Here is a 922746-nt window from a genome sequence, read left to right on the forward strand (position 1 = left end):
GCCGACCCGACGGACCATGTTCCGGGGCAAAGAAGTCTTCAACCGAACCTACGACTCGCCAGGTGGCTCCGGTGACATTCCCCACTTCACTAGCCTCCCGCAGGTCGTCACCGAACAGCACATGCTGGACGCACTCGACGAAGCCGGGATCGAGATCCACTGGGAAGCGGCTGTCGAGACCGTCGACTCCTCACCCGACGGCGTCACCGTCGAGACGAGTGACGGCCGGACCTGGGAGACCGAGTACCTGATCGGTGCCGACGGCGGTGGCTCCACTGTCCGCAAGGAGATCGGCGCGGAGTTCTCCGGCGAACAGTCCGAGAACGCGTTCATCATCGCAGACATCCGTGACGATCAGGTCGACGAGGACTTCGAGGGGTTAGAGCGTCTGTTCCACTACGACGCACCCGAAGCCGACGGCCGGAACGTCCTGCTGGTTCCCTTCACCGGCGGCTGGCGGCTGGACATCCAGTGTTACGACGACGACGATCCCGAGGAGATGGCCAGCGAGGAGACCATGCGTGAGTTCGTCCGTGACATCATGGGCGAGGAATACACCGACAAACTCGAGTGGATCTCGAGTTACTTCTTCCTGCAGGTCCAGGCCGACACGTTCGTCGACGAGCACCGTCGCGTCCTGCTGGCCGGCGAGGCCGCCCACCTGCTCGCACCCTTCGGTGCCCGTGGCATGAACTCCGGCGTCCCGGACGCCGACGAGGCCGCCTCGGCCATCGCCGTCGCGCTCGACGCCCGCACCGAGGCCGTCGCTCACGACGAAGTCGAACTGTTCGCCGCACGTCGCGAGAAAGCCGCCGAGTTCAACATCGGTGCCGCCGGCCAGGCCCTCGAGTACCTGCAGGGTGAGGACCCGGTCACCGTCCTGCGCAAGGAAGTCGCCGCCGAACTCGCCGACAGCTTCGAGGCCGCCGGCGAGTGGCTCGACGACGCTCCGTACGGCCCCCACGAGGCCCCACCGATCGTCTCGAGCGGCAACTACTGACCCCCGAATCGCATCGCGCGCTCGCGTTCACTTTCGGTTTCTCTACGCCGTCCCATCGGCAAGCGCCACCACCGTTCGACCGCGCCACAGGATTCACTCGAGCCGTCGGACTCGAGATCGGGTGTCCCAACCCCGGTAGCCGTCGAGGTGGTCGTCCGCCCACTTCCTGTCTTTCCACGTGCTCGGACGATCGATACTTACGACTGTCCGGTCCGTCGATCGGCAACCCGGGTCGCACGTGGTGGAAGAAGGGAGAATCGGTTCGGTCTTGTCGGCCGAATCCGACCCGGTCAGTGCAGGTCGAGTCGCTTGCCGACCCAGTGGTCGCGCGCGGCGAGCACGAGTTCCGATTCGTTCTCGAAGTCCGTATTCTCGGCGACGAACTCGTCCCACTCGCCCTGGCCGACGTACTCGAGGTCCGCGCCGCTGGCGGCGTCGGAGGGGCTGGCGGCGACCAGTTCGTCGAACGACTCGAAGTCGGTCGTCTCGGCGACGAACTCGTCGTCGAATACCTCCGTGACGGGGACGTCCTCGTCGACGTCGAAGACGTCCTCGGCGTCCGGTAGCGAGTCGGCGTCTGCTGCAGCAGCCTCTAGATCGGTCCCGTGTACCATACTGGTAGACTGTGACGCGACCCTGTTAAATCATTCTGTTGGTCCCTCCGCGCTGGAATTTCGCCTTCCCATCGCCCGTCTCCTCGGCGGCTCTCTGTCCCGTCGAGACACTGCCGTCCCAAATCGTGATTATCCTCGCCGCCGATGGACCGCTCGAAGACATGACCAATCGATACGAGTCCGACCGACCCGACCGATCCCGGTGCAAGCTTCACGTCCGACGACAGTCGTACCACGGTCCGAGAAGACGTCGCCTGATGCAGGACGGGTGCGGTCGGTCCAGAGGTGAATCGCGGTGACCAACGCCGCCTACCTCGTAGTCGGCGGTGCCAGCGGACTCGGCAAGGCGACGGCGGAGGCGCTCGCCAGTCGAGGCGCGAACGTCGTCGTCTCCGACCTCGGGACGTCCGTCTCGGGGGAGGGCGCGGACTCGAGCGTCGCTCGCGAGGCCGCCGCCGACATCGACGCTGCAGTCGACGGTACCTCCGTCGTCGCACATGCCGGTGACGCCGCCGACGCCGCCGACGCCGAGGAGGCAGTCGAGACGACACTCGAGTCGTTCGGTCGACTCGACGGGGTCGCCAACTTCGCCGGCATCCTCCGGGACGGCATGTGCTGGAATCTCACCGAGGACGACTGGGATGCCGTGATTGATAGCCACCTGCGGAGCAACTTCACGCTCCTCCGTGCGGCCGTCCGCCACTGGCGAGCGGTCGACGACGGCTCTGCCGGAGGGGATGAGGACGACGGTGCCAGCGATGCCCACGGCCGCGACCGGTCGTACCTCGCGGTCAGTTCTCGCGGCGCGCTCGGGAACGTCGGCCAGCTGGCATACGCGAGCGCCAACGCCGGCATCCTGGGGTTCGTCCGATCGGCCTCGACGGAACTCCACCGGCAGGGCGTTCGCGTCAACGCACTGGTCCCGAACGGCTTCACCCGGATGACCGCCTCGATTCCCGAGGAACACCGCCCGTACACTCGCGAGGAGAAACCGCCCGAAGCCGTCGCTCCTGCTGCCGTCTCCCTGCTCACAGCGGCCGACGACGTCACCGGCGTCACGCTGACCGCAGCGGGCGACGAGATCGGCGTTCTCTCGGACCCGCGGCAGGTCCGGACCGGCGTCCGCGAGGACGGCTGGACTGTCGACGCCATCGACGAGACGCTCGAGTCGGTCGCCGACGGCTACGCCCTCACCCGAACCGAACGGTTCCTCTAACGAGTATCGGAACGTCCCACGTGAGTGCCGTCTCCAGTACACTTATTGTGGTATTCGACGACTAGGCACGTATGAGCCAGGAGGTCGAAGAGCGGCTAGAACTGAGTTCGGACACCGAGCAGTTACTCGAGGAGACGGACCTGCGGCCGCTGTGGGAGGTCGAAAAGAGCATGGGCAACGTCTACGACGACGTCCAGCCCCAGCTCTGGCAGTGGGAGGAGATCCAGCGGGCGATCGACAGCATCGAGCAGGACGTTCCGATCGAGGATCTGCCGCCGGGCTTCCAGCGTCGGGTGGCGGTGCCGATCAACGTCGGGATGGAAAACGCCATCTCGAACACGATCTACCTCGGCGTGCAGACGGTCTCGCCCGGCGAGACCGCGCCGTCGCATCGCCACGGGGCCAACGCCTTGCGGTTCACGATCGACGGTCACGAGGAGATGAAGACGGTCGTGGCCGGCGAGGAGTTCCCGATGCGCAACAACGACCTGATCACCACCCCGCAGTGGGAGTGGCACGACCACGTCAACGACTCCGACGAGACCGCCGCCTGGTTAGACGTGCTGGACCTGCCGCTGGTGCTCGACTCGCTCAACGCCACCAACGTCTTCGAGAACCACGAACTCGAGCGCCAGCCGGTGACCAAAACGCAGGGCTACTGGGACTCCCAGTACGGGCAGGCCCGCCCGGCCGGTGAGAGCGACGATGGCTCCATTCCGGGTCCGTTCGAGGGCAACTGCGCGCCCACCCCACCGTACCGTTTCGGCTGGCAGGAGACCCTCGAGACGCTCCACCAGCGGGCTGACAACGACGATCCGGATCCGTACGACGGCTACAGCATGGCCTACGTCAACCCGAACACTGGGGAGCCGCCGCTGTTCCCGACGATGTCGTTCCGCGCGCAACTCCTGCAGGAGCCCACCGACGCCCACTTCCACAACGCCACGGAGGTCTTCTTCGTCATCGAAGGCGAGGGCGCGACCCACGTCGACGGCGAGGCACTCGAGTGGGGGCAGTGGGACATCTTCGTGGTGCCGCCGGACACGCCACACCACCACGAGCCAGACGACGAGGCAATCTTGCTGGGGATAACCGACCGGCCGGTGTTCGAGGCGTTCAACTTCTACGCCGAGGCCGACGCCAGCGAGTAACCAGACGGGCTGGAAGGCCTCTACGTTCTCGACGCGGTACGCTACCTGTGGGTTCGAGCACCGGCAGCGTCGGTGTGTCAACAGTACGCTTATCACGTCGAACCAGCTAGTAGCCTGCATGGCCGAGTTCGAGAACCCGTACGCCGAGTACGACCCGTTCGTTCGTGCGCACTTCGACTGCCTCGAGTGCGGCGGTAAACTCTGGGAGTACGCCATTCAGGAACAGATGTTCTGTGAGGACTGTCGCGCGACGTTCCCCACGGGACAGATCCACGAAACGTTCGTCGAGTCGGAAGCGGCCTGACGCTGGCCTCCGAGACGCGGCCGGTTATCGGGAGCCGGCGTAGCGGTAGCTCCAGTCTGCTGGATCCTCGCGACCGAGAGAGGATGATTTATGTGTCGTCGCGGGAGTGTGGTGGGTATGCGACTCGCCAGATTCAACGACGACCGACTGGGACTCGTAACCGAAGACGGCGTCGTCGACGTCACCGACGACCTCGGACTCGAGACGAACGACCCGCTGAAGGAGTACGCCCGCAAGGACCTCGACGCCAGCGAGTACGCGGACGACGACCCGGACTACGATCTCGAGGAGGTCACCCTTGAGTCGCCCGTCCGCCGTCCGGGCAAGGTCATCGCCGCGCCGCTGAACTACGAGAACCACGTCGAGGAGGCCATCGCCGACAAGGACATCGTTACCGAAGACTGGTTCACCATCGAGGACAAGGGTTACTTCCTCAAGGCCCCCTCGAGCGTCGCCGGCCCCGAAGACGGGATCACGCTCCCGTTCAACGACCGCCGCGTCGACCACGAGATCGAACTCGCCTTCGTCATGGGCGAGGACGTCAAGGACATCGAGGCCGAGGACGTCTGGGACGCCATCCTGGGCTATACGATCCTGCTCGACGTCTCCGTTCGGGGCAACCAGGACCGCTCGAACCGCAAGTCCTACGACACCTTCACCATCGTCGGCCCGTGGGTCACCACCAGCGACGAGATCGACGACCCCCACGACCTCGAGATGGAACTGCAGCTCAACGGCGAGACCAAACAGCAACAGAACACCGGCGGCATGATCTACAGCTGTGCCGACGTCGTCGAGTACGCCTCGATCGGTGCGACGATCGAAGCCGGCGACGTCATCACGACCGGGACCCCCGAGGGCGTCAGCCCGCTGACCGACGGCGACACGATCGAAGCCGAGATCGAGCAGGTCGGCGAGATGACCGTCGAAGTCACCGAGCGCGACGTCGCCTTCGCAGACGTCGACGTCGAGAAGAGCCAGCAGGGCGAGTAACGCGGATCGCTCTCGACGGTACGAAACTGCGTTTTTTGGCGCTCGATCGCTTCCGAGGAGCTACGGCCCTCAGCGACGACGATCGTCGAGTACGGCGTGAAAAGCGGTGAGTGGTTCCCTACTCGTCGGCGGACTCGAGGGTCACCAGCGCATCGAGTGCCACCGCGCCGTCGGACTGGGCGAGAAGCGGGTTGACCTCGAGTTCGGCGATTTCGTCACGCTCTGCGAGCAGGTCGCCGACGGTGACGATGGCCTCGGCGACTGCCTCGCGGTCCACGGCGGGGGAGCCGCGGTAGCCGTCGAACAGCGGCGACGACTCGAGGTCGTCGATCATCGCCAGCGCCTCGGCGGTCGAGATGGGTGCGAGGCGGTGGCTGGTGTCCTGGAGGACCTCGACGGCGACGCCGCCCAGGCCGACCAGTACGGTCGGGCCGAACGAGGGGTCACGGGTCCCGCCGACGATCACCTCGAGTCCCGCGTCGATGTCGACGCCGGCCTCGACGAGGACGGACGTCTCGATGTTCTGGTCGGCTGCGGTCTCGAGAATGGTTTCGGCCGCATCGCGAACTGCGTCGGCGTCAGTGAGACCCACGGCGACGCCAGCGCCGTCGCCCCACTCGCTCTTGTGCTGGACGGCAGGCGAGGCAACTTTGACGACGACGGGGGAGCCGATCGATTCGGCTGCTTCGACGGCCGCCTCGGCCGAATCGACCAGTTCGTTCTCCGGGGAGGCGAGGCCGTGCTCGGCGAGCAGCGCCTTCGCGTCGGCTTCCGTCAGTGCGCCGCGACCCGCTTCACGTGCGGCCTCGATCGGGTCGCCGCTCATCGGCTCACCTCCGTCTCCTCGGCGGCCGTTCTCGGTTTCCGATTTCGCCTGGCGTACTGGACGAGTCCGCCGACGGCGTCGGCTGCCCGCTCCGGCGTCCGGAACGTCGGGACGCCGAGGGCCTCGAGTTCGGCGACTTCCTCCTCGAGGACCTCGTTGGGGCCGGCGGTGCCGAAGACGATCGGCACCTCGAGGTCCTCGACGACGGTCTCGACGGCGTCGGTCGGGTAGCCGAGTGCGGCCTCGTACAGTTCGTAGACGAGGACGACGTCGACGTTCTCGTCCTCGGCGACGGCCGTGACGACGTCGCCGAATTCGGGCATCGGGCGGCCGGTGTCGACCGGGTTGTCCGAGAACGTAATTCCGGGGAGGATCTCCTCGACGACCTCCTGGGTTTCCGGGGTCAGGTCGGGGAGGGTCGCCCCGAGGGCCTGCAGCCGGTCGGCGATGGCGATTCCCGGCCCGGCCTGAGCGGTGACGACGCCGACGTTCGGCCCATCGGGTTCGGGACAGTCGGCGAGGGCGTTCCCGGCGTCGAGCAGTTCCTGACTCGAGCCGACCGTGGGGACGCCGTACTGGGCGAAGCCGGCCTCGTAGAGTTCGTACGAGCCAGTCAGTGCGCCCGTGTGGGACTCGGCGAACTCGCCGACGTCGTGTTCGCCGACGTTGTAGGCGACGATCGGCGTGTCGACGGCCTCGCAGGTCTCGAGCAGGCTACGGGCGTCGTCGCTCCCTTCGACGTGGAGGACGATCGCGTCGGTCGCCTCGTCGCCGTCGAAGTACTCGATGGCCTCCTCGAAGCCGACGGTGGCCCGGTTGCCGAGTCCGACCATCGCGGAGACGCCCCGGTCTTCGTTCTCCGAGCGGAACGCGAGCGCGTAGGCGAGCCCGCCGCTCTGGGCGACGATAGCGACGTTGCCGGCCGGGACGTGCTCGACGTCGGTGGCGAACGTCGCGTGAAGGTCCGAGCCGGGGACGAGGAAGCCGCTCGTGTTCGGCCCGAGCACTGAGACGTCGCCTTCGAGTGCGGTTTCGACGATCCGGTCTTGCAGCTGCTGTCCCTCAGGGCCGGCCTCGGCGAAACCACCGGCGAAGATGACCGCACCGCCGATACCGGCCTCGGCACACTCGTCGATCACGTCCGGAACGATCGGCGCCGGAACGCAACACAGCGCGAGATCGACTGGGCCGTCGATTTCGGTGACCGAGGAGACGAACTCCCGGTCCATCACGGTTCCCTCCGCCGAGGGATTGACCGGATAGACGGGGCCGTCGAACCTGATCGCGTTCTGCATGGCCTCGTACCCGATCTTCCCCGGCGTCTTCGACGCCCCAACGACGGCTATGCCGCTGGGATCGAACAGACTCTTCGCTGGCATTGCATCGGTGTTTACGGAACAGCGTGATAGGGTTTTCCAAACGTCCGTGTTGGCTGTCCCATCGACGACGCACTCGAGGCCGACCTCGAGTCGCGGATCGACCGCCGATCAGGGCTTGCCGACGAACTCGACGAACGACTCGAGCTTGTCGCTCGCACCCGAGGTCACCGACGAGCCGTGGAAGACCAGTCCCGTCTCGAATTCGTACTCGAGTACCGATGCGAGTGATTCGTCGGCCGCGGCGAGGTCTTCGGAGTAGAACGCCGTCGGGAGGACGAAGTACCCTTCCGGCAGGCCGCGTGCGTCGGAGCCGAAGACGGCGTCTCCCAGCACGGCGACGTCGGCGTCTTCGTCGATCAGGACGTGATGTTCGGGCGTGTGACCCGGTGTCGCGACCGCGGTGAACGGCTCGAGGGCGTCGCCGTCACCGAAGGACTCGTCGACGAGGTCGTCGTCGACGTCGCAGCCTTCCGGGGCGTACACCGCGACGTCGTAGCGGTCGACGACGGCCTCGAGTCCGCCGACGTGATCGACGTCGCCGTGGGTGAGGATGACGCGTTCGGGGTCGACGCCGACGTCGCCTATCTCGTCGAACAGCGTCTCGGTCGTGTCCGGCAGGCCGGTGTCGACGAGCGTCTCCGGGCCGGTTCCGGTGAACAGAAACGCCCGGTAACGTGCCTCGTCGTCCGTCAGCGTCAGGTCGTACACGTCTGGCAGGATCTCCGTGGCCATACGCGTGGATACTCGCGTGCACCGCCTTATAGCGTGGGGAGGTGTGGCAGGGTTGCCGGCAGCGGGGAGCGGACGAAACGGACGAGAGGGTGGTGGGCCGATCCGGGACCGGTCAGCCGTAGACGAGCCGGAGTTCGACGTCGTCGACGGCCTCGAGCAGCGGTTCGTGGAGTTCGTCCTCGATACGCTCTCTGGTCACGCGATTTGCGGCACCGGCGATCGTGAGTGCGGCGACCGGTCGACCGTCCCTGATGACGGGAGTCGCGATGGCGTGGAGTCCACGCAGATCCTCCTGGAAGTTCATCGCGTATCCACGCTCTCTGGTGGCCTCGAGGTCGTCGAACAGCTCGTCGCGGTCGGTGATCGTGTGTTCGGTCCGCGCGGGCAAGCCGTGGCGGTCGATGATCTCTTCGACCTCGTCTTCGGGGAGGTGGGCGAGGATGGCCTTTCCCGCGGAGTTTGCGTGCAGCGGGACCCACGTCCCGATCGTTCCGTCGAACGAGAACGATTCGTTCCGCGGGACACCGTAGATGAACATCCCGAGGCCGTTCTCGTGGACGATGAGCCACGTCGCCTCGTCGATTTCCTCGGCGAGTCGGTCGACCCGTTCTTTCGCTGCGTGGTAGACGTCGTACTGGTTACGGACGTCGACGCCGGTGCTGAAAAACTGCAATCCGAGACGGTAGGTCCCACACTCGTTGACCACGTAGCGGTTACGCTCGAGGCTGACGAGGTGCTTGTGAACCGTACTCTTTGCCAACCCCAGTTCGTCGGCTAACTCGGTCACGCCAGCTCCGCCCGTCTCACGAAGGGCTTCGACGATAGCGAACAGCGTTCCGTTCGATTTGATCGTTCGTCCATCGGCCTGGCGTCCAACCATGGTCAATACGAACGGCTGTAACTTACATAATCGTTACTACCCAGTTGCGTGGTTCACTCGCGTTCGACCACCGGGTAATTCGCTCCTGTGAAACAATGGTCCGACGTCGACCGTCCGAAACTGCACTCGTCCGTCGACGACGGCCCTCGAACTGGACCCTCCTCTCTGCCGTATTCGTATCCCGCATCCGCCTCACGCGCTCGTGAATTTACACGTGTATGTCCGTAATTTTGATGAAGAATTCGGGGCGGGACGCGTCCGTTCCGTTTCCTGTGGGCGAACCCTCTGCAGGGGCACAGGAACTCACTCGCTGGCGGTCTCGAGTGCCGCGCGTAGCTCGTCGGGGATCGGCGTGCTCGAGTCGCCGTCGACGGGGACGCACACCCGAAACTCGGTGCCGGTGAACACGACCTCGCCGTCGTGGGTGCCGGTGTACTCGAGTCGGACGCTCGAGTTGCCGACGTCGGTGGTGAGTTCGATCTCGACGTCGTCTCCCCCGTGGACCTGACTCTCGAAGTCGAAGTCCATCGAGACGAGCGGCAGACCGATCCCTTCCTCGTCGACGAGTTTCCAGAACGGCCAGTCGATCGACTGCATGAACATATCGGAGGTCTCGTGAATCGCGTCGATCATCCGGGGATAGTGAGCGATGCCAAAAGGATCGGTGTCCGAGAACCGCACAGTCCACGTTCGGGTAAAGCTCATACGGCCCACAGTCGCCGGGCAAGTGATATAAGCGTACTCCAACCTCCTGTGGCACGGGAGAGACGGTCGAACTCGGCCAAGTGGCCCCACTGCAATCAACGCTCGCGTGAGGGTATTTCTCTGTTCGATCGACCGATCTGAGGCCGATTCGAACGAATCTCTATACCTCGTCGAACACATTGCATAACAGTATATTATATTGATGGTTCGTGGAAATGGTCCCTCAGAGTGAGTCGTACCTGTACCGAATGATTCCGTACCTTGCCCCATATTCGGGGTATTTTGCGGGATTTGCCCTGTCTGACCGCACGCCTGCACGATTGGACTGCCGCCGGTCGAGAGCTGGCCTCAAATGACCGATAGCGCCCGACGTTCGCCCGAAGGACCACGAACTGCCATCGAGGTTGCTGAAACGCGCCTACTACTATAGTTCTGATATTTTTATCGAATGATATTCTTTCCGACAAGATGTCCTCGTCGTCGTTCGATCCCGCCTCACCGCGGTCACAGAGGATAGACTCGAGAATTTATATACGAACGTGCGGCCAACGGGGCTATGTCGCAACGACGACCACCAAGTCGCAGATCGTTCCTCGTCGGCGCCCTCGCGTCGAGCGTCATCGTCCCCACGGCTGTACGTGCACGGTCACCACCCCGAACGATCGACTTCTCGGCCGAACCCTCGAGAGACGATTCGGAGTCCGACGATCCCGACGACGCTGACGGGGACGAAGACTGTCGAGACGACGACCGCCAGCGAGTCGAACTGTTCGTCGCCGTCGTCGACCGAATCGTCGACGGTGAACACGTCGTCTTGCTCCTCGAGGACGGTGGCGAGCTCGTCGACCAGCACGTCGAGCCCGTCGGGTCGTTCGAGGCGGTCGCCGAGAGCGATATCCTCTTCGTCGCACTCGAGGACGACGCCCTCCTCGCGTACCAACACCTCGAGGAACGACCGGCGATACGGTGACGGACTCGAGGGTCTTTGCCGAACACTGTTCGGGCCATGCCCAGTTCGAAGAAACGATGGTTCGATTCGAACGGACAATCATGAACGAATTTATGTATCAGTCGGCCGTTGCCGTGCGTATGCGACTGGAAGACAAGACGGTGGTCATCACGGGTGCGGCATCGGGGATCGGACGCGAAACGGCACGCCGATGCGCCGAGGAGGACGCCCACGTCGTCGTGACGGACGTCGACACTGCCGGCGGCGAGGACGCCGTCGCCGAACTCGAGGAGATCGGGGCCGAAGCGACGTTTTACGAACTCGACGTCACCGACAGCGACCGTGTCCACGAGGTCGTCGACGAGGTCGCCGACACGATCGGTCTCGACGTGATGGTCAACAACGCCGGCACCGGACATCCCGGGGACAGTCTCGAGGACATCGACGACGGCGTTCGGGACTTCGTGATCGACATCAACGTCAACGGCGTCTGGAACGGCTGCCACGCTGCCTTGCCCCACATGAAAGAACAGGGTCACGGCTCGATCGTCAACGTCGGCTCGCTGGCAAGCATCCTCGGGCTTCCCAAGCAAGCCGCCTACTCGACGACGAAGGCAGCCGTCCTCAACCTCACCCGGACGATCGCCGCCGAAGCCGGCCCCTACGGTGTCCGTGCCAACGCCGTCTGTCCCGGCTTTACGGAAACCCAGATGCTAGAGCAGTACCTCGAGACCCAGGGTGACCCGGAGGCGGCTCGAGAGGCGATGGCCGAGCAGTACCCGCTCAAGCGGCTGGGTGAACCCGAGGAGATCGCCAACTCGATCCTGTTTCTCGCGAGCGACGAATCGTCGTTCGTCAGCGGGCACGGCCTCGTCGTCGACGGCGGGTTCTCGACCTGCTGACACCGACGACTCTCTGGGCGAGCAGTGGTCTCACAGGTCGGATCGAAACCGGTTTTTTGCCTCGGATCGTTTCACCAGAGTAACCAGTCCACAACTCCCCGTGACCTATGACCCTCACTCCAGCACTCGTCGACGTCGGTTCCACCCTCGAGGGGACGTCCGGCGTCGTCCAGTACCTCCTCGTCTTCGTCTTCGCGATGATCCCGTTGATCGAGCCGTTCATCGTGATCCCCGTGGCCATCGGCCTCGGTCTCGACCCCGTTGCGACCGGCCTCGCCGCCTTCGGAGGCAGCGTCACTGCGGTCACGCTCATCGTCCTCGCCCACGAGCGCGTAGTAACCTGGTGGATGCGTCGACGTGCCAGCCCGGACGACGGCGCCGACTCGAGCGCACGGTACGATCGCGCCCGTCGGCTCTGGGACCGGTACGGCAACGCCGGTCTCGCGTTCGCCGGCCCACTTCTCGCCGGCTTGCACCTCACGGCGCTCGTCGGCGCAGTCGTCGGTCGTGACACCCGCATACTGCTCGGCTGGCTCACGATCGGTCTCGGCGCCTGGACGGGCGCCATCGTCGCCGCTTCGGTGTTCGGACTCTCGTTGCTCGGGCTCGCGTGACCGACCCGTGGACCGGTCGCCGATCACTCCTCCTGACGGATTGCGACGCTCGCGAGCTGGTCACCCGCCGTCACCGTCGCCTCCCGTGTCAGCGCGTAGAGGACGCCACTGCGGTCGGCGACGGCCTCCTGTACCGGCTCGTACGTCTGTGGATCGTAGATCGTGCCGAGATCGGTCCCTTCGTCGAGTTCCTCGCCCACCTCGAGAGCCGGATTCGGACGGAACAACCCCGATCCGGTCGCCGTAACCTGACCCAGGTGATTCCGGGCGGCCGTCGGCGACCGATCCGGAACGTCGCCGGGCAGCATCTCGAGGTAGCGACAGACCGCGAGCAGGCCGTCGACACCGAGTTCGACGGCATCCTCGAGAATCTGTTTGTTGTGGGCGAGTTCGGGCGTGATCGCGGGAACGCCGTTCTCGGCGGCGGCGACCCGAAGTTTGCCCGCGAAGCCGCGGCGGTGCCACTTCTCGGAGGCGTCGTCGTCTGCGGGTTCGGCGACCAGCAGGCCGGTACCGAACCCTCGCGCGAGCCGTCGCGATCGCTCGTCGCCCTCGCGGTAGACGACGTGCGGGAGCATGTTCGGACTACCAGTGTGGAGGTCGACGACCGCGTCGGCGTCGGCGACGTACTCCCAGAGTCGCGCAGCCATCCGCTGGTGGAGCGTCCCCTCCTCGTCCCCGGGCCACACGCGGTTCATGTTCGGGTGGACGCTGTCGATCACCTCGGGCGTCGTGTAGGAGACGCGATCGAACGTCAGTGGATTCGCGACGGGAACGGCGACGATCGTTCCGGCGAGGTCCTCGAGCGGCAGTCGGTCGTGGAACCGTCGAAGCGTCTCCGTGCCGTTGATCTCGCGGCCGTGCTGGGCGGCCTGCACGTAGAGCGTCGGTCCATCTTCGGACCCGCGGTAGGTGTGGACCGTCGTCGAGATGGTCAGCCCGGAGGGCAACGTCTCGAGGGTCACGGTCTCGGCCGTGTGCGTTCCGGCGGTCATAGTGGGCCGTACTTCCGCTGGCGGTATGTAGCTGCGGGACGGTTGCAGGACACTCGAGACGGCATCCGAGCCGTGATCACGCCCGTTCGTGGAGACACCGTGACCAGACCACCATCGTTTTCACCTGGCGCGCCGTCGGCGGGGATATGGGAGACGTTACTGCGACACTCCACACGAATAGAGGAGACATCGAGGTCGAACTGTACGACGAGCGCGCACCGCGCACGGTCGACAACTTCGTCGGCCTCGCCACCGGCGGCAAGACCTGGACGGACCCCGAGACGGGCGAAGAAATCGAGGGCGAGCCGCTGTACGACGACGTGGCGTTCCACCGCGTCATCGAGGACTTCATGATCCAGGGTGGCGACCCGACCGAGACCGGCCGTGGCGGCCCCGGCTACCAGTTCGACGACGAGTTCCACGACGACCTGCGCCACGACGACGAGGGTATCCTGAGCATGGCCAACTCCGGGCCGGACACCAACGGCTCGCAGTTCTTCATCACGCTCGGCCCCCAGCCCCACCTCGACGGCCGCCACTCCGTCTTCGGAAAAGTCACCGACGGGATGGACGTCGTCCACGAAATCGGCAGCGTCGACACCGACCCCAACGACCGCCCGCGCGAGGACGTCGTCCTCGAGTCGGTGTCGGTGAACTACGACTGATCACCGGTTCGAACTGGAACGATACCGTATCGATTCGGCCGGGCTGGATCGACTGTACCGATCGACCGGACTCGAACCGATATCGTTTTTGTCTACTCGAGCGCACTGACCGCCACGTTGTCCACCCCACGATCCCACCGACGGACCTATCTCTCACTCCCAGCCTCGAGTCTCGGTATCGCCGTCGCCGGCTGTCTCGACCGCTCGGCGGACGAGGTACCTGAACGGACTTCCACCGACGCCGACGACGATCGACAATCGGACGCAACCTTGCACACGAGTCTGGGCGACGTCGCGGTCGAGCTATATGCCGACCGTGCCCCGCGTACGGTCGACAATTTCGTCGGCCTCGCTACCGGTGACCGGACGTGGACCCACCCCGAGACTGGCGAAGAGATGGCGGGGAAACCGCTGTACGCCGACGTCCTCGTTCACCGCGTCGTCGAGGGGTTCGTGATCCAGACCGGCGATCCAACCGGCACCGGTCGTGGCGGCCCCGGCTACCAGTTCCACGACGAGTTCCACGACGACCTGCGCCACGACGACGAGGGTATCCTGAGCATGGCCAACTCCGGGCCGGACACCAACGGCTCGCAGTTTTTCATCACGCTCGCCCCGACGCCTAACCTCGACGGTCGCTACTCCGTCTTCGGAAAAGTCACCGACGGGATGGACGTCGTCCACGAAATCGGTGCCGTCGACACCGACGAGACGGATCGACCGCTCGAGGACGTCTTCCTCGAATCGGTGTCCGTCCACGGCGACTGAGTGTCCAGTCGCCGCGACGGGGCCGGTGGGAGGGTTGTGCCTCGAGCCGATCGCCCACGCCAGAATCGGGGACGGGTCTTTAGGCCGCTCGACGGTGTACCCGACCCATGACCTTCACGGCAGCCGACGTCCCCGACCAGACCGGTCGAACGATCGTCGTCACGGGCGCAAACAGCGGCATCGGCCTCGAGGCGACGCGCGAACTCACACGTAACGGCGCGACGGTCGTCATGGCCTGCCGGAGCCCCGAGCGGGGTGACGACGCTGCAGCCGACGTTCGCCGAGACGTCCCCGACGCCGACCTCCGGATCGAGCACTGTGACCTTGGGGACCTCGAGTCGGTTCGTGCGTTTGCCGACCGTATCGACGAGCCGATCGACGTGCTGGTCAACAACGCCGGGACGATGGCGATCCCGCGCTCGGAGACCGTCGACGGGTTCGAGACCCAGTTCGGGGTCAACCACCTCGGTCACTTCGCGCTCACGGGACTCCTCCTCGAGACCCTGCTCACAGGAACCGACGACGGCCCGGCGGCGCGAGTCGTGACGGTCTCGAGCGGCGTCCACGAACGCGGCGAGATCGACTTCGACGATCTGTACGGTGAGCAGTCGTACGATCCATGGAGCGCCTACGCCCAGTCGAAACTCGCGAACGTACTGTTCGCCTACGAACTCGAGCGGCGGTTCCGGACGGCCGACGCGAACGCGAAGAGTCTCGCCGTCCACCCGGGATACGCCGACACGGAACTCCAGTTTCGCGGTCCCAGGGAGGCGGGGTCCCATCTCGGATTACTCGTTCGCCGGGTCATGAACGCGGTGCTCGCCCAGTCACCCGAGCAGGGTGCGCTGGCGACCCTGTACGCCGCCACCGCACCGGAGGCAGAAGGCGGCGGATACTACGGCCCCGGCGGACTCGCCTCGATGCGTGGCTCGCCCGACCGGCAGGCGTCGTCGGACCTGTCCTACGACCGCGACCTCGCACGGCGGCTCTGGCGGGTGTCACGCGAGGAAACCGGCGTGTCCTACGACCTCCCGCGCCCTGCCCCGACCGTCGAGTCGTCGTAACAGCTGGCGGCCGTATCTGTCGGGACCGCAACTCGAAAGACCGCCGGCCCGAACCGTCGCCCAATGAGCGACGACGGCATCCAGCGAGCCAGCGACGTCGGCTCGAGCGACGCACCCCCGGTCGAGGAGAAGCCCTACAAGATCGTCTTCGAGGCCAACCGCTGTTTCGGTGCGGGCAAGTGCGCCGAGGTCAGCGACAACTGGATCATGTCCCTCGAGTCCGGCATCGCCAGACCCCGCTCGTTCTTCGTCGGTGAAGACGACCTCGAGCACAACGTCCGTGCCGCAGCGGTCTGTCCGGCGAAGAAAGACGATGGCTGCATCCACGTGATCGACCGACGAACCGACGAGGAGGTCGCGCCCGACCCGCACGGTGATGGTACGCTGAGCGTCGACTGGTAAGGACGCTCGTGGACTTTTCTCCCGCCTGATTGGATCGAACAACTGGCCGCGGGAACGGACGCGAACATCGAAACGCACATTCCCTATGGGAGATACCCGTCGACTGCTTCTGTGCGAGGGTAGCCAAGCCAGGCCAACGGCGGTGGGCTTACCACGCCGGGACCTTTTGCTGCGTTCTGCTCACTGACTCGCGGGTTTCACCCGCTCGTCTACGCGCGGCGAAGCCGCGCTATCGTTCGCGTCACTGGCAAAATCTCCACCAAAAGCCATCGTCACCCCCTCCGGGGGTTCCTCGGCCCGCGATCTCACGCCGTTCGATCGCGGTACTCGACCGCGGGAACGGACGCGAACATCGAAACGCACATTCCCTATGGGAGATAACCGTCGACTGCTTCTGTGCGAGGGTAGCCAAGCCAGGCCAACGGCGGTGGGCTTAAGACCCGCTCCCGTAGGGGTCCTTGGGTTCGAATCCCAACCCTCGCATTGCTGCTGCGAGCAATCCACCAGCGGCTGCTGCCCATTCCAGAACCGCATCACGGTTGGCGTAGAACTCGAAGTCGGAATCGTCGAACTGTCGCTCCGTCTTCGAAGTTTTAGTTCGATTCAGTACTTATATTGGTCACTCGAGCGGACGGCACCCGAGACTCGAGTCACTCCGATACCGATGGCGGCCCTGCCTCAACTGGTTAGTTTCCTAACGTTCTTAACTGATGATTACGAATAGAACAAACGCGCACGAAAGTGCGCAGAGCCGGAGTGGCCAGTTTCAATGAACTACTCCGGCTCAACGACCTGCCCCCGCGAAGCGGGAGCAATCCATCATTGACACTGGCGAAATAAAGACCTGCCGACGTTTCGCCGACCCGGCCACACCTGTGGCTGGCACGCTCGCTGGATTGGCTGCTGCTGCGTCGGGGCCTGAACACGACACGCATGGTCTCGAGACTCACCATCCACTCTGACTGTGGCACCGACATACGAATCGTACCGACCGACGACCCGCCGGTCTGTCCGGACTGCACGACTGCGTTCAGGCTGTCGCTCGTCGACCGTTCCACCACTGACTCCAGCACACATGCACCCGGCACTCGCAACGGCAGTGTCTCGTATCGCGGCCCGTGAAAACCGCGTCCCGACGGCCCTGCCACCGCTGTACGAGGCCGTCGACCCCGAGGCGCTGTCCACGCTGCTCGAGTCGCCCGCGCCGGTCACCGTCTGTCTCGAGTACGAGGGCTACCGGATCGTCATCGGCCCCGATCCCCACGAGGTGGCGGTGATCGACGAGGATCGCTGACGGGTCGCCGATCACCGACCCGTCACCACCGGTGGCGGTCCACGCCTGAACTGGTGCGTGAAACCGAGCGCGGGTGGCCGATTTTCACTCCTCAGTCGACGCCTGGAACGGTCTTACGATCCGGTTTCGACAATCGAACCGTCGACCTCGGCATCGACCGAGACGTCCACGGACCGACCGGTGACGTCGCCGTCGACCACTGGCCCGTCCTCGAGGATCACGTCACCCGCCGCGACGAGGTCGCCGTCGACCTCGGCACCCCCTCGAAGGAGCACGTTCCGGCCGGCCTCGAGGTCGCCGTCGACTGCCGTGCCGGAGAAGAGGACGACGTGTCCACCCGCGATGACGTCGCCGTCGAGTTCGGCGTCGTCTTCGAGGAGGACGTGACCCTCGACGTTGACCAGTCCGTCGACCTCGACACGCTGCTCGAGTCGGGCGTGTCCCAGCGCGTCGACGTTCCCGTCGACCGCGGAACCGCGTTCGAGGACGACCGATCCCTCGGCCGTGATTCCACCGTCCATGTCGACGCCCGCGGGAACCACGACGTCGTCGGCCGTCTCGAGGTCCCCGTCGCCATCCCTGGTGACGGTCGCGTTTTCGCGGTCGTCGATCGGCCACGTCTCCTCGAGGTCGTCGGCCGTCTGTGCACTCCCGGCGGACCCAAAAATGGCGAGTGTCGCAGCCGCACTTGTCACCTGCAGAACTCGCCGACGCGAGGGGGCTCGTCCCATCGGGTACAGCGCCATCGGGAGACCGGATAACACATTCTCAATTTCACGGAGAAGATAGTCGAATCTGACAGGTGTATGGTCGGCATACTGGTGCCGTACGGATCGTGAACTGCCGTCGGGCGAGCACCGACCGTCGTGTGAGTCGACGAGGCGAGCAGGTTCGGCGGCAGCGGGGGCGGCGTCACCACTCGAGCGGTGCTGTGGCTGACTCGTCACGGTCTGCGATGACCGGGAGAAACTCGAGGCTGTGCCGAGAGGGGTCACTCGTCGGTATCGGCGGTCGAACTGGCGGTCGAGTTCGAACCGGGATCGACTGCGATCGCCCGCGCAGCCGTCGCCTTGAACGAGGCGGTGATCGGTCGTCCGGCCTCGAGTGCCAGTCGGTCCGCACTCGTCTTCGTCACGAGTGCCTGAATCGTCCGTTCCTCGGTAAGGTCGACCGTCACCCTCGTGATTGCAGTGCCGGAGTCGAGCCTCGAGACGGTGCCGGAAAACTGGTTCCGGAGGCTCGTGCCGTCTGCACGAGGTGTGTCTTCGGGATCGGTCAGGACGACTGCGTCGGAGCGGACGGCCACCTGGACGGTGGTCGCGCCCTCGGGTGCGAGTGCACGGATCGGGCCGACGTCGGTGTCGACGGTCACGAGTTCGCCGGTTCGCTCGGTGACGGTTCCCGGGAAGACGGATTTCGTGGCCCGTGCGACGCCGTCGAGTTCGGCCTCGTGGCGGTCGAACTGGCGGCGCAACTCGTCTGCGGTCGCAGTCAGCGTGGTGCCGCCGCCACCGCTGCCGCCGCGCTGGCGCTCGGTGATCGATCCGACCGCGGATTCGATCTCGACGACACGGTTCTGGAGGCGGGCGTACGAGCGGCCGAGTGCCTCGGCTGCCCCGTGCATCGACCCGTGCTCGTCGATGGCCTCGAGCATCTCGATGTCGCGCCGATCGATCGTGATCCCGTCGACCGCGAGTTTCGTGCTGTAATCCCGTTCGATCGTCATTTCGTGACCCTCGAGAACGTCGCCGGCTGCGTTTCCCGTTCGATGGTCAGTATATCAGTTCGCCTGCGATAAATTTCCGGGTACGTTCGTCCGCGGGATTCTCGAAGACGGTGTCGGTCGCCCCAATCTCGATGATCTCGTTCCCGAGGAGCACCGCGACCCGATCTGCGATCCGTTCGGCCTGGTGCATGTCGTGAGTCGCGATCGCCACACCGATGCCACGGCGTTTGGCCTCGAGCACGGCGTCTTCGATGACCGCCGTGTTCCGCGGATCGAGGTCCGACGTCGGTTCGTCGAGCAGCAGGACCTCCGGGTCGTACGCCAGCGCACGGGCGAACGCGACGCGCTGGGCCTCACCGCCGGAGAGCGACGAGGCACTCTGGTCGGCCTTCTCGCTCAACCCGACCGTCGCGAGGGCGTCGATCGCGTCGCCGGTCCCGTTCCGTCTGGCGACCAGACTCGAGAGTTCGTAGCGGAGTCGGTCGGCCCACGATTTGCGAATTCGGAGTCCGTACTCGACGTTCCGGCGGACGCTCGCGTCGAACAGGCTCGCCTCCTGGAACACCATGCCAATCTGTCGGCGGTACGCGAGGCGCTGGCGCTCGGAGACCTGCCAGACGTCTTCGCCCTCGTACCGAACGGTTCCCTCGTCGGGCGCGTCGAAGAGGGCGAGCAACCGGAGAAGCGTGGACTTCCCCACCCCGGAGGGACCGATAATTCCGAGCACCTCGCCCGGTTCGACCGACAGCGAGACGCCGTCGAAGACCGGGTCGGAACCGTAGGCGTGCTGGACGTCGGTCGCCTCGAGGGTCATCCGTATCGACCTCCGCCGCCGTTGCCGAGTCGGACGACGATCGCGTTGACGATCAGGACGAGGACGACGAGGATCGTCCCGAGGATCATCGCCGTCTCGAACCGGCCCTGACGGGCCTCGAGCTGGATCGCGGTGGTGAGGGTTCGCGTCACGGAGGTGCCGTCCGCGCTCGCGATGTTGCCGCCGACGATGAGGACGGAGCCGACCTCGCTGATCGCCCGTCCGAAGCCAGCGAGGACGGCCGTCGCGATGCCGTAGCGGGCCTCCTTGATCGTCACGAGCGCGACGTCGGTTCTCGTGCCGCCCATCGCGAAGGCCGCGTCGCGGACGTTCTGTTCGACGCTACTCACCGCGGCGAGGCTCACGCCCGTGATGACCGGTGCAGCGAGGACGAACTGGGACATGATCATCGCCTCCGTGGTAAAGACGAGGTCCCACGAGCCGAGTGGCCCCTCGTTCGAGACCGTAAAGAGGACGAGCAGTCCGACGACGACGCTCGGGAATCCCATCCCCGTGTTGATGATCGAGGTCACGAGCGTCTTCCCGTGGAAGTCGGTGAAGCCGACGAGGAGGGCGACCGGGATGCTAACCAGCGTACTCAACACGACGGCCGTGATGCTCACGTACAGCGAGACGACGATGATACTCCGGATGTAGTTCCACTCGAAGGGGAACTCTGCGAGCAGTACCGGGAGCGTCGGTGACTCGAGTGGCATTGGAGTGGTCGTTCTGGCGGAGCGAGATGCGTGTCAGGTCGTGATGCTGGCGTGGCAGTCGGTCAATCGTCGCTTTCGCCACCGGTCCAGTCCTCGGGGACGTACTGGGCGAAGTTCGGGTCCTCCGAGAGGGCTTCGGGGAAGAACAGTTGCTCTCCCTCGACGGTGTACTCTTCGATTATCCGCTGACCCTCGAGACTCGTGAGGAAGCCGATGTAGGCCATCGCGAGGTCGTAGTTGACGTGCTCGTGGACGTCGGGGTTGATCGCGAAGATTCCGTACGGATTCGAGAGGATCTCTGGACCGTCCTCGACCGGTCCCTCGACGTGGATCTCGAGGTCGGTCTCGGTGATCATCGAGAGGTAGGTTCCACGGTCTGAGAGCGTGTATCCGCCGGACTGACCGGTCTGGGTGATGACTTCGCCCATCCCCTGCCCGGCTTCCTGGTACCACTCGCCGAAGTCGTCGGCACCGAGGCCGGCTTCGTCCCAGATCTCGCGTTCCTGGGTGTGGGTCCCCGAGTTGTCCCCGCGCGAAACGAACGTGGATTCGGATTCGGCGATCGCCTGGAACGCCTCGATAGCGTCGTCTCCACCGCCGATTCCGGCGGGGTCGTCGGCATCGCCGATGATGACGAAGTCGTTGAACATGAGGTCGCGACGGTTGATCGCGTACCCCTCCTCCATGAACTCGTCTTCCTGAGAACGGGCGTGTACCATCACGACGTCCGAATCGCCACTCCGTCCGGTTTCGATCGCTGCGCCGGTCCCCTGCGAGACGGTGTCGACGGTAACGCCGAATCGATCCTGGAACGGCGCGTTGAGTTCGTCGAGCAGGCCTGTATCGTACGTACTCGTCGTCGTCGTGAGCGTCAGCGTCTCACCGCTGATCTCCGGTGCGTCATCGTCTCCTTCGGCAGCCGTACAGCCTGCCAGTCCGGCGGCAGCCACACCGCCGACCGCGGCGACGAACTGCCTTCGTTGTATCGTCATGGATACTACGTTAGAACCGACGGTAAAATAGCTTGCGACACCAACGTAACCAGATAATGTTTCGATTCCGGGGTAAACAGCCGAAATCGACCGCTGCGTAATGTGGCCGGGTTACGCCTGTCACTCGAGTTCGACAACCAACGTCGCCGACTCCCTGCTGGTCGTGCCTCCCCCACAGTCTTCGACGTGGTGTCCTCGTTGTCGCCGTGCGATTCGAACTCCCCCACTGGCCCGGCAGTTGGAAAGCGGCGGTGGGGACAGAGGCTACCTCACCGTTGTTCGTTCACCAGTGTGATGACGGAAACAATCGTCCGGGTCGGGTGGTGGCTGCTAATTTCGTAACAGATGTCGTATGTGTACGGTTTCAGCATAGAACTGGCCGTTCCGTTGCGAAAAGCCTAACAAAGAAAACTCCGTTTAGCGCTATCATGGAATTGGATGACACGGATAAAGGGATTCTCTACCTTCTCCAGCGGGATGCGAGGCGGCTCACGACACAGGAGATGGCGACGAACGTCGGCGTCTCAGCGAGCACGGTTCGCAATCGAATCGACCGACTCGAGAAGGAAGGGATCATCCGGGGGTATCACCCCGACATCGACTACGACAACGCGGGATTGCAGCTGTACGTCGAGATCATCTGCAGCGCCCCGAATCCGAAGCGCGAGGCGATGGTCAAGGAAGCACGCGACGTCGCGGGGGTCGTCGCCCTTCGAGAAGTCTTAAACGGCAAGGAGAACGTCCAGATCGACGCCGTCGGAACCGAGTCTGACGACGTCGCCCGCATCACCGACGAACTCTGTGACATCGGACTCGAGGTCGTCAACACGAAGATCATCAAGGAGACCTACACCCAGCCGTTCAATCACTTCGGCCAGCACCTCGTGGAGGATGCGACCGTTGAACAGTGACTCGAACGCCTCGTCGGACATCTTCGAGCACGACCCGGCGTCGAACACCTACTACACGACACTCGAGTGGACGACCCACGATCCGAGCGTGGCCGTCGTCGAACTCATCGCACGTCTGCTCGACGCCGATCCCACCGACCTCGAGCCGCTGGCTTGGTCGATCGATCCGTCGGCGCTCGACGCGATCCTCCAGGGCCAGCAGGAGGGACCGTCAACCACGCCGTGTACGGTCGATTTCTCCTACCTCGGCCATCGGATTACGGTCTCGAGCGACGGCCGTGTCGAGGTCGAACCGCCGGACGATGTCGAGGTCGGTAATCGACCCACGAATTCCAGCGAGACCAACAGCGCGGACCTCGATCGGGAGGAGCCTGCTGCCAGCGAGGAGTCTACTGTAACGGATGAGAACGGCGACGAGGACCTCCCTCGTCCCGACTGAACGGGGAACGACGGCGTTCAGTACCGGATCAGAGCGCCGATCGACTCGAGTGACTCGTCGCCAACACCGTGGGTGAGGCGGGGTCGAGCCGGCCGATTCCGGAGTCGCCGAAAGCTCCAGGCAGGTGTGAGAGTCGAAGACGAGAGCCCGTCTTTTCGTCTGTCAGGGCGCGCCACGCTAGAGCGTGACTCGCTCCCCGTCGTCCGGCACGCGAACGTCGTCTACTGCAGCCCGCAGTGTCTGGCGGGACAGCAGACAGTGGTTGATCGCTTCCATGTGCACGACGACGACCGTGGCGTCGGTGGCGTCACGGACGGCGGCGACGTCGTCGACGCCCATCGTGATGGGCTCTCCGGCGGTGAATCGGGCTTCACCGCCGTTCAGAACGACCAGGTCGGGCTCGAAGTCCTCGAGGGTTCGTTCGACGCCGTCGTACCAGACAGTATCGCCAGCGAGGTATACCGTCCGGTCTGCCTCGAAGACGAACCCGGACACGGGGCTCATTTTCTCGGCCCAGTCGTCGTGACCGTGGCGACCCGGGGTCCGGTGGATCGTGACGTCGTCGAACGAGGCGGAGTCGTCGACGGGTCGTACGTCGCTGAACCCGTCCTCGGTAAACACGTCTGCGTCGGCGGGTTGACAGAACAGCGGAACGTCGGCCTCGAGGTCACGCATCGCGGCGTCGTCGAAGTGGTCGACGTGCCGGTGGGTGACCACCACGGCGTCGTGAGACAGGTCCACGTCGGGCATCGGAACGAGTGGGTTTGGTCGGTCGTTCGGCGTCTGCTCGATCGGTGGGAGGTCGCCAGGAGATGCGAACAACGGATCGACGAGGAACGTCGTTTCGCCGATCGCTACGAGGACGGTGGCGTTCCGGACGAGACGGACGCTGACGGCTGACTGAGTCGACATGCGAATATCGTTGTGGCGACGGCGAGATGAGCGTTTACATCAGTCACCCGGGTCGTTCGCGCTACCGTCCGGACGAAGAGTGCCCTCCTCGCGGCCGTCACTCACGGCCGGCAACCGAACGTGAACGTCGGCCGGTTACCGGAGTCGGGCTCGCGAGTCCGTCACCCGCTCACGGCCGGTAACCGGATCGTAAACGCCGATCCCTCGCCGGGTTCTGAGTCGACCCGGATCTCGCCGCCGTGACGCTCGAGGATGCGCTGGCTGAGCGCCAGTCCGATCCCCGTGCCGGCGTACTGCTCACGGCTGTGAAGGCGTTCGAACACCTCGAAGATGCGTTCCTGGTCGGCCTCGTCGATCCCGATTCCGTTGTCGCAGACGGTGATCTCCCACATCGCCGTGCACTCGTCGTACGCCGACTCGAGGTGGACCCGCGGGGGGTCCGGGTCGGCGCGGTTGTAGGTGATCGCGTTGGTAACGAGGTTCTGGAAGACCCGTCGAAGCTGGGCCGGATCGCCCATGACCTCGGGCAGGTCGTCCCGGGTAACCGTCGCGTCGTGGTCGTCGATCCTGACCTGCAGGTCCGCGAGGACGTCGTCGACGATGTCGTCGAGGTCCACCGGTTCGAGCGGCTGGCCCTGGGTGTCGACCCGGGAGTACGCGAGCAGCCCGTCGATCATCGCACGCATGCGGTCGGCACCGTCAACGGCGAACGCGAGGAACTCCGCGGCGTCATCGTCCAGCTGGTCTCCGTACCGTGACTCGAGCAACGTGAGGTAACTCGAGACCATCCTGAGTGGCTCCTGCAGGTCGTGAGAGGCGGCGTACGCGAACTGCTCGAGGCGGCGGTTGGACTCGGCGAGCCGGCGTTCGCGCTCGACCTGTTCGGTGACGTCCTGAGCGATGGTCATCCCGCCGAAGACGTCGGGGTGCGTGTCGACGTCGTCACTCGGCTCGCCGCCGATGTCGTCTCCGTGGCCGTCACGCTGGCCACCAGCCGGCTGTGCGACGCCGTCCGGCACGCTCTCTGGCACGTCGTCGTCGTTGGGGGTGTCCTGGGCCGTCAACGGGACGATGCGGATCACCCACTCGCGACCGGCGTACTCGCCCTCGACGACCTGCGTCTCGCCACGGAGCGTATCGGCGAAGGCGGACTCGAGCGTCGGTCCCATCTCGCCGTCCCAGACGTCGCCGACGTACTCACCTTCGACCTCCGCGGCGGAGATCGGGAGGTCCTCGAACCCACGGCCCGCGGCGAGCGTGTACCGTCGGTCGGCGTCGAACATGGTCACGATGCCGTTGGGAAAGTTCTCCGCGAGCGTCCGGTACCGCTGCTCTGACTTGCGGAGTTCGCGCTCGCGCTCGCGCCGGTCGCTGACGTCCCGGTCCGATACGATGATCGAGACGACGTCGCCGTCGTCGTCGGTCACTGGCCGAAACACGCCCTCGAGCGTGTAGCCCGTCCCGTCGGGCCGGATCAGGTCGGCCTGAAAGTCGACGTATTCGCCGGCGGCCGCGCGTTCGGTCCACTCTCTGACGTCCTCCCGAACGTCTCGGCCGCGGCCCCACCAGGGCGTCTCCCAGAACGGTTCCCCGACGACGTCCACCAGATCGGCGTCGACGTACTCCATCGCGGTCTGGTTGATGTCGACGACGGTGCCGTCGGGCTCGAGCAGGCCCACGAGGATGTTCGGGTCCTCGAAGATGGCTTCGAATCGCCGCTGGGTCTGGGTGGTCTCGATGGCCGACGCCAGCAGGTTGGCGACGTTCTGGACGAAGGTGGCGTCGTGCTCGGAGAAGGCCCCCGGCTCGGTCGCGTGAACACCGAGGACGCCCCACGGATCCTCGACGGAACCGATGACGGCGCTGACGCCGCTCGCGACGCCGTGGTCGGTCAGCAGGTCCGGCCCCGAAAAGCGCGACTCCTGCTCGAGGTCGTCGACGACGACCGGCGCTTCCCGCAGGAGGGTGAAGCCAGCCTGTGAGTCCCGGTCGGTGGGGACGGTCGCCGAACCCACGAGCCCGTCACGCCAGCCGACGCCGCTTCGCAGTCGAAGCGTCTCGCCGTCGGGCTGGTGCTCGAGCACTTTGGCGTACTGACACTCGAGTATCTCGGCGACGCGGGCGACGGTGTCGGCGAACAGCGCGTCGAGGTCGTCGGACTCGAGGGCCTGCTGGCCCAGCGCAGCGACGGCGTTTTGCTGGCGACGGCTGACGCTCGCCGCGGCGGCCTTCCCTTCCTGTTCACCAGGGGACATTCAGCAACCCTATCGCCGGCACGGCCAAAAGGGATTCCATAAACTGTCAATCATTTTGACCCAGCGGTGTCCCCGGTCACTCGAGGTCGGCCGCGTCCTCGAGTGTGTCCTCCTCGAAGGCGCCTTCGTACTGGGCGAGCGTGTCGGTGTAGCCCTCGACGGCGCGCTCGTAGGTCGCACGCAGGTCCTCGATCGGGGTCTCGCTGGCGTCGATCCGGAGGTCGGCGTAGAGCGGATCGAGAACGTGCGATTCGGTACTCGCGACGACGACGGCGGCGCTCTGGATCGGCAGTTCCTCGCGTTTGTCGCCGCCGACGCGATGGCCGGCGGCGAGAGCATCGAGCAATCGTTTCGCGAGCGGTTCGGTCTCGGGCTCGAGGTCGGGGTCGACGCTCCGGGGACCCGTCCACGGATCTGTCGTCTCGTGAACTGCCGAGCCGGCGTAGGCGTCGGCGGTCGCCTCGAGGACGTCCGGCCCGGTGAGCATGTTGCCCGCGACAGTGAGGTGGTCGTACTCCTCGTGGCCGAACCACTCGACGCACTCGGACCCGGAGAAGGCGAAGGTTCCCTCGGCGTCGACGCCGTGGAGCTGGCGCTGGGGTGCGCCCTCGTCGGCGTTGAGCAGAGCCTCGAGCGCGTCGGAAACGGCGACCCCGTCCGCGAGGTACTGGAGGCCCTTGCGGCCGAGTTCGACGTTGACGAGGCTCTGTGTCGCGACCGCGCCGTGGTCGTCGACGAACGGACAGAGCGTGCCGACGGCGGGCAGTCGGGTGGTTACGGCCACGCCGTATCGGTGGTGGTCCTCACCGTCGTCGTTCTCGTAGGCCTCGTGAACGCAGATGCTGAACGTCATCGTTCGACGACACGACGTGGGGAAAGAAAAGGTTCGGGTCGCGGGCTGTTGTCCGTTCTCGACGCTCGAGTCCCCTGTCGTGACCAGGTGTCCTGACGCACCCGTAGTTCCACGCAGTGGCGCTCTCGAGGGTATCTCGGTCGCGTTTTGACGACTGTCGAGGGCACACCTCGAGGCCTCGTCAAAACGAGGTGAACAGTGTCTGACGTAAGAACTATACTGGCAGCGACAGTGGGTACGGGCGATGGGACTCATGAGCAGAATCATCGGCGGGACCCAGTCCCGGTCTGCCGATGATTACGTCGAACTGGATCTCAACGACGTCTCGGCGGGGGCGACGGAGGCGACGATGCAGGTACACATCGCCGAAGTCAACGGCCAGGCCGACGCGATCGACATCAAGGAAGCCGTCTACGACGGCGACATCGTCGTCGCGGATATCACCCGCCTCCGTACCGAAGACAGCACCGTCGAATACATCGTCGACGAACTCCGACAGGTCGCCCAGGAAGTCGACGGCGACATCGTCCGGAAAGGCGACGACCAGATGATTATCACGCCGACTGGCGTCCGCGTCAGCCGCGAGAAGCTGGGCCAGCACTGAGCCGACCGTCCTCTCGACCCGTTCGTCTCACTTCGTTTCCGACGCCGATTTCTCACGATGGCTCTCTCGTCGGACGCGTCTCCTCTTCATCCTCGAGACGCTGCCAGAGCGACCGACTCACCAGTGGCCTGCCGACGGCAGAGCCGCCTGCGAATTTTCATCCCGCGGGAATTCCAGTCCGGGTTATGGCGAATCGGTGCGTAGGGTGGGATATGACAGGCTTTCGTGCAACCGTCGTCGTGGACGAACCCACCGGCTGCCCGGTCGCGAGCGTCTCGGAAACGACCGACGAACCGATCGATGGCGTCAACCGAACGCGTTCCCGAACCGACGGGGGGATGGTCGTCGAGGAGTTCAGCGCCGACGCAAGCGCCGACGTCGACCGATGTGACATAGAGCGCCCGGACGACCTCGAATTCACGCCGATGCAGTCGTTCGACTCCGAGACGGTGTACCGGTTCGAACGCGATGCGGACGACAACTGCGCCTGCGAGGTCGTCGAAGATCTCGGGACGCCGATCACGTCCGTGCGCGCCCAGGGCGGCTCGTTGCTCCTCTCCTTTCACACCGCCGATCTCGAGGCGATCTCGGAGATCGTCGCTGCCCTGCGCGACCGGTTCGACGGCGTCGTCGTCGAGGAACTCGGCCAGTCCGCTGACGACTCGAGCGATCCCGTCGTCGTCGACCGAGACGTGCTCACCGACCGCCAGCGCGAAATCGTCGAGACGGCCCACGAACTGGGATACTTCAGCTACCCGAAGGGTGCCAATGCAACCGACGTCGCCGAGGAACTCGGGATCGCACGCTCGACGTTCACCGAACACCTCGCGGCCGCACAGACGAAGCTGATGGACGCCGTCCTCGAGAGCTGAGGTTCCCCGCCGGGTAGCGGTGACCGATCTGTCGGCATCTGTTGCTGTTCCTTCCCGAAACGCCCGAGACGGGCGTGCTCGGCCGCCACGTCGTACATCGTCGTTCGTGACAGTTCTGAAACGGAAGCGATCTCGCCGGTGACGTCACGGACTGTAGTGGGATGGGCGACCAAACGGCAATACTTTTCCATAGGCCGGGAAAATCCACACAGTATGGCAGACGACCTCAATAAAGGGCTGGAGGGTGTCTTAGTTGCAGAGTCAGCACTCAGCTCGATCGACGGCGACGCCGGTCGACTGATCTACCGCGGCTACTCGATCGAGGACCTCGCCGAAGGCGCGAGCTACGAGGAAGTCGTCTACCTCCTCTGGCACGGCCGCCTCCCAACCGCCGACGAACTCGAGGAGTTCACGGCGGCGATCAACGAGGAACGGGAGGTCAGCGAGGACGTCCTCGCGACGATGGAGCGACTCGCCGCAGCCGACGAGGAACCGATGGCTGCCCTCCGAACCGCCGTCTCGATGTTCTCGGCGAGCGAACCCGAGACCGACGCCGACCCCGAGGACCTCGAGGCCGCTCTTCGGAAGGGTCGACGCATCACCGCAAAGATCCCGACCGCGCTCGCGGCGTACGAGCGCTACCGCCTCGACGAAGACCCCGTCGACCCGCACCCGGACCTCGGACTCGCGGCGAACTTCCTCTACATGCTCTCCGGTGAGGAGCCAGACGACGTCGCCGCCGAGACGTTCGACCAGGCGCTCATCCTGCACGCCGACCATGGCCTGAACGCCTCGACCTTTACGTCGATGGTCATCGGCTCGACGATGGCCGACATCTACGGCGCGGTCACCGGCGGCGTCGCCGCCCTCTCCGGGCCGCTTCACGGCGGTGCGAACCAGGACGTCATGGAGGTTCTCTTCGAAATCGACGAGAGCGGCAAAGACCCCCTCGAGTGGGTCGAACAGGCAACTGACGAGGGTCGACGCATCCCCGGATTCGGCCACCGCGTCTACAACGTCAAGGACCCCCGTGCGAAGATCCTGCAGGCCCGCAGCGAGGAACTCGCCGAGACCGGCGACGACAAGTGGTACGACATCACCACCACGATCGAAGCGTACCTCACCGAGGAGAAAGGCCTCGTCGAGAAGGGAATCGCCCCGAACGTCGACTTCTACTCCGGGTCGGTCTACTACCAGCTCGGCATTCCGATCGACATGTACACGCCCATCTTCGCGATGAGCCGCGTCGGTGGCTGGGTCGGACACGTCCTCGAGTACCAGGAGGACAACCGCCTCATCCGCCCGCGCGCTCGCTACACCGGCTCGGACGACGAGGAACTCGTCCCGATCGACGAACGGTAAGCAGGCGCGTCAGCGTCCCCACTTTTAGGCCCGCTCACTCACTCAGTTCGCGCAGTAGCGCCGAGATCCCGATCAGCGACAGCAAGACGACCACGAGGTTGAACGCCGCCTGAGCGATCGGCTGGTGTCTCGAGTCGATCCAGAGGTCGATCGCGTCGGTCACGCTCCCGTAGAACTGGATCACGGCGACGACCACGAGCAACGAACAGATCGCGAGCGCGCCCCAGGCGAGGAGGCGACGGACGTCGTCGACGTTCGGCCCGAGTCGCGAGTCGGTGCTGGCCGGCGACCCGGGGGCAGTACCGTCAGTCGGTGGCTGAGCACCCGCGTCGGCTGGCTGGTGACGGTCGGCGTCCGGTTCGATCGGTGAGTCGGCGCTGTGTGGGTCGGTCATGGATCTGGGGCGGTTGGTTTGTTGGTGCACTCGAGTGGCGTCTCAGGGCGTTCGGCGATTGGGCTCCGGTCGTTTTCGTCGCCGGCTGGCCGCGCCGACGAGTGCGAGGCCCACTGCGACGGCCACGGCAGCGCCGAGTGGGCCGAAGCCGGGTGTGCCGTCGCCTGCTTCTTCGGCGACGTCGTCGCGAACCGGTCCGCTGTCGTCTGCGGGGACCGTCTCCACGCCGTCGGTTTCCTCGAAGTCGGTGGCGTCGAGACCACGCTCGTCGGCGTCGCTCGCGTTCTCGACGACTGACTCGGGCCGGAGGTCGGCACCCGCTCGCTCGGTGGCGACGATCGAGCCGTCGCGCCAGAGGATGGCGTCGAGGTGGTACCGGTACTCGTCGGGGACCTCGAGGTCGGTCGTCGGCGCGACCGTCTCACCGGGGTCGACGTCCTCGACGGGGACGGTCTCGCGGTCGGCGACGATGTTCGAGTCGGCCTGCCGGGCTTTCACCTCGAGTTCGAGGTCGCCTGCGGCGTCCTCGCCGCCGTTGGTCAGGTAACTGGCGACCTCGAGGTGGGCGGTCTGGCCGTCGGCCGACTGGATCGTGTACTCGAGTGCGGGGACGTCAGCGAGCGCGTAGCCCTCGTCACCGAAGCGGTGGAAGTCGAGACTCGAGTCGGCGTACGTCGGGGGTAGCGAGTCCATTCCGGAGACCCGGTAGCTCGTCGCGTCGGTCCGCGTGCCGTCGACGTAGACGAGCGTCTCGATCTCGTGGCTCCCGTCTCGTGGCACGTCGATCGTGCTGGTGACGACTTCCTCGGCACCGTCGTCGATCGGGTCGACGCCGATGGTGGTGGTGTCTTCGACCAGTCCGGTGTCGCCGTTGGTCGCACGGTGGACGAGCGTCGCGTTCTCAGTGTGACCAGCGCGGGCCTCGAGGTGCGTGTCGACGACCAGCGTGGCCGTCTCGCCGGAGACCTCGTCGGCCGCGAGGGTGGTCTCGAGGACGGATGGCGCGACCTCCCGCGGGGCATCCGGTTCGTCGGGGTTGGTGATGGCCCCGCCGAGGAGGAGGGTCGACAGGGTCGCGACCACGACCACGAGGGCGGCGATCGCGAGGAGGGACTCCCGATTCATGAACTGTCGTCTCGAGTGATACGATAAGTGTCTTGTGCTGTCAACGAACGAATATTTCGGCCCGGTTTCGACCGCCACTCGAGGCGGATGACGACCGGCGGACACCCGTCTGACGCGACAGTTACCCCGCTTCCGTCTGGCGATTTCACTTTCACCCCGGAGGGATTGGTTTTATGGTCTCGGCGTTCCCTCCTCCAACTGCACGTCACACGCCGTGCATCCTGTATTCCCTGTCGTGCTGACCCGTGCCCGGTGATCGTCACGGCAGCACGTTCCCTGTCCGGATCGTCACGAGAGCGATCGGTGGCACTCGTCGTACGATCACCGATAGTAGAGACCGGCCGGCCCGGTGATACTTAAAAAAGCAACTCTTCCGGTGATTGGACTCTCCGTGGCCGATCGGGTGACAGCGAGTACTCCCTCGGGGCGGCGCTGCATTCTCCTGATTTTCCTGTTGTTGCGACCGCTCCCCTCCGTCGCCACTGATACCGGATAGCGTTACACTTATGTAGAAGGACAAACAACGAATCGGCTGACTATGAGCCAGCGAATGCAGCAGGGACAGCCGATGATCGTCATGAGCGAGGACGCCCAGCGCGTCAAAGACAAAGACGCCCAGGACTACAACATTAGCGCCGCTCGAGCGGTCGCCGAAGCCGTCCGTTCGACGCTCGGCCCGAAAGGAATGGACAAGATGCTCGTCGACTCGCTGGGATCGGTAACGGTCACCAACGACGGCGTGACCATCCTCAAAGAGATGGACATCGACAATCCGACGGCCGAGATGATCATCGAGGTCGCCGAAACGCAGGAGGACGAAGCCGGTGACGGGACCACGACGGCCGTCGCGGTCACGGGTGAACTCCTCAAGAACGCAGAGGACCTCCTGGAGCAGGACATCCATCCGACGGCGATCATCAAGGGCTTCCACCTCGCCGCCGAACAGGCCCGCGAGGAGATCGACGACATCGCCACGGAGATCGACACCGAGGACGAGGACCTCCTGCGCAAGACCGCCGAAACCTCGATGACCGGCAAGGGAGCCGAGGTCAACAAAGAACACCTCTCTCAGTTGATCGTCGACGCCGTCGGTGCCGTCACCGTCGAAGACGAAGACGGCGGTAACGTCGTCGACCTCGAGTTCCTGAACATCGAGACCCAGACCGGTTCGGGCGTCGGCGAGTCCGACCTGCTCGAGGGTGGCATCGTCGACAAGGACCCCGTCCACGACGACATGCCCACCGAGGCCGAAGACGCCGACATCCTGCTGTTGAACTCCCCGATCGAGGTCGAAGAGACCGACATCGACACCGAGGTCTCCGTCACCGACCCCGATCAGCTCCAGCAGTTCTTAGACCGCGAAGAACAGCAGCTTCGCGAGAAGGTCGACCAGATCGTCGACCTCGATGCCGACGTCGTCTTCTGCCAGAAGGGCATCGACGACCTCGCCCAGCACTACCTCGCAAAGGAGGGCATCCTCGCCGTCCGGCGCGCCAAGAAGTCCGACCTCGAGTTCCTGCAGGAGGTCGTCGGCGCGTCCATCGTCTCCGATCTCAAGAGTGCGACCGAAGACGACCTCGGCCACGGTGACGTCACCCGCGACGACGAGGACGAACTGTTCTACGTCGAGGGCGAGGAAGCCCACGGCGTCACGCTCTTGCTCTGTGGCTCGACCGACCACGTCGTCGACGAACTCGAGCGCGGCGTTCAGGACGCCCTCGACGTCGTCGCCCAGACTGTCGCCGACGGCCGCGTCCTCGCCGGTGGCGGTGCGATCGAGGTCGAACTCGCCTCGCGCCTCCGTGACTACGCCGACTCCGTCTCCGGTCGCGAACAGCTCGCCGTCGAGGCCTTCGCCGACTCGCTCGAGCTCGTCCCGCGCGTGCTCGCCGAGAACGCCGGTCTCGACTCCATCGACACGCTCGTCGACCTGCGCGCTGCCCACGACGACGGCGACGTCCGCGCTGGCCTGAACGTCTTTACCGGCGACGTCGAGGACACCTTCGACGCCGGCGTCGTCGAGCCCGCTCACGCCAAAGAACAGGCCGTTTCCTCCGCTGCCGAGGCCGCGAACCTCGTCCTCAAGATCGACGACATCATCTCCGCTGGCGACCTCTCCACCGACAAAGGCGATGACGAAGAGATGCCCGATGCCGGCGGCATGGGCGGCGGCATGGGAGGCATGGGCGGCGGCATGGGCGGCATGGGCGGCGGCATGGGCGGCATGATGTGAAACTGAATTTTGCTCTGTAGGCGCGGCTCCGCCGCACCCTCGGCAAAATTCAGTACAAGAGCACTCCTCCTTCCGCTCCGGTCCCTTCGGGATCTCCCCATCAGTCGTCGGCCCGAGCGCGGGGCGCTCGGTGAACGGCGTCGGTCACGGACCACTTCGTTCCCCGTTCACCATTCGCGGGTCTCACTCGCACCGCTCGTTCCGAACTGCGCTCCACTCGGGCTCTTCGAACCGCTCACTCGCCGAGATTTGACCCGAGGTTCGTCTCGATTGTGAGAATCGTCGTTTGATTGCCCTGGTTGCTACAGCACGTTCTCGTACTCGAGAGTCCCCTCGAAGGCTCGCTCGAGAATCGTCTCGAGATCGCCGACGTCGGTGTCGCGCGGATTGCCGATCAGCGAGCCGTCGCGCATGGCCTGGGCTGCGAGGCCCTCGATCGCGTCGGGGTCGGCGTCGACGTCCTCGAGCGTCCGGGGGATATCGACGTCGTCGCACAGTCGTCGGACGGCGCGGACGGCCCTGTACCCCTCTCGGCGGGCAGGCTCGGTCGAATCGACGGCTTCGCCGAGTGCCTCGGCGACGTCGACCAGTTCCTCGGGGACCACTGGGAGGTTGTACTCCATCACGTACGGCAGCAAGACGGCGTTGGCGAGGCCGTGAGGGACGTGGAACTGTGCACCGACCTGGTGGGACAGTGCGTGGACGGCACCGAGTCCTGCGCCGTTGAACGCCATGCCCGCCTGGTTGCTGGCTTTTGCCATCGCGGTTAGCGCCTCGCGGTCCGTCCCGCGGCGACCGACGGCACGGGGGAGGAAGGCACCGATCTTCTCGATCGAGTCGAGCGCGAGCGCAGAGGTCTGGCTCTGCCGGTGGACGGAGACGTACGCCTCGATCGCGTGGGTGAGCGCGTCCATTCCGGTCGCCGCCGCGATGGGGACGGGGACGCTCTCGGTCAGTTCGGGGTCGACGATTGCCGCATCCGGGAGGAGGGCCTGATCGCCGATCGACCGCTTGACCCCCTCTGCTTCGTCGCGGATGACGCTCCACGTCGTCGCTTCGCTTCCGGTCCCCGACGTCGTCGGAAGGATCACGAGCGGTGGCGTATCGTTCGGAAGCTGGCCGAGACCCGCGTACTCGAGGATCGATCCGTCGGTTGTCGTCATCGCCGCCGCGGCTTTGGCCGTGTCGATCGACGACCCGCCACCGACAGCGACGATCCCGTCGGCGTCGACGGCGCCGTATCGATCGGCCGCGGTTGCGACGACGCTCGCGGTCGGATCCGGAACCGTCCCGTCGAACAGTTCGTAAGCCACGCCAGCCGCCTCGAGCGAGTCCGTTATCGGATCGAGGACGCCCGCATCTTTGACGCCGTCGTCCGTGACGACGAGCACCGTCGAGCACTCGAGGTCGTCGACGACGCTCCCTGCCGTTCGTGCCGTTCCCCAGCCGAAGACGTTCCGTGGTGGGACGAACCACCGTTCTAGTGTCGATGTCATCGCTATCTCTCGGGCGCGTCAGTGTACCCGTTACTGTCAATTCTCCGTACATCGGTAATAATATTCGGATTTTGAACACCAGTATTAGTATATAGGCTAGAATTGATTTCCAACGTTTACTATTCCATGTCGCGCATTTCGATCGGTCGTCGACGCCACGGGTGCCAACGTCTTCTACGCCACTCGCCCGTAGCTGCTCGAGTGTCATCGTCGAACGCGCGATTAGACGCCGCGAGACGGTTCTCGAGTGGTTGCACCGTCGTCCGGTGCCGAGTCGTCGGAAATGTGACAGGGGGGCAACCTTTGTGTCCCGCCGTCGTACGCCGGCTATGGCCTACCAGACGACACTCGGCTGGTCGCTGTTCTCATCGGGCATCGTCACGTTGATTCTGAAGGTCCTCCCCGGCGACTCGCTGTGGTGGGGGCTGTTGTTACTCGCACTCGGATTGCTCGTCCTTTACGTGCGGTGACCGACGCGTCGACCGGCCCCGTCGCAGTTCGCACTCCCCTGTGGGCGTGATCGCAGTCCTTCGGACGACGATCCTCGGGAGAGCGTTCAGCTCCTGCAGAATCAGGCGTCTTCGCCAACTTCGAGTTCGAACTGTTCGTTCTCCGTGACGGCGTTGAGGACGACGCTGGTGTTCGAGGCTTTGATGTCGGGATCGGTGAGCAACTGTTTGATCTGGTCGTTCATACCGTCCGTATCTTTGAACTTGCCGATGGCGATGACGTCGTAGTCGCCGGTCACCTCGTAGACGGAGGTCATCTGACGGTGGTCGCGAAGGCTGTCGGTGATGTCGGGAAGGGCGTTCCCTTCGACCTGGAGCTGGATCACGGCGGTGACGTCGTAGCCGACGGCGTCGTAATCGATTTTTGGCGTGTAGCCCTCGATAACGCCCTCTTCTTCGAGGTCAGAGAGGTGGTTCGAGACGGTGGTCACGGAGACGTCGAGCTCTTCGGCGAGGCTGCGCAAACTCGCGCGGCCATCGCCCAGAAGTGCATTTACTAGTTTCGCATCGAGATTTTCGTACGTCATCAGCTTGATCCTCTCACTCAGGGCATTAGAAATTTACGAATATACAATTTCGATCGGGCAGGAGAAGATTTGCTTGGAGCAGTAGTGTTTTAGTAGGGGGGATGCTTGGATACGACGACGAGAAAGATGACAAGCGGAAAGCTTACTGCAGCCGAACGGGCTGTACTCGAGGAGATCGAAGCTAACGACGTCGACTTCCTTCGACTTCAGTTTACGGACATTCTTGGAACGGTGAAGAACGTCTCCGTCCCGGCCCGGCAGGCCGAGAAGGCCTTCACCGAGGGGATCTACTTCGACGGCTCCTCGATCGAGGGCTTCGTCCGCATTCAGGAATCTGACATGCGTCTGGTTCCGGACCCAGATACCTTCGCGATTCTCCCCTGGCGGCAGAAAGAAGACAGCGCCGCCGCTCGTCTCATCTGCGACGTCTACGACACGTCCTCCGGCGAGCCGTTCGAGGGCGACCCACGCCGCGTTCTCCGGAACGCGATCGACCGTGCCGAGGAGATGGGCTATCAGGTCAACGCCGCACCAGAGCCAGAGTTCTTCCTCTTCGAAGAGGACGAGGAGGGCCGCGCAACGACGAAGACCAACGACGCCGGCGGTTACTTCGACCTCGCGCCAAAGGACCTCGCACAGGACGTCCGACGTGACATCATCTACGGTCTCGAGGACATGGGCTTCGAGATCGAAGCCAGCCACCACGAGGTCGCCGAGGGACAACACGAGATCAATTTCGAGTACGACGACGCGCTCGCGACGGCCGACAACGTCGCGACGTTCCGGACGGTCGTTCGCGCCATCGCCGCCCAGCACGACCTCCACGCGACGTTCATGCCCAAACCCATCGCAAAGGTCGCTGGCTCGGGGATGCACACGCACATCTCGCTGTTCACCGAGCACGGCGAGAACGCGTTCCACGACGAGGACGACGAGTTCAACCTGAGCGAGGAGGCCCACGCGTTCACAGCCGGCATTCTCGAGCACGCCCCCGCGATCACGGCGGTCGCGAACCCCACCGTGAACAGCTACAAGCGCCTCGTCCCCGGCTACGAAGCACCGGTCTACATCGCCTGGTCCGACCGCAACCGGTCCGTGCTCGTCCGCAAGCCGGCCGCGCGCGTTCCGGCTGCCTCGCGTATCGAACTGCGCTCGCCGGATCCCTCGTGTAACCCTTACCTCACCCTCGCCGTCATGATCCACGCCGGTCTCGACGGCATCGAACAGGACCTCGAGTGTCCCGACCCGGTCCGAGAGAACATCTACGAGTTCGACGAGGAAACTCGCGACGAGTACGGTATCGAGACGCTACCCAGCAACCTCGGTGAGGCCATCGAGGCACTCGAAGCGGACGAGGCCGTCTACGACGCCCTCGGCGAGCACGTCGCACCCAAGTTCGTCGAAGCGAAGAAACAGGAGTTCGAGGAGTACCTGATCGACGTCTCCGAGTGGGAACTCGACCGGTATCTGGAAACCTTCTAGGACTGCATCGTCGGCGATTTTCGAGCTGTGTTCCGTCGGACCTGTGTCTCGAGGAGTCGGTCTGACCGCGCGATCGGGTTGTAACTGGTCGGAAAACGACTGGAAAGGGAACGAGAGGAGAATCGACGGAACTGCTGGCACACGGGACCCAGCCGGGTACGGCGGGGTCCGACGAGGGTCGGTTTCCGTGTCGCTGTGGGAGTGAGTGTGACGGAACTGCAGGTGCGTATCCGGCGAGGACCGATCAGGAGCGCCGTTCGCCGATCGCGTCCAGCAGGCGCCGCGGTGCCTGCATCGCAGACAGTCCCGCGCCGAACAGCACCATCAGGACGTAGACGCCCAGCGTGGAGGTCCAGACGACGAACATCGCGAGGATCGCCCAGATGCCGTCGAGATAGTAGAACGCCCCCAGCGCGAGCACCGTCCCGTACAGCAAGACGACGTACGGCCCCCAGCCGCGGGCGTGGCCACGCCGGATCTTGCGGCGAACGTAGCGTTTCAGGTCCCCCTCGAGGGAGTCACGCTGGACAGTCCGGCTCTCGACGGAATCTTCGAACTCGTCGACGCGGTCGCGCAGTCGCTCGATCTCCTCGCGGAGCGCTTCGGGGTCGTCGGCGCGATCCCGGGTCCGAGCGCTCGAGCGCGTGGCGCCACCTGCGGCGTCGGTCCCGGCCGCGTGGACGTCCCCGACGTCGACGTCGTGTCCGTCGTCGCCACCGCCTGCGCCGCCGGTTTCGCCGTCGCTACCGTCGACGCCGTCGTCGCCGCTCGAGCGGTCCTCCGGCGCTCCCTCGTCGGCACCCGTTTCGTCGTCGGTCATCGCTTCTGTTCAGACCTGTCGAGCGCCGGGACTTTGTAGCTGCCGATCCCGTTCACGGTCGGCGAGGACGACGTTGCAGACGGCCCCAAGCAGGAGGACGATGGCACCGACGTAGAGCCAGATCATGACGAGGAAGACGCCGCCGAGGGCACCGTAGACGGCGTTCTCGGTTGCGATCGCGGCGTAGATGGAGAACGTCCGACTCAGGGCGAACCAGCCGACGGCAGCGATGATCGTCCCCGGCAATGCCTCCACGATCCCGACGTCTGCATCGGGAAAGATCACGTACAGCGGGAGGAAGGTTACGAGCAGCCCCACGACGAGGAACGCCGGGCCAAACCAGCCGAGGTCGATCACCGGGAGAAATCGAATGACGACCTCGACCGTGCCGACGATCGCCAGTCCCAGCGCGATTGCGAGGAAGACGACCGTCGCGTCCCAGAACGTCTTCAGGAACGACTTCGATCCGGCCGTTCCGTACAGCTGGGAGAACGCCCGGTCGAGCCCTCGCAGGACGCGACTCGAGCCCCACAGCAGGCCGAGTGCGCCGGCGACGGTCGCGCTCTGTCGGCCGGACTCGTCGAGGACGGTCTCGGTGAGCAACTCCCGTGCGGGTTCGGTGAGCACGTCCGTCGCGGCCGCGGTGAGCCGATTCGCCAGCGGTTCGCCGCCGATGGAGGCGGCGATACCGAGTGCGAGCAACATGAGCGGAACGAGCGAGATGAAGCCGTAGAAGGCGACGCCAGCGGCCAGCAGCGTGAGCTGTTGCTCACGGGCGATCGTCGCCACCCGGATGGCGAACCTGAGAACGCGTCTGAACTGGGACACGGCTACGGGAGACTACCACGCGACGCCACAAAACAACAATTCACCGCGAGTGAACGGTTCTCGCCCTGCTCGTTCGTCCGTCGGTGACGTCCACAGCTCACTCGAGATTCGCCTCGGTTGCCGCGTAAATCTCGCCGACGGTGGCGTCGGTCTTGAACGTCGTCCCGCCGTAGTGGGCTCGAGCGGCCTCGAACCCGGCCGCACGGAGGTCCGCGAGGAAGTCGTCCATCGCGTTGGCAGGGAGCCCCCAGTTCTTGCAGAGCTTGTGCTGGTCGTAGTGGGTGGGGCGGTCGAGTTCGGTCACGAGTTCGTCACAGAGTTCGCGCGCAGCGTCGGCGGTACCGAACTCGTCTGGGATTTCCGCACGCACGTCCGCGACGAACTCCCGATCACGGATCGGCCCGAGCCAGATCGGCCCCGCGGTGAGCACGCGCTCGCCGTCACAGTGAGGACAGCGCTCGAGCGGGTCGGCGACCAGCCCGGGATCGGCCTCGCGGTAGAGGCAGTCCTCGCAGTGATACAGGTGGCCGAGTTCGTCGATCGCCGCGTCTGCGGCCGTCGCCTTCCGGTCTAACTCGAGGTAGGTCCGGACGTAGTGACTGGTCGCGTGGGTCAGTAGTGGGGTGGCGCCGACGTCGAACCGGGCGGCGCTGCGGGCGAGCGCCGACAGCAGGATCCGGACGCCCATCTCGGTGTGGTAGTCAGTGTTTCGCGGCACTGCGGAGTACGATCGGACGCCGCTCTGGAAGTGCGCCCCACACAGTGGCGCGGTGTCCGTCGCGGTGACACAGACCAGGTCCCGGCACTTCGCGAACGCGGCGTCTGCGAAGGGCATCGGCGTGCCGTACGGATCGAGGTCGATCACGTCGAACGGGCGCTCGTGCATCACCGCGTTGGCGTTTCGGCGCTCGACCGTCGCCTCGAGCCCGTTGCGCTCGAGATTCGCCCGGGCGAGGGCGACGGCGTCGTCGCTGACGTCGGTGCAGGTGACGTCCCAGCCGTCTGCGGCGGCCCGGACCCCGCGGATTCCGCTCGCGGTCATCGCGTCGAGGTACGACCCGGCGCGTGGCTCGCGCTCGCGGAAGGCTCGCAACGTGGCGATCGTCAGGTCCCGATTCAGCTCCTGTCGGGGGTTGTAGAAGACCGACTCCTCGACGCCCTCGGTCTGCTCCCCGGGGACCTCGAGCTCGAGTCCGCCCTCGGTGACGCGCATACCACCTCTGGGCGGGGCCGGGCGAAAAACGGTGTGGTCTCGGGCGATGGGGCCGTTCGAGGTTGGCGCTCGGGTGTGTCGAACGACACCCAAATCGATTTTACAGTCCGGGCGAGAGACTCGAGCGTGACCGACGAGAACCCCGTCGAGCGCTGGCAGGCTCGCCTCGAGGAGGAAGGTGAGCTGACGCCGACGATCGTCGAGCAGATCGCTCGCGTCCACGGCGACCGCGGGGTTCGCGCTATCGAAGCCGTCGGCGAGGGTCGGGTCAAGGCCTATCGCGATTTCACGATCGTCGTCGGCTACGAGGACGAGTACATCGTCGAGGGCGAGGGCTGTACCTGCAAGGACAGCGAGTACAACATCGACCCTGACGATCCGACCGATCGCTGCTGGCACGTGCTCGCGGTGGCGATCGCGCGCCGCGTGGGCCACGTCGATTACCACGACATGTGGTATTCAGAGGTCCGGGAACTGCTGTAGCGCGCCGGCTGTTCGTTACTCGAGAGTCCGCTCCCGTATCGAAACGCCGCGGTTGTCCGGATCCGGGACAGGAACCGATTAGTTGCTGACTCGAGCGGCATCTGCAGCCGCCGTCGATCCAGCGTCCGAATTCCCACCCTGCTCGTCGGATTCGAGGGCGTCCCGAACCCGATCGATCGTCTCCGTGATCACGTCGACGTCGTCGGGGTGAGTCCCGTAGACGATCCGGTCGACGTGCGGGGCGACCTGTCGGGAGAGCCCGGTCAGTCGCTCGACGTCTGCCTCGGGGGCCGACACCTGGACCGACAGCGACGGCTCGAGGCCCTCGAGTTCGGTGGCGAACCCGCGGGCGAGCGACTCGACCCAGTAGGTGGTCTCGTAGCCGATCGAACACAGCGGGACGAGGAACTCGTCGACGTGTTGGGCCAGCGCCTGTGGGTCGAGGCCAGCGCGCTCGCGGAGGTGGTTCGGATACGGGTCCGGGTACAGCGTCGCGGTCAGTCGCCCGTCGACGCGGGCGGCGGCGTCCGCGACGAACGAGGTGACGACGTCGGTGCGCCAGTCGGTCCAGTCGTCGTGGTCGCTCGCGCCGAACTGCTGGCGACAGCGTCCACAGCGGCAGAACCCGTCACCGGGGAACCCCAGCGTGGTGAGTCGCACGTCGCCGACGCGGCCAACCTGCTCGAGGCGCTCGAGCACCCCGTCCCGGTAGTCGGAATCGGTCGGGCAGACGGTCGCCCAGTGGTGGCCCTCGGTCGCGGGAACGGCTCGAACGCCGTCGGCCGTCACGGCTGCTCGATCGGGACGGTCGCGAACGGCGGCCGTATCGCCCCAGCAGGCCACCGAGTTGATCGCATCGGGCAACGGCTCCCGTCGGGTGCCGTCGACGCCCTCGGCGAGGTAGTACGTCGCGTCGGCGAGGTCCGCTCGAGCGAGGGCCGCGTCGTCGGTCAGTATTCCGAACATACCGGGAGGTGGGCCCTCGTCAGTCATAAATGATCGTGATCAACGAAAACTCTGGCAGCCACCCAGTTCGCCGTGATGTGGTTTTGGATGTGGGCACGTCAGGCCGACCAGAGCATGAGGACGCTCAGGCCGACGAGGACGGCCATCGTTCCGACGAGGATCGTCGCCACCTGCCGCGTGGAGGGCTCTCGGTCTTCGGGACGGCCGTGGCGGATGTGCTGGATGCCGACGGCAGCGAAGGCGACGCCGGCTCCGACGGTCAGGAGCGCGTACATCGACAGGTCGGCGCTCTGGACGAGTCCCGAAATCGCCATGTAGGCCCCGAGGAAGACGAACCCGAGCGAGAACAGGTCCCACCAGCCGACCGTTCGACCGGCCACGCTCACCCGTTCTCGAAGACCAGCGATCACGAACGCGAGTCCGCCGAGCAGCAGCGTCAGTCCGGCAACGGCGGACGCAACGGTCGTGGGGGTAACCGCGACCTGCTCGAGCGACCATCCCTCGAGGCCCACCCACAGCACCCCGGCAAAGACGACGAGGAGGACGATCCCGACCCCGAGACTCGCCCGCTGTTCGAACTCGGACATAGACGTACTGTCACTCCCGGACCAGATAAACGTGGGCGACTCGGCGCACGTTCGCGCTCGAGTCTGCGTCAGGGCGTCCGCACGACGGCGACGTCAGGTCCCGGTTCGACGCGAACCACCTGATCGGCCGCGCCGGCGTAGAACTCTCCGAGTGTGGCCGGTACTGCCTCGCCGACGACGTTCACGACCGTATCCGCGGCCTCGAGGACGCCACCGTCGTTGTCGTAGGTCGTCTCCCGGGCGGCCTGTTCGCCGAACGCGTGGATCTCGCCTGCGATGTTTCCGATCACCAGAAGTCGGCGGTCACGTCGGCGATCGATCCGCTCGTTGACGTCGCCCAGCGACCGGCTTCGGACGTCGAAGACGTTCTCGTCGTCTCGCCACGTGTCGAAGAGGTCGATGACGAACAGGTCGTCCCGGTCGAACGCCCGGCGGAGGTCAACGTCTCGGTCGCGGCAGGTACGCTCGAGCGTCCGCCGGTCGAGACTCTCGGTCAGCGAGAGGGAGACGGCGTACTCGTTTGCGAGCGCGCTGGCGACGAGCGAGGCGACCACGTCGTCGACGTCCGGGCCGGGCGTTCCGGAGGCGACCTCGACCACGCCACGACAGCCCTCCGGGATTCCGCCAGCCGCGTCGATCCCCCGAACGCCTGCCGGCACTTTCGGCCCGTTCCCGAACCGGTTTCGACGGGCGTCGGTCGCCACCTCGAGGGCGTGATCGACTTCGCCGATCATGTCCGTCTGGCGGGAGCGCATCGCCTCGATCTCGTCGATCGCGTCGTCGATTTGCTCGGCGGAGTCTGCGGTCTCGTCACACCGATGGGCCACGCGTTCGCTCGCCTTCGCCCCCTCGCTCGTGGCCCCGGAGACCTCCTCGAGTCCCGTCGCGACGTCGTCGACGGCCCCGGAGACGGTCTCGAGTTCGGCTTCGGCGTCCCCGGCGCGCTCGGCACCGGTTTCGGCGACTTCGACGGCTGACTCGAGGCGTTCGGTGAGCGTTTCGGTGGCTGCGGTGATCTCGGAGACGACGCCTTCGACCTCGCTGGCGCGCTCCTGGGACTGGTTGGCCAGCGATTTGACTTCGTTGGCGACGACACCGAATCCCGCGCCGTCCTCGCCGGCCTGTGCGGCCTGTATCGAGGCGTTGAGCGCGAGCAGGTTCGTCTCGTCGGCGATCCCCGAGATGACGTCGACGATCTCGTCGATGCGCTCGACGCTCTCGGCCAGTCGATCGACGTCCGTCGCGACCGTCTCGACGATCTCCACGACGTCGTCCATCGCCGCCGCAGCGTCGGTCGACGCCTGGGTACCCGCCTCGACGGCGTCGGCTGCCCGCTCGCTTCGGTTGGCCATCTCCGAGGCACTCGAGGCGACCTCCTCGATCGTCGCGCTCAGGTCTGAGACGTCCTCGGCGACGGCGATCATACTCTCGACCTGTACGGTCGCGAGGTCGTTGATCGCCTCGAGTTCGTCGTCGACCGTCTCGGAGGTCTGGTGGACCACGCCGATGGCCCCCTGTGCGGTCGCGAGCACGTCGTCGTCGGGTTCGAATCCGCCCTCGTCGCGTGCGGCCGTCGACTCGACTCCGCCCGCCGATTCGAAGTGGGACATGACCGAGTGATCCCCCGCTCGCGTCAAAAGGTTTGATTTGAATATAATTAAGGAACAGATACATACCAGTGTCCTAGTATTCGATTAGCGCTACTAGGATACTGGACAGCCGTCGGGTACGTTCCAGCCCCGGTCGTGGGTCGCGTCACCGAACCAGCAGATGGCTGTCACCCTCGCTCTCTCCGGGAATCGGTCGCGTTGGCACTCGAGCGTCGTGTCGCCTGTCCCGCGAAAACCGAATCGTGGTCGTAGCTGGCAGTCAGTCCGAGACGCAGATGTCGACGAAGTTCCGGAGGATCTGCAACCCGGTCTCGCCGCTTTTTTCGGGGTGAAACTGGGTGCCGAAGACGGTGCCGTCCTCGTTGGCGACGATGGCGGGGAACTCCCGTTCGTAGTCCGTACTCGCCACCGTCGCGTCTTCGTCGTCAGGGACCGCGTAGTAGGAGTGGACGAAGTAGGCGTATTCACCCTCGACGCCGTCGACGAGCGGGTGGTCGTGCTCAACTTCGAGTTCGTTCCAGCCCATGTGGGGGACCTTCTGCCCCTCCGAGAACCGCACGTTGGTGCCTGGAATCAGGTCGAGGCCCTCGACGGCCGCGTCGCCGTCGGTCGCGCCTTCCTCGCTCGTCGTCAACAGCATCTGCATGCCGAGACAGATGCCAAAGAGCGGCTGGTCGCGCTCGGCGACGGCGAGCAGGTCCTCGCGGATCGGATCGGCGTTTTCGACGCCCTCGCGGAACGCGCCCACGCCCGGGAGGACGACGCCGTCTGCCGCCTCGAACGCGTCGGGATCGTCCGTAATCTCGACGGCCGCGCCCGCGCGCTCGAGACCCCGGGTAACGCTCCGGAGGTTCCCGAGGCCGTAGTCGACGACGACGACCGAGGCCCGCGCCTCCCCGGCTGACTGCTCGAGATCGGCGGTCTGGGTGCTCATACCGGATCTGGGGTGGGCGCGCTAAAGTGCGTTGCTGTTCGCGCAAGCCGTCGTCGGCCCACTGTTGGTCACTCTACGGGAGTTGCGTCCGCTCTCGAGACCCCGAACCGTTGAAGGGTGAGCCCACGAACACCACCGTATGGAACTGACTGGGACGATTCTACGGGGTCGAGAGTTCGAACCGGTCGAGGGGCGGGTGATCGTCGGCGAGGACGGCCGCATCGAGGCCGTCGAGGAGGCGGCGGTACACAGTGCCGACCTGATCTGTCCAGCGTTCGTCAACGCTCACACGCACGTCGGCGACTCGATCGCCAAGGAAGCCGGCCGGGGGCTCACGCTCGAGGAGCTCGTCGCCCCGCCGGACGGACTGAAACACCGGTTGCTCCGCGCGGCCGACCGCGAGGAACTCGTCGCCGCCGTTCGCCGATCGCTGTCGTTCATGCAACGCGGTGGGACCGCAGCCTGTCTGGACTTCCGCGAGGGTGACGTGGAGGGCGTCGAGATGCTCCGGGACGCGGGTGACGGACTCGAGATCGACGCCCTCGCGTTCGCCCGCGGCTCGGTCGACGCCATGCACGCGGGCGACGGATTCGGTGCCAGCGGAGCCAACGACGCGGACTTCGACCGCGAGCGGCGAGCAACTCGCGAGGCAGGCAAGCCTTTCGGCATCCACGCGGGCGAAGTCGATTCGAGCGACATCAACCCCGCGCTGGACCTCGACCCGGACTTTCTCGTCCACGTCGTCCACCCGGAATCGGTCCACCTCGATCGGATCGCCGACAGCGAGGTACCGATCGTGGTCTGTCCGCGCTCGAATCTCGTCACCGGCGTCGGCCTCTCGCCGTACGAGGACCTGTCCGAGCGGACGACGCTGGCGCTCGGCACGGACAACGTGATGCTCAACTCGCCGTCGATGTTCCGCGAGATGGCGTTTCTCTCGAAACTCTCCGACCTGTCGGACGACGAAATCCTCAGGATGGCGACCGTCAACGGGGCCGACCTCGCCAACCTCGAGTACGGGCTAATCGAGCCGGGTCGGGAGGCACGGTTGCTCGTCCTCGACGGCGACTCGGACAATCTCAGCGGCGTGCGAGACCCGGTGCGTGCCGTCGTCCGACGGGCGAGCGTCGACGACGTCCGTAACGTCGTCTTCCCGTCTGCGTGATCGGATCGCCCCGATCTACCGACTGGTGACGAAGCTGTACGATGCTGCGTAAAAACGCTTATGGCTGCTCCCGTGTTATGTGCTATCGCACGACTATGTACGACCAGCTCCTCGCCCCCACGGACGGTTCCCCGGAGGTCGAACAGGCACTCGAGTACGCCGTCGACCTCGCGCGGGAACACGACGCCACCATCCGCGGGCTCTACGTCGTCAACGCGGCCGGCTACGTCGGCCTGCCGATGGAGACCGCCTGGGACGGCGTCAGCGACGTTCTCAGGGGGGACGGGGAACGAGCCCTTCGGCGACTCGAGGAGATCGTTCCGTCGGATATCCCGGTCGAGACGGTCGTTCGCGAGGGTTCTCCCAGTCGCGCGATCGTCGAGGAAGCCGAGACCAGCGACTGCGACCTCGTCGTCATGGGAACACACGGTCGTGGCGGCATCGATCGCCTCCTGCTGGGCAGCATCACCGAGTGCGTCGTCAGGCGCGCGCCGGTTCCCGTCCTGACGATTCAGGTCGACCGTGACGGCGTCGAGGACCGGCCGGAGCCGACCTCCCGGGTCACCCTCGAGTGATCGTCTGGTCCGTATCCGCGTGAGCGATCAGACCGGTCGGAGGTGTTCGCAGTCGCCAGCCGAGACCGTCGTTCGGCCCTCGTCGGTTCGCACCACGAGCGCGCCGGTGTCGGTGACGTCGACCGCCTCGCCCTCGAGCGTGCCGCCCGGTCGATCGACGCGGACGCGCTGACCGAGGGTCAGGGCGAGGTCCCGCCACGCGGGGACGACCGTCTCGAGGTCGCTCCGGAGGCTCTCGAACTCCTCGAGCAGCCGCTGGACGAACACGCGACGGTCCACATCGTTTGCTTCCTCGCTGACGCTCGTCGACCCCTCGGGAAGGTCCTCGGCCTCGAGGTTCGCGTTGACGCCGATCCCGACGACGAGCCACTCGACGCGGTCTGTCTCGCCTTCCATCTCCGTGAGGATGCCCGAGAGCTTCCGGTAGTCGCCGTCCTCGCCGACGGGGACCACCACGTCGTTGGGCCACTTGATCCGGGCGTCGACGCCGGCCTCGCGAGCCGTGCGAGCCGTGGCGACCGACGCCGCGAGCGTGTACAGCGGCGCCTCTGCGGGCGGAATCGTCGGCCTGCAGACGACGCTCATCCAGACGCCACCCGACGGCGAAGACCACTCGCGCTCGAGTCGTCCGCGGCCGCCGACCTGCTCGTCTGCGAGGACGACGACGTCCGCCGCGCCCTCGGTCGCCAGTTCGCGCCCGCGATCGTTCGTCGAGCCGATCGAGTCGTGGTACTCGACCTCGAAGGGTGCCTCGAGGCCGAACTCGACCGTGGGCCCGTTGTAGGGGCCGACGGCCGTCAGTTCGTAGCCGTCGGCTTTTCCTTCGATCTCGAAGCCATCCGCTCGCAGCGCGTCGACGTGTTTCCAGACTGCCGCCCGGGAGATCTCGAGGCGCTCGGCCAGTTCCGGTCCCGATACCGGGCCGTCGGCGATCGCCTCGATGATGGCGCGTCGCGTCTCGTTCATGCCACTCGATGGGAGTCGAGACCATTTCAATCGGGCGGGTGTGTCGGTATCGGTCGCGGTGCCGGGGCTCTACGGGCCCGCCAGCGGTGGCCGAACACCACCCGCACTCGCCACCCCAACACTGTTGTCGCTCTCGAGGATACGGCACCTGTGACCGACGAACATCAGGACGGCCACGAACACCCACTCGAGGCCGAGTACCTGTCTCCGACGGACGCCACCGTGGTCGAAATCGCCGAGGACGAGTCTGGCGAGGGATCGATTCGGGTCGACCTCATCGTCCCGTGTCCAACCTGTAGCGAACCGGTGCGGGCAATCGCGCAGGTCGAGGCGGCCGTCGACGCCGACATCGACCTTCCGATCGAGGACGTCGAAGATCTCTACGACTGATTCGTCTCCGCGAGAGGAATCAGGTGAAATCAGCAGCGATCAGTCGCGCAGTTCGCGAAGCTTCTCGCGACCGGGCTCGATCAGTTCGTCGAGGTGGGCCGCGAGCGTGCTCTTTGCGTCTGCGGGGTGCAGTTCACCCGACTCGAGGTCTGCGGCCAGCGACTCGTAGTCGTCGTAGGTGAGGTCGCCGCCGTACTTCTCGGGGCGTTCGACGACGACTTCCTCGAAGCGGGGGAAGACGTGGTACTCGAACAGTTCGAGGACGGGGTTCTCGAGGTCGCCTTCCGGATCGCGCGTCGGCGGGCAAAACGCCGAGTTGACCTTCTCTTCGATTTCGTCGGTCGAGTCCTCCATCGAGATAGTGACGCCTGCGCTCGAGGACATCTTGCCCTCGCCGGAGGTGAGGTCGGCGACGATCGGCGTATGCAGGCAGGGACGGGCCTCGTAGCCGAGGTCGGGGACCTCCTCGCGGTGGAGCATGTGGACCTTTCGCTGGTCCATTCCGCCGACGGCGAGATCCAGGTCGAGGTACTCGATGTCCAGTGCCTGCATCAGCGGGTAGACGAGGTGGCTGACCTTCGCCGTCTCGTCACCGGCCAGTTCCGCCATCGCACGCTGGGCACGATTCATCGTCGTCGAGAGCTCGAGTTTGTGGAGGTCGAGCGTGTAGTCTTCGTCGAGCTGAAACTCCGAGCCGTAGACGAACTCCGTGGACTCTTCCTCGAGGCCGTAGGCGATGAACTGGGCTTTCATCCGTTCTGCGGTCTCTCGGATCTCTTCGAAGCTACCCTTGCCGTTGAGGTAGGCGTGGACGTCCGCAAGCAGGACGACGACCTCCATCCCGGCTTCCTGCAGGTCGATGAGTTTGTTCGCCGTCAGCAGGTGGCCGATGTGGAGCACGCCGGATGGCTCGTAGCCGACGTAGGCCCGTTTTCCCTCGGGATCGGCTGTCAGGTCGCGCACCTCAGATTCGGTAACGACCTCCTCGGCGTTTCGCGTTATCAGGTCGTAGGTATCCATGCTATCTGAGCGGAATCAGCGGACGGATTTATGCCTTTGTGAACGACGGTAGTGTACCGTACGGTCACACGTCGGTCAGTTTGGTGGCTCTACACCGAACGATCGCCGCCTGTCTCTCGAGACGCTCGTTGAACGCGTTCTGACGCAGTACCGTCCACCCGACCGATTGGACTGGTGCCCACTGGATCGTTCGAACCCGGACCGGGGCGTCGGCGTGGTTGTCGTCACCTCCGCGGGACGAATACTGAGAATGTCCTGCACGGTTTCGAGAGCCGAACCAGAATACCGATTATAATACAACATGGGATACGATGTATGAAACGACCCGTTATTCGACGGCAGTTTTTACAGGTTGCTGGAGGAAGTCTCGCGATCGGCCTCGCTGGCTGTCTCGAGGATGAAGCGGAGACGACTGACGACGAATCGGGAGACGAAGACGACGACCACGACCACGACCACGATCACGACCACGACGATGACGACGAGAACGGCGAGGAGCCGGGATCGGACGGACTCCTCTACGCGTTCTCCCCCGACGAGATTGCCGTCGTGGATCCCGACTCCGGGGAGATTGTCGACGAAATCACCGACGGGATCGACGGTGCCGACTGGAGCGATCCGCAGCTCACTCACGACTACGGGAAGCTCTTCGTCGGCGAGAACTCACTCGACCAGCTCCTCGTGATCGACACCGCATCCCGCGAGGTGATCGACGAGGTCGACGTCGGCCCCGGTGTCACGCACATCTACCACCCGACCGACGACGAAATCTGGGCCCACGCCGACGACGAGGGCGCGTTCTACGTCGTCGACGTCGACTCACACGACGTCCGCGAGGTCGTCCAGTCGGGTCTCGAGGACGAGGGCCACGGCAAATTGCTCTACCACGAGGACATGGACGGCGTCGGCTACGCGACGAACGTCAACGACCCCGGCGTCCCGGTGATCGACCTCGAGAATTACGAACGGTCGGACTTCCTCGAGTTCGCCGACGAGGACGATCAGGGAACCCACTACAAGGCCTACAGCCCGTCCAACGGGCTCGCGTACGTCGAGTTCGGCGACGAGACGGTCGTTGTCGATCCATCCGAAGACGAGGTCGTCGACACGCTCTCGTTCTCCGGCGGGATGTACCTCACACCCGACGAAACGCTCATGGGTGTCCTCGACGGGGATACGATCCGATTCCTCGACGTTACCGACGAGGAGAACGAGGAAGTCGGGACGGTCGAGGTCGACGGTGGCCCCGACGCGCTCCGATACCACGACGGTGAGGACGGAATCTACGCGTTTACGGCGAACACGATGGACGATCAGGGTGCGGTGATCGACCTCGAGTCGTTCGAGGTCGTCGAAACGATCACGGTCGGCGACATCGAGCGCCCGGAAGACGCCCACCACCTCCACCGGTCGGGTGTCGCAGGCGGTGGCTACTTCCTCACCCCGGCCGAAGCAGACGGCTATCTGACGGTCGTCGACATGGAGACATTCGACGTCGTGACAGTCGAGGTCGCAGACGGCGTCGACACGGTCCAGTACGTCGGCGACTCGGGCGTCGGCTACACCGGTCGTATCCGCTAAGCAATGAGACAGCGCAACTCGAGCAGTTCGGACGGTCGGAACGATCGGTCGAGCGCTGCTCGAGTCGCATCTCGCTCGCTGGTCGCCTGTCTGCTGGTCCTGCTGGTCCTCGCGACAGTGACGATGCCGGCCGCCGGTCACGCCTACCTCAGCGAGACCGACCCCGGAAACGGTGAACAGGTTGATGAACTCCCCGAGGAGGTCGTTCTCTCGTTTTCGGGCGACGGTGTGCAGGTCGCAGACATCGAGATACTCGACCCCGACGGCGAGGTAATCGCTGACGACCCCGAAATCGACCCGGACGACACCCAGATCGTGCGAGTTCCGGTCGAAGACGGTGCCGACGCCGAGGGAATGTACACCGTCGAATGGGAGGTGCTGGCTGACGACGGCCACACGACGAGCGGGTCGTTCTTCTTCAGCGTGGGCGACGAACCACTCGACCGTGATGCCGTCCTCGAGGCGTACGAAGAGGACGAAACCGACGACGACCTCTCGGCCGCCGAAGCCGGGGCGAAGGGTCTCGTGTTGATCGCACTCGTTGGCCTCCTCGGTGCACCCATCGCGGCCGGTCTCGCTGTCTACCCGGCTGCTGGTCGCAGGGCTGGCGCAACCGATGGTCGATCCGGAGTGTCGAGTGCGTACGCCGTCGTCGATCGACGCCTCGCCACTCTGCTCACCGGGTTTATCGCACTCCTGTTCGTGGGCGTCCTCGCACTTGGCTTCGCCCGCGTCGCAGGCATCGACGGAGCGCCACTCGAGGCCCTCGGGTCCTATCTCGAGACGCCACTTGGGCAGGCGTGGCTGGTGCAACTCGGTGCAGTGGTGGCGGTCGCCGCGCTCTCCGCTGTGGCCCATCGAAACCTGTGTTCGCGGCGGACGTGGCTCGGTGGGACGGTTCTGGGTGCGCTCGTCGTGACCGGAACGATCAGCTGGACGAGCCACTCGGCGACTGCGATCGATCGGCTCCAGGGTTTCGTGGTCGACTTCGGACACATCGCTGGCGCTGGACTCTGGGTCGGCGGCCTGATCGTCCTCGCGGTCGTACTCACACCGCTCCTCGAGACGGTCGAGCCGGCCGAGCGACGCTCACTCGCCGCTGCCGTGATCCGCCGATACTCACTTGTCGCCCTCGCCGGCGTCACCCTCGCCGGCGCGACCGGTCTCGCACTCGCCGCCTGGCACGTCCCCTCGCTTTCGGCCCTCTTCGAGACGCTGTACGGCCTCTCGCTCTCGGTGAAGACGCTGGCGGTGTTGCTGGCGCTCGGATTCGGCGGATTTACCCGGTTCGTCCTCCTGCGACGGCTCGAGGCAGACTCGCCGTCGCCAGGCGGACTTCTGCGGCGACTCACGGATCGAGGTCGAACCGTTCGCGAGGACGGTGGCGAATCCACTGACGCGGGGACGACCGCGCTCGTCACCCGAACGGTCAGACTCGAAGTTGCCGTCCTCGTCTTCGTGCTCCTCCTCTCGGGACTGCTGACCTCGGCACCGACAGCCGCGGTCGCCGGTGATGACGACGGGATCTCCACCGCGACGATCGAACGCGAGGCCGGAGACGACCTCTCCCTCCACCTCGAGGCGTTGCCCGCCAAGTCGGACGACGACGATCGACTCCACCTCGAGGCCACCGAACCCGTCGTCTTCGAGGTGACCTTCACTGATGCAGGGTCGGGAGACGGTGCGGAGGATGGTGGCGATCCACTCGAGTCGGAACAACCGGTTCGATTGCTCGCCACGAGTGCCGACGGCGAGACGACCTTCGACGTGGAACTCGAGGAGACAGACGACGGATCGTACGCGACGGTTCAGACGTTCACCGACGAGGGTGACTGGGAACTCCGGTTCACGGGCGGTCCGGATGGGGCGTTCGTGAGCGAGTGGGTCGACGTGTCTGTTGGCCCTGACGGTGCGGACGGTCACGATCACTCTGACCACGACCACGCTGATAACGACCACTCGGACCACGAACACGATCATGAAAGCGGCGAGCACGACCACGCCACCGACGAGCACGACGAGCACGCGCTGAGCGATGGCGATGACGCCGCTTCGCCGTTTACCGTCGCGCTTCAGTTCGGTGCCGTTTCGGTCGCCGTCCTCGGCACGCTCGCTGTAACCGTCGAATCGATTCGACTCAGAGACCGGCGTCCGTGAGCGTGATGTGGAGATCGAACCTGTTTCTGTCTGCTCGGTCGTCTGGCGAACGAACCGCCGATTTCGCTCGAGAAAACGCGAATACTTAGTACGGTGGTGTGCAACAGCAACCGACATGGGATTCGACGAGATGGACGTCGACACGATCTGGATGGACGGGGAGTTCGTCGACTGGGACGACGCCCAGGTGCACGTGCTCACCCACGGACTCCACTACGGGACCGGTGTCTTCGAGGGTGCACGCTGTTACGACACCGAGCGTGGCCCTGCACTCTTCCGCTGGGAGGAACACCTCGAGCGACTCTACCAGTCTGCAAAGCCATACGAGATGGACATCGACTTTTCGATGGACGAGTTGACCGAGGCGACGAAAGAACTCATCACCCGGCAGGAACTTCCCTCCTGTTACATCCGCCCGATCGCCTTCTACGGTTACAACTCACTCGGTGTGAGCCCGCAGGATTGCCCCACCCGCGTCGCCATCGCCGTCTGGCCGTGGGGTGCTTACCTCGGTGAGGAGGCCCTCGAGAACGGCATCGACGTGATGATCTCCTCGTGGCGCAAGCACGCCTCGAGTCAGGTGCCGACGAACGCGAAGACGACGGGGCTGTACGTCAACAGCCTCCTCGCGGGCGAGGAGGCCCGACGGAACGGCTACGCCGAGGCGATCGTCCTCAACAAGGAGGGGAACGTCGCCGAAGGGCCCGGCGAGAACGTCTTCCTCGTGCGCGACGGCGAGATCTACACACCCGGGCTCTCGGAGTCCATCCTCGACGGTATCACCCGCGACACCGTCATCGAACTCGCCGAAGATCTGGGCTACACCGTCCACGACGACGTCTCGATCTCGCGTGGCGAACTCAACACGGCCGACGAACTCTTCTTCACCGGCTCTGCAGCCGAAGTCACGCCGATCCGGAAGGTCGACAACGTCGTCATCGGCGACGGCTCCCGCGGGCCGGTCACCGAGGACATCCAGTCGACGTTCTTCGACGTCGTCGAGCGCAAGACCGACGAGTACGACGAGTGGTTCGAGTACGTCGACGTCTAGAGGCGGCTGTCTACGCGCGTTCGCGTTCGTTCTCCTGTTTCTGGCGGTCCGTCAACCGAATGCGTCGAGGATTCGAACCGCCCACAGCCCGACTCCGTCCGTTTCGAGTGGTGTCGTCCCGGGCGAACAGGCTCGAGTCGAATCATCCCGACGCCGGGGCTGAACCGCCATTGCAGGCGAGATTGAATTATTGCGCCGATCGCCGATCGCCGATCAGTCGTCGTTCGCCTCCGAGCCGGAGGCGTCTCGAGCGTCCCGTGAGTCCGATCCACGCCCTCCGCTCCCCGATCCGCTGGTCGCCGCCTCGTCGATCACGTCGATCGGGACACCACCCTCGAGACCGCGACGGTCGGCGTCGCCGAACCCGGCGCTCAGGACGCGCGTGAGTGCGTCTTCGACGTCCTCGTCGATGTCCTCGAATCGGTCGGGGTGGACCTCGATGACGAACCCGGTCGTGATGTTCGGCGACGTCGGTAAGAAGAGGACCTCGCGGCCGTCGTCGGTCGTCTTGCCGGTCTTGAACGCCGTCATCCGGAGGCCGTCCCAGACCTCGAGTTTGACGGGTTTCTGGAGGGATTCCTGTTCGCCGAAGGCGGTTTCGGCGGCCATCTTCGAGGCGTTGTAGACCACGCGCATCACGGGGACCCGGTTGGCGACGTTGTCGACGATGCGTTCGGCCAGCCCGCCGACGGTCGTCCGCATGAGGTAGCCTACCGAGAGCGTGAGGATGATGAAGACTGTCAGGGTGACGACGACGCGGACGAACTGGGCGAGCTGCGTCCGCGTCTGCTGGGCCTGCTCGCTGCCACCCGGGACGAGCGGCTCGAGATCAGCAGGTGAGAGGATAAGACCGGGCGTGACGCCAGCCACGAGTCCGTAGAGCCAGTAGATCACGTAGAGCGTGATGAGGATGGGGCCGAGAACGATGAGGCCGCTGGCGAAGTCCCGTTTCCACGAGGCCATGTACGGGGAGTCTCACCAGTGGGTAATGAGCCCTTCCCTTCGGTCGTCGCCGGTATCACCGGCGAGCGGGCGCGACCTGACGTGTCGACTGCGCGGTCAAACCACCGAAGGTTAAGACGTGCCGGTTCGTCGCGCCGATCATGGCAGTACTCGAGACGATCGTCGTCGCGTTCTGGGCGATGTTGCCCGCCTACGTGCCGAACAACGCCGCGGTGCTGGCCGGTGGCGGACGACCGATCGACGGCGGCCGAGAGTGGGGTGGCCGTCGCGTCCTCGGCGACGGGAAAACCTGGCGAGGGACTGCCGGGGGGATTCTCGCCGGTCTCGCGCTCGCGGCCGTTCTCACGGTACTGGCCCCCGAGGTGAGCTCTGCGATCGGTATCGACGTCCCGGCGTTTACCGCTCCGGCGGCGATCGGGCTTGCGGCCGGGGCGATGCTGGGTGACATCCTCGCGTCGTTCCTCAAGCGCCGGACCGGCCGCCAGCGCGGGGCGATGTTCCCCGGCGTCGATCAACTCGATTTCGTCGTCGTCTCGCTCCCACTGACGGCACTGTTCGCGACCGAGTGGTTCCTCGAGTGGTTCACCTGGGACGTCATCCTCGTCGTCGTCGTGCTGACGCCGATCCTGCACGTGACGACGAACGTGATCGCGTACAAACTCGGCCTGAAGAACGAACCCTGGTAACGGCCGCGTCGAGGACCCTACTCCTCCGGAACGTCCCCTACCCATTCCGGACGGACGTCTTCGGCGGTTTCTCTGGCCTCGTACTCGAGCGTCGTCGTCCAGGCGTCTCGCTCGAGAAGGTACTCGCCCCACGTCTCGGCGTCGGTCCGCTCGAGAGTGACGTTTGCGTAGTGGAGTCGACCGCCCTCGCCGACGTGTACTTCGCCGCCAGCGTTGGAGACGTACATCGCCTCCCGGTTGGTGTCTTCGCTGTCGATCGCCGTCCATCCAGTCTGTGGTTCGTGTATCTCGACCGGTTCACCGTCGACGACCGTCGAGTTCGTTTCCTCGAACGCGATCATCCGGAGCTGTGAGCCCACGAGGCGATCCGGGAAGACGTAGCTGGACGGTCCATCGTTTGCCGAATCGACGTCTGCAGGGGGCCTCGTGATCGCTGCGTACTCGCCCTCGAGTTCCCGGACCACCTGGTCGTCGGACTCCTCCAGAGCGTCGTCGAGTCGCTGGGCGCTGCTGGTGGTGATCTTCGTGTATCGCTCGCCATCACCGGCCCAGTAATGGTCGTACTCGACGTCCTCGAACGCGATGACGGCTCGCTGTTCGCCAGCGTCGGCGTCGACGATCGTTTCGCGAGCGAAGAAGTGCTCGCCGTCGACGAGTACCCGTTCGGAGGCCGTGAACGACCCCTCGAGTTCGCCCGCCGTTGCTGGCGACGATGCGCTCTCAGCAGCCGGTGTGACGATCATCGCCGCCCCGACTCCGAGGGCGACCAGCGCGACGGCGATTCCAGCGATCACGAACCTGCGACCCATACGATGACCTAAGATAACAGCGGCATAAAAATTACTATACGTTGACTAAAAGACGACAGTCTTCGCTCACTCGAGGGCCGTCCGCAAGTCTGCCTCGAGCCGCTCGTAGACCCCGTGGGCGGCCTCGAGGTCGACTGGTGGGCTGATCATGCTGAAGAAGCCGTGTATCATGCCCGGGTAGTGGTGGCTGGTGACGGGGACGCCCGCGTTCTCGAGGCGGTCGGCGTACGCAGCGCCATCGTCGCGCAGCGGGTCGAAGCCGGCCGTGACGACGGTCGCTGGCGGGAGGTCAGCGAGGTCGTGGGCGCGCCGGGGCATCGCGTAGACGTTCCCTTCGTCGACGTCGTGGGCGAAGTAGTGGTCGCGGAACCAGGCCACGTCCTCGGCGGTGAGGAAGTAGCCGTCGTCGTTTTCCTCGTAGGCGGGCGTCTCGGTGACGTCGCCGGTGCCGGGATAGACGAGCACCTGATAGGCGATCGATGGGCCGCCGCGATCTCGTGCCAGCAGTGTCGTCCCCGCAGCGAGTGCGGCGCCGGCGCTGTCGCCGGCCAGCGCGATCCGGTCGGGGTCGCCGCCGAACGCCGGGGCCGATCCGGCGGCCCACTCGAGGGCAGCGTAGCAGTCGAGCAGTCCCTCCGGGAAGGGGTGTTCGGGCGCGAGGCCGTAGTCGACGCTGGCGACGGGGTAGCCGGTCGTGTCGGCCAGCTTGCGACAGACGTGGTCGTGGGTCTCGATGCTGCCGACGACCCAGCCGCCGCCGTGGAAGTAGAGGACGAACGGTCGGTCCTCGTCGTCGCCACCGTCGTCCTCAGCAGCCGGGTCGTAGATCCGGATCGTGACCTCGCCACTCGCTCCGTCGATCGTTCGGTCCTCGACGGACGCCACCTCGACGTCGGGGTCACCGCCTGCACGCATTCGTTCGAACTGCGCTCGAGCCTCCTGTGGCGACACCTCGTCGAACGAGGGAACGTCCAGCGACTCGTACAGCTCGAGAAATCGCTGTAGGTCAGGGTGGGGTTCCTCAGCACGTGGTAGTGTCATCAGGTAACACAGAGTGTGGCAACAAGTTAACTGATCCGGCGGTTGCGGCGTCAGCCGCTCCGGTTCCCGTGTAAACCCAGCGCCGTCACTCGAGTCGCGCGAGCCGGTTGAGCGCGTACACCGTCCGCAAGATATCGACGCTCTTGCCCCGGTCGAAGACCAGTTCGTCCGTCTCGAGGACGTGCTCCAGGGTATCGCGGGAGGCGTGTTCCGGTGCGGCGGCGATCCCGGTCTCTGTGTCGGCGACCCACTCCATCACCCGAAGGTCGCTCTTGGAGTCGCCCATCACGAGCGCGAACGGTTCGGCCACGTCGAGCACGTCGAACGCGCGCTCGACGCCGACGACCTTGTTCAGCTCGAGGCTACCGATTTCGGCCGCGTCCGCCTCGTAGTAGGCCACGTCGATTCGATCCAGCACGTCGGCGAGTTCGTCGGGGAGGTCGTCGTCGACTTCGGGATAGGCGCGCTCGCTCTCGAGGACGGCCCTGATCTCCGGATCCTGATCGGCGTAGAACGCCCGCGCCCACGCCGTGACCGAGTCGGGGTCCGACTCGAGATCGAGGGCCGAGCCGACGGCGTCTGCGAGCAGGTCGATCAGGTAGACCAGTGCCTCGTCGATGATCTCCCGGGCCTGCGAGGAGCCGGTCTCGTAGTTGGGCTTCATCGTGACGTTGAACTCGTTGCCCTGCAGGTGGCAGCCGCGACGGAGATCCTCCGGCGCGTCGGGGAGGACGCGCGAGCGGACGTCGTCGAAGACCGTCCGGATCTCCTCGTCTAGGTCCTCGAAGAGCAACTGTTTGGTCTGGGCGCCGTGGCCCGGCGTAAACACGCCCGTGCCGGCCTCGTAGACGATCGAGAAGTTCCCCGAGTGGACGATCTCGCTGCCCAGCCCCTGGATTGCAAAGCCCTTGACGTTCTCCAGAGTCTGGCCGGTGCAGATGACGATCGGAACGCCTGCCTCGTGGAACTCCGTCAGCATGTGCAGCGTCTCTCGGGGAATCTCGTTGTCCGTCCCACCCGCCGAACGTAACGTCTCGTCGACGTCGAGCACGAGGACGTTCACCGCCCGGCCGTACTTCGCCTCGAGGTCGAGCGCGGTAAAGGCCTGATCTCGGGTCGCACGAGCGGCGATTTCGGCGAACGTCTCGCCGGCGGCGAAGTCGGCCCGGATCTCGTCCTTGCGGGCCTCGAGTTCGTCGGTCGCGTCCTGCCAGTGTTCCAGGGCGACCCGGGAGTCGACCGGTGGGAAAACGTCGACGAACTCCTGGAACTCGCGCACGGTTTTGGCGTCGTACTCGTCGTAGAGCCGATAGACGAGGTCGTATCGTTCCATGTCCCTATCCGGACGGGCGAGTCGCATAATCGTTTTCCGTCTTCTCGTCTGCGTTCGGGACGTCGTCGCCCGGACGTCCTGTCCGGATAGCACCACCGTCCGTCCGGCAGACGCGACAACTCTTTAAAAAGGGCACACGAACCGCCCGCACATGAAGAACGTGGACGACCTCATCGAGAGCGCAGCCGAGCTCGCTGCCCGCGGCCTCTCGAAGGGCGAGATTGCCGACGAACTGAACGTCTCCCGCGAGACGGCGAGCTGGCTCGTCGAACGAAGCGGTGCGACGGCCCAGCCGAACGACCAGTCTGCCACGGACGCCGACACGGCGTCGATCGGCGGTCCACAGGACATCCACGTCGACTGGTCGGCCATCGGCCGGGACAGCAAACGGATGCGCTACATCGCAGCCGCGATGGCCGATCTGCTCGCGAAACACGGCGAGGACGTCGACCTCACCGTCGGTATCGAGAAAGCCGGCGGTCCCGTCGCGACGCTCGTCGCGCGCGAACTCGAGACCGACCTCGCAACCTACACGCCCGCGAAACACCAGTGGGAAGAAGGCGACATCGAGGACCTGGGTGGGACGTTTAGCCGCAACTTCGCCGGCATCCGCGATCGCGAGTGCTACGTCGTCGACGACACGATCACCAGCGGAACGACCATGCGCGAGACGATCGAAGCCATCCGCGCCGACGGCGGCGACCCCCTCGCCTGCGTCGTTCTCGCGGACAAACAGGGCGTCGACGAGATCGAGGGCGTGCCGGTCTACTCGCTCTTGCAGGTCATCAGCGTCGGTAAAGCCGATTAACCGGTCCCGGTGACCACCCGATAGCCGGCGAATCCGCAGTTGAGCCGGGTCGAAACAGTTGCCACCACGCCGCGGCGATCGGCCGCGGTCAGTAATGCTTCCTTTCAGGACAGGTTTCCGGACATTGCTGTCCCCCGGTTTCGCTCGCTCGGTTCTTCGATCTGACCTGAACGCTCTCGTGACGATCGACGGTGCCTATTCCGTCGGATAGAGGGGGACAGATAAGCCGGGACTGTGGAATCGTTTCGGTTGATATGTCCCGCATTCTCTTGACTCCCGGCGTGTCCCACCTGCATGGCGATGGACGACAAGATCACACGCAGACGGATGATCGCAACGAGTGGCGTCGTCGGCGCGGTCGCGCTGGCTGGCTGCCCTGACGATCCGGAAGAAGACGACGACGTCGAGGAGGACCCGGCCGAGCCTGACGACGACCCGGCTGAACCCGACGACGATCCGATGGATGACGACGTTGACGACGACGTCGACGACGACGTTGACGACGACGTCGACGACGACGACGAGGAAGAGGACGACGTTGACGACGACGTCGATGATGACGAAGAAGACGACGATCCGATGGACGATGACGAAGATGACGACGTCGATGACGACGAAGACGACGATCCGATGGATGACGACGAAGACGATGACGAAGACGATGACGAAGACGACGAAGACGACGAGGTGTAGGCACCGACCGGATCGTCAGTCACCTCGTTTCGCCCACTGACCGCACTCGAGGCGTCGCTCGTGCGAGGATGGGGACGGGCTTCGGTGGGATGAGCCACGCGTACTCGAAGGCTATCGAGTCACGTGGTCCTCGAGTCACTGTTTTGGTCGGGTATCCTCGCCCGACGTTTTCGTCGACGAGCCGTCGGTGTGCCCTGCTCCACCCCCTCGGATCACTTGCGCGACTCGTTTTCGGACCGTCGGTGATGGCTCACTGATGGGGCAGTGATAGGTCGGTGAACACGTCGGCTGGCGAACGGCCTCGAGAACCCGCCGTCGCCCGCGAGGCTGATCCGCCGGTAATCGCGGTCGACGCCGGTCCGAAAAAGTCGCGGTCGAACGGCGCTAGCCGTGGATGCCCATCGCTTCGATCTGTTCCTGGTACCGGTTCCGAATCGTGACCTCGGTCACCTGTGCGACGTCAGCGACCTCTCGCTGGGTTTTCTTCTCGTTGCACAGCAGCGACGCGGCGTAGATCGCGGCCGCGGCGTATCCGGTCGGCGACTTGCCCGAGAGCAGTCCTTCCTCGGCCGTCTTCTCGATGATCTCGTTGGCCTTGGTCTGGACCTCCTCGGAAAGTTCGAGTTCAGAACAGAAGCGCGGGACGTATTTCTTCGGGTCGACGGGGCGCATCTCGAGGCCGAGTTCCTGTGAGATGTACCGATACGTGCGACCGATTTCTTTGCGTTCGACGCGTGAGACTTCCGAAATTTCTTCGAGGCTGCGCGGGATACCCTCCTTTCGACAGGCGGCATACAGCGCAGACGTGGCGACGCCTTCGATCGACCGGCCACGGATGAGGTCCTCTTTGAGTGCACGTCGGTAGATGACCGACGCGACCTCCCGAACCGACCGCGGGACCCCCAGCGCCGACGCCATCCGGTCGATCTCGGAGAGGGCGAACTGCAGGTTCCGTTCGCCGGCGTCTTTCGTCCGGATGCGCTCTTGCCACTTGCGCAGGCGATGCATCTGGCTGCGCTTCTTCGAGGAGATCGATCGACCGTAGGCGTCTTTGTCCTTCCAGTCGATCGTGGTCGTCAGCCCCTTGTCGTGCATCGTCTGGGTCGTCGGTGCACCAACCCGGGACTTCTCCTGGCGTTCCTGGTGGTTGAACGCCCGCCACTCCGGACCGGGGTCGATCTTCTCTTCCTCCACGACGAGCCCACAGTCTTCGCAGATGAGCTCACCCCGGTCGGAGTCCTTGACGAGATTCTCCGATTCACACTCGGGACAGGCACGTACCCCTTCCTGATCCTCGGACTCGTCCATCTCACGCGCTCGCTCCCGCTGACGGGTGGACCGTGTCATCGCACTTTTATAGTAGTATCACCATCGTACATAAACCCTTTGGAACAGTTTTCGACGATTACCTGTTATTCGCCGAAATCGAGTGCTGTGGGCGCTCAGGTGCGAGGTTTACGATGAGAAACCGGAAAGACTTTATCCGGAACTGGCGGATCTGCGCACCGAATGCCGGTCATCGAGTGTGACGTCGACGACGCTCGCAAACGCCTCGAGGACGCCGGTGTGACGGTCGACTCCGGACACACCGACCACGAACGCTGGCGAGCGTCCCACGGCGACGCGACGGCGGTGGCGTACGACGACAAGGTCGTCATCCAGGGGCAAAATCCCCGCGATCTCGAGGCACTGCTCCGCGAGGGCGGCGGCCGCGCCCACGTCTACTTCGACGGCGCGGCCCGCGGTAATCCCGGTCCTGCGGCGATCGGCTGGGTGATCGTCACGGGCAACGGCATCGTCGCCGAGGGGAGCGAACGGATCGGCCGCGCGACGAACAATCAGGCCGAGTACGAGGCGCTGATCGCCGCCCTCGAGGCCGCTCGCGACTACGGCTACGACGAACTCCACGTCCGTGGGGACTCCGAACTGATCGTCAAGCAGGTCCACGGCGAGTACAACACGAACAATCCGACGCTGCGAGAGAAACGGGTGACCGTCCACGAACTTCTGCGGGCGTTCGACGAGTGGACGCTCGAGCACGTTCCACGCGACGTCAACGAGCACGCCGACGAACTGGCCAACAAAGCGCTCGATCGCTCCTGAGCGGCCCCCACGACGGTCTGAGGGTTCGACACGGCGGCTGCTCAGACCGTCGATTCCGTTTCTGATCGGACACCACCTGCGGACCGACAGCCCGAAATCCGTTCGGTGACGACGCTTACATAGCAAATGACCGACCGGGAGCACCCTGCGGATCGACCGACACCGAACCGATCGGCGGGCGAGTCCGATTCTGACTCCAGCCTCGAGGGAGTGGATACGGGAGGCGAAGCGACTTCCGAGGGGACGGGGACCGACGAGGAAACGAGCGCGGGCCGGACGGATGCGGGAGCCGAGACGCTTCCCGCCGACGTCGTCGACGACGTCGAGCGACTGACGCGCCTCGAGCGGTCGACCCGCGACGACCACGAGGCTGCCCAGTACGCCGAGCGCGTCGACGACCTGCTATCGGCGCACGGATTCACGGCCCGTATTCGCGAGGACGACGGTGGCGACGTCCTCGTCTGTCACCCCGACTCGTGGCTCGCCGATGGCGTCGTCCACCCGGGTCGGATCGACGACGTCTCTCGAGCGGTCGAGATTCCGCTCGAGGGAACCGAGGATCCGGACGACTGGACGACCGTCGACACACACAACCGGGACCTCGCGAGCGCGGTTCGGGAAGCCCACGGCGACGTTCACGGTGCCAACGCAGCGGCGCTCGCGGATTTCGTCTCGAATCATTACGCGAAGGAGATCGAGTCGCTTTCGGGGCCGGAACTTCGCGAGTTCCGGGAGGAATACTTCGTCAGAAACGCGTGGCCGTCTGACCGCCAGCGATCCGCGATCGACGAGTCGATTCGACTCGTTTTCGAGGTGGCAGACGTGCCTGTGCCCGAGTACGACCGCTAGTGCAGTCGTTCAGTAACTCTCGTCGACGATCTCTCGGATCTCGTCGGCGCGGTCGTCGCCGGTAACGACCTTCGAGAGGGTCCAGCGGACGCCGTCGAGAACGGCCTCGTAGCCGTCGTCGGTCAGGGCGTACTGGTTGGTCCGCTTGTCGAGTTCGCTCTTTTCGACCAGACCGAGGTCGACGAGCTCGTCGAGGTTCGGGTAGAGACGACCGTGGTTTACTTCGGTCCCGTAGTACTCCTCGAGTTCGCGTTTGATCGCCAGCCCGTACATGGGCTCTTTCGCGAGGATCGTGAGGATGTTTGTCTGGAACGCGGTGAGTTCACGCGCAATGCTCTGTTCGCCGGTAATTGATTGTGCCTCTGACATGCGTTTGTAAATGTCACCAGACTATTTAAGACTTGCCAACTATTCGATCTGATGCCGATTAGATGCCGTCTAACCGACTGCGGCGGTGCCGGACGAGCCGCATTGTGGGGGTTCGTCTGTCGGCTGTCTGGCAGCCGTCAATTGACTGTTGAGAAGTGATTACGAAAGTACTTTTTGATCCACTGTGGATTTTCGGAGTATGGTTAACCTCTGGGAAGACCTGGAAACCGGACCGAACGCACCCGAAGAAATCTACGCGGTCGTCGAGTGTCTCAAGGGGGAGCGAAACAAGTACGAGTACGACAAGGATATCCCGGGCGTCGTCCTTGACCGCGTCCTCCACTCGAACGTTCACTACCCGTCTGACTACGGCTTCATCCCGCAGTCCTACTACGACGACGAGGACCCCTTCGACGTGCTCGTCCTCGTCGAAGACCAGACGTTCCCCGGCTGTGTCATCGAAGCCCGCCCCGTCGCGCTCATGAAGATGGACGACGACGGCGAACAGGACGACAAGGTCATCGCCGTCCCAAGCGAGGACCCCCGGTTCGACCACATCGAGGACCTCGAGGACATCACCCAGCAGACCCGTGACGAGATCGACGAGTTCTTCGCGACCTACAAGAACCTGGAGGAAGGCAAAGAGGTCGAGACGCTGGGCTGGGAGGACAGGCAGGCCGCCTACGACGCGATCGAGCACGCACAGGACCTCTACGAGGAACACTTCGGCTAGATTTCCGACGCACCGTTTTCCCGCTGATACGCACCGGTTATCCGACGGTGGCGATCGATGCATTATGAGCATGGGTAATTTTATTGGTGTGTCAGTCGTAGCCGTACTCGTTATGGCAGCGACTGATTCGTCACCCCACGAGGCGGCCCAGGCCGACGACCTCCCCGAGTCCGGGGTCGGTATGGATCACCCGACGGCCGTCCCGACGAACTTCGATCCGACGGCGAACGGCTGCCGGCGCGATTGACCGCTCGAGGTCACGGCGTGCTGTCCGCTGGTCCCGGATTCGACCTGCAGACTCTCGGCAAACGTTCTCAGGACACTGTCTCGAAACGAACCTTCTTGTATCCGGTCGGTCTACGACCGCTATGGGTCTGTTCGATCGATTGCGGGGTGACGGCGACCCCCGGGTTGCATTTATCGGAGTCGACGGTGTGCCGTTCAGTCTCCTCTCGGAGCACGAAGCGCAGTTCCCGAACTTCGCAGCGATCGCCGAGGAGGGAAGCGCCGGCGAAATCTCGAGTATCGTGCCGCCGGAATCGAGCGCGTGCTGGCCCGCTCTCACTACGGGGTCGAACCCCGGTGAAACCGGCGTCTACGGTTTTCAGGACCGCGAAGTCGGGACCTACGACACCTACGTCCCGATGGGTAACGAGGTCCAGGCCGACCGCATCTGGGACCGCGTCCAGGAGGCCGGCCGCCGGGCTACCGTGATGAACGTTCCCGTCACCTTTCCGCCCCAGCGGAACGTCCAGCGGATGGTCTCGGGCTTTCTCTCTCCCGGCCTCGAGAAGGCGGCCTATCCCGACGACCTCCGGGAGTACCTCGAGGGCCTCGACTACCGGATCGACGTCAACCCGAAGCTGGGTCACGAGGAGGACAAAGCCGACTTCATCGAGGACGCTCACGCGACGCTGGACGCCCGGTTCGAGGCCTTCGAACACTACATCGCGGAAGACGACTGGGATCTGTTCTTCGGCGTCTTCATGACGACCGACCGGGTCAACCACTTCCTCTTCGAGGACTACGAGCGCGACGGCGAGTACAAAGCGGAGTTCCTCGAGTTCTACCAGAAGGTCGACGACTACATCGGCCGTCTGCGCGAGGCTATGGCCGACGACGTCACCATGGTCGTCGCCTCCGACCACGGCTTTACGAGCCTCGACTACGAGGTCCACTTCAACGAGTGGCTCCGCGAGGAAGGCTGGCTCTCCTTTTCGACCGACGACCCCTCGGAACTCGGCGACATCAGCGACGACACCACGGCCTACTCGTTCATCCCCGGTCGGTTCTACCTCAACCTCGAGGGACGCGAACCCCGTGGGTCGGTCCCCGAGGAGGAGTACGACGACGTTCGCGACGAACTCGCCGACGCCCTCCTCGACCTCGAGGGCCCGGACGGCAGGCAGGTAGTCGACCGCGTCGTGCCCAAGGAGGAGGCGTTCCGCGGTGACCACGACGACATCGCGCCGGACCTCGTGGCGATCCCTGCGAAGGGCTTTGACCTCAAGTCCGGGTTCAAAGCCGACTCAGACGTCTTCACGAGCGGTCCGCGAAACGGCATGCACAGCTTCGACGACACGTCCCTGTACGTCGACCGCCCGGACGTTACGATCGACGACGCCGACCTCTTCGACATCGCCCCGACGATCCTCGACCTGATGGACCTCGAGTACAGTCGCAGTGAGTTCGACGGCGCGAGTCTGGTCTAGATCGGCACTCGTCCACCGCCCGGACGTCGAATCCGCGGTCGTTTTCCGACCGGGCGCGAACCTGCGTCCATGAAGGAGATTATCCACGCCCGCGGCCACGAGCACGTCAGCGCCGAGCACGCGAGCACGTTCGAGGTGACGACCGACGACTACCTCACGCCCGCCGGCGACTGCATCCTCGCGATCGAGGCCGATCGAGCGCCCGCGGACTTCGATCCCGAGTTCGTCGACGCCTGCCGAGACGCCGACGCCACGATCACGGTCACCGTCGAGGCCGACGGCTACTCGGATTCGGTCACGGGCCGGGGCGACCCCGACCTCGAGTTCACGAACGACCGCAGCGCCGTCGGGCGGACGAGCGAGTACGTCGACGACCGCACGATCGTGCTCGAGGCCGACCACGCCGCCGAAGGGTTCGATCGCGACCTCGTCGACGCGCTGGCCGACGGTGCCGGGGCGACGATCACGCTCGAGGTGACAGAAACCGACGCGTGAGTGACAGGAGCGGCCGAAACCATGATGTTCTGAAATTTGAAATCCAGTAGTATGTCCCAACGGGTGAGGTGCCCTCACTGTTCGGAACGGGTGTACATCGATATCGAACGCAAGGTCCTTCGGACGCGAAAGAAGATCGGCTCGCTGACGGACGGCTACGACCGATCTGCGGTCTGTCCTGACTGTAACGAGAAGTTCGCCTGCAAGATCGACGATCCGATCGGCGGTAGCTGGTAGGACCGACTCGACTGTGGGGAGTGGAGTCGACGGAACGTGGATTCGAACTCGACTTCGGTGACGATCGACACTCACGGACTCGGATTTCGACACCAGCGAGTCGTCCGGCTGTCGACGTCTCGAGTCGCCAGTCGAGTTCCCGGTCTGATCGACGGCCTCGGGCCGTCCCGAGTGGCGATGGCGTTACGGGGAAAGAGTCAATCCGTTCGCCACCCGGAACTGGAATATGAGCGACGATCCGGAGCCGACGGTCAACATCAGCGGCGGTACCGACGGCGGCGGCGTCGTGGCCACCTTCGATCCGGCGACCGCCGACAGCCGGGCCGAGCGCGTGGTCGATCGCCTCGGTGGACTGTACTGGCAGAAGACATACGGCGGGCAGGACGCCTTCACCTGTCTTGTCCGAACGATCCTGAGCCAGAACACGAGCGACGTCGCCAGCCAGCCCGCCCACGACGCGCTGCTCGAGCGCTACGAACCGTCGGCCGAGAGCGACGCGGACCTCGCAACTGCGCTCGCCGACGCCGAGCAATCGGTTCTCGCGGGGACGATCAGCGCCGCGGGTCTGTACAACCAGAAGTCACGGGTCCTGATCGCGACCGCCGAGTGGGTACTCGAGTCATTCGGCACCGCAGCGGCCTTCGACGCGTTCGTCAAAGACGAGGACCCCGAGACCGTCCGGGAGACGCTGCTCGAGGTCACCGGCGTCGGTCCCAAGACGGCCGACTGCGTGTTGCTGTTCGCTGGCGGCCGTGGCGGCGTCTTTCCCGTCGACACCCACGTCCACCGGATTTACAGGCGGCTGGGCGTCGCGCCGCCGGACGCCGATCACGAGGAAGTTCGGGCCATCCTCGAGCGCGAGGTCCCCGCAGCGAAGTGCGGATTCGGCCACACGGCGACGATCCAGTTCGGCCGCGAGTACTGCTCTGCGAGAACCCCGGCATGCCTCGAGGATCCCGACGCCTGCCCGATGGGCGACCGCTGTGACCAGGTCGGCGTCTTTCCCGACTCGAGTGAGGTCGTCGATCCGGCCGACGCCCCAGATTGAGCCAGTGGCTTCGTCGATGCGAACATCCGTCCGATCGTGACGACCACGACTCGAGACGCGACGGACGTTTCACTGTCTTTATCAAAAATCAGTTTAGCTACTGCAACGATGGCTGCATTCACGGACGCCGACCGGGACGCCGTCTACCGAACCATCTTCACCCGCCGGGACATCCGGCGCTTTCGCGACGACCCGATCCCCGAAGACGCTCTCGAGCGGATTCTCGAGGCGGCACACCACGCCCCGAGCGTGGGCTTCTCCCAGCCGTGGGATCTGCTGGTCGTCCGACGCGAGGAGACGAAAGCTGCCGTCGCAGAGGTCGCAGACCGGGCCATCGCGGCCGCCCGCGAGGCCTACGACGACCCCGACCGGGCTGCCTTCGACGACCTTAAACTCGAGGGTATCCGCGAGTCGCCGGTGAACGTCTGCGTGACCTGCGATCCGACGCGTGGCGCGCCCCACGTGCTCGGCCGAAGTTCGATGCGCCGGACGGACGTCTACTCGACCTGTCTCGCGGTCCAGAACCTCTGGCTCGCCGCCCGCGCCGAGGGCATCGGCGTTGGCTGGGTGAGTTTTCTGTATCCCTACGAACTGCAGGAACTGCTCGAGATTCCGCCCCACGTGAAACCGATCGCGTACCTCTGTCTGGGCTACCCCGAGGATGGGTTTCCCGCCGAGCCGGTGCTCCAGCAGGAGGGGTGGCGCGAGCGACTCGACCTCGAGGCGCTGGTCCACGAGGAACGGTGGGACGGCGAAACGACGCCGGCCGAGTAACGACTCACAGCAGGTCAGTCGGCCTGTAGAAACAGCGACTCACAGAGGGCGTCTTCGCCTTCTTCCTCGAGCAGTCGACGCTGTCGCTCGGCCCCGCTCTCACGCTCGTAGACCTCGCGGATCCCGTCGATTCCCAGCCGGTCACACTCGCGTGCGACGACGTCGCCGAGGTCGACGGTGCCCTCGAGGTCGCGGGCGATGAAGGAGGCGTCGTGGCCGTGGCGAATGGCCCGCCACTTGTTCTCGTCGAGCAGTTCCCGGCGCTGCTCGTCGGCGTGGCCGGTCGCGCCGTCGTCGTACTCCGCTGCGAGCCACTCGACGAGCGCGTGAGTGTACTCGACGAACGCGAAGACGACGTCGGGGTCGGCCTGTCCGTCTGGCGCGCGGATCTCGACGGTCCCGTGGGCGGTGTGCGGACGGACGTCGAACCAGAGTTCGCCCCGGTCGTCGATCGACCCGGTCTCGACCATCGTCCGTTCGAACCGATCGAAAGCCTCGAAGTCCTCGAAGTACGTCGGGATGCCGGTGTTTGGCAGTCCCTCGAAGAGCTTCGCGCGGGCAGACTCGAGGCCGGTGTCGAAGCCGTTCCAGAACGGCGAGTTCGCCGAGAGTGCGAGCATCACCGGCATGTACCAGCGCAACTCGTTTGCGATCCAGACGGCCTTGTCGGCGTCGTCGACGCCGACGTGGACGTGGACTCCGGCGGTCGTGTTCCGGTGCTGGGGGTACTGTATGCGGTCGAGTTGTGACTGGTACCGCGGTTTCTCGGCGTGCTCGAGTTCGCGCCACTTCGCGAGCGGGTGCAGACCCGCCGCCGCGATGCGATAGCCGTGGGCTTCCGCGTGGTCGATCAGCGCCTGGCGAACTGCACACATCGAGTCGCGGGCCTCGTCGAGGGCTTCGATCAGCGGCGTCTGGGTCTCGATCACGAATTTGAACAGTTCGTGATCGAGTCGCCCCTCGAGGAGTTCCGGCGGGTCGTGTTCGTAGACGAGTTCGTCCGTGCCGCTGGTCGGACGGCCGGCCTCGTCGACGACGAAGAATTCCTCTTCGATCCCCAGCGTGCCCATGCGCGTAAACGAATCCCGGGACCCGCGTTCCATCGTGGAGTGCTTTCGTCGCCGGCCCTATATACGGTTTGGAGTCGGAGAAGTGGCCGCCTTATTCGCGAAGCGCGTCCTCGCGCTCGGTCGCCTCGAGCGTCTCGGTCTCGAGATCCGTGGCGACGACGGCGGGCTTGTATGCGCCGCCCTCGAAGAGGTCGTGGTCGCTGACCGACGACTCGACGTAGCGGATGAACGCCCGGCGCTCGGGCGGCAGTTCGCCGTAGATAATCTCTTCCTCGACGAGGTCGTAGACCGGAATACGTGGCGTCAGGAGCGTGTTCTCGCCGACGACGCTGTTCTCGCCGACGACGAAGCCGCTCGTGACGCGACAGCCGGCACCCAGCGAGACGCCGTCCTCGAGGATGACGGGTGCGTTCTCGACGGGCTCTAAGACGCCGCCGATCAGCGTGTTCGCGCCGATCTTGACGTTCTCGCCGATCTGGGCGCAGGAGCCGATCGTGTCACAGGAGTCGACGAGCGTGCCGTCGCCGACGTAGGCCCCGATGTTCACGAAACTCGGGCTCATCATGATGCAGTCTTTCCCGAGGTAGGCCCCGCGTCGGATCGCCGTCCCGTTCGGCGTGTTTCGGGTGCCGCGCGCACCGAGGTCCTCGGTCTCGCGCAGTGGCAGGACGTCGTAGTGGTCGACGCCGCCGTAGCCGAACGGCTGGTTCTCCCGGAGGCCGAAGTTGAGCAGAATGCCCTGCTTGACCCACTCGTTGGCTTCCCACTCGCCGTCGCGCTTCTCGGCGGCCCGAACCTCGCCCGCCTCGAGCGCTTCGAGGAAGGCCTCGAGCGTGTCTATGGCGTCCGATCCGGCCGACTGGGCGTCGATTTCGCCGGCCTGCTTGCGGTCCCACAGCTCGGTTACGTCTGACTGGAGCGTACTCATGCGTCGATCACGTCCGCGAAGTCGTACCAGCCTGCCTTTGCTCCTGCGATCCAGACCGCCGCGTCGACCGCGCCCGCGGCGAAGACGCCGCGATCCTCGGCGCGGTGGGTGAGCCGAACCTCCTCGTGGTTGCCGGCGATGAGGATCTCGTGTTCGCCCGTGACGTCGCCGGCGCGCAGGACGTGGATGCCGATCTCGTCCTCCTCGCGCGGGTCGAAGCCCTCGCGGCCGTGCTTGCGTCCGGAAAACTCGCCGTGGGCTTCGATCTCTTCGAGCAGTCGGTTGGCGGTCCCGCTCGGGGCGTCGCGCTTTGCGTTGTGGTGGGTCTCGACGACCTCGACGTCGTAGCCCGGGAGGCTCCGGACGGCCTCGCCGACGACGTTGACCAGCGCCTGCACCCCGCGGGCGAAGTTGGGGGCGTGTAACACCGGGATTTCGTCGCTCAGCGACTCGAGGGCGTCGCGCTGGTCGTCGTCGAACCCGGTCGTCCCGGTGACGAAGGCGACGCCAGCCGCGGCACAGGCGCGGGCGTACTCGAGGGCCGACCCGGGGCCGGTGAAGTCGACCACGACGTCGGGTTCGTGGTCGGTGACGAGCGCGTCGAACTCGGCGGCTGGCTCGAGGCCGACACCCTCGACGGTCGCGCCGTCGGGGTCGCGGTTGACCGCGAATGCGGTCGTACAGTCGTCGTGATCGGCGACGGCCGCGAGTACCTCACGGCCCATCCGGCCCGTCGCGCCGGTGACGCCGATCCGTACCGTCATCGATCACCCTCCGCCGCGTCGAGGACCGGCCGTTCTTCCGCGAGGTCTTCGAGGATGCGCTCCATCTCGCCGACGTGTTCCTCGGAGAGTCGCGTCAGGGGCGAGCGCAGGCGGGCAGGACCGTAGCCGCGGATCTCCATCGCCTCCTTGACCGGGATTGGGTTGGTCTCGACGAATAGGTGGCGAAACAGCGGCCCGAGTTCGTGGTGGAGGTCTCGAGCGCGGTCGTAGTCGCCGTCGAGGGCCGCACCGACCATCGCACAGGTGCGTTCGGGTTCGACGTTCGCGGCGACGCTGATCGTCCCCGTCGCGCCGACGGAGATGGCCGGCACCGTCAGGGCGTCGTCACCGGAGAGGACCGCGAAGTCCTCGTCGACCGTTCGCTCGGCGATCTCGCCGATCTGGCCGAGGTCCCCGCTGGCGGCCTTGTAGCCCGTGATATTCTCGTGGCTGGCCAGTTCGACGGCCGTGTCCGGCTCGACGTTCTGCCCCGTCCGCGAGGGCACGTTGTAGACGATCTGTGGCAGGTCGACCGCGTCCGCGATCGTCCGGAAGTGCTCGACCAGCCCGCGCTGTTCGGGCTTGTTGTAGTACGGCGAAATCAGGAGCAGGCCGTCGGCACCGGCCGCTGCGGCGCGCTCTGAAAGCTCGAGCGCCTCGCGGGTGTTGTTCGAGCCGGTGCCGGCGATGACGGGGACGTCGTCGACGGCCTCGATGACGGCCTCGACGACGCGGACGTGTTCGTCGTGGGACAGCGTCGCCGATTCGCCGGTCGAGCCGACGGGGACGAGCCCGTCGACGCCGGCGGCCTCGAGGCGCTGGGCGTCTTCCTGCAGGGTGTCGAAGTCGATACGGTCGTCGTCGTCGAAGGGCGTGCACATCGCAGGGAACACGCCGGTGAAGTCGATTGCTGTCATTGGTCTGGTAGCGTTGGTGTCGTGTCTGTCGTGTGTATCGTCGCTGTCGTGAGCCGTGGTGTGGTGATCGGTCGATTCGACGAATCGACGATCACCAGATCTCGTCTTCGATCGTCTGTCGACGATCGGTGTGTAGTCTTCGATCGATCGTGGTGGACCGAACCGCGCCCGGGACGGGGGTGCCACTCCCGCCGCGAGCGCTCTCACGCACGTTTACGTTTCGGAAAACGGGGAGCGACGCCGCTCACGCCGGGATCGGCGGTCGAACCGACGGTCGGTCGAGCGACGTGCATCGTTACCCGAGATACGTCTCCGGGGCAACTTAGCCGTTGTGACTTCTCTCGGTCGTGTAGGCCACTGGCACGCTCGAGTCGGTCGTCCCCGACCCGTGATCGGCGTCGGCCTCCGCTTCGACTGTGGTTGGCGTCGCTCTCATCCCCGAGCGTGAGCAGCGTCGGCCTACGCCTCGAGGTCCACCCGCTCTCCGAGGGCTGGCGCACTCGCGTCGAATCCCTCGGCACGGAGTTCCTCGGCGAACGTCTCACAGCGGTCGCCGTGGACGACGAGAACCCGACTGTCCCTGTACGAATCGAGGAAGGCGAGCAGGCCCTCGCGGTCTGCGTGTGCAGAGAAGTCGTACTGTTCGACCTGCGCGCTGACGGGCATCACGCGACCGTCGATCTCTGCGCTGCCGGTCTCGAGTAAGTCCCGGCCGGGTGTGCCCTCGACCTGGTAGCCAGTCATGGCGATCTTGTTCGCCGGGTGCGAGCGAATCGCGGGCACGTAGGTCATCGCCGGCCCGCCGTGGAGCATGCCGCTCGTGGTGACGATGACGGTGTTTTGTTCGGCGATCCGCTTTCGTTGCCCATCCCGGCCGTCGACGAACCGGGCGTTGCCTTTCCCGCGGCGCAACTCGGCTGCGTCGCGCAGGAACGGCCGGTTCTGCTCCCGGAGGAACAACTCGGTGACGCGCTGGCCCATCCCGTCGACGTAGCACTCGAGGTCGTGACGGGCACAGAGACAGAGCACCTCCTGAGTGCGGCCGATGGCGAACGCGGGGACGACGACGGTGCCGCCCTCCCAGATGGTCGTCTGGAGACTCTCGACGAACGCCCGTTCGATCTCTGCGCGCGGAGGGCGTGTCGTGTCCGCGTACGTACTCTCGGTGATGACGACGTCGGCGTCCGGGCGCGCCGTGGTTCCGGCGACCAGCCGCTGGTCCTCGGTGTGGTAGTCGCCCGTATAGAGCAGTCGAGTATCATCGCCGGCTATCAGGACGTGGGCGCTTCCGGGGACGTGCCCCGCATCGTAGAAGGTAACCTCGAAGCCGGCGGCCTCGAACGGCTCGTCGTAGCCGTGGGTTCGGGATACTTGCGTCAACCGCGCGAGTTCGGTCTCGGTGAACGGACAGTCGTAGGTCCCGCCGTGCAGCTCGAGGGTGTCTCTGGCGAGCACCATCGCGAGGTCGTAGGTCGGTGGCGTCCAGTGGACTTCCGGACGGGCGTCACCCGAGAGCAGCGCGGGCACCGTCCCGACGTGGTCGAGGTGGCCGTGGCTCACGACGACGGCCTCGGGGTCGACGTCGCCGATCGGGAACGACGGCGGGTTCCCCGAGTCCATCCCGAAATCGATCAACAATCGATCGTCGATCAGGATCGCACTCCGACCGATCTCGCGAGCACCGCCCAGGAACTCGACCTCCATGTCCCGCACCTCATACTCGAGCGGTTTCCCTCCGTCGATCCTGCTGGTCTCTGTCCCGACCGCGTCGCCGCCCGTCCGTCGTGGTCACCGATCGCGGTCGCGCTCTCGCTGTCCGTCGAGATCCTCGAGCGACCGCGCGGCGGGTTCCGGGTGGGAGTGGCCGGTCGCGTCCTCGTCCCCCGAGAGCACCCGCTCGAGTTCTCGCTCGAACTCCGCATCGGTCAGTTCGCCCTCGACGTACTGTTCCTGCAACGCAGCTTTCGGGTCGCTTTCGTCTGCAGGCTGCTCACTGCCGCCCCTCTCGTTCCGGTAGCGTTCCTGCGGTGTCCCGGAACTGCCCCGCATGACGGTGTACAGACCGATTCCAGCGAGGACGAACAGGGCGAGTATCACCAGCGTCACGAGCGCCGAGATGGCCGCACCGACGAGCCAGAGGACCAGTCCGACCACTGTCACGACGATCGAGAGGGCGACGAACGCGAGTAAAAGTGCACCGAGTCCCTTGAGCGCGAGGATCCCGAGTCGGCCCATACGATACTTTCGACCACCGGGCACAAAAACATCACGCGACTGTCACTCGAGTTGATCGGTTCGTCGTCTCGCCGCGTCCGGTCAGGACCCGTTCGACTGTGTGCTGGTCCCGCCGGACTCGGCTCGGCGCGTCAGTCCGATGAGGTAGACGTCGACCAGACAGACCACCAGAACCGCGAGCGGGACGGCGACGTCGACGTAGTCGACGGCCTCGAACTGCAACGCCGTCACGAAAAACGGCTCGCCGGGCTCGAGTGCACCCGGCAGCGTCCGTGCGCTCAGGAACGCCAGCGCCAGACCATAGAGCACGAACCACGCGCCGCCACGCATCCACCGGCCGAGGTAACAGTGGCCGAGGCCAGCGACGAACACCGTGAGCGGGTACGCCGGCCAGAGCGGGCGACTCGAGTCAGGCATCGTCGTCGACGACGTCGGCGAACGGGATCCGTGTTGCCCGTTCCAGTCGGCTGAGCGGTGATCGACTCATCGGCCTGGAGTCGGTCTTCGACCGTTCGTCGGCGCGGCCGCCCGAGCGCTCGAGCGTCGTGATCGCCTCACGCGCCCGTTCGACGTGCCGCCTGACGGTCGCCGTGTGGGTATCGTCGCGCGGTTTCGAACTCGAGGACGCCTTCGCGTCCCGTTCGACCGCGGCCTCCTCGGGACGACCCGAGAGGACGAGCGCGGCGACGTCGCCGACTGCGTCGCTGGGGGATGGATGGGCAGCGATCGCACCGAGGAGCGACCGTCCGTATCGCTCGAGGGCTTCCCGGGCGTCTTCGGTCGCGCCAGCGGCCGTCGCACCGAGTTCGCTCGCCGTCCCTGCAAGCACGGCGTCGGGCGTACGCGAGTCGGTCGCGTCATCACGTGCGTCCGCAGACTGGACGTGAAACGCGGTCGCGAGCGCCGTCGAGCCTCGGGTGAGAACCTGGTACATGGACGCAGTTCGGCGACTCGAGTCGGTCAGCCCGCCGATCTGGGTGTACGCGGCCGCGTGGAGGTAGTCACTGGCCAGCACGGCCGCGTCGCGGTCGGTCGGTCGACCGTATCGTTCGTCGGCGAGGAGGTCGGCCCTGATCTCGACGTAGCCCTCGAAACAGCCGACGGCGGTGACGAGGTCGGTCGTCGGGTCCGCGGTCGGACTGTCGACCTCCTCGGGGTCGGGGGTGTCGGTTGCGGAGGCACAATCCCCGGCGTCCAGACTCACCTCTCGTGCGACCTGGCAGAGTACCACCGCGAGAGATCGGTCGGGTCTCGGGAGGGCGTCGGTGACGATGTCGCGGACGGCGGGTGACAGGCTGGCAACGGGGTAGTCGGCGGCAGTTCGGTCGAACGTCGGCGTAGGTTCGCTCATGGCAGATTCGAGTGTGGGGACCGGGTCGTGGCGATTCGGGCGCGTCGGCCGCTGGCTCGGGCCGACGCGTCGCCGACGAGCGTCGTCGTCTGACTACTTGGTCAGGTAACCCTAAAAGGAATTTCGTTTCCGGACATTGTCACTATCTTCGTGACGAGACGGACACGAACCACCCGTCCCACGCGCCCGGGTGACAGCCAGTCACTGCTGATACTGTCGAATACCGAACCGCTCGTACCCGCCGTAGGCGACCTCGAGCGAGCCGATCCACCAGTTCCAGCGGTCCGCCGGGGTGCCGTCGGGTGCGTCGGCGAGTTCCGAGAGGACGAACGCGGTCGTCAGCGGCGTCCCGGTGTCGGATTCGTACTGCCCGGAGTCGGCGAGGTCGATTGCTTGTCGAACGACAACCCGTGACTCGGCGCTCGTGCCGCCGAACTCCTGACGGAGGCGAACCTCGAGTCGCTCGGGGTCGATGAACACGAGCGACCGTAGCGCGGGAGTGTACTTGACTCTACGGTGCAAATCACCGATCGCGGTCGGCTCGAACCAGTCGGTGGGAAACGATGTTCTTTTGAGCGGGCACCGTCTTCCGTCGGTCATGGCAAGTTTCACTGTCGTCGTCGGCGACCCCGACTCCGGGTCGTCTTACCAGCTCGAGGCTGACGGACAGGACGCTAACCGCTTCATGGGCAAATCGATCGGCGAGGAAGTCGACGGCGCTGCCGTCGGCCTCGACGGCTACACACTCGAGATCACCGGCGGCTCCGACGACGCCGGCCGACCGCTCAACCCCGACGTCGCAGGATCGAGCCTGACGGAGGTCCTGATGGAAGGTCGCCAGGTCGGATACAAGCCCGAACGCTCCGGTGAGCGCCGCCGCATCACCGTTCGCGGCAGCGAAATCTCCGACGCCGTGGCTCAGATCAACGCCTCGGTCGCCGACGCAGGCAGCGCGTCCATCGAGGACCTGCTGGGCGGCGGTGACGACGGCGAAGACGCAGACGAGTAATCGACCGGTTTTCGACTCCACCCCTTCCACGCTCCCCTGACAATGGCTGACAGAGTCTCCAGTGACCATCCTTCGGTACGGACCGTCAGAGCCACGTGTGCCGGGACCGCGACCGGCGTCCGCCTCGAGTTACCGGCGGACGATCGGGACGCGTTCTCGCTCGAGGAGGTGGTTCGGGTCGTCCTCGACGGTGAGGAGCGATTCGCCCGCGTCGAGCGTGCGCTCACGGACGACCACTATCTGGTTCGCGGGGTGTTCGCCACACCCGACGGTGCGCGCGGCTCCGGCGATCCCGACCTGCTGGCCGACTGGGTCGACGACCACGACGTTCGCGTTGGCGGCTCTGTGCTCGTCGACGTCGTCGAACCGGAGTTTCTCTACGGACTCCGCGAGCCGGGAGCGACCGCCTACTACGACGCCCACGAACCGCCGAGTTCGGGACTACAGGACATCGCACGCGGACTCGAGGACGGATCCTGACCGAGAAGGTGTAAAAATCGGGAGGGACCACTGCGAATCGCACACCGCGCTCGCGTGGGCTACTCGTACTGTTCTAAGAACGCATAGAGGAGTAGCCCGAAGGAGAGGTGCTGCAACATCGTCGTTTCGACCGTTTCCCTGACGGCCTCGCGGTCGTCGATCGAGTACTCCTTCGTTCGAACTTTCGCGTGCATCGAGAGCACGTCCTCGTCCTCGAGGTCGTGGAGACACGGGTAGACCGTCCCCGGGCTCAGTCGTGCGTCGAAGAGCCGCTCGAGGTCCGTCAGGAGCTGATCGCCGTGGGCCTCCTCGTGCATCGCGATGAGCACGAGGAGAACCTCCTCGAGATTGCCCTTCACCAGTGCGTCCTCGAACGCCACCTGCTCGACCGGGAGTGCGTCGGTGACGAACCCGAGCAGTCGCTCGAGGTCGCGGTCGACGTCTTCGACCGATCGGTGTTGCCGACCGAGCGTGGCGTCCTGTGATTCCGACGTGTGGTCCGTCCTCACCGCCCTCGAGAGCTCCTCGAGGACGGACTCGGGTTCGATCGTGTCATCACGCATTGCCGATCACTGTTGGGGGTTCCGCGAGTGGCCCCCACCCTCCGCCGGCGCCCCGCCGACGGCTCCGTTTTCCGTGGCCCACTCACGACTACTCGAACGCTGGCGCTACCACGTAATAAACGACAGGGAGGCTACCGACTCGAAAAATAAAAAATCAACCCAGTGGGACACTCGGAATAACGGACAGGTCACGTCACGAACTGATCCGTCGCGTCGACCGCTGGTGCGAACGCGACCGACGGCCTTTTTCCACCGGGAAGGCAAGCAGATGCAATGACTGCCACCAGCGAGGCGCGTGCTGAGTTTCTGGCGGGCGAGCGACCGGACGACGTCGCGCTCTTTCTCGCGTCGTCGTACGTCTCTGACGACCGGCTCGAATCGTTCGGCGACGCAGTCGATGGGGGCGTCGTGATCGTCGTCGACGGAGAGCGTGGTCGAAACGCCTTCCAGGCAGCGACTGGCGTCGACGCGATGACGTTCGCTCAGACGGCGATGGGGACCGACGGCGAGGTAGCCGCGGATCTGGCCGGCGGGACGTGTCCAGCGGCGTCGACCGACGGCGACGACGACCACGACGTGGCGTTCGTCTTCGCGTTCGCCGAAGCACAGAACGAGGACGTCGGCGGGATCTACGCCGAGGGTGACGTGATTCACGCGTACGCGAGATGTGAATGCGGAACCGCTTACTCCGACCGGTGGAACGCGTCGACGGGCGACCGGCAGGACGCCGACTGAACGCTCCTCCGAGTTGGCAAGTATTTTCGCAAGACCGACCGTACCGGCCCGTATGACTGATCGCTACGACGTCGTCGTCGTCGGTGTGGGGGGGATGGGAACTGCGACCGTCGCCGCACTCGCAGACAGCGGCGTCGACGTCCTCGGACTCGAGCGACGGGACGTTCCACCGGTCACCACGGCGTCCGTAACCGGCCGGACCGCCCCGTTCGTCGCCGACGAGTCCGTTCCCGGCCCGCTGCTCGAGGCGGCGCTGACTCGTTGGGACGCACTCGAGGCCGACCACGACCGGCGATTGCTGTGGCGAACGGGAGCCGTCGCCGCCGGCCCGGACGCAGAATCAGCGATCGCGACGGACGGCGATGACAGCCACGAGGTCGATGTGGAAGAGCGCTATCCGGCCGTAGACCTCCCGGAAGCCTACGAGGCTTCTTCGGTCCCGGTCGGTGGGGTCCTCGATGCCGGAGAGTGCCTGCTGGCCAGCATTACCCGCGCGCTGGGTGCCGGCGCGACGATCCGGGCCCGCGAGCGCGTCGTCGACTGGCGATCGACCGACGACGGCGTCCGCGTCGAGACCGACCACGGCGCGTACGCAGCCGACGCGCTCGTCGTCACCGCTGGCCCGTGGACGGCCGGCCTCATCGACGATCTCGAGGACATCGTCGTGCCGGAGCGATACGTGTTCGCGCAGTTTCACCCGTCGACACCGGAGACGTTTACCCCCGACCAGTTCCCTGTATTCGACATTCGGGCGGACGACGACCAGTACGTCCTCGCGCCCGCTCATCGCGTTCCCGGCCTCGTCGTCGGAAGCCCTCGACCTGCGAATCGAACGGGGCCGCGGGCGACGGACCCGGTCGATCGCGATCCGACGCAGGCCGACGAACGCCGCCTCCGCGACGCCGTCGACCGGTACGTCCCCGACGGACTCGGCCCGACGCTCGGCCTCGAGACCCGGCTCGCCAGCACGACTCCCGACGGCCACCCCGTCGTCGACACGCTCCCCGACCAGCCGAACGTGGCCGTCGCCGCCGGCTTCGACCGGCGAACGTTCGTCCTCGCGAGCGTCGTCGGCGACGCACTCGCCGACCTCGCGATCGACGGCGAGACCGACTACGACCTCGAGCAGTTCTCGCTCGCTCGCTTCTGAGCTGTGTCGTGCAATCGCGTCTCCTCACCGACGTCACGATCACCGTCCGCGAGCACGTACTGGTCGCCGTTGGGACCGGAGACGTGGACCGAACCCACGCCCATCCCGACGGTAGTGAGTGGTCTGAGGTCTGAGACGGTCGCTCGAGCGGGTACGCTCGGTCGAATTGGGTCAGTTGGTTAGCTCAACCGAATGCTTTTATTGAATGGTCTGGTAGTGTTGGATGAAATGGGGGCCACGAAGGCAGAACCTTCCGGGGGAGTGGATCCATCGGTTCCGACGCCCGACGAACCGGGCGATAGAACGGGCGCGGATCCGACGCTGACCGAGGACGAACTCTTCGAGATGCTCTCGAATCAGCGCCGCCGGTACATCCTCCAGGAACTGATTCGACGTGGTGAATCGATCGAAATCGGGGAACTCTCACAGGAGATCGCCGCACACGAAGACGGACTCGCAGTCGAGGACGTGACGAGCAGCGATCGAAAGCGAGTCTACACCGCATTACACCAGTCACACCTCCCGAAGATGGACAACGCTGGCGTCGTCGACTTCGACCGGGACCGGGGGACCGTCGAACCGACGCCCACACTCGAGGACGTCGAAATCTACATGGACGTGGTCCGGGGCCGTGACGTCCCCTGGAGCGATTACTACCTCGGCCTGACCGGTATCGCCGCTCTCGTTCTCGCTCTCTCGGCGCTGGGCCTCGGTCCGTTTGGGGCGATCTCTGCGTACGCGTGGGGGATCTTCGTCGTGGTCTCGTTCGGCGTCTCTGCACTCGCCCACCGGTACTACGCCCGCCGAAACAGACTCGGTATCCGGAAAACACCACGGAGCGCCGACGTCGCCGCACGGAACGGGTGAACGTCCGATTCGGGGCCTCGCCTACAGGTCCGCGAGAATCTCGTCGGCGAACTCCTCGAGTGCACCGGCCCGGTCGTCGCCCTCGAGGCTGACGATGACGTGATCGAGCCCGATCGCGTCGAGACGGTGGAAATACTCGCGGAACCACTCTGCACCCGCGTGGTAGCCGAGGTGCAGCGGTTCCGGCTCGGCCGTCGGATCGTCCGCGAGGCCGACACGAACGGCGATAGCGAACGGTTTCTCGCCGGCGTCAGCCCGCCAGTCGCCGATGTAGGACTCGAGGGTCCGGTCGGGGAGGTGGTAGAACAGCCAGCCGTCGCCGTGGTCGGCGATCCACTCGGTGGTCTGGCGGGAGTGGCCGGTCGGCAACAGCGGAATCGACTCTTCGACGGGCGAGGGGACGACGTCGAGGTCGCCCTCCAGCGTGCCCCACTGCCCCTCGAGTTCGGGGTAGTCCTCGCGCCAGACCGTCCGAAGCGTCTCGACAGCCTCCCTGAAGAGGCGGCTACGCTCGTCACGGTCGACGCCGAACGCGGGGTACTCGGGGTCGCGGTCGCCGGAGGCGATCCCCATCACGAGCCGACCCCCGGAGAGCCGGTCGACGGTCGCGGCGGACTTGGCGACGTGGAGTGGGTGGCGGAGCGTGAGCACGACGCTCGAGGTACCGAGTGCGATCTCGTCGGTGTGGGCGGCGACGTGGGAGAGCCACGGCCAGGTATCGAAGGTCTGGCCGGCGTCGCCGAATTTGGGCCAGTAGGTCGGGACGTCGCGGGCCCAGAGGGCGTCGTAGCCGAGCGATTCGGCGAGCGCGGCGAGCTCGAGTTCGGCCGCGACGTCGGGCGTCGACTCCCGCGTCCCGGTCAGGGGAAAGCCGGTTCCGACGGTCATCCCATCTCCGTCGAACAGTCGCCGGTAGCCGGCGTTCTCGTGTCCGGAAGGCATTCGCTCGAGTTATCGGGCGAATCCACAAGACGCTGTCCGTTCGTCCTCAGAGTGACCGAATCAGGACGTAGGCAACAGCGATGGCGATCAGCGATGCAGCTGTCAGGATCACGTCGAACGCCCACCTGAGGACCCAGTCGCGTGCCCTGGTTCCGGGGGGCCGGACCCCGATTCGATTCGTCACGTCGCGGGCGGCCACGACCACGACGAGGACGGCGAACCCGAAGAGGATCGGCCACACGTCGATTCCGAGGTGTCGCTGGACGACTGCCAGTGGCGCCACGCCGATCAGGACGGGGGTCGCGAACACGCGAAGTACCGGACCGACGGCTCGAGCCCGTGGTCGGGGAGTGGATCCCGGCGTGAGTTCCGGCACGGAGACGCCGGCTGTCCGGAAGGCGTCGGCGACCTCACGCAGTCTGACTCGCGGGACGACGATCGCCTCCGGGTTCGTGAGGTTCAGCGACCGATACTCGAGCTGGCAGACGACGTGGGTGGGGAGGGTAACGAACGCGACGGTGTCGACTCTCTCGAGGTCGACCTCGACCTCGTCAGCGCCCGTAATCGCGGCGAACTGGCTGGTTTCGGGGTCGTCGAACTCGGACGTAAGCCGGAGCGTCCCGGATCGAGGATCGAGTCGGTAGCTCGCGTATTTGAATCCCGGGCTGGAGAACCAGATCACCAGCCACAGACACGCACAGACGACGACGTAGGCGATCGCTGCACGTGAACCGACGACCGGCGTTGCGGCGAGGACGACGATGGGGACGACCACGAAGAGGGTGACCCACGCCCAGGTACCCATTCCGAGGAGGAAACACCCCAGTCGATGTGGCAGTCGACCGAGGCCGTCGAGGCGGCTGTCCCACTCGACTGTTCGCTCGAGCCCGACCGGTCTGCCGTCGGCTGGCATCTGTACGCCGTATGCTGGGCCAGGAGTAATGGGCTTTTTCGTCAGCACTCGAGATCGGGTGAGAAAACGTGGTAATCCGGCCGTGGAGGACGGTCAGTCCACGATCAGTCGTCTGCGGGCGTCGCGCCGGCACCGCCCTCTTCGGCCTGGGCTTTGGTCCAGGCGAGTTTGCCGCCGGCGGCGAGGATGTCGCGTTCGCGCGCGGAGGCGTCGAGCGTAGCGGTGTACTCGTCGTCGCCGTTGACGCGGATGGTGAACTCTTCCTGGCCGGAGGTGACGGCCTCGTGGACGTCGTCGACGATCTCGACCTCGTCGCCCTGGTCGATATCCGCGTAGGTGTCCTCGTCGATCGTCAGCGGGACGATACCGAAGTTGAACAGGTTCGCGCGGTGGATTCGCGCGAAGCTCTGGGCGAGGACGGCCTCGACGCCGAGGTACATCGGACACATCGCGGCGTGCTCGCGCGAAGAGCCCTGGCCGTAGTTCTCGCCGGCGAGCAGGACGCCGCCGTCGGCCGCCTGTGCGCGCTCGGCGAAGGTGTCGTCGACCCGGGAGAGGGTAAACTCTGAGAGCTTCTCGATGTTCGACCGGTACATCAGGATGTCCTGGGTCGCGGGGATGATGTGGTCGGTCGTGATGTTGTCTTCCATCTTGAGGAGGACCTCTCCTTCGACGTCCGAATCGAGGTCCTCACGAAGCGGGACGTCCCCGATGTTCGGCCCCTTGACCAGTTCGTCGTCGACGGCCTCGTCGGGTGTGATGAGGTCGACCTTCGAGGCGTCGTACTCGTCTGGAAGTTCGATACCGGGGTCTTCGAGGTCCTCGAGTTCGTCGGCCAGGTCCCGTGGGTCGACGATTTCGCCGGTGATCGCTGCGGCGGCGGCGACCTCGGGGCTGCAGAGGTAGACGTTGTCGTCTTCGATGCCCGAGCGACCCTCGAAGTTGCGGTTGAAGGTGCGCAGCGAGACCGAGTCAGAAGCGGGAACGTGGCCGATGCCGATACAGGCCCCACAGGTCGCCTCCGAGAAGTTAACGCCCGCGGCCATCATCTCGGCGACCCAGCCCTCGCGGGCGAGGATCTCCGAAGCCTGCTTGGAGCCGGGGGCGACGATCATCTCGGTCGTCGGGTTCACTTCGCGACCCTCGAGCATCTTCGCGGCCGGCAGGATGTCCTCGTAGGCACCGTTCGTACAGGAGCCGACGATGACCTGGTCGACGTCTTCGCCTGCAACCTCGCGGACGGGGACGACGTTGTCGGGCATCGACGGCTGTGCGATCAGCGGTTCGAGGTCGGAGAGGTCGACGACGATCTGGTCGTCGTATTCGGCGTCGTCGTCGGGCTGGAGTTCGACGTACTCCTCTTGGCGGCCGACCCGTTCGAGGTAGTCTTCGGTCTGCTCGTCGGTCGGGAAGATCGAGGAGGTCGCACCGAGTTCCGTCCCCATGTTGGTGATCGTCATCCGCTCGGGCGCGGTGAGGCTCTCGACGCCCGGACCGGTGTACTCGAGGATCTTTCCGACGCCGCCTTTCACGGAGAGACGGCGGAGCATCTCGAGGATGACGTCTTTCGCGGTGGCCCACTCGGGGAGTTCCCCCTCGAGGCGGACTTCGACGATCTCGGGCATCTCGATGTAGTAGGGGGCACCGCCCATGGCGACGGTGACGTCGATCCCGCCGGCACCGATGGCGAGCTGGCCGAGGCCGCCGGGGGTCGGCGTGTGAGAGTCAGAGCCAAGCAGCGTCTTGCCGGGCGCGGCGAAGTTCTCGCGATGGACGTTGTGACAGATGCCGTTGCCCGGCCGGGAGAAGTACGCGCCGTAGGTGCCGGCGGCAGAACGGAGGAAGCGGTGGTCGTCGGTGTTTTTGAAGTCGAATTGATAAGTCTGGTGATCACAGTACTGAGCGGCGATTTCGGTCTGGACCTCGTCCAGCCCCATCGCCTCGAACTGGAGCCAGACCATCGTGCCGGTGGTGTCCTGAGTCAGTACCTGGTCGATTTCGATCCCGATCTCCTCGCCGGTCTCGAGGTCACCGTCGACGAGGTGATCCTCGAGGATCTTCTCCGTGATCGTCTGTCCCATAGCACACGAAACTGGGTCGTCAGTCCTGATAAAACCAGCGCGTGCTCTCGAATGTTATTAATTCAGGTCATCGTACCGGTCGACGCCGAACTCCCCCGTAGATGGCCTGAACCGGTTCTTTCCACCCTGTCGAAAATCGCCTTCTTCAGGAGAGCTGTATTAAAGATTAGTAGCGGACGCGGGGCGGTGCCACCCAAACGATACGCTTTTTTCGGTGCCGTTGCGAGACGCGGTATGTTCCGTTCCGGGGCGTTCGTCGCCGAGTTCGTCTCGCCAGCGACAGACGAGCAGGTTCAGCCCAACGGCGTCGACCTCACCCTCGACGTCGTCTTCGAACAGCTCGAGCCGGGGCGTATCCGGCGCGACGGGAAGGAGATCGGCGACCGGGTCGCCCGCCCGCTCGAGGAACTCGAAGAGAAGTTCCCGGACACCTACTACCTGCCGAAGGGGGTCTACGTCGCTCGCTACGGCGAGCAGATCCAGATTCCCGACGGGCACGTCGGGTTCGTCTACCCGCGATCGTCGCTGATGCGCAACTCCTGTATGCTCAACACGGCCGTCTGGGACGCCGGCTACGAGGGTCGCGGCGAGGGCCTGTTGCAGGTCCACCACGACATCGAGATCGAACGCGGTGCCCGGATCGCCCAACTGGTGTTCGCCGAGGCGAATCACGAGGACGTCTACGACGGGAGCTATCAGGGCGAGAACCTCGAGTGACACGGCTGGAAACGCCCCGTCCCGGATCGCGTATCGTTTTCCCACTCGAGCCCCAACCATCGATCCATGATGGCGACCACCCACGTTTTCGTTGCGCTGGCCGTGGTCGCACCGGTCGCCTCCGCCGTTCCCGAGTTCGCTCCGGCGCTGGCCGCCGGTGCCGTCCTCGGCGGCCTCGCTCCCGACCTCGACCTCATCTTCGAGCATCGACGCACCTTCCACTTCCCGTTACTCGGCGGGGTCGCCACCGGAGCGGTGCTTCCAGCGGCTGCGATCGTTCCCTCGAGTCTCACCGTCGGCATCGCTGCGTTCGTCGCCGCCGGCTGGCTCCACGCCGCGAGCGACGCACTCGGCGGGGGCCCGGAGATGGACCCGTGGACCAGCCCGAGCGACCGTGCGGTGTATGACCACGTGCGCGGACAGTGGATTAGCCCGCGACGGTGGATCCGCTACGACGGGGCTCCGGAAGACGCTGCGCTCGCGGTCTCGCTCGCCGTTCCCGCACTGCTGGTCTTCGACGGGTGGGTGACGACGCTCGTCGTCGCTGGCATCGTCGTCTCCCTCGGGTACGCACTGGTTCGCCGCCGCGTGGTCGCCTGGCTTCCCGACTGGCTCGAATAGACCGCTCGTATTGATAGCCGCACTTGCATATGCCAGCCCGGAGTCGCAACGCTGATACTGCCGCCCTCCACAGTTCGACTATGGTCGACGAGTTCATCGCACGGACGTCTCACCTCATCTTCGCCGCAATCTGGGCGGGGAGCGTCTTCTACGTCGCGTTCGTGGTCCTGCCACTCGCCCGCGACGGTGCGTTCAACTCCACGAAACCACTCGAGGGCATCTCCGGGAAACTGAAGACGATCTCTCGGGCGAGTGCGGTCGTGCTGTTCGTCACCGGCGGCCACCTCGCCGGGACCGGCTACACCGCCGAGGGGCTGATCCAGACGCGAAACGGCCAGCTCGTCATCGCGATGCTCGTCCTCTGGCTGGTGCTGGCCGCACTCGTCGAGGTCGGTGCCAAGCGCTTCGAATCGGGGCTCAACGGCAAGAAGCTTCGCGAACCCGCCAGTGACGCGCTCGGACTGTTCCGCGCCGCAGCGATCGTCGCCATCCTCCTGCTCGTCGTTTCCGGCGCGATCACGTCGGGATTCGCGGCCAGCCTGTAGCGAACTCGTAACTCACCTGTCGATTACCTCAAGCACTGGCCTCTCTTCGACGAGAGCCGTACGTTCTTACGAAAGATACTTAGCCGGTTACTGTAAGGTATGCCACGATGCTCAGGCGGAACGACCTGGCGCTGTCGCTGTTCGTAGTCGGTGCGGCCGCCGCCGCAGGCTACGCTCTCCGGTCTCGATCGTCTCGGGCGCGCGAGGACCGGGACCGCACGACGGCCGACGTCGGCGCGCGGATCGTCGATCGAACCGAAGTTCCCGACGGAGCGATGGTCGTCGACGCAGCCTCGAGACGGCTCGCAGAGATCCCCGGCGCGCGTCGGGCAATCGTCCGTGCCGTTCGCAACGACGCTCGAGACGAGTGGGAACACGTGACGTTAACGCGCGACGGCGCGTGGTCGGTCGTCGACGCCGTCCGGGACTCGTTGCCATACTACGACGGCGACGCCGACGAGATGAACGGGGTCTTCGTCCGGTACGGCGACCGGATCATCGTCCTCGACGCCATCGGCTGGGCGCGACTCGAGCGTCCAGTCTCCTGACGTCTCGTTTTCTGCTCCTGGCTCCAGTTCTGTGGTTCCCAGCTCACGTGGCCGTATCCGTGTCTGTGGTCGTTCCCGTATCGGTAACCCTGGCGGTCTACAGAATCCAAACGCTTGAATCCTCGCGGTCACTTGATCGACCAATGACCGATCTCGAGGAGTCGCCGGCGGTGCGCCGGCTCGACGACTGGAACCTGCCGCGACTCGAGTCGCTGGCCGAGGAGTACGACACGCCGCTGTACGTGATCGACCTCGATCGCGTGAAGGCGAACTACACCCGTTTTGCGGCCGCGTTCCCCGACGCCGAGGTGATGTACGCGGCGAAGGCACACACCGGGAAGGCCGTTCTCGAGGCCGTTCTCGAGGCTGGCGGCGAGATCGAGTGTGCCGCGTGGGGCGAGCTCCAGCGCTCGATCGACGCGGGTGCGGACCCGAACGAACTGCAGTATACGGCCGTCAACCCGCCGGATCACGACCTCGATTACGCGGTCGACCTCGCCGACGAGGCACCGGGGCTGACGATCACGATCGGCGCGACCGACACGCTCGACCGGCTGGCCGAACGGGGCTACGACGGTCGAATCGCCATCCGGATCAACCCCGGTATCGGCACGGGCCACCACGAGAAGGTCGCCACGGGTGCCGACGCGAAGTTCGGCATCCCCTACGAGCAGGTTCCCGAGGTGGCCGACCGCGTCCGCGAGGAGTTCGACCTCGTCGGTCTGCACGCCCACGCCGGCAGCGGCGTCCTCACCGATGGACTCGAGGAACACTGCCGGGCGATCGAACGCGTCGGCGAGATGGCCCGCCGCGTCGGCGACGCGGACCTCGAGTTCGTCGACGTCGGCGGCGGCTACGGCGTTCCCTACCGCGAGGACGAAGCGCCACTCGACCTCGAGAAGACCTCGGAGATGGTCCGTGAGGCCGTTGGCGACCTCGAGGCGACACTCAAACTCGAGCCCGGCCGGTACGTCGTCGCCGATGCGGGGCTCATCCTCACCGAGGTGAACACGATCAAGGAAGCTCCCGACGCGACCGTCGTCGGTGTCGACGCCAGCCTCGCGACGCTCATCCGCCCGGCGATGTTCGGCTCCTACCACCCCATGCTGAACGTCACCGCGCCCGATCGCGAGTCGATCGAGGCGACCGTCGGCGGGCCGGTCTGTACCAGCGCCGACGTCTTCGCCCACGACCGCCCGCTCGCTCGCCCGGAGCGTTGCGACATCGTCGCGATCGGCAACGCCGGCTCCTACGGCTACGAACTCGCGAGCCAGTTCCACTCCCAGCCCCGGCCCGCCGAGGTCGCCCTCGAGGACGGCGAGGATCGCGTCGTCCGTCGGCGAGAGACGCTCGAGGACGTCACACGCGTCGAACAGTAAGCGTTCCGTGACGTTCTGTTCCCGTCACTCGCCAGCCCAGTCGGGGGTTCGATCGATTCGTCGCCGCTCGAGATGGCGAATTTCGGTACTGATCTCGTCGAAGTGTCTGACGACGTCACCCATCGTCACGATGGCGACGATAGAGAGGCCGTCGACGACCACGAGTTTCTTGACGCCTTCCGTTTCCATCCGAGCGATGGTTTCCCTGATCGTTCGCGAATCGTCGATCGTCACGAGCGGATGACTGGCGACTGCTCGAGTCGAGATTGCTGTGAGCGGGTCGCCGGTACTGTAGGCAGCGCCGATCACGTCAGTCTCGGTGACGATCCCGGACGGGTTCCCGTCGTCGGTGACGACGACGCTCCCGACCCGGTTTTTCAGCATCGCCGCTGTGACCGTCTCGAGCGTCGTCTCCGCGTCGCAGGTCCCCACGTCAGTCGTCATGACGTCTGCCACACGAAGTCCCATGACACACACTCACACTCGGCGCTCCTCAATCCATCGGCTATGTGAAACGATGAGGTGAGACATTCCGGGAATTTGCCACGCCGTCACCGATCACTGCTGGGTCGACCACTTGTCAGAACGACGGACGCGACCGCGTTCGATCTCCCGGATATCCGCACTCACGTCGCCCCATCGGCGGATCAGGTCGTAGGTCGTCACGATGCCGACCACCTCGAGATCATCCACGACGACGAGTTTCTTGATGTTCTCCGATCGCATCCGGTCGATCGCCGTTCCGATCGGCTGTCCGGGGTCGACCGTCACCAGCGGATGACTCGCCACCCGGTGGGTCGGTATCTCGGCGAGCGGCCGCCCGGTATGGTAGGCCGCGTGGATGAGATCCGACTCGGTGACGATCCCGTAGGGATTGCCGTCGTTCGTTACGACGACGCTCCCGACGTCTCGCCCGAGCATTCGCTCGGCGACGGTCTCGAGCGTCGTCTCTCCGTCGCAGGTCACTACGTCCTCGACCATGACGTCTCTGACTCGACTGCCCATGGCCTCGAATGACCGTCACCGCTACTGAACCTATCGCCCGCTCGAGACGACCGTGGCGGGAACCCGGGGCGCTTATCCTGTGGTGGTGGGTAGATGCTGGCATCGACCAGCGGTCTGCTGGTGCTGACCGACACCACCCATGTCCTTCGACGTCGACTCCTTCCACGCCGAGGCCGTCTCGACTCCGTCCCACGAGGACGTCTCAGCAATGCGTTCACTGCTCTGTGAGACGCTTCGGGACCACGGTCTCGAGCCAGAGGTCGACGACCTTGGGAACGTGCTGGCGAGCAAGGATGGGGCAGACGACGGTCCACACCTCGTCCTGAACACTCACATCGACACGGTCGCACCGCACGTCCCCTACGAACGCGACGGCGACGTCGTCCGTGGACGCGGTGCCTGTGACGCCAAGGGTCCACTCGCCGCCTTGCTCGCGGCATTTTTGCGGGTCGACCCCACGGCCGGCACGCTGACGCTCGCGATCACACCCGACGAGGAGACGCTGATGACCGGGGCGGCCGGACTTCAGGAGCGACTCTCCGCCGATGGTTTCGTCGTGGGCGAACCCACCGATCTCGACGTCTGCATCGCCGCCCGCGGTCAGTGTGAAGGGACGATCACGATCACCGGCGAGAGCGGCCACGCCGCGAGCGTCCCTGCCGAGCGAAACGCCGTTTTCGGCCTCTCGAGCGTTCTCGAGACGCTCCGCCGCTACGACGCCGAAGCCGGTCCGGGCGCAGACGACGTCCTCGGCGCACCGAAGCTGACGGCGACGATGCTCGAGGCCGGTGAGGCTCCCAACCGCGTGCCCGACGCGTGCCGGCTCACGTTCGACCGTCGTAGCGTCCCGCCGGAGACGAGCGAGTCGTTCCGCGACGACCTCGAGGCGTTTCTCGAGGAGTGTGTTCCCGACGCGCTCTCGCTCTCGGTCGACCTCATCCGACCCGATACGCCGTTCCCGCCAGCGTTCGTGACCGACCCGGACGCCGACCTGGTCCAGACCCTGCAGGAGGCAAGCGGCGGCGAGGTGCGACCGTTCGGCGCGGCGACGGAGGCCGGGTTCTTCGCCGTCGACGCACCGACGGCCGTCTTCGGACCCGGCGTGCTGGCCGACGACGAGGGCGGAGTCGCCCACGCCGAACGCGAGTACGTCCACCTCTCGGACGTCGAGGCCGCTGCGGACGCACTCGAGGCGACGCTCCGGGCAGTCTGTGGCTGACGACTCGAGAACTGGTCGGCCCCCGTTCGCAGTACGTTCGAACCGACGCAACGGCTTTGCGAGCCGTCGACGTACGACCGGCAGATGCTTCCGCCCGGCCACCTCGGCGTCGCGTACCTGCTGTACTCGCTGTACGCACACGTCAGGTTTCGTCGGCCGCCGCGACAGGAACCGGTGCTGGCGGTCGTCGTCGGCTCCCAGTTCGCGGACCTGATCGACAAGCCACTCTGGTTGCTCGGCGTCTTCCCGACTGGCCGCGACCTCGGACACTCGTTGCTGTTCGCAGTCGTCTTGCTCGCGGCCGTCTACCTCGTCGCGTTCGCACTCGAGCGCGTCGAGACGGCGACCGCGTTCGCTATCGCCCACCTCTCTCACCTCGCTGCTGACCTCCCGCCCAGGTTCGCACTCGGCTATCCGTTCGGAACCGAGTTCCTGCTCTGGCCGCTCGTTCCCCACCACACGTTCGGCTACAACGAGCGGCTGTTCGACCCACCCGCTTTCGTCGAGACAGTCGTGACGCCGTTGACCGACCCCGTGACCTTTCTGGCCGTCGAGTTCGTTCTCTTCGGGCTCGCGGTCGGACTGTGGCTTTTCGACGGTCGCCCCGGCCTCGAGTACGTCCGCAATCTATCCCGTCGATGATGGTTCTGCCCACGTTCGTCTGTCGCGACGGTAGTTGATCCTGTGTCGGACAACTGGTCGCGTGGCATACATTTACTACTATGTGTATCTCTATCACGTGTCATGGGTTCGACGACGCCCGACTGGAACCAACGCGGCGACGCAGACGCAACGTACGCGGACGGCACGCCCAACCACGGTGCCCCTCGAGTGCGGGGTGAACCATGACCGACGCTGAGACACTCTCGAGTGAGGACCTCGCCGTTTCGGTCAGCGACGACGACCTCGTCGTCCGGGCGACGATCGATCGGCCGGACCGGCGAAACGCGCTGAACGACGGCGTCATCCGGGGGCTTTCCGACGTGCTCGAGGCGGCCGACGCGGGGCCGACCCGCGTGGTCGTGATCCGCGGGGCCGGTGGCACGTTCTGTTCCGGCGGCGACCTTCAGGAGTTCCCGATCGGTCAGGGTACCCAGGCCTATCGCGAGAATTTCGGTGCGCTCTCGGGGCTGATCGAGCGCCTCCAGCGGACGAGTGCGCTCACCGTCGCCGCCGTCGAGGGACACTGTCTCGCGGGCGGGCTGGGACTGGCGACGGCCTGTGAGTTCGTCCTCGCGAGCGACGATGCGAGCTTCGGGACGCCGGAGGTCGACGTCGGCCTCTTTCCAGCGCAGGCGATGGCACCGATCACCCGCGCGGCGACGGAGAAAGCCGCGCTGAAACTGCTGTTCACCGGCGAGCACGTCGACGCCGCCGAGGCTCGAGAGATGGGGCTCGTCACCGACGTCGTCGCTGCCGAGGCGTTCGAGGCCGACCTCGAGTCGCTGGTCGACACTCTCGCAGCGAACAGCCCGGTCCTGATCGAGATGGGCAAGGAGGCCTACTACGAGCAACGGGACATGGACGTCGCTAGCGCCCTCGCGTACCTCAAGGAGGTCATCGCCATGATCGCGATGAGCGAGGACACCGAGGAGGGGATCGACGCCTTCCTGACCGATCGCGAGCCCGACTGGCGGGGGCGCTAGTATGACTGGAACCACCGACTTCTACGCCCGGCAGGCCTCGACGAAGGGCAACGACCCCGAGACGGTCGTCGTTTCGGCGGCGCTGACCGGCGCGCTGACGACCCGCGAGCAGTGTCCGGCCATTCCCTATACGCCCACGGAGATCGCCGAAGAAGCCGCCGCGGCGCGCGAGGCCGGCGCTGCCGTCGCCCACATCCACGCCCGCACCGCCGAGGGCGCACCGACGTTCGACGTCGACACCTACCAGGAAATTCACGACGCGGTTCGCGATCGGACCGACATCGTACTCAACTTCTCGACGGGAGCGATCGACGTCCCACTCGAGGACCGCCTCGAGTACGTCCAGTCGGTCGGCCCCGAGGTCGCCGCGCTCAACATGGGCTCGATGAACTACGCGAAGTACTCCGACTCCCGCGAGGACTACGTCTTCGACATGATCTTCGAGAACCCATTCTCGGAGATCCGCGACCTGCTCGCGGGGATGAACGAGGCCGGCGTGACGCCCGAACTCGAGTGTTTCGACACGGGTCACGTCGGGAACACTCGACCCCTGCTGAAGGAAGGGGTTCTCGAGCGACCGTTCCACGTGAGCCTGATCATGGGCGTTCTCGGCGGGATTCCCGCCACGGTCGAGAATCTGGTCCACCAGGTCCGTCAGTTGCCCGACGACTCCACCTGGCAGGTCATCGGCATCAGTCAGGACCAGTGGCCACTGGCCTCCGCCGCGGCTGCGATGGGGGGCAACGTCCGCGTCGGCCTCGAGGACAACTTCTACCGGCCGAACGGCGAGATGGCCGAGAGCAACGCCGAGCTCGTCGAAGACGCCGTCGAGCTGGTTCGCACCGTCGGCCGCGAACCCGCAACGCCCGACGAGGCCCGCGAGATTCTGGGGGTCGAACGATGAGCCTCCCGGAGACGCCGCCCTCGATGGAGCTGTTCGCCCCGGACCTGCTCGCCGGCGAGACGGCGCTCGTGACCGGTGGCGGCACCGGCATCGGGAAGGAACTCGCGCTGGCGTACGCCGACCACGGCGCGAACGTCGCCATCGCCAGCCGCTCGATGGACCACCTCGAGCCCGTCGCCGAGGCGATCGAAGACCGCGGCGTCGAGGCCTGCGCGACGACCGTCGACGTGCGCGACCGCGACGACGTCGAAGCGATGCTCGAGACCGTCCTCGCGGAGGTCGGAGACGTCTCGATCCTCGTCAACAACGCTGGGGCGAATTTCCTCTGCCCGGCCGAGGAGCTGTCGGCCAACGGCTGGCGTTCGGTCGTCGGAACCATCCTCGATGGGACCGCAAACTGCACGTTCACCGTCGGCGAGCACCTGATCGACCGCGGCGGCGGCGCTATCGTCTCGATGGGCGCGACCAACTCCGTCCGCGGCGCGCCCTACCACGCCCACTCGGGCGCGGGGAAAGCGGGCGTCCACAACCTGATGCAGACCGTCGCTGCCGAGTGGGCCCGCCACGGTGTTCGCGCGAACACGGTCGCGCCGGGCGTGATCCGCACCGAAGGCGTCATGGACGTGATGGGCGAGACCGTCGCCGAGCAGGTGATCGACGAGGATCTGGCAGCCGACCGCCTCGGGACGCCCGCCGACTGCGTGCCCGTGACGCTCTTCCTCTCGAGTCCCGCCGCGGCCTACGTCACGGGCGCCTACTACGCGGTCGACGGCGGCCAGCTACTGGCGCCGACGCCGATGTGACCCGTGCTCGAGTCCGCGGCCATCCACAGTTAACTCCCCGGCACCGAAACGTCCGGCCATGACACTCGAAACCGAGACGGTGATCGTCACCGGCGCGAGCCGCGGACTCGGCGCATCGATGGCGAAACGGTTCGCCCGCGAGGGGGCGTCCGTCGTGGTGACTGCCCGCAGCGAGTCGGAACTCGAGGCGGTCGCGGCCGAGGCCGACGGCGAGACGCTCGTTGCACCGGCCGACGTCACCGACGAGGCTGCTGTCCGCGCCGCCGTCGAGACGGCGGTCGACGAGTACGGCGCGGTGACCGGCCTCGTGAACAACGCCGGCATCGGGCTGTTGAATCTCTACAGCGAGCAGCGCGTGCTTCACGACGTCGATCCTGACGACTTCCGCACGATCCTCGATGTCAACGTCACCGGTGTCTTCCTGTTCTCGAAGTACGTCGTCCCACACATGATCGACGCTGGCCGTGGCAACGTCGTCAACATCTCGTCGGGGCTCGGTCGCCGCGCGGCGGCGAAGTGGGGCCCGTACGTCGCCTCGAAGTGGGCCCTCGAGGGGATGACCCGGACTCAGGCGGCCGAACTCGAGGCGTATGGGATCTCCGTCAACGCACTCGATCCCGGCGGCCGCGTGGCGACGGCCTTCTGGGACCATCTACCGGAGGACGAACGCGAGGGCGTCCTCGAGCCCGACGTGATGAACGACGCTGCCACGCGGCTGCTCGCACAGGGACCCGACGGGATTACCGGCAAGTCGATGGCCGCCGACGAGTGGGAGCAGCGACTTGGCTGACTGGTTCGACCTGCTCGAAAACTGCCACACCCGGCGATCAGAACAGTACCGTCCCGTGGTACCGATCCCGCTCCGTCCGCCGTTTCGTCCGTAGCGTCCGAAGCCGCGCTGCCAGCTGGTCACGCAGGTCACCGGCCGGCAGGAGTTCGTCGACCTGCATCTGTGCGGCCTGTGCCCGCACGTCGATGTGTTTGTCGTACTCCGCGCGCATGCTCTCCTCGAAGGCCTCGCGCGACTCAAGGTCCATCTCCTCGAGCTGTTCTGCGAACAGTGCGTTGACGGCCGCGTCGGGACCCATGACGGCGATCTCGGCACTCGGCAGGGCGAGGGTAGCGTCGGGGTCGAACGAGGGGCCGGCCATGGCGTAGATGCCCGCACCGTAGGCCTTGCGGGTGACGACACAGAGTTTCGGCACCTGGGCGTTCGACGTCGCGTAGATGAACTTCCGCCCTTTCTGGAGGACGCCCTCGCGTTCGACCTGCGATCCGACCATGAAACCGGGCGTGTCACAGAGGTAGATCAGCGGAATGCCGAAGGCGTCACAGGTCCAGACGAAGCCGGCTCCCTTCTCGGCGGAGTCGGGGAAGATCGCCCCGCTTTTCGCTGCGGGCTGGTTGGCAACGATTCCCACCGGTCGCCCCTCGATCCGCCCGAATCCGGTGACGAGTTCGGGGGCGAAGTCGGGCTTGAGTTCGAACCACGAGTCGGCGTCTACGAGTCGGTCGATCACCTCGAGGACGTCGTAGCTCTCGTTCGGTTTCTCGGGGATGACGGCGTCGAGCCCCATCGGGTTCGCCGCGGGGGTGTCGGGGTCACGCGTCGGTACCGGCCCGTCGTGGCGCTGTGGGAGATAGGTCAGCAGGTCGCGGACGGCGTCGGCGGCCGCGCGCTCGTCGGGCACGACGAGGTCCGCGCTTCCCGACTGTGTGGCGTGGACCTGTGGCCCGCCCAGTTCCTGCATCGTCGCCTGCTCACCCGTGACGGCCTCGACGACCCGCGGACTCGCGATCGCCATCCCGCTGATCTCCTCGACCATGATCAGGTAGTCACAGAACACCGGCGTGTACGCCGATCCCGCGATGTCTGGACCGTAGAGGACGCCAATCTGGGGAACCTGGCCCGAGTGGATACACTGGTTGTAGAACATTCGGCCGCCGCGGTAGCGATCCATGTGGGTGTCGCCCGGGTCGCGTTCGTCGAGGTTCAGCCGCGCACCGGTCGAGTCGATCAACCGGAGGATCGGCGCGCCGACCTCGACCGCTCGTTCGGCCAGCCGGATCTCCTTCTCGACGCCCATCTGGCCGAGCGACCCCGCCTTGACGGTGTAGTCGTTCGCCGCGAAGAAGACCGTCCGGCCGTGGATCGTCCCGACGCCGGTGATCATCCCGTCGGCCGGCAGGTCACCGGCGTCGTGACGGGCGAACGTGCCGTCTTCGTACTCGATATCGTCGAAGATCAACTCGAGGCGGTCCCGGACGAACAGCTTTCCGAGGTCGGCGATCTTCTCGTGTCCGCGTTCGGGTCCGCCGGCGAGGATCGCCTCGATCTCTTCGCGGAGCCGCCGCTCGCGGTCGGTGATCACTGGATCGTCCCCGCCCTCGCCAGCGGTGACGACCGGTTCCTCCTCGCCGTCGACGACCAGTTCGACCGCGCCGCCGAGGTGGGCCGAGAGCGCACTGGCTATCGCACGCGCAGTCTCCTCGTCGGGCGTGGCGTCGACGCGAATCTTCATCGGGATCGCCTCCCTCGTGTCGGTCGATCGATCATAGTAAGACTATTGTTACCAGCTATCAAAGAAATTTGGTCTCGAGTACCGGTTAAACTCCGTTTTCGTTCTTGCCCGTGGGAAACTGTAACGTCACTGCACGATTATTGATGACGGTACGCATGGACTACACCGAGACCGACGAACACCAACTGATCCGCGACAGCGTCCGCGAGATTGCAGCAGACTACGACTGGGCCTACTGGAAAGACTGCATCGAGGAGAACGAGTTCCCCGAGGCGTACTGGGCCGACCTCGCACGCGACGGCTGGCTTGGCGTCACCATCCCCGAAGAGTACGGTGGTGCCGGACTGGGCATGCTCGAGATGTCGATGGTGATCGAGGAACTCTCTCGTGGCGGCGGGCAGGGTGGGATCATCTTCGTGCTCACGCCCGTCTTCGGCGGGATCAGCATCCAGCGCCACGGAACCGACGAACAGAAAGAGGAGTACCTGCCTGCGATCGCCGACGGCGAGATGCGCTTCTGTATGGGCCTGACCGAAGCGGGGGCCGGAACGAACACGCTCAACATCGACACGACGGCCGAACGTGAGTGTCAGGAGTTCGTCATCTCGGGCCAGAAGATGTGGATCAGCGGCGTCGAGAACGCCGACGAGATGCTATTGATCGCGCGAACGTCGGAACTCGATCCGGACAATCCGACCCACGGCGTCTCGATGTTCCTCGTTCCAGAGCCCGCCGAACAGGACGGCATCTCCCTGACGCCGCTGGACGTCGAGGTGCCGTGGTTCGAGACCCAGTACCAGGTGGACATCGACGGGCTGCGGGTCCACGAAGACCGCATTCTGGGCGCAGAAGACGGCGGCCTCTACCTCCTGTGGGACACCCTGAACACCGAGCGGATCGCTGGCGCGGCGAGCGCCATCGGCGGCGGCCTGCGAGCGATCGACCTCGCCGTCGACTACGCCAACGAACGCTCGGTCTTCGGCCAGCAGATCGGCGGCCACCAGGCGATCCAGCACCCGCTCGCCGACGCTTACGCCGAATTACTCTGTGCCCGCGAGATGACCTACAAGGCCGCCTCGAAGTGGGACCAGGGCGAAGACGCCGGCACGGAGGCCAACGTCGCCAAACTCCGCTCGAGTGAGGCCGCGACGAAAGCCGCCGACCGGGCCGTCCAGACCCACGGCGGCAACGGCTTCTCGGCCGACTACGAGGTCTACGACATCTGGCAGAATTCGCGGCTGTTACAGACCGTCCCGATCACCAACGAGATGGTCAGGAACTTCCTCGCCGAACACACGCTCGGACTCCCGCGATCGTACTAGGCTGGGCCACGCTGTCGTGGTCACCCGAACGACTCTGTCTTCTCGGCAACGGTCGTCTTGTATAGTATCACTTGGCTTGGTTGAAATGCTTACTGGTTGATAGGTTTCGGCGACCGTGGTGAATGCAGAGCGCGAATGTGGCACCAATCTCAGTAAAATATGAGCCAGAGAACGGTGGTCGGAATCTAACAAGCACAGTGCCGGGCACAGATGTCCGAGATCGACCTTAGTAGCAAGTGTATCGGATGATTAAATAACAGCTGGTGGGGATGGTCCATCGCAAGATGTACAGCAAGGTCGAGAAGGCATTGTTTGGCCGGTTTGGCCTCGCTAGCGACTATCTGACGCAGATCATCACACACGCGTTCCTCGTTGTCGGAATCGTCGCTTTCCAATGGAGTGTGTTCGAGATCCTCCTAATCTATGTGCTCGAAATCGCAGTCATTAACGTTTTGTTCACCTTCGCAGCGCTGTTTGCCGCCCAACCAATCGACGGCCGTGACGCGGAGAAATGGAAGCGGGAACCGAACCCTATCCGGACGATTCCACTTCTCCCGCCGGTGTACAGACGAAACGTTGGAGTGGTGGTGAAACAGTTCCTCGCGTCGTTGTTCTACCTGTCGATCATCGGCATAGCAGTTGTCGACTTTATAGAGCAAAGCGTTCTCTCGTTGCTTTCCTCGTCGGCTGGTCTCGCAGTACTCGCTATCTGCATCACACAAACAGCACGCGTCTGGCAACAATTCTTTGCCGGTCAGTCGTATCGAGAACGATCGCCAGCTGAGGCAATCAAAGCCGCTCAAAAACCGTTGGGAGAGGCTTTGTTTCTGCTATTGCTCGTGATTGTACCGATTACGGTTGCTCTAGGAATAACTGCAATCGCAGTAGCTGGAGATGGAGGTGAAATCGAACTCGGTGCTGTTGAGACTGGGGCCGTACTGCTGCTGTATGTCATTCCTATCGGCGTAGTCAGAGTATGGTTGCAAGACGCTAAGCTAACGATTATAGACTGACGAAAAGACCATCGCAACCGCGTACAGAGCAGTTTTAGTTATGGTGTTGCACCTATCCTCTGAGTGGGGCATGCCACTCTTGACAGAAGCTGGGTAGTTCACACGAGGCGTGCTGAACTCACAGCGCAAATGTTGCATAGTGCTTTTTGAACTGTATGAGAACTACCACAGTACAATGCCCTCCAAAACGGTATTCGACTCGAACTGGAGTTCGAACATTTTTGAGAAGCCAAAAGGGTGGCCGTATAATGCCGTACTCTTGTTTGCGGCAGCCCTTTCTTTCTTCTTGATGTACACTAGAGAAACAGGGGCTTGGATGACTCTTGGATTTATTTTCATCGTCTTTGCTATTGGTGAATCGATTCCGTCGGAGCGAACATCGCTCGCAGGAGCCATTCGGGTCGGCGGACTTGGACTTGTCGTCCTTGTTGCTGTTATAATCGACTTTGGACTCAAGTAGTACCTTGACAATCAATGCACTCGAGCCGTTCCCGGGTCGATACTGCTGTCGGCTGTCATACCGTTGGTGACACGGCTGCGGTCGGGATCGGTTCGCATCCGCTGGAGGTCCGTCGAACCGGGCGCGATCGGCCCCACCAAAACGTTGTTTACCACACATGAACAAGACCGGGATATGCCCCTGAGTCCGGACCGTCGACTCCAGCTCCGGATCGCATGTGCGCTCGCGCTCGTGATCGGAGTCAACGCGGTCGTTCTGTCAGTGCTCGCCTGGGGTGTCCACCGCGGGCTCTCCGCGAGCGGCCACGCGATACAATTCGATCTCGGGCTCCCAGCTACTGTCGGAGCGGTCCTACTCGGCGCGATCGGTCTCGTGGCTGTCCAGGCACGATACGGGTCGAAGAGAGTCGTCGCGGATCTCGAGACGGAGCCGATCGAGGGTGACGGCCCACGGGATGTCGGCGCGCGAGTTAGACGGCTGGCAAAACAGGCCGACGTTCCGGTGCCACCTGTGGCCGTCGCCGACCGTGACGAGCCGAACTGCCTGACCATCGGTACCCAACGCTCGCCGACGGTCGTCATCACCACGGGATCGCTCAAGCAACTGGACGACGACGAACTCGACGCCGTACTAGCCCACGAGATTGCGCACCTTGCCAACCGTGATCTGACCGTCGTGAGCGCTGTCGCCGCGATCGTCGCTATCGGTGATCGCTTGCTCGAGCGTGAGCGCACGCTTCGGGAATTTCTCGTATCGATTATTGTCGTCGCATTCTACGCTATCGCCGCGTTCTGGATCATCCTCCTGCTGGCAGCACCGTTTCTCGTGATCGCAACGCTGTTCATCTTCGTGAGTGCCGTCGCAAGGCTGTTACTGGCGGTGAACGCGATTACGATCGGGCTCTTCGCTAAGACGCGCGAGCACGCCGCTGATCGCGGTGCGAGCGAACTGACCGGCGACCCGGCCGCGCTTGCGAGTGCCCTCGAGACCCTCTCCGGGGATGATCGACCAAACCGAGACGCGCGCCTGGACGCGAGCGCAACGCTCGGCATCGTTCCGCAGTCCCTGTCGGTCGATAGATCGGACGATGGCGACGAGGAGGGCTGGTTCGACCGCTGGTTCGTGAGCCAGTTCAGCGCGTTGCGGGAGAATATCTCGAACTACTCGGCCAACGAGGAGGACTCCGCGACTCCAGAGTGGCGTGATCAGGAGTCCACAACCGCGGAGTGGCGCGAGCCCGATTACAGTGCCGACGACGAACCGAAGTCCTGGATCGTCGAACCGTTCGTAGAGAGCCTCGTTTCCCCAGTCCGGAATCGCGTTCGACGGCTGCTTTCGTGGCGACCCGCGACACATCCCACGACCGAGGCGCGGATCGAACAGTTGCAGACGCTCGAGTGGCGGCGACGGAACTGACCACCTGGGTCGCAGTGCTGTCGGTCGGCTGTGGTGTGGTTTTCAGCGTCGTGAAGCGTCTCGTCCGACAGCGGCGGGCGTTCATGACTGGTTACGACAGCCGACCGAAAAATAGGCAGCCCTACCTGCCGGTTTACCGCTCATAGGGGAGCGTCACGGTCAATCCACCGTTCTGCAGCCAGCCCCTGGCAACTCCGATAGGGATCACATATGCTAATAATACGATAGTCTGTGACTCTATACCGTCTACTGCAAACGCAGCAGTCACCAGTACGAAGGTAACAGGTACAAATACGAACAAGACTATAACGAGGAGTTCGTGAATTGGCCAAAGGCCGACTTTGATCGCTTCTGCTGGCGACCGGTTTTGATATGCCTGATCGGCAAGGAACTGTTGCCAGACACGCGATATTTGAGTGATACAAATGGCGAGTATCGCAAGGCCAACTGTTGGCGAAATCAGCGAGGGTATACTCTGGTTTGTGAGTTGGACTACAGCATGCATAAACGGGAGAATATAGACAAATCCAAAGGGCATGTATTTTAGAAAGATTCCAACATTTCGATCATACACCGGTGGAAAAAATGGAATTAGCCGAATTGGGGTCGGTTCTCTCTGCCATTTATCGCCGTCATGGCCTTCTATCGGTTGTGCCGCAAACAGCGCTACGGTTACGAACAGGACGTGAATGACTGCGATCTCGATTAGATAGAGGAGTACTATTTCACCAACTTCCCAATTAAAAAATAGAATTCCAATAACAAGGAAGAGGTGCGTGATGATTGGAGAAAGATACTCTCGAGAGACTCCAAGTTCATCGGAAATCGTCTCATCAACTCTTTTGGACATCTCCTGAATAAGATATAATCGACTCTCCCTATATGTGCTACTGTATATATGGCGCGAATGTGGCACCAGGTCTGCCTCGGTCTGTAAAGAGATGATCGGTCAGTACAGAAGTCACACTTATCACTGGGAGGATGATATATTTGCTTAATGTCCATTCCTGAGTCTGTGCAGTCACTTGCTGACGACGATCTTCGTTCGAGTGCTCTGAGGGGGTTGTTGATAGCGTTCGCTCTCACCCCAATCCTATTGCTCCCCAGTAATGTTCGAGAAATCACCTCGCCAGAAGCGACTGTGATGGCTCTCGGGCTTGGTGTATTGCTTGGAGTCCTACTGAGCTACATTACGGATAATATGCTCCAGCAGAACGATGGGGCAAATTCTACTGTAGCAGGCCTTCTCCTTGCATTGGTCGGTGGGCTACTTGTCTTTATTGCTGGTATTGGTATTTACGCACTCGGATTAGGAGAAGCGAGTGTTGTCGTCCACTTTGCCTTGGCATTCATCTGGAGTATGGCACTTACATCAGCAATTCGGCATCTCGGCATGACGGGCACACCCACTAAATAGAACTCCTCTCATCGATTTTGCTGATCAATACGCACGTGGTGTGTGCGGATGGTTCCTCGCTATTGGTGTGAAACAAACGACATCGTCGTGCTGCACTCACCCTCTGAGTCTGTCACGCCGTTTCTGACAGGAATCGGATAGTTCGTTCAGTGTGTGCTGGACTCACAGCGCGAATGTGGCACGGACTGAGGAGCGATCAACGTGGAAGATCGAACGGCCAGTACAGAGGCTTCATCTGACACTATGCTGTTGTTATATCGATTCGATTATCTTTGACTGCAGAACAATCTCAATCCGAGCAAGCACAAATGAAAGTACGATGGTCGCAGGTCCAGTTATATACAGGAAACCGATTAGTGGGTCGCCTGGACCAGGATCCGCCTCCGCTCGAAACCACAACCAGATGCCACAAGCGCAGACGATTACCGGCGTTACAGTCCGATATTCGATCAGCAACAACGCGGGTACTGCACCTACTACAAAAAACACAGCCAACGGTATGAACCAGACCCATACCGGCTCAAAGAGCTGGTAGGCCTGATTCTGTGCGTACCAGCCAAGTCCGGCTGCGGTAAGTGTCCCAGCTACAACTGATAACATAATAGCGGCCGTATTGAGTGTCCTCATATTCGGCACCTCAATCATTTCTGATGAATGTAGTCTGATAATGAATGATGATACATCTACCGATACCGTTGCAAAAACCTAGCTCCAGAGTGGGTCACACTGCTACCGATTGCTAAACTCTCTGTCAAGATTGGGGTTGGACTCGCGCTCTGTATTCAGCAGTCAACTCTTATCATATGCTGAGGGGATCAACAGACTCTAACAACTGAACGGGTTCGCATACCGATCACACAGCAGTCATGCGATTGGGTGCGCACTGATCGGTCAGTGGCTTCTATAGCTCCTCGCCACTCGACTGCAATGGCTCCTCGAGTCGGTCTTCGACGTCTGCTTCGAGGACGTACCGCTGGACTTTCTGGGTGGCACTGCGGGGGAGTTCGTCGACGACGAACACCCGCCGCGGGTGGGCGTAGGTCGCGACGCGCTCGAGAGCGAACGAGCGGATTTCGTCTTCGGCTACGTCGGTGTCCGCTTCGGGGACGACGAACGCGACGGGGGCTTCGCCTTTCACGTCGTGTGGTGCGGCGACGACGGCTGCTTCGGCCACGTCGGGGTGTTCGTAGAGGACGTCCTCGACTTCGGCCGGGTAGACGTTGTTCCCGCCGGTGATGATCATGTCGTCGGCGCGGTCGACGATCCAGAAGTAGCCGTCCTCGTCGATGCGGGCGACGTCTTCGGTGTAGAACCAGCCCTCGTCGTCGAATACCTGCTCGGTTTTGCCCGGCCGGTCGTGGTAGCCCTCGAAGACCATCGGGCCGCGGATCGCCAGTTCGCCGGTGACGGCTTCGTCGTCGTCGAAGTCGATCTCTGGGTCGGGGAACGGATCGATGTCTTCGGGTGCGATCTTCGTCTCGCGCGTCGCAGTATCGACGAGTTTGAGTTCGACTCCCGGCAGCGGCGGACCGACGCAGCCTGCTTCCTTTCGGACGCCGTTGAACGGTTCGACCGTTCCGGCCGGCCCCGTCTCGGTCATCCCCCACCCCTCGACGACGGGAACGTTCCAGGCGTCTTCGATCTGCCGGCGAACCTCCTCTGCCAGCGGTGCGGCTGCACAGATGACGTTCCTGAGCGAGGAGAGGTCGTACTCCCCGGGATTCTCGCGGTACTCGCGGAACATCATCGTGTACAGCGCCGGCACCCCGGCGAACATCGTGATCTCGTGTTCGTCGATCGCCGTCAGCATGTTCACCGGATCGGGCTCCGGCTGGAGGACCATCGTCCCGCCGCGATAGGTGAAGATCCCGAGCAACGCGTTCAGCGCGTAGATGTGGAACATCGGCAACACGAGCAGGATCGAGTCGTCGGCGTCGATGGCCAGCCCACCTTTCCCGTAACTCTCGAGGGTCGTCAGGACGTTTCGGTGACTGAGCAGGACTCCCTTCGGCCGGCCGGTCGTCCCACTCGTGTATGGCTGGATGCAGACGTCGTCGGGATCACGTTCGATCGGCTCGAACTCGTCGTCGGCGTCCATCGTCGCGTGCGAGTAGTTGACGATTCCCGCTTCCTCGTCGGCGACACCGGGCAGGAACAACGTTTCGACGTCCGCGGCTGCCGCCAGCTCCTTCGCCTCGTCGGCCAGGAACGCCGAAGCGATCATCGTCTCGATGCCAGCGTCTTCGATGACGTACGCGAGCGTCTCAGGGTCCATCCGCAGATTCAGCGGCGTCGATACCGCCCCGGCCTTGATGATGCCAAAGTGGGCAGGCGGAAACTGCGTCGTGTTCGGGACGAAGAGTCCGACCCGGTCGCCGGGAGCTACACCGTGGTCGACCAGTACGTTCGCGACGCTGTTAGCCTCCTCCTCGAGTTCCCTGAACGACTGCTCGCTCCCCATGAAGGAAAACGCCGTCTTGTCTTCGTACCTGTCTGCCGCCATCGCCGGGAGCGTCCCCATGTGCGCCAGTTGCTCCCCGTGGTGATATTCCATGGTACGATCACGCGTACCACACTATCTGTATTAAATCACCGGATCGTTCACACGATCCGTTCGTTCGTGGCGCTCGAGTCGCTGTCTCCGACGAACGTCACCGTTCTCGGGTCCGTCCGCACCGGCGGCACCTGAACGTCTTCATCTCGCCGCCGACTTCGACCCAGAGCAACTCGTAGTCGTGCGGACAGATCCGCTGACGAACGCGACTGGCAACACTTGTCATGGCTAGTCGACGCTTCTTGCCTGTCGTACTTACGTGTTCTTCTAAGATGGTTCTGAAGACAGTGGGTCAATATTACTTCTATAAGGTGGTTGAATGAGTGTTCGAAACCTATTTCTCTGAACGATCGTGAAGATTCCACGAGTTCAGAGCAGGACGACCCGACGTCACTCGAGGTCGTCGATCAGGTCGTCGGCGACGCCGGTGTAGGTCGCGGGGGTGAGCGCGTGGAGTTCCTCGCGAACGCCCTCGTCGACGTCGAGGTCATCGAACAGGTCGCGGAAGTCCTCGAGGGTGACCTCGCGGCCGCGGGTAAGCGCTTTGACCTGTTCGTAAGCGTCTTCCTGACCCTCACGGCGAAGGATCGTCTGGACGGCTTCGCCGAGGATCGCCGGGGTGTCGTCCAGATCGTCGCGCATGACCTGCTCGTTCGGTACGACCTTCGAGAGGCCGGCAGCGGTCTTGTTGTAGCCGATCAGGCAGTGAGCGAAGGCCCCGCCGATGTTACGCTTGACGGTCGAATCGGAGAGGTCCCGCTGGAGGCGAGAGGTGGTGACGTAGTCGGCGAGGAACGTCAGGTCCGAGTTCGCCTTCGAGAGGTTCCCCTCGCTGTTCTCGAAGTCGATCGGGTTGACCTTGTGTGGCATCGTCGACGAGCCGGTCTCGCCGGCGACGGCCTCTTGCCCGAGGTAGCGGTCGGAGACGTAGAGCCACATGTCCAGATCGAGGTCGAGCAGGACGTCGTTGGCCCCGCGGAGGGCGTCGAACAGCGTCGCGAGATCGTCACACGGGTTGACCTGTGTCGTCAGCGGCTCGAATCCCAGCGCGAGGTCGTCCTCAATGAACGACCGGGCAAACGCCTGCCAGTCGACGTCCGGGTAGGCCGCGTGGTGGGCCGCGTACGTGCCCGAGGCCCCGCCGAGTTTCCCCCGGAGCCCGTCGGTCGCCCGTCGAATGCGGCCGATCGCCGTTCCCAGCCGGCCGGCGTAGACGGCCATCTCCTTGCCGAACGTGGTCGGCGTCGCTGGCTGACCGTGGGTACGCGCGAGCATCGAAAGGTCGCGGTACTCCCGTGCCATCCCGCCGAGCGTGTCGGCGAGCCCGTGCAGTTCCGGCAGGAGCACGTCCTCGACGGCGTCCCGAACGAGCAGGCGGTGGGCGAGGTTGTTCACGTCCTCGCTCGTCAGTCCGAAGTGGATCCACGCCGAGGCGTCGCTGTTCGCCGGCAGATTGTGCCGAATGTAGTACTCGACGGCTTTCACGTCGTGGTTGGTCGCCTCGAACCCGGCGTGGCCTTCCGTCTCGAGTTTCTTGATCAGGCGGGCGTCTTCCTCGGCAAAGCTCCGGTAGAGCCCCCGAAGCTGGTCGCGTTCGTCCACGTCGATCTCGAGTGGCGTCACCTCGAGGTCGGCGAGCGCGAGGAGGTACTCGACTTCGACGCGGACGCGGGCGCGCATGAGCGCGGCCTCGCTCGCGTACGGAGATAGCGGGGCCGTCCGGCCACTGTATCGACCGTCGAGCGGTGACACGGCGTACAGCGCGTTGGTATCGGTCATCGTGCGGCGGTTTCGGATACAGCGCCAAAGGAATGTCGAAACCCGCCGGTGTCGAACCCACGAGCGTGCATATTGGGGGCGGTGGGGCCGAATATACTCTCTGGACGATGCACGATCGTGGATAACTTCGCCGAAGAGACCGCAACCACTTTGCCCTTCGCGGATGGGCCTACGCGTATGACCACGATCGCCGGGATGGCCGGCAACCGCGGGCGTAACCTGTTGAACGTCGCCGACCGTGCACCTGGTGGTGCCGAAATCGGCGTCATCCTCACGAATAGCCCCAACGCGCCGGTGCTCGAGGCAGCGGCCGACCGGGGGATTCCGACCGAGGTCGTCCCACTCGAAGACAGGACGAGCCGCCGCGAACACGAGGAGGCTGTGCTCGAGGCGCTTGCCGACTACGAGTTCGACCTCGTCTGCCTCGACGGCTACATGCGCATCCTCTCTGACACCTTCCTCGAGAGCGCGCCGACGACGCTCAACGTTCATCCCTCGTTGCTCCCCGCGTTCCCCGGCATGGACGCCTGGGGCGACGCCCTCGAGGCAGGCGTCTCCGTCACCGGCTGTACGGTCCACGTTGTCACCGACGCGACCGACGACGAGGGCCACGTACTCGAAGAGGAAGTCGACATGGGGCCGATCGTCACCCAGGAACCGATCCCGATCTACGAGAGCGACGACCGTGAGACGCTAAAAGAGCGCGTCCTCTACGAGGGTGAGTTCCGCGCGTACCCGCGCGCCGTCAAGTGGTTTGCCGAGGGTTCCGTGGACGTCGACCTCGAGGCGGGCGAGGTGTCGGTCGAGAACGACGTCGCGAGCACGGACGCGGACGACCACGTCGGACTGCCAGCGCGGCGGCTGGTTTCGGACGACCGCCTCGACACACTCCGCTACGGGGAGAACCCGCATCAGGACGCCGCGGTGTACGCCGACTACACCTGCGACGAGGCCAGCGTGGTCCACGCGGACCAGCTCAACGAGGGTGCGAAGGCGCTGTCGTACAACAACTACAACGACGCCGACGGCGCGCTCAACCTGATCAAGGAGTTCGACGAGCCCGCCGCCGCGGTGATCAAGCACACCAACCCCGCAGGCTGTGCGACCGCCGACTCGCTCGCCGAAGCCTACGAGAAGGCCCTCTCGACGGATCCGATGAGCGCCTTCGGCGGCATCGTCTCGCTCAACCGCGAGTGCGACGCCGAGACAGCCGAGTTGATCACCGACTCGTTCAAGGAAGTCGTCGTCGCGCCCGGGTATACGGAGGAGGCGCTCGAGGTGCTCTTCGAGAAGGACAATCTCCGCGTGCTCGATGTTGGACCACTCGGTGAATCCACGGAGCGCTTCACCGAGAAACCCATCGTCGGCGGGCGTCTCGTCCAGGAACGAGACGACCAGTCGATCTCCATCGACGACCTCGAGGTCGTCACCGAACGCGAGCCGACCGACGAGCAACTCGAGTCGATGGTTTTCGCCTGGCAGACGCTCAAACACGTCAAGTCCAACGGTATCCTCTTTGCGAACGGGACCGAGACGGTCGGCATCGGGATGGGGCAGGTCTCCCGCGTCGACGCGGTTCGGCTCGCGGCGATGAAGGCCGACGAGCACGCCGAGAGGAAAGACGCCGAGGGTGCCGTGATGGCCTCCGACGCGTTCTTCCCGTTCCCAGATGGGATCGAAGAGGCCGCAAAAGCAGGCATCGAGGCGGTCGTCCAGCCCGGCGGGTCGGTCAACGACGACGACGTGATCGCGGCCGCAGACGAGCACGGGATGGCGATGGCGTTTACGGGACAGCGGAGTTTCAGGCACGACTGAATCGCCGTTCTCCGATCAGTGACCGGCCTCGGTCGGTCGCGCGAGCCCGACCTGTCGGCAGGTCCAGCTGGTGATTCTCGCGGCGACGACAGCTGCAACGACTGCCAGCACGTACCCGACGAGGCCGAAGATCAGGACGTAGAACGCCTGAACCAGTTTGAACCCGGCCGGGGAACCCGTCTCGACGACGAACCACAGCAGGTCTGCGAGCGCGACGACCAGTGGGGTCATCGCGATCACGGCCGCTCTCGCGGCGACTCGAGAGCGGTGCACTGGTGCGGTCCGGTACAGGAGCCCGACGACGATCCCGGCGACGAACGGGCCACCGAGGCTGATCGAGTCGTCGGGAGAGAGAACACCGTGGAGAGTCAGCGGGAGGGCCACGATGCCCGCGACGAGGGCGTACCGCCAACCGGGGTCGTCGAGGTACATCCGGAACGTCTTCGCGAATCCCATAGTCGTCCTACAGGTGGTCCAATAATAAGGTCATCGAATCTACAGGTCGGCCCTGGTCCGCCAACTGGCACGACTCAAAGACGCCTTTCACCTTGGGAAGGTGACTTTTAGTTTCCATCCGAATTCTCCGGTATGGATCGACGACAGTTCCTCGCTGGCACGGCCGTCGTGGCCGCCGTCACCGCCGGCTGTACGACTCGAGCACAGAACGACGAACCGGACGCGATGGGCACCGTTCGCGGTGCAGCACCGGAAGACCCGGCCGAGCGGGAGATCGAGGTCAGCGCTCGCGGCGAGGTGGAAACGGAACCCGATCGGGCCACGCTCTCGGTCAGCGTCGAGGCCACGGGTGACAGCGCGGACGCGGTCGAATCCGACCTCGCCGAGCAGGCTGCAGCCCTCCGGGACGCCTTCGACGACCTCGAGATCCCCGACGACGACGTCGAGTCCGGGCGGTACGACGTCCGCCCGGAGCGAAACGGTACCGGTTACCGTGGTCGCCACCAGTTTCGGCTCACGCTTCGGGACCCCGACCGGGTTGGCGACGTGATCGACACCATCACCGCGGCCGGCGCCGACGACGTCGGCCGGATCAACTTCGGTCTCACCGACCAAACGCGCGCGGCACTCCGTGATAGCGCCCTCGAGGAAGCGCTCGAGAACGCAGACGCCGAGGCTCGTTCGATCGCGGCCGATCGAAACGTGACGATCACGGGGACGAAGGCCGTCTCGACCAGGAACGTCGACGTCGTTCCCGTTCGGGCCGAATACGACGCCGCAACGGCGGAGGTCGCAGATGACGCCGACGCGTCGCCGCGGACGGAGATCGACTCCGGCCCGGTCACCGTCACCGCGTCCGTCGACGTCGTCTACGGATTCGAGTGACTCGCTCGAGTACCAGCCTACTCCCGGGCCTGCACGGTGGTGTCGCTCTCCCTGTCGTGGGTCCCTCGCGTTCGCCGACGACGGCGTCGACCGCGCAGTAACGCTCGCCGTGAGTTCTCTCGGACAGTAGAGGAAGTTTCTGCAGCAACCTTACACCGTCGGACGAAGGAGGAGATACTCGCCGTTCTCAACAGTAATGTGAATGTCGTCGTAAACGAATTTGACCGTCCCCTCCTGTTGTGACGCACACAGCTCATCCAGCAACTCCGGGTCTATCGTCCAGTACAACGGGGTCAACTCGCACGGGTCACACCCTTCAGTGAACTGACAGCCTGGATCGCCGCCCTGTTCACGGGTTCGTCCGCCTGGATTTCGTATTCGACCGTGAGATGATCGTCTCGAGCCGTTGGGTCCATTACCGTGTTCAGTAGCTGCGGTCAGGTAAACCCCGAGTTTGAAAGAGCAGTGACTCGTTGGATGATCAGCTGTCGGTACCGTGGCACCTTCCGATACGCAGGCGACGGCTCCCCCTGGGGAGCGCGGTCGTTCTGCGACGGATTCGTCGTGCGAGTGGGCGTGTGCTGACCGACAGTGGCCACTCTCGCTCGAGTCACTCCATCGACAGTGGGAGGCTCTGCCGTCGATGACCAGAACGACCTGATCGCACGAATCGTTTCCTCGATAGGCAAACGGGCGAGACAGTCACGCCGATGGCACGTGTATGACGATCGTCACCGAAGGCCGGTAAACACGCGTATGGCGTGGACTCTACGGTGACGACTGGTCGGCGTCGGAGGGATGGCACTTGCGCGGACCACCCCGAACTTCGACTCCAAAAATCGCCGGGCGACGGTGTCCTCCAACCGGAATCACACCTACATCCACATTGCTGGCCCGAACCCGCGAACGAGAACTACTGGAGAGAGGTGCTGAAACGTGTGTAAACGCCACTACAAGGTTCGAATACGAATCGGCTTGGAGAGAAGTCCGCCCTCCCCGATTTGAACGGGGGACAAGTCGATCTACAGTCGACTGCTCTACCAGTCTGAGCTAAGGGCGGTCATTGAATTGTAGCCGCCGTAGGTGACATAAGGGTTGTTATTCTCGACGGCAACCGACTGTCGTGAATGGAAGAATGATTGATATAGGATGCCCGTTAACACAGTAGTATCGAGGCCATGAGTAAGGTCACGTTCCGGGCCGACGACGAACTCGTCGACGCCCTCGAGGAACTCGACGTCTCCAAGAGCGAAGCGCTCAGGGAGGCACTTCGATCGTACCTCGAGCGATCGCCCGAGGCGGAGAATCCAGCGCCGTCGCCCTCGACTGACGGGGACGCCGACGCGTCGTCGACCTCGTCGCTCGACGACCTCGTGCGAGAACGCGTCGACGAGCTGGTCGCAGCCCGCCTCGACGACCACGCCTTCGAGGCGACTCCGGGTGCGTACGCGTCAGACGGACGTGACGTCAACGTGACCATCTCACTCGAGGGAAGTGCCCTCGAGGTGACCGATGGCCCACGCGGGCGCGAATCAGAGCGTGGTCAGGCCGGCCGGGTCAACGTGAGACAGCCACGCTCGCAAGAGGATGCTGTCAGACGAGGCAGAGCCGAACCAGACGCAGACGTCGGTGCCCGCGGCTCTGACACCCAGTGTGGTCAGTGTGGAGAGATGGTCGACGGTGACCACGTCTACTGCCCGAACTGCGGTGAGAAACGAACTCGGCGGTTGTTCTGTGACTGTGGCGACGAGCTTCGGTCGGACTGGTCGTTCTGTCCCGGCTGCGGTCGTCGGACACCGGCGGCGGACGTCCTCGAGCGCGAGCGTCCGTGACAGCGATTTGAAGTGTCGTAAGACACTGACCGTCCTGACCGACGATAGTTTTATTACCCATGACAGTATTGCCCTTACTTGCGTAAGACGATCGTCTTACAGATCCGGAGAATCCCGGAAAACGGCCGCGACAGGCCGTTTACTTCTGTAAGACATGCTGCGTCTGACAGGGGCGCGCCGTCTTACCCAACGGGGAATACAAACCATGGAGCGTGTGACACTTCGCATTCCGAAGCAGCAGATCGAGGAGGTCGAACAGCTCGTCGACTCGGGCGAATTTCCGAACCGAAGCGAGGCGATTCGGTCGGCCGTCCGTGAGATGATCAACGAACAGTACGACGGACAGACCGAACAGTCCGGCGCCAAGCGCAACTGGGCGAGGGTCTAACGATGCAGGATATCGTTCAGGACGCCCTCGAAAACGCCGAACAGGAAGCCCGGGAGATGGACGTCGACATGGACGGTGACGAGTTCGGCGATCCGCGGATCGTCATCGTCGGTGCCGGCGGTGCCGGGAACAACACGATCAATCGACTGTACAACATCGGCGTCGACGGCGCCGACACCGTGGCGATCAACACGGACAAACAGCACCTCAAGATGATCGAGGCCGACACGAAGATTCTCGTCGGCAAGTCGCTCACCAACGGGCTCGGTGCCGGTGGCGACCCCTCGATGGGTGAGCGTGCAACCGAGATGGCCCAGAGCACGATCAAGGAGGTCCTCGGCGACGCAGACCTCGTGTTCGTCACCGCGGGCATGGGTGGTGGGACCGGCACGGGTTCCGCCCCCGTCGTCTCGAAGATCGCCAAAGAACAGGGTGCGATCGTCGTCGGCATGGTCTCGACGCCGTTCAACGTCGAGCGCGCACGGACAGTGAAAGCCGAGGAAGGACTCGAGAAGCTGCGCGAGCAGGCTGACTCGATCATCGTCCTCGATAACAACCGACTGCTCGATTACGTCCCGAACCTCCCGATCGGCAAGGCGTTCTCGGTGATGGACCAGATCATCGCCGAGACCGTCAAGGGCATCTCGGAGACGATCACCCAGCCCTCGCTGATCAACCTGGACTACGCGGACATGTCCACGATCATGAACCAGGGTGGCGTCGCCGTGATGCTCGTCGGGGAGACCCAGGACAAGAACAAGACCGACGAGGTCGTCAAGGACGCGATGAACCACCCGCTGTTGGACGTCGACTACCGCGGTGCCTCGGGTGGACTCGTCCACATCACCGGCGGTCCCGACCTCACACTCAAAGAGGCCGAAGGTATCGCCGATAACATCACCGAGCGCCTCGAGGCCTCGGCGAACGTCATCTGGGGTGCCCGGATTCAGGAGAACTACAAGGGCAAGGTTCGGGTCATGGCGATCATGACCGGCGTCCAGAGCGCCCAGGTCCTCGGTCCGACGACCCAGAAACAGGCTGACCGCTCTCGCGCCAGCATCGAAGGGGTCGATAATGCCGACTTCGACGCGAGCAACAACGTCAAGGGGCCGAGTTTCGGCGCCCAGAGCGACGGCGGCCGGAACGAACTCGAGAAAGAAAACGGCGTGGACGTCATCCGCTAGGCCCTCGCTGACCCGCAGTTTCTGCCCTCCACTCTCGCTTCGTTTTCTCGTTCGCTTTCGACACTTGCAACCGGTCAGACGTGTCTCTCGAGTGGTTTTGTTCGCCTCCCGTATGACACGAGATCACCGTGCGTCTTCGTTCTCGATGGTTCCGTCGGACGTCGTTGGCCGATCCCGGTGGTGTCGGGCGTTCGACCACACGGTAGGAGTCTCGGTAATACCGGCTCGTTCGCCACGACCCGGTCGTAATACGTCAGGCTGTCGCCACACGGCCGATCTGACCGTCCTCGATTCGTGCGGTTATGCTGTCGGCGGACGTCTCCGGCGAGTCACCGATCGACGATAACGTTCCTCACGCGAGTGACTCGAGCAGCGAACACTTCCGACAGACCTCCCGCGTGGTCGTCGAGCCGCACTCGGCGCACTCGCGCAGGTCGGTGCTGTCCTCGCCGTCGCCGCCGTATCGATCTGCGGCGATACCCGCGAGTTCCTCGTAGCCCGAGAGGATCGAGTGACGGGTTCCGGGGTGGTTCTCCTCGAGTCGGTAGAGCAGTTGCTGGATCTCGCCGCGGTAGGCCTCGCTGGCGTGGGGGCACTCGGTGATGTGAGCGGGGAGGTCCTCGAGGTGGGCGTACAGCGCGACCTCTTTCTCCGGGACGTCTCGCAGGGGTTTCGCGCGCGGAACGAACGACTCCTGTTCGCTCCGTTCGGAGAGCGGGCCGAGGCTGGCGTCGAAGTGTTTGGCGACCTGTGCGACGTCGCCCTCGAGGAAGTTCATCAGCGCCGTCTGGGCCTCGTCGTCGAGATTGTGTCCGGTCAACAGGAGGTCGGCCTCGAGCTCGTCGGCGTGGCGCTCCAGCAGGTCGCGTCGGAAGACTCCACAGTAGGCACAGGCAGCCATGTTCTCGGGGTCGTCCTCGACGACGTCGTCCATCCGGATACCGAACTCCTCCTCGTAGCTGACGAGTTCGTGGCGGATCTCGAGGTCGGCGGCGAGTTCGACGCAGGCGTCGACGGATTCGTCACGGTAGCCCTCGATGCCCTCGTGGATCGTCAGTCCGACGAGTTCGATGCGGGGGTCCTCGGCGAACGTATCGTGGAGGATCTTGGTGAGGACGACGCTGTCTTTGCCACCCGAGAGGCCGATCACCCAGGTCAGTGGCTCTTCCGGCGTCGCCGCCCGCGAGACGAGGTCGTCGCGACGAACTCGGCGGCGAACCCGCTTTTCGACGGACTCGAGGAAGTGACTCTCACAGAGGTGGGCCCCCGAGTAGGCCGCGTGCATGATCGCGTCCCCGTCACAGCGGTTACACTCCATCGACGGACGGTTGTCGACGGTCGCCCATCACGGTTTCGCCTCCGTCTATCCGGTAACCGGACAACGCCGTTCGCCCCCGTGCTCGACCTACGATGCGAACCCGACGATATATCTGGCTCGCGATAATACACTGGCCAATGGTATCTCTTGACAATGTCGAGTACGCCGTCGACGACGGGGTAGCCAGCATCGCGCTCGACCGTCCCGAGACGCTCAACGCGCTCGATGCTGCACTCCTCGCGGAACTCGAGGAGGCGATCGAACGCGCCGAGCAGACCGACGAGGTCAGGGTCGTCGTACTGGGTGGAAACGGACGGGCGTTCTCCTCGGGGTACGACATCGGCGACGCCGAAGTCGACCGTTCGACAGACGAACGCATCCTCGACCAGCGAACCCACCTCGAGGCGATCTTCTCCGCTCGAGTCCCGGTCATCGCGGCGGTCGACGGTCCCGCGCTCGCTGGCGGATGTAACCTCGCGATCTGCTGTGATCTCACCGTCGCGACAGAGACGGCCGAGTTCGGCTATCCGGACATGCACTTCGGTGAACCACCGCCGAAGTTCGTCCTCCCGTTCGTCACGAACTCGCTGAAAGACGCCCGGGAACTGCTCTACACCGGGAAGATAGTCGACGCCACCACTGCCTCGGAGATGGGGCTTGTCAACCGGGTCGTCTCCGATGGCCAGTTGGACGCAGCCATCGACGAGGAAGTCGACCACATCAAGAAGACACCGGGTACAGCCGTCACGATCGCGAAGGACATGATTAACGGCGTCCAGGAATCACAGGGGTTCAGACGGTACGGCCGCGTCGACGAGTACGTCGGTGCGCTCACGATGGAGTCGTCGGCTGCACGGCAGTTCCGAGAGATCCGGGACGAAGAGGGGCTGCAGGCCGCCCTCGAGTGGGTTCACGAGAGTGACAAACCCTGATCGGCCCCACGTCAGCGACTGTTTCCGGTTCAGGCGGGGACCCTGGCTCGTTCCTCGACGACCACTGCGCCCTCCTCGAGCGACTCGAGTAGCAGGTCCACGTATCGATCGCGACCGGTAGAGGAGAACAGCTCGTGGCCGCCGTTATAGAGGACGACGTGTTCGGCGGGAACCCGTTCGCCGATGGGACGGTGATCGATCAACGGATCCCGAAGCGAGCAGAAGACGACGGCGTCGTGGTCGATCGTCAGCAGACGCTGCTGGGCGTCGCGGGTCTCGCGGACGAACGTCGGAGAGACCCACTGCGGCTGGGTCGCCAGTTGATGGGCGGTCGCTTTCTGTCCGACGACGGTCTCGTCCCAGTCGCCGACCGGCAAGCAGGGGAACGTGGTTGGAATCTTCGAGACGGCCTCGAGTGCCGGCTCGAAAAACCGGTCGCCGTATCCCCAGAACGGACTCAGGTAGACGTGATTCTCGGCGCCGTCGAGCGCCTGACCGACGAGTGCGCCCGCGCTGTGTCCCAGTAGCTGGTAGCCCTCGAGGTCGGGGACGTACTCGGCGACGGGCTCGAGCCAGTCGGCTCTGAAGTCGGCGATGTTGGTGGGGAGTTCGAAGGCGTGAACCCGATAGTCGGCCTCGGTCAGCCGTCCGATGAGCCAGCTGACGTTCTCGTGGGTCCAGCGGTTGCCCCAGCCCATGACGAAGACGAGGTCCTCGTCGCCGTCCTCGTTGAAGATCCGGTGTCGCATAGGTGACCGTTCACCGGGAACGAATAAAAAGCTGCACGTTTGACAGGATTTGCGCCGGGAGCTGCCAAGCGGTGAACGCACACCGACTCACCAGGTGTTTGTAAACACCTTTCGTCGGTCACGGCTGAATCCGGATATGCTCGAGGCAGTTCGGTCGCGGCTCTACCGGCTAGGTTTCAACCTCTTTCCGGCGTACCGGGGAACTGGCGGACGGGTGACCTACATCGCTCCCGACTGGAGCGAGGCCCGTGTCAAACTTCCCCACAGCTGGCGGACGCGAAACGGGCTGGGGACGACCTTCGGCGGGAGCATGTACGGCGCGGTCGATCCGTTCTACGTGGTGATGCTGAGCAAGCGCCTCGGCGACGCGTTCGTCGTCTGGGACAAGGAAGCCGAGATCCGGTTCAAGCGGCCTGGTCGTGATACCCTCTACGCTCGGTTTACAGTGACCGACGCGGAACTCGAGGCGATCCGGACCGAACTCGCGACAGACGGCGTCGATTCCGTGGACCGTCACTACACGGTCGACCTCGTCGACGAGGAGGGGACGGTTCACGCGACCGTCCGGAAGACGGTCTACGTGACGACTGATCGGTCGAAAGGGGCCTGACGGACCGCGTCGTTCGACGGACGGTCCGTACGCGACGGTGGCAATCGATCTGAGAATCCGTTTTCGACCGGAGTGACGGTTGTGGCCGTCCTCGTCGTGATCGTGGGTGCAAGAGCGATGGCCGGCAGTCCTCTCCATACACCAACTCTCGCGATATCAATTTGCCCGTCGCGGTGAGATCGCCAACCGAGAAACCGTTTTGCGACTCGAGCCCAGAGTTTCTCCCGATGAACGGCTTTCCGCGTGACGAGGCGGTCGACCGACTCGAACAACTCGTTGACACGGTCGAGAGCGAGCGCATGCCGGTTCCGATCCGGGAAGTATGGGCCGTCGGTGACGTCGCGCTCGGTCTGGACCCCGTCGACCGGCTGGACGTCTACCTGACGAAGGACATCCTGGTGCGCGACGACAGCGACTCGTCGGGTGACGACGGGGGCGGTCCACACCAGCAGTTCCGGGAGTCCCACGGCGTCGGCGGCGTCGGCAAGTCGGTCCGTGCTGACTGGGCCAAGGAGTATCCCGAGTACCTGCGAGCCAACGCGAACGGCCACGCGGCCCCCGAGAAGTGTCTGGCGGCCCACCTGCTCTCGGGCGACGAACCGATCCACCTCGAGGTGTGTAATGCCTCCTTCGAGGACAACGTCACCCAGCGGCTGCGTGGGGCGAAACTGCGCGAGGACTACACGCAGTTGCTCGATCCACGCGGGGTGTGCCTCTGGGTCGACGGTACCCGGAGCGACGAGGCCTTCCGCAAGTTGCGGGAGAGCGAACTGGCGCTGCCGACGCTCTCGAGCGCCCTCGAGATGCTGGGGCTCGAGGCAGAGCAAGCGACGGTCGCGGCCAGGAAGGTTCACGCCTGGCGCGAGGAGCAGGAGGGAGCGACGGTTCGCGGAGACGTGGTTTGAGTCCGTCTCGAGTGAGACGAAGTCCGGGTTGGCGCTGTAAGTGGTGGTGTGGAGTCGGAACTATGGGACACGAGCCACAGTCACGAAGAACGGAACGGTTTCTTCGCGCCTGTACGCGCGCGAAGCCATCTGGTCGATCACGTCACGACCCATTTTGCGCCACTCCCGGCGCAGGTCGTCGTAGCCACCTTCTGTCAACTCGCCGGCGAGCATCGTCTCCCGGTCGTCGGCCAGCCCCGTACCCAGCGCTTTCCGGCGGGCGGCCTCGAGTGCGGCGTCGCTGTAGGGGGGTTCGACCGTCCGGACGTGATCGTATCGGCGAGTCTCGAGAACCTCGAGTCCGGCCTCCTCGAACGCCTCGCGGGCGTCGGCTCCGAGTGCGACGTCGGTGTCGACGCCGTCGATGTAGGCCGACCGGGCACGTTTCTCGAGTCTGCCCTCCGCGTCGACGCTCGAGTCGACGTCGACGGCCGCGTTGTTGGGTTCGACGGCGGCGACGAGGTCGTTCGAGACGCGGGCGAATTCGACAGCGGCCGCGGCGGGTTCGGGCAGGTTGATCAGCAACGCCTGACAAACCACGAGGTCGACCGCGTCGTCGTGGAGGGGCAACTGGAACGCATCGCCCGCGACGACGGGGACCTGCTCGCGAGCGACCGACAGCAGGTCGGGGTCGGCGTCACAGCCGATCACCTCGCCGGCGCACTCCGCGTCGAGTACGCGACTCAACTCGCCGGTTCCACAGCCCACGTCGAGAACTCGCTCGCGCGAGTCGAGAGCCAGCGGCTCGAGGGCCGCCCGGGAGTCGGCCCACATCCCCTCACGGGTGCGCTCGAGGTAGGATTCGGAGAACGTCCGCACGCGCTTTCGTTACGGTTCAGCCCTAAAAACGGGGTCGATTCGATATCGACCGGGGCGATGGGGGGTGGCTTTCGCGACGCTACTGCCTGCGTGCGTCGACGATCATCACTGGGACGGTGACGTTTCTGACGGTACGTTCGGCGACGCTTCCCAGCAGCACTCGCTGGACGCCGCTCCGACCGGCCGACCCCATCACGACGGCGTCGACGCCTTCGGACTCGACGTAGCTGTGTATCTGTCGATGTGGCTGGCCGGTCTGGATGGCTTCGACGACCTCGAGTTCGTCTGGAGCGCGTTCGGAGACCGTCTCGACTGCCTCCGCCGCCCGGTTCTGAAGTTCGGTCATCTCGTCGAGGTGTCCTTCCTTGATGCGCTGGACCTGTTCTGTTCCGAGACTCAGGTCGATGGCGTCGATGTCGACGACGTAGAGTGCGTGGAGTCGTGCGTCGTGTCGTCTGGCGAGATCGACACCGTGGGTGATCGCGTTTTCAGCGACGGCGCTTCCGTCGGTCGGGATGAGGACGTCGTCGTACATGGTCAGTCGTCAGCGGGGGTTCCGCCGTCAGTTGCAACGTCCTCTGCTGACTGGAGTTTCTCCATCGGCTCTGGGGAGTGACACTGCCGGACGAGTCGCTTTACGTCCTCCGGGGGGTCGTCGGTGAACTGCGAGACGACGATGATCGTCACCATGACCGCAGGGACCCCGACGAGCGACGACGACGTCGCGGGAACGATGGTCGCAAACGTCGGGAAGATGGCCTCACCGGAGAGTGCCCCCACGTACTGGGGCAGGACCTCGTTGACGATCGAGCCAAAGCCGAAGAAGAGCCCGACCACCATACCGGCGATGGCCCCTTCGCGGGTGGCGTCTTCCCACCAGAGGCCGAGGAAGAACACCGGGAACAACACGGTACCGGCCAGCGCGAACGACATTCCGACGACCTCGGCGATCAGCGCGGGTGGGTTCAGAGCGAGGTAGGTGACGATCGCACCGAGCACGAGTATCGTCGATCGGCCGACGATCAGCTGCTCGCGCTGGGTCGCATCCTCCTTGTAGAGATTCGTGTAGATGTCGTGTGCAGCAGCCGACGACGCCGAAATGAACAGACCGGCGGTTGTCGCCAGTCCAGCCGCGATCGCACCCGCTGCGACGATGCCGACGAGCCACTCGGGCAAGTTTGCGAGGTAGGCCGTCAGCACGACGAGCGTGTCGGATTCGGTGCCGGTCATCTCGGTGTACTCACCGACGTTGTCCTGATACAGCAGGGAGCCGAATGCCGCGTAGGCCGCGGTTCCGAGGAACAGAAGCAGGGTGAAGAACAGTCCCCAGACGGTTGCCCAGCGGGCGTTGCGCTCGTTATCTGCGGTGTAAAAGCGCACGAGGACGTGTGGAAGCCCGCAGGTACCCGCGATCAGGCTGACACAGAGTGCGATCCAGTGGTAGTAGGTTGCGTTGGCGAACGGCTCGGTATACTGGCGTTCGATCTCGGCCATCGCGGTCGCCTGGTTTCCGTACTCGACGAACGGCAGGACGGTCGACCAGCCCTGCGTCCAGCCGGTCGCGTAGAGGCCGAGCAGGAACGCCGAGATGAGGATGACGTACTGCAACGCCATGTTCTTCGTCGCCCCCAGCATCCCCGAGAGGGCGACGTAGCCGATGGTGATGGCCATCAACAGGATAACGCCGACCTCGTAGGAGACGCCGAAGATGTACTGGGCCATCAGCCCGAGGCCGTTCCCCTGTGCGATGATGTAGACGAACGCGATCAACAGGGTCGTCGAGGCAGCGAGCGCCCGGCCCAGGTCAGAGTAGTAGCGATCACCGACGAAGTCGGGGGCCGTGTACTTCCCGAACCGACGGAACTGCGCGGCCAGGAAGATGAGCAGGATGAAGTATCCCGTCGTCCAGCCGACGACGTACGCCAGCCCGAAGTATCCGAGTAGCGCGACCGTCGACGCGACACCGAGGTAGGCGGCGACACTCATCCAGTTTGCCGCGATCGCCATCCCGTTTTCGACCGCGCCGATCGACCGGCCGGCGACCCACATCTCGTCGACCGCTGCCACACGGAAGAACCAGCCGACGCCCAGGAACACCGCCAGCATAGCGACGAGCGTCACCGCCGGAAAGAGCTTGAAACCGCCGTCGAAGAGGTCCGAAGCGACCTCGAGTGCGAACGGCTCGATCACGCTTGCTCACCGCCATCCGCGGCGACGGTTTGCCCGGTGTCTCCTTTGACGTCGGTCGAGTGGTCGACGCCGTATCTCGTGTCGAGCACGTCTCGACGCCAGGCGTACAGTGCCGAGAGGAGCAAGGCACCGATCGGAGAGCCCAGCGCTGTCAGGAAGTAGTGAAGCTGGAATCCGAGGACGTAGGTGTTTGTCATCACCTCGGGAGCGACCGCCGTTGCGGTAACGGGACCGAAGGTAAACACCACCCACACTGCGAATAGCCCCCAGATAACCTTGAGATGGTCCCGCATGAACGGCGTTGCGGGTTTGAACATGTGGATCTTCTCGTCGAGGTAGTCGACTTCGTTCGGTCCGCCGTCGGTTTCGATCCGGCCTGACTCGGTCGGTTGCTCGCCCGGTTTTTCATCGTCCATACTACCGACCACCCACCGGATCAGTGGCGACAGCTGAGCCGCCACAGACATTCTTCGCCAGCCGTGTGGCGGTCACGCTTGCCAACCCCCCACCAACAGTTATAAGATCAAGCATATCTACTCTACCGGAATCGCGCACGATTCGCATACAGACCACAGTAGATTTATCATGATAGATAAGCGCTCCTGTTTCCTATTATTCGTTACAAACCGATGGCATGCTCGGGGGTGATGTTAGCTGTTCACACGTATACTCGAAAATAGTAATTTTTCCACAATGACTCGTGGCAGTTACTATGTTTGAGACTCTCGCACAGACTCGAAAAATCACCATATATTTGACTGTTTTCAGCAGCACCACCGAAGCTATTCGACCACGTTCCGTCCCACCAGAAAATTGATAGCTGGTCTCGACGAACTGGTAACTGCTATGAAACGACTGGCGCTGTTCGTGACTGTACTCGTCATCGTCGCTGCGATCGTGACCTACGTGCTTGGATCCTCGAGTGACCCCGGGGAGTCCGTAGATCCGATCGAGGTCGGCGAGAACTAACCCACCGTAACTACCGTCTGAACTGGACCGGAGTATAGACAGATCGTTCACCCGCAAACGGGTCAGCTCGGTCACCCCTTTCAGTTCCGCAGTTCTCGCCCACCACGTTCGCTCCGAATCACGTCCGTGTTGCTGCTCGAGCGACGCTCGAGTCGACGTCGACGGCCCAGTTCGAGAACTCGCTCGCGCGAGTCGAGAGCCAGCGGCTCGAGGGCCGCCCGGGAGTCGGCCCACGCCCCCTCACGGGTGCGCTCGAGGGAAGATTCAGAGACCGTCCGGACGCTGAGCGCGTACGGGTCGGCCGTAACAACGGGTTCTGGCTCGTCCAGACAGTGCATTTGATATTGCGTTAATTGGTTTATCGGCCGTGGGCGGCTACACCTGACGACTCTCGGCGAACTAGTCGAAGCTCTGGTCACCGGTCGAAGTGATGGCTGCCCGCCGACGGCACCGCTGTCAACCGATCGAGTTTCGGCTCGAGAAGTCGTGGCTGGCCGGACTGAAACCGAAGAAAACCGAAAACGGACGACTTGAGTTTGCTCCCTACTCTTCGCGCAGTTCTTTGACCTTCTCGATGTTCCAGGCGAACCCGCGTCCGTCCTCGGTGGGGGTCTCGAGTGCGAACGGCAGGTCACGCAGGTCTGGGTGGTTGACGATCGCACGCATCCCGTCCTCGCCGATGTAGCCCTCGCCGATGTGGGCGTGTTCGTCCTTGTGGGTGCCGACGTCGTGTTTCGAGTCGTTGAGGTGGATGTACTCGAGGTACTCGAGGCTGACTTCCTCGTCGAAGCGCTCGACGGTCTCGTCGACGGCTTCGGGCGTCGTGAGGTCGTTGCCCGCGACGAGCGTGTGAGCGGTGTCGATACAGATGCCGATATCGGTCTCCGTGCGCTCGATGATCCCGGCGAGTTCCGAGAATTCGCCGCCGAGTTTGGTGCCGCTGCCGGCGTCGGATTCGATGAGCAACTGGACGCCCTCGGGAACGTCGAGGTCGTCGATCACGCCCGCGGCGTTGTCCAGTCCGCCTTCGACGCCAGCGCCGGTATGGGCCCCGAGGTGGGTGTTGACGTACGGGACGCCGAGTCGTTCGGCAGCGTCGAGTTCGGCCTGCAGCGACGAGATCGACTTCTCGCGCAGGTCTTCCTTCGGGGTACAGAGGTTGACGAGATAGGCCGAGTGAATCACCCACGGCCCTTCGAGCAGTTCGTCGGATTCCTCTCGGAAACCCGCTGCAGCCTCGTCACTAATTTCTGGTTCGGCCCAGACCTGCGGCGAGGTCGTGAAAATCTGCCCGCAGTTGCCGCCGAAGGCGAGCTGGCGATGAACTGCGTTGCGAACGTCGTCGTACGGCGGCGTCTCCTCGTCCGAAGAGACCCGCGAGCCGGAAATCGAAACGTGTGCGCCGACTTTCATGGCTTCCCGTCAGTACCGGGTCGTGATAGGTACTTCGGACCCGTCCGCTGGCCTGCCGCTTCGAGTCTCCTCTCGGAGGCGACTACTGCTCGCTCGCCTCGAGTACCTCGCGCTCGCGAATCCACGCGTCTGCTCCGTACTTGCGCTCGGCAAGGTCGCCCGCGGCCTCGAGTTCGGCTGCGTCCCAGTCGCCCTCGTCGGCGTCGCACCACTCCCCGAGCGCTTCGGCGAGCGTCTCGACTGCCTCCTCGCGATCGATCCCAGCCTGCTCGCGGATACTCGTCACCCGGTCGGTGAACGTCGCAGGCTCGAGGTCGGCGTCGAAGACCCCGACGTGGTGTCCGGGCTCGAGGTCGTAGCTGATCGAGCCGTGCTGGATCACGACGTCGCGCTGGCGGTACTGGGCGTTGCCGCTTACCTTCCCCGCATCGTCACCGCCCGCGGGCGCGACCACGTCGTGGGCCGGGTTGATGTCTCGAAGGTAGCAAGAGGGCTGGTGGATCGAAGGCTGTTCGCTGCCTGCGAAGTCGGCGTCGACGCCCATCCGCTGGAGTCCCTCGAGAATTGGCTCACAGAAGAGCGCGTAGCAGTCCATGAGGTCGCCGGGGACTTCGTCTGCGGGAGCGACGATCGTATAGGAAATGTCGGCGTGTCGGTCGTGGTAGATCCCACCGCCACCGGTCTGGCGACGGGTGACGTCGATCCCCTCGCGCTCGCAGTAGTCCCAGTCGACCGAATCGGCTTCCTGTCGGTAGCCCAGCGAGAGCGTGCTCGGTTCCCACGAGTAGACGCGGACGGTCCGGAGTCCGTCCTCGAGCGCCGTCGTCGCGGCGACCTCCTCGAGTGCCATCTGGGTTGGCCCGTCGCGAATGCCGTCCCTGATCAGTCGCCACTCCCGATCGGCGAGTTCGGTCATGTCCGATGAGTGATCGCCCAGCGGCAAAGCGGTTGCGTCCCGGATGGGACGTGGAGGGTTGGGAGAGCTGATCGGATGGGAAATTCCGGTCGAGACCCGAGAGTTGGTGGCGCTCAGTTGGTCGTGATGACCTCGATCACGTCGCGCGCCTCGACCTCGTAATCCTTGCCGAGTTGTCGGTTGCTCCGGCAGTCGATCGCGTGGAGGAACCCGTCGCCGATGTCCGAGTGGAGGCTGTAGGCGAAGTCTTCTGCGGTCGAATTCGGCGGGATCAGGTAGCAGTCGGGGAGTACCTCGCCGCGTTCGTTGCCCAGTCCGTTCGCACCGCCGGGGAAGACGGGGACGACGCCCAGCACGTCGAACAGCGCGGTCTCGAGAGCCGCCTGAACACCGGTCGCGCCGTATTCGCCGAGGAACTCTCGGATCTGTTCGAGTCCCTGTTCTTGCTCGTCGGAGACGTCGCCGACGATTTCGAAGTCGTCGTCGCCGGGGCGGTAGTCGACGACACCGGCCTTGTCCGCCGACTTGAGTGCCTTCTCTGCGTGAGCGCTGCAGGGGACGATCGTCAGATGCTCGTAGTCGGGATCGGTCGTGATCTCCTCGTAGTTTTCCTGGGCCTCGGGGGTGTCCATCTTGTTCGCCGCGATCACCATCGGCTTGGTTTCCTTGCGGATCTCCCGTGCCAGCTCGAGTCTGTCCTCGTCGTCCCACTCGGAAGGGTCGAAACCAACGTCGGTCCGGCGGATGAGGAGTTTGATCTCGTCTTCGTTCGTCTTGAACGCGCTCATCTGCTCGGCGAGTTCTTCCTCGATCTTGTCGTCCTCGGTCGTATAGCCCGACTCGTAGCGCTCGATGCCCTTCTCGAGGATGCCGAGGTACCACTGGTCGAGTTCTTCCTCCAGGAACGCGATGTCGTCTCGCGGGTCGTGCCCGTCGGTGGCCTCGCCCTCGAGGTCGGTTTTGCCGGAGAAGTCGACGACGTGGACGAGGACGTCGGTCTCGTTCAGGTCGGTCAGGAACTGGTTGCCAAGTCCCGCGCCCTCGTGAGCGCCGGGGATGAGGCCGGCGACGTCGACGAGTTTCGTCGGGACGAAGCGAGTGCCGTGGTCGCAGTAGCCCACGTTCGGGGTACACTCTTCGTCGAATTCGGGGGCTGCACATTCGACGCGGACGTAGGCCTCACCGACGCTCGGGTCGATGGTCGTGAACGGGTACGCGCCCTCGGGCACGTCGTTCATCGTCGCGGCGTTGAAGAACGAGGACTTGCCGACGGAGGGTTTGCCGACGAGTCCGATCCGGTAGCTCTTGCTCATTGCTTCTCGCAGGGCCGGCCCAACTAAACTGGTTTTGTTCCATCGACGCCGTGTCACGGGGATGCGTATCACGTCGATCGACCCTCCTCGAATTCGATGGCTACCGGGCTGTAACCCGGGGCTACTACCCATCGATTATACCCCCACCGCCGTCGTACCAGCCCCATGGCGACGATCGAACTCGCCGACCTCACGAAACGGTACGGCGACACCGTCGCGAACGACGAGGTCAGCTTCGCGGTCGACCGCGGCGAAATCTTCGGCTACCTCGGGCCCAACGGCGCGGGCAAGACCACCACGATTCGACTCCTGCTCGGCCTCATCAGACCCACGTCCGGAACCGCCAGCATTCTGGGTGCCGATATCCGTGATCGACGGGCGCTGACGCAGGCCAAGGCCAACCTCGGATACCTGCCCGACTCGCTCGGGTTCGACGAGCGACTGACCGGCAACCAGGCGCTCGATCACTTCGCGCGGATGCGCGGCGACGAGCGCCGCGAGGAACTCCTCGAGTTATTCCACCCGCCGCTCGATCGCCGGATCGAGGACTACTCTCACGGGAACAAGCGAATGCTGGGGATCGTTCAAGCGTTTATGCACGACCCGGATCTGGTCATCATGGACGAACCAACCTCCGGGCTCGACCCGCTCAAACAGGATCGCCTCTACGCCTTCCTCGAGGACGAGCGGGACGCTGGCACCACGATTTTCTTCTCGTCGCACATTCTGAGCGAAGTCCAGCGTATCTGCGACCGGGTCGGCATCATCCGCGAGGGCGAACTCGTCGCTCTCGAGGACGTAGCGTCCCTGCTCGACCGAAGCGGGAAGGAAGTCCGGGTGCACTTCGCGAGCCCGGTCGACGACGATCGGTTCGTCACGCCGGAGATGATCGACGTCGAGGTCGTCGACGCCAGCGTCCAGTTCACTTACACCGGCGAGATCAGGCCACTGCTCGAGCACCTCGTCCAGTTCGACGTCAACGACGTCCACATCGGGGATCCGCAACTCGAGACGATCTTCAAGCACTACTACGCGGGCGCGGCCGACGAAGAGGTGACTGGCGACGAGACTGGGATGACCGGCGACGACGCCACTGGAACGGGAGAACCAGCGGGTGGCACCACTCCTGCGAGCGGCGACGGCCACCGCAGCGGTGAGCAGTCGATGCCGGCCGACGGGGACGACCAGTCGATGCCGGCCGATACGGACGACTCCTCGAGTGATCCGTGATGGCCACGACCGCACTCTTGCGCCTCGAGTCCCGGGGATATTTCCGGAGTTCGCTCGTCCTCGTGGCGCTCTTTGCGATCGTCGGCGTCTTCCTGTTCGCCGCGTTCCCGGGGTTCGCAGACGAGGCCGAACTCATCGAGGAGGCGTTCCCGCCGTTTCTGGCCGGGCTACTCGGGTTCGAGGCGCTGCACACGATCGAGGGGTTCGTCTCGGGTTACGTCTACCCGTTGCTCTGGATCGTGTTCGCGGGGATCTACGTCGCCTACCTCAGCGCCGGGACGGTCGTGCGGGACGTTCGTGAGCGCCGGATGGACCTCACCCTCTCGTATCCCATCTCTCGGGAATCGGTGGTCCTCCAGAAGGTGGCGGCTCTCTGGGTCCCGCTCGTCGTGTTGAACGTGGGGCTGATCGCCGTCGTCTTCGCCGGCGTGACCGTCCTCGGGGAGTCGATCGATCCCGTCGCACTCGCGATGGTTCACCTGCTGTCGATCCCCTACCTGCTGGTCTGTGCCGGCATCGGCATCGTGCTCTCGGTGACCCTCGACCGGATCGAGACGGCGCAGGTGAGCGCACTCGGCCTCGTCTTCGTCCTCTGGCTGGTCGAAGGGCTCTCCGAGATGGACCCAGATTACGAGTGGCTCGGCGTCGTCGCCCCCAGCCGGTACTACGACCCGTCGGCCATTCTCGTCCACGGAGAGTACGCCTACGCCGACGCCGGGATCCTCCTGATCGCCTTCCTCGCTCTCCTCGCCGTCGCGATCGTGATCTTCACGCGGAGGGATCTCTGATGAGCGCGACGGCGATCCTCCGCCTCGAGTCCAGGAAGCGGGTTCGGGGTTCGGTCGCGCTCGTGGTCGCACTCGGCCTGCTCGCGGCGATGTACTTCTCGATCTTCCCCAGTTTCGAAGACGAGGTCGACGACGTGATGGAGGCGTTCCCGGAGTACTTCTTCGACATATTTGGCATCGAGGCGTTGCACACGATCGAGGGGTTCATCGCCGCCGAGATCTACTCGTTCTTCTGGATCGTCCTCGTCGGAATCTACTTCGCGTACATCGGGGCCGGGCTGATCGCGACCGACATCGACGAGCGACGGATGGACCTCACCCTCTCGTACCCGATCTCTCGCGAGTCGGTCATCCTCCAGAAGGTGGCAGCGCTCTGGGTCCCGCTGGTCGTGCTCAACGTCGCGGTTCCCGCCGTGGTCTACGTGGGTGCGCTCGCGATCGGCGAGTCGTTCGACCCCGTCGCGCTCGCGATGGTCCACCTGCTGTCGATCCCCTACCTGCTGGTCTGTGGCGCCATCGGCCTCCTCCTCTCGGTGGTCGCTCCACGAGTCCGGACGGCACGCGCGGCCGCGATCGTCCTCGTGTTCGTCCTGTGGTTGATCGACGGCGTCTCGCGGCTCGACGACGATTACGAGTGGATCGGCGTCGTCACCCCGAGCCGGTACTACGACGAAACGGCGATCCTCGTCCGCGAGGAGTACGCCTACGGCGACGCCGGAGTCCTCCTGATCGTCTTCCTCGTCTTGCTCGCCGTCGCCGTCCTGACGTTCTCCCGCCGGGACCTCTAGGCCGAGCAGTTTCTCGAGCACTGACCAGTCACTGGCGGCGACCAAAGGCCCGGGGTCTATCCAGACTGGCCGTGTGGAACGGGTATGCCACCGGATCGACGAACCGTACTCGAGGTCGCCGGCGGAACACTCTCGACAGCGACTCTTGCTAGCCTCGGATCGTCAATCGTCGCAGCACAGGACGACGAGCTCGAACAACCGGACGACGACGGGAACGACGGGGACGACGGAGACGACGGCCCCGATGACGGGGACAGCGACGACCCTGTCGACGAAGACGCCCTTCCCGACTACAGCCGCTGGCTCGTCCTCGAGGACGGCGCTCTCGAGTTCACCGCGATCGACTGGGACGCCGTCGGCGAGGACGTCCGGGCCGAACTCGAGGCGGCCGAGGGGGTCGAGGACGACCCGGACGTTCCGTCGGAGTACGAGGCCGACCCGATGGTCGTCCTCCCCTCGGAGGGGCTGTACTCGTCGTACCTCCTCGTCACCCTCTCGCTCGGTCAGTACGGGCTCGGGCGGCTGCTCGAGCCGGAGGCCTTCGAGACGACGGTCGAGGACCTCGTGGTAGTCAACGACGTGACCGTCGCCGCCGGCGAGGTCGACGCCGACGAGATCGACGGTCAGCTCACCGCCGACCCCGACAACGGCTTCGCCACGCAGTTCGAGCAGACCGACGAGATCGACGGTGCCGACGTCTACGCGCCGGTCGAGACCGAGGACGTTCCGGAGCAGGTCGCGATCGCCGTCGACGACGAGACCATCGTGATCGCCGACCGCGAGGCAGACGACGACCCGGTCGCGACGCTCGAGACGGTCCTCGAGGCTGAAGCCGGCGATGGTGACCGTGCGGCCGACGAGGCCGACGTCGCGTGGCTACTCGAGGCCGCCGGCGACGGGGACGCGGTCGTCGGTGCCTACGGTGAGCCGACCACGGGTGACGACGGACTCGTCGGCCCCGAGTTCGAGGCGCTGGCCGACGCCGAGGGAATCGTCGTCTCGACCACTCCCGAGGACGAGGAGGCCGCCACCGGCACCCTCGCGGCCATCCTCCCGGACCCCGACGAGGACCCACTCCTGGACAGCCTCGGTATCTCGGCCGACGAACGCTCGTTCTCGCTCGAAGACGGCAACGTGACGGTCTCGGCGCGGTGGGAAGAACTCGAGGAGCTGTAGCTCTCGTTGCTGACGATCGACGTAAATCGCCGGTCAGCGCTCTCGACGCTCGCGGTCGGCGAGGATCGTCGCCGCGACTCGCTCCCCGGAGCTAACTGCCCCCTCCATGAAACCGGACCACTCGAGTGCCGTCTCAGAGCCAGCCCCGAGGACGACCACCTCGAGGGCGGTGTCGGACAACTCCCTCGCCGCCGTGAGTCCGGCGAGTCCCGCACCGACGACGCCGACGTCGTAGCGCTCGATCGTTCGAGAATCCGGCATATCCGGTCACTGACCCACCGCGAAAATAGCGTTTGGTGTTGCGATTCCCGGATCTGGTCGGGTCGAGCCCTGTCTGGCCAGCGTACGCTCTCGCTGACCGTCGCTCACGTCGTTCGCGAAGAGACCAAAAGTCCTCGGTCAGGAAGCTACGGCAAGGAGAACTCGATCGCCGCACCCTGGCCGAAGCCGACACACTCGGTCGCGATCCCGCGCTCGACGCCGCGGCGGTTCATCTCGTGGACCAGCGTCACCGGCAGGCGCGCACCCGAACAGCCAAGCGGGTGTCCGATCGCGATTGCGCCACCGTTGACGTTCAACTGATCGTCCGGAATTCCGAGTTCACGCTGGGAGTAGATCGTCTGGCTCGCGAACGCCTCGTTGATCTCGAAGAGGCCGTAGTCGTCGATCGTCCGGCCTGCGCGCTCGAGCAGGCCCTCGGTGGCCGGGACCGGCCCGACGCCCATGATCGTCGGATCGACGCCCGCGACGTAGCTGGTGCCGACCTCCGCGAGGATCTCGAGTCCGTTTTCCTCTGCGTAGGCGCGGCTCGTCAGCAGGACGCCGGCGGCACCGTCGGCGATCTGGGAGGCGTTGCCCGCGGTGACGGTTCCGCCCTCCTTGAACACGGGTGGGAGGTCGGCGAGTTTCTCGGCGGTCGTCCCCGGCCGGATGCCCTCGTCCTCGTCGTGCACGCCGTCGTCAGTCTCGAGAGGGACGATCTCGTCGTCGAAGCGGCCTTCCTCCGTGGCTTCGACCGCCCGTTGCTGGCTGCGCGCGCCGTACTCGTCTTGCTCCTCGCGGCTGACGTCGTACTCTTCGGCGACCTTCTCGGCGGTCATCCCCATCATCAGGTTGCGCATGCCGTACTCCTCGTCGAGTTTCGGGTGCATCTCGCCGCTTTCGGCGGCACCCATCTTCACCCGGCTCATGCTCTCGACGCCGCCTGCAAAGACGACCTGCTGGCGACCAGCGGCGATCGAGTCGGCGGCACCGATAATCGCCTGCGCGGAGGAAGCACACTGGCGATCGACCGTCGTCGCGGGCACGCTCTCGCCGAGTTCCGAGAAGAGGGCAATCTGACGGGCAATGTTCGTTCGCTGTTCGCCTCGCTGCTGGGCACAGCCCCACATCAGGTCGTCGACGTCGTCGGGATCGACACCCGTCTCCTCGAGCATGGCGTTTACCAGCGGAATCGAGAGGTCTTCGCTCCGGATATCAGCGAGTGCGCCGTCCTCGCGTCCCTGTGCGGTTCGTACTGCGCTCACGATGACCGGTGTCGTGTCGGACATGAACGATCATTACCTACCGTCTATCAAATAGGTACGTACTCCGGAAACATGGCACAGGCTCCCTCGTCCTTTCGCAACTGCTCGAGGGCCCGAAACTGGACGATTTGCCTCGAGCCGTGGTGGACCGCCGATTCCGTCCACGAACGACTCCCGTCGGCCATCGGTCGACTGTGGGGCGTGTGCACGCACTGGTGGGGCCTGCCCGAATACGTGTGTTTTATAACCGTCACCGGCCAACGGCGTCGTACGACTATGCCGAACTCTAACGGCCCACGTCAGGGAACCCGGAACAAACTCGCGAACAAGCCTCGAGAGCGCGGTACGTCCCCGCCACAGCGCGCGATTCAGGAGTACGAGGAGGGCGAGACCGTCCACCTCAAGATCGACCCGAGCGTGCAGGACGGTCGCTTCCACCCGCGTTTCGACGGCCTCACCGGCGAAGTCGTCGGCAAGCAAGGGAAGGCCTTCAAGGTCCGCATCAACGACGGCGGCAAGGAGAAGACGGTAATCGTCACTGCCGCCCACCTGCGCGCACAGGACCGATCCGAAGACCGCGTCTAGCATGACGATCTTCAAGGAGATCGTCGACGAGGAGTACCTCACCGTCTCGGAGGCGAAAGAGCTCCTCGCCGACATCGAGGCCGAACGCGCACTGGACGAAGAGCGCGAACTGCGCTACGAACTCGCCCGTGCGATCGAGCACGTCAATCGATTCGCCGTCCTCGATCCCGAGGACGCGCAGGCGCTCGCCAACGACCTGCAGGAACTCGAGAAGGTCGACGAGCCGACGGCCTACAAGATCGCGAACCTCCTGCCGCGCAACCGGGACGAACTCCGCTCGGTGTTCGCCCAGCAGCGATACTCGCTGTCCGGGGACGAACTCGACGAGATCCTCAACCTCGTTGCCCAGTACGCCTGACGACGGGTTCTCCCGACGCTCGCGTCTCCGTGGTTCTCACAGACTGACGGTCGGACTCGATCAGCGAGCCGCCGCGGTCGCGACACGAAAACGGAACCGTGTTTGGGCGTTCTGACTCCGAGCCGACTCTTTAAGTACGACGTAGTCGTATCTTCGAACAATGAGTGATACGGATGGCGACGACGCGAGCGTCCGCCGTGCAGTCGTACTGGATTACCTCGCCCACGGACTCTCCGACGACGCCCGCCCGCAATACGAGAAGTCCCCCGCAGGCTACGCGCTCGACGTCGAGGATTTCACGCTCTACGAGGTCGCCTTCGACGAGGACGAGCGTCTGACCATCGGCAGCGAAGTGGTCGTCTCACCACCCGGGGAACGCGACGTCGTCCTCGAGTCCCAGGAGGTCGAGTACGAGGACCTCTCCTCGGGTGCCCAGTCGGAACTCGAGTACGTCGTGGCGGACCTCGTCGAGGAGTACGAAGAGCGCTTCGTCGACTTCTACAACGAGGCTCAGCCGATCACTCTCCGGCTCCACCAGCTCAACCTCCTGCCGGGGATCGGCACCAAGCTTCGCGACGGCATCCTCGACGAGCGCAAGCGGGCCCCCTTCGAGAGTTTCGACGAACTGTCCGAACGCGTCTCCGGCCTCCACGACCCCGACGAGATCATCGTCGAGCGCATCCTCGAGGAACTGCGCGACGACGACCTCAAGTACCACACGTTCGTCGGCCGGCACGGCGACCAGTAGTCTTCCCGACCGCCCCGGTCCCGTCGGTCTGCTGCGGTGCTGTCCGTTCCAGCCACGTCGTTTTCCCACCTCGACTGGCCTCGCTCTCCAAACGGTCTGGTCACCAGTCGTACCAGACCGTCAGCGGATGCGATCGCACACAGCGAACCTGTATTCGACGGATTCGCGATGTCGTCCTCGGCCGGTCACTACCGTCGAGGAACTCGGTCTCGAGAGCGACGACGGTAGCCGAGTACGGGAGTCCGGCCGGGACCGTGCTGGCGCAGATCGGACACGAGAGCGTCGTCGGTCCACCGTCTGTCCCTCGGTCTGCCGGCTCGTCGCGAGTGGGACGTTCCATACCCGGTGAGGGGACGACAGGGTAAAAGGCAGCCACACTAACAGTGACAAATCGAACCTGCTGGGACGGCCCGGGGCGCTCGAGGACACGCGAGGCGGTGCGTTTACACCGCCCCCGCCCGAACGGCGGCCAATGAGAGATCCCGACGCGCTGATCGCCCGGGCGGGTGTCCGTGGTGACCCCGACCGCGACCAGCACTTTCTCGTCGACGACCGCGTTCTCGATCGCCTCCCGACCTACCTCGAGAGCGAGGCGCCACGCGCCTCGGACGACGTGAGCGGGGAGTCCCCGCGAGCCGAGGAACTCGACGCCGACACCACGCACCTCCTCGAGATCGGCGGCGGAACGGGTGCGCTGACCGATCGGTTGCTCGCCGTCGCAGACGAAGTCACGGTGATCGAACGCGACCCGACGCTGGCGGCGTTCCTCGAGCGAGAGTTCAGCGCGGAAATCGATGCGGGCAGGCTGACGGTGATCGAGGGGGATGCCCTCGAAGTCGAGTTGCCGGACTTTACCGCGTCGGTCTCGAACCTGCCCTACGGCGTCTCGAGTGAGATCGCGTTTCGGCTCTTCCCCGAGGGAAAACCACTCGTGTTGATGTTCCAGCAGGAGTTCGCCGAGCGGATGGTCGCCGAGCCGGGAACCGGCGAGTATGGACGGTTGTCGGTCTCGAGCCAGCACTACGCCGACGTGGAACTGGTCGAGTCGATCCCGAAGGAAGCCTTCTCGCCACCGCCGGCGGTCCAGAGTGCGGTGATCCGTGCCGTCCCTCGAGACCCGGACTACGAGGTCGACGACGAGGCTTTGTTCTTGCGGTTCGTGAAGGCGCTTTTCACCCAGCGTCGCAAGACCATCCGGAACGCGATCCGGAACACGGCCCACATCTCGGGACTCGAGACGCCCGACGCGGTGGTCGAGGCGGCCGACGAGGAGCTCCTGAGCGCACGAGCGGGTGCGCTCTCACCTGCGGACTTCGCGGCGCTCTCCCAGCTCGCCCTCGAGGTGGGCGGGCCGGATCTCGAGGAGTGAAACTGGGGCTACAACGCTCTGTAGGGTAGTTTTCCCAGTAGAACAGGTTGCAGGGAGAGACTACCACCGGAGTTTCGAGGTGAGTATACCCGAGTGACCGCAGCGACCGAGGGTTGGAACGTCGAATCCTCGATTCGAGAACCGTGCCAGATCATACAAGGTAATCCTGGCTCTAGCAAATAGTATGGCACCACGCCGTGATCAAGTGGATAGACGGTGGTTACTGGGAACGATCGGAACCGGCGCAACGCTCGCTGTCGCTGGCTGTCTCGACGGAAACGGTGAGGAGGTCGCGGAACCGGACGACCCTGAGCCGGAACCTGACGACGACGGTGGCGACCCGGAGGCCGGGGACGACGTGGAAGAACTTTCCCTCGACGAGCCAGCCGACTTCCCGACGGACGATGACGAGGGCGAGTGCGCGGTCTGTAACATGCACTCGGTGGATTACCCGGACTGGAACGCCCAGGTCGTCCACGAGGACGGCCACCGCGAGTACTTCTGTTCGAAGGGCTGTCTAGTCGCGTACTACTACGCGCCGACAGCGTTCAGCGGCGAGGACGCCGACGAGGAGATCGTGGGTGTGTGGGCGACGAGTTTCGAGAGTGGCGAACTCATCGACGCCACGGAGGGATACTTCGTCTACGAACAGGACCGTGACCGCCACGACTACCCGATGCCGAGAGGAAGCCCACCCGCGTTCGAAAGCCGAGAGGAGGCCATCGCCTACGTCGAGGAGTACGACGAACTCTCGGAAGATGACCTGTTTACTCTCGAGGACGTCGACGAAGAGATCGCGATGTTCTACCGGGAGCCGGTGCTCGAGGACGCACTCGAGAGCTGATACTGGCCCCTCTTTTGTGGCCGCCATCGAGACGGTCAGGACGGTGCTACCAACCTCGACCAGCCGCGTTTTCGACCGGTATCGATCGACGAATACTCAACGCTGGGTGAGTGACTGCCCCGGGAACAGTGATCGACGTGACCGGGATTCTCGCGGGACTGGACTGGCTCTCGACGGTCGTCGAGACGACCGAGTTGCGCCTCCTCGTGACTGTCGGGGCTGTCGGTCTGTTGCTCGCTGCACTCCTTGGCCATCGCCGCCTGAACGCGTGGGTCGGCGGTCGAACGCGACCGGTGTACGGCGACATCGTTGCAGTAACGACGCTCGTCGGTTCGTGCATCGTCGCCTTTGCCGTCGCTGTCGGCGTCTGGGGACTGACCGAGACGATCTATAGTGTCTACGCCGACGACCTCGAGCTCGGCGAGGACGTCGTCGCCCGCGCTGTGGTCTCGTTCGTCCTCGTGATCACCACCGTCATTTTTACGCGGCTTCTCTGGCGGCTCTTCGAGGAACTGCTGGGGTCGGCGTCGGCCGTGACCGACCACCAGCGCGAGATCACGCGCCGGATGACTCAGGTCGTCGTCTGGTCGCTTTCGCTCGTCGTCATCCTCGGCATCTGGGTCGACGACCTCGGCGGCCTGCTGGTCGGGGCCGGCTTCCTCGGGATCGTCCTCGGGATGGCTGCCAGACAGACTCTCGGGACGATCCTCGCCGGCTTCGTCCTCATGTTCTCCCGTCCGTTCGAGATCGGCGACTGGATCGAACTCGAGGGAAACCAGGGCGTCGTCACCGACATCTCGATCGTCAACACGCGCATCCAGACGTTCGACGGCGAGTACGTCGTGATCCCCAACGACGTGATCTCCTCGAGCATGGTGACCAACCGGTCGAAACGGGGCCGACTCCGCGTCGAGATCGACGTCGGCGTCGACTACGAGACCGACCTCGAGCGTGCCTCGGAACTGGCCGAAGCCGTCGTCGCTGACCTCGAGTACGCGATCTCCGGACCGTCACCACAGGTGGTCACCAGGGCGTTCGGCGAGTCGGCGGTGATCCTCGGGGTACGATTCTGGATCGACAACCCGAGCGCGAGACGCCGCTGGGAGGCCCGGACGGCAGCGATCAACGCGATCAAACGCGAGTTCGAAGCGGCCGGAATCACGATCCCGTTCCCCCAGCAGGAACTCTCGAGTCGAGACGGGACGGGTGTCTCACTGGCTGGCGGCGATACCGCTACTGATAGGGGCCCCGGGGACCAACGGTACGACGATTCGCGGGGGCGACGAGTCAATCGACGCGAGGAGGTCGGCTCCGACTCCAGTTTCGAGTCCGAGTACGGTCCGTCGCCATCGACCGACGACTCGTAACCTCGCCCTCGCCACCCGATATACGCGCGCTACGCAGACTACCACGATGAAACTCAGTGACCGACGCGACATCGAGACCGACGTCTACCAGCCAGCCGAAGACTCGCGATTGCTCGCCGACGCCGTCTGCGACCGTCTCGAGGCCGACACGGACGACCTCGTCCTCGAGGTCGGCACCGGGTCCGGGTACGTCGCAGGGAGAATCGCCGACGAGACCCCGGCGCGCGTGATCGCCTCGGACTTGAATCCACACGCCGTCCGACAGGCGCGAGGCGACGGCGTCGAGACGGTCCGGGCCGATCTCGTTTCGCCGTTCGCCGACGACGCCTTCGCCGCCGTCGCGTTCAATCCGCCGTACCTGCCGACCGATCCCGAAAACGAGTGGGACGACTGGATGGAACGCGCTCTCTCGGGTGGTGAAGACGGCCGAGCAGTCATCGACCCGTTTCTCGAGGCCGTTCCACGGGTGCTCGCTCCGGACGGAGCCGTCTACCTGCTCGTGAGCAGCCTCACCGGGGTCGACGAGGTGGTCGAACGCGCGGGCGAAGCTGGGTTCAGCGCTGGCGCGGTCGCCGACCACTCGTTCCCGTTCGAGACGCTGACCGTCCTCGAGCTATTCCGGTAAGCGACCGTTCGGCGGTAGTGTCCGGGTTTTGCCCGAGTGCGGGAAACGAATTCGGCGAGGACGCCACGTCGTTCCGGTCTGCCACACAGTTGCATGGGTAGGGAACAGGGGGTAATCCATCTGTGGCGACCCTCCACGTATGAAATTGGCACACGTCACACTCCTCGAGGACTTCGGGAACCGTTCCGTGTTGATCCACGGCGTCATGGTGGTCGCGTTCGTGAATGCGGTCATGGCGGGACTGTTCATCAGCGGCCAGCTGGGAATCGTCTCGTTCGTCGCATTGCTCAACTTCACCGCTGGTCTGTGGGTGGCACACACGATCCACTCGCTTGGCAACTCGATCAGCGACGACGGATACACCGGCGTGATCAACGAACTGTTCGCCACCGACGCTCTTTCCGGCGATGGGATCGACACTGGCCGGTTCGGGCGATTGCTCACGCTCGTCGCAGCGGTGACTGCAATCTCGTTGCTTACCTCCGCACAGGTGCTCACCGGATCGATCTTCTCCGTTGCAGTCGTAGCCATCGGTGCAATCGCGGTGGTGACGGCAATCGTCGGATTCCTCATCGCTCTCGGAAGCAGCTACGACGACGCCGAACGACGGCGAGTTGCGAGCGTCGATCCGTACGACCCGGGTGACGACGATCCGGACGTGGCGACCGAGACCTGAACGCGAGTCGAGACTCGAGTTCGGCTCCCGGTCGTCGGCTACTGAACGCTCAGGTGTCGAGCTATAGTAGCCACTGCACGTCAGTGCACACCTGCTCGCCAGACGAATCGGTGATCAGTGTGTGAATCGGTGCAGTTGTTACTATAGCCACGTGTGATCGTGAGAGGTGGGCGTCGAGTGGTGCGTTCGAAACGGTTGTCGGGGCGATTTGCTCACTGTTCACCTGATTCGTCGGCCGCCTCAGCCTCGTCGCGCGAGAGGCGGGTTCGGATCGCGAGCACGACGAGCACCGCTCCGATGATGCGCACTGCGGTAACGAACCCGTCGCGCCACTCGACAGTCTCTGGGTCTTCGTAGGCAAGTTCAGTGCCGAAGGCGAGGTACTGCCGGGGAAAGGCGGCGACGATCGCACCGACGGCACCCACCAGCGTCATCAACCCCGAGTAGGGCCGTCCGCCGACGAGACTCACCAGTGCGTACCCGACGCCCTCCGCTCGCATCGCGGGGACGATCCACGGTTTCGCCGACGCCTCCTCGGGCTCTTCGAGCGCGACGGACTCGAAGGCCTCGAGGATCGGTTCGGGAGCCAGTGCGATCGCCAGTCCGAGTGGACCGAAGAGGAGTCGTGACATACGTCAACGTATCAGCTCGAGTGACCTAACGGTGTCGCAAATTCTCACACGTTCGTGAACAGTTTTCACTCACCGCTGGCAGTCGATCCACGACGGTCGTAATCGACTGCCGGTAGCGCATTGCCGGTCCGTGCGAATTACTCTCGGGCATTTCACGGGATGGAAAATATTAAGCGTCGGTATAGCCTAGCCGGGCGTACGATGACTGAGTACGTTTCGACCACACCCGGGTGTTTCCCGCTCCCGGACTGGGCGAAAGACGACCTCTCGGACCTCAAGGGCCACCAGAAACACGACCTCATCAGCGGCGACGAGGGCGAGGAGATCACGGGCGTCTACGACGAGGCGCGCGCCGAAGTGATCGACTCCCAGCTCGAGGCTGGCCTCGACCGCGTCGTCGAGGGACAGCTCCGCTGGGACGACATGATCGCGCACCCGCTCGCGGTCCACGACGCCGTCGAGACTCGCGGGATCGTCCGCTACTACGACAACAACAACTTCTACCGCGAGCCCGTCGTTCAGGGCGACCTCGAGGCCTCCGGCGACGTCGCAGGCGAACTCGAGTCGGCAGCCGAGCAGGTCGAGGCGGGACTGCAGGCCGTCCTCCCCGGTCCGTACTCGCTGGCCGACCTCGCGACCGACGAACACTACGGTGACGAGGCGGAGTTCCTCGCGGCCATCGCCGACTTCCTCGCGGGCGAGGTCGAGGCGTTCCCCGGTGTCGAGACGCTGTTCCTGCTCGAGCCGTCGCTCGTCGAGTCGTCGCCGGAAGACGGCCTCGACGAACGCGCGAGCGAGGCTATCGACGCTGTCGCGAGCGCGACCGACGCTGACGTGGTCGTCCAGCCCTACTGGGGCGCACTCGAGGAGAAGGTGTACGCCCATCTGCTCGACGCCGACGTCGACGCCGTCGGCTTCGACTTCGTCGCCGAACAGGACCAGAACCTGTACAACGCACAGGAGTACGGCGCTCCCGACCAGATTTCACTCGGGCTCGCCGACGGCCAGAACACGCTGGTCGAGGACCCCGAGGCGATCCGGGACCGCGTCGACTGGGTGACAGAGAAGCTCCCCGCCGCGGAGTTCGAGACCGTCTACCTGACGACGAACACGGAGACGTTCTACCTGCCCTACGCCAAACACGAGGAGAAACTCGCCGCCCTTGCAGAGGCCGCGGAACTCGCAGAGGTGAAAGTCGCATGAGCGAAAACGAGAACCGAGACCAGTTCCGACCCGAGGACCACGAGAACGACAACTTCATCCTGACGACCGTCGTCGGGAGCTACCCCAAGCCCAAGTGGCTGAACCGCGCGAAGGAACTCTACGAAGACCCCGACCACGGCTTCGACGAGGACGACTATCAAGAAGCTACAGACGACGCGTCCCGTCTGATCACGCAAGAACACGAGCGTGCAGGACTGGACGTCGTCGTCGACGGCGAGATGCGCCGGAACGAGATGGTCGAGTTCTTCGCCCACCGCATCGAGGGCTACGAGTTCAACGGCCCCGTCAAGGTCTGGGGACACAACTACTTCGACAAGCCCTCCGTAGTGTCGGAAGTCGAGTACGACGAGAACTGGCTCGTCGACGAGTACGAATTCACCGCCGCGGCGACCGACCGTCCCGTCAAGGTCCCGATCACCGGCCCCTACACGCTCGCCAGCTGGTCGTTCAACGAGGCCTACGAGGACGACGCGGAACTCGCCTACGCGCTCGCCGACCTCGTCAACGAAGAGATCGAGAAACTCGTCGACGCTGGCGCCCGCTACATCCAGATCGACGAACCCGCGCTCGCGACCACGCCCGACGACCACGCCATCGTCGGCGAGTGTCTCGAGCACATCGTCGACGACATCCCCGAAGACGTCCGCATCGGCCTGCACGTCTGTTACGGCGATTACTCCCGCATCTACCCCGAAATACTGGAGTTCCCCGTCGACGAGTTCGACCTCGAACTCGCCAACGGCGACTACGATCAGCTCGACGTGTTCAAAGACCCCGAGTTCACCGCGGACCTCGCGCTCGGCGTCACCGACGTCCACGTCGCCGAGGTCGAATCGGTCGAACAGATCGAGCGCAACATCCAGAAGGGTCTCGAGGTCGTCCCGCCAGAACAACTCGTTGTCTCCCCTGACTGCGGCGTGAAGCTGCTTCCGCGTGAGGTCGCCTACGGCAAGATGGCGAACATGGTCGAGGCCGCCCGCAACGTCGAGGCGAAACTCGACGCCGGCGAGATCGACGTCGAGCGCGCGAGCGCGCCCGCCGACGACTGATACCGACGCCGTTTCTATCTCGTTTTCGAACTGCGCCACCCCAACGCGGGCACCGCCAGCGCCAACGACTAACTGCGTCCCCGTGGACCGTCCGTCCATGACACTCGAGGTGGGCGTACTCGGCTATCGGTTCATGGGACGAGCGCACGCGAACGCCTTCGCGCGGCTCCCGATGTTCTTCCCGGACGTACCCGAGGTCGAACCCTCGGTGCTGATCGGCCGGGACGAGACGGCACTCGAGGAGGCGGCGGATCGATTCGGATTCCAGTCGACGGCGACCGACTGGCAGTCGGTGATCGACGAGGTCGACGTCTTCTACAACCTCGGGCCGAACCACCTCCACGCCGACCCCTCGATCGCCGCCCTCGAGGCCGGCACACCCGTCTTCTGTGAAAAACCGCTCGCGCCGACGCTCGAGGCGGCCGAGGAGATGGCCGAGGCGGCGGAGGCGGCCGCCGACGACGTGCCCGCTGGCTGTGCCTTCAACTACCGGTTCGTGCCGGCGATCCAGTACGCGAAGGCGCTGCTCGAGGCCGGCGAACTGGGGGAGATCCACCACGTTCGCGGCCGGTACCTCCAGGACTGGCTCGTCGATCCCGAAGCCCCGTGGTCGTGGCGCACCGATGCGAAACTGGCCGGCTCGGGGGCGCTCGGCGACCTCGGTTCGCACACGGTCGACCTCTGCCGATACCTCGTCGGCTCGCCGGACCTCGCCGGTGAGATCGACCGCGTCAGTGGTCATCTGCAGACGTTCGTCGAGGAACGACCAGTCGAAAACGGAAACGGCGACGATCCCGAAACCCGCACTGTCACCGTCGACGACGCCTATTCGGCCCAGCTCGAGTTTGCAAACGGCGCGATGGGAACCGTCGAAGCCTCCCGCTTCGCGACTGGGCACAAGAACGATCACACGATCGAGGTCCACGGCTCGGCGGGTAGTCTGCGCTTCTCCCTCGAGCGGCTGAACGAACTCGAGGTGCTCCGTGATGGGGGCCGGGGCTACGAGACGGTGCTCGTCACCGACGAGGACGATCCCTACGTCGACCACTGGTGGCCACCGGGGCACGTGCTGGGCTGGGAACACACCTTCGTCCACGAAAACTACGAGTTCCTCCGGGCCGTCGCTGACGGCGACTCGTTCCACCCGAACTTCGGAGACGGGCTCGCGGCCCAGCGGGTGCTCGCGGCGATCGAGGAGAGCGACGAGCGCGGCGAGTGGGTGTCGGTCGACTGACCCGGATCCCCTCAGTTCGGTCCCGAGTCCGGTTTCGACTCCGACTCGACCCTCGTGAGGGTGTGTATTTCGTCGTATCGAAACCCCCTCCCGTCGGCTCCTTCACCGTCAAGTTCGAGGTGACCCGGTTCGACCGCGGTGACCTCGGCCGTCAGCTCGGGGTCGTCGGAACCAGTCCGCTCGAGTTCCGTCACTCGTACCAGATCGCCGACCTCGACGTGTTCTCGGACGAGTCGAGACGCCTGCTGCTGGTCGGCATCTGTCGGAATCGTCAGTTCGGTCATCGTCCGAAGTGAGAACAGCGACCGGGGTAAGCGGTCACGCGTCAGGTGACGGGTGCTTTTCACTGGCTCGCCGGCCGCGATAGTCGACGGCGCTTTGCCAGCCGGCGGCGCGAACGACGACGCGGGCACATCGAACGAACGCTCGCTCGAGCGCTCTCAGCCGGGACGGGGTTCCACAAGCGGTTCGAACGGCCGGCTGTACCGACGTCTCGGTCAAACTGTGCGACGGTTCGTGGTTAGGCCGTCACCGGCCGACGGCAGCCCGTCTCACTCGAGTTCCTCGACGTCGACCGTCCCGTCCGCGTCGACGGTGACCTGCAGGTCGTCGTAGACGAACGTGACGGATCCGGACCGGGGGCCGCGCCGGGTCGGGGCGAAGAGCGTTTCGAGAGCGTCGGTGTCGATCACGTCGTGGAGGGGTGGCTCGAGGGCGACTGGATCCACATTTTTGTGGGTGGCGACGGCCTCGACGACGGTCGCCGTGACCGATTTCGGCGGTGCGTCGGGGTCCGTCGGGGAGGACCGTGTCATGGTGTCCATCTACCGGTCGTAGCGAGGGAAGACGCATAAACGACCGGGAACGTTCAGTTGCGAAACACCAGATAATAACTCTCTACGTGGCTGGCGTCCAGCAGGTCAGGCGGCGAGTCACGTCACGGGTCGTCGCCCGAGCCGGTGGCGGTATTCCTGTCGAAGTGCTCGCACGGACTCGAGAACTCCCGCCTGAGCATGCGCGACCGCTCGATCTCGAGTCCGAACGAGTCGAGTCGACCGGTGGCCGTCTCGAGGCCCCTGACCGTCGTACAGACCAGTTCGACGTGGAGGTTCTGAGTCCCCGTCAGCAGTTCGCGGACGGTCACGACGCCGTCGACTTCGATGGCTTTCTCGGCGAGTGCCTGTCGGTCTGCGATCGGTGCGGTACAGACGAGCAGCACGTGGTGGGGAACGCCCGCGCGCTCGTAGTCGATCTGTGGCTGGTAGTCCTCGAGTATGCCGTCGTCCCGGAGCCGCTGTAACCGGTTGCTCACGGTGCTCGAGGAGACGCCGATCCGGTCGGCAAGGTCCTCGTGTGTGAGGTCTGCCGGCATTTCCTTCTGGAGGACGAAGAGGAGGTGTTGATCGGTCTCGTCGAGGTGCATGGATACCTGTCTGTGTTCGGGAAGTTGATTCTCCCCCCAAATTTATTCAATATGTGATATATTATTGACGCTTACGGTGTGTCCGGAACAGTCCCCTCTGTGTCACCTGCTCTCCGGACCTCGAGTGAGCGACCATCGCTTTCCAACGATCGACCGCCGGTTCGTCCGGGCGCGGTGATCGTTCAGGGCGGAGACGATGTCGTCTGTCCACCACAGGTACTGCGAATCGACGGACCGAGTTCGACGAAGGGAACGTTTTTGCCGCCCCGCTTCGACGGGGGCCACATGAGCGATTTCGACCTCGACCTGCGGACGGCCGAGGAACACATCGAGGAAGACCTCGAGATCGAGGGGAGCATCGTTCTCGACGTCCTCGACGGCACGACGGCCGACGACGAGTGGCTCGAGACCCTCTCGAACGGGAACGTCCTCGTCCTTTGCGTCGAAGGCGAGGTGAACGAACTGGCCTCCGGGTTCGCTCGTGACGTCAGAGAAGCCGGCGGCAATCTCGTACACTTCCGCGGTTTTCTCGTCGTCACGCCGCCGGGCGTCGACGTGAACACCGATCGATTGTAGTCCCGACTCCGGCCGAAAACGCGAGTGCGGGCAGGTCACCTCCTCAGCTCGAGGCCTCGAGTTCGCCGTAGTCGAACGCCTCACCCCTCTCAGAGAGGGTCTCGAGTTCGTCTTGCTCCTCACGAAGCGTCTCCTCGAGGGTGTCTGCGGCGTCGTCCATCCCTAGCTGGTCGGCCATCGGGATCAGGTTCCCGTAAGTGGCAATCTCGTAGTGTTCTGCTTTCTGTCCTGCGGCGATGTTGAACCGCTCGATCGCCTCGTCGCTGGGGTCCTGATCCATGAACTCCTCGTGGGCCTCGATCATTCCCTCGATAACGGGGTCCTCTGTGGCCTCGGCCTCGGCGTCGAGATGTTCGAACACCTGCTCGATGCGGTCGACGTGCGTCTGGGTCTCTTCGCGGTGTTCGGCGAACCCGCTCGTAAGCTCCTCGCTCGAGGACGTTTGCTCGAGCTCTTCGAGGGCGTCGAGGAGCCGCTGTTCGGTGTAATAGGCGTGGCTCAGGCCGGATACGAAGAGGTCTTCGGTGGTGTCGATAGGCATGGGCGATCCACCTGGTCGGACAGCGGTGTCGTCGAAAAGTCGCTGGCTTGCGAGAGGCAGGCGTCTCGAGCGACGGCGAGAGCGAGTCGCTACCGATCGATTCAAATCCTGAACGTCAGGACGTGCCCGTCCGGATCTCTGACGACGACCTGTTCGTCGTCGACCCGATCAACCTGGCTGACGTCGTCGCTCACCGCCTCGAGGGCTGCGGTCGGTTCGCTGGTCTCGAACCCGAGGTCGACGTGAACGCCGCCGCGAGCGTCCGCGATACCGAGGTGGGGTTCCCAGAGTTCCAGCGCCATCGGCCCGTTCATCCGGACTCGCGTGCGGTCGTCGCCGGCGTCGACCGTCTCGAACCCGAGTGCCGCGTAAAACGCCTCCGACCGGTCGAGGTCCTCGACCTCGAGGACGACCTCGAAGATTCCGTCGATTCCCGGTCCCGCGACGTCCTGCTGGCCGAGTTCGACGCAGTTTCCGTCCGGGTCGTAGAGGTACAGCGACCTCGCGGGCCCGAACTGGGCCTCCTCGAGCTCGTAGCCCTGATCCTCGAGTCGGTCCCACCACTCGTCGTATTCGGCCCCGGGGATCGAGAAGGCGTAGTGGGTGTGGAGCCCGCCGCGCGGTACGTCAGTCGGTCGACGCAGGACGAGGTCGGTCTCGCCGGCCCCGAAGACGAGTTCGGCGTCTCGATCCGCGATCGGCGACAGTTCGAGCGTCTCCTCGTAGAACGAGCGGGCACGGTCGAGGTACTTGACCTCGAGTGCGAGCCAGGCGAGGCGGCTGAGCATACCCTTGCGTACACCCGACGGGGCCAAAGAACCGTCGCTGGAACTCGAACGGCGGACTCGGGATCGAGGTCCACGCGTGATAGCCAGCATACGTGGGAGGGACGTTTATGCGGCTCACGGAGGTACTACCGCTATGACCCTTCGCGTCGACGAGCGTGCGACCGATTTCGAGGAGATCGACCGGTACGATCACGGCGTCGGCTGGATCGCCCATCCCGGCGAGCGCATGGAGCGGGCGAGCCACGCCATCGTCGTCGATGGCGACGTATGGGTGATCGATCCCGTCGACGCCGACGGTCTCGACGACCTCTTTGCCGAGTTCGGCGAGGTCGCTGGCGTCGTCGTCCTCCTCGACCGACACACGCGAGATGCAGCCGCGATCGCGAACCGTCACGACGTGGCGGTCTCCCTCCCCCGGCACTTTACCGGCGTGACGAGTGACCTCGGCGCTCGCGTCGTCCGATTCGAAGACGAACTCGCCGAGACTGGAATTCAGGCCCACACCGTGGTCGACAACCGGTTCTGGCAGGAGGTGGCGCTCTACGACAGTCGAGACGGGACGCTGGTCGTCCCGGAGTCCGTCGGGACGGCCGCGTACTTTCGTGCTGACGACGAGGAACTCGGTGTCCACCCGATGCGACGGGCCGTTCCGCCGCGGCGCCGACTCGGTCGATTCGCCCCCAGACGCGTGCTCGTCGGGCACGGCGAGGGCGTCACCGAGGACGCGACCGCGGCCCTGCAGGACGCACTCTCGGGGGCTCGTCGACGCGCACCACGGGTGTACGCGCAGGCGGCTCGAGCCTTCCTCCCGTTTTGACCCGCCCGAATTGCCGATTCGACGCCGATCTTGCCCCTCCTCGAGGGGGATACTCGCAAGTGATACAGCTAACTCCCGTGAGCCCCTACAAGTCCACGTGGTCTACATCACGCGGGCGCTCGTCGAGGTACTCTGTAATCTCGCGAGCGACGCCGAACCGAACCAGGTGACGACCGGCGTGTCGGTCTCACCCGCGCGGTACCTCGAGGGGGCGTGGGACCTCCCGCCGGAGACGCCGGTCTTTACGGACTTTTACTTCCCGACCGACCGGAACTCTGTCAACGCGGTTTTCGGCGTCGACCTGGCGACGCCGGCGCGGTCGGCAGAGGGCCGCTTCGTCTCTCATCCGACGGGCGAGCTTCAGGTGACGAAACGGGACGACCTCTCCCAGGTGATCTTCGTCGCGGTCCCGCCGTGGACTTCCGACGGGGCGTCGTTCGCGGCGTTCGATCGGTTCGGCTCGCGACGCGAGCTCGAGATCGTCGACGCGGCACCGCCGGAGCTGTCGCCGTCGGGTGACGATGGCTGATGAGTGCGCCGGAGACCGGGAACACTCGAGGAGCGACGGCGGGGAAAAAACGGCGAGGTCGATCAGTTTCCTGACGGCGTCGGGAAGCCGCCGTCGATGATCCGGTCGACGATCCCGCGGCTCGGTCGCTCGTCCTGTTCCTCGTCGTCTCGAGTCGGGAAGTTCGGGACGTGTGGCACGCGGATCGACCTCCGGTCGCCGCTCGGAACTCGCGGTTGAAAACGGCTGGGGCGACGAGTGCCGGCGTTCGAGCTCGGTCCCGTTCGACGCCCGTCACAGTCGCTCGATCACTCGAGGTAGCCGAGACTGCGCAACTGGTCTGTGATCTCCTCGAACTCGGCTTCGGTGAGTTCGCCGCGTTTCTGGTGCTGGATGACGATGCTGCGCAGGAGAAAGCGTACCAGGTCGCTCGTACTCTGGAAGCTCGTCCCTTCGATGGTCTCGTCGACGCGCTCGGCGAGTTCCTTCGGGATGGAGACCGTCGTGTACTCGGTCATACCGGATGGTCCGTCGCCAGCGCCTAATGCGTACCGACGCGGGGCCGACGGCCTTCGTAGCGATTTTGCCGGATGAGCCAGAATCGGGTGCCATGGGAGTTCGGCCACCCTCGAACGGAGACGACGACGAACCGAAGAGCGTCGAGTTCGGCATCGCAGCCGTCGACGCCCGCCTCCGGGACTCGGATCTCTCGTTTCCGGCGACGAGAGACGACGTCGCGGCGGAGCTCGGCCACGAACGCATCCCCTACGACGTCCACGGCAACGACGTGGCGTTAGGCGAAATGCTCGACGAAGTCGACGCCCGCGAGTTTCGCTCCCGGCAGGAACTGCTCAACGAACTTCACGAACCGTTCGAGACCTACCGTCAGGAGCACTCCGGTGGCGTCTTTCAGCAGGTTCGATCGATGCTTCCGTTCTAGCGGCTATACGGGTTCTTTTCCGATCAGTCGTCGTCGTTGCCCTGCCGTGCCTCCCGGGTAATCTGCTCGAGCCGCCGACGCTGTTCCCGGTGGAGGGTGACGAGCATGTCCGAGAGGACGCCGAACATCAACAACTGGACCCCGAGCAGGATCGCCGCCGCGGAGACGAGCGCGAGGATCTCGTGGCCAGCACCGTACTGGATCCACCGCCACAGCACGTAACTCGCGATCACTCCACCGGCGAGGATGCCAGCGACGCCGAGGCTCCCGAAGTAAAACAGCGGGTTGTTGGTCTTGGCGAGCGAGTAGAGCGCGAGGATGATCGTGCCGCCGTCTTTGATCGGGTGGAGGTTGGTCTCTGATTCCTCCGGGCGAGCGCTGTAACTGACCGGGACGACCGTCGTGTCGACGCCGTGTTTGACGCACTCGACGGCGAGTTCGGTCTCGATCGTGAAGCCATCTGAGTCGAGTGCGAGTCGCTCGAACGACTCGACGGTAAAGGCCCGGTAGCCAGAGAGAATGTCGTCGTAATCGGCGCCGTGGATGAACCGGAACGCCCGGTTGATCATTCGGTTGCCAAAGCCGTTCAGCGCCTTCATCGCGTCGTCGTCCATGTCGGCAAAGCGGTTGCCGATGACGTGTTCGTAGCCGTGGGCCAGCGGCTCGAGCATCGTCTCGGCATCTTCGGGGTCGTAGGTCCCGTCGCCGTCGAGCATCAACACGTACGGGACGTCGACGTACCGCATCGCCTCTCTGACGGCCTGTCCCTTCCCGTCGCCGGACTGGACGAACACTTCGGCCCCACGGTCGCGGGCAATCTCTCTGGTGTCGTCCTCGGAACCGCCGTCGACGACGAGGACGTTCGTGTATCCCTCGTCGTGAAAGCCGTCGATCACGTCCCCGATCGTGGCCGCCTCCTCGAGCGTCGGGATGAGGATACAGACGTCCTCGGCCGAAATATCGCGCGTCTCGTCGGTCATCGCGACGACCCTGCCGTCGTCGCATCGTCGATCCGCGCGGACCGCGTCGTTCTCCATCGAGAAAGAATACCCGGCTACGAGCGCAAAAGGCTACTGGTTAGCCGGTCTTGCGGTTCCGTCCCTGTTCCTGTACACGTGACTGTTTCCGCACCCGCGCCCAGTCACCAGGTTAGCCCCTCGTAGACCTCGAGTGCGTCGGGATCGACGTCGATCCGGCGGCCGTCGACGACGACCTGCCGAGCCATCCCCTCGAACGAGAGGTCGTCGAACTCGGACCAGCCGGTCGCGACGACGGCTCCGTCGGCGTCTGCGAGAGCGTCTTTAGCCGAGTCGGCGTACTCGATCTCGAGATCCGGGTACGTCTCCCGGACGTTGTCGATCGCCACGGGATCGTAAGCGACCGGCGTCGCGCCGCCGTCGAGCAGGTGGTCGATCACGTCGAGCGCTCGGGACTTCCGGATGTCGTCGGTACCCGGTTTGAACGAGAGGCCGAGGACGGCAACCCGGGCACCCTCGAGGGCGACGTGGTCGGCGAGCAGATCGACGAGCCGACGCGGCTGGTCGTCGTTGACAGACACGACGGCGTCGAGCAGTTCGGGGTCGTAGCCCTGCTTGCGGGCACCCGCCCGGAGCGCGTCGACGTCTTTGGGGAAACAGGAGCCACCCCAGCCGAGTCCCGAGCGCATGAACTGTTCGGAGATCCGGTCGTCGAGCCCGACGGCCTCGAGCACCTCGTAGGCGTCCGCGCCGTACTCCCTGGCGACGTTGCCGAGTTCGTTCACCAGCGACACCTTCGCCGCGAGGAAGGCGTTGTTGGCGTACTTGATGAGTTCGGCCTCGCGAACGTCGGTCTCGACGAGGGCGGTTTCCTCGCGTTCGAGGATGGGGCCGTAGAGGTCACGGAGCGTCCCAGCAGCCTCGTCGCTCGTCGCCCCGATCACGACCTTGTCCGGCTCGAGGAAGTCCGAGACGGCAGTCCCCATCCGCAGGAACTCGGGATTCATCGCCAGCTCGAGGCCCTCCCCAACTGCACGACCGGACGCGGACTCGAGGATCGGGCCGACGACCTCCTCCGTCGTTCCGGGGAGGACGGTGCTCTTGACGACGACGAGGTGGTCGTCGTCTCTTTCGGCAAGGGCTTCGCCGAGTGACTGCGTCCCGGCGCGCATGGCGTCCAGCTCGAGGCTGCCGTCCTCGGCGCTGGGGGTAGGGAGACAGAGGAACGTGAGGTCGGTGTCGCAGACGGCGTCGTAGTCGGTCGTCGCCCGGAGCCGGCCACCGGCGTGGTCGGCAATCCGCTCGGGGAGGCCGGGTTCGTGGATGGGTGCCTCGCCGGCGTTTACCGTGTCGACGATCTCGGGATCGATCTCGACGTTGACCACTTCGTGGCCGAGATCCGCGAGACAGGCCGCGATCGTCGTCCCGACGTAGCCGCTCCCGACGATAGAGACGTGCATACCGCTCGAGACGAACGGCGGGGATTTGTCGGTTGTGGGTTTCGCTGGTCGCGTGGCTCCACTCACGCATCGACTCGCAGTCGCTCGCACCCACTGGACGACCGTACCGTCGCTCGAGCACAACACGTTTCCCCCGCGCTCTCGAGCACTCGTGTATGTCCGCGAGTGACTCATCGTCGGCCGACGACGAGTCCGAGACGACAGCCGAGCACGAGGGTCCGTACGACCGGTACGTCGACCGGGTACTCGACCTGCTCAGTTTCTTTTGACCGTCGCCGTCGGACTCGTTCCGTCGCGTCCCCCATCCCTCGCGTCAGGGCCACAGCCCCCGCGAGTCGTGGGCCTCGGCGATGCGGGAGAGTGCGACCGCGTACGCGCCGTCACGCCAGGTCACGTCTCGATCCTCGACTTCCTCCCGAAGCGCGTTCCAGGCCGTCACCATCTCGGTCTCGAGTTCCTCGTGAACGCGCTCCAGGCTCCACTTGCGGCGACTGATGTCCTGAAGCCACTCGAAGTAACTGACGGTGACGCCACCGGCGTTGGCGAGGATGTCCGGCAGGACCTCGATGCCGCGCTCTTCGAGGATTGCGTCGGCGGCGAACGTGACCGGACCGTTCGCACCCTCGACGACGAGGTCGGCCCTGATCGCGTCGGCGTTGTCCGCCGTGATGACGTTCCCGACGGCCGCCGGAACGAGAACGTCCACGTCGAGTTCCAGCAACTCGTCGTTCGAGATGCGGTTTAGCTCCGGGTGCTCCTCGGCGAAGGCGGTGACGGCCTCCGGTTCTTCGTCGTGGGCCGGAATGTCGTCGACCGGGAGGCCGTCCGGGTCGTAGACACCACCGTTGACGTCGCTCGTGGCCACGACCGTCGCACCCCACTCGTCGAGTCGTCGGGCGGCGTTGGCCCCGACGCTCCCGAAGCCCTGGACCGCGACTGTCGTGTCTTCGAGTGGCCGGTCGTAGTACTGGCAGGTTTCGCGGGTCACGATGGCGACGCTCCGTCCTGGTGCGCCCTCGCGGCCGTAGGAGCCGCCGACGACCGGCGGTTTGCCGGTGACGACACCCGGGATGGTCTCGCCTTCCTGCATGCTGTAGGCGTCCATGATCCAGGCCATCGCCTGCGAGTCGGTGCCCATGTCCGGGGCAGGAATGTCCTTCGTCGGGCCAATTACCTCCCTGATCTCCTGTGTGAACCGGCGTGTAAGTCGTTCTCTCTCGTCTTCACTCAGGTCCTTCGGGTCGACGACGATCCCTCCTTTCGCGCCGCCGAAGGGGAGGTCCATCACGGCACACTTCCAGGTCATCCACATCGCGAGACCGACGCACTCGTCCCGGTCGACCCCGGGGTGAAACCGGAGTCCACCCTTGTACGGGCCACGGACGCTGTCGTGCTGGGCGCGATACCCCGTGAAAACGTCCACCGAGCCGTCGTCACGCTCGAGCGGAACGGTCACCTCCGTCACCGTCGCCGGGTGTGCGAGGCGGTCGCGAAATCGCGGTTCGACGTCGAGCAACGCGGCCGCCCGGTCGAGTTGGCGGCGGGCCGTCTCGAGGGCGGTTTCGGGTTCAACGCTCCCGTCCGGAGTCCCACGTGACGCGCCGCTTTCCTCGGGTGTCGAGTCTGATGGTTCCATCGTATCTAGCACGACGGTTGGCAGGCTAAAACCAGTTCGGCCGGCCGACCTCGCCGTGGGCCGCGTGCAGTGGCTCACTCGTGTGCTCGCGTCGGCGGCAGCGTGCAGTGGCTCACTCGGCCGAGGGCGTGACCTGTCGAAGTTCGATCTGGAAGACGCTTCCCGCCGGTTCGTTGTCGTGGACGGACACCGTCCCGTCGTACTGGGAGACGATCGTGTCGACCAGATAGAGTCCGATTCCGGTCCCGGGGCTCGCGAGTCCCTTTTCCTCTTTTCCGAAGATGGCTTCCTTCCGACTGTCGGGAATCCCCGGTCCGTTGTCGGCGATGGTGACCGTCACCGTCGACCCCGATTCCCGATCGGATCCCCCCTCGTCGTCACCGAACGACCCGGTCGTCGACACGGAGACCTCAACTTCCGGTTCCGCGCTGTCGTTGTGCTCGACGGCGTTGACCAGCACGTTGTCGAATACCGACTCGAGCATCCCATCGGCCGCCACGACGACGTCGGGGACCGCTTCGAGGCTGATCGACGCCTCGGGGTACTTCGAACGCAGGGAGTCGACCGACGATTCGAGGACGGGAGCCAGCGGGACCGCGTCGGTCTCGTCGGTTCCCTCGAGGAGCGTCTCCGTCAGTTCCCGGGCGGTCTTCGTCAATTCGATAGCTTCGTCGATCGCGCTCACCGCCTCCTCGAGATGGGGTTCGGCGGACTCGTCGACGTGGCCCTCGAGCATCTCGGCGCGACCGCGGGCGACCTGCATGTCGTTGCGAACGTCGTGACGGACCACCTGGTTGAGCAACTCGAGGGTGTCACGCTGGCGTTTCACGTCGGTCACGTTTCGTGAGTACCCGAGGACGGCCTTTTCGGTCGTCCCGGCGATCTCGAAGGGGATCTTCGTCGTCTCGAGAACGTGTGTGACGCCCTCGACGTCGGTGAACTCCTCTTCGACGTGGATCCGTTCCCCGGAGTCGATCACCCGTCGGTCGTCCGCCCGGAACTGCGCTGCCTCCGCGGGGGAAGGCAGGAGTTCCTCGTCGGTCTTGCCCTCGACCTGGTCACGCGGCTGCCCGTAGAGTTCGCTGACCGTCTGGTTCGCGAGGACGTACTCGCCGCTGCGTCGCTTCGCGTAGATCATCTCGGGCACGAGGTCGATCACCTGCCGGAGTTGCGTCCGCGCGCGGTCGAGTTCCCGCTCGCGGTCTTTTCGCTCGGTCACGTCTCGAGTCGTGACGAGGATTCCCGCGACCGCGTCGTCCTCGCGGCAGTTTCTGACGTTCGACTCGACCCAGCGCCAGTCGGACTCACAGTTCCGACACCGGAACCGGTATTCGACGGTGTCGGTGGCGTCGGGCTCGTCGAGGATTCCCTCGAGCGTCGATTCGACCTGGCTGACGTCCTCCGGATGGACGTGCTCGAAGAGCGATGCGCCGACGAGGTCGTCGACCTCGCACCCGAGCACTCGCTGGGTCCCCGGGCTGGCGTACTCGACGATCTCACCGTCGAGGACGGTGATCGCGTCGGTCACGTTCTCGACGAAGGCCTTCCGCCGCTCGAGCTCGCGCTCTCGCTGCCGACGCTCGGTGACGTCCCGGGCGAGCGCGATGAACTGCGCCGTGCCCTCGTACTCGATCTTGCTTACCCACACCTCGACGGGGAACGTCGACCCGTCTGCCCGACGGTGTTTCCCGTCGAGTTTGAGGACCGAATCGAGCGGCGCGTCGGTCCAGAGCGATTCGAGGTCGTCGGGGTCGATTCCGACCTCGAACTCCTCGACGGTCATCGACTCGAGAGTCTCCCGATCGTAGCCGAGACTCTCCCGGAGCGTCCGGTTCGTCTCGAGGACGTTCCCCTCGCGGTCGTGGACCACGACCGCGTCCGGCGACCGGTCGAAGAGAAAGCGGAGCCGTTCGGTGGTCGCTGCAAGCTCTGCTTTCGCCTGCTCGCGTTCGGTAACGTCCTGGACGATTCCGTCGACGTAGAGGTCGTCTTCGTCGTCGACGCGCTGGATCGCCGTGACCGAACCGAAGAAAGCGTCACCCGCCAGCGTCTCGAGTTCGACGATCGCGTTCTCGACTCGTCCCTGCGCGGCCAGGTCCTCGACGATCGCCTCCCAGCGCCCGGGATCGCGACACAGCTCCCCGAGTTCGCGCTCGCAGATCGTCGCGGTCGAATCGGCGTCGAACATCTCGACCACTGCGGGGTTGACCTCCCGGAACCGACCGCTCTCGGCGGTGATTCGGAACACGCCGACCGGGACGTTGTCGACGATCTCCTCGTAGCGCTCCAGCCGCCGCTCGTACCGCCGACGGTCGAGTTCGTGACCGATCCAGCGAGCGAGGGCCTGAACGGTCGATCGCTGGGCCTCGAGCACCAGTTCGTCCCGCGACTCCGGGCCCGCGAAACAGACCGTGCCGGTGACCGTTCCGCCGACGACGATTCGTGCGCCGATGTAACAGCGATAGCCGAACCGATTGGTTGCCGGGTCTCCGGCCCACGTCTCGTCGGTCTCGGTGTCGTCGACGACGATCGGCTCGTCTCGTTCGATCGTCCGCCGGCAGAACGTCTCCTCGAGCGGGTCGACCTGTCCCTCTTCGAGCGACGGATCGCCCGTCGCGGCGACGATCTCCTGTGTACCCGCCTCCTCGTCGATTTCGGTCACGTATCCGACGGGAAACTCGAGGTGCTCGGTCCCGATCTCGAGCAGTCGCTCGAGCTTTTCGCGGGTGGACCGGGTCGCGTCGCTCATCGACTCGTGTAGCGCAGAGAGCGTGTCCGCCGAACGCTCGAGCTGGTCTTCGACCCGTCGGCGGTCGGTAACGTCTCGCTGGATGGCGACGAACCCCTCGATCTCGCCGTCGTCGCTGCTACCGCCAGCCTCGCTGTCGACGATCGGCGCGACGAGCTGGTGTGCGTGGTACAGCGTCCCGTCACGGCGGGCGTTGACGATCTCTTCTTCCCACATCTCCCCCTCGAGGATCGCGTTCCACATTCGCTCGTAGTACGCCCGACCCTGTTCGCCCGACTTGAGGATCCGCGGCGTTCGACCGATCGCCTCGGCAGCCGAATAGCCCGTCAACTCCTCGAACGCCGGATTCACGTACTCGATAGTTCCCTCCCGGTCGGTCACGACGACCGCGTCGGCCGCGTGCTCGAGTGCTCGCTGGGACCGCTCGAGAGCCCGCACCCGGCGACGGGTTCCTGAAGCCGTGACCGCTCGCTCGAGTCGGTGAGCGAGTCGGTCACCGGGCTCGAGGTCCGAAAGCCGGAGGCAGTCGGTCGCCCCCGCGCCGAACGCCATCTCGAGCGTCGGTTCGTCGAAGGACTCGGCGACGATCACCACCGGAACGGAGCGCGTTCGTTCCTCGACCCCCTCGAGGAATCCATCGACAGCGTCGACGCCCTCGCGGGAACAGACGACACAGTCGTACGACGCCGTCTCGAGGATCTCGAGTGCACGCCCAGCAGTATCGGCCGTCGAGACGACGAACGAACCGGCCGTCGCTGGTTCCTCGAGCGCGTCGGTGACAGCCCCGCGGGCCCGTCCATCAGCGACGACGAGTGCGTCGATGGAACTCATTCACGGTACACGTCTTTGCCTTTCGATATATGAGACTGTCGGTGAACTACCCCATTCGCTCACCGCTGACGCGGTTCGCTCCTTGAGGGTAGCGTGAGACCGGAGGTCTCACGGACCATGCGAACGGGCGCTTCGCGCCCGTGAACAGATGGGGCTTCCTGTTTCCACGACGTTGTCAGACTACGTCTGACAGCCCGTGAGATGTAATCTCACGAACGCGCTTTGCAGATACGGACGTATCCACAGGGAGCGCAGTCTCCACAGGCGTTCGAAAATCGCTGCGCGATTTTCGTAGCCCATCAGAACCGACAGGTTCTGAGGACGTTGCTTCGGAGTGACCCACTCCTACTTCTTCGAGACCGCGAGAAAGGATGTTCCACGCCGTCGCAAAATCGCACGCGATTTTGCTGCCCGTCAGACGTAGTCTGACGACCGCATTCGCGTCCCTGTCCGCCTCGAACGCGCACGAAGGACACGAGTGTTCACGAACCCACAGCGGTTTGTCCGTCTTGACACCGCAGGACGCACACTCCTTCGTCGTATCTTTCGGATCAACCGCGACGAAGTGCGTTCCTTCGTGCCCGCACTTGTATTCGAGCATCCGGAGGAACGTCCCCCACGCCGCGCCTGCTCGGTTCCGTGAGTTACCGGGGAGTTCGACCAGCCCCTTCGCGTCCAAATCCTCAACGGCCACCAAGTCGTACTCGGTGGCGTAGTAGTTCGACAACTTGTGAAGGAAGTCGCGCCGCTTTCGCTTGAGATCGGCGTGTCGCTCGGCCACAACTCGGCACTGTTCCTCCCAATTCGCAGAGCCGTGTTCCTTCCGTGAGAGATCGCGCTGGGCGCGTTCGAGGCGTTCGCGCTCGGCGCTGAAGTCAGGACTCTCGATGGCGTACCCATCGGTGTCGTGGGCGTACTTGAGAATCCCCACGTCGATACCAACCACCTTCTCGGGCGTCTCTGGTTTTTCAGGTGTGTTTTCCCCAACGTCGATGCCGAACGTGGCGTACCACTCGCCCGTGGGTTCCTGCTTGACCGTGACCTGTTTGATGGTCGCACTCTCGGGGATGTCTCGGTGGAGGTGGATCGGGATTTCACCGATCTTGCTCAACCACAGGACAGGCCGACCACTCGTATTCTTGAGTTTGAAGCCGGACTGATTGTAGGTGAACGAACGGTACTCTCGGGGCGGCTTCCACTTGAGCATCCCCACGGCGCGTCCGTTCTCCTTCTGCGCTTTGAGCGTGGAGAGGTTGTCGTAGACGCGCTTGACGACCATCTGGAGAACTTTCGAGTGAACGTCCCCGAGGTCGTCCCACCACGATTTGAGGTCGGGGAGCTGCCCCTGCACCTCGTAGCGGGTGGGAATGTCGTCTGCGTCGTTGAGTTTGTAGAGGACGTGGTTGGAGAGTTGCCTACAGGTATCGACATGGTGCAGAAGCGTCTCGGTGAGGACTTCCGGTGGGTCGAGTCGATACCTGTAGTTGTACTGCATCTATGACTCTCGTTCTTCGATAAGTTCGTCCAATTTCTCTTGAACGAACGAGGAGAGATTCAGGTGGTTCTGCTGAATCCACTCCCTACTGCGCTACTCAGTCGCTTCGCTCCCTGCGTTGCTCCTTGAGGAAGGGGACTTAGCGCCTAATTCCAGTTAAAATCGCTCGGCGGAAATCAGCGACTCTCGTGTCACCACACAGCGCCTGTATTGTGGATACCCCTGACACGATATCGAAACGGTTTCTCGACTCCCGTTATCGGTCGGTGACGATCGACTGGACGTGTCCGACGACGCCAGATTTGCGTTCGACTCGCGGACCGTCTGGATCGTCTTCGTACACCGTCGCGACTTCGCCGACGAGAGGCTCCTGATCCGTCGATTCAACGTCCTGATCTCCCTGAACGATCTCTACGGTGACTCCCTGTCGGAGTTCTTCGGCGGTTGGACGGTCGATTGACATCGGTCGATCTCCACGCTGTACGGCGAAAGTGTCCGTGCCTGCAAACGCGCACGACCGTGGGGATGACCGTGACACCGTCCGATCGCCCTCGAACCACCCCGCACGATCGTGCTCACCGATCACATGGAACCGATCGAAATATCCATGCTTGTGGAATCGTGGATACCAGTATGAACCGCGCGGAGAAGGCTGCCCTTCAGCTACGTGCCGTCGACGTCTTGCGGATGCGCAAGGAGACCCGGACCTACGACGAACTCGCCGCCGAGACCGGCCTCCCCGCCGGCGACCTCAACCGCTACGTCAACGGGCACGTTCTCCCCGGTACCGACCGCGCCCGGGAAATCGTCGAGGACCTCGGTCGATCGGCCCTGACCGACGAACTCGAGGCGCGCATCCGGGTCGACGAGGAGGGCTACGTCGACACGACGGGCACCGTCTTCGACCAGCCGCTGCTCGACCTCGCCGCACCCGTCGTCGCGAACGCTTTCGACTTCGAGCGTCCCGACGTGGTGTTGACCGCGGCGACCGACGGGATCACCGTCGCCGCCGCGCTCGCGAGCTACTACGGTACCCGCTGTGTCTTCGCGAAAAAACGCAAGGAGACCGCCGTCGAGGAGTTCATCGAAGCCCGTGAGCGCCTCGAGTCGGGCATTCAGCTCACCTACTACCTGCCGACGTCTGCGATCGACCCCGGCTCGACGGTGCTCGTCGTCGACGACCTGATCCGGTCGGGCGAGACCCAGGAACTCCTCCTCGACATCGTCGAGGCTGCCGACGCCGAGGTCGGCGGCGTCTTCGCGCTCATTTCGGCCGGCGACGACGGCATCGAACGCGCACGCGATCGGACCAACGCGCCGGTCGGTGCGCTCGTCACGATCTGAATCGGCGGTGGGCTTGCCTCCGACATTTTCGACGATCGACGACATCCGGTTCAGAACGAACGATCATTGACGATCTTCTGCAGACCGTTCCAGTTTTCAAACGATCGTCCGTTCTCCGCTGCTGTGGCCGCGTTGTTACACTTGAACCTCCAATCCGATCGCTGTTGTTCCAATCGAGACGCACCGCCTGCCGTCGAAAATCGTGGTACTGGGTAGCAAATTATTAATCATTAGGTTTATGGTGGTCGCCCTGTTCCGTTGGGATACGCCATGACGAAGACAGTCATCCTCGGCGTGATCGGATCCGACGCCCACGTCGTCGGGATCACGATCCTGGAACGCGCGTTCGAGGCAGCCGGATTCGACGTCGTCAACCTCGGGGTCCAGACCTCCCAGCAGGATTTCGCCGACGCCGCGATCGACCACGACGCCGAGGCAGTACTCGTCTCGTCACTCTACGGCCACGCAAAACAGGACTGTGAGGGCTTCCACGAACTCCTCCTCGAGGAGGGGCTCGAGGACGTCACCACCTACATCGGTGGGAACCTCGCGGTCGGCCAGGACGACTTCGAGGAGACCCGACGTTTCTTCCGTAACCTCGGTTTCGACCGGGTCTTCGACTCCGAGACCGACCCCGAAGAGGCCATCGAGGCCCTCCAGGCCGACCTCGACATGCGCTCGAGCGAGGACGAACGCGAGCGCAAGACGATCGAGGCCTGACGGGAACTGCTGTTTTCGATACGGTCACTGTCGACGGTGAGAGCCACAGCGGTTGCTCTCTGCCGACCAACGACCGACTGGAGATACGACTCTCAGCGGTGCTCGAGAGGCTCCTGAGAAGGGACAGCCGACCGATTCCGGCGTTATCGAACGATCGTCACCGGCACCGGCGACCGACGGGCGACCGTTTCCGCGACGCTTCCGAGGAGAATTCGACTCGCGCCAGTTCGGCCGTGACTCCCGATCGCAACGTGGTCGACGTCGTGGTCTGCGGCGTAGTCGACGATCGACCGTGAGACGCTCCCGATCACCTGTTCGGTCTCGAGGTCACAGTCCATCGTTGCCGCCGTCTCGGTTGCGTCCTCGAGCACCTGCTCGGCGAGGTCTTCGTGGTGTTTTCTGATCTGGTCGTAGTTGGCCATCGTGCCGCCCTCGATCCCTGTTGCGCCGTAGAAGTCCCCCGGATCGACCACGTGCAACGCCGTGATCTGTGCCTCGGGATACTCCCGGCAGGCGAACTCGATGGCTTTGGTAGACTGCTCTGAATCGTCGACCGGGACGAGTACGTGTGATGTCATAGACTCGGCTACGGCACTCCGGGAGTTAAGTCCACGCCAAATCGCGAGTCGCTGAAAAGTGTCCGCGTGATCGCTCGAGCGAGTGCTGGACCGTTACTTCGCGCCGCCTTTGCCGCCGTTGTTCGACGGACGGACCTTTTCTGCGCCTTTGCCGCGGGTGCGCAGGCCACGGTTGTCCTTCCCGGCGTTGGTCAGGCCGCGGAACGCGCGGTTGGTCTGGGCGTCGTCACAGATCCAGTTCAGGTCGTCGTCGTTCTGGATCGCCGGGTGGTTCGGATCCACGAGGATCACTTCGAACCACTTCTGGCTACCGTCTTCACCGACCCAGTAGCTGTTGAGCACCTCGAGGTTCGGGTACTTGCGGGCGACGCGCTCTTCGCCGATGCGCTGGATGTTCTTGCGTCGACCGATGCGGTTGACGCCCTGACGCTTGGTTCGGCGACCGGCCGTGAACCGCTCTTTGCGCGCCGTCCCTTTTCGAACGGCGACGCGAGCGACGACGATGCCCTGTTTGGCCTTGTAGCCGAGTTCACGGGCCTTGTCGAGGCGCGTCGGACGATCGATGCGCTCGATGGCACCCTGTTTGCGCCACTCCTGTTTGCGCTGCCACTGCAGTTCCGCGAGCTTGCCGTCGCCTGGGTTCTTCCAGGCATCCTTGATGTGTGAGTAGAAGCTCTTTGCCATAGCTATCTCCCGCGGGCGTTTCGTGGTTCAATCCCACTCTGGGATCACATCCCGACCTGTGGCGGCTCGTGCCGAACCCGAACAGGTGCCCGCTGGCGCCCGCGACCCAGCGAGTCTACACTGCAGTACCCAGGTCTCGAGTAAAAGCCCTTCGAAGGCCATCTGTATGCGCCACTGTGACACTCCTCTCGGGGCTGTATCGGTCTTCAAGCTCCTGCGGCTCCGAACGAGACGGGTGGGAACTCTCGCTCTCACCGACCGTCAGCACTCTCCCGAGCACGACAGCCGTGTGGTTCGGAAACGAACGGAGAGTGAGTACTGCACCTCGAGCGAACGGTGTGTGGCCCATTCGGCTGGAACGATAGTCACCTCGGTGAATACCGTCACCGACGAGCCTCGCTCGGACTCGCTCACCGACACTCCGCGAGGAGCTGAACACTGTCGCCAGCGGCGCGGATCCACGCGTCGGTCTGATCGTTCACTGCCATTCCACATCGGCACCAGTTGTTAAGATAGGGGGTGGAGATAATAATCTTGATTATGTTCTGGTGGATTGGTGGCATCACTGTGTCGACGATGCCAGTTGAAGTTGTGCCACTCGAGGACGGATATCGGTCCGGAACACGTCGTATCTCGTTCCTCCGTGACCCGGGCGTGGATGGGAAAGCGACCCACACCGTCTTTCCGACTCGGCTGGCCGATCGAACGGGTGAGCAGATCGCCGAAGACCACTGGTTCCGTGCCACGACGGTCTCGTGCTGGCACGGCAACGATCGAGGGGAGTGGGCGGCACTTGCGTCGTCCCGGGCCAGACGCCGCTCTCTCGTCGATAGATTGGTCGACACCGATGATGAAGGCGGATTCTGACGCCCTCGTCACGATCGTCGGCGGCGGTGTCCACGGCGTTCACCTGGCGGTTCGACTCCTGCAGGCAGAGCTCCTCGAACCCGCCGAATTACGTATCGTCGACCCATCTGGGCTCCTCGAGTCGTTCCGCCAGAAATGTCGGCAGTGTGGAATGAACGAGTTCAGATCACCGTTCGTCCATCACGTTGGCACCGATCCGTTTTCGCTCAGGGATTTCGCTCAGGCACGGGGGCGCGAGGACGAACTCCGTTCGACGAGGATCGGCGCAGAACGACCGACGGCGTCGCTGTTCTTCGATCACGCGGAGTGGATCTGCGATCGACTCTCCCTGGAGTCGATCCACGTCGATGCTCGAGTCACCGATATCGTCGATCACCGCCACTCCGTCGAAATCGAAACGACGCAAGGTTGCTTTTCCACCCGCTGGTGTCTGCTCGCGATCGGACACGGCGGGTCGTTTACTTACCCGGAATGGGCGACAGAACTGGCCTCGACAGAGCCGGTGGCTCACGTCTGGGAGCCGTCGTTCGATCCCGACGCGATCGGTGAGACGGCCTCTATCGGCATCGTCGGTGGTGGTATCACCGCTGTACAGCTTGCGACGACACTCGCTCGATTTCCTGGACGGGACGTCGTTCTATTCGCCAGAAGTCCGTTTCGCGTGGAGACCCTCGAGGCGAGTACCGACTGGATGCATTTCTCGGGTGTTACGGAGAACCTTCACGCCCACCCGCCGGCATCGCGTGCTCGCGAAGAAGTAATCACCGAGGCTCGATACGACGGCACCGTGCCACCGTACGTGTTTCGGCGACTGCAGCGAGGGCTCGAACGTGAACGGATCCAACTCGAACGATCCGAGATCGAAACCGCGACCGAAGCCGGTGGAACGGTCGTCGTCACCTGTCGCGACGACACCACGCTCTGTCTGGACAAACTGGTCTGTGCCACGGGGTTCGGATCTCCGTACGACGGCGAGCTGTTTCGTCACTTGCGCCGAGCATCGACGCTACAAACGGGCTATCGCGGAGCTCCTGTTCTCGACGATGATACGCTCCGGTGGATACGTCAGGACGGAACGCCATCGCCAATCGCGGTCTCGGGCGTCGCCGCACAGCACGTTCTCGGCCCGTTCGCACGGAACGTCATCGGTGCCAGACGAGCGGGGGAGTTGATCGTCGAGTTCCTCGAGTCGGCGGTCGAAGCGTAGTCCACGGCCGGTCGACCGGCTGCTTTCTCGACTGGCGCGAGACGATCGAGCGCGATGAACGGCGGCTGTCAGTCGCTCGTTCCACTGTCGAGAGCCCACCGCTCCGAATTCTATATCGCCACATATCGTTTATTTTTGCTCTGCCACGCACTGCAGGTGATGATTCCGTCGGGTATCGAAGCGCGACAACCGAGAATTCGCCGGCGGAACGCGATCACTGGACCAGCGGACCGGCCGCTGGGTCCACGGGCCAGAACGTGTTAGGCGACCTATTCGAGTGTCGCGAGGGTTTCGAACTGTTCGTCTTCGATCGCCCCAGCGACGGTCTCTGTTTCCAGGTCGTCGGTTTCGACGCGGGGGTATTTGCGTGTGAAGTAGCCCACGATGTTTCGCACGTCACGACGCAAGAACTCCCCAGCGTTCTCGTGGTCGGTCGGGACTGCCTGGGGCCAGTCGAAGATCGTGACCCCACCCTCGTCGACGAAGACGTTGTACTCACTCATGTCCGCGTGGACATACCCGAGTTCGTACGCCCGCGCGAGTTCCGAGAGCAAGAGCTCGAGGACGCCCCGGACCTGCTGGTCTTCGAACTTCGCCCGCGAGAGCTCGACACCGTCCATCTTCTCCATGACGATGGCGTGGCGGTTCTGGTCGATCGGGCGAGGGACCGATACCTCGGGGTACAGCGTCTCGAGGATGTCGTGTTCGCGTTCGGCGGCCTTTCGGGCGGTGTACATCCAGGAGACGTGGTCCCGGTCGGCCGTGTAATCACGTTCTTTGTGGACCTCCCGGAAGTTCGTATATCCCTCGCGGTGGTACTTCAGCGCGATGGGCTTGTAGGAGCGAACCTCGTAGACGTCGCTCTCTTTCCCGACGCCCAGCGGCGAGCCGAATTCGCTGATCGTGTCGCGCTGGACCAGCGCTCGCAGCGCGAGCAGGTCGTACCCCTCGAACTGGAGGGTATACCCCTCGTACTGGATGGTCTTTTTCTCGATCAACCCGCGTTTCAGACACCGCTCGAGGCGGTAGTCGACCTCCTCTTCGGTGAGGCCGGTGAACTTCGGGAGTTTCTCGCGCTGGACCCACTCCGAGAACCGCATCCCCTGTTCGACGCCCGACAGGAGGTAGAAGTCCTCGTCGTCGAGTTCCGGCAGTAATCCGGCGACGTTCCGCACCATGGGGGGTCTACCCGTCGGGGACGTAAAAACGTCCTGACGGCGAGACGGGTTGGACGAGGTGGTACTCAACGCAACTCCAGACGACCTCCACAGGTGAATAAACCACATGGTGCAATACAGAATCACGGCCCCTGATGTTCCCCACTTCGCCATCTAGTTCGAGTTGGACGAGGATATCCACCAGCCGCCAGCAGTTGTATAGGACACAGGCGAACGCGAAATTGACGTACCGGAACCGGTGGTCGTGCGACTGTGTCTCTGCGAGGAACGTCTTCAGCTTCTTGAACCCGTTTTCGATATCCCAGCGGCGCTCATACCGGACCAGTACCCGCCCGATCTGGTGCTTCATCTCCCGTTCGTCAGCGGGATCGACGTCTACCCACGGCAGGTTCGTTTCGAAGGGTACCGTCGGCGCTTCGACTCGTGCCGGCTCGTCGATCTCCTCCTCGTCCGCTACTTCATCGAGAAGATTGCTCAACGGCGAGTCGGCGTCACGATCCGCCGAGAGCGGTGTTGTATCGCCGATGTCCTCGAAGTCTTCGATGAGTTCCTGGCGAATCGTCACGTCCGTGCCGTCATCGGCCTCATCTTCGCGTTCCCACTCGCGCCTCGGGAGGGAGACCGCCATCCGTTCTAGTTTAACAGGTCGGGGTATCCAGAGACGCCAAGCTAGAATCGTCAGTAACTAGGAATGTGAGAATCCGGTGGGAAGTGTGTACAAACCACCGGATTCAGTAGTTGTGAACCGAATTCAAAGAGCGTTTCCATCCGATGAGTTGCGCGAGCGTGCTCGCGCAACGAATCTTATCCAGCGAGAGCGGAAACTCGACGTCGTCGCGTTGTTTTACACGCTCTCCCTCGGCTTTGCCGCTGGTTCTGATCGATCCATTCAGGCGTTTCTCGAACGCTACGTCGAGATGGCTGACTGCGACGAACTCTCGTATGCGACGTTTCACGGCTGGTTCAAACCAGGGTTCGTCGCACTCCTTCGAGAGATTCTCGATGAGGCCATCGAGAATCTCGACACCGGCCAAACCGAGCTGAGCGGACGTCTCGAACGATTTCGAGACGTCCTCATCGTCGACGCGACGATCATCTCGCTCTACCAAGACGCCAAAGATGTCTACGCACTCGATGATGACCGAGCCGGGGCGAAACTCCATCTCACCGAATCGCTCTCAACGGGACTTCCAACGCGATTTCGGACGACCGACGCGAGCACCCATGAACGGAGCCAGCTACCCACCGGCGAGTGGGTAGCTGGCGCCCTCATTCTGTTCGATCTCGGCTACTACGATTTCTGGCTGTTCGACCGCATTGACGCCAATGATGGCTGGTTCGTCTCTCGCGTCAAAGAAAACGCAGACTTCGAAATCGTCGAAGAACTCCGGACGTGGCGAGGGAACAGCATTCCGCTAGAAGGCCAGTCGCTGCAGGCCGTCCTCGACGACCTGAAGCGACAGGAAATTGACGTACAGATCACGCTCTCGTTCGACCGCAAACGAGGGTCGGGCGCCAGCGCGACCCGAACCTTCCGATTAGTCGGCGTTCGCAACGATGACAGCGGCGAGTATCATCTGTACCTGACGAATCTGGAGAGAGACGACTACCGCGCGCCCGATATCGCACAGCTCTATCGGGCGCGCTGGGAGATCGAACTGCTGTTCAAAGAACTCAAATCACGGTTCGGTCTGGACGAGATCAACACGACCGACGCCTACATCATCGAGGCGCTGATCATCATGGCAGCACTCTCGCTGCTGATGAGCCGGGTTATCGTCGACGAACTCCAGAAACTGGACGCAAAGCAGCGAGACTGCGCCGACGACGCCGCGGCGTCGTCGACGCGGCTTCCTCGACGACGATGTTCACACGCTGTCGAACGCCACGCTCATCTGATCCAGTTGTACCTGATGTTGGATCTGGGGTACGAGCTACCGGATCTCGATTCGTTGTTGCTGTGGTCGTCACGAGATCCAAATCCACACCGTCCGAGGTTACGTGAACAGGTGGAGTCAGGCGAGTTCTGGTAACGAACTCGCCTGACGAGACGGGCTGGATCGCCCAGGCTGGTCAGCGACGGCTCTGGAACGGCGGCGCACTCACGACTGCGAGTGCGCCGCCTTCGACGGGAGACATGACCAAGAACCGGCTGGTTTGCTTGAGCAGCAGCTATCTCGGTATGATTGCGGTGAGACTCGACGCATTTTCGGCGTGATCACCGTCTCAGTTAGTCGCTAAGCTAGAACGGATGGGGAGACCGCCTTCCGCGTCGGTCCATCATCGCTTCGTGTATAATCCCCAGAATATACCAGCAACCCTGCTCCTTTTTCTTGTACCGAGCTGAAATATTGATGACGGGGTCGGGAACCACTCATACGGTTTACTGGAAGTCATTTCCGGCGCACCCACGACCCGGTCGGCGGGTGCGCCGGTAAATCGTTACAGTAAACCGTATAAATCCCATCTGCTTGCCAATGGTAAGCTACATAATTCCTCTCTGCATGTGTCTGTAATAGATGGGATTTCGCCGCCCTCGGAAATCCAACTCTGATTCAGGAAATTCATCATCTCGCTCATCAGCGTCTCCATCGTCGAAGCCGTCGACAACGGCTCGTCGATCCAACCGCAACGCCACCCGCACTACAACCGACTCACAGTCATCTGCTGCTCGGCGAAGCCGGTCTGGTGCCGAGACCGATAGCGAGTACGCCGGCCGAATCTGGCTCTCAGCCGACGACTGCGAAGCGGTACTCGGCCACTCGGTACCCACAGTGTCTCTCAGGCGAACGCTCGAGCAGGTAGTAAACACCGAAGGTCGTGAGACAGTCGAACAGTGGGCCGACGAAGGGATGCCAGTCGAGATAATGGGTGATTCTGAGAAGATGGCTGCGTTCCGAACGCGGCAAGCGCAGTCTCCTGAAGCAGTCCCAACTGATATCGAACGGCAGAACGAGCTGTCAAAACACCGAAACAGATACACTCACCTGGATGATGACCAGTCTGGAGAGACAGCCGTTCCCGACCCTGTTCGCCGAGTTCTCTCCACACCTGGCCAGTCGCTGGATACGGCGGTCCAGTCGGACTTGGCCGAGCGTCTGGGTGACCGTTTCGACGACGTCACGATTCATACCGGCCCGGAAGCGGCGAGAGCCTGCGAGTCGGTCGACGCTCGAGCGTTCACCGTGGGCTCGCACGTCGTGTTCAATCACGGCGAGTTCGATCCGGACAGCGCCACAGGCAAGTACCTGCTTGCCCACGAACTGGTGCATACTCGCCAGCAGACAGACGGGCGCGTCACTCGGTTGCCAGCCGACAACCAACTCGAGGTGCGAGATTCCTCGAGTGCGTACGAGCGTGAGGCGGACGAGTTTGCCAGTGAGGCGCTCCGATCGGATGCTGGCGTGGGGTCGCTCACGCCGAGCCAAGCAGCCCTGTCCGTCCAGCGGATGCACAAACACGAACTCCTCGAGGTCCTCGACGACGAACTCGAGGAGGACCTGCCCGAGGAGTTCGAGGACGGCCTGCCGGAGGAGGTCCTCGAAAAGCTGCCGGAGGCGCTGCGTGAGGGGTATGAAAACGGCCATCCAGCGTTTACGCGGGCCTACGAGCGAACGTTCGACAACGCGACGTTTCCTGAGCTGACGAGGGAAGCGGTCCGGAACAACGAACGATACGGCGGTGAAGGGTCGGCCCACTGGACCTGGGAAGAGATCCAGAACTCACTCCTGTTCAATGACCGCGAGGGAATCGAGAACCTCAGCGAGCGCGAGCAGCGAACACTGGCGCTGTTCATGAACGAGTCCGATGAGATTGCCGCCCAGTTCGGTGAAGCGATCGAGCGTCACTGGCAGGGCCTCTCCGGTGGTGAGTACCTGGCCGCCTCGATGGAGAACGCGACTGCCGGGGCGATAGTAGACATTTCGACGGGCCAACCATTCGTTTCGACGGCAGCCGGTGTGTTCTCCGGACCGATCCGAGCGCAAGTGGAGTACCAGGTGGACAAGCGCCTGCCGAAGGACTACGATGAGTATAACAAGATTGAACTTATCAATGACACGTTCAGATCGATCACAGAAGATGGTGTGAGTTATACTCGAGGCAAGGAAGAAGAACACGGACTAGAAGCCAACGAAACATCGTTTGACGATTCCGAGTTCGGAGAGGAAATGCAGGCAGAACACATCGATAGGTTGAACAACGAGGCGTCTCTGCTGAATCGCGAACAGATCGAAGAAAATCTCGAAGAACTCAGTATGATAACTAGTGAGGGATGGGTTGAGATGAGGCAGGATCAAAGAGAAGAGTACCTCAAAACGTTACAACAGACGGGCCTTATGTCACGTGTATTAGTGGGCACGATGGCGTCAGTCGATCCAGACACAATTGACGACATCAGTGTGACAGACTACGCCAAAACGGGTGCGTCCAGTGCCGGCGTGACGGGAACGACATCAACTGGAAGCAAAGCCAGTGCAGACGCGATTGAATCGAATTCCATCGATCTGTCCGCAAGTGTAACCACTGGCCTGACTAAAGGGGGATTGAAAGGTGTTGCTACGGTTTTGACAAAGCTCGGTCTGGAAGAGTCTGGGACGAGAGGGCAACTCACAGCAGTTGGTGACGCCCTCGAAGACCGCCTCGCCAAACGCGTCAAAGGAATACGTAGGGAGCGAGCGAGCGAGCTTGATTCCTCGCAAGAGTATGACGAACTGGTCCATGCGCTCTTACACGTATTAGATGAGGAGGGCCTATTGGAGGAACATTATCATGGGTAACGTACCACCGTCCCGAATGGAAGCAGATGTTGTCGGGCTGGATAGCCCAGGGGTAGCTATCCAGGTGATCGATCACCGGGATTATACCCATCACCTGTTGTTCGACTGGGATGGTGAATTCATCGGTCACGTTCAAGACCGATTTGCAGAGGAGGTCCAAACTGATCCTGAACCTGCGAAAATCCTTGATCGCGTTCGATTCCGCGCACGCAACGTCGGGCATCACGAGACTGACGCAAAACTTCTCAGCCCCATCTTTGACTGGGTCGTTCTCGAAGAAGCCATCGATGTCCTCGAGCATCTAGACCTGTCAGCCATCATGGGTCACTTCATGGACTTTCTCGAAGCAATTCGAGATCCTCCCGTTGATAACGTGGAATTCACCGCCTTGTACCTCCATCTGGATGACGCAAACGAGGAACTGATTGATCAGTCCGATCCCGTGACGTTCTATTTCGAGGATCAGGATCTTGTTCACACACCGGTTAGCCTCGAGCGTGAGCCCGACGTGTACGTGACAATTTCAACCCTCAAACGGCCATTCGCCTGTGATCACACCTTCCGGGATCTTATCCTCCACCAGCTCAAGTGCCAGATTCGAGATCTCTACTACAGACAGGGTGGTCAGCCTCCTGAACAGTATCAGGTTGACGGGGTCGGTATTCACGACACTGGAATCACACCATTTAAATGCCAATCAATATAACGCAATGAAGACTAAAATTATTGGAATTAGAGATAGTATTGTCGGGGTGAAAGTCATTGATCCCCGCGGAAACCCACATTTAGTCGAAATTGATGTCGATGACGAAAAAAAGGAGGACTTGCATGCGCAAGAATCGTACCCATATAACGAGTCCGAACGAACGGATCGAGAGGAACAGATTATGAACCAAGTCCGGGCTCGGGCACGATTTGAGGCGCATAGAAATACGGAGTACGACATCCTTCACTCTGGATGGGATCCAGCCCAACTTCGACGTGGAATCGACGCTCTCGAGAATATGTCGCTCAACGAGTTCGACGAGGCCTTCCGGGAATACTACCATGCACTCATCAATCCTGAGCGTACCAAAGACGAGTACGGCATTACCGAAGGGACGGTCGAGTTCCCCGGTGAGCCAGAGGTCGTGTTGATCATGAAGGGATTCTGTATCAATGACGACAACGAGGTCGTGAGCATCCTGCCCGACATGTACGTTTACTACTCAAACGAGCACGCAGAGAAGAACTATACTACCGGGACACCTGCAAGCTGCTCGGACGACACGACACAGATCACTCCGATGCTCCCACCATTCAAACTCCCCGACGATTTCATCTATCCGGAGGACTTCCGTGGGTTCATGATACACAATCTGATATGCCAGATTCGAGATGTCTATTGGAATATGGGGGAAGATCCGCCTGCGGCATACGACATCGACGGGTTCGGCAAAGGAACCGGGAATTTCGACTACGAGGAATACAACTACTGACTGACACAGTATCGTCCACCAACTTAAATGGCAAATTCTATATTTCTACTACAGATAGGGTGGCCGACTTTCTGAATAGTACTAGGCCGACAAGGTTGGTATTCACGATACCGAACTCGTCCCATTCGGAAGTCAAGCACAATAGAACCATGCAAGCAGAAATCATCGGAATTGAGGATGGTATCGTTGGTGTCAGAGTAGTTGACCCACGTGGAAACACTCATCTGGTTGAAATAGATTTTGATGAGCAAGACACGATTGATCTTCATGCCCAGGAGGCGTATCCTCTAGAGGCGTCTGATCAAACTGAGGACGTACAACGGATTATGGACCAAGTGCTTGCTCGCGCCCGATTCGAGGCCCACACACAAACGGAGTACGACATCCTCCGTTCGGGGTGGGACCCGACCCAGTTACGCCGGGGCATCGACGCCCTCAAGCGTATTTCAGACGACGAATTCGACGATCTCTTCTACGAGTATTACACGGCGTTGCACGATCCGACGCGCCTCAAAGACGAGTATGATATCGGTCCAGACACTGCCGAAGTCGAGGGGAACCCCCGGATCGCACTCGTGATCAAGAGCTTCTGTATCGACGATCAAAATGAGATTGTGAACGATTTACCCCTGTTCGTCTTCTACTCGAGCGAACAGGCCGACAAAAATTATACGGCTGGTCCGGATCCCGACTGTCCCAGTGGTACTACTGAAATCCCGTCGATGCTCCCGCCGTTCAAAGACGCACCAGAAGACTTCGTCTATCCAGAGGACTTCAGAGGCCTGATGATCAATAATCTCATCTGCCAAATTAGAGACGTTTATCGCAATATGGGTGAGCGTCCGCCGAAGCAGTACGATATCGACGGCTTCGGAAAGCCCCACGGGAACTTTGATCGGTGATACTAATTGTAGTATTCATCGGATGAATGAAAAGTACACGAACCACGTGTTATTCGACCGGGATGGGGAACTCATTGGTCACGTACACGAACGATTCACAGAAGCAACCCAAACTGATCCAGAACCTGCCCGAATCCTCAAACGGGTGCAGTTTCGGGCACGAAACGAGGCTCATCGCCAGACTGAAGCCGATCTTCTCCTCCCCATCCTCGACTGGACCGTCATTGAAGACACCATCGGCGTACTCGAATCGTTCGATGTTCCACAGATTATGGAACACTTCGAGGACTTTTACGAAGCAATTCAGGATCCACCCGTCGAAAACGTTGCCTATACTGCACTGTTCCTCTTCCTGAACGATGGTCGTGATGAACTTGTTAGACAATCTGATCCAGTAACGTTCTATCACGAAAACGATAACCTCACTCATACTGAGTTTTCTTTCGAGCGCGATCCCGACGCTTATGTTACAATCCCGCCGCTCGAGGAGATCTTTGCCCTTGATAAGCGGTTTCGGGACCTTATTGTCCACCAGCTTAAATGTAGAATAAGAGACCTCCACTACATGCAAGGGCGTCAGCCTCCAGAGAAGTATCGGGTCGACGGGTTAGGGGTCAACGATTCTAAAATTGTTCCCTTCAACGAACAAGCAAAGTAGATTTATGAAGGCAGAAATCATCGGCACCGAAGATGGCATTATTGGTGTAAAAGTTATCGATCCACGTGGAAATCAACATCTCGTTGAGATTGACGTTGAGGACGAGGATTCTAAAGATCTCCACGCCCAAGAATCGTATCCGCTCGACGCATCGAAGCGAACCAAAGAACAGGAACGTCTCATGAATCAAGTTGCAGCTCGAGCTAGGTTCGAAGCCCATACTCAGACGGAATATGAGATCCTTCGGGACGGCTGGGACCCTCGACAACTACGACGGGGGATTGACGCTCTCGAGAACATGCCAGCGGAGGAGTTTGATGAAGCGTTCCGTGAGTATTACCACGCACTCATCAATCCGGAAAAAACCAAGGAAGAGTACGACATTACTAAATACTCAGTCGAATTTCCTGGTGAGCCCCAGGTCTCGCTGATTATGAAAGGATTTTGTATTGATGAGTCGAACAAAGTTGTGAATGTTCTTTCTGATTTCTGTATTTACTACTCAAATGAGAATGCAGAGATGAATTATACGACAGGAACATTTGCAAGTTGTTCGGATAATTTGACACAAATAACGCCAATGATTCCACCATTCAAACAACCTCCTGATGTTGATGATTTCGTCTATCCTGAGGATTTCCGAGGGTTCATGATCCATAACCTCATATGCCAAATTAGGGACATTTATCTGAATATGGGTGAGGACCCACCAGACCAGTACAATATTCAAGGGTTTGGGAAGGGGACCGGTAATTTCGATTATGACCAATATCTACCATGGGAATGACTGAAAATCGTTCTGACGAGTGCTTCGATATTCAGTTGAGGAATAGAAGATGATGTGACATACGAATGGAAGCAGACGTTATCGGACTGGATAGCGTAGGGGTAGCTATCCAGGTGATCGATCACCGGGATTATACCCGTCACTTGCTGTTCGACTGGGGCGGTGAACTCATCGGTCACGTTCACGAACGGTTTTCAGAATCGAGTCAAACTGACCCAGAACCCTCCCGGATTCTCAAACGCGTGCAGTTCCGTGCTAGAAACGAAGCACATCGACAGACTAATGCTGGTCTCCTTCTGCCCGTTTTCGACTGGCAAGTCATCGAAGATACCATTGCGATCCTTGAATCATTTGATATTCAACAAATCATGGAGCAGTTCGGAGACTTTTACGATGCCATTCAATCCCCACCTGTGGATGACCTCGCTTTCACTGCACTCTTTCTTTCACTAAACGACAAGCGTGACGCGATCGTTAATCGGTCGGATCCGCTATCCTTCTACTTTGAGGACGAAACCCTCCTGCACACTCATTTCCGTTACGAGGAGGAGCCCGATGCCTACCTGACGATTCCACCGTTCGAAAGGCCGATAGCCTGCGATAAAGGGTTCAGAGATATATTGGTTCATCACCTCAAATGTCGTATAAGAGATCTCCACTACATGCAAGGGCTTCAGCCTCCATCAGAATATCAGGTCAAGGGACTTGGAATCAATAAACAAAAAATCGTCCCGTATAATGATCAAGCACTATAGAACCATGAAAGCAGAAATCATTGGAATCAGAAATGGAATTATTGGTGTGAAAGTAGTTGACCCACGGGGTAATTTGCATCTTGTAGAAATTGATATTGAAGAAAAGGGGACTAATCATACTCACGCCCAAGAATCCTACCCTTTAGATCCGAAAAACCAAACTGAAGAACAACAGAGCATAATGAACCAAGTTGAAGCCCGCGCCAGATTCGAGGCGCACACACAGACAAGTTACGATATACTACTCTCTGACTGGGACCCACGACAGTTGCGGCGTGGGATTGATGCCTTGGAGAAGATGCCACTCGACCAGTTCGACGATGCCTTTCGGGAGTATTATCATGCATTGATCAATCCAGAGCGAACTAAACAGGAATATGGAATAACCGAAGGCGCAGTTGAATTTGAGGGGGAACCTCGGATCGCACTGGTGATGAAAGGTTTCTGTATCAACGATAAAAACGAGGTCGTTGATGTCCTACCGGATATGTATATTTATTATTCGAAAGAGGACATCGAGGAGACGTACACGACTGGAACACCGGCAAGTTGTTCGGAGGATACGACACAGGTAACTCCGATGGTACCTCCGTTCGTAGAAGTGCCCGAGGATTTCGTTTACCCAGAGGATTTCCGGGGCTTCCTCATCAACAATCTTATCTGCCAGATTAGAGACATATACCGGAATATGGGTGAAACGCCGCCCAAACAGTACGACATCGAAGGATACGGCAAACCAAAAGGGAACTTCGATCGTGACGAGTACTAACGCGAGTCGAGACGCACGACACTCTCCTCAGCACAACTTCGAGTGGGTCGTTCTCGACGAGGCCATCGATGTCCTCAAAATTTTCCAAGTGTTTGATAGAATAGCGTAATTCACTGACTCGTCGAACTGCGAAATAGTCATCAAACTGGTGAGGAGTCACCGTTCAACCTATGCATTAGAACACATTTTCGGAACCCGTCACGGCCTCCCTGCCAGAGAATCAGAACAGCAAGACCGTTCCCCTCGGGCAACGGGCGGGCTCGGGAGGTCACTGCGCCGTCGACCAGAAATGCGGTCACCGGGTCCGTATCGAGAGTGTGTGGTAACCGACCCCAACCGACATAGCTACCGACGGCGTACGCACAGTCCCATGAACGACTCGGATGCAGAATCACACGAACGGACGACGATCACCACCGGCCGCAACTTCGAACAGGAGTTCCGCCTCGACGCGAGCGACGCCGGCTCGTTCCTGATCGAACTCGGCGAACAGCTCCGTGACGGCGACGAACTGACGATCGAAACCGACGAGTGGGAACTCCCCTTCGCCTTCGGCGATCCCGTCGAACTCGAGATCGAGTTCGAGGGCGTCGGCGAACCGACCCTCGAGATCGAACTCGAACTTCCGGGACGGACCGACGAGACCGCACCCGAGGTTCGCTAGTCGCCGATGGAAGTAACCGTCTACGGCCCGCTGCGCAGCGCCACCGGCGACAAACAGGTTCGGGTCGCGTTCGAGGGCAGGACGGTCCACGAGGCACTCGAGGCGCTCGTCGAGGCCTACCCGCGTGCCGAACAGTATCTGTACCGGCACGACGGCACGCTCGCCTCGAGCGTTCGAATCTCGATAGCTGGAGAGCGCGTCGACCTCGACGACCCGTGTCCGGCCGACGCCGAGGTCACCGTCCATCCGGCGGTTCAGGGCGGGTAGTTCAGAGTTCGTACTGCTCGCGAACCAGATGGTCGATTCCACACTCCTCGAGTCGGTCCATCGGGGCGAGCATCGTAAGCTGGACGACACCCGGGAGGCGACCGATTTCGACGCCGCCGGTGAACGTACAGCGGGTGCGGACCTCCCCTTCGCTCATCTCGAGCAGGTCGCCGGCCCGGTCGAACGCGTTCTGAGTGGCGTCGTTGACCGTCGCACCCGAGCCGATCACCTGGATCGGCCCCATATCGGTCTCGACGTCGACGCCGTACTCCTCGCCGAGGGCCTGCCCGCGCTCGCGGTCGTCCTCGCTGTAGGGTTCGGCGATGTGTGGGAGGTCTTCTTCGTTCGGCAAGAGGAGCGGTCCGTCGAGTTCGAGGCCCTCGATCACCTCGACGTCGAATTCGGTGATCCCGCTGACGTCGGTCGTATGCAATGCGAGTTCGCCGTCGCCCTGGTTCGCGTGCAGGTCACCGACGTAGATCCCGCCGCCGTCGACTTTCACGGGACAGACGAGGATGGCTCCCTCGCGGACGGCGTTGATGTCCATGTGGCCGTCGGTCCGGGCCTCGAGTTCGGACTCGTCCTCGAGTCCCCAGTCGTGGTCGGCACCGACGAGGAACTGGCCGAAGTCGCCGGCGTTGTGCGAGTCGGGGAGTTCGACCGGCGGCGTGGTTCCGATGTTGCCGACGAACGGCCGGAGGTGCCCGAGCGTTCCCGGCATCTCCGATGGAGCATAGAGGAGGATCGGGTGCTGTCGGGAGTTCTCCGGGAGAGCCATCGCCTCGTCTGCCCGTTCGGCGAGGTCCGCGGCGGCGTCCTCCTCGAGCGTGATCCCGACCTCGTAGTCGTCGTCGAACGCGGTGGTAATCCCGTACTCGAAGCCGAACGACGACGCGTTTTCGCCGCACTCGACACAGCGGATCGCCTTCTCGCCAGTCCCCTCGACGACCGTCTCGGGCCACTCGGTCCCACAGCCCGGACAGCGATGGTCGACGAACGGATCGTCGCCGAAGGCCCCCTCGCGTTCTTCCATCGACCCCGTGGCCGTCGCGACGCTCGTTACCTCGATGTCCGTGATCCTGATAGCGATCGCGTCACCGACTTCGGCACCTTCGACGGCGATCGGCTTCGTTACCTCGTGGCCACCGCGAAACGACGGCGTGATCATCGGCCCCCAGCACGCAGGCGGCGTATGCGTCCGGACGGTCCCGCCGTCTGCGACCGTTCCCGCCCACTCCTGGTCCGGTCCGACCAGTCCGAGCGTGTACGCAGCGACCTCGAGTTCGGTTTCGATCTGTTGAGACATACCTGCCTGCGCATTCGCTCGAGTGGTCGATAAACGTTAACACGTGCCACTTCGAGTGACTGTCCGGGTGCTCTCCGGATTCGACGACAGAATACCGACGAGAGACAGGTGACGAAGTTCGCTGGTCAGCGATTCTTCCACGTCAGCCGGTCGACGTACGCGCCAATCCGATCGTTGACGCTCGAGAGCCACGCGCCGGGGGAGACAACCCGCAGTTCGCGTTCGTCGACTTCGATGCGGTCCTCGCCAAAGGGGTCACGTTCGGCGTGGTCCTCGTCTTCCCGGCCGGCGCTGGCGACGTCGACCGTCGTCGACATCGAGCAGCGGCCGCAGGCTTCTCGCTGTCGTTCCATACCAGACGTACGGTGCGGACGGTGCTAAACGCTTGGGTCACGAGTATCGGTTCGTTGTGGACCGGATGATCTGTCAGCCCGGCCTGCCGACGAATTTTTATCCGGTCCGTGGGTTCGTCCCGTCATGGACGAACGGGCCGAGCGAGACGGGGGGTCGTTGCAGTCGGGAGCCGACGAGCCAGGCAGTCCCGAGACCCGACGTGAGGACGACGCCCTCGAGGGCCACGAACTCCCGCGGGAGGTTCGCGAGGCGGTCCCCGACTGGGAGGACCCGTATCTCGACCGGGTGAGCGCCCGACTCATGCACAGCTACGACCTCGAGAAGGACGTCCGCGTCGGGAGCGAGCAGTTCGACCTCTACGGGGAACTCCGCGTCGAGAGCAGCAAACACCTCTTCCATCCGTCGGTGACCTACGCGAACCACCACATGCGTGAGTTCCTGTACGCAGACCGTCGTGCGGGCATCTCCGTCGCCGACGTCGAGCGACTCGTCGACCTCGGACACGAACTCGCCGACGAGCGCGTCGAGGCCAGCGACCAACACCGGGCGACCGAGTTTACGTTCGTGCTCGTCGTCCCGGAACTTCCCGAGGAGGTGCGGACGTTCGTCGACGGCTTCACCGACCGAACCCTGCTGAAGTACGGCTTCCACGGCCACTACGAGATCCACTGCTGTGTCGTCGCTCCGGACGAGGAGGCAGTCGTCTCGAGCGCCCGGACTGAGATCGGCGGAGCATTCGCTCTCTGGGATCCCCTCGAAGAGCCACGGGGCGGTATTCTCGGGCGACTCTCCGGACTCTTCTCGCGATAGGTGACTGCTGGCGCACTCGACGTGGTCGACTGCGTCTCGAACGGAGCGCGGTGACGGCTCGTCGGCGCACTCGACGGTCGGGGCCGAATGGCCGAACTGACGGATCGTGATACCTCTCTGGGTACGCTGACGCAAAAAATCGGTTTTCGAAACCGGATCGGCGATGGGATCAGTCGTCGTCGGAGCCTACCGCCGGTTCCTCGGGCGAGATGAGGCTCTCGCGAGCCTCCGAGAGGTTGTCGTAGGCCATCTTGATGATCGACAGTGCGAGGAAGATCAGCACGAACGCCAGCAGCATCCGGAGTCCGCTCGAGATGACCCCTATCGCTCCGAATTCAGCCCGCCAGGCGGGGTCGAGCAACTGCCGCTGCAGGTTCTCGACGAAAGCCAGCCAGAGCAGCCCACAGACGGTGATGACGGCCATAATGACGACCGGCACACCAGTTGTCAGGAGCTGCTTGGTGTCTTTCCAGTTGGCGAGCCAGACGGTCGCCGTCAGCAGGGCGAGCGCGGCGAGCAACTGGTTGGCACCGCCGAACAGCGGCCAGAGCTCTTCCCACTGTCCGCTCGAGACGAGCAGGAAGGCGGCGACGGTCGCGACGCCGGTGTTGACGTACTTGTTCGCGGCGACGTTTTCGACGTCGGTCTCCGGGGTGCCGACGAGTTCTTCCATCATGTACCGGCCGAGTCGGAGGCCGGTGTCGAGGCTCGTCAGCAGGAAGCTGACGAACACGAGCGCCATGAACACTTCACCGGTGAGCATCGGGATCCCGAAGCTCGTGAGGATGAGTCCGCCACCCTCGGCGAAGTTCGGAAGGGCAGCGCCGATGCCGCCGACGCCGGCGTCAGTGACGGCGATGACGGAGACAGCGGCGAGTGCGGTTGCGGCGAGCAGTCCCTCACCGAGCATCCCACCGTAGCCGATCATGCGGGCGTCGCTTTCGCGGTTCAGCTGTTTCGCCGTCGTCCCCGAGGAGACCAGCGAGTGGAAGCCACTGATCGTCCCGCAGGCGATGGTGATGAAAAGCAGCGGGAACAGCGGCATCGCGACGTCCACGAGGTCGCCGCCGAAGAACCCGGTGTAGGCGGGCAATTGAATCGTCAGCGCCTCGGCACCGGTCGTCCCGTCGGGGGCCTGGGCCGTCCCGAGGAACGTTCCGACGATGACCGCGAGCAGCGTCCCGCCGACCCCCGTGTAGAGGAGGAACGACGAGAGGTAGTCACGCGGCTGGAGCAACACCCAGACCGGCAAGATTGCGGCCAGGAACGCGTACACTAGCGCGACGATGATCCACATCGCGGTGTTCGCCCCGAACAGCCCGGAACCAGGCACCCACGCACCGTCGCCGCCGAGCAAGATAATCGCTTCGTCGGCGAAGCCACTCGGTTCGAACAGTGCGATCGGGAACTGAAGACCGACCCAGACGCTGGCGAAGACACCAGCGACGAAGACCCCCGTTCCGGCGATAAACGGCAGGTTCAGCTGGTACAGCCAGACGCCGAAGACGAACGCGAGCGCGATGTAGATGATGCTCGCGGTCGCCGCCTGTGGATAGGCGTCGAGGATAATGGCGACCAGCAGCGAGAACACCGCCACCACGAGGATGATGACGAGGAACGCGAACCAGAGGAACATGTTCTTCCCCCGCTCGCCGATGTACTCGCCGATGATGTACCCGATCGACTTGCCCTCGTGACGCACGCTCGAGGACAGCGACATGAAGTCGTGAACGGCACCCATCAGCGGGTTGCCGATGGCGACCCACAGCACAGCCGGGAGCCATCCCCAGATGAGCGCCGCCGTGATCGGGCCGGCAATCGGCGCACCGCCTGCGATGCTCGAGAAGTGGTGCCCGAGCAACACCGGTTTCTTTGCCGGTACGTATTCTTGACCGTCCTGATACTTGTGAGCCGGTGTCTCTCGCGAGTCGTCGAGTTCGACGAACCGTGAGAGGTACCGCCCGTACGCGACGTAGCCGACGCTGAACAGCACCAGCACCGTCGCAACGATCCAGATTACCCCTGTCATAAGTACCCAAGCGATGATTGGAGCAATGTACTATAAATCATGTGGGACGCGAACCGTAGCCTCAGTTATACGTCTGCACGAACGCGTTTGCGGCTGTCTACTAGAAAGCTTATGTCGATGAGTACGGCTCGATTTCGAGCTGGCCTGCTACCGATGCCAGTCGATCCGTCCGAATCTCTTCGACCTGCGTTTCGATCGTCGCGACGACTGGCGGCGCGAGTTCCGTTCTCGCGGTCTCGAGCCGCTCCTGCTCGGTTTCCACGCGTGACCGAAGGTACTCGCCACCCCGGCCTGCGTCGTCGGAATCTGGTTCGGGCGTGAGCCGGTTTGCGACCAGCCCTCGGACACCGAGGCCCTGTTCTTCGAGACGGTCGATCGCGCGCCCGGTCTCACGAATCGACAGCGAGTCGGGGTTGAACACGAGGTAAAACGCCGCCTCATCCCGGAGCCGGCGACCCGCGTCTTCGAAGAACTCCTTGCGTTCTTGCAGGTGCGCGATCACGGGGTCGCCTTCGAGCACGCGCCGCGGTTCTCGTCCGCCGATCGCGGCTTTTTCGTAGAGGTCGATGCTCTTGCGGCGTTTCATCATGAGCCGGTCGATCCACCCCTCGAGGAACTCGGGCAACGAGAGGAGCCTGAGTGTCCCACCCGTCGGCGAGGTGTCGAAGACGACGCGATCGTACCCCTCACTCGAGCGCATGACGTCGACGAACCGGTCGAAGAGCGCGGCCTCGTAAGCACCGGGAGTCCCGTGGGCCATCTCGATCTGGCGGTCGACCGCGTTGACCATCGCCGCTGAAACCTGGTCGGAGAGCTTGCGCTTTACGTCCTGGAGGTGTCGAGTGACCTCCTCGTCGGGATCGATCTCCATCGCCGAGAGGGTCTCGACGGCGTCGACCGGTCGCGGGTCGTCCCCGAACGACTGATCGAAGAGGTCGCCGACCGAGTGCGCCGGATCCGTCGAGACGAGCAGCGTCTCGAGTCCCGCATCGGCACAGCGATAGGCGTACGCCGAGGAGACCGTCGTCTTGCCGACTCCGCCTTTGCCGCCGAAGAAGACGAATCGATCGCTATCCATCGCCATCAGAAGTGATACTGGTGGCCCTTTCGTTCGACCAGCGTGGACCGGTCCCAGAGTCGGCGCTCCCAGGCTTCGAACTCGTCTTCGAGGTAGGGCAACAGTTCGGCCGTGTAGTACGAGACCGGCGAGGGGACGCCGAAGGCGTCCGGGAAACAGGCGAGCATGAACTCGTCTTCCAGATCCTCGGCTTCGGCTTCGATCTTCTCGTAGGCCGGGTGCGAAATCATCCCGTGATAGAGGCCAGCCAGCCACTCCTCGAGTGCGGCCTGGTAGGTAGCGATTCGGTCGGCGAGGCTCATTCGTCTAGGGTCGTCGGTCCGGCGAGCAAAAATGTATCGGGACCGTCGGTCGACCGACGACAGACCGCGCTCGCCTACCGATCCGGGAACGCGGCACCGACGTTCCCGACGTCCTCGTACTCGAGTGCCACGTGTCCGGCTTCTCCGAGGTCGACTTCGAAGCTGTCGCCTTCCTCGAAGGCTCCATCGACGCGGTCGTCGAGGGGGAACTCCTCGTGGCCGTCGCTCCAGACCTGGACCTCGACAGCCGAGGACGGAATCTCGTCACCACCGACGTGTTCGACGGTGCCGTCGTCGTACTCGAGGTCGACCCCCGGCGACGCCCGTGTCCAGCCAACCCGTACCTCGTCGTCACCCCAGACGACCGCAACGCTCGAGCCGACGTCGACGGCCTCGAGGGTGACCGTCACCTGCCCGTCGATCGTTGCTTCCTCGTCTGCAAACTGCACCTCGGCCGGCGCGTCCTCGACCAGCAGTTCGTAGACGTCGGCGGGCTGTGATCCCTCGACCTCGAGGGTTATAGAGAGCGAATCGGCGGCGTAGTCGTAGTCGAACTCGACGGTCCCTGGTGGATCGATCGCGTGGCGGCCGATCGAGTCGTCGTGGCTCGAGCCGTCCCAGCCGACGAGGACCTCGTCACCGGGTGCGACGTCCTCGAGGGTCGCCTCGACGCCGGGCTCGAGCATTTCGCCGGTCCAGGGTTCCTCGACGGCGACCGGGTCGGGTGTGAGACGCTCGCCGGTGTCCTCGTCGAACTCCCCGAACGGGCTCTCGTCGTAGACCGCCAGTGAGACTCGATCCCCGTCGAGTGGGAACTCGTCGTCGTACTCGACGGACAACGTGCCCTCGTCGTGGTCGTAGTCGAACGCGAACTGGAACCGATGGAGGATCGACGTGCCGCTCCCGCTCGAACCCATTTCGTGGTCGTGGCGGAGCATGAGGGATGTGTTCGGTTCGACGTCGTCCATCCGGAGGACGATCGTGTCACCTTCCTCGATCGTCCCCTGGCCGTCGGCCCAGACGTCCCGGTCGTACTCCTCGTCGTTGACCTCGAGTTCGAGGTCCTCGGCGGGGGTCGGGTCGCCACGACCGACCTCGAGTTCGACGACGTCGGCGTCGGGGTCGATCTCCCGGTCGGCCACCCGGAGCGAACCTGGACTGTCGTGCTCTGTGGCTGCGCGTTCGGCCTCGAGGTCGCGTTCGACCGTCATCGTGACGGTGCGGCCATCGACGTCGGCAGACGGCTCCTCACGGGTTGGCATGTAGGCGAAGTCGCCTTCGATCTGCTCGACGAGTTCGTCGGTGACGGCGGCTTCGTCGGCGAATGTGACGGCGTAGGTCACCTCGATCGTATCGGGGTCGAGAACCGTTTCGGTCGTGACGAGAGACTCGAGTTCGGGTTCCTCTTCGTCGGGCCACATCAGCGGAAGCGTGCCCTCACCAGCGAGGTGGACCCTGAGGCTGTCGGCGTCGTCGTACCTCTGGTACAGGGTGGCGACCTCGTCGTTGCCCTCGAGCAGTCGATTTCCGTCGCCGGCGGCTGCCTCGAGGACCGCCTCGAGCGTGGATTCGTCGTCGGCGATTGCGACGGCGTCGCCGACGTCCGCAGCGACGACCGTCTCGTCGCCATGCTCGTTTTCGACCTCGTATCGCTCGTAGGTGAGACCGTCCTCGTGCTCGACGGTCTCGCCGTCGTCGATCGGCAGGTCGCCGACGACGATCCGGAGCGGTCGCTCGTGGGCGGGGTGGTCGTCGTCTTCGTCTTCGACGATACGCGTGACCGTCGCGACGACGGAGACGTCCTCAGGTTCGGCGTCGAACGGCGCGACGTTCACCCACCGTTCGTGTGGGTGGTCTGCAGTCTGGAGGGCCTCGTGGTCTTCGACGGCGACGACCAGACCGTCGCCATCGACAGTCGCCGGGAGCCAGTCGACGATCGTTTCGGGTGTTGGGGCCTCGAGGGTCGCCGGATCGTCACCGTCTTCTGCGACTGCGCTCGCGGTAGCGCCGAGACTGAGGGCAGTCGTCGCGGCGATGCCGCCGAGAACCGTTCTGCGGGTCGTATCCGTCGCTGGGGTGGAGTGCGGTTTGTGGGGACCGTCCATAGCACCCGGGTATTGATACTCTTCCAACAAGTAGGTTGTTATTACAGTCAGCCGTGACGACACTATCGGCGGCGAACCTTTTCCCGGTCCGGTTCCTTCGTTCGCGCATGCACGATTCGATTCCCGTGACCGTCCTCTCTGGGAGCCTCGGCGCGGGGAAGACGACGCTGCTCAACCACCTCTTGCGGAACGCGGGCGAGCGGGATCTGGCGGTGCTCGTCAACGACATGGGGACGGTGAACGTCGACGCCGAACTCGTCGCCGAGGGATCCGATCTCGACGTCGAGGGTGGCGTCGCAGAACTCTCGAACGGTTGCATCTGCTGTGAACTGCAAGACGACCTCGAGACGGCGGTGGTTCGCCTCGCCCGGAACCGGGAGTTCGACCACCTGATCGTCGAGTCCTCGGGCATCTCCGAGCCGGGACCGGTCGCCAGGCTGTTCACGACCGCCTCGCGCGTGGCCGCACGGTACGAGATCGACGCCCTCGTGACCGTCCTCGATACCCGGTTCTTCCTCGACGCGTTCGCCGGCGAGGAGGTCCCAGCGCGCCGCGGTGTGGGTGCCGACGGTGCGGCCGACGACGAAACGAGGCCCCTCACGGACCTTCTGATCGAGCAACTCGAGGTGGCGAACGTCGTCCTCCTGAACAAGACGGACCTCTGTACCGACGACGAACTCGAGGAAGCCGAAGCGCTCGTGCGGGGGCTCCAGCCGGATGCCGAGACGATCCGGACGGAGTTCAGCACCGTCGATCCCGATCGGCTGCTGGGAATCGACCGATTCGATCCGGATCGGATCGGCGAGCTGGCGGGGTGGCAACAGGCACTCGCCGACGACGAACGTGACGACGGTGTTGAGGACGAAGGTCACGGCCACGAGCACAGTGATCACGGCCACGAGCACAGTGATCACGACCACGATCACGACCACGATCACGACCACGACCACGATCACGACCACGATCACGACCACGACCACCGCCACCCCGACGAGGTCTACGGCGTCGACTCGATCGTTCTCCGGGAACGTCGCCCGTTCCACCCCGAACGGTTCGCCGAGTTCCTTCGCGCGCTCCCCGAGGGAATCGTCCGCTCGAAAGGTACTGCCTGGATCGCCGGCAGCGACGCCAGAGTCGACCTCTCGCAGGCCGGCCCCTCGATCCGCGCGACCGTCAGGGGCCCGTGGATCGCCAGCCTCCCGGAAGTGGACCAGGACCTCTACCGGTCGAACCGACCGAATCTCGAGTGGCACGACGACCACGGCGATCGGCAGACGGAACTGGTCTTCATCGGCACCGACGTCGACGACGACTGCCTCGCCGCCGACCTCGAGTCCTGTCTGGTCACCGACGAGGAGTGGGACGACGCCACCGCCCTCGAGAATCCGTTCCCGACCGAGCAGGGTGAGGAAGTCGTCCTCCGCGAGCCCTGAGAACGGCCCTGTCGGTCCGATCGAAGCTGTCTACCTGCTCTGAAGCTTGGCACGTCGACGGAGAACCAGCGTCACTCGAACTCGGTTTCGAGTTCGTCGAGCGCCCGCTCGAGTTCGCCCCGGCGTTTCCAGGCGGCGATCCGGTCGCCGAACGGTAACGGGGCCGCGAGCGAGACGGTAGAGCGCATCGTGACGACGGTGCCGGCCCGGCCCTGCTCGACGTCGATCCACGTCTCCATGTGCGAGAACGGGCCGTGGTCACCCTCCTGGGTGTAGTAGATCGTCCCGTCGTGGTCTTCGAACCGGAGTGGTAACTCGAGGCCGGGGCCGGAGGCGACGACGACGGTCGCGTCCTCCTGGTCGTCGATACTGACGACGGTAAAGCTCCCCTCGGCCTCGACGATGGTCGCGGGCTCGAGCCACGCCCGGACGTCAGCTGCCGAGGCCTGAATCGCCCGGGAACGCGTCACCTCTCGCATGGGAGTTCCTTCGGCTGGACCGACAAAAAGCCGCTGGCACGACGGTGATCGGTTCGTGGCAGCTGTCACGACCGACCGCGTCGACGTATCCACAGAAACGGCTAAGTGACCGACACCCACGTATTCGAGCATGACTGATCCGGATGGGGATCGCAAGGAAGGGTTCAGGGAGGGGATGGAGTCCTCCGAGGGAGACCCGCGCGTGGTGGTGCTGATCAACGCCGTGTTGTCGGTGCTGTTCGCCTGGCTGCTGGTCTGGGGTGGCGAACTCGTCGGATTCGTCGAATTCTCCGTTACGAACGTCGCGCTCGTCGCGGTCGGGCTGTTCGTGTTTACCTTCGTCGCCTCGAAACCCTGAGCAGGCCTGCGGTCGACCCCGACGCCGTCTCTCGATCGATCGGAGACGACCGCGAGGCGACAAGTACTCGAGTGGCGACCTGTTTTGGTCGGCCAATGCAGACGCGGTCGCTGGCCGGCGTTCGACCCACCCGTCCCGAACTCGCGGTGTTCGTCGCGGGGATCACGAGCATGGGTCTCGAGATTCTCGCCGTTCGGGTCGTCGCCCCGCAGTTCGGGAACCACATCTACACCGTCGGGGGAATCCTGACGGTCTTCCTCCTCGCACTCAGCCTCGGCTACTGGCAGGGCGGGAGACGCGCGGCGAACGCGACCACTCGCGAGATGAGCTGGATCATGCTCGCTACCGCGGTCTACGTGGCGATGGTGATCTACGCGAGTGACCTGTTGCTCACCTACACGTCGACGCTCGCGCTCCCGCCCAGATACGCCTCCCTTCCGGCAGTCATCTTGCTGTTCGGCCCGCCAACCTACCTCCTCGGGTTCATCAGCCCGTACGCCGCCGAACTCTCCCAGAAGCAGGGGACCGGCGAGGCCTCCGGCCACGTCTACGCCCTCGGGACGATCGGCAGCATCGTCGGCTCGGCGGCGACCACCTTCGTCCTCATCCCGTCGTTGACCGTCGACTCGATCGGCCTGCTCTTCGGAGTCGCCCTCGTCGTCACGGCGATCGCCCTCGAGGCCCCCTCGATCCCCCGGTCGTCGACTATCGCGAGCGTCCTCGTCGTCCTCTTGCTGGTCGGTGCGGCGGGGGCGGCCCCGGTCGACCTCGACTACCGCGGCGAGGTCGTCTACGAGACCCAGACGCCCTACCAGCAACTCGAGATCATCGATCACGACAGCGAGCGGACGATGTACCTGGATGGCGCGCGACACAGCGCGATGGACCTCGAGGACCCCGACAGACACGTCTTCACCTACACGAGATACTTCCACCTGCCGATGCTCGTCGCCGACGATCACGAGGACGTCGACCGCGTCCTCTTCGTCGGCGGCGGTGGCTACACCGGCCCGCAGGACTTCGCCGACCGCTACGATGCCGACGTCGACATCGTCGAGATCGATCCCGAGGTGACCGCCGCCGCCGAGGACTACTTCGGCCTCGAGACCGATCGCGACGACATCACAGTCTACGAGGAAGACGCCCGCCAGTACCTCCAGCGCACCGACCAGACCTACGACGTGATCGTCCTCGACGCCTACAAGCTCGATCAGGTTCCTTTCCACCTGACGACCGTCGAGTTCGTGGAACTCACGTCCGAGCGACTCGCCGCCGACGGCGTCTTGCACGCGAACGTCATCGCCGCCCCGAGCGGCCCCGCCGCCGAGTTCTACGAGGCCCAGCACCGAACAGTCGAGGAGGTCTTCGACGACACCTACAGTTTCCGCACCTCGGACTCGAGCGCCGTACAGAACATCCAGCTGGTCGCCACCAACCAGCCCACGGACCTCTCCGACGAGGATCTCGCCCAGCGCAACGTCGACCGGGACCTCGGCGTCGAACTCGATGACGCACTCGAGAATCGAATGGCCAATCCCGACCACGGTCCGGGTGGCGACGCGGCCGACGCCCCGGTGCTGACCGACGACCGTGGTGAGGTCGACAGCCTGCTCGATCCGATGCTCGGCCAGCGCTACGTTATCGAAGAAACCGACGTCGAGAGCGAACCGCTCGAGGAAGCTCCCGCCGAACCTGCACCTGCTGACTGATCGCTCACGTCCCGGATTCTCCGGCCCGCAAGCGTTCCTCACCGGTACACGTTCTGGTAGCGCTCGCGATACCGGTGGAGGGCGAGCCGAGCGCGTCGTCTCGAGGAAAAGCCGAATCCAACTGCGAGACAGGCCTCTCGGGGACACTCCCAGCGGAACGTCTCCGAGTCGGGATCGCGTGTGACGGGAACGTCAGCGTCACAGCGCGGGCACTGCCATCCCCAGCGGCGGTCGGCGACTGGATCACGAGCCATCGTCGGTAGTCGATCCAGTGTCGGGACGCCTGCCCCGTAACGCTTCGAGTGTACACGTGGATGCTTCAGGTGCGACCTCGAGCGGTCGCTACGGAACGAACGGCCGAACGAAGGTGAGTCGTCAGTCTGACTTGCTTCCGGTCACGACCACCGGGCGGTCGGAACTGAGGATGACCGACTGAGTGACGCTGCCGAAGACGGCCTTGCCGACCGGCGAGCGCTTCCGGCCGCCGAGGACGATCGAGTCGACGTCGTACTCCTCGGCTTCGTCGATGATGTCCGATTCGGTGTCGCCGCTGTCTTCCAGTACGTGGACGTCGACGCCGGCCTCCTCCAGGCGTTCGCTCGCCCGTCGAACCGACGAGATCCGCGAGGCGGACTTGAACTGCTCGAACTCTTTGGGGAGGTCCTCGCTGTCCTCGGTGAAGACGAACAGCAGGTACGCTTCGACGTCTTCGCTCGCGTTCGGGAGCGAGGTGATGTAGTCGGCCTGTGCCAGCGCACGATCTTCGTTGGTGTCGACCGGTGCGAGAACGCGGTACATACCACCACGTTCGAACGACTGACTAATAAAGTCGACTCTCAATTCCCGTGGCGCCGGGGACACAACGACTATGGCTCCGCCCCCCGTATCCCTGACCGATGGACGACGAGTCGGTCTCTCGCGGCTCGCTGCTCGGACTCGCTGGGCTTGCGAGTCTGTGCTGTGTCGGTCCCGGCGCGGCAGCGCTGACTGGCAGCGCTGCGGCTGGCGGACTCCTCCTCGGGCTCAGCCAGGCACTCGTAATCGGCCTGACGCTCCTCACGGTCGGTCTCGTCGTCAGGTGGCGACTGGGCTGTTCGCAGTGCTCTTCCTGATCGCCGACCCGGGGTCGAATCGACTGCTCATGCGGATTCCTGTACCGATGTCCCGGCGCGACCGCCGTCCGGGTCGCGGTTGCGCCGGAACTGACGGACAGTAAACCGTATCAGTGGGTGTCGTCACGCTCGCGAAGCGTTTTCCGTCTGATCTTTCCGGTCGTCGTCGTCGGCAGTTCGTCGACGAACTCGACGTACTGAGGATACTCGTACTCGGCGAGACGGTCGCGCACGAGGTCGCGTATCTCCTCGCGGAGGGTATCGGGCTCGTAGTCGTCACCTGCAGGCTGGACGAACGCCTTGATCGCCTCGCCGCGAGTCTCGTCGGGGACGCCGACGACGCCGGCCTGTTCGGCCGCCGGGTGCTGGAGAATGGCTTCCTCGACTTCCATCGGTCCGACGCGGTAGCCACTCGTGAGAATCACGTCGTCGGCCCGCGAGACGAACCACAGGTAGCCGTCGGCGTCGCGCTCGACGAGGTCGCCCGTGCGAAACCACCTCTCGTCGGTCTGCTTTGCGGCCGTCTTCTCGGGCAGTCCCCAGTACTCGTCGAAGAACACCCGGCGGTCACCCGGCCTGACGGCGAGTTCGCCGACCTCGCCGGTCTCGACGTCCTCGAGCGTCTCGGGGTCGAGCACCCGAACGTCGTAGCCCGGGAGCGGCCGGCCCATACTCCCCGGGCGCGTCTCGAACCAGGTGTCGGAGTTGCCGACGACGAGGTTGAGTTCCGTCTGACCGTAGAAGTCGTTGATCGCCACCTCAGCGAAGGTCTCTGCGACCCACTCGACGACCTCCGAGGTAAGCGGTTCACCGGCCGAGGCGAACGTCTCGAGTGCGAGGTCGTACTCGGCTTCGGGGTCGTCGACGCCCATCAGCATCCGGAGTGCAGTCGGCGGCATGAACGCCTTCGTCACGCCATGACGTTCCATCAACTCGTAGACGTCGTCGGGATCGAACCCCTCTCGAGGCCAGCCGACGACGGTGCAGCCGTGGTGCCAGGCGGCAAAGAGCGTGCCACCGAGGGCAGCCCCCCAGGCCCAGTCGGCGGGCGTCCACAGGGTCGCCTCGCCCTCCGCGAGGCCCTGATCGAAGTAGTTGAACGCCGCGGCGGCCCGCCCGAGCCAGAGTGCGTGGCTGTGCAGGACGCCCTTCGGCGGCCCCGTCGACCCACTCGTGTACATGATCGCCGATGGTGTTTCGGGGGTCGCGTCGTGGACGTCGAATCCGGGCTCGTGACGCGAGACGAGGTCAGCGAAGGCGTGGGTGGTCGCACCGTCCTGTTCATCGCCCGCCCCCGCGACCGACTCGCTATTCCCGAGTTCGATCACGTGCTCGAGCGCCGGACACTCCGAACGGACAGCATCGACTGTCTCGCGTACGCTCGGGTCGACGACGACCGCTGTCGCCTCGCTATCTGCGAGTCGGTACTGGATAGCGTCCCGGCCGAACAGCCGTGTCAGCGGCACGGAGACGGCCCCGACCTTCCAGTTCGCGAGGTGAGTGATCGGGTTCTGGGGTTTCTGTGGAACGACGACGCCGACGCGGTCGCCCGGTTCGACGCCGAGCTCGGCAAGCGCCGCCGCGAGTCGGTCTGATCGATCGTCGAGGTCGTCGAAGGAGTAAGTCTCGAGGCCGTCGGGGCCCTCGTACCGGAGCGCGGTCCGGCTCGTGTCCTCGTGTTTCCGCAGGAAGTCGACTGCCGGGTTGAACGACTCGGGGAGGTCCCACGCGAACGCCTCGCGGGCCTGCTCGTAGTCGTCGAACGCCGGCATGACGGTCCAGTTCATAGCGGGGAGGTTCTTCCGGCGGGTGGGTGATTCTTTCGGGTTCGGCGTGGGCCGTGAGAACGTCGTTCCTGCGTGGACGCAGTCAGTCTCCGGGACCAGTAGAACGTGCCAGCCCTCCAGCCAACGGGAGGACGGGAAAGCTGTTAGGCGCGCCCATTATGTCGCCCGCGGGCCTGTAACTGGCAATGATCGAAACCGACGTCGCCGTCGTCGGCGGCGGAATCGGGGGTCTCACCACTGCACACGAACTCGCCGAACGCGGCTTCGACGTGACCGTCCTCGAGGCGACCGATCGGTTCGGCGGCAAGGCCGGGTCGGTGCCGGCGACGATCGAAGCACCGTCGGAACCTTCGTCCGAGTTACCGGCGGATCGACCACCGCTCCACGGCGAACACGGCTTTCGCTTTTTCCCCGCCTTCTACCGACACGTGACCGATACGATGGCGCGAATCCCCGACGGCGGGGGTACCGTCGCCGACAACCTCGTCGAGACCGAGGCCACGTTGATCGCGAACGTCGACGGACCAGCACAGATCGCCGAAACCCGGACGCCCGAGACACTCCAGGACTGGCTCGAGGCGCTGCGCCCGGCGTTCGCCGAGGACCTTCCCCCGGCGGACGTCCGATTCCTGCTGGAACGATTACTGTACCTGCTGACCGCCTGCGAGACCCGCCGCGAGGAGGAACTCGACGACGTCTCCTGGTGGACGTTCATCGACGCCGAGAACCGCTCGCCGGAGTTTCGCGATCGGCTCGCCTACGCCACGCAGGCGCTGGTCGCACTTCGCCCGCAGGCTGGCAGCGCCCGGACGATCGGCACGATCTACCTCCAGTTGCTCTTCGGGCAACTCGATCCAACCCGGCCGACCGAGCGAATCCTGAACGCACCGACCAGCGTCGCCTGGATCGACCCCTGGGTAGAGTACCTCGAGGGGCTGGGTGTCGACTGCCGGGCGAACGCGCCCGCGCGTCGGCTCGAGTTCGACGGCCGCCGGATCACCGCAGTCGAACTGGTCGACGGCGAGACTGTCGTCGCGAGCGAGTTCGTCCTCGCGGTGCCCGTCGAGGTCGCCCCCGCGTTCGTCACGCCCGACCTGGCCCGCGTGGCTCCGGAACTGGACCGGATCGAGCGCCTCGAGACGGCCTGGATGAACGGGATCCAGTTCTATCTCGCCGAAGACGTCGAACTGACGCGGGGCCACCAGGTGTACGCCGACTCGCCGTGGGCGTTGACCTCGATCTCTCAGCGCCAGTTCTGGCGCGACGACGAGTACGACGTGCGTCGTCGTGGCCCCGACGCGGTCGAGGGCGTCCTCTCGGTGATCGCCTCCGACTGGGAGACGCCGGGAACCCTGCACGGAAAACCGGCCAGAGAGTGCACTCGAGAGGAGATCGCGACCGACATCTGGGCCCAGCTGAAAGCGCACCTGAACGCGACCTCGCCGACGCTGTCGGACGACCTGCTCGTCGACTGGTTCCTCGACCCGGCGATCGTCGAAACCGACGCGGGCGTCGCAAACCAGTCGCCGCTGCTGATCAACACCGTCGGCTCGCTCCGGAACCGACCGCCGGCGGACATCGCTATCCCGAACCTCACGCTCGCGGCCGACTACGTGCGGACGGACACCGATCTCGCGTCGATGGAGTCGGCCAACGAAGCCGGTCGTCGGGCGGCGAACGCCATCCTCGAGCGCCGGGGGTTCGGACGCGGGGCCGGAACCGACGTGGGAACCACAGCGAGGGCGCAGATCTGGGCCCTCGAGGAACCGGCCCCGTTCGAACCGTTCAAGCGGCAGGATCGGATTCAGTATCGGCTCGGGCTCCCGCATCCCGCCGAGGTCACCCAGTCAGTCCGGGTGCTCGCCGGGCGGCTCAGTGGACGAGCTTGAGTGATCTCTTCGAACGGAACTGAGAGAACGGCTCTGTTGAAACCCTTGATTGATGATGCATTTCAGCAGTTCTGCTGAATTGAGAGCGCGAATGTCGTACGAGATCTGACTTGATTTGCGATGACCGTGATCGCTCGATGCAAGGAACGTATGATCATCCCATTCGTCAACACTCTACCGGCGCGACGTTCTCCATCGGCGGTTCGCCATCAGGAATTCCGAGGGCAAACACGTACGCTCTCGCCTCCTCCGTCTCGCTGGGATTGAACGAATTGACGACATCTCCGTCGTCAAGGAGTGACTCACCCGCTGTGTATGTACGAGACACGCAATCTCGCTCGAAAATCACTTCGAGTTCTCCCTCAACAATGTTGAGAATAAGTGGCCCCGGGTGGGTGTGCCACCCCCCTGTGCCTCCCGGCTCCCAGCGAGCTTCGAGGAACATGGTGGTGGAGGCATCGTCCAACTCAACCACGATGGGTTCATCAACTTCGTGATAGCTGGCCTCGAGCGTCGCGGTCACGTCGTCCGGGAAGGGTGCGTGTGCTGCAAGCAGTTCGGTCTCGAATCCCTCGGGTTCATCGACGTTGTCGCTTTCTTCGACATCGTTACTGTCAGCGGCGTCTTCTTCGTCTACAGCGGCGGTCGTAGCGGTACCCATACCGAGCGCGCCCGCTGCGACAGCGCTGGCTTTCAGCACTGTTCTGCGTAACACATCGTCGATTGGTTCATTGTCGGAAGTCATAGGAGCACTCTTGTTTGTATCGCTTTCCGCGAACCGAACTACGAGAAACGAGTACAGATAGCTATTCACTGCCAGTTCAGCAGTCGTCGATTGCACTGCAACAGCATACACCTGATCATCGCCTGCACGGTCGTCAGAGACTGCAGAAATTGCAGAAGATAGCCATCTAACTTTCCGCATAGTAGCGGTTCTCGTTGGGACGGTGAAAAGATGCAAACATCAGAAATACGGAAAGTCACGTGTCCGAAGTGTGGAGAATTCAGTAACGTTTCAGTCACCGAAGCGGACGTGGAACTAATAACCAGCCCGTACAGACGTGCGTTCGGCGACTACACGAAAATCGAATGCCTGGGCGGGCACATCTTCTGGGTCTACTACTGTTAACTGAACGCGTTTGCTATTAGTCGTTCAGTTTGCAGGTACACGTGGCTGATTCAGCATAGATCAGTCGGAAGAAACGAAGGTCTTTTGCTACATATCCTCTGGATGTTGCACGACCATTCTGCCAGCTACTGGATAGGTCGAGCGAAGCGTGCTGAGTAGATAGCGCAAGTCGGTCACTGGCAGTTTGTCCCTCCCCCTAGATCAGGATCGCTACAAGCAGCGTCTTTTCCCGACACAGGGACGAAGCGACAACCGATGGAAGTCCCAGAGGTAAATGCGGCTGTGGCATTCGGATTACTGACGATGGTTTCGTGGGGTATCTGGATCGTCGTGGGGAACGCTGCGTCAGAGTCCATCGACCCGGCGACGGCTGCTGCGATATCGTATCTCGTCGCAGCCATCCTCGCAGTCGGGTACGTTTTCGTGTCAGGTGCCTCACTGGCCATCACGCCACGAGGCGGGGCGCTCGCTGGCGTGGCTGGAATGTTCGCCGGTATTGGCTTCGTCTCGATGTACATCGGCCTCTCACGTGGCTCGACGACGGTCGTCTCGACGCTCGGTGCCATGTATTTCGTCGTCGCAGCGTTCATCGGAATGGCTGTGCTTGGAGACGAAATTACCGTAACGAGAGTCGCAGGGCTCCTGCTCGCGGGCGTCGGTATCATCCTCGTCGCTCGATAACCGAGCCGTTCACTCCAACTATAGTAACAATTGCAACGATTCACACTGATCGCCGATCCGTCTGGTGATCAGGTGTGCACTGACTTGCAGTCGCTACGATAGCTGACCAATAGAAACTCGAGACCGCTCCCCTGCCGTCACTCGCTCGAGCCGCCGGGGGTCCACTCGCCGTCGAACTCCTCGTGGAGGTACGGTTTGGCGTTCTCACCGGCGTAGGTGGCGACGCGGTGGCCGTCGCCCTCGAGGTGGTACTTGTAGGTGGTCAGCCCCTCGAGGCCGACGGGGCCGCGGGCGTGGATCTTGCCGGTGGAGATGCCCACCTCGGCGCCGAGGCCGTAGCGGAAGCCGTCCGCGAAGCGCGTCGAGGCGTTGTGGAAGACGCTCGCGGAATCGAGGCTGCGCATGAACCGGCCGGCGCGTCCGTCGTCCTCGGTGACGATCGACTCGGTGTGTTTCGAGCCGTAGGTGGTGATGTGCTCGAGTGCGGCCTCGAGCGAGTCGACGACTTTGATCGAGAGCTCGAGGTCGCCGTACTCGGTCGCCCAGTCTTCGTCGGTCGCAGCGCCGACGTCGACGACATCGCGGACGCGGTCGTCGCCGCGGAGGTCGACGCCTGCCTCCTCGTACTGAGCGACCATCTCGGGGAGGAAGTCGGCGGCGACGTCTTCGTGGACGAGCAGCGTCTCGACGGCGTTACAGACTGCGGGGTACTGCACCTTCGCGTCGAAGGCGATCTCGGTGGCCATCTCGAGGTCGGCGGCGTCGTCGACGTAGACGTGACAGATCCCTTCGGTGTGCCCGAGCACGGGAATCGAGGTGTTGTCCTGGATGTACTGGACGAACTCCGAGCTTCCGCGGGGCATCAACAGGTCGATCTGTTCGTCCATCTCGAGCAACGCCTGAACGTCCTCGCGGGCTTCGATCAGCTGGGCCCAGCCGTCGGGCAGGTCGGCGGTGGCCTCCTCGATGATCTCGTAGAGCACGCGGTTCGAGTGGCTGGCCTCGCTGCCACCCTTCAGGATGACGGCGTTACCGGACTTCAGGCTGAGCGCGGCGATCTGGACCAGCGCGTCGGGGCGGGATTCGAAGACCGTCCCGACGACGCCGATCGGCACGGCGACCCTGTACAGTTCGAGGTCCTCGTCGAGGCGTCGCGACTCGAGGGTCTTCCCGAGGGGGTCGTCCTGCTCGGCGACGCTGCGGACCATCTCGCTGATGTCCTCGAGTTTCGACGGCGAGAGCTTCAGCCGGTCGACCAGCGCCTGACTGTACTCGCCTTCTGCGAGCAGTTTCTCGCCTGCCCCGACGTCCTTTTCGTTGGCCGTGAGGATCTCGTCGTGGCGCTCGTCGATCGCGTCGGCGATCGCCTGCAGGCCCGCTCGCCGCTGCTCGTCAGAGAGCTGGGCGAGCTCGAGGGCTGCGTCCTGTGCCTCCTGTACTTTGGCTGCTGCGTTTTCAGTCATGGATGACACCGTTGATAGGAACGAATACTGTGCCCACTGGCTTGGCACCAGCGATTTTCTCGAGCACGTCGGGTTCGGTCGAGCGGGCGATGATCGCCGGGATGCCGTGTTCGCTGACCTCGCGTGCACCGCTGACTTTCGTCTGGATGCCGCCGAAGACCGTCGTCGAACTCTCGTCGATGATCTCCTCGACGGCGTCGTAGTTTCGCCCGACGGCCTCGATCAACTCGGCGTCGGGGTCGCGTTCGGGGTTGCCGGTGTAGACCCCGTCGACGTCGGTCAGCGTCACGAGCAGGTCGACGTCGACGCCGATGGCGACCGACGCCGAGAGCATGTCGTTGTCGCCGATCCGGATCTCCGTGGTCGCCACCGCGTCGTTCTCGTTGACGATCGGGACGATACCCCACTCGAGCAGCGTCTCGATCGTGTTCCGGACGTTCGTAAAGCGCTCGGGGTTCTCGAGGTCGTGCTGGGTGAGCAGGAGCTGGGCGATCTTGCGGTCGTAGCGGTCGAAACTCTCGGTGTAGCGCTGCATCAGGTAGCTCTGGCCGACCGTCGACAGCGCCTGTGATTCCTCGACGGTATCGCTGTCGTAGCCGACCCGACCGATGCCAGCACCCACCGCACCCGAGGAGACGAGGATCACGTCCTTGTCCTGTGCGTGGAGGTCGGCGATGTCGTCGACCAGCTTGTCGAGTTTCTCGTCGTCTAGGTTCGACTCGGCGTCAGTCAGCGAGTTCGTCCCGGCCTTGACGACGACGCGGTCGGCGTCGGCGGCGAGCGCGCGGGTCTGTTCGACCTCCTCGGGGTCGACGCCGTTTTTCACCGATTCCTGCCAGTCGGTATCGTTACTCATCGTCCCCCGCGAGTTCTCTCGAGCGTCGTTCGGCCGCGAGGACGGCGTCGGTGACGGCCTCGTCGGCGGTGCTGTCCCACAGGACTTCCATCCCCTCGATGGTCGTCCCGTTCGGCGAGCAGACGGCGTCGATCAGGTCGTCGATCGACCGCTCCGATCGCAGGACGGTCTCGGCGGCACCCTTGAACGTCTGGGCGGCCAGCGTTCGGGCCTCCTCGGGCTCGAGGCCGCGCTCGACGCCGGCGTCTTGCATCGCCCCGAGCAAGTAGAAGACGAACGCCGGGCCGCTGCCATTGACTGCCGTCGCGATGTCCATCTGGGATTCGTCGACGGCGACGAACTCGCCGACGTCGTCGAGTAGCTCCTCGACCACGGCGGGGATCTCCTCGCCAGTCACCGCAGCGGCCATATTCTGTGTCGCGGCCGCCAGATTCGGCATGACGCGGACCACGCTCGCCTCGGTCTGCGGCTCGAGCCGGTCCGTCCGGACCCCGGCCGCGATCGAGACGAGGGTTTGCTCCGGCGAGAGATCGATCTCCTCGAGCACGACGTCGACGATGTCGGGTTTGACCGCCAGTACGACGACGTCGGCCGCGGCGGCGACGCCGGTGTCGTCGGTCGTCTCGTCGACGAACTCGGCGACGGCCTCGCGGGCGTCCGGATCGAGGTCACACGCCGTCAGCGTGTACCCGTCTGCCTTCGAGAGCCCCTCGAGCAGGGCACCGCCCATGTTTCCACAGCCGATGACGCTCACGTGAATCATCCTTGGTACAAGCAAGGTGGGCAGGCAGACATACACCTTTGGCTTTTCGTCCGGAGCTCGAGGGCGGTCGTAATTGGGTGGGTTGGAAGCGAGTGGTATGTGGACATCACCAATATTCACCCAAGAGAACGGCGCTGTGAAAACTACGATACAGTAACAGTTTGACTGTGGTTAAATTGAATCTTAGTATGGGTCGATACAGGCCAGAAAAAGGTTGATAAATTTATTACCCCCTCGAATCGTAAGAGTGATCAGATGGGTATACAGCGATTGTGGACTCAAATTGGGGACTGGCTCCGAAACCGCTCACGTGTCACGTTTTCTGTTGTGACATCCTCCGCGCCGTGAACGGCGCGGCTTCCCGGCATGGGAATACCAGCTACGTTTCGCTGTTGCTGGCAGAGGGTTCCGACCCGTGGAAAGTCGAGAGAGTCATCTGCGAGGGTTCCTCGCTCGTCTCTCGGTGTCGTTCGAAAGACGCGTCGCGTCTTTCGTGATCACGAGACGGCTCCGCCGTCTCGAACGAGGTCGTGGCGCTGTCACAGGCGCTCCCATCCCGTGAGATGTCATCGCCCGCCGGTTTCAGCGGCAGGCTCTCACCCCACGGGTCATGGCGGCCAGCGATGTTGACCGCCGCGTTGATGTCTGCGTGGTACTCCGATACCCAACACTCGTCGTTCTGGCACCGGAACACGTCACCGTTCCGGTGCCCGACGTGACCGCACTCGTGACACGTCTGACTCGTGTACTCTGGTCGGACGTATTCGACCGGAAGCCCTGCCTCTCGTGCCTTGTCATCGATGCGCTGTTGAAGCCGAGCGAACGCCCATGCGTGGAGTCGTCGGTTCATCCACTCACCGTAATCGAGGTCTTCACGGATGTCCGAAAGATCTTCCAGCACAAGCACTGGCTTCTCGAATCGACAAGCATACTCGACAGCACGTCGAGACGCCTTCTCGATGATGTCTGTGAGTGCGTTCTGGTAGTGGTCGAATCGCTCGTCTATCCGCCACTGTGAGGCGTCACGCTCTTGGAGTCGCTTGAGCGTCGTGAACATCTCTTTGCGAAGGTGACGAGCGCGACCACCGTTGATTTGTCGCTTGTCTCGTTGTCCGAGTCCGAGTTCGAGCGCGCGTTCCGAGAACGCGTCCAGTCTGTCATCGTCTACGCCTCCAGTCGCGGTTGGTGCGTCCGTACTTGGGGGTTCGATTGGACATACTCGCCTTGATTTCTATTCTAACACGGGCACCATAATTCTTTCCGTGCTAACTATATTCTGTAAGAACATATGGAAGTGATACGTGGTTGGAGAGATGGAGAATTACCACTTCTAACCGAGGAATAATTGGAATGCGATGAATATGTACACCGACGCCGGAGACCACTTGCGCGCGGAGTTCGAGCGGATCGGCGCGGTTCTCGAGTAATCAGTATTAGTTCAGTCAGTTCAGCAGTGAGTTCACACTGCCGAGCAGGGAGTCGTCACCGAAGTATTTCGAGTCGAGATCGGAGAGATACGCCCCGTCCTCATCAGGAGCATGGTAGTCTGGGTAGAAGTCGACCTCCTCGTAGGCGAGCGCAGCGGCAATATGGCCCAGACCCAGGATCTGATACTCCTCGGGCGGCATAACGCCCATCCGAACGAAGCAATCCCGAATCTGACACGCCAGGTCGAACGACAATCCGTGCTGGAACTGCTCCAGCGTGCCGGGATCGACCGGTGGTTCCTCGAATCGAGCGTCGGGTTCCCTGTCGGGTTCGATGGCCGTTGTGACCTGTTCGATGCCGTCGTGGTCGAGATACGCCATGTGCAGTTCAGAGGTTGTATCCACGTAGAATCCCTCGGCCAACTCCGCCAGTTCGTCCTCGTTGGACTGTGCGAACAACTCCGTCGAAAAGCCGGACCAGGTCTCGAGGCCATCGTCTGTTAGTCCAGCTAGTGATGTCCCTTTCGGTGACTGTTGATCCAGGTCGAGTCCAAACTCGGTGGCCAGTTCTCGAGCGTCATCCGCGAGATCGGTCTCGAGGGGATCGAGCCCGAGGTAGACGTGCTTGCGATAGAGGTGGTAGTCTTCGTCCTGGGAATCCGACGGTGGATGGAGAACGCGCTCGGTGTCCTCGTCGTGGTGGCTTTTCAGTTGCTGGTAGAGATCGCCGAAGTGGTCCTCGAATTCCTCGAGGTCCATCGAGTCGATCGCTGAACGAACCGCCTGCAGGTGGACGGGATTTTTCCACTTCGGGGTGACTGTGTCGTAGCCACGATTCAGGAACACGTAGTACTGGGCGTAGCGGCGGGCCTGTTTGCCGTGTTCGCTTTCTTCTCGAGTGCGCTTTTCAGGGTTTTGTGAATAAGCTTCGGAATCGTGAGCGTAAACCTCACCATCGATTTTGCGCATCTCCATTCTGTGCTTGTTGCCAGCGTTATCAACGACGTGAAGACCGATATTTTCGTCATTCTCTCCTGTGATTTCTGCTTTCATAATTTAAGCTAGACCATCGAAGTTATCGCCCCACTCATCATCCTCGTCACGGCCACCGAGCCAGCCCGGTAGACGGTCGCGCAAGGCACCAGCCTTCTCATGGACGCGACCAGATGCCATTTGCTCGGCAGTCTGACCGATGGCAGGGCTGGTATCAAGCATCCCTTTGGTGGCAGCTCCAGCTAATGCCGCACCGGCGATCGCACCAAATGGGCCTGCCAGTCCTAACGCGGCAATCCCCCCGCCAGTCGCCAACCCGGCCCCACTCGAGAGGACGTCCTTTCCAGCCTCGGAGACCATCTGTCGTTTGGTCGAGGCGGGCCGGATCTGTTCGGAGACGTACTTGCCGAGTTCGGACACCTGCTCCTCGAGATTTTCGACACGCTCTTCGACCGAGCCCTCGGTGCCACCCATCTGGGCGTAACTGTCAGCTTCGGCCTCCTGAGCGGTTTTCTGTGCCTCGTGGTTGAACTTCACGAAACTCGCTGCAGTACTGCCGATATCGGCGATGGCCCCCGTAAACCGCTGGACGTGGATTTCGGTGTCGGCCATCTCGCCCTCGAGTTGCTGGCCGGGTTCGGAGACGACCGCTCGCACTGAATCGGGGACGCTGGCCTCGCCTGCGGGTTCGTGGTCACGGTGGGCGGCTTTGTTCCGGTGCAGCGAGGCTTCGGTTTGCTGTTCGATATCGTGTGGGACTTCAGCCGGCCGGGTCTGCTGGCGCTCACGGAAGGCGGCCATCTCGCTGGGCGTGCCCATCGCGTTGGTGGGCATCCCCTCGGCAGCCCACTGACGCGTATCGGCGTGGCCGTACTCTTTGGCCGTGCGCTGTAACGTTGCTCGCTGGGTCTCGGTCGGCTCGAGACTCGCGCCTTCTCGGGATATCACGGATATGAGTGTGGCGTTAGTCGGTTGTTGTCTCTCGATATCTGTCATATCCTGTCAGTGAGTTATGCTGTGGCGAGCAGTCGACCGTTGTCGGGATCGGTGAAGTCGGGAATCGATGGCCGTTGTGGCCTGTTCTTGGCTAATATAACCGAAATATTTTATGTGTCTCTGTAGGGAGAATCAAGCGTTTGGGTGAACGCGCCGTGTCTCTCCTTCGTGTTCGTACGCGTTCTCAGGCGTCTGTTCTTCGTACCACGTGCTAATTTCTGCATCCGGATCGAAGTACTCGTCGTAGAAGTCGTAATGGGAATACCACGTCGAAGCATCGTGGCGTCCGTGACCCAAGATTCGGAACTGTTCCGGTGGGGCAATCCCCATTGCAAGGTAGCAATCCCGGACCTGACAGACCAGGTTTCGGACGAGCTGGGTTTTTAGATCGACGAACGAGTCAGGTTCATACGCGAAAATCTCGATACGGGCGTCAGGCTCGCGCTCGAGATCGGGCTGTGTGCCCCATTGAGTGTGATACTGTCCGAGTGCATCGTCCCAATGGACGTGCACACCCGAGACAGCTTCGACGAGTGCCCCGTCTCGGATGTTCGGCATCGACTCGAGGTCGACACCGGCAGCGTCAGCGATTGCCTCAGCATCCAGTTCGTCAATAGTTGCTCCTGCAACTTCGTCCTCAAGTAGGTCGACGACGTGGGGGTCAGTCAGTATATCTGCGTAGGCGCTAGCCGTCTCTGAGTCCATTCCGAGGTAGATGTCCTGTTGATAGACTGCCTCCTCGGGTGTGACCCCCTCAGGCATCCTGATCGATGACTCGGCATCGGTATAGATACTTCGCAGGTGGTGGTAGAGCTCACCGAAGAACGAATTGGCGACATCCGCCGAGAGGGGCGTTAACGCTACGGCCGCCTGGGCAATTTGGTCCGGGTTCTTTGTCGGCTCGAGCGTGTCGTAGCCGCGTTTGCGGTATACCCAGTAGCGGGCAAACCGGCGAGCCTGATTGACGTGCTCGTTGCCCGCTTCGGTACGGTCGTCGGGATCATCTGGATAACCGTCTTGTTGATGGCCGGTTATCTCACCACCGTGAGTCATCTCAATAAGATGTTCGACACCACCATTATCTCGTAGGTTAACACCGACAACCCCGTTTCCTTCTCCAGTGACAACAGCCTTCATGACTAAACATTACCTCCCTGAGCGTGTCCCTCCAAATCCGTTCCAGTGGCAGCTTTAGCGGCTTTGACGGCCTCATCCTTGATTTTGGAAGCCCATTGGCTCGGTGAGTCTGCGAGGATACTTTCCCACTCTTCTGAAATTCCGATATCCTGAAGGCTGTCTGGGTTAGCGACCTTATTTTCGGCAGTGGTTTTCGCTTGGTTCGCTGCCTGGGTTACGACGTCCTGGCTGTTGTCAAGAACTTCGCCAGCAGCACCCGCGGTCACTATTTTGAGTCCGGTTTTGACCACGACTTCGGCCCAATCCTCTTGATCCATCTCACGGGCGCCTCTTCCGATATTCCCGAATATTTCGGACGTTTTCTCTACGAGCGTCCCTAGTGGGCCGAATCCGTCCTTGACGTACTCTTTAAACGCCTCGTTGTCTGCCTCAACTGCTCCATCTTCAGCTTCTTGGAGAAGATCGGCAAACTCCTCAGGAGTCTCGTCTTTTGCCGACCGCTGTATGTGCACGTCAGTTCCCAGCCGATTGACGACTAGCGGCTCCTCACCGGAGAGCGCCTGCTCGGCCGCCGCGTCGGCCTCGCGCTCGAGTTGGGGATCAGGGTCAATCTCGAGATCAGCGCCCTCCTGGGGCATCATCGAAATCGGCGCGCCACCGTTCTGTTGTTTGACGTGGGCGAGTTCGTGCGCGAGCAAGTGCTGACCCTCAGGACTTTCGGGATCGTACTCGCCGGAATTAAACACGATATCGTTCCCGCAGGTAAACGCCTTCGCGTCGATGGCCTCAGCAGCTTTCGCTGCAGTGCCGCCCGTGTGAATGCGCACGTCCGAGAAATCGGCGTCCATCCGCTCCTCGAGGGCGCGTTGGACGGGCTGATCCAGCGGTTGGCCACCGTTGCTCAGCACGTCCAGGACCTTGCCGGGCACCTCGTCGATGGTCGTGTCGGTTCCCTCGAGCGAGCGCTGGATCTGACCCTCGTCACGACCGAATAGTCGTGGAACCGCCGAATCAGCGAGATCCACGGCGGCAGCGGAGTTATCGAACGTCGCTGCCTCGAGGTGGGTCTCCACCCGGGCATGCTCGAGGGCGGCCGCCGCCAGGGGTTTGGGGCTTCCATCCCGGACAGCAGCCGACGAAGACGTCGTGTCGGCTGTCTGTGCCTGTGACGTGTCGCTCGTCTCGTCGTCCGAGTCCGCGTTCCGGGAGCGTTTCCAGTTTGTCATCTCCCTTCCCTCCGGGAGCAAATGGTGTGTCCACGCGTGGGAGTTCGATTGGGCATGCTTGTCTTACTATTTCTTCTAACACGAGCACCATAATTCTTTTCCAAATGAATGTCTTCTATAATCCTACAATGGAGTCTAGACGTGCTGGAAGAACTGTGAAATTATCCACCCTGGATGGAGCCTAAGAGGGGAAGTGAATATGTACACTGACGCTGGGGACCACTTGCGCGCAGAGTTCAACCGGATCTGCGCGATTCTCGAGCAATCTGCTCTGTTGAAGAGCGATCTAATCAGCTGATATCACGGGTTAGAAGGGTGAAGTCGAGGAAATCGAGGTTGGTATGGAAATCGACATCCTCGACTTCGTTGAGCAGTGTCGAGACCTAGCTAAACAAGCGTTGGGGAAGCACGCGGGCGAGCCCGCCGTTGGCGGGCTCGCCCGCTGGGTACACGTCGTTTTGCACTGTTTTCGGCTCGAAGAGGGCCATAGCTACCGTGAAACGCCGAACCGGCTGAAGTACATGTCTGAGGTTCGTGACGTACTTGACCTCGATCAGGACGAGCTGCCGGATTACAGCACGATTTGCAAGTCGTTCGATCGGCTGAAAATGTGGGTGTGGCGGGCGTTGCTGCGCGTTTCAGCGCAGCAACACCCACAGTCTGGGCACGTCGCTCTCGACAGTACGTTCTTTGATCGACGCGCTGCTTCATCGTACTACCGTCAGAGATCCGGGAACAGCGTCCAGACACTGAAAGTGACCACATTAACCGATGTAGAGTCTCTCGCAGTTCTTGACGTCCATATTTCGGACCGGTGGAAGCATGATACGAAGACAGGGCCGCAGGTCGTCCGCCGAAACGCGGACGACCTGCTTTCCGTGGCGGCTGACAAAGCCTTCCACAACTGGCACACCAAATACGAGTTCTACGCACTCGGTGTCGAACCACTGATCTTACAGCGTGGATCGAGATCACTCACGACAGGGAATAATACGCTCATCCGGACAAAAGGCTACGCTCAGCGCTGGATGGCGGAAACTTCGTACTCGACGACGAAGCGCTCGCTCGGCGATGCCGTGCGAGCGCTGGGCCGGTATCGACAGTACCGTGAAATTGTTCTCATGTTCGCGATCATCAACATAGAAAAGCTCTGTGAACCGCTCTAACCATCATTCAGCAGCTATTCAACAAAGCAGAATATTCATGAATATAGTCGCGCTTGTCACAGTAATCGTCGTCGTGTTTAGTTTGTCTCAGTGTGCCAGCGGGCAAAGGCTTGCAACCACGAATCAGCTGTTGCTGGATTGACGTGGCTGGACGAATTAGAAAACCAAGACGTTCGGCTTTTTACCTCTCTATAAACACGTTCGGTGGTGTTTCGATCACCGTGTCGTTCGCACCGAAACTCGAGAGCGCGGCGGTGGAGTGCTGCGTTCAACCACGCGGCCGAATCGACGAGAAAGAGTGCGCCTTCGGCGTCGTATTTCTCCATGAGTTCCGCAAGAAACATTTCGGTGGCAGCGGTTGTTCGGGCCGAATACAACCGAATGTGCAGAAATCGGTTCGTTGCAGTATCGACCGCTGCGTACAGCCAGTACTGCTGCCCATCGATCCAGATCACTGTCTCATCGAGTGCGACCGTGGCTGGTTCAGCACCCTCAACCGGGGCAAGATCAGCTTTGTGAACCCAGTCGTGGACGGCTTTTCGACTCCGTTCGACACCGGACTTCTCGAGTTCTCGAACTGTATTCGAAAGCGATAGTCCGCCCAGATGGAGTCGAACACCGAGCGTTATCAGCTCACGCGGTGTCCGCTCTCGCTGCACAAACTCCACGTCGACCAATCCACTAGATCCCCTGGGGCGGGCAGTTTCAGGCATAGGCACCGAACACAGCCACCGTCTCACCTCTTCATACCCAAACTAAACACCGCCGCTGGCACAATGAGGCAAACTAAACACGACGGAACGCACCATCTACGACCACAATAGATTTTAGTACTTCAAAACGTTCTATTGCATATAGCGTCTATGTCATCGTCTGATTCCAGAGCAACCAAGGTAGAGCGAGTTGCTGAAAAATATAATCTAAATTCGATAGGACAGGATTTAGCTGAGCAGTGGACTCGGGACAAAAATAGAAAGAGTCTCAGGGATCTTGAGGATTATTTCAACAAGAAGGTCCTTCAAGCTTCGTTAGAAACTGTCGATTATGAAGTGCTCGATGGTGAGTTGGATAATCTTTTCCGATTGCTAACAGGCGATGTGAGTAGCGGTACCCGAGTATCAGTTGAACGAAAGCTCGAGAAGGAAGGTGTTGACGTCGAGGGGTTACGAAAAGACTTCGTCACCTATCAGGCGATCAGAACCCATCTGATGTCAACCGAGAACGTAGAATACGAACGGGATACTCGGAATCAAGTCGAGAAGACTCGTGAACGGTTAAACCGCCTACAGGGTCGGACGAAAACTGTATCTGAAACGGAACTGGATCAATTACGGAACAGTGGCAATGTAGAGATTGGTGATTTTTCAGTATTTGTAGAATCCTACGTCTACTGTGACGACTGCAAAACCAGGATCTCCATTAACGATTTTCTGTCGCAAAAGTCCTGCGAATGCGATACCGACGATTTGATGTCCCAGTCATAACAACACTAAATCTGTGATGACCTGACTTCGTTTACTCTCTGTAAATACACATGGGCGTGACTGCTTTCTCGGTGGAATGTCACTGCTGAGAGCTGTTTCACTCCACTCACTGCTCCACCGAATCACTAAACCGAGGCGACGTACTGTGAAGAATTCTGTCGTTTAAGCCGTCACGTTATAATGACCGTGACTGTACTCCCGGAGAATCGGACGGTGACGAACCGATTTACCGGACTCAGGAGGACAGCAAGACACTATACCCCCACGTTGTATGCTAATTTAGCAAGGCCATCTCTGTTCGTCACTACAAAACACCATATTTGACCACTATTTTCTAATTTAATGATTTGTGTCGATCCTAGCCCCTCTCTAGGTGCGCTAATGTTTTACTTTTGGTGAAAAGTCTTTAGACACGGCGATGTGGGGCTGTTAATAGCATTTCAGGGATTTTATTACTGAAAACCGATTGTCTCGTGCTTCAGTTGACTACCGGGTATGAGCGTGCAGTGTTGAATCAGGATAATTGTCTGCTCCCAAGGATAACGGGATTAGGTTACAGCGAATAGCCCTTGAAAATCGGATTGTGGGCCCCCGCACCGCTACTCTTCAGCGAGACATGGTAGGATGGAGGCCCACCATGACGCAAAGTGCAGTGCTGGCGGGAGTCTGCGAAACCATGATCTTATTGTCCAAGCCGTGTTTAGTCCCCCGCCGTGTGAGTTATAGACTGGTAGGGGAATAAACGTTCTGGGTAAACGAAACGACCGATACCGACAAACTTCATCTATAATTCATTTAAACACCCAAAAGTTGGTTTTGCAGGTCACAGGTAGGGCAGGTTCACTGGACGCTGGCGAATCCCACACCTATTTGATGATTCATCGACTTTCAGTAGGTATGTCACTCGAGGACGACACCCGAGATCGACTCGCTGATTCACTGTACGACGCGTTGCAGACGGGCGAGCCGATCGACCGACTCTCGGACGCTCACGACCTGACCATCGAGGATGCCTACGCGGTACAGTCTGCGTTCGTCGACCGCCGTATCGCCGACGGCGCGACCGTCGAGGGACACAAGATCGGGCTCACGAGCGATGGTATCCAGGAGCAACTGGGCGTCTCAGAACCCGACTTCGGGCGTCTCCTCGATACGATGTACGTCGACGGACGTTCGATCCCCGCCGCCGACCTCATCGCCCCGCGCGTCGAACCCGAGATCGGGTTCGTCCTCGCGGACGACCTCGAGCCGCCGGTCACCGCCTTCGACGTGCTGTCGGCGACCGAATTCGTGCTGCCCGTGCTCGAGGTCATCGACAGCCGAATCCGCGACTGGGACATCGGAATCGAGGATACGATCGCCGACAACGCCTCCTCGGCACTGTACCTCACCGGCGAGACGCGCTGTGACCCCGACGGACTCGACCTCTCGCTCGAGGGCGTGAAACTGTACCGCAACGGCGACCTGGCGGCCTCTGGCGTCGGAGCGGCAGTACTCGAGAATCCTGCCAACGCCGTTGCCTGGCTCGCGAACACGCTCGAGGAGGTCGGTGGCTCGCTCGAGGCAGGTCACCTCGTACTCAGCGGTTCCCTGACCCCGGCGGTCGACGTGGAACCGGGCGACTCGATCACGGCGGAGTTTACGTCGATCGGATCGCTCGTTGGGTACATCGACTGACGTCATCCCGCTCGCTTATCGAGCAGGGAGTGCTAGTGCACGGCTGAGGGAACCAACAAAAGCCTCGGGCCACCGCGCCCGAGGTTGTTTACACCATGTAAGTGGTGGTTGCTCTTCACTCGGCGCGCAGTTCGATATCGCCGATCGAACCGAATTTGACGTGGTAGACGTCACCCGGTTCGATGTCGATGGCCGCGTTGATGCCGCCGGTCATGACCAGCTCGCCGGCCTCGAGCCGGTCGTCACGGTCCTCGAGTCGGTTCGCCAGCCAGGCGACGGCCCGTGCGGGGTGGCCCATGATGTCGGCCCCGACGCCGGTCTCTTCGACCTCGCCGTTGACCGAGATGACGACGCTCTCCATCGCCAGGTCGACGTCGGTCACGTCGCGCAGGGATTCACCGACGAAGACGCGACCGGCGGAGGTCTGATCGGCGATGACGTCCTGTGCGGAGGGAATCGTCCAGCCCTGGAACCGGCTCTCGAGGATTTCGACGACCGGGACGACGGCGCGGGTCGCCGCGAGGACGTCCGTCGGCGAGACCGGCGGCTCGAGGTCTTCGCCGAGGATGAGACCGATTTCGGCCTCGAGTCGGGGGGCGATCAGCTCCTCGGTCGGAATCATCGGCCCCTCGAGGACCGTGTCGTCGGGGACGTAGCCGAAGATCGGTTCGTCGATGCCGAGCTGTTCTTGCTTGGCCTCGCTGACGAGACCGAGTTTGTGGCCGGCGATCGCGCCGTCGTCGCCGAGGAGTCGATCGACGACGCCGGCCTGTACGTCGTAGGCATCGGCGGTGGTCAGTTCCTCCTCGTCAGATATCGGCGGCACGGGATCGGAGTTGACCTGTGCGTTGTACAGCGTTTCGGCGAATTCGTCCAGTGTATCCTCTGGGAGGCTCATCCGTGTCCCGTGATTGGTGAGCACTCATATAATGCTACCGTCTTCCACGGGTTAAATCGTCGCACGCTAGCCGCCAGATATAGTAGCCGCTGAACGTCAGTGCACCCGATCGCCCGACAGCTGTGCGATCGGTGTGTAGTCCGTTTCAGTTGTTACTATAGCACCGGCCCAGCGCCGTGCCGTGTGGCACAGAAGGGGTGTGGTCCGAGAACTTGGCCCGAACGGTGCGGCGTGTTGGAAGCGGAGACGAACGGGACGTCGCACGCGGGTGAGGAGCTGCTACACTATCCCACACATGCGAATTGATAGCGAGGAGTGGCTCACCAACGCGGAAACTCACTCAAGCAGATGGAGCAGGTTGTCGGTGTGAATCCCTTCGTGAGTGCCGTCGTCAACGTCCATCACTTCGACAGTGAGGATGTCCTTATCGATGCTGGTTCAATCGCGACAAGGTCCGAACCGATTGTCCGTCACGTAGACGAGCCATTGAATAAGAAATCGTAGGCGACATCATAGTCGTTCATCTCGTTGCCAAGGTCGAAGACCGTATGGACGACTACTTTTACTACGACGACGTCGCGGACGCAGAACGAAGTGCCGATTAGATCGTGGGTGAGACCGTTGATGATGAGTTCTCCGTAGAGGTAGCCGGTACACTTGGCGATCCGACTGAGGATGCCTCGAGGTCGCCGAGGATCACAACGCCGACTACGTCCTGATTAGCGGGCAAAAGTGGATGCCGATCGGCTAAACGCTACTTGACAGCGTAACCCAGTCGGAAAACTGCTCGTAGGGTCGATAAGTTGTGGAGGTGACAGAATCCGGCTGAAGGAACAACCCGCGTTCACAGCGTGGAACCCAGGAGATTTATTGTATGCTGTGAAAATCGCTCAGTATGAACGTACTCCACACCGCTATCTGGGTATCGGACATCGAGGACACGCTCGAGTTCTACGTCGACACGCTCGGCCTCGAGAAGACCAACGAGTTCGTGAGTGGCGACGGTGCAACCAACGTCTACGTCGCCGGCGACGACGACGCCGAGTTACAGTTCAAGTACGACCCCGACCGCGAGGTTCCCGAACCGGCCGGCATCGACCACATCGCGCTGACGGTCGACGACACCGACGCGATGGTCGAACGCCTCGTCGAGGAGACCGACTGCACCCTCGAGCGCGGGCCCCTCGACTCGGAAGGAGCCAGCGCCCGCGTCGCGTTCCTTGAGGGCCCCGACGGGTACGGGCTCGAACTCGTCGAACCGTTCGAGTGAGTACACACCGAGTTCTTCGTCTCCAGTGCCCGGCTCGAGTCCCGTCTCTCGAGCTGGTCGATTAGAGCCTGCAGACGTGGCTGAAAGCACTCTCCAGCGAGCCGAGTCGTGAGACGGAACAGGGCGACCGAGCAGGGCGAGCGCGAGGTCGGGTGAGCCGAACCGAGAGGTGACTCGACACGAGTGTGGCACGCGAGAGAAGTGCGAGTGGAATCCGGCGTCGGGATTTCGGGAGTGTAGTCCGGAGTGGTAGTGTCAGGAATGCTGTGGTCCGATTGTCGTCGATCAGTCGTCGGCTTCCGAGTCGGCGGTCGCGGCCTCGTCCTCGGCCATCCGGGCGGCGACGTCGGTGATCATGTCTTCCTGCCCGCCGACGACGCCCATCTCGCCGAGTTCGACCAGGATCTCGCGCGGGTCGAGGTCGAACTGCTCGCCGACCCGGCGGGTGTGACGCAGGAACGACGAGTAGACGCCGGCGTAGCCGAGCACGAGCGAATCGTTGTCGAGTTCGGGCATGGTGTCCTCGGTCAACATCGGCAGGAGGACGTCTTCAGCGGCGTCCATCACGCCGAAGAAATCGGGCGAGACGTCGTAGCCGGCCTTCTCGAGGACGCCGACGAGCACTTCCATCTGGGCGTTGCCGGAGCCGGCACCCAGTCCGCGCAGACAGCCGTCGACGGTCGTCGCGCCGGCCTCGATGCCCGCGAGGGTGTTGCCGATGCCCAGACCGAGGTTGTTGTGGGCGTGGAAGCCGACGTCGATCGAGAGCTCTTCCGACAGGAGGCCCACGCGCTCGCGAACGTCCTGTGGGAGCATCGCACCCGCCGAGTCCATGACGTAGACGGCCTCTGCGCCGTAGTCTTCCATGAGCTTCGCCTGCTCTAAGACGGTCTCCGGCGAGGCCATGTGCGAGAGCATCAGCAGGCCGTTGGCCTCGAGGCCGCGTTCTTCGACGAACTCGAAGTGTTCGGCGGAGACGTCGGCCTCGGTGACGTGGGTGGCGATGCGGCACATGTCGGCACCCTTCTCGACGGCGAGGTCGAGTTCCTCGACGGTGCCGATGCCGGGCAACAGGAGCACGGAGAGTCTGGTGTCGGTGAGTTCCGGGACGACGGCGTCGAGGTACGCCTCGGTGTCGGCGGCGGCGAAGCCGTAGTTGATCGAGGAACCGCCCATGCCGTCGCCGTGGGAGACTTCGACGACGTCCATGTTCGCCTCGTCGAGCGCGCTGGCGACGTCGGCCATCTGTTCGGGGGTGAACTGGTGGTCGACGGCATGCATGCCGTCGCGCAGGGTCATGTCGATCAGGCGCACATCGCTGTCAGTCATCGCGCTCACCTCCGACGGGTGTGGCGGTGAGCCCGTGGGCCTCGACGCGCTCTGCGGCGCCCAGGGCGGCGCTGGTCATGATGTCCAGATTCCCTGCGTACGGCGGCAGGTGCTGGCCCTCGCCTTCGACCTCGAGCATAGTCGTGATGACGATGGAGTCGCCCAGCTCGAACCCCACGTCGGATTCGTCCTTGACGACCGGCTCGAGGGTGACGTCGTAGCCGGGGACGTAGGTCTGGATCTCGGCTTCCATCTCGGCGACGGAGTCACGAACCGCATCGACGTCCGTGGTGTCGGGGACTGTGGTGTAGACGGTGTTGCGCATCAGGATCGGTGGTTCGGCGGGGTTGAGGACGATGATCGCCTTGGCCTCGTCGGCGCCGCCGACCTGCTCGAGGCCGGCGGCGGTGGTCTGGGTGAACTCGTCGATGTTCTGGCGGGTGCCGGGGCCGGCGCTTTCGGAAGAGATGGTCGAGATCATCTCGGCGTACTCGACGTCGGCGACGCGGTCGACCGCGTGGACGAGCGGGATCGTCGCCTGGCCGCCGCAGGTGACCATGTTGATGTTGTCTTCGGTGCCGATCACGTCCTCGGCGTTGACCGCCGGGACGGTGTAGGGGCCGACCGCGGCGGGCGTGAGATCGATCGCGAACAGTCCGAGGTCCTCGTAGACCGGTGCCTGCTGTGCGTGGACACCTGCGGTCGTCGCCTCGAAGACGACGTCGAACTCGTCTGCGTGTTCACGGACGCTGTCGATACCCTCCGTGCCGACGTCGATACCTTCGTCGACGGCCGCCTGCAGGCCGTCTGATTCCTCGACGGGGAAGATCCCGATCATCCGCTGCAGGGTGATCGTCTCACTTCTATCGAGAATCTTATACATGAGGTCGGTCCCGATGTTGCCAGGACCCACTATCGCTGCATCAAGCGGCATACGGCCAACTAATCGGCGCACCACTATTTAACACTGTTGGAGAGAGTTGTATGGAATGACAGCGCTGACTTCGTTCCACATGATCAAGGACGAACCTAACCAAAACGGCTAGATAGAGCAACAGATGCAGTACACTCAAACATCACCCAGTTCGGGGTGGACTGCCATCTGTAGACCCCCATACAGGTTTAATCAATCAAAACGAACTACTGGGAGATTTATCATAGCGCGCCGGCAAGAGCCCTTGTAATCACCCACCCTATAAAGACGCCCCAGATGGCGAGGATCCCACCTAAGACACTCGGTACGGGTATCGGAAGATCGAACCACGTAAAGATGACTCCTATGATCAAACCGACGATAAATGCCTGAATCGCGTCCATACCGAGCGTAAACGCCTCTACGATCTCAGTTATCGCCCCCGGGAACAGCAACGCTTCTAGACTGAAGGCGGCTAAAATGGGTTCCATACTGATCACCCCTCCTCCGGTGGCTTCCGGAATTTCACCTGATTTCGGTACACACCTACGATGATCATACCGATGAACACGCCGGTGATAGCCAGATTACCCCCGACGACGTTTGGAACCGGGATCGGAAGCTACATCGCGCCGAATATCGCCCCGATGACGAGTCCGAGGACGAGCGATCGCCACTCGGTCGTTCCCAGATGGATGTGCTGGATGTCGTCCGTGTTGGCTTTTTCACTCATTAGAACGCCCAGTAATGACTGTAATCGTGCTTAGAGCATATAAGTGTGGTGTTGCAAAGAACCCTATTATCTAACTACGGCAGTGAAACTGTGAGGGGTCTGTTAAGCTGATTCAGGATTTAAAAACGAGACTACAGCTTGAAGTAGAATCGATGGCTCGGTAGGCCACCATGCTTGCTGAAGACAAGGAGGACGCACCCACTGTGGGCATACTTGCAGTAGAACGAACACAACTGGATCTCAGATTGCTTCCAAGAAAACCGTGTTCGTTCAAACAACCTAGTGGCGTCCCAAGCCTGAACTGATGGGTGAAACCGTTGTGTGGCCGGTTTCACCCATCAGTCGACGCTTGGGACGGCACTAGCCCAGAAGGATCTATACATCAGTTCACTTTCCGATCTTCCACCACTCTCAACGCGCTCAAACACGCTATCCGGGCGATCTCTGAGATCAGCTAATGTACGACGCACGAACCTATCGAATATAGCGGTTCACTGAGCTGTACAACCCGAATTTGGGAGTCCCTCCCCATTGGGAATCGATGTGGTACCACTGCTGGGTACGTCAATAGTAGCTTGCAGCGATCTCTATTGTGGCTCGTCGGTCTACACCATTTCCAGAATGGCGCTCAACTAACACTATGGCTCACACCGAAGCAGTGCCAGCAGGTCTAAACAGAGTGGGGGACGATCGATTCGGTCCAAGAAACCGTCAACACTACGTGATCGACGACGTGAAGAGGCTCATAACCGGCATCGTTGCACTGGCTGGGAACCACGGGTGGATTCTGTTCCGCGTCCAAAGTTCAATTGCAATCGAGGAAAGGACAATGACGGGGCTTTCGAACCTAAATTTAACCGGGATATAGTGCTCCTCTCCCGATCAGAAATACGTGAATCCGGGTTTTCAGAACAGGTAGTCGCGCGATTCTCGCTGGACCGAGGTCCACTTGACTTCGGTGAATTCGTCGATGATCCAGTCGCCGTTGTACCGGCCGACGCCAGAGGCTTTCACCCCGCCAAAGGGGACGTGTGGTTCGGCGTTAACCGGCTGATCGTTGACGTGCATCATGCCGACGTCGATTTCGTCGGCGACGTCTCGAGCGCGTCCCCGATCACCGGCGTGGACCGAGCCGGCCAGCCCGTACTCGGTGTCGTTGGCGATCTCGATAGCCTCTTCCTCGCTGCTGAACGGAATAACGGGGGCAACGGGACCGAAGTGTTCGTTGCAGGCAGCAGCCATCTCGTTCGTGACGTCTGAAAGCACCGTCGGTTCGACGAACAGGCTGTCCTCGAGGCCGATAGGATCGACGATCTCACCACCGGTCTCGAGGGTCGCGCCCTGGTTGGTGGTCTCCTCGATGTAGTCGATTATCTCGTTGCGCTGTTCCTCGTTGATGATAGGCCCGATGACAGTCGCTTCGTCTCGTGGGTCGCCGATCGGCAACTCGGTTGCGCGTTCAGTGAGGCGATCAACATACTCGTCGTAGACCGACTCGTGAACGAGGTGGCGGTTGATCGAGATACAGACCTGACCCTGGTTCCAGAACGAGCCGAACGTCCCGGCAGCAACGGCGTCGTCGATATCGGCATCCTCGAGGACGACGTGTGGATTGTTCCCGCCCAGCTCGAGGGCCGGAAACGCGAAGTGGTCGATGGCGTTGGCTCCGACCTGTCGACCGGCACCGGTCGAGCCAGTAAACGCGATGACGTCTCCGTCAGGGTGCGAAGCAACCCGATCGCCCGTCGTGGTCCCGTGGCCGGGGACGACGTTGAGCACACCGTCAGGGAGGCCGGCTTCCTCGAACAGGCGACCGAGCAAGAGCCCACCGGAGATTGGTGTCTCGGTTGGCGGCTTGAGCACGACGGAATTGCCGAGGACGATTGCTGGTGCGACTGCACGAATCGCAAGTTTCAACGGGACGTTCCACGGCGAGATGACGCCGACGACACCCTTGGGATCCCGCTGGATGATGTTCTCCTTTCCGGGGATCTTCGATTGATTGTGTCGGCCGGCGACACGGAACGCGAAGGAAGCGGCATCGTAGGTGAACGTAACCGAGCCGCCGTGTTCGATGTCTTGCTTCGAGGGGGCGCTACCGCCTTCGACCGCCAGGATCTCTCGAATCTCTGCTTCGTACTCTTCGAGCAGCTCGGCGACTCGGCGGACGACAGACGCCCGTTCGTCCGGCGTCGCTTCCGCCCATTCTTCTTGGGCAGTGACAGCGGCTTCGTAGGCCTCGTCGACGTCGTCGGGTGTCGCGATGGGAATCTGAGTGATCACCTCGCGCGTGGCGGGGTTCTCGACGTCAGCGCGGTCGCGTTTGGGAGCGGTCCGCCACTCGCCGTTGATATACATCGTGTCCCAGTCACTGGTGATGGAAATGCTCTTCCCAGTAGTAGCTTGTTTACTCATGCATAGTCAAAATGAAGACCAGGGATATTTATCCTTGTGGTATCCACCTGCAAATGAAGAAGACAGATCGTAGATTGTGGCGGCTATCAGTGATCTGTTCAATATAAAATTTCCAGTGAGATCTCGTGGGCCGTGCTCTTGACTTCGTTGATGATCTCGTCTTTCAATTCGTTGTTTTCGAACCTGCTTGACGACGCTGAGATACTTACTGCACCGAGTATCTCGTTTTCGGGCCGGACTGGTGCGGCCACACAACAAAGTCCTTCCGTCCTCTCCTCATCATCAACAGCATACCCTTGAGATTTAATTTTCTCCAGTTCCTGATAGAGGTCTGTCTTATTGGTAATCGTATTTTCTGTTGCTTCGGGCAACCCTTTTCTATCGATGATTTCGTCCACGTAGTGCCTTGGAAGGTGTGCCAGGATTGCTTTCCCGAGTGCAATATTGTGGAGAGGCAACCGAGACCCGATTCTCGTATCAAGGTTCACCGCATATTCTCCACGAGATTGGTATAGATATACACACTCCCCGTTCTCTTCAACACCTAAATTAGATAACATTCCTGTACCATCAGCCAGTTGGTTAACCTTAGAACGGCCAAACTGGTAGAGCGGACAATCGATAATTGCTTCACCACCGATCGTCAAGAACTTGAATGAAAGTCGGTACTCGTGCTTCTCTTTTTTCACGTACCCATGTTTTTGTAGCGTAGTGAGGTGGTTATGGATGGCCCCCTTCGTCATATCGACATCACTTTCTAATTCGTGTATGCGAGCACCATCGAGTTCCCGAAGTCGATCGATGAGATTCAACGATTTTTCCGTCGTACCTACTGGGTTATTTGCGTCCTTCATCATGTTCTTTTACCTAGGTTGGCCATTTCCACTCGAATATTAAAATAGGGTGGTGAGAATAATCCAGCGATGCTACACACGAGGTCGGGCTCCGATCATGCTGAAGTGATCCAGTTATTCTGGCGGTTCCTGCTCAGGCCGAGTTCGAATTGGATACGCGTCGTGTTCACTCCAGTCCGTTTCATCGGTGGGGACGAAGTCGTACTGACGACGAGCATGCGATCCTGCTTTGCCGCCCCACCAGACGAATCCATCGGAGCCGTCTTCCGGAGTCCACGTGATTGGTTCCCACTCTGGGTCGAAGATCAGATAGCCACCACTGAATACCTCGACTTTGTTTCCACCCGGAGTAACGTAATACATGAAGTGAGCCTGGCTGATTCCATGGCGTGCTGGCCCACCGACGATTTCGATGTTTCGTTCCTTCAGCAGATCTGCAGTCCGCTCGAGTTCTCCAGCCTGACCACCGTCCATGTAGTAAGCGACGTGATCAATTTTATCGAGTGCATTGCCATCTTCCGGTGGCGTTACGAACGCGATCTCGTGGACGAGCGGCGAAACACTGAGCCATGCAGCGAGCTGTTCTCCATCTGGTCCAAGTCCTTCCTCTCGAAGGTTGAAATCGAGGACATCCTGGAACCACTGAGCACACTCGGACGCGTTACTCAGGTTGAAATTGACGTGGTCAATCCGCCGATAGCCAGCTCCCTGTTCTGGTTTCCTCGTTGGTTGATTTTTCAGCCGTGAACGGTTTTCTTCTGGAACTGTGTCGAATGCACGAGCAACATCGTAGACGAGTTCCATATACTCGGGTGAAGCACCAGGATAGTCGAACCGAAGCGTATTGCCGATTCCCGGCTTTTCAGAGTCGACGAACTCCGCGTCGTAACCAGATTCTTCGATTCGTTCTTGGTACGATTCCAGATCGTCTTCGTCACTCACTTTCCAGGCGACATTTTTGCAGCCCCACTCATCTCCTTCGTGCAAAACGAGGGTAAAGTCCTGCCAGTCTCCATACGCAGCCAGGTAGTAGGAATCTCCCTCTTCGTGCCGAAGGTACATACCAGCAGTTTCCAGCCAGTGTTCGAGAGATGCTTCGATATCTGGGCTATACAGTTCGACGTGCGCTAGGGTATGGACACCCATATCTGGAGTATGATGACAGCACCAGTTAAAATTATCTTTACATATCATACAATACCTGTCTGGTGAAAAACAACGGTATTATTTCTCAGGTACACGCGAGCGCGAAGGACAGATAAGGCGAATTGCCGAACACAGTGATGTCGACTCCACAAGCAGTGCCACACTCCGGCGTTTCCAAGCATGAGACTGAACATCTCGAGGCTGCTTCCTGAACGTGGAAACAAGACGAGGGGATAGCTGTTGCCAATCCAGTCTACTGTCGATTTTCACACATAGCTACTACTCCCACTTCATTTTGGAAACGTATGGTGACTCTCCACTCAAATATGTGGAAAAGATAACTTCATTTACCAGTGCTAAACATCTTTCATGCTTTCCAGACGGTCTGGATCGAGGTTCCAGCTTACGTTAGTGTTCTATACCCTCAAATGAGCCTCGATCGAATATAGTGTGGCAAAACATGCCAATGCCGGTTTGGGAACCGGTTGAACGCTGATACCTACGTTTGAGGCTGGGTTGTTGCGTGATGTTATCATATTCAGCGTTCAGCAGCTCGGGTTCGAATAGCTACTTGAAGAAGAAAATCGCAATCCAGTGGTGTCTCTCACGACACAACAACAGAGATCAGGTTCGCAAACCTTTCCATCACAACACTAACTTTGTTATTGCCGGAAATCCGGTTTGACCATGTAGAACTGCGGGGAATAACAGCAATAGTCTTGTTATGGAAGGGGCATAGATTCAATTTCTGGTCGATCTCACTGTGAAACCGACCGACCCTGGTATGCAGAGGGAACGGCAATGATAATTCCAGATACTACGCAACTGTTACATTGCTTTCGAGAGGAGCTACCAAACCTAAGGTTTAATTGGTGAGAATTTGATTCTCAAGTATGGAAGAAAGTGACCCACCCCGGACAATACATGCGGTCGAAAAAGCGTCAGAAATCATTCGAACGCTTGCTAGGGAGGGTACTATGGGTGTCACTGACCTCTCGTCAGAACTCGACATCTCAAAGGGGACCATTCATACCCATCTGGCCACGCTGGTTCAGGAAGGATATATTGTCAAACAAGAGAATGAGTATGCGCTCAGTCTACGTTTTCTGGGGTTAGCTGAACACGTGAAAGACCGCCTCGAGATCTACGATATGGTCCAGGAAGAAATCGACGCGCTCGCTGAAAAAACATCTGAGCGCGCCCAATATGCAGTGATGGAGTCGAATAAAACGGTCTTTGTCTACCGGGCAGAGGGAGAAAACGCGGTAAGAGCCTCAGTTGGTATCGGGGAGTATGAATACCCACATTGCACCGCGGTTGGAAAGGCGATGCTCGCCTATTTACCCAATCACAGACTCGAATCCGTGATAGAAGAACACGGGCTCCCAAGGCGAACGGAGAATACAATATCGAATGCAACCGACCTCAAGAATGAGCTTGACACAGTCCGCGAACGAGAATTCGCGATCGATAACGAAGAACGAGCGAGGGGAATTCGATGTATCGCGACTCCGTTACGTGATGATGTGGGTCGTCTTCTGGGTGGAATTAGTATCTCCGGACCTGCTCGTCGGCTTACTGATGAACGGATTGAAAACGATCTGAAAGACGACTTGCTACGATCAGCTAACGTGATTGAGGTCAATTCCGGGCTAGATACCTGAGTCAGGTAATCCATTGCCGAACCGCCTCGAGACGGTTGGTACGTCACACAATCCTGCCGATCACCGCCAGCCGTCGGTGTCGTCGGACTATTGGAGCACAGGGTGTATCGACGGTGGTATGCTCAACGACTGATTCGAGACAGCTGACCGTCCAGTTCCTACCGGCAAACGGCTCGAAGGAGTTGGACCTCTGATGGATCTGATGGGATTCACTCGAGAGAGTTGAGCAGAGCAAATCGACAGCAGTTCGGTGGTGTTTGATCTGATCAAACAGAAACCTCTGTAACACAGCGAATTAATCACTCGGATCAGTCCCTATCCATCAATCAAAGCTTACAATTTTACTGAAATCAATATTGTATACATTAATATAATAGTGGAATTTACTCAGGCTAAACCCAGGGAACGTCTCGGTAATCGCCGCTTGGAAGCTAAGGTTGCTGTGAGGGGGTCTACGATCAATGACTCCGTTTTGTTCTACGCACGCTGCGTGGGGCCGAGAATGGGGCCCTTCCACCCTTTTACTACGACATCCTGACCCCATGGGTCCCAGGGGTAGGTCTTCGCGGGCGTCAGTTGCATCACAGACTACTGATGGGGGCACGATGGTCGCTTCGTCGCTTCTCATTTCCCACGGAGGGTTCCTCGTCTGTTGGGGTCGTTGACTTTCGCGTTTCACGCCTGAACTGCCGCGTCAAACAGACTACGCTCGTCCGGTTCGACTCATCAGTCGAGCCGCGGGATATTATTCACACGCCTACGACAGGAGTGCCAGATTCAGGTGCTCTCTGCCGCCGGTACTGGTTCGGACCCATCGGCTGCGTCTCCAAGTTGCAACTGTCGTTCGCCTATTATTCTGGCTTACAGTTTTGAGATCGATATCCGGCCTTTTGAAAGGGCGACGTTCTATTGGATCCCCATCTATCGCTAAACCCCACCGATAAATATATATGGACTGTCGCACTACGATGGATTGGTTACGCATGGCAGAGTTTCCACTGCTCGTACGGTTCAGGACTGATGACTATCCGACACTCGTGCCTGTCGACTCCGAGGACACAGTAGCGGAAGCAGCTAACAAAATTACTCGTGTCGTCGACAGCAGGGCCCACATCGATCACGATCGGTCGTTCGACGTAATTCATAACGGCAAAGTCGTCGAAGATTCGAAGATAGTCGGTGAAACCTTCGATCCGACGGCGTATATCGAAATCCAATACGAGGGCGAGGATATTCCAGATGGGTTCGGTGAATCTCACCCTGCATGGAATGATCAGAGCATGCTTGAGAAGCACCCCGAACACCTAAAACCAGAATAACATGTCGACAGAAAATCGAAGCAACACTGGCGAGGCAAAGCACATCCTCTGCGATGATCACGATCTATGGGCCGACGAAATCAGGTTTTTCGACGTCGGTGGGGACAAAATAATGGTATGGCGGGATAAAGAGGCTGACCTCCATGCATACACGGCAATGTGTCCCCACCAGAACCGCGATCTGGAAGAAACCGGCGAACGAGAGTCCTTTTGTGGAGTTCACGACGATGATAAGGTCATGACGTGTGCTGCTCATAGCTGGGAATTTGATTTAGAAACAGGTGAGGGACTCAACCCTAGCGGCCCGGAGTTAGAGGAGTACGAAATAGGTATCGAGGACGAGCAAATATACGTGGTCATGGAGGATGATGGAGAATGACTAAAGTAGGTCCTGTCCTTCGGAATAACGAAGAAACGAAGGCTATCGTCGAGGGAATAAAGAAAGACACTGATGGGGAAGTCGAGGTCATTGACCGGCGTGCGTATATCAGAGTCGAATCTGAGGATCACTGCGTAATAACACAGGACACACTCGACGAACTGCTCGGTGTTGGTGCGGTAGAGGTCCCTGGTGGCATTGAAGAAAAACTGTCTTCGTTCAAAGGCTACATAAAGCCTCAATCGGACAAGGTTGAGTTCGTAAGTGACGTTGCCGATACAAAAATTGACTAATTGAGGAGATTCCAATGAGTGATAGCGAATACCCGATGAAAGAACAGACGTACCGAACCTACTCGACGTGGGAAGAGCGTCGAGTTCCTACTACCTACGACATTGCCCACCAGAAAACGAACTTCGATATTGGTGAAAACTACGCAGGAGAAGTTCCTCGCCTGGCTGTATCGTCCGACGAAGCTCTCCCCCAGTGGTACAAAAAATACCGTGAAGGAAGCGTCATCAAAGGGGATATCGACGATCTAGAGTCGTGGCGAGACCCCCGTGAGATGACCTATGAGAAGTACAACGAGTTGATGGACGAGCGCGAGGTGGGAATCGAAACGCTGTACGAACAGGCGGAGGTGCTTGAACGTGGGACCGAACGTGAGGACGATCCGTGGTTGGAATTCCAGCTGAACGGATTTCTTCCACTACGATATCCTGCTCACGGGTTGCAGATGCTGGCATCGTACCTGACCATGGCAGCTCCATCGTCAACCATCAGCACAGCAATGTGTTTGCAGGCAACAGACGAAATCCGACGCCAGGAACGATTGGCACGCCGAGCAACTCAACTGGACGAGGCCTTTCCAGAGAAGGGTTTCACTGACAGTGAGCGAGAAATCTGGGAAGACGATGAAATGTGGCAACCACTCAGAAAGGCAATCGAGCAGCTACTCGTCGAATACGACTGGGCCAAATCGTTCATCGGGACGAACTTGGTTCTGAAACCGCTGCTCGAGGAACTGGTGCTGGCTCAGTACTCGACGCTGTTCGACAAGAACGACTCTGACCTGTACGCTCAGGTGCTCGAGAATTTCTACCTGGATGCAGACCGTCATCAGGAAGTAGCCGCTTCCGTAACCGAACACCTCATCGAAATCGAGCCGGAAAATAGAGAGATCATTCAGGCTACTGTCGACGAGTGGTACCCTGTGTGCCACGAATCTATCGAGGCGTTCGAACCAGCGTTCGAATCAATGCCGCCAGTCACTATGGACTTCGATGAAGTACTCGGTACTATCGATGACAAATATGCAACGCTGCTCACGGATCTCGGTCTCGAGGTGCCATCGTGAGTGAGGCACTGGCAATGAATCAGAACGGGTAAATCCCACACGGTGGCCCACATTTGTTCTACAGTTGTCTCTGGCTGACTGTGATTAGGCCAGACTCGCGCCTTCTGGCGATTACGAGCGCTTTGCGAACCTGTTTTGAACGGATGCTGTAAGAGTGATATCCGAGTTCAAATGGGGCGAAGTCATCCGTTCTAGCTTAGCGACTAACTGAGACGGTGATCACGCCGAAAATGCGTCGAGTCTCACCGCAATCATACCGAGATAGCTGCTGCTCAAGCAAACCAGCCGGTTCTTGGTCATGTCTCCCGTCGAAGGCGGCGCACTCGCAGTCGTGAGTGCGCCGCCGTTCCAGAGCCGTCGCTGACCAGCCTGGGCGATCCAGCCCGTCTCGTCAGGCGAGTTCGTTACCAGAACTCGCCTGACTCCACCTGTTCACGTAACCTCGGACGGTGTGGATTTGGATCTCGTGACGACCACAGCAACAACGAATCGAGATCCGGTAGCTCGTACCCCAGATCCAACATCAGGTACAACTGGATCAGATGAGCGTGGCGTTCGACAGCGTGTGAACATCGTCGTCGAGGAAGCCGCGTCGACGACGCCGCGGCGTCGTCGGCGCAGTCTCGCTGCTTTGCGTCCAGTTTCTGGAGTTCGTCGACGATAACCCGGCTCATCAGCAGCGAGAGTGCTGCCATGATGATCAGCGCCTCGATGATGTAGGCGTCGGTCGTGTTGATCTCGTCCAGACCGAACCGTGATTTGAGTTCTTTGAACAGCAGTTCGATCTCCCAGCGCGCCCGATAGAGCTGTGCGATATCGGGCGCGCGGTAGTCGTCTCTCTCCAGATTCGTCAGGTACAGATGATACTCGCCGCTGTCATCGTTGCGAACGCCGACTAATCGGAAGGTTCGGGTCGCGCTGGCGCCCGACCCTCGTTTGCGGTCGAACGAGAGCGTGATCTGTACGTCAATTTCCTGTCGCTTCAGGTCGTCGAGGACGGCCTGCAGCGACTGGCCTTCTAGCGGAATGCTGTTCCCTCGCCACGTCCGGAGTTCTTCGACGATTTCGAAGTCTGCGTTTTCTTTGACGCGAGAGACGAACCAGCCATCATTGGCGTCAATGCGGTCGAACAGCCAGAAATCGTAGTAGCCGAGATCGAACAGAATGAGGGCGCCAGCTACCCACTCGCCGGTGGGTAGCTGGCTCCGTTCATGGGTGCTCGCGTCGGTCGTCCGAAATCGCGTTGGAAGTCCCGTTGAGAGCGATTCGGTGAGATGGAGTTTCGCCCCGGCTCGGTCATCATCGAGTGCGTAGACATCTTTGGCGTCTTGGTAGAGCGAGATGATCGTCGCGTCGACGATGAGGACGTCTCGAAATCGTTCGAGACGTCCGCTCAGCTCGGTTTGGCCGGTGTCGAGATTCTCGATGGCCTCATCGAGAATCTCTCGAAGGAGTGCGACGAACCCTGGTTTGAACCAGCCGTGAAACGTCGCATACGAGAGTTCGTCGCAGTCAGCCATCTCGACGTAGCGTTCGAGAAACGCCTGAATGGATCGATCAGAACCAGCGGCAAAGCCGAGGGAGAGCGTGTAAAACAACGCGACGACGTCGAGTTTCCGCTCTCGCTGGATAAGATTCGTTGCGCGAGCACGCTCGCGCAACTCATCGGATGGAAACGCTCTTTGAATTCGGTTCACAACTACTGAATCCGGTGGTTTGTACACACTTCCCACCGGATTCTCACATTCCTAGTTACTGACGATTCTAGCTTGGCGTCTCTGGATACCCCGACCTGTTAAACTAGAACGGATGGGGGCGAAGTCTACAGTGGACTGCAAACAGCCCGGAGTGTACATCAGCCGCGGCGAGTCAATCGGATAACTCGTTCTTTGCTGGGCAAAGTTTATTAGATATGAGGAATATGGTATAATTGAGTATGCTGCCAAATGTCAGGCGTGAGCAGTGGTATCAGACAGCCACCAATACGAATTGGGAGCCGGAATATGTCGACAAAGACGAACTCTTTCCGGAAGAAATGTCTGGTGAGGACAAGTACGATCTTCCGGACGATGCATGGGAAGACTGGGAGGAGACCTACAAGCAAACGGCACGTGAGTACTACGAAACACAGGGGGAGAAGGATAACGCGGTGTACGCGGTCAGTTCAGCAATGGAGCAGTCTGACCTGCCCCAAGCGCTCGGAATGGGATGGGAAGACGTCCTTAAATTCCATTTCGCAACTGTTCCTCTTCTGGAACGGGCCGCTGTAACATCTGAAGCACTCTACGCTCGGTTTGCACCAGATAGCGCGTGGCGGCACATGGCACATTTCGGTGCAATGGACGAACTTCGTCATGCCGAGTTACAACTTCGACTTCCACATAGCTTCGTGAAGGAAGATGCTCAGTATGACTGGGCAAAAAAGATGTACCACACGGAAGACTGGGCGTCTGTTGCCGGTCGTCATCTCTTCGACGACTTCAAATGTTCCAACGCGATCGATTCTGCACTTCAGATCACGTTCGCCTTCGAAACTGGCTTCACCAACATGCAGTTCCTTGCGCTGGCTGCTGATGCTGCTGATACAGGGGACATCGAATTTGCTGAAGCCATTTCATCAATTCAGACTGACGAGGCACGGCATGCCCAGCAAGGTACTGCGATCATTGAAATTCTGGATCAATACGATGATCTTGACCGTGCACAGTATCTCGTCGACAAGTCGTTCTGGCGATGTTACAAACTGTTCTCTGCACTAACTGGTCCAAGTATGGACTACTATACCCCAGTCGAGGACAGAGAGATGTCCTGGGGTGAATTTATGGAAGAATGGATTGTCGATCAGTTCCTCGAGAACATCGAAAACACAGGTCTCGAAAAGCCATGGTACTGGGACGACTTCCTCGAGACCGTTCGTAGGGCCGATACGAGTCACTACATGGCTGGCGGGCACTACCACTGGCGCCCGACTCTTCCAATTACCCCACCCGGTGTGACCGAGGAAGACCGTGAGTGGCTCGAGGAAAAGTATCCTGGCTGGGAGGAACGATGGGGCGAGAAATGGGATCGTCACGCTGAAGCAATGCGAAACGATAATATCGAAAAGACGGTTGCAGACGACCTCATCGTTCTGTGCGACCTCTGCCAGCTTCCAGCGATTGACTGTGATCACGTCCACGATCACAACCGTCTTCGAATCCACGAACACGAAGGGGAACGGTATTTCTTCTGTTCCGATCAGTGCCAGTGGATCTTCGAAAACGAGCCTGAACGGTACAAAGATCACAAGAGCATCCTCCGGCGCTTCCTCGATGGTGACATCCAGCCTCAGAATCTCGAGGGAGCTCTCGAGCATATGGGGATGGGTGAGGAGAACGCTCATGAACGAGGAATTGACTTCCGTGCACCAGACTGGGGAGATGACTGGAAGGACTGGTCTGACCCAGCAGCTGGCACTGGGGTAGCAGACGACTAGTCGCGACCAGTATTGGATAGTCTCCAGAACAGTAATTGGATTTACAACTCTTTGCCGTTATTTTGCATTAGATTGATTCCACTACCGTCGTTACAAACTGGTATGGATGGAAATGACTGGACTGACCAGATCAAACCAGGCGACTGGGCCATTCTCGAAATTGGAAGTACAGAAAAGCGAGTGAAGTTCATCGAATATACTGATGGGTATGTTCATTACCAATTTGAGTCGGGGACCAGACGAGCCGACTCAGCGCAAGTGTGGCAATTCAAGTGGAAACGTGGTGATCTTCGTCCAGATGAGTCTGAGGAATAACTGAACGGAGACAGCGTCTTCAACAGTTACTCTGCTATAGTAACAACTGAAACACTTTGCACACTGATGAGTCAGCTGACGACCCACCGTCTGAGTACTGGCGTTTGGGGGCTACCTTTGCATTGATTGGCGGAGTGAGGACTGGTACACAGTACGCCCTCTTCGGGGGGTAGCATACGATGAATGTGCCGTTGGTTCTGTCTCTCTGGTCGGTCTCCCTCAACGACTGCGATATACTTAACTTACTGCGAGTGCTACTGTCACCCAATGTCTACAGAAGACAGTGAGATAAATTCGCTTGGCGAATGTCCAGCATGTGGATATGCCTTCCAGGAAAAGGACATCTTGGATGGTTCACCGCCGCTTTACGGTGAACCCACGGTTCGATGTCCAAATTACGATGGAACTGATCCCGAAGATGAACATCGGGACGTATTCGAAGACATTGAGGGGACACCGCATTCGGTTCGTGTTTCGAACCTGAAATAACACTCAGTACCGCTGGCACAATTCTGGCTGTAATTTTCCACGCGATACCAACGGATTTGGCCTCACGAAGATCTACGAGTATGGAGAAAGAACCAATTCCAGATCGAGAATTGCACCGCTTACTACAGGTTGCTCTGGTTTTCGAGACGATAATTGAGAACCGTGTTCAACATTATCACGAAAACCATGCATCAGAGCCTGAAACCCAAGTACTCAAAGAAACACAGGAAGAGTGCAGAGAGCATCGGGAAAGGCTCATTGATTTGCTCGAGACCCTGGGGTTTTGTCGAGAATCGCATGTTGAACTGGCAGCGACGGTTTCGAGCCGGTATTCGCATTGTGACCCGACTGAGGTTGAAGCCCTTCGCGATCAATTAGCCAGTGAGATTGCTGCGTACATATTCTACAGTCGGGTACTTCAGCGATTGTCCTCAACAGAATACGGCGGAGACGCTGATTTAGGAGAGGTAATAGATGTTTTAGAGCCGATTAAAGAGGAGGAAAAGCAAGGTGTGATGGAAATTTTGGCTATTTTCAGTACCTCACAAAGCGTCCCTGCCAGCTTGGACTGAAGCCGCAGTTTCATCCTGATCGGTAGTGATTGACGGGAGTTCTGACCGAAGATCGAGCAGAGTCGTCGCTGTCGGCGGCGGTCAGCCGCCGACGCGACGGCGTTGCCACTCGCAGGAAGGCTGACTTGGTCGGGCCTTAGCGGTGGAACCGATCGTCCGGTGGCCGATTTGCAGGGACGGCCCGACGCACCGCGAGGGCCGTCCATGTTGCCCGGCACAGCATCTTGATGAACTCCTTGAACGACCAGGACCAGAGGCGACGCCCGCCACGGCGGGGCGTCGCCACGTACTCCCAGTGCAAGTACCGCCAGACGTTCTGTAACAGCAAGCTCACCACAACGTACAGCAGCCGTACTACCGGGTTTTGTGTCGTCGTTGTTGCAATACTTTGCTCGGAGAGCCGGTACGTCGCCTCGATACCGAAGCGTTTCGCGTAATGGTATCGAGCGTCTCGTGGTGAGTTGATGAAAGGCGCGTCAGCGGCGTAGCCGTGACGCGCCACCCCGTGTTCGTCGTATCGCCCGTTTTGGTAGGTGCAGTCGATGTAGACGGGAAACTCGACGGTCCAGCTGTGACCGTCGAGTTTCGCCGTCAGATCGTGCTGGATGACGCGGCTCCAACCTTCCGAGAGTTCCTGCTTGATCGTCTGTCCCCAGCGGATGATCGGCATCACATAGGCGTGGTTGTGCGCCTGAAGCAGCGTGAGACACTTGCTATCGTAGAATTCACGGTCAAGATAGACGGCCTTGACGCTGAGGTCAAGGCCGTCGAGAATACCGAGAAACTCGGCGAGGACGCTGCTGGCGGTGTCGCCGTCGGTGAGACGGCGCACCGCCAGCGTATAGCGCTTGTTCTGTACACGCGCGTAGAGTGTAGCATAGGCGTGGAATGCGGTAGTTCCACGTTTCGCTTCCGAATGATAGAGGCCGTCTGTGTCGTCTTCGTCACCGTAGTAGGGCCGCAGGTGGAGGTCTGCGCAGACCTCCACCTGCTCAGGAAGCACAGTGAGTACGTCCTTCTGGAGAAGCGTGTTCCCAACTTGTTCAACCGATTCGAGGTCGAATTTCTCGCGGAGATGGTACAGAACGGTGTTTTGGTGAGGAGAGTCTTCACTGTCCTCGCAGAGTGTCGAGACCGAGGTCCCGTCGGCGCACGCGCCGACGAGGACCTCATAGATGTCTTCAGCATCGATTTGAGCATTATCGCTCAGACCGAGAGAAACTTCCTCGTCAATCGTGTTGACGAGGAAGTTAAGGAGCTGGTCCTCGTGGATTGAACCGTCTGCTTGCTGTGGGTTCTTAGGCACAACTTCAGCAAGCAGACGTCTCAACTAACCAGCTTTGTGAAGTACTGATTTTGTATCCTTGAGGGACATTGAGACCGGCTGGATAGACTGACTTCTGCCGTCACAAATCGTCTTGTCTCGATGTCACGCGGAACTTTCCCATGATCACGGTGGATGTAAAATTGGTCAATAGCATCCCATCCAACTAGGAGAAATAGAACCACTTCCAATTGCTATTGCGAGAACGTGTGAAAGCCAGCAATCCGGAGGAGTGGTTGATTCAACGACACGGTGACAGGTTTGTGAAGAAGCAGTGTTGCGACAAAGAAATCCAACCCACCAAAGACTTTATGAGTGCGGACGAAAAAGAGCTAATTGATGATGTCAGTGTCAACCAGCATCACGGAGTCGTGTGCTCATTGCCCATACTACGATGCCTTCCATGGTTCGTGTGACCACGCAATGCGTCAAACTGTAATAAAAGAATTAGTGGCACAAAACGAGGCTTCCTGTCCAATCTACCCATCAATTCAGTCGAAAGCAATGAACGATCTCGAGGAAGAAATTTAAGGACTCATCCATCACCGAACGAGGCACCGCTATTATTATCAGCCCAAAACAGTTCAAGTGCCGTAGATTCAGTATCATCTGGTACAGCTCACCGGATTGCATTGTCGTCTGATTGGAAATTGCTCTGACTACCAGTGTGACAGATTCGGTGGATACCGTGACATCGCTCTGGCGACTCGCTAGATGGCGACGACCGCCGATGAAAGCTCATGTAGCTCGAAACGATACGCTGGAACGATTGTAGTCCGTCCCGCGTGAAGCCTGCTGGTAACAATCTAATTTCCTGATCTCAGAGCGTCAATGAGCCACTCTATTTTTGCCCAGTATAGTAATTCTTCACATCTGAATAATTAGTCAGCATGTAGAAATATAGGAAATCTTAATAGGTTTTCCTATGATTAATTAACCATGGCCTGGTCTAACCATGCCTGGTGGCCCAACCTGCTGAGACTGGACGTTCTCGACGATAACGCCTTTGATGCCAGGCCATACGGCGAAGACTTCGACTACGCAGAGGAGTTTGAGAAGCTCGACCTCGAAGAGGTAAAAGCGGACATCGAGGAGGTGATGACCACTTCCTAGGATTGGTGGCCAGCTGACTACGGTCACTATGGGCCGCTTTTCATCCGGATGGCGTGGCACAGTGCCGGGACGTACCAGACCGCTGACGGTCGTGCTGGGGCTTCAGGTGGGCTTCATCGCCTTCCGCCGGAGAGCAGTTGGCCGGACAACGTCAACCTCGACAAGGCCCGTCGTTTGCTCGAGCAGGTCAAACAGAAGTACGGCCCAAAACTTTCGTGGGGAGATCTGATCGTCCTCGCGGGTAACGTTGCCCTTGAGTTGATGGGCTTCGAGACGTACGGTTTTGCTGGCGGCCGTGAGGACGAGTACAAGTCCAACGAAGCTGTTGAATGGGGGCCCGAGCAAGAGTGGGAAACGACCTCAGCCGAGCGATACAAAGATGGTGAGGTTGGAAATCTCAAGGACCCGCTTGGAAACACAGTAATTGGGCTCATCTACGTGAACCCTGAAGGACCGGACGGCGAGCCGGATGTCGAAGGATCCGCGAAAAACATCCGCGAAGAGTTCGAGCGTATGGCGATGAACGACGAAGAGACGGTTGCGCTCATCGCCGGTGGCCACACTTTCGGCAAGGTCCACGGTGCTGATGATCCCGACAAACATCAGGACCCCGAACCCGAGGCTGCACCCATTGATCAACAGGGTCTGGGCTGGGACCACGAGTTTGGCGACATCGGTGGGATGATCTCCAGCGGGATAGATGGTACCTGGAATGCCACGCCAACTCAGTGGGATATGGGCTACGTCGACAATTTGCTAAATCACGATTGGGTCTCGGTTAAGGGCCCCGGTGGCGCGTGGCAGTGGCATCCGGCCAACGAAGACGAAGTCGAGTTCGCGCCGGGTGCACAGGATCCTGAGGACATAGAAACGCTAATGATGCTGACGACGGACATCGCCCTGAAGCATGACCCCGATTATCGGGAGGTTCTGGAACGCTTCCAAGAAAGCCCCGAGGAGTTCCAGAAGGCTTTCACCAAGGCATGGTACAAGCTCATTCATCGCGATATGGGTCCGCCCGAGCGATTTCTTGGCCCTGAAGTCCCTGACGAGGCGATGATTTGGCAGGACCCTGTTCCAGAGGTCGACCACGAACTGATCGGCGAACAAGAAATCGAGGAACTCAAAGACGCAATCCTCGGATCCGACCTCTCGATCCCCCAACTGGTCAAGACTGCCTGGGCGTCGGCCTCAACCTACCGTGATAGCGACAAGCGCGGCGGTGCAAACGGCGCGCGCGTCAGGTTGGAGCCACAGCGGAGCTGGGAAGTCAATGAACCCAATGACCTTGCAACGATTCTGGAGATCTACGAAGAAATTCAGGGGAGATTTAACAGTTCACGCTCCGACAGTGTCCGGGTCTCGATGGCTGACCTGATCGTGCTAGGTGGCAATGCGGCTATCGAACAGGCGGCAGCCAAGGCTGGCTACGACGTCAAAGTCCCGTTCAATCCCGGTCGCGCCGACGCCACAGCAGAACAGACTGACGTCGACTCTTTCGACGTGCTTGAGCCAAAAGTCGACGCTTTCCGGAATTATCTCGGCGGTCAGTATGACGATTTGTACGACCAACCTGAAGATCGGATGGTCGACAACGCAGAATTGCTAAACCTAACAGTCCCCGAGATGACAGTGCTTGTCGGTGGAATGCGTACACTTGGTGCGACCTACGGCGACTCCGATCGCGGGGTCTTCACCGATGAGTCGGGAACCCTGACCAACGACTTCTTCGTGAACTTGCTCGATATGGATTACGAATGGCAACCTGTCGATGAGAACAATGAGGCCTTCGAAGTTCGCGACCACAATACCGGTGAGGTAGAGTGGGAAGCTACCCGCTTCGATCTGATCTTCGGATCCAACGCTCGGCTTCGAACCACTGCAGACGTCTATTGTGCCACCAACGGAGAGAAGAAACTCGTTTATGACTTCGTTGATGCCTGGCACAAGGTGATGACACTCGACCGCTTCGACCTCGATTGACCCTTGACGAGACAGGCTTAGTAGTAGTCCCTGAATCGATATTTCACGTGAACGTTCAAACCCTCATCCCAATGGAGGTGTCAACTGGCGCTATCAAGCACAAACTCTAGACCGGTTTCTGACAGAATTAAGCAATCAGATGGAGATAGCCTGAACGCTATAGCTCCGGTGGTTTTTCTCCCAGTATATCCTCAATAGCCTCTCTGAATTTTTCTACATTTTCCTTGTGCCCAGATGCTGTCGATGCTTTTACTTCAGGAAGATTTGTTTGCTTGGCAAGTTCCATTTTCCCTGAAAACCCTTCTCTTTCACCGATATATGAATAGTACTTCATTAGCTCTTCTCCCACAAATAGGTCTTCTAATGCCAGAATAAATGGGTCGGCTTCAGATCCCCACTCCGTAATTGGCTTTATTTCCCACTCACAGACATCGTCTCCGGCACCTTCACATTTGGACTCTAATCCAAGGACGGGCCGCTCGATAAATCCGCTACACCAAGCAGATGCATAGCCCATTAAACTCCAGCAGACTGGTTGATCACTTTCACCGTTGTATATTATATGTTGCTGTGCTTCGTACGAGTTTTTCCATGTTCCTTTAAATAAAAAGTCCCCAGATTCACGATCATATTCAAGTTCTGTGGGAGATGCTGAGACCATTCCTTTATCGGTATGGATTTTTGGGCCTGCTTTTAGAAGTTCATCATCTGATTCGAATTCGTAGTTAGTATTGATTTGGAGGAAATCTGAATAGCCAGATTGAAATCCAAATCGGAAAAAGAATTTATATGCCTTTTCTTCTCCAAACTCATTTAATATCTGTTGCCGAAGTAATCCAAAGGCATCGGCATTTAATATCATCATTCTATCGTTGCGGAATGTATTAACACCAGGTTCGGTACCGTATTTCAAGTCCTCCTCGAGATCAAAGTCTGATGCTCTCATTCGGTCTAGGGTTACATCCACAGAGTGAAATATCTATAGGTTCAAGAAATGGTCGTGTTTAGTTAGTCTCATTGTGCCCAGTAGGCGAGGGTCTGGAGCTACGATTCGCCCGTATTCGGATCGACGTGACTGAATAAGTTTGAAAATGAAGGGGTTCGTCGATTTATCTCACAAAAGACACGTTCGATCGCGCTTCGATCGCCGTGGCGTTCGTACCGAAACGTGAGGCCACGTCGCTCGAGTGCGGTCTGCAGCTACGGGGCTGAATCGACGAGAACCACGGCGTCCTCGAATTCGTATTTCTCCTTCAGCTCACCGAGGAAACGTTCGGTAACTTCCGTTGTTCGGGTTGAATACAGCCGGACGTGCAGGATTTGTAGCTCGTTGGATCGACCGCCGTATACAGCCAGTACTGCTGGCCATCGATCCAGATCACCGTTTCGTCAAACCCAACCTGGTCAGGACTGGCCCAGATTACTGTGCAAGATTGGCCTTGTGCACCCAGTCGTGGACGGCTTTTCGACTCCGTTCGACACCGTACTTCTCGAGTTCTCGAACGGTATTCGAAAGCGATAGTCCGCCCAGATGGAGTCGAATACCGAGCGCCATCAGCTCACGCGGTGTCCGCTCTCGCTGCACAAACTCCACGTCGACCTATCCACTAGATCTCCAGAGGCGGGTTGTTTTAGACATAGGCACCGAACACTGCCACCGCTTCACCTCTTCATACCCAAACTAAACACCGCCGTAATCGTACCCACAATTTTCATCAAGTGACCCACCAACGTCAGTACTCCGAACGACTATTTCGTTATCAATCTCGTGGGCAGTAATTGTTGGGTCATGCGTGATTAAGGAATCAGGTGACTCTTTCAAATACTTCACCTCTCCCTCTTTATCCCACTAGTATATATCAGAGTGAGTATTTTCATAATAACAATAGGATATTGGGTGTGGTATTTTCATCACCCTCATACTAATCAGTAATACAATAGTAATATCTGATCGGTCACAGAGCGATCAGTCTTATGTGGCGACGCCTCGAGCCCCCTAGCATGGCCAAAGACGCACTCGAGTGGGACCTCTTCGATCGAGCGCCGGACGATCGGGTGCAGGTGCTCGACGCCGATGGGACGGTCGTCGCACCCGATCTCGAGCCGGACCTCGAGGCGGAGACGCTGCGCTCGATGTACCGTGACATGCGGTTCTGTCGGCGGTTCGACGAACGGATGGTGAGTCTGCAGCGCCAGGGACGGCTGGGAACGTACGCACCGCTGGCCGGGCAGGAGGGCTCCCAGATCGGGTCGACCTACGCGCTGGCCGACGAGGACATGCTCTCGTTTCAGTACCGCGAACACGGGGCGGTCGCGACCCGCGGGATGCCCTGGGAGTACGTGCTCTACTGGATGGGCCACGAGCAGGGCAACGCCGCGATCGCGGATCTGAACGTCTTTCCGCTCAATATCTCGATCGGCGCGCACATCCCCCACGCAGTGGGCTGGTCGTGGGCCGCGACGCTTCGAGGCGACGAGTCGGTGAGCGTCGTCCACTTCGGCGACGGCGCGACCTCGGAGGGCGACGTCCACGAGGGGATGAACTTCGCGGGCGTCTTCGATACGCCGACGCTCTTCTTCTGTAACAACAATCAGTGGGCGATCTCGATACCACGAGAGCGACAGACCGCGAGCGCGACGATCGCCCAGAAGGCGACTGCCTACGGCTTCGACGGCGTTCAGGTCGACGGCATGGACCCGCTGGCGACCTACGTCGTCACGAAAGTCGCTCGCGAGAAGGCTCTTGCGGACGACGGCCGCCCGGCACCGACCCTGATCGAGGCGATCCAGTACCGCTACGGCGCCCACACGACCGCGGACGATCCGACAGCGTACCGCGACGAGGACGACCTCGAGCGCTGGCGCGACCGTGACCCGATCGATCGGTTCGAGGCCTACCTCCGCGAGCGGTCGATCCTCGACGACGCCGAAATCGCCACCATCGAAGACGAGATCGAGGCAGACCTCGAGGAGTTGATCACCGAGGCCGAAGCGGCCGAGGCCGACCCGGCGGCGATGTTCGCGGACGTCTACGAGGAACCGACGCCGCGACTCGAGGCCCAGCGCGCGTCGCTGGCCGACCTCCGGGAACGCCACGGTGACGACGAGTTACTCGATTACGAGTAATTCGGAAAATCGGACCAGACGATTCACCCCTGAGACGGTTAAAACGCGAACTGGAACAGGCACAGGTTGACGGGTGGTAAGTCCCGAGCGTCGGCACATGCAACTCGAGCAGCGGTCGCGGTCGGTCGAGTCCACCTGGAGTGGATCGGTGCCGACTGCGTTCGACGGTCGAATTCTCGGGCTCGTCGTGATCCTCGCCGGGTTCGCGGCGTCCCTGAACGTTCCCTACGGCGGCCTCCAGTTTGCGGTCGTCGCGTTCGCCCTCCTCGTCGCAATTGGCACGGTCGCACACGTCCTCGGTGAACGGCAGCTTCGACGGCTCACCGAGGGCCTCCTCGAGCACTGGCTCGAAGCTGGTGCACCGATCGAAGACGTCCAGCGGTCCTCGACGGGGCTGCGGACCGAGTGGACCGTCCTCACGCCCTCGGGGGAGGTGACGATCGGTGGCCTCGCGCTGGTTCCGATCGGACGGTTCGCGGTCGAGTGGAACGGCGTCGGCGACTCGGTCGAGGCAAGCGCGGCCACCGAACACCTCGATGTGCTGGCTGGCGACCTCTACGAGGAGATTTTCGAGATCGAGGCGGGCGTCCAGCGATAGGTCCCGGTCCCCGGTAGCGCGCTGACGAGTGGTTCGGTACCTGTCGGCAGCAAATCATTCTTCGGGTTGCAAAAATTATGCCTGATTATTGGTGATACTTGCCACAACCTTCATTTCCCTTAGTATGGTGGGTGATGACATGGCAATCGGCAAATATCGCGACTCACCCACCGAGATGGACGAACACGAGCGCAAGATCGCGGCCGCACAGTACCCCGAGGGCGGACTGGTACTCGGGATCGGCGTCGGCATCCTCGTGGCAGTAGTCACGCTCGAGCCATTGCTCGTGGTCACCCCGTTCGTCGGTGGCCTCCTCGGGTACGGTATCGGACGGCAGCTTCGGCGACAGAAGGTCGAGCGGATACGAACGCGTATCGCCGACGGCGGTAGTGAGTCCCGTGACTGAGGCCGAAACCGAGACGCTGTCCTCGAGCGTCGGTCTCGTCGGCGTCCTCGCGCTACTGGTCGGGAACGCCATCGCGGTGCCGATATTCGTCCTGCCGGGTCCGCTCGCTGGTGATGCGGGGCCGGCGATCGCACTGGCGATCGTGTTAGCCGCCATCCCGGCGAGTTTCGTCGTCCTGTACAACGCCTTGCTCGGGTCGGCGATGCCGGTCGCGGGTGGCCTGTACGTCTACATCTCGAGGCTCACTGCGCCGTTCTGGGGGTTTCTGGTACCGTTTACGATTCCGCTCGTCGCCTGGGCATCTTTGCTCATCACGGCGACCGGGTTCGCCGAGTACACGCGGATCTTCTTCGACGTCCCGTCGATGGTGCTCATCTACGTCCTCCTCGCGTTCGTGCTCCTGATCAACCTCGTCGGTCTCAGGGTCGTCGTTCAGGTGCAACTGATCTTTTTCGCCGGGCTCGTCGTCGCGCTGGCGACGTTCATCCTCCCGGGCGCGACAGCCGTCGAGACGGCGAACTACCAGCCGTTCTTCCCGGATTACGGCGCGTTCGCTCTGGCGGTCGTCGCACTTTTCTATCCGTTCCTCGGATTCGGCCTCCTGGTCGAACTTGGCGAGGAGATCGACGATCCTGGGCGGACGATTCCGCTGGTGCTCGGCCTCGGGATCGGATTCGTCGCCATCGTCTACGTCGCGCTCATCGCCGTGCTCGTCGGTGCCGTCCCGTACACGCAACTGGGGAGTGAAGCCGACCTCGCACTGGTCGCGGCGACGTTCCTCCCGTGGTGGGGACAGTACGTGGTCGCCTTCGGGGCTATCTTCGCCGTCGTCACGACCGTCAACACGACCCTGCTCGTGTTCTCTCGGACCCTGATGCGTGCGAGTCGCGACGGAATCTTTCCGCGCGCGTTTGCCGAGATCCACCCGCGGTTCCAGACGCCACACTACGCGATCGTCGTCCTCGGCATCCCGCCGTTCGTGCTGGTTCCGCTCGCCGACCAGATCGTCGGCCTCTCGACGTTCATCGGCCTCGCGAGCCTGACGGCGTACTTCTTCTGTGCGGTCGGGCTCTGGAACCTCCCGCGGGACTTTCCGGACCACTACGCGAACGCGCCGTTTCGCCTTCGGCGGTACCGCGGGCTCTTGCTCGCCGTCGCTGGCGGTGCGCTGGCGACCGGCTCGTTCTGGGTCATCACCCTCATGCAAGAGCCGATCGTCGGCGGCGTCCTCATCGGCTGGTTCGTCGTCGCCTACGGCTACTATCGGTATCGGCTTACGAAGGTCGACCCCGTCGAGACGTACCGAACGATGACCTCGCTCGACGCCCACGAACGCCGTCACGACGACGGTGACTAGTGGCGATCCAAGCCTGAACTGCGAGGTCGAACCGATCGGCGTCAGTCGGATCGACCTCGCAGTCGACGTTTGGAACGGTACTAGTACTCTGCCAAGCGTCGACTGCTGGGCCACATCGAGTGCGTTCGACCGCTTTCAGCATTGGCCTCCTCCCGCGCCTACAGACGCGTGTATGCGCCCGTACTATGTATCAACCGACGTCTCGAAAGGGAGTAACCGACTAACTCGGCACGAGGACCGGCCAGCGGAGGTCGACGCGAGGTTCCCGTCTGAACGGTAGGAGAGTTTTAATACGTGTGTGTTGTACCGGGCCATGGACCATGGCAACAACGTACACGCCATCGGAGATGATGGATCGGAACTCCCGCTCGAATCGGTACTATCGGAACGCCGTCGAGCGCCACTGGGACCCGGGTGAAATCGCCCTCGAGCAGGACGTCGAGAACCTGCTCGAGCACGTCGAGTCCACGCCGGGGTACGACCAGCAACGCTGGAAGGGAACGCTGTCGGGCATCGCGAAGTTCGGCGCGGGTGAGGACGCCGTGACCGAAGACCTCGCCCCGCTCGCGACGGTACTCGAGGACCTCGACGATCAGTTGTTCCTGACGACCCAGCTGTACGAGGAGGCAAAGCACGCCGACTTCTTCGACCGCTACTGGCGGGAGGTGATCTGGGCCGTCGAGGACGAACTCGGCTGGGAACGATCGAATCCGCGCGACGACGTCTGGTTCAACGAGCCGTACATCGAGCTGTTCGACCGAAACAAGAAGGCACAGTATCGGCTGCTCGAGGAAGACACCCCCGAGAACCGCGCGAAGGCGTACTGTCACTACCACCTCACTGTCGAGGGGATCCTCGCCCAGACGGGCTACTACGGGATGCAGACATCCTACGGGGGAGAGTTCGAGGAACTGCCGTACTTGCCGGGGCTCGTCGAGGGGTTTACGAAGATTCGCAGCGACGAGGGCCGCCACGTCGGCTTCGGGATGAACCAGCTCAAGAAGCTGATCAGGGAGGGCGTCGACCCCGAACTGATCGAAGACACCGTCGCCGAACTCATTCCGCTCGTCCAGGGCATCACCGAAGACGATCGGTTCCAGCCCGACGACGCCGAACCCGTCGGCCTCGAGGAGGGCGCACTCGCCGCCTACGCCGTCGAGAAGCACACCGACCGGATGCAACAGATCACCGACGCCGCAGCAGAGATTCCAGACGTCGACGAACTGGTGCGCCTCGAGGGCGACGACTGAGTGGAGAGCCCGTGATCCGAAAACACGCGTCGCTCACTCGAGTAACGCAGACCGTTTGATCTTCCCACTCGCGGTTTTCGGCAGTTCCTCGATGACCGTCACCTCGCGTGGGTACTCGTGTTTCGAGAGTTCCTCGCGGGCGAACGACTCGAGTTCGTCCGGCAGGTCAGCGGTGTCTCCGGCGTCGTCGACGACGGTGACGAACGCGGCGACGATCTCGCCGCGCGTTTCGTCGGGTTTGCCGACCACGGCAGCCTCCTCGACGGCGGGGTGGTCGATGAGCGTCTCCTCGACTTCTTCCGGGCCGATCCGATAACCGGCGGAGATGATGACGTTGTCAGCGCGACTGACGTACCAGAAGTAGCCGTCGTCGTCCTGACGTGCGAGGTCGCCCGTCCGGAGCCACGGCCCGGTGAACGTCTCGAGCGTCGCCTCCGGACGGCCCCAGTACGTACCGGTCGCGTCTTCGTCGCGCTTGATCGCGATTTCGCCGACCTCACCCTGTTCGACCTCCTCGCCGTCCTCGTCGAGGAGGGCGACCTCGACGCCCGGCGTGACCCGTCCCATGCTTCCGGGTTTGACCGCCCAGTCGTCGAACGCGTAGTTGCAGACGACCATTCCGCCTTCGGTCAGTCCGTACGCGTCCTGCGGGGGTGCGCCGAGGCCGTCCTCGCACCAGGCGACGGTATCTTCGTCCAGCGACTCGCCGGCGGAGACGAGCACCCGGAGGTCGATATCGTACGCGTCGAGGTCCATCCCGGCTGCACGGGCCTGTCGGAGCGCCGTCGGCGGGATCATCGCGTTGTCGACGTCCCACTCCTCGAGTGTCTCGAAGAAGGTGTGGGGATCGAACTGGCCGCGATAGCAGCCGATGGCCGTCCCGCGGATGCCGGACATGATCGTCCCCATGTTGAGGCCGTAGGACCACGACGGCGACGCGGCGACGAGGTAGACGTCGTCCGGGCGGAGGTCGACGACGTACTCGGCGTACGCGTAGAGTTCGATCGGACCGCGGTGGGGACTCAGGACGCCTTTCGGCTGACCCGTCGTCCCCGACGTGTAGGTCAGTGTGTAGGGATCGTTCGGGTTCGTCTCGACGGTCTCGAACTCGCTCGAGCGCTCGCGAATCGCGTCGAACCCCTCGACCTGCTGGTCTGTGGCCCCGGTCGCCTCGCCCTCGAGCGTTACGACGCGCTCGAGCGCCGACAGCGAGTCGTCGACGGCCTCGCAGGTGTCGTCGGTCGTCAAGAGTAGCCTCGTACCGGAGTCCTCGAGTCGGTAGTTCAGCGCGTCCGGGCCGAAGACGGGCGCGAGCGGGAGGTAGATCCGCCCGGCCTGAACCGTCCCGAAGACGACCGCGTACAGTTCGAACGTCGTGGGAAGCATCGCGCCGACGCGGTCGCCACGCTCGGTGTGCTCGAGCAGGTAGTTGCTCACGCGGTTGGCGGCGGTCGCCAGTTCGGCGAACGTGTAGGTCTCCGTCTCGCCGCTCTCGAAGTCTCGAATCCGGAGGCCGGTTTCGTCCGAGTCAGCGTGGCGTCCAAGGGCCTCGTCGGCGACGTTGAGTGACTCTTCGTCCCCGACGTGTGCGTGGACGTCCCAGCCGCGGTCAGGGTCGTGCAGGTCGCGAACCGCTTCGTAAATGTCACCATATGCCATGGCCTCCATTCCCACGAACGGTGCAATATTTCTTCGGGTCAGTTGATACGATCGATCGCCGTCGCCACTGGCAACGAGACGGGACTGGAGCTCCGTCGGTACTCGAGGCGATCACCCGACGAACGCACTCCTCAGCGACTGCCATCCCGGCGAAACGATTATACATCCGTCCGTTGACAGTCGGGACCGCCATGATGCGTGTACAGTTAACACTCGACAAGTTACTCGAGCGCGCAGTCGACCTCTTTCCCGAGCGAGAACTGGTGACGAAACTGCCCGACGGAAGCGTCCACCGGTACACCTACGCGGACGCCTACGGGCGAATCTGCCAGCTCGCACACGCGTTAGACGGCCTCGAACTCGAGGCGGGTGCCCGCGTCGGCGTCGTTGCGACGAACCACTATCGGCACTTCGAACTGTACTTCGGGCCAGCGTGCTCGGGCCGGTCGATCCACATGTGCAACATGCGGCTGCCGGACCACCACTTCGTCCACACCATCGAGGACGCTGACGACGAGGTGCTGTTCGTCGATCCGTGGCTACTCGAGAAAGTCGAGGCGAACGCCGACGACCTCGAGAGCGTCGAGCAGTTCGTCGTCCTCGGCGAGGAAGTTCCCGAGACCGACCTCGAGCCCGTGGTGGCGTACGAGGACCTGCTCGAGGGCCACCCGACGGAGTACGAGTGGCCCGACGTCGACGAGACGGCCGAGTACGGGATGTGCCACACCTCTGGGACGACGGGGCTACCGAAGGGCGTCCCGTACACCCACCGGGCGATGTACCTCCACAGCATCATGTGCGGGCACACCGACGCCAACGGGATCGGCGAGTCGGACGTGGTTCTCCCCGTCGTGCCGATGTTCCACGCCAACGGCTGGGGGCTGCCTTACGCCGCGACGTTCGTCGGCGCGAAGCAGGTCTTCCCGTCCGTTCACACCGACCCCGAAGCGATCGCCACCCTGATCGACGAGGAGGAGGTCACCTTCTCGGCCGCGGTACCAACAATCTGGCTCGAGATGGCCGAATTCCTGGACGAGAATCCCGACGTCGACATCTCGAACATCGAGCGACTGACCGTCGGTGGCTCTGCTCCACCGGAGTCACTCATCCGGAAGTACGACGAAGAGTACGACGCGCCCATCATCCAGGGGTGGGGGATGACCGAGACCTCGCCACTCGGGACGCTCAGCACCCTCCGGAAGGAGGTCGCGGAACTCCCGGCCGAGGAACGCGACGAGTACCGGGCGATGGCCGGGTTCCCCGTGCCGGGAATGCAGGTCCGCATCGTCGACGACGATGGTGACGAAGTCCCCCGGGACGGCGAGACGATGGGCGAGTTGCAGGTCCGCAGCCCATGGGTGACCGACCGGTACCACGACCGCCCCGACGAGACCGAGGCGTCGGTCACCGAGGACGGCTACCTGAAGACCGGCGACGTCGCCGTCCGGAACGAACTGGGATACGTCGACGTCGTCGATCGCGACACGGACATGATCAAGTCCGGCGGCGAGTGGATCTCGTCGGTCCAGCTCGAGAACGAGCTGATGGCTCACGAGGACGTCGCCGAAGCCTCCGTCGTCGCGGTCGATCACGAACGCTGGCAGGAGCGGCCACTCGCCGTGGTCGTCCCGACCGACGGGGCCAGTCCCACCGCCGACGACCTCGAGGACCACCTCGCAGAGACGTTCCCCTCGTGGTGGCTGCCCGACGCCTACGAGGTGATCGAGGAGATTCCGAAGACTTCCACTGGAAAGTTCGACAAGAAGCGACTGCGCGACCGGTTCGACGTGGTACTCGAGGCCGAGAGCGATGCCGAGGCCCCGCCCGAGGCCGAGCCCAGCTCTCACGACGACGCGGACGCGCCCGAACTCTGACGCCACCCGTAGTCGACGGGGCTCCCAGTGAGCCCGTTGCAGGTACGCTGAACGTTAAGGTGTCCCACATGGTTCTTCACGTATGTCAATTAGTGGCACTGGTGGTGTCAGTTTCGACGTCGACGACGAGACCGCACTGATCCTCGAGAGCCTCGAGGAGTTCGTCGCACAGGAGGTCGAACCGCTCGAGGAGGACCTCGATGATCTGCTGACCAACCCCCGGAGGGGGTATCACGAGGACGGTCGGCTCACCGACGAGTTGCTCGAGGCCCGTGAGGAAGTACGCCGACGATCCGCCGAGGCCGGATTCTACGCGATGAACTTGCCCGAGGAGGCCGGTGGGCAAGGCGTCCCGCCGGTCACGTGGTACCGGGCGAAAAAACGACTCGCGAGCAAGGGCCCGGGCCTCGCACGGCACGTCCTCGCCGGTCCGGAGGGACCGAAACCGCTCCTGTTGCAGGCAGCGGGCGAGCAGGTCGAGCGCTACCTCGAGCCAGCGATCCGGGCCGAGAAGTCGACGGCGTTCGCCCAGACCGAACCCGGCGTCGGCTCGGACTCGCCGAACATGGAGACCACGGCGCGCAAGGAGGGCGACGAGTGGGTCCTGAACGGCCGCAAGCAGTGGATCACGAACGCACCCTATGCGGATTTCATCCAGGTGTTCGCCCGGACGACGCCCCAGGAAGAGGCCGGCCGATACGGCGGCATCACCTGTTTCATCCTCGAGCGCGGCGAGTACGAGGTCGGCTCGTACAACAACGTCGTCGGCGCGCCGGGATCGCAGGCCGAGATCCACCTCGACGACGTCCGGGTCACCGACGAGCGGGTTCTCGGCGAGGTCGACGGCGCGTTCTACGCCGCGATGGAGTTCCTCTCGCTCGGCCGCCTCGAGCTCGGCGCTGAGGCCGTCGGCTTCAGCGAGTTCCTGCTCGAGCGGGCGACCGAGTACGCGAACCAGCGGCAGGCCTTCGGCGAGCCGATCGGGAGCTTCCAGCAGGTTTCGGCGAAGCTGGCACGGGGGCGTGCGAAGACCTACGCGGCCGATGCCGCGGGTCTCAAACTCGCCTGGAAGGTCGGCCGCGACGAACGGACGGTGATGGACTCGTCGATCCTGAAGTGGTTCGCCACGAACGTCTTCTGGGAGATCGCCGACGCGGCCGTCCAGATCCACGGCGCGAACGGACTGGCGGAGGAAAACCCCTACATGGGACTGCTCCACCAGGCGCGCATCCTGCGGATCGTCGAGGGAACCGACGAGATCCAGCTCAACACCATCGCCTCGCAGATGGGAATCGGGGGTGAGTGACGATGTCGGAACGAACCGCGGACAACGGTCGAGCGTCCCTCGAGATCGCCGACGGCGTCGCCACCGTCCGACTCACCGATCCCGACCGCCGAAACGCGTTCTCGCCGGAACTCGGCGAGGACGTCCTCGCTGCGTTTCTCGAGATCGACGAGCGCGACGACGTCTCGGCGGTCGTCCTGACGGCGTCGGGCCCGGTCTTCTGTGCTGGCCTCGACCTCGAGGTTCTCCAGGGTGACGACTCCGACCGCCGGGAGTACCTGTTCGAACTGCTCGGTGCGGTGACCGAGTGGTGTTCGTGGAGCGATCGGCCGGTGATCGTCGCCGCCGACGGGCCGGCACCCGGTGCGGGAGCGATCCTGATCGACTCCTGTGACCTCCGGGTCGGGAGCGAGGACGTCACGATGTGGTGGCCGGAGGTCGCCTTCGGCCTCGCCGGACAGACGATCGCCGCGCGCCTCGTCAGACAGGTGGGCTGGCCGAAGGCGACCGAATTGATGCTGCTCGCGGACGAGGCGGAACTCGACGCCGAAGCGGCCAGGGATCTGGGATTGCTCAACCGGGTCGTCCCCGGCGACGAGGTCGAAGAGACGGCGCGGGAGATGGCAGCCGTTATCGCCGAGCACGACCGCGCACACGACAACGTCGCCTCCCACCTGCAGGCGATCCAGCACGCCCGCGAGGAACTGATCGGCTCGAGCGTGCCCTACGCGAACTGGCTGGGTCGCGATCTGCGCCGGGTTCTCGAGGAGTGATCGGGGTGTTCGTTCGACGCCCCACGATCTTGTCGGGTCAGAAGCTAAAGAGGTCGACGCCGCCGGTGACGCCGACGACCTGTCCGGTCACGTAGGAGGCCCGCTCGGAACTGAGGTAGGCGACCATGTCCGCGACGTCCTGTTCGGTCCCGAGGTGGCGCATCGGCGTCGCCTCCGCGATCCGGGCGAAGTAGGGGTCGACGTTCTCGCGCAACGCTTCTGGGCTGAGCTCTGCGAAGTCGCTGACGACGATGTTCGGCGCGATCACGTTCGAGGTGACCCCCGACTGGGCCCCCTCGAGGGCCATCGTCCGGCCGAGTCCGATCATCGCGGATTTCGTCGCCGAGTACGAGAGCTGGCCGAAGCCGCCGTACCAGCCGGCCATCGAGGACATGTTGATGACCCGGCCCCAGCCGCGTTCGCACATCCGCGGGAACACCTCCCGGCTGATGTTGTAGGTGCCGGTGAGGTTGATCTCGACGTCGCGTTCCCAGACGTCGTCGTCGTAGTCGGCGATCCGCGAGCGCGCGTCGACCATCGCCGCGTTGTTCACGAGGATGTCGACGCCGCCGAACTCCTCACGGACGGCTTCCATCGAGGCGGCGACGTCCTCCCGATCGGTGAGATCACACTCGAGGGCCAGTGCGTCACCGCCGTCGGCCTCCTCGTTGATCTCGTCGGCGACGGTACTCGCGCCGTCGGCGTCGACGTCGAGGACGACGACGTTGGCCCCTTCGTCAGCGAGCGTTTTGCAATCTGCACGTCCGATTCGGCCGGCTCCGCCGGTGACGACGGCGGTCCGATCGTCGATTCCAAGATCCATCGACTCGACTGATCGACGTCCGTCCCAGTAAGTCTTTGCAAGTGAGAAACACGCACGGTCTGAATGCCCACCAGCGCGACCGCTCCCGAACTTCCGCAGTCCCAAGGACTTTGGTCGACGTTAACATAGACTCGCCACCTATGACACAGCACTCGGCAGTCATCGTCGACGCAGTCCGAACGCCCTTCGGCAAGCGTGGCGGCTCGTTCAGTGACACCCACCCGCAGGACCTCGCGGCCGAACCCCTGCGGGCACTCGAGCAGCGCAACGGCTTCGAGCCGGAGACGATCGAGGACGTTATCTACGGCTGCGTGACGCCGGTCGACGAGCAAGGACTCAACATCGGCCGGCTCGCGCCGATGGTCGCCGGGTGGGGCGACGTCGTCCCCGGCGTCCAGCTCAACCGGATGTGTGGCTCCGGCCAGCAGGCGGTCAACTTCGCGGGGGCGAACCTCATGGCGGGCCAGCACGACGTCCTGATCGCCGGCGGCGTCGAACACATGACGCGCGTCCCGATGGGCTCCGACGGCAGCGGCGTCACCGACACCTACTTCGAGTACTTCGACGAGCTGACGACACAGGGCGAGGGCGCAGAACGAATCGCCGAGCAGTGGGGATTCAGCCGGTCGGAACTCGACGAACTCGCCGCCGACTCCCAGCAACGCTGGGGCGAGGCCTGGGAGGAGGGCCGTTACGACGATCAGGTCGTTCCCGTCGAGACCGAACTCGAGGGCGAATCCATCGTCGTCGAGGAGGACGAACACCCGCGGCCGGAAACCGACGTCGAGACGCTCTCGAATCTTCCGCTGTCGTTTCGCGAGGAAGGTGAGGGCTTCCACCACCCGGGCAACTCCTCCGGAATCGTCGACGGCTCCTCCGCGCTCCTGCTCGCAACGGAGGAGGCAGCCGAGAAACACGGCTGGGAACCGATGGCCCGGATCGTCCAGACCGAGGTCGTCGGCGTCGATCCCGTCACGATGCTCACCGGCCCGATCCCGGCGACCGAGCAGGTCCTCGAGAAAGCCGACATGGACATCGAGGAGATCGATCTCTTCGAGGTCAACGAGGCGTTCGCCTCGGTCGTCGCCGCCTGGCTCGAAGAGACCGGCGTCTCCTGGGAGGACGTCAACGTCAACGGTGGGGCGATCGCCCACGGTCACCCGCTCGGGGCGACCGGCGCGATGCTCCTGACGAAACTGGCCCACGAACTCGAGCGCACCGGGGCTGACACCGCCCTCTCGACGATGTGCATCGGGTTCGGGCAGGGTGTGGCAACGATCATCGAGCGCGTCTGAGGCTCGCGTCGGGAATCAGGTGATTTTCGGGCTCCTGTCTACTCGAACAGCTCCTCGTGTCGACTCGCGAGGTCGGTGTACTCTCCCGTGGCGTACTCTTCGAAGATCGACTCGGGATCGATCGTCGTCTCCTCGAGCGGGGTGATCTCTGCGGGGACGCCGCGGACGAACGACTCGGCTGGAACCTCGTAGTCGTCGGGGATGACGGTTCCCGCGGCGACGACCGACTGCGCGCCGACGGTCGCGCCGGCGTTGACGGTCGCGTTGAATCCGACCAGCGCGCCCTCGCCGACGCCGGCTTCGTTGAGCACCGCGCCGTGGCCGACCATCACCCGGTCGGCGAGACTCGAGGCGTGGATCGTGGCGTTGTCGCCGACGTGCGTGTAGCGGCCGATCCGGACCGGGTCGACGTCGCCGCGGCAGACGACGCCCGGCCAGACGCTCGCCTCGGCGTCGATCTCGACGTCACCGACGAGGACGGCGTCCCGGCTCACCGCCGCCGTGTCGTCGATCGTCGGGGTCGTACCCTCGAAGGCGTAGGTTCGACTATCGTCCATGACTGGACGGTCACCGACGAGGGTAAAAACGGCTCTTCACCGCTGGATGACGGTTCGACGTGGATGAACGTGATGGAGCGAAACCGCTCGAAGGGGAAGTATTGCCTGAACCCCTCCAGCACTGTCGAAACACTTCTCATCGAGACGACCGACGTTCGAGCTAGCATGGAGTTTCCCGACCGGGCCCACCTCGAGTCCGTCGTCGACGACCACGAGTTGCCGGGTTTCGCCCGCGTCGCTTACGAACCCGAGACGGAGACACTCGAGAACCTGCGCGAACGGGTCAGGGAGGCCGTCGTGGAACTGTCTCTGTCGGAACTCGAGCGCGGGTCGACGGTGGCAGTCGGCGTCGGTAGCCGCGGGATTCACGGGCTGGCCGACTACGTCCGCGAGGTGATCGACGCGCTCGCAGACCGCGGGCTCGAGCCGGTGATCGTCCCGGCGATGGGGAGTCACGGCGGTGCGACGCCGGAGGGACAGCGCGAGGTGCTCGAATCACTGGGGGTGACCGAAGCGGCGATGGGTGCACCGATCGACGCCCGGATGGCTGTCGAGGAGGTCGGGGCGGTTACGGTCGGGGACACGCCGACGCCGGTGTACGTCTCGCGAGCCGCCCTCGAGGCCGACGCACTCCTCGTTGTCAACCGGGTGAAACCGCACACGAACTTCACCGGCCGACTCGAGAGTGGCCTCTGTAAAATGACCGTGGTCGGCCTCGGAAAGCGAGAGGGGGCGAACGCCTTCCACTCGACGGCGATCGCGGAGGGGTACGTGCCGACGCTCGAGGCGCTCTTGTCGGTCGTCCGGGACGCGCTCCCCCTGCGTGGCGGCGTCGCTATCGTCGAGAACGCCGACGAGGAGACCGCCCAAATCGAGGGGGTCCGTGCCGACGGGTTCGAGAGCCGCGAGCCCGAGTTGCTCGAGGCCGCTCGTCGGGAGATGGCCACCTTGCCGTTCGACGACCTCGACCTGCTCGTCGTCGACGAGATCGGCAAGGAAATCTCTGGGGCGGGGATGGACACGAACGTCATCGGTCGCTACCGCGTTCTCAACGCGCCCGATCCGGAGAACCCCGACGTCGACCTGATCTACGTCCGCGGGCTGACCGACGAGACCCACGGCAACGGGAACGGGATCGGACTGGCCGACCTCACCCGGCAGTCGGCGATCGATCAGCTCGACCTCGAGCAGACGTACACGAACGCGGTAACCAGCGGCTCGCTCGCCAAGGCGACCCTGCCGGTGGTCGCTCCAGACGACGAACTCGCGGTCCACATCGCCCTCGGCGCACTGGGCGGCTACGACCCCGAACGCGCACGGATCGTCCGGATCAGGAACACGACGGACCTCTCCGAACTGCACGTCTCGGAGGCGCTGCTCGAGGACGCCGACACCAGTGCCGACCTCGAGGTCCTTGAACGCGAGCAACTGGTCTTCGAGGACGGGACGATGCGATTCGTCCCGCGATAGCAGATTCCCCGTCTCGGGGTGGACCCCTGTTCGGAGTTCTATCGGAGTCCACACGGAGGGGAACACGTTTGCCCACACCAGCGTATCACCGTCGTATGGGAGGAATCGACGTTCGACATCGCAGCGCCCTCGAGCGCTCGCCAGCTCACGAGGTGGCACTCGAGTGTCTGCTCGCAGGGATCGAGGCAGCCCAGCCAGCGGCGTGCGTCGAGCGGCGGGTCACGTGCTGCGACGGCAGCCTCGTCGCGGACGGCATCGACGGAATCGACAGTGCCGACGGTGAGAGCCGATACGATCTCGAGTCGTTCGACGACGTCGTGATCGTCGGCGGCGGTAACGCAGCAGGCGGCTTTGCGGCGGCGCTCGAGGCCGAACTCGGCGATCGTCTCGACGCCGGCGTCGTCGTTACGGACGATCCCGCACCGACGGACGTCGTCGACGTGCTCCCCGGAGAGCATCCGACGCCGAGCCGGGATGGCGTCCACAGCACCCGCCGGGTGCTCGAGGTGGCCGACACAGCGGGAGCGAACGACCTCGTCGTCGCGGTGGTTACCGGCGGGGCGAGTTCCCTGCTCGCGGCACCCGCCGGGTCGCTCTCGCTCGCCGACCTGCAGGCCGTCACCGACGCTTTGCTCGCGGTCGGTGCACCGATCGCAGAACTCAACGCCGTCCGCAAGCACTGCTCGGCGATCAAAGGTGGCTACCTCGCGCGTGAAGCGGCCCCTGCGACCGTCTGTACAATCGCACTGAGCGACGTGGTCGGCGACCGCCCCAGCGTGATCGGGAGCGGCCCCACGGTCCCCGACGAGACGACGTACGACGACGCCCTCGAGGTCCTCGAGCGGTACGACCTCGGTGACCGGATTCCGGATACGGTTCGCGACCACCTCGAGTCCGGGGCGGGTGGCGAACACCCCGAGACGCCCACCGCCGGGGATCCGGCGTTCGATCGGACCCGGACCCACGTCGTCGGGAGAAACCACACGGCACTCGAGGCAGCGCAATCGGTCGCCCTCGAGCGCGGGTACGAGCCACTGATCCTCTCCTCGCGCGTCCGTGGCGAAGCGCGCGAGGCGGCCCTGACGCAGGTCGCGATCGCCGAAGAGTGCCGGGCCACGGGGACGCCCGTCGAACCACCCGCCGTGATCCTCTCGGGCGGTGAAACCACGGTGTCCGTCTCTGGCAGGGACGGAACCGGCGGCCCGAACCAGGAGTTCGTCACGAGTGGCGCACTCGGGTTCGCCGACGGTACCCGTAGCGTAGACGGCGTCGTCGTCGCGGGCGTCGACACCGATGGCGTCGACGGGCCGACCGACGCTGCCGGTGCGATCGCCGACGCCGACACCATCTCCGAATCGGCGGGGCGAACGGCTCTCGACGACCACGACGTGTACTCGCTGCTCGAGGATGCTGACGCACTCGTTCGAACCGGGCCGACCGGAACGAACGTCAGCGACCTCCGGGTGATCGTCCTCGAGTCGGTTGACGATGCGTGAGTGATCCCGGACCCAGCTGCCCCAGAAAATATATGCAAACTGTCATCACCACGAAAAGGTAACGGAAGATATTATTCCTCAGCCGGTCCACTCGTTCGATCGATTCCCGGGGTCGTCGGTGCATTACGGCCGTATTCCCGTAAAGGATCGCGGACAGAACGCTTTTACCGCCAAGCCGAGTACCTCGAGACAGTGAGTGAACGAACCACCGACGCAGCCGCAGAATCGTCGTGTGGGTGCAAGGTCGGACGCGTCGGCGACCGGTACGCCCTCGGCGAACTGGACGACGAACTCGTGCGATACTGGACCGATCCGTCCGACGACCGCTACAGCACGCGGGAACTTGCGACCCACGTCAACCAGCGCATCCTCGAGACGGCACTCGAAGAGGCGGGCCTCCAGCTCAAAGACGGTGAGGTCGAGAACATGTACCGCCTGCTAACCGACGACGACGTCAGCAGCGGGACCCAGGTTCAGACCAGAAAGGAACTCGAGCGCGACGGCGTGGACATCGAGGACGTCGAACGCGACTTCGTCTCTCACCAGACCGTCTACAACCACCTGCGAAACTGTCTCGAGGCCGAACTCCAGACACCGTCGGACGAGGAGCGACTCGAGCGCAGCCGCGACAAACTCGGTGCGCTTCGCAATCGAACGGGCGCGGTCACCGAGGACACCATCGCCCAGCTCGAGCGCAACGACGTGCTCGACATCGGCGAGTTCGACGTGCTGGTCACCGTCACCGTGACCTGCAAGGACTGCCGACAGCAGTACACCGTCCGGGACCTGCTCGAGCAGGGCGGCTGTGACTGCAATTCTGAGTGATCGCCGCTCCGTCTCACGCCCCTGTGACTCTCGACCCGGGTGCTTTGCTTCTCAGTTCGGACGTCGTCTACGGACGCCTCGCCTGGCCATCGCCGCGGTATCGCTCGCGTCTGTTCTGCACCGTCATACCCGGTACGCACGGTGGATCGACTGGGTTCGAGCGGTGCTATCTCGAGTCGTTTCGGACTCCGACGATTGATCAGGCTGGTTCTGTGTGATGATTAGTGTCGGTATTGTACGATACATATGGATCTGATAGGTGTGGTTGCAAGGCTTCACTCGGCCCACTCGGCGTCACCAGGTTGCGTGTGGAAGATTGCCTCCTCGAGCAACGCGATGGCCTTCTCGAGACCTTCGCGCGAACTCAGGAGGGAGTCTTCGTGTTCGATACTCAGTGCGCCGTCGTAGCCGGCCATGCGGAGCGTCGAGACGACGTCCTTCCAGTGGGAGGTGTCGTGGCCGTAACCGACGGTGCGGAAGATCCACGACCGGTTCGGTTCGTCAGGATACGGCGTCGTGTCGAGGACGCCTTTCTCGCGGGCGACGGCGTCGTAGATCCGGGTGTCCTTGGCGTGGACGTGGGCGATGGCGTCGTGGTCGCCGAGCAACCTGATCGCGTCGAGCACCGAGATTCCCTGCCAGTAGAGGTGCGAGGGGTCGAAGTTCGTACAGATTCGGTCGCCCGTTTCCTCGCGTAACCGGAGCATGCTGTGCGGGTCGGAGACGAGCATGTTCGGGTGCATCTCGATCGCCACGTCGACGCCGTGGTCGTCGGCGTACTCGGCGAGTTCGTCCCAGTATTCGACGGCGACCTCCCACTGGTACTCGAGCGCCTCGGCCTGCTCGGGCGGCCACGGTGCGGTGATCCAGTTCGGTACCTCGTCGTTCGGGCCACCGGCGGGCAAGCCAGAGAAGCAGGTGATGGCGTCGACCTCGAGCTGTGCGGCGAGCCGGATCCCCTCCCGGAGGTGCGTATCCGCGCGTTCGGCGCGTTCGTCGTCCGGGTGCAGCGGGTTGTTGTGGGTCGCGAGGGCACTGATCTCCATCTCGTGGCCCTCGAGTAGCGACCGCAGCTCTGCCTGTGCCTCCTCGTCGTCGAGGTACGCCTCGCGTTCTACGTGGTCCTCGCCCGGGTGGCCGCCGACGCCGGGTTCGATCGCGTCGATGCCCCGCTCGGAAAGGTACGCGACGGCGTCGTCGATGGATTCGTCGGCCAGCGGTGGGGTGTGGACTCCGACGTGCATAGGGCGGGCTTCCACGGACCGCACAAAAGGGATTTTTCCGGCTCGAGAGAGAGTCACGTGGGCGAAACGCTCTCGTTACCGTGCGTGTCGGACGGCTCACTCGAGAAACTGATCGAGCGTCGCGTCCAGCCCATCGCGAACCTCGCTGACCAGCGCGCCGTCGATGTCGAGTCCGAGGACGTCGACTGCGGCCCGGCCGACCCGTTCGCGCAAGTCATCGCGTGTGTAGACGCCGAGTCGCCACTGGGAGTACTGGGCCGCCCGCAGCGCCGCGACCAGCGGCGACTGTTGCTCGAGGCGGCGGATCTCGCCGTTGACCATCACGCGCGATGTCGACTCGGGCATCGAAGGGCGACCCTGGATGTCGAGGATCACGGTGTCGGGGTCCACGTCGGCGGCGTCGGCGATCTCGCGTTCGAACGTGAGGACGGTCTCGTGATCGGCCTCGATCACGCCGCCGGGAACGTCGTCGATCTCGGCCCAGACGGCCCGCTTGTAGAGGTCGCGCTCGTCGAACCGCCGCGAGAATTCAGCCGTGGCGGGGCTCGAGCGCAGCGCCACGAGGAGGTCGGCGTCGTCCATCCGCATCAGTGTCGCGGCGTCGACGTCGTTCTCGGGGGCGTCGAGCAGGCGTTCTGCCGCCCGCCGGAGCATGGCCTTGCTGATCCGGGCGACGCTGTGGCTGTAGACGGTCGGGTTCATCAGTGCGCGGGCGACCAGCAGGCTCTCTGCGGTCTGGACGTTCCCCTCCGCGAGGACGAGCTCGCCGTCGGTGAACGTCAACTCTCGGACGAGCCGCCCGTGGTCGATCGTCCCGTACGGGACCCCGGTGTGGTGGGCGTCCCGCACGAGGTAGTCCATCCGATCCACGTCGAGTTCGCCGGAGACGAGCTGGCCGAACCGCCCCTCGCCCGCGACGAGGTCGGCGATCGTCGCCGGCTCGAGGTCGTGTGCCCGGAGGACGTCTCCGACGGCCCCCTCGGCGAGGAGGTGGTGGACGTCGTCGTGGTACCTGCCGGTCCGCCGGTGGGTGAGCGCCTCGAGATTGTGGCTGAACGGGCCGTGGCCGACGTCGTGGAGGATCGCGGCAGCTCTGACGCGTTCGGCCTGCAGCCCCTCGACGCCGAGGTGCTCGAGTGCCTCGCAGGCGAGGTGGTAGACGCCGAGGCTGTGTTCGAACCGGGTGTGGTTCGCGGAGGGGTAGACGAGCGAGACGGTCCCGAGTTGTCGGATGCGCCGGAGTCGCTGGAGCGCCGGCGTGTCGACGAGGTCCCGGGCAACCCCGTCGACGGCGATGTGGTCGTGCACGCTGTCCTTGATTACCTTCATTGCCGGCCATTGGGCGGGTCGCTACAAAAACCGTGGTCTCCGTTCGCCATATCCGGATCAGTTACCGGGGAATCGAATACGTCTCAACCATCACGGCAGGGGCTTTCGGGATGGTCAGCGGCAATTCGTCTCCATAGCCTGTTTTGCTTGCATTTCTGAACGCACAGGACCAGAGTTGATCGATTACCGGCAGGATTTTCAGCGGCCACTTCGAACCCCCGAGTATGGACGTGATGACGCTGATGACGGTCGCACTGTTCGTGATCGTCATCGTCTGTCTGATCGCGTTGCTCTACATCTCCGCCTACTGGGAGGCGTAACGATAATCCGGTGTTCTCTTACCACGCCTCCCCGAACCCTCGGGCATGCAGATCAAAGACCGGGAGCCACTCGAGGGTGGGCGCGAACGGGTGACGGTCGTCCCCGAGAGCGTCGACGACCTCTGGCACCTCCAGTACGTCCTCGAGCCCGGCGATCGGGTCGCGGGTGACACGACCCGTCGAATCCAGCGCGACGACGAGCAGATGCGGGACACTGGCGGCGAGCGCGAACATATGTGGGTCGCCATCGCCGTCGACGACGTCGAGTTTCACCGCTTTGCGAACCGGCTTCGCGTCGGCGGCGAGATCGTCGCCTGTTCGCGCGAGGACCAGCTGGGATTCCACCACACGCTGAACGTCGAAGCGCGCGACGAGATCTCGATCGACAAGCGGTTCAAGCCCGACCAGGAGGCCCGCCTCGAGGAGGCTGAAGAGGCCGCCGAAAACCCGGACGTGGCGATCGCCACCGTCGAGGAGGGGCAGGCCCACGTTCACACGGTCGCCCAGTACGGCACCGAAGAGCGGGCGACGATCACGGGGACGACCGGCAAAGGCGAGTACGCCCGCGGTCGGTCCGAACTGTTCGCCGAACTCGCAACGGTCCTCAAACGGCAGGACGCCGACGCGATCATCCTCGCCGGTCCCGGGTTCACGAAACAGGACGCCTACAAGTACATCGAGGAGAACGAACCCGAAGTCGCCGAACAGGTGACGATGGTCGACACGGCGAGCGTCGGCGACCGGGGCGTCCACGAGGTGCTCAAACGCGGTGCCGTCGCGGACGTACAACAGGAGACCCGCATCGAGCGCGAAGCCGAGTACATCGACGAACTCACCCAGCGCATCGCCCAGGGCGTCAAGGCGGCCTACGGGCCCGAAGAGGTGAAGAAAGCCGCCGAGTACGGCGCGATCGACCGCTTGCTGATCCTCGACGACCGCCTGCGCAAGGAGCGCGGCCCCGACGGCGAGTGGCCCATCGACGTCGACGACGTCGTCCGCACCGCCGAACAGAAAGGCGGCGAGGTCACGGTCTTCTCGAGTGAGTTCCCGCCCGGTCAGCAGCTCTCGAACCTCGGCGGGATTGCGGCACTGTTGCGGTACCGACTCGAATGACCTGCGTCACGCTGTCTCTCCCCGTTACGCGTCAGGTCGGTCGCTAACGTCGATCGGGAGCAGACAGTCACCGATAGTGTCCACTGTCCTACACAATTAACACGCTCGTCGGTGTGCTGGACGCTATGAGACAGCGGTACGTCCGATTCGCACTCGTGGTGTTTCTCGTCGGGCTCCTCCTCGCGTCCGTTCCAGCGACCGCGGTCGCCCAGTCGGAGACTGGCGTCGGTGGCGGCGTCGTCGTCCAGGATGGCGAGACCGTCGACAGCCTCGAGGGGGTCGCCGGCAGCGTCGTCGTCGAGGAAGGTGGGACCGTCACCGGTGACGTGAGCGGCCTCGCGGGCGACGTGCGCATCCACGGCACGGTCGAGGGCGACGTGAGCGCCGCCGCCGGGAGCCTCGTCATCGATGGGGAGGTCGCCAGCGACGTGAGCGCCGGTGCTGGAAACGTTCTCATTGCAGAAGACGGCGAGGTCGACGGCTCCCTGCAGGCCGGAGCCGGAACGGTCCAGATCGACGGTGCGATCGGCGGCGACGTCGCGGCGGGTGCCGAAACAGTCCGTCTCGGTGACGAGGCCAGCATCGAGGGCGACCTGACCTACGGCGGTTCGCTCGAGGGCAATACCGACGCCGTCGCCGGCGACGTGACCCACGATCCGACGATCGGACCCGAGGGCATTCCGACTGTCCAGCCGTTCGCCGAGTGGGCGGTTAGCGTCTACGCGCTGGCGCTCAACCTGTTGCTGGGGGCTGCACTCTTGCTCGTGTTCCCGCGGTTTTCGGCCACCGTCGCACGACGCGTCGCAACGTCGCCGGTCAGGAGCGGATTCGCCGGGCTCGGCGCGCTCGTCCTCGTCCCGGTCGCGCTGGTCGCGTTGCTGATCACGATCCTCGGGATCCCGATCGCATTCGCCGGTGCCTTCCTGTTCGCGCTGTACGTCTGGATCGCCGTCATCTACGGCCGGTTCGCGGTCGCCGCCTGGATTCTCGGCCGCCTCGACGTTCACAACCGCTGGCTGGCGCTGCTGGTCGGGCTCGTCGGTGCCGCGCTGATCGGGCAGATTCCGTACCTCGGCGGGCTCGTGAACTTCCTCCTGCTCCTCCTCGGGCTGGGTGCTGTCGCGCTCGCCCTGTACGACCGGCGGCGAGCTGGATCGGTGACCGCGGGAACCGGGGGACCAGCCGACGGTCCGGCGGAGTGACTCGAGTCGAACGAGACGAACGACCGACTCGATCGACACGTTCGCCGTCGAGCCGGCGATATCGCGTTTCTCCGGACACCCGTCGACAGCGGCTGTCCAGCCATCGAGGTGGTGCCGTGGCGGACGGATCGAACGCTTTCGATCTGGCGGATGTTGAATTATATTGGAATTATACGTTATCGACAAAACCGGGTGACAAGGGGCCAAAACTTATTTGTCAGTCTGCGGACTGGTCGGGATCATGGAGAATTCGACGGAGACGACTGCCGAGAGCACTCCCCGGACAGGGAGAGCCAGGGGGACGCTCAGACGGGTCTACGATGCCCTTCGAACCGACGAATCGAAGGCCCACGTGACGATGATCACGTTCACGTTCGTCGCGATCGGGGCCGTCCTCTCGTTGCCCTTCGGCGTGATGCTGTTCCTCTGGGACATCCAGGTTGGTGTTGGCGGTGCTGCAATCGTGTCGTACCTCGGCGTGCAGACGCTCTTCGCCTCGGGAATCCTCGCTGCGGGACTCGGGCTGTACGTCGGCTCACGGTCGAGCGATCACGTCACTGCACTGTCTGCCTCGGGTGTCGGCTCCTACCTCGGGTACGTCGGGATCGTGTTGACGATGGTGGTCGCGATTCGACTCGTCGGGAGCGACGTCGTCGTCTCTTCGCTCGGGTTCGAGATCGAAGGATTCCTCGCCGAATTACTCGTCGCCGGCGTGGGAATCGGCATCGTCGGAGCAGGTGCCGGCTCGCTCGGCTACTCGAGCGGTGCCTCCCGTCCGGAGCCTCGAGACGCACGGCGAGACGAACGCCCGGACGTCGGTGACGTTCTCGGGCGGCTTCCCGGCACGATCACGGACCCGGAGACGAAGCGACCGGTTCTGACGGCGGTCTACGCCATTGGACTCGTGGGGCTCGGGTACGGGGTACTGACGATCTTGCTCAATTTCGCTGCCGGAGCGATCGTCGGCCCGTTGCTCGCGTACGTCGCGAGTCACGCCATCGTGTTTTCGGCCCCCTTGTTCGCGGCCTACCTCGGTGGCAAAGCCGGTGCCAGCTATTCGCTGGACCGGGCACTCGCCGTCGGTGTGCTCGGCGGCGGCGGTGGATTCGTCGCGATGGTCCTCGTGATGATCCTCGGCGGTGCGTATGGGCCGGGGGCTGACGTTGCGACCCTCGCATCCGCAGGGGCTGGCTTCGTCGACGGCGAGTACGCCGACGCCATGGTCGAGATGCTCGAGGTGTCGGTCAGCATGTCCCCACAGGGCTACGAACTCTCGCGAATCCTGGTGATTGGAACCCTCGCGAGCGCGATCGCCGGCGGTGTGGCCGCAGCACTCACGAACGGCATTCGACGGGTGATCAACTGATGACAGACGACAGTGCACACGACGACGAGACGACGGCACCGGACGCCACGCCGCCGACCGATTCCGGGGAGACGGGCCCCGAACGCGCGGACGAGGTGGAGACGACCCAGGACGACCACGGCGCCACCACCGGGTCGCCCGCCGATGAACCCGGCGACGGCGTTGAGTCAACCACCGACGAACCTGAAGACACTGCGGAGACTCCCACGAACGAGTCCGAGAACGCGACGGCGGCCGACTCGAGTGACGTGCTCACCCGATTCGTCGACGACACCGTCGACCGGCTCGGAGAAACTGACGTCCAGCGTGGAATTGGTGAGTTTGCGAGCGTATTCGCCGCTGCCGGCTTCGGACTGGCTATCCTGGTACTGGTGTCGCTCGTTCGGCTCGTCGGCGTCGACTACACCACGATGGTCGGGATGGTCGAGGGACTGTTGACCCTCCAGGAGGTGACGATCGTCCTCAGTGGAGTCGCGATAGCTGGGCTGGTCAATTACGTGCTGCTGGCGGGACTCGTCGGCGTCGAGTCGACGGTTCGGTTCCCCAACCGCGGCCGGGCGATCACGGTCGCGGCCCTCGGTTCGGCGGTCGGCGTCGTCGTCATGATCGGCGTGCTGGTCGTCGCGACGACGGTTGGCGTCGCCGCCGTCGGCCTGGTCGCACCGGCGTCAGACGAAGTTGGCGCCGGCGAACTCCCGGGTGACGGTGACGATCCGTTCGGCGACGAGCAATCGGCCGGTGACAATCCGTTTGCCGAGGACCAGTCGACCGGCGAGGACCAGACTGACTCCACCGAAGATGGCGCTGATGATGGTCTGGATCTCCCGATCCTGGAGGTCATCGGTGCCATTTTCGGCGCAGTTATCTACGCCGTTGTTGCGGCCGTGCTCGCTGGACTCGCCGCGGGTGCGAGTGCGTACCTGACGACCCGGTACGGAACGACCGCGGTCTGATCCCGACTGACTTCGCCCCGGCCGTTCTCGTCTCCGTTCCGATGTCCCCCTAGCCACGCATCTCTGCGTCGACCGCCGTCCGGACGACGCGGGCGATGCCCAGCATGGCGACGAAGGTCCCGATGAAGACGACCGCGGCGAGCAGGAAGAAGCCGATGGCGAGCGCGCCCGGGTTTCCGAACTGGAGCAGGTGTGTGATCAGGAACCGGTAGGTCAACAGCACGAACAGAAAGCCCGCGGCGACGTAGGCCGACCCGCGCCAGTAGGCGCCGTACTCTTCCGGTGACAGTTCCATGCAATCCGGTGGTTCGTCAGCCCTCAAAGCACTGCCGGACGACTCGAGTCCAGAAGGGAACCCCGTCGCCCGAAATCGCGTCTCGAGCGGTCACTCCGATCCGTCGGGCTGACTCGCGTCGTCGGTGACGATTCCGCCTGCGATTTCGTCTGCGACGCGAGCGCCGGTTCGTCGCTCGACAGCCCGCGTCTCGAAGATTCCGCGAGCGCGGTGGGCAGCTTCGGGGTCCACCGAGAACGCGAGGTCCGGGTAATCGACGTGGGAGAGAATCAACGGTTCCGCCGGAACGGGGGCGATTCCCTCGTGTCCGGGGAGGGGGTCGGGTTCGAGGACGCGGTCGATTTTCTCGAGCGGTTCTTTTCCTGTGGCGACGCCGTGTGCGAGCGAGACGAGGCGGCGGACGAGTTCGCGGGCGAAGCCGCCGGCAGTGACGGTCACGACGAGGTAGTCACCGTCGCGGGTCGCCTCGAGTGTCGGCGATCGCTCCGTGTTGTGGTCGTCCGGCGTGAGGTTGTGGAAGTCGTGGGTGCCGGAGAGGGCGTCACAGGCAGCCCGAAACCGGTCGTCATCGCAGTCACCGTCGGGTGGCGCGAACAGGTGATACGTATAGGTTCGACTGCTCGCGTGGTGGGTGGCGTGAAAATCGGGCGGTGCCGGCGCACTCGCCCACGCGCGAATCGACGCCGGGAGTTCGGCGTTCAGTGCCCGAGGAGTGAGCCACTCGGGCGACTCGAGGGTGATCGTCTGGGCGAGTGCGGAGACGCCGGCGTCGGTTCGGCCGGCCGCGGCGTAGCCGTCGGGTTTGTCGACGTCGGGGGTGAGGACCTCGAGACGGCGGAGTGCGTCGAAGATGGCGTCCTCGACGGTCTCGCCGTGAGGCTGGCGCTGGAATCCCCGGAAGGGTGTGCCGTCGTAGGCGATCCGGAACGCACGCAGGGCCGTTGCCATCTGGTCGATGGTTCGAGGCCAGGGTGTTAGCCCCGTCGGTCCTCTTTACCTAGAGTTCGACCGCCATCATCACCTCGTCGACGTAGTGGCCGTTGAGCTTGTAGTGGTCCTCTCGCACCGCCTCGGTCTCCCAGTCGTGAGCTTCGAGGAAGGCGATGGCGTCTTCGTTGCTCGAGGGGACGCTCTGGTAGACCTTCTCGTAGCCGTTCGAGCCGGCCCACTCGAGCCCGCGTGCGAGGAGGTGGGCGCCGATGCCGTACCCACGATACTCCTCGAGAACGCCGACGGTCAACTCGGCAGTGTGTGAGAGTTTCTCGACTTCCGGCGCGTAGAGGTGGACCCAGCCGACCACCTCCTCTTCGACCGTTGCGACGAAGAACATCCGGGACTCGAGTTCGTTGTGCCGGAGCAGTGCCTCCTGATGGTCGATTTCGTCGGCGACGCTTTCGGCTTCGATGTAGGTCTTCTCTTCGGCGACCTGCCGGATCGCACCGACGATTCCCGTCAGGTCTTCCTGTCTGGCCGGTCTGATGTGGAACTCGAGGTCCTCGGTGACGTACTCCTCGGCCGTCCCGGCGTCGATCGTCACCCGGAGTTTTCCGTCTGTTTCCTCGAGGCGACCGTCGCGTTTGAGGATCGCGACGTGGTGGCGGAACCCGCCGGGGTCGACCCCGAGAGCGCCCTGTGCGTCCTCGGCGTCGACCGCACCGTGGCGCTCGACGTACTCGTAGATCTGTTTCCGGTCCTCGTGACCGAACTCGAGTGATTCACTCATTCCCATGGTATGGCATACCAGACCACCATACTTAATCGTTAGCGATAGCGGGTCACGAACGTCTGTACTACCGATCGGCCGAACTGTCGTGACGGCCCGAACGATCGGGTAGTTCCGAATTTTAATGTACTCACACGTGAATCCTGTCGGACTTGCCGCCACCGTTCGTGAGAACGTGTACGTGGAAAGCGGCTCGAGCGGCCGAGCGGCCGTGGTGGCTCTTTCGATGCGCGAAACATGCTCGAACTCGAACTACTGGTTGCTGGCTGTGTCCTGATCGCGACGCTCGTGGCGGGACTGGTAGCACACGAATCGGCACACGCACTCGTTCTTCGGCTCGTTGGGATCGAGTACGAGGTCTCGTTCTTCTCCGGTCGGCGTGGTCTCCTTCCACGGCTGGCGAGCTGTCCCTGGGCGTCCGTCCGGCCGATTCCGACGGGTTGAGAGCCGGTCTGGACTCTCAGGATTGCTGCCCTGTCACCCGCACTACTCGCGGTCCCACCGCTTGCACTGGGACTCAGCGGTGGAATCGCGGCCGATTCGCCGATCCTCACGGCGGCGATGATCGGGTGGCTTGCCTGTTCGATCCCCAGCCCGCAGGACTTCTCGGTCGCGTTCTACGCTCACCGAGCACTCGAGGGTGCAAACGGAGACGAGAGCGGCGAGTTCCGCTCGCACGCCGACTGAATCCCGCGGCGGGGTCGGAAGAGATATCCAACCGCTCGAGCAGTCGCGTCGACTTCGACGCCGGTCGCCAGCTACGGGGTCGCAGCGAATTCGCCTCCGCTCCACCGGCTTCGACTCGAGAAATCGAACCGTACCGGTGGTGCTCGCAGTCCAGATCGCCTGCCCAAATTGCAGCGTCGCCGGCCAGGACGTGATCTAGACAGGAACTTCCTCTGGATCTCGGTCCCAGTGGCGGTGCTGGGCGATGGCGTCACGGAACGACGAGAGGCGGGACCCCGGTACAGCAGCCCGTCTCAATGCTCGACGAACTCGAGCAGGATGCCACCGGTATCCTTCGGGTGGAGAAACGCCACCGTGTGCCCCCACGCGCCCGGCCGCGGCTCCTCGTCGATCAGGGTCACGTCGTGGTCGCGTGCCCGCTCGAGTGCTGCCTCGATGTCGTCGGTCGCCAGCGCGAGGTGGTGGATCCCCGGCCCGTTCTTCTCGAGGTATCGGGCGATGGTTCCTTCCTCGAGGGGCTCGAGCAGTTCCAAGTAGCCGTCGCCGAGGTCGAGGAAGACGACGCGCATGCCGTCGAACTTCTCTTCGTGGACGGCCTCGAGGCCGAAGAGGTCCTCGTACAGCGCGGCGAGGTCACGGGCGTCCTCGGTGGCGATCCCGGCGTGGTCGAAGTGAACGTCCATGATCGACCGTTACCGACCACCCATCATATATCGACGGGGTTCGGCGTCGCTGTCGGTCGCCCGCTGTCGCCGAATCGGGACCGAGCGGACGTTACAGGAAGCTTATGTGATTTCGGTAACTATCTCCCGGCGATGTACGTTACGAACACTGAAACGGTCCCCGACGGCGAAGTCGTCGAAGTACTCGGCATCGCCCGCGGTAACACCGTCGAGGCCAGAAACGTCGGCCGCGACATCACCCAGGGCATCCGAAATATGTTCGGCGGCGAGCTGAAGGCCTACTCCGACCTCCTCTCGAAAGCGCGAGACGAGGCCATCGTTCGCATGGAGGCCGACGCCGAGGAGATGGGTGCCGACGCGGTCGTCAACGTCCGCCTCGAGACGTCACAGATCACCGACGGCGGTTCGGAAGTGATGGCCTACGGAACGGCTGTTCGCCTCCGGTAGCACGCCAGCGCCATTTCAAACAGTGTGAACCCTTGCCCTTGACACCCTCCTCCCACTGAACAGTAGACGTCGAACCTAATTTGCGCCGTTGCTGGCAGGGAGGTCGTCCACACGCTGCAGCAACCCGACACACCCATCTCGATGCTGCCCAAAACAGAGGTCGAGATGGAGGTCGATCCCGATCCGGCGGCCGAACGCGAAGCCGACGAGATCGCCAGTCAGATCATGCGTGGCTGGGAGACTGGCCCCGGGGCCCCGATTGTCCGTCGCAATCCGGTACGGATACACTGCGAGTTCGAGCCCGGAGAGCGAATCGACCGCATCAGGAGCAACTGCTTCGATCCCGGACGGATCGAGTGGCGTTGCCGCTTCCGCCGCGTGCTCCCGCAAGAGTTCGACGATCGCCGTCGTCACGTCGGCTATGGCGCTGTACGTCATCGGTTCGGGTATTGTCGGTGATGGCGGGTGTCAGTTCTCATCGTGGCGAATCCGGTGGCGTTGTTGCTGTTGTTCTCGTTCGGTCGGTCCCTGGAGATACTCGAGATACGGTTCGAAGTCACGGTCCTGAATCCGACTGTTTCGGTCGCGTTTGTACTGTTCGAGCGCTTCGACGACGTGTCGCATCGTGATCGTCTCGGCGTCGGCCTCGGCGGCGTAGATCGCGATGTGTTTCGCGAGGTTGTCGATCGTCCCGCCGCTGTACTCGAAGTCGGCGAGCCACTCGGTGTCGATGTTCTCGACGGGCATCGACGGTGGGAAAATCGACTCCCAGATCGCCCGTCGCGTCGCTGCGTCGGGTTTCTCGAAGCGGATCGTATGCGTGATACGCCGGGAAAAGGCGGTATCGATGTTCTGTGCGTAGTTGGTCGTCAACACGATGATGCCGTCGTAGTGTTCGATCCGCTGGAGCAGGTAGTTCACTTCGACGTTCGCGTACCGATCGGTCGCGTCGGAAACTTCCGCCCGGTCGCCGAAGATGGAGTCGGCCTCGTCGAACAGCAGGATCGCGTTCGACTGTTCTGCGGCCTGAAAGATCTCCTCGAGATTCTCCTCGGTTTCGCCGATGTACTTCGAGACGACCGACGAGAGGTCGATCTTGTAGACGTCCATCCCGACTTCCTTTGCCAGCACCTCGGCGGCCATCGTCTTCCCGGTCCCCGGCAATCCCTTGAACAGGGCGACGACGCCCGCGTTCTTGTCGCGGTCGCGAAATCCCCAGTCGTCGTAGATGCGCCCACGGTTCGTGACGTGGGCCTCGAGGGTCTCGAGTTGGCGTCTCGTCTCGTCGCCGAGTTTGATGTCGTCCCACGACAGGTCGGGCTCGACGTGCTGTGCCAGGTCCTCGAGTGCGTCGGCGGACTGGGCGCGACAGCCGGCGCGTATGTCGTCGACGGTCGGCTCGCCGTCGGCAGCCAGCGTTCGAGCTGTCGTCAGCGCCGCCTCCAGCTGTCCCTGGGTCAGATCGAACGTGCTCGCCAGCCGTTCCGGATCGATATCCGCCGCGAACTGGTCAGCCCGGTCCGTCCAGAATTCCCGTCGCTGTGCGATAGTCGGTCGCGAAAACGACTGGATCGCGTCCAGCGTTCGGTCCCGTCGGTTCGACGGCGTCCACGACTCCCGGCCGACGACGTAGAGGTCGGTCTCGAGGTCGCCGACGCGGTGGACGATCGCCTCGAGTGACTGATCCGCGTCGGCAGCAGCCTGGTCGGCGTGGTGGAGGACGAGCGGGAGGCCGACCAGTCGCGCCTCGCGGACGACCGCCTCGAGGGCGTCGGCTGCGAGGACCGCCCGCAGGTCGGCCCGAAGCAGCCGGTCGCTCTCACAAACGGCTTCCACAGCACGGTGCATTCCGGCTCCCTCTGGGCCGTGGACGTAGACGCGCCGGCCCCGACCATCGGGATCGGGCAGTGCCTCCAGCTCCGCCCGACACGCCGGGGCTATCAGCAGCTCCTCGAGCGACGCGTCTGCGTCTGCGATCGTCAGTGGCTGGTCCTGGATTCGGGTCTCCCGCTCGAGGCGCGTCCGTACTCTCAAATCGAGGCTATCGTCTCCCTGAAGAAACTCGACGATGCGGTCGTCGACGGAGAGGACGTCGAGCCTCGACGGACTGGCGTCCTCTCTTGCCGTTCGGTCGACGATGCCGTACTCGAATAGCGGCGTGGATTGGGAGAGCGCGTCGTGGCGGTCGCCAGTCGGGGTCGTCTCCCGGTGGCCTGCGTACCATAGCAGTCGCTCGACGATCGCGACCGTGGGTAACAGTGCCTGTCCAGAGCCATCCAGCCGTCCGTAGATATCGGTGATCGACCGATCGATTTCGGGGGCGAGGACGAACAACAACACGTCTTTCTCTTCCCGGGACAGGTCGAACGTCCGGCAGAGGTCGTCCAGCGGCAGTGCGATAGCTTCGTCGCGGCTCTCGGCGATGCGTTCTTCGATCGTTTCGGCTCTCTGTTGTGCCGTTTCGATGGCATCCGTCGTGGGTGGCGGCTCAGCTCCGGTGAACGTGGCCAGACGGGTCTCACCGACGAGACGGCCCGGCTCGTTGGACTCCTCGCCTCGGATTTCCGTCTCGACGACACACTCGAGAACCGTGCCGATCCGCTCGAACTCCGCGCGCAAGTGGTCTCCGGCGTCGGTGTACATATTCATCGCATTCCAATTATTCCTCGGCTAGAAGGGGTAATTCTCCATCTCTCCAACCACGTATCACTGCCATATGTTCTTACAGAATGTAGTTAGCACGAAAAGAATTATGGTGTTCGTGTTAGAATAGAAATCAAGGCGAGCATGTCCAATCGAACCCCCAAGTACGGACGCACCAACCGCGCCCGGAGGCGTAGACGATGACAGACTGGACGCGTTCTCGGAACGCGCGCTCGAAATCGGACTCGGACAACGAGACGAGCGACAAATCACAGGCGAAGACAGCGGAGACAACGTCCTCGTCGGCCGCTCTACAAAATGGAAGTTCTAAACTCCTGGCGGCCGCCGCACTCGAGCAAGATGCAGCCAAGGTCGAGACTCACCTCGCCCCGGCCAGACTCGACAACTCCGCTGCGGCCGTGGATCTCGCTGATTCGGCGGTTCCACGACTATTCGGTCGTGACGAGGGTCAGATTCAGCGCTCGCTCGAGGGAACCGACACGACCATCGACGAGGTGCCCGGCAAGGTCCTGGACGTGCTGAGCAACGGTGGCCAACCGCTGGATCAGCCCGTCCAGCGCGCCCTCGAGGAGCGGATGGACGCCGATTTCTCGGACGTGCGCATTCACACGGGCGGCACTGCAGCGAAAGCTGCTGAGGCGATCGACGCGAAGGCGTTTACCTGCGGGAACGATATCGTGTTTAATTCGGGCGAGTACGACCCCGAAAGTCCGGAGGGTCAGCACTTGCTCGCGCACGAACTCGCCCACGTCACACAACAGAACGGTGGCGCGCCGATTTCGATGATGCCCCAGGAGGGCGCTGATCTCGAGATTGACCCTGATCCGCAGTTAGAACGGGAGGCCGACGCGGCGGCCGAGCAGGCACTCTCCGGTGAGGAGCCGCTGGTCGTGAGTCGGATGGGGACGGACGTCCACATTCAGCGGATGCCTGCCGGTGCTCCAGTGAAAGGTGCAGAAGGTGGCGCGGGCCTGGCCGGCCGGGTGAGTGCCATCGAGGAGTCACTAAGTGAGCTGGAGCCGTTGAAGTCACTGGCCGATCGGACCGACGAGCTCAAAGCACAACTGGACGGTTCGGGCGACGACGGGGTCGCGAAGAAAGTTGGCGCGGCCGGTATTTGGGGCAGCGTCGGTGCCGCACTCACCCAAGCTCAGCATGCTGGTGCTGACGCCCTTGGCGTCGAAAGCCTTCTCGGCAACCTCACTGGCGATGCCCACGCCGACGCCGTTCTCGGAACGGTCATTGCCGGGACCACCGCCGCGAAGGTCACTGGCGGCAAAGAAGGCATCTCCGCGCTCAAAAAGCGCGCCAAAGCGTGGTTCTCCGAGTGGCGAGCCAAGAGTGACGAAGACGAGCACAAGAGCCGGGAAGAAGAAGAAACTGAAGACGAAGATGATAGTGTTCTGGGAATCTTCTGAAGTATGAAAGCCAATATCGCAGGTGAGACAGACGAAGGTGTAGGAATAGAAGTGGTTGACGCCAGCGGAGAAAAACATAAAATTGAGATGCTATTTGATGGCGAAATTGTCTATCACAATCAGGAGGAATATCCTGATAATCCCTCTGAACGCACCAACACCGAAGACGAACGCATCACTCAGGCTCGCCGCTATGCAAAATATCACGTCTACCGAGAAACAGGGTACGACACGATTGAGCCGCGTATGAACCCGGATCGGATCGCTGCGGTACTCGCGGCCGTCCACACGATGGACGACGATCAGTTCGAGTCGCTGTTCGAGCCGTTCCACCGGCAAGTGGTTAGCTACGACGATCCGTCAGTCGACCCACCGGTCGATTCCCTCGAGTACGTCGATCGCGAGGAGTTTAGACTCTACATGCTCGACGTCTACCTCGCGGAGGATCTCGAGGAGGTCCGAGCGACCGCGGACGCGTACAGCGACGAACTGGCGACGATTGTTGACGAAGTCGAATCTCAGACCGACAGTGGAGGCCTCCGACAGAAGGTCGCCAGTTTCGCCGGCCAAGTTCAGCAGCGAGCGGCGTCCGGCGACATCGAGCCGCCGGAGTTCTCTGTCGAGGCAGTCTCGGATGTCCACCTGCTGTACTACGAGGACACTAATGACGACCGCGTCGTCGAAGGCAATCGTCCGTTTGATCGAGAACCCGATGCCCGCCTCGAGTTCACGCCGATGCCTGCGCATTCAGTTGAGCAGTTCCGGCCCCTAATCGAGGAACACTTGCTCTGCCAGATCAGAGACTGCTACGTCGGGATGGGCGAGGAACCGCCCGCACAGTACCGCGTGCTTGGTCATGGCCTCTACAAATTCGCCCAGAAGTACCGCCACTTCGATTGTTACCCCGACTACGCCGATCCGAACACCGACGTTCCAGGCTACAGGGCCTAACCCAGACCTGCAGACAGCATTCATGAGTGTCGAATCCCGTGTCGCGTCGCCGCAGCCGACGACGAACAACTCACGTATCCCTGGCTGGCAGTCGGCGTTCACACTCGTGTTCAACTCCGGCGAGTACGATCCCGAGAGTCCGGAAGGCCAGCATCTCATCGCCCACGAGGTCGTCCACACGCTGCAGCAACCCGACGCTCCCATCTCGATGATGCCCAAAACCGAAGTCGAGATGGAGGTCGACCCCGACCCGGCCGCCGAACGCGAGGCCGACGAGATCGCCGGCCAGGTCATGCGCGGCTGGGAGACCGGCCTCGAGGGCGAGATGGCCGACACCGAAATCCACGTCCAGCGGTTTACGGGGGCCATCGCCGATATCGGCAGTACTGTGGCAAGTTTCGCGAAGGTCAACCACGAAACGCTGAAAAACGATCAGAAGCGTGAAGCCGACAGCTACGCTCAGATGGGGGCCACCGAGGGCTCGGTCGAAGACCGAGTCGAAAATCTCGAGGAGCAGGTGTCCGAACTCGGCAAGTACGTCTCCGAACAGATCCGGCCCGCCTCGACCAAACGAAAGATGGTCTCCGAGGCTGGAAAGGACGCCCTCTCGAGTGGAGCCGGATTAGCGACTGGCGCGGGGATTGCCGCGTTAGGGCTGGCAGGCCCGCTGGGGGCGATTATTGGAGCCGGTCTGGCTGGGGCTGCCACTAAAGGCATGCTCGATACCAGCCCTGCCATCGGTCAGACTGCCGAGCAAATGGCATCTGGTCGCGTCCATGAGAAGGCTGGTGCCTTGCGCGACCGCCTGCCAGGCTGGCTCGGTGGCCGGGATGAGGATGACGAATGGAGCGAGGGTTCGAAATTTTGAGGTGGTTCGATGAAGGCAAAAATAATCGGTGAAGATAAAGACGACATTGGCACTCGTGTTATCGATAACAATGGGACAGAACATCAGGTCGAAATGCACAAAGATACTGGTGAAATCTATGCCCATGAGTCTGAAGCTTATTCACAAAAACCCGAAAAGCGTACTCGAGAAGAAAGCGAGTACGGCAAGCAAGCCCGACGCTACGCCCAGTACTACGTCTTCCTGAATCGGGGTTACGACACAGTCACCCCGAAGTGGAAAAACCCCGTCCACCTGCAGGCGGTTCGGTCGGCGATCGATTCGATGGACCTCGAGGAGTTCGAGGATCACTTCGGTGATCTCTACCAGCAACTGAAAAGTCACCACGACGACGATACCGAGCGCGTCCTTCACCCGCCGGCAGACTCGCAAGACGAGGACTACCATCTCTATCGCAAGCACGTCTATCTTGGTCTCGATCCCCTCGAGACCGACCTTGCGGATGACGCTCGAGAGCTCGCTGCGGAGTTTGGACTCGATTTAGACGAGCACGCACCGACGAAGACGCCACTAGCGGGACTAACCGACGATGGCCTTGACGCATGGACGGGATTCTCTACGGAGTTGTTCGACCGCTCCGACGAGGACGAGCTGGCAGAGTTAGCCGAGGGCTTCTACGTCGATACGACCTCCGAACTGCATATGGCGTATCTCGACCACGACGGCATCGAGCAGGTAACGACTGCGATCGAACCCGACAGGGAACCCGACGCTCGGTTCGAGGAACCACCGGTCGATCCCGGCACGCTCGAGCAGTTCCAGCACGGGCTGTCGTTCGATCTGGCGTGTCAGATCCGGGATTGTTTCGTTCGAATGGGTGTGAAGCCACCTGAGAAGTATCGGATCCTGGGTCTGGGTCACATTGCTGCTGCACTGGCCTACGAGGAGGTCGACTTCTATCCGGACTACCATGCTCCTGACGAGGACGGGGCGTATCTCTCCGACCTCGACTCGAAGTACTTCGGTGATAACTCCCTGCTCGGCAGTGTGAAATCACTGCTGAACTGACCGAACTAATACTGATTACTCGAGAATTACGCTGATTCACTCGAATTCCGCGCGCAAGTGGCCCCCGAGTCGGTGTGCATATTCATCGAATTCCAATTATTCCTCGGTTAGAAGGGGTAATTCTCCATCTCTCCAACCACGTATCGCTGCCATCATGCCCTTACATAACGTAGTTATCACGCAAAGAATTATGGTACTCACCTTAGAAGAAAAACCAAGACAAGTATGTCCAATCGAATCTCCAATCGTGGCCACACCGACCGCTCCCGGAGGGAAGGGAGATGACAAACTGGAAACGCTCCCGGAACGCGGACTCGGACGACGAGACGAGCGACACGTCACAGGCACAGACAGCCGACACGACGTCTTCGTCGGCTGCTGTCCGGGATGGAAGCCCCAAACCGCTGGCGGCTGCTGCTCTCGAGCATGCCCGGGTGGAGACCCACCTCGAGGCAGCGTCGTTCGATCACTCCGCTGGCGCTGTGGAGCTCGCCGATTCGGCGGCCCCGCGTCTGTTCGGTCGCGACGAGGCTCAGATCCAGCGCTCGCTCGAGGGGACCAACACAGCTATCGACGAGGTGCCCGGCAAGGTTCTGGACGTGCTGAGCAACGGTGGCCAACCGCTGGATCAGCCCGTCCAGCGCGCCCTCGAGGAGCGGATGGACGCCGATTTCTCGGACGTGCGCATTCACACGGGCGGCACTGCAGCGAAAGCCGCTGAGGCGATCGACGCGAAGGCGTTTACCTGCGGGAACGATATCGTGTTCAACTCGGGCGAGTACGACCCCGAAAGTCCGGAGGGTCAGCACTTGCTCGCGCACGAACTCGCCCACGTCACACAACAGAACGGCGGTGCGCCGATCTCGATGATGCCCCAGGAGGGTGCCGACCTCGAGATTGACCCTGATCCGCAACTCGAGCGCGAGGCCGACGCGGCGGCCGAACAGGCGCTGAGTGGTGAGGAACCGCTGGTCGTCAATCGGATGGGGGCCGAGGTTCACATTCAGCGGTCGGTCAAAGGTGCACTGTCATCGGTTGCCGAACAGGTCCCTGGCATCGGCAGTTCCGAGCAGGAGAGTGACGATGACCTCGAGTTGCAGGAACTCGACGACGGCGATCTGGCGGAGACGGTCGGCACGCTGGTCGAGAACCAGCGCGAGATCATGAGTCACATCAAAGACCAGCAGAGCGAGATGGTCGACAAGGTCGGCGAGGCCACGGGCAAAGGTGCTGTCGGTGGGACAGTCGGACTCGCAGTCGGTGCCGTGACGGCGAATCCAGTTATCGGTGCCATCGCTGGCGGCATGGCTAGCGATCTCGGGAAGACCCTGTACGGCCAACTCTACGACCGCGGCACTGACGCCATTGCAGACGCCGAGGTACCCGAGGTCAGTGCTGACTGCCTCTCGGGTATCAGAGGGACGATCGACCAACTAATCGACGAGAAACTCCGCCAGCGCTTCGGTGGGGTCGATACTGGCAGCACTCGCTTCGGTTGACTATGAAGGGAAAAATCATCGACGAAGACGAAATGGGGTTGGGAGTTCGGGTCACAGACAATAACGGGGTCTCGCACACGGTAGCCGTTGGATTTGATGGAGAAATTCAAGGGCATTCCCAAGACGGCTATCCGGATAAAGCAGCCAAAAGATCTGACGAAGGCAACGAACACGTCGAACAGGCCCGTCGGTTCGCCCAATATTACGTCTACTGCGAGCGCGGCTACGACACGGTACCGCCGGAGATCCACCCCGAACGGCTCAATGCGGTCCGCGTTGCCATCGCGTCACTCCCACCGGAAGAGTTCGAGCAGTACTGTGGCGACCTCTATCAGCAACTCCGCAGTTACGATGACCCCGACGTCGACCGGGTGATCGACGTTCCGGTCGCAGCCAAAGACACCGACTCGGTACTGTACCGCAAACAGTTGTACCTCGGGCTCGACCCTCGAGAGACGGAGTTCGACGACGTCGCCGCAGCTATCGCGTCCCGTCACGGTCTGGAGCTGTCGACAGACTCTCTCGAGGACGCCTCGCTGGAAGATGACGCCGACCTCGCTGGCTGGCGAGACGTTGCCCAGGAACTTGGGGCGCTTGCTGACGAGGCCGACGCCGATCTCTCGCCAGGGCTCGAGATCGCGGGTGCATCCCCGCTGCACATGACCTACATCGACGGCCGTGGCGAAGAACACGTCACCGATCCCGACGCACCTTTCGACCGTGATCCCGACGCGCTGCTGGAACTGCCCGTGATGGACGTCGAAAGCCTCGCCCAGTTCCAGGAATACGTCAATCACAATCTGGCCTGCCAGATCCGTGATTGCTACGTTCGGATGGGACTGGAACCACCCAGGCCATTCCGAGTCCTCGGCTATGGCCGCTTCGAAGCCGCCGAACAGTACAACCGACTCGAGATGTATCCCAACTATATCGATCCCGAGGAACAGCGAGCATTCGCCTGACTCGATGAATCGCAACTGTCGTGCACCAAATATGATCCGAACTCGCCAGAAGGTCAGCACCTGCTCGCGCACGAACTCGCCCACGTCACACAACAGAACGGTGGCGCGCCGATCTCGATGATGCCCCAGGAGGGCGCTGATCTCGAGATTGACCCTGATCCGCAACTCGAGCGCGAGGCCGACGCGGCGGCCGAACAGGCGCTGGCGGGAGAAGAGCCGCTAGTGGTCAATCGGATGGGGACGGACGTACACGTGCAGCGGGCGTCGAAAGACTGGAATTCAGGGGAGTCGGTGTACGACACTCTCTATGAGGGCGACGACGTCGAGAAATCCATCGACTCCCAGCACCTCCTCGAACGGGTCGTCACCCAGGCCAAAGAGATCGACTGGGTTAGCGTCTTCAAGAAGGCGGGCATTGCAGCGGTGAACGCCAACGCAGTGACGAGTGCAATGATCGCCGCAGGCGACGAGGTCGACGGACAGCTACGCAGTGACGCCGTCAGCCAAGACGGCCTGATCGCCCAAATCGGCCAGCACGATCCACCCCAAAGCTGGGTGGATACGATTGCCTCCCAAGCAGCCGATATGGTTCAGAGTGACACTGGAGACTACCCGGCTTAAGTGGATATGGAGGGCGAAATAATCGATATTGAAGACGAATGGATCGGTGTTAGAGTAACCGACAACAACGGTGTCAAGCACAAAATTGCCGTTGAATTAGATGGTGATATTCGAGGTCATTCCCAAGATGGGTACCCCGACGAAGCCATCAAGCGCACACCGGAGGGAAACGAATACGTCGAACAATCCCGACGCTACGCTCAGTACTACGTCGCCCGGGAACGAGGATACGACACGATCGAGTGGCGCCACAACCCAGCCCGATTACTCGCCACAGCAAGTGCCGTCGCACAGTTGGACACCGACGCCGTGGCGGAGCACTTCGGCGACCTGTACGACCAAGTCCGAAGTCACTCCACCGACGTCGAGCGACCAGTCCCGCTGCCGGACGGCGTGCGACCTGGCCACGTCAATTACCAGCAGGACGTCTATCTCGGACTATCTGACGAGGCCATGGTTGCCCTGCTCACCCTCGACACCGAAGTCGAAAATGTATCCGTCACGCCAGGTGAGTCGATCGAAGACCACGTTGCAACGCTACTGGAGGCCGCGCCGGCCGAAATTTCTGTGCCAGACGCGTCAGACCTGACGATCGAAGCCGTCTCGGGCGTCCACGTCCGGTGGGACGACGAAGCCGGCCAGTACCACCACGACCGAAATGGTCAGCCGGACCTGGATCGAAATCCGGACGCGCGATTCGACGTCCTCCCGTACGTGCCCGAAGACATCGATAAATTCCAGACACAGCTCTCCCGGAATCTGCTGTGTCAGGTCCGTGACGCCTACGTTGGGATGGGTGTCACCCCGCCCGAGCCGTTTCGGATCAAAGGACTCGGTCGTCACCAGATCGCGACGTTGTACGCGCAGTTCGACTTCTACCAGCGCTACCACGATCCCAGCGCAGACATCGACTGGGACGCACTGGCGACCGATCGAGCAGTCGTCGAATGAGTTCCACTGCTAGCGGCAGTGACTCTGCGTCGGCCGCGCCAACCCGCGTGCGATTTCCCGACAGCGTTCCCACATCGTTCGAGAGTCGAGGCTACGGTCCGGAGGCCAGGTCGAACATCTATTGGATGACCAAGGGCACCGGGATCGATCCACAAAACGTTCCGGAGCGGGTCTTGGACGTGTGGGGTACTCCCAGAAAGTCGCTCAATAAACCCGTTCAGCAGGCACTGGAAGACCGCGTGGACGCGGATCTCTCGGACGTGAGAATTCACACGGGCGGCACTGCAGCGAAAGCCGCCGAAGCGATCGATGCTCGAGCCTTTACCTGCGGCAACGACATCGTCTTCAACGCAGGCGAGTACGACCCAGAGAGTCCGGAGGGGCAGCACCTTCTGGCGCACGCCACACAGCAAAACGGCGGTGCGCCGATTTCGATGATGCCTCAAGAGGGGGCGGATCTCGAGATCGATCCTGATCCGCAGTTAGAGCACGAAGCCGACCAGGCGGCGGAACAAGCGCTGAATGGTGGCGAACCGTTGGTGGTCAACCGGACGGGGACGGGCGTCCACATTCAGCGCTCGGTCAAAGGTGCACTATCATCGGTTTCCGAACAATCCCTGGCATCGGCAGTTCCGAGCAGAAGAGTGACGATGGCCTCGAGTTTCAAGAACTCGAGGACGGTGATCTGGTGGAGACGGTCGGCACGCTGGTCGAAAACCAGCAGGAGATCATCAACCAGATCAGGAGCGCCGGTCACTCACCGAGCACTTGGGCAAGGCAACTGGCAAGGGTGCGATCGGTGCGACCTGCGGGCCGGTCGGTGCGGCTGCTGGCACGCTGATCGCTCCCGGATTGGGTACCGCATCTCGATCAGACACCTCTTCCTCGATAGCGGGTTCTATCAGGTTCACGTCGTTCCGGAACTCGAGCAACTTGGCGTCGATTACATCATCCGTGCACGCCTGAGCAACGGGATGAAAGCCCGTCTCAGCGCCGGTGCTGAGACGGTTATCGACGACTATCTCATGCAGCGGAAGCGTGAGTCAACCGCCTCAGCTGCCGTGACCGTGTTTCCGGTCCCACATCGATCGACCGAGGACGAGCATGTCTGGTTTGTCACGAATCTCAACCTCGAGCCTGGGGTCCGCGAGAGCGTACGCGTCGGCGTTCCGCCACCGCTGGGGAATCGAGATCTCCTACCGCCAGGTCGGTGACTTTCTCCTGAGAACGTCGTCGCCGACGTTCTCTGTACGGCTCTTTTCTTCCTGTTCGTGGTTTCAATGTACAATCTGTGGATCCTCACGAATGTACTCGTCTCTGATGGTGTTATCCCGGAGAAGCCGTCGATCTCGATGCGTGTCTTCAGGGAATTCGTTGTTGTGACTGACTACGGGTAGAAAGTGGTCGGTCCGACCGAGCTGATCGGTCAGAACGCCGTAACCGAGTCAAAACGCTCAGGAAAAACCACTGCTGGCGGCGTTTGTTCGCTTCCTCCCGTTCTGTTTTGCCCGTGAACTACCCCTGCCTACTCAGCGGCTTTCGCCGCTTCCTTGAGGCAGGGGCTTCCTGAATCAACGACGTTGTCAGACTGCGTCTGACAGCCTGTCGAGGTTCCCTCGACAAACGCGACTTGCAGACACGGCGAGCGTATCCACAGCGGTCGCAGTCTCCGCAGGCGTGTCTTCGGAGTGAACCACTCCTAGTCGAGTCCAGCCGCGTTGCTGGACGTTGAACGCAGCGTTCCAATCACGGTCGATTTCAAAACCACACGCTGGACAGGAATGCTCTCGAACCCACAGCGGCTTCTCGGTTTCCACACCGCACTCAGCACATTCTTTTGTCGTGCCTCGCGCTTCGACTTCAACGACGTGACAGCCGTTCTTGTCGCCGTGATGTTCGAGGATGGTGAGGAAGTCGCGCCAGCCGATTTCAGCCTTGGTCCGGGCGTTCTGCGAGGTCTCAAGTATTCTCCTGACGTTGAGGTCTTCGACGAACACTGCGTCGTACTCGGTGGTGTAGAAATGCGCGAGCTTGTGCTTGAAGTCCCGTTTCTTGTTCGACATACGTGCATGAACCTCAGCAACGCGTTGACGTTGTTTCTCCCAGTTGTTCGAGCCTTGCTGTTTCCGTGATAGCGAGCGTTGCTCGCGTTCGAGGCGTTCGCGGTCACCCGATAAGTCGAGACGGTCCACCGAACGTCCAGCACTGTCGTGGATGAAGTTCAGCACGCCGAGGTCGAGTCCCACCGTGTCTTCAGGGCCGATGGCTTCGGACTCGGGTTTCTCGGGGGCGTCGGTGTCGATGGTGAAAGACGCGTACCACTCGCCCGTTGCGTCTTTTTTCAGCGTAAGCTCTTTGATTACGCTATGGTCTGGGAGGTCGCGGTGGAAGCGAACTGGAATCTCGCGGGTTTCGCCTTTGAGTTTTTTGAGCGTGAGGAGTGCGTGTCCGTCGGGGCCACTCTTCTTGTCGAGTTCGAAGCCGGATTGACGGTATGTGAAACTCCTGAATTCTCGTGGAGATTTCCAGTTCAGCGATCCTACGTCCTAGCCTTGCGCTTTGAGTTCCCCGAGGCTGTTGATGTTGTCACGGATGCGTTCAACGGCTTTCTGTAAGACGGTGGAGTAGATTTTGTTCAGGTCTGACCACCAGTTTTTCAGTTCGGGGATGGTGTCGCGGACCATCCAGACGCGCTGCCGGAGCGTCCCAGCGTCTTCGGGTATCTTGTTGAATTCTCTGAGCGCGTGGTTGTATAATTGTCGTACGGTGTCGCATTGTCAGTCCATCGCTTCGCGTTGCTCTTCGTTTGGGAAGAGTCGGTAGCGTGGACTGTACTTCATACGACGTGGTAGCGTCTACGAATTATTGTTAGTTAAGGACTCTGATTGAAGATGCTTGTAACTCGCGCGGGCGCTGTATCCCCGCCCTGCTCACTCCCTTCGGTCGCTCCTTGAGGACGGGGGCTTAGCGCCCTCTCCTTCAGCTAAAGTCGCAGCATTACAATCCAGGTCAGTCAGTCAACCAACTTCGCTCGGCCGTCTACGTTGAACCGAAACTACTGTGAAGGGCGAGTTTTTGCGCCTGTTCACCCGATAATCACCTCCAGTTGGGTCAGCGGATGACGGTCACCGAAACTGGCGCGCGGCGAACGACGTACTCTGCGACGCTTCCGAGTAGAACGCGACTCGTCATCGAGCGACCGTGACTTCCCACGACGATGTGGTCGACTTCGAGATTCTCGGCCGCACGAACGATCTCTTTGCCGGGTTTGCCGACTCGCTGGTCGGTCTCGATCGTTCGGTCGTACCCGGTTGCGATCGTTCGGGCCTCTCGAAACAGCTCTTCGGTCGCCTCACGATAATCAGATTCCGTAGTCGACCGCAGTCCACCGGTGAGTTCGGTGTACAGGTGGGTGTCGGTCGGATCGGCCACGTGTACAACGGTAATTTCCGCATCCTGATAGGACTGACAGGTGTGTTCGAGGGCCGCTCGAGCGGGTTCGAAGTCGTCCAGCGGAACGAGAACGTGGTCCATACGCAGAAATCTATCACCGGGGAATAGTATTCACCACCCGATACTGGGTGGTGGGAACTGACCGGGTCGTCTGACGCCTTGCGGTGTTTTCGACCGACGGCGATTGGCCAACACTATAAGAGCCGCCGCGTCCAATCTCGAGGACGTTATGACTGGAATCGAGTACGACGACTTTCTGGACCTCGCGTACGAACCGGCGGCGTCGGACCTCGTCTGTGACTTTCGGCTCGAACCGGCCGAGGGGATGTCGATGGAGGCGGCGGCGAGTCGGGTCGCCTCGGAGTCTTCGAACGGCACGTGGGCAGCCCTTCACGTCGACGAGGACGAGTTAACGCATCTCGGCGCGGTTGCTTGCGACATAGATGGCGACCGGGTCACCGTCGCCTACCCCGAAGAACTGTTCGAGCCCGGAAGCATGCCCCAGATCCTCTCGTGTATCGCCGGGAACATCATGGGGATGAAAGCCGTCGACACGATCCGACTGCTCGACTGCCACTGGCCCGAGGGGCTCGCCCAGAGCTTTCCGGGTCCCCAGTTCGGGACCAGTGTCGCCCACGAAAAGCTCGACGCCGGCGACCGGCCGGTGCTGGCGACGGTTCCCAAGCCCAAGGTCGGACTCTCGACCGAGGCCCACGTCCGCGTCGGCGAGGAGGCCTGGCGCGGCGGCATCGACCTCCTCAAAGACGACGAGAACCTCACCGACCAGGAGTTCAACCCCTTCGAGGACCGCCTCGCCGAGAGTCTGGCCGCCCGCGACCGCGTCCAGGAAGACGTCGGCGAACGCAAGGACTACCTCGTGAACGTCACCGGTGAGACCACCGAGATGCTCGAGCGCGTCGACCTCGTGGCCGACCACGGCGGCGGGTTCGTCATGGTCGACGTCATCACCTGCGGCTGGTCGGCCGTCCAGAGCGTCCGCCAGCGCTGTGACGACCACGGGCTGGCGATCCACGCCCACCGTGCCATGCACGCCGCCTTCGACCGCCTTCCCCACCACGGCGTCTCGATGCGCGTGCTCGCACAGATCGCCCGCCTCACCGGCGTCGACCACATCCACACTGGCACCGCGGGACTGGGCAAACTCGCGAACGAGGACACACCGGGGATCAACGAGTGGCTCACCGGCGATCTGTACGGCCTCGAGCCGGTGCTCCCCGTCGCCTCCGGCGGACTCCACCCCGGCGTCGTCGACCAGTTACTCGAGGCGCTCGGGACCGACATCATCGTCCAGGCCGGCGGCGGCATCCACGGCCACCCGGACGGGACTCACGCCGGTGCGAAAGCACTTCGGCAGGCCATCGACGCCTCGGTTGAGGGAGTCGCCCTCGAGGAGTACGCAGCAGAACACGCGGAGCTGGAGACGGCCCTCGAGAAGTGGGGCGCGGAGACGCCACGGTAACGCCGGTCGTCGCCCAGCCAAGACAAAATTCTTACCTGTTCGCGTTCGACCAGTTCCATGGTCCGTCCGTCTCGCCGCTCCCTCCTCGCCCTCGCCGGAAGCACTGTCGTCACCGCCACCACCGCAGTCGCCGGCTGCCTGAGCCGTGTCGAGGACGCGACCCGTGGCCAGTTCGAGAATCCGACCGACTCGCTCCCCTCGGCCGGAGAGAACGCCGGAAGCTGCCCCGACTACGACGTCGACTGGCTCGTCGCCTACCGCGAGATCGATCCCGACGAGGTTCCCATCTACCTCGAGCCGTCGACCGACTCGATCGGTGAGACCGAACGGATCACGTTCTCCCTGCGAAACGAGTCCTCCAGCGAGTTCTCGCACAACCAGTCCAACTGGCGGCTGCACAAGCGCGTAGACGGTGAGTGGTACTTCCTCGCCCCTCACGATGTCATTCTGCCGCTGCACAGCCTTCTCCCGCGCGAGAGTCACGAGTGGCACCTCTCGGTCGACAACGACGGCGTCGAGGGTGGGACCGCCATCGAACGGTCGCAGACGTACGCCGACCGCGATCCAATCTCCGGCCTCGGCGGTGGCGAGTACGCCTTCGGGACGGACGGCTGGTTCGACGACTCCGACGAACGAGTCGGGTTCTGCGCCCGTTTCGAACTCGAAGCCGACGAACTCGAACTGACGCCGACCGGCGAGGTGACGAAAACGAAGTGGGACGACGGCGTCCTCGTCGCACGGTCGACGCGTGGGGACCCGGAAAGTGACCACTCGCGGCTCGGTGCCTACGAACTCGAGCGCGTCGACGATGACGTCGAGGGAACGCCGATGATCACCGAGACCGTACTCCGGAACGACCAGCTTCGGGACGTGATCGCCCTCGCGCGCGAGCACGACGCCGATCGCGTTCGCCTCGAGGAGTACGACGGCACCTACCCGATCTTCGGCAGTCGGGAGGACGGCCACTACGAGTACGACGGCGAGACCTACGAGATTTCGACGCGCGAACTCGAGGAAGGGGAATAGGGCGTTGTCGACCGAACGCTCGAGATCGTACTTCGAAGTATGATACTTGAAAGTACGATACTCTCAAGTAAGTTCCTCTACCGCCGAAGTACGCCATCTGAAGCGGCGGGCTGTCAGGTTATCCATTCACGCGTGTGCGATCACCCGCATATCGTCGCAACATTCGTGACTATCCACAACCATTATATTCTCGTCAACCACTCGACTAGGTGTGGTTTACGAGACTGGAAACGAGACGGTCGACGACGCACTCGAGCGGGTGCTCGCCGGCGAGCGACTCGATCGGACCGACGGGATCGCGCTGATCGCCCAGCCGGTCGAGCCGCTCGCGGAGGCCGGTGCCGTCGTGCGCGATCACTTCGGCGACGGCACGGTCGACGCCTGCTCGATCGTCAACGCGAAGGCGGGCAACTGTGCGGAAGACTGTGGCTTCTGTGCGCAGTCGGTCCACTTCGACACCGGCATCGACACCTACGGCTTCCTCGGTCCGGAGAAGGTCCTCGAGGCAGCCAGACGAGCCGAGGCCGACGGTGCCCAGCGCTTCGGCATCGTCGTCGCCGAGAAGGGCGTCTCGAAGGAACGTCGGCCAGAAGAGTGGCAGGAGGTCCTCGAGGCGATTCGACTCGTCCGCGAGCAATGTGACCTCGAAATCGACGCCTCGCTGGGAATCCTCACGGAGGAAGAGGCCGCGATCCTCGCCGAAGAGGGCATCCGCCACTACAATCACAACATCGAGACCTCGCCGCGGTACTTCCCCGAGGTCGTCGGTACCCACAGCTTCGAGGATCGGGTCGAGACACTCGAGGTGGCCAGAGACGCCGGGATGGACCTCTGTGCGGGGGTCATCCTCGGCATGGGCGAGACGCCGACCGATCGCGTCGACGCAGCGATCGCGCTGCAGGAGATCGGGGTTTCCTCGCTCCCGGTGAACGTACTCAATCCCATCGAGGGGACGCCACTGGCCGAGCGAGCGACACCGCTCTCGACCGACGAGATCGTGAAGACGGTGGCGGTCTACCGGCTGCTCCACCCCGAAGCGCGGGTGCGGCTCACCGGCGGCCGCGAGGTCAATCTCGAGCCAGACGAACAGCACCTGCCGCTCGAGGCTGGTGCCGACGGGTTGCTCACCGGCGACTACCTCACCACCGAGGGACAGTCACCCGGCGAGGACATCGCGATCGTCGAGCGCGCGGGCCTCGAGCCCAACCGCGCGGTCAACGACTTCGATCCCGACGCGGTCAAGGCCCGCCACGGCGTCGACGCGGCGTCGCCCGACGGCACGACGGGAACTGACGATTCGACCGAGACGGCGGCGAGTACGGCTGTCGAATCGAGCGACGACTGAGAACCGACGACCAGCGAGACGAGAGTCCGCTCCACAACACGACACACGCAGACGACACACGACACATGGACGACATCACTTTCGCAGTACTGGGAACCGGTGGAATCGGCCGACGAGCACTCGAGGTCAGTCAACACAAGGACGCCCTCACCCCCGTGGCGGCGTGTGATCGCCACGGCGTCGCCATCGATTCAGCGGGCCTCGACGTCGACGAACTGCTCGAGGCGACGGAAGGGAACATCGACAGCGGGCCACAGGGCGAGGACGTCGCCACCGACGGCGGCGCTGTCGCCGAGGGTGACGGAGCCACGGCCTCCGGCGGCGTCAAACAGCACGGTGAGGGCGAGGGCGTGGTCGCCTCCGCGCAGGCCCATCCAAGCGAGGACCCGATCCAGGAGATCATCGACCACGGCGAGGCCATCGACGCCGTCTTGCTCGCGTTGCCGAACTACGAACACGACTTCATCCCGCGGACCGCAGACCGGTTCGTCGAGGGCGGCTACTCCGGCGTTCTGATCGACGTTCTCAAGCGTTCGCGCGTTATCGGCATGCTCGACGAGCGTAGCGAGACCCTCGAACAGGCCGGTATCACGTTCGTCTGCGGAGCTGGCGCGACACCCGGCCTCCTCACGGGTGCGGCAGCGCTGGCCGCCCAGTCGTTCGTCGAGATCACCGACGTCGACATCTGGTGGGGCGTCGGCCTCGAGTCCGGCTACGAGGACAACCGCGGCACCGTCCGCGAGGACATCGCCCACCTTCCAGAGTACGACCTCGAGACGGCCCGCAGCCTCTCCGAGGACGACATCGAGGCTATCGTCGACGACCACGACGGCGTCCTCGAGTTCGAGGACATGGAACACGCCGACGACGTGCTCCTCGAGCGCGCGGGTGTCTGTGACGCCGCGGACGTCACTGTCGGCGGCGTTCTAGACGTCCGAAACGACGAGAAGCCGACGACGACCACGGTCCGCGTGACCGGTCGCACCTTCGACGGCGAGACGGCGACTAACACCTTCCAGCTCGGCGACGCGACGAGTATGGCAGCGAACGTCAACGGCCCGGCGCTGGGCTACCTGAAAGCCGGCGTCCGTCGGAACCGCGCTGGCGAGTACGGCGTCGTCGGTCCAGCCGAACTGATGCCCGGATTCTGACCAATGAACGGGCCGTGACCCACGTCCATACAGCGACTGGCCTCGACAGAATCGCCGTTTCGACGGCCGAGAGCGGGCGAACCGATCGCACAGTGTGCACACGACCGAACCGTGACAGTCAAATCGTGGCGACGATACCCTTCACCCAGATGGAAGACCGCGGGTTCGACCTCGAGGACCGTCTCGAGGCCCTCGAGTCGGCCGAACTGAAACGACGGCTCTCCCCCGTCGACCGTGTCGCAGAGCGCGGCTACTTCGCCCCGCCCTCCGGAAGCGAGTTGCCAGTCCTCGACGGCGAGGAGGCGCTGGTGTTCGCCTCGAACAACTACCTCGGACTCACCGACGACGAGCGGGTCGAGAACGCCGCCCGGCAGGCTGCCTCGACCGTCGGAACCGGCGCTGGCGCGAGCCGTCTCGTGACCGGCGATACGATGGTCCACCGCGACCTCGAGCGCCAGCTCGCAGAGACCAAGGGATGTGATCGGGCGCTCGCCTTCTCCTCCGGATACGCCGCGAACGTCGGCACGATCACGGCACTCGAGCCCGACGTGGTCTTCTCAGACGAGTACAATCACGCGAGCATCGTCGACGGCTGTCGGCTCGCTGGCTGTGAGACGGTCGTCTACGGCCACTGCGACGCGGCGAGTCTCGGGGCGGCGCTTGCAGAGCGGGCAGAACGCGCTTCCGGGACAGACAACGAGAACGAATCGTGGCTGATCGTCACCGACACGGTCTTCAGCATGGACGGCACCGTCGCACCACTGGAAGCCATCTGCGACCTTGCCGAGGAGTACGGCGCGTGGGTGATGGTCGACGAGGCCCACGCGACGGGGCTGTACGTCAGGGGCGGTGGCATCGTTCAGGCCGAGGGACTCGAGGACCGCGTGCAGGTTCAACTGGGGACTCTGTCGAAGGCGCTCGCCAGTCAGGGCGGGTACGTCGCCGGGAGTGACGCGCTGATCGAGTGTCTGGTGAACGACGCACGGTCGTTCGTCTTCTCGACCGGGCTGGCACCCACCGCGGCCGCGGCCGCGAGCGAAGCGCTGCACCTCTCTCGGCACACCGACGTCCGAGACCGCCTCTGGGAGAACGTCGCCCACCTCCGTGACGGCCTCGAGACGATGGGATTCGAGGTGCTCGGCGACTCCCAGATCTTGCCGGTTTTCGTCGGAGACCGGCGGGACGCGCTCGCACTCGCCGATGGGCTCCGCGAACGCGGGGTCGTCGCCCCGGCGATCCGTACGCCGACGGTTCCCGAAGGGACGAGCCGGATCCGGGTGACGCCGATGGCCACCCACGATCAGTCCGACGTGGTGGCCTGTCTCGAGGCGTTCCAGGCCGCCGGGCAAGAGGTGGGACTACTGTGACCGCCATCGACGACGCGTCCGATGGCGCGGCGTCTCGCGCACCGATCGCCGTCGTCGGCACCGGAACCGACGTCGGCAAGACCGTCGTCACGGCCGGACTGACCCGCTGGCTGCGCGAGCAAGGTTACGACACGCGAGCGATCAAACCCGCACAGACCGGTCATCCCCCGGACGACGACGCCGGCTTCGTCGGCGAGGCCTGTGGCAACCCCGACGCGGCGACCTGTCCCCGATACCTCGAGCCGGCGCTCGCCCCGCGGATTGCAGCCGAGGTCGCGGAAGAAGCGCTCTCCTACGACAGGATTCTCGAAGCCTGTGAGCGCGAGATAGCGACCACCGACCTGCCGGTGGTCGAGGGCATCGGCGGGCTCCGCGTCCCGCTGGCCGGCGACCGGGAGGTGATCGACCTCGTCGCCGACCTCGAGGCGACCGCCGTCGTCGTCACCCGGTCGGGACTGGGGACGCTCAACCACACCGCACTCACCGTCACGGCGCTCGAGCGTCGCGGCGTCGACGTCCTCGGAATCGTCTGCAACGAGTACGCAGGGGCGACGCTCGCCGAGCGAACGAATCCCGCGGAACTCGAGCGGATGACGGGGTGTGCAGTCGAGACGGTGCCGCCGCTTCGGGACGATAACACGACTGCGGCGGACACGACCCCAGAAGCCCTCGCAATCGGCGTCTCCGAGTCGCTCTCGTCGTCGTTTCTCGAGCGGCTCGAGGGAGTCGGCACCTGAGACGGCACCGACGGTTCACATGAAGTCGCCCAGCCCGGACTGGTTCTCGTCGTCTTCGGCGTCTGCAGCGCGGTCTTCGGGAATCGGTTCGTCGGCGTCGTCCGACGTGTCTTGCTCTTGCCCGTCTGAATCGGACGAGTCGCCCGCAGCCTCGAGCGTTACCTGATCGTCGGTCGCCGACGCTGTACCTGCTTCGTCGTCGTCCGCATCGCGTTGGTCCTCCGCGTCGTCGGCACTGCCGAAGAAGGCCGAGCCCGAGTGTTCGACGGTCTGTTCCTCGAGCAGGTCCTCGGCCTCGTCGACGATCGACTGGACCTTGTTGGTGTCTTTGCCGCTGCCGGTGACGAACGACACTTCGCCGGCGTCGAGGTCGTAGGTCGCGGTCATCCTGACGGTCAGGTCGCGGTTCCGGCAGTGGTGGGTCATCGCCGAGAGGTACGGAAGGATCTCCCGGCGGGCGGTCGCGACGCTCGTTCCCTCGCGCTCTGCGATCCGTTCGGCGATGGCGTCGCGGGTGTTGCGGGTTCCCCTGGTTCGGCCGAGTTTCGACCAGTAACTCGGCGGGCCGTAACGGGTCCACCCGCCCTTGGGTTCCTGCCGGGAGGCGGCGACGCCAGCGGTCATGTTGTCGGTCGCGTAGCGCCAGTAGGAGTAGTTCTGCGAAGAGCGCACACGCCCGAGCCAGCGGTCGGCGTTCGCGAGGAAGCCGTAGGCGTCGGCCAGTTCCGCACCCGCGTAGTCCTTGGGGACGTTGTCTTCGATCCAGTTCAACATCTCGTCGGGGTTCTCGTCGACGTCGTAGGACGCTCGCAGCGCCCCCTCGGCGTCCTCCTCTTTGATCACCGTATCGAGAAAGTCGAAGATCCCCTGTGTGCGGTCGCGCTCGCTCGTCACGACGTCGTCTTCGGTCAGCCGGTCTGCCTCCTCGGCGACCGCCTGCAGGTCGTTGACCGCAGAGCGCAGGTCACCGCTCGTGTTCTCGGCGATCCGCTCGAGGGCGGCGTCCTCGTACTCGATGCCTTCCTTGCGGCAGATGTCCCGGAGGACGGGGACGATCGAGCGGGCAGAGACGTCCCGGAACTCGATCGTCTCGCAGGCGTTGCGAAGCGAATTACTCATATCGTAGAACTCGTTTGCGACGAGGACGACCGGCTGGTTGGCCTCTTTGACGACGCTCGTGACGGCCCGAGAGCCACCGTAGTCGGCGTTGCCGTGGAAGTTGTCCGCCTCGTCTAAGATGACGAGTCGGCGGCCAGCCTCGCCGCCCGTCAGCGTGCCGCTCTTGGACGCCTCGCCGGCGACGCGTTCGATGACGTCCTTCTGGCGGTCGTCACTGGCGTTGAGTTCCATCACGGGCCAGCCCATGTCGTTCGCCAGCGCGTGGGCCGCGGAAGTCTTCCCGACGCCTGGACTGCCGTGGACGATCACCGCCTTCCGGTGGTCGTCCCACGTCCGCGCCCACTCCTCGAGTGCGTCCCGGGCCTTGTTGTTCCCGCGTACCTCCGACAGCGTCGTCGGGCGGTACGTCTCGGTCCAGTCGCTCATATTATCATGACCTCCTCATGATTCATGTAGATGGAGCGCATTCGAGAGTCCATGGCGTATATCCAGATAGTGGTATCCGACGAGCAAAAGTCCCGTTGGTCCGACCATGTAGAAGACGACCCAGCCGTTGACTCGATGTCTGATCTGGTTCGGACGGCAGTTGAGAAGCATATGGCGCGTGACGACTCAGAACCAGAAGCAGCCGTCACCACCCAGGCCGTCGAGGGTGAGCTGGATGATATCGAGGCCCGACTTGGCACCCTTGAAGACAAACTCGACCTGCTCCGGCTCGAGAACGTCGAAGAAGACCAACTCGAGGGAATCGTGGAAAATATCGCCGAACAGTACGCAGCTGGCACCTCGGATACCATCCTGAACGAACTTGGTGCAGACCCGGATAACGAGTGGCCCAACCGATGACGGAAACCGACTTCGAGGACTGGCCTGATCCGCTACAGCGCCACCTCAAGCGAGTCAAAGCACGGAACTCCGAACACACCCTCAAGAACCGAGTGGTGACCCTCGAGCAGTGGCGTGACTACTGCGAGGAATACGGCTACGACGTCTTGGAGGCGGATACCGACCTGATCGACGGCTGGTTAGACGATATGAGGATCGAGGGCTACGCAGACAAATCAGTGCTGAACAAAGCCTACGACCTGTCTGCCGTCTACGGCTACCTCGATGATCGGGACGTCATCGACACGAATCCGTTCGATGGTATCGATCTGTCGTGGCTAGCGAACGAACCGAAACTCGATGCCCACTCCGAAATCCGGTACCTCGATATCGAGGAGTACGAAACACTGATCGATGCCTGCCGTGATCTCCGGGATGAACTCGTCCTGCGACTGCTGTGGGAGACCGGTATTCGTGTCTCGGAGGCGAGCGAAATACGGATCGACGACATCGACCGAGACGAACGACAGATCGAAATCCGAACGTCTAAACAACAACGAGGTTCGAACGAGAGCCGGACGGTCTACTACCGATACGAGTTAGCCCACGTCCTTAGAGAATGGTTAGACGGTGGTGGACGCAACAAATACCTCCACGCGGATTCATCCGATCGGCTGTTGCTCACCAAGCAATCCCCGAAGATGCCAACGCAACGGTTGGGCGAGATCGTCCACGAGGTCACCGACCGAACAGACCTCCAGGAAGTCGTCTATACGGACGTGAACGGGAACCCTCGGAACCGAATCACCCCACACACGTTCCGGCATTCGTATGCGGTCCACCGCACGAAAAACGGGATGCCGATCATCTACCTGCAGGACCTACTCGGTCACTCCGAGATCGACGTGACCCGGCAGTATCTCAAGTTCCGATCGGACGACATCCGTGAGGCTGAGAAGAAATACGCACCCCGGTAGACTTACTAATTGTAGGGAAACGAGCGTTACAGATCTCTAACCCGGAGGTGTTCGAGGAACCATTCACGCACCATTGAGCTAAGTTCCGAGGTTGCCTGCCAGTCAGTCGAATCCGAAACTTTACCATATGACATCATGCTTGTAGTTCCGATCGTGACTTTGAAATTGTCTCCCTCGTAGTAGATCTCGGCCTCGAGTTTCTTGATAACCCACGGCGAGTCATCCCCAAGGTAAGACTGGACCTCGTCGTCGTTTTTAATATCGTGTCCCTCGAACTGAATATTTTCTAATTGCTGCCCATTATCGTCCTCGTCTTCGTCTTCCTCATCGCTCGAATCTACAGATGTATCCTCCAGTTTGATCGTGTCTACCTGGAGAAGTCCAGGAACGTCTTGGTCGTCACTCGGGATGCCGTCGTGGAACTCTGCGAGGAAATTATTAATTCGGTCAACAGCTCCATCAGTGTGGGTCGTGTAGTCTGCTGCCGGTGCGAAATCAATCGACGTTTTGTTGTTGAAGTATTTTCGTGCCTTCTGAACGTCAATTACGCTTGTGCTTTTAATGATTAGAAGTCGTTTGTCGGGGTCGATTTCGAACTGAATGAACCCGTCACTCATCGTCGGCTGGATTTCCCCATTGAACGTCAGGTTCGTCGTAACATCCGTGTAGACGTACCTACCACGGATATTTCCATTATCGGCTACCTGATACTCGAACCCGTCCTTTTCCTCGCCTTCTGCATCAGGATCATAAGCGGGGTCAGAGAGTTCTCGTTCGAGAAACGCTGTGGAAATGGAATCCGGCTCGATAATATCGAAGTAGGTCTCCGAAATTCTGTTTTCTCCCTTCTCAACGATCTGCTTCACTTGGTCGACGAACTCGAGTAGAATATTATCGTCCCAGTCAACGTCCAAAAAGGCTTCTTCCGCCTCGTCGAAGGTCGAGAATTCAGCTGACTCACCAGTGATGTTGCGATAAAGTCTCTCCACCGTTATTAGGTGGACTCGATTTGGCTGGACGTAGTTTCGGAGTACGTTGGTAACTCTTTCTTCATAGGAGTTTGCCTCCTGAATGCTCCCACTCATTTATCTAGTCAGTAATAGCACACCATTTATTAAAGGATTTGGTAATATACTACAGTGATGAATGGAGAAGAGGGGGACACGGATTCTAACTTGGAAACTGATGTGTCTGTGGTTTCCGATGAAATAGCAGGTCTCAGAGAAGACCTAACCGAGATGCAAGAAACCCGGAGAAAGCGGTCTGAAACCACCCGGGTTCAGCGCGCACACCTGCTTGTCGCCATTGGCGTGATTGGTGCGTTCGCTACCTTCTATAACCCTTCAGAAGATCCTATTCAACTTGACGTCTTCTGGACAGCCAGCGAACCAATATACGCACTCTTAATACATGTTGTTCTCTTCATGGCGTATATTCCGGCTCACCTCTACACGATTACCGCTTGGACGTTACCAACAGAAACAAGGCTAGATAAGCTTCATGACCTTGTTCTTCCTTTCGCAAATCTGTTCCTCCTGCTGGGTAGCCTCCCCCTTGTGTTGATGATAATTCTGAATATAGACTTCTCAGCTTTACCGTCTGTTAGAATCGCTGCCCTGCAGACAACCCTATTCAGTCAGCCGATTTCAGAAAGCGTATACCCAGCCAGTAACTCCTTTATCATACTTGCAGTCACCCCCGTAAGCTACATACTGGTAGAAATTATAGTATTTGCGTACCCAGCATACAGGTATGCGAGAGCGTTCGAAGAAAACATGTCTAATATCCAGACGGGCTCGAGATCCCGAAGGCTCCACCTCAGTACGGGTTCGTCTGGCGATTCTGCGAGAGTTACGATAACAAATTCTAACGATCAAGAGGTTTCTGGCGAAGATATAAAGCTGGAAATCGACACTCCGCGTGGAGTCATAGTGGAAGACGTGAGGCACGCAACAGAAGCAGATTCTGGCTACAGGCTTGTTGATGATCTTGCTCCAGATGAATCGATCCGGCTCCCGATAGAACTAGGTGAGATTCCTGGTGTCAAGTACGACGACTATCGAGGTGAAGAAGTCGAAGTTGATGTATTTATACACGGAGAAAAGACCTCTACAGAGCGGTTCACACTGTAGGACGGTTGATGTGCGAAGCTAATACATCGACCAAATAATCAGTGAACTCTTCTACCTCATAATCGGGAGAGTAAACCTCAATATACCCAGACTCAGAGGCACGCGCTTTTACGGCATCATCGGAATAGAAGTGTTCAATTCCCACCTGATTACACGCTGAATCTTGGAGAATATCACTAGCGATCGGATCGTCTGCAATATCCGATCCATAGAGCGTCCCGTTTTCAGCTTGGGTCCCATGCTCGTAGAATCCGAGCATCCAGAGGGATGGCTCTTCCTGATCTAAGATGAACCCGTCAATATCGATTTCAGCTGGTTCATAGGCACAATCTGTGGTTCGTCCCAGAATATCGAACATCATCGAAGGAGCACCACTCTCGAGGATCACAAACTGGTTTGGAACTTGAATAAATTGGGCTCTTTCAGCTACCTTACGATAGCGAGATTCGGACTGAACGTTTCCGTTGCCGTCGATCTCCGACTCTTCGTACTCTACTTGTTGTTCGATGGCAATCGTTCCTTCCACTATTCGATGCCCAGACGGCGTGGTCGCAGGTGGATTGGTTTTGATACTCCGTTTCAGCTCGGCACCTTCTCGTTCAACAGTGAAGATCTCAGTATCAACCAAGCTATCCTCACCAACTGGAATGCCAATGGAACCAGACTTCATTTTAGAAAACAATGTTAATCCGACAAGTAAAAATCTGGTCATTCTACTGGTTGAGTTCTCAGCCAAAGATTCATCTTCGGTTCGCTGTACCCCTCCTCCCACCTACAGGTAGCCACGATCACCCAACCGAGAAGAAGTGCACAACTCGGTAGTCGCCTACTCTTCGTCTTCTTGCTCCTTTCTTTTACGCTCTATAATCTTCTCTATAGCTGACTTCCTTCCGTCCCGACCGTTCTGTGTAGACTCGTCTTCGTAGCCTTCTAAGTGCGATTTTAACTCCGAGTTTATTTGTGAGTAGAACGGATAGAGTTGCTTTTCTACTCGTTCTTTGATGTCTTCGATACTCTGGTTGGACTGTGCAAACTCGTCTTCCGGGGTGGACTCCATCTTTTGAACCTCCGATTCGGTCTGTTCGGCCGTCGTGTAGTTTTCCGCCTGTTGCCACTCATCGCTGGATTTGCCTATTCGCATAATGGAGGGCCTCTATTGGTCTTCTAGCCGCGATTCAAGCTCTTCGACGCGCTCTTCGAGTTCGTCGATCCGTTCTCGGTTTTGACGAATCACAACAGGCATAGAGACCGTATTCCACTCATCTGGCCTCGTGTAGTAGATCTTCTTATCGTACCCGTGATAGACTGCTTTGCCCTCGAGTCTTCCCCACCACTGCAGGGTAACAAGTCGGCTCGCCACATAACTCACCAGTGGAGCTTCATTCCCGTCTTCGTACGCAGACACGAGCGGTTCAGGAATCAGTGGGGTACCACCTGTTTGCACGATTACCTCGGCCATTTCTGCTGCTGTGAACGCTTTGCCTTCGTACAGATTGAAATAATGGTCGATGTCCGCCACCATTGTGTATTCGTTCATCGCCGATTGCCATTCCTCTGAGTCGGTTTGCATTGCCATGATGAGCGCACAGCCCCAAGCCTACCTCCTATATAAAGATCCCGCCGGAAGACTCACCCGGAACTTTATATGAATCCATGACTCTGCGCTATTCGCCACCCCCAACTCTTAAACTGTCAGAAAAAGTATGTTTATTATGGTACCGGCTAACGAACCACCCCACATAATCGCTCCTGATATCGGGACAGCGTACACCGAACTCCTCGAATCGAGGGTCGAGGGTCAATGTCCATACGACTACCACGTCATCCATATCGCAGACCCGGTCTCCACGACCGACTACGACGAGTTCTCACTGGAGCGCACCAACTGGACCGAGATCGTGAACGCGGGAGACGCCCTCAGCCGCTTCGAGAGCTACGAGTTCAACGACGGTAGTGCGGGCCGGTACTGGTTACAGGACCGTGTAGAAGAGCTATTCGAGGGTCTGTACGGCGAGCGACTAACCGGACCCCCTAACCAAATCGAAATGATCGTCGATCGGCTCGACCAGGGAAACCATGGACAGACAACCAACGCACTCGTCGCGCAACCATACCAGCTCGAGCCCGATCTCGAGAAGGCGACCCATGGGCGACCGCTGGCAGCCGACATCCCGTGCCTCACCCAACTGCAGTTCAAACCGCGAAGGGACAAACTGCACCTCTACACCACGTTCCGGAGCCAGTACGTCGATACGAAGTGCTATGGGAACCTCATCAGCCTCGCGCTGTTGTTGGCAGAGGTCTGTCGTCGGACGGAGTACGATCCCGGTTACATGGTAGAGGGGGTCCACAACCCGATCTTCCGCAACTCGAGCGATGGAAAGGGACTCGCGTCGAAACTCTCTGAGACTTCCACAAAGTAGTTCTTCACCTAAGATTGATGAAGTGACAATACCGATGAGGGAATAGAGAGTAACATGGCTCGAGAAATCGGGGAATACGATTGGGAGAGACTCAACATCAACGAGAGGACATTACGATCACTTGACGATGAGTCCATAATCGATAATATTGAAGAGAATTGGATCGAGAACGACCAAATCTTCGAGATGATGGTGAGTACTTTTAATAGCATGTTTCAAGGCGTAGGAGACTCCGCAAAAGCATCATTAGGTGCCGCTGTGGTCTGTGCACGGCGGAGTTGTAACCGTCGAGCCAGTAGTAGTGCAATCGCAGACGAGTTGTCTTGCTCTCCCGAATCAATGTTAGACCGGACAAAGAGACTGAATATCCCCTCGCCAACTCCTGAGGTGTCGCTGAGAGAAGTTACGGCCAACTGGGATGAGATCGAGGACACCGACTACGAACGAGCAAAAGAAGAACTCGAGCGGATTCCACCGGAGAGCTATAGTGGCCATCAAGATGTTCTTGCTGCCGTCGCACTATATCGAGCCGTGAATGAATTAGGTGGGAGGTCAGCACCACAAGGCCGTCCGGAAAAAGCAGAAAGAAGATTATCGGCAGCAGAGGTCGCAGATCGGTTCGACGTGAGTCGGCCCGCGATCCATACAGCACACAAAAGACTTCAAAGAAAATAGAGGATGCGTTTAGTACGGTGAACATTTGCCGATAGACGAAAAATCAGCTCCAGGTTTGTGGAAGAGTGACAGTGTCGAACTCGCCATTAAATCTACATTGCCTGTACGCTCTAACCCCTACCCGTTAGAGCCTATGCATACGGGAGAAGGTTTCTTCTTACGGTTTGGAGGGGTCTGGTGCCGACTATCGACATATTTGAGCAACGGCAGAGCACAGCCCTTGGGGGTCGCGTTCGCGCGTATGCGCTCGCTCGCATTACTTCTAAGATGTCATGGAAGATGTTCGTTCTCTTCCGTACGTCTTCTCCTCTCGGGATGACTCCTTCTCTTGTATTCCCATTGTTGTAAGATACAATAATGGGGATTGCGCCCGCGAACGCTCGTACGCGAAGAGACAGGACTCGCCGACGACAGACCAGTATATTATCTGGTGTCGATGGAGGATGGCAGGACGGCGGCAGACCTGCGGTGCTGTTCATTCCACATTGGTCGAAAAGGTCTTCCGACATTCGACGTCCCGACGGAAGAGTAGGACATCGAAGATTGGAGGACGTGCGGAAGACTTTCTGGTACGAAGATTACTACTTCTACTGATCTTATTCAGTATTACAATTAGGGTGATATGGTAGCCACCCATGTAATCCTCGTACCACCATACTCTATCTCGCCCGTCCAGAGACCCAGGCCATGGATTCCGGGGACGTAACCCGGATCCCTACTCACGACCCCTTTGTGGCCGAATTATGGGATCGCTTTCTAACGGACGTCTCCCCTCGTGGGGGATACCGCATCTATCCATCATCCTGCAAACACCCATTTGTAACGATGGGATATCAAATGGTCCGCAGCGACAGTCTGGTGTATTCCAAGCCCCGATCAACACTCACTGGTTCACGGTACAGGTTTGGATTTCCTTCGCGACCAGCTGTTGCTCACGGTATTTTTGTCGGCAGCCTCTCGGGTTGGGAATTCCTTCCCGGCCAACCGTTGATACGAATGAGAACAGAAGTTCCCATCGTTGGTATTCTTTCTCGTTCCCAACATGTAGTTTCCTGGGAGATCGGATAGTTTGGATACCCGATCTCCTCAGGCTACCAAACGCTGGGAACAGCGCCCGAAGCGGCCAACTTCGGCTAAATAACAGTATACGCCATACCCACTTATTCCTTACTACCATGTATTTTTGTCTATCGACAAATGTTTACTAACATAATATCCCTTATGTTTTGGTGTTCGGGGTGTCGGTCGGGTAGGGAACTGGGTGGTTTCTCCCGCAATTAAAGATACATGTTCTATACCGGAAAAGGGCTACCCCGTTCGCCGGGTTTGTGCTATCCTTACATGGCCGAGGATATATAATTCTAATTTCCGTATTAGTGGTTAATACGCACCTTTAACTGGTGGTATCCGGTGAGTCCTCGAGTCAGCGGCAGACCGGTTACTGCGTTAGTTTCGATAGAAAAATATTGGAACACTAATTACTAAGTGGAAATGGTACGTATCGCTTACTGCGGCGTTCGATGTCACGCCGAGCGCCGTGGTGTGTCAATCGACCTTCCGCGATCTTAGGCATCTTGGCATAATCACCTGCGACTCCGCCATCCCCTCGATCAGTGCGTGGGTCATCCTTCGTGACACACTTTCCACTCTCCGCCTGTCCCATTCCGGAGAGATCAACGACGTTGCCATAATGAGGATCGACAACAATGCCACTCAGTTCCGTCATTCGACAGCTCAGAGGGACCGTCTCGAATATCACCGGCCTCGTCGGTAATTTGAACCCCATCGCACTGCTCCCTCCCACAGTCCGGAGTAGTCTCGTATGGGTGAGAGACGCCTACCCCCGTGGATTGGGTTTCGCAGACCGTGAGACCCATACCATGAGCTTCGTAGCAGTCTTCGGTTTGCTCCTGCTCAAGACGGGCTGGTGGCTCACGATCCTCTCGATCCTCTACTTCGTTCTGATGTTCCCGATCGTCGTGGCTCGCTACATCCCCGCTGTCGAACAGAGGTGGCCATTCGACAAAGACTCGTGGCCCTTCTGGACCATGAAGAACGAGGTGTAGAGCCATGAAACGAGTTACCTGCGTCATCCTTGCATTGGTCATGGTAGTCTCTCTGCCCGGTGGAGTAGGTCTGGCATTGCCTGCTGCCGCCGACGGGGAGACAGGCCCGGCCAATGAACTCGAGGCCGATGGGAACGTCTACCAGTTCGAACAAGACGGAGTAGCATCTGCAGAAATCAGTCCTGGGGTCGATGTTACCATCGCAGAAGACTCGGATGACGTGGGATACGACGACTTTATTGTCGATTCGGTGAACGACTTTCTGAAGGTCGAAAACACGGTCAATAGTGACCGAAAGGTCGAATTCTACGTCTCGAACGAGTACTTCGCACCACGACCCAACGATGGTCTGCGGTCATTGACCGATGGTCCTGAGGCGTCCCTGAAACGAGTCGCGATCGATGGGGAGCAATACACGGAGGTCTCAGTCGAGTTCGAATCCGACAAGACCGTCATCTATCCCGTCGATAAGATCATGGGTGGCGTCTTCACGGTGCGAGACGGGACGAAAGACGTGATCACAAACGAGACGCCAGTGCCGGAGACGAAAAACGAGGAGATCTGGGAGGAACGGTCTGTTGACGTAGATGAGGTTCGGAATGATACGACTATCGTCGATGCGACGTTCGGCGATGAGAATCGGACTGAAATCTATGTTGCGTACGAACCCGATAGGACTCTTCCAGCCGGAGAGAAGCTCCCAGTACCGGAATGCGGGACTCCGGCTGACATCGACGACGTCTGTATCGAGGACGAACGCGGTGGTGAAGCACAGATACTGTTCAAGAACGTGGGTACAGCGGAACCAGAGATCATGTACAAACACGACATCGGCTTCATCGAGAGTATGGCATTGGGTGCGAACGATATGGCACAGATTCCAGAACGGATCGATATTCCGTTCCTTGGAGGTGAAGACGGATGAGGTTCGATTTCCTCCCGCGATCCCTCTCCGGGGCCTCTGTACTCGTTGTGCTCGCTGCCTTCGCGATCATCACGGTTTTCGCTGGTGCGCCCTCGATAGGGATGTATCTCTTTGCAGGAGGTGTGGTGTACCTCGCCTATCTCGTGGTTCGAAGGTCCCACGATCGGCTGAAGTACGGGAACCAACGTCCTCGACGCGGTGGGAACTGATGTACGAGCTGCTCGGCAAGACAACGCAAGACCATATCGAACAGGTTCTCCTGCAGGAAGCGATCGCAGTCATCAACAATCCCACCCGTGGCCCGTACATCAAGACGAACAAACTGGCGAAAAAGACGGACTATCGAACCCAGGAACTCGGTCGGGTCTGCTCGGAAATGGAGTGGCTCGAGCGACAGAACGGACAGTCGAAACCGAAGTATCGAGTTACAGAGAAAGTGCTTGACCATCCCGACGTGAAATCGACATGATCGGCCCGAGTCCGGCTATGATCAGCCAGCGGTACGTCGATCGAATAGACGACCCGGAGCTGGACCTGAAGGCAAAGGAGTACATCGCAATCGTCTTCGAGGAACGTGACATCCCGTGTTTCGTCGGACTCGCGCTGGTGTCCGAACGACTGCTTCGGGAGGCGCATTCACTCGAGGAAGTCCCGGTGATGGACGAGGTCCCCCGTACTGACGTGCTGATCGACCACTACAACCAAATCGACCGGTTCGACGATATCGAGAACTCGCTGCTGAAGCACATCGAACGGGAGTTGCACCCGATCGAGGCGGACGTAAAGGCGATCGAGTTCAACGATGAAGTGCGGATTTACTCTGCTTCACGACGGTGGGCTTGCGAAGTAGAAATCTAAGGGACTACCATGTTCATCCTATTCGTATCGTAACTTTCGCCATTTGCGTATTAGTGACTAATACGCATTCCTGGATTCTTGTAGTTCTACCCCGTTTCTGGTGGTCGATCGATTACGGGGCAGACGGCAGATATTACGGGGTCACTCGAGAGTCCGTAAACGCAGTACGGCGACGTGATTTTCATGACCCGGATGCGGATGCTAACGTGCTAACGTGCAAGAAAAACGGGGCGGTACGCATACCTGTAATGCGCGGGTGCGAGTAGCGCGAGGGCGCGAAACCCGAAATCTCGAAATCGTATTAGTCTGTTAATTCGTTCTCATGGTGTTCATGCTCAACACCACCGTCACTGATTCCTCTGAAAAATTCGGATGGGGTAATTCCAGGAGGCCGTGGGAGGCGTCTCGAGCTATCCGAAATCGGAAGGTAGCCTACGGCGTTCCCCATTCCGAAATAGTCTGGCAGCTCTCCTGTTAGCTCCGATTTGAAACGAGGATGCTACCGGCCTAACGAGCGCGTTCGGCCGCGCTCGGGTGCTCGCTGGGAACGACGTCAGTTGTCATTTATCACCTAACAAGTGGATGATAATTAGGAACAGCACTGGTAGAAGTATATATCCAGCCGGAAAGTAGGGCGAACTGCCACTGCTTTGTGCCGGTGCTACGGCTCCGCCGATTGGAGCATCTACGGATTCATTGAGTGACCCTGAGGACTCGTTGATGAACGCTGTTGATCGATTGTATATCCCCGTAGATTCATTGAGTTCGCCTACTGACTCACGGAAAATCTCTCGATCAATATCGATCTCAACGTCATAATCGAGATCATTGGCAGTAGCTCGAACCTCTTCGAGTTCGCTAACAACGAACTCGACTCGATCCTCCGAGGCCAAACTGTACGGCACGGCGCGGAGTGCCCAATGAAGTTCGCTCATTGCGAGCGCGATGCAGCCGTTACATCCGTGATTGGCATATCGGAGGAACGTCCGGTTCGATACGAATCTCGTGCCGTTCCACGCCATCTGATAGGGTGCTGTCGATTGCCAAAGTGCGACTTCCAGTCCAAACGCCAAGGAGGCGTAAAGGAAACTCTCGATATCACCTGGTTCCGGATCGTCTTTGATTGCACATGCCGCCGCTTGGAGGTTATTGAGGCTCCCAACGAGCGGCGTGAATCTCGTTAGTCTGTCAACGTCGTCTCCTATTTCCTGAACCTGAGATTCAGTAATTGCAGTCGTGAGGTTGTGATCGTTAAGAATCCGAGCCCCGAACCGGACCCGCCGGATGTGGTGGTTTATTCGATCGACATCAGTAACGATCTCGTCTGTTGTCTCGTCAGATATCCGTTCCTCAACGCAGAGCGCGTCAGCACATTCAACGATAATTTGGCCACGATCCGCTTGGTCTACTTCACGAAAACTGTCGAAGTAGACCTCAGCTATGGAGTCTTGGGAAGAAGCCTCCACAGTCGACGCAGATGCAATGGCTGCAACGGGCGCTGCGCCCACAGAGCAGATTAAATGGCGCCGGCTTATCGGCTGACCTTCTGTCGCCATGTTCTGAATGTCTGTTTCGGTGTTGTGAGTGATCTAACAAAAATCTAGGCTCTGTCACACAAAAGGAGTAGAATCGATTACCCAGAGACGACCGTATCCGGCACTTTGTCTTCCGGAACTTCGAAACTGTACGACCCCAACTCTTCTGTGGCCATACTCATCATCGGTCCGAACTCGCCTTCGTACAATTTCACGTCAAAATTCATCGATGGATAGTCTTCGTCTCTAATTTCCCGAATCAGGTCCAACGTTAGAGGACCGGAGAAGTCCGGCGACTCGCCGCTCATTATCGCGTCCTCGATCGAGCTGTGGTGTTCGTGTAGAATCGCCCACCCGTCGGTATCGTGGTCCTCTTCGAAGACCAGTACGAATTCGTCGTTCTCGTTCCACCGATGTTCGTCGATGTATTCGTTCCCCAGTGCCGTTTCGACTGCAGAGCATCCGGCTACCAGAGCGATCCCGCTGGCAGCAACCCCACCAAGGTATTCCCGACGGTTCATTGTTTGTAGATTACATAATGGGGAGATAGAAGTTTTGGTAGTCCAGGATAAGAATAGGGATCTCTCGAGGTACCCCGCCCAAATAATTCGGACCGGGTATCTCAGCCACCCGAATTCGGGCGTTACGAGGTTTCTAAAGGTGCCGTTTTGCGCGGGGGGTAGGGGTTACGGAATATAGACGGGGTAGATTTAACCCCACCACTCGACACCGTAATGTAATTCGTAGGGTTCGGGCATACAAGACGGCTCTATTCGCCTAATCCGGGTACGTGCTTCTCGAGCCGTTCCTTCTCCTTCTGTCGCCATGCTTCTTCCTCTACCCGTCGTCCCTCGATCGTTCGCTGGACGTCGTCGATCGACGGTTCATCGTCTTCATCTTCGGCCTCCACCGACTCACCGTCATACTCGAGCTCGCCGACGTCACCGAACTCCGAGAAGTCCGTCTGTGTCATGCCTCCACCTCCCCGAGCGGATCGAGTTCTTTCTCTCCATTCTGTACCTCGACCCGTCGTCTTCTCCACTCCTCGTCGCCCACGTACTCGGCGTCCCAATACCGATCCGAATTCTCGAGGATGGACTGGTAGGATGTCTCGTCTACTCCGAAGAACCGAGCAGTTGGGGCCTTGGCACGTCCCTTGTTTACCTCTCGGATGAACTCGGAGATTCGTTCGTACTCGCCTTCGACCGGTTCCAGGAATCCGTCTTCGACCGTGTACCCTCGTGGTGGGTTCCCGACGTGCTTCCCTTCTCGCTTCGCCTGCCGAATACCGGACTTCGTGCGCGACCGAATGCGCTCGAGCTCGGCTTCTGCCATCCGGGTGAGAATATCGAAGAAGAGTTTCGACATCGCGTCGTCTTCGTCCGGTGGGAACTCCCGGAGTGGCGAGACCGTTGCGATCGTAACACCTGCCTCTCGAAGTGTGTCTGCCGTATCCCGCATCTCACGGGCAGATCGACCGAGTCGAGTTAATTCCTCGAAGGCGACCTTATCGTAGTCGTTGAGAGAGTCCATCAGCTCGTCGTAGCCATCTCTCCCCGTGAAGACGTCCCCATGTTCGACGTCGGCGTAGAGGTCCTTCCTCGAGACATCGAACTTCGATTTGATGTCCTGATACTGCCGCTCCGGGTCTTGCTCGGACGTACTCACTCGGATGTACGCTGCAGTTGCCACTATCGGATCACCTACGTAGAACTATAACCCCATTTCACTTAAATTTCAATGGGTTAACATACACCAAGCCCAACCGGACGGATCTACTACCGTATTAATCGCTTATACGGTTTCTTCGATCAGATAACAGGAGTCGCTAATCATGAACACATCATGACTATTTACCCCACTTCTCGGTCCAGTCGCTCATTGTGTCGTGGTTGGGGTGAGCCGTGTTTAGTGGTTCCGGAGCGTTTCCCCGAATCGGTACCGTGGATGAGGTGAGCTACCGCCTCGAGTCGGTCCGGCCAGCGAGTTCGAGCATCGTCTCACGTGCCTCGGCACGGAGTTCGACGGCAGATTTGTCGACGTCCTCGAATTCGTCTCGAAGTGCCTCGAGTGCGTCTTCAGCGGCCTCTGTGGACATTACCTCACTATTGTTCAGTGAGTGCAAAAGTGTTGGCGGCCACCCGGTCGGCAATTTCGAAAGAACACAATAGGTATTTGACGTATCAGTTCCCTCCCTCGAGTATGTCCCTCCTCGCGAGTATCGCCCTGCTCGTCCTCGTCGCAGTCGTCGTCGGCGTCGGAAGCATCGTCGCCTTTGGCTCCGGGCACCTCGTCGGTCGAACGGCCCGCACCTGGACCGACGAACGGGCAGTTCGCTGGCTGAACGGCCTCGCCATCGCGATTCCGGCCCTCGTCAGCATCGCCGTCTGGATCCTCGCTCGAGCCGCGGTCGATCTCGGCAACGCCGAGACCCTCCTCGAGATGCTGGTCTCGAGCGTCCTCGCTGCGGTGGTCACGGGTCTCTCCGGTGCGGTCGTCGGAACGATCTTCGTCTTCGCGATGCTCCGGTCTCGGCCGGCACTCCCCGGCGTCGAGAATCCGGCTGCGACTACGAAAGCCTACGCTCGATACCTTGCCATCGTGTTCGTCTTCACGTTCCTCCTCGGGTCGGCACTGTTGCCAGCACTCGAGGCCGGGCCGCTGGCGGTTACCGGGCTCGTGGTCGTCCTCGTGTTCGCCATCTGGGTGCTCTCGCCCGTACTCGGGGCCCTGAAACTCGGGTCGCGCTCGCCGACTGCCGCCGAACGGGATCGACTCGAGTCGCTGCTCGAGGAGGCTGACGTCGACGTTCGGTCGGTCAGGGTGCTCGACCGCGAGACGCCGCTTTCGGTCTCTATCTCCGGGCCGCCGGGCCTGCGGACGCTGTTTCTCACCGCCAACGCGTTCGAGGTGTTCGACGACGAGACGCTCGAGGCGGTGCTGGTTACTCGCGACGAGCAGGTCAGCCAGTTCGAGTGGCTCGCACGGACGGCCGTCGTCGTCGCAGCGCTTGTCCCGATCATCTGGGGCGTTCTCGGTGACGTCTCGCTGGTCGTTGGCCTCCTCACGACCGTCGGAATTGTCCTCGTCGGGTTCGCTGGCACCCGACGACTGCGCTACCGGGCTGATGCGAGGGCCGCCGATCGGGTCGGCCGTGGCTCCCTCGTCGCAGCCTACGAACGCGCGCTCGAGTCGGCTGGCTTCGATCCGGAAGAGGCGGCGGGATCGTCCGTGTTCACGCCGACGCCGTCGATGGGTGCCAGACTCGAGCGACTGCGCGACTCGAGCGGTGACGAGAGCGCCACCGTCGACGACGCCTGACCCCGCCGCGTCGGCAGACGGGGTCCGGTAGCTACTTGGGACGACCGTGCAACCTCACCCCATGGGCGGACGTGGACCCAAACGGGAACTCGCCGAGAAGATCGCCGGGGAGATCACGCTGAGTGACGATCCGGGTGCGACACTCCGGAAGTGGCGAACCGACTTCGACGTCTCACAGACCGATCTGGCAACCGAACTCGACGTTTCCTCTTCTGTGGTCTCCGACTACGAGAGCGGGCGTCGGGAGAGCCCCGGCATCGGCGTCGTCGGCCGCCTCGTCGAGGGACTACTGACGATCGACGAACGCCGCGGGGGCGACCGCATCCGGCAGTACGGACGGGTTCTCTCGGCCGGCTTCGACAGCGACGTCGTCCTCGACCTCCGGGAGTACGCCACCTCGATCCCACTGTCGCGTATCTACGGAAATATCGGTGCGACCGAGATCACCTCGGGAAATACTGACCGTGTCAGCGGGCACACCGTCATCGACAGCATCCACGCGATCACCCGCCTCTCGAGCGAGGAGTTCTTCCGGCTTTACGGCCAGAGCACGAACCGCGTGCTCGTGTTTACGGGCGTCACACGCGGGGAGTCACCGCTCGTCGCCCTCCGGGTCGTCAATCCGACGCCGAACGCGGTCGTCCTCCACGGCATCGACGAGGACGCCCTCTGGGACCACGCCGCGGACCTCGCCCGCATCGACGGCTACTCGCTGGCCGTGACCGACGCCCCGCTCGAGGACCTCTTAGAGCACCTCTCGTCGCTCGAGTAACATGCTCGACTGGACCGAGCGGCTGACGGTTGCGCTCACGATCGGCTTTCTCAGCTCGCTCGCCGTGGTCATTACTCTCTCCAGGCCGATTGTGTGGCTCGTCTGGGGTGTAGCGATGGTGCTTCTGGCCGGCGCGGCGCTAATCGTGGTGAACCGGGACTCGCCGCCGGGATGAGGTCCACACCAGTTCATCCATGGTCGTTTGCGCTCGCGCTGCCGCGACGGACGGGTACCCGGGTGATACGACGGTGATCGACTGATATATCCGCATCATAGTGATGAAAACATTTATATTTCTAACTTAATAACACAAACGCCACTGTGTCAAATCATATCTCTCCTCGGGAACGGTCCGACGAATCACCCGCGAGTGATCGGACCGAAATACTAGACGATTGTTCTGGGCGTGGAACGGCCGACGATCCTTACGTACTCACGACCGTCGTCGACCTGGATGCGATTCGTGTCGAGCCGACTGCCCACTACGAACTCGGGGCGGACATCGACGCGATTGAAACTCAGTCGTGGAATGATGGAGCAGGCTTCGAACCCATTGGTGACGACGCGACACCGTTTTCTGGAATGCTCGACGGGTGTGGTCACGAGATAACCGGCTTGTACATCTGTCGCCCGGAGGACCGTCTGGTCGGTCTCGTTAGTGTCAATACTGGGACGATCGAACGACTCAAGCTGGATTCGCTTGAGGTTACCGGCGCAGCGGTCACTGGCGGGATCGCTGGCGAACAGCTCGGAACGATCCGTCGCTGTACGGTCGATGGAACAATTGAAGGGGAGAACGCGGTCGGCAGCGTGGTAGGAAAGAACCTCGATCGGATCGACGCAGTCACGTCGAACGCGACGGTGACTGGTGAGGAGTCAGTCGGTGGACTCGCAGGTGAGAACAGATGTGAGGTGCTCGACAACGGGCTTGCTGGTGACCATCGCGGGGAAATCAGTGACTCTGCTAACGAGGGGACGGTTACTGGAACGACGCAGGTCGGTGGAATCACGGGCAAGAACTCGGAGACGATCCGCGACTCAACGTCGACTGGGTCGGTTTCGGGCGAGACGGATGTTGGTGGCATCGCCGGCCACAACCGGGGCACTATCGAATCGGTTCGGAGTGACGCGGAAGTGACCGGTGACAAACGGGTCGGTGGGCTGGCCGGAGAGAACAGCACCGGTCAGGTGCTTGACTCACACGCTAGCGGCGACGTGATCGGCGGCCGCTCCGTCGGCGGTATCGTTGGAGAGAACTCGCACAACTCATCAGTAATAAAGAACAGCCGGGACGGGTACATCTCGGGAGCGAAATGGATCGGCGGCGTGGTCGGCTGGCAGGAGGGGACTGTTCGCCACTGTGCGGTGACGGGAAGGATCGAAGTGGACGAATTTGTGGCCGGTGGAATCGCCGGCAAGGCAGGTTCTGGCACGATCGAGGAATCGGTAGCGGACTGCAATATCGACTGTTCCGGGATCGTCGTCGGCGGTCTCGTCGGAAAGCTCGGGTCCAGAACAACACTCCACGATTCGCTCGCTACGGGCTCGGTTTCGGGAGAGGGAATCGCCGGTGGCTGTGTCGGTGAAGGAGAAGCAAACGCAGAGATACGACGCGTTCTCGCCACGGGGCGGGTTCGGACGTTCGGCGACGAAAGCGTTGCAAAACGGCTCGTGGAGCGAATCCTGACGGTTCTGGGATACAGTGGCGTCGGCGGGGTCGTCGGGAAGGGACGCGCGACGGTCGCCGACAGCTATTGGGACACTGAAACGACGAACCAATCGTCCGACTCCATCCTCCCTGCTGCGCGCGGACTCCGTACGGAGCGTCTGCAGGGCGACCCAGCGCAGGAACATCTCTCGGCGTTCGATTTCGACCAAACCTGGCGGACGAACGACGGGGACTACCCTACTCTTCGATCGCTCCCCACGACGGATACTGACTATAGTGACAACTGATACGGGTTACTGTCCCAATCACACACCTGTCGTGCGATCGGGTGTGCGTTGACGTCGGGTCGGTACTATCTGTCTCGTCGAGCACGCCGAGTGCCCAGAGCCCGATTCCGATCAGAGCGAGCGCGCCAACGCCATACCCGACGATCGCATTGTAGAAGTGACGCGTCGTCTCGGTTTCACAGCCCGGCGAGACGACGACCTCCGGAACCGCATCCCCGTCGTTATCACCGGGCCAGTAAGTCGCGAGTCAGTCGAGTCATCGGAGTCGTTCTCGACGACGGTCCCGAGCACCGCTATCCGTTCCGGACCCACGCAATTCCCGTCTCGGGGGTGGCTTGCCAGTACGCGAGCCCGACGACGAGCAGCCACACGTGAACAGAACAACAGCACCAGTACGAGGATGGCCCGTAGGCGGCGAGGCCGAATACCGACGGGAGGCCGAGCTGCGTCACGTTCGCACCAACACAGATTGCGGATCTATTACATCCGGTTCCGGCACTGCTCCTGGTTCGTCACAACGTCGTTGCGGCGTCCCGTGGGGTCGCTGCGCACCCGTTCGGAGGTCAGGCGCGTCGGCGAGAAAACGAGGGTGAGCTGATCGAGACGCTCATACGGACCATTGCTGGTCAGTTCCAGCGCGGCCGCAAGACGGATCGTGGCGGTGAATCGGTACAGGTCATATCAGGCGATCTGGTCTTCGTACTCCTCGGCGGTCAGAATGTCCTCGAGTTCGTCCGTATCGTCGGGGTCGATCTCGAGCATCCAGCCCTCGCCGAAGGGGTCGTCGTTGACCAGTTCCGGTGCGTCGAAGAGTTCCTCGTTGACGTCGACGACCTCGCCACTGACGGGCGCGTAGAGGTCGGAGACGGCTTTGATCGACTCGACGACGCCGAACTCGTCTTCCTGGGTGACGGTGTCACCCTCGTCGGGGAGTTCGACGAAGACGACGTCGCCGAGTTCGTCCTGTGCGAAGTCGGTGATGCCGACGCGGACGACGTCGCCGCGGTCGTGTGCCCACTCGTGCGATTCCAGGTATCGTCTGTCCTCGGGGATTTCGAAACTCATTGTGTGTGGTGTGCGATGTGCATCAGGTCTACGCGGATCTACTTAGACGGTGTCGATAAACGGCGGTTGTTCGACGCGAGCTTTCTTCGACTGGCCGCGGACGATCACCTGCAGGGTCGTGCCGGGCTCTGTGAACTCGCTGCGGACGTACCCCATCCCGATCGGTCGGCCGAGCGTCGGACTCATCGTCCCACTCGTGACCGTGCCGATCACGCGGCCCTCGCTGCTCGTGATGTCGTAGCCGTGCCGGGGAACGCCGCGGTCGATCAACTCGAAGCCGACGAGTCGCTCCTCGAGTTCGTCGGGGTCGATCGCCGCGAGGGCGTCCCGGCCGACGAAATCGGTCTCGAGGTCGACGGCGAAGCCGATACCGGCCTCGTAAGGCGTCCGGGGGTTCGATTCGGGGTCGAACTCCTGGCCAGCGAGCAGGAAGCCCGCCTCGAGACGGAGCGTGTCGCGCGCGCCCAGCCCACAGGGCTGGCAGTCGAATACCTCCCAGACGGTTTCGGCTTCCTCCCACGGGAGGAGGAGTTCGAAGCCGTCTTCGCCGGTGTAGCCCGTTCGCGCGGCCAGACACTCGACGCCGGCGACGGTCGCAGCGGTGATCGAGAAGCGCGGCTGATCGCTCAGTGACTCCTCGCTGGCTTCGTCGACCAGGATCGGTGCCGACGGTCCCTGGACGGCGAACATGGCGTACTCGTCGGTTCGGTTGTCGACGGTCGCCTCGAGGTCCCACTCGTTGCGGTATTCGACCCAGCGTTCGTGGGTGCGCTCGTCGGTGCCCGCGTTGGGGACGAACAGGTAGGTCGGGTCGCCGTCGCCACCGGCTGCCTCGTCGGGAAGCCGGTAGACGATGACGTCGTCGATGATGATCCCGTCGTCGTCGGTGATCGCCGCGTACTGGGAGTTTCCGGCCTCGAGTTGGCTCACGTCGTTGGTGGTGAGTCGCTGCATCAACGCGGTCGCGTCCGGCCCGGTGACGTGGAGCTGGCCCATGTGAGAGACGTCGAAGATGCCGGCGTCCTCTCTGACCGCTGCGTGTTCGGTCTGGATCGAGTCGAACTCGACCGGCATGTCCCAGCCGCCAAACTCCGTAAACTTCGCATCCCGGTCACCGTGGTGATCCCACAGCGGCGGCTTCGACAGCGGCATACTCGAGCAGTCAGTGCGGGAGTAGTAATGTCTTTTCGTCGGCCGGAGGTGACGGCCAGTCTCCGTCCCCTGTTGTACGTATCAGTTTCCTGTCTTTCACGAACGTTCGTCTACAACCACTCGTACGAGACGCCTGCTGGTGGCTGCCTCGGGCCTCGATGCGCCAGTCTGGAAAATCGAAAAACGTCAACGTTACGTGACCGGTTCACGAACGACAGTGTATATCAGAGCACACTGGGCGGACGTTCCTTCCCGGCGACGTGACGAGCGAGGTGACGAGACGCCGGGACCGACCCCGTGCACGAGTGATCGACAAATCATGACGACGAATCCTCCCGCCGTACGCGACGAGATCGCTTCAGACCCGGCCGCCGACGGCCGGGCCGACTACGACTATACTTCGGGACCCATCGAGCGACCGGACCTGGTCGCCGACCTCCGGGAGCGGATCGACGGCGACGTCCGGTTCGACACCTACACCCGGAGCCTGTACGCGACCGACGCCAGCGCCTACCAGCAGACGCCGATCGGCGTCGTCTTCCCGCGATCGACCGACGACGTCTCGAGCGTCGTCGCCTACTGCGCCGAGCGTGAGATCCCGGTCCTCCCGCGTGGCGGCGGCACGAGTCTCGCCGGGCAGGCGGTCAACGAGGCCGTCGTCCTCGATTTCACCCGCCACATGGACGACGTCGTCTCCGTCGACCCCGACGCCGGACGTGCTCGCGTCCAGTCCGGGGCCGTCCTCGAGACCCTCAATGCGACCCTCGCCCCACACGGGCTGAAGTTCGCACCCGACCCCGCCGCCGGGAACCGGAGCGCCATCGGTGGGGCGATCGGCAACAACTCGACGGGCGCGCACTCGCTGGTCTACGGCAAGACCGACGCCTACGTCGAGGAGTGTGAGGTCGTCCTCGCTGACGGCACGGTCACGACCCTCGGCGAGACGGACCTCGAGGACCTGCGCGTGCAGGCCGATCCCGACGGTGACATCATAGAGCGCGTCGCGAGCGAGGTCGTTCGGATCGTCGACGAGGACGCAGACGCCGTTCGCGACCGGTTCCCGAACCTCAAGCGCAACGTCTCGGGCTACAACCTCGACGTACTCGTCGAGGAAGCCGAGTCCGGGTCGGTGAACCTCGCACGACTGCTCGCCGGAAGCGAGGGGACGCTCGCGGTCGTCACCGAGGCCGAGGTTTCCCTCGAGCCGGTTCCCGAGACGAAGGCCGTCTCGTTGCTGTTCTACGACAGCGTCCTCGACGCAGTCACCGACGTCCAGTACGTCCTCGCACACGAACCGGCGGCGGTCGAACTCATCGACGACGTGTTGCTCGGGCTGGCCCGGGACACCGCGGAGTTCGAGGACGTGGCGGCGCTCGTCCCCGAGGGGGCAGACGCCGCTTTGCTCGTCGAGTTCTACGCCGAGGACGACGATCACGGCCGCCAGCAGACCGCGAATCTGCTCGCAGATCGCGTCCCCGAGTGTGAGGCCGACGCCGATCCCCGGGGTGACCGACCCGATGCCGACGAACTGCTCGCACTCGAGGGGCTCGAAGCCCACGCCGCGGCTGATCGCGACCAGTTCTGGAAACTCCGGAAGGCCGGCCTGCCGATTCTGCTCTCGCGGACGTCGGACGAAAAGCACATCAGTTTCATCGAGGACTGTGCGATCCCGCCGGAACACCTCCCGGAGTTCGTCGACCGGTTCCAGTCGCTGTTGCTCGAGCTCGGTCGGACCGACGACGCGGCCTTCTACGCCCACGCGGGGCCGGGGGTACTCCACGTGCGCCCACTGGTCGACACGAAAGCCGAGGCCGACCGCGAGGACATGGTGACGATCGCCGACGAGGTGACGGACATGGTCGTCGAGTTCGGCGGCTCGGTCTCGGGCGAGCACGGCGACGGTCGCGCGCGTACCCAGTGGAATCGCAAGCTCTACGGCGAGGAGCTCTGGCAGACATTCCGCGAGCTGAAGACTGCGTTCGACCCTGACTGGTTGCTCAACCCCGGGAACATCTGTGGCGACCACGACATGACCGAGCACCTCCGGTACGACAGCGACTACAGCCACGACCCCGGTTTCGACCCCGCGCTCAACTGGGACAACGAGAACGGTATGCAGGGGATGGTCGAACTCTGTCACGGCTGTGGCGGCTGTCGCGGCGATCAGGACACCACCGGCAGCGTCATGTGTCCGACCTACCGCGCGGCCGACGAGGAGGTCACGGCCACCCGCGGCCGGGCGAACCTCCTGCGCAACGCGATGAGCGGCGACCTCCCCGACGACCCGACCGACGACGAGTTCGTCGAGGAAGTACTGGACCTCTGTATCGGCTGCAAGGGCTGTGCGCGTGACTGCCCGAGCGAGGTCGACATGGCCAAGCTCAAGACCGAAGTCATGCACGCCCGCCACCAGGAACACGGCTCGAGCCTCCGGGACAAACTCTTCGCGAACTTCGATCGGCTCGCACCGCTCGGGAGCGCACTCGCCCCGCTCGCGAACGCCGCCCAGACGCTTCCGGGCAGCGGCACTATCGCCGAGAAGACCGTGGGAATCGCCCGCGAACGATCGCTCCCACACTTCCACCGTGAGACGGTTCAGGACTGGTTCGACGCCCGCGGCGGGTCACGGATTCCGGAAAGCGACGCCGAGCGCAAGGCCGTCTTCTTCGTCGATACTTACACGAACTATAGCCACCCTGCCGTCGGCCGGGCAACCGTGCGCGTGCTCGAGGCCGCTGGTGTCCACGTGGACCTCGCACGCCGGACCGACAGCGGTCGACCGCCGCTCTCGAAGGGGTTCGTCGATCGGGCTCGCGAGACGATGCGGGCCAACGTGGCCGAACTCGCTCCGCGCGTCGCCGAGGGCTGGGACGTCGTCCTCGCGGAGCCTTCGGACGCGGTGATGTTCCAGTCCGACGCGCTCGACTTGCTCGGCGGCGACGCCGTCGAGTCGGTCGCCGGGAACAGTTACGGCGTCTGTGAGTACCTCGACACCTTCCGGCTCGACGAGACCGTCGAGTGGAACGCGCCAGCGGAGTCGCTCGCTTACCACGGCCACTGCCACCAGAAGGCGACCAAGAAAGACCACCACGCCGTCGGCGTCCTCCGCCGGGCCGGCTACGACGTCGACCCGCTCGACTCGGGTTGTTGCGGGATGGCCGGCTCCTTCGGCTACGAGGCCGAACACTACTCGCTCAGCCAGTCGATCGCCGACATCCTCGTCGACCAGATCGACGACAGCGACGCCGCGGTCGTCACCGCACCCGGAACCTCCTGCCGGACCCAGCTCGGCGACCGGGCACTCGAGCCCGTCCCCGCCGAAAGCGCGTTAGCCGGCAGCGCCCTCGACGGCGAGGAGCCACCGACGCCCGTGGAACTGCTGGCGTACGCCGTCGCGTAACCGCTCGAGAGCCAGAGTCTGGTCTCGAGCGCTCGTTCTCACGTCCGTACACGATCGTCTCCGGTGCGAACCGGAGCGATCGAACGGATTCTCCGTCGCTCGTCGTCTACAGTGGCACAACGAGAGTGTCTCGAGGCCTGTCCCCGAGGTACTTCACCGGCCCAGTTCGTCGAACGTGAGCCTGTACGAGCCGCTGCCATCCACGGCGTAAACGAGCGCGTGGACCGATTCGTCACCGCTCAGGTCGAGGGTACACTCCTCGTCGCTGCCGGAACCCGTCGAGGCCTCGTCGTAATTGCTCGGCCCCGGACGCGATCCATCACGGGTCACGTAGAGGTCGAAGTCGGCGTCGGACGGTCCCTCGAGTGTGATCGTCAGCGAGCAGGGATCGTCCGTTCGCAAGCCGTAGCTCCAGTGGTCGCTGTAGCCCCACCAGCCACTCGAGAGGTTCCCGTCGACGGAGGCCGTCTCCCGCTCTTGACCACACCCACCGGAGTCGTCGTCCCCGTTCTGTTCTTCGTCATCGTCTTGCTCGTCATCGTCGTCTTCGCCGTTCTCGTCATCGTCGTCAGGCTGGTTGCCGCCGGTTTCCTCGATGACTTCGTCGGGCGTTCGTTCCTCGCCACCGAGTTCGATCCACATGCCGCCGGGATTATCGAGATCGATCTCGGTGACCGCACCGTCGATCAGGTAGGCGTCGCCGTGGCCGCCGCTCGAGCCGCCGCTGGCGGTCCACGTGCCGTCGTCGTTCTCCGTAATCGTGTCTCCGGACCACGTGCCACCCCTGATCTCCTCACCCGCGGGGCTCTCGTAGGGAGCCTCGGCGAACTCGAGAGGCCCGTCGGCGACGAACTCGTAGTAGGAGGCGCCAGCGTCGGCGTCGGTGACGAACGCGAGCAGGTTCGCTGGAACGTCCGTTTCGGATTCGTCGTCATCCTCGTCGGGTTCGTCGTTCCCGCCGGTCTCCTCGATGACCTCGTCGGGCGTTCGCTCCTCACCACCGAGTTCGATCCACATACCATCGGGGTTGTCGAGCTCGATGTCGGTGACCGCACCGTCGATCAGGTAGGCGTCGCCGTGACCGCCGCTCGAGCCGCCACTGACGTCCCGGGTTCCGTCGTCCCGCTCGTCGATGGTGTCGCCGCTCCAGGTGCCGCCCCGGATTTCCTCGCCTGCGGGGCTCTCGTAGGGGGCTTCGGTGAACTCGACCGCCCCGTCGACGGTGAACTCGTAGTAGGAGGCACCGGCGTCTGCGTCGGTGACGAACGCGAGCAAGTTGTCCGGTGCGTCGTCACGCCCGTCGTCTGTCTCCTCGTCGTCCTCGTCATCCTCGTCGGGTTCGTCGCTTCCGTCGTCTGGTTCGTCCGCACCATCGTCGCCGTCGTCGGGCTCGTGGCCCTCGGGAACGGTGGTGACCGCCGCTGCTGCGTTGATCCGCCCTGCGCCCTGATGGGGGCCGCGAAGTCCGACGTCCTCGGCTGTCGCCTCGAGGTGCTCGCGCAACGCGTCGACGGTGAGGTCCGGATACCGTGAGAGAACGAGGCCGGCCACGCCGGCGACGACCGGCGCAGCCATCGAGGTTCCCGATGCGCGGGTGTAGCCATCGTTCAGCGTCGTCGAGAGGACGCTCACGCCAGGTGCGGCGAGGTCGATCTCCGGCCCGCGGTTCGAGAACGAGGCGAGCCGATCCCTCGAGTCGACCGCAGAGACTGCCATCACCGCATCGTAGGCTGCCGGGTACGACACCGAACTCCCGTCGTTCCCCGCAGCACCGACGAGCAACGTCCCCTGCTCGACGGCGTAGTTGCAGGCGCGCTCCAGGGTGTGCCAGCCGCTTCGACTCCCCAGCGAGAGGTTGACGACGTCTGCACCCTGGTCGGCCGACCACTGGATCGCGTCGGCGATGTCGGCGAGCGACCCGCTCCCTCGCTCGTTCAACGCCCGGGCACAGAGCATCGAGCAATTGCTGATGCCTGCGTGGCCCGTGCGGTTGTTCGTCACGCCGCCAGCGATTCCGGCGACGATCGTCCCGTGGGTTTCGTTCGAGTTTACCGGATAGGGGTCGTTTCCGCGACCTGCGAACTCTGCACCGATCCGGTCGTCGACGTTCGCCTCGAGGTTCTCGTGGTCGTACTCGACGCCCTGATCGACGATCGAGAGGACGACGTCGCCGTCGCCGACGGTCTCTGCCCACGCCTCTTCACACCCGATCCGCTGGGGGGCGTACTGCTGGTCGTACATCGGATCGTTCGGCCTCGAGAACGCCTCGAGCGTCGCGTTTTCTTCGACGTACTCGATCGCGTCGATCCCCTCGAGCGTCGACCGAACCGATTCGACCGCCTCGGCGGGAGTCGATTCGGGGAGTTCGACCGTGACGTAGTGGAGCGTCTCGTTGCTGTGGACGACCGATCCGCGGCCGAGTGCCGACGCGACCGTCGATTCGGCGTCCGGGGTCGACGTCGAGACGCCGACGAGCAACTCCGTTCTACCAGCACTCGAGTCGCTACCGTCGTCGGCGCTCGCGAGGCCGGTCGAACCGAAGAACGCACCGAGGGCACCGGCCGCCTTGAGTACCGATCGTCGATCGCCGTCCGGGGGCACACCATTGGTCATGTGACGGAACACATCTATTCACGAAATAAGTAAAATCTTCCCGAACAGAGCGTAGTTTATCTGGACATATTTTCGAATCTAACTCGTCATTCCTAACACTAGTAGAATATAAACCGCGAACAAATGAACGTCACAGAATGTAGTACGTTCGAACAGTGGATAAACTGTCCCGGTGTTTTCGCCAGCAAGCGTGGGGATCGGTTCCGGACGGACGCCACCGGCGTTTCGCCACACCTATCTCTCACTCGCCACTATCGTGGCGCATGTTCGACGCCGTTCGCGCCCGCCTCGCTCGCTCACAGTCCACGGAACACGCCTCGTCCGTGGATCCCACCGGGCCCTCGGTCGGGCTGTTCGTCGACGGGCCGAACGTCTTCCGCGAGGAGTTCGACGTCGACCTGGACGACCTCAGGGACGTCGCCCGCGACCTCGGTCGTGTCGGCATCATCCGACTCTACCTCGACGAGCACGCGACGCCGGGACTCATTCAGGCCGCCGAAGCCAGGGGATTCGAGGTCGTCATCACCAGCGGCGACGTCGACGTCAAACTGGCCGTCGACGTAACCGCACTCGCTAGCGACGGTGCCGTCGACCGCGTCGCCATCGCCTCCCGCGACACCGACTTCAAACCCGTCCTCGAGCACGCTGGCAAGATCGGCCTCGAGACCGTCGCCATCGCCCCCGGTTCCCACGGCCGCTCGGACGCTCTCCAGAACGCCGCCGACGAGGCGATCACGCTCGAGGGGTGACGTCCGTCGGCCACAGATTCACCCGTCTGGTGGGGACGAGAGACGACCCACCACGTATTTCTGTCAGCGGGCCAGTCCGAACACATGGATCGACAGTCAGATGACACGCCCGACGACGAACGCTCGGAGCTCGACGGTCCCTCGACCGGATCGGCGAACGGGCGGGATGCAACCACACACGACGAGGACGACCACGTCGACGGTCGGGAAACGCCGGATGCCGAAGGTGGCGAGGGCCTGAACGACGTGGGGGACGATTCGAACGTGAACCGCCGCGCCAGCGGTCGCACGCATGGACCAGACGAACAGTTCTGCTCGAGTTGCGGCGAGCTAATCAAACGCGAAGCCGAAATCTGCCCACACTGTGGCGTTCGTGTGGCGGGAACGTCGAGCACCGACCGAAAGGACCCCGGGATCGCTGCCGTCATCTCGCTCATCGTTCCCGGCGGTGGACAGGTGTACAACGAACAGATCGTTAGAGGAGCGGTTTTCTTCGGGATTTACGCCTGTTTCTGGATGTTCGTCTTCGTGACCATGTTGATCTTTATCGGCTTCCTGTTCATGTTCCTCGCGCCGGTGTTCCACCTCGTCGCCGCGTGGGACGCCTACGCACAGGCGACCAAGATCAACAGCGGCGAGGTCGTCGTCTGAACCGCCCCTTCGAACAGGTGCGTCCAGTCGGCGGATTCGCCAGCGCGCACTCACGACACCCTCCGGTATCGCGCACTCTCCGTGTCCGTTATGTCGTTCTATCCCGAACGGCACACCGATGGACGCTCCGGACGACCTGCCGGCGGCGGCGCTCGAGACGTTCCCGCTCACGGTCGCTGTCGTCGACGACGCTGGCGATATTTTGTTGACAAATCGCGCCTGGCGCGAATTCGGGCGGGAGAGCGACCCTGAGTCGGCCGATGAGAGCGTAAATCACGTCGGCGTCAACTACGTCGCCACCGCCGCGATGGCCGAGGACGACGACGAATACGCAGAACGCGCCGTGGCGGGTCTCGAGGCCGTCCTCTCGGGCGACCGGGAGACGTTCGCGATGGAGTACCCCTGTCACACGCCGGATCGCAAGCAGTGGTTCCTCATGCGGGCGACGAGCTTCTCGATCGACGACGACCGCTACGTCTCGGTCGCCCACCTCGAGATCACCGAGCGGAAACTCGCCGAGCTCGCCGCCGAGGAGGCCGCCGAACGCGCGCGAGAGCGACACCAGACGCTCGAGCACGTCGTCGACCGGATCGACGGCCTCGTCCGGGACGTCACCGACGCCGCCGTTGGCGCTGGAACCCGCGATGAAGTCGAACGCCGGGTCGTTCGCCGACTCGTCGACACCGAACCCTACGTCCTCGCCTGGATCGGGCGCGTCGACGTGACCAGTCGACGCGTCTCCCCGCGCGAGTGGGCCACGACGAGTGACCTCGGCCTCGAGGACGGCGACCTGACCCTCGGTGACGACGACAGCCATCCAGCCGTCGAGGCGCTCGAGACGGGTGACCCGGTCGTCATCGACGACCTCGAGTCGTTCGCTGAAGCCGATCAGTGGTGGCCGGTCGGCGCGTCGACGGGATTCCACTCGGTGGCGGCGCTCCCGCTCACCTACGGCGACGTCACCTACGGCGTGCTCGTCCTCTTCGCCGACGATCCCAACGCCTTCGCCGACCGCGAACTGCTCGTCCTCGAGTCGCTCGCGGGCACGATCGCGACCGCGATGAACGCGATCGAGGCGAGACGGATGCTCACGACCGAAGCCGTCGTCGAGATCGAACTCGAGATCGACGACCCCGGACTCTTCGCGACCCAGATTGCAGACGCACTCGACCGCAGCGTTCGGGTTCGCGGACTCGCCTCGGAGGACGGAACGCCGATCGCGTTCGTCTACGTCGACGACGCTGGCGTCGACGCCGGAACCGTCTCGGGACTCGAGGGAATCGCGAACGCGACGACGCTGGTCACCTACGAGGACGGAACCCTCCTCGAGGTCGCACTCGAGGGCGGTCTCGTCCCGATCCTGTCCGAACGTGGAGCGGTTCTCCAGGGCCTCGACGCCGCAGACGGGCAGGCGACGCTGGTTCTCGAACTCGCAAACGGGCAGGCGGCCCGTGCGATCTACGACGTGCTCGAGGACCGGTACGACGTGGTGGACCTGCGCAGCTATCACGAACGCGAACGACCGGCACGGACGCCCCAGGACCTGGCCGGAACGCTCGAACAGCGACTGACCGACCGCCAGCAGATGGCACTTCGCAAGGCGTACCTCGCCGACTACTTCGAGTGGCCTCGCAACGTCTCCGGCGAAGAACTGGCGGAGTCGATGGGCATCTCGCGGTCGACGTTCCACCAGCACTTGCGGTCGGCCCAGCAGAAACTGCTCGAGGAACTGTACGACGGTGACACCGTCTCCCGGTCGTGATCCGGATAACCTGCCTGTCAGTCTCGAAGCTGAGATATTAACGGGTCACCAATTGTATTTCTTGGTTGACTATTTTTCGTTGGATCTGTCTCACGTCCGGTGAAAGCCCTACTAGTGAGGGGGTGCTATTTTATAGCTATTTGTCGTAAGTATGCTACTCCGTCACCCCCGGGTGGACGCGACCTTCAGAATGCAACGGGAACACATCGAGGCTGGCAAGGCGATACAGAAGCGAACTGGCAAGACGTTCTATCTCGCGACGAGATTCCTCCCCCAGCGGGTTCGCCACCCGACACACGTCCTCTACGGCTTCTTCCGGATCGCTGACGAGGTAGTCGACGACGCAGCCGGCGTCCCGCCGGACGAGCAACGCGCCGAACTCGAGTCACTGCGCGCACAGGCCCTCGGCGAGGTCGAAGCCGACGAGCCGGTGCTCGAAGCCTTTCAGACCCTTCGCGAGCGCTACGATATCGCCGACGAGGAAGTAGCGTCGTTCGTCGACGCAATGATTACCGACATCACGACCGACCGATACGAGACGTACGCCGACCTCGAGTCCTACATGCGTGGCTCGGCCGCCGCGGTGGGCGTCATGATGACGGCGATCATGGAACCCGAGATGGAAGAGACGGCACTTCCACACGCCAGACGCCTCGGCGAGGCCTTCCAGCTCACGAACTTTCTGCGCGACGTTCGTGAGGACGTCGTCGAACGCGACCGTATCTACCTCCCGCAGGAAACGCTCCGGGAACACGGCGTCACGCCGGAGCAGATCGAACGCCTCGAGTACTCACCGGCGTTCGCCGATGCGATGGCAGAGGAACTCCAGCGAGCGGAAACGCTGTACCGCGAAGGCGTCGCCGGTATCCGGTATCTCCCCGAGGACTGCCAGCTCCCGGTGTTGCTCGCGGCAGTCCTCTACGCCGAACATCACTCCCTGATCCGGGCTCGAGACTACGACGTCCTCACCGACGAGCCGTCGCTGTCGACCGTTCGCAAACTCCGGTGTCTGGCCCGGACCCGCTGGCACTGGCACTGGAACCGTGACCCGGAGGCGGTCTTCCAGCGCGTCTCGGCCGTGCCGGTGGTGGAGCCGGATCGACACGGGCCGGGACACGGGGGTCGAGTTCCGACGCGGTGACTACTGGTCGTTCCTGAAATTCCGCCTGACACACCAGTGTCAGCCCCTGCAACTCGAGCGGAGACTCTTTGTCCCGGCGTGCGATTCGACAGCTACGCGGTCATGGACCCGCCAGATACCGACGCCGGTGACCAGCCCCCCGACTCGAGTCGTGACCCGGGCCTGTTGCGAGGAATCGTTCGACTCGTGTTCCTCGCGGCTGTTCTCGCATTACTCGTCGGCGGCGTCGCCTACGGGCCGGAACTTCTCGAGGACCGGGGTGTCCTCGAAGACGTCGAGATCAACGACCTGCCGTCGCCGAGTCCCGATCCGCCGCCTGCCGGCGAGCGAAACCCCGACGTCGCCGACCCGGACGATCCCGGTGAAACGACCTACGAAACCGACGTCGAGACAGTCTCCTCCGTTGCTGTCGAGGACTTCGTTCACGCCGAAGTCAACGACCGGCGGGCCGACCACGGTCTGGAACCGCTCGAGTGGGACGGGACCGTCGCGTCGGTCTCGCGCGCCCACAGCCACGACATGGCCGAGCGCGACTACTTCGCCCACGAGAATCCCGAGGGTGAAGGGCCGTTCGACCGATTCAACGACGTCGAGGGGTACTGTCGGGGCTACGGCGAGAACATCGCGCTCACCTGGGTCGAGCGACCCGTCGACGGCCCGGGAGATGGGGAGGCAACCACTCACCAGACTGCAGCGGGGCTCGCGACCGGACTCGTCGACCAGTGGATGAACTCCACAGAGCACCGGGCAGCGATCCTCGAAGACCACGGCGGGCCGGCCTGGGATCGCGGTGGTGTCGGCGTCACGATCACCGAGGAAGGAGCGGTGTACGCGACGCACAACTTCTGCACGGAGTGGTAGGATGAGACGTCCTCACGGGATCTGCGCGACAGTTCTATCGACTCGAGACACGCTCTCTTCTCCCTGCGACCCGGGACAGGAATCGGCGCTCGAGGTGGCTCCGCTGACCATGGACGGGAAAGAGACGGTGCTGGCGATATACCGAACGGCAACCGATCACGAGATCACGTGTCTGGCGGCCGGATTCGCCTACTATCTCTCGCCAGAATCGTTCTGCCCCTGGGGGCCACGATCAACGTCGTCCGAACGAACCCTTCCCTCACAACCTGACGGCCGCTCGCTCCCAGTCTGGTCGGTTTCTGGCTTCACCGGTTCGCACACACTGCTGTCTCCTCCGTCTTCGCTGTCCTCCAACCGTTCCACCCCACTGTGCGAATTCATGTCCGGTTGCTGAGTTTTATTACGATGGCACCGCCGTGAGGGAAAGATTATGCCCTCCGGGCTGTCATCGACCACCCATGGGTGAGGAACGCGGGGAACGACCAGACGCGAGTGAACACGAGGAGTCCGTTACCGACGAACCGAGTGGAGCCGACGGCCTCGAGCCGACCGGCGGGCCGCGACGCGTCGTCTCAGAGGAGAGCGTCGACGACGTCGTCGCGTCGCTCAGATCAACGCAGACGCTCGAGAGTGAGGTGCAGGAGGACCGAACTGATTCCAGCGACGGCATCGAGAACGCACCGGACGACACCAGTGTTGTGCCACCGTCTGAAGACGATCCGTCGACGCCCCAGTCGCCACCGACGCCGACTGCCGAATCTCCTTCGGGAACGGTCGACCTCGACGACCTCTCGGCTGACGCTGGACCGCTCGCCGGACGCCTGCAGACCGATTCCGACGGCTCCATCACCGGGAACGAACTGGCCACCGACTCCGCAGTCGACGCTGAATCCGCGACGGGAACCGGGAACGAGTCAGCGGCTGAAGCCGGCACTGACGGCCGAACTCTCGACCGTGGCCAGCCCAGTGAATCGACTCGAGCAGACGATTCGGGCATCGCCACCAGCGCACCAGACCCCGCCACCAGCGCACCAGACCCCGCCACCACCGACGCTCCGGACGACCCTGCCACCGACGCTCCAGACGCCGCCGCCACCGAGGCTCCGGACGACGACCAGCCATCCGGACTGCTTGCCCGGGTCAAGCAGTTTTTGTTCGGGTAAGGTCTCGAGGAGTTCCGTCAGCCGAGACTCACTGGCGGTCGCCTCAGGCGTCTCCTCTTGGACGGAGAACCGGATTCACTCTTCGCACGTTACCACACGCCCCCTACGCGACGTCGCCGGCCAGCAGTGCCGTGTTCTCCGAGACGACGAATCGGGCAAGCGAACGCTTCGAGTGAGCGTCCATCAGGTGCCCCTCGAGACTTCGGTCGGGCGAGACGTCGGCGTGGCAAATCGGGCACTCGATCGGTGGTCGGGTAGCCATACCACAGCTACATCGTGAGTACGGAAACGTATCTACCCAGCAACAGCCTGTCGAGGTGTAATCACGGAGACTCGTCCTCGACAGTGGCTCACGTCGGCGTCCTGTAGAAACCCGTCGCGGTTACGTGAATACGCGCGCCGCGTTATTCCTCGCCGTCGGCAGCGTCGTCCGCACCGTCCTCCTCACCGCCGATGTCCGCCTCGGCTTCGGGCGCGTCGCCGTCAGCCGCTGATTCACCCTCGAGGTCATCGCCCTCGATCAGGTCGACGTCTTCACCTTCGTCGTCGGCTTCTTCCTCGGGATCGACGTCCTCGAAGTCGACTTCCTCGAGGTCGACGTCGACGGTCTCACCCTCGACGACGGCCCGTTCGGGGACCTCGGTCTCAGCGAGATAGGCGTCGAAGCCGTCGTCCGACGGTACCGTTACCGAAATCTCGTACTCGTCGAGCGCCTCGACGGCGCTGTCGGTGTAGCCGTCCTCGACACCCAGTTCGTCGTTCGTCGCGTGGGCGACGGTCAGTTCGAACGTGCCGTCTTCGTTCACCTCACCTTCCTGCACGTAAGTGAACTGCCGATCCGTGTTCGTCTCGAGATCGACAGTCGCACTCACGGTGGCGTTCTCGGGATCCTCGACGTTCTCGCCGACGGAGCCGGTGAGGGTCGCCCCTTCGACGCGCTCGTAGGTTTTCACCGGTGGGGCCTGCCGCTGGTCGATGATCTCGACGTCGAAGCCGAACTGCTGGAGCTGGGCGACGTCCATCTGGGCCCACTGGTCGGCCATTCGGTTGACGGCGATCAGCGGCTGTCCGTCTTCGGTGACCGCGAGCTGATCCGTTTCTGGATCGATCGCGGCGTAGGTGACGAACGGCGTCGCCTCGCGCTCGTTCTCGTGGACGAGACGGTAGTTCTCCGAACCGATGGCGTCGTCGAAGTACAGCTGCGACTGGATCGTGTCGTCGTATGGAAGGTGGCCGAACCGGTCTGCGATCTCGTCGCGTTCGACCTGCTCGGTCGGCGAGAAGTCCTCCGGCGTCGTGTAGTACTGGTAGTCCGGACCCGTCCACTGGGTGATCGCGTTGAACTTGCCACCACGGATGCCGGGCGTGAGTGCGCTGCCGGCAACCATCTGATCTTCGACCATCACGTACCGAATCTCGGCGTCGGGATCTTCACCCTCGAGCTGGGTCTCGAGTTCGTCCGGCGAGTAATCCTGCGGCGAGATGCCTGCAGCGATGGCATCGAGTGCGAGTTCGGCTTCCGCTTCGGACTGAGACGTCAGGTAGGCGGCCGAGGAGCGAGCGTTCTGCTGGAACGGGTTCGAGTGCGGGATGCGCTCACCCTGAACCGTTATCAGGTGGCCGTAGTCCCACCACGTCATCACGCCGTAGGAGCCCGGCGGGTAGTCGTACTCGCCGTCTTCTGGGTACTCGTAGGTTCCGTAGTAGTCGAACTCGTCGTCGTAGCCCGCGCCGGCCCAGTTACCCGGCTCCGGCGTGTTCTCGGCCAGCCAGTGGTTCGAGTTCTCCCAGGTGTCGGCCTCGCCCGACGGCTGGGCCGCAGCGCCGCGGTCCCACGCCGTCGCCGCCGCGATCGGTGGGAGCAGCGGGGCGAAAAGCAGCATGACGACCATGATCACCGCGATCACCTGGTAGCCTTCGACCTGTCGAAGCGAGTTGAGGCTCCGTGTATAGTCGATGTCGAGGTCGAGCCACCGGATCGCCTCCGCGACGAACACCGCGTTGACGATGGCGACCGGGAGCACGAGGTAGTACGCGAAACGAATCTGGGTTGCGGTCATGCTAACGATGATCAGCGACCAGACGATCACCAGCGTGTGCTCGGCTCGGAGCTGTCGACCACGGAAGGGGCGGGCGACGAGAAGTGCGAGACCAGCCAGCATCGTGAAGAACGCGGTCCCGACCTGATCGGTGACGTGGCCGATGTAATCCGGCGGCCGCTGGGCCTCGGCGACAGTTGCTGCCGTCCCCTGGTCACCGATCGGGAGCATCCGCGACTGGACGTTGCCCACGAACGTGTCGAAGAGATCCGGAAGGACCACCGCGAGCGCGCCGAACGCAACGACCAGGAGGCCAGCGATCGCAGCCGGGTAATACTGGCGCTCGAGGTCGATGCCGTTCCACTGCCGGGCGAACCAGGCCATGAAGACACAGCCGATCGCGACGAGTGCCGCGGAGATGGGCTGCAGGGTGCTGAGGCCGGTGACGCTCGTGCTGATTCCTGGCACCTCGATCAGGAGTGCCGTCCCGATGGCGGTAACGCCCATGCTGATAGCGCCGACGAAGGCTACGTGATCCGGCGAGACGTTCCGGACGTAGTCGAGACAGAGCTGGACGGTGAAGTAGATCGCGAAGATACCGATCAGCGCGATCCCCGGCGGCCACACCCAGATGTAGAGGGTAAGGGCGATTCCGGCGAGGATGCTGTAGAGTGCAGGTCGACGAAGCGCGTTCCAGTCGGCGTCGACCACCAGTTCGTAGATCGGCCGGTCCTGTTCGACGACGCGGAGTGCGACCATCATCGCGAGCACGGCGATCGCCATGAAGAGCACTTCGGCGACGTGGTGCTGGAGCATCCCGGCCGTGGAGCGACCGAGGAACTCGCCGGGTGCGAGTGCGAGGAGGACGACCGAAACAATTCCACCGATCGTCCCGCCGAGCCGTCGACCGGCGAAGAAGACCGGAATCGCGACGAGCGCTGCCATCACCGGGACAGCGAGCAGGGCGACGGTGTAGAGGGTTTCCGTGGAGGGATCGCCGAGCCCGACGATCATCGCCGCGGTCACGATGAGCTGGTCGAACAGCGTGCCGAACTGGCCGACATAACTACCGTCCGGAAATCCAGTCCAGATATCGAACGGCATCGTTCGCGGGTAGTTTTCGGCCGTCCAGTCGATCGCACGCCAGTGATACCAGGAATCCACCGCGGCGAGGGCGGGATTGCCGTCCTCCATCGCGAACCTGTCGTACGCCTGCACTCGAGTCAAAAACATGAAGATCATCACGACCCCGATGATCGGGATGTGATACCACTGATCCCACCGCTCGAGGAGTGACAGGTCCGTCCGCTCCTCTACGTGGTCCGTTTCGGTGCTCATTAGCACTCACGAGTGCCAAGTAGCGAATAAACTTTGTCATCTACTCGCGGCGCTATCAGGTTCTCTGGACTGTGATCGCCCCCTGTACTGTCTGTGCCGCTGACCACTGGCCGACGTTCGGGGATACCCGATTTGAAATCGAGAGACTGTCATAACCCGAATCGCTCGTCGCACTCTCGGTGTCGTCTTCCACCAGTCTGTGTCATCGGAAGGACTTTGCGTTCCCGGTAGACCATCACACTCAATGGGAGGTCTTCGTTCGAGTCTCCGTCATGGTGCCCGACTCGTCGTGGCTCCGGTGGTGTTCGTACTCTCGCTCGTCGTGCCGCGAACCGACCATATATGGGTGTTTATGGCCGGTGAGGGCTCGAGATTCGCCGACAACTCGAAGTACCTCTTCTTGCACTGCGACGAGAAAGCTGACGTGCGGAACGTCTGGATCGGAACCGACCCCGAGATAATCGCAGAGATACGAAACGCAGGACACGAGGCGTATCTGACGAGAAGCCTCCGTGGAAAATACGTCATGCTGCGAGCGGGTGTCTACTTCGAGACCCACGGTCCGATCGCGCCCGAGTATACGGGGACCGCCAGGCTCGTCCACCTCACCCACGGCAACTACCTCAAGGTAATGCTCAACGACCACACCCGCGACTGGCCGTGGCTCCTCGAGTTCGCGGTTGACGTGTTCTTCGAGCGCCGCCGACGGTACGTGGTTACCTCCGACGGGTCGCCGATGGATAATATGATGAGTATGCGTGATGTACCGGCCGAGCGGATGCTGGTCACTGGCTTCCCCCGGAACGATGTTCTCCTGCAAGACGTTCGGGGCGAACGGCTCGGAGTCGACCAGCGGGTCCTCGAGGAGTATCTCCAAGTCGCAGGCAACGGCGATGTCGTCCTGTACGCACCGACCTACAGGGAAGCCTACGGTGAGCGTAACGGCACATCGTTCGCCGAATTCGACATCCCGTTTGCAGCGCTGAACGACATTCTGGCCGACCACGATGCGCACCTGTTCGTCTCACCCCATCCGGCGACGACGTTCGATCACAATCTCGAGGGATACGACCACGTCAGTGTACTCGAGACGGGCGGCGACCTGTATCCGTATCTCGAGCACTGTGACGTTCTCGTCACCGACTATTCCGGAATCTTCTATGATTACCTGTTACTCGATCGGCCGATGGTATTCTATGCGCCGGACCTCAAGGCGTACGAGTCCGACAGGGGACTGTACTTCGACTACGAAGACCACGTTCCAGGTCCGGTCGCGACCGATTCTTCGCAGTTCGTTCAGTCGATTCGGGAAGCAATGGACGGTGACGACAGGTATAGTGACAGACGTGAGCACCTCCGAGACGAGTTTTACGCCGATCCGGATGGGAACGCTTCCGAACGCGTCGTCCGAGCAGTCGTCGAGTGGCTGCAGTGACACTGGAATACTAGCCGTAGACTCCGGTGATTCGGACCCTATTCTGTTATGAGTTACCCATACAAAAGCTTCACAACGCTTATTCTGACCCCTTCTCAACTCGTACCGAATGCAGGTTTCCGTCGTCGTCTGTACGTACGCACCCGAACGCTACGATGACTTCGTCGAGGCCGTCGAGAGCGTCCTCGAACAGACCTACGATTCGCTCGAGGTCGTACTCGTCGTCGACGGGACCGAAGAGGTCTACGAGCAGGTACAGTCGGATTTTGGAGCCCTGGAGAACGTCGTCACACACTGTAACGACGAGAATCGGGGCGTGTCCGCCAGTCGGACGACAGGTGCCGAACTGGCGAGCGGTGACGTAGTCGCGTTTATCGACGACGACGCGATCGCCGAACCCAACTGGGCCGCGGAGTTGGTGGCGGTGTACGAGTCGACCGATGCACTCGCAGTCGGTGGCCGAATGGTCGGGGAATGGCTCGCCGGCCGGCCGTGGTTCCTTCCTGAGGAGTTTTACTGGCTCGTCGGCGTGACCTATCCCGGCTTCGCCGAGGACGGTGCAGAGGTGCGAAACACGTTCGAATCGAACATTTCGTTTCGTCGGGACGTCTTCCTCGAGCTCGGTGGATTCGACCCCGATCTGGGACCGACAGCCGACGAGTACAGTCACTCCGAAGGGGCCGAGATCGGTGCACGATTGCGGGCGACGTATGGTCGGGGAGTCGTCTATACCGCCGACGCGGTCGTTCGACACAAGGTCTTCGAACATCGGATTCAGTTCAGCTGGTTGTGCAAGCGAGCTTTCGAACAGGGACAGTCGAAACGAGCGATGGAACGACGGGACGCTGCGTCGGCTGGTGAAGAATACGGGTATCTGCGGATGCTGTTCACCCAGCATGTCCCGCGACGGATTCGACAACTATTGCAGTCGCCATCGAGCGCTGCTGTGGTGCAGTTCCTGATGATGTTCGTCTTCACTTTGATCGTGGGTGTTGGGTACGTGCACAGCGCTGCAATGGCGTTTAGGGGTGAGTAACTGTCCAATGCAGTGAGAACGACTGCTAGAGAGCCACCGGACACGAAAGCCATCTTCAGCGAGCTAATTTCGCGTGCATTCCAAAGCGGTACGTATTTTCGCTGCTGCACGAAACGAGATGCTATGTCGGATATCGACGACGTCTGCGTCGTCACTCATCCGCTCGGATCCGCGAGCGACAGCCACGCTCGAACGCTTCTTGACGTCATTTCAGCGATCACGTCGGTATCGCTCGTCGCCATCACAGTCTCCGCAGACTCGTCACTACGTGACGAGTATGAGTCCATCCAGATTTCTGAGGAGGGCACTGGTGGGAGCATTCCCGTAGCCGCGGCGCGGTTCCTCCTGTACCAGTTTCAGATGGCACGTGTTATCCGTCGCCGTCCCGAATCGACCGTGCTGTTTTTCGGCGTGACGTCGTATCTCCTCCCGATCATTGCAGCAAAAATTACGGGGAAGAAAGTCGTCCTCCAGCCCCGTGGAGACGTTCCACTCACATTGCGTCTCCAGTGGCAACAGCGTATGCCCAACGTCTTCGCGCGCACTCTGGCGGGATGTGTGTGGACACTCGAGTGGATTGGGTATCAATCGGCCGATGCCATCGTCACGTACACCCCGTCGATGGCCGAGGAACTGGGACTCGATCGATTCGACTACAAACTCTATCCTCACGGGGCAAGGTACGTAAATCTCGATCGGTTCTATCCGCATCGTCCCTTCGAAGAGCGGGATCGCGTGGTCGGTTTCCTGGGTCGACTCGACGAAGAGAAAGGAATCCGGACACTCGCCGAGGTCGCGAAACGGCTACCAGACGACGTTACGTTCCGGTTTATCGGTGACGGAGCGCTTCGGGACTGGCTTGAGGCGGAACTCTCCGAGGAAATCACTTCAGGCCAGGTCGAAATAACTGGCTGGGTCGACCACGATGCCGTTCCCGAAGAGTTGAGCCATCTCCGGTTGCTTGTGATGCCTTCCGCGCCTACTGAGGGACTACCAACAACGATCCTCGAGGCGATGGCGTGTGGGACGCCGGTCTACGCGACGCCCGTCTCGGGTGTTCCGGACGTAGTTCGGGAGGGAGAGACGGGGTTTTTGATGGACGAAGTTGAACCTGCGGAAATTGCTGAAAGCATCACATCGATACTGGTCCGGGACGATCTCGATGGATTGAGCCATAATGCTCGAGTTATGATTGATGAGGAATACAGTTTCGATGCTGCGGTTAAGCGATATCGAGTGATTCTGAGAGATGCTTAAAATGGATCTCACAGGGCGGCCAGTGAAATGAAAGATATTTACCACACCGATATAATCAGTCGCCATAATGACTGTCGTCGTTTTCGGGATTGACGCACTTGATCCGGATCTGGTCGATCCTGACCAACATCCCAACTTAACTCTAGAGACCCACGACCGGATTGAAACAATTAACAGTTCAGCCGGCGAACCGAGCACACATGAGCTCTGGCCGACGATTATTACAGGCCTTTCACCCGAAGAACACGGCCTGAAACTCGACGACGGTGTAGCATGGGAAAATCCTGTACTAAACTTTGGCAGTACGGTCGCTGACTACTTTCTCCCGAAGTCCCTGCAAACGCGAATCGGCGGCTGGCTCCTGACGAATACGGAGACCGATGCATTTCGAACGAACGTAACGTACTACGAGAAAAACGAGCTCTCGACAGTCTTCGACGGCTACGAGTCGAAAGCAATTGGGATTCCAAACTACGTTGTTAATCCCAATGAAGAAGATCGCGAACATCAATTACGACGACAAATGGGTGATCTGTTTGCACGTGATGGTGACGCTATGGGTGGCCACACGTCGTCGGACCCGGATCAGTTCTACGAACTGTGTATGGAGATGTCGATGATTCGGCTCGCTCGTATCCGTCGGGCGCTCCGTAGTCGACAGCATGAACTCGTCTTTGGATATACGAGCGGCCTCGATCTGATCGGACACGTCAGCTACGATCGACCAGCATTACAAGGACGGGCGTACGAAGAGCTAGACGAGTTCGTGGGGGAACTCGTTTCCGATCTAGACGAAAGCAACGAGCTCGTGTTAGTCAGCGACCACGGCCTTCAGGACGGCCTCCACACCGAGGAAGCGATGGTTGCCGCGACTAAACCAGCAATGATCGAGAAAATCTCAAGCGTTCTCGACGTGTGTGAAGCGATAGAATTCGAGCTGGATCATACCGACCATACACCAACTCCACCAAGTGATCAGAGAACTAAATTAGGCGACTCAGACAAAGTCCGAGAACAACTCGAAGATCTCGGATATTTGTGATCGTTCAGAGTTACTCCATCGACGGTTATGTATATTGACTGTCTGGATCGCTTTCATCATCGCAAAACCCCGAAAAAGCCAGTACTTTCTCGACTGTCGACTCCTTCCAATTCGGCAAAAGCACGCGCCGAACGAACGATCGATCCTCACTAAACGTCTCATCACCAGCGAGACAGGTCTCGAGGTGCTCGAGAAACTCTTCTGCTGAATCGATGGTTTTGCCAGGAAAATATCGGTCGTAGTCGAATGCAATCCCACGCTGATCGACAAACTGTTCGTGGCGATCGGTAACAAAAATCACTGGTCGATCGAACGGGAGGAAATCCATGTAAATCGACGAATAATCAGTAACGAGCACGTCTACGTGAGCGAGCAGTTCTAGCGACGATGGCGACCTGTCCTGTCCGGCGTAGAAGATAGTCTCTCCATCGACGAACTTCTCGTAGATTCCACTATCTTCCTCGTTCGGGTGCATGCGGAGGAACAACCGAGCGTCTTGCTCGCGGAGAAAGGTTCGTAACTCTTCCAGTTCGAAGTTCTCGAAGGGAAACGGCGTCGACCGGTACGCACCGTCCTTGTGGGTCGGCGCATAGAGGATGGTATCGTGGTCCGTTTTGAGTTCTTCAACGTCGATTTCTTCAGGAGGTGGGGACGGATCATCGCTCAGAAGCTCTGCGATCCGGTCATACCGTGGATACCCGAGTGTCTCAAAGTGAGCGGGATGTCGCCCTTCGGCACTCGAGCGAAAGAACCGTTCCACGTCTGAGGCTACTGATTGTGCGTCAATCCCTGTGTATAGATACCAGTCGAGGACGGTATTCTTCACCCGTCCAAATAGCGAGGGAGAAGAGTTGTCATTGGCATGCCGCCGATAGGCTTTCGTGATTACACCGTGATAAAATAGCACACAGGTTCGGCGGTAATTTTGCCAGAATAACCGATATCCATGGAGGTGATGTGGGCCTTCAAGTACGACGAGTCGACAGGTTGCAAGTTTGAACAAGAATGAGAACGTGTCTGATTCGACAATCGTAACTTGATCATTGTATGGCGATTCAAGATCGTTGGTGGAAGTGTCCAGTTGATCTTCTTGTACACAAACGTAAATCTGACCGGCAGAGACTTCCGATAACCGGTCCAACAGAGGTTTGACATCAGCGTCAAGAATAGCATACTGGGTGCAAATCATCACGTCTGATCGTTTCTGACGTACGAATAGGTCAATGACTCCAAAAATGATACTTAAGCTAATACGTCTTAGATACTCGACCATCACTGCTTGGTATGACTCAGAGTCGTTCAAGTACTTCGATTCAATGATGGTGTTTATCCCATCCGGCTCTATTCGCTAATAAATTATAATACCTGATACTCTAATGAGTGTCGTGAAAGTCCGGGGAACGGCCATGGTATATCCGACACGAAACTACGCCTATCTTATTTATGAGGATTGATGATCTGGTCGCCGGATATTAGGTCAGTAGCGAGCGGACTCCCCTCCAGTCACTAGCAGCATTTTAGCTAGCGTCACGACAGCCCTGGCAAAGCGGAAAGTTTAGACGTAATTCATCCACCGTTTCTTGCTACCCGGGATTTTTGCATCAGGCCAGCACAATCTTTTGATTCACCAGAGATCTATACGACACTTCTTATTTAGCTACGGCCGAATAATCTCAACAGCTCTACAGCGAAGCACTGTCGTTGAATATAAGCCCTCGAGATGCGATCCTCAAAGTACTATGACTAATCCCCTGCTACGTGCGTATTATATCTCAAAGAATGAAGGGTTACGCTCATTGTTTCGCAAGAGCGTCGATTTTCTTCTAACACCTGTTCCATCTATCGATAATTTAAAATTTGCTGTTAAAGACCGGACCGGGGACTATCCCTGCGATAGAACGATTATGGTAACTCTTCGTCAATCGATGTTTGACTCGGATACGTTATCCGTCGTTGTCCAATCTGTCAAGAGATCTGATATTGATACAGTATTCTTACTGGTTTCGTCGGAGAGTAAATTCATCTCCTCGAATAAATACGCCCTCGAAAGCATCACGGGGTCTGATACTGAGGTGAAAATAATCGAGGAAGGCTCTAGCCACCTTCCGAGTGCCGTTGCTCAATCACAGTTCATCTTCATCCGGAACGGTCCAGAACTCGCTGGCTACCGGTTTGTTAATACGAATTCGGAACGCAAGTTTGTGCGGATATTCCATGGTTTTGCTAAAGCAAGTGGTGGGTTCAGAGAACGAAACGCAGAAAGCGGGGCAGTGAGCACTGTTAGGCTTCCACGCCGATTCCGCCCTATTGACATATATCCTGTTGCGAGTGATGTCGAACTTTTCTATCGATCTGCAGCAGAAGGCATTCACCCGGCTCAGGTGAAAAAATGCAGCTACCCGAAATACACTCGGCTTAAACGGCTACGGACTGGAAAAGATTCCCCCATTCTGCCAGAAAAGACAAAAGAATCACTCGGTAATGATGGTTGTAAATCCCGTATTCTGTATGCGCCTACTCATAAAGGAACTTACGAACCGACAGAGTTATTCCCGTTTTCCGATTTCGATCTTCAAGTGCTGCGGGAGCAGCTCGAGTCGTTAGATGTTGTCCTTTATATTAGAATGCATATTCATGAAGAACAAGCGGGCATTTACGACGAATATATTGACGGCGACATAATAAAATATGCTGGACACGGATTCTCTCCCTCAGCGGCCGAAATCCTTCCCGAATTTGATGTGCTCATAACGGATTATTCGTCAATATACACGGAGTATTTGGCACTAGATAGACCAATTTTATTCATCATTGACGACACGAATCCCTACTGGACTAACAAAGGCCTTGCTTTCGATGATGAAAAGTATACTCCTGGTCCTAAGATATCCGACTTTGAAGACTTCTTGCTAGAACTAGAAAACCACATCACTGATCAATCCAGATATTGTCGTGAACGAGAATTTGCGATAAATTCACTCGTACCTGATCGAGATATCGATTTCCTTGATTGCATACTCGACAACTGTATAGAGGGAAAACCAAATCGCAGTAGAGATATTGTCCAGTAGGTCCTCGGAAAGATACGCTCTGCACTTATGAATATTGGACAGACATCACTGATCGTCTTTCTCTCAAAATTGGCAGGGTCCGCGTTAGGATTCATCGCAACGATTTACTTTGCTCGAGTGCTCGGAGCGGAAGTTCTCGGAATCTATGCTGTGATCATGTCGACTGTTGCTTGGTTGCAAACAGGCGGCAAAATGGGGATCGCGAAAGCGACGAATAAGCGTATTAGCGAAGGGGAAGACCGTGGAAAGTTCCTGGTTGCAGGAATAGTTTCCCTGGTATTGTTTATTACTGCTATTTCTCTTGTGGCTATTGCAGCAACGCCATTTATTGAATCGTATCTCAGTGATTTTGAGAATTACTCTCAAACATCGGTGGTCTACTTCATATTGCTGTTGTTGGCTATTAAGTTAGTGTTCATATTCGTGCTGGAGGTCTTGAGGGGGCTGCATATGGTGCATATCGCTGGACCTCTAAAACCAGTCAAAACCGCCACCCAGAGCATTATTCAGTTGGCACTTGTTTTTGCGGGTTTGGGTCTTATCGGAATGCTGTTAGGATATTTTATCGGGGCAATTATTGTGCTGCTGGTTGCCGGAGTCTTCCTCAAAATCCGCCCAGCGAATCCGACTTCTACTCATTACCAGTCTCTTCTTAACTATGCGAAGTTCTCCTGGCTCGGTGGACTAAAATCACGGGCACTAAACGATGTGGACATACTAATTCTCAATGCGATGGTCGCCACCGGGTTAGTTGGGATTTATTCCGTCGTCTGGAGTCTTTCGAAGTTCCTCGACCTGTTCAGCAGTGCCATTGGGGAAACAGTGTTCCCAGAGATAAGTAAAATCAGTAAACAGCAGGAAATTGGTGAAGTAAAATTACTTATCGAAGATGCCGTTGCATACGCCGGCTTGATTACGATTCCGGGTCTAGTTGGTGGTGTCGTGATTTCCGATCGGCTGTTGCAGATTTATGGCCCGGAGTTCGTCCAAGGTGTAGAAATCCTCTGGATGTTGCTTCTAGCGGTCCTCTTTTTCAGCTATTATCGGCAATTTCTCAATGCGCTTAATGCTCTTGATTTCCCAAACTTGGCATTTTTTTCTAACATCGTGTTTGTAGTGTCTAATATCGTCCTGAATGTGATATTGATCTGGAGATTTGGCTGGATCGGTGCAGCAGTGGCAAGCACCCTTTCGATATTGATCGGACTGGTAGCGTCGTATCTCTTACTCATACGAATTGTTACAATTGAAATCCCGGCGAACGAGATTGGACGTCAATTAGTTGCTGCTATTGCAATGGGTGCAATCGTGGCCATTACTCGGGGAACGATTGAATCAGCGGGCCTAATTGAAAATAATACCATTATCGTGCTGGGGCTCGTTTCACTTGGCACTATTGTTTATACGGCGACCTTGTATCAGATATCTCCGAAATTCCAGACGACAGTCGAACGGAATATCCCCTTCAACGTACCATTCCGACAGTAACTTCAGAAAGTGTTTCCAACGGATACTGTACAATCAGAAGCTGTTACGATTATTGATCCACAATTGATATATATGATGGAGCGAAATCACCGTCAATATGACCTCGCCCCTTGTGGTATTCTTAGGTGCCGGCCGTCCCTTCTCCGGCACCGAACCATCTGCACTCCGCCACACAGCTGGCGACCGTCGAGTCCTCGACTGGCTCATCGATGCCTTCACCTCTGAACTCGAGTCCCCCGAACTCCACTTCGTCGGTGGCTACCGCCTCGAGGAGATCGTGGAGGAATATCCAGAGATCCACTTCTCGAGAAACGAAGACTGGGAAGACACAGGGACTCTTGGGTCTCTCCTCGAGGCGCCCCTCCAGAGCGACCGCCCTACCTACGTCTGTTATGCCGACGTGGTCTTCCAGGCGGACGTCGTCGACCGACTCGAGCAAGCTACTGCCGACGCCGCCATTGCAGTCGACGAACGATGGCGAACGCGCTACAGTGCTCGATCGGACGAGAGTCGCGAACGCGCCGAAAAAGTTCGATACGAAGGAGACCATATCGACCGCATTTCGAGCACGCTCGAGCCCGCCTCGGCCGATGCGGAGTTCACGGGGCTGGCACGGTTCTCCCCGGCTGCGATCGAGTTCCTGTTCGATATCGTCGACCGTGGTCTCCTCGGTCCGGAGAACGCCCTCCCGGATCTCGTGACGGCGCTCTCGCTGGCCGGAATCGACCCGCACCCAGTCGACGTCGACGGACACTGGGCTGAACTCGAGACCGCGGCGGATCTCGCCCGGTTCGTCCTCGATACGAAAGCCAATACTCTCAAACGACTCGAGTCGATGGTCACCGAGAGTACGATCGCACCGCAATATACGTTCACGGTCGAGGAGTTCGCGACCGACCCGGCGACAATCTTGGCAGACATCCGCGAGGCATTCGACGTCGAGGTGATCGTTCGCTCGAGCACGCTCGCGGAGGACGGCTGGGAGCATTCGAACGCCGGTCGGTTCGAGAGCATCCTCGACGTCCGGCTCGAGGACGAGGCGCTTACGGACGCGATCGAGACGGTGATCGACTCCTACGACGACAACCCGGACAACCAGGTCCTGGTCCAGCCGATGGTGGAAGACGTCGCCGCGAGCGGTGTGGCGATGACGCGCACCGTCGAGGGAGGAAGTCCGTACTACGTGATCAACTACGACGCGGCGACGGGGAGCACGGTGACCGTCACGGACGGCACCGGCGACGAGATTCGGACCGTCGTCGTCCGCAAGGACGCGGTGTCGTCGTTCGCGAGCGACGTTCCAGCATCCGACGATGACTCGACCCCCTCGCTCACCTCCGACGGTGGAACGGTCGCCCGACTCGAGGGCGACTCCACGATCGCCGGTGATCCGGCGCTCCGGCTCCCGTCGGTGCTCCGGGCGATCGACGAACTCGAGTCGGTCGTCGGGCACGACGGGCTCGACGTCGAGTTCGCGGTCACTGACGACGGCGAGGTGTACGTCCTCCAGGTGCGACCGATGACCGTGGACGCGGGCGAGCGGTCGGTCGACGACGACGCCGTCGTGCGGGCCGTCGAGGCGGCCCGCGAAACATTCTGCGAGAGCCAGCGATCGTCGCCGTTCGTCCTCGGCGACCGGACGATCTTCGGGGTGATGCCGGACTGGAACCCGGCCGAGATAATCGGTCGCAGTCCGCGCCCACTCGCGGAATCGCTGTACCGATACCTGATCATGGACGAGGTATGGGCGACCCAACGCGCGGAGTTCGGGTATCGAGACGTCCGCCCGCAGCCGCTGATGCAAACCTTCGCCGGCCAGCCGTTCGTCGACGTCCGCGCGGATTTCAACTCCTTCGTCCCCGCGAGCGTCTCCGACGAACTGGCCGCGAAACTCGTCGACTACTACCTGACCCGACTCGAGGACCGCCCGGAACTCCACGACAAGATCGAGTTCGAAATCGCGCTGACGTGCCTCCCGTTCGATTTCGAGTACCGGGCCGAACCGCTCCGGGAGGCGGGCTTCGACGACGACGAACTCGCGGAGCTTCGCGAGGGACTCGGAGAGATCACCCGCGGGGCGTTCGACCGCGTCGAGAGCGGGCGTGATATCGCGGCCGTCGAGGCGCTCGAGGACCGGTACGAACGGCTTCGCGAAGCCGACCTCCCTGACCTCGAGGCCGCTCGGCGGTTGCTCGAGGACTGTCGGCGGCTCGGAACGTTACCGTTCGCCCACCTCGCGCGGTCGGCGTTCGTCGCCGTCTCGCTGTTACGATCGCTCGAGCGCAAGAACGTCCTGAGCGACGACGACGTCTCGAGATTCCACAACTCGCTGTCGACGGTCGCCCGCGAATTCGAACTGGACGGCTACCGCGTCGACACTGGCGACCTCGCGTTCGAGGAGTTCGTCGACACGTACGGCCACCTCCGGCCGGGAACGTACGACCTGACGTCGCCGCGGTACGCGACCGATCCCGACGACTACCTTCGGCCGACCGTCGAAGCAGCGACCGCGCCCGGAGACCATCCCGACCCGCGGGACGTCTGGGACGAAGATACGAAAGCCGAGATCGAACGCGAACTCGAGGCGATCGGGCTCCCAGCGGAGTGCGAGCGCTTCGTGACGTTCCTCGAAGAGGCCATCGAGGGACGGGAGTATTCGAAGTTCGTCTTCAGCAAGAACCTGAGCGAGGCGCTCGAGCGGATCGCAGCCTTCGGCGACGGGAACGGGTTCGACCGCGAGGAACTCTCCTACGTCCCCATAGAGGAGTATCTCGAGCTGACGACCAGTCCGCCGGCCGAGGATCTCGAGACGTGGCTCGAGCGGCGGATCGACGAGGGTCGCGGGCGGCACGCGATCGCCCGTGCCGTCGAGTTGCCGCCGTTGCTCTGTGACGACGCTGACTTCCTGTGTTTCGAGCGACCGGCGCGGGAGCCGAACTTCGTGACGACCGAGATGGTTCGGGCGGAACTCGCTGAGCCCGACCTCGAACCGGACGTCGACCTCGACGGGAGGATCGTGATGATCCCGCAGGCCGATCCCGGCTACGACTGGCTGTTCGGATACGACGTCGAGGGATTGATCACGATGTACGGCGGGACGAACTCTCACATGGCGATCAGAGCCGCCGAGTTCGAACTGCCTGCGGCGATTGGCGTCGGCGAGTCGCTGTACGAAAAGCTCAGTGGCGCGTCAGTGGTTGAACTGGATTGCGAAGCAAACACCGTCGAGACGATTCGATGACTCGGCCCCGAATCGGACTCACCCAGCGCGTCTACGAGGTCGAGGCCTACGAGGAGCGACGCGACTGTCTCGATCAGCGGTGGGGACCGTTCGTACAGTCGTTCGGCCTCGACCCAGTCCCGCTTCCGAACCGGGTCGAGGACGTTGCAGGCTACGTCGATCGGCTCGAACTGGACGGCGTCGTCGTCACCGGTGGCAACGACTTCGCTCACCTCGAGGACGGGACGAACGTCGCTCCGGAGCGCGACGAGTTCGAGCGGACGCTCCTCGAGGCCGCGATCGATCGCAACCTCCCAGTCCTTGGCGTCTGCCGCGGGTTGCAGCTACTCAACCTCCACTTCGGCGGTTCGCTTCGCGACGTCGACGGACACGTCGCGAAAGAACACGAACTCGAGGTGGATCCGAACGCGACGGCCCTCGAAGACGTCCCCCGGACCATCCCGGTCAACAGCTACCATGGGTATGGCATCGGCGAGGACGACCTGGGCGACGGCCTGCGCGTCTGTGGGCACGTTTCGGACGGGACGATAGAGTGGGTCGAACACGACCGCTATCCCATCACGGGGATCATGTGGCATCCCGAACGCGAGTCACCATCGTCCGGGCTGGATCGGCGCATTATTAGGTCGCGTCTCCCAACCGAAACTGTATGAGCACGGGGACGACGGCCATCCACCTCGCTGCCGGCGAGGGGACGCGACTCAGGCCGCTGACGAACGATCGACCCAAGCCCCTCGTAGAACTCGGCGGTACCTCGCTGCTCGAGCGAAACGTCGAGACGCTCGAGCGTGCTGGCGTCGAGAACCAGATCGTGGTCACGGGCCACGAGGGTGACCAAATTAGGGATCTCGGCCTCGAGACAGTCCACAACGGGGTATACGACGAAACGGAGATGGTATACAGTCTGTTCAGGGCCGCAGACGAGTTCCCTGAGGAGGGAGCCGGCGACCTCATCATCTCCTACGGCGATATCGTCTACGAACGGGCGATCGTCGAGGAACTGCTGGCCTGTGACGCCCCGATGTGCATTGTCGTCGACCGCGAGTGGCGAGCCCTGTGGAACGCCCGGTTCGACGACCCGCTCGAGGACGCAGAAACCCTCTCGCTCGATGGCGAAGGCCGAATTCGTTCGATCGGAGACACCCCCTCTGGCTACGACGACATCGACGCCCAGTACACCGGCCTCCTCAAAGTGCGGAACGATCACGTCGAGCCCCTGATCGACGTCTACCGCGATCTGGACGATCAGCAGGACGGCTACGTCTCGGTCGACACGACCGCGTTCCTCCAGGGGTTGATCGACGACGACTGGCACCTCCAGGCCGTCCCGGTCGACGGCGGGTGGCTCGAGGTGGACACCCTGTCCGACCTCGAGCACTATCGCCAGCGATACGAGGATGGGTCTCTCGACGAGTTCATCTCGCTGTGAGGTCCCCCACTGACGTCGTTCGCCTGACTGGACACCGGATCAGTCCGAAACGAAAAACCGACAACCCCCAATCACGGTCGTTCGTCGTCGGTCGTCACTCGACGGTCACGCTCTTGGCCAGATTCCGCGGCTTGTCGATCGAGCGCCCCTTCAGATTGGCGACGTGGTAGGCGAACAGCTGGAAGTAGACGTTCGCCACCAGCGGTTCGAACAGCCCGACCGACGGAACCTCGAGCGCGACGTCGACCGATCCCCCCTCACCCGCCGATGAAACAACGCCGATAGCGGGTGCCCCCCGCGTCTGGGCCTCGACGACGTTGTGCATCGTCGCCTCCCGTTCCGCAGCCTCCGTCAGGACCGCCAGAACGGGCGTATCGTCGTCGACCAGCGCCAGCGGGCCGTGTTTCAGCTCGCCGGCGGCGAACCCTTCGGCGTGATCGTAGGAGATCTCCTTCAGTTTCAGCGCGCCCTCGAGGGCCACGGGATAGCCGAATCGCCGGCCGACGAAGAAAAACGACGACGCGTCCTGATACTCGCGAGCCGTCTCGAGCACCTGCTCGTCCTCGTCGAGAACCTGCTGGACGGCTCCCGGGAGTCCTCGGAGATCAGCGAGGACGTCGCGAGCCTCGGCGGCCGACAGCTGGCCGCGCTCGCGTCCCATCCGGACGGCGAGCAAGGCGAGCGTGGTCACCTGCGAGGCGAACGTCTTGGTCGCGGCGACGCCGATCTCGGGGCCGGCCCGGATAAAGGCCGTCTCGTCGGTCTCCCGCGTGACGGTGCTGCCGAGCGTATTGGTCACGGCGAGGGTTCGAGCGCCGGCACCCGCGGCTTCCCGGATCGCCCCCAGTGTATCTGCGGTCTCACCGCTCTGGGTGACTGCCACGACGAGCGTGCGCCAGGGGTCTCGTCCCCCATTGAACCGGTACTCGCTCGCGATTTCGACGCTCGTCCTGACGTCTGCGAGTTCCTCGAGCAACTGCGCGCCGTAGAGACTCGCGTAGTAGGAGGTTCCGCAGGCGACGAACTGGACCTCCTCGAGCGAATCCAGGTATCCCTGCGGGAACGAGACGTCGAGGTCCACGTCGCCGCGGTCCCGATCTACCCGACCCGAGAGCGTCTGTCGGAGGGCAGCGGGTTGTTCGTGGATCTCCTTTCGCATGTAGTGGTCGTAGCCGGCCTTCTCGGCGGCGTCGGCCTCCCACTCGACGGTTTCGATCGCTGGCTCCACTGTCCCGCCGCCCCGATACACCGTCACCGACTCACCCTCGAGGGCGACCAGGTCGTCGTCTTCGAGGTAGGTCACCGACCGCGTGTGCTCGAGGAACGCCGTCACGTCGCTCGCGAGGAAAGAGCCGTCATCCCCGTGTCCAATTACGAGCGGGCTCTCGTGGCGGGTGGCGACGATTCGATCCCGACCGGCGCGGACGGCCGCGATGGCGTAGCTCCCATCGAGTCGGTCGACGACGGCTTCGAGTGCCGACAGCAGGTCGTGGCCGCCCTCGAGTTCGCGCTCGAGGAGGTGGGGGACGACTTCGGTGTCCGTATCACTGGCGAACGCGTAGCCGTCGGCCTCGAGTTCCCTCCGCAGGGCCTCGTAGTTCTGGATGATCCCGTTGTGGACGACGGCGACCTCGCCCGACTGACTGCAGTGGGGGTGGGCGTTTCCGTCCGTGGGCGGGCCGTGGGTCGACCACCGCGTGTGGCCGATGGCTGTCGTCGCGCCGGGCGCGTCGGGGACCGACAGTTCGCCGACCTCCCCGGCTCGCTTCGCGACCGTCAGGTCGTCCCCGACGAGCGCGACGCCCGCGGAGTCGTACCCCCGGTACTCGAGGTTCTCGAGTCCAGCGGACACGAGCGGTCCGGCCGCCTCGTCTCCAGTGTAGCCGACGATTCCGCACATGTTAGCCCCTCCTGACGACCGCATCCGGTTCGATCCGACCGCCGACGGTTGCCCCCGCGTCGACGACTGCGCCGTCGCCGAGCACGGTTCCCGGTTCGGCCGTTACCCCTGCCCCGACGACGGCGTTGTCACCGACCACGGCTCCGAGGGCGATGCCCTCGTGGACCTCGCCGTCGACGACCATCGTCGCGCCATCGCCGGTGAGCGTGGCGTTCGCCCCGACCCGGGCGTTCTCGCCGACGATCGAGTTTCGGACGACCGCACCCGCTTCCACGACGGCGTCGGGGAGAACCACGGCGTTCGAAACCACGGCGTTCGCCTCGATCGTGACGTTGTCACCGATGGCCGTCGCGCCGCCGATCGTCGCGTTCGGCCCAGTCGAGACGTCCTGGCCGAGCACGCTATCACTCGGGGCCAACTCTCGACCGCTCGAGCCACCGTCCTGGTCGACCTGTGCGGCGTTCACGTCGAGCAGATCCCAGAGGTGGGAGACGTCGAGCCAGCGACCGCCGTACCTGACCGCTCGCATCGACTCCTCCTCGACGAGGCCCTCGAGCGTCGTCGTGATCGCGAGTTCACCGTCTCGTGTCGGCGTCTCGCCGATCGCGTCGAAGATCGAGGGCTCGAAGCCGTAGACGCCGGCGTTGATGAGTTCGGCGGTCGTCGACACCTGTGGCTTCTCTTCGATTTCGGTCACCGTCTCGCCCTCGAGGGTGACGATTCCGTACTCGCTCGCCGATTCGGAGCGCGTGACAGACAGGACCGGTTCGCCGGTTGCCAGCAGTTCGTCCCGGACGCGTTCGACGAGGTCGGCGTCGACGATCTGGTCGCCGTTGAGCACCACGAACGGTCCGTCGACGCGTTCTCGTGCCTGTTCGATCGCGTGTGCAGTCCCCAGTTGCGACGCTTGCTCGACGTACTCGATGTTAACGCCCCAGTCGTCACCGTCCCCGAAGTAGTTCCGAATGCGTTCTTGCTGGTAGCCGACGACGAGGACGATCCGGTCGATACCGGCGTCGACGACCGACTCGAGGACGTGTTCAAGGATCGGTCGGTTCGCGACTGGAACCATCGGTTTCGGTCGCCGGTTCGTCAGTGGCTCGAGCCGGCGACCTTCGCCGGCCGCGAGGACGACAGCCGGCACGTCGCTCTCGGTCATGCCTGCTGGTCTCGGGCGAATAACCGAATACTTGATGGTCGCGTACACGCCGGTGGCAGTCGGGGGTGGAGGGGGCAGGGCTCGGTCGACGCTCGACCCCGGGTACCGACGACGCGACCGAGACCCGGGACCGTCCAGCGGCTGCTTCGTAACAGACTAGTGACCCGCCTCCGTCCACGGGGGTATGACCGTGCTGGTAACCGGCGGGGCCGGATTCATCGGCTCGCACCTCGCCGAGGCCTTCCTCGAGGACGGACGCGAGGTCGTGGTGATCGACCCGCTGGACCCGTACTACGATACGGACATCAAACGGCGAAATATCGACCGCTGTCGGTCGGTCGGCGGCGACCGCTACGAGTTCGTCGACGGCTCGATCACCGACGAGGCCCTCGTTCGCGATCTCGTCTCGAGTCGAGACGTCGAGTACGTCTTCCATCAGGCCGCACAGGCGGGCGTTCGGACCAGTGTCGAGAATCCGAAGAAGCCCCACGAGATCAACACGACGGGGTTGCTCAACCTGTTACTCGCCGCCGAGGAGGCGGGTGTCGAACGGTTCGTCAACGCCTCGTCGTCGTCGGTCTACGGCGAGATGGAGTATCTCCCGTACGACGAGGATCACCAGAACGTGCCACAGAGCCCCTACGGCGTGACCAAGCTCACGGCCGAACACTACTGTCGCGTCTGGACCGACGTCTACGACGTCCCCACCGTCAGTCTCCGGTACTTTACGGTCTACGGGCCGCGGATGCGTCCGAACATGGCGATCACGAACTTTACGTCGCGCTGTCTCAACGGCGAACCCCCGGTCATCTACGGCGACGGGCAACAGACCCGGGACTTCACCTACGTCGACGACATCGTCGAGGCCAACCGCTCACTCCTCGAGACCGACGCGGCCGACGGAGAAGCGATGAACGTGGGTTCGACGGGCAACATCACGATCGAGGAACTCGCCGAACACATCGTCGAGGAGACGGGTGCTGACGTCGACCTCGAGTACGCCGAGGCGAAGGAAGCGGACGCTCGCCACACGCACGCAGACGTCTCGAAGGCGACGGACCTGATCGGCTACGAACCGACGACCACCATCCGTGAGGGCGTTTCCAGATTCGTCGACTGGTACCGCGAGAATCGTGACTGGTACGAACCGCTCGTGTTGAACTCCTGAGTCAGCGAGCGAGCGTCTGCACCAGTCGGTGGTTCCTCCCCGTCGTCGAGTGAGTCCGGTACTCGCGGAGCCGAAAGTATTTGGCCGCTGGTTCGGATCTTTTTGGGTATGCAAGCTGTCGTGTTGGCCGCGGGCAAGGGAACCCGCCTCCGGCCGCTCACCGAAGACAAGCCGAAGGTACTCGTCGAAGTCGACGGTAAGCCCCTGATCGAGGACGTCTTCGACAACCTCATCGACATCGGCGTCACCGAGTTCGTCGTCGTCGTCGGCTACCAGAAAGAACAGATTATCGAGCGCTACGGTGACGATTACGAGGACGTTCCGATCACGTACACCCACCAGCGAGAACAGCTGGGGCTTGCCCACGCCATCCTCCAGGCCGAGCCGTACGTCGAGGACGATTTCGTTCTGATGCTCGGGGACAACATTTTCCGGGCGAACCTCGGCGACGTGATCAACCGCCAGCGCGAAGACCGGGCCGACGCGGCGTTCCTCGTCGAGGAGGTCCCCTACGAGGAGGCCTCCCGCTACGGCGTCCTCGACACCAACGAGTACGGCGAGATCGTCGAGGTGATGGAGAAGCCGGACGATCCACCCTCCAATCTCGTGATGACCGGCTTCTACACGTTTACGCCCGCAATCTTCCACGCCTGTCATCTCGTCCAGCCCTCCGATCGCGGCGAGTACGAACTCCCGGACGCAATCGACCTGCTCATCCAGTCCGGGCGAACCATCGACGCGATCCGGATGGACGGCTGGCGGATCGACGTCGGCTATCCAGAAGATCGCGACAGCGCAGAAGCGCGCCTCGCGGCCGAGTCCGAAACCGGAAACGGTGCCGAACCGTCGACGACTGCCGAATAAGACCGCAGCGAATTTACAGCCACCTGCACCACGCCTGCGCCCCGCCTCGTCCCGACCGGTGCTACTTTCGCCGCTCGCCACGCTTTGCCCTCGCTGGTCGACCCCTCGACTCGACCCTATTCGTCCCCACTCCCGGTGACCTCCTCGAGTGAGGACGCCTGCAGGGAATCGACCGCGTCGGAGGCCGCTGCTCGAGTCTCGTAGGCCTGCGTACTCTCGAGCAGTCCCGTCTCGGTGGCGTCGACCAGCCGCCAGCGCCAGCCGTCGTCGGCGACGTACAGTTCGAACGCCGGCCCCTCGAGTTCGAGCACGGACGCCCGCTCGATGGCAGATCGAACGTCGTCGACTGCATCGCGGGCGTCCTCGGTCGAGGTCCACGAGTCTGCGGCAGTGGCAACGAGCTCTCCATCACCGTCGAGCAGTCGCCAGCGCCAGCGGTCGTCGTCCAACTCGACGAGGTCGAACGACGCGCCGGTGCGATCGATCCGTCCGGCAGACGGGGCGAGTCGCCTGAGTTCGTCGACGGTCGACCGGACCATCGACTCGGTCTCGAGGGTGTCGACGGCGACGCCGAGAGGATCGCAGTCGCTCGAGACGAGCGTCCAGTGCCACTCGTCGCCGGCGCGCTCGAGTCGGATCGCCGCGGTGTCGCTCGCGAATATCGGTGCCTCGTCTGCGTGGGTCTGGAGCACCTCGACGGCCTCGTGAACAGCGTCTCGGTCGGAATAGCGCGCCGTGCCGTCGGCGATCGGTTCCCGGTCGCGATCGAGCACGCGAAAGCCCCAGTCGCCGCGGTCTGCGAGCTGGACGCTGTAGCTCCCGACCTCGTGGGTCCCAGCGTCGGCTACGACCGCCCGGACCTCCGCGATGTGGTCGACCAGCTCGTCTCGCGTCGTGAAGCCGCCCCCGGCGACCGCAACCGCGTCGCCTCCCGGAAGGACGAACCGCCAGCGCCACTCCTCGGCCGGGTACGGCTGAAAGACCGGTCCCTCGAGCCGATGGACGGCCGCGTCCAGATGGTCGAGCAGGCGCGTCATCGCCTCCTGAGCGGCGTCTCGCGTGGGATGGACGGCCGGTCCAAGAGCGACGAGTTTGCCGGTGCTGTCGATCAGCCGCCAGCGCCAGCCGTCGTCGGCGACGAACAGTTCGAACGCTGCGGTTTCGATCTCGAGGACGTCGGCGTCGGGGGCCTGCTGTTTCAACGTGACCATCGCCTCGGCGGCCTCGGTCCGCGAGTCGTGTTCCGTCCCGCTGTCGGCGAGCACGCTCCCGTCTTCGTCGATCAGTCGCCAGCGCCACTCGCCCGAGTCGGTCTCGTAGACCCGGAACGCCGCGTCCTCGAACTCGATGAGTTCTGCCTCACGGGCCTGCTCGCGGACGCGCTCGATCGCGTCGCCGACCGCCTCGGCATCGGCCGCGGGTTCGGGACCGACGGCGACGACGTCGCGTTCGGCGGTGACGAGCCGCCAGTACCAGCCGTCACCACCGCCCGCAGCGTCGTCACTCGAGGTCCCACTCGATGCGCCCTGTCGATCGTACTCCGACTGGGACTGTCGATCGGCTGTCGTCTCCCCGGGCGATCCGGAGGCCGTCTCCTCGGGTGACAGTGAACTCGTCTCCTCGGGTGTTTCAGGACCTGCACCGCGAATCGGATCGGTGGCCGTAGCCGTCTCCCGGCCGGCAACGTCCGCGTCGCTGGACGGCTGCTCCGACGATGGCGACGCGCCGTCCGTCCGTACGTCGTCTCGGGCGACGGCCGTCGGTACTCGATCGCCCCCTGAGCCGTCCGGGCCGTTCTGGGAGAAGACCTCGAACGCAGCGTCCTCGAGCCCGAGGACGTCCGCATCGGGTGCGTGCTCGGCGAACAGGTCGGCCGTTCGTTCCGCGTCGTCCCGACTCGAGGTTACGTCTGACGACCGGGCGACGACGCGGCCGGTTCCGTCGACGAGTCGCCAGTGCCAGCAGTCGCCCTCCCGATACCGTTCGTACGCGGGCTCGCCGGCGACCGTCACCGCAGCCGACTCGAGCCCCGATCGTACCTCGTCGGCCGCAGTCTCCGCGTCCCGCCGCGTGTCGTACCGTTCGGTCGCGTCCGCGAGAACGTCGTGGTCCTCGTCGACGAACCGCCACGACCAGTCGTCGCCGTCTTCGTACAGTTCGACGCCGACCCGGTCGACGGACACGACGCGGGCATCCACGAGTGCCTCGAGGAACGGATCGATCGCCGCATCGGCCCGGTCGGGATCGGGGTATCCGTCGGTGCTCTCGGCGAGGGGAGTCCGTTCGTCGTCGAGTAACTGCCAGTACCACCGACCGTCTCGTCGGATGATCGCGAACGCGGCCGTCCTGGCGTCGAGAACGTCGGCGTTCGGGCCGTGGTCGGTCACGGTGGTGACCGCATCCCGTGCGTCAGACCGGGTTTCGGACGCTCGAGCCGCGGTGGCGAGCGTGGTGCCGTTCGAGCGAACCAGCGACCAGTGCCAGCGCCCGTCCCCGTCTTCGTACAGCCGGATCGCCGCGTCTCGAATCGCCCGTAGCCCTGCGTCGTCGATCACATCTCGAAGCGCCTCGACGTCTGCCGCGGTCTCGTCTCGGGCGGATGTGCCCTGAGAGCCCTCGGCGACGGTCTCGAGTCGGTGGATGCGCACCGGCCACTCGTCGTCCCCCGGGCGGGTTGCGACGTGGACTCGTTCCCCGGCGGCGACGGGAACGCCCATCTCGTCGGTCGCGACGTCGGCTCGATCGGCTCCGTCGACCTCGTGCTGACGGTCGAGAAAGCGAATCAGGACGACGACACACCCGAGCACTGCCAGCCCGAGGAAGATCGCGACGCCGGTGTGCAGTTCCAGTCCCCGGTCCGTCCAGCGAACCGCGGCGACCGATCCCGGAAACGTGAGACCGGCGGCGGGTGCTGCGACTGCGGCGAGGACGAGCCGTCCGTCGTCTCCCTGGCCGCTCGAGCCGTGGGTGTTCGCCGGCGCTCGCCGCAGCCAGTCGACGACGCGAACGGCGAGTCTCGCCGCGTCCCGGCGAACGGCGCTCGAGACAGCCATGTGTCTCCGTCGGAGAGCCGGCGGATCATAATAATAGGCACCTTACGAACCGTCGGATTCCGACGGGCCGAGTGCCGTTTCCCAGTACAGCGCGTCTGGGCAGAACCGCACCGACTATAAACCGCTTCGGGAGGTGCCGAACAGTCACGAGTACGAGACCGTGAATCGGCGGTCTGGACGTGGAAGGAACGCTTACATCCAGTCTGACAGCCACGCCCACTCACCGTCGACGGTCGCCTGCTGTCCGCTGGATATCGGCCGGGGCTGAACCCCCGTCGTTGGAATTGATCGGGTATATGGGGCAGTCGCCGGTGCCGACCGCCGGCGATTGTGACGGTCGTTGGCATCGATCCGTCGTCGACAGGGACTGCGGCTGGACCAGTCCGTCGGCCGACGGGACTGTCAGGCCTACCAGTGTATGACGTACGCTTATACGCTCTCGCCAGTACGTTTGGGGTATGCAACCGCTGGCCGGCGAGTCTGTCGTGGTGATCGGGAGCGGATTCGGCGGACTCTCGAGCGCCTGTTACCTCGCTGACGCCGGGGCCGACGTCAGGGTCGTCGAGAAGAACGAACAGTTGGGCGGTCGGGCGAGTGTCCTGGAGCGCGATGGCTTCCGGTTCGATATGGGACCGTCGTGGTACCTGATGCCGGACGTATTCGAGCGATTCTTCGCGGACTTCGACCGCACCCCGACGGACTACTACGACCTCGAGCATCTGGACCCACACTATCGTATCTTCTTCAAGGAGAGCTCCGAACTCGATTCTGTGGATCCTGCCAGCGAGCACCACTCGAGCGTGCACGGCGATCGCGTCGACATCACGCCCGACCTCGAGCGAACCAAGGAGATTTTCGAGGAGTACGAGGCAGGTGCCGGGGAGACCCTAGAGCGCTACCTCGAAAAATCACGGGAGAACTACGAGGTGGGGATGGAACACTTCGTCTACGAAGATCGCCCGCGACTGCGCGATTACCTCGACCTGGACGTCGCCCGGAACGCTCGCGGGCTCTCGCTGATCGGGTCGATGCAGGGCCACGTCGAGGACTACTTCGATCACCCGCGGCTCCAGCAGATCATGCAGTACACGCTGGTCTTCCTCGGCGGGTCCCCCTCGAACACGCCAGCGCTGTACAACCTGATGAGTCACGTCGACTTCAACCTCGGCGTCTGGTACCCCGAGGGTGGCATCGGCAGCGTCGTCGACGCCATCGTCGACCTCGGAACTGAACTCGGCGTCGAGTACGAGATCGGCCGGCCGGTCACCGAGATCAAGGGCCGCGAGGGCGCATTTCTGCTCGAGACGCCCGACGGTCCGATCGAGGCCGATCTGGTGGTCAGTAACGCCGATTACGCCCACACGGAACAGGAACTCCTCCCGTCGCCAGGACAGAGCTACGACGCCGATTACTGGGAGTCACGGACCTACGCGCCGTCGGCGTTCCTGCTGTACCTCGGCGTCGAAGGAACGGTCGGCGAACTGGCCCACCACACGCTCGTGTTGCCGTCCGACTGGGATCGTCACTTCGACCAGATCTTCGAGGACCCGCAGTGGCCGGACGATCCCGCCTACTACGTCTGCGCACCGAGCGAGACCGACGAGACGGTCGCTCCCGAGGGCCACAGCGCGCTCTTCGTGCTCGTCCCGATCGCACCCGGACTCGAGGACGACACCGGGACCCGAGACCAGTACCGCGATGTGGTGCTCGACGATCTGGCCAGGCACACGGGGACGGACCTGCGAGACCGGATCGTCCTCGAGGAGCGCTTTTGCGTCTCGGACTTCGCCAGTCGGTACAACAGCTACGACGGGACGGCCCTCGGGTTAGCTCACACCTTGCGCCAGACTGCACTCTTCCGGCCGCCCCATCGGTCGAAGGGCGTCGACGGGCTCTACCACGTCGGTGGCGACACGACGCCCGGCATCGGGATGCCGATGTGTCTCATCAGCGGTGAGTTGACCGCAAGCAAGGTACTCGAGGACCACGCCTAGGACAGTATGGCTCGAGAAGGGGCGGGTTCCGGCGGTGGCAATACCAGCAGTGGCGATTCTGGCGACGATTCCGGCGGCGTTTCCAACGGTGGCCCCGGCACCGACGAGGCCGGCAGCGATCGTCCAGAAGCCACTGCCATCGGTGATCGCTCGTCCTCGAGCCCTTCGTCTTCGACACACTCCCTCTCGAGTCTCCGATACCTGCTGATCCTCTCGCGACCGCGGTTCTGGCTCTACCTCGCGGGGCCGGTGATCGTCGGCGTCGTCTACGGTGCGACGACGGTCGAGCAGCTGTTCACACCTATTACCGTCGGCCTGTTCGCGTACTTCCTGCTGCCGGCGAACGTGTTCCTCTACGGGATCAACGACGTCTTCGACAGCGAGATCGACGCCGCGAATCCGAAGAAAGCCGACAGGGAGGCCCGCTATCGCGGCCAGCGATTCGTCCCGGTGGTCGTCGCTGTCTCTGCGATGCTGTCGCTTGCGTTCGTTCCGGCTCTCCCCGCAGACGCCCTGTTCTGGATCGCCGTCTTCCTCGTGCTCGGGGCGGCCTACAGCGCGCCGCCGGTCCGGTTCAAGACCACGCCCCTGCTGGACTCGCTTTCGAACGGTCTCTACGTCGCTCCCGGTATCGCGGCGTACGTCGCCGTCGCGGGGAGCCAGCCGCCTGCACTCGCCATCCTCGGCGGCTGGCTGTGGGCGATGGGGATGCACACCTTTTCTGCGATCCCCGACATCGAACCGGACCGCGAGACCGGGATCCGGACCACTGCGACCGTCCTCGGCGAGCGACCGACCTACGCCTACTGCGGGCTGTGCTGGCTCGGGAGCGCCGTCGCGTTCGCCGCGGTCGACCCTCGCCTCGGCGCACTGCTCGGCGTCTACCCGCTGCTCGTGGCCGTCGTCGCCGCCTCGAGCGTCTCCGTCCACCGCGCCTACTGGTGGTTCCCGGCGATCAACACGCTCGTGGGGACGGCGCTGACGATGGGCGGGCTCTGGGTACTCGTTCACGCGTGACCGGTCTGTTTGATGCTGGTCGATGACTCGAGCACTTGTCGGCACACTCGAGCGGCGAAACCAGATCCGATCGGTACACTCGACCTGATCGGCACATCTGAGCTATGGGCGGTGACTGTAGACGACGAACTCGAGGCTGTGGCTCGGTTCCTGATCGAGGTCGGGGCCTAGTTGTACTCGCGCCAGCGGTGTCCACACTCGGTGCACTTGAAGAACCGCGTGGGCGGTTCGTCAGCCGAGGCGGTCTGTTTGAGCGTGTACCACGCTTCCTGTGTGCCACACTCGTCGCAGACGACGTCCGTCGACTTCGGCTTCCCCTCGAAGTTCGCGTCCTCCGTCGACTCGATCACCTCGTCGCCGGTCTGGGCTTCCGTCGTGACGAACGCCGCCTCGGCATCCCGATCGCGCGCGCTTGAGGTGTCACACTCCTCGTTCGTACAGACCATCCGATCGCCGTCGGCTTTCATCATCGAGCCGCACTCGTCGCAAAATTGCATACGTCGGCGTAGGTGTCGGGGATGCAAAAGTGCTACTCGAGCGTCTCGCTGCTACTCCAACTCGTCCCGTAATACGAGCCCTAGGCGGAACCGTCTCGAAATCGCTCGAGTGGGACGTCTGAAACCTCGTCGTAATCGTCGTCGCCACCAACGATGAGCATGGCTCCGAGAGTGTCTGCAGTTGCCAGAGCGAACGAATCTCCTAACGCTGGATTATATTCGAAGACGTAGTCCGATGCGTCGCTCCAGAGCGATTCCACACCGACACCCTCGATTCCAAGATCGCGTAGCCAGTCGACGTACTCGTCCGCTGTTTCTCGCCCATACTTTCGAGCGAGGGTGTATCTCACTTCCGCCAGGTTGACGAAGTTGACGTAGGCGTTCACGTCTTCGGCGGCAACAGCGTCGAGGAACGTTTCGACGACGTCGCTTCCGGGTTCATCCGTCGCATGTGCGATCAACGGTTCGGCGTCGAAAACGACGTCTTCTGGTACCGTCGTCATGTCTCGAATTGGGATTCGCGCTCGTTTCGGTCCTGTTTTCGTTTGTCTCTGAGTATTTGTGTAGCGGGAGTGTCGGTTTTTGGTTCTTGGCGGGATGCAAATCCACGCATCTCACTCGGTGACCGAACCTGCTCGACGACGACGTCTCCGTCTTCGGTTTCGCGGAAGAGGACCTTTCCTGGCGCTTCGATACCAAGCTTGTCACGGAACCGCTTCGGTATCGTCGCCTGTCCGTGTTTGGTGACGGAAACGACCTCTTTCTCTGAATCAGAGGGGTGTTCTGACTTACTCATAGTTCATAGATACGGTGCACTCATACGAAAGCGTTCTCCCTGTGAGTTTGCGAGTCCGGCGGGGGTTGGTGGGGTATCCACGACGTCTCAGTACTCGCGCTCGAGCGCCTCGTCCTCGAGGACGACGGGACAGTCCACGACCCGGAACGTCCCGAGGTCGGTCAGTTCGATAATTTCGGTGCCCTCGAGCCCGCAGCTAACGTCGGGCGGGGCCGAGAAGTGCTCACACTGTTTGCAGTAGCGGTGGGCGTCGATTTCGCGTTCGTCGCGGTCGTCCTCGAGCGGCGGCGTCTCGGTTGAGGTGTCCTCCTCGAGCCGTTCCCAGAGTCGGTCACTGTCGAGTTCCGAGACCGTGTGCTGGTCGAAGAGGCGGTCAGCCTCCGTCTGGGTACCGGCGTCAGTACTCGAGGCGGTCTCCCGCTCGCCGACGCTGGCTGCGAGGTCGGCCAGCGGCGCTTCCGTCGGATCGTACGTGACCTCGCGCTCACTCGTCTGGTCAGGAATCCCACTGGCCCGAGTCTCGTCGTCAGCCTCGAGCGTTCCGCCAGCGTCACTCGCACTGTCGGTATCGTCTGGTCCACTGGCCGGCTGGTCGTCGCTCATCAGTCACCCCCCGTTTCGGCTCCGCGAAACCCCCCTGTCACCTCGTCGTCGTCCGCCGTCTCGGCTGCGACCGCCTCGAGGGCGTCGCTCGGTCCCTCAGCTGCAACGCTGCGGGCGTGACCCTCGAGCGCCGGTGGATCGCCGGTGACGAGCGTCGGCGAACCGAAGAAGCCGGATTTCGGTTCGACGTCGGCGATCGTACTCGCGCAGGTCGGACACTCCGGTTCGGTCAGGAGAGCGACGTCGACGCTCTCGCCACACTCCTCGCAGGCTGCGCTCGAAACGCCGAGCCGGTTCGCCGCGAGTTTGAGGCTCTCGACCCGGGCCCGCCGACGTTCGCGCTCGAGGAGCGTTTCCTGTCGCTCGCGAAGGTCGAGGACCGCCGAGGCGAGGACGGTCGCCCGCGACTCGACCTCGTCTGCGCGCTCGAGGAGGTGTTCGAGCACCTCCTCGAAGTTCTCGAAGCCTGCGTCGAGCCGGCGGTCGATGGCTTCGACGGTCCCCTGAACCGACTCGAGGTCGTCCTGATCGGCGTAGGAGGAGTGATCGTGGGCCGCCGGTGCCTTGGCGTCGGTCTCCCGTTTGACCTGGATAACTCGGTCGCGGACGTCCTCGAGGAGGTCCTGAAACTCTTCGCGGGCGTCCTCGATGTCGGTCTGGAGGTCGGTCTCGAGTTCCCGAAGGTCCGAATCGGCGGCGAGAGTATCGAGGTCCGCTGCGTCCGGGAGGCTCGAGAGGACGTCGGGATCGATCGCGTCGGCGTCGTCGGTGGCGACGGCGTGTGCGGCGAGAAGGAGTCGGCGACAGGTCTCTTCGCGGCTCTCGTCGTACCGATCGGCGACGTTCGCGAGCCAGTCGTCGACGTCGGGCGGGAGCGAGATGGATACGGGGGAGCGCTCCGTTTCCTCGCCAGCCATTTCGAGACGCTACGGCCGTCCTGCTGATAAGGATTGTTGCCATCCACGATCTGCGTGAAAAGTTCTCACTCGCCAGTCCTGCGATTCCGCTCGAGTCCCCCCGGTGGCGGTCCAAGCCTGAACTGATAGCTCGAACCGATCGGCGTCAGTCGGATCGACCTATCGGTCGACGCCTGGAACGGCACTAGCGGATCTTGCGGACGTTGCTGATGTCGAAGCCGCTGTCGTGGATCTCGGTCTCGAACTGGACGACGTTCTCGTCTTCGAGCCGCGAGAGAACGCCCCGGAGTTGCTCGACGACGAGGGTGCGAGCGCGTTCGGCGCCGCCGGTCTGCCAGCCGAACCGGAAGGTGCCGTCGGCGGCCTCCTTCAGTTGGCCCAGTTGCGTCTCCTCGAGGACGTCCGCGTTGACCAGCAGCAAGATGACGCCGCTCCAGCGGTGGGACGCCCGTGCGAGCCCCTTCAGCATGACCGTCAGGTCGGCCCACTCGAGGTGGTCGTCGGCGACCGCGACGAGGTCGGTGATCGAGTCGACGACGACGAGATTGCCCGCTGCGTTGTCGGTCAGGTAGGCCGCGAACGCCTCGACGACGTCGTCCCTGCTGGTGTGGCTACCGAGACTCTGGAGGTCGGTCGGCCCGTCGTCGTACCACTCCCGGGGCACCGGCGTCGCCTCGAAGTACTCGCGTGCCAGTTCGCTAAAGGCCACCTCGTCCATCCCCGTCTCGACGAAGTCGTCGTCCATGACGACGGCCATCTCGCTCGCGACGGCGTCGCGCTCGTCGGTGAAGGAGACGTAGTGTATCTGTTCGGGCAGCACCGCACCCTCCTCGAGGGTGCCGTAGTGGAGGTCGAACAACTCGTCTCGCGCGATAGCCAGTCCGTTCATCACCGTGCTCGTGTAGCAAAACTCCCGCGCGCCAGCGCCCGATTCCCCGGCGAGCAGGATCACGCTCCCGGCGGGAACGCCGCCGCCGATCGTCCGATCGAGCCGCGATATCCCAAGCGGCATCCGCTCCATACCGCCTGTCTCGAGGGCAGGCGCTTACCTGTTGTGGCACCAGTCGGCCGCCGCTTTTCACGATGGAATCGGATCCACTGCGGTGGCGGAATCGTCACTCCTCGAGTCTCACGCGCGCTCCCTCGCTCGCTGCCTGCGACAGCACGACTCGCCCGTCGAGTCCCTCGCACTCGAGGGCGTCCTCGGCGGCTGCCCGGGCCTCGTCGACGTGGGCGCGATCGGTCACGCCGTAGACGACCGGCCCCCACGAGGACTGGCCGACGCCCGAGAGGACGGGACAGTCCTCGAGCGCTTCGACGAGGACGCCCGCGGGCGGGCGGAAGACCCCGCCCTGGGCGTCGGCGTACCAGCTGCCGTTCTTGCGACCGATCTCGGCGATCGCCTCGCCGAAGGACTCGAGGCGGCCGGCGGCTGCGGCCGGGAGGAGTTTTCGGGTGACGATGCCGGCGATTTCGTCGGCGACCGCGGGGTCGGCTCGCTCGACGACGGTTCGCATGCTCGCGTCTTCGTCGTCGCCGCTGCGGCCGGGCTGGGCGTCGGGGACGATCACGAGAAAGCGCCAGTCGTCGGGCAGATCGTGGCGCGCGACGACCGGGGGAACCGTCCAGTCACCCGCCGCAGGTGGTTCGGTCGTAAAGCGATTCGTCGGGTGGCCAGCGTCGACGACGAACCCGCCGGCCTCGAACGTCGCGACCCCGACGCCGCTCCGGCCGCCCCGGCCCATCGCCGGTGCACGAGAGCGGACCCGCGGCTCGAGGTCGTGGGCCCTTGCAGTCGCCGCGAGGACGGCCAGCGCGAGTTGCGTCCCGCTGCCGAGACCGACGTGACGCGGAAGCCGTTCCTCCAGGGTGAGTGAGACGCCGGAGACCTCGAGGACGTCGACGGCCCGCTGGGCGTAGTCGGCGACGAGCGAGTCGTCGGCCTCGACGCTCGAGGCTGGTTCGGCGACGACCGTCACGCGAGGTGCTGTGAGACCGACGCCGATGCCGCCGTAGAGGCGGCGGCGCGCGAGTGAGAGATTCTGAAATCCGACGTGGAGGCGGCCCCCGGTGGTGACGGTCGCGCGTGTCATCCGTATCCGGGCTAGCGCGCTCCCGTCAAAGGGGGTTTCGACGGTGGCAACGTCTGGGACGTTCTCGACCAGTTTGGTCTTGTGAGGCCGTGAGCCGACGGGTGTGCGTCTCGACGGCGCTCTCACCGTTCTTCGTCCGTGGAGTACCGGTCTCCGTCTCGGGGACGGTGGACCGGTCGCTACCGGGTAGACGCGTCGTACGTAACGTGAACGGTCGGGGTATGCGGTGAGTCGGGTGCGGGGACACCGTTCCAGTCGACGAGGTGGACGTTCGCCATGCGGCCGGAGAAGCGAAACCGGCGCACGCCGACGTCGATCGTTCCCTCGGCGACCTGGTCGGTGACGACTGTCGCGTCCGCGGCTGGATCCTGTCCGACCATCTCGAGGTCGCCGTCGACGGCGATCTCGTAGGAGGCGGGGACGCCGCGCCCGACGATCGTCACGAGGTTCGGAAGGGGATCGGTTGACTGTGCTGACTGGCTGCGTACCGGAACGTCGCGTGCCATAGTTCGACGAGGCGAATCCGGCGGTATAAGTTTTCTTGCTCGCGAATTGGCCGGTCTCGGTGACTTCCATCGGGCTTGACAAGCCGACGGCCGTCGGCTGCACGAGGCGGTCCCGGCGAGCCACCACTCTCTCGGGGGTCTGACCGCTCGCAGTAATCTGTCTATCCAGCGGCAACAACTGTTTTGTTTCTCTATTAGAGATAACACGATCACACCACGGTTACTGTTTCGCAGACATGGCAAGCCAATCGATTCACCTGACTGAGTATCGACAGCGGCGTATCGCGCGTGACGACCATCACTGGTGGACGACTTCCCGACCGGTAGCCGAGCAGACCCTGACCAGGTCCGAAACGGCTGATCGCTCGTCTGTTCGGAGTGCCGACCGATGATCGAACACACGACGCTCTTCGGGCTCTCGAGTGGCATCATCGGGTTGATGGCGGTCGTTTTCTTCGGCTGGACCGTCAGGCGATCGTCGCGGTTTCGTGTATACGGATTTGCCGTCGTCGTCGCTTGCGGTGCCATGAGCGTGGCCTATCTCCTCATGGCTGCCGAGGTGTTGACCGTCACCACGACTGGGAGAGAGGAATCTGTCGCCCGATTCTTCGGGTACACGATCGCGTGGGCTGCCGTCTGTGGAGTCGTCGGTGCAGTTACCGACGCAGACCGCCGGTACGTCATCGGATTGCTCGTGTTCGTCCTCGGGTGTCTCTGGGGAACCTTCGCGAGTTGGGTTCTGGGCGGTCTCGCCGGGACGGTCGTTTCGATCGGTATCTTCACGTCGCTGATCGCCATGGTATACGTGCTGTTCGGGCCGCTGACGAACTCGGCTCGGACGGTCAGCGCTGACCGACTGTTGCTCTACGAGAAGACACGAAATCTGGTGATCCTGGTCTTCGCTGGCCTCCTCCTCACGGGGCTCGTCTCCGAACAGAACTTCGGGCTGACCGACGCGTTCGTCGGTCAGTTAGCCGCGACGTACATCGATCTGGTCTGGCTCGCTGGCTTCGGCGGGCTGGTCTTTCGCTATCAGGATGCCCTCGAAGAGGCAGGGAACGGGCCGCTGGGGACGACGACCCGTGACGACGACTCGAGTCTCGGTGAGTCAGCTGCTGGAGCGGCGAACTGAGCGGCAGCGACGGTGACCTGCTGTCCTGTTTTCACGGCAGTTCGATCGTCGCCCCGGTCGCTCGGCCGTTGGTTTCGCGACACTCGAGCCACGCCCATCGTGTGCTCGAGTGTCCACAGCCGGTCAGCGGTTACGGCGTCACCGCGGTCGCGGTCACAATCGCTTCGCAACGACGGCCGCGTACAGGACGCGCCAGCCGAGGATAGCGACCAGCCCGGTGCCGGTCATCACGAGGCCGAACGGCCATTCGGCACCGCCAGCAAAGAGGTCGGACGCTCGCAGGAGGAGGCCGATGTTCGCCGCCGCGATCCAGCTGACTGCGCTCAGGCGGACGGCTCGAGGCACCGACGTCGCGACCTCGCGGGCGTACACCCCGGCGAGCAGCGAAGCGACGACCCAGCCGGCGACGAACGGGATCATCGTCTCGACGGACGCGACCGGGTCCGACAGGAGGCTGATCCCGTGGGAACGCTGGCCGAGGAGGATCAGTACGGCGATCACCAGCACGTCGACCGCCGCGAGTGTCAGGACGCGTGGATCGGTGCTGCCGGACCACTCGGCACTGCGCGTTGTCGCGTTCATGGCTGTTCTTCCGGATCGTATCCCTATCTGTCTCCCGATTCAGTTGCGACAGAGTCGACTCGATAGCCTGCGATGGATCGAGTCAGTCGACCTCGAGGCGTTCACGGACCACAGACGTCGACACAGGTGTCGCTACTCGCTGGGACAGTCTTCGAGTGGAGTGGTCGATTCCGGCACCGTACGCGAGCGCAGAAACGGTGAAATCGGCGACACGTGGTCGCCGAGACGTCCAACGGACGGAGCACTGCGAGGTCGACCCCCGCATCTTCCTCGAGTCTCGACAGGGACTTTGTTATCGTCGTCGTTCCTCCTCGTGGCGTGGTGCGGTGAAACCGGTGACACGTCTCACTCGAGGACTCCGCTGGATGCGAGTACGCACTGCCTAGTACCGTTCCAGGCGTCGACCGATAGGTCGATCCGACTGTCGCCGATCAGTTCAGGCATAGACCGCCACTAGTACCGTTCCAGGCGTCGAGTGACTAGTTCTCAGCCTCCTCGAGAGTTGGATAGAGCCGGTGTAATTTCGTTCGAGCGTCCTGGTTAGTGAATTGCCAGTCGATCGTGGCATCCATCTCGTTGCGCTCGGCTTCCCACGCAGCGACCTCCGACCGGAGGGTCGCTGCGTCGGGAATGCGGCGGTTGAGACACTGGGTCTGGAGCGAACTCCAGACGAGTTCGGCCATATTCAGCCAACTGCCGTGCGTGGGCGTGTAGTAGAACTCCAGTCGATCGAGATACTCGCGTGCTTTCTCGGGTGTGAGGAATCGATAGAATGCAGCGGGATTGTGCGTACTGAGATTATCCACGACTACCCGGATGCGGTCCGCATCCGGGTAGTCGTCAGCGATCGCCACCATGCAGTCGATCCACTCGGACGTTCGTCGGCGTTCCGTCACGTGAAGGCGACACTGGCCAGTCAACGGCTCAGTCGCAACGTGGAGCATTCGGGTCCCATTGCGTTCGTAGTGATGGTCTGTTCGAGCGACCGCTCCCGGTTTCGCCGGGAGCGGGTCGCGGACGTGCTTGCGAAGTTCCTTGCTGGACTCGTCGAAACAGACGACTGGACGGCTCTCGTCGTACGGTTCTTCGTACAGCGAAAGGATCGTTTCCATCCGGTAGACGAACTCGGCGTTCTCTTTTGGCGGAATCAGCCAGTACTCAGAGCGGTGTGGCTTCAGGTCGTTTTTTTAACCGCTGTCTGACGGTTTCCTCGGAGATCGAGTCGAACTCGATCTCCTCAAGGGTGACAAGGCGGTCAGCAAGCAAGGCGTACGTCCAGCGAGTGTGACCTTCTGGAGGCTCTGAACAGGCGAGAGCGACGAGATGTGCTTCAGCACGACCATCAAGTTTCGGCGTGTAGTCTCTGTCGGGTTTGCGGCGATGGATCGCCGCAATCCCTCGCTCAGCGTACGCTTTTCGTGTTCGGTGAGGTGTCGAGATGCCGCAGTCGAGGTGCTCACAGATCGTAGGATCTGTGAGCCCCTCATCACTCTTTAGAAGAATCTTGGCACGGGTGATGGCTTCGGCTCTGTGTTCTCCTTTCGTGACGAACTCCGTGAGTTCACGGCGTTCTTCCTCTGTGAGGTCAACAACGTGCTTCTTTCGTCCCATTACTGTAGATACGCGTCCAGAGTAGATAACCTAGTCTGTCGACATTTGGGACAGTACTAGACCCGGGACAGACGTCGGAACGGAACGTCCCAACTGACGGGCAGCGGACGGTCCCCGCCGCCGCTCTCGAGTGTCGTCTCGAGTCGGCTGCTGGTCTCGGTTGTGATCCTCGCCGCCGCCGCTGAAAGGTTTAACACGCGGTTCGTGGTGTTTCCGTACGTCGCCCGCGGCCGTCGCGGGACCCACTGAAGTGAGGTGTGATATCATTTCACTCCTCAACACTTAACAGGAGAGATACCGATACAGATAACAGGTGTTATCCATGACTGACCACGAACTTCCACCACTTCCGTACGACTACGACGCACTCGAGCCATCGATCTCCGAGCAGGTCGTGACCTGGCATCACGACACCCACCACCAGGGCTACGTAAACGGCCTGAACTCGGCCGAAGAGACTCTCGCGGAGAACCGCGAATCCGGCGACTTCGACTCGACGCCGGGCGCACTCAGTTCGGTCACCCACAACGGCTGTGGACACTACCTCCACACGCTGTTCTGGGAGAACATGAGTCCGGACGGCGGCGGCGAGCCAGCGGGCGACCTCGCCGAGCGCATCGAGGAGGACTTCGGCTCCTACGAGGGCTGGAAAGGCGAGTTCGAAGCCGCTGCCGGCGCCGCCGGTGGCTGGGCGCTGCTGGTCTACGACCCCGTCGCCAAGCAGCTTCGCAACGTCGCGGTCGACAAGCACGACCAGGGCGCACTCTGGGGTTCTCACCCAATCCTCGCCTGTGACGTCTGGGAGCACTCGTACTACTACGACTACGGCCCAGACCGTGGCAGCTTCGTCGAGGGCTTCTTCGACGTCGTCAACTGGGACAAGGTCGACGAAGAGTACCAGAAGTGCATCGACCACTTCGAGTAAGTCGGAACGCGACGATTCGGTCAATCTCGAACTTTTCTGCAACGTATCTGCCCAGCCCCCGGTGTCCCCAACTGGCAGTAGGATTATCCCGTCCGCGCTCGTCACTGTCGGGAAATGGCTGCCGAGGACGAACGGAGACTTCGGGAGAGGGGAACCGGTCGCGACGAAGCGGCTGACGATACCGGTGAGTGGGTGCTCGAGGGGCCGTCAGCACCCACGCCAGACGCCGCAGCCGCGGATCTGGCGAGTGACCTCGCGGACTCCTGTCGCGGCGACGTCAGGTTCGACGAGTACACGCGCGTGCTCTACGCGACCGACGGCAGCATCTACAGCGCCCAGCCAGCCGGTGTCGTCTTCCCGCGAGACGTCGACGACGTGCAGGCTGCAGTCCGGGTCGCCTCGGCACACGACGTCCCCGTCCTCCCGCGTGGGGCAGGCTCCTCGCTCGCCGGACAGGCCGTCGGCCCCGGTTGCGTGGTACTCGACCTCTCGAAGCATATGGACTCGGTTCTCGAGGTCGACACCGATGCCCGACTCGCTCGAGTACAGCCGGGAGTCGTTCAGGACGACCTCGACGCGGTGCTCGAGCCCCACGGGCTGAAGTTCGCCCCGGACCCGGCGTCGTCGAACCGGGCGACCGTCGGCGGTGGGATCGGTAACAACTCGACGGGTGCCCACTCGGTGCGGTACGGGATCACCGACGCCTACACCGAGGAGCTTCGGGTGGTGCTCCCGAACGGCGAGGTGATCCACACCCGCGAGGTCGTCCTCGACGGGCCGGAGTACGACGAGATCGTCGAGGCAGACACTCGCGAGGCGGCGATCTATCGGACGGTCAGGCAACTGGTCGAGGAGAACCACGATGAGATCGACGAGCGCTACCCGGACCTGAAACGGCGAGTGACCGGCTACAACCTCGATCGGGTGATCTACGAACGTGCAGACGGCGAGCGGGTGATCAACCTCTCGAAGCTCCTCGTCGGTGCGGAGGGAACCCTCGGCGTCGTCGTGGAGGCCACCGTCTCGCTGGTCACCCGTCCCGGAGAAACCGCGCTCGCGCTCTACTGTTTCCCCGAACTGCAGGCGGCCCTCCGGGCGGTCCCCGAAGCGCTCGAGTACCCCGTCAGCGCGGTCGAATTGATGGACGAGGAGGTCTTCCGACTCGCCCGGGAGTCAGACGGCTACGCCCAGTACGCCGAGCCCATCCCGGAGGAGACTGCGGCAGCGCTGCTGCTCGAGTGGGACGACGAACTCGTTTCTGGTACCGAGGACGGTGACGACGACGGCCACACCCAACGGGCGGCCTTCGAGGCTGCCGTCGCGGAGACGACCGCCCACTTCGTCGACGACGGCGACGCGTTCGAGGTGCTCGAAGCCTACACCGAATCGGCACAGGCTGATCTCTGGAACCTCCGGAAGGCCGCGATCCCCCTGCTCATGAGCCTCGAGGGCGATCCGAAGCCGTACCCGTTCATCGAGGACGCGACAGTCCCTCCCGAGGAACTCGCCGCCTACGTCGCGGACTTCGAGGCGGTGCTCGAAGATCACGACACGGAGGCTGCGTACTTCGCGCACGCGGGTTCGGGAACGCTCCACATCCGGCCAATCCTGAACCTCAAATCCGGGTCTGGCGTCGAGGCCATGCGGTCGATCACCGACGACGTGACCGACCTCGTCCTCGAGCGCGGGGGCTCGTTCTCGGGCGAACACGGCGACGGGATGGCCCGGACGGAGTTTACTCCCAAGATGTACGGCGAGGACCTCTGGGAGGCTTTCAAGCGAGTGAAAACCGCATTCGATCCCGACTGGCTCATGCACCCGGGGAACGTCGTCTACCGCGACGGTCCCGGGGACGTCGGTCCGGACTCCGAGCGCGGCGTCGGCGCTGACGTGCGCGACCACCTGCGATACGGGCCGAGCTATAGCTCGCTCGAGCCCCAGACGACCCTCGATTTCGAGCCGGAGGGCGGCTTCTCGCACCTCGTGGAACTCTGTAACGGCTGTGGCACCTGTCGGCAGCGCGACGGCGACGTGATGTGTCCGACCTACCGGGCGAGCGACGAAGAGATCGAGACCACGCGCGGGCGGGCGAACCTCCTGCGAGCGGCCATCAGCGGCGATCTTTCGCCGGAAGAACGCCACAGCGAACAGTTCCAGACCGCGGTGCTCGACCACTGCATCGGCTGCAAGGGCTGCCAGCGGGACTGCCCGACCGGCGTCGACCTCGCGAAGCTCAAAGCCGAGGTGAAACACCCGTACCACGAGCGCGAGGGCGTCACGCTTCGCGAGCGACTCTTCGCCGATATCGATCGGTTCGCGGCGATCGGCAGCACCCTCGCACCGGTCGCGAACCGCCTCCCGCAGGTTCCGGGAGCACGGTCCCTCCTCGAGCGGACCGTCGGAATCGCTGCCGAGCGAAGCCTTCCCACGTTCCACCGGGAGTCGCTGGTCGAATGGTTCGAGTCGCGAGGCGCCGACGGCGCCTCGAAAACGCGAGCGGCAGCGCCGCGGGCGAAGCGCGGCCCGCAGGTCGACGCCGACGAAGCCGATCTCGGAGTCGTTCTCGTTCCGGACACCGATACGAACTACTCGAATCCCGATCGTGGAAAGGCCGCCGTCGCGTTGCTCGAGGCGGCGAACGTCCACGTGCGCGTGCCGGACCTCGGTCCGACAGGCCGGGCGGCCTACTCACAGGGACTGCTCGAGACAGCCCGCGAGCAAGGGGAAGCGTTCCTCGATGACTGTGAGCCGTTCCTCGAGCGCGGCTGGTCGATCCTGTTCGTCGAACCGAGCGACGGGGCGATGGTGCTCGACGAATACAGTTCGCTCCTCGACGTCGACGACAGTGACCTCGAGCGCCTTCAGACGAACACGTTCGGCGTTTGTGAGTACGTCGACGAGCACGGTCTCGACGGCTGTTTCGCCTACGACCGCGAGGCCGCTGCCCGGACGCCGCTGGTCTATCACGGCCACTGCCACGAGACGGCCCGCGGTGCGGAGGGCCACGCCATCTCGGTACTCGAGCGGGCAGGCTACGACGTCACGCCGGTCGACTCGACCTGCTGTGGGATGGCCGGCAGCTTCGGGTACGAGGCCGAACACTACGACCTCTCGCGGGAGATCGGGCGTCTCCTCCGCGACCAGCTCGTCGGCGCGACGACCGGGAACTCGAGTGAGCGAGCACCGACTGGTGGTTCCTACGCTGGCGACGAATCGAAATACGACGCCGATAGGAGCCCCGGGCCCGTCGTCGACGACGGCGCTGACGCTGTTGTCGACGCGACAGTCGTCGCCACCGGCACCTCCTGTCGGACCCAGATCGGAGACTTCGACGGATTCGACGACCCGCTCCATCCGGTCGAGGCGCTCGTGGCCGTCCTCGAGGACTGAGGCGAGTACTCTCCACCTGCTGCCGGTTCAGGGCGCTTCGTTGTCGGGGAGGTCGGTCTCCGACGCGTCACGTTCGACCCCGGAAAATTCGAAGCGTGCGCCACCGGACGCGCTCTCGGTGACTTCGACGGTCCAGCCGTGGGCGTCGGCGATCTGGCGAACGATACTCAGTCCGAGTCCGGTTCCGTCGCGGCCGGTCGAATACCCGTGTTCGAACACCTGCTCGCGGTTTTCGGGTGGAACGCCGACACCGTCGTCCTCGACGACGAACGTGACGTGACCGGAGCCCCCGGCCTCGACGCCGACGGTCACGGTGAGTTCCTCCGACGCCCGGTCGTCCTCGTCCGGGACGCCGTGTTCGATCGCGTTCCGGAACAGGTTCTCGAGCACCCGGAGCAGCCGATCGGGATCGGCCTGGATCGTCGCACTCGAGTCGATCTCGAGGGTTGCCGATCCCGTGTCGACGCCCTCCCACGCTCGTCTCGCCAGTGCCCCGAGATCCACGCGTTCGGTCCCGGTCACGGCTTTCCCCTCGCGGGCGAGTGTGAGGATGTCCTCGATGATCGCTTCCATCCGACCGTGGTGTCGCTCGATCTTCTCGTAGTACTCTTCCTCCCCGGTCTGTTCGACGAGGCCGAGCGAGCCGCGGGCGACGTTGAGCGGGTTGCGCAGATCGTGTGAGACCAGACTGGCGAACTGCTCGAGGCGGTCGTTCTGGCGGCGAAGCTGTCGCTCCCGTCGGCTCACGTCAGTAACGTCGTGGGTGATCAGGACCCAGCCGACGTGGCGGCCGTAGTCGTCCTCGATCGGCCGGGTCGTCACCTCGAGTCTCGTCTCCGTCTCCTCGACGTCGATCGTCGTCCCGCCGGACCCGGTGGTGAGTGACTCGACGTGGTGGTAAAGTGCCGTCTCGCCGACGAGGTCGGCGAACGGCCGACCGATCAGACTCGTCGACTCGACGCCGAGAACGCTCAGCGTGAATCGCCCAGCGTCGTTGACGTCGATCAGCCGCCCGGCGTCGTCGAGGACGAACACGCCGTCCTGGACGGTCTCGAGGACGCGATCGCTGGCGATGGGGAGGAGGTCGATCAGCTGATACCGGATGATCGCGACCGCGAACAGGAGACTCACGACGGGGAGGACCAGTGGAGTCACGTCGACGTCGACGAGCCCGACAGTGAGTGCGAGGCTGGTCACCCCCGGTGTGAGTGTTGCCAGAACGAGCATCGCAGCCTGGCGGCGGTAGATCGACCTCGATCGAAGGGCAACGCCAGCGAACATCGCACCGACCGCCAGGAGTAGCGCGTAGCTGTAAGCCAGGTGACCGACCAGCGCCACGCCGTGATCCGGCGCGACCGCTATACTCGAGGCTGGGTCGGGTTCGATCGTCCCGAAGAAGTGGTTGCCGGGGTCAGCGATGGCGAAGACAGCGACGGTGACCGGATGAACCGACAGTGCGAGGTACGTGGCCGGCCCGAGAAACCGTTCACGGCCAGTGTACTCGAGAGCGAAGACGACCAGTGCTGCAGCGCCGATAGCGATCCCGACGTACAGAGCGCGGTACAGCACCGCCGAGAGCGCGGGGTCGGTGACCGTCACGTTCGCCAGCAGGATTGCGCTCCAGTACAGCCCGGCACCGACGTACACGAGCAGTGACCAGCCACCGGGGCGGTCTCGGTACTGCCAGAGAACGGCCAGCAGCAGGATCGACGTGAGTACAGCCGCGGCGTACCCGGCCTGCAGCGCCGGTTGCTCGAGAGCCACTCGGCTATGTCGTGTCGAAACCGCCTAAAACTCTCTGGCCAGCGGGTTTCCCCTCCCGCTGGTCACTCCGCTGACGACACGGCTCGTCGAGCATCCCGGTCGTGCCGTGGGTCGTGGTCGGGGTCGACGACTTCGACACCATGAAACTCGAAGCGTGCGCCACCGGACGCGCTCTCGGTGACTTCGACGGTCCAGCCGTGGGCGTCGGCGATCTGGCGAACGATACTCAGTCCGAGGCCAGCGCCGTCGGACCCGGTGGAGTAGCCGTCCTCGAACACCGCCTCGCGTTTCGAGGGTGGGATGCCGACGCCGTCGTCCTCGACGTAGATGCCGTGACGGTCGGACTCGATTTCTGTGAACAGGCCGGCGGCGACCTCGAGGGACTCGGCCGGTGGATCGTGGTCTCCAGAGACGCTACTATCGGCCCGGTCGTCGTTCAGGCGGGCCTCGAGTTCGGGGCTCAGATCGTCCTCGACTCCGTGTTCGATCGAATTGCGAAACAGGTTCTCGAGCAAGCGTCGGACCCGATCTTCGTCGGCGACGATTCGTGCGTCGCCGTCGACGGTGAGCGTCGCCGCACCGGTTTCGACGCCGTCCCAGGCGCGTTCGGCGAGCGCGGCCAGGCTGACGGGTTCTGGATCCGTCACGGGCTGGCCAGTGCGGGCGAGCGCGAGGACGTCCTCGATGATCGTTTCCATCCGCTCGTGGGAGTGTTCGATCTCCGCGAGATAGGTCTCGTCGCCGGTTTCGCGGGCCATCTCGAGGTAGCCGTTGGCGACGTTGAGCGGGTTACGCAGGTCGTGTGAGACGACGCGGGCGAACTGCTCGAGCCGGTCGTTCTGGCGCTCGAGTTCCCGTTCGCGACGGTGGCGATCGGTGACGTCGGCGATCAGGACGAGCCAGCCAACGTGGCGATCACGGTCGTCTTCGATCGGCGTCACCCGGACCTCGTAGTGGCGGCCGTCGACGGTCACGTCCGTCGTCGACGGCTCGGCCGTGTCGGTGAGTTCGGCGAACACCGACTGACGGTCCGGGACGTCGCCGATGATCGAGTCGACGTGTCGACCGGCCAGTCGTTCGTCTCCGGTTGCCAAAATCGCTCGGCCGGCGGGGTTGACGTCGACGAGTCGCCCCTGCCTGTCGACGACGAAGATCCCTTCCGAAATCGTGTCGAGGACGCGGTCGTGAGCGATCGGTACGATGTCCCCGAGCCGGTAGCGGACGATCGCGACCGAGTGGAGCCCGCCCATGACGACGTAACCGATCGGCGTCGTGTCGGCGGAGACAGGGCCGACGACGTGAACTGCGTTGAACAGCCACGGGAACGTCGCCCCGCCGAGCAGCGCGAGCGCCTGTCCACGGTACAGCGACCGGGACGTGATCAGGAACTCGAGGATGAGCGCGGTCGCGACGGTCATCAGGAAATACGAGTAGATCGTGTGAAGCTGGAACGCGACGCCCCACTCGACAGCGACACCGGTCACCAGCGTCGGATCCGGCTCAAGAGCGGTAAAGAAGACGTTCCCGGGGTTCGAAAAGGCGAGGGCGACGACGACGATTGGCTCGATCGAAAGCAGCGCGATCGTCTCTTTCCTGACGAATCGCTCGCGTCCGGTGTAGACGAGCGCGAACACCAGGACCGCGACGACGCTGAGGCCCACGCCGACGTAGAGGAACCGCTCGGCGAAAACCGAGATTGTGTAACTGTCACTCGCGGTTCCGACGAGCCGTGATGCAGAGAAGATAGCGGTCCCGAGGAGCGTCGCGGCGAGCGGCGTGGCACCGACCCGTTCGCGGTAGTGCCACATAACGACCGTGAGAACTGCTCCAACGGCGGTGGCGACGGCGTATGCGACGAACAACACCGCATGACTGACCGTCATCGATCGTGATAGGTCTACGATCGCTAAAAATGTGTGGTCGATTTGCCGGGATACAATTCGCTCGACGAACGACGTCGGCCCCTGCTCAGCCAGAACGGTGGGCGGTCGTTACTTCACAGCCGTCCTCGGTAACGATCACGGTATGTTCTTTCTGGCTGACGAGACAGCCGTCGTCCTCCTTCAGGACGGGATACCCGTGGAGGACGTTGTTGCGCTTGAGCCGGCGGACCGCCATCTCCGCGCGGTCGGTCTCGAGCCAGCGCGTCGCGAACGGCAGGGTGCGGAACTCCGCTGTAATCTGGTCGAGTGCCGCTCGAGCCTGTCGGTTCCGGACGTTTCGTTCGTGTTCGAGGGCGAAGATTTCCTCTTTGGCTCCCTCGGTGACCTTGCCGCCGCCGTCTGTGGCGAACGGTTCGATCGCGACGACGTCGCCGACCTCGAGGGTTGTCCCCTGTGAGACGGCTCGGTTGGGGATGTTCGGACTGGTGTGTTGTTCCCAGTGGCCCAGCCCGTGCCCGGTGAGGTTAACGACGGGGTTGTAACCGTAGCCGTCGATGACGTCTTCGATCTCGGCACCGATATCGCCGGTACTCACGCCCGGTTCGACGACGTCGATGGCAGCCTCGAGTGCCTGTTCGGAGGCTTCCGCGAGTTCGGGGTTCCCGGAGAGGTCGACCGTGATCGCGGTGTCGGCGAGCCAGCCGTCGACGTGAACGCCGATGTCGAGGTTGATCATCTCCTCGCCGAAGGTCGTCTCGTCGTCGATCGACGGCGTCGCGTGCGCGGCCTCCTCGTCCACGGAGATGTTGACCGGGAACGCTGGCTGGCCGCCGAGTTCGCGGATTCGATCTTCGGCGTACGCTGCGATCTCGAGGTGGGTCACACCGACCTCGACGCGTTCGGCGGTCTCCTCGCGCACCTGGGCCAGGATCTCACCTGCCTCACGGTGTTTCTCGTACTGCTCGGACTGAAGGTCCACCTCGGAATCGGCCATGCACCGGGGTTGTACCGGTCGACAAAAAGAGGTTCCGCTCTCGAGATCGGTAGCGCCCTCGTCCGGACCGATCGTGTATCCTCGACGCTCGCGATCCGCGCTCCGTTTCGCGGTCGCCTCAGGAGTCACGCCGGTCGACCCACGAACACCGTGGGCAGGCGGCCAGTCCCTGAACGTTCGACAGCGTCGTCTCACAGTCAGGGCAGACCCGAGCCGGATGATGTGGTGCTCGAAGCATCACTCCGGACCACGAATACGACGATATTTAATCTTGGGTACGACGATCGTCGATGATCCGTGGACGGCCGAAACCCGCACACTTACCTCGGGTGCTCGTGAACAACCGGCGACGATGACGGAGGTCGCGTTGCTCGTCGCGTTCTGCGCCGTAATGGGGGCCGTCGCGATCGTCAAGTTCGCCCTCGCAGACGAACGCGACCCCGTCGACGCGGGCGTGATTCTCGTCGTGTGGGGGATCACCGTGCTCGCAGCCCTGTGGACGGCACTCGAGGAGGGCTGGCTCGTCTTCGAGCACCACCTGTTGCTCGCGGTGGTCGGGATCGTCCTCGTCGGAAGCGGCGTCGCGGTGATGGTCGTCTACTGGCACCATTCTCCGCAGTCGACACCGATGCGCCGCCGGGTGGCCGAGTCCGGAGAGCGGGCCGAGTCCACCGACCATGAGGCGAACGGTGATTCACCGCGACAGTGACTCCGGAACGATCGCTCGTCAACCGTCGGCTTCTACCGACGACGATCGACGAGGATCCGTCCACCGGCGGCCAGCCGTCGTTCACGATCGTTCGACGACGTTTGCCGTCTGACGGGCTCGAGGTGACGATTTTCGGACGTTCGACGGATCGAGACGCGCCGACGCGGGCAGACCGGCACCCGTTCCAGACGGAAATGGTAGGTCTTTTACCCGCCCTCCGAGCAGTCTACAGACGAGATGAGTTACGACAAGATCGAGGTCCCTGAGGAGGGGGAAAAGATCACGCTCAAAGAGGGCTCGGAGACCGAACTCGAGGTTCCGGACAACCCAATTATCCCGATCATCTACGGTGACGGCGTCGGCAGTGACGTCGGTCCTGCAGCCCAGAAAGTGCTCGAGGCCGCCGCTGAGGCGACCGGCCGCGAGATCAACTGGATGCGCGTCTACGCTGGCGAGTCCGCTCGCGAGAAGTACGACGAGAACCTGCCCGACGAGACCGTCGAGGCGATCAAGGAACACCGCGTCGCGATCAAGGGCCCGCTGACGACGCCCGTCGGTGCCGGCTTCCGCTCGCTGAACGTCGGTCTGCGCAAGCTGCTCGACCTCTATGCGAACGTTCGTCCGACCTACCACCTCGACGGCGTCCCGTCGCCCGTCAAAAATCCCGAGCAGATGGACATGGTCACCTTCCGTGAGAACACGGAAGACGTCTACGCCGGCATCGAGTGGGAAGCCGGCACCGACGAAGTCGAGCAGGTCAAGGAGTTCGTCGAAGACGAGATGGGCGCGACCGGCGTCATCCACGACGGCCCGGTCGGCATCGGCGTCAAGCCGATTACGGAGTTCGGGACGAAGCGACTCGTCCGCGAGGCCATCGACTACGCCCTCGAGAACGACCGCGACTCCGTCACCCTCGTCCACAAGGGGAACATCATGAAGTTCACCGAGGGCCAGTTCCGCGACTGGGGCTACGAGGTCGCCGAAGAGGAGTACGGCGACGAGGTCATCACCGAGGACACCCTCTGGGAGGAACGCGACGGTGAAGCGCCGGAAGACGCCGTCGTCGTCAACGACCGCATCGCGGACAACATGCTCCAGCAGATTCTGACCCGCACCGACGAGTACGACGTCGTCGCGACGATGAATCTGAACGGCGACTACATGTCCGACGCCTGTGGTGCCCAGATCGGTGGCCTCGGCATCGCCCCCGGTGGCAACTTCGGTGAAGGCCGCATGCTCGCCGAACCCGTCCACGGCTCCGCACCCAAGTACGAGGGCCAGGACAAGGTCAACCCCACCGCCATGATCCTCTCGGGCCGCATGATGCTCGAGTACATGGGCTGGAACGACGCCGCAGACCTCGTGCGCGACGCCGTCGAGGAAACAATCTCCTCCGGCAAGGTCACCTACGACCTCGAACGCCAGCTCGAGGACGCCGAGAAGCTCGCCACCAGCGAGTTCGCCGAGGAAGTCGTCGCGAATATCGAAAAACTGGCATAAGCCAGTTTTTCGCACTCTCACGGCTTCGCCGTGAGAACATCGAGAAGCTCGCATAAGCTCGCTTCTCGGGCGTTCGGCTTTCACCGAACACATCGAAAAATTGACATAATCCAATTTTCTGGACAGTCAGGCCGCGAAGCGGACTGACGTTTTCGAGAAAACCCCATCAGGCTTCTCAAGCTCTCGCAGCGACGCCGCGAGAATATCGAGAAATTGTTGTAAACGCCTCTTCCGCAAGCTGGAACCGTTTAGAAAGTCCGCATGTTATCTACAGGACATTAGTATTCTGACTGTTTGGCTCGTAGCGGGTGATGTCGACTCGATCGAGTGGGACGTATTTCGGTGTGAACCAGTGAAGTGGGATACGATCTCGAGCCTCTCTTTCTGGGTCCGCTGTAACGGGTTGAAAGCAGCCACCGAGATCAGCGGACGAACAGTATGATTGCTGCCAGGTCTGTCGGTTCGCGGTCGGTATGGGGCTTCTTTCGATGGGAGTGGAACTATCATGTTCGAGCAGATCTAGTTCGGATTCTGATCGGCGAGGGGAAAGACTGAGCTGTTGATAACTATTATACTACACACCGAATAGAAAGTTTTTACATACTTATTATACCAATAAATAGTATGAGGAACGAGTGTTTGTCTCCGCTCTTGATTGTCGTACTCGTCATTGGCGGGACTTTCGCTGTGAGCGGGGTGGCTGCCGGTGGATATCACCCTTCGTTGACGACCGATCAAAGCGAAGGTGTTGCAACGATCGCCGGTGAAGACGAAACGTACCGTACGGTTCAAGCAGCGATAAACGACGCAACGGCTGGAGATACGGTCGAAGTGCGTAGCGGGACGTATCGGGAACCCATCATCGTAAACGAATCGATCGTTCTCTCGGCCCCTGACGGGGCGACTGTCGACGGAACCACTTCCCAGCAGAACGACCGAGGAATTACGATCAGTGGCGACAGCGAGCCGGTAGTCGATGGTTTCAGCGTGCAGGGATACGACGTCGGTGTGGCTGCGCAGGATACGGCGGGAGACTGGGAGATCCGAGAGATGGTGATCGAAGAAAACGAAATTGCTGGTCTATCTGCATCGAACTCGACCGGATCGTGGACCATTACAAACTCCACTATTCGAGAGAATTACCACGAGGGGGTTTCCGCCGCCGGTTCCAGCGGCGACTGGACGATCCAGTCTTCGGTTCTCGAGCGGAATCACGACGATGGAATCAACGGAGATTATTCGTCGGGCGAGTGGACGATCCGGGAGACGGTCATTCGATCGAACGGGGACGAAGGAATCGACGTGGAAAACAACACGGGGGACTGGCTGATCACTAACACTCTCGTCGAAGGGAACGATGACGACGGAATTGACGCAGACGGTCTGGAAGCGACAGGTAACTGGACCATCGAGGATTCCACTTTCCGTGAAAACGGAGACGAAGGAATCGACACCGACAACGCGCAAGGCGATTGGAAGATACGAAATACCACGATCAGTGAGAACGTTCAGGGGATAAATGCAGTCAACACGAGTGGAGACTGGAAAATCCACGATTCGACGATCGAGAAGAGTTTACGTAATGGTTTGAACACTCGTGGGTCATCAGGTGATTGGACTGTCGACGACACGATCGTACGAAACAATACGATCGTCGGCGTCGCCGCGAGAAACGCGTCTGGGGAGTGGTCGATTCGCAATACCGATATCGAGAACAGTACTGTCGGTGTGTTTGCCGTCGCTTCCACCGGGGATTGGAGGATAACACACACGTCGATCAAAAACATTCAACTGTCCGAGTTCGGCTTTTCGACCGTCAATGAGGGGATCGGAATTGATGCACGCGAGACGAGGGGGTCGTGGGAAGTTTCGGAAGGACGTCTCGAAACGATCGACGAGTATTCGGTTGACGCGACTGGAGCAGCTGTTCGCGGCGATGCGACCGGGAACTGGTGGGGAAATCCCGAACCGGACGCTGTCTGTACCGGCAACGTTACGTGTGAAAATTCGTTGATGGAGGGCCCTAGTGATATCGGTGCCAGTGCTTCCGCTGAGACCGACACGTCCGATGACGAAGAGAGAGCGGAACGGGACGAACCAGATGCGGAAGAAATACCGGGATTTGGGGTGTCGGTCGTACTGATCGCTGTCACGACCTTTAGTTGTGGCCTATTCTACCGTAACCGATTGGACGGCTCCTGATGTAATAGAGTGATTCAGGTGCTGGACGACGGCTGAAACCGGACCGGTGTTGAGGTTTCCCTCTTCACGGATTCTGTAGCTTCCGATTTACTGGAACCGGCACAAATAAAGTGTGCTGCGGAATACCAGTGCGGTATTAGTGCAGGTCCGGACTGGTATCGTAACAGAACGCGATCGTCATGTGTCCCGCACGATCGTTGCCGCCCTCAACGGTGGGTTCTTCTCGTTCGTACATCGATTCGATGCGCTTCTTAGCTTGGCTGTTTCGCGCCATTGCGATTTTTAGTTCTATGTGTTATAACTTAATGTTTTTTATCTAAATTCATATGTTTCTATGTTACTGGAGATGGTATATAAAATAGTATATATAAATAGTATTATCCACATTCGGCATGCTATGGAAATCACTTAGTTGGTGGAATTTATAGTGTGATAATAGATGGAGAAATCAAAATCGCATTATCGATCAATTACTGTATTACTCACTGGAATAATCGTACTAACTGGAATCGCTGGAATCGCAGGCAACGCTGCCGCGTCGCCCGTGGATCGAGTATCCGCGGGCCAACTGGATGCGAATGTAGCGGTCGATGCGGAAAGCGACGAGACGACCGTTCAACTCAATCAATCGGAGATAGATGAACTAACCGAACGAACAATTGAGCGAGTCGAAAAGATACGTGAACTAGAATTTAAAGAAGACGTGGATGTGGAGGTGATTTCGGTCGAAGAGTTCGCCGATCGGAACAGGGATGCATTCGCCGACACTTCGGAGTCGGAGGCCACACGAGAGAACGTGAAGTGGGAGGCGATGATGATGGTAAACGAGAGCACTGATGCAACCGAACTCCAGCAGGCGAACGCCGTCGAAGGACCGCGTGGCTATTACGACCCTGAGCACGAACGGGTCGTTCTCGTCGTAGACGACGAAGCGTCACCGGAACTCAATGAACTAGTTCTCGCACACGAACTTGTTCACGCGCTTCAGGACCAACACTTCGATATCAGCGATCGCTTTCACTTCTCCCCGTTCGAGCGTCCACCGATGACACAGGACGAGTTGAACGCGAAGAACGGTATCGTCGAGGGCGATGCCGTCCGTGTCGAGCAACTGTATCTCGATCGTTGTAGCGAAGAGTGGGAGTGTCAAATTCCTGATAGAATGCAAGCGGATGATGACGAACTTCCAGATAGACAGTGGGGAATGTATCTGGTGAGCCTCCAGCCATATAGTGACGGCCCTAACTTCGTCAATCACGTAGAATCCGACCACGGCTGGGAAGGTGTGAACGAAATCTATGAGAATCCACCTGCGAGTTCGCACCAAGTGATCGAACCCGAAGCATATCCGGACGACGAACCAGCGACGATCGAGTTCACAGATCGAAGCTCGAGCGACTGGGAGTTGGTCGAAGGAGAGGGCGATCAACCCGACTATGAGTCCGTTGGCCAGGCAGGGGCCGCGTCGATGCTCTTTTATCCGTACTACGACTCGGATCGTGACGACGAGGCGCCAGTGATTCCGGTGCTCAGTTTTCTCAACCTTACGGACTCCGGAGAACTGAGCGAGTATAGACCCGTCAAGTATGCGAACAACCCATACGTTTCCGGATGGAACGGGGACGCGCTGTATCCGTACGTGATGGAAACGGAAGCCGGTGCGAAAGAAACAGCGTACGTCTGGAAGAGCAACTGGGAGACAGAGCGTGATGCCGAGCGGTGGCTCGACGGGTACACCGAATTACTCAACTATCACGGGGGGGAGGAGAGCGACGAGAATCCGAATGTGTTCGTCATTCCGGACGACAACGATTTTGCGGGCGCCTACTACATCGATCGATCAGGCGACACCGTCATAATTGCCAATTCACCTACTGAAGAAGAGTTACCCGCAGTATATGACGCTAGTGCGGTCAACGGTGAACGACCGTCCGAGGATGAGCCGGTAGACGGCGGCGGAAGCGACGACTCATCGGACGGGCTGTCAGGATTCGGTATTGCAGTGACAGTTGTCGCTCTTATCACTGTAGCGTCGTCGTGGCGCAGGCTAGCGGAACGCTAGTTACCAAACTGAGACTCCGCCCAGAATCCTACCAATTTTTTATATTTATGGGCAATATATTATAGACGATGGGATCTAAGGCAATTCTGTCTGAACGAGAAAGACGAACGATCGCTGGACGCGCTCGAACATTACAAGAGCGGCTCGAGACGACCGGTGACGAAACCGAATCCGTCGTTGACGTCGACGACGTAATGGACAGGTGGCGGGAGCACGTTGCGAACGCTGATCCCGATGTATTTCGGACTCGACTGGATCGTGAGGGGCTCGACGAGCAAACGTGCCGGAACCGCATCGACGACGGTGGCTGGCCGTCGAACGAGCCGCTCCCGGCGTGGATCGATCGACTAGAGGCCCTGCTCCAGTACGTACACGAGAGCTCCCCTTCCGACTACGCGATTAGTGTAGACGAGGAACTACCGTTCGTGGACATTCTCCTCCCCGTTCTCGCCTTCGCGCGAGAGGGCATCGAACCCGTTTCCACCGAGTGCGTGACAGCGGATGCAGTTGAGGACCTGATTGAGATCCTCGCAAACCGCCTTTCGAAACTGTGGTCCCACACGGTGTTCATCGAGTTCAAAACACATATCGCGGAACGAGATCCGGACCTCGTCTTCGACGACGGAGACGTCAAACCCGATTCGATCGAACACTACGAGGAGTTTTGCGATCGAATGCTTCGCGACGAACTCGCGGCGTTTTTCGTCGAGTACGCGTTTTTGGGTCGACTTGTGGTCAGCGTAATAGACCAGTGGAAAAACTGGGTCGGTGAGTTGTGCGATCACGTGACCCGGGACCGAGAGCGACTGAACAAACGTTTTGGATCCGAAACAGCCCTGGGACCCGTGGTGGAAATCGATGCGATGGGGGACCCACACCACGGCGGTCGACGGGTGCTCAGCGTCACGTTTCAGTCCGGTACGACCGTCGCGTACAAGCCGCGCAACTCGGACATCGTCGCCGGATTCTACGATCTCCTGGACTGGATAAACAGGACCGGTGATCTCCTCCACCTCGAGACCCTCGAGGTCCTTCCCAGGGAGACCTACGCCTGGATTGAGTGGGTGGAACCAAGGACTTGCGGGTCCGAGACCGAGGTACGCAACTATTATCGAAGGGCAGGGATGCTCATCGCCGTTTTCTACGCGCTCGACGCGACGGACATGCATCTCGAGAACATCGTCGCCGTCGGGGACCAGCCGGTTGCAATCGACGTAGAAACGCTCGCCCAGCCGATGGTCAAGCCACAGAATCGGTCGGTGAACGAGGCGATCGAAGTAGCGAAAGACACCGTGGTCCGAACGGGAGCGGTTCCGGAACACGTCCAGTCACCGGACGTCGACGACGTCGCGGGCTTTTCGGCGAAACAGCTCGAGGTAAACATCACCGTGGACCGCTTCACCGACGTCAATACGGACCGGATGGACATCGAGTCGGTTCCACACCCGAATCGGGAGGGTGAAAGTCTCCCACAGTATTCCGGAGAGGTAATTGAACCCGAGGAGTACTCCGGTGCGATCGTTAGGGGATTTGTGGACGTATACGAGCTGTTTATGGCGAACGAAGGCGCCTTGTTGAGCGATGACGGTCCGATAGAGCAGCTGATCGAAAGAGAGCCGAAAGTACGGGCCCTGTACCGAGACACGGCGGTCTACACGAAAATCAACCGATCAGTGACGTCTCACTCGTACCACCGAACCGGACTCCGGTTCGGAACGCAGGTCGAGTCGCTCGCGAAGTTGCTGATTTCTGGCGAACTCGATCGGGACGTCTGGCCAATATTCGAGTGCGAGCGGAGTATCTTACGACGATTCAATACGCCTCGTTTCACCGCGAAGATCGACAGTACGGATATATTTAATCGAAACGGGACGGTCGTCGAAGACTTCTTCGAATCGAAGGTCAGCGATCAGATTCGAGACCGAATTCGTGGATTCAGCAAGGCAGACCTCGATGAGCAGGTAACGTATCTTCGCTGGGGGTACGGGGAATACGAGCAGATCCACGGAGGTGGCTCAACGGCGACGCTCTCCGCCACTGAGCTGGCGACCGGTGAACCGATCGACGGGTTGGTACTCGAGGAATCTCGACGACTGTACGACCGACTCATCTCGCACTCGAGACGCGACGACGGACTGCCGACGTGGGTTCTCCGCGAGGTGATGCAAGAGAGTGGAATCTACATCCACCCCGTCGAAGACAATCTCTACAGCGGCCGGCTCGGTATCGGACTGTTCGCCGCGGGATTAGCCCGACTCGACGACGACGAGTCGTACCGCGATTTTGCACTGGACGTCGTCTCTCCGGTGATGACCAGACTAGAGGACGACATCTCACCTCCGTTCCCAATCGGCGGGGGCGTCGGACTGGGATCGATGGTGTACGGATTCACAAAGCTCGGCGAACTGTTGGCAGACGATGCGTGTATCGCCGCCGCGAGCGAGGCGGCAAGGAGGATCGACTCGGAACGGATCGCCGCCGATAACCGATACGACGTACTTCACGGGAGCGCCGGTGCAATTCTCGGATTACTCGCCCTGTACGAGGTAACAGGTGAGGAGGACATCCTGGACCGAGCGGTACAGGCGGGGGACCACTTGCTGAATCACCGCCACGATCACCAGGGAGTTCTCACGTGGAGTACACCGTCTATCGGTCGTCCGTTGTGCGGGTTCGCTCACGGTGTCGCCGGAATAGCATATGCGCTGTTCCGCCTCGGCAGTACAACCGATGCCGCACGTTTTTCCGACGCCGCTCTTGAGGGGATCAGATTCGAGCGCCAACAGTACGATCACCAGGCCCAAAACTGGCCGGACTTGCGGCCCAATACCGAGACGGACTGGATGGACGCCTGGTGTCACGGGCGGACCGGTATCGGCCTCGCTCGCCTCGGGATGTACGAGATTGAGCAAATTCCCGAACTTCGTCGCGATGTCGACCGGGCGCTTCAGGGCATCGAAACGAACGAGTTATACGCTGCCGATCACCTCTGCTGTGGCAATTTCGGTCGGATCGAGTTCCTTCGGCGGGCGGCTCGAACACTTGATGAGCCCACTCACCTAGTGGATGCGAAACGACTTGCGGCTGCCAGCGTGGAACGGGCCACCTCGTCTGGACAGTTCTCGACACCGTGGCAAACCGAGCACTGGTACAATCCGTCGTTTTTCACCGGTGAGACGGGTATCGGATACTCGTTGATGCAGTTCGCCGCCCCATCACTACCGTGTGCGGTTCTGTGGGAGTGACAACACAACCATGCAAGAGCGATTCACGAGACATCTCGAACGATACACGACTCCAATACAGGAAACACGTCCCGGTGCGAGCGTCGACGATCTCGCTCCGCTCGGCGACCGGTTCGATCGAAAGCGGATCATCGGACTCGGAGAAGCGACACACGGTACGAAAGAGTTCTTCCAGCTGAAACACCGCCTCATACGTTTTGCCGTCACGGAACTGGATTTTTTATTGATCGGGCTCGAATCGAACTTCGCAGAAACGGTCGCGATTAACGAATATGTGATCTCGGGATCGGGTGAGCCGTACACCGCACTCGCCGGTCTCTCTTACTGGCCGTGGAAGACCGAAGAGATGCTGGCACTCGTCGAGTGGGTTCGGATGTACAACGAAGGACGACCGGATTCACAGAAGGTTCAGTTCTACGGGTTCGATATGCAATCGGTGCGAGGATCGGCGCGTCGAATAGAAACAATCCTCAAACGGGTTGATGCCGACTGTCGTGCGGAACTCGAATCGGAGATAACGACGCTCACGACGACGCTCGATCCGACGGACAGCGACAATACCTTCGGCTGGCTGACTGCGGCGACGACGGTTGTGACGGAACTGAGAGACCGATTTCGCCGACGGGAAGACGCCTACCGGGCGCAGTTAACTCCTCGAGAGTGGCAGTTGGCTACCCACCATCTGCGCGTTATCGAACAGAGTCTCGAGTTCCACGAGTCCGTGAGTGCGTCGAACGATGCCGACCCAAACGGCGTTCGTGACAGATGTATGGCGGAGAACGTGTCGCGAATTATGGGGTTAGCAAACGAGGATCGAATCATACTTTGGGCCCACAACGGCCACCTCAAACGAGGCGAGTTCGCGACGTCCCACCGAGCGAACGCACCGAAAACCATGGGACACCACCTCGAGCAGGAGTACGGTGATCGATATCATCCAGTTGGCTTTGAATTCGGAACCGGAGCGTTCCAGGCATACCCGGACCCAGACACGAGCCAGGAACTCAGCTTGCGATCGTTTTCCGTCGAGTCAGTCCCCGACGAAACCGTTCCGGCGGTCCTCGCAGGTGTCGATGGTTCGTGCTGGTATCTCGATATCACGTCGGCGGTAGGCGATCAGGTCGTCGACGACTGGATCGATACCGAACAGATTATGCACAATATCGGCTCAGTACACCTGGGAGAATTCGACGCCTACGTGCCTGTCACGTTAGCGGAAGCGTTTGACGGGTTAATTTACGTAACAGAAACGCATCGCGCAGTTCCGATCGACGCCTAATGCACTACGCTCGTTTGAACGTCGACTGAAACTATCCTTCCATACGAATGTATTTTTGGGAATAACGAGCGAAGATAATATATGTGAGACGCTAATCTCATACGGATACAATGGGAGAAGTGGACGCTTCTGGGTCCGACGGGACTAACTCTACTACCCTGTTCGAAAGCGAACAGGATGACATTGGCTGGCCGATCCCCCGGTTATTTCTGGAGTTTGGCCCGAAATACAAGATCCTGGTTTTGGGAGCCCTTCTCACGTCGGTACTGGGACCGTTTGTCAATCTCATCCCTCCGTATATTTTACAGACGGCAATTGATGCCGTGTTACTGGGTGATGAACCGTTCTCTCTGCCGGGTGTCTCCCCCGATCGACTCCCCGAGGACCAACTTCAGCAACTGTATCTGGTTTCCGCGATCATTATCGCCGCCTCTGTGGCCGGTGCGGTGCTTTCGTGGGCCGGCGGTTGGACCTGGGGTCTCTTCTCACAGGAAGTTCAGCACTCGATTCGGACCGAAACGTACGAAAAGGTCCAAACGCTCGGAATGGGGTTTTTCGATTCGGAGGAGACCGGCCAGATAATGAGCGTTCTTAATAACGACGTGAATCGGTTAAACCAGTTTCTCAAGGATTTTCTCCGTGATTCGCTTCATATCACCACGACGTTGCTCGGAATCACCATACTGTTATTTATGCTCCACTGGGAGTTCGCCCTGATCACGTTCGTTTTCTTTCCGATAATGACGCTTCTCACCAGGTATTTCGTGAAGCGGATTCGGCCAAAGCACGAAGCGGTTCGAAAACAGGTTGGTTCACTGAACGCCTGTATCGAAAACAACATAAGCGGAATTCGGGTAATCAAATCGTATACATCAGAGTCGAACGAGGCAGATCGTATCAGAGACTCATCAGAGAGGTTGTATGACAAACGGTGGAACGTCATAACGACTCGAATCAAGTTTTTTCCTGCTGTTTCAGCCGTTAACTGGATCGGATTCGGTGCGATCATCATTATCGGTGGAATCTGGATCATCAATGGTCCACCGCTGTTTTTCTCCGAACCGCTTACTGTCGGGACTCTCGTTGCGTTTCTCGTCTACAACGAACGGCTGATGGAACCGATACTGGTCGGCGGAAAACTCGTCGACAGGTACTTCAAATCGCGTGCATCGGTCGTACGGATCTTTGCGCTGCAAGATTACGAGACGGAAATCACGGAAACCGACGATTCAGTCGATATTGAACCAATGACGGGAGATGTACAGTTCGTAGACGTTACCTTCAGCTACGACGAGAAACCGGTGCTGAAAAACGTCGATTTGGAGATCAACCCGGGTGAGTTCGTTGGAATCGTTGGATCGACGGGATCCGGAAAGACGACGTTGACGAAGCTGTTGCTTCGCTTCTACGAACCCGACTCGGGCATGATCCTGATCGACGGTTACGAACTCGATCGAGTTTCCCTCGAAAGCTTGAGACGATCGATCGGTGTCGTCCACCAGGATCCGTATCTCTTCTCCGGAACGGTCCGTGACAACATTTCGTACGGAAGTCCCGAGGTGACAGAAGCCGAAATAGTCCAGGCGGCAAAACGGGCAAACGCACACGATTTTATTTCGGACCTCCCCGATGGGTACGATACGGCCGTCGGTCAACGAGGCGTCAAACTCTCCGGTGGCCAACGTCAGCGAATCTCGATCGCTCGAGCGATTATCGGTGATCCAGACATCCTCGTTCTGGACGAGGCAACATCGCACGTGGACAATCGAACGGAATCACTGATCCAAAACTCCCTCTCGGACATCGTCGCCGATCGGACGACGTTTGCGATCGCGCACCGACTCTCGACCGTTCGCCACGCCGACACGATACTCGTCCTAGACGATGGCCGGATCGTCGAACGAGGAACACACGACGAGTTGCTTCGCCAAGATGAGTTTTATTCTGATCTGTGGGAGATGCACATTGGAGAAGGAAATCAAACGTCCATCGAACGGGCCGGCTACACGAAGCCGTAACGCCACTCACGCTCGAGTCACGATCGTCGGTCAGCGGACGGGTCCACGGCGGGAACGTAGCGCTGGTGATTGCAACCAAGGACGGTTCGACCGCGTCGGCCACGTGGTACGTCGTAGAGCGATCGCTTGACCTTGATCCAGCGTCCCCGCGGAAACGCGAAAACGTAGACTGAGACTCCCACCGCGACGCGACCGGAGTTCGAGTCGGCCCGCGACCCCGAAGACAGTGAGCGCGACCCTCGAGGTGGTGCGGCCGATTGCGTCCGGTCATTTCTATCGCGTACTCCATCGATTTCGAGTATCATAGGTACTGAAATCCCGTTCTCGAAACAATCAATTACGGTTATTCGCCAGTTCGGTGTGTATTTGGCTGGAATACATGACAGACGATCGCGACCTTCCGGCGACACCACGGCGAACCTTCCTCGCCGGGGCCGCCGGTGTGGCAGCTCTCGGAACGGCTGCGACGGCCGGCGCGAGCGACCACCACGAACGCAAACGCGAGACGCCGAAGACGACCGACGACGGGGACCTGACCGGCCACGACCTCACGATGGACGACGGCTACCGGCTCCGCGTGTGGGAGCGGACGGCCAGCGACGATCCCGAGGAGGCGGTCATCTTCGTCCACGGAATGACCTACGGCGCGGTACCGATGTTCGACCCGCCCGTGGCCCCGGACTTCGGTTGGCTGCCGTTCGCCGCCGGGCGCGGACAGGCTACCTTCGCCCCCGACATGCGCGGCTACGGCGATTCGGAACGTCCGCCCGAGTACGACGAACCGCCGGAGGCGAACACTTCCGGGCTGTCGTTCGAACGCGAAGCCCGTGACATCCTCGCGTTGACCCGCTGGCTCCGCGCGGAACGGAACTTCGACCGCATCCACTACGTTGGTCTCTCGGGAGGAACGTGGCGCGGCCGGGCCGTCTACACGCTCGGCGACCCCGACTACGCGACGGTTACGCTCGCCGGCGGCTCCTTCGAGACGCTCCCGGTTGGTGCCGAGCCTGATGGCCCGTTTTACCTCCCACACACGCGCGAGGAGTTCGACGCGGCGTTGACCGGCGAGATTCCTGAGGGTGAGGCCGTCGACGACTGGCTCGGCGGCGACGAGTTCACCGCTCGGGAAGTCCTGGATGGCGTCTGGCAGCCGATCGTGACCTCGAACCAGCGCCTCGCGGAGCCGGATACGATCGCCAATCCGCTCGTACTCCAGCAGGCGACCTACCATCCGAAGCACATCGACGATCCGACGCTCGTGATCCGTGCCTCGGGCGACGAGACGATCAGTCGTGAGGGGGCGTTGAACCTCTACGATGGCGTCGGCGCGATCGAGGATCGAAAACGGTACGTCGAACTCGCGGGGGGAACCCACTTCGTGTTCTTAGAGCGCCGACGCCAGGCGTTCTTCGAGGAGGTGTACGGGTTCCAACAACGGTACTGACGACGAAGGGGCTGGTTCGATCGTACCAGCCGCTCACTCGGAGCGTTCGGCCATCCGCTCGCCGACCTCGAGTCCGTTCCGGAGCGCGGCCGCGACGCGACCCTCGCCGGCGACCCAGTCGCCCGCCACGAAGAGGCCGGCTGTCTCGGCCTGATCGAGCGGCGCGCTCCCGAGTTTGGCTTCGGGAAGCGCGTAGCGCCAGTGCTGGTGGTCCGTCCAGTCAGGGTCTGTGAGTCGGTCGTCGCCGACGACCTCGGCGGTGAGTCTCGCGAGCTCTGCCAGCGAGGCTTCCGGGTCGTCGTCCTCGCGGGCCACGGACCACTCGTGGTTCGCCTGTACGACGAGCAGTGACTCTCCCTCCGGGACGTGGCCGGGTTTGCACTCCTCGCGACCGATCCAGCCGATTTCGTGGTCCTTTTCGGGATTGATAAGCGCGTAGTACGGCTCGTCGAGCGCGAACGGGTAGTGGAAGACGCCGGTGAAGACCTGCCGGTAGGGGACAGAGCCGACGGCCTCGACCAGCCCATCGCGGGCCTCTGCGTCCCAGTCGGTCGCCCGGAGGAGCGCGGCGGTCTGTGGGGCCGGCGGCGTCAGGAGGACGGCGTCGAAGGGCCCCCATCGGTCGCCGCCGGCGTCCGTGAGGTGCCACCTGCCGTCGTTCGATCTGCCGGAGTCACCGGGTTCGCCTCCGAACTCGAGCCGTTCCACGCGCGTCCGCCGGTGGACCGTCGCGCCCGCCCGTTCGAACAGTCGTTTGGCGATCTGGGTCAGGCCGCGGCGGTACGTCCACCGCCGTCCGGACGGTTTCCGGCCCGGCGAGACGGTGCCGTCGGCGTCGAGCGTCCAGGTCGGCTCGGCAATCTCGACCAGCCCGTCGGCCTCGAGCGACTCGGTCAGCAGCGTCGCGACGCGGTCGTCGTCGGTGACGTAATTCGCGCCGTAGTCGTAGACGGTCTCATCGCGCCGGCGGGTCGCCGCCCGGCCACAGACGCCGCCTGACTTCTCGAGGACGGTGACGGCGGCGTCTGTGCGTTCCGAGAGGACGTGGGTCGCGGCCGCTCCAGCGGCACCGGCACCGACGACGCAGATCCGTTGCATACTCGTCGGTGGCGCTCCGGGAATACGAAAGCTGTCCCAAACGGAGTGGGCTGTCGGCGTTCGAGGATCGCGGCTCTGTAGACGCCTGTCGGGACGACTACGGGAGGGCGGTCGCTCGCCGCCGATTCGAATTTCGAAATCGGATTTCGAGATTCGTATTGTTTCGTGGCGCTTATTACGATGTGCGAACTTCGAACGGACAGGACCAATGAGTACGGATCAGAGCGAAGCCGGCACGGGAGACGGACGCACGATCCTCCTGATCGGAAGCGGACCGATCCAGATCGGGCAGGCAGCCGAGTTCGACTACTCGGGGGCACAGGCCTGCCGGGCATTGCAGGAGGAGGGGGCCGAAGTCGTCCTCGTCAACTCGAACCCGGCGACGATCATGACGGACCCGGAGATGGCAGACCGGGTCTACATCGAACCGATCACGACCGAGGCGATCGCCGAGATAATCGAGAACGAACAGCCAGACGGCGTCATCGCCGGTCTCGGGGGCCAGACCGGACTGAACGTCACGGCAGAGCTCGCCGAGGAAGGCGTTCTCGAAAAACACGACGTCGAGATCATGGGGACGCCGCTCGACACCATCTACGCGACGGAAGACCGCGACCTCTTCCGCCAGCGCATGCAGAAGATCGGCCAGCCAGTTCCCCGGTCGACGACCATCTCGCTCGACGAGGGTGAGTCGGTCGCCGACCTGACCGAAGCCGACCTCGAGGAGCGCGTCGAAGACGCCGTCGAGGCGGTCGGTGGCCTGCCGGTCATCGCTCGCACGACGTACACGCTCGGGGGGTCCGGATCGGGCGTCGTCCACGATTTCGAGGAACTCCTCGCCCGCGTCCGCAAGGGACTTCGTCTCTCGCGAAACAGTGAGGTGCTCATCACCGAGTCCATCGCCGGCTGGGTCGAGTACGAGTACGAGGTCATGCGCGACGCCGACGACTCCTGTATCATCATCTGCAACATGGAGAACATCGACCCGATGGGAATCCACACCGGGGAGTCGACGGTCGTCACGCCGTCCCAGATCGTCCCCGACAGGGGTCACCAGGAGATGCGCACCGCGGCGCTCGACGTCATCCGCGAACTCGGCATTCAGGGCGGCTGTAACATCCAGTTCGCCTGGCGCGACGACGGAACTCCCGGTGGCGAGTACCGCGTGGTCGAGGTCAACCCGCGCGTCTCGCGCTCCTCTGCGCTGGCCTCCAAGGCGACCGGCTACCCGATCGCTCGCGTCACCGCGAAGGTCGCCCTCGGGAAGCGCCTCCACGAGATCGAAAACGAGATCACCGGCGAGACGACCGCTGCCTTCGAACCCGCGATCGACTACGTCGTCACCAAGGTACCACGCTGGCCCAAGGACAAGTTTGACGACGTCGACTTCGAACTCACCACGGCGATGAAATCCACGGGTGAGGCGATGGCCATCGGTCGTACCTTCGAGGAGAGCCTCCTGAAGGCCCTTCGTTCGAGCGAGTACGATCCAAGCGTCGACTGGGAGGAGGTAAGTGACGAGGAACTCGAGGAGCGCTATCTCGAGCGTCCCTCCCCCGACCGCCCGTACGCGATGTTCGAGGCGTTCGACCGCGGCTACACGGTCGAGGAGGTCGTCGACCTGACGGGCATCTTCGAGTGGTACACCGAACGCTACAAGCGCATCGCCGAGTCGACTCGCGCCGCGCAGGAGGGTGACTTCACCGAGGCAGCGATCGTCGGCCGGACGAACGCCGCGATCGCCGCGACCGCCGGTGCCGACGTCGGCACCGTCGAACAGGAGGTTCCGGGTCGCACCTACAAACAGGTCGACACCTGCGCTGGCGAGTTCGAAGCCCAGACGCCGTACTACTACTCCGCGCGCAAAGACGAGTTCGAGTCCGGCCCGCTCGTCGGCGACGCTGCCGCGGGCGAACTCGAGGTCGACCGCGACGTCGAGAGCGTGATCGTCGTCGGCGGCGGCCCGATCCGCATCGGGCAGGGCGTCGAGTTCGACTACTGTTCGGTCCACGCGGTCCAGGCCCTGCGTGAGATGGGCATCGACGCCCACGTCGTGAACAACAACCCCGAGACCGTCTCGACGGACTACGACACCTCCGACGGCCTGTTCTTCGAACCGATCACGGCCGAGGAGGTCGCCGACGTTGCAGAGGCCATCGACGCCGACGGCGTGATGGTCCAGTTCGGCGGCCAGACCTCGGTCAACATCGGCGAACCGCTCGAGGACGAACTCGAGCGCCGTGAGCTCGACTGTGCGGTCATGGGAACGAGCGTCGAGGCGATGGACCTCGCCGAGGACCGCGACCGGTTCAACGCCCTCATGGACGACCTCGGCATCGCCCAGCCCGAAGGCGGTACGGCGACGTCGAAAGAAGAGGCACTCGAACTGGCTCACGAGATCGGCTACCCCGTTCTCGTGCGTCCCTCCTACGTGCTCGGCGGCCGCGCGATGCAGGTCGTCTACGACGACGCCGAACTCGAGGAGTACATCGAGGAAGCCGTTCGCGTGAGCCCGGACAAGCCGATCCTCGTCGACGACTTCCTCGAGGGCGCGGTCGAACTCGACGTCGACGCCGTCGCCGACGGCGAGGACGTCCTCATCGGCGGCATCATGGAACACGTCGAGAGCGCCGGCGTCCACTCCGGCGACTCCGCGTGTATGATCCCGCCGCGTTCGCTCGGCCGGGACGTCAACCGTCGTGTTCGCGAGGTGGCAGAACAGATCGCCCGCGAACTCGACACCGTCGGCCTGCTGAACGTCCAGCTCGCGGTCACCAACATCGACGATCCGGACGCAGAGAGCGAGGTCTACGTCCTCGAGGCCAACCCCCGTTCCTCGCGCACGGTGCCGTTCATCTCGAAGGCGACGGGCGTCCCGATCGCCAAGATCGCCGCGAAGGTCATGACCGGCACCTCGCTCTCCGAACTCGACGTCGAAGAACAGGTCCCCGAACAGGTCTCGATCAAGGAGGTCGTCCTGCCGTTCGACCGCCTGCCGGGGTCGGACCCGCGTCTCGGCCCGGAGATGAAGTCGACCGGTGAGGTCATGGGCACCGCCGACACGTTCGGCAAGGCCTACGACAAAGCTCAAGACGCCGTCGGGAAGCCCGTCCCCGAGAACGGAACGGCTATCGTCGACCTCTCGGCCGACGAGTTCCCCGACCCCGACACCGAGGCCGGCGAAGAACTCGTCGCTGGCTTCACCGAGTACTACGACCTCTGTGAGGAAGTCGACCTCGTCGAGGCCGTCCGCAGCGGCGACGTCGACGTCATCGTCTCCCGGGACCGCACACTGCTCGAGGCCGCCGTCGAAGAGGAAGTCACCTACTTCTCGACCGAGGCATCGGCGAAAGCCGCACTCGAGGCGAGAGCCGCACGTGACGAACCGATCGACGTGCAGGCGATCACGGACCGCCCACAGCGCGACGAGTACTGGGGACAGCCCAAGGACGCCTGATCGGTCCAGTAACTGCCACTCACCGATACTCTGGCCCGCATCGTTGATCACTTCCGTTCAGTCCCACGCTTCCGACGTTCCCTTTCCTGCTGCGTTCTGCCACTCCGCTGCCGACCGCGGGTTCGCTGCCGAATCGTCACACTCGAGTCGAGCTCTCACCCCAGTGAGAGACAGCCCGCGTTTCAAGCCACCGGGCGTCCAAGTTTCCCCTGTATGTCTGGCTCTGACTCCGATCCCGAGGCTGGTTCCGATGCAGCCGACGAGCGCGGCTCGATCACGTTCGTTCCGAGTGTCCACTTCTCGCCGGTCCACCGCCGCCGCGTCCGGCGGACGATCCGCGAGGTCGATCCGGACGTCGTCGCCGTCGAACTCGATGCCCGCCGGTACGACCGTATCGAGCGGAGTATCGACGGTGGCGCACTCGACCTCGCGCGTGACCTGCCGCCGCCGACGGCGCTGACCTACCGGCTCTTGCGGACGATCCAGCGAACGGTCGTCCGGCTCTTCGGTCTCGACCCGGAGCTGACCGACATGGAGGTCGCGATCGAGACGGCTGCCGAACGGGGCCACGAGGTCGCGCTCATCGACGACCCACTCGAGGACACCGTCGCGTCGCTCACCCGCCGCGTCGGAATCGATACGATCCCGAAGCTCCTGATGCGGGCGAGTCGACTCGGGCCGGAAGAGCAGGCTCGCGCGCTCGAGATGACGAGCCTGCCGTTCCGGGACGTCCGGTCCGGCGACGACGTCCAGCCAGCGATCGACCAGATGCGCCGGCTCCTCCCCGAGGTAGCCGAGGTACTCGTCGACCGGCGCGACCGATCGATGGCTCGACGGCTCCACGCGCTCAGGAACGAGGGCGTCGACGTCGTCGCCGTCATCGGCGCGGGCCACCACAACGGCATTCGTGACCACCTCGAGCGCCTCGAGCGGCTGGACCGCACCGGGGACACCACCAGCGCCGAGGGGATCGGTGGCAGTGACGCCGCGTCAGAGACGGCTGTCGGCGAGGAACCGCGGGATCGACTCGACTCGGGCGTCCCCGTCGGGTCGGGCGATACGGACGTGGTCGACGAACCACTCGACGTGGCCGATCTCGAGGGCGTCACGGTGCCACGACGGCGACCAACCCGGGACGTGACGACGATCCCGATCGAGTGAGGTTCCGACAGCGTCGATCGCGCGTCTCGATCGCTCCTCACCGAGCAGGTAGACGGTTCTGCAGGTGCGACCCTCGACACGGTCACCTCAACGTTTATGTTCGACAGACATCCTGTTAGCACAATGAGCGGATCGTCGTCCCGTGTCGTCTCCGGGGGTGACCGCCGAGCGCTCCTCACCGGTATCGTCGCAGGTCTCCTGAATCTCCTCCTCGTCGTCGTGCTCTACGCTCGAGACGGCTACCCGACGCTCGAGTCTCCAGCCGCGACGGCAGTGCTCGCGGTCACGACGCTCCTGGTCGGTGCGATCCCGATGTTCGTCACCGTCCAGACCCGGCTACTCACGCCGGGAATCGGGTTTCTCACGTTGCTTATCGGAGCGACGACACTCGACCTGCGGACGCCAGCTCCCGAGTGGGGCGAACTCGACGGATACGTGATCGTCGAGGGACCGACCCACGTCGGGAGTTACGCGAACCGGTGGTACCTCTGGCTCGGCCTCCTGCTGTACGCGGGAGTCCTCGAGTTCGCCGTCCGCCGCCGGTACGGGATCGCCGAGAATCGTCTTCGGGACCTGCCTGCGATTCCCTCGAGTCGGGCAGGTCGTCTTCGCATCGCTGCGGCCGGCGGCGTGCTGATCGGAATCGCGACGGCGCTGCTCGTCCTCGAGAGCGGCATCAGGCCCCCGCTGGCGGCGACAGCCGTCTTCGTGGTCGCGTTCGCGGTGGCCCTCGTGCCGCTGGTCGGCCTGCTCGAGCGCCGGCTTATCCTCCCGACGCTGTTGTTTCTCGCACTCGTGCCGTACCTGCTGGTCTTCGAGGCGTTCGTCACGACCGACAGTCCGGTCCACATCTTCCTGTTTGGCCCCTACGCGATCCTGCTCGCCGCCGTCGGTCTGCTCGAGGCGATCGTCAGATCCCGGTTCGGGGAGTGACCTCGTCTCCCCAACTCGGGTGGCCGGATACCGACCGGAAACCGCCGCTCGAGCGTGTGGACGGCTCTCAGACGAGACTCGACTCCGACACCCTAAAGCGCGCGCACTCTGTGGATCGGGTATGGAGTATCACGAGGCGGCGGACTTCGTGTTCGGCCTGCGGCGGTTCCGGCCGAAACCGGGCACGGAGTCGACGGCGCGACTGCTCGCCTCCCTCGAGGATCCCCACGAGGGCATCGACTGCGTCCAGATCGCCGGCTCGAACGGAAAAGGATCGACCGCCCGAATGCTCGAGCGGACCCTCCGCGAAGCCGGGCTCTCCGTGGGACTGTACACCTCGCCACACCTCGAAGACCTCCGCGAACGGATTCGCGTCGACGGTCGCAAGATTCCGCGGACAGCGGTCTGTGCGTACGTCGAGGCCGTTCGTGACTACGTCACCGACGCGGCCGCAGACGGCTCCTCGCCGACGTTCTTCGAGGCGATGACCGCGATGGCCCTGTGGCATTTCGACCGTGAAGACGTCGACGTTGCCGTCCTCGAGGTCGGCATCGGCGGCAAGTACGACGCCACGAGCGTCGTGTCGCCGGTCGCGAGCGCGGTCACGAGCGTCACCCTCGAACATACCGGGATCATCGGCGACACCGAGGAGGCCATCGCCCGCGACAAGGCCCACGTCGCCCCTGACGACGCGTCGCTCGTGACCGCCGTCTCCGGCGACCCGCTCGAGGCAGTCCGTGAGGTCGCAGGCGACGTCGTGACGGTCGGCGATGGGAGTGCCAAGGACGCGGCTGCCGGTGCCGACGCTTCGGCGGACGTCCGGGTCACCTACGGCGGCCTGACCAACCACACCGAGGCGGCCGTCAGCATCGAGGCCGACGACTGGAGCGTCGAGACGAAGATTCCGTTCCCCGGCGCACACCAGGCGACGAACGCGGCGATCGCCGCCGCCCTCGCCCGACAACTCGCCGACGTCGACGAGGCCGACCTCGCCCGCGGGCTTCGAAACGCCCACTGGCCCGGCCGCTTCGAGGTGATGGACACCGGGCCGCTGGTCGTCCTCGACGGTGCCCACAACCCCGGGGCCTGCGAGACCCTCGCCGGGACGCTCTCGAGTTGCGACTACGACGACCTCCACGTCGTCTTCGGCGCGATGCACGACAAGGACCACCGCGAGATGGCCCACGCGCTCCCCACTCCCGACTCGGTCGTCGCCTGCGAACCGACGCTCGACCGGGCCGAAGATCGGGCCGTCCTCGAGACCGTCTTCGCAGACGTCGGCGTTCCCGACACCGAGTCGGTCGCCGCCGTCTCCGACGCCGTCGAACACGCGCTCGAGCGCGCAGACGAAGGTGACTGCGTGCTCGTCACCGGCTCGCTCTTTGCCGTCGCGGAGGCCCGGTCCCGCTGGACGCGTGCCGACGTCCCGAAACGCGTCCGGAACCTGGCGGACGCTCGCGAGACCCTCGCCGGCGCGTCGGTCGCCGACGGGAACGTCCACCGACTTGGTGGTGACGCCGTCCACCGCGTCGTGAAGGTCACGGTCAGTCCCCGTCAGGCCGACGTCCTCGAGGCCGAACTGCTGCGGGTCGGCGGTGAGTGTGCGCTTCCCGACTACCGGCAGGGCGACGAGCGCGTCGACGCCGTCCTCATGGGGACGCTCGGCCAGTTCGACCGACTGACCACGACGCTTGCAGGCCGCTCCGGCGGCCTCGAGCCCATCGCCCGGGAACTCCGTGAGACGCTCGAACTGGGCGGCGAGTCGGGTTCGGAAGGTGTACCCGCCGAGACGGGCGCTGGCGAGAACCCCCAGTTCCCGTGGGACGAACACACCGCTGTCATGGGCATCCTGAACGTCACGCCAGACAGCTTCCACGACGGTGGCCGCTACGACGCTCTCGAGGACGCGCTCACCCGCGCGCAGGCCATGGTCGAGGCCGGCGTCGACGTGATCGACGTCGGTGGCGAGTCGACCCGACCGGGTGCCGACCCCGTTCCGACCGACGAGGAGATCGATCGCGTCGTCCCCGTGATCGACCGGATCGCCGACCTCGGTATCCCGATCTCGATCGACACCCGGAAAGCCGCCGTCGCCGAGGCCGCTCTCGAGGCCGGCGCGGACGTCATCAACGACGTCTCCGGGCTCGAGGACCCGGCGATGCGGTTCGTCGCCGCCGAGCACGACGCCGGCCTGATCGTGATGCACAGCATCGACGCGCCGGTCGTCCCCGGTCGAGAAATCGACTACGACGACGTCGTCGAGGACGTGATCGACGAACTCGCCGAACTGGTCTTGCTCGCCGAGAAGGCCGGTCTCGATCGCGAGCGGATCGTCGTCGATCCGGGGATTGGCTTCGGCAAGACTGCCGCCGAGAGCTTCGAACTCCTCGGGCGGATCGACGAGTTCAACGCGCTCGGCTGTCCCGTCCTCGTCGGTCACTCTCAGAAGTCGATGTACGACCACGTCGGCCAGCCAGCCGGTGACCGACTCGAGTCGACGGTCGCCGCGACCGCGATCGCCGCCGACCGGGGCGCAGACGTCGTTCGCGTCCACGACGTCCCTGAAAACGTTGCGGCCGTCCGCACTGCACTCGCAGCCAGCGATCCCGACCAGTTTTCCTGGCGCTCGGACTGACTGCGAGTCCCTCGACTCTGACCTACTCGTCGACGAGCGCCTCGAGGTCGGACTCGAGGGACTCGATCGCCTCTTCGATCTCGGCGACCGTGGCAGCCTGTTCTTCGGCTCCAGCGGCGACCTCGCCGATCTCGGCTGCGATGGCGTCGCTCTGGTCGACGACGTCGTCTGTCATGCTCGCGATCTCTTCGGCGCTCGAGGCCTGTTCGTCGGTCGCACGGGCGATCTCGTCGATGCCGTTCGCAACGTCTGCGATACTCGAGAGGATCGCTTCCTGGTCTTCGACGACGGATTCGGTGCGCTCGGTCGCCGTCTGGACGCGTTCGTTGGCCACGCCGACGCTTTCGACAGTCTCGTCGGTCAACCCGCGGATCTGGTCGACGAGCCGCTCGATCTCTGCGACCTCAGACTGGGACTGTTCGGCCAGCGATTTGACTTCGCTCGCGACGACGGAGAACCCCTCGCCCTCTTGCCCGGCTCGCGCCGCTTCGATCGAGGCGTTGAGCGCGAGCAGATTGGTCTGGTCGGCGATGTCGTTGATGACGTCGACGATCTCCTCGATCCGCTCGACGTGTGACTGGAGTTGCTGGCTGTTCTCGGCGACTGCACCGCCAGCGGTTGCAACGTCACCCATGACGTCGATGAGTTCGTGGCCCGAGTCTCGAGACTGGGTCGCGAAGTTCCGGGTTTGCTCACTCTGGGAGCTGATCTCCTCGGCGCTCGTGGCGATCTCTTCGACCGTCGCACTGAACGAGGAAATCTCCGAGAGCACTTCACCGAGGTTCGACGTCTGTGTGTCGGCCCGCTGGCTGATCGCCTCGGCGTTTTCGGCGACGGTCGTCGTCGACTGGTCGAGTTCGTCGACGGCGACGCCGACGTCGTCTGCCATCCGACGCTGTAGCTCCGCCATGGCCTGGCGCTGTTCGACGAGTTCGGTGACGTCGACGAGCACCTCGATTCCGCCGGTGACAGTTCCCCCCGGACCGCGGATCGGGACGGCCATCGCTCTCGCGAAGATCGGCTCGCCGTGTACGTTCGTCGTCGTTCGAATCTGTTCTTCGCGGATCACTTCGTCTCGCCGGAGACACGTTTCGACGAGCGTCTCACTCTCACCGTCCGTCTGGAAGAGTTCGTACGCCGGTTTCCCGAGTGCGTCCTGCTCGCTCAGCCCGATCAATTCCTCGAGGTCGTCGTTCCACACCACGACGCGGCCTGACTCGTCGACCGCGAACGCGGGTTCTGGAAACGTCTCGACGAGAGAGAGGAACGCGTGTCGCCAGAAGGCAGCCGGATCGGTTTCGTCGTCTGGAGCGAGCCCCTCACCTTGGTGAACGTTAGTAGCCATTCGTAGCAGTGACTAATTGTACAGCAATTCGATACATAGTCGTTGTGGCACCCCGGAAGATAACCGATACCACCTTATAGCGGTGGTTTAGTGCCACGCCATCCGCACAAATTGAAGTGACAGATTGCGTTAGATACGTGTCGAGTGGCCTGTATCGGTCTGGTCATCGGCGGCCAGTGGACTCGAGTCCGATCGGCCGTCGTCGGGTCGGGGACGGACTGTTGTCGCGTCGTCTCACGTCCACCGACGTCTCGCAGACTGCTACTCGTGTGTCGACGAGCAGGTGTCGGCAGTTCAACCCGTCGGATTCTGCCGCCTGACGAACCCGATCGTCGCCGGGTCGAAGACGTACGTCGAGTGACAGCACTCACAGGTCGTCGCGAGGAAGTTTCCGTTACGGTGGCGCTTCCAGAGTTTCGTCTGACTCTGATCGATCTCGAGGATCACCGGCGTGCCACAGTCGGGGACCGTACAGGGGAACCGGACGTACCAGTTGGGAACCGAGAGCGCACCGAGCGGCTCGAGGAGGCTCCGGAGCCGGCTGAGCAGGTTGAAGATCGTCACCGTCAGGTCCTGACGGTCGATCGAGACGCCCTCGACGTCGCTGATGAAGCCGTTCAGGTGGGACTCCTCGTCGTACAGCGGGAGGACGGGAATCCCCTTCGCCTGTGCGTAGCCGATCTCCTGATTGACCCAGGGGGAGTCGGCCGACTGGTCGGTCAACACGGGGATCGCGACGGTACTGTTGGCGAGACGGCCCTGAAGCCGGGACCGGGACTGCCGGGATTCGACCTCCTCGAGTGCGATGTGGACGTCGAACGGAAAGTTCTTGACAGTCGAAAAGAGGTCCTGAACGAGCCCGAGATCACCGGTTTCGTGTGAGACGTAGATCCGCTCCCCTGTCATTCCAGCGCTCTACGAACATAATCGTACCGACCACTATATATGTAACTAATCCTCGAGCAGTGAGATGGTAGGCGACGAGGGGTAGTGTACGGGCGAAAATACGTCCCTCGGTACCGAACGCGAGACGTTCACCGTCAAAACGAGTCTGTCACCGGTAGATCGTTCGGCGCGTGACCGTTACTGCGAGGCCACCAGATCCGAGAGTGCAGCGGCCGGGTCGTCGGCTTTCGCGACGCCGCTGGCGAGGAGGACGCCCTCTGCACCGAGCTCTGCGGCCGCCGCGACGTCTTCACCGGTGCTAATTCCGGCACCACAGAGCACGGAGACGGCATCGTCGACGGAGCCGGCCGCAGCGACGGCACCTTCGACGACCTCCGGGTCGGCCTTGCTGACGGGTGTCCCCGTCCCGATCAGTTCCGGCGGTTCGACGGCGACTGCGTCCGGCCCGAGTGCTGCTGCCGCACCGACCTGTGACGGGTTGTTCGCACAGACGACCGTCTCGAGTCCGGCGCGTTCTGCAGCCCGAACGGCCCCGTCCACGTCGGCGAGTTTCTGCCGACACTCGGAGTGATTCACGAGCGTCCCGACCGCCCCGGCGTCGGCGACGGTCTCGGCCAGCGTGTGCCCGGTGTTACTGCCGTGATCGATCGGATCGACGTGCTGGGCCCACGTCTCGACGCCCGTGTCGGCAACGCGGGCGATGTCCGCGGCCTGCGGGGCGACTGCCAGCCGGGCGTCGGTCGTCTCGTCTACGTCCGCGACGGCCTCGGCGACGGCCACCGGGTCGCACGGATAGGTCTTCAGGTTGACGAGGATGAACATACCAGAGACGCGTCCGTCCCGGAAGAAATAGCTTGCGTGTTGTATTCTCCGTCCGTTCGCCGCCCTGTCGGTCCCTCGAGTCGGTCGCTGGCGGTCGAGGAGACTCGAGGGAGACGGCGGCTGTTCACCGGTGGAAGGCTCGAGCGTGTGGATCCCGGACGGCGCGGGACGAGATCAGTCCTTTCGCTTGACGACGTCGCCGAGGGTGTAGCTGCCGGTCGAGGAGCCACCGGACCACTCGGCGTCGTCCGCGCTCGCCCCCTCCGCAGAGAGGTCGACGTCGAGGAAGCGCTCGAGTTTCGACTGGACGCGGTCGCTCGGGAGGGTATCGCCGCGTTCGATCTTGCGGATCAGGCTCGCCTTCTCGTTGAGTTCGTTCGCGAGGTCGGACTGGCTGAGGCCCTTCTCTTCGCGGGCAGTGCGGACCCGCTCGTCGTAGTCGGTTGCGAGTTCGTCCATGTCGTCGAACATGTCCCGGCGGCCGCCACTCGACCCGCCCGTGGTGGAGCTACCGGTAGCGCCCGCACTGGAACTCGAACTCGAACTGCTGGAGGCAGACGACGAACCGCTACTCGAGGTCGAATATTTCGTCGACGTACTCGAGGCCGTCGGCTGTTTGACCTCGGTGCCGAAATCGGTACAGTTCGAACACACGTCGAGTTTCGCACCTTCGACTTTGATGGTCTTCGGGGACGACGTCTCGGCGCCACACATCTCGCACTGAACCATAACGCAGGCTATGTCGTGGCGCGTGATAAACCAACCGGCGAGTGCCCACCCGGCGAAACCGACGGCTCACTCGAGGGCCGACCAGGAGTGGGCAAATCGCTGGAGTGCGGTCACGTGGCCGACCACCGCGAGGAAGACGAGCAGCCAGCCCACGAGGGTCAGGCCGCCGTAGGTCCCGGAGATCGGGTACGCCAGCACACCGACGACGCCGATGATCGCCAGCCGGTCTGCTCGGCCGACGAGGCCACCGTAGACGCGCTCGAGGCCGACCGCCTGGGCCTGCGTCCCGAGGTAGGAGGTCATGACGACGCCGGTGACGGCGAGGAAGCCGAGGAAGTAGTTCTCGACGCCGGCGGCGATGCCGAAGATGACGACGATGTCGGCGTACCGGTCGAGTACGTGATCGAGGAGGTCACCGCCCGCGGAGGCGACGCCCTGTTCGCGGGCGAGTGCGCCGTCGATCACGTCGAGCCAGCCGTTGAGGAAGACGAGCACGGCGGCGACGACGTACCAGACCGGGTCGGCCCGGCCGCCGAGGGTGAACGCGGTCGCGGCGAAGATGGCCATCACGAACGCGAGGACGCTCACGCCGTTGGGCGTCAGGCCGATCCGATCGAAGCCGCTGACGAACGGGTCCAGAAACCGCGAGAGATACGGTCGAAGCTGATCGAGCGTCACGTCAGGTACCCCACGAAGTCGACCTCTCCAGCGCTCGGTTCACGATCACCCGTGACCACCGCCTCGAGCGCGTCGGCCACCGCTTCGGGATCGCGATCGGTCGTGTCGATCTCGTAGACCGACTCGAGGCCGTGTTCCTCGACGGCCTCCGCGAGGATCACGTCGAGCGCCTCGCTCTCTGCGTTCTCTCGCGCTTTGGCGTCGGTCTCGCCGCGTTCGCGCAATCGCGTCTCGAGTGGCTCGGGCGCACACCGGAGCACGACGATCCGATCGGCCGGGAAGTGATGAGCGAGGTGAGACTCGATCACGACGTCCTCACGACCGTCGAGCCACTCGGCGAGTCCCTCGAGGTCGGCGACCTTGCTTTCCCGGTCGGCGTCGACTTCGGTGTACAGCCCCTCGCGCTCGAGTACCTCGTTCAGGTGGATCACCTCGAGCGCCGGCAGGTCGGCCTCGCGCGCGAGCCGATCCGCGAGCAGGTCCGCCGCAGTGGTCTTGCCCGTCCCCGGGGTGCCGGTGACGGCGACTCTCACGTGTCGGGCACCTCCGCTTCACTCTCCCGTCTCGAGTCGGCGTCCAGCTCGAGGGCAGCGAGCACGTCGTTGCAGGTCTCGATCGCTCGCCCGGTCTCTGCGTCCGTCCCGCAGGTGATCCGGATGCAGCCCGGGAGACCGAAACTCGAGCAGTCCCGGACGATGACGCCGCGTTCTTGCATCTCCTCGGCGACCGCGCCGGCATCCCCGACGTCGACGAGGACGAAGTTGCCTTCGCTCGGCCAGACGTGGGCGTCGATCGACTCGCGCATCCGCTCACGACTCTCGCGGGCGGTCTCGACGGTTCGCTCGACGTGGTCGCCGTCCTCGATCGCCGCGAGGCCGGCACGGCAGGCCAGTTCGCTCGCTGCGAAGGGGGTGTTCACGCGCGCGTAGGCCTCGCCCCACTCTCCTGGGACGACCGCGTATCCGAGCCGAAGGCCCGCGAGGCCGTAGGCCTTCGAGAACGTCCGCAGGACCGCGACGTCGTCTCGCGAGTCGTAACCGTCGCGACCCTCGATCAACGCGAGCGCACTCTCCCGGTCGGCGAACTCGCCGTAGGCCTCGTCGACGACGATCAGCGTCTCCTCGTCGGTCGCTGCGGCCAGTCGCTCGATTTCCTCGAGAGCCATCGTCGAACCGGTGGGGTTGTGAGGGGTCGTCAGCCAGACGATCCGCTCGCCATCGTAGTGCTCGAGCACGCCGTCGGCCGTCTGGGCGAAGTCGTCGGCTCTCGAGAGTCCGTACTCGGCGACGTCGCCGTGGTGGAACCGGGCGCTCATGCCGTAGTAGGCGAATCCGGGCGTCGGAACGAGGATCGAATCGCCGGGCTCTATGGTCGCCCGGTGGAGGTAATCGATCGCACCGTCGCCGCCGTTTGCGAGCCAGACCTGTTCGTCGGCGACGTCCCAGCGGTCGGCGATGGCGGCGACCAGGTCGGCGTGGGCGGCTTTCGGGTACGAACTGACACTCGAGGCGGTCTCACGGATCGCCTCCGTGGCGGCCGGGGAGGGTCCGTGCGGGTTCTCGTTCGAGGCGAGTTTGACGAACTCCGAGGGGTCGCGACCGAGTTCGCGGGCGACTTCCTCGATGCCCCGACCCGCCTGGTAGGCCACGTGGTCGGACAGGTCGCGCGGTTGCATACGCGAGACCTGTTTCCGACGGCTCTTAAGGGTGCTCACCTCGTCCGTGCCCACAGGACGGGATGGCGCGCCGGGACGGGGCTGTCCGTTACCAGTTCGATCCCGAGACGTATCAACGAGAAACAGTGGGTTCTCCAGTTTCCGGATGGCTCCTCCATCGTCTCGACGGTGGAAAACGCGCTCACTCGTCCGCCGAACGCCGACGGTCGTCTGCCGAGACGTGGCTGGTCCAGCAGACGTGTGTCGAATCCATCACGAAACACGTCGAAAAATTCCAAAAGTTCATTACGTGTGATAATGTATTGAATCAGAGAGCGAGTCCATGACCGACAGCACGACCGAGGAAAAAGTGAGCGACGGCGGGGTCGACGTCGGCTCGAGTGCGGAGGAGCTGTTCGGACCCATCGACGACGAGGCAGTGGGGTCGCCAGTCGACGGGGAAACGGACGACGACGAGTCGGACCTCGACGCAGCCGAGACCCAAGACAGCACGGCCGAAGAGCCCGGCGTCGAAGACCAGACAGCCGCGTCGGTGTTCGGCCAGCTGAAAGCCGATCACGCCGACGACGCCGACGACGTCCTCGAAGACGAGAGCCCGGAGGACATCATCGCGAGTGCGGACGAACCCGACCCCGAACCCGACATCGACGAGGACCTCCGCGCCGACGAGGACGAACTGGCCGATCTCCTGCTTACAGACCGGACGAAAGGCGAGGAATTCCTGTGGATCGACACCGGCGACGAACCCAGTGAGAGCGAGGAGTCGACAGCGGCCGATGGCGTCGAGGAACTCGATCAGCCCGACGAGGCGGCCAACGAGAGCTCCGATGCCAAGGAAGCAGCCGTCAACGACGAGGAACCCGCCGTCGGGAACACTGACTCCGAGACCGACGGCGCCCTCGAGGCTGCCACTGACACCGCTGATCTCGAGGACGAGACCGACGGCGCCCTCGAGGATGCGACGGAACCGTCCGATCTCGAGCCCGACGCTGATCAGGCCGCCGACGCCGACGAGGAGCACGACTCGAGCGTCGACTCGGTCGACGACGCAGCTGATGGTTCCGAGACAGTAGACACAGACGATTCGGACTCTGAAGACGCGAGCGAGACGGACGACTCGGGTTCGGAAGCGCCGATCGGCGAAGCCGACGAGGACGTCGTCATCACCGACGCGCCTGCGGATGACGCCGACGAATCGGCAGGCGACTCCACCGACGAGGAGCACGACTCGAGTGCGACCGACACCGACGACGATTCGTCTTCGAAGGGATTGCTCGGTCGACTGCTCTCGAAACTCAACCCGTTTTAACTTGCTGGCTGGACTCTCGAGGGCACCACGATGGGGGGCCACCGGTTTCAACTCGATCTGGTCTCTAGTGGCGGTCCACGCCTGAAGTGGTGAGTGAAACCGAGCGCGGGTAACCGGTTTCACTCATCAGTCGACGGTTGGAACGGTACCAGTAGCCACTGGAGATCAGTGCACACCTGATCGCCAGACGGATCGGCGATCAGTATGAAATCGTTGCCGCTGTTTCGGTAGCTGGTTTGCTCGAAAGAAATCGACGTTCTGGTGACGAATCGTAGAGAGCCGACGATCGGGTGTCAGTCTTCCAGAAACCGGTAGTTCACGCTGGCTATCATACGCGGTGGTTTTTACACTCTACCATCGTAGCGTGTGATGTAATAGCACCCATGAGCGCAGACCAGCCGCACCAGAACCTGGCCATCATCGGCCACGTCGACCACGGAAAGAGCACGCTCGTGGGACGGCTCCTCTACGAGACGGGGAGTATCCCCGAGCACGTCATCGAACAGCACCGCGAGGAAGCCGAAGAGAAGGGCAAGGGCGGCTTCGAGTTCGCCTACGTCATGGACAACCTCGCCGAGGAGCGAGAACGCGGTGTCACCATCGACATCGCCCACCAGGAGTTCTCGACCGACGACTACGACTTCACCATCGTCGACACGCCCGGCCACCGCGACTTCGTCAAGAACATGATCACCGGGGCGAGCCAGGCTGACCACGCCGTCCTCGTCGTCGCCGCAGACGACGGCGTCGCCCCCCAGACACAGGAACACGTCTTCCTCGCCCGGACGCTCGGGATCGAGGAACTCATCGTCGCGGTCAACAAGATGGACGTCGTCGAGTACGAGGAGTCGACCTACGACGAGGTCGTCGAGGAGGTCACGCAACTGCTCGGGCAGGTCCAGTTCAACACCGAGGACGCCTCGTTCATCCCTGTCTCCGCCTTCGAAGGCGACAACGTCTCGGAGGCTTCCGACAACACCGGCTGGTACGACGGCGACGTCCTGCTCGAGGCACTGAACGGCCTGCCGGAACCGGAGCCACCGACGGACGCGCCGCTTCGGCTTCCAATTCAGGACGTCTACACGATTTCGGGGATCGGGACTGTCCCGGTCGGCCGCATCGAGACCGGCGTCATGAACACCGGCGACAGCGTTTCCTTCCAGCCCAGCGACGTGGGCGGCGAGGTCAAGACGATCGAGATGCACCACGAGGAAGTGCCCGAGGCTGGCCCCGGCGACAACGTGGGGTTCAACGTCCGCGGCATCGGCAAAGACGACATCCGCCGCGGCGACGTCGTCGGTCCAGCAGACGACCCGCCGACGGTAGTCGACACCTTCCAGGCCCAGATCGTCGTCATGCAACACCCCAGTGTGATTACCGCCGGCTACACGCCGGTCTTCCACGCCCACACGGCACAGGTCGCCGGAACCATCGAGTCGATCGACCGCAAGATCGATCCCTCCTCCGGCGAGGTCGCCGACGACGAACCCGACTACATCCAGTCGGGCGACGCCGCCGTCGTCACGATCCGACCACAGAAACCCCTCAGCCTCGAGCCCTCGAGCGACATTCCCGAACTCGGGAGCTTCGCCATCCGCGACATGGGTCAGACCATCGCGGCCGGCAAGGTCCTCGAGATCGACGAGCGAGAGTGAGCTGGCGTGTGTGATCTCGACTGTCGCCCACACATTACGGAATTGCGAGGGGAAAGCACCGTGCTTTGGCGCAGGATGAATCTGACTTCGCTCTGGCTCTCCCGTTCGACGCGCCCGTTTCGGGTGGGTGCCGAACTGAACCGAACTATTCCTGAGCGTTGACCGTCACGACCGGGACGGGCGACGATCGAACGACGCGCTCGGCGACGCTGCCGATGAGCTCTCGAGACGACCCGGTCCGGCCAGCAGTGGCCATGACGACGATGTCGACGTCGTTGTCCTCGACGTACGTGAGGATCTCTTCGTGGGGGGCGCCCCGGTCGACGGCGGTCTCGACGTCGTCGAGCCCCTGAGAGTTGGCCTCGGCGGCGACCTCCTCGACGGCGCGCTCGCCGGCTTCGATCAGCGAGCCGTAGATGTCACGTTCGGTCTCCTCGTCGATTTCGGCGTCGAACGCCGGCGACGACTCGACGACGTACTGGGTGTGTAACGTCGCGTCGTAGCGGTTTGCGAGGTCGATGGCGTGCTCGAGAGCAGCGAGTGACCGGTCTGAACCGTCCGTTGGCGCGAGTACGGTCTCGTACATATCCGAGCATTCGGGTATTGGTAGGAATCGTTTGTGGCTCGACGCTCGCGAAAATGGAGTCCGGCGCTGTCTTCGGTCGATCAGTTCGGGTCGGCTTCCACCCGGAGACGAGTTCCGCGGTGAGTCCGGGCCTAGCCGAGGAACTCTTCGATGTGGTCGGCGACCTCTTCGGGGGTGTCGCCGACGGGGACGCCCGCGTCGTTGAGCGCGTTGATCTTGCTCTCTGCGGTCCCGGTGCCGGAGCCAGAGACGATCGCACCGGCGTGGCCCATCCGCTTGCCCGGCGGGGCCGTGCGGCCGGCGATGAAGCCGGCGACTGGCGTGTCGACGTGTTCGTCGATGAACGCCGCGGCCTGTTCTTCGTCCTCGCCACCGATCTCACCGCACATGACGATGGCGTCGGTGTCGGGGTCGTTCTCGAACAGCTCGAGGGCGTCGATGAACGTCGTGCCGATGATCGGGTCACCGCCGATACCGATGGCGGTGGTCTGGCCGATGCCGCGGTTGGTGAGGTTATCGACGACCTGGTAGGTCAGGGTCCCGGAGCGAGAGACGAGGCCGACGTTCCCTTCCGAGAAGATGTTGCCGGGGAGGATGCCGAGTTTGGCCTCGCCGGGAGTGATCAGACCGGGACAGTTCGGACCGATGAGTCGCGTGTCGGTCTCGGAGAGGCGCTTGTTGACCCGGGCCATGTCCTGGGTCGGGATGCCTTCCGTGATCGCGACAGCGAGGTCGAGGTCGGCGTCGAGCGCCTCGAAGATGGCGTCACCGGCGAACGCCGGCGGGACGAAGATGACGGACGTGTCGGCGTTTTCTTCTTCGACTGCCTCGTGGACCGTGTCGTAGACGGGAACGCCAGCGGCTTCCTGACCGCCCTTGCCGGGCACCGCGCCGGCGACGACGTTCGTCCCGTACTCGATCATCTGTTCGGCGTGGAACTTGCCTTCCCCGCCGGTGATCCCCTGTACCACGACGCGCGTGTCGTCGTCGACTAGAACACTCATGCTTCCACCTCCTCAGCGTACTCGACGGCACGCTGGACCGCATCCTCGAGGGTCTCTTCGACCGTCACGAGGTCTTCGTTCAGAATCTCCATCCCTTCTTCCCAGTTGGTGCCGGCGAGTCGGACGACGACCGGCTTGGGAATCTCGTCGAACTGCTCTAACGCCTCGTTGATCCCCTTCGCGACCTCGTCGCCGCGGGTGATCCCGCCGAAGATGTTGAAGACGACGCTGTCGACGTTGTCGTCGGAGAAGACCATGTCCAGTGCGTTCGCGATGCGCTGGGCTTTCGCGCCACCGCCGACGTCCAGGAAGTTCGCGGGTTCGCCGCCGTAGTGGTCGACGAGGTCGAGCGTAGTCATCACGAGCCCGGCACCGTTGCCGATGATCCCCGTGTTGCCCTCGAGGCGGACGTAGTCGAAGTCGTACTCGTCAGCCTTCTGCTCGAGTTCGTCGCCGCTTGCGGCTTCTTCTTCCATCTCCGCCAGCTCTGGCTGGCGGAACAGCGCGTCCTCGTCGACGTTCATCACGGCGTCTGCGGCGATGACCTCGTCGTCGGCCGTGACCATCAGCGGGTTGATTTCGGCGTCGGAGCCGTCTTTTTGCTCCCAGAGATCGTAGAGGGTCATGAGGACGTTCGAGACGTCGCGGGCGACGGTCGGGTCGACGCCAGCGTCGTAGACGGCCTTGCGTGCCTGGTAGGGGTGCATCCCGAAGGCGGGGTCGACGTGTTCGCGAGCGATGGCGTCGGGGTCTTCTTCTGCGACCTCCTCGATGTTGACGCCACCTTTCGTCGAGACCATCGCGACGGGTTTACCCTCGCCACGATCCATCGTGATGCCGACGTAGAGTTCGTCGACGAAGTCGACGGCACCCTCGACGAGCACGCGGTCGACGTGGTAGCCCTTGAGGTCCATCCCGAGAATGTCGTCTGCGGCCTCGCGAGCTTCGTCTTCGTCTTCGACGAGTTTGATCCCGCCGGCCTTCCCGCGGCCACCGACCTGTACCTGCGCTTTGATCGCGACCGGATAGCCGATTTCCCCGGCCGCATCGACGACGCCATCGACGTCGTCCGCCAGCTGCGACGGCGGCGTCGGAATACCGGCATCGGCGAAGACTCCCTTCGCCTGATATTCGTGAAGTTTCATAGCCATTCGAACGGGCGTTCCGGCCTTGCTTAAATCCTGCCAGTTTCCACTCGCTACCTGCTCGAGGACTGCCAATCGGTCGACATTCGTCGACCGACGGCAGGTCACCAGTCTCGCCAGTATCCGATCGCCGGCGACCCCGCTCGGACGCGCCGGTGGTGGTATCGGAGGTTGTGGATGAATCCTCGAACGAGAAGACCGGACGGAGGGCCCGGAAGCGGGGTCTGTGAGGTGTAGCCAGACTACGCGAGGTTAGGCTTCGACCCGAGCGACGTCGAGGATGATCTGGTTGCGAGTCGTCTCGATGGCTTCGATCTTGCCGGCGAGTAACAGTTCGGAGTTGGGCATCGCGCCGATGGCGATTGCGTCGCCCTCGTCGAACTCCTGAATGGACTGCTGGAAGCGAATCCGCGCGCGGCAGGTGTCCGGGTTGTGAACGTTCGGAAAGCTAATCTCGTCGACGATGGCGTCGACGCGATCGAACTCGCGTGCGAGAACGGCCATCTCCGGGTTTTCGACGGTCTCCCGGTCGAGAATGTCGAACCCGGCGGACGTCGGCTGGTAGCCGCCGGAGGGACCTGGAATCCCTTCGACGAGACCGAGGTCCTTGAGGCTCGACATCTGGTTTCGAACCGTTCGCGGTTCGCGATCGACTTCGCTCGAAATCTCTTTCGCCGGTATCGGAGAGTCCTCAGCCTGATATCGATTGACGAGAACTGTCAAGATACGTCGTTGACTGTTGGTCAACTCGATCCGTCCCATACTGTTCGTCCGGGTCGTCGCTACTTTATATCATCGTTGTCCACGCCTGCTCTACCGGATGATAGATCAGCCGATTCGGCTTCCGGTCCACAACGACCAAGTCTTCGGCTCCGCTATGGTCGATACTCGGATGTCCCCACCAGCAGCCGCCTGTCGTCGATCACCGACTCGATCACCTGACCGGCTGCTGCAGACGCCTCCAGACGAATCGACGGGTTCGATACCGTCGATCACGCCACCTCCACCCTCACCACAGCCAGCGCGACCTCGAGCGATCTACCGTGCCTTCGACTGACACCGACGCAGATACCGACGCCGCCACAGACGCCGACGAGGATTCCCGTCGTCACGGCCGGGTCGCCGCGACGCTACTCCGTGCCTGCTACGCGCTCGTTTACAGCAACGTCTTCATCTCGCTGGCGACCACCGGCGTCGCCGTGACGACGATGCTCCTCACGGATCGGCCGCTGGAGGCGTTCCCGCTCGCGGTCGTCTTCGCGGCGACGATGTTCGTCTACACCGTCAACCGGTTCACGGATCTCGCGGAAGACGAGCGCAACGTGCCGGGCCGGGCCTCGTTCACCAGACGGTACGGCCTCGGCTGGCTCGCCGCCGGCGTCGGCATCTACGTCCTCGTCGTCGCGGTCGCCGTCGCACTCGGCCAGCCGGGAGCGATCTACCTCCTGGCCCCGCTCGTGGCCGCAGTGCTCTACTCCGTCGTCGGGATCAAGCGGGTCCTGCTGGTCAAGAACCTGTTCGTCGGGGCTGCCTGGGCCTGTATCCCACTCGGCGTTGGCTACTATTACGAGATCCTCCTGACACCCGAGATCCTGGTTCTCGTGGGCTACATTGGATCTATGATCACCGTCGCGGCCGTCGTCTTCGATATCAAGGACGTCGAGGGCGACCGACGCGAGGGCATCTCAACCGTTCCGATCCTCCTCGGTCCGCGTCGGACGCGCATCGGCGCGCAGGTCGCGAACGTCCTCGTCGCGGGTGGTGTCTTCGCGGTCGTCGCCGCTGGCGTCGTCCCGACGACGTTCCTCGTACTCTTCGCCATGAACGGCTACGTCGCCGCCTACATTCCGTTCGCGCACCCGGACCACGGCCCACTGTTCTACGGCTTCGTCGTCGACGGCGAGCACGTCTTCCTCGCCGCGGTCGTCGTCGCCCTCGAGTGGCTCGTCTGGTAGGGAGTCTGCGAGTCCGCTTCGGCGCTGTTTCCGTCTCGCGACGCGGTCTACCCGGACGCCGTTCGCCCGGGTTTCGCCTGCTGGTCGAAGCTTCAACCGTGAGCGCAGGCTACGAGGGGTACAATCGGTGAGGAGTCTATGTCACCACAGGACGATTCTGGCCGCGAGGGCGGCACCGACCGTCGCACAGCCCCCGTAACCGAACTCGACGATCGACTGGACACGCTCGAGTCCGTTGCCCCGTCCGATCTCAGTCACTCGAGTAGCGCCGTTCCGGGAGTCAACGTCTCCACGGCCGCACTCGTCGCTGGCGGTGTGTTCAGCGTCTGGGCGATTCGAGCGCTCGCCAATCGACGACTGCGCGCGATCCCGTACGGGGCCGTCGGCGCGACACTCCTCCTTCGGGGACTCTCGGACGTCGCCGGCGATACCGAGGCGCTCTCACTCGAGCGAGAGTCCACCGACCAGTTCGGGGTCGACGACGTGGGTGACCCTGGTGAGGGGGAAGAGGGAACCGTGGGCGTTGACGACGAGGTCGCGACCGATCCACGGACGACCGAAGACGGCGTCGACGTCGTTCGGTCGGCGGAGCCGTCGGCAGACGAAGCGACCGAGCCGGCCGACGAACTGGACGGTCCGGTCGGCGAGCCACCATCTGCGAACGAGGCGAGCGAAGCGACCGGCCCGAAGCCCCAGCAGGCAGAGCCGACGCAGACGGACGCGACCGAGCCCGAGGACACGCCGCCCGAAGACGCCTCGTCTGCGACCACCGCGCCGCCCGACGGGGACACCGGCGACTCGACAGCATCCATCGACGAGGATGAGGAGGACGCCGATGCCGGCTCACTCGAGGGCAACGCCGAGGACGACGCCGAACCGGCCGACAGCTAGACCGGGGCGACACTCGAAGGTAGCGTCGTGGTCCTCGAACCTGTGGAAACGCTGTGTGGCGGGTGTCGTGGCGGCTGGTGTCGCGAACGGTCCGTCGATCGGCCCACGCCTGACGTCGGGTGACGTCGCCACTACGACTCCCAGATCGCCACGTCCGAAACAGGATGTGACTGCGAAAACCAGTCAGGACAGTTCTTTGTGCTGTGCGTGCTCGAGCCACTCCTCGAGCGTCGGCTGCGTCCAGTATCTGAGCGTCTCGCTTCGATGGTCGATCTCGAGGATGCCCGCGTCCTCGAGTTTCGGCAGGTGTACGTGCTGTAACTCGACCTGGATCTCCCGTTTTCGATCTGCTGTCGTCTCGCCTGTGTGTCCGGTTCCGGTCTCGGTTCCGGCCCCGGCCCCGGCCCCGGTTCCGAGCTCTCGAGTCTCGAGGCACGTGACGTGATCTGTGACCTCGTCGATCGTCGCAACGCCGTCCGGTTGATCGTAGAGGAGGTACAGGGCGTACCGGCGCCGGCGGTTCGAGAGCAGATCGAACACGAGATCCAGTGACGGGGTCATCTCGGCGACTAGTCGTGCCGATTCCCCCTCGCGTTCACGCATTCACGGACCACCTACCGTATATTACCATTCGAAACCACCGGTGGCCACTAGCACGGCCGGCGCATTAGATGTTACGTCTACCTAAAATAATACCTGTATTTAATTCAGTATGAATTTACTCAGTTCGAAAGTGTCGCCCTCGGCGAATCAGGCTCGACGTCGAAGCAAGTCAGACGGTCGACCCGCTGGAACGTCTCCGGTTTTCGATTGAAACGCCGGAGCGGGCGTGAGGTCAGAAGGCGTTACTCGTAGAGCCACTCGGCGTCGTGCTGATCGTAGTCGATCAACTCGTCCTCGTCGAAGTGGATCTCGATCTCTCGTTCGTTTGCGCCCTCGTCCTCGTGGTCTGCAGCGTGGACGACGTTGCGACCGAGGTCGAGCGCGTAATCGCCACGGATCGTTCCGGGCGCGGCTTCGAGCGGGTCGGTCTCGCCGATCATCTGGCGGACCTGTCGGGTGGCGTCTTGCCCTTCCCAGACCATCGGGACGACAGGTCCCGAAGTGATGAAGTCGATCAGGTCGTCGAAGAACGGCTTGTCCTCGTGTTCGGCGTAGTGCTCTTTGGCCCGCTCTTCGGGCATGTTGAGTACCTTGATGCCGACGAGCTTGAGGCCGCGGTCTTCGAGTCGTGAGACGACTTCACCGACGAGCCCGCGTGCGAACGCGTCGGGCTTGACCATCACGAAGGTGCGCTCGTGGTCGCTCATTGGTCGTCCTCCTCGCTCCCGTCGGCCTCATCCTCGGAGACGTCCTCGTCGCCTTCCTCGGCGTCTTCTTCCTCCGTCTCGAGGTCGTCGTCTTCGTCCGCTTCGACGACGTCGTCCTGGTCGTCTTCCTCGTCGACGGCTGGCTCGGCTGCTGCGGGGCCCTTGCCGGCGCGCCCTTCAGCGGTCCACTCGAGGTCTCGGGGTTCGCGACCGAGCTTGTAGTTCTTCTCTGCCTTCGAGTCGACGAAGTGGAGCACGGTGCCGTCGTTCTGGACGTACATGATGCCCGTGCCGGGTTCGATCTCTTCGCCAGTGTAGTCGCAGGTGCGTTTCTCGACCATGGATTATTGACCTCCGATGGAGTCGGCCTCGCGGGCGGTCTCGCGCAACTGGAGGACGTCCCCCTCGCGGACCGGCCCGAGGCAGTTCCGGGTGATGATTCGTCCCTGGTTTTCCCCCTCCTTGATCCGGCACTTGACCTGCATGGCTTCACCGTGCATGCCGGTCTTGCCGACGATCTCGATGACCTCGGCGGGGGTCGAACCGCCGTCTTCTTCTTCAGCACTCATCATCGATCACCTCAGTCGAGGTCCTCGACCTTGCCGGCGATGTCTTCGACGTCGCCGGAGGCTTCACCGGCGTCGACGATCGCGGCGGCGGCCGAACCGACCTCGAGGCCGGCGGCGTGGCCGACGTCGTCCTGGGTCTCGATGAAGACGACTGGGATACCCTTCTCGTCTGCGAGTTCGGGGATGTGCATCACGATTTCTTCAGGAGAGACGTCCTCGGCGACGTAGACGAGGTCGGCGTTGCCGCGCTCGATGGCCTTGGTCGTTTCGTTGGTTCCTTTCTTTACTCGTCCGGTGTCTCGGGCGACCTCGAGCGCCTCGAGGGCGTCTTCGGCGAGGTCGGCTGGGATGTCTGTGGTTACGTAGACTGACATTGGTTGTTCACCTCTCCTACGCGTGGGCTCGCGCTCCCCTGCCGTCCGGGACGCTGGGCATCCCGTGCCGGACCGATTCCGGCGGAAGTCCTGTGAGGCTAGGAGCATCATCAACCCCGCGTAGGGTGTACTACCGAGTTACGCTGCCCCCCTTAAAAGCGTGTTCAAACGACCGAGGCCGTGCGATGGCACCACACGCCGCGTTCGGACGCGGTCGAGGTGAAAAAACCCGCGCGGGGGCCCGCCCACTCTGCCAGTCGGCACTCAGTGCCGCTGCTTGCTGATTCCGGACGTGATCGACTCGGAACCGTTCGGCCGCGGTTGCCCAACGAGTGTCGACAGTCGATACTGTCTTGACCGTGACACCCGCGAGTACCGACTATGGATGCAGACGTCCTCGCCCTCGTCCGCTCGCTCCTCGCCGAGGCCCGGCGGACGAACGAGCGGCGGCTACTCGTCCTCGAGGGTGACCGGGAACGCGGCTACGACACCCTCGAGTCCGTCCTCGAGGGGATTTCCGTCGGCATCAGCCGGACGACGCTGCTCGGGCCCGACGACCGTCTTCGCTGTGCGCACCGTCCCCAGTCGAGAGCCGGCGAGTTGCTCGGCACGACCCGGGACGTCGTGGTCCTCGACGCCCACGACGGGCTTCGGCCGAACGCTCTCGGCTCGGTCGTCGGAGCGGTCGACGGCGGCGGCCTCCTGATCTTGCTCACACCGACCCTCGAGGACTGGCCCGACCGCCGCGGCGCGTTCGAGGAATCGCTGGCCGTCCCGCCGTTCACCCTCGAGGACGTCACCGGCCGGTTCACGCGTCGTCTCGTCGAGACGCTGCGTGCCCATCGCGGAATCGCGATCGTCGACCTCGAAGAAAGAGAGGTCGTGGACGACGGTCACACGGATCCGGCCCCGCGTTTCGTTCGCGGCGCTGACGACGCACTCGAGCAGCCCGCCGAAACCCGATTTCCGACGACCGTCTACGAGTCCTGTCTCACGGCCGATCAGGTCGAGGCCGTCGCCGCGTTCGAGTCGTTGCTGGGCAACGACCACGATGCCGACGACCGGGCGCTGGTTCTCGAGGCCGACCGCGGGCGGGGCAAGTCCAGTGCCGCCGGACTGGCGGCGGGTGCCCTCGCCGCCGACGCGGCCGACGTCCTCGTCACGGCACCGCGATGGGCCAACGCCCGCGAGGTGTTCGCCCGCGCACGGGAGGTGTGTGAGCGACTCGAGGTACTCGAGTCCGGCGACGATCACGCCAGCGATCGCCGACTCGAGACGACCGCCGGCGGGACGATTCACTTCGAGCGTGCCACGGCTGCCCTCGAGCGTGACGAGGGCGGCGTCGACGATGCCGACGTCGTGATCGTCGACGAGGCGGCCGCACTCCCGGTTCGGGTTCTCGAGTCGTTGCTCGCGGCCGACCGGATCGCCTTCGCGACGACGATTCACGGCTACGAGGGTGCCGGGCGCGGATTCTCGGTCCGATTCAGGGACCGCCTCGCAGACAGCGACCACGCGGTCACGTCACTGACGCTTTCCGAACCGATCCGGTACGCGGCGGGCGACCCGATCGAAGTCTGGGCCTTCCGGGCGCTGTTGCTCGACGCCCGGCCACCGGTCGATCAGTTGATCACCGACGCCGATCCGGGCACCGTCTCCTACGAACGGCTCGAGCCCGACGACCTCCTCGAGGACGAACACTTGCTCCGGGAGGCCTTCGGCCTGCTCGTCCTCGCTCACTACCGCACGGAGCCCAACGACCTCGCGCGATTGCTCGACGCGCCGAATCTCGAGGCACGCGCGCTCTGTCACGACGGTCACGTCGTCAGTGTGGCCCTGCTCGCCCGCGAGGGGAACCTCTCGGCCGAGACGCGGGGGGCGATGTACGAGGGCGAGCGCGTTCGCGGGAACATGCTCCCCGACGTGCTGACGAGTCAGCTCAGAGACGAGTCGGCGGGTGAGCCAGCGGGAATCCGGGTGGTTCGCATCGCGACCCACCACGCCGTCCGCTCGCGAGGGCTGGGCTCGCACTTGCTCGAGTGCGTCGGCGAGGAGTTCGACTCCGACTGCGACTGGGTCGGCACCGGATTCGGCGCGACGCCAGACCTCCTCGCGTTCTGGCGCGAGAACGGCTACCGGACCGTCCACCTCTCGACGACGCGAAACGACGCCAGCGGCGAGTACTCCGCGCTCATGCTCGCACCGACGAGCGACGCCGGCAGGGACCTCCTCGAGCGCCACGCGACCTGGTTCGCCCGCCGGTTCGCCGCAGTCGCCACGGATACCCTGTCGGACCTCGAGCCGGACGTCGCCCGGGCTGCACTGGCGAGCGTCCCCGACGACGCAGCGCCGCTGCTCACCCTCTCGGACCACGAGTGGCGCGTCGTCGCCGGGGCCGCGTACGGTCCGGGGCTACTCGACGTCGACCCCGGGCCGTTTCGGCCGCTCGTCGTCCGGTATCTCGTCGAGCAACCGGCCGCCGTGGCCCTCGAGGCCCGCGAAGAACGGCTGCTGGTGATGCGCCTGCTGCAGGCTCGCAACTGGCAATCGGTGGCCGACGCGCTCGGATACCATTCGACGGGTCAGTGCATGCGCGCCCTCGGTGACGCCCTGTGCCCGCTCGTCGACCACTACGGCTCGGAGCCGGCACTCGATGTCCGGGAGCGCTTCGACGATCAGTAGGCTACGACAGGACTGCCTCGAGAGCGTCCATCGCCCGATCCACTTTTTCGACCTCGGCGTTGTACCCCATGTGACCGACGCGAAGAATGTCGTCTTCCAGTTCGCCGAGTCCGGTCGCGAGCAGGACGGCTTCCTCCTCGGCGACGCGCTGTTGAATCTCCGCCGCCTCGCCCGGACGGTGAAACGCCGTCACCGTCGGCGACTGGCGCTCGGGGTCGGGATAAACCTCGAGTCCCAGTTCGGCTCCACGCTCGCGACAGCGCTCTGCGGCCGCCTCGTGACGCTCGAAGACGGACTCGAGGCCCTCCTCGAGCACGAGGTCGACTGCGGTCTCGAGTCCGGCGACGTTCGCGTTGAGGTGGGTGTAGGGGAAGCCGTCTGAGACGTCCTTCCACGGGAGCAAGTTCGTATAGAGCGAGGCGGGATCGCGCTCTTCCATCGCATCCCACGCGCGGTCGCTGATCGCAGCCGTGGTCAGTCCCGGTGGGGCGCTGAAGCACTTCTGGGAGGCTCCGAGGCAGACGTCGATCCGGTCGGTCGGCACCGGGGTTCCCCCGAGCGAGGAGACGGCGTCGACGACGCTCAGCACGTCGTGGTCCTCGAGGCTGTCGAGAACTGGCTCGAGATCGTTGAGCGTCCCCGTCGGCGTCTCGCAGTGGACCATCGTGGCCAGCGCGAAGGGGTCGTCATCGTCCGCGGCAGTCTCGAGCGCGCTCTCGACGCCCTCGAGGTCGAACCCCTCGTCGGACGGCGCGGAGACGAGTTCGGCTTCGCCGCCGTACGAGTCGACGAAGTCTGCGAAGCCGTCGCCGTAGATGCCGTTGGAGAGACAGAGGACGCGGTCGCCCGGCGAGACGAGCGAGGCGATGGCCGCCTCGAGGCCGAGGATGCCCTCACCGCCGGGGACGACGACGTCGTGGGAGGTCTCGTAGACGGCTGCGAGCTGGTCGCAAAGGATCTCGTAGCGCTCGGTGAACTCGTCCTCGAGGATCGGATTCGGCTGCGGGTCGGCCATCGCCTCCCGGACTGCTGGCGGAACGGCGGTCGGTCCTGGGGTGAACGAGAGAGTCATAGTCGTCCTCCGTGCCCCCTGCAGTTGGCGATTGCGGTACCCGCGGTCCCGGTCGGTCGTGACAGCCCCAGCGGAGACTCGCCGTCAGGAGAGCAGGTGCCGGAGCACCGACTCGGGCGTCGCTTTCAGGACCCAGGCGACCAGTCGCCAGCGGCGGGTGACGTAGGCGTGGTGGCGTTCTTTCTCGATCGCCCGGAGAATCTGGTCGGCTGCCGTCTCGGGTGAACACTCCCAGAACGAGCCATACGAGAGGTCGGTGTCGACGAATCCTGGTTCGATCGTCGTGACGATCACGTTTGCGTCGCTTCCAGCCTGTCGATTTCGAAGCCCCTCGAGGTACCGCGAGACGAAGCTCTTCGAGGCGTTGTACACCTGCGTGCCGCCGTTGCCGAAGTGAGCGGCGACCGAGGAGATGCCGACGAGGTGGCCGTCCCGATCGCTCGCCGAATCGGGATTCGACTCGAAGTACTCGAGCGCCGCGGTCGCGATGGCCGCGAACCCGCGGACGTTGACGTCGATCGTCCGGCGTTCGAGGTCCCACTCGAGGTCGTAGTTGACGTCGGCGACGCCGGCGCTGATCACCACGACGTCGACCGATTGCATCGCGTCGGCCAGTTCGAAAAATCCCTCACGGGCGTCCTCGGGGTCTGCAACGTCCATCGTCGCGACGTAGGCCCTGGTTGGCATTTCGGAGCCGATCCGTTTCAGCCGCTCGGTCCTGCGTGCTGTCAGGCCGACCTCGTAGCCCCGGTCGGCGAACGCTCGCGCCAGCGCTTCGCCGATGCCGGAGGACGCGCCGACGACGATTGCACCCCTGGTCATCGAATACGGTAGCTGTGTCCAGACCAGTAACTAAGGCTAGGGGTCCCGGCGGGCGTTGCCGCCCGCTGGCGAGTGACGAGTACACGTCCGGCGCGCGTCAGTCCCCGATCCAGTCCGCGAAACTCCCCTCGAGCAGGGTCTCGCGCTGGCGAGCGACGTACTCGCGTTGCATCGTGGTGAGGGCATCGGGGAAGTCGGCGCCGTCCTCGAGCTCCCGTCGGACGCGGGTACACTTCCAGCCCGCGGGCGTCTGGGATTGTCTGATGCGCCGTCGAAGGGGATACAGGTACTTCGCGGCCTCTTCCTCGGTCAGCCCGCGATTGACGAGGCCGGCCTCGGCGTGGGTGAGCAGGTCGTCGTACAGCGCGACGGTCTCGGTGGTCTCCTCGCCGTCCTCGCCGATCCACGCGAGGTCAGCCTCGAGTCCGTCCCGCATGGCGGCGTAGAAGTTCTCACGCGCTTGCCCCCACTCGAGTTCGATGACTGGATGGTCGAGTTTGGGCAGGCTCTCGAGCAGGCCGGCGAAGGCCGCGAGGAAGGAGATGGAGTCTCGGACGGTCGGCTGGGCGGGCAGTGGACGGAACTCGATCCGGGCGTTTGCAGCCGACCGCGTCGGTCCGTCGAGCACTGGACGAACCCACCGCCAGTAAGTGCCGTGTTTCCGGCGGAAGTGCGCGAACCGATCGTCAAAGCGGGTGCCGGGGTCGACCGGCATCGGAACGATGGTGTCGTCGGTCGCGATCCGCTCGACGGCCTCTTCGAGCGGGCCGACGTCCCGCGGGAACCGTACTTTGCCCTCCGCGGCGTCGGGGTCGTTGAGGACGGTCTCGAAGACCGAGATCCGGTGTTCCATCCACGCGTCCTCGAGGATCTGCTCACCGGAGACGTCGTCGTAGAGATCGGCCGGAAAAAACGGCGAGTTGACCCCGAGTGCAAGCAGCGGTCCGGCGATCCGGAGGGCGTAGTTGAAGTACCGCGGGAGATCCGGGGCGTGAGGCACCTGGTAGTGGGGCTGGATCGACGTGATGAGGCTCTCGGGCATCACGGTGTCGGCCTCGAGGGTGACGTTCGGTGCGTCGACGACCATGCCCGGGTTCACGGCCTCGGCGTTGGCCATCGCGTGATAGCGGTCGTTGGCGCTCATGTTGGCCGCGAGTCGAAGCGTTCGTTCGGTGTCTCCCCCGTCGGTCACCGTTCGCTCGATACTCTCGGTGAGGTAGGTGTCCGCCGTCTCGCCCTCGGGCGGCAGCGTCCAGAGCCCGTCGCTGACCAGCCCCATACCGTTGCGTTCGGTCACGTCGAGGGCGGCCTCGAGTCGGGCTTTGACCTCCGACTCCGTCGCCCGCAGTCCGTGGGCGTTCAGTGGTTGCGGGCTCGTCGTCATCTCGGCGTTGTGCAGGCCGAGTTCCTTCTCGAAGCCGATGAGTTCGAGCAGTCGACGCGGAACGCGCCGGAGCGAGGCGTCCTCGTCTTTGACGGCGTAGAACTCGCACTCGAGGCCCACGATCGCCTGCGGGTTATTGAACACGTCTTCCTCGACGGCCTCCATGATCACCTCGGCGTCGGCTTCGGCCCGGCGGCGGAATTCCTCCGGATCGACCGAGAGCAGGTTCGCGACCTCGTCGGCGAGTTCTTCCGCTGACATAGTCCCCGGTGCGCTCCCGAGCCTCTTGAATGTCCGTCACTCGAGTTGGCCAGTGTCGGGTCACGTTCGCGTGCCAGTCGCCTGCACGGCGGGGTCGACGACCTACCACAAAGCACTTGTTCGATTTCCAACTTGTGGACCTATGAGACGCCGGGAAGTCCTCGCTGGCACAGCAGTCGGAATCACAGCACTGCTCGCCGGCTGTGCAGGTGACTGCCACGGAGGTGACGGCGTCACCTTCGAACCGGTCGATCCCGAGGAGGTCGTCGACCGTGAAGTAACGACCGACGTCGGCACCGGGGACAGACCAACGCTCCTTGCCAACCTCGCAACCCGAACGCTCGCCGGTGAGACTCCCGAAGTCGAGACGACCGGTGGCTCGCCGCTCTCCTGGCTCACGTACGCCGAACGCGACGGCACGATCTACGAGATCCGTGAGGAGACCGTCGACGAGGGGACAGTCACCGCCCCCGAGTACGACCTCTCTCGGGACCGCGAGATGGACGACGACGTCGGCGCTGCCGAAACGCTCGCCTACGAGGACCTCCCGCGTCACGACCGCTGGCGGGCGACCAGTGGCGGGGCGTTCTACTTCGACCACCTCGAGTCGATGTCGTTCACGCGGACGTCGGTCGTCGCTGGCTACCTCGACGAACGGCGCCAGGAGACCTCCATCCTCGCTGACGGCGTCGACGCCGACTACCTCGAGTACGACGGCTCGGTCGCCAGACTCGAGCACAGCGGCGAGGGGAGTACGGACGCCGCTCGAATCAGGTACGACGTCGACCCCGTCGCCGAAGACGCCGCGGAGTTCGCCGACTACGTCTTCGCCGACCGCGGGGCGACGCTCGAGAATCCGAGCGAGAACCTCGAAGAATTTCTCGCAGAGGTGAAAGAGGACGGTGGCCGGATGGACGTCTGCGGACACGAACTCGACGACGACGAGGCCGAAGCCGAGGAAGCGCCGCGACGCGAAGCCGTCGAGGAACTGCGCGCGACCCTCGAGGATCTCGAGGAAGAAGCCGACGCCGGGAACGGTGGCCCACCTGGATCGGGGATCGACTACCTGCGGTACGAGGGACAGTGGTACCGTGTCGGGACCGACACTTGGGCGGTGTGACCCCGGGACACGGAGTGTTGATCGGTGTGTCACCCAAATCTCAGAACCGTTTTACCCCCGACGGCGAAAGCCCCAGTCGATGGAGTTTGCCACGTTCGCCGACCGTGCTGGGGCGATCGACGCCGAGTCCGCCGACCTCGAGATCGTCGATCACGTGCGCGCGTTGCTCGAGGACGTCGGCGAGAACGGCGCGGCGGCTGGTTCGGACGGGGAGGCGACCGATGCGGGTCCCGAGGCGATCGAGATCGTCGCCCGGTTCGTCCAGGGGCGGGTCTTCCCCGCATGGGATTCGACCACCCTCGACGTCGGCCCGTCGGCGTGTTACGAGGCGATCGCTCGCGCGGCCGGGACGAACGTGAGCGCGGCGGACGTCGAAGAGCGACTCGCCGAGACGGGCGAGATCGGTGCGGTCGCGGCCAGTTACGACTTCGGCGGCCAGCAGGGACTGGCCGCGTTCACCGCGGGAGACGACGCTGAAGCCCTCACCGTCCGCGAGGTCTACGAAACCCTCGAGACGCTGGCCTACACCGACGGCTCTGGAAGCCAGGGCCGGAAGGTCGACCTCCTCTTTGGCCTGTTCAATCGGTGCTCGAGCGAGGAGGCCCGCTACCTCGCGCGACTCGTCCTCGCGGAGATGCGCATCGGCGTCGGCGAGGGGACGGTCAGAGATGCCATCGCGGCTGCCTTCGACGTCCCCGCTGATCAGGTCGAGCGCGCGTTGCAGGTGACCAACGATTACGGACAGGTCGCCCGTATCGCCCGTGACGACGGGCTCGAGGGGCTCGAGGAAGTCGACCTCGCGGTCGGTCGCCCCGTCCAGGCGATGCTCGCCCAGGCCGGGACCGTCACCGACGCGCTCGAGGAGTGGGACGACGCCGCCGTCGAGCGGAAGTACGACGGGGCCAGAATACAACTGCACCACGACCCCGCTTCGAGTGACGACTCCGGCAGCGAGACGCGCGTCTTTTCGCGTAACATGGAGGACGTCACGGCCGCCCTCCCTGAGGTCGTCGAGTTCGCCGAGGGGACCCTCGAGTCGCCGGTGATCCTCGACGGCGAGGTGGTCGCGATCGACGACGGCGGGGACCCGCTCCCGTTTCAGGAGGTCCTGCGGCGATTCCGCCGCAAGCACGACGTGGCGAAAGCGCGCGAGGACGTCGCCGTTCGGCCCGTCTTCTTCGACTGCCTGCACCACGATGGGGAGGACCTGCTCGAGTGCCCGCTTCGGGACCGTCACGAACGGCTCGAGTCGGTGCTGACGGCCGGGAGCGAACCCGACGTCGACCCCGAAGACGTCGAGGGCCTCTCCCTGCTCTGGCTCACCGACGACGCCGACGAGATCGAGGCAATCGACGCCGACGCGCTCGCGGCCGGCCACGAGGGGATCATGCTCAAGAACCCGGAGTCGACGTACTCCCCGGGCCGACGCGGGAAGCACTGGCGCAAGCGCAAACCCGACGTCGAGACGCTCGACTGCGTCGTCACCGGTGCCGAGTGGGGTGAGGGCCGCCGGGCGACGTTCCTCGGCACGTTCGAACTCTCGGTACGCGACGGCGACGCACTCGAAACGGTTGGCAAGGTCGCCACCGGAATCACCGACGAGCAACTCGCGGAGCTGACCGAGCTGCTCGAGCCCCACATCGTCACAGCGGAGGGAACGACCGTCGACGTCGAACCCGCGGTCGTCTTCGAAGTGGGCTACGAGGAGATCCAGCGCTCGCCGACCTACTCGTCGGGCTACGCGCTCCGGTTCCCCCGGTTCGTCGGCGTTCGATCGGACAAAAGTCCGGCGGACGCGGACACGCTCGAGCGACTCGAGCGGCTTCACGGGGCGTGATCGAGAAGTTCAGCGTCACCTGCCGACTTCTGGAGCGACGATTCCGTAGACGAGTGCGGCGAGACCATAGTCTTCTGGCGAACACCAGTCGAACGCACCATCCGGAACCCACAGCCGGCCTCGAGCCCGATCTGGGGTGAGAAGCGAAAGAGCAGCCGATTCAGAGTTCGGGAACGGTCATGTGGAATCCTTCCGACTGGGATTCCACGAGACAGAGGTGATAGCCCTGTTTCCGGGAGACGTTGACGTAACTCGCCTTCGAACTTCGGCTCAGGAAGCCACTGCTCGTGGCCTGCTCGGTTACCTCGAGCGCGCCCGGTTCGAAGTAACTCGAGGTGACGGCGATGGCTGCTGCGAGGTCCGGGTAGTTGGCCTTGACGGCCGAGGCTGCCTCCTCGAACCCGCGGAGGAGGTCCTCGCTGGCCGGTTCGCGGGAGTCGTTGACCGTGACGACGAGGAGGGGATTGCCCATCTTGTCGTAGGCGACGACGTCGAACGAGACGTTCTCGGGGACGTCCTCGGTATCGTCGTCGGCGAGTGAGACCGAGCCGTTGATCTCCGCGCGGTCGATCCGCGGGATGGCGTCGTAGAGGTCCCCCAGTCGATCCGCCTGACCGGTGTCACGGATCTCGTAGAGCAAGACGGCCGTGAGCCAGTCGACGAACTGGTAAACGAGGGTTCCGGTGAGGAACTGTTCGTAGGGCTGGCCGTCGACGGCGACGTCGCCGTCGTCGAATTCCGTGTGGTGCTCGAGGTGAAGGTTCCCGGCCACCTCGGCCCGGTCGGCAGCGCCGTCGTGTGCCGTCAGCAACGTCGGCTCGCTCTTCGAGGCGTACCGGACGAAGAGGTTGGTCCCGGAGAGCGCCCGCTCGGGGGCGAGTCGCTGGCTGGCCGCCTGTGCACCGCCGGCAGCGCCGTCGCTCTCGAGACGAGACTCGAGGTCGTCGATGCGGGCGGTGAGTTCCTCGACCCGATCGGTCAGTTCCTCGTTTTCGGCTTCGAGTCGGTCTCGTTCGGCCTCGAGTCGCTCTGCTTTCGTCGCGAGTTCCGCACGCTGTTCTTCGAGGGACTCGAGACGGTCTCTGATCGGTCCCTCGGCGTCACCCGCAGACTGTTGTGGCGACTGGCTGGTCGTGCCAGCACCAGCGCCGGTGGTCCTGGGACTCGATCGAGCGTCACCCGTGGGGCGGGACGGTTGCTGGTCGGCTCGAGCCTGACGATGTGACTGGGTCTGCGACTGTGACTGCGTCTGGGCCCGGCCCTGGGACTGGGACCGAGACGCGCCGGCTGCACTCCGCTGGCCGCTGTTCGGCTGCCGCCGGGCCATCGTCTGTCCACCCTGAGACGGTGTGGAGCCGGACGCTCGACTCGAAGAGCCGTCGTCCCCTGTCTGGGTCGTCATCTCCGGATCGATCGATGGGATCGAGCGCGTCTCTCGCCACTGTTCTTCCTCTTCGAACCGCTCTTCGAGCCCTGCATCTTCGTCGGCCTCCTCGCTCGCGTCGTCGCCCACGCTCGAGGCTGGCTCGTCGACGTCGTCGTCGGTCCAGGAGATGTCGCTTTGCTCGAGTTCGGCCGCCGCGGCCTCGACTTCCTCCGGATCGAGCGTCGAGTCGGTCGACCCCGCCTCGGCAGGCTCGCTGTCGGTCGTCGAGACGGTCAGTCCCGGGTCGTCACGCCGGTCGCTCGAGCGTGCTGTTGGCTCGTCTGCAGGGTCCACATCGGCCGGACTCGAGGCCGTGATCCCCGACGGATCGTCGTCGGGTGTGGGCTCGGTCGCGGTGATCCCTGCCGGGTCGTCGTCGAGCGAAGCCGAACTCGAGACGCCGGTCGCGTCGACGGCGTCGCCTGGTTCGCCACCGGCCTCGCTCGATGGATCGACGCCACCGGTCCCGGCTGGTGGCTCGGAGTCGGACGCGTCGTCGCTATCGTTGGCCGCCGGGTCGTCGCTCGGAACGTCGGTTACCTCGACGTCGACGTCGACGACCTCGTAGATGCCGACCTCGTCGGCGGCGCGTTCGAACGCTTCGTCGCCGGTCTGCAACCGTTCGGCGTTTCCGATGAACGCGGCTGCCATCCGTCGGCCACCGTAGTAAACTGCGTAGTAGTCACCGCTCAGGACGTTCTCGCTCAGTTCGACGTAGCCGGTGAACGAACCGTCCTGAAGCGTCTGGTCGACCTCCTCGAGCGAGGTGTCGTTCGTGTAGTACTTCGCTCGAGTGTCACCTCCCTGTGATTTCATCGAGAACAGGAGCGGTAGCGACGGGTGTGGCGCCTCGTAGACGGTTCCCGACGCCGCCTCGAAATCCTCGAGGTCACCGCCGAAGACGCCGACGATCCGGCCGTTGAGTACGAACAGCCACGTGCCCGCCGCGGTGACGGCCCCCGAGAATCCCTTCGCTGTGAGATCAGAGAGCCCGTCGTAACCGCCACTAAACGGGCGAGAGTCCCATTGCTCGACGCGCTCTTGCGTGCGCGAGTCCATAGTTCAACAAGCGTGAACCGGAACAAATACTTTTGGCTACTATTCTCGAATCCGATACGTTCAACGTACCGTCGAGTTCTCCCGGAACTAGATTTTCGATTGCGCATCCTCGGCGAGTTCTTTCATGCGCTTGCCGATTCGGCCGGCACTCGAGAACTCGTCTTCGCTCATGGCCTTGGCCAGTGCGTTCCCGAGGACGAAGACGGCGTGTTTGTGCTCGCTCTTCGATTTGTGTACGTGGGAGGGGTCGACGTCGAGTTCGTGGTACTCGTCGAAGAGACTCTCGTCGACCTCCTCTCGCTCACTGAAATACTCCATGATGATAACGAGTTCTTCGTGAAGCTCGAGGAGTTCGTCCTTGTGCATGGACGGCCGTAGGAACGGTCTGGGCTTAAGGATTGTGTGCATGGCGGTCGCAAAACGTGAACAGTCGACAATATTCTTCACCGGTAGTGTCAGAGAACCTTCTCACAGGGAACGGTGAAAGTCGCCAGCAGGACGAGTCAATCGTCGGCGGGGAGGTCGGTCCGGTCGCGCTGGCCCGCCGGGAACCAGGCCAGGTCGTGGTCGGCGGTGACGCGGACGGCGACGCGTTCGTCGAGGTCGATGTGATCGGAGTGGTTGTGCATACACTCGATCGTCTCGTCGGAGTCGAGTTCGACCCGGTAGAGGACTGTCGGACCGAGATACCGTCGATAGACGACCCGACCGTTTGCCTCCGCCTCGGTGGCCGGATAAGCGGTAACGTCGTCGGGGCGGACGAGCAGGTCGATCTCCGTGCGATCGTACTGCTGGGCGAGCCCGTTGACGTCGTCTCTGAGCACCCGGCCGATGGCCGTGTCGACGTGATCGCCGTGGACCGTTCCCGAGAGGAAACTCGCGTGACCGAGGAAACCCGCGACGAACCGCGATTTGGGGTCCTGAAAGACCCGCTCTGGCACGTCGATCTGCTCGATCTGGCCGTCGTTCATCACGGCGACGCGATCGGAGATCGACAGCGCCTCCTCCTGATCGTGGGTCACCGAGATAGCCGTCACACCAGTCTCTTTGATGATCCGTCGGACCTCTTCGCGCATCTCGACGCGCAGGTCCACGTCGAGACTCGAGAACGGTTCGTCGAGTAACAGCATCTCGGGTTCGGGAGCGAGCGAGCGGGCGAGGGCGATCCGCTGTTGCTGGCCACCGGACAGTTCCTCGGGGTAGTGGTCGCCGTGACTCTCGAGGCCAACGAGCTCGAGCAGGTGTGAAACGCGGGCGTCTCGTTCGTCTGCGGCCCATTCGGAGAGACCGAACGCGACGTTCTCACGGGCGGTGAGATGAGGAAAGAGGGCAAATTCCTGGAAGACGACGCCGACGCCGCGCTCTTCCGGGGGAACGAATCGACCGTTGCCGGCCACGTCGACGTCCTCGAGTCGGATCTGACCGGCCGAGGGCTTCTCGAGGCCGGCGATCAGCCGGAGCGTCGTGGTCTTGCCGCAGCCGGATGGACCGAGCAAGGTGAGAATCTCGCCGTCGCGCACCTCCAGTGAGAGGTCGGTGATGACTTCCTGACCGCCGTACCGTTTCCTCACGTCGTCGAGTTCGAGGACGACGTCCTCGACGGTCTCGGCCTCACGGTGCGGCTCGTCGGTCGTCGAACGAAGGTGTGCGTCGGCCATGGTCGTGTGTGTGTCGTATCGCCCCCCGATCGAAGGCGGCGCTCACTATAATTTAGGCAGGCCTAAAACACTTATAGTTGCCGGTTAGTTCGCGACCGTGGGAGCGTCCCGATCAGAGTTCGACGCCGCTCGGGATCAGGCTGTGGCCACGCAGGAGGCTTCCGTCCTCGTCGTAGACCAGAAACGTCCGTTTGTCGTAGGTCACGAACGGCGTTTCGTCGTCGCTTTCCTCGAGGGTGATCTCGACTTCGTAGCGGCCATCGGCGTCGCTTTCGGCCTCTCCGTATCCACGGGCCGCCGAGATGAACTTCAGGACGTCGTCTGCATCCTCGTTCAGTTCGAGGATGAACTCGCCCGTGATTCGATTGGTAACGCTGACGACCCCCTCGACTCCCTCCTCGAGGGGCCCCTGGAGGCGCAATGCGACGTCGGTCTCGCCGGCCTCGAGGAGGTCACCGTCGGGGCCGGTAAGGCGCTCGCGAAGCATCGTCGACGGGCCCGTGAACTCGATCGATACCGAGGGTTTTCTCGGTTCGTCGTCGGTCTCGACCCAGTCGACGTCGTCGACGTCTAACGTGAAGTGCTCGCGCCTCATTCCGTACACTCGGGTTAGGGCTCCCGCCGTATGAACGTAACGCACAGCGTGGTCGCGTGCCGGGATTTCGTCGACCGGAGCGTTTTCGTCGGCAGGCAGCGTAGCGGCCACATGGCCGGAAACGGCGAGAACGTCGTGATCGAGTGTCGAGGGTGTGCCTACCGGGAATCGTTCTCGAGGCTGGGCCGGGCGCGCGTCGCACTCGCGGACCACGAGTCAGAGACGGGCCACGTCGTCGACTGGGAGATCGAGCGCGTCGCCGCCGGCGTCGAACGGGCGGGCGAAGACGCCGGCGTCTGCGGTATTCCTGGCTGTGAGAACCCGGGTTCGCCGCTGCTCGACTGGCCGGAACGCGACGGCGAGTCGTGACCATCGTTCGACTTCGACGTTGGCTCGGACCGAACTCACTCGGGAACCGGGATGAACTCCGGTTCGACCCGTTTGAGCCGCCCCGTGTTCTCGAGAAACTCGTACAGGTCGTCGTACAGCGCAGCACCCTCGTCGGCGTCACCGGGCGGCGACCGCAACGTGTACCAGTCACCGACGATGGCACAGAACCGCTCGGCGCGAGTCATCGCCACGTTCAGCCGTCGGGGGCCGTCGAGCGGCCGCCCCAGAAAGCCGATGTCGCCCGCCGCGTTGCTCCGGACCAGCGAGATCACGATCGCTTCTTTCTCGCTGCCCTGAAAGGAGTCGATCGTGTCGACGGTGACGCGATCGCCACGTCCGATGTTCGCCCGCAACGTCCGTCGAATCTCCCATACCTGTGCCGTGTACGGCGTGATGACGCCGACGTCGGTCGGCTCGAGGCCGGCGTCGGAGAGCAACTCGTCGACGAGATGCGTGACGAGTCGGGCCTCCGCCTCGTTGTGCCGGGAGTTGTCGACGATTTCCTCCCTGCCACCGACGTCGTAGCCGACGATCGCCGGTCGATCCTCGAGTGCCCGGACGTCCCGACCCTGCCGTAGCGCACGGTCGTAGAACCGGCGATTGGAGAACCAGGCGACGTCGCGGTGCATCCGGTACTGTGTACGAAGCTGGACGCCGACGCCCTCGTAGACGCCACCGTCCGCGTAGAGGTGCTCGAATAAGGACATCCCGGCGGCCGATTCCGGCGGCTCTTCGGTCGCGCTGAACGGCGGCAGTTGTCTGTGATCGCCCGCGAGGACGACCTTGGACGCTCGAGCGAGCGGGATACAGGAGGCCGTACAGGTCGCCTGCGTCGCCTCGTCGAGGACGAGGACGTCGAACGCTCGGTCGAGCGTTGCCGCGCTACTGTTCGTCGCGGCGACGACGTCGGCCCGGCCGTCGCTCCTACCGTAGTGGTCGCTGACGAGGTCGTTCGACGACCGTCCGGCGTTCACCCGCCGGAGGACGAACTCCTCGGCACCGTGCTGGGCGTAGGCGTGGAGCGACCGGTCGTCGACCTCGGCTGACGTGCTCGAGCCGACGACGAGGTTGTCGACCGCCTGGTTGGAGTCGGCACAGACGAGGACGTCGTCGCCGGCCTGAACGGAGCGCCTGACGACCTCGACGAGGGTTCGGGTCTTGCCCGTCCCCGGAGGTCCGTGGATGCAAAACAGCTGGTCGGCCAGCAGCGCACAGGAGACTGCGAGTTCCTGTTCCTGGTTGAGTTCGACGTCCTGTGGGCTGCTCTTGACACCAGCGGTGTCTCCGAACGTGACCGCCGTCGAACCGGTCAGGAGCGCTCGCTGGTCTTCCCGTTCACGAACGCGGCGAATCGCCTCGAGTTCACGGTCGTAGGGGACGGGATTCAACAGGACGGTGAGCGCGAACCCGCCTCGTTTCTGGCGCAGGAACGAGCCGACGGTCGACCGGTCGTCGATCTCGTGCCAGTCGACGGACAGCCGGACGGTCGATCCCTCGAGCGAGTCGACGGTCGCCGGGATCGGGAACTCCGACGGCGAGTGGGTCTCGCTCGGCGGGTGGACGAGCACCTCGTTTCCTGCGTAGATACCGAATTCGCTCTGGACGTACCGGTATCGGTCCCGAGCCCCATCGGCTCCATCTCCGCCATCGCCGCCACTCCCACCGTCACCATCCTCTCTATCGACCCTGAACCGATAGACGCCGTCGTCGGGTCGTCCGAGTGACGAGAGCGAGGGGATCGCGCCGAACCCCTCCTCCCGGAGTTCGTTGGGACTCGAGTCGACCGCTTTCTCCCGGTTTGCCGTGCGCTGAGCGTCCATCTCCGCCCGGACGAAGGACTCGAGTTCGTCGAAGAAGGCGTCCCGGTCGTCGGCCGGGAGTGGGTTCCGTGGCGGCTCGCGTTCGCCGATCGGCGAATCGAAGTACGACGGCGGTTCCTCGGGGGCGAAATCGGAGTGCCAGAAGCGGATCCGCTCGGCGACGGTCGACCGGGCGAACGCCTCGCGATCGATCGACTCGTACACTGGCTCGTCGCCATCACCCGTTCCACCTTCGTTTCCACCACCGTCGTAGACGAACACCTCGCCGTGAAGTTCGTGGTCCGTGTAGGCGACGTACTGGGTCGACAGTTCCGCCGTGTCGTCGCCGTGAAGCGGGATCAGTACCCAGTCGTCTCGCTCGGGATGGGCGAGTCGGTCGTGGTAGCTCGCGTACTCGACGATGCCGTCGACCGGGATCGGCTCGTCCCGAACCGGGTCGAACGCACCGGTCGACGGCGAGAAGAGCGTCGCACTCGAGCGGTCGAAGTTCCCGATCGCACGCTCGAAGAGGAGGGACATATCAATTCGATTGAATCACGTGGTCCTAACTCTTCTGGTCACCCGCACATCGACCCACCAGTGGCCGACGGTTTCGCCAGAGCTTTTTCGAGCTCTGCTGAAAGGCGACCATGAAACTCGCTGTGTTCGGTGCCGGCGGCGTCGGTGGCTACCTCGGGGCCAGGCTGGCCGACGCGGGCCACGAGGTCCACCTCCTCGCGCGGGGTGACCACCTTGCCGCCTTGCAGACAGGTGGGCTCCGTGTCGAGAGCGTTGCAGGGGATACGACGGTGGACATCCCGGCGACGGACGACCCGGCGGCGATCGGCCCGTGTGACGTCGTCCTGTTTTGCGTGAAATCGTACGACACCCGCGAGGCAGCGGCGGACCTCGAGCCACTGCTCGACGAGCACACGGCCGTCGTCTCACTGCAAAACGGGGTCGACAACGAGCAATGGCTCGCAGAAGAGATCGGCCGCGATCACGTCGTCGGCGGCGTCGCCTACATCTTCTCGACGATTTCGGAACCGGGCGTCGTCGCGCACACGGGCGGGCCGGCACGGTTCGTCTACGGGGAACTCGACGGCCAGCGCACAGCACGAATCGCAGAGCTCGACGAGGCACTGACCGCGTGTGAGGGCGTCGAGGCGGTGCTCGCAGACGACGTCAGGCGTGAACTCTGGCGGAAGTTCGTCCTCATCTGCGCCCAGGCGGGGATGACCGCGGCCACGCGCCTGCCGATCGGCGAGATTCGCGATTCCGACCCATCGTGGACCACCTACCGGCGACTCATGGAGGAGGTGCGCTCGGTCGCGACGGCGAAGGGGGTCGACCTCCCGGAGTCCGTCGTCGACGAGTGGCTCGAGTTCGCGGAGACGTTCGATCCAGAGATGTACTCGTCGCTCCACTACGATCTGACCCACGGCAAACGGATGGAACTCGAGGCGCTCCATGGGTCGGTCATCCGGCACGCAGCGGCGGCCGACGTCGACGTACCGACGACCGAGGCCGTCTACGGAGTGCTCCGTCCGTGGGCCGATCGAAACGCGTGACTACTCGAGATCGTCGCTGGCAACAGACGAACGGCGAGTGACCAGTTCGTATCAGCCAAAGATACTTACGACCGTCGAGACGGCACCGTCGTATGGATTTCGAACGGACTGCCGACCTCGCCACGACCGTTTTTCCGCTCCCGTTCGCGGTCTGAATGGCGGTCGCTGGAAACGTCATTGCCGCCATGGGGGCTTCTCGCATTCAGTACAATCGCCCTCCTCCGACTCGGATCGACGGTCGTTCGTCGGTGGACGAACGCACACCAGTGGCTGTTTCTCGCTACGTTGGCCCTGATACTGGTAGTGACACTCCTTGATGCGATGCCGTGAGAACCGTGGTAGTCGGTGCGAACCGGTGATCGCTACGGGGTCGGAACGCTCAGAACAGGCCGATACCGATACTGTAGGCCCACTGTTCGGTTCCCACAGCGGCGATGACGAGCGCCCCACCGGCGAGTGCGACGTTCTTCAGGAACTGAGTCATCTCAGTTTGCTGTTGTTCATCGGGGACTGCCCAGAAGTCGTGAAAGAGAACGCCCGCGACGACGAGGAAACCGGCGACGACGACCGCACTGACGACCGGGAAGACGCCGACGACGATACTCAACCCTGCGAGCACGAGGACAGCTCCCGACGCGAGCACCGACAGTTTCGGCGCTGGAAGCCCCTTGTGCTGGGCGTACCCGGCCATCTGTTCGGTCTGCAGGAAGTGGTTCAGCCCGGTGAACGCGATGATTCCGCCGAAGAAGAATCGGCCGAGTAACAGGAGAACGTCCGCTGCACCCGTGAACATGGCTACGGATTCACCTCGAGAAGTTGACCAAATCGTCCTTGTCGCTCGGGATCCTCAAACTGGCCTGTGTGATAGGTATTCATCACACGTCTCAGTTAGTCTGCCCCGAACATATCTATTTAGTGTCATTAGGGTTAGTAACTGACGTGGACGCTACTCCGTCGTTTTTCATGGACTGTCAGCTGCACTTGCCCCGGTATTGCGAGCGATCGGTGTCACGTGTTCGACGTGAATTCCGAGCTCCTCCGGGTCGCAATCCGGCGGGCCGCCCAATTTAAGATACTCCGGCTGCCATACCAGAGTCAACGAACTGTCCGGATTCGAATAGATGTCAGACAACAGTAATCCAACGGCAGACGATGCCGGAGGGGGAACGGGTGGGGAGGCCGGAGTCGATCCAGCACTGTCGGGGGAGGCTGTCGAGGATTCGACCAGTCCGGCGGAGCCACGTTCTCGTCCGGACGGACCGCGACCCCACGAGGAGTCGACACTCGAGCGCGTCAGACAGGCAGTCAGTCGGCTGCTCGAGGCGATCCGGGGCACCGAGATCGAGGTGACGCCCTGGAACCCGTCGACTCACGGACCCTTACTCGAGTTCGATGGGATTTCCGGTGTCGAAGAGATCGACCGCTACTGGGTCAACCCGCCGTTTGCCTTCGTGACGATCGGCTACGATCCGGCAGCGAACCACCATCGCTACCGCGTGGTCGAACCGTCGTTACGCGAGGACGAGCGCCGAATGCTCGAGATGCTCTTCGAGGACGTCCGCGAGCCGTTGCTGTATCGCGAGACCGACGACGAGGACGTCGAGACGCTGCTCCGGGAGACGATCCGGGAGTACCTCGAGCGCTACGGGGTCGACGTCGACGTGCGGACGTTCTACCGGCTGTTTTACTACGTGTTCCGCGACTTCCGTGGCTACGGTCGGCTGGACCCGATCATGCACGACCCACACGTCGAGGACGTCTCCTGTGACGGCTACGACCTGCCGATCTTCGTCTACCACGACGACTACACCGACGTGGCGACGAACGTCTCCTTCGCCAAGGAAGAACTCGATCGATTCGTCGTCAGACTCGCCCAGCACTCCGGGCGACACATCTCGATCGGCGACCCGATGGTCGAGGCGACGCTGCCGGACGGCTCGCGGGCTGAACTCGCTCTCGGCGAGGAGGTCACCCCACGGGGCTCGGCCTTCACAGTCCGGAAGTACGCCGACGAGCCGTTCACGCCGATCGACCTGATCGAGTACGGCACCTTCGACGTCGAGCAGATGGCCTACCTCTGGCTCGCGATCGAACACAACAAGAGCCTCATCTTCGCCGGCGGTACCGCGAGCGGGAAGACGACCAGCATGAACGCCATCTCGATGTTCATCCCGCCCCGGTCGAAGGTACTGACCATCGAGGACACCCGCGAACTCGAGCTCTATCACGACAACTGGCTCTCTTCGGTGACTCGCGAGCGCATCCACGAGGGCAAGAACGTCACCATGTACGACCTCTTGCGGTCGGCGCTGCGTCACCGGCCCGAGTACATCATCGTCGGCGAGGTCCGCGGCGAGGAGGCGATCACGCTCTTTCAGGCGATGAACACCGGCCACACGACCTACTCGACGATGCACGCCGATTCGGTCCAGACGGTGATCAACCGGCTCGAGAACGAGCCGATCAACGTTCCGCGGCCGATGGTCCAGAGTCTGGACATCCTCTCGGTCCAGACGCTGACCCGACTCGACGACGGTCGCGTCCGGCGGAACAAGGTCATCGCCGAGATCGAAGGCATCGATCAGCGGACGGGCGAACTCGACTACTCGACGGCCTTCCAGTGGGACGCCGAGGCGGACGTGTTTCGATCGGAGGGCAGCGAGGTGCTCGCCTCGATCCGGGACGAACGCGGCTGGAGCCAGACCGAACTGCTGACCGAACTCGAGAACCGAAAGCGGTTCCTCGCGTACCTGCGCGAGCACGGCATCAGCGACTACCGGCAGTTCACCGCCCTCGTCAACGAGTACTACGCCGACAGCGAGGCCGTTCTCGAGAGAATCGACGCTGGTGAGGACGACGACGGGGTCCCCCGCGGTGGCGACCCGACAGCGCCAGAGGTAGACCTCGGGTGAGCGCCGTGCTGTCGACGAACTACCTGTTGCTCGCGGTCGCCCTGCTCGTCACGCTCCCGCTCGTGCTCTCGGCCGTCCACGCCGGCGTCGACCGACTGCTCACGCGCGTCTCGATACAGCTGTTCGGCGGCTACATCGACCAGTACCGCAGCGAACACCCAGCTCGCCAGCAGGCCCTGCGCGAGGCGCACTTCCCGACGACCTACCGCGAGTACGGCTCGAAGACGATGCTGTACGCAGCCGTCACCGCCGTGGTCAGCGCCGTCGCCGGCATCTACGTCGCCTGGGCGGTGCTGTACGTCCTCGCCATCGAGCCTGCAACCCTCGAGGAGGCCCTTCCCGGGCCACTCGAGTTCCTCGCGAACCTCGGTGGCCTCGAGGGCCTGTCGGCCCTGGAACTGTTCGGCCTCTTTCTCGTGGCCTGTGCGACGCTCGGGACGCTGGCAGGCACGTTCACCTACTGGCTGCGCTGGTGGTATCCGGCGTACGTCGCCGACGCTCGAGCGCGCCAGATCGAGGCGGCGTTGCCGTCGACGATCGCGTTCGTCTACGCGCTCTCGCGAAGCGGGATGGCTTTCCCCGAGGTGATCCGCATCGTCGCGCGCCACGAGGAGACCTACGGCGAGGCCGCCGCCGAGTTCGGCGTCGCCGTAAATCACGTCGATACGTTCGGGACGGACGTCATCACCGCCCTCCAGCACGCGAGTCGGACCTCGCCGAGCGACCAGTTCACCGACTTTTCCGAGAACCTCGTGAGCGTCCTCCAGAGCGGGCACAGCCTCTCCGATTTCCTCGAGCGCCAGTACCAGGAATTCCAGTCGGAGGCCGAATCACAGCAAGAACGCATCCTCGACCTGCTCGGCACCCTCGCGGAGGCGTACGTGACGGTGCTCGTCGCCGGCCCGCTCTTTTTGATTACGATCCTCGTCGTCATCGGGATCACGATCGGTGGCACCGCAGAGCCCCTCCAGGCACTGATCTACCTGATTCTCCCGCTCGGAAACCTCGTCTTCGTCGTCTACCTCAGCATGGTGACCGAGTCGATGGTCCCCGGGAGCGCGAGGCCAAGCGACGTCGACCCCGAACGACCGCCCCTCGACAGCATCGCTCGAGCGGCACGAACCGACGGCGGCGTGGCCGCGGGTGCGTCGGCTGGCGGTGACGAACGTGTCCGGCAGAACGTCGAGCGATTGCGCTACCGATCGTCCGTCGACGCCGTTCGCGACCGCCTCGCCAACCCGTGGCAGACGCTGCGCGAACAGCCGTCGCTGACGTTCCTCGTGACGGTTCCGGTCGCGCTCGCGGTCGTGGGCTGGCGGGCGATGGTGGCGACGACGCCGGCCGGATTCGACGTCACGATGATCGACGACGTGATCGCGCTGGCAACCCTGTTCGTCCTCGTCCCGTTCGTGATCTGTTACGAACTGCAGCGGCGTCGGATCGAGGCGACCGAGGCCGCCGTTCCGGACCTCCTCGACCGACTCGCGAGCGTCAACGAGGCCGGGACCTCGGTCGTGCTCGCCGTCGATCACGTCCGCGGATCGGATCTCGGCCCGCTCGAGGCGGAACTCGACCGGGTCTGGTCGGACGTCCAGTGGGGAGCCGACCTCTCGACGGCGTTCCAGCGACTCGGTACTCGCGTGCGGACGCGCGCAGTCTCGCGTGTGGTGACGCTGTTGACGGAAGCGATGACCGCCAGTGGGAACCTCGCGACGGTGCTCCGGATCGCCGGGAAACAGGCTGCCGCCGATCGACGTCTCAAACGCGAGCGCGCGCAGGTGATGGTCGAGTACCTGATCGTCGTCTACATCTCGTTTCTGGTCTTCCTGTTCATCGTCAGCGTCCTCGTCGCGTTCATGCTCCCGAACATCGCCGGACTCGAGGAGGTTACCGGCGGGGCCGAAGTCGAGGCCCTCGGCGGGGTTTCAGACGCCCAGATCGAGACCTACGAGGTGCTGTTCTACCACGCGACGCTCGTGCAGGGGCTGCTCTCCGGGCTGATCGCCGGCCAGTTGAGTAGCGGAGACGTCAGGGCCGGCGGCAAGCACGCGGCGGCGATGATCGCCCTCTCGGTCCTGTTGTTCGCAATCATCGTGTGAACTACTCCACCCTACTCGCTCGGCCCCACCTCGCTCCTTGAAGACGGGGCTTAGCGCCCTCTCTTTCAGCTAACCGAGACGAACCACTACCACTTTTGCGTGCGCCGCCACGAGGACGACTGATGGCCGAGGAGGGAAACGGGACAGACCGCGAGAGGCGACGAGCGGTCAGGGACACCTACGATCGGATCGCCGACCACTTCGCGTCGACGCGGGAGTACGCCTGGCCGGAGGTGGAGGCGTTCGTCGCCGAGCAGTCGGAGCGATACGGCGTCGAGCGCGCTGACCGCGCGGACCGAGGTGGTGACGACGAGATCGACCTCCACGCGGACGACGACTCGAGCGAGGTAGCTCCCCGAATCGGTCTCGATCTGGGCTGTGGCAACTGCCGGCACGCGGAAGTCCTGCTCCGAGAACACGACATCGAGACTGTCGTCGGACTCGACGTCAGCCGCGGACTGCTCGAGACTGGCCGGGAGCGGTCCACGGATCGTGCGTTCGAAGACGGTCTTGCGCTCGTACAGGGCGATGCGTCCCGGCTTCCACTGGCGACGAACGCGGTCGCAGTGGGCGTCTTCGTCGCGACGCTCCACCACCTCCCCTCGAGAGAGGCGCGTCGACGGAGTCTCGACGAACTGGGTCGCGTCCTCGCCCCCGAGGGGCGAGCGCTCGTCAGCGCCTGGTCGACTGCCCACGACAGGTTCGACGCGGACGAGGGATTCGACACCAGCGTCGACTGGACGCTCCCCGGCGGCGAGACCGTCGACCGCTTCTACCACATCTACGACCCCGACGAGTTCGAAGCCGACCTCGAGGCGAGTGCCTGTCGCCTGCTCGAGTGGGAACTCTCGAGTGGGAACTGCTACGCGACGGTCGCCGGTGCACGCGATCGATAGGTTCAGTGAACGCGAGCGACGAGAGTGGATATCAGACAGTCACTTCGATAGACCGGTGGAAACCACTTTATGCGGTGTCGTGGCAGACCTACAGTGCATGTCAGAGGAGAAACCACACGCCGCCGGGAACGTCGACGCCGGTGACACCAGCGAACGGGTCGGGATGGCCGTCCTCCGTGAACGGGGGCTCGAGCCGGAGGAACTCCGCGAGAAACTGATCGACGCGATCGGCGCGGAGTTCACGACGTATTACTACTACACCAACCTCCGGATGCACCTCGCCGGACACGAAGACTACAAGGAGATCACCGAGGACGCCCGACTCGAGGATCGAGCCCACTTCGAACTCGTCGTGCCGCGAGTGTACGAACTCGGCGGTGCGCTGCCGAACGACATCCGGGACTTCGCCGACCGCGCGTCGTGCCCCGACGCCGAGGTGCCGACCCCGATGGACGACGACGGTGGGTTCGAGGTCGACGAGTTGGACGCCGAGGCGATTCTCGAGGTCTTACTCGAGGCCGAGCGGTGTGCGATTCGCACCTGGTCTGAGGTCTGTGACATGACCCGTGACGTCGATCCGCGAACGTACGACATGGCCTCGCGGATCCTCCAGGAAGAGATCGAACACGAGGCGTGGTTCGTCGAACTGCTCTCGATGGAGCGCGACGGCGAGATCAACCCCGCCGGCCACTTCGTCCGGGGAGAGCCGGGAGACGCGCCGTACTCGACGAACCGGCGATTCAACGACTCGGCCTGACGTGGCCCTCGAGTCGTCACCGCTGCTACCGTGGGCGGCCGGGAACCTGTTTCATCGCTATCACCGATTCGCCTCGGCGAGTGGCAGTCTGACGACGAAAATCGCCCCTTTCGGCTCGTTGTCAGCGATGCGAACGGTGCCGCCGTACCGTTCGACGAGCGCATCGACGAGATAGAGACCGATGCCGGTTCCCTCGCTTTCCAGGCCCATCTCGCCGTGTTCGAAGATCCGCGCTTTGTGATCGTCGTCGATCCCTGGACCGTTGTCGGCAATCTCCACCACGGCCGCATCGCCCGCAACGGTCGCCGAGACGGCAACCTCCGGAACGTCCTCGTCGTTGTGCCTGATCGCGTTCGACAGCAGGTTCCGGAACACCGAATCGAGCATATCGTCGGCGAGTACCCTGGCGTCTGGAATTACTCCGTCGATGGTGACCACCGCGTTGTCGTGATTCGACCGGGCGCTTTCTATTTCCGTCTCGAGGATCGCCTGAAGCCGGATCGGCAGGCAATCAGCTCCGGACTGCAACATCACGTCGGTCACGTCGCGGGCGGTCGACGTTATCTCGACAGCGTTGCGAGCTGCGGTCTGGACCTGCTCGACGTACGCCTGCCCGGTCTCCTCGACGTATTCGTCCAGCGTCGCCGCGTACGCAAGCACCACCTGCAGTTCGTTCCGGATATCGTGGCGCACCACCTGATTGACAACCTCGAGGTTGTCTCGCTGTGTTTCGAGCCGTCGCTCGTATTCTTTCAGGTCGGTCACGTCGCGGGCGTATCCAAGCACCGCGTCGTCACCGCTACCGGAGGCCTGGTACGGGATCTTCCTCGTCTGGAGGATCCGGGTCTCGCCGTCGACAGTCGTCAACTCCTCTTCGGAGATCTCCGCTGGCTCGCCCGATTCGATGACTGACAGGTCGTCCTGCCGGAACGCTTTGGCGTCATCCGAATCCGGTATCACCGTCGATTCCGTTTTCCCTTCGATTTCTTCGACGGTTTTTCCGTACGCCTCCGCTGTCGCCTCGTTGGCCAGCAGGTACTCACCATCACGGTTCTTCGCGAAGAGCAGGTCCGGTACCAGATCGATAATCTGCCGAAGTTCTTCACGAGCTGTTTCGAGGGCCTGCTTGGAGGCCTTTCGCTCGGTAATATCCCTGGTGGTGCAGATCAGCTCACCGCTGTCGAGGAGCGAGAGTGCAAGCTCCTGTGCGAGCGACGAACCGTCCTTCGCTCGCCCGATCGCTTCTCCACGCCACTCACCGGCTTCCGGGAGTATCGGGAACACCTCGTTTTCGAACCACGCGATCTCCGCCCTGTCGTAGAGTTCTCGCCAGTCGTTTCCGACGAGTTCCCCGGGTTCGTACCCAAACATGTCTGCGTGGGCCTGATTTACGTAGACGTACTCGTCGCCGTCGAGAATCGCGATCCCGTCCATCGCACCTTCCATCGCCTCCGACTGGAGTTCGATCCGTGCGTTGCGCTCTTTGCGGTCTGTAACGTCGGTGACGATCCCGATCAGTCGTCGTGATCGGTCTTCGTGTTCGACGAGTTCGGCGCGAACTTCCCCCCAGCGTTCTCCCCCGTCCCCACTCCGGATCCGGTATTCGGTTTTGAGCGATTTGCCGGTCACAACTGTCTGTTCGATCTGTCGTTCTAGCGGTGGCAAGTCGTCCGGGTGAACGTACTGTGCGAACGCGTCGTAGGTCCCCTCGAATGCCCCCGGCTCGACCCCGAACAATCGCTCCATGGATCTGGTCCACGTGACCTCGTCGGTCTCGAGATCCCATTCCCACACGCCAGTCTCTGTCCCGTCGAGGGCAACGGTAAGTCGCTGCTTCGTCTCTTCGAGCTTCCGCTCACGCGACTTTCGATCCGTAATGTCCCGGGAACTGACCAGAATACCAGCTACCTCGGGGTCGTCGAGGAAGTTCTGGGCCCGGTTCTCTACCCACCGCCAGTCTCCGCCAGTCGTTTCGATCCGAAGCTCCGTTACTTCGGTGTCGTCGGGATGCTCGAGTAGCGTCTCGAACGCTGCTGTCATCCGTTCGACGTCGTCTGGATGGACGGCCTCCGATGGGGTCTTACCCTCGAGGTCGACGATCTCTGGTCCATCGGGACTCAACGTTCGATCGGACTGGTAGGTCACGACTCCATCCCGATCGAAGACGAAGAGCACGTCCGAGGAGTGCTCGAGGAACGTCTGTCGCCGCTCGAGGTCCCGTTTGCGTGACGTCTGTGTCGTGAGGTCACGACAGAACGTGACGGCCGCAGTCTCTCCTTCGTATTCGATCTCACTGACCGACAGTTCGACGGGAACCCGCTCGCCAGCCTGCGTTTCGAACTCGACTTCGTACTGGGCTGGCGCCGGGTCACCACTCGTCCGTGCGCGGTGGTGGGCCTCGACGAGTGGCTCGTCCGTAGTCACCACGAGTTTCGTCTTGGCTGCCCCCAGAAGCTCCCCCTCGGTATATCCGCTGATCTCTCGAAGCCGCCGGTTGACGTAGACGATCTCGCCATTCTGGGCGACGAAGATCCCATCGTTGCTCTCCCTGACGATGGATTCGTACAGCGAGGTCATTGTCTCGTAGAGATGACTGTCCCATTTGTACTCATTGCCCAACGGAAGCTCCGGTGTGGACTCCCACGACCGGCTCCAGACGATCAGTAATCCGGTCCGGCGGAGGGCCTGTCGGGGTGTCCCGAAGTGTGTCGCCCCGACGGTCGTCGTGGCGTACCGATCGGTATCGATGGTTCGGCTCCCATTCTGGGAATCGGACGTCGATCGGCACTCCCCACGCGAGATCACCGGATAATCGGAATCTAGCGGTTATAGTACCTCGAGCAAGCCCTCGAGCGACTCGATCTCGTAGGTCGGTGAGACAGACAGCTCGTACCCCCGCCGGTGATCGCGTCGGACAAACGCCGCGTCGATACCGAGAGTCGAGGCTGCCACGACGTCTTTCTGACTGTCACCGACGTACAGCGGGTTCGAGACGCCCAGATCGGAAATCGCCCGCTCGAGGTAGTACGGCCGTGGTTTCTTCCGCTCGATGCCCTGAATCGTCGGTTCGCGACCGTACCAGACGTCGAACTCACCGATCGACGTGTGCGAAAGAATGTTCTCGATCGTCTCGTGCTGGTTGTTGCTGACGATGCCGGTCGCCGTCTCGAGACTCGAGAGAACGTCGACGTCGTCGTAGGGGCGCTTTCGGCCGGCCTCGAGTTCGCCGAGCTGGGCGTCGATCGCCGCGCGTTCGCGGGCCTCCCAGAGTGTCCCGGGTTCGACGTTGTAGGCGGCCGCAACGTCGGCCAGCGAGTCGACGGTCGGACTCACGAGCGTCTGGACGTGCTCGGCTCGAGGATCGGGTTCCCCAACGCGGTCGAACGCCGTCTCGATCGCGTCGCGGAGTACCTGGCGGTCGGTCGGTGTGGTCAACACGCCGTCGTTGTCGAAGAGGATCGCGTCGTATGCCGTTCCCATCGCCGTTTCGATCGGTACGGACTGCAGGCAATTCGGTGTTTTGTCCGGTTGCTCCTCGAAACTGCGCCGAACCTCGGTTCACTCGCGACTGGTGCCAGAGGAGTCACCCGCAGGTTCAAGTACGGGTACGCACCCAGAGCCAGCGATGGGACACAGAGCGCTCGTCGCCTACCGCCGCCGGGACCGCCTCTACGACCTGCGGTACAGCCACTGGGGCGGTCGCGACCTCTCGCTGGTCGGCGCGATCACGCCCGACACCCCACTCGGTGACGGCACCGTGGAAGCCGACCTCGTGGTCGACGCCGTCGCGCGCGACCGTATCCTCACCGGCTACCTCGACCCCCGGGTGTACGAACACCTCTACCTCGTCTCGCCCCGCGAGGAGTACGACGTCGAGGCCTACCGAATCTGCTGGCTCGACTGGGGCGACGGTCGCGACCAGGGACGGGCGGCGATCGTCGAGACGACTCCCGACGACGACCGGACGATCGAAACCCGATTTCGTGCGACCAAGACCACGCTGGGCGACGTCGTCGAGATGGGCGTCCTCTCCCGGCGGGCGGCGCAGGTGTACCTCGAGTCGCGGGTCTGCGAGGAAGATGGCGGCATCGTCTACACCTATCGCGGCGTCGGCGAGGACGTCGAGGACCGGTACCGACCGCCGCCGGATTACTGGCTCCCGGACCCACAGGCAAGCGGTCGAGAGTTCGACGACGAAACGGACCGCGGGCGATCGGAGCCGTTCGGATGAGCGTTTGGTCGCTGCGCTCGAGTCTGCGCCGTCGGTCACTCCGACCAGCGCGCGTCGGCCAGCGTCCGCTGGATCACGTCCGAGCCAACCGATTCCGCGAGCGTCTCGAACCCGGCGCGTTCGGTGCGGTCGCTGGCGTTCGCGACCAGCCGGGAGACGATGAACTCGGGCGTCGATCGGCCCACCGTCCCGAACCGCGGCTGGTAGTCGACCAGCAACTCGAGGTCCGGGTTCAGCCCTTCGGCGAAGATGCCGTCGACCCGGGCTGCAGGCGGCAGGGGCTCGAGGTCGTCCGCGAGGTGGGTGACGAACACCCCCAGCGCCTCCCGGTCGACGGTCAGCGTGACGAGGCCGTGCAGCAAATCCGCGGCGCTGCCCGGTTCGGTGATCGCCTCGAACTCGTCGACCAGCATCAGCGTTCGCCCGCCGGAAGAGAGCGGCGGCACGATCGACCGGAGCGTCGACTCGAGCACGCCCGCGTTGAAGCTTGCGTGGCGGCGGTGGAAGACGAGCGAGTCGACGGGCGTCACCTCGGCTTCCTCGGCGGGGACCGGCAGCCCCATCATCGCGAGCAGGACGACCTGACAGAGGGTCTCGAGCAGGGTCGTCTTCCCGCCGCTGTTGGCCCCCGTGAGGACGGCCACCCGCTGGTCGCCCGGCGGTGCTTCGACGCTCCGGGGGACGTCCTCGACGCCGTGGTCGCCAAGCCCGTAGGTAACCGGCTGGACGTCCACGTCGGACTGGGCGGCCAGTCGGAGGTTCCGGGCCTCGAGGACCGAGACCGCGGCGTCGGAGTCGTCCACGAACGTCGGTCGCGTACAGTCGTAGGTCAGTGCGAACCGGGCCAGCGAGAGGTGCAGGGCGATGTCGTCGACCGCCGTAACGGCCCGGTCGACGGCCGTTTCGGTGTCGGCCAGCGTCTTCTTGAGATCGCTCGCGACGAGCGTCTCGCGTTCGTCGATAGACTCGGTCAGGTCCGCTCGAAGACCCCGAAGCGTCTCGCCAACGAAGTCGGTCGCGTCGGTCGCGTCCCCGGGCATCGCGTCGTGAACCTGATCGATCGTCACCTCGGTCTCGCTCACCAGTCGGTCCTCGAACGCGTCACGAAAGCCGGCGACGTCACGAACGCCGTCGTCGCGCAATTCCTCGATCAACTCGAGTGCGTTGGCATCCATGTCCTCGACCGATCCGAGTGCGGTTCGCAGGCTGTCGAGGTCCTCGTCGACGCCCTCGCGAACGCGACCGTTCTCGAGACCGGCGAGGGCCGCCGAGGCGTCGGCCAGTTGCTCGCGCTCGAGGTCGGCGATGGCGGCGAACGGCCCGGAGTCGACGCCGGCGTCGAGCAAGGCGAGTGCGGCGTCGACGGCCGCCCGCTCACTCTCGTCGCGCTCGTCGTAGCGTTCGTAAGCCGCCAGAACCGACTCGCGGTCGTCGGCCGAAAGCGCCGCCCACGCATCGCGGGCCGCGAGCACCTCCTCGAGTCGCTCCACCATCGCCTCGCGGTCGGTCAGCGGCGTGAGAACCCGGATGCGGTCGGCCGCCCGCTGGGTCACCGCGTGGTCGACCGCCAGGTCGAGCAGTTCCTTGTAGGCGGCGTGGGCGTCGCTGGTGGCGAGTACCTCCATCCCGTCACCACCGGTCGCGCGCCGCAGGATTCGCGTCGCCCGTCCCCTCGCGAGGCCGGCGTCGGCGAGCGCCCGCACGTCCCCGCTGTCGATCGCCCGGACTGCCCGATCCTGCCCGAGTTCGGCCACGAGTAACTCGCGCGTCTTCGGCCCGACACCCCAGTACTCCTCGAGTCGCATACCCAACCAGTTCGAGTCGAACGTCTTGAACGTGCTGTCATTCGGCTGCTCCTGCCATCCGGGTGTGGTCGCCGTCAGCGGGTCGCCCGCGTCACAGCCCAGACCGCGATCACACTCACGACGAACGTGAGTCCAACAGCGACGGTGTACCCGCCGGTGTAGGTAATACTCGCGGTCCCCAGCGGCGGCATCGCGAGTGCACAGACGCCAGCAGCGACGTTGAACATTCCCACGATCGCCGTGTCCTTCTCGGGATCGTAGATTCCCATGAGTACGGGAATGTACAGCGTCGCCGCGCCACCCAGCCCCAGTCCGATCAGGCCGACCGCGGCCACCAGCCCGCCCGGGTTCGAGACGAACAGGAGCGCGATGCCACCGGCAGCCAGGTACAGCGATGCGAGGAACGCCCGCCTCGAGCCGACCGAATCCGCGACGTAGCCGCTTCCGATTCGTGAAGCGATACTGACGCCGCCGATGGCTCCGAACGTGGCGGCTGCAGTCGCCTCGGAGAGTCCGCGCGCGACGAACAGGTCGACTGCATACGCCGCGAGTAGCTGGTACCAGGCGAACGAGAACCCGATACCGACGAATAGCAACTGAAACTGACGCGTCCCGACGAGTCGGGAGAGCCACTCGAGGACGTCACCGGCGGTCGCGGTCGACTGGGATGCCCACGAGGGGCGACGGCACGTCAGACCAGTGAGTGCGAACGCACCGGCAGTCACCGACAGGACGAGCAGGAAGCCGAGGCGGACGCCGAACCGATCGATGGCAAGTTGCCAGATCGGCGGCAACAGGAACAGCCCGAGCCCGTTGCCCACGAAGATCAGCCCGGTCGCAGCGCCGCGGCGTGAGTCGAACCAGCGTGGGACGACCGACGCCACGAGGACGAATACCGTCCCGAGTGCCAGTCCGAGGACGGCGAAGACGAGAGTGAGCCAGAGGAGCGAGTCGGCGACGTACAGCGACGGTGCGAGAAGTACAGTTGCTGCCGTACAGACGAGCAACAGCGGTCGCGTCGGGTACCGGGTTCCGAACACGCCGACCAGTCCCGACCCGATGAAGAACGTAAACAGCATGATCGAGAAGACGCCAGAGAGCGCGACCGGCGAGACGGCGAACGCGTCACTGAACGGCCCCCGGAAGACGCCGTACGACAGCGGCGTTCCGAACGTAAAGACCATTGCGACGGCACCGAGGATCGCGACCAGCCAACTCCGGAGACTGTCCGGTCGCTCTGTCCAGTCGAGGGTCACGGCGTCGTCTCGAGTGCGTGACGGCGAAAACGTTCTGATTTACGAGTGGCGAAATCGCCGAGTTCGCTAGTCTCGTGCTCTATACCGCAACCTGTTCCGGTATCGGTTCTCGAGACGATCCCAGACGACGATCGTCGAGGGGACGACGAGCAGCGAGGTGAGCCAGGCGTAGAAGACGCCGAGGGCGAGCAGCAGGCCGAACTCCATGATCAGCGGGATCAGGGCGAGATAGAGGACGCCCAGTCCGGTGACGGTCGTGAGCATGCTGCCGGTCAGCGCGCCACCGGTTCCCCGGACGGTCACGAGCAGCGCCTCGTCGACGCTATTGCCCGCCTCGAACTCGTCGACGAACCGGTGGATGAAGTGGACGGTGTAGTCGACGCCCAGCCCGATCGACACCGAGAGGATCGGCGCGTTGATCGGCGTCAGCGGCACGTCGAAGTACCGCATCGAACCCGCGAGTAAGGCGACGGTCACGAGGACGGGAACGACGTTGATCACGCCGTAGACCGCCCGTCCCTCGAGCCACCAGTACGAAAGCACCAGAAAGATCGTCGTCAGGACGAACGCGACGAGCAAGCTGTTGACCGACGACTCGAGGGTGTCGTCGATGACGGCCTCGAAGATGACGAGCTGGCCGGTCGCGGTTGCGTCGAGAGCCATCCGGTCAGCGTACTCCTCTGCGGCGAGGACGGCCTCGTCCTGTTCGGCGTCGACGTCGACGGTGACGTCGATTCGGGTCGCACTGCGGTCGGTGGCGAGTTTGCCGGCAGCCTGATCGCTCGCCGGCGAGTCGAACAGTTCGTCGTAGACGTAGTCGACCTCACGGTCCGGGACGCCGTCGCCGCTCGAATCGTAGCGGTCGATGGTGCTGGCGAACTCGGGATCCGCTTCGGCCTGCTCGTCGATGACGTCCAGAATCGTGTCGGCGTCCGCCCGCCGATTCTCACTCACGAACGCGTCGTCCGGGTTCTCGAGCGAGCGGTCGATCGCGGTGAGACCCCGGTCCGAACGAAGGTCTCTGTCCTCGACGTATATCGTCACCGTACTCTGGAACCCCTGGTCGAAGTCCTCCTCGAGGTACTCGAGGTAGGTGATGAACGTATACTCGCTTGGAGCGAACGGGCCGGGGAGGTACTGGTACTGGTCGATCCGGTCTTGATCGGGGAAGAAGGCCTCCTGATCGAACTCGGTGTCGACGCCAGTGCCGTAGGCTGCCGCGCCGAGGCTGCCCACGAGTATCGCGACGAGGAAGACCACGGGGGCGAGCTGTGCGATCTTCACCCCGGCCGGGAGCACTTGCCCCATCACGGATTCCTCGCTACCAAGTGGGGTCGTTCCAAAGCTGGGGACCCGCGTCCCCTCGCGGAGTCTGTCGAGGCCAACCTTGCCGGCTGGCAGGAAGACGCCGAAGATGAGGAAGGTGAAGATCATCCCGAAGGCGGCGACGATACCGAAGTGACGAAGCCCTTCCATCGAACTGACGAGGTTTGCCGCGAAACTGAACACCGTCGTCAGGGTGACGATCAGGAACGCCGTGGTGAGCTGTCTCGTCGTGATCCCCATCGCGTCGCCAATGTCGGCACCCGCGGCACGTTCTTCGCGATAGCGATTGATGATGTGGATGCCGAAGTCGATTCCGACCGCAAGTAACAGTGGGAAGACGGTGATCAGCGCGTCGGAGAAGGGGATGTTCGCGATTCCCATGAAACCGAACGTCCAGATCAGCGTCATCATCAGTGCTGCCAGTCCCAGCCCGAGGTCGAGCGGGTCGCGGTAGGCCACCAACAGGAAAAAGAGGATCAACAGGAGTGCGGCCGGAAAGACCACGATCGCTGTATCTCCGAGTAGCTGGAACCGCTCTTGGTTCAGGATCGCATCCCCGAAGAGCACGACGTTGTCGGACGTGTCGAACCCGTCGATCTCGTCCGCGATCGCCGCCGTTTCGTACTGAAGGGACGCGTGGGTATCGTCCCCTGCAGACGGCGGCGTGTCGTAGGTGATCGCGATCTGTGCGACACTGGCCGACGCGGCCTCCCGGTTGAAGTCGGTGCTCACTGGTAGCCCCGCCGACTCGTCGGCGTCGGCGATCGCCTCCTCTAGGTGGCGCTGTGAGGCGCGTTCGACCTCGCGGTGCTGGCGTTCGGCAGTCGTCGCGTTCTCGTTTAGCTCCTGAGCGACCAGCGACGCCGGACTCGTCGTCGACGTGACCCGAAGTCGGTCGGTGGTCTCGACGCGATCCTGAAACTCGAGCATCCGCAACATACTCTGTCGGGAGAGGACGTTACGATCGTCCTCGACGACGAGCTGGGCAGTCGTCCCGCCGCTGGCTCGGTCACCGCGTTCGAAGTTCTCCTGGATCTCGTCCCAGGCTTCCTGCTCGGGAGAGTCGTCAGTAAACTGATCAGCGCCGGCTTCCTGTTCACCTCCGCCGACGAGTGCTCCGCCGAGGAAGAGCCCAGTCAGTACCAGGAATACGAGGACGACGGTCCAGGGCCGGCCGGTGATCACCGGATTGATCCGGCGGGTGAAGGGGTCCTCGGCGTGGGCGTCCTCGGTCGGGTGGCCGGCAACCGGCGACCCTCGAGGCGGTTCTCGTCTATCGGGGTCGCCCGTGTCGGCAGCATCGCCACCCTCGTCGCGGCCACGGCGGTCGGAATCAGTCATGGTGTCGTGATCGTGTCTCGCTCACCGGAGTCGCCACCACAGCGTCCCGGCGATCCCGATCGCAGTGAGAACGACCATCGCCCTGATGATAACTCCGACAACCCCGATTCCGCCATCGTCGCTACTCGGCGTGACCTCCACGGGATGCTGATAGGCGTCGGAGAGCTGAGTCTCTCCGCGTTCGGTGTCGTACTCGAAATCGAGTTCGACCGGGTGGGTCTCTGCCGGCGCGTCGGGTGCGGCGAACACGTCGAACTGGAGTTTAGCAGACTCTCCGGGGGCGAGTTCGGCGACGAACGCCTCGTCGTTCTGGGAGTTGAGCGGACTGTCCGCGTAGAGGTTCGCGTCGATGTTCGACAGGGTCTCGTCGCGCCTGTTCGTGATCTCGATGACGAACTCGGAGTGGCCGCCCTGTTCGACGGTGATGCCGTCGTCCGCGAGGGAGAACTCGTCCGTTCTGGGATCGATGACCACGCGCTCGGAGAACGGGCCGTCCTCGACGGTCGAGCGATCGCCGGCACTGTACTCGATCGTGAACCGAACCTGCCGCGGTCCCTCGTCGGCCTGCCCGCTAACGTCGACCGGGTAACGGAACTCGGTGGACTCACCGGGTTCGATCGGTGGGAGCGCATAGCGGGTGTCCTCGACGAACAGCGAGTCGGTCATCGGTTCGACGACCAGGACCGCGTCGTCGACGGCCCGGGTTCCGTCGTTTTTCACCTCGCCGGTGACCACGCCGTTGTAGCCGACCGCGAGCGTGTCCTCGACGTTCGAGATCGAGAACGACTGTTCCGGTGCGGGGGCGAGACTCGCCGTCTCGGTGACTGCTTCCTCCCGCTGGATACCCGACCCGTCGGCGTAAGCGAACTCGAGGTCGAGCGGCTTGGCGCCCGCGCTGGCCGTTGCGGCGATTTCGACGTCGACCGACACGGTCGCGGTTTCGCCGGGTTCGAGGTCGCCGAGGACTTCCTCGGCTGCCTCGCCGTCGACGGTGACGCCGCCGCCACCGGTGATCGTCACGCGAGTCTGTGTGGCAGTATCGGCGCCGACGTTCTCGATCTCGAGGGTTGCCGTCCCGTCGCCACCGGGTTCGACGTCGGTGGCGACGTCGCTGATCTCGAACTGTGGGTCGTCTGGAACGACGATCGTGAGGTCGATCGTATCGCTTCCCGTGCGCTGATAGACGACACCGGAGTTATCCGATACCTGGTAGTCGTAGGAGTAGGAGACCTCGATGGTGACGTCGTACTCGCCAGGATCGACGTCTTCGGGGACGGCGATCCGCTGGCTGACTTCCTGCATCTGGCCTTCGCCGAGCGAACCGATCGAGGAGGTGCCGGAGCGAACCTCGAACGGCCCCTCGTTGACGATTTCGACGGTGACACCGCGTGCACCGGTGACTCGCTCGCTCTGGGTACCGAGTCGGAGGTTACCCTCGTTTTGGACCTGTATTCCGACGGACTCCTCGGTGCCGGCGGCGATCCGATTGTCGGGAATCGAGGCGTCGATTTCGGGTTCGCCACGGGTCAACTCTCCGTCGGAACCGGAGGCCTGGAGTTCCTGGGAAACGTTGACGTCGTCGTCTGCGGCGACGGGAGCGGTTCCAAGCGCGACGATCAGAAAAACGGTCAGCAAAACTATGCCGGCGAGACCACGGAGGCGATATCCACCGTTCACGGGTGCTCCCCTCCCGTCAACGAAGTCCCATGGGAAGCCGAGAGCAGCGACAGCGAACGGACGTTCGTCGACCACGTGGGGACCAGTCGGCCCGGCGTCGGCGACCGGCCGAACCTATCAGGGTCGAACTCTGTCATCGTCTTCAACTGTGTTGGGTCGATTATATCTTTTGTGATTGAACACTCAATCACATCACTTATGCGGGCTGCGCTGCTGTCAGGGGACATGCGTGGCTCATCTCTCGAAAACCCGCCATCTGGCCGGGTCGGACAGACACCTCTGGAGACTCCTGACGATCCGAACGCTGCCCCGGAGCACGGCGGCAGAGATCCACGGTGTCTGCGAACAGGCGGTGGGGACAGATGAGCGACGACCCGTTCGCAGACCCCCAGGACACCAGCGAACAGATCCTCGCGGCCACCTACCGGGCTCTCAGAGATCGCGGCTACGACGAGCTCACGATCAGCGCCATCGGCGAGGAGTTCGAAAAGAGCCCGTCGCTCGTCTACCGCCACTACGACAGTAAAGACGAACTCGTGCTCGAGTGTCTCGCCTACCTCCTCGAGCGCTTCGAACGGGAGGTCACCAGCGAGTCGATCACCGACCCGCGTGGCCGCCTCGAGGACTTCCTCGAGTGGGGAGTCAGGGGTGATTCGTCGGATCGGCTGGCGTTCGTCGCGATGATCGTCGAACTCCGGTCGCTGGCCGTCCACGACGAGGCCTATCGAGAACACTTCACGCGGAGCGACGACGTGTTCGTCGCCTATCTCACCGACGTCATCGAGGCCGGCATCGAATCCGGCGACTTTCGCGAGTGTGACCCCGAGCAGGTCGCCCGGACGCTCGTCACGACGCTCTCGGGTGCGATCGTTCACTACTCGACTACCGAACGTGACTGGCTCGAGGACGTCGCTGCCGAACTCGACACCTACGTCGAAACGAGACTGGACGCTCGAGAGTAGCCGGACGTCGATCAGTAGTCCTGCTAGTCCGAAGCCGGGTGGTCGACCGTTTCGTCGGCCTGCCCGTCCTCGAGACCGGGGAGATCAGAGACGAATCGCTTGACGATCGCTTCCTCTGCACGGTGGAGCGTCTCGCTGCAGGTCGACTTCGCGACGTCGAGTTCGTCGGCCAGTTCCGTCAGCGAACACCGCCGTGGGGTGTCGTAGTAGCCCGCCTCGACCGCGGCTTCGACCACCTCGAGCTGTCGGTCAGAGAGGAGTTGACTGGCGTGGAGCCGTTCGCGAACGCGTTCGATCCGATACTGGAGGCCGAACTGTTCGAACTGCTGGGCGAGTTCGGCGAGGCGTTCACGCGAGCCGGTGACCTCGAGGGTGGCTTCGCCGTCGGCGATCTCGACGGGGAGTTCGATCGGGATACCGGAAGCCCTCGACGAGAACAGCAACAGCGGTGCGGTCGTTTCGAAGTGAACCGTCGCCTCTCCGTCGTGGTGTTCGGCGACCGTCAGTTCTGTGAGCTGTGAGTGAGCTGCCATCTCCTCGATCACGCTGTCGACGTCGTCGCCGTCGATCCGGACGAGTGCGAAGCCGGTGTCCTCGCCCGGGACGGCAGCGAGAACTCGGAATGTCGTCTGCGGGTGGGCCGTCGATACGTGCTGGATCCACACCCGCTCTGGCAGCGTGACCGTGAGCGTCGCCTGTGCCATACGCGTCTCGACTCGAGGGTGGTACCGGAGACACGAATACGTTCGGCCCCGTTCCTACCGCGTGAGAACGACACGACCGTTAAGGACAGGTATTCCGCTTGACGCGACCGGTACCGGGCTAGCGGGAGCGGTCTCCTGCCCGTCTGACGGCAGGTCTCACGGCACGGCCGATGCCGACCGGCCGCCGATTCGACTGCCGCGAGACTCGCGGCTAGCCTCTACCTACCCCCGCTCGAAGGCCGACCGATCACGGTACGGGAGCCAGACGCTACGGGCACGTGCAAGCAACGGCGCTATTCGCCATTTTGCACTACCTACCGATAGGTAGCGACCACCCCGTGTACGTGAACATTAGCTTTGCCCGACCGAGGGCGACCAGATAACGGAATCGAGGCGACGGTATGTCAGGCGAACCGACGACCACGACGGAGCAGTCTTCACGACGAGCGAGCACGCCGACAGACGCCACTTCGACGTTCGATCGACGAGCCGTCCTTCGAACGCTGGCCAGCGGGGGCTACGCCCTCGGCGTCGCCGGGGTCCTCGGCGTCGACGACTTCCTCGCGACCGACGACGACGACCCGGTCGAGGTCGTCACCGCGCTCGTGCGTGAAGATCCGTCGGACCCGTTCTCGCTCGAGGAACGGACTCGCGAGGTGCCCGCCGGCTGGTACGAGGCCGTCAGCACCGCCCTCGAGGTGAACGACCTGCTCTCGCGCGTCGGGTTCACCGGCTACCTCGGGAGCGCAGTGGTCCCCGGACCCTACGAGGACGAGAGCGCCGCCGTCTCCGTTGGCGTCTCGACGGAGGACAGTTCGATTCCGGAGATGATCCGGGAGATAGGCGACGGCGTCTCGTTCGATCGCGAGACGATCGTCGACGTCGAGGGCCTCGAGGACGGGCCCGACGATCTCGAGCCGCGACTGGCCACACCCGTCGACGACCCACTCACCGTCGAACGACCCCTGGAGGTCACCCCCAGCGGCGTCGCCTGCGAGACCTCCTCGAGTCTGGCCACGCTCGGACCCGCACTGTACGATCCCGAACGTCAACGTGGGTACTTCGCGACCGCGGAGCACGCGTTCGAGGAGGTCGACGACCCGATCGGCGAATCGCTTCGATTGCCACTCGAGAACGCAGAACCGCTCGAACTCGGCGTGGTCGACCGCGCCTACGAGGCCGAGGACGTCGCCCTGATCGAGCCGACAGACGGGATCGCACCCTCGGGTGCGATCCATGGGACGGACCAGCATCGGGTTCGCGGTCAACTCACGAAGTTCGGCGTCGCAGATCTCATCGCCCGCGACGAACGCCTCGAGAAGGTCGGTGCAATGACCGGCCATACGACCGGACAGATACAGGGAATCGACGCCGTCACCTGCTTCACCGATCGGTTCTGTCGACGGGGCCAGATCCGCTGGGGTGGCGAGATGGACCTGACCGACGGCGACAGCGGCTCCGTGAGCTACTACCCCGATCCCGAGGGCGACCCGGAGGACGTTCTCGTGGCGGGATTCAACAACGCGCGCACGTGGTGGCCCGGCCAGAGTTACGTCTGGGGGGTCGCCGCGTACACACTGTACGACGACCATGGTTACCACTTCTGATCATCCGCAGTTGCCGGGGAACGAGTACCGATGACCGGACGTCGAGACGACCACGCAGACGATCCACAGCAAGCGCCGGCGGAGGGCCGGCCGGCGGGGGACGACCCACGTCGATCGACCGACGGTGCCGGAGCCCCCTGGCGGGACCGAGAGCCCACGCCGCGTCGCGACCACGCGGCGACCGACCGAGGGTCGTCGAACGTGACGGCTTCGGCCGGTGGCCTCGTCAGAGCCGGCAGCCGGGTCCTCGCTGACGCGCTCATCCTCGGCCTCTGGGTAGTTTTTCTCACACTCCTGTTTCTCGAGACGAACTGGCCACGGTGGGGGTTCTACGGGCTGCTCCTCGGCGGAGTCACCATCTACGTCTCCGTTACCACACCGTGGCTGGGGACTCGCGACTGACGGCTTCCGTGGTCGCGGTCTCGAGAACAGCTATCACAGCGAACGGAGAAAACGGTTGCCGCGGTCGGCTGCCCTCACTCGCCTGCGAGGACGGTCTCGAGGCGGTCGATCAGTTCCGTGTTGCCGACGTGAAGGGGTGCTCGCTGGTGAAGGTCGGTCGGCTCGACCTCGAGGATCGATTGCGCTCCATCGGAGGAGCGCCCGCCGGCGGCTTCGACGAGGTACGCGATGGGGTTACACTCGAACTGCAGGCGGAGTTTGCCACGGGGGCTATCCTCGAGTGCGGGGTACGCGAAGACGCCGCCGTAGGTCAGCACCTGGTTGACGTCGCCGATCATCGCCCCACCGTAGCGGAGTTTGTGGTCCGGATTCGATTCGACTTCGCGGACGAACTCGTGGAAGTCGTCGTGCCAGTGTGGGACGCGACCGCCGAAGCCGTAGACGAGCGGATCGTCCGGGAGCGTGACGTCCTCCTCGACGACAGTTCGCTCGCCGCCGGTCAGTTCGTACTTCGTGACCGAGCCGTCGCGGGCGTAGGCCATCGTCGTGATCGGCCCGTAGAGGATCCAGCCGGAGGCAACCAGCGCGGTCCCCGGTGCGGGGAGCGGTTCGTCGTAGATGCCGAACACCGTCCCCATCGTGTTGTTGGATTTCAGGTTCGACGAGCCGTCGAGTGGATCGACGGCGACGTACACCTGCTCGTCCCCGCCGTCGATAATTTCCGACCGCTCCTCGCTCGCGTACTGGGCGACGCCGTCGATGGCGGTGAGCCGGTCGGCGAGTAACTCGTCTGCCCAGACGTCAGCCTCTGCCTGAACCTCGCCGCTTGGGTTCTCCACGTCGGCTTTCCCACGACGGCCCACCAGCCCCTGTCGAATCTCCGTCGCCGAGCGCGCGATCGTCGAGGCGACCTGTTCGACAGCGGCGTCGATATCGGAGTCCGTCATTCCTACTCGGTCGCCTCGAGGGCGGCGTCTGCCGTCTCCTCTTCGTAGACGACGAGCTCGAGAGCGTCGAGGATCCGCGTCGGGTTCTCGCGCTGCCAGACGTTGCGACCGACAGCGAGCCCTTTCGCACCCGCACCGATTGCTGCCTCGACCGTCGAGAGGAACTCGTAGTCAGACGTCTTGGAGCCACCGCTCATGACGACTTTCATGTCGCCGGCAGCCTTGCAGGCGTGTTCCATCGCTTCGGGGCTGCCGGGGTACTTGACCTTCGCGATGTCGGCACCCAGCTCGAGGCCGAGACGGGTCGCGTATGAGATGACGTCCGGCTTCGTGTCGTTTTTGAGACCCTGTCCGCGGGGGTACGACCACATGACGACCGGGAGGTCGTGCTTGCGAGCGTCCTCCTGGACGTCGCGGAACTCTTCGGCCATCTCGACTTCGTGGTTCGAGCCGCCGTAGAGGGTAAAGCCGACGGCGTCGGCACCCAGTTCCGCCGCGTAGTCGACCGAACAGTTGACCGCCGAGTCGTACTCGCCCATCCAGAGGTTCGACGTGCCGTTTACCTTGAGCAGGAGGTTCACGTCGTCCTCGAAGCTCGGGTAGTACCCCTCGGCGATCCCCTTCTGGACGGCCATCGCGGTGACGGCGTCGTGGGTCGCCGTCTCGAACACCGTCGACGGATCGAGCTTCTCCGGGACCTCCTCGAAGTCGACCGGGCCGTGTTCGAGTCCGTGGTCCATCGCCAGAATCAGTGACTTGCCGTCGCGAACGATCGGAGAATCGTCGATCGGAATCATCTGCTAGACGGTGCTACAGGCCGGTATAAATCTCTGATGGTCCGCCTTTACTGAATTCCTTACTCGAGTTGTACACAATCTTCCCGGTGCTCGAACCGACGCGTGTCCCTCCTCGAGCGCGGGTCCTCGACGGTCAGTCGACCAGCTCTCGAGCGTTGTATCGCCAGGTGCGGACGTGGAGCACATCGAGGTCGAGCAGACGGGCGACCTGTGCGGCGTCGACCGTCGCCAGCCGCTCGGCAGAGTGGATTCCGGCCTCGGCGAGCGTCTCGGCGTCGGCCGGTCCGACCCCAGCGACCGTCGTCACCGGCGTCGGCCGCGGATAGGGTCGCTCGGTGCCCCCATCGCCGCCTCCTCGGTCGTCGGAGTCGGTCCGGGAACCGGTCGCCTCGAAAGCCTGCCACTCCTCGTCACCGCTGGCGGCGATCCACTCGCGCTCGGCCTCGCCGAGGCCGCGGACCGTCGCGGATCGTCCCTCGAGATCGCCGTCGGTCTCGAACGACCACGGTAACGAGAATCGGCGGCGTAACGCGTCCGCAAGTTCCTCTTCGAGGCCTGCCTCGAGTAACATCCGGTAGGAGTACTCCTTTTTTTCGACGGCCACAGGGTCGACGCCAGCCGCCTCGAGTGCCTCCCGCTCGTCGTCCTCGAGGGCGTCGCGGTCGACTGCGTCCCTGACGATACGTTCGTTGCTCACGCGAGTCACCGACTACCAGTAGCTCACACCCTCGTCTCTTGAAACTTGTCCTCGGTCGACGTGCGGGCAAATTTCACAGATCTGACAGTGTGGTGAGCATCCGGTTGGTGAGCCGGCCGCTATCCATTCGGCCCGGAAGCGGCCGTCTGCGGTGCCCCCACGCTTACGACGTTCTGGGACGAACGCGAGCCATGGTACGCGATCGACTCGAGCGAATCGGCGTCGTCGGGGCTGGAACGATGGGCAGCGGAATCGCACAGGTCGCTGCGACCCACGGCTACGAGGTCGTCCTCCGGGACGTCGACCCCGAGTTCGTCGAGCGCGGCTTCGACGCCATCGACGACAGCCTCACACGCCTCGAAAGCCGGGACGCCCTCCCGGACGATTCCGGGACGATTCGCGATCGAATCGAGGGATCGACCGACCTCGAAGCGATCGCCGACTGCGACCTCGTCGTCGAGGCGGTCGTCGAAGACCTCGATGTAAAGCGCGAGGTCTTCGCCGACCTCGAGGCCACCTGCGACCGGGAGGCCCTGCTGGCGACGAACACGAGCACGCTGTCGATCACGTCCATCGCTGGCAACCTCGAGCGGCCCGGGCGAGTCGTCGGCATCCACTTCATGAACCCGGTGCCGATCATGGACGGCGTCGAGGTCGTCGTCGGCGAGAAGACCAGCGACGACGCGGTCGCACTGGCCCACGAGTTCTCCGGGGACCTCGAAAAGGAGACGTGGGAGGCCGACGACAGACCCGGATTCGTCGCCAACCGAATCCTGATGCCCTGGATCAACGAGGGGATCCGCGCCTACGACGAGGGCGTCGCGAGCAAGGAAGACGTCGACCGTGGGATGGAACTCGGGACGAACGTTCCGATGGGACCGCTCCGACTCGCCGATCACATCGGACTCGACGTCTGTTTGCACGCGACGGAGACCCTCCACGAGGAACTCGGCGACCGGTACAGACCGGCGTACCTCCTGAAACGGAAAGTCGAAGCCGGCGACCTCGGGAAGAAGAGTGGACGGGGATTCTACGAGTACGAGTCCTGACACTGTCTCCGGTCCGGCACGGTCAGAACGGAATCCGTCGTGGAACCCGAACGCCACCAGAGCGGACCCACGGATAATCCGGGACCGAACAGGTCAGCGGTGTAGCGGTTTCTCTGCCATCTCACGGCGCAACTCCTCGAGGTGGGCCCGCGAGACGCCCTCCTCGAACGTCTGGATCACCGCGTACACCTCCGCGCGCGTGACCTTGACGTCGCCTTCGCGGACGACGTCCTCCGGTCGTTCGCGCAGTTCGCGCATGGTTCCGACTGCCAGCAAATACGGAATCGCCCACGCAGAGAGCCGGTTCCCGTGGGTCTCGGGAACGACCTCGAGATAGCGCTGGGCGTCGTCGAGGTAGGTCTCGGCACGACCGGTGAGCCGCTGGATCACGTTCGTCACGGCGCCGTGGTTCTCCTCGTGGGTGACCGCTTCGACGGGAACGTCCTCGGCCTCGAGCCACTCGGCCGGGAGGTAGACGTTGTTCTCCTCGTGATAGTCGTTCTCGACGTCCTTCGCGATGTTGACCAGTTGCAAGAGCAGCGCGAACGAACGGGCGTTCGCACGGAGTTCTTCGGCGCGTTCCGGCGAGGCACCCCGTGAAACGAGTCCCGTGATGAGCGTCCCGACCGTTCCGGCGGCGTACCAGCAGTACTCCTCGAGTTCCTCGAGCGTCTGGAGGCGAAGCCCACCTTCCTCGGCGTAACGATCGGTGAACATCGCCATCCCGCCGACGAGTTCGCGGACCGGATCGCGCATGATTTCCCGTGGCTCTTCCTCCAGAGACTCGAAAGTCCGGAGGACGCGGGGGGTCTCTGCGACGACCTCCCAGTCGCTGGAGCGCTCCTCGGGAATCCACGGCTCGACGTCGTCCATGAACGTCGATACGGAGAGATCGTCGTCTGGATCGAGCACTCGATCGTATTCGGTCAACAGCTCGGTCTGGACCTCCGGAGGAATGTGTCCAGCGTCTTCGATCGTGTCGGCGACCCGACAGAGGAGGTATCCGAGACAGATGTGCGTTGCCATTGGCTCCTCGAGTCGATCGATCGTGATCGAGAAAGTCCGCGAGACGCCGTGAACCGCATCAAAACACCACTCCAGATCGGCGGATGGTGTCAATTCTGACTGGCCGGGGGTCATCTACTTGGGTAGCCTTTGAGCGCATCCCGGAAAAACGCCCCGGTCCCGGCGGGATATTCCAGCTGTTGACAGGAACGCCGTGGAACGGGTCATCGAACCGAAACAACGGGTCGGGTCACCGACGCCGTTGAACCAGCGACTCGTGGAACAACAGTCAAGGAGTGGCCGGACGAAGTGGGGGCATGGACTTCGCACTCTCGGCCGAACAGCAACAGATCCGCGACATGGTCGCCGAATTCGTCGACGAAGAGGTCGTTCCGATCGCAGACGAGATCGACCACGACGACGAAGTGCCGTCCGATCTCCTCGAGGAGCTGGCCGACCTCGGTCTCCTCGGGATGCCCTTCCCCGAGGAGTACGGCGGTGCTGGACTCGATTATCACTCCTACGCGATCGGACTCGAGGAACTCTCGCGGGGCTCCGGCGGCCTCGGGACGGTCGTCGCCGCTCACACCTCGCTCGCAGGGAACATGCTCTACGAGTTCGGTGACGCCGAGCAGAAAGAGGAGTACCTGACGCCGCTGGCCGCGGGCGAGGACATCGGCGCGTTCGCGCTCTCGGAAGCCGGTGCAGGCAGCGACGTTCCGGCGATGGAGACGACCGCCGAGAAAGACGGCGACGAGTACGTCGTCAACGGCGGTAAGCTCTGGATCTCCAACGGTTCGATCGCTCAGACGGTCACCCTGTTCGCGAAAACCGACCCGGACGCGGGTAATCGCGGCATCTCCTCGTTTGTCGTCCGGCCCGAGGAAGACGACGGGTTCATCGTCGAGAACACGGAGGAAAAGTTGGGTGACAAGGGCTGTCCGACCGCCGAACTCCGGTTCGACGACCTTCGGCTCCCCGAAGACCGCTTGCTCGGTGAGGAAGGTGACGGCTTCGTCCAGGCACTCAAGACCCTGAACGGCGGCCGAATCACGATCGCTGCCCGCGGCGTCGGCATCGCCCGTGCTGCCTTCGACGAAGCCCGCGACTACGCTCGCGAGCGCGAACAGTTTGGCCAGCCCATCGGCGAGTTCCAGTCGATCAAACACAAGCTCGCCGACATGGACACGAAGATCCAGGCCGCCCGGATGCTGATGCACAAGGCTGCCGACAAGAAGATCCGCGGCGAAGACTACATCAAAGACGCCTCGCAGGCCAAACTCTACGCCTCGGAAGTGAGCCGCGAGGTCGCAAACGAGGGTATCCAGATCCACGGCGGCTACGGCTACACCAAAGACTTCCCCGCAGAACGGTTTTACCGCGACGCCAAACTCAACGAGATCTACGAGGGCACCAGCGAGGTACTCCGAAACACGATCGGCGACCGACTGCTCGAGGAGTAGGCTACCCGCTTGCGAACATTTTTGTCACTGGTTTCGACTGCGTCCCCTCTCGAGTGTATGCGTGTCGCAATACGTCTCTCGAGTGTGACGTCGATAAAATGCTGCGGTACTCCGCGTCGCCGTGAGGCGACGGTAGAAAACCGTAGTTAGAGTCGAACGACGTTCGTCGCGCGCGGACCCTTGGGGGCCTGCTCGATGTCGAATTCGATTTCGGTGCCTTCCGTCAGGTCCTCGCCGCCGACGTCTTCCATGTGGAAGAATACGTCCTCGTCCGCGTCGTCAGTGTCGATGAAACCGTAGCCGCCAGTGTCGTTGAAGAAATCAACCTTACCGTTTGCCATTGCAATTCGACTGTCGAGCACGACACGGATAAAGGTTGGCATCTGTTTTCCACCGGGCCAAGATCGAGCAACGAAATCACGCACATACTCGAAAAAATCCGCATTCGTCTACGATACTCGAGTTATCGTTCGAACGACTGTCGGGAACGACACATCAGGAGGGAATCCGATCCGAATCGGCAGTTTACTCACTCTTCGACGACCGTCGACGCCGTTCCAGTAGACGACCAACGTTCGACGAACGGATCTGTACAACCTGACTTTCACTAGTGAAAACTATTTTTATCAAGCGGTACGACAGTGTCGACCGATGGGTGAACGACCGACACGTCGAGCGGTACTCGCTGCCGGCGGAACGGGAGTTGCGGCCGCGCTCGCGGGTTGTGCCTCTCGGTCTGGCGACCGTCCCGGAGACGACGGGACGAGGGCTCACGAAACGTACACGGTCACGATGGAGCCGATGGGCGATGTCGAGTTCTCGAGTGTTCCCGAGACGTTCGTCGGACGGTTCGGCTTCGTCGTCGACGTTGCAGCGGCACTCGACGAACTGGACTCGCTCGTCGCGATGTACAGCACCTACTCGGTGTTCGGCCACAGTCACTTCTACGACGAACTCGAGACCGTCTCGATCGATCCAGCCGAGATCGAAGAGCTTCACACCGACGACTGGGATATCCGTCTCGAACGGCTGTACGACCTCGCACCCGACGTCACCGCGATCGATCCGAACTACCTGATCCACTACACCCAGTTCGACGAAGACGAGGTCGATCGATTCGTCGATCGGGTCGGACCGTTCGTTCACAACGAGAGTCAGAGCGGACGACCAGACGGGTGGCCAACCTGGCCCGACGGTGACTACCCGTATCTGACACTCGCCGAATTGACGAGGAGATACGGCGAGACGTTCCAGAAGACGGCGCGTGCCGAGGCGATCCTCGAGCTCAACGAGGACGTCCGCGACACGATCACGAGTCGGCTCCCACCGGAGTCAGAACGCCCGACCGTCGCCGTCGGAAGCCTCCACGACGGCACCTGGCACCTCGACACGTTCGCCGACGCGCCAGCGAGTACCTACGGTGAGAAACACTACCGCGACCTCGGTGCCATCGATGCCGTCGCCGAGTACGGCAGTGGTCGGGTTCAGGCCGAACTGGAGTTACTACTCGAGATCGATCCCGACGTCTTCGTCTGGCGCCACGGCCTGTTCGATCCCGATGGCGTGACCGAGACGTTCGAGGAACTCGAGGACGACACGCTCGCCAGCCAACTGGCGTGTGTCGACTCGGGACGGTTCTACGTCGGTGGGAGTCCGGATCAGGGCCCGATCGTCAATACGTTCCAGATGGAGATGCTCGCGAAACAGCTGTATCCCGATGAGTTCGGCGCGTACCACGAGTTTGGAAAGATTCCGACCGACGACCAGCTGTTCGACCGCACGCGGGTCGACGAAATCGTCCGCGGGGAGGGCCTCGAATGAGTGGACTCGAGACCGAAAAAGAACTGGCCGAGGAGTTCGTCCTCGCGGCGTTCGAGAAGGACGATCGACGGACCATCCGCCGAATGCTCACGTCGGATGCGCTCGTCTACACACCGAACGTTCCGGGTCCGGGACTCGACGTCGACGAGTTCGAGAGCCAGATTCTCGACGCCTTTCACGGTGCGTTCCCGGACCTCTCGATCGCAGTCGAATCGCTGGTCTCGGAAGGGGCGACCGTCGTCTGCCGGTTCACGATGACCGGCACCCACGAGGGGGTCTTCCGCGGGATCGAGCCGAGTGGCGAGACAGTTCTGGTCACGGGCGTCGTCGAACTCCGACTGACCGGCTCGGGAATCGCCGACGTCTGGCAGACGACCGACAGTCTCGCGTTGCTCGAACAGATCGCAGCGTACGACCACGAAAACGTCCGTGGTGAGCGTGGCAGCTAACTCGAGCCGATGAGCGAGACCCACGAGTATCGACCAACGCACGCAACCGACCGGACCACCGACCGTGGTGACCGCTCGAGCGGCCGGCTCGAGTGGCTCGACAGGACGCTTCTCTCGGTCTGTCTCTCGAGTCTCGCGCTCGTGGTCGCTGCAGGTTCGGTCCAGATCACGTTCGGCGACTACTCGGTTTCGGTCACGGAAGTCTGGCGGATCGTTCTCGATCCAGCAGTCGTGACGAGTCCGACGACGCTGTACGCGCTCGTCTTCGGCGGTGACGTAACCCACCTCTCGACGGAGTCACTGATCGTCTGGACACAGCGCATTCCGCGAGTCATCGTGGCGATTTTCGTCGGGATGAACCTCGCCATTTCGGGGGCAATCTTCCAGGCGGTCACCCGAAACGAACTCGCGAGTCCGTACATCCTCGGGGTTTCCTCGGGTGCAGGATTCGCGGTCTTGCTCACACTCGCCATTTTTGGTGGACTGTCCGTCTACCTCCCGATATTTGCCGCAGTCGGGGGTGCATTCGCGTTTCTCCTCGTGTACGTGATCGCCTGGAACGGTGGGACGAGCCCAGTACGGCTCGTGCTGGCCGGTGTGATCGTCAGTACGGTTTTCGGGTCGCTCCAGACGGGACTGTATTTCTTCGTCGACGACCTCGGAACTGTCCAGGAGGCACTCGCCTGGACGACGGGCACGTTGAGCGGGTCCGGATGGAGTGAAGTTCGACTCGCTGCACCCTGGACGGTACTGGCCGTCGTTCTCTCGATCGCCGGTGCTCGACAGCTCAACGTTCTGATGCTCGGCGAGCGAACGGCCCGATCACTCGGGATGTCGGTCGAACGCACACGGTTCGGCCTCTCGGCGGTCGCCATCGTCGCAGCGAGTGCCAGCATCGCTGTCGCCGGAATCATCGGGTTCGTCGGCCTCGTCGTCCCCCACGTCGTCCGGACGCTCGTCGGCAGTGACTACAGGGCACTGCTGGTGGGCTGTCTGTTCGTCGGTCCCGCTTTGCTGGTCGTCGCCGACGTTCTCGCTCGACTCGCGATCAGCGGTTCGCAGCTCCCGGTTGGGATACTCACCGGACTCGTCGGCGGACCGTACTTTCTCTACCTGATGAAACGCAAACAGAACCTCGGAGAACTATAATGACAACCGATACCCAACGACAGAGTACCGATCAGGATCAGACCGAATACGACGTCCTCGTCGTCGGCGGTGGTGCCGCTGGCCTCTCGGCAGCGATCTTTACCGCCCGATTCGGCCTCGAGACAGGCGTCTTCGCCTGTGGTCGCTCGGCGATCTCACGGTGTGCACACCTCGAGAACTACCTCGGGTTCCCGGGTGGGATCGATCCACCCACCTTCCTCGAACTCGGCCGCGAACAGGCGACCCACGAGGGAGCGACGGTACATGCTGAGCTGGTCACCGCGATCGAGAAACCGGCCGACTGGTTCCGCGTCGAGACGATCGACGGGACGGTCGCGACGGCCCGATACGTGATCGCCGCGACCGTGATCGACGGCGACTACCTCGAGTCGCTCGATCCGGCGCTGTACGACGAGGACGACCACGCCGTCGACTGCGACGACCGTGGCCGAACCGCAGTCGACGGGTTGTACGTCGCCGGTCGACTGGCAGATGCGACCCACCAGGCCATCATCTGTGCCGGCGACGGCGCGGAGACGGCACACGCGCTCGTCACCGACGTATTACGCGAACGAGGGTACTGGGACGAGATCGCGAGCCAGTACACCGACTGGGTCGTGCGCGAACGACCCGACGACGACTGGAAGCCACGCGTCGAGTCGTGGATACGCGAGACTGTTCCCGAAGGGACGGCCATTTCAGAGGATCGAATACAGTGGGTTATCGACGACGTCCTCGCACGGTTCGAGGCCAGATCGGTACCCGACAGTGAGCGTCGCGAGCGGGTTCAGCGCGGTCGAGAACTCGTGATTGGACACCTCGAGCCATGATCGGAAAACTCGGTCTCGACCCCTTCGTCGAGCGCGGGACATCCAAAAACCCACGCAGTGGCCTGGTGACAGGTCAGGACCAGTCGTCCCAGGGCCCGCCGCACGAGCACATCGAGTGTCGCGACATCGTCCTCGAGTACGACGCGAGTGACGACCCGGTCGTCGACGGCGAGACGATCCACGTTCCCGGGGGAGCGGTAACCGCGCTCGTCGGGCCCAACGGCAGCGGCAAGAGTACGCTCCTGCGAGGAATGGCACGCGAACTCGAGCCGACCGATGGGCAGGTCGTCCTCGATGGGATGGACGTCAGTACGTATTCGCGCACGGAACTCGCCCGTGAACTGGGAGTGCTCTCTCAGCACAACGTCGCACCCGAGTCACTGTCCGTCGAGGATCTCGTCAGACACGGCCGGTATCCACACCGACGGCTGTTCGATACGATGACCGACCGGGACTGGCAGGCCGTCGACTGGGCGATCGACACGGTCAGGATCGATCACCTCCGCGATCGGGACGTTGGATCGCTCTCGGGCGGACAGACCCAGCTCGCCTGGATCGCTATGGTCCTCGCACAGGAACCCCGGACACTCTTGCTCGACGAGCCGACGACCTACCTCGACCTGCGCCACCAGGTACGTCTCCTCGAGGTGATCCGGTCACTCAGCGACGACAACGGCATCACCATCGTCGTGGTGCTCCACGACATTTCACAGGCCGTTCGCGTCTGCGATCACCTCGTCGCACTCGATGACGGCGTGGTGTACGACAGCGGTCCACCGTCGGAGGTCGTCACCGCAGAGCTGCTGGCCGAGGTCTTTCAGGTCGACGCCCGTGTCGAGAGTGGGCCATCCGGGATTCGGATCGATCCAATCGGGGAGCTACCCCGTGAAACGGCCGCGACCGAGGAGACCCAAGACGGAGAGAGACGACGATGAACACATCCGACGAGCACGGATGTTCACTGCCCATCACGGGCTCGGTACACGCATTTTCGGGGCGGTCACACCGCGGTACATCGCGTCACTCGGCGTCGTCACGACGACCGTCGCCCTCGAGACACAGACACGTCTCGATCCACTGGACGTGCTCCCGGAGACGCCGCTCGCCGGCGCTGGTCAACGCGTACACGTCGTGAATCCCGTCGGTCCGCTTCTCGACGAACCCCGCGTCGACCAGCGCCGAGAGCGAGCCGTAGAAGGACTTCGGTTCGATTCGGTCGTCGTAGTGTGCCTCGAGTCTGGATTTGAGTTGCTGGCCGCGAAGCTGTCCGTCCTCGGCGGCCGCGAGGAGGTAACAGACGTCCCGACGGCGACCACTCTGGAGCCACTTGCCCATGGGCGTGCTGGCGTCGAGAAGGGCTCGAAGCTTCCGGTTTTCGGTGCGCCGTTCGAGGATTGCCCGGGTTCGCGAACCGACACCTTCCCGGTGTTGCGGTATCTAGTGGCGAGTATGACCGATCAGGAAACGGCGGCAGGTGCCGACGAAGAGCGTGATAACCGTCGCGTCGAGTCTGATGGCATCGTGGCCACGTACACCGAGACGGCGACCGAACGCGTGCTCACGTTCGAGGCGACCGCCGATTCCGTCGGCCACGGGACGGCAACCCTCGCCCAGAACCGTGACGGATACGCGATGGTGAAAGTCCGGTCGACGGTCGACGGCGACGAACTGGAACGCTACTACGGCTTCGACATGGCTCTCGACCACGCCGCAGACGTGCTCGGCGTCTCTCCACACGATCTCCCGATCCCCGAATCGGCTGCCGACATGGGGATGTGAGCGGCCGACCACGTCCGGCGGTGGACCGCCCGACGTGGAAGGATCGCTCCCCCTGGCCCAGAAAAAGCGGGACTGCTAAATAGCCGGAGTCGCACGTTTCAGAAGAGAAGTCGTGGCATCCGAGTTCCCCAGGCCGATCGGCACCCGCCGGCGTTTTTCCGGACTGCTGGCAGCGACGGCCGTCGGCGTCTACCTGCTGTTGATCGCCGGCGCGACCACCTCGCTCACCGACGCCGCCTCGGCGTGTACCACCTGGCCGACCTGTCACGCACCCGTCGATCCGCTCGACCAGACCCAGCTCGTCATCGCGTGGACCCACCGGCTCGCAGCTGTCATCGTCGGTGCACTCGTCGCCGCGACTGCTATCGTATCAGTCCTCGGGGACGTCTCGCGGCGCGTCCGGTGGACGATCCTCGTCGGGACCGCACTCTACATCGTTCAGGTCGGAGTCGGCGCTGCGACCGCGACCCTCGGTCCGTCTGCGATCACGCCGGGGCTCCACCTCTCCCTCGGCATCGCCGTTTTCGGTGCCATCGTCCTCGCACTCGCATGGGATCTGGAACTCGCGACCGGCACCGACGACGACGCCCTCGAGGCGGCCGATCCCGAACCGATTGATGAACCCGAACCAGCTACCGGACGGGCTCTCCCGCAGGGTGGGATCGCTCGCGCCCGGCTCACCGCCTACGCGTACTTCAAGATGATGAAGCCGCGGCTGATGTGGCTGCTCTGTCTCGTCGCCGCCGCAGGGATGGCACTCGCCGCCGGACCGGCACTCGACGTTCCGACGATCGTCGCCACGCTCGGCGGGGGCGTCCTCGCCATCGGCGCCTCGGGAACGTTCAACCACGTCCTGGAGCGCGACGTCGACCAGAAGATGTCGCGAACGGCAGACCGACCGCTCGCGGTGGACCTGATCCCGGTCCGGAACGCACTCGTCTTCGGCGGCCTGCTGACCGTCGCTTCGCTGGCCGTCTTCCTGACGATCAACGCACTCGCCGCAGCACTCGGGCTGGCCGCGATCCTCTTTTACAGCGTCGTCTACACGCTGTTGCTCAAGCCGAACACGGTCCAGAACACCGTCATCGGCGGTGCGGCAGGCGCGCTCCCCGCGCTGATCGGCTGGGCCGCCGTCACCAACGAGATCGGCCTCCCAGCGCTCGCGCTCGCGGGCGTGATCTTCCTCTGGACGCCGGCGCACTTCTACAACCTCGCGCTGGCGTACAAAGACGACTACGCCCGCGGGGGCTTCCCGATGATGCCCGTCGTCCGCGGCGAGACCGAGACTCGCAAACACATCGTCTACTACATCGCCGCGACGCTGGTCGGCACTGTCGTCCTCGCGTGGCTCACCGATCTCGGTGCGCTGTACGCCGCGACCGTCGCAGTGTTCGGGGGTATCTTCCTCTGGACGGCCATCGTCCTTCACTTCGAGCAAACCGAGCGCGCAGCGTTCCGGTCGTTCCACGCCTCGAACGCGTTCCTCGGGGCCATCCTCGTCGTGATCGTCGTCGACGCGCTGGCACTTTGAGCCACGACCACGAACTCGAGTGGCCTCGAGATGCGTCTCGTATCTCGAACCAACAGCACGGCCATGGTCGTCGGTTACTGGTCGCGAGTACGCCGTCGTGATCTGTCACGTAATCACGTATTCGATCCGAGTGGACGGCGACCGATCGGTCGGCTATCGTCGACCCTGTCGCGGGTTCTCGAAACGGGCGCTGGTCGTGTCATCGCCCAGGTCATCTCCGGGCCGATGACCACATCGAGGACACGCTCTCTGTCGTGATTCCTCGAGGAAGCCGGAGGCGATGAGCGACGCTGGAAGTGCGAACAACCCGATGCCGAGGACGGCCGTGAGACCACCGAGTAGCTGGCCAGCCGGCGTCACGGGATGCATGTCACCGTATCCGACCGTCGTGAGCGTGACGACGCCCCACCAGAGTGTCTGGGGAATCGAGGAAAACGTCTCCGGCTGGGCCTGGTGTTCGACCAGATAGACGAGATTGGACGCCACGACGAGAAGTACGGCGTCGACAACGGTGACGACCACCAGATCGGTTTTCTTCTGCTCGAGGATACGAACGAAAACTGAGAGTGACCGAGAGTACCGGATAAGTTTGAGGAATCGAAGTGCACGGAGCACTCGCAGGTCGCCACCGAGGCCGAAGGCCACCAGGTAAAACGGCAGGACCGCGAGCAGATCGACGATCAGTAACGGTCGAGACGCGAACCGGATGCGGCCGGAGATAGGCCCGGAGTAGTCGGGATGCTCGACGGCACTCCAGATTCGACCGAGATACTCGACGGTGAAGAGGGCTACACTGCCGACCTCGAGCCAGAAGAGAACCGTCCGGTACTCACGGGCGACTGAATCGACCGTCTCGAGCATCACGGCAGCGACATTTACGAAGATAAGGGCCATGATCAGCCAGTCGACGACTTTCCCTGCCTGACCGCCACGATCGGGTGACAGGAGGAAGAACGTCGTTCGTCGCGGTGAAGTAGACATACATGCAGAGTCGAATGACTCCACCGTAAAAACGTGAGTTTTCGCTGCCACTACTGGTCACGACGTTTCACAGATTGCTCGGTCGTTCGAGTGACAGGTTCCGCACGTCGAAGTACTTTCGGTGGAGACTCGGCTGGTAGAATATCCGTTCGAGTGAGGTCGACGCCCGTCGACGACGTCAGTCGTTCGTGCGAGCCGCGTCGATACGACCGAACTGCTCGTCGTTCAGCGAGAGCTCGACCGCACCGACGTTCTCTGCCAGCTGGTCCGGATCACGCGCACCGACGATCGGCACGCAGGTGAACCGATCCTGATCCATCAGCCAGCGCAGGGAGACCTGCGCCGGCGTCGCGTCGACCTCGTCGGCGACCTCTTCGACGACCTCGAGGACACGCCAGGCCCGGTCGGTCGCGTAGTAGTCGTCGAACCGCTCGCTCAGCGTTGCTCTCGAGCCATCCGGCCCCTCGACGCGGCCGTCGTCGGTCCGATCGTACTTGCCGGTGAGGAAGCCGCCGGCCAGCGGCGAGTACGGACAGACCGCGAGGTCCTGATCGGCACAGACGTCGAGGTAGTCGCCGACGGCGTCGTAGTGGGCCGCGTTGACCATTGGCTGGGTGACGTCGAAGCGCTCGAGTCCGTCGACGTCGCTGGTCCACAGCGCCTTCGTGAGTTTCCAGGCGGCCATCGTGCTCGCCCCGAGGTGGTTGACTTTGCCTTCACGGACGAGGTCGGAAAGCACCGAGAGGGTCTCCTCGATAGGTGTCTCGTCGTCCCAGCGGTGGATGTAGTACAGATCGATGTAGTCGGTTCCCAGCCGCTCGAGGGTGCCCTCGATCTGGGCCCGAACGTGCTTGCGACCGAGGCCGGAGTCGTTCGGCCGGGGATCTCCCCAGCCGTCGAACGGGAAGTAGACCTTCGAGGCGATGACGAAATCCTCGCGATCGTAGTCGGTGAGCCACTCGCCGATCCACTCCTCGCTCGTCCCGTCGGGGTCGCCGTAGACGTTCGCCGTGTCGATGAAGTTGATGCCCTGGTCGTAGCAGGCGTCGAGCAATTCGTGGGCTTCATCGCGGGTCGTCTCGACGGTCTCGCCGTGTCGCTTGCCGAAGCGCCACGTGCCGAAACAGAGTCTCGAGACGGTCGTACCCGTATTTCCGAGCGTCGTGTACTCCATGTGCGCTGGTCGACTGCCGGCGACAAAATGGATTGGGAAGCGGCGATGGTCGTGTGTCGGTAGTCTCGGCGTGCCAGTATGCGAAGGGCCGGGACCACGACTGGGCCGTCTCTGGATCGCTCCCACGAGGTCTGCTCTCCGCGACGACATCCACGCCGGTTCGTGGACTGGTACCCCCGAAGAAGGGGGATCGGGGGCACAATCAGGCCCTGCCCCCTTCCGTCTCGCACCCGTTCGTTCGGACATGCTCGAACTTGCACTGCTGTTCTTCGTGATCGCGATCGTCGCGGCTGCACTTGGCGCGACCGGCGTCGCCGGTATCACCATGTCCATCGCGAAGTGGCTGGTGCTGATCTTCCTGGTGCTGGCTGCGCTATCGCTGCTACTGTGAGGCGCCAGCGCTACGCGGATCGATCCGGATCGGGCCATCCCGAGTCCCTGATCCAGTACTGAGAGGCCAGTGACACCGTAGGGAGGTACCAACGAGATGGCGTCGCCAGCGAGCGCCATCAGCACCGACAGCGTTTACTCTCACTCCACAGCGTCCACGTCGATTCTCGCACTGGTTCCCTGAGACTGGACGGTTGCAGTATGGGAATCAGAAACAACCACCGTCTCACCACTTCCTGCTCCAGTACCCACCATAGCGACGATCGGCTGAAGCCTGACGCCTCGAGCCCGGCGGGGCGTCCGTGCGATCCGGACGTCAGCGACCGGGTCCCCAGTCGTCGGTCTCGTCGTCGGTATCGGTATCTGCGTCGTCGGGATCGGTGCGAGGCACGTCGGTATCGAACTCCTGGTCGCTCGAGTCGTCCCCGTCGTCTGGGTGGGATCGATCGTTTCCGTCGGCTGCGACGTCCCAGCTAGCGTCGGATCCCCAGGAGGGTGAATCGCCCCAGACGGCCGTCTCGTCGGGGTCGTCGGGTTCCTCCTCCGACCGTGCCGTCGGACCTGTGTCGGTTCCTGAACCTGTGGCTGACCCTTCCCCTGCACCCGTCGTGAATCCTGGGCTACCGGACCCGACTGGTTGACCTGACGCGGCCGGCCCCGGCTGGGGTCCTGTCCCGCCGGTGGCTGCACCCGTCGGAGCGCGAACCGCCTGTCGCTGCTCGGGAATGAGGTCGAGCGAATCGTCCGTATCGCCGAGCAGCAAGAGTGCGTAGTAGCGAACGTAGGTTCGGATCGGCGTCTCGAGCAGCGAGAAGGCGTACTCGAAGAGGAGGTACCCGAGCAAGAGCACGACCAAGACGACGATCCCCAGCGCTTCGTGGATCGCGAGTGCGAGCACGAGGAGGATCGCGAACAGGAAGATGCCGAAGAAGAACGCGGCGAAGTAGATACCGGCGTAGAGGAAGACGATGGCAGCCCCGAGTACGAAGCCGACCAGCAAGAACGCGAGCAGGCCGGTCCAGTTCGGTCCCATCGAGCCGGCCACTCGTCGCCACCCGCTTATGGGTCCACGACCTTCGTGGAGCATCGTCGGGACGACGAACGCGTTCGTCAGGACGCTCACGATCCAGCCGACGACACCGAAAACGAAGCCAGCGAGCAAGAGCGCACCGAGCTGGCCGGCGGTGAGGTCGTCGGGCGCGCCGACGTCCCCACCGAGGACGACGGCGGCGACGAGGGCTACGAAGAGGCCACCGACGACGATCCAGAGTGCGATTCGGAAAGCCAGCAACAGGAGGCCGTTCTTCAGATTGGCTCGAACGTACCGCCTGAGGTGCATCTCCTCGGACCGCAACGACTCGACGTAGACGAACTCGAGGATGGCCGCGAGGTATCTGAGCAGGAGGAAAACCAGGAGGAGGGAGGCGGCGACGACGGCGACGATCGCGAGCGTGTCCGTATCTCCTACCCCCTGCATGGCGAGTTCGGCGGGGATATTGAACACCTGGTACAGGAGACCGAGACCCCCGATGAGGAGGATCAGGAGACCGAGTTTCAGGTATCCGGCAACCCCTAGCGCGTGGAGGTACCGTTTGGTGACGCGGAGGGCATCACCGAGATTATCGGCGGCGTACATATCGTTTCACTAACTAGTCTCGGACGTAAAATACGTTCCCATCTGATGACAGTCAGGATCGAAAAGGGGGATGCAGCCGCTGGCACTCAGAGGCCAGCGATTTCGTCTTCGAGCCACTCACCGAACCACTTTACACGTTTGAGCCGCTGGTGAGCGATTCCCTCGGCGGTGTCACTCTGGACCCGCGAGGCGGCGTCGTACCCGCGCTCGAGTACGCGGTCGACCATCTCGTCGACTTCCATGTGGGTTCGTGCCTCGTAGCCCATCCGCAAGAGCATTAGCGTCGTCCCGTTGGCGCCCACCTTGTCGAGGAGGTCCGCCTCGATGAGACACTGGGTCTCGAGTGCGAGGTCGGTCAGGTCTCCCTGGTAGGAGTGATGTTCGATGGCCCGACACACCTGTGCGATGAACGACTCCGGGTAATCCGCACGGGCCTCGAGGTACTCGCGGGCGACGCGAGCGCCAGCTTCGGCGTGGAGTTCCTGGTCGGTCTCGAGTTTGGCGACGTCGTGAAAGAGCGCGGCGACGCGGGTGATGTCGACGTCTGCACCCTCCTTGCGTGCGATTTCCTCGGCGAGTTCGACGACGTTGAGGATGTGGTTGAACCGGTACTCCGCGGAGTGCCACGGATACCAGCGCATCCGGCCGCCCTCGCCTTCTTTCTCGACGCTGGCAGCGAGGTACTCGTAGACGAACGCCTTCATTTCCTCGAACTCGGCGTCGGTCACCCTGCTCTCTTTTATCTCGACGCCCACGAAAGATCCCTCCGCAATAGACGAACGATAGTCATTACGGGAATATTTGTCCGATGGACTCTTTAGCCTTTGGTTCGGGATGGTTTTGCCGTTCGAGAGGGTTACAAAATGCAACTGGTCGGTACCGGAACTGGTCCGTCCGTGAGCTTCGCTCAGCCAAAATAGTCAGCGTCCGAGTGTATCCCTCAACAACTTCCGTTAAAGTCAAACAGGGGGGCCGGGAAATGAGGGTATGAGCAGCGAACAGGAAGGGGAGTCGATCCGGTGTCTGGTCGCCAAAGTCGGTCTCGACGGTCACGACCGCGGAGCACACGTCATCGCACGCGCGTTCCGCGACGCCGGATTCGAAGTCATCTACTCCGGACTGCACAAAGCGCCCGAAGAGATCGTCCAGGCGACGGTCCAGGAAGACGTCGACGTACTGGGAATCTCTATCCTCTCGGGTGCCCACGACACGCTGGTTCCAAAGATCATGGACGGACTCGAGGAGTACGGCGCAGCCGAGGACACCCTCGTCCTCGTCGGGGGCGTCATTCCCGAGGAAGACCGCGCTGAACTCGAGGACGAGGGCGTCGCCGAGATTTTCGGCCCCGGTACTTCGGTGGAGGAGACGATCGAGTTCGTCCGCGAGAACGCCCCCGAGCGATGAACGACGAGGACCTGCTCGAGGCCCTGCTGGCAGGCGAACACCGCGCGCTGGCCCGCGTCATCTCGAAGATTGAGGATCGCTCGCCCGGCTACCGAAATCTCGTCTCTGACCTGTACGCCCACACCGGCGAGGCCGACGTCGTCGGCATTACGGGGAGCCCCGGGGCCGGGAAGTCCACGCTGGTGGACAAACTCGCCGAAACCTACCGCGACCGTGGCGAGACCGTCGGCGTCATCGCGATCGATCCGTCCTCACCCTTCTCCGGCGGGGCGGTGCTCGGTGATCGCATCCGCATGGCCTCGACGGTGGGCGACATGGACGTCTTCGTTCGCTCGATGAGTGCTCGCGGCACCCTTGGCGGCCTCTCGACTGCCACGGCAGACGCCGTCAAGGCCATGGACGCCTTCGGCAAGGACAAGATCATCATCGAGACCGTCGGCGCCGGCCAGAACGAGATCGATATCGTCCAGACCGCAGACACCGTCGCCGTCCTCGTTCCGCCCGGGTCCGGCGACGAGATCCAGACGCTGAAGGCAGGGATCCTCGAGATCGCCGACGTCTTCGTCGTCAACAAGGCAGACCGGCCCGGTGCCGACCGGACCGTCCAGGAACTCCGGGAGATGATCCAGCTGGGTGAGGGTGCCGGCTTCGGCGGTGGCGGCCATCACAGCCAGGAGGTCATCGACGCACACGACGACTGGGACCCCAATACGGACGAGGAGGCCGACGCCGGCTGGACGACGCCCATCGTCGAAACCGTCGCCACGAAGGCTGACGGCGTCGACGATCTCATCGACGCGTTCGCAACCCACCGCGAGTACCTCGTCGACTCCGGTGAGCACGCAGCGCGAACCCGCCGTCGCTACGCCGAAGAGATCAGGACCCTCCTTCGGGAGGACGTCCACGCGCTCCTCGAGGCCGACCTCGAGCGCGCAGGCGGCGTCGACGACCTCGCCGAGGCCGTCCGGCAGGGCGAAACCGATCCCTACAGCATCGCCTCCGACCTGCTCGACCCACTCGAGCGCTGTCTCGAGGACGTCGAGACTGACCTCGACGTCGACGCGAACGGCGTCACCGAGTCGGACGACCGCTGATGCCTCGCGAGTTGCAGACGACCTGAGAGGGCAGCCCCACGTTCAAGACCACTGACGACGAACGCTGGCGTATGCGTGCCCGAACCCTCCTCGCCGGGGCAGTCGGCGCCGTCGGCGCGGCCGTCCTCGGCAACCGAGCCCTCAGGCGACGTGCCGGTGATCTCGAGAACCCGCTCCCCGGGATCGAACGAACCTACCAGTGGCGCGGCATCGAGACCCGGTATACCGCCGCTGGCGATCCGGCAGACCCGGAACTCGTTCTCGTCCACGGTATCTATCCGGGAGCCGGCAGCCACGAGTTCGAACCGGTACTCGAGCGACTCGCCGAGCGCTACCGGGTCTACGCGATCGACCTCCCCGGCTTCGGTCTGTCGGAGCGACCCCCGCTCGTCTACTCGTCGACTCTCTACACCGAGTTTCTCCGGGACGTTATCGGTACTCTCGCGGACGAACCGACGCTGATCGCCTCCTCACTCACCGGATCGTACGCGGCGAACGCCGCCAGCGACCCTGCCGTCGACCTCGAGCACCTCGTGCTCGTCTGTCCGACGGACCACTCGGCCGACGAACGGCCAGTCTACCGCCGTCTCCTCCGGTCACCGGTCGCCGGGACGACGGCGTACAACCTGCTCTCGAGCAAGCGAGCGATTCGACAGTTCTACGAACAATCCGGGTTCTACGACCCCGCGAACGTCCGGTCCGACCTGATCGCCCAGACCTGGGACAGCGCTCACCAGCCAGGGGCGCGGTACGCGGTCGCCTCCCACGTCGCCGGGTCGCTCGATCCTGGCCCCTCGTTCGACCTCGGAGACGAACTCGCGTCGCTCCAGGTTCCGGTCACCCTGGTCTGGGGCCGGGACGCAGAGCGCGTCACCCTTCGGGAGGGGCGAACCCTCGCCGAAACCGCAGACTGTGATCTCGTCGTTCTGGACTACGCTACCCAGTTGCCCCACGTCGAGCACCCGGCCGAGTTCGTCGAGTACCTGTCGGCGGAACTGGTGGGCGTCGACACCGACGCTGGCGGGAGTGAGAGCTAAGCCCGGCCTCGAAAGTGAGTGCCGAACCCGAGGGTCGACAATAGAAACCCGGCAAACGAGAGACGAACGACGCCGATCAGACCGGCTCGCCGAACGCGTACATCGTCTCGTGGGCCGTTACTTCGAGGTCGACGAAGTCGCCGGGATCGAGGCCGTGCTCGCTCGCGTTCTGGACGATCACCTGTCGGTAAGCCGAGTCGCGACACTTCACGGAGTCGCCGACGCCGTCCTCGACGACGAGACAGTCAGCTCGCGTGTCGCCGACCATCTCGGCGTAGGCCTCGCCGACGATTTCGCGCTTCAGGGCGCTCATCTCCTTCGAACGCTCCTTCTTGATCGTCCCGCCGAGGCCCTTCATATCGGCGGCGTCGGTCCCCGGTCGCTTCGAAAACCGGGTGACGTTCACCTTCTCGGGACGGGTCTCCCGAAGTAGCTCGAGCGACTGCTGGTGATCTGCGTCGGTCTCGGTGGGGAAGCCGACGATGAAGTCAGTCGAGAGCGTCCAGTACTCGAGGGCCGCGTCGAAGGTCTCGACGACCTCGAGGTACTCCTCGACCTGATGCTGGCGGCGCATGTCGCCGAGGACGTCGTTGCTCCCGGACTGGACGGGTGCGTGCAGGAAGTCGTACAGTTCGTCGTACTCGGCGAAGACCTCGGCCAGTTCCTCGCGAATGCCGTGGACGCCCTTCGGATTCGCCATCCCGACGCGAACGCGGAAGTCGCCCTCGAGGTCGCAGATGCGCCCGAGGAGTTCGTGGAGCCTCCGTTCACCCTGGTCCCAGCCGTAGACGCCGGTGTCCTGACCTGTAATGCGGATTTCCTTCGCGCCCGCGTGGATCAGCGCGCGGGCCTTCGCGACGTTCTCCTCGATGGGCGGCGACTCGATCTTGCCCGTGGCGTGTTTGGTGATGCAGTACGAGCAGTCGGACATACAGCCCCGGGCGATCGGGAGGATGCCGACGACGCCATCGAGGATGGGCTCGGCGTCCGGCGTCGTGGTGGGACACTCGCCGTTTGTCACCGCCTCCGGGACCTCGTCCCAGTGGAGGACCTCACCGTCGACTCCCGCATCGTGAAACAGGTCGCCCTGGGCAAGGGCCATACAGCCGGTGACGTAGAGGTCCGCCGTTTCGTCCGCGAGTTCCTCCGCTCGTCGGAGCATGTTGCGCTCGGTCTTCTCGACGACCGTGCAGGTGTTGAGGATGGCCACGTCGGCCTCGTCGGGTCCGTCGACGCGGTGGTGACCGGCGTCGCGGAGCCGCCGCTCGATCTCGCGGCTCTCGCCGCGATTCGAGGTGCAACCGTATGTTTCGATGTGGTAGCGGGCCATCCCTCGTGATACGTCGTCAGAGGCGCGGAGTCAAAAGCCCGACGGATCGACGGCTCGAGTGTGCCCGTTCGGTTCCCAGAAAGAGTTAACCGACGGCACTCACAATGTACACACATGAGTTCGGAGAGTAAAAAGCGAGTGCAGTTTCGCGCTCCCCGGGGGTTAGTCGACCGTGCGGACGCCCTCGCGACCGTCTTCGAGACGGACAGGACGGACATCCTCACGGATGCACTCCGAGAGTATCTCCGAAATGCGTCCCACGACGACGAGATCACACAGGAAATCGCCAGCGCCTACTACGACGACGAGATCACGTTCGAGCAATTGACGGCGCTCGTCGGCCACGAGTCGGCGGCAAACTTCCGGGTCCTCAAAACGCAACTGAACGACGACTTTCTCGACGACGCTACGACGGAGTTGTCGGATTCGTAGATGGCACGGATCGTTGCAGACACGTCCGCACTCGTGAGTCTTGGGACGGCTGCTAACCACGACGTTCGGCCACTCGATCACCTCGTCGACGAGCACGAGGTCGTCGTTCCCGAACGTGTCGTCGGCGAATTGCGAGAGACCGCAGCGTACGACGACCGATCCGGAACCGGTGCTGGGGCCGTCCTCGAGCGGCTGTCTCGTATCGAGGTCCATCAGACCGAACTGGACCCAGATTTTCCGCTCGACGATGGCGAGAACGCCGCCGTCACGTTGGCCAACGACCTCGAAGCGACGCAGTTACTCTGTGACGAGTTCAACCAGCTCGCACTCGTACACGCGTCGCTTGCCACTACCCGACTCGTGACCACGCCGACGCTCCTCATCGCGTTCATGCGGAACGGACACCTAGAGGCAGCCGACGCACTCGAGGTGCTCTCGGACCTTCGTGCTGCCCGAAGCTGGGAGGGGAATGCCTACGTCTCTCGTGCTGTGGCCACCCTGGATCGAGAGTTGGATTGATGGTTCGGTGCTCGGGCAAGTGGTGTGGGAATTCGTAAGCGTGCTATCTCGAGTCGTCTGAAAGAGGAACGTACGGTAATGTAGAACCGATGAGGCAAAAGAATTTATATAAAAATTTATCATGGTCCCGGGCAGATCCGAACCGCGAGGACTCGAATCCTCTCGTCTTCTGGGCTCGAACCGCCGAGGATACTTGCGCCTCACGAGTTTGTTCGGCGCAAAAGTAGTCCCGGGCGGATTCGAACCGCCGTCCTGAGCTCTCTTCCGTGACGGCCGAAACCGAACACGTCCAAAGGCTCAGATGATTGGCCACTACACCACGGGACTTCTCGTTTCACTCGTCGTCCCGTGTACCTCACAGTTCCGTTGGAACTGCTTGCCACCACGGGACTTCACACTACGACCGAAGTCCCGTGAGGCTCGTAAATCCGTTGGATTTACTCACCACCACGGGACTGCCGTAGTGTGTTCGAATTTCGGTAAGCCACGGTCACACAATAGTGTTACTTTTCGCCGTCAATCGGAACCGGAATCGTCCCCTCCTCGGCCAGGCGATGACAGCTCCGACAGAGCGTAATCACGTTCTCCATCGTGTGCGCTTCGTCCGGGTCGTCGAACGAACGGACGGGCTGGACGTGGTGGACGTCTGGATTTCGACCGATCTCGTCTCGACCGACCCCACAGTGGCGGCACTCGTATCCGTCTCGCTCGAGCGCCTGCCGTCTGATTTTCCACCACCGCTGCCCGTAATCAATCTCGCCACCTTCCCACTGGTGGTGGTCCGGGCCGACGACGTTCTCGGAGAGCCACTCGCCGTGACAGGTGCGAGAACAGAATACTCCTTGCGTTCGCTTCTCGAGCAGTCTGGAACGGACCTCGATCGAGGCGCTGCAGGCCCGACACTCGACTGATATGCGCTCCCCCTTCTCCGATGGATTCTCAGGGAGGAGTCCGTCTGCCGCGTCCACGCAGTCAGGACAGTACACGCCGAGCTTGTCGGAAGGATAGTACTCGAACGCCGAGTCGCACAGCTTGCACGTCGTCGTCTCCTTACCACCCTTCCAGTGGCCGTTGTGTTCTCCGGCGTTCGGGTTACAGTCGTCGCAGTACTCACGCCTGGCCTTCGAATCGTAGAACTCGAGCCCGCAGCCCGAACAGGTTCGATTCGGAAGCGGGTCGCCGTGGACCTTCGTGTGGTGCTGGCGCATCCCTCGTTCGGTCGAGAGCGATTTCCCGCAGGTCGGACAGTCCATGCCCCTGCTGGCCGCGCTATCGCTGATAAACTCGAGTCTCGAATCGAACCTGACTGATCGAGCACACTCGACGCGTCCGCTCGAGTCTCAGCGCTCCCGAAGAAAATAGCCCGCCGATCAGAGGTAGCCTTCGTCGGCCAGCCGTTCGATCCCTTCCTCGAGCCGTTCTTCACTCGCAGCGTAGGAGATCCGGGCGTAGCCGGGCGTGCCGAACGCACTCCCCGGCACGGTTGCGACGTGGGCGTCTTCGATCGCACCCTCACACCAGGCCTGATCGTCGTCTGCAACTGGAAGCATCATGTAGAACGCACCCTCGGGAACGGCGACGTCGACGTCGTGGTCGGCGAGCAGGTCGACGACCAGATCACGCCGCTGCTCGAAGGCCTCGACCATCTCGGCGACGGCCTCGTCGGTGTTCTCGAGCGCTTCGATGCCGGCGTGCTGGACGAAGTTCACCGCCGACGACACGGAGTGGCTGTGGAGCTTTCCGGCCTGATCGATCAGTTCTTCGGGGCCGGCGAAGTAGCCGAGTCGCCAGCCGGTCATCGAGTAGGCTTTCGAGAAGCCGTTGACTGTCACGGTGCGGTCGGCCATTCCATCGAGCGTGCCCAGACTGGTCGGCTCGACGCCGTAGGTGATCTCCTTGTAAATCTCGTCGGAGATGACCGTGATGTCGTGCTCGACGGCGAGGTCGCGGACGCCCTCGAGTGCGGCGTCGGAGTAGACGGCACCGGTGGGGTTCGACGGCGAGTTGACGATCAACAGGTCGGTGTCGTCGGAGACGGCCTCACCGAGTTCGTCGAGGGCGGGCTCGAGCTGGAACTCGTGGGCCGAGAGATCGACACGCGTGAGGTCGCCGCCGGCCATCTTGACCATGGCCTCGTAGGAGACCCACGCAGGGTCCAGCAGGACGACCTCGTCGCCGTCCTGGACGAGCGCGGAGATAACCTCGTACAGCGCCTGCTTCGCACCCGGCGTGACGATGACTTCCTCGGTCGTGTGCTCGAGGCCGTCGTCGACGAGTTTGTCGACGATCGCTTCGCGAAGCGAGAGGATGCCCGAGGACGTGGTGTAGCCGGTGTGGCCGGCGTCCATCGCCTCTTTGGCGGCGTCGATGACGTTCTCCGGCGTCGGGAAGTCGGGTTCGCCGACCGAGAGGTCGACGACGTCTGCGCCGTCGGCCTCGAGTTCGGTCGCGAGCGCGGAAATGGCGAGCGTTGCGGACGGTTCGACTCGGGTTACGCGGTCAGTGAATTCCATGGACATGGTCTTACTGTGGCTCCGGCAGTTGATCGACGAGGTCGAGTGCGCCGTCGACGGCTTTCGCGGCGTTTTCGACGCGTTCGCGTGCCTCGGCGGCGGACATCCCGGGACCCGTTACACCGAGAGTCACGGGGGTATCACGCTCGAGACTGACGTCGGCGAGTCGCTGGGCGGCAGCGTCGGTGATCACCTGGTCGTGATCGGTGTCGCCCGTGATGACGGTGCCGATCACCGCGACGGCGTCGACGGGCTCGAGGCGAGCAAGGCGGTCTGCAGCCAGCGGGGCGTCGTAGACGCCGGGGACGCGGACCGTCTCGTGTACTTCCGCGCCCGCCGCGCTCGCGGCCTCGAGTGCGGCCTCTTCCATCTGCTCGGTGATCGGCCGGTTGAACTCGGCAACCACCAGTCCGAGCGTGGTCATATCCGAGCGGTAGGGTGGGCGGGTAAAAGAGGTACCGTTCTCGGCCGACTCCGGCGTTCGTTCCGGGCAACGGGGTCTGTGCGTTCTGGCCGACGGTGAGTATGAGAATCCTTAAGCGCGGGCGCGGACAACCGCCGCGCGATGACGACGTTACGGACACCCGGGCCGACGGTCGGGGTCGTCGGTGGGGGACAACTCGGTCGGATGCTCGCCGAGGCTGCCTCGCCCCTCGGCGTCGAACTGGTCGTTCTCGATCCGACGCCGGACTGTCCGGCCGCGCTGGTCGCACGCGACCAGATCGTCGCCGACTTCGACGACGAAGCAGCCATCCGGGGCCTCGCCGAGCGCGTCGACGTGCTCACCTTCGAGATCGAACTCGCCGACCAGGACGTCTTAGATCGCGTCAGTGAGGAGACGGGGACGCCGGTCCACCCGAAGCCGGCGACGCTCGAGACGATCCACGACAAACTCGTCCAGAAGCGCGAACTCGAAGACGCGGGTGTCCCGGTTCCACCCTTCCGTGTGGTCGACGATGCCGAGGATATTCGTGAGGCAATCGACGACTACGGCGCGCCGGTGATGCTCAAGGCCCGGACGGGTGGCTACGACGGTCGCGGGAACGTCCCCGTCGAGTCGAAAGCCGAGGCCGAAGACGCTCTCGAGGACGTCGCCGGGCCCGCGATGGTCGAGGCGTTCGTCGAGTTCGAGCGCGAAATTTCGGTCATCGCGGTCAAGGGCGACGGCGAAATCGCGGCGTTCCCCATCGGTGAGAACGTCCACGAGGAAGAGATACTCAGGGAAACCATCGTTCCCGCGCGCTCGAGTGAGGTTGTCGAGGAGCGTGCGCGTGAAGTTGCAGCGGACGTGCTCGAGGTGATGGAGGGCCGCGGGGTCTACGGGATCGAACTGTTCGAGACGACAGAGGGGGGAGTCCTGTTGAACGAGATCGCCCCGCGTCCGCACAACTCGGGTCACTGGACGATCGAGGGGGCCCAGAGTTCGCAGTTCGAACAGCACGTTCGTGCCGTACTGGGATGGCCGCTCGGGTCGACCGACCTGCGCGCCCCGACGGTATCCAAGAACCTGCTGGCAGACGTCGACGAGTCACAGGAGGCAGCGCTTGCGGACCTCGACCGCATCCTCGAGAGCGCCGGCGTGAACCTCCACTGGTACGGCAAGCGCGAGGCTCGTCCGCTCCGGAAGATGGGCCATCTCACCGTCACCGCGCGCGAGGACGAATCGGCCGACGAACTGCTCGAGACCGCCCGTGATCTCGAGGACGCCGTCACGTTCCGATCGTAGCTGCGGTGTTTACCACTGATTGAAGTTCCTTCCCGGACCACCACCAGCTATGAGCGAGAGCGTTAGCGATCTCGTCGACCGATTGCACCGCGAGGCCGATCAGGACCGTCCCACCGAGGAGACGCCCGACGTCGGCATCGTCATGGGGTCGGACAGCGACCTCGAGGTGATGATGACCGGCGGGTCGCGTCCCGGGGCATACGACGCCTTTGTTGACGAACTCGGCTTCGCCGAGCAGACCGATTTCGAGAACCCGCCCGAGGAGCGCTTTACGTTCGAAACCTACGTGACCTCGGCCCATCGAACGCCTGATCTGATGACCGCCTACGCCGAGACTGCCGAGGACCGCGGGCTCGACGTCATCATCGCGGGCGCGGGCGGGAAGTCGGCGGATCTTCCCAACATGACGGCCTCGATCGCCTATCCGCTGCCCGTGATCGGTGTGCCGGTTCAGGAGAAGTCCGTCGACAGCGTCATCGGCATGCCTGCCGGGGCTCCGCTCGTGGCCGTCGACGCTGGCAAATCGTTCAACGCTGCGCTGTCGGCTGCCCAGATCCTCGCCCGCCAGTACGACGAGGTGCGCGACCGCCTCGTCGCCTACCACGAGGACCTTCGCGAGGGCGTTGGCGACGTCTCTCGAGAGCTCCACGACGGGGGAACGGCGGCGTTTCGATCTCGTAGGGAGTAGTTGTTTTCGGCGGTTGCCAATCGACGACCGATCGACCAGGTCGACGGAGTCTACGGTTGCCACAGCCCCGACCCGTTTCAACCCGCCGGTTACCACCGATGTGGTCGGTAGGCCGATCCCGTGGACTCGTTTCTCCGGGTAACGCACACGTGATCAGTTTGGTGACCGGTGGGAAGCCCCGTCTGGAGCCTGTGTAAGGCTGGATTACCGTTTCGTTCACGGCAGCAATTTCGACAGATAGTTCTACCTGATTATTCAAGTACGAAGACTGGAGCTGTTCAAAGGTTTTGGCCCGTGTTCGCCCAGAAAACGAACAATCAACCCTTATGTGCGTGCGGTTTGAAGCCTCGAACGTTAGGGAGATGAACGATTGGATAGCGATCGGGGCGCTGGCGCTCGTGGGACTGCTGATACCGCTGGGTATGATGCTGGTATCGTGGCTCCTGCGACCGAGCGTTCCGGAAACGAGTAAACGCGCCACCTACGAGAGCGGCGAAGTGCCGACCGGAGGGACCCGTATCCGGTTCAACATCCAGTACTACATGGTCGCACTCCTGTTCCTGGTCTTCGATATCGAAACCGTCCTGTTGTTTCCGTGGGCGGTCGTGTACCTGGACGTCCTCGAGTCGGACGCGGTCGGTCACTTCGAGATTCTCGCGCCGATGGTGGCCTTCGTCGCGATCCTGCTCGTTGGACTCGGGTGGGCGTGGCGAACCGGTGCCGTACAGTGGGCACGAACACCTGGGCAGGTCGACCCAGATACGGAGCGTGACAGGGTATGAGTGAACACCAACCCGAACAGCCGAACGCGGCGAATACTGGTACTGCACCGTCGACGGACACCCGCGACGCCCGGATGGGCGCCGGGACTGACGACCGGTTCAACTCGAAACTTCGGGAGGCCTTCGGCACGTCGCCGTTCGTCCTCACGAAGTTCGACGAGTTCATGAACTGGGTCCGCGGCAACTCGATGTTCATGCTGCAGTTCGGGATCGCCTGCTGCAGCATCGAGATGATCCACACCTACGCGATCAAACACGACGTCGACCGCTTCGGGGCCGGCGTTCCGCGGGCGTCACCCCGGCAGGCCGACGTGATGATCGTCCCCGGAACGATCGTCTCGAAGTTCGGACCGCGGATGAAGCGCGTCTACGACCAGATGCCCGAACCCAAGTTCGTCGTCGGCATGGGATCGTGTACGATCTCCGGTGGCCCGTTCCAGGAGGGCTACAACGTCGTCAAGGGTGCCGAAGAGATCATTCCGGTCGACATTCACGTCCCCGGGTGCCCGCCCCGACCAGAGGCGCTCGTCTACGGCATCCTCAAGCTACAGGAACGGATCAAGAACGGCGAATCGTCACCCGTCGTCGTCAAACCGTACGAACTCGAGCGCTTCGGGGACCTCCCCGAGGACGAACTGGTACAGAAACTCGCGAGCGAGATCGACGAGGACGACCTCGTCATGCGGTACAACTGGGCTGATTCGCCATGAGCACCGGGATCGAGAAGCAGGAAGTCGACGCTGAAACGGTCGACGACCACCTCGCGCGACTCGAGTCGGTGATCGGCGATCGCGCGCTCGCGCGAGAGGACCACATGAACGCACCGGGGTTCGTGGTCAATCCGGACGACGTGCAGTCGGTCCTTACAGACTTGCGAGACGTCGCCGGTTACGACCACTGTTCGTGCGTAACGGCTCAGCAGTACGAGGACCGCTACGAGACGATCTATCACCTCAAGAAGTACGTCGATCCGACCGACGAGGTGAGCATCGTCGTCCCGACCTCGCTCGACGATCCCAGAAGCGAGAGCGCAGCGCCGGTGTATCGGACGGCAGACTGGCACGAACGGGAGGCCTACGACCTCGTGGGGATCGAGTACGAGAGTCACCCCGATCTGCGGCGCATCTTGCTGCCGGAGACCTGGCAGGGTCATCCCCTCTCTGCGGACTACGATCAGACCCAGCCACAGGTCGTGACCCTCGCCGAACACGAGAACCCGATCCAGCCGGACTACCACGACGAGGAAGGGGAGACGATGTTCCTGAACGTCGGCCCCCACCACCCGGCAACCCACGGCGTGCTCCACGTGAAAGCCGTACTCGACGGCGAGACGGTCGTCCACGCCGAACCCGACATCGGCTACCTCCACCGCTGTGAGGAGCAGATGTGCCAGCAGGGGACCTACCGTCACCAGATCATGCCCTATCCCGATCGGTGGGACTACGTCTCTGCCGGCTTGCTCAACGAGTGGGCCTACGCGCGGGCGATCGAAGACCTCGCGGACATCGAGGTCCCCGAGTACGCACAGGTGATCCGCACTCTCGGCGCCGAGCTCTGCCGGATCGCCTCGCACATGCTCGCACTCGGGACGTTCGCACTGGACGTCTACGGCGAATTCACGGCGACGTTCATGTACACGTTCCGCGACCGAGAGATCATTCAGGACATCCTCGAGGAGCTGACCGGCCAGCGGATGATGTTCAACTACTTCCGGGTCGGCGGCGTCGCCTGGGACCTCCCGGAGCCTCGTGAGGAGTTCATCGCACAGACCCGGGAGTTCCTCGAGCAACTACCCGCGAAGGTCGCCGAGTACGACGACCTCATCACGACCAACGAGATCTTCCAGCTCCGGTGTGTCGACACCGGTATCCTCGAGCCAGAAGCGGCCAAGGACTACGGCTGCACTGGCCCGGTCGCTCGCGGCTCCGGCGTCGACTACGACCTCCGACGTGACGACCCCTACGGCTACTATCCGGAACTCGACTGGGATGTCGTCACCGAGGACGGCTGTGACAACTACAGTCGCGTGCTCGTCCGCATGCAGGAAGTCGAGGAGTCCGCGAAGATCGTCGAACAGTGTCTCGACCTGCTCGAAGAGTGGCCCGAAGACGACCGCGAGATTCAGGCGAACGTCCCGCGGACGCTGAAGCCGGACGCAGGCGCAGAGACCTATCGTGCGGTCGAAGCTGCGAAGGGTGAACTCGGGATCTACATCCGCTCGGACGGTACCGACAAGCCCGCCCGATTCAAGATCCGCAGTCCGTGCTTCTCGAACCTGCAGTCGCTCGGCGAGATGACTGAAGGGGAGTACATCCCCGACCTGATCGCCAGCCTCGGCAGCCTCGACATCGTCCTCGGGGAGGTGGATCGATGACCGGGACGGGACTCGCCTTCCCGCTGCAGGCTGACGGGACGACGCTGCTCCCCGAACACCTCGTGAACCTCCTGCGGTTAGAGCAGTTTGGCATCGCAGGTGAGTTGCTCGCGGCGTTCCTCGCTGCGTTCATCGTCGCGAACATCATGCTCGCGATGACGGGCGTCGCCGGACCGTGGGCGAAACGAAAGATTACCGCGGCGTTCACCGACCGGATCGCGGTCAACCATCTCGGCCCGGCGGGGATCGGGATCATCATCGCCGACGCGGTGCGACTGCTCTCGAAGGAAAACATCATCCCGGAGAACGCCGATCGACCGGCCTACGACCTCGCACCGATCGTCATCGCGGGGTCGGCGCTGCTCGGCTTTGCCGTGATTCCGATGGGCAGCGGGATCCACCTCGCCGATCCCGAGGTCGGACTGGTGTTCGTCTTCGCGGTCGCCGGCATCGCCTCCATCGGACTGGTGATGGCAGGCTACGCGTCGGGCAACAAGTACTCGATGCTCGGCGGTCTCCGCGCGGTCGCCCAGAACGTCGCCTACGAGATTCCGCTCGTCGTGACCGGGATGTCGGTTGTCATCTTCGCCGGCTCCCTGCGGATGAGCGAAATCGTCGCCGCACAGGGTGAGCCGTTGTTCTCGATCGCCGGGCTGACGATTCCCGCCTGGTACGCGATCGTCAACCCGTTCGCGTTCGCCCTCTTCCTGATCGCTAACTTCGCCGAAGTGGGACGGAACCCCTTCGACATGCCCGAGGCACCGGCGGAACTTATCGCTGGCTACCAGACCGAGTACTCCTCGGTGTACTTCGTACTCGTCTACCTCGGGGAGTTCCTCCACATCTTCCTCGGTGGGGCGATCATTACGACCATCTTCCTCGGTGGTCCCGCAGGGCCGGGCCCAGAAGCGCTCGGCATCGTCTGGTTCCTGATCAAGATCTGGGGTGTGTTCCTCCTCACCCAGTGGCTCCGCTCTGCGGTGCCCCGGGTCCGGATGGACCACCTGATCGAGATCGGCTGGAAGGGCCTGCTGGTCCTCTCCTTTGCGAACCTGTTCGTTACCATCGCAATCGTCGAGGTGATTACATGATCGGACTGCTCAAATCAATGGCAACCACGATGAGACACGCACTGGACGGGTCGACTTTCACGGTCGAGTACCCGAAGACCGCACCGGACGTCTCCCCGCGATTCAGGGGCGTCCACAAGTGGAGCCAGGAACGGTGTATCTGGTGTCGCCAGTGCGAGAACGTCTGTCCGAACGACACCATCCAGATCGTGATGGACGACCAGCGAAACGGCGAACAGTACAACCTCCACATCGGCCAGTGTGTCTACTGCCGGCTCTGTGAGGAGGTGTGCCCGACTGACGCCATCTTGCTCACCCAGAACTTCGAGTTCACCGGTGACACCAAACACGACCTGGTGTACAACAAAGAGCAACTGCGTGCGGTACCGTGGTACAAGGACATCGACCCGCTCGAGTCGCGGGAACCCGATCGCGGCGCGTGGATCGGCGAGGGCGAAGGCGAGGTGGACTACCAGTAACCATGCTGGAGCTTATCGCGTTCGTCCTGTTCGCAGTCGTGACCCTCGGGAGTGCCCTCGGGGTCGTCCTCTTGCGGGACCCCTGGCACTCGGCGCTGATGCTCGGCATCGCGTTGCTCTCGGTCGCGGTCCACTACGTGATGCTCGCGGCCGAGTTCGTCGCGATGATGCAGGTGCTCGTCTACGTCGGCGGCGTCCTCATCCTCATCACGTTCGCCGTGATGCTCACCCAGCGTGAGCAGCCACCGACCGCAGGCGAATCCGAGGAGGTGACCCGAACGTGACGAGTCGACCGCGACTCCGCCTCGAGGGCAACCTTGCACCGGGGCTGCTTGCCGTCGCACTCTTCGTGCTGATGGCGCTGGTCGTCCTCAACACCGGGTTCAGCGCGATGCCGACGAACCCGTTCGACGTCGATTCGGTCACCGCGGCCATCGGCTACGCGCTGTTCGACCTCGCACCGCTGCAGGCCGAAGCCGGCGTCACCGGCACCGAGCCGTTCCTCGCAGCGTTCCTGCTCGTGGCAGTCGTCCTCGACGCCGCCCTCGACGCGGCGCTCGTGCTCGCGAAACGCGAGGAAGGCGGCGAACCAGTTTCGCCCCTGCAGTCTACCGGTGACAGTCCGTCGACATCGGATTCGGACGCCGGTCGGTCGGCCACTCGAGCCGACGGCTCGGGGGGTGACAACCGATGACGGTGCCGATCGAGTACTACGTATTGCTCTCGATGGGGCTGTTCTGTATCGGCCTCTTCGGCGTGCTGACGCGTCGCAACGCACTGATGTTCCTGATGTCCGTCGAGCTCATGCTGAACGCGGCGAACATCAACCTGATCGCCTTTGCGTTCTATCACGGCAACCTCACCGGACAGGTGTTCTCCCTGTTCGTGATGGCTCTCGCCGCCGCGGAGGTCGCGATCGGGCTGGGGATCATCCTGGTGCTGTACCGCAACTTCCGTGACGTCGACGTCACGGTTCCGACGACGATGAGGTGGTGAGATGGAAGGTGCATTCGACTACGCTCCGGCGATCGCACTGTTCCCGCTCGTCGCGTTCGTCGTCGCCCTCGCGTTCGGCAAATTCCTGCCGAAGAAGGGGGCGATTCCCGGCATCGCAGCGACGGCTGGCTCGTTGCTGTTCTCGCTGTGGATGCTGGCGGCGGTCGCGAGCGGTGAGACCTATCACGAGACGCTCTACGAGTGGGCCGTCGGCAACGCGGGTGGTGCCGCGACGGAGGGGATCGAGTTTACGTTCGGTATCCTGATCGATCCGCTCTCGGCGCTGATGCTCGTCATCGTCTCGCTCGTGGCGTTTCTCGTTCACGTGTTCAGCCTCGGCTACATGAACGCCGAGGGAGAAACCGGCCTGCCGCGGTACTACGCCGGGCTCGGCCTCTTTACGTTCAGCATGCTCGCGTTCGTCTTCGCGGACAACCTGCTGATGGCGTTTATGTTCTTCGAACTGGTGGGACTCTGTTCGTTCCTGCTGATCGGCTTCTGGTTCCGCACGAAGTCGGCACCCTCGGCCGCGAAGAAAGCGTTCCTGGTCACCCGCTTCGGTGACTACTTCTTCCTGCTCGGGGTCGTCGCCATCGCGGCGACGTTCGGCACGCTCCAGTTCGCCGGCGACGCCTCGTTCGTTAACGCGGCTGACGCCGCGCTAAACGGCGATGGCGACGCCTGGGTTCCGGCTGGACTCAGCACAGACACCTGGGTCACGATCACTGGATTGCTCGTGCTCGGCGGCGTACTGGGCAAGTCCGCCCAGTTCCCGCTACACACGTGGCTGCCGGACGCGATGGAGGGCCCGACGACCGTTTCGGCGCTCATCCACGCGGCGACGATGGTCGCAGCAGGTGTCTACCTCGTCGCGCGGATGTTCGGCTACTACGCCCTGTCGCCAACGGCGCTGGCGATTATCGCCTTCGTCGGCGGCTTTACGGCGCTGTTCGCGGCGACGATGGGCGTCGTCAAAGACGACATCAAGCAGGTGCTAGCGTACTCGACGATTAGCCAGTACGGCTACATGATGCTGGGGCTGGGCGTCGGCGGTTACGTCGCCGGAGTCTTCCACCTCATGAATCACGCGTTCTTCAAGGCCTTGCTGTTCCTCGGTGCCGGTTCAGTAATCGTCCTCATGCACCACGAACAGGACATGTGGAAGATGGGCGGCCTCAAAGAGAAAGCCCCCGTCACCTACTGGACGTTCCTCGCCGGTGCGCTCGCACTCGCGGGGATCATCCCCTTCTCGGGCTTCTGGTCCAAAGACGAGATCCTTTACGACGCGCTGATCGTCGGCGTGAACGACCCGGTGATCATGGCCGCCTACGCGATGGGGCTCGTGGCCGTCTTCTTCACCGGCTTCTACACCTTCCGGATGGTGTTCCTCACCTTCCACGGTGAGCCGCGGTCCGATGCGGCCGAGGATCCACACCCCGTGGGCTGGTCGATCAAGGTCCCGCTGATCGTGCTCGGCGTACTCGCAGTCGTCGCGGGCGTCGCGAATCTCGCGCCCGTCGCGAAGCTCGCAGCGGTCGACATCACGTTCCTAGAGCACTGGCTCGACGGCGAGTTCGGCGCCATCGAGGGGCTGACCTACGGCGCTTACGGCGAGTTGCTCCACTACGACGCCGGCGTGATCGGCTCCGAACAGCTAACCGTCCTGATCGCCGCGGGACTCTCGCTCCTGCTCGCGTTCTCCGGCGCCGGCCTCGCCTGGAAGCTGTACAACGTCCCCGAGCCGGTTGCGCACAAAGAGCGCCTCGGCTCGGCCGGAACGGTTGTCGAAGATAACTACTACCAGGACGAGTACCAGGTCTGGCTCGCCGAAGGCCTCACGCTGCCGCTTTCTCGAGCCGCAGACCGGTTCGATCAGACCGTGATCGACGGCGTCGTCAACGGCGTCTCGACGGTCAGTCTCTTCGGTAGCAGCGCGATGAAGCGCTTACAGACCGGTATCGTGACTAACTACGCGGCACTGATCGTGACAGGGTTCGTGATCCTGTTGCTCGTGCTCGGACTCCTCGGAGGGTGGTTCCTATGATGATCGAGATGCTCATTGCGGTCGCACTGCTCGGTGCGGCCGTCGTCTTCGTCGCGCCGAATCGGTACGCAGGGAAGCTGGCGTTCCTGATCAGCCTCGTGCCAGCCACGCTCAGCCTGTGGATGTACACGGCCTTCGACGGCAGCGGGAACGCCTTGCTCGGCGGCGACCTCGCCTACGAGACCCAGCTCGAGTGGCTCACCTTCGGCGACTACGCCATCTCGTGGTTCGTCGGTCTCGACGGCATCTCGCTGCCACTCGTGGTCCTGACGACGATCCTGACGACGCTCGCGATCGTCTCCTCGTGGACGCCGATCGACGAGCGCGAGTCCCAGTTCTACGGGCTCGTCCTGTTCATCGAGGCGAACCTGATCGGCGTCTTCGCCGCACTGGACTTTTTCGTCTGGTTCATCTTCTGGGAGGCCGTCCTCATCCCGATGTACCTCTTGATCGGGGTCTGGGGCGGTCCGCGCCGGAAGTACGCCGCGATCAAGTTCTTCGTCTACACGAACGTGGCGTCGCTCGTGATGTTCGGTGCGTTCATCGCGCTGGTCTTCGGGCTCGGTGACGCCGTCACGAGCTTCGCACTGCCCGAAGTGACGGCGGCGATGCTCGACGGTGGTCCCGAGGGACTGTTCGGTGTCGGCGGCACGACGCTCGCCTCGATCGTCTTCGTGGCGATGTTCCTCGGATTCGCCGTCAAGGTACCCGTCGTCCCGTTCCACACGTGGCTCCCCGACGCTCACGTCGAAGCGCCGACCCCCGCGTCGGTGCTGCTGGCTGGCGTCCTGCTGAAGATGGGGACCTACGCCCTGCTCCGGTTCAACTTCACGATGTTCCCACACGAGGTCGTCGAACCGTTCCTCGTGCCGATCGGGGTCGTCGCCGTCGTGAGCGTCATCTACGGTGCGATGCTCGCGCTGGCACAGACCGACCTCAAACGCATCGTCGCCTACTCGTCGGTCTCGTCGATGGGATACGTGATCCTCGGCCTGATCGCGCTCACCCAGTTCGGCGTCGGCGGGGCGACCTTCCAGATGGTCAGCCACGGGCTGATCTCCGGACTGATGTTCATGGCCGTCGGCGTCATCTACAACGCCACCCACACCCGGATGGTCACCGACATGTCCGGGATGGCAGACCGGATGCCCGTCGCCGTCGGCATCCTGATCGCCGGCTCGTTTGGCTACATGGGGCTGCCGCTGATGAGCGGTTTCGCCGCCGAGTACTTCATCTTCTTCGGCGCGTTCGGTGCCGCCTTCGACTACGCGCCGCTCTTCACGGCGCTGGCGATGTTCGGCATCGTCATCGTGGCCGGCTACCTGCTGTTTGCGATGCAGCGGGCAGTTTTCGGCCCCTACTCGCTCGAGACCGACTACGAGGTGACGAGAGCGCCGCTGCACGACATCGCGCCGATGTTCGTGTTGCTCGGACTCATCATCGCTCTCGGCGTCGCACCGGATCTCATCTTCGAGATGATCACGGACGCGGTCGATCCGATCCTCGAAAACGGAGGTGAGCTGTGATGGCGCTGCTCGAACTGCCATCGTGGGCTGCACTCGCCCCGATGTTGCTCCTGCTGGCGACGGCGCTCGTCCTGTTCGTCGTCGACAGCATCCGGCCCGGTGAGACGGGTCGCGGACTGCTCGCCGGCATCGCGACCGTCGGTTCGCTCGCATCGCTGGGCGTCGCCGTCTGGTTCATCGTCGCCGGCGTCGGCCAGCCGGGACTCGAGGGACTGGGCGTCGTCGAACTGTTCGACGGCCAGCTCGTCGTCGATCAGATGGCGCTGTACTTCACCATCGTCGTCGCCGTCGTCACGGCGCTGGTGGCTATCGCCAGCTACGACTACATGGACGGCCACGCCTACCAGGCGGAGTACTACTCGCTGGTCATGCTCGCGGCGACCGGTATGGCGACGATGGCCGCCGCAAACAGTCTGGTGACGATCTTCATCGCCCTCGAGCTGGCGAGCCTGCCGTCGTACGCGCTCGTCTCGATCCTCAAGGACAACCGCGGGAGCGTCGAAGGGGGGCTAAAGTACTTCCTGATCGGCGCGCTGTCGTCTGCGATCTTCGTCTACGGTATCTCGCTGGTCTACGGTGTTACCGGCTCGCTCCAGCTGACGGCCATCGCCGACACGATTGCCGCCGGCGACGCCGACCCCTACGGTGGGCTGCTCGGGCTCGGTATCGTGATGCTGATCGGCGGCTTCGCGTTCAAGACTGCGAGCGTCCCGTTCCACTTCTGGGCGCCGGACGCCTACGAGGGTGCGCCAGCGCCGATCAGCGCGTTTCTCTCGTCGGCCTCCAAAGCGGCTGGCTTCGTGATCGCGTTCCGCGTGTTCACCGAGGCGTTCCCTGTCGGCGCGACGGCCGATCTCATCGGCCTCGACTGGACGCTCGCGTTCGTTATCCTCGCGATCGTGACGATGACCGTCGGTAACTTCGCTGCCGCGACCCAGAACAACGTCAAGCGCATGCTCGCCTACTCGTCGGTCGGGCACGCGGGCTACGCGTTGATCGGCCTCGCCGGGCTCGGCGCTGACGGCGGCGAACTCGTCATGGGCGCGGCCATGATGCACCTGCTCGTCTACGGCTTCATGAACACCGGCGCGTTCCTGTTCGTCGCCCTGGCCGAACACTGGGGTGTCGGGCGAACCTTCGAGGATTACAGCGGCCTCGGACGACGCGCCCCGGTCGCCTGCTTCGCGCTGGCGATCTTCATGTTTAGTCTCGCCGGCATTCCGCCTCTCGGTGGCTTCTGGAGCAAGTACTTCCTGTTCTCGGCTGCCATCGACGCCGGCTTGCTACTCGTGGCCGCCGCGCTGGTGATCAACAGCGCCCTGTCGCTGTACTACTACAGTCGACTGGTCAAGGCCGTCTGGTTCGACGAGCCACTCGCCGACCGCGACGCGCTCGCCCAGCCGATAGGCCTCTACACGGCGATCGTGATCGCCGCGGTCGTGACCGTCCTCCTGCTCCCGGCGTTCGGCCCGGTGTCGGAGACCGCAGTCGAGGCAGCAGCGATCGTCGTCGGCTAACGCAGGCGGCTGTCGCTCGTTCGACCGCGAGGTTTCGGTTCCTTTCACCCGCAATTCAGAGATACTGATCTGTCACGTCCCTCGTACAGACAGAAACGGATCGAATCGATCTGGTCGACCCCGAGTCCGACCGTGACCGCTCGAACGCCAGCGCACTCGCTCGAGTACACAATACTTACATGTGTTGAGATTGATACAGGCAGCAACGAAGGGTCGAGGGATGGAGGAGGCCACACAGGAACAGGTCGAACGGGCGATCCGGAAACTCGAGCGCGCCGAAGAGGGCGACGAGATCATCGTCGCTGACGAGGAGTAGCTCTCGGCGACGGCTGTCGAGAACGGCGAAGCGGTCGTCACGACGACACAGCGCGTGCAGCTGTCGTGCTACCAGCGTGATACACCTGTGTCACCGAGCTGGCCGTCGTCCTGTCCAGCCGCCAGAATTCTTCGCGAGCCGTCTCTTCGACGCTCCTTCTCGTGAACCACCAGAACGGACTCTGGAGCTGATGGTCTCTGGCCCGGACGTGGACGAGCGGACGCCCGCTTACGGCCTCAGAAGTCGACGTACTGGTCTTCCCACTGGCGCCGATCCTCGAGTTCGCGCTGCCCACGTCTGGTGACGGTGTAGAAGTTGGTTCGTCGGTCACGCGTCCCCTTCTCGAGGAGCCCCTTATCGACGAGGGTATCGAGGTTCGGGTAGAGCCGCCCGTGGTGGATCTCGGATTCGTAGTAGTTCTCGAGTTCGTCTTTGACCGCGAGCCCGTGTGGTTCGTCTAGTCCGGCTGCCACGTACAGGAGGTCTCGTTGAAACCCTGTGAGATCGTACATGATCGGTCGTACGACAGGAGGGGAATTAAATACACGGGTTTCTCGATTTCTATTATCTCGGTCGTGTCTCGGACTGGACACACTGGTCCGACCAGTCCGGCTACCGACGCATCCACGCGGGTATCGGTTCGACCCCGCTGTCGCGAACTGGACCGGAATCAGCGCCCACCAGTTCTTCACATTCAAATTACTGTTCTCGAGTCGTTTATCTGGACAGGCATATAACGCCGGGTGCCGACGATACCCGTCGCTCGACTGCCATCCGGGCGACGTGGGGTCACAGTCCGTTCGGAATGAGTGTGAGGCTGCAGGATCGACCGGTCGCTGCCGCCGTCGAGCGCTGCGCACCGTTCTCGACGCCAATCTCGAGGGAAGTGCTGTCCGTGGCTGCCAGAAGCCAGTTCAGGCGCTCGTAAGACGGAGTGTATGCAGCGCGGACGGCCGTCGGCCACATTCATCGAGGGCGATCAGTCGCACACAGCCTGCGGACCCTGCGTCGGTGGGTCGGACAGTATAAAGCGTCGCAGTTCGAACGACCAGTCGACATGACAGTTGGCGTCGTCGGGGCCGGTATCTCGGGACTCTCGCTCGTCCGGTCGCTCGCCGACCGCGACGTAGACGTCGTCGCGTTCGACAAACGTGACAGTCCTGGTGGTATCATGCGAAGTAAACACGTCGACGATCGCGTTCTCGAACTTGGCCCACAGCGACTCCGGCTGACGCCCGGTCTCGAGTCCATGATCGACGACCTCGACCTGGGTGATCGCCTCCGATACGGTGACGACGACCAGCCGATCTACGTCTATCACGACGGGTCGCTCTCGGTCGTCCCGCTGTCCGTTCGCGAGGCGATCACTACCGATCTACTCTCTCCGGCGGCGAAACTGCGAATTCTGGCCGAACCACTGACTGGGCCGCCACGGGCCGACGAGACCGTCGACGCGTTCCTCACCCGGAAGTTCGGCAAACAGGCCGCTCGGCGGTATCTCGGCCCGCTGTACAGCGGCCTCTACGGGACGCATCCGAAGAATATGCTGATGCCGTACTCGCTCGGGCGCGCCCTCGAGAAGGCCGGTGTCGAACGAAGCGTCTTGCTGTGGGTCGTTCGGAAACTTCTCTCGGGGCGGGAGACGCCACCGATCTGCACGTTCGAAGGTGGGCTCGGGGAGTTGCCATCCGCGCTGTACGAGGCCTACGACGATCAGATTCACCTCGAGACGCCCGTCGAACGAATCGAACCTGTGGACGGTGGCTATGCCCTCCACACGTCCGCAGGAATCGAGTACGTCGACGAGGTCGTCCTGACCCCACCTGCCGGAGTCTGTGCGGACCTGCTGGCACCCGTCGACGCGGACCTCGAGGCGACCCTGCGCCGATTCAACTACAACCCGATCGGGATGGTCTATCTCGAGTCGGACTTCGACGGGACGGGAATCGGCACCCTGGTGCCGCCGGATTCGGACGTTCGGATTAGCGGCCTCACCTGGAACGCGAGTTTCCTCGAGCGCGACCGCCTGTTCACCTGCTACGTCGACCCGAACACCGATCCGGAGATGCAAGAGCGATCGGACGACTCCCTCGGGAAGCTGGCGGCGACGGAGTTCGAGCGAATCACGGGCGCGCCCGCAGAACCGATCCACGTCCACCGGTGGAACCCCGGGATGCCGGCGTACGATCGCTCGTGGACGGCGATAGACGACCTCGAGCCGCCCGCCGGAATCCACTTCTGTACGAACTTCGTCGATCGGCCGGGGATTCCTGGTCGAATTCGGGCGGCAAACCGGCTGGCTCGAGAACTCACGGCGTGAGTCGACAGGCACCTCTGGTCGACAACCCGGAAAAACGCCCGTTGCACGGCGGTCGTTCGGCGCTTCCGCGTCCGAAGTGCATTTACCACCTGCTTCCTAAGCGCCGCACATGGAGACCGAGACCGGCATTGTGCTGTTGAACTTCGGTGAACCGGCCGAGCCAGACCGCGACGTGGTTCTCGAGTATCTCACGCGAATCTTCTTCGACAACGCCGACCTCGAGGAGGCCGACTCCGAGGACGCGGCGTGGGAACGCTCGCGCGAACTGGCGACGCGACGGCTGCCGGGGCTGATGGAGGAGTACGAAGAAATCGGTGGTTCGCCGCTTCAGGAGCAAGCCGACGGACAGGCCGAGGCGCTCGCAGAGACGCTCACCGACCGCGGCCACGAAGTCACGGTCTACCGGGCGATGCAGTTCATGGAACCGCTGATCCCGGAGGTCGCTTCGGAACTGGCCGACGACGGGATCGAGTCGGTGATCGCCGTCCCGATCTACCCGCTGTGTGGCCCGTCGACGACCGTCTCCTCGATCGACAACCTCGAGTCGGAGATCGACGACGTCGACGGCTACGACCCTGAGTTCGCGGCGATCACTGGCTGGCACCGCGCGCCCACGTACAACCGCCTCCGCACCGAGGGGATCAGGGAGTTCGTCGAGCGCGAGGGACTCGACCTGACCGATTCCGACACCGCGTTCGTCTTCTCCGCTCACGGAACGCCCACCAAGTACCTCGAGGCGGGAAGCCGATACGACCAGTACGTCGAAGAACATGCCGAGACGATCGCCAGCATGCTCGGCATCGACGACTACGAGATCGGCTACCAGAACCACTCGAACCGCGGGATCGAGTGGACCGAACCCGACACCGAAGACGTGGTCGAGGGCCTCGAGGGCGAGGCTGACCGCGTCGTCGTCGAACCGATGAGCTTCATGCACGAACAGTCGGAGACGCTCGTGGAACTCGACGTGGATCTGGCGGAGGACGCCGCCGAGGTGGGACTCGACCTCTATCGCGTCCCGGTCCCACACGACGACTCGCGCTTCCCGACCCTGCTTGCGGACGTGCTCGAGCCGTTCCTCTCGGGCTTCGAACCGTCGTACTACCAGCTTCGCCAGTGTGCCTGTCGTGACGAGCCGGGAACGTACTGTTTCAACGCTGGCCTACCACCCCAGTAGCCAGAAAGGGCCGCGTTCGGAACGAGAGCCGACTACCGCGAGAACTCTTTTGCGGTTTCGAAGAACGCCGCGACGTTCTCGACCGGTGTGTTCCGGTCGACTCCGTGGCCGAGGTTGAGGATGTGACCGGCGTCGTCTGCAGCCTCGATCACGGCCCGCGTCCGCTCGCGAACGTCGTCTGGGTCACCGTAGAGCAGGGCTGGATCGAGGTTCCCCTGGATCGCGACGTCACCCAGCTCTGCGCGCGCTCGCTCGAGGTCGACCGTCCAGTCGAGGGCGACGACGTCTGCGCCGGTCTCCTCGAGTAACTCGAGGTTGCCGCTGACGTTCCGGACGAAGGCGATGGTGGGGACGTCGATCGCGTCGACGATCTCCTGGTGCAGCGGCAGGAGGAAGCGTCGGTAGTCCGCCGGTGAGAGCAGACCCGCGTAGGTGTCGAACAGTTGAATCGCGTCTGCTCCGGCCTCGACCTGATACTCGACGTAGTCGACGATCGTATCCGTGAACGCTCTGAGGAGTGCCTCGAAGGCGTCGGGGTGTTCGGCTCGAAGCCGGCGGACGGCCATGAAGTTCCGCGATGGGGTTCCCTCACAGACGTAGGCAGCGAGCGTGAACGGCCCGCCCGTGAAACCGAGGACCGCGGCGTCGGAGCCGAGTTCCTCATCCAGAATCTCGAGGAGGTCACCGACGTAGGGGAGGTGGTCGTCGATCGGTTCGTGGGTTCGCTCGGCGTCGGCTGGCGACTCGACGGGGTTCTCGACGACCGGGCCGACGCCGGACTCGAGGTGATAGGAGAAGCCGAGTGGCTCGAGGACGGTCAGGATATCCGAGTACATGACGATTCCGTCGGGGCGGAACCGTTCCCACGGCTGGAGGGTGATTTCGGCGGCGATTTCGGGGGTCGAGATCGCCTCGAGAAAGGTGTAGTCTTCCCGGAGCGACCGGTACTCCGGCAGGTAGCGTCCGGCCTGCCGCATCATCCAGACGGGCGGGCGTTCAGTTCGGTCGCCGCGTGCGGCCCGGAGGAAGAGGTCCTTCATACCGAGCGGTATGGAGTGAGAGAGCCTAATTGTTGTGAAACGACCGACCGATCACCGCTTTTCCGTCGTCGGACTCGTACGGGGTACTGTAGGTCAGTTCCGGCACAACCGCGACCCGGCGGCAGTTACGCCGGTACGTCGGTACAGTGCCCGTTCAGTCGTCGCCCTCGAGGTCGCGTTCGACGGAGAGGTCCGCGAGGCGCTTTTCGATTTCCGTGAGGCGGCTTCGCAGGTGCACGACGTACGCGACGAGTGCGAGGAAGATCGCACCGTAGGCGAACAGGAGGAGGTAGTCCATATCGATCAGTCATCCCCTGTCGGCTTGTACGTTTTGCCACGGTGGCGCGTCTTCAGCGCGTCGAGACGGACAGTCACGTCGTGAAGTCGGACCCTGCTGCCGAGGAAGTAGAGGTAGAGAAACGAGATGGCGAGCAACGACACGAGCAGGACCTCGAACGAAATCGCTGCCTCGGCGTCGGGGTTGCCGATCGACGGGGCGTGAAGTCGTGCAGTCCAGAGCCGCGTCGAGGCGTAGGAGATCGGGACGGTCACGAAGCCAACGACGCCGTAGACCGACGCCAGCCGCGAGACCCGCGCACCGTTTCCGGCACCGGCGTAGATGAGGAGATAGCCGGCGTAGATGAACCAGACGAACAGGAAGGTGACGAGGCGGACGTCAGACCAGTCCCACCAGGTGTTCCAGATGACCCGCCCCCATGCGCTGCCGGTCACGAGGGTGAGCGTCGCGAAGATGAACCCCAGTTCGCCCGAGGCGTGCGCGAGGTGTTCCCAGAACCTCGTTCCAGTCAGGAGATACAGGACACACCCGAGGAACGTAACCGTGAAGGCGACTCCGCCCACGAGCGCCAGCGGGACGTGCCAGTAGGCGACCAGATTGATGCCGTGACTGACGCCGTACATCGAGTCGGAGGCGACGCCGAAGACGAGCGCGATCGAGACGACCCCGAACGCGAGCGTCAGGTATCCCGGAATCGCGCTCCGGAAGAGCCGCCGCAGGAGACCGATGGTTCGACGTTCGATTGAACCCATACGTCGACTCTTTCGCCGTCGATTATAAAACGTCCGCGGTCACTTCTACGAACGGAGAATCTGTTCCGCTCGAGTCTGCCACGTCGGATCTCATAATGACCGCAAGGCGGAAACCCGCGACTTCAGGCGTCCTCGGAACGCTCTGCGTTCCGATGTGCGAACGAGACGCTTTGCGTCTCGTCAACGCGGGAGGGAGCCGACAACCCGGATACACACCGCGTTTGATAGCAAGCGCTACAGATGAAACACAGATGGTGGAAGACTCACGCACTCGAACCGTCCTATCAAGCTCGATGTGGACGAGAGTGCCGCTGACCTCTTCCACCAGACCATCGACCACTTCCTCGACGCCGCCAACCACGTCGTAGACGTAGCGTGGGAACCAGACTGGAAAATCACCAGTAAACAGAAACTCCACGACCTCACCTACTACGACGTTCGAGGCGACTCACCACTTCCGGCCAACCTCGTGCAAGCCGCACGAAACTGTGCCGTCGAAGCCGTCAAAGGCGTCGTAGAACGCTGGAAGGAAGGCAAAAAAGCCTCGAAACCCGAGTTCACATCACAGTTCGCCAGCTACGACGCACGAACCGTTACCGTCAACGACGACCACGCGACACTCGCCACCATCAACGGGCGAATCACCGCTGAATTCGTCCTCCCCAACGGACAGCGTGAGACGCCGCACTCGGCGTACCTGTTCAACGATGACTACGAGGTGAAGGGAGCTACGCTCCATCGCGATACAGTTGAGGATCGTTTCTACCTTCACGTGCGGACAAAGCCCGCCGTGGAGAACGATGAGGCCGACACGGGCGATGCCAAGCACGTCTCCGTCCTTGGTGTTGACCTCGGCATCACAAACATCGCAACCACCTCAACCGGACGATTCTGGAGCGACGGCGAGCTCAACCACTGGCACCGAGAATACGAGAAACGGCGGGGATCGCTTCAGCAGACTGGAACTCGGTGGGCACACATCAACGTGCAGCGAGTCGGTTGTAAGCAAACTGGGCGTTTCGAACAGATGCTTCACACGATCTCGAACGAACTCGTAGACGAAGCTCTGGAGAACGACTGTACACATGTCGTGTTTGAGCAACTCAACGGAATTCGCGAGCGCTTGCCGCACGCGAAGGCGGTTCACAAGTGGGCGTTCTACCGCCTGTACGAGTATGTTACGTACAAATCCGAGTCTGAAGGGCTTGTCGTGAAGCAGACATATCCTGCGTACACGAGTCAGCGGTGCTCGAAGTGTGGGTTCACCCACGAGGACAACCGTCCGAACGACAACAGTCAGGACGAGTTCGAGTGTCTGAAGTGCGGGTACAATATTCACGCAGATTACAACGCCGCGAAGAATATCGGTCTGAAGTATCTCCGCGACCAGCAAAAGTCTGGGCGTGGAGGCGCACCCGTAGGCGTGCGCTTGAACAGCGGGATGATGAATGTGAACGGCGAGTATTCGCCTACTGTGTTACACAGTTAGAACGGGAGTCCACGCTGAATGCCACGCCCTTCAGGGCGTGGTAGCTTACTGGGAGCGCTCTGCCAGTCGACTCTCACTGCGAGCGACTCGATCGGATGCTCACCGATCGATGCCGTCCGGATGCCTGACCGCCGAACGGGTACGGCGATTCCGGTTCGAGACGTCGTCGGCCGGTCCGGTCAGGCGTTGATCGATCGGGTCGCCCACCCGGTGGCACCATCCGGGAAGGGGTCGGTTCGTTCTTCTGGCTCGACGGTCCCGTCGCCATCGACCGTTCGAGCGGCGATTTCGAACCCCTCGGCTTCGTCGTCGGGTTCGATCTCGTAGCGCCACTGCCTGATCGTGTCGGGGTCTGGAAGCGGCTCGCTGAGTTCGGCGTCCTCCCACGTGTCACCGCCGTCGATCGAGACCTCGACGGCGTCGACGCCGCGACCACCGGCGTAGGCGTGGCCGACGATCTGGATCCGGTCGCCCGGACGATTGATACGATCGATCTTGGTGACCGCGTTGACTGGTCCCATCCCGTGCCAGCCGCGTTCTTCCCAGTATCCACCTTCTTCTGCGTCGATGATCTCGATCTCTTCGAGCCACTTGACGTGAAGTTTCCCCCAGCGATCCGGGACGAGTACGCGCATCGGATAGCCGTGGCCAGCCGGCAACTCGAGGCCGTTCATCCCGAACGCCAGCAGCGAGTCCTCGAGGTCAGAAAGCGGGATCGAGTAGAAGTAGTCGTCGGCACCCGTCAGCATCGCGTACTCCCCTTCCGGCTCGACTTCCGAGAGGAGGTCGCCGATTCGGACGCCGGTCCAGAGAGCCATGTCGAGTTCGTCGCCGTCGATGTCGTCGCTCAGACACCGAATCGCCTTGTACTCGTGGACGGTCTCCATCTCGAGGACATCCTCGTAGGCGAACTCGCGTTCGTCTGCGACCAGTCCGGTGACCGAGAGCGACCAGGTGTCGGCCTCGAGCGCCGGCGGACTGGGGTTGATGTCGACCTGGAAGAAGTCCCCGACGTCGGCGATCAGCGGTTTGACTCCCTCACCCTCGAGGCCGTGGTCCTCGACGGCCTCGACCAGGTGCTCGGCCTCGAGCCGAGTCGCTCGTTCCTGGAGTTCGCGCTCGGCACGCTGGTCCCGTCGAGTGAGTCCGAGCGCGTGAGCGACGACGTTGAACGCGACGACGCCGGCGACTGACGTCACCACCGTCCGGCGGTCGGCGTCGAACTCGGTGGGTGCAGACGAGCGAGGGAGCGTCGCGAACAGGGTCAACACACCGGCCCCGACCAGTGCAGAGGGGACGACGGCAGTGATCGATCCGACCACGAGAACGGCCGGGAGCAAGATCACCACACCGGCGAGGACGAATCCGACCACTGGGTCGTACGCTGGAGCGACGCGCACGCCGAGGCGAAAGCCGACGAACGCTCCCACGCCGAGGATGACCGAGAGGACGCCGCCCGAGAAGATCAGGCTCAACTCGAGGGCCAGGTTGCCGAACTGCTGGATGATACTCGAGACGAATGCACCCGGAAGCACCTCGAGGAGCAGGTAGTTGAACGACGAGACGAGGAAGTCCTCGGTGGTCGCGTAGATCGCAAACGACGTCGCCACGGCGGAGACGCCGCTCGCGAGGATTGCGATGACGACGGTGAGGCGGCGATCGGTCATCGGCCGTTCACCCCACGTCTGGTGTCGGACGAACGAAGACCGTCGGGCGATCGGATCATGGCCGGTACTCGGGGTGGCACGCAGTTAAACGCCACCCTCGTCCCGACCGACCGGGAACGAGTGAGGGACACTCCCATCGTGGATCGACTCGAGTGAGCGGAGCCTGCAATCCTGTCCCGGAATCGATTGATCGACCATGCGTGATTTACCGGTGTCGGATTCAGCAGGTTCCAGAACGGGTCGTCTCACGCAGTCGTTTCCGCGTCGTCACCGCCGTCTGTGGCCGGGCCGCCAGCGGATTCCCCGTCGGGACTGTCGGCGTCGTCGCCGTTGTCGTACCCTTCGTATTCATCGTAGGCGTCGTACTCGTCGTACTCACCACCGAACTGGGTCTCGTTCGCACCGGCGTCGTCGGGGTGTTCACCCTCGTGGGCCCGAACCGTGAGGTCGCTGGCCTCGACGTGCTCACCGTCGTAGTACCCTTCTGCGACGACCTCTCTCCCGTCTGACATCGTCTCGGGCATCTCACCGTCGTAGCTCACCGACGTCGAGTGGTTCTCGTCGACGACGGTGAAGGTGATCTCCTCGTCGTCGGCGAGGTCGATCGCCCGCCCCTCGAGTTTGACGACCTCGTCGTCGTGATCGTCCGTCTCGACGAGGTCTGTCGGTGTTACGAACTCCGTCGCCGATCCCATCGTCGTCGTCGCGAGGATCGCCAGCAGGACGGCGATTCCGACGCCACCGACGAGTACCTTGACCTTTCGGTCCATTGGGTGGGGGTTCGTCGTCGCCCCACATCAAGACTTCGTCCGGTTTCCGACCGACTGGAACTCGGTCGTGAGTTTAAGAGGGGTCCTCTCGAACGACGATCAATTTCATGAAACGCACGCGTCGCCAACTCCTCGCCGGCTCACCGGGGATCGCGACGGTCGCCGTCGCTGGCTGTCTCGAGCGGCTGGCCGACGTCGATCCGGACAGCGCAGCCGGCGTAGACTCCGGGCCACGCGATACCGGGTCTGGCACCGAATCCGACGATCACATCGCTGACTGGGCCTGGTCGGGGTCGCTCCCGATCGATTCCGCCCTGCAGTACCACGACCCCGACTGCGGCTGCTGTCACGAGTACGTCACCTATCTCGAGGAGCACGACCTCGCAGTCGACGTCGAGCCCGTCGACGACCTGCCGGCGGTCAAGACCGATCTCTCGGTCCCCGACGAGGTTCGAAGCTGTCACACGCTCGTTCTCGAAACACCCGACGGCGTCGACCGCGATCACTATCTCGTCGAGGGTCACGTCCCGCTCGAGGCGATCGAGACGCTGTACGACGACCAGCCGGCAGCCGACGGGATCGCCGTTCCGGGGATGCCCCGACACTCGCCGGGGATGGGGCCCCGTGGCGACGATCCGGTCGCGGTCTACGCCTTCTCGGCAGACGGATCGGTACTCGAGTTCGATTCGGTCTGACAGGGATTCGCTCGCTCTCGCCGTCGAACGATCGGAAACGCGCTCGGACCCGATACAGGCCGACACGGACCGCTAGAGCGCAGAGAGGAGAATACGATCGACCTCGAACAGCAACGCGACGCCGCTGACGAGCAAGACGAGGCCGACCGCGCGCCGCAAGACGTCGTCGCGACCGAGGACGCCGAGGCGATCCGCGAGCGACCGTCCGGCGACTTTTCCGCCGTAGGCGACGCCGAGCAGTGGCATCGAGAACCCCAGTCCGTAGACGAACAGGAAGAATCCGCTCTCGAGCGCCGCGCCCGTCGTCGCCGCGTACGCGAGGACGGCCCCGAGAACCGGACCGACGCAGGGCAGCCAGATGACGCCGAGGAGAACGCCGAGCAAAAACGCCGACGTGACGGGTCGTTTTCCCTCGTCGAACACGGCGGCTCGCTGTGCGGCGGTCCCGGAGAGCCGGGAGGCGTACGTCGAGTAGCGCCGGTAGAGATCCTCGTCGACCATCACGGCACCGAACGCGACGATCGCGAGGAACGCCGGGAGTCGGAGTGACTCGGGCGAGATCGAGCCGATGGTCCCCACGGCGACGCCGAGTGCCGTAAACGAGAGAAGACTCCCTGAGACGATCGCGGCCGGTCGCAATCGATGGCCGACGCTCCCAGAGAGCAACGGCGGGAGCAACGGCAGACAACACGGCGTCAGGATCGTCGCTACGCCAGCGAGAAACACCACCGAGAGCGTCGGTACCTCCATCGGTGGGTTCTTGGGAATTACAACGCTTAAGTCATGCGTCCGCTAACGCTCGAGATATGGCTGCCCTCTCCGTGTCGAATCTCTCGAAGTACTTCGGCGCTCACGTCGGCGTCGACGGTGTCTCCTTCGATCTCGAGTCGGGTGAGACGGCCGTCGTCTTCGGTGCGAACGGGGCCGGAAAGACGACGCTCATTCGGATGCTCGCGTCGCTCTCGCGGCCGTCTGAGGGGGAGATCACGATCGACGACGACTCGCTCGTCGGGAACGCCGCGATCAGGTCGAAGATCGGGGTCGTGGCCCACGAGACGATGCTCTACGAGGAACTCACCGCCCGTGAAAATCTGCGCTTTCACGCACGCTTACACGGCGTCGACGAATCCGTCTGTGACGACCTCCTCGAGACTGTCGGCCTTGCAGCACGCGGCAGCGAGCGCGTCTCCGGGTTCTCCCACGGGATGAGCAAGCGGGTCTCACTCGCCCGCGCGTTAGTTCACGATCCAGCGGTCCTCCTGTTCGACGAGCCCTACACGGGCCTCGACCAGACGTCCCTGTCGCGAATCGAATCGGTACTCACCGACCTCAAGGACCGGACCGTCTTCGCGTCGACACACGACCTCGAGCGGGGGTTCGAACTGGCAGACCGGGTGCTGTTCCTGAACGACGGCCGACTGGTCGGCGACCTCGAGGTCGAGGCCATTCCGGACGCGGCGGCCGTCGAAGAGACCTACGAAGCGCTGTGCAGAGGTCGGCCGGCCGAGCCAGCGGTCGTCGACCGGGCTGGGCCGGCCGATTCCGGGGGGACCCGATGAGTGAGCAGCGTTCCCGCAGGGGACGCGTCCGTCGGGCGATTCGGGGATACCTTCGGGTCGTCTACGAGGTCGCACGGAAGGACCTGCTGGTCGAGTCCCGGAGCAAGCAGACGCTGAACGCCGCGGTCGTCTTCGCCGCCCTCATCGTCGTCGTCTTCTCGTTCGTCTTCGGCGAGGTCGTCGGCGACCGCGAGGTTCTCGCCCGCGGTGCCCTCTGGCTCGCGGTCATCTTCGGCGGCGCCGTCGGGATGAGCCACGCCGTCGCACTCGAGGGGCGAAACGACGCGATCGCGGGCCTGTTGCTCGCCCCGGTCGACCGATCGGCGATTTACCTCGGGAAGGTCGTGAGTTCCGTGGTGCTCGTCGTCGGGATCGGCGTGCTCAGCCTCGGGTTCGTCGTCGTGTTCCTCGATTACTCGTTCGAGGGCGGCACGCTGTGGACGGTGATGGCGGTGATCGTCCTCGCGGCGATCGGGTTCAGCGCGGTGGGGGTGTTGCTCTCGATCCTGATGTTACACTCCCAGCTTCAGGAGTCGCTGTTACCCGTGTTGCTCGTCCCGCTGGTCGTGCCGATCGTCCTCGCGGGAACGGAACTGACTCGCCCGGGTTTACCACCAGGTGACGAAATCGCGTGGTTCACGATCCTCGGTTCCTACGACCTGCTGATGCTCATCGCGGGCTGGATGACCTTCGAGTTCGTCGTCGAGGAGTGAGGCGACCTGCCGTGCCGGAGTGCTGTCCATCGGTTCTGCCGTAGTAGTCCCTCGAGCGGCGGCTGTTGTCGTCACCCTGTTACGGGAGTCCGTTTCCCTTCGTCAGTGGGGCACGCCGGTCCGAATCTGACGGCGTGGCAGTAGACGGACCTCTCACGTCGCGGCGACGACGGGACTATCCACACGCATATAGATCGTGTCCCTTCATGGGGCGGGAGTTTACAACAATACTTTTGTAACAGCCGCTATCGTGCTTAAACCAGTTGTGGCCTCGACCAGTTCGACTACCACCGGTCGGGAACGACCCCGGACGTTTTTTCGGCGAGGACCGTACGACTACGACGATGACACCAGAACCCCGGACCAACCGACGACGGTTTCTCACACTCACGGCAGCCGGCACCGCAGCAGTAGCGGGGTGTACCGACGGCTCCGACCAGGAAGCCGGGCCGACCCAGCCCAGTGCGGCCGAACAGCCGGAGACGGCCCCCGATGGGACTGGCGGCGATCGAACCGTCTCGATCATCGTCCAGCCCAACCCTGGAGCGTTGCGTGAGGCCCAGCTCGAGGTCTCTACCGCACTCGAGGAGGGGGAACTCGAGCGCGAGGAGGCCGAACGCGAGCTCGCGGAGCGCGAACAGGAGTTGATCGAGGCGGCGGTCGACGACGCGCGTGCCCGGATCGATCAGGTCGGTGCCGTTCACGTCGACACCGTCGAACGCGAGGGAACGTTGCTGGTCGAGGGATCGGCGGATGCGATCCTCGATCTGCTCGAGCAGCCCTCGATCAGCGCAGTCCTCTCTCAGGAGCGATTCGAGCAGGCCGAACGGCGAGCCGGTGCCACCGGAGACGGGTCCGGCGCGACCGTCGCTCCGGATTCGGAGCTGGAGCCTGGTTCGGAGGCCGATACCGACGAAGAATCGGATTCAGACCCGGACGAAGACACAGATTCGGACTCGGACTCGAGCGACGACGACTGACACCGATCCGAAATGACGGTTACGTTCCGTCCACTGGTGCGGCCGTTTCGTTCGCACTCGTCGTCTCTGCATCCTCGGCTGCATCGGGCAGTGACACGTCGAGGTCGTCGTCGTAGCCGCCGAAAAGGGTCTCGATCGTGACGAACGCCGAACCGTCACCCTGCGTGACCTCCATCCGGAGGTCGGTCCCGTAGAGCGTGTCCGTATCGGTGTCGACGTAGACGTAGTAGACGAGTTGTTCGACACTGGTCACGGTGTGGCCGTCCTGAGTGACGCCCGCCAGGTCGTCCCACCGGTCTTCGGGGACCTCGACTTCGAACATCGTCGTCTCCGTCCCGTCGACCGTCTCCGTGCGAAGTGGGACGTACTCGTCGTCTTCGAGCGAGTCGGCGGCCGTCTCGAGGCGGTCGATCTCCGACCAGGCCTCGACGTCGTCCTCGAGCGGCGTTCGCTCCCAGTCGTCGCCGGTGGCGGTGTACTGGTAGTCCTCACGGACGTACAACTCGAGGTCGGACGTCTGCGGACCGCCGCCAACGTCCACTTCGGTGGTGCTCTCTATGTGTGCCGACTGCCCGGTGCGGTCGATCGTTCCGGACAGCGAGGTGTTCTCGACGACGGTCGGTGACTGAAGCGTCCGGTCGACCGTCACGGTGTAGGACTCGGTCTCGGCTGCAGTCTCGACGACCGCGTCGTGGTCGACCGAGGGATCGTCGTCCGTCTCGAGAGGGCCGATACCGGCACAGCCAGCGAGGAGGACGCACGCGACCGTGACCGCGACGAGCAATTGCTTCTCGGGGAACACGCGTGTTCGAGTGTCGGCTGGGCGATCCCTTAGGCGTTTCTCTCGAGCCGATCGACCGGGAATTCCGTGCTGGACTGGCTGGTCGTCGGCGAGCAGGGAGTGTCGTGGTTCGTTCGTACCGGGCGCGTCACATCGCTCGTTGGACCTCACGTGTTCGGGTCTCGTTCTAATCAGGATGGGACGACCCTGTACCTTTATGTGTCGCGGAGGGAATCGCTCTCCTATGGGTAGACGACTGCAACTACTACTGCTGATGGTGGCTGTCAGCATCCTGTTACTCGTCGCGACTGGTGCGGCGGCGGCACAGGAGGACAACGATACGGACGACCTGCCGGTCGAACCGGTCGTGGACGAACCGCATCCTGGCTACGAGTACATCGCTCAGGAAGACGATACGGAGGAGAAGATCGAACTCGGTGAACAGCTGTACTTCGACCCGCGGATCTCCGAAACCGGGACGATCTCCTGTAACACCTGTCACAACGTGATGGAAGGCGGAGACGATAGCCGTCCCGTCGCGATGGGTGTCCACGGACAGACCGGTCCGGTCGCTTCGCCGACCGTCTGGAACTCCGGGTTCCACCACACCCAGTTCTGGGACGGTCGCGCAGACACGCTCGCCGAACAGGCCGAAGGACCGATCGTCGCCGACGTCGAGATGGGGATGCCAGACCACGAGGCAGCCCTCGACCGCATTCGGGCCGTCGACGGCTACGTCGACCAGTACGAAGAGGTCTACGGCGACGAAATCGACAGCGACGACCCCGAGGATCTGATTACGATCGAGACGACGACCGACGCGATCGCCGCCTACGAGCGCACGCTCGTCACGCCGGACAGTCCGTACGACCAGTACGTCCAGGGTGACGCAGACGCGCTCGACGAACAGCAACTCGACGGGATGGAGGCGTTCGAGGAACTCGGCTGCCAGAGCTGCCACAACGGCCCGATGTTCAGCGGTCAGTGGGACGAACCCGAGTCCGGTGAGGGCTTCTACATGCCCAACCCGACGTTCGAGGAGAACGAACAGTGTCAGGAGTACGTCGAAGAGTACGACTTCATGGACCACCCCGGTCGCATGGGCGTCACTGACGACGAAGCGGACGAGTTCCACTACAAGGTGCCAACGCTGCGTAACGTCGAGCACACGGCACCGTACATGCACACCGGACAGGTCCCGACCCTCGAGGAGTCCGTCCGCGTGATGGCTGCCTGTCAGCTCGACGAGGATCCATCTGACGAGGAAGTCGAGGACATCACGGCGTTCCTGACGAGCCTGACCGGGGAATACCCGGAACAGGAGATGCCGCGACTGCCGAACCCAAGCGGTGAATCGATGGTCCCGATGGACGCGGATACTGAATTCGAAGACATCGAAGAGGAAGTCGATGACGACGAAGCAATCGACGACGACGGCGACACCATCCCCGGACTGAGTCTCGGGGCAGCGATACTGGCGCTGGCTATCGCGACGGCCACGGTGCTGATCGGATACAGTCGTCGATTCAACCAGTGAGAGCGGTCGTGGCGAGGTCTCGGTGACCCGTCGACTGACCGACCCCAGAATCGCAACCGACTGACGGACCGCCCGTCTTTTCGAACGATACTGCTTTCAGCAGGCACTCCAAACGATACTACAACGCCAACGAATGACGCCCCGGAAACTACTCACGATAGTCGTGCTCATCGCCGTCCTCGGGTTCGGCTACTACTCGATGAACGCCGCACCCGTCCTGAGTGACCACGATTACACGTACCAGGGCGGTCTCGAGTGGCACGAAGACCCTGACGAGGCGATGGCCGTCGCCCAGGCCGAGGAGAAACCGATCCTCGTCTACTACTGGACGACGTGGTGTACGTACTGTCAGGACTACGAACGAAATCACTACCAGGACGAGGACGTCCGCGACGAACTCGACGGGTACGTCCTGCTCGCGATCAATCTGGACGATCCCGGTCCTGGCGTCGAATTCGCTCGCGAACACGAGGCGAGCTATCCCCCCCAACACGTGATCATGACTGACGACGGACAACAACTGTCGCGACTCGGCGGCTTCACCGAACTGGACCGGTTCCACGCCGAACTCGAGAGTGGACTGGAGCAGTACGAGCAATGATTCCGGAGGCGCTTACGCTGGGAACAGCATTGATCGCCGTCGCGGCCTTTGCGAGTGGGCTCGCGGCAGTCATGCTCCTCTACGGCTACGTCTCCCGGTCCGAGGAGTTCCGTCGACTGACGATGGCGGCCGCGGGCGTCTCGACGCTCTCGCTCGTCGTCGCCCACGGCTACCTGACCTACCTGTTCGTCGTCGGCGATTACACCTACGCCTACGTCTGGCAGAACTCCGCAGACTACCTCTCGCTACTGTATCGCATCACCGGCGTCTACGCGAACCACGAGGGATCGATCCTCTTCTGGGCGACGCTGACAGCCGTCGTCGCGACCTGGACCGTCTACTCGAGTCACTTCGAGGGTCGGGGGTCGCGGCTGGCCCAGTCGATCTCGCTCGGGATCGTCGCGGTGTTCGCGACGATGCTCGTCTCTCAGAGCCCGTTCACACCGATCGAAGTGGCATATCCGGACACGCCGGCCGGCTTCGTGCCGCCGGACGGCGACGGGCTGAACCCGCTGCTGATCGATCCGTGGATGGCGATCCACCCGCCGATTACCTTCGCCGCGTACGCGCTGTTGATCGTCCCGTTCGCACTCGGCATCGCGCACTTCGTCTCCCAGTTCCGGGGTGAAGTCAGCGTCTTCGACGAGTGGCTCGAGAGCATGGTCCAGTGGCTCCGGGTGTCGTGGCTGCTGTTGACGGCGGCGATCGTCTTCGGCGGTATCTGGGCCTACGGCGTCCTCGGCTGGGGCGGATTCTGGTCGTGGGACCCGGTCGAGACGGCGGTTCTGATCCCGTGGCTCGGTCTCACGGCGTCGTTACACGCGATCAACCGGTACGGAAAGACGGGCGAGTATCCGATCTTCGCTCCCGCTTCGGCGGCGTTGATCTTCCCGCTGGTCATCTTTGCGACGACGGTCGTTCGGAGCGGTGTGTTCCGCAGCGTCCACTCGTTCGCCGCGGGTGGAATCGGGACCGGCATCCTGTTCTTGCTCGGCGTGACGGGAACGCTCGCAATCGTCTTGCCGTTTGGGTACTGGTTCCTGCGAGCAGAAGAGACCCAGCGACCTGCAGACGAACCCTGGCTCAGTCGGCGGACGGTCTACCACGGTGCCGTCCTCGCGTTCGGCGTCCTCGCGTTCATCTCGATCTGGGGACTGTCTTTCCCCGTTCTCCGGAGCGCAGCGACGGGCGTCGAAGTGGCCGTCGGACAGGACCACTACAACCTCTGGAGCTATCCGGTCGTCGTGCTCGGGTTACTCGCCGGTGGGCTGTACGCGCTGCTCGATCTCAGGCGGCGACGCCTCGCCATCGCGGCGACAGGGGTGGTTGCAGTGCTCACGTTCCTCGCTGCGTTCGTCACGCCGTCTGCGAACTGGTATCTGAGTGACCCGGCGGCCCACGATCCGCTCGTTTACCGGATCGTCGGCACTGCGAGCGTCCTCTCGATCGTCCCGCCCGCCGCGTTCTTCGCCGGAAGCTGGATCGCCCGCTACGTCTCTCGCATCCGCGGCGTCCCGTCACGGTGGTTCAAACTCCGCGAGACCGGTATCGTCCTGTTGCACGTCGGCGGGGCCGTCCTGATCGTCGCCGTCTCGTTCGTCTACCTCTTCTCGACGTCGGCATCGGTCGCCGTCATCGGCGTCGGAGAGGCCGCAGACAACCCCGAACCGATCGTCGAGGAGGTCCCCGACTCGGAGTACACCGTCGCGGTCTCGAACTACGAGACGACCGAAGCGCCCACGATCGAGGAGGCGGCGCGGACGCCCGCAGAGATGCTCGCCGTCAGCGAAGACGTCTCGCTCGTCAGGGGTGAGATCACGGACACCGACACCATCGAGAACACCGCGGTCGCTCGGCTCGACGACAGCGACGTCTGGCTCGCCAGTTCGGACGCCGCCGTCGACTTCGAGACCGGAACCGAAGTGATCGCCCGCGGCCCAGTGTTCGGTGGCCAGTCGCTCGAGACCGACGCCGACGCCTACGTCTACACCGATACCGATAACATGGGGACGCTCGAGGACCCACCGACGGACGTCCACGAGCCCCGGATGGTTTCCCACGAAATCGACCTCACCGTCTACGACGGTGACGAACCCGTCGCAGAGGGGACGATCGCCGAACAGGAGTACGTCAACTCCGAGATGAATACGAACGACGCCCTCATCGAGCGCGGAGTCACCGGAGACACCTACGTGGTCGGACAGGTCGACGAGGGCGGTGCGTCGATCTCGATCGACACCTATCCCCTCGCGAACCAGATCTGGCTCGGAACCGTCCTGATGATGCTCGGCATCGCGATCGTTACGATAGCCGATACGACCGTCCGTCGACGGTAGGACCCGCTCGCTCTTTTCGACTCGAGGAAGTCGATATCTACCCGGTCGTCGGTCACCTATCCATCACCTGCTCGAGTCGCCAGTCGACGGGCGAGTCGGTCACATCCCACGAAGAACACGCCGAGGAGGCCGCCGCCGATCGCACCGACGATTGTGCCGACGATTACGACGCGAGCGACCGGCACTGTCCCGGGATCGAGCTGTGCCGGCCCGGGAGCGACGAAGCCGACGATCAGCACGACCGTCAGGTAGATCAGTGCGATCATCGCACCGGCCAGTGCAGCGTCGCCAGCGACCGACCTGAGGGGTCGCGAGCGAGCGACTATTCGACCCTGTCCGGCGGCGGTGAGCGTCAACAACCAGACGTACCCGAAAAGAATCGTCGCGGGCGCGGTCCCGAGTTCGGGGAGAACAGCCGCGAGCACGTCGGTCAGCAGCGCCACGAGTAACCCGCCCAGTCCAACGATTACCAGTGCACTCGTCCCGACCGTCCAGCCCTCGAGGAGTCGGTCGGGATCAGCCATAGACGAGCACCTCCGCGAGAACGACCACGAGACCGACCGCGACGGCCGTCAGCCCGTAGAGCCACTCGAGTGTGCCGGTCGGCGTTCGGACGCCGTCCCGTCGAAGGTAGACGACGGTAAACGACCGGACGACCGAGCCGACGGCGAGCAGGACGATCACGCCGAATTTGACCGCGAGGACACCGCCACGGCGCGTTTCGAGCGGTGGCGTTCCGGTCGCAACAAGATTACCGAGCCCAGTGAAAACGAGGAGACTCACCAGTGCCCAGAACGCGGCTTCTGCCCAGGCGAGCAGCGACGTGGAGACGGTTTCCTCGAGTCGGACGGTGAGCCATAGCGTCGTCGCGCCGCCGACGAGGAGGGCGGCAGCGAACAGGTGAAGCGTCCGAATCACGAGATACTGCGTCGCGTCCATCTCGTCGTCCCGTTCACGGGGCACAGTCAAGTAGCTCCTGTTACCAGTCCGGCGTGCCACATATTCGTTCCCGACACTGATCCAGTGTGAGCGGTAGTATGGTTCGGGAACCCACACACATCATGAAATATTACTATTATAAAGGAATGACTGACACATAGAACGTGTTTATGCGTTCTTCACGTAGTGGGCAGGATTTTACAGCGTCGGCATGCCCACTATTAGCATTTATCACTCCCCACTTATCAATCACATCCGCGTCCGGTTATTATATTATGTTGTTATTATTCGTTTCGAGTATGCAAACCTGAAGGTGAGTTCGAGTGGCCGTCACCGACAGATCGTCATCGGAACCGGTCGATGACGGGCGGCGGAATCGGCAGGGCCTCGGCTCGGTGGCCGAGTGCGCCGAGGTCGAGCAGGTCGACGTCGGTCGCCGCAGCCTCGAGAACCAGTCAGGGCGGCTCACCGACGTCCGATTCGGACCTGTTCGACCTGTCGTCGACGTGAACGAGACCCGGTCGCGACATGGGCGGTCACTCTTCCGGGAGCGCCACAGCGTCGTCGACGGGTTTCGCTCGAACCATCGATTGTCGATCTGCAGCCGGTATTATCTTTCTCGCAATCGAAGTGGCGCTATGGCGACAGTCGAACTCCCCGAGCCCGACCCGGACGGGTCGACGAGCGTCGAGCGAGCGATCGCAAAACGGGCGAGTCGCCGGTCGTTCGCGCAGACGCCGGTGACACTCGAGGACGTCTCCCAGCTCCTGTGGGCGGCCCAGGGGACGACCCACGTGCGAGATGGCGTCGAGATGCGCGCTGCGCCGAGTGCCGGGGCGACGTATCCACTCACTGCGTTTCTCGAGGTCACCGAAGACGGGGCTTCACGACTGGATCCGGGCTTGTACCGGTACGATCCGGACTCTCACGCGCTCGAGACGGAACTGGAGACGTCAATTCGCGGCGAACTCACGACGGCCGCGCTCGGGCAGGACGTCGTCCGAGATGCACCGGCGACGATCGTGCTCGCGGCACACGCCGAACGCACGCGAACACAGTATCCGGACCACGGTGAGCGATACGTCCACATGGAGGCTGGCCACGCCGCGGCGAACGTCCACCTCGTCTGTGAATCACGGGAGCTGAACACCTGTCCCGTCGGGGCATTTTCCGACGCCGACGTCGCTGCCGTCCTCGGGTTGCCGGAGCGACTCGACCCGCTGTACCTGCTCCCGTTCGGTCGTCGGCCGGCCGAAACGTAACCGTATCCGACGACGCCGTTCACAGGTCGGGCGGGTACTCGCCGGTCTTCCGGTACTGGGAGACGACGACGGCGAACGCGACGACGTGGAGGAGGACGACCACGACGATCATCACCAGATAAATCAGGTGGAGCGGATCGTCCGATGGAAACCCCATCTCCTCGTACGGGCGGAGGTACGCCCGGTCGTAGCCGTGGACGGCCACCAGCCAGAAGATCACGTAGGTGCCGTGGCTCTGGTGCCACTTCCAGGCTTTCGGCCCGAGGTAGTCGTAGGCCCGATTGTTGGACGTACACGCCAGCACGATCGCGATGAGGACGGCCACGAAGGCACCGAACGCCCACGGGCTCATGTCGACGAGATACCCGACGACGTCCCAGTCACGAGCCCAGAAGACGAACAGCACGTGGATCACGGACCAGATGGCGAACCAGATCCCCAGTTCCGAGCGCCAGTTCACCGGGAAGTTCCCGGAAACGCGACGCCTGATCGACGGCCGAATGCGTACCAGCGGGCCGATGACCATCACGACGAACAGGATGAAGAAGGGGACGGCGGCGACGACTCGCTGTCCGCGGTAGCCGGCGACCCACAGCAGGACCGCGACGACGATGCTTCCGATGGCGACGCCCAGATGATGGGTGAGTTCGTTGTTGGTATCTGCCGTCATGGTGTCGTCGTGTCACTCGATTGTGGCCACACGGACATCGATCCGTCAGATAAAGCTATGCCCAGTAGGGTCCCTGGTACCGTTCCAACCGTCGACTGCAGGGCCGAACCGGACTGCGACGACGGATTCGTCCCACCAGTTCAGGCTTGGACCGCCACTAGACGACGCGATCACGCAGTTCGTCGAGGTGTTTCGCGCCGTAGACGAGCGCAATCGAGTCGCTGGCCGGCGTCCCCACGCACGTCAACCGGAACCCCTTCTCCTCGACTTCCTCCTCCGAGAGGCTCCGATTGACGTCCATTTCGATCTCCCCCTCGAGTAAGACTGCGGTACAGTTCACGCAGCCACCTGCCCGGCAGTGAAACGGCCACTCGTGGCCCGCCGCCTCTGCGGCGTCCAGCACGTACTCGTCACGCCCGACCTCGACGGTACCGCAGGCCTCATCGTCGAGATCAGCTTCGGCGGCCCGCTCGAGGAGGTCCGCGTCCTCGAGCGACCAGCCCCGTTCGTCGACGACCTGATAGTCGAGGTAGTCGACGGATACGGCCTCGGTTCGCGGCGCGCTGATCCCGATCACCGGGACGCCAGCGAAACGGACGACGCGCTCGGTCGTGCTCCCGAGGAGGTATCGTCGCAGGCCGGTCTCACCGTGGGTTCCCATCACGATACAGTCGGCGTCCTCGCCCGCGGCGGTCGAGAGAATCCCCTGGTCGACCCGACCGCTCGGGACCGAGACGTCGACGGCGTCGAGGCCCGCTTCGCGAGCGTACTCGAGTGCGTCGTCGACTGGTTCGATGCCAGCGTCTTCTCCGTCGTCGGTGTCGTACGTCTCTACCCCGTCACCGTCGCCTCCGTCGGTGACGTGGACGACGTGGAGTCGGGCGTCGGTTTCGAGTGCGAGATCGACGGCGTGGTCGAACGCCGTGGTCGCGCTGTGGCTCCCGTCGGTGGGGACCAGGATGCGTTCGAATTCGGTTTCGATGCTCGTTTCCTCGTTGACGGTCGCGACGGGAACCGACGACTCCCGCAACGTCTGTTCGGCGACGCTCCCGAGGAGGAATCGGCCGAGGCCGCTCCGTCCAGTCGTCCCCATTGCGATCAGGTCCGCGTCCCGTTCGTCAGCCGCCGCGAGAAGCTCTTCGTGGACGTTCCCCTCCTCCTCGCGTCGTTCGGTGGTCACCTCGAGACCGCGTTCCCGCGCGCGGTCAGCCAGTTCGTCGATCGCCCGTTCGACCTCGTCTTCGTCGTCGCCCCCGACGAGCCCTCGCTCGAGCACCGAGACGACGTGTATCGCCGCGTCGAATCGTTCCGCGAGCCGAATTGCGTACGTTCCGGCGGTTTCCGCGACCGGGCTTCCGTCGGTCGGGACGAGGAGCGTATCGTACATCCGCGGTCCCTACCACGGTCGGACTAAAGTAGCTACGGCCGCGTCAGCGTCCCCCCGGTTCGCTGGACACGTCGATATCGCGCACCGGCGATCGAAGCAACTGGACGCAGAGCGGTTCGAGGTGTGTCCACGGGATTGGCAACGACTGTTGGAATCGGATGGGATCTGATCGGAATCGGGATCAGGATCGGGATCGCCGGAAACCGGATGCCAGGGCCGAAAATGGGAATTCCGCATCTGGTTTCCGGTGGCTTGGGTGGGCTCGAGTACTGGACGAACGGTCGGTCATCGGTACGAGTACATAGTGTATGGCTGTGCATAAACCACAGGTACGTGAATAAACACACTGTAGCCAACCATTATATCGGGTGCCACACTCCGGTACGCCGAATGAGACGAATTCGGATCCAGACGACTGTCGACAGAAGCGTATGTAGCGTGCGTTCTAGCGTCGAACTGGCGGCCACGATCTGGGAATGACGATCGAACCGACCGTTCCACCGGTGGACGTCCCCCGCGGCACCGATGGCCTCGCGACCACGCCGGCAGCCTGCTCGTCCATCCACGAACAATCGCGAGCGTTTCTCGAGACGATGCTCACAGACGCGGGTGCCCAGCGACTCGTCGTCGGGCTTGACGGCGGCGTCGGGGCGGCGCTTTCGGCGACGCTCGCGGTGGAGGCCGTCGGCGAATCGCGAGTCACCGCGTTCGTTATGCCCGCGTACGTCAGCCACGAAGCAGTGGCCCAGACTGCGCAAGCGGTCGCCTCGACGCTCGGGATCGAACACAGTCGCCTCCAGTTGCACCCGGTGCTGGCCGCCTTCCAGGAAACGATCGCAGACTCGAGCGGGCCGGCCGAGGACCTGATCGCGACGACGAACGCCCTCTCACGGCTGCGAATGGCCTGTCTGTACTACGCGGCGAACGCGACCGACGGTCTCGTCGTCGGCGCGGCCGATCGCACCCAGTACCTGCTCGGGTCGGTGACCAAACACGGTGAGACGGGTGCTGACTGTCTCCCGCTGGCCGGCTGTTACCGGACCGAAGTTCGAGCGCTCGCCGAGGAAGTGGGACTCCCCGAGGATCTCGTGGTCGAGAGCCCCGGTTCGCCGCTGTACCCGGGCACCTCGCCGATCGGTTCCCTCGAGGTCGACGTCGAGACCGTCGATCGAATTCTCAGACGACGAATCGACGACGGGCGCGAGGTGGCGACCGTCGCCGAGGACATCGGCGTCGAGCCGTCGCTCGTCGAAAAACTCGAGTCGTGGTGCGCCCGGACGGCTCACAAACGCCGCCCACCGCGGGTTCCGTCCCCTGCAGATCCGGAGTCTCCCTGATCCGGGTCGAGACGGTGGCTACTCGAGTACCCGGCCCCGGTCGTCGACGTCGCCGCGAACGACGCGCGTCGAGGACAATCGCTCGCCGTCCTCGGCGAGCACGTAGGGGACGACGATGCCGGTCACCGGCTCGAGTCCCGCCTCGCGCCGGCGGTCGTTGATCTCCTCGAGTTCGCCGACGGTCTCCGGGGAGACCACGAGCGCGTCGAGGTCCGGGTCGGTCGAGGCGATCCCCAGCGGCGACTCGAGCGTTCGTAACTCGACGTCGCGATCCCACCGGTCGAGTCGAGACAATTCCTCGCAAACGCGTTCCCGTCGCTCCGCGAGCGGCGGGATCGGCCGCGGTTCGTGGCGCGTCTGTTCGGCGAGGTCCTCGCTCGTGAGCGCGACGACGACGCCGTCGGTGCCGACCTCGAGGGCCCGTTCGAACAGTCGACGGTGCCCGTCGTGGATCGGGCCGAAGGTGCCGGCAACAGCCACGCGCATACTGCAGTCGTCGGTCGCGAGTCCAATCAACGACGGACTTGCAGGCGCATTTACCGTCGTCGAGTGGGGATGGCTTTTTCACTGCTACCGTGGGCGAACGTACTGTATGACCATCGACGAGTTACGCGAGTTCGGGCTGGCTGAGCTGACCGACGACGAAATCACGGGGTTCCTCTCGAGTCAGCGCGTGGGTGTGCTCGCGCTCTCGGGCGGTCGCGGACCGTACGTGCTCCCGATCTCGTACGGCTACGACGGCGAGGACCGGCTCTACCTGACGTACGTTCTCGGCGGGAGCAGTCGGAAAGCGACGCTCACCGAATCGAGCGAGCGTGCACGATTCCTCGTCTTCACGGTCGACTCGCCGTACAGCTGGGAGAGCGTCCTTCTCACGGGTCGGCTCGAGCCAGTTCCCGAGGAGCGGTGGGACGACCTCGAGTCGGACCTTCCCGAAGCCTGGCGACCGGCACTGTTCGCGTCGGCGCTCGACGACCAGCAGGTTCGCGTCTACGAGTTCCGGATCGAGGAGCGGTCGGGTGTCAAACACCAGGGGCTGCCGCCGGGGCTCGAGGCCGGAGAAAACACGTAGTCGTCACTCTTCGACGGGCGTCTTCACGATCGTCACCGGTCGCTCCGCGAGCGTCGCGACCCGCTGGGCGACGCTCCCGAGCAATCGTCGGTACTCGTCGGAGCGACGTTTCGACCCGAGGACCGTCAGCCCGACGTCCTCGTCGTCGGCGTACTCGAGAATCTCCTCGTGTGGGACGCCGTGACGGACAGCTGTGACCGTCTCGACACCGGCGTCGTCGGCCTCGTCGGCGATCGCCTCGAGTGCATCCTCGCCGGCGCGTTCGAGTGCGCTCTCGAGGCCCTCGAGTTCGTGGACGTACTCGTCGCCGGGGTAGGAGCTGTATGCGTCGGCGTCGACGACGTAGAGGACGTGTAACTCGGCGTCGTACCGGGTGGCGGCGTCGATGGCGTGGCCGATCGCGCGGTCGACACCGGGGCTGACGTCCGTCGGGAGCAACAGTCGGTCGTACATACCCGACCGTTCGCTCAGGAGAGGCATAAAATTCGGGTGCGTGTCGGATCATCCCGTCGGTCGACCAGTCGCCGGTAGCGGGTTCTGGACGCCCGACGACTGCGGGTGCTGGAAGGCACCGGTACATTCATCACGCTCTCCGAACAGTCTCCGGACGATGACGAACGACCGCGACTGGGTCGGACTCCTCTTGCTGGCTGCAGCCGTGCTGGCGACGGGAATCGTCTACCTCTGGCTCGTTCCGCGGTCGGTCTCGGCAGGGGAAGACACGCTCGCCATCCGGTACCTCGTCGTGGGCTGGATTCCGTACGTCCTCGCGTGGTACCTGCTGGGACGCCGCTACACGTCCCCGGAAGCGCTACCGAACATGCGGACGGCCGACGCTGGCCTCGCGCTGGTACTCGTCTCCTTGCTCCTCAGTCTCGGACTCGACGCCTGGGGATTCACTCCCGAACAGGTGCCGGGTGCCCACGCCCTTCAGGCCATCGCGATCTTCGTCGGTCTCGCGCTCCTCGGCTGGGGGCTCGGACGCCGCTCGAGTGCGCTGGCGGCTGGCTAGTGCGAAGCGGCTGACCCCACTCGTTATGATCCTGCCCGTAGTCGTCAGGCCCACCATGTTCACGAACGTACTCGTGGCGACCGACGGGAGCCCCGGTGACGACGTCGCGATCGACCACGCGACCGAACTGGCCGACGCATACGGTGCCAGCGTGCAGGCGCTCTACGTCGTCGACGTCGGCCCGGAGCCGGCGGGACTGGATGCAGACCAGCACGAGACGCTCTACGAACCGGCCGAACGACGAGGCCGCGAGGCCACCGTCCGCGTCGAGAACCGGGCGAGCGACCGCGACCTCGAGGTGGCACGCGCCGTCCGCGAGGGTGTCCCCCACGAGGAGATTCTCGCGGCGGCCGCGGAGTACGACAGCGACCTGATCGTCGTCGGAACCCACGGCCGAACCGGCGTCGAGCGAGCCAGACTGGGAAGTACGACCGAACGCGTACTCACCCGCGCCGACGTCCCCGTGCTCTCGGTCCGACTGGACGACGACGCTGATCCACTCCCCGACGATCCGTACGATCGCATCCTGTTACCGACCGACGGTAGCGACGCAGCCGAACGCGCAGCCGAGTCCGCCCTCGACGTCGCCGAGCGATACGACGCCGACGTCCACGTCGTCTACGTGATCGACTCGTCGGTCACCGACCTCGAGGACGCCCCGCGGAGCATCCTCGGCGTCCTCCGTGAGGCTGGCGAATCGGCGACCGAAGACGTCGCAGAACTGGCGCGAGAACGAGGACTCGAGGCGTCGACCGAGGTCCGTCGAGGGCTGCCGGGGGACGAACTGCTTGCTGCCACCCAGTCGGTCGACGCCGACCTCATCGCGATGGGAACGCGTGGGCGAGTCATCGCCAGCGGTGACCTCCTCGGGAGTACGACGGCGCGAGTCGTGCGTCGGTCGCCGGTGCCGGTGCTCACGGTCGGGTGAGGAGAGCACGACGGCCACGCCCCCACTCGATCAGGACAACAGGCGCCTGAGCCTCGAGGGGACGGGATCGCGTCGCTTCGCGAGGATGACGGTGCCGGCGGCGTGTCGGCCGACGGCATTCGAGACCGTGCCCAGTAATCGCCGCCTGATCAGGCCGCCCTCGGAGACGCCGAGGACCGTCAGGTCGTGGTCAGCGGAGAGATCGGTCAGCGCGCTCGAGATAGACGACCTGCTGACGACCTCGCGTTCGACGTGGTCGACGCCGTCGAACCGCTCGGCCGTTCGGACCAGCAGGGCTTCCGCCTCGCCGTACTCGAGGTCGCCGTCCCCGGGATCGTGGACATGTGCCAGCGTGACGCTGGCATCACGTTCACGGGCGATCGAGGCGGCGACATCGGCCGCGTACGTTCCGTGTGGGCCGCCAGCGACGCCGACGAGGATCGATCCGATCGTCGGCGTCTCGGTCTTGATTCGCCTGACGAGGACGTCACACGGCGCCGACTGCAAGACGGCGTCGACGTGGTTTCCGAGGACGATCTGCTCGCGTGGCGGGCGACCCCGCCAGCCGAGGAGAATTTCGTCGACGTCGTACTCGCTCGCCGCCCCGACGATTCCGCGTGCGACACCGCGGGCCATTCGAACGTGTTCCTCGACGGGGACGTCGTGGGCGGCGACGCGCTCGGCTGCGTCGGCAACGAGTGTCTGGTGCTCGTCCTCGAGCAGATACCGCCGCCCGTCCGCGAGCGAGAGCTGTGACGGGACCTCGAGAACGAACAGCAGGTGGATCCGGGCGTCCCGGTCTCGAGCGAGGTCGATCGCCGTATCGAGCTGGCGCGTCGCCGTCTGTTCGTTGACGATCGGGACGAGAAGTGCTGGGTCGTCACCTGACGGCTCGGCCATCGGTTCCGAAGACGTCGTTCGCACGGGTATGCCTTCCCCTCGCTTTCAGCCGGTGACGATCGGCAACCATCAAAAAGAACACACCGAGACGGTCTCGGCTCGATCAGGACTGGTTCGGTCGTGGCACCGCTCCGTTCTCACGGAGACCGATCAGGACTGCAGCCACCAGCCGTAGACCTTCTCGAGGTCCTCGTCGGAGTGTTCTTTAATTCGGCTCGAGGGCTTGCCCTCGAGAATCTGGCGTTCGATGGCGTTCAGCGCGAGCGAGAAGGCGTGGCGGTCGCCGTAGCCTTCGTCGCTGGCGACGAACAGCCCCTTGTCGGTGAACAGGCGGATTCGGGCGTGAATCTGGGGAACACCGCGGAGTCGTTCGCGGTGCTCAGAGAAGTGGACTTTCGCCTCGAAGACGCGCATGTCGCCGAACTTCCGGGTCACGTTCTCGATACGCTCGGCGAGGCCCTCCCGGCTCGACTCGGCCATCAGATCGACACCGAAGACCTGCACGGGAAGCTGCTGCTCTTCGGTCCAGGTCAGTGACTCGAGCAGGTCGGTCTTGGTGACGATCCCGGCGAGCGAGCCGTCCTCGAGCAGGATCGACGAGGAGCCGCCGAACTCGAGCATCGTCTCGAGGACCGAATCGAGATCCTCGTCCGGACTGGCGGTGCCGAGCGTTTCTACCATCACGTTTCGGACGGGTAACTCGAGGAGGTCCGCGCTCTCGCCTTCGCGAGCACCGAACCCACCGTGGTGGCCCCCCTGACTCGCGTCCATGTGTTCTTCGGGGTCCCCACCCTGCGAACGGGTGAGTTCGCGGGTGACGAACTCGAGGACGTCGACGAGACTGACGATGCCGACGACGTCACCGTCGTCGTCGGGGTCGACGACCGGGAGGTGCTGGATGCGTTCCTTCCGGAACGTCGCGAGAGCCTTGCCGAGGTTCGTCCCGGGGTCGACCGAGACGAGGTCGGTCGTGGCCACGTCGTCGGCGTCGAGTACCGAGAGGTACGGCTGGACAGCCTCGAGCAGGTCGTCGGCGCGAACGACGCCCGAGACCTCGTCAGTGCCGTCTTCGACGACGGGGAGGAGTCGGGTGTCTCCGGCGATCATCAGCCGGGCGGCCTCTCGGACGTCTTCGTCCGGGCCGATCGTCGGCACCGGCCTGACGAGCGAGCGGGCCTTGCGCGTGTTCTTCTCGTGGGACGAGAGGACGTCACGGCGGGTGACGATCCCCTCGAGATCGCCGTCGCGAGTGACCAGCAGTGCTTTCCGATTCGAGTCCTCGAATGCCCCGCGGAGCTTCGAGACCGGCGTCGTTTCGTCGTAGGTGTCGAACGTCCGGTCGACGATGTCGGTCACGTCCATACCTGATCGTCGACCTCCCCGTACTTACCATTCATGTAAACTTCCCGCCGTCGGGTTGTTGGGGACAGATTTACTTCGACCAGTGAGCCGACTGGCGAGACTGACAGGCCCGGTCGGGACGGCAGAGAGCCGACACTATATACGCTGAGCCACGAAAGTGAGAGTATGTACGATCGGATCCTCGTCCCGACCGACGGGAGCGACTTCGCGGACGACGCCGCAGACACCGCCCTCGAGCTGGCAGCGACGCTCGATGCCCGCGTCGACGTCCTCTGCGTCGTCGAGACCGGGCCGCTCGGATCGGTAGCGTTGCCGGGTGACGGGGGAAGCGCCGCAGACGTCCTCGGGGAGCGAGCCGCGGAGTTCGTCTCGAGCGTCGCCGAACGCGGCGAGTCGCGAGGCGTTCCCGTCGAGACGGCGGTGCGCGACGGTACGCCGGTCAAGGAGATTCTCGACTACGCCGACGAGGTCGACGCGGACGTCATCGTGATGGGAACCCGGGGCCGCGGCGGCCTCAGTCGGATGATGCTCGGCAGCGTCACGGAGGGCGTCACCCGACACAGTGAGCAGGACGTCCTCGTCGTCGGCGCAGACCGGACTCCTGTGCTCGAGGAGTGACGAGAGGGCCACGACAGCGGGGCGGAACGGACCGCTCGAGTTCCGAGCCGGTCGGGAACAGCGGTCGCGATCAGTCGATGTCGATCGAGGTTCCACTGCGGGCGTCCGGGTCGGCCTTCGGAATCCGAACCGTGAGCACGCCGTTGTTACACGACGCCGAGGCACGCTCCTCGTCGACCGGCTCGGGAAGTCGAACGGAGCGCCGAAGGGAACGACGGGCCCGCTCACTCTTGATGTAGAACCCGTCCTCGAGTTCTGTTCCCGGCGCTGGCTCGCGTTCCGACGCCGTTTCGGACTCCGACCCCGACTCGAGGGTCTCCTGTTCTTCGTCGATTCCGGCCTGGTGGCTCGACTCCTTCTCGGCTTCGATGTGGACCGTCTCGGCGGCGATCCGGAGATCGATCTCGTCGGGGTCGAATCCCGGGACGTCCGCCGTCAGGACGAACTCGTCGCCGTGGTCGGCAAGGTCGACGCCCATCCGCGTCGTGAGGTCGATCTCGGAACTGCCGAACTGGCTCACGTCCCAGGTCTCGAGTGCATCCTCGAACTGCCGCTGGAGGCGTTCGAACTGTTCTTCCAGCCGTCTGAAGGGGTTACGGTCGGTGCTCATCGGATTCCTCCTCCATCCGTGACTGCACCGATCGACGGCTTGAAGCTTTCACCCGCTCGAGCGACGCCAGCCCAGTACCGTTTTCACCTCCCCGTGAGTCCATCCGAACCAATGGAACTCGAGGCGACGACGATCGACATCGGGACGACGCGCCCGCTGGTCCTGCTGAACACGGCCGACGCGGACGAACTGGGCGTCCACCCGCTCGACCGCGTCCGGATCTGGTGGAACGGCGAGACGACGACCGGGATCGTCAAGCGGACCGACGAACTGGTCGACGCCGGAACGGTCGGCGTCACCGAACCCCTCCACTACGTCTCGGGGCCGGTGGAGGTGAAACACGCCGGCACCCCACGGTCTGTCAGGTACGTGCGGAAGAAACTCGACGACCTCGAACTCGAGGCCCACGAACTCGAGTGCATCGTCGAGGACATCCACGAGAACCGCCTCTCGGACGTCGAGTTGTCCGCCTACGTCTCGGCGATCTACACCAACGGTCTCTCGCTCGAGGAGACCAAGCACCTCACGGAGGCGATGAGCGGCGTCGGCCAGCAACTCACCTGGGACGCGCCGGTCGTCGCCGACAAGCACTCGATCGGTGGCGTGGCTGGCAACTGCGTGACGCCGGTCATGGTCGCTATCGTCACCGAGGCCGGCCTCACGATGCCGAAGACCTCCTCACGGGCGGTGACCTCGCCGGCGGGGACCGCCGACGTGATGGAGGTCCTCTGTGACGTCGAGTTCTCGATCGAGGAGATCCAGTCGATCGTCGCGGAGACCAACGGCTGTCTGGTCTGGGGTGGCGGGGTCGACCTCTCGCCCGTCGACGACGAGATCATCCGCGCAGAGAATCCCCTCTCGATCGACCCCGACGGCCAGCTCATGGCCTCGGTTCTCTCGAAAAAACGCAGCGCGGGATCGACCCACGTCGTGATCGACGTCCCCTACGGCGAGGGGGCAAAAGTCGAGAGCATCGTCGCTGCCCGCGAACTGTCTGACGACTTCAAGCGCGTCGGCGACCACCTCGGGATGGACGTCACCTGCGCGATTACCCACGGTGCAGACCCAATCGGCCACGGAATCGGCCCCGCTCTCGAGGCCAGAGACGTCCTCGAGGTGCTCGAGGGCAGCGGACCGGAGTCACTCCGCCTGAAGTCCCTGCGGCTGTCGGAACTGCTGCTCGAGCACTGTGGCGTCGACGCCTCCGCGACCGAGATTCTCGATTCCGGGCGGGCGCTCGAGCGGTTCCGTCGGATCGTCGACGCACAGGGTGGGGACCCGACGATCCAGTCGACCGACGTCGAGCCGGGTGACGAGTCGGTGACGATCCGGGCCGATCGCGGCGGCATCGCCAGTCGCGTCGACAGTCGACAGATCTCCGACCTCGCACGGCGAGCGGGCGCGCCGCTCGATCGCGGTGCCGGCGTCGTCATCCACCAGTCCGCTGGCGACGCCGTCGACCCCGGCGACCGGCTGTTCACGATTCGTGCCGAGACGACCTCGAAACTCGAGGAAGCAGCGGAGTTGGCCGACGAACTCGAGCCGATCAGGGTGCGAAGCAAGGCCGACGCGTTGATCGAACGCCGGTGATCGGGCGGCGACCGGTCGATGCGGGCGACGAATCGCGCGCGCCGCAGGCGTCCACCGGGCCATCTCGCCCACGCAGACAGGTTTTTAGCTGGCCCACACTACTGTCCAATACATGTACGCGAACGACGGATTCGACTACGACGTGGCGGTCGTGGGGGGCGGCCCCGCTGGACTGACGACCGCCCTCTACACGACGCGACTGGGACTCGATACACTCGTCGTCGACCGAGGCGGCGGTCGTGCGGCGATGATGCAGGAGACGCACAACGTGATCGGCGTCCCCGAGCACGTCTCCGGCAACGAGTTGCTGCAGACGGCACGCGAGCAGGTCGAAAGCTACGGCGCGACGTTCGAGCGCGGGCTCGTCGAGGACGTCGAACCGATCGACGGCCCCGACTCGAGTCCGATCGATCGCGGCTTTCGCGTCTCGTTCGGGGACGAGACCGTCGACGTCTGCCGGGTCGCCCTCGCAACGGGCTTTGCCGACGAACGCCCAGATCCGCCGTTGCCGCGTACCGGTCGCGGTCTCCACTACTGTCTGCACTGTGATGCGTTCATGTTCGTCGACGAACCCGTCTACGTGATGGGAACGGGCGATTCCGCCGCCTACGTCGCGATGATCATGCTGAACTACACCGACGACGTCGACGTCCTCACCCGCGGCGAGGACCCAGAGTGGAGCGAAGAGACGGCTGCCATGCTCGAGGCCCACCCCGTCGACGTCGTTCGTGAGGAGATCACCGGAATGACCAGACGCGACGACGGCTGGCTCGAGTCCTTCGAGTTCGAAGACGGAACGACCCGCGAGTACACCGGCGGCTTCCCGATGTACGGCTCGAACTACCACGACGACCTCGTCGAGTCGCTCGACCTCGACCGGACCGAGGACGGCACCGTGGCGGTCGACGACGCTGGTCGAACGTCGGTCGACGGCGTCTACGCCGTCGGCGACCTCACGCCGGGGCACAATCAGGTTCCCGTCGCGATGGGCGAAGGCGCCAACGCCGGCATCGCGATCCACATGGACCTGCGGCCGTTCCCGCGCTCGCTCGAGGAGATCGAGGCCCGCGGTGACGTCTCGGAAGGCGACGTTCCCGCGATTTCGCCGGCGTTGCGGTCGACAGCGGTCGAACACGAGGGACACGCTGGTGCTGGTGTGGATCGATCCGAGACCGTCGCCGACGACTGAGACGGGCTACTGGATCGAGGTCCCGGACTATCCCCACCTCTGGGGTGGGCACCGATCCGAACACGAGTCGTACGATCGATCTCGAGACGGCTGATTCGCTCCGCCCGATTTCCGACTCGCTGGTGGCTGTGTTCGGGCTGTGCAACTCGCTCGAGTCCACAATCGTTTTATGTCACCATCCAAGAGAACCGGGGCACCAATGGCTGCAGACCCACAACGGGATGCAGATACCAACGAGACGAAGTCAGTGATCGAGTCGACAGCCAAATCCGACGGGTCGGGGACAACCTCCCGTCGTCGACTCCTGTCCGCGGCGGCAGCCGGTGGGGCAGCCGCACTCGCAGGGTGTGCCGAAACTTTTGCAGGCGAGGGTGCTGGCGACGACCAGTTGCGTGTGATGGTCTGGAGCGGCAACTACGCCGATCGCTTCGAGGAGGGACTCATTTCCCAGTGGGAAGCCGAACACGACGTCGGGATCGACCTCCGTCGTGGCTGGGGCGAAGTGTTAGAAGACATCCGGAACGCGCCGGCAGACGACCCGCCGTTCGACGTCACCGTCGCGGAGGGGAACTTCTACTACTACGGCCGGCAGGACGACCTCTTCGAACCGATCGACGTCGACAACATGTCGAACTACGACGAGATCATGGACTTCTTCACGGAGATCCGTGACCCCGAGTACGGGATGCCGGTCGACGGCGCACCATGTACGATCATCCACCGAGACGACGCCGACGTCGATCCGGAGGCGTGGGCCGACCTCTCTTCTGAGGCCGTTGCCGACAGCGCAGGCGTCGGCATCGACACCGGCTTCTGGTGGTACCCGATGTACGCCGCCGCCATCGGCATGGACGAGGAAGACGGCGCCGGCGAGATGTACGACGACGCGTTGCACGACGACGTTCTGGCCCGGATCGAAGACTGGGGCATCGAGGAGTGGGCCGCCTCTGGCGAGGACATCTGGCAGGCATTCGAGAACGACGTCATCGACGTCGCCCAGTGGTACTACGATCAGACGGCCTTCGACATCGACGATTACGACGGTCTCTCCCACACGATGCCCGAGCAGACGACTGGCTGGATCAACAACTGGTGTATCGTTCGGGGCACCGACATGCACGACGAGGCCGAGCAGTTCATCGACTTCCTGCTCGACGCCGACGTCCAGTCCGAATGGGCCCAGGACCACCCGATGATGTTCAGCAACGAGAACATCGACTACCCCGCGGAACTCGAGGACGACCTGCCGACCACAGACGAGGAGGCTCGACGTATCGCGTTCCCCGACTGGGAGTACCTCGCAGCCCACGACGCCGACCTCTCCGACGAGTTCTCGCGAATGCAACAGGGGTCCTAACGCGACTACACACCCAATCGTATGTCCGAAATCACGTTACTGGAACTCGAGAAACGGTACGGCGAGACGACCGCAGTCGAGGACGTCTCCGTCGAGATCACCGACGGCGAACTGCTGTGTTTGCTCGGGCCAAGCGGTAGCGGCAAGTCCACGACGCTTCGAATGATCGCCGGCCTCGAGACGCCGACGTCGGGAACGATCCGAATCGGCGGCGAGGACGTCACCGACCACCCAGCCTACGATCGAAACACCTCGACGGTGTTTCAGGACTGGGCGCTGTTCCCCCACAAATCGGTACTCGAGAACGTCGCGTTCGGCCTGAAGATGCGTGGCGTCCCGAAAGAACAACGCCACGAACGAGCCGAAGAGATGCTCGAGCGCGTCCAGATGAGCGGGTACGGGGACCACGATCCGACGAACCTGAGCGGTGGGCAGAAACAGCGCGTCGCACTCGCCCGGTCACTGGCGGTCAATCCCGACGTCCTGTTGCTCGACGAGCCGCTGTCGAACCTCGACAAGCGCCTGCGTGAGGACATGCAGATCGAACTCCGTGAGATTCACGAGGATCTCGAGGAGACGTTCGTCCACGTCACCCACGATCAGGACGAGGCGTTCACGCTGGCCGACCGCATCGGCATCATGAACGAAGGCGAGTTGATCCAGGTCGGTGATCCAGACGAGATCTACGAGAACCCGAAAAACCGCTTCATCGAGGGCTTCCTCGGCGACACCAACTTCGTCGAGGGGACGGTCAGTTCCGTTGGCCCTGACATCGTCACCGTCGAGACGGCACTTGGCGCGGAGCTGACGATCCCGACGAACGGCGACCACGAGGTGACCGAGGGGACGGAGCTGGAACTATCGTTGCGCCCCGAGATCCTCTCGATCGACCTGCTGGCGTCGGACGGCGACGCGGCAGGCGACACTGGCGGTGCGGAACGCGAGCGGTCCATGCTTGCCGACGGCAGCGCGCTGAACGCCGTCACCGGGACGATCGACAACGTCCTCTATCGGGGCTCGACCGTTCGCTACTCCGTCTCGGTCGGAGACTCGTCCGTATTCGTCGAACGCACGGACACCACCGAGGAGACCCTGTCGGCCGGCGACGAGATTCGTATCGAGTGGAACGGCGACGACGTGCTCGCGTTCCGCACCGACGGAACGCGGGTTGAACTGTAGCGATGTCGGGTGCGAACACCGATTCCGGGCTCGTGGGACCGATCAGCGCGGCGCGTTCGGCCCTGCCCACGCTCTCGGAGCTGTCGCGTTCGAACCGGTCACTGCTACTGATGGCACCGTTGCTCGTCTTCGAGGTCCTGATCTTCGTCGTTCCGTTCGCCATCCTGTTGCGGATCAGCCTTACTGACGGGTCGAGCGATCACGTCTACGAACCCGGAACCTGGTCGCTCGAGTCCTACGCAACCGTCTTCAACAGCGACCTGCTGCACAGCATCATCCTGTACTCGTTCGTCCTCGGGGCGATCGTGACTGTACTGTCCGTCCTCATCGGACTGTTCTACGCCTACGCGATCTGGCGCTCGAGCGGGGTCGTCACGTCGCTGTTGTTGCTGTCGGTGGTCATGCCGCTGCTGACCACGCTGGTCATCAGGACCTACGCGTTCAATCCGCTGTTGTCGCCGACGGGAACGGTCAACGACGTCCTCCTGTCGGTGGGGCTGCTCTCTGAGCCGATCCAGTTCGTCCCTGCGACGGTGGGTGCCATCGTCGGGCAACTGTACATCGTCCTTCCGTACGCCGTGCTGGCGATCTACAGCGTGATGGCGACGATGGACTGGGGCCTCGTCGAGGCTGCCAGGGATCTGGGTGCGAGCCGACCGCGGTCGTTCGTCGAGGTCGTCTTGCCGCAGGTGATGCCGGGGATCATCGTCGCCGCGGTGATCTCCTTCGCCTGGAGCGTCGGTGCCTACGCCGCGCCGGACCTCCTCTCGAACGGCATCACGTTCGCCGTCCACGCGGAGGACCTGATGATCGGCGACATGCGCTACTCGCTGGCGGCTGCACTGTCGGTCGTCATGCTCGTGTTGATGCTCGTCAGCGTCGCCATCATCTCGGCCGTCCTCAACTTCTTCGGAGGTGACTTCGATCTTGCATAGAGAAACCCTCGAGACTCTCGCGTTCCGGACTGGCTACCTCACGCTGTTCGCGCTGTTGCTGTTACCGCTGCTGGTCGTCGTCGCGACGTCGTTTGCGGCCTCGGGGCGGCTGGCGTTTCCGCCGGAGAGCTACTCGCTCGTCTGGTACGGCGAGTTCTTCGGCGACGTTCGCTGGCTCACGGCCTTCGAGAACAGCATCATCGTCGGCGTGGGGACGGCGATCCTCGCGACCGTTCTCGGCGTGCTGGCTGCGTTCGGACAGGAGATCGACGACGGGAGTCGGATCGGCTCGATCGTCGGGCCGCTGGTCCTGATCCCACTGTTGATCCCGCCGGTGATCCTCGGCATCACGCTGTTGATGTACTTCAGCGAACTCGGCATCCGCGGCTCGTACGTGACCCTCGTGCTCGCTCACACCCTGTGGGCGACGCCGCTGGTCTACTTCGTGATGCGGTCGGTGTTCAGCCGCTTCGACTGGCAACAACTCGACGCGGCCGCCGACCTCGGTGCGGGACCGATCCAGTCGTTCGTCCACGTCGTCCTGCCGAACGTGAAACAGGGAGTCTTCGTCGGCGGGCTACTGGCGTTTATCATCAGCCTTCAGGAGTTCGTGATGGCGCTGTTCCTCTCGACGGCGAGTACGGAGACCATCCCCGTCCTCGCCTGGACGGAGATCCGACAGGCACTCGACCCGATGGTCAGCGTCGTCTCGACGTTCCTCATCCTGTTCTCGCTCGTCGCTCTCGTTCTCGCCGCACTCGCGACGAACTTAGAGTGGGTCTCGAGGCAACTGTCCTGACCGGTCCCCTCTCTTCCCGGTTCTCGCTCGGAGATACGTCCGTTCTGGATCATCACCGGCAGGCGTGAGCGTTTCTCGTGAGGACGAACAGTCTCGGCGAGACCACCGGCGTCGTTGAAAGATATTAGTAGTCGACCGTGGTCGAACTGACAGGCATGTACGAGTCGATTCTCGTCGCGACGGATGGCAGCGAACCCGCAAACCGGGCCGTCGAGTACGCCGTCGATCTCGCATCGTCGTTCGACGCCGACCTCCGCGTCGTCTCCGTCGTCGACACGCGACGGTACGGCGACTCGATGCTCTCGGATTCGTCCGCCGTCGTCGACGATCTCGAGAACCGCGCCGAAGACGTCCTCGAGGACGCCGCAACGCGAGCGGATCTCGACGTGCGCACTGTCCTCCGCCGCGGTCGTCCACACACCGAGATCGCAGCCGTTGCCGACGAGGCGAACGTCGATCTGATCGTGCTCGGCAATCGCGGCCTCGACTCGAGTGGCGAAATCGGCAGTACGGCCGAACGCGTCGTCCGGAACGTCGATCGGCCCGTGTTGACGGTCTGATCGAGGAAATCGAACAGGCGATCTGTCAGCCGAGCCAGTGTGAGCTATTTCACCGGGTTCGACGTGACTACGGACGGAGGATGTTCGAGACGATACTGGTCCCGACTGACGGCAGCGATCCGGCGAACCGGGCGGTCGAACACGCCCTCGAGCTCGCCGACCGATACGACGCCGCGGTACACGCGATGTACTGCGTCGAAACCCACCGATACGGCGAGCCCGCGCTCAGTAGCACGGAGATCGTCCTCGACAATCTCGAGGACCGGGGGGCGGCGATGCTCGAGGACCTCGCCGATCGCGCGGACAACGTCGGCGTCGAGTGTAGCTGGCACGTCTGTCACGGTCGGCCGTGGGAGGCCGTCCGTGAGACGGCCAACGAACGGGACGCGGACCTGATCGTGATCGGCTATCAGGGACAGAGCCACCAGCGTACGCGCCGGATCGGCAGCGTCGCCGAGCGAATCGTTCGCAGCGCCGATCGGCCGGTGCTGACGGCCTGAGCCCGACGTGTCGGCACGTCCCGGCTGGCCGTTCCCGCCCCGAAGCGTTTCTGGGAACCTCAGGCCTCGAGATATCGAGCGGGCACGTACGGCACGAACGGTTCGGGAACGTACGCGGCGAGCCGTTCGGCCAGTGTCGCGAGCGGTTTCCGGAGGAGGACGTAGACGGCCGAAACCGTAAGCAACGCGAGGGCGATCACCGACGCGACCTCGAGGCTGGCAGCGACGACGACTCCAGCGCCGACTGCCGCGAGGCCGAGGTCTTCCGGCGCACCGTCGTACCGGACCCAGCGGCGCGGCGAAATCCAGCGGTCGTGATAGTGGCTGTAGACGGCCCGATTGGACGTCCCCTCCCACGGGCGAAGCTCGAGGCCGGCACCGGCGGCGTCGGTGACCGCGTGGAGCGCCGCCGCGGCGAGTCCAACCGCGAAGGCGACGGTGAGCGTCGAGGGGGCGACGAGTGCAAGGCCGATCGCCAGGAGTGTGGCGAGCGTCCCGTAGACGGGGTAGTGAAGCGTCTTTCTGTGGCCCGCGTAGAGGTCGAGGTCCGGGGCGAGGCCGCCGATAAGTCCGGCGAGGACCGCGGCCGGGGCGAACTCGGGTGCGACTGCGAGGACCGGTACTGCGAGTGCCATCCCCCACAGCGCGTGGGTCGTCGCCATCATCGTGTCCTTTCATAGGCGACGAGATTATATGTACGTTCCGCCGACGTGTGAGACGTCCGCACACTCACGACCACGTAGTCGGCCGCGCTCGCTGTCGGCTCGTACACCTTCTGTCACGAGCCGTCGATGGACAGGGATATACTGGTTCGATGACAAGGCTTCGAACGTGACTCGTCCGGACGACCTCGGTGGCCTGCTCTCCGAGACCGAAACCAACGCGGTCATCGGCTGGTTGCTGGCGGCGATTCTCTGGCTCACCGCCGTGGCGACCGTCCTCGAGGGCCGATACGACTGGACCGTCATGACAGTAGCCGTGGTCGTTCTCGTGCTCGTTCCGGCAATCCAGTTTCGAAACCCCCGCGTGATGCCGCCGTGGGAACTCGTCGCGATCGTCGCCGCACCGGGCGTCTGGCAGGGGCTGTTCGGCCGGGCCTTTGCCACCGAAATCGCGACCTACCTCGCGGTCGCTGCACTCGCGCTCCTGATCGCCGTCCAGTTACACCTCTTCACTGCCGTCCGGATGAACCACGGGTTCGCGATCGTCGTCGTCGTCCTGACGACGTTCGCCGTCGCCGGTCTCTGGAACGTCCTCCAGTGGAGTGCAGACATCCTCTTCGGAACGTCCTACGTCCTCGACGGGCGCTCGGTCGACGCCGTGAACGCGACCGTCATGATCGAGTTCATCTACGCTGGTATCGCGGGAATCGCCGCCGGGATCCTCTTCGACCTGTACTTCAGGTCCCGCGCCGGCGACCCGACCGCCCGAACGGCCGTCCCGCCGAAACCGCTGCCCGAGGAGGAGCGAACCTCCCCGGACGGCGAGCGCGTCCTCCTGCGTGACCGACTCGGAATCTCGCCGACACGCCAGTACCAGCTCAGCCGGGCGATGCAGGTCGTGCTCGTGGGCGTCTTTCTCTGGGGGCTGTACGCGCGGGACCTCCCGACGATCGCCAACGCCGCCGTCGCACTCGCGATCACGTTCGTCCCTGCCATCCTCGAGCGCGAGTACGACCTCGAGATGGACGCGGGACTCGTCCTCTGGATCACGACGGCCGTCTTCTTGCACGCGCTCGGCTCGGCCGGCCTGTACGACGCGATCGACCCGTGGGATCACCTCACCCACGCACTGTCGGCGTCGGTCGTCGCCGCCGCTGGCTACGCCTTCTTCCGGGCGGTGCACCTCCACAGCGATCGCGTCCACATCCCGGAGAAAGTGATGCCCGTGTTCATCCTCGTCTTCGTCCTCGCTGCGGGCGTCGTCTGGGAAATCCTCGAGTTCGTCATCGACCAGAGTGCGATCGTCCTCGAACTGGACGCCGTCCTCGCCCAGTACGGGATCCACGACACGATGGTCGATCTGGCGTTCAACCTCGTCGGTGCGATCATCGTCACGGTGTGGGGAACGGCGTACCTCACCGACGTCTCGGAGTCGATCGCCGAGGAGTTCGACGAGCGATTCGGCACCGGATGACCGACCGCGCAGCGACGGGGGTACTCTCAGCCAACGCGAGTCGGCGACACCCTTAGCCCGCCCGACGGTGACGATCCGTCGATGGCGACCGTCATCCTCCCGACGATCGAGTGGGCGCGCTCCTGTGAGCAACTCGCTCGTCAACTCGGGGCCGACGACGAATTGCTGGTCGTCTGTGACAGCGAGGACGATCCGGTCGCGAGCGCCGACCTGCCCGCCGAGGCCGACCTGCTCATCGCGGGCGACCCCGAGGGCTGTTCCGGGAAGGCAAACGCCGTCGCCTACGCCCTGGAACGTGCCTCACATGACCGAATCGTCCTCACCGACGACGACGTCGACCGGGACGACGACTGGCTCGAGACGATCGTTCGACTGGGTGAGTGCCACGGGACAGCGACGGCCATCCCGGTATTTGTGAGCGACGACTATCCGTTCAGACTGTTCGAACCGCTCTGTCTGATCGTCGCCTCGTTCGTGGTCGACCGAACGAACTGGGTGACCTGGGGCGGTGGCGTCACCTTCGATCGCCGCGACATCGACCTCGAGGGGTACGTCGCGGACCTTCGGCGGACGGTCTCCGACGACGCCCTGCTCGCGACCTACGTCGACGAGGTGGCGACCTCGCCCGCGCTCGTCAACGAGGTCGACGTACCGGGCGGTCCACGTGCGACCTACGAACGGCTGACCCGGTTCGTGACGATCTTCTACCGATTCGCGCCGGTCCGCACCGTCGCGACGCTCGCGGTGTTTCTCGCCACCTTCCTCCTCGGCGTCCTGTTTCCCCTGCTGGTCGGCGTCGGCGTGACACTGCTGGCGCGCTCTCAGTACCGGAGACTCGACGTCGACCGGTCGACCTGGCTCTTCGCGGTCCCCTCGCTCGTCCTCGCGCCGATTCTCGGCGTCGTCGGGATTCGCCGGCGGACGTTCGTCTGGGCCGGACGACGCTACCGCTGGGACGACACCTTCGACGTCACCGTCCTCGAGTGAGCTGGAAGAAGCCGTCCGGTTCCCGTTTGCGACGCCGTGGGAACGGTGACCACGCTTTAGGTAATTCGACGGTGTAGGACCGATCATGAAGTCTCTCGTGGCAGTCGACGGTTCGGAGGAATCGGAGCGGGCACTGGCCTACGCCACCGACGTCGCCGACGCGATGGACGGCTCGATCACGGTCGTCCACGCCGTCGACCCGTCCGTCTACGATCTCGGCGGGATGGAACCGATCGCCTCGCTCGCCGACGCCGACGAGCGACTGGTACTCGAGAACCTCGAAGACGCCGAGAGTCGAGCGATGACGGTGCTCGAGGAGGCCGTCGACCTCGCCGAGGAACTCGGCAGCGACGTCGAGGCCGACCTGCTCTACGGCGATCCGAAACGGGAGATTCCGAACTACGCCGCCGAGGAGGGATTCGACGCGATCTACGTCGGCCACCGCGGGCGCTCGGAGCGGGTCGAGGTGCTCGTCGGCAGCGTCGCCAAGACGCTCGTCGAGCGGGCGGACGTTCCAGTCACCGTCGTGCGCTGAGGCAGGCCGACACGTCGTCACCGCGCCCAAAAATATCACCGAACCTCAGTGCTTCGGCTCGGAACAGGCTCCAACAGAGCAAAGGATACCCTGACTGTACTGGGTGGTATGTACGACGACATTCTCGTCGCAACCGACGGCAGCGACCTCGCCGCCGCGGCTGCCACCGCCGGCATCGAACTCGCCTGCGTGCTCGAGGCGCAGGTTCACGCCGTCGCGGTCGTCGAGGACGGTCTCGAGGACAATGCCGCCCGTCGAAAGCGCCGCAAGCGCGACGCCGAGACGATCGCAGAGCGCGCGAGCGACGCCGGTTGTTCGGTCGACGCTGTCGTCCGGGCGGGCAGACCTGCAACCGAGATCCGCTCGTACGCCGAGGCAGCAGACGTCGACGCGATCGTTCTCGGGACCCACGGCCGATCTGGCATTCAACGAGCGGTGCTCGGGAGCGTCACCCTCGAGGTAATCCGGGAGGCAAGCCGGCCGGTGCTCTCGATCGGTCCCGACGCGACCGACGCGGCCGGCGAGTCGATCGACGACGTCTGGCTCGCGACCGACGGCCGTTCCGGTGCCCGGGCGGCGACCGATCACGCACTGGAGCTGGCAGACGCCTGTGACACAGCGCTGCACGCCCTCTATGCGGTCGACGCCGACGACCCCCACATCGCGGAGGCGTTCACCGAACACGGCGAACAGACGATCGACGACGTCACAGCGCGCGCCGACGAACGCGACCTCGAGGCGACCGGAACCGTCGCCGAGGGACCGGCCCACGAGGTCGTTCTCGAGCACGTCGCCGGGTCCGCACGCACCAGCGAGGACGCCGATGGCGCGTCGACCGGTCTGCTCGTCGTGGGCACCGAGGGCAAGTCCACCCTCGAGCGCCTCGTCGTCGGCAGCACGTCACAGCGTCTCGTCGCGAACGCACCCGTCCCCGTGTTGACCGTCCGGACGGTCGAGGAGCCCTGATCCAGACTGGCAACGGTGTCCGATCGCCGACTCACGTCCCGTCGCCGACCGAGCCGTCACCGTCGACCTGCTCGAGCAACGCCTCGAGTCGTGGCTGCTCGGACTGTCTGACGACGTAGACGTCGTACTCCTCGTCGCCGGCGACGTGGACGCCGACGCTGGTCAGCGGCGTCACGACCCGGCCGACGTTGTCGCTGCCGAGGAAGACGACTGTCGGCTCCTGTTCACGGACGAGTCGTTCGATGTGGGCAGCGAGGCGATCCCCCGGCGGGAACTCACGGATTCGCTCGACCGCGAACGCGGCGTCGGCTGCGATCGACAGCGCCCGGGTCCTGAGATCTTCGACCACTGCGTCGACGTCGTAGGGCTCGTCCTCGTCGATCCAGCCCTTCTCACGGGCGTACCTGGTCCGCTCGGGGACGACCGAGACGACCGAAACCTGTTCGTCGAGGGCAGCGCCGAATGCGGCGGCGCGCTCGAGTGCGGCGTCTGCGAGTGGCGAACCATCGTAGGGAACGACGAACGTCATACGTCTGCCACCTCGAGCGCACTCATAATAGTGTCGCGTCTGGTTCGATCGGGGGCGGTCGCTCCGCCAGCAGGACCCGGACGGCGACGACACTCGTAGCCGCCGTCGGGGTGATCGCAGACCACGATCGGAGCGGATACCCGGTACTGTTTTCCGAGTTACCGACGAATCCATCGCCCATGACCGACACGGTGATCGACTCGATTCTGATCCCGACCGACGGAAGCGAGGGGGCATCGACCGGCGCGAAACGGGGACTCGAGGTAGCCGACGCACTCGAGGCGACCGTGACCGTCCTCTCGGTCGCCGACGCGTCCGCGCTCGAGGGAGCTGCGGGAGTCCTCGAGTCGAACGTCGAGAGCCACCGGGACGCGCTCGAGGAGTCGGCACGGTCGGCTGCTGGAGACGTCGAGAGTGTCGCTGCCGACCGGTTCCCCGACCTCGAGGTACGCGTCGAGACCGAGCGCGGGACGCCAGCACAGGTCGTCTCGGAGTACGTCGACGAGGTCGACGCCGACCTCGTCGCGATGGGAACCAGCGGGCGCAGCGGACTCGAGCGCGCACTCCTCGGGAGCGTCACCGAGGCCGTCCTCCGGACGGTGAGTGTCCCGGTGCTCGCGGTGCCGCCGTCGGCAACAGAACGGTCGCTGTCACGCGATGCCGTCGAGGACGTTCTCCTGCCGACCGACGACAGCGAGGGCGCGCTGGCGGCCGTCGACGTGGGTCTCGACCTCGCCGACGAGTACGACGCGCTGGTACACGCCGTCTACGCGGTCGACACGCGTCGGTTGCGGGGCGCGAGCGTCGCGACCGGCGCCGTCGACCCGAGCGACCTGCTGTCGGACCTCGAACGTGCCGGCGACGAGGCACTCGAGGTCGTCCGTGAGCGAGCGCGAGAGCGCGGCGTCAGCGTGGCCGGCAGGCTCGCTAGCGGCTCCGCCGCCGAGGCGATCCTCGAGGCGGCCGACGAGACTGGAAGCGACCTCGTCGTGATGGGCACCCACGGCCGGTCGGGCCTCGAGCGGCAGTTGATCGGTAGCGTTACCGAGAGCGTCGTTCGCGGGGCCGAGGTGCCGGTCTGTTGTGTCCCGATAGAGGGGTAGGTTCCCGGGGGATCGTCGTCACTGGTTCGTTCGCGCGCCTACTCCGCGGTCGCCTTCACTGGAACATTCCGGTCTGGACCTGTTGCTGTTGCTGGCCCTCTTGCTCGGCCATCTGCTGGTACTGAGTAGCAACCTGTTCCATTCGCTGTCTGATGTCGTCGGCCTGCTCCTCGAGCGCCGTCGTGTCGACGTCGAACTCGACCAGCGGCTCGAGTGCGGTCTCGATGACCGACTTCGCCGCCTGCGGGTCAGGCAAGAACGGATGTGAGCGCACGATCAGCAGTGCGGCGGGGACCTCCGCCTGATAACACTCCCTGACGAGCGCGCCGGTGATTCCGCCGACCAGCCCGTTTTCGTCGGGGACCCTCACGCCGGCATCGAGCAGGTCCTCTTTGATCGATTCGGTCGTCGCGACGCCGGTCACCTCGCCGATCTGGTCTTCCGATTCTGCGGGTGCGCCGGCGAGGAAGATCGCCCGGTCGAACCGGTCGGCCAGTTCCTCGAGAACGCACCGGGAGAGCGGTTCGAACGCCGACTGAGGCAGTGCGAGGTCGCTCTCGAGGGTCATCACGTCGGGGTCTGAGCCGGCGTAGACGCGAACGAGGTCCTGAACGGTACCGTCCTCGAAGGTGACCACTGGCGGGAACGCGTCCGAGGCGACGTTCCCGTAGTGCTCGAGGCCCAGCTGGGAGGTGATCTGGTCGACGGCGATCGCTGCGACGAGCCCGTGGCCGGGGAGGCCCTCGATGAGCGTCGGTGACTCGGCGTCGATCGACGTAACCTGTTCGAACGAGGCGGCTGGTGACTGGTCGGTCATGTGGGCGGCCCTACGACTTCCAGTGACATACGAGGTTTGGCTTCCCTCGCTACCTCACGGACACACACGGGTCCACGGCCGCGGGGACGATCTGCGAGCGACGGCGATTATCGCCGGTCCAGCGTGGTCTGAAGGGCTGCTTCGTGGATCGTCGGCCCCTCGTCGTCGGAGGGATGCCACCGGTCACCAGCGCGGTCGAGGACGGTCACGTCGCCACAGTGTGTACAGATCTGCGGGTAGACCGGAACGCCGTCGCCCGTCACGACGACCTCGAGTTCGCCGGGGTGTCGCCAGTCGTGGCCGTAGAGTCGGCAGTGCCAGGTTCCAGGACTCATACGTGAGACTCCGTGCTCGAGCGTGGTAAGGCTCTGCATCCGTCGGATTGCTGGCTCGTTGCCCTCTCGAGCCCAGCGATGACCGGGTCGACCGCACCCGTCGTACACGCCATTGGTGTGAAATCGCTCGAATCGTGGTTCACCAGTCGGTCACAGGGTGTCCACACCGACTCCCGGTCGCCCGTATCACGTTCCTTGACTGACTTCGATGACAACTTCTGGACAGTTTCATGGCTCCATCCGTCGTGTCACGGGTATGGACTTCGCCGCGGTCGTCGCTTTTCCGCTCGAGAGCGACATCGTCGTCGTGTTTGGGATCGTCTTCGCCGCGGTCGTTCTCTTCGTCTTCGAGCCGCTTCCGGTCGACGTATCGGCGATCGCGATCCTCGTCGTGCTCGTCGTGCTCGAGCCGTGGACGCAGGTGTCGCCGGAACTGGGACTGTCGGGGTTTGCCAACCCGGCGACGGTGACCGTTCTCGCGATGTTCATCCTGAGTCGCGGAATCGAACGAACTGGGGCAGTTCGGACGCTCGGCGACTGGATTCTGGCCCACACCGGCGACGACGAGCGAAAACAGCTGGCGGCGACGATCGGGATCGCTGGTCCGACGGCTGGATTCGTGAACAACACGCCGATCGTCGCGATGTTGATCCCGATGGTGACCGACCTCGCCGATCGGACTGGAACCTCTCCCTCGACGTTGCTCATCCCCCTGTCCTACGCGGCGATGCTTGGCGGGATGCTCACCCTCGTTGGCACGTCGCCGAACCTCCTCGCGAGCGATATCTCCGGGCGCCTCGTCGGACGTTCGTTCACGATGTTCGAGTTCACCCAGCTTGGCGTGATCGTCCTGCTCACCGGTGCCGTCTACCTGCTGACCGTCGGGCACCGGCTCGTGCCCGAGCGCATCGATCCGGACGCCGACCTCGCAAACCAGTTCGAACTCAAAGAGTACGTCGCGAGCGTTCGCATTCCGTCCGACTCGCCGTACGTCGGGGAAACTGTCGGCGAACTCGAGGCACGTGTCGGCCGCGACGTGGAAGTGCTGCGCATCCTCCGGCGGGGGAAAATCGTCACCAAACAGCTTCGCGTTAGAACGCTCCGGGCGGACGATCGCCTCCTTATCCGCTCGAGTCGACACGCGTTGCTCGAGATCGTTGCCGCTCCCGGACTCCAGTTCGCAGACGTGCTGGACGACGACGAATTACCACGGGCAGATCCCGACGAGGAGCCGACACTCACGGAAGTTATCGTGGTCCCGGAGTCTGCCATCGCGAGCGAGTCGATGACTGCACTCGAGTTTCGCCGCCGGTTCGATAGCCCGATCCTTGCGATTCGACGGCAAGGCGAACTGCTCGAACAGCGACTGGCGACGACGGTCCTCCGCGGTGGCGACACCGTGCTGGCCCAGACGACTCGCCCCGCACGCGAGCAGTTGATGGACGACCCGAATTTCGTGCTGGCCCAGGAAGTCGAACGCCCCTCCTACCGCCGGCCGAAGGTCCCGATCGCCGTGGGAATCGTCGCGCTCGTCGTCGGCCTGGCCGCACTGGGACCGTTCCCGATCGTCGTCACCGCCCTTGCCGGCGTCGTCGCGATGGTCCTGACGGGCTGTGTGAGGCCAGATGAGGTCTACGATGCCGTCGACTGGAACGTGATCTTCCTGCTCGCCGGCGTGATTCCGCTCGGGATCTCGATGGAACGGACGGGGGCAGCCGAACTGCTCGCCCACGCGATCACGCCGCTTGCGGACGTCGTGCCGCTCGTCGTCTTCGTCATGGTGTTTTACATGCTGACGGCGATCCTCACCGAGGTGATCACGAACCTCGCGAGCGTCGCGTTGATGCTCCCGATCGCCGTCGACGTCGCGACCGAGATCGGTGCCGATCCGTTCTCGTTCGTCCTCGTCGTCACGTTCGCCTCGAGTACGGCGCTTATGACCCCGGTCGGCTACCAGACCAACCTCATGGTTTACGGGCGTGGGGGCTATCGATTCACGGATTTCCTGCGGGTCGGGTTTCCGCTCCAGGTCGTTCTCGCGGTCGTCACCGCCCTCGGAATCGCCACGTTCTGGGGCTTCTAGCGGGCTGTCAGGGACAGCAGCACCGTGTTCAGTTAGTGCGACGCCGACGAACGTCCAGTCAGCGTCTGCACGGACAGTTCGTACCACTGGTGCTCGAGATCCTCCGGGAGATGGCCGAAGACCGCGACGTCGACGTCGCGTGCGGAGGCGTGGTACAGCTCTTCGAGTGTCCGGTCGAACTCCTCTATCGGATCGACGTCCCCCGTCGCGACGATGCTCTGCCAGTCGGTCGGCGAGTGCCACTCGAAGATCGTCAGACTGGCCTGTTCGGTCGTCTCGAGGTACGACCGTTTCTTGCTTTCTGGAGCGAAGCCGAGGTCGAGGAGGAAGCGATCGCCGGTTGCGTCGTATCCGTAGGAGACCGGGATGCCGTAGGCGTGCCCCGAACGCGCCAGCGAGAGGACGCCGACGCCGCGTTCGTAGAGGAGCGTCTCGATCTCCTCGTCTGCCAGGCCGGTCCCGTAGCTGTGTCCGTCCCCCGGGTCGACGTCGTCGCTCGAGTCAGTACCGTTTCCAGCCATGATTCTCGTTTTCGCGTCCGTGACGGCGCAGGCTGTACCCCACACGGGAAATCGTCTCGTCACCGACGGTGACTCCAGCCTAGCCCGAGCAGCGTTATCAATCCGGTGGGGGCTGCGTCGATGGGGGCCCCGGCGTGCCGTGGGACTCACCGGCCCCGGAGAGACCTCGAGCGCCCGAATCCTCGGTGCCGTCACCGCTGCCAGTAGGCTCTGGTCAGCAAGACGAGCACGGGGAAGATCTCGAGCCGGCCAATCCACATGAAACACACCATCAGCAGCTTCGAACTCGTGGGAAAGTCCACGTAGCCGCCCATCGGCCCAGTGACGGTTCCAAGCCCCGGTCCGATGTTGCCGAGGGTCGCGATCGAGGCGCTGATGACGTCGAGCAGTTCGATCTCGAATCCGACCCGGGCGGCGTCGATCGCGAACAGGGCGACGCCGACGAAGAAGATGACCAGATACAACAGCGTGAACGCGTAGATCCCGCGGACGGCCTCTTCGTCGAGGACGCGCCCGTTCATCCGGACCGGCCGGACGGCATCGGGGTGGATAGCGGTGAAAAGCTCCCGACGGAACGTCTTGAGGATGACGAGCCAGCGCAGGACCTTGATCCCGCCACCGGTCGACCCCGTGGAGCCGCCCACGAACATCGCGAACAGCAACACCGCCTTCGCCGGCCCGCTCCAGGCGTCGAAGTCCATGTTCGCGTACCCCGTCGAGTTGGTCACCGACGCGATCTGGAACGTGGCGTAGCGGGCCGACCGCTCGAGGTTGCCGCCGATCTGCCCCGTCTCGGGCGTCTCGAGTGTCGAGAGGAAGAGCACGACCGTCGCGACGATCGAGAGCCCCGTCACGACTCCGAGGTAGAGGCGGAACTCGTTGTCACGGAGGAGCGTCCGCCAGTCCCCGGAGATGACGTGCCACCAGAGGACGAAGTTGACCCCGGCGGCGAACATGAACGGCACGACGAGCCACTGGACGAGCGGCGAGAAGGCCTCGATGCTTCGGGCCTCGGGCGAGAAACCGCCCGTCGGCAGGGTCGTGAAGCCGTGGGCGATGGCGTTGTAGAGGTCCATGTTCGGGGCGTAGCCGAGCAGGTGAGCCGCGTACAGCAGGGCGATATAGAGGACGGTGAGGCCGACGTACGCAATCCAGAGTACGCGGGCAGTCTCCGCGATGTGGGGCGTGAGCTTCGAGACGCCGGGGCCGGGTGTCTCCGCTTCCATTAGCTGTGCGCCACCGACGGCAAGTTGGGACAGGATCGCCACCGCGAGGACGATGATCCCCATCCCGCCGAGCCACTGAGTCAACTGCCGCCACAGCAGCATCGAACGGGAGTGGGTGTCGAACGAGATATCCTCCATGACGGTCGCACCCGTCGTCGTGAAGCCGCTCATGCTCTCGAACAGCGCGTTGACGGGATGGGCGACCGATCCGTTCCCGGCGAGTACGTACGGTACCGCACCGAACACGGCGACGAGCAGCCACGACATCGCGACGACGAAGAACGCCTCTCGCGCACCGGGGTCGGGATCGGGATCGAGCCGTCGAAGCGCAAGGCCCACCACGGCCGTGAGGATCGCCGACGCGACGAACACCCACAGGTCCGTCTCGCCGTAGACGAGTGCGACGACGATCGGTACGACGAACGAGAGCGAAACCGCCGCGAGGATCGTTCCGACGAGACTCGAGCCGGCCCGCCAGTCGACGTGCAACCGCCGCATTCAGATCGCCTCGAGAACCTCCTCGAGGACCCGGGCGTCGACGAACAGGACGACGTGGTCGCCGGGCTGGACGACGGTCGTCCCGCGCGGAGTGATCCGTTTGCCGCCGCGAGAGATCGCACCGACGACGACGCCATCGGGCAACTCTGCGACCACCTCCTCGATCGAGTCGCCGAGGAGCGCGCTGTCGGCGTCGACTTCGAACTCGATGACCTCGGCCCGGTCGTGTTCGAGCATCACGACCTTCTCAGCCCGCCGGGTCCGGGTGAACCGCACGATCTCCTCTGCGGTCTCCTCGCGAGGGTTCACCGCGACGTCGATCCCGACCCGCTGGAAGAGGTCGGCGTACTCGAGGTTCTCGATGACGGCGATGGTGCGGTCGACGCCGAGTCGGCGACCGAGCAGCGAGACGAGCAGGTTCTTCTCGTCGCTGTCGAGGGCCGCGACGATCACGTCAGCCTCGTCGACGTGTTCGCGGGCGAGGAACTCGAGGTCGGTCGCGTCGCTCTCGAGAACGAGCGTGTCGGGTAACGCCTCGGCGAGTTCCCGGGCCCGGTCGGGGTCCTGTTCGATCAGCCGGGGGCTGTAGCCGTGGGACTCGAACTCGAGGGCGGCCTGATAGCCGATCTCGCTGCCGCCGATGATGACGATCTCGTCGAGGTCGTCGTCCGGCGCGGTCGTCGCGTCGGCGGCGAACTCCGCGACGGAGTCGGGACTGCCGATGACTACGAGGCGGTCGTCCGGCTGGATGACCGTCTCCCCGGTCGCAACGATCAACTCGTCGTCCCGGAAGATGCCAGCGAACGTCAGCGAGTCGTACCGGTCGGCCTCCTGGATCGACTCGTTCGCGACTGGACTCTCCGGGCGGATGTGGAACTCCGCCATCCTGACGAGTCCGCCGGCGAACATGTCGACGTCCTGTGCGGCTGGCAACCCGCAGATCCGGAAGATCGCCTGAGCGGTCAACAGGTCCGTACAGACCATAAAATCGACGCCAAAGGCGCTCTGGGCCCCCTCCCACGTCTCGAGCAACGTGCGGCGTCGAACCCTGGCGATGGTAAACGCGTCGGTCACGGTTTTCACCGAGCCACAGACGACGAGGTTCGTCTCGTCGCTGTCCGTACAGGCGATCACCAGGTCAGTCTGCTCGACTCCCGCCTCGCGGAGTGTCTCGAGTTCGGTCCCGTCACCCCGGAGGGCGAGGACGTCGAGTGAGTACGTGAGTTCCTCGACGGTCTCCTCGTTGCGGTCGATCACGACGACGTCGTGAGACTGCTCGAGGTTCGTCGCGATTGCGCGACCCACCTCACCCGCACCGACGACGATCACGCGCATCGAGACCACCGTGGCGCCCGTCTCAACTGGGTCGGACCACCGACGTCACACGTCCGGTTCGACCGACCGCTCGAGTGGGGTGTCCGTCGGAGTCGACAGGCAGAGCCACGAACCGGACCGGGAACGGTCAGTGCCGCAGGCGTTGTCGACGCCCTCGAAGTAGCGTTCGAACCCACGGTCGACCGGACGTGACCCACGGTGTTGAGTGCTCGCCACGATCTGGTACGCTGCCAGCCGTCGACTGCAGGATCGAACCGGCCTGCGGCGACGGGTTCGACCCCGCAGTTCAGGCCTGGACCGCCACCAGAGCCCCCGTCGTCCAGCGGCCGGCGGGCACCCCGGGTAGAGTGGCGTTTCGAATTGCGGTTCCCAACGATCATGTGTCCCACGTAGCCGACTGGCTACTATAAAATCACCGACTGAATTTTTGAACAGGAAATAAGACCCCGCACTCGCTTTCGATGCAGAATTGAGAAGGAGTTAATAACCCGTCTAGCGTAGGAAGCAACAATGGTAAGACAGTACCGACGTCGCCCCACGACCGGCTCGAGGATTCCGAGCAATGGAGCAAGGTGGGTGGCACGCTCACGGCTGGTCCGTGGCCGACGTCGCCCCACGACCGGGTGGAAGCGATGATCGCGCCGGATTTCAGACACCCCGAGACGGCCCTCGAGGTCTTCCTCGTCGGCGGACTCGAGTTCGCGGTGGTCGTCGCGAATTACCTGTTGAACGGTCCCGGACCGGCACCCGTTGTAGTGACCGGGCTGATTCTTGCGCTGACCGCGTGGATCGTCTGGGCCGATTATCGCATTATCTCTCGGGACGGTCTCTATCCGCTCGTCCACGGTACTCGCACGTATAGCCCCGACACCGACCGAAATGGTGACTGACCCAGCGTCATCACACCACTCGACACCCCAGTGGTTCCCACGCCAACAGTGAGAAACCGAACGGCTGTTATATTTCCACTGTCTGTCCAAGACCATGGACGATTGGCACCGGCGGATCGCACTCGCGCTCCTCACCGCCGCGGCGATCGTCGTCGGCTACGCGTTCGTCTACCAGTGGGCACTCTACACCTTCGAAAACGCCCAGATATCGCTCTTCGAATCGGTCCAGACGGTGATCGAAGTTCTCACCACCGCCGGATTCGGTGGCGACACGGACCACTGGAACTCCCCACAGATCAACCTGCTCGTCGTTGCGATGAACCTCACCGGCGTCCTGCTCGTGTTTCTGGCGCTGCCGCTCTTTGCGGTCCCGATGTTCCGACAGGCCCTCGAGACCGAACCGCCGACGACGAGCACTCTCTCGAACCACGTCATCATCTGCGGCCACTCCGCTCGAGACGAGGTGCTCTCGGCCGAACTCGAGGATGCCGGGATTCCGTACCTGTACGTCGATTCCGATCGCGAACTCGTTCGCGAGCTACGAGAACGCGGGACCGAGGCCATCCACGGGGACACCGAACTGGTCGAAACCTTCGAGGCCGTCAACGCGAGCGAGGCCCGTGCTGTCGTCGCGGATATCGACGACGAGATCAACCCAACGGTGATTCTCTCGGCGCGACGGGCGAACCCTGAGATTCAGATCGTCAGCGTCGCTCGTGACACCTCGGTCGCACCCTACCATCGACTCGCAGGTGCCGACGAACTCGTCGAGGGGCCGCAGGTCCTCGGTGAAGGGCTCGGAATGCGTGCGGTGACGTCGTTCGCCGAGAAGTTCCGTGCCTACGTCGACGTCGAGACGGACCTCCGAGTGACGGAGCTACTGGTCGAAGAGAACAGTATGCTGACCGGCAAGACCCTCGGCGAGACCACCGTCTTCGACGACCTCAACGCCACGGTGATCGGCGGCTGGTTCGACGGCAAGTTCGTCGTCTCACCCGGTCCGGAGACGACTGTCGGTGAGAACACGATCTTGCTGGTCGCCGGTCACTACGAGGACCTCTCGGAACTGACCGCCCGACCGCTGCCGACCCACCGCGACGATCCGGAACGCGTCGTCGTCTGCGGCCACGGCGTCGTCGGCCGCGCCGTCTGCGACACCCTCGAGACCGAGGGAATCGACTACGACGTCGTCGACCTCGAGAACCACGACGGGACGGACATCGTCGGCGACGTCACCGACCCACGGACGCTCCGGCGAGCCGACGTCGAGAACGCCCGTGCGGTCGTGCTGGCACTCGATCGGGACACGACGACCATCTTCGCGACGCTCGTGCTCCAGCAACTGGCTCCCGACGTCGAGATCATCGCTCGCGTCCACGAACACGACAACGTCTGGAAGCTGTACAACGCGGGCGCGGACTTCGTCCTCTCGATGTCCGTGCTCACGGGGAAACTGCTCGCCTCGCACCTGATCGAGGACAAGGAGATCCTGACGCCACAGGCCGAATTCGAGTTCGTCCGCACGAAAGCACCGGCACTCGATGGGCAGACGCTCGCAGACGTCGACGTCCGGTCACGGACGAACTGTACGATCGTCGCCGTCGAACGCGGAGACGACCTGCTCACGGACCTTGGTGGGAGCTTCGAGATTCGACCCGAGGACGTCCTCATCGTCTCCGGGACCGCCGACGCGACCGAGTCGTTCATCGAGTTCGCCCACTGACTGCCGAATCGAACGTGGTAGCGCTCTCGCTGTTCTACTGAGTTGTCCGAAAAACGCGGCCACGGCAGGTCAGTACCGTTCGAAGTACCGGTCCTGCAACTTCACGAAGACGGCCATCAGGAGGGCGAAGACGACCGCGGCGACGGCGATCTGTGCCCAGTGGACGAGGCCAAGCGGTTCGACGTCGAACAGCAACTGGCCCGTCGGCGTGTAGAGGACGAGAAACTGGAGCGTGACCGCCACGACGACAGCGAGGACGAGCCAGCGGTTCGAGAACAGACCGAGTCCGTATCGGAACCGGATCGCCTGAATGCGGACGATCTCGAAGACGACGAAGCCGGTGAACACCATCGTCTGGGCGAGTTCGCGGCCCACCTCGTAGTCGGGGCTCCATCCGAGGAGCGCGCCGGTCACGTCGTAGCCCGGGGCCAGCTCGCCGTAGAAGTTGAGGGTGAACAGCGGGAGGAGACAGACCGTCATGAAGACCGCGATTCCGACGATCGAGGTGACGATCCGTTCGGTAATCACGCCCTCCTCCGGCGGCCGGGGATCGCGCTCCATGATGTCTTCGGCAGGCGGGTCGACGCCCATCGAGAGCGCGGGAATGCCGTCGGTGACCACGTTGATCCAGAGGATCTGGATCGGCGTGATGACCAGCCCGAGACCGACCATCGACCCGGTGAAGACCATCGTCACCTCACCACCGTTGCCCGACAGCAGGTAGTTGACGAACTTGCGGACGTTGTCGAAGATGCGCCGGCCGCCCCTGACGGCGTCTCGAATGGTCGCGAAGTTGTCGTCCAGCAGGACGATGTCGGAGGCCTGTTCTGTGACGTCGGTCCCGCGAATCCCCATCGCGACGCCGACGTCGGAGTTTTTCACGGCCGGAGCGTCGTTGACGCCGTCGCCGGTCATCGCGACCGTGTGCCCCTTCTCCTGAAGCGTCTGCAGGATGCGCGTCTTGTGCTCCGGCGACGTTCGCGCGAAGACGTCGACGTCCTCGACGACCTCGGCGAGATCCTCGTCGCTCATCTCCTCGAGCTCTGGCCCCGTGATCACCGTCGCCGAGCGAAGACCGACTTCCTCACCGACCGCACGGGCGGTGACGGCGTTGTCCCCGGTGATCATCACGACGTTGATCCCGGCGTCGAGACAGCCCGCCAGCGCGTCGGGAACTTCGGGCCGGGGCGGGTCGAGCATTCCCTGCAGACCGAGAAAGACCATCTCGTGCTCGAGACCGTCGTCGGGGTCCTCGACCTGGGCTTCCGGGACGTCGGGCCGATAGGCAAAGCCCATCACGCGCAACGCGTCTTCTGCAAACTCCTCGTTTCTGGCCTCGAGTTCCGCGCGGCGGTCGTCGGTGAGGTCGACGATCTCCCCGTCGACCAGTTCGCGGTCACAGCGCTCGATGACGGTCTCGGGTGCGCCTTTCATGTAGGCGACGGTACCGTCCTCGGGCGTCTGGTGGACAGTCGTCATCCGCTTGCGTGCGGAAGTGAACTCGACCTCGCCGACGCGTGGGTACTCCTCGGCGAGTGCCTCGTGGTCGAACCCGGCTTTCTGTGCGGCGACGAATAGCGCGATTTCGGTCGGATCGCCGAGATACGTTCGCTCACCGTCACGCTCGCCGGCAGCCTCACCGGAGCCTTCCGTCTCACTCTCGTCGCGTTCTCTGGTCCCGAGGTCGACGTTGTTACAGAGCATCCCACAGCGCAGCACCTCCGCGACGCGCTCGTCGTCGACCGGGTCGCCGTCTCGCAGGAACTCGCCGTCGGTGTCGTAGCCGGTCCCGGTCACCTCGTAGACTCCCCGGTTCGCGACGATCCGCTGGACGGTCATCTCCTCTTCGGTCAAGGTCCCCGTCTTGTCCGTACAGATGACGTCGACCGACCCGAGCGCCTCGACGATCGGAAGGCGACGAACGAGGGCGTTCTGGTCGGCCATCCGCCGGGCGCCAAGCGCCAGCGAGAGCGTCACGACTGCCGGCAACCCCTCCGGAACCGCAGAGACCGCGATCCCGACCGCAGTCAGAAACACCTGCAGCGGCGGCGTGTCCCCGACGATCAGTTCCGCGAACGCGATCACCGCGACCGCGAGGACGACGATGCCCGCGATTATCTTTCCCAGCCTGTCCATCTCGGCCTGAAACGGCGTCTCGCGTTCTTCGGCTTCCTCGAGTGCCGTCGCGATCTGGCCGATCTCCGACTCGGGACCGGTCTCGACGACGACAGCCGTCCCGGAGCCTCGCTCGACGACGGTGTCTTTGAACAGCATGTTTTCGCGCTCGGCGAGCGCGACGTCCTCGTCGACGGTTCCGACCTCCTTCGAGACGCCGACGCTCTCTCCCGTCAGGGCCGCCTCGTCGACGCTCAGGTTGGACTCCTCGACGAGTCGGGCGTCTGCGGGGACGATATCTCCCGATTCGACGAAGACGACGTCGCCCGGGACGACGGTTTTCGCGTCGATCTCGCGCTTCTCGCCGTCGCGTCTCACGAGTGCGTACGTCGTTGCCATCTCCTGAAGCGCCTGAATGCTCTGTTCGGCCCGGTAGTCCTGAACGAATCCGAACAGCGTGATGAAGACGACGATGCCCGCGATGACCGCCGCGTCGATCGTGTGACCGACACCGGCCATCACGATCGCGGCGACGATCAACACCCAGATCAGCGCCGAGGTGTACTGCTCGAGCAAGATCTGCAGCGGCGACGTTCCCTCCTCGGCTTCGATTTCGTTCGGTCCTTCGCGTTCGAGGCGCTTCTGTGCCTCCTCGGACGGCAGTCCGTCTCCTGACGACTCGAGGTCCGCGTAGACGTCCTCGAGCGACCGGGCGTGCCAGTCGCTATCGGACTCGAGATCGGTTTGCTCGTACGCTGACTGTGACACGTGTATCCTGTTGGGAGAGCGAGGTATTTAGTACGTGAGGCCGCGCCGACAATCGAACGCGCCGTTCAGTCAGTCGGCGAGAAGGTGACGAGCCACCCATCCTCGCGTTCCTCGACGCCGACCGTGACCGTCTCGCCGGGTTCGATGCCCTCGGCACCACGGAGCTGCCCGGTCAGGCGAACGCCCTCATCGAACGTCGCGATCACGACGATGTACGGCGTCTCGTCGGCGTATTCTGGAATCGAACTGAAGATCTTCGTCGACGCCGTCACGGTCGCTGTCTCCGAGAGCGATCGCTCCTCGAGCGTCCGACTCGAGCACTCGGGACAGACCGTCCGGGGCGGGAGCGCGGCCTGTCCACACTCCTCGCAGGCGAGGTAGGTGGGATCTCCGTCGTCGATACGTTCGGCGAAATCGACGAACCACTGTTGCATCGTTACGCACCTCCTGCCCGCAGGACGTTGACCACGCAACTCGCGCCACTGCCGCCGACGGTGTGGGTGAGGCCGATCGTCGCGTCGTCGACCTGATTCGGGTGTCGTCCCTCGAGTTGCTTGGTGATCTCGACGAGTTGCCCGACGCCGGTCGCGCCGACGGGGTGGCCCTTCGCCAGCAGGCCACCCGAGGTGTTGACGGGGATACGGCCGTCGGCGGCCGTCTCACCGTCGACCGCGCCGCGAGCACCCTCACCGCGTTCGAAGAACCCGAGTGACTCGATCGCCAGTATCTCGGCGATCGTAAAGCAATCGTGGAGTTCGACGACGTCGACGTCCTCGGGGGAGATTTCGGCGCGATCGTAGGCGTCCTCGGCCGCTCGTTCGGCCGCACGGGTTCGTGCGAGATCCGGCCGGTCCTGCAACGCGAGCGAGTCGCTGGCCTGTCCGCTCCCGGCCCACGAGACCGTGGTCTCGAGGCCGTGCTCGTCGGCGTAGCTCTCGCTGACGAGGACGGCCGCGCTGGCACCGTCACTGATCGGACAGCAGTCCTGCAGGTGCAGCGGCGTCGCGACCGGCGGCGAGTCGAGGACGCTCTCGACGTCCGTCTCCTCCTGGCGCTGGGACAACGGGTTCGACGCGCCGTTCTCGTAGTTCTTGACCGCGACGGCCGCGAGGTCGCCGGGCCCCGCGTCGAACTCGTCCATGTATGCCTGGGCCATCAGCGCGTAGATCCCCGGAAACGTCAGCCCGGCTTCGTTCTCGTACTCGTTGTCCGCAGCGTTGGCGAGTGCGTCCGTGACCGCTGCGAGCCCGCCGGTCGACATCATCTCGACGCCGCCGACCAGCGCGACGTCGGCATCGCCTGCCGCGATCGTCTGGGCCCCAGACCGGGCGGCCGAGCTCGCCGAGGCACAGGCACTTTCGGTTCGCATCGACGCCGCCTGCCGGGCACCGAGGTAGTCCGCCAGCATCGCACCGACGTGAGCCTGATCGTCGGTCTGGTCACCGATGAAGTTCCCGGCGTAGAGTTCTTCCACGTCCCCGACCTCGAGGCCGGCGTCGTCGAGGGCCTCGAGTCCTGCGTCTGTAAAGAGCTCACGCGTCGAGGAATCAGGATGTTCTCCGTACGGTGTGCTGGCCACGCCAGCGATCTGAACGGTCATGCGCCCGCCACCTACCACGATTCCGGTCTTAAACCCCACAGCCACCCGTTCCAACGCTGACCGGTCAGGACGCGTGACATGAATGTTTTCCGAGCGACACGAATGGCTTTACCATCCGTCGGTGTAGCCGAGGGTCGCATGCTTGAGAACCAGATTGCAATCGTCACCGGCGGTGCCGTCGGAATTGGGACGGCGATCGCCGAACGCTTCGTCGAGGACGGAGCGACCGTCGTAATCGCAGACATCGACGAGGACGCCGGCAGCGAGGTCGCAGACGAGATCGGCTGTACGTTCGCCCACTGTGACGTCCGCGAGTACGATCAGGTCGAGTCACTCGTCGATGGGGTCGTCGACGACCACGGTCGCCTCGACGTCGTCGTCAACAACGCCGGCATCTCGAGTGTTACCTCCGTCGAGGAGATGGACCTCGAGGAGTGGGAAGCCGTCCTCGAGACGAACTTAGATGGCGTCATGCACGGGACGAAAGCCGCCCTCCCCCACCTCAAAGAGACCGATGGCTGTATCATCAACCTCGGCTCGATCTACGGACTGGTCGGCGGCAAGGGTGCAGCCTCCTACTCGGCCGCGAAAGGCGGCGTGATCAACTTCACCCAGCAAGTGGCGATCGACTACGCCGATCAGGGCGTCCGCGTCAACAGCATCTGTCCCGGCTTCGTCGAGACGCCGATGACCGAGGACCTGCTCGAGGACGAACGATTCTACAACTTCCTGGAGCAAAAGACGCCGATGGATCGCCACGGCCAGCCAGAAGAGATCGCGCCGATGGCGGCCTTCCTCGCCTCCGAGGAGGCGTCCTACATCACGGGTGCGAACATCCCGATCGACGGCGGCTGGACGGCGTTCTGATCGGGGAACTCCAGTCCCGTCTTTTTGTGCGGCAGGAACGAGAGGTACTATTATACCGGTTCCGACCATCTGTCAGCACATGACAGACCGAATTCTCGTCCCGTACGACGCCTCGGAACCAGCCCGTGACGCACTCGAGTACGCCATCACGGAGTACCCGGACGCCGACACGACTGTCGTGCACGTGCTCCCCGCTCCGGGCGGGTACTGGGACGCGTGGGAGGACCCGGACGTCGCGGTTCCCGGCGAAGACAGAGCAACCGAACGCGGGGAGACGTACCTCGCAGACGCCGAAGAACTCGCTGCCGACCACGACGTCGAGATCGACACCGAACTCGAGAAGGGCCGCCCGGCGCGCGTCCTCGTCGACGCCGCCGAGGAAGGCGACTACGACCTCGTCGTCGTGGGCAGCCACGGTCGCGAAGGCGTCTCGCGGGTTCTCCTGGGAAGTGTTGCCGAGACGGTCGTGCGCCGGTCGCCGACGCCAGTCGTCGTCGTCAGGTAACGCCTCCTCCGGCCGGGTGCGACACCGATCACCGGACCCGGCGGCCAGTGACGGGAATCGTTTTGCCGTCTCGGGTCCTCCCTTCGAGCGAACAGATGTCCCCGGATGCCGCTGACGACGTCGAGTCGATACTGGTCCCGATCGACGGCAGTGACGCTGCGACGGCAGCGCTCGAAACGGCGCTCTCGTTGGCAGAGACGGCTGGGGCGAGCGTCCACGTCCTCGCGGTCGTCGACGTCGAATCCGGGCCCCTGCGGTTCGATACCGACTTCGTCACCGATCTCGAGGACGCACGACGGCGGCTCCTCGAGGAGGTTCGTTCGGAGTACGGCGACCGAACCGTCCCGGTCACTGGATCGATTCGCCGAGGCGTTCCCGCGCGAGCGATCCTCCGCGAGGCGAGCGAGCGCGACGTCGACCTGATCGTGCTGGGCCGGAGCGGAGCGACCGGCATCGTCGCCCCGCTGCTCGGCAGTACGACCGCTCGAGTGCTCCGGCGGGCGACGGTTCCGGTCCTCGTCGCTCCCGGTGAGGACGAGTCAGGCACCGACGCGAGCAACTCCCGGACTCCCAGTCGGTCCGGCGGTGTCGGGCCCGGGGTTGACCCCAGCACCGATCCGTGAGGCCGTCGCTGCCACCGATCGCGTTCCCGGGGGGTGCAGGCGTGGTTTTACGGTGGCCTCTCCCCTCTGTACGGTCGTCATGGACCGATCGATCCTCGTCGCTCACGACGGCTCCGAGGCGGCACAGCGCGCTCTCGAGTACGCACTGGAGACGTTCCCGGGCTCTCGGCTCGTCCTCTTTCACGCGATCGACCCGTTCGAGGTACGGCCCGGAGACGAGACCGACCGCGGACAGCCGCTGACCGCCGACTGGTTCGACGAGCATAGAGACGATGCAACGGCGCTGTTCGAGGACGCACTCGCGAACGTCGACGACGCATGGCTCGTCGATCACGAGTCAGGAGCCGACGGCGAACGGGAAGGGAGTAGCGTGGAAACCGAGATCGGTGTCGGCTCGCCAGGGCAAGCGATCGTCGCTGCCGTCGAGGATCTGGAAGTCGATCAGGTAGTCCTCGGGGGGACCGGCCGTCACGACGTGACCGAGGCACGGCTCGGGAGCGTCGCAGAACTGGTCGTCAGACGTGTCGACGTGCCGGTGACGGTCGTCCGGTGATTTAGGCGTGGGGCTTCCTGTCCCCACCCACGGTTTGTCTCGAGTTACCGACCGCGACACACGTTCTCGTTACCGGGGCCGATTTGATATCAGATACCTTATTACCATACACTACTATACTATATTTGATGGTTCCGTGCGCTGCTGGCCTGAACCCGACCGACACATCACGCCGCCCGTTGCAGGAAGTGGATGCGTCGGTCGACGGCATCGATCGCGAGCCTCGAGAGACGTAGTCGTCGATCAACGACTCGACTGCTGACAGTGCAGATTGACGCCATAGCCGGCAAAAACGGTCGTCTCGAGTAGGCGTGTTTGTCTCTGTGTCGGTCGGAACCCCGTTTCCGACGAGAAACGACCGTGACGGCCGATGCCGCGACGCGATTCGGCTGGACCTGTTCGAACGAGGAAGTGTGAGGGAACTGGTGTGGTGGTTTCGATTGCGGGAGTCGACCACCCAGGAAATATCCGGCCCATACCTGCACCGGCGTCGTTCGACGAGGGACATCGACTCGTACCGACCGGGGTTGTCACACGCATGCATATGTGTCCACTATCTTAGTATCACATGGGTCTGTCTTTTAGGTGCTGGATATCCGGAGACTCGCCGACGACCGTCGGCCACTCTGTGACGTGCACGACGACCGGACAGCACCGTCGCTCCCGGTCGACTCTCGCCACTGACCGCTGTGCGTCGACGATCCCTCGAGGGTGTTCGACAGTGCTCCTCTGTCGTGCCTACTCGCGGATCTGGGGACAAACGGGGCGGTGAGCCCCAAAATTCCGGACTCCAAGCCGCTCGGTAGAGGTGAATACGTGAACGGCAACTATCGATCGGTGCCCGGGAAAGGTAACTGTCGTGGTTCGGTATCCGAAACCGGGAACGATCGAATATGCTTACGCCCTCCCTCCGATCTGTGTCGGCTGCTCGTGTTCCACGAGGATCGAGGGCTGGCAGCGTCAGTCTCGCCTCGCAATTATTGCTGGATCGACCCCAGCAGATTACGGATGTATGACTGTAATTAGCGACGATATTCGGTCGTTTCGACGGTCGAACTACGCCGTCACAGCGGTTGCCCCGTCGGGCATGTGCGAAAGAACTGTATACATAACGGCCCAACATACGACCCATACGCATGGGCGAACGACAAATCGACGACGCGCTTCAGGACCTGCCGCCGAGTTCGAAGTTTATCTACAAGGTGCTCGCGGACGCAGGGCCGATGACGCTCAAGGCGCTGAGCGAGGAGACGTTGCTGTCTTCCCGAACGGTCCGGTACGGACTGGATCAACTGGAGGATGCCGGGTTCGTCGACTCGTCTCCCGCACTGCACGACGGCCGACAGACCTGTTACCGTCTTCGTGACGCTGCGACCGGCGACGGTGAAACCGGGTCGGCGGTACTGGTATCGCCCGAATGGCTTCAGGAGCGTCTTGAGGACGTAACGCGGGACGACCCGTCGCTGTGTCTCGTCGAGGCCGACGGCGAGTACGACGATGGGCACATCCCCGGGGCCGTCCAGATCGACGTCCTCGCGGATCTCGTCGACGTCAATGGCTGTGGGATCGCCGACAAACGCTGTTTCGAAGAGTACGTGGGGTCGCTTGGGATCACCGACGACAGCACGGTCGTCATCTACAGCATCGACGACAACCAGTACGCTGCCTATCTCTACTGGTTGTTCAAGTACTACCGGCATACGGACGTCCGCTTGCTCGATGGCGGGAAACGACGGTGGACGGCGATCGGCGGACAGCTCACGACCGAGTGCCCCGAATTTACGCCCCGGGACTACGAGGCACAGCTCCCGGACGAACGAATCAGAGCCTACCGAAGCGACGTCGAGGCAGCCCTCTCCCGGGAGACGACGATCGTCGACGTCCGGTCTGCACCCGAGTACGAGGGCGAACAGACCCAGCCACCGAACAAGGACCTCCCGGCGGCCCGAACCGCAGGACACATTCCGGGAACGATCCACGTGACCTGGTCGGACGTGATCGACGAGGACGGTCGATTCAAAGAGACGGCAGCACTCGAGCGGCTATTCCTCGAGCGTGGGCTCCATCCCGACACCGAGACGATCGTTTACTGTCACGTCGGCGAACGGTCGTCTATCGTCTGGTTCGTCCTCTCGGAACTCCTCGAGTACGAGGTGGTGGCGAACTACGATGGCTCCTGGATCGAGTGGGGCAACCTCATCGACGCCCCGGTCGAGACGGGCGGTGACGAGTGACGGAGATGCCGTCCCGGGCCGTAACCCATTCGGGTTCCGGACCCCAGAACCGGCCCAAAGGACCAGCATACACCGACCACGGTCGGACGTCTCCCGGACACTACTGTCGCAATAGTTGCGGAGACTTCCCGTCCATCGCGAGTTTATGCAGATAATTACGCCTATATATAGACATAGGTGTAATAGGCCCCTATTTGGCGGTGATGACCCACATAGTGGTCGTGGGGTCCGGTTCAGGCGGCGCGATGACGGCGAACATCCTCCGTCGCAAACTGGACGCGAACACGACCGACGTCACAGTCGTCGACAAACGCACCGAACACTACTACCAGCCCTCGTTTTACCTGATTCCGTTCGGATACCTCGAGCCGGATCAGTCGCGGCCGATCGACGAATTACTCAAGCCGGGTGTCGAGTTCGTCCACGACGCCGTCGTCGGCATCGACCCCGACGAACAGTTCGTGAAACTCGCCGACAGCGACGACCTCGACTACGATTACCTCGTCGTTGCGACGGGCCACCGTCTCGATCCGACTGCGACGCCCGGACTGCTCGAGGCGTGGCAAGAGACCGACGCGGTGTACCCGTTCTACCACTACGAGGCTGCCCTCGAACTGCGCGACGCACTCGAACAGTTCGACGGGGGAACGTTCCTCGTCACCCAGCCGGACACGCCGATCAAGTGCCCGGGTGCACCGCTGAAGCTGACGATGCTCGCGGAGGATTACTTCCGTCGACGCGGCATTCGAGACGACGTCGAGGTCGTCATGACGCGTAACGCCGACCATCACTTCGGCGTTCAGCCCTACCGCGACAAACTGTACGAGATCTGGGACGAACGGGACATCGAGTTCAGGGCCAACGTCTCCGTCGACAGGGTGGATCCGGACGCAGGCGTCGTCCACACCGCAGACGGCGACCAGCTAGATTACGACCTGTACGCGCCCGTCACGCCACAGTTCGGGCAGGAGGCGATCACGGACGGATCGCCGCTGGCCGACGGCTCCGAAGACGGTGAGTACGTCACGATCGACAAGCACACCTGTCGACACGACGAGTACGACGAGGTCTTCGCGCTTGGGGACTGTGAAAACGCACCGCACTCGAAGACCGCCGCAGCGGCACGCAAACAGGCCCACGTCGTCGCCGAAAACGTCGAATCACTCGTCCACGGTGACGGCGTCACAGCCGAGTACGACGGCTACGCGGCCTGTCCGCTGTTGACCGAGCGGGGGAAGGCACTCGTTGCCGAGTTCGACTACGAGGAGTCGATCTCCGCCCCCGTCGAGACCAAGCTCAACTGGATCATGGACGTCAACGTCCTTCCGTCGGTGTACTGGGACGCCTGGATGAAAGGATACGACCCACTTCCGTAACGATGGCAGAACACGACCAGACGATCGAAACCGAGATGGCCGAATCGTCACTCGATGCCGCTACCGCCAGCGAACTCGAGCGAGTAATCGAAGCGAACGACGCCGAACTCGCCGAGTTACTCGAGTTGCTCGTCGTCGTTCAGGACCTCGCAGCCGAACTCGCCCCAGAGCTTCGAGCGGCGACCGACGACGCTCGCGAACCGATCAGCGAGCTTCGACACGCCTTCGAGCGCGAGGAGACGCTGGTTCTCGTCCAGCGCGTGGGAGAAAACGCCGACACGCTGATCGAACTGCTCGAGGTCCTCGAGGTGACCGACGAACTCGTCAGCGATCTCGTTCCCGAGGTACAGACGATCGTCCGGGAAAACCGTGAGACGATCGCTCGACTCCGCGTCGCCGTCGAACGCGAAGAGACCATGGTCCTGCTCGAGCGACTCGGTGAGAACGTCGACACGATGGTGGAACTGCTCGAGTTGCTCGAGGTGACTCACGAACTCGCGACCGATCTGGTTCCCGAAGCTGTCGAGGTGGCCCAGGAGAACCGTCGACCGATCGCAGAACTCAGGCTGATGTTCGCGGGGCTCGCCGGCACGTACGCTGAAGCAGACCTCGAGCCCGAGCGACTGGGACAGAACCTCGGCAACATGCTCGTCCTCGGCTGTCGACTCGGCGACGAGGAGTTCATCGATGCCGTCGAATCCGGGCTCGGCGCGTTCACCGAGCCCGAACCCCCGAAGAAGGTCGGACTGCTGGGGATGATCGGGGCCATACGTGACGACGACGTCCGACAGGGACTCGGGATGCTGATCGAGTTCCTGCGTCGGATGGGTGCCTCGAGGCGAGCCGACGGCGGTGAGTGACCAGACGCCGTCGCTTCTCGTTCGGCTTCGACGTCTTCGACACGAGTGATCCAGTCGGACGTCTCGTTTTGCGACACTATTTTCGCGACCGTCACCGAATCGGAGCAGTCACCAGTGCCGTCGGCCGTAGCCCGGATGGACGTCTCGATCGCCAACTGGCCTCCCGATTCCCGTGGCGGATCGAAGCCGGTGGTATTGTCTCCATCTGACCGTTCGAAATCCGAATGACGAAATATTTTCTTGCTCGATTGGAATTATGGTTGTTGGTCTCGTAACTACGATTGCAATGGCAGTAACAGACGACGCAGACGAGAGCGGCTTTCCGCTCATCGGCGACCAGTTCCCCGAACTCGAGGTAGAGACGACTCACGGCGAGAAGTCGATCCCAGCGGACTACGAGGGCGAGTGGTTCGTCCTGTTCAGTCACCCCGGCGACTTCACGCCGGTGTGTACGACCGAATTCGTCGGGTTCGAGCAGCGACGTGAAGCGTTCGAGGACCTCAACGCCGAACTCATCGGCCTGTCGATCGACCGCGTTCACTCACACATCAAGTGGACCGAGTGGATCGACGACGAAATCGGCGAGCAGATCGACTTCCCGATCATCGCCGACGAAAGCGGCGACGTCGCCGAGGCACTCGGCATGGTCCACCCTGGTCAGGGTAGCTCGACGGTCCGTGCCGTCTTCATCGTCGACCCAGACGGTATCACCCGACAGGTCCTGTACTACCCGAAAGAGATCGGACGGAACATCGACGAAGTGCTGCGCTCGCTCGAGGCGCTCCAGACGAGCGACGAGGAAGGCGTCGCACTGCCGGCTGACTGGCCCGAAAACGAGAACTTCGGCGACAAGGCGTTGCTCTCGCCGCCCGGGACCGTCGACGAGGTCGCCGAGCGCGAGGCCGAAGCAGCCGACGAGGGCTACGAATCCTACGACTGGTGGTTCACGCTGAAAGAGCTCTAGACGATCGACGGATTCTCCGCCAGTCTGTCGCTCGACGCTCGGATTCGAGTGATCGGTCACCTCGATCGAGGCCACCCGCGATGCAGGATATAGTAGCCACTGCACACCTGATCGCCAGACCGATCGGCGATCAGTGTGTAAACCGTTGCAGTTGTTACTTTGGCCTATCAGGTGATAGGATACGGCAATCGTTTCGTCTTGTGCGCTTACCACCCGGAGAAACGGCGACGTTGTCGGACAGGTGAACCGATTTGAAGGTCGCGTCCAAAGGCTCGAGTGGCGGGAGGACCGAACTGGTCGGCACCCGCCACTGTCGAACGGTCTGTCGCACGCCAGTTCCGACCTGCCGATGCTCCCGCCCGGCGTGGCCGAACGTGGCGGTCGGCAAACCGCGTCGGTTCGCACGTGGAGTCGAACTCCACGATCCGATCGTCGAGTCACTCGAACTCGCGGTAGTCCACGCGAGTTCGGTCACCTCTCCCACCAGTCGTTTATCCCCTTTCCAGTGGCGGTCCAAGCCCGAACTGATGAGTGAAATCGGGCGTCTACCACCGATTTCACCCATCAGTCGACGCATGGATCGGTACTGGTCGAGTACCACGGGCCAGAACTGTGTCCCCGACCCGGCTCGAGCCAGTAGCGATCGGGCTTCGCCCGCCCCACTCCAGCCGTGCGGTCGAGTGTGGACGGACGTTCAGTGGCACGATAGCTGCAAGATTCTCGCATATCGCTTCGTCGCCCCGGTCTGTCGACGAGATTGATCCGTAACCGAAGACTGTTGTGAGAATAACCCGAAGCACGTGTTGACGGGAGGCGAGCACACCGCCTCAAAACTGGGCGAAGCCACCGTACCATCAGCGTGGAACTGTGCTGGTCGACGCTACCACCCTCGGCCAGCCGACCCGTCAACCACCACCGACTCATCGGGCCTCCCGTCCACTTCGTCGACTGCTTCTGGAAATCGATTCCGCCTGAAACTCCGATCACCGGGCCGCCAGACCAGTCTCCAGGAGACCCGGGAGACGCCACCGGAATCTGGTGCAACAACTTCCGTCGGTTCTTACCGGAACCGCTCGAACGTGCCTCGAATGGCACAATATTTCTTGTCGCTCGAATCCTTAATATCGGAGGGTTCGAACCTGTGCTCGTATGGTCGAAGCCATTTCGGCAGCCGACTTGCGGGACCGTATCGAAGCCGACGCACTCGACGTGCTCTTCGACACGCGAGCACCGGACGATTTCGACGACTGGCACATTGCAGACGCAGAGAACGTCGAGTATTCCGGCTCCGACGACGAACTCGTCGGTGACTTCCATCCCGAAGAGTACGACCCGGACGACGAAATCGTCGTGACGTGTGCGACCGGCAACTCGGCCGGTGCTTTCGCCGAGTACCTCTCCGAGGTCGAGGGCTACGAGAACGTCGCCTACGTCGACGGTGGCATGGAAGACTGGAGCCTCGTCTACGACGTCGTTCCGATCGCGACCGAACGCGACGACCTCGAGATCCTCCAGCTCCAGCGTCGTGCGAAAGGGTGTCTTGGCTATCTGATCGGCTCGAAACGCACCGGCAAGGCCGCACTCGTCGACGTCACCCGCGCGACGCGAGCCTTCGAGGGTGCTGCCGCAGAGCGCGGCTACGAGATCGCTCGCGTCTTCGACACGCACATTCACGCAGATCACATCTCTGCGGGCCGAATGCTCGCCGAGAAGTACGACGTGCCCTACCACCTCGGCGAGCCCGCCAACACACGCGATCCCCAGTTCGAATTCGACGGCCTCGAGCCGAACGAGACGGTGCTGGTCGGTGACGTCGCCATCAAGGCCGTTCATACGCCGGGTCACACCACGGGGATGACCTCCTACCTCGTCGAGGACGAGGCACTGCTGACCGGCGATACCCTGTTCGTCGAATCGATCGGTCGAACCGAACTGCAGTTCGCCGGCGAGGACGCCAAAGCTGGTGCTCGCGTCCAGTACGAGACGCTCCACCACAAGATCGGGACCCTGCCGGACCACGTCAAGATCCTCCCCGGGCACTTTTCGCTGACCAACTGCGGCGAATACATCGACGTCCAGCCCGGCGCACCGATGTTCTCGACCGTCGGCGAGATCTGGGCGAAAAACGAGATCATCCAGCTCGAGGAAGACGAGTTCGTCGAGCACATGTTCGACAACCTGCCCTCGAAGCCGCCGAACTACGAGAAGGTCATCGAGACGAACCTCGGGGTTTACGAGCCGGAGGGCGAAGACGAGCGCAACGAACTCGAGCTCGGACCCAACCGGTGTGCTGCCACCGAAGATAGCGCCGTCGCGGACGACTGAAACGAGGACAACTCCCAACGCACATGCTCGGAATCGAAGGTGGACTGCTCGGCGCGTTCGCAGTCGTCGGGTTCATCACCCTCCAGGCGGTCGTCCTCTACGTCGCCTACGGCTGGCTCGAGTCGCTCGTCCAGAAGGCTGTTGCACGGTACCAGCAGGTGAACTAGTCGATGGAACTCGTAGGGCTCAGCCTGCCGCTGCTGGCGCTGTTCGTGAGCTTCGGCTTCATGGTCGGCGTCCTGTTCGGCTTCTTCGGGATGGGTGGCTCGTTCCTGATCACGCCCACCCTGTTGATCCTCGATTATCCCGCGTCGGTCGCGATCGGCTGCGGGCTGGCGTTTTACTTCGGCACGTCGGTCATCGCCGTGATGAAACACTACGACGTCGGGCAGGTCGACTACAAACTCGGCGCGGTGTTGTTCGTCGTGCTCTCGATCGGCATCGAACTCGGGAGCCGGCTCGTCTTCGCTCTCGAGGCGCTGGGGATCGCCAACCTCGTCACGGGGGTCGCCTACGTCGTCCTGCTGGCGGGGATCGGTGCGCTCTTCCTCCGCCGGGCGTACAACCTCGAGGACGAGGATGCGGACGACGACGTCGACGACGAGGAGATTCCAGCCGTCGGCCAGAAGATCCAGTCGTACACGATTCCCCCGATGATCACCCTCACGTCCGGCGGCCGGGCGTCGCTGTGGACGATTTCGGGAGCTGGTGGCGGCGTCGGTCTCGTTTCGGGACTGATCGGCGTCGGCGGCGGCTTCATGCGGATGCCCGCGATCTACTACCTGATCGGGACGCCGCTGACTGCCGCCGTCGGGACGAGCCTGTTCGCCGGGCTGTTCTCCGGCGCGTTCGGCACCTTCACCTACGGGGCCTCCGGCAGCGTCGACCTCGCGGTCGTCGGAACGCTACTCGTCGGCAGTGCACTGGGCGCACGGATCGGCTCGGCTGCGACGGCGATCGTCGAGGAAGACGACGTCATCGTCTACTTCGGCATCATGATGGTGCTGGCAGCGATCGGAATCGCGCTCAGCGAACTCGCAAACTGGCTCGGAACGGACGCACTCGACCTGGTGAGCGTGCTCCTCCTCGTGGGTTCGTCGTTCGCCGTCGCGCTGATGATCCTCTACCAGGTTGTCCAGAACACCGGCTCGGACGGGCTGTCCGTCCAGGTATCCGCTGACGGAGGTGACTGATGGGGTCAGGGGACTGGACGTACTGTGCTGAACAGCCCGTCGCCTCCTGTGTGAACCCGGACGAACGCGTTCGGGTTCACCCGGCAGTTCGGGAGTGGACCGCCAGTACTACTCCGCCAAGCGTCGACAGCAGGGTCGGACCGACCTGCTGCGACGGATTCGACCCTGCAGTTCAGCCTTGCCAACGCAGTACACCCGACATACCCGGACCTGACTACCCGTGAATCTCGTTGCCATCGTCGCGCTCATCCTCGCCCTCGGAGTCGCCTCCCGCGTGCTCGCCGACCGGCTCCGCATCCCGAGCGTCCTCTTCCTGATCTTCGCCGGCATCGCCATCGGTCCAGAAATGCTGAATCTGGTCACCCGGGAGACGTTCGGCGGCGGGCTCTCGGCGATGGTCGGGATCAGCGTCGCCATCATTCTCTTCGAGGGTGGCTATCACCTCCGCCTCGAGAAGCTCCGGGAGAGTCCGACCGCGCTCACGAGGCTCACCACCGTCGGTGCGCTGCTGACGTGGCTTGGCACGGCTGGTGCGGTCGTCGCGTTCCTCGAGACCAGCCACGAGGTGGGGCTGTTAGTCGGGGCGCTGTTGATCGCGACCGGCCCGACGGTGATCGGGCCGATCCTGCAGGTCGTCACCGTCCGCGATCACGTGGCCTCGGTCCTCGAGGGTGAGGGCGTGATCAACGACGTGACGGCGGCGATCCTCGTCGTCGCGGTGTTCGAGGTGCTGATCGCCGGCGATGGCGGTCTCATCTCCCTCGTCGGCGACTTCGCGTGGCGATTACTCGTCGGACTGGCATTTGGTGCAGTCGTCGCTGCCGCCGTCTGGCTTGCGCTCAATCAGCGGAAGTTTACGCCCCAAACCGGGCCGTTACACGCCCGGTTGATCGTCCTCGCCGGCGTCGTCGTCGCCTATGCGGGCGCGGAAACGATCGCCAGTGAGACAGGCATCGCTGCGGCTGCGATGGCCGGATTCGTCCTCGGGAACGTCGACCTGCCCTACCACGAGGACGTGATCGGCTTCCTCGACGACCTCTCGGTAGTCGTCCTCTCGTTTATTTTCGTCGCGCTGGCGGCGCTGATCGACTTTCAGGACATCATGGCCCTCGGGCTGGCCGGGCTCGCCATCGTCGTCGCAATTACGATGGTGATCCGGCCCGCCGTGATCTACCTCTCGACGACCAGCGAGCGTTTTACGCACACCGAACGGCTCTTTCTCAGCGCGGTCGGCCCCCGCGGGATCATCCCCGCCAGCGTCGCGACGCTCTTTGCCGTCGAGTTGCAAGCGCTCGGCCGCCCACAGGAGGCCCAGTTGCTCGCCGGCACCGTCTTTCTGATCATCTTCGCGACGGTCGTCCTCCAGGCCGGCCTCGCTCGACAGATCGCGAACGTACTCGAGGTTTCACCAATGCGCACCATCATCGTCGGCGGGGGACGGGTCGGCCTCTCCCTCGCAGAACGACTCGAACAGGACGGAGAGAACGTACTGCTGGTCGACGCGAACCCGGATGCCGTCGAAAAAGCCCGTAAACGCGGCCTCCGGGCGCTCGAGGGTGACGGCACCGACGCCGCGGTCCTCGAGCAAGCGGGCGTCGACGACGCGAAGACGGTCATCGCGACCACGCCCGACGACGACGTCAACCTGCTGATCTGCCAGCTCGCCCAGACCACCTTCGACGTCGAGACGGTCGCTTCGCGGGTCAACCAGCCCGAGAACGTCGACGCCTTCGAAGCACTCGACGTCCACGCGATCGACCTCTCGATGGCCACCGCGTGGTCGCTCGAGAACGTCTTAGAGCGGCCGTCGCTGTCGGCGTGGATGAACGAACTCGGCCGCACCGGCGACGTCCAGGAGATCGAAGTGACGGCGTCGGATCTGGTCGGCAAGACGATCGCCGAGCTCAATGCCGAGATTCCAGACGGCTGTATCGTCGGGTTGCTGACCCACCGGGATGGGGCAACCGAGGTGCCGACTGGCGACCACCGGCTTCGAGACGGCGACCGGGTCACCTTCCTCGGCGAGACCGACGCCGTCGAGCAGGCTGTCAAACGGTTTCACCCGCACGACTGACGTCGTCGTTCCGTCATCGACGACACCTGCTGTGAGTTCCAGACTCGGGAGGTCACCTGACCTCTCGGTCGTTTCGATCCGAAGTGTCGCCTCGGTCTTACACAGCCCGCATGCAGCGATCGCGCGAATTCGGACTGGTTGTCTCCTGTCTTCCGTTCTGACCGGCTCTCGAGTCCGCCAGCCGCCGCTGTCGGTTCGTCCCTGACTGCGAGGTCGCTGGCGGTGTGGTGCTGGGTTCTCGTTTCGGTCAGGCGGTCCGCTCTGGCGGAACGAGAAAGACGTTGCCGAGAGCGTTCGCGACGACGGACTCGGAGACGCTTCCGAGCAGCAACCGCCGGAGCCGACTCTGCCCGCGCGACCCGAGTAGCGTCGTCGTCGGTTCGTACTCCGCTTCCGCCGTCAGTATCTCGTCGGCTGGATCTCCCTCCCGGACGTCGACGGTCGCATCGACGTCCCACGACTCGAGCCGGGTCGCCAGTTCGGCGAGTCTCTCGTCGGGTGCCCCGTCACTGGCTGGCTGGCGGCTGTTGGGCGTTTCGACGTGAACGAGCGTCGCCTCGCGGGTCGCGTGACGGAGATACGAAAACGCCTCGAAGGCTCGCTCGGCGTTCTCGGAGAAGTCGGTCGCGTACAGCACTCGCCGGAATAGCTGTCCTTCGAGGAGGGCCGGGTCGTCGGTCTGGCGTTCGACCCGGGTGACCAGCAGCGGCACGACCGTCGTCCGCGCGAGATTTCGCGTCGTCGAGCCGATGAGCCGATTCTCGAGCGGTCGTTTGCCCCGCGAGCCGACGATCGTCAGGTTCGCGCCGACGGTTTCGGCGATACCGTTGATCCGGCGGTGTGGTGTCCCCCTGACGACGTGGCTTTCGACCTCGAGACCGCCGGCCTCGATCGTCTCGCGATACCGGCGGAGCGCGCGTCTGCGCCGTTTTTCGTGATCGATGCCGGGCGTTCCGGCGTGGACGTTGGCCGGGACGACCGTGACGAGGTGGAGAGTGTCGACACCGATTCGGTCGAGGCACTCGAGGCAGGTGTCGGTCTCGATGGCCGCGTCGCTGGCCGCAGACAGGTCTGTCGCGTAGACTGCTTTCATATCCTTCGATGCGGCCGGCCGGCCCCTATTGCTGTTGGTTCGGTCGTCGAAGCCGGCGTCGACGTACCGACACCAGGATGCTGACCGTAACCTTGGCGATCACCAACCGAACGTTCATAGCCCAGTAGCAATCACTGCCCACAATGTCTGCAACACCGCACGTCGTAGTGCTCGGTGGCGGCGCAGGTGGGTTGATGACGGCCAACCGGCTCTCCCGGAAACTCGACCACGTCGACGTCACCGTCGTCGATCGAAGCGAGTACCACTACTACCAGCCGTCGTACTATCTCATCCCGTTCGGCTACAAAGAACCCGACCAGCAACGTCGCCCGATCACGGACCTCCTCCGCGAGGGGATCACGTTCCGTCAGGCGACCGTCGAGGGCGTCGACCCGGACGACCAGATCGTCCAGACAGACGACGGCGACCTCGCCTACGATTACCTCGTCGTCGCACTCGGCAACGCACTCCGTGACGACACCGTCGACGGCCTGGTCGACGCCTGGGAGGAGACCGACTCGGTCTTCCCGTTCTACCACTACGAGGCTGCCCTCGAGCTGGGCGAGGCACTCGAGGAGTTCGACGGCGGCCGGTTCGTGGTTTCGGTGCCGGAGACGCCGATCAAGTGCGGCGGCGCGCCGCTGAAGCTGACGATGCTCGCGGAGGACTACTTCCGTCGAGAGGGGATGCGCGAGGAGGTCGAACTCGTGATGACCAAACCGATCGAGGTTCCGTTCGGCACGACGCCCCAGAAGGCGCCATACAACGAGAAGATCGAGGAGATCTGGGCGGACCGCGACATCGAGTTCGTCCCCGAGTTCACCGTCGCCGAGGTCGACGGTGAAGCGACGGAGATCCACTCGACGGATGGCCGAACGGTCGAGTACGATATGTACGCACCCGTGACGCCGCAGTACGGTCACACGGCGCTGACCGAGCACTCGCCGCTGACCGGTGACGGCGAGTACGTCACCGTCGACGAGGAGCGACTCCAGCACGACGAGTACGACGAGGTCTTCGCCCTCGGCGACTGTAGCAACCTCCCGACCTCCCGGACGGCGTCTGCGGCTCGCAAACAGACCCACACGCTGGTCGACAACCTCGCCGCGCTGATCGAGGACCGCTCGTTCACCGCTTCCTACGACGGCTACACTGCCTGCCCGCTGCTGACGGAGAAAGGGAAGGCGATGATCGCCGAGTTCGACTACGAGAAACCGATCTCGGCACCGATCAACAGCAAGATGAACTGGATCATGGACGTCAACGTCATCCCGTCGATGTACTGGAGTACCTGGATGCGCGGCTACGATCCGGTCCCCTGATCGTCTCGAGTCCACACCGAAGCCCAAACGAGTGATACGGTTTCCTGTCTATCAGTTCCAGCCCAGCCGCGATCCGGGCGGCGGTTGCGCCGGGACATCGGTACAGGAATCCGTCCGAGACAGGATCGTGGACTGCCTCGAGTGGCCCCGCGACGCGGGACGCTCTCGGGGGTCGCAATATTTTCCGCTGTAATCGAGGACCCGGTCGATCGCCACCAAAACCACGTCGTCCGACTCATTTAGGCCGGTGTGGTTCGTATTCACAGACGGGATGGTATCCACCGTACCGCCCGGGAGCGGATCGTCGAACCGCCGTGGTCATACGGTCGAACTGTCGTCATCGAGACTCCCGACGAGCCCACCGAGCCCATGACTCTGGACCGTCGTCTTCGAGAGGTCACGTTCACGGTGACCTACGAAAGAGGGGTCGACCCGATCGCAGACGTCCTCCACGAGCAGCCAGCCCTCCAGGCGTCACGGATTTCCGTCACGCTCGGGTCGTCGTCGAGCGTCCAGTTGATTCGGTTCACCGGCCCACCAGCGGCCGTCGACCGCCTCCAGACGGCTCTGGAAGAGTGTACGTTCCGCCCGCAACTGATCGGAGACGGGCCGTGTCAGGCCACGAGCACGGCGTATCTCCTCGAGTGTACGCCGCGACGACGGCTGTGGTACGTGTACGCCGACGAAATCGACGACTGTCCGTCGATCGACACAGCGGTCGCGGCTGCGTCAGGTCCGGGGACGATCAGTGAGTGTAACGCCCACGCGGGGCGGGAACGATGGCGCGTCCTGTTGCGCTCGGACGAGTGTGTCGGCGACCTGTTCGACCTCGTCGACGGAACCTGCTGTCCGGGAATCGACGTCGAACTGGAACACATCGGAGAGGCGACGACGTGGCACGGTGACGCCGTCGTCGACTCGAACCTGACCGGCACACAGCAGCAGGCGATCGCCGAAGCAGCCGCGAGAGGGTACTACGAACGGCCACGGGAGATCACGGTCGGCGAACTCGCAGCCGAACTCGACGTCCCGGAATCGACGCTCTCGTACCGACTTCGCATGGCCGAATCACGGCTCGTCAAACGCTACCTCGAGCGACACGCCGAACTCGAGGGTCCGGGGCCCGGCTGAACGGTCTGCGGTCCAACCTTCTCGCGCCCGGTTGTTGACGAGCGTTAACTATATGGTGGTATATGGTTCGAATTGTTTCTCTAGATGCCGATAAAGGTTTTGGTTCGGCAGCAAAAACTTGGCTATCACCGAAGATGGGTTTACCCACCGTTCGTCCCTAGGACGACTCGTTGGTGAGCACGTCATGTACCCAAGTCGAATCACAACCGATCCGACACTCACGACGGCACTGCTCGAGGTCGGGCCGTGGCTGTCGTTTCTCTCGCCGGAGCTGGCCAGCCGAGCCCAGTTCGGCTGGGCGATCACGATTCACATCGTGTTCGCGGCTCTCTCCGTCGGACTCGCACCGTTTCTCGTCTACTTCACCGTCCAGGAAGTCCGGACGGGGAAAGAACGATACGCTCGACTCAGGAAGTTCTGGACGAAACTGTTCGCGATCGGGTTCATCATGGGAACCGTCACGGGCATCCCGATGGGCTTCATGTTCGGGACGAACTTCGCGGCCTTTTCCGAAACTGCCGGCGAACTGATCGGCGGCCCGCTCTCGTTCGAGGCGAAGATGGCCTTCATGCTCGAGGCCGTCTTCCTCGGCGTGTTACTGTTCGGCCGTGAGCGGGTGTCCGATCGGTTCTACGCCTTCTCGTCGGTGATGGTCGCCCTCGGCGCGTGGCTCTCTGCGTTCTGGATCCTCGTCGTCAACTCCTGGATGCAGACGCCACGTGGCCACGAGGTCGTGATGGAAAACGGTGTCCCGATCGCTCAGCTGGTCGACCCCGTCGCGGCGTTTTTCAACCCCCGGTTCCCGTGGATGTACGTCCACATGCAAAACGCCGCGATCATCTCCGTGACGCTGCTGATCGCGGGTGTCGCGGCGTATTTCGTCTGGAAGAACCGCGATAGCGAGGTCTGGAACACGGCACTTCGGGTGGCCGTCGTCGTCCTCCTGCTCACGTCGGCGTTCCAGGCCATCCACGGCGACATGTACGGTCGTCACGTCGCCGAGACCCAGCCCCAGAAGTTCGCCGCCATGGAAGCCCACTACGAGACCGGCTCGGCCGACCTCCACATCGTCGCCATCCCGACGGAACTCGATGCGATCACCGACCCGCGGGCAGACAACCTCTACACGATCAGCATTCCGTATCTCGCGTCGTTCCTCGCGGAAGGTGATCCGACCGCGGAGATCACCGGGCTCAACGACTTCGAGTACGAGTCACCGCCCGTCGCGTGGGTGTTCTGGTCGTTCCGGATCATGGTCGGGCTCGGATTCTGGTTCATCGCGCTCGGTGCATGGGGGACGTACCGACTCTGGAGGGGTGGACTCGCCGACGACGAGCGATTGCTCAAGGCCCTGATGGTCTCTGCTCCGCTCGGGTTCGTCGCGCTGATCACCGGCTGGTACGTCGCCGAGATCGGTCGCCAGCCCTGGATCATCCAGGACGTCCTGACGACTGCCGAGGGCGTCTCGCCGGCGCTGAGCTCGTCTGAGGCGACGCTGACGTTGATCGCGTTCGTGATCGGCTATCTCCTCCTGTTCGGCGTCTTCCTGTACGTGTTCAAACGCCTCCTCGACGAGGAGGCAAAGCGACACGAGGTCGGCATCGACGAGGACGACCGACCCGACGCACCGGGGGTGATCGCCGATGACTAGACTCCTCTCTGACTCGGCGTACCTGCTCGAGTCGTTGCCGGAGATCTGGTTCGGACTCGTGGTCGTCGCACTGGGAGTCTATCTGCTGCTCGACGGGTTCGACTTCGGACTGGGGATCCTGTACGCCGAGGCGACCGAATCCGAACGCCAGACGATGCTCGCGGCGTTCGGTCCGGTCTGGAAAGCCAACGAGGTCTGGCTCGTCCTGTTCGGGACGGTGCTGTTCGCGGGGTTTCCGGCGGTCTACGCCAATCTCCTGTCGCGCCATTACCTGCTGGTGTTCGCGATCCTGTTCGCGCTGGCGCTCCGCGGACTCGGGTCGAAGCTCCGGGAAGAGCGCGACGACGAGGAGTGGGTCCGGTTCTGGGACGCCTGTTTCGTCGTCGGAAGCATCACTTCGCCGTTCTTGCTCGGCGTCTTCGTCGCGAGCTGGGTCCTCGGGGAACCGTCGGCACTCGCGGTGGGGCCGTTCGTCGTCGGTCTCACCATCGTCGTTCTCACCGTCGTCCTCGGCGCTGCCTTCCTCGGGGTGAAAACCGACGGCGAACTCCGTGCCCGCGTCAGCAGACGCGGGCAGTTGGCGACGGCCACGTACCTCGGGTTGTTCGTCCTGACCGCGGTGGTGCTGTACGGTCGGTACCCCGAACTCCAGTCGACGCTGCTGTCCGGGTCGACCGTGGCAGTCGTCGCCGCCTCGGTCGCGTTCGGGGCTGGCTCCATCGTTTCGTTCTCGCGGGCGTGGTTCCGAACTGCCGTGGTCGCCGCCGCCGGTCTCGCAGCAGCGTTCGTCGTCTTCGTCGGCACGCTCCTCTATCCGTGGGTCGACCCAGCGGCGACGCTCACGATCACAGACGCGATCGTCTCGCCATTACCACTCAACATGACGTCGATCGTGGCTGCGATCTTCATGCCGGTGATCGTCGGCTACTTCGTGTTCCTCTACTCGCTGTTCAGCGGACCGACACCGGCGACGTCCTACTGACTCCCCGTCGTCCCAGCCCCGATCGATTTTCCTGACTTATCCAGGGACAGTCGAAAACCGAAACTCGAGAGTATTTACGGTCCGAGGCCCTACTCTCGGTCGATGTACGAGCACCTTCTCGTTCCGACGGACGGGAGTGAGGGGACCCAGCAGGCCATCGCACACGGACTGCGTCTCGCCGATCGGTTCGACGCGACAGTGCATGGCCTCTCGGTCGTCCCGGAGGGACCACTCGGCGCCTCAGAGGGTGACGGAGTCGTCACGACAGCCCGCCGTGCCGTCGACCACGTCGAGGACGAAGCGACGACGACTGGACTCGACGTCGTCACAACGGTCGAGTACGGAATCCCTCACGAAGTGATCCTCGAGTACTGCAGCGACGAAGGGATCGACATGGTGGTCATGGGGACGAAGGGGCGGACCGGACTCGATCGCGTCCTCGTCGGGAGCGTGACAGAACGGGTCGTCCGAATGGCAGACGTCCCCGTCGTGACCGTTCGGCTCTCCGACGAGCCTCGCCACTGACTGTCTCGACTCGACACCGCGCCCGTGGACAGATGACCTCCCGCCGGCCAGCAACATCTCAGACTGCTGTGGCACGGTTTTACGACGGCCGACCTCAGTCGGCCTCGACGTCTCTGACGACCGTGACGGGAACCGGTGACCGGCGAACGACGAGTTCCGCAGTCGTTCCGAGAAGGACCCGCGTCGGTCCGGATCGGCCGTGTCCACCGATCACGACGTGATCGACGTCGTGCGCTTCGACGTAGTCGACGATCTCTTCGGCCGGATCGCCAGTGACGTCGTCGGTACGAATCGAGCTCTCCTGGTCACCGGCCCGCTCGCGGACGTCTTCGAACAGCCGTCGTTCTTTTTCGGCCGCTCGCTCGTACCACTCCGGAGAGCCGTGCTGTGGTTCCGTGCGAACGTCGACGTCTTCTGCCAGACTGTAACCGGGATCGGTCGGATTGAGGACGTGCAATGCAACGATCGTGCCCTCGTCGATCATCTCGAGGGCGTGCTCGAGCGCCTGCCAGGACATCGGTGAGCCATCGACCGGGACGAGTATCGTGCGGGACATCGTGGTCCCAGTTCGTACCTCGGGCAGCCTCAAAAATGGGTGGGGCTCGAGGGAGTTCGACGAGACGAGAGCCTGATTGAGAAGTTCGCCTTTCCAGATACGACATTTTCACATATATAATATTTATCTGGTACTATTCGTATTCGACAGGCGTGGCCACGTCACGACTGCTGTACGATACTGGATACTGGGCGCGGTAGGAGTCGATAGTATTCACATAGAGAGCATATTCGCCCAATAATGTTTCCATTTGTGCAACGGTAGGGCGTCAACTGTTTTCGCTCCGGAACTCGTCGATGAATCCGAACAGAGATCTTTCATCAGCGGATTTCTGGACGTTTTACGGCCATGGGTCGATGTGTGGCCGGAACAGTGGTCATCGAGCGAGTGGACCACGATTCAGGCCCCAATTCATAATAAAACAGACTGGAGTTGCGTAATAACCAAACTTTGATACTAATAATGAATGGTGGTCATGGCACAACTCATTCGAGGTGGAATTAGCAATCCACAGGGACGTTCGACACTTCCGGTGACGCAAAATACACCTTCGTTCGACACTCTGCGGCCGACTCAGAACATCTTTCCGGGGTTGAGGATGCCGTTCGGGTCGAACGCCGTCTTGACGCGTCTCATGAGGTCGACCGTCGCGTCGTTGTACTCCTCGGGGAGGTACTGCTGTTTCCCGAGACCGACCCCGTGTTCGCCGGTCGACGTCCCGCCGAGTTCGATCGCTCGCCGGACGATCTGTTCGTCGACTCGCTTGCCGAGCGCGCGGTGCTCGTCGTCTCCCTCCCGGACCATCACCGTGTAGTGGACGTTGCCGTCGCCTGCGTGTCCGAACGACGGAATCTCGAGGTCGTGTTCGGCCTCGAGGGTCGAGATGTATTCGATGAGGTCGCTGTACGTGCTGATCGGGACGGTGACGTCGCCCGAGGTGAGCATCGACAGGTCCGGATCGTAGTGTTTCAGCGCCGAGGCCATCTCCTCGCGAACCTCCCAGATCGACTCCATCTCCGGACCGGACTCCTCGAAGGTCATCTCCCTGACGTCGTACTCCTCGAGTATGGTTCGACAGAAGTCGACCTCGTCCTCGATGTTGTGGTTACGGTGGATCTCGATAAACGCCATCGGCGCGGTGGGGAAGTCGGCGTCGAGGTACCGGTTTGCCATCGCTGCACTGAGGTCGTCGATCAGTTCGATCTTTGCCACCTCCGCGCCCGACTGGACGATGTCGGCGATCGCCGCCGAGGCCTGCGTTCGATCCTCGAAGATCACTCGCCCGCCCCAGACCTGCTCTGGTAGTCCGGCCAATTCGAGCGTGGCCTCTGTGACGACCGCGAGTGTTCCTTCACTCCCGACGAGCAGGTCCATCAGATTGTAGCCACTCGAGGTTTTGGCCGCCCGACTTCCCGTCTCGACGATGGTACCATCGGGGAGAACGGCCTCGAGTCTGAGCACCCAGTCGTGGATCTCGCCGTACTTGACCGTCTGCATGCCGCTTGCGTCGTTGGCGATCATGCCGCCGATCGTCGAGATCTTCCCCGAGGAGGGCAACGGCGGGAAGAACAGGCCGTGAGGATTCGCGGCGTCGTCGATCTTCGATCCCAGCAACCCGGGCTGGACGTCGATCTGGAAATCCGCCGGTCGGATCTCGAGAACCTCGTCCATCCGGGTCATGTTCATGCTGATTCCACCCTCGACGGGAACGGCGTGGCCCTCGAGGCTCGTCCCGGCCGCGTAGGGCGTTACCGGGACGCCACGGTCGTTAGCCGCTGCGAGAACGCTCGAGACGTCCGCAGTCGATTCCGGCCAGACGACGACGTCGGGCATCGACGCCTCCGACTCGGGGGTTCCCCAGTCGGTGCTGTGTTCCTGACGGCGCGCTTCCTGTGTGGATATCTGCCCGTCCGACAGCGACGTTTCGGACAGAAACTCGAATGCCATGATACACGGTAGTTCGGATCACGATCACTTATACGTCGTGGATCCGGGAGAGAGTCGATTCGAGCGGATCGGTTCTCTGTCTGGACGTTAGAGGAACGCGGTCACCTGTTCGATGGGCTGTGGGACGGCCGTAGCGACGACGAGCGTCAAGACGAGTCCGACGATCGACATCACGAACCCGACGAACGAGAACGTTCGCAGCGTCTCCTGGTGCTCGAGCCCACCTACTTCGTTGATGATCCAGAAGGGGCTGCTGTTGTGCCAGGCGAAGAACATCGAGCCGGTACCGATGGTCAACAAGAGGTAGACCGAGTGGACGTCGAGCTGGCCGGCGAACGGTGCCATGATCGTCGCGCTGGTGATCATCGCGACCGTCAGCGACCCGGTCGAGACGATCAGGACTGCCGCGATGAGCCAGGCAGTGACGAGCGGCCCGACGCCGAGTCCTTCCATCACGTTGACGAAGAAGTCGCCGACCCCAGCGGCACCGAGCATGGCACCGAAGGCGCCACCGGCGGCGGTGATCGCGATGATGTTCCCACCGTCTTTGACGGCGAGTGTGAGTTCGTCACCGAAGTCGGTCTCGACGTCACGGAATCGAAAGAACGTCCAGATTGCGGCGATCGCCGCGATGCTCAGCGCGATGTTGACGTCGCCGACGAACTCCGTGACGGCGACGAGGTCTGCCTGCTCGGGGAAGAACGTGGTCACGATCGTGTTCGCGGCGATCAACACGACGGCGAGAACGATCGGCAGCAGCGACTCGACGATCCCCGGAAGTTCGTCGATCGGTTTCTGGGTCGTCTCCTTGAGGTCTTCGGCAGTCGTTCCCAGTGCTTCGCGCAACGGGACGGTCATCCTGCTGTCGATCCAGCGGCCGTAGACGATCCCGCCGACGATCGACGTCGGAACCCCGATCAGAAGCCCCATCCCGATCACGATGCCGAGATCCACTGCGAGTTCGTCCGCGACTGCGAGCGGACCTGGCGTGGGGGGAACGAGCGCGTGAGCGGCGAACGCGCCACCGATGATCGCAGCAGTGTACAGCGCCATCTTCTCGCCAGTCCGCGCACGCATCGAGCGGGCGATGGGTGCGAGCAGGTAGAAGACGGTGTCGAAGAAGACGGGAATCGAGAGGACGTAACTGCTCCCGAGCAGTGTTACGTCTTCACGCCCCTCGCCTACGGACGAGTGGAACCCGCGAACGATCCTGTCTGCGGCACCGCTCTCGATCAGACACTTGCCGATTATCGCAGCCATCAGGATCGGAATCCCGACGCCGGCCATGATATCGCCGAACGTTTCGGCCACTTCGGGACCGACCGCCGATATCGCGACTGTCGGCGAGACGATCCCGACACCGAACGCCGCGAGGATCAATGCGACGAACGCCGGCAACTCGAATCGCATCATCAACAGGACGATCAACAGGATCCCGAGTATCAGGATCACTACCGGGTTCAACACCGTTTCGACGAGTAACGGCGCTGGAACCACATTCGTGGCTGTCTGTAGCATACGTCTGTTTCGTGTGACGACTCCCTCTTAACCATACCGGATTATTGAATTTCCTAGTTTCACGTATCTTATCTCGAGTTAGATGGTTGACGGTCCAATCTCGCTGCATCGGGCAGTTGGTGGGCTGTCTTCCTTTCGGAACTGGTGACGAGCGACGATCGGGCGAGCGGGCTGTGGACCGAGCGCACGTCCGACGACCTCGCGTCGTCGAGGCGACAGCCGACCGTTCGTGGACCGCTGTGTCCAATTGGCAAAGATTTATGCCCTCCATCGCGACACATTCGTACGAGCAATGGTTAACAGACAGCGGTCTACCCCTGCAGAGCCGACGGACGTCTCCGTCGACCGGCTCTCGCAGGACGAACTGGACGTCGACACCTATCGGGTCGTCGAGCCGGACGGATCGTACGATCCCGAGGCGACGCCCGATCTCGACGACGAATCGTTCCGAGACCTCTATCGCTGGATGGTGCTCCAGCGAACCTTCGACGATCGAGCGACGAAGCTCCAGCGTCGGGGTCGGCTCGGTACCTACCCGTCCGGCCGTGGACAGGAAGCCAGCATCGTCGGTGCGGGGTTCGCCCTCGCTGACCAGGACTGGATCTTCCCGTACGGTCGCGAGACGGCCGCGCTGCTCATGCACGGGCTCTCGATGCGCGATCTCCTGCTCTACTGGCGCGGCGTCGAGGACGCCTCCCGGATGGAGGGGGCGAACATTTTCGGCCTCGCGATCTCGATCGGCTCACACATTCCCGTGGTTGCAGGCAAGGCCTGGGGGATGAAACTCGCCGACGAGGGCAGCGTCGCGTTCGCCAACCTCGGCGACGGGGCGACCTCGACCGGCGCGTTCCACGAGGGCATCAACTTCGCGGGCGTCCTCGGCGCGCCAGCGGTTCTGTTCTGTCAGAACAACCAGTACGCGATCACGCTCCCGTTCGACGGCCAGACCAACGCCGACACCGTCGCCCAGAAGGCGCTGGCCTACGGCATCGACGGCATCCGCGTCGACGGCAACGACGTGCTCGCCGTCTACAACGCCGTTGCAGAGGCCCGGAAACGCGCCCTCGAGGGCAACCCCGTCCTCGTCGAGGCGGTCACCTACCGGCGCGGTGCCCACACGACCAGCGACGATCCGACGCGATACCGCAGCGAGGACGAAGTCGAGGAGTGGAAAGAGCGCGATCCGCTCGAGCGGTACCAGACGTTCCTCGAGGAGACCGGCCGCTGGGACGCAATCGACGAGGAAGCGATTCGCGAGGAGGTCGACGAGGAGTTCTCCGCGGCCGTCGACGCCGCCGACGAGTTCGCAGAGCGCGGCGTCGAGGAGATGTTCGCCTACCTCTACGAGGAGATGCCGCCCGAGCTAGAACGCCAGCAGGCGGCCTTCGAGCAGGTGCTCGAGGAGCGACCGGAGATGTACGAGTACATCGAACAGCGGCCGAAGGGGTAAGCCATGAACGCGACAATCATCCAGGCGGTCAACGACGCGCTACACGAGGAGATGGGCAACGACGAGCGAACGCTCGTCTTCGGGCAGGACGTCGCCGAGTCCGGCGGCGTCTTCCGCGCGACCGAGGGACTGCAAGACGAATTCGGCGAGGAGCGCGTCCTCGACACCCCGCTGTCGGAGATCGCGATCGTCGGCAGCGCGATCGGCCTCGCGACCCACGGGTACCGACCGATCGCCGAGATCCAGTTTTCGGGCTTCCTGCCGCCGGCGTTCGACCAGCTCGTCACCAACGCCAGCCGCATCCGCTGGCGCACCCGCGGCGAACTCACCGCACCGATGGTCGTCCGCACCCCCTACGGGGCCGGCGTCCGGGCGCTCGAGCACCACTCGGAGAGCCTCGAGGCGGTCTACGGCCACGTGCCGGGACTGAAGGTGGCGATTCCGTCGACGCCCCACGACGCCAAGGGGATGCTCATTAGTGCCATCCGCGATCCGGACCCGGTGCTATTCATGGAGCCCAAACACGTCTACCGCTCGCTGCGCGAGGAGATTCCCGAAGGGACCTACACCGAGCCGCTCGGGAAAGCCGCAGTTCGCCAGGAGGGCGACGATCTGACAGTGATCTCCTGGGGCGCGATGATGCACAACACCCTCGAGGCCGTCGAGAACCTCGGGGTGGACGCCGACGTGATCGACCTGCGATCCATCTCGCCGCTGGACCGCGAGACGATCCTCGAGTCGGTGAAGAACACGGGCCGCTGTGTGATCGTCCACGAGGCGGCCAAAACCGGCGGATTCGGTGCCGAACTGATGGCCACGATCAACGACGAGGCGCTGATGTACCTCAAGGCACCGATCAACCGGGTCACCGGCTTCGACGTGCCGGTGCCACTGCTCTCGATGGAAGATTACTATATCCCGCATCCGCCGCGGATCGAAACCGCAATCGAAGAAACGCTCGAGTACTGAGCGATCCGGCTCTCCGTTCTCGCTGCTGAGCGGCCCGACGCTCTATTCACCGTGCTGAGTGGTCCGATATTCTATTCTGCAACGCGTTCCCGACGAGCGTCAGCGTCCACACTGCTCTCGAGATCCGAACGAAACCGACCGGAGCTGAAACCACAATGCCGGGGTGGATGCGTGCCTCCCGCGACCGGTGGGCGGTCGGTGCCTCGAGTCGACCGCCGTTCGATCGCAGTGTGGTTCGGCTGGTGTGCCGGAGGATGCTCCGAATTGGCGCGTTCTTCGAGTCACCGATTCAGCGTGTGGATCGCCTGTCCCTGGGCGTGTTCGGCGGCCTCCATGATCGCCTCCGACAGCGTCGGATGGGTGTGGACCGTCGTCGCCATGTCCTCGAGTTTCGCACCCATCTCGATTGCCAGTGCGACTTCGCCGATGAGTTCGGAGGCTTCGGGGGCGACGATCTGGCCGCCGAGGACGAACTCGGTGTCGGCGTCGGCGACGATCCGGACGAAGCCATCCTGTTCGGCCATCGTCTGGGCACGGCCGCTGGCCCGCAGCGGCATCGTGCCGACGACGGGGTCGAAGCCTTCCGCTTCGGCCTCGGCTTCGGTGAGGCCGACGGTGGCGACTTCGGGGTCGGTGAAGACGGCTGCCGGAACGACCTGGTGGTCGAGGGCGACCGGTTCACCCGCCGCAACGCCCGCGGCGACCAGTCCTTCGGCGCTGGCCCTGTGGGCGAGCATCGGTTCGCCAGCGACGTCGCCGACGGCCAGGACGTGCTCGAGGTCCGTTCGCGTGTAGTCGTCGGTCTCGAGGAAGCCACGATCGTCGGTCTCGAGGCCGATCTCTTCCAGCTCGAGGGCGTCGGTGACGGGTTCGCGCCCGACGGCGACCAGCACGCGGTCGGCCTCGCGAACGGTCTCCTCGCCGTCCTCGGTCTCGGTGGTGACGGCGACGCCGTTACCCTCTTCGTCCCACGACGAAACGCGCTCGCCGAAGGCGAAGTCGATGCCGAGGTCCTCGGCGCGCTCGCGGACGGCCCGTGCGACGTCGTCCTCGTAGGCCGGCAGGGCGTCGGCAAGCATCTCGACGACGGTCACGTCGGCGCCGGCTTTGGCGAACGTGGTCGAGAGTTCCATCCCGATGTAGCCAGCGCCGACGACGAGGAGTCGGTCCGGGACCTCCTCAGCCGCCAGCGCGTCTCGAGAGGACCAGATGGGGTCGTCGTCAAACGAAAAGCCGGGGACTTCGATGGGGCGGCTGCCGGTGGCGACGATGGCGTGTTCGAACTGGATCGACTCCGAGCCCTGCCCCTCGCCAGCGTGAGCGACGCGGACGGCGTCTTCGTCGATGAAGGTCGCCGTTCCTTCGATGAGGTTCACGCCGTTTGCCTTGCAGAGCTGTTCGACGCCGCCGGTAAGCTGATCGACGACCTCGTCTTTCCACTCGACCAGCGAACTCATGTTCACCGAGGCCTCCGCTTCGACGCCCATCGGCTCGCCGTTGTTTGCCTCGTGGGCCAGATCGGTAGCGGTAATGAAGGCCTTCGAGGGGATACAGCCGTAGTTGAGGCAGGTGCCCCCGACGGCGTCGCGCTCGACGAGCGTCGTGTCGAGTCCGTGTTGTGCGGCGCGGATGGCGGCCACGTAGCCGCCGGGTCCGCCGCCGATGACCAGTACATCTGTCGCGGTTCGCACGTCTCCCATGACCATTATTCCAGTAGCAGCAGTTCAGGATTGTTCAGGTATCGCGTGACCTCGTTCGTAAACCGGGCGGCGTCGGCACCGTCGACGATCCGGTGGTCGACCGACATCGAAATCGGCATCGTCGGCCGAACGACCAGTTCGCCGTCGTCGACCCACGGGCGTTCGTCGAGCGAGCCGAGCGCCAGGATGCCCGCCTCGGGATAGTTGATGATCGGCGAGGCGTACTCGCCGCCGATAGCCCCGACGTTGGTGATGGTGAAGGTTCCGCCCTGCATCTCCTCGAGCCCGATCGTCCGGTCGCGGGCTCGAGCGGCCTTGTCGTTGATCTCCCGGGCTAACTCGAGGAGGCTCTTCTGATCGGCGTCGTCGATAACGGGGACCATCAGGCCGGCGTCGCTGGCGACGGCGATGCCGATGTTGTACTCGTCTTTGAGGTGGATCTCTTCGGCCTCCTCGTCGAGTTCGGCGTTGATCTGCGGCACCGATTTCAGGGCGGCGACGACTGCCTTGACGACGAACGGCATGTAGGTGAGTTTGACACCCAGTTCTTCGGCAGTCTCTTTCAGCCGCCCGCGGGCGTCGACGAGGTCCGAGACCTCGACTTCGTCGTGGTGGCTGACGTGCGGGGCCGTGAACTTCGAGGTTGCCATCTGCTCGCCGATCGAGCGGCGAACACCGCGGTAGGGGACGGTTTCGCCGGGCTGGAGGCCGTCCTGGGCGGCGGCCGCTGCGGCCGACGCCGACCCCGTCGCCGGGCTCGACTCGGAGTCCGCCGCCGAGCCGGCACTCGCCACGGTCGTCTCGCCGGCGGCGAACGCGCGAACGTCCTCGGGTGTCACGAACGGCTCGCCGTCACGTTCCTCGCTGGCCGGGACGTCGTCGATGTTGACGCCCTCTTCGCGCGCGAGTTGGCGGGTCGCCGGCATCGCGAGGGTTCGCTCCCGATCGGCCGCGTCGGCACTCGAGGCGACCGGCTCGGGGGAACTCGCGCTCGGACTGGTCGCTGTGGCCTGGGCCGCGTCTGTATCCGCGTCGTCGGCGGCCGGCGGTGTCGCCTCGACCCAGCCGTCAGGCTCCGTGGACTCGATGTCGCCAGTGGCCTCGAGCACGGCCCGCTCGTCGATTCGGGTGCCGGGATTCGAGGACTGAAGTTCGGCCAGATCGACCCCGTTCTCGCGTGCCAGGCGTCGGACGCTCGGCGAGGCGAAGACGCGTCCGTCCGGGAGTTCGGGCTGGGCGGTTGGCTCGGGCGCACCGGCTGCCGACTCGCTCGAGTCGGTCGATGCAGTCGCTGCATCGCCGGTATCGGTCTCGCTCGAGATGTCGGACGTTGCATCCACGTCCGCGTCGTCGACTTCGAAGACGACGATGACGTCGTCGACGGGGACGATCTCGCCTTCCTCGGCGCGTAACTCGGCGACCGTGCCGTCGTAGGGCGACGGAATTTCGACGAGGGCCTTGTCCGTCTCGACTTCTGCGATCGGCTGGTCTTCCTCGACCTGGTCGCCGGGTTCGACGAACCAGGTGACGAGCTCCCCTTCGGCGACGCCCTCTCCGACGTCGGGGAGCTCAAACTCCTTTCTAACCATGTATCACCACCTCTCGCTTACAGACCTATGATTTCTTCGGTACCTAACTGATCGAGTCCGAGGCTGGGTGGCACGCCGAGAGTTCCCGTGTGACCGCACGGTTTGCCCGGACGTCGTACTCGCGTGCGAGCCACAGTGCGAAAATTCGAACAGGTCGATTCACGGTCGTTCAGAAGGACTTGCGGGCCCCACTGGTAGAACGACCGTTCGGCAGAGGGAAAAACGCCCTCCAAAACATCAGATGTCTGGAAGTTTTGGCGGAGGGATCGAACGATGACCGGCGAAGTCCACGACCACCGTGGGGTGGCTCGATTCGCCCGAGTTGTTTACACACGTACCTCTGTAATGGCCTTGTGAGATAGTGTGGCGCATTCGACCGGTACATTCGGCTGAGAAGTCCAGGTTGGTCTGCAAGGTAGAACGAGCGTTTTGCATGGTCGAATACCCGGTCGAAAGCGACGACCGGCAACCCCCGACCGGAGTATCGTCGTCCATAGTAAATCTCGTTCAGGAAAACACGATTCGAAGTTCGATCACGTTGGCGATCTCCTTTACAGCCTGCATGAGTTCGTCCCGTCGCTCTTCGTTCGTAAATCTGTTTACCGGTCCGGAAACGCTCACCGCGCCGACGGGTTCCTCGTCCGCGATGATGGGCGCTGCGATACAGCACAGGCCGTTGATCGTTTCCTCCTGATCGAACGAAAGTCCGCGCTCGCGGATCTCCTCGAGTTCGTCGAAGAGCACCTCTTCGTCGGTGATCGTGTTTTCGGTCATCTCCGGGAGACCGTGCTGATCGATGATCGCTTCGACGTCTTCGCGCGGGCGGTGTGCGAGGATCGCCTTCCCCGTCCCGGTCGCGTGCATATAGTTGGTCTCGCCACTCGACATGAACACGTCGGCGGAGTTACGCGGGTTGGTCGCGTAGAGACACGTTCCGAGGCCGTTTTCCTCGATGACCAGATTGGTCGGTTCACCCGTTTCGCTTGCGAGCTCGTCGACGTGCTGTTTGGCCTGCTGGTAGAGGTCGAACCGTTCCTGCACCGACGATCCAAGCCTGAGAACCTTGCAACTGAGTTCGTATTTCCCGTCGGTTTTGGTGACGTATCCTGCGCTGGTAAGCGTGCTGAGATGGGCGTATACGGTACTCTTGGAGATCGGCACCTCGCGAGCGATCTCGGAGACGCCCGCGGGTTCGCGGTCACCGATGAGTTCGAGAATTTCCAGTGACCGCTCGACCGAGTCGATCGTGTTCTTGTGCTCCGCCATACCATGGTGGTCGGTCTACTCCACCTTACGTCTTTTCGATCCTGCCGAACGAGGGACCCGAGAGGAAAACCGACGGCTTCCGTGAATCCGAACGACCTGTGGTCCGGGTGACCCCCACGTTCCCGAATTCCCCGCGACGTCGTCGGGGAGCCACCGGGGCGAAAGCCTTAATCGACCCCGCTGGAAACGAAGTGCCATGACGTCCGCTGCAGTCGAGACATTCGAGCGCTCCCTCGAGAACCTTCCCGTGACGTTCGAGCGGGTCGATTCCGGGGAGTTCCGGTCGGCAGTGGAATCGCGTATCGATCCGCCTGCCGTCGGCGTGTCGCTTCCCTTCGACGGCGTCTCCCTCGAGGACACGTCGGTCAATCTGAATCCGACGTCAGAAGACGTCCTCGAGGCGCGGACTGGCGTCACGCCCGGCGGACCTTCGATCGCGGAGTTCGGGACCGTCGTGGTCGCGTCCGCGTTCGACGGTGCAAGCTACGCCAGTCTCTTTCCGGAGACGCACGTGGTCGTCGTCGCGGCGAGCGAGATCGTCGAAACTATCGACGACGCACTCGAGACCCTCGCCGGTGAGATCGACGGCGGTCTGACGAGCGCGATCTTGACCACGGGGCCGAGCGCGACGGCGGACATGGGTGCGCCGGTGTACGGCGCCCACGGACCGGAATCGCTTCACGTCATCATCCTCGGTGATCGCTAACATGTCAACAGACCAGTCTGCAGCGGGGCGCGACGAGAAGGCTGCACGGATCAGGCGACTCCTCGAGACCAGCGGCTCGACCGTCGGTGAGACGGTTCGCCCGTTCAACGAGGGGCGGTACCGGCGGTACGAGGAGATGGAGGAAACCGAGGCCTACCGCGAGGCAGCCCGGGAGATCAAAGCCGACGCGATCGAACGCCTGCCCGACCTGCTCGAGCAGGTCGAAGACGTCGTTACCGAGAACGGTGGGACGGTCTACGTTGCCGACGACGCGGCGGACGCACGCCGATACGTGAGGGAAGTCGTCGAGGCGGCAGATGCGGAATCGGTCGTCAAAGGCAAGTCCATGACGACCGAGGAGATCGACCTCAACGACGACCTCGAGACGGCGGGAATCGACGTCTGGGAGACCGACCTTGCCGAGTTCGTCCTCCAGATCGCCGACGACGAGCCGAGTCACATCGCCTCGCCTGCGGTCCACAAGTCCCGCGAAGAGATCGCGGCGCTGTTCAACGAGCACTTCGACCTCGAGGAGCCACTGACGACGGCCGAGGAACTCACCGCGTTCGCCCGCGAACAACTCACCGATCACGTTCTGGAGGCCGACGTCGGGATCACCGGCGCGAACTTCGTCACGGCGGACACGGGCACGCTCGCGCTCGTGACGAACGAGGGCAACGCCCGAAAGTCTCTGACCGTTCCGGATACCCACGTCGCGGTCGCCGGCGTCGAGAAGATCGTACCGTCGATCGCTGACCTGTCGCCGTTTTTCAGCCTCATCGGCCCCGCGGGGGCTGGTCAGGACATCACGGCCTACCTCTCACTGCTGACGCCGCCACTCGACGAACCGGTCGTTCGCTTCGACGAGCCTGACGACGAAGCGTTCGACGACTCGAGCGACGACCGGTCGTTCCACCTCGTGCTCGTCGACAACGGCCGGTTCGCGATGCGCGACGACGACGAACTCCGCGAGACGCTGTATTGCATCCGGTGTGGTGCCTGTGCCAACTCGTGTGCGAACTTCCAGCAGGTCGGTGGGCACGCCTTCGGCGGCGAGACCTACTCCGGCGGTATCGCCACCGGCTGGGAGGCCGGCGTTCACGGCGCAGATAGCGTCGCGGAGTTCAACGACCTCTGTACCGGCTGCTCGCGCTGTGTCGAGGCCTGCCCGGTCAACATCGACATTCCGTGGATCAACACCGTCGTGCGGGACCGCCTGAACCAGGGCGCAGATCCGGACGCGTTCGATCACCTCGTTTCCGGGCTGACGCCCGACGACGAACCGACCGGTCTCGATCGGGGCAAACGACTGTTCGGGAACTTCGAGACACTCGCCACCTTCGGGAGCCTGACGGCACCGGTCTCGAACCACGTGGCGAACTTCGGCCCCGCTCGAGCGGCCCTCGAACGGGTCGCTGGCGTCGACCGGCGGCGCGAACTGCCTCGGTTCCGGCGGGAGACACTCGTCGACTGGTTCCAGTCGCGAGAACCCACCCGGATCGACGAGCCCGTTCGCGAGGCCGTCCTCTACCCGGACGTCTACACGAACCACGTGCAGGTCGAACGTGGGAAGGCCGCAGTCCGGGCCCTCGAGGCCCTCGGCGTCAGAGTGCGCGTTCCCGACGTTTCCTCGAGCGGCCGGGCACCGCTCTCCCAGGGGATGATCGACACCGCGACAGCACACGCGAGTGCCGTCTCCGCAGACCTCGAGGGGCACCTCGAGCAGGGCCGTGACGTGGTCGTGATCGAACCGAGCGACCTGGCGATGTTCCGCGGCGAGTACGAGCGGTTCCTCGACGCGGACGCCTACGAGCGCATCGCCGAACACAGCTACGAACTCTTCGAGTACGTGTTCGGCCTCCTCGAGGGCGACGGTCCGGGGATCGAAGCGCTCGCCGGACCGAGCGAAGCGTGTGCGATCGGCGCGCCGGCGAGCCCGGACCTCGCGTACCACAGCCACTGCCAGCAGCGAACGCTCGGTCTCGAGGCCTACACGACGGCCGTCCTCGAGCGGCTTGGGTACGACGTGGTCACCTCGGACGTCGAGTGCTGCGGTATGGCCGGCAGTTTCGGCTACAAGTCCGAGTACTACGAACTCAGCATGGCGGTTGGAGAGACCCTGAAAGACCAGTTCACGGCCGACGAGACCGCAACCCGGACCGTCGTCGCCAGCGGCACCTCCTGTCTCGAGCAACTCGACTCGCTGCTCGAGCGCTCGAGCGTCCATCCGATCCAGGTGATCGACCCCGGTTTGCGGTCGGAATTGGACTGAATCGGTTCTGATCGACGAGAGCGGTTTGGATCAGGAACCGACCGTCGTGATCGTGACCGGCCCATCGAACTCGAGCATGATCTGTTGGGCGACGTCGCCGAAGACGGCTTTCCCGACCGGCGATCGGCGGCGGCCAGTCAGGAAGACCTGCCCGCAGTCGCTCTCCGCAGCGGTCTCGAGAACGCTCTCTGGGAGCGTCCCGACGACGCCGAGGGCACTCGTTTCGACAGCGTCGTCGAACGCTTGGGACGCCACTGCGGCGGCCGTCTCGCGAGCACGTTCCTCGAGGTCGTCGACGTCCTCGAGATCGTTACCGGAACGAACGTCCTGCTGTAGGCTACTCTGATACCGTGCTTCGTCGACGAAGCGGCTGACGACGGCCGTCGTATCCGTCCCCAGACAGTGGCGGTTCGCTGCAGCGAGCAACTCTTCGTCGGGCGACTCGTCGAGCAGAACCACCAGTATTGCGTCCATGGCCGGTCGATACGGGTGAGGCGATGAAAAAGGTACCTCCCGAGGCTGGTTGGCGGGGATCACGGCTGCAACACTCTCGGTCGGTCAGGCTACGATTGGCCACCCGACCCGAAAGCGCCCGGTTCGCAGAGCGGGGCGAAAACGTCCACAACAATTATCATGGTAAGGTCCAAACCTCTACTCGACGCCATGGGTACGAACACGACTAGCCGTCGAACCGTCCTTCGCCGAGCAGCGCTCGGCACAGGTGGGGTTGCGATCGCTGCACTCGCAGGTTGTACAGACGACGACGGTGGACTCGACTTCACACTCGCTAGCTCTTACGAGAGCGGTCACATCAACGTCGAGGCCGCAGAAGCGTTTAGCGAACGGATCGAAGAAGAAACCGACGGTGAGATTACGATCGAGGTGTCCCCCGGTGGCGCCTACGGTGCCGAAGACGAGATCACCGAACAGGTCGCCGACGACCTCGTGGAGATGCACTCCGGGGCTGGGCTCCCGATCCACATGTACGCGCCGGAGTACTACATCATCGACCAGCCCTTCGTCATGGACGACGTGGATCACCTCTTCGACGTCCTCGAGAGCGACCTCTTCCAGCCGTCACACGACATGATCATCGAGAACGGGAACCAGCGCCAGCTCGGCCAGCGATTTTACCGTGGTCAGCGATACTTCACGGCGAACACGGCGGTCGAGGAGCCGGCCGACGTGGAGGGTATCGACATGCGGTCTCCGCCGCTGGACAGCTGGATCGAGATCTGGAGCGAGATCGGTGTCAACACGACGTCGGTTGCACTCGACGAACTATACAGCGCCCTCCAGCAGGGGGTCGTCGACGCCGCGGAAGGTGACGTAGAGCAGATTCACTCGTTCAACTACTACGAAGTGCAGGATTACCTCTGTGCGACCAGGCACGCACCGTTCTCCGGTGCCCTGTACATCAACGAAAGCGTGTATCAGGACCTCTCGGAGGCCGACCAGGATCTGTTCGAAGATGTCGCTGCGGAGGTGACCGAAGAAGCGAACGAAACCGCGTTCGATCGAGAAGAAGAGCGAATCGACGACCTCGTCGACGAAGGGATGACGTTCGTTGAGGACGTCGATAGACAGGCGTTTCGAGACGCTGCCGAACCAGTCATCGACTCCTGGTTCGAAGACGAGTGGGCCGAAACCTGGGAAGACTGGCGAAACGTCTGATCAGACACTCACAGGGCAATCTGGCACACACATCCTGTCTCGGCGTTCGACCGACGACCTGACATCGAACGCCGCCAGTACCGTCCGTGATCCATCGGTCGCGGTGGTTCCTTCCCAGGTCCGACCTATCCCGGTGACGCGTTTCCAGCAGTCTGGACCATTCGCTACCTGGAGACGGGAAAGGAACTCACGTATCCCGCTGAACATAATGCTTATTTTACCGCGACGTGAGGCCCCCGGTATGGAGATCGATCAGTCACTGGATCTTTCCCAGGAGACACTCTTCGACCGGCTGATCCTGTTCACCACTGCTGGTATGTTCGCCCTAATGATCTTCCTTGCCAGCTTTCAGGTATTCGCCCGTCAACTGAGCATCCCGATCAGTACGGCCTGGACGGAACCGGCGGCACGGTTCGTCCTCATCGTCGCGACGTTTTTCGGGGCCGCCGTCGCGACCAGAAATCGCGAGCACATCCGGATGACGTTCGTCCTCGATAAACTCAGCGAGCGACGACCATCGCTCAGACGGGCCTTCGACTGTCTGAGCTCCGTGCTTGTCGTCGTCTTTCTCGTCTTTGCACTCGCAGGGACGATGCCGGCGATCGCGAGCAACTGGGGGTCGAGTCTCGGCGGCGTCGGCTTCGTTACCAGCGGCATGCTCTACCTCGGAATCTCCCTCGGCCTCATCTGTATGCTGATTTACGAACTTCAGCTATTCTATCGAGAGTACCTGCAAACGACGTTTCGAGACGCTCTCGAGACGGTGGGAGGTCCATGGAACTAGCCCTCATTGCGCTGTTGTTCCTCGGGACCCTGCTTGTCCTGTACGCAGTCGGCGTTCCCGTCGCCGTCGCGATGGGGTTGACCGTGCTTACGGTCATGCTCTCCCCGTTCGGGCCGTCACTGAATCCGTCGCTCGTCAGCAATCAATTACTGTACGGATTGAACACGTTCACGCTGCTTGCAATTCCGTTTTATCTCCTGCTTGGACGGCTCATGAACAGGAGCGGGATGACCAGTGATATCTTCGCGTTTGCCAACGCGATCATCGGCCACATCAAAGGCGGTATCGGATACGTAAACGTGACCGCTTCGATGATCTTCTCTGGAATGTCCGGCCTCGCACTCGCTGACGCCGCCGGCCTGGGCCGAATCGAGTACACTGCAATGCGCGAGTACGACTACGACAAGGACGTCGCACTCGGTATCACTGGAAGCTCCTCGATCATCGGTCCGCTCATTCCACCCAGCGTCCCGCTCATCATGTACGGCATTCTCGCCGAGGAGTCTATCTCGACGCTGTTCCTCGCAGGCGTCGTCCCCGGTCTCGTCCTCGGGATCGTCCTCTTCGTGATGGTCTTCCTCGTCACGTGGCGGCGCGGTTACGGTGGCACCGGCGCGTTCGAGTTCGTGAATGTCGTCAGAACGTTCTCCGGGGCGTTCGCGGCGTTGATAATCCCGATCCTCATCATCGGTGGGATCCTCTCGGGCTTTTTCACCGCGACAGAAGCCGGTGCCGTCTCGGTCGTCTACGTGATCTGTGTGGGAATCACCGCTGGTGATCTCACGCTCTCGGGACTGCTCGAGGAGATCCGCGACGCGACCGTCGAGACGTTCGCGCTGACGTTCATTATCGCCGTCGCCGCAGCATATGGTCTGGTAGCTCTCGAGCTTCGCCTTCCGATGTTGCTGGCTGACGCGATTACGGCGATGACGAACAATCCGACGATAATCTTGCTATTACTCGTCCTGTTGTTCCTGATCGTCGGCACGTTCATGGAGACGATTGCGGCGATCACGATTCTCGTCCCGGTGTTGATGCCCGTGGTCGACACGGTCGGTATCGACCCGATCCACTTCGGCATCGTGATGGTATTTACGCTGATGATCGGCTTGCTAACGCCGCCGCTTGGCGTGATCCTGTTCGTTCTCGAGAAGGTCACTGACGCGTCCTTCGAGGAAGTGATGCGGGCAATCGTACCGTGGTACGTGCCGCTGGTTCTCGTACTCCTGCTGGTGGTGCTGGTCCCCGATCTGGCGACCTACGTCCCGTACGAACTGATGCGGTGAGACAGGGGTGGCCGGGACGGTATATACACGGTTTTCGAATCGGTCCGGGGTGCAATCCCTTTCCGCCACTGTGGACGGTCACTCGTTGATACAGCTCGCTGGTCGACTTGGTAGATACGCCCGTGCTACGGACTACTGGAACGACCCGCCGGTTACACGTGACCTCCAGACGAGCCACCACCGGTGGGGAGTGCGCCGTCTCGGTGGTTCACCCTGGGTCGCCAGTTTCCCAGATCGATCACCCGTACCCCGGTCGTGAATGCCTCCACGGACCACTCGCGGTAAATAAGGCCCCTTCATTTCACGGATTTTTCATAACTGATACCACATACGAACACAATGTTTAATAGGTGGTGATGACTGTGTCCTTCCATGCACTCTAGAAGGTCCTACCTCAGAGTAGCGGCGGCGGGAAGTGTGGCATCCTCCGCGATGTTCCTCACGGGATGTCTCGGTGACGACAACGGGGACGATGGTGCTGACGACGAGTTCCCATCCGAGAACTTCAACGTGACTATCCCGTGGGGGCAGGGTGGCGGTACCGACATCTTCACGCGACAGATCTGGCAGACGATCGCCGATCAGAACGACGTCGGTGCGCAGTTCGAGAACGTGACCGGTGCGGCGGGAATGCGCGGAATCACGGAGTTGTACAATTCCGAAGGGAACGGGTACAACCTCGCGCCGATGAACTCCCCGTCCGTCTCGCACTTCCTCATTCAGGAACCCGGCTTCACCATCGACGAGTTCAGACACATCGGCGGGTACGCCCGGACGGTCTGGGTGCTGGCGACCGACCCTGACGAAGGCTTCGAGGGATTGGACGATGTGAGCGACGCTTACGACGCCGGCGACATCAGCAACATCGCCGGCCAGCAACCCGGCGAACCGAACCACGTTCTCTCGGAACTCATTCGGGACGAACTCGACGTACAGTGGGACAGCTACGTCGCCTACGACGGCAGCGGGCCCATCATCGAAGCGATCGCCGGTGGCGAAGTCCCGGCCGGAATCGTAACGGATACCGCTGCAGCAGACGCCCAGGACCAGATCGACGTCGTCACCGCACTCCACAGCGAGGGGACGCCGCTGTTCCCCGACCTGTCGAACTACACCGACTACGGCCACGAGGTCGACATCGACTTCATGGGCGGTTTCCTCCGATCGTTCATGGCGCCACCGGACACGCCCGACGATCGCGTCGACGAACTCACGGTGCTCCTCCAGGAGGCACTCGAGAGCGAGGAGATGCAGGAGTGGGCCGAAGATACCGGTAACGAAGTCGAATTCCTCGGCGGCGAAGACTACGTCGAAGACGTACTGGTCGAAAACCAGGAACGAATCCCAGAGATTATCGACATCGACGACCTGTAGGAGACCAGCCTCGCCAAATGTCCTCTTCGATTTATCAGTCGATCCGGGAACGAGCGACTCCCGAGTCGGTGATGCTCGTCCTCATGCTCGTCGTCTCGAGTTACATGTTACTCGAGTCGACGACGTTCTCCCGTGAGGTAGCGTTGTTCCCGCGGTTTGCAGCGATCGTGACGATCTGTGGGATACTCCTGCTGTTGCTTCAGCGCTACTTGCCCGAGACGTTGCAAGCGGCAGTCTCCGAGTCTTCGACGATGTTCGACCAGACCGAATCGGTCCAGGAGGTCGAAGAGCAAGCCCGGACACGCACCGACGAACCCGGCCCGGGTGACGACCCGGAACACGACGAGCAGTATCAGCAGCTTCTACTGGTCGGCCTGCTCGCCGTCTACGGCGTCGTCGGATACGTGATCGGGCTCGTTCTGGCGACGCCGATCTTTCTCGCACTGTACGTCGTCATGTTCGACGTCAAACGGACGATCGGCGTCGCCCTGATCGTCGTTGGCATCGCCATCGCACTCGCGTTCGATGCGATACTGCCGGTGAACCTGATGGAGGGACAGCTATGGTAACGGGGTCGCTGCTGTCTGCCCTCGAGATCCTGTTCTCCTGGCCGACGCCGGGCTGGATGATCCTCGGATTGCTCGCGGGCATCCTCATCGGTGCGATCCCCGGCCTGGGGCCGAACCTCGGGTTAGCGATCGTGTTGCCGCTGACGATTCGTCTCGACGGACCCGACGCGATCATCCTGTTGATCAGCATCTACAGCGGCGCGATGTACGGCGGGAGTATCGCCGCGATCCTCATCAACACGCCGGGGACGGCCGCGGCTGCCGCGACCACGCTGGACGGCTATCCGATGGCCCGACAGGGACGGGCGCTCGACGCGCTCACGATTTCGGCGACGGCGTCCGCGGTCGGCGGACTCTTCGCGATCGTGACGTTGCTCCTGCTGACGCCGTACCTGACACAGATCGTGCTGCTGTTCGGTTCGCCCGAGTACTTCCTCATCGCGCTGTTCGGGATCGCGCTAATTACGGTGGTCGCCCGCGGCTCGATGGTCAAGGGACTCACTGCTGGTGCGTTCGGGCTGTTACTGTCGACGATCGGGTTCCCGGTCGCCGCCGGTCAGCCCCGATACACGTTCGATTCGTACCTCCTCTTCGACGGACTCGACTTCGTCGCCGTCCTGATCGGAATCTTCGCGATCGGTGAGATGATCAAGTTGATCGGCGAGCGAGGGACCATCGCCAAAGGCGGCGTCGACATGAGCGGGAGCGTTCTCTCCGGTGCCAGAGACGTCGTTCGAGCGCCGATCACGACGATCAAGTCGGGATACATCGGTATGTTGATCGGGGCGATTCCGGGTTCCGGGGCGTCGATTTCGAACTTCATCTCCTACGCCGAGGCCGTTCGGAGCGGGGGCGGGGAAGAAGAGTACGGCGAGGGGAACTATCGCGGCGTGATCGCCTCGGAGGCATCGAACAACGGGACGGTCGCCGGATCGCTCATCCCGACGTTCTCGTTCGGCATTCCCGGAAGCGGGGCGACCGCAATCTTACTCGGCGGCCTCGTTATGCACGGGTTGAACCCCGGCCCCGAACTGTTCACGACCAACGTCGACATTACATACAGCGTGTTCCTCGCACTGCTGGTCGGCAACGCGGTCATCCTCGCCGTCGGGCTGCTTCTCGTGACTCGCTCTGCGTACATCACGAGGGTCAACACGACGTACCTCGTCCCGCTTATCATCGTCTTCGCGACCCTCGGTGCGCTCGGGCTGCGCGGAAACTGGCTCGACGTGATCACCGTGCTCGTGTTCGGCATCTTCGGGTTCTTCCTGATGCGGTACAACTACTCGATCATCGCGTTCGTCCTCGGGATCATCCTCGGTCCGATCGCCGAGGAGAACCTCGTCCGATCGCTCCAGCTGTCCGACGGTTCGTTGCTCATCTTCGTCGACGAACCGATCTCGCTGGTGCTGACAGTGATGACGATCCTCATCGTGATCGCGCCGCTCGTCAGGGCGATCCGCTCGTCGTAACCTCGAGGCGACGACGAACGGCCCGTTCCGTTCGTCGGCCGGCACAACACACCGCTCTCCTCGAGTTCCGGTGCCGGACGCCGATCACTGGGAACGGCCTCGGCACGTCACGAACTCACGTCGACGAACGACTTTCGTAAGGCATCACCAGCGTGAGCAGCGTCACGACGCCCGCGAGGAGCGCCAGCACGAGGTATCCTTCGTCGAAGAACCCCCGGTCGACGATCACGCCGAAGACGACCGGTCCGGTTGCCCCGGCCATCGTCGCGCTCGAGCGGATCATTCCCAGTCCGGTCCCTTGCATGTCTGGCGGAATCGTTTCGGCGAGGTGCGATTGCGTGATCGCACCGGAGCCGAGCATCGTGCTGATAAAGAGTGTTGCAGTGAGGATGGCGACGGTGGTGTCTGCAAACGGCAAGATCAGGAGGCCGATCATGGCACTTCCAAGGATCACCGGGAGTGAACGTTTCGCGCCGATGCTGTCGTAGGCCATCCCCGCGATCGGTTTGATGACGACGCCGAGGGCGAAAAAGAGGCCGAACAGGACGCCTGCGACGGTCGGTGAGTATCCTTTTTCGACGGTCAGATACGTCGGATAGAACGCCGAGAACGTCTGCCAGATGAAGATAAACAGGAACAGGACGACGCTCATCGAGAGGTAGGATCGGCGCCGTAGCGCAACGAACGTCTCGCGGAAACCCGCGGTCTCACCGTCGTCCGCGTCGTCAGTCGTCGCTTTCGACGGGATGGAGACCCAGAGGACGACCGCCACGAGACAGAGAAGCGGGATAACCCACCCGAGACCGACCTGCCAGGCGAGTCCGACTGCCAGCACGCTTGCGATGGGGGGAAGGAGCGTCTGGCCGATGTCGCCGGAGGCCATCGTGATGCCGATGACGCGTCCGACCCGGTCAGGATACAGGTTCGCGAGCACCGTGATGCGAGCGATCGGATACTGCGACAGCCCCAGTCCAACGAGTCCCGTCCCGACGAACAGGACGAGCGCCGACGGGGCCGCGATCACGACCGCGAGACTCCCGACAGCGATCACCACGCTCGCCGTGAGTATCGTGCGTTCTCCGAATCGATCGGCGATGAGGCCGCCGGGGGCCTGACCGATCGCGTAGCACATCCAGATGAACGTAACCAGAAACCCGGCTGCCGTGTACGAGAGTGAAAACTCCTCCCGAAAGTACGGGAGCAACACCGGGTAAATCATTCGCGTTCCGTTGAGCAACCCCCAGCCGAGCGCGACGGCGAGGAGTGCTTTCCCGGTGCCGCCTGCCCACAGCGCCGTGACTTCGTTACGCAGTGAAACGAGAACTCCCATCAGTGGTCCTGTCTGGACTACTGAATCCCTCCATTGAAGCTATTTCTGTTCCGTCCCGTTCCGTCCCGAATCTTCCGGGCACCGAGTGTGTCGGGTGTGGCTATTACCCCAGCGGCCCCGCTCGACCGTTCGAGTCGGCACTGTGGCCAGTCGAACACTGCAGGACCGACACTGATATGATCCCCTGTTCAGTAGTCACATCCCTCCACGCAACTCATGCAAATCACAGATGTAGACGCTTCGTCGTACGAGGTTCCGGTCTCCGGATCCGATCCCGACGAAGACGACCAGATGACGATTTCGCTCGTCTCGATCGAAACTGACGATGGCCTCGTCGGTTACGGCGAGACCGGATATCTCCACCCGAACGCGACGACGTCGTTCGTCAACGACGAACTCGCACCCAGACTCGTCGGCGAGGATCCGCTCGCCACCGCCCGGATCTGGGAAACGCTGCACAGGGAAGTTAACCCGCGATCGCAGACGGGCGCCTGGAGTACGGCCGTAAGCGCCGTCGACATCGCCCTCTGGGATATCAAGGGCAAGGCCTACGACGAACCGGTCTGGCGATTGCTCGGTGGTGCCCGCGAGACCGTCCCGGTCTACTACACTCTCGGTGACCCCGTCGAGGATCCCGAGTGGCAGGCAGAAATCGCGCGCGAACTGGTCTACGACGGTGCGACGAAGGTGAAAGTCGTCGTCGGGAAAGGCGACTGGGCGACGCCGCGAGCCGACGCGGCGCGCATCCGGGCCGTCCAGGACGAGATCGGCGACGACGTCGACCTCGCGATCGACGCGAACTACCTCTACTCGCTCGAGGAGGCCCTGGAGCTATGCAACCGGATCGACGACCGCTCGATCATGTGGTTCGAAGAGCCGGTCTACGGGAACGACCCGTCGCTGCTTTCGGACCTGCGCGAGCGAACGCGAGTACCGATCGCAGCCGGCCAGAACGAAGGTATTCGGTTCAACCACCGCGACCTGATCGCCACCAGTGCAGTCGACGTTCCGCTCCCGAACGTTTGTTTCCTCGGTGGCTTCACCGAGGCCCAGCGCGTCGCCGGACTGGCCGACTCGTTCAACCTTCGCGTCGCCCACGGCGGCGGCTGGCCATTCCAGAACCTCCACCTCATGGGTGGCGTCGCCAACGCCTCCGTACTCGAGTTCCACGACAGCGTCTGGGAGATCGGAAACACCATCTACGACTCGCCGCCCCAGCCCGACGGCGATTCCATCGAGATGCCCACCGATCCCGGCCTCGGGCTCGAGCCCGACGAATCCGCACTCGAACGGTACGAAACGTCTCCGTAGTGGGACTGACCACCGTCGACCTCGGCTCGAGCACACCGTTCTCTATCCGGAGCCAGAATCATATTATTATTGAAAAGAATTGAAATAGTGCTGACTGCATAACGTTTCCTTTTTCCGAAGCGATTTCGACGTCATCTGGACGCATATGGGTTCGATGGTGACGATTGGGCCGGAATTCTGCTCCTCTCTCGATTAGAGAAGTACTATCGCCGAGAATCTGTCGGCGCGAGACTGGACGGAAGAACGACCACTTCGAGACCGTAGACGACCGATCTCGAGAGTAGGCCACGACTACACTACTCCAGTGTGGGTACGGACGGGAAAATTCATTCTAAGATTTTCATCATGTATTGGGAATAGATAGTTCATGGTCCGTCGATACCGACAGGTCCCGTCTCACGAGATACCTCGAGTCGGTACCGAGCGGTTCCTCGACAGGGTGCGCCCACGAACCTCGGGGCCCGGTACCGCTGGTACCAACGATTATCCCGCGGGTCGTGGTAGGCAGGCGGCATGGCTCCCAGCCGACCACACGTCGTCTTGCTCACCTGTCACGACCTCGGTCGCTACCTCGGCTGTTACGGCGCGGATATCGAGACGCCACAGATCGACGCTCTCGCCGAAGCGGGCGTTCGCTTCGAGAATCACTTCGTGACGGCACCGCAGTGTTCTCCCAGTCGTGGGAGCTTCTTCACGGGTCGATATCCCCACGTCAACGGGCTGATGGGACTCGCTCACGGCGAGTGGGAACTCCACGACGGCGAACGAATTCTCCCGCACTACCTCGGAGACGTCGGCTACGAGACCCACCTCTTCGGGCTCCAGCACATCACCCAGGACACCGACCGCCTCGAGTTCGATTACGTCCACTCGGAGGGGAACCTCTACCCGGGCGTCTCGCCGGAGGTCCACCAGGCAAACCGGGCGCGAAACGTCGCCGACGTCGTCTCCGGCTTCCTCGAGCGCGAGGCCTACGAAGCGCCGTTTTTCGCCCAGATTGGCTTCTTCGAGTGTCACCGCGTCGAGGAGGACAACGGCCGCTTTGGTTTCGACAGCGACCACTACGAGACCGACGACCTCGAGACGATCCGGCCGCCGTCGTACCTGCCTGATCGACGTGGGATCCGCCAGGACCTCGCGGAGATGCACGGCATGGTGTGGGCGCTCGACGAGGCCGTCGGGACGATCTGCGACGCGATCGATCGCGCAGGAATCACCGACGAGACCCTGTTGATCTTCACCACGGAACACGGGATCGCCTTCCCGCGGGCGAAGGGGAGTTGCACGGACGCCGGTCTCGAGGCCGCCCTCATCGTTCGCTATCCGGGCGTCGCCGACGGCGGCGAGTCCTACGACGAACTGGTGAGTAACGTCGACGTGCTACCGACGATCCTCGAGGTGGTCGACGCCGACCCCCGGTCGAGTGACGCAGACTCCGAACCCGATGCCGATAGTGAAGATACTGAAGCGAGTGACGCCGACTCGGTCGGATCTCCGAGCGAGGACACCGATCCGTTCGATTCCGAACTCGAGTTGCCGGACGGGCTGGACGGGCGAAGTTTCCTGGGGCTGTTGACCGGCGAGGAGTACGAGCCCCGCGAGCGGGTCTTCGCGGAGATGACCTGGCACGACATGTACAACCCCGTCCGTGCGCTCCGGACGGAGCGGTACAAGTACGTCAAGAACTTCTGGCACCTGCCGAAGGTCTACCTGACGAAAGACATCTTCGCGAGCGAGGCCGGACGAATGGTCCGCGAGGAAGACGGGGTGCCGCCGCGCCCGTACGAGGAACTGTACGACCTCCGGGAGAGCCCACAGGAAGACGAGAACGTCGCCTACGAGCCAGCTTACCAGGAAGAGCGCCTCGAACTGTCGGCACAGCTCGAAGCCTGGATGCGCGAGACGAACGACCCGCTTCTCGACGGACCGGTCACGCCCGGCGATTACGAGACGATCACGAGCTGGCCACACGAACGCTGATCACGAATTGGGTACACGACGGGTAAACCGTTGCTCGAGCGAGACAGATCACCAGACGTTGCCCGGCGTACGTTTATGCCGGTGGCCGGAGAAGGCCGCGTGTCAGGACCGACACGACGATTCATCGACGGACCAGTGACGTTGCCACGAGGTGAAACTCGGCGGGTGAGCGTCGACAGCGACGATCGTGCCGCCGAGGTGTCGCGACCGTCGGTCCTCGCGCTATCGGCACGAAAACGGCCACGACCAGTTCGATCAGACGAGACGACGATCAGTTCGATCACACGACCATGAACTACAAAGAATTCGTTGGACAGGTTCAGCACAGACTCGAGTACGCCCAGTTCGGACAGGCAGTCCGGGCCACCAGGGCGGTCCTGACGACCCTCGGCGAACGGCTTCAGGAAGGTGAGGCAACAGACCTCGCCAGTCCGCTGCCGATGGAGATCGATCGGTACCTCACCGAGGCCGAGCACGGCCAGCGGTTCGACTATCCGGAGTTTCTCGACCGGGTTGCCGAGCGGGAGGGTGTCGATCGATCCGACGCGAACTACCACGCCCAGCAGCTGATGGCCGTGGTCGCAGAGATCGTCCCGCCCGGGAATATCGAGAAGGTCGACGGGCAGTTACCGGACGACTTCGATCAGCTGTTCGCGCTGATCGAGGCCGAAGACGAGTGACCGTCGACACCGAGGAGCAGGAGGGTCGATCCGGTACCCACCAGCAACCCCGGCCCGCCGGGCCACCCGGACCGATCGAACGAGTTTCGCGCTCGACCGAGACGGCGATGGCGTGGTACGAGGCGGCCGCTCCCTGGTACGACCGGTTCGCCGACCCGTTCGAGGCATCGGTTCGTTCGAGTGGGATCGACCTCCTCGCCGTCGAACCCGGTGAGTCAGTCCTCGACGTTGGCTGTGGGACCGGTCGGGCGCTCGTCGAGTTCGCGAGCGACGTCGGAGCCGACGGCCGGGCCGTCGGGCTGGATCTCGCCCCGGCGATGTGCCGGGAGACGCAGGCGGCGCTCGAGGAACGCGGACTCGATGAGACGGCCGACATCGTCCGAGGGGACGCACGCTCGATCCCCATCGCTGACGACGCCGTCGACGCCGTGTTCGCCAGTTTCGTTCTCGAGTTGTTCGATACGCCCACTATCCCCACCGTTCTCGAGGAGTGGCGTCGCATTCTCGATCCCGGTGGCAGAATCTGTGTCGTCGCGCTTTCCCGGCGGACGGCTGGTCCGGTGACACGGCTGTACGAACTCGTCCACCGTCTCGCGCCGACCGCAGCCGATTGTCGGCCGATCTACCTCCGTGAGACGCTCGCCGAAGCCGGGTTCAGACCGCTTGAGACGCGTCACGAGCGAGTCTGGTACCTCCCGGCGGAGGTGGTGGTTGCTGATCTTCGTTGAGGACCCAACCGAACTCCCACTCTAGACTGCCGGATCGTCACTCGGACGCTGGCGCGCCACGCACCAGCGTGACCGTTCGCGGCGACCGACGGGCGACCCGTTCGGCGACGCTGCCGGTGAACAGTTGCGTCGAGAGGGTACTCCCGTGGCTCCCCATGACGATCTGGTCGACGTCGTCAGCACTGGCGCGCTCGAGAATCGCCGTCGCGGGTGAGTCCGAACCGGTCTCGGTCTCGAGCGACGCGTCGTAGCCGTCGGCGATCTCACTCGCGGACTCGAAGATCGTCTCGGCACGTGCTTCCCGGTCGTCGAGGACGTCCTCGAGATAGGTCCCCTCGACCTCGGGTCGCGGCCGGTCGAACGGCAACGAGAGGGCGTGGAACGCGGTGATCGCTCCATCCGAAAAGGTGTCGAGGGCGAACTCGAGGGCGGCCTCGGCCTGTTCGGAGCCGTCGAGGGGAACGAGGATCTCTCCCGGCAGGGTCCGCTCTCCGAGCGCCGCCGTCGACTCGGGGACGAGTGTGGTCGATACCGGCGCTCGCCGAACGACGGCTTCGCTTACGTGGCCGAGGAACGGGTGGGAGATAGGAGAGTCACCGTGGCTCCCGAGGACCACGTGATCGACGTCCGTGTTCGCGATGGCGAGGATTTCGTTGTGGGGACGGCCCGTTCGGAGATACGTGTCGACCGAGAGCCCGTGTTCCGACGCGTGCTCTTGTGCCTGCTCGAGGATTTCTTCGCCGCGTGCTTCCCCGCGGTCGATCGCGGACTCGCCCGAACCGGCCGAGGCGTCGTGATCGAGCGCTGGATCGACGACGTAGAGGACGCTGATGTCCGCGTCCGGAAACGCGGTGAGGCTGTACTCGAGGCCTGCGAAGGCGTGATCGGAACCGTCGAGTGGAACGAGGACGTGCTGTGGCATGACGAATCCCGCGGGCGCGACCCGCGCTACCCGGCCTACACCGGGGACGTACGTAAATGACCGCACCACACCTGCACCTCGTGTGACACCTCCCAGTGGGTCAGCGATCGACGAGCAGCGATTACCGGGAGGAGTCGTCCCCCTCGAGTGCCCGCCGAGCCCGATCGGCCGTATCGCGGAGCAACTCGAGGTCCTCGGTGAACACCTCGACGGCGACGGTGCCGTCGAAACCCTCGAAGTGCTCCGTGACCAGTTCGTAGTCGATTTCGCCGGCACCGATCGGGATGTGGGTGTCGCCGCGGCTGCGGGCGTCGTGGACGTGGAGGTGAGTGACGAGGTCGCCGTAGCGCTTGGCGAACCGTTCGACGCCGTCGTTTCCGTCTTCCATGTAGGCGTGGCCGACGTCGAAACAGACTGCCGTCCCCGTCTCGCGGGCGATGTCCCCGAGGACCGTCAGCGGGAGTCCGCGCTTCTGGTGGCCGACGTTCTCGACGACGAGTTCGATCCCTGCCGCTGCGGCCGCGTCGTCGATGGCCTCGAGTTGCTCGGCGAACAGCGGTCGGAGATCGGTGTCGTGGGGATTACGCGCGGTACCGTGGAGGACAGCTCGCTCTGCGTCGACGGTCCCGGCCCACTCGAGCAATCGTCGCTGGTGGGCGAGGATCGCCTCGTTGATCTCCGGAACGGGAGTCACGACGTCCTGCTTGAACGGCAGGTGGACACAGATGTCGGCGTCGTGCGCGTCGAGGATCGACAGCAGACGGTCCCGGTCGATCGCGTCGGTGTCGACGCCCTCTGCGAGTGAGTACTCGGCGAAGTCGAAGCCGCCGATCGTCCGATCCATCCGCTCGAGCGAGTCGCCGACGGTGAGCCCGACGTTCATGCCGGAGCCTTCACCCCCGGGTCACAAACTGCTGTCGGAACGGTCGCCCGCACGTGCCGGCAACGGACGGACGCTCGAGCGTCGACAAGCGCGTTCGATGGGGCCACGAACCACGACTCGAGTGACGCGCCGGAGCGTAATCGAACGACTCGCCGGTGTCGGCGGCGCCGTAGGCGTAGCGGCTCTCGCTGGCTGTACCGAGGGGATGGGCGAGGGTGAAGACGGCCCGGAAGACGACGACCAGGAGTCACTGACGGATGCCGACGACGTGGATCCCGACGACGAAGGCTGGGTCGAGGAGTGGGACGACGTCGACGTGATCGAACTCGAGGGAGAGACCGACGAGGGATGGATCGGGCGTCGGCCCGCGGTGATCGACGGGGAGACGAACCCCGATCTCGCGCTGCTCGAGGGCCACGAGTACGAGTTCGTCTGGACGAACGGTGACGGCGAAGCGCACAACCTCGCCGTCTGGGACGACGAGGGACCGATCGTCTCCACTGCGTTCGAGGACGAGGAGGGTGCGACGACCGAAATCGTCGTACAGGCGACCGACGAGATGGAACAGTACCTCTGTGAGACTCACGAAGCGGAGATGAGCGGCGGGATCGAAATCCGATCAGAGTAGGTGACCGTTTCTTCGTGGTTACTGATCGTTCACCGGTGGGTTCCGGCCTTCGATCGCAGACCCAGTGTTCGACTTTCCCGGGCGATCGCGACGCAGAGTAACTCTCGTAGCCACTGCGCGTCAGTGCACAGCCGACCGCCAGACGTGTCGTCGAACAGTAGTAAGTTGGTGCAGTTGTTACGACACGATCGTGAGAAAACCGTCGTTGATCGTCCGTTACCCGCTCGTAATCTGCAATTCGAGCGGTAACCACGCCGTGGGTTTATGACGTCGGTCGTATCCGGCTTCCGCATGACCGACGGGAATGTGACCCGGGAGATCGACCACGACGAGTACGATCCAGTCGGGACGCTTGCGTTGATCGTCCTGTACTTCGTGATCTTGCTGTTGATGTGGGGATTCACCTACTTCATCGAGTTCCTCGGAAACGACCCGACGCCGATGCTGCTCGCGTAAGCTGTCGCCTGAACACGGCCTGAAACCGATGAAGATACATACCTACGAACGGTTCTGGCTCGCCGGTTCGATGGTCCTCATCGTGGCGTTCATCGTCACGATCACCTACGGGACGGTCGGGCTCGGGATCACGATGATCGGTGACGAAGAGGAGGCGCTGCCACCCGGCGAGATCGACGAGGACGATCGGTTCGAAGATCCGCGGGTCGAACAGGTCGGCGAGAACGAGTACGAAGCCTACGTCGTCGCACAAACCTTCCTGTTCCGGCCGGAGCCGATCGAGATACCGGCTGGGAACGAGGTGACCTTCTACGTCACTGCTCGGGACGTCATCCACAGCTTCACCGTCGTCGGGACGAACACGAACACGATGGTCATCCCCGGCGAGGTGTCGACGATGACCGTCGAGTTCGAGGAACCGGGCGAGTACGGCGTCATCTGCAACGAGTACTGCGGGTCCGGCCACCACGACATGGAAGGCCAGCTGATCGTCCACCCCGAAGACGAGTTCGACCTCACCAGCATCGAGGTCGAGGCCCCCGAACAGGTCGATCCCGACGAGGAGTTCGAGATCGACGCCACAGTCGAGAACGGCCTGTTCGAGGACCTCGAGACGACCGTCGCCCTCGAGATCGGAGACGAAACGCTCGAGGAGGACGTGACCGTTCCGGGCGAGAGTGCAGAGACAGTCACGTTCACGGTCGACGCGGCTGACCTCGGCGAGGACGACCACGACTGGACCGTCACGGTCGACGACGAGACGGAGTCGGATACGGTGACCGTCGGTGTAGACGAGGACGACGAGGAAGACGAGGGAGACGAGGCCGAAGCCGGGGACGGTGACGACGACGGAGGGGCCGACGAATGAGTGGAACCGAGTATACCGCGAGCGACCTCTTCGTCGAGCGGTTTCCCGATCAGGCTCGCATCGTTCGAATCGCGTTCACGAACGCGTTCGTCGCGTTAGGTGTCGGAGCACTGTTCGGCGTGTTGCAGGCGCTTCATCGGACCGAGATCCTGCGGATCGTCGAGTCACCGACGTACTATACGATCCTGACGGGGCACGGCGTCTTCCTCGTGATTTCGTTTACAATCTTCTTCCTCGTCGGCCTCTACCAGTGGGCGGTGACCGACAGTCTGGGTCGACGACCCGTCGACATGCGCGTGACGTGGACGTGGCTGGGGTTGATGTCGGTCGGGACGCTTATCGCCGCGATCGCGATCCTCGCCGGGTTCCTCGACGACCCACCGGACGTGCTCGGTTCGGAGTTGAGCGCCGACGTCCTCTTTACGTTCTACGCGCCGTTGCAGGCTCACCCGCTGTTCTACGTGGGGCTGGTGCTGTTCGTCGTCGGGACGTGGCTTGCCGGTTTCGACTGGTTCCGGAGCTGGTGGGCCTGGAAGAGCGACAATCCCGGCGAGCGGATCCCGTTGCCGACGTTCATGGTCCTGACGACGATGATCATGTGGTACATCTCCTCGATCGGCGTGGCGACGGCGATCCTCGCGTTCATCCTCCCGTGGTCGCTCGGAATCACCGAGAGTCTGAACCCGACGCTGACCCGGACGCTGTTCTGGTACTTCGGGCACCCCGTCGTTTACTTCTGGCTGCTGCCAGCGTACCTGCTGTGGTACATCGTCCTTCCCCACCTCTCCGGGGGACGGCTGTTCAGCGACCCGCTCGCTCGAGTGGTGTTCATCCTCTTTATTCTGCTGTCGACGCCGGTCGGGATCCACCACCAGTACCTGGATCCGGGCATCTCCGAGGGATTCAAGTTCATTGTGATGACCAACACCATGTTCTTGCTCCTGCCCAGCTTGCTGACCGCCTTCACCGTGGTCGCGAGCATGGAACACGGGGCGCGCCAGCGCGGGGGTGAAGGAACGTTCGGCTGGCTCACCGCCCTGCCCTGGCGCGATCCAGCGTTCACGGGGATGGCGCTCGCGGGACTGGTGTTCGCCTTCGGCGGGTTCACCGGTATCGTCAACGCCGGGATGAACATCAACTACCTCGTGCACAACGCCCTCTGGGTTCCGGGACACATCCACACGCAGGTCGGGACGGCCGTCGCGCTGACGTTCATGGCCGGCACCTACTGGCTCTTGCCACAGTTGACCGGCAACCGGCTCGTCGGCCGGAGCGTGGCGCTGTTTCAGGTCGTCCTCTGGTTCGTCGGGATCATCTTCATGACAAACTCGATGTACCGCGGCGGGCTGATCGGGATGCCCCGTCGAACGGCAGAGCCCCAGTATGCCTTCGACTACGAGATCGGCGTCGGCTCGGTGACCGAACTGGACGTTCAGCTCGCACTCGGTGGCACGCTCCTGTTCATCTCGACGCTCCTGTTCCTCGCAATCGTGCTCCTCACGCTGTTCAACAACGACAGCGAACCGATCGTCGACGGAACTATCCCGCCAGCGCTTTCGGGTCCGGAAGACTCGCCGCGGATCCTCGACGACCTTCGCGTCTGGGTGGCGATCGCACTCGTGCTCGTGATCTTCGCCTACGCCTTCCCGCTCGCGAACATCGTCTCCCGCGGCGGACTCTTCGGCCCGGACATCAGTCCGTTCCCGGTCGTGACCGATCTGGCTTCTCACCCGGTGACAGTCGATGCCGTCTTGACGCTCCAGCACGGAGTAGCCACAGCCACGGCGTTGATCACCTGATGCGTACCTCACCCGCTCGCCTCCTCATCGTCCTCGCGTTTCTGTTCGTGATCGTCCTCGAGCTCCGAACCGTCCTCGCGTTCTTCGACGTGTACGTGACGGTACTCGAGTCGGTCGTCGCCGGGGCAGTCGCGACGCTCGCCATCCTCGTCTGGGCGTTCTGGCCGACGACGAACGAAGACGACCCTGCCTGACATCCTCCCACGGCCAAACAGTAGTTGCTGATTCGATCAGGAAAGCCGCAAGGATTGGAGTGTCGTTCTCAACTCCGGCTTCGTGAAACCGTTCTCAGTGCTGTCCAGAGAGCGTAACAGCTGTCGAAGCGTTTCCTCAGCCTTGTTCTTCCAGTCTTACCAGTACTGAGGGGCGTACTGACTCGGGCTGCTCAGCCCGAGTCAGTCGCCGAGATAACCGCTACCCGTACGGTATTTGCCCGAGAAACGCGCGAAACAGGGCGGTCGGGACGACTGGATCCGTCCCGACCGCCCGGCGGGACGTCACGAGCAGGTTCGTCAACACCCACAGATTGTACAGCGCGACGGCGAACAGGAAGTAAAAGAGCCGTACTGAGAACGTCGGTGACGACGTTCTCGGGAGAAACTCCGTAATCTTGCGATAGGACGTTTCGATTCCCCAACGACGGCGATATGCTTCAGCCAGTGGCCGGGCGATCTCGACGTCAGTGCCGACGTCGAGATCGCGGTTGGTAACCAGACAGAAGTGGTCGTCATTTCGTGTTCGATGCGGAACGACGACGAGCCGGACTGTCGTTCGGCCCGTCGGCGGATTCGACCGAGCCATCTCGTACTCTGCAATGAACGTGTCGCTGTCGTGGTCATCAATAAATTGCTGTACCTTTTGTGTTTGCGGCGCACGCATGAGGAACTCAACGTCGAGTTCTTCGAGCGCTAGGGCGAGGTGAACACGATAGAAGCCACGATCGAGATAAAGGCGGTTGATTTCGACATACTCGCGGACGTCTGAGACGAGTTGGCGGAGTGCATCCGCCAACTCGTCGGTATCGCTGCCCTCCAAGGCTACCGATCCAAGCGTGAAACGGACGCTCGGATCGACGATACAGACGGTAGCGAACTTGTACGCGCGATCGGTGCCCTGCGCTGGATTCGTTGTACAGACGTGAGGAGTCTCTTTGTCCCCGTAATAGAGCCAGTCGTGAACGTCGATTGCGACGTCTACTGGCCTGGTAAACACGCGGTTGCGAGCGGCTTCGTCGAGGATTGCGTCGCGGACGCGGTCGAACTGATCGTCGACCGCGTCCGCGTCGAGTCCACGTAGATGGTAGAGGAGCGCTCGTGCGAGCGGATTTCGAGCGGTTGCGTCAATGGCGATATCGTCGCCACGGGCGAGCTGATAGGCTTTCGCACCAGTATTGGCGAATTCATTGTCGAATGCGATCCGAGCGAGGACTTGCTGGAAGTCCTCGCTCGGATAGGTGCCGTTCGCAGCGATCCCGAACTCAAGTTCTGGAAACAGCATCGACGACGCTGCACGAGTCACCTGCGTTGCCTCAGTTGTCTCGACCATATCGAGACAACGACCGCGACGGCAATCGTCACTTGGTCACTTCAGCAACTACTGCAAAGCCGTGGGGTTCCCCCACTGGGGGTTTAATCCACGAGTAGCGGGAGGTTCGCAGGTTCGTCGTCACGTTGGACGATGACCTGCGTTTCGGGCTGTACCAGTACAGCCCCCGCCTCGGACAGCGGTTTCGAGAACTTGCCCAAGGTTCGTTTGTCAATATTCAGCGCACCGTTCTTGTCCGCGTTGTCGTCCAGCCCACACTCGGGACACTCAAAACGTCCCTGCGTCTCACGGACGCCCTCGCAGGCACAGCGATTGCAGGTCTTTGACGTGTCGTATTCTTCGACTAATTTTCGCAATCGTCGAACTTGCGGGCGTCATCGAGGGCGACACAGCTATTCTTCGGACTGCTCGCCCAGCTTCTCTCGAAACTCGACTGCTGCCTTCTCGAAGTGTTCCGCGAGGAACGGCGTTTCCGATGTCATCCGCTCCTCAAGGAATTCGACGGCGTCAGTGACCGCATCAGCGTCGCGTTCCGCGGTCGTGACACAGTCGACGTATCCGTCGAGTGCCCGACTGAACGCACGCGAAAAGTGGTCGTAGGCCCCGTCGACGCTCTCCATGTTGTCGTCGAGCGACTCGACGAGGGCCCGATAGACGGTCGCCGCCGACGCGTACCGACCCTGTTTGCGGTATTCGTTCGCGAGATCGAACCACTGCGTGAAGTCGATCGGCTCGAAGACGACGTGGTACTCAGGGTTCGTCTCTTCGAACCGTCGGTCGATCGCGGTGCGAAGCTCGTCGACCGACTGTCTCGTCGGCTCGCCAACGCGTGCGAGAAACCGATCACGGAGATCCGCATCGGTCGCGAGTTCGTCACGCAGGAACGCGCGGAGTTCGTCGGCGTCGGCACCGTCGAGTGCGGTGTCGAGTCGATCGCCTTCGTCTGCCGGTGGGTCGTCGACACACCGAAGCAACACGGCGACGACGTGCTTGCATGCTCCCGGCCCATCGTACGGACAGTCGCACCACGGGGCAAACCCGTCGGTGGCGAGGTCAACACCAACATCGTACTGACGGCTACCGCTCACGACGGCGGTGACGGTGCTGTTGACGCGGTGAATCCTGTGGATACGCCCATCAGCAAGGTATCGTTCGCCGCGTTCGAAGACTGCGTCCGCGCAGATGTCCCGAACTGCGTTCTCGGTTATATCCATCCTTACGGTGGGTTTGACGCACTATTCAGCCGATCCAGTGCATCATCCTCGTACGCTGCTCGCCACATTGCATGAACTGCACGCGTCACGAGTGACACCTCGGTTACGTCGATACAGGACGGTTCGGCGTCCGTTGTTGCGGCTTCAGGTGGCCGGTGAAAGTGGATCTCGGGAGAGTGTGTATTCGGGTGGCGATCGAAGCGCCAGTTGACGCCGTCGCTATCGACGTAATGAAACGAATACATTCCCAGTTCGCTCCACTGGATATCGAGTCTCGCAGCGTCGGCGTCTCCAAGGCCGTCGCTGAGACTGATCTGCAGTTCCGTGGGTGCGACGACGTCGTCGTACGCCGTTTCGTCGACGAGCGGTTCGAGTTCGAGCCACAGGTTACGAATCCGCTGAAGTGCCGGCAGATAGATCGGCCCGAACTCGCCGGCACGGTCGTCGCCCTTCATACGGTGAGCTGGTGGCTAGCTTCGTCGTAGGCGAGTGCGGCTTGCGCGACGGCGAGATTCTGCCTCGTCGTGCGCCACGCGGTAAGATCGTCCCAGCCGTCCGTCTCGTCAGCGTCGAGTTGCTGGGCGAGTTCCTCCGGTGACACCACGTCGTAGCGGTCCTCGTAGCGCCGGATCTCGGCCTTCATGTCCTGGATACTGTCGAGCAATTCCGGCCGATTGACTTCTTCACGAAGCTCGCGGATCCGGGACATCAACACCCGGTCGCTGTTGCGCTTGTACAGCGTTGTTTGTCCATCCTGTTCTGTCTCGGCGAACCCGGTGTTCACGAGGGTCTTGCAGTGGCGACGCGCCGTCGGCTCGCTCACGAGGGCCCGGTCGGCGATTTCGGCGGCCGACTGCCCGTCGTGGGTCTGTTCGACGATTTCGTACACCCGCTCGAACGGTGTAGTGTCGTCTTTCCAGCCCGCCTTGACCTGCTCGTTGACGTCGTCCCACGTCTCGGTCATACTGGGTGCTACGTACTCGAGGAACAAATAGTTTCTTGAGAAAATTATCTAACGGTAGTGGCTGTACAGAAGCGTTGTCAGGCTACCCGCTCGCCCAAGAAACTCTTGCGGCGCTGTATCCCCTCCCTGCTCGCGCCTCCAGCGCTCGCTGAGGAAGGGGGCTTAGCGCCTCAATTCAGCTAACTGCACCTCGATGCCTGCGTCGTAGGCTTTGTACTCGATGTAGTTGAGCAGGCGAGCGAACGGCATCTTGTGGGTCCTGTCGTTGACGTACCACCCTTTGTCGTTGTCCTTGCGAATCCCGCCGAGGTCGCCCACGACGATGACCGCATTCCGTTCTTCAGCGCCCTCCACGATTTGGTAACTGGGACCAGTTTCACCTACGTCGTCAAGCAATACACCGCGAGGAGCCACTTCAGCGCGTTTCCACCCCGATCTCGAGCGCTTCGAAGATAGATTGAAGGGGTCAGATATCGAACGTCGTGTCATGCTCGAAGAGCTGTCTCCACGGATCGCGGCCGCCATCGGACTGCTCGCAGTGGTACCCACGATCGCTTACGGCCTCGGTCGACCCGGCCTCTTCGGATTTCTCTCGGCGGTCAACGTCGTGATCATCTTCGTGGCACTCTACCTCGCGATGTCGCCGCTCGAGGAGCCGACACACGGGAGCGGCGGCGATACGGCGACGTAACGACTGCCAGCCACGACTGCGACTGGTGTAACGACGGTGGAACGATCCGGAGATCGCACGGGGGATTTTTCCTCGTCGACGTGGTGGAGGCCCCCTATGCGGGGACTTCGATGGGTAACACTCCCGGAAGACGAACGAAATGCGTTCCTCGGAGACGGTGGAACCGGCGTCCTCTCCTTTGGGGCGGGCGAGGGCGAACCGCCACGATCGTTGCCTGTCTCGTACGGGTACGCAGCAGAAATCGAACAGTTCTACTTCAAACTCTCGTTTCCGCCGGCCAGTTCGAAAGACGAGGTCATCGACAATCCCGTCTCGTTCGTCGTCTTCGGGCCCGTCTCGTCCGAAGCGGAAGACGAAAAGGAGAGCGTCGAGGGAAGCGATCGAGCCGAGCGAGAGAACGGCCACCAGTGGAAGAGCGTCGTCGCCACGGGCCGTCTCGAGGAACTCACTGACTTGCCCTCGGAGTCGGCAGCCGTTCAGGGGCTGTGGGCCGTCGACATCCCGGGGTTCGAAGTATTCGAGAAACCGCGTGAGGACGTCGAGTTCCAGGACTTCTGCCTCGATCCGGAATCGATCACCGGCCGAAAAGAGGCGATCTGATGAAGCCAGCTGGTCGTCGGTGAGAGTGCGGTCTCGCCGATCGACGACCCGTGGTGGCCGTGTCGGTGTGGAGTAGCGGAGCCGTCGGTCTGTCAGTTCGTGTAGCGCTCGAGCAACTGTTCGAGGCGGTCACCGGGGAGTGCGCCGGTGTGTTGTTCGACCTGTTCACCATCGGCGAAGAGGACGAGCGTCGGGACGCCGCGGACGCCGAACTGGCCGGCGAGTAGCTGGTGGGCGTCGACGTCGACCTTCGCGATTACGGCATCGGTCTTCCCGGCCAGGTCCTCGAGGACCGGCTCGAGCATCTTGCAGGGGCCACACCAGTCGGCGTAGAAGTCGACGAGGACGACGTCGTGGTCGTCGACCAGTTCCTCGAGGTGGGCCTCGCCGTCGACGTGGACGGGGGCGTTCGGTGCGGCTCCGTTCGAACCGCCGTGTGCATCGGTTGCCATCACTGCGGGATACGGGCGTGGCCCACATAAGGGTTTTGCATAGTTGTTGCAATACAACAGAACCGAGTGATACGGGGGATCGGTATCGGCGATTGTTCGCTCACGAACGACGTCGTGGCGCGGCAAACGTGTCAGCCCTGCTGATCGACCGACGGGGCGTCGGCGTACCGATCCTCGAACTCCTGAATGAGCATGCTCACCTGTGCGTACCGGTCAGTGACCGTCCGCTGCATCTGACGAGTAATCGTCGACGGCGGAACGGGCGTGTAGACGTGGTGGTAGCCCCCTCCCTCGTCGTTCTTCTGGGTCTTCTCTACGAACCCGCTCTGGAGCAGTCGCTGGATCGATCGGTAGACCGTCGAGCGCTCGCGGTCGACCCGCTCGGCGACGTCGTCGACCGTCATCGGTCCGTCACTCCTGACGATCACCTGGTAACAGGTCGTATCGAGGCCGCGCAGGCCGTGAATGCACTCGAGTAGCCCCTCACAAACCATGTCCCGTCGTAGCTGATCGGCCATCGAGTTCGCCATGTACGTACTGTTCGTAGGGGCTTGAGAACGATAAGGTTTTGCAAATGTTGCACAATACAAGAACGATTAATGGAGGAGAAAACGCTCGAGCACTGTGAGAAGGCCAGAGAACAGACGGAAACGAGAGAGGAAGATACCGCTGACCCGAGTTCTATACGAGAGCAGGCGGTGTGCGTGCCTACCCTTCCGCGACTGCCGTCCCCTCGTCGACGTGCTCGTACTTGTCTTCGAACTCCTGGATCAGTTGCCCCATCTTCGCGTACCAGTCGTTGAGCATCCGCTGCATGTCGTTTGCGATCTGGGTCGGATCGGTCGGGTAGTAGACGTGGTAGTACCCACCCTGGTCGTAGTTGATCTGCTCTTTCTGGATGAACCCGCTCTGGAGCAGTCGCTGGATGGCCCGGTAGGCCGTCGATCGTTCGCGGTCGACGCGTTCTGCAACCTCGTCGATCGTCAGCGGTTCGTCGCTCTCGACCATCACCTGGAAACACTCCTTGTCGAGTTGCTTGAGACCGTGGATACACTCCAGCAGCCCTTCACACTCCATATCCTGCTGGAGTTGTTCTACCATCGAGTTAGCCATGTGTTGATGGGCCGTACGAGACCCGGGGGTAAAAGGGTTTTGTGAATATCGTACAATCTCAATTCACTCGTTGTGACGATCCGGGATCTCGTCGCTCGTGTCCGGGGGTCATCTGTGAGCGCCCTCGAGTCCCAGCCATCCGTGGAGACGGCACAGTCTGGCATGGGCTCGCGCCAGCTCGGTCACGGCTGAGAGTCCACTGTCCCGGGAAGGTCTAGGCGTCCGCGTACAGGTAGAGCGCACAGATGGCGAGAACTGCCTCGGCAGCTTTCGTGATGACTGCCAGTGGGTTCAGCGAGCCCTGCATGTAGAACGCCTCGAGACCCCAGCCCTGGACTGGGAAGAGAGCGAGAATCGTGACGATCGAGTAGATTGCCGCGACGAGGTATAGCGGTCGCCGCCAGTAGCGAGTGAGATAGACGATCGTTCCACCGATGAATCCGAGCCCGTTGAGAACGAACAGAACGCCCAGCACCTGGCTGAATTGAATGGCGTTCGTCGCCGCTACGAGGTGGAGCACGCCAGTGATGAGCGCCATGAGGATGGCGACGTAGCTGACCGGATTCGTTGGTCGATCGAACATTGCTTTGTCTGCAGTTGTGGGATTTGCGCACATACCCCTGTTGTCTTGACGGGTGGCTGAAAATTCTTCTGGTACGACTGGCGAAGCCCGTGGGCACGTCGTCTTCACGAGGTGGTCTCGTGGCTTCGAGATTGCATTCGAGTCGAGTTCCGACTCGATGATGCCGGGGGAGGGCCCGACCGCTAGTGGCGGTCCAGGCCTGAACTGGTGAGTGAAACCGAGCGCGGGTGACCGGGTTCACTCCTCAGTCGACACCTGGAACGGTACTAGTCGTGCGGGTGAAACCGTTTGACAGCCTGCTCGACGGCGTCGGTCTCGCCGAGGAAGGTGACCCGGTCGCCGTCTCGAAGCCGGTGGTCGCCAGTCGGCACCTCGGTCGTTCCATCCCGGTGGGTCAGCAACCCGACGATACAGCCGTCTGGAATCTCGGCATTGACGTCCGCGATCGTCTTGCCGACCAGATCCGACGCCGTCACTTCGATCTCCTGGACGTCACCGGTGCGGCCGAGTTCGTTCATCCACGCCGACAGCGACGGCCGCTCTAAGACGTTCTCGAGCGACCACGCGGTGGCCATCGAGAGGTCGATCGCGTGGACGTCGAGGGCTTCGAAGGCGTCGACGTTCTCGGGCTGGTTGACCCGCGAGGCGACCGTCTCGACGTCGAAGGTGGTCTGGGCGAGCTGGCAGACCAGCAGGTTGACGTCGTCGTCGGGCGTGGTCGCGATGACCGTCTTCGCGTCGTCGACGCCCGCTTGCTCGAGGACTGCGGCGTCGGTGCCGTCACCCTCGAGCGCCCGGAGGCCGCGTTTACGGGCTTTTTCGACGGCATCCGGGTTCGCGTCGACCAGCAGTACGTTCTCTCCGTCCTGTTCGAGTCGTTCTGCGAGGGAGAGGCCGACCCGTCCCCCGCCGACGATGATGGTGCGCATTGGTGAAACCTCGAGTACGTTCGCGATCTGTCGAGCGAGGCCGGCCTGGAGGACGACCGTCGCGAAGATGATCAGAAAGACGGTGCCGGCGAGCAACTGGGCCTCCTGTGGGCGGCCGAGCGCTTGCAACTCGACGGCAAAGAGCGTCGCGACGCTGGCGGGAATGATCCCACGAGGGCCGACCGCCGAGAGGAAGAGTCGCTCGTTGCGGGTGAATCGCGCGCCGGTCGTCGAGAGGTAGATGACGGCCGGCCGGAGCACCATCGTGATCGCGACGACGATGGCGATTCCGGCCAGTCCGAGGGCCATGATGTCCTGAAAATCGATCAGCGCGGCCAGCGCGACGAAGACGAACGAGAGAACCACCACGGAGACGTCGTCGAGGAAGTCGATCACTTCCTCGTGGTACGGCAGATCGACGTTTCCGAGGGCGAACCCCGCCATCGCGGCCGCAGCGATCCCCGTCTCGCTGGCGAGAAACTCGGCACCGCCGTAGGCGACGACGATCCCCGCGAGGACGATCAACCGGGCGTGCAGCGGGGCTGCACAGGGTCTCGAGTAGCCTCGAGTGAGGAGCAACCAGACGGCGGCTGCGACTGCCGCGCCGACGCCGAGACCGATGCCCAGTCGCCACGCGAAATCCGCAACGAGGTGAGTGAGACCGCCGTCGCCGGCGATCAGCACCTCGAAGACGACGACCACCAGGATCGCCGCCGTCACGTCGTTGATCACGCCCTCGCCCTCGAGGACCGAGGCCACGTGATCTCTGACGGTGACGACCTGCAGGATCGGCCCGATCACCGTCGGGCCGGTCGCGATCAACAGCGCCCCGACTAACAGCCCCACCTCGAGGCTGGTCTCGAGGAATACGACGACCGCACCAGCCGTGCCAAGCCACGTCAGCAGCGCACCGACCGTGATGAGCCTCGTCAGCGCCGTCGGACTCTCCCGGAGCTTCTCGAGGTGGAGGTGATACCCACCCTCGAAGAGGATGATCGCGACGCTCACGCCGACCATCGCCGAGAGCCCGCCGCCGAACGTCTCACTCGAGACGATCCCGAGGACCTCGGGGCCGATGGCGATGCCGGCGAAGATCAGGAAGAGGACGCTCGGGATGCGGAGCCGGTCGGCGAGCACGCGGGAGGCGACCCCGAGGGCGAGGATGATCGCGATGACGGTGACGAGCATCACGGTCGAATACACCCGCGATCCACGGTGAAAATGATTTCAGTCGGTGTCTGCGTGCGATACTGGCGCGCGCCTGTCATGCTCAGTCGTCACCGTTGGGCGCGGGCTGGGTGGGCCGTGAGCCAGCCGACGTCTTCACCACCTCGTAGAGGATGATAGAGGCCACGGCGAACGACGAACCCACGAGCAACACGACGCTGAGCACGTCGAGCGTGCCGACGCCGAGCCAGTTAGCGAGTTCGCTGAGTGCGATCCCGGCGCTGGCCAGCACCATCATGATGCCGAAGTAGACGATGACGTCGTCTTCCTCGACGACGGTCGTCGCAGCCGAGCCGATCCGTGCGCCCAGTGCGCTGCCGACGAGTAGCAGCGAGACGACCGCGAGGTCGACGCTGCCGGAGGCCCCGTAGGTGAAGGTGCCGAACGCGCCGGAGAACAGCCCGGCGAACAGGCTCGTCCCGACGGCTACGGTCAGCGGCGTCCCGATCAGGTAGTAGATCGTGGGCATCCGCATGAACCCACCACCGACGCCGATCAGACCGGAGACGAGGCCGACGATACCGCCAGCCCCCGAAATCGTCCACAGCGACGCCCGGCCGCCGGAGACCAGCGAGATCATCGGGGGAATTGTGTACGACTGGATCTTCTGGCCGACGGCTGGAATCTCCTCGTCGTCGACGTCGTCGTCCGCATCCTCGTCCTCGAGGTTGTACGCCCGGCGGAGGAAGATCGCGCCGATCCCCGCCAGCAGGACGACGTAGGCGACCCCCGTGACGAGGTTGGCGATCCCCAGCGCCTCGAGAGCGAAGACGAGCCGGCTCCCGAGTTCGATGCCGATCGAGAGCACGACGAACAGCGCCGCGCCGAGTTTGTAGTCGACCTGCCCGATGTCGTAGTGTTTCATCACGGCGATGACCGACGTGCCGAAGTAAAACGCCAGTCCGCTCCCGATCGCGACGGATGCGGGATAATCGAGGATCAACAGGGTGGGCGTGATCAGGAACGAGCCACCCATCCCGAAGAAGCCGAACAGGACGCCGACCATGAAGCCGAAGCTCACGAACAGCGCCAGCAGCGGCAGGCTGAGTCCCAGTAGCTCCATCTATGTCTCGACGATCGTTTCGATCAGTGGTGCGGTGATACGTTCGAGGATGCCATATCCGGCGTAGAGGATCACTGCCTGTAGCAGGATGGCACCGACGACGAGCGTCGCCTGGACCGGTCCGGAGAGTGTGGCGAACTCGATCATGCGATCTCCCCTGCTGTCGTGTTCAGTTGTGTGCGGAACATGGATTTCTACTCAATCACTCCTACCAGCGGCGACGGTATAACGCTTTTGGGATTGGAGCACAATATTACTGCAATGTATCTCACGACTATCCAACGAGAATATCTGTATACGTTATGCAGATATCGCGGTCGACTCGAAAGGGGCCTCGAGACCCCGTTGATCCGCGGGCGCGCCACCACCGATCCGCAACTCGGCGAACGCAGGGTCGATGCGATTGATTGGTTGGGTATCCTGCTGTCTCGGTGACTGACTCCCTCTTACGGGCGCTGAACGAGGACCCGTGTCGACGAGAGCGGTGATTCTCGTCGTATCGGTATTGGACTACCCCAACAATATTATACCGTCGATCCCTAGAGAGCGTATGAAAGCGGTCGTAGCGACTGACCTGTCGGCGGCGAGTGAGGCGACCATCCAGAGCGAAACCTGTCTCGCGTGTATCGGCCGAATCGGTATCGAGGAGATTCACCTCGTGACGGTCGTTCCGTCGAACGTCCACGCGGGCATGCCCGGGATCGACTTCGAGAAACGACGACGCCGAGGACTCGAGCGATACAGTCGCGTCATCGAGGACGCCGGATTCGACGTCGAAAGCCACGTCGTCCGGGGGACGCCCCACCGGCGGATCCGCGGCATCGCCGAGACGATCGGTGCATCGTTGACGATCGTCGGCTCGCGCGGACAGAGTCCCCTCGAGAACCGCGTAATCGGTTCGACTGCTCGCAACCTCGCGCGGACGACGGTGACGCCGCTGCTGGTAAACCGGGTCGAACGCGAGGCCGAAGACCCTGAGGTCCTCCGGGAGCACCTGTTCCGGCGAATGCTCTTTGCGACGGACTTCTCGGAGAACGCAGACCGTGCGTTCGACTCCTTTTCGTACCTGCGCGGAGCGACGAAGGAGGCGACGCTCGTTCACGTCGAGACGCCGAAAGATCCCGGTCTCGCCGACGACGATCCGGAAGACCGCCTCGACGAACTCGCTGGCCAGCTCGAAGAGTGGGGGATCGAGACCCGGACCGACGTCCGGCAGGGTGACCCGGCAGACGAGATCCTCGCAGCCGAAGAGCAGTACCGGCCGACGACGATCCTGGTGGGGTCGCGAGGCCACAGCCGACTCCGCCGGCTCCTGCTCGGGAGTGTCTCCGAGGACCTGGTTGCCAGGGCGAACGGAAACGTGATGCTCGTTCCGCCGGCGAGCGTGTGAACGGCGTCGCCGTCGTATCGAACCGCATCGAACTGTCCCTCATCACGGCCCCAGGTTCAACCCGTCCTTACCGTCGGTAAGCCGGGGCAACCGTTGATTTGCCGGCCGGAACGGGGGTCTCGTTTTACTCCGTCTGCCGTCTCGAACCCGCTATGGACGAACCGACCAGATCGGGACGAATGCACACCGTTTCCACTCCGACGTGGATCACACGAACGCTCGAGATTGACCGCACACTGTTCATCAGACCAGTGGTGATCGGTCGATGAGCTGGACGTCGTCGATCGATCGGCGAACACTGTTGACCGCCGCGAGTGCCGCCGGGCTCACGTTCCTCGCGGGGTGCCCGGACGACGAGGAGGAACCGGACGACGACGAACCGGACGACGACGAGCCCGAAGAAGTCGACCTCGAGGAGTGGGAGGACGTCGACGAGTTCTACTTCGAAGGTCGAACCGAGGCGTGGGTCGGGATCGAACCCGAGATCATCGAAGACGAAGAGAACCCCACCATCACACTCATCGAGGGACAGGAGTACGATTTCCGCTGGGTGAACGGCGACGGCGTCACACACAACCTCGAGATCCGCGACGACGGTGACGAGATCATCGACGACTATCAGAGCGAAGACGTCACCGAAGAGGGCGAAGAGACGACTCTCGAGGGAGTCACTGCGACAGAGGAAATGGTGACATACATCTGCACGTACCACGAGGCGACTCAGGTCGGTGACATAACCGTCGAGTCCGAATGACTCTCGGTTGTATTGTGTCTTAAGTGCAAAACTATTTTGTCGTCGAGCCCGTATCACCACACGATGAGCGACACCTTCGACGAGGAACGCGAGCGGATTCGCGAACAGAAGAAGCGTGAACTCGAGGCCCGGCTCGAGAACGGCGAGGATCCACTCGCCGGAGACGACGATGCCGCATCGACGCCGGATACACCGATCCAGATCGACGGGCAGGGTCACCTCGAGCAGGTGATCGACGACCACGACGTCGTCCTCGTCGACTGTTACGCCGACTGGTGTGGCCCCTGCAAGATGCTCGAGCCGACTATTCAGGCGCTCGCGGCCGAAACCGACGCCGCGATCGCGAAGGTCGACGTCGACGCCCACCAGCCGATCGCACAGCAACTCGGTGCTCGCGGCGTGCCGACGCTCGTTCTCTACGCCGACGGCGAACCCGTCGAACGGATGATGGGGGCCCAGCCACGCCAGACGCTCGAGGGGCTGATCGAACAGCACACCGAGACTGCTGCGTAGTCGTGCCGGCGTAACCGCGTTGATAGGGACCGGGCAGGCCCTCGACCCCGTTTTTCGCGCTCGAGCCGGCCCTGGTCGTTCTCGACGGTGTGAGCCACACTGCGTCGTCGCAGTGGCGGTTCGCACTGGTCGAATCGATGAGGATTCTCCCGTCCCAGTAGCGAGTGGACACTCGAGTGCTGTTTCACGAGGGGAAATCACTCACTTACCGTGGTCGTGGTCGTCGTGGCTGGAATCGTCGCCCCGACTGTGGTCGTGGTCATCGTGGCTGGAATCGTCGCCCCGACTGTGGTCGTGGTCATCGTGGCTGGAATCGTCGCCGGTGCTGTGATCGTGATGATGGTGGTGGTTTTGTGATTCATCGCCGCGCCGGACGAACTGCCCGGCGAACGCCCGGTCGACGACCTCCGAGAGCGCAGGATGGACGTGAACCGATTCGCGGATATCCCAGACGGTCCCCGTCCCTGCAGTCATGGCGACGACGACCTCCTCGATCAGATTCGAGGCCTCGGGGCCGACGACGTGACAGCCGAGGATTCGTCCATCCGGCTCGATGAGGACCTTCACGAACCCCTCGGCCTTCATCGCGCTCCCGCGGGCGGTGTCCTCGTACCGGTAGGTTCGCACGGCGTAAGCCTGGTCGTCCTCCCGGAGATCCTGCTCTCGAGCGCCGACACCGGCCACCTCGGGCGAGCCGAAGACCGCGAACGGCATCGCCGAGTAGTCGACCGGTTCGAGGTCGTCGCCGAACAGGTTCCGCACGACGGTCGCCGCCTCGTGATTCGCGTTGTGCTTGAGCAGGTACTCGCCGACGACGTCGCCGAGCGCCCAGACTCCGTCGGCAGTGGTGCGCAGGTAGTCGTCGGTCACGACGAATCCGTCTGCGTCCGTCTCGACGCCAGTCGCCTCGAGGTTCAGCAGGTCGGTGTTGGGCCGCCGTCCCGCAGCGATCAGGAGCGCGTCGCCGCTGACGGAAACGTCATCGCGGTCTGCCGGGTCGTGCCAGGCCGGTGGGTACGGTCGAGCCTCGACGGTCACCTCCCCGTGGGTTTCCGACGCTGCGACGGCCTCGTATCCGGCGTAGACGTCGTACCGGTCTGCGTATCGGTCGGTGAACGCGGCAGCGACCTCCTCGTCGGCCTCCGGGAGCAGGTTCGGCCGACGACCGACGATCGACACCTCGCTCCCGAAGGTCCCGAAGAAGTGGGCGAGTTCGGCAGCGATGTACCCTCCGCCGACGACTACGAGCCGTTCGGGCGGTTCCTCGAGTTGCAACGCCTCCGTGCTCGTCAGATAGTCGACCTCGTCGATGCCGTCGATCGGTGGCATTGCCGGTCGGGTCCCGGCAGCGACGAGGACGGTGTCGGCTCGAGCGCGCTTTGCAGCGTCGGGACCGTCGACGATCTCGATTTCCCGGTCGTCGACGAATCGTCCTTCGCCCTCGAGCAGGGTGTGCTGGCTCGAGGCCTGCAATCCGTGGTGGATCGACGCGGCGCTCTCTGCGACGTCGTCGGTCACGTCGCGGACGATGTCGGCGAAGTCGACGTCGCCGACCTCGACGTCGATACCGAACTCGTCAGCGCGTTCGACGGTTTCCATCACCTCCGCGTGGTAGAGGAGCTTTTTGGAGGGAATACAGCCGCGGTTGAGGCAGGTTCCCCCGAGCGGACCCTTCTCGACGACCGCGACCGATTGGCCCCGGCGGGCAGCGGCGTTTGCAACGTCGAGTCCCGATCCAGAGCCGATCACGAGAACGTCGAATTCCGCCGGTTCCGATTCCATACGCGGTCGACACCGACCATCCCCATTATGGTTGTCGCTCGTGAGCACGACCATCTGCTCGACGACGCGGTCGCCGGGGTCACTCGATACAGGGCGTCAGAGAAGACGACAGATCCAGCATGGACGCCCGCCCTCGTGTACGCAGGACACCAGTTCGCGTCCTTTTATGTACTGGTGGGAGAAACAGCCACGTCGAAAGCCGTGTCCCTCCTCGAGAATCTGACGCTCGTGTTCGTCGCGGGCCTCCTCACCGCGCTGGCGACCGGGGTCGGTGCCCTCCCGTTTTTCTTCTTCGAGGAGATCAGCGACCGCGGAAACGTCGCTCTCTGGGGACTTTCGTCGGGGATCATGGTCTCGGCCTCCGTCTTCGGATTGCTCGAGGAGGGGCTGGCCGAAGGGTCGATCGTCGACATCGCCGCGGGGATGGCCGTCGGTGTCTTGCTCGTCGTCGTCGCCCACAGCGTCATCGTGGACGCCGACGTCGATCCCCGTCAGTACGAGGAAGCCGACTTCAAGAAACTCGTGTTGATCCTCGGCATCCTCACCGTCCACAGCTTTCCCGAGGGAATCGCCGTCGGGGTCTCGTTCGCAGACCTCGGTCTCGAGGGTGGCGTCTCGTTCCTCGGGTTTACAGTGCCGGTGCTCGCCATCTTCATGACGGTCGCCATTTCGATCCACAACGTTCCCGAGGGGACGGCCATCTCGATCCCACTCCGAACGATGGGCGTCTCGAAGTGGCGAATGGTCGGATGGGCGATCTTCTCGAGTCTGCCACAGCCGATCGGGGCCGTGATCGCGTTCTACTTCGTCACCATCGCCCGCGAGTTCCTCGCCTTTGGCTTCGGGTTCGCCGCGGGCGCGATGATCTACCTCGTACTGACCGAGTTCATCCCCGAGGCGCTGGATATCGGTGCGGAGTTGCCCCGCGGCGGGAAGCCAGAACTCGTCGGTGGCGTGCTGGTCGGCGTGGTGGTGATGGTGCCACTCGCGTTCATCTAGCGCTCGACAGTGAGACGACACAGCCAGATCTGCTGTCGGATAGACAGCCGAAATCAATAGAACTGTGCCCGGTTGGACCGGTGAAAAACGGACCGTCAGTCAGCGCCTGCGGGCGTCGTCTCCGAGGCGGCACGCTGACTGCGCCAGTAGCCCTGGACGTAGGCACCGACGAACATGCCGGCGAGCGCCCAGAGGATGGTGACGTTACCGACGCCGAGGCTGGCGTAGGCCGCGCCGGGACAGATTCCCGAGAGCCCCCAGCCGACGCCGAAGATCGCACCGCCGACGAGGACGTTGCGGTCGAAGGACTTCAGTCGGCGGCCGTATGGCCGGCCGGTTAGCGGGGCACGATCGCTGATTCGAGGCATCACGGCGAACGCGATGCCGGTGACGATCGCCGCACCGAACATGACGAACAGCAGCCCGAAGTCCTCGAATTGCAGGAAGTTCAGCACGACCTCGGGGCGGGCCATGTGGCTGAAGCCGAGGCCGAAGCCAAAGATCAGGCCGCCGACGAAGATCAGCGGCATGAACAGGGGGTGTCGTTGTTGACTCATCCTACGGACTCACCCCCAGTGCCATCACGATCTGGGCCGTTCCGATCGCGACGATCAGGAACGTGATCACGCCCACGATGGACGTCTTCGAGGCGGAGCCGACGCCACAGACGCCGTGACCGGATGTACAGCCCTTGCCGATTCGCGTGCCGATTCCGACGAGGATCCCGCCGAGGAACAGCCGCCACGGCTGGACGTCAGTCAACCAGAGTGTGACACCCCCGACGTCGTACAGCTGTCCAGTCGTTCCGGACGCGTAGAGGCCGCTCGAGAGCAGTCCAGACTGGAACGTCAGGGCGTAGACGAACGCGCCCGCGACGATCCCGAGCGTGAAGACGACCCGCCAGTCGCGCGAACTGACGTACTGCTGAAATCGCGACTGGTCGGAGACGTACGAGAGCGTCGACTCGAGGAACGTGCTCGCGCCGGCCGGAATGCCGGTGCCGAGGTAGATCACGGCGGCCCCGAGGCCGACGAGCAGTCCCCCGACGGCGTACCGGCTGATCCCAACGGGAAACAGCGACTCGTACAGCGCGGGAGCGAAGAGTTCAGATACCATTCGGCTGTGAGATGGGAGCGCTAGTCACCGGCCAGGGATTCCTGGCTTGCGGCGCAGTTGTTCGGCCCGAGTTCGAGTTCGAACGCCTCGTCGTCGTCGGCCTCGTTCTGGCCGAGGTTCGTCGGGATGATCGTCTCGTAGTTGGCCGGACGCGGCGGCATGTCCGAGAGGATCAGGTCGACGAACTCGTCTTTCGCCATCGAGAGGGCGTCCATCTCGTCGACCAGCTGGCCGATCGGGGCGGTGTAGGTACCGTCCTCGGCCGGTTCGGCGGCGTCACTGAAGTGTGCGCCACCGATCAACGTCTCGTCGGGCAGCGTCAGTACGCGCTCGTGGAGCGAGTCGTGGAGCATCTGGGCAGCTTCGGGAGCACCGTCGTCGCCCTCCTCGAGGTCTGGACGGGCGACGCTCTCGACGAACAGGCCGTCGCCGGTCGCGAGCAGCGAGTCGTCGATCAGATACGACGTCATGTCGGTGGTGTGTCCGGGCGTGGAGACGGCCTCGACGGTGATGTCGCCGACGTTGAACTCGTCGCCGTCCTCGGCGAGGGTCACGTCGGCGGCGTAGGTCGCACCCCGGTCGGCGGATTTGCTCGGGATGACGCCCTCGACACCCTCCTCGACGAGTGCTCGCACGCCCGAGATGTGGTCGGCGTGGATGTGGGTGTCGATCGCGTATTTCAGCTCGACGCCGAGTTCGTCGGCGTCCTCGAGGTAGCGGTCGGTGAACGCACGGAGCGGGTCGATTACGGCCGCCTCGTCGCCGTCGTAGACGAAGTAGCCGAGACAGCCACTCGAGGGGCGCTGGTACTGGAGCAGCGTGCCGGCCCCGTCGTAGCGCTCGACTTCGACGGCCTCGTAGATCTTCGCCCAGCCGTTCATTCCGTCCTCGAGGTGGTGGACGTCGTAGCCGCGGTCTTTGAGCGTGGCGGCGACGAACTCGCTGGCACCACCTTTCGCACAGAGGACGGTGACCTCACGGTCCTCGGGGACGGCTGCGAGGATCTCCTCGTCGATCTCGTCCTCGAGGAATTCGAAGTACGGGACGTTGATCGATTCGACGGTCTCTCCGTCGATCTTCCACTCCTCGTAGTCGCCCTGCATCCGTGCGTCGAGAATCGTCACGTCCTCGCCGTCGTCGATTCGTGCTTTCAGCTCGGCCGGGGTGACCGCGTCGACGGTCACGTCGGGCATCGGAAAGTCCATCTCGTCCATGGTGTACACTCCAGTGTACCGGTTGCACTCACTTAAGGGTTTGCATGGTCTTTCGAAGACTGTACAATACAACCGATCCGCTTCGTTCACGTATGTGCGGAAAAGACTAGTTATAGAGCCCACAGAACGCGACTGTGAATCCCGTCGTATCGTGGCTGTTCACGAGGAGGGCAATAACCGGTACGTTTTTATAGTCGTGGTTAGTATTGTGGAATAGGTCCAATACAGACTCGAAGATCGACCATGACTACAGAATACGACACCACCGAGACGCTCGACGTGAAAGGACTGTCCTGCCCAATGCCCGTCGTCAAAGCGAAGCAGGCGATCGACGACCTCGAGGCAGACGACGTACTGGAAGTCGTCGCGACCGACTCCGGCAGTATGAGTGACATTCAGGGGTGGGCCGACGGAACTGACGGCGTCGAGCTGCTCGAGCAGGTCGAGGGTGACGACACCTACACGCACTACGTGAAGAAGACCGATTGAGACGATGAGTACCGACAACCCACCGGCGTCGGCCGACGGACCCGACGGCGAGATCGACCCGGCCGAGGTGCAGGCGTTGCTCGAGCGCGTCGAGGAACTCGAACAATCTGTCGCAGATATCGACGAAGGCGACGGTAACAAGAAGATGACTATCGTCGCGACCAAGGGGACCCTCGATATGGCCTACCCGCCGTTGATCCTCGCGAGTACGGCCGCCGCGTTCGACTGGGACGTCGTCGTCTTCCACACCTTCTGGGGACTCGACATCCTCCACGAGGAGACCTCGAAGAACCTCAAGCTCAGCGCGGTCGGTAACCCGAACATGCCGGTTCCCAACGCGGTCGCCGCGCTCCCCGGAATGGACGCGATGGCGACGAAGATGATGCGCAAGAAGATCGACGACAACGACACCGCCACGATCGAGGAGCTGATCGACCTCTCGCTCGACCTGGGCGTCGACCTGCAGGCCTGCCAGATGACGATCGAGCTGATGGACTACGACGAAGACGAGTTTTACGACGGCGTCACCACCGGCGTCGGCGCGGCCACGGCACTCCAGCACATGGCCGAGTCGGACGTCCAGCTTCTCATCTGAACGCTCTCCAGACCCTGCAGGACACACGATCCATGTATCGACACTCCCCTAGCTTTCGCGTCGTATCGGCCGTTGCGGATGCCGACGACGAGGATCTCGTCGACCTCGAGCCGCCCCTGTCCGAGGTCGTCGATCCGACGGCACTCGACCGGCTCTTCGAAGCCACTGCCACCAGTGACAGATCTGGCGAGGGGCGTGTCACGTTCCGGTACCGTGGCCACGACGTGATCGTCCGATCGGACGGCGACGTCGAACTCGAGTAATTCTGTTAGCTCCGGCTTTCGAGTGCCGTCGATCGCCGTACTGCATCGCTATTCTTTGTATTGGGAAATCTGCGAAATACTTTACTTGCTGGTCGACGACCTCGACAGTATGGACGACCCGTTCGTCATCGTTGGTGGTGACGCCGCCGGAATGAGTGCCGCGAGCAAGGCCAAACGCGAAAACCCGGATCTCGAGGTGATCGTCTTCGAACGGGGTGAATGGGTGTCGTACGCCGCCTGCGGGATGCCCTACTACGTGAAGGGAACGGTCGACGACCTCGACGACCTCGTCGCCGTCACTCCCGAGGAGTTCCGCGAGGGGCGTGACGTCGATCTCAGAACGAACCACGAGGTCGTCGCCATCGATCCCGACACACAGACGGTCACCGTCGAGGCCGACGGCGAGCAGTTCGACCAGCCCTACGGTGCACTGTTGATCGGCACCGGTGCCCGCGCAATCCAGCCCCCCTTCGACGGACTCGACCTCGAGGGCGTGTTCACGCTCCGGAGCATGGACGAGGCCGACGCGATCGAAGACGACGTCTCCGCACACGACCTCGAGACGGCCGCCATCGTCGGCGGCGGCTACGTGGGCGTCGAGATGGCGGAAGCGCTCACGGAACGGGGTATCGAGGTCTCGATCTACGAGATGCTTCCGCAGATCCTCCAGCCCTTCGGCGAGGAGACGGCGAGTGTCGTCGAGGATCACCTCGAGGACCAGGGCGTCTCGGTGCACCTCGAGACGGCCGTCGACGGTTTCGAGGGTGACGACCGCGTCGACGAGGTCCTGCTCGACGGTGGTGACCGGGCAGAACCGGCCGACCTCGTCGTCGTCGGCGTCGGCGTCGCCCCGAACGTCTCCCTCGCCGAGGAGGCGGGGATCGAACTCGGCCCGACGGGTGCCATCGCGACCGACGAGTACGGCCGGACGAACTGCGACGACGTCTACGCCGCGGGTGACGCTGCGGAGGCGACGAACGTCGTCACTGGCGAGCCCGATCACGTTCCACTCGCGCTGACGGCCAACCGCGCGGGTCGGGCGATCGGTACCACGGTCGCCGGCGAGCCGACGCCGACTGGCGGGACGGCAGGGACGGCCATCGTGAAGGCCTTCGACCTCGGTGCCGCGCGAACGGGGATCATCGACGAAGAGCGCGCTCGCGATGCGGGGTTCGACCCCGTTTCGGTGACGATCGAAGCACCCACGCGCCCGCACTACTACCCCGGGGCGACGGAACTGACGATCACGCTCGTGGCCGACCGGGAAACCGAACGGGTCCTCGGCGCGAGCCTGGTCGGACGCGACGGCGCGAAACGCATCGACACGGTCGCCACCGCCGTCGACGCCGAACTGACCGTCGGCGAACTGCTGAACCTCGACCTCGCGTACGCGCCACCGTTCAGCCCCGTCTGGGATCCGGTCCTGACTGCGGCGAAGGTACTTTCGGGAACACTCGAGTAGTTACCACGACGATCAATCCGTCACGACCGACGATGGTCAACGCGATCCATTCGGCGGGCGAACCAATGCCCCTTTGCTGATCGAGTCGAAGTGAGACACATGGAGAGGCGATCGGTCCTACAGGCGGTGGGTGCAGGCGGCGCGATGGCGCTGGCAGGCTGTCTCGACGGCGTCCTCGAGAGCGGTGCCGAAGGAGCCGTGCTCGGCCCGCCCGAGACCGACCTCAGTCAGTCCTCACACCCAACCTATGGCGACGAAATCCCGTCGTTTAGCGTCCCTGATGCGTTCACGGGTGAAGTCGTGACCGACGAGCAGTTCCACGGGGAGCGGGCGATGCTCATGACGTTCTTCTTTACGTCCTGTCCGGACGGCCTCTGTCCGGTTTTGCTGCAGATGCTCAACATGGCGTCGGAGGACGCAACACGCGAGGGATACGACGACGACGTCGCGTTCGTCGGCATCACGTTCGACCCGGAGTACGACACCACCGAGCGACTGCAGGAGGAAGTCGACAGCATCGGGATCGATCCGAGCGCAGAGAACTGGCACATCCTCCGTCCCGAGGACAACGACGAAGCATACGACGTCGTCGCTGGAGACTTCGGGACGCCGGTCCACCTCGAGCACGACGATCACGAAGAACACGACGATGGTCACGGTGATGGTGCCGAAAGCCACGACGATCACGATGGACACGACGACAACGACCACGGGGAACACGAAACCGATCGTGACGACCACGAGAACCACGACGACGCGCAAGTCGAAACAGCAGAGCCAACCGACGGGACCCACGTCTACATCATCCTCCTCGTGAACGAAAACGGGATCGTCGAACGGTCCTACCCCGGTGCAACGAACTACTCTGCCGAAGAAATCATCGACGACCTTCGAACCGTGGTGGAGGGGTAACGATGCGTCGACGGGAACTCATCGCCGGAGCGGTCGGGGGTGGCCTCCTCCTCGGGGGTGGTGCCGTTGCACTCGGTGGACTCCCCTCGGTCGGCGACGACGAGTCGTCCGAGCCTACCGAACCGATCGAGGTCCGCACCCTCGAGGCTCGCGGCAGCGAGGCCGGGACGATGACGGTTCCTGACGACGACCGGCTCACTGCGGTGACGTTCTTCGCGACGACCTGCTCGAGCTGTGCCGAGAAGATGCCCCACCTCGCCGAGGCAGCCGCGGGCCTCGAGGGCGAACCGATCCAGTTCGTCTCGGTGACGACCGAACCGGTCGGAAACACCGTCCCCGAATCCGAGGTCGTCGAGTGGTTCGAGAGTCACGACGGTGACTGGCTGCTCGCTCACGACGACGGCTCCCGGCTGACGGTGGCCTACGACGGCGTCCCATATCCGAAAACCGCCGTCGTCGACACCGACGGCACGACGCTGTGGGAACACGTCGGGACGGCCTCCACCGAGGAACTCCTCGAGGGGTTCGAGAGCGCGCTGGCGGACGCGGACCTGTAACCATGTTCGGTCCCGAGGTCCTCACCGCCGTCTCGTTCGCGCTCGTCGCCGGCGTGGCGACGTTCTTCTCGCCGTGTGCCTATGCACTGTTGCCCGGCTACGTCGGCTTCTACGCCACCCAGACCGAGGAACCGACCCTTCGTGGGACGGTCGTCCGCGGCGGGATCGCTGCCACTGGGATCGTCCTCACCCTCGCTGTGCTCCTCGGAGTCGCGTTCTGGCTGGGTCAACAGGCCGTCGAAGGGCTGTTGATCGTCGAGCCACTCGTCGGCGTCGCACTCGTCGCCTTCGGCGTGATCGTCCTCGCCGGCAAGGCACCCTCACTGTCGGTCACGTTGCCACAGCGGCGCTCGAGCGTCCTCGGCTTCGGGATCTTCGGCGCAGGGTACGCCGTCGCGGCTGCCGGCTGCGTCGCACCGATCTTCCTGACGGTCGTCGTCCAGTCGCTCGCGTTCCCGCCCACCGAAGGGGCGATCATCCTCGGCACGTACGTCGCATCGATCGCCCTGTTGATGCTCGCACTCACCGTCGCGACCGGCATGGGACTGCTCGCGGGAGCCGGTCGACTGGCCGCCTACAGCCACCGACTCGAGCAACTCGCCGGCGCAGTCATGATCGTCGCCGGTCTGGGACAGCTCTACGTCGCTTACGTCAACCCCGATCCTGACCCTGCGTCACTCCTCGACGGCGGAACCGAGACGGCGACTCTGGTTCTCGACGTTGCTCTCACCGTGACCGCCACACTGGGCTAGTTCCGTCGTGTGGTCGTGTCAGGCTTTCGCCTCGAGGTCGCGGCGCAACTCCTCGGTTGCCCGCTCGAGGCCGTCGCTGATCTCGACTGCGTACGGTTCGGGATCGTCGATCCGGCGATGGGGTGCAGGGAGGTTTGATCGCCGTTCGTTCGCCCGGTCGCGACTCGTCTCGAGGCTCGGGAGGTCGGCGACTCGTTCGCCGTCTTCGATCACGGGCTCGAGCAGGTTCTCGCCGGGGAGCGACTCCACCCTGAGACCGATCACGTCGCCGACGTACTGGCCGTTCTCTTCGATTCGATGGACTCGTTTTGCGTGCGGGTAGGTCACCTTGCCCGTCGAGAGCTTCATGGTGGGGTGCATCTCGCCGTCGCGTTCGACTGCGACGAGTTTGTAGACGCCCTCGACCTTCGGGGCGTCCGTGCTCGTGACCAGCGCCGTCCCCGGACCGAAGCCGGTTGCGACGCCGTCGCGGTCGAAAAAATCCCGGATGGCATACTCGTCGATTCCGGAGGAAATGTACTGGTCGAGCTCACAGACCTCGTCGACGGCCTTCGAGAGGGCAGGCAGATCCCCCGAGTCGAGTCGAACGCCGCGAATCTCGAGACCCATCTCGTCGGCGACGTCGGCGGCGAGTTCGGCGCCGGCGACCGTGTCGTAGGTGTCGATCAGCAAAATGGTCTCCTCGCCGTGTTCGGCGAGATAGGTCTCGAATGCCGCCCGCTCTGTGGCGAAACTCTGGACCCACGAGTGAGCCATCGTGCCGAAGACGGGGACGTCGAACAGTTCGCCGGCAGCGACGTTCGACGTGCCGTCGAAACCGCCGACGTACGCCGCTCGAGCCGCCTTGATCCCCGCGTCTGTCCCGTGCGAGCGTCGCGAGCCGAAGTCGACGAGCGACTGCCCGTCGCCCTGGCGGTCGATCACGTCGCGCATCCGCCCGGCCTTCGTCGCCACGAGCGTCTGGTAGCCGAGCTGGTTGATCACGATCGTCTCGAGCAACTGCCCCTGCAGGATCGGCGCGGTCACCTCGAGCATCGGCTCGTTCCCGAAGACCGGCGTCCCCTCCGGGAGTGCCCAGACGTCGCCGGTGAACTCGAGGTCGCTAAGGTGTTCGAGGAATCTCTCCCCGAAGCCCAGTTCGGAGAGGTAGTCGATCGCCCGCGGACCGAACGAGAGCTGTTCGATGGCGTGAACGGCCTGCTCGAGGCCAGCGGTGAGCATGTAGCCCCGTTTCGTCGGCAACTCCCGGAAGAAGAGACTGAACGTCGCTCGCGGGTTGTGCTCCTGGTTGTAGTAGGCCTGCATCATCCGCAACTCGTACAGGTCGGTAAACAGCGGCGCGGTCTCTGGGGAGAGGTACCCCGCGGTCGGCTGGGTCATTGCGTGGCATGTGTTCGCACTCGAGACGCATAAACCGACCCGGGGTGGGGGCCGCCCGCGACCGATGCCACGGAAACGGGGCCTGCTGTGGTAGCCACTGAGCGTCAGTGCACACCCGATCGCCCGACAGCTGTGCGATCGGTGTGTAAACCGTTTCAACTGGTACGATATCCGACACTCACTCGACAGTCGGGACGGGGACCGACTCGAGGACGTCGTCGACGATACGGCCCGGCTGGACGCCGGTCACGGTCGCGTCTGGCGTCAGCACCAGCCGGTGGGCCAGGACGGGCTGACAGACGTGCGCGACGTCGTCCGGCGTCACGTACGACCGACCGACGATAGCGCTGTAGGCTCGTGCAGCCTCGAGCAGCCGCTGAGTGCCACGCGGCGAGACGCCGACCTCGACGTGGCCTGCAGGCCGGGTCGCCCGTGCGATGGCGACCACGTAATCGACGACGTCCTCGTCGACGTGGACGGCCTCTGGGACCTGCCTGAGGTCGGTCACCCGATCCGGCTCGAGAACGGTCTCGACCGACGGCGTCGCCGCCTCGCGGGCCACGCGACGCTCGAGCAGTTCGACCTCGCCATCCTCGTCCGGGTACCCCATCGACGTCTTGACGAGGAACCGGTCGAGTTGTGCCTCCGGGAGCGGGAACGTCCCTTCCTGCTCGACCGGGTTCTGCGTCGCGATCACGAAGAACGGCTCGGGAAGCGCGTGCGTCTCGCCATCGACGGTCACTTGCCCCTCCTCCATCGCTTCGAGCAGTGCTGCCTGCGTCTTGGGTGGCGCGCGGTTGATCTCGTCGGCGAGCACGACGTTGGCGAACAGCGGTCCCGGCGTGAACTCGAAGGTCCGGTCGCGCTCGTCGAACACGTACGTCCCCGTCACGTCGGCTGGCAACAGGTCGGGAGTGAACTGGATCCGGGAAAACGAGAGCCCGAGTACGTCCGCGACGCTCTGGGCAGTCAGGGTCTTTCCGGTCCCGGGAACGTCCTCGAGGAGGACGTGTCCGCGACCGACGATGCCGACGAGGACCGTCTCGAGGAACGACCGATCACAGACGACTGCCTCGCCGATCGTCGCACAGATCTCCTCGGCCACCTCGCTGGCTTCCTCGACGTCCATGCCCATGGCCACGCAGGTCGGGTAAATCAGTCTTGCCGACGGCATCCGTGCGAGGGAGTGCCGATATTCCGGGACGCACTGCCGAGCGGATTCACACGACCCCGTCCTCCTCGAGTCGATCCAGTTCCTCGTCCGAGAGCACACTCGAGAGGACCTCGCGAGTATGCTCACCGTGACCTGGCGCGGCCGATCGGAACTCGTCGAGTTCCTCGCCGAACTGGGCAGGGAATCCGACCTGTGGCACCCTCTCGCCGTCGTCGAGGTCCACCTCGCCGACCAGATCCCGGGCTTCGAGCTGGGGATGGTCGAAGACCTCGCCGTGCTCGGAGACCGGTGCGACGGTCGTCTCCGGCGAGAGATCCTCGAGCCACTCCGAGCGCGTCCGACTCGCGAACTCGGCTGCGAGTTCGGCGGTCGCGTAGGCGGCGTCCTCGCCCGTCGCGTCGTGGTACTCCCTGAGGTCTTCCCGGTCGAGTTCCGCGAGAAGTTGCTCCCAGAACTGCTCTTCGAGGGCGGCGACGGTGACGTACTTTCCATCGGCAGTCTCGTAGACGCCGTAGCTCGGTCCGGCGAAGGCTCCATCCTCGCCGGGATCACCCGTCTCGAGGAGACTCTCCCACGCGAGACCGGTCCCGAGGGCGGTCGCCACGTCGGTCATCGAGAGGTCGATGTACTCGCCGCCGCCGCCGAGTTCGCGGCTCGCCAGTGCAGCGACGACGCTGAATGCGGTGAAGAGGCCGCCGGTCATGTCGGCGATCGGAAAGCCGGGGACAGCCGGGATCGACCCGTCGCGCGACCGGGTCCGGTGGAGAAACCCGCTGAGTCCGAGGTAGTTCAGGTCGTGGCCCGCACGGTCACTGTACGGGCCGTCCTGCCCGTACCCGGTGAGCGAGCAGTAGACGATCTCCTCGTTTCGGTCCCGGACCGTCTCGTAGTCGACCCCGAGCCGTGAGACCACGCCCGGCCGGAACTGTTCGACGATGGCATCGGCGTCTTCGGCCAGTTCGAGGAAGGCTGCTTGCCCCTCGTCGGTCTTCAGGTCGATCGTCACGCTCCGTTTGTTCCGATTGACGGCGTGAAAGAGCGCCCCCGTCCCGGTCGATTTGACTGTCGGCGGTGCCCACCGGGCGTAGTCGCCGCGGTTCGGGTCCTCGACCTTGATCACGTCGGCACCGAGATCTGCGAGCAACATCGTCCCGTACGGGCCCGGGAGCAACCACGAGAGGTCGAGAACGGTGTAATCGCTGAGGTCCATCTAGCTCCCTCCGGTTCGATTGGACGGGAAGTCGAGCGACCGGTCGCCGAGACGTCGCCACTCGAGCCGTTCGCCTGACTGCCGATCGTCGTGTGCTCTGCCCATCCCGATTCGTGTTGTCATGCAACACGGTCGGTCGGCGAAGACGAAAAAGCTCCCGGACCGATTCACGCCGAGAACGGTTCGGAACCGTGCCCGCCGGAACAGACACTCGAGGGTGCCGGCCTGCAGGCCATCCCAGCAGATCGACCGCCAGGAGCGAGAAATCGTCGTCTTCGACGTCGCGAAATACGACCGTGCCAGTCGAAACGACCTCTGCGGTGGACCGACGAACCGGGTAACTTACCACGAATCCTGACGATAGGTACCAGTTATGACGATTACCGACACCCGCACGGTCGACCTCGGCTACTCGATCACCTCGGGACGGCCGGCCGATCGGACGGCCGATCAACACGTCGAAGACGTCCTCGACACCACCCGGGCGGCGACCGACGCGGGGTTCGAGTACGTCCAGGCCGGTGACCACCACGTCGTCGGACGCGGTTACCTGCAGAACGTTCCGATTTCGGCTCGCCTCTCGAGCGTGACCGATCGCGTCGCGACGCTGTTTCTGTTACCGCTGTACCATCCCGTTCACCTGGCCGAGCAGGCAGGAACGATCGCGGCGATGACCGACGAGTTCGACCTCTGGTGTGCGCTTGGCTACCGGGACGCCTCCTTCGAGGCCTTCGGGATTCCGAAAGCCGAGCGCGTTCCCCGGTTCGAGGAATCACTCGAAATCGTCCGCCGACTGTGGGACGACGACGCCGTCACCTACGACGGCGAGTTCTACCAGCTCGAGGAGGTCTCCGTTGCACCGACGGCCAGCCCCCGGATCTGCATCGGCGGCAGTGCAAAGCCCGCAGTCGAGCGTGCGGCGCGCCTCGGCGATACCTGGGTCGCGACCCCATCGGAAACCGAGGACGACCTCCGCCGAAAAATCGAGTGGTACCGGAACGCCGGCGGTGACACCGTCATCGCCCGTCGCGACGCACTCGTCCTCGAGAACGGTGAGGCGGCCCGGGAGCAGGCGAGAGCGCTTCTGGAGTCGAATTACCGGGGCTGGCCGGACGACGCGGAGTGGCCGCTCGTCGGAGATCCCGAATCCGTGGCCAAGGACATCGAGACTCTCACAGCCCTCGGCGTCGACGAGATCGTCGTCCGGCCGATGGATCGGCGCTACGCCACCGAGACCGTCGAGGGCGTCGCCGGTGCACGCGACTCGCTGGACTGATCGCCCGTTCTCGAATCTGGCAGGTCGTCGGTGTCACCGCTGCCAGCGTCCCAGGTTCCAACCTGGGCTGCAGCCACTCACCACGAGCGACGCCTGAACGTCGACGCTCGTCCAGAATTGGCACGCGTCCAGTTACTATATGAAGAAGAACATTTCTACACTTCAGTCAAATAGATGATTATATGCCGATTCTTCGAGACGACCGTCGACTCGAGTCCGAGGGTTGCACCTGCTCCGGCTGAACCGTCCAGTAGGCCAGCAACGACAGCCTGTGGGTTGGGAACTGATCCGGTCACCCCTAGTCGAGAAGCCGTTGCAGAACGGATACGTCGCCGGTCGGAAAACGGCCGTTCGGTGGCGAGAGGTCGAGAGATGGTCGAATGACTGGGAACGAACGCTGGTCCCCGATCACGAACTGAAAGAAACATATATGATTTCAGACTATAATATTGATGCGTCATTTCCGGTAGCATCGGCCCCATAGGATATCGAACGACGCCCGGGGCCACCGAACGATCGATGCCGCAACGGGACAGTCACTCGAACGAACGCGATGCAGAACCGTCAGAATCCGGGTAGTAACGGTGCAATTGTGCCCAATTTTCTTCAGCAAAACGACCTTCGAGTGACCGACACTGGAAACGTGGGCCCACGCGCCGTGTGAACCAGTATCGAGTCGTCCAGTCTATACAGGTGTACTAGCGTAAATTACGATTTCGGTGATGGGAAACGAGCCCCCATTCGTTTCACCTCGATCGTTTACGGAGGTACCTGTGTAAACGTCGCAACCCGGCCCAGTATACCGTGGAACCAGATGCGTTTTCACGATCAAAACAAAATGCGTGGGGGCCGCGTCTGGATACGATCTTCGCTACGACGCCGAACCCCGCACCTATTTGATGGTCGACCGACCTCGCGTACGTATGTCACTCGAGGACGACACCCGAGATCGACTCGCTGATTCACTGTACGACGCGTTGCAGACGGGCGAGCCGATCGACCGACTCTCGGACGCTCACGACCTGACCATCGAGGATGCCTACGCGGTACAGTCTGCGTTCGTCGACCGCCGTATCGCCGACGGCGCGACCGTCGAGGGACACAAGATCGGGCTCACGAGCGATGGTATCCAGGAGCAACTGGGCGTCTCAGAACCCGACTTCGGCCGCCTCCTCGACACGATGTACGTCGACGGACGTTCGATCCCCGCCGCCGACCTCATCGCCCCGCGCGTCGAACCCGAGATCGGGTTCGTCCTCGCGGACGACCTCGAGCCGCCGGTCACCGCCTTCGACGTGCTGTCGGCGACCGAATTCGTGCTGCCCGTGCTCGAGATCATCGACAGCCGGATCCGCGACTGGGACATCGGAATCGAGGATACGATCGCCGACAACGCCTCCTCGGCACTGTACCTCACCGGCGAGACGCGCTGTGACCCCGACGGACTCGACCTCTCGCTCGAGGGCGTGAAACTGTACCGCAACGGCGACCTGGCGGCCTCTGGCGTCGGAGCGGCAGTACTCGAGAATCCTGCCAACGCCGTTGCCTGGCTCGCGAACACGCTCGAGGAGGTCGGTGGCTCGCTCGAGGCCGGTCACCTCGTCCTGAGCGGGTCGCTGACACCAGCGGTCGACGTCGAATCGGGCGATTCGATCACGGTGGAGTTTACGTCGATCGGATCGCTCGTCGGGCACGTCGGCTGAACCGGGGGAGCGCGGTCTTCCGTCACATCGCCGTACCTGTTTTCCAATTGAAAACCATTATGTGGGGCTATACCATGCTGATTCGTATGACAAAAGAAGCGAATCACCCGGTGCGCACGACCGAAAAGTCGTTGCTGATCGTCGAGAAACTCAGGGAACTCGACGGTGCCCGGATCTACCAGCTCGAGGAGGATCTCGAGATGACCAAGGGGGCGATCCACAACCACCTGAGTACGCTTCGCAAGCACGGATACGTCGTCAAAAACGGCAACGAGTACGCCCTCAGTTTGCAATTTCTGACCCTCGGCGGCTACGTTCGAAGCAACTACCTCATCTACGAACACGGTCGTCCGAAGGCGAACACGCTCGCCGACGACACGGGGATGCTGGTGAACCTCGCGACCGAAGAGAACGGCCAGAGCGTCTACCTCTACCAGGCTCGAGGCGAGTATGCCGTCAATTTGGATACCCAGCTCGGTCATCGACTCCGTCTGCATAACATCGGGATCGGGAAGGCGATCATGGCGTATCTCTCCGACGAACGAGTCGACGAGATCTTAGACCAGTGGGGACTCCCAGCAGAGACCGAAAACACGATCACCGACCGCGACCGCCTCTTCGAGGAACTCGAGACCGTTCGCGAACAGGAGTACGCGACAGACCTCGAAGAACGGACCGAGGGGCTGTGCTGTATCGCAGCGCCGATCCGGCCGGACAACGAGATTCTCGGCGCGATCAGCGTCTCGACGCCGACCAGTAGACTCGGTGACCGGGGGTTCGACGACGACCTGATCGGCCAGGTCAAGAGTACGGCCAACCAGATCGCACTCGACATCAAGTACCGCTAACCGGGCTCGAGAATCGATTCGGTGGCGCCTGTAGAACGTTTTCAGATTCAACACACAGAGCGGCCGAAACGAGACGGTCGTGGTGGCCGCTCTTCACTCGGCGCGCAGTTCGATATCGCCGATCGAACCGAATTTGGCGTGGTAGACGTCACCCGGTTCGATGTCGATGGCCGCGTTGATGCCGCCGGTCATGACCAGTTCGCCGGCCTCGAGCCGGTCGTCACGGTCCTCGAGTCGGTTCGCCAGCCAGGCGACGGCCCGTGCGGGGTGGCCCATGATGTCGGCCCCGGTGCCTGTCTCTTCGACCTCGCCGTTGACCGAGATGACGACGCTCTCCATCGCGAGGTCGACGTCGGTCACGTCGCGCAGGGATTCACCGACGAAGACGCGACCGGCTGAGGTCTGGTCGGCGATGACGTCCTGTGCGGAGGGAATCGTCCAGCCCTGAAACCGACTCTCGAGGATTTCGATCACCGGGACGACAGCGCGAGTCGCCACGAGGACGTCCGTCGGTGAGACCGGCGGCTCGAGGTCTTCGCCGAGGATGAGACCGATTTCGGCCTCGAGTCGGGGGGCGATCAGCTCCTCGGTCGGAATCATCGGCCCCTCGAGAATGGTGTCGTCGGGGACGTAGCCGAAGATCGGTTCGTCGATGCCGAGCTGTTCTTGCTTGGCCTCGCTGACGAGACCGAGTTTGTGGCCGGCGATCGCGCCGTCGTCGCCGAGGAGTCGATCGACGACGCCGGCCTGTACGTCGTAGGCATCGGCGGTGGTCAGTTCCTCCTCGTCAGATATCGGCGGCACGGGATCGGAGTTGACCTGTGCGTTGTACAGCGTTTCGGCGAATTCGTCAAGTGTGTCCTCGGGGAGGCTCATCCGTGTCCCGTGATTGGTGAGCACTCATTTAATGGTACCGTCTTTCACGGATCGGCGAGCACCCGTCGCGGGGCACCCCGGGGACAGCACGGGCTCACGACGAGGCGTCACGCAGAACGGGTGTGGTTCGAGTGAGACGACGCGTAGAAGCGGGTGTCGTCCGCAGGTGTGGGGTCTGGGGGACGTGTCCGGGTTACTCGCTGGCGTATCCGATCCCGTCCCAGGAGGGACCTTCGCCGACCCACTGGTGGTTAGTTTCGCCGCCGATCTCGTCTGCGCTCCACTCGATGGGGTCCCAGTCAGGTTCGAAGTTGAGGTAGCCCGGCCCCGCGAAGAACTCGATCCGAAAGTCGCTGGCCGGGTCGGAGACGTAGAGGAAGTCGGCACGCGTGATCGCGTGACGTCCCGGTCCACCGTCGGGTTCGATCCCGTGTTCGCTCAGGATGTCGGCGGCGGTCCAGAGGTCCTGCAGGCTGTCGAGGTGGTACGAGAGGTGGTGGAACCCGGAGGGTTCGCCCGCGGGCTCGCGGTGGATGGCGATGTCGTGGGGAAGGGCCGTGACCGCGAACCACCAGCCCCAGAGTTCGCCGTCGTCGCCACGGTAGCGCTCGTTGAGGCGAAAGCCCAGTTCCTCCTCGAGCCAGGCGGCGTGGGCCCTGGCGGTCTCGTTTTCGTCCTGGACGTGGACGTGGTCGATTCGGCGCGGGGCGATCCGGTTCGCGACGGACTCGCTGTAGATGCGGTTCTTGAGCCCGGATCGCTGGCCCTCCGGCGCGTCGGGCTGGTCGACATCGTAGTAGAATTCGTAGGGATGGCCGAATTTCTCGACGCGAATGGCGTCGCCGTGGCCGACCTCCTCGTCACCGTCGACGTAGGTGACGTCGGTTCCCTCCGATTCGAACTGCTCGGTCAGCTCCGAGAGTGCCTCGGCGCTTCGCGTGCGGAAAGCGATGTGGTCGACGCCTTTCTGGCCGGATTCGATCACCTTCAGGGTGTGATGGTCCCAGTCGCGCTGGCCGCGCAGATAGGCCGTCGAACCGTCTCGTTCGACGAGGTGCAACCCGAGTACCTCCTCGAAGAACCAGAGCGATTCCTCGAGGTCGGGCGTGTGCGTCGCAACGTGTCCGAGTTTGGCGAGTGGTGAGTTCGTGATCATGGCTTCGTCGGTGGTCGCAGTGAGTTCGTCAGGGTCCCCTTACGGCGACTCGAGCGAAAATTTGCAAGTATCGTATATAATTGTTTTCGTGGGTCGCGACATCGCTGGAGTTACTCGAGCAGGTCGAGCAGGTTTCCGGCGTAGATTGCCTCGCGATCATCGTCGTCGACATCCATTGCCTCCACTGCGGCGATGCCGTTTTCGATGCCGGCGCGACCGCGGCCGGGGCCGAAGGGGTAGTCGGTGCCGTAGAGGAGCGTGTCACCGAAGAAGTCGTAGGCGACCTCGTGGGCGGCGACAGAGGCACCGAGGCAGGCGTCGGTGTAGAACTCCGCGAAGTAGTCGCTGACCGGCTGCTCGAGGTCGGGGAGGTCGGTGTCGGCGTAGTTTTCGGGGTACTGCTGGCGAGTCTCGTAGAACCCGTTGATACGGCCCTCGTAGTACGGAATCATCCCACCGCCGTGGTGGGCGACGAGGTCGAAGTCGTGTTTCTGGGTGACGCCGCCGAAGACGAGTCGCGAGAGCGCGAGGGTTGTATCGAACGGCCAGCCAAAGAGCCGGTGGTCCATGTACTCACTGGCCCAGTCGTACCACTCGTGGAGCTGTGGGTGGAGCCACAGCGGCGTGTCGGTCTCGTCGGCTTTCGCGAACAGCGGGTCGAACTGCGGTCGGTCGAGCGGCTCCCCGTCGATGTTCGAGAAGATCTGGATGCCGACCATGTCGAGGTCGTCGACGCAGCGGTCGAACTCGGCCATGAACTCCTCGCTAACCTTCGGGATGGTTCCGACGGGGATGAATCGGTCCGGATGCTCGTCGGTGATCGCCCGGATCTCGTCGTTGGCGAGTTTCGTCAACTCGAGTGCGGTCTCGTCGTCCATCCCCTGCCACAGCGGCGGGAGAGCGATCGTCAGCACCTGCTTGTCGATGCCGAACTCGTCCATGTCGGCCAGTCGCTGTTCGATGTCCCAGAGAAACGACGGCGACCCGCTCAGCCCCTGGAATTCGTACTCCTCGAGTAATGTCTCGTAGAACGATTCGGTCAGTACGTGGGTGAAGGCGTCGATTTTCATGTGTCGGCTGATAACTATCAGCCACAACGGACACCCCTCACATAAACTTCACGTCCCGCTGGATTGGGCTCGGCGGTTGTTTTATGCACTCCGCGTTGCATCGTGAACACATGGCAATCATCGCCGCAGTCGACGGAGGCAACGGATCGACGCGCGTCGCGTCGACAGCCCACGAACTGGCCGCCGGCCTCGGGACGGGTCTCGTGGTCGTCCACGTCGTCACGGAAGCGGAGGCCGAAGATCGGATGGACCGACAGACGGACTACTACCTCGACGACGCAGTCGCGGATGCAGAGCGCGTCGCCGAGCGGATCGCAGGAGACGTCGTCGAGGGCGGGTTCTCCGTGGAAGCGGTCGGGAAACTGGGCGAACCAACCGAGAAGATCCTCGAGGTCGCCGAGGCCCACGACGCAGACTACGTCGTGATCGGCGGGCGAAAGCGGACGCCGATCGGCAAGGCGCTGCTCGGGAGCGTCACCCAGTCGGTGCACCTCTCGTCGGATCGGCCGGTCGTGACGGTGATGGAACCCGAGCCGGAAGACTGACCGCGTTCACAGCACTGGATCCGGGCGATTTATTGTATCGTGCGAAAACTTCCCAGTATGGACGTACTCCACACCGCCATCTGGGTTTCGGACATCGAAGAAACGCTCGAGTTCTACGTCGACACGCTCGGCCTCGAGAAGACCAACGAGTTCGTGAGTGGCGACGGCGCGACCAACGTTTACGTCGCCGGCGACGACGACGTCGAGTTACAGTTCAAGTGCGACCCCGACCGCGAGGTCCCGGAACCGGCCGGCATCGACCACATCGCCCTCACGGTCGAGGACACCGACGCGATGGTCGACCGTCTCGTCGAAGAGACCGACTGCAGCCTCGAGCGTGGCCCCCTCGACTCGGAGGGAGCCAGCGCCCGCGTCGCGTTCCTCGAGGGCCCCGACGGGTACGGGCTCGAACTCGTCGAACCGTTCGAGTGAGCACACACCGAGTTCTTCGTCTCCAGTGCCCGGCTCGAGTCCCGTCTCTCGAGCTGGTCGACTGGGCCCTGTAGACGCGGCTGAAATCACTCACCAGCGAGCTGATTCGTGAGAAGGCGTGAGCAGGGCGACCGAGCAGGGGAACGCGAGGTCGGGTGAGCCGAACCGAGCGGTGACTCGACACGAGTGGGGCACGCGAGAGAAGTGCGAGTGGAATCCGGCGTCGGGATTCCGTGAGTGGTCCGGGGTGGTGGTGACCGGGGTGGTGTCAGGGGTGCTGTGATCCGATTGTCGTCGATCAGTCGTCGGCTTCCGAGTCGGCGGTCGCGGCCTTGTCGTCGCCGGCCATCCGGGCGGCGACGTCGGTGATCATGTCCTCTTGTCCGCCGACGACGCCCATATCGCCGAGTTCGACCAGGATCTCGCGCGGATCGAGGTCGAACTGCTCGCCGACCCGGCGGGTGTGGCGCAGGAACGACGAGTAGACGCCGGCGTAGCCGAGCACGAGCGAATCGTTGTCGAGTTCGGGCATCGTGTCATCAGTCAGCATCGGCAGGAGGACGTCCTCGGCGGCGTCCATCACGCCGAAGAAGTCGGGCGAGACGTCGTAGCCGGCCTTCTCGAGGACGCCGACGAGCACTTCCATCTGGGCGTTGCCGGAGCCGGCACCCAGTCCGCGCAGACAGCCGTCGACGGTCGTCGCGCCGGCCTCGATGCCCGCGAGGGTGTTGCCGATGCCCAGTCCGAGGTTGTTGTGAGCGTGGAAGCCGACGTCGATCGAGAGCTCTTCCGACAGGAGGCCCACGCGCTCGCGAACGTCCTGTGGGAGCATCGCACCCGCCGAGTCCATCACGTAGACGGCCTCTGCGCCGTACTCTTCCATGAGCTTCGCCTGCTCTAAGACGGTCTCTGGCGAGGCCATGTGTGAGAGCATCAGGAGGCCGTTGGCCTCGAGGCCGCGTTCTTCGACGAACTCGAAGTGTTCGGCTGAGACGTCGGCTTCGGTGACGTGGGTGGCGATGCGGCACATGTCCGCACCCTTCTCGACGGCGAGGTCGAGTTCCTCGACGGTGCCGATGCCGGGTAACAGGAGTACGGAGAGTCTGGTGTCGGTGAGTTCCGGAACGACGGCGTCGAGGTACGCCTCGGTGTCGGCGGCGGCGAAGCCGTAGTTGATCGAGGAACCGCCCATGCCGTCGCCGTGGGAGACTTCGACGACGTCCATGTTCGCCTCGTCGAGCGCGCTGGCGACGTCGGCCATCTGTTCGGGGGTGAACTGGTGGTCGACGGCATGCATGCCGTCGCGCAGGGTCATGTCGATCAGGCGCACATCGCTGTCAGTCATCGCGCTCACCTCCGACGGGTGTGGCGGTGAGCCCGTGGGCCTCGACGCGCTCTGCGGCGCCCAGTGCGGCGCTGGTCATGATATCGAGGTTGCCGGCGTACGGCGGGAGGTGCTGGCCTTCACCTTCGACCTCGAGCATGGTCGTGATGACGATGGAGTCGCCCAGCTCGAACCCCACGTCGGATTCGTCCTTGACGACCGGCTCGAGGGTGACGTCGTAGCCGGGGACGTAGGTCTGGATCTCGGCTTCCATCTCGGCGACGGAGTCGCGAACCTCATCGACGTCCGTGGTGTCGGGTACTGTGGTGTAGACGGTGTTACGCATCAGGATCGGTGGTTCGGCAGGGTTGAGGATGATGATCGCCTTGGCCTCGTCAGCGCCGCCGACCTGCTCGAGGCCGGCGGCGGTGGTCTGGGTGAACTCGTCGATGTTCTGGCGGGTTCCCGGACCGGCGCTTTCGGAAGAGATGGTCGAGATCATCTCGGCGTACTCGACATCGGCAACGCGGTCGACCGCGTGGACGAGCGGGATCGTCGCCTGGCCGCCGCAGGTGACCATGTTGATGTTGTCTTCGGTGCCGATCACGTCCTCGGCGTTGACCGCCGGGACGGTGTAGGGGCCGACCGCGGCGGGCGTGAGATCGATCGCGAACAGTCCGAGGTCCTCGTAGACCGGTGCCTGCTGTGCGTGGACACCTGCGGTCGTCGCCTCGAAGACGACGTCGAACTCGTCTGCGTGTTCACGGACGCTGTCGATACCCTCCGTGCCGACGTCGATACCTTCGTCGACGGCCGCCTGCAGGCCGTCTGATTCCTCGACGGGGAAGATGCCGATCATCCGCTGCAGGGTGATCGTCTCACTTCTATCGAGGATCTTATACATGAGGTCGGTCCCGATGTTCCCAGGACCCACTATCGCTGCATCAAGCGGCATACGGCCGACCAATCGGCTCACCGCTATTTAACAGTGTTGGAGATGAATACTTTGGTGGTGCGAACGCGGTAGAGGCGGTCGAATTCGAGGCAGCGAACGAATTATGCCGGCGGGGCGACAACCGACGGGTATGTCCGTGACCTGTGACTTCTACGGGCCGCTGCGGGAGGCGGTCGACCAGAAGACGCTCACCCGTGATCCGCCAACCGACGGAACCGTCGGGACGTTCCTCGAGTCCCTCGCTGCCGACTACCCCGAACTGGACGACCTCCTCTTCGAGGACGGCGACCTCCAGTCGACGGCGAACGTCTCGGTGAACGCGAGACACCTGCGGCTCGAGGAGGGTCTCGAGACGCCGCTCGAAGCCGGAGACAGGGTTCGGCTGTACCCGCCGATCGAGGGCGGGCGGCTGTAATCGTCGGGAAAACCGCGAGAAGTGCGTGGAGTGTGGTCCGGGTGGTGGGTGTTTGTACGGCTGGTGAGGGTATGACCCGTCAGTCCCGATCAGTCCGCACTCGCTGACGCGTCGACGCGATCCGATGGGACCGTGCCGTCGTCGTTCCAGCCGCGGGCGTCGTAGTATTCCTGAATCGACGATTCGAGGTCCGGCAGGTCGTAGGGCACCCAGTCGTCGGCTGCGTCCATGCCACGCTGGTTGTTGAAGTGGCGCTCGAGTTCGACGACGCGGGCACCGACGGCCTGCAGGTCGTCGTAGTCGGCGTCCAGAACGAGTTCGAAGTGTTCGGCCTCGACGGCGCGGCCGATCCCGAACTGGCAGACGATTCCGCAGTCCCGGAGGGCGTTGCGGTTCTCGTTTTCGACGACGTCGTTGGCCTTACCGGCGGTCCCCTCGGGGTCGATCCGGCCGTGGTACTCGTCGATCATCGTCGTCGAGTACATGTGGTCACCGCCGCGGTTCGCGACGGCGTACGAGAGGCCCTGCCCGTTGACCGCGCGGCCGTCGTGGGCGGCGAGCTCCAGGCCCTTGATCGCCCAGTTGTCGACGCCGAGGTCCTCGTGGACGCGTGCGACGCCTTCGGCGAGGAGGTCGCCGTCGCCCTCGCGGTAGGCGATTTTCTCGACGAGGTCGTGAACGAGGTCGGCGTTGCCGAACTCGTCTTCGCTCGCGAGGTAGGCGGCGACGGTCACTCCGGCGGAGATAGTGTCCATCCCGAGCCGATCACAGAGTTCGTTGGACTTCATCACGTCGACGATGTCGTCGACGCCACAGTTCGAGCCGAACGAGAACACCGTCTCGAACTCCGGCCCTTCGGTCTCGAGGCCCGTCTCCTCGTCACGCGTGGGAAGCTTGCAGGCAAAGGCACAGACCGAACACGATGCCTTCTCGTATTTTTTCTCCTCGACGGCGTTGCCACCGATATCCGCCGCAGCGTCGAACGACATGTCGGCGTAGTACCGCGTCGGCAGGGAGAACTCGTCGTTCAGGAACTCGGTGAGACTCGTGGTCCCCTGACGACGCATGATGTCGTCGCTCGTGGCGGCCTGCTGGTGGAGTTCCATCTGGACGTCCTCGGCGGGAATCTCGACCTCCGGTGCGGAGTCCCCGGTGAAGGACATGGTCTTGACGTTCTTCGCACCCATGACGGCACCGAGGCCGCCGCGACCGAACGCCCGTTCGTCGTAGGTCATCACGGACGCGAACCGAACTTCGTTCTCACCGGCGGGACCGATGGTGACGAGGTTTTCGGCCTCGAGCCCGTGACGGTCGTTCAGTACCTCGGTCACGTCGGGAACTTCCGCGCCCTCGAGTTCCGGGACCTCCTCGAACTCCACACCGTCGTCGGTGACGTGGATGGCGAGCAGATCGTCGCTCTCGCCGACGATTTCGACGACGCTGTGGCCGGTGTCGACGAAGTTTCGCGAGAGGTAGCCGCCAGCGTTCGAGGAGAGCAGGCCGTCGGTTAGCGGCGAGAGACCGGTCAGGCTCATCCGACCGGTAAAGCTCATTCGGGACTGCTGGAGCGGGCCGGTCGCGAGGTAGAGTCGGTTTTCGGGGCCGAGCGGATCCGCGTCGAAGGGGATTCGGTCGTGGGCGAGTTTCGTCGCGACGCCGCGGCCGCCGATGAACGACTCGAGGACGTCGTCGATTCGCGACGTCGTCGCGGTCCGTTCACCGACGTCGATGGTCAGTAACGTGCCGTTCGCGTGTAACATCACCTGCACGGTACAGAGCGAACCCCCAAAATCTCTCCGAAATCTATCAGTATGTGTATGTGAAAACGGAGAACGAACCGCATCGGCACAGAACCGATACCAGAAGATGGGTAGAACAGGCACTCCCGGGACTCGTGCTGGACCGAGGTCCACGTCACCTCGACGAAATCGCGATGATTCGGTCGCCTCGCACCAGCCGAGGCCGAAAGCCTTCGTCCTGCCGGCGGGAGCCGCCGGTTCGGGGTTGGCTGGCTGGTCGCTGACGGTCGTCATCCCGACGCCGATCTGGTCTGTCCCGATGTCGATCTGGTCAGAGACGACTCGAGCGCGCCCGCGGTCAGCCGGGTGGACCGATCGTGCGAGCCTGTACTCGGTGTCATCGTCGATCACGTGCACCGCAAGGTGATCACCGGCGACGACTGCCGCAACCCGGAGTCATTTTGACCACCTCTATAGATTTCGAGTAGATGAACTCAGTCGGTGTCGTCGAGCGGCTCACCGGGTCACCGAAAGCAGCGTTTTTCCTCGCGATCGTGCTCGCCGCAGCCGTCGGCGTCGGGCTGGCCGGCTGGGGCGACGCGTCGGTCATGCTCGCGATCACGGTCTTCTGTATCGTCCTGTGGGTGCTGACGCCGATCTCGCCTGCATACACTGGATTGCTCGGGATCGCACTCATCGGACTCGCGTTCTCGACCGACCTCGCACTCACCGGCTTCGAGTCGCCAGCGACGTGGCTAATCGGTTTCGGCCTCCTGATGGGGGAAGCGACTCGCCGGAGCGGTCTCGCGAGCTGGATCGGGCAGTGGCTCCTGAAACGGAGCGTTCCGGCATCACTCACCGACGGCCTTCGAGCCTACAGGCGGGCGTTGCTGGCGCTCTCTCTCGCCGCACACCTGCTCGCTTTCTTCATCCCCTCGGCGCTCATCCGCGTCCTCGTGCTGGCCCCGATCCTGATCGAGGTCGGCGAGAACTTCGAGTCCCGGAAAGCGAAAGTCGGCCTCTTCCTGGGGCCGATCTTCGCGAGCTGGTATGGGTCGTCAGGCATTCTGACGGCGGATCTCCCGAACATCATCATCTCGGGGATGGGCCGGTCGATCGGCGACCACACGATCACCTGGTCGGAGTGGCTCTTCCACATGTATCCGATCATGGGACTGACGCGGGTCTTCCTCGTGGTAGCGGTCGTCTACGTGCTCTTTCGTCCACCGGCAGGAAGCGGCGTCGACATCACTACCGGCTCGCTGCCCGACCCCACCGGGACCGAACGACGCATGCTCGTCTTCCTCCTGCTCGGCGTCGGCATCTGGGTCACCGACTTCGTCCACGGTTTCCACCCGGTCACCGGCGCCGTCGTCGTCGTCGCGCTCGCGTTCCTGCCCGGCATCGGCGTCGCGGACTTCGAATCCGCTGGCTCCGACGTCGACTTCACCCTGTTGTTCTTCTACGCCGCCGTCTTCGCCATCGGCGACGGCCTCGCGCACACCGGTTTCACCGACGACGCCGCCACCTCAATCCTCGATGTTATCCCCTCTGACGCTCACCTCGCGGTGATCCTCTCGATCGTCTTCCTCACGGCCATCGGCCTCTCCTTTTTCATGGAGGGGCTGGCGGTCGCGAGCGTCCTGACGCCGGTGGTGATCTCCTACGCCGAGGCCGCCGGGCTCCCGATGACGCCCGTGTTGATGGCCGAAGCGATCGCTCTAAGTGCGTACTTCTTCCCCTACCAGTCGGCCGTCCTCATCGTCATCCTCGCTCAGGACGTCGTCGACACCCGCGAGTTGATCCGAACCACTGCCGCGTGTTCGCTGGCGACGATCGTTTTCCTCGTCCCGCTCCAGTTCTTGCTGTTCTCGGTGCTGTACTGACCGTCACTCTCGAGTGAGGGCCGACCGGGCTATCGGATTGCGAGTCGTCCCGGTGGTTCGACGAACCGTGTTCAGGTCGGGCTGGTAAGACTCGATCAGCCCGTGTTCTTCATCCCCGCAGCGATTCCCTTGACCGTCAGCCGGAGGGTGCGTTCCTCAACGTCGGTCCGATGGGTCTGACGGAGCAGATACGTCTGCAACAGGTTCAACGGGTCGACGTACGGGTTCCGACGCTCGAGATTCTCGCCGAGCCAGTCACGGGTGTGTAGCTGGTCGCGCTGGCCGATCTCGGTGACCAGTTCGACTGCGCGTTCGTACTCCTCGGACAGGCGTGGGAAGAACTTCTCACGACGCTGTTCGTCGGCGAGGTCGGCGTAGTGGGCAGCGATCTCGAGTTCGGTCCGCGAGAGCGAGAGGGCCGCGTTGTCGAGCGTCGACCGGAAGAACGGCCACTCGTCGTACATCTCCTGAAGCGTAGCCACGGAGCCTCCATCGTCGAGGTAGGCGTCGATCCCCGAGGCGACGGCGTACCAGCCGGGGAGGATACACCGCGACTGGGTCCAGGAGAACACCCACGGGATCGCCCGCAGGTCCTCGACGGTTCGCTCGCCGCTTCGAGAGGCCGGTCGGGAGCCGAGGTTCAGGTCCTCGATCACCGTGATCGGCGTCGCCTCCTCGAAGTAGCGGACGAAGCCGTCGCTCTCGAGCAGGTCGCGGTACTCCCGGCGGGCGGCGTCGGCCATCGTCTCCATGGCCTCGATCCACTCGTCCTCGACGGCCTCTTCGGGCTGGTCGAGCGCGTACAGTCGCGCCCGTAGCTGGGCGTTGAGCATCTGCTCGATGTTGCGCTCGGCGATCCGCGGGTTGCCGTACTTCTCGGCGATGGCCTCGCCCTGTTCAGTGAACTTCACCTGTCCCGTCACAGTGGAGTTCGGCAGCGCGAGCAGGGCCTCGCTCATCGGTCCACCGCCGCGAGAGATCGAGCCGCCACGGCCGTGGAACAGCCGCATGGTGACGTCGTACTCGTCACAGATCTCGCCGAGGCGGCGCTGGTTCCTGTACAGCGACCAGTTGGCCGCCAGAAACCCATTCTCCTTGTTCGAGTCGGAGTAGCCGAGCATGATCTCCTGGGTCTGGCCACGTGCGGCGAGTGCCTGCGCGTAGGCCTCGTTCTCGAACAGCGTCCCCATGATGCGCTTGGCCCCCGAGAGTGCAGACTCGGTCTCGAGCAGCGGCACCACGTCCAGCCCGCAGTGTTCGGGCAGGGAAACGACGCCGGCCTGATCGGCCAGGAAGAGCACCTCGAGGACGTGACTCGGCTCTTCAGTCATCGAGATGCAGTAGGTGTCGATCGCCTCGACGCCGTACTCGGCCTGCCAGTCGGCCAGCCGGTCGAACAGCTCGAGAACGCGAGCCGCGTCGTCCGACAGATCACCGACCTGCGCGAGATCGATCACCGACTCGTCCTGGCAAATTGCATCCGTGAGGAACTCGACGCGCTCGTCCTCGCTCAGGCGCTTGTACTCGATGCCCTCGCGCTCGAGCGCCTCGGCGATGGCGTCGGTGTGTTTCTGGCGGTGATCCCGGAGGTCGAGGCTGGCGAGTGAGAAACCGAACGTCGTGACCTGCCGGCGAAGCGGATCGACGTGGGCCTCGACGACGCTCGCTGCACCGTTATCACGGAGGCTCCTCGCGATGAGTTCGAGGTCCGCCCGCAGTTCGGCAGCGTCGTCGTAGCCCCCGGGGCGGACGTCACCGACGCGGTCGAGCCGTTCGCGCATCAGTTTGAGTTTCTGGCGGTAGGGTTCGTCCGGATACCGCTCGGTCGCCGTCCGCGCACTTCCCGGCAGACGCTCGAGGTCCGCTTCGAGTGAGGCCTCGAGTTCCGGCCCGACGTCGACCCGGTGGCCGTCCTGGCTCACCACGCCGGAGAGGCGCTTGAGTTCGTCCCGGTAGTTCTCGAGAACGACCTCGCGCTGGCGCGCGAGGGTGGTCTCGGTCACCTCGGGCGTGACGAAGGGGTTCCCGTCGCGGTCGCTACCGGCCCACGAACGGAACTCGAACAGTTTGGGGATCTCGAGGTCGGCGTCGATCGCCTCGTCGATGGCGTCGGCCAGTTCGTCGTAGACCTCTCCGACGACGTCGAACAGCGTGTTCTCGAGGTACCACTGGACGTTTCGGGCCTCGTCTTCGGGTTCGGGCTGTCGGTTCCGTACCTGTGGCGTTTGCCAGAGACTCGTCACTTCCGCATCGACGTCGCGCCAGACCTGCGATCCTTCTTTCTCGGTCAACAGCCGCTCGTCGAGCGTCTCGAGTGCCGTGGAGATCTCCCTGAGCTTCGATTTGACGGTCTTTCGACGTGCCTCCGTCGGGTGGGCGGTGAACGTCGGCTCGATGAGGACGTCGTCGAGGATCTGCTGGACGGCCTCGACGTCTGTCTCGGCGAGTTCGTCCGCAACGGCCTCGAGACTGTTCTCGAGGGTTCCCTCGTGTGACTCGGTGCGAATCGTCCGCACGCGTTCGCGCTCTTCGGCGAGGTTGATCAACTCGAAGTAGGTCGTGAACGCGCGAGCGACGATTCGCTGTTTGTGTGGTGACAGGTTCCGAAGTTCCGTCACCAGCGGCTCACGGGATTCGAGGTTCCCTGATCGGTAGTCGATGGCGGACCGCCGACATGATTCGACGGTGTCAAATGCATCGCGTGAGGTCTGGTCCTCGATGACGTCCCCGAGAAGTGCCCCGAGTTCGCGGACGTCCTGTCGGACCTCCCTGTTGTGCAATTGCATACTACACCAGCACCGCTCACCCCTAAAAAACCCAGTGAATTTCGCCGGTACTATACACATTTGCCATGTGAGATTCTGACGAGTCCCACGTGAGTCGAACACACCGACCGTGGTGGTTGAACGATCAGGTGGCCAGTTACGACCGGTTGGCTGGTGGAGACTTCTGCTGTGGCACACGACACTGGCCAATAGCTATGGGAAAATATAATACAATTCAGATGACCTGTTGAGACGTCATACGAAACTGGGATCTGATCACCAGCGAGCGTGTATCAGTCACTGTATCGGCTTTCTACGAGCAGTATTGGCTCACCTGTGGACTACGTAACGAGTCGACTACCGGTCAGCACGTGTCCTCCAGAAACCACAGACGTTGGCCGAGATTCGTGCGTACAGTCCAGGAAACTCGCTCCCCCGCCTCCGCTCCTAGATTAATGAAGGAAATTATATAGGATCAGCCAATGATTTTTCCTTCATCATATTGTCCGGCCCGCACGACCGGTGCTATTTTCCACGCCGCCAGATACTGTTCGGCCACTCCCTTAGCGACGGAAATTAGAGTCCGTCGACGCGAATTACAGCCGCTTCGACGTCTTCGAGGATCGCACCTCAGCCACCCACGGTGGAGGATCGATCGGATGTGTCGGCCGCGAGTGCCCCGTATCTCGACAGATCGGTCGTGGTCGGCTGTTCCGATACCGATTCGCCCGCGTCAATGTGGTGACTTCGGTGTAACCACACGCATATGTAGGTGGACAAAATATGGATAGCTGGCTATGCCAGAAACGGTCTCACACACAGCTGACTGGAACGCACTGTACATCGACGGTCAGTGGGTCACGGGCGGCGGCGAGAGCATTTCCGTCGAAGATCCATCGACTCGAGAGGTGTTCGCGGAGGTACCGGCCGGCACGGAAGCCGACGTCGACGCGGCCTACGAAGCGGCGGCGACCGCACAGGAGGAGTGGGCTCAGTCGCCACCAGCCGTTCGACAGGAGGTCATCGAGCAGTTCCTGCACAACTTAGAGGAGCACGAAGCGGAACTGGTCGAACTGATGAGCCACGAGTGTGGGGGGATGGCCGGCTACGGCCACACGGCACACGAACTCGCGGCCGACCAGGCGATGGAGGCGGCGACGCTGCCCCGTCGGATGAAAGGCGAGCACGCGGCGTCGAACATTCCGGGGAAAGAGCACGTCGTCAAGCGCGAGCCAAAGGGCGTCGTCACGGTCATCTCGCCGTGGAACTTCCCGCTGAACCTCTCGGCGCGAGCCGTGCTGCCGGCGATCGCCGCCGGGAACACGGTCGTCCTCAAACCGTCGACTAACACCCCGATCGTCGGCGGGTTGTTGTTCGCGAAGCTCTTCGAGGATACGGACCTGCCAGACGGCGTCATCAACGTCGTCACCGGCCGCGGCTCCGACATCGGCGACCACGTCGCTTCCCACCCCGAAAGCAACGTCGTCGCGTTCACCGGTTCGACCGAAGTCGGCCGACACGTCGCCGGACTCGCCGGCGAGAACCTCGCGACGCCCGCGATGGAACTCGGCGGAAACAACGTCCACATCGTCACCGAGGATGCGGACCTCGACCGTGCGATCGACGGCGCGGTCTTCGGTAGCTTCATCCACCAGGGACAGGTCTGCATCTCGATCAACCGCCACCTCGTTCACGAGAACGTCTACGAGGAGTACGTCAACCGACTCACAGAGCGCGCAGAGTCACTCGTCGCCGGGAACGCTCACGAGCAGGTCCACCTCGGCCCCGTGATCGACGAGGTCCAGCGTGACGAGATGCTCGAGTACGTCGAGGAGACGATCGAGGCCGGCGCGACCCTCGAGACCGGCGGCGAGGTCGTCGACCTCGAGGGCGTCGAAGACTCGCTGGTCGTCGCGCCGACGGTCATCTCCGACGCGACCAACGACATGGCCGCCGCGTGCAACGAGCACTTCGGCCCGATCGCACCGGTGATCCCGTACTCCGACGTCGACGAGGCCGTCGAGATGGCCAACGCGACGGAGTTCGGTCTCTCCGGGTCCGTCCACGCTGGCGACCTCGGCACCGCGATGGAGATCGCCGACCGACTCGAGACCGGAATGGTCCACATCGGCGACCAGCCGATCAACGACGAAGCTCACGTCCCGTTCAGCGGGACCGGGGCGTCCGGCATGGGTGGGTACAACACCGAGGACTTCCTCGACGAGATCACCGAGAAGAAGTGGATCTCGATCCAGCACGACCCTCGTGAGTACCCCTTCTGATCGGACCTCGCCGGCCGGGTTTGCCGTGTAATCCACCCTCGCCGAACTGCATCCACCACCGACGCTCCCTCCACCGTTCTGAGTCGACACCCCACGCTCGAATTGACCGGGAAAACGAATATACAGAACGAGGCGGGCGTAGCGAACCAATTCGTCTCGGACTCGCGATGGCGAGTGCTAGCCGAAGAACTCCGCGAACACGTCTTCGCGCTGGATCGTCCCGGTGTCCGTTCGCGGTAACTCCTCGTCGGTAAGGACGTACTCCCGCGGTCGCTTGAAGTTCGCGAGTTGGTCGTGGTCCTTGCAGTACCGGTCGAGGTCGTCGACGTCGACGTCGCTCGAGTCGGACAACCGTGCCACGCAGGCGACTTTGTGCCCCCACTGCTCGTCCTCGAGGCCGACGACGACGGCTTCCTCGACTGCGTCGTGAGTTTCGACGACCTCCTCGACCTCCTCGGGATAGACGTTCTCGCCGCCGCTGATGAGCATGTTGTCGACGCGGCCGATGATGTAGAGGAAGCCGTCCTCGTCGAGTTCCGCACAGTCACCCGTTCGGAGCCAGCCGTCGGCGAAGAGGGCTTCGGTTTCCGACGGGTTGTCCACGTAGCCGTCGGACATCCCCGGACAGCGACCGATGACCTCGCCGCTCTCGCCTGGCTCGACGGTCGCCTCCGGATCCGGCTCTTCGTCCGGGTCGACTGCCTCGACGACTCGTACTTCCCACATGAACGACTCCTTGCCGATGGTTCCGGTGTGCCCGTCCTGGTGGGAGGGGTGGGCAAACGTCAGGTTTGGACCACCCTCGGTCAGTCCGTAGGTGTTGTAGAGGTTGGGAGTGAGATACTCCGTCGTCTTCTCGACGAGACTTTCGGTTACGATCGAGCCACCCGTCCGGAGGTACGCGAGACTCTCGAGGTTGAAGCCTTCGTCTGCCTGGACGTCCGCGAGCGTGTGAAGTTGCGTCGGAACCGCGAGCAGCCCGGTTACGTCGTGTTCGTCGACCATCCGGAGCGTTTCGACCGGTTCGAAGTCCGACTGGACGACCAGGGTCGCGCCGGCGTGCAGGTGAGGGAGGATCCAGGCGTCCGTCGTGACCATGTGATACCACGGCGTACAGACGAGTGCAGTATCGGTCTCGTCGATGCCGTGCTCCATGACGACCTGCGTGCTCCCGTACCACATCCCTTCCTGATCGAACAGCACGGCCTTCGGCGTGGTCGTCGTACCACTGGTGTAGAAGACGCCATGTTCGTATCCGGGCGCGGGCTCGACGGGCGTCGTCGCTCCCGAGGTGACGACCGCATCGTAGGACTCGACGTCGTCGTGGTCGACGTCACGTTCTCCAGCGTGAATCGCCGCCTCGAACTCCCGCCGCGCGAGGACGGCAAGCGCGGTCTCGACGTTGGCGTCGTCGAACAGCAAGACGTCCGGATCGGGCCCCTCGAGCATCGATGCGAGGGTATCCGCCGGGTCGCGAAACGGAAGCTGGACGTTGGCGAGACCGCGTTTTTGACTCGCGAGCATCGTTTCGATGGCGAGTGGCCCGTTGAGCGCGAGCGTCGCGACGCGACTGCCAGGTGCCCGTTCCTCGAGCGCGTTCGCAAGTTGCGTCGTCCGCTCGTCGAGTTCACCGTAGGTAAACGACCGACCATCCTCGGTGAGAAGAGCCGTTTTCCACGGATGGCGTGCCACCGTCCGTTCGAATGCGGTAATGAAATTCATCTGGTTCGTATACGTTCCACCGGTTTGCGAGGGTATTAATTATTGTGGTGTACGCCACCATACGACGGCCGTATATGGGGTTTCGGCTTCGAACACGAGGGGCGAGATCGAATCACATAATGGGGGCGAGAACCGACACGCAGGTCGTGATAGGACGGCCAGTCCGTTGGCGGTGGCGGCGACGGATCGACGGGCTCTGGCGGCACGTTCAGCCGGTCTTCTTTCTTCCCGGGGTCGCCGTCTCCATCGTCGGTGCGGTTCTCGCACCCGACCCGTCGATCTCGACGGCCGCCGTTCACGCGACTGCCGTCGCACTCGCGGTGTACGTCGCTCACCTCACCGACGGGTACGTCGACTACTACGTCCGGGGCGAGGACGAACGAAACCGTCTCTCACCGGCGGAACTCCGGGCGGCGACGATACTCACCGCGACCGCGTTCGGGCCCTGTCTCGTCGCGCTGGGGTTCACGAGCGGGGCCCTCGCCGTCGGCGTAACCGCCCCCTTGCTCGCGCTCGGGTACCTGCACGCACCGTACCTCGATACGAACCCGATCACGACTACCGTCGACTATCCCACAGGGATCGCACTCGCGGTCGTCGGTGGCTACGCAACCCAGACGGGGACCGTTTCCGGGGCCGTCGGTACCACTGCGCTCGCTCTCTTCGTTTTCCTCTCCGGAATCGGGATCCTCATGGATCTCCTCGATTACGAGCACGACCGCGAAATCGGGAAACGAACCGTTCCCGTCGTTCTCGGCCCAGAACGGGCACGATCCGTGTCGAGTTGGCTCGTCGTCTCCTCGAGCGTCGTCGTTCTTTCCGCGAGTGCGATGAGCGTCGTTCCGGTGACTGCGACGGTGATCGGTCCCGTCCCGTCGGTCACCGTATTCGCGTGGACCCGTAGTGACTGGGCGGTCGAGGTCGCCGTGAGACGGCGCATCGCGACGACGTACGTATTCACCGCGCTGTTGGTGCTGGCGGTACTCCTCGAGTCTGGCTGGTGAGTCTGACAGGTGAGTACCGGTCGCAAACACCCTGGAGATGACGAGGGCCGGATCCCGGTCTCGAGTGTCGCTGCGTTCGCACCCTCGGTCAGTGGTGCTCGCGTCCGTTCGAGCCACCATCATTTACTATTAGCGAATACGGGAACCGAGTTTCTCTCCAGTTGGCCTATTCCCGCACAGACCCTGTGAATGTCGGGTAATTTTCCCCCGATATTGAAAAAGACAAACGGAGTGGTAACTCTTTACCCGTTTCCCTGCTAGCCCGTTCTCTATCAGAGAATGTGCGAGTACTAGTACCGGAATGGAATACTCTCAGGAAAACGTCGATAATGAAAATTATGTAGAGACGATACGGGCCCGGAATTACAATCGTACTACCGTCACGAACGCTTTTACACCCATACTTTTGTAATAGTCTGCGAGGAATCCAACCCAGCCATTTAATCATGTTTCACCACGGCGAACGGGGGCTGTGACGAACGAACATGACACACCGGGGAAATTTCGACGAATCGAAACGGAAAGATGGCCCAGCCTCACCGCGAGCGGCCAGTTCGTTCATCATTTGGCAGGATGGTTGCCCGAAACGGACCGAAACCGCGAACGACAGCTACGGCAGACCGACGTTGTACGTCCGCACAGATCGATAACTGTTTGAGCGTGAGAACGCTCTGTCTCCCGCCCGGTCGGTGCCCGATGGGTGAAATCTCCTCGAGCAGGGGGCAACAGCACCACACCGCATCTCGAGATCGGTCGAAGATTTTCTATGTGAAAACGAAGTGCAACGTTCGCTCGGGGTGCACGCGCCGGTTGGTCTCCTGCTCGAGTTCGTGGTCGAGACAGTAAACAATCACCCGGTAGACGTGGTTACTGGGACTGTGGGAGAACGATACGGACGCCGGAACACCACCGCACGTGTCGACAGAGCTATATCCGAGATTCCCATCGGTCTGACCCGTGCCACGAAGTGACGAACACGCCCGACGCCGGCCCACGGTCGATCGCGTCGACGAACTGGCCTCATCGCTCGGATTGTCGCTTTCGGAACGAGAGTGCGTCGAGTACCACCAGCTCACCGACGAGGTCGTCGGCGGACTCGAGGATCTCGATCACGCGCCGCGGTTCGATCCCGGCCTCCGTCCGGAGACGCTCGACGGCCGTGAACGGGGCTATCGACCGGACCCGGACGAAGATCCACTGAACGCATGGATCACGAGGTGCACCGTCGAGGGCGAAGCGGACGGTCCACTCTCGGACGTCACCGTCGGTGTGAAAGACTCCATCGCGGTCGCTGGCTACGAGATGACCGCCGGGTCGACCGTCCTCGAGGGATTCGTCCCGCAGATCGACGCCACGGTCGTCTCGCGGCTGCTCGAGAACGGGGCGACGATCGTCGGCAAACTCAACATGGAGAGTTTCGCGTGGTCGGGGCGTGGTGACGTTTCCGATTTCGGGGAGGTAACGAACCCACACGACGAGCAGAGGCTCCCCGGTGGATCGTCCAGCGGTTCCGGCGTCGCCCCGGCAGTCGGGGACTGCGACGTTGCCCTCGGCACCGATCAGGCGGGGTCAGTTCGCATCCCGAGTTCGTGGTGCGGGATCGTGGGAATGAAACCGACTCACGGGCTGGTCCCGTGTACAGGGGCGTTGCCACTCGAGCCCACCATCGACCACGTTGGACCGATGGCTCCCACGGTCGACCTCGTCGCTCGCAGTCTCGAGGTGATCGCCGGCATCGACCGCGCCGATGGGATCCAGCTCGACCAGCGCCAGCCCACTGCTATCGAGACAGCGTCGTACACGGCGGCTGTCGATTCGCCCGTCGGGGACCTCTCTATCGGCATCCTAGAGGACGGATTCGGCTGGGAGGCGTCCGACCCTGTCGTCGACGAGACGGTCCGGGCTGCCGTGAGCCAGTTCGAGGAGCTCGGCGTCTCCGTCGAGTCGGTCTCCGTCCCCGTCCATCGTCAGGGAATGAGTGCGTGGGCAGCGATCGCGTCCCAGGGTGGCGCCCGCATGCTCGAGGAGGGCGGCGTCGGAACGACCCATCAGGGGTGGTCCTGGACACGTCTCGCCCGTGAACTGGACACCCGGCTCGAGTCGCGAGCCGACGACCTGCCGCCGACGGTGAAGCGGTCCCGGATCGCCGCGGCGTTTCTCGACGACGAGTACGGCGTCGAACCCTACTCGAGTGCCCGGAACGTCGCGATGGCTGCACGGGTAGCCTACGACGACGTCCTCTCGTCGTACGACGCGCTGGTGTTACCGACGACGATCGTTCGGCCGTTCGAGAAACCGGACTCGTTCGATCGCGTCGAGTGGCTTTCACAAGAGGTGTTGACGATCCTCAATACGTGTCCGTTCAATGTGACGGGCCACCCGGCGCTGTCGATCCCGTGTGGGAAGCCAGACGGCCTCCCGGTCGGTCTGATGCTGGTCGGCTCTCACTTCGACGAGCGAACGATACTGGCGCTTGGATCGCAGTTCGAAGCTAGCACCGACTGGGAGTCACGGGACTGACTCGACCTAACAGATCCACGTTCGACGACAAAATGTCATTCTACTTTACGACATAATTATATTCCGGATGTGTGATTACCAACCACATGCCATCGGAGACTCCAGGCAGTGGTAGTGGTGGGAAGCGATCCAGGCGAACTGTATTGAAAACAACCGGCGTCGGCGTCGGTGCGGCGCTGACTGCAGGGTGTATGGGCGGCGGAAACGGCGATGACGACGGTGAGGGACCGATCACGATCGGTGGTGCTCAGCCGTACTCTGGCCCGTTCGCACTCTACGGGAACATGCACACCGCCGGCGTCGAGTTCGCCATCGAGGAGATCAACGAGAACGGCGGCGTCCTCGGCCGTGAACTCGAACTCGAGGCAGCAGATACGGAATCCAACCCCTCGGAAGCCAGTACGATCGCGACGCGGATGATCGAACAGCACAACGCGGCGGCGATCGTCGGTCCGGTCTCGAGCGACGTCGTCCTCGCGGTGACGCCCGTCGCCGAGTCCCAGGAAGTGCCGATGTTCATCACGGCCGGAGGTGACCCGGAAGAACTCACTCAGGACTCGCGATACACGTACCGAACTGTCGGACCGAACGCGATCACTGCAGCGCGCCTCTTGATCGACCTCATCGAAGACCGTGGGTACGAGACGGTCGGCGCGATCACAGCCGATTACGCCTGGGGCCACGCGATGGAGAACGCACTCAGTGACGAACTCGGCGGCGACATCGAGTTCCACTCGGAAGTCGCGGCCTTTCAGGAGAGCGACTTCGCGCCCCACCTGCGGAACCTCCCAGACGAGGTCGACTTGCTGGTTGGTACCTCCCACCCGCCGGGAGTTCACCCGATCTTCCAGCAAGCACTCGAGATCGGAATGGAATGGGACCTCTACACGACTGCGACGGCGCCGACGACGGCGAGTATCGAAACGATCGGTGAGGATATCACCCAGGACTACACGACACTGACGATCCCGGACATGTTCACCGATCAGTTCGCCGACGTCGCAGAACGGTTCTACGAGGCGACCGGCGAGGCGTTCGACACGACGATCGCAGCGGGGTACACGACGACTCACGTGATTGCCGAGGCCATCGAGGCGGCAGGCTCGACTGATACCGTCGACGTGAGCACCGAGATACGGAACATCGAGTACGACGGCCTCTACGCCAGTCCGGTCCGGTACACCGAGTGGGGAGAACCGGACGACATCGAACTGGTACTGACCGGGTACGAGTCCGGAGATTCACCGTGGCCGCCGGACTCAGACGTCCGACCCGTCGAAGAGTACCGTTCCGATCCGATTCCGGCCTACGAACCGTCGGAGTAAGTGCGATCCCAGAGCAGGGGGTACCGCCCCCCGCCGGCTTCGAGCGCGCTTTCCCGAGACGATGGACCTCCTCTGAGCGGATAGCGATGTGCGCGTCCCGGATCGAAGGCGTACTGTGCGAACTGGAATTCTGCCGAAGCCCCGCGCTCCGAGCGGCTCGGGGCGAGTGTGCCACCCGACGGCCGGTCGACGGACTGTCGATCGTCGCACCGTACCACAATATATAATACCGAGTGCTGTGACAACATCCCTGTAATGGTTGCAGAGACACTTACCCGGATTGCGGAATTCACAATCGATGGGATAACCCAGGGGCTCGTACTCGCCTTACTGGGGCTGGGAATCACGATCGTGTTCGGCCTCGGCGGGGTCCTCAATCTCTCGATTGGCGTGTTCGCGTTCCTGGGAGTGATCGTCGCACTCGAGCTCCTCGGGATAACGGGGAACTTACTGGTATCGGCCGTCTTAGCCGTGGCAATCGTCACCCTCTTCGGACTCGTCGTGGACAAATCGTTGCTCTCTCTCGTCTACCGCTCCGAAGGTGAAGAACGAATTCTGCTGGGTATCTTCGTCACACTCGGGCTGGCGATCTTTCTCGACGGGTTATTGTTCATCTCGTACCCGTCGTCGTACTCGCTGTCGTTCGGCATCCCGTCGACGACCATTGCGGGCGTGCAGATCCGTGGCTCGTCGATCGGGATCATCCTGATCAGCACGGTGATATTGACTGCACTCTACCTCTTTTTCAGTCGTACCTACCTCGGTGGGGCAACACGGACCGTGATGCAAGATGAGACAGGAGCCGTTCTCTGTGGGATCAGCCCACGGAAGATGCGAACGTTCGTGTTCGCGCTGAGCGTGGCCATCGCCGCCATCGCTGGCATTCTGTACAGTACCACGCAATCCGTGTATGCCGCCACCGGATTCGAACTGACGATCCTCGCACTGATCGTCTCCATCGTTGGCGGGGTCACGAGTATCGTCGGCGCCGTCGTCGCCGGGCTCGCGCTCGGCATCATCGCAACGTTCACGAGCGCATACGTCGGCGCGTACGTGGCCGAAATCGCACTCTTCGCCGTTGCAGTGATCGCGCTCCTGCTGCAGCCTGAAGAAATTGCCTAGGAGGGATACTCATGAGTACACAACAATCATCGTTCGAAATCGCCGGGTTGAATTGGACGCAAATCAGGATCCCGCTCGTGCTGGTCCTGCTCGCAGCGATACCACCGCTCGTATTCCACGAGGGCGCCACCTACGTCTCCCGGCTGTTCATCATGGCGTTGATTTTCGCGACGCTCGCGATGGCGCTCAACATCGTCTTCGGACACACCGACCAGCTGTTCCTCTTCATGGGCGCACTCACCGGTATCGGTGCCTACACGACCGCGATCACTGCCGAGTCACTCGGGATCTCGCCGTGGGCCACTCTCCTGCTCGGCGCGCTGTTGGCCGGCGCTATCGGTGCACTGGTCTGTTTCGTCTCGGCCAAACTTCGGTTTACGGTGATCCTCATTTCGATCCTCACGCTGGCGTTGCAGTTCGCGATCGTCGAGTTCTTCGTCGGCGCGAGCGACCTCACCGGCGGCAGCACCGGGATGGTCTTCTCCGGGCTGGCGTTCGAATCCATCCAGGAATCGCTCGGAATCCACGAACACGTGATTCTCTACTACCTCGTGCTCGCGATTCTCGGCGCAACGATCGTTTTCTACGACTGGATGCGCCGCTCGAAGTTCGGCATCGCCTTCGACGCGATCCGACAGGACGAAGTCGCCGCTGAATCGGTTGGCGTCAACGTCGTCCGGTACAAGACGGTCGCCGGGTTCGTCAGCGCGTTCATCATCGGCCTCATCGGGCCGATGTACGCCCAGCTCGAGGGACTGATTATCCCCGGGATGTTCCAGTTCCAGGTCATCGACGTGCTGGTGCTGATCATCCTCATCGTCGGCGGAATGCGAACGCTGCTGGGCCCGATCGTAGGTGCCGGGATCATCATCTACATCAACGAGGAACTGCAGGCAGCCGGCCAGTGGCGGATGGTGCTGTTCGGTGCACTGCTGATCGTCCTCTTCCTGTACTTCCGACAGGGGATCGTTCCGTTCGCCAGAGACCTGCTCCACGAACGCATCAAAATCACTGAACGTCTCGCGAGAGAAGAACAGACCTGATCGCGAGAGGGGACGGTTCACCGGTTCCAAATTCTAACGAGACTGGTAGTAAGGTGCGTTTCAGACGTTTTCTGGACGGCAGGACGCAGACGGAAACCGATTCGACGTCCAGATAGACCACGCGGAATTTCACCGTCTCGATCGATCGCTGAACAGTGATCGCTGACGATATCCGGGAAGCCACCGATCACACTCCTCGCTGGTCTCTCCACGAACGGGCCAGCAATTCCCCGCTCACCGACGTCGTCTGCCGGCGTTCGGTCATTCGCCTCCGCGAACCAGAAACGACCAGCTGCCAGCCGTTCGAACGCCCGAAAAAGGATTGTGACTCGAATCCGTCTCAGATCCACTCGTCGGGATCGACTGCGTCGAGCGTATCCGTTCGGTAGACCTCCTGCAGATCGAACTCGCCGTCGGGATAGTACTCGGGTGCCTCGAGTTCGAAGCCGCTCCAGATGAGCGAGTACTGGTCCAGTTCACCCCACTCGGTGAACTGGAGCGGTTCCGCGAACAACGTGTCGTACTCGACTTCGCGGAGTCCATCGGCGATGTCGACGGGGTCAGCCGATCCCTGCTGTTCGATTACTTCGGCGATCAGGTTCACCGTCACGTAGCCGATCGCCTGTGTCGGACCGAAATACTCGCCGGTTTCCTCGTAGAACTCGTCTGCGACCTGCTGGTACTCGTCGGAATAGACGTCGGGCAGGTGACCGAACGCGTACCCTTCGGAGATGGGGTCGCCGATCGCACCGTACGCCGATTCGGGCGGTGAAACTGCCCCGGTCATTAGCTCTGGCTCGAGGCCGATCTCGACCATCTGGCTGAACATATCGTTGATGCCCGGCGGATGACCGGAGCCGACGAGGATGTCCATATCGTCGGGCATGTCGCGGAGGTACGGCGTGAAGTCGCTCTCACCCTGCGGTGCCATGTCCATCGTGAGATCGATGTCGTCCGGGAACGTCCCTTCGATCGCGTCTTCTGCAGCGTGCCCCCACGCGTAGTCGGCATTGATCGCACCGACGGTTTCGTACCCTTCGTCGGAAATGATGTCGGCGACGGCCTCGATGAACGCCGGTGCCGGGGGAAGCGCCGTTCGGAACGTGTACCGAGAGTCCCGCGGGAGAATCTCGATGTCACCTGCTGCGTGTAAAAACAGCGGCACCTCGAGGTCCTCGGCGGTACTGGATGCGGTGACCCCGACGTCACTGGAGACTGGCCCAATCGCGGCGACAGCATCCTCGCTCTCGACCAGTCGGGTCAGGATGGTGGCCGCTTCGCCGGGGTCGGATTCGGTGTCGACTCCCTCGTGCTCGAGTTCCTGATCGAGAACGCCCCCGTCCTCGTTGATCTGTTCCATCGCGAATTCAGCACCCAGGGTGTGGGTATCTCCGTACAACGAGAACGGACCCGAGTACGGCTGGAGACCCGCAATCGTGATGGTATCGTCGTCTCCGTTGCCCTCTCCCATACAGCCAGCAAGGAGACTCACACCAGCCCCAGCGCCGGCTGCCTTCATGAACGATCTTCGTCGTACGTTGGAATGACTGCTCTCTGGCATTCGGACCACGATAGCATCTTGCATTCGGCAGACTTGAATCTTTTTGCACGACGCTCCGGTGGGGGTATCCCACGTCCACAAAACGGCTCAGGCCGGCTTCCACCTCGAGCGGAGGCCACATCGAACCGATCAGAACTCAGCTAGACGACGAGCGTGCGAACCGAAGGGGGGTACCAGCTATCCACGCAGGTAGGCTTCGCGCACGTGATCACTTTCGAGGAGGTCGTCTCCCGTCCCCTCGGTGACGATCCGCCCGTTTTCGAGGAGGTACGCCCGGTCGGCGAGCTCGAGCGCCCGGTCGACGTGCTGTTCGACGAGCAAGACCGGAATGTCGTCGCTGATCTCTTCAATTTTCTCGAAGACGCGCTCGGCCAGTTGCGGTGCCAGTGCACCCGAGGGTTCGTCGAACGCCAACATCTTCGGCTGGGCCATCAGTCCGCGGCCGATCGCCAGCATCTGCTGTTCGCCACCACTGAGCGTCCCAGCGTGCTGATTCCGTCGCTCTTCGAGCACGGGGAACATGTTGACGACCTCCTCTCGGGTCTCTTCGAACTGCTCGCGATGACGGTACGATCCCATCCGAAGGTTGTCGTAGACGGACATGTCGTCGAAGAGGTTTCGCTCTTCGGGCACCTGGACGAAGCCGTGTTCGATGATCTCTTCCGGTGAGTACTCCGACGTGTCCTCACCGAAGATTTCGATCGTTCCCGAGGTGGGCTCGAGTAGCCCGGAGAGCGTTTTCAGCAACGTCGTCTTTCCTGCCCCGTTCGGGCCGACGATCGCGATTACCGACTCGTCTTCCTCGACGGTCATCGAGACGTCCCAGAGGACCTGGAGGTCGCCGTAGCCGACGTTGAGATTCTCGACGTCGATGAGCGTCATACCTCGACACCTCCGAGGTAGGCCTCCTCGACTTGCTGGTTCTGCTGGACCTCCTCGGGCGTCCCGTCGGCGATCTTCTCACCCTGATTGAGGACGATGATCCGATCGGTCGAGCCCATGATCGCATCCATGATGTGTTCGATCCAGAAGACGGAGATCCCGCGTTCGGACCGGATCCGCAGGAGCGTATCGGTCAACGTCTCGAGTTCCGCTGGCGTCAACCCGCTGCCGATCTCGTCGACCAGGACGAACTCCGGCTCGGTCGTCAGTGCGCGGGCTAACTCGAGGAGCTTCCGATCTGCCAGGTTCAGAGCCCCGACCTCTTCGTCGATGGCGTCGTCCAGGCCGACGAACGCCAGGTTTTGACGTGCGCGTTCTTCTGCCGCTGACCGAGAATCACCGTTCCCAAAGATACCCCCGACGACGACGTTCTCGAGTACCGTCGACTCGTTGAACGTTCGTGCGGTCTGGAACGTTCGCGCGACCCCCGTTCGCGATATCTCGTGGGGCTTCATGCCGGTAATCTCCGTGCCGTTCAGATAGATCTCGCCTTCGGTCGGCGGATAAACGCCGGTAATAGCGTTGAACAGTGTCGTTTTACCGGCCCCGTTCGGCCCGATCAGTCCAACGACTTCTTCGTCGTCAATCTCGAAGGAGACGTCGTCAACGGCTACCAGGCCTCCAAACGCCTTAGTTACACCTGTCGCCCGTAACATGGTATGCCGTTGCTGCGCATACGATATAAATGGTGCGGGAGTAACGACGTTCCAACCAGCGGAAACTGGGGTGCGAAACGGGCTCGAAGGTATTCTCGACGCACGGCTTCGGCGGTCGTTGGGAGTCGTGGCGAGTCGTGGCAGATCGTTTCGTAGATCCTCCCAGAGTAATCGCGTCTGCCTTCCCAGTTCCCAATCCACCAGCGTTCAGTCGTGTGCCTATCTGTCGTGAATCGGGCACGTTTGCAACGCGGGACAGCCGACTGTCAGCCGTTCGTACTGCGGACGAGGCTCGATACGTTCTGCCGGTAGAGTTTTGTATTCGTTGTAATGATTGATATCCAATGCCAGATCCGGACCTGTTTCGACCTCAGCAGACCGCGTCATCCGATGACGCTCCCCGGGGTGACGACGAATCGGCCGACGCCGATCGCCTTCGAGAGGAACGTGATTTCTGGAAATCACTTTTCGAGAACCTCGTCCAGGACTTTCCGGAACCGGTTCTCGTCGTCGACGACGACGGAACGATTACCCACTGGAATGATCCACACGTAGAATTATCTGGAATAACTCACGAAGAAGCAATTGGCAACAAAGCAATAGACGTAATTGGAACCGAAGGCGTCACCGAAACGTTGGCCGAAGAGATCGCCCGAACGGGAGAATCGGTCAGTGAAGACAAAATTCGGTCGAACACCGGCGATGATAACGAGTGGCACATCCGGGCAGCCGGTGCACCGTTACGGGATACGGATGGAGAACCCATCGGTGCTTTTGAATATATTAATATTGTTACAGATCTCGAGAAGCGTCGCAGAGAAATCAAAAATGTGCAGGAGGAAATTACCGACATCGTTCACGGCGCTGTCGACGATCTTCTCGAGACGACAGAACAGAACGCTGAGACGAACGACCAGCTCCGGCGAACGTCTCGAGCGCAGGTCCAGAACCTGGAAACGATCCGTGACGAGATGGAATCACTCTCGGCGACCGTAGAAGAAGTGGCGGCCAGCGCCGACGAAGTGAGTGATCAGAGTGTGACTGCCGCTGAACTCGCAGGCGAATCGAAAGCGAAGACCCGGGCGATCGGTGATGCGATCGACGAAATTCGCGAGGCAGCGACTGCGCTCGCCGACCACAGCCGTGATCTCCAGGCGCGGATGGAAGAGATCGACACGCTCGTCGACGTCATCGACGGCATCGCAGACGAGACGAACCTGCTCGCGTTGAACGCCAACATTCAGGCCGCACAGGTCGGCAGCGGAGCGGAAGGGTTCACCGTCGTCGCCGACGAGGTCAAAGACCTCGCCGACAAATCGAAAGAAGAAGTCGCAACGATCGAAACGATCGTCGACGAGGTCCGGGCGAACACCGACGAAACGGTCGAACGCGTCGACACCACTCTCGAGCAGGTCGACGACGCAATCGACCACGCCGAAGCGGTCGACGAGATGCAATCGGAGATCACTCAGGCGATCGACGAGGCGTCCGCGGGAATCGAACAGATCGCACAGGCGACCGACGAACAGGCCGCGACCAGCGAGGAAGTCGCGACCATGCTCGGTGACGCCGTCGAGGAGATCGAACAGATCGCAGACGAAGTCGACACCCTCGCCGAGGTCAACGGGGCTCAGGCCGAGAGCGTTCGAGCGGTACGCGAAGACGTGAACGAACTCGAGTCGAGTCTCGAGTCGGCCTGATTCTGGCTTTCTTTTTCGACTACGTAACCGACGGACAGGGTCGAGACGTCTTACGATCGAGTGAACCTCCACTCGAGGAGGACGTGTCTGTCGACGAACCACTTGAAGTATTCATTACGAGAAAAATTCATTGGTTATATGTCTCTGGAGGGGAGAACTCGACGGCGCTGGCTCGCGACGTGTGCAGCAGCGACAGCCGGTGTGACAACGGTGGCAGGCTGTGCGAGTGACACCGATGGTGGATTGTCACCGAACGTTCTGGGAAGTGACGGTGACTTCGGCTCGTGGCCGATGGTACACTACGACGCGGCCAATCGCTTGTCAGTTCCCTACAGTGGCGTGAACGGAAAACCGGACGTTCGCTGGACCGTGGAACTTGAGGTCAGAACTGAACCGCCGGTCGTCTACGATGACGTCGCGTTCGTTCGGGGGCACAGATCGTGGTTGTATCGTGCGCTGGCGGCGTAGTCGCTGCTCGTGACGCGTTCGATCGTCGTTGCTGCTTTTGGTGCGTCCGGTGGTGGAAGTGACGCGAGGCCGAGTGTGATACCCGCGAACGTGACGCTGACGAGCACCACGGCGACGTAGGCGTACCACGCGTCCATCGGCGCCTCGAGATCCATGTCGGCTCTGCTGCCCGATCCTATTTAAACCCGAACCGGGAGGAACGCCGATACAAGCTGGAAGGGATCAGCGACCGATCGGGCGATCGGCAGAGACTGAGTCGACGCCACGCCAGGCGAGCACGCGCGCCAGTACGGGCCGGTCGACCGTCCATGCGCTGATCTCGAGTCCGACGTCGTGTGCCCGGTCGACGATTCTCGTGCCGAGACAGCGCGCGTAGGTGGCGCCGACGACCTCACAGTCCAGTTCGACGGCCGTGGTAACGGGCGCCTCGAGTGTGCGACCGACGAGCAGTCCCGTCGGCTGGTCCGGGTCGAGGTCTCGAACGCGACGGAGTTCCGACGGGAGAAACGAGCTGAGTACGACGCGGTTTTCTAGCCCGTCGATGGTCTCGAGGACGTCAGCCGCGATCCCCGATGACTTGAGTTCGACCGAGAGTTCGAGATGCGGCGGGACGGCCTCGAGGACGTCTTCGAGCGTCGGGATCGGCTCGCCGGAATCGAGTACGGTGTAGGACTGCAGGGCCTCGAGGGAGAGGTCGGCGACGAGTCCGGTGCCCTCGGTAACCCGGTCGATCGTCTCGTCGTGGACGACGACGAGTTCTCCCGAGCCACACCGGCGAACGTCGAACTCCACTGCGTCGGCACGTCTGCCGACTGACTGGATAGCCGAAACGGTGTTTTCGGGAGCTATGTCCGCGAACCCACGATGGGCGATCACGCGCATTACCCGACGTACGGCTCGGGTCCGGATATATCGGTCGCTCGAGTCTCTAGCGAAGGGGAAGTGATCCGTTGCGACTGACCCCCTGTGTAACAGAAAAAAGATAGTAGCCCAAAGGCATAATCTATTTGCAAAATAGTGGCCTGTCGCCGACGATGCCCAAAGATGTTAGCAGGTACCTTTAACCGAGTACCGTTACTACACCTTCCAGACGAACTCCCTCATGGATATCATTCGATCGAATCTTTCCTCGTTCCGTGATGACCGTCCATCGTTGCTCATCCGCGACAGTCGCCGGAACGGGTCGCCGTACTGTGTCCGAACGCTCATCGGCTCTCAGCTGCTGGGAGCCACGGTCTGTAGTGACTGATGACGAACGTGCTCGAGGAACCGATCGAAATCCTCCTCGTCGAGGACAATCCGGGGGACGTTCGACTGACAGAAGTCGCGTTCGACGACCTCGACATTCCCGTCGAACTCACGGTTGCGACCGACGGCAACGATGCTCTCGAGTTTCTCGCAGAACGGCGAGACGAGCCATCGACACTTCCAGAACTCGTCTTGCTCGACCTCAACCTTCCGCGCACGGGTGGGTTCGAATTTCTGGAGGCTATCCAGAACGACGCTGAACTCGCACGAATCCCGATCCTCGTCCTGACGAGTTCGACGGCCTGTGAAGACGTCGTCGAGAGTTACGACCTCGCGGCGAACGCGTACCTCACGAAGCCGACAGATCCGAACGAGTATACCGATATGGTCGCCGTCGTCGCGGACTTCTGGTTCAACCGAGCCGCGCTGCCGTCGACTTCTCACTGATCGGACGCCAGTCGTGACATCGGGCGGATTTTGACCCGATTGTGGAAAACGAACGCCACGAGTCCGGGCCCATCGGCCGAATTGTTCACGGCCTCATTCGAGACCTATCACTTATAAGTGTATCATTAGCTTTTGTTATTTTCGATTCCTCGGTTCGTTCCTGCCCCTTCGTCTCCCGGTTTCGCTTCCAGAGGAGACCCGTCGACCCCGGGCTACCTGATCGAGCGCCCGCTGGCGACCCTCCACGGCGGTACAGAGAACCCCCGAGATTGATCCCGGTCGAGAGCGTAGTTACCGTATGTCACCACCGACAGATCACTCGTCACTGGACGAAGACTTCGAAGACACTGTCGCGGTAATCACCGGGGCAAGCGGCGCCCTCGGGAGTGCCTGCGTCGAGCGATTCCACGAACTCGGTGCCACGGTGTGTGCCGTCGACGTCGTCGAGCCAGCCGCCGACGAGAGTGCCCTCGAGCCGGAGACACTCGGGGCAGTGTCGTTCTACGAGACGGACCTGACCGAGGAGTCGGCAGTCGAGACACTCGTCGACGACGTCGTAGCCGACCACGGGCGACTCGATCACCTGGTGAACGTCGCCGGTACGTGGCGTGGCGGCGACCCGATCGAGGAGACCGACGAAAGCGAGTTCGACCTGCTCGTCGACGTCAACCTCAGGACGGCCTTTCTGGCGTCGAAACACGCCCTGCCCCACCTCCAGGAGACGGAGGGATCGATCGTGAGCGTCAGCGCCCGGTCCGCACTCGAGGGGGGATCCGGTGACGGCCCATACCGGATAACGAAAGCCGGTGTCCGGCTACTGATGGAGACGATCGCCGTGGAGAATCGTGGAACCGTCAGGGCGAACGCGGTGATGCCGAGTGTCATCGATACGCCGGCGAACCGTGAGATGATGCCCGACTCCGATCACGAATCGTGGGTCGACCCTCGAGATATCGCTGACGTGATGGCCGTCCTCTGTAGCGACCTGACGAGCGTGACGAGCGGTGCTGCGGTCCCGGTGTACGGCAAAGCCTGAGCACTGCCACCAGACCGCGTCGGAATGCTGGTGTTTTCGGCTTGCCGACGAATGTTTCACGGTGTCGGTTGGCACATTATTTCTTCTCGAATGTAGCGCTGTGCAATCCTGGGATGGGTTTTTATTCGACGATGGAGATCCAACAGGTGACAATGCGTTCACACGAGTCAGCGACGCAAGCACAGCTCGAACCAGTTCCAGAGACGATCGAGTCGTCACAGGCCAAGCTGGTGTACCTCTGTCTCGAGGCGAGTGACGGTGCCACAGTCGAGGACCTGACCGAGACGTTGACGATGAAGAAAATCGACGTGCTGAGCGTGCTGCACTCCCTCGAACGCGACGGACTCGTCGATAATCGCCACGGTGAGTTCGTCGTCCTCGAGTGATCGAACGAATGCGCGGGACGCTGGTCGTGATGCGTTGTGGAAATGCGAAAAATTCGGCCGATGGTGTCGCCGGCCGACGGACGAGACAGACTGTGACGGGCCCGATCCCGACGATGAATTCGGCGGTACTCACCGCCGGGCACGGGCCCACGCGGGAACGATGACGGCGAACGGGCGGTCAGGGCGATCGTCGGGTGGGTACTCGGTCAGAACGTTTCGAGGTACTGATCGAGTTCCCATTCGGAGACTTCGACGAGGTACTCGCCGAACTCCTGAGTCTTCGCTTCGACGAACTTGGGTGCGACGTGCTCGCCGAGGGCCTCGTAGATGACTTCGTCTTCCTCGAGGGCGTCGACGGCTTCACCGAGGTTCGTCGGGAGGGTGTCGATGCCGTACTCGTCGCGCTTGGCTTCGTCGAACTCGTAGATGTTCTCGCGGATCGGGTCGGCACACTCGAGCCCCTTCTCGATCCCGTCGAGACCCGCGTGGAGCATCGTGGCGAACGCGAGGTATGGGTTACACGAGGGGTCCGGCGAGCGCAGTTCGATGCGCGAGGCAGCCGGGACGCGCGCGGCCGGCTTGCGCACGAGCGCCGAGCGGTTGCGGTCGGACCAGGCGACGTAGACCGGTGCTTCGTAGCCGGGGACGAGGCGCTTGTAGCTGTTCACGGTGGGGTTCGCGACCGCCGTGATCGCGGGGGCGTGCTCGAGGATGCCCGCGAGGTACGAGTGGGCCGTCTCCGAGAGGCTGAACTCGTCGTCTTCGTCGTAAAAAGCGTTCTCGCCATCTTCGGTCATCAGGGACATGTGCGTGTGCATGCCCGAACCGTTGATTCGCGGGATTGGCTTTGGCATGAACGTCGCGTGGAGGTCGTGCTGGGCGGCGATAGCCCGGACGACCGTGCGGAACGTCGCGACGTTGTCCGCCGTCGAGAGCGCGTCGTCGTACTCGAAGTTGATCTCGTACTGGCCGCGGGCGACCTCGTGGTGACTGGCCTCGATCTCGAAGCCCATCGCCTCGAGGCCGTAGATGATGTCCCGTCGGACGTCGCTCGCGAGGTCCTTGGGGGCGAGGTCGAAGTAGCCGCCGTGGTCTGCGGTCTCCGTGGTGGCTCGGCCGTCCTCGTCTTCCGTGAAGAGGAAGAACTCCGGCTCGGGAGCGAAGTTCGCCTCGAAGCCCATCGATTCGGCGCGTTCGATCGCGTTCTTGAGGACGCGACGTGGGTCGCCTTCGAACGGTTCGCCCGTCGAGGTGTCGTAGACGTCACAGATCATCCGGGCGGAGACGCCGTCTTCGTCCTGTCTCCACGGGAGGATCGCGAACGTGTCTGGATCGGGGACGAGTCGCATGTCCGATTCCTGGATGCGAACGAAGCCCTCGATCGAGGAGCCGTCGAAGTAGATCCCCTCGGTGAACGCCTTTTCTGCCTGTCGAGCCGGAACGGCCACGTTCTTCACGACGCCGAGGATGTCCGTGAACTGCAGTCGGAGGAAGTCGACGTCCTCCGATTCGATTTCGTCCAGTACGTCCTGTTCTGCCGAAGTCAGGTTTCCACCTGTCATCTTCTTCTCGACTTCACCTATGGAATCCACTATTAAAGCTCTGCTGTTGTGGGCGAATATGAGCTCACTCGGGAAAAACTGAACGTTATTCAAATATTAATACGTCTTGAGAGTATCCCACTGGGTGTATGGATGCCTACCTGGGGAATGAAGTGGAATATGTCCACATCGTGGATACTCGTCCGGGTGTGTGTGTGGATTCGAGAGCAGTTCTGACCGGATCGTGGCCGAACGCTCTCCGACCGTCCGACTCCAGTCCGGTCAGGAGCGAACGGCCCCTGCCATCGCGACCATCGGGTATCCCCACGTCGCGACGTAACCGGCGACGCCCGCCTCGAGGGAGGTCCGCCAGACGTCGACCGAACTCTGGGCGAGTCTCGACAGCGGCCGGGCCGATCGTGGCCGTGGCCGCTCGGTGAGCGTGTACCCGCAGTCGGGGCAGACGTACCGCTCGGTGTCCACCCCCGCGTCGATCACCCAGTCCCCGTCGACTGGACTCTGGTGATCACAGGCCGGGCAGAACAGGGTCGACTTCCGTCGCGTCCCCGCTCGAGTTGCTGGATTGGAAGGAACAGTCCCGGTCATCGCAGTCGTCTACGGCCTCGATGCCTAAATCCGCTGGCGGTGTCACTCCCTGTCACGATCTGCCCGATCTCGAGAGGCGACGACCGGTCCGGTACGGTTGGCCGTGCGTCACGGCTTTCTGGCTTCGAAACCTACGACTGCCATGAACGATCGAACGGTGAAGCCGGTCGAACTCGAGACGGAAGCCGACCTCGAGGCGTTTCTGGCGGACAACGACGTCGCGATCGTCGAGGTGTACACGTCGGGGTGTCCGAAGTGCCAGGCGATGGCGCCTGTTCTGGGAAACGTCGCCCGCCAGACCGGGCTGGCGATCGGGACGTGTAACCCAGCCGACGATCCCGCGTTTACCGAGCGCCTCGACGTGCTGTCGGTCCCGGCGCTGTATCTGTTCGAAGACGGAAGTGAGGTTGCTCGCGTCGCAGACGGCTTCCTCGGCGGCGACGAGGTAGTTTCGTTCGTCGCCGAACACGTCCCCGAAGCCGTCGACGCGTAGCGGCCGACGTCACTCGTCTTCGGGATCGATTTCGGCGAGTGATCGCTCACCCTCGAGTACCTGTTCACCGAGGTCAGTGAGGTCGTAGACGCCGGTCATGTGTTTCGTCAGTAATCCGTGATCGGCCAGCTGTCGGCACCGATGTGCGGCCTGTGGCCCGCGGCAGATGTCCGCCTCTACGATGTGTTCCGGGGCGAAGACGTCCTCCGATCGCATCTCCTCGAGAATATCGACATCGAGGGGAATCGCCCACTCGGGGAGGTCGGAATCACTCTCGCTCATCAGCCGAGATTCGTCCTCGCGGTTCATGAATGAACCGGGTCATGGGTGCTATCGGTCGGGCAGCAAGTCGGTGTGGACGACGGCCCGGTACTGGTCGTCGGTGGCGTCTTCGAGCCGACCGAGCAATGTGGCGACGTGTGGGAACGATTCGGGGAGTTCGAACGGGTCGTCGGCGTCGTTGGCCCGGCGTTTGCAGATCGTCACGAACGACCGGACGGTGGGATACGTTCCCATGCGCGCGTAAACGACGCCAATTTCCGCCTCGAGCTGGTCGGTCCACGTCTCGGTTATCGCGGCAGTCTTGGCTCGTGGTTTCTCGGTTCGATCGGTCAATTCCGACGCGTCGAGGTCGACGTCGTCGAACGCGCTGTCGAGGACCGCCTGCAGTTCGTCAGGGTCGGCCGCCGGCGCGGACGCCTCGACGTCGGCATCGAGTAACTGGGAGAGCGCATCGAGTTCCTCCCGGCGGATCGCAACGGGGTGGACGAAGTCGTGGGTCTCTTTCGGGAGTTTGTAGGACCTGCCCTCGACGCCCTGCTCGCCGTGTTCGGTCCGGCCGAGCATCAGATCGAATATTCCCATAGCTAGAGAGTGGGCAGGAACCGATTAAGAGTTCTGCGGACCGTTCGAGGCACGAGGTGTCGAGCGGTCGATCCCAGGGTCACTCGACTGCCACACACCGATCGGTCACCACCGATCGCCGAGGGCCGCTTTCACGCCGCCGAAGCCGCTTGCGCTCGTCCAGGTTCGACCGCTCTCGACGTGTTCGACCTCGTAGGAACCCCCACACGCGCCACAGCGATACTGATCAGGGGCTTTCACCGGCTGTGAGGCACGGTGGCGCTCGGCCCGCCAGTCGCAGTGGTCCTCGAGACAGTGCAGGACGTACCGGGGGTCGGAGAACGACTGGCAGTGACGGGGCGCGTCGAGTTCGGCGGCCCGCTCCAGAAATCGTGGTCCGTGGCCGGATTCTCCGAACTGCTGGAACTCCCAGGCGTGGACCAGTTCGTGTCTGACAACCGCAGCGAACGCCGGCCAGTCGTAGGCCTCGTAGGCCCGCCTCGCGAGGACGATCGTCGCCACCTCGCGATCTGCATGCCATCGACACGCGCCAGCACGACGTTTCGCCCGCGCCGAGACGTCCCACTCGAGGGCGCCGAGGTCGACTGACACGTCGTACTCGTCGACGACCTCGCGGGCGTGGATCCTGGCCCGGGCGAGCAGTTCGTCGTCGAGGGTGTAGGTCTCGTCGTCGCTCTCGCCTGTCACGATCCATGAAGGTTGCCCCTGATCGAAAGGTTTTGTGACCCGACAGCCGAGTCGTCCACACACCGTCGGTGGATGGAGAACGGATCGGCGACCGACTGGATGGCCGTTTCGAGCGCCGAACCACGGCCATTTTATCGCTCGCGACCCAACCGCCACCGATGACAGGAAGGGACGTCGACCGCCGAACACGTCGACAGGCACTCGCCGCGACGGGGACGGCACTCGCGATGGGGATCGCGGGGTGCGCTGATGACGGGGACGGGACCACCGACGGAGCGGTCGATGCCGCCGGTGCAAACGCCGAACCGGACGGCAGTTCCCCGTTCCTGTTCGATCACCCGGTCGACGAACCCGAGACGTTCGACTCCTCGCACGCTTGCGGCGTCTGCACGATGGGCGTCCTCAACTACGAGGACCGGATGGCCCAGCTCGCTCACGAAGACGGATCCGGCATGGCCTTCTGTAGCCCGGGCTGTCTGTTCGCTTACGTCGCCTATCCCGGTCACTTCGACGGCGCGGCCGCCAACGTCGCGAACGTCTGGGTCACTACGTTCGACACCGGTGAGTTGATCGACGCCAACGAGGCGTCGTTCGTCCTCGAGCGTGACGAACGTCGATCAGACGCCCCGATGACGATCGATCCGGAGGTGTACGAAGACGAGGCGGCCGCCCTCGAGTTCGTCGAGCGGTACGAGGACCTGGACGAGGACGACGTCGTCGGGTTCGACGCCGTCGACGAGGACGTCGCGCGGATCTACCGACCCAACCGGTTACCCTGACCGCCCCGAAACTCACGCTGCCGTCACATTTATTGCCTGAGACGGGGCCTGTTGGAACGAAAACGCGACACGAGCAGTTTTCACATGGGGACAGCGAAACGAATCGACGGTCGCCGGAAACGAGCTACGTTTCGGGGAGTGGGGACGCTCTCGACCAGCACGTTCGACCGCTCTGGAGAGGGATCGGTGGGACAGAGACCTCGATCGACGTGGGCAGCGAGCGGTCAGTCAGTCGAACGCCGATCTCGTCGGTCGACACGGCAGGGCGAATACGGGGAGGGAAATCGCGATGGGGCGTGATCGATCGGCGACGAACCTTCCCCCCGTCGACGGCGAGCGACGGCGTCCCAGACGCCGGTCGTTTCGAATCCTGTACGTCGATTCCGACGATGACGCCAGCACGGCGGTAGTCGACGCGCTCGCACCGTCCTACCCGGTCGACACGGCACGATCGCTCGAGGCGGCCGAGTCACTTCTCGACCGGCAGATCGACTGCGTCGTCGTCACCGTCGACTTCCTCGAGGGACGCGACGACCCGGCGGCGTTCTTCGACTGTCTCGAGCGCGCCGACCCGGACACACCCGTGCTCCTCTTCGGATCTACCCAGGATGTGGACCTCCTCGAGCAGCTTCTTTCCGTCCCCCGGGCGTCGGTCGTCACACGGACGGCGAACGGAGGGGTCCCCAAAACGGACGACCTCGACGACCTCCTGTACGCTCTCGAGGAGCACTACGAACGATCCATCTCCGACGTTCGCGAAACGGTCCTCGAGATCGCACGGTCGCTGATGTCCGCCGCGCCGGACGAAATCGACGTCGAAGTCGAGTGGGGGCTGAAGCTCATCGGCAGGCGTCTCGACGCCGACCGCTGTCTGGTCTTCGAATACGAGGGCAGCTCACTCGACCACCGGTACTCCTGGAGCCGGACGAACCACCAGGAACGGATCGGGACGATCCCGACATCCCGATTCCCGGGATTCGAGACTGCTCTCGAGTCGTTCGAGACGTTTGCGATTCCAGCAGACTCCCGCAACGGACCGGAGATCGAGGTTCCAGAGGGATTCGTCGGGACGATCCACTCGAATCCCGACCCCGACCCCGACCTCGAGTCGGGCCGGCAGGATCCTGAGGGCCACCGCGTCCGGTACCTCGCCGACCGCGACGTGGAGTCGCTGCTCGCCGTTCCGATCGTCGTCAACTGGGAACTCGAGGGCGTCCTCGCGATCGAGCAGGAGACGAGCCGGCGGTGGCCCTACTCGTTACGACAGCAGGTCAAAACCCTCGCGGAACTGATCGGGTACACCCTCGAGCGGGAACGACGACGCGCCGAACTCGCCCGCCACAACGACCGCCTCGAACGGTTCACCGCCGTCGTCAGCCACGACCTCCGGAACCCGCTGAGCGTCCTGACGGGCTACGCGGAACTCATCGAAGAGACAGGAGATCCACGGTACGTCGACGACGTCCTCGAGTCTGCGAACCGGATGGAAGCGATGATCGACGACCTCCTCGAACTCGCCCGGGACGGGGCCGACGTCGACGAGTTCAGAACCGTCGACCTCGACGACCTCGTGACCAGCGCCTGGAACGGCGTCGACACGGACGGCGCGACCCTCGAGACGGTCGACCTCGGGACGCTCGAGTGTGACCCCGGTCGGCTGCGGCAGGTGCTCGAGAATCTGTTTCGGAACGCGGTCGAACACGGCTCGAACCCCCACGACGACGGTCCGGGGCGAGTCCGCATCCGCGTCGAAGGGACGGCAGACGGGTTCGCCGTCGAAGACGACGGTCCCGGAATTCCGCCGGACAAACGCGACCTCGTCTTCGAAGAGGGGTTCACCGGTCAGGACGGCACCGGCCTCGGCCTATCGATCGTCGAGACGGTCGTGACCGGCCACGGCTGGACCGTTACCGTCACCGACGGCGACCTCGGCGGTGCACGCTTCGAGTTCGACACGTCCGGGGACGTCGGCCCGACTCGGGGGACTCGAGGCGGCTATTGAGGGGTCGGGGTGGACAGTCGTGACTCAGAACGGATCGTCCGTCAGAAGCTTTGCGAGGGAAGATCCCGCGTAGGACCTTCTGCATCTCTGTTCGGCACGTATGCGCCCCACTGCGATGCGAGGGGAGGGAATCGAACCACGGTCGCAGGAAACCTGCTCCCTGATTCGATTCCTCCGGCATCTCTGTTCGGCACGTATGCGCCTCACTGCGATGCGAGGGGAGGGAATCGAACCCACGAACTCCTACGAGAGCGGATCTTGAGTCCGCCGCCGTTGGCCGCTTGGCTACCCTCGCACGCACCTCGTCGTTGGTACCGTTCGCTTGAATACTCTGCGATTTGCTCGGAACGACGCCGGTCGTCCGTGTGACGCCTGAAATACTATCCCGATTAATAGTCCTCTCGGGCAAACGTACAGTGTACGGAGATTGAAGGTTACACTTCGGACGCAGTGACGGTCGTTTCTGTTCATCGATGGCCGCATACCCACTTCTCGTGAAAACCTCTCTCACACAACGTTTATTGGTCGCTCCGTCGTTCCCTCTGGTATGTTCGCTGTGAGTTCCAGCGCAGCCCGAATCGGTGGCCAGCCGCGCGTCGACGCCGCCTCGCTCTTTACATTCGGGAATTTTAAACGCGCACTCACAGCGTCTGGGGCATCCTGGACGAATACGACGGCTCGAGCCTGCAATCGGGTTCGCCCGTCGTTACGTCGGTATCGTCCACCTGTTTCCCACCAGGCCCCGGGTCACGGCCATCGCCCCTGAGCGATGAGCACGTCTCAACACCCGGTCGCGCTCCGTCTGGAGCGACTGGTCGGTGGTGACGCCAGGCTCCTCGCCCTGGTCATGATGTTGCCACTGATCGACGGCGTCTTCCCCGCGTTGATCCTCGCAGGGGCGCTCGATACCACTCTGGGTGCAGTGCAGGTCGGGCTCCTCATCTTCGGCGGCAGTGCGACCGTCGCGGTGATTCTCGCCGAGATGACCGGCACGCCCAGAGAGCAGGCGGCGATCGTCCTGCTGATCGGGCTCCCGCTCGTCGCGCTGGCGGGTATCCAGGCCGCACTCGCACCAGCGATCGGCAGCGTCCTCGACATCGTGGTGTTCGAGCGATTCGCTGCACTCGTCATCGCCGCCATCGCCGCCAAGACGGCGAGCGCGACCATCGGCGAGTACCTGCCGAACCCAGCGGTCATCATCGGGCTCGGCCTCGTCGCCAGTCTCGACCCCAACGGGGCCGCGTTCGTCGTAATGGACGACGCTGCACTCGTTGCAAACGCCGTCCTCGCGGCCGTCGTCGGCGTCGCCTTCGCGCTCGGAATCGCCCTCGGTGGGCCGTACCTCCGGGAGTACATGGACATCGACCGCTTCCGATTCGGAAGCGCCGTCGCACTCGGCTTGCTCCCGCTGTCGATCCTCGGAATGGCGTTCGGACAGGCACCCCTCGCCGCACTGATCGTCGCTGGCATCTTCGCGCTCGACCTCCCGGTCCCGTTCGACGACGACTCGAGCGCCGAGGAGTCGGACGAACAGGGAGCGACCGGAATCCGTGAACTCGGCCACCTGCGTGAGCGCGGGAGCGACGACGAACCGATCTTCGGCGGCTGGGTCGCCTCGAAGCCGGACGAGGGAGTCGGTCTCGAGGACTCGAACACGGAGTCGTCGGACGACGCGAGTGACTCCGGGGGTCGCGCGCCGTGGCTGTGACCTGGGTCTGGCGTTCGAAATCTCCATGCGTCGCCGTGCGGGCTGGTTCCAACGACACCCATACGTATCGCCAGCGGTGAGGTGTGGGTATCGATGACGACGCGTGATCCAGTGTACGTCGCGGGGGCGTTCGAACACCCCACGCGGGAGGCACCCGAGAAGTCGACGCTCCAGCTCCACGCCGAGGTCGCCCGTGGGGCGCTCGAGGACGCCGGCCTCGAGAAAGGCGCCGTCGACGCGTACTTCACCGCGGGAGTGCCCCAGAGCGAGGGGACGTTTCCACCGCATTACATGGCCGACTACCTCGGGCTCGACGTCTCGTACGTCGAGACGACCGACGGCGGCGGATCGTCGTACATCAGCCACGTCGGTCACGCTGCGAGCGCGATCAGGGACGGACGATGTGACGTCGCGCTCGTGACCCTCGCCGGCCGCCCGCGTTCCCGGGGCGAGGCGACCGGTTCGGGCGTCCGAGCGGTGCGTACCGTACAGGACAGCGTCGAGCGAGTCTACGGCGCGACCAACCTCTCGATGTACGGCATGGCCGCCCGGCGTCACATGGACGAGTACGGCACCACCGCAGAACAGCTGGCCGAGATCCGCGTCGCCGCGTCCCACCACGCCCAGTACAACGAGCACGCGATGTACCCCGATCCCGTGACCGTCGAGGATGTCCTCGAGTCGCCGCTGGTCGCCGATCCGCTCCACCTGCTCGACTGCTGTGTCATCTCGGACGGCGGCGGTGCACTGGTGATCGTCTCCGAAGACGTTCGCGCCGGCCTCGAGCGCGAGTGCGTCGAAGTACTCGGGTTCGGCGAGACGGTCGACCACCACGACGGCGGTCGGATCGATCTGACGCGAACCGGAGCCGAACAGTCGGGCCCGCGAGCGTTCGAGGAGGCAGGGCTCGGCCCCGAACACGTCGACTACGCGTCGATCTACGACTCGTTTACCATCACCGTCCTGGAGGCGATAGAGGACCTTGGATTCTGCCGCAAGGGCGAGGGTGGATCGTTCGTCGAAGGTGGCGCGCTCGAGGCACCCGACGGTGCGTTACCGTTCAACACCGACGGCGGCGGCCTGTGTTCGAACCATCCCGCGAACCGCGGCGGGATGACGAAGGTGATCGAGGCGGTCAGACAGCTCCGCGGGGAAGCGAATCCGGCAGTACAGGTCGACGCCGATATCGCGCTCGCTCACGGGACTGGCGGCAGCATCGGGACTCGCCACGGCGCGGCAACGGTGGTCCTCGGGGGTGAAGACCGATGACCGACGCTGGCGAACCGACCCGTCCAGCGCCGGAGATTACTCCGGAGACGCGACGATACTGGGAGGCAGCCGCCGAGGGCCGTCTCTTGCTCCGGGAGTGTCAGGACTGTGGGCTCGTCTTCCACTACCCACGGGCGCTCTGCCCGGACTGTTTCGGCGAGACGGACTGGCGCGAGGCAACGGGCGTGGGAGAGGTCTACTCGTACTCCGTCACGCGGCGAATCGAAGGATGGCCCACCGACGACCTTCCGTTGATCGTCGCCTACGTCGAACTCGAGGAGGGGCCGCGGATGGTGACGAATCTCGAGTGTGATCCGGATGCAGTGTCGGTCGGGACGCCAGTCGAGGTCCGGTTCAGAGAGCAGGGCCCGGAGACGGTGGTTCCCGTCTTCGTTCCCGTTCCAGCCGGCGACTGACGAACGGACTCCGTCCCGGTGGCAGATTCGCGAGGCCCGGTCTCTCGAGGCGGAGAATTCACCGATTTTTGTGAGTGGCTCGCGGAGAATACCTGCAGGTCGTCACCGACGTTTCACGGTCTCGGTTCGACAGCCTCTCGGGACGGTGAGTGGCGGGCCCGTGGGCCCGTGGGGCTGACTCGAGAGCCGAGAAGACTGCTGAGAGATCTAGCCTTCGATTTCTGCGACGTCCTCGATCTTCATGTCCTCGAGTTTGTCGCCGATGTCGTCGATCTTGTCGTCGAGTTCGTCGACGAACTCGGCGGTACGTTCGGTCTTGATCGCACCCTGACTGGAGGGCTCGATGAGGTTCTCTTCCTCGAGAACGCGCAGCGAGTAGCGGACCTTGTGGTGCGGGTAGCCGGTCTCGTTCGACATCTTGACGATCCCGATCGGCTCGTTCTCGATAACCATCTTCAGGACCTGGAGATGTCGTTCAAGCATATCGACTTCCTTCTCAAGTCGGTCTATCATGGCATTTGTTAACTTGTCTTTAGACCTTTTAAAAGTTACCCTCGCAGGTCGACCGTTTGACGTCCATCGTGAGTATCGCTCGTGCCAGAAGTTAACGCTTCGGGTCTCCGTCCCCCTATCCCACACGTTAATAAGCCGGAATTGGCCGATCCGGCGGTGATCGGCCGCGCGTCCCGTGGTCGTGTGACAGCGTGATCTGTTGTCACGAGTGGGTCCGTGGAGGCACCAGTATGTGTTTAGTGTGGGCACGAGCCAATGTCCGAGGGCAGGAGTGGAGTGAGCCGCCAATACCGTAATCTGTTTATCGGCCCGGCAAGAAGCCGCCGCTGTTATGACCGTCACAATCGTCGGGTCGCAACTCGGCGACGAAGGCAAGGGCGGCGTCGTCGACGTCTACGGCGACGCTGCCGACGTCGTCGTCCGCTATCAGGGCGGCGACAACGCTGGACATACCGTCGTTTCCGACGGCGAGAAGTACAAGCTGTCGCTCGTACCGTCGGGTGCCGTCAGGGGAAAAGTCGGCGTCCTCGGCAACGGCTGCGTCGTCAACCCCGAGACGCTCTTCGAGGAAATCGACGGCCTCCGTGAGCGAGGTCTCGAGCCTGACGTCCGCGTCGCAGAACGTGCGCACGTCATCCTCCCGTACCACCGCGCGCTCGACGGGATCGAAGAAGACGAGAAAGAAGACCTCGCGGCAGGGACGACCAAGCGCGGTATCGGCCCAACCTACGAGGACAAGGCCGGTCGTCGCGGCGTCCGGATCGGCGACCTGCTCGACCCCGACACGCTCCGAGAGCGCCTCGAGTACGTCGTCCCCCAGAAGAAGGCCCTCGCCGAGGAGGTCTTCGGCAAGACGACCGACGAGCGCTTCGACGTCGACCACCTCTACGAGCTGTGTCTCGAGTACGGCGAACGACTCGCCGACGAAGAGATGACCGTCGACTGTGGAACCTACCTCCAGGAACGGATCGACGCGGGCGACCAGGTGATGCTCGAGGGTGCACAGGGGACCTCTCTGGACATCGATCACGGCGTTTACCCGTACGTCACCTCCTCGAACCCGACTGCGGGCGGAGCGACCGTCGGCAGCGGCCTCGGCCCCGGTGTGGTCGGCAACGGCGAAATCGTCGGCATCGTCAAGGGCTACCTCTCGCGCGTGGGAACCGGCCCGCTGCCGACCGAACTCGGCGGCGTCGAGGGCCAGACGCCCGGCTACGACCCCGAAACCGCAGACGAAGCAGAAGAGGAACTCGCGACCTACATCCGCGACGAGGGTGGGGAGTACGGCACCGTCACCGGTCGCCCCCGCCGCGTCGGGTGGCTCGACCTGCCGATGCTCCGTCACGCCGCGCGCGCGAGCAGCTTCACCGGCCTCGCGATCAACCACGTCGACGTCCTCGCCGGCCTCGAGGAGGTCAAGATCGGCGTCAGCTACGACTTCGACGGCGAGGAACTGCTGACGATGCCCCCCACGACCGAACAGTGGGCCCGCTGTGAGGCCACCTTCGAGACGTTCGAGGGCTGGCCCGAGGTCGACTGGGCCGAGGTCGCCGAAGACGGCTACGACGCCATCCCCGAGAACGCGAAGACGTACCTCGAGTTCGTCTCCGATGAACTCGACGTCCCCATCTACGCCGTCGGCGTCGGTCCCGGCCGCGAGGAGACCGTCGTTCTCGAGGACCCGTTCGCCTGATCGCCCCTCGAGGCCGGTCTCGGTCCACCCGGGGCCCACGCTGGAACGCCCTCGAAACCGATCGACTTCCCGAACGCTTTTGCTGGATGCGGTCTCCGTACGTGGTATGAAAGAGTCGTTGCTCGACATCCTCCGCTGTCCGCTGGACAAGGGGGAACTCGAACTCGAGGACCCGGAATACGACGACGATGGTGAGGAAGTGATCGGCGGGACGCTCGTCTGTACCGACTGCGGCGAATCGTACCCGATCGACGACGGCATTCCGAACCTGCTTCCACCGGACATGCGCGAGGAGACGCCGGCCTGATCGGCCAGATCGATCGTGCCCGGGACCGAGATCACCGTCCACGTCAACCGCGGCGCCGCGAACACGCTCGAGTCGGACCTCGAGGCGATCGAGACCGACCGCAAGTTGAGCGTGGTCTTGCGCGGTCACGAGCGGCCGGCACACGTCCACTGCCGGCTCGACGGTGACCTCGACCGGATCGCGACGATCGACCAGACGAACCACTACATCGGCCCGGGAGACGTCACGACGGTCCCGATCGACGTCGACGGCGCTGCGATCGACGACCCGATCGAAGGTCGCGTCGAAGTCGTCACCGGCTACGGTTCGGAGTCGCTCGGAATCGACGTCACCCTGCGACCGCCCAGAGAAATCGACGTCGACGAATCGCTGAGTCGCCCATCACGACGCCGGTCCCAGCCGGGATCGAACGACGACGCCGATGGGAGCGGAAACGGGGGCCGATCGCTCGAGGACGTCCTGCTCGCACTCGGCCTCGATTCGACGACCCTCGCGGTCATCGGGCTCGGCGCGTTCGCGCTGCTCGTCGCGGTTGCGACGGCAGCGACTGTCGGCGGGATGGCCGCCCTGATCGGACTCGTGTTCGTCCTCGTCGGCGTGGGTATCGCGATCTGGCTCGTCCTCGGTCGTGAAACGGCCAAGGCATAGCGCTGCCCCCGGCGGCACAGTTACGCTGCCGACCAGGAAATACCAGTAGTCACTTCTCCGACGGCTCGAGGCCATTCCCACCGAACCGCTTGGCGCGCAGGTAGCGTGCTCGATATCGATTCGCACCGTCGCCGACGTCCGCCTCTCGAATCTCGTCGAGTCGGTCGTCCGCGACGGCGTCGATCAGCGCAGAGAGCTGGTTCACCTCACTCGGCGTGAGTTCGAGTTCGTACGTTCGCTCGGTCTCTGACTCGAGGATCGCCCACTGGCGTGCGGCAGCGATCACGAGCGAACAGGGTTCGCGGCAGGGAAACGGCTGGTCGCCGCCGTCGACGGAAAGCTCGTCGTCGTCGGTGTAGTGCCACTCGCGACGCCGGAGACACTGGGAGTCGACGCAGCAGGCTTCGACCATCCAGTCGACGGCCTCGCGGGGGAGTTCGTCGACCACGTCGAAGATGCCAGTCTGGCGCGCTGCCGTCTCGAGCCAGTGGTCGACGTCGAGATCACCGCGCAGTTCCTGGTGCCAGTTGGCGACCGTCGCCGGGTAGAACCGTTCGACGGTCTCGACGAGTTCGGATCCCGAGAGGCCGGTGAACGCCCACCCGGCGGGGAGCGACGGCGCGGTTTTCAGTGGCCGGTAGCGTCCATCGTCGTCGTACGTGGCGATATCTCGAGCGGCGGTCGGATCGTCGTACACCTCGAGGTCCGCAACGTCCGCCCCGGCATCCTCGACGTGCCAGAGATCGTAGACGCGTTCGCCGTCCCACGCAGACGGCTCCGGAAGACGGCTGGTGATCGAGAGTTCGCCCCAGGTTCGATCGATGCCGTCGGCGAGCGCCTCGTACCGATCGGGGACAGTGAGGGGATCGCCAGTCGCAACACGTTCGAGAACGTCGTGAATCGGCGCACGTTCACACCACCGGAGGAACGCCCGGCGATAGGTTCCGGGCCCACCGACGCGGTGCCAGTACGCCCAGTTGGTCACGTACGGGCGAACCGCGTCGGCCTCGAGGGCGTCAGCGAGCGAGTCTACGTCCAGAACCAGCGGGTCGGCGCTCGGGACCTCGAGTACGTATGCGTCACTTTTTTCGTCTCTATCGCCCGTGCGAGCGAACCGCAGGCCGTCGAACGCGAGTTCTCCGTCTGCGCGCTCGAGGGCCTCGGGCAGGGCGTCGGCGAGCCGACTCGAGTCAGTCATCGTTCGACCCCGAATCGCCGATCGGTTCCGTTTCCGTTCGTTCGGCTGGCTGACCGCTATCGGACGCGGTCGCCTGCGTCTGGGTAGCGGTCAGGGCCTCGAGCGCCGCGTCGACGTCGGCCCCGGCGTCGGCCGCGCGCTCGAGGAGAACGGCCGCGAGCAGGTCCTCGGTGCCGACGGCACCAGCGTACCAGACGTGGTGGCCGTCGACGTCGGCCGGGACCGCCCACCCTTCCCGGTAATCGTCCGTGAGGCCGACGTCCTCGGGGATATCCTCCTGGGTGTGGTAGCCGTCGGCGACGAACAGCGGCACGAGGACGACGTCCTCGCAGTCGACGTAGTCGGTGACGTCGTCGACGTCCGGTTCCTCGTCCATGAACAGCGCGTGGACTTCCTCGAACCGATCTCGTTCGCGGATTCGATCGACGTGGTACTCGATCGCCTTCGCCGAATTCTCGTTGCGCTCGGTGCCGTGGCCGACGACCGCGAGGGAAACGCCGTCGCCGACGTCCGGATCTCCCGTGACGCGTTCGGCGCGCTCGACGATCACGTCGGTCATCGCGTCGTGGGTCCCGACCGGTCCGCAGTAGTGGACCGTCTTCCCGACGTCTTCGGCCTCGAGCGTGACGCTCTCGGCGCTCGTGCCGTCGGAGTTCCACAACCCGGGATCCCAGCCTTCGAGGCGGAGTTCCCGCGGGATGACGCGCTCGGTGAAGTAGCCCTCGCTGATGAACAGGGGAACGACGTAGACGACATCTGACTCGAGGGTTCGGAGCACCTCACGAAAGTGGGGTTCTTCCTTCCAGAACGCCTCGCGGACCTCGTCGAACGCGTCGACCGCCCGGATAGCGTCGGCGTGGGCGTACGTGGGTTCGGACGCCCCGGGGTTCAGGTGCGATCCGTGCGCCGCGACGACGAGGGCGTGCATGGACCCGTCTAGGGACGGGGTCCGCTTATATACAGCGGCGAGCGCAGATTCGGCCGCAACCTCGGTCGAAGGGGGCAGCCCGATTTTCAGGCCGACTCACTCTGGAACCGAAACCGTCGCTCGCGCCTGACAGTCCGACTCTGCCGCCCGGAGGGTCGCGATCACCGCGTACTCACCCGGCCGGGGGTCCTCCCACCGCTCACGGTAGGTTCTCGCGTCACCCGGCTCGAGTCGCTCCCGACTGAGCAACTGGGCGAACATCCGACCCTCGGTGAACCGCCAGACTTCCTCGCCGTCCTCGTAGACCACGAACTCAGCGCTCGCTGCGTCCGAAAACGAGAGTTCGACCGTCTCGCTTCCCTCGTTTCGGACGGTGAACGCGAACTCGACGGCTCGTGAATCGGGGGTGTCCGGTTCTGGACCGGTCGGTGCTGAGGAGACCGACGCCTCGAGCGCTCCCTCGAGTGACATGGCCTTCCTTGACCGCCACTGTGGATAGCTCTTTCCGACGTCTCGACGTCTCGAGTGTGACCTGCGGCGGAGCGTGTCGGAACCAGTTGACACGAAAACCGAGACGAACCCTATTTGCCGTCCCGACGCGAACCGCCGGTCGTGCAACTGGTCGGGTACGAACCGAGCGGCCGCGGGGCCGCACTGCTGGTCGCCGATGACGCGGGCCTCGAGCGACGGCCACTCGAGGCCGGCGACGACCTCTCCTATACCCTCGGTGAGCGACGCTGTGCCGGCGTGATCGACGGCGACGAACACCTCCCGTGTGATCGTCCGGCGACACCGTACTGCGAGTACCACACCAGCACCTGGGTCTGCGCTCGCTGTACCGGCACCTGCCTCAAAGACGAGATGGACTGCTACCAGACCCACGCCGTCTACGTCGCCGCGTTCGCCCCCGACACGTTCAAAGTCGGCGTCACCAAACTCGAGCGTCTGGAGACCCGTCTCCGGGAACAGGGTGCCGACCGGGCCGCCCACGTCCACACCGTCTCGAACGGGCGGATCGCCCGCGAACTCGAGGCCGAAATCGCCGAGTGGCTCGTCGACCGGGTTCGTACGGGCCCGAAAGTGACCTCGCTGGCCGCGGCCGTCGACGAGCCAGCGTGGGAAACCGTCCTCTCGGCGTTCGACGTCATCGACCGCTTTTCGTTCGACTACGGCCTCGCCCTCGAGACTCAGCCCGTCCAGGAGACCATCGCCACGGGAACCGTCCGCGGCGTCAAGGGACGACTGCTCGTCCTCGAGAACGGCGGTACCACCTACGCCGTCGACATGCGCGACCTCGTCGGCTACGAACTCGAGGACGGAACGGCAGGGCCGAGCCGACAGTCATCGCTCGGCTCGTTCGGGTGACTACCCCTCGACCGGCTCGACGAGGGACGGCTCGTCCGTCGAAGGATCGTTCACCCGCGTCGAGACCGGGTGGGCGCACATCCCGCTGTCTGGGTGAGGCCCGAGGAGTGCCTGTGGATGGTCGTCGGTCAGCCACGTCGCTTCGGTACCGGCCTCGGGAATCACTGCCATCCGATGGTGGAGGTCGGCGACGAGGTCGTTTGGCCGCGTCGTGACGATGGTGAACGTCTCGAGTGGGTGCTCGTCGTCGTTCTGACCGCCCGACTCGAGACCGCCACCGAAATCGTCCAGTCCGACCTGTGTGGTGTCAGCGTCGGTATCGGACTCTCGTCGTTCCCAGAGCCCTGCCATCGCGAACGGCCGTCCGTCCTCGAACGCGATCCAGTACGGCTGCCGTCCAGAGTCAGTGTCGACCCACTCGTAGAAGCCGTCGGCCAGCACGAGACACCGACCCGCCGCAGGCGTCTCGAGCTCTCTTTCACTCCGTTCAAGAGAACACCGACCCGCCGCAGGCGTCTCGAGCTCTCTTTCACGTTCTTCAGAAGACCGACGGTACGCCGCCCGAAATGTCGGCTTTTCGTCGATCGTCTCCGCCCGCGCGTTGATCACTCGATCGCCGTCGGCCCAGGACGGTCGCAGCCCCCACTCGAGTCGCTGGATCGTCTCCGGGCGCTCGTCGGTGATCACCCACAGACGCTGGCCCGGCGCGGCGTTGTAGCGCTTCCGGTAGGCCCCCTCGATCCGCGCGTCGAACCGCTCTTCGAGCGTCTCCGGGTCGACGAACAACGTATAGCGGCCACACATGAACGGGTATCCGTCTTCTGGACAACTAACTCCAGCGGTGTTTGGCTATCGTGTCAGAAACTCATGGACGGGAATTCGAACAGGTGCGAGACGTTCCGGGGATGCGGCCTCACTCCGTTCGGTCGCCCGTGCTCGCGACTCGAATGGGCAACTTCCGTTTCTCGCCTCCGAGTTCCGGTGGCTCACGCAGCTACGCGGCGCTCGTCGGTTCGAACTCGAAAAAGCGCCAGGACGGGGATTTGAACCCCGAATCCCGAAAGGGAACACGCTTTCCAGGCGTGCGCCTTACCGTTCGGCCATCCTGGCCTGATTAGACGTAGCCGCGTCGGTCGTTTAACTCTTACTTTTGGGTGGCGCAACCGTGTTCCGTGGGTGCATTCAACACGACGGTTCGAACTGCCGCTACTCGAGGCTCGCGACGGCTTCGATCTCGATACCGACGCCTTTCGGGAGGGCGGCGACCTCGAAGGCACTGCGGGCTGGTGGTTCGTCCTCGAAGTAGGTTGCGTAGGTTTCGTTCACGACCTCGAAGTCGTCGATGTCGTCGAGGAAGATGGTCACCTTCAGGAGGTCGTCGGCGCTCGCGCCTTCGGCCTCGAGAATGGCCAGGACGTTGTCGAGGGCCTGTTCGGTCTGGACGTCGATCGGTTCGTCCGACAGAATGTCGCCGTCGGGGGTCGCCGGGATCTGGCCGGCGGTAAAGAGCAGGGAGTCGTCGGTAGTCGCCTGGCTGTACGCGCCGACTGCGGCCGGTGCGTCGTCGGTTTCGACGGTGCGTTTCATGCACGAGTCATCTCGCTGGCGGAGTATAAAGCCATCCGGCGGCGGATGCCTCCTCGATCGGTCATAGAAATTGTTTGTCTCGCGCGTGCGATCGTTGAATCTGCCCAGATCGTCTCTGATCAGTAACTATTTACTGGTCGACGCCGTCGGATCGCCTACGATGACAGTCCTCTCGACGGAAGACGAAGGGAAGTTCCTGATGGACGTCAGGGGCGAACAGATCGGCATCGTCACCGAAGTCGATCCGATCGAACAGGTCGCCTACGTCGATCCGGAACCGAGCCTCACGAACGCGTGGATTCAGAGCCTCGGCCGCGGCAGCGCCGGTGACGACGACCTCGAGATCCCCGCCGAGAACGTCGCGACGGTGACCGACTCCGAAATCCGCGTCGACGCGGATCTGAGTAGCGAGGCGTAGCCTCGCCCGCTCGAACCCGAAACACCTCGAGAGGCGGCCGACGGCCCCGAACCGTGACCGCTCGAGGCTGGAACAGCAGCTTTATTTTATCCTGCTTACATTTTTCGGTGATGCGATGGTTCCCGCTCGCGCGCGAAGAGGCCAGAGCGCTCGTGACCGCCAAGGGCGTCTGGCTACTCGCGCTCGCCCTCCCGTTGTGGACGTATCGGCCCACCTACGACACCTGGGACGCACTCGGTTCGAATATGACGATCGGGTTCGTCCAGTACGGTGCTGCAGTCCTGTTGCCACTGGCTGCGATCGCGCTGTGTTATCGGACGGTCGTCGGGGAGCGAGCCGATGGACGACTGAAAATCGTTCTCGGATTACCGCTCACGCGCGGCGACGTGTTACTGGGGAAACTCGTCGGCCGGACGATCGGAATCGCGATTCCGTCACTCGTGGCCCTCGGCCTCGTGACCGTCGTCGGTGTCGTGCGATTCGGATTCTTCGATCCACTTCGATATCTGGCGGTTCTGTCCGTGACGCTGCTGTACCTCGCGACGCTCGTCTCGATCGTCGTCAGCGTCTCGGCGATCGCCGAACGGGCAGCGACGGTCGCGGCGACGCTGTTCGTCGGACTGCTCGTGGTGTTCGAACTGCTCTGGCGAGAAGTGGCGACGATGCTGTACTCGAGGCTGACCGGCGTTCCGGTCACCCTGTACGATCCGCCTGCCGACGGCCGGCTGTTTCTGCTGGATCGACTCTCACCGTCGGGTGCCTACAACACCGTGACGAACTGGCTGCTCGAGACCGGGAACTCGGCTGCGTTTCACAACAGCGTCGTGAGTGAACTCCAGCCGGGGACCGGGGTAAACGTCCTCGTGGTCGACACCACTTTCGATAGCGGCACTGTCCCGTGGTATCTCCACGAGTCGGGCGGGCTGGTCATCCTTTTCGCCTGGGGACTGGTGCCACTTGCGATCGCCTACTACCGGTTCGATCGAGGTGACCTCGCGTGAGCGGACGCGAGGAAGAAGAGACGACGACGGCCATCGAAACCCACGGCCTGACGAAACGATACGGTTCCCACACGGCCGTCGACGACCTCTCCCTGTCGGTCGCCGAGGGGGAGATCTACGGCTTTCTCGGTCCCAACGGCGCGGGCAAGTCGACGACGATCGACCTCCTGATGGACTACGCGCGACCGACCGACGGGACCATCAGCGTCCTCGAGATGAGACCGCGGGCCGACGTCGTCGACGTCCACCAGCGGGTCGGTATCCTCCCGGACGGGTTTACCGTCTACGAGAACCGTACCGGTCGCGATCACCTGCGGCTCGTCATCGACACGAAACGCGCCGACGACGATCCCGAGGGACTGCTAGAGCGCGTCGGGCTTGCGGACGCGATCGACGACGACGCGGGGAGCTACTCGCGAGGGATGTGCCAGCGCCTCGGACTCGCGATGGCGCTGGTCGGCGACCCCGACCTCCTCGTCCTCGACGAACCGTTCTCCGGGCTCGACCCCCACGGGATTCGGACGATCCGCGAGGTCGCCCACGAGGAGAACGACCGCGGGGCGACGGTGTTCTTCTCGAGTCACGTCCTCGGACAGGTCGAACTCGTCTGCGACCGGATCGGGATCCTCCACGAGGGGCAACTCGTCGCCGAAGGGACGCTCGAGGAACTGCGCGCGTCGGCTCCCGTGGCGACGGATCTGGATCTCGTCGTCGACGGTGATGCCGAGCGAGCGCGCCGAGTGGCCGCCGCTGTCGATGGTGTGGTCGGAGCCTCCGTCCCCTCCGCCGCGAACGCGGCGACCTCGTCGGAATCCGGCCTCGTCGGGACGGCCGACGGCCAGACGGTGTCTGTTCGCCTCGAGTCGGCCGATCGACAGGAAGCAGTTCTCGAGGCGGTCGAGAACTCCGGCGTCTCGATCCGCCGGACGGACGTCACAGAGCCGTCGATCGAATCACTCTTCGTCGCTCACACCGACGAGCCGGCGATCGAATCTGCGGGTGAACGGTGATGGAGCCGAACGAGAACGATCACCCGAGCGGTCGCCGCCCGACGCTTCGCCGGCGCACGATGCTCGGAGCCGTCGTCGGCTCGACGACCCTCCTCGCGGGCTGTCTGGGCGACACCGAGTTCTCGATCACCGGCGTCCGCGACCCGGACGACGTCCGCGGACCGCCGTCGTTCGACCTCGACGTGCTCGATCCGGACATTCTCGTCGACTCGCCGGGCGCGTTCGAACTGTCGGTGACGAACGACAGCGACGAGCCGATCGAACTCGTCAGCCTCGGGGTTCGACCGTTCGGCGTCCTCGAGTTACACGGCACCTCAGGGTACGGCAGGAGTCGAGTCAGACTGTACAGCGAGGCCTACGAGGAAAGCGACCACCTCGACTTCAGACGGGACGGCATGAGCTTCAGCAGGCCGGAACTGGTGCGGAAACTCGAGCCCGCCGAAACGACGTCGCGCACGTTCCAGATATGGGGCGAGTGGGTGCCAAATTCCGACGGGACGTACGCGCTTACGGGGAGAGGGGGTGACGAACCGGTCGTGCGGTATCGACGACCGGACGACGCCAGCGGAGAGTCGGCCACAGACGGCGGGAACGCCGGATCCGAGACAGGAGACGAAAGCGCCAGCACCGGCGTGGCCGACGGTGGCGAGCACGGTGACGAGAACGACGACGGAGGCCTGCTGGCTGGCACCGCGATCGACCCTGACGTCGAGTTCCGGATCGAGACCCGGAGTCGACTTCCGTTTCGATAGATTCGATCCAGAATCTTAGGCCAGCACGTCGACGTCGTACCCCGCTTCGCGCATATCTGCGAGGAACGCCTCGACGTGGTCGGGGCCGCGCATCTCGAGTTCGATCTCTACCTCGGTGTCGCTCATGTTCACGTCTCGAGAGGTCCGGTCGTGGTGGATGGCGTAGATGTTCGCCCGGTGGGCGGTGAAGATCTCGAGGAGGTCCTCGAGTGCGCCGGGGCGGTCCGTGAGCACGGTACGGATCTTGAGGTAGCGGCCGGTCTCGACCAGCCCGCGAACGATAACGTTCGTCAGCGTGTTGAGGTCGATGTTGCCGCCACAGAGAGCGGTGACGATCGTTTCGTCCTCGTCGAAGTCGAACTTCTCGAAGAGGACGGCTGCCAGTGGGACCGCCCCCGCCCCTTCGACCACCGTCTTCGAGCGCTCGAGCAGGTGGACGATAGTCATCGCGGTCTCCGGGTCCGAGACGGTAACGATCTCGTCGACGTACTCACGGATGTGCTCGAAGGTTCGCTCGCCGATAGTGCGGGTAGCGATCCCGTCGGCGATCGTCTCGACGCCCTCGAGGGTGACGCGCTCGCCGCGCTCGAGCGATTCTTTGGCGCTCGAGGCCCCCTCGGCCTGGACGCCGATGACGCGCGTGTCGGGTTTTTGCTCCTTGATCGCCGTCGCGATACCGCTGATGAGGCCGCCGCCGCCGATGGGGACGACGACCGTATCGACGTTCGGGCAGTCTTCGAGGATCTCGAGGCCGATCGTCCCCTGGCCGGCCATGACCATCTCGTCGTCGAACGCGTGGACGTAAGTTCGATCTTCCTCGCGTTCGATCTCGTGGGCGCGGTCGGCGGCGGCGTCGTAATCCCGACCCGAAAGGACGACCTCGGCACCGTAGCTGCGCGTCGCCTTCACCTTCGCGATGGGTGCGTGCTCGGGCATCACGATCTTCGCGTCGACGCCGGCTCTCGTCGCTGCAAGGGCGACTCCCTGTGCGTGGTTGCCCGCGCTCGCGGTGACGACGCCGGCGTCTTTCTGCTCCGCCGAAAGCGTGGCGATGCGATTGGTCGCACCGCGGATCTTGAACGCCCCGGTCCGCTGGAAGTTCTCGAGTTTCAGGTGAACGTCCGCACCCGTCATCGACGAGTAGGTGTACGAGTGCTCGAGCGGGGTGCGCCTGGCGGTCTTCTGGACCCGTTCGCGAGCCTCGAGGACGTCGTCGAGTTCGATCATATCGGCACTTGTCTGGCGGCGAGTAAATACTGTCCGGCAGCGGGCTCGAAGAATGGGCGGCGAGCTACCGGCGGAGGATGAGTTTGAGGACGTCCTCGTCTTCGAGGACGTGTTCGGTACCGACCTGCTGTTCGTCGTGGGTGGCGCTTGGGCCGCTGACGCGGGCGAAGCGGAACCGCGCTTCCATCTCGCCGCCGAGTTTTTCGATGGCCTCGCCGACGGTCGTCCCTTCCTCGACGACCAGCGGCTCTTCCCAGTCGACACCGCGCCCGGGTTTGTCCATGTAGACGCGGATCAGCCCGAGGTTCTCCCAGATACGGTCTTTGAGCGCCTCGAGGCCCTTCTCCTTGGCGGCGCTGATGAAGGTCACCTCCTCTGGATCGAGGTCGCGCTCGCGGAGTTGTTCGTCGACCGTCTCCTTGTAGGAGGGTTCGATGAGGTCGACCTTGTTCACGCACGTGATCGAGGGGATGTATTCGCGATTTTCCATCAGACCGTCGACCAGCCGGTCGATGGTGACGTTCTCCTGGAGGTTCACGTCGGCATTGACGTAGCCGTGTTCGCGAAGGACGTCGCCGATCGTCTGCTCGTCCAAGTCCTGCTCGGTGCTCGAGGTGATCTTGATGCCGTCTTTGACCTTGGGGCGGACGGTCACCCGCGGGGGCTGCTGGTCGACGCGGATGTTGATGTCGTACAGCTCCTCTTGCAGGCGGTCGTACTGGTCGATCTCGAAGACCGAGAGGACGAAGACGATCAGGTCGGCGTTCCGGACGACGGCGAGCACCTGCTGGCCGTCACCTCGACCCGACGCCGCCCCCTCGATCAGCCCCGGCACGTCGAGCATCTGGATGTTCGCCCCGCGGTGCTGGAGCATTCCGGGGTTGACGTCGAGGGTGGTGAACTCGTAGGAGCCGGTCTCGCTCTCGGCGTTCGTCAGGGCGTTCAACAGCGAGGACTTGCCGACGCTCGGGAAGCCAACGAGCGCAACCGTGGCGTCGCCGTGTTTCTCGACGGAGTAGCCGGTACCGCCGCCGGCGGAGCTCTGGTTCTGGAGCTTCTCTTTTTTCTCCGCGAGCTTCGACTTCAGCCGGCCGATGTGGGCCTCCGTCGACTTGTTGTAGGGCGTGTTGGCGATCTCCTCTTCGATCTTCTCGATCTCCTCCTCGAGCCCCATTTGTGTCTGTCCCTATCCAGCAGGTCGTGCCGAAAAACACTTTCGAGACCGATGCCGGCGGCGTCGACTCGAGTCGTCTGCCACCGCCGCACGCGTGAGTCCTCTCGACTCCTCGTCGGTCAGAACGCGGCCGTCAGCAGGTTCCAGTACCACAGCAGCCACGAGAGCCCGAGGAGCGCGAGCGCGAGCACCGTCAGGTACGCCAGTCCGTACCGGTCGGTCGAGCCGGCCTCGAGGTCGCGGTGCTGGAGAACGCGCCACCACTCTCGGCCCACGAGCGCCGCCGTGACGAGCGAGGCGAGCGCGACGAGCGGGAGCACGGCGATCGTGACCCGAAGCAAGAGCGAGTAGCCGTAGACGAGCTGGTTCGGTTCGAGGACGACGTTCACCACCAGCCCGAGAACGAACGCACCGAGCAGGCCCAGACAGCCGAGCACCGCGATCCGAGGGCGGGTCAGGTGCCCCCGCATCTCGCCCCAGCCGCGCCGCCGGTAGGCGCTCGCCGGCCAGACCAGTATCGTCGAGACGAGCGCGAGCAGGGACACCGCGGCGAGTCCGCCCTGGAACGCTGTTCGTTCGTACCACGAGAGGCGCTCGAGCGGTGGCGACGGGGCGTCCAGATATAGCGTGTCGTCCTCGATAGCGAGACCCGTCGCACCGAGGCCGACGTCCGCGGGGTCACGGGGTTCGAAGACGCCCTGTTCGTCGGTCTCGACCCACTCCGTCGTCTCGCCCGTGAGTCCGGAGAGCTCGAGGACGCCCTCGTCGGTCACGGTGACCGTGACGGTGTTGCCGAGCGTGAGGAGTTTCTCGTGAGTGGTCTGAAACCCAGTCGATCGGTATTCTCCCTCGAGCTGGTCCGTACGCTCTGCCGTTTCGGGGTTCGGCTCGCGCTCGTCTTCGGGTACCTCGCCGCCGTCGAGTCTGGCGTCCACGTAGCCGTCGAGCACCTCGACGAGACCGGGGGCAGGCGTGTTGAGGCTCACGAACAGCGCGCTGTCGTGCTCGGGGAAGAGGACGAACAGCGTCTGGAAGTACTCGGTTCCGCCAGTGTGCCAGACAATTTGCTCGCCGCGGTACTCACCGGTCATGTAACCGTACCCGACGCCGTCGAGTTCCGGATGGTTGGTCGCACGCTGGTCGAACATCTCGTCGACCGACTCGGCCTCTACGATCTCGACGTCCTCGCCGTCGTCGGTCTCGAGGCTCCCGCTCTGCAGCTTCATCGTGGCGAAGGTCCCCATGTCGGTCGCAGTAGCGCTCATCGACCCAGCCGGTGGAACGCCGACGATGACAGGGTCGTCGGTGCGGAAGTCGTCGCCAAGCGGGACGTGACCCTGCGAAAGGGCACGATCGTCGGGAACGGGTTGCTCGAAGGTCGATTCCTCCATCGAGAGCGGCTCGAGAATCTCGGCTTCGACGTGGTCCTCGAATGGCTCGTCGTAGGCCTCCTGAACGACGAGCCCCGCCAGCGCGGTGCCGTGATTCGAGTAGGCGGCCGTTTCACCCGGCTCACGGACCTGTGTGGGCATCTCGTCTTCGAGTTTGCCCTCCCAGTCTTCGATCTCCTCGTGGTCGCCGACGAACAGCCCCTCGAGCCGATCTTCGTATCCGGGCGTGTGGGTGCCCAGGTGCTCGAGGGTCACCTCGTCGTCGCCCTCGAACTCGTAGTCGTCGAGGTACGTATCGATCGGTTCGTCCAGCTCGAGCGTGCCGTCCTCGACGCCCTGCATCACCGCGGTCCAGACGAACAGTTTCGCCACGGAGCCGACCATGAATGCGGTCTCGTCGGGGTCGACCGGTTCGTCACCGTCAGCGTCGGCGTAGCCGTAGCCGCCGGTGTGGACGACCTCGTCCTCTTCGACGACTGCGACGGTCGCGCCGGCGATATCGTTCTCGGCGAGCACCTCCTCGAGCAGGTCGTCCATCCCTTCCTGAAGTTCGTCGTCGGTCTCCCAGCTCTCCGTTTCGACTGATGCCCCGTCCTCGACCCCACCGTCGTGGCTGTCGCCGGCGGCGGGGGCGGCGAACGGAGCGACGAATCCGACGATCAGGACGAGACAGGCAGCGAGGACGAGTACCCGTCTGCTCGAGGGGTTCTCGGGCCAGACGTGATAGTTCATGGACAACACCGATGTCGCCTTCGTATAAATGTGTGTGGTACGTCACGACGCGATAACCGTGGATGTCGCCCCGTAACAGGCCGCTACACTACCGCTCCGGGTGAACCGGCGCGTCGAACCCGCCCCGAACCAGCGGCTTCGCGACGTGACGACGCGCACACGGAGGCACCTCGTACCACCCCTCCTCGAGGTGCCGCTCGAGCCTCACTGTCTCCTTGCCGGGGGCAGTCGTTCCACAGTCCCGGCACCGGTAGCCCTGATCGCGGCCGGCGCTCTTCATCGTCCGGTCGCAGTCGGGACAGGTGGGAGTCACCCGTTCGGTCGTGACGAGGTCGCGAACGGCGAACTTCTCGAGTTTGAGCGTCCCGCGTGCGACCTCGCCACAGACCGTGAGCCGGTCGCCGCCCCGGAGCGCGCGAACGCGGTCTCGGAATCGCTTGGTCGGTTCGAAGGCAGCGCACTCGAGTCGACCATCCTCGCCGACGCCAGCGTCGTCTCGGTCTCGAGCGTCCGTGAGCGAGAAGAAGACGTGGCCGCCCCGGCGCGTTTCGGGGGCGCTGGCGACGACGCCCTCGAGCCGATACGCCTGCCCGTCACGGACCGTCGCGAGTGACTCGTCGCGGGCGTCCTGAAGGTGGACGTCGGTTCCCTGATTCGTGACGAACAACCGGCTCGCGTGGGCGGGTTCGCTCTCGATGCGGTCGGCGACCGCGCGGACCGTCCCGGGGTCGTCGCCACGGATGCCGTGGAGGATCGGACCCGGCGTGTGAGGGACACAGACGGACTCACGCTCGCCTCGGTCGACGGTGTCCCAGACCTCGGGATAGCCCCACTCCGCGGCCGCGAAGATGCTGTCGTGGTCCACTTCCCGCGGCGTCCCCCACCGGTCAGGCTCGCGGTAGGAGATGTACTCGCAGGTCCACTCCTCGAGTGCGCGCCAGGCCCCGATCGCGGCGAGTGCTCCGATCCGACCACGACCGTTGCCGGCGTGCCAGGTTCGATACCCCTGCCTGTCGCAGACCCGTTCGGCGTCACCGATCTCGAGGTGATCGCGAACGGCTCGCTCGGCGAAGCGGGCGACGTCGTCGGGAATCGCGTCCGGATCGGCGTCGTGATCTGCGACGACCAGTCCCGGATTGGTTCGCTCGTCGGTCGTCTCTGAGAGCGACTCGAGGGCCTCCCGTGCGACGGCGTAGGCCCGTTCTGGATCGCAGTCGACGTGGATCGCGAGTGCGGCATTGCCGCGGGTCTTGTACTCGACGGCAGGATTGAGTCGAACGAGCAGGAGGCGGTCGACACGAGTTGCCGACGCGGATTCCCGGTGCAACCGCTCGGCGATGGTGTGGGCGACGTACGTCGTACACATCCCCCGTTCGCGGGAATCGGAGTCGTCGAGCCCGACGATCGTCATCGGTCGTGGTAGCGTCGCGAGCCGCTAACGCGTTTCGGCTTCGAAGCCGGATTCGAGGTCGGAGCCGACCGCCGACGGTCACCGGGACGTCGACCGACCAGCCAGGGACCGTCCTGATCGGCTAGCAGGTGGCAGTAACCCATACGTAACGGTATGTATCGTCGCTGAATCGCCACACGTGACCAGGACACGGGGGAAAACCTCATATAGGAGGAGTAGCTTACGTTCGGCTATGTCCCGCTCCGCACTGGTCGGCAACGTAACCGCGATGCTCGAGGACGCGGGATTCGTGGTAAGCGACCGGTGTGCAATCCGTCCGAAGAGCTTCGACGTCGCTGCCCGTCGTGGCGAAGACCTGTTGCTGGTAAAGATCCTCAGTAACATCGACGCGTTCAACGAAGAGACCGGACACGAGATGCGACGGCTGGGGACGTACCTCCAGGCAACGCCGCTGGTGATCGGCCTCCGGAGTCGCGACGAGGACCTCAAACCGGACGTGGTCTACTTCAGACACGGCGTTCCGGTGTTCAGCCCCGACACGGCGTACAACCTCTTCATCGAGAACGTTCCGCCGCTGATCTACGCTGCCCCCGGCGGGCTGTACGTCAACATCGACGGCGACCTCCTCGCCGACGAACGAAAGGACAGAGACTGGAGCCTCGGGCGACTCGCGAGTGAACTCGGCGTCTCCCGGCGCACCGTCTCGAAGTACGAAAGCGGGATGAACGCTTCCGTCGAGGTCGCGATGGAACTCGAGGACCTGTTCGACGCGCCGCTGACAAGCCCCGTGGAAGTGCTCGAGGGGACCGAGGACGTCCACGAGACGGAGTCGACGCCCGACGATCCGGAAGCGGACCCGGACGACGAACAGGTCGTCGCGGTTCTCACCCGCGCTGGCTATCGTGTCCACCCGACGATCCGATCGCCGTTCAAGGCCGTCAGTCGCGACGAAGACGACAGCGACGACGAGGTCGTCCTGACCGGTCACTCGGAGTTCACGAAGGCAGCCGAGAAGCGCGCCCGCATCATGAGTTCGATCAGTCACGTCACTCGCACCCACTCGGTGTACGTCGTCGACCGTGCCAAGCGAGACGCCGTCGACGGCACTGCACTGGTCGAACGCGACGAACTCCGGGACCTCCGCGACGCCGACGACCTGAAAGACGTCATTCGCGAGCGCGCAGAACGCGAAGAAGCAGCCTAGGTGCCGGTTCTGTCACTCGGAAGTGACGGTTTCCACCTGAAGACAGATTCATTCTTCGAGCGTCAGGCCAGCCCGCTCGACTGCGCCCGTACAGTAGCCGATCCGATACTCGTTCGACGAATTCGTCTCAGGCGTAGGTTTCTTCGAGGTACTCGACGATGTCGTTGCTTTCAGGCATTCCCTCGACGCCGTTTGCCTCGTCGGTGATGACCGGCACGCCCGTCTGCCCGCTCACTTCCTCGACCTGCGTGCGCTCGGCGTGTGCTCGAGGAACTTCGATCGTATCGTACTCGAGGTCGAGTTCGTCGAGTTTCGAGCGGACTTTCGCACAGAACGGACAGCCGGGGAGGTCGTACAGGGTGATGTCTGCCATTGCCCGCGATTCGAACTTCGTACCAAAGAGGTCACCGATTGGCTACGGTGTTGCCAGCAGCTGTGACGGGCCGCACACGTGACCGAAGTCTATCGGAGTATCGTGGGACGACGGACAGCAACCCTCCCGTGGAGGGGTTCACCATCCGCTTCGACGGACGCTCTTGCCGTGAAAAACTGAGTCGTGGAGTCGTCAGTAGGCGATCCAGCCGGCGTCGACGGCGAAGTAGACCACGAAGTAGATCGCGAACGCGACTGCGAGAAGCCACTGGCCGAGCGAGACGTCGCGGCGATTACCCATCGCGGCTTTGACGACCGGGTAGCTCATGATACCCGCCGCGAGACCGTTCGCGATCGAGGCCGTCAGCGGCATGATCGTGATCGTCAGCCCAGCGGAGATTGCCCACGCAGGATCGTTCCAGTCGATGTCGACGACGCCTTGGAGCATGATGATCCCGACGACGACCAGCGCGATGTAGGAGGCGTAGGTCGGAATCGCGGTGATCAATGGGACGAGCGGGAGCGCCACGACGAAACAGAGACCGACGACGAGTGCCGTAAAGCCGGTTCGACCGCCTTCTTCGACGCCGGTCGATGACTCGATGTAGGTCGTGACCGTCGAAGTCCCGATCATCGCACCGGCGGTCGTACCGACTGCGTCTGCCATCAGCGGCTTTTCGACCTCTGGCAGGTCACCGTTTTCGTCTAAGAAGCCCGCGATCTGTGAGACGCCGATCAACGTACCAGCAGTGTCGAAGAAGTCGACGAAGAAGAACGTAAACACGACGAGGAGGAACACGAGCGGATCATCAGCGATCATGCCGAGGCCCTCGAGGAAGCCCCAGAACAGCGGGGTAAAGTCGTACTGGGCACCGCCGACGCCCTCCGGGGTGATCGTCCCCGGTTCGGCGACGCCAGCGAGGGTGACGACCCAGGCACCGATGGCGGTCGCGAGGATTCCGATGACGATCGATCCCGTTACGCCGCGGGCGTACAGGATAAACGTAAAGATCAATCCAGCCAGCGCGAACGCCGCGAGCGGGTTCTCGAGGACGTTCCCGAGCTGGACGAGGGTGGCGTCGTAGGCGACGACGAGTTGCATCTCCTGAAGGCCCAGAAAGAGGAGGAAGACACCGATACCGGCCCCGACGGCGAACTTCACGGGATCGGGGAAGAGTTCGATGATGTATCGGCGTGCGCCGACGGCGGTCAACAGAATGAAGATGATTCCTTCGACGAAGACGGCAGCGAGTGCCAGTTGCCACGGCACACCGAGCAGGAGGACGACGGTGAAGGTGAAAAACGCGTTCAGCCCCATGCCGGGTGCCAGCCCGAACGGTCGCTTCGCGTAGAACGCCATGACGACGATTGCGATGATCGACGCGAGAATCGTGACCACCGCGAGCATCTGTTGAACCTCTATAAACGTGTAGGAACCACCGGCGATCGTGGTCGTGTCGTCGGGTGCGATCTCACCCGGTGGTTGACCGAAGATAGCCGGTGCGAGGATCGTCGGGTTCACGACGATGATATACGCCATCGCGAGGAACGTCGTGATCCCCGCGATCGTTTCGGTACGGTAGTTCGTCTCGTGCTCGTCGAAGTCGAAGTACTTCGCGAGCGTATCGGCTGCCCCCATATTGGACGAGCGAGCATTGATAGAGCGGTAAGTTAAAGTTTCTCGTCTTCACCAGGACAACTCTATCCACGTTCGTGGATATTTATCGGCAGGTTTACCCGCTCGTGACTGTCGAAATCACCGTCATCTTGCAGTCGTGACGAACGTATTTTACCATGGGCCACGTACGCACGGAACATGAATTTCGTTATCGTTGGATACGGCCGGGTCGGCTCGAGGACCGCACGCATCGTGCTCGAGGAGGGTCACGAAGTGACGGTCGTCGACGACGATCCCGATCGCGTCGACCGGGCGAAAGGCGACGGTTTCGACGCCGTCTACGGTGACGGGGCCGACGAGTCGGTGCTGGTCGACGCTGGCGTCGAGTCGGCGGATGCGATTGGCGCGTTCACGCCCGACCTGAACACCAACTTCACGGCCTGTATGGTCGGCACTCACTACGGCTGTCGAACCGTCCTCCGGATCGACGAGGACTACCGCGAAGACATCTACAAGAAGTACGCCGCGGACGTCGACGAGATCGTCTATCCGGAGCGACTGGGCGCTGCGGGCGCAAAGACCGCTCTCCTCGGTGGCGACTTCAACGTCGTGTCCGATCTCGCGTCGAACCTCCAGTTGACCGTTCTGGAGGTCGGCGAGAATTCACCAGCGGTCGGCAAGCGGATGAGCGAACTCGAGTTGCCGGATTCCGTTCGGATCTACGCACACGGTCGTGCGCGCGAGCCGTTGACGATTCCACTTCCGGGGACGGAACTGGCGGCAGGTGACGAAGTCGCACTCATCGCCGACGCGGATCGGGTGGAGGCGGTACGGGAGACGCTCGTCTCGGTGGATGCGTAAGGCGGATGTGCGTCCTCTCGGGCCGGGGACCGAATCGCACATCGGCCCCGTATCGCATCCGAGTCTCGACGCTGTCAGCTGCTCGTTCAGTTGTCATCACGAAAGATACCGACTGTGACGGACCAGTAGGGTCCGTTCGATCGGTCGCACCTCGATCACCGCGAACCAGATTCGGCTCGACCCAACGGGATCGAACCCCGGCCGAACGACGGCGGGCCGGTGTGGCCCGCGACACCAGCGCGGGGATGAACACGCCGACGTCGGACCGCGTTCGGCACGCGACGGCGCGCGGACGGGGTGGATGGGGGTTGATCGCCGTTCGTGCGCGCCATTCGTTCCGTTACCCTGCTGTGGCATAAAACCGCGTCAGACGACCGACTGACGGGAGTCAGACGCGCTGTCAGTGGCCCAGAAACGGGAGTCTCACACGGTCTGTTCGGTATTCACTCGAGCAGATCGACCTACTTGCGCCGACGGCTGCCGGCGGCGTGACTGGGGGTCAGAACGCACGTCACGGTGGACGACGGCCTCGAGAATCCCGGCTCGCTGGAATTTGCCGGCCAGTATAAAGGATTGCGACCGTAGGTTCAGGTGATGTATCAGGACGTCCTCGTTCCGACAGACGGAAGCGACGGCACGCGGGAACCGCTCAGTCACGGACTCGCGGTCGCCGATCGATTCGACGCGACGGTTCACGCACTCTCGGTCGTTCCGGATGGGCCGTTCGGGGCCGACGGCGAGGCGGCCATCGAAACAGCCAACCGGGCGGTCGAGCGCGTCGACACCGAGGCCCAGCAGGCTGGGCTCGAGACCGTGACCGCCGTCGAGCGCGGCGTCCCGCACGAAGAGATCCTCGCGTACGTGGCCGACAACGACGTCGACATGATCGTGATGGGGACGCAGGGCCGAACCGGCCTCGATCGCGTCCTCCTTGGCAGCGTCGCCGAGCGCGTCCTCAGGCTGGCAGACGTGCCGGTCGTCACCGTTCGCTCGACGGGCGACCTCCGCGTCGAGGACGCGACAGCGGCCGAAACCATCGCCCGGGAGGAGGCCTCGCACGAAGGATACGACGACGTCGACGTCCGCGACGAGCCACACAGGACGTCTGCGTCGTGGATCGTCCCGGTCGAGGCCGACGGCGACTCCCTGCACGTTCACGTCGACGCGGTCTCCGGCGAGGCTCGAGTGGCCGGCTCCGGCGGACCCGACTGACGAGTGTCTGCCCATCTGTCGTCAGCGTGGACAGGATGGGGCGGCTCGAGCCGTCTGGCCCGGGAAGCCGTGTCGATCGGCACGTCGGTATCGGATCGTATCTGTGCAGAATAACAATGTAAATCCTTTTGGCGGCTGACGAATCAGTGTAAAGCAGGCATGGCAAACCTTGTCAACAACGTCGCGTCCACCGTTCGCGAGTTCGGCTCGAACGCCGCGATCTGGTACGACGGGACCGAGATCAGTTACGAGGAGTTGTGGGCACAGACGGGTGCCTTCGCGGCGGGACTGAGAGAGCGGGGAATCGACGCTGGCGATCGCGTCGCGATCTACCTCCCGAACGTTCCGCAGTTCGTGCTCGCGTTCCACGGGACGCTCCGGGCGGGCGGGGTCGTCGTCCCGATGAATCCCCAGTACCGCTCACGCGAGATCAGTCACCTGCTCGGTGACAGCGAGGCGACGGTCGTCGTCACGCTGGCCGACCTCGTCCCTGTCGTCGAACAGGTACGCGAGGAGACGGCCGTCGAGCACGTCGTCAGTGTCGGAGGAGACGCCGAGGGAGCGACTCCCTTCGAGGAGTTCCTCGCGCCGGGCGATCCAGACGTGGTCGAGCGCGAACCAGACGACGTCGCGGTCCAGCCGTACACGAGCGGCACGACCGGCCAGCCCAAGGGCGTTCAGCTCACCCACGAGAATCTGTCGTCGAACGCCAAGTCGGCGGCCGAACTCATCCCCGAGGGCTGTCGACCCGACGACAAACAGATCGGCGTCTTGCCGCTGTTTCACATCTACGGGATGACCGTCGTGATGAACGTCGCGCTGTTCAACGGCGCGGCCTACTATCCCCGACCCGAGTGGGACGTCGAGGACGCTGTCTCGCTCGTCGAAGCCGAGGAGATCACGATCTTCCACGGCGTGCCGGCGATGTACAACGACATCATCAACCAGCCCGACGCCGAGTCGTTCGACTTCTCGTCGGTTCGGATGTGCGGCGTCGGCGGCTCCGGCATCCCCGCCGAGGTCCTGCGGACGTTCGAGGAACTCTACGAACCGAAGGTCTACGAGGGCTACGGGCTGACCGAGACGAGCCCAGTCACCCACTTCAACAGCCCACTCTCCGGCCGACGCGTCGGCAGCATCGGCAAGACGGTTCCCGGCGTGGACTCGAGGGTCGTCGACGGCTCCTTCGAAGCGGTTCCGCCGGTCGAGGAGGGGCCGGTCGACGAAGACGAGGTCGACTTAGACGAGATCACCGGCGAGATCGTCGTCGCCGGCCCCAACGTCATGACGGGCTACGACGGGTTGCCGGGAGCGAACGCCGAGGCGTTCACCGAAGCCGACGGAAAACGCTGGTTCCACACCGGCGACGTCGGCTACCACGACGAGGACGGCTTCTTCTACGTCGTCGACCGCGAGAAACACATGATCGTTACCGGCGGCTACAACGTCTATCCGCGCGAGGTCGAAGAACTCCTCTTCGAGCACCCGGGCGTCGCCGACGCCGCCGTCGCGGGTATCCCCGACGACCGCCGCGGCGAGACCGTCAAGGCGTTCATCGTTCCGACGCCAGACGCCGAGGTGACCGAAGACGAGATTCAGGAGTACTGCCTCGAGCGGCTCGCGGCCTACAAACACCCACGCGAGGTCGAGTTCGTCGACGAACTCCCGCGCACCACGACCGGCAAGGTCCAGAAGTTCAAACTCGCCGGGGAGGGTGACGACTGATGTCGCTTGGAGACGCCGTCCTCCTGGAACGAGAGGACCACGTTGCCCGGATCACCCTCAACCAGCCAGACCGCAAGAACGCCCTCTCCTCGGCGATCAGCGACGGCCTGATCGAGGCCCTCGACGAACTCGAGGGCAGCGACGCCCGCGTGATCGTCATCCAGGGAGCCGGTGGCGCGTTCTGTGCCGGCGGTGACGTCGAGCGGATGGTCGAGGGCATCGAAGGCGACACGCCAGCAGACGAGCGGGCCCGGGCGCTCGAGCGCTCGACGACGGAGCTGTTCGGTCGCCTCGTTCGGTTTACGATCCCGACGGTGGCCGCGATCGACGGTCCTGCAGTGGGTGCGGGGGCGAACCTCGCACTCGCCTGTGACGTGCAACTGGCGAGCGACCGGGCGGTGTTCGGGTTCGTCTTCCGACAGGTCGGACTGAGCCTCGACGCCGGTACCTCCTACCTGCTCCCGCGGGTCGTCGGCGAGAACGTCGCCAGGGAACTCGCACTCACCGGCGACATCTTCGGTGCCGACCGCGCCGAAGAGATCGGTCTCGTCAACCACGTCTACCCCGAAGACGAGTTCGACGAGGAAGTCGACGCCTTCCTCGAGAAGATCGTCTCGGGGCCACCGATCGCGCTGCGACACGCGAATCGACTGATCGGCGAAGGCCTCGAGAAATCCTTCGAGCAGGCGCTGGCCGACGAGGCCTACGCGCAAGGGATCGTCTTCGATACCGACGATCACGAGGAAGGCGTCCGCGCGTTCCTCGAGGATCGCGACGCGGAGTTCGAGGGGCGCTGACAACCAGCAGACTACGGATCGGCCCGAAAATTACTTTTCGCTGGGTGGGATTCGAAACCGGCTGCAAAGAGCGCGGCGTACACTCATACGGTTCACTCTGGGGCTTTTCCGGTCCCGCCGCGACTCTGGAGGCGGCTGCGCCGGAACACCGGTACAGGAATCCGTATCAGCCGTTCCGATTTCCCGGAGTCGGTACCAGCGTCGACACGCGCGCGTTCTCTTTGATCTGCAATCCACCGTCGGCTACGGTGAGGGGCATCAACGGCAGGTGCGTCGCCACCAGCATCGTCGGGTGGGACCCACCGCGAGCGAGCAGTTCGTTTCGCGGCTGGAGCCACAGTGGCTGCCCGGGCTCGAGCAAAAACTCGTTGTGCTGGAGGACGTACTGGCCACCCTCGAGGTCCCACCAGCCGTACTCGTCGTCGGGGTCGCGTTTCTCGGTCGCGACCGGCTCGAGGTCGGCGTCTGCGAGTTCGTCGCCACCGAAGTCGAGCCGACCGGGGGCGGCTACCTCGTAGATGGCGCTGACGGTCAGATCGACGCCGTGGTCGTGGACCTGTGCTGGTTCGTAGACGAGGTTGTCGACCACCTCGCCGAGGGAGTGGTCGGACGACATGCCACTACGTGTGGTCCCGGTGACGGCCAAAAAACGTTGCCTAGAACCGCTCGATCGTGCTCTTGATCGTCTCCGTGATCGACGTGAGCTGGCGACTGCTGGCGGTCGGGGGCTCCTCGAGCGTCTGGTCTCCCGCAGGCGGGTCGTCCGCGCCGGCAAGCAGCTGTCGGGCGGCGTTGCGACTGTCCTGGACGAACGGACCGAAATCGTCCGGATCGAGGTAGTCGAATCGCGGGTGCAACGCGAGCGTGAGTGCCATCTCGAGGATCGTCCGCGAGAGCTTGGGGCGGTCGACGACCGGATACTCCTCGTAGAGGATGCTGTGGAGGTGCAGCAGTTCGCCGCGGAGCAGGTGGCCACCGAGCCCGATGTCGTAATCCGGCGGATCCGGCAGCTCTCGCCCGGTCGCCTGCAGCCAGTAGAGGTACGGAAAGTCGACGCCAGCTCGGACCGTAAACGGCAGCGACGTCCAGAACCGGGGGTTCACCTCCATCAGTTTGAACTCGCCGGTCTCCGGATCCCGGAGGAACTCGACCATCGCGAGGCCGTGCCACTCGAGGTGGTCGAGGAGGGCGTGGCCAGCGTCGTACAGTTCGGGGATGTCGACGGACTCTCGATACGCACTCGGACCACCGGCGTACTTCCAGCCGCGACGCTGACGGTGCTGGAACGTGGCCACCGCCTCGCCGTCCCGATAGAGCGCGAAGAACGCGTACTCGTCCGAGTCGGGGACGTACTCCTGGACGATCGGAACGTGTCCCATCCGGTCGACGAGCCGGGACCGGTCCGGCGCGTGCCCGGCGGGGATGTACCGCGTCGAGAACGGGTTCGTCTGTCGGGTGTCGAAAGCCGGCGCATACTCGGGCGTGTGAACGGTGTATCGAGGTTTGACGATGCTGTCGTCGTCCCAGGAAGCCCACTCGTCGAATGGCTTCGTCTCGGGGCTTGCGACCCCTGCCTCGCTCGCCGCGTCGAACAGTCGCACGCGATCCTGGACCGTCCGAAGCTGTGGGAGCGTCGGCCACGCCGTGGCGATCTCGCTCTCGAGGGATTCGACGTTGCGAGCGAGGACGTAGATGTCAGCCTCCCGAACCGGGATGATCGTGCAGACGTCCTCACGACGGGCGAGCTCGAGGATCGCGTCTTCGTAGGCCTCGAGGTCGAGTGCGGGATCCGGGACGCGTACGGTCTCGTCGACGTACCGTGACCTGAATCCCGGTGGCGAGCGCTGTTCTGAGATGGCGATCGTCTCGATGCCGCGCCTCCCGAGTGACCGCATGCACGCGACGCTGCTGGCCGCATCGATCGCTGGAACGACGACTTTCCCGTCGACTCCCTGACGAGGACCGTCCATGCGACCACCGTGACACCATCGGTGTATAGTTAATCGTTGGTACGGCGGCGCGTCTGCGGCGGTAATCGACCCATATCGTTGTCCCGGTGACTTCCTCCCCACCCTACTCGCTCACGGCTTGCGCCGCTCGCTTCTTGAGGGTGGGGCTTCCTGTTTCCACGACGCGCTTTGCAGGAACCGAATCGGTCCCCGTAGGGAGCGCAGTCTCCGCAGGCGTTGATTCGGGACAGCCCGTCCCTACTTGTTTCAGTCCGCGCACCAAGATGTTGTAGGCCGCGTTCCAGTCTCTGTCCGCCGTGAATCCACAGGAAGGACAGGAGTGTTTGCGGACCCACAACGGCTTGTCTGACTCGGCACCGCAGGCCGCGCACTCTTTGGTCGTCCCGTCCGGATCGACGGCCACGAAGTGTGTTCCTTCCCGTTCGCACTTGTACTCGAGCATCCGGAGGAACGTTCCCCACGCTGCTCCGGCTCGGTTGCGGCTGTTCGTTGGGAGTTCCATCAACCCCTTGGCGTCGAGGTCTTCGACCGCAACGAGGTCGTACTCTCGAGCGTAGTGGTTAGAGAGCTTGTGCAAGAAGTCCCGACGCTTCCGTTGCATATCGGCGTGGCGCTTGGCGACGACTCGCTGTTGCTTGCGGTAGTTCGACGAGCCGTGTTCTTTGCGTGAGAGTTTCCGTTGCTCGCGTTCCAGCCGCTCGCGTTCGTCCGAGAGGTCGGGACGTTCGACAGCGGTTCCGTCCGTGTCGTGAGCGTACTTCAGGATGCCCACGTCGATCCCGACACAATCCTCGAGTGTCTTGGGTTTCTCTGGTGGTTCGTCCTTGGTTTCGATTCCAAGGACGGCAAACCACTCGCCGGTCGGTTCTTGCTTGACGACGATCTCTTTGATCGTAGCGTCGCCGGGAACGTCGCGGTGGTAGACCATTGGAATATCGCCGATTTTGGAAAGAGAAAGTACAGCACGGCCACTCGTGTTTTTGAGTTCGAAGCCGGTTTGACTGTACGTGATCGAGCGATATTCCTTCGGAGCCTTCCACTTAAGTTCGCCGACACGATAGCCGTTGTCTTTTCGCCCTTTCAGCGTCGAGAGGTTGTCATACAGCCGCTGTACGACCTTCTGTAGCACCTTCGAGTGGACTTGTTTCAGGTCGGTCCACCAGTCCTTGAGGTCGGGAAGAACCGACTGCTCGGAGTATGCCGACGTGCCGTCCTCTCGGTTGAGCCGGTACAAGAAGTGGTTGTAGACCTGTCGGCAGGTATCGACAGTCCACGCTAGCCGTTCGTGGAGTTCGTCGGTCGGGTTGAGTCGATACCTGTAGTTGTAGCGCATGGTCTACTCGTCTTCGTCGGACGGATCGGTGACGCGGACGACTTTGACAGTGGCACCCCGCCACCGTTTGGGAACGAGTACGTGAGCGCCATTGCCGGTTGGTTTGACTTCGGCTTCGTGAACTTCGTGCCCTTCGACTTCGTACCGATCCATTACTAATGTTTAAACTAAGTAGAAACATAAAGCTACCGATGGCGTGGGCCTGCGGGCCTGCTGTAGAACTGTCAAAGAAACACGAGCGGCGTTGACGAGACGCAAAGTGTTCTCGTTCGCACACCAGAAATCGAATATTTCTGGGGACGTCCTCAGAAACGCTCGCGTTTCTGATGGGCTGCACAAGAGCTTGCTCTTGTGAACGCTGTATCCCCTCCCTGCTCGCGCCTTCGGCGCTCGCTGAGGAAGGGGCATTAGCGCCTCGATTTAGGTAACAGGTCGAGGGTGGGCGTCACCACGCACTCGAGCCACGCGGGGAAGCCACCGATCGCTATATCTGCCCGGGCCGTGAGACGCCTGTATGGTCGACGTGGGTACTGCAGACCTCGAACGGTACGTGCGACTCGTCGGTCCGGATCCAGATCCGGACTCGAGGAGTGCCTTCTTCGAGACGAGTGCGTAGTACTCGGATGTCGGCCTCGTAAGACGACCGAGCCGAGACGTCGTCGACGATGTCGAGCAGTTCCTCTTTCGAGACGGGCTTGACGAGATAGTCGTCGAAGCCCATCTCGATGATGTCGAAGGTCCGGGTCCACGGCGTTACCATGACGACGCGAGCGTCGTACTCGATGTCGCGTATGCGCTCTAGGACTTCGTCACCCAGAGTCCGGGCATCCCCGGTCAGCAAACGACCTCGACCGAGTCGGCCATCTTCTCGAGAAGCTTCCTCGCCGTCGTAGGCCGTTTCACGGACCACCGTCTGCAACCAGGCCGCGAACAGGTCTGCCAGTCGGGCCTCGTCTCGACGACGAGTACCTCGACCGGGCATCGCCGTCCGCTTGCCCACCGTTCCTTCGTCCATTCCAGCCACGCGTCACCAATGGAACCTCTGGTTCATAAAACTCGCGACATATGTATCGTTCACACGATTTCGTCGATTAACCACAGTTCGAAGAATAAAAATTATCCGTCGACGAGGCAATTTGCGTTTTTGGACACTCCGTCCCGAGTGGTAAAGCTACCGCTCGAGTGCATTCTAGTGGTCCGCGTTCACCCACTCACAATCGCGCTGTAGCCACTGGAGGGGGTGCGAGGCAACTCGACGATCGTCGGCGTCTCGAAAGAACGTGTCGTACCGGCCGAGGCGTTTGCTGGTCGTCGTCGGACTGCTACTTACTTCCCTTCGAACTCCGGTTCGCCGTCACCCATGAAGGCTGTGAATCCCCTCCATGAGGTCGTCGGTGCCCATCAGGTGGCCGAACGCCGAGGACTCGTACTCGAGGCCGGCGTCCGGTGTCGTTGCGTCCGGCGAGGAAGGGCTCGCTTGGTGAACTTGTTCGCGATCGGCGGCCCGCCCGCGAGCTGGCGGCCAGCTCGAGTGCGCGTTCTTCTGCCGATTCGGCCTCGTGGACTTCGTTGACGAAGCCGTAGTCGGCATGGTCTCGGCGTCGTAGCGGTCGGCGGTGAGCACGATTTCTTTCGCACGACCTCGCCGACGATCTTCGGGAGGCGCTGGGTGCCACCCCAGCCGGGGATGAGACCGAGGTTGAGTTCGGGCTGGCCGAACTCCGAGCGGTCGCTCGCCACGCGCAGGTCCGCACTGGCTGCCAGTTCCATGCCCCCACCGAGACAGTAGCCGTCGATACCGGCAACAGTCGGCAGGTCACAGGCCTCGAGCTTGCCGAAGACGCGCTGGCCTTCTCGAGAGAGTTCGCCGCCCTCGAGCGGATCGGCCCCGCTCGCGGCCATACTCTGGAAGTCTGCGCCCGCGGAGAACGCGCGGTCGCCCTCACCGGTGAGACAGATCGCCCGGATCTCGTCGTCGTCTTCGAGCAGGTCGATTGCCCGATCGAGGTCTTCGAGGACCTGCTCGCTGATGGTGTTCATCCGGTGGGGTCGGTCGATCACGACGTGGCCGACCATCTCACCCGGATACTCGATGCGGAGAGCCTCGAACTCGGCTGTGTCGTCCTCGGCGTCCTGCTCGTAGAACCCACCCTCGGCGGCACGTTCCTCGAGGTAGTCGGCGGGTTCGTACCGTGCGTGGCCGCTCTTCCTCGTGGGCTTCCTCGAGCGTCTCGAGGAGGTCATCGAGACCGTAGTCGTCGGCCATCGTGACTGGCCCGTCGGGGAAGCCGGCCCCGAGCTGGGTGGCACGGTCGATCGACTCCGGCGGTGCGACGTCGCCGCCGATCAGTTTTGCGACCTCGTTTGCCATTACCGCGAGGAGACGGGCCTCGACGACCTCGGAAATTTCGTCGGTCGGGATCTCTGCTCCCGGGCCGTCCTCGTATCGTAGAATCCCTTGCCGGTCTTGGTTCCGAGGTTCTCGTTTTCGACTTTTTGCTCGAACAGCGGGCTCGGCTCGTAGGTGTCTCCGAGGACGTCGTGCATGTACTCGAGGACGTGGTAGCCGATGTCGATGCCGGTCATGTCAGCGAGTTCGAACGACCCCATCGGGAGGCCCATTCCGTACTTCGTCGTCGAATCGACCTCTTCGATGGTGGCGTGGTCCTCGTGGACGAGCCACGTCGCCTCGTTCATCAGTGGGACGAGCACGCGGTTGACGATGAATCCGGGTTCGTCCTTGTGCACGCGGACGGGTGACTTCCCGAAGTCGTCGGCCAGCTCCTCGATCACGTCCAGGGTCTCGTCTGCACTCTCGGCACCCGAGATGACCTCGACGAGGTCCATCCGAACCGGGGGTTGAAAAAGTGCATCCCGCAGAAACTGTTCGGGACGCTCGGTGAACTCCGCGAGGTCCGTGATCGAGAGACTCGAGGTGTTGGTCGCGAAAATCGTGTGGTCGGGAGCGACCGACTCGAGTTCTTCGTAGACGTCCTGTTTGATCGCCATCTGTTCGGGAACGGCCTCGATGACGACGTCGACGTCACCACAGGCCTCTTCCATGTCAACGAACGGGCGTGATGCGCTCGAGGGTCGCCTCAGCGACGTCTTCCCGATGCGGTCGTTCTCGGCGAGTTTTCCGAGTGACCACTCGATCTGATCGTAGCCGTCCTGGACGAATTCTTCGTTGATGTCCCGCAAATGGACGTCGTAGCCGGCCAGTGCCGCGACCTCTGCGATGCCGTGACCCATGTTCCCTGCTCCGAGAACTGCGACGGTGTTGATATCGTCGAGATCCATGCTCGACTATCCGACTCGCGACCGTTTCAACGTTTCCCTCTTCCAGAGAGAGAACTCTGTTTTAGTTTACTCCGGGTTACAAAGGACTTTATCGCTGGCTCCGAAAGGTCGACTATGGAATTCGGTCTCAACGAAGAGCAAGAACAGATTCGTGAAGAGGTCCAGCGGTTCGCGGAGAACGAATCGTCCCCGTCGCCGAAGAGTACGACGAGGAGAGAAGTATCCCCACGACGTCGTCGATAAAGCCGCCGAGATGGGCCTCGTTGGTTCCTCCATCCCGTCGAGTACGGCGGTGCGGGCTACTCGACCGGTCGAGTCGATCCTGATCGCCGAGGAACTGTTCTCCTACGACCCCGGATCGCACTCTCGATCCTCTCGTGCTCGTTCGGAACCGAGGGCCATCGAAGAGTTCGGAACCGAAGACCAGAAAGAACGCTTCCTCGAGCCAGTCGCGCTGGGCGAGAAAATCTCCGGTGCCGCCATCTCCGAGCCAGACACCGGCTCCGACGTCTCCTCGGTCTCGACGCGCGCCGAAAAAGACGGCGACGAGTGGGTCATCAACGGCAACAAGATGTGGATCACCAACGGTAGCATCGGTGACTTCTTCGTCGTCCTCTGTAAGACCAACCCCGACGCCGAGGGCCGTTACAACGGCTTCAGCCAGATCGTCGTCGAGTCCGACCGCGACGGCTTCAGCGCCGACAAGATCACCGGGTAAGATGGGATCCGCGCCTCGGACACGGCCGAATCATCTTCGACGATGTCCGCGTCCCCGAGGAGAACCTCATCGGCACTCGCGACGCCGCTTTCATGCAGCAGATGCAGTTCTTCGACGCCACCCGCGTCGGCGTCGCCGCCCAGGGCGTCGGTATCGCGAAGGGTGCTACCCGGCGAAGCCCTCGAGTACGCCCAGGACCGCGGAACAGTTCGGCAAGCCAATTGGCGAGTTCCAGGCCATCCAGCACAAGCTCGCGGATATGGCGACCCAGACCGAGGCCGCCCGCAACCTGACCTACAAGGCTGCCTGGAACGTCGACCAGGGCAACGACATCACCAAACTCGCCTCGATGGCCAAGAGTACACCTCCCGCGTGGCCGTCGACGTCGCAAACGAGGCCGTTCAATCCACGGCGGCTCCGGCTACGTCAACGACTTCCCCGTCGAGCGCTTCTACCGCGACGCCAAGATCACCCAGATCTACGAGGGCACCACGGAGATCCAGAAGAACGTCGTCGCCCGCGAACTGCTCGGTAAAGGCTTCTAGGCCTCGCGTCGACGACCCCCACGCGAACCCGTTCGACCACGCTCGGGCACACGTCGTTCTCCCGGTTTTCCCCGTCGTTTCGCCCATGGAGGGCCTGCAATCGCGCGTCTGTCTCTCATTTGTGCCACAGATTTAAGGTAATCAGCTACTTCCCCCACGTATGGCCGCTCACGGCCGGTCTGCACTGCGGACCTGTTCGACGAGTCGCCCGACCCCCACATCGCCCACCCTCCGCGGACCCATCATCGTGACTTCTACGTCGCTACCGACGGGTCCTTTCGAACGGCTGGCGGTGGACTCGGCGCCGTCATCGAAACGCGCGACGGCACCCGCGTCGCTCGCATCTCGGCGCCGGATACCCGCCGGACAACAACGTCGCGAATATCGGGCACTCCACCTCGGGCTCGACGTCCTCGCCGCGCGCGCCCCCCGAGACGCATCCGTCGTATCCTCGTCGATCAACGACGTCTCGCGAGCAACGTGAACACGGCGGTGCTGTCGACGAGCTATCCCGAGGGGGCGGCTCCACGGCCCATCTCCGTCCCCGCCGAAACGCACAATCACTGGCGCGGGATCGAGGCCCGCCTCAACGGCTTCGCCGAAGTCCGTGCCGCCCGGATCGACAGCGACCAGAATCCGGCCCACCCGCTCGCGAACGCACCGGAGCAGTACCGCCACGTCAACCGCGAACCGGATCGCTGCGTCCTCCCCGATCCACCCGAGCCCGCGTCAACGTCGTCCGATTTCCGCCACCGTCTCGAGCAGACCGGAACACCGGTGGCCGGGCCTCCGACTGACCGGTCCGAGGGTCGCCGCCCCAGGTAGCCCACCACTTCGTCCGGTCGTCTCGAGTGCCCCACGGCAGGCGAGTCCGTGAGCAGAGACGATCGGTACCATTTTGAGGACACTCCGCCGAGTCGATGCCGATGAGTCTCCGGGGTTGCCGTCGCCGCACCCGTTCGTCCAGCACGGCACCCGGGCGCTCGAGGAAAGCGAGTTCGTCGTCGCTCTCTCGCTCGACCGTGACTGGTTCTCGCCTGACCAGGCGAAACGACTGATCGACATCGCGACCGAAGAGGGGCTGCTCGAGCGGGAAGGCGACGACCTCGTCGCCTCGTTTTCCCCCGCTGAGGTGACGATTCCAGAGGACTTCGTGCCGGAGGAAGACCTCCTGCAGGAACGGTCGGCGTTTGAGCGCGTCCTCGACGGCCTCGTCGCCGAAGGCGTCGAGAAACACGAGGCCGTCGGCGCGATCAACGGCGTCCAGCAGGAACTCGGCGTCACGATCGAGACCGCGGCCGTGGTCTACGCGCGCCGCGAAGGACTCGTAGTCGACGACCTCGTCGGGGGTGGCGCGAGCGGCGCTCGCGGATGCGTCCACGGACTGAACGCCGTCCACCGATAACGCTCGAGAACAGTACGAGGCTACACAGATGGTCATCGATCGAATTACAGACGGAACCCGAATCGCACAGCTACTCGCCTCCGAACTCGACGGCAGAGAGGACGGCGGCCTCGAGACAGTCAGCGTCGTCAACGCCGATCGCGACGTCGAACCGACCGCGGCCGGCGCGCGAGCGTACGACGTCGTCGTCTCGGCTGGCGTCGACGGAGCGAACGCAGCGACGCCGAGCACGACGACAACGACGGCATCGAGCGTCTGGCGCAGGTGTTCGTCCACCCGGATCGAGCCCGGGTGACGCTCGAAGCCGAATTCGGCGTCGTCGAGGCAGCCGCTGGTGACGTCGATCTCGAGGTCGTCGGAGGGAAAGACGGGAAGGACGAAGACGAATCTGGGCCATCGGTGGTCGTCGACAGCGCCGCGGCAGTCAAGCGGGCGACAGACGTCGTACAGCGAGTGCTTGCCGACGGCTAGTCCTCGTCCGGGAGCAACGGTCGCGAGGAGTTCGTGACGACGAGGATGCTACTCGTCGCCATCGCGATGGCAGCGAACAGGGGATTGAGCAGCCCCGTGATTGCGAGCGGGATCGCGATGCCGTTGTAACAGAACGCCCAGCCGACGTTACCTTTCACCCGGCGGTCGGTGGCGCGAGCGAGGTCGAAACCGTCTCGACCGAGGCGAGGTCGTCGTCGACGAGCGCGACGTCGGCGGCGTCTGCGGCCATCGCCGTGCCGCCGCCGAGGGCGATGCCGAGGTCTGCGGCCGCGAGCGCAGGCGCGTCGTTCGTCCCGTCGCCGACCATCACGGTCAACCCCTGTCCGCGCAGTCGTTCGACCGTCTCGGCTTTCCCTTCCGGCGGCACGCCGGCGAAAACCTGTCCGACCGCGCCGTGGTCCTCGAGCCGGGCAGCCGCTCGTTCGTCGTCGCCGGTGAGGACGACGACCTCCGCGCCGGCGTCGGAAATTGCCGACAGCGTCTCGTCCCAGCTGTCACGGAGTTCGTCACCGACGACGATCAGTCCCTCCGCGACGCCCGTCGCGCCCGACGGCGACCGGGACGCGGCCAGTCTCCCGGCGTTCGTCGATTCGCGAACGAAGCCCAGCGGGCACCTCCCAGCCGAGGTCGTCGAAGAGATCAGGGTGACCGGCGACGATCTCCTCGTCGTCGACGACGCCCGAGACGCCGTTACGGTGACTCTCGAAGGACTCGAGGCGGTCGTCGACAGACGCACCGTCCTCAGGCTCGGCCTCGGTCGCCTCGAGCGCGCCCCCGTCGGCCACTGCCTCGTCGTCGGCCACCTCGTCGCCAGCCGGGGCGACCTCGGCGATAGCTCGTCCGATCGGATGGGCCGATTGCGACTCGAGGACGGCCGCTCGCTCGAGAAGCGTGTGGTCGAGGTCGGCGTCGACGACGGTCATGTCGCCGGTCGTCAGCGTCCCGGTCTTGTCGAAGACGACCGTGTCAGCTTCCTTGATCCGCTCGAAGACGCTGTCGTCGAAGACGACGATCGAGCGCTCGAGGGCGTCGCGGATACCTGCAGCCACGGCCAGCGGCGTCGCGAGCCCGAGCGCGCACGGACAGGAGACGATCAACACGGTGAGACCGACGAGCAACGCGGTTGCGAGGCCGGCCCCGAGGACGAGGTAGACGGCCGTGATGACGACTGCGAGCGCGAGAACGAGCGGGACGAAGATCGTCGCCAGTTTGTCCGCGAGTTTCTGGATGCCGTGGGTACCACTCTGGAGGTCCCAGACGAGTTCGGTGATTCGATCGAGCGTACTGGTCGCGTCCTCGCCGACGCGAACCGTGATCGACCCGTCTTCGACCATCGAGCCGCCGACGACCGGGTCGGTCGACGCTTTGGTGACCGGGAGCGACTCACCGGTGACGACCGCCTCGTCGACGGCCGCCTCGCCGTCGACCACCTCGCCGTCGATCGGCACGCGTTCGCCCGCCCGGACGAGCACCCGGTCGCCCGACTCGAGATCGGCGATCGGGACGTCCTCGTGGTCGCCGTCGACGATCCGGCGGGCCTCGTCGACCTGCACGCTCGTCAGGTCCGAGAGTCGATCGATCGCCTCGTCTTTCAGCGAGGATTCGTAGTACCCCCCGACAGTGACGATGACGATGATCGCGACGGTCACGTCGTAGTACAGCTCAGGCTCACCGGCGACGATCGAGAGCGTGCTGTAGAGGTAGGCACTGATGGCAGCGATCGCCACGAGCAGGTCCATGTTGGGCGAGCGCGTCCTGATACCGACGTAGGCCCCCTGCAGGATCGGCTTCCCCGTAAACACGAGGATGATCGTCGTCAACACGGCGATCATGAGGAAAAACGGCGTCGCAAGGTCGCTCGCGAGCGTCGCCTCGAAGTACTCGAGCGTTCGCTCGTCGTAGAAGAAGGCCCCGAAGTAGGTGGGGTAGATGATGACGAAGTACTGCATCATCACCATCATCCCCATCAGGACGCCGACGGCGAGTCTGGCCATCGCCCAGTCGTCGGCTCGGCGCCGGCTGAACGCGTCGTCGCGGTCGTAGGCGGTGTATCCGAGGCCGCTGATGCGCTCTTTCAGGTCCTCGATCGACACCGCATCGGGATCGTGGTCGATCCTGACGGTGTCGGTCACGTAACTCGAGCTGGCGGCGCTGACGCCCTCCTCGGCGGTGGCGACGGACTCGATGAACGCCTCGCAGGACGAACAGTACATCCCGTCGACCTCGAGGAAGGTCGATTCGTGTCCGGGCGGTCGCTCCTGTTCGTCGGCGTCGTCTGCTCGGTGGGCTTCCCTGACGTCGTCGGCCTCGACACCCTCGACGTCGCCGAGGACCGCGTAGACGTCCCGGCAGCCGACACAACAGAAGGCGTTCCCGTCGGCGATGACGCCGCTGCCCTCGACTGGCAGGTCACAGAGCGTACAGCCGTCGTCTGGATGGTCTGTGGTCATCGTCTGGGGTCAGATCGTCGTGTCCTCCCGTGTCCGGCCGCGTGCCGTCGGTCGTCGTTCAGTGATCGGTTCGACGTCTGTCCTCGGCCATCGACTCGAGCGGTGGTCACCCGCTCGAGTGAGCCGTTTCAGTGGTGGTCGTGTCCACCGGTCTCGACGCCGGGGACGTCGATCCCGTCGTAGAACGGGAGTTCGGGGTGTGGGACGTGGTAGCCGAGGCTCATCAATCCGTGGGCGACGAGCACGTACCCGAGCACCACGAACGCGAGTCCGAGCAGCCGATGGACCCGTCGTCGGTGGACGACGTCCACCGAGTCGATGATCGTGCCGTAGGCGAAGACCGCCGGGATGGTCCCGATACCGAGAGCCGCGAGCGCGAGCGCACCACCTGTCGGCGACCCGATCGCGAACGCGTACAGGTACGCCGGATAGAGCACCGGACACGGCAAGAGTCCGTGGACGGCCCCCAGCCCGACGATTCCCGGCCCGCTCGCGAGTCGGTCGACGTACTGCATCAGCCACGCCGTTACGCGCTCGAGCCCCGGAATCTGCACGCCGCCGGTCGTGCGCCCGATCAGGTAGTAGAACCCGGTGAGGACGACGAACCCGCCGATCACGAGGCCGATGACTCCGCGCGCGACGTCCGCGAAGGCGGTCAACTCGCCGGTGGTGACCAAGAGGACGCCACCGAGCGCGCCGAAGGCCGCGCCGATGAGCGTGTAACTCGCGGTTCGGCCGAGGTTGAACAGGGCGTGCTGGCGGACCGCGTACGTCGTGAGGTGGCCGCGACGCCCGGAGCGGTTCGTGGCCGAAACGCCGCTGTCAGTGCCTACAGCGTCGGTTCCGCTCCCGCCGCTTGCATCCCCCATCCGGCTCGCGTAGACCGTCACGAGCGGCCCACACATTCCAATACAGTGGGCGCCGGCGAGGACGCCGATGAGGAGGAACAACAGCACGTCGATCCCGAGGACGGTGAACGGATCCATGGCTGGTCGAAGACTTGTCGTTGCTCGACCTATCCGCTCGAGCACGTAGTGCGTTTCGCCTCGCAGCCGCTGGACTCTGGTTCAATTCTCGAACGGAGGTGTGAGACGGTCGGTCGACTCGAGGGCATGAGCACGTCAGCGGATTCGAAGGCATCGAGGAACCCCGAGCGCTGCAGTATCGAAGAATACAGCGGTCCGTCCTACTCGACGTAGCGGTACTTGCGCTCGCCCATCCGCCCCCAGCCGTCGAAGGCGAACTCACCCTCGGGAGCGGTGAACTCCTCCATCTCGACGTCCATATCGTGGTTGTGGACGTCGTGGACTTCCTCGTAGTCTGCCCAGTCCATCTCGTAGCGGGCGGTGAGTTGTTCGTCGACGTTCAGTGCTTCGATTTCCTCTTCCCAGCCCGGACAGACGGTCTCGGCATGGATCTCGGCCTGCGCGCCGCTGCCGTAGGAGCCGACGAGCAGCGTCGATCCGGTCATGTCCTTGCCGGCCTCGAGTGCGGATTTCAGCGCGCTCGCACGAGCGATGTGGACCGAGCCCGTGTACCAGTTGCCGACCTCGCGGGAGATTGCGAGCGTCGGGTCGATCGTCTCGGCGTACCACTCCCGGTAGCGGTCGGTGTCCTTGAGCGAGTCCATGTACTCGCGCAGGGCGTCGTGGAAGGACTCCTCGTCGTCGAAGGCCTCGGCGCGAGGCTGGCGGCCGATCTCTTCGGCGAGTTCGTCCTCGACCGCGGTGTCGCGGGTGACGTGGCGGTACGCGAGCAGGGCCGCTTTCCGGACCATCCCCGGGAACGGCGTGTGGAACGGTGCGTACGCGAAGTCGTCGGGATGGACGTCGCCCGCCACGCTCTCGTAGTCCTCGAGCGCCTCACGCATGCGGGCGAGGTAGACCTGCACGGAGCGTTTGCCGTCGACGGAGGGGAACTGCTGGTTGGGCTTGAGGAAGTCGGTCTCGTCGGCAGAGCCGTAGCCCTGATGGGTCGAGAGTTCGACGAGGCTCGGGTCCTCGTCGATGAGCATGGCGACCGCGCCGGCACCCTGGGTCGCCTCGCCAGCGTCGCCGCGGGCGTACAGCGCGGTGTCGGTCGCGATCACGAGCGCGGCGCGGCCGCGATTTCGACCCGCCTTGATCCAGTTATACGCGTCGTCCAGACTCTGGGTGCCAGCGATGCAGGCGAACTTGCGCTCGCCCTTGTTCGCGTGGTGAAAGTCACCGTCGAAGACCTGCTCGAGGCAGCCAGCGACGTACGTCGAAACGGGTTTCGAGTTGTCGAACGCGCTCTCGGTCGCGACGTCGATTCGGCCGATATCGTCCGGCTCGAGGCCCTTGCGCTCCATTAGCCGGTGGGCAGCGTTGGCCCCCATCGTGACGATGTCCTCGTAACTGTCGGGGAAGGAACTGGCGTTGAGTCCGAGGCCTTTCGTGTACTTCTCGGGGTCTTCGCCTTTCTGCGGCGCGAACGTGCCGGGCAAGTCGAGTTTGAGATTCCCGGTCCAGATCTCGAGCGCGTCGATACCGACTGCTGTCATAGCCAGTTAATGTTGACGGGGATATATGGTATTGTCGTTTGAGGTTTCGACGGATGACGAACCTGGACTCAATGATATAATTGTCCTATGGATCAAATTGTTCAACTCCTAGAGGAGTGAAGTTACCAGCCAGACACTAACACTGGTCCCAGACAACCCGATTCTCTTCTTGTGACTCTAAGGCAGCCTCTTCGCCCTCATTTAACTGTACAGTATAGCATAATCCCCCTTCAATATCGGCTACCAATTCGACGGGGTAGGTATCCGGGTCACCAGGTGGACCGCCTGCACCCCACTCTAGCTCCACTTGCCCACCAGTGGTGTCTTCCACTACTTCAGTATCTTCTTCTTCTACGTTATTCTCTCCAGAGAATGTTATTGTATTTCCTTCACTCGCCGTTTCAAATGTGATTGTAACTCCTTCGGCCGCATTATCTCCGGAGCGCACATCCATTTCTGTTTCAAGCAAATCAAATGTTGTATCGCCTTCGCCCCCATCATTACCATTCCCTTCGTCTGGTGGTGATGGTCTGTCAATCTCCTTGGTTGTGACTGTTGCAGTTACATGGACTTCTTCAGAAACTTCTGTTTGAGGATGGCCTAGGACGGCTAAGCCTGTAGAGCGCCATGCTCGGATCGTAACTGACTTGTCGTCAACATTAACGATTTCTGCAGTGTATACACGATCGTCTCGATCTTGAACTACGGTTGCGGTTACAACTGGTACTTCATCCTCATCAAGATCCCAGATTCGTTCACCGTCTTTCGTCCCATCATCTGTGAAATACACCGTTTTGCCATCCTCTCCATCAGTCTCTACTGTCCACCCATACGTCTGTATCTGTCCAGGGTCGGAAACTGGTTGATCAGAAAGGTCACCAATTCGAACCCGTCCGTCACTTCCCGTTGAATCCGGAAGATTGTCCTTTTCGATTCGCTCAACGTTCCCAATCATCTCATCAATATTTTCTATTTCATCGATTTCTGCGCTAGGTACTGGATTATTGAATCGATCTCGGAACTCTACGATCGTTGCTGATTCCTGTTCGTCCGTCCAGAGATATTCGACCCGATCCTCCGGACTCCCTTGAGTTGCATCACCGATCCCCACCTCAGCCATTCGAAGATTGTACGTCCCAGGTTCGAACGTGATCGTCACGATTTCGTCATTCGCAGTGATTTGATGATCGGTGGTCTCAGAGAGGGTTTCCTCCCAGTGCTCGGGACTATTCGTCGGGAGCGTTACTTCCATTGGATCCTGACTATCACTTTCGACGCTGATGGTGTTCGTCGACGTGCTGAACTCTCGAGGGTCAACTGTGGCCGTCCGCTGGCCGAACTCGGAATAGTTCCCCTGAAGAGTAACGATTGTAATTTCGTTTCCGTCGACGACGAGCTGGGATTGGCCACCGACGTTTAGCCGTTCGTCGTTCGGGTGATGGTTGTACAGGAGGCCGTGTTCGTATCTCGTTTGCGGGGCGTTTTGGTATTCATTATAATTGGGCGAATACGTGAGACCATAGGTTCGATATCCATCCTTCCAGCCGTCGCTAACCTGATCGGAGTCATCAACTGGAATTGCATTTTCGATGGTAATCTCTCCGATCGGTTCGCTCTCCAATGATCCTTCCATTGGCCCCGGGTTTATCCCAAACGTTCGGGGTGGATATGAAGTTCCCAAAGAGACGGATTGGGAGGTTCCACTGTTCCCACCAGGAACCGATACAATGGTATTACGTACTTCCTGAAGGTCGTCCTGAACATCCTGGTTGTGCTCAATTTCGACGACTTCGTTCTCTGCAGGGACGGAATTAACCTGATAGAGCGCCAGCGCCGTGATGAGAATCGCAAGCAGTAACACAGCACCGATCTGGACGGTTACGCCACGCTCGTCACCCCCACGAATCATACGTGGTGATAGTCACACCAACGTATACGCTTGTTGGCTCGAGAGTGAACGACCGAGCCAGTCAAAACGTGCGACGCTATTCGTCTTCCTCGACGACCTCGGGATCGCTCATCGCACTCTGGAGGCTGTCGAGCCCGTTGATCCACTCGGTGACGAGGCCGTACTCGAGTTCTTCGGCGATCGAGATGTCCAGATCGTCGCCGTCGATGATTCGGGTACCGGCCTGGGCGGCGTAACCGAGGGCCGCGTCGAGGTCCTCTTCGGCCTCTGCATCGGCGGCGGCACCGAGATAGTCGCTGACGCTTCCCTCGTCGGCCGGACCGCCGGCGACGTACTCCTCTGCGGCGAAGAAGACGCAGACGAGACTCGTCTGGACGCCGTCGACGAGAATGAGTTTCTCCTCGTCCTCGACGTTGACCTCGCTCAGGACGATCTCGCGGACGTCGGCGATTTCCGCCAGAGCTTCCTCTTCGCCCAGGTCCCCGTCGTCGTAAGCGGCGACGATCTTCGCAATCGCAATTGCCGTATCGTCCTGCAGGTTGAGCAGGAGTCGCGCCGACGACTCGTCTTCCGGATCGATGTCTTCGTCCTTGATGCGATCGATCCAGTTCTGCCAGCGTTCCTCCGAGTAGAACTCGGTGGGGGGATTGCTCATACAGCAACCTACACCGGCCGCTTGAAATGCCTTTCTCTACCTTCCGACAAACCGACTGAACGTTACCGACCGTTTCGGCCGCTCTCGAGCGTCTCTTCGGTAGAAATTCCGTATACGCGTTCCGGGGTCTCGACGTGGGCGTTCCGGACCGCGTCGTCGTGACCGTCCTCGAGCAGCCAGTCGACGCGCCGGGGGACCGTCTTCGGTCCGAGGACGGCACCCGGTCGGTCGGGGTCGTCGATGTAATCGGTCTCCATCAGGAACGGCTCGCCGCGCTCTGTGGCAACCTCGAGGCGCTCTTTGTCACACATCACGCTCGGGACAGGGCCCTCGAGTCTTCCGGCGGCGTAGTGTTTGACGACGCGGTGGGCGGGCAGTCCCACCTCCTCTGCCCACCCGGTCACTTCGGTCATATCCTCGCTGGCTTCGGCGTGTAACTGGACGGCACACTCGAGGCCGGCGGCCAGTTCGAACGCGTGGCGCATGACCGCGTTCGACGCCTCCCAGACGGCGTCGGTGACGTCGTAGTGGGGCCGGCCGGATTTCAGCGCGAGGGCGTCGCCAGCGTCGACGTACTCCGCGGCGACGTCGAGCCCGGCGCACATCAGGTCCCGGGCATCGGCGGGTGAGAATCCACGCTCGTCCACGAGCCGCGAGATCAGACCGGGGTGGACGCCGAGAACGGGCCAGGCCCGTCCCGGCAGTTCGCTCGAGGCCTCGGCGACGATGTCGATCGTTCGCTCGAAGACGGGGCGGAAGTCCTCGCCTGCGTCGGCGTCGACGCCGAGGTGCCACGAGGGCTTGTTGACGACGAGCAAGTGCGTGCCGCCGACGCGGGCGAAGTCACGGACGGCGTCGATGCCACGGTGGTTGTCCGGGTCCAGGTGGAGGTGATTGTCGAGCACCGGCGTCTCGGCTGTCATGGTCGCTACTGCGGGTCGGCCGATGGAAAACGCACCGACTTCCGCTCGCGCCAGAGCTCCGAATCGACGGTCGACATGGAGTCGACATCCGGTGGCCGACACTCGAGGAACCAACCGGCTACTCGAGCAGTTCGTTCCGCAGCATCGGCAGGAAGGTCCCGACGTCGGTGACGAGCCCGACCGCCTGGGCGCTGCCGCGGTCGACCAGCTGGGTGACCGTGGCCGGGTCGATGTCGACGCAGACGGTGCTGGTCGTCGAGGGCAGGCAGTTGCCGACGGCGACCGAGTGCAGCAACGTCGAGAGCATGAGCACGAGGTCCGCCTCGTGGGCTTGCTCGCGGATTGCGTTCTGGGCCTCGATACTGTCCGTGATCGTCTCCGGGAGCGGGCCGTCGTCGCGGATCGACCCGGCGAGGACGTAGGGGACGTCGTTTCGAACGCACTCGTACATCACGCCGCCCTCTACAGCTCCCGCCTCGATGGCGGCCTCGATCCCGCCCAGCCGGGCGATCTCGCTGATCGTGTAGATGTGGTGTTTGTGGCCCGACCGCGGGTGCTCTAGGTGTTCGGTGTCGACACCGAGCGAGGTGCCGTACATGTCGCGCTCGAGGTCGTGGACGGCGAAGCCATTCCCCGCGCTCAACGCGTCGACGTGGCCCGCAGCGACGAGATCGGCGAGGGCGTCGCGGCCGCCGGAGTGGACGATCGCCGGTCCGCAGACGGCGAGGACCGTGCCGCCGTCGTCACGGACCGACCGCATCTCGTCTGCGATTTCGCCGATCAGCGACGGGGAGGGTCGCTCGCTCGAGACGCCGCCCTGCATGAACCCGAAGGCACCGCTTCCCTCACGGGGTCGTTCTGGCGGGTCGACGCGAATTCCGGCCTCGCCGGTAACGACGAGATCCCCGACTTCGATCGCGTTCAGCGTCTTCGTCCGCACGACTGGATCCGACTCGTCTCGGTCGACCACCAGCGCACAGTCCATCTCCGGATTCTCGACGGGAATCCACTCGCCGTCGACTCGAACGGCCGTCGGGTGGTTCGTCGTCGAATAAAATCCCACGGGAACGACGCCGTCGGCTGGCGCAGCCTCGAGTTCCGCGTCCCGCGGATCGGCGACCGTCGCGCCCAGCTGGTTGAGTTCGTGGACGATCTCTCGGAGGTCGCCTTCGGTGTCGGCGGTCACCGCGAGGCGACAGTAGCTCTCGTCGTGGGCGTGTCGGCCGACCTCGAACGCCTCGACCTCGAATTCACCACCGAGGTCCATCACGACGGTGAAACACTCGCCCATCGTTCCCGAGTCGATGATGTGGCCCTCGAGTTCGACCGTTCGCGAGACAGTCATCGTCCCTGCTTCGTGCCCCAGTATTGTGAACGTATACCCCGTACCGTGGCCCAGCGGCGAAATTGCCCGTCGCTGGAAAGCGCGCACGAAATATCGTCCCAGCTGACGAAGCGGGTATCCTTGCCTGTACCGGCGTTCGGTCTCACCACCGGTGACCGGACAGTCCTCCGATTCTGCCGTTCACGTGTCGTGAGACGTCGGCCAACGCTTTTGTAGGTCCTCGTGGACAGGCACCACGGAGATCACCCGTGCAGGACACTCACACACCACCCCGAACGGTCGAACTGTGGACCCGTTCGTTCGTACCGGTTTCGACTCCCCGGTGCGAGCGAGCGATCGAGTGCGCCCGCGACCTCGAGGCCGAGGGAGTACTCGACTGCGTCGAGGTCGGCGTCTGGGGACGCGAATTCGCACACACAACCCTGTCACAGCGCGTCCCCCAGCTCGAGGCGATCCACCGTCGGCTCGAAGCGTTCGAGGCGTGGGCAGAGACCACCGACCGAGACCTCGAGCCGTTTTTCACGCGTCGACACGTCGAGTCCGAGATCACGGGTGAACAGCACGTCCGCTGGCGATTACCCGTACTCGCGCTCGCGGAGTTCGACGGCGACGAACTCGTTCACGTTACACCCTGTACGGTGGGTGACCGAACCGTCGACGTCTTCGACCGACTCGAGGCGCTCGCCGACGGCGAGTTCGACGGACGTGACGGCCATGACGGCCGTCTCGAGGCCGACTACCGCGATCGGCGGGTCGGCGAGGTGATCTCCCCGACGTTCGACGTGGAGGCGTCAGATCCGGATCCTCGCGTCGAGCCGTCTGCTTCGGGATCGAACTGACCAGTCACACGTTCCGTTCGTCCCCGACTCCCGTTTTTTCGAGTGTATGCGTTACCCGCGGCGACGCCTCGAGCGACCGGTGAGCACTGGGCTGTCGGACTCGACTTCACCGGTAACACTTTGCCAGCGTGTGTCATACATGGGGCTATGTCCGGTGAGACAGCCACGGCGAGATCCTCGCGGTGTCGACGATGCGGCTTCGAAGCTCCCGGCGGCGCGGACGACTGGCTCCGCATCGAAGTGCCAAAGCTCGGACGGATGACCCAGTGTCCCGAGTGTGAGAGCACGGATATCATCACCCAGCGCTGACCGACTCGACGCCGCGGAGGTCACGACGAACGCCCCATCGAGTCCTGGCGTGGTCGCGGACAGACTCTTGGTCCTGACGGGCCAAGTGACGTCCATGGCAGATCAGACTGGCGGCCCCGACGTCGATTCGGACGTCGACCTCCCCGCCGACGAGGCAGAGTGGCGCGAGCGACTCGACGACGAGGAGTATCGAATCCTCCGGGAAGCCGGAACCGAACCCGCATTCAGCGGCGAGTACGTCGAGCACGACGGTGACGGCACGTACGCCTGTGCCGGCTGTGGCACGCCGCTGTTCGATTCCGATACCAAGTTCAAATCGGGAAGCGGCTGGCCTAGCTTCTTCGACGTCGACCCCGACCGCGTCGAGACGCGACTCGACACCAGCCACGGGATGCGACGAACCGAAGTTCTGTGTGCGACCTGCGGAGGCCACCTGGGTCACGTCTTCGACGACGGACCGGACCCCACCGGAAAACGGTACTGCATCAACTCCGCAGCCCTCGAGTTCGAAGACGAGTGACGTCGACGTCGACCGAGAGTTCTGGCCACCCTGCCGAGAACGGCGTGTTCTGACACGCCTCCCGGCGATCCCCTATCGCGCGTGGTCGGTTAGCCTCGAGTCGTCGAATCGCCGATCAAAACGGCGCCGTCAGGAGCGGAACTCCAAACAGGAACCCGTAGACGATGAACACGAAGTATCCGAAGACGAATACGTAAAAGAGGCCGATAAAGGCGTGTACCGGCGCATTTGGATTCGAATCGAGAAACTCCTCGAGGAAGCTGTCCTCCTCGAGATCGGTGTCGAACGGGAGTCCCAGGTCGTTGTAGGTAGCCATGCGTGACCTTCAGTCCACCACTGGTTAAGTTTTTAGGGCGATTTCGGGACGGGCCGATCGCCTTCCCGAAAAGTGTGCTGGCCGAACCCACTCGTTGTACGCTGAACAGGCACAAAGCCCCGCGCTTCAGCGCGCGGAGAATATCAACGCAGGAAATCAGGTTCCGTGCGCTTTTCGGCGCGCTCGGCTTCGAGGTGTTCCCGGAAGTCGTCGATCTCGACGTCGTACTCCTGGTCTTCGAATCGGTCGCGAACCGAGATCGTCCCGTCGTCGGCTTCGTCGTCGCCGACGATAATCTGGTAGGGGACGCGGTCGTCGTGGGCCGCTCGGATCTTTCGGCCGAGGGTGCGGTCGCTGTCGTCTACCTCGAGACGGAAGTCGTCGAACGCCGCGGCCACCTCGCGTGCGTACTCGAGGTTGTTGTCGGAGATGGGCAGCACGCGGATCTGCTCGGGGGCGAGCCAGAGCGGGAAGTTGCCCTCGAAGTGCTCGATGAGCATCATGAAAAAGCGCTCGTAGGAGCCGTAGAGCGCGCGGTGAATCATGACCGGGCGGTGTTCCTCGTTGTCCTCGCCGACGTACGAGAGGTCGAACCGTTCGGGCATGTTGAAGTCGAGCTGGACCGTGGGGCCGTCCCAGCTCCGGCCGATAGCGTCCTCGAACGCGTAGTCGATCTTCGGGCCGTAGAACGCGCCGTCGCCCGCCTCGAGTTCGTAGTCCATTTCGCGACTCTCGAGGACCGACTCGAGCTGTGATTCCGCACGTTCCCAGATCTCGTCGCTGCCGACGGATTTGTCGGGACGGGTCGCGAGAGCGACCTCGTACTCCAGATCGAACGTCGAGAGAACCTCGTCGATCGAGTCCATGATCGCCTCGACCTCGGCTTCGATCTGGTCTGGGCGGACGAACAGGTGGCCGTCGTCGATCGTAAACGCCCAGACGCGCGAGAGGCCCGAGAGTTCCCCGCGCTGTTCCTTGCGATACACTTTGCCGTCTTCGGCGTACCGGACCGGCAGGTCGCGGTAGGACCACGACTGGTCCTCGAAGATCGTCGCGTGACCGGGGCAGTTCATCGGCTTCAGGCCGAACTCGTCGTCGCCGAGTTCGAAGACGAACATGTCGTCGGCGTAGTTCTCGTAGTGGCCGGACTTCTGCCAGAGATCCGTCTTGAACAGGTGTGGCGTCTCGACGTAGTCGTAGCCCGTGTCCTCGTTGAGCTCGGTGACGAAGTCGGCGAGTTCGGTCAGGATCGTCTTCCCCGGTGGATGGTACAGCGGGAGGCCGGGCCCCGTGACGTCCTGGATCGAAAAGAGGTTCATCTCCGACCCGATCTTGCGGTGATCGCGCTCTTTGGCCTCCTCGCGGCGCTCGAGAAAGTCCTCGAGGTCGCTTTCGTCTTCGAACGCCGTCCCGTAGATCCGGGTCTGCATCGGGTTCTCCTCGTCGCCGCGCCAGTAAGCGCCAGCGATCTCGAGGAGTTTCACGGCACCGATCTCACCCGTCGAGTCGACGTGCGGGCCGGCACAGAGGTCCTCCCACTCACCCTGGCTGTAGAAGGTGACCGTGTCCGACTCGTCGGCGAACTCCTCGAGGAGTTCGAGTTTGTACGGCTGGTCTGCGAGGCGCTCTTCTGCCTCCTCGATCGAGACCTCCTCGCGTTCGATCTCGTGGTCTTCCGCGAGGATCTCCTCGATTTCGTCTTCGAGGTCGGCGAGGTCGCTTTCGTCGACCTCGAGGTCGTCGAAGTCGTAGTAAAAGCCTTCGTCGGTAGGCGGCCCGATGGCGAGGTCGACGTCGTCGTAGTGGCGACAGACGGCCTGGGCGAGCGCGTGCGATGCGGAGTGGCGCATCACCTCGAGGTACTCCTCGGACTGGTCGGTGACGATTTCGAGGTCGACGCCGTCGTAGACGGGTTCCTCTTTGGCGACCAGGTCTCCGTCGAGTTTGCCCGCGACCGTGTCCCGGCCGAGGCCGGGGCCAATCTCGTAGGCACAGTCCTCGACGGTCGCCCCGTCGGTGACCTCGAGTTCCGAACCGTCTGGCAGTACGACCGTAAGCTGCTCCTGTGAATCTGAATCTGAGTCTGACATTGTGGTGGTTGTGTCTGGCTGGTGTGGCTATCGCTGGGTGGGGAACTTCAAAGAGAAGTTCGATATCGTGTCCGCTCGGACCGCTCGACTGCTGGTCTTCGTGGCCACAGCGAACGGTAGGTGGGAGTGATTAGAAGCGGGCCGAGGCCCCTGTAAAGCGGACACCTACCATCGTGAACTCGAGTTGTCTCGAGCGGGATAAAAGCGTTTTGATGGGGGCCCGGACGTGGTCCAGATCGACTTCAGGTGGTCGCCACTGGTTGGTCACGATTGAGATGGGCCAGTGGGCGGCCGGGTCAGAACTGGTCGATCCTCGTTGCAATCGTCTCGTCGGCAGCGATTTCGTTCTCGAGTTCGGTCGGATCTGGTGCTGTGAACGTAACGACCGGATCCGTCTCGGTGACCTGCTCGACGAGTGAACCGATCTCGTCGAAGAGGGCCGGGTGGTCACCGGCCCCCGTGACCTGACACCAGGCTCGCGTTCGAGTGATCCCGACGAACGCCTCGTTCCGTGGTTGAACGCGGTTGTCGTGCCAGTAGGGGTCCGGATCGTCGAGGTAGTCGACGCCGAGGAGGTAGACCGAGGCGGCTTCGTTTCCTTTCGCCCGATTGATGCCCGAGATCGTTACCTCTCCTGGTTTCTGGAACACGCTCGTGTTCCCCTTCCAGACGAGGTTCGCATCGAGGTCCCGGTCCTCGAGCCGATGCGCAAGTTGTTGCCCGATCGAACGGACGTCCGAGACCGTTCCGAGGGGGATAACGAGGACGTCAGTTGGCTCGAGGCCGTGGTAGCGGACGTCGTTCTCGATCTCGTCGGCGACGGCGTCGAGTTCGCTGGATCGCCGATCGAACGAATCGAAGGTGACGAACGGCGTCGCCTCTGGCCGATCAGCGAGTGGATGTGGCGAATTGGCGTCGGGTCGCCGGATCGAGACCGGTTCGCCAATCCGTCGGAAATCGCCTTCCAGAATCTCGTAGCCAATGTCTTCCCATCCCTCCTGTGTCGTTATCGCCTGAACAGGTCCACGACTGCTCGTCAGCCCCATTCCAAAGACGTGGGCAAGCATCAGTGCCGATCGTGGCGTGCGATACGACTTTCGCATGATCTGGCTCTTCTGGATGCCGCCCGGATAGATTCCGCTCAGATCGACCGTCGGAGTGCCGTCGTCGTCACTGCCGAAGACGTTTTTCGGGCTCGGAGCGGAGAGGCTCGTCAGGTTTTGTGCCTCGTCGTAGGCCCAGATCAATCGTTTCGGCGGCGTCAGCGCCTCGTAGCACATCTGGTAAAACGCCGGCTCCATATCCTGGGCCTCGTCGATGAGGATCGCATCGTATTCCTCCTGAATCGGGGCCTCCTCGACGAGTTCTCGACAGCACGCTTCGAGGAGTTTGCCGGGACCGCGGTCGCCGAACTCGTCTTTCGCAGTTCCGACAGTCCGGGGGGTCTGCCCGGCACTCTGGGAAATCTTGTAGTACATCCCGTGTTCTGTCTTCCCACCCCAACCGTGGAGGACCTCGAGACGGGTCCAGTCCGGCTCTTCACCACCGAAGTCGGCGTAAAACCGGCGAATCGAATTCCGGATCGTCTGGTAGAGGCTCCGCGTGTTGAACGTCACCGCGATATTCCAGTCGGGGTGTTTTGCGTGCATAGCCGCCGCTTTCCGGGCGAGCAACGCGGTCTTTCCAGACCCTGCGATTCCCCGGATCTGCTGTGGTCCGTCGGGGATCTGGATACCGATCTCTTCCTGTCGCTCGTCGAACCGCTGAAGCCCCTTCTGGACCGTCTCGTACAGGCCAGCTTTCGTATCCTCGTCTGTCAGGACCGGGCCACGTTCGCCGCTGATTGCCTGTCCTCCGCCGAGAACTGCTCGCGCGTCGGCGTACTGATCCATCGTAAGGGCATCGTCGGCCGGGAGCGAATCGAAGACGGCACGGAGGGCTCCCCTCGAGAGGTCCTCTCGCAGAATCATGCGCGGCACCGATGGAAGGTCACCGAATCCACGGTCGTCCCATTCGTCGCGACTGACATTTGGCAGGGCGACGAGTGGTGTCATGACGATGTGGCAGTTGCCCCGCTCGTCGACCAGCGACGGTTCGCGCATCATCGGCGACCGAATTCGGAAGCCGTGATCTCGAGCCTGCGAATACGGCGCGGATGCATCCTGTGACGTACCAGAGAGATTCCACCTCGACCCCTCGATCGACTCGATCTGATCGATCGTGTACCCTTTACACTCGATGACGACGAGGCCGTACCGCTGGTGAAGCATCACGAAGTCAGCCTCTCGATCCAGCGCTGCGCTACGTTCGTCGACGATCGGGAATCGATAGTAACAGACGCCGACGTCGTCGGGGGTGAAACATCGTTTGAGGCGGTCCCACACCTCGAGTTCTGACCCAACCCCGCTGCCTGCTTCTTCGTATTCCGCTGCGACAAATTTCACAGTCGGTACTGGTAACGATTACGTGATAAATCGATCGGCTATGCAGGTCGGAACGCGTTACTCGCGATCGGCCAGCAACTCACTCGCCGTCACGAGCGCCTCCATCTCGACGTCGGCGTCCTCGACGTTCTCGCGGCCACCCTCTTCGCGGTCGACGACGACCAGCGCGCGGTCGACCGTCGCGCCCGCCTCACGCAGTGCTTCGATAGCATCGACGAGACTGGTCCCCGTCGTGACGATGTCCTCGAGGACGACGACCTCCTCACCGTCCTCGAGTCGGCCCTCGATCAGGTTGGCCGTGCCGTACTCCTTGCGCTGCTTGCGCGCGATGACGTAGGGGACGCCAGCGGCGACGCTGGTCGCGGCGGCCAGCGGGACGGCACCGAGGGCGACACCGGCGAGTTTGTCGTCGTTGTCGACGCGCTCGGCGAAGGCCTCGGCGATGGTCTCGAGGCAATCGGGGTCGGTCTCGAAGAGGTACTTGTCGACGTAGTACTCGCTCGTGCCGCCGTGGGAGAGTTCGAACTCGCCGTAGCGGACGGCCTCTGCCGCTCGAAGGGCGTCGATTACGTCCTGATTGGTCATGGTCGAACGCGCGTGCCCCGACGAGATAAGCGGTGTGGAACGTCCTCGGGACGCAGGGACGTCGCTGCTGGAACCTGTCGTTGGAATCCGAACTGGCATCCGATCCAGACAGTCCGGCAAGCGAGACAAACCACCGATACTTAGGTACCGACGCACGTACAGGTCACCATGACCACCGACGAGGACGTCGACGACGCAGCGGAGGACTCGGACGGTTCCACCGTCGACGACGCGACTCGAGACGAGGCCTCGACGACTGGCGAGGAGTCCGGGTCCGCAGTTGAGCAGGCCTCCGGATCCGGGAGCGACCCAGACACGGAGACCGATTCGACGGTCGATCCGGATGCGGAACCAGCCGCGGATTCGGAGGGGGAATCGACCCCCGACCCGGTCGACGACACCGCCACGGCACGGAACGTCGCGCGCGAGTCCGACGTGAGTGAGGAGGTCGTCGACGAGGCCGACGCAACGACCGAGACGACCGCCACCGGACAGTCGGACCGATACGTCCGCAAGAAGACCGTCCTCATCACCGGCTGTTCGTCGGGAATCGGCCGCGCGACGGCCGAGGCGTTCCTCGAGGACGAGTGGCTCGTCGTCGCGACGGCTCGCGATCCGTCGGACATCGAGGAGCTCGCCGCGGCCGGCTGCGAGACGCTCGCACTCGACGTTACTGACCCCGAACAGGTCGCCCGCGCGGTCGAGACGACCGTCGACATCGGCGGTGCGATCGACTGCGTCGTCAACAACGCCGGCTACGCCCAGATGGGGCCGCTCGAGGACGTCTCCACGGCGGACCTCCACCGGCAGTTCGACGTCAACGTCTACGGTCCCCATCGACTTACCCGCGCGGCAGTCCCGCACATGCGCGCTCAGGGCGAGGGCCTGATCGTCAACGTCTCGAGCGTCGCCGGACGACTCTCCCTGCCCGGCTACGGCGCGTACTCGGGGTCGAAACACGCACTCGAGGCGATGAGCGACTCACTCCGGGCCGAACTCGAGGAGTTCGGCGTCGACGTCGTCCTGGTCGAACCGGGTCCAGTGGCGACGAACTTCACCGAGCGCGTCAGCGAGGAACTTCCCGATTCGGAGCAAACGCCGGCTTACGAGCACCTCTACGAACTGATCGACGACATGAAACTCCTCGGCGGTGGTTCTGATGGGCCGTTCGCCTCGGAACCCGAGGAGGTGGCCAGGGCGATTCTCGAGGCTGCGAGTCACCCGGAACCCCCGACTCGCTACCCGGTTGGGCCGCTGGCACAGTTCGGTAGCTACGCTCGATTCCTCCCGGATCAACTGCGCGACGCCGGGTTCGCACTGCTGCGTCGTCTGGCCTGACTCCGCTGGGACCGCTCTTCGACGCGAGTTCCGTTCTCGTCGGTTCCTGCTGTCTACCTGCCTCAGTTGTTCGATGCTGTGGAGCCGTCGTCGGCGAGAACGAGTTTTCCGCCCGTGCACTGCCTGATTCGGCCGGCACGCTGGAGTTCGAGACACTGTCGCTCGACCGTCACGGGATGGGCCTCGAGTCGAGCGGCAACTTCGGGAACGGTCGTGGGACCGACGTCGGCGAGAATCTCGAGGAGTCGTCGGTGCCGGGAGAAATCGGGCGGTTCTGGCGTCGACATCTCTTCTACGAGCGACCATCCGCGGGGAATCCAAGAAGGAGGCGTCCGATTCTCGGACGATGGGAATCGGTCACTATCGCTCGTCAGTCGCTCAGCTCTCGAACGCCTCGAGGAATTCCGTGGGGAGGGTCGTGGGGTCGATTCCCCAGGCGATCGGGAGCCACAGGAGGGCAACGAGCGTGATCAGCGCGATGCCGATGACGTTGAGCCCGGCGCCGACGCGGGCCATCTGGGGAAGCGTGATGTAGCCACTCCCGAAGACGATGGCGTTCGGTGGCGTCGCGACGGGGAGCATGAACGCGAACGACGCGGCCGTTGCCCCGGCGATCATGAGTCCGAATGGGTGGACGTTGATTCCGATCGCGACGCCGGCGAGGATCGGCATGAGCATCGCCGTGGTCGCCGTGTTCGAGGTGACCTCCGTGAGGAAGATCGTCATCGTGACGACTGCCAGCAGTATGATGACCATCGAGACGCCCTCGAGCAGCTGGAGCTGTTCGCCGATCCAGGTGGCGAGGCCGGTTTCGCCGAATCCGGCGGCGATCGCGAGTCCGCCACCGAACAGGAGGATGACGCCCCATGGAATCTGGACGGCGCTCGACCAGTCGAGCAAGAAGGTGTGGTCGCCGTCGTCGGTTTTCGTCGGGAGCGTAAAGAGGACCATCGCGCCGGCGATGGCGACGACCGTGTCTGCGTCGTCGGGAATGGGGAGGGCAAACAGCGGGTCGAGGACGAACGCAAGTGCGGACGTGAGTGCGAAGACCAGCGTACCGAGGAGGGCGACGTCGAGTTCGACGACCGGGAACTGGTCGAACTGATCGAGGAGGCTCGCACCGATCCAGGAGACGGCCATGCCGGCGAAGACCAGCAGGACGAGGCGTTCCTGACGGCTCATCGATCCGAGATCGGCGAGTTCGCGGTCGATGACGTCGCCCGCAGCGGGCAACTGGTCGAACTGGGGTGTGAGGGCAAGTCTGGTGACGTAGAGGTACACTGCGACGAGGCCGACGATGGAGATGGGGACGCCGTAGAGCATCCACTGGGCGAACGAGACGTTCTGTCCGAATATCTCACCTGCCTGCCCGGCAAAGAGGATGTTCGGTGGGGTGCCGATGAGCGTCGCCACGCCGCCGACTGACGCACCGTAGGCGATACAGAGCATCAGGGCGACGCCGAACGCGAAGCTTCCCTGACTCGTATCGACGTCGAGTGAACTCTCGTCGATGAGGTCTGCAGTCTGGTAGATAACCGCGAGCGCGATTGGAACCATCATCATCACCGTCGCACTGTTCGAGACCCACATCGAGAGGAACGCCGTCGCGAGCATGAACCCGAGAATGAGCCTCGAGGGTTCGGTCCCGACAGCCTTGATCGTCCGCAGGGCGATTCGCCGATGGAGGTCCCATCGCTGCATCGCCATCGCGAGGAAGAACCCGCCCATAAACAGGAAGATCAGCGGGTGACCGTACGAGGGGGTCGTCATATCGACTGGTAACGCGCCCGTCAGCGGGAAGAGGACGATCGGTAGCAGGGAGGTCGCCGGAATCGGAATCGCTTCCGACATCCACCAGACGGCGACCCACGCCGTCACTGCGGCGACGGCCTGTCCTTCCGGTGAGAGCCCTTCAGGCGTCGGTGACAGGTAGATGAGTGCGAACAGCAGTGGTCCGAGTACGAACCCGAATTTCTGCCGCCGACCGTACCCGCCACCGACGTCGAACGGTGAGTCGTCGCCGCCGGGACCGGGGGTGCCCCCGGAACCGCCGGAGCCGTTCGACCCGGTCGCACCGGCTGAATCGCCAGCACTGGCGTCACTTCCAGTCGGTGGATCGCCGTCACCGGTGTCGTTCACACTGCTGGAGGCGTCTTCGAAGCCGAGTTGCTCGAGTCTGTTCGTCTCGTTCGAACCGTACCCAAGGTCCCGTGCGATCGCGGGTCCGTCGAGGGTAAGGTACGCTTTCGTCTGGGCGTTGAGCAGCCAGAGGTACGTCCAGAGCCGCTGAACGTACTGTTGACACGTGTGGCGGAGGGAGTACGCCATTCTTGCCGGCAATTCCAAACACGAGTATTAAACACTAGTGATCCGACGAAGTGATTGCGAACGAAAACATCTGGTCTGGTCGTCTAACCCGGAAAAATTGCAATTATGTTCCGAAATCGCTGTTCATATGTCCGATGTCCTATCGTCGTCGAGGGGTGACGGGTTCTGACCGAGCTCGGTCGAGCCGTCGGCCGGGGATGCCCTGATCTGGGGCCATTCGTCCACCAGCGAAACGTGCGTTCTATCCCGGTCGCTCGAGAACGGAGTCTCGAATGAGCCGCGCCGACTGGCGAGTCGTGGGGCTGGTGACGTCGTGGCAGGTCGCCGCCAGCGTCTGTTACTACACCGTCTTTGCGGCGACACCGCTGTTTCGCGAGGCGTTCGCGCTCTCGCGGTTCGAAGTCGGGTTCGTCGTGACGGCACTGACGCTCGGGTACGCGACCTTCCTCCTCCCGGTCGGTGCGCTCGTCGATCGGTTCGGCGAACGAGTCACCCTCACGCTCGGACTGGTTGGGCTCTCGGCCGGGTCGGCCCTCGTCGCTGGCGCACCGACGTTCGCGACGCTGCTCGCGGCCGCGTTCTTCCTCGGGTCGACCTACGCCGGAGCGATACCAGGAACGAACAAGGCGATCTACGATCGGATCGCGGCGGGTCGCCAGCACGTCGCCATCGGGATCAAACAGGTCGGCGTCACCGCCGGCAGCGGCATCAGCGCCCTCCTCGTGACCGGACTCGCTGGTGTGGTCGTCTGGAACGCCGGGTTCTTCGTCGCCTCTGCGCTCGGTCTCGCCGTCGCAGTCACCTTCGCACACCTGTACGCAAACGCCGAAACCAGTGCTCGAGCCACCTACCCCGACTTTCGGCAGCTCTCGCGGAACGCACCCTACCGAACGCTCGTCGCCGCCGGCTTCTTCCTCGGAGCGGCACTGTTCACGACTACCGGCTACGTCGTCCTCTTCGTCCAGGAGGAACTCGAGGCGTCGATCGCCGCCGGTGGCATCGTCCTGGCGCTCGTCCAGGTGGCAGGCAGCGTCGGCCGCGTCGTGGCGGGGTGGCTCGGCGACGTCTTTCCCGGTGACCCGCGTCTCCGTCTCGGCGGGATCCTCCTCGTGCAGGCCGTCGCGAGTGCAGCGTCGTTCGCAGTCGTCGCCACCGTCTCGAGCCCGCTCGTCGGCACCATCGCCTTCGTCGTCCTCGGCTTTTTCGTCCTCGGGAACACCGGCGTCTACTACTCCTGCATGTCGACCGTCGTCACGAACGAGGAAATGGGTGGTGCGACCGCGGGCGGACAGCTCTCACTGGTCGCCGGGTCGATCGTCGCCCCACCCGCGTTCGGCCTGCTGGCGGATCTGGTGGGATACCGGGCGTCCTGGATGCTGCTGGGCGTGGCCTGTCTGATCGCGGCCGGATTGATCGTCCACACGACGCGCCTCGAGGCACCCGTCGAGGACCCGGCCGTCGAATGAAATCCTTTAGGCGCTGCCGATGAAGCTATTCGACATGTACCGCGTTCTCCTGCCGATCGACCGAGAGGACCGACGGGCCCGCGCGCAGGTCGACGCCATCCTCGAGTTGCCCGAGACCGAGTCCGACGAAGCGAACGAGGGTGGTGGGGTCCACGTCGACGTCCTCCACGTTCGCGAGGCCGACGGGACCGACGCCGAGTGGGCGGCTGGCGGATTCGCAGACACGTACGAATCCGAACTCGAGGAGACGGCCGGGGAGCGACTGATGGATACCCTCGAGCCGGTCCGCCACTCGCTGGAGTCGGCCGGCCTCGAGTGTGAAATCCACGTCGCCGAGGGCGAACCCGCAACGACAGTCCTCGAGGCCGCAGCGGAGTTCGACAGCGACCTCGTCGTCATCGGGGTCAGGACGCGCTCACCGCTCGGGAAGGTGCTGTTCGGGAGCGTCGCACAGGCCGTGATCCTCGACAGTGACCAGCCAGTGATGGCCGTTCCGAGCGACAGCGACGCGGCGTGAGCCGTCGCCATCGTTGCGGTGGGCAGGATCAGCGGAGACAGGCCGCGACGATCGTTAGCATCTCCTCGCCGCGAACCTCGTCGGCGAACAGCGGCACTCGCCTGACCTCCGTCCCACGGAACAATTCGTGGGCCTCCTGCAAGGCCGACTGCTGGACGTCCCACCGACGCTGACAGAACGCACAGTCCTCGAGATTCGGCTCGAGGAACGCCTCGCCGCCCTCGACGTCGTCGGCCACGTCGGAGAGGGGCTCCATCACGCGATTGACCACGACGGTCCCGACGGGGATTTCGAACGACTGCAACTGGGTGCGCAACCGCTTGGACTCGAAGACGCTCATCTCCTCGGGAACCATGACGATCCGGAAGTCCGTCCGCGCCGGATCGCGCAGGACGGCCCGAAGGCGTTCGATCCGATCACGGAGTTCCTCGAGGTCCTCGAGTCCCTGCTCGGCGTCGGGCTGTGGCCCACCGAACATCCCCTTGACGCTCTCGAGCATGCCGCTTAGCCGCTGGCGCATCGTCAGCATCCGGCCGACCATCGAGTCCATCACCTCCGGCAACTGGAGGAGCCGGAGCGTGTGGCCCGTCGGCGCGGTGTCGACGACGACACGATCGAACCGGGGGTCGTCCAGGTACTCGAGCAACAGCTGGACCGCCGCGGCCTCGTCGGCACCGGGCATGGCACCGCCGAAGAGGGCGTCCATCGGGTTCTCGCCGCCGAGAAGGTCTCCCAGCCCACCGAGTTCGCCCGTATCGCCGAACCCGCCGACCGGGTCCTCGTCGACGCTGGCGTCGAGATCGCCGATCCCGCTCGGGCCCCTGGTACCGACGTCCTCGTCGGACCCGTCGCGTCCGTCACCTGCGGCTTGCCCGAACAGGCCCGCCTGTCCCCGCTCCATCGCCGCTTCGGGATCGATCTCGGCGGCGTAAAGGGGAATATCCTCGTGGATGCGCTCGGGTTCGGCCGGGACATCCGTTTCGAGGGTGTCGGAGAGCGAGTGGGCGGGATCGGTCGAGACGACGAGCGTCCGAATCCCGCTGCGGGCGCTGTCGAGCGCCGTCGACGCGGCCATCGTCGTCTTTCCCACGCCGCCTTTCCCACCGTAGAGGACGTACTCCGGGCCGTCGATCGGCTCGTCGGCGGGCTCGACGGTGATCGTCTCGCGCTCGTCGCCGATCGAGTCGGTCGGCGTCACCTCGATCGTGTTGTCCGCGCGCTCGGCGTCCGCCTCGTCCCCGTCGGCCGGCTCGACGTCCAGTCCGCTCATGGCACCCCCTACAGCGTCCCATCACGAGTATTCGTCGGTCTCGAGAGCCGAGAAAAACGAGCGCCGCCGGAGTCAGCCGAGGTACCCAGCCAGCCGGTCTGCGGCCTCCTCGACGCGCGGTGTCACGAGCGCGAACCGGAGCCAGTCCTCCCGGGAGTCGCCGAATCCGGAGCCGGGCATCCCCGCAACGCCAGCCTCGTCGATCAGCTCGAAGGTGTTCTCGACCGTCCCCGGGAAGCCGTCGAATCGGGCCATCACGTAGAACGACCCCTCGGGTCGGGTGTACTCGGCGCCAGCGGCCTCGAGCGCCTCGGTGAAGGCGTCGATGCGCTCGCGGAGACGCTCGCGGTTTCGCTCGTAGTAGTCGGGGTCGGTCTCGTGGAGGGCCTTCAGGACGGCGTACTGGCCGGGCCGGGTCGTCGCGACGTTCACGAGCATGTGGCGGCCGCGGGCGTTCTCGACGAGGTGGTGTGGAAAGACGGCGTAACCCACGCGGAGTCCGGTGATCGCCATCGACTTCGAGAACCCGTTCGTGACGATCCGGTGATTCGATTCGATGCCGAGCGCACTCGAGAACGCCCCGGCGTAGTCGAAGTGATCGTAGACCTCGTCACTCACGAGGATCGCGTCGTGGGCCTCGGCGATGGTGACGAGTTCGCGGATCGTCTTCTCGGGATAGACCGCGCCGGTCGGGTTGTTCGGCGAGTTGACGACGATTGCCGCCGTGTCCTCGCTCGCAGCCTCGCGGACGGCCGCGGGATCGAGTCGCCCCGTCTCGTCGGTCGCGACGTATGCCGGCCGACCCCCGAGCATCGTCGTCTTCCCCGGGTAGTACGGATAGACGGGATCGGTCAACAGGATCTCCTCGCCACGGTCGCGCTCTAGCGCGCGGGCCATCGCGAGGTAGTTCGCCTCGCCGGCCCCGTTGGTGATAACGACCTGTTCGACGTCGACGCCCCGACGTGCGGCGATCTCCTCTCTGAGCGCTCGCAGGCCAACGCTCGGCGGGTACTGAAACGCGTCCGGCTCGAGGTCGGCGTACTCGCGCAGGCCCTCCCGGAGGGCGGCGGGCGGATCCCAGTCCGGGTTGCCACTGACCATGTCGACGACGTCCCGATCGGCCTCGTTCGCGTAGGCCATCACGCGGAAGAACAACGGCGTCTCGTACTCCATACTCGAGCGTTGGCCTCCCCTACCGTCCGTCTTCCGTTTTCGCGTACGCCACGACTGACCGATCGACCGCCGACACAGTTGACTCGAGTACCGCCAGTTCGTCGACTTTCGACGACGCCCTGTCGAGACCACCGACTTGACAAGATTGCCAGCCATTGGATCGCGTATGAACCTCGACGTGGACCCGGACCTGCCCGCACGTGTCGGCGATGCACTTCGTGAAGCCGACGAGACGCTCGCCGTCGCCGAATCCTGTACCGGCGGCCTCATCGGGGGCGCGATCACGGCCGTCCCCGGCTCGAGCGACTACTTCGAGGCGGGATTGACGACCTACGCCTACGGTGCCAAGCGCCAGCACCTCGGCGTCAGCCACGAATCGCTGGACGAACACGGGGCCGTCTCGGAACGGGTCGCCCTCGAGATGGCCCGCGGCGTCCGCGACGTCTGTGACGTTACCTGGGGGATCGCCACGACCGGCATCGCGGGGCCGGACGGCGGGACCGAGACCGATCCCGTCGGGACCGTCTACGTCGGAATCGCCTACGCCGGCCCGTGGGGCAGTGAATCCTCGTACGCGACGGCGACCCGGCACGAGTTCGACGGCGACCGTGCCGAGATCCGTGCGAAGACGGTCGAGCAGGCGCTCGTGGATTTCCTCTCCGAACTCGAATCCCAGTAGGCCCCGTCGAAGCTACCCAGTTCGAACGCGACGATGGCTGCCGTCACTCTCGCCCTCGAGTCGCGAGTGTGAATGGACGACCAGCGAGCGACCAGTCCGAAATCGGATCGATCAGGGCGACCAGTCGACGCCTCGAATCGAGAGACACTCAGGAGAGAAAGGTATTCACGTCCCCCGATTCGAGTACGGGTCGATGAACAAGAAGGGGCACGTGCTCAACGCCGTGCTGTTGAGCGTCGGACTCGGCTACCTCCTCGAGCCGGCAACAGAACTCACAGACGTGCTGGTGACACTCGAGACGATGGTGATGATCGGCGTGCCGGTGACGCTGGGGGCGCTCTTCCCCGACGTCGACACGGCCTTCGGAAAACACCGAAAGACGCTGCACAACCTGCCGGTCCTCGCCGCGTTCTTTTTCTTCCCCGCCGCGTTCGGCAACCTCGAGTACGTCTGGATCGGCATCCTCACCCACTACGTTCTCGACGTGGCCGGGAGCAGACGGGGAATTGCGCTGTTCTACCCGCTCTCGTCTACCGAGTACGGCCTCCCGTTCGGGGTCACCGTCAGTAGCAGTCGGGCGACCATCGTAACCGTGCTCGTGACGATAGTCGAGGTGGCCCTCGCCGCTGTCGTGATCCTCGAGGTGCCACAGTGGGGACTCGAGGTGGGTCGACAGGCGATGGGGATCTAACGCTCGTCGCGTCTTCAGCGTCGAGAAACCGGGAAGAAAGAGCCGCGGTCAGCGTCGAGGTCGATCGCGTCTCGAAGCCACATCATTAGGCCGGCGTCGCGGTGTTCGAGGCCTCGAGCAGCTCCTTGTACCGGTTGCGGATGGTGACTTCCGAGATGTTGGCCACCTCGCTGACGTCGTTCTGGGTGACCTTCTCGTTGGTCAGGAGTGCGGCAGCGTAGACGCCTGCGGCCGCGAGACCGACGGGCGACTTGCCGCTGTGGACGCCCTCCTGACGGGCCGACTCGAGCAGTTCGCGGGCCATCCGCTCGGTCTCGTCCGAGAGGTCGAGGTCGCTGACGAACCGGGGGACGTACTGCTCGGGGTCGGCGGGCTGAACCTCGAGGCCGAGTTCTCGGATGACGTACCGGTACGTCCGGGTCAGCTCCATCTTGTCGACGCGGCTGACCGCCGAGATCTCGTCGAGGCTGCGCGGCGTGCCAGCCTGTCGAGCCGACGCGTACAGCGAGGCCGTCGCGACGCCCTCGATCGATCGCCCGGGGAGGAGGTCCTCCTCGAGTGCGCGCCGGTAGATGACCGACGCGGTTTCGCGGACGTTCTCGGGGAGGCCGAGTGCGCTGGCCATCCGGTCGATCTCACCGAGGGCCTGCTTTAAGTTACGCTCTTTGCTGTCCCGGGTGCGGAAGCGCTCGTTCCAGGTGCGCAGCCGCTGCATCTTCTGGCGCTGCCGACTCGAGAGCGCCCGACCGTAGGCGTCTTTGTCCTGCCAGCCGATGTTGGTCGACAGGCCCTGGTCGTGCATCATGTTCGTGGTGGGCGCACCGACGCGGCTCTTCTCGTCTTTCTCGGCGGCGTCGAACGCGCGCCACTCGGGACCGCGGTCGATCTCGCCCTCTTCGACGACGAGCCCACACTCCTCACAGACGGTCTCGGCGTGTTCGGTGTCCGAGATGAGTCGGCCGCCACACTCGGGGCACTCCTCGCGCTCGTCGGCCCGGGCCGTCTCCTCCGTTCGTTCATCCGTGCTTTCTCGCTCGTTAGTGTAAGTTCGAATGTTGCTCATGGTGTATCGGGATGGTTACTCGGGGCTCCCGGGTGGGGTAACCAGAAGAAACCCGGTCGCCTCGGCTAACGTATAGTAAGACCGGAACTCATATAAAGCTTTCGCCGCCGTAATAAGGCTCTCGGCCAAAATTTTAAATGGTTTTCGGTTACATGGTGATTAATCGGCAGGGTTACCTCGGTAAGAGCGAACTATCTCCGATCGGACTCACTCGAGCGTCGCCGACCCGTCGAGAGTCGAACGATTTTCCACCCGGCCACGCGAACGACCACCGATGACCGTCCGATTCGGTGCGCTCACCGTCGACTGGCTCGGCCACGCCTGCGTCCGCCTCGAGGGTCACACCGGCGTCGTGATCTACGTCGATCCGGGACCGGGACGTCACGGCGTCCTCGAGGGCCACGAACCGGGGGACGGCGACCTCGTGGTCGTCTCCCACGGCCACCACTACGACCCCGCGTCGATCCGCCGGGTGGCCCACGACGAGACCATCGTCGTCGTCCACGAGGCAGTGGACGTCACCGACCTCGAGCACGCGAGCGAACGGCCAGAGGACCTCCCTTACGAGGTCGAACGCGTCCGTGACGACGAGGGATTCGTCCTCGGGCCACTCGACCTCTTCACGACACCGGCGTTCAACGATCCGGCAGGCCCAAACACCGACGTGGATGGCGAGCCGTACCATCCCGACGGCACTGGCTGCGGGTTCGGTATCACCGTCGACGGCGTCACCGTGTACTGGCCCGGCGACACCGATCCCTTCGAGTTCCACGCCGACCTCGAGGTCGACCTCTTCCTTGCACCCATCGGCGGCGCGACCACGATGGATCGCCACGAGGCGGCCGACCTCGCCGGGGAGATGCGACCGGACCTCGTCTTGCCGGTCCGCTACGATCTGGCCGGCGAACGCGGTGACGATGCAGACGGCGTGGCCGCCGTCGACGTCGACGCGTTCGTCCTCGACGTCGCCAGCCGCGGTGTCCCGGTCGTCCTCGATTCGCACCCGGATGCAGACCAGTAGTTTCTCGACAACACCCCAACACTTACTGGGGGCGCTATCGATCCCGAAGTATGGGCGGCCTCGGCGGTTCGAACTCGAGACACCAGCCACGGTACTGTACAGCCTGTGGAGCATCTCTCGAGCCCGGGGCCAATTACTGTTCGGCCTGCGGGAGGGCCGTTTCGCCTTCTGGTTCGGCCGCCCGTTCTGCCGCCGGTACCGGTGAGAGACGACAAGCGGACTCGACCGATTCGTCGTCGGCGGTCACCGACCGCGACGTCCTCGAGTACCGGATCGCCAGGGCCACGGAAGCGGGCTGGAAACTCGAGGGCGATTACGGCGACTACGCGGTGATGGTCCGGCGGACGGTGGGTGACCTGGGGACCCACGCTCTGATCGCCATCCTGACGATCTGGTTTACCGGTGGGCTGGCGAACCTGGCCTACGCGGGTTACAAGTACGTCGGTGACGCCGAACGGGTCGTTCTGCGAGCAGACCAGCCCACGCGGGCGAGGTCTCGAGGAGGAACGACCAGGAAGTCAGACCCCGGCAGGAACGCACTCGGCTGGTTCGTCGGCATCGCCTGTTTCGCAATGGCTGGATTGTTCGCACTCATGGGAGTTCTCGGCGGCATCCTCTCGGTCGTGCTGGCCATCTTCGTCTTCCTCCTCGGAACGTTCGGCGTGATCGCCCTTCCACCCATCCAGCAACGCGTGCGCCGCCGCCACTCGGTCACGACGAACGGCCGTGCTCGAACGGTCGACGAACGAGCGGTCTCCGCCCCCGAAGAACCGTGTACCACCTGCTCGAGCCCTGTCGACCCCGGCGTCGAACGCACCTACCGCGAGTCGTTCTGCGTGCTGGGATTTCCACTCACCACCGACGAAGGGAGAAACCACTACTGCCGTGGCTGTGCGAACGCCGAGGGCGTTTCGGACGGCACGCTCGAGTCGGGTCACGACGTGAGTGGGCCGAACACACGGAACGGGTCGGTCGACGACGGCGCTGCTGGCTCACCTGCGGACACAGAGACGGGCAGAGACACAGACCCAGCCACAGACGTGGGCGCAGACACAGCGAGCGCGGAACCCGGCGACACCGACCTCGAGTCGGAATCGGCCTGACCGTGGGCGGTCATATCGGCTCTCGAGAGCGCGTCGACGGTGGTGAAAACGAGCGGGAACCGGGCACAACTCGAGTAGCGTCAGATGATGCCCATCTCGTCGAGTCGCTCGGGCAGGTAGGTGTCGGTCACGAAGTCGAGGCCGTGAGAGGCCAGTGCCTGCTGTTCGGACTTCTTCTCGATCTCGAGTTGCAATTCGATCTGTTCTTCCCAGTAGTCGGTCTGGAACCGGGGGTCGGTGAGTTCGTTCTCGAGGGCGTTGATGTCAGAATCGCTGAGCGGGTCGTTCGGCAGGTCGTACTCGACGATGTCGGCGGGCTGGATGCCGATGAACTGCGCTTCGGGCGTCGCGAGGTACTCGGAGAGGTGTGCGGACTTGATCGAGCCGTACGCCACGGAGCCGTAGATCCGGTAGGACCACGGGTCACCGTCCGTAAAGACCGTCACGGGAAGCCCGAGTTCGTCGTGGAGCCGGCGGGTGATGCGTCGAGTCGCGCGTGCGGGCTGGCCCTTGAGGTGGACGATCAGGGCGTTGTACTCGTCGTCGAAGCCGTTTTCGACGAGCCGGTCGCGCATCCCACCGGTCTCGACGGCGAGGATGAAGTCGGCGTCCGTGCCGAGGAACTCGATCGTGTCGGGGTTGTTTGGTATCTGGTAGCCACCTTCGCCGACGTCCTCCTGACAGTGGATCTCGCGTTCGCCGCGACGGGTCTGCTCGCGCAGATGCAACGGCCCCATGATCGTCGCACCGGACTCCTCCGGCCGCATGTGGAAGTCCTCGCGAGTTACCCCCGAGACGATCTCCAGGTCCTCGATCAGTCCGTTCGACTCGTCCTGATCCGAGAACTGGGCTTCGTCGTTGTCCCAGCTCTCTGAAAGGTAGTAGAGTTCACGCAGGGTCGACGACCGGTCTTCCTCGAGCTGTTCGGCGAGGAACTCGATGGTGTAGACGGCTTTCAACAGCTTGCGGGCACCGCGGACGGAGTTTGCGGATCGCTTCGAGGTCCGGTCGCCGTAGACCCATACTTTCTCGTCTTCGTCGTACTCGATGTTGGTCTTCGTCCGCGTCGGCACGGACATGTGGGGGATCTCACCCAGTTCGAACTGGTCGTAAAACTGTGCGGCGAGGTCGATCAACTGTTCGCGGGCCTGCTGGTCTGATTCTGTGCTCATTGTGTCACCGTGAGTTTCTCGCTTTCGACGCCTTTCACGCTCAGGTCGAACGACGCGTCGGCCCCGACCTCGTACTCGAGGGTGGCCTCGTCGCCGCTTTTGACCTCGGGCTCCCAGGTGAGGAACCACTCACCGTCCATCTCGATAACCGACGCCTCATCCGGAAGGGCAGACGGTTCGGCGGAGACGATGTCGGTGATCTCGAGGCTCTCGTTCGTGCTCGAGTTGTTCTCGACGACGACCGACACTGCCTGACTGTCGCCGTTTTCCTCGACGTTCCGTTCGACGAGGACGTTGTTCATGATCCGGGCGAGTGCGTCGTCGATGTCGGGTTCGTCGCGGCCGGTAACCTCGGCGACCTTTTCGGCCATCTCCGGGAGGATCTTCCCGAGGACGTTCTGTTTCTTCCGGCGCTGTTGCATCGACCGGCGTTTGTTGAGGTAGCTCTTGAGTTCGCGGGCGGCCTCACGAATCGCGAGTTCGATCTCGTCTTCGATCGCCGGCACGTTCGCGACAGCGTCTTTCGATTCGCTCGTGAAGGGGACGTTCGTCGAGGCGACGTGGACCATCACGACCGCGGGGCCGTTCGGGAGCCCCGACCCGCCGGGCTGGTCGAGTCCGTAGTTGCGCCAGCCGATCGACTTCACCACGTCGGTGGTCGCACAGGCACCGCGCTGGTAGACCAGCGGCACCCGGTTGGCGAACCGGAGGACGTCGATGCTCCCTTCGGCCTCTAAGCCGCCGCCGTAGGCGATGCCGGCCTCGACGACGAACGGGTCGCCGCCGTGGACCTCGGCGTCGCGGCTCGCGGCCGCGAAGAAGTCCGCGTCGAACTCCTTCTTGAGGCCGGCTTCGACGAGGTCCGCCGTGATCGGCGAGAGACACCGCGTCGGCGGGGCCATGATGTCGGTCTCACGCATCCCGTCGACGAGGTCGCTCGCTGCGTCTCGGTCGTCGGCCAGTTCCCTGACCAGTGGGGGCTCGTCGGGGACGGTGGCCATGACGCCCCAGATCGCCTCGAGGACGTTCTCGCGGGCGGTGTCGCCGAACGCGACGTCGTCGTACTCCTCTGTGAGGTCGGCCGCGCGGTCGACGTTCTCGCGCAGTGAGGTTCGCGTCAGGCGGTGACGGGTGTCCTCGAGGTCGGTGAAGGTAGCGGCGAGTCGCTGGGAGAAGGCGTGGAGGACCTCGTCGTCTTTCCGGGTACTCGTGGCGTCGTCGACGAGCGCGTAGAGGTCGGAGACGAGGCGTGACTCCTCGGCGTCGTCGACGTCCTCGCGCTCGTCGATCAGCGCGAGCCAGACTGCCTCGACGGCGTTTTCGCGAACGGTGTCGCCGAAGGTCGTTCCGTGATCGGCCTCGACGGTTGCTGCAGCGTCTCCGACGACGGCCGCGAGTTCGTGGTGAGCGATCCGGTCACGGTCGACGACGGCGTCGGTGATCGCGTCGGCGAACGCTGCGGTCGCCTCCTGTCCTTTGTTCGCGGTGGCGTCGGCGACGATGGCGTGGAGGTCGAGCCCCTCCTGAGCTACCGGCGGCCGCCAGCGCATCTCGCGACCGAAGTGACGGTCGCGGAAGGCGTCGATAATCGAATCGGACGTCTTCTTGCCGACGCGGGTGAACTCCTCCTGGAGAAAGCCGGAGACGGAGTGGGAGTCGGTGGCCGCGAGCATCTTGAGGACGGTCCCGAGTTCGACGCCGTGTGGGTGCGGACGGATCTCCTCGGTCTCTTCGGGGAGCTGGTCGGTCGCTCGCTCGAACTTGAAGTGGGCCTTGGGCTCGCGCAGCTCGAGGCGGGCGTGGGGATTGACGACCGCCGTGTGCTTGATGTAGTCGTGAAGCTGCTGGCGCGCCCGCATGTTGGCTTCCATCTCGAGTTCGATGCGGGTGCCGTGTGGGCGGTCCCAGGAGGTGGTCCGGTCGACGCTGATCTCGGGTTCGTTCTCGTCGGTGTCGACGATCAACTCGAAGTACTGGGCGTCCGAAGAACCCTGCGTTCGACTGGTGATCTTGGCGGGTTTGCCGCTCGTAAGCTGGGAATAAAGCACCGCCGCGGAGATCCCGATCCCCTGCTGGCCGCGATTCTGTTCGCGGACGTGGAATCGCGAGCCATAGAGGAGTTTCCCGAAGACCTTCGGGGCCGATTCCTTCGTAATCCCTGGACCGTTGTCCTCGACGATCAGCCGGTAGTAGTCCCCGGCCTCCTGGATCTCGACGTAGACGTCCGGCAGGATTCCGGCCTCTTCTGCGGCGTCTAACGCGTTGTCGACGGCCTCCTTGACGGCCGTAACCAGGCCTCGAGCACCGCTGTCGAAGCCGAGCATGTGCTTGTTCTTCTCGAAGAACTCGGCGATGGAGATCGACTGCTGGTTTTCAGCCAGCTCCTCGGCGATCCCCGACTCCTCACCGAGCGTCGACTGGAGAGACGTCATCACCACCCAGTAGAGAGGGCGGGGCTAAAAGGTGTACGCAACCGGGGCGAAAGTGGAACGACGACCAACCGTCGTGGAAATCCAGCAGTTTTTTGACCGGTACGAAACCTGATACGAGCGATGACTGCGCGGGGACCACGCTCGAGCAGGCGACGAACATTGCAAGTGGCGTCGCTCGCGATCGGCGGTGGGCTCGCTGGCTGTATGCAACCGTTGCTCGAGGAGGCTGGGGACGGTGGACAGGCGTCGACCGACGACGAGCCGGCGACCGACTCGACCGGGACGGATACTGAACCACAGCCGGAGGCAGACTCCGACGAATCCGACGAGGGCGATACCATCGAAGCGGTCGACCTCTCACCGGCCTGGGACGTCGACGGACTGAACAGGGTCTTCGTCGACGACGGCCAGTTCGTCGGCCGCAATTCGGGCGACGTCACCATCGTCTCGTGGGACGGCGACGTCGTCTGGGAATCCCAGAGCGGCGACCCCGACGGCTACAGCGAGTGGCCAAACGACGGTCGCGGTTTCGCTCGCACCGACGACTACGTCTTCGTCCACTACCTGAGCTGGGGAATCGAAGAGGAGTATCCGGCCTGCGTCTACGTCTTCGACGCCGACACCGGGGAACTCGAGTGGCGTCACGACACCGGCGCCGATCGCGTCTACGGGATGGATGCCGTCGGCGACAGGCTCTACTACGCCGCCCGGCCGTTCGACAGGGACGAAACGGAGTCGCCGATCAGGGCCTACGACCTCGACGACCGCGAGATCGTCTGGGAGTCGCGTTTCTCGACGAACGATCCCTGGAGTCTCACCGTCCACGACGGGCACGTCTACGCGACGACGGGTCGAATGCGCGTTCTCGACGCCGCGAGTGGCGATCTCGTGGCCGAACACGGCAACTGGTTCGCGTTTCACCGCGAGAACGAGACGCTGTACTTCGAGGACGGAGACACGATCGGTGCGTACGATCTGGTCGCCGACGAACGCACGATGGAGGTGAGCGTGGATCACGGCTACTCGAGAGATCTGACCGTCGTCGCCAACAGAGCTTACGTGTCTGATACCAACGGCTATCTCTCGGCAATCGACCTCGAGACGGGGACGGTCCGCTGGGAAGAGCGACTCGACGGCAGTCTCAGTGGTCGGCCGATCGTCGACAGCGGAATCGTCTGGGCCTACGACGCCACGAGTGTCCTGTGGGGACTCGACGCCGACGACGGCTCTGTTCTCGTCCGACGGTCGACGGAGGCCGACGGGGACGATCGGGTCTCCGCCCTGGACGGTCGCGTCTTCGTCCCGGACCCCTACTACACGGCCTACGACGTCGGGGAGGATGAGAGATGACAGACGAATCGTCCTCACGACGGTCGTCGCAATCGTGCCGTCGAGACGAGATCATCACGAACCGACGCTCCTTCTGTGCCGCCCTCGGGGTCGGGGCTCTCGCGGGCTGTCTCCAGCTCGAGCAAGCAGACGACGACCACTCTGCTGGCCTCACGGAGGGCGACGGAACGACCGACGCAGCGTTCGAGGACGAAGTCGACGGCACCCCGATCGACGATCCAGAGTGTCTCGAACTCGTTTCAGCCTGGGAACGTAACCTCCGTGACGTCGTCACCTTCGAGGGAGCGTTCCTCGGTGTTGCTGGCTCGAGAACTGCGGGCGTCGACGCCCCGCGACTCGAGCGATACGCCGCCGACGGAGAGATGACGTGGGCCAGCGACGAAATCGACTCCGAGTACCGGTTCGAGTTCCACAGAGACGACGACGTCGTCGCCAGAGGCGCCACGGTCGTCGCCGTCGCCCGTGACGGCCACGACGGCGTGATTCACGCCTTCGACACCGACACGGGTGAGCGACGCTGGTCCGACGACGTTCGCCTCGATAGAAACGTCGGTGGCTGGGCACTCTCGCTCGCAGACGATCTCGCCGTACTCGCGGCGGTCAGCGACGAGTCGGCCGACGAAACGATCGTTCGCGGCTACGAGGCTGGGGATGGCGAGCGACGGTGGGAGAGAGACATCGACCTGGGATACGTGACCGGTGTCGAACACCACGACGACGGCTTCTTCGTCGTCGGCTGGCGACAGGGCGGCGGTGAGATCGTCCGCGTCGACCTCGAGGCCGGCGGGAACGTCGGGGGGGAAACTACCCTCGACGTCGCTTCACCGGGATACGTTCGTGGTGAGGGTGGCGATCGGCTCTACTTTCGCGGGAACGAAATTCACGCGTACGATCCAGCGAACAACGAATACGAGTGGAGCCTCGAGGTTGACCGGCAGTTCGGGCCGGGCGTGGACGTCGACGGAGAGACGCTGTACGGCGGAAACAGCTCGGGATGGGTCGTCGCGCGAGACGCGACCGACGGCTCGATGCGCTGGGACACGCGCGTCGAGGGTGGCGTCACGGACTCGCTTTCGGTCGCTGACGGGATCGTCTGGGCCAGAACCGACCGCGGCGAACTGGTTGCGATCGACGCGTCGACGGGCGAGGTGGTTCACACACTCGAGGACGCCTACATGGTCGCTGCAGCGCCGGGACAGGTATTCGTCGGCGACACCGCCTACGACCTCGAGTCGGAGACTGGCTATAGTAACAACTGTAACGATTCACACTGATCGCCGATACGTCTGGCGATCAGGTGTGCACTGACGTGCAGTGGCTACTATAACTGCTGAGTGGCGAGTTTCCCTGCGCTCAAATATCCCATTTCCCGGCGGATAATATCCGGAACAGTGGGTAGCAACGGTATCCCGGTGTACAAAGGTTTAACCACGAGCGAACCTTCTTCCTAACCGAGAAGACACATGGTTCGAGACGACGGCGACGATCGCCCGGGAGGTGACGACGGCTCGAGTGAGGGTGACGTCTTCGACGACGAGCGAGGGTACGATCCCGTCGAGGACGTCGACCAGCGGGTCGTCGACCTGCTTTCGTGGATCCTCGACACCGAGACGCGAGCGAAGATCTACGTCTACTTGCTCGCGAACCCGGGGAGTACCTCCGAGGAGGTCGCCACCGGGACGGGTCTCTACCCGAGTACCGTTCGCGAGGCCCTCGCCGAACTCCACGAGGAAGACCGTGTCACTCGCACGAAACGCGAGAGTGAGGGGGCCGGAAACAACCCCTACGAGTACCGGGCGATCCAGCCGAGTGACCTGGTCGGCGGCGTCGTCGACCAGGTCCAGCAAGAGCTAAACACCATCTTCACACTCGACCGCGTGCTCGAGCGCGACGAGCCCGAACCGACGCTCGACAGCGGCGTCGAACCGGTGACGATCACCGTCGAGGACGCCGACTCCACCGTGGACGATGCTCCCGACGATTCCGTCGACGTCCAGCCAGCAGGTGAGGACGCGGCCGATGAGAGCGACGAAGACGACGAAGACGACGAAGACGAATCGTCGGAGTGAGACGGTAGCGCCGGGAAGAATCCAGTTCGATTTTCCGGTCAGAGTCCGATTACGAACCAGCCGTCGCTTCGAGTCAGCCGTCCTGCTCGAGGATAGCCGGTCGCTCGAGCTCGAGGTCGTAGCCGATCGCTTCGACCGTGATCGTGGGCCAGTCGCCGGTGGAGGTCAGCGGTTCGAATCCGTTTTCGGCGCGGTCGTCACTCGTGTCGTTGCCGTCGCCGTCCTCGTCGCGCCCGGTGACGAGCACCGTTCCTTCACTCTTTGCGCCCTCGACGGTCGGGTTCCACGCGTAGGCCATCGGGAGGCCAACGGGGTGCTCACTGTCGGGAGTCGCGATCCACTCCCGGCCCGAATATCCGGCGGCACCTCCCTGATGGTGGTGTTCCCACTCGCCGGGATAACTGACCGCGTCGTAGGCATCCTGAATCGCGGCGAAGACGTCCCCTGAAGTTCCCCGGTCCCGACTCGAGAGGCCGCCCTCACCGACTGTGCCGACCGCCTGCGTCGCCGCGAGCGCCGTCGTCTCGACGCGGGCGGCAGCCTCGTGTCGTCGCTCGAGCCACGCCGGCGGATCGAACGCGACCGTCCGGGTGCAACTCGCGTGGAGGCCCGCTCGAGCCGCCGTCACCGAGACCAGTGCGTAGTCTCCGAGTCGCGCCGTCGTCGGTGTGTAGTGGCGATACTGCCCTGCGCGGTCTGCCCCGCCAACGAGAACGACGGGGGCCTCGATCCCGCGGGCAGAGAGGGCGACCCGGACGGCGGCGGCGACCTCGCGTTCGGTATCCTCGGGTCGCAGTTCTCGACAGACCGCCTCGACCGATCTGGAAACCTCCCGACCGAGCTCTCGGTACCGATCACGGTCGCGGGCGGTCAGTGGCTGCCGCAGCGGCGTCGGATCGACCCGCTCGAGGCCGGGCACGTCGATGTCCGCTGCGGCGGGCCCGTCGACGCGCTCGGCGATGGCCGCCTCGAGCGAGGTCTCGTGCCAGGGGAACACCTCGACCGCGACCGCGTCGTCGAGGTCCGGCAGTTCTTCGTTTTCGATGCGGTCAGCTTCCACGTTGTTCGTGAGCACGCACACGTCGGAGCCGTCGTAGCCGACTGCCGCCACGCCCACCGGGTCTGCCCGGTCGACGACGTTCGACCCGCCGGTCAGCCAGGCGAACGCGTTGGGCCGGGCGAACCAGACCGACTCGAGGTCGACTCGCTCGAGGTACCGCTCGAGTCGTTCACGTTTCTCCATGCCGGCTGGTTGGATGGGTAGACCTTGAATGCGACGAAGGGGAAGTCGTCGCGTGTCGAGACAGTCACAGTGGCCAGCGGACCCGTCTCGAGGACGATTCCGACCGGTTGGGAACGACTCGGGACCTTCAAATAGCGGAGGTCCTAACCCCCGGGCGAACGACTGTGTCGTCCGACAGCCACACCCGTCCGATATATCGCTCGCTCGTCGATCGGTTCGGCTTTCCGCACCTGCTCACGACGACGCTGGTCCTCGTCGCGGCGACGATCCTCCTCGGCGTCGCCGCGAAGGCGACCGGCTCCGGCCTGGCCTGTGAGGCCAACTGGCCCCAGTGTGACGCCGGACCGTTCAACCTCTTCCCGGCGAACCTGCCGAGTTTCTACGAGTGGATCCACCGATTCGTCGCCATGTTCGCCGGCTTCGCCATCGTCGGCTCCGCACTCGCCGCGTGGCGACTCGAGGACGTCGACGACCGCGTCGCCTCGCTCGTGATCCTCGGGATGATCCTCACACCGATACAGGTCTACCTCGGCGGTCAGACCGTCCTCCAGTACCAGATGGAGATCCTCTCGTTGCACTTCTGGACGGCCATCCTCATCTTCGCGATGTTCGTGATCGCGACCGTCCTCGTCTGGCGAGGCTCGTTTTCCGTGCGGACGATCACCGGCGCGTTCGTCGTCGGACTCCTCACGCTGCCCGCCCACGTCGCGCTCAGCCCGACCGAATTCGGTGTCGTCACCGACTACTCGCCGACGGTCCAGCTTCTCCAGTACGGCGTCACGCTCACCCTCATCGGCGCCGTGATCGTCGCGACGATGGTCACTCGGTGGCACGCCGGATCGCGCCTGCTCTCCGGGCTGACCTACGGCACGACCGGGCTGGCGCTTGCAGTCGCGTACTTCGGTCGACAGGTGGTGATGAACTTCAGCATGACGATCGACCGACTCTACCTGGTTCTCACGGGCGTGCTCGCGCTCGCGTTCGTCGTAGCCATCGCGGTCAGCCGCCGCCAGTCCGGCGGTCGCTGACTCACGCGATCGTCACGACGACGACCGCCGCAAGGCTCGTTGCACCGACGCCGACCCCGAGGAGTGTGTAGTTCGCGATCGGGTTGGCCGCGTTCGTCAGGTTCAGCGTGTAGTGCCACCGCGAGACCGGCCAGAGCGGGCGAACGCCCATCGGCGTAATCGCGTCGGCGAGGATGTGCGAACCGATCGAGAGCGTACCGACCACGAACGCGTAGCCGACGAGGCCTGTCGGCGACAGGCCCCAGGCGTTCGCGAGAATCGCCGTGACGGCGGCCGCTCCGGCGCCGACGAAGAGCGCGAAGAAGACGGTGTGTGTGATCCCACGGTGGTCGATCAACGGGAGGCTGTGGTCGACATCGGGGAGGGTCGACAGGGCGAGGCAGACGAATCCGAAGACGACTGCGACCTGTTCGTACCCCGCGAGTGCGACGGCTCCACCGACCGGCGCGTACGCGAGGAGTGCGGCCCCGTAATGGCCGAACTGGTACATCGATCACAGGAATGGGGCGCTCGCTCATAACCGTTCTGTACTGGCTCAGCTTCCGACCCCACCGGACAGCCCCCCATCTACCAATCCCTGTCGGATCGACCCCCATCTCCCATCCTCGCGCCCCAGTTCCCGATCCCCATCCACCTCGAGTCGTCTCCGACCGTCGAACCTTTTCTCCCGGCCCTCGAACGAGTGGGCATGCGAACTAGCCTCAACGTTCCCGACGAGATGCTGGCCGAGTTCGACCGGACCTGGCAGGCAGAAGGCCTCGAGTCCCGGTCACGAGCCCTTCGCGAGGCGATCCAGGAGTACGTCGAGTCACATCACCAGCTCGAGAAAGCTCGCGGCCCGGTCGCCGCGACGGTCGTCTTCGATTACGTCCACGACGAAATTATCGAGGATCTCCACGAGATCCAACACGAGTTTCAGTCGGTCATCGACACCACCTGCCACGTCCACCACGGCGAGTGGTGTCTCGAGGCGGTGTTCTGTCACGGCGAGGCTGCACAGGTTCGCTCGCTGGTCTACCGGTTGAAAGATTTCGACGCGGTGGGTCGAGTGTCCGTGACGTTGCTTCGATCGGACGGGTTCCAGTCGCCCTGACCCACACTGTGTCGACGATTCGTTTGTACCGGTTCGGCAATCGAACACCGCCCTCGGCGAGGAAAACTCCCCACAGCAGGCCCGTCGATTTCGCTCCGTCAACGAGGCGACCGAACACCCCCACGTAAAAGTACCTTCGATGGCTAACCATCTAATTCATGTAACCTCGAGTGAATGTATTTACGGAGAATCGATATGTATCGTTGCCCTCGACGACCGGACGACTACCCTCGTTCGCTCAGTCCCGTTGCCCCCGGTCGAGGACCACCGTCGACTCCCACTGCGGGGATCGTTCGATGAGCGTCGTCGCGACCGTCGCCGTCCCGGCGTCGGCGTTTCCGCTCGGGACTCTCCTCGAGAGTGATCCAGCAGTCCACCTGTCGGTCGAGGCGGTCGTTCCCACCGCCGACGAGCCGATCCCCTACCTGTGGGTTCCGGACGGAACAGACGAGATCACCGACCGACTCGAGGAGATACCGGTCGTGGCAGCGGCGACCGTGGTCGACGAGTTCGAGGAGACGCTCCTCGTTCGCATCGGCTGGACAGACGGCGTCAACGGCGTGCTCGAGTCGATTCGCCGCGCCGACGGCATCGTCACCAGTGCGGAAGGGCGCACCGATCGCTGGACGTTTCGCATTCGATTTTCGAACTACGACGCGCTGTCTACGTTCTACGTCGAATGCTCCAAACACGACGTCGAGGTCGAACTGCTCGAGGTCTACGAACCGACCACGCCGGAGCAGAACCGACGATACGGACTGACGGCTGGCCAGCGAGACCTCGTAATCGCCGCCTACGAGGCCGGCTATTTCGACGTGCCGCGGGAGACGACGCTCGTCGAACTCGGCGAGGAGCTGGAAATCTCCGATTCGGCGGTCTCACAGCGGCTCCGGCGCGGGCTCGCGGCACTGATCGGCGCGACGCTCGTCGCCGAGGACGATGGCGGGCTGATCCACGATCCGTTCGCCGAATTCGACGACGATGGCAGCGCTGGCAGTGACGTCGAGTCGTCGGTCGCCCACGAATCCTCGCTCGATGGCGACGAACCCTGAGCCGATGACGAGCGACCGCGCCGATTATTGCCATCGCGTGCAAACGACCGGCCCGTGAAAACCGTCACCGACCGAACGAGCAACCCGTTCGACCTCGAGCCACCGTGTGACTGCTCGCCGCCGGACGAGCGGCAGGCGGTCTTTAGCTACGGTGACGCCAACGCCGATTTCCACGTTATCGGCGACCATCCCGGCGTCCACGGCGGCAAGCGAACGGGCGTCCCGTTCACCGAGACGGATGCCGGTCGCGGGGTCGTGGACGTCCTTCGATCGACCGGGTTCGTCTCCGGGCCCGACGACGCGCCGACCGTCGAAAATGCCTTCCTGAGCTACTTGCACATGTGCACGCTGCCGAACGGCCACGAGCCCGCGGTGGCGGCCTACGACGCGCTCGAGCCATTTTTCGACGCCGAACTTCGGGCAATCAACGCCCACATCCTGTTGCCGGTCGGCGAACGGGCGACCGATCACGTCCTCGAGGGCTACACCACCCAGCGTGACAAAGTCGACCTCGACATGGCGAGGCTGCACGCACAGGAGATCCGGGGGCGCGGATTCCTCGTGGTACCGATCCGGGACCCGTCGTCGTGGGAGCCGGGCGACCGGGAGAAAATCCGCTCGAGACTCGAGGCGATCCTCGGTCGGGATTATCGGCAGACGAAAGGCGTCGCGACGACGGTCGGTTGACGTGTGAAATCCGATTTCGTTTGATTCACCGGCCGAATCGCTTCCTGATCGTCGCCCGCAGTGGCAACCAGAGTCCGCCGACGATCGGAAGCAGGCCAAACGCGACAATTTCGAGCGGGAGCGTGGCGGAGCCGGCAACGCCGAGGGCGATTCCCGCCGCCGGACCGAAGACCGGCAGGACGTAGAGATACGACGGCGTCCAGCCCGGAAGTCGGCGGGTGTGGTGGACGACGACGCCGAAACAGAACGGGAGCAGGACCGTTCCGGCGAGCAGCGGACCACCGGTCAGGCCGGCGGCCAGCGCGAGTGCGATCGCGAGGACGACCGTCTCGCCCATCGTGATCGGCCCGCGGACCGTTTCCTGCCACGCGAGGCGACCGAGGCCGACGAGAGCGATCGCACCGCCGAGGAGACCACCGACGAGGACGTACCACTCGAGCGCGGCCACGGTTCCGAGCGCCGGTGGGACGTCGAACCCGAGGGCGAAGGTGGTCGCAGGCGTGAGCCCGTGTCGATCGCCCGTGAGGACAGCCCATAGTTGGCTGGTCTCGGTCCCGGCTGCCACCAGTTCTGCCCATAGCGTCCCGAGGGCGTGAGTGTGTTCGAACGCGTAGTGACCCAGTCCGAGGACGTACACGAACAGCGAGCACCAGAGCAACGGCATCGCGACGTTTCGCCGACGCCACCAGGCGAAGACCGTCTCGAGGGGCCCCGCCCCGGACCCAGTGGCGGTGGCGCTCGTCGCGTCTCGACTCGTCGACGAGGGCCCAGCGGTGCCTGTGCTGGCAGCCGACGTCGCGTTGGTTCCCGCGCCGATTCCCGTGCCAGCGGCTCCGGCTGTTGCGCTCGAGGCGGCGTTCGTCGCCCCGGCAGTCGCACCGGCAGTCGTCGACCCGGTCGCCGTCCCGGTTGTTTCATCGGTGCTCGCGTCAGCCGTGGTCGTTCGGGTTGTCTTCGAGCCTGCGCTCGAGGCGTTCGTCTGTGTCTTCGCGGCGTCGCTCGTCCCGGCCGCTCCCGACCCGGTCGTCGACGATCGCGACCGAGAGGAGGTTCGTGAACGTGACCCTGTGGCGGTTCCGCTCGAGGTGGACGACGTGTCTGTCCTCGACCTCGTACTGCTCGAACCGGACTGAGACCGGGAACGTGACCCCGTACCCGACTGGGTCCGGGTTCGGCCGCTCGACGAACGCGAGTCCGACGTCTTCGAGCGTGTCGAGGCCGTCGAACTGTCCGCGCTGGTGGTGCTGGACGTGCTGGTCGCGCCTGTACTCGGGGAAGCGCTCGCGGCCGTCCCCCCACCCGATGACGACGAGTCTGGACGCGAGCGTGAGGCCGAACTGGCGCTCGAGGCTGCCGTCGCTGACTCGGCGACTTCGGGTTCGTCGTCGTCGTTTTGCCCCCCGTCTTCGGAGTCGTCATCGGACGGCTTCCAGACGTCTGGCGATGGGATGCCGCTGGTTCGTTTGCTGACGTACGTCTGGTGTCCGAGTCGATCGTAGGCCTTGCGTTCGACTGGGTCCGTGAGAATTTCGTTCGCCTTGGTGATGGCGGTGAACTGGGCGCGCGCCCGATCGTCGTCGTTGAGATCGGGGTGGTAGATCCGGACCTTCTCGCGGTAGGCGTCTTTGATCTCGTCCTGTGAGGCGTCAGGCGAGATGTCGAGAAGGTCGTAGAAGTCCTCGGTCATAGACAGGGTCCACCGTCGGTTACCAGACCGTTGTGACCGAAATCTTATAGCTCCGTTGTTCTGTTCGGGACACGTCGCTCGACCACGGCTCTCCACTCGAGTCTGGTAATTGTTTTGGCCGCCAGACTGGCAGGTTCGCGCTCGCAGATCAGCTGTCGGGTAACCGGACCTCGAAGTTACTCGAAGTCAGTCAACGACGCCTGCCCGTTCGAGGGGCTCGTTCCACCGTCTCCGTCCGTCGCAGGCTGTGACGACGCATCGTTGGTGTTCGACTCGAGAGCGTCGCCAGCTTCGTGCTGACCGTCCCAGCCGTCGAGACTGGCCTGACCGGCCTCCACCGGGGGCGACGTCGACTCGTCCGGCTCCGGGGCGGGTTGACTGTCCCAGCCGTCGAGGCTGGCCTGATCGACCGCCGCGAACTCGAGGTTGGCCACGCGGACGCCGACTTTCCGGACCGATTCGGACTCGAACTCCGCGAAGAGGTCGCGAGCGATCCGCTCGACCAGTTCGGGGTCGTCGACTGGACCCGGGAGTGATCGTTCGCGCGTGTTGACGTCGTACGGCGGCGTGACGGCCTTGACGCCGACGGTCCGGTACAGCGCACCCTCGCGCTGGGCGCGGTCGGCGACGGCGCCCGCCAGCGTCTCGATCTGGTCGTACTTCGGTTCTGCCTCCGAGACGGGTTCGGGGAAGGCAGATTCCCGCGAGAAGCTCTTCGGTTCCCCTTTCGGTTCGACCTGTCGGTCGTCGTTCCCGCGGGCGCGCTGGTAGAGTTCCCGACCACGCTCGCCGAAGCGGTCGATCAGCGGCTCTGGATCGGTCACCGCCACGTCACCCGCCGTCTCGAGGCCCATCTCCCGCAGTTCCCGCGCGGTTACGGGGCCGACGCCGTGGATCAACTCGACCTCGAGTGGGGCGAGAAACTCCCTGATTTCGCCCGGCCGGACGACCGTGAGGCCGTCGGGTTTGTCGAAGTCGCTCGCGATCTTGGCGGCGCTCATGGTCGGAGCGACGCCGACGCTGACGGTGACGCCGACCTCGCGGCGGATCCGGTCTTTGACGTGGCGTGCGAATCCGTCGGCGACCTCCCAGGCGGTTCGCTCGGTCACGTCCAGATACGCCTCGTCGATGCTCACCTCGCGGACGACGTCGGCACACTCGTGGAGGATCTCGCGAACCTCACTGGCGATCGACTCGTAGTAGTCCATGTCGACCGGGCGATAGAATCCCGTCTCCTCGCGTGTCAGGTCCGGGTCGTGATCGTCGGCGTCGCGCGAGAGTGCTGCACGACGGGGCAGCCGCTCGAGGGCGCTCGAGATCGCCTGAGCGCTTTCGACCCCGAACTCGCGGGCTTCGTAGCTCGCGGTGGCGACGGCACCGATGGTGTCGCCGGGTTCGTAGCCCATCCCGACGACGACGGGTTCGCCCCGCAGTTCGGGTTCACGGAGCCGTTCGCAGGAGGCGTAAAAGCAATCGGCGTCGACGTGACAGACGATGCGCTCGTCGGTCTCGCGTTCTCGGTCGACGCCCGGGAGACTGCCCTCAACCATCGGCTGAGTCGTCTGAGAGTTCGTCCGAGACGACGTGAACGTTCCGGGAGACGACGGCCGCTGGCGTTCCTCGACGGACGCTCTCACCGCCTGGACCGTTCGATCCTGTCGCTTTGTTACTAATTCAGCGCGACGAACAAGGCTTATTACATATTCCTCTCTTGGAGAATGTATGGGTGACTCGCTGGAGGGAACTGGATTCGGACGGCGGTCGTTTCTCCTCGGCTCGAGCCTCGCTGTGGTCGGGGCTGCCGGCTGTCTCGAGACCGATCCGACCGCCGAGGAGTTCGACGGCGGCGACGGCGGCGGGAACGGTGGCGGCGACGACGGCGATCCCGACGCGACCGTCTCGGGGACCGAGGCCCCTGAACCGGACTTCACCGTCGGCGACAGCGACGACGCCGACTACGAGACCGTCCAGCAGGCCTACGACGCCCTCGAGTCCGGCGACGTAATCGGCCTCGAGCCCGGCACACACACGCTCCAGCCCGACGTCGACAACGCCAGAGCCGGCGACGGCGAGGACCTGACGAAAACCTACACGTACGTCGGCGATCCGGACGAGGAGACGACCCTCGAGTTCGTCACACCGGAGGCTCGGTCGTTCGTCGTCCGCGGCCCCCAGCGATTCAAGCCGGAAGACGGTCCACCGGGGTTCTGGCACCTCACACTCGACGTACCCGAGGACGTCACGTTCGCCCGGATCGACGACGACGAACTCGACGAATACGACGGCGAGTACGACGGCGACGCCGACAGCTATTCGGAGGCACAGAGCGACGTCAACTTCTGTACCGTCCACGGCTCGCTCGATGGACCGGTCAGCGCCACCGAGAGTGTCTTCTACGACGCCCTCGCACACGAACTCTCACCGCGGGACTGTCACTTCATGGGGACCGTCAGAGGCTCCCGGATCACCGCTCGCCGCTGCCAGTTCGACGGTCAGCTCCGGAGTGACAACGGCTGGGTCACAGACAGCGTGATCGAGGGCACGGCCAACCTGAACAACGTGACGCTGATCCGCTGTGACCTCGACGGCGGCCTGAACGTCACCGGACACGGCCGCGTCGAGAACTGCGTGATCGAACCACAGCCCGACAGTCGCCAGGCGATCTCGATCTCGAGTTCCTACCGGGTCGATATCACAGATTCGGTGATCCACGGGACGGTCCGCTCCAATCAGGACGGCTCCTACATCGACAAATTCGAGCTCAACGTCTTCGACGTCCCCTCGAGTACCCGCTGGATCATCGACGGCGCGCCAGCAACCGACATCTACCTGAACGCCTTCGTCGGCGGCGACGTCCGGATCACGACCGACAGCGGCGACCTCTCGTCGTTCCCGGCCGACGACCTCACACTGTACGATCGCGAGCGCGAACTGGGCAACTATTACAGCGAGTGGGACGGCGAAGAGGCGGCAGACGGGATTCTCAAAGCGCGTACCTTGCCCGGCGACGACGGCGAGATGGACCGGTATCCGCTGGCCCACGACGACCTCGAGTCGTACGTGGAAGACGAAGACGACGACTGACCCCGCAAGGAATTCTCACGGGACGTCCACACCGATCAGCCGAGCGGCTTGACGTCGACTTGATGCGGGCCGGCCGGCGTCTCGAGCGTGACGGAATCGACGAGCGCCGACAGCGCTCGCTCGCGCCACTGTTCGACGGCGGCCGCGTGGCGTTCCCTGACCGCGTCGGCGCTGGCTGCCGGTTGTACTTCCCCCGGATCGGCACGTTCCCCTCCGTCGACGCCCTCGAGTGCGGTCTCGAGCGACGGGTACCCCTCGACGACGGCGGACTCGAGGACGGTCGACGGCTCGAGGTGGATCGCCCCCGTCAGCGGGGCGTCGTCGACGTGGTAGACGTGCAGGCGTGCACGCATCCGTCCGTGAAACGGCGGCGTCACCCGCAGGACGCTCTCACCCGGGTTCTCCCGGCCGTAGAGGAACGCGTCGACTGCGTCCTCGCTCGAGACGGCGAGCGAGCGAATCACGGTCGGATCCTTGCTTCCGGGACCGGACTCGTCTGCTGGGCTCACCGGCGTCACCCCTTGATGTTACAGACGGGGAAGGTCCGGGCGACCTTGTCGCCGATGCCGAGTGCGTCGGAGACGCCGACGACCTCGTCGACGTCCTTGTAGACGCCCGGAGCCTCCTCGGCGACGGTCGCGCCGGACTGTGCCTTGACGTAGATCTGGTCCTGATCGCGGAGTTGCTGCTGGACGTCGCCGCCCCAGTACTCGTTTTTCGCCTGTGTGCGGCTCATCAGGCGGCCGGCACCGTGGGCGGTCGAGCCGAACGTCAGCTCCATCGAGTTCTCGCCGCCGCGCAGGACGTAGTTCCCCGCGCCCATACTGCCGGGAATGATGACCGGCTGGCCGACGTCGCGGTAGGCCTTCGGGACCTCGGGGTGGCCGGCGGGGAACGCCCGCGTCGCACCTTTCCGGTGGACGTAGAGTTCGCGTTCCTCGCGACCGACGACCTCGTCGCCGACTGCGGGCGTGCCGTCGGGGCCGACGTCGACCTCGTGGTACTCTTTTTTCGCGATGTTGTGGGCGACGTCGTACAGCAGTTCCATCTCCATGTCCTCCCACGAGCGGTCGAACACGCGTTCGAAGACCTTGCGGACGCGGTGCATGATCACCTGCCGGTTGACCCACGCGAAGTTGATCGCGGCGTTCATCGCTCCGTAGTAGTCCTCGGCGAGTTGCGAGCCTGCAGGCGCCGCCGCGAGTTCCTTGTCCGGTAGTTTGTCGAGTAGTCCCCTGTGTTGCTGTTCGATCTTCCGCAGGTAGTCGTTACACGTCTGGTGACCCAGCCCCCGGGACCCACAGTGGATGAGGACCACGATCTGGTCTTCCTCGAGCCCGTAGGCCTCGCCGACCGCTGCGTCGAAGACGTCGGTCACGCGCTGAACCTCGAGAAAGTGGTTCCCCGACCCGAGCGAGCCGATCTGGTTCTTCCCGCGATCTTTGGCCTTCTGGCTCACTTTCGAGGGGTCGGCTTCCTCGCGCATCCCCTCGTCCTCGCAGTGCAGCAGGTCGTCCTCGACGGCGTGGCCGTGCTCGAGCGCCCAGTCGACGCCGCGGGCGAGGATCTCTTCGACGGTGTCGACGTCGCCGTCGACGATGCCGCCGCCACCGAGTCCCGACGGGATATTGGCAAACAGCGAGTCGACGAGCTCTTCCTCGCGATCCTGCAGGTCGCTGTAGGTCAGACTGGTCCGCATCATGCGGACACCGCAGTTGATGTCGTAGCCGACCGAGCCGGGCGAGATACAGCCCGTCTCGACGTCCATCGCACCGACACCGCCGACCGGGAAGCCGTAGCCCTGGTGGCCGTCGGGCATACAGATCGCGTAGTTTGCGATCCCTGGCAGGTGGGTCGTATTCTGTAACTGTTCGAGGGTCTTGTCGTCGGAAATCTCCTCGAGCAGCGCCTCGCTGGCGAGTACGCGTGCGGGAACGCGCATGTCTCCCGTCCGGGGAATCTCCCAGACGTGCTCGCGCACCTGCTCGAGCGTGACGCCGTCGGCATCGAACGTTCGGTTGGTCATGTGTAGGGGGTCCGTCCGCGACGATGAAAGGTGTTCGTCTCTTCGGTCGCCTGACCGATAGACGAGGTGGCTGGAACCGGTCGGACCCTGCCACTGCCATGGCGCGACCAGACGGTAGATTCAACGGCCGGCCGCTCGTCGGTCGACCCGTGTACAGGCGAACGTTACTCGCGGCTGCCGCCGGAACGATGGGCGCAACGGCCGGCTGCCTGAACCGGATGCCGTTCGTCGGCTCGAGCGTCGACCCGTCGTTCGAACGCGTCTCCGCAGACCTCGCCCACGACGAGGACCCACAGGTATCCGTCGACGATGGCACCGTCACCGTCCGCGGGACGGTCGAGCACGGCTCGAGCGAGTGTGGAACCGTGGACCTGGCCCACGCAGCGTACGAACGGTCACAGGCAAGGCTGGATCTGCTCGTCGTCGCCGCCGACGACGGGTCCGGATTCGGGGGCTGCACGGACGACCTCGTCCACGCTGGCTACCGTCTCGAGGTCGACGCTCCAGACGGCCTTCGTCGCGTCTCGGCGACCGAACATCACGTCTTCGGCGACACCTACTCGACGACCGTCGATGGCCTCGACCGATGATCGAGCGACGCGCCGGTTCGCTCACATATCGAAGACGACGTACGCTTCCCAGCCCGAGTCCGTCGGCTCGAGTCGCATTTCGGAGTAGGTGACGGCCTTGACCTCACGGGCGGCGACGTCGGCGAGCGAGACGCCGCGAGCGGTGGCCTCGAGCGACCAGGCATCCAGATCGTCGGCGACGTCGTTCGGTTCGTCGCCGCCACCGCCCTCGGAACTCGAGGGGTCACTCGCCGGGCCGTCGATCGCTGCCACCTCGTGGTTGACTGGGAGTTCGTCCCGGACGTCGCGCAGGTAGACGAGTTCGTCGAGGTAATCGAACAGCAGCGCCTCGCGCGATTCGGCGGTCACCGACACCGAGAAGCGCTCGCCGCCGTCGGGGACCGACTCGAGCGACGCCGCGACGAACCCCTCGGCGACCGCAGCGAAGACCGACTCGAGCGTCTCGCCGGTGGCTGCGACGGCCACGTCGGCGGTGTGCTCGCGAAGTTCGTACTCCATTCTGTCGGTCCTACGGTGTCCAAGGTGGTATGCCCGTCGATTCACCGAACTGTTCAATCTCGAACGTTCCGAGACCGCGAGACGTACAGACGGTCGGGGGTCGATCTGTCGACGGCGTCAGACGTTCTCGAGGCTTGCCTGCCGGTGGAATTATATTCTCGACCATGTTAGGTCGTGGTAGTGAGCGTCAACATCGACAGTCGCGTCGTCACCCCGGGGAGTGACGACTTCGTCGACGACGCCTGGGACTTAAAAGAGGAGATCAATCGTCGCGAGGGGGTGCTCAAACAGCGACGGGACTTTTTTACAGACGCCTATCGTCGCTCGACGGTCCACTGTTACCTCCAGAACGGCGACCTGATCGGCTTCGCGGCCGTCAGGCGCGACGGCTACATTCTCTTTCTCGCGGTCGATCCCACCCACCAGGGCGAGGGAATCGGCAAGAACCTCGTCGCTCGCGTCGCCGACGACCACGACACCGTCACCTGCCACGCCCGGACGACCAACGAGAACGCCCTCCAGTTCTACGAACACCTCGGATTCGAGATCAGGCGGCGCATCGACAACTACTACGAGGACGGCGGCGACGCCTACTACCTGAAACTCGGGGCCGACACCGGAATCACCGATCGTATCTCGGAACTGATGCGGCGCTGATACGTTCCGGCCACCGACGTCGGAGGCTGGACGGGGTTTCCGGCACCATTATACCTCAGTACTGACGACTACTCGAGGCGCATGGAGGAGCGAACGAGGGCCTATCTGCGGGGGCGATTTCGCGATCACTACCGGCGAACGGAGATCACGCCGCCGCCCGCGGCCAACGAACGCGAGTGGGGCTTCATCCCGTGGACGGAGAGCCCCGGGACCACGATGGTTCGCCACCGTTCGCTGCTCGAGCTGGGTGATCTCTCGGAGTTTCTGGTTCGCAAGCGGCCGCGTCACGTCTACTTCTCGGCCGGCCGCTTTCGCGACCCCGGGGCGTCGTCGATGCACGACAAAGACTGGCAATCGGCCGACCTCGTCTTCGACTTAGACGCCGACCACCTCCCCTCTGTCACCCTCGGCGAGGACACCTACGCGGAGATGCTCGCGAAGTGCAAGGACGCCCTCTACCGACTCCTCGAGTTCCTCGAAGAGGATTTCGGCTTCGAGGACACCGAGGTCGTCTTCTCCGGCGGCCGGGGCTATCACGTTCACGTTCGCGACGAGAACGTGCTGCACTTAGAGCGGGAACACCGCCGCGAGATCGTCGACTACGTCCGCGGCATCGGACTCGACTTCGACGAACTGATCGAGACCGAGACGGTCGCCGGCCTCGGCCGGAAGACGCCCACCGAGCGAAAGACGCTCCGGATCGACGGCGGCTGGGGGAAACGAATTCACGGTCACTTCATGGACTTCGTCGACGAGTTGCTGGCGGTCGACGAGGAAGCGGCTCTCGAGCGGCTCCAGTCGTTCGACGGCATCGGAGAGGGGAAAGCCGAGGCAACGCTCGCCGCCGCGCGGAACAACCGCGAGGGTCTCGAGGCGGGCAACGTGACGGTCCACACGGCGATCGCCCAGCTCGCCGAACGGTTCGCAGCTGAGGCCGTCGAGCGCGACAACGCGCCGATCGACGAGCCGGTCACGACCGACACCAATCGACTCATCCGGCTCCCGGGAAGCCTTCACGGCGGCAGCGGCCTCGAGACGGTCCGGCTCACACGCGAGGAACTCGTCGACTTCGACCCGCTCGTCGACGCCGTCCCGGAGACCTTCCACGGACAGGAAATCGCCGTGGACGTCACCGACGGCGGCGAGGTCGAACTCGGAGGAGATAGCTTTACAGTCTCCGAGGGCGACCAGTCACTACCGGAGTACGTCGCCGTCTTCCTGATGGCACGCGGACGGGCCGAAAAGGAGAAAGAATGAACCTAGACGAGTTGCGCTCGGTCCAGAGCACGGAACGACAGAAGGACAGTCTCCAGAACCTTCGTCCGTCGTTCTACCGGGAAGTCGGCGAGTACATCGCCGACCTCGAGGCCGAGCGCGACCGGATCGCCGACCAGGTCGACGATCCCTTCTCCTCGCCCGAAGTGAGCCGACTGACAGACGAGATCGAGACTGCGAGGGACGTCGTCGAGGCCATCTACGAACGTCGTATGGGCAAGCTCGTCAAGCAAGCGAGCCTTGCCGCGGCCGGGCTCAACGCCGACGACGAGGGCCTCACCGCAGAGGAAGAAGACCTCTTCGAGGACCTGGTCTCGCGCATCGAGTCGAACAAATCCCGGGTACTCGACGTTCTCGAGGTCCGTGACGACGCGACCGGCGCGACGGCCAGCGATCCGGCGGCCACCGGCGACGAGTCCCGGACCGGTGAACGGGCCGCCGCCGAACAGGGTGGCCCACCACCAGCGCCACCGGACGAACCGCTCGACGAGCCGTCGGACCCCTCGAGTGCTGGGCTGTCGCCTGCCGACGCGATGGGTGGCGACGGCGAGGTACCGTCGGTCGAGGAGCCTGTCGCTGCCGAGTCCGAGACCACCGACCCAGAGCCACCCGCGGAGCGCTCGTCCGGGACGGATCGAACCCGGGCCGATGGCTCGGCCGGGAGTGACCGACCGTCGGAAGCGGGTGAGGAAACCGAGGGCCCAGCTACCGACGCCGCAACGACCACCGACGTCGATCGCGTGACCGTCAAAATTACCCGGGATCTCGGCTCGATCCTCGGCGTCGACGCCCGCGAGTACACGCTCGAGACCGACGACGTGGTTACGCTCCCAGAAGAGAACGCGACCCCGCTCGTCGAGCGCGAAGCCGCCGAACGCCTCGAGTGACCGTCCCAGCCTTCGGGTCGGCCCGGCGATGCCCGTCGCGATCAGTTTTTGACTGGGCTGAAACCACAATACATACAACGACCCTCGCTAACTCCGCTCCATGCTCGAGGTAGGCGACGATGCACCCGAATTCGAACTGCCGAACCAGAACGGCGACCTCGTCCGTCGCTCGGACGCCGACGGTCGACTGGTCGTGTACTTCTATCCCAGAGCCAACACCGAGGGCTGTACGATCGAGGCCCGCCAGTTCGACGACGCACTCGAGTCCTTCGCCGCCGCGAACGTCGACGTCATCGGCATCAGCGACGACCCCGTTTCGGATCTCGAATCGTTCGCTGGCGAGTACGACCTCTCGTTCGATCTCCTCTCGGACGAACTGGGTGAGGTGGCGACCCTCTACGAGTCCTACGGCGAGAAACAGATGTTCGGAAACACCTTCGATGGCGTGTTCCGGAACACCTACGTGGTCGACCCGGATGGCCGCATCGAAGCGGTCTTCGAGAACGTTTCACCGGACGGCCACGCCGAGGAGGTGCTGGCGACGATCGCCGAACTCGAGGCGGAGGCGGAGTCGCCTTCTCCCACGCAGTAAGTGGGGGAGCCGAGGGTCTGTCGACCGTTTTGTGAGGCGAGAGTAGTCGCGAGCGAGCGGATGGTGATCTCCTGCGTTTCTCTCGATCAGGTAAGCCACTACTCCGCGGTGAGCCACGCGTCGAGAACGGCGGTGTGGACGGTCCGGAGATCGGCTTCCTGAATGATCGTCGCGGCTTCGAATCGGTCTCGAGCGGCCGCGATCGTCTCCGGCTCCGCGGCGAGAGACGTCAACGCGAACGCGTCGTGGTCGAGCGAGCGTGCGGCCACGAAGTTGGCCTCGTCGTACAGGGTCGCGAAGTCGGCGACGACCGAGGCGAGGAGGGCGTGGGTTGCATCGGCACCAGGGTCGCCGGACGGAATCGTCGAGACGGACGGATCGAAGTACTCCTCGAGGTCGACGACGCCAGCTTCGTCGTAGAGATGCTCCTCGAGCTGTTCACGAACGGATTGTGACAGGTACAGCCCGTAGGTTCGGTATCGGTCCCGGTTTCCCCCCGTGTCCATACAGCCCTATTCGTCGACCGTCCCTTCAAAGATACGGGTCGACAGCCAACCGAGCTTCGCCTGCTACGTACCCCGAGATGGGCGTTCCAGTAAGTCATCGGGTGGCCAGCCGTCTAACTCGTCAGCGGCATCGAACAGCTGATCTATAGTAGCCACTGCACGTCAGTGCACACCTGATCGCCAGACGGATCGGCGATCAGTGTGTGAATCGTTGCAGTGGCTACTATTTCCGACGTATCGGTGAGCGAGACGCCACCCGCTTCCCAGTCGACGTCGACGACTCCCTTCTCCTCGAGCTGTGGAAGCGGACCGTGGACCAGTCGAACGTGGGCTCGCTCGACTCGCTCCTCGGTAATCCGCTCGGGTGAGATGTCTCCGCGCTGCCACCTGTCTCGAGAGGTCGGTCATACGGATCGATCCGTCGCGTTGTACGAGTTCGTGGAGGACGAGCTGTCGATCAGCGCTTGCGAGGATACGAAACGCCTCCAGCTGATCCATTACGACTGGGTACACTCTCTGGAGGTGAAAACGGCTCTGTCGAACTGTGTAGGTATGCTTGCACAGACAGCCCCGGGTCGGATGCGGTCAGTTCCGAGCCCCCGAATCGACGCCGATCAGACGCCGAAGGTCGCTCGCAGCATGTCGCGGGTTCCGGGTCCGAGGCCGACAGCGACGACTGTGATCAGGAGGAGGTAGGTGTACTGGGGGCTCTCCTCGAAGACCTCTTCGTTGAAGATCCAGAGGACGATCACGGGTGCGATCAGCTTCACGATGAGGAACGGCCACGCCTCGCCGGTGACGGCGACGACGTCTGCCGGGAGGACCGAGCCGGTCGTCTCGACGATCCACTCGTTGACCGGGTGCTTCGGGACGAGATTCTGATCGTGGCCGAACGCCACCGCCCAGTCGAGGCCGATTACGTTCGCGACGCCGTCGACGGCGTGCGCCCAGATGACGATAATCCCCATGTACGCCGTTCCCCGGTTGACGCTCGGGAAGAACCGGTCGACGACGACCCACGTGATCGCGGTCGCAATCGTCGCGCCGACGAGCGTCGTGAGCAACAGCCACGGGTAGAAGGTCGCGTACTCGTGGACAGCCGCGACGTAGCCGAGGTAGCCAACCGTCACCGCCAGCAGCCCCGTCCCGATCGCAGCGAGGGGATACTCGTAGCCCGAGACGGTTCCCCGCCGATCGAGCCAGACCGAGATCACGACGGCGACGAGTGTGATGAGGAAGACCAGAAAGTAGATCAGCGGACTGATCAGGAAGCCGGACCACGGGAGTTCGATCGCGAGTTCGCCAGTGTCACGGAAGGCTGCAACGTTCGCGTCCTCGACGACGCGCAGCGCTCCGCCGAAGAGCATGAACGGGAAGAGCGCGTAGAAGCCCGCCCGGTAGCGTTCGATCTCGAGGCGCTGGATGACGAAGACGATCCCAACGAGGAAGAGGACCAGCGTCGGGATGTAGCCGGCGTAAGAGACGAAGGTGTAGCCGGGTGCCGCTGTCGGACCGGTGGCCACGCCCTCCTGTGCGGCCTCGGTACAGTGGAGTTCTTGCCCGCCGGCCCAGTCGATACAGCCCCAGCCGTGAGCGTCGGCGACGACTGGTCCCCAGTAGTACTGCCAGATGAGATCCCGGTATACTTGCTGTGGGAAGGCCATCGCCGCCGCCGCGATCCCAACGGCGAGGACGAGGACGGTCGCGGCCCAGACTTTGACCGGGCCGTACCGCTCGACGTAGTCGTACATATGCGAAACGCATCGCGGGCGAGTCCTTACCGCTTCCGATTTCTCACGTTACGTGACACGCGGTCGAAAGCCGATCGACCCCACCGAGTCAGGCCTCGTCGGCCGTCCGTGCTGCCTCGAGCAGTTCGTCGTGGAGGTGGCCGTTGGAGGCGACGAGACCCACGCTGTCGTGGCGCCAGCGGTTGCCCTCGAGGTCCGTGACGACGCCGCCGGCTGCCCGGACGAGCGCGACGCCGGCGACGGTGTCCCACGGATTCGTCTGCACGTTCGTCACGATGCCCTCGAGTGCACCCGTCGCGACCATCGCGAGCTCGAGCTGAGCACAGCCGAGGCGGCGCATGTCGGCGAAACGAGTGACGACCTCGCGGGCCATCGCCGCGAACTGGTCGCGTTCGTCGTACTCCCACCAGAACGTCGGGCAGACGGTCGCTGCCGCTGGATCCGTACAATCACTGACCGTGATCTCGTCGCCGTTCCGGATGGCCCCGTCGCCCACGAGTCGGTAGCGGTCCTCGAGTGCCGGAACGGTGATGGTGCTGGCGACAGGCTCGCCGTCGTCGACGGCGGCGACGGCGGTCCCGAAGGTTCGAGCGCCCCCGACGAAGTTCGCCGTACCGTCGATGGGGTCGACGATCCACGCCGGTCCGCTGTCGGGAACTCTCTTCAGGGCGTCTGACTCCTCGCCGACGATCGGCTCGTCGTACTCGGACTCTATCACGTCGATCACGGCGTTCTGGGCCTCGCGGTCGGCGCGGGTGACGACGTCGGCCTTGCCATCTTTGCGTTCGACCGCGAGGTCGGTACGGAACGCATCGGCCGCAACAGCGGCACCAGCGTCGGCTGCGTCGGCGGCGACGGTCGCCCGCCGGTCGGCATCTGGAGATCCGGTCATCGGTTGTCTCGAGTCTGTCGCGGCCGGAAAAAGGGCTGGCGGTTGCACACGACGTAGCACCATCCTCTCCGACAATGTCAGTAGATGGCAACCCTTTTCCGCGGCGGTAAAGAAGCCGGGTGTATGTCGGACGAACACGAATCCACCGACGAGGGTGGCGACGGCGAGGAGAAGTCCTTCCGCGAGCGCGTCGAGGAGATCCGCGAAAAGCGCGCCGAGGAGGCCGAAGAGGGAGAGGGTGGCGCACCCGAGAGTCCGTTCGGCGGCGGCCCGGGCGGCATGGGCGGGGGCGGGAACCCGTTCGCGCAGATGATGGGCGGCATGATGGGCGGCGGTCCCGGTGGCATGGGCGGTGGCCCGGGCGGCCCGGGTGGTCGCGGCGAAGAAGTCGGCAACGAGGAACTCGTCCGTGAGGTTCGACAGCTTCGGGACGAGATGCGCGACCAGACTCGCGCGCTCAAGCGCATCGCCGACGCGCTCGAGGACGACTGACTCGCCGTCACGACCGACCGTTCTCTCGACCACTGCAGGACGTGAGCGACAGCCCACGCAGTCGACCGTCGCTCACCTCCTCCAATCGAACTGTTTTTAGAACGCCGACGGGTAGCACGGACCGATGGACGTACTGATCGTCGGCGCGGGAGCGATGGGGACGTGGTTCGGCCGCGCCGTCGACGCGACGGTCGCGTTCGCCGACGTCGACCCCGAACGAGCGGAGCAGGCAGCCGACGCGGTCGGTGGATCGGTCGCCGACCTCGAGGGCGACGATCGTTACGACGTGGTCTGTCTCGCAGTCCCGATGACCCACGTCGCCGACGCGATCGCCGACCACGCGGGACGGGCCGACCGGGCCGTCGTCGACGTCTCGGGAGTCATGGTCGAACCGCTCGAGGCGATGGCGACCCACGCCCCCGAGTGTGAACGGGTGAGCCTCCACCCACTGTTCGGACCCGAACGAACGCCCGGGACGATCGCCGTCGTCGCCGAGGAGCCGGGTCCGATCAGCGAGGACCTGCTCGAGCGACTCGAGCAGCGGGGGAACGACCTGCTCGAGACGACCGCGGCGGAACACGACGAGGCGATGGAGACGATCCAGGCGGCGACCCACGCGGCAGTCCTTTCGTTCGCCGTCGCGATGGATCCGGCTCCCGATGGGTTCGAAACGCCGATCTACGAGGGGCTCCAGACGCTCGTCGAGCAACTCACGGAAGGAACGCCCCGGGTCTACTCCGATATCCAGTCGGCGTTCGAGGGGGCCGACGAGGTCGCCGACGCCGCGAGTGCGATCGCCGACGCCGGGCCTGCCGAATTCGAGGCGCTATATCGTGAGGCGGCGAACAGGTGGCAGCCGGCCGATACTGGCACCGGGGCCTCCGCAACTGAGGACACCGGGGACCGAGACCAATGACCGACCAGCGTGAGGCCGTTCGCTCGAACGCGAAGTACCTCCGGAACGTGCGGCCGATCGACCCCGAAGAGATCTGTGAGTACGTCGAGGGCTCCCCTCACCCGGCCGTCGTGCGACAGCTTCTCCGGGAGGAAGCCCCCGACCTCGGGTTGCTCGAGCGCGAGGATGGGACGTTCGTCCCGGTCGAGGACGACCGCGTCTCGCCACTCGAGGGGCCGGTAAAGCGGTTTCCGGCGGTCTACGAACGCCGGCTCGAGGACCTGCTGGTCGAGCGATACGGCGTCGACTGGCCCGGCGGGGCCAGTGGCGACCTGCTCCGGTCGACGATCCGCCGGTTCAAGGCCCAGTACCTCGGCGGGCAACCGGTCGAGTACGACGAGGACGTCGCGGCGGGATACGCGATCTATCACCTGCCGGCGTACTACGCGGCCGTCCAGTACGCCCTCGACGACCTCGCTGAGCGGGGATTGCTCGGTCGAAGCCTCCGGGTGCTCGACGTCGGCGCCGGCGTCGGTGGCCCCGCACTCGGCCTCTGTGAGTACCTGCCCGAGGACGCGCTGGTCGAATACCACGCGATCGAACCCAGCGCGGCCGCCGACGTCCTCGAGGAACTGCTCTCGGAAACGGGTCCCAACGTGCACACGACGATTCACCGGACGACCGCGGAAGCGTTCGACGCCGACGTGGCGTTCGACGAAGGCGGTAGCTTCGATCCGACCGATCCCGACGACGGCTTCGACCTCGTGTTGGCCTGTAACGTCCTGAGCGAACTCGAGGACCCCGTGGCGGTCGCCCGCTCGACACTCGAGTTGCTCGCGCCCGACGGCACCGTCCTCGGAATCGCGCCGGCGGATCGGAACACGAGTATCGGTCTGCGCGAGGTCGAACGCGAACTCGAGGACCAGCAGCTGTCGGGTAGCGCAGACGGGAGCGAGGGCAGTTCGGATCGGCAGGTCACAGTCTACGGCCCGACCGTCCGCCTCTGGCCCGGCGAACGACCGAGTGACCGTGGCTGGTCGTTCGACGTCAGACCCGACCTCGCCGTCCCATCGTTCCAGGAGCGCCTCGAGGCAGAAGCTGGCGGTGAGGAGCACGACCCCGGCGAGTTCGTCAACGTCGACGTCCAGTTTTCCTACTCGCTGTTACGGCTGGACGGCACCAGACGGGTCGACCTCAACCTCGAGACGAGCGACTGGGCGACGATGGCCGCGATGGATCGCCACGTCACCAACCGGATCGACCTCGTCGCGGCCAAACTCAGCCGGTCGCTCTCGGAGGGGTCGGACGCCAATCCACTGTTCAAGATCAGCGACGGGAGCGAACGAGTCGACCACTACGCCGTCTGTACCAGCGAGACGGAACTGAACCGGCCGCTGCTCGAGGCCGACTACGGCGACGTCCTCGCGTTCGAACAGGTGCTCGCGCTCTGGAACGACGACGAAGCGGCCTACAATCTCGTCGTCGACGAGGAGACGATCGTCGATCGGCTCGTCTGAGGCATCCGGATCGGAACAGGACGGGGCAGAACGCGGCCAAACGATCGACCGTAAACGGTGCGCTTTTCGGCCCTGCACTCGAGGAATGTCCCATGAGCGACGCCCTCGAGATCCTGCTGACCAACGACGACGGGATCGACGCCGCGGGTATCCGGGCACTGTACGATGCCCTCTCAGCGCACGCGAACGTCACCGTCGTCGCACCCGTCGACGACCAGAGCGCCACCGGTCGGTCGATCTCCCACGAAGTGGACGTAATCGATCACGAACTGGGCTACGCCGTCGACGGGACGCCCGCCGACTGCGTCGTCGCCGGCCTCGCCGAACTCGGGCCGTTTCCGGACCTCGTCGTCTCGGGCTGTAACGAGGGTGCGAACCTCGGCGAGTACGTCCTCGGTCGGTCCGGAACCGTCAGCGCCGCCGTCGAGGCCGCCTTCTTCGACGTGCCCGCCATCGCGACCTCGATGTTCGTTCCGATCGAGGACGGCCCCGTCTCGGCGGTCGAATTCGAGTCCGAAGACTTCGAGGAAGCAACCCGCGTGACGTCCTTCCTCGCCGAACACGCGCTCGAGGCCGGCGTCTTCGAGCACGCGGCGTACCTGAACGTAAACGTCCCGCTGGCCGGTGACGAACCCGCATCGATCGAACTCACTCGCCCCTCGAAGCGCTACGAGATGGACGCCGAGCGCGACGGCGACATCGTCCGCCTCAAAGACCGGGTCTGGGAGTCGATGGATCCCGAGATCATCCCCGATCCGGAGGGGACCGATCGCCGGGCCGTCGCCGAGGGGCGGATCAGCGTCTCGCCGCTCGCTGCACCGCACTCGACGAACCACCACGAGATCCTCGAGTCGCTAGTCGCAGAGTACGAAGCGTCGGTCGGCGTCTCGAGTCGGTAGGAGACACGGCGGTCGTGATCGTCGGAGGACTCGTCTGTGTCCCTGTATCCTTGCACCGTGCAAGGTGGAAGCCCTTCCACGATGGGGGCGTCGTCGAAGTGAACGTCGCAGGCGAGTCGACTGCCGGCGGCACAAATATAACTCAGTGGATTGAACCTCACCACAACCACCACCCCAGCGACCCGTATGGAGGATTCCCGACAAGATGGTATTCAACACACTGTGGGCTCGCCTCTCGTCTCTCTGGCCGCGCGCATCGACCGGAGACGAGGAAGATAGCGAGGCCCAGACGACGACGGAAACGGACGACGAGAACAGTGAAGACGAAACGCTGAGCTACGCCGAACAGTTCGAGTACGGCGTCGACGAGCGCGATCTCCCGGACGAAGACAAGATTCTGCGCCTGCTCGTCGAACGCGGCGGGCGCGTCAACGCCGACACCGCCCTCGAGGAGACGGGCTGGGAGGAAAGCCGCCTCGAGGCCGTCATCGAGGAGATGGAAGCCGACGACCAGGTCAGCGCGATCACCGTCGGCCGCAAACGAGTTATCTGTCGACGCGGGTTCGAGCCCAAGGGCTATCGTTCACACCTGAACGAGTAAGTTCGCGTCGCGATCCGGACACTTGCTGGACGATTCTCTCGCACTTAAATCGACGAGTCGACTCGTCGCTCCGCAGGTGGGTCAGGTGCGAGCGCGTCGACCAGCGTCGCCACCGTCTCGTCGTCGTAATCGGCGATCGGCTCGAGCAGCGCCAGCGCCCGCGCTTCGGCCTCGTCTTCGGGGACGACGTCGTTCGCGATTCCCACCGATTGGGCGCGCTCGGCGTCGATCTCCTCGCCAGTTAGCAACAGCTCCGCGGCGGCGTGTCGACCGACGAGACCGGGGAGCAGTTCCGCAGCGCGCGTCGGCGAGATGCCGTATTTCACCTCGGGGATCACGAACGACGTCTCCTCACCGAGGACGGTGAACTCACAGGACAGCGAGAGGAGCGCGGCAGCGCCGACGACGGCACCCTTACCCGCGAGGCCAACGGGCCCGGGATGGGTTTCGACCAGGCGGTAGACCTCCTGGAGCGTCTCGTTGAGGTCGGGATACTCGCCGAGGTAGTCCCCCGAGACGATCTCCGTGTCCATGCCAGCGCAGGTCACCCGACCCGTCCCAGTGAGCAGAACGGGAATCCCCTGCTCGTCTGCGAGTCGTGAAAACGCCTCGTGGAGTCCCTCGACCATCTCGGGCGTCAGCGCGTTCAGTTTGTCCGGGCGGTTCAGCCGTACCGTCGCGATCCCATCTGACCGCTCGAGGTCGACGAGATCCGTCTCGAGTGCGTCCATGGGGCGACCTCGACGTCGCGATCAGTAGCTCTTTCGTTCACATCAGTTTGTCAACGTATCTGTCGGTGGTGACTCGAGACGACTCGATGGGATTTCTCTGGAAGTGCCGACCCGGTCGAAAATCGAGAACAGTGGTCGGTCGGACCTACCGGCCCTTGAACTCTGGCTCGTAGTCGTCTTCTGCGAACCCGCGTGCGCCTTCGGCGTGGTCTTCGGTCTGGAGCAACTCGCCGAACTGCTGCTGGTCGTAGGTGATTCCTTCTGTGAGTCCCGCCTGGGTGGCCATCCGGGCGGATTTCTTGATCGCCTGGATCGCGAGCGGCGGTTTCGAGGCGATCTCCTCGGCGAACTCGGTCACGTCGTCGTCGAAGTCGTCACCGTAGACCCTGTTGACGATGCCGAGGTCCTCGGCCTCGTCGGCCGGGAGATGATCGCCCGTCATCGCGACTTCCATTGCTGCAGCCGGACCGGCCAGCGAAGAGATCATCTGGACGCCGCCGGCACCGGGAATGATGCCGAGGTTGACCTCGGGAAGGCCGAGTCGTGCCTCTTCGTGGGCGATCCGGACGTCACAGGACAGAGCCGTCTCGAGCCCGCCACCGAGACAGTAGCCCTCGATTTTGGCGATCACCGGTGCCGGGAAGTCCCGGATGACCTCGTAGTGACTGCGCTCGGAGGAGCCGCCCGGTGAGGCGTCGCTGAATTCGTTGATGTCGGCCCCGGCACAGAAATTGCCCTCGGAACCCTCGAGAACGACGGCCCGGAGGACGAGTTCGCCTGCAGCCTCGTTCTGTTCTTCCAGTAGCTCCAGCCCCGCAACGATGTCCGCGCGAAGCTGGCTGCTGAGGGCGTTCAGCGCGTCCGGTCGATTCATCGTGATCGTCCCGACGCCGGTTTCCTCGTCAAACTCCACGATCGTGGTCTCGAGTTCTTCGTGCATCGACCGTGACTATCCGTGCGCGAACCTATAACGTTTCGTGAGGGTGCAGTGGACGCCCGGTTCGACCCGAGCTGGGCCCGGGAATCGATCGAAATCGGACGGCGATGGCGGCAGGCCGGAAGATTTGATTGTGTGTACCTCGATCGTAAGGTATGCGTCGTCGACAGGTGCTCGTCGCGACGACTGGGGTGGTCGGGATGGCGGGCTGTGTGACAGGAGAGCGATCCGGCGAGAGAGACGATACGGGCGAATCGGATCGATCAGATCGACCAGATCGGATCGCGTCCGCGACCGTCGTGGACGCGAACGTCCTGACTGCACCGTACTTTTCGAACGGAGGCGGCGAAGAGACGCCGTGGGTGCGCGTCGATGTCGAAAACACCGAGTCGGTCCCACACGGTGGGCTGACCGTCGAACACCGGCTCCTCGATGCAGAAGGGACCGAACTCACGTCCAGCTCACGGGCTGGGACGTACGTACCGGCGAACGCGACCTGGCGCTACTTCGTCCGCGAAGACGCCGACCTCGAGTCGGTCGAGGACGTCGAGGCCGAGATCGTCGACGAACGAGCGACCGTCGACGCCACACTGATCGAAGACGTCCCCGTCCGAGAGCCCAGCCTGTCGTTCGGGGGTGACCTGGTTACGGTCGACGGCGACCTCGAGGTCGGTGCTGTCGACGAATCGACCCTGTTCGTGGTTGCCCCCGTCCACGACGACGAGGATACATTTCGCGGCAGCTGTACGCACGGAATCCGAGACGTAGACGGTGACCGTGTCGAGTTCAACGCCGACGCGGCCGGGTTTCGGACGCCCGACGGGTATCCAGCGCCGACTGACACGGACGTTCTCGTCTTCGACGACCGGCCCTGACCGGGTGGTCGCGAGCTCATCGTGCCCCGAGCGTGACTGTGGCTACGCCAGCCCCGGCGTCAGCCGCGGTCCCGACCGCTCGAGCGTCGATCGTGGAACCGCGCGAATCAGGCCGGTCGTCGACCGATAGGAGACTCGATCCGTCGGCGACTTCCGCGCGGTGAGCTTCCAGAATCCGGGTGAGCGGACGTCGACTTCACACAGCCCTCGCGAATCCGTCCGCGTTCGCCTGGATCCAACGTCGACGGTCGCATTCTCGACCGGCCTGTGGGCTCCGTCTCGAACTCGAACGCGCACCGACGTCCCCACTGGTACCTCGCGACGATCGACCTCGATGACGAGCTGTCGAGTCACCTTCATGTGGTCCCGTACCACACCTCGCACGTAAAATCACCGCCTGAACTTGCGACGGGCAGGATCGCTACCAGACGAAATCGCGCGATACCGCCAGCAGTCGATCGCGGCCGATCGGTCAGTACGTCGCCCCGACGACGTCGTCGTCGAGGTCGTCGAACGACTCGAGGTACTCCAGACGCTCCTCGCGAAGGGCTGACGCGGCCTCGTCGTAGTCTTCGACGTGATCCGGGACGCGGAACTGCTCGACGTCGAGTCCCGGAACCGAGGCCGGAACCGTCAGCCCAGTTCGGTCGTCGTCCGTCCACTCGACCGTTCCCCGCGCCAGTTCCGTGAGAATCGTCACAGATTCGCGCACGCCGACGTCGACTGTCTCGTCGCCGACGTATCCCGTGTTGATGACGAAACAGTCGACCTCGAGGTCGGCGATGAGGTCACGAAACCGGTTGCCCTCCTCACCCGGTGAGCCGACGATGAAGGGGTTCGTCCCGACCACGCGGATGGATTCGCCGGCGCGCGAGGGATCACCCGCGCTCGTCTCGATCGACTCGCCGAGCATGAACGCGGCTGCAGCCTCGTCCTCGTCGAGCTTCGCGACCGGCGGCATCAGCGGGTTGCGCGTGATGAAAAAGACCTGGTCGACCCGCTCCAGGTCGATTTCCGCGGCCGCGCTGTCGAGCTGGTCGCGCCGGACGATCGCTCGCGCGTTGGCGGTGTACTGGTCGTCGTCGAAGTCGACGCTGCCATCGTCGTCGACGGCGACGTTCTCGAGGACGGCCGACTCGTGGGTCGCCGCGCGGTAGAGGCCCGGCTGTTCGTCCTCGTCGAGACCGATCGTCTTGATGAACAGGCCCTCGCCCTCACTACCGGCGACGGAGCCGTCGGGAAGCAACGCACAGACGTCGTCCTGAACCATGACGGCTTCCTCCGGTTCCTCGAGCCAGAGGCCGTGGGACGTGAGCGTCGACTTGCCGGTCGCCGAGAGGCCGAGGAAGACCTGTCCGACGTCCCGGAGGTCGCCGTCGTCGTCTTCGACGCGGACGCGCTTGCTCCCGGCGTGCAGGCCGAGGCCGCCCTGCTGTTTCACTCTGTACATGAACAGCCGGAGGAAGGACTTCTTTGCCTCGCCCGTGTAATCGCTGCCCAGGACTGCCGTAAAGCCCTCGTCGGGGAGCACCCGGATGGCGGTCTCCTCGTAATCGGGATCCTGAACGGTCACGAAATCCGGCTCGCGACCGTCGCTCGGCTCGAACAGGTTCGCCCACGAGAGCGCGATGCGAGCGTAGTCGGTCGGGACGTAGAGCCGACAGCAGAACGTCGCCTCCGGGTGGCGACCGACGAGTCGGTCGAGACAGACCATCTCGCGACTCGTGGCTGCATCGACGGCGTCCGTGAGCAGCGCCTCGTCAGCGGCGGTGAACTCCTCGTCGACCGCCGTCTTCGTCTCGTCGGCGCTCCGCGATCGAAATTCGCTGACGTAGGCCGGCGAGCCGAACTCCGTCGTCCGTTCGTCGTCGGACGCGAGTTCGCGTAATTCCTCGAGAGAAGGATCGTAGCGCACGTTCGACGCGCGTGTTGGATCGGGGATGTCCTCTGCAGTCCGCGGCTCCGCACGGGTTTCGGACATGTGTGAGTTTCCGTTGCGTCAGGCCTTAAATCCGGCTGGTCTGTCTCATTTACCTAGCTGTTTGTCAACTGGTGTCGGGGGAGGGCGTCTCTCACGAACTGTGCGGTAACACCACACAGATCTCCGAGGAATGGTCGCGAGATACTATCGAGCGGCCTCCTCGAGCGCCTCGATCCCGGGGAGCGACTCCCCGGTCAGTGCACGGACGTACGCACCCCCGGCGATCGAGACGCGCGTGAAGTCGTCCGCCGCGAGGTCGTACAGTTCGATGGCGTGTGCCGTGTCGCCCCCGCCGACCACGGAGACACAGTCGGCGTCGGCGATGGCCGAGAGGATCTCGACGGTTCCGTCGGCGAATCGCTCGTCTTCGAAGACGCCGGGCGCACCCTTGACGTAGACGGCCCCGGACTCGGCGACGAGGTCGGTGTAGCGTTCGATCGTCTCACTGCCGACGTCGAGATACGAGGTCTCTTTCGTGATCTCGTCGACCGGCGTCTCCACTCGCGGGCCCTCGCCCTCACCCTCGGCCCCGCCTTCGGAGGCCAGGTCCGTCGGGAGTGCGATCTTCTCGCCATATTCGGAGAGCAGTCGCTCGACGGTCTCGCCGTGGTCCGCCCACTGGTGGTCGAACAGTTCGGTTCCGTCGACGTCGTAGCCGAGGTCGTGACCCGAAGCGCGAAGGAACAGTTCGCCGACGACGCCGCCGAGACAGAACCGGTCGACCTCCTCCGCGAGTCGCTCGACGACGGGAATGACGTCCTCGGCTTTCGTGCCGCCGAGAATCATCGTCACCGGCCCGTCGAACGAGCGACCCCGGACGGCGGTGTTCGCCGTGTACTCCTGTTCCATCACCCGGCCGGCGTAGGCGTCCATCACGACCGGAAAGCCGACGATCGAGGCGTGTGACCGATGAGCCGTCGGATACGCATCGTTCACGTACGCGTCGAATTCGTCGGCGAGCGTCCCCACGAGGTCGGTGTCGGCCTTGACGGCCGGCTCTTCTTCTGGCAGTTCTCCGTCGCACATCCGGACGTTCTCGAGGAGGAGCACGTCACCGGATTCGAGGTCCTCGATCGCCGCACGTGCTTGCTCGCCGACAGTGTCTGGAACGAAATCGACGGGCCGGTCGAGGTGGTCGGCGAGGATCTCCGCGTGCTGTGCGAGCGAGACGAACGTCTCGCGGCCGGGTCGGCCCTGATGGGCGAGGAGAGTGATCGCGTGGTCATCTGTGAGCAGTTCGCGGATCGTCTCGGCGTGACGGGCGAACCGGCGGTCGTCCTGTACGACGCCGTCGTCGACGGGCGCGTTGACGTCGATGCGGACGAGCAATCGCTGTCCGGGCTCTATGTCGTCGATGGTCTGGAACGTCGTCATAGATCAGTCGGGCTGTGTCGGGACGTCTGTGTATCGGTGTGTCGGAGCGCGATCGATCACGTCAGTGCGGGACGGCACCCGTCGCGTCGATCGTGTCCGATTCGGTGGCGACGTACTGTGCGAGCTCGATCATCTGCGTCGAGAAGCCGTACTCGTTGTCGTACCAGGCCAGCACTTTGACGATGTCGTTGGCGACGACCATCGCCGACTCGAGGTCGACGTAGGAAGCGAAGGGGAGTCCAACAATATCCCGGGAGACGATCTCGTCGTCGGTGTAGCCGAGGACGCCAGCGAGCCCGTCGTCCGCTGCCTCCCGGATCGCCTCGAGCAGTTCCTCCCTCGTGATGTCGGCTTCGACGTTGACCGTGATGTCGGTGATCGAGCCGTTCGGGACCGGAACGCGCATCGCCATCCCGTCGAGTTTGCCCTCGAGACCCGGGAGGACGTCGATCGTCGAGTTCGCCGCACCGGTCGTCGTCGGGACGATGTTCTCTGCAGCAGCGCGCCCGCGACGTCGTTTGTCCATCGGGCCGTCGACCAGCCCCTGACTCCCCGTGTAGGCGTGGACAGTCATGAGAACGCCCGAGACGATGCCGAACTCCTCGTCGAGCACCTGCAGGACCGGCGCGACGGAGTTCGTCGTACACGAGGCGTTCGAGATGACGTCCGCGCCATCGTACTCCTCGTGATTGACGCCGTAGACGAACATCGGAACCGGTTTCTCGCCTTTCGGCGGTGCCGAGATTATTACCTTGTCTGCGCCAGCCTCGAGGTGGTCTGCGGCCTCCTCACGGGTTCGAAACAGGCCCGTCGCCTCGAAAGCCACGTCTACCTCGAGGTCGTCCCACGGGAGATCCGCTGGCGTGGGTTCGGAGAGCAACTGAATCTCCTGCCCGCTGACGTGGAGGATAGACCCCTCGCGGGAGACGCCGGGCATCCGTCCGTGGACCGAGTCGTACCGAAACAGGTACTCCATGTCGTCGTCGTCCATCACGTCGTTGACAGCCACGATGTCGACGTTGTCGTCGGCCAGCGATGCACGCAGCAGGCTCCGTCCGACGCGACCGAACCCGTTGAGACCGATTCGAAGCGGTTCGTCCCCGCCGCCGTCTGTGTGTCGACTCATGGTCGGGCGGGCCACACCTGGCGGTAAAGTTGTTTGCCCCGGTACGTGGGCGGTGGTCAGTGTGGACAGAGAGAGGTGAGGCGATGGCAGTGTTCGGCGCCAATGCCTGAAACTGTCCGCCTCGGGGGAACTACGTAACAACTCCAGCGATTTACACACCAATCGCTGGTCCGTCCGGCGATCAGATGTGCACTGACGTGCAGTGGCGACGACAGTCCAAGAAACGACGCGGACGTCGTGGAGCGAGAGCGGATGCCACGGAAGGTGACGGTGCTCGGTGTTCCACTTCACCTCGGCGTACGATCACTTTCGTACACTGTTCGAGAACTCGAGAGACGTAGCGTCGGTCGGAGTCACAAAGCCGTCCACGACTGGGTGCACACGGCCGATCTCGGGCCGACATCCGGAGCCAGCCCTGACACGGTTGCGCTCGAGGAGACAGTATTCTGGATCCACGGCCAGCAGCACTGGCCGGACGAGACGGTCGGTCCAGAAACCAACGAAATCCCGTACGTTCGGTGTATTCGGCCCGAATGGCGCAACTGACCGAACGCTTCCTCGGCGAACTCGAGGAGGAACGCGACGTCGAGACCCCCATTTTCGTCGAGTTCGCCCCGTGGCTCCAGACCGCACTCGAGCGACGTGACCTCACGGTTCAGTACGAACGCCACGGCGAGCGAAACGGGATCGAACGTATATTTTTGGAGGTAATACAGCGAACTCGTCCGATTTTATATATTTTCGGCCGATCCGAGTCGTCGTGTTTAGTTTGTCTCAGTGTGCCAGCGGGCAAAGGCTTGCAACCACGAATCAGTTGTTGCTGGATCGACGTGGCTGAACGAGTTAGAAAACGAAGATTTTCGGCGTTTTACCGTTCTATAAACACGTCCGATGGCGTTTCGATCATCGTGTCGTTCGTACCGAAACTCGAGACCGCGGCGGTGGAGTGCTGCGTACAGCCGGCTCCTGAATCGACGAGAAAGAGCGCGTCTTCGACGTCGTGTTTCTCCATGAGTTCCGCAAGACACATCTCGGTGAGGGCGGTCGTACGGGCCGAATACGGCCGAACGTGCAGAAATCGGTTCGTTGCTGGATCGACCGCAGCGTACAGCCAGTACTGCTGCCCGTCGATCCAGATCACTGTCTCGTCGAGCGCGACCGTGGCTGGTTCAGCACCCTCAACCGGGAAAAGATCAGCTTTGTGAACCCAGTCGTGGACGGCTTTTCGACTCCGGTCGACACCGACTTTTCTATTTCTCGAGCTGTATACGAAATCGATAGTTTGCCCAGATGGAGTCGAATACCGAGCGCCATCAACTCACGCGGTGTCCGCTCGCGCTGCACAAACTCCACGTCGATCCATCCACTGGATCCCCTGAGGCGGGCAGTTTCAGGCATAGGCGCCGAACACTGCCACCGCCTCACCTCATCATACCCGAACTAAACACCGCCATCTGCTAAACGACGACGCTGAAGCGGTCGAACTTCGACTTCAGCGACACCGCACGTCGTGGGAGTTACACGTCACCGTCGAATACTCGGTCGACGAACCGACCGAATCGGACGATCCTACGTACATCGGTTTCGAAATCGGTGAGAGCGCGTTGATTACGGGCTGTGCCCTCAAACGCGATTTGCCACGGAAACCGATGATCGAGAGTGGCAATCGGGTCCGGCACCTCAGAAAAGAGATTCACACGACGCTGAAGCGACTTCAGGAGCGTGACGCCGCCGAGTGGCGGGTGGACATACGCTTCGATCACTTCCAGAACGCGCTCACGGATATCGTCGAGAAGGCGTCCCGCGAAGCCGTCGAGTACGCTGAGTCCTTCGAGGACACCGTGATCGTGCTTGAGGACCTGACGTACATCCGTGAGTCGCTGGACTACGGGCAGTTCGTATCCCAGTCGAGTTCGTCAACGCGGCCTACACATCGCAGACGTGCCACGAGTGCGGCCACATCGGGAGTCACAACGGTGACGATTTCCGGTGCCAGAACGACGATTGCCACGTATCGGTATTCCACGCTGACGTGAACGCGGCAGCAAATATCGCTGGCCGCGTTGATCCGTGGGGAGAGAGCGTTCCGTGGAAACCGGAACGGAATGACTCGCCACGGAATGGGAGCGCCCGTGACAGCGCCACAGTCCACCGCGAGCCGAGCGAGAAACCCTCGCAGATGACGGTCACGGCTTACCAGGACTGAAACCTGCCAGATCGGATTCCCCTCGTAGGGGAAGCCCCGTCGTCGTCGGGCTACGCCCGACTGCTTGAGGGAGGTTCGCTCCCTCTCCGTTCACGACGGGGAGGATGTCACACCGCCTGGAACGCCGTTCGAGGAAGACGTTTCGGACCCTTAATCAGCCGAAACTAAAACAAACAGGTCGTGACGGAGATGATACAAATCTTGTTTCGGACGAGATTCGTAAACGGCTTTGCAGGCGGGCTACCAGTATCACATGTATGCTGTTTATCAGGCAGATCTCGATACCGATCGTCCTCCTGACCACGAACCAGACACAGTTGATCTGACACGCTCTGAATTACGGTCGTACGTTTGTAATTAGAACCACATCGTGTTGCCTGCATGAACGGTTGTGGATCGGGCCGGGCGAGCGAACTTCACGCCTCGTTTACGCACCGACTGTGCGTGGTCGTCGTGAAGACGACCGAACGCGGCTAACCGGTTGTGACGATTCTGGCCGCGTATCGGCGTTCACTGGAGCGGCCGGTGAGACCACTGCCTCCATTACTCCGGAACCAACGTCGGGAAAGCCCGAAGGTATCAGGACCGTCCAGACCGGGTGCCTTTTTTGATTCGCACGACCGATTCGTGTGCATGACGAAAACACACGCCCCGGGATCACCCGACGTGCGGGAGTTCGAAACGACGGTCGAATCGATCGAGGGTCGTGAAGTTACCCTCGAGGAGACCTACTTCTACCCCGAAGGCGGCGGACAGCCGGCGGATCGCGGCACGATCGACGGCCTCGAGGTCGCGGACGTGGAAACGCGGGACGGAACGGTAGTACACACCCTCGAGTCGGAACCGGCGTTTTCGCCCGGTGACGAGGTCGACTGCACGATCGACGACGCGTTCCGGACCTACTGTATGCGCGCTCACACGGCGAGTCACGTCGTCTACGGTGCCGGCCGCCGGCTGTTCGACGACCTCGGGTACGCCGGCTTCGACATCGGGCCGGAGAAGGTCCGCGTGGACCTGACGACGGCCGAGCCGATCGACGATTCGGCGCTCGTGGAACTCGGGAGACTCGCGAATCGCGCGGTCTGGGATGCTCGCCCGGTGACCTGGAAGCGACTGGCGGCCGACGAGGCCCGCGACCTCGACGGAATCGCGTTCAACGAGAAGACGGAAGCGGAGGCGATGTCGACTGCCGACCGGGAGATCCGGGTGGTAACCGTCGGTTCGACGACGATCGAGGGGCTCGAAACCGGAGACGGCAACGAACCGTGGGACGTCGCTGCCTGCGGCGGCACCCACGTCGACAACACGCGGCGGATCGGACCGATCCGGGTACTCGACCGATCGAATCCCGGTGAGGGCGTCACGCGCGTCGAATTTGCGGTCGGCCCGTCGGCGATCGATCGAACCGCACGCGTCCAGGCCGCCACACGACGGGCGAGTCAGCAGGCCGGCGTTCCACCCACGGAGCTTCCCGACGCCGTTGACCGAATGCAGGACGAACGCGACACCCTCGAGGGCGAACTCGAGGACCTCCGGCGGGAGATACTGGACGCCCGGCTCACGGAGCTCCCGACCGTCCAGCGGGACGGCGCGACGTGGGCGGTCGGAACGCTCGAGCGATTCGATCCAAACGCGGTGAGCGAGGCGGCACAGGAGGCCATCGACGACCCCGGACGGCCGGACGTCGTCGCGACTGTCGGCACGGACGGCGCACCGTCCGTGGTGATAGCCTCGACCGGCGCGGTCGACGCTGGGGAGGTAATCGACGACGTCACCGACGCCTTCGGCGGGGGCGGTGGCGGCGGCCCGACGGTTGCACAGGGCGGAGGACTCGACGCCGACCCGGACGAGGTCGTCGAGTGGCTTCGCGAGGACGGGGGCTAAATCGAGGACCGGAACGGATCAGGATCGCTCCTCCAGTTCCTCGTTGAGCGCCGGCACGACGTCGTGGAGGTCGCCGATGACCGCGTAATCGGCCTTCTGGATGATCGCTGCCTCGGGATCGGTGTTGATCGCGAGGATGTTCTCTGCACCCTTACAGCCAACCATGTGCTGGATGGCGCCGCTGATCCCGCAGGCGATGTAGATATCGGGGCTGATCTTCGCGCCGGTCTGGCCGATCTGGTCGTCGTGGGGACGCCAGCCCTCGTTGACCGCGGCGCGGGAGGCACCGACGGTTCCGTCGAGCAGGTCGGCCAGCGTCTCGAGCTGGTCGTAATCGTCCGGGTTACCGACTCCACGGCCGCCGCCGACCACGACCCGGGCCTCACCGAGGGCGATTCCCTCCTCGTCGGACGTCTCGACCCGATCGAGCTGGACGGCGAAGGCTGTGTCGGGAAGCGACGGCGAGAACTCGCTGACCGCCGGCTCGACAGCGGCGTCGGCTTCTTCCACGGGATATTCGTGTTCCGCGGCAGTCACGAGCGTCGGCTCGCCCTCGAGACGGGCGTGTTCGATCAGGCTCCCACCCCAGCGGTTGCGCTCGAGTTCGTACGCACCGTTGTCGACGTCGACCGCGGTACAGTTCGTCGCCATCGGCGCGTCGAGGGTTGCACCGGCGTGGGCGAGCACCTCGTGGCCGCGGTCTGTCGACGGGCCAGTGACGGTCCCAGCGTCGAGGTCGGCGGCGAGCTGGGCGATGCTCTCGCCCCACGCCTGCGGGGCGTAGCCCTCGCCGTCGAGTCGATCGTGGACGACGTGGTGGACCTCCTCGACACCGTAGGGTCCGAGCTCGTCCGCCAGCGCGCCGCCTTCAGCGCCGAGGACGGCCGCCTCGAGCGGCTCGCCCGTCCCGGTTGCAATCTCTCGTGCCATGGTCAGGCTCTCGAGGGAGAGTTCGTCCGGAACGCCGCTCTCGTGTTCGACGAACGAGAGGATCACAGGATCTCCACCTCCGACGCGAGGACCTCGACGATGGCTGGCGCTGCATCGACGCCCTCGCCCAGTATTTCTGCCGGCGAGTCGTCCGTTTCGGGCGCCTCGAGCCTGATCTTCTCGAAGGTTCCGGGTCCGGCTTCGCCGGTCGGCTCGCGACGGCTAACCTCCTTGCGACGCGCCTGCATCTTGGCGCGCATGGAGGCGTATCTGGGTTCGTTGATCCCCTCTTTGACCGTGACGACGGCCGGGAGGTCGACCTCGTAGACCTCTTCACCGCCGGAGATCTCTCGTTTCGCGACGGCCACCCCGTCATCGACATCGAGGGACCTGATACCGGTCACGCAGGGCAGGCCGAGCCGACGCGCGAGGCGGACGCCGACCTGGCAGTTGCCCATGTCGGCCGACTCGTTGCCGAACAACAGGAGATCGAACGCACCGAATTCATCCTCGAGATCGTCGATGACGTCGGCGATCGCGTTCGCAGTCGCTCGCGGCCCCCACTCCTCACCGCCGGACTCGAGCAGCGTCGCCTCGTCGGCCTGCATGGCGAGTCCGGTCCGAAGCTGTTCGGTTGCCTCCTCGGGGCCGAGCGTGAGGACGTGTGCCGAGCCACCGTGGTCCTCGGCCAGCTGGACAGCCTCTTCGATGGCACACTCCTCGTGTGGGCTCATCGTAAATCCGAGGTTACTCGTGTCGATTCGCTGGTTGTCCTCGGTCAGGACGATCTTTGCACCGGTGTTCGGGACGCGCTTGACACAGGAGAGTACGTTCATGGCTAGCTACGGATTCGTTCGTTCTCCGGATCGAACAGCGGTCGGCTGCCGGCGACCTCGACGGTCACCGGGTACTGTTCACCCATGTACTCGACCTGTAGCTGTTGGCCCTCTTCGGCGTACTCCGGCGGGAGGTAGGCCATCAGCAGGTGTTTGCCCACACTCGGGCCGGTTCCCGCGCTCGTGACGTAGGATTCGCGCCCCTCCCTGTCGACGATCACGTCGCCCTCGTCGTCGAGGACCGGTTCGTTGCCCAGCATGAACCGGCGCTCGCCCGACTCGGAGGTGTGATCGTCGACCGAGAGCGTACAGAGCGTGGCGGCGTTGTCCTCCTCGATCGACTCGGCGTAGGCCTCCTTCCCGATGAAGTCGGCTTCTTTGACGCCGTGGAAGGTGAGCCCGGCTTCGGCAGGGTCGTACTCGAGCTCGAGTTCGTGGCCGAAGAGCCGGTAGCCTTTCTCCATGCGGCCGGTCGTTCCGTAGACGCCCATGCCGACGGGCCGGATGTCGTACTCCTCGCCGGCCTCGGCGATGGTGTCCCAGAGGCGGCCGCCCGTGGCCGCGGGTGCGTAAATCTCCCAGCCGAGTTCGCCGACGTAGGAGAGGCGCATCGCCCAGGCGTCGACCTCGCCGACGGTGATCTCCTGGGCGGTATAGGGCGGGAACGCCTCGTGGGACATATCCTCCTCGGTGACCGAGTCGACGACTGCGCGAGCGTCGGGGCCCCAGACGCCGAGCGTACACAGCGACTCCGACCTGTCGATCAGTTGCACGTCGTCGTCGTCCTGAATGTGGCTCGTGAACCACGCGCGGTCGGAGCCCGCCGCAGCACCGCCCGTGATGACGCGATAGTGTTCGGGCCCGAGACGGGCGATCGTCAGGTCGGAGACGAAGCCGCCGTTTTCCGCGAGGATCGGCGTGTAGACCGTCTTGCCGACGTCGACGTCGGTCCGACCGACGGCCATCTGCTCCATGTACTCGACGACGTCCGAGCCGACGAAGTCGAACTTTCCGAAGCCCATGTCGCCGACCATGGCGACGTGGTCGCGCATGTGGAGGTGCTCGCCGAGGATGGTCGGCGACCACCACCGCGAGTCCCACTCGTTGCCCCGGAGCAGTCCTGCGAGTTCCTCGTTGTACTTTCGGACGAGGTCCTCGTTGGAGGTGTACCACTGCGGCCGTTCCCAGCCGGCGGCTTCGAAGAATCGTGCACCGAGCTCCTCCTGGCGATCGTAGAACGGACTCTGGCGGAGCGGCCGCGAACTCTGCCACTGCTCTGCGGGGTGAACGATGCCGTAGATCTTCTGGAAGCCCTCGTGGCCACGGTTCTCGACGAACTCACGGGAGGTGCCGTACTCGTAGAAGCGGTTGACGTCCGCCCCGTGGAGGTCGACGTCCGACCAGCCACGCGTCATCCACTGAGCGACCGCCTCGCCGATCGCCGGCGCTTCCTTGATCCAGACCGCGGCACACGACCACAGCCCCTCGACGTCCTGCAGCGGGCCCAGCAGCGGCGCGCCGTCCGGCGTCACCGACAGCAGGCCGTCGATCTCGTGACGGACACCGGCCTGCGGATCGTCGAGCAACTCGGGAACGATCTCGAGGGCGTCTTCCATCGACTGTTCGAAGGCGTCGTCGGTCAGCGGTGGCTGGGTCGGCGACAGCGGTGCCTCGTCGATCGAGGGCACGTCGTCGACGTCCCAGAGGATCGGCCGGTGCTGGTAGGAGCCGACCTCCAGATCGTTGCCGTGCTGGCGCTCGTACATCTGGGTGTCCATATCCCGGACGACGGGGAAGGAGATCTCCCCGTCGTAGTCCTCGAAAAAGGAGATCGGCCCGACGCTGACCATCTGGTGGACGGCGGGCGTCAGCGGGATCTCGACGCCTGCCATCTGTGCAATCTTGGGGCTCCACAGCCCCGCGGCGATGACGACCTCGCCGGCCTCGACGGTTCCGCGGTCGGTTTCGACGGCCTCGATCTCCCCGCCTTCGACGTGTAGATCGAGCACTTCCGTGTTCGGCGAGAGGGTCAACCCGCCGTCGATCGCATCGTCTGCACGCGCCCGCATGACCTCGCCGGCCCGGAGCGGATCACAGGTCCCGGCGCCGGGACTGTAGAACCCACCCTCGACGATGTCGGTGTTGACGTACGGCACCATCTCCTCGATCTCCTCGACGGAGAGCAGTCGCCCCTCCTCGCCCCATGCCTTGGCCGACTGGACGCGGCGCTCGAGCTCCGCCATCCGCTCGTCGGTCCGGGCGACCTCGATCCCCCCGCTCTGGGTAAAGGTGTCCATGTCGTCGTACTGCTCGATGGACCGGCTGGTGAGGTGGGTCATCTCCTTCGAGTGTTCGACAGGCATGAGGAAGTTCGACGCGTGGCCCGTCGAGCCACCGGGGTCCGGGAGCGGCCCCTTGTCCGTCAACAGGATGTCCTCCCGACCCTGCTTTGCGAGGTGGTACGCGAGGCTGTTCCCGACGATACCCGCGCCGATGATCACTGTCCCCGCACTCGAGGGAATCTCGTCGCTCATCGTCGATCACCGGTCCGTTCGACTCCCGTCCACGACTGTGGTACGTTACCGTATAGTATCATCTTCGTTCGATACTGACCGCCGCGCAGGATATTAAATGACGGTATAGATGCCACTCTAGTTATGGGACGAGCGACGTCGACTCGACTCGAGCGGCGAGCAGTGTGGACAGCGGAAACGACGCCATCGCTCGAGAGAGTGCCTGAAGCGCAGGAATTGGGCGTGGACACATACTGGTCGACCACTCGTCGGCAGGAACGCGAACCGCTCCACAACCTACCAACGTAGTGAGTAGACGTGGTTTCCCATCGCTACTCTGTCGTCCGTTCGGCCGTCGCGATCGCTGCCGCGTTCGGGGCGACGTCGTGGACGCGGACGACGTCGACGCCCCGTTCTGTGGCAAGCGCCGTTGCGGCCACGGTCGGCGCGAGTCGGTCGTTTCGTGCCACGCCATCGACCATCGACTTCTGGGAGTGGCCGACCACCAGTCCCGTGCCGAGCGCACGGAACTCCTCGAGTCGATCGAGCAACGCGAAGCTCTCGGTGGCTGTCTTCCCGAAGCCGAGACCGGGATCGACAAGGAGATTCGAGCGATCGATGCCCGCACGTTCGGCCAGCAGAACGCGTTCGGTGAGGTCCGCGAGGACGTCGTCGACGACGTCGTCGTAGTCGTACCGGCAGTCGGGATCGACCGGCGCGGAGAGGCTGTGCATGAGCACTGCCGGCACGCCGTGGTCGGCGACGACGCGGCGCATCGCCTCGTCGCTCAGGCCGGTGACGTCGTTTACCATGTCCGCACCCACCTCGAGGGTGGCCTCGGCCACCGATGGTTTCCGGGTGTCGATCGAGACCGTCGCCTCGAGAGTGTCGAGGTGCTCGACGACCGGCAGGACGCGCTCCCGTTCGACGTCGGCGGGAACCGGCTCGGCACCCGGTCTGGTGGATTCGCCGCCGACGTCGACGATGTCCGCACCTGCTGCCACCATCTGCTCGGCGCGGACGAGGGCGTCTTCGATCGCCTCGTACTCACCGCCGTCGTGGAAACTGTCGGGCGTGACGTTCAGAATGCCCATCACGGCCGTCCCGTCGCCCCACTGGTAGTCCGGTGGGTCGTCGGCCCCGATCCCGAGGGCGGTGGTCACCTGCTGGGCGAGCTGGCGACCACCGATCGACCGGCCGCGCAGTTTCGCGGTTAGCTCCTTGAAATGGGCAAGCGTTCCGCCGAGGACGACCGCCACGTGCTGGTCTGACGCCTCGATACCCGAGACCGCACAGGTGCCGCCCAGTGACTCCATCAGTGTCCGGAGTTCGCGACCTTCCTTCTGACGGACGTGAAACCGGAACGTCCGGTGTGGAAGTCGATCGACCCGATCCCGACAGGCCGACGACGGGACGTCGGCCCGATCCAGGGCCGCTCGAGCGCGTTCGACCGTGGGCGTCCGGACCGGCTGGAGCGTCCGCGTCCACCGGTCGCGGGCTTCAGCGACCACGGCGAGCGACCCCGTCACGAGTACGCAATCGGACGGGTCTGCGGCCCGGAGGGCCCGGTCGAGCGCGACGAGGACGGACTCGTACTCGCCGGCGTCGACACTCTCGATCTCGCGCTCGGCGACCACCCCGAGCACGTCCGTCGCCTGGCCTCGTTCGACGTCCGGCGTGGCGAGATAGAGCCGGTCGGGATCGGGCAGTGCACGCACCATTCCCCGGTGGTCTTTCTCCCGTAACGCGCCGAAAACGAGGGAGAGGTCGTCGTATTCGAACCGCTCTACGACCGTCGCGAGCGTCTCACAGGCCTCCGGGTTGTGTGCGCCGTCGATGACGGTCAGTGGCTCGTCGTCCATCACTTCGAATCGGCCCGGCCAGTGGACGTTCCGGATTCCCGCCGCGATTTCGTCTTCACCGGGATCGGCGATCTGTCTCGCGAGCGTGGCGGCAATACCGGCGTTGATCGCCTGATGAGGACCGAGCAACGGCGTCCGACACTCGACGTTCCAGTCCGGACCGACCAGCGAGAGAGCAGACGATGTCGTCGAAACCATTCCGTTCTCCGTCGCGTGGACGTCCGGCGGCGGACCGTCGACAGTCTCGTCGTCCTCGTCGCCGACCGTGAGCACGTCGGTTTCCGCCTCGAGCGTCTCGAGTGCCGTCCCGCTGGCCCCGGTCACCAGCGGCGCGTCGGTCGGTGCAACCTGTGCCTTGTCGCGGGCGATCTCCTCGATCGTCGACCCGAGGATGTCGGTGTGCTCGAGACTGACACTCGTGACGGCTGCTGCAGCGGGATCGACCACGCTGGTGGCGTCGTAGCGACCGCCGATACCGACCTCGAGGACGGCGACGTCGACGTCCTCACGGGCGAAGTGCCACAGCGCCATGACGGTACAGACCTCGAAGAACGTCGGAGCCTCCCCGTCGGCGGTTCGGTCGACGACCGACGGCCAGATCGTCTCGACGAATCGGACGACCTCTCGTTTCGGGATCTTGCGTCCGTCGACTCTCACGCGCTCTCGTCGGTCGTTCAGGTCAGGAGAGGTGTAACAGCCGACCCTGTAGCCCGTCTCGCGGAGAATGCGCTCGAGTAGTCGGGCTGTGCTCCCTTTCCCGTTCGAGCCGGCGATCTGGACGGCCGGCAGGTCCTCGTGGGGGTTACCGAGGGACGAAAGCATCGCTCCGGTCGTCTTCGTCTCCATCTCGGGACGGAGTCGCCGAAGCCGTTCCATCTTGTTTATCGCCTCGTGATACTCCATGACAGAACGGTTCACACGCCAGCCAATAAAGCTCGTGACAGGTGGTACCGATCCACAAGTCGTAGGGAGCGTTACAGGTCTTGTCGAGAGGTGACGAATAGGGTCACGGCCCGGGCAACACGCACCGCGCTACCACGACAAACTCGTCGTATCCGGAAACCTATGGGTGGCTTCAACACTTATGTCGGGACCGAAGAAAGGCTTCCACATGAGCTCAGACGAGGGCGAGCAGTCGATACCGTCAGACTACGAGATCGCACAGTCCGTAACCACCAGCCACATCACCGACGTCGTCGAGCCGTACGGTCTCGAGCAAGAGGACCTCCAGTTGATGGGCGAACGGAAAGCGAAAGTCGAACTCGAGGCGATCGAACGGCTCCGCGAGGAACGTGATGCAGACGGGAAAACCATCCTCGTGACCGGGATGACGCCGACGCCGCTGGGCGAGGGGAAGACGGTGACGACGGTCGGCCTCGGACAGGCGCTGAACCAGCTCGAGAAGGATGCACTGGTCGCGATCCGAGAGCCGTCGCTCGGCCCTGTCTTCGGCGTCAAGGGTGGGGCAGCCGGTGGCGGCCACTCGCAGGTGCTCCCGATGGAGGACATCAACCTCCACTTCACCGGCGATCTCCACGCACTGACCTCGGCGCACAACCTCATCGCGACGATGCTGGACAACCACATCAAACAGGGCAACGGCCTCGACATCGCGGTCAACTGGGTCAACTGGCCGCGTGCGATCGACATGAACGATCGCGTTCTCCGCGAGACCGTCGTCGGACTTGGCGGCGACGTGACCGGCGTTCCCCGCGAGGACGGGTTCATCCTGACGGCGGCCTCCGAACTGATGGCCGTCCTCTGTCTCGCCGATGGGATCGAGGACCTCAAGGAACGCATCGCACGGATCATCGTCGCCTACGACGAGGACGGCGATCCGATCACCGTCGACGACATCGGCGCGACCGACGCCGCCGCGATCCTCCTGAAAGACGCCCTGAAACCGAACGTCGTCCAGACGATCGAGGGGACGCCGGCGTTCGTCCACGGCGGCCCGTTCGCGAACATCGCCCACGGCACCAACTCCCTGATCGCTGACGAGGTCGCCTCACATCTCTCGGAGTATCTCGTCACCGAGGCTGGCTTCGGCTCGGACCTTGGGGCCGAGAAGTTCATGGACATCGTCTCCCGGTTCGGTGACGTCGAACCCGATGCCGTCGCCATCGTCGCTTCCGTCCGCGCGCTGAAATACCACGGCAAAGAGATGTGGCCGCCCGACGTCGACGCCCTCGAGGACGAAGACGTCGACGCGGTCTACGACGGATTCGAGAACCTCGAAAAACACGTCAGGAACCTCCAGCAGTTCGGCGTTCCGGTCGTCGTCGCCATCAACCGGTTCCCACAGGACACCGACGCAGAGATCGAGGCCGTCATCGAGCAGTGCGCGGACGAACTCGACGTGCCAGCTGCGGAGTCGACGGTCTTCGCCGACGGCGGCGAAGGGGGTCTCGAACTCGCCGAACACCTCGTCGAGGCCGCCGAGGCCGAGTCGGCGTTCGAACCGCTGTACGACCTCGACGTCTCGATCGAGGAGAAGATCGAGACCGTCGCGACCGAGATCTACGGTGCCGACGGCGTCGAGTTCCACAGCGACGCCAAAGACGACATCGAACGACTCACCAATCTCGGCTTCGACGACGTCCCGATCTGTATCTCCAAGACATTCCACTCCCTGAGCGACGAAGCCAGCCGCAAGGGGGTCCCCGAGGACTGGACGCTCGAGGTAAACGAGATTTACCCCTCCGCAGGGGCCGGGTTCCTCGTGGTGTTGACCGCAGACGTCCTCACGCTGCCCGGGCTGCCGTCGGAGCCGGCCGCCGCCGACATGGAACTGCACGCCGACAGCAGCATCTCCGGACTGTTCTAGGTCTACTCGAGCGGCGCCGGAATCGAGGCGTCGCCGGTAGTACCACTGGAGCCCACTCGCCATCGCGCCAGCCCCGTCGCGATTTTCGAGCGTTCTGGGTACGGGCTCGAAGTGTTCGTTTTCGACGGTCACGAACGGGTGGGTACCGGCGTACTCGCCGGCGAGTCGCACAACCACGTCTTCTGTGAGGTCCATGCGTACTGGTACCGAATCAGAACGTGTGGACGGTTCCCTGGTGCGACGTGTCGACCTGCTGAGAGTGCCTGGAGAAACTTTCATGGCCGTCGAACGAGAGGTTTCAACAGACTATGCCGAACGTTCACATGGGTGATCTCGATGTCGACGGATGAGACCGACGAGCCGGTGAAAACGATCTGTCCATACTGTGGCGTCGGCTGTGGCATCCAGATCCAGCAGGGCGAAGAGCCGGGCGACGTCCAGTTCGTGCCGTGGGGCGACGCACCGGTAAACGAGGGGCGGATCTGTATCAAAGGTGGCGCAGCGACGGAGGTCGTTGCCCACGAAGATCGGCTCACCGACCCACTCATCAGGGAAGACGGCGAGTTCCGCGAAGCTACCTGGGAGGAAGCCTCCGACCTGGTCGTGAGCGAACTCGAGCGCATTCGCGAGGAGTACGGTCCCGACGCGGTGGGGTTTTTCGGCTCCTCGAAGACGATGAACGAGGAAAACTACCTGCTTCAGAAGCTCGCCCGCCGCTACGGGACGAATAACGTCGACAACTGCACGCGAATGTGCCACGCCTCGACGGTCTGGGCGCTCCGGACGAGCCTCGGCGCGGGGGCGATGACAAACAGCATGGCCGACCTTGAAGCGGAGTGTGACCTGTTCTGGATTCAGGGGGCGAACCCGGGCGAACAGCACCCGATCGCCAACAGCCAGTACTTCCGGCAGGCTGTCCTCGACGGTGCGACGGTGATCCAGGTCGATCCCCACGCCAACAAGACGACTCGGTCATTCCAGATCGACGAGACGGACCGCCACCAGCACCTCCAGTTGAACCCCGGGACAGACATTCCGTTGCTGAATATCGTCCTCAAGACGATCCTCGAGCACCACGAGGAGCACCCGGATGACGGCTGGATCGACGAGGAGTTCGTCGAAGAGCGAACCGAGGGGTTCGAGGACCTCGTCGAGACGCTCGTGGACTTCGACAAGAAGTCCGCCGCCGAGGAGTGTGGCATCCCGCTCGAGGACATCGAGCGAGCCGCCGAAGCGTACGCGACGGCCGACAACGCCGCCATCTTCACCGGTATGGGGATGAGCCAGCACGCCTGCGGCGTCGACAACGTGCAAAACGAGATCAACCTCGCGCTGATCACGGGCAACCTCGGCCGACCCGGAACCGGCGTCAACCCCCTGCGTGGCCAGAACAACGTTCAGGGGACCTGTGACGTCGGTGCGATGCCGAACGTTTTGCCCGGCTACCAGCTGGTCGACGACGACGAGGCCCGCGAATCGGTCGAGGAAGTCTGGGGGTTCGAGGTACCCGACGAGCCGGGGCTCACCAACGTCGAGTGCTCCCACGAGTTCGGGAAGTCGGTCAGGGGACTGTACGTGATGGGCGAAAACCCCGTAATGAGCGAGCCCGACGCCAACCGGGTCGAAGAGCGAATTCAGAACCTCGAGTTCGTCGTCGTTCAGGACATCTTCCCGACCGAGACGGTCGAGTACGCCGACGTCGTCCTGCCAGCGACGACCTGGGCCGAACGCGGCGGCACCGTCACCAACACCGACCGGCGTGTCCAGCGAATGCGCGGCGTCGAAAACGTCCACGAGAACACGAAACACGACCTCGAGATCCTCTCAGAGGTCGGGACGCGGCTGTTCGACGACGGCGACGAGCTGTTCGACTTCGACGACCCCGAGGACGTGTTCGAAGAACTCCGGGAGGTCTGTCCGATCTACCACGGGATGACCTACGACGCACTCGACGAGGAGGGACTGCACTGGCCGTGTTACGAGCCCGGCGACGAGGGCGACCCCTTCCTCTACGAGGAGGCGTTCGACACCGAGAACGGGCTGGGACAGATCGAGGGGGTCACCCACCAGCCTCCCGAAGAGACGCCAGACGACGAGTACCCGCTGATCCTCACGACAGCCCGTCTCGAGGAACACTACAATACAGGGACGATGAGTCGCCGATCACCGACGCTGAACCGACAGACCCCGGAGAACTTCGTCGACGTCCACCCGACCGACGCCGACCGGTACGGCATCGAGGATGGTCAGGACGTCGTCCTCACGTCCCGGCGTGGCGAGATCACGGTGGAAGCGCAGGTTACCGACGATACCAGGGAAGGCGTGGTCTGGACGACGCCCCACTTCGCGGCCGCCTCCGCAAATCGGCTGACGAACGACGTCCTCGACGAGCGAGCGAAGATTCCCGAGTACAAGGCTGCGGCCGCGGAGATCGAAGTCGGGATCGAGCCAGCAGCGTCGTCTGCCGACGACTGAGACGACTGCTGTACCGATTTGCAAGCGCGCGCCGGGTCGCGGTCGCGGCGAAACTGACACACAGCGGCCCGTGTGACGTCCCTCGGCGTTCTCAATCGAGGGTCGCGACGGTCTCGATCTCGAGTGTACCCCCTTTCGGGACGGCACCGACCTCGATAGCGCTTCTGGCGGGCGGTTCGTCGTCGACGAACTCGGCGGAGGTCTCGTACATCTCATCGAAGTCGTCGATGTCGTCGAGGTAGATCGTCACCGTCAGCAGGTCCGAGAGCTCGAGAACTTCGGCTGCGAGGATCGCCTCGAGGTTCTCGATACACTGCCGGGTCTGGGCGGCGACGGACTCGTCTACGAGGAGGTCACCGTCGGTGGAAAGCGGGAGCTGTCCGGCCGTAAACAGGAGACTATCGTCCGTCGTCGCTTGACTGTACGCGCCAACCGCTTCGGGTGCGTCGTCGGTGCTAATCAGGCGTTTCATCCCGCCGGAGCGTCGAGGGGACGACGAAATACGTACTGTTGGTAGCGAGTGAACAACGAATCATCTGTTCGGCGACACGTCGTGGCCAGTCGTCACCGGTTACGGCTCGTCGTTCCTGCGGTCCCCGTCGTCACCGGGGTCTCCGGTGTCACCGCCGACGGTCGTTCGAAGAGCGGTGACGACCGGAAAGCGGTCACGGTCGCGTCTAAGAAGCGTTCCGACGAGGCCGACGAGCGCGAGGCAGACGAGCACCGCGAACGGGCCGCCGGTCAGGACGGCCATCGCCTGCAGGATTTCGGCGCTCCCGGTGACGAGCACCGAGACGGCGACGAGCCCCTGGAAGAGTCCCCAGAAGACGATCGCACCGGTCGTCGGGGCGAACTCGCGTTTCGTCGCCAGCACGGCCACGACGAGCGTGGACGTATCGGCCGAGGTCGTCATGAAGACGACGATCAAGGCCATGAAGACGAACATGAGGAGGTGGCTTATCGCGACCGTCTCGAACACCGGGAAACCGGCGACGGCTTCGGAGCCGCCGTGGGCCCCGATCGCTGCGAGGACGTCCACGACGCTGGTCTGCTGGAGGTGAACGGCGGTCGATCCAAGCAGGAGAAACCAGACCATCGTCGCCAGCGACGTCGCGACGAACCCCGTCAGGACGACCGTCCTGATCCGCCGCCCGCGAGAGAGTGCCGCCAGGAAGAGGCCGGCGAACGGAGCCCACGAAAGCCACCACGCCCAGTTCCAGATCGTCCAGTCGGCAACCCAGCCGTCGGCAACCCAGCCGTCGCCCAGATAGAGACTCATCGGGACCAGATTCGCGACGTAGCCACCGACCGCGCTCGAGCTGCTCTCGAGGACGGCGGCTCGTGGGCTGACGGCGAAAAACAGCGCCGCGAACAGGCCGAACAGGACGACGTTGACGGCTGCGATTCGTCTGATCCCCCGGTGGACGCCGCTCTGGGCCGAGACGACGAAAATAATCGTCAGGCCGGCGACGAACAGGACCGATCCCGGGGTCGTGAACGCCACGTCCCACTGGAAGTCGATTCCGGTGAGGAACTGCTCGCTAACGAGTGCGATGGAGGTCGCGATCCCGCCGATCGTCGCGAAGACGGCGAGCAGATCGACGACCCGACACCACGCCGAGTCGAGGTTATCGACCCCGAGAAACGGTGTCAGGATCGCCGAAACCCGCAACGGGGCACCGCGCTGGTAGACGTAGTACGCGATCGGGACGCCGAGGGCGATGTAGACGCTCCAGGCGGTAAACCCCCAGTGAAACAGCGCGTAGGTGAGCGCCGCCCCGGCAGCACCCTCCGACGCCGGATCGACGTCGAAGTACGGCGGTGGTGTCTCGTAGTGAAACAGTGCCTCTGCGGGTCCCCAGAAGACGATGCCGGCGGCGATACCGGCTGTAAAGACCATCGTGAAGTAGACGGGATAGGTGTAGGCTGGTTCGGCGTCCGCGCCACCGAGCTTGATCGATCCCCACGGCCCAAGCAGCAAGAACAGGCAGAACAGCACGGCAATCGACATCACGCCGGCAAACACCAGGCCGCCGTACGTGGTAACGGCTATCTGGGCGGCATCGATCGTCGAAATCGTCTCCGACGGCGCCAGCACCTGCCCGAGGAAAAACAGAACGAACGCGGCGACCGGAATCCCAAACGTGATCGGATCCTGGCGAGCGAGAAACGCTCTGGCGGTATCCGTCAGTTCGACCCGGCGGACACGTAGCAGGTATTCCGGCTCGACCGTGCCCGCCGTCTCGTCGATGTCTGTCGGCAACACCGCGAGATAGGTCAACCCGGAGGCGAAAAAGGTGAGCGAAATACCGAGCCACGCCCGACCGGAAACCGCGTCGCCGACGATTTCGGGGAAGAAAAAGCCAGACACGACGACGGTTCCCGAGAGGATACAGAGCGGAGCCAGCAGCTTCCGAAGGAAGCGTTCGGCGGCACTGACGCCCTGAGTTCCCATACCGGAACGTTCGTTCCCACTCCTAAATTAGTTCCCTCGCCCGGGTAATCACGGCCGACCAGTATCGACGGCTCGTGACCGTAACGCGTTCGGCCTCGAGCACTCTACCGAATCGGCTACCCACTCCCGGCGAGCGACACTCGACAGTCCACGAGCTAAAACAATCCTGACAGGATGTGGTCTGGCCGGTGGATCGTCCCGTGGGTGCTGGGTCGCGGACACCCACCCATGCCGGTCAACCGAAGCGCTCGAGTGGCCGAGGTGTCCTTACGATCCGTCCTCGTCCGTCGTCTCGAGCGCTGACTGGGTGGACGGCGTCTCGAGGATCGACTGACCGAGGAGCCGGCCGGCGATCTCGACCGGACTGATGACCTCGTCTGCGCCGACCATCTCGAGTTTGTCGACGTGCTGGTCGTCGGTCGCCGCGGCGACGATGCGGACGTCCGGGTTCAACTTCCGTGCTGCGATGACGGCGAGTACGTCGTTGGCGTCGTTGCGCGTCGCGACGACCACGCCAGCAGCGTCCTCGATCCTGGCGTCGTGGAGCGTCTCCTCGTGGGTCGGATCGTCAGTAAGGACGTTAAAATCCCGGTCGGACAGCGCGTCGGCCGCGTCGGCGTCGGGCGTGACGACAACCACGTCGACCTCGTCGCCGAGTTCGCCGAGTAGTGGTTCCGTGATGTCGCTGTGCCCGAGCACCAGGACGTGGTCCTCGAGCAACCTGAGGTCTGACGGTGTCATGTTTCCGAAGACGGTGGCCATTCGTTTCTCTATCGCCGGCACGATCAACGCTCCGATGGCTACGGTAAATGCGCCGGTTCCGAAGAGGATGATCGACAGCGAAAACCACTTCGCCCCCGTCGTCAGCGGAGTGATGTCTCCGTATCCGACTGTCGCGATTGTTACGATGACGTAGTAGACCGAATCGCCCCAGCTGTCGATGCCAGTGAACTGATCCCGGATGGCGTAGCTGCCGATGGTGCCGTACAGCACGACTCCGACGATCGAAGACAGTGAGGCGATCTGGAGCGACGAGAGTTCGATCCGCTGGTCGAACGCGTCTCGGTTGAGGAGTAATAGCGGAAAGGCGACGATGGTCGAGAGCAAGAGCGGGACGTCCGACGTCTGGAACGTCGTCAGGGGCAACAGCGACACCAGCAGAAGCGCGAGCAACGTGAGATACCACGCGAGCCGCTTTCGACGCTGCAGTCCGAACGCGAGTCCACCGAGGACGAACGCCAGCAGGACGCCGGTAAACGGAACGACGCTCGAGCCGCTCGGAATTACCGTCGCGAGCGGGCCGTCGGCGGCCGTCGGGTGGCTGAGACTCGACAGGCCGGTGACGAACGAAAGTACGGCGACGAGCCCACACAGGATGACCGCGGACCTGGCGCCAGAGAGCGCGTGCCACTGAACGAGTGGAATCGTCTCCCCGTGGGAAAACAACCGCTCGAGGGCGGGCGCTGGGGAGTCTGAGGGGTCTGCCACCAGTCTGAATACTCGACTCGAGACGGCAAAATAGTACCGGCGTGCGGGCTGTGGTCGGCCCGGTTCGATGGGGTCATCGGAGAATGTTATTTGGTAACGAGAGCAAGGACTATATGCTGGCACGTCGATATTATCGCGAAGACGAGGACGAGAACAAATGTACGACAACGTTTTGATCGCGACTGACGGGAGCGACGAGGTCGACCCGTGCATCGAGTACGGTCTCGATATCGCCGACGCGGTGGATGCAAAGATACACGCACTCTACGTGGTCGAGACCAAGGCCACCTACATCCTGACCGTTGGTCTCTCCGACGACGAACTGGAGGAATACAGAGAGTACGGCAGGGAGAACGTCACCGACATCGTCGAACGCGCCGGAGACCGGGGTATCGAGGCCGCGGGTATAGTGAGGACTGGTCGTCCGGCAGAAGAGATCGTCGAGTATGCCCGGGAGAACGACGTCGACATCATCGTGCTGGGAAAGCAGGGACACGGGGCGATCGACAGGCACGTCGGGAGCACCGCGGAGGCCGTTATTCGGATGGCCGAGAATACTGCGACGGTCGTCGTCGAGGAATGACCGGTCAGTTTTCGACTCGAGGACGGCTGCACGGTGGTTCCGTCAGGCACCCGTCTGTGATCGTGGAGACTATCTCGTCCGACACCGGACGGTACTGATCGTGCACTGGAACGTTCGGACGTTCGTTCGACTCTTCTTGCTCGTTGGTGGGCTCGCCCTCATCGGGACCGGGGCAGCTGGGGGCGAGACGCTGACCGTGGGCCTTGGTGCCGTCGCGGTCGTCCTCGGCATCGTCGGGCTGGCCGCCGAGTGGAACGAATCGTCGACCTGAAGACACGCACAATACCTATAAGTCGGATCGTCGACGTGGTGTGTGACATGTCCGAACTCGTCGCGACCGTCGCCACGATCCTCGCGGTGACGCTGGCTGGCGCGAGCCTCGTGGCCCTCGCCGGTGGAAATTACTTTCTGGCTGGAACGCTGCTGACGTTCGTCGCGTTCGCGATCTACGCCCGAGAGAGCAACATCGACTGATGGGGACTGATGGACGCCTATCGAGATCGTCTGCGCGCCCCGGTGATCGATACCGACTGTCCGCACCAGTGCGTGCTACTCTGTCCCAAGATATATGATACCGTCTTTCGAATGGTCTGCTAGGGCAACGGTCATGCAAGAGAACATACTGATCGCAACGGACGGGAGTGACGAGGCGGCCGCGGCGGTCGAGCACGGGCTCGACCTCGCGGAGGTGTTCGATGCAACGGTACACGTGGTTTACGTCGTCGAGACGGAGGCCTCGTACATCCTGACGATCGGGTTGAGCGACGACGAGTTAGCGGAGTACCGGGAGTTCGGCGAGGAGGTCGTCACCGAGGTCGTCGAGAAGGCCGAGGCGCGAGGCCTCGAGGGCGTCGGTGTGTTGCGGACCGGAAAGATCGCCGAGGAGATCGTCGACTACGCTCGCGACCACGACGTCGACAGCGTGGTCGTCGCCGAGCGCGGTCGCGGCTCGATCGAGAAGTACCTCGGCTCTACCGCCGAGAAAGTCGTGCGGATGTGTGAAAGACCCGTGACGGTCGTTCGCTCGTAGTATCGCGTCGTGAGCCGCCGACAGGTGGCCGGAACAGGCTCGAGGCCTGATTCGGGCTGTCTGGCGCTCGTTCGTTCGACCATGGGAGCCGCCAGTGACAGCCACGGCCGGCGGGCGGCAGCGAGGATGTGCGCCCCGACCGCCGAACACGTCGTCCCGAACAGGCAGTGAACAGAAAGAGACAGTGCAGTTGTCAGTCGCTCACGTCGACGTCGGTAACCCTGTCGTCTGTCGATCGCACCTCCGTCACGAGTTCGCGGCTCTCCGTCGTGACGACGACCTCGTCGCTTCCCTCCAGATCTTCGATCAGTTCGTTGAACTCGTCGGACTCGAGGATCTCGTACTCTCGCTGAAGCCCCTGCATCACGGCGTAGATCATGAACAGCAAGATCACCGCGAACGGGAGGCCGCTGGCGATTGCGGCGGCCTGCAGTGCCTCGACGGCCGCGTCACCCCCGGCAACTAGCAGTGCGGCGGCGACGAGTCCCTCGGAGGCCGCCCAGAAGACCCGACCGCTCACCGGCGTCTCGTGTTTTCCGCCGGTGCTCAGGTGCTCGAGGACGAGCGAGCCCGAGTCAGAGGAGGTCACGAAGAACGTCGTGACGAGGACGATCGCGATCGCCGACAGGATCACTGTTCCCGGCATGAGGTCGAACATCGCGAACATCGCGAGTTCTTCGCCGACCTCGAACATCGGACCGCTGATCGCGCCCTCCGTCGCCCCGTTCAGTTCGAAGTTCAGGGCGGTGGCGCCCATCGCAGCGAACCAGGCGAACGAGAACAGGACGGGGATCAGGAGCACGCCGCCGACGAACTCCCGGATCGTCCGCCCCTTGGAGATACGGGCGATGAACATCCCGACGAACGGCGACCAGGAGATCCACCAGGCCCAGTAGAACACCGTCCAGTCGACGAGGAACGCGCCTTCCCCTTCACCACCGGGCCCGTAGAACTCCGAACCCTGGAAGTAGTGGGAGTCGAACGTGTTTCCGAAGAACGAGAGTTCGAAGAAGTTGCCGACGTAGGCGCCGATTCCCTGTGGGAGCGCACCGAGGATGAACAGCGTCGGGCCGAGTATGAACACCGACGCCAGAAGCAGCATCATCAGCGTGAGGTTCAGGTTGCTGAGCCGTCGGATGCCCTTGTCGAGGCCGAGGTAAACCGAGATGATCGCCAGGCCCGTGACGACCGCGATGATCCCGACGGCCACCCAGGTCGAGTCCGGTACGGCGGGGAAAGCACCGACCTCGTCGCCGACGAACGTCAGGCCAGCGTTGATCTGTAACGCCCCGAGGCCGAGTGACGTCACGAGGCCGAACAGCGTCGCGAAAACGGTGAAGATGTCGATGACGTGTCCCGGCCAGCCGTAGATTCTGTCGCCCAGCACCGGGTAGAAGACCGAGCGGAACGTCAGTGGCAGCCCGCGGTTGTACGAGAAGAACGCGAGCCCGAGCGCGACCAGCGCGTAGATCGCCCACGGGTGAAAGCCCCAGTGGAACAGCGACACCGCCAACGCAACCTCTCCGGCACCTTCGGTCCCCGCTTCGGCCCCCAGGTGCGGGTCGAAGAGGTGGTAGACCGGTTCGGCGACGCCGAAGAACATGAGACCGATTCCCATCCCGGCACTGAACAACATCGCGATCCAGGAGATATCGCTGAACTCTTTCTCCCCGTCGACGCCACCGATCCGGATCGCACCGTACTTGCTGATGGCGAGATAGATCATGAAAATGATGAAGATATTCGCCGCCAGGATGAACAACCAGTCGAAGTAGTCCGATACTCCGACTCGGACGTCCTGATAGAGCTCACCCGCCTGATCCGGAAACGCGAGCGAGAGGATAATAAACAGGACGATCAGCCCCCCTGCGATGAGGAATACGGGTGGATTGATGTCGAACCCGAATCCCTGCCAGTTGTTGTCGCCCGGTTCTCGATCGGTCTCCGCGTGAAACAGTTCTTCCTGTATTCCGCGCTTGTCTTTATCTGTCATGGTTTTGCTCCGTTGTCGTGTCTGTTGCCCGGTCGAAGTCGTCCGCCGATTGCGTCACGCCGGTCGGTCGCGACGACGTCCACCCTGCCCGACCCGCGACCCACTATCGATCGCTCGGTCCGTTGGCTACTGCCTCTCACCGTGCGAACACGCCACGCGTGACATGCACTACCAACCTCATTACTCCGATTACCTGCAATTCCGTATATAGTTTTGGTAAACGTACTGATTGGTATTCCCGAATAGACCGTCACCAGCGCGTGTGTGTCGCTTTCGACGAGCCAACCGCTGGTGGCTCGACTACCGATCCACCTCAAAACCGGGCGAAGACGGTGCCAAACCGGGAGGGGGTGACGAGAAACGAGACGACGAACGTGACGACGGCGAGCCCGAACGAGACGGCCGCCAGTCCGAGCAATAGCAGTGCCGGTCCAGCCCAGAACGGTCCCGTGAGGACAATCGCTGACATCGACAGGACGAAGACCAGCAACAGCGCCATCGAGACGCGCAGTCCCATCTGGCGCGGGCTAAACCCACAGTGCGGGCACACCTCTTCGTCCCCCGTGAGGTCGGAGTGACACCGCTTACAGCGTGGCGTCGAGCCACCGAACAGGCGCATACCTCCTGTCTGCTGTGGAAGAATAAATAAGCACGCCCGTCTGCTGGCTCGAGATCAGTTGCTGGAACCGAGCAGTGCGGCGACGGGTCGTCCCCTGGTTCGTCGGAACCGCGTCACATCGCGGGAAAGTAGTCTCGAATTCATCTATCGGTTCGTCGTCAGGTTGTGTTTCGAGGGGTGTTCGTCTGGTGATCTGGATCTCCGCAGAGGGAGAATTTCGAACCGACCGACGGTGGCGGCGGTCCACGGACGCTCAGTTCACGACAGTGGCGTCGTAGCCCCCGCTCTCGATCGCGTCGACGATCTGGGCCGCGTGTTCCGCCCCACTCGTTTCGACCTGAAAGATGAGATATGCATCGCCGACGTCGAGTTCTTCCAGGGCACGGTCGTGGCGGACGGTCTGGATATTGGCACCGTATTCGGCGATGATCCCGGAGATGTCCGCCATCTTTCCGGGCCGGTCGTCGATACGGACGCGCACTCGCAGGATCTGCTTGCGCTGGGCCAGTGCGTGGACGAGTATCGTCCGGAGCATCGTCATGTCGAGATTGCCACCACACAGAAGCGCCACGACGCGTTCACCGTCGACCTCGAGTGCGTCGCTTCGCATCGCTGCGACCGCGGCTGCACCGGCTCCTTCGACGAGCTGTTTCGACCGTTCGAGCAACACGAGAACGGCCCGGGCGATCTCGTCGTTGGTTACCGTCACGATCTCGTCGACGTGATGATCCATGATCGAGAGCGTTAGCTCGGAGATGCCGCCGGTCGCGATACCGTCGGCGATGGTGTCGACCGACTCGAGCGTCTGGGGGGCTCCCTTGTCGAGACTGTCCAGTACCGTTTCGGCACCCGCTGCCTGGACGCCGACGACCCGGGTCTCCGGGCTCCGATCGGCGAACGCGGTCGCGATTCCCGAAATGAGGCCACCGCCCCCGATCGGAACGACGACGGTGTCGACCTCGGGGACGTCCTCGCACATCTCGAGACCCAGGGTACCCTGGCCGGCGACGATCGCCGGGTCGTCGAAGGCGTGGACGAACTCGACGCCGGGTTCACCGACCAGGTCACGTGCGTATTCGGTGGCTTCCTGAAAGTCGTGCCCGACGAGTTCGACCGTCCCACCGTAGCCACGCGTGGCGTCGATCTTCGTCTGTGGAGCCGTCTTTGGCATGACGATCGTCGACTCGACGCCGAGGGTCGTCGCCGCGAGGGCGACACCCTGGGCGTGGTTACCCGCGCTCGCCGCGACGACCCGGTCGAGGTCGCGCGCCTCGAGACAGCGATCGATCTTGTTGTACGCGCCGCGGGTCTTGAACGATCCCGTCCACTGGAGGTGCTCGCACTTGAGCACGACGCGGTCCGCACCGGTCATTGCCTCGAGCGACGTACTCCGATCGAACGGCGTCCGTTTGACGACGCCACACTCCTCGACCCGGTCCCGTGCAGCCTCGATGTCGTCGATCGTCACGGGAGGATCCTGTGTCATCGCAGGGTCACCTCCGGCCGATCCCGGAACGCCCACCGTCGCGTGTGTGTCGAAACAGAACTTATCAGTTGTGTTAAATTAATTGGCAACATTGTCAGGGAAGGTCGACCGGAACGCCCGTCTGGATGCTCGCGGCTGCGACCGTATTGTACAGCAACATCGCGATGGTCATCGGGCCGACGCCACCGGGAACGGGCGTGATAACGCTCGCCTTCTCGCGTGCGCTGTCGAACTCGACGTCACCGACCAGTTCGTACCCCTTCTCAGTCTCTGCATCAATTCGGTTGACGCCGACGTCGATCACGACCGCGCCCGCACCGATCATCGAGCCGTCGACGAGTTCGGGGACGCCGGCCGCGGCGACGACGATATCGGCCTGTCGGGTCTTCTCGGCGAGCGCATTCGTTCGCGAGTGACAGACCGTCACCGTCGCGTTCCCGCCGGGCGCTTTCTGTATCAGCAGGTTCGCTATCGGCTTGCCGACGATCTCCGAGCGTCCGACGATCACCACGTCCGAACCATCGGTGTCGACGTCTGCAGCCTCCAGTAGTTTCTGGATGCCGTGGGGCGTACAGGGTTTGTACCGCGGGTCGCCCGCGACGAGCCGACCGACGTTCTCGGGATGGAACCCGTCGACGTCCTTGAGCGGGTCGACGTGTCGGAGGGCGTTCGTTCCATCGACGTGGTCCGGCACCGGCATCTGGAGGAGGATGCCGTGGACTGTTGGATCCCCGTCGAGCTCGATGACGGTCTCGAGCAGGTCGTCAGCGGACGCCTCGGGCTCGAGTTTGCGGTGGATCCCCTCGATGCCGAGTTCGTCACAGGCTCTCTGTTTCATCGAGACGTAGGTCTCGCTGGCCGGATCGTCGCTCATCAACACCGTGGCCAGCCCCGGTGTCACGCCTTCGTCCTCGAGAGCTGTCACACAGTTCTGGACGTCATCTCGTATCCGGTCGGCTACCGCGTTGCCGTCGATGACGTGGGTCACGGCAATACACACCTGTTGCGTTCGTCGTTTCGGATCATTCTCTATCACTATTTCGTCGCCCGGTCGCCGTGGCAGTCGTCGCCACTGCCGGGTGACGTCAGAATGAGTCTGTGGAGTGTTATCAACCCACGGTCTCCCGGCCTGTCCCGAGGAATTCCGGCCCGGATTCCACAAAATATCTGGTAACTGCCACGTATAGCTCGAGCTCATCTCTCGAGTCGCGCCCCCGAGTACTGTCGCGAGAACGGCTCTCGAACCCGGCTAGAGGGTCTCTACCCGCAGTTTCCACGAAGGTCGGTTTCCGACCGACTCCCACTTTTATGTAGATCCCCGTTCATCTGAGTGGTAATGTCTGGTAACGAACCACCACAGACGGAGGAGCATCCAAACTATCCGAGCGTCGACCAGTCTGACCGAACGCTCCCACGGAACCTGCGCCAGTCCGGTGATCCGGGTATCGAAATGCTCGTTTCGACCCGCATTCGTAAGTCACCGTTTTTCCACAAGTCGTTCGTGGAAAACGGAGCGTGGCGAGCGACGGTCTACAATCGGATCTACCACCCTCGCGGGATGCTCGAACCCGAGGAGGGTGGGATGATGGAGGAGTACGACGCGCTGGTCAACCACGTCACGCTGTGGGACGTCGCGGTCGAACGCCAGATCCGTGTCAAAGGCCCCGACGCCGAGGCGCTGACGAACTACGTCATCACCCGCGACGCGACCGAGATCGAACCGATGCACGGGAAGTACGTCATCCTCTGTAACGAGGATGGTGGTATCCTCAACGATCCCGTCCTGTTGCGACCGGGCGAAGACGAGTTCTGGTTCTCGATCTCGGACTCGACGCTGATGCAGTGGCTACAGGGCGTCAACGTCGGGAAGAACTTCGACGTCGAGATCGACGAGATCGACGTCGCACCGGTCCAGATCCAGGGCCCGAAGTCGATCGACGTCATGATCGACCTCGTCGGCGAGGAGGTCGACGAGATCCCCTACTACGGGCTGATGGAAGCCGAGATCGACGGCGTCCCCGTCCTCGTCAGCCAGACCGGGTTCTCCGGCGAGAAAGGGTTCGAGATCTACGTCCGCGAGGCGAGTAAAAACGCCGAACGCGTCTGGGACCCCGCGATCGAGTCCGTTCGCGACCACGGCGGGATGCAGGTCGCACCGGCACACCACCGCCGCATCGCCGCTGGCATCCTCTCGTGGGGCCAGGACATGGACCACGAGACCTCGCCGTTCCAGGTCAACCTCGGCTACCAGGTGCCCGACGACAAGACGTCCGACTACGTCGGCAAGGAGGAACTCGAGCGCCAGAAAGCACAGATCGACGAGGGCGAGTACCCGTTCGTCCACAAGATGGTCGGGCTCAAATTGGCGGGTGAGCCGATCCGGGATTACGCGCCGGACTTCTGGCTCATCTCCGACCCCGACACCGGCGAGGAGTGTGGTTACGTCACCTCACCGTGGTACAACCCCGAACTCGAGACGAATCTCGCACTCGGGTTCGTGCCAGCCGAGAAACTCGACGGCGACCCGATGGACGTCTACGACGGCGACATCGAAACGGAGTTCGAGGTCCACCTGCCCGACGAGTACGCCGAAGAGCCGGGCGAACCCGTCTACGCCAAGGTCTCGGAGGTGCCGTTCAAGCCGTCGGTCAACCCGAGCGCCCGCGAGCAGGCCAAGTTAAACGCCAGAGAGGACGCCGAGTAACCGTGTTCGGGGACACAGGGAGCGGCCGCACCGGTCGACGGGCGGACCGATACACACGTAGGGATCGAGCACGAACTCGAATCAGACCGATGACCGACCGAGATCGGCCTCGATCCTCGATGTGTGCCCCTGCTCTCGGCCGTTCGTACGGAGGTGCCCGATAATGTCGTCCGAAATCGAGACGACCCCGACCGCAGAGGGACTTCTCGAACTGCTCGAGGAGCCACGCTTCGAGCTAATGCCGTTCGAGAGCATGGACGAGCAACTCGAACACCTCCCCGAGGGCGCGGAGGTCGCTATCACGACCTCGCCGACGCTCGGACTCGAGTCGACGATCGAGTGGACCGAACGCGCCACCGATCGCGGGTTCGAGGTCGTTCCTCACGTCGCAGCACGCTACGTCCGTGACGTAGATCACCTGAAAGACGTCGCGGCACGGCTCACCGACGCCGGAGTCTCCGACATCTTCGTTCCCGGCGGCGACCGCGAGGAGCCAGCCGGCGAGTTCACGTCGGCCTACGACCTGCTGTCGACGCTCGAGGACCTCGATTACGAGTTCGAGGACGTCGGCATCACCGGCTATCCGGAGGGTCACGACTTTCTCGACGACGACGTGCTGGCCGAGGCGATGGCGAAGAAAGAGCCCTACGCCACCTATATCGTGACTCAGCTGTGTTACGACCCCGAGGCGATCATCGACTGGACCGACGAGATCCGCGCTCGTGACGTCGACCTGCCGGTCGAAGTCGGCATCCCCGGCGTCATGAAGTACCAGCGGTTGCTGCAGATCTCGCGGAAGGTCGGCGTCGGCGACTCGATCCGGTTCCTCCAGAAGACCAGTGGCGTCCTCGGGTTCCTTCGAGAACTGGTCGGCTCACGTGGAACCTACGTCCCCGACGAACTGGTCGAGGGACTCGCACCATACGCGACCGATCCACACTACAACATTCGCGGAGTGCACGTCTACGCGTTCAACCAGGTTCCGGACCTCGAGTCGTGGCGTTCGGAGACGCTGACCCAACACCGGTAACGAACCGAGTCAGTCGTTGGATTTCCGTTTTTGTTCGGGGTGATCGGCGACGAACACGCTCGTGTTCGGCGGGACGTCTTCTGTCACCCAAGAGTTCGCGCCGATGCTGACGTGGTCGCCGACGGTGATCGCCCCCAGTACCTTCGTCCCGGCACCGATCACGACGTGGTCGCCGATGTCGGGATGGCGTTTGTACCCCTTCTTCAGCATCTGCTCGTCGTCTTCTTCCTCCTCGAAGTGAAGTGCGCCGAGGGTCACGTCCTGATAGAGCCGGACCCAGTCGCCGATCGTCGCGGTCTCGCCGACGACGACGCCCGTCCCGTGATCGATGAAAAAGTACTGCCCGATCTCCGCCCCTGGATGGATGTCGATCCCCGTCACCGTCTTCGCGTACTCGGTGAGTTCCCTCGCGTACTCGGGTTCGCCTGCCTCGTACAGCACGTGAGCAATCCGCTGGATCATGATCGCCTGAAAGCCCGGATACGACCGGATCACCTCGAGGTATGACGTCGCGGCGGGGTCGCCCTTGTACGCGGCCTCGACGTCTTTTTTCAGCGCCGCTCGAAGCTCGGGGAGTCGATCGAGGACGTCGTCGACGACACTGGTCGGATCGTCCTCGGCGTAGGGCTCGATCCCCCGGTAGTAGAGCCCACCGAGCTCCGACAGTCGTTCCTGGATCGCCGATTCGCGCTCGAGCAACTCGGGTGCGTTCCAGCAGCGAGGAAAGAGGAGCCGTCTGAGCAGGCTCATCTCCGTGCGACGACGTTCGACGGTCGGGAACTCCATCACCCCTCCCGTCGGAAACGGGTGTGCATCCGACTCGTACGCCTCACACAGTCGGCCGACTCCGTCACCAGTGTAACTGTATCCCATACCTGTGTCGTTTGGGCCCGGGACAGAAAATCGTTCGAGATCGTTGCTACGGGGGAGACCTACCGGTTCGTCCGGTCCCGTTTTCGGTCCGCCCGAACCCGTCCGCGTCGGGAAAATAGCGTTTTCAGCAATCGCTCGAGCAGGTCGCTGGTCGACGACGTCGGGGTTCCCGGGAGGTAAAACGCCGGGCCGTCTCGCCCGGTAGACGCACGTTGGTCGTTCGGTCGATCGTGACTCATATTGTCGACTCGGGACCGGGGGAGATTAAAAATTTCGGGACGGGGGCGCAGTCAATGATGAATGATCGTTATCGACAATGGTAAAAATGATATGTTCCTAGCCTCCATCCACATTGTCGTCGTCGAGCAGAAATTCTTCGATTAGATTGGCGGATCCGCGCCTGAGACGGCCGCTGACTGCTGTCGTAGAGAGGTCGAACAGCTCGGCGAGTTCTTCTACCGAACTCTCACGCGGCTCGTCAAAGTAGCCGTGGCGGTACGCCGCGGTCAGCGTCTCTGTCTGGGACGGGGTCAACCCGAAGTCGAGCTGGTCGTCGAGGGTCCCGTTTTGCGTGAGTTCCAGCACTTCGAGGTGAACCCCGTCCTCGCGGGCTCGTTCGTCGAGTTCGTACAGGTCCTCGTGACCCTCGAGCTGGAGCTGGAGCATCCACCCGTTGAGGTAACTGGTCGTCTCGAGCGTGAGGCCACCGCGGTCGGTAATCGTCGGCGTGATCAGCTTCGCGTCTTCACTGTACTCGATTCGGTAGGTTCGCTGGCTGGCCATCTCGAGGACGACCGAGAAGTCGGCGACAGTGTGATCGGCCTCGAGTGCCGCGTCGACGGTATCGAACTCAGGTGCCTCGATCCGGAAGAAGTAGACGCTACGGTTGGGATCGGTTCCTACCTCGGAAACGACGCTGATCTCGGCATCCGACAGCGACCGGATGGTCTCGGTGAGAGCGAGATCGGGATGTTCGACGTAGATGCGAGTCGAGATCATCGTCGGATTTGTGCTTCCACGTTTTGCCTCTGGAGCAGCACTTCGCCGTCGTCGAGGACGAGTGCTGCCTCGATCAATGCCTTCAGCCCCCGTCTGAGGCGACCGTTGACGGCGGACGGCGAAATCTCGAGCGTCTCGGCCAGTTCCTCGAGCGACGTCTCCCGTGGCTCACCGAAGTACCCCTCCTCGTAGGCCGTCACGAGTGCGACCCGCTGTTGCTCGGTGAGGGGATCAGTACCGACACCCGCGACGGCCGACCGCAACTGCCGGGAGAGCTCCAGGACTTCGAACTCGAACCCCTCGTCTCGAGCGCGTTTCCAGACCTCGTGAATCCCGTCCTGGTCGGGGAAGAACCACCGCTCGCGCCATCCAGGTTGAAACTGCGCCGTCGCCGTACTTTGTGCATCCAGAACGAAGCCACCTTCCGCTGTGACGTACGGGGAGAGCAGTTTCGTCTCGGGCACGAACTCGAGTTTCCACAGGCGGTCGTCGTCGACCACCTCGACAGGCGCGAACTCGGAGACGGTGTGGTCGTCTTCGAGGGCTGACCGGACTTCCATGGGGGTAGCTGAAACGAACCGGAGGAAGTAGACGTTCTGTTCGGGGGCAGTGCTTCGTTCGCCGACGATACTGGCACTCAGGTCGGGCACAGCGGCAAGTGTACCGGCAAGAGCACCGTCCTCGTGAGCGAACCGGACCTCGGTGATGAGTGCCATGGTGTGGTATACTTTCTCCTACCATGATGTGCTCCAGTCTCTTAAGCACTGGTGTCGGAGTCGACGCGGTGTGCAGGTAGCGCACGAAGCGACGAGGTGGTGGCAGTGTTTCGTACCTCCGGCGAAATTGCCGCCACAGAGGATCCAGTTGATTACCTTCCAGCGTGTCCAGCGAGGCCGGAGACCGCGCGAGCTGGTAGTGCCGGGTATTCGCTCTTCTCTGCCGAATTGGCTATTTCAAATACAAGTCGATAATTCTACACATTCGGTGATAGACGGGGTCGGAACGCCGTCTACGAGTGGGTTGACAGACCGGCGCTGCTCCTGTTGAGGCGCCGAGCTAGCCAGCGTCGTGCTCGACGAGACGGGGATCTGGTTCGATGGTGAGCAGTGCCGGCTGTACACAGCGGTCATCCAGCCACCTGTCGATTCCTGCACTGTCGGCTGTTTTCGACACGAACGATCGCTCTCAACCAGCCGTTTCTCGCAACACTCGTGGTGAAACGAGGCATCGACGACACCACCATCTGATCGATTCCAGCACGTGGTTGAACGCTGCACTCTACCACCGTTGCCTCGAGTTTCGGCACGAACGACGTGGTGATCGAACCTCACCAAAGGATCAGCATATAGGTAAAACGTCGAACCTCTTCGATTTCGAATTGTTCGGACCAGTCGATTCGGCAACGACTGATTCGTGGTGTCACGCCTTCGCTCACTGGCACGATAAGACACACCACATACGACCAGCGTCGGCCCCCTCGAGGTGGGACGCGTTATCGCGGTTTGGCGGTAGCGGACTCTTTGAGTCGCGTGAGAATTTCGTCCCGGTCGACGTTGCGTTCGGCCTCACTGATCCGACCGACGACGAACTCGAGCAAGTCGAGCCGCCTGAGCAAGTCGCAGGTCTCCTCACGATTCAGGTCGATCGCTCGCGTTACCTCGTAGATCGTGTTCGACGTCGCGACCGCCTCGACGAGGCTCTCGACGGTGACGTCGTCGGGGAGCCCGAGACCGTCGGTCAGGACGACCAGCTCTGCATCGTTTTCGCTCGTCGCCGGCGACGTCACCTCGGTCTCTGGGTCGACAGCGTCGTCGGTCGCCGCGGCGTCACCGGTGTCGTACTGGTCTGGCTCGTGGATCCCGTAATCGATCATGTAACGCCGGACCGTCTCGGCCGTGACGTCCATCTCGATTGCGTCGCTCATCTCCGCAAACGTCTCACAGGACTCGTACACCTCACCGAGCAGCTCGGGATCCCTGAACGGGGGGACGTCGCGCTTTCCGCCTTCGGCACCGTCAGCGGTCGACGCTGGCGAGTCATCTTCCGCGGGTTCGCTACTCGCAGTCGCGGACGTCCCGTCCCCCATCGAAGTACGGAACGAAGCCGTCACCGTCCCGTCGTCGACGATATCGGCAGCCGTCGGTTCGATGTCGACGTCGTGGTCTACCACTGGGACGACCGCTGCCGTCGACTCGAGTGTCACCTCGAGTCGGCCGTCGGCATCGAGGGAAACACCGTCCACGACGAGCCCACCCTGCTCCCCGCCGGTGGCCGTCGGGACAGATAGCTCCAGCGTAGCTGCTGGTCCCGATTCCGAGTCCATCCGACCGATGAACTCGACGTCGTGTACCGTACCCAGGCCCTCGTTACACTCCTCGAGAAAGAGCCCGAACTTTTGGAGGGTGGTCCCAACGCCCATGATAGACAATGTATGCCTCACCTCGCAATGATTGCACGTGTTGAATTGTGGACGTCTTTAAGTGGTGCGGCTATCCGGGGCGTGGCTGGTGCTCTGACGCCACCTTCCGGCTGGCACTGGCGCTGGCAGGATATTCCAACAGCGTTTCGAACGCGAAGTCCCAGCTAGACCATCGGCTCGTCACCGATCGCGGGATTCTCGAGAACGTACGCGACGAGTCGATCGACGTAGGATTCGAACGGCAACACCTCGACCCCGCTCCCCTCGAGCGCCTGCAGCGTCTTCGGACAGGCGTACCGCGCCGGATGGTCGAGGTAGTCGAGGGTTGCGGGCTCGAGCGGCAGCGACGACGAGAGCCGGCTCGACACCGCTCGTGCGATCGGTTTCGTCGTCGGCAGCGTGACGGTGCGGTGGCCAGCCGCCTCGGCGAGGGTGTCGACGAACCGCGGGACGGGCAGCGGCGCGGGATCACAGAGCTGGTAGACCTCGCCGACGGTCTCCTCGCTGGCGCTGAGATGAGCGATCGCGTCGACGACGTAGTCCCTGGGGACGACGTTTAGCTCGGCGTCGCTGGAGCCCGCCAGCGTGAACGCCACCGAGAGCCACTCGGGTTGGGCGAGCAACAGCCGGAGCAGGTAGTAGGGGCCGTCGTACTTGTCGGTCTCGCCGGTTCGACTGTCGCCGACGACGATCGCGGGTCGGTAGATCGTCGCGGGCAGGCCGGCGTCCATCCGATCCTGGACCGCGACCTCCGCACGGTACTTGGTCTCCTCGTAGTGGTTGTTGAAGCGCTGTCCCTCCCGCAGGTGGTCCTCGGTGAAGACGCCGTCGTAGCGGCCACTGACGTAGCAGGTGCTGACGTAGTGGAACCGATTCACGTCGCGGTCGTCGGCGAACTCGAGGACGTTCTCGGTCCCGCGGACGTTGACTGCTTCCGCCAGGTCGCGGTCGACGGCGAGGTCGTAGACGGCCGCGAGGTGGTAGAGTTCGCGCACGCGCTCGAGCGACTCGTCGCCCAGTCCGAGGTCGGGTTCGGTGACGTCGCCCTCGTAGAGTCGAACCGCGTCGTCGTCGACCCCGTCGATTTCGGCGGTGATCTCCCGCGCTCGCCTGCGTGCGGTCTCGAGGTACGTGGACTGGACCAGACAGGCGACCGGTCCGTCGCCGCGAGCGAGGACGCGCTCGAGCAGTGCCGAGCCGAGAAAGCCCGGGAAGCCGGTGAAGAAAACCTCGGCGTCGCTCACGGCAACCACCTTGTGAGTCGCCGCTGAACGTTCGTCAGCCCGAGCATGAAGCGCGCGAACCAGCGCGGCGAGACGCCCGGCGGCGCGTCCAGCGGGCCGATCCGCGAGGTCGCGATCGTCCGGGCGTCGACGTACCGTCGGAGCCCCTCCGGGCCGTGGCGGCGTCCGAGTCCCGAATCGCCGAAGCCGCCCATCGGCGCGTCAGTCGCCGCCCAGCCGACGGTGTACGGATCGTTGACGCAGACGGTGCCACAGTCGATTTGGCGGGCGACCGCACGACCGCGCTCACGGTCGGTCGTCCAGACGCTTGCGTTCAGTCCGTACTCGGAGTCGTTCGCCCGCTCGATCGCCTCGTCGACGCCCGAGACCGGGTGGACGGAAACGACGGGACCGAACGTCTCCTCGCAGGCGACCCGCGAGTCGGGATCGACGTCCGTCAGGATCGTCGGCTCGTAACAGAACGGGCCGACGTCGGGACGGGCGCGGCCACCCGAGAGCAGCGATCCGCCGTCCGCAACCGCGCGCTCGACGTGCTCACGGACGCTCTCGAGGTGATCGCCGTCGATCAGCGAGCCGACCTCGGGACCGTAATCGAACTCGAGACCGAGGTCGAGACGCCGCGTAGCCCCGACGAGAGCGTCGAGGAACTCGTCGTACCGCCGATCGTCGACGTAGATCCGTTCGGGAGCGAGACAGAGCTGTCCTGCGTTGGTGAACGCACCCTTGACCGCGCCGCGAGCGGCCGTCCCGGGATCGGCGTCGTCGAGGACGAGCATCGGGTTCTTCCCGCCGAGTTCGAGCGAGCAGCCGATCAGGTTCCGGCCGGCCCGCTCGGCGACCGTTCGACCCGTCTCGGTGCCGCCGGTAAAGGCGACGTAATCGACCTCGTCGATCAGCGCGGGACCAACTGTCGCCCCGTCGCCGGTAACGATCTGGAAGAGGTCGTCCGGCAGACCGGCCTCCGCCAGCAGATTCGCGAGCGCCAGCGCGATAAACGGCGTGCGCTCGTCGGGTTTACAGACGACGGCGTTGCCGGCGAGCAGGGCAGGGATCGCGTCGGTCATCGCGAGCGTTAGCGGGTAGTTCCACGGCGAAATCACGCCGACGACGCCGACGGGATCGTACGTGACCGTCGCGTCCGAGGCCAGCGGCACCGCAGCCGCCCGGTCGTCGTCCGCGAGTATCGACGTCCCGTTCGTCGCGTAGTACGAACACGTCAGCGGAACGTCGAGTATCTCCTCGACGGCGTGGTGACGGGCCTTCCCGGTCTCGAGTTGCACCACGTCGAGCAACTCCTCACGGCGTTTCAGGACGAGGTCTCCGAACCGCTCGAGGACCGCCGCTCGCTGGTCGACCGGCGCCCGTTCCCAGTCGACCTGGGCCGAACGAGCACGCTCGACAGCATCCACGACGTCGTCGGCCGTACAGGCCGGAATCGCTCCGATCGTCTCGTCGGTGACTGGCGTTCGAACCTCGAGCGAGGGCCTGTCGCCGGGCGTCTCGATGCGAGTCGCGAGCCGCTCGAGGTGCCCGCTCTTGAGGGTCGTCTCCTCGACGATCCGTGATCCGCTCGTCCGTGACATGGCTCGATTCTCGACTCGGGAGAACCTGTAGTTTTGGTTAGCTGTCTGCCAGCGGAATTTCCACCACAAACACACTCCCTCTGGGGTCGTTGTCGTCGGGTTGCGGCCGACTGCCTGCGGGAGTTCGTCCCGCTCTGTCTTCGACCCAGACATCACCCCTGTACCGGTCGATAAGCGTCTGGACCAGATACAGACCGAGGCCGGTCCCCCCGCTGTCCAGCCCTGTCTCCCCTTCTTCGAAAATTCGCTCTTTCTGGTCGTCGGGGATCCCTGGACCATTGTCGGCGATTCGAACCTGGGCGACGTCTCCAGACACTGTCGCGCCGACGGTAATCTCCGGTACTTCGGCGTCGTTGTGGACGATAGCATTCGAGAGCAGGTTCCGGAAGACTGACTCGAGCATGTCGTCGGCGAGTACCTCGACCTGGGGGAGTGAGTTCTCGACGGCCACGACCGCTTTCTCGTTGGACGAGCGGATCCCGTCGATCTCGTTCTCGAGGACGCGCCGGAGGCCGACGGGCGACCGCTCGGCGCCTTGCTGGAGCAGGACCTCGGTGACCTCTCGTGCAGTCGTCGTGATGTCGACGGCTTCGCGGGCGGCCTCGAGAACCTGTCGAATGTATTCTTCGCCATCTTCTTCGACGAACGCTTCGAGTGTCTCCGCGTAGGCGAGTACGAGCTGGAGATCGTTGCGGATGTCGTGGCGGACGATTTTGTTGAGAAGCTGGAGGTTATCTCGTTGCTGCTCTATCTGTCGTTCATATTGGACACGTTCCGTGATATCGATATTCGACTCGGCCATCAGGGTGAGCTCCCCCTCCTCGTCGAAAATCGGTGAGGCGTGTACCTGATACGTTCGCTCGTTGCCTTCCTCGTCGTAATGGACGTGCTCGACGACAGCGGAGTCGCCTGTTTCGACCACTGTCGAGAGTGGACAGTCGATTGGGTCGTCTCCCTCGTCACAGGGTTGGTCTCGTCGATGGGTAACGGCGTGGCAGGTCGTCCCTTCACTTACCTCCGCGTTCGAGTTTGCGTATTCGACTGTGTAGTCTTCCACGTCTATCACGTAGAAGGGAAACGGCAAGCTTTCGATAACCGAATCGAGGAAGTCCCGTTCTCCTTCGAGGCGGGTTTCGTACTCTTTGAGTTCGGTGACATCTCGAGCATATCCCAGTACCGCGTCTTCACCACTCCCGGGAACCTCGTAGGGAATCTTCGTCGTCTGAAGGACCTTGGTTTCACCGTCGGCAGTGGTCAGGGTCTCTTCGTGGTCGACTTTCGGGTCGCCCGATTCAATCACCTCCAGGTCGGCTTCACGGAACTTCTCGGACTCGCTCCCACTGGGAAGAATATCCGCCTCGTGCTGACCTTCGATGTCCGATGATGTCAATCCGTATGCATTTGCCGTCGCCTCGTTGGCCATGAGATACTCGCCGTCACGGTTTTTCACGAAAACCAGATCCGGCACGAGGTCGATGATCTGGCGGAGTTCCTCCCGGGTTTCCTCGAGTTGCTTTTCGTACTGCTTTCGCGACGTGATGTCCTGGGCGACGGCGACGTACTTCACCGGGACGCCGTCGTCGTCGGTAATCGGCGCAATCGTCTGATTGAGTACGATCTTGTCCCCATCGGCTTTCCGATCGATCATCTCACTTTCCCACCGTTCGCCGGACTCGAGCGTCTCCCAGAACTCCTCGTAAAAGTCGTGATCGTGTTCCCCGGACTTGAGGAGGCGGGCCGAGCGACCGATCGCCTCATCGCTCGAGAAACCAGTAATCGATTCGAAGGCGGAGTTTACGTATTCGATCGTACCGTCACTGTCGGTGATATAGACCGCATGCGCGGTTGCCTCGACGGCTTCACGAAACTGTCGAAGTTTCTCCTCGCGGTCTTTCCTGTCGGTGATGTCCTGGAAAATACCGAGAATGCTGACAACCTCCCCGTCGTCGTCATACAGGGGGTCAGCGACCGTTCTGATCCACCGGACTCGGTCCGCTGCTGTAACGATCCGCAACTCGAGATCGTACGGTTCACCTTCGGTCCGCACCGTTTCGAGTGCCCGTCTGATCGTCGCCCTATCTTCTGGATGGTAGAACTCGATTCCGTCCTCCAGTTTTACCTCCTGATCGACAGCGAGGTCGTGGATGCGATAGACTTCGTCACTCCAGTGAAGCGTGTCCTCGACGAGGTCGACCTCCCACCAGCCGATGGACGCGTTTTCCTGAGTTTTCTCGACGAGTTCACGAGCCCGTTCGAGTTCCTGTTCCCGCTCTTTTCGATCGGTAATGTCCTGAACGATACCGGTCGCCGAAACCGCATTGCCGTCCTCGAAGACGATTTCTGCCCGCTGGCGCATCCACCTGGTTTCGCCATCAGGGGTGACGATTCGATGCTCGATATCGTAGGGTTCACCCTCGAATGCAGCGTTCCACGCCTTGTCGACCTGTGCAACGTCGTCGGGATGGATACACTCGAGAAACCGCTCGTGATCGAGGAACCCGCGTTCGTCCTCGATACCCCACATGTCGTAGACCCGTTCAGACCAGTAGATCCGGTCGGATGAAATGTCCTTTTGCCACCAGCCAAGGTTTGCGACCTCCTGGGCCGTCTCGAGGTGTTTCTCCTGTCGCTTCCGGTCGGTAATATCACGACTACTCATGAGGATCCCGTCGACAGCCGAGTCCTCGAGCAGGTTGACGAATCGGTTTTCGTGCCACCGCCACTCTCCGTTGGCCATTTTCGTCCGTAACTCGTTGGTCACTACTTCTCCGGGTTCCTCGAGGACGGTCTCGAGCGTCTGCGCTACCTGTTCACGGTCATCTGGGTGGACGAGGTCCGCTGGGTCTTTACCGACGATATCGAGTGCAGCCGGCCCAGGGAGGTGCTCACCTCGATGGTTCTGGAACTGTGCGACGCCATCGTCGTCAAACAGGACGACGATTTCGGACGTGTTTTCGAAAAACGTCTGCTGTCGCTCCAGCGATTGCCCCTGTTCTTTTCGATCCGTGATATCCCGGGCGTACACCAGCACGGAGAACTGGCTCGTTACTCCGACTCGGTGTGGCATCTGGCTGACTTCGAACGTCCGGGGTTCTCCGCTGGCCGTCGTGAGTCGCTTTTCGACGTTGTGTTTCGGTTCACCGGACTCGATGACTGCTCGAGTCTCTCGCTCGAGGTCCCACAGTTCGACTTCGCCGGCCCCTGCCTCGTCGGGAGTCTTACCGATCAGGTCGTCGGGATCACGGTCGAACAGTTCGGCAGTTGCTTCGTTTGCGAGCAGGAATTCGCCGTTTCGATTCGTTTCGAAGACCGGATCGGGGATGAGATTGATCGCCTCACGAAGTTCCCGGCGGCGACTTTCGTAGGTGTCGTTGACGACCTGCATATCGAGGTTGATACACCGGGTTGCCGCCATTGCATCTGCAAACCCTTCTTCGATGGCCGCTTCGACCGCGTCAGGGCTACCACTCTCGGCGGCGTTGCGGGCCCTCTCGACCGTGTTCGCTTCGATCTCCTCGAGAAAGAGCGTCGCCAAGTTCCCGAACATCCCGCCAAAATGATGCAACGGCATATCCAGTTGATCGTGAATCCGTCCGATCCGGCACCGCTGGGTGTAGTACTCTCTATCGTACGTGCCACCGGTAAGGGTCTCGAGATACTCTTCGACGACCCGACGGAGCCCGTCTTTTCCACGTGGTGATTGCTCGACGATCTCTCGAGTTCGATCGTGAGTATAGATCGACTCGAGAAACGCCTCGACGAGTTGTTCTTCTTGCGCTGAAACGACAGCGCCCAGTTTCGCCATTCGCTCCTGGTCTTCCGTATCGAAACCGACGAACGCCTTTCGCCAGGCGATTTCCTCCTCGGTAAGTCCGATCTCCGCAGCCAACTGCTCGCCAGACTTGTCCAGACTGGTCGGTCCAGTCCCCCCTTCCGAACTCATGGAACGTACTTGTTTACAGGACGGTTAAATGCTGGCAAGTGAACTGCGACCACCGCCGAGCACCACTCACTGCGGTAGATGGTGCGTGGAGAACGTCGATCGAACCCACTTCCTGAACGCCACTCGACTACGTTCTGCCGACTACCGTCGTCACCCAACCCACCACAAATGTACAGGTATTAGTCCCGATAGACGAGAGACCTACTACCGTGACCGACTACCGGGAGTACTTCGGTGAAGGGGGGCTGAATGACAGGCTCGATTCGGATTCGTATGCAGCTGGAATCGGACTCAGCGAGGAGGAAATCGCCTGGCGAAAGGCGTTCGTCGGCTTCGATGGTAGTCATGCCGAACGGCTCGAGGGGTTCGAAGACGACTTCAGAGACGTCGCAGACGAACTGGCTGACCGGTTTTACGAACACCTGGCGGACACTGGTGAAACGGCAGCCGTTATCGACCGTTCTTCCAAAGACGTCGAGGAGCTAAAGAGAACACAGAAAGCCTATCTGACGACACTGGCCGACGGTGAGTACGATCGTGAGTATTTCCGAAACCGTGCGCGCATCGGAAAGCTCCACGAGATGCTCGACATGCCGATAAAGCACTATATCGGCCAATATTCGGTCTATCACCAGCTTTTCCTCGAGATTCTCTCGGATCGGACACACGAGCGGCTGACTGCAGTGGTCGAAACAGCCCTCGAAGAAGTAGACGATATCGATTCGACGGGATCGGCAACAGGACCGAAGGTCGTTGTCGACCGGGAAGAACTCCTCCAACGCTTGCAGACAGAAGTCGACGCTGGATATCAGGAGCTGGAATCACTCCTCACCATCGTCAACCTCGATATGCAGGTCGTCGTCGAAACGTATCTCGAATCACTGCTGACAGACCTCGAAATCGAACGTGATCGGTTTCTCGCGCTGGTCGAGAACATTCCAACGCCAGTCGTCATTATTCGGCACGCGAGCGATGCGGACCAGCAGATCGAACACGTGAACCCGGCGTTCGAACAGCTATTCGGCTACACCGTCGAGGACCTCTCGGATAAGCCGCTCGAACAGTATCTGCGGTCTCGAGACGAGTACCAGTTTCTGGAGGACGAGGAGGCCGAGCCGTGGGCTGTCCAGGACGAAACAGGAGACCGAACAGCACTCTCCGAAGACGAGGTGACACTCGAGACGAAGTTTGGCCAGCGAACGTTCCTTCGAGTATCTGCACTGGTCGACCGACCTGGGCAGGATCCGGTCGAGTATGCGTACTATCTCGACGTAACCGACCAGAAGAATCGCGAAGAGCGGCTGCAGGTACTCTCGCGGATCTTACGGCACAACATTCGCAACGAGATCAACGTCATTTCGGGCGCGCTTTCGATGCTCCGGGAAGACGAGTTGGCACCTGAGAACCTGATCGATCCAGCCGATCGGTCTGCGGCGACGTTACTGGAAATGAGCGAGAAGATCCGGGAGGTCGAAGAACTCGTTGCGGGCGCTGCCGAGTTGCACCCAGTCGATATCGCTGAGCTGTGTGCCGACCTCCTCACCACTCTTGAAGCGGAGTATCCGGAGTGTGAGTTCACGGTAACGGTTCCGCTGTCCGAGACACCACTCGTCAACGGCACGGACTCGCTTCGAGTCGCTCTCGAGAACGTCCTCGAGAACGGTGCGAAACACTCGAACGCAGAGCCACCATCCGTCGAGGTAACGATCGTCGAGAGTCTCGACGGCGAGCATCTCGACGTCAAAATAGCAGACAACGGCCCTGGAATTCCGCCCGAAGAATACGAGGTATTCACCGGAGATCGCGGCTCGTCTCAGGTCACACACGCAAGCGGTCTCGGTCTCTGGACAGTCCACTGGATCGTTACAAAGATTGGTGGCACTGTTCGGTTTGACTCCAACGCTCCACGAGGGTCGGTCGTGACACTTCGGCTTCCGAAGGCCTGACAGCGACGTTGTGCTGTACCCGAGGCGCAGTGTGCCAGGACGACTTCGCCTGGTTCACCTCGAAGGGCTACAGAGGGTCAGAACCGAGTACTGAACAGGACAGCTAGTGGCGTCCCAAGCCTGAACTGCAGGATCGAACCGGCCCGCGGGGACGAATTCGACCCTGCAGTCGACGCGTGCCGGAGTAGTACAAATTTGTTCTTTTCAAATCAATCGCCTATCCAGCCGGCTGTCGCTCGAACTCGAGGACGACGACGCTCCCGCGTGAATCATTTTCCTCAAAGTCGAGTGTTCCTTCCGAGAGCCGAACAGTCCAGTAGACGAACCACAGGCCCATTCCGGAACCGTGGTAGAGCGCATCGATATCGGTGTTGCCTGCCAAGACATTTCGCTCCTGGGCTGGAATACCAGGACCGTTGTCCGCGATACGGAGAGTGACCGTCTCCGGCCCGGCTTCGACGACGATCGTCACGTGGGGACTGCGGTCACAGTGAACGATCGCGTTCTCTAGCAGTTCCTCGAGCGCCCGTTCGACGTCGTTTACCGCCATCGCCGTCACCGTATCCGGAGCGTCGACGTCGATCGTCGCCTCCTCGTACCGGTCCCGGACGTCGGCAGCCCGGTGACCTACCAACGTCGCCATGTCGATTGGCCGGGGCTTGGGACTCTCGGTGATCAGGCGAACGATCTCCCGTTCTTTGTCGACTTTGGCCACAAGCGACTCGCCTTCCTCCTGAATCACTCTGGCGCTTCGCGCAAGTTCGCCCTCGGTTGCCTCCTCGATGTTACTTGCATGGCCTAATACGACCGTCATGTCGTTGTGAAGGTTGTGCCGGAGGATCCGATCGAGGACCCGGAGCTGCCGTTCGCGATGCTTGCGCTCGGTGACGTCGATCTGGATCGAGACGAACTCACAGATCTCTCCACTTTCGTCAAAAATTGGCGCGATCGTCTGCTCTGCGTGATAGTGTTCACCCGAGTTACGTTTGTTCGTGATCTCCTCTCGCCACGTCTCACCGGCGAGGATCGTCACCCACAGCCCCTCGTAATACTCCGTGTCGTGTTCTCCCGAGGAGATTATTCTGGGCGTCTCTCCGATAACGTCCGCTTCGGTATAGCCCGTGATCTCCTCGAACGCAGGGTTCACGTAGGTTATTCGCTCATCACGATCGGTAATGTAGATCGCAGCCCCCGCAGCGTCAACGGCCCGACGAAATCGTCGCAACTCCTGTTCGTGTTCTTTCCGTCTGGTCACCTCACGCCTGACGAACAGGACGTGATTCTCCTGAGATTCCTCGAGCAGGGCAGTCCGTCCCTCGAACCACCGACGCTCGTCGTCGATCTCGAGTTCGTACTCGACCCGGTCGGGATTGCCTGTCCGGTGGGTCTGTTCGATTGCGTCGTCGATCATCGCCGCAGCCGGTGACGGGCGCACTTCCTCGACGTTTCGGCCGACGAGGTCGGCTGGCCCCTCACTGCCGCTATTCGAGAGGACGTCGACGTATCGACTGTCGCCGTCGAACACGAAGATGTCGTCGGGCGAGGCTGCAACGGTCGCCTCGAGATGATTACGGCTTTCCTCGAGCTCTTGGTTTGTCTCTCTGATTTTCTCCTGAGTCGCGTTCTCCTGGTGGGTGTACTGCAGCAGGTAGTAGACAACCGTGACAGCCAGTATGCTTACCATGAGACCCGGGAGTTCGGCGAACTCGGGGAAGAGACCAAAAAGCGTGAACACCTGGCGAAGCGCCATCAGTGACAGCATGCCGGTGAGAAATCCAAAGCGATAGTCACGGACGCGATAGAGGAGCACGAGCGAGATTGCGACGCCGGAAAGACGAAGCAGAATCGACGCGATCAGCGTCGGTTCGGCGAAACCGGACATACCAGCCATCGGGTATTCGAGCAAGTTAACTACCACCTAAACGGTGTCGTGTGGGTCCCTGTATTTTCAACGCGACGACCAGAATTCGTCCGTTCCATCACGGTGGGTGCGGCCTTCCCAGACGCTGGAAAACCGTCGATCGAATTGCGCACTCCATCAGAACCGCGCTGGGGGTCTGCGGACTTGCTCTGGAGCGATTGGCTTCCTCTACGCCCTGAATGACGTGGAATCCGCCAATCGAATGTTCGCCGCGTGTGGCGTTCGAGGTTCCAACTCGTACTCAGAGGGAACCGGTGACAGTTCGAAAGACCCTCTCCTCCGACGGTCCGTGAGTTCGCCGAAGCGTCCGCACTCGGCCGAGACGTGACGCCCGAAACCGACGACGAACGGAACGTGCAGGGATTTTGGACAGTCTCCCCGGTGAGTTACTGGTCGAAGAGCAGGCGTTTCTCCCGCTCGAGATCGACGGTGAGCAGGTCCCCTCCCGGAGGTAGTCGACTGGTGCACGTCATAGCGGAGTTGTTCGGTGATCGCGCCCTGACTGCGTCTATCTTCTTCACGGCCAGCAGTGCTCGAGTCGAGGTCGATCCACCGTCGACCGGCAGACTCGAGACGCTCGCGGCTACCCACCACTGAGAGCTGTCGCAATTCAGCCCACTCCCACGGCCCAGTATCGCTCCCAGTGCTTATCACTCTCGAGCGCGAGTGTACACAGGCTTAATGAAACGCCTGTCCCACCAGCGAGAGCGTGACGAGTCGACAGCGTCCGAAACGAGCACGGAGACGGGGGTTCGCACCTGTCCAGAGTGTGACTCGCAAGCGCTCGTCCGAAGTTCGGATGGGAGTGAAGTCAGTTGTGAAGACTGTGGATTGATCCTCGAGGAGGAGACGATCGATCGCGGGCCGGAGTGGCGCGCGTTCACTGCCGCCGAACGGGACAGCAAATCTCGCGTTGGGGCACCGACCACCCAGACGATGCACGACAAGGGGCTGACGACCACGATCGACTGGAAGAACAAAGACGCCTACGGTCGATCACTGTCCTCGGAGAAGCGCAGCCAGATGAACCGCCTCCGGAAGTGGCAAGAGCGCATCCGAACCAAGGACGCGGGCGAACGGAACCTCCAGCTCGCACTCTCCGAGACTGACCGGATGGCGTCCGCCCTCGGTGTCCCCCGATCGGTTCGCGAAGTCGCCAGCGTTCTGTACCGGCGCGCACTCGAGGACGACCTCATCCGTGGCCGATCGATCGAGGGCGTCGCCACGAGCACGCTGTACGCTGCCTGTCGGATGGAAGGGATCCCGCGCTCGCTCGACGAGGTTGCGGCGGTCTCACGCGTCGACCGGATGGAAATCGGACGGACCTATCGATACATCTCACAGGAACTCAGTCTCGAGATGCAACCCGTCGATCCGAAGAAGTACGTCCCGCGGTTCTGTTCGGAACTGGATCTCTCCGAAGAGGTCGAGATCAAGGCGAACGAGATTATCGACACGACGGCCGAGCAGGGGATGCTCTCGGGGAAGTCACCGACGGGGTACGCCGCGGCCGCGATCTACGCGAGTGCGTTGCTGTGTAACGAGAAGAAGACCCAGCGAGAGGTCGCCGAGGTGTCCCAGGTCACCGAGGTCACGATTCGGAATCGGTATCAGGAACAGATCAGTGCGATGGGAATTCACTGATTCGGGCTGGCGCTACCGTCGACTCGCCACCCAGACAGCCTGCAAGGCCGGCGACGGCCGCTCTCCCGGCCCCTTTCAAAAACCGTCGACGATTCGTGCTCCGTCTCCTGTCCACTGGCGTTAGCTGAAAGAGAGGGCGCTAAGCCCCCGTCCTCAAGGAGCGAGGTGGGGCCGAGCGAGTAGGGCGGAGTAGTTCACCGTAAGTTTCCCCGCCCTGAACCTGTACTCGAGGAACGGCGGCAGTACCGTCTCAGTGCTGACCGCGACGGTCGCCATCGTGTACACGGTACCCGGAAGCACCGCCTGCTCGTGGCGTCTCCGACGCCACCATCCTCTTCGATAGAGAGTCACCCGACGATGTTGTTGATGGTGATCACGACGAAGATGAGGATCACAATTTCGCTCACGATCCACGAATGTGTGTTCATCCACGTGCGAACCTTCGGAAGGAGCGTCTCCGCACGATCGCCGATCGTAACCAGCGAAAGCGATGGAAGGGCCAGAAACAGCAGGGTCAGCAAGACGAACCCGGTCGCGTGCCACAGCGGTTCGCCGTGACTCGCGAGGTAGGTCCCGACGGTGATCGACGTGAGAATGTCGGTCGGAAAGAACCCCATCAGCAGGAATCCGAGCTGAAACGAGAACGTCGGATTCGCGGTCTCGAGTCTCCCCATCCACGTCGGCGGCTCCGACTGTTCACGCTTCAGGTAGACGTTCACCATCGCAGCGATGAGGATCACGAGCACGAGCAGTTGCAGCATCCGGTTCGATCCGCCCTGACGAACGCCGCTCCCGAAATAATACGCGAGCGTGACGACGAAGCTGATAGAGAGGGAAGCACCGAAGACGAACGCGGCCGAATTCCGCCGCCAGTCCTCGCTCGTGGCCAGAAAGATGGCGCTGAGGATTTGCGGCCCGCCGATCATGACGAACACCAGCGGGAGAATCACCAGGAAGTTCATCGGTCGAGGATTACACGCGTGATCGCAGCCCGTTCGTCGACGCTCGAGGTGTTCGGCTCACGGCGATGAACGACGCCGATCGAAACCGCGCGGTTCGAGCATCGGCGGTTGTTGCTATTGCTATAGCAGGAACACTCTTCATGCCATGGCAACGAGATTTTTCCACGACCGGTACTGACCGTCTCACGTAGTTTTCTCGTCCTCGGACTCCTTCGCTGCTCCGGGCTCTGTGCCGGGTTCGTCTTCGTTCGGCACCTCTTCGTCGGGCTCGATGTCCACTTCGTCTGGAATGGAGTCCTCCGTGAGGAGGATCTCGAACGGTTCGTCGGCGGGTGCAGTATCTGGTTCGAGGTAGCCAATCGCGAACGCGGAGTAGACGGTTCCGCCGGCGAGGGACACGTCGACTTCGAAGACGCTGGTCTCTCGGTCACCCGCCGGGTAGATGTCGATCGTATACTCACCCTCCGGGACTTCGATGTAGCCCGATTCACCAAACGCGACGTTCTCGAACAGCGCCTCCCCGGTTTCACCGGCAACGACGTCCACTGCAGGCGCATCGGGTGAGGCGTGGAGGACGCGAACGCGAGCGGTACCCGGATCGACCGGGCTGTTATCGTCGTCGAGAAACAGCGCCTCGAGGGGCTGGTTTTCGGCGGCCACTTCGCCGATCACCGCGAGGAGACCGTCGACGGTGGGGTCCACGTCGCCGGCCTCGACGGTCTCCTCGAGCACTGCTTCGGCCGGGTCGACACCGGTGGGAACGACCTGGATTGTGTACGTGCCAGGCGCGAGGTCGCGGTAGTCGGTGACCGTCCCGTACGAGATGCCCTCGCGGACCCGCTCTCCGTCGACGTAGATGTCGATGGTGGGTGCGTCGGGTGAGAGGTGTGCAACTCGAGTCTGGAAGTCGGTATCGACTGGCTGGTCGTTCGGTTCGTGGTCACTCGAGGCGGCCGTGGTCTGTCCGACGCCGCTGACCACCACGATGCCGCCGCCGATCTGGATGATTCGCCGTCGGCTCACACCATTTTCAGTCATGCGGTTGTCACCAACGGCGATATCGATAATAGTGCACCCACTTGCAGGCGTCGGCCGATGCAGTTCCGAAGCTCGATATCGAACGCGTTGGGCCTTCCGAGCGACATCAGGTTATAGGCTGAACAGGCGCAATACCACGGTCTTCAGGCCGTGGATACGCGCCGTCACATAGTGCCACGGTCCACCATCAAGAGCATGGCTGAGTTTCCGATCCTAACGTTCAAGTTACAGGATTTCCGATATGTTGGCAAGGTCAGGTCGGAACGGAGCGGATTCCGAACGACCTTCGGAGGCGGCCTGTCCGCCCATATAACAAGGCAGTATCCGAAAGACAGGTGATGAACACCGCATTCTAGACGAGTGCGGTCGCGTGTCTCTTGTTTCAGCAACCCACGATACCTCTGAGTCTGTTGACGCTGACTCGGTGTTCGCCGGGCAAAAACAACCACGAACGCCGACGACGCCGAGGATAGGAGTAACGGCGGTTTGGCACCGCCAGTCAGCCACCGACCACGACGACTGGGTTAAACGGGTTCCCGAGAAGTGGCGGCGTCCTTGGTTGGAAACCTGAAACTCTCACCGCTCGGGATTCCTCCGCGTGAACGCGGAGGAGGATGTCAATGGCGACCGTTTTCGCGAAAGCAAGTTCCGTGTGGCGTTTCACCACGGCCAAGCAGTTGACTTCCGTCGAGAGGGTGTGGAACCTGAGAGCCAAAGAGCGTCACCTTGTCACTGCACGGGAGAAAATGACTGTCTCGTATGTCGTACCACCCGCTTCGAACTCGCCGGTACTTTCCCGTTCAAAATTGTGCTTTTCGTAGAAGCTCACCCCGATGTCGTTTTGCGGCAACACCTCCAGTGAAACGGTTGTTGCGTCACTGGGCAAACGCTTGACGCCTGTTTCGAGGAGTTCGCTTCCGATACCCCGCCCCCAGTAATCGGGCTGGACATACAGCGACTGTAAAAACGCCTCGTTCGAAGACGTGCGATCGGGTGCGTGTTCACCCACGAGCAACTGGGCAAAGCCGACGATCCCATCTTTATCAGTGACCGCAACGGGGTGGATAGCCTGGTCGTCGTCCACCGTATATTCGAGCCATTCCTGAATCTGGTCGATCGTCGAGGGATCCTCCATAGCATCAATTATTGAATGATCGTCCAGAACGTCGTAATATGCTGAACGACAGGACTGTGCCTGTACCTCGTAGATATCCTTTGCATCACTTGGCGATGCAGAACGGAACTCCATAGTCTCACGCTGTCTACCCGGGAATATAAAATAGGTGTGCCCCTCCCCCAGACGGAGCAGGTAACGAACCACCATGGAGGACATTCTGTTGAAATACGGAGAATAGTTATTGATACAGTGGTGGGACGATACCTCGGCCATGATTGACCTGACTGATCGCGTGGCACTCGTGACTGGCGCAAGCGGTGGTATCGGTGAATCGACAGCGAAGGTTCTTGCAGAGAACGGGGCCGATGTCGTCGTAACCGATGTCGTCGACGGTATCGAAGAAACGGCATCGACCATCGAGGAAACGGGCTCGAAAGCGATCGCCAGCGAGATGGACGTGACTGACGAAGACGAAGTCGAGGCAGTCGTTGAAGCGACTCTCGACGAGCTTGGCCGGTTAGACATTCTTGGGAACGTTGCCGGAATCTTCCCGACACACACGCTCGAGGAAATGACAAAAAACGATTGGGAGCAAGTCATCGATATCAACCTGACCGGGACGTACAATTGCACGCAGGCAGTGTTGCCTGCGATGCGAGAGCAAAACTACGGCCGGATCGTCAACGTTTCGTCGGCTTCAGGTGGGCACATCGGCTGGTCGAATGACCTCGCACACTACGCAGCCAGCAAAGGGGGCGTAATTGGGTTTACAAGGAGCGCCGCTCTCGACGTCGCCCAACACGGGATCACGATGAACGCAATCGTCCCGGGACTCATCGACACCGGCGCGCCACAGTCCGTCGCCGAGGAGGAGGAACTGGAAGCCGGCGTGCAAATGACCGCGTTCGGTCGGATGGGCGAACCGGAAGAAATCGCAAACGCCGTTACGTTCCTCGCCGCAGAGGAAGCCAGCTACATCACGGGCGCAAAACTCGTCGTTGACGGGGGCTATACGCTGGTCTGACGTCTCCCACGAGTGTGACAGAAGAGTCTGGACTCCTCCGGCTCTGTTGAAACACCCGATGGTCGATACAGATGAAACACACCGGAGGTACGCAACTTCCCGACCGAATTCTCGAGCGCGGTATCTCCCCAGACGTCGTGACCGCGAGTGATTAGCAGTGACCAGCACGTGATCGCCAGGGGTCCGATCGGCTCGATTATATCAGCAAATGTTCAATAGATTTAACTCTCGGTGCATGTAATTTCAGAATGGAAGCCACCTCCACTGGGACGCGGGGGCGTGCGGTGAAACGCCCCGGGTGGTGCAACACCCGAGGCCTGGCTTCCACGCGACGAAAGCCATGTTGCAATTCCTCCTCACGAGATATAAACGTCTCGCACGATCAGTGTATCGCCAGCAGACCACCCAGCCACGGCCTCGAGCGTGGCCAGCCCACACCCGGTACCGGAGGGGCCGCCGATGAGCGACGACGTCCCCGAGACCAGAAGCGGCTGTTTCTGGGCCGACGACCCGTTCGAACTCCCGGAGTACGGGCCTGACGTCACGCCCTGCCCGCGCTGTGGCACGCCGATCACTCACGTGACCTCGACCGGCCCGCTCGAGCACGTGGCCATCCCCTGTGGCTGTCCAGCACCGGGTGAACTCCTCGAGCAGTTCATCGATCAGTCCGAACCGGAGCGAGAATACGGCGAAGCCGACTCGAGCTGAGACTGACTCCCGGCTCGAGGTCCTCCTGCGTTATCAATTGGTGCTCACGATCTTGATCACGTCGCCTTCCTCGAGTTCGTAGCTGTCGCTGACTTCCCGGTTCGACTTCGCATCGACGGCGTGGAGGTAGCCCTCGCCGATGTCGGTGTGGACGGCGTAGGCGAGATCGACCGGGGTCGAGCCCCGCGGGAGGAGGTGGGCGTCCGGCAGAACGTTCCCGCTGCCGTCGGACCACTTCGCGGCGTCCTCGACGGGGTACGCAGTAACGTGATCGAGCAACTCGTAGACGGCGTAGTCGAGGGCTGCCTGAACGCCGGTGCCGTCGTGCTCGGCCATCGCCTCCGACAGTCCCTCGAGGGCCTCACGCTGGGCGTCGCTGACGCCGTCGCCGATCTCGAGGGACTCGTCGCCGGGGTCGTAGTCGACGAGGTCGTTCTCGGCGGCCCGGCGCAGAGCGAGTTCGCCCTCGGCCGTCGTGGGAATCACCGGTTTGTCGAGCGAGCGGAGTTTCTCGACGTGTTCTGCGGGGGCGACGTCGATCTTGTTCGCCGCGACGACGATCGGCTTGGTCTTCTGGCGGACCGACCGGGCGAGTTCCTCGCGGAGGTCGTCGTCCCACTGGATCGGGTCCTCGGGGTACTCGAGGTCTCTGAGGACGGTCGCGATCTGGGTCGGTGAAGCGCCAAACCCGGAGAGCATCTCCGCCAGCGATTCGTCGATATCGAAGTCTGGTGAGCGGGACTTGCGTTCGATCGACTCCCAGTTTCGCTCGACGACGTCGGCGAGCCAGAGGTCCATCTCCGCTTCGACGAAGTCGATGTCTTCCATCGGGTCGTGTTCGCCGATCTCGACGGGTTCGCCCTCCTCGTTGGTGCCGCCGGAGGCGTCGATCACGTTGACGATTACGTCGGCGTTGGTGAGTTCGTCGAGGAACTGGTTGCCCAGTCCCTTCCCCTCGTGGGCACCCGGAACCAGTCCGGCGACGTCGAGCAATTCGATCGGGACGTACCGCTTGCCGTCTTCGCAGTTGTCGGCGTTGCACCGCTGCTCGCGCTCGAGGCAGGGGCACTCGGTGCGAACGTAACTCACCCCCCGGTTGGCGTCGATCGTCGTGAACGGGTAGTTCGCGACGTCGACTTCGGCCATCGTCGCCGCGGTGTAGAACGTGGACTTGCCGGCGTTTGGCTTCCCGGCAAGTGCGATCGAGAGCATGCGTACGGCTACCGCAGTCTCGAGGAATTACCTTTCGATTCCGTCGGTCTCGTCCGGGCAGTTTCTGAACTGCCTGCACACTCCGGGCCGGTGACCATGCTCGCATACGGCGGACGTGTTCCAGTCATGGCGGGTACCAACGGACGTGATCCAGAATCACATGGAACAGTTCGGAACGTGGTCGTGGTCGTCTTCGACACGGCTCGAGCGGTCAGCGTGAATCCCGAGACGACGCCCACGCTCTGTGAACTCGGCGCGTCGGGGACGACCGTCGAGAACGCGTTCGCGGCGGCGCCGTGGACGCTTCCCTCCCACGCGTCGATTTTCACGGGGACGTACCCCTCGGAACACGGCACCCACGGTGGGAACCTCCATCTCGACTCGAGTTTGCGAACCCTGCCGGAGGCGTTCGCGGACGCAGGCTACGAGACCGTCGGTATTTCGAACAATACCTGGATCACCGAGGAGTTCGGGTTCGACCGGGGCTTCGATGAACTTCGCAAGGGCTGGCAGTACCTCCAGTCCGACGCCGACATGGGCGCGGTCGTCCGGGGGGAGGATCTCCGGGAGAAACTCGCGGCGACCCGCCGTCGGCTCTTCGACGGTAATCCCGTCGTCAACGCGGCGAACATCCTCTACAGCGAGGTGTTCCAGCCGGCGGGCGACGACGGCGCTGCCAGAACGACCGAGTGGGTCACAGACTGGCTCCGCACCCGCGAGGCCGACCGTCCGTTCTTCCTCTTCTGTAACTACATCGAACCACACGTCGAGTACGATCCACCGCAGGAGTACGCAGAACGATTCCTTCCAGACGACGCGAGCTACGAGGACGCGACCGCGATCAGGCAAGATCCGCGCGCGTACGATTGCGACGACTACGAAATCACAGACCGGGAGTTCGACCTCCTCCGGGGCCTCTACCGCGCCGAACTCGCCTACGTCGACGACCAGCTGGGCGCGCTCAGAACGGCTCTCGAGGACGCCAGTGAGTGGGGAGAAACCCTCTTCGTGGTCTGTGGAGATCACGGCGAACACGTCGGCGAACACGGCTTCTTCGGCCACCAGTACAACCTCTACGACACCCTGTTGCACGTCCCGCTCGTGATCCACGGCGGCCCGTTCACTGACGGCGGCCGTCGGACGGATCTCGTCCAGTTGCTCGACCTCCCGGAGACGCTGCTCGAGACGGCCGGGATCGAAGACCAGCCGCTTCGCGACCAGTCGTCGGGCCAGTCACTTCACCCCGACGCGTCCCACAGCGAGCGCGAGGCCGTCTTTGCCGAGTACGTTACCCCACAACCGTCGATCGAACGGCTCGAGGCCCGCTTCGGCGAGTTGCCCGACCGCGTCTACGAGTTCGATCGACAGCTCCGGGCCGTCAGGACGAGCGATTACAAGTACGTCTGCGGCGACGACGGCTTCGAGCGCCTCCACCGCATCTCCAGCGATCCGGACGAACGGGTCGACGTCGCCGACGGGGAACCGGAGGCGGTTCGCGAACTGCGCGCACGGATCGAGGAGCGATTTGGCACGTTCGACCGGATCACTGCGGGCGACGCGACCGCCGGAATGCGCGAGGGGACCAAAGAACGACTGGCCGACCTCGGGTATCTCTGACCGACCGACGCGCCCGAGAGCCGCTCGACGCGCCTGCCGCTTTGCCCGTGCTTATCCGTGTGAGACGAAATCCTCCGGACAGTGACGAGTCGGCGACGCGCGTACGGACTGGTGGTGGCGGGGACGTTCAGTTACACCGCCCTGATGTTCGTCTGGTTCTCCCTGCCGGCGTACCTCTCGACGATCATCACGGAGGTCGGCCTCTCGAGCACGCAGGCGGGTGTTCTCGCGGGTGCCGTGCCGCTGACGTACATCCCGCTGGCGCTGTTTTCCGGGCTGGTCGTCGACCGGATCGGTCCCGGGAGAATCATCGGTGTCGGGGTCGTGATCTACGGACTCGCACAGATCGGCCGGAGCGTCGCGGGCGACTTCCCGACGTTACTCGCGACGACGCTCCTGATCGGCGTCGGGGCGACGACTATCACCTTCGGACTCCCGAAACTCGTCTCCGAACTGTTCCCGCCGGATCAGACCGGTCGCCCCTCGGCCATCTACCTCGTCGGGGCTTCGGCGGGATCGGCGCTGGTCTTCGCCGTCGGCCGTCCCGTTATCGGCCCAGCGCTCGGAGGGTGGCGACCGCTGTTCTTCTGGAGCGGCGTCGTCGCCGTCGTCTACGGGCTGTGCTGGCTCGCCGTGGCGCTGTGGACGGGAATCGACGACCACACCAGCGACGCCGGCGACTCCTTCGCCCTCGAGTCGGTACTCGCCGATCTCCGGGTTGTGCTCACCCACCGGGACCTCCAGCTCGTGGTCGTCGTCGGGACGATGTACCTCCTGTTGAGCCACGGTGTGCAGGGCTGGCTCCCGACGATCCTCGAGGCACGGGGGCTCGAGCCAGCGCTGGCCGGACAGGCGACGAGTCTGTTCGTCGCAGCCTACGTCGTCGGCATCCTCACCGTGCCGGAACTGGCCGACCGGTATCAGGCCCGAACCGTCGCCATCGTCGGCTGTGGCGCCGTCGTATTCGTCGGCATGGCAGGCGTCCTCCTCGGCGGGACCAGTCCGCTGCTCGCGGTCGCTATCGTCGTCGCCGGACTGGGCGGAGGTGGAATCTCGCCGCTCGTCCGGGCGATACCGCCGGCACTCGAGGGCATCGGTGCCCGCCTGACCGGTACGGCAGTCGGCTTCATCTTCGCGGTCGGCGAGATCGGCGGCTTCTTCGGCCCGATGCTGGTCGGCGTCTTCCACGACGTAACTGGCTCGTTCGTTCCCGGGCTCCTCATGCTCTCGGCTGCGGGGATCGTCGTCGCGCTCGCCGGTGCGACACTCCATCGTCGAACTGAATCGCGGGCTGCAGTCACGGACAGTTAAGGTCCCTGACTCGAATCGTGACGCATGGTCTCCCGACGATCACTGCTTGCCACCGGCGGCCTCGCTCTCACCTGCACCGCAGGGTGTCTCGATTTCGGCGACGAAACGGCTGACCCGGCCGACGACGATGCCAGCGACGACACCGACGGCGAGACGGCACTCGAGGCTCGCGATCCCGACGCCCCGCTCGTGACCACGATCGATCCGGAAGCGGCGGTCGACGACGACGTGGACGCCGAGGAAATCGTCCTCGCGACCTACGGCGACGTCGTGGACGTTGGATCGATGGACCACGACGACGCGGTCGGCCATTACGTCCCCGTCGAACTGACCGACGACGCCGCCGAGTCATTCGTCGACCGCCTCGAGTCCTTCGGCGGCCTCGAGCGGCCGATGGACGTCGAGTTGACCGTTCACGTCGACGACGAGGGAATCGGCTCGTACCTCCTCGGCCAGGACTTCGCCCAGTCGATGGCAGACGGCGAGTGGGACGGGTCGTTCACCGTCGTCGCCGACGACGAGTCACAGCTCGAGGACGTCCTCGAGCAGTTCGAGTAGCCGCTTCCCAGATACCGCCAGTTCGAGACGGCGGCCGTGTTGCTGGGACGGCCGATACCCTCGAGTTGCGGGGCCGGTCGACCGCGAGCCGTGCATTCATGGTCGTCGCCGCGAACGCTCGAGTATGGAACGAGACGTGTGGCTGATCGGTGCCGGCGTGTTCGGCCTGCTGGCAGGGCTCTGGGGTGTCGTTTTCTACGAACCGTACGCGGCGATCTGGCCGTTCAGCGCTGGCGTCGCCGCCTTCGGACTGGGAAGTCTGGTCGCCGGCGGCCTCCAGCGAGTCGGCGTCTACTGAGAAGCGTCAGTTCTCGAATCGCGATCCCTGCGCCGCCGGCGACGTCGATGGCCAGCGAACTGTCGCCGCAAGCATCATATTCCGGGTGTCCCATTCGAGCACATGGGGACGGCAGCGGCGTCGCTCTCGGAACCGGCGGTGCTCGCACACACCAAGCGGCGGCTCTTCGCTGACGACGAGCGCACGTACGCCGTCGCGGACACCCAGTTCGCCACGGAACGGTGGCTCGAGGATCAGCCGGTCGCCACGGAGATCCGGGAGGTGCTCGCCCCGTTCAACCACGTTCGCGTCGGAAGCGGCTATCCCGACCTCGTCGGCGTCGGTCGCCTCGAGTCTGACCTGCTCTCGGTCGAACGACTGGGCGAGGAGCCGCCACTCGTCGTCGTCGAGGCCAAAGGCTACGCGAGCGGGGGCGTCGACACTCGCCGGGGGATCGTCCAGGCCCACGATCGACTCCACGAGGCGAACGCGGCTTACCTCGCTGCGCCCGCTCCAGCGATCACCGAGGCGGATCGGACGCTCGCGCGCGAACTCAACGTCGGCGTCCTCGGCGTCGACGCAGACGGCGAAGTGACGCCGCTCGAGGTGCCGCGTCTCGTCGGCAACCGGACGACGACCGAAGCGAACGCGATCAGGTTTCAGGCGAGCGCACAGGGCGTAACCGATCAGTCCTTCAGCCTCAATCACCCCAAGAATTACCTCGGCTACCCGCTGGCCGCGTACGCTGACGGGGATACGACCGACCTCCTGTCGAGGTACAGCGTAGTGAGTGCCGTCGAATCCGCCAGACGTGGCGCTGCCTTTCTCGGGCTCGTCGAGGACGGTCCGCAGGAACGACTGACGCCGCTCGGACAGGAGGTCGTCCGATTCGCGCTCGCACGCTGTGGTTCCGTCGAGGCCGCCCTCGAGGAGTTCGCCGACTGGTATCGCTCGCCGAAACGGTTCGTCGACCTCGCCCCGGCGTGGGGACGGCTCGCGCGACGAGTCGTCTTCGCGTATCCCGCGACGGAGCTCATCGTCACCGAACTGCAGACGATGCACGACGACTGGATCGACGAGCCGACGCTCGTCGACCTGCTCGAGCACCTTCACGAACTCCACCCGACGTTCGCGGTCGAACTGTTTCTGAGGGGCGACGAGGCCGTCCGACGCCGTGTGCTCAGGAGTGATGGCGGTCTCCGGCGATCGGAACTCGAGGACGGGACGATTTACCACGCACCGACGGTCTTCCAGCTGAAGGCGATGTGCTATCACACGGGCATCCTCACCGACCGCGGCGCCGAGCCCCACCGACTCGAGCCGACCGAAGACGTCTGGGCGCTGCGAGAACCGTTGTGACGGCCACTGCTGACGCTCGGCGGGAGTGGTATGTTCACTCGGGGAAAGCCGACGCTCGAGGAGACGGTCGTCGAACGGGGTGGAGAAGGTTCCCTAGAGCGACGGTTCGCCGCCGGTGGTGGTATTCGGCCCCGTGGCCGGCGTCGCGGCGTCGTCGATCGTGACCGCGAGTTCGTCTCCGACAGACCGGAGCGTGACGACGCGACCGCAGTAGGTAAACTCGAGACTCGTGAAACCGGGTGCCGCACAGGCCGAATCCAGGACGTCAGGGTCGATGGTGTCGTAGAGCGGGTCGAGGTCGAGCGGATCGACGCCCTCGAGGCGTGCACAGCGTTCGATAACGACCATGCTTGGCCGCCGGTCTTCCGAGACGGTCTCAGTCACGGCCTTCGTACCCGTGGTTGCATCCATACATGTGTACGTCGGGGCTGTCCAATATGAAGATGTTCCAATTTTACACCTTCCGTGAGATAGAGAACTGAACGGTTTCTCAAGACGACCTGAAATCCGGACAATTGTACAGGTCAAATACACGACCCGATCGCGGTAAGACCCCGGAAACAGCGACCGAAGCCCCCAGAGAGGAAGGTCCCGACGTATCGCGGGTGAATTCGTGGCGGAAACCCCACCGAGAAAAATTAGGGAATGGGAAAGATTGCTTCGTCGTGAAGGAAGACTTCCTTTCCGAAGTAGACAATCTTAATAGGGAAAAGTGGTAATCGTCTATCGATGACTGGGTCAAACCACGACTGGTGGCCTGAGCAGCTGAACCTGAAGATCCTCGACCAGAACGGTCGTCCCGTCGATCCGCGAGACGACGACTTCGACTACGCCGAGGAGTTCGAGAAACTCGACCTCGACGAGGTGAAAGCGGACATCGAGGATGTTCTGACGACGTCCCAGGACTGGTGGCCGGCCGACTACGGCCACTACGGGCCGCTCATCATCCGGATGGCGTGGCACAGCGCAGGTACGTACCGCACCACCGACGGCCGCGGTGGCGCGACTGGCGGTCGACAGCGCTTTGCGCCCCTCAACAGCTGGCCGGACAACGTCAACCTCGACAAGGCACGTCGGGTGCTCTGGCCGGTCAAGCAGAAGTACGGCCGGAGCCTCTCGTGGGCCGACCTGCTCGTTCTCGCGGGTAACGTCGCCCTCGAGTCGATGGGCTTCGAGACCTACGGGTTCGCTGGCGGCCGCGAGGACGACTTCGAGCCCGACGAAGGCGTCGACTGGGGTCCCGAAGAGGAGTGGCTCGGGAGCGAGCGCCACGACGACGAGGGAGAGCTCGAGGGCGACCTCGCCGCAGACCACATGGGTCTGATCTACGTGAACCCGGAAGGGCCGGGCGGTGATCCGGACCCAGAAAAGTCGGCGGAGTACATCCGGCAGTCGTTCGGCCGCATGGCCATGAACGACGAGGAGACAGTCGCGCTCATCGCTGGCGGACACGAGTTCGGGAAAGTTCACGGCGCGGCCCCCGACGACAACCTCGGGCCGGACCCAGAGGGCGCCCCCATCGAGCAGCAGGGCCTCGGCTGGGAGAACGAGTACGGCAGTGGGAAAGGCGACGACACGATCACCAGCGGGCTCGAGGGGCCGTGGACCGAGTCGCCGATCGAGTGGAACCACGACTTTCTCGAGAACCTGTTCGAGTACGAGTGGGAACTCGACGAGAGTCCCGCCGGTGCCTACCAGTGGTCGCCGGTCGACGAAGAGGCACAGGACGCGGCACCGGCCGCCCACGACCCCGAGGGCAGCCAGACGCCGATGATGCTCACGACGGACCTCGCGCTGAAGAAGGATCCGGACTACCGTGAGATCGCCGAACGGTTCTACGAGAACCCCGAGGAACTCGAGGAGGCCTTCGCGAAGGCCTGGTTCAAGCTCATTCACCGCGACATGGGCCCGAAGGAGCGATACCTCGGTCCCGAGGTGCCCGAGGAGGACTTCCTCTGGCAGGACCCCATCCCCGACGCCGATTACGAACTCGTCGGCGAGGCAGAGATCGACGAACTCAAAGACGAGATCCTCGCGTCGGAGCTTTCGATCTCCCAGCTGGTCAAGACCGCCTGGGCGTCGGCCTCGACCTACCGCGACAGCGACAAGCGCGGTGGCGCAAACGGTGGGCGCATCCGCCTCGAGCCCCAGAAGAACTGGGAGGTCAACGAGCCCGAAGAGCTGGCGACCGTGCTCTCGACGCTCGAGGAGATTCAGTCCGAGTTCAACGGCTCCCGGTCGGACGACGTCAGAATCTCGCTGGCCGACCTCATCGTCCTTGGCGGCTGTGCGGCCGTCGAACAGGCTGCGGCGGATGCCGGCTACGACGTGGACGTGCCGTTCGAGCCGGGGCGCACCGACGCGACTCAGGAACAGACCGACGTCGAGTCCTTCGAGTGGCTCGAGCCGGACGCCGATGGCTTCCGCAACTACTTCACCGAGGGTGACGTGATGGACCGCTCGGCGGAGGAACTGCTTGTCGACAGGGCAGACCTGCTCGACCTGACGGCCCCCGAGATGACCGCTCTCGTCGGTGGCATGCGTGCCCTCGACGCGAACTACCAGAACTCGGACCTCGGCGTCTTCACCGACGAGCCCGAGACGCTGAACAACGACTTCTTCGAGACCGTCCTCGACATGGGCTACGAGTGGGACGCAGCCGACGAGGACGAACTGGTCTTCGAGCTTCGCGACCGCGAGACCGGCGACGTCGAGTACGAGGCCTCCCGCGTCGACCTGGTCTTCGGATCGAACTCCCGACTTCGCGCCATCGCCGAAGTCTACGGGGCTGCAGACGGTGAAGAGCAGTTCGTCCAGGACTTCGTCGACGCCTGGCACAAGGTGATGATGCTCGACCGGTTCGACCTCGAGTAATCTCTCCCGCACCACCCCGTCCGGCCACGACGACCGAACCGATCCGTTTTTTCGCCCGTTTCGAACGACCTCGAGCAACGAGCTTTTGCTCTCTCGCACCCACCCTATCGATCCGAATGCCGGTCGAACCAGACGCGAGCGCCGACGACCCCCACACCGTCCTCCGAACCGATCCCGTGATGGCCGACCTGCTCGAGCGCCACGACCTCGAGCCACTCGATCCCGAAGTCGACGAGTTCGAACGGCTCTGCGTCTCGATCGTCAACCAGCAGCTCTCGACGGCCAGCGCGACCGCTGTCCGAAAGCGCGTCTGGGACGTCCTCGACGACACCGTCACTCCCGAGCGAGTACTCGAGGCGTCGACCGACGAACTTCGGGAGGCCGGCCTCTCGAGGACGAAAGTCGAGTACGTGAGGAACGTCGCCAGCGCGTTTCAGGAGCGCGACCTGACTCGAGCGGGGCTCGCCGATAGGTCGAACGAGAGCGTGATCGACGAACTGACCCGGATCAGGGGCGTCGGCCGGTGGACGGCGAATATGTACTGCATCTTCGTCCTCCAGCGGCCCGACGTGCTCCCGCTCGGCGACCTCGCCGTCCGTCGCGGGATCGAGCAACTGTACAACGACGGCGACGATCTATCGCGAGCCGAGATGCAACAGATCGCAGCGCCCTGGCGGCCCTATCGCAGTCTCGCGACACGGTACGTCTGGGCCGAGTACGAGTCCTGAAATCGACTGGCGTCCAGCGTTGGTCGAGAGTGGAGTCGACACCGACACAGACACACGCCAGACTGGACGAGACTGGCCCCGTCGCTTTTCGACCTCGAGACCGTAGCACCGACCGATGCAACCGGTCGTTCACCTGGCGGTCGGCTACCTGTGCTACGCCGGGTACTCCCGGGCGAGAACGGGGAGCGCCCCCGCGGAACTGCCGGCGCTCGTCGCGGTTGTCGGTGCGGCACTCCCCGACCTCATCGACAAGCCACTGGCGTTCGCGGGCATCGTCGACGTCGGGCGGACGATCGGTCACTCGCTGTTGTTCGCACTCCCGCTGGTCGTCGCCGTCTGGGTCCTCGCTCGAGCGTGGAACCGCGAGCTCCTCGGCGTCGCGTTCGCCATCGGCTACCTCTCGCACATCACGACCGACGTGCCGTGGCACGTCGTCTCGGGCGACTACCACGAACTCGGCTTTCTGCTGTGGCCGATCACGCCGATGCCGGAGTACACCGGCACGAAATCGCTTGGAACCGTCGCCGGCCTCGAGGTCACGACGCTCTGGCTCGAGGCCGTCATCCTCGTCGCTGGCGTCGCGCTCTGGTGGGTCGACGGCCGACCGGGACTCGAGCCGATCCGTCGCCGGTTCAGAGCGTCCCGACGGTGATCACTCCTCGTGTGTGGGCGGCGTCTCGGGTTCGACGTTCGCCAGCCGCATCGCGTTCCCGGTCACGCCGAGGCTCATCCCCATGTCGCCGATGACGACCGCGTGGATGACCGTCACGATCCCCACCGGGGCACCCGCCGCGAGGACGGCCTTGACCGCCAGACTCGACCAGATGTTCTGGCGGATCACGCCGTTTGCCTTCTCCGAGAGTTCGAAGAGGTACGGGAGGCGCGTGAGGTCGTCGCCCATCAGCGCGACGTCGGCCGTCTCGAGTGCGGTGTCGGTCCCCGCCGCGCCCATGGCGATGCCGACGGTGGCGGTCGCGAGCGCGGGCGCGTCGTTGATACCGTCGCCGACCATGGCGACGTGGCCTCCGTCGCCGGCGTCGCCCTCGAGTCGGCGGATCCACTGGAGTTTCTCCTCCGGCAGGAGTTCGGCGTGGTACTCGTCGATGCCGACCGTCTCGGCGATGGCGCGGGCGGTGCCCTCGTTGTCGCCGGTGAGCATCACGACGCGGACGCCCTGCTCCTGGACCCGCGAGATAGCCCACGCGGCCTCGGGGCGAACCTCGTCGGCGACGCCGATCACGCCGATCGGTCGGTCCTCGGTGCCGACAACCACGACGGTCTTGCCCTGTGCTTCGAGGTCCGGGACGACGCTCTCGAGGACGTCGAGACAATCCGCTCGGCTACACTGGGGTGTCGTCTCGTAGCCCATCGCCGCCAGCGAGACGCCGCCGTCGGTCGTCGCGTGGACGTGCGCCAGATCCGCGAGGCCGTCGAACAGGTCTGGTTTGCCGACGTACCAGGTGTCGCCGTCGACGTCGGCACGGACGCCCTCGCCGGCCAGCGCCTCGAAGTTCGAGACTGCGAGGTCGCTGGCGGTGCCGTGTTCGTCACCGTCATCGGCGCCAACATCCTGCTCGTCGGCGTAGCCGACGATCGCCCGACCGACCGGGTGTTCGCTGCGTCGCTCGACGGCGCCTGCCAGTTCCAGCACCTCCTCCTCGTCGGCCCCCTCGAGCGGGATCACGTCGGTCACCGAGAGGTCGCCCTCGGTGAGCGTCCCCGTCTTGTCGACCGCGAGGACGTCGGTCTCGCCCGCGGCCTCGAGGTGACGGCCGCCCTTGACGAGGACGCCGTTTCGCGCGGCGCTGGTGATCCCCGAGACGACGCTAACCGGCGTCGAGATGACGAGTGCACACGGACAGGCGATCACGAGGAGCGTCAACCCGACGAGGAACCAGTAGCTCCACGACCCGCCGAAGACGAGCGGTGGGACCACCACGAACGCGGCGGCGAGGACGACCACGATCGGCGTGTAGACGCTGGCGAAGCGATCGATGAACTGCTCTCGGTCGGTCTTCTCACGTTCGGCGTCTTCGACCAGCTGGACGATTCGGGCGATCGTCGACTCCGCCGCCGGCGAGTCGACCGTAACCTCGAGGTAGCCGGAGTCGGCGATCGTCCCGGCGTAGACCTCGTCGCCTGCCGTTTTGTCGACGGGGACGCTCTCGCCGGTGATCGGCGACTGGTCGACGGCGCTCTCACCGTCCCGCACGGTGCCGTCCGCGGGGATCTTCTCACCGGGTCGGACGACAACGCGGTCACCGATCTCGAGCTCGGAGACGGGGACCGTCTCTTCGCTGCCGTCTCCGTGTGTGACCGTCGCGGTCTCCGGCGAGAGGTCCATGAGCTCCCGGAGAGAGTCACGCGCGCGGTCCATCGAGAACCGCTCGAGTAACTCGGCGACCGAGAAGAGGACGGCGAGAAGCGCCCCTTCTTTCGGGTGGTGGGCGACGACCGATGCGACGATCCCGATGGTCATCAGGAAGTCGATGTCCAGACTGCGGTTGCGGGCCGAGTAGTAGCCGTTGCGCAATATGGGCGCGCCGGCGATCGCGGCGGCGATGACGAACAGGACGTGCGAGAGCGCGTACTCACGGCCGAGGGCGGTCGCGAGCGTCGGATCGAGCCCCGGGAAGACGAACTCGAGTGCGAGTCCGATGGCCACGAGGACACCCCCGAGAGCCGTCCCACCGCCACGAGGTGTCGCCCACACCGCGCGAGCCCGGGCCACCGGCTCGTCGGTGCTATCCTCGAGCGAGTGTGCCTCGTATCCCGCCGATTCGATCGCGTTCCGAACCGTGTCGGCGTCGACGTCACCGTCTCCCGTGACCGTCACACGTCCGGACGTGGGACGCGTCTCGATCGTCTCGACCCCGTCGACGCCCTCGAGGGCGTTCTCGACCTTCGTGGCACACGAGGCACAGTCCATCCCGGGGACCGAAAACGTCCGTTCGCCGTCTTCGTCTGCAACCTCGTAGCCCGCTGCGCGAACGCGCTCGCGGATCGCCGCGTCGCTGGTCGCGGTGGGGTCGTAGGTCACCGCGAGGCGCCCGCTCGTCACGCGGGGCTCGATGGCCTCGATTCCCTCGAGTCGGTCGACGCTCCGCTCTACTTTGCCCGCACAGGAGGGACAGTCCATCTCGGGGACCGAGAGCGTGAGCGTCCGTCCCTGCTCGCCTGACTCGTCGACACCGACATCGCTCATTGCTCACTCGTACGACCCCGATCGTGATACGCCTTATTTGGCGTGCGCCAACTCACTCGCCACGATCGCCTCGAGCGACTCGTCGGCCTCGACGTAGGTCCGTGCGAGCGTCGCCTCGGCGCGCCGGAGACGGTACGAAAGGGTCGAGCGTGGAATTGCAAGCCGGTCGGCAAGGTCGCCGAGTTCGACCTCTCGCGGGGTCTCGTAGTAGCCGTGTTCGACGGCCGCCCGGAGCGCCTCGCGCTGTTCGGCGGGCAGGGCCGGTCCGGTGCCGGAATCGACGTCGTTCCGGTCGGGATCCAGTTCGGTCAGTCGGAGGACCTCCATTCCGGTGCAGGCGTCGACCTCGCGTCCGAGTGCGTCGAAGAACTCGTGGACGGGCGCTTCGCTCCCGAGGACGATCCGCCACCGGTATCGGCGACCCTCCCGGTAGGTCTCGAACAACAACCCCTCACCCAGTTGTTCGAGAGCGACGTGGGGAACCGAGGTACAGACGTCGGTCCGGTCCCAGTAGGTGTAGACGACCAGCGCGTCACTCGAGCGATCGAGCACCTGTACCTCGCAGTCGGCCCCACAGTCGTCTTTCACGAGACAGTCAGCGTAATAGTCTGCCGTCTCGTACGCTTCCTCGAGTTCTGCGAGCGCCTCCGAGGGCCCCTCGGCGTGATCGACCCGCCAGAGACTATCGGCGGTGACGTGACACGATAGCGAGCGGATCGACGCCCCCGGGTGCTCGGCGAGTACGTCGGCAACCGGATTCGTTTCCGGCTCGTACTCGAGGGCGAAGACGAACTCTCTCATGGTCGGAGACAGGGGATGAACCGATAAAGGCGTTCCCGACCACGGGCCGGCACTGACACCCCGACATGCGACGGGACCAATCTGTTTTGGCGGCAGGTATAGGACTACCCGGGTTCAGGTACTGGTATGACCCAGTCGAAGAGCGCCCGCATGGAAGCGGCCTGTTCGTTACTTGCGGCGCCAGAACGTCGCTATCTCCTCTATCAGCTCGCCGATCGCGGAGACGCCCCTCTCGACGACCTCGTGACCCAGATCGCCGCCTGGGAAGACGAGTCGACCCCGGGCAGCGTCGAACGCGAGACGCGACAGCGCGTCTACGTCTCGCTGGTCCACAACCACCTTCCGCGACTGGCCGACTACGACATCGTCGACTACGATCTGCGCAGCGGCGACGTCGTCCTCACCGACGGCTACGCAGACGTCGAACCGCTGCTCGAGCAGTTCCGCCAGACCGAGTCGATCGACGAGATCCGCGACCTGCCGGCACTCTGTTGAGTCCGACGATTCAATTTTGATCTCCACCGGTTGCTGCGGTGGCAGACGTAGTTCTGTCACACTCGAGGCAGCGAGCTGGCGTTGTGCTGGCGGCACGCTATCGGCGTCACAGCAAATAGACGATCAATATATAAAAACTGAAACTCCCGCAGTGTGAAATTAATAGCGATTCCAGCGCATGCGCGTCTCCTATCAACATGCGAACGTCCACAGCGGTAACGAGTCGACACTCCTGCGATTTACGACTGCAGATGGCACGCGTGCGTGTCTGCTCGTCGATGCCGGCGCTGGCGTCGACGTCGAATCCATGCTCGGCGACGACGAGTATCTGAACGCGATTTTGCTCACCCACGCTCACATCGACCACTACCAGACGCTCGCGAGAAACGTCCACCACAGTGCCCCGATTTACGCCTCACCGGCAACAGCGGCGATCCTCGAGCAGGCGTTACCCGAGGCCCAGAAGGACAACGACCTTGGCGACGTGTCAATCGCACTCGAGGCACTCGAGCCACTGGAGGAGTGGACATCGATCCTTCCACCACTCGAGATTCGACCGGTTTCTGCCGGACACACGCCTGGGGCAGCCGGGTTCGCCATCAGATTCCGCGACGAGAATTCGGGTGACGGCCCGCCCACCAGTGAGCAACATCTCCTCGTTACCGGCGATTTTACGACGCGACCGTGTGCCGGATACGCTGGCCTCGAGACCTCCTACCCGTTCGATATCGACTGTCTGTTGTTGAACGCCTCGAACGACAACTCTTACACGGACTCGCTCAACGAGTCACTCGAAACGGTACTCGAGCGTGCGCTCGCCGGGTCGCGAGTCGTGGTTGCAACGAGTTCGCTCACCGGGGTCCACTACGCAACGGTACTCGCCCGCGTCGCGACGGAACTCGACTGCAGGTTGCCGATCACCCTCGTCGGCCAGGCTGCCAAACTGTACAACGCACTCGAATACGACGAGCCAGAGGTCACACCCTGTGAAGTGTTCGACTGCCCTGACGAGGTACTCGACGACGGTGGCGTGACGATCACGGGACCTGAGTCGCCGACGACCGGGAGTTCCCGCCGCCTGCTCACAGCAGTCGGTGACGATCCTGGCGCGCTGTTCGTTCAGCTTTCGACAGGTTCCGGTGACGGTGTCCCGAACACACAGTGTACGACGCAGTCAGTTCGGCTGTCTAACCATCCGACACTCGAGACGATCGACGACGTCGTCCGCTCACTCGCTCCGATCGAGGTCGTCATCAAACACGCGGGAGGTGGTAGGCTCAGCCGGTTTCAGCGTCGGTTCGATCGGTGCTTCACGTGGGGGACGAACGACCACGACGTCCACCGACTCTACGAAGACGGAAGCTGGAACGCTCCCGGATGGATCGCGGAGGAAACTGCGAGACGGATTCGGAGACGTCGGTGGGAGGCGGTACAAGAGCAGCCACTCGCAGCTGATACCACACTCGAGGTCGGCCGGCACGACCCCATCGACCTCGAGTCCGAGGGCGTCGACCTCGACACCCTCGAGGCGACGTTTGCACGGACTGCGCCAGACCCATATACGTCCACGGCCACCGATACCGGGGCCACCGACGGAGTAGAGCCTGCGTCCGGGATTGAATCACTCGAGGATCGATCGCTCGAGGAAGAACTCCTCGCTCGACTCGACGCGATCGACGCGAAACTCGACCGCTCCGACGAGACTGTCAGAGCCCGTGTGTTGAGTGGAGGGGAAGGCGAGCAATTTCTCCAGCTTCTCGACCGGACAGCACTCGAACCCGGAACGATCATCGAGATAACGATCACGACTGATCCGCACAGCGAGTAACCACCAGCTATTCACCCCCCGATAGACTCTCGAGAAGCCGATCGAAACCTATAGGAACGGCTGAGGGAGACGGTCGATGTGAGTCGGTATCGAAACTTCGGCCTCTTCATTGCACTCGCTGCCATCTGGGGGTCGGCGTTCGTCGCCATCAGTGCGGGACTCGAGTACCTGCCGCCGGTGCTGTTTGCGGCGCTTCGCTACGACGTCGCCGGCGTTCTGATGCTCGCGTACGCCGTTGTGGCGACCGATCACTGGCGTCCCCACGGTCGAGACGAGTGGCTCACCGTCGCCGTCGGCGCCGTCCTGCTGATCGCGGCCTACCACGCGTTCCTGTTCGTCGGCCAGCAACACACGACGGCAGCCGTGGCCGCGATCGTCGTGAGCCTCTCGCCCGTCCTGACCACCGGGTTCGCGCGCCTGCTGGTTCCGTCCGACGCGCTGTCGGTCGTGGGCCTCGTCGGCGTCTTTCTCGGGCTCGTCGGCGTCGCGATCATCTCCCAGCCCGATCCCACGAACCTGCTCTCGACGGATTTCGTCGCCACCTTCCTCGTCTTCTGTGCCGCCGCGTCGTTCGCCCTCGGGGGCATCCTCACGCGACGAATCGACTCGGGCATGCCAATCGAGACGATGGAGGCCTGGTCGATGCTCGGCGGCGCACTCGTCATGCACGGTGTGAGCCTCGCGCTCGGCGAACCGATCGACCCGTCGGCCTGGCTCCACCCCGAAGCACTCGGCGCGCTCGTCTATCTCTCGATCGTCGCCAGCGCACTGGGCTTTCTGCTGTACTTCGACCTCCTGGAGCGTCTCGGGGCTGTCGAGATCAACATGGTCTCGTACGTCGCGCCGATCTTCACCGCCGTGGTGGGCTGGCTCTACCTCGGCGAAGGGATCGACGTCCCAACGCTCGTCGGCTTCGGGTTCATCGTCGCCGGCTTCGCGCTCGTCAAGCGACGGGCCATCCGCGAGGAGTTCGCCCTCCGAGGCGTCGGCCGCTCGAGGCCCGGCGATTGAGGCGGTACGCTGTACTCCCTGACGGATACAGGATTCGTTTCCGGGGACGGTGGTGACGTCCAGCGGACAACACGAGAGGACCGTCGACAGTCACCGTCGATAGGAGTGTCCGACGTACAGCGCCAAGAGGTTACACCCTAACAGAAGGAGAAACGCCGTCGACTCGAGACGCGATCCGAGCCCCACTGCGAGCAGCGGCAGGTAACACACCGGGAGCACGATCGCCGCCCAGAAACTCGTCTTGCGGATCGACTCGGCGAGGTGTGGAATCTGCCGCTCCAGAAATGGGTGGTCCGGCTCCTGTGCGCTCGAGTCGCTTCTCCTCGCGGATGGCTCGTTTTGCGTCGCTGGCGTTTGCTGTGATCGGTCTGACATTACTGACGGAACGTCAGCATCGTACTCCAGGGTCGAACGACATTACCGTTCCGACAGTTCCGGATGTCTACGTACGGTTCACGAATCGGTCGGTCCCTGCCTGAACCGGGCCCCGTCGACGTGCTGGCGGTCCGGGTCACCGGCCTCCGGTCGAGAACCAACGTGGCGCTCACGGCGGGAGCCTGCGCCACCCGACGTCAACCGACGGTCCAAGTGCCGCTTACCGATTCGTAACAGATGCTTACTCGTCGATTCGGTGGAAGATTCGCGCCCAGTCGTCGGTGGGTGCAACTGCTCGAGGCGAGCAACTGCTGAGGACAGGGACGTGGTGGCTCGCCGAGTCACTCGCCAGAGACCGCGACCCAGCGATCGGCACGCGAAACGAAAATCCGAAAACAGGTCGACGCGCTACTGGAACCCGATGCGGCTGCCGCGGCGGCCACCCACGTCGGGACCGGTCTGCCCGCCCTGGAACTCCTCTTCGATCCGTTCGTAGTACTCGAGGATGTCGTCGGTGATCGTCGGCCGGACGTTCTCCATCGCCTGGCGGAAGTGGCGCATCTCCACGATATCGGCCTCGTGGTCCTCACGAAGGGCCTCAATCGCCGCCTCGCGGGCGATCGACTCGAGGTCGCTACCGACGTAGCCGTCGGTGATCTCGGCGATTTCACGCAGGGTGACGTCCGGGGCCAGCGGCGTGTCCTCGGTGTGAATCTCGAGGATTCGCTCGCGGCCGTCGACGTCGGGTTCGCCGATCATGACGAGGCGGTCGAACCGGCCCGAGCGCAGGAGTGCGGGATCGATCATGTCCGGACGGTTGGTCGCGCCGATGACCATCACGTTCTCCATCTCCTCGAGTCCGTCGAGTTCGGTCAGCAGCTGGTTGACGACGCGCTCGGAGACGTTCGAGCCGACCTCGCCGCCGCGGCCGGGCGCGAGGGCGTCGAGTTCGTCGAAGAAGATGACCGTCGGCGAGACCTGCCGCGCCTTGCGGAAGGTCTGGCGGATGGCCTTCTCCGATTCACCGACCCACTTGCTCAGCAGTTGCGGGCCGCGCACGGAGATGAAGTTCGCGTTCGTCTCGTTGGCGACGGCTTTCGCCATGAGCGTCTTTCCGGTGCCCGGTGGGCCGTAGAGCAGGACGCCTGCCGGCGGGTCGATGCCGAGGCGGTCGAACCGCTCGGGGCTCGAGAGCGGCCACTCGACGGACTCCTGAACCTGGTCTTTGGCCTCGTGGAGGCCACCGACGTCGTCCCACGAGATCTTCGGGAGTTCGACGAGGACCTCCCGCATCGCCGAGGGCTCGACCTCGTTGAGCGCGCCGCGGAAGTCCTCGCGCTTGACGATCATCCGGTCGATCAGGCTCGGCGGGATGTCCTCCTCGTCGAGATCGATCTCGGGGAGGTATCGTCGGAGGGCCTTCATCGCAGCCTCCTTCGTCAGGCTCTCGATGTCCGCGCCGACGAAGCCGTGGGTTTCGTCGGCCAGGTGGCCGAGGTTGACGTCGTCAGACAGTGGCATCCCGCGGGTGTGGATCTGGAGGATCTCCTCGCGACCCACCTCGTCCGGGACGCCGATCTCGATCTCGCGGTCGAATCGGCCCGGACGCCGGAGTGCAGGGTCGACGCTGTCGACGCGGTTCGTCGCCGCGATGACGATGACCTGGCCTCGAGCCTCTAAGCCGTCCATCATCGTCAGCAACTGGGCGACGACGCGGCGTTCGACCTCGCCGGTGACGTCCTCGCGTTTGGGTGCGATGGAGTCGAGTTCGTCGATGAAGATGATCGCCGGTGACTCCTCGCTGGCGTCCTCGAAGATCTCCCTGAGTTGCTGTTCGGACTCACCGTAGTACTTCGAGATGATCTCCGGACCGGCGATGGAGAAGAAACTCGCGGAGGTCTCGTTGGCGACGGCCTTCGCGAGCAGCGTCTTCCCGGTCCCCGGTGGGCCGTGGAGCAGGACGCCCTGTGGCGGTTCGATCCCCAGTTTCTTGAAGATCTGGGGGTGTTTCATCGGCAACTCGACCATCTCGCGGACCCGCTGGATCTCGCTCTGGAGCCCGCCGATGTCCTCGTAGGTGATGCCACCACCGGTCTTTTCGAAGCCGCTGATCGGCTCCTCGCGGAGTTCGACGTCGGTGTCCTCGGTGATGAGCACGACGCCTTCGGGTTCGGTTTCGACGGCGATCAGCGGAATCGCCTGGCCCGGCGACCGCATGAACGGGTGGTTCGTCGAGGACATGACGGGGACGATGTCCCGGCCGACGACGGGCCGTTTGAGGATCTGGCGTTTGACCATCCCGGCTGCGTCGGAGCCGAACTGGACGGAGGCCTCCTCCGGCGGGGCGAGTACGAGGCTCTCGGCTTTCGTCGCCTCGGCTTTGCGGATCGTGACTCGCTCACCGATACCCACGTCGGCGTTCTGCCGGGTGAAGCCGTCGATACGGACTGTATCGGTGTTCCAGTCCTGCCGGTCGGCGCGCCACACCTTCGCGGCGGTGGTGTCTGCGCCTTCGATTTCGATGATGTCGCCCGGACTCAGCTTCAGATGCAACAGCGTGTCCGGGTCGAGTCGGGCGATACCACGACCCGAGTCGTTCGGGTACGCCTTCGCAACCTCCAGTTGAACTTCGTTCATATTTCGGGATGGGCGGGAATGTCTGTGACTCCGTTTCCGGGTCGGATAGGTTTTGCGCTCGTCCTCACAGTGCTAGATGCTACCACCCCAATCTCGGAGGGGGGAATACAAAGACGTGTCGGCAGCGGTCGCTTTTGGGACGACCCACGAGGGAGTGAACGACTTTTTACTCCTCGGCATCGCCAACAGATTCATGAACTACCTCGCGTTCGACGGCCGGATGGGCGCAAGCGGCGACATGATCCTCGGGGCGCTGCTCGACGCCGGGGCCGACCCCGACGCCCTCGAGCCAATCACCGACTCGGACGTCCTCACCCTCGAGTACCGGCTCGAGGAGACCGTCAAGGCGGGGATCTCGGGGACGAGCGTGGACGTGGTGCTCGAGGACGCGTCCGGTGACGGGGGCTCGAGCGGCGGGTCGTCCGAAGACGACGGTGGGCACGAGCACGATCACGGCGACCAGTCCCACGAGCACGCACAAGACGACCACAGCCACGGTGGCGACCATGATCACGGGGACCACAGCCACGGCCACGACCACGTCCACGCCGAGGGCCACGGTCCCCACCGGAGCTACCGCGAGGTCTGCGACATCGTCGAAGAGATGGCCCTCCCCACAGCCGTCGAACGCGACGCCCTCGAAATCTTCGAACTCCTCGGCGAAGCCGAGGCGAGCGTCCACGGCGAATCGCTCGAGGAGATTCACTTCCACGAGGTCGGGGCCGACGACGCCATCGCCGATATCGTGGGCGCGGCGCTGTTGATCGACGACCTCGAGCCGGACCGGATCGTCACCACCTCGCTCGCGACGGGCGGTGGTACGGTCTCGATGAGCCACGGCGAGTATCCCGTTCCGACGCCCGCGGTGGTCGAAATCGCCGCCCGCGCCGACTGGACGCTGCAGGGTGGCCCCGTCGAGCGGGAACTCCTCACGCCCACGGGCGCGGCTATCCTGGGGCACTACGCCGACGGCGTCGAAACCCTCCCTGCGCTCGAGGTTTCGGCCGTCGGCTACGGCGCGGGTGGGTACGACCTCGAGCCCCACCCGAACGTGCTCCGGGTCCTCGTCGGCGACGGCGGGGGCGGCCTCCGCAAGGAGGACATCGCCGTTCTCGAGACGAACCTCGACGACGCCACCCCCGAGGTTCTCGGCGGCCTGCAGGAGACGCTCACCGACGCGGGCGCTCGAGACGTCTCCATCCTCCCGGCGACGATGAAGAAGTCCCGGCCCGGCCATCTGGTGAAGGTGATCTGCCGGCCAGCGGATCGGGAGCGCGTGGCTCGAGCGTTAGCGGAGGAGACGGGCACACTCGGCGTCCGGGACGCTGGGGTGACCCACAGGTGGGTTGCTACTAGGGAATTTGAGACGGTGAGACTCGAGATTGACGGCGAGGAGTACGAGGTGACCGTGAAGGTGGCGAGCGACGCCGACGGTGAGGTTTACGACGTTAGCGCGGAATTCGACGACGTTCAGTCTGTGGCGCTCGAGACCGGAACTCCCGTTCGAGAGGTGCGAAGACAGGCTGAGCAGCAGTACGTCGGATAATTCATGTTCCACTGATTCGATGCCGACGGTGACCGGGTCTAAGCCGCGAATGTACGTCGATTCCTGGCACCAACCGCGTCAGAATCCTCACGGTAGTTGTGTCGCTAATTATCCACCGACCGACGTGGCACGTGTGCGTCGTCCTCGAGGTATTGCGGTCGGGAAATTCGGTTACTCGCTGCGGGGTTTCTCGTATCGAGGTTTCAATTCTGTTGTGGTCCGCCACTGCCGCCGGTTGGTGCAGACCTCGTGCAGTATCGTTGTAAAATAGGAATAACGGAGGTAGTTACAGCTGCGTTAGCCGATTACGTTGGTCGCAGTGGAGGTGCCGTCCTGGACTGCGATGTTGTTCTGCACGTTCGACTGGTCGATTTCCGCGGTCTGGGTCTGCTCCACGTCTTCAGCGAAGCCAACGCCAATAGCGGTAGCAGTAGCGTCACCAGCCGAGAAGGCACCAGTATCGCCGTTGGTATTGCCGTCATTCAGGGCCCCAATCTCACCTTCTTCACCAGCGACGTTCACCTCGAAGGTCCAGTCGCCACCGGTGGCCTCAGCCGATGCAAGGCCAACGCCAGCAGCCTGGCCCTGGTTGATCTCGGCTTCAGGCTGGTTGACGTTCACCTGATCACCTTCCTGAACCTGGACCATGTTAGAATCAGCGTCCTGGGTGGTCTGTGCTGCTGCTGTTCCGGCGAGCCCCATAAACGCGAGGGCCCCGATCATCGCTACCGTCAGTGTAATTGCGAATGCGCGCTTCATGTTTGATAGTCACGAGGCACGCATCACCCCGGGGGGTACGCTCCGTAACGGATTCGGCGACCATCGCATGGCCGCCGCTCGTCACGGGAGTATCATCCGACTCCCTGTGTCCCCGCTGTGACGCGTTGCCCAGTCCGGTCTCATCACGGTGTCCCACTTCAACCCGATAAACGGTTTCAGAGTCCAGAGCCGGATTTCGTCGTTTGAAAATCGTCTAAAGGCGGGACGTTCGACCTCGGTTCGGATCATTCGGACCCACAGTCCAGTGAGCATATGCCGCCTTCGGGTTACCGTTATCGGCGAGTTCGATTACTCATTGGGATGGCTCTTGTTGACGTCTTGGTTCGGTACTGACCAACCTTTATCGACGATGGTTGAAGGCGTCTCTCGGACTCGCTGTAAAAAAGAGAAATAACGGTCAATGATTACGGCCGCGTTAGCCGAGGATGTTGGTCGCAGTCGAGGTACCGTCCTGGACTGCGATGTTGTTCTGCTCGTTCGACTGGTCAATGGTCGCGTCCTGCGTTTGCGTCACGTTGTCAGCGACACCGATGCCAACAGCGGTTGCGGTAGCGTCACCAGCTGAGAAGGCTCCACCATCGCCATTGTTATCAGGCTCACCAAATTCGATAATGGGTGAGTCATTTGGTGGTTCCTCACCGTCACCATCGAAGGTCACCTCAACGGTCCAGTCGCCACCGGTGGCCTCAGCCGCTGCGAGACCAACGCCAGCGGCCTGGCCCTGGTTGATCTCGGCTTCAGGCTGGTTGACGTTCACCTGATCGCCTTCCTGAACCTGGACCATGTCAGAATTCGCAGTCTGGCTGACCTGTGGCTGCTGCTCGACGACTACCGGCTCTGCTTTCTCGACTGGCTCTGCTTTCTGGTGTGCTGCTGCTGTTCCGGCGAACCCCATAAACGCGAGGGCGCCGATCATCGCTACCGTCAGTGTAATTGCGAATGCGCGCTTCATGTTTGATAGTCACGAGGCACGCATCACCCCGAGGGATACGCTCCGTAACGGATTCGGCGACCATCGCATGGCCGCCGCTCGTCACAGGAGTATCATCCGACTCCCTGTGTCCCCGCTGTGACGCGTTGCCCAGTCCGGCCTCATCACGGTGTCCCACTTCAACCCGACAATCGGTTTCAGGGGCCAGAGCCGGATTTCGTCGTTTGAAACCGTCATGTATTGTGACACACGCCACTGATCCGTAACAATTGGACGTCCGAATCAATGAAGATACGCCGTCCTCGAGTTGGCGTGGTCCACGAGTTCTGTTACTCGTCGCATCGGCTTTGGGATTTACGTCTCGGTTTGGTACTAATCTGGCCCCATCGCCGATCGTTCAAGCCGTCGCTCGCTACCGGTACACAAAAAGGAAGAAATAACGGAAGTCGTTACGGCCTCGTTAGCCGAGGATGTTGGTCGCAGTGGAGCTACCGTCCTGGACTGCGATGTTGGTCTGCTCGTTCGACTGGTCGATGGTCGCGTCCTGCGTCTGCGTCACGTTGTCAGCGATGCCGATGCCCAGAGCGCCAGCGTCGGCGTCACCAGCCGAGAAGGCACCATCATCGCCGTTGTCATTACCATTGCTCTCAAAGACTTCGACTGGTTCACCGTTTTCACCATCGACGTTCAGTTCGAAGGTCCAGTCGCCACCGGTGGCTTCAGCCTCGGCAGCGCCAACGCCAGCGGCCTGGCCCTGGTTGATCTCGGCCTCGGGCTCGTTGATGTTCACCTGATCGCCATCCTGAATCTGAACCAGGTCAGAGTTCGCAGTCTGGCTGACCTGTGGCTGCTGTTCAACGACTACCGGCTCTGCTTTCTCGACTGGCTCTGCTTTCTGGTGTGCTGCTGCTGTTCCGGCGAACCCCATAAACGCGAGGGCGCCGATCATCGCTACCGTCAGTGTAATTGCGAATGCGCGCTTCATGTTTGATAGTCACGAGGCACGCATCACCCCGGGGGTACGCTCCGTAACGGATGCGACGACCACGCATGGCCACCGCTCGTCACGGGAGTACCATCCGACTCCCTGTGTCCCCGCTGTGACGCGTTGCCCAGTCCGGTCTCATCACGGTGTCCCACTTCAACCCGCCAAACGGTTTCAGAGGCCAGACCTGAATTTCGTCGTTTGAAACCGTCTACGGGCGAGATAGGGACAGGATGAAAGATCCGTTGGGCGTCGCTTAATAACCATACGGAGCGCCTATTCACAACCCACCCCCACCCGTAACCGATCTCCGACCACCCGAGACACTGTCGAACAGTTCACCCCAGTGACTGATTCGGTCACCGAGGAGTGGGATAGTTGTACTTTCGAGGCCGCTCGAGCGGTTTCGCCGCTCACCAACGTGTTGCACTCCGGGCTACTCGTGATCGGCTGGGCCCGCACCTGCCGTCGAGACCTCGATCGTCGACCGGCCATCTCGAGCCGGCGTCGGAAGTCACCGCATTCGAGTTCGAAGGTGACCGCTTCTGATCGGTAGGCGACTGCATCCGCTATGCAACTGACAGATAACAAAGTCAGTCATCAGGAAATGAAGGTTCACGCCGTGGAGTTCCGGAAACAAAGACTCTCACGGTCTACGTCAAACGAATCATGACCAACACGACGACCATACGTTCACAGTGTACGACGATTTTGATGGCCTGCATCGTCGCCGTCGCGATGCTCGGCGCCGGTGCCGCCGGCGCCGCCGCTCAAGAGGATCCCGCGAGCGAAAGCGCATACGCACTCGAGAACGACGAGGGACTCTACCTCGTCTTCGGTGCTGATCTGGGCGACGATATGACCCTGGAGGAGTACATCGAGGCTCACGCCTCCGGTGATCAGGTTGCAGACGCAGAGGTCACCCAGTACTCGGACGTCGACCAGGTGAATATCAACCAGCAGGGTAACGCCACGTCGATTTCGATCGACGGCGGTGAGGCCACCGCGGTTCAGGAGGCCAACCAGCTGAACTCCAACGAACAGTTCGCCGATGCATCAGCTGACAACGTCCAGGGTGACGTGGTCCAGTTCGACGACGTCGGTGACGTCACCATTATCATCGGTAACGGTGACGGCCAGAGCTTCGACGGCTGGGGTATCGCCGACAAGAAAGGTGACAAAGCCGAAGTTGACGGCGACCAGGAAGCCGAAGCGGTCGTCACCCAGGTCCAGGAAGTCGGCCAGCTGAACTACAACGAACAGAACACCGCGTTCGCGATCGCCGAGAACGGTAGTACGGCGACCGCTATCCAGCAGTCCCATCAGTCTAACCAGAACCTGCAGCAAGGAATTGCAAACGCGACGAACGTCTACGTCGGTGGCGGTGAGTTCGTCGACAAGACCGGCGACCACACGAAATCCGGTGACTCCGGATCCGGCGTCGATCAGGTCGCCGAGGCCGAGGTCGCCCAGGGACAGGCCGGTGACCAGTTGAACGTCAACGAACAGGACGGTGCCGTTGCCATCGCCGTCGGCGAAGACAGCGTGGCGACCGCCATCCAGTTCACTGACCAGACGAACCTCAACGAACAACTCGCCGATGCCAGCGCCCAGAACATCGTCGCTGGAATGGCCGGGATGGACGTCGCCACTGCTGGCTTCGACGGCAGCAACGATGTCCTCGAAACCGACGAAGTCGTCGATACCTTCGGCGACGAGAAAGACGACCACCACAAGAAAGCCGACAAGGACGAGATCCAGTCGGCGACCTCTGAAGTGACCCAGGAGCAGGCTGTCGAGCAGATGAACGTCAACCTGCAAAACACCGCGTTCGCGTACGCCACCAACGGCAGCGAAGCGACCGCGGTGCAGCTCGCCTACCAGAGCAACATCAACGCACAGGTCGGCTTCGCCGATGCGCTGAACGTCTACGCCGGCCCGAGCCACCAGTACGAGAACGCGATGGTCACCTCGACCATGAGCGTCACCGTTGGTGGCGAGGACGTCGACGGCCTCGAGGGGCTCGCCTACGACTACGACGCGCTCCAGACGAACGACCCGAGCCAGCACGCGACCGCACAGCTCGAACAGGTCCAGTTCATCGACCAGCAGAACGTCAACGAGCAGCAGGCTGCCATCGCCGTCGCCGAAAACGGTGAGAGTGCAGACGCTGCCCAGGTGAGTCTGCAGGAGAACGAGAACATCCAGTTCGGCTCCGTCGCAGCGACGAACGTCTGGGCCGCGTAAAGACGATTCCCCGCTGGCATCGATATCGTCGATTTCCCGTTTCGGGACATCGTTGTCGGCCAACGACTGCGGTTGAGAGTCGATGATCGACCCAGACTGACTATTCCGTATCGCCACCGCAACGTTTCTTACTGTTTGTTTTGCCACGACACCCGAACGGCTATAGTAACAACTGCAACGATTCACACACTGATCACCGATCCGTCTGGCGATCAGGTGTGCACTGACGTGCAGTGGCTACTATACCAGTTGGTCCGTCAGTTCGGTTATCCAACCAGGGGAACCGGGTAGAAGTTCGAACCGGGCGCAGGTCGTACGTCCCGGTGGTAGCTCACGGTGGCCGCACCGTCACATTGAGGGACGACGCTACCACTCGTGATTTTCGGCTCAGCCTAACTGAGGAGTCACGGCCTCAGGTCTTCTTCAGCCGGCAGTGTATCGTCGAGAATGTCGTCGACAAGGTCATCGTTCACGTCGTCACCAGGATCGGTGTCGACATCGTCGACGATGTCTGAACCAGTATCATTGAGCCCAAGGTCGAGATCTAGATCAGGGAGCTCGTAATCTAACTCATCTTCCTGGACATCCGTTTCCGATTCCTCCTGGATTACGACCGATTCGGTCGTCTCTTCCTGTGTTTCGGTTTCGGTGATCGTTTCGTCGAGGTCGAGTTCGACCCAATCGGTGTCGCCGTCTTCCTCTGCAGCCACCGCACCGGCCGCGAGTGTAAGCGTCAGTGCAGCCAGTCCGACGACGAGTGCGATCGTTATCGTCCGTCGACCGAGTGTTGTACCTGTCATACTGGATTGCCTCGAGCGGCAGCGAGGGGGTCGACAGTGACGGGTATAAACGCCGGAAATCGTTGGCCTCTCAAATTTCGGGTTGGAAGCCTGTAGTCCGCCGTTTGCGTCAGGACCAACGGGTTCGCCATCCGAACACTCCCGGAACCCTGAGAAAGTGGCTTGACGCTCGGTGCGCTCTCACTCTGACATGGATCGACGAAGGTTCCTCCTGGTGGGGGCGAGTATCGCCTCGGTCTCGAGTGCGATCGCCGGCTGTCTGGGCGACGCTTCGCCTGCGGCCGACGTGGCGAACGTGGTCGGCGGAGACGACGCGGGATCAGAGACGGACGAGCGAGGTACCGAAGACGATACCGGCCCGGACGTAGCCGACTGGGTCGAGTTCGAGCACGTCGACGAGGCGTCGATCGAACGAGTAGAAGCGATCGATCTCGAGGCCGAACTCGACGACGACGCGGACGAAGCCATCGACGAGTTCATCGACGACCGCGATCACGACGGCGTCCACGACTGCTGGCTCGTGAACGAGGCGGACGAGGCCCTCGAGGCGACGATGGATATCGTCACCGGGGACGAGACCGTTCTCGAGGGCTCGGTGTCGCTCCCTGCCGGTGGCGCACTCGAGATGATCCTCTCCGAGGAAGGGGCCTACGAAACGACGGTCGCCGCCGAATCTGACGGCACGACCACCGAAACGACGACCACTGCGACCCCGGATCCCTCGTGTACGGTCTCACGGACGGTGCTTGCGTTCGGGGACGGTGGAAGCGTCAGCACGCACACCGAGTCGAGATGCTGACGAACGGCCAGTCCGAGTCTCACGACGGCAGACAAAACCAGTTCAAGCCGGGTAACGAGGACCTACGCCGTTCTTCGAGCGAACTGACCGGCTCGAGTATTTGCAACTGAACGTCGACGGCAGCAGTTTCAGGAGTCCTCTCCCGACAGCCGACGGTGCTCGGCCAGCGCTTCCTCGATCGTCAACTCGCCGGCGGCGACCCGGCGGGCGAGCTCCTCGTCGATCGTCCGGTTCGTCTCGCTTTGCTCACGAGAGCGATCCTTGATCACCTGTAACTCGCCCGCCGTCGGCTCGACGTCGCGGGCCTCGATCGGCTTGCCCTCGAGTCGAGCGATGTTGACCGCGGCGAGGACGTCACCCATCCCGCGAGCGCCGGTGCCGAGGTAGGGCGTCGTTCCGGTCTCGTCGACGAGTTCGACGCGAACCCCCTCGAGATCGTTGACGATCGTCGACCCCTGGAGGCGGGCCCCGTCGCCGATGCGGACGACCGGGTCGGCGGCGTCGCGAACCTCGCGCTGGATGCGCTCGACGGCGTCGGCGAGCGGGACCTGAAAGGCGGCGACGACGGTCTCGCCGGTGAGGACGGCGATTCCCGGCCGACGCCCCGGATCGACGCCGACGGTCGTCCGGCCGCCGTCGCCGCGAAGCGCGGTCAGCGCGCGGTCGACCGCGCTCCGTGACTCGCCCGGTTCGGCGACGATCGTCGTCACGGTTGGCTCAGCGTCTGCGAACGCATCGACGTGCTCGGCGTCGGTCACCACGACGGTCGTCCGCTTCGGAAGCGGCTGATCGGGCTCGAGTGTCGTGAACGTGGTCCCCCGATCCCGGAGTTCGTTGACGACGCCGTGGTAGACCTCGAAGTCGGCGGTTGCGACGACGATCACGTCCGATCGTTGGAGGGCGGCCCGAATAAACGTATCCGACGCTGGCCGTCGATCCTCACGCCGAGTGGGGCACTCGAGTCGTCCCCTCGACAATCGGGGTAGTCGATCGATCGTCGTCGGACCGCGTTCTCGACCGTTCGTGCCGTTCCGGGGCCTTTTTGCACCGAGCCTTCCAAGGGCGACCGTGAAGGACGAGGCGATTCCGACGGGCTGTGAGGCCGTCGACGAGTTGCTGGGCGGCGGCTTCGAGCGTGGAACCGTCACCCAGATCTACGGTTCGCCCGCCGCGGGCAAGACGAACGTCGCGCTGTCTGCCGCCGTGGAGACGGCTGCTGCCGGCGGCACTGCCGTCTATATCGACACCGAAGGCGTCTCCGTCGACCGGTTCGAGCAACTGCTCTCGGCACGGGCCGACGAGAATCGCACTCGTGGACCAGACGACCGGTCGACCGACGTCCTCTCGAGCGGCGTCGAGGAGACGGACGTCCCGAGCGGGGACGAGTCGCCGAGAGACGAGTCCGCGGAAACCGACGTCGAGACGCTCGCCTCGCGAATCGTCGTCGAGGATGCCCTCGACTTCGAGGAGCAGGCCGAGGCGGTCCGGGACGCCGAGGCGTTCGCGGAGGGGGCCGACCTGATCGTCCTCGATAGCGCAACCGGGTTCTACCGCCTCGAGCGCGGCCCGGGGGGCGGCGACGGGACGGGCGACGGGGGCGAGGCCCTCCGGTCGGTCGCCCGGCAGGTGACCCACCTGCTCTCGCTGGCGCGCAAACACGACCTCGCCGTCGTCCTGACGAATCAGGTCTTCGCCGACCCAGACTCCGATCGGACGCGCGCACTCGGCGGGAACACCTTAGAGCACTGGACCGGTGTCGTCGTCCGCCTCGAGCGCTTCCGCGGGGGCAATCGGCGGGCGACGCTCGAGAAACACCGGTCGAAGCCGGCCGGCGAGTCGGTGCAGTTTCGGATCACGGAGACCGGACTCGAGAGCGGTGGCGGGATGCCCGAGCCCTAACGAGAGCCTTCGACCCGGCTGAGACGGCTGGGGCTACCCATGGAGTTCGGCGTCGTTTCGAGAACGATCAGTTTTCGGGCTGGACCGCGGTGTCGATAGGCGTCTCCCCCCCGAAGAGCCTGATCGTCTCGCCGACGGTGTCCTCGTTCTCGAGACTCGCGACGACCGCCTGCGCCACGTCGGCACGCGGGATCGACGCACCGCTTTCACCGGGATACTCGAAGGCCGACGACACGTGACCGGTCCCCTCGTCGTCTGTGAGCGCGGTCGGTCGGAGGATCGTCGCCTCGAGCGGCGACGCCTCGAGGAAGTCGTCGGCACAGCGCTTTGCGACCCAGTACGGACGCATGGCTTCTGGCTCGCCCAGTGGCTCGCTCGCGTTGAACGAACTGATCATGACGAAGCGATCGATGCCCTGCTCGACGCAGGCGTCGATCGATCGTCGTGCTCCCCAGAGGTCGATCAGGAGCGTCTTCCCCCAGTCGGTGTCGCCGCCGGAGCCCGCGGTGAAGACGACGGCGTCGCACGCCTCGAGTGCGTCGGCGAACTCCCCCTCGAGGTCGCCCAGCCGTGGTTCCCCGCCGCGGTCGCGAATCTCGTCGAACTGGGATTCGTCCCGGACGATTCCGATCGGGTCGTGGCCGGCATCGTCGAGTCTGGGGAGCAACTCACGACCAATTCCGCCGTTGGCACCGATCACTGCGACGTTCATCGTGCCCGTCTCCACGGCGGCACGGTCAAAAGGTGCTGGGGGTTTCGCCTGTCCCTGGCCGATCTGAACTTCCTCGGCGAGAGGAGACAGTCAGAGAGTCGGGCTGGGACTCGAGGCCCGTGTTATAGCTCGTTCAACTTCCGCAGGAGCTGTCCGCGGTACTCTTCGTCGCTGGTAATGCCTTTCAGTTCGAGGACGTTGCGCTCGAGTTTCTCGAGAGCGACGCGGAAGGCGTTCTCTGCGCCGTAGCCTTCGCCGGTACCGGCGACCTGCCCCTTGTTGGTCCGAAGGCGGACCTGACAGTGGATCAGTGGCGTCCCGCGGAGTTTCTCCTTGTGTTCTTTGAACCGGACGTGCGCGTGGAGCACCTGCATCTCGGCGTACTTGTCTGCGACCTCCTGGATGTCCTCGACGATCGCCTCGCGGGTGATGGTGTCGAGCATCGAGATGTTCGTGATCTGGACGTCCATGCGCTCTTCCTCGGTGAGCGTCAGCGCCCGCAGGACGTCCGTCTTCGTGACGACGCCGAGGACCTCGCGATCGTTTCCGTCGGGCGTGACCATCAACCCGGCGTAGTCGAGCTCGAGCATCTGTTCGATCGCTTCGCGGGCGGTCGCGTCGAGCGTGGTCGTCTCGACGGGGCTGTTCATGATGTCGTAGACGGGAACGTCGAGCATCCGCTGGCTGTCGCCGACGCGGTCGCCGGTCGTCGTCGAGTACTCCTGACGGATGACGAAGTCGGCGATATCGTGAGTGGTGACGACGCCCGTGAGCACGCCGCTGTCGTCTAACACCGGGAGTCGCGAGATGCCGTGTTCGCGAAGCTGGTTGATCGCCCGGCCGATGCCGTCGTCCTCGTTGAGGGTCACGGGATCGGACGAGTAGACGTCCTCGACGGTTAGCGTGTCGAGGTTCTCGAGAACGGCCTCGAGGATGGCGTCGTCGCTGATGACGCCCCAGAGGTCGCCGTGTTCGAAGACGGGTGCGACCTTCGCGTTACTCTCGATCAGCATCCGGGCGGTCTCGCGAACGTCCTCGTCGCGGTCGATCTTCGGTGCCGGGGAGTTCCGGCTGGGCTTGATGAGCGCGGCGACCTTCGCGTCGTCTTCGACGTGCGACTGGAGGACCTCGCGTTCGCTGATCACGCCCTCGTACTCGCCGTCGTTGGTGACGATGATCCCCTTCGGGTTCCCGTTCTCGAACATCGAACGGACTTTCCCCATTCGCTCGCCGACTCCGACCTCGATATACTCCTGCGTCGCGATATCAGCAATATTCATCGTTCTATCAGTACCGTTCTGGCTCAGAGGGTTTGAAGATACTGCCTCACTCTCGCAGGGCCCTCTGGATCAGCAACGGCCCACGACGCCAAGACTCTTTGAGCTTCCCGTGGCCGTGCGCCCATGGGACTCGCTGCACCACCCGACGACCCCACTCGAGTCGACGCGCATCCGGGGTCCGACGATTCGACGCCAGACACTGGTCCGTCCGAGCCCGATCCGGAACGCGAGGGCGATCGGACTCGAGGAGACGACGCGACGAATCGAGACGAGGGAACGGTCCTGCCCGACATCGGCGTCTTCGGTCGGTACACCTACCTCGCGACGGAGGTCTTCTGGGGGGCGATCGCGTTCGCCCTGTTACGCCGCGCGGGTGCACTTCGGAAGGCGGCGGTGACCATCCTCGCACTGTATCCACTCGCGTACGCGTGGGACCGGTACACCCTCGAGGTCGGCGTCTTCGACATCAGAATGCGAACCGGGATCGACGTCGCGGGCATCCCGCTCGAGGAACACCTGTTCATGGCCGTCGTCCCCGGGCTCGTACTGGGTGTTCACGAGACGATTTTCGGTAGTGGGGATGAGTAACAACAGCGTGTGACCATACCGGCCTCACTCCCTACCAGACGGTTTCCTGTACACCTATATGAGTATCGATCGAATGCAATCGACGAGTGAGAGCCGATGCCAGGAGACGATGCTCACGATGGCCTCGAGGACCAACCCGGTGCGCGGTGGGACAGCGGTCGTTGTCCTCCCGGATCCGAGGTAGCCGATGACGATCCACTCTTCAGTGCGCCATCAGTGAGTGCCGACGAACCGATCGATGAAGTCGATATCGACGACGTTCTGTACGGCGAAATTGCGGTCCCGAACGATAACGATCGGAACTGACGAACCAGCAGTACAGCGATCTGGAACGTTCCGACTCCTACTCGAGCCTCTCGAGCACGGCCGGAAGCTCGGTCGCGATGTCGTGCTGTGACACGTGCGCGACGGCCCGCGGATCCGGCTCGGGACCGTCCTCGAGCAACACCTGAACCACGGCCATCCCCGCGTTCGTCGCCCCGCGGACGTCGGCGTCGACCTCGTCACCCACGTAGACCGCCTCCGCGGGCTCGACGTCCAGTTCCGAAGCGATGGCCTCGAAGGCGCGCGGATCGGGTTTGCCGGCCTCGAGTTCGCCGGTGACGAGCGCGGCGTCGAAGGCCTCTTCCCAGCCCAGCGTCTCGAGTTTGTCCCGCTGGGCGACGATGGGGCCGTTGGTGAGCAGCCCCACGTGGTAGGACTCCCGCAGTGAGGCCAGCAGCTCTTCGACGCCGGGCAGGGGCTCGAGTGCGTCGGCGATCGTCTCCCGGTAGGCGGTCGCGAGTGTGGCGGGGTCGACTTCCGCGTCGGCGTCGTGGTCATCGAGCAGGTCCGCGAAAATCGGCTCGCGGGTCTCCCGGGTGAGGTTCCGGCGATGGGCCTCGAGGTAGGCCTCCCGGGAGAGCGACGGCGCGTCCGCAGCGGCGGCGGCCTCCTCGAGGATGGTCGCCCGGTCCCGCGTCGGAACCGCGAGTGTGTAATCGAGGTCGAAGACGACCGCCTGTGGCATAGTCGGAGGAGGGGACTCGAGGGGGTTGAAGTTATCTGTTCGTCCCAGCGGTTGCAGCGAACGGAGGACCGGACCGCTCGAGGAGTCGTCGAGGTGATCGTGCGCGGCTCGGATGATCCCCGAGGGGGTCGACCGGGTGGCCGACCGAGGACGGGTTTCGACACTGTTAATTGACGACCCCAAATAGAATCGGCCGAACGCAATGGTCTCCGAGGTAGCTCTTTCGCCCGATCTCGCCGTCATCCTCCTCTGTGCGACGGCCGTTGGCTTCCTCGCGAAACAGACCGGCCAGCCGACGATCATCGCCTACATCGTCACCGGTGTCGTAATCGGGCCCGCTGCTCTCGGGATCGTGGAAGTCAGTGAACTCACCGAGTTGCTCTCGGAACTCGGCCTCGCATTCCTGTTGTTCTTGCTCGGGATCAAGATGCGCCTCGACGAGGTCGAGCACGTCCTCGCACCGATCGTCAAGATCTCGATCCCGCAGATGGCCGCCGTCGCAGTGACCGGGATCGTCCTCTCGCTCGCCCTCGGATTCGACATCTGGGCCGCCATCATCATCGGTCTCGCGCTCATGTACAGCTCGACGGCGGTCGTCATCAAGATGCTGACCGACAAGGACGAGGCGACGTCCTTGCACGGCAAAATCGACGTCGGCGTGTTGCTCGTCCAGGACATCGTCGTCGTCATCTTGCTCGCCGTGCTCGCTGCCGGCCAGCCCGACGACCTCGCCGAAGTTGTGACCACCCTCGGCGTCGTCCTCGTGCTGGTCGCGATCATCACCGTCGCCGCCATCGGTGCCTCTCGGACCGTCTTGCCCGTCGTCTTCCGTCGAATCGCCGACAACAAGGACGTCTTCTTCCTGCTGGCCATTTCGTGGGCGTTCCTCTTCGTCTTCGTCTCTGACAACGTCAACCTCTTTCTCGCCCCACTCGGCATCGAAGCCTACCTCTCGATCGAGATGGGGGCGTTCCTCGCCGGTCTCGCCATCGCTCAGCTCCCCTACAGCAAGGAACTACAGGACCGTGTCAACCCATTGACTGACCTGTTCGTGATGATCTTCTTCGTCTCGGTCGCGCTCGACCTCGATGCAACCCAGCTCTTTGCCCACACCTGGGAGGCGATCGCCGCAGCACTGATCCTGATGCCTGCGAAGTTCGTCATCTTCTTCCTGTTGATCGACTGGCAGGGATTCGACCTCGAGACGACGTTCCTCGGGAGCATCAACATGATGCAGATCAGCGAGTTTGGTATCATCGTCACCGCCGTCGCCGTCGAGGGTGGGTTCGTCGAACCGGAAGTACTCGGCTTCATCACGCTCATCGCGCTGTTCACGATGAGCGTCTCCGTGTACTTCATCGAGTACAACCACCAGCTGTTCAAACGCGTCGAGCCCTACCTCTCTCGCTGGGAGGGTGACGACGACTTCGAGGGCGGAAAACGTGAGTACCGTGACCACGCGGTCGTCATCGGTTACGACGAGGTGACCCGGAACGCGGTCCCCCTCCTTGCCGACCACTACGAGGACGTCGTCGTCGTCGACCGGACCGTCTCTCACGTCGAAACGCTCGAGGACGAGGGCTACGACGCGGTGTACGGTGACTTCCGGAACTACACGATCCGCAAGGACGTCGCGCTCAAAAAGGCCGATTTCGTCCTCTCGTCGTCGGTCGAGCCCGACGTGAACAAAGCGCTGCTCAGGGAGGCCGGGGAAGACGCCACGGTCTTCGTCGAGGCCGAACACGTCGACGACGCACGCGAACTCTACGACCGCGGTGCACACTGCGTGATCATGACCACCCACCTCGCTGGCGACCGACTGGCAGACTACCTCCGGGCGTACTTCGAGGACGAACCGGCACTCGAGGAGGCGATCGAACTCGACGTCGAACAGCTCGGCAGTACGGATCCGTTCCCGGCGACGCCGGAACGCATGGGAGGTGCCCTCGATGACTGATCTTCTCACGACGGTCTCGATCCTGTTCATCGTGCTCGGGCCGTTCCTGTTCGTGGCCAACCGATACCGGCTGCCGACGGTGCCGGCGCTGATCGTCGCGGGTGTCGTCGCCGGCCTCTTCGTCGACGAAAGTCTCACCCTCGAGCTCGCCCAGTACGGTATCGCACTACTCGTGTTCACGTTCGGCGTCAGGGTCGAGTTTACCGGCGTTCGGACGGTGCTCGTCGACAGCGAAGTCGTTGCGCTCGGCCAGATCCTCGTCGTCGGGAGTCTCGGGTTCGTGTTCGGACTCTGGCTCGGCATTCCCCAGTCGGAGGCGATCTACCTCGGTGTCGCCGCGGCGTTCTCCTCGACGATCGTGGGAACGGCGCTGATGCAGACCGAGATTCGACGGGAGCTCGTTCGCGGTCGGCTGGCAGAGTCGATCCACTTCGTCCAGGACATCGTCGCAGTGGCGTTCATCCTGCTGATGGGCGCAGGTGTACTCGGCCTCGAGGCGATCGGAACCCAGCTCGCCGCCGGTGTCGGGCTCGTCGCCGCCGCGTACCTCGTCAACCGGTACCTCTTCGACGTGATCGGACGACTGGCCGGTGGGTCATCAGAACTCATGATCGTCGGCGTCGTCTCGGTGCTCGTCGTCTTCGTCGGTGCGGCCGAGCTCGCTGGCGTCTCGGTCGTGGTCGGCGCGTTCGCTGCCGGACTCGCCGTTCGCCACGACCCCGTCGAGTACCTCGGCCTGTTCAACGGGCTCCAGTCGGTCCGGGACTTCTTCGTCGCTATCTTCTTCGTGACGATCGGCGCGCTGGTGGCCGCCCCGACCATCGAAAAACTGGTCATCGTCTCCGGGATCGTGATCCTGACCGTCGTCGTCAAACCGGTGGTCACGACCGCGATCTTGCTATACAAAGGATACGATCCACGAACCGCGACCCTGACCAGCCTGAGCACCGATCAGGTCAGCGAGTTCGCACTCATCATCGCGATCGAAGCGCTCGTCATCGGCCTGATCACCCAGTCGGTGTTCGACGCGATCATCTTCGCCGCCGCCATTACGATGATCACCTCGAGTCTCACCCAGCGCTACGACGAGGCGATCTATCGCTCGCTCGCCGATCGCAGCGTGTTCCCGGTCCGGACCGGACGACTCGAGGAGTGGAGCAACGTCCCAGACGACGTCTCCGACCACGTGATCATCGCTGGATTCGGCCGACAGGGCCACCAGCTGGCCCAAACCTGTCGTGAAATCGATCAGCCGTTCGTCGTGATCGAGAACGACCCGACGGTCCGGAAAGATCTAACGAACGAGTGCGACGCCTACGTCTTCGGCGACGCGATGGAACGGTCGACCTGGGAGCGAGCGAACGTCGAGGACGCTCGAGTGGTCGTCTCGACGATCGACTCCGAACTCGTCTCGAAACGGCTCCTCTCGTTCGACTTCGAGGTCGACCTCACCCTCCGGGCCAGCGAGGAAGACACCGCCCTCGAGTTGCTCGAGGCCGGGGCGCTGTACGTGAGCGTCTCCGAACTCCTCGCGGGAGATCAGCTGGTCAAACACGTTCGTGGACTGCTCGAGGGCGACCAGACGCCCGATGAACTTCGGGCTGAACGACGGGAGGCACTCGACGAGTACGTGACGTTCCATCCAGCAGACGACTGATACGGTTTCCTGTCCGTCAGTTCCGACCCACCCACGACCCGGGCGGCGGTTGCGCCGGGACATCGGTACAGGAATCCGTATGGGAATTTCACCGTCGCCTGTCGTTCTGAGAAGCCGATCACCGCGTTGCTTGCACTGGAATCCTGCAACACGCTGAAGGCCGACGGCCGAGTGATTCGGGTACCGTCCCGTCGGTCGTCGGCAGATGTCTGAAATCGCACTCGCTGCGGACTTCGCGCTCATCGTCGTGGTCGCGACAGCGATCGGGCTGGTCGCCCGCCAGACCGGGCAACCGACGATTATCGCCTACATCCTGACGGGGATTCTCCTCGGACCGGTCGTCTTCGACGTCGTCACCGACGAGGGACTCGTCGACCTGCTCTCGGAACTGGGCTTTGCGTTCTTGCTGTTCTTGCTCGGACTCAAGATGCGCTTCGAGGACATCCGCGAGATCCTCCCGGCGGTGACCAACGTCGCGTTCGGACAGACCGTCCTCCAGACGGCACTCGCCTTCCTCGTCGCCTGGGCATTCGGCTTTCAGACGACCGAAATCCTCGTCATCGCGCTGGCGACCGTCTTCGGTGCCACGCCGATCATCGTCAAGATCCTGACCGACAAGGACGAGATCACGAACCTCCCGGGGAAGATCGACGTCGGCGTCCTCATCGTTCAGGACATCTACCTCGTGGTCGTCCTCGCGCTGTTCGCCGCCGACGACCTCAGTGGCGGGGCCGAGATCGCCTCCACGCTCGCCGTCATCGTCGTCATGATGTCCTTTATCGGCATCTTCTCGCTGCTCTCTTCCCGATACGTCCTTCCAGAACTGTTTCGCCGCGTCGCCGACAACAAGGACGTCTTCCTCATCGTCGCGATCGGCTGGGCGTTCCTGTTCATCGCAATCGCCGAGGGGACTGATCTGGATCCGAAAGTCGGGGCCTTCCTCGCGGGCATCAGCCTCGCCCAGCTCCCCTACAGCAAGGAACTCGAGGACCGGATCACGCCGATCACCGACTTCTTCATCCTCATCTTCTTCGCGAGTATCGGCCTCCAGATCGAGGGGCTCTCGAGCCTGCTGGCCTACTGGTGGCAGGCGATCGTCGCCTCGATCGTCCTGATGATCGGGAACTTCTGGATCATGTTCTACCTGATCGACCGCGAAGGGTTCGCCGTCGAGACCTCCTTCCTCGGCTCGATCAACATGATTCAGGTCAGTGAGTTCTCGCTGATCGTCGGCGCGCTGGCGATCGATCAGGGCTACATCGGTTCCGACATTCTCGGCTATCTGAGCCTGATGGCGCTGTTCACGATGAGCATCTCGACGTACGTGATCACCTACAATCACTGGCTCTACGCCCAGGCAGAGCCGTGGTTCGAACGATTCGACTCGCGAGAGAAACAGGACGCAGACCTCGGCGGGTACGAGAGACACGCCGTCGCGATCGGCTACGACGAGATCACCGAACGTGCCCTCCCGCTACTCGCTGAGCGCTACGACGACGTCGTCGTGATCGACCGCCGGACTGACCACCTCGAGGCGCTCGAGGCCGCCGGGGATTACGAGTACGTCTTCGGTGACTTCCGCCACGAGGAAGTGCGAAAGGAGGCAGCGCTCGGGGACGCCGCGTTCGTCCTCAGTTCGACGGTCGAACGCGAGGTAAACGACGCGCTGCTCGCCGAAGTCGACGACGACGCGACGGTCTTCGTCGAGGCAGAGCGAATCGACCACGCCCGGGCACTCTACGACGCCGGAGCGACCTACGTGATCATGAGCACCCACCTCGCGGCCGAAAAGATGAGCGAGTACGTCGACCTGTACGTAACCGATCCCGACGCCTTCGAGACGGCGATCGAGAGAGACGCAGCCAGCCTCGAGTCGGCTCGAACGGGCCGGTCGCTTCCGACGGAATCGGGTGTCGACGTCGGTACCGACGATCGATGGACGGGGGGTGACGACCGTGCCTGAGGCGTTGATCATCGCGCTGGCGGTCGTCTTCGTGACCGCTGCGATCCTCTCGCTGGTCGCGAACCAGCTCGGCTTCTCGCCGATTCCGTTCTACATCATCGCCGGGCTGATCGCCGGCCGGTTCGTCACCGAAGCGGAGATCCTGTTGCTCGCCCAGTGGGGGATCGCCTTCCTCGTGTTCGCCTTCGCTATCCGCGTCGACTTCGGCGACATCGAGTCGGTGCTCCGGGACGCCGAGGTCGCTGCACTCACCCAGCTCGCCGTGGTCGCTCCCGTCGCGCTGGCGATCGGCTACCTGTTCGGAACCACCTTCGGGTTCGAGGAACCGGTCCGCAACGCCGTCTACTTCAGCGCGGCCGTCGTCCTGAGTTCGTCGCTGGTCGGTAGCGTCCTCCTCGGCGAGGAGATCAGGGAGAACCTGGTCCACGGCCGGCTGGCCGCCTCGATCCACCTCGTCGACGACGTCGTGGCCATCGTCGCACTGTTGATCTTGAGCGTCGAGGTCGTCACCGCCGACGCGGTCGCCGCCCAGATCGGGTACGCGGTCTTGCTCGTCGCGGCCGGACTGGTGATCTATCGACACGGGTTTCCGCTGCTCGTCCGACTGGCCGACGGCGACAGCGAACTCGTGCTCGTCGGGAGTATCTCGATCCTCATCGCGTTCATCGCCGCAGCCGAGTACGTCGGCCTCTCGATCGTCGTCGGCGCGTTCGCAGCCGGCATCGCCATCCGCAGCGACGGGACTCAGGCACTCGAGGTCCAGAACGGGATCAGTTCGATCACCGACTTCTTCGTCGCCATCTTCTTCGTGACCGTCGGCGCGCTCGTCGCGATCCCCTCGCTCGAGGTGCTCGTCATGGCGCTGACGCTCACCGTCCTCGTCCTCGCGTTGAATCCGCTCGTCCACGTCCTCTCGTTCGTCTACGAGGGCTACGACGCCCGGACGGCGTTTCTCGCCGGCTCGAGTCTGAACCAGGTCAGCGAGTTCGCGCTGATCATCGCCATCCAGGCGCTCCTGATGGGGACGATCGCTCCGCCGCTGTTCGACGCGATCATCCTCGCGGCCGCAGCAACGATGCTGCTCACGTTCGTGACCCGGAAGATCGAAGACACCGTCTACGAGACCGTCGTCGCCCGACTCTTCCGGCGGCGACGAACGCGCAAGGTCGACGAACGGAGTCAGGTCGACGACCTCACAGACCACGTGATCGTCGTCGGATACGGCCGCATCGGCCGGCAGGTCGTCGAACGACTCGAGGAACGCGATCGCCCCTACGTCGTAATAGAGAACGACCCGATCCTCTGGGAGGAACTCGACGCGGAGTGTCAGAACTACGTGCTGGGTGACGCGCTCTCGGCGTACCCCTGGCAGAAGGCACAGGCCGAGGACGCTGCCCTGATCTGTTCGACGATCGATCACCGCCCCGTCTCGACGGCGATCCTCGAGAGCGACCTGCCGGCCGACGTCCTCCTGCGAGCCGCGTCGGCAAACGAGGCGACCGCGTTGCTCGAGGCCGGCGCGACCCACGTCGCCGTCCCTGACGCGCTCGTGGGCGAACAACTGGTCGAAACGGTCGAGAAGCTCTTCGCAGACGAACTGGCCGCGGAACAACTCCAGGAGAATCACCTCGATTACCTCGAGCGACTCGAACGCTACGGATTTGCGACCCGTGACGCTCGTCTGTGACCGACGGTCGTGGGGCTGTCTGCACCCACGCGATCGGTCCTGAACCCGAGACGCGCCCAAACGCATTTCGGACTCCCAGCCGAATGACCGCCATGTTCGAGTCGATCCAGCCGCTCGAGGTCGGCCGGAATCTCGTGGTCTACGCGATTGGCGTCGCCATCCTGGTCGTCGCCGCGCTCGGTCTCGCCGACGCGATCGATCTCTCGACCCAGATTGCAATTCCGCTGTTTGCACTCGGTCTGATTCTCGTCATCGTCGTTCACGAAGTGTTCGACGGCCCGTTCTGAAGGTTCGATTGATCCTTCGTACCGCGTGAGCGTCCTGACCGTCGTCGAGTGCGCCCAGCCCTCAGTCGATCGTCACCTCGAGCTCGAGCAGCCCGAGGTAGGAGGGAGCGTTGCCGCCGCTGGTTCGGAACGAGGTGGGCGTCGAGTCGACGAACTGGTAGAACTCGGACTGCGTCTGGGGGAGGTGGACCGTCCCGTCTTCGGATTGCAGGTACGCCGGTGCGTTCGTGGACTGAATGCGTTCGACCTGCTCGTCCCAGCTTTCGCCGGTGTGCAGGAAGATACCGAACGAAAAACGGCCGGCGACGACGGCCTCGTCTTTCGACGGGAAGTGCTCTTCTTCCTCGATGCGATACTCTTCGTCGCTCAACCAGGCCAGCGCAGCCAGTCCCCGGGTCCGCAGGAGGTAGACGTCCCACGAGAGCGTGTCGTCGAACTTCGCCCACGTGTTTCGCGGCCCGACGGTATCGACCTCGACGCTCCAGGCCGGCCGTCCACGCGCACCAGCGGGCTCGTGGACGAACGTCGCGTTGTAGCCCGGCACCCGAATCCCACGGTCGTGATAGACGACGCCGTCGGCTTCGACGCCGAAGTCGGCCTGCTCGTTCAGATCGGAGAGCAACTCGAGGACCGGGACGGCACCGGTCTCCTCGAGCTGGTCGATAAAGTCGGGGAGGCGGGTCGCGTCCTGCCACCCGCGCCTGTCTGTCGGTGCGCTCACGGGTGACGACCTCCGTGGCCGTGGTTCATACCACACAGGTGGGTGACGACGCGGATTATGTGTTGCGACTCTCTTGCTAGTCGACGGCCGATCTGGTAAGCGTTTGCTCGATTCGGATGATACCACCACGAAAGCCCCCGACTCGTTCGACCATCCGCGACTCGCTGCGCGCTTCGCTGCAGTGCTTACGTCGTCGGGGATGGTCGAGCGGGTCGCCCCCTTTCATTCCCACCCGTGTCTCCAGGCCGGTCAAGCCGCAGTCGGGTGGGAATGAAAGGGGCTGCCAGCGTCCGGAAAGACGGGCGACGAAAGCACTGGAGGGAGCGAAGCGACCGAAGGGCGCAGCGAGCCCATCGACCGGACGCTGGCAGGGGCTTTCGTGGTGGTTACACCCCCGCCAGAACAGACGCCGTCGAATTCACGCACAGAGACGACTCGGAGCGACACGTCTTTTTGACAGGGCCGGGCACTGATTGGTATGGACCCAAAGCGGGAACTCACGAGCGTCGACCTCGCCGCCCTCGTCAGGGAACTCGAGTCCCTCGAGGGGGCGAAAGTCGACAAGGCCTACCTCTACGGGGACGACCTCCTCCGGCTGAAGATGCGGGACTTCGACCGGGGGCGGGTCGAACTCCTCGTCGAGGTCGGTGAAGTCAAGCGCGCCCACACGGTAGCTCCCGAGCGGGTGCCCGACGCGCCGGGACGACCGCCGCAGTTCGCGATGATGCTCAGGAATCGCCTCTCCGGCGCGGACTTCGCCGGCGTCGAACAGTTCGAGTTCGACCGCATCCTCGAGTTCGTCTTCGAACGTGACGACGGCACCACCCGGATCATCGTCGAACTGTTCGGGCAGGGCAACGTGGCCGTCACCGACGGCGAGTACGAGGTCATCGACTGCCTCGAGACCGTCCGGCTGAAGTCCCGCACGGTCGTCCCCGGCTCTCGCTACGAGTTCCCCGAGACCCGGACCAACCCGCTGTCGATTTCCCGGGAGGCCTTCGGCCACGAGATGGACGACTCCGATACGGACGTCGTACGAACGCTGGCGACCCAGCTCAACTTCGGTGGGCTCTACGCCGAGGAGGTCTGTACCCGCGCAGGCGTCGAGAAGGCGATGGACATCGACGACGCCGACGAGGACGTCTACGACCGACTCTACGGGGCGGTCGAACGGCTCGCGATCGACATCCGGACCGGGAACGTTGACCCACGGCTCTACGTCGAACGAGAGTCCGACGACCACGATGACGACAGCGACGACAGCGACGACGCCACCGAACGCGTCGTCGACGTCACTCCCTTCCCGCTCGAGGAGTACGCCGAAGTGGCCGCCGAACCCGCCGACTCGTTCCTCGCAGCCCTCGACGACTACTTCTTCCGCCTCGAACTCGAGGAGGAAGGCGAACCAGACCCGACCGAGCAGCGCCCGGACTTCGAGTCGGAGATCGCCAAGTACGAACGGATCATCGAACAGCAGGAAGGCGCAATCGAGGGCTTCGAACAGGAAGCCGACGCCTTACGCGAGCAGGCCGAGTCCCTCTACGGGAACTACGGACTGGTCGACGACGTCCTCTCGACGATTCGCGACGCTCGCGAGGCAGGCCACTCCTGGGAGGAGATCGATGCTCGATTCGAGGAAGGCAGCGAGCGTGGCATCGAGGCCGCCGAGGCCGTCGTCGACGTCGACGGCAGCGAGGGCGTCGTCACCCTCGAGATCGACGGTGAACACGTCGACGTGATCGTCGACCAGGGTGTCGAGCAAAACGCCGACCGACTCTACCAGGAGGCCAAAACCGTCGAGGAGAAAAAAGAGGGTGCCCTCGCCGCGATCGAGGACACCCGCGAGGACCTCGAGGACGCGAAACGGCGCCGCGACGAGTGGGAACTCGAAGACGAACCGGCCGAGCAAGCCGAGGAAGACGGCGAAGACCGCGACTGGCTCTCGATGCCCTCGATCCCGATTCGCGAGAACGAACCCTGGTACGACCGCTTTCGCTGGTTCCACACCAGCGACGGCTACCTCGTCATCGGCGGCCGGAACGCAGACCAGAACGAGGAGTTAGTGAAGAAGTACCTCGAGCCCGGTGACAAAGTCTTACACACCCAGGCCCACGGCGGTCCCGTTACTGTGCTGAAGGCGACCGATCCCAGCGAGGCCGCCTCCGCAGACATCGAGTTGCCCGAGACGAGCATCGAGGAAGCCGCCCAGTTCGCCGTCACCTACTCGTCGGTCTGGAAGGACGGTCGCTACGCAGGCGACGTCTACGCCGTCGACGCCGACCAGGTCACCAAGACCCCCGAAAGCGGCGAGTACCTCGAGAAAGGCGGCTTCGCCGTTCGCGGCGATCGGACCTACTACTACGATACGCCAGTGGGCTCGGCCGTCGGAATCCAGTGTGAACCCTACACGCGCGTCATCGGCGGGCCACCGTCGGCTATCGGGGGCCAGGCGGCGACGACGATCGAACTCGAACCCGGCCGATATGCGCAGGCCGACGCCGCGAAGCGACTCTACCGACGGTTTCGCGAACGGTTCGAAGACGACTCGTTCGTAAGAAAGGTCGCGAGTCCCGATCGCATCCAGCACTTCATGCCACCGGGTGGGAGCCGCCTCGCCGACGACTCGTCGTAACAATCGAACGGCATCGAGACATCCGTTTCTCGTCGCGAACGAAGACTCAGAGCAGGTACTTCTGGGCGACCGGTGTGACGACCGGGATGTGCACCACATCACCCTGGTAGGCTTTGAACACGAGGAACAGCCAGGCGAGAAACACGCCGAGCCAGAGGACGAGCGATACGAGGAGGCTGACGAGCCACAGGAGCATCTCGAGGGCGACGCCGAGGACCGGAATCGCGCCAGCTACGACACCGAGGACGAGCATGACGACCGTGAGGGCGACGTAGAGACCGATCACCGACAATCCGAACACGACGCTCTGTGCGCCGTGATACCTCGCGAATTCGTTGTCCTGCTCGAGGAAGTACACGAGAACGCCCGTCAGCGGCGAAAACAGGTACGCGATCAACGCGATCACGTTGCCGTTCGGACCGAGGCTCGTCTCTGACGATGATGCCGATTCGATAGCCGCCGTACTGGGTTGTGTAGCCATCTCTGTCATGATTGCAGGCACCACTAATAGTATTTCAGTGAACTTTGTTACAGCAAGATACCCGACATATCCGACCCTGATGAGGTAAGAGACGGTGCGACTCGACTGGGATCGCCTATCGGCCGACGCGATTCCGAACTGATACACACGTGGGTCAGCGGCTAGCGCTCTCGAGTGTGACAACAGATGCTAGTAGACCTGCAAACGCATCAGCAATACAATAGTTGGATTGCTCCTCAAACGATATCTTCGACGTACTGATCCTCCCAGGACCGACGGTCCTCGAGTTCGCGCTGGCCGCGCCGAGTTACCGTATAGAAGTTGGTTCGCCGGTCTCGGGTCCCCTTCTCGACGAGCCCCTTGTCGACGAGCGTGTCGAGGTTCGGATAGAGCCGACCGTGGTGGATCTCCTTCTCGTAATAGTTCTCGAGTTCCTCCTTGATCGCGAGTCCGTGTGGTTCATCGAGGCCGGCGATGACGAACAACAGATCGCGCTGAAATCCGGTCAGATCGTACATCTTCGAGTGCAGATACATAAGATAAATAAATATATCTGTCGGAGTAGTACATCGTGTGAGACATTCGCTCTGAGTGCCCGTAGCCGTCTAAAACCAGCCCTCTGACGAAATGTAACCTGATTCCTCCACGTCAGGTATGTGGGAATCGTGTCCAGACCGAGAGACAGGTTCCACCGGAGGCCAGACTCGAGAGCGGGTCGGAGGCTCGCGTTCGAACGTCGCCTCGAGAAGAACGAAACGGGACGGGACTGAACACTCAGTCGACGATCACCGAACGTCAAACGGTGATTGTGGAGTCCGGATTGCTGTGCTGTGGTTACTTTTTGGTACGTTTACCACCCTTCCTGGTGTCGTGTTTTTTCTCCCGTGGTTTTTTGTCATCGCCAGCCGGCTCGACAACCGTGTGGTGGTCGTCGCCCGCCCGTCCATCGTACTCACACACCGGCTGGCCGTTTTCCGTTCGGACGGCGTCAGGGTGGGAGGCTGCCGCGCCGACGGGTCGCCCCTTGTAGTACAACGTGACCGTCGCGACACCTTTCGGAGCCTTCACCCAGAAAGTCCCGGCTGTAGCGAGGCTATCTTCGACCGTTATCGTCCCCTTTTCGCCGGTCTCGGAGACGTAGTAGGTGAACGTCAGATCCGTATCCCGCGCGTGGTGGACGTAAAACTCCGCCATCTCGGCGCACGGATCGAGACGCTCGAACGAAAACACGACGTCGTCTTCGATTCCATCTCCGTCGTCGGCACTCACGCCGCTGGCACCGAGTGCCACACCGCCAAGGAGGGCACTGCTCGCCGCGATACTCTTGAACCACGCTCGCCTGGAGAGTCGGTGTTCGTCTGTCATGGCTTTCCCCCCGGTCCGAACGGCGCCGCCGTCGAACCGGTGAGTACCGATCACTCCATCTGCCGTACATTTTGTTATCAGTGAACTACCGAATTCGACCGAACTACGCCCTTCTGAACTGTTCACGAACGAACACGGTACGATCGGACAGAATGCCATAATCTGATCAGAGAAACCCTCTCTCCTCCAATCGACCGGCACAACCGAACAGCCACCTCACCCGATCTCTACCGACAATTTCACCCTCCGATCTCGAGCTGTATGGTCGACATATCACTGATAGGTTCCGACAATCCCCGTAACGGGATCCGTACAGCGCGACACAGACGACCATCCAGTCAACCGCCCCGGGATCAAGCCCCAGGACACTCCCCTTGCCCATCTGTAGACCATCGCGACGGATTGGGAACTGACATCCCCCCGGCAGCAGCCCAGCACGCTGTGAAAGGGAAAGACGTGACGGGGTCGAGCGAGCGTCACTCGACGGATCCGAACGGAAGACTCGAGCGAGTCCGGCGATCAGTGAGCACTGACGGTACGTTGACCCACGGTCGTTCCACTTCCTGTTCGAACCCACGCACCGTGAGGAAGTTACTGCTCGCGTGGTCACCCACAGCAAAATCAGTGGGTTGGGGCAGATTTGAACCACGGTCGTTCCGCTTTGCTCCACTCCCTGATTCAACTCTGCCCAACGTAGCGATTCTGTCGCCCGCGGGTTTGCTCGCGACAGAAGTAGTGGGTTGGGGCAGATTTGAACTGCCGACTTCCTCCGTGTGAAGGAGGTATCATAACCGGACTAGATCACCAACCCGCACGCGTTGGTATCCGTGCGTTCGACTTAAGACTTCCTTTCGTCGGTTGATCCCAACCCGCCCGTCAGTACCGCGGCTCCTCCTCTGGCTCACCATCTCGAGCGTTCACCACACGCGCCAGCGTGAACAGCCCATCGGAGAGTCGATTCAGGTACTGGATCGCCTGCTCGTTGATCGGCTCCTCGTTCGCCAGCGACACCGCACGACGCTCCGCGCGTCGACAGACCGTCCGCGCGTGGTGAAGCTGTGATCCGTGTTCGCTCCCCGTCGGGAGGATGAACGACGTCAACGGCTCGAGTTCGTCGTCGTACTCGTCGATCCACGCTTCGATCGTGTCGACGTGCTCGGCGCGGACGACAGGATCGTCCTCGTCAGGATCGGGATTCGCGAAATCAGCGAGCACCACGTGCAAGTGGTTCTGGACCGTCCGCAATCGCTCGTCGACGTCGTCGTGTCCAGTCGGTCGGATGCGTCCAACGAGCGCGTTCAGTTCGTCGACGGTGCCGTACGCTTCGATCCGGGCACTCGCTTTCGACACGCGAGTCATGTCCCGGAGGTCGGTCTTGCCCTCGTCACCGCGACCGGTATAGATCGACATACTCGTTCCGACGACCAGGGCGTACTTAATTCCACACGGGCATTCCCCGGCTGAGAGCACGCTCTCAGATCCCGTGCCCCAGCACTCACTCGGCGGAAGATTGCCACAGACCAGTACGTTAAACACCTCCCGCCACCAACGCTCGACCAATCATGGAACTCGAGCACCACTGTCCCGAGTGCGGGGGAGAAAAGACGTTCTACCGAGCAGCAAGTACGACCCTCCACCTCGGCGAGAAGGTCAAGTGGCACTGTCCGGACTGTGACTACGGGTTCGTTCGGATCAACGGCGACGGTGCTGGAGTCGATACGAGCACCGCCGACGCCTGATCGACGCTTCTGCACCACCGTCTTTGCGAACCACGTACACTGCGATCGGTCCAGAGAGGTCTCACGCGCGATCGCACGACTACGATCGACCTCGTTTTCCCAGCCACGTCAGCTCCTGTCGGGTCCCCCCGGATCGAATCGCTGCCGCGTGACTCCCGTCACTCGAGTCGTCACCGACTCGCGACCGAATCGAGACCTCGAGCGACGCCAGATGGCCTGCCGACAGTGGTCATCGGTGACGAGGACCGTCGAATTCCTGTCGTATGCCGAGCATCGCACTAGTACAGGCCGATTAGCTGGGCTGTCGGGAGTGAATTGCAGTGAGGATGGGGTCGGAGGGATTTGAACCCCCGATCGACTGATATCTCCGGTGCGCCTCGGAACTCCAGAGGGTCATCACACGGACACTGATCAGGTGTCCGATCAGTATATCAGTCTGGAGTGTCGTCCCGGGCGCGGTGCCTCTGGAGTCAGTCGCCATGCCTGGCTTGGCCACGACCCCTCGTCGTCCACTTGGTCGATCCCCCCTAAAGTGGTTTCGATTCGCGAGGTCGATCATCCCTGCTCCTCGAGGGTGGTCGGTAACGATGGGACCGAATCACTGACTCCCCGGGTTCCGGCACCGGCCCGTTGGGACCGGATTCCGTGAGTGGAATCCAGTGATCGGTCTCGGTCAGCTGGTGGAAGTTGACCGTAGTCCCTCGAAACTAGACACTGGTCAACAGCAGCTCCCAGAATATAATACACCCCGCTCACGTCCTCCAAATCCTAACCGTCTGAAAATCGGATGGGCGCTGCAGGCGATGCAGAGAAATGAGGATGGGCGCTACAGGCGTTCGGTATCTACCACGCGATTTAACGCAAAACCAACACGAGGGGCGGTTACAGTGCGATGGCCAATACTAGCCATGCACACTGACCTCAAACCCATCGAACCAAGAAAAGCACTGGAACTGTATTTAGATGACCGACGTGGTGACTTAGCAGACTGGACACTACGGTCGCACCGCTCTCGACTCTCCACTTTCATCGACTGGTGTGAGGAAGAAAGAATTGGAAATCTGAACGAACTCACAGGTCGTGACATTCATCGGTATAAGGTTTGGCGGCGAAATGACGGTGATCTGTCGAAGGTGACAGTCAAGACGCAGATAGATACGGTCAGAGTATTCGCAAAGTGGTTAGCCAGTATTGAAGGCTGTGACCCAGAACTACCCGCAAAAATCAAATCTCCTTCATTGGCGAAGGGCGAGAATGCACGATCTGTCGAACTTCATAGCGATGAAGCGACGAAGATCCTAACATACCTCGAAAAATACCACTACTGTACTTTGCCTCATGTCACTTTATCTTTATTATGGCACGGGCTAATGCGCCGAGGTGCAGTAAGAGCAATCGACCTTCGAGACTACTATCCAGATGAACAGTATCTTGATCTCAAACATCGTCCCGAATCAGATACGCCGCTAAAGAATGGAACTGGTGGAGAACGGCCAATCGCTGTGTCTGAGTCTGTCTGTGAACTACTAGATGACTGGGTTGCAGATAAGCGGCCCAATTCTACCGATGAATATGGACGAAAACCACTTCTCGCAACATCACAAGGCAGAATCCATCTGACTACAATTCAACAGTACGTCTATATGTGGTCTCGTCCTTGCAAGTATGGTGCTGATTGTCCACATGATCGAGACCCCGACGACTGTAGCTCGGCCAATGAGCGTTATTCTGCGTCCGAATGCCCATCAAGTATCTCACCGCACGCTGTACGGCGAGGAAGTATAACGCACTGGCTACGTGAGGAGATTCCCCAACCGGTCGTAAGTGACCGTGCAGACGTTTCAGCCGACGTTCTTGACGCTCATTACGATGAACGCACGTCTCTCGAAAAAATGGAACAAAGAAGGAAGTTCTTAGACAATATATGAAATAAAGAGGCTTACCTAACGGTAGTTTTTAATATTTTCATTCTTACTACCGAAGAACCCATTGAATGGATTTCTAGTTCCAGTAGAACGCTTATTCCGCTTTTTCTTCCGTTTCTTTTTCCTTCGACTCTTTTTCCGACCGCTGTTCTTTCGCTTTGTCGCCTCAACCGTTCCTTTCGCAACCTCACCATCTATATTCGTGATTCTTACAGTCAACTGATATCCCTTTTTAACATCGCCATCTAATTCGATTCGTTCAATGTTATAGCCATTAAGATGTATAACTGGTCTTTCTTTCGGAACAATCACTGGATCAGGGATTTTTATTAGATCATTTTCTTTGAGTATGAGATCGGTTTCAGGCGAATAGTTTCTTGCAGCATCTTCCACAGAATCGAAAGGTACATTCGGATATTGTAATTGGTTTGAATACATCGAGGAATCGGAACCAAGGAAGACTATAACCTTTTCTCCCTTCTGACCATGAGATATATGTAGGTGATCTTTGGGAATATTTTCTGAAAATGTAAGGAGATTCCCCTTACCATTCACTTTCTCTATCTCTACTTGTGCGAATTTCTCAAGTGGATAATTGTATTCCAATTCATTACTATCATTATCTTCTTCAGATATGGTTTCTAACTGTTGTGAATCTTCTAATTCTTTTGCGTATTTGAATAGCGATTCATTATACTCCTCTCCATCTTCGCCATGATGAACACGGAAGTGGCAGTTTGGACAGAGGGCGACAACAGTGTCAGGTTTGTCAGATCCCTTATCACTGAGTTCATGAATGTGATGGGCATGAAGATAGGGTTCGCCCGTTTTGCTCGTAAATGGAGCTGGATTTCCGCAACCTTCGCAATTTCCGTTCGCCCGTGCTTTCACATACTCACGTACAGCAGAGGATCGTGTATACTCTTGTGTTGTTCTTTGTGTAGTCTGTACACTGATTTCATCAACGGATTCTTCAATCGCTTGATCTCGTAGTTCAGACAAATACGTTGATGTTGTCTCCGACCTGCTCTCTTTTTCTGATTTCTCCTGTGATTTCCCTGAGTCACTTGGTTGCTCCTTCTCAGACAAATTGATCTTAGGAGTGGTAGAACTCTTCCCGGCCGACGCTTCATCATCCATCCTTCTTTTCCCAATAGACAGTATTTCCTTGCCTCGAACAACCATACTGTCCAACTCAATGTTCATGTGGTGATCATAACTAGAAAGTCGTCCAGAAATTGGTTTAGATTCTTTTCGATATACAGTCACCTCCTCTCCTAGCATACTCTCTAATGCTTCAAGTGGAGTGTCAGCCATACCCTCATAACAGTTAGAAAATGGTTTAAACCCATCCTATAAAATTGCGATGAGTACCATTAATTGAGGAGAAACAGGTTTAGAATATATCCGAATACGTTGTAGTCTGCTATTCACCGTGAGTGGACGATACAGAGTGTGACACCCGTTATTGTAGGTCTCGATCTATGCTGAGACTGGAGTCACTCAAAGTCATCTACAACCTCTGTCAGTATTGTGGCATGCAATTTGCGTTTCTTTTCTTTATCTGTTTTATCGTAGTGTCGGTCGATAACATCGGCCGAGGCATCTACATTATCAGACAGGGTTGGTCCATCCCATCCATTTTGGCGCATATATGTAATATATCCTTTACGAAGGTCATGCGGAGAACGTTTACTTGGACAATTCATGTCTCCAGCAACTGTTGCTGGGCGGCAGGTATCTGGGTTCCTACCGTGAGGGCAATCTCCGATCAAACACGGGGCAGACCATTTATTAATTCGTGTCCGAACCGCTGACGCTGAAATCCGTCCCTGCTCAGTAGCGATCAACGGTTCCCGCCCATAACGATCAATCGTGTCTGGGCGTCTATGCTCAATGTAATCACTAAGCACCTCACATGTGCTAGACGAAATCGGAATCTGGCGTTCACTAGCAGTTTTGTTCTTCAATCGAGTTCCAGTCTTTGGTCGATGCTCTAGGTTAAGATAGCCGGTACCATCTTCCAATTCTACGAAGTCGTCAATGTCCAGAGACCTTAATGTACAAGTCCGAATCCCAGTGTCGGTGAGTAGTAGCCATAGTGCATGGTCCTGAGAGGCGTAATTAAATCGTGAAAGGTGTGATACGACCTCTTTTGCTCGTTCTCGTGTCATGTACCGATCTCTGCTCTTGTCTTCCTCTGCTACCTCTATTTCCGGTACTTCAACCGAAAGTGCAGGCTTGACATAACCCTGTGATTCACAGTATCGAACAAAGACGCTGAGAGTCTGAAACTGAGTTTCGAGTGTTCGAGGCTTTACCTTCTTTTCCCTCTTTTCTCTGTACGCTTCCAAATCCTCTTTGGAAAGGTCATTCATATACTCGATTTCGTTATCATCACACCAATCAACAAATATTCCTAACCGCGACTCGTGGGATCTCATAGTCGATTCGCCGTTGCTCTTCGGGTTGACATCAAGGTATTCGGCCACTGCTTCTTCTGGAGTAATTAGACTAAGGTTGAGTTCACTATCATCAATCTTACCTGTTCGGTAGAGGGCGCGGATAACCGCGTTCTCAACGTCTCCAGACGGGTTTTTCGATAACATCGTGAATTAACAGAAGAGTTTCACTATAAAAGCTAATATGGTTACTACCTTGCCGCAAACAAAGTCTGTTAACACACACCAATGATGTGCCCAACAGACTCTGGCCAATATGACCTAATATTGACTCCTAGAGTTGGATTTTACAAAAAATCCGTTCATTTATTCACAGGCGTCGCTATTCCGTCTAAAGATCACATAGAAGACTTGATAGGGAATACTTAGTCTTCGTCTTCAAACCACACTTCGGCTTCTTCTTCGTACTCAAAGGTTTGCGCTCGACCATCCTGCGGGATGCCTGTACTTTCCCCAGTCGTGCCCGGTGCAGAGTCACCAACATCATGACTTTTGTCAGGGCGACGACCTTCTCCGCAAGCATCTTTCTTACCCATACTGTCCTATAGGGTGGACAGTATAATAAATATATGTATAATCGTAGTCAGTCATCCAAAAGAAGTTGTTGATAAAGATAGGATTGTGCAGGTCGATTACCCAACTAGCTTATTTTAGCAGTACAGACGTTCGCTCACCATTCGTGGCTAACATCTGGGTCATATGTTTCATCATCATATTCACTCCATCCGTTCTAGCTTAGCGACTAACTGAGACGGTGATCACGCCGAAAATGCGTCGAGTCTCACCGCAATCATACCGAGATAGCTGCTGCTCAAGCAAACCAGCCGGTTCTTGGTCATGTCTCCCGTCGAAGGCGGCGCACTCGCAGTCGTGAGTGCGCCGCCGTTCCAGAGCCGTCGCTGACCAGCCTGGGCGATCCAGCCCGTCTCGTCAGGCGAGTTCGTTACCAGAACTCGCCTGACTCCACCTGTTCACGTAACCTCGGACGGTGTGGATTTGGATCTCGTGACGACCACAGCAACAACGAATCGAGATCCGGTAGCTCGTACCCCAGATCCAACATCAGGTACAACTGGATCAGATGAGCGTGGCGTTCGACAGCGTGTGAACATCGTCGTCGAGGAAGCCGCGTCGACGACGCCGCGGCGTCGTCGGCGCAGTCTCGCTGCTTTGCGTCCAGTTTCTGGAGTTCGTCGACGATAACCCGGCTCATCATCCGTTCTAGCTTAGCGACTAACTGAGACGGTGATCACGCCGAAAATGCGTCGAGTCTCACCGCAATCATACCGAGATAGCTGCTGCTCAAGCAAACCAGCCGGTTCTTGGTCATGTCTCCCGTCGAAGGCGGCGCACTCGCAGTCGTGAGTGCGCCGCCGTTCCAGAGCCGTCGCTGACCAGCCTGGGCGATCCAGCCCGTCTCGTCAGGCGAGTTCGTTACCAGAACTCGCCTGACTCCACCTGTTCACGTAACCTCGGACGGTGTGGATTTGGATCTCGTGACGACCACAGCAACAACGAATCGAGATCCGGTAGCTCGTACCCCAGATCCAACATCAGGTACAACTGGATCAGATGAGCGTGGCGTTCGACAGCGTGTGAACATCGTCGTCGAGGAAGCCGCGTCGACGACGCCGCGGCGTCGTCGGCGCAGTCTCGCTGCTTTGCGTCCAGTTTCTGGAGTTCGTCGACGATAACCCGGCTCATCATCCGTTCTAGCTTAGCGACTAACTGAGACGGTGATCACGCCGAAAATGCGTCGAGTCTCACCGCAATCATACCGAGATAGCTGCTGCTCAAGCAAACCAGCCGGTTCTTGGTCATGTCTCCCGTCGAAGGCGGCGCACTCGCAGTCGTGAGTGCGCCGCCGTTCCAGAGCCGTCGCTGACCAGCCTGGGCGATCCAGCCCGTCTCGTCAGGCGAGTTCGTTACCAGAACTCGCCTGACTCCACCTGTTCACGTAACCTCGGACGGTGTGGATTTGGATCTCGTGACGACCACAGCAACAACGAATCGAGATCCGGTAGCTCGTACCCCAGATCCAACATCAGGTACAACTGGATCAGATGAGCGTGGCGTTCGACAGCGTGTGAACATCGTCGTCGAGGAAGCCGCGTCGACGACGCCGCGGCGTCGTCGGCGCAGTCTCGCTGCTTTGCGTCCAGTTTCTGGAGTTCGTCGACGATAACCCGGCTCATCAGCAGCGAGAGTGCTGCCATGATGATCAGCGCCTCGATGATGTAGGCGTCGGTCGTGTTGATCTCGTCCAGACCGAACCGTGATTTGAGTTCTTTGAACAGCAGTTCGATCTCCCAGCGCGCCCGATAGAGCTGTGCGATATCGGGCGCGCGGTAGTCGTCTCTCTCCAGATTCGTCAGGTACAGATGATACTCGCCGCTGTCATCGTTGCGAACGCCGACTAATCGGAAGGTTCGGGTCGCGCTGGCGCCCGACCCTCGTTTGCGGTCGAACGAGAGCGTGATCTGTACGTCAATTTCCTGTCGCTTCAGGTCGTCGAGGACGGCCTGCAGCGACTGGCCTTCTAGCGGAATGCTGTTCCCTCGCCACGTCCGGAGTTCTTCGACGATTTCGAAGTCTGCGTTTTCTTTGACGCGAGAGACGAACCAGCCATCATTGGCGTCAATGCGGTCGAACAGCCAGAAATCGTAGTAGCCGAGATCGAACAGAATGAGGGCGCCAGCTACCCACTCGCCGGTGGGTAGCTGGCTCCGTTCATGGGTGCTCGCGTCGGTCGTCCGAAATCGCGTTGGAAGTCCCGTTGAGAGCGATTCGGTGAGATGGAGTTTCGCCCCGGCTCGGTCATCATCGAGTGCGTAGACATCTTTGGCGTCTTGGTAGAGCGAGATGATCGTCGCGTCGACGATGAGGACGTCTCGAAATCGTTCGAGACGTCCGCTCAGCTCGGTTTGGCCGGTGTCGAGATTCTCGATGGCCTCATCGAGAATCTCTCGAAGGAGTGCGACGAACCCTGGTTTGAACCAGCCGTGAAACGTCGCATACGAGAGTTCGTCGCAGTCAGCCATCTCGACGTAGCGTTCGAGAAACGCCTGAATGGATCGATCAGAACCAGCGGCAAAGCCGAGGGAGAGCGTGTAAAACAACGCGACGACGTCGAGTTTCCGCTCTCGCTGGATAAGATTCGTTGCGCGAGCACGCTCGCGCAACTCATCGGATGGAAACGCTCTTTGAATTCGGTTCACAACTACTGAATCCGGTGGTTTGTACACACTTCCCACCGGATTCTCACATTCCTAGTTACTGACGATTCTAGCTTGGCGTCTCTGGATACCCCGACCTGTTAAACTAGAACGGATGGTACTCAACTAAACGAATACAGCATCAAAATATCCCACCTCATCGGGTTCTCCGAAGGCACCTCAAAATCAGACAGTTTAGTTCCAATATTAAAATTGGGTAAAATCCATGCTACTAACCACTGCTAAAACGGGAGATATGTACCGGATACCGGAGTAAGCGGGAAATGTTGAAAATTTGGGAAAAGATCCATAGAGAATCTATATAACTTCCTCTTTTTGTCTGGGAATTATTTGAGAACCATTCTTGTGGTGTGTTAATATACGCACCACCGTTTCCAGTCTTTCCAGTCTTTCCAGTCCTTCCATTTAATCTTAAGTATCACCCGTAGTAATGCCTATGTATACAAGTCAGAAATACGATATAGGTTGCCAATTCACACTAATTGGGTGAAGGCCGGGAAAAGGGCGTGAAGCACTCTTTTCTTAGGTTTGAGTGATCTTAGTATTTCCGACTATACCCATATATGTCCATATCTAAACATACTCAAAACCGTTCGACCGAGGATTCCGAATGTAAAACATCCAGTACTAACCACCCACCCACCTTGTGCGGTATCGAGATTCCTTGGGAGGGTGAGAAAGATGAGGAGAAAAAAACCGAATTTGCCCGCAAAGTAAGGTACAACCCCGAGGGGTTGGCGTTATCGCAGGTAGTACGTTGGGTTTGGGGTGGCCTCGGCAGTAACAGAAAACACTATCGGATGGGTAAGCGCCTCTGCGAACGGTTTGATTTGCTGAAATTGGAGGATCGTGGTGATGAGGAGAGGTCTGACTATTGGGTCTATCCGTCGGTAGAACTGCGGAAGACGGCTGCTCTTGATATGGGTAGGGAACGGACAAGATCGCAATACGGCGGTGGGTCCAAGAGTAAAACGGGTGAGATACAATCTACGTTTGGTTCGGGAGACTGGAAAAATGATAATCGAGTCCACTACCCGAAGGATCGAGCGGTCCAGACTCCTAAGATGTTTAGTACGATTGACAATGAGGCAACTCGTGAGTACTTGGCCGGAGAACTAATGAACGAGATCGAGCATAAGAGGAATACAACACAAGTTCTCAGGCGGGAAAGTTTGGCGGGGGAGGACTTTGGACCGGAGTATATTTTGAAGCCAATGACAGATCGTTTTAGTGATGACTTTGAGGCTAAGTCGTCGTATGCATCGTTTTGTGGGGCTTTCGAGAAGGCTTCTGAATTATACATTATTGGACAAATGATTACGTTGACGACGGACCCGAAGCGGTTTGATTCGATTGAGGAAATGTATGAGTCGTTGATGAAGAATAAGACCCGGTTCATGCAGTGGCTCAAGGATAAATTGGGGCGAGATACGGTCCCGACGAATCTTCACGTTGTCGAGTTTACTGATACTGGACTCCCTCACTTGCATTTGTGTGTGTTTGGGGTGCATGTATCAGAGGTTCCGTCTGAGGCAGATGTTTCGGAATATTGGGGCGAGACGAGGGATCAAGGCTCTGAAGTTGATTGTCAGAGGATTCAATATTCTACTGGTCGTGACCGTTGGATTATGGGGAGTGGAGCTGATTTACAGTATTACTTGGCCAAGACGTATAACGATATGATGGCGGTGGCGAGTGGTGAGACGGAGCCAGAAAACTTTACTCATGGGTGGAAACTCGCCCTATATTGGTGTATGGAAATACAGGTCCACAATGGCAGTCAGGTGTTAATGGGCAACAGTCGTGATGACGATGAAAATGGAGACAACGTGAAATTTTATTCGTATGAATTTGTGGGGGCGGCAAATATTATTGACATACCCGCCCACATAACCAATAAAGCCACATGGATTAGTGATTTGGAGGTCATTGATAAAACAGAGTCCGATCCGCCGCCGTGTAGTTCGCGGTACATAGGGCATCCGCTGGAAGACCAGCGACGTTAGTTACAACGTCGAGGACGCCCGATTATTCAGTCTCTGGTTAGGACCCCCCACCATTTCAAGTGTTCAGCGACGGAGTAAGAATGAATAGTGAGGACAACAAAAGTACAATTGGGCTTCTCCATGTCCTTCACCGGGGCGCTGCGGGCGCAACTTACGTCCGCACCCCAATTTGAGCAAGTGAGTAGCACCTGTTGTTATTGCACCCCCGCCCGCGAACGCTACCGCAGAGCATATGAGACCTGCATAGAACAGTAGTGATATGCCCATCTCGCTTGACGAACTGGAATCTCATCTGTTCAAGTGCGCCGATATAATCCGAGACGCCGTTGACCCGACCGACTACAAGGAATACATTCTCCCACTCGTCTATTACAAGTCCATCTCCGACGAGTTCGAGAAGCAGTACGCCGAGAACGTTGAGGAGTACGGCGAGGACTTCGCACGGCGGAACAACCTCTACGACATTCCAGTCGTCCCCGAAGGCTATCTGTGGGAGGACATTCGCGCAGTGAGCGACAACGTGGATCAAGCACTCAACGAGGCGTTCGATGCGCTCACCGAGGAAAATCCCGAACTCACGGGGGTCTTCCGCGCAGACTACATCGACGCCGACGCGCTTGATGACGACCGGCTCGGGAAACTCGTCGAACACCTCTCAAAACACGACCTTGACCGAGACAGCGTACCACCGGATATGCTCGGAGAGGCGTATATGGACTTGGTTCGCCACTTTGCGGAGGAGGAGGGCAAGTCTGGCGGGCAGTTCTTCACGCCACCGCACATCGTCAATCTCTGCGTGCGACTGGTCGATGAGTTCGAGGACGGCCACACATTCCACGACCCGACCGTTGGCTCGGGTGGGATGCTCATCGAGGCCGCACGCTACTACCGCGAGGAGCAGGGCGGCGACCCGACAAAGATGACCTTCACCGGGCAGGAAGTCAATCCAGACATTTCGGCCATCGCCAAGATGAACCTCTCCATTCATGGACTGGATGGGGAGATCGAGCGCGAGGACTCTCTTTCGAGTCCCGCGTTCACCGACGACGACTCGAACGAACTCACACGTTTCGACCGTGTATTGGCGAACTTCCCGTTTAGTGCTAACTGGGCGAAAGATGATCTCCAAGATGATCCGTATGGACGCTTTAACTGGCACGAGAAACTGCCGCGTGCCGACCGAGGGGACTACGCCTTTATTATGCATATAGCGGAGCAGTTGAAGCGCCCCGGGCGCGATGAGACGGGGGGCAAGGCCGCCGTTGTCATTCCTCATGGCGTGCTGTTCCGCAAGCGCGAGGGGAAATACCGGGAACATATGTTAGAGGAGGATATAGTAGAGGCTATCGTCGGGCTTCCTGAGAGTCTATTCCAGAATAATTCAATTCCCTCCGCAATCCTTGTGCTGAACACGGGCAAGCCCGCTGAGCGCGAGGACGAGGTGCAGTTCATCCACGCCGCAGACGAAGCGTTCTACGAAGAGTTGTCGAATCAAAATGAACTAACTGAGGACGGCCTCGACCACATCGTCGAGAACTTCCGCGAGTGGGCGACCGAGGAGCGGGTGAGTCGCACAGTATCGCTCGATGAGATTCGAGAGAACGACTACAACCTCAATATCGCGCTGTACGTGGACACGACTGAACCGGAAGAGGATATTGACGTGGAGGAGGAACTGGTGAAGTTACGTGAGCTGCAGGCAGAGCGTGAGGAGATAGAGGCGACGATGACGGAGCATATGGAGGCGTTGAACTATGAGTGAGCAAGTTGACATCACTGACTACGTAGATTCGGAATCCAAACAGGATTCTGCATGGGTTGAGAAACGTCTCGGTGAAGTCTTTAATTCCATTTATAGCGGAGGAACTCCAAAGAAAGGGGTAGATGAGTACTATGGCGGGAACATACCATTTGTCAAGATTGAAGACCTGAACGAACAGAAAGGGGAAGGAGTTTCGACAGCAGAAGACTATGTTACCAAACAGGCGTTAGAAGAAACAAGCACAAGAGCGTTTGACTCAGGGACGCTTCTACTAACTATCTATGGGAGCCTCGCTGAGACAGCAATAGTTCAGAGCCGTGTGGCTACAAATCAGGCTATTCTCGGACTATGGGATGCCGAGGAGGATAACGTACTCTATGTTCGCTATGCGATTGACAATTCACAACCAAGATTGGAGAGTTTGAGCCGTCAAACAACTCAAGCGAACTTAGGAAAGGGAATTGTAAAGAAGCATAAAATACCTATTCCACCACTCCCTGAACAGCGCAAAATTGCCACTGTACTTTACACGGTTGACCGGGCGATTAAGAACGCCGAGGCTATTGTTGACCGGCTTGAACGATTTTACAAGGGTCTTTACCAAAGTCTAATTCCGAGAGGAGTTGACCACGAGCAGTATGATAACGTTCGTATTTTGGGAAGGAATGTACAGATTCCTGTGAGTTGGGATGTAACAACAGTATCCGAAGCCTGTAGTGAGATTATTGATTATCGTGGAAAGAACCCAGAGTTCTCTGACGAAGGAATACCTCACCTCAGGAACATCAATATTGAACGAGGAGAAATTATTCTTGACGATCTCAAGCATGTTTCAGCGGAGACTTATGATGAATGGATGACAAGGGGAATCCCACAGGAGGGAGATACACTTCTATCGACTGAAGCCCCAATGGGAAAAGCTGCTGTCTTGCCTGAGATGAAATTCTCACTTTCTCAACGACTCATTGTTCTCAGGCCCGGGGAACAGTTTGACAATCGGTTCTTTGCACATTTAATGGGTTCTCCATTCGTTCAGAAAGAATATGAGGCACGCGCGACTGGCTCTACTGTTAAAGGAATCTCGAATTATAATCTACAAGAAGTTACCATACCTGTGCCACCTATGAAAGAACAAGAGGAAATCGCACAGCGAATTGACGAGACTTTAGATGTTATCCAAATAAATGAACAAGAAGTTGACCGACTCAAACGTCTCAAACGCGGTCTGATGCAAGACCTACTTTCGGGAACAGTCCAAACAACCGATACCACCATAGAGGTGCCCGAGGAAGTCGCTCAATATGGTTAGTATCCCATCCGAGGGCGGCGTCGAACGGTCGCTTCTCTCGTGGCTCGACGGCATAGGATGGGAGACACACGGACAGGACGGCGGACGCGGTGCGAACGTTCTCAATGAGGCCTACGAGCGCGACAGCCACGAGGTCATCTACTGGAACCTCCTCGCGGAGCAGGTCGTCGCATTGAATGAAGGAGTGACCGAAAACAACGTTGATAAGTTCGTCTCCTCCCTCCGGCGTGATCTCGACGCCGAGAACTTGATGGATGGTAATCAAGCCTTCTACCAGTTGCTTACCAAGGGCAAGACGTTCAATATCCAGCGCGATGACGGCGCGACCGACACAATCTACGTTGACCTCATTGACTACGAAAATCCCGAGAACAATCGCTTCCACGCGGTGAATCAGTTCTCCGTCTCGCGGGAGACGACTATCCGCCCGGACGTGAATCTGTTCGTCAACGGGATTCCGCTCGTGACGATGGAACTCAAGAGCCTCGCACAGGATAACGACTGGCACGACGCCGTTCGCGATCTCAAAGAGTACGAGGAGGACGTTTCCCGGCTGTTCGTCCCCGGTCTGTTCAACGTTGCCGCCGACACGATGGAACTACGGTACGGGGCTGTGGGTGCGCCGAAAGAGTTCTACGAGCCGTGGAACGACGCCCCGGAAGAGTTCGCAGACGACAACGCGATGAAGCAGGCGGTGAAGACGCTGTGTAACCCCTCGTCCATTCTTGACCTGCTCAAGCACTTCGTGTTCTACGAGCGGCGAGCCGGGGGCGACGCGAAAATCGTCCCGCGATATATGCAGTACTACGCGGTGAATCGCATCCTTGACCGCGTCCGTGAGGGCGACCACAAGCGCGGCCTCATCTGGCACACCCAAGGGTCGGGCAAGTCATTCACAATGCTGTACGCCGCCGAAAACCTACTCTCACGCCCCGCAGTCGCCCGCAACCCGCAGGTGTTCATCATCGTGGACACGGACAAATTAAACAGCCAGATGCGCGACCAACTGGCGAACCTCTCGCTGGAGCAATGGACGGAAGCCGAGAGCATCGACCACCTTCAGCAGCTCATCGAGGAGGGGAGCAGTCAACTCGTCCTCACGACCATCCAGAAGTTCGAGGACGTTGACCCTGACGTACAGGGGAACGACGAGGTAATCGTGATGAGCGACGAGGCACACCGATTTATGGAAGCCGATCTCGGGAGTCGTCTCGACGCCGCGCTCCCCGACTGCTACCACTTCGGGTTCACCGGCACGCCCGTCCGCGAAGGGGAGCGTCACGAAGACCGCAACACGTTCCGCGAGTTCTCTCCCGAGGGCGAGGACTACCTACACCGCTACTCGGTCAAGCAGGGAATTGATGATGGCCTGATTCTCCCTGTGTACTTCACGCTCCGTCACCAGATGAAGTGGGATATTGACGAGGCCGGGCTTGATGAGGAGTTCGAGCAGGAGTTCCGGGGACTGACTACGGACGAGAAACGCGAGGCCATCCGCGAGAACGTCACTGCGACGACGCTTGCGGAACTCGAACCGCGTGTGGAGAAGGCCGTCGAAGAAATCGACAAGCATTACGACACCCACGTTTCCCCGAACGGCTGGAAAGGAATGGTCGTGACCCCGAGCCGCCGGTCTGCGGCGATGTACGGTGAGCGGCTCGCAGAACTCCGAGGCAAGGAGGAGGTGAAAGTTCTCTACACCTCGACCAAGGATGACTCCGATCTCATTCAGCAGTTCCACACGGACTCTGAGGAGCGTGACAGCATCGTCAAGGCGTTCAAAGAGGAGGAGAACCCGAAACTCCTCGTCGTCCACAATATGCTCCTCACGGGCTTCGACGCCCCAATGCTCAAGACGATGTATCTCGACCGCAATCTCAAGAACCACAATCTAATGCAAGCCATCGCCCGGACGAACCGACCTGCCGCAGGCAAGGAGAACGGCGAGATTGTGGACTTCCAAGGCGTCTTCGAGAACATCGACGAGGCGCTCGACTACGACGCTGAGACGAAGGCCTACGCCGCCCGTGACAAGGATGAACTCTACGACGATCTCGTAGAGCAGGTTGAGCGGGTGATGGGTATCTTCGACGGGATTCCGAAGACCGACACGCAAGAGGCGACCTCCGAGGCCATCGAGCGCGTTAGCACGCACCCGGAACGCCGCGAGTTCAAGCAGAACTTCCGGCGGCTCCAAAACCTCTACGAGGCCGTCGCACCAGATGGGCGGCTCGTAAGCGAAGGCATCGAGCGCGACTACAAGTGGCTGAGTCGGATTCACGTTGCGTTCAAGCGCACGACCTCGGGCGACGATGACCCCGAAGAGGAGATGCGCGAGAAGACGAGGGAGATAATCAACAAGCACGTCGATATTTCGGAAATCAAGCGTGACTTCCCGACGTACAAACTTGGAGAAGAATACCTCGAAGATGTAGAGGGATTAGACAATCCCGGCGTCAAGGCATCGCAGATCGCGCACGCAACTCGCGAACATCTTCACCCACGTGAGAACCAGAACCCCCGCTACAAGCGACTAAGTGAACGAGTCACAGATATAGTTGAGCGGTGGCAGGGCGATGAGATGGCCGATCCCGAAGCGGTTGAAGCCCTGAAATCTGTGGAAGAGGAAGTGCTGAACGTCGAGAGAGAAGCCGATGAGGAGGGGATGGAAGCCGCTGAGTTCGCTATCTACACACACCTGACCGAGGAGACGCCGGACGCGATAGAGTCCGACGAGCAGGCAGAGAGAGTTGCTGAGGAAATTGTCTCGCAGTTCCGTGAGCGTGTTGACCGAGGCTACTCCGGCTGGAAGACGAATCAACAGACCATCGCGGAAATCGAGCGCATCCTATTGGATGTGCTGGTGGTAGAACACGACCTCGGCCACCTCATCCGAGATTATGACGGCTTCGTTGATTCCGTTCGGGATTACCTTGTCCAGAATGCCTAACACTCAACGGCGAACGGTGGAGTTGTTGGGCCAACCCGTCGAGTACGAACTCCGACGTAGTTCCGATGCAACTGAGCCGCGAATTGACGTGGATATTCACGGTATCACGGTTGTCGTTCCAGAATCCGACGAAATCCATCCCGAGGAACTACTCAAAGAGAACGCGGTATGGGTCGTGGAAAAGAAGGAGAAGTACGACACGTATCGCGAAAAGATTCCAGAGCGGGAGTATGAGGAGGGTGCGGTGTTCCCGTATCTTGGCGAGGAGCGTGAAATCGTGGTAGAGCGCCGCCCGTCATCGGGCGTCACAGAGAACACACTACGGCTGGCACGCCACCACGTCGAGGATACTTCGGTCAAGCGCGCCCTCGAAACTCTCTATCGACGCAAGGCACGTGAGACATTCGAGGAGCGAGCGGAGTACTACGCCGAGCAGATGGGCGTAGAGTACGAGAAAATAGAGGTGCGCAATCAGAGGACGAAATGGGGTTCCTGCTCTACAACCGGAACACTCGGTCTAAACTGGCGGTTGATGATGGCCCCACAGGAGATCGTGGACTACATCGTGATTCACGAGTTGGCTCACCTTCGAGAACCCAATCACACTGATGCGTTCTGGTCACTCGTCGCGGAACACGATCCGAACTATGAGGAACACTCACGTTGGCTTGAAGAAAATAGCACCAGATTAGTTTTCTCCGACGAAGACCTCTGAGGTTGCTTTTCTCAGGTAGTAACCAGTGAGATGATGCCAAATCCGTTAGCCGTAGTCTCGCAGAGCGTGTTACAGACACACAGACTTATGATGAATGAGCAACTATTGGCACTTGGCTAATCGCACGACGGGACCGACCCCCGTTATGGAAAATAGCGAACTCTAACCGTCAAACAGACCATCCTTTATAAGTAATCCCGCGCCGTCCTGTGATTCCTAATCGTGATGAAACAGGATGGGCGCTGCAGGATTTGAACCCGCGACAACTTGGTCCGAAGCCAAGCACTCTGTCCAGACTGAGCTAAGCGCCCTCGGTCCTCTCTTTCGGGTGGCTTCGTATAAGTCACTCGATTTTCACCGGCCTCGAGTCCGGTCGGCGGGACGTGGGCGTCAGTTCCCGGGGGATGAAAATTACCAGTGGATGTCTATGTACTCGAGGACGTATCGTCACGTGATCTATGACGATCCACGATAGTCACGTTCCGCACGGTGGTCGGGTTCAGGCCGACGGTGAGGAACTCGAGTTGCTCACCGACGATGCAGACGTCTGGACGGTCGTCCCAGTCGAGGCGACCGGTGACGAGCGGGTGTGTCAGTGGATCTCTGTCGACGCCGAAACGCTCTGTGATCTCGAGGAGTGGCGCTGACCACGTGGGTTTCTGAAGAACAGTGTGCTCTGGTGCTGGTCGGTTTTCGTCCAGGTAAGGAGTCGACGACGGATCGGATTGCTTAACCGGGATGGCCCAACAGCCGTGGGTATGACCGCGGTTCGCGAGACGGTGAGGGGGCTGCTCGAGTTGACGCGGCCGGTGAACGTGATCGCAGCGAGTGTGCTGACGTTCATCGGTGCGTTCGTCGCTGGCGGCGTTACCGAGTATCCACTCGAGGTGGGTGCTGCGGTCGCAGCGACGGGGCTGGCCGTCGGTGCGGGGAACGCGATCAACGACTATTTCGACCGGGAGATCGATCGGATCAACCAGCCGGAGCGGGCGATTCCCAGGGGTGCAGTGAGTCCACGTGGTGCGCTCGTATTCAGTATCGTGTTGTTCGTCGCCGCGGTGGGGCTCGCGTTGACGCTTCCGGTACTCGCACTCGCGATCGCAGGGATCAACCTCGTCGCGCTGGTCGCGTATACCGAGTTCTTCAAGGGGCTGCCGGGCCTCGGAAACGCGCTCGTGGCTTATCTCGTCGGGAGCACGTTCCTGTTTGGCGCGGCGGCGGTGGGCGACGTGTGGCCGGCGGTCACCCTCGCGATCCTGGCGGCAGTGGCGACGGTCACCCGTGAGATCGTCAAGGACGTCGAGGACGTCAGTGGCGACCGCGAGGAGGGGCTGAACACACTGCCGATCGCCGTCGGGGAACGCCGGGCGCTGGTGATCGCGGCCGTCGTACTCGTGGCGGGCGTTCTCGCGAGTCCGCTGCCCTATTTCCTCGAGTACTTCGGCGTAACCTACCTGTTCGTGGTACTTCCCGCGGTCCTGGTTATGCTCGGGGGGATGGTTCGGAGCTTCGACGATCCGACGTCGGGACAGACGCTGCTCAAGTACGGGATGTTCCTCGCTGCGGTCGCCTTTATCGCCGGACGTGTGGCACTCGAGTTCGGGTGGTAGGTCTGATTGACGAGCCGGCTCGAGGTCCAGTCGAGGATTGTCTCGACTGTCCTTCGGGGACTCGTAACGCATCGCGCGTGAGCGATCCGTCGAGTCGATCCGGCGCAGGTGGGAAACCAGCGGCAGACGCACTGGCGCACTCGCAAATCGGAGTGTATCAAAAGGACTATATCCCAAATACTGCATTACTGTACCAGACTCCACGCGAAGGTCTCAGCCGCGTTCGCCAACGGGGCTGCCGATGGAAGTGATCATCTGACATGTATGATCTCGTCGATGTCGTTCCGGCATCTCGGATCGAGCCCGGGACGAACGTCCTCGTGACGGGCCCGCCGATGACCGGAAAGCGAAGCCTCGCTTACGAAATTCTCCTCGAGGGTGCGGTCCGGGGTGACGGTTCGATCGTCGTCTCGACGAAAGATAGCGCCGAGAACGTACTCGAGGAATTTACCTCACGAGCGGACGCGTCCGACGCAGACGTGGGGGTCGTCGACTGCGTCACGAAACAACGCGGCGTCGGGACGGTCGATGACGACCCTCGGGTCAAGTACGCGTCCTCGCCAGTCGACATGACCGGGATCGGGATCAAGCTCTCGGAGTTTTTACAGGATTTTTACGAGGATCGGGGCGTTACGGAGAACCGGGTTCTGTTGCACTCTGTCTCGACGCTCCTGATGTACTCCGATCTGCAGACCGTGTTTCGATTCCTCCACGTGTTCACCGGTCGGATTCAGAGCGCGGACGCTCTCGGTCTGTACGTCATCGACTCGACGGCACACGACGACCAGACCATGAACACGCTGAAACAGCTGTTCGACGGCCTCATCACCGTCGACGAGGGCGACGGCGACGAACCGGCCATCGACACCGTCGGCCTCTGATCTGGCCCGTAGTCCGTCGGTTCTCGGGACCCTGACGTGGAGCGTTTATACCGGACAGGTACGTAGCCCACCGCATGCCACTCGAGGAAGACGACGAGATCGAGGCGGTGCTCGAGTACGAGACGGTTGCGGTCGTCGGCTGTTCGACGACGCCGGGGAAGGCGGCCCACGACGTGCCGGCGTACCTCGCCGAACACGGGTACGAGGTGATCCCCGTCAATCCCTACGCTGACGAGGTGCTCGATCGGGAGGCGGTCGACTCGCTGTTGGCAGTCGACGAGGAGATCGACGTGGTCTGCGTCTTCAGGCCCAGCGAAGAGGTCGACGGAATCGTCGATGCAGCCCTCGAGCGAGACGACGTGTCGGTGATCTGGACGCAACTGGGTATTCGTGACGACGACGCCGCCGCGCGGGCAGAAGCCGACGGTCGGTCGGTCGTCCAGGACCGGTGTATGAAGGTCGAACATCGACGACTCGCAGCCTGAGGAAATCGAAGTCGCCGCTATCGGATCGACACCTGAGGGCACCGACAGAGACTTACCGGCAAGCGCAGTACGACAACTGAGACCATGTGTGACCAGTTCGGGGACTGTTCGAACGACGGGACCTGCCAGCTCGTCCTCAGAAACCGGCAGACGGGGATGGAACTGGTCGAGCATCACTGCAAGGCCCACCTCGTCCTGCGGGTCTGGGAGGTCGAACGCGACGACGCGTTCGAGGTCGTCGACGCGCGGACACTCGACTGGTCGCCGGACGCGACAGATCCGTTCGACGTCCCAGCCGACGACGACTCTTCCGACGATGGGCAACCGCTCGAGCGTCACGGACCAGTCGTCGGGCCGGTTCGTGAGCCGTCAGCCGAGATCACTGACGCGGACGAGTGATCGGGGAGAAACGCCGAGCGTGTTCTGGGTCAGTCAGCGGTCGCGTCTTCGCTCTCCTCGCGTTCGTCGGTCGAGGCGTCCTCGCTCGCCTCGGGGTCGTCCGGGTCTGGGGCCGTCTCCGGTTCGTCTGCGTCGTCGATCGCAGCGTCGGCGAGGATCGCGTCGGCGTCGAGTCCCTGTTCTTCTGCGATCGCCAGCAGTAACGCTCGCTGTTCGGTGACCTGATGGTCCAGCCGCTTGACGGTGTCGTGGGTGTCGTCGACCTCGCCCTCGAGGTTGACGATCCGTTGCTGGAGTTGCTGGACCTGCTTGTACATCGCTTCGGCGCTCTCTGAGAGGGTTTGAATCTTCTTTGCGGTGCTGCCGAGTCCCATGGTCGAGCGATGTTTCGGCTGGCTAATGGGCCTTTTCCTCTCTGTCACGCCTCGAGCGACGATAGACTGTCCACTGGTACCCTACTACATTATGGGGTCGCGTGGTTCTTTCACCGCTGGGCGTCCATTCCGGAGGGATGGTTCCCAGAGAGCGCTGGACGTCCGAGTGGGCGGAATGCAGGTCGCGCTCGTCTTGGGAGCGTACGACGTCGTCCTGATCGTCCTCGCCGTACCGCTGTCGTCGAAAGAGCGAGGCGAGTCGGGGGCCACAGACCACGGCGACCTCGAGTGACCGTCCGTCACCGCGGAGCAAATCAACTGAAATGCGTCGAACGATTCCATCCTGCTGAACCCAGATGGAGCGGCGGAGCGAACGGGTGAGACGACTGCTGTGGATTGCTGAGGACCCGATCGCAGTCTGGCGATTTTGGAGGCGAAAGGTCCTTAAGTGCCAGGCGTCTACGGGTAGATGGATAGGTCGGGCAGTTTGGCCCTGCTCACAACCCGCGCTATGGTCATTAGCGGGGACCGAAGGCCGCGGGCGTCCGGTCAGACCGACCGGGGCCCCGGGAGCCAACAGAGAAGCCTCGTCCGTCGGGGACAGCGGTCCACGGTGGCCGTCCGCAGGGACGTCCCATCGTGGTTAACCGGCGACAGCCCATCAGGCGCGGAAGCGAGCAGTGGACCGCCGGACACCTGTCGCTCGACGGGTCGCGGGGTGGAGAAGGCAACCGGGATTCCCCCGGTCGGAACGCCGGGCAATCGCGGAATCCACCATTCATAATTCATACCGATCATTGACGCGACGCGAGCGACGTCGTTCGCGCGACCCCACGTCGATCGCTGTCCCGATCTCGGTTCTGTCGCCGCAACTGGCAAACGGACGGATAACCGCGGCGCGCCGCCTCGAGAGTGTCACTCCTGGGGCGTCAGCCGAACGATCGGTGCGTCCCCGTCGTCGACGGCGACGTAGACGTCACCGGTATCCGGGGCCACCACGACGTCCCTGATTCGCCAGCCTCGGCCCTCGAGCAGACGATCTTTCTCCGAGACGTCGGTTCCGTCGACGCTGAAGCGACCGAGGTACTGTCCAGCGAGATTTCCGACGAGGAGGTCGCCCTGCCACTCCGGGAAAGTATCGCCGTCGTAGAACGTCATTCCCGCCGGTGGAAATCCACCGGAGCCACACTTCCAGTAGTAGACGGGGTCGACCACGTCGTCGCGGTCGGCCGGCTCGTCACCGATGGGTTCGTCGGTCCCGTACGCACAGCCGTAGTGAGCGATCGGCCAGCCGTAGTTGCTGCCAGCCTCGAGCACGTTGAGTTCGTCGCCGTCTTCTTCACCGTGTTCGCTCTGCCAGAGTTCGTCCGTTTCGGGGTGGACCGTCATCCCCTGGGCGTTCCGGTGACCGTAGGTGTAGATGGCGTCGACGGCATCTTCATCGTCGACGAACGGGTTGTCGTCCGGGATCGAACCGTCGGGCTCGAGCCGGAGCGTCGTCCCGAGGTCGTTTGAGCGGTCCTGAGAGACGTGCTCGGCGTCGAAGCCGTCTTCCCGTCGGTCGCCGACCGAGACGTACAGCCGGTCGTCGGGGCCGAAGACGGCGCGTGAGCCGAAGTGGCCGCTCGAGTCGAGCCACGGCTCGGCGACGTACAGTTCGGTGCCGTCGGTGAGTTCGGGGTCGTCTCCGTCGTCGGCCTCGAGTCGGGCGCGGCCGACTGCCGTCGTCGACTCGCCGTCGTCGTTCGCGATCGAGTACGTCAGGTACACCCGCGGGTCGTCCGGAAAGTCGGGGTGGAGTGCGACGTCGAGCAACCCACCCTGTCCCGTCACGTAGACGACCGGCGCACCGTCGACTTCGGTGTGGCTCCCCCCTTCGCGGTCCACCAGTGAGAGCCGACCCTCGCGCTCGGTGACGAGCAGTCGCGAGTCCCCGGGAACGATGGCCATCGCCCACGGGTGTGCGAGCCCGTCGACGACCGTCTCGACCGCGAACGGGTCGTCGACGCTCGTCTCGAGGGCATCGACACAGCCGGCGAGTGCCGCAGTGAGTCCGCCGCCGATGGCTGCGAGCGCGCCTCGACGTGTGGACCCGGGGCCGGTCCTCGAGCGGGGTTCGCGCCGAGGTCGAGGGCGCTCCTGACTCGGTTCCATGACCGACGCTGGTTCCCGTAGTGGGTAAAATCCGTCGCCCGTCCCTGCGTGCCAGTTATCGTCGGATGGGACGGCCTCGCTGTGGCCGGTCGCGCTCGCACTGGTCGCTCTCGCTGGGGCTTCAGCCCGAGCCGACCTGCCGAACCTGTTCGGATGACAAAGTATACACCGTTCTCGAAAAAACGGTCTACCAATGGATCGGCAGCGAATCGCGCTCGGTCTCGTCGTGCTGGCAGCGACGGTCACCCTCGCTGGCTGTAGCGCCATCAGTATTCCCGGGGCCGACGGGACCAGCGGGGAGCCCGACCCGGTCGACGTCTTCGAGGGTGCGTTCGTCCACAGCGACGACCTCGAGGCCGTCAGCGGCGAGCGGACGATGCTCGTGTCAGACGGCGAGGCGACCACGAGTGAAACCGTCGCGGTCGCCGAACGACCGTACGTCGAGTACCGCAGCGAGGTGCTCGAGTCGGCAGTTCCCGACCGCGAGGGGGACGTCTACGTCTCGAACGCGACGGGGTCGTGGTGGTACTATCCCGACTCGAACGTCGTCCACGAATATCGGGCCGACGAGCCGTACGATAGCGACGAGGTCCGGGCCGCCCGGGCCGACGAAGCCGACCGACAGGCGGACCTCTACGACGTCGAGTACCTCGGAACCGAAACCGTCGCCGACCGCGAGGCCCACGTCGTCGACGTGACGGCGGCAAACGAAACCGTCACCGAGGGGCTCTCCTTGCTCGTCGGCGACACCGAGTTCGTCTTCGCCCTCGAGACCGTGAACCCGGAAGCTGAACTCGAGGTCGTCGAGCAACGCCTCTGGATCGACGTCGAGTACGACTACCCGCTCCGCGAGGAGGTCGTCATCGAGGACGACGACGGGACCGAGTACCTGCTCCGAGAGTGGTTCGAGTCGGTCGACTTCGAAGACGACGTCGACGACGAGACGTTCGTGTTCGAGCCGCCGGCGAATGCGACCGTCCACGAGTGACGGTGGGAAATCTCGAGCAGCGGGTACCAGCTATCGGTAGAAAACGGCGGTGTGTCCGCGGGTCTCGAACAGCTCTGCGTCGACGCGGTCGGCGAGGGTCTCTGCTTTCTCTTCGGTCGAGCTGCCGGATCGAGCCGCCCGGAGGAACTTCACCTTCACGAGGTCTTCGTTCGTGAGTTGGTCGTCGAGTTCGTCGACGACGGCTTCGATGCCACTCTTGCCAACCCAGACGGTGACGTCCAGATCGTGGGCGCGACGTTTGCGCTCCTGCTGGTCCATAGCCCGTCTAGCGGTGCCGACGGTTTGAATGTTCTCGAACGGATCGCTCGAGACGGAACCAGCCACGGTCGACTGGTCAGTATCCTAACGTTCATGATGGTTGATTCCGAACGAATAGGTGCGCACGAAAGTGCGCGAAGCCGGAGTGCACGCCTCCAAGCTACACACTCCGGCTCTAACACAGCCCCCGCGTAGCGGGAGCAATCCACCATTGACACCGGCGAAATAAAGACCTGCCGACGTCCACTCGAGTCAGCCGGAGCCTGTTCTGGTTCTCGAGCGTGGTTGCCTCCCGCCACGTCGGGTGCGATCACCACACACCATGCCCAGACCCGCCACGATCCATTGCGACTGTGGAACCGACGTTCGAACGGAGCCGACTGTCGGTGTCGTCACCTGTCCCGATTGCGACTCGAGGTTCGCCGCGAGAATCGTCGAACTGCCCAGCGACCACGACGGCTCGAGTCCGTTTCCCGGGATACGCTCGACTCGCGGGCCTTGACCTCCTCCCACGGCTGAACAGTAGTTGCTGATTCGATCAGGAAAGCCGCAAGGATTGGAGTGTCGTTCTCAACTCCGGCTTCGTGAAACCGTTCTCAGTGCTGTCCAGAGAGCGTAACAGCTGTCGAAGCGTTTCCTCAGCCTTGTTCTTCCAGTCTTACCAGTACTGAGGGGCGTACTGACTCGGGCTGCTCAGCCCGAGTCAGTCGCCGAGATAACCGCTACCCGTACGGTATTTGCCCGAGAAACGCGCGAAACAGGGCGGTCGGGACGACTGGATCCGTCCCGACCGCCCGGCGGGACGTCACGAGCAGGTTCGTCAACACCCACAGATTGTACAGCGCGACGGCGAACAGGAAGTAAAAGAGCCGTACTGAGAACGTCGGTGACGACGTTCTCGGGAGAAACTCCGTAATCTTGCGATAGGACGTTTCGATTCCCCAACGACGGCGATATGCTTCAGCCAGTGGCCGGGCGATCTCGACGTCAGTGCCGACGTCGAGATCGCGGTTGGTAACCAGACAGAAGTGGTCGTCATTTCGTGTTCGATGCGGAACGACGACGAGCCGGACTGTCGTTCGGCCCGTCGGCGGATTCGACCGAGCCATCTCGTACTCTGCAATGAACGTGTCGCTGTCGTGGTCATCAATAAATTGCTGTACCTTTTGTGTTTGCGGCGCACGCATGAGGAACTCAACGTCGAGTTCTTCGAGCGCTAGGGCGAGGTGAACACGATAGAAGCCACGATCGAGATAAAGGCGGTTGATTTCGACATACTCGCGGACGTCTGAGACGAGTTGGCGGAGTGCATCCGCCAACTCGTCGGTATCGCTGCCCTCCAAGGCTACCGATCCAAGCGTGAAACGGACGCTCGGATCGACGATACAGACGGTAGCGAACTTGTACGCGCGATCGGTGCCCTGCGCTGGATTCGTTGTACAGACGTGAGGAGTCTCTTTGTCCCCGTAATAGAGCCAGTCGTGAACGTCGATTGCGACGTCTACTGGCCTGGTAAACACGCGGTTGCGAGCGGCTTCGTCGAGGATTGCGTCGCGGACGCGGTCGAACTGATCGTCGACCGCGTCCGCGTCGAGTCCACGTAGATGGTAGAGGAGCGCTCGTGCGAGCGGATTTCGAGCGGTTGCGTCAATGGCGATATCGTCGCCACGGGCGAGCTGATAGGCTTTCGCACCAGTATTGGCGAATTCATTGTCGAATGCGATCCGAGCGAGGACTTGCTGGAAGTCCTCGCTCGGATAGGTGCCGTTCGCAGCGATCCCGAACTCAAGTTCTGGAAACAGCATCGACGACGCTGCACGAGTCACCTGCGTTGCCTCAGTTGTCTCGACCATATCGAGACAACGACCGCGACGGCAATCGTCACTTGGTCACTTCAGCAACTACTGTGAAGCCGTGGGATTCCTCCGCTGGGATGTAGGAACGACTCCGACGGTTCGGGGCGGCAAGTCCCGAGCGTGATGGGGCCTCGACGGTCGCCAGCGATCTCAGCGATCGCCGGCGGTCCCAGTGGCAGCGTTTCCCACCGCTCGAGGTCAGGTGTCGTACGGATACCGCGCGTGAGCGCCACAGGAACAGGTGATCACGACGTGTCCACGCTGGAGCCTGACCCGTGCGTTTTCGCCGGGGACGAGGTAGGTATCACACTCGTCGCAGGTAAACCGTCGAAACGTTCGGGGGAGGGTGAGTCGATTCCGTTCGGCGATCCGTCGTGCCAGTCGAACGTACTCTCTGGCACGATCCTCGTCCCCGGCTTTCGCCGCCGCTCGAGCGAGGTTCTCGAGCCGGTCGATCCGTTCGGCGGCGACGGTCATGCCAGATCGTTCGGGGACGGCCACCTTGGGGTTACTGGTGTCGCGTCGGGAGCAGAACTCGCGAACACGCGACTGGCTCACCCGACCGTCCGGCAGCGCAATACTGTTAACCGCCTGTGGCGAACGGTCGCCTGTCCAGATGTGCGGATCCCCACGGCCCTCCAATCGCGACTCGAGCGGGGTCGACCGTCGATCGCTTCTCGCGGCGACGGGAGTCGGTCTCTCGGTGGCGACGAGTGGCTGCATCAGGCAGGTTCGGAGCGCGATCAACCGGGACGACCCCGAGCAGCTCTCGCTGACGATCACCACGCGAACCGCTGACGGCGACCGCGAGAGCATCCAGCTCGCACGGGCGGTCAGGACCGCACTCGAGCGCGCGGGAATCGCCGTCGACCTCGACATGCGATCGGAAGAGGAGTTCTTCCGGTCGGTGCTGATCAACCAGGACTTCGACGTGTACGTCGGACAACACCCGGGTGACGTCGATCCGGACGTTCTCTACGAAGCCCTCCACTCCCGGTTCGTCGAAGAGGCCGGCTGGCAGAACCCGTTCGGCCTCTCGAGCCGACCGATCGACGAGCGCCTCGAGGCCCAGCGGTTGGCCCCGGAAGACGAGCGTGAGGCGGAAGTCGAGGCACTGCTCGAGGCGTTCGTCGCCGAACAGCCGTTCGTCCCGATCTGTGCCCGCGAGGAGTTCCGGCTCGTCCGGACGGACCGTTTCGGGGGCTGGAACGCGGGACACCCGGCGACGCGACTCGGATACCTCGGGCTCGAGGTCCACGACGACGCGAGTCAGCTTCGGATCGTCCATACGGACGCGCGCGTGTCGAAAAATCTGAATCCGCTCTCGGCGGAGTACCGGGAGGTGGGCGTCTTCGCCGACCTCTGCTACGATTCGCTCGCGACCGAAACCGGCGACGGCGCAGTCGTGCCGTGGCTGGCCTCGTCGTTCGAGTACGACGACGGTGGCGACGCCGAAGGCGACGAAACCGGGGGACGACTCGAGGTCGAACTCCGCGAGGACTGTTCCTTCCACGACGGGGAATCGGTAACCGTCGACGACGTGGTGTTCACCTACCAGTTCCTGCGAGACACGACGCGCGGAACCGCCGATTACCCGGCCCCGACGCCGCGCTTTCGCGGCCGGGTATCGATCGTCGACGAGGTGACCGTTCTCGACCGTGACGAGGGTCGACTCGCGTTCTCGGTGTCGGCGGACGAACCGGTCGCCGAGCGTGCGCTTCTGGTCCCGATTCTCCCCGAACACGTCTGGGCCGACCGGGACGGACGGCCCGATATCCCGGGCGTCCAGATCGCCGAGGGGACGACCGACGCACTCGTGACCGACGACGTACCGCCGGTCGGCAGCGGCCCCTACCAGTTCGCAGTGCGCAGCGAGCGCGAACACGTCACGTTCGAACGCTACGACGATCACTTCACCACCCGTGAAGACGTCTCGCTGCCCGGACCGACGGCGGCCGAACTGCGCGTCCAGATCGACCCCCGGAGCACGTCCGCGATCGAACTCGTCGAGACCGACGCCGCCGACGTCACGAGCCTTCCCCTCGAGAGCTACGTCGTCGGCGACGTCCTCGAGTCCGAGTCGATCGAGGGCAACGGCGACGTCGAGGTGCTCGAGTCGCCGTCGTGGTCGTTCTACCACCTCGGATTCAACCTCCGGCGGGCACCGTTCGGGAACCCGAACTTCCGGCAGGTCGTCGCCAGGTTGCTCGACCGCGAGACGCTGATCGCGGACGTGTTCGACGGTTACGCCCGGCCGACGGTCGTGCCGGTCACCGAGGAGTGGACCCCCGACTCGCTCGCGTGGGACGATGGACCTCCAGACCCGGTCGGTTCGTTCCTCGGGAGCGACGGCACGGTCGATCCCGGGGCGGCACGTGAGGCGTTCGAGGACGCGGGATTCGGCTACGGTGACGACGGAAGGCTCCGGGTGAGACGCTGATGCTCACGCAAGTCCTGATCCAGATTGCGATCGTCGTGAGCCTCCTCGTCCTCCTCGGGCTCGGACTGATAGTCGGTCGCGAACGACTTCGCCGAACTCGGTTCGAGTGGCGCTCGCGGGTCCGAGCGGTCGCACCCATCGCGGTCGTGCTGGTGGGCGTCCTGTCGTTCAACGACGTCGCTCGAGAGGGTGGTCCGGACGTCTCGTGGCTCATCCAGTGGAACCTCACGTGGACGATCTACGACCTCGAGGGGCAGTTCGTCCTCTGGTTGCAGTCGTTCGAGACGGCGTGGCTGACCGCGTACTTCTCGTGGATCTACATCTACGGCTACGTCTTCTTGCTCGTGTTCCCGGTCGTCGCGTACTTCGCGCTCTCCGAGACGCGGCCGCTGCGAGAGTTACTGGCGGCCTACACCCTGAACTACTCGCTCGGGCTGGTGATCTACGTCTTCATCATCGCCTACGGGCCGCGAAACCTGATGCCGGAACTGGTCGACGCACTGTTGTACGATACGTATCCCCAGTATCAGCACCTCACGAGGCAGGTCAACCGGAACACGAACGTCTTCCCGTCGCTGCACACCTCGCTCGCGGTGACCGTGTCGCTACTCGCCTATCGAACGCGCGAGTTCTACCCGCGCTGGAACTACGTCGCCGGGTTCCTCGGGTTCTCGGTCGCCACGTCGACGATGTATCTCGGCATCCACTGGGCGATCGACGTCGTCGCTGGCGCGATGCTCGCGTACGTGAGCGTTCGGCTGGCCGGTTCGCTCGTCGGTCGCTGGTCGATCTCGGCGTTCCTCGGGGACCGGTTCGGTTCGCTGTCGGTGCGTCGTCCGTTCGGGGCAGGTTTCGGCCGCAGTCACGACGCCGATTCCGGGAACACGTCCGGGACGGAATCCGAGTCACGGTCGGACGTCGAGACCGGCGCACGGTCCGAGTCCAGTACTGAATCCGAAGCCGAGTACAACTAGTACCGTTCCAGGCGTCGACTGCGAGGTCGATCCGACTGACGCCGATCGGTTCGACCTCGCAGTTCAGGCTTGGACCGCAACTAGCGTTACAGTTCCTCGAGCGAGCGGAGCTTCTGTTCGACCGCCGGCGGTGCAGCGCTCGGCCCGTCTCGGACCCGGTGGTCGGGAATGAGGATCGGAGCCGGGTTCTCGTCGAGGGCGGTCCTGACCAGCACCAGGTCGTCTCCATCGTCCGGGTCGAGTTCCGGCGTCATCCGGGCCAGCGCCTCCACGCCGACCTGATCGCCGTAGGGAATCTCCCGGACTGACTCGAGCACAGCCCGCTGGTCCGTCGGAACGGTCAGCGCGACCTGCACGTTCTCGAAGGTGACGGGCTCGAGCCCATCCAGGTACTCGAAGAGTTGCTCGAGGATCGGGTGGTCGGGTTCTGCGTCGTCGTCCGCCTGCTCCGGGAACGAGACGGTCAGGACCCGTCCGCTGGCGACGCCGACCTGTACGTACCGGTCGAGATACGACGATTCGCGCGCGTAGATACCCGCGTCCGTAACCTCGTCCATGCGCGTGGGTTCGTGCCACGGACTTGAATAGCCGCCGGTCCCCGACTGGCGGGCGGCGACCGCGAGGACGCAAGCCTTATGTACACATGAGTACGTCGATGTACAATAATGAACTCCGAGACGGAACTGGCTCCCCCGGTGGCGTCGATTCTCGAGGCCGCCGACGAGCGCTCGAGTCCGGACGGCCGGGTCGACGTCGACGCGCGGCCGTTCGACGAGGCGATCGCGCGGGCGGACGCCGACGGGCGGGTCCCGCTGATCGCCGAAGTGAAGCCGACGAGTCCCACCGCCGACGGAACGCGCGAGGACGATCCCGTCGAACTCGCACAGGCGATGGTCGACGGCGGCGCGGCGGCGATCTCGGTCCTCACGGAACCGACCCACTTCGGTGGCTCGCCCGAGGCGCTGACAGAGATCCGGGAAGCCGTCGACGTCCCCGTCCTTCGGAAAGACTTCCTCTTGCGCGAGGAACACCTCGACCTCGTCGAGGCCGACCTCGTCCTCCTGATCGTCCGATTTGTCGACGACCTCGAGGGGTTGCTCACCGCTGCTCGCGAGCGAGGCTTCCAGCCGCTCGTCGAAGTCCACGACGAGGCCGAACTCGAGACCGCACTCGAGGCCGGTGCTGAACTCGTCGGTGTGAACAATCGGGATCTGGCGAAACTTGAGGTCGACCTCGAAACCTTCGAGTCGGTCGCTCCCAAAGCGAGGCGCATAACGCGCCTCGAGAACGCGAATAGCGAGGGACTCCCCGAGTCCCTCGAACCATGCGAGCGAACCGATGGTTCGCACGCAGACGGCGACGCCGTAAGCAGCGTTCCCAACGACGTGACGCTGGTCGCCGAAAGCGGCGTCTCCTCGCCCGCAGACGTACGACGGATGCGCGCGGCGGGCGCAGACGCCCTGCTCGTCGGCAGCGCGATCATGGACCACGGCGCGGGCGAGACCGACGTCGAGGCGAACACCCGGCGGCTGACCGAGGCGAGCGGCAACTGTGACGGCGACGCGAACGAGATCGAACACACATGACTGCGACACCACACACTGACGGGGGAGACCGATGAGCACGGGTGACCAGACTGACCGACGGGATAGCGAGGCCACCTTCGGCGAGTACGGCGGCCGGTACGTCCCCGAGGCGCTGATGCCGGCGATCCTCGAACTCGAGGACGCCTACGAGCGCTACGTGCTCGAGAACGAGGATGGCTTCATGGACGAGTTCCGCGAGCGGATGCGTGAGTTCGGCGGCCGGCCGACGCCCTTGCAGCGTGCAGACCGACTGAGCGAGCGCTACGACCGGGAGATCTACCTCAAGCGCGAGGACCTCCTGCACGGGGGTGCCCACAAACTGAACAACGCACTCGGGCAGGTCCTCCTCGCGAAGTACATGGGGAAAGAACGTATCATCGCCGAGACCGGTGCCGGCCAGCACGGCACCGCGACCGCGATGGCCGCGGCCCACCTCGAGATGCCCTGTGAGATCTACATGGGCCGGACGGACATCAACCGCCAGCGGCCGAACGTTTACCGCATCCGAATGAACGGGGCCGAGGTCAACTCCGTCACCGCCGGTTCCGGGACGCTGAAAGAGGCCATCAACGAGACGATGCGCGACTGGGCGACGACCGTGGAGACGACCCACTACGTGATCGGCTCCGTGGTCGGCCCGCACCCGTTTCCAAAACTCGTGCGTGACTTCCAGTCGGTCATCGGAAAAGAAGCACGCGAACAGGTTCGCGAGCAGGCCGGCCGACTCCCGGACAGCGTCGTCGCCTGCGCCGGCGGCGGCTCGAACACGATGGGGGCGTTCCACGCGTTCGTCCCGGATACCGACGTCGACCTGTACGCCGTCGAGGCCGGCGGCTCGAGCCTCGAAATCGACGAGGCGGAAGGCCTCGCTCCCAACTCGGCGACGCTCTCGACCGGTACCGACGGCGTCCTCCACGGCGCGATGACCAAGCTCCTCCAGCAGAGAGACGGCCAGATCGTCGAATCCCACAGCGTGAGCGCGGGGCTCGACTACGCCGGTGTCGGTCCGGAACTCGCCCACCTCGTCGACACCGATCGGGTGACGCCCGTCAGCGTCGACGACGAGACCGCACTCGAGGGCTTCCATCGGCTCTCGCGACTCGAGGGGATCATCCCCGCGCTCGAGTCCTCCCACGCGCTGGGGTACGTAGAAGAAGCCCACGAGGACCTCGGCGAACTCGTCGTCGTCAACGTCTCCGGCCGCGGCGACAAGGACCTCGAGACGGTGCTCGAGGAGACCGAGAAGCGCGACCTTGAGGCCGCCCCGGACGTGGAGGTGTTCACCAGTGAATAATCCGGACGCCGCCTCGACGGCCGACAGCAAGATCGAACGCGCTATCAGCGAGAATCACCCGGCGCTCATCACCTACGTCACCGCGGGCGATCCCTCGCTCGAGGATACCAAAGCGTACGTCGAGGCGCTCGACCGTGGCGGCGCGGACCTGATCGAACTCGGGCTTCCCTTTTCCGAGCCTATCGCCGAAGGGCCGACGATCCAGGCGGCGATCAATCGCGCGCTCGAGGCCGGCACCACGCCCGACGGCTTCTTCGAACTCGTCGAGGATCTCGAGACCGAGGCACCGTTGCTGGTGATGACCTACTACAACATGGTCCTCCAGTATGGGACGGGCGAGGCGTCACGCGTCTCTGACAGTCGAGCGGTCGAACCGCGAGACGGGCCGGACGTTCGGCCGTTCGTCGAACGCGCGGCCGAGGCTGGACTCGCGGGAATCATCGTCCCGGACCTTCCCGCAGAGGAGGCCGATCCGTTGCGCGAGGCCTGCGACGACCACGGACTCGACCTCGTCTTCATCGTCGCACCGACGACCGACGGCGAACGCCTCGAGCGCATCATGTCTCAGGTCACTGGCTTCGCGTACGTCCAGGCTCGCCTCGGCACGACCGGTGCCCGCGCGGACGTCTCGGGAGCCACCCACGAGAGCCTCGAGCGCCTCGCCGACTACGACGTCCCGAAGGCCGTCGGTTTCGGCGTCAGCGAGGGTGCCCACGCGACCGAAATCGTCGAGGCTGGCGCTGATGGCGTCATCGTCGGCAGCGCGCTGATCGACATCATCGCCAGCAGCGACGGCACCGACGAGGCCGTCGGCGCACTCGAGGCCAAAGCCGCAGAGCTCAAAGCTGGTGCACTCGACGGTGTCGGCGACCCGGGAGGAACCGACCGGGATGCGCCCGAACCAGAACATCCATAACGGCTAGCTTGCTACTCACCCGCAAATGAAGACGACAGGAACGCAGGCGCGACTCGAGCGTATCGGGACAGACGACACGTACGTCATCGTCCCGATGGACCACGGGATCACACTCGGTGCCGTGACCGGCCTCAAAGAGATCGAGTCGACGATCGACGCAGTCACCCGCGGTGGCGCAGACGCCGTGCTCACCCAGAAGGGAATCGCCCCGCGCGTCCACGACCACAAGAACGACGCCGGTTACATCGCCCACCTCAACGCCTCGACGTCGGTCGGTCCGGCCTCGAACGACAAGCGTCTCACTGGCACCGTCGAGGAAGCCATCCGTGCGGGTGCCGACGCAGTAAGTTTCCACATTAACGTCGGCTCCGACTACGAACCTGACCAGCTCACCCAGCTGGCCGAGGTGACCGCCGAGGCCGACCGTTTCGGTATGCCCGTCCTCGCGATGGCCTACGCCCGCGGGGCTAACCTCGAGGGTGAGGACCCCGAACACGACCCCGAATACCTCGGTCACGCCGTCCGCCTCGCCGAGGAACTCGGTGCCGACGTCGTGAAGACGGCCTACAGCGGCGACGCAGAGAGCTTCGAACACGTCTGTGAGTCGACGTGCCTTCCCGTCGTCATCGCCGGTGGCTCTCGTGGCACCGACCGCGAGACGATCGAGATGGTCCGCGGCGCGATGGACGGCGGTGCCGCCGGCGTCTCGATGGGCCGGTCGATCTTCCAGCACGACGACCCTGAAGCGATCGCCGCCGCCGTCGCCGGCGTCGTCCACGACGACCTCGACGCCGACGAGGCCCTCGCGGAGGCCGGACTCACGCTCGAGGCCTGACCTCGTCTTCGTACTCCTGACTCTCCCCAGCGGGAGACTCGATCAGAACCGATCGAAGAGCCCACCGTGGCTCTGGAGCATCGATCGGTCGAGACTCAGTCGCTCGAGTCCGACGTCTCGGGCGTGCTCGACGACCGCTTCGTACTCGTCAGCGGTGATCGGACGGCTAATCTCCTCGTAGAACGACTCCGTTCTGGCCCTGTAGTGGGGGCGGTACTGGGCCATGACGTTGACAAACGTCTCCGTCGAGAGTTCCTCGGCGAGAAACGTCAGCACGCCGGTCGCGTTCTCGACGTGGTTCGGCATCACGAGGTGACGGACGAGCAGGCCGCCGGTCGCGAGGCCGGTGTCGTCGATCCGGAGGTCGCCGACCTGCCGGTGCATCTCCCTGAGTGACTCCGTACCGTTTTCCCAGTAACTGGGCGCTTTCGAGTATTTTGCCGCGGCCGCGTCGTCGGACCACTTGACGTCCGGCATGTAGACGTCGACGATGCCGTCGAGGTGCTCGAGGATCTCCGGGCGTTCGTAGCCGCCGCAGTTCCAGACGATCGGCACGTCGAGGCCACGGTCCCTGGCGATTTTGACCGCCTCGATCAGGTGGGGGGAGTGGTGAGTCGGCGAGACGAAATTGACGTTGTGACAGCCCCGTGCCTCGAGTTCGAGGGCCATGTCGGCGATCTCTTCGGACGTCGCTGGCTCGCCTTCCGCCTCGTGACTCGTCTCGAAGTTCTGGCAGAAGACGCACTTCATGTTGCAGTTGGCGAGGAAGATGGTGCCGCTTCCGTTGTGGCCGCGGAGGCAGTCTTCTTCTCCGAAGTGGGGGAAGTACGCCGAGACGTACGCCGTGTCGTCGACCTGGCAGGTTCCCTTCTGGCCGGCCGTTCGGTCGACGTAACACTCGTAGGCGCAGAGATCGCAGTCGGCGTATCGCGCCCGTAAATCGGCTATCCGCGCTTCGAACACCTCGTTTGGAAGCTGCTGATAGTTCGGAGTCGCGGCGTGGGAATCGATGCTCACACGATCCAGTTTGGGACTGTCCCACATACGTCTATTGTGGGGAGAACCCGACAGTCCGGTAGTTCGAACGGTTACAACGAAATGGGGGTCGTCACGAACGGACTCGAGTCGGTAGTCCCGTCGGCACTGTGGTCGCAAACCATTATCGCACCCGCCGTCGTGGACCATGCCCGTGTCTCGACCGACCATCACGACCCGGCCCCTCGAGGTGACAGAGACGGGCCACTACACCGAACTGCTGTACGACGACGGAGAGAACGACGATCGCCTGTGGTGTGCCGCCCACGGTGGGTTCGTCGAACCCGGGACGGCAGAACTCGCACTCGAGCTCGCGACTGGATCGGCGACTGCCAGCTGCTGGGCCTGTCTCGGGTACGACGAGGAACACGACGAGTTCGACCTCTGGCACCCACCCTCGAGCGAGTTCGCACCCGGGACGTACCCCCTGCTCGAGCGAATCGCCGATCGCGGCTTCGAGACAGTGATCAGCCTCCACGGACTCGCCGCAGACGAGGTGATCGTCGGCGGCGGCGCCGACGAACGGACGAAGGGCGCACTCGAAACTGCGCTCGAGCGCACGGTTTCGGTCCCCGTCAAGACGGTCACCGGAGGCCCGTACGGCGGCGTCAGCCCGCAGAACTTCGTCAACTGGCTCGCCCGGGACGGGACCGGCGGAATCCAGCTCGAGCTGGGGCCGACCGCGCGAACGACCGACGTCGACGCGGTTCGGTCGGCACTCGAGTCGTGGCTCGAGTGATCGGCGACCGTCGCCGGGGGTCAGTCGCGAGAACGAACCGATTTACCGGTTCGACCCAAAGCGACGCGTATCAGCATGCGTCCGGCACACCCTATAGAGCAAGCTGTCGGTATGAGCTACTACGTCACCGAGACCGACGGCGTCGGCGGTCGCCTCCGAGTCGCGGACGAGCACTTTCGCGTGCGCGAACTCGAGCGGTTCGCGACCGAACCGGTCGACGCGCCGACGGACGCCTATCCACATCTGGTCTTCCGGGCGACGCTCCGGGGCTGGGACACAAACGACTTCGCGTCGCGGCTCTCTGACGCCCTCGGCGTCTCGCGGGAGCGCGTCGACTGGGCCGGCACGAAGGACAAACACGCGATCACGACCCAGCTGTTCTCCGTCTACGGAGCCGACCCGTCCGACCTCCCCGAGATCGACGGCGTCGAAATCGAGGTACTCGGACGGGCCGGGCGCTCACTCGAGTTCGGCGACCTGGCAGGCAACGCGTTCGACCTCGTCGTAAGCGATCCCGAGCGACCCGAGAACGCCGACCGTATCACCGCCGAACTCGAGGCGTTCGCTGGTGCCGACGAGCGGCCCGAAGCCGAACCGGACGACGCCACGCGGATCGGCGTCCCCAACTTCTTCGGCCAGCAACGCTTCGGCAGTCGTCGACCGGTCACCCACGAGGTCGGCCTCGAGATCGTCCGCGACGACTGGGAAGGGGCGGTGATGGCCTACCTCGGAAATCCGGCCGCGGCCGAACCCGAGGGAACCCGGGATGCAAGGGAATTCGTCGAAGAAACTCGCGACTGGCAGGAGGCACTCGAGCGGTTCCCCCACCGCCTGCGCTACGAGCGCTCGATGCTCCACGAACTCGCCGAGTGCGACGGCGAGCCCGAGCCCGACGACTTCAGGGCCGCTCTCGAGCGCCTCCCGTCGAACCTCCAGCGGCTATTCGTCCACGCCGCCCAGTCGTACGCGTTCAACCTGATGCTGAGCGAGCGCCTCGAGCGTGGGCTCCCGTTCGACCGCCCCGTCGAAGGCGACGTCGTCTGTTTCGCGGATACCGATGCCCCCGAGGGGCTCGAGTTGCCCGACGTCGATCGGCTCCAGCGCGTCGACGAGCGTCGCGTCCGGTCGGTGACTCGCCACTGCGAGCGGGGCCGGGCGTTCGTCACCGCCCCGCTGGTCGGCACCGAGACCGACCTTGCCGACGGCGAACAGGGCGAGATCGAACGCGCCGTCCTCGACGACTTCGACCTCGAGCCCGCCGACTTCGACCTCCCCGGGGAGTTCTACTCGAGCGGGACCCGGCGGGCCATCCTGGTCCGAACCCCGATCGAGGTCACCGGGGACCCGATCGAACTCTCGTTCGCTCTGCCGAAGGGGTCGTACGCGACCGTCGTCGCCCGGGAGTACCTGAAGGTCGACCCCGTTTCCCTCGGATAGCGCTCACCGCTGTCGTTCTCGAGTGTTCGTCGAATTCCCTCACGGGGGGCTCGACCACCGCTGTACGAAACTGGAAATCAGGGCTCGAGGCTGCTGGTCACTTCCAGGCCTCGAGTTCGACGGTGTAGTCAGATTCGATCCACCGCGTGTTCGGATCGCGTGCGCTGTAGAAGAGGTACGGGCCGGACGCGACCACGTGCAGTTCGTCGCCGGGGACGTCGCCAGGTTCGGCCTCGTTCCAGGTTTCGGTCCAGCCGTTCGATCCAGGATCTGCGTCGTTCATCGTCATCTCGCTCTGTAGTAGGTATTTGGTCATCACCTTGCATACCCTGCGTTCCTAACAGTGTCGGGTACTCACGACCCCGTCCCGGACGATAGCCGGTGTTTTCATACGAGTCCGTTACCAAGTTCAACCTACCAGAAGAGATGAGAGTACTCCGCCAGCCAGACTGTCATATCAGTCACCGCGTCCGTCGGCGACTATCCCTTCAGACGCCGACGAGCGACCGATGACACCGTTTCACTCCTCGGTCAGACGGACCGAGACACCGATCGACTCACTCCCGGACGATCGGTCGGGATTCGTAGAGGCACCGACGGTGTTACTCGTCGACGACGACGAGGCGTTCATCCAGCTCGTCGCAGACTACCTCGAGGACGAACACGGCTTCGAGACGGTGACCGTCACGTGCCCAGCGGCGGCACTCGACCACCTCGAGGACGACGGACGCGCCGACTGCGTCGTCAGCGACTACCGGATGCCCGAGACCGACGGGCTCGCGTTCCTCGAGATGATCACCGAGGCGTACCCGAACCTGCCGTTCGTCATGTTCGCCGGACAGGGATCGGAAGCAGTCGCGAGCCGGGCGATCCGGCAGGGAGCAGACGACTACTTGCAGAAAGACACCGGTGAGGCCCGCTACGACCTGCTCGCCAACCGGATTCGACACTGCGTGACGATCGCCAGACAGCGACGCCAGCTCGACGAGCTGTACGACGCGATCGAGGATGCCGGGCACGCGATCCTCGTCACCGACGGGGCGGGGAAGATCACCTACGCCAACCCGACGATGAGCGATCTCTCGGGATACGACGAGTCGGAGTTGCTCGGAGAGACACCGGCGCTCCTCAACTCCGGCGAACACGACGAGGGATTCTACGAGCAGCTCTGGGAGACGATCCGTGACGGCGACATCTGGCACGGCGAGGTCGTCAACGAGCGGAAAGACGGCACACGGTACGTGATCGACCAGACGATCGCCCCCATCACGGACGGCCGATCGACCGACGGCTACGTCGCGATCAACCGCGACGTCACCGACCGAGTCGAACGCGAACGCGACCTCCGCCGGTTCCGGAAAGCCGTCGAACGGGCCGGCCACGCGATCATGATCACCGACGCCGACGGCCGAATCGAGTACGTCAACCCCGCGTTCGAGTCCCAGACCGGCTACGACTCCCGCGAAGTGATCGGCGAGACGCCCGCGATTCTCGAGTCCGGCGTCCACGACCAGTCGTTCTACGATGACCTCTGGGCGACGATCGCCGATGGTGACGTCTGGCACGGCGAGGTCGTCAACGAGCGTAAAAACGGCACCCGGTTCATCATCGACCAGACGATTTCCCCGATCACGACCGAGGGAGGGACGATCGACGGCTACGTCGCGATCAACCGCGACGTCACCGAACGCAAGGAACGTGAGCAGGAACTCGAACGGTTCCGTAGCGCCGTGAAATACGCCGGCCACGGCGTCGTCATCACCGACGAGAACGCGACGATCGAGTACGTCAACGACGCCTTCGAGGAGATTACGGGGTATACAGCGAGCGAGGTCGTCGGCGAGACGCCAGCCCTCCTGAAATCCGGCGAACACGACGATGAGTTCTATCGGGACCTCTGGGAGACGATTCTCGACGGCGAGGTCTGGCACGGCGAAGTGATCAACGAGCGCAAAGACGGGAGTCACTTCGCGGTCGACCAGACGATCGCCCCGATCACCGACGGGGACGGCGCGATCGACGGCTACGTCGCGATCAACCGCGACGTGAGTCAACTCAAAGCCTACCGGGCGGAACTCGAGGCCCAGAACGAGCGACTCACACAGTACGGCGAGACGGTCGCACACGACCTTCGAAACCCACTGACGCTGCTCGAGGCCGACCTCGAAAACCTGACCCACGTCGTCAAAGCGACTGACGGTGACGTCGACCCCGAGACCGTGTTGGAGGCCTGTTCGAACCTCTCGGAGACCCTCGAGCGGATGCGAAACCTGATCGACGACCTCCTCACGATGGCCGAACAGGGACAGCTCGTCCTCGATCCGGAGCCGGTTTCACTCAGGGCCGTCGCCGAGGAGGCATGGCGACAGGTCGACTCCGACGACGCCTCGCTGTCGGTCACAGAGACGACCGTCGAGGCCGATCCCGATCGACTGCGGGAACTGCTCTCGAACCTGTTTCGCAACGCCGTCGAACACGCCGGGCCGGACGTCGACGTCCGGGTCGGCCCCCTCGAGCGAGTCGCCGGCTTCTACGTCGAAGACGACGGCCCCGGCATCGATCCCGACGATCGTGCGGTCGTCCTCGAGCGAGGGTACACGACCGACGAGAGCGGCACCGGGTTCGGACTCGCGATCGTCGACCAGATCGCCGACGCCCACGGCCTCACCGTCTCGGTCGCAGAGGGATCGGCAGGCGGCGCGCGATTCGAGTTCTCCCCGGACGACGCTCACGAACGGAACTGATCCACCGAGACGAAATTTTCGCGCTGGGCCACTCTCCACAGCGAATGCGTCGCTGGCGCAGGTCTCTCCATGGAAGACGAGCGCTACTCGCTCGAGCGTGCTCGATCGAGTTCGATCGTCACGACGCTCCCGCGGGGGTCGTTCTCCTCGAACGCGAGGCGGCCGCCGGACTTCCGGACCACCCAGTAGACGAACCAGAGGCCGAGCCCACTCCCGTGGTAGAGATCGTCCTCGGACCTGATATCGTCGAGTATGTCGCGTTCCATCTCGGGAATTCCGGGACCGTCGTCGGCGACGCGAATCCGAACTGTCTCGTCGACCTCGATCGAGATCCTGACGGTCGGTCGTGCTCGATCCGTGTGGCGAATCGCGTTCTCGACCAGTTCGGTGACTGCGTCACCGATCCGCTCCGTCGTGGTCGCGTCCGCCCGATCGGGTGCGTCCACGACGACGGTTGCGTCCGGTTCTGCCTCGTCGACAGCCGCCGCCGCTCGCTCGACGGCCGAGGCGACGTCGACCGGCTTTTTTCGATCTGGGTCGAGGAGGACCGACGTCACCTTCCGTCCTTTCGTCGCAGTCTCGAGCAGTTCGGTCGTACTCTCGAGGATGGCCCCCGCGTGGGACCTGACGACGTCTGAGCCGCTGGCGCGAATTACTTCCGCGTGCCCGTTGACCACGTTCAACTCGTTGCGGAGGTTGTGTCGGAGGACGCGGTCGAGTGTGTTCAGTTGCTGTTCTTGCTCGATGCGATCGGTGATGTCTGTCTGGATCGCGACGAATCCGCTTACGCGTGGACCACCAGTTTCTGTGCCATCGCTGTTACGATCACTATCGCTGTCACCACCACTGCCACCCTCGCTCTCACCTTCGCTCTCGGCGTCATCGTCGGTAATGGGCGCGATCGTCTGGTGGGCGTGGTACGTCTCGCCAGACTTGCGACGGTTGACGATCTGTTCGTCCCAGCGTTCACCCGCGAGGATCGTCTCCCACTGTTCCCGATAGTATCGCTCGTCCATCAGCCCGGAGTTCAAGATCGCCGGCGTCTCGCCGATCGCTTCCTCGGCGCTGTAGCCCGTTATCTCCTCGAATGCGGGATTGACGTACTCGATCGTCCCTGTTGGATCGGTCAGAAAGATCGCGTGGCCAGCCGCCTCGATCGCCTGTCGGAACTGCTCGAGTTTCCGCTCCCTACGTTTTCGCTCCGAAATGTCCCGACTGACGGCCAGGATCCGCTCCTCGCCGTCGATTTCGATCTTGTTCAACCAGACTTCGACCGGGAACGTCGACCCGTCTTTTCGCCTGTGGACTCCCATCACTTCCCGGTGGGAGCCGACGTCCATCTCCCGCCAGAGCCGTTCGAGCTCCGCTCTCGGCGAGCCCCTCTCGAACTCGGTGACGTGCATCGAGAGGACCTCCTCGCGATCGTACCCGAGGTTCTCGAGGTGTTTCTCGTTGACGTCGAGTACGTTCCCCTCGAGGTCGTGGACGATGATCACGTCCGGCGATTCGTCGAACAGCACCTCGAGTCGTTCCCGGTCACGTTCTCGCTCTCGCTCGCGCCCCTTCCGGTCGGTCACGTCGTGGATCGTTCCGTAGACCGTCGGCTCGGAATCGCCCGTCGACCGGGACTCGGCTCTGGCGCGAACCCAGCGGACTTCCCCGTCGTCGGTCACGATCCGGACCACGACGTCGTATGACTCCCCATCTTCGATTGCCGCCTCGAGGGCGTTCCTGATCGTCGATCGATCCTCGGGGTGAAATCCCCCGATCGCCTCCTCGAGGTCAGGCTGGACCACCGACCCCTCCTCAGCCGATCGGCCGAACAGTTCGAAGACGTGTTCGCTCCACCAGAGCGTCTCCGACCCGGCGTCGTACACCCAGACGCCGACGTCGACGAGTTCCTGAACCGTCTCGAACAGGTGTGCTCGCCGCTCGACCGACTCGAGATGCGACCAGGTGCTGTCGGGTTGGTACACCCTCTGGCCAGTCGACGACGAGTGGTCGACTGTCGTCGCTCCTCTCGTTTTACCCCCGCCGGCGCGGGTCGTATCGCCCCCCTCAAACTCCCCGTCACGACCCGGGTCTCGGGATGTACCGTCGTCCCGGACGTCGAACGACCGGACGAGCAGACCATCCCCGTGGTCGACGGTCGTCGTTCGGACGACCACCCGTTCACGGTCGTCACCGCACTCGATCCAGATCGCCGATCCGTCTTCCAGTCGGTCGACCGTTCGCTCACACGCCAGTGCCCGCCGGTAAGCCTCGCGTTCCTCGGGAGGGTGAACCGAGAGCAGCGATCGATCGACCAGTTCTGGGGCTGAGCGGTCGAACAGCGCCTCTGCAGCTTCGTTCGCCCAGACGATCCGTCGGTCCGCCATCGTTGCGACCAGACACGGCCGATCCGCGGCCTCGAGAAGGGAACGTGCCGAAAGCGACGAGAGTACTTCGGCGGTACTATCTGATCCCTGAGTATTCCCCATCTACTACATACGACTACCAGTTCCGGCCCTAAATCGGTTCTCATGTCGATTTGGCTCAGTGAAGGTCAACTCAGACAGGAGATTTCTCGACAGCCGTGACCGTTCTCGAGCGTGGAGTCGACCGCCGCTGCACTCGTCGTCGGCGCCTCGAACTGGCAACTCACTCGTGGGGCCCCGCTGGTCGATCTGGACCAAAAATCGAGCGACTCTGGTTGCTACCACACTCGATCCGAACCGTGGATCGACGTGGGACCGACTGTCGAGATCAGTCGTCTGCTGCGACGTCTTCTTCGTCGACGTCGACGGAGGTCGCTTCCTCCTCGGCGACTTCTTCGGGGTGAGCCTCGAGGGTGGCTTTCTGGATCTCGACGCGGCGCAGCGGGTAGATCGTCTTCGCTTCGCCGTAGATCGCCGAGGAGAGTCGACCCTCGACGACGCCGTCGATGAGTTCCTCGAAGCTCCGGTCGGCTGCGGCCTCTTCGACCATCTCGACCATCGTCTCGCGGATGGCCTTCTCCTGGCTCGCGTCGGCTTTCTTGGTCGTGAAGGCGACGGGCTGGATCTGGACGCGGTAGTCGTCCGTCGTGAGGACGGTGACGTAGGCCTCGACCTTCGAGGCACCGCGACGGACCAGCGAGCGCAGGTAGTCACGGGTCAGCGAGTGGGCCTTGAACTCGGTGTAAGCCGTGTCACTGCCCACGTCGGTGATCTTGAAGGTGAGCTTCGTGTTGTTCTCGCTGGCGTTGTTCGTCAACTCGCCGAGCGTCGTTTCGATGGTTCGGTCGTAGACTTTCTCCGGTTCGTCAGCGGGGGTCTCGCCGAGTTCCTGGCGGTCGAACTGCTCCGGTGCCAGGACGGTGTACCACCGCTTCTCCTGTTTCGCACGTGAAACTGATCGTTCACTCATTGTCTGTTGTATCGTCTGGTTGGTCGGACGCAGTTCCCGCGTCCGCTGGGCGTTCGGGCTGTTCGTCTCGAGTCGCGTCGACAGCGGCGACGACCGCCGTGGCAACCTCGAGGTTGACCACGTAGTCGTCGACGGTCGCGTGCAGGCCACCGGTCGTCTCACGCTCGATTCGCGTCTCGAGCGTACCGGCTTCCGTGACGGTCGTCTGCATCTCGTCTGTGTTGTCCGGGCGGAGCGCTCGTGCGAGCGTCGTGGCGTCGGCGTCGTCGCATCGGGTCCGGATCGTCGCTCGTCTCATCGCACTGCCCTCACGTGTTCGATCACCGCGGCATCGTCGATCTCCGCGTCGAATCGAAGGGTGCCACTGCGCGGAGCGACGTCGTAGGCGACGTCCGAGCCGTCGGTCGCCTCCTCGAGGTCGCGGGCGATCCGCTCGACGGTCCCGGCCGAGAGCGGTTCGTCCACCGTGACGATCGCTGCCTCGCCGGCTCCCGTCGCGAGGACGGCCGGCTCGGGCGACAGGAAGGCGGCGGCGAGGTCGGCGACCGACGCGACCGGTGCGTCGTCGACGCCGACGACGAACAGGCCGTCGTACCGGCCCGTCGACGCCGCCTCGAGCGCCTCGTGAACTTGTCGACCGTGTCGTCGCCAGACCGCGAGTGCCTGTTCGCGGGCCCCGTGGCCCATCGCGAGCGCCGCACCCGTACCGGGCTCGAGCCGCGCAGTCGCCTCGAGGACGTCCGCGTAGCCGCCGAGGGTCGCGAACGGACCCTGCGGCGTGGCGTAAGGCTTGAGCGCTCGAGCGATAGAATCTGCGGCGCGTGGGGCCGTTTCGCCCCCACCGACCACGTCGAGGGCGACCAGCGAGCCGATAGCCCGATGGTCGTCTTCGGTTGCGTCGGCATCACCTTCGGCGTCGAGGTCAGCGTCGGTATCGACGTCGACCTCCGCAAGCGCCTCGGCCGTCGCGTCGGGATCACCCGACCACGGCGCGCGAATGCGCGTCGAGTGTGCGAGGCCGTCGACGGGATCGCTCGTCGGCATCACCACGCCGGGTCTGCGCTCGAGCAGGCCGCGTTCGTCGGCGGTCTCGAGCAGCCACTCGCTCTCGCCCGCGCCAGGTTCGACGCCCGCGGCAACGAGGCCGGCGAGCGCGAGCACGGGATCGAGACTGGACTCGGACTCGGAATTCGAACTGGAATCGAGCGCTCGAGTCACTTCCACGGCCGCGAGCGTGGCCGGTCGATCCGACGCGTCGAGTCGGGTCACGGCTGCGTCCGTCGCACCGATCGAGAGCGTCAGGTCTGCGTCAGCGCCGCCGTCGGCTACTGCTTGCGCGCGCTCGGTTCGTTCGGCGATCGTCCCGCCGACAGTCACCTGAAACGGCGTCCCACGGTCGGATAGCACACGGGTGAGGATGCCACTCGCCGCGAGGGCATCACCATCTGCACGAACGACGAACTGGACGAAGCCCGCACGCTCGAGGTCGGCCGCAACCGACGCTCGAACCGAGCCGTCGCTCTCTCCGTCCGCGCTTGCGTCTGCACCTGTCGTCCGACCGTCCGCTCCCATACGCGATCAGTCCTCGACGATCTCCTTCGCGACGTCGTAGGAGTACGTAAAGTCCGGCTCGAGTTCGTCGCCACGGTAGTAGTCGGCGAGTCGGCGGACCTTCGATTCCGTGTTCTGCAGGGCGCGCTTGTTCTGGTAGTCCTGCTGGTTCTCCTGAACGTGCTCGCGCAGGCGCACGGCACGCTCCATCAGGTTGTACAGGTCTTCCGGCACCTCGGGAGAAGCGTCGTTCTCCTCGAGGATTTCGGTGATCTTCTTCCCCGTCGCCAGCTTGACGTCGGGAACGGGCGTGCCCGTGACGCCCTCGTCACGCAGCTTGATCCCGATCTGGCTGGGATCGTAGCCCTGTTCGGCCAGTTCGACGACGCGGTCTTCGATCTTGTCCGCGTCGACGTCGCTCCACTCCGGTGGTTCGTCTGCCGCCGGCCGGTCCGAACCGGACGAGCCGCGACGGCGGGTGTGCATTCGTGCCATTGGTAGAGGATAGGAACCGCACTGACCGCTCGTAGCGTGACGGCCGGGTGGCCGTCGGTGCACTTCCGCAATCCCAAGCCACTCGAAAGAGTGAGCGGCACAGTCAGATTTGCGGCCGTGCGCTTCCCACGCGGGAGTATCGCTCGTGGTGACTAAAGGGTTGCTACCTGGCTCGAGCTGGAGGTAGATGGTGGTTGGCCCGAGGCGTACAGCTTGAAAATGCGTCTGGAGGAGCTCGGCTGGACTCGTCGACGCCAAGGTGGGGCAACGGTGCTCGAGGCGGTAGGGTTTCAGGGTCACGAAGCGACTGGAGGAAGGGGCTTGCGAGTCACTGTCACCGTCGGCTCGAGAATTTCGAGGGGTTTATCTATCCACCCGGAAAAGATGGTAATGCGAAGGCGGGCTCGTAGATCAGCGGTAGATCACTCCCTTGGCATGGGAGAGGCCCCGGGTTCAAATCCCGGCGAGTCCACTGCGATTCCACCGGTATTCTGAGGGAAGTTGAATTCGGCTTAGACAACGTTTCCGCACGCACCCCGACGCCCTCTTGCGATTAGTCGTGACACCGGCTACGAGTACCGACCGGCTAGAAGTCAACACCCTCGTCGAGATGTCGGGAAACAGTCACCGTCAGTAGTTACAGGAACTCGAGCAACTCCTCGAGCGAGGCGATCTCGAGGTAGCTGTCGACGGTTGGCTCGAGCGTCTCGTTGTGCGGCCGCCGGATCAAAACCGGGATGAGCCCCGCGTTCTGGGCTGCGAGGAGGTCCGTCTCGCGGTCGCCGACGTAGATCCCGTTGTCGAGTCCGAGCGCGTCGAGGGCCGTCTCGATGTAGTACGGTTCCGGCTTCCGTCGGCGGAATCCCTCGACGCCGAGGTCGCGGCCGCGAACGAACGAGAACGCCTCCAGGCCGAAGTGGTCGACGACGAACGAGACCGTCGGATCGTAGTTGTTACTCACCAGGCCGACCGGGTACGCTCGGTCGAGTTCGTCGAGGACGCCGACGTCGTCGTAGAGGCCGCGAGCGCCGTCCCCGATTCGCTCGATCGACCGCTTGGCGCTGTACTCCTCGCGGAGCGCGTAGAACTCCGTCGGCTCGAGGCCGAGTTCCTGACAGGTCGTCGCGAACGTCTCGGTGTACTCGTAGGTCTCGAGGGCCGACAGCGACTCGAGGGGGGCCTCGAGGTCGAGGTCGACGACCGCATCGTGGAGCGCGCGGGTGTGTACTTCGGGATCGGTTTCGTACCCTTCGAGGATGACGCCGTCCATGTCGAACAGCAGCGCCTGTTCGCCGTCCGGTTCGATCGTCGGTTCACTCGTCGCGTTTCGTGTGAGTCTGGTGGTCATCGTTGTGAATCTGTGAGTAGTCGTAATCGTGATCTCAGTCGGGACAGCCGCAACCGGCTTGGTCGTCCGTTGCAGTTGTACTCTCTCCCGTCGCGTCGGGGTCACCACCTGCCGTGGCGGCGTCGCTCGATTCGTCAGTGGCCACTGGATCGTCCGGTGTCGCCGTCCGGGCGGGTTCCGTGGCTGGTTCGTCCGTGCGGTTGTTCTGGCGGGCGCTTCCGTATCCAGCCGCGACGAGGGCGATTCCGGAACCGATCGTCGCAATCACCGATCGTCTCGCGGTGAGTCGGTCGATCGACGTCATCGTCAGCGCACCATCGCTCGAGCCCGTGCGGAGATCGTCTCGCTCAGGAGCACGATGCCGAGGATGGCGATCAGTATCATCAGGACGGACGACCACCGGAAGGCGTCGACGGAGTTGAACAGCTGGACACCGATCCCGCCGGCCCCAACTGCGCCGAGGATCGTCGCGCTCCGGACGTTGATGTCCCACCGATAGACGCCGATCCCGACCAGTGCGGGCTTGATCTGGGGAATGACGCTGTAGAGCAGGACCTGGAACGAGGATGCCCCGGTCGCACGGATCGCCTCGACCTGATCGAACTCGATCTCCTCGATCTCTTCGCCGAGCAGTTTGGCGACGAAGCCGATCGATCGGACGGCGATCGCGACCATGCCGGCGAACGCGCCGGGGCCGAGCATGACGACGAAGACGAGCGCCCAGATGACAACGTGGACAGACCGGGTAACGGTGACGATCAGTTTCCCGATCGCGTACGTCACCCGGTTCGGCGTCGTGTTCTCGGCGGCGAGGAAGGCTACCGGGAGCGAGGCGGTGACGGCGAGTATCGTGCCGACGACGGCGATGTGGACCGTTTCGATCAGTGGCAACACGATCTCGGTCGTATACGCCCAGTTCGGGGGGAACATCCGGACCGCGAGGTCCATCAGTTCCCGCGGTGCCGTCCAGACGTACTGCAGGTCGAGGCCCATGTAGAGCCACGAGCCGACGACGGTTCCCATCGCTAGCAGGAACACTGCCGTCCGCCTGATTCGCTGGCCTGCGTCGAACCGCTGCCAGCGGCGTCCAGCTTCGGCCGCCATCACTGGACCCTCCGTCGGACGTAGGCGCTGAAGAGTTCCCCGGCGAGTACGACGGCGATGATCGAAAGCAAGATCAGCGCGGCGAAATCGTACTCGTAGCGTTCGAACGACCGCAACAGCAAGGTCCCGATCCCGCCGGCGCCGACGATTCCGATGATCGTCGACGAACGGATGTTGATATCCCAGCGGTACACCATGAGACCGACGAATCGCGGCGCGACCTGCGGAACGACCGCGTAGACGAGCGTCTGGAAGCGCGAGGCGCCGGCGGCGTCGATGGCCTCTTTCGCCCCCATGTCGATGTCCTCGATGTCCTCGGCGAACAGCTTCGAGAAGAAGCCGATCGTCAGGTAGCTGATCGCGATGATACCCGCCAGCGGCCCGACGCCGACGGCTTTCACGGCGATGATGGCGATGATGAGTTCGTCGATCGCTCGCGTGATGCTGATGATCCCCCGGTTGAGGTAGTAGACCGGTCGCGGCGCGATGTTCTCGGCCGCACCGAACGCGATCGGTATCGAGATCAGGACGCCGGTGAACGTCGCGACGAACGCCATCGCGATCGTCTCACCCATGTACCCGACGACCCGGTCGACGTTCTCGCTCGCGGTGTTCGGCGGCACCATCGCCTCGAGGAGCAACACGCCGTTGTTCACGCCGATGATCACCCGCCCGAGGCTGACACCCGACAGCAGGGAGACGAGCGACCACAGGACGAACAGCGTCGCTCCGACGTAGACCGTCCACTTCACGCGGTAGCTCCCGAACGCGGTCGGTCGCTGCCAGGTTCGATCCGGCGGCAACTCCGAGCGTCCCTCTCCGGTCGCCATCTCAGTCACCCGTGATCGCAGACTGCTCGGAGCGTTCGGTCTCGTCGGTCACCGTATCCGACTCCGCGACCACGCTGAGCGACGAGTTGCCGGCGATCGTTTCACCGCGATAGATGACGTCTTTCGCGTTCTCGTCGAGGTCCGTCGTCGGACCGTCGAAGACGAGCGTGCCGTCGTGCAAGCCGAGAATGCGATCGGCGTACTCGACGGCCAGGTGGACCTCGTGGATGTTGATCAGGATCGGAATGTCCCGTTCGGCCGCGATCTCCGTGAGCAACTCCATCACGGCGTGTGAGGTTTCCGGATCGAGGCTGCTGGTCGGTTCGTCGGCGAGCAAGATCTTTGGCTCCTGGACGACGGCGCGGGCGATGCCGACGCGCTGGCGCTGGCCGCCGGAGAGTTCGTCCGCCCGTTTGTTCTCCATCCCGCCGAGCCCGACCGTCTCGAGGACGTCGTAGGCCATTTCGACGTCTTTCTGTGGGAACTTCCGGCGCAAGGCCGCCCAGTTCGAGACGTACCCGAGTCGGCCAGAGAGCACGTTCTCCATGACGGTGAGCCGTTCGACGAGGTTGTACTCCTGAAACACCATTCCGATGTTCCGACGCGCCGTTTTCATCTCTCCTGCGTCGAGGGCAGTCAGTTCGGTGCCGTCGAGTCTGATCTCGCCCTCGGTCGGCTCGGTCAACCGATTGATACAGCGGATGAACGTCGACTTCCCGGCCCCGCTCGGACCGATCATCGCGACGATCTCGTTTCCGTCGACAGTCGTCGAGACGTCTCGGAGCGCCTCGTCTCCCGTCGCGTACACTTTCCGTAGGTCAGTGACTTCGAGCATTGGTGGTGAAATAGCTGAATCGGCTGTCAGGCTGTGCTAGAGTTCCTCTTCGTCGTACTCGACGCCGTTGAACTGCTGGTTGATCATCACGTCGTGCCAGTGGTTCACGTAGTCGACCTCGACGTACTGTGGATATCCTGCCTCCTCGCCGTACGAGGTCCCCGACCAGTCGGTGTTGAGCCAGGTCTCCCGAGCGCCTTCGATGATCTCCTCGTGGAGGTTGTACCGGTAGCCGATCGGTCCCGGCGGGAACGGATCCGCGGCCCAGACGACTTTGAAATCGTCCCAGCTGATGTCGTCGACGGCGTCGATGGTCTGTTCGATACACGTGCTACAGATCGGCCCACAGTCGTAGTCACCATAGGCGATCCCGCGAGCGGACTGTTCGTGGCCGCCGGACATCTCGGGGTTGTAGTTGTCTCCTCGGGTGAGCCCGAAGTGTTCGTCGAACAACGCAGACGGGGCCTGGTTGCCGGAGTTCGAGGACTCCTCCGTGTGCGCCGCTCGGAAGTCGTTGAAGTCCTCGACGCTTTGTATCTCGTCCATGTCCGCGCGGGTGATCGCCAGCAGTCGGTACCCGAACTGCCCGTCGCCCTCGACCCCCATCGCCATCGGCACCATGCCGGCCATGTTGACGCCGAAGGGGGTGTTTCCCGTCGCGAAGTTCGCGATGTGAATCCGCTCGGAGCGCATCCCCTCGACGACCGCCGCGTAGCTGTCGATCGTCTGGAACTCGACATCGCGGCCCGTTTCGGCCTCGAGCGTTTCGATCATCGGCTCTAAGATATCGCGGTACGCCGACTCACTGTCTTCGCGAGGCAGTTCCGCGTAGACGATCGGATCCGGGTCGATCCACTCCGATGGATCGTCAGGGTGTTCGCGCGGTTCTGTACCGTAGACGGCCCCGGTGTGACCACGGTCGCCCATGTTCTCGAGGTCGAAGTCGCTCCCACGAACGTAGTCGTTCTCGTAGATGAGCCCACCGAGATAGTTGTTGTTCTCCCAGTCCGGGTTCTCCGGGTCGAAATCCGTCGAGAGCATCGGGTCCTGGGGCTCGCCCCCGTTGCCACCGCCACTAGCGCCACCGAGTCCGGCCCCTGCTCCGCTTCCATCGTCCCCGTCGCCTTCTAGACAGCCGGCAAGAATCGACGTGCCGATCGCGCCGGTCGCCAGTACGAACGTTCGTCTCGAGGAGTGTCCGTCTCGGTTTGCGTGTTGGTCTGCCATCGACTACTGATCAGAAGGTCTCGGTAAATACCTCTTATATTTCTTATATGTACGGCCGTAGAAGTGAACATACCGGGATCGGGAACTAGGGTCACGGACCGATTGCACAGTCCACTCCATCCTGCTACGTACCGCTTGGTACGACGACGGACTATCGGGGATTGCTCCCGTCGCGTACGGAACCGAAATACTCGCGTTCAAGCACCTAGGCCCTGGATATCCGGGCATGATTCGAAATCGACTCTTTCGACACGGGCCTGTCGAGCCACCGGGCTTCGACCCGTCGGCAGTACCGGATCGACCGATCGACGGGACCCAGCAACTCGGTGGACAGGAGTACTACTGTCGAACCGTCGAATCGCCGGACGAAACCTGGACGGTCGCGTTTGGCCGTTCCACGAGCGATTCCGAGTCCCGTCTATTTCGGATTCAGGATGGACAGATCGTCGATGAGCGACCGGTTACGCACCCCATCAACGGCGCTATCGCCGACGACGGCACGGTCGCGCTCGTCAGCGGAACCGACTCGACCAAAATCGGTTCGACCCTCGAGGTATTCGGTTCGGACGAACCGGTGTTCTCGCGGCGATTCGACGCGACCCTGGGCCGCCCCGCTATTTGTACAGACGGTGACCTCGTCGCCATCTCCACCCGCCCGCCGACGTCGACGGTGTACCTGATCGACGTTTCCTCAAGTGAGGAACGAGCCACGTGCTCGGTACACGGGCGCACGCCCCGCGTTCTCGGGTTCCACGGCGACGATCGACACCTCTACGTCGGGATTGGTTCAGGTGAGACTCCGTACCTCGGGATGGATGTCGACGGCGACATCGTCTGGGGCTGCGAGCGGTATCAGGCGACGAGACCACTACGTGACCGGGTCGAATCAGCTTTCGAGATCGTTCGCCCCTGACACGGTTGATTAGCTTCTACGTGATATTTCTCGTGAGCGGTGCTAGCCGTTGATGTGTGGTACTCGATAACAATAGAGGTTTTTTCGATCGGCCGATTGGGGTGCAGGTTCGCTACTGAGCCTCGAGGTCGTCGAATAACGCTTCGACGCGAGTTCGAACCTCCTCACGGATTTCACGCACCTCCGCAATCGATCGACCGTGCGGGTCGGCGAGGTCCCAATCTCGGGCGTCGCCGCGCCAGGTAGCAGGACAGATACCGTCGGCAGAACACCCCATTGTAATAACAATATCACTCGTTGTGATCTCTTCAGGTGGGATTTCTCGTGGCTGCCGATCGGAAATATCAATTCCGACCTCGTCCATGACCGTCACTACGACGTCGTGAACGCTGTCAGCTGGATCAGTCCCACCAGTGCTGATACAAACGTGGTCTTCGAGTCCTCGCTTCCCTCGTTCTCGTTCAGCAAACGCAGTCGCCATCTGGCTCCGGCCAGCGTTTTGCACACAGACGAAACTGAGTGTCGTCGGGTTCATGAGCGTGATTGACGTTCGATCGAACCGCGGTTGGTTAGCGTCGCTTCAGTCATCGTGTCGGCAATGAAACGACCGTTTGCCGATGTTCTTCGTAACCGTCTGATGACCGCGCCATACAGGTACGCGTTTGGTTCGGCTCCGCTGTACAGGTACTGATCGAGATCGTCTAGCTTCGGCTCAACGGCAGTTGCCGTCTCGTACGCCGACACTGCGTCACCCTCCAGAGCCAACTCGACAACGTCACGAACCTCAGCAGCGATCGCCTCGAGCCGATCAGCGAACGACTCCTCGGGTGGCGCCGACTGCTGTGTCGCAACCGTCGCGATACGTTCCGCGTGGTCAGCGATACGTTCCAGACTGTGGGCAACTCTGTACTCGCGAAACGCCGCGACCCGGTCGGTACCGAGCTGTTCTACCTCGTGAACATCTTCGAGACCACGGTGGAATCCCCGGCAGACGAACGCAAACAGACGATCGATGTCGTCGTCACGGGCGATCACACGTCTGGCGAGGTCTTCGTCAGCGGTTACGAGCGCTATGATCGCGTCGGAATACATTTCGGTGAGGAGTTGCTGTACCTGGGCGATCGTCTGGGGAAGAGACACGTCGCTGGCATCGAGCACGTTCGTGATCGTCAGGCGATCACCGGTATCTTCCTGAATGGTAAGGCCCATAAGACCACCCGTGGCACGTTCGATAGAACGTCTAACCTGCGGCTCGGTCTCATCGAGGTTGGTAACAGTAATTCGATCGAAGCCGGTCTCGTACGCAACCTCGACTCGGCGCAACACGATATCACCAGCGACGGTGTTCGCGTCGATCACTACGGTCCGATCCTGAACCGAAGCGATTTCGGGCGCAGCGACTAGCCGGTCTGCGTGGGGATAGAGGTACATCGACATCCCCGGCTCGAGGTCCTGTTCGACTGCCCACGACTTCGGCAGCGAGACGGCGAACGTAGAGTCACCAACCAGCTGGATCTTCCGTTCGACAGCATCGTCAGATCCGTTCGTCAGCTGTTTGTAACTCATCAGTACAGTAGCGTATCGTCGTTTTCGACCATGTACAGTGTTCGTGCGGCGACGTTGACCGCGTGGTCGCCGACCCGTTCCAGATCTCGGATCGTCAGCAGCATCTGCGAGACGTCCTCGAGAAGTTGCTCGTCCGAGGGGTCGGCCGTCAGTAGTTCCCTGACGACGCTCCGACTGGCTCGTTCGCAGAGCGCATCGATCTCGTCATCTGACGCAGCAATTTCGTGAGTCGCTGCCGCATCGTCAGTCGCGTACGCTTGCATCGCATCCTCGAGCATCAGGACCGTCTCGGTGCCGATATGGACGACGTCGACCTCCGGGTATCGCTCGCGGCCGGACTGTGTGGCGTATTCCGCGAGGTTCACGGCGAGGTCGCCGACCCGTTCGAGGTCGGTGATGATCTTGAACGAGGAGGCGACGAATCGCAGGTCGCCCGCGACCGGCTGCTGGAGCGCAAGCAGGTCGATACAGTCAGCCTCGAGGTCGAGATACAGCTGATTGATCTCGTGATCACCCTCGATTACCCTCTCGGCCAGTGCATCGTCACTCCTTTCGTAGGCCTCGAGTGAGCGCCGAAACCGTTGACAGACAACGTCACTCATCTCGAGAATTCTCTCACGCAGTTCGTAGAGTTGCTCCTGGTAGGCGTTTCTCGACATGGTTATCCGAACTTCCCTGTGATGTAGTCCTCGACGCGGTCGTCGTCGGGATTCTCGAAGATTTTCGCCGTGTCGTCGAACTCGACGAGTTCGCCGCCGGTGAGGAAGACGGCCGTCCTGTCGGAGATGCGCGCGGCCTGTTGCATGTTGTGGGTGACGATGATGACCGTGTACTCCTCGACGAGGTCGTCGACGAGGTCCTCGATCTTCGAGGCAGCGACGGGATCGAGCGCAGACGTCGGCTCGTCCATCAGGATAACCTCGGGGTCGGTCGCGATGGCGCGAGCGATACAGAGGCGCTGTTGTTGGCCACCCGAAAGGTCGAGTCCCGATTCGTCGAGCTGGTCTTTTACTTCGTCCCACAACGCGGCTCCGCGAAGTGCGTGTTCGACCGCTTCGTCGAGGTCCACCTCGTCGGCTTTTCCCTGGACGCGCAGGCCGTAGGCGACGTTGTCGTAGATCGACTTCGGGAACGGATTCGGCGACTGGAATACCTGCCCGATCTTCCGGCGCAAGGCGACTGGATCGACGTCCTCGTCGTAGACGTTCTTCCCGCGGAAGGAGAGTTCACCCTCCACGCGTGCGGCCGAGATCCGATCATTCATCCGGTTGATCGAGCGCAGGAACGTCGACTTTCCACAGCCCGAGGGACCGATCATGGCCGTCACGCGGTGTTCTGGAATCTCGATCGAGACGTCCGAAAGCGCCCGATCGTCGCCATAGTAGACGTTCAGACCCTCCGCGCGAACGATCGTCTCGGTGTGTCCGATCGCGCGCCTCGAGTCGCGGTCGACGTTGACGTCGGTCTCGATGATCGTGTCGTCCGGCGTGTCGTGGTGTTCGGTCGTCGATTCGCTTGCCGTCCGTTCGTTCGACGTGTTACTAGACATTGCTGATCGAACCTCCGTCCGTCTCGTATCGCCTGCGCAGATAGCCTGCAAGAGCGTACAGTACGATCAAGAAAACCAGCAAGACGACGATGCCGAGAGCAGCCAGCCCGTTGAACATCCGGTCGGCCTGGTAGGTCCAGTTGTAGATCTGCGTCGGCATCGCGCTGAACGACGAGAGCGGGCCCGACGGGTACCGCGTCGCGTGCAACATGGTGCCGACCATGATCAGCGGGGCTGTCTCGCCGATCGCACGTGCGAGCGCGAGGATCGTGCCGGTGAGAATGCCGGGCATCGCTTGCGGGAGGACGACCCGGCGGATCGTCTGCCATTTCGTCGCACCCATGGCGTAGGAACCGTCGCGAACGCTGCTCGGAACGGCCCGGATCGACTCGATCGCGGCGACGATGATGATCGGGACGA

The 922746-nt window shown here is 63.0% G+C and carries 859 protein-coding genes, 9 tRNA genes, 1 other RNA gene and 23 pseudogenes (2 of these 892 cut by a window edge); 467 read left to right on the forward strand and 425 right to left on the reverse strand.

Going from position 1 to position 922746, the window contains the following annotated elements; genetic code table 11:
• On the forward strand, window positions 1-1000 hold the 3' portion of the coding sequence (locus B1756_RS12900; protein WP_086888909.1) for an FAD-dependent monooxygenase. 236 nt of this gene lie to the left of the window's left edge; only the last 1000 of its 1236 coding nucleotides appear in the window; its start codon lies beyond the left edge, outside the window; the stop codon is at window positions 998-1000.
• A gap of 290 nt (window positions 1001-1290) precedes the next feature.
• On the opposite strand, the gene B1756_RS12905 is transcribed toward B1756_RS12900, so the two are convergent.
• Window positions 1291-1614, reverse strand: coding sequence for a hypothetical protein (locus tag B1756_RS12905; protein WP_086888910.1), 324 nt, complete (start codon window positions 1612-1614; stop codon window positions 1291-1293).
• A gap of 295 nt (window positions 1615-1909) precedes the next feature.
• Between B1756_RS12905 and B1756_RS12910 the strand changes: the two genes are divergently transcribed.
• The 4 genes from B1756_RS12910 (at window position 1910) to B1756_RS12925 (ending at window position 5278) form a co-directional block, all read left to right on the forward strand.
• Entirely contained in the window at window positions 1910-2830 is a 921-nt protein-coding gene (locus tag B1756_RS12910; protein WP_086888911.1) for an SDR family NAD(P)-dependent oxidoreductase, read from the forward strand.
• Between the two features lie 71 nt (window positions 2831-2901).
• A complete protein-coding gene (locus B1756_RS12915; RefSeq protein WP_186336461.1) occupies window positions 2902-3981 on the forward strand; it encodes a cupin domain-containing protein in 1080 nt (359 codons plus the stop codon).
• Between the two features lie 118 nt (window positions 3982-4099).
• Entirely contained in the window at window positions 4100-4285 is a 186-nt protein-coding gene (locus B1756_RS12920; protein ID WP_086888912.1) for an RING finger protein, read from the forward strand.
• 117 nt (window positions 4286-4402) lie between these two features.
• On the forward strand, window positions 4403-5278 hold the full coding sequence (locus B1756_RS12925) for a fumarylacetoacetate hydrolase family protein (protein WP_086888913.1): 876 nt from the start codon (window positions 4403-4405) through the stop codon (window positions 5276-5278).
• A 118-nt stretch (window positions 5279-5396) separates the two neighbouring features.
• Here the strand turns inward: B1756_RS12925 and B1756_RS12930 are convergent, their stop codons facing one another.
• The 5 genes from B1756_RS12930 to B1756_RS12950 form a co-directional block, all read right to left on the reverse strand.
• Window positions 5397-6104 (reverse strand): acetate--CoA ligase family protein, encoded by a 708-nt coding sequence (locus B1756_RS12930; protein WP_086888914.1) that lies wholly within the window; start codon window positions 6102-6104, stop codon window positions 5397-5399.
• Entirely contained in the window at window positions 6101-7483 is a 1383-nt protein-coding gene (locus B1756_RS12935; protein ID WP_086888915.1) for a CoA-binding protein, read from the reverse strand. The genes B1756_RS12930 and B1756_RS12935 overlap by 4 nt, the downstream gene beginning before the upstream one ends.
• 108 nt (window positions 7484-7591) lie before the next feature.
• Complete coding sequence (locus B1756_RS12940; protein WP_086888916.1) at window positions 7592-8215, reverse strand: MBL fold metallo-hydrolase; 624 nt, start codon at window positions 8213-8215, stop codon at window positions 7592-7594.
• A 112-nt stretch (window positions 8216-8327) separates the two neighbouring features.
• Entirely contained in the window at window positions 8328-9095 is a 768-nt protein-coding gene (locus B1756_RS12945) for an IclR family transcriptional regulator (protein WP_086888917.1), read from the reverse strand.
• Window positions 9096-9398: 303 nt separating this feature from the next.
• A complete protein-coding gene (locus B1756_RS12950; RefSeq protein ID WP_086888918.1) occupies window positions 9399-9800 on the reverse strand; it encodes an acyl-CoA thioesterase in 402 nt (133 codons plus the stop codon).
• A gap of 556 nt (window positions 9801-10356) precedes the next feature.
• Between B1756_RS12950 and B1756_RS12955 the strand changes: the two genes are divergently transcribed.
• The 3 genes from B1756_RS12955 (at window position 10357) to B1756_RS12965 (ending at window position 12265) form a co-directional block, all read left to right on the forward strand.
• Window positions 10357-10770, forward strand: coding sequence for a hypothetical protein (locus B1756_RS12955; RefSeq protein WP_086888919.1), 414 nt, complete (start codon window positions 10357-10359; stop codon window positions 10768-10770).
• A 119-nt stretch (window positions 10771-10889) separates the two neighbouring features.
• Window positions 10890-11651 carry an SDR family NAD(P)-dependent oxidoreductase gene (locus B1756_RS12960; RefSeq protein ID WP_086890185.1) on the forward strand — a complete coding sequence of 254 codons (762 nt, stop codon included), beginning with the start codon at window positions 10890-10892 and terminating at the stop codon, window positions 11649-11651.
• A gap of 107 nt (window positions 11652-11758) precedes the next feature.
• On the forward strand, window positions 11759-12265 hold the full coding sequence (locus B1756_RS12965) for a small multi-drug export protein (protein WP_086888920.1): 507 nt from the start codon (window positions 11759-11761) through the stop codon (window positions 12263-12265).
• A 23-nt stretch (window positions 12266-12288) separates the two neighbouring features.
• On the opposite strand, the gene B1756_RS12970 is transcribed toward B1756_RS12965, so the two are convergent.
• Window positions 12289-13260 carry a succinylglutamate desuccinylase/aspartoacylase family protein gene (locus B1756_RS12970; RefSeq protein WP_086888921.1) on the reverse strand — a complete coding sequence of 324 codons (972 nt, stop codon included), beginning with the start codon at window positions 13258-13260 and terminating at the stop codon, window positions 12289-12291.
• 146 nt (window positions 13261-13406) lie between these two features.
• On the opposite strand from B1756_RS12970, the gene B1756_RS12975 reads away from it, so the two are divergent.
• From B1756_RS12975 to B1756_RS13005, 6 genes are all read left to right on the forward strand, one after another.
• Window positions 13407-13925 carry a peptidylprolyl isomerase gene (locus B1756_RS12975; RefSeq protein WP_086888922.1) on the forward strand — a complete coding sequence of 173 codons (519 nt, stop codon included), beginning with the start codon at window positions 13407-13409 and terminating at the stop codon, window positions 13923-13925.
• Window positions 13926-14195: 270 nt separating this feature from the next.
• Window positions 14196-14693 carry a peptidylprolyl isomerase gene (locus B1756_RS12980; RefSeq protein WP_228434617.1) on the forward strand — a complete coding sequence of 166 codons (498 nt, stop codon included), beginning with the start codon at window positions 14196-14198 and terminating at the stop codon, window positions 14691-14693.
• 107 nt (window positions 14694-14800) lie between these two features.
• Window positions 14801-15757, forward strand: a complete 957-nt coding sequence (locus B1756_RS12985) for an oxidoreductase (protein ID WP_086888923.1) — start codon at window positions 14801-14803, stop codon at window positions 15755-15757.
• A 63-nt stretch (window positions 15758-15820) separates the two neighbouring features.
• The gene (locus tag B1756_RS12990) at window positions 15821-16159 is read left to right on the forward strand and encodes a ferredoxin (RefSeq protein ID WP_086888924.1); all 339 of its coding nucleotides are present in this window, start codon (window positions 15821-15823) and stop codon (window positions 16157-16159) included.
• A gap of 398 nt (window positions 16160-16557) precedes the next feature.
• Window positions 16558-16642: transfer RNA gene (locus tag B1756_RS12995), tRNA-Leu, on the forward strand.
• A gap of 592 nt (window positions 16643-17234) precedes the next feature.
• The gene (locus B1756_RS13005; RefSeq protein WP_086888926.1) at window positions 17235-17453 is read left to right on the forward strand and encodes a HalOD1 output domain-containing protein; all 219 of its coding nucleotides are present in this window, start codon (window positions 17235-17237) and stop codon (window positions 17451-17453) included.
• Between the two features lie 113 nt (window positions 17454-17566).
• Here the strand turns inward: B1756_RS13005 and B1756_RS13010 are convergent, their stop codons facing one another.
• The 5 genes from B1756_RS13010 to B1756_RS13030 all read right to left on the reverse strand — a co-directional run bounded on the left by B1756_RS13010 (window position 17567) and on the right by B1756_RS13030 (window position 21701).
• Entirely contained in the window at window positions 17567-18148 is a 582-nt protein-coding gene (locus B1756_RS13010; protein WP_228434366.1) for a polymer-forming cytoskeletal protein, read from the reverse strand.
• A 296-nt stretch (window positions 18149-18444) separates the two neighbouring features.
• Entirely contained in the window at window positions 18445-19179 is a 735-nt protein-coding gene (locus B1756_RS13015) for a TOBE domain-containing protein (protein ID WP_086888928.1), read from the reverse strand.
• A 46-nt stretch (window positions 19180-19225) separates the two neighbouring features.
• A complete protein-coding gene (locus B1756_RS13020; RefSeq protein ID WP_086888929.1) occupies window positions 19226-19993 on the reverse strand; it encodes an amino acid ABC transporter ATP-binding protein in 768 nt (255 codons plus the stop codon).
• Complete coding sequence (locus B1756_RS13025; protein ID WP_086888930.1) at window positions 19990-20709, reverse strand: ABC transporter permease; 720 nt, start codon at window positions 20707-20709, stop codon at window positions 19990-19992. The genes B1756_RS13020 and B1756_RS13025 overlap by 4 nt, the downstream gene beginning before the upstream one ends.
• A 62-nt stretch (window positions 20710-20771) precedes the next feature.
• Window positions 20772-21701 (reverse strand): ABC transporter substrate-binding protein, encoded by a 930-nt coding sequence (locus B1756_RS13030; RefSeq protein WP_086888931.1) that lies wholly within the window; start codon window positions 21699-21701, stop codon window positions 20772-20774.
• Window positions 21702-22129: 428 nt separating this feature from the next.
• Here B1756_RS13030 and B1756_RS13035 point away from each other — a divergent pair, with 428 nt between their 5' ends.
• Window positions 22130-22612: an Lrp/AsnC family transcriptional regulator gene (locus tag B1756_RS13035; RefSeq protein ID WP_086888932.1), complete on the forward strand. Its 483-nt coding sequence runs from the start codon at window positions 22130-22132 to the stop codon at window positions 22610-22612.
• A complete protein-coding gene (locus B1756_RS13040; RefSeq protein WP_152031308.1) occupies window positions 22602-23051 on the forward strand; it encodes a HalOD1 output domain-containing protein in 450 nt (149 codons plus the stop codon). Before B1756_RS13035 ends, B1756_RS13040 begins: the two co-directional genes overlap by 11 nt.
• A gap of 177 nt (window positions 23052-23228) precedes the next feature.
• Here the strand turns inward: B1756_RS13040 and B1756_RS13045 are convergent, their stop codons facing one another.
• The 3 genes from B1756_RS13045 to B1756_RS13055 all read right to left on the reverse strand — a co-directional run bounded on the left by B1756_RS13045 (window position 23229) and on the right by B1756_RS13055 (window position 27071).
• Window positions 23229-23963 (reverse strand): MBL fold metallo-hydrolase, encoded by a 735-nt coding sequence (locus B1756_RS13045; protein WP_086888934.1) that lies wholly within the window; start codon window positions 23961-23963, stop codon window positions 23229-23231.
• Window positions 23964-24124: 161 nt separating this feature from the next.
• A complete protein-coding gene (locus B1756_RS13050; protein ID WP_086888935.1) occupies window positions 24125-26218 on the reverse strand; it encodes an ATP-binding protein in 2094 nt (697 codons plus the stop codon).
• Window positions 26219-26294: 76 nt separating this feature from the next.
• Entirely contained in the window at window positions 26295-27071 is a 777-nt protein-coding gene (locus B1756_RS13055; RefSeq protein WP_086888936.1) for a DUF1028 domain-containing protein, read from the reverse strand.
• 244 nt (window positions 27072-27315) lie between these two features.
• Between B1756_RS13055 and B1756_RS13060 the strand changes: the two genes are divergently transcribed.
• The 3 genes from B1756_RS13060 to citZ all read left to right on the forward strand — a co-directional run bounded on the left by B1756_RS13060 (window position 27316) and on the right by citZ (window position 29909).
• Window positions 27316-27675 (forward strand): cell division protein SepF, encoded by a 360-nt coding sequence (locus tag B1756_RS13060; protein WP_086888937.1) that lies wholly within the window; start codon window positions 27316-27318, stop codon window positions 27673-27675.
• 212 nt (window positions 27676-27887) lie between these two features.
• Entirely contained in the window at window positions 27888-28547 is a 660-nt protein-coding gene (locus B1756_RS13065) for a helix-turn-helix domain-containing protein (protein WP_086888938.1), read from the forward strand.
• Window positions 28548-28760: 213 nt separating this feature from the next.
• Complete coding sequence (gene citZ, locus B1756_RS13070) at window positions 28761-29909, forward strand: citrate synthase (protein ID WP_086888939.1); 1149 nt, start codon at window positions 28761-28763, stop codon at window positions 29907-29909.
• Window positions 29910-29943: 34 nt separating this feature from the next.
• Here the strand turns inward: citZ and B1756_RS13075 are convergent, their stop codons facing one another.
• Both B1756_RS13075 and B1756_RS13080 read right to left on the reverse strand, forming a co-directional pair.
• Window positions 29944-30303 (reverse strand): DUF8060 family membrane protein, encoded by a 360-nt coding sequence (locus B1756_RS13075; protein WP_086888940.1) that lies wholly within the window; start codon window positions 30301-30303, stop codon window positions 29944-29946.
• A 42-nt stretch (window positions 30304-30345) separates the two neighbouring features.
• Window positions 30346-31428, reverse strand: coding sequence for a DUF7490 domain-containing protein (locus B1756_RS13080; protein WP_086888941.1), 1083 nt, complete (start codon window positions 31426-31428; stop codon window positions 30346-30348).
• A 538-nt stretch (window positions 31429-31966) separates the two neighbouring features.
• Between B1756_RS13080 and thsB the strand changes: the two genes are divergently transcribed.
• Window positions 31967-33661, forward strand: a complete 1695-nt coding sequence (thsB, locus tag B1756_RS13085) for a thermosome subunit beta (protein WP_086888942.1) — start codon at window positions 31967-31969, stop codon at window positions 33659-33661.
• Between the two features lie 302 nt (window positions 33662-33963).
• Here thsB and B1756_RS13090 read toward each other — a convergent pair whose 3' ends face one another.
• A complete protein-coding gene (locus tag B1756_RS13090) occupies window positions 33964-35157 on the reverse strand; it encodes an iron-containing alcohol dehydrogenase family protein (RefSeq protein ID WP_086888943.1) in 1194 nt (397 codons plus the stop codon).
• Window positions 35158-35486: 329 nt separating this feature from the next.
• Here B1756_RS13090 and B1756_RS19685 point away from each other — a divergent pair, with 329 nt between their 5' ends.
• Window positions 35487-35627, forward strand: coding sequence for a hypothetical protein (locus B1756_RS19685; RefSeq protein ID WP_186336462.1), 141 nt, complete (start codon window positions 35487-35489; stop codon window positions 35625-35627).
• Between the two features lie 101 nt (window positions 35628-35728).
• Here B1756_RS19685 and lrp read toward each other — a convergent pair whose 3' ends face one another.
• Window positions 35729-36193 (reverse strand): HTH-type transcriptional regulator Lrp, encoded by a 465-nt coding sequence (gene lrp / locus B1756_RS13095; protein ID WP_086888944.1) that lies wholly within the window; start codon window positions 36191-36193, stop codon window positions 35729-35731.
• 126 nt (window positions 36194-36319) lie between these two features.
• On the opposite strand from lrp, the gene glnA (B1756_RS13100) reads away from it, so the two are divergent.
• On the forward strand, window positions 36320-37675 hold the full coding sequence (gene glnA, locus B1756_RS13100) for a type I glutamate--ammonia ligase (protein ID WP_086888945.1): 1356 nt from the start codon (window positions 36320-36322) through the stop codon (window positions 37673-37675).
• A 244-nt stretch (window positions 37676-37919) separates the two neighbouring features.
• Here glnA (B1756_RS13100) and B1756_RS13105 read toward each other — a convergent pair.
• Together B1756_RS13105 and B1756_RS13110 are read right to left on the reverse strand one after the other, a co-directional pair.
• Window positions 37920-39323 (reverse strand): annotated as a pseudogene (locus B1756_RS13105) (YihY/virulence factor BrkB family protein).
• 97 nt (window positions 39324-39420) lie between these two features.
• The gene (locus B1756_RS13110) at window positions 39421-40536 is read right to left on the reverse strand and encodes a tRNA (guanine(26)-N(2))-dimethyltransferase (RefSeq protein WP_086888946.1); all 1116 of its coding nucleotides are present in this window, start codon (window positions 40534-40536) and stop codon (window positions 39421-39423) included.
• Between the two features lie 126 nt (window positions 40537-40662).
• Between B1756_RS13110 and B1756_RS13115 the strand changes: the two genes are divergently transcribed.
• On the forward strand, window positions 40663-41019 hold the full coding sequence (locus tag B1756_RS13115; RefSeq protein WP_086890187.1) for a hypothetical protein: 357 nt from the start codon (window positions 40663-40665) through the stop codon (window positions 41017-41019).
• Between the two features lie 78 nt (window positions 41020-41097).
• Here B1756_RS13115 and B1756_RS13120 read toward each other — a convergent pair whose 3' ends face one another.
• From B1756_RS13120 to hisH, 4 genes are all read right to left on the reverse strand, one after another.
• A complete protein-coding gene (locus tag B1756_RS13120) occupies window positions 41098-41985 on the reverse strand; it encodes a hypothetical protein (protein WP_086888947.1) in 888 nt (295 codons plus the stop codon).
• Between the two features lie 98 nt (window positions 41986-42083).
• Entirely contained in the window at window positions 42084-42572 is a 489-nt protein-coding gene (locus B1756_RS13125) for a DUF7994 family protein (RefSeq protein ID WP_086888948.1), read from the reverse strand.
• A 68-nt stretch (window positions 42573-42640) separates the two neighbouring features.
• The gene (locus tag B1756_RS13130) at window positions 42641-44182 is read right to left on the reverse strand and encodes a methyl-accepting chemotaxis protein (protein ID WP_086888949.1); all 1542 of its coding nucleotides are present in this window, start codon (window positions 44180-44182) and stop codon (window positions 42641-42643) included.
• 259 nt (window positions 44183-44441) lie between these two features.
• Window positions 44442-45116: an imidazole glycerol phosphate synthase subunit HisH gene (gene hisH / locus B1756_RS13135; RefSeq protein ID WP_086888950.1), complete on the reverse strand. Its 675-nt coding sequence runs from the start codon at window positions 45114-45116 to the stop codon at window positions 44442-44444.
• A 139-nt stretch (window positions 45117-45255) separates the two neighbouring features.
• Here hisH and B1756_RS13140 point away from each other — a divergent pair, with 139 nt between their 5' ends.
• Both B1756_RS13140 and B1756_RS13145 read left to right on the forward strand, forming a co-directional pair.
• A complete protein-coding gene (locus tag B1756_RS13140) occupies window positions 45256-46281 on the forward strand; it encodes an amidohydrolase family protein (protein ID WP_086888951.1) in 1026 nt (341 codons plus the stop codon).
• A 95-nt stretch (window positions 46282-46376) separates the two neighbouring features.
• Window positions 46377-46856 carry a universal stress protein gene (locus B1756_RS13145; protein WP_086888952.1) on the forward strand — a complete coding sequence of 160 codons (480 nt, stop codon included), beginning with the start codon at window positions 46377-46379 and terminating at the stop codon, window positions 46854-46856.
• A gap of 27 nt (window positions 46857-46883) precedes the next feature.
• Here the strand turns inward: B1756_RS13145 and B1756_RS13150 are convergent, their stop codons facing one another.
• Window positions 46884-47822: a biotin--[acetyl-CoA-carboxylase] ligase gene (locus tag B1756_RS13150; protein WP_086888953.1), complete on the reverse strand. Its 939-nt coding sequence runs from the start codon at window positions 47820-47822 to the stop codon at window positions 46884-46886.
• A 150-nt stretch (window positions 47823-47972) separates the two neighbouring features.
• Between B1756_RS13150 and B1756_RS13155 the strand changes: the two genes are divergently transcribed.
• Entirely contained in the window at window positions 47973-48212 is a 240-nt protein-coding gene (locus B1756_RS13155; RefSeq protein WP_086888954.1) for a hypothetical protein, read from the forward strand.
• A 39-nt stretch (window positions 48213-48251) separates the two neighbouring features.
• Here B1756_RS13155 and B1756_RS13160 read toward each other — a convergent pair whose 3' ends face one another.
• The gene (locus B1756_RS13160) at window positions 48252-49232 is read right to left on the reverse strand and encodes a tyrosine--tRNA ligase (RefSeq protein ID WP_086888955.1); all 981 of its coding nucleotides are present in this window, start codon (window positions 49230-49232) and stop codon (window positions 48252-48254) included.
• 315 nt (window positions 49233-49547) lie between these two features.
• Between B1756_RS13160 and B1756_RS13165 the strand changes: the two genes are divergently transcribed.
• From B1756_RS13165 to B1756_RS13175, 3 genes are all read left to right on the forward strand, one after another.
• Entirely contained in the window at window positions 49548-50813 is a 1266-nt protein-coding gene (locus tag B1756_RS13165) for a beta-propeller fold lactonase family protein (RefSeq protein ID WP_086888956.1), read from the forward strand.
• A gap of 3 nt (window positions 50814-50816) precedes the next feature.
• A complete protein-coding gene (locus B1756_RS13170) occupies window positions 50817-52970 on the forward strand; it encodes a copper resistance CopC/CopD family protein (RefSeq protein WP_086888957.1) in 2154 nt (717 codons plus the stop codon).
• A gap of 115 nt (window positions 52971-53085) precedes the next feature.
• Window positions 53086-54021 carry a branched-chain amino acid transaminase gene (locus B1756_RS13175; RefSeq protein WP_086888958.1) on the forward strand — a complete coding sequence of 312 codons (936 nt, stop codon included), beginning with the start codon at window positions 53086-53088 and terminating at the stop codon, window positions 54019-54021.
• 213 nt (window positions 54022-54234) lie between these two features.
• Here B1756_RS13175 and B1756_RS13180 read toward each other — a convergent pair whose 3' ends face one another.
• Window positions 54235-54984 carry a DUF502 domain-containing protein gene (locus B1756_RS13180; protein WP_086888959.1) on the reverse strand — a complete coding sequence of 250 codons (750 nt, stop codon included), beginning with the start codon at window positions 54982-54984 and terminating at the stop codon, window positions 54235-54237.
• 140 nt (window positions 54985-55124) lie between these two features.
• On the opposite strand from B1756_RS13180, the gene B1756_RS13185 reads away from it, so the two are divergent.
• Window positions 55125-55670: a CDP-2,3-bis-(O-geranylgeranyl)-sn-glycerol synthase gene (locus tag B1756_RS13185; protein WP_086888960.1), complete on the forward strand. Its 546-nt coding sequence runs from the start codon at window positions 55125-55127 to the stop codon at window positions 55668-55670.
• 17 nt (window positions 55671-55687) lie between these two features.
• Here the strand turns inward: B1756_RS13185 and B1756_RS13190 are convergent, their stop codons facing one another.
• The 3 genes from B1756_RS13190 to B1756_RS13200 all read right to left on the reverse strand — a co-directional run bounded on the left by B1756_RS13190 (window position 55688) and on the right by B1756_RS13200 (window position 58853).
• A complete protein-coding gene (locus B1756_RS13190; protein ID WP_152031309.1) occupies window positions 55688-56479 on the reverse strand; it encodes a hypothetical protein in 792 nt (263 codons plus the stop codon).
• Window positions 56480-56545: 66 nt separating this feature from the next.
• Entirely contained in the window at window positions 56546-57520 is a 975-nt protein-coding gene (locus tag B1756_RS13195; protein WP_086888962.1) for an alpha/beta hydrolase, read from the reverse strand.
• An 85-nt stretch (window positions 57521-57605) separates the two neighbouring features.
• Complete coding sequence (locus tag B1756_RS13200; RefSeq protein WP_086888963.1) at window positions 57606-58853, reverse strand: HAD family hydrolase; 1248 nt, start codon at window positions 58851-58853, stop codon at window positions 57606-57608.
• Between the two features lie 151 nt (window positions 58854-59004).
• Between B1756_RS13200 and gfcR the strand changes: the two genes are divergently transcribed.
• Together gfcR and B1756_RS13210 are read left to right on the forward strand one after the other, a co-directional pair.
• Window positions 59005-59661 (forward strand): transcriptional regulator GfcR, encoded by a 657-nt coding sequence (gene gfcR, locus B1756_RS13205; protein ID WP_086888964.1) that lies wholly within the window; start codon window positions 59005-59007, stop codon window positions 59659-59661.
• Window positions 59662-59955: 294 nt separating this feature from the next.
• The gene (locus B1756_RS13210) at window positions 59956-60354 is read left to right on the forward strand and encodes a hypothetical protein (RefSeq protein ID WP_323368196.1); all 399 of its coding nucleotides are present in this window, start codon (window positions 59956-59958) and stop codon (window positions 60352-60354) included.
• 384 nt (window positions 60355-60738) lie between these two features.
• On the opposite strand, the gene B1756_RS13215 is transcribed toward B1756_RS13210, so the two are convergent.
• Window positions 60739-61701 carry a transcription initiation factor IIB gene (locus tag B1756_RS13215; RefSeq protein WP_086888966.1) on the reverse strand — a complete coding sequence of 321 codons (963 nt, stop codon included), beginning with the start codon at window positions 61699-61701 and terminating at the stop codon, window positions 60739-60741.
• Between the two features lie 162 nt (window positions 61702-61863).
• Here B1756_RS13215 and rnhA point away from each other — a divergent pair, with 162 nt between their 5' ends.
• Both rnhA and B1756_RS13225 read left to right on the forward strand, forming a co-directional pair.
• Complete coding sequence (gene rnhA / locus B1756_RS13220; RefSeq protein ID WP_086888967.1) at window positions 61864-62457, forward strand: ribonuclease HI; 594 nt, start codon at window positions 61864-61866, stop codon at window positions 62455-62457.
• A gap of 126 nt (window positions 62458-62583) precedes the next feature.
• Window positions 62584-63306, forward strand: coding sequence for a DUF7108 family protein (locus B1756_RS13225; RefSeq protein ID WP_228434368.1), 723 nt, complete (start codon window positions 62584-62586; stop codon window positions 63304-63306).
• 9 nt (window positions 63307-63315) lie between these two features.
• Here the strand turns inward: B1756_RS13225 and B1756_RS13230 are convergent, their stop codons facing one another.
• A complete protein-coding gene (locus tag B1756_RS13230; protein WP_086888968.1) occupies window positions 63316-63675 on the reverse strand; it encodes a PadR family transcriptional regulator in 360 nt (119 codons plus the stop codon).
• 199 nt (window positions 63676-63874) lie between these two features.
• Here B1756_RS13230 and B1756_RS13235 point away from each other — a divergent pair, with 199 nt between their 5' ends.
• From B1756_RS13235 to bluB, 7 genes are all read left to right on the forward strand, one after another.
• A complete protein-coding gene (locus B1756_RS13235; protein WP_086888969.1) occupies window positions 63875-64408 on the forward strand; it encodes an inorganic diphosphatase in 534 nt (177 codons plus the stop codon).
• A gap of 112 nt (window positions 64409-64520) precedes the next feature.
• On the forward strand, window positions 64521-64655 hold the full coding sequence (locus tag B1756_RS20065; RefSeq protein WP_267128191.1) for a hypothetical protein: 135 nt from the start codon (window positions 64521-64523) through the stop codon (window positions 64653-64655).
• A gap of 121 nt (window positions 64656-64776) precedes the next feature.
• Entirely contained in the window at window positions 64777-66120 is a 1344-nt protein-coding gene (locus B1756_RS13240; RefSeq protein ID WP_086888970.1) for an alkaline phosphatase family protein, read from the forward strand.
• A 69-nt stretch (window positions 66121-66189) separates the two neighbouring features.
• Complete coding sequence (locus B1756_RS13245) at window positions 66190-66615, forward strand: DUF371 domain-containing protein (RefSeq protein WP_086888971.1); 426 nt, start codon at window positions 66190-66192, stop codon at window positions 66613-66615.
• Between the two features lie 51 nt (window positions 66616-66666).
• Window positions 66667-66852, forward strand: a complete 186-nt coding sequence (locus tag B1756_RS13250; protein ID WP_086888972.1) for a hypothetical protein — start codon at window positions 66667-66669, stop codon at window positions 66850-66852.
• A 226-nt stretch (window positions 66853-67078) separates the two neighbouring features.
• Complete coding sequence (locus B1756_RS13255) at window positions 67079-67900, forward strand: endonuclease III domain-containing protein (protein WP_086888973.1); 822 nt, start codon at window positions 67079-67081, stop codon at window positions 67898-67900.
• Window positions 67901-68008: 108 nt separating this feature from the next.
• Window positions 68009-68674: a 5,6-dimethylbenzimidazole synthase gene (bluB, locus tag B1756_RS13260; RefSeq protein ID WP_086888974.1), complete on the forward strand. Its 666-nt coding sequence runs from the start codon at window positions 68009-68011 to the stop codon at window positions 68672-68674.
• A 14-nt stretch (window positions 68675-68688) separates the two neighbouring features.
• Here the strand turns inward: bluB and B1756_RS13265 are convergent, their stop codons facing one another.
• The 9 genes from B1756_RS13265 to B1756_RS13305 all read right to left on the reverse strand — a co-directional run bounded on the left by B1756_RS13265 (window position 68689) and on the right by B1756_RS13305 (window position 76419).
• The gene (locus B1756_RS13265; protein WP_086888975.1) at window positions 68689-69777 is read right to left on the reverse strand and encodes a glutamate--cysteine ligase; all 1089 of its coding nucleotides are present in this window, start codon (window positions 69775-69777) and stop codon (window positions 68689-68691) included.
• Window positions 69778-69835: 58 nt separating this feature from the next.
• Entirely contained in the window at window positions 69836-70672 is an 837-nt protein-coding gene (locus tag B1756_RS13270; protein WP_086888976.1) for a 2,3,4,5-tetrahydropyridine-2,6-dicarboxylate N-succinyltransferase, read from the reverse strand.
• Complete coding sequence (gene dapB, locus B1756_RS13275) at window positions 70669-71436, reverse strand: 4-hydroxy-tetrahydrodipicolinate reductase (protein ID WP_086888977.1); 768 nt, start codon at window positions 71434-71436, stop codon at window positions 70669-70671. The genes B1756_RS13270 and dapB overlap by 4 nt, the downstream gene beginning before the upstream one ends.
• A complete protein-coding gene (dapA, locus tag B1756_RS13280) occupies window positions 71433-72353 on the reverse strand; it encodes a 4-hydroxy-tetrahydrodipicolinate synthase (protein WP_086890189.1) in 921 nt (306 codons plus the stop codon). The genes dapB and dapA overlap by 4 nt, the downstream gene beginning before the upstream one ends.
• Window positions 72354-72812: 459 nt before the next feature.
• The gene (locus tag B1756_RS13285; protein WP_086888978.1) at window positions 72813-74057 is read right to left on the reverse strand and encodes an MBL fold metallo-hydrolase; all 1245 of its coding nucleotides are present in this window, start codon (window positions 74055-74057) and stop codon (window positions 72813-72815) included.
• 84 nt (window positions 74058-74141) lie between these two features.
• Window positions 74142-74588 (reverse strand): SHOCT domain-containing protein, encoded by a 447-nt coding sequence (locus B1756_RS13290; RefSeq protein ID WP_086888979.1) that lies wholly within the window; start codon window positions 74586-74588, stop codon window positions 74142-74144.
• Between the two features lie 81 nt (window positions 74589-74669).
• The gene (locus B1756_RS13295) at window positions 74670-75005 is read right to left on the reverse strand and encodes a hypothetical protein (RefSeq protein ID WP_086888980.1); all 336 of its coding nucleotides are present in this window, start codon (window positions 75003-75005) and stop codon (window positions 74670-74672) included.
• A complete protein-coding gene (locus tag B1756_RS13300; protein WP_086888981.1) occupies window positions 74998-75939 on the reverse strand; it encodes a polyprenyl synthetase family protein in 942 nt (313 codons plus the stop codon). Before B1756_RS13300 ends, B1756_RS13295 begins: the two co-directional genes overlap by 8 nt.
• 201 nt (window positions 75940-76140) lie before the next feature.
• Window positions 76141-76419: a WNWW family protein gene (locus B1756_RS13305; protein ID WP_086890190.1), complete on the reverse strand. Its 279-nt coding sequence runs from the start codon at window positions 76417-76419 to the stop codon at window positions 76141-76143.
• Window positions 76420-76537: 118 nt separating this feature from the next.
• Here B1756_RS13305 and B1756_RS13310 point away from each other — a divergent pair, with 118 nt between their 5' ends.
• The gene (locus B1756_RS13310; RefSeq protein WP_086888982.1) at window positions 76538-76948 is read left to right on the forward strand and encodes a 30S ribosomal protein S6e; all 411 of its coding nucleotides are present in this window, start codon (window positions 76538-76540) and stop codon (window positions 76946-76948) included.
• Window positions 76949-76990: 42 nt separating this feature from the next.
• A complete protein-coding gene (locus B1756_RS13315) occupies window positions 76991-77428 on the forward strand; it encodes a DUF7112 family protein (RefSeq protein WP_086888983.1) in 438 nt (145 codons plus the stop codon).
• A 59-nt stretch (window positions 77429-77487) separates the two neighbouring features.
• Here the strand turns inward: B1756_RS13315 and B1756_RS13320 are convergent, their stop codons facing one another.
• Window positions 77488-77991, reverse strand: coding sequence for a PadR family transcriptional regulator (locus B1756_RS13320; protein WP_086888984.1), 504 nt, complete (start codon window positions 77989-77991; stop codon window positions 77488-77490).
• Window positions 77992-78264: 273 nt separating this feature from the next.
• Here B1756_RS13320 and B1756_RS13325 point away from each other — a divergent pair, with 273 nt between their 5' ends.
• From B1756_RS13325 to B1756_RS13335, 4 genes are all read left to right on the forward strand, one after another.
• Complete coding sequence (locus B1756_RS13325; protein WP_086888985.1) at window positions 78265-78726, forward strand: DUF5807 family protein; 462 nt, start codon at window positions 78265-78267, stop codon at window positions 78724-78726.
• A gap of 52 nt (window positions 78727-78778) precedes the next feature.
• The gene (locus B1756_RS13330) at window positions 78779-79876 is read left to right on the forward strand and encodes an FAD-dependent oxidoreductase (RefSeq protein WP_086888986.1); all 1098 of its coding nucleotides are present in this window, start codon (window positions 78779-78781) and stop codon (window positions 79874-79876) included.
• Window positions 79877-79884: 8 nt separating this feature from the next.
• Window positions 79885-80010 (forward strand): hypothetical protein, encoded by a 126-nt coding sequence (locus B1756_RS20070; protein ID WP_267128192.1) that lies wholly within the window; start codon window positions 79885-79887, stop codon window positions 80008-80010.
• A gap of 94 nt (window positions 80011-80104) precedes the next feature.
• On the forward strand, window positions 80105-80743 hold the full coding sequence (locus B1756_RS13335; protein ID WP_086888987.1) for a DUF7344 domain-containing protein: 639 nt from the start codon (window positions 80105-80107) through the stop codon (window positions 80741-80743).
• A 21-nt stretch (window positions 80744-80764) separates the two neighbouring features.
• Here B1756_RS13335 and B1756_RS13340 read toward each other — a convergent pair whose 3' ends face one another.
• The 3 genes from B1756_RS13340 to B1756_RS13350 all read right to left on the reverse strand — a co-directional run bounded on the left by B1756_RS13340 (window position 80765) and on the right by B1756_RS13350 (window position 84679).
• Entirely contained in the window at window positions 80765-81685 is a 921-nt protein-coding gene (locus tag B1756_RS13340) for a TIGR03571 family LLM class oxidoreductase (RefSeq protein ID WP_086888988.1), read from the reverse strand.
• A 46-nt stretch (window positions 81686-81731) separates the two neighbouring features.
• The gene (locus B1756_RS13345) at window positions 81732-82598 is read right to left on the reverse strand and encodes a hypothetical protein (protein ID WP_228434370.1); all 867 of its coding nucleotides are present in this window, start codon (window positions 82596-82598) and stop codon (window positions 81732-81734) included.
• A gap of 104 nt (window positions 82599-82702) precedes the next feature.
• Complete coding sequence (locus B1756_RS13350; RefSeq protein WP_086888989.1) at window positions 82703-84679, reverse strand: aconitate hydratase; 1977 nt, start codon at window positions 84677-84679, stop codon at window positions 82703-82705.
• Window positions 84680-84913: 234 nt separating this feature from the next.
• On the opposite strand from B1756_RS13350, the gene B1756_RS13355 reads away from it, so the two are divergent.
• From B1756_RS13355 to lysA, 5 genes are all read left to right on the forward strand, one after another.
• Window positions 84914-85396, forward strand: a complete 483-nt coding sequence (locus B1756_RS13355) for a deoxyuridine 5'-triphosphate nucleotidohydrolase (RefSeq protein ID WP_086888990.1) — start codon at window positions 84914-84916, stop codon at window positions 85394-85396.
• Between the two features lie 66 nt (window positions 85397-85462).
• Window positions 85463-86017, forward strand: a complete 555-nt coding sequence (locus B1756_RS13360) for a hypothetical protein (protein WP_086888991.1) — start codon at window positions 85463-85465, stop codon at window positions 86015-86017.
• Window positions 86018-86097: 80 nt separating this feature from the next.
• Complete coding sequence (locus B1756_RS13365) at window positions 86098-86562, forward strand: copper resistance protein CopD (RefSeq protein ID WP_086888992.1); 465 nt, start codon at window positions 86098-86100, stop codon at window positions 86560-86562.
• 107 nt (window positions 86563-86669) lie between these two features.
• Window positions 86670-87110, forward strand: coding sequence for a hypothetical protein (locus B1756_RS13370; RefSeq protein WP_086888993.1), 441 nt, complete (start codon window positions 86670-86672; stop codon window positions 87108-87110).
• A gap of 143 nt (window positions 87111-87253) precedes the next feature.
• Window positions 87254-88489, forward strand: a complete 1236-nt coding sequence (gene lysA, locus B1756_RS13375) for a diaminopimelate decarboxylase (protein ID WP_086888994.1) — start codon at window positions 87254-87256, stop codon at window positions 88487-88489.
• A 24-nt stretch (window positions 88490-88513) separates the two neighbouring features.
• Here the strand turns inward: lysA and B1756_RS13380 are convergent, their stop codons facing one another.
• Together B1756_RS13380 and B1756_RS13385 are read right to left on the reverse strand one after the other, a co-directional pair.
• The gene (locus tag B1756_RS13380) at window positions 88514-88957 is read right to left on the reverse strand and encodes a CBS domain-containing protein (protein ID WP_086888995.1); all 444 of its coding nucleotides are present in this window, start codon (window positions 88955-88957) and stop codon (window positions 88514-88516) included.
• Window positions 88958-89047: 90 nt separating this feature from the next.
• Window positions 89048-89470 (reverse strand): CBS domain-containing protein, encoded by a 423-nt coding sequence (locus B1756_RS13385; protein ID WP_267128193.1) that lies wholly within the window; start codon window positions 89468-89470, stop codon window positions 89048-89050.
• A 163-nt stretch (window positions 89471-89633) separates the two neighbouring features.
• Here B1756_RS13385 and B1756_RS13390 point away from each other — a divergent pair, with 163 nt between their 5' ends.
• From B1756_RS13390 to B1756_RS13415, 6 genes are all read left to right on the forward strand, one after another.
• Complete coding sequence (locus B1756_RS13390) at window positions 89634-90713, forward strand: M20 family metallopeptidase (RefSeq protein ID WP_086888997.1); 1080 nt, start codon at window positions 89634-89636, stop codon at window positions 90711-90713.
• Window positions 90714-90797: 84 nt separating this feature from the next.
• Complete coding sequence (locus B1756_RS13395) at window positions 90798-91355, forward strand: metal-dependent hydrolase (protein WP_086888998.1); 558 nt, start codon at window positions 90798-90800, stop codon at window positions 91353-91355.
• Between the two features lie 203 nt (window positions 91356-91558).
• On the forward strand, window positions 91559-92359 hold the full coding sequence (locus B1756_RS13400; protein WP_086888999.1) for an enoyl-CoA hydratase/isomerase family protein: 801 nt from the start codon (window positions 91559-91561) through the stop codon (window positions 92357-92359).
• A 1-nt stretch (window position 92360) separates the two neighbouring features.
• Window positions 92361-93263: a beta-keto acid cleavage family enzyme gene (locus tag B1756_RS13405; protein WP_086889000.1), complete on the forward strand. Its 903-nt coding sequence runs from the start codon at window positions 92361-92363 to the stop codon at window positions 93261-93263.
• Window positions 93260-94066 (forward strand): SDR family oxidoreductase, encoded by an 807-nt coding sequence (locus B1756_RS13410; protein ID WP_086889001.1) that lies wholly within the window; start codon window positions 93260-93262, stop codon window positions 94064-94066. Before B1756_RS13405 ends, B1756_RS13410 begins: the two co-directional genes overlap by 4 nt.
• Window positions 94067-94124: 58 nt before the next feature.
• Window positions 94125-94856, forward strand: a complete 732-nt coding sequence (locus tag B1756_RS13415) for an SDR family oxidoreductase (protein WP_086889002.1) — start codon at window positions 94125-94127, stop codon at window positions 94854-94856.
• Between the two features lie 37 nt (window positions 94857-94893).
• Here B1756_RS13415 and B1756_RS13420 read toward each other — a convergent pair whose 3' ends face one another.
• Window positions 94894-96588 (reverse strand): acyl-CoA carboxylase subunit beta, encoded by a 1695-nt coding sequence (locus B1756_RS13420; RefSeq protein ID WP_086889003.1) that lies wholly within the window; start codon window positions 96586-96588, stop codon window positions 94894-94896.
• 143 nt (window positions 96589-96731) lie between these two features.
• On the opposite strand from B1756_RS13420, the gene B1756_RS13425 reads away from it, so the two are divergent.
• The 4 genes from B1756_RS13425 (at window position 96732) to B1756_RS13440 (ending at window position 100799) form a co-directional block, all read left to right on the forward strand.
• Window positions 96732-97910, forward strand: coding sequence for an acyl-CoA dehydrogenase family protein (locus B1756_RS13425; protein WP_228434372.1), 1179 nt, complete (start codon window positions 96732-96734; stop codon window positions 97908-97910).
• A gap of 284 nt (window positions 97911-98194) precedes the next feature.
• Window positions 98195-98923 (forward strand): DUF6498-containing protein, encoded by a 729-nt coding sequence (locus B1756_RS13430; RefSeq protein WP_152031310.1) that lies wholly within the window; start codon window positions 98195-98197, stop codon window positions 98921-98923.
• Between the two features lie 175 nt (window positions 98924-99098).
• Window positions 99099-99383, forward strand: coding sequence for a DUF8011 family protein (locus tag B1756_RS20350; protein ID WP_086890192.1), 285 nt, complete (start codon window positions 99099-99101; stop codon window positions 99381-99383).
• Between the two features lie 174 nt (window positions 99384-99557).
• Complete coding sequence (locus B1756_RS13440) at window positions 99558-100799, forward strand: M48 family metallopeptidase (RefSeq protein ID WP_086889006.1); 1242 nt, start codon at window positions 99558-99560, stop codon at window positions 100797-100799.
• A gap of 133 nt (window positions 100800-100932) precedes the next feature.
• On the opposite strand, the gene B1756_RS13445 is transcribed toward B1756_RS13440, so the two are convergent.
• A complete protein-coding gene (locus tag B1756_RS13445) occupies window positions 100933-101649 on the reverse strand; it encodes a DUF6498-containing protein (RefSeq protein ID WP_086889007.1) in 717 nt (238 codons plus the stop codon).
• Between the two features lie 147 nt (window positions 101650-101796).
• Here B1756_RS13445 and B1756_RS19220 point away from each other — a divergent pair, with 147 nt between their 5' ends.
• Window positions 101797-102216 (forward strand): hypothetical protein, encoded by a 420-nt coding sequence (locus B1756_RS19220; RefSeq protein WP_152031311.1) that lies wholly within the window; start codon window positions 101797-101799, stop codon window positions 102214-102216.
• 901 nt (window positions 102217-103117) lie between these two features.
• Here B1756_RS19220 and B1756_RS13450 read toward each other — a convergent pair.
• Window positions 103118-104770, reverse strand: a complete 1653-nt coding sequence (locus B1756_RS13450) for a class I adenylate-forming enzyme family protein (protein WP_086889008.1) — start codon at window positions 104768-104770, stop codon at window positions 103118-103120.
• Window positions 104771-105160: 390 nt separating this feature from the next.
• Window positions 105161-106549 (reverse strand): adenylosuccinate lyase, encoded by a 1389-nt coding sequence (gene purB, locus B1756_RS13455; protein WP_086889009.1) that lies wholly within the window; start codon window positions 106547-106549, stop codon window positions 105161-105163.
• Between the two features lie 177 nt (window positions 106550-106726).
• Between purB and purH the strand changes: the two genes are divergently transcribed.
• The gene (gene purH / locus B1756_RS13460; RefSeq protein WP_086889010.1) at window positions 106727-108364 is read left to right on the forward strand and encodes a bifunctional phosphoribosylaminoimidazolecarboxamide formyltransferase/IMP cyclohydrolase; all 1638 of its coding nucleotides are present in this window, start codon (window positions 106727-106729) and stop codon (window positions 108362-108364) included.
• A gap of 15 nt (window positions 108365-108379) precedes the next feature.
• Here the strand turns inward: purH and B1756_RS13465 are convergent, their stop codons facing one another.
• Window positions 108380-108820, reverse strand: a complete 441-nt coding sequence (locus tag B1756_RS13465) for a DUF5518 domain-containing protein (RefSeq protein WP_086889011.1) — start codon at window positions 108818-108820, stop codon at window positions 108380-108382.
• A 132-nt stretch (window positions 108821-108952) separates the two neighbouring features.
• Between B1756_RS13465 and B1756_RS13470 the strand changes: the two genes are divergently transcribed.
• Window positions 108953-109705, forward strand: coding sequence for an SIMPL domain-containing protein (locus B1756_RS13470; RefSeq protein WP_086889012.1), 753 nt, complete (start codon window positions 108953-108955; stop codon window positions 109703-109705).
• A gap of 150 nt (window positions 109706-109855) precedes the next feature.
• Here the strand turns inward: B1756_RS13470 and B1756_RS20225 are convergent, their stop codons facing one another.
• Both B1756_RS20225 and B1756_RS13475 read right to left on the reverse strand, forming a co-directional pair.
• Window positions 109856-110407: a HalOD1 output domain-containing protein gene (locus B1756_RS20225; protein WP_394340700.1), complete on the reverse strand. Its 552-nt coding sequence runs from the start codon at window positions 110405-110407 to the stop codon at window positions 109856-109858.
• A 284-nt stretch (window positions 110408-110691) separates the two neighbouring features.
• A tRNA-Tyr gene (locus B1756_RS13475) sits at window positions 110692-110765 on the reverse strand.
• Window positions 110766-110883: 118 nt separating this feature from the next.
• On the opposite strand from B1756_RS13475, the gene B1756_RS13480 reads away from it, so the two are divergent.
• The 3 genes from B1756_RS13480 to ftsZ all read left to right on the forward strand — a co-directional run bounded on the left by B1756_RS13480 (window position 110884) and on the right by ftsZ (window position 113109).
• On the forward strand, window positions 110884-111537 hold the full coding sequence (locus tag B1756_RS13480) for a ribbon-helix-helix protein, CopG family (RefSeq protein WP_086889013.1): 654 nt from the start codon (window positions 110884-110886) through the stop codon (window positions 111535-111537).
• 205 nt (window positions 111538-111742) lie between these two features.
• Complete coding sequence (locus B1756_RS13485; protein ID WP_086889014.1) at window positions 111743-111925, forward strand: ribbon-helix-helix domain-containing protein; 183 nt, start codon at window positions 111743-111745, stop codon at window positions 111923-111925.
• A gap of 2 nt (window positions 111926-111927) precedes the next feature.
• Window positions 111928-113109, forward strand: coding sequence for a cell division protein FtsZ (gene ftsZ, locus B1756_RS13490; protein ID WP_086889015.1), 1182 nt, complete (start codon window positions 111928-111930; stop codon window positions 113107-113109).
• 352 nt (window positions 113110-113461) lie between these two features.
• Here the strand turns inward: ftsZ and ncsA are convergent, their stop codons facing one another.
• Window positions 113462-114427, reverse strand: a complete 966-nt coding sequence (ncsA, locus tag B1756_RS13495) for a tRNA 2-thiolation protein NcsA (RefSeq protein ID WP_086889016.1) — start codon at window positions 114425-114427, stop codon at window positions 113462-113464.
• A 137-nt stretch (window positions 114428-114564) separates the two neighbouring features.
• On the opposite strand from ncsA, the gene B1756_RS13500 reads away from it, so the two are divergent.
• Complete coding sequence (locus B1756_RS13500; protein WP_086889017.1) at window positions 114565-115359, forward strand: enoyl-CoA hydratase/isomerase family protein; 795 nt, start codon at window positions 114565-114567, stop codon at window positions 115357-115359.
• Window positions 115360-115388: 29 nt separating this feature from the next.
• Here the strand turns inward: B1756_RS13500 and B1756_RS13505 are convergent, their stop codons facing one another.
• Window positions 115389-116108, reverse strand: a complete 720-nt coding sequence (locus B1756_RS13505) for an alpha/beta hydrolase (RefSeq protein ID WP_086889018.1) — start codon at window positions 116106-116108, stop codon at window positions 115389-115391.
• 136 nt (window positions 116109-116244) lie between these two features.
• Here B1756_RS13505 and B1756_RS13510 point away from each other — a divergent pair, with 136 nt between their 5' ends.
• Window positions 116245-116718: a DUF4442 domain-containing protein gene (locus tag B1756_RS13510; RefSeq protein ID WP_086889019.1), complete on the forward strand. Its 474-nt coding sequence runs from the start codon at window positions 116245-116247 to the stop codon at window positions 116716-116718.
• A 227-nt stretch (window positions 116719-116945) separates the two neighbouring features.
• Window positions 116946-117623, forward strand: a complete 678-nt coding sequence (locus B1756_RS13515) for a DUF7095 family protein (RefSeq protein ID WP_086889020.1) — start codon at window positions 116946-116948, stop codon at window positions 117621-117623.
• Between the two features lie 60 nt (window positions 117624-117683).
• Here the strand turns inward: B1756_RS13515 and B1756_RS13520 are convergent, their stop codons facing one another.
• From B1756_RS13520 to B1756_RS13535, 4 genes are all read right to left on the reverse strand, one after another.
• A complete protein-coding gene (locus B1756_RS13520) occupies window positions 117684-118481 on the reverse strand; it encodes a class I SAM-dependent methyltransferase (protein ID WP_086889021.1) in 798 nt (265 codons plus the stop codon).
• A gap of 79 nt (window positions 118482-118560) precedes the next feature.
• Entirely contained in the window at window positions 118561-119016 is a 456-nt protein-coding gene (locus B1756_RS13525; RefSeq protein WP_086889022.1) for a universal stress protein, read from the reverse strand.
• Between the two features lie 2 nt (window positions 119017-119018).
• On the reverse strand, window positions 119019-120671 hold the full coding sequence (locus B1756_RS13530; RefSeq protein WP_086889023.1) for a sodium:solute symporter family transporter: 1653 nt from the start codon (window positions 120669-120671) through the stop codon (window positions 119019-119021).
• Window positions 120668-121087, reverse strand: coding sequence for a DUF4212 domain-containing protein (locus tag B1756_RS13535; RefSeq protein ID WP_086889024.1), 420 nt, complete (start codon window positions 121085-121087; stop codon window positions 120668-120670). The genes B1756_RS13530 and B1756_RS13535 overlap by 4 nt, the downstream gene beginning before the upstream one ends.
• A gap of 430 nt (window positions 121088-121517) precedes the next feature.
• Here B1756_RS13535 and B1756_RS20075 point away from each other — a divergent pair, with 430 nt between their 5' ends.
• Window positions 121518-121640 (forward strand): hypothetical protein, encoded by a 123-nt coding sequence (locus B1756_RS20075; RefSeq protein WP_267128194.1) that lies wholly within the window; start codon window positions 121518-121520, stop codon window positions 121638-121640.
• Between the two features lie 80 nt (window positions 121641-121720).
• Here the strand turns inward: B1756_RS20075 and B1756_RS13540 are convergent, their stop codons facing one another.
• From B1756_RS13540 to B1756_RS13555, 4 genes are all read right to left on the reverse strand, one after another.
• Complete coding sequence (locus B1756_RS13540) at window positions 121721-121978, reverse strand: hypothetical protein (RefSeq protein WP_086889025.1); 258 nt, start codon at window positions 121976-121978, stop codon at window positions 121721-121723.
• 205 nt (window positions 121979-122183) lie between these two features.
• Window positions 122184-123053, reverse strand: a complete 870-nt coding sequence (locus tag B1756_RS13545) for a deoxyribonuclease IV (protein ID WP_086889026.1) — start codon at window positions 123051-123053, stop codon at window positions 122184-122186.
• Between the two features lie 82 nt (window positions 123054-123135).
• Window positions 123136-123969: a lipoate--protein ligase family protein gene (locus tag B1756_RS13550; protein ID WP_086889027.1), complete on the reverse strand. Its 834-nt coding sequence runs from the start codon at window positions 123967-123969 to the stop codon at window positions 123136-123138.
• A gap of 113 nt (window positions 123970-124082) precedes the next feature.
• Window positions 124083-125282, reverse strand: a complete 1200-nt coding sequence (locus B1756_RS13555; protein ID WP_086889028.1) for a redox-regulated ATPase YchF — start codon at window positions 125280-125282, stop codon at window positions 124083-124085.
• A gap of 165 nt (window positions 125283-125447) precedes the next feature.
• On the opposite strand from B1756_RS13555, the pseudogene B1756_RS13560 reads away from it, so the two are divergent.
• The 4 genes and pseudogenes from B1756_RS13560 to B1756_RS13575 form a co-directional block, all read left to right on the forward strand.
• Window positions 125448-126332: pseudogene (locus B1756_RS13560) on the forward strand (ABC transporter ATP-binding protein); the annotation flags it as partial.
• A 179-nt stretch (window positions 126333-126511) separates the two neighbouring features.
• Complete coding sequence (locus B1756_RS13565; RefSeq protein ID WP_086889030.1) at window positions 126512-127300, forward strand: ABC transporter permease; 789 nt, start codon at window positions 126512-126514, stop codon at window positions 127298-127300.
• Window positions 127300-128088, forward strand: coding sequence for an ABC transporter permease subunit (locus B1756_RS13570; protein WP_086889031.1), 789 nt, complete (start codon window positions 127300-127302; stop codon window positions 128086-128088). Before B1756_RS13565 ends, B1756_RS13570 begins: the two co-directional genes overlap by 1 nt.
• A gap of 84 nt (window positions 128089-128172) precedes the next feature.
• Entirely contained in the window at window positions 128173-129264 is a 1092-nt protein-coding gene (locus tag B1756_RS13575; protein WP_086889032.1) for a hypothetical protein, read from the forward strand.
• Between the two features lie 33 nt (window positions 129265-129297).
• Here the strand turns inward: B1756_RS13575 and B1756_RS19900 are convergent, their stop codons facing one another.
• Entirely contained in the window at window positions 129298-129525 is a 228-nt protein-coding gene (locus B1756_RS19900; protein ID WP_086889033.1) for an FAD-dependent oxidoreductase, read from the reverse strand.
• 146 nt (window positions 129526-129671) lie between these two features.
• The gene (locus tag B1756_RS13585) at window positions 129672-130814 is read right to left on the reverse strand and encodes a thiolase family protein (RefSeq protein WP_086889034.1); all 1143 of its coding nucleotides are present in this window, start codon (window positions 130812-130814) and stop codon (window positions 129672-129674) included.
• Between the two features lie 252 nt (window positions 130815-131066).
• Here B1756_RS13585 and B1756_RS13590 point away from each other — a divergent pair, with 252 nt between their 5' ends.
• From B1756_RS13590 to B1756_RS13600, 3 genes are all read left to right on the forward strand, one after another.
• Entirely contained in the window at window positions 131067-131375 is a 309-nt protein-coding gene (locus B1756_RS13590) for a 50S ribosomal protein L21e (RefSeq protein WP_086889035.1), read from the forward strand.
• Window position 131376: 1 nt separating this feature from the next.
• Window positions 131377-131733, forward strand: a complete 357-nt coding sequence (locus tag B1756_RS13595) for an RNA polymerase Rpb4 family protein (RefSeq protein ID WP_086889036.1) — start codon at window positions 131377-131379, stop codon at window positions 131731-131733.
• Window positions 131734-131893: 160 nt separating this feature from the next.
• Complete coding sequence (locus tag B1756_RS13600; protein ID WP_086889037.1) at window positions 131894-132481, forward strand: DUF655 domain-containing protein; 588 nt, start codon at window positions 131894-131896, stop codon at window positions 132479-132481.
• 100 nt (window positions 132482-132581) lie between these two features.
• Here the strand turns inward: B1756_RS13600 and B1756_RS20315 are convergent, their stop codons facing one another.
• Window positions 132582-132821 (reverse strand): hypothetical protein, encoded by a 240-nt coding sequence (locus B1756_RS20315; RefSeq protein ID WP_086889038.1) that lies wholly within the window; start codon window positions 132819-132821, stop codon window positions 132582-132584.
• Between the two features lie 132 nt (window positions 132822-132953).
• Here B1756_RS20315 and B1756_RS13610 point away from each other — a divergent pair, with 132 nt between their 5' ends.
• From B1756_RS13610 to B1756_RS13630, 5 genes are all read left to right on the forward strand, one after another.
• Complete coding sequence (locus B1756_RS13610; RefSeq protein ID WP_086889039.1) at window positions 132954-133850, forward strand: 16S ribosomal RNA methyltransferase A; 897 nt, start codon at window positions 132954-132956, stop codon at window positions 133848-133850.
• A gap of 205 nt (window positions 133851-134055) precedes the next feature.
• Complete coding sequence (locus B1756_RS13615) at window positions 134056-134694, forward strand: nitrous oxide reductase accessory protein NosL (protein WP_228434373.1); 639 nt, start codon at window positions 134056-134058, stop codon at window positions 134692-134694.
• Between the two features lie 137 nt (window positions 134695-134831).
• On the forward strand, window positions 134832-136061 hold the full coding sequence (locus B1756_RS13620) for a mechanosensitive ion channel family protein (RefSeq protein ID WP_086890193.1): 1230 nt from the start codon (window positions 134832-134834) through the stop codon (window positions 136059-136061).
• 46 nt (window positions 136062-136107) lie between these two features.
• Window positions 136108-136686, forward strand: coding sequence for a HemK2/MTQ2 family protein methyltransferase (locus B1756_RS13625; RefSeq protein WP_086889041.1), 579 nt, complete (start codon window positions 136108-136110; stop codon window positions 136684-136686).
• Between the two features lie 139 nt (window positions 136687-136825).
• The gene (locus tag B1756_RS13630) at window positions 136826-137362 is read left to right on the forward strand and encodes a hypothetical protein (RefSeq protein WP_086889042.1); all 537 of its coding nucleotides are present in this window, start codon (window positions 136826-136828) and stop codon (window positions 137360-137362) included.
• Between the two features lie 212 nt (window positions 137363-137574).
• On the opposite strand, the gene B1756_RS13635 is transcribed toward B1756_RS13630, so the two are convergent.
• Window positions 137575-137994 (reverse strand): hypothetical protein, encoded by a 420-nt coding sequence (locus B1756_RS13635; RefSeq protein ID WP_086889043.1) that lies wholly within the window; start codon window positions 137992-137994, stop codon window positions 137575-137577.
• 201 nt (window positions 137995-138195) lie between these two features.
• Here B1756_RS13635 and B1756_RS13640 point away from each other — a divergent pair, with 201 nt between their 5' ends.
• The 3 genes from B1756_RS13640 to B1756_RS13650 all read left to right on the forward strand — a co-directional run bounded on the left by B1756_RS13640 (window position 138196) and on the right by B1756_RS13650 (window position 141501).
• Entirely contained in the window at window positions 138196-139197 is a 1002-nt protein-coding gene (locus B1756_RS13640; protein WP_086889044.1) for a 5-methyltetrahydropteroyltriglutamate--homocysteine methyltransferase, read from the forward strand.
• Window positions 139194-140267 carry a methionine synthase gene (locus tag B1756_RS13645; RefSeq protein WP_086889045.1) on the forward strand — a complete coding sequence of 358 codons (1074 nt, stop codon included), beginning with the start codon at window positions 139194-139196 and terminating at the stop codon, window positions 140265-140267. The genes B1756_RS13640 and B1756_RS13645 overlap by 4 nt, the downstream gene beginning before the upstream one ends.
• 97 nt (window positions 140268-140364) lie before the next feature.
• Window positions 140365-141501: a Gfo/Idh/MocA family protein gene (locus B1756_RS13650; RefSeq protein ID WP_086889046.1), complete on the forward strand. Its 1137-nt coding sequence runs from the start codon at window positions 140365-140367 to the stop codon at window positions 141499-141501.
• Window positions 141502-141512: 11 nt separating this feature from the next.
• Here the strand turns inward: B1756_RS13650 and B1756_RS13655 are convergent, their stop codons facing one another.
• The 3 genes from B1756_RS13655 to B1756_RS13665 all read right to left on the reverse strand — a co-directional run bounded on the left by B1756_RS13655 (window position 141513) and on the right by B1756_RS13665 (window position 142924).
• Complete coding sequence (locus tag B1756_RS13655; protein WP_086889047.1) at window positions 141513-141785, reverse strand: hypothetical protein; 273 nt, start codon at window positions 141783-141785, stop codon at window positions 141513-141515.
• Window positions 141786-142052: 267 nt separating this feature from the next.
• Window positions 142053-142325 carry a DdfA family disk-determining factor gene (locus B1756_RS13660; protein ID WP_228434374.1) on the reverse strand — a complete coding sequence of 91 codons (273 nt, stop codon included), beginning with the start codon at window positions 142323-142325 and terminating at the stop codon, window positions 142053-142055.
• 113 nt (window positions 142326-142438) lie between these two features.
• Window positions 142439-142924, reverse strand: a complete 486-nt coding sequence (locus tag B1756_RS13665) for an Lrp/AsnC family transcriptional regulator (protein WP_086889048.1) — start codon at window positions 142922-142924, stop codon at window positions 142439-142441.
• A 285-nt stretch (window positions 142925-143209) separates the two neighbouring features.
• Between B1756_RS13665 and B1756_RS13670 the strand changes: the two genes are divergently transcribed.
• Window positions 143210-143500 (forward strand): DUF5779 family protein, encoded by a 291-nt coding sequence (locus B1756_RS13670; protein ID WP_086890195.1) that lies wholly within the window; start codon window positions 143210-143212, stop codon window positions 143498-143500.
• Window positions 143501-143543: 43 nt separating this feature from the next.
• On the opposite strand, the gene B1756_RS13675 is transcribed toward B1756_RS13670, so the two are convergent.
• Both B1756_RS13675 and B1756_RS13680 read right to left on the reverse strand, forming a co-directional pair.
• Complete coding sequence (locus B1756_RS13675) at window positions 143544-144041, reverse strand: YciE/YciF ferroxidase family protein (RefSeq protein WP_086889049.1); 498 nt, start codon at window positions 144039-144041, stop codon at window positions 143544-143546.
• A 101-nt stretch (window positions 144042-144142) separates the two neighbouring features.
• A complete protein-coding gene (locus B1756_RS13680) occupies window positions 144143-144829 on the reverse strand; it encodes a VOC family protein (protein ID WP_086889050.1) in 687 nt (228 codons plus the stop codon).
• 133 nt (window positions 144830-144962) lie between these two features.
• Between B1756_RS13680 and B1756_RS13685 the strand changes: the two genes are divergently transcribed.
• Together B1756_RS13685 and B1756_RS13690 are read left to right on the forward strand one after the other, a co-directional pair.
• Window positions 144963-145646 (forward strand): hypothetical protein, encoded by a 684-nt coding sequence (locus tag B1756_RS13685; RefSeq protein WP_086889051.1) that lies wholly within the window; start codon window positions 144963-144965, stop codon window positions 145644-145646.
• A 97-nt stretch (window positions 145647-145743) separates the two neighbouring features.
• Window positions 145744-146175, forward strand: coding sequence for a JAB/MPN domain protein-containing protein (locus B1756_RS13690; protein ID WP_086889052.1), 432 nt, complete (start codon window positions 145744-145746; stop codon window positions 146173-146175).
• Window positions 146176-146462: 287 nt separating this feature from the next.
• Here B1756_RS13690 and B1756_RS13695 read toward each other — a convergent pair whose 3' ends face one another.
• A complete protein-coding gene (locus tag B1756_RS13695) occupies window positions 146463-146672 on the reverse strand; it encodes a ribbon-helix-helix domain-containing protein (protein WP_086889053.1) in 210 nt (69 codons plus the stop codon).
• Window positions 146673-146764: 92 nt separating this feature from the next.
• Between B1756_RS13695 and B1756_RS13700 the strand changes: the two genes are divergently transcribed.
• Entirely contained in the window at window positions 146765-147094 is a 330-nt protein-coding gene (locus B1756_RS13700) for a DUF5789 family protein (RefSeq protein ID WP_086889054.1), read from the forward strand.
• A gap of 23 nt (window positions 147095-147117) precedes the next feature.
• Here B1756_RS13700 and aglJ read toward each other — a convergent pair whose 3' ends face one another.
• The 6 genes from aglJ to B1756_RS13730 all read right to left on the reverse strand — a co-directional run bounded on the left by aglJ (window position 147118) and on the right by B1756_RS13730 (window position 156705).
• Window positions 147118-148131 (reverse strand): S-layer glycoprotein N-glycosyltransferase AglJ, encoded by a 1014-nt coding sequence (aglJ, locus tag B1756_RS13705; protein ID WP_086889055.1) that lies wholly within the window; start codon window positions 148129-148131, stop codon window positions 147118-147120.
• A gap of 104 nt (window positions 148132-148235) precedes the next feature.
• Window positions 148236-149531 carry a UDP-glucose 6-dehydrogenase AglM gene (gene aglM / locus B1756_RS13710; RefSeq protein ID WP_086889056.1) on the reverse strand — a complete coding sequence of 432 codons (1296 nt, stop codon included), beginning with the start codon at window positions 149529-149531 and terminating at the stop codon, window positions 148236-148238.
• 313 nt (window positions 149532-149844) lie between these two features.
• The gene (gene gdhB, locus B1756_RS13715) at window positions 149845-151167 is read right to left on the reverse strand and encodes a glutamate dehydrogenase GdhB (protein ID WP_086889057.1); all 1323 of its coding nucleotides are present in this window, start codon (window positions 151165-151167) and stop codon (window positions 149845-149847) included.
• Window positions 151168-151279: 112 nt separating this feature from the next.
• Window positions 151280-154747, reverse strand: a complete 3468-nt coding sequence (locus B1756_RS13720) for a PAS domain S-box protein (RefSeq protein WP_086889058.1) — start codon at window positions 154745-154747, stop codon at window positions 151280-151282.
• 175 nt (window positions 154748-154922) lie between these two features.
• The gene (locus B1756_RS13725) at window positions 154923-156242 is read right to left on the reverse strand and encodes an RNA-guided endonuclease InsQ/TnpB family protein (protein ID WP_086889059.1); all 1320 of its coding nucleotides are present in this window, start codon (window positions 156240-156242) and stop codon (window positions 154923-154925) included.
• Window positions 156243-156498: 256 nt separating this feature from the next.
• Complete coding sequence (locus tag B1756_RS13730; protein ID WP_086889060.1) at window positions 156499-156705, reverse strand: DUF2196 domain-containing protein; 207 nt, start codon at window positions 156703-156705, stop codon at window positions 156499-156501.
• A 170-nt stretch (window positions 156706-156875) separates the two neighbouring features.
• Here B1756_RS13730 and B1756_RS13735 point away from each other — a divergent pair, with 170 nt between their 5' ends.
• Both B1756_RS13735 and glmS (B1756_RS13740) read left to right on the forward strand, forming a co-directional pair.
• On the forward strand, window positions 156876-157586 hold the full coding sequence (locus B1756_RS13735) for a phosphoribosyltransferase family protein (protein WP_086889061.1): 711 nt from the start codon (window positions 156876-156878) through the stop codon (window positions 157584-157586).
• A gap of 270 nt (window positions 157587-157856) precedes the next feature.
• The gene (gene glmS, locus B1756_RS13740) at window positions 157857-158306 is read left to right on the forward strand and encodes a methylaspartate mutase subunit S (protein WP_086889062.1); all 450 of its coding nucleotides are present in this window, start codon (window positions 157857-157859) and stop codon (window positions 158304-158306) included.
• Between the two features lie 143 nt (window positions 158307-158449).
• Here the strand turns inward: glmS (B1756_RS13740) and B1756_RS13745 are convergent, their stop codons facing one another.
• Both B1756_RS13745 and B1756_RS13750 read right to left on the reverse strand, forming a co-directional pair.
• The gene (locus tag B1756_RS13745; protein WP_086889063.1) at window positions 158450-158884 is read right to left on the reverse strand and encodes a universal stress protein; all 435 of its coding nucleotides are present in this window, start codon (window positions 158882-158884) and stop codon (window positions 158450-158452) included.
• Window positions 158885-158977: 93 nt separating this feature from the next.
• Window positions 158978-159568, reverse strand: a complete 591-nt coding sequence (locus tag B1756_RS13750) for a 50S ribosomal protein L15e (RefSeq protein ID WP_086889064.1) — start codon at window positions 159566-159568, stop codon at window positions 158978-158980.
• 850 nt (window positions 159569-160418) lie between these two features.
• On the opposite strand from B1756_RS13750, the gene B1756_RS13760 reads away from it, so the two are divergent.
• The gene (locus B1756_RS13760; RefSeq protein WP_228434375.1) at window positions 160419-161642 is read left to right on the forward strand and encodes an FAD/NAD(P)-binding protein; all 1224 of its coding nucleotides are present in this window, start codon (window positions 160419-160421) and stop codon (window positions 161640-161642) included.
• Between the two features lie 269 nt (window positions 161643-161911).
• On the opposite strand, the gene B1756_RS13765 is transcribed toward B1756_RS13760, so the two are convergent.
• Together B1756_RS13765 and B1756_RS19090 are read right to left on the reverse strand one after the other, a co-directional pair.
• Complete coding sequence (locus B1756_RS13765) at window positions 161912-162820, reverse strand: serine/threonine-protein kinase RIO2 (RefSeq protein WP_086889067.1); 909 nt, start codon at window positions 162818-162820, stop codon at window positions 161912-161914.
• 136 nt (window positions 162821-162956) lie between these two features.
• A pseudogene (locus B1756_RS19090) lies at window positions 162957-163451 on the reverse strand (ISNCY family transposase); the annotation flags it as partial.
• 73 nt (window positions 163452-163524) lie between these two features.
• Here B1756_RS19090 and B1756_RS13780 point away from each other — a divergent pair.
• The 11 genes from B1756_RS13780 (at window position 163525) to B1756_RS13830 (ending at window position 173878) form a co-directional block, all read left to right on the forward strand.
• Complete coding sequence (locus B1756_RS13780; protein ID WP_086887708.1) at window positions 163525-164853, forward strand: IS4 family transposase; 1329 nt, start codon at window positions 163525-163527, stop codon at window positions 164851-164853.
• Window positions 164854-165594: 741 nt separating this feature from the next.
• Complete coding sequence (locus B1756_RS13785; RefSeq protein WP_228434376.1) at window positions 165595-167598, forward strand: eCIS core domain-containing protein; 2004 nt, start codon at window positions 165595-165597, stop codon at window positions 167596-167598.
• Between the two features lie 16 nt (window positions 167599-167614).
• Complete coding sequence (locus B1756_RS13790; RefSeq protein ID WP_086889071.1) at window positions 167615-168304, forward strand: DUF7958 family protein; 690 nt, start codon at window positions 167615-167617, stop codon at window positions 168302-168304.
• Between the two features lie 4 nt (window positions 168305-168308).
• Entirely contained in the window at window positions 168309-169076 is a 768-nt protein-coding gene (locus tag B1756_RS13795; RefSeq protein WP_086889072.1) for a DUF7958 family protein, read from the forward strand.
• A gap of 149 nt (window positions 169077-169225) precedes the next feature.
• Window positions 169226-169978: a DUF7958 family protein gene (locus B1756_RS13800; RefSeq protein WP_186336463.1), complete on the forward strand. Its 753-nt coding sequence runs from the start codon at window positions 169226-169228 to the stop codon at window positions 169976-169978.
• Between the two features lie 22 nt (window positions 169979-170000).
• Window positions 170001-170636: a DUF7958 family protein gene (locus B1756_RS13805; RefSeq protein WP_086889073.1), complete on the forward strand. Its 636-nt coding sequence runs from the start codon at window positions 170001-170003 to the stop codon at window positions 170634-170636.
• Between the two features lie 4 nt (window positions 170637-170640).
• A complete protein-coding gene (locus tag B1756_RS13810; RefSeq protein ID WP_086889074.1) occupies window positions 170641-171423 on the forward strand; it encodes a DUF7958 family protein in 783 nt (260 codons plus the stop codon).
• 65 nt (window positions 171424-171488) lie between these two features.
• Entirely contained in the window at window positions 171489-172178 is a 690-nt protein-coding gene (locus B1756_RS13815; protein ID WP_086889075.1) for a DUF7958 family protein, read from the forward strand.
• Window positions 172179-172182: 4 nt separating this feature from the next.
• Window positions 172183-172947, forward strand: a complete 765-nt coding sequence (locus B1756_RS13820; protein WP_086889076.1) for a DUF7958 family protein — start codon at window positions 172183-172185, stop codon at window positions 172945-172947.
• A gap of 370 nt (window positions 172948-173317) precedes the next feature.
• Entirely contained in the window at window positions 173318-173611 is a 294-nt protein-coding gene (locus tag B1756_RS13825) for an amphi-Trp domain-containing protein (protein ID WP_086889077.1), read from the forward strand.
• 6 nt (window positions 173612-173617) lie between these two features.
• Window positions 173618-173878, forward strand: coding sequence for a ubiquitin-like small modifier protein 1 (locus B1756_RS13830; protein ID WP_086889078.1), 261 nt, complete (start codon window positions 173618-173620; stop codon window positions 173876-173878).
• A 1-nt stretch (window position 173879) separates the two neighbouring features.
• Here the strand turns inward: B1756_RS13830 and B1756_RS13835 are convergent, their stop codons facing one another.
• Window positions 173880-175184, reverse strand: coding sequence for an acetamidase/formamidase family protein (locus tag B1756_RS13835; RefSeq protein WP_086889079.1), 1305 nt, complete (start codon window positions 175182-175184; stop codon window positions 173880-173882).
• 125 nt (window positions 175185-175309) lie between these two features.
• Window positions 175310-175537 (reverse strand): DUF8007 family protein, encoded by a 228-nt coding sequence (locus tag B1756_RS13840; protein WP_086889080.1) that lies wholly within the window; start codon window positions 175535-175537, stop codon window positions 175310-175312.
• Between the two features lie 124 nt (window positions 175538-175661).
• Between B1756_RS13840 and B1756_RS13845 the strand changes: the two genes are divergently transcribed.
• A complete protein-coding gene (locus tag B1756_RS13845) occupies window positions 175662-176348 on the forward strand; it encodes a DUF8052 family protein (RefSeq protein WP_228434377.1) in 687 nt (228 codons plus the stop codon).
• A gap of 169 nt (window positions 176349-176517) precedes the next feature.
• On the opposite strand, the gene B1756_RS13850 is transcribed toward B1756_RS13845, so the two are convergent.
• From B1756_RS13850 to B1756_RS13865, 4 genes are all read right to left on the reverse strand, one after another.
• Complete coding sequence (locus tag B1756_RS13850; protein ID WP_086889081.1) at window positions 176518-178377, reverse strand: carbon starvation CstA family protein; 1860 nt, start codon at window positions 178375-178377, stop codon at window positions 176518-176520.
• Between the two features lie 109 nt (window positions 178378-178486).
• The gene (locus B1756_RS13855) at window positions 178487-179455 is read right to left on the reverse strand and encodes an ArsA family ATPase (protein ID WP_086890197.1); all 969 of its coding nucleotides are present in this window, start codon (window positions 179453-179455) and stop codon (window positions 178487-178489) included.
• 5 nt (window positions 179456-179460) lie between these two features.
• Window positions 179461-179757 carry a DUF7990 family protein gene (locus B1756_RS13860; protein ID WP_086889082.1) on the reverse strand — a complete coding sequence of 99 codons (297 nt, stop codon included), beginning with the start codon at window positions 179755-179757 and terminating at the stop codon, window positions 179461-179463.
• Between the two features lie 74 nt (window positions 179758-179831).
• A complete protein-coding gene (locus B1756_RS13865; protein WP_086889083.1) occupies window positions 179832-181862 on the reverse strand; it encodes a hypothetical protein in 2031 nt (676 codons plus the stop codon).
• 107 nt (window positions 181863-181969) lie between these two features.
• Here B1756_RS13865 and B1756_RS13870 point away from each other — a divergent pair, with 107 nt between their 5' ends.
• Window positions 181970-183295, forward strand: coding sequence for a CobW family GTP-binding protein (locus tag B1756_RS13870; protein ID WP_086889084.1), 1326 nt, complete (start codon window positions 181970-181972; stop codon window positions 183293-183295).
• Between the two features lie 71 nt (window positions 183296-183366).
• Here the strand turns inward: B1756_RS13870 and B1756_RS13875 are convergent, their stop codons facing one another.
• A complete protein-coding gene (locus B1756_RS13875) occupies window positions 183367-183774 on the reverse strand; it encodes a polyketide cyclase (RefSeq protein WP_086889085.1) in 408 nt (135 codons plus the stop codon).
• A 130-nt stretch (window positions 183775-183904) separates the two neighbouring features.
• Here B1756_RS13875 and B1756_RS13880 point away from each other — a divergent pair, with 130 nt between their 5' ends.
• Together B1756_RS13880 and B1756_RS13885 are read left to right on the forward strand one after the other, a co-directional pair.
• On the forward strand, window positions 183905-184132 hold the full coding sequence (locus B1756_RS13880; protein ID WP_086889086.1) for a DUF8107 family protein: 228 nt from the start codon (window positions 183905-183907) through the stop codon (window positions 184130-184132).
• A 95-nt stretch (window positions 184133-184227) separates the two neighbouring features.
• Window positions 184228-185841: a spermidine synthase gene (locus tag B1756_RS13885; RefSeq protein WP_086889087.1), complete on the forward strand. Its 1614-nt coding sequence runs from the start codon at window positions 184228-184230 to the stop codon at window positions 185839-185841.
• Between the two features lie 38 nt (window positions 185842-185879).
• Here B1756_RS13885 and B1756_RS13890 read toward each other — a convergent pair whose 3' ends face one another.
• Both B1756_RS13890 and B1756_RS13895 read right to left on the reverse strand, forming a co-directional pair.
• On the reverse strand, window positions 185880-186095 hold the full coding sequence (locus tag B1756_RS13890) for a hypothetical protein (RefSeq protein ID WP_086889088.1): 216 nt from the start codon (window positions 186093-186095) through the stop codon (window positions 185880-185882).
• A gap of 121 nt (window positions 186096-186216) precedes the next feature.
• Window positions 186217-186639, reverse strand: coding sequence for a universal stress protein (locus tag B1756_RS13895; RefSeq protein WP_086889089.1), 423 nt, complete (start codon window positions 186637-186639; stop codon window positions 186217-186219).
• Window positions 186640-186737: 98 nt separating this feature from the next.
• Here B1756_RS13895 and B1756_RS13900 point away from each other — a divergent pair, with 98 nt between their 5' ends.
• The gene (locus tag B1756_RS13900; RefSeq protein ID WP_086889090.1) at window positions 186738-186953 is read left to right on the forward strand and encodes a hypothetical protein; all 216 of its coding nucleotides are present in this window, start codon (window positions 186738-186740) and stop codon (window positions 186951-186953) included.
• A gap of 110 nt (window positions 186954-187063) precedes the next feature.
• On the opposite strand, the gene B1756_RS13905 is transcribed toward B1756_RS13900, so the two are convergent.
• Complete coding sequence (locus B1756_RS13905) at window positions 187064-188740, reverse strand: acetate--CoA ligase (RefSeq protein ID WP_086889091.1); 1677 nt, start codon at window positions 188738-188740, stop codon at window positions 187064-187066.
• 185 nt (window positions 188741-188925) lie between these two features.
• Here B1756_RS13905 and B1756_RS13910 point away from each other — a divergent pair, with 185 nt between their 5' ends.
• Window positions 188926-190629, forward strand: a complete 1704-nt coding sequence (locus B1756_RS13910) for a hydroxysqualene dehydroxylase (RefSeq protein ID WP_086889092.1) — start codon at window positions 188926-188928, stop codon at window positions 190627-190629.
• 166 nt (window positions 190630-190795) lie between these two features.
• Here the strand turns inward: B1756_RS13910 and B1756_RS13915 are convergent, their stop codons facing one another.
• On the reverse strand, window positions 190796-191554 hold the full coding sequence (locus B1756_RS13915; protein ID WP_228434378.1) for a cupin domain-containing protein: 759 nt from the start codon (window positions 191552-191554) through the stop codon (window positions 190796-190798).
• A 30-nt stretch (window positions 191555-191584) separates the two neighbouring features.
• Here B1756_RS13915 and B1756_RS20320 point away from each other — a divergent pair, with 30 nt between their 5' ends.
• Both B1756_RS20320 and B1756_RS13920 read left to right on the forward strand, forming a co-directional pair.
• Entirely contained in the window at window positions 191585-191758 is a 174-nt protein-coding gene (locus tag B1756_RS20320) for a hypothetical protein (RefSeq protein ID WP_422656507.1), read from the forward strand.
• 255 nt (window positions 191759-192013) lie between these two features.
• The gene (locus B1756_RS13920; RefSeq protein WP_086889093.1) at window positions 192014-192439 is read left to right on the forward strand and encodes an EamA family transporter; all 426 of its coding nucleotides are present in this window, start codon (window positions 192014-192016) and stop codon (window positions 192437-192439) included.
• A 137-nt stretch (window positions 192440-192576) separates the two neighbouring features.
• Here B1756_RS13920 and B1756_RS13925 read toward each other — a convergent pair whose 3' ends face one another.
• From B1756_RS13925 to B1756_RS19905, 8 genes and pseudogenes are all read right to left on the reverse strand, one after another.
• On the reverse strand, window positions 192577-193902 hold the full coding sequence (locus B1756_RS13925; RefSeq protein WP_086889094.1) for a glutamate-5-semialdehyde dehydrogenase: 1326 nt from the start codon (window positions 193900-193902) through the stop codon (window positions 192577-192579).
• The gene (gene proB / locus B1756_RS13930) at window positions 193895-194758 is read right to left on the reverse strand and encodes a glutamate 5-kinase (protein WP_086889095.1); all 864 of its coding nucleotides are present in this window, start codon (window positions 194756-194758) and stop codon (window positions 193895-193897) included. The genes B1756_RS13925 and proB overlap by 8 nt, the downstream gene beginning before the upstream one ends.
• Window positions 194751-195521 carry a pyrroline-5-carboxylate reductase gene (gene proC, locus B1756_RS13935; protein WP_086889096.1) on the reverse strand — a complete coding sequence of 257 codons (771 nt, stop codon included), beginning with the start codon at window positions 195519-195521 and terminating at the stop codon, window positions 194751-194753. The genes proB and proC overlap by 8 nt, the downstream gene beginning before the upstream one ends.
• A gap of 379 nt (window positions 195522-195900) precedes the next feature.
• Window positions 195901-196620, reverse strand: a pseudogene (locus B1756_RS13940) (RNA-guided endonuclease TnpB family protein); the annotation flags it as partial.
• A 343-nt stretch (window positions 196621-196963) separates the two neighbouring features.
• Window positions 196964-198001 carry a DUF7958 family protein gene (locus B1756_RS13945; RefSeq protein ID WP_086889097.1) on the reverse strand — a complete coding sequence of 346 codons (1038 nt, stop codon included), beginning with the start codon at window positions 197999-198001 and terminating at the stop codon, window positions 196964-196966.
• Between the two features lie 3 nt (window positions 198002-198004).
• On the reverse strand, window positions 198005-198889 hold the full coding sequence (locus B1756_RS13950) for a hypothetical protein (protein ID WP_228434380.1): 885 nt from the start codon (window positions 198887-198889) through the stop codon (window positions 198005-198007).
• 180 nt (window positions 198890-199069) lie between these two features.
• Complete coding sequence (locus B1756_RS13955) at window positions 199070-200074, reverse strand: DUF7958 family protein (protein WP_086889098.1); 1005 nt, start codon at window positions 200072-200074, stop codon at window positions 199070-199072.
• 2 nt (window positions 200075-200076) lie between these two features.
• On the reverse strand, window positions 200077-201300 hold the full coding sequence (locus tag B1756_RS19905; protein WP_228434619.1) for an eCIS core domain-containing protein: 1224 nt from the start codon (window positions 201298-201300) through the stop codon (window positions 200077-200079).
• Window positions 201301-201641: 341 nt separating this feature from the next.
• Between B1756_RS19905 and B1756_RS13965 the strand changes: the two genes are divergently transcribed.
• A complete protein-coding gene (locus B1756_RS13965; RefSeq protein ID WP_086889099.1) occupies window positions 201642-202466 on the forward strand; it encodes an IS5 family transposase in 825 nt (274 codons plus the stop codon).
• Between the two features lie 77 nt (window positions 202467-202543).
• Here B1756_RS13965 and B1756_RS13970 read toward each other — a convergent pair whose 3' ends face one another.
• Window positions 202544-203179 (reverse strand): IS6 family transposase, encoded by a 636-nt coding sequence (locus B1756_RS13970; RefSeq protein ID WP_086889100.1) that lies wholly within the window; start codon window positions 203177-203179, stop codon window positions 202544-202546.
• Window positions 203180-203329: 150 nt separating this feature from the next.
• Between B1756_RS13970 and rdfA (B1756_RS20230) the strand changes: the two genes are divergently transcribed.
• A complete protein-coding gene (gene rdfA, locus B1756_RS20230) occupies window positions 203330-203950 on the forward strand; it encodes a rod-determining factor RdfA (RefSeq protein WP_152031312.1) in 621 nt (206 codons plus the stop codon).
• 897 nt (window positions 203951-204847) lie between these two features.
• Complete coding sequence (locus B1756_RS13975) at window positions 204848-205627, forward strand: 2-keto-4-pentenoate hydratase (protein WP_086889101.1); 780 nt, start codon at window positions 204848-204850, stop codon at window positions 205625-205627.
• A 115-nt stretch (window positions 205628-205742) separates the two neighbouring features.
• Here the strand turns inward: B1756_RS13975 and B1756_RS13980 are convergent, their stop codons facing one another.
• Window positions 205743-206525 (reverse strand): 2-keto-4-pentenoate hydratase, encoded by a 783-nt coding sequence (locus B1756_RS13980; RefSeq protein WP_086890200.1) that lies wholly within the window; start codon window positions 206523-206525, stop codon window positions 205743-205745.
• Window positions 206526-207420: 895 nt separating this feature from the next.
• On the opposite strand from B1756_RS13980, the gene B1756_RS13985 reads away from it, so the two are divergent.
• Entirely contained in the window at window positions 207421-207795 is a 375-nt protein-coding gene (locus tag B1756_RS13985; protein WP_086889102.1) for a VOC family protein, read from the forward strand.
• Between the two features lie 285 nt (window positions 207796-208080).
• Here B1756_RS13985 and dmpG (B1756_RS13990) read toward each other — a convergent pair whose 3' ends face one another.
• From dmpG (B1756_RS13990) to B1756_RS14015, 6 genes are all read right to left on the reverse strand, one after another.
• A complete protein-coding gene (gene dmpG, locus B1756_RS13990; RefSeq protein ID WP_086890201.1) occupies window positions 208081-209124 on the reverse strand; it encodes a 4-hydroxy-2-oxovalerate aldolase in 1044 nt (347 codons plus the stop codon).
• A complete protein-coding gene (locus B1756_RS13995) occupies window positions 209117-210058 on the reverse strand; it encodes an acetaldehyde dehydrogenase (acetylating) (RefSeq protein WP_086889103.1) in 942 nt (313 codons plus the stop codon). Before B1756_RS13995 ends, dmpG (B1756_RS13990) begins: the two co-directional genes overlap by 8 nt.
• A 221-nt stretch (window positions 210059-210279) precedes the next feature.
• Window positions 210280-210528, reverse strand: a complete 249-nt coding sequence (locus B1756_RS14000) for a DUF1427 family protein (RefSeq protein WP_228434381.1) — start codon at window positions 210526-210528, stop codon at window positions 210280-210282.
• Window positions 210529-211676: 1148 nt separating this feature from the next.
• Complete coding sequence (locus B1756_RS14005; RefSeq protein WP_086889104.1) at window positions 211677-213185, reverse strand: aldehyde dehydrogenase family protein; 1509 nt, start codon at window positions 213183-213185, stop codon at window positions 211677-211679.
• A 98-nt stretch (window positions 213186-213283) separates the two neighbouring features.
• On the reverse strand, window positions 213284-214042 hold the full coding sequence (locus B1756_RS14010) for an IclR family transcriptional regulator (protein ID WP_086889105.1): 759 nt from the start codon (window positions 214040-214042) through the stop codon (window positions 213284-213286).
• 111 nt (window positions 214043-214153) lie between these two features.
• Window positions 214154-215185 (reverse strand): VOC family protein, encoded by a 1032-nt coding sequence (locus tag B1756_RS14015; RefSeq protein WP_161493185.1) that lies wholly within the window; start codon window positions 215183-215185, stop codon window positions 214154-214156.
• 893 nt (window positions 215186-216078) lie between these two features.
• Here B1756_RS14015 and B1756_RS14020 point away from each other — a divergent pair.
• The 5 genes from B1756_RS14020 (at window position 216079) to B1756_RS14040 (ending at window position 219904) form a co-directional block, all read left to right on the forward strand.
• The gene (locus tag B1756_RS14020) at window positions 216079-216849 is read left to right on the forward strand and encodes an IclR family transcriptional regulator (protein WP_086889107.1); all 771 of its coding nucleotides are present in this window, start codon (window positions 216079-216081) and stop codon (window positions 216847-216849) included.
• A 983-nt stretch (window positions 216850-217832) separates the two neighbouring features.
• Window positions 217833-218168: a toluene-4-monooxygenase system B family protein gene (locus tag B1756_RS14025; RefSeq protein ID WP_161493186.1), complete on the forward strand. Its 336-nt coding sequence runs from the start codon at window positions 217833-217835 to the stop codon at window positions 218166-218168.
• A 1-nt stretch (window position 218169) separates the two neighbouring features.
• On the forward strand, window positions 218170-218547 hold the full coding sequence (locus tag B1756_RS14030) for a Rieske 2Fe-2S domain-containing protein (RefSeq protein ID WP_086889109.1): 378 nt from the start codon (window positions 218170-218172) through the stop codon (window positions 218545-218547).
• On the forward strand, window positions 218544-218840 hold the full coding sequence (locus tag B1756_RS14035; RefSeq protein WP_086889110.1) for an MmoB/DmpM family protein: 297 nt from the start codon (window positions 218544-218546) through the stop codon (window positions 218838-218840). Before B1756_RS14030 ends, B1756_RS14035 begins: the two co-directional genes overlap by 4 nt.
• 14 nt (window positions 218841-218854) lie before the next feature.
• Window positions 218855-219904: a ferritin family protein gene (locus B1756_RS14040; RefSeq protein ID WP_086889111.1), complete on the forward strand. Its 1050-nt coding sequence runs from the start codon at window positions 218855-218857 to the stop codon at window positions 219902-219904.
• Between the two features lie 404 nt (window positions 219905-220308).
• Here B1756_RS14040 and B1756_RS14045 read toward each other — a convergent pair whose 3' ends face one another.
• Window positions 220309-221637: an IS4 family transposase gene (locus tag B1756_RS14045; RefSeq protein ID WP_086887708.1), complete on the reverse strand. Its 1329-nt coding sequence runs from the start codon at window positions 221635-221637 to the stop codon at window positions 220309-220311.
• Window positions 221638-221840: 203 nt separating this feature from the next.
• On the opposite strand from B1756_RS14045, the gene B1756_RS14050 reads away from it, so the two are divergent.
• From B1756_RS14050 to B1756_RS19235, 3 genes are all read left to right on the forward strand, one after another.
• A complete protein-coding gene (locus tag B1756_RS14050) occupies window positions 221841-223379 on the forward strand; it encodes a YHS domain-containing protein (protein ID WP_086889112.1) in 1539 nt (512 codons plus the stop codon).
• A gap of 582 nt (window positions 223380-223961) precedes the next feature.
• Window positions 223962-224183 carry a hypothetical protein gene (locus B1756_RS19230; RefSeq protein WP_152031313.1) on the forward strand — a complete coding sequence of 74 codons (222 nt, stop codon included), beginning with the start codon at window positions 223962-223964 and terminating at the stop codon, window positions 224181-224183.
• 80 nt (window positions 224184-224263) lie between these two features.
• The gene (locus tag B1756_RS19235) at window positions 224264-224755 is read left to right on the forward strand and encodes a hypothetical protein (protein ID WP_152031314.1); all 492 of its coding nucleotides are present in this window, start codon (window positions 224264-224266) and stop codon (window positions 224753-224755) included.
• A 136-nt stretch (window positions 224756-224891) separates the two neighbouring features.
• Here B1756_RS19235 and B1756_RS14055 read toward each other — a convergent pair whose 3' ends face one another.
• Complete coding sequence (locus B1756_RS14055; RefSeq protein WP_086888317.1) at window positions 224892-226061, reverse strand: ISH3 family transposase; 1170 nt, start codon at window positions 226059-226061, stop codon at window positions 224892-224894.
• Window positions 226062-227018: 957 nt separating this feature from the next.
• On the opposite strand from B1756_RS14055, the pseudogene katG (B1756_RS14060) reads away from it, so the two are divergent.
• Window positions 227019-229175 (forward strand): annotated as a pseudogene (gene katG / locus B1756_RS14060) (catalase/peroxidase HPI).
• A 157-nt stretch (window positions 229176-229332) separates the two neighbouring features.
• Here katG (B1756_RS14060) and B1756_RS14065 read toward each other — a convergent pair.
• The gene (locus B1756_RS14065) at window positions 229333-230121 is read right to left on the reverse strand and encodes a XylR N-terminal domain-containing protein (RefSeq protein WP_152031315.1); all 789 of its coding nucleotides are present in this window, start codon (window positions 230119-230121) and stop codon (window positions 229333-229335) included.
• 98 nt (window positions 230122-230219) lie between these two features.
• Window positions 230220-230769, reverse strand: a pseudogene (locus B1756_RS14070) (IS6 family transposase).
• Between the two features lie 407 nt (window positions 230770-231176).
• On the opposite strand from B1756_RS14070, the gene pdhA (B1756_RS14075) reads away from it, so the two are divergent.
• The 5 genes from pdhA (B1756_RS14075) (at window position 231177) to B1756_RS14095 (ending at window position 235912) form a co-directional block, all read left to right on the forward strand.
• Entirely contained in the window at window positions 231177-232301 is a 1125-nt protein-coding gene (gene pdhA / locus B1756_RS14075; RefSeq protein ID WP_086889114.1) for a pyruvate dehydrogenase (acetyl-transferring) E1 component subunit alpha, read from the forward strand.
• 97 nt (window positions 232302-232398) lie between these two features.
• Window positions 232399-232899 carry a hypothetical protein gene (locus B1756_RS14080; protein WP_086889115.1) on the forward strand — a complete coding sequence of 167 codons (501 nt, stop codon included), beginning with the start codon at window positions 232399-232401 and terminating at the stop codon, window positions 232897-232899.
• Window positions 232900-233038: 139 nt separating this feature from the next.
• The gene (locus tag B1756_RS14085) at window positions 233039-233305 is read left to right on the forward strand and encodes a hypothetical protein (RefSeq protein ID WP_086889116.1); all 267 of its coding nucleotides are present in this window, start codon (window positions 233039-233041) and stop codon (window positions 233303-233305) included.
• Window positions 233289-234662 carry an APC family permease gene (locus B1756_RS14090; RefSeq protein WP_086889117.1) on the forward strand — a complete coding sequence of 458 codons (1374 nt, stop codon included), beginning with the start codon at window positions 233289-233291 and terminating at the stop codon, window positions 234660-234662. The genes B1756_RS14085 and B1756_RS14090 overlap by 17 nt, the downstream gene beginning before the upstream one ends.
• 320 nt (window positions 234663-234982) lie before the next feature.
• Window positions 234983-235912 carry a ferritin family protein gene (locus B1756_RS14095; RefSeq protein ID WP_086889118.1) on the forward strand — a complete coding sequence of 310 codons (930 nt, stop codon included), beginning with the start codon at window positions 234983-234985 and terminating at the stop codon, window positions 235910-235912.
• A 33-nt stretch (window positions 235913-235945) separates the two neighbouring features.
• On the opposite strand, the gene B1756_RS14100 is transcribed toward B1756_RS14095, so the two are convergent.
• Complete coding sequence (locus B1756_RS14100; protein ID WP_086890203.1) at window positions 235946-237571, reverse strand: acetate--CoA ligase; 1626 nt, start codon at window positions 237569-237571, stop codon at window positions 235946-235948.
• Between the two features lie 194 nt (window positions 237572-237765).
• On the opposite strand from B1756_RS14100, the gene B1756_RS14105 reads away from it, so the two are divergent.
• The 3 genes from B1756_RS14105 (at window position 237766) to B1756_RS14115 (ending at window position 241503) form a co-directional block, all read left to right on the forward strand.
• Complete coding sequence (locus B1756_RS14105; protein ID WP_394340701.1) at window positions 237766-239445, forward strand: long-chain fatty acid--CoA ligase; 1680 nt, start codon at window positions 237766-237768, stop codon at window positions 239443-239445.
• A gap of 82 nt (window positions 239446-239527) precedes the next feature.
• Complete coding sequence (locus B1756_RS14110) at window positions 239528-240751, forward strand: acyl-CoA dehydrogenase family protein (protein WP_086889120.1); 1224 nt, start codon at window positions 239528-239530, stop codon at window positions 240749-240751.
• A gap of 2 nt (window positions 240752-240753) precedes the next feature.
• Window positions 240754-241503, forward strand: a complete 750-nt coding sequence (locus B1756_RS14115; protein ID WP_086889121.1) for an enoyl-CoA hydratase/isomerase family protein — start codon at window positions 240754-240756, stop codon at window positions 241501-241503.
• 37 nt (window positions 241504-241540) lie between these two features.
• Here the strand turns inward: B1756_RS14115 and B1756_RS14120 are convergent, their stop codons facing one another.
• A complete protein-coding gene (locus B1756_RS14120; RefSeq protein ID WP_086889122.1) occupies window positions 241541-242326 on the reverse strand; it encodes an SDR family NAD(P)-dependent oxidoreductase in 786 nt (261 codons plus the stop codon).
• A 140-nt stretch (window positions 242327-242466) separates the two neighbouring features.
• Between B1756_RS14120 and B1756_RS14125 the strand changes: the two genes are divergently transcribed.
• Window positions 242467-243621, forward strand: a complete 1155-nt coding sequence (locus tag B1756_RS14125) for a thiolase family protein (protein ID WP_086889123.1) — start codon at window positions 242467-242469, stop codon at window positions 243619-243621.
• A 38-nt stretch (window positions 243622-243659) separates the two neighbouring features.
• Here the strand turns inward: B1756_RS14125 and B1756_RS14130 are convergent, their stop codons facing one another.
• Window positions 243660-244178 (reverse strand): gamma carbonic anhydrase family protein, encoded by a 519-nt coding sequence (locus tag B1756_RS14130; RefSeq protein WP_086889124.1) that lies wholly within the window; start codon window positions 244176-244178, stop codon window positions 243660-243662.
• A gap of 165 nt (window positions 244179-244343) precedes the next feature.
• On the opposite strand from B1756_RS14130, the gene B1756_RS14135 reads away from it, so the two are divergent.
• The 3 genes from B1756_RS14135 to rdfA (B1756_RS14145) all read left to right on the forward strand — a co-directional run bounded on the left by B1756_RS14135 (window position 244344) and on the right by rdfA (B1756_RS14145) (window position 247969).
• Entirely contained in the window at window positions 244344-245648 is a 1305-nt protein-coding gene (locus B1756_RS14135) for a nickel pincer cofactor-dependent isomerase, group 22 (RefSeq protein WP_086890204.1), read from the forward strand.
• Window positions 245649-245743: 95 nt separating this feature from the next.
• Window positions 245744-247144, forward strand: coding sequence for a glycerate kinase type-2 family protein (locus B1756_RS14140; RefSeq protein ID WP_086889125.1), 1401 nt, complete (start codon window positions 245744-245746; stop codon window positions 247142-247144).
• A gap of 192 nt (window positions 247145-247336) precedes the next feature.
• Complete coding sequence (gene rdfA / locus B1756_RS14145; RefSeq protein WP_086889126.1) at window positions 247337-247969, forward strand: rod-determining factor RdfA; 633 nt, start codon at window positions 247337-247339, stop codon at window positions 247967-247969.
• 275 nt (window positions 247970-248244) lie between these two features.
• On the opposite strand, the gene B1756_RS14150 is transcribed toward rdfA (B1756_RS14145), so the two are convergent.
• Both B1756_RS14150 and B1756_RS14155 read right to left on the reverse strand, forming a co-directional pair.
• Window positions 248245-249213 carry a sugar phosphate isomerase/epimerase family protein gene (locus B1756_RS14150; RefSeq protein ID WP_086889127.1) on the reverse strand — a complete coding sequence of 323 codons (969 nt, stop codon included), beginning with the start codon at window positions 249211-249213 and terminating at the stop codon, window positions 248245-248247.
• Between the two features lie 96 nt (window positions 249214-249309).
• Window positions 249310-250542, reverse strand: coding sequence for an HD domain-containing protein (locus tag B1756_RS14155; protein ID WP_086889128.1), 1233 nt, complete (start codon window positions 250540-250542; stop codon window positions 249310-249312).
• A gap of 365 nt (window positions 250543-250907) precedes the next feature.
• Here B1756_RS14155 and B1756_RS14160 point away from each other — a divergent pair, with 365 nt between their 5' ends.
• The 4 genes from B1756_RS14160 (at window position 250908) to B1756_RS14175 (ending at window position 255496) form a co-directional block, all read left to right on the forward strand.
• A complete protein-coding gene (locus B1756_RS14160; RefSeq protein WP_086889129.1) occupies window positions 250908-251975 on the forward strand; it encodes an mRNA surveillance protein pelota in 1068 nt (355 codons plus the stop codon).
• A gap of 125 nt (window positions 251976-252100) precedes the next feature.
• Complete coding sequence (locus tag B1756_RS14165; RefSeq protein ID WP_086889130.1) at window positions 252101-253177, forward strand: bactofilin family protein; 1077 nt, start codon at window positions 252101-252103, stop codon at window positions 253175-253177.
• Window positions 253178-253418: 241 nt separating this feature from the next.
• Window positions 253419-254543 carry a hypothetical protein gene (locus B1756_RS14170; protein ID WP_086889131.1) on the forward strand — a complete coding sequence of 375 codons (1125 nt, stop codon included), beginning with the start codon at window positions 253419-253421 and terminating at the stop codon, window positions 254541-254543.
• Window positions 254543-255496 carry a hypothetical protein gene (locus tag B1756_RS14175; protein ID WP_086889132.1) on the forward strand — a complete coding sequence of 318 codons (954 nt, stop codon included), beginning with the start codon at window positions 254543-254545 and terminating at the stop codon, window positions 255494-255496. Before B1756_RS14170 ends, B1756_RS14175 begins: the two co-directional genes overlap by 1 nt.
• A gap of 49 nt (window positions 255497-255545) precedes the next feature.
• On the opposite strand, the gene B1756_RS14180 is transcribed toward B1756_RS14175, so the two are convergent.
• The 3 genes from B1756_RS14180 to B1756_RS14190 form a co-directional block, all read right to left on the reverse strand.
• Window positions 255546-255791, reverse strand: a complete 246-nt coding sequence (locus B1756_RS14180; protein WP_086889133.1) for a hypothetical protein — start codon at window positions 255789-255791, stop codon at window positions 255546-255548.
• A gap of 90 nt (window positions 255792-255881) precedes the next feature.
• The gene (truA, locus tag B1756_RS14185; protein ID WP_086889134.1) at window positions 255882-256739 is read right to left on the reverse strand and encodes a tRNA pseudouridine(38-40) synthase TruA; all 858 of its coding nucleotides are present in this window, start codon (window positions 256737-256739) and stop codon (window positions 255882-255884) included.
• Window positions 256740-256788: 49 nt separating this feature from the next.
• On the reverse strand, window positions 256789-257520 hold the full coding sequence (locus B1756_RS14190; protein ID WP_086889135.1) for a GNAT family N-acetyltransferase: 732 nt from the start codon (window positions 257518-257520) through the stop codon (window positions 256789-256791).
• Window positions 257521-257751: 231 nt separating this feature from the next.
• On the opposite strand from B1756_RS14190, the pseudogene B1756_RS14195 reads away from it, so the two are divergent.
• Window positions 257752-258201 (forward strand): annotated as a pseudogene (locus B1756_RS14195) (hypothetical protein).
• Between the two features lie 293 nt (window positions 258202-258494).
• Here the strand turns inward: B1756_RS14195 and mce are convergent.
• Window positions 258495-258884 carry a methylmalonyl-CoA epimerase gene (gene mce, locus B1756_RS14200; RefSeq protein ID WP_086889136.1) on the reverse strand — a complete coding sequence of 130 codons (390 nt, stop codon included), beginning with the start codon at window positions 258882-258884 and terminating at the stop codon, window positions 258495-258497.
• 132 nt (window positions 258885-259016) lie between these two features.
• On the opposite strand from mce, the gene B1756_RS14205 reads away from it, so the two are divergent.
• Window positions 259017-259331 carry a YbjQ family protein gene (locus B1756_RS14205; protein ID WP_086889137.1) on the forward strand — a complete coding sequence of 105 codons (315 nt, stop codon included), beginning with the start codon at window positions 259017-259019 and terminating at the stop codon, window positions 259329-259331.
• 75 nt (window positions 259332-259406) lie between these two features.
• Here the strand turns inward: B1756_RS14205 and B1756_RS19910 are convergent, their stop codons facing one another.
• Together B1756_RS19910 and B1756_RS14215 are read right to left on the reverse strand one after the other, a co-directional pair.
• Window positions 259407-259769 (reverse strand): Pvc16 family protein, encoded by a 363-nt coding sequence (locus B1756_RS19910; RefSeq protein ID WP_086889138.1) that lies wholly within the window; start codon window positions 259767-259769, stop codon window positions 259407-259409.
• A gap of 30 nt (window positions 259770-259799) precedes the next feature.
• Window positions 259800-261980 carry an ATP-binding protein gene (locus B1756_RS14215; RefSeq protein WP_228434382.1) on the reverse strand — a complete coding sequence of 727 codons (2181 nt, stop codon included), beginning with the start codon at window positions 261978-261980 and terminating at the stop codon, window positions 259800-259802.
• Between the two features lie 194 nt (window positions 261981-262174).
• On the opposite strand from B1756_RS14215, the gene B1756_RS14220 reads away from it, so the two are divergent.
• From B1756_RS14220 to B1756_RS19915, 9 genes and pseudogenes are all read left to right on the forward strand, one after another.
• The gene (locus B1756_RS14220; protein ID WP_228434383.1) at window positions 262175-263413 is read left to right on the forward strand and encodes an eCIS core domain-containing protein; all 1239 of its coding nucleotides are present in this window, start codon (window positions 262175-262177) and stop codon (window positions 263411-263413) included.
• A 3-nt stretch (window positions 263414-263416) separates the two neighbouring features.
• Entirely contained in the window at window positions 263417-264364 is a 948-nt protein-coding gene (locus tag B1756_RS14225; protein ID WP_228434384.1) for a DUF7958 family protein, read from the forward strand.
• 22 nt (window positions 264365-264386) lie between these two features.
• Entirely contained in the window at window positions 264387-265232 is an 846-nt protein-coding gene (locus B1756_RS14230) for an eCIS core domain-containing protein (RefSeq protein WP_228434385.1), read from the forward strand.
• A gap of 9 nt (window positions 265233-265241) precedes the next feature.
• Window positions 265242-266279: a DUF7958 family protein gene (locus B1756_RS14235; protein ID WP_086889139.1), complete on the forward strand. Its 1038-nt coding sequence runs from the start codon at window positions 265242-265244 to the stop codon at window positions 266277-266279.
• 281 nt (window positions 266280-266560) lie between these two features.
• Window positions 266561-267778, forward strand: a complete 1218-nt coding sequence (locus B1756_RS14240; RefSeq protein WP_228434387.1) for an eCIS core domain-containing protein — start codon at window positions 266561-266563, stop codon at window positions 267776-267778.
• Window positions 267779-267780: 2 nt separating this feature from the next.
• Entirely contained in the window at window positions 267781-268740 is a 960-nt protein-coding gene (locus tag B1756_RS14245) for a DUF7958 family protein (RefSeq protein ID WP_086889140.1), read from the forward strand.
• A gap of 27 nt (window positions 268741-268767) precedes the next feature.
• Window positions 268768-269010: pseudogene (locus tag B1756_RS14250) on the forward strand (eCIS core domain-containing protein); the annotation flags it as partial.
• 357 nt (window positions 269011-269367) lie between these two features.
• On the forward strand, window positions 269368-270312 hold the full coding sequence (locus tag B1756_RS14255) for a DUF7958 family protein (protein ID WP_086889141.1): 945 nt from the start codon (window positions 269368-269370) through the stop codon (window positions 270310-270312).
• 125 nt (window positions 270313-270437) lie between these two features.
• Window positions 270438-271526, forward strand: coding sequence for an eCIS core domain-containing protein (locus tag B1756_RS19915; protein ID WP_228434388.1), 1089 nt, complete (start codon window positions 270438-270440; stop codon window positions 271524-271526).
• 369 nt (window positions 271527-271895) lie between these two features.
• Here B1756_RS19915 and B1756_RS14270 read toward each other — a convergent pair whose 3' ends face one another.
• Window positions 271896-272846, reverse strand: a complete 951-nt coding sequence (locus B1756_RS14270) for an RNA-guided endonuclease InsQ/TnpB family protein (protein ID WP_394340702.1) — start codon at window positions 272844-272846, stop codon at window positions 271896-271898.
• Window positions 272847-273423: 577 nt separating this feature from the next.
• Window positions 273424-273846 (reverse strand): universal stress protein, encoded by a 423-nt coding sequence (locus B1756_RS14275; protein WP_086889142.1) that lies wholly within the window; start codon window positions 273844-273846, stop codon window positions 273424-273426.
• A 148-nt stretch (window positions 273847-273994) separates the two neighbouring features.
• On the opposite strand from B1756_RS14275, the gene rbcL reads away from it, so the two are divergent.
• From rbcL to bioD, 6 genes are all read left to right on the forward strand, one after another.
• Window positions 273995-275245 carry a type III ribulose-bisphosphate carboxylase gene (gene rbcL, locus B1756_RS14280; RefSeq protein ID WP_086889143.1) on the forward strand — a complete coding sequence of 417 codons (1251 nt, stop codon included), beginning with the start codon at window positions 273995-273997 and terminating at the stop codon, window positions 275243-275245.
• A 57-nt stretch (window positions 275246-275302) separates the two neighbouring features.
• Entirely contained in the window at window positions 275303-276271 is a 969-nt protein-coding gene (locus tag B1756_RS14285; RefSeq protein ID WP_086889144.1) for a hypothetical protein, read from the forward strand.
• 211 nt (window positions 276272-276482) lie between these two features.
• Complete coding sequence (gene bioB / locus B1756_RS14290) at window positions 276483-277616, forward strand: biotin synthase BioB (protein ID WP_086889145.1); 1134 nt, start codon at window positions 276483-276485, stop codon at window positions 277614-277616.
• A 65-nt stretch (window positions 277617-277681) separates the two neighbouring features.
• Window positions 277682-278767 carry a (S)-8-amino-7-oxononanoate synthase BioU gene (gene bioU / locus B1756_RS14295; protein WP_086889146.1) on the forward strand — a complete coding sequence of 362 codons (1086 nt, stop codon included), beginning with the start codon at window positions 277682-277684 and terminating at the stop codon, window positions 278765-278767.
• Window positions 278768-278916: 149 nt separating this feature from the next.
• Window positions 278917-280134: an aminotransferase class I/II-fold pyridoxal phosphate-dependent enzyme gene (locus tag B1756_RS14300; RefSeq protein WP_086889147.1), complete on the forward strand. Its 1218-nt coding sequence runs from the start codon at window positions 278917-278919 to the stop codon at window positions 280132-280134.
• On the forward strand, window positions 280131-280871 hold the full coding sequence (gene bioD, locus B1756_RS14305; protein ID WP_228434389.1) for a dethiobiotin synthase: 741 nt from the start codon (window positions 280131-280133) through the stop codon (window positions 280869-280871). Before B1756_RS14300 ends, bioD begins: the two co-directional genes overlap by 4 nt.
• Window positions 280872-280886: 15 nt before the next feature.
• On the opposite strand, the gene B1756_RS14310 is transcribed toward bioD, so the two are convergent.
• Window positions 280887-282416: a replication factor C large subunit gene (locus tag B1756_RS14310; protein ID WP_086889148.1), complete on the reverse strand. Its 1530-nt coding sequence runs from the start codon at window positions 282414-282416 to the stop codon at window positions 280887-280889.
• A gap of 30 nt (window positions 282417-282446) precedes the next feature.
• Between B1756_RS14310 and B1756_RS19240 the strand changes: the two genes are divergently transcribed.
• Both B1756_RS19240 and B1756_RS14320 read left to right on the forward strand, forming a co-directional pair.
• A complete protein-coding gene (locus tag B1756_RS19240; protein ID WP_152031316.1) occupies window positions 282447-282836 on the forward strand; it encodes a hypothetical protein in 390 nt (129 codons plus the stop codon).
• Window positions 282833-283792: a tyrosine-type recombinase/integrase gene (locus tag B1756_RS14320; RefSeq protein ID WP_086889150.1), complete on the forward strand. Its 960-nt coding sequence runs from the start codon at window positions 282833-282835 to the stop codon at window positions 283790-283792. The genes B1756_RS19240 and B1756_RS14320 overlap by 4 nt, the downstream gene beginning before the upstream one ends.
• A 26-nt stretch (window positions 283793-283818) precedes the next feature.
• Here B1756_RS14320 and B1756_RS14325 read toward each other — a convergent pair whose 3' ends face one another.
• Window positions 283819-284877: a hypothetical protein gene (locus B1756_RS14325; protein ID WP_152031317.1), complete on the reverse strand. Its 1059-nt coding sequence runs from the start codon at window positions 284875-284877 to the stop codon at window positions 283819-283821.
• Between the two features lie 57 nt (window positions 284878-284934).
• On the opposite strand from B1756_RS14325, the gene B1756_RS14330 reads away from it, so the two are divergent.
• On the forward strand, window positions 284935-285924 hold the full coding sequence (locus tag B1756_RS14330) for a hypothetical protein (RefSeq protein ID WP_152031318.1): 990 nt from the start codon (window positions 284935-284937) through the stop codon (window positions 285922-285924).
• Here the strand turns inward: B1756_RS14330 and B1756_RS14335 are convergent.
• From B1756_RS14335 to B1756_RS14345, 3 genes are all read right to left on the reverse strand, one after another.
• Complete coding sequence (locus B1756_RS14335; protein WP_161493187.1) at window positions 285914-286594, reverse strand: hypothetical protein; 681 nt, start codon at window positions 286592-286594, stop codon at window positions 285914-285916. The genes B1756_RS14330 and B1756_RS14335 overlap by 11 nt on opposite strands.
• A 156-nt stretch (window positions 286595-286750) precedes the next feature.
• Window positions 286751-287065: a hypothetical protein gene (locus B1756_RS14340; protein WP_086889154.1), complete on the reverse strand. Its 315-nt coding sequence runs from the start codon at window positions 287063-287065 to the stop codon at window positions 286751-286753.
• Between the two features lie 12 nt (window positions 287066-287077).
• Window positions 287078-287500: a hypothetical protein gene (locus B1756_RS14345; RefSeq protein WP_152031320.1), complete on the reverse strand. Its 423-nt coding sequence runs from the start codon at window positions 287498-287500 to the stop codon at window positions 287078-287080.
• A 136-nt stretch (window positions 287501-287636) separates the two neighbouring features.
• Between B1756_RS14345 and B1756_RS14350 the strand changes: the two genes are divergently transcribed.
• From B1756_RS14350 to B1756_RS14375, 6 genes are all read left to right on the forward strand, one after another.
• Window positions 287637-288347, forward strand: a complete 711-nt coding sequence (locus B1756_RS14350; protein WP_086889156.1) for a thymidylate synthase family protein — start codon at window positions 287637-287639, stop codon at window positions 288345-288347.
• 54 nt (window positions 288348-288401) lie between these two features.
• Entirely contained in the window at window positions 288402-289022 is a 621-nt protein-coding gene (locus B1756_RS19245) for a hypothetical protein (RefSeq protein ID WP_152031321.1), read from the forward strand.
• A 1706-nt stretch (window positions 289023-290728) separates the two neighbouring features.
• On the forward strand, window positions 290729-291088 hold the full coding sequence (locus tag B1756_RS19445) for a hypothetical protein (protein WP_086889157.1): 360 nt from the start codon (window positions 290729-290731) through the stop codon (window positions 291086-291088).
• A 4-nt stretch (window positions 291089-291092) separates the two neighbouring features.
• The gene (locus tag B1756_RS14360) at window positions 291093-292013 is read left to right on the forward strand and encodes a hypothetical protein (RefSeq protein WP_152031323.1); all 921 of its coding nucleotides are present in this window, start codon (window positions 291093-291095) and stop codon (window positions 292011-292013) included.
• Window positions 292014-292221: 208 nt separating this feature from the next.
• Entirely contained in the window at window positions 292222-292482 is a 261-nt protein-coding gene (locus tag B1756_RS14370) for a hypothetical protein (RefSeq protein WP_086889160.1), read from the forward strand.
• Entirely contained in the window at window positions 292479-292871 is a 393-nt protein-coding gene (locus B1756_RS14375; RefSeq protein ID WP_086889161.1) for a hypothetical protein, read from the forward strand. Before B1756_RS14370 ends, B1756_RS14375 begins: the two co-directional genes overlap by 4 nt.
• A gap of 560 nt (window positions 292872-293431) precedes the next feature.
• On the opposite strand, the gene B1756_RS14380 is transcribed toward B1756_RS14375, so the two are convergent.
• The 5 genes from B1756_RS14380 to B1756_RS19450 form a co-directional block, all read right to left on the reverse strand.
• Window positions 293432-294427 (reverse strand): hypothetical protein, encoded by a 996-nt coding sequence (locus B1756_RS14380; protein ID WP_152031324.1) that lies wholly within the window; start codon window positions 294425-294427, stop codon window positions 293432-293434.
• A 77-nt stretch (window positions 294428-294504) separates the two neighbouring features.
• Entirely contained in the window at window positions 294505-294927 is a 423-nt protein-coding gene (locus B1756_RS14385) for a hypothetical protein (protein WP_086889163.1), read from the reverse strand.
• A 248-nt stretch (window positions 294928-295175) separates the two neighbouring features.
• Window positions 295176-295379, reverse strand: coding sequence for a hypothetical protein (locus B1756_RS14390; protein ID WP_086889164.1), 204 nt, complete (start codon window positions 295377-295379; stop codon window positions 295176-295178).
• Window positions 295376-296098 (reverse strand): recombinase family protein, encoded by a 723-nt coding sequence (locus B1756_RS14395; protein ID WP_161493188.1) that lies wholly within the window; start codon window positions 296096-296098, stop codon window positions 295376-295378. Before B1756_RS14395 ends, B1756_RS14390 begins: the two co-directional genes overlap by 4 nt.
• Window positions 296099-296363: 265 nt before the next feature.
• The gene (locus B1756_RS19450) at window positions 296364-296504 is read right to left on the reverse strand and encodes a hypothetical protein (RefSeq protein ID WP_161493189.1); all 141 of its coding nucleotides are present in this window, start codon (window positions 296502-296504) and stop codon (window positions 296364-296366) included.
• A 104-nt stretch (window positions 296505-296608) separates the two neighbouring features.
• On the opposite strand from B1756_RS19450, the gene B1756_RS14400 reads away from it, so the two are divergent.
• From B1756_RS14400 to B1756_RS14410, 4 genes are all read left to right on the forward strand, one after another.
• On the forward strand, window positions 296609-297727 hold the full coding sequence (locus B1756_RS14400) for a hypothetical protein (RefSeq protein WP_086889166.1): 1119 nt from the start codon (window positions 296609-296611) through the stop codon (window positions 297725-297727).
• A gap of 61 nt (window positions 297728-297788) precedes the next feature.
• Window positions 297789-298499, forward strand: a complete 711-nt coding sequence (locus B1756_RS14405; RefSeq protein ID WP_086889167.1) for a helix-turn-helix domain-containing protein — start codon at window positions 297789-297791, stop codon at window positions 298497-298499.
• A gap of 1 nt (window position 298500) precedes the next feature.
• Entirely contained in the window at window positions 298501-298674 is a 174-nt protein-coding gene (locus B1756_RS19690; RefSeq protein ID WP_186336464.1) for a hypothetical protein, read from the forward strand.
• A gap of 407 nt (window positions 298675-299081) precedes the next feature.
• The gene (locus B1756_RS14410) at window positions 299082-300455 is read left to right on the forward strand and encodes a GLUG motif-containing protein (protein WP_152031325.1); all 1374 of its coding nucleotides are present in this window, start codon (window positions 299082-299084) and stop codon (window positions 300453-300455) included.
• Window positions 300456-301136: 681 nt separating this feature from the next.
• On the opposite strand, the gene gcvH is transcribed toward B1756_RS14410, so the two are convergent.
• Together gcvH and gcvT are read right to left on the reverse strand one after the other, a co-directional pair.
• Window positions 301137-301520 (reverse strand): glycine cleavage system protein GcvH, encoded by a 384-nt coding sequence (gene gcvH / locus B1756_RS14415; RefSeq protein WP_086889169.1) that lies wholly within the window; start codon window positions 301518-301520, stop codon window positions 301137-301139.
• 42 nt (window positions 301521-301562) lie between these two features.
• Window positions 301563-302672 carry a glycine cleavage system aminomethyltransferase GcvT gene (gene gcvT / locus B1756_RS14420; RefSeq protein WP_086889170.1) on the reverse strand — a complete coding sequence of 370 codons (1110 nt, stop codon included), beginning with the start codon at window positions 302670-302672 and terminating at the stop codon, window positions 301563-301565.
• 319 nt (window positions 302673-302991) lie between these two features.
• Here gcvT and B1756_RS14425 point away from each other — a divergent pair, with 319 nt between their 5' ends.
• Window positions 302992-306072, forward strand: coding sequence for an FAD-binding and (Fe-S)-binding domain-containing protein (locus B1756_RS14425; protein WP_086889171.1), 3081 nt, complete (start codon window positions 302992-302994; stop codon window positions 306070-306072).
• 153 nt (window positions 306073-306225) lie between these two features.
• Here B1756_RS14425 and B1756_RS14430 read toward each other — a convergent pair whose 3' ends face one another.
• Window positions 306226-308685 carry a S8 family serine peptidase gene (locus B1756_RS14430; protein WP_086889172.1) on the reverse strand — a complete coding sequence of 820 codons (2460 nt, stop codon included), beginning with the start codon at window positions 308683-308685 and terminating at the stop codon, window positions 306226-306228.
• Window positions 308686-308948: 263 nt separating this feature from the next.
• Here B1756_RS14430 and B1756_RS14435 point away from each other — a divergent pair, with 263 nt between their 5' ends.
• From B1756_RS14435 to B1756_RS14460, 6 genes are all read left to right on the forward strand, one after another.
• Window positions 308949-309434 (forward strand): NYN domain-containing protein, encoded by a 486-nt coding sequence (locus B1756_RS14435; RefSeq protein ID WP_086889173.1) that lies wholly within the window; start codon window positions 308949-308951, stop codon window positions 309432-309434.
• 84 nt (window positions 309435-309518) lie between these two features.
• Window positions 309519-310085: a zinc ribbon domain-containing protein gene (locus B1756_RS14440; protein WP_086889174.1), complete on the forward strand. Its 567-nt coding sequence runs from the start codon at window positions 309519-309521 to the stop codon at window positions 310083-310085.
• A 118-nt stretch (window positions 310086-310203) separates the two neighbouring features.
• On the forward strand, window positions 310204-311847 hold the full coding sequence (locus B1756_RS14445; protein WP_086889175.1) for a bacterio-opsin activator domain-containing protein: 1644 nt from the start codon (window positions 310204-310206) through the stop codon (window positions 311845-311847).
• A gap of 190 nt (window positions 311848-312037) precedes the next feature.
• Window positions 312038-312988: a phytoene/squalene synthase family protein gene (locus B1756_RS14450; protein ID WP_086890208.1), complete on the forward strand. Its 951-nt coding sequence runs from the start codon at window positions 312038-312040 to the stop codon at window positions 312986-312988.
• 102 nt (window positions 312989-313090) lie between these two features.
• Entirely contained in the window at window positions 313091-313849 is a 759-nt protein-coding gene (locus B1756_RS14455) for a CAP domain-containing protein (protein WP_086890209.1), read from the forward strand.
• A gap of 458 nt (window positions 313850-314307) precedes the next feature.
• On the forward strand, window positions 314308-315012 hold the full coding sequence (locus B1756_RS14460; protein WP_086889176.1) for a hypothetical protein: 705 nt from the start codon (window positions 314308-314310) through the stop codon (window positions 315010-315012).
• A gap of 103 nt (window positions 315013-315115) precedes the next feature.
• On the opposite strand, the gene B1756_RS19695 is transcribed toward B1756_RS14460, so the two are convergent.
• Window positions 315116-315274, reverse strand: coding sequence for a hypothetical protein (locus B1756_RS19695; protein ID WP_186336465.1), 159 nt, complete (start codon window positions 315272-315274; stop codon window positions 315116-315118).
• Between the two features lie 142 nt (window positions 315275-315416).
• Window positions 315417-318389 carry an oligosaccharyl transferase, archaeosortase A system-associated gene (locus B1756_RS14465; RefSeq protein ID WP_086889177.1) on the reverse strand — a complete coding sequence of 991 codons (2973 nt, stop codon included), beginning with the start codon at window positions 318387-318389 and terminating at the stop codon, window positions 315417-315419.
• 298 nt (window positions 318390-318687) lie between these two features.
• Between B1756_RS14465 and B1756_RS14470 the strand changes: the two genes are divergently transcribed.
• The 4 genes from B1756_RS14470 (at window position 318688) to B1756_RS14485 (ending at window position 323159) form a co-directional block, all read left to right on the forward strand.
• Complete coding sequence (locus B1756_RS14470; protein ID WP_161493190.1) at window positions 318688-319824, forward strand: CDP-glycerol glycerophosphotransferase family protein; 1137 nt, start codon at window positions 318688-318690, stop codon at window positions 319822-319824.
• Between the two features lie 109 nt (window positions 319825-319933).
• Window positions 319934-320860, forward strand: a complete 927-nt coding sequence (gene aglG, locus B1756_RS14475; protein WP_086889179.1) for a glucosyl-dolichyl phosphate glucuronosyltransferase — start codon at window positions 319934-319936, stop codon at window positions 320858-320860.
• Between the two features lie 123 nt (window positions 320861-320983).
• A complete protein-coding gene (locus B1756_RS14480) occupies window positions 320984-322117 on the forward strand; it encodes a glycosyltransferase family 4 protein (protein ID WP_086889180.1) in 1134 nt (377 codons plus the stop codon).
• A 67-nt stretch (window positions 322118-322184) separates the two neighbouring features.
• Entirely contained in the window at window positions 322185-323159 is a 975-nt protein-coding gene (locus B1756_RS14485) for an alkaline phosphatase family protein (protein ID WP_086889181.1), read from the forward strand.
• Between the two features lie 25 nt (window positions 323160-323184).
• Here the strand turns inward: B1756_RS14485 and B1756_RS14490 are convergent, their stop codons facing one another.
• Window positions 323185-324432, reverse strand: a complete 1248-nt coding sequence (locus B1756_RS14490) for a CDP-glycerol glycerophosphotransferase family protein (RefSeq protein WP_086889182.1) — start codon at window positions 324430-324432, stop codon at window positions 323185-323187.
• 652 nt (window positions 324433-325084) lie between these two features.
• Here B1756_RS14490 and B1756_RS14495 point away from each other — a divergent pair.
• The 5 genes from B1756_RS14495 (at window position 325085) to B1756_RS14515 (ending at window position 332388) form a co-directional block, all read left to right on the forward strand.
• A complete protein-coding gene (locus B1756_RS14495; RefSeq protein WP_161493192.1) occupies window positions 325085-326230 on the forward strand; it encodes a CDP-glycerol glycerophosphotransferase family protein in 1146 nt (381 codons plus the stop codon).
• A gap of 27 nt (window positions 326231-326257) precedes the next feature.
• Window positions 326258-327718, forward strand: a complete 1461-nt coding sequence (locus tag B1756_RS14500; RefSeq protein ID WP_086889184.1) for an oligosaccharide flippase family protein — start codon at window positions 326258-326260, stop codon at window positions 327716-327718.
• A gap of 97 nt (window positions 327719-327815) precedes the next feature.
• Window positions 327816-330959 carry a PEP/pyruvate-binding domain-containing protein gene (locus B1756_RS14505; protein WP_086889185.1) on the forward strand — a complete coding sequence of 1048 codons (3144 nt, stop codon included), beginning with the start codon at window positions 327816-327818 and terminating at the stop codon, window positions 330957-330959.
• Window positions 330956-331612, forward strand: a complete 657-nt coding sequence (locus tag B1756_RS14510; RefSeq protein WP_086889186.1) for a type 1 glutamine amidotransferase — start codon at window positions 330956-330958, stop codon at window positions 331610-331612. Before B1756_RS14505 ends, B1756_RS14510 begins: the two co-directional genes overlap by 4 nt.
• Window positions 331609-332388, forward strand: a complete 780-nt coding sequence (locus tag B1756_RS14515; protein ID WP_086889187.1) for a phosphocholine cytidylyltransferase family protein — start codon at window positions 331609-331611, stop codon at window positions 332386-332388. The genes B1756_RS14510 and B1756_RS14515 overlap by 4 nt, the downstream gene beginning before the upstream one ends.
• 94 nt (window positions 332389-332482) lie before the next feature.
• On the opposite strand, the gene glmS (B1756_RS14520) is transcribed toward B1756_RS14515, so the two are convergent.
• Window positions 332483-334288, reverse strand: coding sequence for a glutamine--fructose-6-phosphate transaminase (isomerizing) (gene glmS, locus B1756_RS14520; RefSeq protein ID WP_086889188.1), 1806 nt, complete (start codon window positions 334286-334288; stop codon window positions 332483-332485).
• Window position 334289: 1 nt separating this feature from the next.
• Complete coding sequence (locus B1756_RS14525; RefSeq protein WP_086889189.1) at window positions 334290-335447, reverse strand: sugar phosphate nucleotidyltransferase; 1158 nt, start codon at window positions 335445-335447, stop codon at window positions 334290-334292.
• A gap of 184 nt (window positions 335448-335631) precedes the next feature.
• On the opposite strand from B1756_RS14525, the gene B1756_RS14530 reads away from it, so the two are divergent.
• Window positions 335632-336615, forward strand: a complete 984-nt coding sequence (locus B1756_RS14530) for a GDP-mannose 4,6-dehydratase (RefSeq protein ID WP_086889190.1) — start codon at window positions 335632-335634, stop codon at window positions 336613-336615.
• A 108-nt stretch (window positions 336616-336723) separates the two neighbouring features.
• Window positions 336724-337479, forward strand: a complete 756-nt coding sequence (gene aglF / locus B1756_RS14535; RefSeq protein WP_086889191.1) for a UTP--glucose-1-phosphate uridylyltransferase AglF — start codon at window positions 336724-336726, stop codon at window positions 337477-337479.
• 116 nt (window positions 337480-337595) lie between these two features.
• Here the strand turns inward: aglF and B1756_RS14540 are convergent, their stop codons facing one another.
• Complete coding sequence (locus tag B1756_RS14540) at window positions 337596-340532, reverse strand: DUF1508 domain-containing protein (RefSeq protein WP_086889192.1); 2937 nt, start codon at window positions 340530-340532, stop codon at window positions 337596-337598.
• A 458-nt stretch (window positions 340533-340990) separates the two neighbouring features.
• On the opposite strand from B1756_RS14540, the gene B1756_RS14545 reads away from it, so the two are divergent.
• Entirely contained in the window at window positions 340991-342526 is a 1536-nt protein-coding gene (locus B1756_RS14545; RefSeq protein WP_086889193.1) for a phytoene desaturase family protein, read from the forward strand.
• A gap of 6 nt (window positions 342527-342532) precedes the next feature.
• Window positions 342533-343543 carry a prenyltransferase gene (locus B1756_RS14550; RefSeq protein ID WP_086889194.1) on the forward strand — a complete coding sequence of 337 codons (1011 nt, stop codon included), beginning with the start codon at window positions 342533-342535 and terminating at the stop codon, window positions 343541-343543.
• Between the two features lie 167 nt (window positions 343544-343710).
• Here the strand turns inward: B1756_RS14550 and B1756_RS14555 are convergent, their stop codons facing one another.
• From B1756_RS14555 to B1756_RS14590, 8 genes are all read right to left on the reverse strand, one after another.
• Window positions 343711-344040, reverse strand: a complete 330-nt coding sequence (locus B1756_RS14555) for a transcription factor S (protein WP_086889195.1) — start codon at window positions 344038-344040, stop codon at window positions 343711-343713.
• 80 nt (window positions 344041-344120) lie between these two features.
• Complete coding sequence (locus B1756_RS14560; protein WP_086889196.1) at window positions 344121-344543, reverse strand: PIN domain-containing protein; 423 nt, start codon at window positions 344541-344543, stop codon at window positions 344121-344123.
• Entirely contained in the window at window positions 344540-344836 is a 297-nt protein-coding gene (locus B1756_RS14565) for an AbrB/MazE/SpoVT family DNA-binding domain-containing protein (protein WP_086889197.1), read from the reverse strand. The genes B1756_RS14560 and B1756_RS14565 overlap by 4 nt, the downstream gene beginning before the upstream one ends.
• Window positions 344837-344923: 87 nt before the next feature.
• Entirely contained in the window at window positions 344924-345439 is a 516-nt protein-coding gene (locus B1756_RS14570; RefSeq protein ID WP_086889198.1) for a DUF8135 domain-containing protein, read from the reverse strand.
• Window positions 345439-346356, reverse strand: coding sequence for a hypothetical protein (locus tag B1756_RS14575; protein WP_086889199.1), 918 nt, complete (start codon window positions 346354-346356; stop codon window positions 345439-345441). The genes B1756_RS14570 and B1756_RS14575 overlap by 1 nt, the downstream gene beginning before the upstream one ends.
• 184 nt (window positions 346357-346540) lie before the next feature.
• Window positions 346541-347377, reverse strand: a complete 837-nt coding sequence (locus tag B1756_RS14580; protein WP_086889200.1) for an RAD55 family ATPase — start codon at window positions 347375-347377, stop codon at window positions 346541-346543.
• A 94-nt stretch (window positions 347378-347471) separates the two neighbouring features.
• A complete protein-coding gene (locus tag B1756_RS14585; RefSeq protein WP_086889201.1) occupies window positions 347472-348449 on the reverse strand; it encodes a beta-ribofuranosylaminobenzene 5'-phosphate synthase family protein in 978 nt (325 codons plus the stop codon).
• 179 nt (window positions 348450-348628) lie between these two features.
• Window positions 348629-348955, reverse strand: a complete 327-nt coding sequence (locus B1756_RS14590; RefSeq protein ID WP_086889202.1) for a hypothetical protein — start codon at window positions 348953-348955, stop codon at window positions 348629-348631.
• A 388-nt stretch (window positions 348956-349343) separates the two neighbouring features.
• Between B1756_RS14590 and B1756_RS14595 the strand changes: the two genes are divergently transcribed.
• Window positions 349344-350087 carry a bacteriorhodopsin gene (locus B1756_RS14595; RefSeq protein WP_086889203.1) on the forward strand — a complete coding sequence of 248 codons (744 nt, stop codon included), beginning with the start codon at window positions 349344-349346 and terminating at the stop codon, window positions 350085-350087.
• Between the two features lie 153 nt (window positions 350088-350240).
• On the opposite strand, the gene B1756_RS14600 is transcribed toward B1756_RS14595, so the two are convergent.
• The 3 genes from B1756_RS14600 to B1756_RS19925 form a co-directional block, all read right to left on the reverse strand.
• Window positions 350241-350669 carry a DUF3054 domain-containing protein gene (locus B1756_RS14600; protein ID WP_086889204.1) on the reverse strand — a complete coding sequence of 143 codons (429 nt, stop codon included), beginning with the start codon at window positions 350667-350669 and terminating at the stop codon, window positions 350241-350243.
• A 479-nt stretch (window positions 350670-351148) separates the two neighbouring features.
• A complete protein-coding gene (locus tag B1756_RS19920; protein ID WP_228434620.1) occupies window positions 351149-351847 on the reverse strand; it encodes an IS630 family transposase in 699 nt (232 codons plus the stop codon).
• The gene (locus B1756_RS19925; RefSeq protein ID WP_228434390.1) at window positions 351828-352280 is read right to left on the reverse strand and encodes a helix-turn-helix domain-containing protein; all 453 of its coding nucleotides are present in this window, start codon (window positions 352278-352280) and stop codon (window positions 351828-351830) included. The genes B1756_RS19920 and B1756_RS19925 overlap by 20 nt, the downstream gene beginning before the upstream one ends.
• 322 nt (window positions 352281-352602) lie before the next feature.
• Here B1756_RS19925 and sod point away from each other — a divergent pair, with 322 nt between their 5' ends.
• Both sod and B1756_RS14615 read left to right on the forward strand, forming a co-directional pair.
• Entirely contained in the window at window positions 352603-353205 is a 603-nt protein-coding gene (gene sod / locus B1756_RS14610; protein WP_086889205.1) for a superoxide dismutase, read from the forward strand.
• Window positions 353206-353319: 114 nt separating this feature from the next.
• Window positions 353320-356595: an FAD-binding and (Fe-S)-binding domain-containing protein gene (locus B1756_RS14615; protein WP_086889206.1), complete on the forward strand. Its 3276-nt coding sequence runs from the start codon at window positions 353320-353322 to the stop codon at window positions 356593-356595.
• 27 nt (window positions 356596-356622) lie between these two features.
• Here the strand turns inward: B1756_RS14615 and B1756_RS14620 are convergent, their stop codons facing one another.
• The 3 genes from B1756_RS14620 to map form a co-directional block, all read right to left on the reverse strand.
• Window positions 356623-358359 (reverse strand): sensor histidine kinase, encoded by a 1737-nt coding sequence (locus tag B1756_RS14620; protein WP_086889207.1) that lies wholly within the window; start codon window positions 358357-358359, stop codon window positions 356623-356625.
• Window positions 358360-358421: 62 nt separating this feature from the next.
• Window positions 358422-360242, reverse strand: a complete 1821-nt coding sequence (locus B1756_RS14625; RefSeq protein ID WP_086889208.1) for a sensor histidine kinase — start codon at window positions 360240-360242, stop codon at window positions 358422-358424.
• Between the two features lie 85 nt (window positions 360243-360327).
• Window positions 360328-361236, reverse strand: a complete 909-nt coding sequence (gene map, locus B1756_RS14630) for a type II methionyl aminopeptidase (protein WP_086889209.1) — start codon at window positions 361234-361236, stop codon at window positions 360328-360330.
• 352 nt (window positions 361237-361588) lie between these two features.
• On the opposite strand from map, the gene B1756_RS14635 reads away from it, so the two are divergent.
• From B1756_RS14635 to B1756_RS14645, 3 genes are all read left to right on the forward strand, one after another.
• Window positions 361589-361945: a hypothetical protein gene (locus tag B1756_RS14635; protein ID WP_186336466.1), complete on the forward strand. Its 357-nt coding sequence runs from the start codon at window positions 361589-361591 to the stop codon at window positions 361943-361945.
• A 237-nt stretch (window positions 361946-362182) separates the two neighbouring features.
• The gene (gene icd, locus B1756_RS14640) at window positions 362183-363445 is read left to right on the forward strand and encodes an isocitrate dehydrogenase (NADP(+)) (RefSeq protein WP_086889210.1); all 1263 of its coding nucleotides are present in this window, start codon (window positions 362183-362185) and stop codon (window positions 363443-363445) included.
• Window positions 363446-364069: 624 nt separating this feature from the next.
• Entirely contained in the window at window positions 364070-365647 is a 1578-nt protein-coding gene (locus B1756_RS14645) for a right-handed parallel beta-helix repeat-containing protein (protein ID WP_086889211.1), read from the forward strand.
• Between the two features lie 136 nt (window positions 365648-365783).
• Here B1756_RS14645 and B1756_RS19455 read toward each other — a convergent pair whose 3' ends face one another.
• A complete protein-coding gene (locus B1756_RS19455; protein ID WP_161493193.1) occupies window positions 365784-365921 on the reverse strand; it encodes a hypothetical protein in 138 nt (45 codons plus the stop codon).
• 165 nt (window positions 365922-366086) lie between these two features.
• Here B1756_RS19455 and B1756_RS14650 point away from each other — a divergent pair, with 165 nt between their 5' ends.
• From B1756_RS14650 to B1756_RS14670, 5 genes are all read left to right on the forward strand, one after another.
• The gene (locus B1756_RS14650; RefSeq protein WP_152031326.1) at window positions 366087-367709 is read left to right on the forward strand and encodes an Hvo_1808 family surface protein; all 1623 of its coding nucleotides are present in this window, start codon (window positions 366087-366089) and stop codon (window positions 367707-367709) included.
• A gap of 68 nt (window positions 367710-367777) precedes the next feature.
• Complete coding sequence (locus B1756_RS14655; protein WP_086889213.1) at window positions 367778-370954, forward strand: type 2 lanthipeptide synthetase LanM family protein; 3177 nt, start codon at window positions 367778-367780, stop codon at window positions 370952-370954.
• A gap of 10 nt (window positions 370955-370964) precedes the next feature.
• Complete coding sequence (locus tag B1756_RS14660) at window positions 370965-372233, forward strand: erythromycin esterase family protein (protein WP_086889214.1); 1269 nt, start codon at window positions 370965-370967, stop codon at window positions 372231-372233.
• 110 nt (window positions 372234-372343) lie between these two features.
• On the forward strand, window positions 372344-374251 hold the full coding sequence (locus B1756_RS14665; protein ID WP_086889215.1) for an ABC transporter ATP-binding protein: 1908 nt from the start codon (window positions 372344-372346) through the stop codon (window positions 374249-374251).
• Between the two features lie 379 nt (window positions 374252-374630).
• A complete protein-coding gene (locus B1756_RS14670) occupies window positions 374631-375695 on the forward strand; it encodes an alpha/beta hydrolase (protein WP_086889216.1) in 1065 nt (354 codons plus the stop codon).
• A gap of 33 nt (window positions 375696-375728) precedes the next feature.
• On the opposite strand, the gene B1756_RS14675 is transcribed toward B1756_RS14670, so the two are convergent.
• Window positions 375729-376793, reverse strand: a complete 1065-nt coding sequence (locus tag B1756_RS14675; RefSeq protein WP_086889217.1) for an NAD(P)/FAD-dependent oxidoreductase — start codon at window positions 376791-376793, stop codon at window positions 375729-375731.
• 208 nt (window positions 376794-377001) lie between these two features.
• Here B1756_RS14675 and carB point away from each other — a divergent pair, with 208 nt between their 5' ends.
• From carB to folP (B1756_RS14695), 4 genes are all read left to right on the forward strand, one after another.
• Window positions 377002-380250, forward strand: a complete 3249-nt coding sequence (gene carB / locus B1756_RS14680; RefSeq protein WP_086889218.1) for a carbamoyl-phosphate synthase large subunit — start codon at window positions 377002-377004, stop codon at window positions 380248-380250.
• Window positions 380251-380463: 213 nt separating this feature from the next.
• Window positions 380464-381411, forward strand: a complete 948-nt coding sequence (locus B1756_RS14685) for a TraB domain-containing protein (RefSeq protein ID WP_086889219.1) — start codon at window positions 380464-380466, stop codon at window positions 381409-381411.
• Between the two features lie 123 nt (window positions 381412-381534).
• On the forward strand, window positions 381535-382344 hold the full coding sequence (locus tag B1756_RS14690) for a hypothetical protein (RefSeq protein WP_086889220.1): 810 nt from the start codon (window positions 381535-381537) through the stop codon (window positions 382342-382344).
• Between the two features lie 121 nt (window positions 382345-382465).
• Window positions 382466-384979: a dihydropteroate synthase gene (gene folP / locus B1756_RS14695; RefSeq protein ID WP_086889221.1), complete on the forward strand. Its 2514-nt coding sequence runs from the start codon at window positions 382466-382468 to the stop codon at window positions 384977-384979.
• A gap of 22 nt (window positions 384980-385001) precedes the next feature.
• Here the strand turns inward: folP (B1756_RS14695) and B1756_RS20150 are convergent, their stop codons facing one another.
• The 7 genes from B1756_RS20150 to hisC all read right to left on the reverse strand — a co-directional run bounded on the left by B1756_RS20150 (window position 385002) and on the right by hisC (window position 391134).
• The gene (locus B1756_RS20150) at window positions 385002-386324 is read right to left on the reverse strand and encodes a methyl-accepting chemotaxis protein (RefSeq protein WP_086889222.1); all 1323 of its coding nucleotides are present in this window, start codon (window positions 386322-386324) and stop codon (window positions 385002-385004) included.
• Window positions 386325-386618: 294 nt separating this feature from the next.
• Entirely contained in the window at window positions 386619-387230 is a 612-nt protein-coding gene (locus B1756_RS14705) for a toll/interleukin-1 receptor domain-containing protein (protein WP_086889223.1), read from the reverse strand.
• 177 nt (window positions 387231-387407) lie between these two features.
• Window positions 387408-388052: a triose-phosphate isomerase gene (tpiA, locus tag B1756_RS14710; RefSeq protein ID WP_086889224.1), complete on the reverse strand. Its 645-nt coding sequence runs from the start codon at window positions 388050-388052 to the stop codon at window positions 387408-387410.
• 174 nt (window positions 388053-388226) lie between these two features.
• Complete coding sequence (locus B1756_RS14715) at window positions 388227-388781, reverse strand: multiprotein bridging factor aMBF1 (RefSeq protein ID WP_086889225.1); 555 nt, start codon at window positions 388779-388781, stop codon at window positions 388227-388229.
• Between the two features lie 66 nt (window positions 388782-388847).
• Window positions 388848-389459 (reverse strand): CDP-alcohol phosphatidyltransferase family protein, encoded by a 612-nt coding sequence (locus B1756_RS14720; RefSeq protein ID WP_086889226.1) that lies wholly within the window; start codon window positions 389457-389459, stop codon window positions 388848-388850.
• Window positions 389456-389992, reverse strand: coding sequence for an adenylate kinase family protein (locus B1756_RS14725; RefSeq protein WP_086889227.1), 537 nt, complete (start codon window positions 389990-389992; stop codon window positions 389456-389458). The genes B1756_RS14720 and B1756_RS14725 overlap by 4 nt, the downstream gene beginning before the upstream one ends.
• Window positions 389989-391134 carry a histidinol-phosphate transaminase gene (gene hisC, locus B1756_RS14730; protein ID WP_086889228.1) on the reverse strand — a complete coding sequence of 382 codons (1146 nt, stop codon included), beginning with the start codon at window positions 391132-391134 and terminating at the stop codon, window positions 389989-389991. The genes B1756_RS14725 and hisC overlap by 4 nt, the downstream gene beginning before the upstream one ends.
• A 322-nt stretch (window positions 391135-391456) precedes the next feature.
• Here hisC and B1756_RS14735 point away from each other — a divergent pair, with 322 nt between their 5' ends.
• Window positions 391457-392443, forward strand: coding sequence for a midas domain-containing protein (locus B1756_RS14735; RefSeq protein WP_086889229.1), 987 nt, complete (start codon window positions 391457-391459; stop codon window positions 392441-392443).
• Window positions 392444-392826: 383 nt separating this feature from the next.
• Window positions 392827-394098, forward strand: coding sequence for a translation elongation factor EF-1 subunit alpha (tuf, locus tag B1756_RS14740; RefSeq protein ID WP_086889230.1), 1272 nt, complete (start codon window positions 392827-392829; stop codon window positions 394096-394098).
• Between the two features lie 145 nt (window positions 394099-394243).
• Here tuf and B1756_RS14745 read toward each other — a convergent pair whose 3' ends face one another.
• The 4 genes from B1756_RS14745 to B1756_RS14760 form a co-directional block, all read right to left on the reverse strand.
• Window positions 394244-394684, reverse strand: a complete 441-nt coding sequence (locus tag B1756_RS14745; RefSeq protein WP_086889231.1) for a universal stress protein — start codon at window positions 394682-394684, stop codon at window positions 394244-394246.
• Between the two features lie 131 nt (window positions 394685-394815).
• The gene (gene sucD / locus B1756_RS14750; protein ID WP_086889232.1) at window positions 394816-395688 is read right to left on the reverse strand and encodes a succinate--CoA ligase subunit alpha; all 873 of its coding nucleotides are present in this window, start codon (window positions 395686-395688) and stop codon (window positions 394816-394818) included.
• Entirely contained in the window at window positions 395685-396833 is a 1149-nt protein-coding gene (gene sucC, locus B1756_RS14755) for an ADP-forming succinate--CoA ligase subunit beta (protein WP_086889233.1), read from the reverse strand. The genes sucD and sucC overlap by 4 nt, the downstream gene beginning before the upstream one ends.
• Window positions 396834-397085: 252 nt before the next feature.
• Window positions 397086-397595, reverse strand: a complete 510-nt coding sequence (locus tag B1756_RS14760) for an Rrf2 family transcriptional regulator (protein WP_086889234.1) — start codon at window positions 397593-397595, stop codon at window positions 397086-397088.
• A 446-nt stretch (window positions 397596-398041) separates the two neighbouring features.
• Here B1756_RS14760 and B1756_RS14765 point away from each other — a divergent pair, with 446 nt between their 5' ends.
• Entirely contained in the window at window positions 398042-398788 is a 747-nt protein-coding gene (locus B1756_RS14765) for a UbiA family prenyltransferase (RefSeq protein WP_086890210.1), read from the forward strand.
• A gap of 138 nt (window positions 398789-398926) precedes the next feature.
• Window positions 398927-399679 carry an ICP22 family protein gene (locus B1756_RS14770; protein ID WP_086889235.1) on the forward strand — a complete coding sequence of 251 codons (753 nt, stop codon included), beginning with the start codon at window positions 398927-398929 and terminating at the stop codon, window positions 399677-399679.
• A 183-nt stretch (window positions 399680-399862) separates the two neighbouring features.
• Here the strand turns inward: B1756_RS14770 and B1756_RS14775 are convergent, their stop codons facing one another.
• The 5 genes from B1756_RS14775 to rpl7ae all read right to left on the reverse strand — a co-directional run bounded on the left by B1756_RS14775 (window position 399863) and on the right by rpl7ae (window position 401932).
• Entirely contained in the window at window positions 399863-400282 is a 420-nt protein-coding gene (locus B1756_RS14775) for a DUF7344 domain-containing protein (protein WP_086889236.1), read from the reverse strand.
• Window positions 400283-400524: 242 nt separating this feature from the next.
• On the reverse strand, window positions 400525-400989 hold the full coding sequence (gene ndk / locus B1756_RS14780) for a nucleoside-diphosphate kinase (RefSeq protein ID WP_086889237.1): 465 nt from the start codon (window positions 400987-400989) through the stop codon (window positions 400525-400527).
• Window positions 400986-401330, reverse strand: coding sequence for a 50S ribosomal protein L24e (locus B1756_RS14785; protein WP_086889238.1), 345 nt, complete (start codon window positions 401328-401330; stop codon window positions 400986-400988). The genes ndk and B1756_RS14785 overlap by 4 nt, the downstream gene beginning before the upstream one ends.
• Before the next feature lie 3 nt (window positions 401331-401333).
• A complete protein-coding gene (locus B1756_RS14790) occupies window positions 401334-401558 on the reverse strand; it encodes a 30S ribosomal protein S28e (protein ID WP_086889239.1) in 225 nt (74 codons plus the stop codon).
• An 11-nt stretch (window positions 401559-401569) separates the two neighbouring features.
• Window positions 401570-401932, reverse strand: a complete 363-nt coding sequence (gene rpl7ae, locus B1756_RS14795) for a 50S ribosomal protein L7Ae (protein ID WP_086889240.1) — start codon at window positions 401930-401932, stop codon at window positions 401570-401572.
• A gap of 381 nt (window positions 401933-402313) precedes the next feature.
• Here rpl7ae and tmcA point away from each other — a divergent pair, with 381 nt between their 5' ends.
• A complete protein-coding gene (tmcA, locus tag B1756_RS14800; RefSeq protein ID WP_086889241.1) occupies window positions 402314-404614 on the forward strand; it encodes a tRNA(Met) cytidine acetyltransferase TmcA in 2301 nt (766 codons plus the stop codon).
• Window position 404615: 1 nt separating this feature from the next.
• On the opposite strand, the gene B1756_RS14805 is transcribed toward tmcA, so the two are convergent.
• The 3 genes from B1756_RS14805 to B1756_RS14815 form a co-directional block, all read right to left on the reverse strand.
• Window positions 404616-405686, reverse strand: coding sequence for a pyridoxal-phosphate-dependent aminotransferase family protein (locus B1756_RS14805; RefSeq protein WP_086889242.1), 1071 nt, complete (start codon window positions 405684-405686; stop codon window positions 404616-404618).
• Between the two features lie 84 nt (window positions 405687-405770).
• A complete protein-coding gene (locus tag B1756_RS14810) occupies window positions 405771-406508 on the reverse strand; it encodes an SDR family NAD(P)-dependent oxidoreductase (protein WP_086889243.1) in 738 nt (245 codons plus the stop codon).
• Window positions 406509-406605: 97 nt separating this feature from the next.
• On the reverse strand, window positions 406606-408153 hold the full coding sequence (locus B1756_RS14815; RefSeq protein ID WP_086889244.1) for a glutamate-cysteine ligase family protein: 1548 nt from the start codon (window positions 408151-408153) through the stop codon (window positions 406606-406608).
• Window positions 408154-408295: 142 nt separating this feature from the next.
• Here B1756_RS14815 and B1756_RS14820 point away from each other — a divergent pair, with 142 nt between their 5' ends.
• Together B1756_RS14820 and ligA are read left to right on the forward strand one after the other, a co-directional pair.
• Window positions 408296-409273: a hypothetical protein gene (locus B1756_RS14820; RefSeq protein WP_086889245.1), complete on the forward strand. Its 978-nt coding sequence runs from the start codon at window positions 408296-408298 to the stop codon at window positions 409271-409273.
• 79 nt (window positions 409274-409352) lie between these two features.
• A complete protein-coding gene (ligA, locus tag B1756_RS14825; protein ID WP_086889246.1) occupies window positions 409353-411110 on the forward strand; it encodes an ATP-dependent DNA ligase LigA in 1758 nt (585 codons plus the stop codon).
• A gap of 160 nt (window positions 411111-411270) precedes the next feature.
• Here ligA and B1756_RS14830 read toward each other — a convergent pair whose 3' ends face one another.
• The 4 genes from B1756_RS14830 to B1756_RS14845 form a co-directional block, all read right to left on the reverse strand.
• Complete coding sequence (locus tag B1756_RS14830; protein ID WP_086889247.1) at window positions 411271-413595, reverse strand: DUF7527 domain-containing protein; 2325 nt, start codon at window positions 413593-413595, stop codon at window positions 411271-411273.
• 87 nt (window positions 413596-413682) lie between these two features.
• Window positions 413683-413961, reverse strand: coding sequence for a UPF0058 family protein (locus tag B1756_RS14835; protein WP_086889248.1), 279 nt, complete (start codon window positions 413959-413961; stop codon window positions 413683-413685).
• A 137-nt stretch (window positions 413962-414098) separates the two neighbouring features.
• Window positions 414099-415253: an ABC transporter ATP-binding protein gene (locus B1756_RS14840; RefSeq protein ID WP_086889249.1), complete on the reverse strand. Its 1155-nt coding sequence runs from the start codon at window positions 415251-415253 to the stop codon at window positions 414099-414101.
• Window positions 415254-415365: 112 nt separating this feature from the next.
• Window positions 415366-415848, reverse strand: a complete 483-nt coding sequence (locus tag B1756_RS14845) for a DUF5793 family protein (protein ID WP_086890211.1) — start codon at window positions 415846-415848, stop codon at window positions 415366-415368.
• A gap of 111 nt (window positions 415849-415959) precedes the next feature.
• Between B1756_RS14845 and B1756_RS14850 the strand changes: the two genes are divergently transcribed.
• A complete protein-coding gene (locus B1756_RS14850; protein ID WP_086889250.1) occupies window positions 415960-416217 on the forward strand; it encodes a DUF7542 family protein in 258 nt (85 codons plus the stop codon).
• A 35-nt stretch (window positions 416218-416252) separates the two neighbouring features.
• Here B1756_RS14850 and B1756_RS14855 read toward each other — a convergent pair whose 3' ends face one another.
• Entirely contained in the window at window positions 416253-418577 is a 2325-nt protein-coding gene (locus B1756_RS14855) for an AAA domain-containing protein (protein ID WP_086889251.1), read from the reverse strand.
• Between the two features lie 110 nt (window positions 418578-418687).
• Between B1756_RS14855 and B1756_RS14860 the strand changes: the two genes are divergently transcribed.
• Window positions 418688-419608, forward strand: a complete 921-nt coding sequence (locus B1756_RS14860) for a 2-dehydropantoate 2-reductase (protein WP_086889252.1) — start codon at window positions 418688-418690, stop codon at window positions 419606-419608.
• Window positions 419609-419987: 379 nt separating this feature from the next.
• On the opposite strand, the gene B1756_RS14865 is transcribed toward B1756_RS14860, so the two are convergent.
• Window positions 419988-420401: a DoxX family protein gene (locus tag B1756_RS14865; RefSeq protein ID WP_086889253.1), complete on the reverse strand. Its 414-nt coding sequence runs from the start codon at window positions 420399-420401 to the stop codon at window positions 419988-419990.
• Window positions 420402-420729: 328 nt separating this feature from the next.
• Between B1756_RS14865 and B1756_RS14870 the strand changes: the two genes are divergently transcribed.
• The 4 genes from B1756_RS14870 (at window position 420730) to dps (ending at window position 426272) form a co-directional block, all read left to right on the forward strand.
• Window positions 420730-422520 (forward strand): type II/IV secretion system ATPase subunit, encoded by a 1791-nt coding sequence (locus B1756_RS14870; protein WP_086889254.1) that lies wholly within the window; start codon window positions 420730-420732, stop codon window positions 422518-422520.
• 5 nt (window positions 422521-422525) lie between these two features.
• Window positions 422526-424619 (forward strand): type II secretion system F family protein, encoded by a 2094-nt coding sequence (locus B1756_RS14875; RefSeq protein ID WP_186336539.1) that lies wholly within the window; start codon window positions 422526-422528, stop codon window positions 424617-424619.
• 122 nt (window positions 424620-424741) lie between these two features.
• Window positions 424742-425515 (forward strand): class I SAM-dependent methyltransferase, encoded by a 774-nt coding sequence (locus tag B1756_RS14880; RefSeq protein ID WP_086889256.1) that lies wholly within the window; start codon window positions 424742-424744, stop codon window positions 425513-425515.
• Between the two features lie 97 nt (window positions 425516-425612).
• A complete protein-coding gene (gene dps / locus B1756_RS14885) occupies window positions 425613-426272 on the forward strand; it encodes a DNA protection during starvation protein (protein ID WP_086889257.1) in 660 nt (219 codons plus the stop codon).
• Window positions 426273-426332: 60 nt separating this feature from the next.
• On the opposite strand, the gene B1756_RS14890 is transcribed toward dps, so the two are convergent.
• Entirely contained in the window at window positions 426333-428849 is a 2517-nt protein-coding gene (locus B1756_RS14890; RefSeq protein WP_086889258.1) for a PAS domain S-box protein, read from the reverse strand.
• Between the two features lie 249 nt (window positions 428850-429098).
• Complete coding sequence (locus B1756_RS14900) at window positions 429099-429752, reverse strand: HAD family hydrolase (protein WP_086889260.1); 654 nt, start codon at window positions 429750-429752, stop codon at window positions 429099-429101.
• A 145-nt stretch (window positions 429753-429897) separates the two neighbouring features.
• On the opposite strand from B1756_RS14900, the gene B1756_RS14905 reads away from it, so the two are divergent.
• Entirely contained in the window at window positions 429898-430503 is a 606-nt protein-coding gene (locus tag B1756_RS14905; protein ID WP_086889261.1) for a DUF6735 family protein, read from the forward strand.
• 35 nt (window positions 430504-430538) lie between these two features.
• Here the strand turns inward: B1756_RS14905 and B1756_RS14910 are convergent, their stop codons facing one another.
• The 4 genes from B1756_RS14910 to B1756_RS14925 all read right to left on the reverse strand — a co-directional run bounded on the left by B1756_RS14910 (window position 430539) and on the right by B1756_RS14925 (window position 437866).
• Window positions 430539-432308 carry a MutS-related protein gene (locus tag B1756_RS14910; RefSeq protein WP_086889262.1) on the reverse strand — a complete coding sequence of 590 codons (1770 nt, stop codon included), beginning with the start codon at window positions 432306-432308 and terminating at the stop codon, window positions 430539-430541.
• Window positions 432309-432382: 74 nt separating this feature from the next.
• On the reverse strand, window positions 432383-433564 hold the full coding sequence (locus tag B1756_RS14915) for an MFS transporter (RefSeq protein WP_086889263.1): 1182 nt from the start codon (window positions 433562-433564) through the stop codon (window positions 432383-432385).
• Window positions 433565-433630: 66 nt separating this feature from the next.
• The gene (locus B1756_RS14920) at window positions 433631-436231 is read right to left on the reverse strand and encodes an efflux RND transporter permease subunit (protein ID WP_086889264.1); all 2601 of its coding nucleotides are present in this window, start codon (window positions 436229-436231) and stop codon (window positions 433631-433633) included.
• Between the two features lie 21 nt (window positions 436232-436252).
• On the reverse strand, window positions 436253-437866 hold the full coding sequence (locus tag B1756_RS14925) for a COG1361 S-layer family protein (protein WP_228434391.1): 1614 nt from the start codon (window positions 437864-437866) through the stop codon (window positions 436253-436255).
• A 404-nt stretch (window positions 437867-438270) separates the two neighbouring features.
• On the opposite strand from B1756_RS14925, the gene B1756_RS14930 reads away from it, so the two are divergent.
• Window positions 438271-438870 (forward strand): TetR/AcrR family transcriptional regulator, encoded by a 600-nt coding sequence (locus B1756_RS14930; RefSeq protein WP_086889265.1) that lies wholly within the window; start codon window positions 438271-438273, stop codon window positions 438868-438870.
• 23 nt (window positions 438871-438893) lie between these two features.
• On the opposite strand, the gene B1756_RS14935 is transcribed toward B1756_RS14930, so the two are convergent.
• A complete protein-coding gene (locus tag B1756_RS14935) occupies window positions 438894-439574 on the reverse strand; it encodes a helix-turn-helix domain-containing protein (protein ID WP_086889266.1) in 681 nt (226 codons plus the stop codon).
• 401 nt (window positions 439575-439975) lie between these two features.
• Here B1756_RS14935 and B1756_RS14940 point away from each other — a divergent pair, with 401 nt between their 5' ends.
• Window positions 439976-441181, forward strand: coding sequence for a hypothetical protein (locus B1756_RS14940; protein WP_086889267.1), 1206 nt, complete (start codon window positions 439976-439978; stop codon window positions 441179-441181).
• A 30-nt stretch (window positions 441182-441211) separates the two neighbouring features.
• The gene (locus B1756_RS20235) at window positions 441212-441583 is read left to right on the forward strand and encodes a DUF8119 family protein (RefSeq protein ID WP_394340684.1); all 372 of its coding nucleotides are present in this window, start codon (window positions 441212-441214) and stop codon (window positions 441581-441583) included.
• Window positions 441584-441657: 74 nt separating this feature from the next.
• Here B1756_RS20235 and B1756_RS14950 read toward each other — a convergent pair whose 3' ends face one another.
• The 3 genes from B1756_RS14950 to B1756_RS14960 all read right to left on the reverse strand — a co-directional run bounded on the left by B1756_RS14950 (window position 441658) and on the right by B1756_RS14960 (window position 444024).
• Entirely contained in the window at window positions 441658-442530 is an 873-nt protein-coding gene (locus B1756_RS14950; RefSeq protein WP_086889268.1) for a class 1 fructose-bisphosphatase, read from the reverse strand.
• Window positions 442531-442532: 2 nt separating this feature from the next.
• On the reverse strand, window positions 442533-443327 hold the full coding sequence (locus tag B1756_RS14955; RefSeq protein ID WP_086889269.1) for a class I fructose-bisphosphate aldolase: 795 nt from the start codon (window positions 443325-443327) through the stop codon (window positions 442533-442535).
• 133 nt (window positions 443328-443460) lie between these two features.
• Window positions 443461-444024 (reverse strand): helix-hairpin-helix domain-containing protein, encoded by a 564-nt coding sequence (locus B1756_RS14960; RefSeq protein ID WP_394340685.1) that lies wholly within the window; start codon window positions 444022-444024, stop codon window positions 443461-443463.
• A gap of 191 nt (window positions 444025-444215) precedes the next feature.
• Between B1756_RS14960 and B1756_RS14965 the strand changes: the two genes are divergently transcribed.
• Window positions 444216-445073 carry a 3-hydroxyacyl-CoA dehydrogenase family protein gene (locus B1756_RS14965; RefSeq protein ID WP_086889270.1) on the forward strand — a complete coding sequence of 286 codons (858 nt, stop codon included), beginning with the start codon at window positions 444216-444218 and terminating at the stop codon, window positions 445071-445073.
• 93 nt (window positions 445074-445166) lie between these two features.
• On the opposite strand, the gene B1756_RS14970 is transcribed toward B1756_RS14965, so the two are convergent.
• Complete coding sequence (locus tag B1756_RS14970) at window positions 445167-446213, reverse strand: phytoene/squalene synthase family protein (protein WP_086889271.1); 1047 nt, start codon at window positions 446211-446213, stop codon at window positions 445167-445169.
• A 182-nt stretch (window positions 446214-446395) separates the two neighbouring features.
• On the opposite strand from B1756_RS14970, the gene B1756_RS14975 reads away from it, so the two are divergent.
• Window positions 446396-447541 (forward strand): acyl-CoA dehydrogenase, encoded by a 1146-nt coding sequence (locus tag B1756_RS14975; protein WP_086889272.1) that lies wholly within the window; start codon window positions 446396-446398, stop codon window positions 447539-447541.
• A gap of 146 nt (window positions 447542-447687) precedes the next feature.
• Here B1756_RS14975 and B1756_RS14980 read toward each other — a convergent pair whose 3' ends face one another.
• Window positions 447688-447882 (reverse strand): cold-shock protein, encoded by a 195-nt coding sequence (locus tag B1756_RS14980; RefSeq protein WP_086889273.1) that lies wholly within the window; start codon window positions 447880-447882, stop codon window positions 447688-447690.
• Window positions 447883-448192: 310 nt separating this feature from the next.
• On the opposite strand from B1756_RS14980, the gene B1756_RS14985 reads away from it, so the two are divergent.
• The 5 genes from B1756_RS14985 to B1756_RS15005 are packed head-to-tail and all read left to right on the forward strand — an operon-like array spanning window position 448193 to window position 452725.
• Window positions 448193-449362, forward strand: coding sequence for an ABC transporter substrate-binding protein (locus B1756_RS14985; protein WP_086889274.1), 1170 nt, complete (start codon window positions 448193-448195; stop codon window positions 449360-449362).
• Window positions 449359-449811, forward strand: coding sequence for an ester cyclase (locus B1756_RS14990; protein ID WP_086889275.1), 453 nt, complete (start codon window positions 449359-449361; stop codon window positions 449809-449811). Before B1756_RS14985 ends, B1756_RS14990 begins: the two co-directional genes overlap by 4 nt.
• 9 nt (window positions 449812-449820) lie before the next feature.
• Entirely contained in the window at window positions 449821-450960 is a 1140-nt protein-coding gene (locus tag B1756_RS14995; RefSeq protein ID WP_086889276.1) for a FecCD family ABC transporter permease, read from the forward strand.
• Window positions 450960-451790, forward strand: a complete 831-nt coding sequence (locus B1756_RS15000; RefSeq protein WP_228434392.1) for an FAD-binding protein — start codon at window positions 450960-450962, stop codon at window positions 451788-451790. The genes B1756_RS14995 and B1756_RS15000 overlap by 1 nt, the downstream gene beginning before the upstream one ends.
• Window positions 451787-452725 carry an ABC transporter ATP-binding protein gene (locus tag B1756_RS15005; RefSeq protein WP_086889278.1) on the forward strand — a complete coding sequence of 313 codons (939 nt, stop codon included), beginning with the start codon at window positions 451787-451789 and terminating at the stop codon, window positions 452723-452725. Before B1756_RS15000 ends, B1756_RS15005 begins: the two co-directional genes overlap by 4 nt.
• Window positions 452726-452810: 85 nt before the next feature.
• Here B1756_RS15005 and B1756_RS15010 read toward each other — a convergent pair whose 3' ends face one another.
• Window positions 452811-453125, reverse strand: a complete 315-nt coding sequence (locus tag B1756_RS15010) for a helix-turn-helix transcriptional regulator (protein WP_086889279.1) — start codon at window positions 453123-453125, stop codon at window positions 452811-452813.
• A gap of 114 nt (window positions 453126-453239) precedes the next feature.
• Between B1756_RS15010 and B1756_RS15015 the strand changes: the two genes are divergently transcribed.
• Both B1756_RS15015 and B1756_RS15020 read left to right on the forward strand, forming a co-directional pair.
• Window positions 453240-453569, forward strand: coding sequence for a DUF7111 family protein (locus B1756_RS15015; RefSeq protein WP_086889280.1), 330 nt, complete (start codon window positions 453240-453242; stop codon window positions 453567-453569).
• Between the two features lie 112 nt (window positions 453570-453681).
• Window positions 453682-455100, forward strand: a complete 1419-nt coding sequence (locus tag B1756_RS15020; protein WP_086889281.1) for a heme o synthase — start codon at window positions 453682-453684, stop codon at window positions 455098-455100.
• Window positions 455101-455253: 153 nt separating this feature from the next.
• Here the strand turns inward: B1756_RS15020 and B1756_RS15025 are convergent, their stop codons facing one another.
• Together B1756_RS15025 and B1756_RS15030 are read right to left on the reverse strand one after the other, a co-directional pair.
• The gene (locus tag B1756_RS15025; RefSeq protein ID WP_086889282.1) at window positions 455254-456081 is read right to left on the reverse strand and encodes an ion transporter; all 828 of its coding nucleotides are present in this window, start codon (window positions 456079-456081) and stop codon (window positions 455254-455256) included.
• A 178-nt stretch (window positions 456082-456259) separates the two neighbouring features.
• The gene (locus B1756_RS15030) at window positions 456260-457255 is read right to left on the reverse strand and encodes an aldo/keto reductase (RefSeq protein WP_086889283.1); all 996 of its coding nucleotides are present in this window, start codon (window positions 457253-457255) and stop codon (window positions 456260-456262) included.
• Between the two features lie 244 nt (window positions 457256-457499).
• Here B1756_RS15030 and B1756_RS15035 point away from each other — a divergent pair, with 244 nt between their 5' ends.
• Window positions 457500-457646 (forward strand): DUF1328 domain-containing protein, encoded by a 147-nt coding sequence (locus tag B1756_RS15035; protein WP_086889284.1) that lies wholly within the window; start codon window positions 457500-457502, stop codon window positions 457644-457646.
• 315 nt (window positions 457647-457961) lie between these two features.
• On the opposite strand, the gene B1756_RS15040 is transcribed toward B1756_RS15035, so the two are convergent.
• Both B1756_RS15040 and B1756_RS15045 read right to left on the reverse strand, forming a co-directional pair.
• The gene (locus B1756_RS15040; RefSeq protein ID WP_086889285.1) at window positions 457962-459281 is read right to left on the reverse strand and encodes a DUF7544 domain-containing protein; all 1320 of its coding nucleotides are present in this window, start codon (window positions 459279-459281) and stop codon (window positions 457962-457964) included.
• Between the two features lie 86 nt (window positions 459282-459367).
• A complete protein-coding gene (locus B1756_RS15045; protein ID WP_086889286.1) occupies window positions 459368-460036 on the reverse strand; it encodes an HD domain-containing protein in 669 nt (222 codons plus the stop codon).
• 232 nt (window positions 460037-460268) lie between these two features.
• Between B1756_RS15045 and B1756_RS15050 the strand changes: the two genes are divergently transcribed.
• From B1756_RS15050 to B1756_RS15060, 3 genes are all read left to right on the forward strand, one after another.
• On the forward strand, window positions 460269-460685 hold the full coding sequence (locus tag B1756_RS15050; RefSeq protein WP_086889287.1) for a cobalamin B12-binding domain-containing protein: 417 nt from the start codon (window positions 460269-460271) through the stop codon (window positions 460683-460685).
• Window positions 460682-461779: a methylmalonyl Co-A mutase-associated GTPase MeaB gene (gene meaB, locus B1756_RS15055; RefSeq protein WP_086889288.1), complete on the forward strand. Its 1098-nt coding sequence runs from the start codon at window positions 460682-460684 to the stop codon at window positions 461777-461779. Before B1756_RS15050 ends, meaB begins: the two co-directional genes overlap by 4 nt.
• A gap of 71 nt (window positions 461780-461850) precedes the next feature.
• Window positions 461851-462816, forward strand: a complete 966-nt coding sequence (locus B1756_RS15060; protein WP_086889289.1) for an alpha/beta fold hydrolase — start codon at window positions 461851-461853, stop codon at window positions 462814-462816.
• A gap of 76 nt (window positions 462817-462892) precedes the next feature.
• On the opposite strand, the gene B1756_RS15065 is transcribed toward B1756_RS15060, so the two are convergent.
• A complete protein-coding gene (locus B1756_RS15065) occupies window positions 462893-464146 on the reverse strand; it encodes a tRNA (N(6)-L-threonylcarbamoyladenosine(37)-C(2))-methylthiotransferase (RefSeq protein WP_086889290.1) in 1254 nt (417 codons plus the stop codon).
• A 114-nt stretch (window positions 464147-464260) separates the two neighbouring features.
• Here B1756_RS15065 and B1756_RS15070 point away from each other — a divergent pair, with 114 nt between their 5' ends.
• Both B1756_RS15070 and B1756_RS15075 read left to right on the forward strand, forming a co-directional pair.
• Entirely contained in the window at window positions 464261-464578 is a 318-nt protein-coding gene (locus B1756_RS15070; RefSeq protein ID WP_086889291.1) for a hypothetical protein, read from the forward strand.
• Window positions 464579-465097, forward strand: a complete 519-nt coding sequence (locus tag B1756_RS15075) for a PIN domain-containing protein (RefSeq protein ID WP_086889292.1) — start codon at window positions 464579-464581, stop codon at window positions 465095-465097.
• 224 nt (window positions 465098-465321) lie between these two features.
• Here B1756_RS15075 and B1756_RS15080 read toward each other — a convergent pair.
• The 4 genes from B1756_RS15080 to ribH form a co-directional block, all read right to left on the reverse strand.
• A tRNA-Gln gene (locus B1756_RS15080) sits at window positions 465322-465424 on the reverse strand.
• 176 nt (window positions 465425-465600) lie between these two features.
• Window positions 465601-466350 (reverse strand): HNH endonuclease, encoded by a 750-nt coding sequence (locus B1756_RS15085; RefSeq protein ID WP_086889293.1) that lies wholly within the window; start codon window positions 466348-466350, stop codon window positions 465601-465603.
• Window positions 466351-466467: 117 nt separating this feature from the next.
• Window positions 466468-467616, reverse strand: a complete 1149-nt coding sequence (locus B1756_RS15090; RefSeq protein ID WP_086889294.1) for a pyridoxal phosphate-dependent aminotransferase — start codon at window positions 467614-467616, stop codon at window positions 466468-466470.
• Window positions 467617-467620: 4 nt separating this feature from the next.
• On the reverse strand, window positions 467621-468034 hold the full coding sequence (gene ribH, locus B1756_RS15095) for a 6,7-dimethyl-8-ribityllumazine synthase (protein WP_086889295.1): 414 nt from the start codon (window positions 468032-468034) through the stop codon (window positions 467621-467623).
• Between the two features lie 141 nt (window positions 468035-468175).
• Between ribH and B1756_RS15100 the strand changes: the two genes are divergently transcribed.
• From B1756_RS15100 to B1756_RS15160, 13 genes are all read left to right on the forward strand, one after another.
• Window positions 468176-469336 carry a 5-(carboxyamino)imidazole ribonucleotide synthase gene (locus tag B1756_RS15100; RefSeq protein WP_086889296.1) on the forward strand — a complete coding sequence of 387 codons (1161 nt, stop codon included), beginning with the start codon at window positions 468176-468178 and terminating at the stop codon, window positions 469334-469336.
• A 49-nt stretch (window positions 469337-469385) separates the two neighbouring features.
• A complete protein-coding gene (locus B1756_RS15105) occupies window positions 469386-470024 on the forward strand; it encodes an AIR carboxylase family protein (RefSeq protein WP_086889297.1) in 639 nt (212 codons plus the stop codon).
• 362 nt (window positions 470025-470386) lie between these two features.
• Window positions 470387-470806, forward strand: a complete 420-nt coding sequence (locus tag B1756_RS15110) for an NADH-quinone oxidoreductase subunit A (protein ID WP_086889298.1) — start codon at window positions 470387-470389, stop codon at window positions 470804-470806.
• Window positions 470803-471516 carry an NADH-quinone oxidoreductase subunit B gene (locus tag B1756_RS15115; protein ID WP_086889299.1) on the forward strand — a complete coding sequence of 238 codons (714 nt, stop codon included), beginning with the start codon at window positions 470803-470805 and terminating at the stop codon, window positions 471514-471516. Before B1756_RS15110 ends, B1756_RS15115 begins: the two co-directional genes overlap by 4 nt.
• Window positions 471513-473180: an NADH-quinone oxidoreductase subunit D gene (locus B1756_RS15120; protein WP_086889300.1), complete on the forward strand. Its 1668-nt coding sequence runs from the start codon at window positions 471513-471515 to the stop codon at window positions 473178-473180. The genes B1756_RS15115 and B1756_RS15120 overlap by 4 nt, the downstream gene beginning before the upstream one ends.
• On the forward strand, window positions 473177-474271 hold the full coding sequence (locus tag B1756_RS15125; protein ID WP_086889301.1) for a complex I subunit 1/NuoH family protein: 1095 nt from the start codon (window positions 473177-473179) through the stop codon (window positions 474269-474271). Before B1756_RS15120 ends, B1756_RS15125 begins: the two co-directional genes overlap by 4 nt.
• Entirely contained in the window at window positions 474268-474729 is a 462-nt protein-coding gene (locus tag B1756_RS15130) for a NuoI/complex I 23 kDa subunit family protein (RefSeq protein ID WP_086889302.1), read from the forward strand. Before B1756_RS15125 ends, B1756_RS15130 begins: the two co-directional genes overlap by 4 nt.
• Before the next feature lie 2 nt (window positions 474730-474731).
• On the forward strand, window positions 474732-475013 hold the full coding sequence (locus B1756_RS15135) for an NADH-quinone oxidoreductase subunit J (RefSeq protein WP_086889303.1): 282 nt from the start codon (window positions 474732-474734) through the stop codon (window positions 475011-475013).
• Window positions 475010-475423, forward strand: coding sequence for an NADH-quinone oxidoreductase subunit J (locus B1756_RS15140; RefSeq protein WP_086889304.1), 414 nt, complete (start codon window positions 475010-475012; stop codon window positions 475421-475423). Before B1756_RS15135 ends, B1756_RS15140 begins: the two co-directional genes overlap by 4 nt.
• Window positions 475420-475725: an NADH-quinone oxidoreductase subunit NuoK gene (gene nuoK, locus B1756_RS15145; RefSeq protein WP_086889305.1), complete on the forward strand. Its 306-nt coding sequence runs from the start codon at window positions 475420-475422 to the stop codon at window positions 475723-475725. Before B1756_RS15140 ends, nuoK begins: the two co-directional genes overlap by 4 nt.
• 1 nt (window position 475726) lies before the next feature.
• A complete protein-coding gene (nuoL, locus tag B1756_RS15150) occupies window positions 475727-477769 on the forward strand; it encodes an NADH-quinone oxidoreductase subunit L (protein WP_086889306.1) in 2043 nt (680 codons plus the stop codon).
• Window positions 477766-479295, forward strand: coding sequence for a complex I subunit 4 family protein (locus B1756_RS15155; protein WP_086889307.1), 1530 nt, complete (start codon window positions 477766-477768; stop codon window positions 479293-479295). The genes nuoL and B1756_RS15155 overlap by 4 nt, the downstream gene beginning before the upstream one ends.
• Window positions 479295-480812 carry an NADH-quinone oxidoreductase subunit N gene (locus B1756_RS15160; protein WP_086889308.1) on the forward strand — a complete coding sequence of 506 codons (1518 nt, stop codon included), beginning with the start codon at window positions 479295-479297 and terminating at the stop codon, window positions 480810-480812. The genes B1756_RS15155 and B1756_RS15160 overlap by 1 nt, the downstream gene beginning before the upstream one ends.
• A gap of 552 nt (window positions 480813-481364) precedes the next feature.
• Here B1756_RS15160 and B1756_RS15165 read toward each other — a convergent pair.
• Window positions 481365-481640 carry a PadR family transcriptional regulator gene (locus B1756_RS15165; protein ID WP_086889309.1) on the reverse strand — a complete coding sequence of 92 codons (276 nt, stop codon included), beginning with the start codon at window positions 481638-481640 and terminating at the stop codon, window positions 481365-481367.
• A gap of 545 nt (window positions 481641-482185) precedes the next feature.
• On the opposite strand from B1756_RS15165, the gene hemG reads away from it, so the two are divergent.
• Both hemG and hemH read left to right on the forward strand, forming a co-directional pair.
• Complete coding sequence (hemG, locus tag B1756_RS15170) at window positions 482186-483448, forward strand: protoporphyrinogen oxidase (protein WP_086889310.1); 1263 nt, start codon at window positions 482186-482188, stop codon at window positions 483446-483448.
• Between the two features lie 109 nt (window positions 483449-483557).
• Window positions 483558-484625 (forward strand): ferrochelatase, encoded by a 1068-nt coding sequence (hemH, locus tag B1756_RS15175; protein WP_086889311.1) that lies wholly within the window; start codon window positions 483558-483560, stop codon window positions 484623-484625.
• Window positions 484626-484657: 32 nt separating this feature from the next.
• On the opposite strand, the gene hemE is transcribed toward hemH, so the two are convergent.
• From hemE to B1756_RS15190, 3 genes are all read right to left on the reverse strand, one after another.
• Window positions 484658-485665, reverse strand: a complete 1008-nt coding sequence (hemE, locus tag B1756_RS15180) for a uroporphyrinogen decarboxylase (protein ID WP_086889312.1) — start codon at window positions 485663-485665, stop codon at window positions 484658-484660.
• A 154-nt stretch (window positions 485666-485819) separates the two neighbouring features.
• On the reverse strand, window positions 485820-485963 hold the full coding sequence (locus tag B1756_RS15185; RefSeq protein ID WP_086889313.1) for a CcmD family protein: 144 nt from the start codon (window positions 485961-485963) through the stop codon (window positions 485820-485822).
• 5 nt (window positions 485964-485968) lie between these two features.
• Entirely contained in the window at window positions 485969-486715 is a 747-nt protein-coding gene (locus B1756_RS15190; RefSeq protein WP_086889314.1) for a cytochrome c biogenesis protein, read from the reverse strand.
• A 251-nt stretch (window positions 486716-486966) separates the two neighbouring features.
• On the opposite strand from B1756_RS15190, the pseudogene B1756_RS15195 reads away from it, so the two are divergent.
• Window positions 486967-488204 (forward strand): annotated as a pseudogene (locus tag B1756_RS15195) (RNA-guided endonuclease InsQ/TnpB family protein).
• Between the two features lie 179 nt (window positions 488205-488383).
• On the opposite strand, the gene B1756_RS15200 reads toward B1756_RS15195, so the two are convergent.
• Both B1756_RS15200 and B1756_RS15205 read right to left on the reverse strand, forming a co-directional pair.
• Complete coding sequence (locus tag B1756_RS15200) at window positions 488384-489871, reverse strand: molybdopterin-dependent oxidoreductase (RefSeq protein WP_086889315.1); 1488 nt, start codon at window positions 489869-489871, stop codon at window positions 488384-488386.
• A gap of 245 nt (window positions 489872-490116) precedes the next feature.
• Complete coding sequence (locus B1756_RS15205) at window positions 490117-490641, reverse strand: cytochrome c maturation protein CcmE domain-containing protein (protein ID WP_086889316.1); 525 nt, start codon at window positions 490639-490641, stop codon at window positions 490117-490119.
• Window positions 490642-490748: 107 nt separating this feature from the next.
• Here B1756_RS15205 and B1756_RS15210 point away from each other — a divergent pair, with 107 nt between their 5' ends.
• Window positions 490749-491336 carry a DUF411 domain-containing protein gene (locus B1756_RS15210; protein WP_086889317.1) on the forward strand — a complete coding sequence of 196 codons (588 nt, stop codon included), beginning with the start codon at window positions 490749-490751 and terminating at the stop codon, window positions 491334-491336.
• 72 nt (window positions 491337-491408) lie between these two features.
• Here the strand turns inward: B1756_RS15210 and B1756_RS15215 are convergent, their stop codons facing one another.
• Entirely contained in the window at window positions 491409-492086 is a 678-nt protein-coding gene (locus B1756_RS15215; RefSeq protein ID WP_086889318.1) for a cytochrome c biogenesis CcdA family protein, read from the reverse strand.
• A gap of 56 nt (window positions 492087-492142) precedes the next feature.
• On the opposite strand from B1756_RS15215, the gene B1756_RS15220 reads away from it, so the two are divergent.
• The 3 genes from B1756_RS15220 to B1756_RS15230 all read left to right on the forward strand — a co-directional run bounded on the left by B1756_RS15220 (window position 492143) and on the right by B1756_RS15230 (window position 494588).
• Window positions 492143-492895 carry an ABC transporter ATP-binding protein gene (locus B1756_RS15220; protein ID WP_086889319.1) on the forward strand — a complete coding sequence of 251 codons (753 nt, stop codon included), beginning with the start codon at window positions 492143-492145 and terminating at the stop codon, window positions 492893-492895.
• Complete coding sequence (locus B1756_RS15225; RefSeq protein WP_086889320.1) at window positions 492892-493608, forward strand: heme exporter protein CcmB; 717 nt, start codon at window positions 492892-492894, stop codon at window positions 493606-493608. The genes B1756_RS15220 and B1756_RS15225 overlap by 4 nt, the downstream gene beginning before the upstream one ends.
• Before the next feature lie 344 nt (window positions 493609-493952).
• Complete coding sequence (locus B1756_RS15230; RefSeq protein WP_086889321.1) at window positions 493953-494588, forward strand: twin-arginine translocation signal domain-containing protein; 636 nt, start codon at window positions 493953-493955, stop codon at window positions 494586-494588.
• Window positions 494589-494607: 19 nt separating this feature from the next.
• Here the strand turns inward: B1756_RS15230 and B1756_RS15235 are convergent, their stop codons facing one another.
• Window positions 494608-495390, reverse strand: coding sequence for a hypothetical protein (locus B1756_RS15235; RefSeq protein ID WP_186336467.1), 783 nt, complete (start codon window positions 495388-495390; stop codon window positions 494608-494610).
• Between the two features lie 223 nt (window positions 495391-495613).
• Between B1756_RS15235 and B1756_RS15240 the strand changes: the two genes are divergently transcribed.
• The 3 genes from B1756_RS15240 (at window position 495614) to ccsA (ending at window position 499843) form a co-directional block, all read left to right on the forward strand.
• Entirely contained in the window at window positions 495614-496906 is a 1293-nt protein-coding gene (locus B1756_RS15240; protein WP_086889322.1) for a cytochrome-c peroxidase, read from the forward strand.
• Between the two features lie 133 nt (window positions 496907-497039).
• Complete coding sequence (locus B1756_RS15245; RefSeq protein WP_086889323.1) at window positions 497040-497507, forward strand: thioredoxin family protein; 468 nt, start codon at window positions 497040-497042, stop codon at window positions 497505-497507.
• Window positions 497504-499843, forward strand: a complete 2340-nt coding sequence (ccsA, locus tag B1756_RS15250) for a cytochrome c biogenesis protein CcsA (protein WP_086889324.1) — start codon at window positions 497504-497506, stop codon at window positions 499841-499843. Before B1756_RS15245 ends, ccsA begins: the two co-directional genes overlap by 4 nt.
• 56 nt (window positions 499844-499899) lie before the next feature.
• On the opposite strand, the gene B1756_RS15255 is transcribed toward ccsA, so the two are convergent.
• Window positions 499900-500367 (reverse strand): DUF7965 family protein, encoded by a 468-nt coding sequence (locus B1756_RS15255; RefSeq protein ID WP_086889325.1) that lies wholly within the window; start codon window positions 500365-500367, stop codon window positions 499900-499902.
• A complete protein-coding gene (locus B1756_RS15260) occupies window positions 500360-500812 on the reverse strand; it encodes a DUF2214 domain-containing protein (protein ID WP_152031327.1) in 453 nt (150 codons plus the stop codon). Before B1756_RS15260 ends, B1756_RS15255 begins: the two co-directional genes overlap by 8 nt.
• Before the next feature lie 608 nt (window positions 500813-501420).
• On the opposite strand from B1756_RS15260, the gene B1756_RS15265 reads away from it, so the two are divergent.
• A complete protein-coding gene (locus tag B1756_RS15265; RefSeq protein WP_086890215.1) occupies window positions 501421-502044 on the forward strand; it encodes a SagB/ThcOx family dehydrogenase in 624 nt (207 codons plus the stop codon).
• Window positions 502045-502063: 19 nt separating this feature from the next.
• Here the strand turns inward: B1756_RS15265 and B1756_RS15270 are convergent, their stop codons facing one another.
• Complete coding sequence (locus B1756_RS15270) at window positions 502064-502714, reverse strand: cytochrome b family protein (RefSeq protein WP_086889327.1); 651 nt, start codon at window positions 502712-502714, stop codon at window positions 502064-502066.
• 157 nt (window positions 502715-502871) lie between these two features.
• A complete protein-coding gene (gene fer, locus B1756_RS15275; protein WP_086889328.1) occupies window positions 502872-504101 on the reverse strand; it encodes a ferredoxin Fer in 1230 nt (409 codons plus the stop codon).
• 476 nt (window positions 504102-504577) lie between these two features.
• On the opposite strand from fer, the gene nadE reads away from it, so the two are divergent.
• Window positions 504578-505438, forward strand: a complete 861-nt coding sequence (nadE, locus tag B1756_RS15280) for an NAD(+) synthase (RefSeq protein WP_086889329.1) — start codon at window positions 504578-504580, stop codon at window positions 505436-505438.
• An 18-nt stretch (window positions 505439-505456) separates the two neighbouring features.
• Here nadE and B1756_RS15285 read toward each other — a convergent pair whose 3' ends face one another.
• Complete coding sequence (locus B1756_RS15285; protein ID WP_086889330.1) at window positions 505457-505924, reverse strand: phosphopantetheine adenylyltransferase; 468 nt, start codon at window positions 505922-505924, stop codon at window positions 505457-505459.
• Window positions 505925-506030: 106 nt separating this feature from the next.
• On the opposite strand from B1756_RS15285, the gene B1756_RS15290 reads away from it, so the two are divergent.
• On the forward strand, window positions 506031-506510 hold the full coding sequence (locus tag B1756_RS15290) for a pyridoxamine 5'-phosphate oxidase family protein (RefSeq protein WP_086889331.1): 480 nt from the start codon (window positions 506031-506033) through the stop codon (window positions 506508-506510).
• Window positions 506511-506513: 3 nt separating this feature from the next.
• On the opposite strand, the gene B1756_RS15295 is transcribed toward B1756_RS15290, so the two are convergent.
• Window positions 506514-506963: a universal stress protein gene (locus B1756_RS15295; protein WP_086890216.1), complete on the reverse strand. Its 450-nt coding sequence runs from the start codon at window positions 506961-506963 to the stop codon at window positions 506514-506516.
• Window positions 506964-507120: 157 nt separating this feature from the next.
• Here B1756_RS15295 and B1756_RS15300 point away from each other — a divergent pair, with 157 nt between their 5' ends.
• Together B1756_RS15300 and B1756_RS15305 are read left to right on the forward strand one after the other, a co-directional pair.
• The gene (locus B1756_RS15300; protein ID WP_086889332.1) at window positions 507121-507522 is read left to right on the forward strand and encodes a hypothetical protein; all 402 of its coding nucleotides are present in this window, start codon (window positions 507121-507123) and stop codon (window positions 507520-507522) included.
• Window positions 507523-507577: 55 nt separating this feature from the next.
• On the forward strand, window positions 507578-508450 hold the full coding sequence (locus B1756_RS15305; protein ID WP_086889333.1) for a universal stress protein: 873 nt from the start codon (window positions 507578-507580) through the stop codon (window positions 508448-508450).
• 30 nt (window positions 508451-508480) lie between these two features.
• Here B1756_RS15305 and B1756_RS15310 read toward each other — a convergent pair whose 3' ends face one another.
• Together B1756_RS15310 and B1756_RS15315 are read right to left on the reverse strand one after the other, a co-directional pair.
• Window positions 508481-509350 carry a universal stress protein gene (locus tag B1756_RS15310; protein ID WP_086889334.1) on the reverse strand — a complete coding sequence of 290 codons (870 nt, stop codon included), beginning with the start codon at window positions 509348-509350 and terminating at the stop codon, window positions 508481-508483.
• Between the two features lie 150 nt (window positions 509351-509500).
• Complete coding sequence (locus tag B1756_RS15315; RefSeq protein WP_086889335.1) at window positions 509501-510712, reverse strand: CBS domain-containing protein; 1212 nt, start codon at window positions 510710-510712, stop codon at window positions 509501-509503.
• Window positions 510713-510877: 165 nt separating this feature from the next.
• Between B1756_RS15315 and B1756_RS15320 the strand changes: the two genes are divergently transcribed.
• Complete coding sequence (locus B1756_RS15320; RefSeq protein WP_086889336.1) at window positions 510878-511330, forward strand: universal stress protein; 453 nt, start codon at window positions 510878-510880, stop codon at window positions 511328-511330.
• Window positions 511331-511400: 70 nt separating this feature from the next.
• Here the strand turns inward: B1756_RS15320 and B1756_RS15325 are convergent, their stop codons facing one another.
• Window positions 511401-511940 carry an Hsp20/alpha crystallin family protein gene (locus B1756_RS15325; protein WP_086889337.1) on the reverse strand — a complete coding sequence of 180 codons (540 nt, stop codon included), beginning with the start codon at window positions 511938-511940 and terminating at the stop codon, window positions 511401-511403.
• Between the two features lie 111 nt (window positions 511941-512051).
• On the opposite strand from B1756_RS15325, the gene B1756_RS15330 reads away from it, so the two are divergent.
• The 8 genes from B1756_RS15330 (at window position 512052) to B1756_RS15365 (ending at window position 520049) form a co-directional block, all read left to right on the forward strand.
• Window positions 512052-513530 carry an AMP phosphorylase gene (locus tag B1756_RS15330; RefSeq protein WP_086889338.1) on the forward strand — a complete coding sequence of 493 codons (1479 nt, stop codon included), beginning with the start codon at window positions 512052-512054 and terminating at the stop codon, window positions 513528-513530.
• Window positions 513531-513642: 112 nt separating this feature from the next.
• Window positions 513643-514719, forward strand: coding sequence for an NAD(P)/FAD-dependent oxidoreductase (locus B1756_RS15335; protein WP_086889339.1), 1077 nt, complete (start codon window positions 513643-513645; stop codon window positions 514717-514719).
• A gap of 199 nt (window positions 514720-514918) precedes the next feature.
• On the forward strand, window positions 514919-516076 hold the full coding sequence (locus B1756_RS15340; protein ID WP_086889340.1) for an ABC transporter substrate-binding protein: 1158 nt from the start codon (window positions 514919-514921) through the stop codon (window positions 516074-516076).
• A gap of 21 nt (window positions 516077-516097) precedes the next feature.
• Window positions 516098-517255 carry an ABC transporter ATP-binding protein gene (locus B1756_RS15345; RefSeq protein ID WP_086889341.1) on the forward strand — a complete coding sequence of 386 codons (1158 nt, stop codon included), beginning with the start codon at window positions 516098-516100 and terminating at the stop codon, window positions 517253-517255.
• 2 nt (window positions 517256-517257) lie between these two features.
• Window positions 517258-518190 (forward strand): ABC transporter permease, encoded by a 933-nt coding sequence (locus tag B1756_RS15350; protein WP_086889342.1) that lies wholly within the window; start codon window positions 517258-517260, stop codon window positions 518188-518190.
• Window positions 518183-518989 carry an ABC transporter permease gene (locus B1756_RS15355; RefSeq protein ID WP_086889343.1) on the forward strand — a complete coding sequence of 269 codons (807 nt, stop codon included), beginning with the start codon at window positions 518183-518185 and terminating at the stop codon, window positions 518987-518989. Before B1756_RS15350 ends, B1756_RS15355 begins: the two co-directional genes overlap by 8 nt.
• Before the next feature lie 155 nt (window positions 518990-519144).
• Window positions 519145-519549: a universal stress protein gene (locus B1756_RS15360; protein WP_086889344.1), complete on the forward strand. Its 405-nt coding sequence runs from the start codon at window positions 519145-519147 to the stop codon at window positions 519547-519549.
• A gap of 80 nt (window positions 519550-519629) precedes the next feature.
• Window positions 519630-520049, forward strand: coding sequence for a universal stress protein (locus tag B1756_RS15365; RefSeq protein ID WP_086889345.1), 420 nt, complete (start codon window positions 519630-519632; stop codon window positions 520047-520049).
• A gap of 59 nt (window positions 520050-520108) precedes the next feature.
• Here B1756_RS15365 and B1756_RS15370 read toward each other — a convergent pair whose 3' ends face one another.
• On the reverse strand, window positions 520109-520714 hold the full coding sequence (locus B1756_RS15370; protein ID WP_086889346.1) for a hypothetical protein: 606 nt from the start codon (window positions 520712-520714) through the stop codon (window positions 520109-520111).
• Window positions 520715-520880: 166 nt separating this feature from the next.
• Here B1756_RS15370 and B1756_RS15375 point away from each other — a divergent pair, with 166 nt between their 5' ends.
• The 4 genes from B1756_RS15375 (at window position 520881) to B1756_RS15390 (ending at window position 524673) form a co-directional block, all read left to right on the forward strand.
• A complete protein-coding gene (locus tag B1756_RS15375) occupies window positions 520881-522185 on the forward strand; it encodes a DUF2238 domain-containing protein (protein ID WP_086889347.1) in 1305 nt (434 codons plus the stop codon).
• 81 nt (window positions 522186-522266) lie between these two features.
• Window positions 522267-523172: a glycosyltransferase gene (locus tag B1756_RS15380; protein ID WP_086889348.1), complete on the forward strand. Its 906-nt coding sequence runs from the start codon at window positions 522267-522269 to the stop codon at window positions 523170-523172.
• An 85-nt stretch (window positions 523173-523257) separates the two neighbouring features.
• Window positions 523258-523707 (forward strand): universal stress protein, encoded by a 450-nt coding sequence (locus B1756_RS15385; RefSeq protein ID WP_086889349.1) that lies wholly within the window; start codon window positions 523258-523260, stop codon window positions 523705-523707.
• Between the two features lie 108 nt (window positions 523708-523815).
• Window positions 523816-524673: a universal stress protein gene (locus B1756_RS15390; protein WP_086889350.1), complete on the forward strand. Its 858-nt coding sequence runs from the start codon at window positions 523816-523818 to the stop codon at window positions 524671-524673.
• A 31-nt stretch (window positions 524674-524704) separates the two neighbouring features.
• Here the strand turns inward: B1756_RS15390 and B1756_RS15395 are convergent, their stop codons facing one another.
• On the reverse strand, window positions 524705-525202 hold the full coding sequence (locus B1756_RS15395) for a universal stress protein (protein WP_086889351.1): 498 nt from the start codon (window positions 525200-525202) through the stop codon (window positions 524705-524707).
• Between the two features lie 179 nt (window positions 525203-525381).
• On the opposite strand from B1756_RS15395, the gene B1756_RS15400 reads away from it, so the two are divergent.
• Window positions 525382-526305 (forward strand): universal stress protein, encoded by a 924-nt coding sequence (locus tag B1756_RS15400; RefSeq protein ID WP_086889352.1) that lies wholly within the window; start codon window positions 525382-525384, stop codon window positions 526303-526305.
• Between the two features lie 55 nt (window positions 526306-526360).
• Here the strand turns inward: B1756_RS15400 and B1756_RS15405 are convergent, their stop codons facing one another.
• Together B1756_RS15405 and B1756_RS15410 are read right to left on the reverse strand one after the other, a co-directional pair.
• Window positions 526361-527122, reverse strand: coding sequence for a proteasome assembly chaperone family protein (locus B1756_RS15405; protein ID WP_086889353.1), 762 nt, complete (start codon window positions 527120-527122; stop codon window positions 526361-526363).
• Window positions 527123-527229: 107 nt separating this feature from the next.
• Window positions 527230-527457 (reverse strand): hypothetical protein, encoded by a 228-nt coding sequence (locus B1756_RS15410; protein WP_086889354.1) that lies wholly within the window; start codon window positions 527455-527457, stop codon window positions 527230-527232.
• Window positions 527458-527713: 256 nt separating this feature from the next.
• Here B1756_RS15410 and B1756_RS15415 point away from each other — a divergent pair, with 256 nt between their 5' ends.
• Entirely contained in the window at window positions 527714-529540 is a 1827-nt protein-coding gene (locus B1756_RS15415; protein WP_086889355.1) for an SLC13 family permease, read from the forward strand.
• Between the two features lie 32 nt (window positions 529541-529572).
• On the opposite strand, the gene B1756_RS15420 is transcribed toward B1756_RS15415, so the two are convergent.
• The 3 genes from B1756_RS15420 to trkA all read right to left on the reverse strand — a co-directional run bounded on the left by B1756_RS15420 (window position 529573) and on the right by trkA (window position 533120).
• Complete coding sequence (locus tag B1756_RS15420) at window positions 529573-530061, reverse strand: pyridoxamine 5'-phosphate oxidase family protein (protein ID WP_086889356.1); 489 nt, start codon at window positions 530059-530061, stop codon at window positions 529573-529575.
• A 191-nt stretch (window positions 530062-530252) separates the two neighbouring features.
• Window positions 530253-531785 carry a TrkH family potassium uptake protein gene (locus tag B1756_RS15425; RefSeq protein WP_086889357.1) on the reverse strand — a complete coding sequence of 511 codons (1533 nt, stop codon included), beginning with the start codon at window positions 531783-531785 and terminating at the stop codon, window positions 530253-530255.
• A complete protein-coding gene (gene trkA, locus B1756_RS15430; RefSeq protein WP_086890217.1) occupies window positions 531786-533120 on the reverse strand; it encodes a Trk system potassium transporter TrkA in 1335 nt (444 codons plus the stop codon).
• Between the two features lie 632 nt (window positions 533121-533752).
• Between trkA and B1756_RS15435 the strand changes: the two genes are divergently transcribed.
• Both B1756_RS15435 and B1756_RS15440 read left to right on the forward strand, forming a co-directional pair.
• Window positions 533753-534010, forward strand: a complete 258-nt coding sequence (locus B1756_RS15435) for a hypothetical protein (protein WP_152031328.1) — start codon at window positions 533753-533755, stop codon at window positions 534008-534010.
• Between the two features lie 94 nt (window positions 534011-534104).
• Window positions 534105-535733: a potassium channel family protein gene (locus B1756_RS15440; protein WP_086889359.1), complete on the forward strand. Its 1629-nt coding sequence runs from the start codon at window positions 534105-534107 to the stop codon at window positions 535731-535733.
• A gap of 69 nt (window positions 535734-535802) precedes the next feature.
• Here the strand turns inward: B1756_RS15440 and B1756_RS15445 are convergent, their stop codons facing one another.
• The 3 genes from B1756_RS15445 to B1756_RS15455 form a co-directional block, all read right to left on the reverse strand.
• Window positions 535803-538616: a cation-translocating P-type ATPase gene (locus tag B1756_RS15445; RefSeq protein WP_086889360.1), complete on the reverse strand. Its 2814-nt coding sequence runs from the start codon at window positions 538614-538616 to the stop codon at window positions 535803-535805.
• Window positions 538617-538681: 65 nt separating this feature from the next.
• Entirely contained in the window at window positions 538682-539050 is a 369-nt protein-coding gene (locus B1756_RS15450) for a Zn-ribbon domain-containing OB-fold protein (RefSeq protein ID WP_086889361.1), read from the reverse strand.
• 2 nt (window positions 539051-539052) lie between these two features.
• Window positions 539053-540216, reverse strand: a complete 1164-nt coding sequence (locus B1756_RS15455; protein WP_086889362.1) for a thiolase domain-containing protein — start codon at window positions 540214-540216, stop codon at window positions 539053-539055.
• Window positions 540217-540354: 138 nt separating this feature from the next.
• Here B1756_RS15455 and budC point away from each other — a divergent pair, with 138 nt between their 5' ends.
• The 12 genes from budC to B1756_RS15515 all read left to right on the forward strand — a co-directional run bounded on the left by budC (window position 540355) and on the right by B1756_RS15515 (window position 553790).
• Complete coding sequence (gene budC, locus B1756_RS15460; RefSeq protein WP_086889363.1) at window positions 540355-541083, forward strand: meso-2,3-butanediol dehydrogenase; 729 nt, start codon at window positions 540355-540357, stop codon at window positions 541081-541083.
• 79 nt (window positions 541084-541162) lie between these two features.
• Complete coding sequence (locus tag B1756_RS15465) at window positions 541163-541588, forward strand: universal stress protein (protein WP_086889364.1); 426 nt, start codon at window positions 541163-541165, stop codon at window positions 541586-541588.
• A 95-nt stretch (window positions 541589-541683) separates the two neighbouring features.
• On the forward strand, window positions 541684-542211 hold the full coding sequence (locus B1756_RS15470) for a universal stress protein (RefSeq protein WP_086889365.1): 528 nt from the start codon (window positions 541684-541686) through the stop codon (window positions 542209-542211).
• Between the two features lie 79 nt (window positions 542212-542290).
• Window positions 542291-542764 (forward strand): universal stress protein, encoded by a 474-nt coding sequence (locus B1756_RS15475; protein WP_086889366.1) that lies wholly within the window; start codon window positions 542291-542293, stop codon window positions 542762-542764.
• A 1136-nt stretch (window positions 542765-543900) separates the two neighbouring features.
• Entirely contained in the window at window positions 543901-544998 is a 1098-nt protein-coding gene (locus B1756_RS15480) for a rhodanese-like domain-containing protein (protein ID WP_086889367.1), read from the forward strand.
• 221 nt (window positions 544999-545219) lie between these two features.
• Window positions 545220-546374 (forward strand): NAD(P)/FAD-dependent oxidoreductase, encoded by a 1155-nt coding sequence (locus tag B1756_RS15485; RefSeq protein ID WP_267128197.1) that lies wholly within the window; start codon window positions 545220-545222, stop codon window positions 546372-546374.
• Window positions 546375-546376: 2 nt separating this feature from the next.
• Complete coding sequence (locus B1756_RS15490; protein WP_086889369.1) at window positions 546377-547234, forward strand: helical membrane plugin domain-containing protein; 858 nt, start codon at window positions 546377-546379, stop codon at window positions 547232-547234.
• A 286-nt stretch (window positions 547235-547520) separates the two neighbouring features.
• Complete coding sequence (locus tag B1756_RS15500) at window positions 547521-548198, forward strand: peroxiredoxin (protein WP_086889371.1); 678 nt, start codon at window positions 547521-547523, stop codon at window positions 548196-548198.
• Between the two features lie 1149 nt (window positions 548199-549347).
• The gene (locus tag B1756_RS15505; protein ID WP_086889372.1) at window positions 549348-550523 is read left to right on the forward strand and encodes an MBL fold metallo-hydrolase; all 1176 of its coding nucleotides are present in this window, start codon (window positions 549348-549350) and stop codon (window positions 550521-550523) included.
• Window positions 550524-550546: 23 nt separating this feature from the next.
• A complete protein-coding gene (locus B1756_RS19700; protein ID WP_186336468.1) occupies window positions 550547-550690 on the forward strand; it encodes a DUF7512 family protein in 144 nt (47 codons plus the stop codon).
• A 3-nt stretch (window positions 550691-550693) separates the two neighbouring features.
• Window positions 550694-551716, forward strand: a complete 1023-nt coding sequence (locus B1756_RS15510; protein WP_086889373.1) for a sulfite exporter TauE/SafE family protein — start codon at window positions 550694-550696, stop codon at window positions 551714-551716.
• Window positions 551717-551936: 220 nt separating this feature from the next.
• The gene (locus B1756_RS15515; protein WP_086889374.1) at window positions 551937-553790 is read left to right on the forward strand and encodes a cation:proton antiporter domain-containing protein; all 1854 of its coding nucleotides are present in this window, start codon (window positions 551937-551939) and stop codon (window positions 553788-553790) included.
• A 247-nt stretch (window positions 553791-554037) separates the two neighbouring features.
• Here the strand turns inward: B1756_RS15515 and B1756_RS15520 are convergent, their stop codons facing one another.
• Window positions 554038-554883 (reverse strand): universal stress protein, encoded by an 846-nt coding sequence (locus B1756_RS15520; protein ID WP_086889375.1) that lies wholly within the window; start codon window positions 554881-554883, stop codon window positions 554038-554040.
• 143 nt (window positions 554884-555026) lie between these two features.
• On the opposite strand from B1756_RS15520, the gene B1756_RS15525 reads away from it, so the two are divergent.
• From B1756_RS15525 to B1756_RS15545, 5 genes and pseudogenes are all read left to right on the forward strand, one after another.
• Entirely contained in the window at window positions 555027-556205 is a 1179-nt protein-coding gene (locus tag B1756_RS15525) for an NAD(P)/FAD-dependent oxidoreductase (RefSeq protein WP_086889376.1), read from the forward strand.
• A gap of 369 nt (window positions 556206-556574) precedes the next feature.
• Complete coding sequence (locus B1756_RS15530) at window positions 556575-557336, forward strand: helix-turn-helix domain-containing protein (RefSeq protein ID WP_086890218.1); 762 nt, start codon at window positions 556575-556577, stop codon at window positions 557334-557336.
• A 184-nt stretch (window positions 557337-557520) separates the two neighbouring features.
• On the forward strand, window positions 557521-558987 hold the full coding sequence (locus B1756_RS15535; RefSeq protein ID WP_086889377.1) for a cytochrome ubiquinol oxidase subunit I: 1467 nt from the start codon (window positions 557521-557523) through the stop codon (window positions 558985-558987).
• Window positions 558980-559969 carry a cytochrome d ubiquinol oxidase subunit II gene (locus B1756_RS15540; RefSeq protein ID WP_086889378.1) on the forward strand — a complete coding sequence of 330 codons (990 nt, stop codon included), beginning with the start codon at window positions 558980-558982 and terminating at the stop codon, window positions 559967-559969. Before B1756_RS15535 ends, B1756_RS15540 begins: the two co-directional genes overlap by 8 nt.
• A gap of 102 nt (window positions 559970-560071) precedes the next feature.
• Window positions 560072-560488 (forward strand): annotated as a pseudogene (locus B1756_RS15545) (universal stress protein); the annotation flags it as partial.
• Between the two features lie 100 nt (window positions 560489-560588).
• Here the strand turns inward: B1756_RS15545 and B1756_RS15550 are convergent.
• From B1756_RS15550 to B1756_RS15560, 3 genes are all read right to left on the reverse strand, one after another.
• Window positions 560589-561050: a universal stress protein gene (locus tag B1756_RS15550; RefSeq protein WP_086889380.1), complete on the reverse strand. Its 462-nt coding sequence runs from the start codon at window positions 561048-561050 to the stop codon at window positions 560589-560591.
• A 573-nt stretch (window positions 561051-561623) separates the two neighbouring features.
• Complete coding sequence (locus B1756_RS15555; RefSeq protein ID WP_086889381.1) at window positions 561624-562997, reverse strand: FAD-binding oxidoreductase; 1374 nt, start codon at window positions 562995-562997, stop codon at window positions 561624-561626.
• A gap of 87 nt (window positions 562998-563084) precedes the next feature.
• Window positions 563085-564515 carry a GntP family permease gene (locus B1756_RS15560; RefSeq protein WP_086889382.1) on the reverse strand — a complete coding sequence of 477 codons (1431 nt, stop codon included), beginning with the start codon at window positions 564513-564515 and terminating at the stop codon, window positions 563085-563087.
• 292 nt (window positions 564516-564807) lie between these two features.
• On the opposite strand from B1756_RS15560, the gene pdhA (B1756_RS15565) reads away from it, so the two are divergent.
• Together pdhA (B1756_RS15565) and B1756_RS15570 are read left to right on the forward strand one after the other, a co-directional pair.
• Window positions 564808-565965 carry a pyruvate dehydrogenase (acetyl-transferring) E1 component subunit alpha gene (pdhA, locus tag B1756_RS15565; protein WP_086889383.1) on the forward strand — a complete coding sequence of 386 codons (1158 nt, stop codon included), beginning with the start codon at window positions 564808-564810 and terminating at the stop codon, window positions 565963-565965.
• Between the two features lie 3 nt (window positions 565966-565968).
• On the forward strand, window positions 565969-566934 hold the full coding sequence (locus tag B1756_RS15570) for an alpha-ketoacid dehydrogenase subunit beta (RefSeq protein ID WP_086889384.1): 966 nt from the start codon (window positions 565969-565971) through the stop codon (window positions 566932-566934).
• A gap of 281 nt (window positions 566935-567215) precedes the next feature.
• Here the strand turns inward: B1756_RS15570 and lpdA are convergent, their stop codons facing one another.
• The 3 genes from lpdA to B1756_RS15585 form a co-directional block, all read right to left on the reverse strand.
• A complete protein-coding gene (lpdA, locus tag B1756_RS15575; RefSeq protein ID WP_086889385.1) occupies window positions 567216-568640 on the reverse strand; it encodes a dihydrolipoyl dehydrogenase in 1425 nt (474 codons plus the stop codon).
• The gene (locus B1756_RS15580; protein WP_086889386.1) at window positions 568640-570223 is read right to left on the reverse strand and encodes a 2-oxo acid dehydrogenase subunit E2; all 1584 of its coding nucleotides are present in this window, start codon (window positions 570221-570223) and stop codon (window positions 568640-568642) included. The genes lpdA and B1756_RS15580 overlap by 1 nt, the downstream gene beginning before the upstream one ends.
• A 507-nt stretch (window positions 570224-570730) precedes the next feature.
• A complete protein-coding gene (locus tag B1756_RS15585) occupies window positions 570731-571489 on the reverse strand; it encodes an IclR family transcriptional regulator (protein ID WP_086889387.1) in 759 nt (252 codons plus the stop codon).
• Between the two features lie 196 nt (window positions 571490-571685).
• Here B1756_RS15585 and B1756_RS15590 point away from each other — a divergent pair, with 196 nt between their 5' ends.
• Both B1756_RS15590 and B1756_RS15595 read left to right on the forward strand, forming a co-directional pair.
• Window positions 571686-572195 carry an LUD domain-containing protein gene (locus B1756_RS15590; protein ID WP_086889388.1) on the forward strand — a complete coding sequence of 170 codons (510 nt, stop codon included), beginning with the start codon at window positions 571686-571688 and terminating at the stop codon, window positions 572193-572195.
• Between the two features lies 1 nt (window position 572196).
• Window positions 572197-574467, forward strand: a complete 2271-nt coding sequence (locus B1756_RS15595) for an LUD domain-containing protein (RefSeq protein WP_086889389.1) — start codon at window positions 572197-572199, stop codon at window positions 574465-574467.
• A 30-nt stretch (window positions 574468-574497) separates the two neighbouring features.
• On the opposite strand, the gene B1756_RS15600 is transcribed toward B1756_RS15595, so the two are convergent.
• Window positions 574498-574941, reverse strand: coding sequence for a universal stress protein (locus tag B1756_RS15600; RefSeq protein ID WP_086889390.1), 444 nt, complete (start codon window positions 574939-574941; stop codon window positions 574498-574500).
• A 189-nt stretch (window positions 574942-575130) separates the two neighbouring features.
• Here B1756_RS15600 and B1756_RS15605 point away from each other — a divergent pair, with 189 nt between their 5' ends.
• The 6 genes from B1756_RS15605 to B1756_RS15630 all read left to right on the forward strand — a co-directional run bounded on the left by B1756_RS15605 (window position 575131) and on the right by B1756_RS15630 (window position 581626).
• Window positions 575131-576141: a TRAP transporter substrate-binding protein gene (locus tag B1756_RS15605; RefSeq protein ID WP_086889391.1), complete on the forward strand. Its 1011-nt coding sequence runs from the start codon at window positions 575131-575133 to the stop codon at window positions 576139-576141.
• Between the two features lie 241 nt (window positions 576142-576382).
• Window positions 576383-576925 (forward strand): TRAP transporter small permease, encoded by a 543-nt coding sequence (locus B1756_RS15610; RefSeq protein ID WP_161493194.1) that lies wholly within the window; start codon window positions 576383-576385, stop codon window positions 576923-576925.
• The gene (locus B1756_RS15615; RefSeq protein WP_086889393.1) at window positions 576916-578211 is read left to right on the forward strand and encodes a TRAP transporter large permease; all 1296 of its coding nucleotides are present in this window, start codon (window positions 576916-576918) and stop codon (window positions 578209-578211) included. Before B1756_RS15610 ends, B1756_RS15615 begins: the two co-directional genes overlap by 10 nt.
• Window positions 578212-578583: 372 nt before the next feature.
• Entirely contained in the window at window positions 578584-579585 is a 1002-nt protein-coding gene (locus B1756_RS15620; RefSeq protein WP_086889394.1) for a Bug family tripartite tricarboxylate transporter substrate binding protein, read from the forward strand.
• 17 nt (window positions 579586-579602) lie between these two features.
• Window positions 579603-580154 carry a tripartite tricarboxylate transporter TctB family protein gene (locus tag B1756_RS15625; RefSeq protein WP_086889395.1) on the forward strand — a complete coding sequence of 184 codons (552 nt, stop codon included), beginning with the start codon at window positions 579603-579605 and terminating at the stop codon, window positions 580152-580154.
• Window positions 580148-581626, forward strand: coding sequence for a tripartite tricarboxylate transporter permease (locus tag B1756_RS15630; protein WP_086889396.1), 1479 nt, complete (start codon window positions 580148-580150; stop codon window positions 581624-581626). Before B1756_RS15625 ends, B1756_RS15630 begins: the two co-directional genes overlap by 7 nt.
• 115 nt (window positions 581627-581741) lie before the next feature.
• Here B1756_RS15630 and B1756_RS15635 read toward each other — a convergent pair whose 3' ends face one another.
• Entirely contained in the window at window positions 581742-582956 is a 1215-nt protein-coding gene (locus tag B1756_RS15635; protein WP_186336470.1) for an MFS transporter, read from the reverse strand.
• A 216-nt stretch (window positions 582957-583172) separates the two neighbouring features.
• Between B1756_RS15635 and B1756_RS15640 the strand changes: the two genes are divergently transcribed.
• From B1756_RS15640 to B1756_RS15655, 4 genes are all read left to right on the forward strand, one after another.
• Window positions 583173-584267 carry a mandelate racemase/muconate lactonizing enzyme family protein gene (locus B1756_RS15640; RefSeq protein ID WP_086889397.1) on the forward strand — a complete coding sequence of 365 codons (1095 nt, stop codon included), beginning with the start codon at window positions 583173-583175 and terminating at the stop codon, window positions 584265-584267.
• A gap of 513 nt (window positions 584268-584780) precedes the next feature.
• Window positions 584781-586247 carry a sulfatase family protein gene (locus B1756_RS15645; RefSeq protein ID WP_086889398.1) on the forward strand — a complete coding sequence of 489 codons (1467 nt, stop codon included), beginning with the start codon at window positions 584781-584783 and terminating at the stop codon, window positions 586245-586247.
• Between the two features lie 290 nt (window positions 586248-586537).
• On the forward strand, window positions 586538-586927 hold the full coding sequence (locus tag B1756_RS15650; protein ID WP_086889399.1) for a DUF2267 domain-containing protein: 390 nt from the start codon (window positions 586538-586540) through the stop codon (window positions 586925-586927).
• A complete protein-coding gene (locus B1756_RS15655; protein ID WP_228434395.1) occupies window positions 586924-587655 on the forward strand; it encodes a class I SAM-dependent methyltransferase in 732 nt (243 codons plus the stop codon). Before B1756_RS15650 ends, B1756_RS15655 begins: the two co-directional genes overlap by 4 nt.
• A gap of 37 nt (window positions 587656-587692) precedes the next feature.
• On the opposite strand, the gene B1756_RS15660 is transcribed toward B1756_RS15655, so the two are convergent.
• On the reverse strand, window positions 587693-588577 hold the full coding sequence (locus B1756_RS15660) for a universal stress protein (RefSeq protein ID WP_086889400.1): 885 nt from the start codon (window positions 588575-588577) through the stop codon (window positions 587693-587695).
• 121 nt (window positions 588578-588698) lie between these two features.
• Entirely contained in the window at window positions 588699-589460 is a 762-nt protein-coding gene (locus tag B1756_RS15665; protein WP_086889401.1) for a sugar phosphate isomerase/epimerase family protein, read from the reverse strand.
• A gap of 97 nt (window positions 589461-589557) precedes the next feature.
• Between B1756_RS15665 and B1756_RS15670 the strand changes: the two genes are divergently transcribed.
• The 5 genes from B1756_RS15670 (at window position 589558) to B1756_RS15690 (ending at window position 593405) form a co-directional block, all read left to right on the forward strand.
• Entirely contained in the window at window positions 589558-590088 is a 531-nt protein-coding gene (locus B1756_RS15670; RefSeq protein WP_086889402.1) for a hypothetical protein, read from the forward strand.
• Window positions 590089-590379: 291 nt separating this feature from the next.
• The gene (locus B1756_RS15675; protein WP_086890221.1) at window positions 590380-590544 is read left to right on the forward strand and encodes a cytochrome oxidase; all 165 of its coding nucleotides are present in this window, start codon (window positions 590380-590382) and stop codon (window positions 590542-590544) included.
• 28 nt (window positions 590545-590572) lie between these two features.
• Window positions 590573-591412 (forward strand): cytochrome c oxidase subunit II, encoded by an 840-nt coding sequence (locus tag B1756_RS15680; protein WP_086889403.1) that lies wholly within the window; start codon window positions 590573-590575, stop codon window positions 591410-591412.
• Window positions 591409-593211, forward strand: a complete 1803-nt coding sequence (locus B1756_RS15685; RefSeq protein WP_086889404.1) for a b(o/a)3-type cytochrome-c oxidase subunit 1 — start codon at window positions 591409-591411, stop codon at window positions 593209-593211. Before B1756_RS15680 ends, B1756_RS15685 begins: the two co-directional genes overlap by 4 nt.
• Entirely contained in the window at window positions 593211-593405 is a 195-nt protein-coding gene (locus B1756_RS15690) for a CbaC protein (RefSeq protein WP_086889405.1), read from the forward strand. Before B1756_RS15685 ends, B1756_RS15690 begins: the two co-directional genes overlap by 1 nt.
• A 220-nt stretch (window positions 593406-593625) precedes the next feature.
• On the opposite strand, the gene B1756_RS15695 is transcribed toward B1756_RS15690, so the two are convergent.
• The 6 genes and pseudogenes from B1756_RS15695 to B1756_RS20080 form a co-directional block, all read right to left on the reverse strand.
• Window positions 593626-594756, reverse strand: a complete 1131-nt coding sequence (locus B1756_RS15695) for a transposase (protein ID WP_120649689.1) — start codon at window positions 594754-594756, stop codon at window positions 593626-593628.
• Between the two features lie 83 nt (window positions 594757-594839).
• Window positions 594840-595106: pseudogene (locus B1756_RS15700) on the reverse strand (zinc ribbon domain-containing protein); the annotation flags it as partial.
• A gap of 42 nt (window positions 595107-595148) precedes the next feature.
• A complete protein-coding gene (locus B1756_RS15705; protein ID WP_086889406.1) occupies window positions 595149-595970 on the reverse strand; it encodes an SWIM zinc finger family protein in 822 nt (273 codons plus the stop codon).
• A 2-nt stretch (window positions 595971-595972) separates the two neighbouring features.
• Window positions 595973-596425: a toxin-antitoxin system TumE family protein gene (locus B1756_RS15710; protein WP_086889407.1), complete on the reverse strand. Its 453-nt coding sequence runs from the start codon at window positions 596423-596425 to the stop codon at window positions 595973-595975.
• A complete protein-coding gene (locus B1756_RS15715; RefSeq protein ID WP_086889408.1) occupies window positions 596422-596934 on the reverse strand; it encodes a winged helix-turn-helix domain-containing protein in 513 nt (170 codons plus the stop codon). Before B1756_RS15715 ends, B1756_RS15710 begins: the two co-directional genes overlap by 4 nt.
• 174 nt (window positions 596935-597108) lie before the next feature.
• Window positions 597109-597294 (reverse strand): annotated as a pseudogene (locus B1756_RS20080) (IS200/IS605 family accessory protein TnpB-related protein); the annotation flags it as partial.
• Between the two features lie 127 nt (window positions 597295-597421).
• On the opposite strand from B1756_RS20080, the gene B1756_RS15725 reads away from it, so the two are divergent.
• Together B1756_RS15725 and B1756_RS15730 are read left to right on the forward strand one after the other, a co-directional pair.
• The gene (locus B1756_RS15725; protein WP_086889409.1) at window positions 597422-597625 is read left to right on the forward strand and encodes a DUF8131 family protein; all 204 of its coding nucleotides are present in this window, start codon (window positions 597422-597424) and stop codon (window positions 597623-597625) included.
• Window positions 597626-597721: 96 nt separating this feature from the next.
• Window positions 597722-598225: a pyridoxamine 5'-phosphate oxidase family protein gene (locus B1756_RS15730; protein ID WP_086889410.1), complete on the forward strand. Its 504-nt coding sequence runs from the start codon at window positions 597722-597724 to the stop codon at window positions 598223-598225.
• Between the two features lie 92 nt (window positions 598226-598317).
• On the opposite strand, the gene trxA is transcribed toward B1756_RS15730, so the two are convergent.
• From trxA to B1756_RS19705, 7 genes are all read right to left on the reverse strand, one after another.
• Window positions 598318-598677, reverse strand: coding sequence for a thioredoxin (gene trxA / locus B1756_RS15735; protein WP_086889411.1), 360 nt, complete (start codon window positions 598675-598677; stop codon window positions 598318-598320).
• Between the two features lie 131 nt (window positions 598678-598808).
• Window positions 598809-599207, reverse strand: coding sequence for a helix-turn-helix domain-containing protein (locus B1756_RS15740; RefSeq protein ID WP_086889412.1), 399 nt, complete (start codon window positions 599205-599207; stop codon window positions 598809-598811).
• Between the two features lie 178 nt (window positions 599208-599385).
• Window positions 599386-599790, reverse strand: a complete 405-nt coding sequence (locus B1756_RS15745; RefSeq protein WP_086889413.1) for a helix-turn-helix domain-containing protein — start codon at window positions 599788-599790, stop codon at window positions 599386-599388.
• A gap of 214 nt (window positions 599791-600004) precedes the next feature.
• Entirely contained in the window at window positions 600005-600406 is a 402-nt protein-coding gene (locus B1756_RS15750) for a DUF7475 family protein (protein ID WP_086889414.1), read from the reverse strand.
• Between the two features lie 233 nt (window positions 600407-600639).
• Window positions 600640-602490 carry a cation:proton antiporter domain-containing protein gene (locus B1756_RS15755; RefSeq protein WP_086889415.1) on the reverse strand — a complete coding sequence of 617 codons (1851 nt, stop codon included), beginning with the start codon at window positions 602488-602490 and terminating at the stop codon, window positions 600640-600642.
• An 82-nt stretch (window positions 602491-602572) separates the two neighbouring features.
• Complete coding sequence (locus tag B1756_RS15760; protein WP_086889416.1) at window positions 602573-603592, reverse strand: sulfite exporter TauE/SafE family protein; 1020 nt, start codon at window positions 603590-603592, stop codon at window positions 602573-602575.
• On the reverse strand, window positions 603593-603739 hold the full coding sequence (locus B1756_RS19705) for a DUF7512 family protein (RefSeq protein WP_186336471.1): 147 nt from the start codon (window positions 603737-603739) through the stop codon (window positions 603593-603595). It abuts the gene before it with no gap.
• Between the two features lie 403 nt (window positions 603740-604142).
• Between B1756_RS19705 and B1756_RS15770 the strand changes: the two genes are divergently transcribed.
• The 3 genes from B1756_RS15770 (at window position 604143) to B1756_RS15780 (ending at window position 606249) form a co-directional block, all read left to right on the forward strand.
• Window positions 604143-604982 carry a universal stress protein gene (locus tag B1756_RS15770; RefSeq protein ID WP_086889418.1) on the forward strand — a complete coding sequence of 280 codons (840 nt, stop codon included), beginning with the start codon at window positions 604143-604145 and terminating at the stop codon, window positions 604980-604982.
• Window positions 604983-605247: 265 nt separating this feature from the next.
• Complete coding sequence (locus B1756_RS15775) at window positions 605248-605736, forward strand: cupredoxin domain-containing protein (RefSeq protein ID WP_086889419.1); 489 nt, start codon at window positions 605248-605250, stop codon at window positions 605734-605736.
• A 63-nt stretch (window positions 605737-605799) separates the two neighbouring features.
• Window positions 605800-606249: a thioredoxin family protein gene (locus tag B1756_RS15780; RefSeq protein ID WP_086889420.1), complete on the forward strand. Its 450-nt coding sequence runs from the start codon at window positions 605800-605802 to the stop codon at window positions 606247-606249.
• Window positions 606250-606450: 201 nt separating this feature from the next.
• Here B1756_RS15780 and B1756_RS15785 read toward each other — a convergent pair whose 3' ends face one another.
• Window positions 606451-608031 carry a dihydrolipoyl dehydrogenase gene (locus B1756_RS15785; protein ID WP_086889421.1) on the reverse strand — a complete coding sequence of 527 codons (1581 nt, stop codon included), beginning with the start codon at window positions 608029-608031 and terminating at the stop codon, window positions 606451-606453.
• A 201-nt stretch (window positions 608032-608232) separates the two neighbouring features.
• Between B1756_RS15785 and B1756_RS15790 the strand changes: the two genes are divergently transcribed.
• Window positions 608233-609030 (forward strand): ZIP family metal transporter, encoded by a 798-nt coding sequence (locus tag B1756_RS15790; RefSeq protein WP_086890222.1) that lies wholly within the window; start codon window positions 608233-608235, stop codon window positions 609028-609030.
• Window positions 609031-609125: 95 nt separating this feature from the next.
• Here B1756_RS15790 and B1756_RS15795 read toward each other — a convergent pair whose 3' ends face one another.
• The 3 genes from B1756_RS15795 to B1756_RS15805 are packed head-to-tail and all read right to left on the reverse strand — an operon-like array spanning window position 609126 to window position 611360.
• The gene (locus tag B1756_RS15795; protein WP_086889422.1) at window positions 609126-609587 is read right to left on the reverse strand and encodes a YeeE/YedE family protein; all 462 of its coding nucleotides are present in this window, start codon (window positions 609585-609587) and stop codon (window positions 609126-609128) included.
• 1 nt (window position 609588) lies between these two features.
• Window positions 609589-610146, reverse strand: coding sequence for a YeeE/YedE family protein (locus B1756_RS15800; protein WP_086889423.1), 558 nt, complete (start codon window positions 610144-610146; stop codon window positions 609589-609591).
• A 20-nt stretch (window positions 610147-610166) separates the two neighbouring features.
• On the reverse strand, window positions 610167-611360 hold the full coding sequence (locus B1756_RS15805; protein WP_086889424.1) for an MBL fold metallo-hydrolase: 1194 nt from the start codon (window positions 611358-611360) through the stop codon (window positions 610167-610169).
• Between the two features lie 243 nt (window positions 611361-611603).
• On the opposite strand from B1756_RS15805, the gene B1756_RS15810 reads away from it, so the two are divergent.
• From B1756_RS15810 to B1756_RS15840, 7 genes are all read left to right on the forward strand, one after another.
• Entirely contained in the window at window positions 611604-611849 is a 246-nt protein-coding gene (locus B1756_RS15810; protein WP_086889425.1) for a sulfurtransferase TusA family protein, read from the forward strand.
• A gap of 4 nt (window positions 611850-611853) precedes the next feature.
• Window positions 611854-612444, forward strand: a complete 591-nt coding sequence (locus B1756_RS15815; protein WP_086889426.1) for a DsrE/DsrF/DrsH-like family protein — start codon at window positions 611854-611856, stop codon at window positions 612442-612444.
• 32 nt (window positions 612445-612476) lie between these two features.
• Window positions 612477-612707, forward strand: a complete 231-nt coding sequence (locus B1756_RS15820) for a DdfA family disk-determining factor (RefSeq protein ID WP_086889427.1) — start codon at window positions 612477-612479, stop codon at window positions 612705-612707.
• A gap of 109 nt (window positions 612708-612816) precedes the next feature.
• The gene (locus B1756_RS15825; RefSeq protein ID WP_086889428.1) at window positions 612817-614169 is read left to right on the forward strand and encodes an FAD-dependent oxidoreductase; all 1353 of its coding nucleotides are present in this window, start codon (window positions 612817-612819) and stop codon (window positions 614167-614169) included.
• A gap of 99 nt (window positions 614170-614268) precedes the next feature.
• Window positions 614269-615081 (forward strand): SCO family protein, encoded by an 813-nt coding sequence (locus B1756_RS15830; RefSeq protein ID WP_086889429.1) that lies wholly within the window; start codon window positions 614269-614271, stop codon window positions 615079-615081.
• A gap of 2 nt (window positions 615082-615083) precedes the next feature.
• The gene (locus B1756_RS15835; protein WP_086889430.1) at window positions 615084-615638 is read left to right on the forward strand and encodes a TlpA family protein disulfide reductase; all 555 of its coding nucleotides are present in this window, start codon (window positions 615084-615086) and stop codon (window positions 615636-615638) included.
• Between the two features lie 2 nt (window positions 615639-615640).
• Complete coding sequence (locus B1756_RS15840; RefSeq protein ID WP_086889431.1) at window positions 615641-616390, forward strand: cytochrome c biogenesis CcdA family protein; 750 nt, start codon at window positions 615641-615643, stop codon at window positions 616388-616390.
• Between the two features lie 18 nt (window positions 616391-616408).
• Here B1756_RS15840 and B1756_RS15845 read toward each other — a convergent pair whose 3' ends face one another.
• The 4 genes from B1756_RS15845 to B1756_RS20085 form a co-directional block, all read right to left on the reverse strand.
• Complete coding sequence (locus B1756_RS15845) at window positions 616409-617770, reverse strand: nicotinate phosphoribosyltransferase (protein WP_086889432.1); 1362 nt, start codon at window positions 617768-617770, stop codon at window positions 616409-616411.
• A 178-nt stretch (window positions 617771-617948) separates the two neighbouring features.
• The gene (locus tag B1756_RS15850) at window positions 617949-618899 is read right to left on the reverse strand and encodes an AAA family ATPase (RefSeq protein WP_086889433.1); all 951 of its coding nucleotides are present in this window, start codon (window positions 618897-618899) and stop codon (window positions 617949-617951) included.
• 91 nt (window positions 618900-618990) lie between these two features.
• Window positions 618991-620154: a CaiB/BaiF CoA transferase family protein gene (locus tag B1756_RS15855; RefSeq protein WP_086889434.1), complete on the reverse strand. Its 1164-nt coding sequence runs from the start codon at window positions 620152-620154 to the stop codon at window positions 618991-618993.
• A complete protein-coding gene (locus B1756_RS20085; protein WP_267128199.1) occupies window positions 620155-620277 on the reverse strand; it encodes a hypothetical protein in 123 nt (40 codons plus the stop codon).
• A gap of 250 nt (window positions 620278-620527) precedes the next feature.
• Between B1756_RS20085 and B1756_RS15865 the strand changes: the two genes are divergently transcribed.
• From B1756_RS15865 to B1756_RS15875, 3 genes are all read left to right on the forward strand, one after another.
• Complete coding sequence (locus tag B1756_RS15865) at window positions 620528-621430, forward strand: LLM class flavin-dependent oxidoreductase (protein ID WP_086889436.1); 903 nt, start codon at window positions 620528-620530, stop codon at window positions 621428-621430.
• A gap of 923 nt (window positions 621431-622353) precedes the next feature.
• Entirely contained in the window at window positions 622354-623133 is a 780-nt protein-coding gene (locus B1756_RS15870) for a 2-keto-4-pentenoate hydratase (protein ID WP_086889437.1), read from the forward strand.
• 86 nt (window positions 623134-623219) lie between these two features.
• On the forward strand, window positions 623220-623981 hold the full coding sequence (locus B1756_RS15875; RefSeq protein ID WP_086890223.1) for an IclR family transcriptional regulator: 762 nt from the start codon (window positions 623220-623222) through the stop codon (window positions 623979-623981).
• A gap of 93 nt (window positions 623982-624074) precedes the next feature.
• Here B1756_RS15875 and B1756_RS15880 read toward each other — a convergent pair whose 3' ends face one another.
• From B1756_RS15880 to B1756_RS15890, 3 genes are all read right to left on the reverse strand, one after another.
• Window positions 624075-624857 (reverse strand): 2-keto-4-pentenoate hydratase, encoded by a 783-nt coding sequence (locus B1756_RS15880; RefSeq protein ID WP_086889438.1) that lies wholly within the window; start codon window positions 624855-624857, stop codon window positions 624075-624077.
• 193 nt (window positions 624858-625050) lie between these two features.
• Window positions 625051-626013, reverse strand: coding sequence for a VOC family protein (locus tag B1756_RS15885; RefSeq protein WP_086889439.1), 963 nt, complete (start codon window positions 626011-626013; stop codon window positions 625051-625053).
• Window positions 626014-626123: 110 nt separating this feature from the next.
• A complete protein-coding gene (locus B1756_RS15890) occupies window positions 626124-627083 on the reverse strand; it encodes an amidohydrolase family protein (RefSeq protein WP_086889440.1) in 960 nt (319 codons plus the stop codon).
• Between the two features lie 110 nt (window positions 627084-627193).
• Between B1756_RS15890 and B1756_RS15895 the strand changes: the two genes are divergently transcribed.
• Window positions 627194-627628 (forward strand): universal stress protein, encoded by a 435-nt coding sequence (locus B1756_RS15895; RefSeq protein WP_161493195.1) that lies wholly within the window; start codon window positions 627194-627196, stop codon window positions 627626-627628.
• 57 nt (window positions 627629-627685) lie between these two features.
• Complete coding sequence (locus B1756_RS15900) at window positions 627686-628060, forward strand: VOC family protein (protein ID WP_086889442.1); 375 nt, start codon at window positions 627686-627688, stop codon at window positions 628058-628060.
• Between the two features lie 298 nt (window positions 628061-628358).
• On the opposite strand, the gene dmpG (B1756_RS15905) is transcribed toward B1756_RS15900, so the two are convergent.
• Both dmpG (B1756_RS15905) and B1756_RS15910 read right to left on the reverse strand, forming a co-directional pair.
• Window positions 628359-629405 carry a 4-hydroxy-2-oxovalerate aldolase gene (gene dmpG, locus B1756_RS15905; protein ID WP_086890224.1) on the reverse strand — a complete coding sequence of 349 codons (1047 nt, stop codon included), beginning with the start codon at window positions 629403-629405 and terminating at the stop codon, window positions 628359-628361.
• Window positions 629398-630339 carry an acetaldehyde dehydrogenase (acetylating) gene (locus B1756_RS15910; protein ID WP_086889443.1) on the reverse strand — a complete coding sequence of 314 codons (942 nt, stop codon included), beginning with the start codon at window positions 630337-630339 and terminating at the stop codon, window positions 629398-629400. The genes dmpG (B1756_RS15905) and B1756_RS15910 overlap by 8 nt, the downstream gene beginning before the upstream one ends.
• Before the next feature lie 130 nt (window positions 630340-630469).
• On the opposite strand from B1756_RS15910, the gene B1756_RS15915 reads away from it, so the two are divergent.
• Window positions 630470-630754, forward strand: a complete 285-nt coding sequence (locus B1756_RS15915; protein WP_161493196.1) for a ubiquitin-like small modifier protein 1 — start codon at window positions 630470-630472, stop codon at window positions 630752-630754.
• An 89-nt stretch (window positions 630755-630843) separates the two neighbouring features.
• On the opposite strand, the gene B1756_RS15920 is transcribed toward B1756_RS15915, so the two are convergent.
• Window positions 630844-632514, reverse strand: coding sequence for an aldehyde ferredoxin oxidoreductase family protein (locus B1756_RS15920; protein ID WP_086890225.1), 1671 nt, complete (start codon window positions 632512-632514; stop codon window positions 630844-630846).
• A gap of 467 nt (window positions 632515-632981) precedes the next feature.
• On the opposite strand from B1756_RS15920, the gene B1756_RS15925 reads away from it, so the two are divergent.
• Window positions 632982-634379, forward strand: a complete 1398-nt coding sequence (locus B1756_RS15925) for an SLC13 family permease (RefSeq protein WP_086889445.1) — start codon at window positions 632982-632984, stop codon at window positions 634377-634379.
• Between the two features lie 95 nt (window positions 634380-634474).
• Here the strand turns inward: B1756_RS15925 and ppc are convergent, their stop codons facing one another.
• The gene (gene ppc / locus B1756_RS15930) at window positions 634475-637165 is read right to left on the reverse strand and encodes a phosphoenolpyruvate carboxylase (RefSeq protein ID WP_086889446.1); all 2691 of its coding nucleotides are present in this window, start codon (window positions 637163-637165) and stop codon (window positions 634475-634477) included.
• 776 nt (window positions 637166-637941) lie between these two features.
• Here ppc and B1756_RS15935 point away from each other — a divergent pair.
• Window positions 637942-639426 (forward strand): aldehyde dehydrogenase family protein, encoded by a 1485-nt coding sequence (locus B1756_RS15935; protein WP_086889447.1) that lies wholly within the window; start codon window positions 637942-637944, stop codon window positions 639424-639426.
• Between the two features lie 177 nt (window positions 639427-639603).
• Here B1756_RS15935 and B1756_RS15940 read toward each other — a convergent pair whose 3' ends face one another.
• A complete protein-coding gene (locus B1756_RS15940) occupies window positions 639604-641148 on the reverse strand; it encodes a class I adenylate-forming enzyme family protein (RefSeq protein ID WP_086889448.1) in 1545 nt (514 codons plus the stop codon).
• Between the two features lie 119 nt (window positions 641149-641267).
• On the opposite strand from B1756_RS15940, the gene B1756_RS15945 reads away from it, so the two are divergent.
• The 5 genes from B1756_RS15945 to B1756_RS15965 all read left to right on the forward strand — a co-directional run bounded on the left by B1756_RS15945 (window position 641268) and on the right by B1756_RS15965 (window position 648162).
• Window positions 641268-642152 (forward strand): UbiA family prenyltransferase, encoded by an 885-nt coding sequence (locus B1756_RS15945; RefSeq protein WP_086889449.1) that lies wholly within the window; start codon window positions 641268-641270, stop codon window positions 642150-642152.
• 957 nt (window positions 642153-643109) lie between these two features.
• Complete coding sequence (locus B1756_RS15950) at window positions 643110-644672, forward strand: amidase (RefSeq protein WP_086889450.1); 1563 nt, start codon at window positions 643110-643112, stop codon at window positions 644670-644672.
• 143 nt (window positions 644673-644815) lie between these two features.
• Window positions 644816-645997 (forward strand): ABC transporter substrate-binding protein, encoded by a 1182-nt coding sequence (locus B1756_RS15955; RefSeq protein WP_161493197.1) that lies wholly within the window; start codon window positions 644816-644818, stop codon window positions 645995-645997.
• 255 nt (window positions 645998-646252) lie between these two features.
• Window positions 646253-647119 carry a branched-chain amino acid ABC transporter permease gene (locus tag B1756_RS15960; RefSeq protein ID WP_086889452.1) on the forward strand — a complete coding sequence of 289 codons (867 nt, stop codon included), beginning with the start codon at window positions 646253-646255 and terminating at the stop codon, window positions 647117-647119.
• Window positions 647120-647130: 11 nt separating this feature from the next.
• Window positions 647131-648162, forward strand: coding sequence for a branched-chain amino acid ABC transporter permease (locus tag B1756_RS15965; protein WP_086889453.1), 1032 nt, complete (start codon window positions 647131-647133; stop codon window positions 648160-648162).
• Between the two features lie 340 nt (window positions 648163-648502).
• Here the strand turns inward: B1756_RS15965 and B1756_RS15970 are convergent, their stop codons facing one another.
• The 3 genes from B1756_RS15970 to B1756_RS15980 all read right to left on the reverse strand — a co-directional run bounded on the left by B1756_RS15970 (window position 648503) and on the right by B1756_RS15980 (window position 651321).
• A complete protein-coding gene (locus tag B1756_RS15970; protein WP_228434398.1) occupies window positions 648503-649654 on the reverse strand; it encodes an ABC transporter substrate-binding protein in 1152 nt (383 codons plus the stop codon).
• Between the two features lie 246 nt (window positions 649655-649900).
• Window positions 649901-650605, reverse strand: coding sequence for an ABC transporter ATP-binding protein (locus B1756_RS15975; protein ID WP_086889455.1), 705 nt, complete (start codon window positions 650603-650605; stop codon window positions 649901-649903).
• Entirely contained in the window at window positions 650602-651321 is a 720-nt protein-coding gene (locus B1756_RS15980; RefSeq protein ID WP_086889456.1) for an ABC transporter ATP-binding protein, read from the reverse strand. The genes B1756_RS15975 and B1756_RS15980 overlap by 4 nt, the downstream gene beginning before the upstream one ends.
• 344 nt (window positions 651322-651665) lie before the next feature.
• Here B1756_RS15980 and B1756_RS15985 point away from each other — a divergent pair, with 344 nt between their 5' ends.
• Window positions 651666-653021, forward strand: coding sequence for a methyl-accepting chemotaxis protein (locus B1756_RS15985; RefSeq protein WP_086889457.1), 1356 nt, complete (start codon window positions 651666-651668; stop codon window positions 653019-653021).
• A gap of 404 nt (window positions 653022-653425) precedes the next feature.
• On the opposite strand, the gene B1756_RS15990 is transcribed toward B1756_RS15985, so the two are convergent.
• Both B1756_RS15990 and B1756_RS15995 read right to left on the reverse strand, forming a co-directional pair.
• A complete protein-coding gene (locus B1756_RS15990) occupies window positions 653426-653644 on the reverse strand; it encodes a DUF7283 family protein (protein ID WP_086889458.1) in 219 nt (72 codons plus the stop codon).
• 67 nt (window positions 653645-653711) lie between these two features.
• The gene (locus tag B1756_RS15995; protein ID WP_086889459.1) at window positions 653712-654371 is read right to left on the reverse strand and encodes a glycerophosphodiester phosphodiesterase; all 660 of its coding nucleotides are present in this window, start codon (window positions 654369-654371) and stop codon (window positions 653712-653714) included.
• Window positions 654372-654737: 366 nt separating this feature from the next.
• On the opposite strand from B1756_RS15995, the gene B1756_RS16000 reads away from it, so the two are divergent.
• From B1756_RS16000 to B1756_RS16010, 3 genes are all read left to right on the forward strand, one after another.
• Window positions 654738-655184 carry a response regulator gene (locus B1756_RS16000; protein WP_086889460.1) on the forward strand — a complete coding sequence of 149 codons (447 nt, stop codon included), beginning with the start codon at window positions 654738-654740 and terminating at the stop codon, window positions 655182-655184.
• 298 nt (window positions 655185-655482) lie between these two features.
• Window positions 655483-656220: an SDR family oxidoreductase gene (locus tag B1756_RS16005; RefSeq protein ID WP_086889461.1), complete on the forward strand. Its 738-nt coding sequence runs from the start codon at window positions 655483-655485 to the stop codon at window positions 656218-656220.
• A 152-nt stretch (window positions 656221-656372) separates the two neighbouring features.
• The gene (locus B1756_RS16010) at window positions 656373-656606 is read left to right on the forward strand and encodes a MarR family transcriptional regulator (protein ID WP_086890226.1); all 234 of its coding nucleotides are present in this window, start codon (window positions 656373-656375) and stop codon (window positions 656604-656606) included.
• 206 nt (window positions 656607-656812) lie between these two features.
• Here the strand turns inward: B1756_RS16010 and glnA (B1756_RS16015) are convergent, their stop codons facing one another.
• Entirely contained in the window at window positions 656813-658168 is a 1356-nt protein-coding gene (gene glnA, locus B1756_RS16015) for a type I glutamate--ammonia ligase (RefSeq protein WP_086889462.1), read from the reverse strand.
• A 261-nt stretch (window positions 658169-658429) separates the two neighbouring features.
• Window positions 658430-658753, reverse strand: a complete 324-nt coding sequence (locus B1756_RS16020) for a DUF8106 domain-containing protein (protein WP_086889463.1) — start codon at window positions 658751-658753, stop codon at window positions 658430-658432.
• A 142-nt stretch (window positions 658754-658895) separates the two neighbouring features.
• On the opposite strand from B1756_RS16020, the gene B1756_RS16025 reads away from it, so the two are divergent.
• The gene (locus tag B1756_RS16025; RefSeq protein ID WP_086889464.1) at window positions 658896-659246 is read left to right on the forward strand and encodes a thioredoxin family protein; all 351 of its coding nucleotides are present in this window, start codon (window positions 658896-658898) and stop codon (window positions 659244-659246) included.
• A 9-nt stretch (window positions 659247-659255) separates the two neighbouring features.
• On the opposite strand, the gene B1756_RS16030 is transcribed toward B1756_RS16025, so the two are convergent.
• The 3 genes from B1756_RS16030 to B1756_RS16040 all read right to left on the reverse strand — a co-directional run bounded on the left by B1756_RS16030 (window position 659256) and on the right by B1756_RS16040 (window position 660797).
• The gene (locus B1756_RS16030; protein WP_086890227.1) at window positions 659256-659528 is read right to left on the reverse strand and encodes a hypothetical protein; all 273 of its coding nucleotides are present in this window, start codon (window positions 659526-659528) and stop codon (window positions 659256-659258) included.
• A 48-nt stretch (window positions 659529-659576) separates the two neighbouring features.
• Complete coding sequence (locus B1756_RS16035; RefSeq protein WP_086889465.1) at window positions 659577-660110, reverse strand: hypothetical protein; 534 nt, start codon at window positions 660108-660110, stop codon at window positions 659577-659579.
• Between the two features lie 105 nt (window positions 660111-660215).
• Complete coding sequence (locus B1756_RS16040) at window positions 660216-660797, reverse strand: SprT-like domain-containing protein (protein WP_086889466.1); 582 nt, start codon at window positions 660795-660797, stop codon at window positions 660216-660218.
• A gap of 158 nt (window positions 660798-660955) precedes the next feature.
• Here B1756_RS16040 and B1756_RS16045 point away from each other — a divergent pair, with 158 nt between their 5' ends.
• Together B1756_RS16045 and B1756_RS16050 are read left to right on the forward strand one after the other, a co-directional pair.
• Entirely contained in the window at window positions 660956-661576 is a 621-nt protein-coding gene (locus tag B1756_RS16045) for a nitrous oxide reductase accessory protein NosL (RefSeq protein ID WP_086890228.1), read from the forward strand.
• Between the two features lie 289 nt (window positions 661577-661865).
• Entirely contained in the window at window positions 661866-663578 is a 1713-nt protein-coding gene (locus B1756_RS16050; RefSeq protein ID WP_086889467.1) for an ATP-binding response regulator, read from the forward strand.
• A gap of 212 nt (window positions 663579-663790) precedes the next feature.
• Here the strand turns inward: B1756_RS16050 and B1756_RS16055 are convergent.
• Window positions 663791-663873 (reverse strand) — tRNA-Leu (locus B1756_RS16055).
• Window positions 663874-664347: 474 nt separating this feature from the next.
• Here B1756_RS16055 and B1756_RS16060 point away from each other — a divergent pair.
• The 3 genes from B1756_RS16060 (at window position 664348) to B1756_RS16070 (ending at window position 666971) form a co-directional block, all read left to right on the forward strand.
• Window positions 664348-665286, forward strand: coding sequence for a DUF5794 domain-containing protein (locus tag B1756_RS16060; RefSeq protein ID WP_086889468.1), 939 nt, complete (start codon window positions 664348-664350; stop codon window positions 665284-665286).
• A gap of 93 nt (window positions 665287-665379) precedes the next feature.
• Window positions 665380-666555: a thiolase domain-containing protein gene (locus B1756_RS16065; protein ID WP_086889469.1), complete on the forward strand. Its 1176-nt coding sequence runs from the start codon at window positions 665380-665382 to the stop codon at window positions 666553-666555.
• The gene (locus B1756_RS16070; RefSeq protein ID WP_086889470.1) at window positions 666552-666971 is read left to right on the forward strand and encodes a Zn-ribbon domain-containing OB-fold protein; all 420 of its coding nucleotides are present in this window, start codon (window positions 666552-666554) and stop codon (window positions 666969-666971) included. The genes B1756_RS16065 and B1756_RS16070 overlap by 4 nt, the downstream gene beginning before the upstream one ends.
• 207 nt (window positions 666972-667178) lie before the next feature.
• Here the strand turns inward: B1756_RS16070 and B1756_RS16075 are convergent, their stop codons facing one another.
• The gene (locus tag B1756_RS16075) at window positions 667179-667484 is read right to left on the reverse strand and encodes a hypothetical protein (RefSeq protein ID WP_086889471.1); all 306 of its coding nucleotides are present in this window, start codon (window positions 667482-667484) and stop codon (window positions 667179-667181) included.
• Window positions 667485-667815: 331 nt separating this feature from the next.
• On the opposite strand from B1756_RS16075, the gene B1756_RS16080 reads away from it, so the two are divergent.
• From B1756_RS16080 to B1756_RS16090, 3 genes are all read left to right on the forward strand, one after another.
• On the forward strand, window positions 667816-669177 hold the full coding sequence (locus tag B1756_RS16080) for an adenylosuccinate synthase (protein WP_086889472.1): 1362 nt from the start codon (window positions 667816-667818) through the stop codon (window positions 669175-669177).
• Window positions 669178-669283: 106 nt separating this feature from the next.
• A complete protein-coding gene (locus tag B1756_RS16085; RefSeq protein ID WP_086889473.1) occupies window positions 669284-669484 on the forward strand; it encodes a methytransferase partner Trm112 in 201 nt (66 codons plus the stop codon).
• A 15-nt stretch (window positions 669485-669499) separates the two neighbouring features.
• Entirely contained in the window at window positions 669500-670132 is a 633-nt protein-coding gene (locus tag B1756_RS16090) for a DUF7524 family protein (RefSeq protein ID WP_086889474.1), read from the forward strand.
• A 49-nt stretch (window positions 670133-670181) separates the two neighbouring features.
• On the opposite strand, the gene B1756_RS16095 is transcribed toward B1756_RS16090, so the two are convergent.
• The 3 genes from B1756_RS16095 to B1756_RS16105 all read right to left on the reverse strand — a co-directional run bounded on the left by B1756_RS16095 (window position 670182) and on the right by B1756_RS16105 (window position 672729).
• Complete coding sequence (locus B1756_RS16095) at window positions 670182-671330, reverse strand: DR2241 family protein (RefSeq protein ID WP_086889475.1); 1149 nt, start codon at window positions 671328-671330, stop codon at window positions 670182-670184.
• A complete protein-coding gene (locus tag B1756_RS16100; RefSeq protein WP_086889476.1) occupies window positions 671323-672258 on the reverse strand; it encodes a CbiX/SirB N-terminal domain-containing protein in 936 nt (311 codons plus the stop codon). Before B1756_RS16100 ends, B1756_RS16095 begins: the two co-directional genes overlap by 8 nt.
• Window positions 672259-672354: 96 nt before the next feature.
• The gene (locus tag B1756_RS16105; protein ID WP_086889477.1) at window positions 672355-672729 is read right to left on the reverse strand and encodes a BsuPI-related putative proteinase inhibitor; all 375 of its coding nucleotides are present in this window, start codon (window positions 672727-672729) and stop codon (window positions 672355-672357) included.
• A gap of 141 nt (window positions 672730-672870) precedes the next feature.
• Here B1756_RS16105 and B1756_RS16110 point away from each other — a divergent pair, with 141 nt between their 5' ends.
• Window positions 672871-673623: a DUF2797 domain-containing protein gene (locus tag B1756_RS16110; protein WP_086889478.1), complete on the forward strand. Its 753-nt coding sequence runs from the start codon at window positions 672871-672873 to the stop codon at window positions 673621-673623.
• Here B1756_RS16110 and B1756_RS16115 read toward each other — a convergent pair whose 3' ends face one another.
• From B1756_RS16115 to B1756_RS16125, 3 genes are all read right to left on the reverse strand, one after another.
• The gene (locus tag B1756_RS16115; RefSeq protein WP_086889479.1) at window positions 673624-674427 is read right to left on the reverse strand and encodes an SOS response-associated peptidase; all 804 of its coding nucleotides are present in this window, start codon (window positions 674425-674427) and stop codon (window positions 673624-673626) included.
• 224 nt (window positions 674428-674651) lie between these two features.
• Window positions 674652-674733: transfer RNA gene (locus B1756_RS16120), tRNA-Ser, on the reverse strand.
• Window positions 674734-674829: 96 nt separating this feature from the next.
• Window positions 674830-675210 (reverse strand): Rid family detoxifying hydrolase, encoded by a 381-nt coding sequence (locus B1756_RS16125; protein WP_086889480.1) that lies wholly within the window; start codon window positions 675208-675210, stop codon window positions 674830-674832.
• A gap of 160 nt (window positions 675211-675370) precedes the next feature.
• Between B1756_RS16125 and B1756_RS16130 the strand changes: the two genes are divergently transcribed.
• The 4 genes from B1756_RS16130 to B1756_RS16145 all read left to right on the forward strand — a co-directional run bounded on the left by B1756_RS16130 (window position 675371) and on the right by B1756_RS16145 (window position 678391).
• Window positions 675371-675628, forward strand: coding sequence for a hypothetical protein (locus B1756_RS16130; protein ID WP_086889481.1), 258 nt, complete (start codon window positions 675371-675373; stop codon window positions 675626-675628).
• A 110-nt stretch (window positions 675629-675738) separates the two neighbouring features.
• Window positions 675739-676629 (forward strand): ABC transporter permease subunit, encoded by an 891-nt coding sequence (locus B1756_RS16135; RefSeq protein WP_086889482.1) that lies wholly within the window; start codon window positions 675739-675741, stop codon window positions 676627-676629.
• A complete protein-coding gene (locus B1756_RS16140; RefSeq protein WP_086889483.1) occupies window positions 676626-677639 on the forward strand; it encodes an ABC transporter ATP-binding protein in 1014 nt (337 codons plus the stop codon). Before B1756_RS16135 ends, B1756_RS16140 begins: the two co-directional genes overlap by 4 nt.
• Window positions 677639-678391 carry a DUF8130 domain-containing protein gene (locus B1756_RS16145; protein ID WP_086889484.1) on the forward strand — a complete coding sequence of 251 codons (753 nt, stop codon included), beginning with the start codon at window positions 677639-677641 and terminating at the stop codon, window positions 678389-678391. Before B1756_RS16140 ends, B1756_RS16145 begins: the two co-directional genes overlap by 1 nt.
• Window positions 678392-678406: 15 nt before the next feature.
• On the opposite strand, the gene ilvA (B1756_RS16150) is transcribed toward B1756_RS16145, so the two are convergent.
• The 4 genes from ilvA (B1756_RS16150) to B1756_RS16165 form a co-directional block, all read right to left on the reverse strand.
• A complete protein-coding gene (gene ilvA, locus B1756_RS16150; protein WP_086889485.1) occupies window positions 678407-679618 on the reverse strand; it encodes a threonine ammonia-lyase in 1212 nt (403 codons plus the stop codon).
• Between the two features lie 64 nt (window positions 679619-679682).
• Window positions 679683-680792: an OBG GTPase family GTP-binding protein gene (locus B1756_RS16155; protein WP_086889486.1), complete on the reverse strand. Its 1110-nt coding sequence runs from the start codon at window positions 680790-680792 to the stop codon at window positions 679683-679685.
• 119 nt (window positions 680793-680911) lie between these two features.
• On the reverse strand, window positions 680912-682915 hold the full coding sequence (locus B1756_RS16160) for a serine hydrolase domain-containing protein (RefSeq protein WP_086889487.1): 2004 nt from the start codon (window positions 682913-682915) through the stop codon (window positions 680912-680914).
• Between the two features lie 88 nt (window positions 682916-683003).
• Window positions 683004-684326 (reverse strand): tRNA(Ile)(2)-agmatinylcytidine synthase, encoded by a 1323-nt coding sequence (locus tag B1756_RS16165; protein ID WP_086889488.1) that lies wholly within the window; start codon window positions 684324-684326, stop codon window positions 683004-683006.
• A 232-nt stretch (window positions 684327-684558) separates the two neighbouring features.
• Between B1756_RS16165 and B1756_RS16170 the strand changes: the two genes are divergently transcribed.
• Window positions 684559-685530, forward strand: a complete 972-nt coding sequence (locus B1756_RS16170; protein ID WP_086889489.1) for a transcriptional regulator — start codon at window positions 684559-684561, stop codon at window positions 685528-685530.
• Between the two features lie 127 nt (window positions 685531-685657).
• Here the strand turns inward: B1756_RS16170 and B1756_RS16175 are convergent, their stop codons facing one another.
• Window positions 685658-685903, reverse strand: coding sequence for a glutathione S-transferase N-terminal domain-containing protein (locus B1756_RS16175; protein ID WP_086889490.1), 246 nt, complete (start codon window positions 685901-685903; stop codon window positions 685658-685660).
• A gap of 192 nt (window positions 685904-686095) precedes the next feature.
• Window positions 686096-687541: an NCS2 family permease gene (locus B1756_RS16180; protein ID WP_086889491.1), complete on the reverse strand. Its 1446-nt coding sequence runs from the start codon at window positions 687539-687541 to the stop codon at window positions 686096-686098.
• A 177-nt stretch (window positions 687542-687718) separates the two neighbouring features.
• Between B1756_RS16180 and B1756_RS16185 the strand changes: the two genes are divergently transcribed.
• The 4 genes from B1756_RS16185 to B1756_RS16200 all read left to right on the forward strand — a co-directional run bounded on the left by B1756_RS16185 (window position 687719) and on the right by B1756_RS16200 (window position 692115).
• Complete coding sequence (locus B1756_RS16185; RefSeq protein ID WP_086889492.1) at window positions 687719-688381, forward strand: potassium channel family protein; 663 nt, start codon at window positions 687719-687721, stop codon at window positions 688379-688381.
• 594 nt (window positions 688382-688975) lie between these two features.
• Window positions 688976-689593, forward strand: a complete 618-nt coding sequence (locus B1756_RS16190) for a universal stress protein (RefSeq protein WP_086889493.1) — start codon at window positions 688976-688978, stop codon at window positions 689591-689593.
• A gap of 159 nt (window positions 689594-689752) precedes the next feature.
• A complete protein-coding gene (locus tag B1756_RS16195; RefSeq protein WP_086889494.1) occupies window positions 689753-691318 on the forward strand; it encodes a long-chain-fatty-acid--CoA ligase in 1566 nt (521 codons plus the stop codon).
• Window positions 691318-692115: an enoyl-CoA hydratase-related protein gene (locus B1756_RS16200; RefSeq protein ID WP_086889495.1), complete on the forward strand. Its 798-nt coding sequence runs from the start codon at window positions 691318-691320 to the stop codon at window positions 692113-692115. Before B1756_RS16195 ends, B1756_RS16200 begins: the two co-directional genes overlap by 1 nt.
• A gap of 166 nt (window positions 692116-692281) precedes the next feature.
• On the opposite strand, the gene B1756_RS16205 is transcribed toward B1756_RS16200, so the two are convergent.
• From B1756_RS16205 to B1756_RS20250, 8 genes and pseudogenes are all read right to left on the reverse strand, one after another.
• Entirely contained in the window at window positions 692282-692731 is a 450-nt protein-coding gene (locus B1756_RS16205) for a dCTP deaminase/dUTPase family protein (RefSeq protein WP_086889496.1), read from the reverse strand.
• A 40-nt stretch (window positions 692732-692771) separates the two neighbouring features.
• A complete protein-coding gene (locus tag B1756_RS16210) occupies window positions 692772-694085 on the reverse strand; it encodes a carboxylate--amine ligase (RefSeq protein ID WP_086889497.1) in 1314 nt (437 codons plus the stop codon).
• 103 nt (window positions 694086-694188) lie between these two features.
• Entirely contained in the window at window positions 694189-695418 is a 1230-nt protein-coding gene (locus B1756_RS16215) for an RNA-guided endonuclease InsQ/TnpB family protein (protein ID WP_086889498.1), read from the reverse strand.
• A gap of 3 nt (window positions 695419-695421) precedes the next feature.
• A complete protein-coding gene (locus B1756_RS19105; RefSeq protein ID WP_006666493.1) occupies window positions 695422-695571 on the reverse strand; it encodes a DUF2080 family transposase-associated protein in 150 nt (49 codons plus the stop codon).
• 426 nt (window positions 695572-695997) lie between these two features.
• Window positions 695998-696400: pseudogene (locus tag B1756_RS16220) on the reverse strand (response regulator transcription factor); the annotation flags it as partial.
• Window positions 696401-696819: 419 nt separating this feature from the next.
• Entirely contained in the window at window positions 696820-697494 is a 675-nt protein-coding gene (locus B1756_RS20240) for an enoyl-CoA hydratase/isomerase family protein (RefSeq protein WP_394340686.1), read from the reverse strand.
• A gap of 1 nt (window position 697495) precedes the next feature.
• Window positions 697496-697789, reverse strand: coding sequence for a 3-hydroxyacyl-CoA dehydrogenase family protein (locus tag B1756_RS20245; RefSeq protein WP_394340687.1), 294 nt, complete (start codon window positions 697787-697789; stop codon window positions 697496-697498).
• Window positions 697789-698718 carry a 3-hydroxyacyl-CoA dehydrogenase family protein gene (locus tag B1756_RS20250; RefSeq protein WP_394340688.1) on the reverse strand — a complete coding sequence of 310 codons (930 nt, stop codon included), beginning with the start codon at window positions 698716-698718 and terminating at the stop codon, window positions 697789-697791. The genes B1756_RS20245 and B1756_RS20250 overlap by 1 nt, the downstream gene beginning before the upstream one ends.
• On the opposite strand from B1756_RS20250, the gene B1756_RS19950 reads away from it, so the two are divergent.
• The 6 genes and pseudogenes from B1756_RS19950 (at window position 698717) to B1756_RS16245 (ending at window position 701857) form a co-directional block, all read left to right on the forward strand.
• The gene (locus B1756_RS19950; protein ID WP_228434399.1) at window positions 698717-699436 is read left to right on the forward strand and encodes an acyl-CoA dehydrogenase family protein; all 720 of its coding nucleotides are present in this window, start codon (window positions 698717-698719) and stop codon (window positions 699434-699436) included. The genes B1756_RS20250 and B1756_RS19950 overlap by 2 nt on opposite strands.
• Before the next feature lies 1 nt (window position 699437).
• Window positions 699438-699734, forward strand: a pseudogene (locus B1756_RS20090) (acyl-CoA dehydrogenase family protein); the annotation flags it as partial.
• 106 nt (window positions 699735-699840) lie between these two features.
• Window positions 699841-699981, forward strand: coding sequence for an acyl-CoA dehydrogenase family protein (locus B1756_RS20095; protein WP_267128245.1), 141 nt, complete (start codon window positions 699841-699843; stop codon window positions 699979-699981).
• Between the two features lie 160 nt (window positions 699982-700141).
• A pseudogene (locus B1756_RS16235) lies at window positions 700142-700778 on the forward strand (ribonuclease H family protein).
• A 143-nt stretch (window positions 700779-700921) separates the two neighbouring features.
• A pseudogene (locus B1756_RS16240) lies at window positions 700922-701369 on the forward strand (DUF2240 family protein).
• Between the two features lie 45 nt (window positions 701370-701414).
• Window positions 701415-701857 (forward strand): annotated as a pseudogene (locus B1756_RS16245) (DUF7993 family protein).
• On the opposite strand, the gene B1756_RS20355 reads toward B1756_RS16245, so the two are convergent.
• The 9 genes from B1756_RS20355 to B1756_RS16275 form a co-directional block, all read right to left on the reverse strand.
• Window positions 701854-702015: a hypothetical protein gene (locus B1756_RS20355; RefSeq protein WP_394340689.1), complete on the reverse strand. Its 162-nt coding sequence runs from the start codon at window positions 702013-702015 to the stop codon at window positions 701854-701856. The pseudogene B1756_RS16245 and the gene B1756_RS20355 overlap by 4 nt on opposite strands.
• The gene (locus B1756_RS20360) at window positions 702012-702485 is read right to left on the reverse strand and encodes an HAD-IC family P-type ATPase (protein ID WP_394340703.1); all 474 of its coding nucleotides are present in this window, start codon (window positions 702483-702485) and stop codon (window positions 702012-702014) included. Before B1756_RS20360 ends, B1756_RS20355 begins: the two co-directional genes overlap by 4 nt.
• Window positions 702385-704328 carry a heavy metal translocating P-type ATPase gene (locus tag B1756_RS16250; RefSeq protein ID WP_394340690.1) on the reverse strand — a complete coding sequence of 648 codons (1944 nt, stop codon included), beginning with the start codon at window positions 704326-704328 and terminating at the stop codon, window positions 702385-702387. Before B1756_RS16250 ends, B1756_RS20360 begins: the two co-directional genes overlap by 101 nt.
• Window positions 704329-704456: 128 nt before the next feature.
• Entirely contained in the window at window positions 704457-705314 is an 858-nt protein-coding gene (locus tag B1756_RS16255) for a sulfite exporter TauE/SafE family protein (RefSeq protein ID WP_086889500.1), read from the reverse strand.
• A 200-nt stretch (window positions 705315-705514) separates the two neighbouring features.
• Window positions 705515-706852: a hydroxymethylglutaryl-CoA synthase gene (hmgB, locus tag B1756_RS16260; protein ID WP_086889501.1), complete on the reverse strand. Its 1338-nt coding sequence runs from the start codon at window positions 706850-706852 to the stop codon at window positions 705515-705517.
• A gap of 136 nt (window positions 706853-706988) precedes the next feature.
• Complete coding sequence (locus tag B1756_RS19255; RefSeq protein ID WP_152031330.1) at window positions 706989-708761, reverse strand: hypothetical protein; 1773 nt, start codon at window positions 708759-708761, stop codon at window positions 706989-706991.
• A 76-nt stretch (window positions 708762-708837) separates the two neighbouring features.
• Window positions 708838-709416, reverse strand: a complete 579-nt coding sequence (locus B1756_RS16265) for a DUF2150 family protein (RefSeq protein ID WP_086889502.1) — start codon at window positions 709414-709416, stop codon at window positions 708838-708840.
• A gap of 62 nt (window positions 709417-709478) precedes the next feature.
• The gene (locus tag B1756_RS16270; RefSeq protein ID WP_086889503.1) at window positions 709479-710339 is read right to left on the reverse strand and encodes a TatD family hydrolase; all 861 of its coding nucleotides are present in this window, start codon (window positions 710337-710339) and stop codon (window positions 709479-709481) included.
• A 118-nt stretch (window positions 710340-710457) separates the two neighbouring features.
• Window positions 710458-711684, reverse strand: a complete 1227-nt coding sequence (locus tag B1756_RS16275; protein ID WP_086889504.1) for an ornithine cyclodeaminase, nickel-pincer nucleotide-dependent — start codon at window positions 711682-711684, stop codon at window positions 710458-710460.
• A 248-nt stretch (window positions 711685-711932) separates the two neighbouring features.
• Here B1756_RS16275 and B1756_RS16280 point away from each other — a divergent pair, with 248 nt between their 5' ends.
• The 3 genes from B1756_RS16280 to msrB all read left to right on the forward strand — a co-directional run bounded on the left by B1756_RS16280 (window position 711933) and on the right by msrB (window position 713352).
• Complete coding sequence (locus B1756_RS16280) at window positions 711933-712523, forward strand: HTH domain-containing protein (RefSeq protein WP_086889505.1); 591 nt, start codon at window positions 711933-711935, stop codon at window positions 712521-712523.
• A gap of 147 nt (window positions 712524-712670) precedes the next feature.
• The gene (locus tag B1756_RS19710) at window positions 712671-712832 is read left to right on the forward strand and encodes a hypothetical protein (protein ID WP_186336472.1); all 162 of its coding nucleotides are present in this window, start codon (window positions 712671-712673) and stop codon (window positions 712830-712832) included.
• 94 nt (window positions 712833-712926) lie between these two features.
• On the forward strand, window positions 712927-713352 hold the full coding sequence (gene msrB, locus B1756_RS16285) for a peptide-methionine (R)-S-oxide reductase MsrB (RefSeq protein WP_086889506.1): 426 nt from the start codon (window positions 712927-712929) through the stop codon (window positions 713350-713352).
• 115 nt (window positions 713353-713467) lie between these two features.
• On the opposite strand, the gene B1756_RS16290 is transcribed toward msrB, so the two are convergent.
• The 4 genes from B1756_RS16290 to pyrE all read right to left on the reverse strand — a co-directional run bounded on the left by B1756_RS16290 (window position 713468) and on the right by pyrE (window position 718787).
• Window positions 713468-713668 (reverse strand): hypothetical protein, encoded by a 201-nt coding sequence (locus B1756_RS16290; RefSeq protein ID WP_086889507.1) that lies wholly within the window; start codon window positions 713666-713668, stop codon window positions 713468-713470.
• 143 nt (window positions 713669-713811) lie between these two features.
• Window positions 713812-715758, reverse strand: coding sequence for a threonine--tRNA ligase (gene thrS, locus B1756_RS16295; RefSeq protein WP_086889508.1), 1947 nt, complete (start codon window positions 715756-715758; stop codon window positions 713812-713814).
• Window positions 715759-716054: 296 nt separating this feature from the next.
• Window positions 716055-718202: an NERD domain-containing protein gene (locus tag B1756_RS16300; protein WP_228434400.1), complete on the reverse strand. Its 2148-nt coding sequence runs from the start codon at window positions 718200-718202 to the stop codon at window positions 716055-716057.
• Between the two features lie 57 nt (window positions 718203-718259).
• On the reverse strand, window positions 718260-718787 hold the full coding sequence (gene pyrE, locus B1756_RS16305; RefSeq protein ID WP_086889509.1) for an orotate phosphoribosyltransferase: 528 nt from the start codon (window positions 718785-718787) through the stop codon (window positions 718260-718262).
• Between the two features lie 168 nt (window positions 718788-718955).
• Between pyrE and B1756_RS16310 the strand changes: the two genes are divergently transcribed.
• Complete coding sequence (locus B1756_RS16310) at window positions 718956-720125, forward strand: SDR family oxidoreductase (protein WP_086889510.1); 1170 nt, start codon at window positions 718956-718958, stop codon at window positions 720123-720125.
• Between the two features lie 62 nt (window positions 720126-720187).
• Here the strand turns inward: B1756_RS16310 and B1756_RS16315 are convergent, their stop codons facing one another.
• Together B1756_RS16315 and B1756_RS16320 are read right to left on the reverse strand one after the other, a co-directional pair.
• Window positions 720188-720412, reverse strand: coding sequence for a DprA-like winged helix domain-containing protein (locus B1756_RS16315; RefSeq protein ID WP_086889511.1), 225 nt, complete (start codon window positions 720410-720412; stop codon window positions 720188-720190).
• 91 nt (window positions 720413-720503) lie between these two features.
• Complete coding sequence (locus tag B1756_RS16320; protein WP_086889512.1) at window positions 720504-722453, reverse strand: SLC13 family permease; 1950 nt, start codon at window positions 722451-722453, stop codon at window positions 720504-720506.
• A gap of 272 nt (window positions 722454-722725) precedes the next feature.
• Between B1756_RS16320 and B1756_RS16325 the strand changes: the two genes are divergently transcribed.
• Window positions 722726-723919 (forward strand): MFS transporter, encoded by a 1194-nt coding sequence (locus B1756_RS16325; protein ID WP_086889513.1) that lies wholly within the window; start codon window positions 722726-722728, stop codon window positions 723917-723919.
• Window positions 723920-723953: 34 nt separating this feature from the next.
• Complete coding sequence (locus B1756_RS16330; RefSeq protein ID WP_086890229.1) at window positions 723954-724436, forward strand: universal stress protein; 483 nt, start codon at window positions 723954-723956, stop codon at window positions 724434-724436.
• Between the two features lie 28 nt (window positions 724437-724464).
• Here B1756_RS16330 and B1756_RS16335 read toward each other — a convergent pair whose 3' ends face one another.
• Both B1756_RS16335 and B1756_RS16340 read right to left on the reverse strand, forming a co-directional pair.
• Window positions 724465-725706: an ArsA family ATPase gene (locus B1756_RS16335; RefSeq protein WP_086889514.1), complete on the reverse strand. Its 1242-nt coding sequence runs from the start codon at window positions 725704-725706 to the stop codon at window positions 724465-724467.
• Window positions 725707-725778: 72 nt separating this feature from the next.
• Complete coding sequence (locus B1756_RS16340; protein WP_086889515.1) at window positions 725779-726879, reverse strand: pyridoxal phosphate-dependent aminotransferase; 1101 nt, start codon at window positions 726877-726879, stop codon at window positions 725779-725781.
• A gap of 166 nt (window positions 726880-727045) precedes the next feature.
• Between B1756_RS16340 and B1756_RS16345 the strand changes: the two genes are divergently transcribed.
• Window positions 727046-727558, forward strand: a complete 513-nt coding sequence (locus B1756_RS16345) for a CinA family protein (RefSeq protein ID WP_086889516.1) — start codon at window positions 727046-727048, stop codon at window positions 727556-727558.
• A gap of 193 nt (window positions 727559-727751) precedes the next feature.
• Complete coding sequence (locus B1756_RS16350) at window positions 727752-728249, forward strand: metal-dependent hydrolase (protein WP_086889517.1); 498 nt, start codon at window positions 727752-727754, stop codon at window positions 728247-728249.
• Window positions 728250-728334: 85 nt separating this feature from the next.
• Here B1756_RS16350 and B1756_RS16355 read toward each other — a convergent pair whose 3' ends face one another.
• A complete protein-coding gene (locus B1756_RS16355; protein WP_086889518.1) occupies window positions 728335-729312 on the reverse strand; it encodes a transcription initiation factor IIB in 978 nt (325 codons plus the stop codon).
• Window positions 729313-729586: 274 nt separating this feature from the next.
• On the opposite strand from B1756_RS16355, the gene B1756_RS16360 reads away from it, so the two are divergent.
• A complete protein-coding gene (locus B1756_RS16360; RefSeq protein ID WP_086889519.1) occupies window positions 729587-730333 on the forward strand; it encodes an MBL fold metallo-hydrolase in 747 nt (248 codons plus the stop codon).
• Between the two features lie 50 nt (window positions 730334-730383).
• Window positions 730384-731436 (forward strand): DUF8108 domain-containing protein, encoded by a 1053-nt coding sequence (locus B1756_RS16365; protein WP_086889520.1) that lies wholly within the window; start codon window positions 730384-730386, stop codon window positions 731434-731436.
• 80 nt (window positions 731437-731516) lie between these two features.
• On the opposite strand, the gene B1756_RS16370 is transcribed toward B1756_RS16365, so the two are convergent.
• On the reverse strand, window positions 731517-732608 hold the full coding sequence (locus B1756_RS16370) for a DNA topoisomerase IV subunit A (RefSeq protein WP_086889521.1): 1092 nt from the start codon (window positions 732606-732608) through the stop codon (window positions 731517-731519).
• Window positions 732605-735040, reverse strand: a complete 2436-nt coding sequence (locus B1756_RS16375) for a DNA topoisomerase VI subunit B (protein ID WP_086890230.1) — start codon at window positions 735038-735040, stop codon at window positions 732605-732607. Before B1756_RS16375 ends, B1756_RS16370 begins: the two co-directional genes overlap by 4 nt.
• 120 nt (window positions 735041-735160) lie before the next feature.
• Here B1756_RS16375 and B1756_RS16380 point away from each other — a divergent pair, with 120 nt between their 5' ends.
• The 3 genes from B1756_RS16380 (at window position 735161) to B1756_RS16390 (ending at window position 738459) form a co-directional block, all read left to right on the forward strand.
• Window positions 735161-736390 carry an outer membrane protein assembly factor BamB family protein gene (locus B1756_RS16380; protein WP_086889522.1) on the forward strand — a complete coding sequence of 410 codons (1230 nt, stop codon included), beginning with the start codon at window positions 735161-735163 and terminating at the stop codon, window positions 736388-736390.
• A complete protein-coding gene (locus tag B1756_RS16385) occupies window positions 736387-737664 on the forward strand; it encodes an outer membrane protein assembly factor BamB family protein (RefSeq protein WP_086889523.1) in 1278 nt (425 codons plus the stop codon). Before B1756_RS16380 ends, B1756_RS16385 begins: the two co-directional genes overlap by 4 nt.
• Window positions 737665-737853: 189 nt before the next feature.
• Window positions 737854-738459 carry a helix-turn-helix domain-containing protein gene (locus B1756_RS16390; RefSeq protein ID WP_086889524.1) on the forward strand — a complete coding sequence of 202 codons (606 nt, stop codon included), beginning with the start codon at window positions 737854-737856 and terminating at the stop codon, window positions 738457-738459.
• A gap of 73 nt (window positions 738460-738532) precedes the next feature.
• On the opposite strand, the gene B1756_RS16395 is transcribed toward B1756_RS16390, so the two are convergent.
• On the reverse strand, window positions 738533-739702 hold the full coding sequence (locus B1756_RS16395; protein WP_086889525.1) for a M24 family metallopeptidase: 1170 nt from the start codon (window positions 739700-739702) through the stop codon (window positions 738533-738535).
• Window positions 739703-739866: 164 nt separating this feature from the next.
• Here B1756_RS16395 and B1756_RS16400 point away from each other — a divergent pair, with 164 nt between their 5' ends.
• Window positions 739867-740730 carry a COX15/CtaA family protein gene (locus B1756_RS16400; RefSeq protein WP_086889526.1) on the forward strand — a complete coding sequence of 288 codons (864 nt, stop codon included), beginning with the start codon at window positions 739867-739869 and terminating at the stop codon, window positions 740728-740730.
• A 1-nt stretch (window position 740731) separates the two neighbouring features.
• On the opposite strand, the gene B1756_RS16405 is transcribed toward B1756_RS16400, so the two are convergent.
• On the reverse strand, window positions 740732-741220 hold the full coding sequence (locus tag B1756_RS16405; RefSeq protein ID WP_086889527.1) for a metal-dependent hydrolase: 489 nt from the start codon (window positions 741218-741220) through the stop codon (window positions 740732-740734).
• Window positions 741221-741418: 198 nt separating this feature from the next.
• On the opposite strand from B1756_RS16405, the gene B1756_RS16410 reads away from it, so the two are divergent.
• The 3 genes from B1756_RS16410 to B1756_RS16420 all read left to right on the forward strand — a co-directional run bounded on the left by B1756_RS16410 (window position 741419) and on the right by B1756_RS16420 (window position 743562).
• Window positions 741419-741823 (forward strand): CopG family ribbon-helix-helix protein, encoded by a 405-nt coding sequence (locus B1756_RS16410; protein WP_086889528.1) that lies wholly within the window; start codon window positions 741419-741421, stop codon window positions 741821-741823.
• Between the two features lie 296 nt (window positions 741824-742119).
• Window positions 742120-742875 (forward strand): helix-turn-helix domain-containing protein, encoded by a 756-nt coding sequence (locus B1756_RS16415; RefSeq protein ID WP_086889529.1) that lies wholly within the window; start codon window positions 742120-742122, stop codon window positions 742873-742875.
• A 54-nt stretch (window positions 742876-742929) separates the two neighbouring features.
• On the forward strand, window positions 742930-743562 hold the full coding sequence (locus B1756_RS16420) for a uracil-DNA glycosylase family protein (RefSeq protein ID WP_086889530.1): 633 nt from the start codon (window positions 742930-742932) through the stop codon (window positions 743560-743562).
• Between the two features lie 25 nt (window positions 743563-743587).
• Here the strand turns inward: B1756_RS16420 and B1756_RS19960 are convergent, their stop codons facing one another.
• Entirely contained in the window at window positions 743588-744226 is a 639-nt protein-coding gene (locus tag B1756_RS19960) for a molecular chaperone DnaJ (protein ID WP_228434645.1), read from the reverse strand.
• A gap of 67 nt (window positions 744227-744293) precedes the next feature.
• Here B1756_RS19960 and B1756_RS19965 point away from each other — a divergent pair, with 67 nt between their 5' ends.
• Window positions 744294-744695 (forward strand): hypothetical protein, encoded by a 402-nt coding sequence (locus B1756_RS19965; RefSeq protein ID WP_228434646.1) that lies wholly within the window; start codon window positions 744294-744296, stop codon window positions 744693-744695.
• Window positions 744696-745114: 419 nt separating this feature from the next.
• On the opposite strand, the pseudogene B1756_RS20290 reads toward B1756_RS19965, so the two are convergent.
• Window positions 745115-745249 (reverse strand): annotated as a pseudogene (locus B1756_RS20290) (DnaJ domain-containing protein); the annotation flags it as partial.
• A 176-nt stretch (window positions 745250-745425) separates the two neighbouring features.
• Window positions 745426-746799: a DNA polymerase Y family protein gene (locus tag B1756_RS16430; RefSeq protein WP_086889532.1), complete on the reverse strand. Its 1374-nt coding sequence runs from the start codon at window positions 746797-746799 to the stop codon at window positions 745426-745428.
• Between the two features lie 172 nt (window positions 746800-746971).
• Here B1756_RS16430 and B1756_RS16435 point away from each other — a divergent pair, with 172 nt between their 5' ends.
• Window positions 746972-748333, forward strand: coding sequence for a right-handed parallel beta-helix repeat-containing protein (locus B1756_RS16435; RefSeq protein WP_086889533.1), 1362 nt, complete (start codon window positions 746972-746974; stop codon window positions 748331-748333).
• A gap of 35 nt (window positions 748334-748368) precedes the next feature.
• Here the strand turns inward: B1756_RS16435 and B1756_RS16440 are convergent, their stop codons facing one another.
• Window positions 748369-748842: a DUF8009 family protein gene (locus B1756_RS16440; RefSeq protein WP_086890231.1), complete on the reverse strand. Its 474-nt coding sequence runs from the start codon at window positions 748840-748842 to the stop codon at window positions 748369-748371.
• Window positions 748843-748847: 5 nt separating this feature from the next.
• On the reverse strand, window positions 748848-750359 hold the full coding sequence (locus B1756_RS16445) for an RtcB family protein (protein ID WP_086889534.1): 1512 nt from the start codon (window positions 750357-750359) through the stop codon (window positions 748848-748850).
• 149 nt (window positions 750360-750508) lie between these two features.
• On the opposite strand from B1756_RS16445, the gene B1756_RS16450 reads away from it, so the two are divergent.
• Window positions 750509-750949 carry a hypothetical protein gene (locus tag B1756_RS16450; RefSeq protein ID WP_086890232.1) on the forward strand — a complete coding sequence of 147 codons (441 nt, stop codon included), beginning with the start codon at window positions 750509-750511 and terminating at the stop codon, window positions 750947-750949.
• A 21-nt stretch (window positions 750950-750970) separates the two neighbouring features.
• On the opposite strand, the gene B1756_RS16455 is transcribed toward B1756_RS16450, so the two are convergent.
• Window positions 750971-751447 (reverse strand): archease, encoded by a 477-nt coding sequence (locus tag B1756_RS16455; protein ID WP_086889535.1) that lies wholly within the window; start codon window positions 751445-751447, stop codon window positions 750971-750973.
• A 180-nt stretch (window positions 751448-751627) separates the two neighbouring features.
• Here B1756_RS16455 and B1756_RS16460 point away from each other — a divergent pair, with 180 nt between their 5' ends.
• The 4 genes from B1756_RS16460 (at window position 751628) to B1756_RS16475 (ending at window position 754858) form a co-directional block, all read left to right on the forward strand.
• The gene (locus B1756_RS16460; protein ID WP_086889536.1) at window positions 751628-752104 is read left to right on the forward strand and encodes a GNAT family N-acetyltransferase; all 477 of its coding nucleotides are present in this window, start codon (window positions 751628-751630) and stop codon (window positions 752102-752104) included.
• Window positions 752105-752185: 81 nt separating this feature from the next.
• Window positions 752186-753361 (forward strand): DNA primase small subunit PriS, encoded by a 1176-nt coding sequence (gene priS / locus B1756_RS16465; RefSeq protein WP_086889537.1) that lies wholly within the window; start codon window positions 752186-752188, stop codon window positions 753359-753361.
• Entirely contained in the window at window positions 753358-754266 is a 909-nt protein-coding gene (locus B1756_RS16470) for a DNA replication complex subunit Gins51 (RefSeq protein ID WP_086889538.1), read from the forward strand. Before priS ends, B1756_RS16470 begins: the two co-directional genes overlap by 4 nt.
• A gap of 100 nt (window positions 754267-754366) precedes the next feature.
• Entirely contained in the window at window positions 754367-754858 is a 492-nt protein-coding gene (locus tag B1756_RS16475) for a peroxiredoxin (protein WP_086889539.1), read from the forward strand.
• Window positions 754859-754956: 98 nt separating this feature from the next.
• Here B1756_RS16475 and B1756_RS16480 read toward each other — a convergent pair whose 3' ends face one another.
• The 3 genes from B1756_RS16480 to B1756_RS16495 form a co-directional block, all read right to left on the reverse strand.
• Complete coding sequence (locus B1756_RS16480) at window positions 754957-755364, reverse strand: hypothetical protein (protein WP_086889540.1); 408 nt, start codon at window positions 755362-755364, stop codon at window positions 754957-754959.
• Between the two features lie 614 nt (window positions 755365-755978).
• Complete coding sequence (locus B1756_RS16490; RefSeq protein WP_086889541.1) at window positions 755979-757115, reverse strand: DUF63 family protein; 1137 nt, start codon at window positions 757113-757115, stop codon at window positions 755979-755981.
• A gap of 88 nt (window positions 757116-757203) precedes the next feature.
• The gene (locus B1756_RS16495) at window positions 757204-758007 is read right to left on the reverse strand and encodes an inositol monophosphatase family protein (protein WP_086889542.1); all 804 of its coding nucleotides are present in this window, start codon (window positions 758005-758007) and stop codon (window positions 757204-757206) included.
• A gap of 84 nt (window positions 758008-758091) precedes the next feature.
• Here B1756_RS16495 and B1756_RS16500 point away from each other — a divergent pair, with 84 nt between their 5' ends.
• From B1756_RS16500 to B1756_RS16520, 5 genes are all read left to right on the forward strand, one after another.
• Window positions 758092-758499 carry a hypothetical protein gene (locus tag B1756_RS16500; RefSeq protein ID WP_186336473.1) on the forward strand — a complete coding sequence of 136 codons (408 nt, stop codon included), beginning with the start codon at window positions 758092-758094 and terminating at the stop codon, window positions 758497-758499.
• A 124-nt stretch (window positions 758500-758623) separates the two neighbouring features.
• Window positions 758624-759415 (forward strand): prephenate dehydrogenase/arogenate dehydrogenase family protein, encoded by a 792-nt coding sequence (locus B1756_RS16505; protein ID WP_086889544.1) that lies wholly within the window; start codon window positions 758624-758626, stop codon window positions 759413-759415.
• Entirely contained in the window at window positions 759412-760911 is a 1500-nt protein-coding gene (locus tag B1756_RS16510) for a small ribosomal subunit Rsm22 family protein (RefSeq protein WP_086889545.1), read from the forward strand. Before B1756_RS16505 ends, B1756_RS16510 begins: the two co-directional genes overlap by 4 nt.
• Before the next feature lie 92 nt (window positions 760912-761003).
• Entirely contained in the window at window positions 761004-761810 is an 807-nt protein-coding gene (gene surE / locus B1756_RS16515; protein ID WP_086889546.1) for a 5'/3'-nucleotidase SurE, read from the forward strand.
• A gap of 205 nt (window positions 761811-762015) precedes the next feature.
• Window positions 762016-762411, forward strand: a complete 396-nt coding sequence (locus B1756_RS16520) for a helix-turn-helix transcriptional regulator (protein WP_086889547.1) — start codon at window positions 762016-762018, stop codon at window positions 762409-762411.
• A 44-nt stretch (window positions 762412-762455) separates the two neighbouring features.
• On the opposite strand, the gene B1756_RS16525 is transcribed toward B1756_RS16520, so the two are convergent.
• Together B1756_RS16525 and B1756_RS16530 are read right to left on the reverse strand one after the other, a co-directional pair.
• On the reverse strand, window positions 762456-763142 hold the full coding sequence (locus B1756_RS16525) for an enoyl-CoA hydratase/isomerase family protein (protein WP_086889548.1): 687 nt from the start codon (window positions 763140-763142) through the stop codon (window positions 762456-762458).
• Between the two features lie 145 nt (window positions 763143-763287).
• The gene (locus B1756_RS16530; protein WP_086889549.1) at window positions 763288-764082 is read right to left on the reverse strand and encodes an enoyl-CoA hydratase/isomerase family protein; all 795 of its coding nucleotides are present in this window, start codon (window positions 764080-764082) and stop codon (window positions 763288-763290) included.
• 152 nt (window positions 764083-764234) lie between these two features.
• Here B1756_RS16530 and B1756_RS16535 point away from each other — a divergent pair, with 152 nt between their 5' ends.
• A complete protein-coding gene (locus B1756_RS16535) occupies window positions 764235-764954 on the forward strand; it encodes a hypothetical protein (protein WP_086889550.1) in 720 nt (239 codons plus the stop codon).
• 42 nt (window positions 764955-764996) lie between these two features.
• Here B1756_RS16535 and B1756_RS16540 read toward each other — a convergent pair whose 3' ends face one another.
• From B1756_RS16540 to B1756_RS16565, 5 genes and pseudogenes are all read right to left on the reverse strand, one after another.
• Window positions 764997-765314, reverse strand: a complete 318-nt coding sequence (locus tag B1756_RS16540) for a hypothetical protein (protein WP_086889551.1) — start codon at window positions 765312-765314, stop codon at window positions 764997-764999.
• A 112-nt stretch (window positions 765315-765426) separates the two neighbouring features.
• Complete coding sequence (locus tag B1756_RS16545; RefSeq protein ID WP_086889552.1) at window positions 765427-766935, reverse strand: phosphoenolpyruvate carboxykinase (ATP); 1509 nt, start codon at window positions 766933-766935, stop codon at window positions 765427-765429.
• Window positions 766936-767079: 144 nt separating this feature from the next.
• Window positions 767080-768309 carry a phosphoglycerate kinase gene (locus tag B1756_RS16550; protein ID WP_086889553.1) on the reverse strand — a complete coding sequence of 410 codons (1230 nt, stop codon included), beginning with the start codon at window positions 768307-768309 and terminating at the stop codon, window positions 767080-767082.
• Window positions 768310-768370: 61 nt separating this feature from the next.
• Window positions 768371-769435 carry a type I glyceraldehyde-3-phosphate dehydrogenase gene (gene gap, locus B1756_RS16555; protein WP_086889554.1) on the reverse strand — a complete coding sequence of 355 codons (1065 nt, stop codon included), beginning with the start codon at window positions 769433-769435 and terminating at the stop codon, window positions 768371-768373.
• Between the two features lie 764 nt (window positions 769436-770199).
• Window positions 770200-770833, reverse strand: a pseudogene (locus tag B1756_RS16565) (IS6 family transposase).
• Between the two features lie 56 nt (window positions 770834-770889).
• Here B1756_RS16565 and B1756_RS16570 point away from each other — a divergent pair.
• Together B1756_RS16570 and B1756_RS16575 are read left to right on the forward strand one after the other, a co-directional pair.
• Window positions 770890-771641, forward strand: a pseudogene (locus B1756_RS16570) (zinc ribbon domain-containing protein); the annotation flags it as partial.
• Window positions 771642-772274: 633 nt separating this feature from the next.
• Window positions 772275-773525, forward strand: a complete 1251-nt coding sequence (locus tag B1756_RS16575) for an alanyl-tRNA editing protein (RefSeq protein WP_086889556.1) — start codon at window positions 772275-772277, stop codon at window positions 773523-773525.
• 18 nt (window positions 773526-773543) lie between these two features.
• Here the strand turns inward: B1756_RS16575 and B1756_RS16580 are convergent, their stop codons facing one another.
• The 4 genes from B1756_RS16580 to folP (B1756_RS16595) form a co-directional block, all read right to left on the reverse strand.
• Entirely contained in the window at window positions 773544-774521 is a 978-nt protein-coding gene (locus tag B1756_RS16580) for an electron transfer flavoprotein subunit alpha/FixB family protein (RefSeq protein ID WP_086889557.1), read from the reverse strand.
• Window positions 774518-775291 carry an electron transfer flavoprotein subunit beta/FixA family protein gene (locus B1756_RS16585; protein WP_086889558.1) on the reverse strand — a complete coding sequence of 258 codons (774 nt, stop codon included), beginning with the start codon at window positions 775289-775291 and terminating at the stop codon, window positions 774518-774520. Before B1756_RS16585 ends, B1756_RS16580 begins: the two co-directional genes overlap by 4 nt.
• 2 nt (window positions 775292-775293) lie before the next feature.
• On the reverse strand, window positions 775294-777825 hold the full coding sequence (locus tag B1756_RS16590; RefSeq protein WP_086889559.1) for a GcvT family protein: 2532 nt from the start codon (window positions 777823-777825) through the stop codon (window positions 775294-775296).
• A gap of 311 nt (window positions 777826-778136) precedes the next feature.
• Entirely contained in the window at window positions 778137-780569 is a 2433-nt protein-coding gene (gene folP / locus B1756_RS16595) for a dihydropteroate synthase (protein ID WP_086889560.1), read from the reverse strand.
• Window positions 780570-780777: 208 nt separating this feature from the next.
• Here folP (B1756_RS16595) and B1756_RS16600 point away from each other — a divergent pair, with 208 nt between their 5' ends.
• Together B1756_RS16600 and fdhF are read left to right on the forward strand one after the other, a co-directional pair.
• Window positions 780778-782493, forward strand: a complete 1716-nt coding sequence (locus tag B1756_RS16600; RefSeq protein WP_086889561.1) for a formate--tetrahydrofolate ligase — start codon at window positions 780778-780780, stop codon at window positions 782491-782493.
• A gap of 336 nt (window positions 782494-782829) precedes the next feature.
• On the forward strand, window positions 782830-784968 hold the full coding sequence (gene fdhF / locus B1756_RS16605) for a formate dehydrogenase subunit alpha (RefSeq protein ID WP_086890233.1): 2139 nt from the start codon (window positions 782830-782832) through the stop codon (window positions 784966-784968).
• A 91-nt stretch (window positions 784969-785059) separates the two neighbouring features.
• Here fdhF and B1756_RS16610 read toward each other — a convergent pair whose 3' ends face one another.
• The 3 genes from B1756_RS16610 to B1756_RS16620 all read right to left on the reverse strand — a co-directional run bounded on the left by B1756_RS16610 (window position 785060) and on the right by B1756_RS16620 (window position 788914).
• Window positions 785060-785440, reverse strand: a complete 381-nt coding sequence (locus B1756_RS16610; RefSeq protein ID WP_086889562.1) for a Rid family detoxifying hydrolase — start codon at window positions 785438-785440, stop codon at window positions 785060-785062.
• Between the two features lie 99 nt (window positions 785441-785539).
• Window positions 785540-787423, reverse strand: coding sequence for a BCCT family transporter (locus B1756_RS16615; RefSeq protein WP_086889563.1), 1884 nt, complete (start codon window positions 787421-787423; stop codon window positions 785540-785542).
• A 267-nt stretch (window positions 787424-787690) separates the two neighbouring features.
• Entirely contained in the window at window positions 787691-788914 is a 1224-nt protein-coding gene (locus tag B1756_RS16620) for an NAD-binding protein (protein ID WP_394340704.1), read from the reverse strand.
• A gap of 154 nt (window positions 788915-789068) precedes the next feature.
• Here B1756_RS16620 and B1756_RS16625 point away from each other — a divergent pair, with 154 nt between their 5' ends.
• The 4 genes from B1756_RS16625 to B1756_RS16630 all read left to right on the forward strand — a co-directional run bounded on the left by B1756_RS16625 (window position 789069) and on the right by B1756_RS16630 (window position 790524).
• Entirely contained in the window at window positions 789069-789494 is a 426-nt protein-coding gene (locus B1756_RS16625; RefSeq protein ID WP_086890234.1) for a universal stress protein, read from the forward strand.
• A gap of 100 nt (window positions 789495-789594) precedes the next feature.
• Window positions 789595-789765, forward strand: a complete 171-nt coding sequence (locus B1756_RS19460) for a hypothetical protein (protein ID WP_161493198.1) — start codon at window positions 789595-789597, stop codon at window positions 789763-789765.
• 47 nt (window positions 789766-789812) lie between these two features.
• A complete protein-coding gene (locus tag B1756_RS19715; RefSeq protein ID WP_186336474.1) occupies window positions 789813-789968 on the forward strand; it encodes a hypothetical protein in 156 nt (51 codons plus the stop codon).
• 133 nt (window positions 789969-790101) lie between these two features.
• The gene (locus B1756_RS16630; protein ID WP_086889565.1) at window positions 790102-790524 is read left to right on the forward strand and encodes a universal stress protein; all 423 of its coding nucleotides are present in this window, start codon (window positions 790102-790104) and stop codon (window positions 790522-790524) included.
• A 193-nt stretch (window positions 790525-790717) separates the two neighbouring features.
• On the opposite strand, the gene B1756_RS16635 is transcribed toward B1756_RS16630, so the two are convergent.
• The 4 genes from B1756_RS16635 to B1756_RS16650 form a co-directional block, all read right to left on the reverse strand.
• Complete coding sequence (locus tag B1756_RS16635) at window positions 790718-792517, reverse strand: BCCT family transporter (RefSeq protein WP_086889566.1); 1800 nt, start codon at window positions 792515-792517, stop codon at window positions 790718-790720.
• A 313-nt stretch (window positions 792518-792830) separates the two neighbouring features.
• Entirely contained in the window at window positions 792831-793136 is a 306-nt protein-coding gene (locus B1756_RS16640; protein WP_086889567.1) for a hypothetical protein, read from the reverse strand.
• A gap of 253 nt (window positions 793137-793389) precedes the next feature.
• Window positions 793390-794622 carry a threonine ammonia-lyase gene (ilvA, locus tag B1756_RS16645; protein ID WP_086889568.1) on the reverse strand — a complete coding sequence of 411 codons (1233 nt, stop codon included), beginning with the start codon at window positions 794620-794622 and terminating at the stop codon, window positions 793390-793392.
• Window positions 794623-794716: 94 nt separating this feature from the next.
• On the reverse strand, window positions 794717-795610 hold the full coding sequence (locus B1756_RS16650; protein ID WP_086889569.1) for a tetrahydrofolate dehydrogenase/cyclohydrolase catalytic domain-containing protein: 894 nt from the start codon (window positions 795608-795610) through the stop codon (window positions 794717-794719).
• 348 nt (window positions 795611-795958) lie between these two features.
• Between B1756_RS16650 and B1756_RS16655 the strand changes: the two genes are divergently transcribed.
• Window positions 795959-797326 carry an aminomethyltransferase family protein gene (locus B1756_RS16655; protein ID WP_086889570.1) on the forward strand — a complete coding sequence of 456 codons (1368 nt, stop codon included), beginning with the start codon at window positions 795959-795961 and terminating at the stop codon, window positions 797324-797326.
• 163 nt (window positions 797327-797489) lie between these two features.
• Window positions 797490-798356, forward strand: coding sequence for a methylenetetrahydrofolate reductase (locus B1756_RS16660; protein WP_086889571.1), 867 nt, complete (start codon window positions 797490-797492; stop codon window positions 798354-798356).
• A 9-nt stretch (window positions 798357-798365) separates the two neighbouring features.
• Here B1756_RS16660 and epsC read toward each other — a convergent pair whose 3' ends face one another.
• The 8 genes from epsC to B1756_RS16700 all read right to left on the reverse strand — a co-directional run bounded on the left by epsC (window position 798366) and on the right by B1756_RS16700 (window position 809417).
• Window positions 798366-799229, reverse strand: coding sequence for a serine O-acetyltransferase EpsC (gene epsC / locus B1756_RS16665; RefSeq protein ID WP_086889572.1), 864 nt, complete (start codon window positions 799227-799229; stop codon window positions 798366-798368).
• Between the two features lie 59 nt (window positions 799230-799288).
• Window positions 799289-799468, reverse strand: a complete 180-nt coding sequence (locus tag B1756_RS16670) for a hypothetical protein (RefSeq protein ID WP_086889573.1) — start codon at window positions 799466-799468, stop codon at window positions 799289-799291.
• 97 nt (window positions 799469-799565) lie between these two features.
• Entirely contained in the window at window positions 799566-800228 is a 663-nt protein-coding gene (locus B1756_RS16675) for a helix-turn-helix domain-containing protein (protein ID WP_086889574.1), read from the reverse strand.
• Complete coding sequence (locus B1756_RS16680; RefSeq protein ID WP_086889575.1) at window positions 800225-800944, reverse strand: helix-turn-helix domain-containing protein; 720 nt, start codon at window positions 800942-800944, stop codon at window positions 800225-800227. Before B1756_RS16680 ends, B1756_RS16675 begins: the two co-directional genes overlap by 4 nt.
• 776 nt (window positions 800945-801720) lie before the next feature.
• A complete protein-coding gene (locus B1756_RS16685) occupies window positions 801721-802647 on the reverse strand; it encodes a DUF8073 domain-containing protein (protein ID WP_086889576.1) in 927 nt (308 codons plus the stop codon).
• A gap of 164 nt (window positions 802648-802811) precedes the next feature.
• Complete coding sequence (locus tag B1756_RS16690; protein WP_086889577.1) at window positions 802812-803900, reverse strand: SDR family oxidoreductase; 1089 nt, start codon at window positions 803898-803900, stop codon at window positions 802812-802814.
• Window positions 803888-805474: a succinic semialdehyde dehydrogenase gene (locus B1756_RS16695; RefSeq protein WP_086889578.1), complete on the reverse strand. Its 1587-nt coding sequence runs from the start codon at window positions 805472-805474 to the stop codon at window positions 803888-803890. The genes B1756_RS16690 and B1756_RS16695 overlap by 13 nt, the downstream gene beginning before the upstream one ends.
• 37 nt (window positions 805475-805511) lie before the next feature.
• Window positions 805512-809417: a PAS domain S-box protein gene (locus B1756_RS16700; protein ID WP_086889579.1), complete on the reverse strand. Its 3906-nt coding sequence runs from the start codon at window positions 809415-809417 to the stop codon at window positions 805512-805514.
• Between the two features lie 209 nt (window positions 809418-809626).
• Between B1756_RS16700 and B1756_RS16705 the strand changes: the two genes are divergently transcribed.
• Entirely contained in the window at window positions 809627-811363 is a 1737-nt protein-coding gene (locus B1756_RS16705) for a protoglobin domain-containing protein (protein WP_086889580.1), read from the forward strand.
• A gap of 217 nt (window positions 811364-811580) precedes the next feature.
• On the opposite strand, the gene B1756_RS16710 is transcribed toward B1756_RS16705, so the two are convergent.
• The gene (locus tag B1756_RS16710; protein WP_161493199.1) at window positions 811581-813245 is read right to left on the reverse strand and encodes a PAS domain-containing sensor histidine kinase; all 1665 of its coding nucleotides are present in this window, start codon (window positions 813243-813245) and stop codon (window positions 811581-811583) included.
• Between the two features lie 501 nt (window positions 813246-813746).
• Between B1756_RS16710 and B1756_RS20100 the strand changes: the two genes are divergently transcribed.
• Complete coding sequence (locus tag B1756_RS20100; RefSeq protein ID WP_267128200.1) at window positions 813747-813881, forward strand: hypothetical protein; 135 nt, start codon at window positions 813747-813749, stop codon at window positions 813879-813881.
• Between the two features lie 84 nt (window positions 813882-813965).
• Window positions 813966-814928, forward strand: coding sequence for a transcription initiation factor IIB (locus B1756_RS16715; protein ID WP_086889582.1), 963 nt, complete (start codon window positions 813966-813968; stop codon window positions 814926-814928).
• Here B1756_RS16715 and B1756_RS20270 read toward each other — a convergent pair.
• The 5 genes from B1756_RS20270 to B1756_RS16735 form a co-directional block, all read right to left on the reverse strand.
• Window positions 814906-815043: a twin-arginine translocation signal domain-containing protein gene (locus B1756_RS20270; protein WP_086889583.1), complete on the reverse strand. Its 138-nt coding sequence runs from the start codon at window positions 815041-815043 to the stop codon at window positions 814906-814908. The two genes, B1756_RS16715 and B1756_RS20270, sit on opposite strands and share 23 nt — an antisense overlap.
• A 232-nt stretch (window positions 815044-815275) precedes the next feature.
• Window positions 815276-815890: a GAP family protein gene (locus tag B1756_RS16725; RefSeq protein ID WP_086889584.1), complete on the reverse strand. Its 615-nt coding sequence runs from the start codon at window positions 815888-815890 to the stop codon at window positions 815276-815278.
• A gap of 183 nt (window positions 815891-816073) precedes the next feature.
• A complete protein-coding gene (locus tag B1756_RS16730) occupies window positions 816074-816928 on the reverse strand; it encodes a DUF4397 domain-containing protein (RefSeq protein ID WP_086889585.1) in 855 nt (284 codons plus the stop codon).
• A gap of 499 nt (window positions 816929-817427) precedes the next feature.
• Window positions 817428-817643 carry a hypothetical protein gene (locus tag B1756_RS19260; protein ID WP_152031331.1) on the reverse strand — a complete coding sequence of 72 codons (216 nt, stop codon included), beginning with the start codon at window positions 817641-817643 and terminating at the stop codon, window positions 817428-817430.
• Between the two features lie 6 nt (window positions 817644-817649).
• Complete coding sequence (locus B1756_RS16735) at window positions 817650-818318, reverse strand: GNAT family N-acetyltransferase (RefSeq protein ID WP_086889586.1); 669 nt, start codon at window positions 818316-818318, stop codon at window positions 817650-817652.
• Between B1756_RS16735 and B1756_RS16740 the strand changes: the two genes are divergently transcribed.
• Window positions 818317-819069: an SDR family NAD(P)-dependent oxidoreductase gene (locus B1756_RS16740; RefSeq protein WP_086889587.1), complete on the forward strand. Its 753-nt coding sequence runs from the start codon at window positions 818317-818319 to the stop codon at window positions 819067-819069. The two genes, B1756_RS16735 and B1756_RS16740, sit on opposite strands and share 2 nt — an antisense overlap.
• A gap of 459 nt (window positions 819070-819528) precedes the next feature.
• On the forward strand, window positions 819529-819777 hold the full coding sequence (locus tag B1756_RS16745; RefSeq protein ID WP_086889588.1) for a hypothetical protein: 249 nt from the start codon (window positions 819529-819531) through the stop codon (window positions 819775-819777).
• Between the two features lie 33 nt (window positions 819778-819810).
• On the opposite strand, the gene B1756_RS16750 is transcribed toward B1756_RS16745, so the two are convergent.
• Window positions 819811-820989 (reverse strand): redox-regulated ATPase YchF, encoded by a 1179-nt coding sequence (locus B1756_RS16750; RefSeq protein WP_086889589.1) that lies wholly within the window; start codon window positions 820987-820989, stop codon window positions 819811-819813.
• Window positions 820990-821115: 126 nt separating this feature from the next.
• Here B1756_RS16750 and B1756_RS16755 point away from each other — a divergent pair, with 126 nt between their 5' ends.
• The 5 genes from B1756_RS16755 to B1756_RS16770 all read left to right on the forward strand — a co-directional run bounded on the left by B1756_RS16755 (window position 821116) and on the right by B1756_RS16770 (window position 826111).
• The gene (locus B1756_RS16755; protein WP_086889590.1) at window positions 821116-822606 is read left to right on the forward strand and encodes a sulfatase; all 1491 of its coding nucleotides are present in this window, start codon (window positions 821116-821118) and stop codon (window positions 822604-822606) included.
• A gap of 81 nt (window positions 822607-822687) precedes the next feature.
• Complete coding sequence (locus B1756_RS16760; protein ID WP_228434402.1) at window positions 822688-823917, forward strand: MFS transporter; 1230 nt, start codon at window positions 822688-822690, stop codon at window positions 823915-823917.
• 24 nt (window positions 823918-823941) lie between these two features.
• Complete coding sequence (locus B1756_RS16765) at window positions 823942-824475, forward strand: preprotein translocase subunit SecD family protein (protein WP_086889591.1); 534 nt, start codon at window positions 823942-823944, stop codon at window positions 824473-824475.
• Between the two features lie 124 nt (window positions 824476-824599).
• Window positions 824600-824773 carry a hypothetical protein gene (locus B1756_RS19465; RefSeq protein ID WP_161493201.1) on the forward strand — a complete coding sequence of 58 codons (174 nt, stop codon included), beginning with the start codon at window positions 824600-824602 and terminating at the stop codon, window positions 824771-824773.
• A 102-nt stretch (window positions 824774-824875) separates the two neighbouring features.
• Window positions 824876-826111 carry a hypothetical protein gene (locus B1756_RS16770; protein WP_086889592.1) on the forward strand — a complete coding sequence of 412 codons (1236 nt, stop codon included), beginning with the start codon at window positions 824876-824878 and terminating at the stop codon, window positions 826109-826111.
• 93 nt (window positions 826112-826204) lie between these two features.
• Here B1756_RS16770 and B1756_RS16775 read toward each other — a convergent pair whose 3' ends face one another.
• On the reverse strand, window positions 826205-826522 hold the full coding sequence (locus tag B1756_RS16775) for a HalOD1 output domain-containing protein (protein WP_086889593.1): 318 nt from the start codon (window positions 826520-826522) through the stop codon (window positions 826205-826207).
• A 318-nt stretch (window positions 826523-826840) separates the two neighbouring features.
• Between B1756_RS16775 and katG (B1756_RS16780) the strand changes: the two genes are divergently transcribed.
• From katG (B1756_RS16780) to B1756_RS16790, 3 genes are all read left to right on the forward strand, one after another.
• Window positions 826841-828985 (forward strand): catalase/peroxidase HPI, encoded by a 2145-nt coding sequence (katG, locus tag B1756_RS16780; protein WP_086889594.1) that lies wholly within the window; start codon window positions 826841-826843, stop codon window positions 828983-828985.
• A 116-nt stretch (window positions 828986-829101) separates the two neighbouring features.
• A complete protein-coding gene (locus tag B1756_RS16785; protein WP_086889595.1) occupies window positions 829102-829713 on the forward strand; it encodes a DNA-3-methyladenine glycosylase family protein in 612 nt (203 codons plus the stop codon).
• A 115-nt stretch (window positions 829714-829828) separates the two neighbouring features.
• On the forward strand, window positions 829829-830365 hold the full coding sequence (locus tag B1756_RS16790; protein WP_086889596.1) for a metal-dependent hydrolase: 537 nt from the start codon (window positions 829829-829831) through the stop codon (window positions 830363-830365).
• Here B1756_RS16790 and B1756_RS16795 read toward each other — a convergent pair whose 3' ends face one another.
• Window positions 830366-832918, reverse strand: coding sequence for a heavy metal translocating P-type ATPase (locus B1756_RS16795; RefSeq protein ID WP_086889597.1), 2553 nt, complete (start codon window positions 832916-832918; stop codon window positions 830366-830368). It abuts the gene before it with no gap.
• A gap of 33 nt (window positions 832919-832951) precedes the next feature.
• The gene (locus tag B1756_RS16800) at window positions 832952-833719 is read right to left on the reverse strand and encodes a helix-turn-helix domain-containing protein (protein ID WP_086889598.1); all 768 of its coding nucleotides are present in this window, start codon (window positions 833717-833719) and stop codon (window positions 832952-832954) included.
• Between the two features lie 126 nt (window positions 833720-833845).
• On the opposite strand from B1756_RS16800, the gene B1756_RS16805 reads away from it, so the two are divergent.
• From B1756_RS16805 to B1756_RS16815, 3 genes are all read left to right on the forward strand, one after another.
• Window positions 833846-834214, forward strand: coding sequence for a DUF7344 domain-containing protein (locus tag B1756_RS16805; RefSeq protein WP_086889599.1), 369 nt, complete (start codon window positions 833846-833848; stop codon window positions 834212-834214).
• A gap of 178 nt (window positions 834215-834392) precedes the next feature.
• A complete protein-coding gene (locus B1756_RS16810) occupies window positions 834393-836042 on the forward strand; it encodes an MBL fold metallo-hydrolase (RefSeq protein WP_086889600.1) in 1650 nt (549 codons plus the stop codon).
• A 78-nt stretch (window positions 836043-836120) separates the two neighbouring features.
• Complete coding sequence (locus B1756_RS16815; RefSeq protein WP_086889601.1) at window positions 836121-837053, forward strand: DMT family transporter; 933 nt, start codon at window positions 836121-836123, stop codon at window positions 837051-837053.
• A 90-nt stretch (window positions 837054-837143) separates the two neighbouring features.
• Here B1756_RS16815 and B1756_RS16820 read toward each other — a convergent pair whose 3' ends face one another.
• Both B1756_RS16820 and B1756_RS16825 read right to left on the reverse strand, forming a co-directional pair.
• Complete coding sequence (locus B1756_RS16820) at window positions 837144-837428, reverse strand: DUF8028 family protein (protein WP_120649708.1); 285 nt, start codon at window positions 837426-837428, stop codon at window positions 837144-837146.
• A gap of 408 nt (window positions 837429-837836) precedes the next feature.
• Window positions 837837-840065, reverse strand: coding sequence for a CDC48 family AAA ATPase (locus B1756_RS16825; RefSeq protein ID WP_086889602.1), 2229 nt, complete (start codon window positions 840063-840065; stop codon window positions 837837-837839).
• Between the two features lie 193 nt (window positions 840066-840258).
• Between B1756_RS16825 and larC the strand changes: the two genes are divergently transcribed.
• Window positions 840259-841611, forward strand: coding sequence for a nickel pincer cofactor biosynthesis protein LarC (larC, locus tag B1756_RS16830; protein ID WP_086890237.1), 1353 nt, complete (start codon window positions 840259-840261; stop codon window positions 841609-841611).
• Between the two features lie 297 nt (window positions 841612-841908).
• On the opposite strand, the gene B1756_RS19720 is transcribed toward larC, so the two are convergent.
• The 3 genes from B1756_RS19720 to B1756_RS16845 all read right to left on the reverse strand — a co-directional run bounded on the left by B1756_RS19720 (window position 841909) and on the right by B1756_RS16845 (window position 844271).
• A complete protein-coding gene (locus B1756_RS19720; RefSeq protein WP_086889603.1) occupies window positions 841909-842370 on the reverse strand; it encodes a hypothetical protein in 462 nt (153 codons plus the stop codon).
• A 436-nt stretch (window positions 842371-842806) separates the two neighbouring features.
• On the reverse strand, window positions 842807-843343 hold the full coding sequence (locus B1756_RS16840) for a hypothetical protein (RefSeq protein ID WP_086889604.1): 537 nt from the start codon (window positions 843341-843343) through the stop codon (window positions 842807-842809).
• Between the two features lie 439 nt (window positions 843344-843782).
• Window positions 843783-844271, reverse strand: a complete 489-nt coding sequence (locus tag B1756_RS16845) for a hypothetical protein (RefSeq protein ID WP_186336541.1) — start codon at window positions 844269-844271, stop codon at window positions 843783-843785.
• Between the two features lie 750 nt (window positions 844272-845021).
• Here B1756_RS16845 and B1756_RS16850 point away from each other — a divergent pair.
• Window positions 845022-846554, forward strand: a complete 1533-nt coding sequence (locus B1756_RS16850) for a hypothetical protein (RefSeq protein ID WP_186336475.1) — start codon at window positions 845022-845024, stop codon at window positions 846552-846554.
• Between the two features lie 404 nt (window positions 846555-846958).
• On the opposite strand, the gene B1756_RS16855 is transcribed toward B1756_RS16850, so the two are convergent.
• Window positions 846959-847264, reverse strand: a complete 306-nt coding sequence (locus tag B1756_RS16855) for a hypothetical protein (RefSeq protein ID WP_152031332.1) — start codon at window positions 847262-847264, stop codon at window positions 846959-846961.
• 280 nt (window positions 847265-847544) lie between these two features.
• On the opposite strand from B1756_RS16855, the gene B1756_RS19470 reads away from it, so the two are divergent.
• Entirely contained in the window at window positions 847545-848153 is a 609-nt protein-coding gene (locus tag B1756_RS19470) for a hypothetical protein (protein ID WP_161493202.1), read from the forward strand.
• A 128-nt stretch (window positions 848154-848281) separates the two neighbouring features.
• Here B1756_RS19470 and B1756_RS16865 read toward each other — a convergent pair whose 3' ends face one another.
• Window positions 848282-849037 (reverse strand): hypothetical protein, encoded by a 756-nt coding sequence (locus B1756_RS16865; RefSeq protein WP_086889608.1) that lies wholly within the window; start codon window positions 849035-849037, stop codon window positions 848282-848284.
• A 184-nt stretch (window positions 849038-849221) separates the two neighbouring features.
• Between B1756_RS16865 and B1756_RS16870 the strand changes: the two genes are divergently transcribed.
• Window positions 849222-850052, forward strand: coding sequence for an AAA family ATPase (locus B1756_RS16870; RefSeq protein ID WP_086889609.1), 831 nt, complete (start codon window positions 849222-849224; stop codon window positions 850050-850052).
• A 67-nt stretch (window positions 850053-850119) separates the two neighbouring features.
• Here the strand turns inward: B1756_RS16870 and B1756_RS16875 are convergent, their stop codons facing one another.
• Both B1756_RS16875 and B1756_RS16880 read right to left on the reverse strand, forming a co-directional pair.
• Window positions 850120-850764, reverse strand: coding sequence for an SDR family oxidoreductase (locus tag B1756_RS16875; RefSeq protein ID WP_086890239.1), 645 nt, complete (start codon window positions 850762-850764; stop codon window positions 850120-850122).
• Between the two features lie 122 nt (window positions 850765-850886).
• The gene (locus B1756_RS16880; protein WP_086889610.1) at window positions 850887-852044 is read right to left on the reverse strand and encodes a CBS domain-containing protein; all 1158 of its coding nucleotides are present in this window, start codon (window positions 852042-852044) and stop codon (window positions 850887-850889) included.
• Window positions 852045-852326: 282 nt separating this feature from the next.
• Between B1756_RS16880 and B1756_RS16885 the strand changes: the two genes are divergently transcribed.
• A complete protein-coding gene (locus B1756_RS16885) occupies window positions 852327-852632 on the forward strand; it encodes a lycopene cyclase domain-containing protein (protein WP_228434626.1) in 306 nt (101 codons plus the stop codon).
• 343 nt (window positions 852633-852975) lie between these two features.
• On the opposite strand, the gene B1756_RS16895 is transcribed toward B1756_RS16885, so the two are convergent.
• The gene (locus B1756_RS16895; RefSeq protein WP_086889613.1) at window positions 852976-853641 is read right to left on the reverse strand and encodes an HAD family hydrolase; all 666 of its coding nucleotides are present in this window, start codon (window positions 853639-853641) and stop codon (window positions 852976-852978) included.
• Between the two features lie 202 nt (window positions 853642-853843).
• Between B1756_RS16895 and B1756_RS16900 the strand changes: the two genes are divergently transcribed.
• The 5 genes from B1756_RS16900 to B1756_RS16920 all read left to right on the forward strand — a co-directional run bounded on the left by B1756_RS16900 (window position 853844) and on the right by B1756_RS16920 (window position 861192).
• Complete coding sequence (locus B1756_RS16900; protein WP_086889614.1) at window positions 853844-855598, forward strand: cation:proton antiporter; 1755 nt, start codon at window positions 853844-853846, stop codon at window positions 855596-855598.
• Window positions 855591-857255: a cation:proton antiporter family protein gene (locus tag B1756_RS16905; RefSeq protein WP_086889615.1), complete on the forward strand. Its 1665-nt coding sequence runs from the start codon at window positions 855591-855593 to the stop codon at window positions 857253-857255. The genes B1756_RS16900 and B1756_RS16905 overlap by 8 nt, the downstream gene beginning before the upstream one ends.
• Window positions 857256-857460: 205 nt before the next feature.
• On the forward strand, window positions 857461-859218 hold the full coding sequence (locus tag B1756_RS16910) for a cation:proton antiporter (RefSeq protein WP_086889616.1): 1758 nt from the start codon (window positions 857461-857463) through the stop codon (window positions 859216-859218).
• Window positions 859211-860905: a cation:proton antiporter gene (locus B1756_RS16915; RefSeq protein WP_086890240.1), complete on the forward strand. Its 1695-nt coding sequence runs from the start codon at window positions 859211-859213 to the stop codon at window positions 860903-860905. The genes B1756_RS16910 and B1756_RS16915 overlap by 8 nt, the downstream gene beginning before the upstream one ends.
• 92 nt (window positions 860906-860997) lie before the next feature.
• The gene (locus tag B1756_RS16920) at window positions 860998-861192 is read left to right on the forward strand and encodes a hypothetical protein (protein ID WP_086890241.1); all 195 of its coding nucleotides are present in this window, start codon (window positions 860998-861000) and stop codon (window positions 861190-861192) included.
• Between the two features lie 61 nt (window positions 861193-861253).
• Here B1756_RS16920 and B1756_RS16925 read toward each other — a convergent pair whose 3' ends face one another.
• Window positions 861254-861913 carry a hypothetical protein gene (locus tag B1756_RS16925; RefSeq protein ID WP_086889617.1) on the reverse strand — a complete coding sequence of 220 codons (660 nt, stop codon included), beginning with the start codon at window positions 861911-861913 and terminating at the stop codon, window positions 861254-861256.
• Window positions 861914-862391: 478 nt separating this feature from the next.
• On the opposite strand from B1756_RS16925, the gene rqcH reads away from it, so the two are divergent.
• On the forward strand, window positions 862392-864545 hold the full coding sequence (gene rqcH / locus B1756_RS16930) for a ribosome rescue protein RqcH (RefSeq protein ID WP_086889618.1): 2154 nt from the start codon (window positions 862392-862394) through the stop codon (window positions 864543-864545).
• Window positions 864546-864591: 46 nt separating this feature from the next.
• On the opposite strand, the gene B1756_RS16935 is transcribed toward rqcH, so the two are convergent.
• The 5 genes from B1756_RS16935 to B1756_RS16955 all read right to left on the reverse strand — a co-directional run bounded on the left by B1756_RS16935 (window position 864592) and on the right by B1756_RS16955 (window position 867801).
• A complete protein-coding gene (locus B1756_RS16935) occupies window positions 864592-865026 on the reverse strand; it encodes a DUF4870 domain-containing protein (RefSeq protein ID WP_152031333.1) in 435 nt (144 codons plus the stop codon).
• 236 nt (window positions 865027-865262) lie between these two features.
• Entirely contained in the window at window positions 865263-865544 is a 282-nt protein-coding gene (locus B1756_RS16940; RefSeq protein ID WP_086890242.1) for a PadR family transcriptional regulator, read from the reverse strand.
• A 316-nt stretch (window positions 865545-865860) separates the two neighbouring features.
• Entirely contained in the window at window positions 865861-866592 is a 732-nt protein-coding gene (locus B1756_RS16945) for a hypothetical protein (protein ID WP_152031334.1), read from the reverse strand.
• A 535-nt stretch (window positions 866593-867127) separates the two neighbouring features.
• Window positions 867128-867202 (reverse strand) — tRNA-Val (locus B1756_RS16950).
• A gap of 65 nt (window positions 867203-867267) precedes the next feature.
• Window positions 867268-867801, reverse strand: a complete 534-nt coding sequence (locus B1756_RS16955) for a cob(I)yrinic acid a,c-diamide adenosyltransferase (protein WP_086889621.1) — start codon at window positions 867799-867801, stop codon at window positions 867268-867270.
• Window positions 867802-867953: 152 nt separating this feature from the next.
• Between B1756_RS16955 and B1756_RS19725 the strand changes: the two genes are divergently transcribed.
• The gene (locus tag B1756_RS19725; RefSeq protein WP_186336476.1) at window positions 867954-868130 is read left to right on the forward strand and encodes a DUF7838 family putative zinc beta-ribbon protein; all 177 of its coding nucleotides are present in this window, start codon (window positions 867954-867956) and stop codon (window positions 868128-868130) included.
• Between the two features lie 327 nt (window positions 868131-868457).
• Here the strand turns inward: B1756_RS19725 and B1756_RS19265 are convergent.
• A tRNA-Trp gene (locus tag B1756_RS19265) sits at window positions 868458-868632 on the reverse strand.
• Between the two features lie 406 nt (window positions 868633-869038).
• On the opposite strand from B1756_RS19265, the gene B1756_RS16965 reads away from it, so the two are divergent.
• Window positions 869039-870058, forward strand: coding sequence for a tyrosine-type recombinase/integrase (locus tag B1756_RS16965; protein ID WP_086889623.1), 1020 nt, complete (start codon window positions 869039-869041; stop codon window positions 870056-870058).
• Between the two features lie 15 nt (window positions 870059-870073).
• Here B1756_RS16965 and B1756_RS16970 read toward each other — a convergent pair whose 3' ends face one another.
• The 6 genes and pseudogenes from B1756_RS16970 to B1756_RS16990 form a co-directional block, all read right to left on the reverse strand.
• Window positions 870074-871372 (reverse strand): HNH endonuclease, encoded by a 1299-nt coding sequence (locus tag B1756_RS16970; protein WP_086889624.1) that lies wholly within the window; start codon window positions 871370-871372, stop codon window positions 870074-870076.
• Between the two features lie 182 nt (window positions 871373-871554).
• Window positions 871555-872664, reverse strand: coding sequence for a tyrosine-type recombinase/integrase (locus B1756_RS16975; protein WP_086889625.1), 1110 nt, complete (start codon window positions 872662-872664; stop codon window positions 871555-871557).
• Window positions 872665-872882: 218 nt separating this feature from the next.
• The gene (locus B1756_RS19475) at window positions 872883-873053 is read right to left on the reverse strand and encodes a hypothetical protein (RefSeq protein WP_161493203.1); all 171 of its coding nucleotides are present in this window, start codon (window positions 873051-873053) and stop codon (window positions 872883-872885) included.
• Window positions 873054-873460: 407 nt separating this feature from the next.
• Window positions 873461-873739, reverse strand: a pseudogene (locus B1756_RS16980) (IS4 family transposase); the annotation flags it as partial.
• 212 nt (window positions 873740-873951) lie between these two features.
• A pseudogene (locus tag B1756_RS16985) lies at window positions 873952-874230 on the reverse strand (IS4 family transposase); the annotation flags it as partial.
• A gap of 212 nt (window positions 874231-874442) precedes the next feature.
• Window positions 874443-875771, reverse strand: coding sequence for an IS4 family transposase (locus B1756_RS16990; protein WP_086887708.1), 1329 nt, complete (start codon window positions 875769-875771; stop codon window positions 874443-874445).
• 545 nt (window positions 875772-876316) lie between these two features.
• Between B1756_RS16990 and B1756_RS16995 the strand changes: the two genes are divergently transcribed.
• The 5 genes from B1756_RS16995 (at window position 876317) to B1756_RS17015 (ending at window position 884495) form a co-directional block, all read left to right on the forward strand.
• On the forward strand, window positions 876317-877759 hold the full coding sequence (locus B1756_RS16995; protein ID WP_152031335.1) for a hypothetical protein: 1443 nt from the start codon (window positions 876317-876319) through the stop codon (window positions 877757-877759).
• A 259-nt stretch (window positions 877760-878018) separates the two neighbouring features.
• Window positions 878019-879521 (forward strand): type I restriction-modification system subunit M, encoded by a 1503-nt coding sequence (locus B1756_RS17000; RefSeq protein WP_086889627.1) that lies wholly within the window; start codon window positions 878019-878021, stop codon window positions 879519-879521.
• A complete protein-coding gene (locus tag B1756_RS17005) occupies window positions 879514-880830 on the forward strand; it encodes a restriction endonuclease subunit S (RefSeq protein WP_086889628.1) in 1317 nt (438 codons plus the stop codon). The genes B1756_RS17000 and B1756_RS17005 overlap by 8 nt, the downstream gene beginning before the upstream one ends.
• Window positions 880823-883780 carry a type I restriction endonuclease subunit R gene (locus B1756_RS17010; RefSeq protein WP_086889629.1) on the forward strand — a complete coding sequence of 986 codons (2958 nt, stop codon included), beginning with the start codon at window positions 880823-880825 and terminating at the stop codon, window positions 883778-883780. The genes B1756_RS17005 and B1756_RS17010 overlap by 8 nt, the downstream gene beginning before the upstream one ends.
• Window positions 883773-884495 (forward strand): M48 family metallopeptidase, encoded by a 723-nt coding sequence (locus tag B1756_RS17015; protein ID WP_086889630.1) that lies wholly within the window; start codon window positions 883773-883775, stop codon window positions 884493-884495. Before B1756_RS17010 ends, B1756_RS17015 begins: the two co-directional genes overlap by 8 nt.
• 236 nt (window positions 884496-884731) lie before the next feature.
• Here the strand turns inward: B1756_RS17015 and B1756_RS17020 are convergent.
• Window positions 884732-884806 (reverse strand) — tRNA-Arg (locus B1756_RS17020).
• A gap of 147 nt (window positions 884807-884953) precedes the next feature.
• Between B1756_RS17020 and B1756_RS17025 the strand changes: the two genes are divergently transcribed.
• The 5 genes and pseudogenes from B1756_RS17025 to B1756_RS20275 all read left to right on the forward strand — a co-directional run.
• A complete protein-coding gene (locus tag B1756_RS17025; protein WP_086889631.1) occupies window positions 884954-885142 on the forward strand; it encodes a DUF7511 domain-containing protein in 189 nt (62 codons plus the stop codon).
• Between the two features lie 111 nt (window positions 885143-885253).
• Complete coding sequence (locus B1756_RS17030; protein WP_086889632.1) at window positions 885254-886105, forward strand: geranylgeranylglycerol-phosphate geranylgeranyltransferase; 852 nt, start codon at window positions 885254-885256, stop codon at window positions 886103-886105.
• A 260-nt stretch (window positions 886106-886365) separates the two neighbouring features.
• A complete protein-coding gene (locus tag B1756_RS17035) occupies window positions 886366-886986 on the forward strand; it encodes an RAD55 family ATPase (protein ID WP_086889633.1) in 621 nt (206 codons plus the stop codon).
• 74 nt (window positions 886987-887060) lie between these two features.
• On the forward strand, window positions 887061-887471 hold the full coding sequence (locus B1756_RS17040) for a CoA-binding protein (protein WP_086889634.1): 411 nt from the start codon (window positions 887061-887063) through the stop codon (window positions 887469-887471).
• Window positions 887472-887555: 84 nt separating this feature from the next.
• Window positions 887556-887738 (forward strand): annotated as a pseudogene (locus tag B1756_RS20275) (hypothetical protein); the annotation flags it as partial.
• A 161-nt stretch (window positions 887739-887899) separates the two neighbouring features.
• Here B1756_RS20275 and B1756_RS17050 read toward each other — a convergent pair.
• A complete protein-coding gene (locus tag B1756_RS17050; RefSeq protein ID WP_086889636.1) occupies window positions 887900-888244 on the reverse strand; it encodes a DUF5798 family protein in 345 nt (114 codons plus the stop codon).
• 466 nt (window positions 888245-888710) lie between these two features.
• Here B1756_RS17050 and ffs point away from each other — a divergent pair.
• An RNA gene (gene ffs, locus B1756_RS17055) (signal recognition particle sRNA) lies at window positions 888711-889022 on the forward strand.
• Between the two features lie 137 nt (window positions 889023-889159).
• On the opposite strand, the gene B1756_RS17060 is transcribed toward ffs, so the two are convergent.
• Window positions 889160-890398: a PQQ-dependent sugar dehydrogenase gene (locus B1756_RS17060; protein WP_086889637.1), complete on the reverse strand. Its 1239-nt coding sequence runs from the start codon at window positions 890396-890398 to the stop codon at window positions 889160-889162.
• A gap of 193 nt (window positions 890399-890591) precedes the next feature.
• Here B1756_RS17060 and B1756_RS17065 point away from each other — a divergent pair, with 193 nt between their 5' ends.
• Window positions 890592-891386 (forward strand): LolA family protein, encoded by a 795-nt coding sequence (locus B1756_RS17065; protein ID WP_086889638.1) that lies wholly within the window; start codon window positions 890592-890594, stop codon window positions 891384-891386.
• 30 nt (window positions 891387-891416) lie between these two features.
• On the opposite strand, the gene B1756_RS17070 is transcribed toward B1756_RS17065, so the two are convergent.
• From B1756_RS17070 to B1756_RS17085, 3 genes are all read right to left on the reverse strand, one after another.
• A complete protein-coding gene (locus B1756_RS17070; RefSeq protein ID WP_086889639.1) occupies window positions 891417-891665 on the reverse strand; it encodes a YhbY family RNA-binding protein in 249 nt (82 codons plus the stop codon).
• Between the two features lie 722 nt (window positions 891666-892387).
• Window positions 892388-893518 carry a transposase gene (locus tag B1756_RS17080; protein ID WP_120649689.1) on the reverse strand — a complete coding sequence of 377 codons (1131 nt, stop codon included), beginning with the start codon at window positions 893516-893518 and terminating at the stop codon, window positions 892388-892390.
• Between the two features lie 201 nt (window positions 893519-893719).
• A complete protein-coding gene (locus tag B1756_RS17085; RefSeq protein WP_228434403.1) occupies window positions 893720-894079 on the reverse strand; it encodes a ribonuclease P protein component 4 in 360 nt (119 codons plus the stop codon).
• 58 nt (window positions 894080-894137) lie between these two features.
• Here B1756_RS17085 and B1756_RS17090 point away from each other — a divergent pair, with 58 nt between their 5' ends.
• On the forward strand, window positions 894138-895961 hold the full coding sequence (locus B1756_RS17090; protein WP_086889642.1) for an ABC transporter substrate-binding protein: 1824 nt from the start codon (window positions 894138-894140) through the stop codon (window positions 895959-895961).
• Window positions 895961-896935 (forward strand): phosphatase PAP2 family protein, encoded by a 975-nt coding sequence (locus tag B1756_RS17095; protein WP_086889643.1) that lies wholly within the window; start codon window positions 895961-895963, stop codon window positions 896933-896935. Before B1756_RS17090 ends, B1756_RS17095 begins: the two co-directional genes overlap by 1 nt.
• Before the next feature lie 86 nt (window positions 896936-897021).
• Here the strand turns inward: B1756_RS17095 and B1756_RS17100 are convergent, their stop codons facing one another.
• Entirely contained in the window at window positions 897022-897492 is a 471-nt protein-coding gene (locus B1756_RS17100) for an MGMT family protein (protein WP_086889644.1), read from the reverse strand.
• 108 nt (window positions 897493-897600) lie between these two features.
• Here B1756_RS17100 and B1756_RS17105 point away from each other — a divergent pair, with 108 nt between their 5' ends.
• From B1756_RS17105 to B1756_RS17120, 4 genes are read left to right on the forward strand one after another with little or no spacing between them, the layout of a single operon-like run.
• Window positions 897601-898521, forward strand: coding sequence for an indole-3-glycerol-phosphate synthase (locus B1756_RS17105; protein WP_086889645.1), 921 nt, complete (start codon window positions 897601-897603; stop codon window positions 898519-898521).
• A 31-nt stretch (window positions 898522-898552) separates the two neighbouring features.
• Window positions 898553-899815, forward strand: a complete 1263-nt coding sequence (trpB, locus tag B1756_RS17110) for a tryptophan synthase subunit beta (protein WP_086889646.1) — start codon at window positions 898553-898555, stop codon at window positions 899813-899815.
• Window positions 899808-900731, forward strand: a complete 924-nt coding sequence (gene trpA / locus B1756_RS17115) for a tryptophan synthase subunit alpha (protein WP_086889647.1) — start codon at window positions 899808-899810, stop codon at window positions 900729-900731. The genes trpB and trpA overlap by 8 nt, the downstream gene beginning before the upstream one ends.
• A gap of 25 nt (window positions 900732-900756) precedes the next feature.
• Window positions 900757-901566 (forward strand): 2-amino-3,7-dideoxy-D-threo-hept-6-ulosonate synthase, encoded by an 810-nt coding sequence (locus B1756_RS17120; RefSeq protein ID WP_086889648.1) that lies wholly within the window; start codon window positions 900757-900759, stop codon window positions 901564-901566.
• 42 nt (window positions 901567-901608) lie between these two features.
• On the opposite strand, the gene B1756_RS17125 is transcribed toward B1756_RS17120, so the two are convergent.
• Window positions 901609-902583 (reverse strand): radical SAM protein, encoded by a 975-nt coding sequence (locus B1756_RS17125; protein ID WP_186336477.1) that lies wholly within the window; start codon window positions 902581-902583, stop codon window positions 901609-901611.
• Between the two features lie 172 nt (window positions 902584-902755).
• On the opposite strand from B1756_RS17125, the gene B1756_RS17130 reads away from it, so the two are divergent.
• Entirely contained in the window at window positions 902756-903340 is a 585-nt protein-coding gene (locus tag B1756_RS17130) for a poly-gamma-glutamate hydrolase family protein (protein WP_086890243.1), read from the forward strand.
• 75 nt (window positions 903341-903415) lie between these two features.
• Window positions 903416-904777 (forward strand): tRNA pseudouridine(13) synthase TruD, encoded by a 1362-nt coding sequence (gene truD / locus B1756_RS17135; RefSeq protein ID WP_086889650.1) that lies wholly within the window; start codon window positions 903416-903418, stop codon window positions 904775-904777.
• Between the two features lie 97 nt (window positions 904778-904874).
• On the opposite strand, the gene B1756_RS17140 is transcribed toward truD, so the two are convergent.
• On the reverse strand, window positions 904875-905066 hold the full coding sequence (locus B1756_RS17140) for a hypothetical protein (protein ID WP_228434404.1): 192 nt from the start codon (window positions 905064-905066) through the stop codon (window positions 904875-904877).
• A 220-nt stretch (window positions 905067-905286) separates the two neighbouring features.
• Between B1756_RS17140 and B1756_RS17145 the strand changes: the two genes are divergently transcribed.
• Window positions 905287-907521, forward strand: a complete 2235-nt coding sequence (locus B1756_RS17145) for a PAS domain S-box protein (RefSeq protein ID WP_086889651.1) — start codon at window positions 905287-905289, stop codon at window positions 907519-907521.
• A gap of 83 nt (window positions 907522-907604) precedes the next feature.
• Here B1756_RS17145 and B1756_RS17150 read toward each other — a convergent pair whose 3' ends face one another.
• The 5 genes from B1756_RS17150 to B1756_RS17170 form a co-directional block, all read right to left on the reverse strand.
• Complete coding sequence (locus B1756_RS17150) at window positions 907605-910001, reverse strand: PAS domain S-box protein (RefSeq protein ID WP_086889652.1); 2397 nt, start codon at window positions 909999-910001, stop codon at window positions 907605-907607.
• Window positions 910002-910266: 265 nt separating this feature from the next.
• Complete coding sequence (locus B1756_RS17155; RefSeq protein ID WP_086889653.1) at window positions 910267-910908, reverse strand: 30S ribosomal protein S3ae; 642 nt, start codon at window positions 910906-910908, stop codon at window positions 910267-910269.
• The gene (locus B1756_RS17160) at window positions 910901-911206 is read right to left on the reverse strand and encodes a KEOPS complex subunit Pcc1 (protein WP_086889654.1); all 306 of its coding nucleotides are present in this window, start codon (window positions 911204-911206) and stop codon (window positions 910901-910903) included. The genes B1756_RS17155 and B1756_RS17160 overlap by 8 nt, the downstream gene beginning before the upstream one ends.
• The gene (locus B1756_RS17165) at window positions 911203-912480 is read right to left on the reverse strand and encodes an exonuclease (protein WP_086889655.1); all 1278 of its coding nucleotides are present in this window, start codon (window positions 912478-912480) and stop codon (window positions 911203-911205) included. Before B1756_RS17165 ends, B1756_RS17160 begins: the two co-directional genes overlap by 4 nt.
• A 6-nt stretch (window positions 912481-912486) precedes the next feature.
• Window positions 912487-912954, reverse strand: coding sequence for a 30S ribosomal protein S15 (locus tag B1756_RS17170; protein ID WP_086889656.1), 468 nt, complete (start codon window positions 912952-912954; stop codon window positions 912487-912489).
• A 400-nt stretch (window positions 912955-913354) separates the two neighbouring features.
• Between B1756_RS17170 and B1756_RS17175 the strand changes: the two genes are divergently transcribed.
• Window positions 913355-913426, forward strand: a tRNA-Ala gene (locus B1756_RS17175).
• A gap of 165 nt (window positions 913427-913591) precedes the next feature.
• Here the strand turns inward: B1756_RS17175 and B1756_RS17180 are convergent.
• Genes B1756_RS17180 through phnD form a run of 6 tightly spaced genes read right to left on the reverse strand, consistent with a single transcriptional unit; the run spans window position 913592 to window position 918298 of the window.
• A complete protein-coding gene (locus B1756_RS17180) occupies window positions 913592-914302 on the reverse strand; it encodes an HAD family hydrolase (RefSeq protein ID WP_086889657.1) in 711 nt (236 codons plus the stop codon).
• 34 nt (window positions 914303-914336) lie between these two features.
• Window positions 914337-914606, reverse strand: coding sequence for a hypothetical protein (locus tag B1756_RS17185; protein ID WP_086889658.1), 270 nt, complete (start codon window positions 914604-914606; stop codon window positions 914337-914339).
• 2 nt (window positions 914607-914608) lie between these two features.
• Entirely contained in the window at window positions 914609-915406 is a 798-nt protein-coding gene (gene phnE / locus B1756_RS17190; RefSeq protein WP_086889659.1) for a phosphonate ABC transporter, permease protein PhnE, read from the reverse strand.
• Complete coding sequence (gene phnE / locus B1756_RS17195; protein WP_086889660.1) at window positions 915406-916236, reverse strand: phosphonate ABC transporter, permease protein PhnE; 831 nt, start codon at window positions 916234-916236, stop codon at window positions 915406-915408. Before phnE (B1756_RS17195) ends, phnE (B1756_RS17190) begins: the two co-directional genes overlap by 1 nt.
• Window position 916237: 1 nt before the next feature.
• Window positions 916238-917071 carry a phosphonate ABC transporter ATP-binding protein gene (gene phnC, locus B1756_RS17200; RefSeq protein WP_086889661.1) on the reverse strand — a complete coding sequence of 278 codons (834 nt, stop codon included), beginning with the start codon at window positions 917069-917071 and terminating at the stop codon, window positions 916238-916240.
• A 36-nt stretch (window positions 917072-917107) separates the two neighbouring features.
• On the reverse strand, window positions 917108-918298 hold the full coding sequence (gene phnD, locus B1756_RS17205; RefSeq protein WP_086889662.1) for a phosphate/phosphite/phosphonate ABC transporter substrate-binding protein: 1191 nt from the start codon (window positions 918296-918298) through the stop codon (window positions 917108-917110).
• Window positions 918299-918524: 226 nt separating this feature from the next.
• Between phnD and B1756_RS17210 the strand changes: the two genes are divergently transcribed.
• Complete coding sequence (locus B1756_RS17210; protein WP_086889663.1) at window positions 918525-919211, forward strand: WD40 repeat domain-containing protein; 687 nt, start codon at window positions 918525-918527, stop codon at window positions 919209-919211.
• Window positions 919212-919323: 112 nt separating this feature from the next.
• On the opposite strand, the gene B1756_RS17215 is transcribed toward B1756_RS17210, so the two are convergent.
• The 5 genes in view from B1756_RS17215 to pstA are tightly spaced (at most 2 nt apart) and all read right to left on the reverse strand, a layout consistent with a single transcriptional unit that may run on beyond the window.
• A complete protein-coding gene (locus B1756_RS17215) occupies window positions 919324-919746 on the reverse strand; it encodes an arsenate-mycothiol transferase ArsC (RefSeq protein WP_086889664.1) in 423 nt (140 codons plus the stop codon).
• A complete protein-coding gene (locus B1756_RS17220) occupies window positions 919743-920777 on the reverse strand; it encodes a phosphate uptake regulator PhoU (RefSeq protein WP_086889665.1) in 1035 nt (344 codons plus the stop codon). Before B1756_RS17220 ends, B1756_RS17215 begins: the two co-directional genes overlap by 4 nt.
• The gene (phoU, locus tag B1756_RS17225; RefSeq protein WP_086889666.1) at window positions 920777-921436 is read right to left on the reverse strand and encodes a phosphate signaling complex protein PhoU; all 660 of its coding nucleotides are present in this window, start codon (window positions 921434-921436) and stop codon (window positions 920777-920779) included. Before phoU ends, B1756_RS17220 begins: the two co-directional genes overlap by 1 nt.
• A 2-nt stretch (window positions 921437-921438) precedes the next feature.
• On the reverse strand, window positions 921439-922326 hold the full coding sequence (pstB, locus tag B1756_RS17230) for a phosphate ABC transporter ATP-binding protein PstB (protein ID WP_086889667.1): 888 nt from the start codon (window positions 922324-922326) through the stop codon (window positions 921439-921441).
• On the reverse strand, window positions 922319-922746 hold the 3' portion of the coding sequence (gene pstA, locus B1756_RS17235; RefSeq protein WP_086889668.1) for a phosphate ABC transporter permease PstA. Its footprint extends 493 nt past the window's final position; only the last 428 of its 921 coding nucleotides appear in the window; its start codon lies beyond the right edge, outside the window; its stop codon occupies window positions 922319-922321. Before pstA ends, pstB begins: the two co-directional genes overlap by 8 nt.

Origin of the sequence: Natrarchaeobaculum aegyptiacum (assembly GCF_002156705.1) — an archaeon.
GTDB classification, from domain to species: Archaea; Halobacteriota; Halobacteria; order Halobacteriales; family Natrialbaceae; genus Natrarchaeobaculum; species Natrarchaeobaculum aegyptiacum.

Coding starts and splice junctions, on each gene's coding strand:
- B1756_RS12905 (WP_086888910.1), bottom strand. CDS start 1,614: ATGGTACACGGGACCGATCTAGAGGCTGCTGCAGCAGACGCCGACTCG.
- B1756_RS12915 (WP_186336461.1), top strand. CDS start 2,902: ATGAGCCAGGAGGTCGAAGAGCGGCTAGAACTGAGTTCGGACACCGAG.
- B1756_RS12920 (WP_086888912.1), top strand. CDS start 4,100: ATGGCCGAGTTCGAGAACCCGTACGCCGAGTACGACCCGTTCGTTCGT.
- B1756_RS12925 (WP_086888913.1), top strand. CDS start 4,403: ATGCGACTCGCCAGATTCAACGACGACCGACTGGGACTCGTAACCGAA.
- B1756_RS12930 (WP_086888914.1), bottom strand. CDS start 6,104: ATGAGCGGCGACCCGATCGAGGCCGCACGTGAAGCGGGTCGCGGCGCA.
- B1756_RS12935 (WP_086888915.1), bottom strand. CDS start 7,483: ATGCCAGCGAAGAGTCTGTTCGATCCCAGCGGCATAGCCGTCGTTGGG.
- B1756_RS12940 (WP_086888916.1), bottom strand. CDS start 8,215: ATGGCCACGGAGATCCTGCCAGACGTGTACGACCTGACGCTGACGGAC.
- B1756_RS12945 (WP_086888917.1), bottom strand. CDS start 9,095: ATGGTTGGACGCCAGGCCGATGGACGAACGATCAAATCGAACGGAACG.
- B1756_RS12950 (WP_086888918.1), bottom strand. CDS start 9,800: ATGAGCTTTACCCGAACGTGGACTGTGCGGTTCTCGGACACCGATCCT.
- B1756_RS12955 (WP_086888919.1), top strand. CDS start 10,357: ATGTCGCAACGACGACCACCAAGTCGCAGATCGTTCCTCGTCGGCGCC.
- B1756_RS12960 (WP_086890185.1), top strand. CDS start 10,890: ATGCGACTGGAAGACAAGACGGTGGTCATCACGGGTGCGGCATCGGGG.
- B1756_RS12965 (WP_086888920.1), top strand. CDS start 11,759: ATGACCCTCACTCCAGCACTCGTCGACGTCGGTTCCACCCTCGAGGGG.
- B1756_RS12970 (WP_086888921.1), bottom strand. CDS start 13,260: ATGACCGCCGGAACGCACACGGCCGAGACCGTGACCCTCGAGACGTTG.
- B1756_RS12975 (WP_086888922.1), top strand. CDS start 13,407: ATGGGAGACGTTACTGCGACACTCCACACGAATAGAGGAGACATCGAG.
- B1756_RS12985 (WP_086888923.1), top strand. CDS start 14,801: ATGACCTTCACGGCAGCCGACGTCCCCGACCAGACCGGTCGAACGATC.
- B1756_RS12990 (WP_086888924.1), top strand. CDS start 15,821: ATGAGCGACGACGGCATCCAGCGAGCCAGCGACGTCGGCTCGAGCGAC.
- B1756_RS13005 (WP_086888926.1), top strand. CDS start 17,235: ATGCACCCGGCACTCGCAACGGCAGTGTCTCGTATCGCGGCCCGTGAA.
- B1756_RS13015 (WP_086888928.1), bottom strand. CDS start 19,179: ATGACGATCGAACGGGATTACAGCACGAAACTCGCGGTCGACGGGATC.
- B1756_RS13020 (WP_086888929.1), bottom strand. CDS start 19,993: ATGACCCTCGAGGCGACCGACGTCCAGCACGCCTACGGTTCCGACCCG.
- B1756_RS13025 (WP_086888930.1), bottom strand. CDS start 20,709: ATGCCACTCGAGTCACCGACGCTCCCGGTACTGCTCGCAGAGTTCCCC.
- B1756_RS13030 (WP_086888931.1), bottom strand. CDS start 21,701: ATGACGATACAACGAAGGCAGTTCGTCGCCGCGGTCGGCGGTGTGGCT.
- B1756_RS13035 (WP_086888932.1), top strand. CDS start 22,130: ATGGAATTGGATGACACGGATAAAGGGATTCTCTACCTTCTCCAGCGG.
- B1756_RS13045 (WP_086888934.1), bottom strand. CDS start 23,963: ATGTCGACTCAGTCAGCCGTCAGCGTCCGTCTCGTCCGGAACGCCACC.
- B1756_RS13050 (WP_086888935.1), bottom strand. CDS start 26,218: ATGTCCCCTGGTGAACAGGAAGGGAAGGCCGCCGCGGCGAGCGTCAGC.
- B1756_RS13055 (WP_086888936.1), bottom strand. CDS start 27,071: ATGACGTTCAGCATCTGCGTTCACGAGGCCTACGAGAACGACGACGGT.
- B1756_RS13060 (WP_086888937.1), top strand. CDS start 27,316: ATGGGACTCATGAGCAGAATCATCGGCGGGACCCAGTCCCGGTCTGCC.
- B1756_RS13065 (WP_086888938.1), top strand. CDS start 27,888: ATGACAGGCTTTCGTGCAACCGTCGTCGTGGACGAACCCACCGGCTGC.
- citZ (WP_086888939.1), top strand. CDS start 28,761: ATGGCAGACGACCTCAATAAAGGGCTGGAGGGTGTCTTAGTTGCAGAG.
- B1756_RS13075 (WP_086888940.1), bottom strand. CDS start 30,303: ATGACCGACCCACACAGCGCCGACTCACCGATCGAACCGGACGCCGAC.
- B1756_RS13080 (WP_086888941.1), bottom strand. CDS start 31,428: ATGAATCGGGAGTCCCTCCTCGCGATCGCCGCCCTCGTGGTCGTGGTC.
- thsB (WP_086888942.1), top strand. CDS start 31,967: ATGAGCCAGCGAATGCAGCAGGGACAGCCGATGATCGTCATGAGCGAG.
- B1756_RS13090 (WP_086888943.1), bottom strand. CDS start 35,157: ATGACATCGACACTAGAACGGTGGTTCGTCCCACCACGGAACGTCTTC.
- B1756_RS19685 (WP_186336462.1), top strand. CDS start 35,487: ATGGCCTACCAGACGACACTCGGCTGGTCGCTGTTCTCATCGGGCATC.
- lrp (WP_086888944.1), bottom strand. CDS start 36,193: ATGACGTACGAAAATCTCGATGCGAAACTAGTAAATGCACTTCTGGGC.
- glnA (WP_086888945.1), top strand. CDS start 36,320: ATGACAAGCGGAAAGCTTACTGCAGCCGAACGGGCTGTACTCGAGGAG.
- B1756_RS13110 (WP_086888946.1), bottom strand. CDS start 40,536: ATGCGCGTCACCGAGGGCGGACTCGAGCTCGAGGTCCCCGGGGAGCAG.
- B1756_RS13120 (WP_086888947.1), bottom strand. CDS start 41,985: ATGTTCGGAATACTGACCGACGACGCGGCCCTCGCTCGAGCGGACCTC.
- B1756_RS13125 (WP_086888948.1), bottom strand. CDS start 42,572: ATGTCCGAGTTCGAACAGCGGGCGAGTCTCGGGGTCGGGATCGTCCTC.
- B1756_RS13130 (WP_086888949.1), bottom strand. CDS start 44,182: ATGTCCCACTTCGAATCGGCGGGCGGAGTCGAGTCGACGGCCGCACGC.
- hisH (WP_086888950.1), bottom strand. CDS start 45,116: ATGAGCACCCAGACCGCCGATCTCGAGCAGTCAGCCGGGGAGGCGCGG.
- B1756_RS13140 (WP_086888951.1), top strand. CDS start 45,256: ATGGAACTGACTGGGACGATTCTACGGGGTCGAGAGTTCGAACCGGTC.
- B1756_RS13145 (WP_086888952.1), top strand. CDS start 46,377: ATGTACGACCAGCTCCTCGCCCCCACGGACGGTTCCCCGGAGGTCGAA.
- B1756_RS13150 (WP_086888953.1), bottom strand. CDS start 47,822: ATGAACGAGACGCGACGCGCCATCATCGAGGCGATCGCCGACGGCCCG.
- B1756_RS13160 (WP_086888955.1), bottom strand. CDS start 49,232: ATGGATACCTACGACCTGATAACGCGAAACGCCGAGGAGGTCGTTACC.
- B1756_RS13165 (WP_086888956.1), top strand. CDS start 49,548: ATGAAACGACCCGTTATTCGACGGCAGTTTTTACAGGTTGCTGGAGGA.
- B1756_RS13170 (WP_086888957.1), top strand. CDS start 50,817: ATGAGACAGCGCAACTCGAGCAGTTCGGACGGTCGGAACGATCGGTCG.
- B1756_RS13175 (WP_086888958.1), top strand. CDS start 53,086: ATGGGATTCGACGAGATGGACGTCGACACGATCTGGATGGACGGGGAG.
- B1756_RS13180 (WP_086888959.1), bottom strand. CDS start 54,984: ATGGCCTCGTGGAAACGGGACTTCGCCAGCGGCCTCATCGTTCTCGGC.
- B1756_RS13185 (WP_086888960.1), top strand. CDS start 55,125: ATGGCAGTACTCGAGACGATCGTCGTCGCGTTCTGGGCGATGTTGCCC.
- B1756_RS13190 (WP_152031309.1), bottom strand. CDS start 56,479: ATGGGTCGCAGGTTCGTGATCGCTGGAATCGCCGTCGCGCTGGTCGCC.
- B1756_RS13195 (WP_086888962.1), bottom strand. CDS start 57,520: ATGACACTACCACGTGCTGAGGAACCCCACCCTGACCTACAGCGATTT.
- B1756_RS13200 (WP_086888963.1), bottom strand. CDS start 58,853: ATGGAACGATACGACCTCGTCTATCGGCTCTACGACGAGTACGACGCC.
- gfcR (WP_086888964.1), top strand. CDS start 59,005: ATGAAGAACGTGGACGACCTCATCGAGAGCGCAGCCGAGCTCGCTGCC.
- B1756_RS13210 (WP_323368196.1), top strand. CDS start 59,956: ATGGCGATGGACGACAAGATCACACGCAGACGGATGATCGCAACGAGT.
- B1756_RS13215 (WP_086888966.1), bottom strand. CDS start 61,701: ATGACACGGTCCACCCGTCAGCGGGAGCGAGCGCGTGAGATGGACGAG.
- rnhA (WP_086888967.1), top strand. CDS start 61,864: ATGCCGGTCATCGAGTGTGACGTCGACGACGCTCGCAAACGCCTCGAG.
- B1756_RS13225 (WP_228434368.1), top strand. CDS start 62,584: ATGACCGACCGGGAGCACCCTGCGGATCGACCGACACCGAACCGATCG.
- B1756_RS13230 (WP_086888968.1), bottom strand. CDS start 63,675: ATGTCAGAGGCACAATCAATTACCGGCGAACAGAGCATTGCGCGTGAA.
- B1756_RS13235 (WP_086888969.1), top strand. CDS start 63,875: ATGGTTAACCTCTGGGAAGACCTGGAAACCGGACCGAACGCACCCGAA.
- B1756_RS20065 (WP_267128191.1), top strand. CDS start 64,521: ATGGCAGCGACTGATTCGTCACCCCACGAGGCGGCCCAGGCCGACGAC.
- B1756_RS13240 (WP_086888970.1), top strand. CDS start 64,777: ATGGGTCTGTTCGATCGATTGCGGGGTGACGGCGACCCCCGGGTTGCA.
- B1756_RS13245 (WP_086888971.1), top strand. CDS start 66,190: ATGAAGGAGATTATCCACGCCCGCGGCCACGAGCACGTCAGCGCCGAG.
- B1756_RS13250 (WP_086888972.1), top strand. CDS start 66,667: ATGTCCCAACGGGTGAGGTGCCCTCACTGTTCGGAACGGGTGTACATC.
- B1756_RS13255 (WP_086888973.1), top strand. CDS start 67,079: ATGAGCGACGATCCGGAGCCGACGGTCAACATCAGCGGCGGTACCGAC.
- bluB (WP_086888974.1), top strand. CDS start 68,009: ATGGCTGCATTCACGGACGCCGACCGGGACGCCGTCTACCGAACCATC.
- B1756_RS13265 (WP_086888975.1), bottom strand. CDS start 69,777: ATGGAACGCGGGTCCCGGGATTCGTTTACGCGCATGGGCACGCTGGGG.
- B1756_RS13270 (WP_086888976.1), bottom strand. CDS start 70,672: ATGAGTACGCTCCAGTCAGACGTAACCGAGCTGTGGGACCGCAAGCAG.
- dapB (WP_086888977.1), bottom strand. CDS start 71,436: ATGACGGTACGGATCGGCGTCACCGGCGCGACGGGCCGGATGGGCCGT.
- dapA (WP_086890189.1), bottom strand. CDS start 72,353: ATGACAGCAATCGACTTCACCGGCGTGTTCCCTGCGATGTGCACGCCC.
- B1756_RS13285 (WP_086888978.1), bottom strand. CDS start 74,057: ATGGAGGTCGAGTTCCTGGGCGGTGCTCGCGAGATCGGTCGGAGTGCG.
- B1756_RS13290 (WP_086888979.1), bottom strand. CDS start 74,588: ATGGGCCGACTCGGGATCCTCGCGCTCAAGGGACTCGGTGCACTTTTA.
- B1756_RS13295 (WP_086888980.1), bottom strand. CDS start 75,005: ATGCCTGACTCGAGTCGCCCGCTCTGGCCGGCGTACCCGCTCACGGTG.
- B1756_RS13300 (WP_086888981.1), bottom strand. CDS start 75,939: ATGAGCGAACCTACGCCGACGTTCGACCGAACTGCCGCCGACTACCCC.
- B1756_RS13310 (WP_086888982.1), top strand. CDS start 76,538: ATGGCAAGTTTCACTGTCGTCGTCGGCGACCCCGACTCCGGGTCGTCT.
- B1756_RS13315 (WP_086888983.1), top strand. CDS start 76,991: ATGGCTGACAGAGTCTCCAGTGACCATCCTTCGGTACGGACCGTCAGA.
- B1756_RS13320 (WP_086888984.1), bottom strand. CDS start 77,991: ATGCGTGATGACACGATCGAACCCGAGTCCGTCCTCGAGGAGCTCTCG.
- B1756_RS13325 (WP_086888985.1), top strand. CDS start 78,265: ATGACTGCCACCAGCGAGGCGCGTGCTGAGTTTCTGGCGGGCGAGCGA.
- B1756_RS13330 (WP_086888986.1), top strand. CDS start 78,779: ATGACTGATCGCTACGACGTCGTCGTCGTCGGTGTGGGGGGGATGGGA.
- B1756_RS13335 (WP_086888987.1), top strand. CDS start 80,105: ATGGGGGCCACGAAGGCAGAACCTTCCGGGGGAGTGGATCCATCGGTT.
- B1756_RS13340 (WP_086888988.1), bottom strand. CDS start 81,685: ATGCCTTCCGGACACGAGAACGCCGGCTACCGGCGACTGTTCGACGGA.
- B1756_RS13345 (WP_228434370.1), bottom strand. CDS start 82,598: ATGCCAGCCGACGGCAGACCGGTCGGGCTCGAGCGAACAGTCGAGTGG.
- B1756_RS13350 (WP_086888989.1), bottom strand. CDS start 84,679: ATGGGACAGACGATCACGGAGAAGATCCTCGAGGATCACCTCGTCGAC.
- B1756_RS13355 (WP_086888990.1), top strand. CDS start 84,914: ATGTTCCGTTCCGGGGCGTTCGTCGCCGAGTTCGTCTCGCCAGCGACA.
- B1756_RS13360 (WP_086888991.1), top strand. CDS start 85,463: ATGATGGCGACCACCCACGTTTTCGTTGCGCTGGCCGTGGTCGCACCG.
- B1756_RS13365 (WP_086888992.1), top strand. CDS start 86,098: ATGGTCGACGAGTTCATCGCACGGACGTCTCACCTCATCTTCGCCGCA.
- B1756_RS13370 (WP_086888993.1), top strand. CDS start 86,670: ATGCTCAGGCGGAACGACCTGGCGCTGTCGCTGTTCGTAGTCGGTGCG.
- lysA (WP_086888994.1), top strand. CDS start 87,254: ATGACCGATCTCGAGGAGTCGCCGGCGGTGCGCCGGCTCGACGACTGG.
- B1756_RS13380 (WP_086888995.1), bottom strand. CDS start 88,957: ATGGGACTTCGTGTGGCAGACGTCATGACGACTGACGTGGGGACCTGC.
- B1756_RS13385 (WP_267128193.1), bottom strand. CDS start 89,470: ATGGTCGAGGACGTAGTGACCTGCGACGGAGAGACGACGCTCGAGACC.
- B1756_RS13390 (WP_086888997.1), top strand. CDS start 89,634: ATGTCCTTCGACGTCGACTCCTTCCACGCCGAGGCCGTCTCGACTCCG.
- B1756_RS13395 (WP_086888998.1), top strand. CDS start 90,798: ATGCTTCCGCCCGGCCACCTCGGCGTCGCGTACCTGCTGTACTCGCTG.
- B1756_RS13400 (WP_086888999.1), top strand. CDS start 91,559: ATGACCGACGCTGAGACACTCTCGAGTGAGGACCTCGCCGTTTCGGTC.
- B1756_RS13405 (WP_086889000.1), top strand. CDS start 92,361: ATGACTGGAACCACCGACTTCTACGCCCGGCAGGCCTCGACGAAGGGC.
- B1756_RS13410 (WP_086889001.1), top strand. CDS start 93,260: ATGAGCCTCCCGGAGACGCCGCCCTCGATGGAGCTGTTCGCCCCGGAC.
- B1756_RS13415 (WP_086889002.1), top strand. CDS start 94,125: ATGACACTCGAAACCGAGACGGTGATCGTCACCGGCGCGAGCCGCGGA.
- B1756_RS13420 (WP_086889003.1), bottom strand. CDS start 96,588: ATGAAGATTCGCGTCGACGCCACGCCCGACGAGGAGACTGCGCGTGCG.
- B1756_RS13425 (WP_228434372.1), top strand. CDS start 96,732: ATGACGGTACGCATGGACTACACCGAGACCGACGAACACCAACTGATC.
- B1756_RS13430 (WP_152031310.1), top strand. CDS start 98,195: ATGTACAGCAAGGTCGAGAAGGCATTGTTTGGCCGGTTTGGCCTCGCT.
- B1756_RS20350 (WP_086890192.1), top strand. CDS start 99,099: ATGCCCTCCAAAACGGTATTCGACTCGAACTGGAGTTCGAACATTTTT.
- B1756_RS13440 (WP_086889006.1), top strand. CDS start 99,558: ATGCCCCTGAGTCCGGACCGTCGACTCCAGCTCCGGATCGCATGTGCG.
- B1756_RS13445 (WP_086889007.1), bottom strand. CDS start 101,649: ATGTCCAAAAGAGTTGATGAGACGATTTCCGATGAACTTGGAGTCTCT.
- B1756_RS19220 (WP_152031311.1), top strand. CDS start 101,797: ATGTCCATTCCTGAGTCTGTGCAGTCACTTGCTGACGACGATCTTCGT.
- B1756_RS13450 (WP_086889008.1), bottom strand. CDS start 104,770: ATGGAATATCACCACGGGGAGCAACTGGCGCACATGGGGACGCTCCCG.
- purB (WP_086889009.1), bottom strand. CDS start 106,549: ATGACCGATACCAACGCGCTGTACGCCGTGTCACCGCTCGACGGTCGA.
- purH (WP_086889010.1), top strand. CDS start 106,727: ATGACCACGATCGCCGGGATGGCCGGCAACCGCGGGCGTAACCTGTTG.
- B1756_RS13465 (WP_086889011.1), bottom strand. CDS start 108,820: ATGGGATTCGCGAAGACGTTCCGGATGTACCTCGACGACCCCGGTTGG.
- B1756_RS13470 (WP_086889012.1), top strand. CDS start 108,953: ATGGATCGACGACAGTTCCTCGCTGGCACGGCCGTCGTGGCCGCCGTC.
- B1756_RS13480 (WP_086889013.1), top strand. CDS start 110,884: ATGAGTAAGGTCACGTTCCGGGCCGACGACGAACTCGTCGACGCCCTC.
- B1756_RS13485 (WP_086889014.1), top strand. CDS start 111,743: ATGGAGCGTGTGACACTTCGCATTCCGAAGCAGCAGATCGAGGAGGTC.
- ftsZ (WP_086889015.1), top strand. CDS start 111,928: ATGCAGGATATCGTTCAGGACGCCCTCGAAAACGCCGAACAGGAAGCC.
- ncsA (WP_086889016.1), bottom strand. CDS start 114,427: ATGGAGTGTAACCGCTGTGACGGGGACGCGATCATGCACGCGGCCTAC.
- B1756_RS13500 (WP_086889017.1), top strand. CDS start 114,565: ATGGTATCTCTTGACAATGTCGAGTACGCCGTCGACGACGGGGTAGCC.
- B1756_RS13505 (WP_086889018.1), bottom strand. CDS start 116,108: ATGCGACACCGGATCTTCAACGAGGACGGCGACGAGGACCTCGTCTTC.
- B1756_RS13510 (WP_086889019.1), top strand. CDS start 116,245: ATGCTCGAGGCAGTTCGGTCGCGGCTCTACCGGCTAGGTTTCAACCTC.
- B1756_RS13515 (WP_086889020.1), top strand. CDS start 116,946: ATGAACGGCTTTCCGCGTGACGAGGCGGTCGACCGACTCGAACAACTC.
- B1756_RS13525 (WP_086889022.1), bottom strand. CDS start 119,016: ATGTACGACGACGTCCTCATCCCGACCGACGGAAGCGCCGTCGCTGAA.
- B1756_RS13535 (WP_086889024.1), bottom strand. CDS start 121,087: ATGGACGATGAAAAACCGGGCGAGCAACCGACCGAGTCAGGCCGGATC.
- B1756_RS20075 (WP_267128194.1), top strand. CDS start 121,518: ATGAAACGACTGGCGCTGTTCGTGACTGTACTCGTCATCGTCGCTGCG.
- B1756_RS13540 (WP_086889025.1), bottom strand. CDS start 121,978: ATGCACTGTCTGGACGAGCCAGAACCCGTTGTTACGGCCGACCCGTAC.
- B1756_RS13545 (WP_086889026.1), bottom strand. CDS start 123,053: ATGAAAGTCGGCGCACACGTTTCGATTTCCGGCTCGCGGGTCTCTTCG.
- B1756_RS13550 (WP_086889027.1), bottom strand. CDS start 123,969: ATGACCGAACTCGCCGATCGGGAGTGGCGACTGATCAGGGACGGCATT.
- B1756_RS13555 (WP_086889028.1), bottom strand. CDS start 125,282: ATGAGCAAGAGCTACCGGATCGGACTCGTCGGCAAACCCTCCGTCGGC.
- B1756_RS13565 (WP_086889030.1), top strand. CDS start 126,512: ATGGCCACGACCGCACTCTTGCGCCTCGAGTCCCGGGGATATTTCCGG.
- B1756_RS13570 (WP_086889031.1), top strand. CDS start 127,300: ATGAGCGCGACGGCGATCCTCCGCCTCGAGTCCAGGAAGCGGGTTCGG.
- B1756_RS13575 (WP_086889032.1), top strand. CDS start 128,173: ATGCCACCGGATCGACGAACCGTACTCGAGGTCGCCGGCGGAACACTC.
- B1756_RS19900 (WP_086889033.1), bottom strand. CDS start 129,525: ATGCCGGATTCTCGAACGATCGAGCGCTACGACGTCGGCGTCGTCGGT.
- B1756_RS13585 (WP_086889034.1), bottom strand. CDS start 130,814: ATGTCCGACACGACACCGGTCATCGTGAGCGCAGTACGAACCGCACAG.
- B1756_RS13590 (WP_086889035.1), top strand. CDS start 131,067: ATGCCGAACTCTAACGGCCCACGTCAGGGAACCCGGAACAAACTCGCG.
- B1756_RS13595 (WP_086889036.1), top strand. CDS start 131,377: ATGACGATCTTCAAGGAGATCGTCGACGAGGAGTACCTCACCGTCTCG.
- B1756_RS13600 (WP_086889037.1), top strand. CDS start 131,894: ATGAGTGATACGGATGGCGACGACGCGAGCGTCCGCCGTGCAGTCGTA.
- B1756_RS20315 (WP_086889038.1), bottom strand. CDS start 132,821: ATGGAACGTCCCACTCGCGACGAGCCGGCAGACCGAGGGACAGACGGT.
- B1756_RS13610 (WP_086889039.1), top strand. CDS start 132,954: ATGAGAGATCCCGACGCGCTGATCGCCCGGGCGGGTGTCCGTGGTGAC.
- B1756_RS13625 (WP_086889041.1), top strand. CDS start 136,108: ATGAAACTCAGTGACCGACGCGACATCGAGACCGACGTCTACCAGCCA.
- B1756_RS13630 (WP_086889042.1), top strand. CDS start 136,826: ATGAAATTGGCACACGTCACACTCCTCGAGGACTTCGGGAACCGTTCC.
- B1756_RS13635 (WP_086889043.1), bottom strand. CDS start 137,994: ATGTCACGACTCCTCTTCGGTCCACTCGGACTGGCGATCGCACTGGCT.
- B1756_RS13640 (WP_086889044.1), top strand. CDS start 138,196: ATGACTGAGTACGTTTCGACCACACCCGGGTGTTTCCCGCTCCCGGAC.
- B1756_RS13645 (WP_086889045.1), top strand. CDS start 139,194: ATGAGCGAAAACGAGAACCGAGACCAGTTCCGACCCGAGGACCACGAG.
- B1756_RS13650 (WP_086889046.1), top strand. CDS start 140,365: ATGACACTCGAGGTGGGCGTACTCGGCTATCGGTTCATGGGACGAGCG.
- B1756_RS13655 (WP_086889047.1), bottom strand. CDS start 141,785: ATGACCGAACTGACGATTCCGACAGATGCCGACCAGCAGCAGGCGTCT.
- B1756_RS13660 (WP_228434374.1), bottom strand. CDS start 142,325: ATGGACACCATGACACGGTCCTCCCCGACGGACCCCGACGCACCGCCG.
- B1756_RS13665 (WP_086889048.1), bottom strand. CDS start 142,924: ATGCACCTCGACGAGACCGATCAACACCTCCTCTTCGTCCTCCAGAAG.
- B1756_RS13670 (WP_086890195.1), top strand. CDS start 143,210: ATGAGCGATTTCGACCTCGACCTGCGGACGGCCGAGGAACACATCGAG.
- B1756_RS13675 (WP_086889049.1), bottom strand. CDS start 144,041: ATGCCTATCGACACCACCGAAGACCTCTTCGTATCCGGCCTGAGCCAC.
- B1756_RS13680 (WP_086889050.1), bottom strand. CDS start 144,829: ATGCTCAGCCGCCTCGCCTGGCTCGCACTCGAGGTCAAGTACCTCGAC.
- B1756_RS13685 (WP_086889051.1), top strand. CDS start 144,963: ATGACCCTTCGCGTCGACGAGCGTGCGACCGATTTCGAGGAGATCGAC.
- B1756_RS13695 (WP_086889053.1), bottom strand. CDS start 146,672: ATGACCGAGTACACGACGGTCTCCATCCCGAAGGAACTCGCCGAGCGC.
- B1756_RS13700 (WP_086889054.1), top strand. CDS start 146,765: ATGGGAGTTCGGCCACCCTCGAACGGAGACGACGACGAACCGAAGAGC.
- aglJ (WP_086889055.1), bottom strand. CDS start 148,131: ATGGAGAACGACGCGGTCCGCGCGGATCGACGATGCGACGACGGCAGG.
- aglM (WP_086889056.1), bottom strand. CDS start 149,531: ATGCACGTCTCTATCGTCGGGAGCGGCTACGTCGGGACGACGATCGCG.
- gdhB (WP_086889057.1), bottom strand. CDS start 151,167: ATGGAACCATCAGACTCGACACCCGAGGAAAGCGGCGCGTCACGTGGG.
- B1756_RS13720 (WP_086889058.1), bottom strand. CDS start 154,747: ATGAGTTCCATCGACGCACTCGTCGTCGCTGATGGACGGGCCCGCGGG.
- B1756_RS13725 (WP_086889059.1), bottom strand. CDS start 156,242: ATGCAGTACAACTACAGGTATCGACTCGACCCACCGGAAGTCCTCACC.
- B1756_RS13730 (WP_086889060.1), bottom strand. CDS start 156,705: ATGTCAATCGACCGTCCAACCGCCGAAGAACTCCGACAGGGAGTCACC.
- B1756_RS13735 (WP_086889061.1), top strand. CDS start 156,876: ATGAACCGCGCGGAGAAGGCTGCCCTTCAGCTACGTGCCGTCGACGTC.
- glmS (WP_086889062.1), top strand. CDS start 157,857: ATGACGAAGACAGTCATCCTCGGCGTGATCGGATCCGACGCCCACGTC.
- B1756_RS13745 (WP_086889063.1), bottom strand. CDS start 158,884: ATGACATCACACGTACTCGTCCCGGTCGACGATTCAGAGCAGTCTACC.
- B1756_RS13750 (WP_086889064.1), bottom strand. CDS start 159,568: ATGGCAAAGAGCTTCTACTCACACATCAAGGATGCCTGGAAGAACCCA.
- B1756_RS13760 (WP_228434375.1), top strand. CDS start 160,419: ATGAAGGCGGATTCTGACGCCCTCGTCACGATCGTCGGCGGCGGTGTC.
- B1756_RS13765 (WP_086889067.1), bottom strand. CDS start 162,820: ATGGTGCGGAACGTCGCCGGATTACTGCCGGAACTCGACGACGAGGAC.
- B1756_RS13790 (WP_086889071.1), top strand. CDS start 167,615: ATGGAAGCAGATGTTGTCGGGCTGGATAGCCCAGGGGTAGCTATCCAG.
- B1756_RS13795 (WP_086889072.1), top strand. CDS start 168,309: ATGAAGACTAAAATTATTGGAATTAGAGATAGTATTGTCGGGGTGAAA.
- B1756_RS13800 (WP_186336463.1), top strand. CDS start 169,226: ATGCAAGCAGAAATCATCGGAATTGAGGATGGTATCGTTGGTGTCAGA.
- B1756_RS13805 (WP_086889073.1), top strand. CDS start 170,001: ATGAATGAAAAGTACACGAACCACGTGTTATTCGACCGGGATGGGGAA.
- B1756_RS13810 (WP_086889074.1), top strand. CDS start 170,641: ATGAAGGCAGAAATCATCGGCACCGAAGATGGCATTATTGGTGTAAAA.
- B1756_RS13815 (WP_086889075.1), top strand. CDS start 171,489: ATGGAAGCAGACGTTATCGGACTGGATAGCGTAGGGGTAGCTATCCAG.
- B1756_RS13820 (WP_086889076.1), top strand. CDS start 172,183: ATGAAAGCAGAAATCATTGGAATCAGAAATGGAATTATTGGTGTGAAA.
- B1756_RS13825 (WP_086889077.1), top strand. CDS start 173,318: ATGAACGACTCGGATGCAGAATCACACGAACGGACGACGATCACCACC.
- B1756_RS13830 (WP_086889078.1), top strand. CDS start 173,618: ATGGAAGTAACCGTCTACGGCCCGCTGCGCAGCGCCACCGGCGACAAA.
- B1756_RS13835 (WP_086889079.1), bottom strand. CDS start 175,184: ATGTCTCAACAGATCGAAACCGAACTCGAGGTCGCTGCGTACACGCTC.
- B1756_RS13840 (WP_086889080.1), bottom strand. CDS start 175,537: ATGGAACGACAGCGAGAAGCCTGCGGCCGCTGCTCGATGTCGACGACG.
- B1756_RS13845 (WP_228434377.1), top strand. CDS start 175,662: ATGGACGAACGGGCCGAGCGAGACGGGGGGTCGTTGCAGTCGGGAGCC.
- B1756_RS13850 (WP_086889081.1), bottom strand. CDS start 178,377: ATGACAGGGGTAATCTGGATCGTTGCGACGGTGCTGGTGCTGTTCAGC.
- B1756_RS13855 (WP_086890197.1), bottom strand. CDS start 179,455: ATGGATAGCGATCGATTCGTCTTCTTCGGCGGCAAAGGCGGAGTCGGC.
- B1756_RS13860 (WP_086889082.1), bottom strand. CDS start 179,757: ATGAGCCTCGCCGACCGAATCGCTACCTACCAGGCCGCACTCGAGGAG.
- B1756_RS13865 (WP_086889083.1), bottom strand. CDS start 181,862: ATGGACGGTCCCCACAAACCGCACTCCACCCCAGCGACGGATACGACC.
- B1756_RS13870 (WP_086889084.1), top strand. CDS start 181,970: ATGCACGATTCGATTCCCGTGACCGTCCTCTCTGGGAGCCTCGGCGCG.
- B1756_RS13875 (WP_086889085.1), bottom strand. CDS start 183,774: ATGCGAGAGGTGACGCGTTCCCGGGCGATTCAGGCCTCGGCAGCTGAC.
- B1756_RS13880 (WP_086889086.1), top strand. CDS start 183,905: ATGACTGATCCGGATGGGGATCGCAAGGAAGGGTTCAGGGAGGGGATG.
- B1756_RS13885 (WP_086889087.1), top strand. CDS start 184,228: ATGCAGACGCGGTCGCTGGCCGGCGTTCGACCCACCCGTCCCGAACTC.
- B1756_RS13890 (WP_086889088.1), bottom strand. CDS start 186,095: ATGGCTCGTGATCCAGTCGCCGACCGCCGCTGGGGATGGCAGTGCCCG.
- B1756_RS13895 (WP_086889089.1), bottom strand. CDS start 186,639: ATGTACCGCGTTCTCGCACCGGTCGACACCAACGAAGATCGTGCGCTG.
- B1756_RS13900 (WP_086889090.1), top strand. CDS start 186,738: ATGGACGACGAGTCGGTCTCTCGCGGCTCGCTGCTCGGACTCGCTGGG.
- B1756_RS13905 (WP_086889091.1), bottom strand. CDS start 188,740: ATGAACTGGACCGTCATGCCGGCGTTCGACGACTACGAGCAGGCCCGC.
- B1756_RS13910 (WP_086889092.1), top strand. CDS start 188,926: ATGATCGAAACCGACGTCGCCGTCGTCGGCGGCGGAATCGGGGGTCTC.
- B1756_RS13915 (WP_228434378.1), bottom strand. CDS start 191,554: ATGCGGAAAGTTAGATGGCTATCTTCTGCAATTTCTGCAGTCTCTGAC.
- B1756_RS20320 (WP_422656507.1), top strand. CDS start 191,585: ATGCAAACATCAGAAATACGGAAAGTCACGTGTCCGAAGTGTGGAGAA.
- B1756_RS13920 (WP_086889093.1), top strand. CDS start 192,014: ATGGAAGTCCCAGAGGTAAATGCGGCTGTGGCATTCGGATTACTGACG.
- B1756_RS13925 (WP_086889094.1), bottom strand. CDS start 193,902: ATGACTGAAAACGCAGCAGCCAAAGTACAGGAGGCACAGGACGCAGCC.
- proB (WP_086889095.1), bottom strand. CDS start 194,758: ATGAGTAACGATACCGACTGGCAGGAATCGGTGAAAAACGGCGTCGAC.
- proC (WP_086889096.1), bottom strand. CDS start 195,521: ATGATTCACGTGAGCGTCATCGGCTGTGGAAACATGGGCGGTGCCCTG.
- B1756_RS13945 (WP_086889097.1), bottom strand. CDS start 198,001: ATGAAAGCAGAAATCACAGGAGAGAATGACGAAAATATCGGTCTTCAC.
- B1756_RS13955 (WP_086889098.1), bottom strand. CDS start 200,074: ATGAAGGCTGTTGTCACTGGAGAAGGAAACGGGGTTGTCGGTGTTAAC.
- B1756_RS19905 (WP_228434619.1), bottom strand. CDS start 201,300: ATGACAAACTGGAAACGCTCCCGGAACGCGGACTCGGACGACGAGACG.
- B1756_RS13965 (WP_086889099.1), top strand. CDS start 201,642: ATGGAAATCGACATCCTCGACTTCGTTGAGCAGTGTCGAGACCTAGCT.
- B1756_RS13970 (WP_086889100.1), bottom strand. CDS start 203,179: ATGCCTGAAACTGCCCGCCCCAGGGGATCTAGTGGATTGGTCGACGTG.
- rdfA (WP_152031312.1), top strand. CDS start 203,330: ATGTCATCGTCTGATTCCAGAGCAACCAAGGTAGAGCGAGTTGCTGAA.
- B1756_RS13975 (WP_086889101.1), top strand. CDS start 204,848: ATGTCACTCGAGGACGACACCCGAGATCGACTCGCTGATTCACTGTAC.
- B1756_RS13980 (WP_086890200.1), bottom strand. CDS start 206,525: ATGAGCCTCCCAGAGGATACACTGGACGAATTCGCCGAAACGCTGTAC.
- B1756_RS13985 (WP_086889102.1), top strand. CDS start 207,421: ATGAACGTACTCCACACCGCTATCTGGGTATCGGACATCGAGGACACG.
- dmpG (WP_086890201.1), bottom strand. CDS start 209,124: ATGACTGACAGCGATGTGCGCCTGATCGACATGACCCTGCGCGACGGC.
- B1756_RS13995 (WP_086889103.1), bottom strand. CDS start 210,058: ATGCCGCTTGATGCAGCGATAGTGGGTCCTGGCAACATCGGGACCGAC.
- B1756_RS14000 (WP_228434381.1), bottom strand. CDS start 210,528: ATGGAACCCATTTTAGCCGCCTTCAGTCTAGAAGCGTTGCTGTTCCCG.
- B1756_RS14005 (WP_086889104.1), bottom strand. CDS start 213,185: ATGAGTAAACAAGCTACTACTGGGAAGAGCATTTCCATCACCAGTGAC.
- B1756_RS14010 (WP_086889105.1), bottom strand. CDS start 214,042: ATGATGAAGGACGCAAATAACCCAGTAGGTACGACGGAAAAATCGTTG.
- B1756_RS14015 (WP_161493185.1), bottom strand. CDS start 215,185: ATGGGTGTCCATACCCTAGCGCACGTCGAACTGTATAGCCCAGATATC.
- B1756_RS14020 (WP_086889107.1), top strand. CDS start 216,079: ATGGAAGAAAGTGACCCACCCCGGACAATACATGCGGTCGAAAAAGCG.
- B1756_RS14025 (WP_161493186.1), top strand. CDS start 217,833: ATGGCAGAGTTTCCACTGCTCGTACGGTTCAGGACTGATGACTATCCG.
- B1756_RS14030 (WP_086889109.1), top strand. CDS start 218,170: ATGTCGACAGAAAATCGAAGCAACACTGGCGAGGCAAAGCACATCCTC.
- B1756_RS14035 (WP_086889110.1), top strand. CDS start 218,544: ATGACTAAAGTAGGTCCTGTCCTTCGGAATAACGAAGAAACGAAGGCT.
- B1756_RS14040 (WP_086889111.1), top strand. CDS start 218,855: ATGAGTGATAGCGAATACCCGATGAAAGAACAGACGTACCGAACCTAC.
- B1756_RS14050 (WP_086889112.1), top strand. CDS start 221,841: ATGCTGCCAAATGTCAGGCGTGAGCAGTGGTATCAGACAGCCACCAAT.
- B1756_RS19230 (WP_152031313.1), top strand. CDS start 223,962: ATGTCTACAGAAGACAGTGAGATAAATTCGCTTGGCGAATGTCCAGCA.
- B1756_RS19235 (WP_152031314.1), top strand. CDS start 224,264: ATGGAGAAAGAACCAATTCCAGATCGAGAATTGCACCGCTTACTACAG.
- B1756_RS14065 (WP_152031315.1), bottom strand. CDS start 230,121: ATGAGAGCATCAGACTTTGATCTCGAGGAGGACTTGAAATACGGTACC.
- pdhA (WP_086889114.1), top strand. CDS start 231,177: ATGGCCAAAGACGCACTCGAGTGGGACCTCTTCGATCGAGCGCCGGAC.
- B1756_RS14080 (WP_086889115.1), top strand. CDS start 232,399: ATGCAACTCGAGCAGCGGTCGCGGTCGGTCGAGTCCACCTGGAGTGGA.
- B1756_RS14085 (WP_086889116.1), top strand. CDS start 233,039: ATGGCAATCGGCAAATATCGCGACTCACCCACCGAGATGGACGAACAC.
- B1756_RS14095 (WP_086889118.1), top strand. CDS start 234,983: ATGGCAACAACGTACACGCCATCGGAGATGATGGATCGGAACTCCCGC.
- B1756_RS14100 (WP_086890203.1), bottom strand. CDS start 237,571: ATGGCATATGGTGACATTTACGAAGCGGTTCGCGACCTGCACGACCCT.
- B1756_RS14105 (WP_394340701.1), top strand. CDS start 237,766: ATGCGTGTACAGTTAACACTCGACAAGTTACTCGAGCGCGCAGTCGAC.
- B1756_RS14110 (WP_086889120.1), top strand. CDS start 239,528: ATGTCAATTAGTGGCACTGGTGGTGTCAGTTTCGACGTCGACGACGAG.
- B1756_RS14115 (WP_086889121.1), top strand. CDS start 240,754: ATGTCGGAACGAACCGCGGACAACGGTCGAGCGTCCCTCGAGATCGCC.
- B1756_RS14120 (WP_086889122.1), bottom strand. CDS start 242,326: ATGGATCTTGGAATCGACGATCGGACCGCCGTCGTCACCGGCGGAGCC.
- B1756_RS14125 (WP_086889123.1), top strand. CDS start 242,467: ATGACACAGCACTCGGCAGTCATCGTCGACGCAGTCCGAACGCCCTTC.
- B1756_RS14130 (WP_086889124.1), bottom strand. CDS start 244,178: ATGGACGATAGTCGAACCTACGCCTTCGAGGGTACGACCCCGACGATC.
- B1756_RS14135 (WP_086890204.1), top strand. CDS start 244,344: ATGGAGTTTCCCGACCGGGCCCACCTCGAGTCCGTCGTCGACGACCAC.
- B1756_RS14140 (WP_086889125.1), top strand. CDS start 245,744: ATGGGAGGAATCGACGTTCGACATCGCAGCGCCCTCGAGCGCTCGCCA.
- B1756_RS14150 (WP_086889127.1), bottom strand. CDS start 249,213: ATGCACGTCGGAGTCCACACCCCACCGCTGGCCGACGAATCCATCGAC.
- B1756_RS14155 (WP_086889128.1), bottom strand. CDS start 250,542: ATGAAGGTAATCAAGGACAGCGTGCACGACCACATCGCCGTCGACGGG.
- B1756_RS14160 (WP_086889129.1), top strand. CDS start 250,908: ATGCAGATCAAAGACCGGGAGCCACTCGAGGGTGGGCGCGAACGGGTG.
- B1756_RS14165 (WP_086889130.1), top strand. CDS start 252,101: ATGAGACAGCGGTACGTCCGATTCGCACTCGTGGTGTTTCTCGTCGGG.
- B1756_RS14170 (WP_086889131.1), top strand. CDS start 253,419: ATGGAGAATTCGACGGAGACGACTGCCGAGAGCACTCCCCGGACAGGG.
- B1756_RS14175 (WP_086889132.1), top strand. CDS start 254,543: ATGACAGACGACAGTGCACACGACGACGAGACGACGGCACCGGACGCC.
- B1756_RS14180 (WP_086889133.1), bottom strand. CDS start 255,791: ATGGAACTGTCACCGGAAGAGTACGGCGCCTACTGGCGCGGGTCGGCC.
- truA (WP_086889134.1), bottom strand. CDS start 256,739: ATGGCAACGGCCCTGCGTGCGTTCCGGATCGCCTACGACGGCACACCC.
- B1756_RS14190 (WP_086889135.1), bottom strand. CDS start 257,520: ATGGGAATGAGTGAATCACTCGAGTTCGGTCACGAGGACCGGAAACAG.
- mce (WP_086889136.1), bottom strand. CDS start 258,884: ATGGACGTTCACTTCGACCACGCCGGGATCGCCACCGAGGACGCCCGT.
- B1756_RS14205 (WP_086889137.1), top strand. CDS start 259,017: ATGTACGTTACGAACACTGAAACGGTCCCCGACGGCGAAGTCGTCGAA.
- B1756_RS19910 (WP_086889138.1), bottom strand. CDS start 259,769: ATGACGTACAGCGCCATAGCCGACGTGACGACGGCGATCGTCGAACTC.
- B1756_RS14215 (WP_228434382.1), bottom strand. CDS start 261,980: ATGAATATGTACACCGACGCCGGAGACCACTTGCGCGCGGAGTTCGAG.
- B1756_RS14220 (WP_228434383.1), top strand. CDS start 262,175: ATGACAGACTGGACGCGTTCTCGGAACGCGCGCTCGAAATCGGACTCG.
- B1756_RS14225 (WP_228434384.1), top strand. CDS start 263,417: ATGAAAGCCAATATCGCAGGTGAGACAGACGAAGGTGTAGGAATAGAA.
- B1756_RS14230 (WP_228434385.1), top strand. CDS start 264,387: ATGAGTGTCGAATCCCGTGTCGCGTCGCCGCAGCCGACGACGAACAAC.
- B1756_RS14235 (WP_086889139.1), top strand. CDS start 265,242: ATGAAGGCAAAAATAATCGGTGAAGATAAAGACGACATTGGCACTCGT.
- B1756_RS14240 (WP_228434387.1), top strand. CDS start 266,561: ATGACAAACTGGAAACGCTCCCGGAACGCGGACTCGGACGACGAGACG.
- B1756_RS14245 (WP_086889140.1), top strand. CDS start 267,781: ATGAAGGGAAAAATCATCGACGAAGACGAAATGGGGTTGGGAGTTCGG.
- B1756_RS14255 (WP_086889141.1), top strand. CDS start 269,368: ATGGAGGGCGAAATAATCGATATTGAAGACGAATGGATCGGTGTTAGA.
- B1756_RS19915 (WP_228434388.1), top strand. CDS start 270,438: ATGACCAAGGGCACCGGGATCGATCCACAAAACGTTCCGGAGCGGGTC.
- B1756_RS14275 (WP_086889142.1), bottom strand. CDS start 273,846: ATGGACCACGTTCTCGTTCCGCTGGACGACTTCGAACCCGCTCGAGCG.
- rbcL (WP_086889143.1), top strand. CDS start 273,995: ATGACTGGAATCGAGTACGACGACTTTCTGGACCTCGCGTACGAACCG.
- B1756_RS14285 (WP_086889144.1), top strand. CDS start 275,303: ATGGTCCGTCCGTCTCGCCGCTCCCTCCTCGCCCTCGCCGGAAGCACT.
- bioU (WP_086889146.1), top strand. CDS start 277,682: ATGGACGACATCACTTTCGCAGTACTGGGAACCGGTGGAATCGGCCGA.
- B1756_RS14300 (WP_086889147.1), top strand. CDS start 278,917: ATGGAAGACCGCGGGTTCGACCTCGAGGACCGTCTCGAGGCCCTCGAG.
- B1756_RS14310 (WP_086889148.1), bottom strand. CDS start 282,416: ATGAGCGACTGGACCGAGACGTACCGCCCGACGACGCTGTCGGAGGTA.
- B1756_RS19240 (WP_152031316.1), top strand. CDS start 282,447: ATGGAGCGCATTCGAGAGTCCATGGCGTATATCCAGATAGTGGTATCC.
- B1756_RS14320 (WP_086889150.1), top strand. CDS start 282,833: ATGACGGAAACCGACTTCGAGGACTGGCCTGATCCGCTACAGCGCCAC.
- B1756_RS14325 (WP_152031317.1), bottom strand. CDS start 284,877: ATGAGTGGGAGCATTCAGGAGGCAAACTCCTATGAAGAAAGAGTTACC.
- B1756_RS14330 (WP_152031318.1), top strand. CDS start 284,935: ATGAATGGAGAAGAGGGGGACACGGATTCTAACTTGGAAACTGATGTG.
- B1756_RS14335 (WP_161493187.1), bottom strand. CDS start 286,594: ATGAAGTCTGGTTCCATTGGCATTCCAGTTGGTGAGGATAGCTTGGTT.
- B1756_RS14340 (WP_086889154.1), bottom strand. CDS start 287,065: ATGCGAATAGGCAAATCCAGCGATGAGTGGCAACAGGCGGAAAACTAC.
- B1756_RS14345 (WP_152031320.1), bottom strand. CDS start 287,500: ATGGCAATGCAAACCGACTCAGAGGAATGGCAATCGGCGATGAACGAA.
- B1756_RS14350 (WP_086889156.1), top strand. CDS start 287,637: ATGGTACCGGCTAACGAACCACCCCACATAATCGCTCCTGATATCGGG.
- B1756_RS19245 (WP_152031321.1), top strand. CDS start 288,402: ATGGCTCGAGAAATCGGGGAATACGATTGGGAGAGACTCAACATCAAC.
- B1756_RS19445 (WP_086889157.1), top strand. CDS start 290,729: ATGCCACTCAGTTCCGTCATTCGACAGCTCAGAGGGACCGTCTCGAAT.
- B1756_RS14360 (WP_152031323.1), top strand. CDS start 291,093: ATGAAACGAGTTACCTGCGTCATCCTTGCATTGGTCATGGTAGTCTCT.
- B1756_RS14370 (WP_086889160.1), top strand. CDS start 292,222: ATGTACGAGCTGCTCGGCAAGACAACGCAAGACCATATCGAACAGGTT.
- B1756_RS14375 (WP_086889161.1), top strand. CDS start 292,479: ATGATCGGCCCGAGTCCGGCTATGATCAGCCAGCGGTACGTCGATCGA.
- B1756_RS14380 (WP_152031324.1), bottom strand. CDS start 294,427: ATGGCGACAGAAGGTCAGCCGATAAGCCGGCGCCATTTAATCTGCTCT.
- B1756_RS14385 (WP_086889163.1), bottom strand. CDS start 294,927: ATGAACCGTCGGGAATACCTTGGTGGGGTTGCTGCCAGCGGGATCGCT.
- B1756_RS14390 (WP_086889164.1), bottom strand. CDS start 295,379: ATGACACAGACGGACTTCTCGGAGTTCGGTGACGTCGGCGAGCTCGAG.
- B1756_RS19450 (WP_161493189.1), bottom strand. CDS start 296,504: ATGTCCACAGAGGCCGCTGAAGACGCACTCGAGGCACTTCGAGACGAA.
- B1756_RS14400 (WP_086889166.1), top strand. CDS start 296,609: ATGTCCCTCCTCGCGAGTATCGCCCTGCTCGTCCTCGTCGCAGTCGTC.
- B1756_RS14405 (WP_086889167.1), top strand. CDS start 297,789: ATGGGCGGACGTGGACCCAAACGGGAACTCGCCGAGAAGATCGCCGGG.
- B1756_RS19690 (WP_186336464.1), top strand. CDS start 298,501: ATGCTCGACTGGACCGAGCGGCTGACGGTTGCGCTCACGATCGGCTTT.
- B1756_RS14410 (WP_152031325.1), top strand. CDS start 299,082: ATGCTCGACGGGTGTGGTCACGAGATAACCGGCTTGTACATCTGTCGC.
- gcvH (WP_086889169.1), bottom strand. CDS start 301,520: ATGAGTTTCGAAATCCCCGAGGACAGACGATACCTGGAATCGCACGAG.
- gcvT (WP_086889170.1), bottom strand. CDS start 302,672: ATGCCGCTGTCGAAGCCGCCGCTGTGGGATCACCACGGTGACCGGGAT.
- B1756_RS14425 (WP_086889171.1), top strand. CDS start 302,992: ATGACGACGAATCCTCCCGCCGTACGCGACGAGATCGCTTCAGACCCG.
- B1756_RS14430 (WP_086889172.1), bottom strand. CDS start 308,685: ATGACCAATGGTGTGCCCCCGGACGGCGATCGACGATCGGTACTCAAG.
- B1756_RS14435 (WP_086889173.1), top strand. CDS start 308,949: ATGTTCGACGCCGTTCGCGCCCGCCTCGCTCGCTCACAGTCCACGGAA.
- B1756_RS14440 (WP_086889174.1), top strand. CDS start 309,519: ATGGATCGACAGTCAGATGACACGCCCGACGACGAACGCTCGGAGCTC.
- B1756_RS14445 (WP_086889175.1), top strand. CDS start 310,204: ATGGACGCTCCGGACGACCTGCCGGCGGCGGCGCTCGAGACGTTCCCG.
- B1756_RS14450 (WP_086890208.1), top strand. CDS start 312,038: ATGCAACGGGAACACATCGAGGCTGGCAAGGCGATACAGAAGCGAACT.
- B1756_RS14455 (WP_086890209.1), top strand. CDS start 313,091: ATGGACCCGCCAGATACCGACGCCGGTGACCAGCCCCCCGACTCGAGT.
- B1756_RS14460 (WP_086889176.1), top strand. CDS start 314,308: ATGGGTGAGGAACGCGGGGAACGACCAGACGCGAGTGAACACGAGGAG.
- B1756_RS19695 (WP_186336465.1), bottom strand. CDS start 315,274: ATGGCTACCCGACCACCGATCGAGTGCCCGATTTGCCACGCCGACGTC.
- B1756_RS14465 (WP_086889177.1), bottom strand. CDS start 318,389: ATGAGCACCGAAACGGACCACGTAGAGGAGCGGACGGACCTGTCACTC.
- aglG (WP_086889179.1), top strand. CDS start 319,934: ATGCAGGTTTCCGTCGTCGTCTGTACGTACGCACCCGAACGCTACGAT.
- B1756_RS14480 (WP_086889180.1), top strand. CDS start 320,984: ATGTCGGATATCGACGACGTCTGCGTCGTCACTCATCCGCTCGGATCC.
- B1756_RS14485 (WP_086889181.1), top strand. CDS start 322,185: ATGACTGTCGTCGTTTTCGGGATTGACGCACTTGATCCGGATCTGGTC.
- B1756_RS14490 (WP_086889182.1), bottom strand. CDS start 324,432: ATGGTCGAGTATCTAAGACGTATTAGCTTAAGTATCATTTTTGGAGTC.
- B1756_RS14495 (WP_161493192.1), top strand. CDS start 325,085: ATGTTTGACTCGGATACGTTATCCGTCGTTGTCCAATCTGTCAAGAGA.
- B1756_RS14500 (WP_086889184.1), top strand. CDS start 326,258: ATGAATATTGGACAGACATCACTGATCGTCTTTCTCTCAAAATTGGCA.
- B1756_RS14505 (WP_086889185.1), top strand. CDS start 327,816: ATGACCTCGCCCCTTGTGGTATTCTTAGGTGCCGGCCGTCCCTTCTCC.
- B1756_RS14510 (WP_086889186.1), top strand. CDS start 330,956: ATGACTCGGCCCCGAATCGGACTCACCCAGCGCGTCTACGAGGTCGAG.
- B1756_RS14515 (WP_086889187.1), top strand. CDS start 331,609: ATGAGCACGGGGACGACGGCCATCCACCTCGCTGCCGGCGAGGGGACG.
- glmS (WP_086889188.1), bottom strand. CDS start 334,288: ATGTGCGGAATCGTCGGCTACACTGGAGACGAGGCGGCCGGACCGCTC.
- B1756_RS14525 (WP_086889189.1), bottom strand. CDS start 335,447: ATGACCGAGAGCGACGTGCCGGCTGTCGTCCTCGCGGCCGGCGAAGGT.
- B1756_RS14530 (WP_086889190.1), top strand. CDS start 335,632: ATGACCGTGCTGGTAACCGGCGGGGCCGGATTCATCGGCTCGCACCTC.
- aglF (WP_086889191.1), top strand. CDS start 336,724: ATGCAAGCTGTCGTGTTGGCCGCGGGCAAGGGAACCCGCCTCCGGCCG.
- B1756_RS14540 (WP_086889192.1), bottom strand. CDS start 340,532: ATGGCTGTCTCGAGCGCCGTTCGCCGGGACGCGGCGAGACTCGCCGTT.
- B1756_RS14545 (WP_086889193.1), top strand. CDS start 340,991: ATGCAACCGCTGGCCGGCGAGTCTGTCGTGGTGATCGGGAGCGGATTC.
- B1756_RS14550 (WP_086889194.1), top strand. CDS start 342,533: ATGGCTCGAGAAGGGGCGGGTTCCGGCGGTGGCAATACCAGCAGTGGC.
- B1756_RS14555 (WP_086889195.1), bottom strand. CDS start 344,040: ATGCAATTTTGCGACGAGTGCGGCTCGATGATGAAAGCCGACGGCGAT.
- B1756_RS14560 (WP_086889196.1), bottom strand. CDS start 344,543: ATGACGACGGTACCAGAAGACGTCGTTTTCGACGCCGAACCGTTGATC.
- B1756_RS14565 (WP_086889197.1), bottom strand. CDS start 344,836: ATGAGTAAGTCAGAACACCCCTCTGATTCAGAGAAAGAGGTCGTTTCC.
- B1756_RS14570 (WP_086889198.1), bottom strand. CDS start 345,439: ATGAGCGACGACCAGCCGGCCAGTGGACCAGACGATACCGACAGTGCG.
- B1756_RS14575 (WP_086889199.1), bottom strand. CDS start 346,356: ATGGCTGGCGAGGAAACGGAGCGCTCCCCCGTATCCATCTCGCTCCCG.
- B1756_RS14580 (WP_086889200.1), bottom strand. CDS start 347,377: ATGGAGCGGATGCCGCTTGGGATATCGCGGCTCGATCGGACGATCGGC.
- B1756_RS14585 (WP_086889201.1), bottom strand. CDS start 348,449: ATGACACGCGCGACCGTCACCACCGGGGGCCGCCTCCACGTCGGATTT.
- B1756_RS14590 (WP_086889202.1), bottom strand. CDS start 348,955: ATGGCACGCGACGTTCCGGTACGCAGCCAGTCAGCACAGTCAACCGAT.
- B1756_RS14595 (WP_086889203.1), top strand. CDS start 349,344: ATGATCGAACACACGACGCTCTTCGGGCTCTCGAGTGGCATCATCGGG.
- B1756_RS14600 (WP_086889204.1), bottom strand. CDS start 350,669: ATGAACGCGACAACGCGCAGTGCCGAGTGGTCCGGCAGCACCGATCCA.
- B1756_RS19925 (WP_228434390.1), bottom strand. CDS start 352,280: ATGGGACGAAAGAAGCACGTTGTTGACCTCACAGAGGAAGAACGCCGT.
- sod (WP_086889205.1), top strand. CDS start 352,603: ATGACTGACCACGAACTTCCACCACTTCCGTACGACTACGACGCACTC.
- B1756_RS14615 (WP_086889206.1), top strand. CDS start 353,320: ATGGCTGCCGAGGACGAACGGAGACTTCGGGAGAGGGGAACCGGTCGC.
- B1756_RS14625 (WP_086889208.1), bottom strand. CDS start 360,242: ATGACGGTCAGTCATGCGGTGTTGTTCGTCGCATACGCCGTCGCCACC.
- map (WP_086889209.1), bottom strand. CDS start 361,236: ATGGCCGATTCCGAGGTGGACCTTCAGTCCGAGCAGTACGAGAAACAC.
- B1756_RS14635 (WP_186336466.1), top strand. CDS start 361,589: ATGACGGAGGTCGCGTTGCTCGTCGCGTTCTGCGCCGTAATGGGGGCC.
- icd (WP_086889210.1), top strand. CDS start 362,183: ATGAGTTACGACAAGATCGAGGTCCCTGAGGAGGGGGAAAAGATCACG.
- B1756_RS14645 (WP_086889211.1), top strand. CDS start 364,070: ATGAGGAACGAGTGTTTGTCTCCGCTCTTGATTGTCGTACTCGTCATT.
- B1756_RS19455 (WP_161493193.1), bottom strand. CDS start 365,921: ATGGCGCGAAACAGCCAAGCTAAGAAGCGCATCGAATCGATGTACGAA.
- B1756_RS14650 (WP_152031326.1), top strand. CDS start 366,087: ATGGAGAAATCAAAATCGCATTATCGATCAATTACTGTATTACTCACT.
- B1756_RS14655 (WP_086889213.1), top strand. CDS start 367,778: ATGGGATCTAAGGCAATTCTGTCTGAACGAGAAAGACGAACGATCGCT.
- B1756_RS14660 (WP_086889214.1), top strand. CDS start 370,965: ATGCAAGAGCGATTCACGAGACATCTCGAACGATACACGACTCCAATA.
- B1756_RS14665 (WP_086889215.1), top strand. CDS start 372,344: ATGGGAGAAGTGGACGCTTCTGGGTCCGACGGGACTAACTCTACTACC.
- B1756_RS14670 (WP_086889216.1), top strand. CDS start 374,631: ATGACAGACGATCGCGACCTTCCGGCGACACCACGGCGAACCTTCCTC.
- B1756_RS14675 (WP_086889217.1), bottom strand. CDS start 376,793: ATGCAACGGATCTGCGTCGTCGGTGCCGGTGCCGCTGGAGCGGCCGCG.
- carB (WP_086889218.1), top strand. CDS start 377,002: ATGAGTACGGATCAGAGCGAAGCCGGCACGGGAGACGGACGCACGATC.
- B1756_RS14685 (WP_086889219.1), top strand. CDS start 380,464: ATGTCTGGCTCTGACTCCGATCCCGAGGCTGGTTCCGATGCAGCCGAC.
- B1756_RS14690 (WP_086889220.1), top strand. CDS start 381,535: ATGAGCGGATCGTCGTCCCGTGTCGTCTCCGGGGGTGACCGCCGAGCG.
- folP (WP_086889221.1), top strand. CDS start 382,466: ATGGAGTATCACGAGGCGGCGGACTTCGTGTTCGGCCTGCGGCGGTTC.
- B1756_RS20150 (WP_086889222.1), bottom strand. CDS start 386,324: ATGGCTACTAACGTTCACCAAGGTGAGGGGCTCGCTCCAGACGACGAA.
- B1756_RS14705 (WP_086889223.1), bottom strand. CDS start 387,230: ATGACAGGGGAGCGGATCTACGTCTCACACGAAACCGGTGATCTCGGG.
- tpiA (WP_086889224.1), bottom strand. CDS start 388,052: ATGTTCATCCTCGTCAACCTGAAGACCTATCCGTGCGACCCGGTGGCC.
- B1756_RS14715 (WP_086889225.1), bottom strand. CDS start 388,781: ATGGTTCAGTGCGAGATGTGTGGCGCCGAGACGTCGTCCCCGAAGACC.
- hisC (WP_086889228.1), bottom strand. CDS start 391,134: ATGCAACCGCGCGACCTGTCCGACCACGTGGCCTACCAGGCGGGTCGG.
- B1756_RS14735 (WP_086889229.1), top strand. CDS start 391,457: ATGACCGACAGCACGACCGAGGAAAAAGTGAGCGACGGCGGGGTCGAC.
- tuf (WP_086889230.1), top strand. CDS start 392,827: ATGAGCGCAGACCAGCCGCACCAGAACCTGGCCATCATCGGCCACGTC.
- B1756_RS14745 (WP_086889231.1), bottom strand. CDS start 394,684: ATGTACGAGACCGTACTCGCGCCAACGGACGGTTCAGACCGGTCACTC.
- sucD (WP_086889232.1), bottom strand. CDS start 395,688: ATGAGTGTTCTAGTCGACGACGACACGCGCGTCGTGGTACAGGGGATC.
- sucC (WP_086889233.1), bottom strand. CDS start 396,833: ATGAAACTTCACGAATATCAGGCGAAGGGAGTCTTCGCCGATGCCGGT.
- B1756_RS14760 (WP_086889234.1), bottom strand. CDS start 397,595: ATGGGACGGATCGAGTTGACCAACAGTCAACGACGTATCTTGACAGTT.
- B1756_RS14765 (WP_086890210.1), top strand. CDS start 398,042: ATGCTCCTCACGGATCGGCCGCTGGAGGCGTTCCCGCTCGCGGTCGTC.
- B1756_RS14770 (WP_086889235.1), top strand. CDS start 398,927: ATGTCACCACAGGACGATTCTGGCCGCGAGGGCGGCACCGACCGTCGC.
- B1756_RS14775 (WP_086889236.1), bottom strand. CDS start 400,282: ATGCGTGAACGCGAGGGGGAATCGGCACGACTAGTCGCCGAGATGACC.
- ndk (WP_086889237.1), bottom strand. CDS start 400,989: ATGAGCGACCACGAGCGCACCTTCGTGATGGTCAAGCCCGACGCGTTC.
- B1756_RS14785 (WP_086889238.1), bottom strand. CDS start 401,330: ATGGTCGAGAAACGCACCTGCGACTACACTGGCGAAGAGATCGAACCC.
- B1756_RS14790 (WP_086889239.1), bottom strand. CDS start 401,558: ATGAGTGCTGAAGAAGAAGACGGCGGTTCGACCCCCGCCGAGGTCATC.
- rpl7ae (WP_086889240.1), bottom strand. CDS start 401,932: ATGTCAGTCTACGTAACCACAGACATCCCAGCCGACCTCGCCGAAGAC.
- tmcA (WP_086889241.1), top strand. CDS start 402,314: ATGGATGCAGACGTCCTCGCCCTCGTCCGCTCGCTCCTCGCCGAGGCC.
- B1756_RS14805 (WP_086889242.1), bottom strand. CDS start 405,686: ATGACTCTCTCGTTCACCCCAGGACCGACCGCCGTTCCGCCAGCAGTC.
- B1756_RS14810 (WP_086889243.1), bottom strand. CDS start 406,508: ATGACCAGGGGTGCAATCGTCGTCGGCGCGTCCTCCGGCATCGGCGAA.
- B1756_RS14815 (WP_086889244.1), bottom strand. CDS start 408,153: ATGTCAGCGGAAGAACTCGCCGACGAGGTCGCGAACCTGCTCTCGGTC.
- B1756_RS14820 (WP_086889245.1), top strand. CDS start 408,296: ATGAGACGCCGGGAAGTCCTCGCTGGCACAGCAGTCGGAATCACAGCA.
- ligA (WP_086889246.1), top strand. CDS start 409,353: ATGGAGTTTGCCACGTTCGCCGACCGTGCTGGGGCGATCGACGCCGAG.
- B1756_RS14830 (WP_086889247.1), bottom strand. CDS start 413,595: ATGGACTCGCGCACGCAAGAGCGCGTCGAGCAATGGGACTCTCGCCCG.
- B1756_RS14835 (WP_086889248.1), bottom strand. CDS start 413,961: ATGCACAAGGACGAACTCCTCGAGCTTCACGAAGAACTCGTTATCATC.
- B1756_RS14840 (WP_086889249.1), bottom strand. CDS start 415,253: ATGGCCGACGCACACCTTCGTTCGACGACCGACGAGCCGCACCGTGAG.
- B1756_RS14845 (WP_086890211.1), bottom strand. CDS start 415,848: ATGAGGCGCGAGCACTTCACGTTAGACGTCGACGACGTCGACTGGGTC.
- B1756_RS14850 (WP_086889250.1), top strand. CDS start 415,960: ATGGCCGGAAACGGCGAGAACGTCGTGATCGAGTGTCGAGGGTGTGCC.
- B1756_RS14855 (WP_086889251.1), bottom strand. CDS start 418,577: ATGTCCCTCCTCTTCGAGCGTGCGATCGGGAACTTCGACCGCTCGAGT.
- B1756_RS14860 (WP_086889252.1), top strand. CDS start 418,688: ATGAAACTCGCTGTGTTCGGTGCCGGCGGCGTCGGTGGCTACCTCGGG.
- B1756_RS14865 (WP_086889253.1), bottom strand. CDS start 420,401: ATGTTCACGGGTGCAGCGGACGTTCTCCTGTTACTCGGCCGATTCTTC.
- B1756_RS14870 (WP_086889254.1), top strand. CDS start 420,730: ATGTCAGACAACAGTAATCCAACGGCAGACGATGCCGGAGGGGGAACG.
- B1756_RS14880 (WP_086889256.1), top strand. CDS start 424,742: ATGGCCGAGGAGGGAAACGGGACAGACCGCGAGAGGCGACGAGCGGTC.
- dps (WP_086889257.1), top strand. CDS start 425,613: ATGTCAGAGGAGAAACCACACGCCGCCGGGAACGTCGACGCCGGTGAC.
- B1756_RS14890 (WP_086889258.1), bottom strand. CDS start 428,849: ATGACCTCGCTGTACGAATCCATCGTCAGGGAGAGCAACGATGGGATC.
- B1756_RS14900 (WP_086889260.1), bottom strand. CDS start 429,752: ATGGGAACGGCATACGACGCGATCCTCTTCGACAACGACGGCGTGTTG.
- B1756_RS14905 (WP_086889261.1), top strand. CDS start 429,898: ATGGGACACAGAGCGCTCGTCGCCTACCGCCGCCGGGACCGCCTCTAC.
- B1756_RS14910 (WP_086889262.1), bottom strand. CDS start 432,308: ATGCGACTCGAGGAGTACTGGGGTGTCGGGCCGAAGACGCGCGAGTTA.
- B1756_RS14920 (WP_086889264.1), bottom strand. CDS start 436,231: ATGACTGATTCCGACCGCCGTGGCCGCGACGAGGGTGGCGATGCTGCC.
- B1756_RS14930 (WP_086889265.1), top strand. CDS start 438,271: ATGAGCGACGACCCGTTCGCAGACCCCCAGGACACCAGCGAACAGATC.
- B1756_RS14935 (WP_086889266.1), bottom strand. CDS start 439,574: ATGGCACAGGCGACGCTCACGGTCACGCTGCCAGAGCGGGTGTGGATC.
- B1756_RS14940 (WP_086889267.1), top strand. CDS start 439,976: ATGTCAGGCGAACCGACGACCACGACGGAGCAGTCTTCACGACGAGCG.
- B1756_RS20235 (WP_394340684.1), top strand. CDS start 441,212: ATGACCGGACGTCGAGACGACCACGCAGACGATCCACAGCAAGCGCCG.
- B1756_RS14950 (WP_086889268.1), bottom strand. CDS start 442,530: ATGACGGACTCCGATATCGACGCCGCTGTCGAACAGGTCGCCTCGACG.
- B1756_RS14955 (WP_086889269.1), bottom strand. CDS start 443,327: ATGATTCCGATCGACGATTCTCCGATCGTTCGCGACGGCAAGTCACTG.
- B1756_RS14965 (WP_086889270.1), top strand. CDS start 444,216: ATGGTACGCGATCGACTCGAGCGAATCGGCGTCGTCGGGGCTGGAACG.
- B1756_RS14970 (WP_086889271.1), bottom strand. CDS start 446,213: ATGACCCCCGGCCAGTCAGAATTGACACCATCCGCCGATCTGGAGTGG.
- B1756_RS14975 (WP_086889272.1), top strand. CDS start 446,396: ATGGACTTCGCACTCTCGGCCGAACAGCAACAGATCCGCGACATGGTC.
- B1756_RS14980 (WP_086889273.1), bottom strand. CDS start 447,882: ATGGCAAACGGTAAGGTTGATTTCTTCAACGACACTGGCGGCTACGGT.
- B1756_RS14985 (WP_086889274.1), top strand. CDS start 448,193: ATGGGTGAACGACCGACACGTCGAGCGGTACTCGCTGCCGGCGGAACG.
- B1756_RS14990 (WP_086889275.1), top strand. CDS start 449,359: ATGAGTGGACTCGAGACCGAAAAAGAACTGGCCGAGGAGTTCGTCCTC.
- B1756_RS14995 (WP_086889276.1), top strand. CDS start 449,821: ATGAGCGAGACCCACGAGTATCGACCAACGCACGCAACCGACCGGACC.
- B1756_RS15000 (WP_228434392.1), top strand. CDS start 450,960: ATGACAACCGATACCCAACGACAGAGTACCGATCAGGATCAGACCGAA.
- B1756_RS15005 (WP_086889278.1), top strand. CDS start 451,787: ATGATCGGAAAACTCGGTCTCGACCCCTTCGTCGAGCGCGGGACATCC.
- B1756_RS15010 (WP_086889279.1), bottom strand. CDS start 453,125: ATGGGCAAGTGGCTCCAGAGTGGTCGCCGTCGGGACGTCTGTTACCTC.
- B1756_RS15015 (WP_086889280.1), top strand. CDS start 453,240: ATGACCGATCAGGAAACGGCGGCAGGTGCCGACGAAGAGCGTGATAAC.
- B1756_RS15025 (WP_086889282.1), bottom strand. CDS start 456,081: ATGTCTACTTCACCGCGACGAACGACGTTCTTCCTCCTGTCACCCGAT.
- B1756_RS15030 (WP_086889283.1), bottom strand. CDS start 457,255: ATGGAGTACACGACGCTCGGAAATACGGGTACGACCGTCTCGAGACTC.
- B1756_RS15035 (WP_086889284.1), top strand. CDS start 457,500: ATGCTCGAACTTGCACTGCTGTTCTTCGTGATCGCGATCGTCGCGGCT.
- B1756_RS15040 (WP_086889285.1), bottom strand. CDS start 459,281: ATGTACGCCGCCGATAATCTCGGTGATGCCCTCCGCGTCACCAAACGG.
- B1756_RS15050 (WP_086889287.1), top strand. CDS start 460,269: ATGAGCAGCGAACAGGAAGGGGAGTCGATCCGGTGTCTGGTCGCCAAA.
- meaB (WP_086889288.1), top strand. CDS start 460,682: ATGAACGACGAGGACCTGCTCGAGGCCCTGCTGGCAGGCGAACACCGC.
- B1756_RS15060 (WP_086889289.1), top strand. CDS start 461,851: ATGCGTGCCCGAACCCTCCTCGCCGGGGCAGTCGGCGCCGTCGGCGCG.
- B1756_RS15065 (WP_086889290.1), bottom strand. CDS start 464,146: ATGGCCCGCTACCACATCGAAACATACGGTTGCACCTCGAATCGCGGC.
- B1756_RS15070 (WP_086889291.1), top strand. CDS start 464,261: ATGAGTTCGGAGAGTAAAAAGCGAGTGCAGTTTCGCGCTCCCCGGGGG.
- B1756_RS15075 (WP_086889292.1), top strand. CDS start 464,579: ATGGCACGGATCGTTGCAGACACGTCCGCACTCGTGAGTCTTGGGACG.
- B1756_RS15085 (WP_086889293.1), bottom strand. CDS start 466,350: ATGGACTGTCCGACCTGCGGGAAATCGCTCTCGACCGAACGAGGGATG.
- B1756_RS15090 (WP_086889294.1), bottom strand. CDS start 467,616: ATGTCCATGGAATTCACTGACCGCGTAACCCGAGTCGAACCGTCCGCA.
- ribH (WP_086889295.1), bottom strand. CDS start 468,034: ATGACCACGCTCGGACTGGTGGTTGCCGAGTTCAACCGGCCGATCACC.
- B1756_RS15100 (WP_086889296.1), top strand. CDS start 468,176: ATGACGACGTTACGGACACCCGGGCCGACGGTCGGGGTCGTCGGTGGG.
- B1756_RS15105 (WP_086889297.1), top strand. CDS start 469,386: ATGAGCGAGAGCGTTAGCGATCTCGTCGACCGATTGCACCGCGAGGCC.
- B1756_RS15110 (WP_086889298.1), top strand. CDS start 470,387: ATGAACGATTGGATAGCGATCGGGGCGCTGGCGCTCGTGGGACTGCTG.
- B1756_RS15115 (WP_086889299.1), top strand. CDS start 470,803: ATGAGTGAACACCAACCCGAACAGCCGAACGCGGCGAATACTGGTACT.
- B1756_RS15120 (WP_086889300.1), top strand. CDS start 471,513: ATGAGCACCGGGATCGAGAAGCAGGAAGTCGACGCTGAAACGGTCGAC.
- B1756_RS15125 (WP_086889301.1), top strand. CDS start 473,177: ATGACCGGGACGGGACTCGCCTTCCCGCTGCAGGCTGACGGGACGACG.
- B1756_RS15130 (WP_086889302.1), top strand. CDS start 474,268: ATGATCGGACTGCTCAAATCAATGGCAACCACGATGAGACACGCACTG.
- B1756_RS15135 (WP_086889303.1), top strand. CDS start 474,732: ATGCTGGAGCTTATCGCGTTCGTCCTGTTCGCAGTCGTGACCCTCGGG.
- nuoK (WP_086889305.1), top strand. CDS start 475,420: ATGACGGTGCCGATCGAGTACTACGTATTGCTCTCGATGGGGCTGTTC.
- nuoL (WP_086889306.1), top strand. CDS start 475,727: ATGGAAGGTGCATTCGACTACGCTCCGGCGATCGCACTGTTCCCGCTC.
- B1756_RS15155 (WP_086889307.1), top strand. CDS start 477,766: ATGATGATCGAGATGCTCATTGCGGTCGCACTGCTCGGTGCGGCCGTC.
- B1756_RS15160 (WP_086889308.1), top strand. CDS start 479,295: ATGGCGCTGCTCGAACTGCCATCGTGGGCTGCACTCGCCCCGATGTTG.
- B1756_RS15165 (WP_086889309.1), bottom strand. CDS start 481,640: ATGTACGATCTCACAGGGTTTCAACGAGACCTCCTGTACGTGGCAGCC.
- hemG (WP_086889310.1), top strand. CDS start 482,186: ATGACAGTTGGCGTCGTCGGGGCCGGTATCTCGGGACTCTCGCTCGTC.
- hemH (WP_086889311.1), top strand. CDS start 483,558: ATGGAGACCGAGACCGGCATTGTGCTGTTGAACTTCGGTGAACCGGCC.
- hemE (WP_086889312.1), bottom strand. CDS start 485,665: ATGAAGGACCTCTTCCTCCGGGCCGCACGCGGCGACCGAACTGAACGC.
- B1756_RS15185 (WP_086889313.1), bottom strand. CDS start 485,963: ATGGACTACCTCCTCCTGTTCGCCTACGGTGCGATCTTCCTCGCACTC.
- B1756_RS15190 (WP_086889314.1), bottom strand. CDS start 486,715: ATGGGTTCAATCGAACGTCGAACCATCGGTCTCCTGCGGCGGCTCTTC.
- B1756_RS15200 (WP_086889315.1), bottom strand. CDS start 489,871: ATGACCGATCGCCGCCTCACCGTCGTCATCGCAATCCTCGCGAGCGGC.
- B1756_RS15205 (WP_086889316.1), bottom strand. CDS start 490,641: ATGGACCGAAAGGTCAAGGTACTCGTCGGTGGCGTCGGAATCGCCGTC.
- B1756_RS15210 (WP_086889317.1), top strand. CDS start 490,749: ATGAAACGCACGCGTCGCCAACTCCTCGCCGGCTCACCGGGGATCGCG.
- B1756_RS15215 (WP_086889318.1), bottom strand. CDS start 492,086: ATGGAGGTACCGACGCTCTCGGTGGTGTTTCTCGCTGGCGTAGCGACG.
- B1756_RS15220 (WP_086889319.1), top strand. CDS start 492,143: ATGGCTGCCCTCTCCGTGTCGAATCTCTCGAAGTACTTCGGCGCTCAC.
- B1756_RS15225 (WP_086889320.1), top strand. CDS start 492,892: ATGAGTGAGCAGCGTTCCCGCAGGGGACGCGTCCGTCGGGCGATTCGG.
- B1756_RS15230 (WP_086889321.1), top strand. CDS start 493,953: ATGACACCAGAACCCCGGACCAACCGACGACGGTTTCTCACACTCACG.
- B1756_RS15240 (WP_086889322.1), top strand. CDS start 495,614: ATGGGTAGACGACTGCAACTACTACTGCTGATGGTGGCTGTCAGCATC.
- B1756_RS15245 (WP_086889323.1), top strand. CDS start 497,040: ATGACGCCCCGGAAACTACTCACGATAGTCGTGCTCATCGCCGTCCTC.
- ccsA (WP_086889324.1), top strand. CDS start 497,504: ATGATTCCGGAGGCGCTTACGCTGGGAACAGCATTGATCGCCGTCGCG.
- B1756_RS15255 (WP_086889325.1), bottom strand. CDS start 500,367: ATGGCTGATCCCGACCGACTCCTCGAGGGCTGGACGGTCGGGACGAGT.
- B1756_RS15265 (WP_086890215.1), top strand. CDS start 501,421: ATGGCGACAGTCGAACTCCCCGAGCCCGACCCGGACGGGTCGACGAGC.
- B1756_RS15270 (WP_086889327.1), bottom strand. CDS start 502,714: ATGACGGCAGATACCAACAACGAACTCACCCATCATCTGGGCGTCGCC.
- fer (WP_086889328.1), bottom strand. CDS start 504,101: ATGTACGATACGCTCCTCGTCCCGACCGACGGAAGCCCGGTCGCGGAA.
- nadE (WP_086889329.1), top strand. CDS start 504,578: ATGACGATCGAACCGACCGTTCCACCGGTGGACGTCCCCCGCGGCACC.
- B1756_RS15285 (WP_086889330.1), bottom strand. CDS start 505,924: ATGCGCGTGGCTGTTGCCGGCACCTTCGGCCCGATCCACGACGGGCAC.
- B1756_RS15290 (WP_086889331.1), top strand. CDS start 506,031: ATGACCATCGACGAGTTACGCGAGTTCGGGCTGGCTGAGCTGACCGAC.
- B1756_RS15295 (WP_086890216.1), bottom strand. CDS start 506,963: ATGTACGACCGACTGTTGCTCCCGACGGACGTCAGCCCCGGTGTCGAC.
- B1756_RS15300 (WP_086889332.1), top strand. CDS start 507,121: ATGACGAACGACCGCGACTGGGTCGGACTCCTCTTGCTGGCTGCAGCC.
- B1756_RS15305 (WP_086889333.1), top strand. CDS start 507,578: ATGTTCACGAACGTACTCGTGGCGACCGACGGGAGCCCCGGTGACGAC.
- B1756_RS15310 (WP_086889334.1), bottom strand. CDS start 509,350: ATGGCCGAGCCGTCAGGTGACGACCCAGCACTTCTCGTCCCGATCGTC.
- B1756_RS15315 (WP_086889335.1), bottom strand. CDS start 510,712: ATGGACGTGACCGACATCGTCGACCGGACGTTCGACACCTACGACGAA.
- B1756_RS15320 (WP_086889336.1), top strand. CDS start 510,878: ATGTACGATCGGATCCTCGTCCCGACCGACGGGAGCGACTTCGCGGAC.
- B1756_RS15325 (WP_086889337.1), bottom strand. CDS start 511,940: ATGAGCACCGACCGTAACCCCTTCAGACGGCTGGAAGAACAGTTCGAA.
- B1756_RS15330 (WP_086889338.1), top strand. CDS start 512,052: ATGGAACTCGAGGCGACGACGATCGACATCGGGACGACGCGCCCGCTG.
- B1756_RS15335 (WP_086889339.1), top strand. CDS start 513,643: ATGTACGCGAACGACGGATTCGACTACGACGTGGCGGTCGTGGGGGGC.
- B1756_RS15340 (WP_086889340.1), top strand. CDS start 514,919: ATGGCTGCAGACCCACAACGGGATGCAGATACCAACGAGACGAAGTCA.
- B1756_RS15345 (WP_086889341.1), top strand. CDS start 516,098: ATGTCCGAAATCACGTTACTGGAACTCGAGAAACGGTACGGCGAGACG.
- B1756_RS15350 (WP_086889342.1), top strand. CDS start 517,258: ATGTCGGGTGCGAACACCGATTCCGGGCTCGTGGGACCGATCAGCGCG.
- B1756_RS15360 (WP_086889344.1), top strand. CDS start 519,145: ATGTACGAGTCGATTCTCGTCGCGACGGATGGCAGCGAACCCGCAAAC.
- B1756_RS15365 (WP_086889345.1), top strand. CDS start 519,630: ATGTTCGAGACGATACTGGTCCCGACTGACGGCAGCGATCCGGCGAAC.
- B1756_RS15370 (WP_086889346.1), bottom strand. CDS start 520,714: ATGATGGCGACGACCCACGCGCTGTGGGGGATGGCACTCGCAGTACCG.
- B1756_RS15380 (WP_086889348.1), top strand. CDS start 522,267: ATGGCGACCGTCATCCTCCCGACGATCGAGTGGGCGCGCTCCTGTGAG.
- B1756_RS15385 (WP_086889349.1), top strand. CDS start 523,258: ATGAAGTCTCTCGTGGCAGTCGACGGTTCGGAGGAATCGGAGCGGGCA.
- B1756_RS15390 (WP_086889350.1), top strand. CDS start 523,816: ATGTACGACGACATTCTCGTCGCAACCGACGGCAGCGACCTCGCCGCC.
- B1756_RS15395 (WP_086889351.1), bottom strand. CDS start 525,202: ATGACGTTCGTCGTTCCCTACGATGGTTCGCCACTCGCAGACGCCGCA.
- B1756_RS15400 (WP_086889352.1), top strand. CDS start 525,382: ATGACCGACACGGTGATCGACTCGATTCTGATCCCGACCGACGGAAGC.
- B1756_RS15405 (WP_086889353.1), bottom strand. CDS start 527,122: ATGACCGACCAGTCACCAGCCGCCTCGTTCGAACAGGTTACGTCGATC.
- B1756_RS15410 (WP_086889354.1), bottom strand. CDS start 527,457: ATGAGTCCTGGAACCTGGCACTGCCGACTCTACGGCCACGACTGGCGA.
- B1756_RS15415 (WP_086889355.1), top strand. CDS start 527,714: ATGGACTTCGCCGCGGTCGTCGCTTTTCCGCTCGAGAGCGACATCGTC.
- B1756_RS15420 (WP_086889356.1), bottom strand. CDS start 530,061: ATGGCTGGAAACGGTACTGACTCGAGCGACGACGTCGACCCGGGGGAC.
- B1756_RS15425 (WP_086889357.1), bottom strand. CDS start 531,785: ATGCGGCGGTTGCACGTCGACTGGCGGGCCGGCTCGAGTCTCGTCGGA.
- trkA (WP_086890217.1), bottom strand. CDS start 533,120: ATGCGCGTGATCGTCGTCGGTGCGGGTGAGGTGGGTCGCGCAATCGCG.
- B1756_RS15435 (WP_152031328.1), top strand. CDS start 533,753: ATGATCGCGCCGGATTTCAGACACCCCGAGACGGCCCTCGAGGTCTTC.
- B1756_RS15440 (WP_086889359.1), top strand. CDS start 534,105: ATGGACGATTGGCACCGGCGGATCGCACTCGCGCTCCTCACCGCCGCG.
- B1756_RS15450 (WP_086889361.1), bottom strand. CDS start 539,050: ATGCAACAGTGGTTCGTCGATTTCGCCGAACGTATCGACGACGGAGAT.
- B1756_RS15455 (WP_086889362.1), bottom strand. CDS start 540,216: ATGACCGTTCAGATCGCTGGCGTGGCCAGCACACCGTACGGAGAACAT.
- budC (WP_086889363.1), top strand. CDS start 540,355: ATGCTTGAGAACCAGATTGCAATCGTCACCGGCGGTGCCGTCGGAATT.
- B1756_RS15465 (WP_086889364.1), top strand. CDS start 541,163: ATGACAGACCGAATTCTCGTCCCGTACGACGCCTCGGAACCAGCCCGT.
- B1756_RS15470 (WP_086889365.1), top strand. CDS start 541,684: ATGTCCCCGGATGCCGCTGACGACGTCGAGTCGATACTGGTCCCGATC.
- B1756_RS15475 (WP_086889366.1), top strand. CDS start 542,291: ATGGACCGATCGATCCTCGTCGCTCACGACGGCTCCGAGGCGGCACAG.
- B1756_RS15480 (WP_086889367.1), top strand. CDS start 543,901: ATGGGCGAACGACAAATCGACGACGCGCTTCAGGACCTGCCGCCGAGT.
- B1756_RS15490 (WP_086889369.1), top strand. CDS start 546,377: ATGGCAGAACACGACCAGACGATCGAAACCGAGATGGCCGAATCGTCA.
- B1756_RS15500 (WP_086889371.1), top strand. CDS start 547,521: ATGGCAGTAACAGACGACGCAGACGAGAGCGGCTTTCCGCTCATCGGC.
- B1756_RS15505 (WP_086889372.1), top strand. CDS start 549,348: ATGGTCGAAGCCATTTCGGCAGCCGACTTGCGGGACCGTATCGAAGCC.
- B1756_RS19700 (WP_186336468.1), top strand. CDS start 550,547: ATGCTCGGAATCGAAGGTGGACTGCTCGGCGCGTTCGCAGTCGTCGGG.
- B1756_RS15510 (WP_086889373.1), top strand. CDS start 550,694: ATGGAACTCGTAGGGCTCAGCCTGCCGCTGCTGGCGCTGTTCGTGAGC.
- B1756_RS15520 (WP_086889375.1), bottom strand. CDS start 554,883: ATGAAAGCAGTCTACGCGACAGACCTGTCTGCGGCCAGCGACGCGGCC.
- B1756_RS15525 (WP_086889376.1), top strand. CDS start 555,027: ATGTCTGCAACACCGCACGTCGTAGTGCTCGGTGGCGGCGCAGGTGGG.
- B1756_RS15530 (WP_086890218.1), top strand. CDS start 556,575: ATGACTCTGGACCGTCGTCTTCGAGAGGTCACGTTCACGGTGACCTAC.
- B1756_RS15535 (WP_086889377.1), top strand. CDS start 557,521: ATGTACCCAAGTCGAATCACAACCGATCCGACACTCACGACGGCACTG.
- B1756_RS15540 (WP_086889378.1), top strand. CDS start 558,980: ATGACTAGACTCCTCTCTGACTCGGCGTACCTGCTCGAGTCGTTGCCG.
- B1756_RS15550 (WP_086889380.1), bottom strand. CDS start 561,050: ATGTCCCGCACGATACTCGTCCCGGTCGATGGCTCACCGATGTCCTGG.
- B1756_RS15555 (WP_086889381.1), bottom strand. CDS start 562,997: ATGGCATTCGAGTTTCTGTCCGAAACGTCGCTGTCGGACGGGCAGATA.
- B1756_RS15560 (WP_086889382.1), bottom strand. CDS start 564,515: ATGCTACAGACAGCCACGAATGTGGTTCCAGCGCCGTTACTCGTCGAA.
- pdhA (WP_086889383.1), top strand. CDS start 564,808: ATGGTTAACAGACAGCGGTCTACCCCTGCAGAGCCGACGGACGTCTCC.
- B1756_RS15570 (WP_086889384.1), top strand. CDS start 565,969: ATGAACGCGACAATCATCCAGGCGGTCAACGACGCGCTACACGAGGAG.
- lpdA (WP_086889385.1), bottom strand. CDS start 568,640: ATGGTCATGGGAGACGTGCGAACCGCGACAGATGTACTGGTCATCGGC.
- B1756_RS15580 (WP_086889386.1), bottom strand. CDS start 570,223: ATGGTTAGAAAGGAGTTTGAGCTCCCCGACGTCGGAGAGGGCGTCGCC.
- B1756_RS15585 (WP_086889387.1), bottom strand. CDS start 571,489: ATGGCGGAGCACAAGAACACGATCGACTCGGTCGAGCGGTCACTGGAA.
- B1756_RS15590 (WP_086889388.1), top strand. CDS start 571,686: ATGACGTCCGCTGCAGTCGAGACATTCGAGCGCTCCCTCGAGAACCTT.
- B1756_RS15595 (WP_086889389.1), top strand. CDS start 572,197: ATGTCAACAGACCAGTCTGCAGCGGGGCGCGACGAGAAGGCTGCACGG.
- B1756_RS15600 (WP_086889390.1), bottom strand. CDS start 574,941: ATGGACGCAATACTGGTGGTTCTGCTCGACGAGTCGCCCGACGAAGAG.
- B1756_RS15605 (WP_086889391.1), top strand. CDS start 575,131: ATGGGTACGAACACGACTAGCCGTCGAACCGTCCTTCGCCGAGCAGCG.
- B1756_RS15610 (WP_161493194.1), top strand. CDS start 576,383: ATGGAGATCGATCAGTCACTGGATCTTTCCCAGGAGACACTCTTCGAC.
- B1756_RS15615 (WP_086889393.1), top strand. CDS start 576,916: ATGGAACTAGCCCTCATTGCGCTGTTGTTCCTCGGGACCCTGCTTGTC.
- B1756_RS15620 (WP_086889394.1), top strand. CDS start 578,584: ATGCACTCTAGAAGGTCCTACCTCAGAGTAGCGGCGGCGGGAAGTGTG.
- B1756_RS15625 (WP_086889395.1), top strand. CDS start 579,603: ATGTCCTCTTCGATTTATCAGTCGATCCGGGAACGAGCGACTCCCGAG.
- B1756_RS15630 (WP_086889396.1), top strand. CDS start 580,148: ATGGTAACGGGGTCGCTGCTGTCTGCCCTCGAGATCCTGTTCTCCTGG.
- B1756_RS15635 (WP_186336470.1), bottom strand. CDS start 582,956: ATGGGAGTTCTCGTTTCACTGCGTAACGAAGTCACGGCGCTGTGGGCA.
- B1756_RS15640 (WP_086889397.1), top strand. CDS start 583,173: ATGCAAATCACAGATGTAGACGCTTCGTCGTACGAGGTTCCGGTCTCC.
- B1756_RS15645 (WP_086889398.1), top strand. CDS start 584,781: ATGGCTCCCAGCCGACCACACGTCGTCTTGCTCACCTGTCACGACCTC.
- B1756_RS15650 (WP_086889399.1), top strand. CDS start 586,538: ATGAACTACAAAGAATTCGTTGGACAGGTTCAGCACAGACTCGAGTAC.
- B1756_RS15660 (WP_086889400.1), bottom strand. CDS start 588,577: ATGCCACAGCACGTCCTCGTTCCACTCGACGGTTCCGATCACGCCTTC.
- B1756_RS15665 (WP_086889401.1), bottom strand. CDS start 589,460: ATGAACGTCGGGCTCACCGTCGGCGACTCGCTCGAGCGGATGGATCGG.
- B1756_RS15670 (WP_086889402.1), top strand. CDS start 589,558: ATGGGGCCACGAACCACGACTCGAGTGACGCGCCGGAGCGTAATCGAA.
- B1756_RS15675 (WP_086890221.1), top strand. CDS start 590,380: ATGACCGACGGGAATGTGACCCGGGAGATCGACCACGACGAGTACGAT.
- B1756_RS15680 (WP_086889403.1), top strand. CDS start 590,573: ATGAAGATACATACCTACGAACGGTTCTGGCTCGCCGGTTCGATGGTC.
- B1756_RS15685 (WP_086889404.1), top strand. CDS start 591,409: ATGAGTGGAACCGAGTATACCGCGAGCGACCTCTTCGTCGAGCGGTTT.
- B1756_RS15690 (WP_086889405.1), top strand. CDS start 593,211: ATGCGTACCTCACCCGCTCGCCTCCTCATCGTCCTCGCGTTTCTGTTC.
- B1756_RS15695 (WP_120649689.1), bottom strand. CDS start 594,756: ATGGTCGAGACAACTGAGGCAACGCAGGTGACTCGTGCAGCGTCGTCG.
- B1756_RS15705 (WP_086889406.1), bottom strand. CDS start 595,970: ATGGATATAACCGAGAACGCAGTTCGGGACATCTGCGCGGACGCAGTC.
- B1756_RS15710 (WP_086889407.1), bottom strand. CDS start 596,425: ATGAAGGGCGACGACCGTGCCGGCGAGTTCGGGCCGATCTATCTGCCG.
- B1756_RS15715 (WP_086889408.1), bottom strand. CDS start 596,934: ATGACCGAGACGTGGGACGACGTCAACGAGCAGGTCAAGGCGGGCTGG.
- B1756_RS15725 (WP_086889409.1), top strand. CDS start 597,422: ATGCTCGAAGAGCTGTCTCCACGGATCGCGGCCGCCATCGGACTGCTC.
- B1756_RS15730 (WP_086889410.1), top strand. CDS start 597,722: ATGCGGGGACTTCGATGGGTAACACTCCCGGAAGACGAACGAAATGCG.
- trxA (WP_086889411.1), bottom strand. CDS start 598,677: ATGGCAACCGATGCACACGGCGGTTCGAACGGAGCCGCACCGAACGCC.
- B1756_RS15740 (WP_086889412.1), bottom strand. CDS start 599,207: ATGGCGAACTCGATGGCCGATCAGCTACGACGGGACATGGTTTGTGAG.
- B1756_RS15745 (WP_086889413.1), bottom strand. CDS start 599,790: ATGGCTAACTCGATGGTAGAACAACTCCAGCAGGATATGGAGTGTGAA.
- B1756_RS15750 (WP_086889414.1), bottom strand. CDS start 600,406: ATGTGCGCAAATCCCACAACTGCAGACAAAGCAATGTTCGATCGACCA.
- B1756_RS15755 (WP_086889415.1), bottom strand. CDS start 602,490: ATGCTCGTCACCGTCATCGCGATCATCCTCGCCCTCGGGGTCGCCTCC.
- B1756_RS15760 (WP_086889416.1), bottom strand. CDS start 603,592: ATGGAGCTACTGGGACTCAGCCTGCCGCTGCTGGCGCTGTTCGTGAGC.
- B1756_RS19705 (WP_186336471.1), bottom strand. CDS start 603,739: ATGATCGAGTTCGCCACACTCTCCGGACCGGTCCAGGCGACGCTCGTC.
- B1756_RS15770 (WP_086889418.1), top strand. CDS start 604,143: ATGAAAGCGGTCGTAGCGACTGACCTGTCGGCGGCGAGTGAGGCGACC.
- B1756_RS15775 (WP_086889419.1), top strand. CDS start 605,248: ATGAGCTGGACGTCGTCGATCGATCGGCGAACACTGTTGACCGCCGCG.
- B1756_RS15780 (WP_086889420.1), top strand. CDS start 605,800: ATGAGCGACACCTTCGACGAGGAACGCGAGCGGATTCGCGAACAGAAG.
- B1756_RS15785 (WP_086889421.1), bottom strand. CDS start 608,031: ATGGAATCGGAACCGGCGGAATTCGACGTTCTCGTGATCGGCTCTGGA.
- B1756_RS15795 (WP_086889422.1), bottom strand. CDS start 609,587: ATGAGTCAACAACGACACCCCCTGTTCATGCCGCTGATCTTCGTCGGC.
- B1756_RS15800 (WP_086889423.1), bottom strand. CDS start 610,146: ATGGTATCTGAACTCTTCGCTCCCGCGCTGTACGAGTCGCTGTTTCCC.
- B1756_RS15805 (WP_086889424.1), bottom strand. CDS start 611,360: ATGGACGAGATGGACTTTCCGATGCCCGACGTGACCGTCGACGCGGTC.
- B1756_RS15810 (WP_086889425.1), top strand. CDS start 611,604: ATGACTACAGAATACGACACCACCGAGACGCTCGACGTGAAAGGACTG.
- B1756_RS15815 (WP_086889426.1), top strand. CDS start 611,854: ATGAGTACCGACAACCCACCGGCGTCGGCCGACGGACCCGACGGCGAG.
- B1756_RS15820 (WP_086889427.1), top strand. CDS start 612,477: ATGTATCGACACTCCCCTAGCTTTCGCGTCGTATCGGCCGTTGCGGAT.
- B1756_RS15825 (WP_086889428.1), top strand. CDS start 612,817: ATGGACGACCCGTTCGTCATCGTTGGTGGTGACGCCGCCGGAATGAGT.
- B1756_RS15830 (WP_086889429.1), top strand. CDS start 614,269: ATGGAGAGGCGATCGGTCCTACAGGCGGTGGGTGCAGGCGGCGCGATG.
- B1756_RS15835 (WP_086889430.1), top strand. CDS start 615,084: ATGCGTCGACGGGAACTCATCGCCGGAGCGGTCGGGGGTGGCCTCCTC.
- B1756_RS15840 (WP_086889431.1), top strand. CDS start 615,641: ATGTTCGGTCCCGAGGTCCTCACCGCCGTCTCGTTCGCGCTCGTCGCC.
- B1756_RS15845 (WP_086889432.1), bottom strand. CDS start 617,770: ATGACCCAGCCGACCGCGGGGTACCTCTCCCCAGAGACCGCGCCGCTG.
- B1756_RS15850 (WP_086889433.1), bottom strand. CDS start 618,899: ATGGACGTCGAGGAAGCCAGCGAGGTGGCCGAGGAGATCTGTGCGACG.
- B1756_RS15855 (WP_086889434.1), bottom strand. CDS start 620,154: ATGGACCTCAGCGATTACACCGTTCTCGACCTCTCGTGGTTGCTCCCG.
- B1756_RS20085 (WP_267128199.1), bottom strand. CDS start 620,277: ATGACAACACGAATCGGGATGGGCAGAGCACACGACGATCGGCAGTCA.
- B1756_RS15865 (WP_086889436.1), top strand. CDS start 620,528: ATGACGATTACCGACACCCGCACGGTCGACCTCGGCTACTCGATCACC.
- B1756_RS15870 (WP_086889437.1), top strand. CDS start 622,354: ATGTCACTCGAGGACGACACCCGAGATCGACTCGCTGATTCACTGTAC.
- B1756_RS15875 (WP_086890223.1), top strand. CDS start 623,220: ATGACAAAAGAAGCGAATCACCCGGTGCGCACGACCGAAAAGTCGTTG.
- B1756_RS15880 (WP_086889438.1), bottom strand. CDS start 624,857: ATGAGCCTCCCCGAGGACACACTTGACGAATTCGCCGAAACGCTGTAC.
- B1756_RS15885 (WP_086889439.1), bottom strand. CDS start 626,013: ATGATCACGAACTCACCACTCGCCAAACTCGGACACGTTGCGACGCAC.
- B1756_RS15890 (WP_086889440.1), bottom strand. CDS start 627,083: ATGAAAATCGACGCCTTCACCCACGTACTGACCGAATCGTTCTACGAG.
- B1756_RS15895 (WP_161493195.1), top strand. CDS start 627,194: ATGGCAATCATCGCCGCAGTCGACGGAGGCAACGGATCGACGCGCGTC.
- B1756_RS15900 (WP_086889442.1), top strand. CDS start 627,686: ATGGACGTACTCCACACCGCCATCTGGGTTTCGGACATCGAAGAAACG.
- dmpG (WP_086890224.1), bottom strand. CDS start 629,405: ATGACTGACAGCGATGTGCGCCTGATCGACATGACCCTGCGCGACGGC.
- B1756_RS15910 (WP_086889443.1), bottom strand. CDS start 630,339: ATGCCGCTTGATGCAGCGATAGTGGGTCCTGGGAACATCGGGACCGAC.
- B1756_RS15915 (WP_161493196.1), top strand. CDS start 630,470: ATGTCCGTGACCTGTGACTTCTACGGGCCGCTGCGGGAGGCGGTCGAC.
- B1756_RS15920 (WP_086890225.1), bottom strand. CDS start 632,514: ATGTTACACGCGAACGGCACGTTACTGACCATCGACGTCGGTGAACGG.
- B1756_RS15925 (WP_086889445.1), top strand. CDS start 632,982: ATGAACTCAGTCGGTGTCGTCGAGCGGCTCACCGGGTCACCGAAAGCA.
- ppc (WP_086889446.1), bottom strand. CDS start 637,165: ATGCAATTGCACAACAGGGAGGTCCGACAGGACGTCCGCGAACTCGGG.
- B1756_RS15935 (WP_086889447.1), top strand. CDS start 637,942: ATGCCAGAAACGGTCTCACACACAGCTGACTGGAACGCACTGTACATC.
- B1756_RS15940 (WP_086889448.1), bottom strand. CDS start 641,148: ATGAATTTCATTACCGCATTCGAACGGACGGTGGCACGCCATCCGTGG.
- B1756_RS15945 (WP_086889449.1), top strand. CDS start 641,268: ATGGGGGCGAGAACCGACACGCAGGTCGTGATAGGACGGCCAGTCCGT.
- B1756_RS15960 (WP_086889452.1), top strand. CDS start 646,253: ATGGTTGCAGAGACACTTACCCGGATTGCGGAATTCACAATCGATGGG.
- B1756_RS15965 (WP_086889453.1), top strand. CDS start 647,131: ATGAGTACACAACAATCATCGTTCGAAATCGCCGGGTTGAATTGGACG.
- B1756_RS15975 (WP_086889455.1), bottom strand. CDS start 650,605: ATGACGCTCATCGACGTCGAGAATCTCAACGTCGGCTACGGCGACCTC.
- B1756_RS15980 (WP_086889456.1), bottom strand. CDS start 651,321: ATGTTACGGGCGACAGGTGTAACTAAGGCGTTTGGAGGCCTGGTAGCC.
- B1756_RS15985 (WP_086889457.1), top strand. CDS start 651,666: ATGCCAGATCCGGACCTGTTTCGACCTCAGCAGACCGCGTCATCCGAT.
- B1756_RS15990 (WP_086889458.1), bottom strand. CDS start 653,644: ATGGATCTCGAGGCGCCGATGGACGCGTGGTACGCCTACGTCGCCGTG.
- B1756_RS15995 (WP_086889459.1), bottom strand. CDS start 654,371: ATGCGCGTGATCGCCCATCGTGGGTTCGCGGACATAGCTCCCGAAAAC.
- B1756_RS16000 (WP_086889460.1), top strand. CDS start 654,738: ATGACGAACGTGCTCGAGGAACCGATCGAAATCCTCCTCGTCGAGGAC.
- B1756_RS16005 (WP_086889461.1), top strand. CDS start 655,483: ATGTCACCACCGACAGATCACTCGTCACTGGACGAAGACTTCGAAGAC.
- B1756_RS16010 (WP_086890226.1), top strand. CDS start 656,373: ATGCGTTCACACGAGTCAGCGACGCAAGCACAGCTCGAACCAGTTCCA.
- glnA (WP_086889462.1), bottom strand. CDS start 658,168: ATGACAGGTGGAAACCTGACTTCGGCAGAACAGGACGTACTGGACGAA.
- B1756_RS16020 (WP_086889463.1), bottom strand. CDS start 658,753: ATGACCGGGACTGTTCCTTCCAATCCAGCAACTCGAGCGGGGACGCGA.
- B1756_RS16025 (WP_086889464.1), top strand. CDS start 658,896: ATGAACGATCGAACGGTGAAGCCGGTCGAACTCGAGACGGAAGCCGAC.
- B1756_RS16030 (WP_086890227.1), bottom strand. CDS start 659,528: ATGAGCGAGAGTGATTCCGACCTCCCCGAGTGGGCGATTCCCCTCGAT.
- B1756_RS16035 (WP_086889465.1), bottom strand. CDS start 660,110: ATGGGAATATTCGATCTGATGCTCGGCCGGACCGAACACGGCGAGCAG.
- B1756_RS16045 (WP_086890228.1), top strand. CDS start 660,956: ATGACAGGAAGGGACGTCGACCGCCGAACACGTCGACAGGCACTCGCC.
- B1756_RS16050 (WP_086889467.1), top strand. CDS start 661,866: ATGGGGCGTGATCGATCGGCGACGAACCTTCCCCCCGTCGACGGCGAG.
- B1756_RS16060 (WP_086889468.1), top strand. CDS start 664,348: ATGAGCACGTCTCAACACCCGGTCGCGCTCCGTCTGGAGCGACTGGTC.
- B1756_RS16065 (WP_086889469.1), top strand. CDS start 665,380: ATGACGACGCGTGATCCAGTGTACGTCGCGGGGGCGTTCGAACACCCC.
- B1756_RS16070 (WP_086889470.1), top strand. CDS start 666,552: ATGACCGACGCTGGCGAACCGACCCGTCCAGCGCCGGAGATTACTCCG.
- B1756_RS16075 (WP_086889471.1), bottom strand. CDS start 667,484: ATGATAGACCGACTTGAGAAGGAAGTCGATATGCTTGAACGACATCTC.
- B1756_RS16080 (WP_086889472.1), top strand. CDS start 667,816: ATGACCGTCACAATCGTCGGGTCGCAACTCGGCGACGAAGGCAAGGGC.
- B1756_RS16085 (WP_086889473.1), top strand. CDS start 669,284: ATGAAAGAGTCGTTGCTCGACATCCTCCGCTGTCCGCTGGACAAGGGG.
- B1756_RS16095 (WP_086889475.1), bottom strand. CDS start 671,330: ATGACTGACTCGAGTCGGCTCGCCGACGCCCTGCCCGAGGCCCTCGAG.
- B1756_RS16100 (WP_086889476.1), bottom strand. CDS start 672,258: ATGCACGCCCTCGTCGTCGCGGCGCACGGATCGCACCTGAACCCCGGG.
- B1756_RS16105 (WP_086889477.1), bottom strand. CDS start 672,729: ATGTCACTCGAGGGAGCGCTCGAGGCGTCGGTCTCCTCAGCACCGACC.
- B1756_RS16115 (WP_086889479.1), bottom strand. CDS start 674,427: ATGTGTGGCCGCTATACGTTGTTCGTCGACCCGGAGACGCTCGAAGAG.
- B1756_RS16125 (WP_086889480.1), bottom strand. CDS start 675,210: ATGAAACGCACCGTCGAAACCGACGACGCACCGGCCGCAGTCGGCGCG.
- B1756_RS16130 (WP_086889481.1), top strand. CDS start 675,371: ATGACAGTCCTCTCGACGGAAGACGAAGGGAAGTTCCTGATGGACGTC.
- B1756_RS16135 (WP_086889482.1), top strand. CDS start 675,739: ATGCGATGGTTCCCGCTCGCGCGCGAAGAGGCCAGAGCGCTCGTGACC.
- B1756_RS16145 (WP_086889484.1), top strand. CDS start 677,639: ATGGAGCCGAACGAGAACGATCACCCGAGCGGTCGCCGCCCGACGCTT.
- ilvA (WP_086889485.1), bottom strand. CDS start 679,618: ATGATCGAACTCGACGACGTCCTCGAGGCTCGCGAACGGGTCCAGAAG.
- B1756_RS16155 (WP_086889486.1), bottom strand. CDS start 680,792: ATGGGGCTCGAGGAGGAGATCGAGAAGATCGAAGAGGAGATCGCCAAC.
- B1756_RS16160 (WP_086889487.1), bottom strand. CDS start 682,915: ATGAACTATCACGTCTGGCCCGAGAACCCCTCGAGCAGACGGGTACTC.
- B1756_RS16165 (WP_086889488.1), bottom strand. CDS start 684,326: ATGACGATCGTCGGGCTCGACGACTCCGATTCCCGCGAACGGGGGATG.
- B1756_RS16170 (WP_086889489.1), top strand. CDS start 684,559: ATGTCCCGCTCCGCACTGGTCGGCAACGTAACCGCGATGCTCGAGGAC.
- B1756_RS16175 (WP_086889490.1), bottom strand. CDS start 685,903: ATGGCAGACATCACCCTGTACGACCTCCCCGGCTGTCCGTTCTGTGCG.
- B1756_RS16180 (WP_086889491.1), bottom strand. CDS start 687,541: ATGGGGGCAGCCGATACGCTCGCGAAGTACTTCGACTTCGACGAGCAC.
- B1756_RS16185 (WP_086889492.1), top strand. CDS start 687,719: ATGAATTTCGTTATCGTTGGATACGGCCGGGTCGGCTCGAGGACCGCA.
- B1756_RS16190 (WP_086889493.1), top strand. CDS start 688,976: ATGTATCAGGACGTCCTCGTTCCGACAGACGGAAGCGACGGCACGCGG.
- B1756_RS16195 (WP_086889494.1), top strand. CDS start 689,753: ATGGCAAACCTTGTCAACAACGTCGCGTCCACCGTTCGCGAGTTCGGC.
- B1756_RS16200 (WP_086889495.1), top strand. CDS start 691,318: ATGTCGCTTGGAGACGCCGTCCTCCTGGAACGAGAGGACCACGTTGCC.
- B1756_RS16205 (WP_086889496.1), bottom strand. CDS start 692,731: ATGTCGTCCGACCACTCCCTCGGCGAGGTGGTCGACAACCTCGTCTAC.
- B1756_RS16210 (WP_086889497.1), bottom strand. CDS start 694,085: ATGGACGGTCCTCGTCAGGGAGTCGACGGGAAAGTCGTCGTTCCAGCG.
- B1756_RS16215 (WP_086889498.1), bottom strand. CDS start 695,418: ATGCGCTACAACTACAGGTATCGACTCAACCCGACCGACGAACTCCAC.
- B1756_RS19105 (WP_006666493.1), bottom strand. CDS start 695,571: ATGGATCGGTACGAAGTCGAAGGGCACGAAGTTCACGAAGCCGAAGTC.
- B1756_RS20240 (WP_394340686.1), bottom strand. CDS start 697,494: ATGGTCGGCCACGTCGTGATCGACCGACCCCACCGGATGAACACCATC.
- B1756_RS20245 (WP_394340687.1), bottom strand. CDS start 697,789: ATGGCAAACGAGGTCGCAAAACTGATCGGCGGCGACGTCGCACCGCCG.
- B1756_RS19950 (WP_228434399.1), top strand. CDS start 698,717: ATGCTCGACTATCCGACTCGCGACCGTTTCAACGTTTCCCTCTTCCAG.
- B1756_RS20250 (WP_394340688.1), bottom strand. CDS start 698,718: ATGGATCTCGACGATATCAACACCGTCGCAGTTCTCGGAGCAGGGAAC.
- B1756_RS16250 (WP_394340690.1), bottom strand. CDS start 704,328: ATGACCACAGACCATCCAGACGACGGCTGTACGCTCTGTGACCTGCCA.
- B1756_RS16255 (WP_086889500.1), bottom strand. CDS start 705,314: ATGGATCCGTTCACCGTCCTCGGGATCGACGTGCTGTTGTTCCTCCTC.
- hmgB (WP_086889501.1), bottom strand. CDS start 706,852: ATGACAGCAGTCGGTATCGACGCGCTCGAGATCTGGACCGGGAATCTC.
- B1756_RS19255 (WP_152031330.1), bottom strand. CDS start 708,761: ATGATTCGTGGGGGTGACGAGCGTGGCGTAACCGTCCAGATCGGTGCT.
- B1756_RS16265 (WP_086889502.1), bottom strand. CDS start 709,416: ATGAGCAATCCCCCCACCGAGTTCTACTCGGAGGAACGCTGGCAGAAC.
- B1756_RS16270 (WP_086889503.1), bottom strand. CDS start 710,339: ATGACAGCCGAGACGCCGGTGCTCGACAATCACCTCCACCTGGACCCG.
- B1756_RS16275 (WP_086889504.1), bottom strand. CDS start 711,684: ATGACTGTCTCGCGAACGGTCGAACTCGAGGGCCACATCATCGACTCG.
- B1756_RS19710 (WP_186336472.1), top strand. CDS start 712,671: ATGTCCGGTGAGACAGCCACGGCGAGATCCTCGCGGTGTCGACGATGC.
- msrB (WP_086889506.1), top strand. CDS start 712,927: ATGGCAGATCAGACTGGCGGCCCCGACGTCGATTCGGACGTCGACCTC.
- B1756_RS16290 (WP_086889507.1), bottom strand. CDS start 713,668: ATGGCTACCTACAACGACCTGGGACTCCCGTTCGACACCGATCTCGAG.
- thrS (WP_086889508.1), bottom strand. CDS start 715,758: ATGTCAGACTCAGATTCAGATTCACAGGAGCAGCTTACGGTCGTACTG.
- pyrE (WP_086889509.1), bottom strand. CDS start 718,787: ATGACCAATCAGGACGTAATCGACGCCCTTCGAGCGGCAGAGGCCGTC.
- B1756_RS16310 (WP_086889510.1), top strand. CDS start 718,956: ATGACCACCGACGAGGACGTCGACGACGCAGCGGAGGACTCGGACGGT.
- B1756_RS16315 (WP_086889511.1), bottom strand. CDS start 720,412: ATGTCGACGCCAGAACCGCCCGATTTCTCCCGGCACCGACGACTCCTC.
- B1756_RS16320 (WP_086889512.1), bottom strand. CDS start 722,453: ATGGCGTACTCCCTCCGCCACACGTGTCAACAGTACGTTCAGCGGCTC.
- B1756_RS16325 (WP_086889513.1), top strand. CDS start 722,726: ATGAGCCGCGCCGACTGGCGAGTCGTGGGGCTGGTGACGTCGTGGCAG.
- B1756_RS16330 (WP_086890229.1), top strand. CDS start 723,954: ATGTACCGCGTTCTCCTGCCGATCGACCGAGAGGACCGACGGGCCCGC.
- B1756_RS16335 (WP_086889514.1), bottom strand. CDS start 725,706: ATGAGCGGACTGGACGTCGAGCCGGCCGACGGGGACGAGGCGGACGCC.
- B1756_RS16340 (WP_086889515.1), bottom strand. CDS start 726,879: ATGGAGTACGAGACGCCGTTGTTCTTCCGCGTGATGGCCTACGCGAAC.
- B1756_RS16345 (WP_086889516.1), top strand. CDS start 727,046: ATGAACCTCGACGTGGACCCGGACCTGCCCGCACGTGTCGGCGATGCA.
- B1756_RS16350 (WP_086889517.1), top strand. CDS start 727,752: ATGAACAAGAAGGGGCACGTGCTCAACGCCGTGCTGTTGAGCGTCGGA.
- B1756_RS16355 (WP_086889518.1), bottom strand. CDS start 729,312: ATGAGCAACATTCGAACTTACACTAACGAGCGAGAAAGCACGGATGAA.
- B1756_RS16360 (WP_086889519.1), top strand. CDS start 729,587: ATGACCGTCCGATTCGGTGCGCTCACCGTCGACTGGCTCGGCCACGCC.
- B1756_RS16365 (WP_086889520.1), top strand. CDS start 730,384: ATGGGCGGCCTCGGCGGTTCGAACTCGAGACACCAGCCACGGTACTGT.
- B1756_RS16370 (WP_086889521.1), bottom strand. CDS start 732,608: ATGAGCACAGAATCAGACCAGCAGGCCCGCGAACAGTTGATCGACCTC.
- B1756_RS16375 (WP_086890230.1), bottom strand. CDS start 735,040: ATGACGTCTCTCCAGTCGACGCTCGGTGAGGAGTCGGGGATCGCCGAG.
- B1756_RS16380 (WP_086889522.1), top strand. CDS start 735,161: ATGACTGCGCGGGGACCACGCTCGAGCAGGCGACGAACATTGCAAGTG.
- B1756_RS16385 (WP_086889523.1), top strand. CDS start 736,387: ATGACAGACGAATCGTCCTCACGACGGTCGTCGCAATCGTGCCGTCGA.
- B1756_RS16390 (WP_086889524.1), top strand. CDS start 737,854: ATGGTTCGAGACGACGGCGACGATCGCCCGGGAGGTGACGACGGCTCG.
- B1756_RS16395 (WP_086889525.1), bottom strand. CDS start 739,702: ATGGAGAAACGTGAACGACTCGAGCGGTACCTCGAGCGAGTCGACCTC.
- B1756_RS16405 (WP_086889527.1), bottom strand. CDS start 741,220: ATGTACCAGTTCGGCCATTACGGGGCCGCACTCCTCGCGTACGCGCCG.
- B1756_RS16410 (WP_086889528.1), top strand. CDS start 741,419: ATGCGAACTAGCCTCAACGTTCCCGACGAGATGCTGGCCGAGTTCGAC.
- B1756_RS16415 (WP_086889529.1), top strand. CDS start 742,120: ATGAGCGTCGTCGCGACCGTCGCCGTCCCGGCGTCGGCGTTTCCGCTC.
- B1756_RS19960 (WP_228434645.1), bottom strand. CDS start 744,226: ATGCCGTTGCTCTGGTGCTCGCTGTTCGTGTACGTCCTCGGACTGGGT.
- B1756_RS16430 (WP_086889532.1), bottom strand. CDS start 746,799: ATGGTTGAGGGCAGTCTCCCGGGCGTCGACCGAGAACGCGAGACCGAC.
- B1756_RS16435 (WP_086889533.1), top strand. CDS start 746,972: ATGGGTGACTCGCTGGAGGGAACTGGATTCGGACGGCGGTCGTTTCTC.
- B1756_RS16445 (WP_086889534.1), bottom strand. CDS start 750,359: ATGACCAACCGAACGTTCGATGCCGACGGCGTCACGCTCGAGCAGGTG.
- B1756_RS16455 (WP_086889535.1), bottom strand. CDS start 751,447: ATGGAGTACGAACTTCGCGAGCACACCGCCGACGTGGCCGTCGCAGCC.
- priS (WP_086889537.1), top strand. CDS start 752,186: ATGGAGGAGCGAACGAGGGCCTATCTGCGGGGGCGATTTCGCGATCAC.
- B1756_RS16470 (WP_086889538.1), top strand. CDS start 753,358: ATGAACCTAGACGAGTTGCGCTCGGTCCAGAGCACGGAACGACAGAAG.
- B1756_RS16475 (WP_086889539.1), top strand. CDS start 754,367: ATGCTCGAGGTAGGCGACGATGCACCCGAATTCGAACTGCCGAACCAG.
- B1756_RS16480 (WP_086889540.1), bottom strand. CDS start 755,364: ATGGACACGGGGGGAAACCGGGACCGATACCGAACCTACGGGCTGTAC.
- B1756_RS16490 (WP_086889541.1), bottom strand. CDS start 757,115: ATGTACGACTACGTCGAGCGGTACGGCCCGGTCAAAGTCTGGGCCGCG.
- B1756_RS16495 (WP_086889542.1), bottom strand. CDS start 758,007: ATGACCGGATCTCCAGATGCCGACCGGCGGGCGACCGTCGCCGCCGAC.
- B1756_RS16500 (WP_186336473.1), top strand. CDS start 758,092: ATGGCAACCCTTTTCCGCGGCGGTAAAGAAGCCGGGTGTATGTCGGAC.
- B1756_RS16505 (WP_086889544.1), top strand. CDS start 758,624: ATGGACGTACTGATCGTCGGCGCGGGAGCGATGGGGACGTGGTTCGGC.
- B1756_RS16510 (WP_086889545.1), top strand. CDS start 759,412: ATGACCGACCAGCGTGAGGCCGTTCGCTCGAACGCGAAGTACCTCCGG.
- surE (WP_086889546.1), top strand. CDS start 761,004: ATGAGCGACGCCCTCGAGATCCTGCTGACCAACGACGACGGGATCGAC.
- B1756_RS16520 (WP_086889547.1), top strand. CDS start 762,016: ATGGTATTCAACACACTGTGGGCTCGCCTCTCGTCTCTCTGGCCGCGC.
- B1756_RS16525 (WP_086889548.1), bottom strand. CDS start 763,142: ATGGACGCACTCGAGACGGATCTCGTCGACCTCGAGCGGTCAGATGGG.
- B1756_RS16530 (WP_086889549.1), bottom strand. CDS start 764,082: ATGCACGAAGAACTCGAGACCACGATCGTGGAGTTTGACGAGGAAACC.
- B1756_RS16535 (WP_086889550.1), top strand. CDS start 764,235: ATGCGTCGTCGACAGGTGCTCGTCGCGACGACTGGGGTGGTCGGGATG.
- B1756_RS16540 (WP_086889551.1), bottom strand. CDS start 765,314: ATGAAGGTGACTCGACAGCTCGTCATCGAGGTCGATCGTCGCGAGGTA.
- B1756_RS16545 (WP_086889552.1), bottom strand. CDS start 766,935: ATGTCCGAAACCCGTGCGGAGCCGCGGACTGCAGAGGACATCCCCGAT.
- B1756_RS16550 (WP_086889553.1), bottom strand. CDS start 768,309: ATGACGACGTTCCAGACCATCGACGACATAGAGCCCGGACAGCGATTG.
- gap (WP_086889554.1), bottom strand. CDS start 769,435: ATGAGTCGACACACAGACGGCGGCGGGGACGAACCGCTTCGAATCGGT.
- B1756_RS16575 (WP_086889556.1), top strand. CDS start 772,275: ATGACGAAAACACACGCCCCGGGATCACCCGACGTGCGGGAGTTCGAA.
- B1756_RS16585 (WP_086889558.1), bottom strand. CDS start 775,291: ATGAACGTACTCTCCTGTGTCAAGCGCGTCCCGAACACCGGTGCAAAG.
- B1756_RS16590 (WP_086889559.1), bottom strand. CDS start 777,825: ATGAGCGACGAGATTCCCTCGAGTGCGGGGACAGTGATCATCGGCGCG.
- folP (WP_086889560.1), bottom strand. CDS start 780,569: ATGGAGTATCACGAGGCGATAAACAAGATGGAACGGCTTCGGCGACTC.
- B1756_RS16600 (WP_086889561.1), top strand. CDS start 780,778: ATGAGCTCAGACGAGGGCGAGCAGTCGATACCGTCAGACTACGAGATC.
- fdhF (WP_086890233.1), top strand. CDS start 782,830: ATGTCGACGGATGAGACCGACGAGCCGGTGAAAACGATCTGTCCATAC.
- B1756_RS16610 (WP_086889562.1), bottom strand. CDS start 785,440: ATGAAACGCCTGATTAGCACCGACGACGCACCCGAAGCGGTTGGCGCG.
- B1756_RS16615 (WP_086889563.1), bottom strand. CDS start 787,423: ATGGGAACTCAGGGCGTCAGTGCCGCCGAACGCTTCCTTCGGAAGCTG.
- B1756_RS16625 (WP_086890234.1), top strand. CDS start 789,069: ATGTACGACAACGTTTTGATCGCGACTGACGGGAGCGACGAGGTCGAC.
- B1756_RS19715 (WP_186336474.1), top strand. CDS start 789,813: ATGTCCGAACTCGTCGCGACCGTCGCCACGATCCTCGCGGTGACGCTG.
- B1756_RS16630 (WP_086889565.1), top strand. CDS start 790,102: ATGCAAGAGAACATACTGATCGCAACGGACGGGAGTGACGAGGCGGCC.
- B1756_RS16635 (WP_086889566.1), bottom strand. CDS start 792,517: ATGACAGATAAAGACAAGCGCGGAATACAGGAAGAACTGTTTCACGCG.
- B1756_RS16640 (WP_086889567.1), bottom strand. CDS start 793,136: ATGCGCCTGTTCGGTGGCTCGACGCCACGCTGTAAGCGGTGTCACTCC.
- ilvA (WP_086889568.1), bottom strand. CDS start 794,622: ATGACACAGGATCCTCCCGTGACGATCGACGACATCGAGGCTGCACGG.
- B1756_RS16655 (WP_086889570.1), top strand. CDS start 795,959: ATGTCTGGTAACGAACCACCACAGACGGAGGAGCATCCAAACTATCCG.
- B1756_RS16660 (WP_086889571.1), top strand. CDS start 797,490: ATGTCGTCCGAAATCGAGACGACCCCGACCGCAGAGGGACTTCTCGAA.
- epsC (WP_086889572.1), bottom strand. CDS start 799,229: ATGGGATACAGTTACACTGGTGACGGAGTCGGCCGACTGTGTGAGGCG.
- B1756_RS16670 (WP_086889573.1), bottom strand. CDS start 799,468: ATGAGTCACGATCGACCGAACGACCAACGTGCGTCTACCGGGCGAGAC.
- B1756_RS16675 (WP_086889574.1), bottom strand. CDS start 800,228: ATGATCTCGACTCGCATCTACGTCGAACATCCCGATCTCGCTCTCACC.
- B1756_RS16680 (WP_086889575.1), bottom strand. CDS start 800,944: ATGGCACTCATCACCGAGGTCCGGTTCGCTCACGAGGACGGTGCTCTT.
- B1756_RS16685 (WP_086889576.1), bottom strand. CDS start 802,647: ATGGGCGTTGGGACCACCCTCCAAAAGTTCGGGCTCTTTCTCGAGGAG.
- B1756_RS16695 (WP_086889578.1), bottom strand. CDS start 805,474: ATGTCACGGACGAGCGGATCACGGATCGTCGAGGAGACGACCCTCAAG.
- B1756_RS16700 (WP_086889579.1), bottom strand. CDS start 809,417: ATGAGTTCGGAAGGGGGGACTGGACCGACCAGTCTGGACAAGTCTGGC.
- B1756_RS16710 (WP_161493199.1), bottom strand. CDS start 813,245: ATGTCCGGTTTCGCCGAACCGACGCTGATCGCGTCGATTCTGCTTCGT.
- B1756_RS16715 (WP_086889582.1), top strand. CDS start 813,966: ATGAAACGCCTGTCCCACCAGCGAGAGCGTGACGAGTCGACAGCGTCC.
- B1756_RS16725 (WP_086889584.1), bottom strand. CDS start 815,890: ATGAACTTCCTGGTGATTCTCCCGCTGGTGTTCGTCATGATCGGCGGG.
- B1756_RS16730 (WP_086889585.1), bottom strand. CDS start 816,928: ATGACTGAAAATGGTGTGAGCCGACGGCGAATCATCCAGATCGGCGGC.
- B1756_RS16740 (WP_086889587.1), top strand. CDS start 818,317: ATGATTGACCTGACTGATCGCGTGGCACTCGTGACTGGCGCAAGCGGT.
- B1756_RS16735 (WP_086889586.1), bottom strand. CDS start 818,318: ATGGCCGAGGTATCGTCCCACCACTGTATCAATAACTATTCTCCGTAT.
- B1756_RS16745 (WP_086889588.1), top strand. CDS start 819,529: ATGAGCGACGACGTCCCCGAGACCAGAAGCGGCTGTTTCTGGGCCGAC.
- B1756_RS16750 (WP_086889589.1), bottom strand. CDS start 820,989: ATGCTCTCGATCGCACTTGCCGGGAAGCCAAACGCCGGCAAGTCCACG.
- B1756_RS16755 (WP_086889590.1), top strand. CDS start 821,116: ATGGCGGGTACCAACGGACGTGATCCAGAATCACATGGAACAGTTCGG.
- B1756_RS16765 (WP_086889591.1), top strand. CDS start 823,942: ATGGTCTCCCGACGATCACTGCTTGCCACCGGCGGCCTCGCTCTCACC.
- B1756_RS19465 (WP_161493201.1), top strand. CDS start 824,600: ATGGAACGAGACGTGTGGCTGATCGGTGCCGGCGTGTTCGGCCTGCTG.
- B1756_RS16770 (WP_086889592.1), top strand. CDS start 824,876: ATGGGGACGGCAGCGGCGTCGCTCTCGGAACCGGCGGTGCTCGCACAC.
- B1756_RS16775 (WP_086889593.1), bottom strand. CDS start 826,522: ATGGATGCAACCACGGGTACGAAGGCCGTGACTGAGACCGTCTCGGAA.
- katG (WP_086889594.1), top strand. CDS start 826,841: ATGACTGGGTCAAACCACGACTGGTGGCCTGAGCAGCTGAACCTGAAG.
- B1756_RS16785 (WP_086889595.1), top strand. CDS start 829,102: ATGCCGGTCGAACCAGACGCGAGCGCCGACGACCCCCACACCGTCCTC.
- B1756_RS16790 (WP_086889596.1), top strand. CDS start 829,829: ATGCAACCGGTCGTTCACCTGGCGGTCGGCTACCTGTGCTACGCCGGG.
- B1756_RS16795 (WP_086889597.1), bottom strand. CDS start 832,918: ATGAGCGATGTCGGTGTCGACGAGTCAGGCGAGCAGGGACGGACGCTC.
- B1756_RS16800 (WP_086889598.1), bottom strand. CDS start 833,719: ATGAGAGAGTTCGTCTTCGCCCTCGAGTACGAGCCGGAAACGAATCCG.
- B1756_RS16805 (WP_086889599.1), top strand. CDS start 833,846: ATGACCCAGTCGAAGAGCGCCCGCATGGAAGCGGCCTGTTCGTTACTT.
- B1756_RS16810 (WP_086889600.1), top strand. CDS start 834,393: ATGCGCGTCTCCTATCAACATGCGAACGTCCACAGCGGTAACGAGTCG.
- B1756_RS16820 (WP_120649708.1), bottom strand. CDS start 837,428: ATGTCAGACCGATCACAGCAAACGCCAGCGACGCAAAACGAGCCATCC.
- B1756_RS16825 (WP_086889602.1), bottom strand. CDS start 840,065: ATGAACGAAGTTCAACTGGAGGTTGCGAAGGCGTACCCGAACGACTCG.
- larC (WP_086890237.1), top strand. CDS start 840,259: ATGAACTACCTCGCGTTCGACGGCCGGATGGGCGCAAGCGGCGACATG.
- B1756_RS19720 (WP_086889603.1), bottom strand. CDS start 842,370: ATGAAGCGCGCATTCGCAATTACACTGACGGTAGCGATGATCGGGGCC.
- B1756_RS16840 (WP_086889604.1), bottom strand. CDS start 843,343: ATGAAGCGCGCATTCGCAATTACACTGACGGTAGCGATGATCGGCGCC.
- B1756_RS16845 (WP_186336541.1), bottom strand. CDS start 844,271: ATGATCGGCGCCCTCGCGTTTATGGGGTTCGCCGGAACAGCAGCAGCA.
- B1756_RS16850 (WP_186336475.1), top strand. CDS start 845,022: ATGGCCTGCATCGTCGCCGTCGCGATGCTCGGCGCCGGTGCCGCCGGC.
- B1756_RS19470 (WP_161493202.1), top strand. CDS start 847,545: ATGGATCGACGAAGGTTCCTCCTGGTGGGGGCGAGTATCGCCTCGGTC.
- B1756_RS16875 (WP_086890239.1), bottom strand. CDS start 850,764: ATGAACGTCGCAGTGATCGGTGCCAACGGCGGAATTGGTCGTGAGTTG.
- B1756_RS16880 (WP_086889610.1), bottom strand. CDS start 852,044: ATGAATATTGCTGATATCGCGACGCAGGAGTATATCGAGGTCGGAGTC.
- B1756_RS16895 (WP_086889613.1), bottom strand. CDS start 853,641: ATGCCACAGGCGGTCGTCTTCGACCTCGATTACACACTCGCGGTTCCG.
- B1756_RS16900 (WP_086889614.1), top strand. CDS start 853,844: ATGGTCTCCGAGGTAGCTCTTTCGCCCGATCTCGCCGTCATCCTCCTC.
- B1756_RS16905 (WP_086889615.1), top strand. CDS start 855,591: ATGACTGATCTTCTCACGACGGTCTCGATCCTGTTCATCGTGCTCGGG.
- B1756_RS16910 (WP_086889616.1), top strand. CDS start 857,461: ATGTCTGAAATCGCACTCGCTGCGGACTTCGCGCTCATCGTCGTGGTC.
- B1756_RS16920 (WP_086890241.1), top strand. CDS start 860,998: ATGTTCGAGTCGATCCAGCCGCTCGAGGTCGGCCGGAATCTCGTGGTC.
- rqcH (WP_086889618.1), top strand. CDS start 862,392: ATGGACCCAAAGCGGGAACTCACGAGCGTCGACCTCGCCGCCCTCGTC.
- B1756_RS16935 (WP_152031333.1), bottom strand. CDS start 865,026: ATGGCTACACAACCCAGTACGGCGGCTATCGAATCGGCATCATCGTCA.
- B1756_RS16940 (WP_086890242.1), bottom strand. CDS start 865,544: ATGTACGATCTGACCGGATTTCAGCGCGATCTGTTGTTCGTCATCGCC.
- B1756_RS16955 (WP_086889621.1), bottom strand. CDS start 867,801: ATGTCGATCTATACCGGTCGCGGTGACGAGGGCAAGACCGACCTCCGG.
- B1756_RS19725 (WP_186336476.1), top strand. CDS start 867,954: ATGGAACTCGAGCACCACTGTCCCGAGTGCGGGGGAGAAAAGACGTTC.
- B1756_RS16965 (WP_086889623.1), top strand. CDS start 869,039: ATGCACACTGACCTCAAACCCATCGAACCAAGAAAAGCACTGGAACTG.
- B1756_RS16970 (WP_086889624.1), bottom strand. CDS start 871,372: ATGGCTGACACTCCACTTGAAGCATTAGAGAGTATGCTAGGAGAGGAG.
- B1756_RS16975 (WP_086889625.1), bottom strand. CDS start 872,664: ATGTTATCGAAAAACCCGTCTGGAGACGTTGAGAACGCGGTTATCCGC.
- B1756_RS19475 (WP_161493203.1), bottom strand. CDS start 873,053: ATGGGTAAGAAAGATGCTTGCGGAGAAGGTCGTCGCCCTGACAAAAGT.
- B1756_RS16995 (WP_152031335.1), top strand. CDS start 876,317: ATGTCCATATCTAAACATACTCAAAACCGTTCGACCGAGGATTCCGAA.
- B1756_RS17000 (WP_086889627.1), top strand. CDS start 878,019: ATGCCCATCTCGCTTGACGAACTGGAATCTCATCTGTTCAAGTGCGCC.
- B1756_RS17005 (WP_086889628.1), top strand. CDS start 879,514: ATGAGTGAGCAAGTTGACATCACTGACTACGTAGATTCGGAATCCAAA.
- B1756_RS17010 (WP_086889629.1), top strand. CDS start 880,823: ATGGTTAGTATCCCATCCGAGGGCGGCGTCGAACGGTCGCTTCTCTCG.
- B1756_RS17015 (WP_086889630.1), top strand. CDS start 883,773: ATGCCTAACACTCAACGGCGAACGGTGGAGTTGTTGGGCCAACCCGTC.
- B1756_RS17025 (WP_086889631.1), top strand. CDS start 884,954: ATGACGATCCACGATAGTCACGTTCCGCACGGTGGTCGGGTTCAGGCC.
- B1756_RS17030 (WP_086889632.1), top strand. CDS start 885,254: ATGACCGCGGTTCGCGAGACGGTGAGGGGGCTGCTCGAGTTGACGCGG.
- B1756_RS17035 (WP_086889633.1), top strand. CDS start 886,366: ATGTATGATCTCGTCGATGTCGTTCCGGCATCTCGGATCGAGCCCGGG.
- B1756_RS17040 (WP_086889634.1), top strand. CDS start 887,061: ATGCCACTCGAGGAAGACGACGAGATCGAGGCGGTGCTCGAGTACGAG.
- B1756_RS17050 (WP_086889636.1), bottom strand. CDS start 888,244: ATGGGACTCGGCAGCACCGCAAAGAAGATTCAAACCCTCTCAGAGAGC.
- B1756_RS17060 (WP_086889637.1), bottom strand. CDS start 890,398: ATGGAACCGAGTCAGGAGCGCCCTCGACCTCGGCGCGAACCCCGCTCG.
- B1756_RS17065 (WP_086889638.1), top strand. CDS start 890,592: ATGGATCGGCAGCGAATCGCGCTCGGTCTCGTCGTGCTGGCAGCGACG.
- B1756_RS17070 (WP_086889639.1), bottom strand. CDS start 891,665: ATGGACCAGCAGGAGCGCAAACGTCGCGCCCACGATCTGGACGTCACC.
- B1756_RS17080 (WP_120649689.1), bottom strand. CDS start 893,518: ATGGTCGAGACAACTGAGGCAACGCAGGTGACTCGTGCAGCGTCGTCG.
- B1756_RS17090 (WP_086889642.1), top strand. CDS start 894,138: ATGTGCGGATCCCCACGGCCCTCCAATCGCGACTCGAGCGGGGTCGAC.
- B1756_RS17095 (WP_086889643.1), top strand. CDS start 895,961: ATGCTCACGCAAGTCCTGATCCAGATTGCGATCGTCGTGAGCCTCCTC.
- B1756_RS17100 (WP_086889644.1), bottom strand. CDS start 897,492: ATGGACGAGGTTACGGACGCGGGTATCTACGCGCGCGAATCGTCGTAT.
- B1756_RS17105 (WP_086889645.1), top strand. CDS start 897,601: ATGAACTCCGAGACGGAACTGGCTCCCCCGGTGGCGTCGATTCTCGAG.
- trpB (WP_086889646.1), top strand. CDS start 898,553: ATGAGCACGGGTGACCAGACTGACCGACGGGATAGCGAGGCCACCTTC.
- B1756_RS17120 (WP_086889648.1), top strand. CDS start 900,757: ATGAAGACGACAGGAACGCAGGCGCGACTCGAGCGTATCGGGACAGAC.
- truD (WP_086889650.1), top strand. CDS start 903,416: ATGCGTCCGGCACACCCTATAGAGCAAGCTGTCGGTATGAGCTACTAC.
- B1756_RS17140 (WP_228434404.1), bottom strand. CDS start 905,066: ATGACGATGAACGACGCAGATCCTGGATCGAACGGCTGGACCGAAACC.
- B1756_RS17145 (WP_086889651.1), top strand. CDS start 905,287: ATGACACCGTTTCACTCCTCGGTCAGACGGACCGAGACACCGATCGAC.
- B1756_RS17150 (WP_086889652.1), bottom strand. CDS start 910,001: ATGGGGAATACTCAGGGATCAGATAGTACCGCCGAAGTACTCTCGTCG.
- B1756_RS17155 (WP_086889653.1), bottom strand. CDS start 910,908: ATGAGTGAACGATCAGTTTCACGTGCGAAACAGGAGAAGCGGTGGTAC.
- B1756_RS17160 (WP_086889654.1), bottom strand. CDS start 911,206: ATGAGACGAGCGACGATCCGGACCCGATGCGACGACGCCGACGCCACG.
- B1756_RS17165 (WP_086889655.1), bottom strand. CDS start 912,480: ATGGGAGCGGACGGTCGGACGACAGGTGCAGACGCAAGCGCGGACGGA.
- B1756_RS17170 (WP_086889656.1), bottom strand. CDS start 912,954: ATGGCACGAATGCACACCCGCCGTCGCGGCTCGTCCGGTTCGGACCGG.
- B1756_RS17180 (WP_086889657.1), bottom strand. CDS start 914,302: ATGACCACCAGACTCACACGAAACGCGACGAGTGAACCGACGATCGAA.
- B1756_RS17185 (WP_086889658.1), bottom strand. CDS start 914,606: ATGACGTCGATCGACCGACTCACCGCGAGACGATCGGTGATTGCGACG.
- phnE (WP_086889659.1), bottom strand. CDS start 915,406: ATGGCGGCCGAAGCTGGACGCCGCTGGCAGCGGTTCGACGCAGGCCAG.
- phnE (WP_086889660.1), bottom strand. CDS start 916,236: ATGGCGACCGGAGAGGGACGCTCGGAGTTGCCGCCGGATCGAACCTGG.
- phnC (WP_086889661.1), bottom strand. CDS start 917,071: ATGCTCGAAGTCACTGACCTACGGAAAGTGTACGCGACGGGAGACGAG.
- phnD (WP_086889662.1), bottom strand. CDS start 918,298: ATGGCAGACCAACACGCAAACCGAGACGGACACTCCTCGAGACGAACG.
- B1756_RS17210 (WP_086889663.1), top strand. CDS start 918,525: ATGATTCGAAATCGACTCTTTCGACACGGGCCTGTCGAGCCACCGGGC.
- B1756_RS17215 (WP_086889664.1), bottom strand. CDS start 919,746: ATGAACCCGACGACACTCAGTTTCGTCTGTGTGCAAAACGCTGGCCGG.
- B1756_RS17220 (WP_086889665.1), bottom strand. CDS start 920,777: ATGAGTTACAAACAGCTGACGAACGGATCTGACGATGCTGTCGAACGG.
- phoU (WP_086889666.1), bottom strand. CDS start 921,436: ATGTCGAGAAACGCCTACCAGGAGCAACTCTACGAACTGCGTGAGAGA.
- pstB (WP_086889667.1), bottom strand. CDS start 922,326: ATGTCTAGTAACACGTCGAACGAACGGACGGCAAGCGAATCGACGACC.